Source organism: Acidaminococcus hominis (assembly GCF_022484025.1).
GTDB lineage: Bacteria > Bacillota > Negativicutes > Acidaminococcales > Acidaminococcaceae > Acidaminococcus > Acidaminococcus hominis.
The window spans coordinates 1,204,382-2,127,127 of record NZ_JAKVMG010000001.1 but is presented as its reverse complement, the minus strand read 5'-3'; the positions used below and the strand labels follow the sequence as shown (position 1 = coordinate 2,127,127).

The 922,746-nt window shown below is 53.5% G+C and carries 840 protein-coding genes, 16 tRNA genes, 3 rRNA genes, 5 pseudogenes, 4 riboswitches and 3 other annotated features (2 of these 871 only partly in view); of the genes and pseudogenes, 672 read left to right on the top strand and 192 right to left on the bottom strand.

Going from position 1 to position 922,746, the window contains the following annotated elements:
* From LKE88_RS09600 to LKE88_RS09545, 12 genes are all read right to left on the bottom strand, one after another.
* On the bottom strand, positions 1-454 hold the 5' portion of the coding sequence (locus LKE88_RS09600; protein ID WP_105326680.1) for a DMT family transporter. The gene continues 422 nt to the left of window position 1, outside the view; 454 of the gene's 876 nt are visible here — the first part of the coding sequence; it begins with the start codon at positions 452-454; its stop codon lies off the left edge, out of view.
* Between the two features lie 11 nt (positions 455-465).
* Complete coding sequence (dinB, locus tag LKE88_RS09595; RefSeq protein ID WP_231085718.1) at positions 466-1,623, bottom strand: DNA polymerase IV; 1,158 nt, start codon at positions 1,621-1,623, stop codon at positions 466-468.
* 66 nt (positions 1,624-1,689) lie between these two features.
* Positions 1,690-2,247, bottom strand: a complete 558-nt coding sequence (locus LKE88_RS09590; RefSeq protein ID WP_105326678.1) for a manganese efflux pump MntP — start codon at positions 2,245-2,247, stop codon at positions 1,690-1,692.
* Positions 2,247-2,561, bottom strand: a complete 315-nt coding sequence (locus LKE88_RS09585) for a hypothetical protein (RefSeq protein ID WP_105326677.1) — start codon at positions 2,559-2,561, stop codon at positions 2,247-2,249. Before LKE88_RS09585 ends, LKE88_RS09590 begins: the two co-directional genes overlap by 1 nt.
* 34 nt (positions 2,562-2,595) lie before the next feature.
* Positions 2,596-3,861 (bottom strand): M24 family metallopeptidase, encoded by a 1,266-nt coding sequence (locus LKE88_RS09580; RefSeq protein ID WP_105326676.1) that lies wholly within the window; start codon positions 3,859-3,861, stop codon positions 2,596-2,598.
* 305 nt (positions 3,862-4,166) lie between these two features.
* Complete coding sequence (locus tag LKE88_RS09575; protein WP_105326675.1) at positions 4,167-4,445, bottom strand: DUF1653 domain-containing protein; 279 nt, start codon at positions 4,443-4,445, stop codon at positions 4,167-4,169.
* Between the two features lie 19 nt (positions 4,446-4,464).
* Positions 4,465-5,343, bottom strand: coding sequence for a DMT family transporter (locus tag LKE88_RS09570; RefSeq protein ID WP_105326674.1), 879 nt, complete (start codon positions 5,341-5,343; stop codon positions 4,465-4,467).
* Between the two features lie 141 nt (positions 5,344-5,484).
* Positions 5,485-6,426 carry a glutaminase A gene (glsA, locus tag LKE88_RS09565; RefSeq protein ID WP_105326673.1) on the bottom strand — a complete coding sequence of 314 codons (942 nt, stop codon included), beginning with the start codon at positions 6,424-6,426 and terminating at the stop codon, positions 5,485-5,487.
* 46 nt (positions 6,427-6,472) lie between these two features.
* A complete protein-coding gene (locus LKE88_RS09560) occupies positions 6,473-7,960 on the bottom strand; it encodes an alanine/glycine:cation symporter family protein (protein ID WP_105326672.1) in 1,488 nt (495 codons plus the stop codon).
* Positions 7,961-8,062: 102 nt separating this feature from the next.
* Complete coding sequence (locus tag LKE88_RS09555; protein ID WP_276803456.1) at positions 8,063-9,022, bottom strand: LysR family transcriptional regulator; 960 nt, start codon at positions 9,020-9,022, stop codon at positions 8,063-8,065.
* Between the two features lie 173 nt (positions 9,023-9,195).
* Positions 9,196-9,846 (bottom strand): cupin domain-containing protein, encoded by a 651-nt coding sequence (locus tag LKE88_RS09550; protein ID WP_105326670.1) that lies wholly within the window; start codon positions 9,844-9,846, stop codon positions 9,196-9,198.
* A gap of 163 nt (positions 9,847-10,009) precedes the next feature.
* On the bottom strand, positions 10,010-11,428 hold the full coding sequence (locus tag LKE88_RS09545) for an aspartate-alanine antiporter-like transporter (protein ID WP_105326669.1): 1,419 nt from the start codon (positions 11,426-11,428) through the stop codon (positions 10,010-10,012).
* Between the two features lie 429 nt (positions 11,429-11,857).
* Between LKE88_RS09545 and LKE88_RS09540 the strand changes: the two genes are divergently transcribed.
* Positions 11,858-12,490, top strand: coding sequence for a formate/nitrite transporter family protein (locus LKE88_RS09540; RefSeq protein WP_105326668.1), 633 nt, complete (start codon positions 11,858-11,860; stop codon positions 12,488-12,490).
* Positions 12,491-12,557: 67 nt separating this feature from the next.
* On the opposite strand, the gene serA is transcribed toward LKE88_RS09540, so the two are convergent.
* The gene (gene serA / locus LKE88_RS09535) at positions 12,558-14,147 is read right to left on the bottom strand and encodes a phosphoglycerate dehydrogenase (protein ID WP_105326667.1); all 1,590 of its coding nucleotides are present in this window, start codon (positions 14,145-14,147) and stop codon (positions 12,558-12,560) included.
* Between the two features lie 57 nt (positions 14,148-14,204).
* Positions 14,205-14,408, bottom strand: a binding site (T-box leader).
* A 40-nt stretch (positions 14,409-14,448) separates the two neighbouring features.
* On the bottom strand, positions 14,449-15,432 hold the full coding sequence (locus LKE88_RS09530) for a DNA recombination protein RmuC (RefSeq protein WP_105326666.1): 984 nt from the start codon (positions 15,430-15,432) through the stop codon (positions 14,449-14,451).
* Positions 15,433-15,592: 160 nt separating this feature from the next.
* Here LKE88_RS09530 and LKE88_RS09525 point away from each other — a divergent pair, with 160 nt between their 5' ends.
* Entirely contained in the window at positions 15,593-16,282 is a 690-nt protein-coding gene (locus LKE88_RS09525) for a TetR/AcrR family transcriptional regulator (RefSeq protein ID WP_105326665.1), read from the top strand.
* Here the strand turns inward: LKE88_RS09525 and LKE88_RS09520 are convergent.
* The 5 genes from LKE88_RS09520 to LKE88_RS09500 all read right to left on the bottom strand — a co-directional run bounded on the left by LKE88_RS09520 (position 16,279) and on the right by LKE88_RS09500 (position 23,751).
* Complete coding sequence (locus LKE88_RS09520) at positions 16,279-17,619, bottom strand: ISL3 family transposase (protein WP_276803917.1); 1,341 nt, start codon at positions 17,617-17,619, stop codon at positions 16,279-16,281. The genes LKE88_RS09525 and LKE88_RS09520 overlap by 4 nt on opposite strands.
* A gap of 187 nt (positions 17,620-17,806) precedes the next feature.
* Complete coding sequence (locus LKE88_RS09515) at positions 17,807-19,921, bottom strand: heavy metal translocating P-type ATPase (RefSeq protein ID WP_276803453.1); 2,115 nt, start codon at positions 19,919-19,921, stop codon at positions 17,807-17,809.
* A gap of 38 nt (positions 19,922-19,959) precedes the next feature.
* Positions 19,960-20,253 (bottom strand): DUF6110 family protein, encoded by a 294-nt coding sequence (locus tag LKE88_RS09510; protein ID WP_105325543.1) that lies wholly within the window; start codon positions 20,251-20,253, stop codon positions 19,960-19,962.
* Positions 20,254-20,769: 516 nt separating this feature from the next.
* Entirely contained in the window at positions 20,770-22,386 is a 1,617-nt protein-coding gene (locus tag LKE88_RS09505; RefSeq protein ID WP_105326662.1) for a gamma-glutamyltransferase family protein, read from the bottom strand.
* Between the two features lie 39 nt (positions 22,387-22,425).
* Complete coding sequence (locus LKE88_RS09500) at positions 22,426-23,751, bottom strand: ATP-binding protein (RefSeq protein WP_105326661.1); 1,326 nt, start codon at positions 23,749-23,751, stop codon at positions 22,426-22,428.
* Between the two features lie 260 nt (positions 23,752-24,011).
* On the opposite strand from LKE88_RS09500, the gene pepT reads away from it, so the two are divergent.
* Positions 24,012-25,277 (top strand): peptidase T, encoded by a 1,266-nt coding sequence (gene pepT, locus LKE88_RS09495; RefSeq protein ID WP_105326660.1) that lies wholly within the window; start codon positions 24,012-24,014, stop codon positions 25,275-25,277.
* 126 nt (positions 25,278-25,403) lie between these two features.
* On the opposite strand, the gene LKE88_RS09490 is transcribed toward pepT, so the two are convergent.
* From LKE88_RS09490 to LKE88_RS09460, 7 genes are all read right to left on the bottom strand, one after another.
* On the bottom strand, positions 25,404-26,072 hold the full coding sequence (locus LKE88_RS09490) for an energy-coupling factor transporter transmembrane component T (RefSeq protein ID WP_105326659.1): 669 nt from the start codon (positions 26,070-26,072) through the stop codon (positions 25,404-25,406).
* A complete protein-coding gene (locus LKE88_RS09485; protein WP_105326658.1) occupies positions 26,069-26,875 on the bottom strand; it encodes an energy-coupling factor ABC transporter ATP-binding protein in 807 nt (268 codons plus the stop codon). The genes LKE88_RS09490 and LKE88_RS09485 overlap by 4 nt, the downstream gene beginning before the upstream one ends.
* Entirely contained in the window at positions 26,868-27,740 is an 873-nt protein-coding gene (locus tag LKE88_RS09480) for an energy-coupling factor ABC transporter ATP-binding protein (protein WP_199614395.1), read from the bottom strand. Before LKE88_RS09480 ends, LKE88_RS09485 begins: the two co-directional genes overlap by 8 nt.
* Positions 27,733-28,302, bottom strand: a complete 570-nt coding sequence (locus LKE88_RS09475) for a tryptophan transporter (protein WP_105327410.1) — start codon at positions 28,300-28,302, stop codon at positions 27,733-27,735. Before LKE88_RS09475 ends, LKE88_RS09480 begins: the two co-directional genes overlap by 8 nt.
* Before the next feature lie 201 nt (positions 28,303-28,503).
* Entirely contained in the window at positions 28,504-28,947 is a 444-nt protein-coding gene (locus LKE88_RS09470) for an Hsp20/alpha crystallin family protein (RefSeq protein ID WP_105326657.1), read from the bottom strand.
* A 244-nt stretch (positions 28,948-29,191) separates the two neighbouring features.
* Positions 29,192-29,458 carry a TIGR04076 family protein gene (locus tag LKE88_RS09465; protein WP_231085714.1) on the bottom strand — a complete coding sequence of 89 codons (267 nt, stop codon included), beginning with the start codon at positions 29,456-29,458 and terminating at the stop codon, positions 29,192-29,194.
* Between the two features lie 11 nt (positions 29,459-29,469).
* Complete coding sequence (locus tag LKE88_RS09460) at positions 29,470-30,273, bottom strand: C39 family peptidase (protein ID WP_105326655.1); 804 nt, start codon at positions 30,271-30,273, stop codon at positions 29,470-29,472.
* Between the two features lie 148 nt (positions 30,274-30,421).
* Here LKE88_RS09460 and LKE88_RS09455 point away from each other — a divergent pair, with 148 nt between their 5' ends.
* Positions 30,422-30,763 carry a heat-shock protein Hsp90 gene (locus tag LKE88_RS09455; RefSeq protein WP_105326654.1) on the top strand — a complete coding sequence of 114 codons (342 nt, stop codon included), beginning with the start codon at positions 30,422-30,424 and terminating at the stop codon, positions 30,761-30,763.
* A gap of 151 nt (positions 30,764-30,914) precedes the next feature.
* Positions 30,915-30,990, top strand: a tRNA-Lys gene (locus tag LKE88_RS09450).
* A 186-nt stretch (positions 30,991-31,176) separates the two neighbouring features.
* On the opposite strand, the gene LKE88_RS09445 is transcribed toward LKE88_RS09450, so the two are convergent.
* Positions 31,177-32,253 carry an IS30 family transposase gene (locus LKE88_RS09445; protein WP_231087115.1) on the bottom strand — a complete coding sequence of 359 codons (1,077 nt, stop codon included), beginning with the start codon at positions 32,251-32,253 and terminating at the stop codon, positions 31,177-31,179.
* A gap of 199 nt (positions 32,254-32,452) precedes the next feature.
* Between LKE88_RS09445 and LKE88_RS09440 the strand changes: the two genes are divergently transcribed.
* Both LKE88_RS09440 and fumC read left to right on the top strand, forming a co-directional pair.
* Positions 32,453-33,154, top strand: a complete 702-nt coding sequence (locus tag LKE88_RS09440) for a hypothetical protein (RefSeq protein WP_105326653.1) — start codon at positions 32,453-32,455, stop codon at positions 33,152-33,154.
* Positions 33,155-33,313: 159 nt separating this feature from the next.
* Entirely contained in the window at positions 33,314-34,690 is a 1,377-nt protein-coding gene (gene fumC, locus LKE88_RS09435; RefSeq protein ID WP_105326652.1) for a class II fumarate hydratase, read from the top strand.
* 112 nt (positions 34,691-34,802) lie between these two features.
* Here fumC and LKE88_RS09430 read toward each other — a convergent pair whose 3' ends face one another.
* The 25 genes from LKE88_RS09430 to rpmH form a co-directional block, all read right to left on the bottom strand.
* Positions 34,803-36,095, bottom strand: coding sequence for an adenylosuccinate synthase (locus LKE88_RS09430; RefSeq protein ID WP_105326651.1), 1,293 nt, complete (start codon positions 36,093-36,095; stop codon positions 34,803-34,805).
* Positions 36,096-36,120: 25 nt separating this feature from the next.
* The gene (gene purB, locus LKE88_RS09425; RefSeq protein ID WP_105326650.1) at positions 36,121-37,413 is read right to left on the bottom strand and encodes an adenylosuccinate lyase; all 1,293 of its coding nucleotides are present in this window, start codon (positions 37,411-37,413) and stop codon (positions 36,121-36,123) included.
* A gap of 476 nt (positions 37,414-37,889) precedes the next feature.
* The gene (dnaB, locus tag LKE88_RS09420; RefSeq protein WP_105326648.1) at positions 37,890-39,224 is read right to left on the bottom strand and encodes a replicative DNA helicase; all 1,335 of its coding nucleotides are present in this window, start codon (positions 39,222-39,224) and stop codon (positions 37,890-37,892) included.
* On the bottom strand, positions 39,224-39,676 hold the full coding sequence (gene rplI / locus LKE88_RS09415) for a 50S ribosomal protein L9 (protein ID WP_105326647.1): 453 nt from the start codon (positions 39,674-39,676) through the stop codon (positions 39,224-39,226). The genes dnaB and rplI overlap by 1 nt, the downstream gene beginning before the upstream one ends.
* Entirely contained in the window at positions 39,636-41,684 is a 2,049-nt protein-coding gene (locus tag LKE88_RS09410) for a DHH family phosphoesterase (protein WP_105326646.1), read from the bottom strand. The genes rplI and LKE88_RS09410 overlap by 41 nt, the downstream gene beginning before the upstream one ends.
* Positions 41,685-41,693: 9 nt before the next feature.
* A complete protein-coding gene (locus LKE88_RS09405; RefSeq protein ID WP_105326645.1) occupies positions 41,694-42,650 on the bottom strand; it encodes a YybS family protein in 957 nt (318 codons plus the stop codon).
* A 147-nt stretch (positions 42,651-42,797) separates the two neighbouring features.
* Positions 42,798-43,034: a 30S ribosomal protein S18 gene (gene rpsR, locus LKE88_RS09400; RefSeq protein ID WP_105326644.1), complete on the bottom strand. Its 237-nt coding sequence runs from the start codon at positions 43,032-43,034 to the stop codon at positions 42,798-42,800.
* Positions 43,035-43,055: 21 nt separating this feature from the next.
* Positions 43,056-43,499, bottom strand: a complete 444-nt coding sequence (locus LKE88_RS09395) for a single-stranded DNA-binding protein (RefSeq protein ID WP_105326643.1) — start codon at positions 43,497-43,499, stop codon at positions 43,056-43,058.
* A gap of 13 nt (positions 43,500-43,512) precedes the next feature.
* Positions 43,513-43,797, bottom strand: coding sequence for a 30S ribosomal protein S6 (gene rpsF / locus LKE88_RS09390; RefSeq protein ID WP_105326642.1), 285 nt, complete (start codon positions 43,795-43,797; stop codon positions 43,513-43,515).
* A gap of 126 nt (positions 43,798-43,923) precedes the next feature.
* Positions 43,924-45,015 carry a tRNA 2-thiouridine(34) synthase MnmA gene (mnmA, locus tag LKE88_RS09385; protein ID WP_105326641.1) on the bottom strand — a complete coding sequence of 364 codons (1,092 nt, stop codon included), beginning with the start codon at positions 45,013-45,015 and terminating at the stop codon, positions 43,924-43,926.
* 2 nt (positions 45,016-45,017) lie between these two features.
* Positions 45,018-46,187, bottom strand: coding sequence for a cysteine desulfurase family protein (locus tag LKE88_RS09380; RefSeq protein ID WP_105326640.1), 1,170 nt, complete (start codon positions 46,185-46,187; stop codon positions 45,018-45,020).
* Positions 46,188-46,462: 275 nt separating this feature from the next.
* On the bottom strand, positions 46,463-46,849 hold the full coding sequence (locus tag LKE88_RS09375) for a winged helix-turn-helix transcriptional regulator (RefSeq protein WP_276803444.1): 387 nt from the start codon (positions 46,847-46,849) through the stop codon (positions 46,463-46,465).
* Between the two features lie 288 nt (positions 46,850-47,137).
* On the bottom strand, positions 47,138-47,746 hold the full coding sequence (locus LKE88_RS09370; protein ID WP_146109050.1) for a hypothetical protein: 609 nt from the start codon (positions 47,744-47,746) through the stop codon (positions 47,138-47,140).
* Between the two features lie 376 nt (positions 47,747-48,122).
* Positions 48,123-48,199, bottom strand: a tRNA-Val gene (locus LKE88_RS09365).
* A 44-nt stretch (positions 48,200-48,243) separates the two neighbouring features.
* Positions 48,244-48,951 (bottom strand): DUF554 domain-containing protein, encoded by a 708-nt coding sequence (locus LKE88_RS09360; RefSeq protein WP_276803442.1) that lies wholly within the window; start codon positions 48,949-48,951, stop codon positions 48,244-48,246.
* Positions 48,952-48,970: 19 nt separating this feature from the next.
* Positions 48,971-49,972 (bottom strand): ParB/RepB/Spo0J family partition protein, encoded by a 1,002-nt coding sequence (locus LKE88_RS09355; RefSeq protein ID WP_231085707.1) that lies wholly within the window; start codon positions 49,970-49,972, stop codon positions 48,971-48,973.
* Positions 49,962-50,726 carry a ParA family protein gene (locus LKE88_RS09350; RefSeq protein WP_105326636.1) on the bottom strand — a complete coding sequence of 255 codons (765 nt, stop codon included), beginning with the start codon at positions 50,724-50,726 and terminating at the stop codon, positions 49,962-49,964. Before LKE88_RS09350 ends, LKE88_RS09355 begins: the two co-directional genes overlap by 11 nt.
* An 843-nt stretch (positions 50,727-51,569) precedes the next feature.
* Entirely contained in the window at positions 51,570-52,283 is a 714-nt protein-coding gene (rsmG, locus tag LKE88_RS09345; RefSeq protein ID WP_105326635.1) for a 16S rRNA (guanine(527)-N(7))-methyltransferase RsmG, read from the bottom strand.
* Positions 52,280-54,160 (bottom strand): tRNA uridine-5-carboxymethylaminomethyl(34) synthesis enzyme MnmG, encoded by a 1,881-nt coding sequence (gene mnmG, locus LKE88_RS09340; RefSeq protein WP_105326634.1) that lies wholly within the window; start codon positions 54,158-54,160, stop codon positions 52,280-52,282. Before mnmG ends, rsmG begins: the two co-directional genes overlap by 4 nt.
* Positions 54,161-54,184: 24 nt before the next feature.
* Positions 54,185-55,555, bottom strand: coding sequence for a tRNA uridine-5-carboxymethylaminomethyl(34) synthesis GTPase MnmE (mnmE, locus tag LKE88_RS09335; RefSeq protein WP_276803437.1), 1,371 nt, complete (start codon positions 55,553-55,555; stop codon positions 54,185-54,187).
* Positions 55,556-55,610: 55 nt separating this feature from the next.
* Positions 55,611-56,414, bottom strand: a complete 804-nt coding sequence (gene jag / locus LKE88_RS09330; RefSeq protein ID WP_105326632.1) for an RNA-binding cell elongation regulator Jag/EloR — start codon at positions 56,412-56,414, stop codon at positions 55,611-55,613.
* Positions 56,415-56,450: 36 nt separating this feature from the next.
* Positions 56,451-57,074 carry a YidC/Oxa1 family membrane protein insertase gene (locus tag LKE88_RS09325; RefSeq protein WP_105326631.1) on the bottom strand — a complete coding sequence of 208 codons (624 nt, stop codon included), beginning with the start codon at positions 57,072-57,074 and terminating at the stop codon, positions 56,451-56,453.
* 26 nt (positions 57,075-57,100) lie between these two features.
* Positions 57,101-57,310, bottom strand: a complete 210-nt coding sequence (gene yidD, locus LKE88_RS09320; protein WP_105326630.1) for a membrane protein insertion efficiency factor YidD — start codon at positions 57,308-57,310, stop codon at positions 57,101-57,103.
* Between the two features lie 14 nt (positions 57,311-57,324).
* Complete coding sequence (rnpA, locus tag LKE88_RS09315) at positions 57,325-57,687, bottom strand: ribonuclease P protein component (protein ID WP_105326629.1); 363 nt, start codon at positions 57,685-57,687, stop codon at positions 57,325-57,327.
* Between the two features lie 58 nt (positions 57,688-57,745).
* Positions 57,746-57,880 carry a 50S ribosomal protein L34 gene (gene rpmH / locus LKE88_RS09310; protein ID WP_009014998.1) on the bottom strand — a complete coding sequence of 45 codons (135 nt, stop codon included), beginning with the start codon at positions 57,878-57,880 and terminating at the stop codon, positions 57,746-57,748.
* A 245-nt stretch (positions 57,881-58,125) separates the two neighbouring features.
* Between rpmH and LKE88_RS09305 the strand changes: the two genes are divergently transcribed.
* Positions 58,126-58,557 carry a hypothetical protein gene (locus LKE88_RS09305; protein WP_105326628.1) on the top strand — a complete coding sequence of 144 codons (432 nt, stop codon included), beginning with the start codon at positions 58,126-58,128 and terminating at the stop codon, positions 58,555-58,557.
* 37 nt (positions 58,558-58,594) lie between these two features.
* Here the strand turns inward: LKE88_RS09305 and LKE88_RS09300 are convergent, their stop codons facing one another.
* From LKE88_RS09300 to LKE88_RS09280, 5 genes are read right to left on the bottom strand one after another with little or no spacing between them, the layout of a single operon-like run.
* The gene (locus LKE88_RS09300; RefSeq protein WP_105326627.1) at positions 58,595-59,071 is read right to left on the bottom strand and encodes a pyridoxamine 5'-phosphate oxidase family protein; all 477 of its coding nucleotides are present in this window, start codon (positions 59,069-59,071) and stop codon (positions 58,595-58,597) included.
* An 11-nt stretch (positions 59,072-59,082) separates the two neighbouring features.
* Entirely contained in the window at positions 59,083-60,501 is a 1,419-nt protein-coding gene (locus tag LKE88_RS09295; protein WP_105326626.1) for an amidohydrolase, read from the bottom strand.
* 55 nt (positions 60,502-60,556) lie between these two features.
* Positions 60,557-61,600 (bottom strand): GTPase, encoded by a 1,044-nt coding sequence (locus tag LKE88_RS09290; protein ID WP_105326625.1) that lies wholly within the window; start codon positions 61,598-61,600, stop codon positions 60,557-60,559.
* Complete coding sequence (locus tag LKE88_RS09285) at positions 61,597-62,655, bottom strand: GTPase domain-containing protein (protein WP_105326624.1); 1,059 nt, start codon at positions 62,653-62,655, stop codon at positions 61,597-61,599. The genes LKE88_RS09290 and LKE88_RS09285 overlap by 4 nt, the downstream gene beginning before the upstream one ends.
* 48 nt (positions 62,656-62,703) lie before the next feature.
* Positions 62,704-63,648: an asparaginase gene (locus LKE88_RS09280; RefSeq protein ID WP_105326623.1), complete on the bottom strand. Its 945-nt coding sequence runs from the start codon at positions 63,646-63,648 to the stop codon at positions 62,704-62,706.
* Between the two features lie 282 nt (positions 63,649-63,930).
* Here LKE88_RS09280 and LKE88_RS09275 point away from each other — a divergent pair, with 282 nt between their 5' ends.
* Complete coding sequence (locus LKE88_RS09275) at positions 63,931-65,169, top strand: M48 family metallopeptidase (RefSeq protein WP_105326622.1); 1,239 nt, start codon at positions 63,931-63,933, stop codon at positions 65,167-65,169.
* Positions 65,170-65,227: 58 nt separating this feature from the next.
* Here the strand turns inward: LKE88_RS09275 and LKE88_RS09270 are convergent, their stop codons facing one another.
* From LKE88_RS09270 to LKE88_RS09240, 7 genes are all read right to left on the bottom strand, one after another.
* On the bottom strand, positions 65,228-66,559 hold the full coding sequence (locus LKE88_RS09270; RefSeq protein WP_105326621.1) for a uracil-xanthine permease family protein: 1,332 nt from the start codon (positions 66,557-66,559) through the stop codon (positions 65,228-65,230).
* A gap of 15 nt (positions 66,560-66,574) precedes the next feature.
* A complete protein-coding gene (locus LKE88_RS09265; RefSeq protein ID WP_105326620.1) occupies positions 66,575-67,159 on the bottom strand; it encodes a xanthine phosphoribosyltransferase in 585 nt (194 codons plus the stop codon).
* A gap of 151 nt (positions 67,160-67,310) precedes the next feature.
* Positions 67,311-67,384, bottom strand: a tRNA-Gly gene (locus tag LKE88_RS09260).
* Positions 67,385-67,473: 89 nt separating this feature from the next.
* Positions 67,474-68,013, bottom strand: a complete 540-nt coding sequence (locus LKE88_RS09255) for a chromate transporter (protein ID WP_105326619.1) — start codon at positions 68,011-68,013, stop codon at positions 67,474-67,476.
* A 48-nt stretch (positions 68,014-68,061) separates the two neighbouring features.
* Positions 68,062-69,192, bottom strand: a complete 1,131-nt coding sequence (locus tag LKE88_RS09250; protein WP_276803430.1) for an MATE family efflux transporter — start codon at positions 69,190-69,192, stop codon at positions 68,062-68,064.
* Positions 69,193-69,332: 140 nt separating this feature from the next.
* On the bottom strand, positions 69,333-70,061 hold the full coding sequence (locus LKE88_RS09245) for a gamma-glutamyl-gamma-aminobutyrate hydrolase family protein (RefSeq protein ID WP_105326617.1): 729 nt from the start codon (positions 70,059-70,061) through the stop codon (positions 69,333-69,335).
* A gap of 103 nt (positions 70,062-70,164) precedes the next feature.
* A complete protein-coding gene (locus tag LKE88_RS09240) occupies positions 70,165-70,620 on the bottom strand; it encodes a MarR family winged helix-turn-helix transcriptional regulator (protein WP_105326616.1) in 456 nt (151 codons plus the stop codon).
* Positions 70,621-71,054: 434 nt separating this feature from the next.
* Here LKE88_RS09240 and dnaA point away from each other — a divergent pair, with 434 nt between their 5' ends.
* The 10 genes from dnaA (at position 71,055) to LKE88_RS09190 (ending at position 82,744) form a co-directional block, all read left to right on the top strand.
* A complete protein-coding gene (gene dnaA / locus LKE88_RS09235) occupies positions 71,055-72,449 on the top strand; it encodes a chromosomal replication initiator protein DnaA (protein WP_105326615.1) in 1,395 nt (464 codons plus the stop codon).
* Between the two features lie 244 nt (positions 72,450-72,693).
* A complete protein-coding gene (dnaN, locus tag LKE88_RS09230) occupies positions 72,694-73,821 on the top strand; it encodes a DNA polymerase III subunit beta (RefSeq protein ID WP_105326614.1) in 1,128 nt (375 codons plus the stop codon).
* Positions 73,821-74,969 carry a DNA replication/repair protein RecF gene (recF, locus tag LKE88_RS09225; protein ID WP_105326613.1) on the top strand — a complete coding sequence of 383 codons (1,149 nt, stop codon included), beginning with the start codon at positions 73,821-73,823 and terminating at the stop codon, positions 74,967-74,969. Before dnaN ends, recF begins: the two co-directional genes overlap by 1 nt.
* Entirely contained in the window at positions 74,956-75,690 is a 735-nt protein-coding gene (locus LKE88_RS09220) for a DciA family protein (protein WP_105326612.1), read from the top strand. The genes recF and LKE88_RS09220 overlap by 14 nt, the downstream gene beginning before the upstream one ends.
* Entirely contained in the window at positions 75,668-75,895 is a 228-nt protein-coding gene (gene remB, locus LKE88_RS09215; RefSeq protein WP_105326611.1) for an extracellular matrix regulator RemB, read from the top strand. The genes LKE88_RS09220 and remB overlap by 23 nt, the downstream gene beginning before the upstream one ends.
* Positions 75,896-75,915: 20 nt before the next feature.
* Positions 75,916-77,856: a DNA topoisomerase (ATP-hydrolyzing) subunit B gene (gyrB, locus tag LKE88_RS09210; protein ID WP_105326610.1), complete on the top strand. Its 1,941-nt coding sequence runs from the start codon at positions 75,916-75,918 to the stop codon at positions 77,854-77,856.
* Between the two features lie 7 nt (positions 77,857-77,863).
* Positions 77,864-78,559 (top strand): thiamine diphosphokinase, encoded by a 696-nt coding sequence (locus LKE88_RS09205; RefSeq protein ID WP_105326609.1) that lies wholly within the window; start codon positions 77,864-77,866, stop codon positions 78,557-78,559.
* 3 nt (positions 78,560-78,562) lie between these two features.
* Positions 78,563-79,333 carry a sulfite exporter TauE/SafE family protein gene (locus LKE88_RS09200; RefSeq protein ID WP_105326608.1) on the top strand — a complete coding sequence of 257 codons (771 nt, stop codon included), beginning with the start codon at positions 78,563-78,565 and terminating at the stop codon, positions 79,331-79,333.
* A 49-nt stretch (positions 79,334-79,382) separates the two neighbouring features.
* On the top strand, positions 79,383-81,881 hold the full coding sequence (gene gyrA / locus LKE88_RS09195; RefSeq protein WP_105326607.1) for a DNA gyrase subunit A: 2,499 nt from the start codon (positions 79,383-79,385) through the stop codon (positions 81,879-81,881).
* A gap of 422 nt (positions 81,882-82,303) precedes the next feature.
* On the top strand, positions 82,304-82,744 hold the full coding sequence (locus LKE88_RS09190) for a hypothetical protein (protein WP_105326606.1): 441 nt from the start codon (positions 82,304-82,306) through the stop codon (positions 82,742-82,744).
* 49 nt (positions 82,745-82,793) lie between these two features.
* Here the strand turns inward: LKE88_RS09190 and LKE88_RS09185 are convergent, their stop codons facing one another.
* Positions 82,794-83,480, bottom strand: a complete 687-nt coding sequence (locus LKE88_RS09185; protein ID WP_231085704.1) for a LysR family transcriptional regulator substrate-binding protein — start codon at positions 83,478-83,480, stop codon at positions 82,794-82,796.
* 12 nt (positions 83,481-83,492) lie between these two features.
* Positions 83,493-83,720 (bottom strand): LysR family transcriptional regulator, encoded by a 228-nt coding sequence (locus LKE88_RS09180; RefSeq protein WP_231085703.1) that lies wholly within the window; start codon positions 83,718-83,720, stop codon positions 83,493-83,495.
* A gap of 195 nt (positions 83,721-83,915) precedes the next feature.
* Between LKE88_RS09180 and LKE88_RS09175 the strand changes: the two genes are divergently transcribed.
* Positions 83,916-85,568, top strand: a complete 1,653-nt coding sequence (locus tag LKE88_RS09175; protein WP_255419960.1) for an NAD-dependent malic enzyme — start codon at positions 83,916-83,918, stop codon at positions 85,566-85,568.
* A gap of 116 nt (positions 85,569-85,684) precedes the next feature.
* Here the strand turns inward: LKE88_RS09175 and LKE88_RS09170 are convergent, their stop codons facing one another.
* The 3 genes from LKE88_RS09170 to LKE88_RS09160 all read right to left on the bottom strand — a co-directional run bounded on the left by LKE88_RS09170 (position 85,685) and on the right by LKE88_RS09160 (position 87,071).
* A complete protein-coding gene (locus LKE88_RS09170) occupies positions 85,685-86,281 on the bottom strand; it encodes a LysO family transporter (protein WP_105326604.1) in 597 nt (198 codons plus the stop codon).
* Complete coding sequence (locus LKE88_RS09165) at positions 86,278-86,577, bottom strand: LysO family transporter (RefSeq protein ID WP_105326603.1); 300 nt, start codon at positions 86,575-86,577, stop codon at positions 86,278-86,280. The genes LKE88_RS09170 and LKE88_RS09165 overlap by 4 nt, the downstream gene beginning before the upstream one ends.
* 74 nt (positions 86,578-86,651) lie before the next feature.
* Positions 86,652-87,071 carry a hypothetical protein gene (locus LKE88_RS09160; protein WP_105326602.1) on the bottom strand — a complete coding sequence of 140 codons (420 nt, stop codon included), beginning with the start codon at positions 87,069-87,071 and terminating at the stop codon, positions 86,652-86,654.
* 334 nt (positions 87,072-87,405) lie between these two features.
* On the opposite strand from LKE88_RS09160, the gene LKE88_RS09155 reads away from it, so the two are divergent.
* The 18 genes from LKE88_RS09155 (at position 87,406) to ilvD (LKE88_RS09070) (ending at position 108,590) form a co-directional block, all read left to right on the top strand.
* Complete coding sequence (locus tag LKE88_RS09155) at positions 87,406-88,581, top strand: ABC transporter substrate-binding protein (RefSeq protein ID WP_105326601.1); 1,176 nt, start codon at positions 87,406-87,408, stop codon at positions 88,579-88,581.
* A gap of 78 nt (positions 88,582-88,659) precedes the next feature.
* A complete protein-coding gene (locus LKE88_RS09150; RefSeq protein WP_105326600.1) occupies positions 88,660-89,556 on the top strand; it encodes a branched-chain amino acid ABC transporter permease in 897 nt (298 codons plus the stop codon).
* A gap of 9 nt (positions 89,557-89,565) precedes the next feature.
* A complete protein-coding gene (locus LKE88_RS09145) occupies positions 89,566-90,534 on the top strand; it encodes a branched-chain amino acid ABC transporter permease (protein ID WP_105327407.1) in 969 nt (322 codons plus the stop codon).
* On the top strand, positions 90,509-91,279 hold the full coding sequence (locus LKE88_RS09140) for an ABC transporter ATP-binding protein (RefSeq protein ID WP_105326599.1): 771 nt from the start codon (positions 90,509-90,511) through the stop codon (positions 91,277-91,279). Before LKE88_RS09145 ends, LKE88_RS09140 begins: the two co-directional genes overlap by 26 nt.
* Positions 91,279-91,983 carry an ABC transporter ATP-binding protein gene (locus LKE88_RS09135; RefSeq protein WP_105326598.1) on the top strand — a complete coding sequence of 235 codons (705 nt, stop codon included), beginning with the start codon at positions 91,279-91,281 and terminating at the stop codon, positions 91,981-91,983. The genes LKE88_RS09140 and LKE88_RS09135 overlap by 1 nt, the downstream gene beginning before the upstream one ends.
* A gap of 16 nt (positions 91,984-91,999) precedes the next feature.
* Positions 92,000-92,668 carry a CBS and ACT domain-containing protein gene (locus LKE88_RS09130; protein WP_105326597.1) on the top strand — a complete coding sequence of 223 codons (669 nt, stop codon included), beginning with the start codon at positions 92,000-92,002 and terminating at the stop codon, positions 92,666-92,668.
* Entirely contained in the window at positions 92,649-92,855 is a 207-nt protein-coding gene (locus LKE88_RS09125; RefSeq protein WP_105326596.1) for a DUF951 domain-containing protein, read from the top strand. The genes LKE88_RS09130 and LKE88_RS09125 overlap by 20 nt, the downstream gene beginning before the upstream one ends.
* 125 nt (positions 92,856-92,980) lie before the next feature.
* A complete protein-coding gene (locus LKE88_RS09120; RefSeq protein WP_105326595.1) occupies positions 92,981-93,715 on the top strand; it encodes a hypothetical protein in 735 nt (244 codons plus the stop codon).
* A 75-nt stretch (positions 93,716-93,790) separates the two neighbouring features.
* Positions 93,791-94,444, top strand: a complete 654-nt coding sequence (locus LKE88_RS09115; RefSeq protein ID WP_105326594.1) for a DUF805 domain-containing protein — start codon at positions 93,791-93,793, stop codon at positions 94,442-94,444.
* 63 nt (positions 94,445-94,507) lie between these two features.
* The gene (locus LKE88_RS09110; RefSeq protein WP_105326593.1) at positions 94,508-95,152 is read left to right on the top strand and encodes a DUF805 domain-containing protein; all 645 of its coding nucleotides are present in this window, start codon (positions 94,508-94,510) and stop codon (positions 95,150-95,152) included.
* Between the two features lie 382 nt (positions 95,153-95,534).
* A 16S ribosomal RNA gene (locus tag LKE88_RS09105) occupies positions 95,535-97,090 on the top strand.
* Between the two features lie 420 nt (positions 97,091-97,510).
* Positions 97,511-100,416 (top strand): 23S ribosomal RNA (locus tag LKE88_RS09100).
* 70 nt (positions 100,417-100,486) lie between these two features.
* Positions 100,487-100,603: ribosomal RNA gene (gene rrf / locus LKE88_RS09095) — 5S ribosomal RNA — on the top strand.
* Together the 16S, 23S and 5S rRNA genes form the textbook arrangement of a ribosomal RNA operon.
* Positions 100,604-101,063: 460 nt before the next feature.
* A complete protein-coding gene (locus tag LKE88_RS09090; protein WP_105326592.1) occupies positions 101,064-102,590 on the top strand; it encodes an FGGY-family carbohydrate kinase in 1,527 nt (508 codons plus the stop codon).
* 121 nt (positions 102,591-102,711) lie between these two features.
* Positions 102,712-104,076 (top strand): PhoH family protein, encoded by a 1,365-nt coding sequence (locus tag LKE88_RS09085; protein WP_105326591.1) that lies wholly within the window; start codon positions 102,712-102,714, stop codon positions 104,074-104,076.
* Between the two features lie 477 nt (positions 104,077-104,553).
* Positions 104,554-105,906, top strand: a complete 1,353-nt coding sequence (locus LKE88_RS09080; protein ID WP_105326590.1) for a GntP family permease — start codon at positions 104,554-104,556, stop codon at positions 105,904-105,906.
* A 30-nt stretch (positions 105,907-105,936) separates the two neighbouring features.
* Positions 105,937-106,896 (top strand): LysR family transcriptional regulator, encoded by a 960-nt coding sequence (locus LKE88_RS09075; protein ID WP_231086860.1) that lies wholly within the window; start codon positions 105,937-105,939, stop codon positions 106,894-106,896.
* 44 nt (positions 106,897-106,940) lie between these two features.
* Positions 106,941-108,590, top strand: a complete 1,650-nt coding sequence (ilvD, locus tag LKE88_RS09070) for a dihydroxy-acid dehydratase (protein ID WP_105326588.1) — start codon at positions 106,941-106,943, stop codon at positions 108,588-108,590.
* Positions 108,591-108,669: 79 nt separating this feature from the next.
* Here the strand turns inward: ilvD (LKE88_RS09070) and LKE88_RS09065 are convergent, their stop codons facing one another.
* On the bottom strand, positions 108,670-109,638 hold the full coding sequence (locus LKE88_RS09065; protein WP_105326587.1) for a LysR family transcriptional regulator: 969 nt from the start codon (positions 109,636-109,638) through the stop codon (positions 108,670-108,672).
* A 513-nt stretch (positions 109,639-110,151) separates the two neighbouring features.
* Between LKE88_RS09065 and LKE88_RS09060 the strand changes: the two genes are divergently transcribed.
* The 19 genes from LKE88_RS09060 (at position 110,152) to LKE88_RS08970 (ending at position 129,171) form a co-directional block, all read left to right on the top strand.
* Positions 110,152-110,352 carry a DUF2905 domain-containing protein gene (locus LKE88_RS09060; RefSeq protein WP_105326586.1) on the top strand — a complete coding sequence of 67 codons (201 nt, stop codon included), beginning with the start codon at positions 110,152-110,154 and terminating at the stop codon, positions 110,350-110,352.
* A 34-nt stretch (positions 110,353-110,386) separates the two neighbouring features.
* The gene (locus tag LKE88_RS09055; protein ID WP_105326585.1) at positions 110,387-111,088 is read left to right on the top strand and encodes a radical SAM protein; all 702 of its coding nucleotides are present in this window, start codon (positions 110,387-110,389) and stop codon (positions 111,086-111,088) included.
* 105 nt (positions 111,089-111,193) lie between these two features.
* Complete coding sequence (locus LKE88_RS09050) at positions 111,194-111,706, top strand: ferritin (protein ID WP_105326584.1); 513 nt, start codon at positions 111,194-111,196, stop codon at positions 111,704-111,706.
* Positions 111,707-111,914: 208 nt separating this feature from the next.
* Positions 111,915-112,433 carry an NUDIX domain-containing protein gene (locus tag LKE88_RS09045; RefSeq protein WP_105326583.1) on the top strand — a complete coding sequence of 173 codons (519 nt, stop codon included), beginning with the start codon at positions 111,915-111,917 and terminating at the stop codon, positions 112,431-112,433.
* A 422-nt stretch (positions 112,434-112,855) separates the two neighbouring features.
* The gene (locus LKE88_RS09040; RefSeq protein WP_105326582.1) at positions 112,856-114,403 is read left to right on the top strand and encodes an AbgT family transporter; all 1,548 of its coding nucleotides are present in this window, start codon (positions 112,856-112,858) and stop codon (positions 114,401-114,403) included.
* Between the two features lie 96 nt (positions 114,404-114,499).
* Complete coding sequence (locus LKE88_RS09035) at positions 114,500-114,868, top strand: peptidase dimerization domain-containing protein (RefSeq protein WP_199614892.1); 369 nt, start codon at positions 114,500-114,502, stop codon at positions 114,866-114,868.
* Positions 114,868-116,046, top strand: coding sequence for a M20 metallopeptidase family protein (locus LKE88_RS09030; RefSeq protein ID WP_105326580.1), 1,179 nt, complete (start codon positions 114,868-114,870; stop codon positions 116,044-116,046). Before LKE88_RS09035 ends, LKE88_RS09030 begins: the two co-directional genes overlap by 1 nt.
* A 257-nt stretch (positions 116,047-116,303) precedes the next feature.
* Complete coding sequence (locus tag LKE88_RS09025; RefSeq protein WP_276803368.1) at positions 116,304-117,065, top strand: helix-turn-helix domain-containing protein; 762 nt, start codon at positions 116,304-116,306, stop codon at positions 117,063-117,065.
* A complete protein-coding gene (locus LKE88_RS09020) occupies positions 117,062-117,979 on the top strand; it encodes an IS3 family transposase (RefSeq protein ID WP_105325363.1) in 918 nt (305 codons plus the stop codon). Before LKE88_RS09025 ends, LKE88_RS09020 begins: the two co-directional genes overlap by 4 nt.
* Before the next feature lie 566 nt (positions 117,980-118,545).
* Positions 118,546-119,340, top strand: coding sequence for a sugar phosphate isomerase/epimerase family protein (locus tag LKE88_RS09015; RefSeq protein WP_105326579.1), 795 nt, complete (start codon positions 118,546-118,548; stop codon positions 119,338-119,340).
* A gap of 36 nt (positions 119,341-119,376) precedes the next feature.
* Complete coding sequence (locus LKE88_RS09010; protein WP_105326578.1) at positions 119,377-120,237, top strand: shikimate dehydrogenase family protein; 861 nt, start codon at positions 119,377-119,379, stop codon at positions 120,235-120,237.
* A 39-nt stretch (positions 120,238-120,276) separates the two neighbouring features.
* Complete coding sequence (locus tag LKE88_RS09005) at positions 120,277-120,834, top strand: TRAP transporter small permease (protein ID WP_105326577.1); 558 nt, start codon at positions 120,277-120,279, stop codon at positions 120,832-120,834.
* A complete protein-coding gene (locus tag LKE88_RS09000) occupies positions 120,834-122,132 on the top strand; it encodes a TRAP transporter large permease (protein ID WP_105326576.1) in 1,299 nt (432 codons plus the stop codon). The genes LKE88_RS09005 and LKE88_RS09000 overlap by 1 nt, the downstream gene beginning before the upstream one ends.
* Before the next feature lie 70 nt (positions 122,133-122,202).
* Positions 122,203-123,282, top strand: coding sequence for a TRAP transporter substrate-binding protein (locus LKE88_RS08995; RefSeq protein WP_105326575.1), 1,080 nt, complete (start codon positions 122,203-122,205; stop codon positions 123,280-123,282).
* Positions 123,283-123,396: 114 nt separating this feature from the next.
* Positions 123,397-124,359, top strand: coding sequence for a LysR family transcriptional regulator (locus LKE88_RS08990; RefSeq protein ID WP_105326574.1), 963 nt, complete (start codon positions 123,397-123,399; stop codon positions 124,357-124,359).
* Positions 124,356-126,191, top strand: coding sequence for a thiamine pyrophosphate-binding protein (locus LKE88_RS08985; RefSeq protein WP_105326573.1), 1,836 nt, complete (start codon positions 124,356-124,358; stop codon positions 126,189-126,191). Before LKE88_RS08990 ends, LKE88_RS08985 begins: the two co-directional genes overlap by 4 nt.
* Before the next feature lie 102 nt (positions 126,192-126,293).
* Entirely contained in the window at positions 126,294-127,154 is an 861-nt protein-coding gene (locus LKE88_RS08980; RefSeq protein ID WP_105326572.1) for an isocitrate lyase/PEP mutase family protein, read from the top strand.
* Positions 127,155-127,178: 24 nt separating this feature from the next.
* Positions 127,179-128,144, top strand: a complete 966-nt coding sequence (locus LKE88_RS08975) for a hydroxymethylglutaryl-CoA lyase (protein ID WP_105326571.1) — start codon at positions 127,179-127,181, stop codon at positions 128,142-128,144.
* Positions 128,145-128,208: 64 nt separating this feature from the next.
* Positions 128,209-129,171, top strand: coding sequence for an AEC family transporter (locus LKE88_RS08970; protein ID WP_105326570.1), 963 nt, complete (start codon positions 128,209-128,211; stop codon positions 129,169-129,171).
* Here the strand turns inward: LKE88_RS08970 and LKE88_RS08965 are convergent, their stop codons facing one another.
* A complete protein-coding gene (locus LKE88_RS08965; protein WP_105326569.1) occupies positions 129,172-130,071 on the bottom strand; it encodes a LysR family transcriptional regulator in 900 nt (299 codons plus the stop codon).
* A 128-nt stretch (positions 130,072-130,199) separates the two neighbouring features.
* Between LKE88_RS08965 and LKE88_RS08960 the strand changes: the two genes are divergently transcribed.
* The 4 genes from LKE88_RS08960 to murI all read left to right on the top strand — a co-directional run bounded on the left by LKE88_RS08960 (position 130,200) and on the right by murI (position 135,001).
* A complete protein-coding gene (locus tag LKE88_RS08960; RefSeq protein ID WP_105326568.1) occupies positions 130,200-131,378 on the top strand; it encodes a Gfo/Idh/MocA family protein in 1,179 nt (392 codons plus the stop codon).
* Positions 131,379-131,526: 148 nt separating this feature from the next.
* A complete protein-coding gene (locus LKE88_RS08955) occupies positions 131,527-132,963 on the top strand; it encodes an aldehyde dehydrogenase family protein (RefSeq protein WP_105326567.1) in 1,437 nt (478 codons plus the stop codon).
* 266 nt (positions 132,964-133,229) lie between these two features.
* A complete protein-coding gene (gene aroD / locus LKE88_RS08950; protein WP_105326566.1) occupies positions 133,230-133,985 on the top strand; it encodes a type I 3-dehydroquinate dehydratase in 756 nt (251 codons plus the stop codon).
* A 221-nt stretch (positions 133,986-134,206) separates the two neighbouring features.
* The gene (murI, locus tag LKE88_RS08945) at positions 134,207-135,001 is read left to right on the top strand and encodes a glutamate racemase (protein WP_105326565.1); all 795 of its coding nucleotides are present in this window, start codon (positions 134,207-134,209) and stop codon (positions 134,999-135,001) included.
* A gap of 32 nt (positions 135,002-135,033) precedes the next feature.
* On the opposite strand, the gene LKE88_RS08940 is transcribed toward murI, so the two are convergent.
* The 3 genes from LKE88_RS08940 to LKE88_RS08930 all read right to left on the bottom strand — a co-directional run bounded on the left by LKE88_RS08940 (position 135,034) and on the right by LKE88_RS08930 (position 135,873).
* A complete protein-coding gene (locus LKE88_RS08940; RefSeq protein WP_105326564.1) occupies positions 135,034-135,249 on the bottom strand; it encodes a hypothetical protein in 216 nt (71 codons plus the stop codon).
* A gap of 135 nt (positions 135,250-135,384) precedes the next feature.
* Positions 135,385-135,612 (bottom strand): helix-turn-helix domain-containing protein, encoded by a 228-nt coding sequence (locus tag LKE88_RS08935; protein WP_105326563.1) that lies wholly within the window; start codon positions 135,610-135,612, stop codon positions 135,385-135,387.
* 185 nt (positions 135,613-135,797) lie between these two features.
* A tRNA-Thr gene (locus LKE88_RS08930) sits at positions 135,798-135,873 on the bottom strand.
* A 172-nt stretch (positions 135,874-136,045) separates the two neighbouring features.
* A riboswitch (TPP riboswitch) is annotated at positions 136,046-136,164 on the top strand.
* 68 nt (positions 136,165-136,232) lie between these two features.
* On the opposite strand from LKE88_RS08930, the gene thiS reads away from it, so the two are divergent.
* The 5 genes from thiS to LKE88_RS08905 are packed head-to-tail and all read left to right on the top strand — an operon-like array spanning position 136,233 to position 139,675.
* The gene (thiS, locus tag LKE88_RS08925) at positions 136,233-136,424 is read left to right on the top strand and encodes a sulfur carrier protein ThiS (RefSeq protein WP_105326562.1); all 192 of its coding nucleotides are present in this window, start codon (positions 136,233-136,235) and stop codon (positions 136,422-136,424) included.
* A gap of 1 nt (position 136,425) precedes the next feature.
* Entirely contained in the window at positions 136,426-137,088 is a 663-nt protein-coding gene (gene thiF, locus LKE88_RS08920; protein ID WP_105326561.1) for a sulfur carrier protein ThiS adenylyltransferase ThiF, read from the top strand.
* A complete protein-coding gene (locus LKE88_RS08915; protein WP_105326560.1) occupies positions 137,075-137,854 on the top strand; it encodes a thiazole synthase in 780 nt (259 codons plus the stop codon). The genes thiF and LKE88_RS08915 overlap by 14 nt, the downstream gene beginning before the upstream one ends.
* The gene (gene thiH / locus LKE88_RS08910) at positions 137,854-139,110 is read left to right on the top strand and encodes a 2-iminoacetate synthase ThiH (protein WP_276803406.1); all 1,257 of its coding nucleotides are present in this window, start codon (positions 137,854-137,856) and stop codon (positions 139,108-139,110) included. Before LKE88_RS08915 ends, thiH begins: the two co-directional genes overlap by 1 nt.
* Positions 139,091-139,675, top strand: a complete 585-nt coding sequence (locus LKE88_RS08905) for a thiamine phosphate synthase (RefSeq protein ID WP_270441102.1) — start codon at positions 139,091-139,093, stop codon at positions 139,673-139,675. The genes thiH and LKE88_RS08905 overlap by 20 nt, the downstream gene beginning before the upstream one ends.
* Before the next feature lie 85 nt (positions 139,676-139,760).
* Here the strand turns inward: LKE88_RS08905 and gltA are convergent, their stop codons facing one another.
* The 4 genes from gltA to nifJ (LKE88_RS08885) form a co-directional block, all read right to left on the bottom strand.
* On the bottom strand, positions 139,761-141,158 hold the full coding sequence (gltA, locus tag LKE88_RS08900) for an NADPH-dependent glutamate synthase (protein WP_105326557.1): 1,398 nt from the start codon (positions 141,156-141,158) through the stop codon (positions 139,761-139,763).
* Positions 141,151-142,005: a sulfide/dihydroorotate dehydrogenase-like FAD/NAD-binding protein gene (locus LKE88_RS08895; protein WP_118286813.1), complete on the bottom strand. Its 855-nt coding sequence runs from the start codon at positions 142,003-142,005 to the stop codon at positions 141,151-141,153. The genes gltA and LKE88_RS08895 overlap by 8 nt, the downstream gene beginning before the upstream one ends.
* A gap of 133 nt (positions 142,006-142,138) precedes the next feature.
* Positions 142,139-143,617 carry a 4-hydroxyphenylacetate 3-hydroxylase family protein gene (locus LKE88_RS08890; RefSeq protein WP_118286814.1) on the bottom strand — a complete coding sequence of 493 codons (1,479 nt, stop codon included), beginning with the start codon at positions 143,615-143,617 and terminating at the stop codon, positions 142,139-142,141.
* 80 nt (positions 143,618-143,697) lie between these two features.
* Positions 143,698-147,204 (bottom strand): pyruvate:ferredoxin (flavodoxin) oxidoreductase, encoded by a 3,507-nt coding sequence (gene nifJ, locus LKE88_RS08885; RefSeq protein WP_270441104.1) that lies wholly within the window; start codon positions 147,202-147,204, stop codon positions 143,698-143,700.
* Between the two features lie 70 nt (positions 147,205-147,274).
* On the opposite strand from nifJ (LKE88_RS08885), the gene LKE88_RS08880 reads away from it, so the two are divergent.
* Both LKE88_RS08880 and LKE88_RS08875 read left to right on the top strand, forming a co-directional pair.
* Entirely contained in the window at positions 147,275-147,649 is a 375-nt protein-coding gene (locus LKE88_RS08880; RefSeq protein ID WP_276803404.1) for a hypothetical protein, read from the top strand.
* Between the two features lie 60 nt (positions 147,650-147,709).
* Complete coding sequence (locus LKE88_RS08875) at positions 147,710-148,978, top strand: NAD/NADP-dependent octopine/nopaline dehydrogenase family protein (protein ID WP_105326554.1); 1,269 nt, start codon at positions 147,710-147,712, stop codon at positions 148,976-148,978.
* Positions 148,979-148,996: 18 nt separating this feature from the next.
* Here the strand turns inward: LKE88_RS08875 and LKE88_RS08870 are convergent, their stop codons facing one another.
* Complete coding sequence (locus LKE88_RS08870; RefSeq protein WP_105326553.1) at positions 148,997-149,293, bottom strand: hypothetical protein; 297 nt, start codon at positions 149,291-149,293, stop codon at positions 148,997-148,999.
* A gap of 174 nt (positions 149,294-149,467) precedes the next feature.
* On the opposite strand from LKE88_RS08870, the gene LKE88_RS08865 reads away from it, so the two are divergent.
* From LKE88_RS08865 to LKE88_RS08815, 11 genes and pseudogenes are all read left to right on the top strand, one after another.
* Positions 149,468-151,873 (top strand): glycyl radical protein, encoded by a 2,406-nt coding sequence (locus tag LKE88_RS08865; protein ID WP_105326552.1) that lies wholly within the window; start codon positions 149,468-149,470, stop codon positions 151,871-151,873.
* Positions 151,874-151,901: 28 nt separating this feature from the next.
* Complete coding sequence (locus LKE88_RS08860; RefSeq protein WP_270441107.1) at positions 151,902-152,681, top strand: glycyl-radical enzyme activating protein; 780 nt, start codon at positions 151,902-151,904, stop codon at positions 152,679-152,681.
* A 504-nt stretch (positions 152,682-153,185) separates the two neighbouring features.
* Positions 153,186-153,452 carry a hypothetical protein gene (locus tag LKE88_RS08855; protein WP_270441108.1) on the top strand — a complete coding sequence of 89 codons (267 nt, stop codon included), beginning with the start codon at positions 153,186-153,188 and terminating at the stop codon, positions 153,450-153,452.
* Positions 153,453-153,792: 340 nt separating this feature from the next.
* The gene (locus tag LKE88_RS08850) at positions 153,793-155,433 is read left to right on the top strand and encodes a BCCT family transporter (RefSeq protein WP_270441109.1); all 1,641 of its coding nucleotides are present in this window, start codon (positions 153,793-153,795) and stop codon (positions 155,431-155,433) included.
* A 58-nt stretch (positions 155,434-155,491) separates the two neighbouring features.
* Complete coding sequence (locus LKE88_RS08845) at positions 155,492-156,208, top strand: AraC family transcriptional regulator (protein WP_270441110.1); 717 nt, start codon at positions 155,492-155,494, stop codon at positions 156,206-156,208.
* Positions 156,209-156,263: 55 nt separating this feature from the next.
* Positions 156,264-157,208, top strand: a complete 945-nt coding sequence (locus tag LKE88_RS08840) for a sugar phosphate isomerase/epimerase family protein (RefSeq protein WP_105326549.1) — start codon at positions 156,264-156,266, stop codon at positions 157,206-157,208.
* Between the two features lie 73 nt (positions 157,209-157,281).
* On the top strand, positions 157,282-159,039 hold the full coding sequence (locus LKE88_RS08835; RefSeq protein ID WP_270441113.1) for a sigma-54 interaction domain-containing protein: 1,758 nt from the start codon (positions 157,282-157,284) through the stop codon (positions 159,037-159,039).
* Positions 159,040-159,240: 201 nt separating this feature from the next.
* Positions 159,241-160,998: a sigma-54 interaction domain-containing protein gene (locus LKE88_RS08830; protein ID WP_270441114.1), complete on the top strand. Its 1,758-nt coding sequence runs from the start codon at positions 159,241-159,243 to the stop codon at positions 160,996-160,998.
* 125 nt (positions 160,999-161,123) lie between these two features.
* Complete coding sequence (locus LKE88_RS08825) at positions 161,124-161,330, top strand: hypothetical protein (RefSeq protein WP_146109049.1); 207 nt, start codon at positions 161,124-161,126, stop codon at positions 161,328-161,330.
* A gap of 314 nt (positions 161,331-161,644) precedes the next feature.
* On the top strand, positions 161,645-163,279 hold the full coding sequence (locus LKE88_RS08820; RefSeq protein ID WP_105326547.1) for a BCCT family transporter: 1,635 nt from the start codon (positions 161,645-161,647) through the stop codon (positions 163,277-163,279).
* 588 nt (positions 163,280-163,867) lie between these two features.
* Positions 163,868-165,517, top strand: a pseudogene (locus LKE88_RS08815) (BCCT family transporter).
* 991 nt (positions 165,518-166,508) lie between these two features.
* Here the strand turns inward: LKE88_RS08815 and LKE88_RS08810 are convergent.
* Positions 166,509-167,693 carry an iron-containing alcohol dehydrogenase gene (locus LKE88_RS08810; RefSeq protein WP_276803398.1) on the bottom strand — a complete coding sequence of 395 codons (1,185 nt, stop codon included), beginning with the start codon at positions 167,691-167,693 and terminating at the stop codon, positions 166,509-166,511.
* A 228-nt stretch (positions 167,694-167,921) separates the two neighbouring features.
* Between LKE88_RS08810 and LKE88_RS08805 the strand changes: the two genes are divergently transcribed.
* The 3 genes from LKE88_RS08805 (at position 167,922) to rpoN (ending at position 171,685) form a co-directional block, all read left to right on the top strand.
* A complete protein-coding gene (locus LKE88_RS08805; RefSeq protein ID WP_105327405.1) occupies positions 167,922-168,857 on the top strand; it encodes a tetratricopeptide repeat protein in 936 nt (311 codons plus the stop codon).
* A 9-nt stretch (positions 168,858-168,866) separates the two neighbouring features.
* Positions 168,867-170,258 (top strand): MATE family efflux transporter, encoded by a 1,392-nt coding sequence (locus LKE88_RS08800; protein ID WP_231086110.1) that lies wholly within the window; start codon positions 168,867-168,869, stop codon positions 170,256-170,258.
* 107 nt (positions 170,259-170,365) lie between these two features.
* Entirely contained in the window at positions 170,366-171,685 is a 1,320-nt protein-coding gene (rpoN, locus tag LKE88_RS08795; protein ID WP_105326544.1) for an RNA polymerase factor sigma-54, read from the top strand.
* A gap of 80 nt (positions 171,686-171,765) precedes the next feature.
* Here rpoN and LKE88_RS08790 read toward each other — a convergent pair whose 3' ends face one another.
* The 5 genes from LKE88_RS08790 to LKE88_RS08770 form a co-directional block, all read right to left on the bottom strand.
* Positions 171,766-172,653 (bottom strand): DUF1932 domain-containing protein, encoded by an 888-nt coding sequence (locus tag LKE88_RS08790; RefSeq protein WP_105326543.1) that lies wholly within the window; start codon positions 172,651-172,653, stop codon positions 171,766-171,768.
* A gap of 249 nt (positions 172,654-172,902) precedes the next feature.
* Positions 172,903-174,042: an amidohydrolase family protein gene (locus tag LKE88_RS08785; RefSeq protein WP_105326542.1), complete on the bottom strand. Its 1,140-nt coding sequence runs from the start codon at positions 174,040-174,042 to the stop codon at positions 172,903-172,905.
* Between the two features lie 12 nt (positions 174,043-174,054).
* Positions 174,055-175,329: an SLC13 family permease gene (locus LKE88_RS08780; protein WP_105326541.1), complete on the bottom strand. Its 1,275-nt coding sequence runs from the start codon at positions 175,327-175,329 to the stop codon at positions 174,055-174,057.
* 254 nt (positions 175,330-175,583) lie between these two features.
* Positions 175,584-176,612: a hydroxyacid dehydrogenase gene (locus LKE88_RS08775; protein ID WP_105326540.1), complete on the bottom strand. Its 1,029-nt coding sequence runs from the start codon at positions 176,610-176,612 to the stop codon at positions 175,584-175,586.
* 17 nt (positions 176,613-176,629) lie between these two features.
* Positions 176,630-177,331, bottom strand: a complete 702-nt coding sequence (locus LKE88_RS08770) for an RraA family protein (protein WP_105326539.1) — start codon at positions 177,329-177,331, stop codon at positions 176,630-176,632.
* Positions 177,332-177,543: 212 nt separating this feature from the next.
* Here LKE88_RS08770 and LKE88_RS08765 point away from each other — a divergent pair, with 212 nt between their 5' ends.
* Positions 177,544-178,527 (top strand): LysR family transcriptional regulator, encoded by a 984-nt coding sequence (locus LKE88_RS08765; RefSeq protein WP_276803394.1) that lies wholly within the window; start codon positions 177,544-177,546, stop codon positions 178,525-178,527.
* Between the two features lie 196 nt (positions 178,528-178,723).
* Here LKE88_RS08765 and LKE88_RS08760 read toward each other — a convergent pair whose 3' ends face one another.
* A complete protein-coding gene (locus LKE88_RS08760) occupies positions 178,724-178,876 on the bottom strand; it encodes a hypothetical protein (RefSeq protein WP_276803392.1) in 153 nt (50 codons plus the stop codon).
* A gap of 1,175 nt (positions 178,877-180,051) precedes the next feature.
* Between LKE88_RS08760 and LKE88_RS08755 the strand changes: the two genes are divergently transcribed.
* From LKE88_RS08755 to LKE88_RS08740, 4 genes are all read left to right on the top strand, one after another.
* Entirely contained in the window at positions 180,052-181,305 is a 1,254-nt protein-coding gene (locus tag LKE88_RS08755) for an SLC13 family permease (protein WP_118286821.1), read from the top strand.
* 363 nt (positions 181,306-181,668) lie between these two features.
* On the top strand, positions 181,669-182,508 hold the full coding sequence (locus tag LKE88_RS08750; RefSeq protein WP_276803390.1) for a DUF6282 family protein: 840 nt from the start codon (positions 181,669-181,671) through the stop codon (positions 182,506-182,508).
* A 723-nt stretch (positions 182,509-183,231) separates the two neighbouring features.
* Positions 183,232-183,933, top strand: a complete 702-nt coding sequence (locus LKE88_RS08745) for an RraA family protein (protein ID WP_276803389.1) — start codon at positions 183,232-183,234, stop codon at positions 183,931-183,933.
* Between the two features lie 262 nt (positions 183,934-184,195).
* Positions 184,196-185,518 carry a sodium/glutamate symporter gene (locus tag LKE88_RS08740; protein WP_118286824.1) on the top strand — a complete coding sequence of 441 codons (1,323 nt, stop codon included), beginning with the start codon at positions 184,196-184,198 and terminating at the stop codon, positions 185,516-185,518.
* 90 nt (positions 185,519-185,608) lie between these two features.
* Here the strand turns inward: LKE88_RS08740 and LKE88_RS08735 are convergent, their stop codons facing one another.
* The 4 genes from LKE88_RS08735 to LKE88_RS08720 form a co-directional block, all read right to left on the bottom strand.
* Positions 185,609-186,787, bottom strand: coding sequence for a M20 family metallopeptidase (locus LKE88_RS08735; RefSeq protein ID WP_118286825.1), 1,179 nt, complete (start codon positions 186,785-186,787; stop codon positions 185,609-185,611).
* Between the two features lie 168 nt (positions 186,788-186,955).
* Positions 186,956-188,683: a gamma-glutamyltransferase gene (gene ggt, locus LKE88_RS08730; protein ID WP_231086122.1), complete on the bottom strand. Its 1,728-nt coding sequence runs from the start codon at positions 188,681-188,683 to the stop codon at positions 186,956-186,958.
* A gap of 23 nt (positions 188,684-188,706) precedes the next feature.
* Complete coding sequence (locus tag LKE88_RS08725; protein WP_105327503.1) at positions 188,707-190,071, bottom strand: sodium:solute symporter family protein; 1,365 nt, start codon at positions 190,069-190,071, stop codon at positions 188,707-188,709.
* 239 nt (positions 190,072-190,310) lie between these two features.
* Positions 190,311-191,720 carry an IS200/IS605 family accessory protein TnpB-related protein gene (locus tag LKE88_RS08720; protein ID WP_276803386.1) on the bottom strand — a complete coding sequence of 470 codons (1,410 nt, stop codon included), beginning with the start codon at positions 191,718-191,720 and terminating at the stop codon, positions 190,311-190,313.
* Positions 191,721-191,991: 271 nt separating this feature from the next.
* Between LKE88_RS08720 and LKE88_RS08715 the strand changes: the two genes are divergently transcribed.
* The 5 genes from LKE88_RS08715 to LKE88_RS08695 all read left to right on the top strand — a co-directional run bounded on the left by LKE88_RS08715 (position 191,992) and on the right by LKE88_RS08695 (position 197,068).
* Positions 191,992-192,843, top strand: coding sequence for a helix-turn-helix domain-containing protein (locus tag LKE88_RS08715; protein ID WP_105327483.1), 852 nt, complete (start codon positions 191,992-191,994; stop codon positions 192,841-192,843).
* A 310-nt stretch (positions 192,844-193,153) separates the two neighbouring features.
* The gene (locus LKE88_RS08710; protein ID WP_105327484.1) at positions 193,154-194,347 is read left to right on the top strand and encodes a CaiB/BaiF CoA transferase family protein; all 1,194 of its coding nucleotides are present in this window, start codon (positions 193,154-193,156) and stop codon (positions 194,345-194,347) included.
* 22 nt (positions 194,348-194,369) lie between these two features.
* On the top strand, positions 194,370-195,329 hold the full coding sequence (locus LKE88_RS08705) for a hydroxymethylglutaryl-CoA lyase (RefSeq protein WP_105327485.1): 960 nt from the start codon (positions 194,370-194,372) through the stop codon (positions 195,327-195,329).
* A gap of 30 nt (positions 195,330-195,359) precedes the next feature.
* Positions 195,360-196,664, top strand: a complete 1,305-nt coding sequence (locus LKE88_RS08700; RefSeq protein ID WP_231086130.1) for a CitMHS family transporter — start codon at positions 195,360-195,362, stop codon at positions 196,662-196,664.
* A 140-nt stretch (positions 196,665-196,804) separates the two neighbouring features.
* On the top strand, positions 196,805-197,068 hold the full coding sequence (locus LKE88_RS08695) for a LysR family transcriptional regulator (RefSeq protein ID WP_105327487.1): 264 nt from the start codon (positions 196,805-196,807) through the stop codon (positions 197,066-197,068).
* A gap of 80 nt (positions 197,069-197,148) precedes the next feature.
* On the opposite strand, the gene LKE88_RS08690 is transcribed toward LKE88_RS08695, so the two are convergent.
* Positions 197,149-198,117, bottom strand: a complete 969-nt coding sequence (locus tag LKE88_RS08690; protein ID WP_105327488.1) for a LysR family transcriptional regulator — start codon at positions 198,115-198,117, stop codon at positions 197,149-197,151.
* A 178-nt stretch (positions 198,118-198,295) separates the two neighbouring features.
* On the opposite strand from LKE88_RS08690, the gene LKE88_RS08685 reads away from it, so the two are divergent.
* The 3 genes from LKE88_RS08685 (at position 198,296) to LKE88_RS08675 (ending at position 200,177) form a co-directional block, all read left to right on the top strand.
* On the top strand, positions 198,296-198,547 hold the full coding sequence (locus tag LKE88_RS08685) for a DUF2442 domain-containing protein (protein ID WP_105327489.1): 252 nt from the start codon (positions 198,296-198,298) through the stop codon (positions 198,545-198,547).
* Entirely contained in the window at positions 198,548-198,691 is a 144-nt protein-coding gene (locus LKE88_RS08680; protein ID WP_231086132.1) for a hypothetical protein, read from the top strand.
* Between the two features lie 217 nt (positions 198,692-198,908).
* Entirely contained in the window at positions 198,909-200,177 is a 1,269-nt protein-coding gene (locus tag LKE88_RS08675; RefSeq protein WP_105327490.1) for a nickel pincer cofactor-dependent isomerase, group 22, read from the top strand.
* Between the two features lie 47 nt (positions 200,178-200,224).
* On the opposite strand, the gene LKE88_RS08670 is transcribed toward LKE88_RS08675, so the two are convergent.
* Positions 200,225-201,064 carry a helix-turn-helix transcriptional regulator gene (locus LKE88_RS08670; RefSeq protein ID WP_105327491.1) on the bottom strand — a complete coding sequence of 280 codons (840 nt, stop codon included), beginning with the start codon at positions 201,062-201,064 and terminating at the stop codon, positions 200,225-200,227.
* A 284-nt stretch (positions 201,065-201,348) separates the two neighbouring features.
* On the opposite strand from LKE88_RS08670, the gene LKE88_RS08665 reads away from it, so the two are divergent.
* The 9 genes from LKE88_RS08665 to LKE88_RS08625 all read left to right on the top strand — a co-directional run bounded on the left by LKE88_RS08665 (position 201,349) and on the right by LKE88_RS08625 (position 210,192).
* Positions 201,349-202,677 carry an SLC13 family permease gene (locus LKE88_RS08665; RefSeq protein WP_105327492.1) on the top strand — a complete coding sequence of 443 codons (1,329 nt, stop codon included), beginning with the start codon at positions 201,349-201,351 and terminating at the stop codon, positions 202,675-202,677.
* 43 nt (positions 202,678-202,720) lie between these two features.
* Positions 202,721-204,274, top strand: coding sequence for an NAD(P)/FAD-dependent oxidoreductase (locus LKE88_RS08660; RefSeq protein ID WP_105327493.1), 1,554 nt, complete (start codon positions 202,721-202,723; stop codon positions 204,272-204,274).
* Entirely contained in the window at positions 204,275-205,537 is a 1,263-nt protein-coding gene (locus tag LKE88_RS08655; protein ID WP_105327494.1) for an NAD(P)/FAD-dependent oxidoreductase, read from the top strand.
* Entirely contained in the window at positions 205,534-205,914 is a 381-nt protein-coding gene (locus LKE88_RS08650) for a DUF1667 domain-containing protein (RefSeq protein ID WP_105327495.1), read from the top strand. Before LKE88_RS08655 ends, LKE88_RS08650 begins: the two co-directional genes overlap by 4 nt.
* A 41-nt stretch (positions 205,915-205,955) precedes the next feature.
* Positions 205,956-206,153, top strand: coding sequence for a 4Fe-4S dicluster domain-containing protein (locus LKE88_RS08645; protein ID WP_105327496.1), 198 nt, complete (start codon positions 205,956-205,958; stop codon positions 206,151-206,153).
* Between the two features lies 1 nt (position 206,154).
* Entirely contained in the window at positions 206,155-207,303 is a 1,149-nt protein-coding gene (locus LKE88_RS08640; RefSeq protein WP_276803379.1) for a 2-oxoacid:acceptor oxidoreductase subunit alpha, read from the top strand.
* Positions 207,303-208,118 (top strand): thiamine pyrophosphate-dependent enzyme, encoded by an 816-nt coding sequence (locus tag LKE88_RS08635; RefSeq protein WP_105326506.1) that lies wholly within the window; start codon positions 207,303-207,305, stop codon positions 208,116-208,118. The genes LKE88_RS08640 and LKE88_RS08635 overlap by 1 nt, the downstream gene beginning before the upstream one ends.
* Before the next feature lie 2 nt (positions 208,119-208,120).
* On the top strand, positions 208,121-208,651 hold the full coding sequence (locus LKE88_RS08630) for a 2-oxoacid:ferredoxin oxidoreductase subunit gamma family protein (RefSeq protein WP_231087027.1): 531 nt from the start codon (positions 208,121-208,123) through the stop codon (positions 208,649-208,651).
* A gap of 227 nt (positions 208,652-208,878) precedes the next feature.
* Positions 208,879-210,192, top strand: coding sequence for an acetyl-CoA hydrolase/transferase family protein (locus LKE88_RS08625; RefSeq protein WP_105327531.1), 1,314 nt, complete (start codon positions 208,879-208,881; stop codon positions 210,190-210,192).
* A 109-nt stretch (positions 210,193-210,301) separates the two neighbouring features.
* Here LKE88_RS08625 and LKE88_RS08620 read toward each other — a convergent pair whose 3' ends face one another.
* The gene (locus LKE88_RS08620; RefSeq protein ID WP_231087023.1) at positions 210,302-211,240 is read right to left on the bottom strand and encodes a LysR family transcriptional regulator; all 939 of its coding nucleotides are present in this window, start codon (positions 211,238-211,240) and stop codon (positions 210,302-210,304) included.
* A gap of 53 nt (positions 211,241-211,293) precedes the next feature.
* Positions 211,294-212,688 carry an MmgE/PrpD family protein gene (locus LKE88_RS08615; RefSeq protein ID WP_276803374.1) on the bottom strand — a complete coding sequence of 465 codons (1,395 nt, stop codon included), beginning with the start codon at positions 212,686-212,688 and terminating at the stop codon, positions 211,294-211,296.
* Between the two features lie 334 nt (positions 212,689-213,022).
* On the opposite strand from LKE88_RS08615, the gene LKE88_RS08610 reads away from it, so the two are divergent.
* From LKE88_RS08610 to LKE88_RS08480, 27 genes and pseudogenes are all read left to right on the top strand, one after another.
* Positions 213,023-214,219, top strand: a complete 1,197-nt coding sequence (locus LKE88_RS08610) for a sodium/glutamate symporter (protein WP_105327506.1) — start codon at positions 213,023-213,025, stop codon at positions 214,217-214,219.
* An 18-nt stretch (positions 214,220-214,237) separates the two neighbouring features.
* Entirely contained in the window at positions 214,238-215,119 is an 882-nt protein-coding gene (locus LKE88_RS08605; RefSeq protein WP_105327507.1) for an amidohydrolase family protein, read from the top strand.
* Between the two features lie 239 nt (positions 215,120-215,358).
* On the top strand, positions 215,359-216,960 hold the full coding sequence (locus tag LKE88_RS08600; protein ID WP_231087044.1) for an N-acyl-D-amino-acid deacylase family protein: 1,602 nt from the start codon (positions 215,359-215,361) through the stop codon (positions 216,958-216,960).
* Between the two features lie 45 nt (positions 216,961-217,005).
* Positions 217,006-218,337, top strand: coding sequence for an SLC13 family permease (locus LKE88_RS08595; RefSeq protein ID WP_276803372.1), 1,332 nt, complete (start codon positions 217,006-217,008; stop codon positions 218,335-218,337).
* 107 nt (positions 218,338-218,444) lie between these two features.
* Positions 218,445-219,302 (top strand): MurR/RpiR family transcriptional regulator, encoded by an 858-nt coding sequence (locus LKE88_RS08590; protein WP_231086573.1) that lies wholly within the window; start codon positions 218,445-218,447, stop codon positions 219,300-219,302.
* A 186-nt stretch (positions 219,303-219,488) separates the two neighbouring features.
* Positions 219,489-220,385 (top strand): LysR family transcriptional regulator, encoded by an 897-nt coding sequence (locus LKE88_RS08585; protein ID WP_231086492.1) that lies wholly within the window; start codon positions 219,489-219,491, stop codon positions 220,383-220,385.
* Between the two features lie 165 nt (positions 220,386-220,550).
* Complete coding sequence (locus LKE88_RS08580; RefSeq protein WP_231086494.1) at positions 220,551-221,855, top strand: SLC13 family permease; 1,305 nt, start codon at positions 220,551-220,553, stop codon at positions 221,853-221,855.
* Positions 221,856-221,882: 27 nt separating this feature from the next.
* Positions 221,883-222,728: an MBL fold metallo-hydrolase gene (locus LKE88_RS08575; RefSeq protein WP_231086498.1), complete on the top strand. Its 846-nt coding sequence runs from the start codon at positions 221,883-221,885 to the stop codon at positions 222,726-222,728.
* Positions 222,729-223,185: 457 nt separating this feature from the next.
* Positions 223,186-224,280, top strand: a pseudogene (locus LKE88_RS13195) (carboxylesterase family protein); the annotation flags it as partial.
* A 2,072-nt stretch (positions 224,281-226,352) separates the two neighbouring features.
* Positions 226,353-227,114 (top strand): helix-turn-helix domain-containing protein, encoded by a 762-nt coding sequence (locus tag LKE88_RS08565; protein WP_276803368.1) that lies wholly within the window; start codon positions 226,353-226,355, stop codon positions 227,112-227,114.
* Complete coding sequence (locus LKE88_RS08560; RefSeq protein ID WP_338076938.1) at positions 227,111-228,028, top strand: IS3 family transposase; 918 nt, start codon at positions 227,111-227,113, stop codon at positions 228,026-228,028. The genes LKE88_RS08565 and LKE88_RS08560 overlap by 4 nt, the downstream gene beginning before the upstream one ends.
* Before the next feature lie 805 nt (positions 228,029-228,833).
* Positions 228,834-232,052: a DEAD/DEAH box helicase gene (locus tag LKE88_RS08555; protein WP_231086940.1), complete on the top strand. Its 3,219-nt coding sequence runs from the start codon at positions 228,834-228,836 to the stop codon at positions 232,050-232,052.
* A 9-nt stretch (positions 232,053-232,061) separates the two neighbouring features.
* Entirely contained in the window at positions 232,062-232,472 is a 411-nt protein-coding gene (locus LKE88_RS08550) for a (deoxy)nucleoside triphosphate pyrophosphohydrolase (RefSeq protein WP_276803366.1), read from the top strand.
* Positions 232,473-233,102: 630 nt separating this feature from the next.
* Entirely contained in the window at positions 233,103-233,960 is an 858-nt protein-coding gene (locus tag LKE88_RS08545; RefSeq protein ID WP_270440697.1) for a DUF6282 family protein, read from the top strand.
* A 12-nt stretch (positions 233,961-233,972) separates the two neighbouring features.
* Positions 233,973-235,001, top strand: coding sequence for a TRAP transporter substrate-binding protein (locus LKE88_RS08540; RefSeq protein WP_270440698.1), 1,029 nt, complete (start codon positions 233,973-233,975; stop codon positions 234,999-235,001).
* 26 nt (positions 235,002-235,027) lie between these two features.
* Positions 235,028-235,525 (top strand): TRAP transporter small permease, encoded by a 498-nt coding sequence (locus LKE88_RS08535; protein WP_270440701.1) that lies wholly within the window; start codon positions 235,028-235,030, stop codon positions 235,523-235,525.
* Positions 235,522-236,811, top strand: a complete 1,290-nt coding sequence (locus LKE88_RS08530; protein ID WP_270440703.1) for a TRAP transporter large permease — start codon at positions 235,522-235,524, stop codon at positions 236,809-236,811. The genes LKE88_RS08535 and LKE88_RS08530 overlap by 4 nt, the downstream gene beginning before the upstream one ends.
* A 78-nt stretch (positions 236,812-236,889) precedes the next feature.
* Positions 236,890-237,846 carry a LysR family transcriptional regulator gene (locus LKE88_RS08525; RefSeq protein WP_270440706.1) on the top strand — a complete coding sequence of 319 codons (957 nt, stop codon included), beginning with the start codon at positions 236,890-236,892 and terminating at the stop codon, positions 237,844-237,846.
* A gap of 117 nt (positions 237,847-237,963) precedes the next feature.
* Positions 237,964-238,368 carry a DUF3842 family protein gene (locus LKE88_RS08520; RefSeq protein ID WP_270440709.1) on the top strand — a complete coding sequence of 135 codons (405 nt, stop codon included), beginning with the start codon at positions 237,964-237,966 and terminating at the stop codon, positions 238,366-238,368.
* A 235-nt stretch (positions 238,369-238,603) separates the two neighbouring features.
* The gene (locus tag LKE88_RS08515; RefSeq protein WP_276803362.1) at positions 238,604-239,020 is read left to right on the top strand and encodes a hypothetical protein; all 417 of its coding nucleotides are present in this window, start codon (positions 238,604-238,606) and stop codon (positions 239,018-239,020) included.
* Between the two features lie 3 nt (positions 239,021-239,023).
* Positions 239,024-239,335: a hypothetical protein gene (locus LKE88_RS08510; RefSeq protein ID WP_270440713.1), complete on the top strand. Its 312-nt coding sequence runs from the start codon at positions 239,024-239,026 to the stop codon at positions 239,333-239,335.
* A 66-nt stretch (positions 239,336-239,401) separates the two neighbouring features.
* Entirely contained in the window at positions 239,402-240,151 is a 750-nt protein-coding gene (gene larE, locus LKE88_RS08505) for an ATP-dependent sacrificial sulfur transferase LarE (RefSeq protein ID WP_276803360.1), read from the top strand.
* Complete coding sequence (gene larB / locus LKE88_RS08500) at positions 240,144-240,896, top strand: nickel pincer cofactor biosynthesis protein LarB (RefSeq protein WP_276803358.1); 753 nt, start codon at positions 240,144-240,146, stop codon at positions 240,894-240,896. The genes larE and larB overlap by 8 nt, the downstream gene beginning before the upstream one ends.
* Positions 240,893-242,212 carry a nickel pincer cofactor biosynthesis protein LarC gene (gene larC, locus LKE88_RS08495; RefSeq protein ID WP_276803356.1) on the top strand — a complete coding sequence of 440 codons (1,320 nt, stop codon included), beginning with the start codon at positions 240,893-240,895 and terminating at the stop codon, positions 242,210-242,212. The genes larB and larC overlap by 4 nt, the downstream gene beginning before the upstream one ends.
* A 363-nt stretch (positions 242,213-242,575) precedes the next feature.
* The gene (locus LKE88_RS08490) at positions 242,576-243,895 is read left to right on the top strand and encodes a CitMHS family transporter (protein WP_118286792.1); all 1,320 of its coding nucleotides are present in this window, start codon (positions 242,576-242,578) and stop codon (positions 243,893-243,895) included.
* A gap of 240 nt (positions 243,896-244,135) precedes the next feature.
* Positions 244,136-244,876 carry a cyclase family protein gene (locus tag LKE88_RS08485; protein ID WP_231086347.1) on the top strand — a complete coding sequence of 247 codons (741 nt, stop codon included), beginning with the start codon at positions 244,136-244,138 and terminating at the stop codon, positions 244,874-244,876.
* Positions 244,877-245,160: 284 nt separating this feature from the next.
* Positions 245,161-245,538 (top strand): annotated as a pseudogene (locus tag LKE88_RS08480) (sodium/glutamate symporter); the annotation flags it as partial.
* Positions 245,539-245,710: 172 nt separating this feature from the next.
* On the opposite strand, the gene LKE88_RS13190 reads toward LKE88_RS08480, so the two are convergent.
* Entirely contained in the window at positions 245,711-246,022 is a 312-nt protein-coding gene (locus tag LKE88_RS13190) for an ATP-binding protein (RefSeq protein ID WP_423767620.1), read from the bottom strand.
* Positions 246,023-246,115: 93 nt separating this feature from the next.
* Between LKE88_RS13190 and LKE88_RS08475 the strand changes: the two genes are divergently transcribed.
* Entirely contained in the window at positions 246,116-247,192 is a 1,077-nt protein-coding gene (locus tag LKE88_RS08475) for an IS30 family transposase (RefSeq protein WP_231087115.1), read from the top strand.
* 28 nt (positions 247,193-247,220) lie between these two features.
* Here the strand turns inward: LKE88_RS08475 and LKE88_RS08470 are convergent, their stop codons facing one another.
* Both LKE88_RS08470 and istA (LKE88_RS08465) read right to left on the bottom strand, forming a co-directional pair.
* Positions 247,221-247,706: an ATP-binding protein gene (locus tag LKE88_RS08470; protein WP_276803353.1), complete on the bottom strand. Its 486-nt coding sequence runs from the start codon at positions 247,704-247,706 to the stop codon at positions 247,221-247,223.
* Positions 247,703-249,259, bottom strand: a complete 1,557-nt coding sequence (gene istA / locus LKE88_RS08465) for an IS21 family transposase (RefSeq protein WP_105326918.1) — start codon at positions 249,257-249,259, stop codon at positions 247,703-247,705. The genes LKE88_RS08470 and istA (LKE88_RS08465) overlap by 4 nt, the downstream gene beginning before the upstream one ends.
* Positions 249,260-249,396: 137 nt before the next feature.
* On the opposite strand from istA (LKE88_RS08465), the pseudogene LKE88_RS08460 reads away from it, so the two are divergent.
* Positions 249,397-250,285, top strand: a pseudogene (locus tag LKE88_RS08460) (sodium/glutamate symporter); the annotation flags it as partial.
* A gap of 82 nt (positions 250,286-250,367) precedes the next feature.
* Here the strand turns inward: LKE88_RS08460 and LKE88_RS08455 are convergent.
* Positions 250,368-251,591 carry a Zn-dependent hydrolase gene (locus LKE88_RS08455; protein WP_276803349.1) on the bottom strand — a complete coding sequence of 408 codons (1,224 nt, stop codon included), beginning with the start codon at positions 251,589-251,591 and terminating at the stop codon, positions 250,368-250,370.
* Between the two features lie 2 nt (positions 251,592-251,593).
* A complete protein-coding gene (locus LKE88_RS08450; RefSeq protein ID WP_118286789.1) occupies positions 251,594-252,370 on the bottom strand; it encodes an IclR family transcriptional regulator in 777 nt (258 codons plus the stop codon).
* 186 nt (positions 252,371-252,556) lie between these two features.
* Between LKE88_RS08450 and LKE88_RS08445 the strand changes: the two genes are divergently transcribed.
* Genes LKE88_RS08445 through LKE88_RS08435 form a run of 3 tightly spaced genes read left to right on the top strand, consistent with a single transcriptional unit; the run spans position 252,557 to position 255,336 of the window.
* Positions 252,557-253,792, top strand: a complete 1,236-nt coding sequence (locus LKE88_RS08445; protein WP_234997689.1) for an Nramp family divalent metal transporter — start codon at positions 252,557-252,559, stop codon at positions 253,790-253,792.
* Positions 253,793-253,852: 60 nt separating this feature from the next.
* Entirely contained in the window at positions 253,853-254,839 is a 987-nt protein-coding gene (locus LKE88_RS08440) for an agmatinase family protein (protein ID WP_105326486.1), read from the top strand.
* A 26-nt stretch (positions 254,840-254,865) separates the two neighbouring features.
* Positions 254,866-255,336, top strand: a complete 471-nt coding sequence (locus LKE88_RS08435; RefSeq protein ID WP_118286788.1) for an L-2-amino-thiazoline-4-carboxylic acid hydrolase — start codon at positions 254,866-254,868, stop codon at positions 255,334-255,336.
* 93 nt (positions 255,337-255,429) lie between these two features.
* Here LKE88_RS08435 and citF (LKE88_RS08430) read toward each other — a convergent pair whose 3' ends face one another.
* The 6 genes from citF (LKE88_RS08430) to LKE88_RS08405 form a co-directional block, all read right to left on the bottom strand.
* Complete coding sequence (gene citF / locus LKE88_RS08430) at positions 255,430-256,968, bottom strand: citrate lyase subunit alpha (RefSeq protein WP_118286787.1); 1,539 nt, start codon at positions 256,966-256,968, stop codon at positions 255,430-255,432.
* Between the two features lie 4 nt (positions 256,969-256,972).
* The gene (locus LKE88_RS08425) at positions 256,973-257,851 is read right to left on the bottom strand and encodes an HpcH/HpaI aldolase/citrate lyase family protein (protein WP_199614535.1); all 879 of its coding nucleotides are present in this window, start codon (positions 257,849-257,851) and stop codon (positions 256,973-256,975) included.
* Positions 257,848-258,132: a citrate lyase ACP gene (locus LKE88_RS08420; RefSeq protein ID WP_118286786.1), complete on the bottom strand. Its 285-nt coding sequence runs from the start codon at positions 258,130-258,132 to the stop codon at positions 257,848-257,850. The genes LKE88_RS08425 and LKE88_RS08420 overlap by 4 nt, the downstream gene beginning before the upstream one ends.
* A gap of 35 nt (positions 258,133-258,167) precedes the next feature.
* Positions 258,168-258,392 (bottom strand): hypothetical protein, encoded by a 225-nt coding sequence (locus LKE88_RS08415; RefSeq protein ID WP_118286785.1) that lies wholly within the window; start codon positions 258,390-258,392, stop codon positions 258,168-258,170.
* Between the two features lie 10 nt (positions 258,393-258,402).
* Positions 258,403-259,791: a TRAP transporter large permease subunit gene (locus LKE88_RS08410; RefSeq protein ID WP_276803344.1), complete on the bottom strand. Its 1,389-nt coding sequence runs from the start codon at positions 259,789-259,791 to the stop codon at positions 258,403-258,405.
* A gap of 226 nt (positions 259,792-260,017) precedes the next feature.
* Positions 260,018-260,920 (bottom strand): LysR family transcriptional regulator, encoded by a 903-nt coding sequence (locus LKE88_RS08405; RefSeq protein WP_158572319.1) that lies wholly within the window; start codon positions 260,918-260,920, stop codon positions 260,018-260,020.
* Positions 260,921-261,313: 393 nt separating this feature from the next.
* Here LKE88_RS08405 and LKE88_RS08400 point away from each other — a divergent pair, with 393 nt between their 5' ends.
* Positions 261,314-262,111 carry a carbon-nitrogen hydrolase family protein gene (locus LKE88_RS08400; protein WP_276803343.1) on the top strand — a complete coding sequence of 266 codons (798 nt, stop codon included), beginning with the start codon at positions 261,314-261,316 and terminating at the stop codon, positions 262,109-262,111.
* Positions 262,112-262,333: 222 nt separating this feature from the next.
* Here LKE88_RS08400 and LKE88_RS08395 read toward each other — a convergent pair whose 3' ends face one another.
* The gene (locus tag LKE88_RS08395) at positions 262,334-263,311 is read right to left on the bottom strand and encodes a LysR family transcriptional regulator (RefSeq protein WP_276803341.1); all 978 of its coding nucleotides are present in this window, start codon (positions 263,309-263,311) and stop codon (positions 262,334-262,336) included.
* 116 nt (positions 263,312-263,427) lie between these two features.
* On the opposite strand from LKE88_RS08395, the gene LKE88_RS08390 reads away from it, so the two are divergent.
* The 3 genes from LKE88_RS08390 to LKE88_RS08380 all read left to right on the top strand — a co-directional run bounded on the left by LKE88_RS08390 (position 263,428) and on the right by LKE88_RS08380 (position 266,552).
* Positions 263,428-264,429 (top strand): hydroxymethylglutaryl-CoA lyase-like TIM-barrel protein, encoded by a 1,002-nt coding sequence (locus LKE88_RS08390; protein WP_276803339.1) that lies wholly within the window; start codon positions 263,428-263,430, stop codon positions 264,427-264,429.
* 25 nt (positions 264,430-264,454) lie between these two features.
* Positions 264,455-265,417 (top strand): 2-hydroxyacid dehydrogenase, encoded by a 963-nt coding sequence (locus LKE88_RS08385; protein ID WP_276803337.1) that lies wholly within the window; start codon positions 264,455-264,457, stop codon positions 265,415-265,417.
* Between the two features lie 334 nt (positions 265,418-265,751).
* Positions 265,752-266,552, top strand: a complete 801-nt coding sequence (locus LKE88_RS08380; protein WP_276803336.1) for an aldo/keto reductase — start codon at positions 265,752-265,754, stop codon at positions 266,550-266,552.
* A gap of 160 nt (positions 266,553-266,712) precedes the next feature.
* On the opposite strand, the gene LKE88_RS08375 is transcribed toward LKE88_RS08380, so the two are convergent.
* Entirely contained in the window at positions 266,713-268,011 is a 1,299-nt protein-coding gene (locus LKE88_RS08375; protein ID WP_105325814.1) for an IS110 family RNA-guided transposase, read from the bottom strand.
* Positions 268,012-268,431: 420 nt separating this feature from the next.
* Between LKE88_RS08375 and LKE88_RS08370 the strand changes: the two genes are divergently transcribed.
* On the top strand, positions 268,432-269,394 hold the full coding sequence (locus LKE88_RS08370; RefSeq protein ID WP_276803335.1) for an aldo/keto reductase: 963 nt from the start codon (positions 268,432-268,434) through the stop codon (positions 269,392-269,394).
* 48 nt (positions 269,395-269,442) lie between these two features.
* On the opposite strand, the gene LKE88_RS08365 is transcribed toward LKE88_RS08370, so the two are convergent.
* Complete coding sequence (locus LKE88_RS08365; protein WP_118286776.1) at positions 269,443-270,489, bottom strand: GntG family PLP-dependent aldolase; 1,047 nt, start codon at positions 270,487-270,489, stop codon at positions 269,443-269,445.
* Between the two features lie 370 nt (positions 270,490-270,859).
* On the opposite strand from LKE88_RS08365, the gene LKE88_RS08360 reads away from it, so the two are divergent.
* The 8 genes from LKE88_RS08360 to LKE88_RS08325 all read left to right on the top strand — a co-directional run bounded on the left by LKE88_RS08360 (position 270,860) and on the right by LKE88_RS08325 (position 279,841).
* Positions 270,860-272,098 carry an SLC13 family permease gene (locus LKE88_RS08360; protein ID WP_105326466.1) on the top strand — a complete coding sequence of 413 codons (1,239 nt, stop codon included), beginning with the start codon at positions 270,860-270,862 and terminating at the stop codon, positions 272,096-272,098.
* A gap of 28 nt (positions 272,099-272,126) precedes the next feature.
* Entirely contained in the window at positions 272,127-272,780 is a 654-nt protein-coding gene (locus LKE88_RS08355; protein WP_105326465.1) for an RraA family protein, read from the top strand.
* 5 nt (positions 272,781-272,785) lie between these two features.
* Positions 272,786-273,982: a M20 metallopeptidase family protein gene (locus LKE88_RS08350; protein WP_105326464.1), complete on the top strand. Its 1,197-nt coding sequence runs from the start codon at positions 272,786-272,788 to the stop codon at positions 273,980-273,982.
* 84 nt (positions 273,983-274,066) lie between these two features.
* Positions 274,067-274,774, top strand: a complete 708-nt coding sequence (locus tag LKE88_RS08345; protein WP_118286775.1) for a GntR family transcriptional regulator — start codon at positions 274,067-274,069, stop codon at positions 274,772-274,774.
* 35 nt (positions 274,775-274,809) lie between these two features.
* Complete coding sequence (locus LKE88_RS08340) at positions 274,810-275,988, top strand: M20 metallopeptidase family protein (RefSeq protein ID WP_276803331.1); 1,179 nt, start codon at positions 274,810-274,812, stop codon at positions 275,986-275,988.
* A gap of 27 nt (positions 275,989-276,015) precedes the next feature.
* Complete coding sequence (locus LKE88_RS08335) at positions 276,016-277,419, top strand: YfcC family protein (RefSeq protein WP_105326461.1); 1,404 nt, start codon at positions 276,016-276,018, stop codon at positions 277,417-277,419.
* A gap of 250 nt (positions 277,420-277,669) precedes the next feature.
* Positions 277,670-278,974, top strand: coding sequence for an L-cysteine desulfidase family protein (locus LKE88_RS08330; RefSeq protein ID WP_105326460.1), 1,305 nt, complete (start codon positions 277,670-277,672; stop codon positions 278,972-278,974).
* A gap of 555 nt (positions 278,975-279,529) precedes the next feature.
* Positions 279,530-279,841 carry a hypothetical protein gene (locus LKE88_RS08325; RefSeq protein WP_105326459.1) on the top strand — a complete coding sequence of 104 codons (312 nt, stop codon included), beginning with the start codon at positions 279,530-279,532 and terminating at the stop codon, positions 279,839-279,841.
* Positions 279,842-279,902: 61 nt separating this feature from the next.
* On the opposite strand, the gene LKE88_RS08320 is transcribed toward LKE88_RS08325, so the two are convergent.
* Complete coding sequence (locus tag LKE88_RS08320; RefSeq protein WP_105326458.1) at positions 279,903-281,915, bottom strand: BCCT family transporter; 2,013 nt, start codon at positions 281,913-281,915, stop codon at positions 279,903-279,905.
* 496 nt (positions 281,916-282,411) lie between these two features.
* Between LKE88_RS08320 and LKE88_RS08315 the strand changes: the two genes are divergently transcribed.
* The 3 genes from LKE88_RS08315 (at position 282,412) to LKE88_RS08305 (ending at position 285,688) form a co-directional block, all read left to right on the top strand.
* On the top strand, positions 282,412-283,206 hold the full coding sequence (locus LKE88_RS08315) for an SDR family oxidoreductase (RefSeq protein WP_105326456.1): 795 nt from the start codon (positions 282,412-282,414) through the stop codon (positions 283,204-283,206).
* A 182-nt stretch (positions 283,207-283,388) separates the two neighbouring features.
* On the top strand, positions 283,389-284,636 hold the full coding sequence (locus LKE88_RS08310; protein ID WP_231086343.1) for an SLC13 family permease: 1,248 nt from the start codon (positions 283,389-283,391) through the stop codon (positions 284,634-284,636).
* An 11-nt stretch (positions 284,637-284,647) separates the two neighbouring features.
* Positions 284,648-285,688 carry a lactonase family protein gene (locus LKE88_RS08305; protein ID WP_105326454.1) on the top strand — a complete coding sequence of 347 codons (1,041 nt, stop codon included), beginning with the start codon at positions 284,648-284,650 and terminating at the stop codon, positions 285,686-285,688.
* Between the two features lie 92 nt (positions 285,689-285,780).
* On the opposite strand, the gene LKE88_RS08300 is transcribed toward LKE88_RS08305, so the two are convergent.
* On the bottom strand, positions 285,781-286,038 hold the full coding sequence (locus LKE88_RS08300; protein ID WP_276803328.1) for a LysR family transcriptional regulator: 258 nt from the start codon (positions 286,036-286,038) through the stop codon (positions 285,781-285,783).
* 317 nt (positions 286,039-286,355) lie between these two features.
* Positions 286,356-287,297: a threonine ammonia-lyase gene (locus LKE88_RS08295; protein ID WP_276803326.1), complete on the bottom strand. Its 942-nt coding sequence runs from the start codon at positions 287,295-287,297 to the stop codon at positions 286,356-286,358.
* 207 nt (positions 287,298-287,504) lie between these two features.
* On the opposite strand from LKE88_RS08295, the gene LKE88_RS08290 reads away from it, so the two are divergent.
* A complete protein-coding gene (locus tag LKE88_RS08290; RefSeq protein WP_105326451.1) occupies positions 287,505-287,921 on the top strand; it encodes a RidA family protein in 417 nt (138 codons plus the stop codon).
* Between the two features lie 1,384 nt (positions 287,922-289,305).
* Here the strand turns inward: LKE88_RS08290 and LKE88_RS08285 are convergent.
* A complete protein-coding gene (locus tag LKE88_RS08285) occupies positions 289,306-290,523 on the bottom strand; it encodes a dicarboxylate/amino acid:cation symporter (RefSeq protein WP_105326450.1) in 1,218 nt (405 codons plus the stop codon).
* A 260-nt stretch (positions 290,524-290,783) separates the two neighbouring features.
* Between LKE88_RS08285 and LKE88_RS08280 the strand changes: the two genes are divergently transcribed.
* From LKE88_RS08280 to LKE88_RS08270, 3 genes are all read left to right on the top strand, one after another.
* The gene (locus LKE88_RS08280; protein ID WP_105326449.1) at positions 290,784-291,758 is read left to right on the top strand and encodes a LysR family transcriptional regulator; all 975 of its coding nucleotides are present in this window, start codon (positions 290,784-290,786) and stop codon (positions 291,756-291,758) included.
* Between the two features lie 246 nt (positions 291,759-292,004).
* Positions 292,005-293,219, top strand: a complete 1,215-nt coding sequence (locus LKE88_RS08275; protein WP_105326448.1) for a pyridoxal phosphate-dependent aminotransferase — start codon at positions 292,005-292,007, stop codon at positions 293,217-293,219.
* A gap of 84 nt (positions 293,220-293,303) precedes the next feature.
* Positions 293,304-294,596, top strand: coding sequence for an aminotransferase class V-fold PLP-dependent enzyme (locus tag LKE88_RS08270; RefSeq protein WP_105326447.1), 1,293 nt, complete (start codon positions 293,304-293,306; stop codon positions 294,594-294,596).
* 107 nt (positions 294,597-294,703) lie between these two features.
* Here the strand turns inward: LKE88_RS08270 and LKE88_RS08265 are convergent, their stop codons facing one another.
* The gene (locus tag LKE88_RS08265; protein WP_118286773.1) at positions 294,704-295,876 is read right to left on the bottom strand and encodes an iron-containing alcohol dehydrogenase; all 1,173 of its coding nucleotides are present in this window, start codon (positions 295,874-295,876) and stop codon (positions 294,704-294,706) included.
* 1,131 nt (positions 295,877-297,007) lie between these two features.
* Here LKE88_RS08265 and LKE88_RS08260 point away from each other — a divergent pair.
* The 28 genes from LKE88_RS08260 to LKE88_RS08125 all read left to right on the top strand — a co-directional run bounded on the left by LKE88_RS08260 (position 297,008) and on the right by LKE88_RS08125 (position 324,802).
* Entirely contained in the window at positions 297,008-297,895 is an 888-nt protein-coding gene (locus LKE88_RS08260; RefSeq protein ID WP_118286772.1) for an amidohydrolase family protein, read from the top strand.
* Between the two features lie 15 nt (positions 297,896-297,910).
* Positions 297,911-299,218, top strand: a complete 1,308-nt coding sequence (locus tag LKE88_RS08255) for a 2-hydroxycarboxylate transporter family protein (RefSeq protein ID WP_118286771.1) — start codon at positions 297,911-297,913, stop codon at positions 299,216-299,218.
* Positions 299,219-299,363: 145 nt separating this feature from the next.
* The gene (locus LKE88_RS08250; RefSeq protein WP_276803320.1) at positions 299,364-300,503 is read left to right on the top strand and encodes a 2-methylaconitate cis-trans isomerase PrpF family protein; all 1,140 of its coding nucleotides are present in this window, start codon (positions 299,364-299,366) and stop codon (positions 300,501-300,503) included.
* Between the two features lie 166 nt (positions 300,504-300,669).
* On the top strand, positions 300,670-301,833 hold the full coding sequence (locus tag LKE88_RS08245) for an isocitrate/isopropylmalate family dehydrogenase (protein WP_105326444.1): 1,164 nt from the start codon (positions 300,670-300,672) through the stop codon (positions 301,831-301,833).
* A 93-nt stretch (positions 301,834-301,926) separates the two neighbouring features.
* The gene (locus tag LKE88_RS08240) at positions 301,927-304,218 is read left to right on the top strand and encodes a hydratase (RefSeq protein WP_276803318.1); all 2,292 of its coding nucleotides are present in this window, start codon (positions 301,927-301,929) and stop codon (positions 304,216-304,218) included.
* A 194-nt stretch (positions 304,219-304,412) separates the two neighbouring features.
* Positions 304,413-305,333, top strand: coding sequence for a LysR family transcriptional regulator (locus LKE88_RS08235; protein WP_105326442.1), 921 nt, complete (start codon positions 304,413-304,415; stop codon positions 305,331-305,333).
* 302 nt (positions 305,334-305,635) lie between these two features.
* On the top strand, positions 305,636-305,941 hold the full coding sequence (locus LKE88_RS08230) for a hypothetical protein (protein ID WP_276803316.1): 306 nt from the start codon (positions 305,636-305,638) through the stop codon (positions 305,939-305,941).
* Positions 305,935-307,788 carry a V-type ATP synthase subunit I gene (locus LKE88_RS08225; protein WP_276803315.1) on the top strand — a complete coding sequence of 618 codons (1,854 nt, stop codon included), beginning with the start codon at positions 305,935-305,937 and terminating at the stop codon, positions 307,786-307,788. Before LKE88_RS08230 ends, LKE88_RS08225 begins: the two co-directional genes overlap by 7 nt.
* Before the next feature lie 21 nt (positions 307,789-307,809).
* Positions 307,810-308,286 (top strand): V-type ATP synthase subunit K, encoded by a 477-nt coding sequence (locus tag LKE88_RS08220; RefSeq protein ID WP_105326439.1) that lies wholly within the window; start codon positions 307,810-307,812, stop codon positions 308,284-308,286.
* A 16-nt stretch (positions 308,287-308,302) separates the two neighbouring features.
* Positions 308,303-308,911 carry a V-type ATP synthase subunit E gene (locus LKE88_RS08215; protein WP_276803314.1) on the top strand — a complete coding sequence of 203 codons (609 nt, stop codon included), beginning with the start codon at positions 308,303-308,305 and terminating at the stop codon, positions 308,909-308,911.
* 1 nt (position 308,912) lies between these two features.
* Positions 308,913-309,908 carry a V-type ATPase subunit gene (locus LKE88_RS08210; RefSeq protein ID WP_276803312.1) on the top strand — a complete coding sequence of 332 codons (996 nt, stop codon included), beginning with the start codon at positions 308,913-308,915 and terminating at the stop codon, positions 309,906-309,908.
* Between the two features lie 26 nt (positions 309,909-309,934).
* A complete protein-coding gene (locus LKE88_RS08205; protein ID WP_105326436.1) occupies positions 309,935-310,261 on the top strand; it encodes a V-type ATP synthase subunit F in 327 nt (108 codons plus the stop codon).
* A gap of 6 nt (positions 310,262-310,267) precedes the next feature.
* Complete coding sequence (locus LKE88_RS08200) at positions 310,268-312,043, top strand: V-type ATP synthase subunit A (RefSeq protein WP_353937264.1); 1,776 nt, start codon at positions 310,268-310,270, stop codon at positions 312,041-312,043.
* Positions 312,036-313,427 (top strand): V-type ATP synthase subunit B, encoded by a 1,392-nt coding sequence (locus LKE88_RS08195; RefSeq protein ID WP_105326434.1) that lies wholly within the window; start codon positions 312,036-312,038, stop codon positions 313,425-313,427. The genes LKE88_RS08200 and LKE88_RS08195 overlap by 8 nt, the downstream gene beginning before the upstream one ends.
* 3 nt (positions 313,428-313,430) lie before the next feature.
* Positions 313,431-314,066 carry a V-type ATP synthase subunit D gene (locus LKE88_RS08190; RefSeq protein ID WP_105326433.1) on the top strand — a complete coding sequence of 212 codons (636 nt, stop codon included), beginning with the start codon at positions 313,431-313,433 and terminating at the stop codon, positions 314,064-314,066.
* Positions 314,067-314,149: 83 nt separating this feature from the next.
* Positions 314,150-314,695, top strand: a complete 546-nt coding sequence (locus tag LKE88_RS08185; protein ID WP_276803309.1) for an RNA 2'-phosphotransferase — start codon at positions 314,150-314,152, stop codon at positions 314,693-314,695.
* Positions 314,696-314,856: 161 nt separating this feature from the next.
* Positions 314,857-316,230, top strand: coding sequence for a MocR-like pyridoxine biosynthesis transcription factor PdxR (gene pdxR, locus LKE88_RS08180; protein WP_105326431.1), 1,374 nt, complete (start codon positions 314,857-314,859; stop codon positions 316,228-316,230).
* Positions 316,231-316,344: 114 nt separating this feature from the next.
* Entirely contained in the window at positions 316,345-316,899 is a 555-nt protein-coding gene (locus LKE88_RS08175) for a hypothetical protein (RefSeq protein WP_276803308.1), read from the top strand.
* A gap of 16 nt (positions 316,900-316,915) precedes the next feature.
* Positions 316,916-317,491 carry a nitroreductase family protein gene (locus LKE88_RS08170; protein WP_276803306.1) on the top strand — a complete coding sequence of 192 codons (576 nt, stop codon included), beginning with the start codon at positions 316,916-316,918 and terminating at the stop codon, positions 317,489-317,491.
* Between the two features lie 50 nt (positions 317,492-317,541).
* Positions 317,542-318,399: an NAD(P)/FAD-dependent oxidoreductase gene (locus LKE88_RS08165; RefSeq protein ID WP_276803304.1), complete on the top strand. Its 858-nt coding sequence runs from the start codon at positions 317,542-317,544 to the stop codon at positions 318,397-318,399.
* Positions 318,396-319,442 carry a hypothetical protein gene (locus LKE88_RS08160; protein WP_105326427.1) on the top strand — a complete coding sequence of 349 codons (1,047 nt, stop codon included), beginning with the start codon at positions 318,396-318,398 and terminating at the stop codon, positions 319,440-319,442. Before LKE88_RS08165 ends, LKE88_RS08160 begins: the two co-directional genes overlap by 4 nt.
* Positions 319,443-319,472: 30 nt before the next feature.
* The gene (locus tag LKE88_RS08155; protein ID WP_105326426.1) at positions 319,473-320,690 is read left to right on the top strand and encodes an MFS transporter; all 1,218 of its coding nucleotides are present in this window, start codon (positions 319,473-319,475) and stop codon (positions 320,688-320,690) included.
* Between the two features lie 35 nt (positions 320,691-320,725).
* Complete coding sequence (locus tag LKE88_RS08150) at positions 320,726-321,190, top strand: peptidylprolyl isomerase (RefSeq protein WP_105326425.1); 465 nt, start codon at positions 320,726-320,728, stop codon at positions 321,188-321,190.
* Positions 321,190-321,459, top strand: coding sequence for a GIY-YIG nuclease family protein (locus tag LKE88_RS08145; protein WP_105326424.1), 270 nt, complete (start codon positions 321,190-321,192; stop codon positions 321,457-321,459). The genes LKE88_RS08150 and LKE88_RS08145 overlap by 1 nt, the downstream gene beginning before the upstream one ends.
* 152 nt (positions 321,460-321,611) lie before the next feature.
* A complete protein-coding gene (locus tag LKE88_RS08140) occupies positions 321,612-321,809 on the top strand; it encodes a cold shock domain-containing protein (protein WP_105326423.1) in 198 nt (65 codons plus the stop codon).
* 193 nt (positions 321,810-322,002) lie between these two features.
* A complete protein-coding gene (locus LKE88_RS08135; RefSeq protein WP_276803300.1) occupies positions 322,003-322,749 on the top strand; it encodes an SDR family NAD(P)-dependent oxidoreductase in 747 nt (248 codons plus the stop codon).
* A 10-nt stretch (positions 322,750-322,759) separates the two neighbouring features.
* Complete coding sequence (gene brnQ, locus LKE88_RS08130) at positions 322,760-324,106, top strand: branched-chain amino acid transport system II carrier protein (protein WP_105326421.1); 1,347 nt, start codon at positions 322,760-322,762, stop codon at positions 324,104-324,106.
* Between the two features lie 87 nt (positions 324,107-324,193).
* A complete protein-coding gene (locus LKE88_RS08125; protein WP_105326420.1) occupies positions 324,194-324,802 on the top strand; it encodes a porin family protein in 609 nt (202 codons plus the stop codon).
* A 110-nt stretch (positions 324,803-324,912) separates the two neighbouring features.
* Here LKE88_RS08125 and LKE88_RS08120 read toward each other — a convergent pair.
* Positions 324,913-324,989 (bottom strand) — tRNA-Arg (locus LKE88_RS08120).
* Positions 324,990-325,123: 134 nt separating this feature from the next.
* Here LKE88_RS08120 and LKE88_RS08115 point away from each other — a divergent pair.
* The 4 genes from LKE88_RS08115 to LKE88_RS08100 all read left to right on the top strand — a co-directional run bounded on the left by LKE88_RS08115 (position 325,124) and on the right by LKE88_RS08100 (position 328,954).
* Entirely contained in the window at positions 325,124-325,492 is a 369-nt protein-coding gene (locus LKE88_RS08115) for a CidA/LrgA family protein (protein ID WP_105326419.1), read from the top strand.
* Entirely contained in the window at positions 325,485-326,168 is a 684-nt protein-coding gene (locus LKE88_RS08110) for an LrgB family protein (protein WP_276803298.1), read from the top strand. The genes LKE88_RS08115 and LKE88_RS08110 overlap by 8 nt, the downstream gene beginning before the upstream one ends.
* A 166-nt stretch (positions 326,169-326,334) precedes the next feature.
* A complete protein-coding gene (locus LKE88_RS08105; protein WP_105326417.1) occupies positions 326,335-327,492 on the top strand; it encodes a M20 family metallopeptidase in 1,158 nt (385 codons plus the stop codon).
* Between the two features lie 22 nt (positions 327,493-327,514).
* Entirely contained in the window at positions 327,515-328,954 is a 1,440-nt protein-coding gene (locus tag LKE88_RS08100; protein ID WP_118286770.1) for a YfcC family protein, read from the top strand.
* Positions 328,955-329,084: 130 nt separating this feature from the next.
* Here the strand turns inward: LKE88_RS08100 and LKE88_RS08095 are convergent, their stop codons facing one another.
* From LKE88_RS08095 to LKE88_RS08080, 4 genes are all read right to left on the bottom strand, one after another.
* Positions 329,085-329,975: an IS3 family transposase gene (locus LKE88_RS08095; RefSeq protein ID WP_255419934.1), complete on the bottom strand. Its 891-nt coding sequence runs from the start codon at positions 329,973-329,975 to the stop codon at positions 329,085-329,087.
* Positions 329,976-329,998: 23 nt separating this feature from the next.
* Positions 329,999-330,760 carry a helix-turn-helix domain-containing protein gene (locus LKE88_RS08090; protein ID WP_105325742.1) on the bottom strand — a complete coding sequence of 254 codons (762 nt, stop codon included), beginning with the start codon at positions 330,758-330,760 and terminating at the stop codon, positions 329,999-330,001.
* Positions 330,761-331,480: 720 nt separating this feature from the next.
* The gene (locus LKE88_RS08085) at positions 331,481-331,915 is read right to left on the bottom strand and encodes a Fur family transcriptional regulator (RefSeq protein ID WP_105326414.1); all 435 of its coding nucleotides are present in this window, start codon (positions 331,913-331,915) and stop codon (positions 331,481-331,483) included.
* A gap of 485 nt (positions 331,916-332,400) precedes the next feature.
* On the bottom strand, positions 332,401-332,940 hold the full coding sequence (locus LKE88_RS08080) for a flavin reductase family protein (protein ID WP_105326413.1): 540 nt from the start codon (positions 332,938-332,940) through the stop codon (positions 332,401-332,403).
* A gap of 124 nt (positions 332,941-333,064) precedes the next feature.
* On the opposite strand from LKE88_RS08080, the gene LKE88_RS08075 reads away from it, so the two are divergent.
* Entirely contained in the window at positions 333,065-334,576 is a 1,512-nt protein-coding gene (locus LKE88_RS08075) for a CYTH domain-containing protein (RefSeq protein WP_276803293.1), read from the top strand.
* Positions 334,577-334,680: 104 nt separating this feature from the next.
* On the opposite strand, the gene LKE88_RS08070 is transcribed toward LKE88_RS08075, so the two are convergent.
* Complete coding sequence (locus tag LKE88_RS08070) at positions 334,681-335,742, bottom strand: hypothetical protein (protein ID WP_105326411.1); 1,062 nt, start codon at positions 335,740-335,742, stop codon at positions 334,681-334,683.
* Between the two features lie 138 nt (positions 335,743-335,880).
* Here LKE88_RS08070 and clpB point away from each other — a divergent pair, with 138 nt between their 5' ends.
* Positions 335,881-338,424: an ATP-dependent chaperone ClpB gene (gene clpB / locus LKE88_RS08065; RefSeq protein ID WP_105326410.1), complete on the top strand. Its 2,544-nt coding sequence runs from the start codon at positions 335,881-335,883 to the stop codon at positions 338,422-338,424.
* A gap of 49 nt (positions 338,425-338,473) precedes the next feature.
* Here clpB and LKE88_RS08060 read toward each other — a convergent pair whose 3' ends face one another.
* On the bottom strand, positions 338,474-339,088 hold the full coding sequence (locus LKE88_RS08060) for a hypothetical protein (protein WP_105326409.1): 615 nt from the start codon (positions 339,086-339,088) through the stop codon (positions 338,474-338,476).
* 160 nt (positions 339,089-339,248) lie between these two features.
* On the opposite strand from LKE88_RS08060, the gene LKE88_RS08055 reads away from it, so the two are divergent.
* From LKE88_RS08055 to LKE88_RS07815, 49 genes are all read left to right on the top strand, one after another.
* Positions 339,249-340,235 (top strand): hypothetical protein, encoded by a 987-nt coding sequence (locus LKE88_RS08055; RefSeq protein ID WP_105326408.1) that lies wholly within the window; start codon positions 339,249-339,251, stop codon positions 340,233-340,235.
* A 31-nt stretch (positions 340,236-340,266) separates the two neighbouring features.
* Positions 340,267-341,631 carry a phosphohexomutase domain-containing protein gene (locus tag LKE88_RS08050; protein WP_105326407.1) on the top strand — a complete coding sequence of 455 codons (1,365 nt, stop codon included), beginning with the start codon at positions 340,267-340,269 and terminating at the stop codon, positions 341,629-341,631.
* 11 nt (positions 341,632-341,642) lie between these two features.
* Complete coding sequence (galE, locus tag LKE88_RS08045; RefSeq protein WP_105326406.1) at positions 341,643-342,632, top strand: UDP-glucose 4-epimerase GalE; 990 nt, start codon at positions 341,643-341,645, stop codon at positions 342,630-342,632.
* A 4-nt stretch (positions 342,633-342,636) separates the two neighbouring features.
* Positions 342,637-344,577 carry an ATP-binding cassette domain-containing protein gene (locus LKE88_RS08040; RefSeq protein ID WP_105326405.1) on the top strand — a complete coding sequence of 647 codons (1,941 nt, stop codon included), beginning with the start codon at positions 342,637-342,639 and terminating at the stop codon, positions 344,575-344,577.
* Positions 344,574-345,260 (top strand): uracil-DNA glycosylase family protein, encoded by a 687-nt coding sequence (locus LKE88_RS08035; RefSeq protein WP_276803287.1) that lies wholly within the window; start codon positions 344,574-344,576, stop codon positions 345,258-345,260. The genes LKE88_RS08040 and LKE88_RS08035 overlap by 4 nt, the downstream gene beginning before the upstream one ends.
* Before the next feature lie 11 nt (positions 345,261-345,271).
* Positions 345,272-346,039 carry a threonine/serine exporter family protein gene (locus LKE88_RS08030; RefSeq protein WP_105326403.1) on the top strand — a complete coding sequence of 256 codons (768 nt, stop codon included), beginning with the start codon at positions 345,272-345,274 and terminating at the stop codon, positions 346,037-346,039.
* A gap of 8 nt (positions 346,040-346,047) precedes the next feature.
* Positions 346,048-346,527: a threonine/serine exporter family protein gene (locus LKE88_RS08025; protein ID WP_105326402.1), complete on the top strand. Its 480-nt coding sequence runs from the start codon at positions 346,048-346,050 to the stop codon at positions 346,525-346,527.
* 36 nt (positions 346,528-346,563) lie between these two features.
* Complete coding sequence (locus tag LKE88_RS08020; RefSeq protein WP_105326401.1) at positions 346,564-347,538, top strand: ComEC/Rec2 family competence protein; 975 nt, start codon at positions 346,564-346,566, stop codon at positions 347,536-347,538.
* 12 nt (positions 347,539-347,550) lie between these two features.
* Positions 347,551-347,898, top strand: coding sequence for a cupin domain-containing protein (locus tag LKE88_RS08015; RefSeq protein WP_105326400.1), 348 nt, complete (start codon positions 347,551-347,553; stop codon positions 347,896-347,898).
* Positions 347,899-348,265: 367 nt separating this feature from the next.
* Positions 348,266-348,520 carry a L7Ae/L30e/S12e/Gadd45 family ribosomal protein gene (locus tag LKE88_RS08010; protein ID WP_105326399.1) on the top strand — a complete coding sequence of 85 codons (255 nt, stop codon included), beginning with the start codon at positions 348,266-348,268 and terminating at the stop codon, positions 348,518-348,520.
* Positions 348,521-348,586: 66 nt separating this feature from the next.
* A complete protein-coding gene (gene rpsL, locus LKE88_RS08005) occupies positions 348,587-348,970 on the top strand; it encodes a 30S ribosomal protein S12 (protein WP_012939266.1) in 384 nt (127 codons plus the stop codon).
* Positions 348,971-349,016: 46 nt separating this feature from the next.
* The gene (gene rpsG, locus LKE88_RS08000; RefSeq protein WP_105326398.1) at positions 349,017-349,487 is read left to right on the top strand and encodes a 30S ribosomal protein S7; all 471 of its coding nucleotides are present in this window, start codon (positions 349,017-349,019) and stop codon (positions 349,485-349,487) included.
* Positions 349,488-349,510: 23 nt separating this feature from the next.
* Positions 349,511-351,598 (top strand): elongation factor G, encoded by a 2,088-nt coding sequence (gene fusA, locus LKE88_RS07995; protein ID WP_276803282.1) that lies wholly within the window; start codon positions 349,511-349,513, stop codon positions 351,596-351,598.
* 29 nt (positions 351,599-351,627) lie between these two features.
* The gene (gene tuf / locus LKE88_RS07990) at positions 351,628-352,815 is read left to right on the top strand and encodes an elongation factor Tu (RefSeq protein ID WP_105326815.1); all 1,188 of its coding nucleotides are present in this window, start codon (positions 351,628-351,630) and stop codon (positions 352,813-352,815) included.
* A 184-nt stretch (positions 352,816-352,999) separates the two neighbouring features.
* Positions 353,000-353,311, top strand: a complete 312-nt coding sequence (gene rpsJ, locus LKE88_RS07985) for a 30S ribosomal protein S10 (protein ID WP_012939263.1) — start codon at positions 353,000-353,002, stop codon at positions 353,309-353,311.
* Between the two features lie 14 nt (positions 353,312-353,325).
* The gene (gene rplC / locus LKE88_RS07980) at positions 353,326-353,985 is read left to right on the top strand and encodes a 50S ribosomal protein L3 (RefSeq protein WP_105326396.1); all 660 of its coding nucleotides are present in this window, start codon (positions 353,326-353,328) and stop codon (positions 353,983-353,985) included.
* 21 nt (positions 353,986-354,006) lie between these two features.
* Positions 354,007-354,636 (top strand): 50S ribosomal protein L4, encoded by a 630-nt coding sequence (rplD, locus tag LKE88_RS07975; RefSeq protein WP_105326395.1) that lies wholly within the window; start codon positions 354,007-354,009, stop codon positions 354,634-354,636.
* Positions 354,636-354,926, top strand: a complete 291-nt coding sequence (gene rplW / locus LKE88_RS07970) for a 50S ribosomal protein L23 (protein ID WP_105326394.1) — start codon at positions 354,636-354,638, stop codon at positions 354,924-354,926. The genes rplD and rplW overlap by 1 nt, the downstream gene beginning before the upstream one ends.
* Positions 354,927-354,947: 21 nt before the next feature.
* On the top strand, positions 354,948-355,778 hold the full coding sequence (rplB, locus tag LKE88_RS07965) for a 50S ribosomal protein L2 (RefSeq protein ID WP_105326393.1): 831 nt from the start codon (positions 354,948-354,950) through the stop codon (positions 355,776-355,778).
* 28 nt (positions 355,779-355,806) lie between these two features.
* On the top strand, positions 355,807-356,082 hold the full coding sequence (gene rpsS, locus LKE88_RS07960; protein WP_105326392.1) for a 30S ribosomal protein S19: 276 nt from the start codon (positions 355,807-355,809) through the stop codon (positions 356,080-356,082).
* Between the two features lie 23 nt (positions 356,083-356,105).
* Positions 356,106-356,441 carry a 50S ribosomal protein L22 gene (gene rplV / locus LKE88_RS07955; protein ID WP_276803275.1) on the top strand — a complete coding sequence of 112 codons (336 nt, stop codon included), beginning with the start codon at positions 356,106-356,108 and terminating at the stop codon, positions 356,439-356,441.
* Positions 356,442-356,468: 27 nt separating this feature from the next.
* A complete protein-coding gene (gene rpsC / locus LKE88_RS07950; protein WP_105326390.1) occupies positions 356,469-357,146 on the top strand; it encodes a 30S ribosomal protein S3 in 678 nt (225 codons plus the stop codon).
* Positions 357,146-357,604 carry a 50S ribosomal protein L16 gene (gene rplP / locus LKE88_RS07945; RefSeq protein WP_105326389.1) on the top strand — a complete coding sequence of 153 codons (459 nt, stop codon included), beginning with the start codon at positions 357,146-357,148 and terminating at the stop codon, positions 357,602-357,604. Before rpsC ends, rplP begins: the two co-directional genes overlap by 1 nt.
* Positions 357,604-357,798 carry a 50S ribosomal protein L29 gene (gene rpmC / locus LKE88_RS07940; RefSeq protein ID WP_105326388.1) on the top strand — a complete coding sequence of 65 codons (195 nt, stop codon included), beginning with the start codon at positions 357,604-357,606 and terminating at the stop codon, positions 357,796-357,798. The genes rplP and rpmC overlap by 1 nt, the downstream gene beginning before the upstream one ends.
* Positions 357,799-357,832: 34 nt before the next feature.
* Positions 357,833-358,093 (top strand): 30S ribosomal protein S17, encoded by a 261-nt coding sequence (rpsQ, locus tag LKE88_RS07935; RefSeq protein ID WP_105326387.1) that lies wholly within the window; start codon positions 357,833-357,835, stop codon positions 358,091-358,093.
* Between the two features lie 39 nt (positions 358,094-358,132).
* Positions 358,133-358,501, top strand: a complete 369-nt coding sequence (gene rplN / locus LKE88_RS07930) for a 50S ribosomal protein L14 (RefSeq protein WP_105326386.1) — start codon at positions 358,133-358,135, stop codon at positions 358,499-358,501.
* A gap of 30 nt (positions 358,502-358,531) precedes the next feature.
* Positions 358,532-358,861: a 50S ribosomal protein L24 gene (gene rplX, locus LKE88_RS07925; protein ID WP_105326385.1), complete on the top strand. Its 330-nt coding sequence runs from the start codon at positions 358,532-358,534 to the stop codon at positions 358,859-358,861.
* A 23-nt stretch (positions 358,862-358,884) separates the two neighbouring features.
* Complete coding sequence (gene rplE / locus LKE88_RS07920) at positions 358,885-359,427, top strand: 50S ribosomal protein L5 (protein ID WP_105326384.1); 543 nt, start codon at positions 358,885-358,887, stop codon at positions 359,425-359,427.
* Between the two features lie 12 nt (positions 359,428-359,439).
* On the top strand, positions 359,440-359,625 hold the full coding sequence (locus LKE88_RS07915; protein ID WP_012939249.1) for a type Z 30S ribosomal protein S14: 186 nt from the start codon (positions 359,440-359,442) through the stop codon (positions 359,623-359,625).
* A 32-nt stretch (positions 359,626-359,657) separates the two neighbouring features.
* Positions 359,658-360,056 carry a 30S ribosomal protein S8 gene (rpsH, locus tag LKE88_RS07910; protein WP_105326383.1) on the top strand — a complete coding sequence of 133 codons (399 nt, stop codon included), beginning with the start codon at positions 359,658-359,660 and terminating at the stop codon, positions 360,054-360,056.
* 32 nt (positions 360,057-360,088) lie between these two features.
* Complete coding sequence (rplF, locus tag LKE88_RS07905; protein WP_276803273.1) at positions 360,089-360,637, top strand: 50S ribosomal protein L6; 549 nt, start codon at positions 360,089-360,091, stop codon at positions 360,635-360,637.
* Positions 360,638-360,662: 25 nt separating this feature from the next.
* The gene (gene rplR / locus LKE88_RS07900; RefSeq protein WP_423767611.1) at positions 360,663-361,025 is read left to right on the top strand and encodes a 50S ribosomal protein L18; all 363 of its coding nucleotides are present in this window, start codon (positions 360,663-360,665) and stop codon (positions 361,023-361,025) included.
* A gap of 18 nt (positions 361,026-361,043) precedes the next feature.
* Positions 361,044-361,544: a 30S ribosomal protein S5 gene (rpsE, locus tag LKE88_RS07895; RefSeq protein ID WP_105326380.1), complete on the top strand. Its 501-nt coding sequence runs from the start codon at positions 361,044-361,046 to the stop codon at positions 361,542-361,544.
* 12 nt (positions 361,545-361,556) lie between these two features.
* Entirely contained in the window at positions 361,557-361,742 is a 186-nt protein-coding gene (gene rpmD, locus LKE88_RS07890; protein ID WP_105326379.1) for a 50S ribosomal protein L30, read from the top strand.
* Between the two features lie 15 nt (positions 361,743-361,757).
* Positions 361,758-362,198 carry a 50S ribosomal protein L15 gene (gene rplO / locus LKE88_RS07885; RefSeq protein WP_105326378.1) on the top strand — a complete coding sequence of 147 codons (441 nt, stop codon included), beginning with the start codon at positions 361,758-361,760 and terminating at the stop codon, positions 362,196-362,198.
* Entirely contained in the window at positions 362,199-363,455 is a 1,257-nt protein-coding gene (secY, locus tag LKE88_RS07880) for a preprotein translocase subunit SecY (RefSeq protein ID WP_105326377.1), read from the top strand.
* Between the two features lie 10 nt (positions 363,456-363,465).
* A complete protein-coding gene (locus LKE88_RS07875) occupies positions 363,466-364,110 on the top strand; it encodes an adenylate kinase (RefSeq protein ID WP_276803268.1) in 645 nt (214 codons plus the stop codon).
* A 13-nt stretch (positions 364,111-364,123) separates the two neighbouring features.
* The gene (infA, locus tag LKE88_RS07870) at positions 364,124-364,342 is read left to right on the top strand and encodes a translation initiation factor IF-1 (protein ID WP_009015367.1); all 219 of its coding nucleotides are present in this window, start codon (positions 364,124-364,126) and stop codon (positions 364,340-364,342) included.
* A 29-nt stretch (positions 364,343-364,371) separates the two neighbouring features.
* Positions 364,372-364,485 carry a 50S ribosomal protein L36 gene (gene rpmJ / locus LKE88_RS07865; RefSeq protein ID WP_009015366.1) on the top strand — a complete coding sequence of 38 codons (114 nt, stop codon included), beginning with the start codon at positions 364,372-364,374 and terminating at the stop codon, positions 364,483-364,485.
* A 16-nt stretch (positions 364,486-364,501) separates the two neighbouring features.
* Positions 364,502-364,867, top strand: coding sequence for a 30S ribosomal protein S13 (rpsM, locus tag LKE88_RS07860; RefSeq protein WP_105326375.1), 366 nt, complete (start codon positions 364,502-364,504; stop codon positions 364,865-364,867).
* A gap of 20 nt (positions 364,868-364,887) precedes the next feature.
* Entirely contained in the window at positions 364,888-365,280 is a 393-nt protein-coding gene (rpsK, locus tag LKE88_RS07855; RefSeq protein ID WP_105326374.1) for a 30S ribosomal protein S11, read from the top strand.
* A 19-nt stretch (positions 365,281-365,299) separates the two neighbouring features.
* Positions 365,300-365,893 (top strand): 30S ribosomal protein S4, encoded by a 594-nt coding sequence (gene rpsD / locus LKE88_RS07850; RefSeq protein WP_105326373.1) that lies wholly within the window; start codon positions 365,300-365,302, stop codon positions 365,891-365,893.
* 62 nt (positions 365,894-365,955) lie between these two features.
* Entirely contained in the window at positions 365,956-366,927 is a 972-nt protein-coding gene (locus LKE88_RS07845; RefSeq protein WP_276803265.1) for a DNA-directed RNA polymerase subunit alpha, read from the top strand.
* Between the two features lie 14 nt (positions 366,928-366,941).
* Positions 366,942-367,280 (top strand): 50S ribosomal protein L17, encoded by a 339-nt coding sequence (rplQ, locus tag LKE88_RS07840; RefSeq protein WP_105326371.1) that lies wholly within the window; start codon positions 366,942-366,944, stop codon positions 367,278-367,280.
* 130 nt (positions 367,281-367,410) lie between these two features.
* Positions 367,411-367,932, top strand: a complete 522-nt coding sequence (locus LKE88_RS07835) for a TlpA family protein disulfide reductase (RefSeq protein WP_105326370.1) — start codon at positions 367,411-367,413, stop codon at positions 367,930-367,932.
* 1 nt (position 367,933) lies between these two features.
* The gene (locus LKE88_RS07830) at positions 367,934-368,614 is read left to right on the top strand and encodes a cytochrome c biogenesis CcdA family protein (RefSeq protein ID WP_118287101.1); all 681 of its coding nucleotides are present in this window, start codon (positions 367,934-367,936) and stop codon (positions 368,612-368,614) included.
* A gap of 50 nt (positions 368,615-368,664) precedes the next feature.
* Complete coding sequence (locus LKE88_RS07825) at positions 368,665-369,417, top strand: YajG family lipoprotein (protein WP_270441357.1); 753 nt, start codon at positions 368,665-368,667, stop codon at positions 369,415-369,417.
* A gap of 119 nt (positions 369,418-369,536) precedes the next feature.
* Entirely contained in the window at positions 369,537-370,412 is an 876-nt protein-coding gene (locus LKE88_RS07820) for an NAD(P)-dependent oxidoreductase (protein WP_105326367.1), read from the top strand.
* Between the two features lie 42 nt (positions 370,413-370,454).
* Positions 370,455-370,838, top strand: coding sequence for a RidA family protein (locus tag LKE88_RS07815; protein ID WP_118287099.1), 384 nt, complete (start codon positions 370,455-370,457; stop codon positions 370,836-370,838).
* A gap of 69 nt (positions 370,839-370,907) precedes the next feature.
* On the opposite strand, the gene LKE88_RS07810 is transcribed toward LKE88_RS07815, so the two are convergent.
* A complete protein-coding gene (locus tag LKE88_RS07810) occupies positions 370,908-371,657 on the bottom strand; it encodes an IclR family transcriptional regulator (RefSeq protein ID WP_276803261.1) in 750 nt (249 codons plus the stop codon).
* Between the two features lie 183 nt (positions 371,658-371,840).
* Between LKE88_RS07810 and LKE88_RS07805 the strand changes: the two genes are divergently transcribed.
* The 4 genes from LKE88_RS07805 (at position 371,841) to serC (ending at position 375,827) form a co-directional block, all read left to right on the top strand.
* On the top strand, positions 371,841-372,806 hold the full coding sequence (locus tag LKE88_RS07805) for an agmatinase (protein WP_105326364.1): 966 nt from the start codon (positions 371,841-371,843) through the stop codon (positions 372,804-372,806).
* A gap of 1 nt (position 372,807) precedes the next feature.
* Positions 372,808-373,326: a folate family ECF transporter S component gene (locus LKE88_RS07800; RefSeq protein ID WP_105326363.1), complete on the top strand. Its 519-nt coding sequence runs from the start codon at positions 372,808-372,810 to the stop codon at positions 373,324-373,326.
* A gap of 166 nt (positions 373,327-373,492) precedes the next feature.
* Positions 373,493-374,758 carry a DUF1015 domain-containing protein gene (locus LKE88_RS07795; protein ID WP_276803259.1) on the top strand — a complete coding sequence of 422 codons (1,266 nt, stop codon included), beginning with the start codon at positions 373,493-373,495 and terminating at the stop codon, positions 374,756-374,758.
* Positions 374,742-375,827 carry a 3-phosphoserine/phosphohydroxythreonine transaminase gene (serC, locus tag LKE88_RS07790; RefSeq protein ID WP_105326361.1) on the top strand — a complete coding sequence of 362 codons (1,086 nt, stop codon included), beginning with the start codon at positions 374,742-374,744 and terminating at the stop codon, positions 375,825-375,827. The genes LKE88_RS07795 and serC overlap by 17 nt, the downstream gene beginning before the upstream one ends.
* Before the next feature lie 56 nt (positions 375,828-375,883).
* On the opposite strand, the gene LKE88_RS07785 is transcribed toward serC, so the two are convergent.
* From LKE88_RS07785 to LKE88_RS07765, 5 genes are all read right to left on the bottom strand, one after another.
* Entirely contained in the window at positions 375,884-376,675 is a 792-nt protein-coding gene (locus LKE88_RS07785; protein WP_105326360.1) for a TPM domain-containing protein, read from the bottom strand.
* Between the two features lie 31 nt (positions 376,676-376,706).
* Positions 376,707-377,261 (bottom strand): LemA family protein, encoded by a 555-nt coding sequence (locus LKE88_RS07780; RefSeq protein WP_118287096.1) that lies wholly within the window; start codon positions 377,259-377,261, stop codon positions 376,707-376,709.
* A gap of 208 nt (positions 377,262-377,469) precedes the next feature.
* Complete coding sequence (locus LKE88_RS07775) at positions 377,470-377,997, bottom strand: hypothetical protein (protein WP_276803258.1); 528 nt, start codon at positions 377,995-377,997, stop codon at positions 377,470-377,472.
* A 122-nt stretch (positions 377,998-378,119) separates the two neighbouring features.
* Positions 378,120-379,547, bottom strand: a complete 1,428-nt coding sequence (gene hydG / locus LKE88_RS07770; RefSeq protein WP_118287095.1) for a [FeFe] hydrogenase H-cluster radical SAM maturase HydG — start codon at positions 379,545-379,547, stop codon at positions 378,120-378,122.
* A 255-nt stretch (positions 379,548-379,802) separates the two neighbouring features.
* A tRNA-Arg gene (locus tag LKE88_RS07765) sits at positions 379,803-379,879 on the bottom strand.
* A gap of 239 nt (positions 379,880-380,118) precedes the next feature.
* Between LKE88_RS07765 and obgE the strand changes: the two genes are divergently transcribed.
* The 11 genes from obgE (at position 380,119) to LKE88_RS07710 (ending at position 391,126) form a co-directional block, all read left to right on the top strand.
* Complete coding sequence (obgE, locus tag LKE88_RS07760; protein ID WP_276803257.1) at positions 380,119-381,399, top strand: GTPase ObgE; 1,281 nt, start codon at positions 380,119-380,121, stop codon at positions 381,397-381,399.
* Between the two features lie 51 nt (positions 381,400-381,450).
* On the top strand, positions 381,451-382,575 hold the full coding sequence (proB, locus tag LKE88_RS07755; RefSeq protein ID WP_105326355.1) for a glutamate 5-kinase: 1,125 nt from the start codon (positions 381,451-381,453) through the stop codon (positions 382,573-382,575).
* Between the two features lie 11 nt (positions 382,576-382,586).
* Positions 382,587-383,843 (top strand): glutamate-5-semialdehyde dehydrogenase, encoded by a 1,257-nt coding sequence (locus LKE88_RS07750; RefSeq protein WP_105326354.1) that lies wholly within the window; start codon positions 382,587-382,589, stop codon positions 383,841-383,843.
* An 83-nt stretch (positions 383,844-383,926) separates the two neighbouring features.
* Positions 383,927-384,997 carry an efflux RND transporter periplasmic adaptor subunit gene (locus LKE88_RS07745; protein WP_118287094.1) on the top strand — a complete coding sequence of 357 codons (1,071 nt, stop codon included), beginning with the start codon at positions 383,927-383,929 and terminating at the stop codon, positions 384,995-384,997.
* A gap of 20 nt (positions 384,998-385,017) precedes the next feature.
* Positions 385,018-385,701, top strand: a complete 684-nt coding sequence (locus LKE88_RS07740) for an ABC transporter ATP-binding protein (protein ID WP_105326352.1) — start codon at positions 385,018-385,020, stop codon at positions 385,699-385,701.
* A gap of 4 nt (positions 385,702-385,705) precedes the next feature.
* On the top strand, positions 385,706-386,920 hold the full coding sequence (locus tag LKE88_RS07735) for an ABC transporter permease (protein ID WP_118287093.1): 1,215 nt from the start codon (positions 385,706-385,708) through the stop codon (positions 386,918-386,920).
* A 4-nt stretch (positions 386,921-386,924) separates the two neighbouring features.
* Positions 386,925-387,089 (top strand): hypothetical protein, encoded by a 165-nt coding sequence (locus LKE88_RS07730; protein WP_160101835.1) that lies wholly within the window; start codon positions 386,925-386,927, stop codon positions 387,087-387,089.
* Between the two features lie 213 nt (positions 387,090-387,302).
* Entirely contained in the window at positions 387,303-388,070 is a 768-nt protein-coding gene (locus LKE88_RS07725; RefSeq protein WP_276803249.1) for a LamB/YcsF family protein, read from the top strand.
* A 75-nt stretch (positions 388,071-388,145) separates the two neighbouring features.
* The gene (locus LKE88_RS07720) at positions 388,146-389,333 is read left to right on the top strand and encodes an NRAMP family divalent metal transporter (RefSeq protein WP_105326348.1); all 1,188 of its coding nucleotides are present in this window, start codon (positions 388,146-388,148) and stop codon (positions 389,331-389,333) included.
* 12 nt (positions 389,334-389,345) lie between these two features.
* Positions 389,346-390,116 (top strand): 5-oxoprolinase subunit PxpB, encoded by a 771-nt coding sequence (gene pxpB, locus LKE88_RS07715; protein WP_105326347.1) that lies wholly within the window; start codon positions 389,346-389,348, stop codon positions 390,114-390,116.
* Positions 390,113-391,126 (top strand): 5-oxoprolinase subunit C family protein, encoded by a 1,014-nt coding sequence (locus LKE88_RS07710; protein WP_276803252.1) that lies wholly within the window; start codon positions 390,113-390,115, stop codon positions 391,124-391,126. The genes pxpB (LKE88_RS07715) and LKE88_RS07710 overlap by 4 nt, the downstream gene beginning before the upstream one ends.
* Positions 391,127-391,183: 57 nt before the next feature.
* On the opposite strand, the gene LKE88_RS07705 is transcribed toward LKE88_RS07710, so the two are convergent.
* Complete coding sequence (locus LKE88_RS07705) at positions 391,184-391,675, bottom strand: DUF2798 domain-containing protein (RefSeq protein WP_118287294.1); 492 nt, start codon at positions 391,673-391,675, stop codon at positions 391,184-391,186.
* 284 nt (positions 391,676-391,959) lie between these two features.
* Here LKE88_RS07705 and LKE88_RS07700 point away from each other — a divergent pair, with 284 nt between their 5' ends.
* From LKE88_RS07700 to mutY, 8 genes are all read left to right on the top strand, one after another.
* Positions 391,960-392,727: a LamB/YcsF family protein gene (locus tag LKE88_RS07700; protein WP_276803249.1), complete on the top strand. Its 768-nt coding sequence runs from the start codon at positions 391,960-391,962 to the stop codon at positions 392,725-392,727.
* Positions 392,728-392,754: 27 nt separating this feature from the next.
* Positions 392,755-393,543: a putative hydro-lyase gene (locus LKE88_RS07695; RefSeq protein WP_423767610.1), complete on the top strand. Its 789-nt coding sequence runs from the start codon at positions 392,755-392,757 to the stop codon at positions 393,541-393,543.
* 51 nt (positions 393,544-393,594) lie between these two features.
* Entirely contained in the window at positions 393,595-394,785 is a 1,191-nt protein-coding gene (locus tag LKE88_RS07690; RefSeq protein ID WP_105327521.1) for an NRAMP family divalent metal transporter, read from the top strand.
* A gap of 15 nt (positions 394,786-394,800) precedes the next feature.
* Positions 394,801-395,571 (top strand): 5-oxoprolinase subunit PxpB, encoded by a 771-nt coding sequence (gene pxpB, locus LKE88_RS07685; RefSeq protein ID WP_276803247.1) that lies wholly within the window; start codon positions 394,801-394,803, stop codon positions 395,569-395,571.
* A complete protein-coding gene (locus LKE88_RS07680) occupies positions 395,568-396,557 on the top strand; it encodes a 5-oxoprolinase subunit C family protein (RefSeq protein ID WP_105326346.1) in 990 nt (329 codons plus the stop codon). Before pxpB (LKE88_RS07685) ends, LKE88_RS07680 begins: the two co-directional genes overlap by 4 nt.
* Before the next feature lie 100 nt (positions 396,558-396,657).
* Positions 396,658-397,779: a M20 family metallopeptidase gene (locus LKE88_RS07675; protein WP_231086953.1), complete on the top strand. Its 1,122-nt coding sequence runs from the start codon at positions 396,658-396,660 to the stop codon at positions 397,777-397,779.
* A 9-nt stretch (positions 397,780-397,788) separates the two neighbouring features.
* Positions 397,789-398,274, top strand: a complete 486-nt coding sequence (locus LKE88_RS07670; protein WP_105326345.1) for an 8-oxo-dGTP diphosphatase — start codon at positions 397,789-397,791, stop codon at positions 398,272-398,274.
* Positions 398,258-399,322 (top strand): A/G-specific adenine glycosylase, encoded by a 1,065-nt coding sequence (gene mutY / locus LKE88_RS07665; protein WP_231086955.1) that lies wholly within the window; start codon positions 398,258-398,260, stop codon positions 399,320-399,322. Before LKE88_RS07670 ends, mutY begins: the two co-directional genes overlap by 17 nt.
* Positions 399,323-399,372: 50 nt before the next feature.
* Here mutY and LKE88_RS07660 read toward each other — a convergent pair whose 3' ends face one another.
* On the bottom strand, positions 399,373-401,160 hold the full coding sequence (locus LKE88_RS07660) for a sigma-54-dependent Fis family transcriptional regulator (RefSeq protein WP_158572307.1): 1,788 nt from the start codon (positions 401,158-401,160) through the stop codon (positions 399,373-399,375).
* A gap of 183 nt (positions 401,161-401,343) precedes the next feature.
* On the opposite strand from LKE88_RS07660, the gene LKE88_RS07655 reads away from it, so the two are divergent.
* The 8 genes from LKE88_RS07655 to LKE88_RS07620 all read left to right on the top strand — a co-directional run bounded on the left by LKE88_RS07655 (position 401,344) and on the right by LKE88_RS07620 (position 410,988).
* Positions 401,344-401,622: a UxaA family hydrolase gene (locus tag LKE88_RS07655; RefSeq protein ID WP_276803243.1), complete on the top strand. Its 279-nt coding sequence runs from the start codon at positions 401,344-401,346 to the stop codon at positions 401,620-401,622.
* An 18-nt stretch (positions 401,623-401,640) separates the two neighbouring features.
* The gene (locus LKE88_RS07650) at positions 401,641-402,807 is read left to right on the top strand and encodes a UxaA family hydrolase (RefSeq protein WP_276803241.1); all 1,167 of its coding nucleotides are present in this window, start codon (positions 401,641-401,643) and stop codon (positions 402,805-402,807) included.
* Between the two features lie 18 nt (positions 402,808-402,825).
* On the top strand, positions 402,826-403,782 hold the full coding sequence (locus tag LKE88_RS07645) for a 2-keto-3-deoxygluconate permease (protein WP_118286713.1): 957 nt from the start codon (positions 402,826-402,828) through the stop codon (positions 403,780-403,782).
* 173 nt (positions 403,783-403,955) lie between these two features.
* The gene (locus LKE88_RS07640) at positions 403,956-405,218 is read left to right on the top strand and encodes a four-carbon acid sugar kinase family protein (RefSeq protein ID WP_118286714.1); all 1,263 of its coding nucleotides are present in this window, start codon (positions 403,956-403,958) and stop codon (positions 405,216-405,218) included.
* Positions 405,219-406,310: a 4-hydroxythreonine-4-phosphate dehydrogenase PdxA gene (gene pdxA, locus LKE88_RS07635; RefSeq protein ID WP_276803240.1), complete on the top strand. Its 1,092-nt coding sequence runs from the start codon at positions 405,219-405,221 to the stop codon at positions 406,308-406,310.
* 163 nt (positions 406,311-406,473) lie between these two features.
* Positions 406,474-408,351 carry an ATP-dependent zinc metalloprotease FtsH gene (gene ftsH, locus LKE88_RS07630; RefSeq protein ID WP_105326338.1) on the top strand — a complete coding sequence of 626 codons (1,878 nt, stop codon included), beginning with the start codon at positions 406,474-406,476 and terminating at the stop codon, positions 408,349-408,351.
* A gap of 131 nt (positions 408,352-408,482) precedes the next feature.
* Positions 408,483-409,655: an MFS transporter gene (locus LKE88_RS07625; RefSeq protein ID WP_276803239.1), complete on the top strand. Its 1,173-nt coding sequence runs from the start codon at positions 408,483-408,485 to the stop codon at positions 409,653-409,655.
* Positions 409,656-409,770: 115 nt separating this feature from the next.
* Positions 409,771-410,988: an iron-containing alcohol dehydrogenase gene (locus tag LKE88_RS07620; protein WP_276803238.1), complete on the top strand. Its 1,218-nt coding sequence runs from the start codon at positions 409,771-409,773 to the stop codon at positions 410,986-410,988.
* 61 nt (positions 410,989-411,049) lie between these two features.
* Here the strand turns inward: LKE88_RS07620 and LKE88_RS07615 are convergent, their stop codons facing one another.
* From LKE88_RS07615 to gltS (LKE88_RS07605), 3 genes are all read right to left on the bottom strand, one after another.
* Complete coding sequence (locus tag LKE88_RS07615) at positions 411,050-412,705, bottom strand: hypothetical protein (protein ID WP_146109045.1); 1,656 nt, start codon at positions 412,703-412,705, stop codon at positions 411,050-411,052.
* A gap of 152 nt (positions 412,706-412,857) precedes the next feature.
* A complete protein-coding gene (locus LKE88_RS07610; protein WP_105326334.1) occupies positions 412,858-413,712 on the bottom strand; it encodes a bifunctional 5,10-methylenetetrahydrofolate dehydrogenase/5,10-methenyltetrahydrofolate cyclohydrolase in 855 nt (284 codons plus the stop codon).
* Positions 413,713-413,755: 43 nt separating this feature from the next.
* Positions 413,756-414,955, bottom strand: a complete 1,200-nt coding sequence (gene gltS / locus LKE88_RS07605) for a sodium/glutamate symporter (RefSeq protein ID WP_105326333.1) — start codon at positions 414,953-414,955, stop codon at positions 413,756-413,758.
* 413 nt (positions 414,956-415,368) lie between these two features.
* On the opposite strand from gltS (LKE88_RS07605), the gene LKE88_RS07600 reads away from it, so the two are divergent.
* Positions 415,369-415,716, top strand: a complete 348-nt coding sequence (locus tag LKE88_RS07600; RefSeq protein WP_105326331.1) for a DUF3870 domain-containing protein — start codon at positions 415,369-415,371, stop codon at positions 415,714-415,716.
* Positions 415,717-415,853: 137 nt separating this feature from the next.
* Positions 415,854-417,182, top strand: coding sequence for a serine hydroxymethyltransferase (glyA, locus tag LKE88_RS07595; protein WP_276803235.1), 1,329 nt, complete (start codon positions 415,854-415,856; stop codon positions 417,180-417,182).
* An 89-nt stretch (positions 417,183-417,271) separates the two neighbouring features.
* Here the strand turns inward: glyA and LKE88_RS07590 are convergent, their stop codons facing one another.
* A complete protein-coding gene (locus LKE88_RS07590) occupies positions 417,272-417,832 on the bottom strand; it encodes a HutD family protein (protein ID WP_276803234.1) in 561 nt (186 codons plus the stop codon).
* Between the two features lie 197 nt (positions 417,833-418,029).
* Between LKE88_RS07590 and ftcD the strand changes: the two genes are divergently transcribed.
* The 3 genes from ftcD to LKE88_RS07575 are packed head-to-tail and all read left to right on the top strand — an operon-like array spanning position 418,030 to position 421,275.
* On the top strand, positions 418,030-418,935 hold the full coding sequence (ftcD, locus tag LKE88_RS07585) for a glutamate formimidoyltransferase (protein ID WP_276803232.1): 906 nt from the start codon (positions 418,030-418,032) through the stop codon (positions 418,933-418,935).
* Positions 418,936-418,965: 30 nt separating this feature from the next.
* Positions 418,966-420,636: a formate--tetrahydrofolate ligase gene (locus tag LKE88_RS07580; protein ID WP_105326327.1), complete on the top strand. Its 1,671-nt coding sequence runs from the start codon at positions 418,966-418,968 to the stop codon at positions 420,634-420,636.
* Between the two features lie 18 nt (positions 420,637-420,654).
* Positions 420,655-421,275, top strand: a complete 621-nt coding sequence (locus tag LKE88_RS07575) for a cyclodeaminase/cyclohydrolase family protein (protein ID WP_105326326.1) — start codon at positions 420,655-420,657, stop codon at positions 421,273-421,275.
* On the opposite strand, the pseudogene LKE88_RS13185 reads toward LKE88_RS07575, so the two are convergent.
* A pseudogene (locus LKE88_RS13185) lies at positions 421,247-421,321 on the bottom strand (hypothetical protein); the annotation flags it as partial. The gene LKE88_RS07575 and the pseudogene LKE88_RS13185 sit on opposite strands and share 29 nt — an antisense overlap.
* A 351-nt stretch (positions 421,322-421,672) precedes the next feature.
* On the opposite strand from LKE88_RS13185, the gene LKE88_RS07570 reads away from it, so the two are divergent.
* The 37 genes from LKE88_RS07570 to LKE88_RS07390 all read left to right on the top strand — a co-directional run bounded on the left by LKE88_RS07570 (position 421,673) and on the right by LKE88_RS07390 (position 467,386).
* Positions 421,673-423,286, top strand: a complete 1,614-nt coding sequence (locus tag LKE88_RS07570; protein ID WP_276803229.1) for a BCCT family transporter — start codon at positions 421,673-421,675, stop codon at positions 423,284-423,286.
* Positions 423,287-423,290: 4 nt separating this feature from the next.
* Positions 423,291-424,820: an HAL/PAL/TAL family ammonia-lyase gene (locus LKE88_RS07565; protein ID WP_276803227.1), complete on the top strand. Its 1,530-nt coding sequence runs from the start codon at positions 423,291-423,293 to the stop codon at positions 424,818-424,820.
* Between the two features lie 634 nt (positions 424,821-425,454).
* The gene (locus LKE88_RS07560) at positions 425,455-426,759 is read left to right on the top strand and encodes a Na+/H+ antiporter family protein (protein ID WP_105326323.1); all 1,305 of its coding nucleotides are present in this window, start codon (positions 425,455-425,457) and stop codon (positions 426,757-426,759) included.
* An 88-nt stretch (positions 426,760-426,847) separates the two neighbouring features.
* Positions 426,848-428,407: a histidine ammonia-lyase gene (gene hutH / locus LKE88_RS07555; RefSeq protein WP_105326322.1), complete on the top strand. Its 1,560-nt coding sequence runs from the start codon at positions 426,848-426,850 to the stop codon at positions 428,405-428,407.
* Positions 428,408-428,659: 252 nt separating this feature from the next.
* Complete coding sequence (gene hutU / locus LKE88_RS07550; RefSeq protein ID WP_118286719.1) at positions 428,660-430,708, top strand: urocanate hydratase; 2,049 nt, start codon at positions 428,660-428,662, stop codon at positions 430,706-430,708.
* An 85-nt stretch (positions 430,709-430,793) separates the two neighbouring features.
* The gene (gene hutI / locus LKE88_RS07545; RefSeq protein WP_105326320.1) at positions 430,794-432,041 is read left to right on the top strand and encodes an imidazolonepropionase; all 1,248 of its coding nucleotides are present in this window, start codon (positions 430,794-430,796) and stop codon (positions 432,039-432,041) included.
* A 185-nt stretch (positions 432,042-432,226) separates the two neighbouring features.
* The gene (locus LKE88_RS07540; protein WP_231086366.1) at positions 432,227-435,256 is read left to right on the top strand and encodes an AAA family ATPase; all 3,030 of its coding nucleotides are present in this window, start codon (positions 432,227-432,229) and stop codon (positions 435,254-435,256) included.
* Between the two features lie 211 nt (positions 435,257-435,467).
* Positions 435,468-436,772, top strand: coding sequence for a Na+/H+ antiporter family protein (locus LKE88_RS07535; protein ID WP_105326318.1), 1,305 nt, complete (start codon positions 435,468-435,470; stop codon positions 436,770-436,772).
* Between the two features lie 312 nt (positions 436,773-437,084).
* On the top strand, positions 437,085-437,456 hold the full coding sequence (locus tag LKE88_RS07530; protein ID WP_105326317.1) for a DRTGG domain-containing protein: 372 nt from the start codon (positions 437,085-437,087) through the stop codon (positions 437,454-437,456).
* Position 437,457: 1 nt separating this feature from the next.
* The gene (locus LKE88_RS07525) at positions 437,458-437,901 is read left to right on the top strand and encodes an ATP-binding protein (protein ID WP_105326316.1); all 444 of its coding nucleotides are present in this window, start codon (positions 437,458-437,460) and stop codon (positions 437,899-437,901) included.
* Positions 437,901-439,202: a [Fe-Fe] hydrogenase large subunit C-terminal domain-containing protein gene (locus LKE88_RS07520; protein WP_231086364.1), complete on the top strand. Its 1,302-nt coding sequence runs from the start codon at positions 437,901-437,903 to the stop codon at positions 439,200-439,202. The genes LKE88_RS07525 and LKE88_RS07520 overlap by 1 nt, the downstream gene beginning before the upstream one ends.
* 168 nt (positions 439,203-439,370) lie before the next feature.
* Positions 439,371-440,894 (top strand): succinyl-CoA:acetate CoA-transferase ScpC, encoded by a 1,524-nt coding sequence (gene scpC / locus LKE88_RS07515; protein ID WP_105326314.1) that lies wholly within the window; start codon positions 439,371-439,373, stop codon positions 440,892-440,894.
* A 131-nt stretch (positions 440,895-441,025) separates the two neighbouring features.
* A complete protein-coding gene (gene mmdA / locus LKE88_RS07510; protein ID WP_199614499.1) occupies positions 441,026-442,525 on the top strand; it encodes a methylmalonyl-CoA decarboxylase subunit alpha in 1,500 nt (499 codons plus the stop codon).
* A gap of 426 nt (positions 442,526-442,951) precedes the next feature.
* A complete protein-coding gene (gene gcdD, locus LKE88_RS07505) occupies positions 442,952-443,278 on the top strand; it encodes a sodium ion-translocating glutaconyl-CoA decarboxylase subunit delta (RefSeq protein ID WP_105326312.1) in 327 nt (108 codons plus the stop codon).
* 68 nt (positions 443,279-443,346) lie between these two features.
* A complete protein-coding gene (gene gcdC, locus LKE88_RS07500; RefSeq protein WP_105326311.1) occupies positions 443,347-443,778 on the top strand; it encodes a sodium ion-translocating glutaconyl-CoA decarboxylase subunit gamma in 432 nt (143 codons plus the stop codon).
* A gap of 37 nt (positions 443,779-443,815) precedes the next feature.
* Entirely contained in the window at positions 443,816-444,946 is a 1,131-nt protein-coding gene (gene gcdB, locus LKE88_RS07495) for a sodium ion-translocating glutaconyl-CoA decarboxylase subunit beta (protein WP_276803220.1), read from the top strand.
* Positions 444,947-445,217: 271 nt separating this feature from the next.
* Positions 445,218-445,730, top strand: coding sequence for a hypothetical protein (locus tag LKE88_RS07490; RefSeq protein ID WP_105326309.1), 513 nt, complete (start codon positions 445,218-445,220; stop codon positions 445,728-445,730).
* Positions 445,731-445,742: 12 nt separating this feature from the next.
* Positions 445,743-446,177: a SoxR reducing system RseC family protein gene (locus LKE88_RS07485; protein ID WP_105326308.1), complete on the top strand. Its 435-nt coding sequence runs from the start codon at positions 445,743-445,745 to the stop codon at positions 446,175-446,177.
* A 2-nt stretch (positions 446,178-446,179) separates the two neighbouring features.
* Positions 446,180-446,446: a DUF4321 domain-containing protein gene (locus LKE88_RS07480; RefSeq protein WP_105326307.1), complete on the top strand. Its 267-nt coding sequence runs from the start codon at positions 446,180-446,182 to the stop codon at positions 446,444-446,446.
* Positions 446,447-446,455: 9 nt separating this feature from the next.
* Complete coding sequence (locus LKE88_RS07475; protein WP_105326306.1) at positions 446,456-447,067, top strand: Maf family protein; 612 nt, start codon at positions 446,456-446,458, stop codon at positions 447,065-447,067.
* Positions 447,018-447,704: a RadC family protein gene (gene radC, locus LKE88_RS07470; protein ID WP_231086360.1), complete on the top strand. Its 687-nt coding sequence runs from the start codon at positions 447,018-447,020 to the stop codon at positions 447,702-447,704. The genes LKE88_RS07475 and radC overlap by 50 nt, the downstream gene beginning before the upstream one ends.
* 45 nt (positions 447,705-447,749) lie before the next feature.
* Entirely contained in the window at positions 447,750-448,781 is a 1,032-nt protein-coding gene (locus LKE88_RS07465) for a rod shape-determining protein (RefSeq protein ID WP_105326305.1), read from the top strand.
* Positions 448,778-449,686, top strand: a complete 909-nt coding sequence (gene mreC / locus LKE88_RS07460) for a rod shape-determining protein MreC (RefSeq protein ID WP_231086358.1) — start codon at positions 448,778-448,780, stop codon at positions 449,684-449,686. The genes LKE88_RS07465 and mreC overlap by 4 nt, the downstream gene beginning before the upstream one ends.
* Positions 449,683-450,195, top strand: a complete 513-nt coding sequence (gene mreD, locus LKE88_RS07455; protein ID WP_118286727.1) for a rod shape-determining protein MreD — start codon at positions 449,683-449,685, stop codon at positions 450,193-450,195. The genes mreC and mreD overlap by 4 nt, the downstream gene beginning before the upstream one ends.
* A 10-nt stretch (positions 450,196-450,205) precedes the next feature.
* Positions 450,206-451,993 carry a penicillin-binding protein 2 gene (mrdA, locus tag LKE88_RS07450; RefSeq protein ID WP_105326302.1) on the top strand — a complete coding sequence of 596 codons (1,788 nt, stop codon included), beginning with the start codon at positions 450,206-450,208 and terminating at the stop codon, positions 451,991-451,993.
* A 9-nt stretch (positions 451,994-452,002) separates the two neighbouring features.
* Positions 452,003-453,118, top strand: a complete 1,116-nt coding sequence (gene rodA / locus LKE88_RS07445) for a rod shape-determining protein RodA (protein ID WP_105326301.1) — start codon at positions 452,003-452,005, stop codon at positions 453,116-453,118.
* A gap of 9 nt (positions 453,119-453,127) precedes the next feature.
* Complete coding sequence (locus tag LKE88_RS07440) at positions 453,128-454,990, top strand: TIGR03960 family B12-binding radical SAM protein (RefSeq protein ID WP_105326300.1); 1,863 nt, start codon at positions 453,128-453,130, stop codon at positions 454,988-454,990.
* A complete protein-coding gene (locus LKE88_RS07435) occupies positions 454,987-455,685 on the top strand; it encodes a TIGR03936 family radical SAM-associated protein (protein WP_105326299.1) in 699 nt (232 codons plus the stop codon). The genes LKE88_RS07440 and LKE88_RS07435 overlap by 4 nt, the downstream gene beginning before the upstream one ends.
* A complete protein-coding gene (locus LKE88_RS07430; protein WP_105326298.1) occupies positions 455,682-457,085 on the top strand; it encodes an Rne/Rng family ribonuclease in 1,404 nt (467 codons plus the stop codon). The genes LKE88_RS07435 and LKE88_RS07430 overlap by 4 nt, the downstream gene beginning before the upstream one ends.
* 17 nt (positions 457,086-457,102) lie before the next feature.
* Entirely contained in the window at positions 457,103-458,551 is a 1,449-nt protein-coding gene (locus LKE88_RS07425; RefSeq protein WP_105326297.1) for a CCA tRNA nucleotidyltransferase, read from the top strand.
* A 386-nt stretch (positions 458,552-458,937) separates the two neighbouring features.
* Positions 458,938-459,900: a glutaconate CoA-transferase subunit A gene (gene gctA / locus LKE88_RS07420; RefSeq protein ID WP_105326524.1), complete on the top strand. Its 963-nt coding sequence runs from the start codon at positions 458,938-458,940 to the stop codon at positions 459,898-459,900.
* Between the two features lie 2 nt (positions 459,901-459,902).
* Positions 459,903-460,706 (top strand): glutaconate CoA-transferase subunit B, encoded by an 804-nt coding sequence (gene gctB / locus LKE88_RS07415; RefSeq protein WP_105326296.1) that lies wholly within the window; start codon positions 459,903-459,905, stop codon positions 460,704-460,706.
* Positions 460,707-460,732: 26 nt separating this feature from the next.
* The gene (gene gcdA, locus LKE88_RS07410) at positions 460,733-462,496 is read left to right on the top strand and encodes a sodium ion-translocating glutaconyl-CoA decarboxylase subunit alpha (RefSeq protein ID WP_105326295.1); all 1,764 of its coding nucleotides are present in this window, start codon (positions 460,733-460,735) and stop codon (positions 462,494-462,496) included.
* Between the two features lie 23 nt (positions 462,497-462,519).
* Positions 462,520-463,302 (top strand): (R)-2-hydroxyglutaryl-CoA dehydratase activase HgdC, encoded by a 783-nt coding sequence (gene hgdC, locus LKE88_RS07405; RefSeq protein WP_105326294.1) that lies wholly within the window; start codon positions 462,520-462,522, stop codon positions 463,300-463,302.
* Positions 463,303-463,344: 42 nt separating this feature from the next.
* A complete protein-coding gene (hgdA, locus tag LKE88_RS07400; RefSeq protein ID WP_105326293.1) occupies positions 463,345-464,781 on the top strand; it encodes a (R)-2-hydroxyglutaryl-CoA dehydratase subunit alpha in 1,437 nt (478 codons plus the stop codon).
* 2 nt (positions 464,782-464,783) lie between these two features.
* Positions 464,784-465,923 (top strand): (R)-2-hydroxyglutaryl-CoA dehydratase subunit beta, encoded by a 1,140-nt coding sequence (gene hgdB, locus LKE88_RS07395; protein WP_118286728.1) that lies wholly within the window; start codon positions 464,784-464,786, stop codon positions 465,921-465,923.
* Positions 465,924-466,051: 128 nt separating this feature from the next.
* Positions 466,052-467,386, top strand: coding sequence for an acetyl-CoA hydrolase/transferase family protein (locus tag LKE88_RS07390; protein ID WP_118286729.1), 1,335 nt, complete (start codon positions 466,052-466,054; stop codon positions 467,384-467,386).
* Positions 467,387-467,432: 46 nt separating this feature from the next.
* On the opposite strand, the gene LKE88_RS07385 is transcribed toward LKE88_RS07390, so the two are convergent.
* Positions 467,433-468,359, bottom strand: a complete 927-nt coding sequence (locus tag LKE88_RS07385; RefSeq protein ID WP_105326290.1) for a LysR family transcriptional regulator — start codon at positions 468,357-468,359, stop codon at positions 467,433-467,435.
* Positions 468,360-468,565: 206 nt separating this feature from the next.
* Here LKE88_RS07385 and LKE88_RS07380 point away from each other — a divergent pair, with 206 nt between their 5' ends.
* The 7 genes from LKE88_RS07380 (at position 468,566) to LKE88_RS07350 (ending at position 476,553) form a co-directional block, all read left to right on the top strand.
* A complete protein-coding gene (locus LKE88_RS07380; protein ID WP_118286730.1) occupies positions 468,566-469,987 on the top strand; it encodes a YfcC family protein in 1,422 nt (473 codons plus the stop codon).
* 27 nt (positions 469,988-470,014) lie between these two features.
* Positions 470,015-471,214, top strand: a complete 1,200-nt coding sequence (locus LKE88_RS07375) for a M20 family metallopeptidase (protein WP_118286731.1) — start codon at positions 470,015-470,017, stop codon at positions 471,212-471,214.
* 291 nt (positions 471,215-471,505) lie between these two features.
* Positions 471,506-473,638 (top strand): anaerobic ribonucleoside-triphosphate reductase, encoded by a 2,133-nt coding sequence (nrdD, locus tag LKE88_RS07370; RefSeq protein ID WP_105326287.1) that lies wholly within the window; start codon positions 471,506-471,508, stop codon positions 473,636-473,638.
* 14 nt (positions 473,639-473,652) lie between these two features.
* The gene (gene nrdG / locus LKE88_RS07365) at positions 473,653-474,186 is read left to right on the top strand and encodes an anaerobic ribonucleoside-triphosphate reductase activating protein (protein WP_118286732.1); all 534 of its coding nucleotides are present in this window, start codon (positions 473,653-473,655) and stop codon (positions 474,184-474,186) included.
* A 171-nt stretch (positions 474,187-474,357) separates the two neighbouring features.
* Complete coding sequence (locus tag LKE88_RS07360; RefSeq protein ID WP_118286733.1) at positions 474,358-475,566, top strand: M20 metallopeptidase family protein; 1,209 nt, start codon at positions 474,358-474,360, stop codon at positions 475,564-475,566.
* 16 nt (positions 475,567-475,582) lie between these two features.
* Complete coding sequence (locus tag LKE88_RS07355) at positions 475,583-476,173, top strand: GDSL-type esterase/lipase family protein (protein ID WP_105326284.1); 591 nt, start codon at positions 475,583-475,585, stop codon at positions 476,171-476,173.
* Entirely contained in the window at positions 476,170-476,553 is a 384-nt protein-coding gene (locus LKE88_RS07350) for an acyl-CoA thioesterase (RefSeq protein WP_105326283.1), read from the top strand. Before LKE88_RS07355 ends, LKE88_RS07350 begins: the two co-directional genes overlap by 4 nt.
* Before the next feature lie 56 nt (positions 476,554-476,609).
* Here the strand turns inward: LKE88_RS07350 and LKE88_RS07345 are convergent, their stop codons facing one another.
* Complete coding sequence (locus LKE88_RS07345) at positions 476,610-478,103, bottom strand: sodium-dependent transporter (RefSeq protein WP_105326282.1); 1,494 nt, start codon at positions 478,101-478,103, stop codon at positions 476,610-476,612.
* Positions 478,104-478,226: 123 nt separating this feature from the next.
* Positions 478,227-478,643 carry a hypothetical protein gene (locus LKE88_RS07340; RefSeq protein WP_118286734.1) on the bottom strand — a complete coding sequence of 139 codons (417 nt, stop codon included), beginning with the start codon at positions 478,641-478,643 and terminating at the stop codon, positions 478,227-478,229.
* A 159-nt stretch (positions 478,644-478,802) separates the two neighbouring features.
* On the opposite strand from LKE88_RS07340, the gene LKE88_RS07335 reads away from it, so the two are divergent.
* The 3 genes from LKE88_RS07335 to LKE88_RS07325 all read left to right on the top strand — a co-directional run bounded on the left by LKE88_RS07335 (position 478,803) and on the right by LKE88_RS07325 (position 481,437).
* Complete coding sequence (locus tag LKE88_RS07335; protein ID WP_105326280.1) at positions 478,803-479,573, top strand: HAD family hydrolase; 771 nt, start codon at positions 478,803-478,805, stop codon at positions 479,571-479,573.
* Between the two features lie 81 nt (positions 479,574-479,654).
* Positions 479,655-480,560, top strand: a complete 906-nt coding sequence (locus LKE88_RS07330) for a phosphatase domain-containing putative toxin (protein ID WP_276803206.1) — start codon at positions 479,655-479,657, stop codon at positions 480,558-480,560.
* A gap of 136 nt (positions 480,561-480,696) precedes the next feature.
* The gene (locus LKE88_RS07325; RefSeq protein WP_105326523.1) at positions 480,697-481,437 is read left to right on the top strand and encodes a L,D-transpeptidase; all 741 of its coding nucleotides are present in this window, start codon (positions 480,697-480,699) and stop codon (positions 481,435-481,437) included.
* Between the two features lie 49 nt (positions 481,438-481,486).
* Here LKE88_RS07325 and LKE88_RS07320 read toward each other — a convergent pair whose 3' ends face one another.
* The gene (locus LKE88_RS07320; RefSeq protein WP_105326278.1) at positions 481,487-481,741 is read right to left on the bottom strand and encodes a hypothetical protein; all 255 of its coding nucleotides are present in this window, start codon (positions 481,739-481,741) and stop codon (positions 481,487-481,489) included.
* 227 nt (positions 481,742-481,968) lie between these two features.
* Positions 481,969-483,309 carry an ISL3 family transposase gene (locus LKE88_RS07315; RefSeq protein ID WP_276803910.1) on the bottom strand — a complete coding sequence of 447 codons (1,341 nt, stop codon included), beginning with the start codon at positions 483,307-483,309 and terminating at the stop codon, positions 481,969-481,971.
* 429 nt (positions 483,310-483,738) lie between these two features.
* On the opposite strand from LKE88_RS07315, the gene perR reads away from it, so the two are divergent.
* From perR to LKE88_RS07270, 9 genes are all read left to right on the top strand, one after another.
* Positions 483,739-484,164 carry a transcriptional regulator PerR gene (gene perR, locus LKE88_RS07310; RefSeq protein WP_105326277.1) on the top strand — a complete coding sequence of 142 codons (426 nt, stop codon included), beginning with the start codon at positions 483,739-483,741 and terminating at the stop codon, positions 484,162-484,164.
* Positions 484,165-484,296: 132 nt separating this feature from the next.
* Positions 484,297-485,094, top strand: a complete 798-nt coding sequence (locus tag LKE88_RS07305; protein WP_233547539.1) for an MBL fold metallo-hydrolase — start codon at positions 484,297-484,299, stop codon at positions 485,092-485,094.
* 12 nt (positions 485,095-485,106) lie between these two features.
* The gene (locus LKE88_RS07300) at positions 485,107-486,237 is read left to right on the top strand and encodes a S1C family serine protease (protein ID WP_105326275.1); all 1,131 of its coding nucleotides are present in this window, start codon (positions 485,107-485,109) and stop codon (positions 486,235-486,237) included.
* Positions 486,237-486,719, top strand: coding sequence for a 23S rRNA (pseudouridine(1915)-N(3))-methyltransferase RlmH (gene rlmH, locus LKE88_RS07295; protein ID WP_105326274.1), 483 nt, complete (start codon positions 486,237-486,239; stop codon positions 486,717-486,719). The genes LKE88_RS07300 and rlmH overlap by 1 nt, the downstream gene beginning before the upstream one ends.
* A 77-nt stretch (positions 486,720-486,796) precedes the next feature.
* The gene (locus tag LKE88_RS07290; RefSeq protein ID WP_105326273.1) at positions 486,797-487,918 is read left to right on the top strand and encodes a DUF362 domain-containing protein; all 1,122 of its coding nucleotides are present in this window, start codon (positions 486,797-486,799) and stop codon (positions 487,916-487,918) included.
* A gap of 116 nt (positions 487,919-488,034) precedes the next feature.
* Positions 488,035-489,081, top strand: coding sequence for a [citrate (pro-3S)-lyase] ligase (gene citC / locus LKE88_RS07285; RefSeq protein ID WP_105326272.1), 1,047 nt, complete (start codon positions 488,035-488,037; stop codon positions 489,079-489,081).
* 91 nt (positions 489,082-489,172) lie between these two features.
* Positions 489,173-489,280: riboswitch (SAM riboswitch) on the top strand.
* A 51-nt stretch (positions 489,281-489,331) separates the two neighbouring features.
* On the top strand, positions 489,332-490,510 hold the full coding sequence (gene metK, locus LKE88_RS07280) for a methionine adenosyltransferase (RefSeq protein WP_105326271.1): 1,179 nt from the start codon (positions 489,332-489,334) through the stop codon (positions 490,508-490,510).
* A gap of 1 nt (position 490,511) precedes the next feature.
* Positions 490,512-492,908 (top strand): primosomal protein N', encoded by a 2,397-nt coding sequence (priA, locus tag LKE88_RS07275; protein ID WP_118286737.1) that lies wholly within the window; start codon positions 490,512-490,514, stop codon positions 492,906-492,908.
* Between the two features lie 175 nt (positions 492,909-493,083).
* Positions 493,084-494,040, top strand: coding sequence for an alpha/beta hydrolase (locus LKE88_RS07270; RefSeq protein ID WP_105326522.1), 957 nt, complete (start codon positions 493,084-493,086; stop codon positions 494,038-494,040).
* 54 nt (positions 494,041-494,094) lie between these two features.
* Here LKE88_RS07270 and LKE88_RS07265 read toward each other — a convergent pair whose 3' ends face one another.
* Positions 494,095-495,699 (bottom strand): hypothetical protein, encoded by a 1,605-nt coding sequence (locus tag LKE88_RS07265; RefSeq protein WP_105326269.1) that lies wholly within the window; start codon positions 495,697-495,699, stop codon positions 494,095-494,097.
* A gap of 395 nt (positions 495,700-496,094) precedes the next feature.
* On the opposite strand from LKE88_RS07265, the gene def reads away from it, so the two are divergent.
* The 26 genes from def (at position 496,095) to LKE88_RS07135 (ending at position 520,698) form a co-directional block, all read left to right on the top strand.
* Positions 496,095-496,574, top strand: a complete 480-nt coding sequence (def, locus tag LKE88_RS07260; RefSeq protein WP_105326268.1) for a peptide deformylase — start codon at positions 496,095-496,097, stop codon at positions 496,572-496,574.
* On the top strand, positions 496,571-497,509 hold the full coding sequence (gene fmt, locus LKE88_RS07255) for a methionyl-tRNA formyltransferase (protein ID WP_105326267.1): 939 nt from the start codon (positions 496,571-496,573) through the stop codon (positions 497,507-497,509). Before def ends, fmt begins: the two co-directional genes overlap by 4 nt.
* A 2-nt stretch (positions 497,510-497,511) precedes the next feature.
* The gene (locus LKE88_RS07250) at positions 497,512-498,300 is read left to right on the top strand and encodes a DUF116 domain-containing protein (protein WP_105326266.1); all 789 of its coding nucleotides are present in this window, start codon (positions 497,512-497,514) and stop codon (positions 498,298-498,300) included.
* Positions 498,284-499,627, top strand: a complete 1,344-nt coding sequence (rsmB, locus tag LKE88_RS07245; RefSeq protein ID WP_105326265.1) for a 16S rRNA (cytosine(967)-C(5))-methyltransferase RsmB — start codon at positions 498,284-498,286, stop codon at positions 499,625-499,627. The genes LKE88_RS07250 and rsmB overlap by 17 nt, the downstream gene beginning before the upstream one ends.
* 1 nt (position 499,628) lies before the next feature.
* The gene (rlmN, locus tag LKE88_RS07240; protein WP_276803199.1) at positions 499,629-500,690 is read left to right on the top strand and encodes a dual-specificity RNA methyltransferase RlmN; all 1,062 of its coding nucleotides are present in this window, start codon (positions 499,629-499,631) and stop codon (positions 500,688-500,690) included.
* Positions 500,687-501,406, top strand: a complete 720-nt coding sequence (locus tag LKE88_RS07235; protein WP_105326263.1) for a Stp1/IreP family PP2C-type Ser/Thr phosphatase — start codon at positions 500,687-500,689, stop codon at positions 501,404-501,406. The genes rlmN and LKE88_RS07235 overlap by 4 nt, the downstream gene beginning before the upstream one ends.
* Positions 501,403-503,355 carry a Stk1 family PASTA domain-containing Ser/Thr kinase gene (gene pknB, locus LKE88_RS07230; protein ID WP_105326262.1) on the top strand — a complete coding sequence of 651 codons (1,953 nt, stop codon included), beginning with the start codon at positions 501,403-501,405 and terminating at the stop codon, positions 503,353-503,355. Before LKE88_RS07235 ends, pknB begins: the two co-directional genes overlap by 4 nt.
* Positions 503,352-504,239 carry a ribosome small subunit-dependent GTPase A gene (gene rsgA / locus LKE88_RS07225; protein ID WP_276803197.1) on the top strand — a complete coding sequence of 296 codons (888 nt, stop codon included), beginning with the start codon at positions 503,352-503,354 and terminating at the stop codon, positions 504,237-504,239. The genes pknB and rsgA overlap by 4 nt, the downstream gene beginning before the upstream one ends.
* Positions 504,236-504,877, top strand: a complete 642-nt coding sequence (rpe, locus tag LKE88_RS07220; RefSeq protein WP_118286738.1) for a ribulose-phosphate 3-epimerase — start codon at positions 504,236-504,238, stop codon at positions 504,875-504,877. The genes rsgA and rpe overlap by 4 nt, the downstream gene beginning before the upstream one ends.
* A gap of 6 nt (positions 504,878-504,883) precedes the next feature.
* The gene (locus LKE88_RS07215; protein ID WP_199614489.1) at positions 504,884-506,209 is read left to right on the top strand and encodes an AsmA family protein; all 1,326 of its coding nucleotides are present in this window, start codon (positions 504,884-504,886) and stop codon (positions 506,207-506,209) included.
* A 53-nt stretch (positions 506,210-506,262) separates the two neighbouring features.
* Positions 506,263-506,376, top strand: a riboswitch (FMN riboswitch).
* 67 nt (positions 506,377-506,443) lie between these two features.
* Positions 506,444-507,541, top strand: a complete 1,098-nt coding sequence (ribD, locus tag LKE88_RS07210) for a bifunctional diaminohydroxyphosphoribosylaminopyrimidine deaminase/5-amino-6-(5-phosphoribosylamino)uracil reductase RibD (RefSeq protein WP_276803195.1) — start codon at positions 506,444-506,446, stop codon at positions 507,539-507,541.
* Positions 507,542-507,545: 4 nt separating this feature from the next.
* Complete coding sequence (locus LKE88_RS07205) at positions 507,546-508,184, top strand: riboflavin synthase (protein ID WP_105326257.1); 639 nt, start codon at positions 507,546-507,548, stop codon at positions 508,182-508,184.
* 14 nt (positions 508,185-508,198) lie between these two features.
* A complete protein-coding gene (locus LKE88_RS07200) occupies positions 508,199-509,428 on the top strand; it encodes a bifunctional 3,4-dihydroxy-2-butanone-4-phosphate synthase/GTP cyclohydrolase II (RefSeq protein ID WP_105326256.1) in 1,230 nt (409 codons plus the stop codon).
* Positions 509,425-509,886: a 6,7-dimethyl-8-ribityllumazine synthase gene (gene ribH / locus LKE88_RS07195; protein ID WP_118286739.1), complete on the top strand. Its 462-nt coding sequence runs from the start codon at positions 509,425-509,427 to the stop codon at positions 509,884-509,886. The genes LKE88_RS07200 and ribH overlap by 4 nt, the downstream gene beginning before the upstream one ends.
* 1 nt (position 509,887) lies before the next feature.
* Complete coding sequence (gene hslO, locus LKE88_RS07190; RefSeq protein WP_105326254.1) at positions 509,888-510,751, top strand: Hsp33 family molecular chaperone HslO; 864 nt, start codon at positions 509,888-509,890, stop codon at positions 510,749-510,751.
* Positions 510,752-510,811: 60 nt separating this feature from the next.
* Entirely contained in the window at positions 510,812-511,894 is a 1,083-nt protein-coding gene (gene recA / locus LKE88_RS07185) for a recombinase RecA (RefSeq protein ID WP_105326253.1), read from the top strand.
* Positions 511,884-512,399: a regulatory protein RecX gene (locus LKE88_RS07180; protein WP_105326252.1), complete on the top strand. Its 516-nt coding sequence runs from the start codon at positions 511,884-511,886 to the stop codon at positions 512,397-512,399. Before recA ends, LKE88_RS07180 begins: the two co-directional genes overlap by 11 nt.
* 150 nt (positions 512,400-512,549) lie before the next feature.
* The gene (gene rny / locus LKE88_RS07175) at positions 512,550-514,133 is read left to right on the top strand and encodes a ribonuclease Y (RefSeq protein ID WP_276803192.1); all 1,584 of its coding nucleotides are present in this window, start codon (positions 512,550-512,552) and stop codon (positions 514,131-514,133) included.
* A 110-nt stretch (positions 514,134-514,243) separates the two neighbouring features.
* Positions 514,244-514,819: a hydrolase gene (locus tag LKE88_RS07170; protein ID WP_105326250.1), complete on the top strand. Its 576-nt coding sequence runs from the start codon at positions 514,244-514,246 to the stop codon at positions 514,817-514,819.
* Positions 514,820-514,924: 105 nt separating this feature from the next.
* Positions 514,925-515,713 (top strand): uridine phosphorylase, encoded by a 789-nt coding sequence (gene udp, locus LKE88_RS07165; protein ID WP_105326249.1) that lies wholly within the window; start codon positions 514,925-514,927, stop codon positions 515,711-515,713.
* Between the two features lie 5 nt (positions 515,714-515,718).
* The gene (locus LKE88_RS07160) at positions 515,719-516,942 is read left to right on the top strand and encodes a phosphopentomutase (RefSeq protein WP_276803190.1); all 1,224 of its coding nucleotides are present in this window, start codon (positions 515,719-515,721) and stop codon (positions 516,940-516,942) included.
* A complete protein-coding gene (locus LKE88_RS07155) occupies positions 516,939-517,583 on the top strand; it encodes a hypothetical protein (RefSeq protein WP_105326247.1) in 645 nt (214 codons plus the stop codon). The genes LKE88_RS07160 and LKE88_RS07155 overlap by 4 nt, the downstream gene beginning before the upstream one ends.
* A 30-nt stretch (positions 517,584-517,613) precedes the next feature.
* On the top strand, positions 517,614-518,396 hold the full coding sequence (locus LKE88_RS07150) for a ZIP family metal transporter (protein ID WP_105326246.1): 783 nt from the start codon (positions 517,614-517,616) through the stop codon (positions 518,394-518,396).
* A 119-nt stretch (positions 518,397-518,515) separates the two neighbouring features.
* Positions 518,516-520,153, top strand: a complete 1,638-nt coding sequence (hcp, locus tag LKE88_RS07145; RefSeq protein WP_105326245.1) for a hydroxylamine reductase — start codon at positions 518,516-518,518, stop codon at positions 520,151-520,153.
* Position 520,154: 1 nt separating this feature from the next.
* Positions 520,155-520,316 (top strand): hypothetical protein, encoded by a 162-nt coding sequence (locus LKE88_RS07140; RefSeq protein WP_158572310.1) that lies wholly within the window; start codon positions 520,155-520,157, stop codon positions 520,314-520,316.
* 19 nt (positions 520,317-520,335) lie between these two features.
* Positions 520,336-520,698, top strand: coding sequence for a DUF488 domain-containing protein (locus tag LKE88_RS07135; RefSeq protein ID WP_105326244.1), 363 nt, complete (start codon positions 520,336-520,338; stop codon positions 520,696-520,698).
* Between the two features lie 112 nt (positions 520,699-520,810).
* Here LKE88_RS07135 and LKE88_RS07130 read toward each other — a convergent pair whose 3' ends face one another.
* Both LKE88_RS07130 and LKE88_RS07125 read right to left on the bottom strand, forming a co-directional pair.
* Entirely contained in the window at positions 520,811-521,647 is an 837-nt protein-coding gene (locus LKE88_RS07130; RefSeq protein WP_105326243.1) for an alpha/beta hydrolase family protein, read from the bottom strand.
* Complete coding sequence (locus tag LKE88_RS07125) at positions 521,637-522,908, bottom strand: dicarboxylate/amino acid:cation symporter (protein ID WP_105326242.1); 1,272 nt, start codon at positions 522,906-522,908, stop codon at positions 521,637-521,639. The genes LKE88_RS07130 and LKE88_RS07125 overlap by 11 nt, the downstream gene beginning before the upstream one ends.
* A gap of 733 nt (positions 522,909-523,641) precedes the next feature.
* Here LKE88_RS07125 and LKE88_RS07120 point away from each other — a divergent pair.
* The 27 genes from LKE88_RS07120 (at position 523,642) to LKE88_RS06990 (ending at position 546,621) form a co-directional block, all read left to right on the top strand.
* Entirely contained in the window at positions 523,642-524,226 is a 585-nt protein-coding gene (locus LKE88_RS07120) for a biotin transporter BioY (protein ID WP_105326241.1), read from the top strand.
* A gap of 1 nt (position 524,227) precedes the next feature.
* Positions 524,228-525,424 carry a thiolase family protein gene (locus tag LKE88_RS07115; RefSeq protein WP_105326240.1) on the top strand — a complete coding sequence of 399 codons (1,197 nt, stop codon included), beginning with the start codon at positions 524,228-524,230 and terminating at the stop codon, positions 525,422-525,424.
* Between the two features lie 10 nt (positions 525,425-525,434).
* Positions 525,435-526,772, top strand: coding sequence for an AMP-binding protein (locus tag LKE88_RS07110; protein WP_276803186.1), 1,338 nt, complete (start codon positions 525,435-525,437; stop codon positions 526,770-526,772).
* A 132-nt stretch (positions 526,773-526,904) separates the two neighbouring features.
* Positions 526,905-528,305 carry a hypothetical protein gene (locus LKE88_RS07105; RefSeq protein ID WP_105326238.1) on the top strand — a complete coding sequence of 467 codons (1,401 nt, stop codon included), beginning with the start codon at positions 526,905-526,907 and terminating at the stop codon, positions 528,303-528,305.
* A gap of 48 nt (positions 528,306-528,353) precedes the next feature.
* Positions 528,354-528,953 (top strand): lipid-binding SYLF domain-containing protein, encoded by a 600-nt coding sequence (locus tag LKE88_RS07100; RefSeq protein ID WP_105326237.1) that lies wholly within the window; start codon positions 528,354-528,356, stop codon positions 528,951-528,953.
* A gap of 11 nt (positions 528,954-528,964) precedes the next feature.
* Positions 528,965-529,648 carry a tRNA (N6-threonylcarbamoyladenosine(37)-N6)-methyltransferase TrmO gene (gene tsaA / locus LKE88_RS07095; protein WP_118286744.1) on the top strand — a complete coding sequence of 228 codons (684 nt, stop codon included), beginning with the start codon at positions 528,965-528,967 and terminating at the stop codon, positions 529,646-529,648.
* Positions 529,649-529,776: 128 nt separating this feature from the next.
* On the top strand, positions 529,777-530,400 hold the full coding sequence (locus LKE88_RS07090) for a polysaccharide deacetylase family protein (RefSeq protein WP_105326235.1): 624 nt from the start codon (positions 529,777-529,779) through the stop codon (positions 530,398-530,400).
* Positions 530,401-530,415: 15 nt separating this feature from the next.
* On the top strand, positions 530,416-531,828 hold the full coding sequence (locus LKE88_RS07085; protein ID WP_105326234.1) for a lipase family protein: 1,413 nt from the start codon (positions 530,416-530,418) through the stop codon (positions 531,826-531,828).
* An 18-nt stretch (positions 531,829-531,846) separates the two neighbouring features.
* Positions 531,847-532,734, top strand: coding sequence for an amidohydrolase family protein (locus LKE88_RS07080; protein ID WP_105326233.1), 888 nt, complete (start codon positions 531,847-531,849; stop codon positions 532,732-532,734).
* Between the two features lies 1 nt (position 532,735).
* Entirely contained in the window at positions 532,736-533,200 is a 465-nt protein-coding gene (locus tag LKE88_RS07075) for a NanQ anomerase/TabA/YiaL family protein (RefSeq protein WP_105326232.1), read from the top strand.
* Positions 533,201-533,210: 10 nt separating this feature from the next.
* Positions 533,211-535,403: a TonB-dependent receptor plug domain-containing protein gene (locus LKE88_RS07070; protein ID WP_276803182.1), complete on the top strand. Its 2,193-nt coding sequence runs from the start codon at positions 533,211-533,213 to the stop codon at positions 535,401-535,403.
* A 246-nt stretch (positions 535,404-535,649) separates the two neighbouring features.
* Positions 535,650-536,633: an ABC transporter substrate-binding protein gene (locus LKE88_RS07065; protein ID WP_276803180.1), complete on the top strand. Its 984-nt coding sequence runs from the start codon at positions 535,650-535,652 to the stop codon at positions 536,631-536,633.
* Positions 536,630-537,610, top strand: coding sequence for a FecCD family ABC transporter permease (locus LKE88_RS07060; protein WP_105326229.1), 981 nt, complete (start codon positions 536,630-536,632; stop codon positions 537,608-537,610). Before LKE88_RS07065 ends, LKE88_RS07060 begins: the two co-directional genes overlap by 4 nt.
* Positions 537,610-538,395 carry an ABC transporter ATP-binding protein gene (locus tag LKE88_RS07055; RefSeq protein WP_234997683.1) on the top strand — a complete coding sequence of 262 codons (786 nt, stop codon included), beginning with the start codon at positions 537,610-537,612 and terminating at the stop codon, positions 538,393-538,395. The genes LKE88_RS07060 and LKE88_RS07055 overlap by 1 nt, the downstream gene beginning before the upstream one ends.
* Entirely contained in the window at positions 538,395-540,167 is a 1,773-nt protein-coding gene (locus LKE88_RS07050) for an ABC transporter ATP-binding protein (RefSeq protein WP_105326228.1), read from the top strand. The genes LKE88_RS07055 and LKE88_RS07050 overlap by 1 nt, the downstream gene beginning before the upstream one ends.
* Entirely contained in the window at positions 540,164-540,823 is a 660-nt protein-coding gene (locus tag LKE88_RS07045) for a MotA/TolQ/ExbB proton channel family protein (RefSeq protein ID WP_118286748.1), read from the top strand. Before LKE88_RS07050 ends, LKE88_RS07045 begins: the two co-directional genes overlap by 4 nt.
* Positions 540,820-541,242 (top strand): ExbD/TolR family protein, encoded by a 423-nt coding sequence (locus LKE88_RS07040; protein WP_105326226.1) that lies wholly within the window; start codon positions 540,820-540,822, stop codon positions 541,240-541,242. The genes LKE88_RS07045 and LKE88_RS07040 overlap by 4 nt, the downstream gene beginning before the upstream one ends.
* Positions 541,229-541,966, top strand: coding sequence for an energy transducer TonB (locus tag LKE88_RS07035; RefSeq protein ID WP_105326225.1), 738 nt, complete (start codon positions 541,229-541,231; stop codon positions 541,964-541,966). The genes LKE88_RS07040 and LKE88_RS07035 overlap by 14 nt, the downstream gene beginning before the upstream one ends.
* 123 nt (positions 541,967-542,089) lie before the next feature.
* Positions 542,090-544,063 carry a TonB-dependent receptor plug domain-containing protein gene (locus LKE88_RS07030; RefSeq protein WP_234997682.1) on the top strand — a complete coding sequence of 658 codons (1,974 nt, stop codon included), beginning with the start codon at positions 542,090-542,092 and terminating at the stop codon, positions 544,061-544,063.
* Between the two features lie 11 nt (positions 544,064-544,074).
* Positions 544,075-544,599, top strand: a complete 525-nt coding sequence (locus LKE88_RS07025) for a flavodoxin family protein (RefSeq protein ID WP_105326223.1) — start codon at positions 544,075-544,077, stop codon at positions 544,597-544,599.
* Between the two features lie 9 nt (positions 544,600-544,608).
* Positions 544,609-546,006, top strand: a complete 1,398-nt coding sequence (gene hutW, locus LKE88_RS07020) for a heme anaerobic degradation radical SAM methyltransferase ChuW/HutW (protein WP_105326222.1) — start codon at positions 544,609-544,611, stop codon at positions 546,004-546,006.
* A 102-nt stretch (positions 546,007-546,108) separates the two neighbouring features.
* Positions 546,109-546,183, top strand: a tRNA-Asn gene (locus tag LKE88_RS07015).
* 2 nt (positions 546,184-546,185) lie between these two features.
* A tRNA-Glu gene (locus LKE88_RS07010) sits at positions 546,186-546,260 on the top strand.
* A 7-nt stretch (positions 546,261-546,267) separates the two neighbouring features.
* A tRNA-Val gene (locus LKE88_RS07005) sits at positions 546,268-546,343 on the top strand.
* Between the two features lie 34 nt (positions 546,344-546,377).
* A tRNA-Pro gene (locus tag LKE88_RS07000) sits at positions 546,378-546,454 on the top strand.
* Between the two features lie 8 nt (positions 546,455-546,462).
* Positions 546,463-546,536, top strand: a tRNA-Gly gene (locus LKE88_RS06995).
* Between the two features lie 8 nt (positions 546,537-546,544).
* Positions 546,545-546,621 (top strand) — tRNA-Arg (locus LKE88_RS06990).
* Here the strand turns inward: LKE88_RS06990 and LKE88_RS06985 are convergent.
* From LKE88_RS06985 to LKE88_RS06970, 4 genes are all read right to left on the bottom strand, one after another.
* The gene (locus LKE88_RS06985; protein ID WP_276803174.1) at positions 546,605-548,086 is read right to left on the bottom strand and encodes a recombinase family protein; all 1,482 of its coding nucleotides are present in this window, start codon (positions 548,084-548,086) and stop codon (positions 546,605-546,607) included. The two genes, LKE88_RS06990 and LKE88_RS06985, sit on opposite strands and share 17 nt — an antisense overlap.
* 126 nt (positions 548,087-548,212) lie before the next feature.
* Positions 548,213-548,740 carry a hypothetical protein gene (locus LKE88_RS06980; protein WP_276803172.1) on the bottom strand — a complete coding sequence of 176 codons (528 nt, stop codon included), beginning with the start codon at positions 548,738-548,740 and terminating at the stop codon, positions 548,213-548,215.
* Between the two features lie 79 nt (positions 548,741-548,819).
* Positions 548,820-549,092, bottom strand: coding sequence for a hypothetical protein (locus tag LKE88_RS06975; RefSeq protein WP_276803170.1), 273 nt, complete (start codon positions 549,090-549,092; stop codon positions 548,820-548,822).
* 1 nt (position 549,093) lies between these two features.
* Positions 549,094-549,516 carry a helix-turn-helix domain-containing protein gene (locus tag LKE88_RS06970; protein WP_276803168.1) on the bottom strand — a complete coding sequence of 141 codons (423 nt, stop codon included), beginning with the start codon at positions 549,514-549,516 and terminating at the stop codon, positions 549,094-549,096.
* A 168-nt stretch (positions 549,517-549,684) separates the two neighbouring features.
* Between LKE88_RS06970 and LKE88_RS06965 the strand changes: the two genes are divergently transcribed.
* The 35 genes from LKE88_RS06965 to LKE88_RS06795 all read left to right on the top strand — a co-directional run bounded on the left by LKE88_RS06965 (position 549,685) and on the right by LKE88_RS06795 (position 578,363).
* Positions 549,685-549,906 (top strand): helix-turn-helix domain-containing protein, encoded by a 222-nt coding sequence (locus LKE88_RS06965; RefSeq protein ID WP_276803166.1) that lies wholly within the window; start codon positions 549,685-549,687, stop codon positions 549,904-549,906.
* Positions 549,907-550,147: 241 nt separating this feature from the next.
* Entirely contained in the window at positions 550,148-550,501 is a 354-nt protein-coding gene (locus LKE88_RS06960; RefSeq protein ID WP_276803164.1) for a helix-turn-helix domain-containing protein, read from the top strand.
* A 2-nt stretch (positions 550,502-550,503) separates the two neighbouring features.
* Positions 550,504-550,779: a LysM domain-containing protein gene (locus tag LKE88_RS06955; protein WP_276803163.1), complete on the top strand. Its 276-nt coding sequence runs from the start codon at positions 550,504-550,506 to the stop codon at positions 550,777-550,779.
* A 5-nt stretch (positions 550,780-550,784) separates the two neighbouring features.
* Positions 550,785-551,051: a hypothetical protein gene (locus tag LKE88_RS06950; RefSeq protein WP_276803161.1), complete on the top strand. Its 267-nt coding sequence runs from the start codon at positions 550,785-550,787 to the stop codon at positions 551,049-551,051.
* A 198-nt stretch (positions 551,052-551,249) separates the two neighbouring features.
* Positions 551,250-552,227 carry a YqaJ viral recombinase family nuclease gene (locus tag LKE88_RS06945; protein ID WP_276803160.1) on the top strand — a complete coding sequence of 326 codons (978 nt, stop codon included), beginning with the start codon at positions 551,250-551,252 and terminating at the stop codon, positions 552,225-552,227.
* Positions 552,214-553,137, top strand: coding sequence for a phage-derived integrase/recombinase RecT (gene recT / locus LKE88_RS06940; protein WP_276803158.1), 924 nt, complete (start codon positions 552,214-552,216; stop codon positions 553,135-553,137). The genes LKE88_RS06945 and recT overlap by 14 nt, the downstream gene beginning before the upstream one ends.
* Positions 553,134-553,625, top strand: coding sequence for a hypothetical protein (locus tag LKE88_RS06935; protein WP_276803157.1), 492 nt, complete (start codon positions 553,134-553,136; stop codon positions 553,623-553,625). The genes recT and LKE88_RS06935 overlap by 4 nt, the downstream gene beginning before the upstream one ends.
* Before the next feature lie 42 nt (positions 553,626-553,667).
* Positions 553,668-554,513, top strand: coding sequence for a putative phage replisome organizer (locus LKE88_RS06930; protein ID WP_276803156.1), 846 nt, complete (start codon positions 553,668-553,670; stop codon positions 554,511-554,513).
* A gap of 124 nt (positions 554,514-554,637) precedes the next feature.
* On the top strand, positions 554,638-555,441 hold the full coding sequence (locus tag LKE88_RS06925) for a DnaA ATPase domain-containing protein (protein ID WP_276803154.1): 804 nt from the start codon (positions 554,638-554,640) through the stop codon (positions 555,439-555,441).
* 27 nt (positions 555,442-555,468) lie between these two features.
* On the top strand, positions 555,469-555,933 hold the full coding sequence (locus tag LKE88_RS06920; RefSeq protein ID WP_276803152.1) for a hypothetical protein: 465 nt from the start codon (positions 555,469-555,471) through the stop codon (positions 555,931-555,933).
* Positions 555,926-556,111, top strand: coding sequence for a hypothetical protein (locus tag LKE88_RS06915; protein ID WP_276803151.1), 186 nt, complete (start codon positions 555,926-555,928; stop codon positions 556,109-556,111). The genes LKE88_RS06920 and LKE88_RS06915 overlap by 8 nt, the downstream gene beginning before the upstream one ends.
* Positions 556,108-556,407: a hypothetical protein gene (locus LKE88_RS06910; RefSeq protein ID WP_276803149.1), complete on the top strand. Its 300-nt coding sequence runs from the start codon at positions 556,108-556,110 to the stop codon at positions 556,405-556,407. Before LKE88_RS06915 ends, LKE88_RS06910 begins: the two co-directional genes overlap by 4 nt.
* Before the next feature lie 333 nt (positions 556,408-556,740).
* Positions 556,741-557,046, top strand: coding sequence for a hypothetical protein (locus tag LKE88_RS06905; RefSeq protein ID WP_276803147.1), 306 nt, complete (start codon positions 556,741-556,743; stop codon positions 557,044-557,046).
* Positions 557,043-557,501, top strand: coding sequence for a RusA family crossover junction endodeoxyribonuclease (locus tag LKE88_RS06900; protein ID WP_276803146.1), 459 nt, complete (start codon positions 557,043-557,045; stop codon positions 557,499-557,501). Before LKE88_RS06905 ends, LKE88_RS06900 begins: the two co-directional genes overlap by 4 nt.
* Before the next feature lie 69 nt (positions 557,502-557,570).
* The gene (locus LKE88_RS06895; protein WP_276803145.1) at positions 557,571-558,080 is read left to right on the top strand and encodes a hypothetical protein; all 510 of its coding nucleotides are present in this window, start codon (positions 557,571-557,573) and stop codon (positions 558,078-558,080) included.
* A gap of 309 nt (positions 558,081-558,389) precedes the next feature.
* A complete protein-coding gene (locus LKE88_RS06890) occupies positions 558,390-558,632 on the top strand; it encodes an HNH endonuclease (RefSeq protein WP_276803912.1) in 243 nt (80 codons plus the stop codon).
* Positions 558,633-559,087: 455 nt separating this feature from the next.
* Positions 559,088-559,378: an HNH endonuclease gene (locus LKE88_RS06885; protein WP_276803144.1), complete on the top strand. Its 291-nt coding sequence runs from the start codon at positions 559,088-559,090 to the stop codon at positions 559,376-559,378.
* Positions 559,379-559,471: 93 nt separating this feature from the next.
* Positions 559,472-559,951, top strand: a complete 480-nt coding sequence (locus LKE88_RS06880; RefSeq protein ID WP_276803142.1) for a phage terminase small subunit P27 family — start codon at positions 559,472-559,474, stop codon at positions 559,949-559,951.
* Between the two features lie 95 nt (positions 559,952-560,046).
* Positions 560,047-561,711 (top strand): terminase large subunit, encoded by a 1,665-nt coding sequence (locus LKE88_RS06875; RefSeq protein ID WP_276803140.1) that lies wholly within the window; start codon positions 560,047-560,049, stop codon positions 561,709-561,711.
* Positions 561,690-562,931, top strand: a complete 1,242-nt coding sequence (locus tag LKE88_RS06870) for a phage portal protein (protein WP_276803138.1) — start codon at positions 561,690-561,692, stop codon at positions 562,929-562,931. Before LKE88_RS06875 ends, LKE88_RS06870 begins: the two co-directional genes overlap by 22 nt.
* On the top strand, positions 562,928-563,662 hold the full coding sequence (locus LKE88_RS06865) for a head maturation protease, ClpP-related (RefSeq protein ID WP_276803137.1): 735 nt from the start codon (positions 562,928-562,930) through the stop codon (positions 563,660-563,662). Before LKE88_RS06870 ends, LKE88_RS06865 begins: the two co-directional genes overlap by 4 nt.
* Before the next feature lie 4 nt (positions 563,663-563,666).
* Entirely contained in the window at positions 563,667-564,803 is a 1,137-nt protein-coding gene (locus tag LKE88_RS06860) for a phage major capsid protein (RefSeq protein WP_276803136.1), read from the top strand.
* 17 nt (positions 564,804-564,820) lie between these two features.
* Positions 564,821-565,096, top strand: coding sequence for a head-tail connector protein (locus LKE88_RS06855; RefSeq protein ID WP_276803135.1), 276 nt, complete (start codon positions 564,821-564,823; stop codon positions 565,094-565,096).
* A gap of 2 nt (positions 565,097-565,098) precedes the next feature.
* A complete protein-coding gene (locus LKE88_RS06850) occupies positions 565,099-565,419 on the top strand; it encodes a phage head closure protein (protein WP_276803134.1) in 321 nt (106 codons plus the stop codon).
* Entirely contained in the window at positions 565,416-565,883 is a 468-nt protein-coding gene (locus tag LKE88_RS06845) for an HK97-gp10 family putative phage morphogenesis protein (RefSeq protein WP_276803133.1), read from the top strand. Before LKE88_RS06850 ends, LKE88_RS06845 begins: the two co-directional genes overlap by 4 nt.
* The gene (locus LKE88_RS06840; RefSeq protein ID WP_276803131.1) at positions 565,870-566,271 is read left to right on the top strand and encodes a DUF3168 domain-containing protein; all 402 of its coding nucleotides are present in this window, start codon (positions 565,870-565,872) and stop codon (positions 566,269-566,271) included. The genes LKE88_RS06845 and LKE88_RS06840 overlap by 14 nt, the downstream gene beginning before the upstream one ends.
* 15 nt (positions 566,272-566,286) lie before the next feature.
* A complete protein-coding gene (locus LKE88_RS06835) occupies positions 566,287-566,763 on the top strand; it encodes a phage tail tube protein (RefSeq protein ID WP_276803130.1) in 477 nt (158 codons plus the stop codon).
* Between the two features lie 10 nt (positions 566,764-566,773).
* Positions 566,774-567,166, top strand: coding sequence for a hypothetical protein (locus tag LKE88_RS06830; protein ID WP_276803128.1), 393 nt, complete (start codon positions 566,774-566,776; stop codon positions 567,164-567,166).
* A 14-nt stretch (positions 567,167-567,180) separates the two neighbouring features.
* On the top strand, positions 567,181-567,474 hold the full coding sequence (locus LKE88_RS06825) for a hypothetical protein (protein ID WP_276803126.1): 294 nt from the start codon (positions 567,181-567,183) through the stop codon (positions 567,472-567,474).
* A 4-nt stretch (positions 567,475-567,478) separates the two neighbouring features.
* Complete coding sequence (locus tag LKE88_RS06820) at positions 567,479-571,375, top strand: hypothetical protein (protein ID WP_276803125.1); 3,897 nt, start codon at positions 567,479-567,481, stop codon at positions 571,373-571,375.
* Positions 571,376-571,391: 16 nt separating this feature from the next.
* Positions 571,392-571,961: a DUF2460 domain-containing protein gene (locus tag LKE88_RS06815; protein ID WP_276803124.1), complete on the top strand. Its 570-nt coding sequence runs from the start codon at positions 571,392-571,394 to the stop codon at positions 571,959-571,961.
* Between the two features lie 11 nt (positions 571,962-571,972).
* Positions 571,973-572,557 (top strand): baseplate hub domain-containing protein, encoded by a 585-nt coding sequence (locus LKE88_RS06810; protein ID WP_276803123.1) that lies wholly within the window; start codon positions 571,973-571,975, stop codon positions 572,555-572,557.
* Entirely contained in the window at positions 572,554-573,030 is a 477-nt protein-coding gene (locus LKE88_RS06805; protein WP_276803121.1) for an NlpC/P60 family protein, read from the top strand. The genes LKE88_RS06810 and LKE88_RS06805 overlap by 4 nt, the downstream gene beginning before the upstream one ends.
* The gene (locus tag LKE88_RS06800) at positions 573,017-576,637 is read left to right on the top strand and encodes a phage tail protein (RefSeq protein ID WP_276803120.1); all 3,621 of its coding nucleotides are present in this window, start codon (positions 573,017-573,019) and stop codon (positions 576,635-576,637) included. Before LKE88_RS06805 ends, LKE88_RS06800 begins: the two co-directional genes overlap by 14 nt.
* 175 nt (positions 576,638-576,812) lie before the next feature.
* The gene (locus LKE88_RS06795; RefSeq protein WP_276803119.1) at positions 576,813-578,363 is read left to right on the top strand and encodes a phage baseplate protein; all 1,551 of its coding nucleotides are present in this window, start codon (positions 576,813-576,815) and stop codon (positions 578,361-578,363) included.
* A 1,148-nt stretch (positions 578,364-579,511) separates the two neighbouring features.
* Here LKE88_RS06795 and LKE88_RS06790 read toward each other — a convergent pair.
* Positions 579,512-580,486 (bottom strand): tyrosine-type recombinase/integrase, encoded by a 975-nt coding sequence (locus tag LKE88_RS06790; protein ID WP_276803118.1) that lies wholly within the window; start codon positions 580,484-580,486, stop codon positions 579,512-579,514.
* Positions 580,487-580,542: 56 nt separating this feature from the next.
* Between LKE88_RS06790 and LKE88_RS06785 the strand changes: the two genes are divergently transcribed.
* The 8 genes from LKE88_RS06785 to LKE88_RS06750 all read left to right on the top strand — a co-directional run bounded on the left by LKE88_RS06785 (position 580,543) and on the right by LKE88_RS06750 (position 584,248).
* Positions 580,543-580,803 carry a PilN family protein gene (locus tag LKE88_RS06785; RefSeq protein ID WP_276803116.1) on the top strand — a complete coding sequence of 87 codons (261 nt, stop codon included), beginning with the start codon at positions 580,543-580,545 and terminating at the stop codon, positions 580,801-580,803.
* Positions 580,796-581,164 carry a hypothetical protein gene (locus LKE88_RS06780; RefSeq protein WP_276803115.1) on the top strand — a complete coding sequence of 123 codons (369 nt, stop codon included), beginning with the start codon at positions 580,796-580,798 and terminating at the stop codon, positions 581,162-581,164. Before LKE88_RS06785 ends, LKE88_RS06780 begins: the two co-directional genes overlap by 8 nt.
* On the top strand, positions 581,100-581,501 hold the full coding sequence (locus tag LKE88_RS06775) for a hypothetical protein (protein ID WP_276803113.1): 402 nt from the start codon (positions 581,100-581,102) through the stop codon (positions 581,499-581,501). The genes LKE88_RS06780 and LKE88_RS06775 overlap by 65 nt, the downstream gene beginning before the upstream one ends.
* Before the next feature lie 136 nt (positions 581,502-581,637).
* Positions 581,638-582,207, top strand: a complete 570-nt coding sequence (locus tag LKE88_RS06770; protein WP_276803112.1) for a hypothetical protein — start codon at positions 581,638-581,640, stop codon at positions 582,205-582,207.
* Positions 582,208-582,211: 4 nt separating this feature from the next.
* Positions 582,212-582,787, top strand: a complete 576-nt coding sequence (locus LKE88_RS06765) for a DUF7338 family protein (protein ID WP_276803111.1) — start codon at positions 582,212-582,214, stop codon at positions 582,785-582,787.
* A gap of 160 nt (positions 582,788-582,947) precedes the next feature.
* Positions 582,948-583,361, top strand: coding sequence for a hypothetical protein (locus LKE88_RS06760; protein ID WP_276803109.1), 414 nt, complete (start codon positions 582,948-582,950; stop codon positions 583,359-583,361).
* 52 nt (positions 583,362-583,413) lie between these two features.
* Positions 583,414-584,040, top strand: a complete 627-nt coding sequence (locus tag LKE88_RS06755; protein WP_276803108.1) for a hypothetical protein — start codon at positions 583,414-583,416, stop codon at positions 584,038-584,040.
* Position 584,041: 1 nt separating this feature from the next.
* A complete protein-coding gene (locus tag LKE88_RS06750) occupies positions 584,042-584,248 on the top strand; it encodes a helix-turn-helix domain-containing protein (protein ID WP_276803106.1) in 207 nt (68 codons plus the stop codon).
* A gap of 159 nt (positions 584,249-584,407) precedes the next feature.
* Here the strand turns inward: LKE88_RS06750 and LKE88_RS06745 are convergent, their stop codons facing one another.
* Both LKE88_RS06745 and LKE88_RS06740 read right to left on the bottom strand, forming a co-directional pair.
* A complete protein-coding gene (locus LKE88_RS06745; protein WP_105326221.1) occupies positions 584,408-584,965 on the bottom strand; it encodes a hypothetical protein in 558 nt (185 codons plus the stop codon).
* Between the two features lie 17 nt (positions 584,966-584,982).
* Entirely contained in the window at positions 584,983-585,276 is a 294-nt protein-coding gene (locus LKE88_RS06740) for a hypothetical protein (RefSeq protein WP_276803104.1), read from the bottom strand.
* An 89-nt stretch (positions 585,277-585,365) separates the two neighbouring features.
* Here LKE88_RS06740 and LKE88_RS06735 point away from each other — a divergent pair, with 89 nt between their 5' ends.
* The 5 genes from LKE88_RS06735 (at position 585,366) to LKE88_RS06715 (ending at position 593,563) form a co-directional block, all read left to right on the top strand.
* On the top strand, positions 585,366-586,280 hold the full coding sequence (locus LKE88_RS06735) for an AAA family ATPase (protein WP_105326219.1): 915 nt from the start codon (positions 585,366-585,368) through the stop codon (positions 586,278-586,280).
* Positions 586,281-586,286: 6 nt separating this feature from the next.
* Positions 586,287-588,011 carry a vWA domain-containing protein gene (locus tag LKE88_RS06730; protein WP_105326218.1) on the top strand — a complete coding sequence of 575 codons (1,725 nt, stop codon included), beginning with the start codon at positions 586,287-586,289 and terminating at the stop codon, positions 588,009-588,011.
* A 59-nt stretch (positions 588,012-588,070) separates the two neighbouring features.
* Positions 588,071-588,271: a binding site (T-box leader), on the top strand.
* Positions 588,272-588,305: 34 nt separating this feature from the next.
* On the top strand, positions 588,306-590,957 hold the full coding sequence (locus tag LKE88_RS06725; protein ID WP_105326217.1) for a valine--tRNA ligase: 2,652 nt from the start codon (positions 588,306-588,308) through the stop codon (positions 590,955-590,957).
* A gap of 31 nt (positions 590,958-590,988) precedes the next feature.
* Complete coding sequence (locus tag LKE88_RS06720) at positions 590,989-592,269, top strand: bifunctional folylpolyglutamate synthase/dihydrofolate synthase (protein ID WP_105326216.1); 1,281 nt, start codon at positions 590,989-590,991, stop codon at positions 592,267-592,269.
* Positions 592,270-592,273: 4 nt separating this feature from the next.
* The gene (locus LKE88_RS06715) at positions 592,274-593,563 is read left to right on the top strand and encodes an O-antigen ligase family protein (RefSeq protein ID WP_105326215.1); all 1,290 of its coding nucleotides are present in this window, start codon (positions 592,274-592,276) and stop codon (positions 593,561-593,563) included.
* A 758-nt stretch (positions 593,564-594,321) separates the two neighbouring features.
* On the opposite strand, the gene LKE88_RS06710 is transcribed toward LKE88_RS06715, so the two are convergent.
* The 5 genes from LKE88_RS06710 to citD all read right to left on the bottom strand — a co-directional run bounded on the left by LKE88_RS06710 (position 594,322) and on the right by citD (position 600,539).
* Positions 594,322-595,656: a CitMHS family transporter gene (locus LKE88_RS06710; protein WP_105326214.1), complete on the bottom strand. Its 1,335-nt coding sequence runs from the start codon at positions 595,654-595,656 to the stop codon at positions 594,322-594,324.
* Between the two features lie 702 nt (positions 595,657-596,358).
* The gene (locus LKE88_RS06705; protein WP_105326213.1) at positions 596,359-597,693 is read right to left on the bottom strand and encodes a CitMHS family transporter; all 1,335 of its coding nucleotides are present in this window, start codon (positions 597,691-597,693) and stop codon (positions 596,359-596,361) included.
* Between the two features lie 72 nt (positions 597,694-597,765).
* Positions 597,766-599,322, bottom strand: coding sequence for a citrate lyase subunit alpha (citF, locus tag LKE88_RS06700; RefSeq protein ID WP_105326212.1), 1,557 nt, complete (start codon positions 599,320-599,322; stop codon positions 597,766-597,768).
* Position 599,323: 1 nt separating this feature from the next.
* Entirely contained in the window at positions 599,324-600,238 is a 915-nt protein-coding gene (locus tag LKE88_RS06695) for an aldolase/citrate lyase family protein (protein ID WP_105326211.1), read from the bottom strand.
* Position 600,239: 1 nt separating this feature from the next.
* On the bottom strand, positions 600,240-600,539 hold the full coding sequence (gene citD, locus LKE88_RS06690; protein WP_105326210.1) for a citrate lyase acyl carrier protein: 300 nt from the start codon (positions 600,537-600,539) through the stop codon (positions 600,240-600,242).
* 248 nt (positions 600,540-600,787) lie between these two features.
* Here citD and LKE88_RS06685 point away from each other — a divergent pair, with 248 nt between their 5' ends.
* Positions 600,788-601,699, top strand: a complete 912-nt coding sequence (locus LKE88_RS06685) for a LysR family transcriptional regulator (protein WP_105326209.1) — start codon at positions 600,788-600,790, stop codon at positions 601,697-601,699.
* Positions 601,700-601,707: 8 nt separating this feature from the next.
* Positions 601,708-603,087, top strand: a complete 1,380-nt coding sequence (gene citG, locus LKE88_RS06680; protein ID WP_105326208.1) for a triphosphoribosyl-dephospho-CoA synthase CitG — start codon at positions 601,708-601,710, stop codon at positions 603,085-603,087.
* A 75-nt stretch (positions 603,088-603,162) separates the two neighbouring features.
* On the opposite strand, the gene LKE88_RS06675 is transcribed toward citG, so the two are convergent.
* On the bottom strand, positions 603,163-604,017 hold the full coding sequence (locus tag LKE88_RS06675) for an Mrp/NBP35 family ATP-binding protein (RefSeq protein WP_105326207.1): 855 nt from the start codon (positions 604,015-604,017) through the stop codon (positions 603,163-603,165).
* 159 nt (positions 604,018-604,176) lie between these two features.
* Between LKE88_RS06675 and LKE88_RS06670 the strand changes: the two genes are divergently transcribed.
* The 10 genes from LKE88_RS06670 to LKE88_RS06625 all read left to right on the top strand — a co-directional run bounded on the left by LKE88_RS06670 (position 604,177) and on the right by LKE88_RS06625 (position 613,485).
* The gene (locus LKE88_RS06670) at positions 604,177-604,785 is read left to right on the top strand and encodes a hypothetical protein (RefSeq protein WP_105326206.1); all 609 of its coding nucleotides are present in this window, start codon (positions 604,177-604,179) and stop codon (positions 604,783-604,785) included.
* 584 nt (positions 604,786-605,369) lie between these two features.
* A complete protein-coding gene (gene aroF, locus LKE88_RS06665; protein ID WP_105326205.1) occupies positions 605,370-606,383 on the top strand; it encodes a 3-deoxy-7-phosphoheptulonate synthase in 1,014 nt (337 codons plus the stop codon).
* 212 nt (positions 606,384-606,595) lie between these two features.
* The gene (locus tag LKE88_RS06660; RefSeq protein WP_105326204.1) at positions 606,596-607,468 is read left to right on the top strand and encodes a prephenate dehydrogenase; all 873 of its coding nucleotides are present in this window, start codon (positions 606,596-606,598) and stop codon (positions 607,466-607,468) included.
* Positions 607,449-608,519, top strand: a complete 1,071-nt coding sequence (aroB, locus tag LKE88_RS06655) for a 3-dehydroquinate synthase (RefSeq protein ID WP_105326203.1) — start codon at positions 607,449-607,451, stop codon at positions 608,517-608,519. Before LKE88_RS06660 ends, aroB begins: the two co-directional genes overlap by 20 nt.
* Entirely contained in the window at positions 608,516-609,805 is a 1,290-nt protein-coding gene (gene aroA / locus LKE88_RS06650; RefSeq protein ID WP_105326202.1) for a 3-phosphoshikimate 1-carboxyvinyltransferase, read from the top strand. The genes aroB and aroA overlap by 4 nt, the downstream gene beginning before the upstream one ends.
* On the top strand, positions 609,786-610,874 hold the full coding sequence (gene aroC, locus LKE88_RS06645; protein ID WP_105326201.1) for a chorismate synthase: 1,089 nt from the start codon (positions 609,786-609,788) through the stop codon (positions 610,872-610,874). The genes aroA and aroC overlap by 20 nt, the downstream gene beginning before the upstream one ends.
* A 4-nt stretch (positions 610,875-610,878) precedes the next feature.
* Entirely contained in the window at positions 610,879-611,724 is an 846-nt protein-coding gene (pheA, locus tag LKE88_RS06640; RefSeq protein ID WP_276803096.1) for a prephenate dehydratase, read from the top strand.
* Between the two features lie 2 nt (positions 611,725-611,726).
* The gene (locus LKE88_RS06635; protein ID WP_160101832.1) at positions 611,727-612,554 is read left to right on the top strand and encodes a shikimate dehydrogenase family protein; all 828 of its coding nucleotides are present in this window, start codon (positions 611,727-611,729) and stop codon (positions 612,552-612,554) included.
* A complete protein-coding gene (locus tag LKE88_RS06630) occupies positions 612,551-613,051 on the top strand; it encodes a shikimate kinase (RefSeq protein ID WP_105326198.1) in 501 nt (166 codons plus the stop codon). The genes LKE88_RS06635 and LKE88_RS06630 overlap by 4 nt, the downstream gene beginning before the upstream one ends.
* On the top strand, positions 613,048-613,485 hold the full coding sequence (locus tag LKE88_RS06625; protein WP_105326197.1) for a type II 3-dehydroquinate dehydratase: 438 nt from the start codon (positions 613,048-613,050) through the stop codon (positions 613,483-613,485). Before LKE88_RS06630 ends, LKE88_RS06625 begins: the two co-directional genes overlap by 4 nt.
* 982 nt (positions 613,486-614,467) lie before the next feature.
* On the opposite strand, the gene LKE88_RS06620 is transcribed toward LKE88_RS06625, so the two are convergent.
* Complete coding sequence (locus LKE88_RS06620; RefSeq protein WP_105326196.1) at positions 614,468-615,535, bottom strand: mechanosensitive ion channel family protein; 1,068 nt, start codon at positions 615,533-615,535, stop codon at positions 614,468-614,470.
* A 154-nt stretch (positions 615,536-615,689) separates the two neighbouring features.
* Here LKE88_RS06620 and LKE88_RS06615 point away from each other — a divergent pair, with 154 nt between their 5' ends.
* On the top strand, positions 615,690-616,928 hold the full coding sequence (locus LKE88_RS06615) for a glycerate kinase type-2 family protein (RefSeq protein WP_105326195.1): 1,239 nt from the start codon (positions 615,690-615,692) through the stop codon (positions 616,926-616,928).
* 91 nt (positions 616,929-617,019) lie between these two features.
* Here LKE88_RS06615 and thiC read toward each other — a convergent pair whose 3' ends face one another.
* A complete protein-coding gene (gene thiC, locus LKE88_RS06610; RefSeq protein ID WP_105326194.1) occupies positions 617,020-618,318 on the bottom strand; it encodes a phosphomethylpyrimidine synthase ThiC in 1,299 nt (432 codons plus the stop codon).
* Between the two features lie 56 nt (positions 618,319-618,374).
* Positions 618,375-618,472: riboswitch (TPP riboswitch) on the bottom strand.
* A gap of 208 nt (positions 618,473-618,680) precedes the next feature.
* Between thiC and nifJ (LKE88_RS06605) the strand changes: the two genes are divergently transcribed.
* The 10 genes from nifJ (LKE88_RS06605) to LKE88_RS06560 all read left to right on the top strand — a co-directional run bounded on the left by nifJ (LKE88_RS06605) (position 618,681) and on the right by LKE88_RS06560 (position 631,670).
* Positions 618,681-622,184 carry a pyruvate:ferredoxin (flavodoxin) oxidoreductase gene (nifJ, locus tag LKE88_RS06605; RefSeq protein ID WP_276803092.1) on the top strand — a complete coding sequence of 1,168 codons (3,504 nt, stop codon included), beginning with the start codon at positions 618,681-618,683 and terminating at the stop codon, positions 622,182-622,184.
* 487 nt (positions 622,185-622,671) lie between these two features.
* Positions 622,672-624,276 carry a Na/Pi cotransporter family protein gene (locus LKE88_RS06600; RefSeq protein WP_231086038.1) on the top strand — a complete coding sequence of 535 codons (1,605 nt, stop codon included), beginning with the start codon at positions 622,672-622,674 and terminating at the stop codon, positions 624,274-624,276.
* 527 nt (positions 624,277-624,803) lie between these two features.
* The gene (locus LKE88_RS06595; RefSeq protein ID WP_105326191.1) at positions 624,804-625,358 is read left to right on the top strand and encodes an LOG family protein; all 555 of its coding nucleotides are present in this window, start codon (positions 624,804-624,806) and stop codon (positions 625,356-625,358) included.
* Between the two features lie 70 nt (positions 625,359-625,428).
* Positions 625,429-625,503, top strand: a tRNA-Gly gene (locus LKE88_RS06590).
* A gap of 134 nt (positions 625,504-625,637) precedes the next feature.
* The gene (locus LKE88_RS06585; RefSeq protein ID WP_276803090.1) at positions 625,638-626,567 is read left to right on the top strand and encodes a glycosyltransferase family 8 protein; all 930 of its coding nucleotides are present in this window, start codon (positions 625,638-625,640) and stop codon (positions 626,565-626,567) included.
* A 31-nt stretch (positions 626,568-626,598) separates the two neighbouring features.
* Positions 626,599-627,795 (top strand): O-antigen ligase family protein, encoded by a 1,197-nt coding sequence (locus LKE88_RS06580; RefSeq protein ID WP_276803088.1) that lies wholly within the window; start codon positions 626,599-626,601, stop codon positions 627,793-627,795.
* A gap of 44 nt (positions 627,796-627,839) precedes the next feature.
* Complete coding sequence (locus tag LKE88_RS06575) at positions 627,840-628,631, top strand: glycosyltransferase family 25 protein (RefSeq protein ID WP_105325544.1); 792 nt, start codon at positions 627,840-627,842, stop codon at positions 628,629-628,631.
* 194 nt (positions 628,632-628,825) lie between these two features.
* Entirely contained in the window at positions 628,826-629,620 is a 795-nt protein-coding gene (locus LKE88_RS06570) for a glycosyltransferase family 25 protein (RefSeq protein ID WP_231086039.1), read from the top strand.
* The gene (locus tag LKE88_RS06565) at positions 629,617-630,678 is read left to right on the top strand and encodes a glycosyltransferase family 9 protein (protein WP_105327517.1); all 1,062 of its coding nucleotides are present in this window, start codon (positions 629,617-629,619) and stop codon (positions 630,676-630,678) included. Before LKE88_RS06570 ends, LKE88_RS06565 begins: the two co-directional genes overlap by 4 nt.
* A complete protein-coding gene (locus LKE88_RS06560; protein WP_105327516.1) occupies positions 630,675-631,670 on the top strand; it encodes a glycosyltransferase family 8 protein in 996 nt (331 codons plus the stop codon). The genes LKE88_RS06565 and LKE88_RS06560 overlap by 4 nt, the downstream gene beginning before the upstream one ends.
* 140 nt (positions 631,671-631,810) lie before the next feature.
* On the opposite strand, the gene LKE88_RS06555 is transcribed toward LKE88_RS06560, so the two are convergent.
* The 5 genes from LKE88_RS06555 to LKE88_RS06535 form a co-directional block, all read right to left on the bottom strand.
* On the bottom strand, positions 631,811-633,151 hold the full coding sequence (locus LKE88_RS06555; RefSeq protein ID WP_276803910.1) for an ISL3 family transposase: 1,341 nt from the start codon (positions 633,149-633,151) through the stop codon (positions 631,811-631,813).
* A 122-nt stretch (positions 633,152-633,273) separates the two neighbouring features.
* Positions 633,274-633,609: an alkaline phosphatase family protein gene (locus LKE88_RS06550; RefSeq protein WP_105327515.1), complete on the bottom strand. Its 336-nt coding sequence runs from the start codon at positions 633,607-633,609 to the stop codon at positions 633,274-633,276.
* Positions 633,610-633,925: 316 nt separating this feature from the next.
* Positions 633,926-634,690 (bottom strand): ATP-binding protein, encoded by a 765-nt coding sequence (locus tag LKE88_RS06545; RefSeq protein ID WP_105326919.1) that lies wholly within the window; start codon positions 634,688-634,690, stop codon positions 633,926-633,928.
* Positions 634,687-636,243, bottom strand: coding sequence for an IS21 family transposase (gene istA / locus LKE88_RS06540; RefSeq protein WP_105326918.1), 1,557 nt, complete (start codon positions 636,241-636,243; stop codon positions 634,687-634,689). Before istA (LKE88_RS06540) ends, LKE88_RS06545 begins: the two co-directional genes overlap by 4 nt.
* Before the next feature lie 159 nt (positions 636,244-636,402).
* A complete protein-coding gene (locus LKE88_RS06535; protein WP_105326187.1) occupies positions 636,403-637,740 on the bottom strand; it encodes a sulfatase-like hydrolase/transferase in 1,338 nt (445 codons plus the stop codon).
* Positions 637,741-637,973: 233 nt separating this feature from the next.
* On the opposite strand from LKE88_RS06535, the gene LKE88_RS06530 reads away from it, so the two are divergent.
* The 3 genes from LKE88_RS06530 to LKE88_RS06520 all read left to right on the top strand — a co-directional run bounded on the left by LKE88_RS06530 (position 637,974) and on the right by LKE88_RS06520 (position 641,092).
* A complete protein-coding gene (locus tag LKE88_RS06530) occupies positions 637,974-638,807 on the top strand; it encodes a carbon-nitrogen hydrolase family protein (RefSeq protein WP_276803085.1) in 834 nt (277 codons plus the stop codon).
* Positions 638,808-638,909: 102 nt separating this feature from the next.
* Entirely contained in the window at positions 638,910-640,076 is a 1,167-nt protein-coding gene (locus LKE88_RS06525; RefSeq protein WP_105326185.1) for a nucleotide sugar dehydrogenase, read from the top strand.
* A 14-nt stretch (positions 640,077-640,090) separates the two neighbouring features.
* Positions 640,091-641,092, top strand: a complete 1,002-nt coding sequence (locus tag LKE88_RS06520; protein ID WP_105326184.1) for an NAD-dependent epimerase — start codon at positions 640,091-640,093, stop codon at positions 641,090-641,092.
* Between the two features lie 579 nt (positions 641,093-641,671).
* Here LKE88_RS06520 and LKE88_RS06515 read toward each other — a convergent pair.
* Positions 641,672-643,075, bottom strand: a complete 1,404-nt coding sequence (locus LKE88_RS06515; RefSeq protein ID WP_105326183.1) for an alanine/glycine:cation symporter family protein — start codon at positions 643,073-643,075, stop codon at positions 641,672-641,674.
* Between the two features lie 408 nt (positions 643,076-643,483).
* Between LKE88_RS06515 and tig the strand changes: the two genes are divergently transcribed.
* The 9 genes from tig (at position 643,484) to LKE88_RS06470 (ending at position 665,035) form a co-directional block, all read left to right on the top strand.
* Positions 643,484-644,824 (top strand): trigger factor, encoded by a 1,341-nt coding sequence (gene tig, locus LKE88_RS06510; protein WP_105326182.1) that lies wholly within the window; start codon positions 643,484-643,486, stop codon positions 644,822-644,824.
* Positions 644,825-644,844: 20 nt separating this feature from the next.
* Positions 644,845-645,444, top strand: coding sequence for an ATP-dependent Clp endopeptidase proteolytic subunit ClpP (gene clpP, locus LKE88_RS06505; protein WP_105326181.1), 600 nt, complete (start codon positions 644,845-644,847; stop codon positions 645,442-645,444).
* Positions 645,445-645,480: 36 nt separating this feature from the next.
* A complete protein-coding gene (gene clpX, locus LKE88_RS06500; RefSeq protein ID WP_105326180.1) occupies positions 645,481-646,752 on the top strand; it encodes an ATP-dependent Clp protease ATP-binding subunit ClpX in 1,272 nt (423 codons plus the stop codon).
* Between the two features lie 60 nt (positions 646,753-646,812).
* Positions 646,813-649,131 (top strand): endopeptidase La, encoded by a 2,319-nt coding sequence (gene lon / locus LKE88_RS06495; RefSeq protein ID WP_105326520.1) that lies wholly within the window; start codon positions 646,813-646,815, stop codon positions 649,129-649,131.
* A gap of 1 nt (position 649,132) precedes the next feature.
* A complete protein-coding gene (yihA, locus tag LKE88_RS06490; RefSeq protein WP_105326179.1) occupies positions 649,133-649,768 on the top strand; it encodes a ribosome biogenesis GTP-binding protein YihA/YsxC in 636 nt (211 codons plus the stop codon).
* A 145-nt stretch (positions 649,769-649,913) separates the two neighbouring features.
* Positions 649,914-650,336, top strand: a complete 423-nt coding sequence (locus LKE88_RS06485; protein ID WP_105326178.1) for a ferritin family protein — start codon at positions 649,914-649,916, stop codon at positions 650,334-650,336.
* A 218-nt stretch (positions 650,337-650,554) separates the two neighbouring features.
* Entirely contained in the window at positions 650,555-651,406 is an 852-nt protein-coding gene (locus LKE88_RS06480) for an aldo/keto reductase (protein ID WP_105326177.1), read from the top strand.
* 567 nt (positions 651,407-651,973) lie between these two features.
* Entirely contained in the window at positions 651,974-656,518 is a 4,545-nt protein-coding gene (locus LKE88_RS06475; protein WP_231085964.1) for an autotransporter outer membrane beta-barrel domain-containing protein, read from the top strand.
* A gap of 711 nt (positions 656,519-657,229) precedes the next feature.
* Positions 657,230-665,035, top strand: a complete 7,806-nt coding sequence (locus tag LKE88_RS06470) for a hypothetical protein (protein WP_276803080.1) — start codon at positions 657,230-657,232, stop codon at positions 665,033-665,035.
* Between the two features lie 75 nt (positions 665,036-665,110).
* On the opposite strand, the gene LKE88_RS06465 is transcribed toward LKE88_RS06470, so the two are convergent.
* Positions 665,111-665,785 carry a Crp/Fnr family transcriptional regulator gene (locus LKE88_RS06465; RefSeq protein ID WP_231085959.1) on the bottom strand — a complete coding sequence of 225 codons (675 nt, stop codon included), beginning with the start codon at positions 665,783-665,785 and terminating at the stop codon, positions 665,111-665,113.
* A 149-nt stretch (positions 665,786-665,934) separates the two neighbouring features.
* Between LKE88_RS06465 and LKE88_RS06460 the strand changes: the two genes are divergently transcribed.
* The 3 genes from LKE88_RS06460 (at position 665,935) to LKE88_RS06450 (ending at position 670,032) form a co-directional block, all read left to right on the top strand.
* Positions 665,935-667,122: an oxygen-binding di-iron domain-containing protein gene (locus tag LKE88_RS06460; protein ID WP_231085957.1), complete on the top strand. Its 1,188-nt coding sequence runs from the start codon at positions 665,935-665,937 to the stop codon at positions 667,120-667,122.
* Positions 667,123-667,331: 209 nt separating this feature from the next.
* The gene (locus LKE88_RS06455) at positions 667,332-669,401 is read left to right on the top strand and encodes a polyribonucleotide nucleotidyltransferase (protein WP_105326173.1); all 2,070 of its coding nucleotides are present in this window, start codon (positions 667,332-667,334) and stop codon (positions 669,399-669,401) included.
* 196 nt (positions 669,402-669,597) lie between these two features.
* On the top strand, positions 669,598-670,032 hold the full coding sequence (locus tag LKE88_RS06450; RefSeq protein ID WP_105326172.1) for a zinc ribbon domain-containing protein: 435 nt from the start codon (positions 669,598-669,600) through the stop codon (positions 670,030-670,032).
* An 81-nt stretch (positions 670,033-670,113) separates the two neighbouring features.
* Here the strand turns inward: LKE88_RS06450 and rpmB are convergent, their stop codons facing one another.
* Entirely contained in the window at positions 670,114-670,305 is a 192-nt protein-coding gene (gene rpmB / locus LKE88_RS06445; protein ID WP_012937850.1) for a 50S ribosomal protein L28, read from the bottom strand.
* Between the two features lie 83 nt (positions 670,306-670,388).
* Between rpmB and recG the strand changes: the two genes are divergently transcribed.
* The 37 genes from recG to LKE88_RS06260 all read left to right on the top strand — a co-directional run bounded on the left by recG (position 670,389) and on the right by LKE88_RS06260 (position 705,540).
* Entirely contained in the window at positions 670,389-672,488 is a 2,100-nt protein-coding gene (gene recG / locus LKE88_RS06440; RefSeq protein WP_255668045.1) for an ATP-dependent DNA helicase RecG, read from the top strand.
* 87 nt (positions 672,489-672,575) lie between these two features.
* Entirely contained in the window at positions 672,576-673,322 is a 747-nt protein-coding gene (locus tag LKE88_RS06435; RefSeq protein WP_105326169.1) for a TVP38/TMEM64 family protein, read from the top strand.
* A gap of 195 nt (positions 673,323-673,517) precedes the next feature.
* Positions 673,518-675,584, top strand: coding sequence for an elongation factor G (fusA, locus tag LKE88_RS06430; RefSeq protein WP_105326168.1), 2,067 nt, complete (start codon positions 673,518-673,520; stop codon positions 675,582-675,584).
* Between the two features lie 341 nt (positions 675,585-675,925).
* Positions 675,926-677,914: a transketolase gene (tkt, locus tag LKE88_RS06425; RefSeq protein ID WP_105326167.1), complete on the top strand. Its 1,989-nt coding sequence runs from the start codon at positions 675,926-675,928 to the stop codon at positions 677,912-677,914.
* A 95-nt stretch (positions 677,915-678,009) separates the two neighbouring features.
* A complete protein-coding gene (thiD, locus tag LKE88_RS06420; protein WP_105326166.1) occupies positions 678,010-678,810 on the top strand; it encodes a bifunctional hydroxymethylpyrimidine kinase/phosphomethylpyrimidine kinase in 801 nt (266 codons plus the stop codon).
* The gene (gene thiM / locus LKE88_RS06415) at positions 678,807-679,631 is read left to right on the top strand and encodes a hydroxyethylthiazole kinase (RefSeq protein ID WP_231085955.1); all 825 of its coding nucleotides are present in this window, start codon (positions 678,807-678,809) and stop codon (positions 679,629-679,631) included. The genes thiD and thiM overlap by 4 nt, the downstream gene beginning before the upstream one ends.
* Positions 679,612-680,247, top strand: coding sequence for a thiamine phosphate synthase (gene thiE, locus LKE88_RS06410; RefSeq protein WP_105326165.1), 636 nt, complete (start codon positions 679,612-679,614; stop codon positions 680,245-680,247). The genes thiM and thiE overlap by 20 nt, the downstream gene beginning before the upstream one ends.
* A 12-nt stretch (positions 680,248-680,259) precedes the next feature.
* Positions 680,260-680,703 carry a hypothetical protein gene (locus tag LKE88_RS06405; protein WP_105326164.1) on the top strand — a complete coding sequence of 148 codons (444 nt, stop codon included), beginning with the start codon at positions 680,260-680,262 and terminating at the stop codon, positions 680,701-680,703.
* Between the two features lie 66 nt (positions 680,704-680,769).
* The gene (gene ylxM, locus LKE88_RS06400; RefSeq protein ID WP_231085954.1) at positions 680,770-681,120 is read left to right on the top strand and encodes a YlxM family DNA-binding protein; all 351 of its coding nucleotides are present in this window, start codon (positions 680,770-680,772) and stop codon (positions 681,118-681,120) included.
* Positions 681,121-681,122: 2 nt separating this feature from the next.
* Entirely contained in the window at positions 681,123-682,469 is a 1,347-nt protein-coding gene (ffh, locus tag LKE88_RS06395) for a signal recognition particle protein (protein WP_105326162.1), read from the top strand.
* A 27-nt stretch (positions 682,470-682,496) separates the two neighbouring features.
* Positions 682,497-682,769, top strand: a complete 273-nt coding sequence (gene rpsP / locus LKE88_RS06390; protein WP_105326161.1) for a 30S ribosomal protein S16 — start codon at positions 682,497-682,499, stop codon at positions 682,767-682,769.
* An 11-nt stretch (positions 682,770-682,780) separates the two neighbouring features.
* Positions 682,781-683,008: a KH domain-containing protein gene (locus LKE88_RS06385; protein ID WP_105326160.1), complete on the top strand. Its 228-nt coding sequence runs from the start codon at positions 682,781-682,783 to the stop codon at positions 683,006-683,008.
* Between the two features lie 102 nt (positions 683,009-683,110).
* Positions 683,111-683,518, top strand: a complete 408-nt coding sequence (locus tag LKE88_RS06380) for a YlqD family protein (RefSeq protein ID WP_105326159.1) — start codon at positions 683,111-683,113, stop codon at positions 683,516-683,518.
* 4 nt (positions 683,519-683,522) lie between these two features.
* A complete protein-coding gene (gene rimM / locus LKE88_RS06375) occupies positions 683,523-684,017 on the top strand; it encodes a ribosome maturation factor RimM (RefSeq protein ID WP_105326158.1) in 495 nt (164 codons plus the stop codon).
* Positions 684,018-684,782: a tRNA (guanosine(37)-N1)-methyltransferase TrmD gene (gene trmD / locus LKE88_RS06370; RefSeq protein WP_231085952.1), complete on the top strand. Its 765-nt coding sequence runs from the start codon at positions 684,018-684,020 to the stop codon at positions 684,780-684,782.
* A 125-nt stretch (positions 684,783-684,907) separates the two neighbouring features.
* Entirely contained in the window at positions 684,908-685,249 is a 342-nt protein-coding gene (gene rplS / locus LKE88_RS06365; RefSeq protein ID WP_105326157.1) for a 50S ribosomal protein L19, read from the top strand.
* 63 nt (positions 685,250-685,312) lie between these two features.
* Positions 685,313-685,660, top strand: a complete 348-nt coding sequence (locus LKE88_RS06360) for a hypothetical protein (RefSeq protein WP_105326156.1) — start codon at positions 685,313-685,315, stop codon at positions 685,658-685,660.
* Positions 685,661-685,714: 54 nt separating this feature from the next.
* Complete coding sequence (gene lepB, locus LKE88_RS06355) at positions 685,715-686,254, top strand: signal peptidase I (RefSeq protein WP_105326155.1); 540 nt, start codon at positions 685,715-685,717, stop codon at positions 686,252-686,254.
* 261 nt (positions 686,255-686,515) lie between these two features.
* Complete coding sequence (ylqF, locus tag LKE88_RS06350) at positions 686,516-687,433, top strand: ribosome biogenesis GTPase YlqF (protein WP_105326154.1); 918 nt, start codon at positions 686,516-686,518, stop codon at positions 687,431-687,433.
* Positions 687,420-688,223, top strand: coding sequence for a ribonuclease HII (gene rnhB, locus LKE88_RS06345; protein ID WP_105326153.1), 804 nt, complete (start codon positions 687,420-687,422; stop codon positions 688,221-688,223). The genes ylqF and rnhB overlap by 14 nt, the downstream gene beginning before the upstream one ends.
* 16 nt (positions 688,224-688,239) lie before the next feature.
* Positions 688,240-688,629 (top strand): YraN family protein, encoded by a 390-nt coding sequence (locus tag LKE88_RS13180; RefSeq protein WP_199614703.1) that lies wholly within the window; start codon positions 688,240-688,242, stop codon positions 688,627-688,629.
* Positions 688,630-688,673: 44 nt separating this feature from the next.
* Positions 688,674-690,200 (top strand): YifB family Mg chelatase-like AAA ATPase, encoded by a 1,527-nt coding sequence (locus LKE88_RS06335; RefSeq protein WP_105326151.1) that lies wholly within the window; start codon positions 688,674-688,676, stop codon positions 690,198-690,200.
* A gap of 11 nt (positions 690,201-690,211) precedes the next feature.
* A complete protein-coding gene (locus tag LKE88_RS06330) occupies positions 690,212-692,566 on the top strand; it encodes a prepilin peptidase (RefSeq protein ID WP_160101826.1) in 2,355 nt (784 codons plus the stop codon).
* Positions 692,556-693,095, top strand: coding sequence for a hypothetical protein (locus LKE88_RS06325; protein WP_105326149.1), 540 nt, complete (start codon positions 692,556-692,558; stop codon positions 693,093-693,095). The genes LKE88_RS06330 and LKE88_RS06325 overlap by 11 nt, the downstream gene beginning before the upstream one ends.
* 110 nt (positions 693,096-693,205) lie before the next feature.
* Complete coding sequence (locus LKE88_RS06320) at positions 693,206-694,456, top strand: aminotransferase class I/II-fold pyridoxal phosphate-dependent enzyme (RefSeq protein WP_105326148.1); 1,251 nt, start codon at positions 693,206-693,208, stop codon at positions 694,454-694,456.
* A gap of 167 nt (positions 694,457-694,623) precedes the next feature.
* Positions 694,624-696,222, top strand: coding sequence for a nucleoside kinase (locus LKE88_RS06315; protein WP_276803071.1), 1,599 nt, complete (start codon positions 694,624-694,626; stop codon positions 696,220-696,222).
* A gap of 11 nt (positions 696,223-696,233) precedes the next feature.
* Entirely contained in the window at positions 696,234-697,430 is a 1,197-nt protein-coding gene (locus tag LKE88_RS06310; protein WP_105326146.1) for a pyridoxal phosphate-dependent aminotransferase, read from the top strand.
* Positions 697,431-697,566: 136 nt separating this feature from the next.
* Positions 697,567-699,210, top strand: coding sequence for a subtype B tannase (locus tag LKE88_RS06305; RefSeq protein ID WP_105326145.1), 1,644 nt, complete (start codon positions 697,567-697,569; stop codon positions 699,208-699,210).
* A 583-nt stretch (positions 699,211-699,793) separates the two neighbouring features.
* Entirely contained in the window at positions 699,794-701,047 is a 1,254-nt protein-coding gene (locus LKE88_RS06300; protein WP_118287083.1) for a DEAD/DEAH box helicase, read from the top strand.
* A 79-nt stretch (positions 701,048-701,126) separates the two neighbouring features.
* Positions 701,127-702,590 carry a glutamate--tRNA ligase gene (gltX, locus tag LKE88_RS06295; protein ID WP_105326143.1) on the top strand — a complete coding sequence of 488 codons (1,464 nt, stop codon included), beginning with the start codon at positions 701,127-701,129 and terminating at the stop codon, positions 702,588-702,590.
* Between the two features lie 166 nt (positions 702,591-702,756).
* Entirely contained in the window at positions 702,757-703,194 is a 438-nt protein-coding gene (gene rplM / locus LKE88_RS06290; protein ID WP_105326142.1) for a 50S ribosomal protein L13, read from the top strand.
* 20 nt (positions 703,195-703,214) lie between these two features.
* Complete coding sequence (gene rpsI, locus LKE88_RS06285) at positions 703,215-703,607, top strand: 30S ribosomal protein S9 (protein ID WP_105326141.1); 393 nt, start codon at positions 703,215-703,217, stop codon at positions 703,605-703,607.
* Between the two features lie 458 nt (positions 703,608-704,065).
* The gene (locus LKE88_RS06280) at positions 704,066-704,425 is read left to right on the top strand and encodes a hypothetical protein (protein ID WP_105326095.1); all 360 of its coding nucleotides are present in this window, start codon (positions 704,066-704,068) and stop codon (positions 704,423-704,425) included.
* Between the two features lie 38 nt (positions 704,426-704,463).
* Positions 704,464-704,652 (top strand): hypothetical protein, encoded by a 189-nt coding sequence (locus tag LKE88_RS06275; RefSeq protein WP_105326094.1) that lies wholly within the window; start codon positions 704,464-704,466, stop codon positions 704,650-704,652.
* Positions 704,653-704,714: 62 nt separating this feature from the next.
* On the top strand, positions 704,715-705,086 hold the full coding sequence (locus LKE88_RS06270; protein ID WP_105326093.1) for a hypothetical protein: 372 nt from the start codon (positions 704,715-704,717) through the stop codon (positions 705,084-705,086).
* Positions 705,087-705,124: 38 nt separating this feature from the next.
* Positions 705,125-705,313, top strand: coding sequence for a hypothetical protein (locus tag LKE88_RS06265; RefSeq protein ID WP_105326092.1), 189 nt, complete (start codon positions 705,125-705,127; stop codon positions 705,311-705,313).
* Positions 705,314-705,351: 38 nt separating this feature from the next.
* A complete protein-coding gene (locus tag LKE88_RS06260; RefSeq protein WP_105326091.1) occupies positions 705,352-705,540 on the top strand; it encodes an ASCH domain-containing protein in 189 nt (62 codons plus the stop codon).
* A gap of 479 nt (positions 705,541-706,019) precedes the next feature.
* Here the strand turns inward: LKE88_RS06260 and LKE88_RS06255 are convergent, their stop codons facing one another.
* Entirely contained in the window at positions 706,020-706,967 is a 948-nt protein-coding gene (locus LKE88_RS06255; protein ID WP_231085946.1) for a 2-hydroxyacid dehydrogenase, read from the bottom strand.
* Between the two features lie 158 nt (positions 706,968-707,125).
* Positions 707,126-707,479, bottom strand: coding sequence for a winged helix-turn-helix transcriptional regulator (locus tag LKE88_RS06250; RefSeq protein ID WP_105326089.1), 354 nt, complete (start codon positions 707,477-707,479; stop codon positions 707,126-707,128).
* Between the two features lie 181 nt (positions 707,480-707,660).
* On the opposite strand from LKE88_RS06250, the gene LKE88_RS06245 reads away from it, so the two are divergent.
* The 31 genes from LKE88_RS06245 (at position 707,661) to tsaD (ending at position 737,349) form a co-directional block, all read left to right on the top strand.
* A complete protein-coding gene (locus LKE88_RS06245; protein ID WP_105326088.1) occupies positions 707,661-708,221 on the top strand; it encodes a flavodoxin family protein in 561 nt (186 codons plus the stop codon).
* An 11-nt stretch (positions 708,222-708,232) separates the two neighbouring features.
* The gene (locus LKE88_RS06240) at positions 708,233-708,883 is read left to right on the top strand and encodes a flavodoxin family protein (protein ID WP_231085944.1); all 651 of its coding nucleotides are present in this window, start codon (positions 708,233-708,235) and stop codon (positions 708,881-708,883) included.
* A gap of 193 nt (positions 708,884-709,076) precedes the next feature.
* On the top strand, positions 709,077-710,240 hold the full coding sequence (cytX, locus tag LKE88_RS06235; protein ID WP_105326086.1) for a putative hydroxymethylpyrimidine transporter CytX: 1,164 nt from the start codon (positions 709,077-709,079) through the stop codon (positions 710,238-710,240).
* A gap of 108 nt (positions 710,241-710,348) precedes the next feature.
* The gene (locus LKE88_RS06230; RefSeq protein WP_276803066.1) at positions 710,349-710,837 is read left to right on the top strand and encodes a prolyl-tRNA synthetase associated domain-containing protein; all 489 of its coding nucleotides are present in this window, start codon (positions 710,349-710,351) and stop codon (positions 710,835-710,837) included.
* A 12-nt stretch (positions 710,838-710,849) separates the two neighbouring features.
* Complete coding sequence (locus LKE88_RS06225) at positions 710,850-711,650, top strand: MBL fold metallo-hydrolase (RefSeq protein WP_231085942.1); 801 nt, start codon at positions 710,850-710,852, stop codon at positions 711,648-711,650.
* 26 nt (positions 711,651-711,676) lie between these two features.
* Entirely contained in the window at positions 711,677-712,207 is a 531-nt protein-coding gene (locus LKE88_RS06220; RefSeq protein ID WP_105326083.1) for a flavodoxin family protein, read from the top strand.
* 23 nt (positions 712,208-712,230) lie between these two features.
* Positions 712,231-713,220, top strand: coding sequence for a macro domain-containing protein (locus LKE88_RS06215; protein WP_105326082.1), 990 nt, complete (start codon positions 712,231-712,233; stop codon positions 713,218-713,220).
* A gap of 117 nt (positions 713,221-713,337) precedes the next feature.
* Positions 713,338-714,030, top strand: a complete 693-nt coding sequence (locus LKE88_RS06210) for a vWA domain-containing protein (RefSeq protein ID WP_105326081.1) — start codon at positions 713,338-713,340, stop codon at positions 714,028-714,030.
* Positions 714,031-714,305: 275 nt separating this feature from the next.
* Positions 714,306-714,848 (top strand): flavin reductase, encoded by a 543-nt coding sequence (locus LKE88_RS06205; RefSeq protein ID WP_105326080.1) that lies wholly within the window; start codon positions 714,306-714,308, stop codon positions 714,846-714,848.
* A 139-nt stretch (positions 714,849-714,987) separates the two neighbouring features.
* Positions 714,988-715,530 (top strand): flavin reductase, encoded by a 543-nt coding sequence (locus LKE88_RS06200; protein WP_276803065.1) that lies wholly within the window; start codon positions 714,988-714,990, stop codon positions 715,528-715,530.
* A gap of 110 nt (positions 715,531-715,640) precedes the next feature.
* Positions 715,641-717,008 carry an MATE family efflux transporter gene (locus tag LKE88_RS06195; protein ID WP_105326078.1) on the top strand — a complete coding sequence of 456 codons (1,368 nt, stop codon included), beginning with the start codon at positions 715,641-715,643 and terminating at the stop codon, positions 717,006-717,008.
* Positions 717,009-717,449: 441 nt separating this feature from the next.
* Positions 717,450-718,622, top strand: coding sequence for an ABC transporter substrate-binding protein (locus tag LKE88_RS06190; RefSeq protein WP_105326077.1), 1,173 nt, complete (start codon positions 717,450-717,452; stop codon positions 718,620-718,622).
* Between the two features lie 223 nt (positions 718,623-718,845).
* Positions 718,846-719,346: an NfeD family protein gene (locus LKE88_RS06185; protein ID WP_434735295.1), complete on the top strand. Its 501-nt coding sequence runs from the start codon at positions 718,846-718,848 to the stop codon at positions 719,344-719,346.
* Between the two features lies 1 nt (position 719,347).
* Entirely contained in the window at positions 719,348-720,346 is a 999-nt protein-coding gene (gene floA, locus LKE88_RS06180) for a flotillin-like protein FloA (protein WP_105326075.1), read from the top strand.
* 9 nt (positions 720,347-720,355) lie between these two features.
* Positions 720,356-720,826 (top strand): hypothetical protein, encoded by a 471-nt coding sequence (locus LKE88_RS06175; protein ID WP_105326074.1) that lies wholly within the window; start codon positions 720,356-720,358, stop codon positions 720,824-720,826.
* Positions 720,827-720,907: 81 nt separating this feature from the next.
* Positions 720,908-722,446, top strand: a complete 1,539-nt coding sequence (locus LKE88_RS06170) for an AbgT family transporter (RefSeq protein ID WP_105326073.1) — start codon at positions 720,908-720,910, stop codon at positions 722,444-722,446.
* Positions 722,447-722,569: 123 nt separating this feature from the next.
* Positions 722,570-722,953: a C-GCAxxG-C-C family protein gene (locus tag LKE88_RS06165; RefSeq protein WP_105326072.1), complete on the top strand. Its 384-nt coding sequence runs from the start codon at positions 722,570-722,572 to the stop codon at positions 722,951-722,953.
* Between the two features lie 350 nt (positions 722,954-723,303).
* Positions 723,304-724,683 (top strand): dipeptidase PepV, encoded by a 1,380-nt coding sequence (gene pepV / locus LKE88_RS06160; protein ID WP_105326071.1) that lies wholly within the window; start codon positions 723,304-723,306, stop codon positions 724,681-724,683.
* A gap of 39 nt (positions 724,684-724,722) precedes the next feature.
* On the top strand, positions 724,723-725,817 hold the full coding sequence (locus LKE88_RS06155) for a dipeptide epimerase (RefSeq protein ID WP_105326070.1): 1,095 nt from the start codon (positions 724,723-724,725) through the stop codon (positions 725,815-725,817).
* A 27-nt stretch (positions 725,818-725,844) separates the two neighbouring features.
* Positions 725,845-727,026, top strand: a complete 1,182-nt coding sequence (locus LKE88_RS06150) for a DUF819 family protein (protein ID WP_105326069.1) — start codon at positions 725,845-725,847, stop codon at positions 727,024-727,026.
* Positions 727,027-727,039: 13 nt separating this feature from the next.
* Complete coding sequence (locus tag LKE88_RS06145; RefSeq protein WP_105326068.1) at positions 727,040-727,837, top strand: serine hydrolase; 798 nt, start codon at positions 727,040-727,042, stop codon at positions 727,835-727,837.
* A gap of 3 nt (positions 727,838-727,840) precedes the next feature.
* Complete coding sequence (locus tag LKE88_RS06140) at positions 727,841-728,176, top strand: DUF3870 domain-containing protein (RefSeq protein WP_105326067.1); 336 nt, start codon at positions 727,841-727,843, stop codon at positions 728,174-728,176.
* A 343-nt stretch (positions 728,177-728,519) separates the two neighbouring features.
* Complete coding sequence (locus LKE88_RS06135; RefSeq protein ID WP_118287024.1) at positions 728,520-730,424, top strand: type I glutamate--ammonia ligase; 1,905 nt, start codon at positions 728,520-728,522, stop codon at positions 730,422-730,424.
* 31 nt (positions 730,425-730,455) lie between these two features.
* Positions 730,456-731,040, top strand: coding sequence for a 3D domain-containing protein (locus LKE88_RS06130; RefSeq protein WP_105326066.1), 585 nt, complete (start codon positions 730,456-730,458; stop codon positions 731,038-731,040).
* A 112-nt stretch (positions 731,041-731,152) separates the two neighbouring features.
* Entirely contained in the window at positions 731,153-731,530 is a 378-nt protein-coding gene (locus LKE88_RS06125; RefSeq protein ID WP_233547573.1) for a PaaI family thioesterase, read from the top strand.
* Positions 731,531-731,588: 58 nt separating this feature from the next.
* On the top strand, positions 731,589-732,722 hold the full coding sequence (locus tag LKE88_RS06120) for an acyl-CoA dehydrogenase family protein (RefSeq protein WP_105326064.1): 1,134 nt from the start codon (positions 731,589-731,591) through the stop codon (positions 732,720-732,722).
* 357 nt (positions 732,723-733,079) lie between these two features.
* Positions 733,080-734,642: a phosphoenolpyruvate carboxykinase (ATP) gene (gene pckA, locus LKE88_RS06115; RefSeq protein WP_105326063.1), complete on the top strand. Its 1,563-nt coding sequence runs from the start codon at positions 733,080-733,082 to the stop codon at positions 734,640-734,642.
* Positions 734,643-734,733: 91 nt separating this feature from the next.
* Positions 734,734-735,198 carry a tRNA (adenosine(37)-N6)-threonylcarbamoyltransferase complex ATPase subunit type 1 TsaE gene (tsaE, locus tag LKE88_RS06110; RefSeq protein WP_105326062.1) on the top strand — a complete coding sequence of 155 codons (465 nt, stop codon included), beginning with the start codon at positions 734,734-734,736 and terminating at the stop codon, positions 735,196-735,198.
* Complete coding sequence (tsaB, locus tag LKE88_RS06105) at positions 735,192-735,887, top strand: tRNA (adenosine(37)-N6)-threonylcarbamoyltransferase complex dimerization subunit type 1 TsaB (protein WP_105326061.1); 696 nt, start codon at positions 735,192-735,194, stop codon at positions 735,885-735,887. Before tsaE ends, tsaB begins: the two co-directional genes overlap by 7 nt.
* Entirely contained in the window at positions 735,860-736,318 is a 459-nt protein-coding gene (gene rimI / locus LKE88_RS06100; protein ID WP_105326060.1) for a ribosomal protein S18-alanine N-acetyltransferase, read from the top strand. The genes tsaB and rimI overlap by 28 nt, the downstream gene beginning before the upstream one ends.
* 8 nt (positions 736,319-736,326) lie before the next feature.
* On the top strand, positions 736,327-737,349 hold the full coding sequence (tsaD, locus tag LKE88_RS06095; RefSeq protein WP_105326059.1) for a tRNA (adenosine(37)-N6)-threonylcarbamoyltransferase complex transferase subunit TsaD: 1,023 nt from the start codon (positions 736,327-736,329) through the stop codon (positions 737,347-737,349).
* Between the two features lie 117 nt (positions 737,350-737,466).
* Here the strand turns inward: tsaD and LKE88_RS06090 are convergent, their stop codons facing one another.
* The 3 genes from LKE88_RS06090 to thiW form a co-directional block, all read right to left on the bottom strand.
* A complete protein-coding gene (locus LKE88_RS06090; protein WP_105326058.1) occupies positions 737,467-739,743 on the bottom strand; it encodes an AAA family ATPase in 2,277 nt (758 codons plus the stop codon).
* Entirely contained in the window at positions 739,743-740,882 is a 1,140-nt protein-coding gene (locus tag LKE88_RS06085; protein ID WP_276803055.1) for an exonuclease SbcCD subunit D, read from the bottom strand. Before LKE88_RS06085 ends, LKE88_RS06090 begins: the two co-directional genes overlap by 1 nt.
* A gap of 89 nt (positions 740,883-740,971) precedes the next feature.
* A complete protein-coding gene (gene thiW / locus LKE88_RS06080; RefSeq protein WP_105326056.1) occupies positions 740,972-741,469 on the bottom strand; it encodes an energy coupling factor transporter S component ThiW in 498 nt (165 codons plus the stop codon).
* 127 nt (positions 741,470-741,596) lie between these two features.
* Here thiW and LKE88_RS06075 point away from each other — a divergent pair, with 127 nt between their 5' ends.
* The 10 genes from LKE88_RS06075 to LKE88_RS06030 all read left to right on the top strand — a co-directional run bounded on the left by LKE88_RS06075 (position 741,597) and on the right by LKE88_RS06030 (position 753,743).
* On the top strand, positions 741,597-742,835 hold the full coding sequence (locus LKE88_RS06075; protein ID WP_231085931.1) for a M48 family metallopeptidase: 1,239 nt from the start codon (positions 741,597-741,599) through the stop codon (positions 742,833-742,835).
* Positions 742,828-743,907, top strand: a complete 1,080-nt coding sequence (locus LKE88_RS06070; RefSeq protein ID WP_105326054.1) for an FkbM family methyltransferase — start codon at positions 742,828-742,830, stop codon at positions 743,905-743,907. Before LKE88_RS06075 ends, LKE88_RS06070 begins: the two co-directional genes overlap by 8 nt.
* A 103-nt stretch (positions 743,908-744,010) precedes the next feature.
* Complete coding sequence (locus tag LKE88_RS06065) at positions 744,011-745,000, top strand: ABC transporter substrate-binding protein (protein WP_200820199.1); 990 nt, start codon at positions 744,011-744,013, stop codon at positions 744,998-745,000.
* Positions 745,001-745,035: 35 nt separating this feature from the next.
* Complete coding sequence (locus tag LKE88_RS06060; protein ID WP_105326052.1) at positions 745,036-746,034, top strand: ABC transporter substrate-binding protein; 999 nt, start codon at positions 745,036-745,038, stop codon at positions 746,032-746,034.
* Positions 746,035-746,037: 3 nt separating this feature from the next.
* Positions 746,038-746,922 carry an ABC transporter permease gene (locus LKE88_RS06055; RefSeq protein WP_200820198.1) on the top strand — a complete coding sequence of 295 codons (885 nt, stop codon included), beginning with the start codon at positions 746,038-746,040 and terminating at the stop codon, positions 746,920-746,922.
* On the top strand, positions 746,922-747,716 hold the full coding sequence (locus tag LKE88_RS06050) for an ABC transporter ATP-binding protein (protein WP_105326051.1): 795 nt from the start codon (positions 746,922-746,924) through the stop codon (positions 747,714-747,716). The genes LKE88_RS06055 and LKE88_RS06050 overlap by 1 nt, the downstream gene beginning before the upstream one ends.
* 190 nt (positions 747,717-747,906) lie before the next feature.
* Entirely contained in the window at positions 747,907-748,752 is an 846-nt protein-coding gene (locus tag LKE88_RS06045; RefSeq protein ID WP_105326050.1) for a sugar phosphate isomerase/epimerase family protein, read from the top strand.
* A gap of 146 nt (positions 748,753-748,898) precedes the next feature.
* A complete protein-coding gene (gene pcrA, locus LKE88_RS06040; RefSeq protein ID WP_105326049.1) occupies positions 748,899-751,154 on the top strand; it encodes a DNA helicase PcrA in 2,256 nt (751 codons plus the stop codon).
* 33 nt (positions 751,155-751,187) lie between these two features.
* Positions 751,188-753,212, top strand: coding sequence for an NAD-dependent DNA ligase LigA (gene ligA / locus LKE88_RS06035; protein WP_105326048.1), 2,025 nt, complete (start codon positions 751,188-751,190; stop codon positions 753,210-753,212).
* A gap of 141 nt (positions 753,213-753,353) precedes the next feature.
* Complete coding sequence (locus LKE88_RS06030; protein WP_105326047.1) at positions 753,354-753,743, top strand: DMT family transporter; 390 nt, start codon at positions 753,354-753,356, stop codon at positions 753,741-753,743.
* A gap of 107 nt (positions 753,744-753,850) precedes the next feature.
* Here LKE88_RS06030 and LKE88_RS06025 read toward each other — a convergent pair whose 3' ends face one another.
* The gene (locus tag LKE88_RS06025) at positions 753,851-754,315 is read right to left on the bottom strand and encodes an Rrf2 family transcriptional regulator (RefSeq protein ID WP_105326046.1); all 465 of its coding nucleotides are present in this window, start codon (positions 754,313-754,315) and stop codon (positions 753,851-753,853) included.
* Positions 754,316-754,431: 116 nt separating this feature from the next.
* Between LKE88_RS06025 and LKE88_RS06020 the strand changes: the two genes are divergently transcribed.
* From LKE88_RS06020 to LKE88_RS05985, 8 genes are all read left to right on the top strand, one after another.
* Entirely contained in the window at positions 754,432-755,406 is a 975-nt protein-coding gene (locus LKE88_RS06020; protein ID WP_105326045.1) for an SIR2 family NAD-dependent protein deacylase, read from the top strand.
* A 1-nt stretch (position 755,407) separates the two neighbouring features.
* A complete protein-coding gene (locus LKE88_RS06015; RefSeq protein ID WP_200820197.1) occupies positions 755,408-756,235 on the top strand; it encodes an SIR2 family NAD-dependent protein deacylase in 828 nt (275 codons plus the stop codon).
* A 97-nt stretch (positions 756,236-756,332) separates the two neighbouring features.
* On the top strand, positions 756,333-756,770 hold the full coding sequence (locus LKE88_RS06010; RefSeq protein WP_105326044.1) for a universal stress protein: 438 nt from the start codon (positions 756,333-756,335) through the stop codon (positions 756,768-756,770).
* 22 nt (positions 756,771-756,792) lie between these two features.
* Positions 756,793-757,230, top strand: coding sequence for a universal stress protein (locus LKE88_RS06005; RefSeq protein WP_105326043.1), 438 nt, complete (start codon positions 756,793-756,795; stop codon positions 757,228-757,230).
* A gap of 177 nt (positions 757,231-757,407) precedes the next feature.
* A complete protein-coding gene (locus LKE88_RS06000) occupies positions 757,408-757,845 on the top strand; it encodes a universal stress protein (RefSeq protein WP_105326042.1) in 438 nt (145 codons plus the stop codon).
* 30 nt (positions 757,846-757,875) lie between these two features.
* Positions 757,876-758,310 (top strand): universal stress protein, encoded by a 435-nt coding sequence (locus tag LKE88_RS05995; RefSeq protein ID WP_118287007.1) that lies wholly within the window; start codon positions 757,876-757,878, stop codon positions 758,308-758,310.
* A 119-nt stretch (positions 758,311-758,429) separates the two neighbouring features.
* Entirely contained in the window at positions 758,430-758,861 is a 432-nt protein-coding gene (locus LKE88_RS05990; protein WP_276803049.1) for a universal stress protein, read from the top strand.
* 73 nt (positions 758,862-758,934) lie between these two features.
* Positions 758,935-759,369 carry a universal stress protein gene (locus LKE88_RS05985; RefSeq protein WP_105326040.1) on the top strand — a complete coding sequence of 145 codons (435 nt, stop codon included), beginning with the start codon at positions 758,935-758,937 and terminating at the stop codon, positions 759,367-759,369.
* Between the two features lie 67 nt (positions 759,370-759,436).
* Here LKE88_RS05985 and fliB read toward each other — a convergent pair whose 3' ends face one another.
* The gene (gene fliB / locus LKE88_RS05980) at positions 759,437-760,318 is read right to left on the bottom strand and encodes a flagellin lysine-N-methylase (protein WP_105326039.1); all 882 of its coding nucleotides are present in this window, start codon (positions 760,316-760,318) and stop codon (positions 759,437-759,439) included.
* Positions 760,319-760,547: 229 nt separating this feature from the next.
* Between fliB and LKE88_RS05975 the strand changes: the two genes are divergently transcribed.
* The 4 genes from LKE88_RS05975 (at position 760,548) to LKE88_RS05960 (ending at position 764,789) form a co-directional block, all read left to right on the top strand.
* Positions 760,548-761,540 (top strand): 4Fe-4S cluster-binding domain-containing protein, encoded by a 993-nt coding sequence (locus LKE88_RS05975; RefSeq protein ID WP_105326038.1) that lies wholly within the window; start codon positions 760,548-760,550, stop codon positions 761,538-761,540.
* A gap of 31 nt (positions 761,541-761,571) precedes the next feature.
* Positions 761,572-762,642 carry a tartrate dehydrogenase gene (locus LKE88_RS05970; protein ID WP_105326037.1) on the top strand — a complete coding sequence of 357 codons (1,071 nt, stop codon included), beginning with the start codon at positions 761,572-761,574 and terminating at the stop codon, positions 762,640-762,642.
* 113 nt (positions 762,643-762,755) lie between these two features.
* On the top strand, positions 762,756-763,319 hold the full coding sequence (locus LKE88_RS05965) for a chorismate mutase (RefSeq protein WP_105326036.1): 564 nt from the start codon (positions 762,756-762,758) through the stop codon (positions 763,317-763,319).
* Between the two features lie 12 nt (positions 763,320-763,331).
* A complete protein-coding gene (locus LKE88_RS05960) occupies positions 763,332-764,789 on the top strand; it encodes an SLC13 family permease (RefSeq protein ID WP_105326035.1) in 1,458 nt (485 codons plus the stop codon).
* Positions 764,790-764,875: 86 nt separating this feature from the next.
* Here the strand turns inward: LKE88_RS05960 and LKE88_RS05955 are convergent, their stop codons facing one another.
* Positions 764,876-766,420, bottom strand: coding sequence for a Na+/H+ antiporter NhaC family protein (locus tag LKE88_RS05955; RefSeq protein WP_105326034.1), 1,545 nt, complete (start codon positions 766,418-766,420; stop codon positions 764,876-764,878).
* 411 nt (positions 766,421-766,831) lie between these two features.
* On the opposite strand from LKE88_RS05955, the gene LKE88_RS05950 reads away from it, so the two are divergent.
* From LKE88_RS05950 to LKE88_RS05910, 9 genes are all read left to right on the top strand, one after another.
* The gene (locus LKE88_RS05950; protein ID WP_105326033.1) at positions 766,832-767,734 is read left to right on the top strand and encodes a LysR family transcriptional regulator; all 903 of its coding nucleotides are present in this window, start codon (positions 766,832-766,834) and stop codon (positions 767,732-767,734) included.
* Positions 767,735-767,877: 143 nt separating this feature from the next.
* On the top strand, positions 767,878-768,654 hold the full coding sequence (locus LKE88_RS05945; protein ID WP_105326032.1) for an HpcH/HpaI aldolase family protein: 777 nt from the start codon (positions 767,878-767,880) through the stop codon (positions 768,652-768,654).
* 7 nt (positions 768,655-768,661) lie between these two features.
* Positions 768,662-769,858, top strand: coding sequence for a sodium/glutamate symporter (locus LKE88_RS05940; RefSeq protein WP_105326031.1), 1,197 nt, complete (start codon positions 768,662-768,664; stop codon positions 769,856-769,858).
* A 2,270-nt stretch (positions 769,859-772,128) separates the two neighbouring features.
* Positions 772,129-772,530 (top strand): hypothetical protein, encoded by a 402-nt coding sequence (locus LKE88_RS05935; RefSeq protein ID WP_276803043.1) that lies wholly within the window; start codon positions 772,129-772,131, stop codon positions 772,528-772,530.
* A gap of 40 nt (positions 772,531-772,570) precedes the next feature.
* Positions 772,571-774,247, top strand: a complete 1,677-nt coding sequence (locus LKE88_RS05930; protein ID WP_105326029.1) for a ShlB/FhaC/HecB family hemolysin secretion/activation protein — start codon at positions 772,571-772,573, stop codon at positions 774,245-774,247.
* Between the two features lie 13 nt (positions 774,248-774,260).
* Positions 774,261-774,806: a leukotoxin LktA family filamentous adhesin gene (locus LKE88_RS05925; protein ID WP_276803041.1), complete on the top strand. Its 546-nt coding sequence runs from the start codon at positions 774,261-774,263 to the stop codon at positions 774,804-774,806.
* Positions 774,697-776,736: a hypothetical protein gene (locus LKE88_RS05920; protein WP_276803039.1), complete on the top strand. Its 2,040-nt coding sequence runs from the start codon at positions 774,697-774,699 to the stop codon at positions 776,734-776,736. Before LKE88_RS05925 ends, LKE88_RS05920 begins: the two co-directional genes overlap by 110 nt.
* A gap of 20 nt (positions 776,737-776,756) precedes the next feature.
* A complete protein-coding gene (locus LKE88_RS05915; protein WP_276803037.1) occupies positions 776,757-794,288 on the top strand; it encodes a beta strand repeat-containing protein in 17,532 nt (5,843 codons plus the stop codon).
* A gap of 247 nt (positions 794,289-794,535) precedes the next feature.
* Complete coding sequence (locus LKE88_RS05910; RefSeq protein ID WP_105326027.1) at positions 794,536-794,910, top strand: hypothetical protein; 375 nt, start codon at positions 794,536-794,538, stop codon at positions 794,908-794,910.
* Between the two features lie 325 nt (positions 794,911-795,235).
* Here the strand turns inward: LKE88_RS05910 and LKE88_RS05905 are convergent, their stop codons facing one another.
* Together LKE88_RS05905 and LKE88_RS05900 are read right to left on the bottom strand one after the other, a co-directional pair.
* Positions 795,236-796,921 carry a carbon starvation CstA family protein gene (locus tag LKE88_RS05905; protein WP_105326026.1) on the bottom strand — a complete coding sequence of 562 codons (1,686 nt, stop codon included), beginning with the start codon at positions 796,919-796,921 and terminating at the stop codon, positions 795,236-795,238.
* A 1,128-nt stretch (positions 796,922-798,049) separates the two neighbouring features.
* A complete protein-coding gene (locus LKE88_RS05900) occupies positions 798,050-798,235 on the bottom strand; it encodes a hypothetical protein (protein ID WP_105326025.1) in 186 nt (61 codons plus the stop codon).
* A 150-nt stretch (positions 798,236-798,385) separates the two neighbouring features.
* On the opposite strand from LKE88_RS05900, the gene LKE88_RS05895 reads away from it, so the two are divergent.
* From LKE88_RS05895 to LKE88_RS05875, 5 genes are all read left to right on the top strand, one after another.
* Positions 798,386-799,246 carry a fumarylacetoacetate hydrolase family protein gene (locus LKE88_RS05895; RefSeq protein ID WP_105326024.1) on the top strand — a complete coding sequence of 287 codons (861 nt, stop codon included), beginning with the start codon at positions 798,386-798,388 and terminating at the stop codon, positions 799,244-799,246.
* A gap of 159 nt (positions 799,247-799,405) precedes the next feature.
* Complete coding sequence (locus LKE88_RS05890) at positions 799,406-799,945, top strand: YgjV family protein (RefSeq protein WP_105326023.1); 540 nt, start codon at positions 799,406-799,408, stop codon at positions 799,943-799,945.
* A 298-nt stretch (positions 799,946-800,243) separates the two neighbouring features.
* A complete protein-coding gene (locus LKE88_RS05885) occupies positions 800,244-800,639 on the top strand; it encodes a pyridoxamine 5'-phosphate oxidase family protein (protein WP_105326022.1) in 396 nt (131 codons plus the stop codon).
* Between the two features lie 33 nt (positions 800,640-800,672).
* Positions 800,673-801,455: a protein-ADP-ribose hydrolase gene (locus tag LKE88_RS05880; RefSeq protein ID WP_105326021.1), complete on the top strand. Its 783-nt coding sequence runs from the start codon at positions 800,673-800,675 to the stop codon at positions 801,453-801,455.
* The gene (locus tag LKE88_RS05875) at positions 801,397-802,278 is read left to right on the top strand and encodes an SIR2 family NAD-dependent protein deacylase (protein ID WP_105326020.1); all 882 of its coding nucleotides are present in this window, start codon (positions 801,397-801,399) and stop codon (positions 802,276-802,278) included. The genes LKE88_RS05880 and LKE88_RS05875 overlap by 59 nt, the downstream gene beginning before the upstream one ends.
* A gap of 112 nt (positions 802,279-802,390) precedes the next feature.
* Here LKE88_RS05875 and LKE88_RS05870 read toward each other — a convergent pair whose 3' ends face one another.
* The 3 genes from LKE88_RS05870 to LKE88_RS05860 form a co-directional block, all read right to left on the bottom strand.
* Positions 802,391-803,281: an IS3 family transposase gene (locus LKE88_RS05870; protein ID WP_255419934.1), complete on the bottom strand. Its 891-nt coding sequence runs from the start codon at positions 803,279-803,281 to the stop codon at positions 802,391-802,393.
* Positions 803,282-803,304: 23 nt separating this feature from the next.
* Positions 803,305-804,066 (bottom strand): helix-turn-helix domain-containing protein, encoded by a 762-nt coding sequence (locus LKE88_RS05865; protein WP_105325742.1) that lies wholly within the window; start codon positions 804,064-804,066, stop codon positions 803,305-803,307.
* Between the two features lie 456 nt (positions 804,067-804,522).
* Positions 804,523-805,374: a LysR family transcriptional regulator gene (locus LKE88_RS05860; RefSeq protein ID WP_118287053.1), complete on the bottom strand. Its 852-nt coding sequence runs from the start codon at positions 805,372-805,374 to the stop codon at positions 804,523-804,525.
* 117 nt (positions 805,375-805,491) lie between these two features.
* Between LKE88_RS05860 and LKE88_RS05855 the strand changes: the two genes are divergently transcribed.
* The 21 genes from LKE88_RS05855 to LKE88_RS05755 all read left to right on the top strand — a co-directional run bounded on the left by LKE88_RS05855 (position 805,492) and on the right by LKE88_RS05755 (position 833,955).
* The gene (locus tag LKE88_RS05855) at positions 805,492-806,643 is read left to right on the top strand and encodes an iron-containing alcohol dehydrogenase (RefSeq protein WP_118287052.1); all 1,152 of its coding nucleotides are present in this window, start codon (positions 805,492-805,494) and stop codon (positions 806,641-806,643) included.
* 10 nt (positions 806,644-806,653) lie between these two features.
* Positions 806,654-807,160: an HD domain-containing protein gene (locus LKE88_RS05850; protein WP_231087021.1), complete on the top strand. Its 507-nt coding sequence runs from the start codon at positions 806,654-806,656 to the stop codon at positions 807,158-807,160.
* Positions 807,157-808,020 carry an alpha/beta fold hydrolase gene (locus LKE88_RS05845; protein WP_231087019.1) on the top strand — a complete coding sequence of 288 codons (864 nt, stop codon included), beginning with the start codon at positions 807,157-807,159 and terminating at the stop codon, positions 808,018-808,020. Before LKE88_RS05850 ends, LKE88_RS05845 begins: the two co-directional genes overlap by 4 nt.
* A 21-nt stretch (positions 808,021-808,041) precedes the next feature.
* Positions 808,042-808,590: a nitroreductase family protein gene (locus tag LKE88_RS05840; RefSeq protein WP_118287049.1), complete on the top strand. Its 549-nt coding sequence runs from the start codon at positions 808,042-808,044 to the stop codon at positions 808,588-808,590.
* Positions 808,591-808,754: 164 nt separating this feature from the next.
* Positions 808,755-809,294 carry a flavodoxin family protein gene (locus tag LKE88_RS05835; RefSeq protein ID WP_118287048.1) on the top strand — a complete coding sequence of 180 codons (540 nt, stop codon included), beginning with the start codon at positions 808,755-808,757 and terminating at the stop codon, positions 809,292-809,294.
* A gap of 223 nt (positions 809,295-809,517) precedes the next feature.
* The gene (locus LKE88_RS05830; protein WP_118287047.1) at positions 809,518-810,990 is read left to right on the top strand and encodes a phosphoglucose isomerase-related protein; all 1,473 of its coding nucleotides are present in this window, start codon (positions 809,518-809,520) and stop codon (positions 810,988-810,990) included.
* Between the two features lie 166 nt (positions 810,991-811,156).
* Entirely contained in the window at positions 811,157-812,032 is an 876-nt protein-coding gene (locus LKE88_RS05825) for a DUF2971 domain-containing protein (protein ID WP_105326010.1), read from the top strand.
* Between the two features lie 36 nt (positions 812,033-812,068).
* A complete protein-coding gene (locus LKE88_RS05820; protein ID WP_118287045.1) occupies positions 812,069-813,505 on the top strand; it encodes a hypothetical protein in 1,437 nt (478 codons plus the stop codon).
* Positions 813,471-813,632, top strand: coding sequence for a hypothetical protein (locus tag LKE88_RS05815; RefSeq protein WP_160101811.1), 162 nt, complete (start codon positions 813,471-813,473; stop codon positions 813,630-813,632). The genes LKE88_RS05820 and LKE88_RS05815 overlap by 35 nt, the downstream gene beginning before the upstream one ends.
* Positions 813,633-813,853: 221 nt before the next feature.
* Positions 813,854-815,995 (top strand): NAD-dependent epimerase/dehydratase family protein, encoded by a 2,142-nt coding sequence (locus LKE88_RS05810; RefSeq protein WP_276803029.1) that lies wholly within the window; start codon positions 813,854-813,856, stop codon positions 815,993-815,995.
* Complete coding sequence (locus LKE88_RS05805) at positions 815,992-816,888, top strand: tetratricopeptide repeat protein (protein ID WP_118287043.1); 897 nt, start codon at positions 815,992-815,994, stop codon at positions 816,886-816,888. Before LKE88_RS05810 ends, LKE88_RS05805 begins: the two co-directional genes overlap by 4 nt.
* Positions 816,881-818,473, top strand: a complete 1,593-nt coding sequence (locus LKE88_RS05800) for a DUF2194 domain-containing protein (protein ID WP_276803027.1) — start codon at positions 816,881-816,883, stop codon at positions 818,471-818,473. Before LKE88_RS05805 ends, LKE88_RS05800 begins: the two co-directional genes overlap by 8 nt.
* Before the next feature lie 15 nt (positions 818,474-818,488).
* Positions 818,489-818,722, top strand: coding sequence for a hypothetical protein (locus LKE88_RS05795; RefSeq protein ID WP_276803026.1), 234 nt, complete (start codon positions 818,489-818,491; stop codon positions 818,720-818,722).
* A gap of 12 nt (positions 818,723-818,734) precedes the next feature.
* Complete coding sequence (gene pelF, locus LKE88_RS05790; protein ID WP_118287041.1) at positions 818,735-820,186, top strand: GT4 family glycosyltransferase PelF; 1,452 nt, start codon at positions 818,735-818,737, stop codon at positions 820,184-820,186.
* A complete protein-coding gene (pelG, locus tag LKE88_RS05785; RefSeq protein WP_118287040.1) occupies positions 820,162-821,631 on the top strand; it encodes an exopolysaccharide Pel transporter PelG in 1,470 nt (489 codons plus the stop codon). Before pelF ends, pelG begins: the two co-directional genes overlap by 25 nt.
* Entirely contained in the window at positions 821,628-823,766 is a 2,139-nt protein-coding gene (locus LKE88_RS05780) for a peroxidase (RefSeq protein WP_105326004.1), read from the top strand. Before pelG ends, LKE88_RS05780 begins: the two co-directional genes overlap by 4 nt.
* Before the next feature lie 11 nt (positions 823,767-823,777).
* Positions 823,778-824,761: an endo alpha-1,4 polygalactosaminidase gene (locus LKE88_RS05775; RefSeq protein ID WP_105326003.1), complete on the top strand. Its 984-nt coding sequence runs from the start codon at positions 823,778-823,780 to the stop codon at positions 824,759-824,761.
* A 143-nt stretch (positions 824,762-824,904) separates the two neighbouring features.
* Complete coding sequence (locus LKE88_RS05770) at positions 824,905-827,424, top strand: GGDEF domain-containing response regulator (protein ID WP_276803021.1); 2,520 nt, start codon at positions 824,905-824,907, stop codon at positions 827,422-827,424.
* A 184-nt stretch (positions 827,425-827,608) separates the two neighbouring features.
* A complete protein-coding gene (locus LKE88_RS05765) occupies positions 827,609-829,282 on the top strand; it encodes a GGDEF domain-containing phosphodiesterase (protein WP_276803019.1) in 1,674 nt (557 codons plus the stop codon).
* A gap of 313 nt (positions 829,283-829,595) precedes the next feature.
* Positions 829,596-831,293: a sensor domain-containing phosphodiesterase gene (locus LKE88_RS05760; RefSeq protein ID WP_270441402.1), complete on the top strand. Its 1,698-nt coding sequence runs from the start codon at positions 829,596-829,598 to the stop codon at positions 831,291-831,293.
* A gap of 172 nt (positions 831,294-831,465) precedes the next feature.
* Positions 831,466-833,955: a GGDEF domain-containing response regulator gene (locus tag LKE88_RS05755; protein ID WP_276803018.1), complete on the top strand. Its 2,490-nt coding sequence runs from the start codon at positions 831,466-831,468 to the stop codon at positions 833,953-833,955.
* Between the two features lie 204 nt (positions 833,956-834,159).
* Here LKE88_RS05755 and LKE88_RS05750 read toward each other — a convergent pair.
* A tRNA-Val gene (locus tag LKE88_RS05750) sits at positions 834,160-834,236 on the bottom strand.
* Positions 834,237-834,452: 216 nt separating this feature from the next.
* Here LKE88_RS05750 and LKE88_RS05745 point away from each other — a divergent pair.
* From LKE88_RS05745 to LKE88_RS05700, 10 genes are all read left to right on the top strand, one after another.
* Positions 834,453-835,034: a peptidylprolyl isomerase gene (locus LKE88_RS05745; protein ID WP_105325998.1), complete on the top strand. Its 582-nt coding sequence runs from the start codon at positions 834,453-834,455 to the stop codon at positions 835,032-835,034.
* Positions 835,035-835,050: 16 nt separating this feature from the next.
* Positions 835,051-836,061, top strand: a complete 1,011-nt coding sequence (locus LKE88_RS05740) for a PhoH family protein (protein ID WP_118287035.1) — start codon at positions 835,051-835,053, stop codon at positions 836,059-836,061.
* Positions 836,039-836,521: an rRNA maturation RNase YbeY gene (gene ybeY, locus LKE88_RS05735; RefSeq protein ID WP_105325996.1), complete on the top strand. Its 483-nt coding sequence runs from the start codon at positions 836,039-836,041 to the stop codon at positions 836,519-836,521. The genes LKE88_RS05740 and ybeY overlap by 23 nt, the downstream gene beginning before the upstream one ends.
* A gap of 1 nt (position 836,522) precedes the next feature.
* Entirely contained in the window at positions 836,523-836,903 is a 381-nt protein-coding gene (locus tag LKE88_RS05730) for a cytidine deaminase (RefSeq protein WP_105325995.1), read from the top strand.
* 26 nt (positions 836,904-836,929) lie between these two features.
* Positions 836,930-837,856: a GTPase Era gene (gene era / locus LKE88_RS05725; protein WP_118287034.1), complete on the top strand. Its 927-nt coding sequence runs from the start codon at positions 836,930-836,932 to the stop codon at positions 837,854-837,856.
* Between the two features lie 190 nt (positions 837,857-838,046).
* Positions 838,047-838,871, top strand: a complete 825-nt coding sequence (locus tag LKE88_RS05720; protein WP_233547575.1) for a hemolysin family protein — start codon at positions 838,047-838,049, stop codon at positions 838,869-838,871.
* A complete protein-coding gene (recO, locus tag LKE88_RS05715) occupies positions 838,861-839,610 on the top strand; it encodes a DNA repair protein RecO (protein ID WP_105325992.1) in 750 nt (249 codons plus the stop codon). The genes LKE88_RS05720 and recO overlap by 11 nt, the downstream gene beginning before the upstream one ends.
* Positions 839,600-840,313 carry a hypothetical protein gene (locus LKE88_RS05710; protein WP_105325991.1) on the top strand — a complete coding sequence of 238 codons (714 nt, stop codon included), beginning with the start codon at positions 839,600-839,602 and terminating at the stop codon, positions 840,311-840,313. The genes recO and LKE88_RS05710 overlap by 11 nt, the downstream gene beginning before the upstream one ends.
* A 2-nt stretch (positions 840,314-840,315) precedes the next feature.
* A complete protein-coding gene (locus LKE88_RS05705) occupies positions 840,316-841,071 on the top strand; it encodes an exodeoxyribonuclease III (protein WP_105325990.1) in 756 nt (251 codons plus the stop codon).
* Positions 841,072-841,083: 12 nt separating this feature from the next.
* On the top strand, positions 841,084-841,863 hold the full coding sequence (locus tag LKE88_RS05700) for an ADP-ribosylglycohydrolase family protein (protein WP_276803011.1): 780 nt from the start codon (positions 841,084-841,086) through the stop codon (positions 841,861-841,863).
* An 82-nt stretch (positions 841,864-841,945) separates the two neighbouring features.
* Here the strand turns inward: LKE88_RS05700 and lgt are convergent, their stop codons facing one another.
* The gene (gene lgt / locus LKE88_RS05695) at positions 841,946-842,794 is read right to left on the bottom strand and encodes a prolipoprotein diacylglyceryl transferase (protein ID WP_105325988.1); all 849 of its coding nucleotides are present in this window, start codon (positions 842,792-842,794) and stop codon (positions 841,946-841,948) included.
* Between the two features lie 21 nt (positions 842,795-842,815).
* On the bottom strand, positions 842,816-843,517 hold the full coding sequence (locus LKE88_RS05690; RefSeq protein ID WP_105325987.1) for a metallophosphoesterase: 702 nt from the start codon (positions 843,515-843,517) through the stop codon (positions 842,816-842,818).
* 155 nt (positions 843,518-843,672) lie between these two features.
* Between LKE88_RS05690 and leuS the strand changes: the two genes are divergently transcribed.
* The 6 genes from leuS to LKE88_RS05660 all read left to right on the top strand — a co-directional run bounded on the left by leuS (position 843,673) and on the right by LKE88_RS05660 (position 852,073).
* A complete protein-coding gene (gene leuS, locus LKE88_RS05685; protein ID WP_105325986.1) occupies positions 843,673-846,165 on the top strand; it encodes a leucine--tRNA ligase in 2,493 nt (830 codons plus the stop codon).
* Between the two features lie 142 nt (positions 846,166-846,307).
* On the top strand, positions 846,308-846,946 hold the full coding sequence (locus LKE88_RS05680; protein ID WP_105325985.1) for a ComEA family DNA-binding protein: 639 nt from the start codon (positions 846,308-846,310) through the stop codon (positions 846,944-846,946).
* A 1-nt stretch (position 846,947) separates the two neighbouring features.
* The gene (locus LKE88_RS05675; RefSeq protein ID WP_105325984.1) at positions 846,948-849,266 is read left to right on the top strand and encodes a DNA internalization-related competence protein ComEC/Rec2; all 2,319 of its coding nucleotides are present in this window, start codon (positions 846,948-846,950) and stop codon (positions 849,264-849,266) included.
* An 11-nt stretch (positions 849,267-849,277) separates the two neighbouring features.
* Positions 849,278-850,366 carry a DNA polymerase III subunit delta gene (gene holA / locus LKE88_RS05670; protein ID WP_158572340.1) on the top strand — a complete coding sequence of 363 codons (1,089 nt, stop codon included), beginning with the start codon at positions 849,278-849,280 and terminating at the stop codon, positions 850,364-850,366.
* Positions 850,367-850,403: 37 nt separating this feature from the next.
* Positions 850,404-851,606: a sodium/glutamate symporter gene (gene gltS / locus LKE88_RS05665; protein ID WP_105325982.1), complete on the top strand. Its 1,203-nt coding sequence runs from the start codon at positions 850,404-850,406 to the stop codon at positions 851,604-851,606.
* A 194-nt stretch (positions 851,607-851,800) separates the two neighbouring features.
* A complete protein-coding gene (locus LKE88_RS05660) occupies positions 851,801-852,073 on the top strand; it encodes a hypothetical protein (RefSeq protein WP_118287033.1) in 273 nt (90 codons plus the stop codon).
* A 132-nt stretch (positions 852,074-852,205) separates the two neighbouring features.
* Here the strand turns inward: LKE88_RS05660 and LKE88_RS05655 are convergent, their stop codons facing one another.
* On the bottom strand, positions 852,206-853,159 hold the full coding sequence (locus LKE88_RS05655; RefSeq protein ID WP_276803006.1) for a YitT family protein: 954 nt from the start codon (positions 853,157-853,159) through the stop codon (positions 852,206-852,208).
* Positions 853,160-853,355: 196 nt separating this feature from the next.
* On the opposite strand from LKE88_RS05655, the gene ispE reads away from it, so the two are divergent.
* From ispE to LKE88_RS05565, 18 genes are all read left to right on the top strand, one after another.
* On the top strand, positions 853,356-854,216 hold the full coding sequence (gene ispE, locus LKE88_RS05650) for a 4-(cytidine 5'-diphospho)-2-C-methyl-D-erythritol kinase (RefSeq protein ID WP_158572339.1): 861 nt from the start codon (positions 853,356-853,358) through the stop codon (positions 854,214-854,216).
* A gap of 1 nt (position 854,217) precedes the next feature.
* Entirely contained in the window at positions 854,218-854,934 is a 717-nt protein-coding gene (locus LKE88_RS05645) for a GntR family transcriptional regulator (RefSeq protein WP_105327509.1), read from the top strand.
* A complete protein-coding gene (gene purR, locus LKE88_RS05640) occupies positions 854,934-855,746 on the top strand; it encodes a pur operon repressor (RefSeq protein ID WP_105327508.1) in 813 nt (270 codons plus the stop codon). Before LKE88_RS05645 ends, purR begins: the two co-directional genes overlap by 1 nt.
* An 85-nt stretch (positions 855,747-855,831) precedes the next feature.
* Positions 855,832-857,043, top strand: coding sequence for a threonine ammonia-lyase (gene ilvA / locus LKE88_RS05635; protein WP_118287032.1), 1,212 nt, complete (start codon positions 855,832-855,834; stop codon positions 857,041-857,043).
* 30 nt (positions 857,044-857,073) lie between these two features.
* Positions 857,074-858,444 (top strand): bifunctional UDP-N-acetylglucosamine diphosphorylase/glucosamine-1-phosphate N-acetyltransferase GlmU, encoded by a 1,371-nt coding sequence (gene glmU, locus LKE88_RS05630; protein ID WP_105325966.1) that lies wholly within the window; start codon positions 857,074-857,076, stop codon positions 858,442-858,444.
* 77 nt (positions 858,445-858,521) lie between these two features.
* On the top strand, positions 858,522-859,487 hold the full coding sequence (locus tag LKE88_RS05625; protein WP_105325965.1) for a ribose-phosphate diphosphokinase: 966 nt from the start codon (positions 858,522-858,524) through the stop codon (positions 859,485-859,487).
* A gap of 93 nt (positions 859,488-859,580) precedes the next feature.
* Complete coding sequence (pth, locus tag LKE88_RS05620) at positions 859,581-860,162, top strand: aminoacyl-tRNA hydrolase (protein WP_105325964.1); 582 nt, start codon at positions 859,581-859,583, stop codon at positions 860,160-860,162.
* A gap of 38 nt (positions 860,163-860,200) precedes the next feature.
* Positions 860,201-861,082, top strand: a complete 882-nt coding sequence (gene galU, locus LKE88_RS05615; protein WP_105325963.1) for a UTP--glucose-1-phosphate uridylyltransferase GalU — start codon at positions 860,201-860,203, stop codon at positions 861,080-861,082.
* Positions 861,083-861,399: 317 nt separating this feature from the next.
* Positions 861,400-862,161 carry a helix-turn-helix domain-containing protein gene (locus LKE88_RS05610; protein WP_105325742.1) on the top strand — a complete coding sequence of 254 codons (762 nt, stop codon included), beginning with the start codon at positions 861,400-861,402 and terminating at the stop codon, positions 862,159-862,161.
* Entirely contained in the window at positions 862,158-863,075 is a 918-nt protein-coding gene (locus LKE88_RS05605) for an IS3 family transposase (protein WP_338076938.1), read from the top strand. Before LKE88_RS05610 ends, LKE88_RS05605 begins: the two co-directional genes overlap by 4 nt.
* 287 nt (positions 863,076-863,362) lie before the next feature.
* The gene (locus tag LKE88_RS05600; protein ID WP_105327087.1) at positions 863,363-864,067 is read left to right on the top strand and encodes a DUF542 domain-containing protein; all 705 of its coding nucleotides are present in this window, start codon (positions 863,363-863,365) and stop codon (positions 864,065-864,067) included.
* 121 nt (positions 864,068-864,188) lie between these two features.
* On the top strand, positions 864,189-864,959 hold the full coding sequence (locus LKE88_RS05595) for an SDR family NAD(P)-dependent oxidoreductase (protein WP_105327088.1): 771 nt from the start codon (positions 864,189-864,191) through the stop codon (positions 864,957-864,959).
* Between the two features lie 460 nt (positions 864,960-865,419).
* The gene (locus LKE88_RS05590) at positions 865,420-866,418 is read left to right on the top strand and encodes a uroporphyrinogen decarboxylase family protein (protein WP_105327089.1); all 999 of its coding nucleotides are present in this window, start codon (positions 865,420-865,422) and stop codon (positions 866,416-866,418) included.
* 25 nt (positions 866,419-866,443) lie between these two features.
* Positions 866,444-867,310, top strand: a complete 867-nt coding sequence (locus LKE88_RS05585; RefSeq protein WP_105327090.1) for a transporter substrate-binding domain-containing protein — start codon at positions 866,444-866,446, stop codon at positions 867,308-867,310.
* Between the two features lie 104 nt (positions 867,311-867,414).
* The gene (locus LKE88_RS05580; RefSeq protein WP_105327091.1) at positions 867,415-868,203 is read left to right on the top strand and encodes an amino acid ABC transporter permease; all 789 of its coding nucleotides are present in this window, start codon (positions 867,415-867,417) and stop codon (positions 868,201-868,203) included.
* Positions 868,204-868,215: 12 nt separating this feature from the next.
* The gene (locus LKE88_RS05575) at positions 868,216-868,920 is read left to right on the top strand and encodes an amino acid ABC transporter permease (RefSeq protein WP_105327092.1); all 705 of its coding nucleotides are present in this window, start codon (positions 868,216-868,218) and stop codon (positions 868,918-868,920) included.
* A 16-nt stretch (positions 868,921-868,936) separates the two neighbouring features.
* Complete coding sequence (locus LKE88_RS05570; RefSeq protein ID WP_105327093.1) at positions 868,937-869,686, top strand: amino acid ABC transporter ATP-binding protein; 750 nt, start codon at positions 868,937-868,939, stop codon at positions 869,684-869,686.
* Positions 869,687-869,957: 271 nt separating this feature from the next.
* The gene (locus LKE88_RS05565; protein WP_105327094.1) at positions 869,958-871,367 is read left to right on the top strand and encodes a cation:dicarboxylate symporter family transporter; all 1,410 of its coding nucleotides are present in this window, start codon (positions 869,958-869,960) and stop codon (positions 871,365-871,367) included.
* A gap of 59 nt (positions 871,368-871,426) precedes the next feature.
* On the opposite strand, the gene LKE88_RS05560 is transcribed toward LKE88_RS05565, so the two are convergent.
* The 4 genes from LKE88_RS05560 to LKE88_RS05545 all read right to left on the bottom strand — a co-directional run bounded on the left by LKE88_RS05560 (position 871,427) and on the right by LKE88_RS05545 (position 873,712).
* Positions 871,427-872,029 (bottom strand): nitroreductase family protein, encoded by a 603-nt coding sequence (locus tag LKE88_RS05560; RefSeq protein ID WP_105327095.1) that lies wholly within the window; start codon positions 872,027-872,029, stop codon positions 871,427-871,429.
* A gap of 39 nt (positions 872,030-872,068) precedes the next feature.
* Positions 872,069-872,296, bottom strand: coding sequence for a tautomerase family protein (locus LKE88_RS05555; RefSeq protein WP_105327096.1), 228 nt, complete (start codon positions 872,294-872,296; stop codon positions 872,069-872,071).
* 92 nt (positions 872,297-872,388) lie between these two features.
* Positions 872,389-872,547 carry a hypothetical protein gene (locus LKE88_RS05550; protein WP_199614784.1) on the bottom strand — a complete coding sequence of 53 codons (159 nt, stop codon included), beginning with the start codon at positions 872,545-872,547 and terminating at the stop codon, positions 872,389-872,391.
* 13 nt (positions 872,548-872,560) lie between these two features.
* Entirely contained in the window at positions 872,561-873,712 is a 1,152-nt protein-coding gene (locus LKE88_RS05545) for a sodium ion-translocating decarboxylase subunit beta (protein WP_105327097.1), read from the bottom strand.
* Positions 873,713-874,011: 299 nt separating this feature from the next.
* On the opposite strand from LKE88_RS05545, the gene LKE88_RS05540 reads away from it, so the two are divergent.
* The 15 genes from LKE88_RS05540 to LKE88_RS05470 all read left to right on the top strand — a co-directional run bounded on the left by LKE88_RS05540 (position 874,012) and on the right by LKE88_RS05470 (position 887,386).
* Positions 874,012-875,028, top strand: coding sequence for an alpha-hydroxy-acid oxidizing protein (locus LKE88_RS05540; RefSeq protein ID WP_276802998.1), 1,017 nt, complete (start codon positions 874,012-874,014; stop codon positions 875,026-875,028).
* 7 nt (positions 875,029-875,035) lie between these two features.
* A complete protein-coding gene (locus LKE88_RS05535; protein WP_105327099.1) occupies positions 875,036-876,367 on the top strand; it encodes a TrkH family potassium uptake protein in 1,332 nt (443 codons plus the stop codon).
* A gap of 15 nt (positions 876,368-876,382) precedes the next feature.
* Positions 876,383-877,042, top strand: a complete 660-nt coding sequence (locus tag LKE88_RS05530; RefSeq protein ID WP_105327100.1) for a potassium channel family protein — start codon at positions 876,383-876,385, stop codon at positions 877,040-877,042.
* Positions 877,039-877,821 carry a TrmH family RNA methyltransferase gene (locus LKE88_RS05525; protein WP_105327101.1) on the top strand — a complete coding sequence of 261 codons (783 nt, stop codon included), beginning with the start codon at positions 877,039-877,041 and terminating at the stop codon, positions 877,819-877,821. The genes LKE88_RS05530 and LKE88_RS05525 overlap by 4 nt, the downstream gene beginning before the upstream one ends.
* A gap of 64 nt (positions 877,822-877,885) precedes the next feature.
* Positions 877,886-878,102: a binding site (T-box leader), on the top strand.
* Between the two features lie 93 nt (positions 878,103-878,195).
* Complete coding sequence (gene ileS / locus LKE88_RS05520; protein WP_255668147.1) at positions 878,196-880,940, top strand: isoleucine--tRNA ligase; 2,745 nt, start codon at positions 878,196-878,198, stop codon at positions 880,938-880,940.
* A gap of 125 nt (positions 880,941-881,065) precedes the next feature.
* Positions 881,066-881,362 (top strand): metal-sensing transcriptional repressor, encoded by a 297-nt coding sequence (locus tag LKE88_RS05515; RefSeq protein WP_105327103.1) that lies wholly within the window; start codon positions 881,066-881,068, stop codon positions 881,360-881,362.
* 43 nt (positions 881,363-881,405) lie between these two features.
* Entirely contained in the window at positions 881,406-881,612 is a 207-nt protein-coding gene (locus LKE88_RS05510; RefSeq protein ID WP_105327104.1) for a heavy-metal-associated domain-containing protein, read from the top strand.
* A 102-nt stretch (positions 881,613-881,714) separates the two neighbouring features.
* Positions 881,715-882,353: a flavodoxin family protein gene (locus tag LKE88_RS05505; RefSeq protein ID WP_276802992.1), complete on the top strand. Its 639-nt coding sequence runs from the start codon at positions 881,715-881,717 to the stop codon at positions 882,351-882,353.
* A 177-nt stretch (positions 882,354-882,530) separates the two neighbouring features.
* Complete coding sequence (locus LKE88_RS05500) at positions 882,531-882,965, top strand: OmpH/Skp family outer membrane protein (protein WP_231086485.1); 435 nt, start codon at positions 882,531-882,533, stop codon at positions 882,963-882,965.
* A 178-nt stretch (positions 882,966-883,143) separates the two neighbouring features.
* The gene (locus LKE88_RS05495) at positions 883,144-883,470 is read left to right on the top strand and encodes a thioredoxin family protein (protein ID WP_105327106.1); all 327 of its coding nucleotides are present in this window, start codon (positions 883,144-883,146) and stop codon (positions 883,468-883,470) included.
* Positions 883,467-884,390, top strand: a complete 924-nt coding sequence (gene trxB, locus LKE88_RS05490; RefSeq protein ID WP_199614782.1) for a thioredoxin-disulfide reductase — start codon at positions 883,467-883,469, stop codon at positions 884,388-884,390. Before LKE88_RS05495 ends, trxB begins: the two co-directional genes overlap by 4 nt.
* A 54-nt stretch (positions 884,391-884,444) precedes the next feature.
* Positions 884,445-884,954 carry an RrF2 family transcriptional regulator gene (locus LKE88_RS05485; RefSeq protein WP_105327108.1) on the top strand — a complete coding sequence of 170 codons (510 nt, stop codon included), beginning with the start codon at positions 884,445-884,447 and terminating at the stop codon, positions 884,952-884,954.
* Between the two features lie 32 nt (positions 884,955-884,986).
* Positions 884,987-885,709 (top strand): SIMPL domain-containing protein, encoded by a 723-nt coding sequence (locus LKE88_RS05480; protein WP_105327109.1) that lies wholly within the window; start codon positions 884,987-884,989, stop codon positions 885,707-885,709.
* A gap of 7 nt (positions 885,710-885,716) precedes the next feature.
* Positions 885,717-886,460 (top strand): 5'-methylthioadenosine/S-adenosylhomocysteine nucleosidase family protein, encoded by a 744-nt coding sequence (locus LKE88_RS05475; RefSeq protein WP_105327110.1) that lies wholly within the window; start codon positions 885,717-885,719, stop codon positions 886,458-886,460.
* A 20-nt stretch (positions 886,461-886,480) separates the two neighbouring features.
* Positions 886,481-887,386, top strand: coding sequence for a PhzF family isomerase (locus LKE88_RS05470; protein WP_105327111.1), 906 nt, complete (start codon positions 886,481-886,483; stop codon positions 887,384-887,386).
* Positions 887,387-887,480: 94 nt separating this feature from the next.
* Here the strand turns inward: LKE88_RS05470 and LKE88_RS05465 are convergent, their stop codons facing one another.
* On the bottom strand, positions 887,481-888,350 hold the full coding sequence (locus tag LKE88_RS05465; RefSeq protein WP_105327112.1) for a phosphoribosylaminoimidazolesuccinocarboxamide synthase: 870 nt from the start codon (positions 888,348-888,350) through the stop codon (positions 887,481-887,483).
* Between the two features lie 464 nt (positions 888,351-888,814).
* Between LKE88_RS05465 and LKE88_RS05460 the strand changes: the two genes are divergently transcribed.
* From LKE88_RS05460 to LKE88_RS05440, 5 genes are read left to right on the top strand one after another with little or no spacing between them, the layout of a single operon-like run.
* Positions 888,815-889,084, top strand: coding sequence for an ACT domain-containing protein (locus tag LKE88_RS05460; RefSeq protein WP_105327113.1), 270 nt, complete (start codon positions 888,815-888,817; stop codon positions 889,082-889,084).
* 14 nt (positions 889,085-889,098) lie between these two features.
* Positions 889,099-890,460, top strand: coding sequence for a PFL family protein (locus LKE88_RS05455; protein ID WP_105327114.1), 1,362 nt, complete (start codon positions 889,099-889,101; stop codon positions 890,458-890,460).
* Positions 890,460-891,092, top strand: coding sequence for an endonuclease III (gene nth / locus LKE88_RS05450; protein ID WP_105327115.1), 633 nt, complete (start codon positions 890,460-890,462; stop codon positions 891,090-891,092). Before LKE88_RS05455 ends, nth begins: the two co-directional genes overlap by 1 nt.
* 19 nt (positions 891,093-891,111) lie before the next feature.
* A complete protein-coding gene (locus LKE88_RS05445) occupies positions 891,112-892,647 on the top strand; it encodes a hypothetical protein (protein WP_105327116.1) in 1,536 nt (511 codons plus the stop codon).
* Between the two features lie 8 nt (positions 892,648-892,655).
* Positions 892,656-893,042, top strand: coding sequence for a hypothetical protein (locus tag LKE88_RS05440; RefSeq protein WP_105327117.1), 387 nt, complete (start codon positions 892,656-892,658; stop codon positions 893,040-893,042).
* A 123-nt stretch (positions 893,043-893,165) separates the two neighbouring features.
* Here the strand turns inward: LKE88_RS05440 and LKE88_RS05435 are convergent, their stop codons facing one another.
* Positions 893,166-894,512, bottom strand: coding sequence for an ISL3 family transposase (locus LKE88_RS05435; RefSeq protein WP_146109059.1), 1,347 nt, complete (start codon positions 894,510-894,512; stop codon positions 893,166-893,168).
* Between the two features lie 625 nt (positions 894,513-895,137).
* Here LKE88_RS05435 and LKE88_RS05430 point away from each other — a divergent pair.
* The 6 genes from LKE88_RS05430 to LKE88_RS05405 all read left to right on the top strand — a co-directional run bounded on the left by LKE88_RS05430 (position 895,138) and on the right by LKE88_RS05405 (position 902,378).
* Positions 895,138-896,319 (top strand): acetyl-CoA C-acetyltransferase, encoded by a 1,182-nt coding sequence (locus LKE88_RS05430; protein ID WP_105327120.1) that lies wholly within the window; start codon positions 895,138-895,140, stop codon positions 896,317-896,319.
* 54 nt (positions 896,320-896,373) lie between these two features.
* Positions 896,374-897,528 (top strand): acyl-CoA dehydrogenase, encoded by a 1,155-nt coding sequence (locus LKE88_RS05425; protein ID WP_105327121.1) that lies wholly within the window; start codon positions 896,374-896,376, stop codon positions 897,526-897,528.
* Positions 897,529-897,654: 126 nt separating this feature from the next.
* Positions 897,655-898,515 carry a 3-hydroxybutyryl-CoA dehydrogenase gene (locus tag LKE88_RS05420; protein WP_276802985.1) on the top strand — a complete coding sequence of 287 codons (861 nt, stop codon included), beginning with the start codon at positions 897,655-897,657 and terminating at the stop codon, positions 898,513-898,515.
* 27 nt (positions 898,516-898,542) lie between these two features.
* Positions 898,543-899,331 (top strand): enoyl-CoA hydratase-related protein, encoded by a 789-nt coding sequence (locus tag LKE88_RS05415; protein WP_105327123.1) that lies wholly within the window; start codon positions 898,543-898,545, stop codon positions 899,329-899,331.
* 151 nt (positions 899,332-899,482) lie between these two features.
* A complete protein-coding gene (locus tag LKE88_RS05410; RefSeq protein WP_118287290.1) occupies positions 899,483-900,856 on the top strand; it encodes an aminopeptidase in 1,374 nt (457 codons plus the stop codon).
* Positions 900,857-901,031: 175 nt separating this feature from the next.
* Positions 901,032-902,378, top strand: coding sequence for an ISL3 family transposase (locus tag LKE88_RS05405; RefSeq protein WP_146109060.1), 1,347 nt, complete (start codon positions 901,032-901,034; stop codon positions 902,376-902,378).
* Between the two features lie 94 nt (positions 902,379-902,472).
* On the opposite strand, the gene ilvD (LKE88_RS05400) is transcribed toward LKE88_RS05405, so the two are convergent.
* Positions 902,473-904,140 carry a dihydroxy-acid dehydratase gene (ilvD, locus tag LKE88_RS05400; protein ID WP_105327126.1) on the bottom strand — a complete coding sequence of 556 codons (1,668 nt, stop codon included), beginning with the start codon at positions 904,138-904,140 and terminating at the stop codon, positions 902,473-902,475.
* 70 nt (positions 904,141-904,210) lie between these two features.
* Positions 904,211-905,941, bottom strand: a complete 1,731-nt coding sequence (locus tag LKE88_RS05395) for an Rqc2 family fibronectin-binding protein (protein WP_105327127.1) — start codon at positions 905,939-905,941, stop codon at positions 904,211-904,213.
* Positions 905,942-906,132: 191 nt separating this feature from the next.
* On the opposite strand from LKE88_RS05395, the gene LKE88_RS05390 reads away from it, so the two are divergent.
* From LKE88_RS05390 to coaBC, 6 genes are read left to right on the top strand one after another with little or no spacing between them, the layout of a single operon-like run.
* Positions 906,133-906,756 (top strand): hypothetical protein, encoded by a 624-nt coding sequence (locus LKE88_RS05390; protein ID WP_105327128.1) that lies wholly within the window; start codon positions 906,133-906,135, stop codon positions 906,754-906,756.
* A gap of 12 nt (positions 906,757-906,768) precedes the next feature.
* On the top strand, positions 906,769-907,680 hold the full coding sequence (locus LKE88_RS05385; RefSeq protein ID WP_231085917.1) for a YicC/YloC family endoribonuclease: 912 nt from the start codon (positions 906,769-906,771) through the stop codon (positions 907,678-907,680).
* Positions 907,681-907,695: 15 nt separating this feature from the next.
* Positions 907,696-907,986, top strand: coding sequence for an extracellular matrix/biofilm regulator RemA (gene remA / locus LKE88_RS05380; protein ID WP_105327130.1), 291 nt, complete (start codon positions 907,696-907,698; stop codon positions 907,984-907,986).
* Positions 907,979-908,614, top strand: a complete 636-nt coding sequence (gmk, locus tag LKE88_RS05375; RefSeq protein WP_105327131.1) for a guanylate kinase — start codon at positions 907,979-907,981, stop codon at positions 908,612-908,614. Before remA ends, gmk begins: the two co-directional genes overlap by 8 nt.
* Before the next feature lie 26 nt (positions 908,615-908,640).
* The gene (gene rpoZ / locus LKE88_RS05370; RefSeq protein ID WP_199614569.1) at positions 908,641-908,850 is read left to right on the top strand and encodes a DNA-directed RNA polymerase subunit omega; all 210 of its coding nucleotides are present in this window, start codon (positions 908,641-908,643) and stop codon (positions 908,848-908,850) included.
* 13 nt (positions 908,851-908,863) lie between these two features.
* Positions 908,864-910,081, top strand: coding sequence for a bifunctional phosphopantothenoylcysteine decarboxylase/phosphopantothenate--cysteine ligase CoaBC (gene coaBC / locus LKE88_RS05365; RefSeq protein ID WP_105327133.1), 1,218 nt, complete (start codon positions 908,864-908,866; stop codon positions 910,079-910,081).
* A 59-nt stretch (positions 910,082-910,140) separates the two neighbouring features.
* On the opposite strand, the gene hydE is transcribed toward coaBC, so the two are convergent.
* Both hydE and LKE88_RS05355 read right to left on the bottom strand, forming a co-directional pair.
* Positions 910,141-911,145, bottom strand: a complete 1,005-nt coding sequence (hydE, locus tag LKE88_RS05360; RefSeq protein WP_105327134.1) for a [FeFe] hydrogenase H-cluster radical SAM maturase HydE — start codon at positions 911,143-911,145, stop codon at positions 910,141-910,143.
* Between the two features lie 286 nt (positions 911,146-911,431).
* Positions 911,432-911,520: transfer RNA gene (locus tag LKE88_RS05355), tRNA-Ser, on the bottom strand.
* A 271-nt stretch (positions 911,521-911,791) separates the two neighbouring features.
* Between LKE88_RS05355 and LKE88_RS05350 the strand changes: the two genes are divergently transcribed.
* Positions 911,792-911,882: transfer RNA gene (locus LKE88_RS05350), tRNA-Ser, on the top strand.
* A 117-nt stretch (positions 911,883-911,999) separates the two neighbouring features.
* On the opposite strand, the gene LKE88_RS05345 is transcribed toward LKE88_RS05350, so the two are convergent.
* Positions 912,000-912,830: an HAD-IIA family hydrolase gene (locus LKE88_RS05345; RefSeq protein WP_105327135.1), complete on the bottom strand. Its 831-nt coding sequence runs from the start codon at positions 912,828-912,830 to the stop codon at positions 912,000-912,002.
* A 179-nt stretch (positions 912,831-913,009) separates the two neighbouring features.
* Between LKE88_RS05345 and LKE88_RS05340 the strand changes: the two genes are divergently transcribed.
* From LKE88_RS05340 to rnmV, 10 genes are all read left to right on the top strand, one after another.
* Positions 913,010-914,458, top strand: a complete 1,449-nt coding sequence (locus LKE88_RS05340) for an aminotransferase class I/II-fold pyridoxal phosphate-dependent enzyme (protein WP_276802980.1) — start codon at positions 913,010-913,012, stop codon at positions 914,456-914,458.
* A complete protein-coding gene (tmk, locus tag LKE88_RS05335; RefSeq protein WP_105327137.1) occupies positions 914,455-915,072 on the top strand; it encodes a dTMP kinase in 618 nt (205 codons plus the stop codon). Before LKE88_RS05340 ends, tmk begins: the two co-directional genes overlap by 4 nt.
* A 21-nt stretch (positions 915,073-915,093) precedes the next feature.
* A complete protein-coding gene (locus tag LKE88_RS05330; protein WP_276802978.1) occupies positions 915,094-916,212 on the top strand; it encodes a DNA polymerase III subunit in 1,119 nt (372 codons plus the stop codon).
* Between the two features lies 1 nt (position 916,213).
* Positions 916,214-917,047, top strand: a complete 834-nt coding sequence (locus LKE88_RS05325; protein ID WP_105327138.1) for a PSP1 domain-containing protein — start codon at positions 916,214-916,216, stop codon at positions 917,045-917,047.
* Positions 917,047-917,775, top strand: a complete 729-nt coding sequence (locus LKE88_RS05320; protein WP_105327139.1) for a tRNA1(Val) (adenine(37)-N6)-methyltransferase — start codon at positions 917,047-917,049, stop codon at positions 917,773-917,775. Before LKE88_RS05325 ends, LKE88_RS05320 begins: the two co-directional genes overlap by 1 nt.
* Positions 917,776-917,778: 3 nt before the next feature.
* On the top strand, positions 917,779-918,609 hold the full coding sequence (gene rsmI / locus LKE88_RS05315) for a 16S rRNA (cytidine(1402)-2'-O)-methyltransferase (protein WP_105327140.1): 831 nt from the start codon (positions 917,779-917,781) through the stop codon (positions 918,607-918,609).
* A 100-nt stretch (positions 918,610-918,709) separates the two neighbouring features.
* Positions 918,710-920,656, top strand: coding sequence for a methionine--tRNA ligase (gene metG / locus LKE88_RS05310; protein ID WP_105327141.1), 1,947 nt, complete (start codon positions 918,710-918,712; stop codon positions 920,654-920,656).
* A 1-nt stretch (position 920,657) separates the two neighbouring features.
* Entirely contained in the window at positions 920,658-921,437 is a 780-nt protein-coding gene (locus tag LKE88_RS05305; RefSeq protein ID WP_105327142.1) for a TatD family hydrolase, read from the top strand.
* A 140-nt stretch (positions 921,438-921,577) separates the two neighbouring features.
* Positions 921,578-922,561: a resuscitation-promoting factor gene (locus tag LKE88_RS05300; RefSeq protein WP_231085915.1), complete on the top strand. Its 984-nt coding sequence runs from the start codon at positions 921,578-921,580 to the stop codon at positions 922,559-922,561.
* 21 nt (positions 922,562-922,582) lie between these two features.
* On the top strand, positions 922,583-922,746 hold the 5' portion of the coding sequence (gene rnmV, locus LKE88_RS05295) for a ribonuclease M5 (RefSeq protein ID WP_118286829.1). It continues 382 nt past the right edge of the window; 164 of the gene's 546 nt are visible here — the first part of the coding sequence; the start codon lies at positions 922,583-922,585; its stop codon lies beyond the right edge, outside the window.

The following is a 922,746-nucleotide window of genomic DNA, read 5'->3' as shown; positions in this document are numbered from 1 at the left end:
CCAGACTGGCTCCATGGCCCTTGGTGGCAATCAGGGCCGTACCCACAATGGCCAGGACTACCGCCACCACCTCTTTCCGGTAGGGCTTCCGTTTCTCCTGCCACAGGTACATGCCCAAAAGCACCGCCGGCATCAAGTACTGGAGCACCGTAGCCGTAGCCGCCGTGCTGTCGTGGATGGCCATAATGAACATATCCTGCATAATGTACATGCCCAGCACGGAAAATTTCAGGAAGGTCCAGCCGTCCTTACGCAAAATTGCCAGCAGGTCCTCTTTCTGAACCCAGGACACTCCTAAAAAGATAATCCCTGTAAGCAGCATCCGGGCGAACAGGATGGTGGACCAGGTAAAATGCTGATGGTTCATCAGATATTCCATACAGTTGCTGCTGCTGCCCCATAAGCTGGCGCCCAAAAGCACCAACCCCATACCGATTTTTCTTTGCCGATCCATAAACTGACCTCCTAGCTGCGGGCCTTGCCGCCCTTGCGGATAATACTTTCCCCAAAACGCTGTTTCAATCCATCGAGAGCCTGGGCCCGTTTCCGGTCCCGCTCAGCATCTCCCAAATCAAGCCCCAGGCTTCCCCCGGGGGCCAGGTGGCTGACGGCCACTCCCAAAAGCCGTACCGGCTCCCGCCAGCTGACTTCCTCCGCCAAATACCGGATCTGTTCCATAATTTCTTCATCCAGCTGCACCGGCACGTCGCAGGTCCGGCTCCGGGTCAGCAGGCGAAAATCTGCCAGCTTGATTTTCAGGGTCACCGTATAGCCGGCAAGCCCCGCCGTTCTCAGCCGCCAGCCCACCTGCTGGCACAGGTCCCACAGGGCCTCCAGGCAGGGTTCCTTGCCCCGGAGGTTTTCCCCAAAGGTATTTTCCTTGCCCAGGGATTTGCGCTGCTCATCCGGCACCACCGGCCGGCTGTCCAGCCCCCGGGCCCGGTTCCGGATTTCTTCCGCCTGCCGTCCCAAAAGGGGCTGGAGCACCCTAAGGTCGCAGGCCGCCAATTGGCCAATGGTGGTTAGCCCCAGGTTCTTTAGGGCTGCCACCGACCGCTGGCCCAGGCCAAACACCTTGCTAAGGGGCAGGGGCGCAATTCTGGCTGCCTCCTCCCCCGGTTCAATGATTACCAAACCATCGGGTTTTTCCAAATCACTGGCCAGCTTGGCCAGGAATTTGTTGGGGGCCAGCCCCACAGAAGCGGTGAGCCCGGTGCGTTCCCGGATAGTTTGTTTGATCTTGGGCCCCAGGGTCCGCACATCCCCCACCAGCTTGTCCATTCCTGTCAGGTCCAGGAAAGCCTCGTCAATGGACAAAGGCTCCACCGCCGGAGAAAACTCCCGAAAAATCGCCTGAATCTGCTGGGACAATTCCGTGTACCGGTCATACCGGCCGGTAACAAAAATGGCCTTCGGACAGAGCTGCCAGGCCTGGGTCATGGGCATGGCTGAATGGACCCCGAACTTCCGGGCCTCGTAGGAACAGGTGGAAACCACCCCCCGGCCGGACAACCCGCCAACAATCACCGGCTTGCCCCGGTATTCCGGGTGGTCCAGCTGCTCCACAGAGGCAAAAAATGCATCCATATCCACGTGCATAATCCACCGCTGTTTTGTACCCACGCCTGGCACCTCCTTCTATACATGCGAAACAAGAGCCGCCGCAGCACCCTGCAGCAGCTCCCGTATTTATAAGATGTGATAATGTTCCAAGACTGCCTTGATTCCCAGGGAAATCAATACCAGTCCGCCGGCCCGTTCTGCGTTGGCCTTGCCCCACATACCAATCAGGGCCCCGCAGGCACAGCCCAGAAAGGACAGGCAAAAGGTAATGGTCCCAATTTCCAGTACCACGGGCACAATGTCCACGGCGGAAAAGGCCAGACTGACGCCCACCCCCAGGGCATCCAGGCTGGTAGCCACCGCCAGGCCCAGCATTACGGTAAACCCGGTAATCTTTTCTTCTTCCTGGTCTTCTCCGGCTTCCCGGATCATATTGATGCCGATATAGCCCAGAATCACCAGGGTAATCCAATGGGAGTAGGCAGAAGCCGCCTTAGCAAAATGCAGCCCCAATTCATACCCCAAAAAAGGCATCAGCGCCTGGAATCCCCCGAACCAGGCGCCAAAGGTCAGACCGCCCCGAAACCGCTCGCTGGGTTTCATTTTCAGCCCGCCGCAGACCGATACGGCAAAGGCATCCATGGATAAGGATACGGCCAGCAAAAAGATGGTAATTGCGTTCATTACTGAATAATCCCCTGATAAATCAAATAGGTGAGAACCTTGAGTACTTTCAGTTCCTTGTCGTTGTGCCGATTGTCTTCACTCATTTTGCCAAAAACGGGAAATGCCGTTTTCAGCATGGCCTTGGTAATGCCGTGCTGCCGCACGCCTCCGTAAATTACGGAATGGCCAATGCCCTCCAAAACCTGCAGGCACTGTCGTTTTTGCGCACCGGTCAGCTTGCTGTTGCTTTGAATCTGTTTGCGGATAATTTCCTGGGTTTCCAAAAAGTCATCTTTATCGATGATGGAATCCTCTTTTTGCGTAACTGCCATGGTGTTTCTCCCCTTTTCCTCACACTCTAATGATTCATTTTATCATTTTTTCAGACTCTGGTGAAGACCCTTTCGCAGGGATTATCACCAGCTCCTGAGGGCCGCCTGTGAGGCAGAGCGCACCCTTACTGGTAATCCGGTAGGTATTTTCCGTACCCACCATGCCGATGCCCGGCAGGGCGATTTTGGGTTCCAGGGCAAAGGTCATATTCTCCTCTGCCCGGTCCCTTACGCCGCCGGCAATTACTGGGGTTTCATCCAGGCACAGCCCCACGCTGTGGCCCAGGAATTTTCCCCCGTTCATAAAAATACCGTCGTACCGATGGTCAAAATGGCCCATCACCTGGTCGTAGATTTCCCCCAGCACCGCTCCGGGCTTTAGGAGGGAAGCCGTTTCCTGCTCCAGAGCCACACAGTAGGCGTAGGCCCGGCGGATTTCCTCCCCCTGAGGATCCGCTGCCAGGTCTCCGTAGTAGTACACCACGCTTTTGTCCGTGGTGTAGCCGTCAAAGCCGCAGGGAATGTCCAAATAAATCAGCCGACCCGGCTTCAAAAACCGGAAGGCAGAACCGATGCTCTGCATGGCAATGCAGGTGCCATCTGTGCCCCCGGGACCGTCAAAGGCCGTGGGCACCAGGGCGCTTTTGCCAAAGGAGGTAAGCCCCACCACATCTTCCCCGGTGGGCCGGTTGGTACGGGCAATACCCTGGCTGCCCTGCTGGACCATTTTCCAATACAGCTGAATGGCCAGTTCCGCCTCGCTGATGCCCGTGTGGACCAGACCGGTTACCTCCTGGGTCAGCACCTGCTGGTGAATCCGGCCGCTGCGCTCCATGAGAGCTAGCTCGTAGGGGCTTTTTACGCTGCGCAGCCGGGTCAGCAGTTTGTTCAAGGGCTGCCACCGCTCCGTCTGGAAGTATTTGCCAAAAAGCCCCAGCCACTCCAGGGAAGTGTGCTTTTCGTCCAGGTAGATGCGCTCCGGGGGCTCATCGTCATAGTAGACCGCCGCCTGTCTGAAGCTGTGCATGGGACGAATCTGGCTGGCGGGCAGCAGGGATTCGTTCCGGGCCCGTCTGAGACTCCGCCGGACCCACAGCACCGCATCCTGGGGCCGCACCAGATAGGCGCCTTCCTGCATGGTTCCCGTATAGTAGTACATACTGGTCTTTTCGGTCACCACCGCCAGCTGCCACCCCGGGTCCTCCTGGGTCAGGGCTCTGCGCAGCTGCTCCAGCCGCCGGTCCAGTTCCTCCCGGGGCACCCGGCGCAAGTCATCGGTCAGTATCATTTCGTTATCCATCCTGCATTCTCCATTCTATTTCAGGAAGGGCCCCGGAGGCCTCCCAAAAATACTACTTTGATTTCTTTATCATATGACAATTACGGATAAAAAGCAATTTTCTTGAAAAACCGTGAATTTCCCCTGCCGGACATAAAAAAACAAGCCCGGGGCCACCAATGACCGGACTTGTTTTTTGCAGGGGTTCCCCCTCCTTGAGGGAAGATGGGGGTAAGGAATGCCGCTGCATTCCTGGGGTTTTCTGCTTCCCAGTATAGAAGCATTTCTTATTTGTGTCAACCATATATATTTATAGGTTTACCTTTTTATTTCCGCAGCTTTTCAAAACGGTATTTCTGCTGGATTTGGGGGTACTTGTCGTGTTCCACTTCGCTGTAGAACATGGCGGAAGGCCGGGCGTACACCCCAAAATCCCCATACAGGGCCTGGTAGACCATCAGGGGTTCCCGGGTTTCCGTATGGACGGCGGGGCCAATAATCCGATACAGATACCGGTTGGTTTTCTTTTCCTCGTCAGTCAAGGTTTCCCATTTGAAATGCCGGACAATATCGCCGGGATGAAATACATGTGCCAAAGGATCCATAACCCTCTCCTTCTTTCTTTTACGCCGCTTTTTTCAGCGGGTTCTTGATTTCACTGCCAATCATGCCGCCCAGAACCAGGCATACCCCGGCAGCCTGCCAGGCCGACATGGGTTCCCGGAGCACAAAGGCGGACAGCAGCACTGCGGTAATGGGGTCTACATAGCTGAGCAGGGCCGTAGCCTGGGCGGATACCTGGGTCAGGGAGCCGTAGTACAGACCGTAGGCCAGTCCTGTATGGACCACCCCCAAAACCAGAATCAAAAGGGCTCCCGTTGTCCCCACCCCGGCAAAGTGCAGCTTGCCCACTGCCGCCGTGTAAGGCAGCAGCAAAAGGGCCGCAATCCCCAGCTGGGTGGCAGATTTTTCGTAGGCGGTGAGGCCCAGGATGCCCTTGTTCAGGATGATAACCCCGGCATAGAACAGGGCTCCCAACAGGGCAAAGACCACCCCCGGGCCTTGAATCTGGATTTCCGTACTGCCCACGTACCCGGAAACCAGCAGCATCCCCAAAATTGTGCAGCCAGCGCAGGCCAGCTTCCAGGGGCCCAGGGTTTCGTGAAACACCAGGGGCGCCGCCAACAGCATAAAGACCGGGGCCATATAGTAGCACAGGGTAGCCACGGCAACCGTAGTATAGTTAAAGGACTCAAAAAAGCAGATCCAGTCCAAGCCCAGCAAAAGACCGCATAGCAGCAGTTTCCCCTTGTAGGCCAAAAGCTCCCGCAGCCGCAGGGGCTGCCGGGTTACGGCCATAATGAGAACCAGGGTTACGCAGCCCAAAAGCGCCCGGAGCAGGGCCAGCGGCACGGAATCCAGGGGAATAAACCGCCGCACCAACCCAATGGTCCCGAAAATCAAAAGCGAAATCAGCATGGTGAGTTTGGGTGCCAGGTCCATGGTATTGCCTCCTTGTTTGCGTACTGCCCCATTGGGTACAGGTTATTTGTCTCAAGTTTTTATTATACCATGAAAAAGGCCCGTGCTGGAGCTGCACAGGCCTTTTTCGAAAAAAGAGGGAGTTTATCTATAGCAATGAGATTAGAACGCTTTGGAATCAAATACGTGCAGGCCCAGCCGGTCGGAAAGGACCTGGAGGATTTTCATGCCCCCTACACTGTTGCCCTTCTTGTTCAGCATGGGACCGAAGGTCCCAATGCCCACGCCCTGCCGGGCGACGGCGCAAATCCCGCCGCCTACGCCGCTTTTGCTGGGCAGCCCCACTTTCACTGCGTATTCCCCGGATTCGTCGTACATCCCGCAGAGCATCATCAGGGTGGTCACAATCCGGATAATCTTGGAATCCACCAGCTGTTCCCCGGTTTTGGGGTCCACCCCGTGGTTGGACAGGATCATGCCGTAGTGGGCCAAATCCCGGGCGGTAACCATAACAGAGCACATCCGAAAATAGACATCCAGTACCTCTTCCGGTTCCCCGTCCAGCACATGGTCGCTTTTCAGCAAAAAGGCGATGGAGCGGTTCCGGGTGCCGGTCTTTTTCTCGGACTGGTACACGCATTCGTTCAGCCGGATTTTGGGATTGTCACACAGCTTCCGGACCAGTTCCAGGAAGGAACCGAAAGGGTCCGGAGTTTCGATGCAGCTGGTGGTCACAATGGCTCCGGCGTTGATCATGGGGTTAAAGGGACGCCAATCCTTCAGTTCCAGCTGCAGAATGCTGTCAAACCGGTCTCCAGTAGGTTCCATGCCGATTTTGCTGAATACCTTGTCGTAGCCGGCAGTCTGCAGGGCCAGAATCAGGCCAAAGGTTTTGGAAATACTTTGGATGGTAAAGGGAATATTATCATCCCCGGCGCTGTAAACGCTGCCATCTTTTTTCATAATGCACACACCCAGATTGCCAGAGTTGGCCTTGGCCAGTTCAGGAATATAACTGGCCACCTTGCCCTCGTACAGGACGCTGCGCCCTTCGTTTAACGCATCATCCAGGATTTGCTGTACTTCTTTCTTTTCCAAAACCATTGCCCTTTCCCCCTTCTTAGGTCAAGCTATTTTATAAAGCCAAGTTTTACAAGGAAGGACCAGCATGATTGCTTAACGCTTCCAGCCCTTCGTCGTCCTCGTCAGTTTCTTCGTGGCTTTCCGTGCCGTCCTTCCAAAATTCAATTTCGCTGGGTTTCAGGCCAATGGCGGAGCCCAGGAACTGGGGATCCAGCCCGGCAGCCTTTTGTTTGCAATAATCCTGATATGCCTTGACAACCACCCCGCTGAGCAGCAGGCAGGCCGTCAGGTTGATCAGGGTCATGCCGCCCATCATAATGTCTGCCAAATCCCAGGCTGCTGCCATAGGAATAATGGCGCCTACAAAGACAATCAAGACGGCATACAGGTAGAAACCCTTCATAAAGCCTTGACTGGGCATCTTTTTATGGTTCAGATAGGCCAGTCCGTTCTGGCAGTAGTAAATGTTCCCTATCAGCGTAGTGAAGGAGAACAAAATCATGGCCACGGTGATAAACATAGGGCCAAAGCTGCCCAGCACCTGATACAAGGACGTTTGTACCCATACAGCCCCGGCATTTTCTGCATTGCCCTGCACCCCGGACACCAGGCACATCAGTGCCGTAGCGTTGCACAGGATGACCGTATCGATGTATACGGACAGCATCTGCACCAGTCCCTGTTTTACCGGATGGGTGGTAGTGGCGGAAGCTGCTGCGTTAGGCGCACTGCCCACCCCAGCTTCGTTGGAATAGAGCCCCCGTTTAATGCCCATGACCAGGCAGGACCCGCCGATACCGCCAAAAATAGCCCGGAAGTTGAATGCATCCGCAAAAATGGTTTCGATAACCTGCGGAAGAACTTGATAATTCATCACCAAAACCACCACCGTAACGACAACATACGCCACCCCCATAACGGGTACCAGCAGGCTGGCAGCTTTTTCAATGGCCTTGGAACCGCCCAGTACGCAGATTCCTACCAAGGCTGCCATAATAGCCCCAATAATGGCCGGGGTTACCGACGGATTATAAAAGCTGTAGACGGAAAAGGTGGACTGCACATTGTAGGAGCACAGAAGGTTGAACCCAAAGGAATAGGTCAGCAGCAGGAAAATAACGAAGGCAGTTGCCAGAGCCTTATTGTGCAGGGCATCTTCAATGTAGTAGGCCGGGCCCCCGTAGGAGGAACCGTCCTCTTTCCGCCGCTTGAAGATCTGGGCTAGGGTGCATTCCGTAAAGGAAGAAGCCGCCCCAATAATCGCCATCAAGGTCATCCAGAACACAGCCCCCGGTCCCCCCAAACAAATGGCCGTGGATACCCCGATGATATTCCCGGTTCCCACACAGGCCGCCGTGGAAACCATCAGTGCCTGAAAAGGAGAGGTAGTACTTCCATCCGCCGGTTTGGCCATCACCAGGTGAATGGCTTCCGGCAGCCGCCGCAGCTGCACAAAGCCCATGCGCACACTAAAGTACAAACCGGCAGCCCCCATGACCACCAGCAGGATGGGATAATACAGCACACTGTCCAATGCATCCAAAAATTCCATCATCTTCGTTCATCCTCCTATTTTCGAATCTTGCGAAAACTTCACAAATTCATTATAAGATAAGATGAATCCATGCAGGAAATAGATGATTTACATAGGGGGTATTTACGAAGCCGATAAAAGGTCCGCTTCCTGTGCCTGGAGTTTATGGTATTGATTCTGCAGCAGGGTGATAAAATCCTCCTCCATTTGGGATAAAATTGCATTTTGCCGCAAAATAATCCCAAAGCGCAGATGTTCCTGGCAGCCCAAAAGGGGCACGGAAATCACCCCGTACATGGCCCCCTGGTCCGGAAATTCCATAATCCCCACCGTAAAGAAATTGGTTTTGGACAACAGCCGCATCTGTTCCTGCCGATCGTTGACGTAAACAATCTTCCGGGCCTCGTTCAGGTCTATAGGCCCCTTTTCCGTACTGATATGATAAATAAAGTCCTCATACTGCCCCATGTACCGGACAAAGCCGTAGTCCTGCAAGTCCTGGATATGGATACCCTTCCGGCCGTGCCGGCGGATCAGCTCATGCTCCTTGGACAGGCACACATAGGGCTTAAAGCAGGCCAGCGGCAGGTAGGTCAGGCCCTGCTGGGCAAAGTACCCGGTAAGGTCCGGCCGCTGGGTAGAAACATGGATCACCCCTACATTGGAATACCCGCTTTTCACCTGCTCCACCACATTCATGGTGGCTGCTTCGCACAGGTGGCTGGAAAAACTGTTGATATCCTGGTACTTCCGGCAGATTTCGTTAAAACACTCGGAAGTATGGGAAAACCGGGTCATACTGACATTCAGGCGGCTGTGGTCCATTTTCTGGGTACTGGCCATATTTTCCAGCCTGTCCATTTCCCTGAGAATCACCTTGCAGTGGCTCAAAACCCGCTGGCCGTCCACGGTAAGCCGGGTGCCCTGGCTGGTCCGCCGAAACAAGGTCAGGCCCATTTCCTGTTCCAGCTGCTTGATGATGTGGCTCAGCTGGGGCTGGGAAATATACATGGCCTTGGCCGCCTGGGTAATAGAACCATACTTGGCCACAGCGGCAAAATAACGGAGATTGTTGGTGTCCATGGGAAAATGCCTCCTGTGTTTTTTGTATACAAATATTCTACAGCAATTTTGATAATTCTGTAAAGGTGTTTTCAGGTACCCCACTTCCCCTTTCGGGCAAAAAAAAGCGGGGACGCGCCGCTGCACGCCCCCTATGAAAATCTTCAATCCAGGGTATTCCTTATGTTCAATGCTTAGAGATTTAGCAGCAGGGCCATCTTAAACTGCTGTCCCTGCTCCACCCGGACGGCGTGAAGGCCGCCGGGAGCGAAGACGAAGTTTTCCCCTGCCTTAATGAGATGGTCCTTGCCTTCGTAGGTAATGACTGCTTCCCCATCCAGGGCGAAAATCAGGGCCTGGCCCGGTGCAGCGTGTTCCGGCAGCGCTGTTCCGCCGGCAAAGCTCAGCACCACAAACTTCATATGTGCCTCGTCCACCAGATCCCGGTTGACGATTTTGCCTGCCTGGTAGGGAACCAGGTCAGCCAGCTTCATTACTTTTCCTGCATCCAATGCCATTGCCATGTTTTTTTCCTCCTTGATGGGAATTTCTGCATAAATTGCAGCTTGGGGAGCCAGAAGCTTGGTCAAGCTGCCGCCCTTGCGAAAGGCCACCTGACCGGCGCCTACCTGGCGCTGCTCCTCCGGATCCTGAAGTACCAGCTCTCCTGCAAGGCCCAAATAAAGCCGTCCCTGAGGATAACTCTCAGCGCTGATGGACGTTCCCTGAGCCAACGAGAAAAGCAGGGCCTCTGCCTGTTTCCCTGGAAACAGCTGTCCGGAAATGGTGCAGCCTTCTACGGGCTGGTTGTTTTGTACCAATGAAAAAACAGTTCCTGCCTGCATGTTCCTCCCCCCTTGCTTGTATTATAGCAAAACGGAAAGAATAGTCCGTTGTTTTACCAACATTTTAGCACAAATTTCTTACGCAGGGCAGTTTCCTGCCAAGCCATAAAAAATTGTCTGCCAGAACCCCAAGGGCTTTGGCAGACAATTTTGGACAGCTGCATCAGATAGGCAGCTTATGGATGATGATGGAGAAGATTACCATGAACAGGGTAGCCAGGGGCTGGGTAGCACCGTAGGATACAGCCGGTTCATCGCATTCAATGGCATCAATGGCAGCACCCAGGCCAGGAGCGGAGGTCATGCCGCCGGTGATGGCGCCGCACAAGAGGGTCCAGTTGATGTGGAAGCAGTAGCGGCCCAGCAGGAAGCCGAACAGGATGGACAGGATGGCTACCAGGGAAGAAATGATTACGATCATGTAGCCAGCGCCGGTGATGGCATCCACCACCCGGAAGCCGTAGTTCAGGCCGGTACCAGCCAGGAACACGGACAGGAAGTAGGTACGCATCTTGCCCAGCACCATGGAGTTCATGCGGAAGTGGATGGGACCCAGTTTGCCCACAGCGCCCAGAATCAAGGAAACGATGATGGCGCCGCCGGTAGAACCCAGGGAGAACATCCCCAAAGGTCCCAGGTAAATCTTAATGGAACCCAGCAGGAAGCCCAGGAAGGCTGCCAGGGAGAAACCGATAAAGTCCAGGGGAACTTCCGGCATCTTGTCCACGGCCAGGTTTTCATTCTTTTTAATATCCAAGGCCTTTTGGGCAAAGTACTCTTCTTTTTCCTTTTCCACGTCAAACCCAAAGATTTTGGGAATTACGTTTACGGCGATGATCAGGAACAGTACGCCGAAAGGATAACCGATGGAATGGCCAACGCCTACGCCGGCTTTGGCTTCCGTAACGAACACTTCAACGTCTTCGTTTTTCAGGCTCTGGGTATTTTCTACGGTCATGGTTTCAGGAACCGGCTGGTTGCGCAGCTTGGCATCCCGAGCCTTGGCCCCGTTGATGATGGCCAGCATCTTCTTTTGGGTCTTCTGGTCCTGATTCTGGAAATCCTGGGCAATCCGCCGGGATTCAGAATCGGAAGATTCCGTAGCAGCAGCCAGGCCGGTGGAGCTGGTCAGAGCGCCGGTGTAGGTACCGGTAATCTGGTAGGGGCTCATGTTGTCCAGGGCTTTGGAGAAGCCATAGGAACAAACAGCGCCTACAAACGGAATAAAAATGGCAAGAATCACAAATTGACGGCCGAATTTGCTGATGGCGTACTTCATGTCCTTGGCGGCCAACAGACCGGTACCAACCAGGAAAATCAGCAAAGACAGGTTCATCAGGGTGCCGTTGATTACTTTCCCCTGCATGATGGTGGTGGCAGTAGCAAAATACTTGCTGCCCTTGGCGATGGTGGCGGCGTACTGGGTCAGGAAGTAGCCGATGCCCAGGCCCACAAACAGGGTCCCGGTGATACCGAACTTGAACTTCTTGAACTGCAGTTCACCGAACATGTTTCCCAAAGCCATGGTCAAAAACAGCAGGACCAATGGATTCAGGAAAAAACCAACTAAATCGAATTGCATAGGTCATCCCCCTCTGTAAAAAAAGAAAAAAAATGAGAAAAAATTTAGAATGGTAATATTTTACCTAAATTTCACGTACTTTTCAACGGCTTCAAAATTAGTTTTTAATGCAGGTATATTGAAATATTTTCAAAACAGCCTTTTTAGCCTTGTTCTTTGCAGATTTTTCTCCTAATTTGTAAAGAAGAACGGGATTTTTATCCATATTGTCCATCTAAGCGAAGTTTTCAGACAGGCATTTCAGCTGTTTTCCCGGCATTTTTCCTATTTTGGCAAGGCAAATATTAAAAGTTCTTATATTTATTACTGGTTAACTCAACTTTATTGTACGCTTTCTTTTGACAAGTTTTCCTGCCTCAGGTATAGTGGAAGTAGAATCACCTCTGCCGCTTTTGGCAGCTTATATTTTGCTTCTGAGAGGGGAATACCATGGAACAACTGAAACTTTTCGCTTCTGCAATCCTCGCCGGGGTCTGCATCGGCCTGGGAGGTGCCGCCTTTGTAGCCCAATCCAACCGGCTCCTGGGCGCCTGTCTGTTCTGCATTGGCCTTTTGACCATCTGCCAGTACGGTTTTGCCCTGTTTACCGGCCGGGCGTGCTATGCCCTGCAGCAGGACGCTGCCTACGCCCTGAAACTGCCCCTGATTTGGCTGGGGAATCTGGTGGGTACCGGCCTTACGGCCCTGCTCCTATCCCAAACCCGGGTAGTGATTGCCAGCCGCAGCGCGGCCCAGGCCCTGGTTTATGCCAAGAGCCAGGACAGCCTGCTGAGCCTGTTCATCCTGGGGTTTTTCTGCAATATTTTCGTGTTCCTGGCGGTGGAAGGCTACCGCAGTGCTCCCCACGTTCCCGGAAAGTACCTGGCCGTCTTCCTGGGGGTAATCGTTTTCGTTCTCAGCGGCTACGAACACAGCATTGCGGATATGTTCTACTTCTTTATGGCAGGCCGGATGAATGGGGATGCCCTCCTGCGGATTCTGGTCATTTCCGCCGGCAACGCAGCGGGGGGCCTGTGTGCCTGCAACAGTTTCCGGCTGGTACAAAACAGGGCCAAAAGCTGACCCAGTTTCAGCAATCAAAAAAGGAGTGCGGCCCCCTGGCTGCACTCCTTTTTGCTGTCTATTATTTTTACAATTTTACAAAGTCCGCAGAATTGATGCCGTCCAAACCTGCCACAATTTGCAGGGTGCTCTTATCCACGGTGCTGTCCACGGTCATTACCATCATAGCGCTGCCCTTATCCATATCCCGGGCCACCTGCATGGTGGCAATGTTCACATGGGCGGCTCCCATCAGAGTACCAATCTGCCCAATCATGCCCGGCTTATCATCGTTCTTGGCCAGGAGCATATAGGGTGCCGGTACCACATCAAAGGCATAGCCCTGGAGTTCCGTAATATGGGGCGTATTGTCCGGCGCAACCGTTCCGGCTGCGGTAAAGACCTTTTCCCCGCTGTACACCCGCAGGCTGATCCGGTTCACCCGGTCTTCCCCATTGACCTTGCCTTCCACCACGGCTACGCCCCGGTTCTCGGCGGCCAGTTCGGCGTTGACCACGTTGACCCGTTCCTTCAGGATGGGGTCAAACAGGCCCTTCAAGATGCTGCGGGTAATCAGGTTGGTTTCCAGATGGGCAGCCGGTCCCTGGTAGATGATCTCCACCTTGTCCACCGGGTCTTTCTCCAGCTGGTAATAGAACTTGCCCAGGCATTCGCCCAGCTGCAGATAGCCAGCCATGCCTTCCAGTTCCTGGGGATGCAGGGCCGGCAGGTTCACAGCGTTGGGCACCATTTGGCCCTTCAGTACGTTTACCACTTCTTCGGCAATGGCGATGCCCACCTTGTCCTGGGCTTCCACCGTGTCAGCGCCCAAGTGGGGCGTCAGTACGCATTGGTTCAGGCCAATCAAGGGGGAAATGGGTTTGGGTTCATCTACCAGTACGTCCAAACCGATGCTGGCTACCTTGCCAGCCTTGATAGCGTCAGCTACAGCCTGTTCGTTGTACAAGCCGCCCCGGGCGCAGTTCACCAGGCGAACCCCGTCCTTGCATTTGGCCAGTTCGGCCTTGCCCAGCATATTGATGGTTTCTTCCGTCTTGGGAGTATGGATGGTGATAATATCGGCTTGGGCCAGCAACTCATCCAGGGTTTCACATTTTTCTACCCCCAGCCGTTTGAACCGGCTGTCGGGAATGTAGGGATCGTAGGCAATAACCTTCATTTCAAAAGCCTGCATCCGCTTGGTAACCAAGGTACCAATCCGGCCCAGGCCGATAATCCCCAGGGTCTTGTGGTACAGTTCCACGCCCTTCAGGTCCTTCCGGTCCCAGACCTTGCTTTCAATCATCTTCTGGGCCCGTACCGTATTCCGGCAGGAAGCCAGCATCAGGCCAATGGTATGTTCAGCGGCCGAAATTACGTTGGCTTCCGGAGTATTCACCACAATGATGCCCCGCTGGGTAGCTCCGGCAATATCGATGTTGTCTACCCCGTTGCCGGCACGGCCCACCACCTTCAGGTTGGTGGCTGCCTGATAAAATTCTTCGTTGATTTTGGTTACGCTGCGCACCACAATGGCATCGTATTTTCCCACAATCTTTAATAACTCTTCACGAGGAATGTCAAATTTTACATCCACTTCCAAATCCGGCTGGTTTTTCAGCATTTCCACGCCTTTGTCCGAAATACGCTCTACCACGATGACTTTTTTCTTGTCCATTGTTATCTCTCCTTTAAGAAAAATAAAACTCCCGTTCTTGACCCCCTAAATGGGTATGTCAAGGACGGGAGAAGATCTCTCACGTGGTGCCACCTTATTTCGCTGCGGTGCAGCCTCATTTCCAGTGTAACGGCTTGGCCGGGTGGGTTGCTGCCCCCACCATCTCCGGAGTGGATTCCACACCATCTTCCGCTGCTTTTCACTGCCAGCAACTCTCTGTAGGAAAAGATCATGTGTACTTGGTTCCTTCATAGACAATTTTCTATATGAATTTAGGTGATACAAGAACTTGATTACAAGTCTAATCACTTTTGTCCGGATTGTCAAGGGCCTGTGTAAATTTTTCTGCCTGTTCTAAATGTTTTTTCAATATCCGGGTCCGATTTCCCACGGTTTCCAGGGCATTTTGGGCTTCTTCCAGCTTTTTCTCCGCCTTCTCCACCGCCAGCTGGAAAGTTCCCAAATCATTGTTGATCTGGGCCACCAGTCGCCAAACCTGGCTGGTCTGTTTTTGCACGGCCAGGGTCCGGAACCCCATTTGAAGGCTGTTGATGAGCGCCGCCAGGGTAGTGGGACCCGCCAGTGTCACCCGGTACTTCCGCTGGAGTTCCCCCACCAGGCCCGGCAGGGATACCGCTTCCGCAAAAAGCCCCTCCAGAGGCAGGTACAGCAGCCCAAAATCCGTGGAATAGGGCGGGGCAATATACTTGTCCCGAATATCCCGGGCCTCGCTTTTTAACCGCAATTCCAGCTGCTTCAGGGCCAGGGTTTCCCCGTCCCCGTCCCCGGCCTCCCGGGCCTCCACCAACCGCTGGTAATCTTCCAGGGGAAATTTGGCGTCAATGGGCAGCCACACCGGCCCTTCACCGGTCCGTCCCGGCAGCCGGATGGCAAATTCCACCCGTTCCTGACTCCGGGGCCGGACGGCCACATTGGTGCCGTACTGGTCCGGGGCCAGCATATCTGCCAACAGGTTCCCCAGCTGCATTTCCCCCCAGATACCCCGGTTCTTTACGTTGGTAAGCACCTTTTTCAGGTCCCCCACCCCCTGGGCCAGGCTCTGCATGGACCCCAGGCCGCGGCTTACCTGCCCCAGCCGGTCGCTGACCACACCCATGGACAGGGTCACCTTCTGGTCCAGGCTGTCCCGGAGCCGGTCCGCATCTTCCCGGGCCTGCTGGCGCAGCACTTCTTCCCGGGCGGCCAGCGCTCCGTATAGTTTCCACAACAGCAGCAGCACCAGTACCAGAACCCCCAGCACGGCGCCCAATAAGATTGTTTCCATTCCGTTCATCCTTTCCTTTTGTTCTGCCCGTCCATTATAACAGAAAAACCCGTGTTCTTCCCACTTCCGGCTGGATTGTCTTCCGCACGGGGAGGGGCTATAATAAGGGATAAAGCGAACCGTCAGCAATTTAGCCAGCACTGGGAAAGGAAGACCCGCCATGATCAAACGCAACCCGGAGCGCACCAAGGCACGCCTGCTTCGCAGCGGCGCTGCCCTGTTTGACGCCAAAGAATACCGGAATGTATCCATCCTCGCCATTGCCCAGGCCGCCGGCTGCAACAGCGCCCTGATTTCCTACTACTTTGGCGGCAAGGCCGCCCTGTACCAGGCCGTTGTCAAAGAAGAATGCCAGGAACTTTCCCGGCTCCAGGAGGAAGTGGAAGCAGCAGGGGGAACGCCCTTGGAGCGGCTCACCCGCTACCTTCAGGAAATTCTCCGCAGCCAGCTGGAACCCCAGAAGCACGTAAATATCCTGTACCGGGAATTGATCAATCCCTCCGGCGTACTGGATAATCAACTATGGGATCATCTCAAAGCCATCAGCAGCTACCTGCAGAGCCTGCTGCACCAGGCCCAGGAGGCCGGCCAAATCCAGCCGCCCCAGGAAGCACGGGATTATGCCTATGCGGCTTTCCTGCTGGAAGCCATTACCGAACTGCTATTCCTGCTGAAGGAGCATACCCTTCCCTTTAATCCGGAAGGAAAATCGCCGGAGCAGCTGCTGGAGGATTTGGTACATTTTGCATTGCGAACAGTAAAAAAAGGCTCTTCACGTTTTATTGTGGGATGGCAGATTTCTGCCATCCTTCTTTTATGTCTAGCAACATCCCACTGTCGCAATCTCTAGACAGTGCCGTTTCGTATAGATGGTAATGCTGAATATCGAATCAGAGTGAAAAAATATTCATCATTTTTGTATCCATACCCTATTCGTTTTGCAACCTTAATCTTGTTATTGAAGCCTTCAAGCTTTCCTGTGGTAATCGGATGGGCTGAGTGAGCAATCAAACCCTCTTTGCGTTTTCGCTTTAAGCGGGCAAACTTTTGCAGCTGCGGTATGTTGCTCTCCTCGGCTCCTTTAAACCATTTTTCCCATTCTACGGCAGCTAAATCGGGGTTTCTAAGCTCGAATAGATCACTTAGTTCCTCTTTCATTGTATGGCAAACTGTCAAATTTTCATGTTTTTTAAGGATTTCCTTGAGATTTTCTGCCTTTTTATCGCTTAGTGTTTCTTCCTTGCAAAGCAGCGTCCAGCGAGCTTGTTTTACTTCCTTGTAAAGCCGATTCTCCTCTTTAATTGAATCCTCTGCTTTTGTTGCCTGCTCTTCAGCAATATTCTCTGTAATCCCAAGCTTTAGGTTATCGGCTTTCTCTTTGTGCTGTCTTGCTTCCTCCAGCCTTACGGCTCCCAGCACATCTCGTCCATACTGGGCTTGCATATGGTAGCGGTCGTATACTATTGCCGCATGAGGCAGATACTTTTCTACCAGGGTGTTGAACGATGCGTTCATGTCCATTGCGACAGCTTCTACTTCAGACAAATACTCCAGGTCTGTCTCTTCAAAAAACTTTGTAAAGGCAGCTATAGAGCGTCCCGCACCAACCCAGAGGATGTCTCCCATATCAAGGTCCATAACACAGGTTGCGTAAGTATGGCCTTTGTGCATTGCAAACTCATCAACGGCAAGATGCTTAGGACGGTAGCCACTTTTGCGAAGTTCCTCGCTTCGCGTTTTGAGAGCCTCGTCCATAATTTCCTTATGGATTTTAGAAACTGTTCCCCAATGGATACCGGTCAAATCGCTGACTGCTTTAATCGTCATTTGATGCATAAGCAAAATCTTGATCCATAAAGCGGCACGAGAAGTGACTCTGGTTCCAGGATACTTAAAGGTTATGTTTTCATTGAAGGTATGCCCGCATTTTTGGCACCGGTAGCGGTGGAATCTCACACGAAGAATCCGTGGCTTTCCGGGTATCCAGGGCATGTCTTTAAGTGTAGTTACAGGGTTGTCATGGACATGGACCTTACCGCCGCAGCAAGGGCATACAACGTCGGCTGTAGGCCGGGTACTATTTACATCTATGATCTCTTCAAAAAGAGAAGCAATACTCGTAGGAATATTTTCCTGTATGTTTTTGCATAAATTTGCTATACTTGAGGTTGAGAGCACGTGGATCATTCCTTTCGTAGTTTTGTCGCTATTACTTAGAATGGAGCATCCCGTGCTCTTTTTCAATACCTTTTTTCAGTTTTTAAATTCTGTCTTAGATTTCGTATCCCCCAATTTTCCGTGATGAGCCTAAAAAAAGGAAGTTCCTAAAGGAACTTCCTTTTTTTCTATATACTTATCAGTTCATTCTTTTAAGTTAGGCTTCCATCAGATCCGTCATGCTGTGCAGACTGATGGCAATGGTGGACCCATTGTGCAGCAAAGCCGTGGTAGCCGGAGGCAGAATGCCTAATACGCCCAAACCAATGAGCCCGGCGTTAAAGGATACCACAAAGTCATAGTTGAAGTTTACCCGGCGCATCAATAGGGTGCTCAGCTGCTTCAGCACCACCAGCTGCTGCAGGTCGTGGGCAGAAATGGTAATGTCCGCAATCTCCCGGGCAATATCCGCTCCTTCGGCAATGGCAACGCCGGCGTCTGCCGCCGACAGGGCCGGGGAATCGTTGATACCGTCCCCTACCATCACCACCGTATGGCCTTGGGCCTTGGCTTCTTCTACAAATCGTGCCTTATCTTCCGGCAGCACTTCGGCGTAGAACTGGTCCACCCCGATTTTGGCCACTACCGCCGCTGCCGTCCGCTCGCTGTCCCCAGTCATCATGACCAGGCGTTTAAAGCCCGCCTGCCGCAGATTCCGCAGCACCTGGGGTGCTTCCGGCCGCAGAGGATCCTGAATGCAGATAATGGCCATCAACTTGCCGTTTAGGGCCATATAGATATGGGAATATTCTTCCGGCCGGCTTTCGTAGATGGCTTCTTCCCCTTCCGGGATAACGCAGTGCTCATCGTCAAAAATAAAGTGGCCGGAACCGATAACAATCCGTTTCCCTTCCACCTGGGAAGCAATCCCGTGGGCCACAATATATTCCACCTTGCTGTGCATTTCCTCGTGGGTCAGGCCCTCTTCCGCAGCCTGGCGCACAATGGCGTTGGCCACCGAATGGGGGAAATGCTCCTCCAGGCAGGCAGCATACCGCAGCACCGTGCTCCGGTCGTACCCGCTGAAGCACAAGACATCGGCCACCTTGGGTTTGGCCAGGGTCAGGGTACCAGTCTTGTCAAAGACAATGGTATCCGCTTCCGCTACCGCTTCCAGGAACTTGCCGCCCTTGACGGTAATCTTATGGGTGCTGCATTCCCGCATGGCGGACAGCACCGAAAGAGGCATGGACAGCTTCAGTGCACAGGAGAAGTCCACCATCAGGATGGACATGGCCCGCATAACGTTCCGGGTCAGCAGGTAGGTCAGGACGGTACCGCCCAAGCACCAGGGCACCAGCTTGTCCGCCAAATGGGCGGCCTTGCTTTCCAGGTTGGATTTGAAGCTTTCGGAAGCCTGGATCATTTCCACGATCCGGTCGTAGCGGGTGGCACCAGCGCCGCCCTTGACCTTCACGGTAATTTCCCCATCTTCCACCACCGTTCCGGCGTACACCGTAAGCCCCGGCTTCTTTTCCACCGGCAGGGATTCCCCGGTCATGGAAGCCTGGTTGACCAAGGCTTCCCCAGCCGTCACTTCCCCATCCAGAGGAATGGTGGAGCCCATCTTTACGCTGACCAGATCCCCGTCCGCAATTTCGGCCAGGGGTACTTCCACTTCCGTACCTTCCACCACTTTCCAGACCGTGTCAATGTGCAGGGACATATTCTCGGCCAGGTCGTGGACGGACTTCCGGTAGGACCATTCTTCCAGCAGTTCCCCAATATGGAGCAGCAGCATAACGCTGCCCGCCGTGGACAGGTCGTTCTGCAGCATGGCTGCCGTAATGGCCGTCGCATCCAGCACCGGCACATCCAGCCGGCCCTGACGCAGGGACCGGAGCCCCAGGCGGATAAAGCCCAAGGTATGGTACCAGGAGCGAATCATCCGAAGCGGCAGGGGCAGGAAGAACTTGCAGGCAAAATGCCGGGTTACCAGCCCAATCAGCCGGTTCCGGTATTGCCGGTTCAGCTGCAGGGAGCCCGCCTTCTCCTTGGTGGCCTTCCGCAGTTCCGGATCGTTCATGTTCAGCCGGGCCAGGGCGGTAATAATCCCCTGGCGGTTATCGCCTGCCAAATCCTGTTCATAAAAGACGGCAATGCCGGCGGCGCTGGAATACAGCTTCACCTTGCGGACGCCGGCAACCCGTTCCAAGCCCCCTAAAATGGCAGCTCCCTGCTCCAGGTCAAAAGAGCGGACTTTCCGCCCCTCCTGGGCCAGGCAGCGCACCCGCAGGCGGCCTGGAACCTCATTTTGAATTTGAAATTTCATGGCTCTCGCTCCCTTGTTTTGACCCTAGGGAACGGGGCTTATTTCGCAGCGTCTTCGATAACCGGCGTTTGGGCAGCTTCAGCAGCTTCTGCAGCAGCTTCTGCTTCTTCAATTTTCTTGTTTTCTTCCTTGGCAGCCGCTACAATGTCATCGGCTTGTGCCTGCAGGCAGGCAGTGCTTTCAGAAGCGCATTTTTGCACCCGCAGGGCAGCGGCCGTGCTCTTGACCAGGGCTTTTTTCATCAGCTTGGATTTTACCAGCTTTTCACCCAAAAGACCCAGTACAGCCCCTCCAGCTACCAATCCCGTTTTTACCCAATCTTCTCTTTCCATATCCATTGCCACCTTTCCGTAAATTGCCCGGAGCATTTGGCCCATTAGGAGAACGTTTCACATGAGTCCGCTGCAGCCGCAATCCTTTGGGGGGCGTCCTAATTCCCGCCCAAAAGCCGCATTGTAATTGCGTCTGCACCACACTCCAGTATCATCCGGGGAGGTTATAGTCCAATTTGACTTTCCTCATTATAGTACGAACTAACTTGATAATGCAACATTTTTAGGCAAAATTCAACGCATTTTCATGCCTATCCGTATGTTCTATTGTTTTATAAAATTTTAAAACGCTGTAACTATGAATATTGCTTATTCTTCTTCCATTTTCTTGCTATTTTTATAAGGACTTTTCTATTGCAGGGGTATTTCCCTGGTTGGCTATAGGTATGGATAAGTTAAAGGAATAGCAGATTTTCTTAACAAGTTTTTATAAACTAACTTCCTGCAGCCTGCGGCCGCAAAAAAAGAAGCGCCCCCGGCCCTAAGGCAGAGAAACGCTTCCTATATTGGGGCGCCTTACCAGGCAGCCACCGTTCCGTCCGTCCGGGGTTCCGTAGCTCCCACCAGGACGCCGTCTTCCCGGCGCCAGATAATCTGGCCCCGTCCGAAGGCGCTTTTTTCACTTTTTACGGTAATTTCATGGCCCCGTTCCCGCAGGCCTGCAATGATTTCCGGGCTTGCCCCGTCTTCAATTTCTACCTTTTTGTCCCGAATCCACTGCCACCGGGGTGCATCCAGGGCAGCCTGGGGATTCAGGTGGAAGTCCAAGGTATTGAGCATCACCTGGAGATGGCCCTGGGGCTGCATAAAACCGCCCATGACCCCAAAGGGCCCCACGGCCTTGCCGTCCTTGGTCAAAAAGCCTGGGATAATGGTATGATAGGGCTTCTTGTTGGGGGCCAGGCAATTGTCCTTGGAAGGATCCAGGGAGAAGTTCAGGCCCCGGTCGTTCAGGGCCAGGCCATAGCCCGGAATCACAATCCCGGAGCCAAACCCCCGGAAATTGCTTTGGATGTAGGAAACCATGTTTCCTTCCCCGTCCGCCGTACACAGGTATACCGTGCCGCCGCTGAAGGGATCCCCGTGCTGGGGCTGCAAAGCCTTTTCCCCAATCAGGGCCCGGCGCGCTGCCGCATAGTCCTCGCTCAGCAGGTCTTCCACCTTAGTCCGCATATAGCGGGGGTCGGCTACGAATTCCTGGGCATCGGAGTAGGCCAGTTTCATGGCTTCGATTTGTTTATGGTAGCTGTCCACGGTTTCCCGTTCCGGCAGGTCAAAGCCCTTCATAATATTGAGGGCCATCAGAGCCGTAATACCGTGGCCATTGGGGGGAATCTCCCACACATTGTAGCCCCGGTAGTTCACCTGGATGGGTTCCACCCACTGGGCTTCATAGCCCGCCAGGTCTTCCTTCCGGAGATAGCCGCCGGTTTCCCGGCTGAAGCGGTCCATGGCTTCTGCCAGCTCGCCCCGGTAAAAGGCTTCGCAATGGCTGTCCGCCAGGATTTTTAAGCTTTTGGCGTGATCCGGCAGGGTAACCAGTTCACCCACTTCCGGCACCCGGCCGCCCTTGTAGAAGGTCTGGAACCAGCCCTGAAAAGCAGGGTCGTCCTTAAAGGGCAGGAAAACCTGCTCCCCTTCCTTCCACAGCTGCCCAATAATCGGGGACAGGGGATAGCCCTGGGAAGCGTACTCTATAGCCGGTTCAAACAATTTGGCAAAAGGCAGACGGCCAAAGCGCTTGTGCAGTACGGACCAGGCGGACGGTGCTCCCGGCACCGTAACCGGAATCCAACCCCGGATGGGCATTTTTTCCGTAATGCCCAGCTTGGCCAATTTTTCCCGGTTCAAGGAAGCCGGTGCGTGACCGCTGCCGTTCAACCCATACATCTTATCCTTCATCCACACAATGGCAAAGGCATCACTGCCCAGGCCATTGCTGGTAGGCTCCACCACGGTCAGGCAGATAGCCGTGGCAATGGCCGCATCCACAGCATTGCCCCCCGCCTGGAGCATACGCAGGCCTGCTTGGGCAGCCAGCGGCTGACCGGTGCAGACCATACCATGCCGGGCAAAAATCACCCGCCGGCGGGAAGGATACGGATACGCAGATAGATTAAATTCCAAACCCATAGTTTCACCCCTTCTTCTAGAGGGCAGCTTCCGCCGTCCTTAATACTGGCTCAGCAAAAAGCCCATATACATGGGCAGTTCCAAAATACCGCTCCGGGTTTGCCGGTTTACATTGCCCAACCCCAGCTGGATGGCCTGTTCCACATGGTAGGTTTCCGGCTGCTGGAGAATGGTTTTCAAGCTCTTGGTATTGCCCGTGGACGGCGTTGCTTTCACCAGGGTACTCTGGGACTGGCAGCGGATGACAAAGTCCACTTCCAACCCGGAGTTCTTGTGGTAGTAGTACAGTTTCCGGCCGCTTTTGGCCAAAAGGTCCGCCGCCAGGCTTTCGTAAATGGCCCCTTGGCAGCCGTTCAGATTACCTTCCAGAAGGGCGGCTCGTTCTTCCCCTTCCAGCATGGCAGCAAACAACCCCACATCTTTCAGGTACACTTTGAAAATGGAGTCAATGGCATGGCGTTCCAGGGGCAGGCCCGGTTCCGTCAGGTTATAGCAGCGGGTTACCAGACCGGCTTCTTCCAGCCACTGGAGGGTTCCCTCAAACTGGGAAGCCTTGGACCCCCGCTTCAGCTGGGCGTACTGGTACTTCTTGTTTTCCTTGCTCAGCTGCTGGGGGACCACTTCCAGGCATTCCCGCAGCTTGGCCTGGGCCCGTTTGTTCACCTTCACAAACAGGTTTTCTTCATAATCCTGGAGAATTTCCCGCTGGAGCTGGTACACCCGGTTCAGATCCTTGTGTTCCACATAGTCGGCTACCACCCCGGGCATACCGCCTACCAGCACGTACAGCTTCAGCAATTCGTTAAGCCGCAGATGCAGGGCTTCCGGCACCTGGGTTTCTTCTGCCAGGCTTTTGCGCAGCAGGTCCAGCACCGGGGACGTAATGCCGTTCACCCAGAGAAATTCCTCAAAGTCCAGGGGAACCATGTTGACCACCGTTTCGTAGCCCACGGGAATCATGGCAGAACCATTGCCGTAACCCTTGACCCCCAAAAGGGAGCCTGCGGCAATCACATCGTACCGGCCGTCCAGCTTAAAGGCCTTCAGGGCCGCATGGGCCTTAGGGCATTCCTGGATTTCATCTAACAGCAGCACCGTCTTATGGGGTTCGAACACCGTATCCGGACCGGCCAGAGCCGTAATCAGCATTACCAGGTAATTCACATCCTGGGAGTCTTCAAAAATTGCCGCATAATCCGGCTTATCCTGGAAATTCAAATAAACCACATGGTCGTATTCCTTTTTGGCGAATTCCTTCATGGCCGTGGTTTTGCCGCAATGGCGGCAGCCCTTGATCACCAAGGGGTTGTGATTGGGTACCTGCTTCCAGGTCTGCAGAAACTTTTCGATTTTCCGTTGCAGCATTTTTTGCCTCTCTTTTCTCTCTTCCGGGACGTCCCTTCGGTAAAAAGGGAACACTCCGTCCGTAAAATGGGTACCCTAACACTTTACAGGATTTTCGTATTTTTTTCAATGGACTTTTAGAAAAAAATTCCCCTTATTCAAAACGCTTTTTCCATTCTGCTTAACCCTTACAAAAAGAAACATTTTTCCAGTAAAATACCGGGGCAACAGGGCTTTTGTGTTATAATACTAAGAAGAATGATTCCAAAGGAGGTTTTGTTATGACTCAAATTTCTGACGAATTACTGGAACGTTTCCTGCGTTATGTAAATATTCCCTCCCAAAGCCGGGCCGGCGGCGGGGTTCCCAGTTCTCCCACCCAATGGCACATTGCCAAGCAGCTGGAGGTGGAACTGGAACTGATGGATCTGGAAGATCTGCGGCTCAGCGAACAATGCGTACTCACCGGCTATCTGCCGGCCAACCTGCCCAAGGACTTTACGGGTACCGTACCGGCCATCGGTTTCTGCGCCCACCTGGATACGGCGGACGTAAACCTGAGCCCCATTGTCCATCCCCAGGTGGTGAAAGCCTATCCTGGCGGAGATGTGAACCTGAACCCGGAAAAACATATTGTCATGAAGGCAGCGGAACATCCGGAACTGGCGGACTATATCGGCCAGGACATTGTCTTTACCGACGGCACCAGCGTACTGGGCGCCGATGACAAGGCAGCCATTGCCAACATCATGACCATGCTCCATACCCTGTACACCCATCCGGAAATTTACCATGGGGACATCTACGTGGCCTTTGTCCCCGACGAAGAAGTGGGGCTCAAAGGGTCCAAAGCCATGGATTACAGCCGGTTCCCGGTGGCCTTTGCCTACACCATCGACAGCAGCGCCGTAGGCGAAGTGGTCTATGAAACCTTTAACGCCGGCACCGCTCTGGTAAACATCCAGGGCATCAGCGCCCACCCCATGAATGCCAAGGGCCGGCTGGTGAACCCCACCCTGTTGGCCGTAGACTTTGTGAACCTGTTTGACCGGAAAGAAACCCCAGAATGCACCGAAGGCAGAGAAGGCTACATCTGGGTAAAATCCATCCAGTCCAACGCTTCCCGGGCGGAGGTGCTGCTCAACATCCGGGACCACGACAAGGCCAAATACGAAGCCAAGAAACAGCAGATCCGGGACGCCGTGGAACAGTTAAAGAAAATGGAACCCCGAACCCATGTATCCCTGTCCCTGGAAGACGTATACGGCAACATCAAAGATGCCCTGACCGACGACAATAAACAGGCCATTGACTTTATTTACCAAGCCATGGAAGACCTGGGCATCACCCCCAAGACCATCGCCATGAGAGGCGGTACAGACGGAGCCTATATTTCCACCAAAGGCATCTTTACCCCCAACTATTTTACCGGCGGTCTGAACTTCCATTCCAAATACGAATTCCTGCCCGTACCCAGCCTGGAAAAGTCCTATGAAGTGACCATGAAAATCATCCAGCTGGTATACGAAAAAGCCCTTCACGCCTAAACAAAAACAAAAAACACAGGCTTCCCCGCAAAAGGAAGCCTGTGTTTTTTTATAGCCGCGCTTGCCGGACCGCCGGCACCTGCAAAAACTGCCAAGCTTCAGCATTTTCTGAGGCTTGGCAGCAGCTTACAGGTATTTTACCCACCAAGGGTAGGAGCTTAGGGCAATAACCCCCAAAAGCACCAGATAATCCCAAATTTTTAATTTCATGGGCCGCCGGTTCTTATAAGTATTGGGCCCAAAGCCCTTTAATTCCATGGATAATGCCAAGGTATCGGACTTGGCCACTGCCCGCATCACTAACGGTTTTACCACCGCCAGGTAGGCGTAAAGGCGCTTAAAGGCGTTGCCCCGATTGGAATAGCCCCGGCAGGACTGGGCATCCAGGGTAATGGCCGAGTCGGACAGAAAATCCGGCACAAAGCGCAGGGCCGTGGTCAGCATAAAGGCGTATTCATAGGGCATATGGAACTTTTCCACCAGTGCCTGGGCAATGTCCTGGATCCGGGTGGAGGCCAACAGGCACAGGAAGGCCGTGGTCATCACAAACATCCGCAGGCCCCCGGTAAGGGCTATATCCAGCGGTGACCCAAACAGCAGCTGGAGTACCACCATAATGCCGGTAAACACCGTCAGGGTGCCAATAGCGGCCATGGTCATCCGGTCCCGCTTGATGTACAGCAGGATGACCAGTTCCAGGGCCAGAAGGGTAGCAACAGCAGGAATCGGCAGCAGGAAAACCCAGGCCGTAATGGCCACTACCAGAATGAGCCGGGTAAAGGCGGTGATTTTCATGCCTCTCCCCCCTTCCGTTCTACCAGGGTGCACAATTCTTCCGGCGAGCCGGCCCGCACCTTAAACAGGGCGCCCAGCCGGGCCAGTACCGGCTGCTTCAGGCCCCATTCCTCAATGGGCCGCTCCCCGTCAAACAGGTCCCGGGTACTGCCATCGTAGACCAACTGCCCGTCGTGGAGTACCAGGGAATGGGTGGTATACTGCCGGGCAATTTCCATGTCGTGGGTAATCAAAATCAAGGTCAAATGTTTTTCTTCCTGGAGCCGGGACAGGTACTGCATCATATGGTGCTTTTCCTGTTCGTCCTGGCCGTTGGTGATTTCGTCCAAAATCAGCGTCCGAGGCTGAAGGGCCAAGGCCGCAGCCACCCCCAGCCGGCGTTTTTGGCCAAAGGACAGGGACCGGGGATACTTTTGCAGGTAGGGAGTAAGTCCCATGGCCTCCACCGCTTCCCGGACCTGTTCATCCAGGGCTTTTTTGGGCATTTTCCGGTTTTCCAGCCCGTAGGCCACTTCCTCGTACACCGTATCCCCCAAAAGCTGGAGATCCGGGTTCTGGAACACATAGCCCACCTTATTGGCCAGATCCGCCGGCTCGTAGCCGGCAATATCCACCTGGTCCACCTGAATGGTTCCGCTCCGGGGATGGTCCAGGGCCATGAACAGCCGGCTCAGGGTGGTTTTCCCACTGCCGTTGTGACCCAAAAGGGCCACCGCTTCCCCGTCTTCAATGGTGCAGGTAATGTCCTGAAGCACCGGGATGCCCCGGCGGTAGGCAAAGTTTACAGCACTTGCTTCAATCATGGGTCAGCGTCCCCCTTCTTTGGAATTTTTGCGTCAATTCTTCTTCGGCTTCCAGCTCATTGCGCCAGTCGCCCAGTTTGATCTGGAACCGTTTTTCCAGGCCCAGCTTCACCTGCCACAGTTCCGGCAGGTTTTCCCGCAGGTCTTCCCGCTCGTAGACGGCCTGGGCAGCTTCCTCAAAGCGGCCTTGGACCACCGCTTCCCCGCCGCTGATTAACACCAGATCCGTCAGATAGGGGAGCAGGTAGTTCAGGTCATGTTCCACCACCACTACGGTCATCTGCTGCTGCCGGTAGATTTTGTGCACCAGGGCATACAGGGACCGGGCTCCGTCCGGATCCAGGGCCGAAACCGGTTCGTCCAAAATCAGGATTTCCGGCTGACAGGCCAGTACAGACGCCAGCAGCAGCCGCTGCCGCTGGCCCCCGGACAATTCGTCCAGCTGGTAATTTTCCCGGCCAGGAAGGCCTACCTCTGCCAGGGCCTGGGACACCCGGGCATCCACTTCATCTGGAGAAAAACCATGGTTCAAAAGGCCAAAGGCAATTTCTTCTCCCGCCGTCAGGGACACCATCTGGCTTTCATAGTCGTCCAGCATAATTCCCACCCGCATGGCCAGTTCAGAAATTTTCTTGCCCTGGATATTTTCTCCCAAAACTTCTACCGAGCCGTGGTACCTTCCGCCATAATAATGGGGGACAATTCCCGTCATGGCCTTGCACAGGGTGGTTTTTCCAGCGCCGCTGGGACCGGCGATGGCCGTAAAGGAGCCTTCCTTGATGGTCAGGTTGATATCCTTCAGCACCAGGTCGCTGTTCAGGTATTCAAAATAAAAATCGGAAATCCGAATTGCCGCTTCACTCATGTTGTCCACCCTCCGTTGCAAAGAAAATCTTCCGGACCGGGCCGTACAGGGCCTGGGTTACCAGGGCGTTCACCAGGGCAATCACAGCTACCAGAGGCAGCATGGCCCGGATCCACACAACCAAAGGCAAACCCAGAACCAATTTCAGAATATGGGTAAATACTGACCCGCTGACAAAGGTGGCCAAAAAGCCCACAATAAAGGGTTTTACCCGCAGGTTTTCCAAATGGGTCAGGGCAAAGGCCTTTACCAGAATGCAGGCAGTAGCTGCGCCGCACAGTTCACTGGCCAGGTTGCCCAGGGGAAACGCGGATTTAGAGGAGGGAATCAGGGTCAAGCCGGCCACAAAGCCTATTCCCAGGGCCCGGCTCAGGCTGGGACGGGTCAGGCAAATGGTAATGGAATACATGGCAATGGTCCAGTTGGGGGTTACGCCTCCTACGTTGGGGCTGATGGTGTGCAGAATAACGCCGATTGCCAGCAAAAGAGCGGTGACTGCCACCCAGCGATGGGTGTCCCGAGCTGCTTCGACAGTAATTAACTCCGGAATTTGTTTTTCCATTGACCGTTGCTCCTTTTTTCGCAATTTTTTCAAAAACTATTGTAAATTATAGTTTACGTGGGATAGAAGGTGTTGTCAAGGGTGTTTCCTCCAGAAAACATTGTCTCCTTTGCAGGTGCACACATAAAGAAATCCCGGAGCCATACTTGCGTATGACTCCGGGATTCTCTCCGGAACCCTCCCTGAGGGTTCCCTTCCTCGTTATCCTTCGATAGCGATATATTTCTTGGTTTCTTCTTTCTGAGGTTCTTTCTTAGGAATGCTCAATTGCAGGATGCCGTTTTCGTATTTGGCTTTCACATCGGCCTCGGTGATATTTTCCCCTACATAAACCGTACGGGCACATTCACCATAGGAACGTTCACGGCGGATATATTGCCCTTTCTTATCCTTCTCATCCTTGTCCAAACCCTTGGAAGCCCGGATGGTCAGATAGCCATTTTCCAACTGCGCCTTGATTTCCTCTTTCTTGAAGCCCGGCAGATCGATATCCAGTTCGTAGTGGTCACCCACGTCCCGAATGTCCATCTTCATCATGTTTCTGCCATGTTTCCCGTACAAAGGATTCCGGCTGCTGAACATATCATCAAAATCATCCATCAAATCTTCAAAACCATTTTCATCGAATACACTAGGCAGTAACATAAGCCATTCCTCCGTTCATCTTGGCCATGAAGGTCAGCTTTTGGAACTACCGAAAGGCTATTGCAACGGTTCTTTTTGGGAACCCTTTCCTTGGTCTCTCCTTCGTTCTGGTTATAATATACCACTTGTTGTTAGCACTGTCAATAGTTGAGTGCTAATTAGTCAAAGTTTTTTACTATTTTTTCTTATTCACCGCAAAACGGCCCTTCCCACCTGGGGGAAAGGCCGTCCGTTTTTTTCTGGGTTAATTTGTTTTTTCTACAGTGATTTCAAAAATATTGATTACGTCCGCATCCGGGCAGGCTACCCGCAGGGTATTGCCCTTCATGCCGGGGATGATGCCCCCGTAGCGGAGAATGTCGATATAGGGAAACAGCACGTGCTGGGCCATGGGGCAAAGCTGTCCCCGCTGGGTATCCCAGTCAAAGGTACAGCCGGCTGTATGGCCGTGGTGGCAGCCCCTGGGGCCCTTTTTGTCCACCACCCGAATGGTAATCTTGGGTCTTGTCATCAGCCGCCTCCTTACTGCCCGTCCGGGTACGCTACCAAAAACAGGTTGTGATTGCCCCCTTCGCTTTCCGGGAAGGAACCAAACATATCAAACAGGGCAAAGAACCGGGCCGCCGGATAAATCCCGTAGCCGTCCTGGTTATGGTCCGTGGTATCGTAAGGGTCCGCCATGATGACTACATCATCCTGGGGATTTTCCGTACCCATATCATCATAGCCGATGATATCCTGCCAATGGCCGCCCCAGTCGATCCAGCATACCATAATGGGACGCCCCTGCTGGAGGAAGCGTTTGATATCTTCCGGGCCAAAGGTCTTGCCTTTCCGGGCATAGTCCGTGGAACTGATGGTCTTAAAGCCCCCCACCTTTTGGAAAATGTCTTCCATTTGGGCCAGGGTGGTGCCGGGATACCCCTCCGGGAAGCCGTTTACCTTCAGGTCCTTGCAGGAATGGCGCAGGTCCGCCAGCTTTTGCTCCGACCAACCGTCCCGCTTGCCGTACCAGTTGAGCACCATCAGGGCCGCGGCCGGTCCACAGGACCATTCACTGGACTGCTGGAGGGTCTGGAAATGGGGCAGCAGGAGGAGGGAGCCTTTGCCCTTCATATGGTAAAAATCCGGGTGGGCAAAATAGGGATCCGGCTGGTGGTCCAACTGCCGGTCAATGGAGGCAGCCCCCTCATTGACGGTTATTTTGGCCGCTCCCGGGATTTTCATATCATTGGTATAATCTGCTGCCTGGACGGGAAAATGCAGTCCCAAGCTCAAGCACAGGGCCAGCAGCCCCAAGGAAAACAGTTTTTTGGTCTTTTGCATATTACATCCTTTCTGCAGGAAAGTCCTGCCATCTCCAAGAAACTTACTATGGAATTTATTATAAAGGATTTTCCCAAAAAAACCTAGCGCTCCCCCTAAATTGGGTGTATAATGTAATAAAAGTTATTACAATAGAGGATGGATCATCATGGATAAACACGAGGAAATTGTTGCTGAAGTGAAAAATCTGGTTGCTGCGCCCAGCGTTTACGGCGGCTTAAAAGAACTGGCCCAGAAATGGCTGGATGCAGAAGGCACTGCTGCCCAAGCCAATCTGACCGCTCTGCTCCATGCGGCCCTGAAGGAAGATGTCAACACCATCGATGCGGTCATTCCTTTCTTTGCTTCCGAAGCAGCCAAAAAAGCGTTCGGCGCTGACCAAGCTGCCCAAATGCTGGCCAAGGCCCAGGAAGTCAAGGCAAGCGGCGGCAAATACTGCTTCTGCCCGGCCTGCACCGCCGGAGCCAAACTGCTGGAATTGTTGGCCTAAGGGCTCACCAGGGAAGGTAATTCCTTCCCTGGCTTTTTTCTGTCCAAACCAAGGATAGGACCACTGAGCAGCGGCACAAACATTAATTTCACGAAAATAGCCCTTGACAATATTCCTCAAAATCCGCTATAATTATAAAGCTGTTTCTTATGATTCACTAGCTCAGTTGGTAGAGCACCTGACTTTTAATCAGGGTGTCCCGGGTTCAAGTCCCGGGTGGATCACCAAAATCCCAAGGAGTAGGCCAAAAGCCTGCTCCTTTTTTTTTCCCCAAGCCTGACCCGGGACAAAACGAGCCTCCCGATAGTTCCTGCGTCCCAATTTTTCGCCAAAAAGGTTCAGAAAAATTCATTACTTCATGATATAATAAATAAAATATAGGTAAATTGCAAGTTGAATTTGAACAACTATAATCAAGAAACACACTCAATAGCATAAACTTCATCGAGGAATGCATCAAATAGCTCTGACGGCGTATGGTAGCCCAAAACACGACGTGGGCGCTGGTTCAGCCTATCTGCCATGTTCAGGATATCCTCATCAGAGAACCGCTCTATGGACATGCCCTTTGGGATGAAATCCCTCAGCAAGCCATTGTGGCGTTCGTTTTGAGCCCGCTCCCACGAGCTGTACGAATGTGTAAAGTACATCTTGGTGCCGAGACTCTCGAACTGTGACAAGTTCTCAAACTCAGGACCGTTATCGGCCGTCATCGTCTTAAAAATCTGGCTGAAGCGCTCTGCGCCATATAGCTCCTGCAACTGTGCAAGAGCGGATTCAACGCCGGCACAGGTACGTCCAGGAATGCGGATGGCGATGTAGTTGCGCGTAACCTTTTCAACAGCAGTGAAGACTACTGCCTCACGGCCTGCACGCTGACCAACGACCGTGTCCACTTCCCAGTGGCCAATTTCGGTACCTTCATTGACGACGGCAGGACGTTCCTCAATGGAGCGACCCTTCATACGCTTGTTCTTACGTACCCATTTCCGCCGGTGTTTATGCTTTAAGGCTCGCGGGACTTCGAAGAGCGACAGCGGAAGCTTATTAGCCCAAAGCATGTTGTAGAGCGTCTTGGTACAGGGAATCTGTTCCGGCGTAAATAGCTTGTTCCGCCTAGCATAGCCAACGCAGGCATCCAGTGACCAACGTTCCTGGCGGACTTGTTCTACCATCCATTGGATGAACGATTCGCAGTCGTCATGATCGATTTTGCAAGTCTTCCTGGAGTTCTTGCGATTCTTTGCGTATGCCTTCTGACCGCGCTTTGCCATATACTGTGGGGCACGACCGTGCTTGCTTTTTCGTTCCGGCGTTCCACGCCGAAGCTCATAGAAAACAGTCGTATGAGCACATCCTACTGCAGCAGCAATGTTGCGAAGGGAAAGCCCTTGACGATGCAGAGCTTGAATCATGCCACGTTCTTCCAAAGAAAGATGGCGGCCGGGTATACGTACGTCCTCAATTGTGTTAGAATGGATGTGATCCATAGTGATTGCTCCTTTGTTGATGATTTCTCGCAAAACCATTTTAACATGAAGCTTCACTATGGATTTTTGTTTTTTGATTAACTGTTCAAATTCATTTTACAACTAACCTAAATAAAATATACTTTTCGGTTCATCCATCCCACGAGAGAGAAAGGAGGCAGCAGGCCAGCCTGTTTCCCTGGCTGGTCCGCTCGAATTCATGAAGAAAAAACTTTTGGTTCCTCTTTTGGCAGCCGCGTTAACCCTGGTATCCCTTCCTGCTTACGCGGATTTTGCCAAATGGGCTGATCCCACCCATTCCTTTAAAAAGGATCAAACGATCTACACCGCCGTAGTCAATACCGATGCCCTTTCTAAGCAAATGGCTTCCAACGCCCATTCCTTCCAGGTCATTTTTAACCAAAAGGCTGCCGCCATCAAAAACCCGAAAATCATCACGGCACCGCTGCCAGGAACCCTGGCAATCCTGCCCGGCAGTGAGGCCAGCGCCCCCCAGGAAGAAACGGTAAAGGACAGCACCGCCGTCCACATTCCCCAAGCTGCCGTTGACGCCGGGGCCGACCTTTATGTAGTTCCCAAGGTCACCCGCTGCCAAAAACAGGTCAGTGTGGTACCGGCCCATACGGAATGGCAGGAAAAAGAAATCCACGAAACCGTTCATGACAGCAAGGGCTATCGGGATGTGGTCCACCGGATTCCCATTCCGGTAAAGGTTCCCGAAAAGCAGTACGTTACCATGTACCTGACCGTCCGCTTCGATGTGTACAGCATGAAGACAGGGGCCCTGGTATACACCAGTGAGGACGCCCGGGACAGACAGGAAGACAGCGATTTTAACGGTATGTACACCCGCATTGTGGACCGTTTCTTCAGCACGTTCAAAAGCCAGCTGGGCAAATAAACAAGCAGTGAAAAAGACGGCTTCGGCCGTCTTTTTTTAGGGCCCAACGCGCCGCTTTTCCTCAGGGACAATCCCCAGGGCCAAAAACAGGTTTCTTCGTTTGACAATCCCTTCATCCTATGAAATAATGCAGTATCATATAAGAAATGAGGGAGCAATATGGGTAGTAATGAAAAGTGGCGTCTGGAACGGGATTCCATGGGTGAAATCAAGGTTCCAGCCGATAAATATTGGGGTGCCCAAACCGAACGGAGTCTGGAAAACTTCCGGATTGGCACCGAAAAGATTCCGGCAGAAGTGATTGCAGCTTTTGCCTACCTGAAAAAATCAGCCGCCCAGGCTAACCAGGCTCTGGGTCACCTGGATGCCAAACGGTGCCAGGTAATCGGCCAGGCCTGCGACGAAATCCTGGCCGGCAAACTGGCAGGGAACTTCCCCTTGGCCGTCTGGCAGACCGGCAGCGGCACCCAAAGCAACATGAACCTGAACGAAGTCATCGCCCACCGGGGCAATGAACTGGCTGGGGAAGCTCTGCTCCACCCCAACGACCACGTGAATATGTCCCAAAGCTCCAACGATACCTTCCCCACGGCCATGCACATTGCTGCCGTGCTAAAGCTCCAGGACCACCTGCTGCCGGCCCTGGACCAACTGGCGGCTGCCTTTGCCCAGCTGGAAAAGGACAATCAGGGCATCGTCACCACCGGCCGGACCCACTTGCAGGATGCGGTGCCCATCGCCTTCTCCCAGGAAATTTCCGGCTGGCGCACCATGCTGGAACGCAACAAGGCAGAAATCCAAAATGCCCTGCCGGGCCTATTGGAACTGGCCCTGGGCGGTACTGCCGTAGGCACCGGGCTCAACGCCCCGGAAGGCTTTGACACCAAAGCGGCTGCCTATATTGCGGAAAACACCGGCCATCCTTTTGTAACGGCCCCCAACAAATTCCACGCCCTGACCAGCCTGGACGATATGGTTTACGCCCACGGTGCCCTGAAGGCCCTGGCCGCCAACCTGATGAAGATTGCCAACGATGTACGCTGGCTGGCTTCCGGTCCCCGAGATGGTCTGGGAGAAATCACCATTCCCGCCAACGAACCTGGCTCCTCCATTATGCCCGGCAAGGTGAACCCCACCCAATGCGAAGCTGTCACCATGGTAGCTGTCCAGGTCATGGGCAATGATGCCGCTATTGGCTTTGCCGCTTCCCAGGGGAACTTCCAGCTGAACGTATTCCTGCCGGTCACCATCTACAACTTCCTCCAGTCCGTCCAGCTGCTGACCGACGTGATGGTTTCCTTCCGGAAAAACTGCGTCATCGGCATCAAGGCCAACCGGGAAAAGATGGCCTACAACCTGCACCATTCCCTGATGCTGGTTACCGCCCTAAGCCCCTACATCGGCTACGACCGCTGCGCCGTCGTGGCCAAGCAGGCCTTCAAGGACAATATTTCCCTGAAGGAAGCGGTCCTGAAACTGGGCTATATGAAAGAAGAAGAATTTGATAAGGTTTTCCATCCGGAAGAAATGGTATAAAAAGGGATAGTAAACCTAAAAGCTCCTTTTCTTTTTTGGTTTTAACTTTCTTCCCTAACAAAAATACGCTGTGCCCACAGGCACAGCGTATTTTTTATAACTTGTAGTTTGCTTAATCGAAGAACTTCTTCAGGGAGAAGGTCTGATCCCGGTTGGGGCCGACAGAAATAATTCCGATGGGCACACCTACCACTTCGCTCAGGCGCTTCAGATATACCTGGGCTTCCTCCGGCAGGTCTTCGTATTTCCGGACGCCGGAAATATCCTTTTTCCAGCCCTTGAAGGTTTCGTAAACCGGTTTGGCCTGGGCCAGAATGGACAGGTCCGCAGGAATGTGCTGGATGGCTTTGCCGTCAATGGTCCAGCCGGTGCACATTTTAATGGTGTCCAAACCGTCCAGAATATCCAGACGGGTAATGGCCAGGGAATCCATGCTGTTGAGCCGGGCTGCATATTTCACCATGAAGGCATCCAGCCAGCCGCAGCGGCGGGGCCGTCCCGTAACCGTGCCAAATTCATGGCCGGTGTTTCTCAGGTACGTGCCGGGGCCATCGGTATCAAACAGTTCGCAGACAAAGGGGCCTTCCCCTACCCGGGTGGTATAGGCTTTTACCACGCCCACCACATGGTCGATGTACAGGGGACCTACGCCGCTGCCCGTAGCCGCATTGCCGGCGGTGGGGTTGGAGCTGGTTACGTAGGGATAGGTGCCGTAGTCGATGTCCAGGAACGTAGCCTGGGCCCCTTCAAACAGCACATTGGCGCCTTCGTCAAACTTGTTGCCCAGCACCACGCTGGTGTCGGTTACATGGGGCCGCAGTTCTTCAGCGTAGGCCAGGTAATCCTTCAGCATGGGTTCATATTCCATGGGTTCTGCCCCATACAATTTGGTGAACAGGTCGTTTTTCACGGCCAGGGTTCTCTTCAGTTTTTCTGCCAGAATTTCCGGATTCATCAGGTCGCAGACCCGGATGCCGGTACGGGCATATTTATCCATGTAGCAGGGACCAATGCCGCCTTTGGTGGTGCCGATTTTGGCATCTCCCAAAGCTGCTTCCTGCAATTCATCCTGCTTTTCGTGATACGGAAACACCACATGGGCCCGGTCGCTGATCAGCAAATTGCTGGTGTCCACACCTTTGGCCTTCATGTCGGCAATTTCCTGCAGCACCACACGGGGATTGATAACAACTCCGTTCCCCAGGATGCAGGTCTTGTCCTTGTACAGAATGCCGCTGGGCAGCAAGCGCAGCTTGAATTCCACATTGTTGACCACAACCGTATGACCGGCATTGGAACCGCCGGAATAACGGACTACTGTATCGGCCTGCTGGGCCAGATAATCTACGATTTTGCCTTTACCTTCGTCCCCCCATTGGGAACCAATCACAACAACAGATGACATAGAATCAATCTCCTTCTTCTAACAGTTACATGCCGTACCGGGCGTAGATTTCATCCACATGCTTCAGCATATGTTTCGGTTCGAAGCAGGCTTCCACTTCTTCTTTGGTCAGGTACTTATCGATATCCGGGTCAGCTTCCACATTGGTCTTGAAGTCAGCGCCTTCCAGCCAGCGGGCCATAGCGTTGCGCTGTACCCACTTGTAGGCATCTTCCCGCAGCACGCCTTTGCCTACCAGGGCAACCAGCAGGTTTTGGCTGTAGATCAGACCGCCGGTCTTGTTCAGGTTGGCAATCATGGCATCCGGATAAACCAACAGTTTTTCCATGATATTCTTGGTTTTCCGCAGCATATGATCCAGCAGGATGGTAGAATCCGGCAGGATAATCCGTTCTACGGAAGAATGGGAAATATCCCGTTCATGCCACAGGGCCACGTTTTCCAGGGCTGCCTGGGCATTGCCCCGCAGAACCCGGGCCAGGCCGCAGATCTTTTCGCAGGTAATGGGATTGCGTTTGTGGGGCATGGCAGAAGAACCCTTCTGGCCAGGAGCAAAATACTCTTCCGCTTCCCGAATATCGGTACGCTGCAGGGCACGGATTTCCGTAGCCATCTTTTCCAGGGTAGCGCCGCAAACGGCAATGGTGGTCAGGTAGAAAGCATGACGATCTCTTTGGACAACCTGGGTAGCCAGTTTAACCGGTTCCAGACCCAGTTTTTCGCAGACATATTTTTCCACGAACGGATCAATATTGGAGTAGGTGCCCACAGCGCCGCTGAGTTTGCCTACGGAAATGTATTTCTTGGCCAGTTCCAGGCGTTCGATATTCCGTTCCGTTTCATCCATCCACAGCAGGAACTTCAGCCCGAAGGTCATGGGTTCTGCATGAATGCCGTGGGTACGGCCGACGCAGATGGTATGACGGTATTTTTGGGCCTGGGTTTTCAGGACATCGTGGAGTTCCTTTTCCAGCCGGATCAGGATTTCGCAGGAATCCCGCATCATGACGCCCATGGCGGTATCCTTAACATCGCTGGAGGTTAAGCCTTTATGAATGTATTTGGAGGCATCGCCTACATGCTCTGCCACGTTGGTCAGCAGGGAGATGATATCGTGGTTGGTGACTTTTTCAATTTCGTGAACCCGGTCCAATTCGAAATCAGCCTTGGTTTGGATGTCATGAAGGGCATCATCGGGAACAATCCCCAATTTGTTCATGGCTTCGCAAGCCAGAATTTCGACCTTGACCATTGTGCGGTCTTCATTTTCTTCCGTCCAGATGGAACCCATTTCTTTGCCGGTATAACGTGGAATCACAGTAACTTCCTCCTTAGAATAGAAAAAATGGCATAGCTGAAAACACGCCGCCTTTGCCGCGTGCCCTGTGTGGAACCAGGCTTCTGCCAGGAAAGGCAGTGCCTTCCGTTCGGCTCCAATTTAAATCCTGTGAAGCAGCCTTCACATACGGGTTTATTGTATCATTTTACCGAACGTATAGCAATGACAATAATAGAATGTTAGCAGGAAACCCGGAAAAATTCCTATTTTGTTCCTTCTTTTTCACTTTTACCCCAGAAAAACCGGGTACTTTTCCCTGAAAAAGTTCCTGCAAATTCTTCTGTTACAGAAAAAAGAGGGCTGGCCCGGATTATGGGTGCAAAATTCCGAACATTGTCAAATCCTTTTTTGCCCTTCTTCCGGGTTTTCCGGAAATTTCCCCGTTTGGGCACAAAAAACTGCCCCCACCACTGGCAATTGCCAGCAGCAGGAGCAGCCCTTCCGCCTGGGGCGGCTTACCCTATATGGTCTTTGGTCAAATCTGCAAACCGGGTAGTATCCTTCTTGAAGAACAGCTGTACGGTTCCTACAGGTCCGTTACGATGCTTTGCCACAATCAGTTCGGCAATGTTCTTTTGATCCGTATCCGGGTTGTAGTAATCATCCCGGTAAATAAAGCAAACAATATCCGCATCCTGTTCCAAAGCGCCGGATTCCCGCAAGTCACTAAGCATAGGGCGCTTGCTGGTACGGGATTCCACGCTCCGGCTCAGCTGGGACAGGGCAATCAGGGGAACATTCAGTTCCCGGGCAAGGCCCTTCAGGGAACGGGAAATCTCACTCATTTCCTGCTGCCGGTTGTCACTGGCCCGACGGGAGGACCCCTGCATCAGCTGCAGATAGTCCACGATAATAAGGTCAAGACCATTTTCGTTTTTCCAGCGCCGGCATTTAGACCGCATTTCCAGGGCGGTAATCCCCGGGGTATCGTCCATCATGATCTTGGACTCACTGAGTTCGTCAGCGGCCTTCACCAGTTTGGGCCATTCACTGTCCTGAAGCTGGCCAATTCGCAGCCGGGAGGCGTCAATATCGGCGCCGGAGCACAGCATACGCTGCACCAGCTGCTCCTTGCTCATTTCCAGGGAGAAGAAGGCCACGGACTTATGCCCCTTGATGGCCACGTGCTCTGCAATGTTCAGTACCAGGGAAGATTTACCCATGGACGGGCGGGCAGCCACGATAATCAGGTCGGAGGGCTGCAGGCCGCTGGTCATTCTGTCAAAGTCCGTAAAGCCGGTGGGCAGCCCGGTGTAGGCGTCCTTGGAATCGTACAATTCCTCAATCCGGCCCATGGCGGCTTTGACAATATCCTTGATTTTTACCATGCCGCCGGAATGCTTCCGGTTGGCCACGGCCAGGATTTTCTGCTCCGCCTTATCGATGGTCTGGGCAATATCCTCTTCTTCTTCGTAGCCACTGGCCGCCACGTCGGTGGCAGCCTCAATCAGCTGCCGGCGCAGGGACTTTTCCTCCACAATCTTGGCATGGTAAACCACATTGGCTGCCGTGGGAACTGCGTTGCTCAGGGCTGTAATGGCCGCCGTACCGCCAATGGCTTCCAGCTTTCCCATTTTCCGCAGTTCTTCGGTAACCGTGACCAGATCCACAGCCTCATTGCGGCCGTGCAGGTCCATAATGGCTGAAAAGATGATCCGGTCGTCCTGGCGGTAGAAATCCTCTTCCGTCAGGATTTCCCCAGCTTTATCGATGGCATCGCGGCTGATGAGCATAGCTCCCAGGACGCTTTGTTCCGCTTCGACATTTTGTGGGGGTATACGTTCTTCCATTATTCCTCCGTCTCTACCAATACCTTAAAGGTAGCGGTAATATCCGGCATCAATTTGGCCGTGGCTTTGTATTCGCCCGGGCTCTTGATCACTTCCGGAATTTCGATTTTGCGGCGGTCCACCCCTTCCATGCCGGTTTGAGCCAGCAGGGCTTCTGCCACATCCTTGGACGCAATGGAGCCAAACAGCTTGCCGTTGGCGCCCACTTTCACTTTCATATGCAGCGTAACCTTTTCCAGCTGGGAAGCCAGGATTACGGCTTCGTCATGAGCCTGGGCTTTCCGGTGGGCAGCTACCTGCTGGTCCCGTTTGGCCTGGTTCAGGTTCTGGGACGTAGCTTCTTCCGCCATGCCCCGGGGAATCAGATAGTTGCGGCCATAACCTTCCGCCGTCTCAATAATTTCACCTTTTTTACCCAACTTCTTGATGTCCTGCAGCAGAATCACTTTCATCGGTATCGCTCTCCTTCATTTGTTCTTTGGCCAGGGCAATGACCTTGGGCACTAAATCTTCTGCCTTTACGTCCTTGACCTGCACCCCGGCTACGGTCTGGTGACCGCCGCCGCCAAGCTCTTCCATCATCACCTGCACATTGACGGAACCGTCACTGCGGGCGCTGATGCTGACGCCCTTTTCATTTTCGCTGAGCACCACACTGACGTGGATATCGTCCATGGTCAGCAGCTCATCGGCTGCCTGGGCCACAATCACGGAGGTATCCTTGTCCTGGGCGGAGCATTTGTGGACGGACAGGGCCAGCCCCGGCAAGGGCGTCTTCATTTCAGTAATGATTTTCGCCCGGGTCAGCACCGTATTTTCGTCGTCCTTGAACAATTGGGAAACCATATGGGGATCCGCCCCGTTCCGCCGCAGGAAAGCCGCAGCTTCAAAGGTCCGTTCCCCGGTCTGAACGGCAAAGTTTTTCGTATCCACCAGAATCCCTGCGTACAGGGCCGTGGCTTCCACTTCAGAAAAACTCATCCGGTTCTGGAAATATTGGAGGATTTCCGTGACCATTTCGCAGGTGGAGGAAGTGGACGGCTCCATGTACTGCAGCATTACGTCCTTAATGGCATCCTCTGCCCGGCGGTGGTGGTCAATGATAATCCGTTTCTTCACGGCCTGGAGCACCTTGGGTGCCGCACTGAGCATGGCCCGGTGGTGGTCCACCAGTACCAGGATGCAGCCCGGAGTCAGCCGTTTCAGGGCTTCTTCCTCATCCACAATCAGGGACAGGTACCGGTCGCTCTGATCCTTAGAAACCGTTTCCAGTTTCTTTAAAGAAGAACCCTGGCCGCTGTTGACGATGCAGCAGCTCTTGCCCAGGGTCAGAGCCATTTTGGCCACCCCGATGGCGGACCCCAGGGCATCGTAATCTTCGTTGGCGTGGCCCATGACCATCACCTGGTCGGCGTTGGTCATCAGCTCGTGGATGGCCTGGGCCACAATCCGAGCCCGAACCCGGGTATTCTTGGCCTGTACGGAACCTCTGGCTCCGTAGAAATGCATTTCATCTTCGATATTGACTACGGCCTGGTCACCGCCCCGGCCCAGGGCCAGGTCCAGGGAAGCCTGGGCCTTTTGGCTCATTTCGGAAAGGTTCTTGCCTACAGCCCCCACCCCAATGCTGATGGTGGGGTTGATCCGGCTGCTGGTTTTGATTTCCCGGATTTTGTCCAGCACCGGGAATTTTTTCCCGATGGTTTCATTAAGACCCTTCCAGCTCAGGCCCACCACGTACAAATCTTCCGTGCATTTCTGGAAATAGCCATGGACCTCGTCTACCCAGCCGCCAATGGCCTTGGTCACATCTACCAAAAGGCTGGCCCGCTCGTTTTCGTTGAGTCCCTTCATGGCATCGTCGTAGTTGTCGAACTGCACATAGGCTACCACCGGCCGGCCATCCTCGTACCGGCGTTTTTGACGCTGCCGGTCCGTAATGTCCGTGAGATACAGCACAATGCCCGTATCGTCGGCGGGGTCATCGGTAATCTGGATCCGGCGTACCAGCATCTGGTAAATCCGGTCCCCAATCTTGATCTGCTTTTCCGCATCCCGCAGCCGCAGGGTGGCAAAGTTGTTTTCCGGCGGCGGCAGGATTTTTTCCAAGGCCGTTCCGGAGGGTGCGTCCACAGTTACGTACTCGTTGAACAGCCGGTTCCGCCATTGGAGATGGCCTTCCTTGTCGAAGACCCCGATGCCGATGGGAATCCGCTGCACCGCATAATTGTTGGCCCGTTCAATATTCCGGACCACCGTGGTCATGGAATGGTTGAACCAGGCTTCCCGCAGCCGGTTGCTGCGGAAGGTCAGATAGTACACCAACAGCACAGAAGCAAAGCCCACGGCCGTCCACAGGGCCTGGTTCACACAGATCCCGTAGACCACCAGCACGGTCCCGATCAGGGCCACGCCAATGCGCACCGACTGCCAAATATTTCTGCGCGATTTCTCGTCCATAATATCCCCCTACTGTTTGTCCCCGTTTTGTTTCCTACGGATTTTCCGGATATCGAATACCATGTCATAGGCGCCCAAAACCACCACAAACTGGGAGACCACCGGCATGGTAAAGGTCAGTACCAGGGCCAGCGGCAGCAGGAAACGGGGATAATGCCGGTATTCCACAAACCAGCGGATCAGGCACAGCCCCTGCAGCAGCAGGAACATACTGGCCATCATATACAACGTGTAACCGCCCCGGTAAAGCAAGGAATCCTGGGCATTCTGGTGCAGGACAATCAGCGCCAGTCCGACCCCATAGGGCAGCAGGGTCAATTTGGGAATGGCCCACTGGGAAAAGGGCGGGAACCAGGGATAATAATCCCCCATCCGGGCCAGAATCTTCCGGGCAGCCCAATAGTTGGCCAGGGCCGTAACCGGTGCGCTGAGGAGCACCCCGGCGGGCAGCACCAGTTCAAACAACTGGCGCACCTGGGCCGCCTGGACAGCCGTCATGCCGCTCATGCCCAGGGTCTCGAACATCTGGTTGCTGAGCTGGAGGGATTCATCCACGGACTGGAAGAACACTTCCACCACGTTGATGTGCATGAACACGTAGGCCGCCAGCACGCTGAGCACCGTGGAAATAAAGGCGCCCAGACTGCCCATAAGCAGGGTCTGCCCGGGGGACATCTGCCGGCGCATGGCCCAGCCCATCATCAGGCCAATCAGGCCCAGAATCAGGCACTGGGTCAGGGCCTGGAGCGGGGACAACAGTACGGCTACCACGCAGCCTGTCACCACCAGGCAGGAAATGCTCCATTTCAGTCCGTTCCTCCGCCCGCAAAGAATAATGGGCAGGGGCCACAGGATGTTGACGATCATATCCAGCACGGGAATGTAGTTCCCTACCAAGGTAAAAATAACCGCGATGGCAGCCAGGATTCCGGATTCCACCACTGCGGACGTTTTTCTTATCTGCAAATTGGCCTCCTTACTCAATGGTTCTGGACCCAGGGGAAACGCAGGTGCATTTCAGGGCCAAACCAGTAATTGATATGGTAATATTATATTTTACATGATTTGGTAAAAAAAAGACAGACCCCCAAGGGATCTGTCTCGTTTTTACAATTATTCAGCCGTAAAAGGCAGCAATGCAACGTTTCTAGCACGTTTGATGGCAATGGTCAACTGACGTTGATGTTTTGCACAGGTGCCGGAAATACGGCGCGGCAGAATCTTGCCCCGTTCAGTGATGAACTTGCGCAGTTTAGCTGCATCTTTGTAATCGATTTCTTGCACTTTATCGACGCAGAAGGAGCAAACTTTTCTTCTAGGTCTTCTGTTACCTCTATCACGTTTAATCATAACGCTTCTCTATCCTCCCTTTTAGAAGGGGATTTCTTCGTCAAAACCGACTTCAGAGCCAAATCCACCCATGGGGCCAGCATTGCTGCTGCCGTGAGAGGAATTGTTCTGGGAAGAAGCGCCGGAATCGGTGCCGCGGTTAGCGGAACCTTTCGTTTCGATAAATTCGACATGATCTGCGATGACTTCCGTCACGTAGTGCTTGTTGCCGTCTTTACCGTCGTAGCTGCGGATCTGCAGCCGGCCTTCTACCAGGGCTCTCTGTCCTTTGGACAAATAGTTCCCACATACTTCAGCGGTTTTATTCCAAGTGACAATGTTGATAAAATCCGCTTCCCGCTGACCATTTCTTGAAGAAAATGGACGATCAACTGCCAGAGTAAAGGTGCAGACCGTTTTTTCCGTAGGAGTAACCCGGACTTCCGGATCCCGTACCAGACGGCCCAACAGTACAATGCGATTCATACACCAACCCTCCTTATTCGCCTTTGCGAATGATCATATGACGCAGCATTTCATCAGTAATCTTCATGACACGGTCCAGTTCCTTCACGCATGCCGGTTCAGCAGCAAAAGTGGTCAGAACATACAGGCCATCATTAAAGTCTTGAATAGGATATGCTAAGCGTTTCTTGCCCCACTTATCGGTTTTTTCAATAGTGGCGCCGTTAGCAACCAGCAGATCATCGAACTTCTTTACAACAGCGTTGAAAGCGTCTTCCTCTACCGGCTTAACGATGTACATGACTTCGTAGTTATTCACGAAATCACCTCCTCCTTTGGATTTGCTCCTCTACCATGAGGGCAGAAGAAGTATATAAGTTTTATATACAGCCTTGTAATTGTATCATAGGAAACAAAAAATCGCAAGAGAAAACTTTTTCTCCCGTTATTTTTTAGTTTCGCCCGTTTTCTCCGCTTCCAGGGTGCCTCCGCCCAGCACCACGTCCCCGTCATAGAGTACGGCGGCCTGGCCGGGAGTAATGGCCCGCTGAGGCTCATCAAAGAGAATCTCAAAGGTATCCGGGCCCGTAGCCGTAACCACTGCCGGCTGGGCTTCCTGCCGGTAACGGACCTTGACCTGGCAGCGTACCGGCGCTTCGGGCACCTGGCCGCTGATCCAGTTGGCCCCCGTTACCCGGGCCGAACGGGAAAACAGGGCGGAAGAAGGACCTACCACCACTGCGTTGCGCTGCGGATCAATGCGCACCACATACAGGGGATAATCCGGCTGGTTCAGTCCCAATTTCTTATGCTGGCCCAAAGTGTAGTAGATAATGCCCTTGTGCTGGCCAATCACCCGGCCTTCAAGGTCCAGGAAAGGGCCGGGCTGGGGCTTATAGTCCAAAATCCGCTGGACGGCATCGGTATAGGAACCGTTGGGCACAAAGCAGATGTCCTGGCTGTCCGGCTTCTGGGAATTGATAAAACCGTTTTCCGCAGCAATTTCCCGGGTTTTGGTCTTGTGGTAGATGCCCAAAGGAAATTGGGTATGGGCCAGCTGCTCCTGGGTCAGGTTGTACAGGACGTAGCTCTGGTCTTTGGCCGGGTCCAGGGCCCGCAGCAGTTCGTAGCGGCCCTCCGGGGTTTTCCGGATCCTGGCATAATGGCCCGTCACCACGCAGTCGCAGCCCAGTTCCTGGGCCCGTTCATACAGGGCCCCAAACTTCAGGAAGCGGTTGCAGTCAATGCAGGGATTGGGAGTTTCTCCCCGGGTATAGCTCTCGGCGAACTTTTCCATTACCTGGTCCTTGAACTCTTCCGTATAGTTAAAGACATAAAAGGGCATATTCAGCCGGGCAGCCACGCTCCGGGCGTCCTCCACATCACTGAGGGAACAGCAGGTCTTGGAATTGCACCCGGCATCCGGGTTGTTGTACAGCTTCATGGTGCAGCCAATGCAGTCATAGCCCTGCTCCTGCATCAGCTTGGCGGCAACCGAGCTGTCCACCCCACCGCTCATGGCAATTAACGCCTTCATATTTACCAGCCTTTCTCCGGCTTAGGCTGCCGGTGTATCTGCCGCAGACGTTCTACCGCCTGACAGGTTTCCGTATAGAGATAATCGATCTGTTCCTGGGTAATAGAGTCCCCCAGGGAAAAACGCAGAGAGCTCTTGGCTTCCTCTGGGCTGCAGCCCATGGCAAGCAGCACGTGGCTGGGTTCTGGGGACCCGGAAGCGCAGGCCGAACCGGCGGACACGCAGATGCCCCGTTCCCCCAAAATAGGCAGCAGGGCTTCCGAGGAAACGCCCCCAAAAGCCACGTTCAAATGGCCGGGCAGCCGGTCCGCCCCTGCACTGTGGACTTTGACCTCCGGCAGCGCAAGGAACCGTTCCTGGAGCTGATCCCGGGCGGCGGACAGCCGGGTCCGGGCTGCTTCCTGATTGGCACAGGCCTCTTCCAGAGCTGCTGCCATACCTACAATCCCGGGTACATTTTCAGTACCAGCCCGTTTTCCCCGTTCTTGAGCGCCCCCCTGAATCAGGCTTTCCAATTCGTAACCCCGTTTGGCAAAAAGCACACCTACGCCCTTGGGTCCATGGAACTTGTGGGCGGAAAGGGACAGCAGGGTGGCACCGCAGGCCTTGACCGAAAGGGGCAAATGCCCCACCAGCTGGACGGCATCCGTATGGAAAGGGACCCCCGCCTTTTGGCACAGCCGGCCAATTGCCTGAATGGGCTGCAGGGCGCCGGTTTCATTGTTGGCCGCCATCACGGAGACCAGGCAGGTATCCGGCCGCAGGGCTTCCTGCACCGCCTCCGGGGACACCTGACAGTTGGCATCTACCGGCAGCAAGGTTACCGTAAAGCCATTTTCCTCCAGGACCTTTAAAGTGTGCAGCACCGCATGGTGTTCCACCGAGGACGCAATGAGATGGCATTTCCCCTGGGCTTTCCCCTTCAGGGCTGCCGTCCAAAGGGCCTGGTTGTCGGCTTCACTGCCCCCCGAGGTAAAGGTGATTTCGCTGGGCAGCGCCCCCAGGCAGCGGGCAATGGTTTCCCTCGCCTGAATCAGGGCCCGGGAAGCTTCCTGGCCAAAGGGATAGGCACTGGAAGGGTTCCCGTATTTTTCCGTAAAATAGGGCAGCATCGCCGCTAGCGCCTTTTTGCTGACGCCTGTGGTGGCTGCGTTATCTGCATAGACAAACATGACAAACTCCTTTAAACAAACCAATTCAAGGGCTATACCCCCACGGCAAAACCGTGAGTTCCAGGAGCAAGGAAAAACGCCGTTTCCGCCCTTGCAGAAGCGGTCCTCCAGCTCCTCTCCCAACAGACGATACCCGTCTGCTGCAAATGGGTATTTAAATATTATACTACAAAAATACTCGGCAATGATACAGCCGGCCAGGACCAAACCCGGTCCAGCCTTTTCCGGCACAGCAAAAAAGCATCCCCCACTGTACCGGGACGCTTTGCCAGGAGTCATTCAGGGGATTTATAATCGCAGCGCTCACATTGGGTCAACGGGTGCGCCGTAGTTGTTTCCTTATAAAATAAGCCCGACCATTGGCAGATTTCCTGGAGAATGGGTACCGCAGAGCGGCCCTTTGCCGTCAGACTGTATTCCACATGGGGTGGAATTTCCTCATAGGCCTTCCGGGCAATCATCCCAGCCTGCAGCAGTTCCTTCAGGGTAGTAGCCAGCACCGCATCGGTAATATTGCTCATTTCCCGGCGCAGCTGGCTGTAGCGCAGATTTCCCTGGGAGGCAAAAACACAGAGAATCCGGGATTTCCATTTTCCGCCAAACAGCTCCAGTCCGTATTCCAACGGGCAGCGTATGTCTTCTTCCATTTTCTTTTTGTACATGGTGTCAGCTCCCTTCTCCTGTATTGTAGCAGTCCTCCTATGAAAAATGAAGTAACTCAGTAAATAAAGAGTGTCCTATAAGAAAAGCAGAATTGACATGCATAAGTATGCAGTTTAAATCTGTATATTTATGCACTTCTATTCCACCAGTAACCCCTTAGCTGAAATCGGCGCAAGCTTAGCCCCTTTTGGCAGACAGGCTGCCCCCCTGCTTTTCCAGAAGCAATCAGCACTTCAAACACAAAAAATAGGCCAAATTAGCCTAAAAATTGTTATTTTCCTTCTAGATTAAGCATAAATTGCTTCGTAATGTTCAAATTCTTTCTTTAAAAAGCATTTATGGCTTACTAGTTCCATTCTTTCAGTGCTTCTTCCCGGCTTGCCGCTGCAGGAGGTTTTTTCTGGCTGCGTTTTTCTGCCTGCGCCGGATTGTCCATCCGACGTGTACATTGCCAATGAGCCTGTAAAATACGGTTCCCAAGGATACTGCATTTTTATGCAGAAAATACTTTTCTTTAACCAGAAGAAATGACCTGCAAAAAGGGCAGCAGGGGCTAAAATAGACCCAACTTGCAGGACAGCAAAGGGCCCAGCAAAATAACTCCAAAAGCCACAAGGGGATTCCAGAAAGCAATAGGTCCAGCTGAGTTTGGCTAGGCAGCCGTAAAGGACCGCCAAAAACAGGCAAGAACCAGCTTTGCGCAAAAGAAATAGGAGCCCAGAGCAAAACGCTCCAAGCTCCATAAAATAAGCGGAAATTTTTCCGGCAAAAAAGGGAGGACGCAGAAATGACCGTGAACAATGCAGCAAAAAGCTTGGCAAAAAGCAGCTACAGCGGGAAAATGCCTGCGGATTTACCTGCTTGTGCGCTTGTTGGTAGGCAGAACCCTGGAACATCTCTTCCCTGATTTTTTCCGCAAAAGCATTCTAATAGACCCGAGCAGCCGGAATTACCAGGCGCCGCAGGTCCTGGCAGCCGCTGCTTCCTTTTCCCAGTACCTGCTTCACCTGGCGCTGCTGCACCGCTTTCCTTTCCAACTGGGGTGCGCCTTTTCTCGCCAGAGCCCCACTTTCCAGGGCAAGAGGGCTCAAATAGCAGGCCCAGATTTGCCCTGTAACGGGATTTTTTAGTTTTTCCTAGCTAGTTTACGCGTATTAAAGCACGGCGTCTCTCAGGGCAATTTGGGGCCTTTTGCGAGGTTTTCTCTTCTCTGCCTGCAAGAAAGGCAAAAAAATAAGGCATTGCAGCAAACTGCAATGCCAACACTTCAATTGGTGGGGTTATGCGGACTCGAACCGTAGACCTCATCGATGTGAGCGATGCGCTCTAACCAACTGAGCTATAACCCCGATGGAAAGTATTATACTCTTTTTGGGTTAAATCTGCAAGTATTTTATAAGAAAATAACGGCAGCGACCCAAGCCACCACCAAGCCAGGAAGCATGTTCCCGATTCGGATTTTCAGCAGCTTGGTCATATTGATGCCAATGCCGAAGATCATCAGCCCACCGCTGGCAGCAATCTCCTGCACCACTTCAGGACTCATATAGGGCCCCAAAAGCCCTGCCAGAGCCGTTAAAGCGCCCTGGTAGACCAATACGGACAAGGCGGAAAAAAGCACGCCTACGCCCATATTGGCGGCATAGATGATGCCGCTGAGACCATCCAGGGCTGCCTTGGTGTACAAGGTCGTGGGATCTCCCCCCAGGCCGTCCTGAATGGACCCTACAATGGCCATGGCTCCTACGCAGTAGATCAGGCTGGCATACATAAAGCCCTGAACAAAGGCCCCTTCATCTCCGGCACTAGTGGTTTTTCGCCGGCTTTGAACCTTTTTGGCCAGCCAGGTACCAAATCGTTCCAATTTGGCCTCGATATCCATGGCTTCTCCAATAATGGAGCCCAGCACCAGACTGCTGATGGTAATCATAATATGTTTGCCCTGAAAAGCCATTTGCAGGCCCAGCATCATTACACAAAGACACAGGCCATACAGCACCGTTTCCTGGTATTTTTCCTTGATTCCGCGGCCGGCGGCGAGACCCACCACACTGCCGGCCACAATTGCCCCAGCGTTGGCCAGGGTTCCTGCTCCTATCATTGCTTATTCCACACCCTTCTCACACGGTAAATTTTCCGGGAGTCCCTGAGCTGGAAGGTTTCTCATCTTTTTCTTTCAGCAGGTCGTAAACCCGTTCCAAATCATCATCATTATAGTACTCAATGATAATCCGGCCGCCATTTTCCTTTTTGGCCGGTTCAATTTTCACCCGGGTTCCTAAATACTCGGTAAGCTGGTCCTGAAAGCCGCGGACATAGACATTCTGTGCCTTTTTCAGGGCTTTTTTGCTCTTATTTTTCCCTTTTTCCGGGGCTTCATCTCCCAGCAGATCATTCAGCTGCTGCAAATAATCCACCTTTTGGTCCGCCTGCTTTTCCCGGTTCACCACTTCTTCTACAGCCCGGGCACTCCAGCCCTCGGCCGCAGCCTGCTGGGCAAGTTCCGTGATTTTTTCTGGATCTTCCAGACCTAAAAGAGGCCGTACCTGGCCAGCAGTCAGCTGGCCTTCCGCCACCAGTTGGGCAGCAGCCTCCGGCAGATTCAGCAGCCGCAGGGTATTGGCCACGGCAGCCCGGCTTTTGCCCAGCCGCTTGGCAGCCTCTTCCTGGGTCAGCTGCAGGGCTTCCATCATGCGTTTGATGCCCCGGGCTTCTTCCAAAGGATCCAGGTCGCTGCGCTGCAGGTTTTCCACCAGGGCCACTTCCATCATGGCCGCATCGTCGTAGGTACGTACTACCACAGGAACTTTGGCAAGGCCGGCTTCTTTGGCGGCTCTCCAGCGCCGTTCCCCTGCTACAATTTCATACTGCCGGCCTTTTTTCCGGACAATCAGAGGCTGAATAACCCCGCTTTCCTTGACGGAATGAATCAGGTCCTGCATTTTCTCCGGATCAAAGGTATGCCGGGGCTGGTAGGGGTTAGGAACCAGGTCTTTTACGGCCAATTCCGTGACAGTATCCCCTTCTTTTTTCTCTTCCACTGCCGGTGCCGATGCCTTAGCCCGGCTGCCGAACATTCTATCCAGGCCGGTTGCACCCAGCCCGCCTTTTTTACTTGCCACGCCGCTTCACCTCTCTTGCCAGTGCCTTATAGGCTTCTGCTGCCTTGCCCCGGGGATCATAGACCGTAATCGGCTGTCCATAGCTGGGGGCTTCGCCCAACCGTACGGACCGGGGAATCATCGTCTTGTAGATCAGGTCCGGGAAATGACTTTTCACCTGTTCCACTACATCATTGGACAAATGGGTCCGGGTATCCGTCATGGTCATCACAATGCCATTGATTTTCAGTTCCGGATTGCTGGTCTGCCGAATCCGTTCCACCGTCTGCATCAGTTGGGTAACCCCTTCCAAGGCGTAGAATTCGCATTGGATGGGAATCAACACCGCATCTGCAGCCGTCAGTGCGTTGACTGTCAACAGGCTCAAGGCCGGAGGGCAGTCAATAATCACATAATCATAGTTATCCCGGATTTTATTCAAATGTTTTTTCAGGGCATTGGCCGGATTTTTCTTGTCAATCAAGTCAATTTCCGCTCCGGCCAGGTTCATGGTTGCCGGTGCAACCCAAAGGTTTTTCCAGGCTGTAGGCTGAATTAGGCTAGCCATATCCACATTATTCACCAATACATCGTACATGCATTGGGTCAGGCTGCTTTTATCGATGCCCAGGCCGCTGGTAGCATTTCCCTGGGAATCCAGGTCCACCAGAAGGGTCTTCTTGCGGCTTTCCGCCAGGCAGGCTGCCAAATTGATGCTGGTAGTCGTCTTTCCTACACCGCCCTTTTGGTTGGCCACAGCAAGTATTTGGGACATGAGTGTCACTCCTTCGCTTTCATTTTTGATGCACTGGCTATTATTGTATCACAGCTTGTGTCAAAATGGAGAAAACCCAGGCTTTTTTCCTGCATAAAAAGCAAAATAGTGAATGTTTCACGTGAAGCATTCACTATTTTGCTGTCAGTGTTTCCTGTAACAACCCTCTCACTGATACTCTTTTATATTTTCTCCCTTTGGAGCGGTCTTTCATTTCTTTTTGGAGCATTGCGGATTTCTTAGCTCTGGCCATTACCATTTTTTCGTTTCCAGGGAAGCGAGGCTAGGAGCTTTTCCATAGCTAAGTCAACTTATTAATACTATTCCAGGGCAATGTTTCACGTGAAACATTGCCCTGGAGTCTGTGAAACGAAGCGTCTACCCCTGCATTTCCGCAAGCAGTCATTTCTTACACCTGGTCTAATCCTAAGAAGCGGCTTTTCCTTCAGGGACAGCTCAACATTTTTTTCTGAGGGTCCTGCACCGCCAAGTCAGCAGTCGCCAAAGCCATAAATCAGGCTAATTGCTGGATTATCCCCTTGCAGTACTGCAAGCGGGAATACAGGAGAGCAATGTTTCACGTGAAACATTGCTCTCCTGTCTCAGGCTTAGACGCCTTTGCTGGAAAATTCCTCGGCATAGGCCAACTTTTGCCGCCCGACATTAACAGTACACCTTTTGGGCTTAATCGTTTTCCCATTCTGCCTTTGCTATTACAGAACCGAAAAATCAGTCCCGCTTCCAGAACCATGATGAATATTTTCACCGCAGCCTATTTTTTATTTTAAAAATCAAAAGGCAATGTTTCACGTGAAACATTGCCTTTTAAGGAAAGGTATTCTTTTATAAGGGCTTCTTGCTGGCAGTTCCAGCTTTCCGAGGATACTGAGCCGGCGTATGCCGCACCTTCTCGATAGTAATAATGGCCCTTTGGTCATCCAGCCCCGGCAGGGTTACCGGCCGTACTTCCTTGATTTTACCGCCCAGCACCTCTACTGCATGGTGTGCCTCGTCCGTTTCCTCCTGGAAATGACGGCCCTTCATGGCGTAAAAGGTTCCTCCTACCCGTACCAGCGGCAGACAGTACTCAGCCAGTACCGGAAGGGCTGCCACCGCCCGAGCCGTTACCACATCGAACTTTTCCCGCAGGGCAGGGTCCTGGCCTGCATTCTCGGCTCTGGCGTGGAGGCAGCGCACCTGTCCCAAGCCCAACTCCTGCACCACCTGTTTCAAAAAGTTCAGCCGCTTTTGCAGGGAGTCAATCAGGGTTACCCGCATGCTGGGGTCATAGATTTTTAACGGTATGCCAGGAAAACCGGCGCCCGTTCCCACATCAGCAATGGTATGGTTGTGAAAGGTCTTGGGGTTATAGACCAATAGGGAATCTACCATATGCTTCAAAGCCACTTCCTCAGGATCGGTAATGGCTGTCAGGTTCAGGCTCTTATTGGTTTCCAGCAGCAGGTCCGTATACTGCTGGAAGCGGTCCAGCTGCTCCCCCGTTAACGGAAAACCCGCCTGGGCAGCAGCCTGTTCCAAGGTTTCGCGAAAACTCATGCTTTTTCTCCTTGTCTTCTCATGGTTTCCAGGTAGACCATCAGCACGCTGATGTCTGCCGGGGATACGCCGGAAATCCGGCTGGCCTGGCCAATGGAGACCGGCCGCTGTTTGGCCAGTTTTTCCATGGCTTCCGAGGACAGCTCGTGGAGCTGGGTATAATCAATTTCTTCCGGCAGCAGTTTGTTTTCCAGCTTCAGGGCCCGTTCCACTTCCTGCTTCTGCTTTTGGATATACCCTTCGTATTTCACCTGGACATCCACCTGTTCCGCTGCTTCAAGGGGAAGCTGTTTTAGGTCAAACGCCTTGGCCAGCTTTTCATAGGTAATTTCCGGCCGGCGCAGCAGGTCCAGCAGGTTGATGGAAGACCGCAGAGGCACGGAGCCCATGGCGGTAATCTTCTCCTGATTTTCCTCACTGGGGGCCAGGTTCACTTTGCCCAACTGGAACAAGGTCCGTTCAATCAGGTCCCGCTTCCGGGTAAAGGCCGCATACCGGGCATCATCCACCAGCCCCACATCCCGGCCCATTTGGGTCAGCCGCAGATCTGCGTTATCCTGGCGCAGCAGCAGCCGGTATTCTGCCCGGCTGGTCATCATCCGGTAAGGTTCCGTAGTGCCCTTGGTTACCAGATCATCAATGAGCACCCCAATATATGCATCGGACCGTTTGAGAATCAGCGGTTTCCGGCCTTGCAGCTTGAGAGCTGCGTTGATTCCGGCCATCAGGCCCTGGGCAGCCGCTTCCTCGTAGCCGCTGGTACCGTTGGCCTGGCCTGCACTGAACAGCCCGCTGATTTCCTTGTGTTCCAAATTGGCCTTCAGCTGCAGGGGATCCAAGCAATCGTACTCAATGGCATAGCCGGCCCGCATCATCTTGCAGTGTTCCAGGCCGGGAATGGTCTGCATGAACTGTACCTGGATTTCTGCCGGCAGGGAAGAACTCATGCCCTGGACGTAAACCTCATTGGTATGCAGGCCTTCCGGCTCCAGAAACAACTGGTGCCGATCCTTATCTGCAAACCGGACAATCTTGGACTCGATGCTGGGGCAGTACCGGGGCCCCACCCCTTCAATGGTACCGTTGAACATACAGCTGCGGTCCAAATTATCCCGAATAATCTGGTGGGTATGGGGATTGGTGTAGGTCAGATAGCAGGGGACCTGGAACCGGGTGGCAATCTGGCTCATAAAGGAGAAATTCCGCACCCGTTCATCCCCATACTGGGGTTCCATCTTACTGTAATCCAGGCTCCGGGCATCCACCCGGGCAGGCGTGCCGGTTTTGAACCGCATCAGCTGCAAACCGGCTTCCCGCAGGGAATCCGTCAGCTTCATAGCAGAACGCTGGCCATTGGGGCCGGCCATATAAGCCACTTCCCCGTAAAGGATCCGGCCTCTTAAATAGGTACCTGTAGCCAAAATGACGCAGTCTGCCTCAAATGCTTCTCCCGTTTCCGCTTCCACCCCTTGGACAGCACCGTTCTTTACCAGCAGCTTGTCAATCATTAACTGCTTTACGTCCAGGTTTTCCTGGTTCTCCACCACTTCCTTCATCAGGGTGTGGTACAGGGGCTTATCAGCCTGGGCCCGAAGGGCCTGTACCGCATAGCCCTTGCCGGTATTCAGCATCCGCATCTGGATGCAGGCTTCATCTGCCGTAAGGCCCATCTGGCCCCCCAGGGCATCCAGTTCCCGGACCAGATGGCCTTTGGCCGGACCCCCTACGGACGGATTGCAGGGCATCAGGGCTATATTATCCATGGACAAGGTAGCCAGCAGGGTCTTCTGGCCCAGCCGGGCGGCTGCCAAAGCAGCTTCGCAGCCGGCGTGGCCGGCACCTATTACAACAACATCATAATGATCCACAACGATCATATTTCTTTTCCTCCTGGCTTTGCCTTATTTGCCAACGCAGAATCGGGCAAAGATTTCATTGATGATTTCATCGGGTACGTCTTCCCCGGTGATTTCTCCCAGGTCATGGAGGGCCTGGGTCAAATCGATGGTGAGACAATCATAGGGATAATGGTTTTTGGCCCCCTGCAGGGCATCCTCCAAACTTTGCAGGGCTTTGCGCAGCAGATTTTCCTGCCGAGCGTTTTGGGTTACACTGCCCAGTTCGCTGTCGGAACCTTCCCCGTAGACAAAATGCTGCAGCCATTGGGCCACCGCTTCCATGCCCTCTCCGGTTTTTACGGAAAGGACCAGCACATTTTCGTCTCCATATTTGCGTTTTAAGGCGTTTAAATCCACTTCCATGGGTAAATCTGCCTTGTTCACCAAAATCAGCTTCTGGCGTCCATTTAGGCTCTCCAGAAGGGATTCATCCTCTTCTGTCAGTTTTTGGGAGCCATCCAGCACCACCAGCGCCAGCTGGGCGTCCTCCAAAACAGCCCGGGACCGTTCCACGCCAATTTTCTCCACGTAGTCTTCCGTATCCCGAAGGCCTGCCGTATCGGTGAGCACCAGGGGAATCCCGGCAATGGTCATCTGCTCCTCAATGATGTCCCGGGTAGTGCCCGGGATACTGGACACGATGGCCCGGTCCGTCTGCAGCAGCTGGTTGAGCAGGCTGGACTTGCCCACATTGGGCCGCCCCACAATAGCCGTACGCAGCCCTTCCCGGAGAATCCGTCCAGCGCTGCCCTTTTGCAGCAGCTGGTCCACAGCAGCCCGGCCTTTGGCCAAGACTTCCTGGGCCTTTTCGTAGGTTACATCTTCAATGTCCTCCTCCGGATAATCAATCACGGCTTCCAGTTGGGCAATGAGCCCCCGAAGCTCTTCCCGGATGGCCTTGACCTTTTTGGAAAGGCCGCCCTCGTGGCCCCGGTTGGCCGCCAGAAGTGCCCGGCGGCTTTTGGCGTTGATGATATCCATGACGGATTCGGCTTCTGCCAAATCCAGCCGGCCGTTTAAAAACGCCCGTTTGGTAAATTCTCCAGGCTCCGCCGGCCTGGCCCCTGCCTGATAGGTCAGGGCCAGAATTTCCTGCAAGGCCTGCCGCCCTCCGTGGCACTGGATTTCACAAACGTCTTCTCCCGTATAGGAGTGGGGGCCCGGCATATACACCGCCAGCACCTCATCCACTTCCTGGCCTTCCCGGTCCTTTATATGTCCATACAAAAGCTGCCGGGCAGCAGCCGGCCCCAAGGCCTTCCTGCCCTGGAACAAGGTATTGGCAATGGCTAGACTTTCCGGCCCGCTCAGGCGAATGACTCCAATGGAGCCCACGCCCAGGGCCGTGGCAATTGCGCTGATTGTATCGTCCATAGTTCCTCCAAAAAAAGAGCTCCGAACATAGTGTCCGGAGCTAAGTCGTTGTTATTTATTTCACATCGATAACCACTTTGCGGAAGGGCTCTTCCCCTTCACTGTAGGTGGTAATCGCCGGATCGTCCTGCAGGCTCACGTGTACGATCTTCCGTTCATAAGGATTCATGGGTTCCAACATGGCTTTTTTATGGGTCCGTTTTACCCGGTCTGCCAGGTTCTTGGCCAGGCGTTCCAACGTCTGACGCCGGCGTTCCCGGTAATTTTCCGCATCCAGGATAATCCGGTTCCAGGATTTATGGCCCTTGTTGCCGGCCAAATTGGTCAGGTACTGGAGTGCATCCAGCGTTTGGCCATGCTTGCCGATGAGGACGCCAATCCCTTCTCCATGGATTTTCAAAAGAATTTCATCTTCCTTCCGGTTGACAAACTTCTCAATCATCAGATGCATCCCCATAGCAGTAAAGATGTTTTCCAGGAATTCCTTGCCGGTGGCAGCCACTGCCTGCCGTTCTGCTTCCTTGTCCGCATCCGTTTCTGCCGGGGCCGCTTTTTTCGCCGTTTCCGGTGCTTCGGTTTTTTCTTCCGCTTCAGCGTCTGCCTGGAGCTGGGCAGCAGCATCGGCCAATTTCTTGGCTGCTTCTGCCATAACAGGAGCCGCAGCAGCTTCTGCTGCCTTTTTCACTTCTTTTACGGTAACCCGGACCTTAGCATCCCGGCCGCCGATAAAGCCCAAAATTGCGCTTTTGGGTTCTTCCAAAACCTCTACGTTCACTTGTTCCCGGGCTTTGCCCAAGGCACCCAGTGCCGCTTTTACTGCGTCTTCAACGGTTTTCCCCGTTTTTTCCACCACGTTCATTTTCCTGCCTCCTTACAGCCGTGCTTCAGACTGTATTTATTTCTTTCTGTCCAGCAGGAACTGCTGGCCGATCTGCATGATGTTCATCACTACCCAGTACAGAACCAGCCCTGCAGGGAACTTCAAGCTGATATAGCCAATGAACAGCGGCATGAAGTACAGCATGATTTTGCCTTGAGGATTATCAGAAGGCGGCATGGTTTGTTTGGATTGGATGAAGGTTGTCAGTGCAGACAAAATCGGCAGGATGTACAGGGGATCCGGATCAGCAATGCTGCTCATCCACAAAAAGCTGCTGGGGCCGGCATACTGGAAATCCCGGATGCCGTAGAAGATACCGATCATAATGGGCATCTGCACAATCAGCGGCAGACAGCCTGCCAGAGGGTTGACACCCTCTTTTTTATAAAGCTCGGAAAGCTTTTGGTTCAAGGTGACCTTGTCGTCCTTGTAGCGGGCCTGCAGCTCCTTCATTTTGGGCTGGATCCGGCTCATGGCCTTGGTAGAAGCAATCTGCTTCGCCGTCAGCGGGGACAACAGCAATTTGATCAAAATTGTCATGATGATGATGGCCAGACCGTAGCTGGGCTCACCAATGAAACGAGTCAGTTCGTAAATGTAGCCTACGACTTGTTGTACAAATGAACTTAAAATCTGCAAAGTATCTCTCCTCTTCTTCCTGCTGTTTATGGTACAGGATCATACCCACCCTCATGGAAGGGATGACATTTCAGTATTCTCTTCGCGGCCAGATAGGATCCTTTTAGAAAACCATATTTTTCCACCGCTTCCAGGGCATACTGGGAACAGGTTGGATAAAACCTGCAGCGGGGAGGAAATAAGGGCGAAATGCACACCTGATAAAAGCGAATCAGGGCGATTGCGATTGTTTTCATAGGTCTCTCCGGGGTTATAACAGTCCAGCTTTCTTGGCCAGACGATAAAAAACATCTTTGTAAACTTCATAGGGTGCGTGGGCCAGTCTGCGTCGGGCAACCCACACAATGGCGGCTTTCCGCTTGAGCTTGCCCTGTTCCTGACGGAACACTTCCCGCATCATCCGTTTGACACGGTTGCGCAGGACCGCATGTCCCAGCCGCTTGCCCACTGCCGTACCCAATTGACATTGTCCGTTATCTGAAGGCAGTACATAGAAAACGCCGTAACTGTCCACATACGAACGGCCTTTTCCATAAACCTCCTGAAAACGTTCATGGGATTTTACCCGGTTGGCCTGGGTAAACGTCTTTCTTTCAGGAACTTTCTGTTCCAAGCTTCTGCCACCTGCCTCATTAGTAAAATAGGCCGCGAAAGGCGGCCCATCTTATACGTTATGCAGATAATCTCTTTCTGCCTTTTGCGCGTCTTCTTTTTAAGACTTGTTTACCACCCAAAGTCTTCATTCTTTCTCTGAAGCCGTGAGTTCTCTTTCTCCGAGTATTGTTCGGCTGAAAAGTTCTCTTCATTATGCTAACCCTCCCTTGCCTTCAAGGTATTGCCAAGATCTATAATGAGTAAATCGTTTGACAGCTCATATCATTATAAGCTGTTACCCTATGGCTGTCAATATTCTAGTTGGAATTATGTCACAACTTTTACGGGTTTTCGCCCATTTTTTCGTTTTTCCGGTCATTTTCCCCGAGCACGTCACAAAAATTTTCCTTCTCTATGGTACCATGGGGGGAAATAGCCATCACAAGGAGGTATTCCTATGAAAAAACGCTGGGTGGCAGCCCTTGCCCTTTCCTTTATGCTGGGCGCCGGAACCCGTTCCCTTCCTGCCCAGGCCTTTGACCTGGGCTCCGTACTAAAGCTGGGCGGCATCAGTTACCTGGTAAGCCGCTTCGGTGAAGAAATCAACACCTTTATCAACAAGTTAACCCTCCAAAAGGGTCTGGATACCACCTACGCCACCAAAGTGGTGCCCATCATCAGCCTGGGCAACGGCGGCTACGTAGGCGCCGTCCAGGTCGTAGGTCCCCAAGCCCAGGTAAGCCGGGTCAAGGCCGTTGGCCAATTAGAAGGCTCCCTGGCGGGAATTTCCCGGATCAAGGCCCTGATTCCCATTGACGCCACCGCCATTGACAACATCAACCGGGTAGAAGGCGTTGGGGTCAGCGCCATCATCGACTTTAAGCTATAAGAGTTTTCTCCTTAGGAGGTACGCAGCTGCGTGCCTCCTATTTTTCGTGGACCAGTTTGCCGGTCATATGCTCCGGCACCAGTTCCAGCATGGTAACCCGGCTGCCAGCCCGGCCAATCAGGTCCGTAACCATCTGGGCATTGGGATAATACTTGACCCCAATCTTGTACAGATATTGGGCAAAGCGCTCCGGGTCTTCTACCACGTGCATCCGCCCGAACACAATGACGGAATGCAGGGTATAGGCCCAATCCCCTTCCTCAATCACGCCCTGGTCGTGGACCGCAAAGGAAACCTTGTCACTGCGGGCAAGGGCATCCAGCTTGTGCCCTTCCTTGGCCCCATGGAAAAACAGGTGGCCGCTTTCCGGGTCGTAATAATAGTTGATGGGGACCGCGTAGGGATAGCCGTCATCCCCGGAGAGAGCCAGGGTCCCCCGTTTTTCTCCTTGAAGCACCGCCAGGCACTCCTCTTGGGATAACTGCTGTTTAAAACGCCGCATGGGTCGAAACATGAATCCGCCTCCTATTTCACCTGGTAGCCCCGGGGCCACACATCTCCCGGAATGGGGCATACGTATTTTTTCCCTTTCATGCGCTTTTTCAGTTCCGCCTGGGCATCGGCCAAAACCTGGGGCTGGGTAAACAGGGTTTCCGCCCCCTGGGCCAGCACCTTGGCCGCATAGAAGCAGCCCTTTAAGGCCACGCTACCCTTATCCTGGGCCACCCACTGCCAGGAGTGGGCACTGGTGCCAATGGCAAAGCAGGCGGTAATGAATTGGGCCAGGGGCGTTACATAACTGACGTCCCCAGTATCCGAAGAACCCATCTGGGTAGCGCTGGTGGGTACGTAGGGAATAATGAATTCCCCGTAGGGATCTTCTGCAATCAGCGCTTCCCGGTGTTCGGCATCGGGGTAGGGTGCCATCCCCGGGTCCTTCAGCACCCGTTCCTGCCCCAGAGGCGCTTGGAACGAACGCAGGTAGGCTTTCTCCTCCTCCGTCCGTTTGGGGGCTCCTACGGCCACCAGGGCGTCGTAGAGGACCTTTCCCAGCACCGTGTTGGGCACCAGGTTGGAAACAGCCTTGTCAAACCGCACGGACAGCTCCGTTTCTGTCATGAGAGCCGCCCCTTTGGCAATATTGACTACCCGGTCATACAGCCGTTTGGTTTCTTCATTGGTTTTGGAGCGGATCAGGTACAGCACCTGGGCATGGGCTTGTACCACGTTGGGAGAAACCCCTCCGGTATCCAAAATGGCGTAGTGGACCCGGTCATAATCCGCCATATGCTCCCGCATATAGTTGACCCCCACGTCCATAAGTTCCACAGCATCCAGGGCGCTGCGCCCGTTTTGAGGAGCCCCAGCCGCGTGGGCAGCCCGTCCTTTAAAGGTAAAAGCCGCCTGGATGTTGGCCTGGTTGGACCCGGTCATGATTTCATTTTGGGTACCCGGATGCCAGGTGAGAGCCGCATCCACGTCGTCAAAGACCCCTTCCCGGGCCATATAGGTTTTGCCGCTGCCCCCTTCTTCGGCAGGGCAGCCGTAAACCCGGACCGTCCCCTTTCCCGGCTTGTCCTTCAGATAGTCCCGCAGCAAAAGGCCGGCCCCTACTGCCGCCGTGCCCAAAAGGCAGTGCCCGCAGCCATGGCCATTGTTGGTGCCTTCCCTGGCACATTCTGTGGTGACCCCCGCCTGCTGGGAAAGCCCGGACAGGGCATCGTATTCTGCCAAAATGGCAATCACCGGTTTGCCGCTGCCATATTCTGCCATATAGGCTGTGGGCATATGGGCCAGTCCCCGGGTTACCCGGAAGCCTTCCTTTTCCAACAGTTCCGTCATGGCAGCTGCTGATTTCACCTCGTTGAATTTCAATTCGGCAAAATCCCAGATTTCCGCATTCAGCTTTTCCAGCATTTTTTCGTAAGAAGCCGTTAGTTCCATGGTCTTCACTCCTTTTAGGCAATAGGGCAGCAGGGAGACAGGTTTCTCCCCACTGCTATTTTCTTTTGGCGTGGAGCTCCTCCAAAAGCCGCTCCTGGGCCAATTCGTAGCAGGCCTCGATGTATTCCAGTCCAGATTGGCGCACCAGCTGGTACCCCAAAAGGGCAGAAGCGGCCTGGCCCACCACCGGAACCGCTTTCAGGAAACTCCGGGCCGCAAACCGCTTGCCCAAAAGCTTCATGATCATCTTGATGCCTTCCTTGCTCATACCTCCCAGAATCAGGGCCTTGTGCCGCTTGGACAGACGCCGGCTGGCATGGACCATTTCCGGGGTAATGCCAAAGGCTTCCCTTAGGCAGCCGTAGAGCTGGTACAAAATCACCAGGTCCACCGCCGTATCCACCCCAATAATGGGATTCAGGCCATTATAGGCCGCATAGGTGCAGCTCCGGCGCACATAGGATTCCGCCGCCTGCTTTTTGGCATCCAGTGCCTCCTTAGTTCTAGCCTCGGCTGCTAAAATGTATTTTTCTCTCCGAGCTGCCGGCATTTTCCGGATAATTTGCCGGTTCAGTTCTTCCAGGCCCTGGGGATCATCCCACCGGGAAGAAACAAAAACCAGGTCAAAATCCTGCCGTCCCAGCTGGGCGGCGGTATCCTGCCGGATGGTTGCTTCGCTTTCCTTCAGGGTCCGTCCATCCTCATAAATCAGGTCTTCCTTATTCCGGACAAAAATGCAGGGCTTCTTGTGCTGCTCCAGCAGCCGGAAAAATTCCGTATCCTTTTGGTGGAGCTTGTCCGAAAACACGCACAAAAACAGGTCATACTGGAAGGGCTGAAACTCTTCCAAAAAATGCTGCCAGGGAAAAGCCGGCGTACCGTAGCCCGGCAGGTCGATAAAGGTCACATCCCCGTGCTCCACAAAAAGAGGCTCCCGGGTAGTATCCGTTTCCACCCCCACCGGGGCCGCCTCGTAGCCGCAAATGGCGTTGATCAGGCTGGATTTCCCCGCTCCCGGCTGGCCAAACAGCACAATGGTCACATTTTCCCGGTCCAGTTTTTGAATTTTTTCTTGAATCCGTTCTGCGTCCTTGGTCATGCGTCCCCCATCTGGATTTCGGCTTCCAGCCGCTGCTGGGCATAGCCGTAACACCGTTCGATATAGTTTTGGCCCAGGTAGTACATACTGCCGGCGTTAAAGCCCATCACAGCTGCACCCCCGGCCACAGGAATCAGTTTGGCCGCCTTGCCGGTAGCCTTTTTCCGCAAAAGATAGGTCAGCCCCTTGGTTACCCGCTCGCCGGTAACCCCTTCCGCCAGTTTCTTGACGATCTGGGATTGGGGCCCTTCCGGCAGTACTTCCTTTTCGCTGACGCTGAAGGTATCCCGAATGGTCTTGTACATGGCTTTCAGAATCTGGCTGTCGATAGCCGCATCCATGCCGATTACCGGGTTCAGGCCATTGCCCGCCGCCAGCACCATAAATTTTCGGATGGACTCCTGGGCAATGCGTTTTTTCACATCCAGGGCCACATGGGTGTAGGCCTTGGCATGGCGGCAGAACCGTTCCTTTTGGGCCAGTGGCAGCATTTCTGCAATGGCTTCTTCCAGCCGGGGAATCCCCCGTTCTGCAGCTCCCTTGTTGCGCCGGCAGCTGGTAAAGACCACCCTTTCCCGGGGCCCTACCAGGGAGCGGACATCTTCCGTAATCCGCCGTTCCAGCTCTTCCCGGCTGGCTTTGGGATCATAGAGACCGTCGCATTTGTTCCGGACAAACAGGCAGGTGCGGCCCGTTCGGGCCACCTTCCCAAAGAAATTCACATCCGCCTGATTCAGCTTTCCAGCAAAGACACAGAGAAACAAATCATATTGCAGGGGATTGAAGGTGCTGAAATAGGCATTTTCCGGAAACAGGCTGGTATCATAGCCGGGCAGATCCACATAAATCACGTCCTGGCATTCCACCACCTGCGCCGTCCGGGTAGTATCGGTAGCCTGGCTGACAGCAGCAATTCTCTGGCCAGCCAGTTCGTTGATCAGGGAGCTTTTGCCGGCTCCGGGCTGCCCAAACAGGCAGATCTTGATCTTCTGGTTCCGTTCCCGCTGCCAGGCAGCCAGAAACTGTGCCGCCAATTGTTTATAATCCATTGCCATATGCATTCCTCCCTATTTCCCGTCTGATTGTTTCCGGAGCCTTGCGCCTTATTCCTCTTCTTCCGGCTGGTTGGCCAGGGACCACATGAGTTTGGTCACGGCTGCTTCCAGGGTCATGGGACCGCCGGATTTGACCCCTGCCTGGGCGGCCAAAATCCCCATGGGATACAGGGACAGGTCCACCCCGTCAAACAGGCACTGGCTGACGCAGACAATTTTCACGCCCTGTTTTACCGCCCGGCGGATGGCCGGCAGCAGGTTATGGTGTTTGGTATCCACACCCCCGGCCCCGTAGCATTCCAGCACCAGGCCCTTGTAGCCCCGCATTACCGCATAATCGATGATTTCCGGCTCCAGGCCCGGGGTAACCGTAATGGCCATTACCTTGGGCTCCACTTTTTCTTCCACCCGGAAGCCGCCGTAGTTTTCCCGGCTGGGCAGGTTCTTTTTGACCCCTTCCTTGCCAAAATACAGTACCGGCGCTTCATTGACACTTTCAAAAGCGTTCAAATTCCGGGTAAAGATTTTCTTGGCACATTCCCCTTTGATTACCTTGTTGCCAAAGGCAATGAATACCCCGGGCAGGCCGCTGGCGGCCACCGAAAAGGCCAGTTCCAGGTTGCTGCGGGCATCGCTGTTGGTCAGGCTCAGGGGAATCTGGGAACCGGTAAGCACCACCGGCTTGCCCAGGTGGATCAGCATCCAGTTCAGGGCACTGGCCGTATAGGCCATGGTATCCGTACCGTGGGTCATGACAAAAGCATCGTAATCACTGTAGTTGTCCCCAATAAGCCGGGCCCAGGCACTCCAGTTGGAGGGCTCCAGATTGCTGCTGTCTAACAGGGTCAGGTCTTTTACCGTAATATCCCCCAGGGTACGCAGTTCTGGTACGGCCTTCAATAGATCGGCACCCTTTAATTTGGGCTCCAGCCCGTCATCGGTCACCTCACAGGAAATGGTACCGCCGGTGGTCAGAAACAATATCTTTTTCATGTAATAAGGACTCCTCAATCAGTTAATAAATTATACAACTAAGCACTATAAATTATAGCATATTTTGGGATTTTGTATTATCATGAAGATAACACCTGGCCATGCTCCGGGAAAGGCTTCCCGGCAGGGCGCTCCAGTCGGGAAATTAACTGAAATTTTCGGCTGCTGTCCCTGGCATTTGACAGGCAGAGCCCCAGGTCCTTGACCCAGGCTCCAGACCCAGTAAGGTATTCCTGTAGTTTCTGCAGCGGGCTTAGCCCGCATCAGGTAAAGGAGGTTCCTATGGTTACCCGTAAAAAGAATCTGACGAAAAAATTATCCCTTGCCCTGTCCAGCACCCTGCTGGCTTCGGCCCTATATACCCTGCCCCCAGCTCCCCCGGCGGAAGCCTTCAGCATCGGCAACGCCATTGGAGCAGTGATTGGGGTTTCCGCCCAATATGCTGCCCTGAACAAACAGGTAAACTACCTGGACGGAGAAGGCCGTGACAAGTATATGTCCGCCGTAAAGGAAAAAGAAGGGGTCAACGAAGACCCGGAAGCCAACGCCATGCTGGACGATGTGATGACCCGGCTTACCGCCGTCATCGCCAAAGAAGATCCCACCCTGGCCAAAAAGCCCTACCACTATTTTGTAAACAACAACAAGAATTTTAACGCCTACTGCACCCTGGGCCACAATGTGTCCGTCAATATCGGGCTGTTTACCACCCTGAACTACAACGAAGATGAAGTGGCCTTCGTCTTGGGGCACGAACTGACCCACGGCCAGCGCAACGACCCGGCCAACGGCGTCAAGAATACCTTCCCCATCAGCCTGCTGGCCGCCGTGGCCGGCAGCCAGAGCAATATGCTCCAGGCCGTAGGCACCCAGGTGCTGGCTAACCTGGGCAGTGCCAAACTGGTGACCATGCCTATGGAAAAGAAAGCCGACGAAGTGGGCTTTACCTACGCCGTAGAAGCCGGCTACAACCCTGGCGGCGGCAGTGCCCTGTGGCAGCGGGTTATCGAAAAAATGGGCACCAGCAAAGAAACCTTCCTGGGGTCCGTCTTCAATCCTTCCGACCACCCGGGGAATATTTCCCGACGGGACAAATATACGGAACGGATGTATGAATACAGCGGCAATAAAGTCAACGTGGACAGCAAGACCGGGGTCATCAGCGTCAACAAAAAGGCCATCGGCACCGTAAAGCCCGGCGGCAGCATGAGCGCCCTGGAACGGGGCTATCTGGTAGCCGGCAACCTGGCCCGGGTTTACCACGATGAACCCAACTCCACCCTGACCGCCTATGCGGATTACAATGCCCTGTACTTTGGCGGCCGCCGGATTATGGGCCTGGAATATGGAGATGACGGTGCAGCCTGGGCTGCCAACCTGAATGCTGCCCAGAAGCCAGCCGCGGAAATCAAGAAAGAAGCGGAAAAGAAAGCGGCAGAAGAAAAAAAGAAAACTACCAGCACCACAACCCAGAAGAAAACCTTCAAGGAACGGCTGGCTGAATACCAAAAGACCAAATAAACTGCAAAAAAATGGTGGCGAGGAACTCCTCACCACCATTTTTTTCGTTGAGCTGCAATTAGCGAATTTCCATATCATCCGGCAGGATGAAGTTCAGCAGCGCGGCCACTACGAAAACCACAGCCACGCAGTTTTCCGCAAACACGCTCTTGAACAGATCCGGGAACACCCGGAAGATGGCCGGGTTTTGGGTAAAGCCCAAGCCGATGGACAGGGACAGGGCCGCAATAATCATATTCCGCTGGTTATAGCCGCAGTCTCCCAGCATCCGTACGCCGCTGACCACAATGGAGCCGAACATCATCAGGGTGCAGCCCCCCAGCACCGCTTCCGGCAGGGAAGCCAGGATAACCCCCAAAGCCGGGAACAGGCCGGCCAAAATCATGATGGCAGCACCGCTGGCCACAGCTTTCCGGTTCACCACGTGGGTCATGGCGATCAGCCCTACGTTCTGGCTAAAGGACGTAATGGGCAGGCAGCCAAACAGGGCGGACAAGCTGCTGATATAGCCATCTACGCCGATGGACCCTTCAATTTCCTTATCCGTAGCATTCCGGCCAAAGCCCATAACCGTCAGGGCGGAAGTATCCCCCAGGGTTTCCGTGGCGGAAACCAGGAAAATCAGGAAAACAGAGAAAATGGCATCCGGGTGGAACTCCAGGGCGTAGGGCATGGGATGGGGCAGGGAAAACAGACCGGCCGTAGCAATTCGGGACAGGTCCACCATGCCGTAGAAGTAAGCTGCAATGTAGCCCACCACCAGGCCAAACAGTACGGACAGCTGCTTCATAAAGGATTTGGCCTTAATGTTGAAAATCAGGCAGGATAACAGGGTAATGGTCCCCACAATCAGGTATTTGGCATCCCCAAAATTGGGATTGCCGAAGCCGCCCCCAAAGGAGTTGGCCCCAATGCCCAAAAGGGAAAAACCGATAGCCGTTACCACACTGGCGGAAACAATGGGCGGAATAAAGCGCCGCCACCAGCGGGCAATCATCCCCAGGGACCCTTCCAAAATACCGCCCACAAGGGCAGCTCCCAAAATAGCCCCGTAGCCATATTTGGCCCCGATGACGCAAAAAGTGGAAACAAAGGTAAAACTGATTCCCATAATCACCGGCAGCCGGCTGCCCAAAGGGCCAATCGGGAACATCTGAAGCAGGGAACCAATACCAGCCATGATCATGGCGGCCTGTACCAGGGCCCCTACCTGCTCCGGCGGCATTTTCACCACCCCAGTAACAATCAAGATGGGAGCAATATTCGAAACGAACATGGCCAGCACATGCTGCATACCAAAAGGAACCGCTTTTTTCAGCGTAATGTTTCCCTCAAAATCGTAAATAGGATCTTTCAGCTCCTGGGCCGCAGCCCCTTTTTCTTCTGCCATGATTCTGGCTCCTCCTTAGCGAAATACGATGCTGCCGCTTTCAGCATCCATCTTTTCAATAATGGCCAGGCTCTTTACATCGTAGCCTTTTTTCCGCAGGGCGTCGCCGCCGCCTTGGAAGCCTTTTTCAATAGCAATCCCCACGCCTTCCACTTCGGCCCCAGCCTGGTGCACCAGGTCGATGAGCCCTTCCACCGCACAGCCATTGGCAAGAAAGTCGTCGATAATCAGCACATGATCCCCGGCGTTCAGGTATTTTTTGGAAACAACCACGTGGTTTACCTTGTTATGGGTAAAGGATTTGATTTCCGTTGCGTAGACATCCTTATCCATGTTGCTGCCTGCGGATTTTTTCGCAAAAACCACCGGCACCCGAAAATGGACAGCCGTCAGGCAGGCAATGCCAATGCCCGAAGCTTCAATGGTCAGAATTTTGTTGATGGGGCGGTTCTTGAACAGCTCATAGAACTGCTCCCCCAGCTTGCTGATAAAGGGTACGTCAATCTGGTGGTTCAAAAAGCTATCCACCTTCAGCACATCCCCGCTTTTGATAATGCCATCCGCCAAAATCTTTTTCTGCAGTAAATTGTATTCCGCCACGGTTTTTCCTCCTGTACAACATGGTCTTGCTCAAGGTATTTATGTATAAAAACTTACAACTTTGAAGAGATATTATATCATAAAAATTGCCCCTGCACAGCTATTTTCCTAACAAAAAAGAAGGCATTGCCAATGCAATGCCTTCCAAAGTTGGAGCGGACAAGGGGAATCGAACCCCCCTCTAAAGCTTGGGAAGCTTTCATTCTACCAATGAACTATGTCCGCATAAGATACAAAATATTTTAGCAAGCCCGCCGCCATTTGTAAAGAGAAAAGAAATAGAAAACGACAATTTTCTTTTTTATGAGTCAGTTTTATAGCTTTCCTTTAATTTTCTTAGCCACAAGTCCAATAACACCAGCCGCCACCACCAACGTAGCAGGAGATAAATCCGTCAGGGAATTGACGAAAAAGACCAGGAGAAACAGGGCCACGGTCAGCTTGTCCACCAGGGCAGAGCCCGCCAGCTTAAAAACCGCGTTAAAAATCAAAACACAGACGCAGATTCGGATTCCCGCAAAAGCATCCTTCACTACCAAAAGTTCCGAAAAATTGGTAAGAAAAGAAGCAATCAAGGTAATAATCACCAGGGACGGAAATACTACCCCCAGGGTAGCCACAATCCCGCCAATATTCCCCCGGCGCTCGGTCCCGATAAAGGTGGCCACGTTTACTGCAATAATTCCCGGGGTACACTGGCCTACGGCATAATAATCCGTCAGCTGGCCTTCCGTAGCCCAATGGCGCTTTTCTACGATTTCCGTCTGCAAAATAGGCAGCATGGCCATGCCTCCCCCAAAGGTGACACCGCCAATTTTGGCAAATACCCTAAAGAGTTCCCAAAGAGACGTCATGGACAGCACTTCCTTTCTTCCTGCTGTCCTTATTATACAGCAAAGTCTTTAGTTTTCGGGCAAAGCAGCCGTGGTTTTTTTGTTCTTTTCCGCCTTGGCCCCGGCAAAATGCTTCCAAAAGTAGCACAGGTTGATGAAAATCCCAAAAACCGTAGCCAAAGGCGCAGCCAGGCCAATCTGAGTCAGGCTGGGATTGGGACGGATACTCATGAAATAGGAAACCGGCACCCGGACCAGACAGGTCTGGGCAATCCCCTGGAACATGACAAAAGCCGTTTTCTCGTGGCCATTGTAATAGCCGATGAAACTGAATAGAAATGCCGTTACCACCGTTTCCGGCATAAAGCCCTTCAGATATTCAAAGGCCCGGGCAATCACCCGGGGGTCTTCCGTAAAGAGGCTGGCCAAAAAATCCCCCCGGAAAAACACGAAAGTACCCACAATGACCCCAATTCCGGCGCCCAGCGCCATCCCCGTTTTCATGGCCAGTTTGGCCCGGTCTTCCTTGCCAGCCCCCACGTTCTGGGCCACAAAGGAAGACATGGACTGCTCCAGGGCTCCGGGAATCAGCATAATGAACCCTACCAGCTTGTTGGCAACCCCATACCCGGAAGAGGCTTCCAGTCCCAGCCGGTTGATAAAGGCCACAATGGCCATAAAGGAAAGCTGGGTCAGCAGCTCCTGGAAAGCAATGGGCGTACCAATCCTTGAAAAATTAGGTACTTCACTATTAAAGTGGATTGATTTCCAGCTAAATTTGTAGGGCCAATGCTTCAGATGGGCGATGTACAGGGCTGCCAGCACACTGATGAACTGGGCCAGCACCGTGGCAAGGGCCGCCCCGGCAGCATTGAGCCCCAGCCCGGCCACCAGGGCAAGATCCCCCACGATATTCACCAGACAGGCAATGGTCACAAAAATCAGCGGCGACCGGCTGTCCCCCAGTCCCCGAAAAACAGCACTGAGTACGTTATAAGCCACAATAAAGGTGATCAGGTTCATTACGTTGCTGCCGGTGGAAACCCCCGACAGACCGGCAGTAGTACCAAACCGGCCCACCACCAGAAGGTCCACAGCCCCGTACATCGCTTGCAGAATCAGGGACCCCAGAATGGGCACCATAAAATGCACCAGTTTCCAGAAGATGCTGCCCTGGGTAAAATCCATTTTTGAATCCATGCTTGTTCCCCTCCAAAAAAGCAGCGGCCGTTTGCAGGGCCGCATAATGTCCGATATCGGATATTAATTATAGACACAATTTACCCCAATGTCAAAAAAAGCGGAGCTGCCGCAGCAGCTCCGCTTTTCTAACCATCTTTTTATTTGTCTTGGGCTGCCCGGTCCAGGAAGTCAGCAAACAGCTGCTTCATGCCGGCATCGGCCCGCCACATATTTTCCGGATGCCATTGGACGGCCACAATCTGCCAATCCGGCGTTTCCACACATTCAATGACCCCGTCCGGCGCCGTTGCGGTAACCACCAGGCCCTTACCCACTTCCTTGACGGCCTGATGATGCCGGGAGTTTACATAAGCCCGGTCTCCCAGGATATGGTACAGGGCACTGCCCTCTTTGATTTCCACATGATGGGTGGGATAGGAGCCTTCCGCAGCTTGGGAATGACGAATGGTACAGGCAGGATTTTCCGAAGGCAGATCCTGGTACACATTGCCGCCCAAAGCGATATTGATCAGCTGACAGCCCCGGCAAATGCCAAAAATAGGCTTGCCGGCCTTGTAGAAGGCATTAAACAGTTCCAGTTCAAAAACATCCCGTTTGTAGTTGGCCCGCCCTACTTTCCAGGAAGGTTCTTCCCCGAAAAAGGTAGGATCCATATCCGGGCCGCCAGGAATGATCAGCCCATCGAACAAATCTACATAATCTTCCCCTTTGGCACCGGGCACATCGGCCAGCACCATGGGAATGGCCCCCAGCTCGGCAATGACTTCCACCAGATCCCGGGGTGCAAAAGGCGCCTTGACCAAATTGGTTACTTCTGAAGCATACGGATAGGTATCCGCAGTAATGGCAATACGTAATTTAGACATTGTTGTTCCTCCTGCTAAACATATATTTTATAGTGTATTTCTTGTTTGCTGCCGTATTCTCCCTTAATTATAAAAATAGTGGGTCCAAGACGCAACCAAAACTTTATTTTTTCTCAGGAGTCTGCCACAGTCCGTTAAGCTTTTGTTCCAAATATCCTTCGTACCGTCTCAGCACCGTTCTGGCGGCTTCCCATTCTTCCGGCGTGCAGCTCCCCGCCGCCGCTTCTTCCGCTTCTTTCATCCGGGCCACGGTAGCCTGGGCCCGCCGCCTTCCCTGCTCTGTCAGCCGGATCCATTTTTTCCGCTGCTGCCCCTCCTGAAACAATTCCAGGTCCCCCTGAGCCTGCATTTTCAGCAGGGACGAGTTGATGGTCTGCCGGGATTGGAAACAATAACGGGCAATATCCGCCTGGGTCAAAGGCCCCGGCTCCGACAAAAGGGCTCGAAAAATCATCATTTCACTGTCCGTCAGTCCCAAATGAAAAGCTGCCTGGTGGTACAATTCCCGGTTCCAAGCCATCAGCCGGTTTAATTTCCATATCATTTCACTTAATTCCATACCTGCCTCCCAAGACCTGGAACCCCCTGGATTCCGGTACCTTTTCCCATGTTTTTCCCTATTATACAATTCCTTGGCATATTCCGCCACTGGATTATTATTTTGTTAGCTTTGTCTTTTCCGTAAAAACAGAGCCAAAGAGTACCCCCTTTTTTCCCCAATTTTTTTCCACAGAACATCCGTTCGTTTCAAGCCCTGGAAGCCCCAAGTTATGCACTTTTCCCCAAAGTTATCCACACCTGTGGATAACTTTCTGTGTTTAATTTTTTTCTTGTGGAAAAAACCCTAAAATCCTGTAAAATTCGGGGCTTATCCCCGTGGAAAAGCCAACTTTATCCACATGTCCACAAGTTTTTCCACAGGCGTCCTTTCAGGAAAAGCAGTTCATATGGTATAATGATGTTTCCAAAGTATAAAAAAAGGATGGATCGGCAATGAACAATGAAAATCTGCTTCCAGTATGGAAAAATCTCCTGGCTGCAGCAGAAAACAGTCAAAATAGCACAGGAAAAAGTTCGTTTCAGCGGTGGATGAGGCAGGTAAAGCCAGCCTCCCTGACGGACACCACCCTGACCATCGACGTTCCCAACAACTTTACCAAAGATTGGCTGGAAAACCACTTTGTGGAAAGTTTACAGGAAGACCTTTCCATGATCTGCAACAGACCCATGAAATTGGAAGTCCAGGTGGTAGAAGAAAAAAAGGAAGAAGGAAATCTCTTCCCGGATGATGCTCAGGCTGTCCCCCCTGCTCCTGTAAAGGCCCAGTTCCCCAAACCGGCGGCCAAACAGCCCACCCAGGAATTTCAAAGCAACCTTTCTCCCAAATACGTCTTTGAAAACTTCGTCATCGGCAACTCCAACCGGATTGCCCATGCAGCAGCCCTGGCCGTAGCCAACAACCCGGCCAAAGCCTACAACCCCTTTTTCCTCTACAGTGATTCCGGACTGGGCAAGACCCACTTGATGAACGCCATCGGAAACCGGATTCACCAGAATCATCCGGAAATGAAAATTCTTTATACTTCCAGTGAAGTATTTACCAATGAACTGATCGGCGCCATCCAAAGCAACAAAACAGAAGCCTTTCGGAATAAATACAGAAATATCGATGTACTGCTTATCGACGATATCCAATTTCTGCGGAAAAAGGAATCCACCCAGGAAGAATTCTTCCATACCTTCGAAACCCTGTACAAAGCAGAAAAACAGATCATCATCTCCAGCGACCGGAAACCTTCTGAACTGGATACCCTGGAAGAACGGCTGACCAGCCGGTTTGAATGGGGTCTTACAGTAGATATCCAGCATCCTGACCTGGAAACCCGGATGGCTATTTTGCGCAACATGGCCCAAAACGACCATATCGATTTCCCCAATGATGTAATTTTGATGATTGCCAGCAGCATCCAGACCAACATCCGTGAACTGGAAGGCGCCTACACCAAGGTCCGGGCCTTTGCCGACCTGACACACCAGCCCATTGACCTGGAACTGACCCGGAAAGCCTTAAAAGACCTGAATATTACCAGTACGGCCAAAATTATATCCGTAGAAGCCATCCAACAGATGGTAGCGTCTGAATATAAAATCCGCGTAGACGACCTGAAAGCCAAGAAACGGACTCGGAACGTAGTATATCCCCGACAGATTGCCATGTATCTGGCCCGGGAAATGACGGACCTATCCCTGCCCCGGATCGGAGAAAGTTTTGGGGGCCGGGATCACACCACGGTAATCCACGCCTGTGAAAAAATTGCCAAAGAACGGCAGGAAGATGCCATTTTGGACCGGAAAATCAACGATCTCATTGCGGAACTGAAAAAATAAAATAGTTATCCACAAGCTGTGCATAACTTTGTGCATAACTTGTGTAAAAAAGTGTGGACAAGTCGCAAAGCCGCGCCGGATGTGGGTATGTGGATAACGTGAACAGGGTTATCCACAAGGTTTTTAGACCCGGAAAATGGCTTAAAACCTGGATATCCCCCACTTATCCACATACCCACACCCCCTACTACGATGATTACGAATTTTATATATTTCAGCGATATAGAAAAAAGGAGGATCTGCCATGCAGTTTTCATGCCAAAGCAGCCAATTGGCCAAAGCCATTAATATCGTAAAGAAAGCCATTTCATCAAGTCCCAATTCCCCCATTTTCTCGGGGATTCATATGATTCTCCAGGAAAATGTCCTGCAGCTCATTGCCATGGATACCAACTTTTGTATGCGTGATATCCTGCAGGTCAACGGTCTTGAAGCTGGAGAACTGCTGGTTCCTGTAAAGGCCATCGGTGATCTGTTTACCCGTTTTGACAATGATGAAGTAGTTACTTTAAGTCAACAGGAAAATGAAAAAGAGTTAACCATTGAAGCCAGCAAAGCCCATGGGAAATACCATATTCCTTTGATGGACTATGAAGATTATCCTGCACTGCCGGGACTGAAACAGGACCAGGTAATGCATTTAAAGGACGAAATGATTGGCAGTCTGATTTCTTCTACCGTATACGCCTGTTCCACAGATGAACAGCGACCCCTGTATACCGGTGTGTTCTTTGAGAAAAAAGGCAAAACCCTGACTGCCGTAGGAACCAACACCCACCGGCTGGCCATCAAAACGGTGGAACTGGAAGAGGGGGACGACAGCAATTTCTCCATGCTGATTCCTGCCCGGGTACTGAAGGAAATCAGTGCCAATTTAAATGGGGATTTGCCTGGAGATGTGGTGCTGACCCTGGAAAACCGTCAGTTACAGGTAGAAGTAGGGGATTTAACCATTATTTCCAGCCTGATTGAAGGCCGTTTCCCGGATTATACCAAACCCATCCCGCCTTCTTTCAAAAACCGGACCGTCCTGGAACGGACGGAAGTGGAAAAGGCCGTGCAGCGGGTGACCTTATTCTCCCATGATGAATACAGCATTGTGCGCCTGTCCTTGGAAAATGACCGGCTGGTGCTGTCTTCTACGGTCAGCGATCTGGGGCAGGGCCGGGAAGAACTTCCCTGCGTGACCATTGGGGAAGAACTGCCCTTGAATATTGCCTTCAACTCCAAGTACCTGCTGGAGTTCTTTAAAAAATGCGATACGGACCGGGTGGTGCTGGAAACCAACAGTTCCCTGTCTCCGGCCCGGCTCACTCCGGAAAATGATGAAAGCTATACCTACATTGTTACGCCGGTACGGGTAATTTTCTAATGAGAGTGGAGCGTCTGCGCCTGCACCATTTTCGCAATTATGATCACGTAAACCTTCCCCTGCATCATGACGTGACCGTATTTTACGGAAATAATGCCCAGGGAAAAACCAATCTGCTGGAGGGCATCTATTACGGTGCCCGGGGATTTTCGTTCCGTACCCGGCATGAGGAGGAGCTTCCCAGCTTTGGCGCAGAAGAATGGGCAGCAGAAGTCACGTACCGTGACCGGTTCGGGGAAAATACCCTGCTGGTGAAACGGTACCATGAACGGGGGAAACTGAAAAAAGAAAACCTGTTAAATGGGACGCCTGTGACCCCGAAGGAGCAGTACGGCCAACTGAATCTGGTGCTTTTCACCCCGGATGACCTGCTGTTGGTCAAGGGAGATCCGTCCCTGCGCCGAAAATTTCTAGATATGGAAATTGCCCAGATCAGTCCGGTATACTACGACCTTTTGAGCAAGTACAACCGAGTCCTGCAGCAGCGGAACAAATTTTTGAAGCAGTGCCGGGAAGCGGAAAAGTTGGACGAAGCCCAGCTTTCTGTTTGGGATGTAGCCCTTTCCCAGCTGGCGGCAGGAATTTTGGATTTTCGTTTGCAGGCTTTGGGGGGGATTGTTCAGGCTGCCCAACGGGTTTATGACGGAATTACAGGGACAACCGGTGCGCTGTCCCTTTCCTATGTGCAGAAACGGGGCCAGGGAGAAGCAGTGCTGACGGAGCGGGGAGACCGGTCCCAGTGGGAGGCCCTGTACCAGGAGGAGCTGAAGGCTCGGCACCGGCTGGACTATGTCCGGGGCTACACCAGCGTGGGGCCTCACCGGGACGACCTGGAAATTCTCCACGCAGGACGGGCGCTGAGAACCTATGGGTCCCAGGGCCAGCAGCGGACCGCCGCTTTGGCGCTGAAGCTGTCGGAACTGGAATTTATCAAGGCCGTGCGCAGCGAATATCCAGTGCTGCTGTTAGATGATGTACTTAGTGAACTGGACAGCAGCCGTCGGGAAAAGCTGCTGGGCTTTATCAGCGGCACGGTCCAGACCCTTTTGACGGTGAACGACCGGGCCTTGGCTCCGGCCAGCGGAGATTGGGCTGCCTACGCAGTGGAAAACGGCAGCCTGCAGGAGGACGGTCATGAAGGATGCTGAGCTGCTGGTGTTGAAGGTGCTGAAAAGCAAGGATGCCAAGCAGAAATATATCATGTACCATTTGCGGACCCATTGGGCCGATATCATCGGCCATACGGCGGCCAACCATTCCCAGCCCTACCGGCTGGAAAATGGGGTATTGTACCTGCATACGGATAACCCGGCCTGGTCCCACAATCTGATGATGATGCAGGGCCAGCTGCTGGGGAAAATCAACCAGAGCCTGCCCGGGTATCGCCCTGGCCGGCACCGGATCATCCGGGAGCTGAAGTTTTACCATGGCATTCTGGATGAGCCGGCAGCCCCCAAACTGGATGACCAGGGACCCTTTATTCCCAAGGTGGACCCCAACCGGCGCTGTCCGGTGTGCGGCGTGCCGCTGATTGGGGATGAGGAAATCTGCGCCACCTGTGCCCGGAAACAACTGGCTGAAAAACGGCGGGAAATCCGCCGGGCCCTGGAGAAAAGTCCCTGGCTGCGCTGGGAAGATTGCCGAGAAACGCTAAATTGTGATAGAATAACATTTACTGACGTTAAAGCCGTTCTGGAAGAATGGGCCATGAATGAGGCCCTGAAACCTGATGCCACGGACCTGGAAAAAGCCTTTGCGGTAATGCTGGACCGGGGACTGACACCGGATAAATTGAATCCAGAACTGGTGGAACGCATTTTGTCGAGAGCAAAAAGGAGTCGGTTTTATGTACCTGCACGTGGGAAATAACTACGTTGTCCGCAATGATGAAATCATTGGGATTTTTGATATCCGGAACAAACGGACCAATCTGTACCGCTTCTTCCTGAAGCCCAAGATTGAGGCCCACCAGGTCATTGACCTGACGGAGGAATTTCCTCCCTCCAGCTGTGTGGTTACCGTGGATAAGATTATCCTGTCCGGTATTTCCAGCAAAACATTGCAAAGACGATAAGCAGAATTCGGGAGGTTTGTATGGCAAAGAAGAAACAATCGATTGAAGAAGAAATTGCCGTCCATGGTGATTACGGCGCTGAGCAGATCCAGGTATTGGAGGGTCTGGAAGCCGTCCGCAAGCGTCCCAGTATGTATATCGGCAGCATCAGCGGCAGAGGGCTGCACCACCTGGTGTACGAAGTCATCGACAACAGTATCGACGAAGCGCTGGCTGGCTACTGTGACCACATCCACGTGTTCATCCATGATGACAACAGCATTACCGTTACCGATAACGGCCGCGGTATTCCGGTAGAAATGCATAAGGTGGGCAAACCCGCCATTGAAGTGGTTATGACCGTGCTCCACGCCGGCGGCAAGTTCGGCGATGGGGGCTATAAGGTTTCCGGCGGTCTGCACGGGGTTGGCGTATCCTGCGTAAATGCCCTGAGCAAGCGCATGGTGGTGGAAGTCAAAAAGAACGGAAAAATCTACGGCATTGAATTTTCCAAGGGCAAAACCACCCGTCCCCTGTACGAAAAAGGCACCTGTCCGGAAAACGAAACCGGGACCAGCGTAACCTTCTGGCCCGATGACACCATTTTCACGGAAACCGTGTACAGCTACGATACCTTGAAGCACCGGATTCGGGAACTGGCTTTCCTGAACAAGGGCGTCAAGATCCAGCTCACCGACGAAAGATCCGGCGCCGATGAGACCTTCCACTACGAAGGCGGCATTGTTTCTTTTGTGGAATTCATCAACAAGGGCAAGGAAGCCCTGCACGAACCCCCCATCTACGTGGAAGGGGAACGGCAGGATACCATCGTGGAAGTGGCCATGCAGTATACGGACGCCTACACGGAAAATATCTATACTTTTGTCAACAACATCAATACGGAAGAGGGCGGCACCCATCTGGCCGGCCTGAAACAGGCCCTGACCCGGTGCATCAACGATTACGCCCGGAAAAACGGACTTTTGAAGGAAAACGAGGAAAACCTGTCCGGGGACGATGTCCGGGAAGGTCTTACCTGCGTCATGAGCTTGAAGGTCCGGGAACCCCAGTTCGAAGGCCAGACCAAGACCAAACTGGGCAACAGTGAAGTCCGGGGCATTGTGGACAACATGGTGTCCGAAGCCCTGACCGAATACTTCGAAGAAAATGCTCCCGTAGCCAAGAAAATCATCGATAAGGCCGTTATGGCCAACCGGGCACGGGCTGCTGCTAGAAAAGCCAGGGACCTGACCCGCAGAAAGTCTGCTTTGGAAGTCAGCTCTTTGCCGGGCAAACTGGCTGACTGCTCCAGCAAGAATGCGGAAGAAACCGAAATCTACCTGGTAGAAGGGGACTCCGCAGGCGGCAGCGCCAAACAGGGCCGGGACAGAAATTTCCAGGCCATCCTGCCGCTGCGGGGCAAGATTTTGAACGTAGAAAAAGCCCGTATGGACAAGATGCTCAACAGCCAGGAAATCCGGGCCATGATTACGGCCTTTGGCTGCGGCATCGGGGAAGAATTCAATATCGAGAAGATCCGCTACGGCAAGATCATCATCATGACCGATGCGGACGTGGACGGGGCCCACATCAGAACCCTGCTCCTGACCTTCTTCTACCGGTATATGAAACCCTTGATTATCCACGGCAATGTGTTCATTGCCCAGCCGCCCCTGTACCTGATCCGTACCGGGAAAAAGCACACCTACGCCTACAGCGATGACGAACTCCAGCAGAAACTGGATGAAGTGGGCAGAAACAACAACCCCTACGTGCAGCGCTACAAAGGCTTGGGCGAAATGAACCCGGAACAGCTGTGGGAAACCACTATGGATCCTAGCAAGCGGACGGTGCTCCAGGTACAGCTAGAAGATGCGGCCAATGCCGATTCCATTTTCTCCGTGCTTATGGGGGACAAGGTTGAACCTCGGCGGCAGTTCATCGAGGAAAATGCCGGCAAGGTTACCAACCTGGACTTCTGAGGCAGCTATGGGTACCCAAATACTGCTTCCCCAGGGCAAGTGGGAACTGACCAAGGACTCTGGCGCTCCCCTTGTGGTGGTGGCCGGCGGCCGGCGGCCGGATCCCCAGTGGCTGCGGAAAGCAGCAGGGGACCTGCCCCTTTATGCGGCGGACCGGGGCGCGGACCACTGCGCCAAAGCCGGCCTGACGCCCCGCTTTTTGTATGGGGATAGGGACAGTGCGGCGCCCGGCGCCTGGGAAAAATTTGTCCAGGCCGGCGCCAAGGTGAAAACCTTTCCCGTGAACAAGGACGATACGGACCTGTCCTTGATTCTCCAAGATATCAAGGTCCCTTGTCTGGTTCTGGCCACCGGGGTTTGGGGCGGCCGGGCGGACCATTTGTTTGGCAATCTTTATTGCCTGCTGTCCTGTCAGAAGCGGGGCAGCACCGTGATTTTGGCTGATGAACAGGAAATCCTGTGTTTTCTGGGCCCCGGTGAGGGCGCAGCCTTTACTCCCGCTGGGCGCAGGCCCGCGGCTGTAAGCCTGCTCCCCCTGACGGCGGAAACCACAGTGAGTATTGAAGGGGTCCGCTGGCCCCTTGACCATTCCTCTTTAACCCAGGAAAATCCCTATGCAGTAAGCAACAAAATGACAGAAGCTGTGCTCACCGCCTCTTGTCAGGCGGGCTGGGCCGGACTATATCTGACCTGGAAGGAGTAGGGAATGGAAACCATCGTTTTTTCGTGGCATGATTTGGTGTTTTTGCTGGTGGCCGGGTTTGTGGGCTCTTTTGTGGATGCAGCCGTAGGGGGCGGGGGACTGATTACCATTCCCGCCTACATGGCGACCCCTCTTCCCATGCCCGTTGCCCTGGGCTCCAACAAGTTTGCGGCCAGCATCGGCGCCATTACCAGTTTTTTTACTTTTGTGCGTTCCGGCAAAATCGACCGGAAAATTATCAAAATGATGCCCTTATCCGCTATAGGCAGCGCCGTAGGCGCTTGTCTGGTTTCTTTGGTACCGGACCAGATTCTGCGGTACATCGTGGTCATTTCCCTGATTGCGGTGGCGGTGTACACCTTTAAGAAAAAAGAGTGGAACGGCGTCAACGAAATGACGGAAATGAGCCGGACCATGGCGGTGGGCATTGCCTTTATGGCCTGGTGCCTGGGCATGTATGACGGCTTTTTCGGTCCGGGAACGGGAACGTTCCTGATTTTTGCCTTTTTATATTTTGGCTATAATTTTGTTACCGCAGCAGGCAATGCCAAAACCCTGAACCTGGCCAGCAACCTGGGCGGGCTGGTAGCCTTCCTGGTCTTGGGCAAGGTATATTTCTGGTACGCGCTGCCCATGGGTCTGGTGGAAATTGCCGGAGCCCGGCTAGGTGCCAGAATGGCCATCAAAAAGGGTGTGGGTTATATCCGTACCCTGTTCTTGATCGTAACCATCGTGCTGATCGGCAAGCAGGTTTATGATCTGTTCTTAAAGTAAACAATTAGCAGCAAAGCCCGGGAGGGCGCAGGAAAGGAAGCGTGAGAACGTGGATGATCAGCAAAATGATAAACAGACCATCACGGCAGGCAAGGTAATTCCCGTATACGTAGAAGACGAAATGCAGAAGTCGTACATCGACTATGCTATGAGTGTTATTGTACAGCGGGCCTTACCGGATGTGCGGGACGGTTTGAAACCGGTTCACCGGCGCATCCTGTATGCCATGAACGAAGCCGGCATGCTGCCGACCAAAGCGTATAAGAAATCCGCCCGTATCGTGGGCGATGTTTTAGGTAAGTATCACCCCCATGGTGACTCCTCCGTATACGACGCCATTGTTCGGCTGGCCCAGGATTTCTCCACCCGGTATCTGATGGTGGACGGCCACGGGAACTTCGGTTCCGTGGATGGTGACCCTGCGGCTGCCATGCGGTATACCGAAGTGCGTATGGGCAAGATTGCCGTAGAAATGCTGCGGGATATTGAAAAGGATACGGTGGATTTCATCCCCAACTACGATGAATCCCTGAAGGAACCCACCGTGCTGCCGGCCAAGGTACCGGCTCTTCTGATCAACGGTTCCGCCGGTATTGCCGTAGGTATGGCCACCAACATTCCGCCCCACAACCTGAACGAAGTGGTGGATGCCTGTGTCATGCTTATCGACAATCCGGACTGCACCATTGAACAGCTGATGAAAGCCATCAAAGGACCGGACTTCCCTACGGGAGCCAAGATTCTGGGCATCAACGGCATTCGCCAGGCCTATACCACCGGCCGGGGCGTTATCAAGGTGCGGGCCAAGGCGCATGTGGAACCCATGCCCAAAAACAAGAACCGGATTGTGGTGACTGAGATTCCCTACCAGGTCAACAAGGCAAAACTCATTGAGAGCATTGCCCACCTGGTGCAGGACAAGGTGCTGGAGGGCATTACGGACCTAAGGGATGAATCCGACCGGAAGGGTATGCGCATTGTCATCGAGCTCCGCAGCGATGTGGTGCCCGAAGTGATGCTGAACCAGCTGTACAAGCATACCCAGCTCCAGGATTCCTTCGGCATTATTATGCTGGCCCTGGTCAAAGGCCATCCCCGGATTTTGAATCTGAAACAGATTCTGGAATATTATCTGGAACACCAGAAGGATGTCATTACCCGGAAATGCCAGTACGAACTGCGCAAAGCCAAGGAACGGGCCCATATCTTGGAAGGCTTGAAAATCGCCCTGGATCACCTGGACGAAGTCATTGCCACCATCCGGGCCAGCGCCAACGGCGACGTAGCCAAGGCAGCCTTGATGGACAAGTTTGCCTTGAGCGACAAGCAGGCCCAGGCCATTTTGGATATGCGTCTCCAACGCCTGACCGGTTTGGAACGGCAGAAGATTGAGGACGAATACCAGGAAGTTATGGCCAATATTGCCTATTTGGAGGACGTGTTGTCCGACGAACATAAGATTATGGGTATCGCCCGGGAAGATCTGCTGGACGTGAAGAAGCGTTTTGGGGATCCCCGGAGAACCTCCATTGTACCCGATGCCGGGGAACTGGAAACCGAAGACCTGATTGCTGAGGAGGACGTGGTCATTACCATCAGCCACCAAAGCTATATCAAACGTCAGGCCCTCACCAACTTCCGCAACCAGAACCGGGGCGGCCGGGGCATCAAGGCCGGCAGCGGCAAGATTGTCAAGGAAGACAACAAGGTGAAAGGGGACTTCTCCGAACACCTGCTGATGGCCAGCACCCATGACAATATCCTGTTCTTTACCAATCGGGGACGGGTCTACCGGCAGAAGGGCTACGAAATTCCGGAAGCCGGCCGTACCGCCAAGGGAACCTATATCCGGAACCTGTTGCCGCTGGAAGAAAACGAAAAGGTCAACGCCGTGATTGCCGTCCACAGCGGCATCAGTTCTGACGAAGACAAGTTCCTGTTTATGGCTACCAACGCCGGTATTGTAAAGCGTACCAGCGTCAGCGAATTCAAGTCCGCCCGGAAAGGCGGCCTGATTGCCATCAACCTGGACGAAGGGGAAGAACTCATTGACGTGAAGCTCACCTCCGGCAAGAACGATATCCTCCTGGCTACCCGGGACGGCTACGCCATCCACTTTAACGAAGAGGATGTAAGGCCCATGGGCAGAACCAGCCACGGGGTACGGGGCATTCTGCTGCGGCCTCACGATACGGTGGTTTCCATGGACAGCTGCCTGGACGATACGGGTGAAGTGCTGACCGTAACCGACAAGGGACAGGGCAAACGGACGGATATTTCCGAGTACCGGGTTCAGAACCGGGGCGGCAAAGGTATCATCAACCTGAAAGTCACCGATAAGACGGGCCTGATTGTAGGGTCCAAGTTCATTACGGAAAAACAGGAAATCATGCTGATTTCTGCAGCTGGCATCATCATCCGGATGAATGCGGCGGATATCTCCACCTATGGCAGAAATGCCCAAGGGGTGAAACTGATGGATCTGGAAAGCGGCGATAAGGTTGCTGCTCTGGCCATTGTGAATACCGTGGATGAAGAAGACGAATAAAGCGTAAAAATAGGCTTGTGCACAACTGCACAAGCCTATTTTTTGCCCCAATGGTGGAAAACTCTGTGGATAACTGGATAAAAAGCTGTGGCATACAGAAAAGTGAATGTAAAAAGTGGCGATAAATGCCCACAGACAGGGAATTTTGGTTAAACCCCTGTGGATTTTCCCCAAAGTTATCCACAATTCTTGGGGATAACTTGTGTATAAGTGGATAAGCCCCTCCGGATTTTGTAGTACGAACAGCTTTTCGCACAAAATATAGCTCTAACCCCAGAAGTTATCCACAGAAAATGTGGATAACTTCCCGATTTTTGGGGATAACTTTGTGCATAAGTGGATAGCTTGACGAAAGCCGGAGAATGCTCTATCCTGTTATTGTTAGATTTGATGGAATCAATTGAATTGAGGAGGAAGTTAGTATGGCAGAATTAAACAAGAGAGCCCAAGCATTCCAAGAATATTTGGACAAGAAAGATCCGAAAGCATTTCAGGTACAAGCCATTGAAGGGGACCGGTTCCACACCGCCGTATTCCGTTCCCATGTAAATATTGATGGTACGCCCGTGGTCCTGGTGGTTCTGTTGGACGACACGGCTTTTGGCATGATTCGGGTGCTGCTGGCCCCCAAGGCCCTGAAGGACAACAACAAGGAAGCCCTGGAAAAAATGATCACCGATTTCAACCAAGGCTACAAGGCTTTCAAGTTCTATCTGGATCCGGAAGGTTCCCTGATTCTGGACCTGTGCGTAGTGTTCGAAAACGAAAGCATCAATGGGGATATGTTCTATGCCCTGTTCGACCTGATTACCAAGGAAATGGGCCAAAGATACAAAGAAATCATGAAGACCATTTGGGAATAAGTTCCCTAAAAAAAGCCTTCTCCAGCTGCAGCAGCTGGAGAAGGCTTTTTTATTTTTTAGCAGAGCTGGACGGTTCCGCTTTTTGGGGTGGTTCCAAAGGCTGGATAAACCTGGACTGCTTGACGAAACGGATAAATTCTTCCATGGCCGGATGCAGGCGCACATTTTTGTTCCACACCAGGGTAATAAAGGCCGGATGGAATTCGGTAATGGGAATGGCCGCCAGGTCCGGTTCCTGGCTGGCAATTTCTTCGGTAAGAAAACCGGCAGCCGCTTCACTGCGGATGTATTCCAGGATGGTGAAGACCTGGGAGGTCTGGTGGACAATCCGGGGCTGCACCTCGCTGACTGCAAACATCCGCTTGATATAGGTGGTCTGGTCAAAATGGTCGGAAAACATGACCAAAGGCACGTCCTTCAGCTCTTTCAGACTCAGGGATGTTCTGCTGGCCAGGGGGTGGTCCTTCCGGACAAACAGTTTCAGGTAGCTTTTCCGCAGCAGCAGGTGGTGATAGGGCTCTTCCGGCATATGGTTGGTAACGCACAGGGCAAAATCAATTTCCTGCCGGTCCAGCAGCTCGTATAGCACATTGGTGGTTTCCTCGATGGTTTCGATGGTGGTTCGGGGATGTTCCTTTAAAAAGGCACCGTGGAGCTTGGGGAAAATGGTGTTTCCCCGCATGGTGGCCACCCCAATCCGCAGCAGGGTCCGGCTGTGTGCCAGATTCTTTACCACCTGGCACAAATTCTAGTAATGGTTCTCGAACTGCTGGGCGTGTTCCAGCAGAATCCGGCCCTGGGGGGTGACCTGGATGTTGTTCCGGTTGCGCTGGAACAGGGCTACCCCGCATTCCTGCTCCAGTTCCTGCATGGCCTTGGAAATCCCGGGCTGGGAGATATGACATTTCTCTGCGGCTCCGGTGAAGCTGCCGCATTGGCAGACAGCAATAAAGTATTCGATTTGGGTCAGTTTCATGGGGCACCTCCTTCTGTCTTTATTATAACTAAAAGTTTGGGTGAAGAACAGAAATGTATTTTACTTTCTTTTTCTGCCTGTGTAAAATTGCTACAGAATCACGAAAATGTATTTTGTATGCACTGAAATAAAAATAAATCTGTAGCCGGTCCCAACCACCGACGAAGTCAGGCCAAGGCCTGGAAGAAAAAGGAGATAAGTACAATGGCTGCAACGAAAATGGGTTATGATTTGTTAAACGATCCCTTCCTGAACAAAGGCACTGCCTTTTCTTTGGAAGAACGGAGAAAATACGGGCTGGTGGGCATTCTGCCGCCCCATGTGGAAACCCTGGAACTCCAGGCCCAGCAGGCTTACGAAAATGTTTGTGAACGGCCTAACCGGGCAGTACAGCGCCACTATCTGATGAAGCTGTTCAGCCGGAACCGGACCCTGTTCTTTTACCTGTTCTCCCATCATCTGGAACAGCTGCTGCCCATTTTGTATGCTCCTGGCGTAGCCGAAAGCGTCAAGCAGTACAGCGAACTGTTCACCACTCCCCAAAACGCCGTCTACCTGTCCATTGACGCCATGGGGGATATCGAAGAAGCCCTGCGCAACGGGGCTGCCGGCCGGGATATTGAACTGATCGTAGTTACCGACGGGGAAAGCATTCTGGGCATCGGGGACTGGGGCACCAACGGGGTCAGCATTTCCACCGGGAAAATCCTGGTGTACACCGCCGCTGCCGGCATTGACCCGGCCAAGGTGCTGCCGGTGGTACTGGATGCTGGCACCAGCCGCCAGAGCCTGATTGATGACCCGTTGTACCTGGGGCTGCACCACAAACGGATTGTGGGCGCTGCCTACGATACCTTTGTGGACCGCTTTGTGAGAACGGCTGAAAAGCTGTTCCCCAACCTGTACATCCATTTTGAGGATTTTGGACGGGAAAATGCAGCCCGTCTGCTGGACCAATACGCCAACCAATTTGCCGTCTATAACGACGATATTGAAGGCACCGGGGCGGTAACCCTGGCAGCCATTCTGGGCGCCCTGAAGATTTCCGGGCAGAAGCTTACGGACCAGAAATTCCTGTGCTTTGGCGCCGGCACCTCCGGCATGGGCATTGTGCGCCAGGTCTACGAAGAAATGCTGCTCCAGGGCCTGACCCCCCAAGAAGCCCAGGACCGGTTCTACCTGGTGGACCAACAGGGCCTGCTGTTTGAGGATTCCGATGCCCTGACCCCCCAACAAAACCTGTTTACCCGCAAGAGAACGGAATTTGCGGACAGTCACGACCTGGACACCTTGGAAAAAGTGGTAAAAGCCATTCATCCTACCATTTTGGTGGGCTGCTCCACGGTGGGCGGTGCCTTTACAGAAAGCATCGTCAAGGAAATGGCTGCCCATACGGAACGCCCCATTGTCTTCCCGCTGAGCAATCCCACGGAACTGGCAGAAGCCAAGGCTGCGGACCTGATTGCCTGGACGGAAGGCCGGGCCCTGGTGGCTACCGGCACTGCTTCCCAGGAAGTGGGATACCAAGGGGTGAAGTACCAGATTGGCCAAGCCAACAACTCCTTGGTGTTCCCGGGGATGGGACTGGCCGTAACTGCCTGCCACGCCAAATGCGTGTCCCAGGGAATGCTGGCAGCTGCTGCCCATGCCCTGGCTGATGAAGTAAAGGTGGAAAACGCCGGTGCCTCTGTGCTGCCGCCGGTTACCCATCTCCAGGACTTCACGGTGGTGCTGGCCCAGAAGGTGGCCCAGCGCATTGTAGAAGAAGGCGTCAACCAAAAAGCCATTGCCGACCCTGCCCAAGCTGTTTTGGACAGCCAATGGACAGCTGAATATAAAGAGCTGTAAGATTCCAGCCGCAAGGCCTCCTGGGATAAATCACACACAAAAAAAACAAGGAAGTGACCAGCTATACGCTGGCTGCTTCCTTGTTTTTTTGTGCGCTGTAAGGGGAAAATTGGCCCTTAGGGCATGAGAAAGGTCAGGAGAAAGGGAATCTCCAGAGTCAGAAGAAAACCGCTGACAAAGCCCAAAATGGCCGCAGGGGTATTGATGTACTTTAACAGTACGGGCATGGTGGAGTCCATAGTACTGGCGCCGCCCAGGCCGATACAGGGAAATTTGTACCACCGGGTCAAAAGGGGCACGGAAATAAAGCACAGCAGTTCCCGGAGGGAATTGGCAATAAAGGCAATGGCGCCCACCTTGGTGGAATACAGGGAGCCGATAACCACGGACGACAGGCTGTACCAGCCCATACCAGCGCTGACCAGGAGGCTGTCCCGGGAGGGTAGGCCAGTCAAAAGGCCAAATAACGTGCCAAGGGTCAGGCTCCCCAGGGTGATGGCCGCAGGAATGGCCAGACAAAGGCTTAAATTCCTGGGCGTGACGAATTGCCGGATTAGAGCCTTGTTTTCCCCGATTTCAATGCCGGAAACAAAAATCATGATGTTCAGGGCGTTCATGAGAATGGTGTCCAAAAGGGGCCCCTGGTCCGGGGTCAGAAAAGCATATCCCGCGCCAAAGCCCAGCACCAGGGAGAGCAGAATGAGCCGGATCATTTCTTGGCCTCCTGGAACAGGGTGTGGATTTCCCGGGCAAAAATCCGCTCTACTATCAGGAGCAGCAGAAAGCTGCCCAGCATGCTGCCCAGGCAGATGGCCAGGGACTGGATGCCCAGGGTGCGCAACTGGACAAGCAGCTGGGGATTGCTGCCAATTTTGGCTGCAAGGCAAAAAATCATGGTGCATAGGGCCGCCTGGGAAATGCGGCTAAGGCCCAGCTTTATTTTGTAGGAAAACAGGTTTACCAAGCCGGCCGCAATGCCCAGCGCCATGCAAAGCAGGATAACGGTCATGAAGTCAGCTCCTTTTCGTAATTTAGGTACAAGAAAAGCCGGCAGCTGCAGCAGCCGGCCATCATCCAGCGGGATTAGAGGGTAAAAGCCAGATGTCCCAATACGTATAGGGACAGGCCCCGGATTACCAGCATGAACCAATGGGTGGGAAACCGGATGCCTGTTTTGGGGTCCCGGATGGCCATACCAGGAATCTGGTAGAATACGGCCAGCTGCTCATAGCCGGACAGAATCAGCAGCATGGAGGCGGGCTCCCATAAAATATCATCAAATAAAATCAGGAACAGGCAGTAGAAAAAGAAAATCAGCCGCCCCAGATAAAAAAGCAGGAAAAACAGGAATCCCTGGTCAATGACAATAATCCGAACCGGAGAGGGGCGCTTGCTGCGCAGCAGCCCGGGAAAGGTCTGCATATAATAATAGATGGTCTGGTACCGGAACAAAAAGATAATTTCCAGCAGCCAGCAGAATAAGGGAACCACATGGATATGCATAGGCTGATCAACGCTCCTTCCGCCTTTCATTATACACGATAGGTCCATATCCTGACAATTTCTCTTTCTGTCCGGTTATTGTTCTGAAAATAGGATTCCATGTAAAATCTGAATGCATGAAATATATCTTTCACAATAGACAAATGTCCATTAAATACATACGCTTCACAAAATGTACATAAAAACGGTATACAAATTAAAAATTCGCATCAATTTTGTAAAAAGAGTATTGCAAAACCGCGAATAAGTACGTATAATAGGCTTAACTTGCAAGGCCGGCCGTCTTTCGTACAGCTCCCTGGCAAGAATCCCCTAGAAAGCAAAGGTGTTATGGATGAAAGGATGGAAAAAAGCGGTCGGCGCTATCGCCATGACAACGGTAATGGCAACCATGTTTGCAGGCTGCGGTGACAGTAAGAAAGAAGCAGCTAACAGCAATGAAATCAAGGTGGGCGCCCTGTTTGAACTCACCGGCAACGTTGCCAACTACGGTAAATCCTGTTACAACGGATTCCAAATGGCTATTGATGAAGTCAATGCCAAAGGCGGGGTAAACGGCAAAAAGATTACTATTGTCCAGGCGGACAACAAATCCGAGCCCTCTGAATCTGGCAACCAGGCAACCAAGTTGATTTCCAAGGATAAGGTTGCTGTTATTGTTGGACCTGCTACCAGCGGCTGCGTATCCGCTGCCACGCCTGTAGTCACCAACGCCAAGGTTCCTCTGATGGCTCCTGTAGCTACGGCACCTGGCATTACGGTGGATGAAAAAGGCAAGGTTCGTCCCTACATCTTCCGTGCCTGCTTCACGGATCCGTTCCAAGGCAAGGTTATGGCAACCTTCGCGGTTAAGAGCCTGAACGTGAAGAATGTGGCTATTTTCTATGATTCTTCCAGTGACTATTCCAAAGGCCTGATGGAAGTATTCGGCAAGACTTTGGAAGAAAACGGCGGCAAGGTTGTAGCCAAGGAAGCTTTCCTGGCTAAAGACCAAGATTTCAAGGCAGCCCTGACCAAACTGAAGGCTGCTGATCCTCAAGCCCTGTATGTACCGGCTTATTATGAAGAAGTTTCCAAGATTGTAAAACAAGCTCGTGAAGTTGGCCTGGATTGCCCAATCCTGGGCAGCGATGGTTGGGATTCCCCGAAACTGGCAGAAATTGCTGGTGCTGATGCTCTGAACAACACCTACTTCAGCAGCGCTTATTCCGCACAGGATCAAGATCCCCATGTACAACAGTTCATCAAAGACTACAAAGCCAAATACAACGCAGAACCGGATACCTTTGCCATCCACTCCTATGATGCAGGCCTGGTTGTAGCCGAAGCCATCAAGAGAGCTGGCGGCACCGATGGTACCAAGATTGCCGACGAAATGGCCAAGATGAAAGATTTCCAAGTAGCCACTGGGAAATTCACCCTGGATAAGGATCACAACCCTGTATCCGGCGGTATCATCATCGAAATGAAGAACGGCGTACAGACCTTCAAAGAAAAGATTAACCTGTAAGTTTCAAATTCAGTCTATATGGCGTTGGGTCAGGCTCAACTGACCTGACGCCAAAATTTTTCCAAAGGAGGAAGGCTTATGGACACGGGTTCTTTTGCTTTACAATTTGTACAGCAAATTGTAAACGGGGTGTCACTGGGCAGCATTTATGCGCTGATTGCCCTCGGGTACACCATGATTTATGGCATCATCAAATTAATTAACTTCGCCCACGGTGATATTTACATGGTGGGTGCCTATATTGGCTATGTAGCCACCAGCAAGTTTGGTTTACCTTTTTTGCCTTCCATCGTTTTGGCCATGCTGGGCTCCGCTATTGCTGGTATCATCATTGAACGGATTGCCTATCGCCCCATGCGGAACGCACCCCGGATTGCGGCCCTGATTACCGCCATCGGCGTATCGTTCTTTCTGGAAAACGGCATGATACTTTTGGTTACGCCCCAGCCCCGGACCTTCCCGGCAATTTTTGCCCCCACGGTCTATAACATCGGCGGCATCATCATCAACAACCAGCAGATCATCATTTTGGTAAGCACCTTTATCCTGATGCTGGTTCTGACTTACATCGTTAACCGGACCAAAGCCGGCAAGGCCATGAGAGCGGTAAGCTATGATGCAGACGCAGCCCGGCTCATGGGCATCAACATCGACCGGGTTATTTCCATGACCTTCGCCCTGGGTTCTGCCCTGGCTGCTGCCGCCGGCGTACTGGTAGGCATCTACTACAACTCCATTGATCCCCTGATGGGCATGATGCCCGGTATCAAGGCGTTCATTGCAGCTGTTGTAGGCGGCATCGGCATTCTCCCCGGCGCTATGCTGGGCGGCATCATCATGGGTCTGGTAGAAGCCATGGTCAGCGGCTTCTTCTCCTCCACCTTCCGTGATGCAGCAGCCTTTGCCATCCTGATTATCATCTTGCTCTATAAACCTACGGGCTTACTGGGCAAGAACGTGAAAGAGAAAGTGTAGGTGGGAGCCATGAAAAATTTACGCAAACAGGATTTACTGGGCCTGGGCATTTTTGCAGTGATTTTTGTGGTATTCTATCTGCTGTTTGACCAGGAAGTTTTGGATGACTATTGGGAAACCAACGTCATCATGATTTTGATCAACATCATCCTGTCCGTAAGCCTGAACCTGATCAACGGCTTTACGGGACAGTTCTCCATCGGCCATGCCGGCTTTATGGCAGTAGGCGCCTATGTTTCCGCCATTATTACCGTAAAACTGGGAATGGACTTTGCCCTTGCCCTGATTGTAGGAACTTTGGCCGCTGCTTTCCTGGGCTTCCTGATTGGCATGCCCACCCTGCGGCTGGACGGTGACTATCTGGCCATTGCTACCCTGGGTTTGGGGGAAATCATCCGGATTGCCATCCTGAACATCAACTATGTAGGCGGGGCTTCCGGTTTCATGGGGATTCCCCGTTTGACCACCTTCCCCATTGCCTTCTGGATTATGGTTTTTGTGGTATACGTCATCAAAAACTTCAAGAATTCGGCAGACGGCCGTGCCTGCCTGGCCATTCGTGAAAACGAAATTGCGGCGGAAACCATGGGTATCAACACCACCAAGTACAAGGTTATGGCCTTCACCATTGGAGCTGGTTTTGCCGGTACCGCCGGTGCCCTGTTCTCCCATTACTATTACATTGCCCACCCGGCATCCTTTACCTTCATGCGTTCTTTTGATATCCTGACCATGGTGGTATTGGGCGGCCTGGGTTCCATGACCGGTGCTGTTACCGGTGCTGTTCTCTTAACCGCTATTTCTGCTGCTCTGGCAGATTATCCGGAATGGCGTATGGTCATCTACTCCATTGTCATGATTGTCCTGATGCTGAACCGCCCGCAGGGCCTGTTTGGCAGCAAGGAACTGAGCCTGAATATGTTTAAATCTATAAAGCTGGGAGGTGGATCTCATGGCGGAACTGCTCAAAGTGAATAACGCCTCCATGATTTTCGGCGGCCTGCGTGCTGTATCCAACTTGAATATGCAGATTGATGAAGGGGAACTGATTGGCCTCATCGGTCCCAACGGCGCCGGCAAGACCACTGCCTTCAATATGCTTACCGGGGTGTATGAACCTTCTGAAGGGGAAATCACCTTTGCCGGACAGCGGATCAACGGAAAGAAACCGTACCAGGTGACCAATATGGGCGTGGCCCGTACCTTCCAGAACATCCGTCTGTTCTCCGAACTGTCCGTACTGGACAATGTAAAGATTGCCTTTAACCAGCATATCCGCTATGGCCTTTTGGAAGCCATCGGCCGTTTTGGCCGGTACTTCTCGGAAGAAGCTGCGGTGGAGGAAAAAGCTTTGGAGCTGTTAAAAATCTTCAAGCTGGATAAGCTGAAGGATGAAATGGCCAAGAACCTGCCCTACGGCGAACAGCGCCGGCTGGAAATTGCCCGCGCCCTGGCTACGGGACCCCGCCTGCTGCTGTTAGATGAACCGGCAGCAGGCATGAACCCCCAGGAAACCAAGGAACTGATGGAACTGATCCGCTGGATCAAAAAAGAATTTAATTTAAGCATTCTTCTGATTGAACATGATATGGGTCTGGTAATGAGCGTCTGCCAGCGGATTTACGTACTGGAATACGGCATCTGCATTGCCAACGGGACCCCTGATGAAATCAAACACAACAAACGCGTAATCAAAGCGTACTTAGGCGAGGAGGTGTCCTGATGCTGAAGGTAGAACATTTGGATGTATTCTACGGGGCCATCCACGCAGTCAAGGATGTAAGCCTGGAAGTAGGCGATGGACAGATTGTTACCCTGATTGGGTCCAATGGGGCTGGAAAATCCACCACCCTGCATACCATTTCCGGACTGATCAAACCGAAAAACGGCAGCATCGAATATGACGGCCACGAAATCGTGGGCGTTCCGGCCCATAAACTGGTGGGCCAGGGGCTGGTCCAGGTCCCTGAAGGCCGTCACGTATTTTCCAACATGACGGTTATGGAAAACCTGGACATGGGCGCCTACCTGCGCAGTGACAAAGACGGTATTGCCCAGGATAAGGAAAAGGTTTTCGCCAAGTTCCCCCGGCTGAAAGAACGGGTGGGGCAAATGGCCGGTACCCTGTCCGGCGGCGAGCAGCAGATGCTGGCCATGGGCCGGGCCCTGATGAGTCGTCCCAAACTGCTGATTTTGGATGAACCTTCCATGGGTCTTGCACCCTTGCTGGTACGGGAAATCTTTGCTATCATCAAAGAGATCAACGAAGAAGGAACCACCGTCCTGTTGGTGGAACAGAATGCCAACATGGCCCTGTCCATTGCCGACCGGGCGTATGTATTGGAAACCGGACGGGTGGTATTGTCCGGCACTGCAGCCGAACTGGCAGCCAGCGAAGCTGTACAGAAAGCCTATTTGGGCGGCTGATGAGGAGGCAGAAACCATGTTAGTAAAAGAGTTGATGACCAAAGTCGTAAAGGTAGTGGAGAGCGAACAGTCCCTTTTGGAAATCCAGGAACTGATGCTCAACAACAATCTGCGCCGGGTACCGGTGGTGGATAAGGAAGGCCATTTGCGGGGTATCATCACCGATGGGGATGTAGCCCGGGCTACGCCCTCCGATGCCAGCACCCTGAGCCGGTATGAAGCCAACTACCTGCTGGGCAAGCTGAAGGTGAAAGATTTGATGACCAAAGCCGTCATTACCGTTAAGGAAGTGGACGGGGTGGAAGTGGCTGCTTACCTGATGTACAAGTTTAAAATCGGCGCCCTGCCGGTGGTGGACGACAACAACAAGGTGGTAGGCATCATTTCTGATACGGACTTGTTCAAGGCATTTGTGGACCTGATGGGCTATGCCCAAACCTCTACCAAAATCACCATCGATTCCAAGGATAAGGTGGGGGTTCTGGCAGAACTGGCCAACATTTTCAAGGATAGAGGCGTCAACATCATTTCCATCCTGACCCGTGATATAGGAAATGATGACCGGGAAATTACCATTCGTGCAGACCTGACCAACGCTATGGATGTTATCCAAACCATCCGTGACGCAGGCTACAACATTACTGATATCTCTACTTTGAAAGTAGATGATCCCAGTGTCCGGTAAAATTGATTATCACGTTGGCGACATTGTACGGATGAAAAAAGCCCATCCCTGCGGCTCCTATGAATGGGATGTGGTGCGGGTCGGTATGGATTTCGGCATCAAATGCCGGGGCTGCGGGCATTATGTGATGCTGCCCCGGGCCAAATTCGAAAAAGCGGTACGGGATGTATTGGAACATAAGGAATAAAAAGCAGGGGACTGGTGCCTATTGGCCGGTCCTCTTTTTTGCGCTGTAGGAGAAATTCTTCTTGCAGAAGGGGTTTCTTTTTTATGCTATAATGGAAAAATAAACAGGCGGAAGGAGTGGGGAGTATGGGAAACTGGAAGGCTTGGTTCGTCACAGCAGCCGTTTGTCTTATGACCCTGCTGCCAGCGCCGGCCCAGGCCGTGCAGTGGATGCCCCTGGGGGAAAGTGAAGAAGGCCTGGTCTCCATGGACCGGGACAGCCTGAAACTGACCCAGGATGAACGGTATCTCAAGGTCTGGGAAAAGGTGGAGTGGCCGATGGTCAGTGCCCAGGGTATTGCCGGAGAGCTGCGCCATCAGGAGTACGACCTGAAAGAGAAGAAATGGCGGCAGCTGAGCGTGTATGCCCTGAATACCAAAGGCCAAAAGGTCACCGGCAGCCGAAAAATCGGGGAATGGCAGCCCTTTCAGGCCATGACGGCCCTGTTTACCCGGGCCCGGTACGAATGGGACTATGCCCGGCTGAACGGCCCTTGGGTCTTCAGCAAGACTCTGCCCAAACTGGGTAAGAAATGGTTCAATCCCCAGACGTTGGAGAAAAAAGGCAGCGATACCTATGAAGTGTGGGAAAAGACCTGGCTGAAGGAACCGGCAAACGGTACGGAAATTCTCCTATCCCATACCCGCTATGATCTGTCCAATGGAAGGGCACGGACCCTGTACCTGTGTACCTTCAACAGCCAGGGCGTCATGACGGACCACTACGCTGTCAGTGATGCCTGGAGCCAGAAAACGGACCAGTTTGGCGAATATATCGGTCCCATGCTGGCCAGCTATTACGCCCAGCATCACCACTCATAAAACACAAGAGAGTTGAATAAAAAGAAATTAATGATATAACTCTATAGAATATATGGACAAGAAAGGAAGAATGTCATGAAAATCTGCCCTAAATGCCATAAAATGTATGAAGATAGCCAAAACTTCTGTGCCCTTGATGGCAGCCGGCTGGAACTGAGCCCCGTGTCCCAAAGTATGAGAAAAGAGCAGCCTACTTCGGAAGAGACCCCGGTGATCCCGGAAAAGGAAGGCAAGGTGGTGGAGGCTGCCGAGCCCCAGGGAGAGGAAAAGCAGGCAGAAGCAGAAACGGAAGATACCTTCCAAAAGGAAGAACAGGAAGGACAAAAAGACTTTCAGCAGAATCAGTACGTCCCGCCCAAACCCAGCAGAGGGTTTGGACAGATGATGGAAGATAACTTCCCCAATCAGGAAAATTGGAAGGAACTGTACTTGAATACCCGGGGCCGGGTGCACCGGGGAGATTTTGTGTGCCGGTGGCTGTGGCTGCTCCTGGCCATGGTGCTGGTCAGCACCATCAGTGTGATTGTACCTGTCATCAGCAGCCTGGGCGGACTGGTGATTGTGGGCATGATCATCATGTTCCTGAGTTTGGGCATTCGCCGGCTCCATGACCGGAACCATACCGGCTGGTGGCTGCTCCTGATGCTGATTCCGGTGGTGCATCCGCTGCTCACCCTGTATCTGCTGCTTTCTCCTACGGAAGAAGCACCTAACCAGTACGGGGAATAAACCTAAAGAAAGAAAAGGTCTCTTGAGGCGTGTTTTGGTGGATTGGGGAAAGGGGGAAGCAGCGTGAAAATTTGTCCCCGCTGTTATAAGATTTATCCGGACAGTGAAAATTTCTGTTCCGAAGACGGAACGCCGCTAAAGCAAAGTCCGGGAGTGCAGGGCGGAAGTCCGTCTGGAACCAGATCCCAGCAGGGGGAAACCGTACTCCATATATCCGTGGAGAAGCTGCGGCCGGGCGATGAAGCCCTAAGGGACGGGCAGCCCCTGTACAATCCCTATGCCCAGGGGGAGCCCCATCGGTCCTGGAAACGTATGCTGGAAGATAATCTGCCGGACCAGGATACGTGGCGGCAGCTGTATCTGAATTTTAAAGGCCGGGTGCACCGGGGAGATTATTTCTGTCGGTCCCTGTGGCTGGGGGCGGCGGATCTGGTGGTGGCACTTTTTGCCTATACCCTGGGAGACGTCATCGGCCTGGGGGACGACTTTGTGCTGCTGCTGGAAGGCACTGCGGGCGTCGTCCTGATATTGATGCACCTAAGCCTGGGCGTTCGCCGGCTTCACGACCGGAACGCCAGCGGCTGGTGGATGCTGCTGCTCCTGATTCCTGCCCTCCAAGGACTGTTTTTGCTGTACCTGCTGCTGGCGCCTACTCCCTGGAAGCCCAATCGGTATGACTACACCGAAACCAGGGAGAACTTCCCCTGACAACGGCGTTTTTGCTAGCCGTTTGGCAGGGGGAATTTTTTTCTAAAAAACAGTTGACGACCTTCGATATCTGTGCTATTATATACAAGCTTTCTCGTTACGGAAACGCAGCGAAAGGCCTGGCGGTCCTTAGAAGGAAAAAGCGCCAATCACGATTTAAAAAATAAATTTTAAAAAGTGGTTGACAAAAACTTCTAAGTTTGCTAGAATAAACAAGCTGTCAGTGAGACAGCAGCGACGAACTTTGAAAACTGAATATTGATTGACAGATGTGCGGGTCAAGTCACCTTTACGGTGATGAGATCGAGTCACTTCGAGACAACGAAGTAAAAAAATCAAAGCTAGTATTTTCAAGAGCCAAGCGGCTTTTCAAAATAATTCTATTTTGGAGAGTTTGATCCTGGCTCAGGACGAACGCTGGCGGCGTGCTTAACACATGCAAGTCGAACGGAGAATTTATTTCGGTAAATTCTTAGTGGCGAACGGGTGAGTAACGCGTAGGCAACCTGCCCTCCAGTTGGGGACAACATTCCGAAAGGAATGCTAATACCGAATGTGATCCCTTTTCCGCATGGAGAAGGGATGAAAGATGGCCTCTATTTATAAGCTATCGCTGGAAGATGGGCCTGCGTCTGATTAGCTAGTTGGTGGGGTAACGGCTCACCAAGGCGATGATCAGTAGCCGGTCTGAGAGGATGAACGGCCACATTGGGACTGAGACACGGCCCAAACTCCTACGGGAGGCAGCAGTGGGGAATCTTCCGCAATGGACGAAAGTCTGACGGAGCAACGCCGCGTGAGTGATGAAGGTCTTCGGATTGTAAAACTCTGTTGTCAGGGACGAATGTGCGAACGTTGAATAAGCGTTTGTATTGACGGTACCTGACGAGGAAGCCACGGCTAACTACGTGCCAGCAGCCGCGGTAATACGTAGGTGGCAAGCGTTGTCCGGAATTATTGGGCGTAAAGAGCATGTAGGCGGGCTTTTAAGTCCGACGTGAAAATGCGGGGCTTAACCCCGTATGGCGTTGGATACTGGAAGTCTTGAGTGCAGGAGAGGAAAGGGGAATTCCCAGTGTAGCGGTGAAATGCGTAGATATTGGGAGGAACACCAGTGGCGAAGGCGCCTTTCTGGACTGTGTCTGACGCTGAGATGCGAAAGCCAGGGTAGCAAACGGGATTAGATACCCCGGTAGTCCTGGCCGTAAACGATGGGTACTAGGTGTAGGAGGTATCGACCCCTTCTGTGCCGGAGTTAACGCAATAAGTACCCCGCCTGGGGACTACGATCGCAAGATTGAAACTCAAAGGAATTGACGGGGGCCCGCACAAGCGGTGGAGTATGTGGTTTAATTCGACGCAACGCGAAGAACCTTACCAAGGCTTGACATTGAGTGAAAGACCTAGAGATAGGTCCCCTTCTTCGGAAGCACGAAAACAGGTGGTGCATGGCTGTCGTCAGCTCGTGTCGTGAGATGTTGGGTTAAGTCCCGCAACGAGCGCAACCCTTATCCTATGTTACCAGCACGTAATGGTGGGGACTCATAGGAGACTGCCAGGGATAACCTGGAGGAAGGCGGGGATGACGTCAAGTCATCATGCCCCTTATGTCTTGGGCTACACACGTACTACAATGGTCGGCAACAAAGGGCAGCAAAGCCGCGAGGCAGAGCAAATCCCATAAACCCGACCCCAGTTCGGATCGCAGGCTGCAACCCGCCTGCGTGAAGTTGGAATCGCTAGTAATCGCAGGTCAGCATACTGCGGTGAATACGTTCCCGGGCCTTGTACACACCGCCCGTCACACCACGAAAGTTGGTAACACCCGAAGCCGGTGAGATAACCGTAAGGAGTCAGCTGTCTAAGGTGGGGCCGATGATTGGGGTGAAGTCGTAACAAGGTAGCCGTTCGAGAACGAGCGGCTGGATCACCTCCTTTCTATGGAGAACCGTTGGGTACTACGGTACATCAACTATTCTCGTCGACGCACATCTGTCAAAATCAATATTTGGTTTTCAGGGCTCGTCCCTGAACCATGAACCTTGAAAACTTCATAGAAGAGACAAAAACAGTTTTGATGAAAATCAAAATTAAAGTCTTGTATGTGTTGTGATGAACATATACAAGCACCTCTAATCTAAATGCGAATTTAGAGACGAGTAACGAGAACAACTAGGAACACGTAAGTGTGACTTAGTTAGACTTGAGTTTTTGCAGAAATGCAAAATCAAAGAACTCCAACAAAATTCGAGGCAGTTCGCGAAGCGAGGAAGCAAATTTCCGGAGATAATACACCTAGTATATCGAGGAAAATTTGCGACGAGCGACAAAGAAATGGCCGAATTTTGGCAGGAGATAAGTCAAGCTACTAAGGGCATACGGCGAATGCCTAGGCACTAAGAGCCGATGAAGGACGCGGTAAGCTGCGAAAAGCTACGGGGAACCGCAAGCAGGTTTTGATCCGTAGATGTCCGAATGGGGAAACCCACCAGCCGTAATGGGCTGGTATCCTTAGGGAAGGGAACCCGGTGAACTGAAACATCTAAGTAGCCGGAGGAAGAGAAATCAAACGAGATGCCCACAGTAGCGGCGAGCGAAGAGGGCAGAGCCTAAACCGGGAAGCTTCGGCTTTCCGGGGTTACGGACTCACATAATTCAAGTTTATCCTAGCCGAATTACCTGGAAAGGTAAGCCACAGAGCATAAAAGCTGCGTAGGTTAAAGGACGAGCGAGAAGGTGAGTATCCAGAGTACCACGAAGCACGAGAAATTTTGTGGGAAGTCGGGGGGACCACCCTCCAAGGCTAAACACTACTTAGTGACCGATAGCGCATAGTACCGTGAGGGAAAGGTGAAAAGAACCGCGGGAGCGGAGTGAAAGAGAACCTGAAACCGTATGTCTACAAGCAGTCGGAGCGCAAGCGACGGCGTGCCTATTGAAGAATGAGCCAACGAGTTGCGGGCACTAGCGAGGTTAAGCAGGAAATGCGGAGCCGTAGGGAAACCGAGTCTGAAAAGGGCGATGAGTTAGTGTTCGCAGACCCGAAACTGTAGTGATCTACCCATGATCAGGTTGAAGCACAGGTAAAATTGTGTGGAGGACCGAACCGGTGAGTGTTGAAAAACTTTCGGATGAATCGTGGGTAGCGGTGAAATTCCAATCGAACGCAGAGATAGCTGGTTCTCCTCGAAATAGCTTTAGGGCTAGCCTCAAGCAGTAAGCATAGGCGGTAGAGCACTGATCGGGATAGGGACTGTAATGGTTACCGAACCCTGTCAAACTACGAATGGTTATGCTGCAGAGCTTGGGAGTCAGACTACGAGAGATAAGTCCCGTTGTCAAAAGGGAAACAGCCCAGACCATCAGCTAAGGTCCCCAATGCCATACTAAGTGGAAAAGGATGTGGGGTCTCATAAACAACCAGGATGTTGGCTCAGAAGCAGCCACCATTTAAAGAGTGCGTAATAGCTCACTGGTCGAGAGGCCCTGCGCCGAAGATTCCCGGGGCTAAAGTATGGAACCGAAGCTATGGATGCAAGCTTAGGCTTGCGTGGTAGAGGAGCGTTCCCATCGGGTTGAAGTCGTACTGTAAGGTACGGTGGACTGGTGGGAAGTGAGAATGTTGGCATGAGTAGCGAAAAGAAAGGTGAGAATCCTTTCCACCGAAAGCATAAGGATTCCTGAGCAACGATCGTCGTCTCAGGGTAAGTCGGGACCTAATCCGAGGCAAAGAGCGTAGGAGATGGACAACTGGTTGATATTCCAGTACCGGCAGCAATCGTTTGAACAATGGAGTGACGCAGGAAGGCAGGTCCGCACGAGATTGGTAGTTCGTGTGCAAGCATGCAGGCTGGTGTACAGGCAAATCCGTACACTGAGGCTGAGGTGTGACGCGGAGGGAACTTGTTCCCGAAGGGATTGAGCCTACGCTGCCGAGAAAAGCTTCTAGTGAGAAAGCTGCCGCCCGTACCGTAAACCGACACAGGTATGCGGGGAGAGAATCCTAAGGTGCGCGGGAGAACCCTCGTTAAGGAACTCGGCAAAATGTACCCGTAACTTCGGGATAAGGGTAGCCATCGTGGTGAAAGGACTAGCTCCTGGAGCCTAGGATGGTCGCAGAGAAGAGGCCCAAGCGACTGTTAACCAGAAACACAGGTGCCTGCGAAAGAGAAATCTGATGTATAGGTGCTGACACCTGCCCAGTGCTGGAAGGTTAAAGAAGGATGTCCGGGTTCGACCCAAAGCATTCGACTGAAGCCCCAGTGAACGGCGGCCGTAACTATAACGGTCCTAAGGTAGCGAAATTCCTTGTCGGGTAAGTTCCGACCCGCACGAAAGGTGTAACGATTTGGGCACTGTCTCAACGAGGGACCCGGTGAAATTGAAATACCTGTGAAGATGCAGGTTACCCGCGACTGGACAGAAAGACCCCATGGAGCTTTACTGTAACCTAATATTGGGTTCTGATATTTGATGCACAGGATAGGTGGGAGGCAGAGATGGTAGTCCTTTGGGATTACCGGAGCCGCCGTTGGGATACCACCCTTCAACTATCGGGATTCTAACCGAGCGAGTAACGATCGCCGGGACATTGTTAGGCGGGCAGTTTGACTGGGGCGGTCGCCTCCTAAAGAGTAACGGAGGCGCCCAAAGGTTCCCTCAGCGCGGACGGAAACCGCGCGCGGAGTGTAAAGGCAGAAGGGAGCTTGACTGCGAGCCAAACACGGCGAGCAGGTACGAAAGTAGGGCTTAGTGATCCGGTGGCATCCAAGTGGAAGGGCCATCGCTCAACGGATAAAAGCTACCCTGGGGATAACAGGCTAATCTCTCCCAAGAGTCCATATCGACGGGGAGGTTTGGCACCTCGATGTCGGCTCATCACATCCTGGGGCTGAAGTCGGTCCCAAGGGCTGGGCTGTTCGCCCATTAAAGTGGTACGTGAGCTGGGTTCAGAACGTCGTGAGACAGTTCGGTCCCTATCCATCGCGGGCGTAAGAGATTTGAAGGGGGCTGCTCCTAGTACGAGAGGACCGGAGTGGACAGACCGCTGGTGTACCAATTATCCTGCCAAGGGTATAGTTGGGTAGCTACGTCTGGAACGGATAAACGCTGAAAGCATCTAAGCGTGAAGCCATCCTTAAGATGAGATCTCTCACGGAGTAATCCGGTAAGACACCTTGAAGAACACAAGGTTGATAGGCAGGATGTGTAAGCACAGCAATGTGTTCAGCTGACCTGTACTAATATGTCGAGGGCTTGACTTAAACCGCAAGTCCAAGAAGTAAAGAACGTCTCTTCATGAAGTTTTGAAGGCTCATGCCTTCTAATTGATAATCCGGTGGTTATGGCTGAAGGGATCCACCTGTTCCCATGCCGAACACAGTAGTTAAGCCTTCATACGCCGAAAGTACTCGACTGGAAACGGTCCGGGAGGATAGGAAGCTGCCGGTTAGGCAAACGCCTGAGTGAGAAATCGCTCAGGCGTTTTTCTTTTACCTTTTTAGTCTCCTTCAAGCGTGTATGTAAAGTCAAATAGCCCAGCGCGTTCCGGGAGAACCCGGGAACGTGCTGGGCTGTTGTTTTAGGGCAGAAAGGTTGACCGCAGGCTGCCGTATTCCAGGTACTTCTTTTATTCTTATCCATGTGCCTATAATTTTAGCTATTTATGCATAAAATCCCTGTGATTTCTGGTTTTTTTTCTGTATTTCTTTTCACATCAGGCCATTTATAGACCCTGTTGCTGGTATGAAATATTTTTCACTTTTTTCTTTGTGCCTTTCCATGCATTTTTCTCATCTTTTTTGTCCTGCGGACGCCGGGAAAATGTTTTCCGGATCCGGCAGTTTTTTGTTATGATAGAGGGGAACTTGGCAGCATTATTTCTAGGGCTGCCGTAAAGGACGGTGTCAGTATGGACAAAAAATATTATCTGGGGTTTGACGCAGGAACCCAAAGTGTGAAGGTTGCCATTTACGATGAGGCAGGCCAGGAAGTGGCTATGGCAACGGCTCCTACCACCTTGCTCTACCCGCAGCCGGGCTGGGTACAGATGGATGTGGGGGAATATTATCAGCTGATTAAACAATGTATGCGGGATTGCAGCCGGCAAATGGCAGCCAAGGGACTGGACGTGGGCCAGATCCGTTCCATTATGGGGGACGGCGTTATCTGCGGCATTGTTTGTGTGGACGCAGAGGGCAACGCCATTTCTCCCTATATCAACTACCTGGACAGCCGGACTTCCGACGATGTGGAAGCACTGAAGGCCCAGCATTTATCCATTTGGGCGGAAGAAACTGGGAATCCGGAACCCCATATTATGTTTCCTGCCATGTACGCTCGCTGGTTTCTCAAAAATATTCCAGCAGTCCGGGAACGGGGCGTGAAGTTCGTTCACAATTGCCCTTATATTTTGATGCATTTGGCCGGGCTTTCCGGTGAGGAAGCTTTTGTGGATTGGGGTACCATGTCCGGCTGGGGCCTAGGCTATAACGTCCTCAAGAAGGAATGGTCTCCGGAGCAGCTTTCTATCCTGGGTATTGACCCCAAGTACATGCCCCGGATTGTGAAGCCCTGGGATATTATCGGTACCCTTTGTGCAGCCGATGCTGCGGAAACGGGTCTTCCTGCTGGAATTCCCATTTGTGCCGGGGCCGGGGATACCATGGAGTCCATGATGGGCAGCGGCATTCTGGAACCGGGCCGGGCGGTGGACGTGGCCGGCACCTGTTCCATGTTCTGTGCAGCCACGGACGGCATCATTCCCGCCCTGTCTTCTCCCGGCAACAATTTGATTTTCAATTCCGGTACCCTGCCCGGCACGTATTTCTACTGGGGCATGGTCCGGACTGGAGGGCTGGCCCTGCGCTGGTTCAAGGACAGCATTGCCCGCAAGGAAACCGATGATTTGTACTATGGAGAATTGGACCGGCTGGCCAAAGCCCATCCCGCTGGCTGCAACGGGGCCCTGTTTATTCCCTATCTTACCGGCAGCAATGGGGAATATATTCATGTTCGGGGCACCTTTACCGGGCTTACCCTGGATTCTGACCAGGGGGCACTGTGGCGCTGCGTACTGGAAGGCATCGGCTACGATTATATGGAAATTACCGACCGGTATCGGAAAGCAGGGATTGACCTGTCCCAGCTGACCATTACCGAAGGGGGCAGCCGGGATGCCCTGTGGAACCAGATCAAGGCGGATATGCTGGATACCCGGGTGGTAACCCTTCAGGTAGCCGGCGGCGCCGTTCCCACCAACTGTGTGGTAGCTGCCTACGCTGTAGGCGATGTGCCCAATTTGAAGGACGCTTTGCAGCGTCAGTTGGCGGTACGGGATGAATTTATGCCCAATGGGGAGCATACGGCTATGTATAGAAAGCAATATGTACAGCGCGGCCATATCCTGAAGGCATTGAACCAGGCCCTGACGGAGTAAAAATTTCAGATATTACCCAATCTTTACCCTTTCTTGCTGTTTCTCCTACTTTTCTTTGATAGGGTATCCCTAGGAACCATTTCTTGAGAAGCTTTGGCTGTAAAAGAAAGGCGGCGTACCTATGGGAAAAATCTATGTAATCGATACCAATGTGCTGATCCAGTCCCCCGGTGCTTTGGAGTGCTTTGAGGACAACGAACTGGTTCTGCCTTTGGTGGTCCTGGAAGAATTGGACGGGCTTAAAAAGGCAGAGGGAGAAAAGGGCTATAATGCCAGGAAGGTAATCCGTTACCTGGAAAACCTGAGACGGCAGGATGACCTGATTGCCGGGGCGGCACTGCCCCACGGCGGCAGGCTTCGGGTAGAACCTAACTGCATTCATGAGGAGCTGCCGGAAGGGCTGCCGGAGGACAAGGGGGATAACCGAATCCTTAAAGTTTGTTTCCACCTTCGGGACCAGAAACCCATTTTGGTAACCAAGGACCTGGTACTGCGGCCGAAAGCCCAGCTGCTGGGCATTGAGGCCCAGGATTTCAGTTCCCAGCAGGTTCTTACAGGAGAGCAGCAGTACCGGGGCCGGCAGGAATGCTATGTGCCGGAGCCGTTCTTTGACCGGTTTGGGGAGCAGGGGATTCCCGTTTCTCAGTTGTACCAATGCGATGCGGCGGGGCAGGTTCTGCCGGTAACGGTTTACCAGAATGAGTTTATCCTGCTGCGGGCTGACGCCTCCCTGCGGAAAACCCAATTGGGTCGGGTTTGGGGGGACCGGGTGGTGCCCCTTGCCTACGCCAAGGATACGCCCTATGGGGTCAAGCCCCGGAATGCGGGCCAGTATTTTATGCAGGAAGCTCTGATGAAGCCGGCGGACGAAGTTCCCCTGGTAATTATCAAGGGGCAGGCAGGTACGGCCAAAACCTTCTATTCCCTGGCCGTGGGGCTGGAGAAGCTGCTGGATCACCCCAGCGGCGAATACCGGCGGATTCTGATCTGCCGGCCCAATGCCCAGTTTGATACGGATATTGGGTTTCTTCCAGGGGACGAACAGGAAAAAATTTCTCCCCTGATGCGGCCCATTATGGATAATCTGGAACAGCTGCTGGATAAGGACGATACGGCCCGGTATGACGATGAACTGGAACTGGAAAGCGTTCTGGCAGAAGTCTTTGACCGGAACCTGATTCAGATGGAAGCCCTGAACTTTATCCGGGGCCGTTCCCTGGAAAAGATTTACCTGATCATCGATGAAGCCCAGAATATGACCCCTAACCAGGTGAAGGGCATCATTACCCGGGCAGGGAAGGGCACCAAGGTTATTCTCCTGGGGGATCCCCAGCAGATTGACAAGCCCTTTTTGGATGAGCGTACCAACGGCCTCAGCTATGCTTCAGAAAAAATGAAGGGCAGCCCCCTATGCTGCCAGGTTACCATGCTGGAAAGCGAATGTGAACGGTCCCGGCTGGCTCTGGAAGCCATTGGCCGCCTATAATTACCCCTATAATTTTGTGCAGCACCCATTCCTATTATCAGGAGGGTGCTTTTTTTGCGCCGCAACTATATTTATTGAAGAAAAAAGAAAAGCGGTCCATCCCTTGTGGTACAACGGAAAGTTGTGGAAATACGCTAAAAGGTTGTTTTTATTTTACCTCAAATGATGTTAAGTTGTAGCTGAACAAATCCTGTGTACGGTCTGTTGTTCGGAATGGAACAGTCCAAGTCCTAACAGGAAGGGAGGGTATCGGAAATCCTTTGTCAGGGAAAGGGAATGCGCCGGAGTTTATCAGAACATTCAGGCGTCTTTTCGCTGAGGCACTGCCATTGCGCGGCGGTGTTTCCAAAGGATGCAGGAACCAGGTTCCTGTAAGGCAGCGTACAGGGGATGGGAAAGCACTATTGTGGTGCGGTAAGTGTAGGTTGCACAACGGAGTTAAATCCAATCTAACAAAGAGAAAAGGGGTAAATAGTTATGGCACTGATGATTCCATTTCTGATTGGCCTGGCAATTATGCTGACTTTGATGATCAAAACAAAAATCGGACCCTTCATGTCCATGCTTCTGGGGGCACTGATCATCGGCGTAGGCTGTGGCCTGCCGGCCCAGAAAGCCATCGACACCATCGCCACGGGCTTTGGGGGAATTTGTAAGAGTATTGGTATTGTCATTATTTTTGGCGCTATCCTGGGGGACTATTTGGACAAATCCAACGCCACCCAGCGCATTGCATCCACCTTGCTGAAGGTTACCGGCAAGAAAAAGGCGGATATTGCTTTAAGTGCCACCGGATTCCTGGTAAGCATTCATGTATTTTGTGATGTAGCCCTGATTATGCTGGCACCGCTGGTGAAGGTTGTTTCCAAGAAAAGCGGTTTGGGTCTGGGTTCCCTGGCCACGGCTTTGGCGCTGTCCCTTCTGACCACCAACACTTTTGTGGCTCCTACGCCGGCGCCTTTGTCCATTGTTTCCATCCTGGGTATTGACCTGGGTGAATCCATTCTGTGGGGCCTGATTGTTTCCGCTGTAGACTGCGTAGCTATTTTGGCCTTCTGCCGCTTGTTTATTGCCCCGAAGCCGGAGGGCTGGTTCACTAAGAGTGCAGCTGCCAAAATGGAAGAACAGGTTCAGGAATTGGCAGAAGAAAAGGAGCAGCCCAATAACCTGCCCATGCCTTCCTTCATTCAGTCCATTATTCCTATCCTGGTCCCCATCGTGTTGATATTGGTGAATACAACTTGTAAAATGGTATTGCCCAAGGGCAGTTCTGTCCTGGCGGTGACTGGAGTCTTAGGCGATAAGAACATTGCTCTGGCTTTGGGTATCATTTCGGCTATCTTGATGCTGTACCGTTCCATTCCTCGGGAAGAAGTGTTTGCTTCCATGACTACAGCCTTGACCCCCTCCGGTCCGGTAATTTTCATTACCGCTGCCGGCGGTGCCCTGGCCAAGGTCATTGATCTCACCGGTGTAGGCACGGTAATGGCCAATGCACTCAGCAGCATGTCCCTGCCCATTATCCTGATTCCCTTCCTGATCTGCGGGTTCTCCAAGTTTGTTCAGGGTTCTTCTTCGGTGGCTGTTATTGTAGCTTCCACCCTGACCTTGCCCCTGATGCAGAACGGGCTCATAGATCCGATTGTAGCATTCCTGTCCATTTGTGCAGGCAGCGGCTTCGGTTCCCATGTAAACAACAGCTATTTCTGGGTATTCGCCAACTTGTTTGGCTACGATACCAAAACTTCCTTAAAAACACTTTGCGTTGGACAGCACGTAATGGCTTTTGCCGGACTGTTGGCAACGGTGGTTATCAGCCTGTTCCGCTAAAATCTCAAATGGGGTGATTGCTTGAAAACCATGCAAAAATTGTTCCTGCTGACGGTGGAAGAAATGAATTTTACCAAAGCCGACAAACGGGGTTTTGTAACCCAGCAGTGCCTGAGCAAGAATATCAAACAGTTTGAAAAGGAACTGAATGTGGAACTGTTCAAGCGGTCCCCCAAACTTACCCTGACGCCGGCAGGACGTATGGTATTTGAAACCCTGCGGAAAGTGGAAATCCTGGAGCATGACCTGAAGTCCCGGCTGGAACAGGTTCAGCAGGAGAGCCTGGGTTCCCTGACCCTGGGTATCAACAGTTCCCGGGGCCGGGTACTGCTGCCGGAAATCTATGAACGTTTCCAAAGCCGCTATCCCCATGTGGAAGTATCCGTGGTGCTGGATGACAACGTTTCCTTAGAAAAAAGGCTAATTAATAATGAACTGGATTTATTTTTAGGCGTTAATTACGAAGCGGATCCCGTTCTCCACTCTGAAACGGTTTCCCGGGACCAGGTATTCTTGCTGGCTACGGAAAAATTTCTCCAGCAGCACCTGCCCGGCAGCACGGACCGCCGCCCTCCCGTATCCGGAGATTTCCTGGACCTGGCAGCCTTTCCCAGTCTGCCCCTTACCGGCAACCGGGAAGGCAGCAGTTTTGCCGCTCTGTGTCATCACTTTCTGCTGCAGCAGGGCATCGTCTTTACCCAGCAGTTCAGCGTCAGTGATTACGAAACCCAAATTTCCCTCTGCGGCCGGTCACTGGCGGCGGCCTTTTGTCCCCAGACCATCCTGTCCCAGGTGGCAGCCTATAACCGGGGCAGGGCAGAGGAACAGCGGCTTTTGGTCTTTCGCATTGCCGGCTGGGAACGGACGGTCAATCTGTCTATTGTCTGGCCGGAGCTTTCCAGCCGTCCCCAATATCTAACGGATTTCATGGATATTATGCGTCAGGTAATATACGAAAACGAATTGTACACGGCAGAAATGCTCCGGTAAAACTGGTATTTTGCAAACTGCCTATTTGAAAGGAGTAATAAATTATGAGTCATATTGATCCCAATGCAGAGGCCTATTACGTAGGCCTGATGAATGCCTGCGGGTACCGGGATAAGGACCTGCACAAGCCCATTATTGGCATCGTCAATTCCTGGAATGAAGTAAACCCCGGCCATAAGCCCTTAAAGGAACTGGCCCAGTACGTGAAGGAAGGGGTATGGGCGGCCGGCGGCGCTCCCGCCGAATTTAACGTGCCCGCTCCCTGCGACGGTATGGCCCAGCTCCGGGGCATGCAGTACGTATTGCCCAGCCGGGACCTGATTGCCGGCTCCATCGAAACCATGGTGCGGGCCCACAATTTTGACGGCCTGGTATTCCTGTGTGCCTGCGACAAGATTGTTCCCGGCATGCTCATGGCCGCCGCTTCCCTGAACCTGCCCAGCCTGTTTCTGCCCCCGGGTTCCATGCTGCCCTACGAGGAAGACGGTGTGGTCTACACCACCCCGGACCTGAAGGAATCTATCGGCAAATGGAAAGCCGGCAAAATCAGCGAGGAAACCTTCCACCGCTACCGCCAGAATATGTGCGCTTCCTGCGGTACCTGCTCCATGTACGGCACGGCCAATACCATGGCAGTGTTTGCTGAAGCCATCGGCCTGGCGCCCTTTGGTTCCGCCACCATGCCCTTCTGCGTATCCGCCAAATTCAAACAGGCCCGGGACGTGGGCGAACGGATTGTGGAACTGACCCGGCAGCAGATTCCGGCCAAAACCTTTATGACCCGGGAGTCCCTGGAAAACGGCATTATGCATACCTCTGCTGCCGGCGGTTCCAGCAACTTTGCCCTGCACATCCAGGCCATCGCCAAAGTAGCCGGGGTGAAGTTGAATCTGAAAGAATTTGATGCCATTCAGGAACGGGTACCCCTGATTGCCAAATTTAAGCCTTCTTCCCAATACAACCTGATTGATTACGGCAAGGCTGGCGGCGCCCTGGGAAGCCTGAAGACCCTGGAAAAATTCCTCCATACAGAAGTCCCCTTGGCCATGGGCGGCACACTGAAGGAAGCCCTGGACCGGTTTACCCGCCCCATAGACCGGAACATCATCCACGACCTGGAGCATCCTCTCCAGGAAAAGGGCTGTTTCTCCGTGCTCTACGGCAATCTGGCGCCGGAAGGCGCGGTGGTGAAAAAGAGTGGCGTGGACCCTGCCATGTTCGAGCATCGGGGTCCGGCAGTGGTCTTTGATTCCGAGGAAGAAGTCATGGACTGCCTGCTGCACTCCGATGTGAAACCGGGCTCCGTACTGGTCATCCGCTACGAAGGCCCTAAAGGCGGTCCGGGCATGCGGGAAATGTCCATTCCTGCGGCCATGCTCATCGGCATGGGGCTGCAAAAATCCGTGGCCATGATTACCGATGGCCGTTTTTCCGGTGCTTCCCGAGGTCCCTGTGTGGGCCATATCTCTCCTGAGGCCTGGGACGGTGGGCCCATTGCCTGCGTCAAGAACGGGGATATGATCCACATCGACCTGAACAAGCACCTGCTGGAAGTGGAAGTCTCGGAGGAAGAGCTGGCACGCCGGAAGGCAGAAATCGTAAAACCGGACCATCCTGCCTACGGCATTATGAAACAGTACCGGAAAGTGGTGGAAGGGGCCGAAAAAGGCGCTGTATGGCTGTACACTGATTAAAAATAAAAATGGGAAAATAAAATTTTCCATAATAAAAAGCGATGTCCAATTCGGGCATCGCTTTTTTCACCGTGTAAAGTTAGGCCAGGGCCTGGGCAATCTTTTCATGCCACACCACCAGGTGGGCTTGGATCAGGGAAATAAATTCTTCCAGGTACCTGGGTACAAACAGCTGCCGGGGCCGGAGAATCTCAATGCTGATGGGATGGGAAAAACCGGAAAGCTTCAGGGCCAGCAGGGGTTCGTGCTGGGGATGCAGCTGGTTCTGGTTTTGGATGGCCGGCAGCATAAAGGAAGCACAGAAAGTAGCTGCCAGCTGCTGGCCGGACAGGTTCAGCTGGGTATCGTAATCGCTGATGGAAACAATCTGCTTGGGCACAATATCCAGCTGCCACAAGTAGGAACCCGCCAGTTTCAGTACTGTGCTGACATTCAGGTTCCCTGCCAGGGGAAAGGGCTCAAAGGAGCGCAGGTCAATGGCGTCCCCCGTGTGGAAGTCCTGCCAGCCTCGGCCGCCCTTATAGTACCGTTTCAGGAAGGAGTTGGTGGCGGCTACCAAAAGAGCTTCTTCTCCGGCAGGAATCCGCTCCAGCAGCGTACTGGGCGGAGCGTCCACCCCCAGGACCAGGTCCAGTTTCTGCTTTAGCAGGTCTTCCATCAAGGCTTCCGTATCCCCCAGGGTTACGGACAGGGTGACTTTGGGAAAGCGCTGGTGGTAGGCTTTCATCAGTTCCGGTAGGAACAGCCGGGCCCGGGTGGTGTTGAGTCCAAAGCGGATTTCGCCTACCTGTCCCTGTTCCAGCTCGTTGATCCGGGCGTGAAGGTTGGCTTCCAGCTGGGACATCTGCTGGAGGGTTTCGTACAGGGCCTTTCCGGAAGGGGTAAGCTGGAGCCGGGGAGTGCGGAAAAACAGTTGGGTCCCCAGCGTTTTTTCCAGGTTTCGGATATGCTCGCTGAGGCACTGCTGGGTCACGTAGGCCCGGTGGGCGGCTTTGGTAAAGTTCATTTCTTCCACAGCCAGAAGAAACATTTTTTGTGAAGTATCCATGGGCAGTCTCCTTTTACATGGCTTCCATTATATCACAAGGAAAACCTTGTGGAAATATTGGTAAATCATTGTTTTACATTGTATATAGAACCTGCTATAGTTGTTTCATGTGTTACAGAGAGTATCTCTCCCCATGGGCAAGTACCAAAAAACAGGCCCCCTGGTCCCTGGCTGCAAAACTCCAGTTGCCGCCGGGAAGCATCTCCGTGGATGACAGGGCCGCCTGAACTAGAGAAAAGCACTTTCCCTTGGCTCCCTTCGGGCTTGAACCTTTTGCAAAACCCTCCCAATCACAGGTTGATTGCCATCCCCTTTGGTTCAATTCCACACAAAGCGAGAGAGCTCCGCACAACGCAGAAAACCGGTTTTGTGATTCCACTGGCTAGAGAGTGGAATGACAGAGCCGGTTTTTTGGATTTTTTACAAAATTTTTGTGCCAAAATGACAGAAATTTGCTACAATAGGGAACGTTGGAAAACATGGGCAGTCAGAAGACTGGGAAAGGAGCAGTGTATGGGCAAACTATTGATCACCGTGGGCGTTCTCTGCATCATCATCGGTGCCCTGATCGAGCTGGGGTCCGGATTCCTGCCCCTTGGACACCTGCCCGGGGATATCAAGATTACCGGCAGCCATGGCAGTTTTTATTTCCCTGTGGTGACCTGCATTGTCATCAGTATTGTACTGAATATCATTCTAAGTCTCTTTCATTAAGGAAAATATCACTAATTTTTAAGGAGCTAAGAAAATGCAAGGCTTTTTTTACAAGGAGCCCTATGAGGAAGAGGGCCGCAAAATTCTGGAAATGAATATTCTGCCGGGCAAGTATTGTGTCTTTGACTGCATCTTCTGCCCGGTCAGCCGGCAGCTGCACCATGAGAAAACGGACCTGGTTCGGAGCTTTGGCAGCCTGACGGAGGCCCTGGCCGAGCTGGACCAAAAGCTGGATACGGTGAAGCCGGACCTGGTTTTCATCAATTCCCTGGGAGAAGCCTTTCTGCACGCAGGCCTGGCGGAAGTCATTGAGCGGATCCATGAACGGGAGCTGCCCATCCGCCTGCTGTCCAATGGCTACCTGTATGGAGATGACCGCTGCGCAGGCCTGGCCCGGCAGTGTGAGGAAGTCATCGGGGAGCTGAAAATGGGCCGGGACGAGGCTTTCCTCAAGGCCCAGCGGCCCCTGCACGGCTATACGGTGGAGCAGCATCTGGCCAATATGGTGGCCTTTCGGAAAAAATATAAGGGCATATTCCGGCTGGAAATTACCCTGGTGAAAGGCTATAGCGATGATGAAACCTCCCTGGCCTTCTTTACCCAGGCCGTCCAGCAGCTGCACCCGGATGTACTTCAGGTAGTTACCCCGGAGCCGCCCTTTGAGGAAAAGCTAGGCGTAGCGCCGGAATTTTTGGCGGCGGCCCAAAAGCGTTTTCAGGCCGTATTGGCCCAATGACAATGGTACAAAAGGATTTTCTTTCCCAAAAAGCAGTCGTAATTTTATTAAAAACTGCTATAATAGAGATGGAGCCAGTTGACTCCTCAAAGGAGAGGATTTCTTATGTTAACAGATGAAGTTAGAGATCTGATCAACAAACAGGTTGTATTTGAATTTTATTCTGCCTATCTGTATCTGGATTTTGCCAACTACTATCAGGAAAAGGGCTTGGATGGCTTTGCCCATTGGTTCGAGATTCAGGAACAGGAAGAACGGGATCATGCCCTCTTAATGAGAACCTACCTGCAAAACAACGACTGCAAGGTTGTTTTCGGACCCATTGAGGATCCTACCCGGGAATATGCTGATTTGGAAGCACCCCTGAAGGCTGCTTTGGAACATGAACGGTATATTACCAACAAGATCAACACCATTTATCAGGCTGCAGATAAGGTAAAGGATTACCGGACCATGCAGTTCTATGATTGGTTTGTGAAGGAACAGGGCGAAGAAGAAAAGAACATTACGGATATCATCAAGAAATACGAGCTGTTTGGCAAGGATCCTAAGGGTCTCTATGCGCTGAATGCCGAATTGCTGACCCGGGTGTATACGGCACCCACGCTTACAGTATAAGGCAACGGAAGCCTTTTAGAAGGGGTTTCTATCGTTAGGCAGGTTTCTCCCCTCTGGGGGAGGACCTGCCTAACTTGCGTCCAGGGGCAGAAACGGTATTCTTTTGGCTAAAAGGTCCGCTCCCTGCGGGTAAAACAAGTTGACAGGGATGGGCCCGGCGGCGTATGCTGTCACTGTAGGATTGCAAACAGAAAGGCAGGAAAACTCCATGCATTATGAATATTGCCCCCACTGCGGGCAGAAACTGGTGGACCGGCAGGCTGGGGATGATGGGCTGATTCCCTACTGCAATAGCTGTAAGAAATATTGGTTTGATACTTTTGCCAGCTGTGTAATCATCTTGATTTACAACGAACAGGATGAAGTAATGCTGTGTCGGCAGGAATACCTGTCCAAAGAGTACGAGGTCATCACTTCCGGTTTTATTATTCCTGGAGAAACCGCGGAAGCCGCTGCCCTGCGGGAAGTCAAGGAAGAACTGGGCCTGGACCTGGAAGAATTGGAATATGCTGGGACCCATTGGTTTGGCCGGGGAGATATGCTGATGCACTGCTTTATGGGCTTTACCCATAAAAAGGAACCGGTGCTGTCCCCGGAAATCAACGCCGCCCATTGGGTGCCTATTTTGCAATTGCCGGAAACCGCTTTCCCGGATAGCCCGGAAAATGCCATTTTCCCCATTTACCGGAAGCTGCTCAAGAAACTGGGCTATCCTGTGAACGTATAAGAGAATATACCGTAAGGCTGTGAAAAAATGCCTGTGCATTTTTTGCAGCCTTATTTTTTTACGTTAACTTAACGAAATTTGAGGAAAAATAAAAATAAACTTAGTTAAAAAAACGCAGAAATTAGAAACCCAAAGGAATTGCAGAAGGAGGCTTGAAAAACATAACGAACGCATAATACTAATAAAAAATAATCGTTTGGTATTATCCCAAACTTTTCTGCTTTTCCATTATTTGCCTGCACTGTTTCATTTATTCCATTTTTAGCCTGAAAATCAGCGAAAAAGCCTGTGTAAAGAAGATTTTACATGGATTTTCTAGACATGTTTTTTTATATCTTTTATAATAAAAACGAACTATCTTCCCTCATGGAGCAGAAAATGTTGTATTTATTGGGAAGCGCTGACAAAAAGGAGTGATAGCTATGACAACAGAAAATCCAACCACCCAGAAAAAAAGTCTGATGGACCGCTTTCTGAACATGGTGGAAGTGGCCGGCAACAAACTGCCGGATCCGGCCAGTCTGTTTATTCTGCTGGCCCTGATTGTGGTGGCCTGTTCCGCCCTTTTGGGCAGTATGGGCGTCTCCGCAGTGCACCCCGGTACGGGCAAGGTCATCAAAGTAGTGAACCTGCTTTCCGTGGAGGGCTTCCGGCAGATGTGGAGCAAGGCTGTCACCAACTTCTCCAGTTTCGCTCCTTTGGGCATGGTGCTAGTGTGCGTTATCGGCGCCGGGGTAGCTGAAAAAAGCGGCTTTCTGGCGGCCTTTATGCAGAAGATGTTGAAATCCGCATCTCCCGCCCTGGTCACCGCTGTCATCATCTTTATCGGCATCAACGGCAACGTAGCCGGGGATGCGGCCTTTGTGGTCCTGCCTCCGGTGGCTGGGGTGATTTTCCTCAGCATGGGCCGGCATCCACTGCTAGGGGTGTTCTGTGGTTTTGCCAGCGTGGCCGCAGGCTTCTGCGCCAACATTATGCTGGGCATGTCCGACTCCCTGGCCTACGGCTTTACGGAAGCGGCGGCCAAGCTCATTGACCCCAACTACCAGCAGTCTCCCGCCATCAACTACTACTTCCTGGTGGTTTCCTGCTTCCTTTTGACGGCGGTGGGAACCTTCGTAACGGAAAAGATTATGGCTCCCCGGTTTGCCGGGGCGGATCTCAGCCAGTATGAACTGGATGAATCCCTGACTAATATGACGGACCGGAACAAAAAGGCCGTCACCAAAGCCCTGTGGGCTACCCTGGCCACCCTGGTGGTCATCGCCCTGTTGTGCGTAGGGGCGGACCCCATTTTGGGAGATCCCAAGACCCATTCCATCATGAGCGCCACGTCTCCCTTTATGACCGGCATTATCCTGATGGTGACCGTGGTGCTGTTTGTGCCCGGGGCCGTCTACGGCTTTGCTTCCGGCAAATACCAGAACGACAAGGATATGTTTGCGGATATTTCCCTGGCCTTCAAGGATATTTCCTCCTACATTCTGCTGTGCTTCTTCTGCTCCCAGTTCACCAGCTATTTCGCCTGGTCCAACCTGGGTGTGGTGCTGGCCATTAAAGGCGCCGGCGGCTTGCAGGCCATGCACTTTACTGGGCTGCCCCTGATTTTCGGCCTGGTGCTGGTTTCCTGCATCATCAACATCTTCATCGGTTCCGCGTCTGCCAAATGGGCCATCCTGGCACCGGTAATGGTGCCCATGATGATGCTCATGGGTTACGATCCGGCCTTGACCCAGGTGGCCTACCGGATTGGTGACTCTCTGACCAACCCCCTGTCCCCGCTGTTCTATTACTTCCCGCTGATTCTGGGCTTTGCCCGGCGGTACGAGAAGAACACCGGCATGGGGACCATCATTGCCAATATGCTGCCCTATTCCCTGTGCTTTTCCGTGGCCTGGCTGATACTCCTGGCCATCTGGGTAGTACTGAACCTGCCCTTGGGACCTGGCGGCGGCATTTATCTTCACTAAAAACGAAAGCGGCTGCCGGCTGGCGCAGCCGCTTTCTTCTCCCAGTTTTGCCAGCCCATGCGGCAAATGCCGCAGAAAGGGGTTCTTATGGCACTTGTGAGCGAAAAGGAAAACAAACTTGATTTTACGATTCTGGTCCATGGGGCGGCGGCCCATGGTTCCACGCCCCATTTGGGCAAAGACGCCATTGTGGCTGCTGCGGCCATTATCCAGGCCCTCCAAACCCTGGTCAGCCGGGTGAACAATCCCCTGCGGCCCCTGGTCTTGGCCTTGGAAAACGTCAAGGCGGGCAAGCAATTCAATATCATCTGTGACCAGGTTCAGCTGCAGGGCACCCTTTTGGGCTACGACGAGGAACTTTTGGCAGAGATGGCAGAAAAACTAAAACGGATGGCGGAACTGACCGCAGAAACTTTTGCCTGTAAGTCAGAGGTGCGGTTTTCCAGCCAAGGAGGCATATGCTGATGCTAAGGAATGTTAAGGAACTGGCGCTGGCCGAAAAGGATTATATCCTGGACCAGCGCCATTATCTTCATGCCCACCCGGAACTGGGGAGGGAAGAACGGAATACGACGAACTATTTGGCACAAGAACTGGAGCAAATGGGAATTGCCGTGGAAACCTTTCCGGATATTACTGGCTGCATTGGTACCCTGACTGGCCTGAAAGGCCCGGGAAAGACCCTGATGCTCCGCGCGGACATTGATGCCCTGCCCATTGCGGAGGACCCTGCTGGTAAATTCTACGCGTCCCAGAATCCCGGGGTCATGCATGCCTGCGGCCACGACTGCCATATGGCCATGCTGCTGGGGGCCGCCAAAATCCTCAGCCAGCACCGGGAAGATTTTTCCGGTACCGTTAAATTCCTTTTTCAAATGGCTGAGGAAATTGGCACCGAATCCCGGCACTACGTGGAAAAAGGCTGCCTGGAGGGGGTGGACGCCATATTTGGCATGCATATCTGGGCCCTGTTGGAGGCTGGCACCGTGAACTTGGAAGACGGTCCCCGGATGGCCTGCAGCGACCGGTTTACCATTCGCCTGACCGGGAAGGAAGCGCCCCTGGCTGCCCCGGAGCAGGGCAGGGATCCTATTGCAGCGGCAGCGGCTGTGATTCTGGCCCTGCAGCAGCTGGCCAGCCGGCAAAATGACCCGGAAAATACCTTCGTGCTGACGGTGGGGATGTTTAACAGCACCGGGGAAGCCGGCCGGACCGCCCGGCAGGTGGAACTGGTGGGTACCACCCGGACCTTTGACAAAGCTTTCCGAAAGGGACTGCCCGCCCAAATCGAGAAGGTGGCCAAGGGAGTGGGGGAAGGCCTGGGCTGTCAGGTAGACTGTACCTATTTCTTTGGCCCGGCACCGCTGAGCAACGACCACCTGGAGCTCAACGACCTGGGACGCCAGGCCGTCACCCAGGTGCTGGGAAAAGCGGCCCTAGTGCCCATGGAACGGCAGATGGGGGCGGAAGACTTTTCCGTGCTGATGGAAAAGGTCCCCGGGGTCTTTCTGTTTTTGGGCGCCCGGAATGAAAAGAAGGGCATCTGCTGCGTCCATCACCATCCTGGCTTTGAAGTGGACGAGGACGTACTGCCTGCGGGAACCGCTATTGAAGTCCAATTTGCCCTGGATTACCTGGGCTGAAATGAAGTGTTTGCTGGGGGCTGTGAAAAAATGGCTTGCGAACTTGTTTAAGTTCGCAAGCCGTTTTTAACGTTGTTCGTGTAGTAGTATTCGAACACCGGAACTTCCTCAGTCAGCCCTATAGGCTGACAGCCCCTTCACGCTTGAAGGGGCCATTCATAGCCGTAAGGAATCCAGTGCTTATCCATACTGGCACTACAGTTAAGGCTTAAATTGATTAGCAGCGGCCTAGCAGGCCTCCTTCAAGGTGGTATGCTATGAATAAAGTAGACTGGCATATAGTTAAACCTCCTGGATTCGTTGAAAGGAGAGTATGTAAAATGTCTATATCGAAAGTCAGTGCAGAGGATAAATTAAAGGCTGTCAAAGCTGTTCTTGCTCATGAAGAAGCACCAATGGTTTCTGCAAAAAGGTTAGGGGTTCACTGGAAAGCAGTACAGTATTGGGTAGATGAATATATAGGAAATGGTCCTGAGGTATTTAACAAAAGACAGGTTAAAAGTTATTCTGCTGATCTTAAGATCCAATGCGTAGAGGAATATCTTAAGGGCGAAACGACTATGTCCCAGCTGGTACAAAAATACGGATTAAAAAGTTCTCGTCAAATCAGAGACTGGTTAAAGAAGTATAATAGTCATGAGGAACTAAAAAGTTCGGGTACTGGAGGTGCCAAGATCATGACTAAAGCTAGACAAACGACCTTTGACGAGCGCGTTGAAATCGTAAAATACTGCATTGAAAACGGGAATGCTTACCATGAAACCGCTGAAAAGTTTAAGGTTTCCTACCAGCAAGTCAGAAATTACGTCTTAAAATATAATAAGTACAATACCGAAGGACTCATAGATGGGCGCGGACACAGGAAGCCAGTAGAAGTCCCTGAAGAAGCCCCTACAGAATATGAGTGTATGAAAGCTGAACTCAAACTGGCTAATGCAAAACTCAAAGCCAAGGATATGGAGATTGATTTCCTAAAAAAACTCGATATTGTGGAAAGGAGGCGGGATTCACACAAATAAGATATGGAGCCATTTATGAAGCCATTAAAGAACTGCACGCTGAAAAGAATTACCCTATTCTTGGCCTGTGCAAATTGGGAAAAGTGTCCCGGGCCGGCTACTACAAATGGCTTCATAGAGAGCCTTCAGCACGCGAAATTGACGACAAGGAAATTGCTAAAAGAATAGAAGAGATATACAAGGCTGACCCAGCTAAAGGGTACAGACGAATAGCTGATGACTTACGAGCCCCAAATAAGAAGATCTATCCTGACACGAAACCAATAGCAATTGGTGACGGTCGCGTTCTTCATCTTTGTCGAGTGATAAATATAAAGTCTACGATTAAATATGCCCCTAAGGGCTGCACCCAGCGTGCAATAGATCCTGCATACATTGCAGAAAATATCTTGAATAGGGAATTTAAAGCCGATGCCCCTAACCAGAAATGGTGTACTGACGTCTCAGAATTTCACTACTATGAGGGGGTAGTTGTGCATAAGGTATATCTGAGCGCGATTATTGACCTGTATGACAGACGAATTGTTTCCTATGTGATAAGCAACCGGAACGATAAAAATTTGGTATTCAATACCTTCAATAAGGCATTGTTGAAAAACCCTGGCGCGCATCCCCTGTTTCACTCTGACCGGGGATTCCAATACACCTGCAGGGATTTCCGCAAGATGATTCTAGATGCTGGTATGACGCAGAGTATGTCACGGATAGGAAAATGCATTGATAATGGCCCGATGGAAGGCTTCTGGGGCATGCTGAAAAGAGAACGGTACTATACTCGTGACTTCGACAGCCGTAAAGCTTTGGTAACGATGATTAATAACTACATGGAGTATTACAACAGTGGCCGTTTGCAGCGGAATTTGGGCCGTTTGACCCCTATGCAAAAACATAATAGCTACCAAATGGCGGCGTAGAGGTTTATATTATTAGGAACTGTCTACTTGACGGGGAGCACACCAAGCGTGAAGGAGGTGGGGACCGAAGGGCCTCGGAGGAAGTTTCATTTTTTCGCAGCCCCTTTTTTGATTTGGCTATACGTTTCATTCATACATGTTAAATTATGCATAAAAGAGATAATTTGATGTAAGAAATTGTTTGCAGGAAGTTCAAAAAGTTGCATATAAAAAGGTCTTAAACGGTGACAATGTAAGGAGATTTCACAATTCCGGAACAGAAAAACCGGGATTTGGCCAAGAAAAATCCGAACGTATCAGACAATTCATGAATAAAATAGATTAAATGATGAAGTAATAATATTGGTAATTTATAGAACTCATCGATATAATGTTCTTGTAAGGAACAGAGAATTAAATGGATTCATTAAATTCATAATTTCCAGACAATAATCTGTTTCATCATTCGGAGTGCCGCAGGGGAAAGCGGCAACACAAAAATTGCATAAGGAGAAGTGGAGAACAAGAGAATTTTAATAGAGAGAATTTTCAGACCATTCTAAATAGACTTTCTAGGAGGTAATGTAATGAAACGGAAGGTTTCTCTCGCGTATTTGACCATCCCCGGCGTGGAAGCTGTGGACCAGATTCGGATTGCTGCCGAAGCAGGCTATGACTTTGTCAGCCTGCGGACCATTCCCATGCATCAACCTGGTGAACCGGCCAATGAATTGGAAAAGGATCCTGCCCTGTTCAAGAAAATCCAGGAAACCTTAAAGGCTTACAACCTGAAGCCTCTGGACATTGAACTGGTACGCGTGAAGGAAGATTTGCCCAAGGATTACCGGGGCGCTTTTGAAAAGGCCGCCCAGCTGGGCGCCACCCAGGTACTGTGCAGCGTTTGGACGGAAGACAGAAACTTCGCCATCGATACGCTGGGCAGCTACTGTGAACAGGCCAAGGAATTCGGCCTGCAGATGGATTTGGAATTTCCGGCAATTTCCGGCCTGCGGAGCCTGAAAGATGTCATCGCCGTACAGGATGCCATCAAGGCCCCCAACCTGAAGCTGCTGATGGATATCCTGTATGTGTACTGGGATAACGAAACCCCGGAACTGATCAAGAATACGGATCCTTCCCGGTTTGGTTTGATCCACATGTGCGACTGCCCCAAGGATTACCTGTCCTACGAAAAAGTCGTCATCATGCGGGAAAAGAGAGAGTACCCGGGCCTGGGAGCTGCTCCCATTGCCCAGTACCTGGAAGCTTTCCCGGCGGAGCTGCCCTGCTCCATTGAGCTTCCCAACAAGGAATACATTGAGAAATACGGTGCTCTGGGCCATGCGAAAAGCTGCCTGAAAAACCTGAAAAAATTATTTTAAAAATTACTTTTGAGGCTAAAGAAAGAAGGGAATGAAATGAACGTTGATATCAACACGAAATTCATTACGCTGTTAGGCGATCCTTTGGCACAATCCTTTGCCGCCAGAATGCAGAACAAAGCGTATGAAGCAGCCGGCATGAACATGGTGTATTTCTACACGGTGACCGGCAACGAACACCTGGGTGAAATCGTCAATGCCCTGCGCTATATGCCCTTTGCTGGGTTTGCCGTAACGAAACCCAACAAGATCAAGGTGCTGGAGTATCTGGATGAACTGGATCCCCTGTGCCAGAAGATGGGCTCCTGCAACACGGTTGTGAAGGAAGGCACCAAGCTCATCGGCCACAACACCGACGGCGTTGGTTTCTACACCGCCATCACGGAAGCCGGCGTAAAGGTTGACCAAAACGTATTCTTCTGCTTCGGCGGCGGCGGTGCCGGCCGGGCCATGTGCTCCATCCTGGCTTACCACGGCGCCCGGAAGATTTACATCACCGACCTGTTTGAAGACTGCGCCCGGTCCCTGGTAGATGACATCAACAAGAACTTCTCCACTATCGCCGAATTCGTTCCCCATGGTGATTTCTCCAAACTTGCAGCCTGCGATATTATCCTGAACGCCAGCGGCGTTGGTATGGGTCACAGCATTGGTGAAACCCCCATGCCCAAGGAATACATCAACAAAGGCCAAATCTTCTTTGATGCCTGCTACAACCCGGACAAAACCCAGTTTCTGCTAAACGCTGAAGAAGCTGGCTGCCAGATTATGAACGGCCTGATGATGTCCCTGTACCAGGGTACGGCCCAAATCGAACTGTGGACCGGCAAAAAGGCTCCTGTTGACGTAATGCGCAACGAACTCTTGACCATCCTGGCAGAACAGAATCAGAAATGATGCTTCTGCTCCTACACCAACCAAAGGAGGCTTATTAGAATGAAATTGCTTGATTGGCTGAATAAACATTTGGAAGAATCATTCATGGTCGTCATGCTGGTTCTCATTGCCTGCGTCAGCATGCTGCAGGTTATCGTTAGAAAGATTCCGGGGATGAGTTCCCTGACCTGGGCCGAGGAATTTTGCCGGTTCATGTGGATCTGGAGCGTATTCATCTCCCTGCCCTATACCATCCTCAATGAGAATATGCTGCGGGTGGGCGTATTGAAAGATATGCTGCCGGACAAGGTAAAGAAAGTAGTCAACATTGTAGTAGACGTTGTTACCATGGCCTGCATGTTCTACCTGGGCTACTATTCCATCGAAGTGTATGACAACATCGCCAGAAGTCATGAAATTTCTCCGGCAATGCAATGGCCTATGTCTTTTGTATATTTCTTCATGATTATCGGCTTCTTCCTGGGTGGTGTGCGCGGCATCCAAGTCATCGTCCGTCATATTCAGCACTTCGGTGACAGAGAACTGACCACCATTGAACAAACCATGGCAGACGCCAAGAAAGAAACTGAACTGGCACAGGAAGGAGATGTGAAGTAATGGCTGCAGTACTTGTATTCGCGGTATTCCTGATTGGAATTGCACTTTCCATTCCCATCGGGGTCAGCATGATCCTGGGCTCCGTTGCCCCTATTGAATTGATGCATAAAGGCGGCTCTATTGTACAGCTGCTGAACAACACCTTCTCCGGCGCCAACTCCACCCCTATCCTGGCTGTTCCCCTGTTCATCCTGGGCGGCGTTATCATGGCCAAGGGCGGTATTTCCCGGAAACTGTTCAACTTCTTCGCTTACTTTGCCGGCCGGTTTACCGGCGGCCTGCCCTGCGCAGTAATCCTGACCTGCCTGTTCTACGGTGCCATCTCCGGTTCCGGTCCTGCTACCACCGCCGCTGTAGGCGCTATGTGCGTACCGTTCCTGACGGACTTGGGCTATGACAAAACCTGGAGCGCTGGCCTGATTGCTGTTGCCGGCGGCTTGGGCGTAATCATCCCGCCTTCCATTCCTTTCGTACTGTACTCCCTGGCAACGGGCGTATCCACTGGTGACCTGTTCCTGGGCGGTGTATTCCCCGGCATCCTGATTGGTGTTGCCCTGATGGTTTATGCTGTGTACTACTGTGTGAAGAAAGGCGAAGACAAAGACAAGATCAAAGAAAGAATGAGCGAATTGTCTTCCCGGGGTCTGGTTAACCTGTTCAAAGACAGCTTCTGGGCTCTGCTGTGCCCTGTAATCGTACTGGGCGGTATCTACACCGGCTTCACCACTCCTACCGAGGCTGCTACCGTATCCGTATTCTACGCCATCCTGGTTTCCCTGTTCATCTACAAATCCATGAAGTTCAGCGAATTGCTGCCCATGCTGTGTGAATCCGTTAAGACCTACGGCGGCCTGGCCTTCGTACTGGCCTTTGCTACCGCCTTCGGCCGCGTACTGTCCCTGACCCGCGCCACCAAAGTGGTGGAAAGCTTCATCCTGGGCAACTTCACTTCCGCCTTCTCCGTACTGACCGTACTGACCATCATCTTCTTCCTGCTGGGTATGGTTATGGATACCGGCCCGGCCATCATCATCCTGGCTCCCATCCTGTTGCCTGCCTGCGTAAAACTGGGTGTAGATCCGGTTCACCTGGGCGTAGTACTGGTATGCTGCCTGTCCATCGGCCTGGCAACGCCTCCCTTTGGGTTGGACTTGTTCGTAGCCGGGAACATAGCGGAGAAACAGCCAATGGATGTAGCCAAGAAGGCTTTCCCCTTCATTGTTTCCTTCACCATTGCCCTGTTCATGATTGTGTATATCCCCTGGCTGTCCACCTATCTGCCGGGACTGCTGAAATAAACCTGGTGTTTTCGGGCAGGACCTGCTTCTGCCCGAACCTATAGATTCATCATCTTAAGGAGGTATTCGTATGAAAAAATCCATGAGAAAGCTCGCAAGTGCAGTATTGGCCGGTTTGATGGTAGCTTCCCTGACCGCCTGCGGCGGCGGTGACGACGCCAAGAAAGACACCAAATCCGCCGGCAAGGGTGACTTTGCCAATTTGAAGGAAGTGGAACTGATTGGTGCCGATACGGCTGCTAAAGACGCCATCGGCCAAAAATTCGGCGAAGCAGTTGCCAAGAACGTAGCTGATATCACCGGCGGCAAGCTGAAAATCGACTACCATCCCAATGGGGAACTGGGCGGCGACGAAGATCTGATCCGGCAGCTGAAATCCAACGATATCCAGATCGTGGTTTGCCAGATGGCTCCTTTGACCGCTGTAATTCCGGAAACCGCTGTATTCGACCTGCCCATGTCCTTTGCTAAATATAAAGGCGATGCCATTGACAAGGTCCTGAACGGCAATGGGGAATTCAACAAGAAACTGTCCGCTGCCTATGATAAGGCCGGCCTGCATTACCTGGGCATCCTGCAAAATGGTACCTTCCGTCTGACCACGGCCAACCGGGATCTGAAGACTGTGGACGACTACAAAGGCCTGAAGATTCGTACCATGAGCAACAAGAACCACATGGACTTCTGGTCCGCCCTGGGTGCTAACCCCACTCCTTTGGCTTTCTCTGAACTGTACTTTGCTCTGCAGAGCGGTACCGTAGATGCTGAAGAAAACGCCAGCGATACCATCGTAAACTCCAACTTCAACGAAGTACAAAAGTACTTGGCTGATACCAACCATATCCTGTACGCCAACCAAATGGCCATCAACAAGAAAGCCTATGACAGCCTGGATCCTGCCTACCAGAAAGCCCTGAACCAAGCTGTTAAACAAGCCATGGATGAACTGCGTCCGACCCTGGAAAAGGTTGACAAGGACAACAAGGACATCCTGAAGAAGAGAGGCATGACCGAGATTACCTATGATAAGTCCTTCTTCGATCAGGTTCTGAACAACGAAGGCGTAAAAGCCCTGTACAAGAAAATCGACGACCAAATCGGCGGCCTGGGCACTACGCTGATGAAAGAACTGGATGCTGCCAGCAAATAAGTTGGGTTTGTAAGTCAGTAAGAATGAATACTCGTTTCCTTCCCTCTTCTATTTCGGGTACAATAGAACCAGACGTACTATGAAGCAATGTGGAAGGAAGAGGGGGAAACGCTTATGCAGCTGCAATGGTTGTACTATTTCGTAACAATCGCAGAACTGGAACACTACACCAGGGCTGCAGAAAAACTAAAGATTAGCCAATCCAACCTGAGCCATGCCATCAAAAGCATGGAACGGGAACTGGGCGCGGAACTGTTTGAACGGCAGGGACGGAATGTAAAACTCAACAAGTATGGCAAGCTGTTCCTGCCCTACGCCCAGAAATCTTTGAATACCCTGGAAGCAGGGGAAAACGCTCTCAAAGAATACATCGATCCCAACTCCGGGACCATCATCATTGGCGGTTTCTATTCTATCGAAGCTTTTACCACGGATCTGATGATCCGCTACCACAGTGAAACCAACCGCCTGGGCGTACAATTCCAGTATTCCTCGGAAGGCTGGTTCAATCTACAAAAGCATCTATTGGATGGATCCATGGATCTGATCCTATGTACCAAGGTGAATTCGCCCCGGGTCGGGTCGTACTATATCGGCTCCCATCCCCTGGTGGCGTTGGTATCCGAACAACATCGGTTTGCCCAGCGGTCCAGCCTGAAGCTGGAAGATTTCCAAGGAGAGAACTTCATTTCCTTTGACTCCTCCGGGCAGATCAGCAGCAGAATGAAGGAAATTTTTGAGCAGAAACACCTGCACGTGAATATTGTCACAGAAACTCCCAACGACGTAATCATCTACGGCCTGGTGGCAGCGGGGCACGGCATTGCCGTGGTTCCCTATCCTTTAAGCGGAGCGCCCTACGGCACCAAGGTGATTCCCATTGCCGACGAGGCCATGACGGACCGGCCCCTGTACCTGCAATGGAACAAGGACCGGTACATTCCCCCGGCAGCGGAGTTTTTCAAGAACTATATCATGCGCAGCGGCGACGTATTAAACCAATATTTCGTTCGTCACGGCATCAGCTTTACCGCTGATGCAGACCAGATGAACAATCGGGAGGACCCTACATTATGACCAAGAAATTGATTGCAGATTTGATGGTTGACTATTTGGAAAGACGGGATGTGAAATACGTATTCGGTCTGTGCGGCCATACGGTTATCGCCATGCTGGATGCCCTGTCCCGCAGCAAGAAAGTAAAATACATTTCCAACCGGCACGAATCGGTGGCTTCCACCGCAGCTGACGGCTACGCCCGGGTAACCCATAAGGCTTCCGTCTGCATGTGCCACCTTGGACCTGGGCTGACCAACGTCCTGACCGGCGTGGCCAACGCTGCTTTTGACTCCATTCCTATGGTTGTTATCGCTGGCGATGTGCCCAGCTACTACTTCGGCAAACATCCCCATCAGGAAGTCAATATGCACGAAGATGGCAGCCAGTACAAGATTCTGGAACCGGTAGTCAAGAGAGCTTGGCGGGTGGACGATCCTGAATCCATGGCTGACATTATGGACAAGGCCTTCCGTCTGGCAGAATCCGGCCGTCCTGGCCCTGTACTGATTGACGTTCCCATGAACATCTTCTCCGAAAAAGTAGAAGATTACCTGTGGGATCGGACCTACAAAGACAGCCACGTGACCATGAAACCGGCCCTGGATCCGGCTGCAGCCAAAGCCATTGCTGAAAAACTGGTAAAAGCAGAACATCCTGTAATGCATGCCGGCGGCGGTATCCTTTTGGCCCAAGCTTCCGATGAGCTGGCTGAACTGGCCGAATTGCTGGATATCCCCGTTTCCCGTACCCTGATGGGCCAAGGCTGCATCAGCGACAACCATCCTCTGATGATTGGCCAGACTGGTTTCTGGGGCATGGAATTCACCCATTCCCTGACCACCCAGGCTGACGTTATCCTGGGCCTGGGCACCCGCTTTGCCGAAGCTGACAGCTCCAGCTGGTACAAGGGCGTAACCTTTGATCCGGAAAAGACCGAATTCCTGCAAATCGATATCGATCCTACCGAAATCGGCCGTAACTATCCTGTAGCCATTGGCGCCGTAGGCGACCTGAAACTGGGCCTGCAGCAGATCATTGACGAAGTAAAGAAAATCTGCCCCGAAGGCAAGAGCCATCCCGAACTGCGGAAAGCCATTGCTGAAGCCAAGGCGGAATTCAAGAAGAGCAACGAAGCCATTTCCAACGATAGCCGTTTCCCCATGACCCCGCAGCGGATCCTGAAGGATGTAAAGGCCGTTGTTCCCGAAGATGCACATATCTTCACCGATGTGGGCTGGAACAAGAATGGTGTAGCACAGCAATATGATATTACCGTTCCCGGCAGCATCCATCACTCCTCCGGTCTGGCTACCATGGGCTTTGGTGCTTCCGCTGTACTGGGCGGCAAACTGGGTGCTCCTGACAAGGTCTGCATCACCCTGACCGGTGACGGCGGCTTCGGCGTGAACCCCACCTGCCTGGCTACCGCTGTGGAACAAGATATCCCTGTAACCTGGGTAGTAATGAACAACTCTGCTTTCGGTACCATTGCTGGTCTGGAAAATGCCAACTACGGCACCAAGTTTGGTACGGTATTCAAGACTCCGGACGGCGAAACCTACAGCCCCAGCTGGGCTGGCGTAGCCAAAGCCTATGGCGTGGAATCTATCTGCGTACACAGCGCTGAAGAATTCAAACCGGCCATGGAAGCTGCCATGAAAGCCAACGCTGAAGGCAGACCCTTCCTGGTAGAAGCTCCTATGGAAAACATTGTAGTTCCTACTCCTGGCTGCTGGAACATCAATGATATCTATAGCCCCAACAAGCTGGTTGAAGACGGCAAACTGGTGAAAGACGAAAACGGTGAGTTTGTAGCTCCCAACCACGCAAAGTCCCACAAAGCAAAATAATATGATAAAGGCAAATACCCTGTTCCGTTTTCAACCAGAACAGGGTATTTGTGAATGGAGAGAAGTAAAGAACCATCAACTGTACAGAAAGAAGGGTTTCCTATGGAAAAAATGACCACGAAACTGCGTCGTCTGTTGAAGGAAAAAGATTATCTGGTAGCCCCCTGCGCCTACGATGCTTTAAGCGCCCGGGCCATTGAAGTGGCCGGCTTTGATGTGTGCGGCACCACCGGCTACGGCATGCACGGCGTCGTCCTGGCTCAGCCGGACAGCGGCCTGCTGGCCCTGAATGAATCCGTGGATATCTTGAGCAAAATGGCCGATGCCGTCAATATCCCCATTATCTGCGATGCAGAAGGCGGCTACGGCAATGCCCTGAACGTAGTACGTACCGTCAAGGAATATGAAAAGACCGGGGTTGCCGGCTTCTTTATTGAAGACCAGCAGCAGCCGCCCAACTGCCCCTTTATCAGCGATACCCAGCTGATCAGCACCAACGAAATGGTGGGCAAGATTGAGGCTGCGGTAGAAACCCGGAAAGATCCGGATCTGCTGATCATTGCCAGAACCGATGCTCCCTACGAAGAAGCTGTAGAACGGGCCAACGCCTATCTGGACGCCGGCGCTGACATGGTCAAGATTCTGCCGAAATCCCGGGAAGAACTGATTGCCCTGCCGGAAAAGGTCCATGGTCCCATCCATCTGGGCTTCTTCCCCAACCAGGATTTCTTCAAGGGCTTCAGCAGTGAAGACTGCGGCAAGAAACTGGGCTACAAGATCATTACCTTCCCCTTCAGCGTCCTGTTTGCTCAGGTAGCAGCTGAACTGCGGGTACTGGAATATATCAAACAGCATGGCAGCGATGCTGGCTACGATGGCGACATGATCGACTTCAACACCTACATCAAACTGGTGCACGTAGATGAACTGCGGGAATTGGGCGCCAAATATTTGAAGGAATAGACCACCAGGAGGACAAATAGCATTATGGGATTAAACGTAGTCAAAAAAGTACGTATCTGTGAAGTAGGTCTGCGGGATGGCCTGCAAAATGAAAAGACCCTGCTCACCACCGAGCAGAAGCTGGATTTGCTGCAAAAATTGACGGACGCCGGATTCCCGGTGATTGAAGTGGGCAGCTTTGTCAGCCCCAAGGCCGTACCCCAGGTAGCCAATACCGACGAAGTGTTCCAGAACTTCAAGCAAAAAGAAGGAGTGGAATACCGGGCCCTCATTGCCAACCTGAGAGGCGTGGAACGGGCCATTGCCTGCGGCTGCAAAAAGGTGAAATTGAATGTTTCCGCTTCTGTGGCCCACAACCTGGCCAATCTGAACTGCACTCCGGCTGAAAGCGTTGCCCGCTTTGCCGCCTGCGTGGAACGGGCCAAGGAAGCCGGCATCGGCATTTCCGGTTCCATTTCCATGGCCTTTGGTTCTCCCTGGGATAAGGAAATCCCCGTTTCTACCGTGAAAGAAATCGTAGAAGCCTACATGGGTGTGGGCATTACGGAAATCAGCCTGTCCGATGCTTCCGGCATGGCCTTCCCTTCCCAGGTGTACGATATGGGTACGGAAATGAAGAAATCCTATCCGGAGGTTTCCTGGTGGATGCACTTCCATAACACCCGGGGCCTGGGTATGAGCAACATCCTGGCTGCTATGGAAGCAGGCTTTGACCAGTTTGATTCCAGCTTTGCCGGTGTAGGGGGCTGCCCCTTCGTTCCCGGTGCTGCCGGCAACGTAGCCACTGAAGATGTAGTGCATATGCTGGATGAAATGAAAGTGGATACCGGCATTGACCTGGATAAGGTTATGGCCATCAGCCGGGACGTGGTGAAAATGGTGGGCCATGAAACCGACAGCTATTTGCTGCGTGCCGGAAAAGCCAGCGACCTGATTCTGGATATTCCTAAAAAACAAGCTAAGAATCATACCTTAACTGATAAAAAATAAGAAGAAAATAAAAAGCTGTTTCTGTTCCTAAGAGAACGGGAATGGGCGATGCGGAGGCCATGCCATGAACAGTGTACAGATCCTAACCGTTATTTTTGATATTTTCTGCCCCCTGGCCACAGGGTATATCCTGCGGAAGAAAGGGTGGATGTCTCAGAAAGCGTGCAATGCTCTGATGCTGTTTAACGTAGTGGCGCTGATCACGGTGATGAACCTGATGAGCTTCTGGATCCTGCCCATTTCCCGTTCTTTCATTTTGCTGCCTATTTTAAGCGTGGTGATGGCCCTACTCTCCGTAGGGCTTGCCGTGTTTGTTTTTGGGCGGTCACTTTCTGACCCCTTGGAAAAGGGGTCTTTTGCTGTCTCCGCCATGCTGTCCAATATTGGAACCCTTGGGGGTATCTGCGCTTTCATTGCCTACGGGGAAATCAGCTTTGCCTATGTGCAGCTGTTTGCCGTGCCCCAGAATGTGCTGATGGTGATTCTGGCCTTCCCATTGGCCCAGTATTATTACGCAAAAAAATTGGAGTCCGCAGCGGGACTCCATTGGGAGATCAGCATCAAAGATATGTTCTTTACGAAAAAGCAGCTGGGGGTATTGGGGATGCTCATTGGCCTGGGCCTGCAGCTGGCAGGGGTGGAACGGCCGCCGGTGGTGGCCAATTTCTTCCACTGTCTGGTGCACATCCAGGCTTGGATCGCCTTTACCCCGGTGGGCTACACCATTGATTTCAGCAAGGCCTCCAAGTACTACAAGAAGGTGCTGAGCATCCTGCCCCTGCGTTTTCTTATTGTGCCCCTGGTGGTGTACCTGATTGCCCGGCCCTTTATTCACGACCAGCGGCTGTTGGGGACCATCCTTATCGCAGCGGCTACTCCCACCGCCATCAACTCGGTAATCACCGCCCAGTTGTTTGGGCTGGACGTGGACCTGTCGGTGGCTTCGTTTCTGGAGACGACCGTAGTCTACGTGCTGGTGGCGTTTCCGCTGTTCTACCTGTACATCAGTTACGGCGGGCAGCTGTAATCATTCGGCACTGCCCCGGAAACCGTAGTTTTCCAGGATAAAGTCCCGGGCCAGGGTGGTCGCCGGGGTAAGGGGACGGGTATTGTTCCACACCAGGTACACGTTCCGGATAAAGTCCGTGTTCTGCTCCGCAATGGGCAGGGCCACCACCCGGGCGGTTTTGATGCCGGGAATTTCCGGCAGGATGCCCAGGCCGAATTTCAGGTCGATGTACTGAAGGGCTGCGTTGCACTCCTGGACCTCAAAGACAATCTTGGGAACAATCTGGTGTCGGCTGTAGGCCCGGTCCAGCTGGTCCCGCAGGTTGCTGCCTTTGTCCAGGCTGATGATGGGCTCCTTGGCAAAATCCTCAAAAGTTACGTAGGACCGTTTGGCCAGGGGATGCTCCAAGGGAACCACCAGGTACAGGGGCTGTTTTAAAATCAGCTGGGAATCCACCCCCGGCCCCCGGTGGGTGGAAAAGCCCAGATCCAGTTTCCCTTCCTTGACCTGGGAATAGATCTGGTAGGATGTACCTTCTGAAAATTGAAAATGCGTCTGCCGGTGGGACAGGTCCTGGTAAAAGGACTCCATCATGGAAGGAATCAGGGAGGAGGAAATGGAATGGAAGTAGCCCAAACGGACCACGTATTCCGCTTCCCCCTTCATTTCTTTTAGGGTGGTTTTTCCCTGGTCCAGGGACTGGAGGGCCTTCTGCACATAGGGCAGAAAGCGCTGGCCGTAGGGGGTCAGGGTAATATGACGCTTTTCCCGGACAAAAAGCTGAACGTCCAGTTCCTTTTCCAGTTCATTGATGGCGTAGGAAAGGCTGGGCTGGGAAATATGGAGCTCTTGGGCTGCGCGGGTATAGTGAAGTACCCGGGCCAGGGTGTCAAAGTAAAGCAATTGCAGTAATGTCATGGGATACCTCCTGTGATACTTCTTCATTGTATCATGGGAAAGGAAAAAATTATAGAAGCTTTCTATGGAAAAATAACAGTGTTTTCTATCAATCGGGCCGCTTGCCGGCCCCAAAAAGAGATGGAAGTATGGAAAAAGAATTGCAGCCTGTGGTCATTGGCACCGTAGGAGCGGGGTATGCTGCCCGGCTTCACGGCAATGGATATAAAAAGTCCGGGGGCGTACCCTTCCGGCTAAAGACCATCTGTGATACTGTGCCGGAGCTGGCCCTAAAGGTCCAGGCAGAATTTGGCTACGAACAGGTGGAAACTTCCTACGAAAAAATGCTGGAGGATCCGGAAATCACTGTGGTGGATATTGTAACGCCGCCTCTGCTGCACATTCCCATGGCCATTCAGGCCATTCAGGCCGGCAAGCACGTCATCTGCGAAAAGCCCCTGACCGGGTATTTTGGCAAGCCTGGGGAAGAACGGGTGGGGGATACCCCCAAACAGGTCATGTATGAGCAGGTGCTGGCCGAAATGGAGAAATTGGGGCAGGTGCTCCGGCAGTCGGACCGGAAATTCATGTACGCGGAAAACTTCCTCTATGCCCCGGCCGTCCGGAAGGCCGCAGAGGTGGTCCGGGCCAAAAAGTCCAAAATCCTCTTTATGAAAGGGGAGGAGAGCCTGAGCGGCTCCAGCTCCGCCTTGTCCAGCCAGTGGAGCAAGGTGGGCGGCGGCACCCTGATCCGTACCGGTACCCACCCCTTAAGCGGCATGCTATGGCTCAAGCAGCAGGAGGCAGCCGCCCGGGGCGAAACCATTACGGTCCAAAGCGTTTCTGCCGATGTGGGTCAAACCACCCGCTGCCTGAATGCCTATGAGCACCGGCACATCCGGGCCAATCCCCTGGACGTGGAGGATTACGCCGCTGTAACGGTGATCTTCTCCGATGGTACCAAATGCCTGACCATTGCCAGCGATACGGTGCTGGGGGGCACCAAAAACTATATTGAGGTTTACGCCAACGATGCGGCCCTTGTCTGCAACCTGACGCCTACGGATCTGATGAATACGTATTTCCTGGACCAGGATGGGATGCAGGACGTGTACATCAGCGAAATGCTGCCCCAGGCCATTGGCTGGAACAAGGCCTTTGTCAGCGATGAAGTGATCCGGGGCTACGCCGATGAACTGACCCGATTCCTGAAGGCAGTGGCCTATGATTGGGATACGTCGGAAGATTTTGCCGTAGCCCGTGAAACCATGAAAGTAATCTATGCTGCGTACCTATCGGCAGAATCAGGGAAAAGAGTCGATTTATAGATTGTATCTATAAATAAAACTATAGAAAGACTCTATCATAAAGCAATAAATCTTGTATTAGATTAATCAGTCAATTCAAAGTATAATGAACTTAACGAAACGGAATAATTAGAAGATTCCGTGTGAAGAATGCAAAGGAGAGATAATAATGGCAAGAGAAGTAACTCCCGAAGAAATTGCTGTCTGTGAAGAGAAAATTGCCCGTGCTCATGCAGCACAAAAGATTCTGGAAACCTATGATCAAAAACGTATTGATAGACTGTGCCAAGCTGTAGCAGCCGCTGTATGCGACCTGAAGGTTTGGGGCAAGATCTGCGACGAAGCCGTTGACGAAACCCGTCTGGGCGACAAAGTCTCCAAGAGAAACAAGAGAAACAAAATCAAATTGATCCTGAGAGATTGCCTGCGCAACCCCAGCATCGGTGTAGTAGAAACCATTCCTGAAAAAGGCATTGTGAAATATGCAAAACCCGTTGGCGTAATCGTTTCCCTGGTTCCGACCACCAACCCCTGCCTGACTCCTGCTGGCCAGATTCTGTTTGCTATCAAATGCAGAGACACTGTTGTCTTCTCTCCGCATCCCAGAGCTAAGAACATCACCAACAAGACCATCAACCTGATCCGTGACACCCTGGTTCGTGAAGGCGCTCCTGCCGACATCATCCAAGGCGTTGAAAAACCCAGCATTGCCCTGTCTTCCGAACTGATGAAACGGGCTGACCTGATCATCGCTACCGGCGGACGGCCCATGGTTAAGGCTGCTTACAGCCAGGGCGTTCCTGCCTATGGTTCTGGCGCCGGCAACGCTACCGTTATCATTGATAACACCTGCAACACTCCGGAACGTCAAAAAGAAGCTGCTGCCAACACCCGGATTTCCAAGACTTCCGACTTTGGTTCTGGCTGCTCCTGCGACGGCAACCTGGTTATTTCTGAAGAAGTTTACGATGGCTTCGTAAAAGCCCTGGTTGAAGAAGGCGCTTACCTGGCCAACGAAGAAGAAGCTGAAAAGATTAAAAAGGTTATGTGGGATGAAACCGGCCACCGTCTGCCTGACACCGTTGCCGTTAGCCCGCAAGCCCTGGCTGAAGCTGCTGGCTTCACCATCCCTGCTGACCGTAAATTCATCGCTGTAACTGGCGGCGGCATCGAACATATCGGCAAACAATTCTTCTTCTCCAGCGAAAAACTGACCACCCTGCTGACCCTGTTCAAATACAAAGGCGAATTCGAAAACGCTCTGGATATGATGAGAGCTATCTTCGAAGTAGGCGGCAAAGGCCACTCCTGCGGCATCTACTCCTTCGATGATGACCATATCGATCGTCTGGGCAAAGCAGCTCCTGTTTCCCGTATCATGGTTCGTCAACCTAACAACAGAGGCAACTCTGGTTCCGCTTGGAACGGCATGCCTCCGACCTCTTCCATGGGCTGCGGCACCTGGGGCGGCAACATTGTTTCCGAGAACATCTCCCTGAAACATTACATGAACACCACTTGGGTATCCCGTCCTCTGGAATACGATATGCCTTCCAACGAAGAACTGTTCGGTGACTTCTTCAAACCGGGCATGGACGAAGAATAATCCAGCTTGACCATTTTCTTGGCACCATTTGCGAATTACTCATATTGAATCCTCTTATAGATAAGAAGGATGTGCGGCTTTTCCCCTCTAATGGCCGCGCATCCTTCTTTCTTTACAGGAAAAGTTAACCTGTAATAAATGGTGCAATTGTTTACAAAAATTTAAAATTTGTGGCAAGAATGTTTGACAGCAGTAACTTTGGGTGGTATACTTTTAGTCACTTATAGCAAACCAGTAGGATAGTAGCATGGAAAGAGGTAAGCCAAATGAGCGAAGTAGTAAAGGTAAAGAATGTACGTATCGGCGAAGGAATGCCCAAGATTGCCATCCCCATTTCGGACAGCGATTACGCAGGGGTGCGGAAATCCGTGAATCTAATCATGAATTCCCCCTGTGACCTGATTGAATGGAGAGCAGATTTCTTCAACAATGTAACGGATCCGGAAGTTCGGATTAAACCCATGACCCTGTTCCGGGACCAGTTGTGGAACCTGCCGCTGCTCTTCACCGTCCGCACGGACGTAGAAGGCGGCATGATGGAAATCGATACCCAGGACTATGTGGATCTGCTCCTGGCGGTTATTGACAGCGGCCTGATTGATCTGGTGGACGTGGAACTGTCCCGGGGCGAAAAAGCCATGAAGACCATTGTAGAGGCGGCCCACGAAGCCGGCGTCAAGGTGGTTGGCTCCCGGCACAATTTCAAGAGTACCCCGGACAAGGACATCATCGTCCGGAACCTGTGCAAGATGCAGGACCTGGGCTGTGACATTGCCAAATTCGCCGTGATGCCCCAGTCGGAACGGGATGTGCTGACCCTGTTGGATGCCACCCTGACCATGAAGGAAGAACACGATGAAACGCCGGTGATTACCATGTCCATGGGGCACAAGGGCGTCATCAGCAGGATCTGCGGCGAAGCCTTCGGTTCCTGCATTACCTTCGGCACTGCCGGCAAAGCTTCGGCACCGGGACAGCTGCCAGCCAACGGCCTGTCCATATTCTTAAAGAGCCTGGCCTAAAAGCGTACAGGTGTGGTGAGAACTGCACCTGTTTTTTTATGGGCTAAAGGGGAAAACGGAGAAATTTGTCCGTTTATTTTTCCTTCAGCACCCAGCTTTGCAACAACTGGCAGCGGTCTTTTGGACCGCTGCTGAATTTTTTGTAAATACAGGATTGTTTTGCGGTATAATAGAAGGTGAACGAACCTGCCGGCGCGGCAGTCTAAAGAGGGGGCATACAGATGGATAAGAAACAACCCATTGGCGTAATCGATTCAGGAGTAGGGGGCTTGACGGTGCTGAAATGGCTCCGGGCAAAAATGCCCCACGAGGATTTTATCTTTATCGGGGATACGGCACGGACGCCCTATGGCAACCGGTCCCGGGAACAGATCATTGAATTTGTAGGGGATATGACCGCCTACCTGGACAAACGGCACATCAAGCAGCTGGTGGTGGCCTGCAACACCATTACGGTGCTGGGTAAGGACGTGATCCAAAACGGGTATGACTTTTCCGTTATCGGTATGGCCAAAGGCGCCCGGATGGTGAAAGGCGTAACCAAGAACAAACGGGTGGGCTTTGTGGCCACGGACTTTACGGTGTCCACCGGGGCCCATAAACGGGAAATCCAGGCCATGGACCCGGAAATCCAGGTGTTTGGGCAGGGCTGCCCTAAATTTGTGCCCCTGATTGAAGGGGAGAAATTTGGCACTCCGGAACTGGCCAGCGCCGTACAGGAATATGCCGACGACCTGAAGGCCCATGACGTGGATACGGTGCTCCTGGCCTGCACCCATTATCCCTTCGTCCGGGAAGAGCTGCAAAAGGCCCTGGGATCCCAGGTGACCATTCTGGACCCGGCAGAGCGGACCACCCAGGATGCCATCGAGGACCTGGCGGCCCGGGGACTGGCCCAGACGGAAGGCATCGGGGAAACGGAAATCTGCTTTACCGCCGATGTGGAACGGGGCCAGCGGCTGGCCCAGCGGGTCATGGACACAAACGGCTGCGTCTTCAAGCTGATTCAATTATGATAAAGCAAAAACAGGATGTATGACCCTGGTGGTCACACATCCTGTTTTTTGCTTTCCCCAGAAGCGTTCCCCTGCCTGGGGGTTTTTGAGTTCCGGGCAATAAACCGGAAGATGAAATCCCGGATCACGTGGCTGGGGGTAGTGCCCTGCTGCCGGCAGAGCTCCCCAAACCGCCGGAGGGGCTCCTCCTCCATGCGCACCGACAGGCGTTTTTTCTTGAGGTATTTATCTTCTTCCCAATCTTCCATAGGCATCCATCCTTTCTGGTGGGCCCGGCGCCCCGGATTCCCCAATCCGGCTTTAGCCAGGCCCTACAGCTTCCCTTACTTTCAGTATAGCAGGGAGGGTGGGGTGAAATCCTCCCAGGTAAGTGTTTGGGGAAATTAATCCCCGGCGGCCACCTGGTAGGTTTCCCCGGTTTCCTCATCCCGGACCTCCAGGCTGCAATGCAGCCCCTCCAAAATCCGCAGCAGGGTTTCCAGATTGGGCTCCCGCTTCCGGTTCACGTACAGGGACAGGGAGTCCTTCCGGATGCCCGTCCGTTCCGCCAGGTCCCGCTGGTGCAGGCTGCGGTCTGCCAATTTTTCCTTGATGATCTCTGTAATATCCATAGGCTCCTCCTTTGCTGCCTCCTGCCAGGGCAGGGGGCAATCCTGCGTTTTTCCATACTTTCAGTATAGCAGGAAGGGTGGGGCGAAATCCTCCCAGAAAAGAGCCGTTTTGGGGCATAAAAAAACAGGTCTCCGTCTCCCTGGGGAGACCGGAAACCCGGCAGGTCCAAAAAAGGGTAAAAAAATGGAGCTACTGATAGGATTCGAACCTACGACCCTCTCATTACGAATGAGATGCTCTACCAACTGAGCTACAGTAGCATTCATGGAGAGTATTTTACCATGTTTTCCGCTTTTTTTCAAGGCCTGATCTGTATTTTTCGGGCGGCAAACGGAAGATTTTGGGAGCGTATAAAGTTAACCTGTTTTTTGCAATTTCCAGAAAATAGCGGTATAATCAAAAGCAAACAGAATAGAGAAGCCGGCGGTGAAAACCGCAGGGTAGGGGAGCTTGCAGGCAGAAATGCCGGACAGGCTGAGAGGAAGGTAGGCCCTTCGACCCGTGAACCTGATTTGGATAATGCCAACGTAGGGATGCAAACGAGCAAAACGGCAAGAGAAGTTACCCGGATTCAGGTGGCTTCTCTTTTTTGTTGTCCCAAAACAAGGAGGCCTTGGAAATGCGAATCAATGGAAAAGAAGAAAAGGCTGAGGGCCGGACCCTGCTGGCGTACCTTCGGGAGCGGCAGATCGACCTGGGCAACGTAGCCGTGGAACGAAACGGGGACATTGTGCCCAAAAGCCAGTATGCCTCGGTGCTGCTCCAGCCGGAAGACGTGCTAGAGATCGTGTCGTTTGTAGGCGGGGGCTGAGATGCTCAGCCAAAAAGAATGGTTTGACGCCCTGGAAAGCCGCCACGGAGCGGCGCGTCAGGCCAAATTCCGCCAGGGCCGGGTGGCCATTTGCGGGCTGGGGGGCCTAGGCTCCCGGGTAGCGGAGCTTTTGGTCCGGGCTGGGGTAGGACACCTACGGCTGGTGGACGACGACCGGGTGGAAGCCACCAATCTCAACCGGCAGCTGTATTTTATGGACCAGCTGGGCCAGTACAAGGCGGAGGCCCTGGTGGCGAGCCTGCGGCGGATTACCCCCTACGCAGAGTTGGTGCCCCGGATCCTGCGGCTGACGGCGGAAAATATCCCCCAGGAGCTGGCCGGCTATGACTTGATTGTAGAAGCCTTTGACGGGCCCCGGGAAAAGGCACTTTTGTGCAATACGGTCCGGGAGTGCTTTCCCCAGGCGGTGCTGGTGGCCGCCTCCGGTATGGCCGGCTTTTCCTCCGGCAACCGGGTCCGGGTGCGCAAACTGTCCCCTCATTTTTACCTGTGCGGGGACAGGACGGCGGATATCCGGGACGGAGACGGGCTCTACGGGGCCCGGGTCAATTTGTGTGCGGCCCAGGAGGCCCTTACGGTGCTTCAGCTGCTAGCTGGAGAAACAGAAAAAATTGGAAAGGATGAATACTATGAACGCAAATGATACTTGGCAGCTGGGAGGCAAAATCTTCCATTCCCGCTTTATTCTGGGCTCGGGGAAATATTCCCTGCCGTTAATTCAAACGGCCATTCAGGACGCCGGTGCCGAAATGATTACCCTGGCGGTCCGCCGGACCAATACCACTGGACAGGACAATATCCTTCAGTACATTCCCCAAGACGTAACCCTGCTGCCCAATACCTCCGGCGCCCGGAATGCCCAGGAGGCGGTGCGCATTGCCAAACTGGCCCGGGAACTGGGCTGCGGGAACTTCGTGAAAATTGAAATCATGCGGGACAGCCGGTACCTGCTGCCGGACAACCAGGAAACCATCAAGGCCACGGAACTTCTGGCCCAGGACGGCTTTGTGGTGCTGCCCTATATGTTCCCGGACCTGAATGCGGCCCGGGACCTTGTCAGTGCCGGGGCTGCGGCTGTTATGCCTCTGGCTGCGCCCATTGGCTCCAACCGGGGCCTGTCCGCCCGGGACTTTATCCAGATCCTCCTGGACGAAATTGACCTGCCCATCATTGTGGACGCGGGCATTGGCCGGCCTTCCCAGGCCTGTGAAGCCCTGGAAATGGGGGCCGCTGCGGTAATGGTAAATACCGCCCTGGCCACTGCCGGGGATTTACCTCTCATGGCCCAGGCCTTCCGCAGCGCGGTGGAAGCCGGTAGGAAAGCGTATCTGTCCGGCCTGGGACGGGTGCTCAGCCGGGGCGCCGCCTCCAGCGATCCCTTGACTGGCTTTTTGCGGGAGGATGCCTGATGGAAGAAGAAAATCAATTTTTGGTGGACGGCAAGAATCTAACCCCGGCTGCCCTGAAACGGAAACACCAACTGGAAAACGACCCTTCCTGCCGGAAGGACCCGATGGAATACCTGCCCGGCATGGAGCAGCTCCAGTCGGAGGTTCGGGAAAAGGTTATCAGCCAAATGGAGTCCTATGACCCCAGCGCCTATACGGCGGTGGACGTGCGCCGGGCCCTGTGCCATGAGCGGGTGACCGTGGAGGACCTGAAGGCGCTGCTCAGCCCGGCGGCGGAGCCCTTCCTGGAAGAACTGGCCCAAAAGGCCCGGGCAGTTACCAGCCGGCATTTTGGCAACACGGTGTATCTGTTCACACCCCTGTATCTGGCCAACTACTGCGAAAACTACTGCATCTACTGCGGCTTCAACTGCTACAATCCCATCCACCGGCTCCAGCTCACCGGGGAGCGGATGGAGCAGGAAATGCAGGTAATCGCCCAAAGCGGCATGGAGGAAATCCTGCTGCTTACCGGGGAAAGCCGGGCCAAAAGCAGCGTGGAGTATATCGGGGAGGCCTGCAAGCTGGCCGCCAAGTACTTCAAGAACGTGGGTCTGGAGGTCTACCCCATGAACACCGACGAGTATCGGTATCTCCATGTCTGCGGGGCGGATTCGGTCACCGTATTCCAGGAGACCTACGATCTGAAAAAATACGAAACCCTGCATCTCTTGGGGCACAAACGGGTATGGCCCTACCGGTTTGATTCCCAGGAACGGGCCCTTAGGGGCGGCATGCGGGGGGTGGGCTTTTCAGCCCTTTTGGGGCTGTCCAATTTCCGCAAGGACGCCCTGGCCACAGCCCTTCACGTGTATTACCTCCAGCGGAAGTATCCCTGGGCGGAAATGAGCCTGTCCTGCCCCCGGCTGCGGCCCATTATCAACAACGCCTCCATCAACCCCCAGGACGTAGGGGAGCGCCAGCTGTGCCAGATTCTCTGCGCCTACCGGCTGTTCCTGCCCTTTGCAGGAATTACCGTTTCCAGCCGGGAATCCGCGGCCTTTCGCAACGGCATTGTGCGCATTGCGGCCACCAAGGTCTCCGCTGGGGTGTCCACGGGCATCGGGGACCACGAGGAAAAGTATACTGGAGAGCAGAGCGGGTCCGAAGGGGACGAACAGTTTGAAATCCAGGACGGCCGGAGCCTCCGGGCCATGACGGAGGATCTGGACCGGGAAGGCCTCCAGCCGGTGCGCAATGACTACCTTTACGTGTAGCCTGCCCTTTGGCTGCGTCACCCACCGCCAGCTGTACCAGGTTCCCCTGCTGGAACAGGTGGAAGGGATTTTGGCCCAGCGGCCTGCGGCCCTGCTGCTTCGGGAAAAGGATTTAAATCCAGAGGTTTATCGGCAGCTGGCCCGGCAGGTCCTCTCCCTGTGCCGCCGGGCCGGGGTGCCCTGCATTCTGCATTTTTACCCGGAAGCGGCCCGGGAACTGCGCCCCGAGGGCCTGCACCTGCCGCTTCCGGTGTTGGAGCGCCTTAGGCCGGAGGAACGGGCCGCCCTGCCGCCCCTGGGAGCCTCCTGCCATAGCCTGAAAGACGTCCTTACAGCGGCGAAACTAGGTACCGCAAGGGTGACGTTGGGTCATATCTATACCACCGCCTGTAAGCCAAATTTGGCCCCCAGAGGGGTGACGCTGCTCCAGGAGGTATGCCGCCGCTCCCCGGTGCCCGTCTGGGCTATCGGAGGCGTTACCCGGGAAAAGCTCCCGGAGCTTGCTGCTGCCGGGGCTGCCGGAGCCTGGGGTATGGGAGCTTTTGCGCAGCTGCCGGAAAAATAAAAAACGAGGCTGGAAAAATGAACATTCATTTTTCCAGCCTCGTTTGCGTGTGTGTGGTTTTGTCTTGCGTTCAGGGGCAAGTCCCTTATTTGTTCAGCATGTATTCGGCCATATGGGCGGCAGCTTTCTTGCCGGCACCCATAGCCAGGATTACGGTAGCGGCACCTGTGGCAGCGTCACCGCCGGCGTACAGGCCGGGCACGGACGTAGCACCGGTTTCCTCGTCAGCCTGGACGCAGCCTTTTTTGGTCAGCTCCAGGTCGGGGGTGCCTTCGTAGCTCATGGGGTTGGGGGACGTACCAATGGCCATGATTACCATGTCCACCGGCAGGTCGTATTCGCTGCCCTCAATGGGTACAGGACGGCGGCGGCCGGAAGCGTCCGGTTCGCCCAGCTGCATCTTCTGGCAGGTTACGGCGCAGACACGGCCGGTGTCGTCTCCATGGATTACCAGGGGAGCGGTCAGGAAGTCAAACTGGATGCCTTCTTCCTTGGCGTGATGGATTTCTTCCAGCCGGGCAGGCAGTTCAGCCTCGCCCCGGCGGTACAGTACATGCACGTCCGCACCCATCCGGCGGGCACACCGGGCCGCATCCATGGCCACGTTGCCGCCGCCGACTACGGCAGCACGCTTGCTGTGGAGGATGGGGGTGTTGCTCCGGGGATCATAGGTCTTCATCAGGTTGGTCCGGGTCAGGTATTCGTTGGCGGAATATACGCCTACCAGGCCTTCTCCGGGAATCTTCATGAATTGGGGCAGACCGGCACCGGAAGAAATGAAGACGGTTTCAAACCCATGTTCAAACAGTTCAGGAATGGTCAGTACCTTGCCGATAACCATATCGGTTTCGATGGTAACGCCCATTTTCTTTAATTTATTCACTTCCTGGGCCACAATGGCTTTGGGCAGGCGGAATTCAGGAATGCCGTAGCTCAGCACGCCGCCGGGCACATGGAAAGCTTCAAAAACGGTAACGTCAAAGCCTTTTTTGGCCAGTTCCCCAGCGCAGGTCAGGCCCGCAGGGCCGGAACCGATGACCGCGGCCTTGTGGCCGTTTTTGGGAGCGGTTTCCGTGTTTTCTGCGTTGTTGTGGGCAGCCCAGTCGGAGACAAACCGTTCAATCCGGCCGATGGAAACAGATTCCTGTTTGATGCCCCGGACGCATTTGCCTTCGCATTGGTTTTCCTGGGGGCAGACCCGGCCAGAAATCCGCGGCAGGGCATTGGCCCCGGACAGAATTTCGTAGGCAGCGGCAAAGTCGCCTTCAGCGGTCTTTTCCAGGAATTGGGGAATGGGAATGCCTACCGGGCAGCCGGTTACGCAGGCAGGATTGTTGCATTGCAGGCAGCGGCGGGCTTCATTGATGGCTTGTTCCGGCGTGTAGCCCAGCGCTACTTCCAGGAAGTTGCATTTGCGGACGTCCGCCGGCTGTTCCGGCATGGGCGTTTTGGTAGCTTGCAGGTTCAGATTCGGATTAGGCATGTTGGCGTTTTCCTCCCGTCAGGCGGCAAAGATGTTCTTCCCGCTCTTTAGATTCAAATTCCGTATAGGAACGGTTCCGGGCAATGGCTTCATCATAATCAATCTTGTGGCCGTCAAAGTCCGGGCCATCCACGCAGGCAAAGCGCAGTTTTCCGTCCACCGTTACCCGGCAGCAGCCGCACATGCCGGTGCCGTCGATCATCAGGGGGCTCATGCTTACCGTGGTGGGGATATTATATTTTTTCGTCAAGAGGGAAGTAAACTTCATCATGGGCAGGGGTCCAATGGCAAATACATGGTCCAGCTTTTCCCCGCTGTTGATCAGTTCTTCCAGCTTGTTGGTGACAAAGCCGTGGTAGCCGTAGGTGCCATCATCCGTGCACATGTAGAGGTTGGTGGAAGCTGCCTTCATTTCCTTTTCCAGGATTACCAGATCTTTGGTTTTGAAGCCGCTGATCAGCTCTACCTTGTTGCCGGCTTCGTGCAGGGCACGGGCTACCGGCAGGGCAATGGCGCAGCCCAGGCCGCCGCCGACTACTGCCACATGGCCATAGCCTTCCACGGGGGTGGGTTTGCCCAGGGGGCCTGCCAGGTCAGCCAGGCAGTCGCCTACGTTTAGCTGGTCCAGGTCAATGGTGCTGGCGCCGATTTTCTGGTAAATCACGTCTACGCAGCCGTTTTCTGCAGAGGAGATGGTCAGGGGAATCCGTTCTGCATCCACGTTGGAACGCAGGATTACAAACTGACCAGCCTTGGCTTTGGCAGAAATCAACGGAGCGTACATGGAAATCCGCGTAATGTTGGGGTTCAGTACTTCCTTTTCTACAATCTCAAATCTACGAGGCATGGTTTCACATCCTTAATCTAGAGAGCCGCATCGCGGCGTATGGTATGAGAAAGGAAACAGGCGGAAACCTGTTTCCTTTCTTTGAAGAATACCGCATGTTGAATTAAAAAGCAAGATTGAAACAGATTTTGGCTTAATCTTTGATGCCGGCAATATTCTTGGCCAGCTGTTTTTTGCCGTCGATGTTCCCCTGGCGGGCAATCATGATCCGCTGGGCTTGAGGAGAACCGGCCCCGTGCAGGGATTCGGTCCGGTAGCCTACAGCAGCAGCGCCCAGGCACATATTTTCCAGGAAACGCATGATGCGCTGACGGTCTTCGGTGGAAACGTCAGGCCGGCCGGCAAAGAACTTGTTGCAGATTTCGCCGATGGTTTCCCCGTTGCGGCCCACTACCGTGTTGGACTTGAAGTCCGTTTCGGAAGGCATGGTCACCATCAGGCCGCCGGCAATGTCTTCTGCCAGGCGGACGATTTCGTAGGGGAACCGGGTGATGTTCTGCTTGCACACGTTGGCCAGCAGCATATCAATTTGGTAGTTCCCGGCTTTGGTGGGGCAGCCTTCGCAGGAGCAGGCAATGCCGCAGCTGTACAGGGTTTCGTTCAGGTGGGTCATTTCAATCAGTTTGTCTTTGATGTGGCTGGCTTTTTCTACGCCGTTGTATTCGGCAGCCAGGGCAGCGGCCCCAATCACCACATCGCCTACGCCTACTTTGCAGCCGCCGTAGGATTGACGGTGATAACCGGCAAACCGTTCTACCATCATGCCGGCAAATTCATATTCGCCGTTGAGGAAAATGTATTCGTTGGGAATGAACACATGGTCCAGTACCACCAGGGCTTCCTGGCCGCCGAATTTGGCGTTGCCCAGGTCAATGCAGGCACCGGGTTCCATTTTCCGGGTATCGCAGGATTGTCTGCCGTAGACCATGTACAGGCCATCTGCATCGGTGGGGCAGGCAAAGCTTACGGCGTAATCCTTGTCCGCTTCCTTCATGGAAATGGTGGGCATGAAAATGTGCCAATGGGAGTTGATGGAACCGGTCTGGTGCACCTTGGCGCCGCAGACTACAATGCCGTCCGGCCGTTTTTCCACTACATGGACGAACATATCGGGATCGGCTTGTTCATGGGGAGCCTTGGAGCGGTCCCCTTTGGGGTCGGTCATGGCGCCGTCCACGGTCAGGTCGTTATCCTGTACGTAGATCAGGAATTTCTTGAAGTTTTCATGGTAATGGGTGCCGTATTTTTCATCGATTTCATAGGTGGTGGAATAAACGGCATTGAAGGAGTCCATGCCTACGCAGCGTTGGAAGCAGCTGGCGGTCTTTTGACCCAGCAGGCGCTGCATCTTTACCTTCTTGATCAGGTCATCGGTGGATTGGTGCAGGTGGGTGAAGCGGTTTACCGTATGGCCGGTCAGGTTGGAGGTAGCGGTCATCAGGTCCTTGTATTTGGGATCCTGGGCCAGGGCATAGGTCATGGCTACAGAGTTGATGGAAGGACGGATAATGGGATGGTCCACCCAGTTATCAATCTTTTCCCCGAACATATATACTTTCGTGTGGAGCTTGCGCAGGCTTTCTACGTATTCAGCAGCAGTCATCAAAGTCATTTTGGGTTCTCCTTTATTGGAAAAAGAAATCCGATCCGCCGCCCGAAGGAGGCGGACCGGTTAGAGAGAGGGCTATATCATTATTTGCCGGCCAGGGCTGCGTAGGTGTTGTACCGTTCTTCCGCATCCCGTGCACACTTGTTGTACAGTTCTTCCGCCTTATCCGGGAAGGACAGCTTCAAGGATGCATACCGGTTCTGGCCCAGCAGGAAGGCCCGGAAGTCCCCAGTGGGTTTCTTGGAATCCAGGGTGAAGGGATTCTCGCCGGCTTTCTTCTTGTCGGGATCGAAGCGGTACAGATGCCAGTAACCAGCTTCTACGGCTTTCTTTTCTTCGTTCTGGCTGAGGCCCATGCCGCACTTCATGCCGTGTTCGATGCAAGGGCAGTAGCAGATAACCAGGGACGGGCCCGGATAAGCTTCAGCTTCCCGAATGGCTTTCAGGGTTTGGGCAGGATCGGCACCCATGGCTACCTGGGCTACGTACACATACCCATAGCTCATGGCCATCAGGCCCAGGTCCTTCTTCTTGGTTTCCTTGCCGCCGGCAGCAAACTTGGCAATGGCGCCAGCTTCGGTGGACTTGGAAGCCTGACCGCCGGTGTTGGAGTACACTTCGGTATCCAGTACCAGTACGTTGATGTCCCGGCCGGAAGCCAGTACATGGTCCAAACCGCCGTAGCCGATATCGTAAGCCCAGCCGTCGCCGCCGAAGGCCCAAACGCTCTTCTTGGCCAGGTATTCTTTATTGTGACGGATGAATTCCGCTTCTTCGCTGGCGTTGTTTTCCAGGGCAGCCAGCAGATCATCGCTGACCTTCCGGGATTCAGCCGTAACGTCTGCCTTGTCCAGGTAAGCCTGGCAGGCTTCCACAGCTACGCCCTTAGCCTTCAGGGCCGTAACGGAAGCTTTCAGTTCCCGTTTTACCGCATCTTGGCCCAGCAGGTAGCCGTAAGCGTATTCAGCGTTGTCTTCGAACAAGCTCATAGCCCAGGCAGGACCGAAGCCTTTCTTGTCCGTGCAGTACGGGGAAGAAGGAGTGGAGCCGCCGTAAGCGGAGGAGCAGCCGGAAGCGTTGGTGATGTACATCCGGTCGCCAAACAGCTGGGTAACCAGTTTGATGTATGGGGTTTCGCCGCAGCCAGCGCAGGCACCGGAGAATTCGAAATACGGTTTGGCAAACTGGGAGCTCTTGACGTTCTTGTCGCTGACCGCATCTTTCTTCACGGTAACGGTTTCTACAGCATAATCCCAATTGGGAGCTTCGCCCAGCTGGCTTTCCAGTGGTTTCATCACCAGGGCTTTTTCCTTGGCAGGGCACACATTGGCGCAGCTGCCGCAGCCGGTGCAGTCATACGGGGAAACCTGCATACGGAATTCGTATTGGCCAAGACCTGCACCCAAAGCTTTCTTGGTGGCAAAGCCGGCAGGAGCAGCCGCTTTTTCAGCAGCGTCCAGGAGTACAGGACGAATGGCTGCGTGCGGGCAAACCAGGGAGCACAGGTTGCACTGGATGCATTTATCCAGCTGCCATTCCGGTACATCCACAGCAGCCCCACGTTTTTCGTACTTGGTGGTGCCAGCCGGCCAGGTGCCGTCTTCCAGACCATACTTGGTGATGGTGGAAATCGGCAGGCTGTCGCCCTGCTGACGGTTCATGACTTCTACCACTTCCTGGATGAATTCCGGGTTCTTGTTTTCTACCGGAGCATCCTCAGCAGTCAGCCAAGCTTCAGGAATGGTTACCTGGTGCAGTTTTTCAATGCCGTATTCAATGGAAGCATTGTTCTTGTCTACCACTGCCTGGCCCTTTTTCTTGTAGTAGGTCTTATAGATGGCATCTTTCATGGCAGTAACAGCCTGATCGATGGGAATGACATTCAGCAGTTTGAAGAAAGCAGCTTGCAGAATGGTGTTGGTGCGGTTCCCCAGTCCAATTTCCCGGGCAATGGAGGTAGCATCAATGGTGTAGAACTTGGCTTTCTTGGCTGCCAGGGCCCGTTTCATGGTTGCCGGCAGGTGGGTTTCCAGTTCTGCATCGCTCCAGCCGCAGTTTAACAGGAAGGTGCCGCCTTCTTTCAGGTTGGCTACCATATCGTATTTATGCACGTAGGACGGGGTGTGGCAGGCTACAAAGTCAGCCTGGGTTACCAGGTACGGAGAACGGATGGGTTCTTTGCCAAAACGCAGATGGGATTGGGTCAGACCGCCGGATTTCTTGGAATCGTACACAAAGTAGGCTTGGCAGTATAGGTCGGTGGTATGGCCGATGATCTTGATGGAGTTCTTGTTGGCGCCTACGGTGCCGTCGGAACCCATGCCCCACAGTTCTGCACTGGTCTGGCCGGCAGGAGAGGTTTCGATTTCCTGGGTAACCGGCAGGGAAGTGAAGGTTACATCGTCCACAATGCCGATGGTGAAATCGTTTTTGGGTTTGTCCTGTTTCAGGTTGTCATAGACAGCCAGGATTTGGCCAGGAGTGGTATCCTTGGAGCTCAAGCCGTAGCGGCCGCCCACGATTTCCATAGGAATGCCCTTGTTCTTGTAGATGCTGCATACATCCTGGTACAGAGGTTCGCCCATGGCGCCAGGTTCCTTGGTTCGATCCAGTACGGCAATTTTCTTTACCGTAGCAGGAACGGCTTTCAGGAAGTAGTCGGCAGAGAACGGACGGTACAGATGAACGTTGATCAGGCCTACCTTTTCGCCTTTGGCTACCAGGTAATCCACGGTTTCCTTGGCAGTTTCTGCGCCGGAACCCATCATAATGATGATTCTGTCGGCATCGGCAGCGCCATAGTAGTTGAACAGATGGTAGCTGCGGCCGGTGAGTTTGTTGATTTCCTGCATGTAGTGTTCTACAGCATCAGGAATGGCAGCCACTCTCTGGTTGCAGGCTTCCCGGCATTGGAAGAAGATATCCGGGTTTACGGTGGTGCCGCGGGTAGCCGGATGTTCCGGGTTCAAAGCGTTTTTGCGGAAGGCCCGGATGGCATCGTAGTCTACCAAAGGCCGCAGGTCTTCGTAATCCAAAGCATCAATCTTTTGGATTTCGTGGGAAGTACGGAACCCATCAAAGAAATGCAGCACCGGCATCCGGCAGTGGATGGCAGCCAGGTGGGCAACAGCCCCCAAGTCCATAACCTGTTGCGGAGAAGAAGATGCCAGCATGGCAAAGCCCGTGTTCCGGACGGCCATTACGTCGGAGTGGTCACCGAAAATGGAAAGGGCATGGGCGGAAAGGGTACGGGCGGAAACATGGAACACGCCCGGCAGCATTTCGCCAGCGATCTTGTACATATTGGGGATCATCAGGAGCAGGCCCTGAGATGCGGTGTAGGTGGTGGTCAAGGCACCGGATTGTAGCGCACCGTGTACGGTACCGGAAGCGCCCCCTTCAGACTGCATTTCTACAACCTGAACCGGTTGTCCGAATAAGTTCAGCTTTCCGTTTGCAGCCCATTCATCTACGTGTTCTGCCATCGGAGATGAAGGGGTGATGGGGAAAATACCGGCTACTTCGGTAAATGCGTAGGAGATATAGGCAGCCGCCTGGTTGCCGTCCATCAACTCAATTTTCTTAGCCATTTTACGTCCTCCCTTAAATTGTTGTTCAAGAATAACCTTCTGCTTCACCGGGTCAGCCAATCATTGGGTAATGACTGACAATCGATCCGGCGCAAGCGGACCGATTTTTGAAGTTATCTCATATATACCCTTTTTTGGCCTCCGGTGCTTTGCACTCCATCGCATATATTTTGCTTTTTTTCACACCAGGCCACCAAAGCCTCCTGAAAAAATGCCAAAAAAGCAGGAGAAAACGGCGCAAAGCAAGGCGCCGTGCGGCTTCCTGGACTTTGCAGGAATCCCTTCCGCCAGTTGGAGAAAAAAAGCAAAATTGCTATATAAGGAAGGCTTTTGTCCCTTTGCCAACCATCCGACAAACGGCAAAAAAATAATGGGTTGTCGCAAAGAACCCAAAACCTGTACTAGCTATAATGAGGACAACAAAACAAAGAGCTGCTTCCGCTAAACCTAAGCAGTTTATAACAGCCCGGCCAGAGCCGGCAGCTGTAAAAGGAGGAAATATAAAATGGATATGAGCTATTTGAAAGACATGCCTATTGCAGTTCTGGGCGGCGGTGCCGTTGGTAAGACCATGGCAGCTGACTGCGCTTTGGCTGGCAAGGAAGTTCGGATCTGGGACCAACCTGCTTTCGCAAAACGCAACTTCGTCAACATTGAAAAAACCGGTATTACCCTGAGCGGCAACCAATTCTCTTATTTTGGTTACAATCGCAAAGGCACTGCAAAGGTTGCCCTGGCTACCGATGACATGGCTAAAGCTGTAAAAGGCGCCGGCATCATCATCGTTGCTACGGTAGCTCTGGCTCACGAAAACCTGTTCCGTGAACTGATTCCTCTGCTGGAAGATGGCCAAGTCATCCACATCCTGCCGGATAACTGTGGCACCTTCATTTTCCGCAAATTGATGCGTGAACTGAACTGCACCAAGAAAGTCATCGTAGGTGCTTGGTACACTGCTCCTTACGGCATCCGTGTTGTAAAACGCGGCGGCGTTACCACCAACGAATGCAAAGTAGAAGACAGAATCACCACCATCCGCGGCTGCGCTCTGCCTATGACCGATAACGATGCCTTCATGGCTTCCGCTTGGTACATTCCTGCATTCGGCGCCATCATGGACGCTGAAGGCGAAGTAACGGTTGCTAAAGACGGCAGCGAATACCATCATGGTTTCGTAACCGGCAACACCGTTCTGGATATCAACCTGTCCAACGTTAACCCTGTAATCCACGTTCCTGGCACCGTTCTGGGCGTATCCACCATGCAGAACTTCGACACCGTTCTGGGTCAAGAAAAGAAGAACTACTCCCTGTATGGTTTCGCTCTGTGCCCCGGCATTGCTGAAGTACAAGCTCAATTCTGGGAAGAAGAAAAAGAATTGGCCAAAGCTATGAACATCGGCCTGTGCACTGTAAACTATGAAGACTTCTTCTCCCGTACCACCATGTACGGCAAAGAATACATGGGCCCTGACTTCGCAGTTCCCTTTAACGAAAGATACGAAAACTTCTTCGGCGATGGCCCGTTCGACCTGGAAAACCGCTACATCACTGAAGACGTTCCTGTTGGCTGCTACCTGATGAGCCAATTGGGCAAGAAATACGGCGTAAAGACCCCGATCATCGATGCTATGATCCTGCTGGCTTCCACCATGCTGAAACGCGACCTGGCTGGCGAAAGCAAGTACACCCTGGATTACCTGGATATCGGCCACATGAACGACGAACAACTGCAGAAATACCTGCGTGAAGGCGTCTTCACCCCGAAAAAATAATAGGAAGCTTGTTTAGCATCATATATAGCAGGAGCTGCTGGTTCCCTTGGGAGCCGGCAGTTCCTGTTTTTTTGCGTGAAAAGCAGCAAAAATCCCCGAAAAAACGAATCCTGTTACTCCTGCAAAAACCGCAAATGTCAGAATATTTTGCGCAAAACAATTTGCGGGCATGCAAAAATAATTTAGCCAAAAGCCGTTATTTTTTGCAGTTTGGCTGCTCTTTGGCCCTGAAATTGTACTGGAAATCAGGAAAACAGGATTTTCTTCCCAAAAGGGGCAAAGTCCCCGGAAGGCACAGCCCGTGCGGGTTTTCAAGACTGAATTACCTGAAAATTGGCAAAGTACAGGCAATGCTGACAAAAGATTTTTTAAATTGGCACGGTTTTTGCAATACATATAGGCGAAAGCATTGGAGAGGTCTCCAAAAAAGAAATTGGCCCGTAAGTGTTGGCAGTCGATAGCCGGAAAGTGATAAGGAGGAGTTTTATCATGGCAAAAGAGTATTTGAAACGGATTGAAGCATTGCGCAAACAGTACCTGGAAACCCGGGTGGACATGGACGTTTACAACGCAAAGTATTTGACCGAAGGCTTCAAGGAATCTGAAGGACAACCCTGGATCATCCAAAAGGCCACTGGGTATTATCATCAGTGCAGAGATAAGAACATCTACATTCTGCCCCATGAACTGTTGGTCGGCGGCGTAGCCTTTAAACCCCGTGCCGGCGTTCTGTGCGCTGACAGCTCTGCTTCCATCATTGACCGGGAATTGGATACCATCAGCACCCGTCCCTATGACCCGTTCTACCTGAGCGAAGAAGGCAAGAAGGTCTTCAAGGAAGATGTTTCCGATTACTGGAAGAACAAATGCTTGTTTGACCGCTGGCGTCTGATGGCTCCCCAGGATATGAACACCCTGCGGGACAACGGCATCATTTATATCGACCGGAAAGCCGTCCGCGGCTATGGCGAAAATACCCCGGGCTGGACCCGCATCCTGACCAAAGGCTTGGGCGGCATCAAGAAGGAAGCCGAAGAAGCCCTGGCTAAACTGGACGATGCCAACCCTGGCGATCTGGAAAAGAGCTACTTCTACAAAGCAGAAATCATGGACTGCGATGCCATCGTTCTCCTGGCCAACCGTCATGCAGACCTGGCCGAAAAGATGGCTGCTGAAGAAAAGGACGAAACCCGGAAACAGGAACTCTTGAAGATTGCAGAAGTTTGCCGCTGGGTGCCTGAACATCCTGCCCGCACCTTCTACGAAGCTTGTCAAAGCATGCTGTCCTACGAATATGCAATCTTCATGGAACAGAACGCTTCTTCCTACAACCTGGGCCGTCTGGACCAATACCTGTATCCGTACTACAAAGCCGACAAGGCTGCTGGTATCCTCACCGACGATGACGCACAGGAACTGCTGGACTGCCTGTGGATCAAGATTGCTGAAATGTCCCTGTTCCAGGATGAAGTAACCGCCCAATATGCTGCTGGTTACTGCATCACGGTACAAACCTCCTGCGGCGGTATTGACCAATATGGCAACGATGCTTCCAACGAATTGTCCTACATGATGATCCAAGCTACCGAAGATGTCCGCTTCAAGGAACCGAACCTGGGCTTCACCTATGATATTGCCAAGAACCCGGATTCCCTGCTGCACAAGGCTGTTGAATCCATCAGCCGCGGCCTGACCATGCCGGCCATCTACTCCAACCAAGTTGGTATCTCCATGATGCAGAACAAGGGCGTGCCCCTGCGTGAAGCTTGGGATTGGAACCCCTGCGGCTGCGTAGAAACCAACCTGTCCGGCCGTATGAAACAATATACCGATATTGCCGATATCAACATGGGCGCCATGGTTGAATTGGCCCTGAACGACGGCGTCAGCCGCATTACCGGCAAACGGGTATCCGTTTCCACCGGCGATCCCCGGAACTTCAAGACCTTTGACGATTTCTGGAATGCCGTAATGAAACATATCGACTATGCGGTAGACGTTATCGTCAGCGGCAACCAGCTGCTGGATTACCTGAGCATGCGCTATCGTCCAGTACCTGCCCTGTCCCTGAGCTATGAACACTGCATGGAATCCGGCTTGGATTACAGCCAGCCCGGCGGTGCCAAATACAGCGCAGGCGGCGGCGTTATCACCGTTGGCCAGGCAGATATCATCAACTCCATCGCCGATGTGAAGTACCTGGTTTACGATACCAAGAAAGTTTCCATGGATACCCTGATCAAGGCCCTGGATGCCAACTTCGTAGGCTATGAAGACGTGCAGAAACTGTGCCTGGAAGCTCCCAAGTACGGCAACGATGATCCCAAAGCTGACTTCTGCGTAGGCGCTATCTACACTCACGTAGCTGACCAGTTCGAAAAATACAACACCAAGTTTGGTAAGATGACCATGGGCATGCTGCCTGTATCCGGCAACACTCCTATTGGTGAATGGGTTGGCGCACTGCCTTCCGGCCGTAAAGCCAAGACCCCTCTGACCGATGGTATCGGCGCTACCGGCGGTACCGACGTGAATGGTCCTACCGCACTGCTGAAATCCGTAAGCCATCTGCCGCATGCTCGTTATACCCAGGGCACCCAGCTGAACATGAAGTTCGAACCGGAACTGATTAAAGGCAACGGCGGCATGGTGAACGCCATGAACATGCTGAAGACCATGAACCTGTTGGATGTATACCATGTACAGATCAACTGCGTAGACCGGGATACCCTGATTGACGCCCAGAAGCATCCGGAAAACCACCGGGATCTGCTGATCCGTGTAGCTGGCTACACCGCCTTCTTCGTTGAACTGAGCAAGGAAACCCAGGACGAAATCATTGGACGTACCGAAATCAACAAGTGGCATGTAGACAAATGCTGCGTGGCTAAATAAGCGGATTATTTGAGAGGATGTGGGGAGTATGGTTGCGGAACAGCTGGCAGGGATGGTCCTGCGGATTGAAAGGTCTTCCATTCACGATGGGGACGGTATGAGAACGGTGGTATTTTTGAAGGGGTGCCCGCTGCAATGCGAATGGTGCTCCACCCCGGAAAGCCAGAATTTCCACCAGGAAACCACCCAGGATGGCAAAACTACCTATGGCAAGAAAATGACCGTAGGGGAAGTGATGACTGAAGTCCGGAAGGATAGCCCGTTCTACTTCATGACCGGGGGCGGGATGACCATCTCCGGCGGGGAGCTGCTGGCCCAGCCCTGCTTCGCCCGGGAACTTCTTCACAATTGCACGGATGAAGGCATCAATACGGCTGTGGAAACCAGCCTGTTTGGACCCTGGAATGCTCTGCAATCCCTGCTTCCCTACATCAATACCGTGTATGCGGATTTAAAAGCCGTGACCCCTGCGCTCCATAAGGAGCACTGCGGGATCACCAATGAAATTATCCTGGATAACTTCCGGGCTATGGATAAGGATCCCAATCCTTTCCGGCTGATTATTCGGACTCCGCTGATTCCCGGTATCAATGATACCGAGGCTGAGCTGGCGAAGATCGGCGAATTCTGTGCCAGTCTGAAACGGCTGGTGCACCTCCAGCTGCTGCCGTATCACCGGCTGGGGGAAAGCACCTATCAGAAACTGGGCCGGGATTACAAGCTGGCAGGCGTTCCGTCTCCCACTCCGGAGCATATGGAATGGTGCCAGGAATTCCTGAAACAGTATCTGGATAACGTGGTGCTGTAAGACAACTGTATTTCGATCGGCTGCCCGCAAGGGTGTAAAGGGTGCTGCGAAAAAATGAAAGCTCATTTTTCGCAGCACCCTTTTTTAGTGTTCATTTGTTTCAAGCCATATCCGCACATCGAAACTTCTTCCGAGGCCCTGCGGGCCCTACCTCCTGAGCGCTTGAAGGTGGCATGCTAGGCCACTACTGGTCAACTAATGCCGGAACTATGATGCTGGTATTGTTAAACACTGGAAACCTGATGGGTCTGAACGGCTCCTTCAAGCGTTGCGCTCATATCCAATAGTCCATCAGCTTTTTAAGGGACTATTGGTTAATATGAGCCATGTGATAGCATTCCAAGAAGCGAGCTCGGAGAGCGAAGCTGATTGGCATAATGCGAACCACTCAGGAGCTGTCAGCCTATAGGATGACTGAGGAAGTTTCGTTTTTTCACAGTACCATTTTTTCAGGCCGGGAAGCTTCTCTCTTGAGAAATGCTTCCCGGCCTTTTCTGCAGAAAAATGGACTATGAGAAGGGGGATATTTCCAGCCTGAAGCCGAAGCCAAACCAGCAGGAAACCCTAAAAATAGAAAAACAAAATTTCTGCGTGGGAAAATGGGCGCCGGAAAAGGTTTCCGGCAGGAGACCTGGGGGAGTTGCTGCCTATTGGCAAAAACCGCAAAAAATAGCCGGAAACACAGCTTTTTTGCAAAGTTTTTCCTGGCGCAAAATAAGAATTATTATCCATAAGTTAGCCGCAAAAAACATTTTGCGGATTTTAGGGTAAATTGCAGAAAAAAGCTAGGAAAAATGCGCCTTTATCAAATACCTGCAAAAATTTTGCAGCAGAAACTTTTTGCGCAAAGAAAAGCAAAAAAAATTGCATGCAAGAGAGATCTGAACAGGTTTTTGGAAAGGCAAAAGTCTTTGCCCATATGCAACCAAAAAATGTACATAAAATCAGAAAGCTAGCAAATAAGCCAATTTGACAAGTTTGAATTATAAGAAAACAAAACATTTTCAGACAACTAAAAAAGTTGGCATGGTTTTTGCAATATATAAAAGTGTAGAGATTGGAGAGAGGGCTCCAATATAGAGGAGAAACCAAAAAGAGGAGGAATCGCAAAATGCCGGAAGAAAATCTGAAAGGCAAGATTTACACGGAAGTGCTGGTAGTCATCGGACTGCTGCTGGCCGCGGAAATCATCCTTGGTGTATTTTTCACCAAGCAATTCGGCGCAGTCATGTCAACCAGTACCTACTACATCGGGGACCACTTCGGCTGGTGGATCAATTCCCTGTCCGTGCTGACCGTTATTCTCGGTCTGGTATTGATTGTGTTTAAATGGGGGGACGTTAAGATCGGGGGCATCGATGCCAAGCCCGACTTCACCACCTGGCAGTGGTGGTCCATTTCCATCTGCGGCGGTATCGGCTGCGGCCTGCTGTACTGGGCCATGGGCGAACCTATGTTCCACTTTATGAAGCCGCCCGTTGCCATCCATGCAGCAGCAGGAAGCCGGGATGCAGCCATCTTCGCTGTCAGCCAGGCCATGTTCCACTGGTCCTTCGTCCAGTACTTCATCTATTCCCTGCCTGCTACCGCTTTCGCCCTGCTGTGCTTCAACTACCAGAAATCCCTGTCCATGGGACCCATGGTGTATGAAACCACCGGCAAGGTGCACCGCCGGGTAACCACCATCCTGCACATCCTGTGCGGTTATGCAGTGGCCTGCGGCGTATCCAACTCCATGGCAGCCGGCCTGATGCAGATTTCCGGCGGCATCAACGCCGTTTTCGGCGTCACCCAGGGACCTGTGATGTACTTCTTCCTGACCGTAGCCGTGGCAGCCTTCTTCATCATTTCCTGTATTACCGGCATCAACAAAGGCCTGACCTACGTATCCACCGCCTGCATGTTCTGCTTCTTTGGCTTGATGATCTACGTAGTGCTCACCGGCAACTCCGAATTCATTGGCAAAATCGGCACCGAAGCCATGGGCCAAATCATGGACAACTTCTGGGGCAAGATCACCATCAACAATACCATGGCTCCTATGGACCAATGGCCTAACGAATGGCCCATCACCTTCTGGAATTCCTTCTTCATTTACGCACCGGTTATCGGCATGTTCCTGGCCCGGCTGGGCAAAGGCCATACCGTCCGGGAATTCCTCCTGGTAGAAATCCTGGTTCCGTCCCTGTTCTGCTGCCTGTTCATCGCCATCTTCGCTGGCCAAAGCATGTACGTACAAACCAGCGGCATTATGGATGTCTGGGCCATGATCCAGCAGGAAGGCATGCAGACCACCCTGTACCAGGTACTGGGCACCATGCCCGGCGGCAAAGTGGTACAGCTGATTTTCCTGATTACCGTATGCCTGTCCTTCATTACCCTGGCAGACCCCAACACTTCCGCCCTGTCCACCCTGTGTGTTCATGGCCAGGAAATCGACTCTGAGCCTCCCAAGGTGATGAAAATTATCCTGGGTACTGCCATTTCCGCAGTGGCCTACCTGCTGGTAGTCTCCGGTGGTATGGAAGCCGTTAAGGGCCTCTTGAACATCGGCGGCCTGCTTATGACCCTGCCCACCCTGTGGCTGTGCCTGATCATCTTCAAACTGGAAAAACCCCTGCTGGCCTCCAAGAGCCATAGAATCAGCACCGCACCGGTGGTGGACGAAGTGGTTGCCCCTTCCGGCAACATTTCTGCCAAGGTCAGAGGGCTGGATGTAGTGATTCACCAATATCCGTATTCTGATTATTGATAACGCAAGTAAACAGAACTGAGAGAGACAGTTCGGTGAGAAAGAGGAGAGGGAGACAATGCTGAATCAAAAGTTTGATATCCAACTGTATCATGAATGTTATGGGGAACATGACCATGCGTATCCGCAAATTCTGGTGCCCCTGGAACGTACCATGAACATTCAGATTGGTGATGTGGAGTACAAGGTAACGCCCCAGGAACTGTGCCTGATTCCGGCGGAAACCGATCACCAATGCAGCTACAGCGGCAAACTTCTGGTAATCAACCTGACGGAAATCAGCACCGAGGACCGGGACGCAGAGCTGCTGTCCTATCCGGTGGTTGTCTCCATGTGCGGCCAGATTACGGAACTGGTGGACCTGATCCAAAAGGAACTGAAACAGAATCCTAACAGCCAGTCCGTACGCTACCTGTACAGCTTCCTGTACAGCAAACTGCTGGAAAACTGCGCTGCTCCGTCCATTCGCTATCTCACCGAGCATTATGACCTGCCCATTACCGTCAACCAGTTGGCGGAAATGGAAAACTACAACGTCACCTACTACAACGACTGGTTCAAACAGCAAACCGGTTGTTCCCCCAGCCTGTATCTGCGGAAAATGCGGATTGACCGAGCCAAGGAATTGTTGTTAGAATCCAACCATACCATGATGGAGATTGCCGTTATGGTGGGCTACAGCAGCAACTCCACCTTTACCCGGGCCTTCCACAGCATTACGGGGAAACCGCCCAAAGTGTTCCGGGAAGAACATGGCATTAAAGATATTGGCTGATGCGAAAGGCTTTTATTTGTTTTTCAAATTTCAATAATGATAGGAGAGAAATCACATGAGCAAAATCACGGGAAAGAACGCCAAGAGACAATTTAAACTGGGGATGCACAGCTACACCCTGCATTTGAGCGGCTACGGCGAAAGCTGGGGCTTCCAAAGCGAAGGCAAGCATTACGCTTTTGAAAAGGCCGGCACCCTGGAAGATTTGATGGACCTGGCTGTAAAAGAAGGCATCCAGGTACTGCATATTACCCTGGTAGACCTGAACAACGATACCACGCCGGAACATCTGGCCAAGGTGAAAAAGGAAGCTGAAGAACACGGCGTAGAACTGGAACTGAACATTTCCTTCAACGCTCCTTCCGATCCCCGGGTTAATGCTACCATCGAAGACGCTCTGGAAATCGGCCATGCTATTGGGGCCAAACTGGTGAAATTCAGCACCGACGTGGAACATCCCCATCCCATTTCCCACGCTTCCATGTGCCCGGAAGCCATGGAACAAATGGCCAAGATTGTCCTGGATTTCAAGAAGAACATTCCTACTATTGAAAAATACGGCATGAAGATTGCCATCGAAAACCACTGCGACCTGTTCTCCGACGAAGTGATCTGGATGGTAAAACAATTGAACCATCCTCTGATTGGTGCCTGCTGCGATACCATCAACTCCCTGATGCTGGCCGAAGGCATTGAAGAATGCGTACGGAAAATGGCTCCCTATGCCTACTGCGTACACTTCTGCGACAACCGGGTATTTGCCGATCCTGACGGCACCCATTCCCTGGGCTGCGCCATTGGCGACGGGGATGTGGATGTAATCGAAGTCATGAAGATCCTGCGCGCTGAAGCTCCGGAAGAACTGGATACCATCGACCTGGAAATCGAACTGCCCCTGAGCGGTTACACCCTGGAAGACGGCCGGAAAGAAGAAATTGCCGCTATGCGCAAGAGCATCAAATACATGCACGAAGTTCTGGATATCGGAACCAACCGCTAAGAGGAAAGCCTGTCGCTTCGGCGGCAGGCTTTTTGTCCCTAAGGCGGAAACCTTTTGATGGGAGGAAAATGTCATGAAATGGTCGGAGGCACTTACAGCCCTGTCCCAATGCGGTCTGGGGGCGCTGATCCTGGATCTGGACGGACAGGTACGCAAAATCAATGCCCGGGGGGATGAGCTGCTCCATGGGGACGGCAAACTGGAGGGGGCGCCCCTGCCCGCCTGCGCCGTGCCCCTGCTCCAGCCGGTGGAGGAGCGGGTGTACGGGAACCCGGCGTTTGGGGAGTACATTGCCCACTGCCCCACGCCCACCCTGGAGGATCTGCCGGAAGGGTACCGGTTCCTGGTCTTCCAGAAGGCCGATTATGAGGCCTGTCACGATATGCTCCTCAGCGCCCTGAACCAGATCAAGGAATCCGTCATCATCTGCGACCAGGATTCCCGGATCTACTTCCTCAATGACGCCGCAGTCCGCATGGACGGCCTTACCAACTATGGTGTGGTAGGGGAGAAACTGCCCAATGTGTACAAGAGCCAGGACGACAAGGGTCTCTTGGTTCCCTGGGTCATTGAGCACAAGCAGCCCCTCCGGGATGTGCGCCAGCACTATACCACCTGTCGGGGCCGGGCCGTGGACATTATGGCCAGCTGCTATCCCATTGTCCAGAACGGCCAGGTGCTGGGCGGGTGCAGCGTGATGGAGGACTGGAGCACCGTGGATGAGCTCCACAAGAAAATCATCGACCTTCAGGAAAAGCTGCTGCACGTGACCAAAGAAGGCGGCAAAAAGGCCCATAAAAACGTGCTGAAGGCCAAATACCATTTCGAGGACATTATCTTTGCCAGCGACGCCATGGCCGCCCTGATGCAGCGTTGCCGCCACGTGGCCAAATCTTCTTCCTCCATCCTGATCTATGGGGAGACAGGTACCGGGAAGGAACTGGTGGCCCAAAGCATCCACAACGCCAGCAGCCGGGCGGACGGGCCCTTTTTGGCCATCAACTGTGCGGCCATTCCGGAGAACCTGCTGGAAGGGATCCTCTTTGGCACGGAAAAGGGGGCCTATACCGGGGCCGAGCAGCGGCCGGGCCTGTTTGAGCAGGCGGACGGAGGGACCCTGCTTTTGGACGAAATCAACTCCATGAACATCAACCTCCAGCCCAAGCTGCTGCGGGTGCTTCAGGAAGGCACCGTGCGCCGGGTAGGGGGCATGACGGAGCATCCGGTGGACGTCCGGGTGCTGTCCAACATGAACATTACTCCCCAGCAGGCCCTGGAGGAGCACAAGCTGCGCCGGGACCTGTTCTACCGGTTGGGGGTGGTGGACCTTCGGGTGCCGCCCCTGCGGGAGCGCATGGAGGACGTACCTCTTTTGGCTAAGCATTTTATTATGCTCTACAACCAGAAGCTGAACAAAAACGTCCGGAACGTGGATGCCCAGGTGCTGGAGCTGTTCCAGAGCTACAACTGGCCCGGCAATGTCCGGGAGCTGCAGCACGCCATCGAGTTTGCCATGAACGTGCTGCCGGATGACCGGAACATGATTACCCTGGACTACATTCCGGAGAATATTGTCCAGGTCCAGCAGGAGGAGAAGGACGCCTTCTATCCTGTTCAGCCGGGGCTGATCGCCCCCTACGACAAGCCCAAGCGGGATAAGTATGCCAAAAAGCGGACCCTGCGGGAAGTGGAGCGGGCAGCGGTCTGCCAGGCCCTGCGCCACCACCAGGGGAATATTTCGGCGGCAGCCCGGCAGCTGGGCATGAGTCGGCAGAACCTTCAGTACCGGATCAAACGGGATGGCATCGATTTGAATGAGTTCCTGAGTTGATGCAAAAAGTATTTTAAAAATGGAAAACTGATTGAAAAAATGGTCTGCAAACCGGAAATGGATTTGCAGGCCATTTTTTCTAGGGACATGGGGTATGTTTTTTCAGCCTTTTTTGTAAGAAAAATTTACATAGGAACTTCCGCTTTTTGGCTAAACTATGTTAAAATTATCAGACAGCCATATGTATCGGAGGAATTTTCCATGAAAAGCACAGAAGCACTTACCTTATTGTCCCAGTGCAATCTGGGCGCATTGGTCCTGAACCCGGACGGCAGGGTACTGGACATCAATGCCAGAGGGGACCAGCTGCTCCACGGGGAAGGAAAACTAAAGGGCGCGCCCCTGCCTGCCTACTGTATGCCCCTGCTCCAATCCGGGACGGAGCGGGTGTACAGCAATCCTGCTTTTGGAGAATACGTAATGCCCTGTCCGGCTCCCGAGGTGGAGGGGCTGCCGGAGGGCTGCCGCCTGGTGGTGTTTCAAAAAGCGGACTACGAAGCCTGCCACGATATGCTGCTCAGTACCCTGAACCAGATCAATGAGTCCGTGATTGTCTGCGACAAGGAGTCCCGAATCTATTTCCTGAACGATGCGGCGGTGCGCATGGACGGGCTCACCAATTACGGAGTGGTGGGGGAAAAGCTGGACAAGGTGTACCAAAGCCAGGACGGCGACGGTCTGCGGGTGCCCTGGGTTATTGAGCATCGGGAAGCCGTTCGGGACTTCCGGCAGCATTACACCACCTTTCGGGGAAAAAGCGTGGACATTATGGCCAGCTGCTACCCCATTGTGCAAAACGGCCAGATCCTGGGGGGCTGCAGTGTCATGCAGGACTGGAGCGCCGTGGACCAGCTCCACAAGAAGGTCATCGACCTCCAGGAAAAGCTGCTGCACCTGACCAAGGACGGGGGCCGGCATTCCCACAAGAACGTACTGAAAGCCAAGTACCATTTTGATGATATTGTCTTTGCCAGTGATGCCATGGCAGCCCTGATTCACCGCTGCCGTCACGTGGCCCAGTCCTCCTCCTCGGTGCTGATCTACGGGGAAACGGGCACCGGCAAGGAACTGATTGCCCAGAGCATACACAACGCCAGCAAGCGCAGCAATGGGCCTTTTTTGGCCATCAACTGCGCGGCCATACCGGAGAACCTGCTGGAAGGGATCCTCTTTGGCACGGAAAAGGGTGCCTATACCGGCGCCGAGCAGCGGCCGGGACTGTTTGAGCAGGCGGACGGAGGAACCTTGCTCTTGGACGAAATCAACTCCATGAACCTGAACCTGCAGCCCAAGCTGCTGCGGGTGCTTCAGGAAGGTACGGTGCGCCGGGTAGGGGGCATGACGGAGCGGCCGGTGAATGTCCGGGTACTGTCCAATATGAACATCACGCCCCAGCAGGCCCTCCAGGAACACAAGCTTCGCCGGGACCTGTTCTATCGGCTGGGGGTGGTGGACCTGAGAATCCCGCCCCTAAGGGAACGGCTGGAGGATATTCCCCTTTTGGCCAAGCATTTTATTATGCACTACAACCAGAAGCTGAACAAAAGCGTCCGCACTATAGATAATCAGGTGCTGGAGCTGTTCCAGGGCTACAATTGGCCCGGCAATGTCCGGGAGCTGCAGCACGCCATCGAGTATGCCATGAACGTGCTTCCCGATGACCGGAACCTGATTACCCTGGAGTACATCCCGGAAAACATCAGCCAGCTGCAAAAAGAGGAAGCAGAGGGCTTCTATCCTGTGGCCCCCAGTTTTGCACCGGGGCTGGAGCCGGCCAAACCCACCCGGCAGACCCGGAAGCGGACCCTCCGGGAAGTGGAGCGGGCTGCCGTCTGCCAGGCCCTCCGGGCCCAGCACGGCAATATTTCGGCGGCTGCCCGGCAGCTGGGTATGAGCCGGCAGAATCTCCAGTACCGGATCAAACGGGACAGCATTGATTTGAACGAATTTTTAGGCTAACTGCATACCATGCCCGCGGGACAGGGAAACCTGCCCCGCTTTTTTGTGAAGGGTGCAGCTGCCTGTGAAACGCTTTTTGCAGGGTAAAAAAAGGAAAAATAATTTGCGCCTAAAAAGCAGACGTATTGACCCTGCAAAATAACGCAAAAATTTGCATAGGAATTGCTTTTGCTATAAAAAATGGCGTAAAACCTGGAGAAAAACGACAGGAAAAAATCTTGAAATATAGCAAAATTATTTGCAGCTATGCAAATATAATGCCTATAATTTGGCACGCAAAAAGAAAATCAGCAGGTGCAAAAACCTCATTTTTTTATTTGCACTTAGTGTAAAAATAAAAAGTACAGAAACTGGAAAAATGGCTTGAAACGGCGGTTTTGAACCAGTATATCCATTAGTTTTTCTAATGAGTTACAAACTTTTTTCAAACAGGCACGTTTCTTGCAAGATAGTAAAGCGTAGGAGGACTGGTTGTCACTGGTCCTGAAAAATCGGAATATTTGCATTAGAGGAAAAACGGACTGAACAGAAAGGAGGAATTTGCCGCGCCGGAGCCGCCCAGGGTATGGAAGAACGTGCAGGGGCAGCACCGGAGGAAACAGGTTTCCTGTTATTATCTTAGATCGTAAGGAAAGGGGTTTTTGAGATGAGTAAAGAGAGAAAGAAGTACGAGCTGCGCCCCATCGTCATGTCTGTGACAGTGGTGCTGTTCGCCCTGATGCTGATAGCCATCGTGGTGGATGCCAAGGGTTTCTACAACGTGCTGAACAACCTGGTCATGCATAATGCCATGTGGGACTTTGGCTGGTTCCTGAGTCTGCTGTGCTTTTTCATGGTCATTTTCTGCGTGGTCTGCATGCTGACCCCCATTGGTTCCATCCGGCTGGGCGGTCCCAATGCCAAACCCAAGTTCACCTATATGCAATGGTTCGGGATTTCCCTGTGCACCGGCATTGGCGCCGGCGTGGTGTTCTGGGGCTCGGCTGAACCTTTGATGCTGGCCATGGAACCGCCCAAGTCCCTGGGCCTGATTCCTGGCAGCAACCAAGCCGTGCTGTGGAGCATGGCCCGCTGCTTCCTCCAATGGGGTTTTACTCCCTATGCCACCTGCGTGGTGACCGGCGTAATTCTTTCCTACGTAATTCTCAACAAGAAAGCCCCTTTCCGTACCAGCTCCCTGCTGATCCCTATTTTTGGACCGGAAGTCATTGGCAGCCGGAAAGCCGACTGGTTTGATGCTCTGTCCACCTTCGCCCTGACCGGTGCTGTAGCCGGCGGCCTGGGGTACGGTGCTATGCAGCTGTCCGCTGCTGTAAAAGCCTTTGCCGGTTATCCGCCTTCCCTGCCGGTATACGTAGCGATTATTTTCTTCATGTTCCTGTTCTACAACGCCTCTGCGCTAAGCGGTCTGCAAAAAGGCATCACCTGGCTGTCCAACAAGAATGTGCAGTTCTTCTTTATCCTGCTGCTGTTTGTACTGTTCTTTGGTCCCACCGCCTACATTTGCAACCTGTTTGCCGAATCCCTGGGCGAATACGTATCCAACTTCATTGCTATGAGCCTGAACACCATGCCCTATGCGGATTCCGGCATGTGGCCCCAGAATTGGGATATGTACTGGTGGGCTGACTGGATGGCCTATGCACCGCTGCTAGGCCTGTTCATGGTAAAAGTGGCCTACGGCCGTACCATCCGGGAATTTATCGCCATTGAATGGGTGGCTCCTGCCATGTTCGGGATTGTGTGGTTCGCCGTATTTGGCGGCAACATCCTCCACTCCCAGCTGTGGGACGGTGTCAATTTCTATGAACAATACCTGGCCAATGGGGCAGAAGCCATGACCCTGACCAGTTTTGACGTACTGCCCATTCCCCTGGTTTCCAAGATTTTCATGCTGATCATCATCACCATTTCCGTGGTTACCCAGTGCGAATCCATGACCATTACCCTGGCCAGTATGACCATGAAGGAAACCACCGTAAACGAAGAAGCTCCTGTTGCACTGAAGCTGTTCTGGGGCATTACCTTCGCCGTGATTGCCGCTGTCTTCATTGTGTTGGGCGGCATTGATGGGGTTAAGACCATCAAATCCTTCTGCGGTATCCCCCTGGCCTTCATCTGCGGCTGGCTGACCCTGGGCTTTATCCGCTACATGGCCAAACGCCCCCGGAATCTGGACGGTTCCTACGTCTACGAAGACGAATGCGTCAACGATCCGGATAACGGGGAACCCATGGCACCCCGCAGCACCAACAAGTGGCTGAACAAAATGGGTTGGTAAAACCGGCTCAGCCTATTACCCAGTGACATACGCGGTTCATTCCGGCTGCCGCGTTTGTCTATACCCTGGTTTTCAGGACCTCCTGGAGACCAGGGATTTTTTTGCCTGAATGGCGACGGGAAACCGGCAGCTTTGGCAGCAAAATATAGGGCAGCTGAAAAAATGTATTTAACCTGAAAGAAAAATAATTTGCGGCCCTGGGGCAGCTTTCTGGTGCAAAAAAATTCTGGGAAAAACGGGTGGGCAGCCTGAACCTGGGCTGTACTCTAGCTCTGAAAAATAACGAGAAGATTCAGAAATGACAAAAATCTTTGCAGGGGGAGCAAAAATATGCTTAAAGTTAGGCGTGCAAAATCGTCCTGAAAGTGCAAAAGAAATCTTTTGGATTTTTTTGCACTTTGCGTAATCCAAAATAAAACAGTTGCCTCTGGACCTTGACCGGTACTGGAGTTTTTCTGTAGCCCCTCGGGAAAGTGAACCGTGCCTACAGCGCCTTTGGCAAATAGGCACGGTTTTTGCCATATAGAAAATCGTAATGGACTGGCGCCAACCCAGCCTAAAAAATCGGAATAATACAATAAGGAGGAAATGAAAATGCCGGAAGCAAACCTGAAAGGCAAAATCTACAAAGAAGTCCTGGTGGTCATAGGACTTCTCCTGACCGCAGAAATCATACTTGGGGTATTCTTCACCAAGCAATTTGGTACTGCCATGTCCACCATGCTGTATTGGATTGGGGACACCTTTGGCTGGTGGATCAACTTCCTGTCCGTGCTGACGGTTATCTTGGGTCTGGTACTGATCATCTTCAAATGGGGGGACATCAAGATTGGCGGCATTGATGCCAAACCGGATTTCACCACCTGGCAGTGGTGGTCCATCTCCATCTGCGGCGGTATCGGCTGCGGCCTGCTGTACTGAGCCATGGGCGAACCCATGTTCCACTTTATGACCCCGCCCCTGGCCATCCATGCTGCCCTGGGCAGCCGGGATGCGGCCATCTTCGCCGTCAGCCAGGCCATGTTCCACTGGTCCTTCGTCCAGTACTTCATCTATTCCCTGCCTGCTACCGCCTTTGCCCTGCTGTGCTTCAACTACCAGAAATCCCTGTCCATGGGACCCATGGTAAAGGAAACCGCTGGTAAGGAGCATCGGCACATTACCACCCTGCTGCACATCCTGTGCGGCTATGCAGTAGCCTGCGGCGTATCCAACTCCATGGCAGCCGGCCTGATGCAGATTTCCGGCGGCATGAACGCCGTCTTTGGCATTACCCAGGGACCCCTGATGTACTTTGTGATTACCGTACTGGTAGCTGCTTTCTTCATCATTTCCTGCCTGACCGGCATCAACAAGGGTCTGACCTACGTATCTTCTGCCTGCATGTTCTGCTTCTTCGGCCTGATGATCTACGTGGTGGTCACCGGCAACTCTGAATTCATCGGCAAGATCGGCACCGAAGCCATGGGCCAGATTATGGACAACTTCTGGGGCAAGATCATGATCAACAACACCCTGGTTCCCCAGGACCAATGGCCTAACGAATGGCCCATCACCTTCTGGAACTCCTTCTTCATCTATGCACCGGTTATCGGCATGTTCCTGGCCCGGCTGGGCAAGGGCCGTACCGTCCGGGAATTCCTCCTGGTGGAAATTCTGGTTCCGTCCCTGTTCTGCTGTCTGTTCATCGCCATCTTCGCTGGCCAGAGCATGTACGTACAAACCAGCGGCACCATGGATGTGTGGGCCATGATCCAGCAGGAAGGCATGCAGACCACCCTGTACCAGGTACTGGGCACCATGCCCGGCGGCAAAGCTGTGCAGCTGGTCTTCCTGATTACCGTGTGCCTGTCCTTCATTACCCTGGCTGACCCCAACACCGCTGCCCTGGCTACCCTGTGTGTGCACGGCCAGGAAATCGACTCCGAACCCCCCAAGGCTATGAAAATCATCCTGGGTACGGCCATTTCTGCCGTAGCCTACCTGCTGGTGGTCTCCGGCGGCATGAACGCCGTAAAGGGCCTGCTGAATATTGGCGGTCTGCTCATGACCCTGCCCACCCTGTGGCTGTGCCTGATCATCTTTAGACTGGAAACCCCACTGCTGGCCTCCAAGAGCCACCGGATGGCGACCCAGCCGGAAGCCGACCAGGTGGAAGCTCCCGACGGCCGGGTACAGGTGGACGTAAAAGGCCTGGATGTGGTTATTTACCAGAAAGCCGATGCGGAAAAAGCCTGAGCCGCAGCCTTGTAAAACGAAAAGAAAGGTCCTTCCCGCTTGGCGGGGAGGACCTTTTTGCGTGCATCGGGACGCAACTCCCTTATTTGGTTACCCTATCACTGTGGACTCCTTAATAAGGGGTACAGTCCAAGCAAAGCGAACCTGGAGGGTGACGCTGAGCAGCAAGCCGCGAACCACTCTGGCTAGCAGAGAACCGCTCAGGAAGTGTCGCATTTTCCTTTATAGCCCCCTTCAAGCGTGAAGGGGGTGGCAGCCGAGAGGCTGACGGAAGAAGTTTTCCAGGATTCAGGCGACGATAGAAGTCTAATCAAAACCGCAGTTCTTCATTAAAACTTCCTCAGTCATCTCTGCGAGATGACTGCTCCTTAGTGGTTCGCCGTGCTCCGTTCCCCTTCACCCTGCGGGTTCGGCTCACGGACGGCTATCACATGGCTCACATAAACCAAGAGTCCCTTTGCAAATTTGCCGGACTCTTGGATGTGAGCGCAACGCTTTGCCGGGCCGGTCTTAGGCCTATACGAGTCATGTGCAAAACGGGTATAGGAAAAGAAATCATAGTACGTGGATGATTGCAATCTCTCTTTTTATCACATGACCAGTAGTGGATAGGAACGCTTCCTTCAAGCGTGAAGGAAGTGGCGCCGAAGGTGACGATAGAAGTTTTATCAAAGCCGAACCGAATGGTATGAACCCTAACAACCATGTGGGGCTCCCAAAAATTCAACTTAGATGCATCAGCATTTGACAATTCACCTTACAAAACTTCCTCAGTCATCCCTATAGGATGACAGCCCCTTCACGCTTGAAGGGGCCGGTCTTAGGCCTATACGAGTCATGTGTAGAACGGGTATTGAAAAAGCAACATAGTTCGTAAATATCTGCACCTACGGACGCAAAAAGGCCCGATGGGGAAAGAGGGGGCTTTCCCATCGGGTCAATTTGCTTAGAAGGGTTTCTATGAAGTTTCTGCTAGGAGTGATACGTTACGTTACATTGCCATCTTGTAGATTTCAGCGGCAATTTCCGGAGTCAGTTTCACGAAGTTGCCGTGGTTGGGAGCACCGTGGAACATGCTTTCCACCATCTTAGGAATGTCTTCTTCCTTGCCGCCCAGTTCGCTGATATGGGTAGGCATGCCCATTTCCTTCACGAAGTCTTGGAATGCTTTGATGCCTTCCATAGCGGTGATTTCAGGATGTTCGAAGTCCATCTGGCAGCCCCATACCCGGGTTGCATATTTGGCAAACAGGGTGGGTCCCTGGGTCTTCATGGCATATTGCATCCAGTAGGGGAACAGCAGGGCCAGGCCGGCGCCGTGGGAAGCTCCGTAGAGGATGCCGATTTCGTTGTCCATATGGTGGGTGCCCCAGTCTTGGGCGCGGCCTACACCGGTGGAGTTGTTCTGGGCAACCATGGCAGCCCACATAATGTTGGCACGGGCATCGTAGTTCATGGGATCTTTCATAACCCGGCGGGCTTCTTTGATCATGGTCAGCATAACAGCTTCCAGCAGACGGTCGGTGAGTTCATTCTCTTTGGTGTGGGAGAAGTACCGTTCCATGCAGTGGGCCATAATATCGGAGATGCCGCTGGCCGTTTGGTACGGAGGCAGGGTCATCATCAGTTCAGGGTTCATAATGGCAAACAGCGGACGCAGGATGTCGCCGTCAGCGCAGCGTTTGTAATGGGGGCCGTCTTCGGTATCCATGGTTACTACGGAGTCCGTAGAGCCTTCAGAACCGGAAGCAGCGATGGTTACTACGCAGCCAACCGGCAGAGCTTCCGTAACCGGGCCCTTCTTGCCGCAGTAGAAATCCCAGAAGTCGCCGTCATATACAACACCCAGGGCAATGCCTTTGGCAGAGTCCATAACGGAGCCGCCGCCTACAGCCAAGATGAAGTCTACGCCTTCTTTTTTGGCCAGTTCAATGCCTTTGTAAATCAGGTCGGTGTGGGGGCTGGCCTTTACGCCGCCCAGTTCAACATGTCCGATCCCCTGAGCGTCCAAAGACTTTTTTACCCGATCCAGCAGGCCGGAACGCACTGCGCTGCCGCCGCCGTAATGGATCAAAACCTTATGGCCATTGTACTTCTTTACATATTCGCCGGTTTCATTTTCGGTGCCCTTGCCGAATACAAAATACGTGGGGCTGTAAAAAGTAAAGTTATCCATCTGTAATACCCTCCTGTTTTTTTCCACAATTTCCGTGGCTTGTTGACTATGCCTTTATTATAGCGGGATACCCCCTGTAAGTATGTGCAAGTCCTCGCTGTTTTTTTGCCGATTCTCGCTTTCTGAACGGCCAAAAAGATGAGAATAGGCACAGGAACGGAGGAAGAAAGCAAAGTGCAAAAAACGCAAAAAAGCTACAATAAGGAAGACAGAAAGGGGCGGCGAGTTATGGACAACCTAATGAAAGAATATTACCAGCAGAGAACCCGCGCCATCCGGCAAAGTTCCCCCAAGGAGTGGGAAGCCTTTCTCCTGGACTGGCAGCAAAAGGCTAGGGAGCAGGAGAATCAGGGGGTATGGCTGGAGGTTTCCCATGAGCTGGGTTTGTTCTATCGCAGCCTGGGACAATACGACAAATCCATTGAAGTTTTTGCGCAGGTGGGACAGTGCATCGGCAGCCGCTTTGGCAAAAACGGTCCGGAGTATGCAGCGCTTCTGAACAACCTGGCAGGGACCCATCGCCTGGCCGGGAATAAAAAGTATGCCATCCGGCTGTTCCAGGATGCCTTAGCCATTTACCAGGCCCAGCGGCAGACCAATACCTCAGCCTGCGCCAGCATTTACGGGAATCTTTCCCAGACGGAGCAGGAACTGGGGGAATGGGAGCAGGCGGCTGAATACCTGGAAAAATGCCTCCAGTATCTGCGACTGTCCGGTCGGGTGGAGGAACTGGGGCCCGGGTACCACAACCTGGCCTTGCTGTACCGGAAGGCCGGCCAGCCGGAAAAGACCCAGGCTTGCATTGACAAGGCCCTGGCCGAATTCCAGGCCCACAGCGGGGAGGAGATTTCCCACTATGCAGAGGCCCTGAACGGCTTAGGGGGGCTTTTGTACGAAACCCACCAGTATGAACGGGCGGCCCAGGTCTACGAACAGGCCGCCGAGTACATTGCCCGGTTCTACGGCAAGAACCATGAATACGCAGTGAATCGCCAGCATCAGGCCTGGGCCCTGCGGGGCATGGGAAATTTACAAAAAGCTTACCAAGCTCTTTGGGAAGCGGAGACAATTTGTGCTAAACTATATGGGTCGCAAAATGAACGGGTTCGGGCCGTCCAGGATGAGCTGCGCCAGCTTAGCCGCATGATTGCCAAAACCAGCTGAATAAAAGGAGTGAGTAAGTTGTCCAAACAGACCATGGATATGACCCAGGGACCCTTGGTAGGGAAAATCCTGCGCTTTAGTCTGCCGTTAATGGTAACCAATCTATTGCAGATGCTGTTTAACGCAGCAGATGTGGTGGTGGTAGGGCAGTTTGCCGGGTACGACAGCCTGGCCGCCGTAGGGAGCACCTCGTCCATCATTTATCTGTTTACCAACCTGCTCATCGGTCTGGGCGTGGGCATCAACGTGCTCATTGCCAACTTTGTAGGGGCCGGCAACCGGCAGAAGGATATTTTCCTGACCCTGCACACGGCCATTACCGTAGGCGCCGTAGGCGGCGTGGTGCTGGGGGCCCTGGGCTTTGTTCTGACCCCCTGGATCCTCCGGCTGGTATCCACCCCGGCGGATATTTTTGCCAAGACGGTGCTGTACCTGCGGATTTATTTCCTGGGTTCCGTCTTTGTGATGCTGTATAATTATGGTACCGCAGTGCTGCGGGCCATTGGGGATACCCGCCGGCCCCTTATTTTCCTCCTGATCAGCGGTCTGACCAACGTGGTGCTGAACCTGTACTTCGTTATCGGGCTGGGCTGGGACGTGGCCGGGGTAGGGGTGGCCACCGTAATCAGCCAGCTGCTCAGCGCCTTTTTGGTGCTGCGCTGCCTGTCCCGGGAAAAGGGTGCCTGGCGTTACCACTGGAAATGCTTCTTTGTACACCGGCAAAGCCTGTATGAAATCTGCCGGATCGGCATTCCCGCCGGCATCCAGGCCTGCCTGTTCAGCCTGTCCAACGTAGCCATTCAGGGCGCCATCAACGCCTACGGCAGCATCATCGTGGCTGCCAACAGCGCCGCCGCCAATATCGAAAATTTCCTGTACATTGCCATCAATTCCTTCCACCAGGCGTCCATGACCTTTATCAGCCAGAACCTGGGGGCGGGAAAATGGGCCCGGGTGAAGAAAGTGGCAGCCACCTGCCTGACTCTGGCCTTCTTCCTGGGGCTGTTTGAGGGCCTCTGCATGCTGTTGTGGAGCCCCCAGCTGATGGAACTGTTTAACGGCAATCCCCAGGTCATTGCCGCCGGCACCGTGCGCCTCCACTGGGTGGGCGCCCTGTACGTCATCTTTGGCTGTGCCGACGTATTGGTGGGCAGCATCCGGGGCTTTGGCATCACCATGGGCCCCATGCTCATCAACCTGCTGGGCACCTGCCTGTTTCGGCTGGTATGGATTTGGTATATCAAGGCCCCGGCAGTCCCTGTAGAAATGGTGTACCTGTCCTATCCCATTTCCTGGGTCCTGATTCTCATAGCCCTGTCGTTCTACTGGGTCTATGTGTACCGTCATTATGCCTCCCGGCATAACAACCAAGTAAAGAAATTAGCCGCAGAAAACGGCTGAACCTAGTATGCATTGTTTGCGGAGTCTGCCGCTCAGGCAGATTCCTGTTTTGCCCGTTTTGGCGGTGGGGAGCCGCCATCCGAAGAACTTTCAGAGGGGGGAGCGCGGTGAACGGCAAGATAACGTTGCAGCATACCTTAAAACAGCAGCTGAATGTCCACCTGGTGCAGCAGATGCATCTCTTGCAGCTGAGCAGTATGGATTTGACCAATTTTGTTGCCCAGGCTGTAGAAGCCAATCCGGTGCTGGACTTTCCCTGGACCGAGGAAGAAGCCCGGTCCTACCGTCCTGCCTATCAGGGGGACACGGACGAGAATGAGGATATGCCCGACCCGGTGGAAAACGCCAAAAAGCAGGACTATACCCTGCAGCAATATTTGGAAGTCCAATTGGGCTGCCAAAAGCTGGACGAAACCCAGCGGCGGCTGACCCGGTACATTGCCGGAACCCTGGATGCCCGGGGCTATTGGACGGAAAATTCCCTGGATACGGCCAAGGCCTTCGGGGTTACCGAAGACCAGGTGTGGCAGGCCCTGGAAAAAATCCAAAGCCTGGAGCCTGCCGGGGTGGGGGCCCAGAATTTCCAGGAATGTCTTTTGCTCCAGCTTTGCCAGCAGGATGGGGATACCTGCCTGGCCAAACGCATTGTCAAGGAAGGCCTGGAGCAGCTGGCCGGCAATCAGATTCCGGCCCTGGCCAGCCAGTTCCATACCACCAAGCAGAAAATCCTGGCCGCCCGGGACCAGATTCTGAAGCTGAACCCTAAGCCCGGCGCCGGCTTTGCCTCGGGCAGTCCCGTGCTGTACCAGCGGGAAGACGCCTTTGTGGAAGCTACGGAGAAGGGCCTGAAACTCACGGTTTACGACAATTGGGGCGGCAAGTTCACCCTGAACCAGGAATACGTCCAGCTGTCTAAAACTACTACAAATAACCAGGTAAAGGACTACCTGAAAGAGCAGCTGGGCAAGGCCCGGCAGCTCCAGCAGCTCCTGGCCGAGCGGCACCATACCCTGGTACTGGTGTTCCACGCCCTGGTGACCCACCAGGAACCCTTTTTCCGGGAAGGCCCAGGACACCGGCAGCCGCTGAAGCTGGCGGACCTGGCAGAAGAAACGGGCATGAGCATTTCCACCATCAGCCGGGCTCTGAGCCACAAGTACATTGCCTGCAAATGGGGCTCCTTTCCGGCGGACTCCTTCTTGGTGAATGCAGGGACTACGGAAACCCAGCAGGTCATCACCGATGAGAAGTTCGAGCACCTGATTCGGTCCATCATTGACGCCGAAGACAAGAAACATCCCCTTAGCGATCAGGGCATCTGCCAAAAACTGGAAGAGCAGGGCATCAAGGCCGCCCGGCGGACGGTGAACAAGTACCGGACAAAAATGGGAATTGGCGATAAGTCTGCACGGAAAAAATGGGAATAAGACAGGATAAAAACAGGCTGTGAACCCTGCGCTGGCAGGACTCACAGCCTATTTCTATTCTATTTTTCAGGAGGGGATAGTTATTTCTTTTGCAGGTTTTCCAGAACGGGATCAATGATTTGTTCCCATTGGGTGGGAGCCTTGTCGATGAACATTTCCGCAAAGTTGAAGTCCACCAGGGATTCGTGCACGGCCTTGGAAGCTTCCGTCATCCGGGGAACAATGCCCGCATCTTCCAGCAGGGCAATGGAGCCCTTCAGTTCGGCGGCCCGCCGTTTGGCATGGACGCCGGTGCCGGTCACCAGCCGGTTCAGGTGGGATTCGAAAGAAGTGCCGTCCATGGACTTGCCAATGGAGGCCACCACTTCGTCCGCTACCCCGTAGGCATGGGCCCCTTCCAGCATTTCAATCATCAGGCTGGCAATGCCCTTCATGAAGATGGAGCGCACCAGTTTGATGGCAGAAGCGGAACCGGCCACTTCCCCTGCCAGGGTAATGTCCATATGGTAGGGGGCCATGGTTTCCTTGAAGGCAGCAGCCCCGTTGCCACTGGCCGTAATGGGCACCTGGTGTTTCTTTTTAGGCAGGGAACCCAGCATGGCGGCATCGGTAAAGAGAACGCCGGTGGCTTTGATTTCTTCCCAGATGGTCTTTTTGATGGCCGGGGTGGAAGCGGATACGTCCACATAATGCTGGCCAGGTTTCAGAACTCCTTTGATTTCTTCGCAAACCCCCAGAGTAAAGGAAGAAGGCACCGCTGCAAAAATCACGTCCGCCCATTGGGCAATGGCCGTGGAGCTGTCCACCAGTTCTACATGGGCTTCTTCTGCACGCTTGTGCACCAACTTGCCCATCATTGGGTCATTCTGCAGAGCGTCATGGGCCTTGATCCCGTGGAGCCCTTCCCCATACAGCCCTAACGCAATGTTGTACGCTGCTTCACCAAAGCCAATAAATCCTACGTTCATCGTTTTGCCTCCTTATAAATGGAATAAAGTCGTTATTCGTAATTTTCAGTATCTTCGTTAACTTTATTCTACCGTATATAAAGAACAAAGGGAAACAGTTATAAATTGAACTGGCAACAAAAATAATTTGTCATTAATGGTTTCCCTTTCCTGCATAAAAAACTCCAGCAGGCCTATCGGGGGGGATAGGACTGCCGGAGTTTTTTCTTCTATGCAAAGGAGTGAAACTAATGAAATTAACGAAAGGAATTATTGTTCCTGCTGCCAGATGACCCGGCCTGCCCGGAGGGTGGTGTAGGGGAGCAGCTGCTGGGTGCCGGTGCGTTCGTTGCCAGCAGAATCGGCGAAGGTTACAGGCCCTTCCTGGAGCTTGCACAGCACCAGGTCAGCGCAGTAGCCCGGGGCCACCTTGCCGATGGTATCCTCCAGCCCCAGGACCTTGGCCGGGGTGGTGGTGACGCTGGTGAGCACCTGGGAAAGGCTCATGCCCATATTGAGCAGTTTGGACATGCACCGGGGCAGGTCCCACATGGCTGGTTCCTTATGGAAGGTGGTAATGGTGGAGTCGCTGCTGATGATGTCCGGGTAGAAGCCGTCCTTAAAGGCGCCTTCTGCTGCCGGGAAATTGAAGTTCACCCGGCCGTTGCCTACGTCAAACAGGACGCCCCGCTGCCGAGCTTCCAGGATTTCCGGTTCCACGTGGCCGTTTTCCCCTAGAAGGGTCCGGCCGGAACCATGGTACACATGGCTGAAGATATCCCCAGGCCGCAGCAGGCTAGCCACTTTCCCCATGCTTTCCGGAGGATTGGTGGTGTGGACGCAGACGGGCAGCCCCAGGGCTTCGCCCATTTCTACGGCTTTTTGGAGCGGCCGCAGCCTCAGGTCCCCCACGATGTTTTGGCTGATCCGGACCTTCAGGCCCCGGATTTCCCCAGGATAGGCATCCAGCAGGGCTTCCATTTTCCCCAGGTCCAGGACCTTGTCGTCCAGGGGTTCGTTGATGCCCCGGCCTGGCTGGCCTACAGGAGAAATGTTCAGGTAGCTGTGGAGCCGGAGCTTTTTGCCCACTAGGTCACAGGCGTGGAGGGCGGCGTAGTTGGCGTAGCCCGCCGTGCCCATGTCGCAGGCCGTGGTGACGCCGGCTTCTGCCAGCCGGTTGGCGTCCAGGCCAAAGCCGCTGCCGTGGCGGAACAGGTGTACATGGTAGTCCACAAAGCCCGGAAACACGTAGTTCCCCTGGGCGTCCAGCACCTTCCGGGCCGCCGGTACGGCGGCTTCTTCCGGCAGGACTTCCACAATTTTATCCCGGTTCACCAGAACGGTGCCCCGGCTTTCCCGCCCGGTTTCCGTATCCAGCAGCCGGGCGTTTTTGATACTTACATCAAACATAGGCGCATCTCCTTAATAGAACGGCCAAATCATGGGGATAACCACGATACAAGTGACCATAAATACCAGGGCCAGGCCGATGTTGCTCTTGAGATAATCCGAGAACTTGTAGCCACCGTAGGAGTAGATCAGGTTGGCCGGCGGGCAGGCAATTGGCGTCAGGATAGACATGGTGGAAGCGATACCCAGCACCATAACCAGGGCAGAGGGGATAACCCCAATGGACCGGGCCACAGCAATAACAATGGGCATCAGGAGGGTTACGGTTACTACGTTGGACATGAACTGGGTCATCACCATGGTGAGCAGGAAGATGACTACGGTAATGAAGTACACATTGGTGGAGCCGCCGATCAGGGTGATCAGCAGGTTGGCAATCTGCTGGGCAGCGCCGGTCTTTTTCAGGGCCGTGGCCAGGGGCACCATACCGCCTAACAGGATAACGGTCTGAATGCTGACCAGCTGGTAGGCCTGCTTTTCGGTGAAAATTCCGCAGCACACATCAGCTACAGCGCCGATAATGGCTACCATGTAGGAAGGAATACCGGTCTGTTTTTCAAAAATCATACCGATAAATACCAGGAGCATAATGATGATGGAAGCATTTTGTTTAAACTTGGAAACTTGTTTGATTTCCTTGTGGGAGGAGAACAGGGCATCATCGAAGCCCTTCATTTTGATGTCCGGCAGGAAGCGGTAGCCGATAAAGTACATATATACCATCATGATGATGGTCAGGGGCAGGCCGATTTTGCCGATTTCAAAGAAACCGAACGGGTAGCCCAGTTCCAGAATTTGGTTGCCGATGAGCACGTTGATGGCCGCATCGCCCACCAGGGTCAGACGGCCGCCGCACATGGAGCCTAGGAAGGCACACATTAACAGCTTGGAATGGCTGAACCCGGTCCGGGCGCAGATACCCATGATAATGGGGATGAACACGGCAACGGTGCCGGAGTTGGAAACGGCGGAAGAAAGAATGCTGGAAAGCAGCAGAATGGCCATGATGAGCTGCCGTTCCGTTTTGGCATACTTGGTGACCGTGTGGGCAATCTTGTCGCAGACCCCGGTTTCAAACAGGGCGGACCCTACGATGACCACGCCAATCAGCATCAGGATGGTGGTGCTGGCAAAGCCGGCAATGGCTTCTTTGGGGGTGACCAGACGGGTGAGCACCAGGGCAATCATGGACAGCATAATGGTCAGGTTGACCGGAATCTTTTCCATCAGGAAGGAGATGACGGCCAGTACCAGAATGATAATGGCAATAGTAGCAGGGGTGAACATGATATTCCTCCTTAAATCCAAAAGTTTGTGAGAAATGTAAAAATAAATAGAAATTTCAATATAACAGCCTTAAAAAAAGAGCGCAGAGGACTGCTCTGCGCCCTGAGGTTCGCCTGTAAAGGAGGGGCTGATTATGTCCTGTTCACCCTTGAGGGCCTGAACTAAAAGGAGGGGACCTTTTGCAATTCGTGTCTACAGGAAAGGCTTCTCAAGAGTAAACAATCCATAATCTATAACAAGCAAAAGCTGAGTAATTAGAAGTCAAACATACCGGCCGGTTTGGTATTGGGTTTCTTGGTGTCGGTATAGGTTTTGGCTGTTTCATAATCGATATCGTGGATCGGCCAGGTAGGTTCCTTGCCTTCGTATACTTCCTGCACGCCCATGGCGGAGAAGTAGCTGGCACGGTGGGCAGCTTCCTGGGTGTTGCCGCCGATATGCGGGTACATGATGACGTTGTCCAGGGTCAGGAGCGGCAGGTTAGGATCCACCGGTTCCTTCTTCAGGGCATCTAGGCCAGCGCCGGCAATGGTGCCGTTCTTGCAGGCTTCGTACAGGGCATCTTCATCCACGCAGCCGCCCCGGGCAGTGTTGATCAGGAAAGCGGTGGGTTTCATCATAGCCAAGGTTTCGGCATTCACAATGTGATGGGTAACCGGGGTATTGGGGGTATGGATGGATACGTAGTCGCTTTCTTTGAAGATCCGGTCCAGGTCCCGTACCACTTCAACCCCATCGGGGAAGTCAGCAGCCGGTTTGTAGGGATCGTAAGCCAGTACGTTCATTTCCATGCCCAAAGCCCGTTTGGCCAGGCGACTGCCGATGTTGCCGCAGCCGATGATGCCCAGGGTCTTGCCGTTAATGGTATTCTTGCGCACCTTCAATTTTGCTTTGTAGTAGTCGTTGACCCAGGTCTTGTGCAGCACGGTTACGTTGCGGCTGCATTCCAGAATCAGCAGCATAGCGGTTTCGGCTACGGAAGTGGAGTTGGCCACCGGAGCATACAGGGCTTGTACGCCATTGTCGTGGCAGGCCTTTACGTCCAGGGCGTCGAAGCCGGCACCGTGACGGACAATAACCTTCAGGTTGGGGTTGGATTCGATAACTTCCCGGGTAATCGGGGTAATCCGGACAATCATGGCATCCGGTTGGTATTCTTTCATATCTGCCAGTACATCGGCAGTTTCAAAGCCGCGGCCGGCAATCAGGGTATGGCCAGCATCTTCCAGCAGTTTGCGGCCTTCAGACATAATTTCTTGAGGCAGTAAAATTTTCCAAGGCATGTTCGTTAGCTCCTTTATTAACCTTTGTACATTCCGTCGATGATTTCTACGCCTTTGTCAGCCAGGCGCTTGTCAACCCATTCTCTCTTGGAGTTGCCGGTTTGGGCAGCCACCAGTTTGGCTTCGTCCTGAGCTTGGAAAGCTTTGGCAGCTTCCAGTACAGTTTCGCCTTCCTGCCAAGGAATCACGATAACGCCGTCTTCGTCCATGACGATGATGTCGCCGGGGTTAATGCTGATGCCGCCGCAGGAGATAGGAACGTTGATTTCGCCGGGGCCTTCTTTGTAGGGGCCGCCAGGGTTGGTGCCGGTAGCGTAGATAGGATAGGTCATTTTGCGGACGGCGTCGATATCCCGGATAGGACCATCGATGATGATGCCGCCGATGTTCTTGGAACCGCCGTAGGTGAACATGATTTCGCCAATCAGGGAACGGTATTCTTCGCCGCCATCGTTGGAAACGATCAGTACATCACCGGGTTTGGCCATGTTCAGAGCCTTGTGCAGCATCAGGTTGTCCCCGGAACGGGTTTTGATGGTGAGAGCCCGGCCTACGTTGATGGGATCCTTGGGGCTGCTTTGCAGTTTGATGCGGGGATGCATACCAACCAGACGACCCATGGTGTCGGAGATGTTGGCAGCAGGGATGGTTTTGAAAGCATCCAGCAGTTCTTGAGCAACTTCCGGTTTTTGCAGGAATACGCGATTTCCAATAGACATTTACAATTCCTCCTTGAAATACATAACGGTTTGCAATCAAATGGCAATTCGTAATTTTCTGTTTTATTGCTTGCAACCGTATAATACCTTTTGACAACCACAAAGTAAAACAGTTATAATTTGGAGGAGGAACAAAATAATTTTGTGGCTAAGAGAATTTACCGGGGCGCCTGGCCCAAGGAGCACCGGAACTTGGCATCAAGGAGGACCCTATGGATCTGGAAAGCTTATACTACTTTAAAGAACTGACCCGGGACCTGAACATGACCCAGACAGCCAAACGGCTGTTCCTGTCCCAGCAGACCCTGAGCAACCACATTGCCCGGCTGGAAAAGTGGTGCGGTATCCCGCTGTTCTACCGGAAACCCCGGCTGACCCTGACCACCGCCGGTTTTTCCCTGCTGCAATTTGCCGACAAGGTGCTGAACCAGGAGCAGGAATTCAAGGAAGTGCTGTCGGATATTGCCGAAGAAGCCCGGGGCACCATTCGCTTTGGGGCCAGCTTCATCCGCTACAATATTGCCCTGCCGGCGGTGCTGCCGGACCTTACCAGGCGCTACCCCCATGTGTCCATGGACCTGACGGACGATACCTCGGATCATCTCCAGTCCCAGCTTTTGGAAGGGAATCTGGACGTAATCCTCTCCGTACGTAACGAAAATATTCCCGGCCTCAGCAGCACCCTGCTGCTGGCCAACCAAATTTATCTGCTGGTATCCGACCGGCTGCTGAAAAAATACTATGGGGCGGAAACGGAAATTATCAAGGAACGCTCCCGGCACGGAGCCCATTTGAAAGACTTTGCCAAGCTGCCCTTTTTGATGCTGACACCCCCCAACCGGATGGGCACCATCCTGACCAACTGCTTTGAGGAAGCAGGCTGCGCACCCCAGGTGTATATCCGCACGGACCACCTGCGCATGAGCGAAACCATTTCGTCCAAGGCCCTGGCGGCCACCTTCAGTACCACCATGCCCCTCAATAAGACCAAAAAGCAGCTGGCTTCCGACGTGAACATCTTTCCCTTACTGTACAAGGAAAAGTCCGTGTACCACAACCTGTACCTGGCCTACTTCAAGAACCGGTACCACGCCCAGTATTTGAAGTACTTCATTGAACTGCTGGAAAACTATTTTAAGAATGTGGAAACCATGGACCCCAGTTACGTCCATAAACCGGAACCGGGCGTGGAATAAACGCCTATACGCCAAAGGGCCGGGGCCTGTACGTAAAGTACAGGCCCCGGCCCTTGGTTGTTTTTCCCTAGAAAAGGAGCTATATGGAGGTAGATAGTACGCAATAGGCAGAAACCATGGTCAAACAAAGCCTGACCTGGCTATTTCTGAAAATTGTTTGCGAAAAAGTACTTTAATATTCGGGAAATAAAATGGCTTATTCGAAATCGAAATACGCCATCGGATCCCAGTCCAGCATACTGGGAACTTTGCTGGAGAATGCCTTAGAAACGAATAAATCCAGCAGCAAACCTTCAAAATCAAAACCTTCTTTGGCGGCACCAGAGACCATTTTCTTATCCATTTCCATGAGCTTCATCCTCCTTTTTTGTTCGGTTAATATCGAACTATCTTTATTATACTCATTTTTGTGTTCGTGACTAGTGCTTCACATTTCCTTCACAAAAAAACGGCTGCCTGCTTTTATAATTGTAAACAGTTTAACGGAATTTAAGAAAATTTAGCGTAGGAATTTTCACCGCAGGCAACGAGGCAGAAAGCTGAATGTATTTCTGATTCGTTTCTCTCGATAGGCTTGTGCTTATAATTAGGCCCTGCTGCCCCCATCCGAGGCGCTGTGCGCCCCACCTTCTCTTGAACATGCCCCATCTGCGCCTTTGGAATTCTTATGCTAGGCGCATCTTCCCCATTTCAGCTGCTCCACAGCTGAAACGGAGAAGACGAGTGTGCGGAGAAGGCAGGCAGCCGGAGGCCGCAAAACATGGATGAACTTCCTCAGTGGTTCGCAGCTAGCTGTTCATCTTCGCTCAGAGAGCTTGATTCACAGGCTGCTATCACATGGCTCACATTAGCCAAGAGCCTTTTGACTAACGGATTTGCTCTTGGATGTGAGCGCAACGCTTTGGATGGGCCGGTCTTAGGCCTGTACGAGTCATGTGCAAAACGGGTATAGAGATGTAATCACGGTATGTAAATACTAATACTACCTTTCTTTGTCACTTGACCAGTGGTGGCCTGGAAGCCTCTTTCAAGCGTGAAAGAGGTGTCAGTCGCTGCGTGACTGACGGAGAAAGTTTAATACTCAGCATTTCGCGGCCATCGGCCGCTGCCTTCCACTTACCTGTTCGCTGCGTAGCGAACAGGAGAAGGGGAAGGGTGGCTACGCCCCAAGAATAAAACGTAGCCGGGATGGGGTTCAAATCCAGGATGCCCGGAGGGCCGAACCACACTACACCCCGCAGACTGCACTACCCTTTCACAAATTTTATTTGTAGCATACCCAAAATATCTATGTTTTACTTTGTTATAGTCTCAAGTTATCATACAATTGCCAAAAATGCAAAGACTGAAAATTACTAATTTACATTTCATTCCGTCGCGGGTGAAATAGAAAGGGGGACCGTAACACAGCAGTTTCCGTTTTGGCGGTGCAGCCGCGGGGCTGCCCAAAACGGCAGTATGAAGGGAAACCGGAGAGCCGGTTTTTCCTAACCAAGCGTTGGCAATTAAGAAAGGATGACGACAATGACTCCTATGGCATTGGCATTAGGTATTCTATTCATTACGATTCTGTTATTTATCTGGGAACCCATTCCCATTGCAGTTACTGCTATCTTAGCTTCCATTTCCTACGGCGCCCTGGGCATTGTGAAAATGAGCACTGTGTTCTCCGGCTACGACAACAACACCAACATTCTGCTGGCCGGCATGATGGTGGTCGGTTCTTCCCTGTTCCACACCGGCATCACCGACAAGATTGGTGAAAAGATGATTGCCATTACCGGCAAAAGCGAACGGAACATTATCCTGGCAACCCTGATCGTTTCCTGCATCCTGAGCTCCGTGTGCAGTAACATCGGCGTTATGGTTGCTATGGCTCCCCTGGTAACGGCCATGGCCGAATCTGCCGGCGTAGGTCCTTCCCGGGCCCTGCTGGGCCTGCTGTTTGGTGCCCAGTTTGGCGGCTTCGTAACCCTGGTAGGCGTAGGCTCCAACGCTGCTGCCGCCGCTGCCATGGGCAAGCTGGGTCTGGTACCCTTCGGCTTCTTCAGCATTACCCCCTTCGGCATCGGCGTGTGCATTGTGGGTACCCTGTACTTCACCTTCATCGGTTCCAAGATGATTCCCGATACCGGCTACGTTCCTGAATTTGCCCAAATCGAAAAGAAACCCCTGAACAAACAAAAAGCCACCATCGCCGCCCTGACCATGATTGTGGTGCTGATTATCATCGCCAGCGGCAGCAAGGCCCTGCCCATGCACGTGGCTGCTGTACTGGGTGCCTGCGTTATCGTGGGAACCCGCTGCATGACCATCAAGGATGCCTTCAAGGCCATTGACTGGAACTGCTTGATTTTGGTAGGCGCCCTGGGCGTCATTTCCGAAGGCGTAAAGGACAGCGGTGCAGGCCAGGCCGTTGCCGACCTGATTATCGCCATTTTGGGCAACAACCCCAGCCCCTTCATGATTTCTACTGTCATGTTTGTAGCTGCTGCCGGACTGACCCAGATTATGTCCAACATTCCCACCATCCTGGTGTTCATGCCCATCGGCGTGTCCATTGCCCAGCAGATTGGCGTCAGCCCGTACCCCATTGCCATGATCATCACCCTGGCCGGTGCTGCTTCCTATGCAACCCCCTTTGCCGCACCCCAGAACATGATGACCGTAGGCTGGACCCAATACAAGTTCATGGACTTTGTGAAGATTGGTCTGCCCATGGTAATCCTCACCTATCTGGTGGTGGTAGGGCTGATCCCCATTTTCCTGCCGTACTAAGTAAAGTTAGGGGATTGTGAAAAAATCCTTGATGCATTTAAGCAGCGAAATTCCCTCCGATATTGGTCAGCTAATGTCTGAACTATAGCGTTAGGGTTGATAAATACTGGAACCTTGACGGGTATGAGCGGCCCCTCCAAATGTTGCGCTCACATCCAAGAGCAAATCAGTTAGTCGAAAAGCTCTTGGCGAATGTGAGCCATGTGATAGCAGCCTGTGAATCAAGCTCTCTGAGCGAAGATGAACAGCTAGCTGCGAACCACTGGAGGGGCTGTCATCCTATAGGATGACTGAGGAAGTTTAATTTTTTCACAATCCTTTTTTTCTCAAGGCAAAGCTACCTGCAAAAGAAGGAGAACCAACATGGATGTAAAAGGTATTTATGACGTACACGTACATACAGCTCCCGATGTGAGCAAACGGAAATTCACGGATCCCGAACTGGCTGCCCGGCTGGAAGCAAAGGGCATGGCCGGCTTTTTGGTGAAAAACCACTTTACGGAAACCGCCGCCCGGGCTGCCCTGCTCCAGGCCCAGTTCCCCAAACTGAAGATTATCGGCGGCATTGTACTGAACCGGACCGTAGGCGGCTTTAATTCCTACGCCGTGGAAAATTGCGCTAAGCTGGGGGGCCAGGTAGTCTGGCTGCCCACCCTGGAAGCCCGCAGCTACCAGAAAAAGAAACATCCGGGAATGAGCGACCAGGAGGCTGCTGCCTATCTCACCGCCTTGGATGACAACGGCCAGCTGGTGCCCGGCATCAGCGAAATCCTGGATATTGTCAAAGCCTACGATATGGTCCTTGCCACCGGCCACGTCAGCGCCGAAGAAGGTCTGGCCGTGCTCAAGGCCGCCCATGACAAGGGCATCCAGAAACTGGTGGCCACCCATGTGGACGGCGCAGCGGACTACTACACCACTGAGCAGCTGAAGCAGGCGGCAGCCTTGGGTGCCATGACGGAACACTGCTACTTCAATATCCAGGCCGGCCATATTACCCCGGCAGAAATGGCAGAGCGGATCCGTGCCGTAGGCGCCGAACAGGTGGTCCTGTCCACGGATGTGGGCCAGCCCGCATCCCCCTATCCGGATGAAGCCCTGAGCAAGCTGGGCGACCTGCTGCTGGCCGAAGGCATCACCCCGGAAGAACTCCACATCATGCTGGTGGACAACCCCGCCCGGTACTATACCCGGGCCCTGTAAACACCACAACCCCTGGTTGTGCAGCGGCAAAGAAACACTGTTTTACATAAAGGGCAAAACCCTCTAGAATAGGGAACACAAGGCAGAAAGGGACTGTACACCCTTTCTGCTGCGGCCTCTAAGGGGTTTAACCCCGCCCTCTGAACATCCCCGGAACCACGCTCCGGGGATGTTTTTTCGTTCCCGTAAAACAAAATAATTTTGTGACAAATCCCGAAAAACGGAGATGTATGATATAAAGAAACTTAAAGAAGTATCCCTGGCGGGTCAAGAAAAGTTCTTTTGCGGCCGCAGGCCGCCTGCCTTCTCCTTACCTGTTCGCTGTGCGGACAGGTAAGGGGGAAGGGTGGCTGCGCTCCAAGAAAGTGAGCGCAGCCGGGATGGGGTTTGCTGCCAATCTGCCCGAAGGGCGCCCAAACCTCTACCCTGTAGGGGAGAGGAAAGCAGCACTACCTTTTTCTGAAGGTAGTGCTGTAGGAGAGGGGATACCCGGCACCACATCACTTCAGGTTCGCGGACCGCACCACCAAAGTGAACCATAAACCAACCAGCCTACATCAACCTTTATTTAAATCAACAAAATTTCTTTGTGGATTTTCCCCAATATTATTGTTTCACATTGTTGACACAATAAGATATCATACAATTACGAAAAGTGAATGACTGAAAATTATAAATTCACATTAGATTCTCGGAACTGTCTATTTCAAGGAGGAATTGTAAATGTCTATTGGAAATCGTGTATTCCCGCAAAAACCGGAAGTTGCTCAAGAACTGCTGGACGCTTTCAAGAAAATCCCCTGTGCTAATATCTCTGACACCATGGGCCGTCTGGTAGGGATGCATCCCCGCATCAAACTGCAAAGCAATCCTCCGGATCCCGTAAACGTAGGCCGGGCTCTCACCATCAAAACCCGTTCCGGGGACAACCTGATGCTGCACAAGGCCCTGAACATGGCCAAAGCTGGTGATGTGCTGATCGTTTCCAACGATGGCGGCGAAGAATACCGTTCCCTGATTGGCGAAATCATGTTCACCTACGGCGGTTCCAAGAACATCGGCGGCATCATCATCGATGGTCCTATCCGGGATATCGACGCTGTCCGCAAAATGACCTATCCCATCTACGCTACAGGCACCAACCCCGACGGTCCCTACAAAGAAGGCCCTGGCGAAATCAACGTGCCCATCTCCTGCGGCGGTATCAGCATTAACCCTGGCGACATCATCGTTATGGACCAGGACGGCGTTATCGTGATTCCCTGGCAGGAAGGCGAAACCGTACTGGAAGCTGCCAAAGCTTTCCAAGCCCAGGACGAAGCCAAACTGGTGGCTGCCCAAACCGGCAACTCCAAGAGAGAATGGGTTGACAAGCGCTTGGCCGATAAAGGCGTCGAAGTCATCGACGGCATGTACAAAGGCTAAGCCCTAGGTAAGGCTATTACAGGAAGCTGCCAGGACTGGAGACCTGGCAGACTCCTGAGAGCAAAACAATTTGTGGAAAGCGGCTGGAGAGGAAGAGGGTTTCCAAAATTCGCCGCTTTCACTGGAGCACAAATTGGCAGCTGAGGGTTCCCGTACCGGGTAGAGGGTCCGGTACGGAGAATCTAAGGCAAACAAAAAGCAAGTTTGTTTATGGTTGAACGCAATAATTTTTCTATCTTGAAGAAAGCAATGAGGTGCGAAGATGACAGTTAAACAGTTACTCGATATGCTGATGATGATCTGCATGTTCATGCTGCTGGGCTGGGGCGTGCGTGAAATTGTAAAACCCCTGCAAAAATTATTCCTCCCGGCATCCCTGATCGGCGGCCTGCTGATGCTGGCAGCCGGCCAACAAGGCTTGGGCATTTATGAAATCCCCAAAGTTATGGGCGGCGTTCCCGGCGTTTTGATCAACGTAGTAATGGCTTCCCTGGTATTTGGCGTAAGCTTCAACAAAGAAAAAATCCATTCCTATTTGGACTACATCTGCCTGCCTATGCCGGCTTTCGGTATGCAAATGTGCATCGGCACCCTGCTGGGCGCCCTGCTCCGTGACATTTGGCCGGGCCTGCCCCTGGGCTGGGGCGTAATGGGTGTGTTCTCCTTCCACGGCGGCCATGGTACTGCAGCCGCTGCCGCAGCTTCCTTTGAAAAGCTGGGCATTGAAGGCAACATGGCTGTAGGTATGGTGCTGTCCACCGTAGGTCTGATTGTGGCCATGGTTGTTGGTATGGCCCTGGTAAACTTCGGCGTCCGCAAAGGCTGGGGCACCTACGTAAAGGAACCCAAGAAGCAGCCGCCCCAATTCTACGGCGGTGCACTGCCGGAAAATGAACGCAAATCCACCGGTACTACCGTTACCACCGGTATCAGCATCAACCACCTGGCCCTGCAATGCGCTTGGCTGCTGGGTTCCCTGTTCCTGGGCACCTGCATCTTCAAGTTCCTGGGCACCTACATTCCTTTCTTCAAGATTCTCCCCAGCGTGCTCCACGGCGTTATCGGCGGTGCTGTAGGCTGGAAACTCATCGAAGTGTTCCATCTGGAAAAATTTGTTGACCTGAAGACCATCAAAATGCTCAGCGGCTTCTTCCTGGAACTGGTAGTATTCACCGCTATGGCTACCCTGAACCTGAAGTTCATCGCTACCTATGCACTGGCCCTGGCCATCTACTCCATCGTCCTGACTGCCCTGACCGTACCCCTGGTATTGTTCTGCGCCAAGACCTTTGCCCAGGAAGAATGGTTTGAAAAAGCCGTTATGTGCTTCGGCGCTGCTACCGGCAACACCTCCACCGGCCTGGCTCTGGTTCGTGCCATCGACCCGGATTCCCAATCCCATGCAGGTGACAGCCACGGCGTATATTCTACCCTGATGAGCTGGAAAGATGCCTTCGTAGGTCTAACTCCTATCTGGCTGATGAGCGGCGTTGGTCTTACCGCCGGCGTTGGTGCCGCCATCTTCGTAGTATTCATGGCCTGCGGGTTCATCTTCTTCAACACCCACAGAAAACTGAAATGGTAAGCGCATAGGGAACTTTCCCCGTTAAAAAAACAGCTTGCGGACTCCTGAACGAGTCTGCAAGCTGTTTTTTGTTGTTTAAGACGGACCATATTATTTGATCAGCCTGGGGGCATGGCCCAGTTCTTCCAGCATCCGGGTTAAGAGGTACATCCGGGGCACCACGCTGGGCACCAGGGCACATTCCTGGGGGGTATGGTTCTTGCCGCCCTTTACGGCTCCAAAACCGTCCACGCAGACGGCCCCTGCGGCCGCAGCCCAGTTGGCGTCCGAGGAGCCGCCCACATCCCGGAGTACCAGCTTCCGGCCCAGTTCCCCGTAGATTTCCTGGGCCAGGGCGGTAAGCTCCCGGGTACCAGGGTTACTGGGGAAGGGCAGGCTGCCGATTTCCACCTGGGTATCCACGCTGGTGCCGGGAATGGAAGCCCGGAAGGCCAGCACTTCCACCGCCTTTTGGACCCGCTCCAGTTCCTGGGGATCCGTTACCCGAAGGTCCGCAATGGCGTGGGCTTCAGCAGGAATCACATTGTCCGCGTCCCCAGAGTGCATCACCGTAAAGTTGATGGTGGTACCCCGGGCCGGAGCCTCCAGGGCCTTAATGCCCTCAATCTGCCGGAGGCATTCCATCAGGGCGTTGGCACCCTTGTCCGGAGCGTTCCCCGCATGGGACGCAATGCCTTTGACGTTTACCAGGATCCGGCTGGCGCCTTTTCGGGAGGAAACCAGGCCGTCCCCTTCCTGGCCGGATTCGCAGCACAGGAAGCAGTCGTGCTGGGGCGCCAATTTGGCAATCAAATGCCGGCTGTCCGGCGAAGAAATTTCTTCGTCTGCATTAAACAGCAGGGTAATGGTGTCAAAGTCCGTATATTTAAACTGCCGCAGCAGTTTCAGGGCAAACACCATCATCAGAACCCCGCTTTTGCAGTCCGCCGCTCCAGGCCCCTTGGCCCAGTCCCCGTCAATGCGGAAGGGCCGCTCTGCGGCCGTACCCACCGGAAATACCGTGTCCAAATGGGCGCAGGCCATAATCTTGCCCTTTCCCTTGCCCTTAAAGGTCACCAGCAGATGACTGCCGTCCTCTGGATTTGCCATAGGGATCCGTTCCAGGCTGTCCGGGCGCAACGGCCGCAGCTCCTCCTCCAGGTAGTCCGCTACCCGGGCGATTCCCTTGCCGTTCCGGGAACCGCAGTCCACATTGACCACCTTCTGCCAGAGCTTTAGATATTCTGGCAGAAGCTTTTCACAGGCACTATATAACCTTATGTTTTTCACGAAACCACCTCCAAATGCATCTGCTTCTATTATACCGCAGAAACGCGGGTTCTGTTACAGTAGCAGAAACAAATTGCGCTCTGGTGTTAAGAGGGCGCAGTACAATACCTAAAAAAGAAGCAGGAAAAATAACCAGCATTTTTCCTGCTCCTTAACTATTCTACTTGCTCAATCCTTAAACGAAATGCCGTCAATGCCAATGGCTCCGTCCTGGGTCAGGATGCCGCCGCCGCCATCTACCCGGTTGGTGCCGGCCGGATAGAACAGCCCGTCCTTGTACAGGATACCGTTGGGCATACAGGACATTTCCCCAATATCTGGGGGCACAATCACCTTGTGGCCTTTGGCTTCCAGGAGGGCAATGGTATCCGGGGAGAACCCGTCTTCTAGCTCCAGTCCCTGTTCCTTGGTCAGGCAGCACATAAAGGGTGTCCGCACGGCAGGTTCCATCATCCGGCCGTAGGTCAGGGTGTTCAGAATCATCTGCAGCACGCTGGTGATAATCCGGGGACCGCCGGCGCAGCCTACTGCCAGCACCGGTTTTCCCTTTTGGAACACCAGGGTAGGACTCATGCTGGACAAGGGCGTCTTGCCCGGCCGCACGGCGTTGGCTTCCCCATAGGCCAGGCCTTGGGTGGTCTTGACCCCCACTTTCGGGCTGAAATCGGCCATGGCGTTGTTCAGGACAAAGCCCCGTTTGGGCAGCACCACCCCGCAGCCCCACCAGTTCCGAATGGTCTGGGTTTGGGCAAAGGCGTTGCCGTATTGGTCCATGATGGAGAAGCTGGTGGTGCAGCCCGGATATTCCCTGGCCTCGATACCTTCGGTGGGCGCAAATTCCTGGGCGTGGTCCAGATCAATCTTGGCCGCCAGTTCCTTGGCGTATTCCTTGGAAAGCAGCTTGTCCGAATGGATTTTGACGAAATCCGGATCCCCCATGGCCACGGACCGGTCGGCAAACATCAGCTTCATGGTCTCGGCAATCACGTGGGTGGCAGCTGCCGAATGGAAGCCCATTTTCTTCAGGTCGAAGTTTTCCAGGATGTTCAGCATTTGGATAATGTGGGTGCCGCCGGAGGAAGGAGGCGCCATGGAAATAATATCATAGCCCTGGTAGGTGCCCCGGACCGGAATCCGTTTCTTGGGCTGGCAGTTGGTCAGGTCTTCCTTGCACAGGAGCCCCAGATTCTTATTGGCATACTCTACGATTTCCTCTGCAATTGGACCGTTGTAGAACCAATCCACGCCGTTAGCCGCAACCTGTTCCATGGTGTCGGCCAGGGCCGGGTTTACAACCAGGTCCCCAAATTCCCGGGGCTCGCCGTCCTTCAGGTACAGCTCGCTGAAGCCTTCGTAGGCCGCCTTGTTGTGCACGGCTTCCGGGGTATCCGATACCCTGGCGTAGGTAAAGCCGCAGCGGAAGCCGTACCGGGCCAACTTGATGGCCGGGGCAGAAACCTGTTCCCAGGTCATGGTGCCGAATTTCTGCAGCAGGTTGTCCATGGCCTTGTACAGGGCAGGAACGGCTACAGAACGGCCGGAGAACTCCGTTAGGTTCAGGTCCACATTCCCGTCCTTGTCCAGGAACATATCCTGGTAGGCGTGGAGGGGAGCCACCCCCCGGGCGTCCACGCAGTAGAATTCGTTGCTTTCCTTGTGGTAGAACACGTGGAAGCAGCCGCCGCCGATGCCGGAATGGTAGGGTTCTACCACGCCCAGCACCAGGGAAACGGCGCAGGCCGCATCAAATACGTTGCCCCCCTGCCGGAGAATTTCCAGCCCTGCCTGGGCCGCATAGGGGCTGTTGGTGGAAACAGCCCCCTTGCTCCCGTAGGGATAGGGACGATAGAAGAAAATGTCATTGAGCTGATAACCAAGATAAGGATGATTCGGCATGATTGATTGACCTCCTTCAAAAATCAGGCTTGTTGGGCTTGGGCTTTAGTAACCGCATAGCCCACAATATAGCTGACAGCAATGGTGGGATACACCACGTTGAAAGTAGAGTTGAGACCGGCGAAAATCCAGGCCAGGGCCACGATAATCCCTGCGGCAATGCTGTACAGGGAAGCCTTGGCAGTAACCTCTTTCCAGAACATCCCGGCGATGACCGTAAAGCTGAAAGGCGCGTACACCAGGTAGTTCAAGGTCAGGAACATATTGACCATTTGGGCGGAAGGAATCAGGAAACCTACGCACAGGGAAATGTAGGCAACGATGATGGTCCCTTTCCGGGATACCTGCAATACCTGCTTATCTGTGGCCTGGGGATTGATTTGCGTAGAGTAAACGTTGGAAATTACCGTACCGGTGGCCATCATCATGGTGGCCATGGTGGCTGCCACAATCATGGTGATGACGGCGAAGATAATGCCGGCCAGCAGCGGGCTGGTCAGGTGGGCAATGCTCCAGGCAAAGGCACTGGCCCCATCACCCAGGCTGTTGGTATTGGCTTTGGCCATCATGCCGATGATGGCCGTCAAGATGCAGATAGGACCGGCAATGACGTAGCCCAGTACGCAGCCCCAGGTGGCGTCGTGGTCGCTTTTGGCGGCGAACATGGGCTGCAGGGCGGCCTGACTGACGATGCTGGTGAGAGCGCCGCCCAGGGCCCAGGCGATGATCTGCTGAACGGGCATGGCGGTCAGGTTGTTGTAGCCTTCAGGTAGTTTGGCTAGCAGGCCGCTGTAGCCGTGGAAGTCGTCCAGGTTGGTTACTACAAAACCAATCAACAGGATATAGGTGGCAATGCACACAATCCGGCCGATGATGTCGGAGCCCTTCATACCGGCAAAGCCCGTGTAGGCGGCAATGGTAACCCCAATCAGCATGGCCCAGTTGATGCTGATGCCCGGCAGCACCATTTGGATTACGGAGGCTACCGTTTTCAGTTGGATGGGAATATACAAGATACCAAAAATAATCCAGATGTAGGCCTGCACCTTGGAAACAGAAGCCCCGTACCGTTCCCGCAGGAACACGGGCAGGGAACTGGCTTTCATGTACTTGCGCATGGGTTTGGCCAGTACAGCCATCAGGATGAAATAGAGACCGCCGGCAATGGAGTACCAGCAGCCGGCGATGCCCATGGTATAGCCGTTTTGGGCAGCCCCTACAATGCTCATGCCGCCAATCTGCCAGGCCCCCAGCATGGCTCCTACGGAAAAGATGCCCATGGAGCGGTCACTGCCGTTCCACTGGTCGGACTGGGTAATGCGGGTACCGGCATAGATGCCCAGGCCTACGATCAGCATAAAGGTGATGATCCAGCTTGCCAATAACATAACGAAGACTCCTTTCTGATAAAAACACCGTAAAATAAAATCATACAAAACAGGGTAAGACAAATTCCCAATGATTTCGAGTGTTACGGCACACTCATATTTACCAACAGCTCAATTCTGTTTCTCTTATTGCTAAGTGGCACAACAAAATATAACTGTTGTTGTCTATTTTATAGTTTCCGTTAAGTACAAGGACTGCAATCTCTTGGAAGCAGTTCTTTCTTAACGGAAGTTTTTGTTTATGAGAACTTCTTTTTGCTTATATATTCATCTGCGAAGCCCTGACCTCTACGAGCAATAACATAACTTGCTCCTTGGTGAATAACGAGTTTCTTTTTGTCACAATACTTTTGCTTTGCAATCTTGCTCGTATACGCAGGATTGACTTGAATCAAATTAACATTTCGTCTAAAACAACAATTTTCGAAAGTTTCCTTATATCTCGAATAGTCAAAGGCATGAATTATTTTATTGTATGCCTTGCCTTGGGCTGACTTTGCTTTGATGACTTCTGACTTAGATTTTCTAAAGTCTAAATCTTCAATAACAATGTCTTTACCGACAGAAATTGCATAGTTTACAATCTTAGCAGTTATCTCTCGAATTTCGGACTTTGCTCTATTTCCCATACCATGATAATGCAAATCATAGTGTTTTAGCCCAACAAGATTTCCCGTTTCATTGGTCTCGGCAAGTTCGATAAAGCCATCATTGTAATCCAAGCCAATCGTTCCATACGTTTTTCGGGTCCTGTAGCTGTCGGTATCTATATCGAACGTTACCATAGCTTGCAGATAACACTTGCTGCCACGGAATACGATACGATAGCTAACGCCATGGCTTTTCTGTACAATGGTTTTTGCTAACAAGCTGCTCATATACTTAAAAATACAAGCTCCATAAACGTACTCCCGAGCTTTTGTGTTCTTACGCAGCTGAATAACGAAACGATTACCTTTACCCGAGTGTACCATTGGTGTTAGTTGCAGTATCTGATTACAGCGAAATTCATCCTTCGCTCCGATATACAAGGAACGATTATCTCTCTGCTCACGGAAATGTTCCAGCCAGACCTTATGACTTGTCAGATTATTGTTTTCAAGATTATGCTGTGCATAAAACAGCTTCTTTGAGCCAAAGCAGAGATGCAAATCTTTGCTCTGAAGCTCTTTCAGCAGGTTAGCCTGCTTTTGTTTGAGGCGGTTAATCTTTTGACCCGTGTAAAAGATTTTCTCTTTTTGCCTGCGATAATATCTCAAAGCAGAAGGTGACAACTGATTGTTTCGAGCTTTTTCCTTCAAAGCAAATACTTGTTTACAAAGTTTATTCCGTTTACTGTAGAGTTTCGTTATTTTTCCACTCAACTGCTTATACTCATACCATTTCAACTGATATAAGCCTCGATATAAACCCTCGACTTCAGAGATAACAGAATTAGCAAAACGCTTGTTTACTCCAAATTGTATTTGTAAAAGCGTATTGAACTGGCTTTTCTTTACAGAAAACTTGCCGCCATTGTTATAACGATGCCACGCAAAGCGTAACATTCTGCCATAGAGAGCATTATACTCCTTGACGTATTTAATTAGATCAGCATTATCATTTTGATTGAGTCGTGTTTCAATCGTAAAAGTTTTAGAGACAATCACAGCATCACCTCCATTCTGTAAATTATTAATACTATTATATTACAAAATGCAATTATATTGTTCGAATTTTGTACAAAATAATCATGTTTATATGGTTTTGTATGATTTTTAGAAACTGTTGTTTAACCCCTTAACGAAACAGATTCATGTAGCTTTCCAGTAAAATTGATGTACTTTTGCAAGTATCATAGTATATAATGATGTATGATGTATAGGAAAAAACGGAACAAGCGCGGCATCGGGGCGCCCATTTCAATAGGGGGAATCGGGAATGAAAGAGGCTGAGGAACAAGTTCTGGAAAAGCAGGGGGTAGGGCTGTCTGCCCAGCCCTTTTGGCAGGCCCGCAAGACCAAGCGATGTTTTCTGAAGGAGCCGGAGCGGGGAGAGAATATCGCGGTGCTTTACGAGCTGGACGCAGACCCCCAGGCCAAAGGTCTATATTCAGTGCCGGGGATAGGGCTATTGGGCGTTCAGTTTTCCCTGGATCAGGAATGCCCCAGCGCCATGGTATGCGGGCTTTTGACCCAAACCAAGGAAGTTCCTCTGTATGGTACCCACCATACCCTGCTGTGCCAGTTCTTTCCCGGCCGGTTTACCCAGATTTTTGGCATTCCCTGCAGCGCCGTTACGGATACGGAAGCCCCTTTGGAGGATTTTATCCAGGTGGGAAGCCTGTACGAGGAGCTGGCAGCAGCGGCGGATATGCCGGCCCGGCAGGCCTTATTGCAGCAGTTTATCGGCAGGTGGCAGAATCGCAGCCGGAGAAATGCCGGCAATGAGCGGCTGGTGCCGGCGCTGATGGAAGCGGCCCTGCGCAAACACGGCCTGGTCCAGCTGCACGAATTGGAGCAAGAAACCGGGTACAGCAGCCGGTATTTGCAAACAATTATCCGGGAAAAAGTAGGAGTATCTCCTAAAATTGCCCTAAATAATATGCAGTTTCAGGATTCCCTCCAGCGGCTGCTGCGGGATCCGGATATGCCCCTGGCGTCCATTGCCCAGGCCAGCGGGTACTACGACCAGAGTTATTTTACCCGGAAATTCAAGGAGTACATGGGCGTTACTCCGGCTGTTTTCGCCGCTCGGCTGCGGCAGGTAAAGCAGCTGGAAGAAAGCATATAAATCTCTGTACAAAAGACAATCCCAGGCAAACCAAAAGGCTTGCCTGGGATTTTTTATATTCAAAAACCATTTCCTCTTTATATAACGACAAATAGGATAACAAACAGTAATTCAATGCAGAACTATGGATAAAAAATATCCTATCACAATGCATCCAAATTGTAACAGCAAATTTAATTTGCAAAGACTAAAAAATCATTGCTTCTTATTTTCCGTCGTATGACGTATGATGAAACCGTAAAGAAAATGTCCGTTAATGGTGGAGCTCCCAATGCGGCAAAAAATCTAAATTCTATGAGAGGTGCGAAAAATGGCAAAACATGCATTAGAAGGTGTGCGCATTTTGGATATTTCGACCGTCATTGCTGCTCCCTGGGCCGCTGGCCTATTGGCAGACTTTGGCGCCGAGGTCATTAAGGTAGAAATGACCGGACGGGGAGATGCTTTCCGGGCCATGGGGCCGTTAAAAGATGGGAAGAGCATTCGCTGGCCGTCCATGGGCCGGAACAAGAAAAGCGTAACCTTGGACTTCCACTTTGAGGAAGGCAAGAAGCTGTTCCTGGATCTGGTGGCCAAAAGTGACGTAGTTATTGAAAACTTTAAAACCGGGACCCTGGACAAATGGGGAATTGGCGTAGCAGAAATGCGGAAAGTCAACCCGGATATCATTGTGACCCATGTCACCGGCTATGGCCAAACCGGGCCGTATCGGAAACTGGCCGGCTTGGGCACCCCGCTGCAGGCCTTCTCCGGAATGACCTACATGCAGGGCTATCCGGATCGTCCTCCTGTCAGCCCTCCCTTTGCTCTGGCTGACTATGTAGCTGGCCTGTACGCAGCCCTGGGAACCATGATTGCCCTGTACCACCGGGATGCCCTGAAAGGCAAACCCCAGGAAATCGACGTAAGCCTGTACGAAGGTATCTTCCGTATGGAAGAAGCCATGATTGCCCAATACGACCTGTTTGGCACCATCCGGGAGAGAAGCCCGATGCCCAGCGGCGCTTCCTGCCCTATCGGTACCTTCGAAACCAAGGACAATGTGTATGTCATCATCGTCTGCAGCACCAACCCGGTGTTCGAGCATCTGTGCGATGCCATGGACAGAAGAGCCGATTGGCTTCCTAAATACGCCCTGGCCAAAGACCGTCTGGCAGATCCCAAACCCATCATGGATGCGGTAACGGAATGGGTAAAGACCCATACCTTCCAGGAACTGAAAGCCAAATGCGATGCAGCCGGCGTTCCCATTTCCACCATCTATAACATCAAAGACTGCTTTGAAGATCCTCAATACCAGGCCCGCCACGACATTGTGGAGGTACCTTGCCAGGAATTTGGCCATGTGAAGATGCCCGGCATCGTTCCTGTCCTGTCCGAAACCCCTGGTGAAATCAAATGGGCTGGCCAGAAGCTGGGCGCTTCCAATGAAGAAGTGTACGGCGGAATCCTGGGCCTGTCTGATGCACAGCTGGCTGAACTGAAAGAAAAGAAAGTCATCTAAGCACAGAAAAGAGGAACTGAAAATGGCATTAACCTATCCGAAACAAATCCGTCTTTGTGAAGTGGGCCTGCGGGACGGCCTGCAAAATGAAAAGAAGATTCCTACTACCCAGGAGAAAATTGCTTACGTCAACGCTTTGACCGAAGCCGGTTTCCCGGTCATCGAAGTGGGCAGCTTCGTCAGCCCCAAGGCTGTACCCCAGGTAGCAGATACCGATGAAGTGTTTAAGGGCATCACCCAAAAACCCGGCGTGGAATACCGGGCCCTGATTGCCAACCTGAAGGGCGTGGACCGGGCCATCGAATGCGGCTGCAAAAAGGTGAAACTGAACGTTTCCGCCTCCGTAGCCCACAACCTGGCCAACCTGAACTGCACCCCGGCAGAAAGCGTAGCCCGCTTCTCCGCCTGTGTGGACCGGGCCAAGGAAGCCGGCATCGAAATCTCCGGTTCCATCTCCATGGCCTTTGGCTCCCCCTGGGACAAGGAAATTGCCCCCGAGGTGGTTTGCAAGATTATTGAGGCCTATATGCTGGTAGGCATTCGGGAAATCAGCCTTTCCGATGCTTCCGGTATGGCTTATCCTTCCCAGGTGGCCTCCCTGTGCCATTTGGTCAAAGAAAAATACCCTGAAGTCTCCTGGTGGCTCCACTTCCATAATACCCGGGGCCTGGGCGTAGCCAATATCCTGGCTGGCCTCAGCGAAGGCTTCACCCAGTTCGATACCAGCATGGCCGGTATGGGCGGCTGCCCCTTTGTTCCGGGTGCCGCCGGCAACGTATCCTCCGAAGATGTCATCCATATGTGTGATGAAATGGGCATTGCAACCGGTATTGACCTGGATAAGATGATGGACATCAGCCGTCATATGGCGTCTGAACTGGACCATCCTGCCGACAGTTACCTGCTCCGGGCCGGCAAAGCCAGCGACTTGATCCTGGACGTTCCTACCCGGCAGGCCAAAAATCACACCCAGGGAAAATAATCTTTTCCCCTGCCCAAAGGAGAGCTGAAAATGGTTGCACTCGTAGGTTACGCTACCCTTATTGTACTGGTATTCTTCCTGCTGAAAGGGAAAATGGCCCCCATTACCGTATTCGGGACCATTCCCATTATTGGCGCCCTGTTCCTGGGCGTCACCCCGGATCTTCTGGAAAAATGGATTGGCTCCGGGCTGAATACCGTTTGGAAAACCGCAGTATTGTTCATTTTCTCGGTAGAATTTTTCGGCATTATGTCCGATGCTGGTGTATTTGATGCCATCGTTAAGAAACTGGTGGCCAGAACTGGCAACAACGTAGTGGTTACCGCTGTGGTCACCGCCATGGTTGCCGTAATCGGCCACTTGGATGGTGCTACCGCCACCACCGCCCTGGTTACCATTCCTTCCATGCTGCCCCTGTGGAAGCGCCTGAATATGCGCCCCACTGGCATGCTGTTTATTGTAGGAACCGCCATGGGCGTTATGAACCTGGTTCCCTGGGGCGGCCCAGTAGTCCGGGTAGCTGCCATCCTGAACCGTGATGTAGGCGACCTGTGGCATTACCTGATTCCCTTCCAGGGCGTCTGCCTGATCCTGACCTTTGTGATTGCTGCCCTGGTGGGCATGAATGAAGTCCGCCACGGTGCCGGCCTGACCAAGGAAGCTGCTGAACAGGCTGCCCAGGTGAAACTGAGCCCTGAAGAAGAAGCCCTGAGACGGCCCAAGCTGCTGGTCGTGAACATTATCCTCACGATTATCCTGCTGGTACTGCTGCTCTTAGGCGTAATGTCCCCGCACATTCTGTTTATGATTGCTCTGGCCATTGGTATGGTCATCAACTATCCTGATTCTAAAACCCAGCGGAAACTGTTCCGCAGCCACGCTGGTGATGCCCTGGATACCTCCGCTACCCTGCTGGCAGCCGCCGTATTCATCGGTATCATGAACAAATCCGGTATGCTGGATGCCATGGTAAACACCCTCCTGTGGGTAATGCCTACTTGGATGGGTCGCTACATGAACATCATCGCCGGTTTCATCTCCGTACCTGTTGGCGCCTGCCTGGGTGCAGATACCTTCTACTATGGCCTGTTCCCGCTGCTGGGCAAAGCCGGTTCCGCCTTTGGCGTACCGCCTCTGGACGTAGGCGTGGCCATGCTGATTGGCAAGAACGTGGCTATGATCCTGAGCCCGCTGCAGCCCACCACTTTCCTGGCCCTGGGTCTTGCCGGCGTGGAACTCAACGACCACCTGAAAGCCAACTTCTTCCGGACCTGGCTGCTGAGCTTTGTTATGTGCGGCATTGCCATGGTCATGGGGTATATGAAGATTTACTAAGCATCGCAGTTTCCCTCTGTTTTGTGTATGTACAGCCCGTCTGGTCCCGTTCAAAACACACCTTACGTCTCCAGCGTTTCCCCCTGGGACCAGCGGCGCAGTCATACGTGCAGAACCTTGATAGAATTGGAGGTCTCCTGATGGAAAAAGATCTGGTTGAAACCTTTTTGGCTGTGGCTAAGGCTCAGAATATCAGCAAGGCCTCCCGCCTTTTGTTTGTGTCCCAAGCCACGGTCAGTTATCGACTAAAGTCCCTGGAAAAGCAGGTGGGCACGGAACTGGTCCAGCGCAGCAAGGGCATTCGGGCCACCCGGCTTACCGAAAACGGCCGCCGGCTGCTGCCCCTGGCCCAAAACTGGCTCCAGGCCAACGAAGCCTTTGAAAGCTTCAGCCCCCAGCCCTAGGACGAAACACTTCTTTTGCTAAAAAACCTCAGCGTATTGGCGTCCCTCTGTGCCAATATGCTGGGGCTTTTTTATTTTTGCTATTTTAGGATATGCTCCGGATTGTAGTCCGCGTAAAAGGCGCATTGCTTCCGGATCAGCCGCAGCAGAGCCTGGCCGTAGACCGGGAAGGTCCGGTCCTTCCGGTATTCCAGGTTCAGGGGGTTGGTTTCCTCCAGGTACCGGATGGGGAAGGCGTGGAGCTTGTTTTCCACCTGGCTGTTAATGTAGCGCAGGTTGGGCAGGTACATGGTGAGACAGAAGCTGGCCGCGTAATTCTGGGTGGTCAGCAAATGGTGCAGGTCCGGATGGCTGGAGGTGTGGATGCAGTTCAGCTCAATATCCTGCTTTTGGAGCAGCCGGCTGATCATCTGGGAGGAGTTGAAAGCCGGCATATTGAAGGAAAAAGGCATCTGGGTGAACTTGGAAAGGTCCGCCCCCTGGCGGAATTCCTGAATGCAGCCAGGATACGTATCCGGGAAATAATGCTTTAGCATCCCTTCACTGACCACCAGGTACAGCACTTCCCGGAGAATCAGCTGGCTCTGGATGAACCGGGAAGGGTTCTTGGGAGCCCCGATCACAATCATGTCCAGCTGGTTGTTCAGGAGCATTTCCCTGAGCGTTGGGGAGTTGGCGCTGACCACCTGGAGCTGCACATGGGGGAACAGCTTGCTGTAGGACTCGATTAGCTGGGGCATAAAGATCCGGAACCGGCCTTCCGTGGTTCCCAGCCGGATGGTGCCGGAGTTTCCTTCCTTGATTTCCGCAAACTGCTGGGCTAAACTGTTCTCCAGCGCTTCCACTTGGCGGATATTGTCCAAAAACAGCTGTCCTTCGTCCGTCAGCCGGAACTCCGGTTTTCGGTAGAACAAGGTCACCCCGCATTCCTTTTCCAGATTGGACAGGTAATGGCTCAGGGCCTGGTGGGTGACGAATAATTTTTCAGCTGCCCGGGTCACATTCTTTTCCTTGGCCAGGGCAATAAAATAACGGTATTTTTCAAACATGGGCTTCTCCTTTTTTCCTTTATTGGGGGGCCGCAGGGCCTGGGAGGAAGTTTAACTAGGCAAACGGGGCAGGCTTTCCTGCCCCAGGGCGCATCAATCTATCTTCTATTGTAACAGAAGCGTTAGAGAAAAATCTATGCTATACTACCAATAGATTGCACGGAAGGGAGCGAAACAGATGCTGCAGCGAATCAAGAACGTACAGCCCCAAAGCGGGCGCCGACTCTTGGTGGAATTCGAAAACGGAGAAAAGAAACACTACGATATCAGAGGTGCGGCCGCCCAGTGGGAAGCCTTTTGGGCGCTCTTGACGGATAAGGAACTGTTTGCCCAGGTTCAGGTGGATACCGGCGGCTACGGCATCAGCTGGAATGAGGACCTGGAGCTGTCCTGCCACGAGCTGTACCAGAACGGAGTAGATGCAGAATAATTGAAGGAAACTATTTGGCTGGCTGCTGCTGCCAGTTTGGCAAAGCACTTGAAAAAGCGGAATCCTGACAAAATAATTGTTGGGATTTTTCTTTTTGTGCAGCAGGCAGCTGCAGGAAACACCTGTAAGGAAGAACAAAGCTAAAGGCCATTCTATTGATTAAGAATAGATTATTTATTGAAAAAATGGAGCTTTAGACAACAATAAAATCTATAATTCTTTATTAGGAAGATTAATAGAAAGGTAAATTGTAAGAAAAGAAGAAACGCTAATTATCAGAATACATATAATAATTTATGAAAACCTTCTCATGCTATACTGACAATAGAAATGATTCGTAATTTTAGAGGAGGGGGACAGTATGGGATCGTTGACAGAAATGCTCTCTGGTTATGAAATTCCAGAGGTTGCTGAAATTGCTACTATCTTTGACAGCACCCGGCTGGACAAGGTCAGTGAGACCTTGCTCAATCGGTTAAGAGAAAAGAATCTTCCCATAGAACCAGGGCAGAGAATTGCCATTACCGGAGGCAGCCGGGGAATTGCCGACTATGTGACGCTGATGCGGACGGCAGTAGCCTATATTAAGGAGAAGAAGGGGATTCCCTTTATTGTACCGGCCATGGGCAGCCACGGCGGAGCCACGGCAGCAGGACAGATTGAAGTTCTAAAGAACTTGGGCATCACGGAAGCATCCGTGGGGGCACCCATTGTTTCCAGTATGGATGTGGTAGAAGTGGCCCGGACCAGTTTGAACCTGCCGGTATATATTGATAAGAATGCTTTTTATGCCGATGGTATTTTGCTGCTGAACCGGGTAAAAACCCATACTTCCATTTATGGAAAGTATCAGAGCGGGTTGGTGAAAATGCTGGCCATTGGATTGGCCAAGCATGTGGGGGCAGCCATGACCCATAGCCTGGGCACCGATTACTTGAACGATAATATGGCAAGAGTGGGGCTCACCGCCCTGCGTCATGTGAAGGTGGTAGGCGGTATTGCCGCCATTGAGAACGGCTATGACCAGCTGGCCGATGTGTATGTACTGAGAAAAGAAGAAATTGAGGAAGAAGAACCAAAAATTTTGGAACGGGCCATGAAAATGGTACCACGGATTCCTTTTGAACATATGGATGTGCTGATTTGCCAAAAATTGGGGAAAGACATCTCCGGCACAGGCATGGATCCTGCCATTGTAGGGCGCCCTATCAATAATCGGCCCAATGTAGGACCGGATGTAACAGAACTGGGCATCCTCTCCTTGACGGATAAATCGGAAGGAAACGGCAACGGTATTGGCATGGGGGACTTTATTAGCCGGCGCCTGCGGGTGAAAGTGGACGAAACCATGACCGTCATTAATGCCCTGACGGGTATGAAACCCTTTACCGCCAAAATTCCGCCCACCATGGAAACGGACAAGCTGGTTTTTCAAGCCTGTATGAAGGCTGCGGGAAAAATCGATAAGGATAAAATGAAGCTGGCCATTATTACCAGCAGCGGGGACCTGCGCCACATCTGGGCGACCCGGCCCTTGGTGGAAGCTTTGGACCCAGAGAAAGGGAAAATCATCCATGATTTTATGGAAGTCCCCTTTGATGACAAAGGTACGCTTTGCCTGCCAGAATAAAATAAAAAACAGGACAAACGTCAGAAATGGCGCTTGTCCTGTTTTTTTTAGGGCTGTTCTATATCTTCCGTTTCTGTAAAAGGCTGTTCCTTGACAAACTTTTTCGGGGAAACGCCCAGTTTACTGGTGAAAGTACGGATAAAGTGGGTATAAGTCTTAAAACCAACGGCTTTTCCAACTGCTTTCACTTTTTCTCCTTCCTGCAGCAGGTGGCAGGCTTTTTGGAGTCGGTACATAGTGATGTAATTTCCGATGGTAAAGCCGGTTTGGTCCTTAAAGATTTTGCAAAGCCGGGACTTACTGACAAACATATGGTTGGAAAATTCATCCAGGGTAATGTCTTCTTTGTAATGGTCATAGATATACTGGAGCATATTTTTGATTAAATCGTCATACTTGGTGGGGGCTGCCTGCTTGGCGGGACCCCGCTTTTTGACAATTTGGGCCAAAGTCAGGATACATTGTCCCAGGAGCAAATTTAGGGCAATATCTGCGCCAAAAGGCTGCTTCCCGGAAGGCGGGTTCACCAGCCGGTCCATATAATTGCAGACTTTAACCAGTTCGGACTGGGTGAGCAGCAGGTGTTTGGGGGCTGCTTCAAATAAGGCCGTCAGGTCACTTTCAGGAGTGGAGAGAAACTGGAGCAGGGAAAGGGGAAAGCGGATGGCATACCGGGCGGTAGACTCATGGCCGTCTACAAAGCCGTGATGGATCTCAAAAGGGTGAATCAGGAAAAGGCTGCCTCTTTTTAAGGGATAACGGCTTTCCTGGAGAAAGAAATCCCCCTTATCTTCCAAGCTCAGGTATACCTCTACCTGGTCATGCAGATGGGGCTTGGGATTAACGTTATGGTCACTCCAATACGCATAATACAGCGGTTGGGACATGAAAGACCTCCTTTAGACAGGCAGGCTATATAACGGATGTTACAGAAAGACAGCATATTATACAGCTAGTGTAATAATTATAAATGCAACAATGGGAATAGACATCCCGTCTTCAAATTATACTAAAAATTGACCTATCGTGCTAGAAGCTTTCAAAACAATTGAAAGTATTATCTGAAATCTCTAAAATGCAGAAGTGACGAAAGCCCTGCAGGCGTTTTTGAAAATGGTTTACCAAGTCGATAACCTTTGAAGTGAAAATGCTATTGGTAGGAGGGAACGAAATGAGTGAGAGCACACTTTGCATTATCATCACGGTGATAACCATGCTCCTTTTTATAGGACGGGTATTCCCCATGGCCGTAACCGCGATGCTTTGCTCCTTGGCAATGGGGATTCTGCTTCCCAGCGTCAAGTTGTCGGCAATTTATTCAGGTTTTGGCAGTGCCCCGGTATGTATGATTGCCGGGATGATGATTGTAGGGGATGCACTGTTCCAAACCGGTGTTGCCCAAAAGATTGGCGTAGCGTTAAGTAAGATGAAGATGTTCCAGAATGAACGGATTTTTACTGTAATGGTAGTAACGGTTTGTGTTTTAATGTCCGCCTTCATGAGTGATTCCGGCTGCATTGCCATGTGGATGCCCATTATCGCTGCAGTAGCGGCAGGGTCCAAAGGCAAGATTCATTCCAAGATGGTGATCATGCCAGCCGGTATTGCCTGTATCGTTGGCGGTGCCACGACCTTGGTTGGTTCCACTTCCCAGAACACGGCCAACAGTTTCTTGATGCAGACCCCTGGCTTTGAAGCAGGGATGGGCGTCTTTGATGTGACCAAGGTTATGTGGATTGTGGACCTGCTGATGATTCTGTACTTTGCAACCATCGGCTATGACATTACCAAAAAGACTCTGAAGCCGGGCAGCCCCCATTTCAATGATGGCAACACCTTTGCCAACTCCAGTTCTGATGTGGATGCCAATGCTCACACCGATGTACCTAAATCCAAACAAATCATTTCCGTCATTACCTTGTTCGTCTGCATTTTAGGTTTTGTACTGTGCGGGTTCAAACCCTTCAGCAACTATTTGAACATTGCCAACGTGGCCTTGATTGGTTCCATGATTCTGTTTGCCACCAAGACCATCAACTATAAAGAGACCCTGAAGAACCTGGGCTGGGATGTACTGTTGACCGTAGGTGCCATTACCACTTTGGGAACAGGCCTGGAAAATACCGGCGCTGGCAAATTGATTGCCAACACCATTCTGAACCTGTTTGGCGGTGAAAATGCCTCGCTGAACGTCATCTTGTGGGTGATGTTTATCCTGGGCAGTTTCCTGACCCTGTTCATGTCCAACGTTTCCGTATCCGCCATGCTGGCGCCTATCTACATTCCTCTGGCCCAGAAAATGGGACTGAGCCCGGCGCCCTTTATTATCCTGATTGCCATTGCTTCCAACATGGCTATTGCAACACCCATTGGGACTCCGGTAAACATGCAGATCCTGCCAGCCGGCTATACCTTTAGTGATTATGTGAAGATTGGCGGTCCGCTGTGGATCATCTTTATGATTGCGGTTTGTCTGACAGCTCCCGGCATCCTGTTTTAGACCGGCGATGCTGTTCCTATAAAAGTCTTAGGAGGAAATCATTATGAAGCAGTATGATGTAGCAATCATTGGCGCCGGGGTAGTAGGGTGCGCCATTGCAAGAGAGTTGGCCAAATATAAACTGCACACAATTGTGCTGGAAAAAGAATTGGACGTGGCCACTGGGAATTCCAGCCGGAATACAGGGATGCTTCATGCAGGCTTCACCTATAAGCTGGGCAGCCTGCGGGCCAAGTGTTCTGTGGAAGGCAACCAGGAGTTTGATACGGTAGCAGCCGAGTTGGGCGTACCTTTCAAACGGACGGGGAAACTGGTGGTAGGTTTTACGGAGCATGACCGGGAAAACATCCTGCGATTCAAGGCCAATGGGGAAGCCAACGGAGTCAAGGGGATTCGCATGGTGGACCAGGAAGAAATGCACCGGATTGAGCCCAATGCAGGCGGCAACTTTGCTATGTACGTACCGGCTTCTGGGATTCTGGATCCTATCCAATACAATATCGCCTTGGCCGAAAATGCCTGCAAGAACGGTGTGGAATTCAGCTTGGGTACGAAGGTAACCGGCATTGTTCATTTGGATCCGGTGGAAGACCAGAAACGGCTTGCCCGGCTGAACCTGCAAGGAGGCACCCTGGACGCCAAAGAGGGCGTGTATCAGATTACCACCAACCGGGATGTAATCTGTGCCAAATGGGTCATCAACAGCGCAGGTGCCTATGCGGTGGCCATTGGCCAAATGCTGGGCTATCCCTTCGTGTACCAGAGAGGGTACAAAGGCGAATACTATGTGCTGGACAAAAAGGCAGGGGCCTTCCTGAAGACTCCTGTGTACCCGGCACCTAATGACCGGGGCGGTTTTGCAACCCATGCCACACCTACCGTGGACGGCAACATTTTGGTAGGCCCGGATTGGTACATTACTCCCGGCAGAGAAGATTATGCCAACCAGGAACACAGCCTGACCCGGCTGTTCCAGGATGGCCGGAAGATGTTTACCAAAATGGAACGGCAGTACTTTATTCGCAATTTCGTAGGTATCCGCTGGAGAAACTGTGATCCAGTTACCAAGGAACCCCAGGATTTCCTGATTCAGTCCGATGAAAAGATTCCTCATACGGTCAGCCTGGTAGGCATTGAATCTCCGGGCGTTACGGCAGCACTGCCGCTGGCCCGCCGGGTACGGGCGATTATCCTGGGCCGGGAGGAAGAAGAAGGAACCAAGGTTCCTTTGAATGAGGACTTTAACCCCATTCGGAAGCCCATCAAACGGTTTGCAGAAATGAGCCTGGAAGAAAAAATGGAAGCCATCAAGGCCAATCCGGATTACGGCGAAGTGTTCTGCCGCTGCGAAAATGTTTCCAAAGCAGAAATCATGCAGGCCATTCACAATCCCCTGGGTGTTCATACCCTGACCGGCATCAAAAACCGGACCCGTTCCATGATGGGACGCTGCCAGGGCGGGTATTGCCAGACCCGGATTACCCAATTGCTGGAACAGGAATTGGGCGTTCATCCGGAAGATTTGCGGTACCAAAGAGAAAACGGTTGGATTTTTACCGGTGAAGTTCGTCCAACCCAAACGGAGGAGGAAGAATAAATGGAAGGCGCAGAGAATAAACAGAAGCAGTCTTTCCTGAACGCAGATGTGGTCATCGTAGGCGGTGGTCCTGCCGGACTGGCTGCAGCTGTACAGTTATACGACAAGGGAGTAACGGATATTTTAATCCTGGAACGGGAACACCAGCTGGGCGGCATCCTGAAGCAATGCATTCACGATGGCTTTGGCCTGACCCGTTTTGGAGAAACTTTAAGCGGTCCGGAATATGCCCTGCGGTTCATCAAGGAAGTAGAAAAGCGAAATATCAAATATATTACGGATACAACGGTCATCAATGTAACCGCTGACCACAAGGTCTACGCTTCCCATTCGGAAGGCATGATTCTGGTTCAGGCCAAGGCCGTTGTGCTGACCATGGGCTGCCGGGAACGGACCAGAGGCGCTTTGGCCATTCCAGGAACCCGGCCGGCCGGTGTCATTACGGCGGGTGTGGCCCAGGCCTACATCAACCTGCAGAACCGGATGCCGGGCAAGGAAATCGTAATCCTGGGCTCCGGGGATATCGGGCTGATTATGGCCAGACGGCTGACCCTGGAAGGTGCTCATGTTATCGGCGTCTTTGAAATCAACCCCATTCCCAGCGGACTGCCCAGAAATATTGAGCAGTGTCTCCACGATTACGATATTCCTTTGGCCATGAGCCATACGGTAACGGATATCCGGGGCACGGACCGGCTGGAAAGCGTGGTTATTTCCGAAGTGGACGATAAACTGCAGCCCATTGCCGGAACAGAAAAGGAATATGCCTGCGATACGCTGATTCTGTCCGTAGGTCTGATTCCGGAAAATGAACTGACTATTGGCGCTGGTGCCCAGCTGGATCCCCATACCAAGGGGGCTTTGGTGGACGAATTTTATCAGACCACGGTACCCGGCCTCTTTGCTGCCGGCAACGTGCTTCACGTTCACGACCTGGTGGACTTCGTTTCCATGGAAGCGGAAACCATGGCCGACGGCATCACCCGGTATATCAAAGAAGGCTTGCCGGAAAAGGATATCCCCGTCAAATGCGGCAACAATATTGGCCATGTGATTCCCCAAAGAGTCAGTGGCTCTGCGGACTTTAAGTTTTCCTTCAGAGTGCGGCAGCCCCAGCGGAATGCCCACATTGTAGTTAAACAGGGAGGCCAGGTGATTGCCAAGAAAACGGTAATCAATGCTCTTCCTGCCAATATGATTGAGCTGCCCCTGCAAAGCTCCAAACTGAGTGGGCAGGATGAAATCGAGGTGGCTGTAGAATGAAAAAGACCATTACCTGCATTGTCTGCCCCAACGGCTGCACGCTGGATATTTCCTATGACCAGGATGCCCAGGGGAAAGTAACCATTAGCCAAGTAACCGGCAACCTGTGCAAACGGGGTGTCGAATATGCCCAGCAGGAAATGACGGATCCCAGACGGACTATTGCCAGTTCCGTGCTGGTGCGCAATGGGGACCTGCCTCTGGTAAGTGTCCGGACTAGCGGCGCCATTCCCAAAAACCAGATTTTCGAAGTGATGAAAGAAATCCGCAAGGTGGAAGTGGATGCCCCGGTGAAGGCGGGTACAGTAATCATTCCCGATGTACTGCATTTGGGCGTGGACATTATTGCCACCAAGGATGTGGCATCAAACCAATAACCTATTGAGCCTTGAAAAAGGCTGCTGCAGGAGGCTGGAACATGGATAAGGATATTAAAATTACGATTGAAAACAAGCTTTGTAAACAGTGCGGAATCTGCTCCGCACTGTGCCCCAAACAGGTGTTTGATCAAAAGTACGGGGACTACCCGGTAGTTGCTCGGCCGGAGGACTGCATTGGCTGCAAATTGTGCCAGATGCGCTGTCCTGATTTTGCTATAGAAGTGGAGGTCAAATAGAATGGCTAAAGAAGAAAAGAAATTCATGGAAGGTAACGAAGCGATGACCGCCGGCGCCATTGCTGCCGGAGCCCGCTTTTTCGCAGGCTATCCTATTTCTCCCAGTTCAGAAGTTGCCAAAAGCGCAGCCAAGGAACTGCCCCGCCACGGCGGTATTTATATCCAGATGGAAGATGAACTGAGCTCCATGGCAGCCCTTTTGGGTGCTTCCCTGGCTGGGAAGAAGGCCTTCACCGCTACCAGCGGCCCTGGCTTCTCCCTGATGCAGGAAAACCTGGGCCTGGGCATCATGTCTGAACTGCCCTGTGTGGTATACGATGTGCAGCGCAGCGGCCCGTCCACCGGTGCTGCTACGAAACCGGCCCAGGGCGACCTGATGCAGGCCCGGTACGGAGCCCATGGGGACCACAGCATCATCGCCCTGGCACCTTCCTCCGTACAGGATTGCTACGATCTGTCCATTACGGCCTTCAACCTGGCCGAAAAATACCGTACCCCGGTAATTTTCCTGGCCGATGAAGTGGTGGGGCACCTGCGGGAAACCCTGACCATCCACCTGGTAAAACCGGAAGAAATCGTAAACCGCAAGGCACCGGCTCCTGGTACTGCCCAAAAGGACTTCCGGCCGTACAACTATGAAAACGCGGAAGTGGCGCCCATGGTGGCTGTAGGGGATAGAAACCTCCTGATGCGCACCACCGGTTCCACCCATAACGAAAAGGGTGAATTCAACCCCTCCCCGGAAAACATCAACCGGGTAACCCATTACCTGCTGGACAAGATCGAAAAACACGTGGATGACATTACCATTACCCGGAAATTCCAGCTGGAAGATGCTGAGGTAATCCTGATTTCCTTTGGCTGCTCTGTGCGGAGTTCCCTGAACGCCGTACAGCTGCTGCGCAAGCAGGGCATCAAGGCCGGGCTGCTGCAGCTGGTAACCGTATGGCCCATGCCGGAAAAGGAAATCCGGGAAGCCCTGAAACAAGCCAAGACCGTGGTGGTTGCCGAACTGAACATGGGCCAATTGGCCGGTGAAGTCCGGAAGTTCAACGACTATGGCTGCCAGGTAATCCAGGCCAACCGGACGGATGGCGTACTGATTACTCCTCAGCAGATTGTGGATGCTTACAAGGGAGGTACGAAATAATGAAATCGTATAAGGATTATATGCTGTTCAATAAATTGCCCCATACCTGGTGTGCCGGGTGCGGGCACGGTATTGTCCTGCAATCCATTGCCCAGGTCATGGCGGACCTGGACCTGGACAAGCATGATATTGCCCTGGTCAGCGGCATCGGCTGCTTTGGCCGTGTGGACGACTATCTGGACATCAACTGCATGCACGTAACCCATGGCCGTGCCCTGGCAGCTGCTACGGGCGTAGCCCTGGGCAACCCGGACCTGCACGTGCTGTGCACCATGGGTGATGGGGATGGTACCACCATTGGCGGCAACCATCTGATCCATGCAGCCCGGCGTAACATCAACGTAACGGCCATTATCTCCAACAACTACAACTATGGGCAGACCGGCGGCCAGTATTCCGCCACTACCCCTACCCACAGCATTACCCAAACCTCTCCCTACGGCCATGTAGAACAGAATTTCGATATCTGCAAGCTGGCCATTGCGGCAGGTGCTTCCTATGTAGGCCGTGCTACTGTCTACAATCCCGTACTGATCCGCAAACTGATTAAGGAAGGGATGCAGGTACAAGGGTTCTCCCTGATTGAGGTCATGTCCGACTGCCCCACCCACTATGGCAAGTTCAACAAGCTGGGCGAAGCTTCCAAGATGATGAAGCTGATGAACGACCAGAGCGTCACGGTGGCCCAGGCCGCCAAGATGACGGAAGAAGAACTGGCTGGGAAACTGGTGGTAGGCTGCCTGAAGAATGCGCCCCGGGAAGACTACTATACCAGCTACAAGAAGATTATCGATGCGCAGGAAGTTGAGGGATAAAGATGAAAAAAGAAATCGTATTGTCCGGTGTAGGCGGCCAGGGGGTTGTGTCCGTGGGTGAAGTCATGGGCCAAGCCTCCCTGCATGAAGAAGGCCTGAACGCAACCATGAGTGCTTCCTACGGCTCAGAAGCCCGCGGGACCTTTACCAAGACGGATGTTATTTTAAGCGATGAACTGATTGGCTATCCCAACATTGCGGTGCCCGACATTATCCTGTGCCTGGCCCAAGTGGCCTATGACCGGTATGTGGACAGCTTTACAGATGATACCCTGGTGTTCTACGATTCTGACGAAGTAAAACCCAAGGCAGGTGCCAAAGGCACAGCATTGGGTTATCCTTTCCGCCAGCTGGCTGTAGAACTGGGGAGCATCCAAAGTGCCAACTTCATTGCCTTGGGTGCCATGATGAAGAAGACCGGGCTGCTGAAGCCGGAAAGCGTCAAGCAGGGCATCATTGCCCGTTTTGGCGGGAAGCAGAAGGTTATCGATAGCAACCAAAAGGCTTTCGAAAAAGGCATGGAATTGGCATAAGAAAAACGATAAACAGAGATTTTTTGATTCACTTCACTTAACATTCTCCTTTAATAGTTTGCGATAAACACCCCTCTATGTGTGTCGGATATTCTTTCTGCCAAAGAATATCCGACATACTTATTTCTGATAGGGAACGGAGCAATTTGTTTGCCCGTTCTGGAAATTCGGTGGAAAAACCGTTATGATAAGTAAGAAACTGTTACAGTGCCAAAGGAGGCAATACAATGGCAAAACAACCTAAAATTTGTACACCGGCAGAGGCCGCCAAGGCCATCCAAAGCGGGGATTGGGTGGATTTTGGCTTCGGCAGCGGCTTTGCCGAGCTTATGGACCAGGCCCTGGCGGACCGTCGGGACGAGCTGACGGACGTAAAGATCCGGGGCGGACTGGTGTACCAGCCCATTATCCATACCGTGGACTGTGACCCGGAGATGAAGCATTTCCAGTACTACAGCTGGCATTTGGGCGCCTATGAACGGAAGCTGTTTACCCAGGGGCGGCTGCACTTTGTGCCCATGATTTTGCGGCTGTTGCCGGAAATGTACCGGGACTACCTGCAAGTGGATGTGGCCATTGTGCCGGTTTCTAGGCCCGACGCCAATGGATACTGCGGCCTGGGGCTTGCCAGCTACTGCTGGAAGACCATTATCCAAAAGGCCCGGACCGTTATCTTTGAAATCAACGAAAAGCTGCCCACCCTCCAGGGCGTGGACGGTTCCCACCGAGTGTCTATTGAGGACGCCGATTACCTGGTGGAAGGGGAACACGGCCCGTTAATCACCTCCGGCTACCGGCAGCCTTCTGCAGCCGATATCCAGATTGCCCAAAATGTAGTGGCTGAGATTCCTAATGGCGCTACCCTGAGTTTGGGCGTAGGGACCATTCCCTTTACCATTGCCCAGCTGCTGGCCAAAAGCGACCGGGAAAACCTGGGCTGCCATACCGGCACCATCAGCGATGCCTTCCTGGCCCTCTACAAGGCCGGCAAGCTCACCAACGCCAAAAAGGAAGTCCGTACCGGCCTGTCCACCTGGAACCTGGCCAGCGGCAGCCAGGAGCTGTATAATTGGCTCCAGGAAAAACCCGAACTGTTCTACCCGGCAGAAGTGGACTACGTCCATAATCCCCGGGTGATGGAAAATATTTCCAACTACATCAGCATCAACGGCGGCGTGCAGTTGGATCTCATGGGGCAGGAAAATGCCGAATCCGTAGGCACTCGGCAACTTTCCGGCACCGGCGGCCAGCTGGACTTTTTGGAAGGCGCCTTCCTGTCCCGGGGCGGCGCAGGCTACATCTGCATCGAGTCCTCCCGGGTGGATAAACAGGGCGTCCGCCATTCCAACATCCTGCCTACTATCCCCGCAGGCAGCACCATTTCCGCTCCCAGAGCCTTGATCCAGAACGTGGCTACCGAGTATGGCGTGGCCCATTTGACCGGCCTGTCCCTGAAAGAACGCGCCCAGGCCATGATTGCCGTGGCTCATCCCGACTGCCGGGCAGAACTCCAGGCTTATGCGGATAAGACGTTTAGATAAGAGAAAAGAGAATAGAGAAAAAGTTAAGGCCCCCGGCGTGATGCTGGGGGCTTCCTTGCATAATAAATAAGTGCTTTGGCTGTAAAAAAGCAACCAAAGCACTTATTTATTATGTTAGATAACTAGGGAAGGAACAACCTTCTTGTGCAATCAATTTGTATAGTTCACGGGAAGGTCGTGTTAAATGTCCCAATTCTCCATTATAAATAACTGCCCATTCCCAAAATGGATCATATTTTTCTTCCACCTGATAATAGTTGATATTGTTCCCTGTAACGTAACTTTTTGTGTAGATGGATGGTACAAGAGATATTCCCATACCTCCGGCTACCAAACGGATAACAGTTTCTATATTTTGAGATTCCATATAAATCTTTAGATCTTTTGCAAAAGGTTTAAGAATTTTGTCGGCGGCCATCCGTGTTTTTTTGAAAGGCTTAGTTAGGATGAATTCCTGATCCATTACGTCCTCTAGGTGGATATAGGGCATCTTTTCACCGTTTTTGTAAAATGCCAAACGATTTGCAGGACTGTCTTTTGGCATGGCTAGAAATAGGGGACCTCGGTAGAAAACCTTATAACTTAGATTCTCGTTACGCAGAGGAAGGCAAATTATGGCTAAGTCTAATGCTCCCATAAGTACCTGTTCTTCCAAAAATACGCTATTTTCTTCTACAATATCAATTTTGATATTAGGGTAGCGCTCACTAAAAGCTTTTAATAGGTTGGGAAGCAGCAATGCTCCAATCCGTTCTGCAGAGCCCAATTTTAACAGACCTTTTTGCATATGATTTAATTCACAGAATTCTACTCTGGTGTCTGCATATAGCTTTAGAATCTGGTAGGCCTTATTGACTAGATATTTGCCAGCATCTGTTGGAATGAGTCCATTCGTGCTCCGTGTAAACAGGGCTTCACCTAGTTCTTTTTCCACTTTTGCCAAACTTTTGCTTAATGCGGGCTGTGTAATAAATAACTTCTGTGCCGCTTTTGCCATACTTCCTTCTTCAGCTATTGCGACAATCTTCATCAGATCATTTTCAGTCATGGTACATCCCTACTTTCTGACTGCTTTCCTGATTATAATCACCAGCAATCCTGTTATCTAGTATATACCAGGGAAGGAAGTGTACTCAAGTTATCCAATTCTAAAATAGCGTCAATCAACTGATTCAGCCAGTCTGCATCATACTTTTGACAGCAGGTTCGAACTTTGGCCTGAAGTTGAGAATCGGTTAATGGGGAATAAACACTGCCTGATGCATCTTTCACTACTTTTTCTAAAGTTTCACCGTTTTTCAAAGTGATGGAAACTTTACATCCCCAATGATCTGGGTACCGTGCAGTAAAAGCAGAATCTTCTCTTACGGTAACTTTACGCAGTAAAGCTTGTATTTCAGGCCGCTGAATTTTTTCCGGGAGAAAATCATTTAATCCTACACTGCCTTCTAAGAGTGCACAGGCAGCTACATAAGGAATGGAGAACTTTGCTTGAGTAGGGAGTTTGGGTACTTTGCTGGTATCTGATAAGCCGCATTGCTTAAGCCCTACCAAATAGGTGCTTACTTGTATGGATTCTACATTTTCGGCCTGCAAATGGTTTTCCCGACGCAAGGCCAGTACCCCGTCAATGACACAGTGACTACTCCGGCAGCAGGGGTAAGGCTTCTTGTCCACCTGGAGAATCTCGTATACTTTGCCAAGGTCTTTGTCCACTAGGGAATAATTATATTCATCACTCATCATAGGGAAAATTCCCCCGTCCTTAGCATCCAGTATATGGGCGGAGCCACGCATTCCACCCAGTACCAGAAGACAGGATTCTAATCCACTAGCCGCAGCCCGGGCTGGATGCAATACCTTATTGGTAGCTCCATCTGACAGAAAAGCCCAGGTCCCGAAGGACTGAGTGCCAGCAAGCCCCAAGGCTGCCAGAAACTGTTCTGGAGTGAAATCCAGCAGCTTGGCGCAGGCTGCCGCAGCACCAAAGGTACCGGCCGTACTAGTTACATGCCAGCCCTTATTCCGGTGACTGGAAACTCCAAAGCCCATACCAATCCGGCTCATAACTTCATAACCGCAAATAACGGCTTCCAGTAGCTTTTTCCCAGGTTTATGGAGTACTTCTGCCAGCCCCCAAGCAGCTGGAACTACAACAGTAGCGATATGGGTTTTTGAGCGGGTATGCACATCATCTAATTCCAGTGTATGGCCCAACATGGCATTGAAAAATACAGCAGTCCGCAGGTTAGTCCGCTCGTTACTTCCCCAAATAGAAGCCAAATGAGCCCCATTTCCGTTGCTTATCAGTGCTGCTTGGTTGTCTGCTTGGAGATAAACCTTCTTAATTTGTTGGAACATGGGATTGTCATAAGCACCCATTGCTAATCCAACTACATCCAGAATACATTTTTTTGCACTCTTTTTTACATTCTCATCTACTTTTTCCAACGAAAAATCAGCTACAAATTCAGAAACTTTTTTTAACTCGTCCATTTTTTACCTCCAACTGATTAATTGGAACTAACTTTAGTATATTTTCTGAATTTTAATTTGACTAATGATAAATAGTTCTTGTATCGATAACTAAAAAGTCATTAACTGATGGGTTATAACGGCAAAAACTTAATACCATTGGTTTTTTCAGAATATTTGATGTACTGTGTTGATGTAGTAATTCATCGAATTTGTTCATGATATTCAAATTTGCGCGCACATTTTTTGATCAAAGCGAAGGGAGGATTCAGTGAAACATTTGGACAGTTTTTGACAAGTATTTTTAAGTTGAGGATGTATTCCAATCTAAAAAAATCCGAAAGAGAGTGACAATATGAAAGTTACTATCGATTTAATCATGACCACCGGTATTGCTGCGTTGGTTGTTTTATTAGGCAATTATATAGTTGCTCGTGTAAAGATATTTCGAGATTTCTGTATACCAGCACCCGTTGTATCAGGTTTGTTAGTGAGCTTTGTTTTATGCTTTTTGAAAGTTAATAATATTTTAGACATTAAATGGACAGCAACACTTGGAAATTGGTCAATGAATGTATTCTTAACTACAGTTGGCCTTGGCTTTACGGCAGATTTGCTGAAAAAGGGCGGGAAGTTGTGCTTAAAAATAAGCATTATTACTGTTCTCTTAATTACTCTCCAAGATATAGTAGGTGTTTTTTTTGCAAAGTTGGGAGGAGTACATCCTTTGATTGGCCTTTCTTGCGGCTCTTTGGCAATGTATGGTGGCGTAGGAACTGCTGCTGCATTTGGCCCTATCTTTGAAAAATTGGGTTGTGATGGGGCAACGGTTATTGGGGTTGCTGCTGGTACATTTGGTATGGTCGTCGCATCGCTGTGTGGCGGGCCTGCGGCGCGCTACTTGATTCATAAGTATCATTTAAAACCTGGCCCGGAAGATGCAGCACCTGTGTTGGAAGAAGACAAAAAAGGGGTTCATGCTTTGGATTCTAAAAGAATGGCAAATGCATTTTTCTTATTGCTGATGACTAGCGGTATTGGCGGCCCCATTTATTTATTGCTGAAACAGATCCCTAATGTAGAAGTTCCGTATTTCTTGGGCTGTATCTTTGCAGGTATTATTGTCCGGAATGTTATGGAAAGTATGCATATGGATTGTTATGTTGATGAAATGAATGTAATCAGTCACTTCATTCTGTATTTGTTTATTGCTATTACTATCATGACTTTGGATTTGACGAAACTGGTTTCTGTTGCTGGTGCCATGTCCATCATCTTGTTAGGCGAAGTTGCTGTTACGGTTCTTTTGGCAGTTTTCATTGCCTTCCCTGTTTACGGAAAATCTTACAATTCTGCGGTTATGGTTGCCGGGTTGATTGGGACTGGTTTGGGCGCAACACCAAATGCTGTTGCTAACGAGAAAGCTGTTATCGATGAATTTGGTTACGCACACATTGCATGGATTTTGTTCCCTGGAATGGCTGTGCTTGCAGGAAATATTTATAACCCCATATTTGTTACGCTGGTTGAAAAGTGGGTTGCTAATCTTTAGAAAGAAGCGTGAAAAATTATGTTAATTACTGAAGTGAGAAATCAGGTCCCTTATTGCGGAGGACGTAATTTTCCTAACCAAAAGATTCCATTGAATGCCTGCGATTGTCACCATCATATTTATGATCCGGTACGTTTCCCTTATATTTCTTCAGATAAAAGAAATCAGCCGCCCGCTGATGTTAACTGCTATCAGTTGCTGAAAAATAAATTAGGTATTACAAGAGACGTGATAGTTCAACCTTCTGCTTATGGGTTGGATAATCGCTGCACCCTTGATGCATTGAAACAACTTGGAAAAAAGAATGCCAGAGCCATTGTTGTAATCAACAATTCAATTAGCGATGAAGAACTGAAAAGCATGGATGAACTTGGGGTAAAAGGCATTCGTTTGAACATGACAAGCGGCTATGTACAACCTTGGGATGATATTCAGTTGTTGGTTAAACGAATTGCTCCTATGGGGTGGAATGTATGTCTTTGGGTAGACGCTGATTTGCTTGTGGAAAAGAAGGATTTTTTTGAAGCTTTACCAGTTCAACTGATTTTGGATCATAGAGGAAATCTTCCGGCAGGCGTAGGGATTAAACATCCTGCTTTTCGTCAAATTTGTAAGTGGTTGGATCAGGGAAAGGCTTGGGTTAAACTATCCGGGTACTACTTTGGAAGCCAAAAGGAGGATTTTTCCGATACAATTGAGATCGGTAAGGAATATGCCAAGAGTAATCCAAATCGTTTGCTGTGGGGAACCGATTGGCCTCATCCACGTTGCTATACAAATGGAGTGCCATGCCCCGATGACAGCCTTATGCTAGATCAATTGATGGAGCAAGTTGGTGATGAGAAAATCTTTTATAAAACCCTGGTAGAAAACCCTGCTCACTTATTTAAATTTGAATGACGTAAAAGATAGTTTGCTTTGGAAAAATTAAAATTCATATAGTAGGATGAACCTAGAAGGCTCTCAGCATAATGCTGGGGGCTTTTTTGGTTTAGAGAATTTTCTTTGCAGTAAGTTGTTACTTTTTAATCATTAACGAAAATTAATTTTCAAAAATACAAAAAAATGAAAATAAAAATTGAAAATATGCATACATCATGGTAAACTTTGGCTAAGAAAAAATCTTTGGAGGTGGTTTTGTGTCTACAGCAGATATCCTGATTGAAAATGGCTTGGTTATCGATGGGTCTGGCGCTGCAGCATACCCGGCAAGTGTTGAAATTACGGGAGACCGAATTTCTTATGTAGGGCCTGAGCGAGGCACACAAGCTGCTAAAGTAATCGATGCCTCTGGACTTGTGGTGTCACCAGGGTTTATTGATATCCACAGTCACTCTGATCTTACTCCCTTTTTCAAAGGCTATTTCATGGATAGTAAACTTTGTCAGGGAATTTGCCTTGAAATAGTGGGAAATTGTGGCATTTCTTGTCTTCCTACCAACGATGCTTGCAGAGCGGAAACAAAAGAATTTGTGGGTGCAGGTTTGGAATTACCGTTAGGTGATATGGTGTTGCAGGATGATACGATTGTTGATTATAAAAAACATGTTGATTCTGTTCGTGCAGCTACGGATATCGGTGTATTAATAGGACATGGTACCTTGCGCGGAACCGTTATGGGCTTCGATATGCGTCCGCCTACTATCGAAGAATTAAAGAAAATGGGGGAAGCGTTAGAATTTGAATTGCAGAATGGGGCATTTGGTATGTCCCTGGGATTAATTTATCCGCCAAGTTCTTATGGGGATTTAAATGAATTTGTTTATTTGGCAAAAATATTGAAAAAATATGATGCAATTTTAACAGTTCATATGAGAAGTGAGAGCACTAAAATCTTTGAAGCTGTAGATGAAATGTTGGAAGTTGCACGGCAAAGTCAGGTACATCTTGAAATTTCTCATTTTAAACTAATTGGTAAGCCGCAATGGGGAAAAGCAACGCAATTATTGGATAAAATTCGTAAGGCACAAGCAGAAGGGTTGGAAGTTACTTGTGATCAATACCCTTATTTGGCAACTTCAACCAATTTGGCCGCACTAGTTCCCGGCTGGGCACAGAGCGGCGGTTACGAAAAAATGTGTGAACGCTTAGCAGATCCATCAGAGCAGTTGCTGAAAGAGATTGGCGAAGAAATGGAACGTCGGGGTGGCAGTGCTAAAATACTCGTTGTCAGTACCAGGAACAAATACCCAGAGCTGGATGGGAAAATGTTAAGCGATATTGCAGAGGCCTTTGAGACTGCGCCGGAAAGAGCTGCAGCCAGACTTTTAGCAGAATTAGGCGGTGGTGTACCTTGTTGTTATTTTTGCTTAGATGAGCAAGATATGCTGCAAATTATGGCGCAGCCTTTCGTTAGTGTGGGAACAGATGGATATTCAATGCCTCTTGATGACTCACTATTTAAGGGGAATCCGCATCCCCGGAGTTTCGGGACATTTCCAAGATTTTTCCAAACGGTGCGGGAACATCAATTAATGCCATTGGAAAAAGCAGTTGAAAAAGCAGCTGTCCTTCCTGCAAAAGTATTGGGGCTATCTGATTGGGGAAAAGTAAAGGAAGGATATATCGCTAGTTTAACAATCTTTGACCCGGAAACGATTGAGGATAAATCCACATATTTGGATTCCAAAAAACAACCGGCTGGAATTTTCTATGTATTATTAAAAGGAAAACTAGCTTTGGAAAATGGAACGAGAATTCCTCAAAATCAAGGTACTGTTGTGTTGCATCCACTGTCATAAGTCAAAGAAAAACGCATATTTTGTTGGGGATAAGGAGGAAATTGTATGGGACCTTATGCATTAGTACCAAAGGAATCCTTGTGGGCCTTGCTTCCGCTTCTCGTTTATATTATCGTAGCCTTCAAACCAAAAGTGCATGCTTTGACATCTTCGTTTTTAGCATGTCTGGTGGGATATATTTTAACTGGTCAAACCCCAGCGCTAACGGCTAAATTGATTCAAAAATCTTTGGGGTCTACACTGGGCTTAATTGGCTTGATTATTATGTGTGGAGCTGGATTAGGCGCAGTTATGAGCGAAGCGCATGTGACACATACACTGGTACATTGGATTGTCAAATATATAGGGGTGAAGACGGAAAAACGTGCCATCCTTTGCGTTATTATAACGACAACTCTCGTATGCGGCCTTTTGGGTACACTAGCTGGCGGCTGTGCTATTATTGCCCCCATTTTGATTCCTGTTGTAGCTGCTGCTGGACTAAAACCAGCAACTGTTGCATGCTTATTCCAGTCCTCTGGGGAAACAGGACTTATCTGGGGCCCTTTTACCGGACCGACGGTTGCACTATTGGCAATTACGGGGCTGAGCTATGGCAGAATGATGCTTTGGGCAGCTATCCCGTACGGCTTGATTTGGCTTGCTGTTATTTACTGGTGTGGGACTCGCATTCAGAAGGATCCTTCTTATGACGAAGTGTATGTGCTGTCGGAGGATGAAAAGCAAACCGCAGAAGTTAGCAGCGGAGAAAAAAGAACAACTGTAATTTTCATTCTTGGCTTTTTAGGCCTTTTAGCTTACAGCATGATGACCCATCAGGGAACGGCATACACCGTATTTGTTATGCTGACCTTGGCTGTAGTTATTGCAGTTTTCAGCAGAATGTCTCTATCCACGATGTTCAAAGCATTCTCTCAAGGAATGGGGAAAATGAGTGGTACTTTCCTGCTGTTCATCTTCTTAAACATGATGCTGGAATATATCAATCTGGGGCATGGTTTTGAGGCATTGGGTAAGTGGTTCCTCCAATTCGTAGGAGAAGGAAGCCGGGCCACTGTTGTAATATTAGGCACGTTGGTAGGGTCCTTTGGTATCAATGGCGGTGCTGTTGCACAATTGCAGGTTACCAATGACCTGTTTATCGAGGCAGTTAAAGCAACACAGGTTCCTGAAGAAGTATGGGCTTTGGCCTTGATTTGCGGCTCCCGGGTAACTACGTCTATTTATCCTGGGTCTAATATGATAGCACCTATGGGGTTGGCAAGAAGTGAGAGCATCAAAGCTATGCTATTCGGCGGTTGGTGTGTTTCCATGGTATCTATTGTGTTTATCGTTATCTGGGCCATTGTAGGTATGCCGATATTCTTCCCGGTTTAATCGTTAGTTGGAAAAAGGAGTATTCGAGACTATAAATGTCTATCGAATACTCCTTTTTTCTAAGAAAAGCAAGAATGCTGTATAATAGGAGAGATGAGGTGAATCAAATGGCAATATTAGAAATCATTGATGGAAAATATGATACCCTAACAAAAAATCAAAAGAAATTAGCTGATTATGTACGCAATAATTTGATTGAAATAGCATTTATGAATATTATCACGTTAAGCCAAAAATCTGGTGTTAGCACCTCTACCATTACTCGTTTTGTTAAAGTATTGGGATTTAATTCCTTTCCAGAATTTCAAGAGGCAGTACAGAAGATTGCAAAGAAAGAGATTTCTCCTGTAAAAGAATTCCGGTTTTGGGTAACAGAAACTCCTAAAAAAGATATGTTGTATGATCAGATAGAAGAGGCAAAATCGGCTTTAGATAATTTATATAGTGAAGAAACATATAAAACCCTTGAAGCTGCATGTACGGCAATTAAAAAAGCTGGAAATGTGTACATATTAGGCTCACGTTCCACTTTTTCTATGGCATATTTTTGTTATCACTTTATGAAGCGGGTAAAAGAAAATGTAATATTGCTAGAAAACCGTAATGATGATATATCCTTACTGCTTCAATATGTTACAAAAAATGATTTTTTGATTGTGATTGGATATCCTAAATATACTCGATTTACCATTCAAATTATGCATTTCTTTTCTGATATAGGCAGTAAAATCCTTTCAATTACAGACAGCCAAACATCTCCGCTGGCGCAAGGAGCCGATTACTTAATTGTAGCGAAGAACAAATTGAAAATTTATTTTGTTACAACCATTACCATTTTAAATACACTGATGGTAATGATTAGCCGGATGGATCCCCAGGCACATATACGGTTGTTTGAAGAAGAGAATACTGTCACGCGGAAGTTGAATGTATATGAATCGTATGAAGAAAATGAGGAAAAGTAGGAATGCATGTGTGTTTGGTCAAAAAGCCTTTGTCTATGTTAAGGTAGTTGATGAAAAAATAGATTTTCTGCTGTTATTTACCGTCATATGTTATAAAATAACATAAAAGTGAACTTATGCAACTTTGTAATTAGCTAGGCGTTTTTAAGCGGTGGAAAGTTTTTGCTTATAGGGGAGGACGCTGTTATGAACTTACTTCAGCTGCAATATTTTCTAGCAGTTTGCCAGGAAGAAAATTTTACCCGGGCTGCTGCCAAAATTCATGTGACGCAGCCAACGTTGACCAAAGCCATTAAAGAATTGGAAAAAGAATTCCAGGTTCCTCTGCTGTACCGGGGCAGGCATGGGGTGCTGCCTACAACGCCGGGAGAAACTTTGCTTAGCATGGCTGTCCCTATACTTCAGGAAACAAAATATCTGCAGCAGGTGATGGAGAGCTATGCCTCCAGCCAGCAGGTGCTGCGGTTGGGAACTACGTTTATGACGAATGTGTCCTGTTTCCCCAGTTTTTACCAGTGTCTTCATGAACGATTTCCAAAAGTGGAAGTAAATGTTACCTCTGATTTAACCCACAATTTACTTCCTAAATTGGAGAATGGGCAGGTGAACTTGCTGCTGGTTCCCTATCCGCCGGAAAACTGCCGGTATCCCTATTTTCTTTGGTGTACTCGCCGCTTTCTGTTTGTGGTGCCGGAAAATCATCCTTTGGCTAATAGAGAAAAGGTGGGATTCAAGGATATCTGTCATGAGCCGTTGATTTCTTATTTTGGAGATCAATATCTGATGCGTCATGGCTTGCCGGAGAAATTTAAGAAAGCAGGTGGAGAATTAAAAATCATCCATCGCTGCAACCAGATCCAAATTATGCAAGAACTGATTCGTAAAGGACTGGGCTGCGGCTTTATGATGGAAGACTCTTTCAAACCGGGCGATGGAGTGGTAGGGCTTCCCTTGGAGGATGAATTTACTACCAATGTGTATGTGATTTGGAATAAGGAATTTGAAAAAATATTCTTCTTTAAAGATATCATCAAATATCTGCAGCGTCAGGCTAAAGAGAAGAACAAAAGGCTCCAGCTATGATATTTATAGGGCTTTCCTCTAAGGAGGAGAGTCTTTTTTGTGTGCAAAATCTTGTATGAAAATATTGCATGTAAAGTAAAAGAATGCGAATTTCACAAAATCGTGAAAATTCCGTATACTTATCACAACAGAATATTCTGAAACTAACATGAAGGGGGAATTTGTATGACCCTGCCCATTATTACTACGTTAGTAGTAATTGTGCTTATGACAATTTCATTTTTGACAGAACTATTGCCTTTGGGTTTCACTGCTCTAATGGTACCGGTACTTCTGCAGGGTACTGGACTATTGACGGGAAAGGAGGCCTGGGCAGGCTTTTCCAACAGTACAGTCATTACGTGGATTGGACTTTTCATTATCGGCGGTGTGTTCGCAAAAACCAGTTTCACCAATAAAATTAAATATTTTGTGAGAAATCACACTGGCGGTAATCCTATTAAGATTATGGTGATTATTTTAGCTTCTTGTACGATTATGGGGCTTATGACTACCGCCACCGCAACTTTGGCGGCTGTAACTCCTATTTTGATGGAAATTTGTGATGATACAGGCCTGGACAAAAAGCGGGTATTTAAATCCGTAGCAGATGTAAGCACTTGGGCTTGCGTACAGATGTTGCCCATTGGCAGTTCTCTCAGCTATTTTCTGTTGTTTAACCAGTACTTGGAAGGCGCTGGTGCAACGGTCCGCTATGGCCTCTTGGATATGACTTGGATTAAATTTCCTATGTGGCTGGTGTTGGTTGCCTATTATTTGTTTATCAGCAGGCATTTTGGCAAGAAAGCGGGCACAGAAGAGCGGAAAGAAGCAGAAGAGGCTGCCGCCCCGAAAAACGATAAACTCAGCCAGCTGACCCCTGTCCAGGAAAAATGGGCCGTCTTCATTTTCATTGCCAATATGATTTTCATGATTGTGGCAAGCATTACAAAGCTGGTTCCTGTGTATCTGATTAGCACCAGTTTTGCTTCTCTTGCCGTAGGTCTGAAGCTGATTAGCCAGAAGGAAGCTCTGAATTCGGTAAGCTGGAGTGTTATTTTTCTGGTGGCTGGGACCTTGCCGTTGTCTACCGCCATTAACAAATCTGGTACCGGACGTTGGATTGCCCACCTGATGGCAACCACGTTCCCTTCCTTGAATAATGCAGTCCTACTGGCAACGGTATTTTGTATTGTTACCATGCTTGCTACCCAGTTTATGAGCAATACGGCTGTATGGGCAGTATTTGCGCCCATTGCTGCCAATATGGCTCTCAATATGGGAATGGATCCCCGGCTGACCGTATCCGGAGTAGCCTGTGGCGCACTGATTTGTTTTGCAACGCCTATGGCAGCTACGGCTGGCGGCTATACCTATGGTATTTGTAATTTCAGCATGAAAGAATTTTTTAAAATTGGCTGGCTGCCCTGTGTCCTTATGACATTGGCCTTTGTTCTCTGGGCGCCAATTGTCCTGCGTTTAATCTACTAACTTTAGGATAAAAGGAGTGTAGGTCCTATGGAAACCAAAGAAGAGAGAGCAGCACGCTTGGCTGCTTTAATGAAAAAATTGCACGGCTTTTATGCAGAACCTTGGAAATTGTACCATGAACCCTTTCATGTCGCAGGGCCAATTTATTTTGTTGGCAATACGTATGTATCCACCTTTTTGCTGGATACCGGAGAAGGGCTGATTCTTATCGATCCGGCTTTTAAAGAAACACAATACCTGCTTTTTGACAGTATTCGTGCTTTGGGTTTTGATCCTCATGACATTCGCCATATTTTCTTGTCCCATGGGCATGTAGACCATGTGGGTGGGACCCGGTATCTTCAGGAATACTCTGGGGCTCAGGTCTGGCTAGGAGAACCGGATGCCTTTTTCTTTACAGAGCGGCCAGATTTAATTATTGATGCGGACCATGTACCACCTTTTACCATTAATAACTATTATGATTATCATAAGGAGTTTCAGATGGGAAAGGTAAAGATTCGTTTCATTGCTACACCGGGTCATACTCCTGGTGTAACCACCTTTGTGATTCCCGCAGAAGTAGGTGGGAAAACCGTTCTTACGGCCATGCATGGAGGACTGGGCCTCAATGGCCTCACCCGTCCGGAACTGGATGATAACCGTTTGCCCTATACTCTCCAGTCTGACTTTGTAAAAGGACTCCAGGAACTGCAGAAGTTGCCGGTTGACATTGTTTTACCTTCTCATAACCATAATTATGACATGCTGGGACGGTACAAACAATTTGGTGGAAAAGAAGAAGGCTTTATTGATCCTGGAGGCTGGCAAAAAATGCTCCAAGGTGTATTGAACCAATGCAAAAATGTAATTCCGGAAGCGTTTGAATTTTAAGGGGGAAAATGCGCCTAAATTACGAAAAGTTAGCTCAGAGTATCATTTTTCTAATTTTTGTCGTTAAATAAAATAAAGAACAGACCCCGAAACCGATATAATACAGTTTTGGGGTCTGTTCTTTATTTTAAGCTCAGGCACAGTTGCTCAGTGTGCTTAATTTCATGAATAGGGTGGCAAGTATCGCCGGCATGGTGGCCTAAATTCTGCGGTAAGGTGGAAGAAAAACACCGTGCAGGTGGGCCTAATCAGACCGGAATATGCAAGCATACTGCTTACCATCTCTGTCGACAGACTCATTTCCGTTTTCCAGGCCACTATTCAGAACGTGACTACCGAATATGTTGTGAATTTATGCATAACCTGCATAAATAGATGCAGAAAACCCATTTTTCATTAGTTTGCAAATAATTTATACTATTCTTATAACTGAAAGGCATACAGGGAGGTCGATTTTATGAAAAACACGCGTTTGCTGCTTTCTGCTCTCTTGGCAGGTTCTTTGTCTGCCACGCTGCTGACTCCGGTGTGGGCCCAGCCGGCCCAAGCCCCTGCGGCCCAGGTAAAGCAAAAGGCCCAGCAGCAGAAGGCCGATGTTTCTGCCTACCATCAGGGGGTTCTCCAGGATACCCAATATGGTTATGTCCAAGGGGTGCAGGTGGACAAGGCCCTGGTTTGGAAAGGGGTTCCCTATGGCACGGCCCAGCGGTGGAAAGCGCCTGAGGATCCGGTGTCCTGGAAGGGCATCCTGAAAACGGATAAGCCCGGTCCCCGGGGTATCCAAGGTACTGCCGGCAATACCCAAGGGGTGGAGGATTGCCTGAACTTGGATATTTACCGGCCCAACACCAAGGAAACCGGCCTTCCTGTGCTGTTCTTCATTCATGGGGGCAACAACCAGACAGGCCTGGCACAGCTGCCCTATATGCAGCATTTTGCAGAAAGTGCCAACGTAGTGGTTATCAGCATCAACCACCGGCTGGGCGCTTTGGGCTTTAACCCGCTGCCCGCCTTGAAACATGGTACGCCCCAGGAAAATTCCGGGAACTTTGCCGTTCTGGATATGATTCAGGGCCTGGATTGGACCAAGGAAAATATTGCCAACTTTGGCGGTGACCCCAACAATATCACCATTTCCGGCTTCTCCTCTGGCGGCCGGGATGTCATGGCCCTTTTGATTTCCCCGGCAGCCAAGGGCAAGTTCCAAAAAGCCCTGTTCTTCAGCGGCGGTATGACCACCTCTAAGCCCGCCTGGGCCCAGAAGATTTTTGCCCAGCATTTTGCACCCCTGGCGGTAGCGGACGGCATGAAAAAGAATACCAAGGAAGCCGCCAAGTGGCTGCTTCAGGATAAACCTGAAGTGGCAGCCTATTTGAACGGCCTGTCCGCAGACCGGGTGGCCGGCGCCTTTGGCGGAGCCGCTATCCGCATGGAAGCCTTCCCGCATTTGTACACCGATGGCGTGGTGTTGCCCAAAGACGGCTTTGCCACCAAGAGCTACAACCAGGTGCCCCTGGTGATGGTTACCGGTACGGACGAATTCTCCCTGTTTATGAAAGGAGACCCGTATTTTGCCTCGGCCATTAAGGACAAGACTATCTTTACGGATCCGGTAAAACACCAGGAATATGCTTTTGCCAACAAGTACGGCGGCAAACTCTACGGCCTCTTTAACGCAGAAGAATCCGCGGAAATTATGAAGAGCGCCTACGGAGATGCACCCATTTATACCATGTCCATTGCCTACGGCAATAACCCGGAACTGGTAGGAAAAGAATCCGCCTTCCTATTGGGTTCCGTCCATGGCATTTGGATTCCCTTCGTAACCGAACTGGCTACCAACTCCGTTGCCAGCTACCCCAAAAATGCCTTCAGCAATCCCGGCGCCCTGGCCCTGCGGAAAGATATCCAGCAGTACTTAGGCAACTTCATGCGCACCGGCAACCCCAACGGCAAGAACCTGCCCCAGTGGCAGCAGTGGACCGATACCACCAATGGTCCTTCTTCCCTGATTGTCAACGCCACCAAGGACAAAGCCGTCATCGACCAAAGCCATACCCATACCACCATTAAGGAAGTATTGGACGAAATGGCAGCCGATCAAACCCTCACCAATGCCCAAAAGAAGACCCTGATTCAGCAGGTCATGAACGGCCGTTGGTTCAGCTCCCAAATGGATGCCCGGTTCAAGAATATGAAATAAGGAAAGCGAATTGCATAAGGAAACAAAATGGCCCCTGGCGTGCTGCTGGGGGCCTAATTTATGCAAGAAGAACTTTTCTCGTCAGCAGGGCTTTTGTCTGAACTAGCTTCCAAGTGAGTGTTAACGAGCGTTAACGAGTGTTGGCGAGCGTTAGAAAACGTATTGGCAGTGAAAAAATGGCGGTATAGGTGATGTTTTGCTTGTGAAGGATGAGTGTTACAGAGGCTACGATCTTTATGTTTTAAAAAGCAACGCAAATTTTTTTGTAGAAAAATGCAGTGCGTCCTTTTTAAAAATACAAATGTATTGAAATGAAGAAACTTTTCCGTGAATGTCCCGAAATTTCATTTTGGCAACCAACTGACAACCCAAGTTAAGTTAATATAAGTCAAGTTAATATAATATAATTTAAAAAACCTAAAAGCTTGGTGCTTTATATTTACATAGCACTAAGTAGCTATAGAACTAGGGCTTTTAAGCGCTATATTGCTTTTATACCCTACAGACTGCTACAGCCAAGGTGGATTACACGGGAAAGCTCTTGAACAGGATCTGCCTGTCCTGTGTCGCACTGAACAGGCTGGTCCGGAACCGGGTTCTAGCTGCTATTTTGCAGACCAAGAACGAAAATCTCACCAAATTTCGCTTTTAAAGGGCGAAAAGAGTGAAACATAACCTCCGTATGGACTGTATGCAAAATGCCACTTCTGAGCCGATTTTGGGCCTAATAGGGCTATTTGTACTTTTAGGATATACCCCCATGTTTATATTTTCCTGAATTTTATTATAGCAATAGGTCCCATGCACCGGAGAAATCATTCCGTTTACTTGCAATGTACAAGAGTATAACACAAAGCGCTTTTTGCCGATCTGAGAAAAGCTGGGCCCAAATCAAGGCAGCTGGGAGAAGGTAATTCAAAGAGCTGAAACAGCCGAGAAAACCAGACGCAGTCAATGCTTATGCGGGAAAAGCCAATACTTGAAAAGTGACAATGATAAATGCAGAAATGAATAAATTGTGATGCAAAGTGCACTGTACAAGGAATGAATTTCACTGCGCGCTTTTGACAATTGTGATTATATCATTAGCCTGCAAAATTGCAAAGTATGTCGAAAAATAAAATGGGGTAGGGCTTGAGGGACCAAAAGTTCTTACCTTCTTACCTTTTTTGCAAGGTAAGAACTTTTGGGGGGTTTGCCTGCGACCGCAATGCTTTCAGGAAGCGTTCTAGTCACCACTGGTCGACTGCTGGCAACAGGCTATTGCGGAGAATTAAATAGTGTATTGTTCTGCTGTGCTTTCCCTATTGCCGCTTTGCGGCATTTCAGCGGTTCGCCGTTCACCAGTCAGTTTCGCTCTTTGCAATCAGAAACTTTCTCCGTCAGCCTGGCGGCTGCCACCTCCTTCAAGCTGGTATGCTATGAATAAAGTAGACTGGCATATAGTTAAACCTCCTGGATTCGTTGAAAGGAGAGTATGTAAAATGTCTATATCGAAAGTCAGTGCAGAGGATAAATTAAAGGCTGTCAAAGCTGTTCTTGCTCATGAAGAAGCACCAATGGTTTCTGCAAAAAGGTTAGGGGTTCACTGGAAAGCAGTACAGTATTGGGTAGATGAATATATAGGAAATGGTCCTGAGGTATTTAACAAAAGACAGGTTAAAAGTTATTCTGCTGATCTTAAGATCCAATGCGTAGAGGAATATCTTAAGGGCGAAACGACTATGTCCCAGCTGGTACAAAAATACGGATTAAAAAGTTCTCGTCAAATCAGAGACTGGTTAAAGAAGTATAATAGTCATGAGGAACTAAAAAGTTCGGGTACTGGAGGTGCCAAGATCATGACTAAAGCTAGACAAACGACCTTTGACGAGCGCGTTGAAATCGTAAAATACTGCATTGAAAACGGGAATGCTTACCATGAAACCGCTGAAAAGTTTAAGGTTTCCTACCAGCAAGTCAGAAATTACGTCTTAAAATATAATAAGTACAATACCGAAGGACTCATAGATGGGCGCGGACACAGGAAGCCAGTAGAAGTCCCTGAAGAAGCCCCTACAGAATATGAGTGTATGAAAGCTGAACTCAAACTGGCTAATGCAAAACTCAAAGCCAAGGATATGGAGATTGATTTCCTAAAAAAACTCGATATTGTGGAAAGGAGGCGGGATTCACACAAATAAGATATGGAGCCATTTATGAAGCCATTAAAGAACTGCACGCTGAAAAGAATTACCCTATTCTTGGCCTGTGCAAATTGGGAAAAGTGTCCCGGGCCGGCTACTACAAATGGCTTCATAGAGAGCCTTCAGCACGCGAAATTGACGACAAGGAAATTGCTAAAAGAATAGAAGAGATATACAAGGCTGACCCAGCTAAAGGGTACAGACGAATAGCTGATGACTTACGAGCCCCAAATAAGAAGATCTATCCTGACACGAAACCAATAGCAATTGGTGACGGTCGCGTTCTTCATCTTTGTCGAGTGATAAATATAAAGTCTACGATTAAATATGCCCCTAAGGGCTGCACCCAGCGTGCAATAGATCCTGCATACATTGCAGAAAATATCTTGAATAGGGAATTTAAAGCCGATGCCCCTAACCAGAAATGGTGTACTGACGTCTCAGAATTTCACTACTATGAGGGGGTAGTTGTGCATAAGGTATATCTGAGCGCGATTATTGACCTGTATGACAGACGAATTGTTTTCTATGTGATAAGCAACCGGAACGATAAAAATTTGGTATTCAATACCTTCAATAAGGCATTGTTGAAAAACCCTGGCGCGCATCCCCTGTTTCACTCTGACCGGGGATTCCAATACACCTGCAGGGATTTCCGCAAGATGATTCTAGATGCTGGTATGACGCAGAGTATGTCACGGATAGGAAAATGCATTGATAATGGCCCGATGGAAGGCTTCTGGGGCATGCTGAAAAGAGAACGGTACTATACTCGTGACTTCGACAGCCGTAAAGCTTTGGTAACGATGATTAATAACTACATGGAGTATTACAACAGTGGCCGTTTGCAGCGGAATTTGGGCCGTTTGACCCCTATGCAAAAACATAATAGCTACCAAATGGCGGCGTAGAGGTTTATATTATTAGGAACTGTCTACTTGACGGGGAGCACACCACGCTTGAAGGAGGCATGCCAACCACGGCTGTCGCAGGGGTCGTATATTCCATTTCTCTACAGCCAAGGCCTTGAGAAATGGATACGACTCCCCCCAAGTGGGAAAGCCTGTCCCCATTTGGGGCTAGTGCTGGCCGAAAGGTAGTCCAACGTGGCTTGGTGCGGTCCGCGAACCTGAAGTGATGTGGTGCCGGGAATCCCCGCTCAGTCAGCCTGCGGCTGCCAGCTCCCCCCAGTGGTTCGCCGTGCTCCGCTCTCCTTCACTCTGCGGGTTCGGCTCACGGACAGCTATCACATAGGTCACATCCAAGAGCTTGAAAGTTTTTCAAGCTCTTGGATGTGACCGTATAAAGGGAGGAGCTTATAAATGGTCGTGCGGTCCACGGGAATGGGAGGTGACCGGGCCCGCAAAGTGGGCAGAACCATATTGCCCCTATGGGCACCTACAGTGCCATTTTCCCCTACGGGAAACGCTTGTCCCCTTTTGGGGCTAGTGCATGAAGGACGGTAGCTCAACCACGGAAAATTCATCCTGCCTGCGAAATTAGGGGCAGGATGAATTTTTGCTGTAGAAAACTCTGTAACGGATTTTTGGTCGTACGGTCAGCGGACTTTTAGCAATGGCCGAGTCCTCTGCACGGGTTGGGGTGGAATTTCAGAAAGAGCGGATTATTTACCAGTGCTGTTTTCACTTTCGCCTAAGCTGCTATAATAAAAGCAGCAATGCAAAAAAGCTCATTGGGGAAGGTTGGGTGTTTGGAATGTTGAAGCAGGGGCTTTATGAGCAGCTGATTAATCAGAAGCTGCAGAAAAAGATTCTAGAGGCCAGAAAGGCTGAGGAGCAGCGGGTGGAAACGGGGGCTGTGGATGCGGCAGAGTCTGCCAGGGTCTTGGCAGATTATGTGGCAAAGCTGGTGGAAAAGCAGCTTACGGCAGTGGCGGAGTCGGCCACTAAGGAAGAAGCGGAAGAGGAACAGGTTCGGCTGGTCAACCAGCTGCTGGAGGCCATTGGCGGGGCAGACCGGGAAAATTTGCTGCCGCTGACGTCTGAGAAAAAGGTGGATCAGCTGTTATCCGTGGTGAACACAAAGAATTCGGCTTTTGCGTTCCAAAAACGGGGCAGTTTCCCGCGGCCCAGTACGTCTTTGGCCCAGAGTTCGCTTTTCACGGGGGCAGATCATGAGCCGCCCATGTATGTGGAACTGGAAAAGGAAATTGAGTCTGCGGACCGGATTGACCTATTGGTTTCTTTTGTGAAATGGAGTGGGCTTCGGCTCATTCTTGAACCGTTAAAGAAGTTTACTGACCGAGGCGGCAAGCTGCGCATTATTACCACCTCCTATATGGGGGCTACGGATGTGAAGGCCATCGAAGAGCTTTCCAAGCTCAGCCATACGGAAATCAAAGTTTCCTATGATACAGAGCGGACCCGGCTTCACGCCAAGTCCTATATGTTTTACCGGGAAAGTGGATTTTCCACGGCGTATATTGGTTCGTCCAATCTTTCACGGGCTGCTGTTTCCAGCGGTCTGGAGTGGAATATCAAGATCACTTCCCAGGATCAGCCCCCTACCATGGAAAAAATGAAAGCCACGTTTGAAAGCTACTGGAATTCCAGTGAATTTGAGACCTATCAGGAAAAAGATAAAGAGAAACTGCAAGAAGCCATTTATCGGGAACGGAATAAGGACAAGGCCAAATACCCCGAGCAGGGCACGAATCCGTATATTCTGGAAGTCCAGCCGTATCCCTATCAACAGGCCATTTTGGATAAATTGCAGGCAGAACGGGAAATCCATCAGCGCTATAAGAACCTGTTGGTGGCAGCTACCGGAACGGGGAAGACCGTGGTGGCAGCTCTCGACTTTCGGCGTTTCTGTCAGCAGTTTAGGCAGGACAGAAAGCCCAGACTGCTGTTTGTGGCCCACCGGGAAGAATTGCTGCAGCAGAGCCTGGCGACCTTCCGCAGCGTTATGCGGGACCCTACTTTTGGCAGTCTTCTGGTAGGACGGGAAAACCAGCCGGAAACCATTGACCAGCTGTTTGTTTCTATTCAAAGTTTCCAGTCCAAGGATTTTACCAAGCGTGTACCGGACAAGCACTATTATGATTTCATTATCATCGATGAATTCCACCATGCGGCTGCGCCTTCTTACCAAGAGCTGCTGAGTTACTACGAGCCGAAAATCCTGCTTGGTATGACTGCTACGCCGGAACGTATGGATGGCAAAAGCGTTCTGTCATACTTTGACGGCCGTATTGCGGTAGAAATTCGTCTGCCCGACGCCATCGACCGGAAACTGCTTTGTCCTTTCCAGTACTTTGGGGTGAATGATACCACCGACCTGAGCCAAGTTCGCTGGACCCGGGGCGGCTACGATGCTGGCGAACTGTCCAACGTATATTCCATGGAGCAGTATGGTGCCAAGAAAAGAGCGGATTGGATTTTGGCGGAAACCAATCGGTACGTGACCGATTGGAACGACGTGATTGGTCTGGGGTTCTGTGTGTCCAAAGCCCATGCCCAATATATGTCGGAATTTTTCAATGACCATGGGGTGCCCGCCATGTATCTCACCAGTGATACTCCCTATGCGGAACGGACAAGGGCAGAGCAGAAGCTGGTTTCCGGGCAGGTGAAATTTATATTCGTAGTGGATCTGTACAACGAAGGTGTGGACATCAAAGAAGTCAACACCATCCTGTTCCTGCGGCCCACGGAATCTCTGACCATTTTCCTCCAGCAGCTGGGGCGCGGGCTGCGTCTCAGTGAAGGCAAAGAATGCCTTACGGTTTTGGATTTCATCGGCCAGGCCAACAAGAAGTACGACTTTGAAAAGAAATTTATGGCCCTGATGGACGGAAATCACGGAAGCCTTTCCGAAGAAATCAAAAAGGGCTTTGTCTCCGTTCCCCGCGGCTGCTATATCCACTTGGAGAAAAAAGCCACTGAACATATTCTGTCCAATATCAACGCGTCCCTGGGGGTGCAGGGCAAACTGATCCAAAGAATCAGCACCTTTGCAGAAGACAGCGGCAGACCGCTGACCTTGGACAATTTCCTGACCTACTATGATATGGATATCAAGGACTTTTATACCAAAAAGGAAACTGCCGGAGACAACGCGGCTGGCTTCTATAGACTTTGCGTGAAAGCGGACAAAGGGGAGAACTTCCAGGAGCCTCTGGAGCAGGAACTGACCAAAGCCCTAGCTAAGATCTGTGCCATTGATTCCCGAAGATGGATTAAGACTCTCCTCTCGGAGCTTTCCCCTGAGGCTGCTGTGGAAGGGGCCGCCCAAGGGGCAGAGCGCCGCCTGCTGCTGCAAATGTTCCAGTACACCATCTGGACTTCCACCAGTACCAAGAATCCGCATGATTATGGCAATCTGGACGGTGATATGGCTTCTATTAAGCAGAATCCAACCCTGTGCCGGGAAATTTGCGATATCCTGCAATACAACCTGGACCACCTGGATTTTGTGGACGAGAGCGTTGACCTGGGTTTTGTTTGCCCGCTGGACCTCCACTGCCATTACACCAAGGACCAGATTTTGGTGGCCCTGGGCCATGCGGATAAGGTCAAGTCCATGCGCCAGGGGGTCTGCTATCTGCCTGACCGGAAACTGGACTTCTTTATCAATACCCTGAACAAGGCGGATAAGGATTATTCCCCTACCACCATGTATGCGGACTACTCCATCAACGAGCACCTGTTCCACTGGCAAAGCCAGAGTACCACTTCTGAAACGTCAAAAACGGGCCAGCGGTACATCCATCACAAAGCCCTGGGCTCCAAGATTCTTCTTTTTGTCCGGGAATACAACGAAGACCAGACCGGCACGGCCCCCTTTGTCTACCTGGGCAAAGCCGAATACCGGAGCCACCAGGGCAGCAGCCCCATGAACATTATTTGGCGTCTGGAGCGGCCCATTCCGGCCAAGCTCATTCGGCAGACCGGAAAACTTTTGGCCCAATAAGGAGAAGCTATGAAAACAATTCGTGTTGTGGCGGCGGTAATCGCCGATAATCTGGAGCAGCCCATAAAAATCTTTGCCACCGAACGAGGCTATGGAGAATTCAAAGGCCAGTGGGAATTCCCCGGCGGCAAGGTGGAGACCGGAGAAACCCCAGAAGCAGCCCTGCGCCGGGAAATCCGGGAAGAACTGGAAACGGACATTGCCGTAGGACCGTATTTGGGTACGGTGGAATATGATTACCCTACTTTCCACCTGTCCATGGCCTGTTATCTCTGCCAGGTTAACGCAGGGAAATTGACCCTGCTGGAACATCTGGCGGCGCAGTGGCTTACCCGGGAACAGCTGCATACTGTGAATTGGCTGCCGGCGGATGAAATTGTGGTGGACTGGGTGGAAAAGGTTGTGAAGGGCAGCAAGTAGTGAGCGGGAAATCGGTTCGATGAAGATTTTGAGTCTTGCGGTTCCGTGTAAGAATGCGTAGAGTTAAAGCATAAAAGAACTCTTGCCTGTTAGGAAGGTTAGTTCCTTCATAGGTGTAGCAATCATGCGGGAAAATGACTTTTTGGCATTGACCAACGGTTAAACAAACGCAGGATACCTTTGCAGAAAGTACACGGCAGCACCTGGAACTGTTGGATGCCTTAGAGCAAAAGGAATTAGAACTTGCTAAGGGCTTAGTGCTAAGGTATCTGAAATGGTCCTATCAGGTGATGTTCAAGGTGTATATGGAAAATTACTAATACGATGATACAAATAATTTAACTATATGAATAAAAAGTAGTGCTAAAAAGCGTAATATAAATATATAAGTAGATTAAAAAAATAAAATATAAGACATCAGTAAAATTTCGGAGATAAAAAATTGAAGTTTTTTTACTGGGACTCTCTTTTTAATCAGACATTGCACAAGTTTTTTCTTGTGCAATGTCTGATTATTCTTGTTTTTGCTTGCAATAAATTCGTGCTACAGTATTTATATCCAAAGAGATCTGGACCGGTCCCTGAACTTTGAGAACAGAAAACATGTTTGATAGTCTGGGAGAATGTAAAATGGACGAACTTTTAAATGAAGAGGCTGCAAGCCTACAGGCGGGTGCTTATGACCTGCACGTCCACTCCTTGCCATCTGTTTTTCCACGTCTTCAAGATGGACTTGAAGTGATTCGGGATGCGGACAGGAGAGGAATGGCAGGAATATTACTAAAAAGCCACTATGAACCAACGGCACTGCGTGCATCTTTGATTAACAAGTACAGCGGGTGCAGAACACAAGCATATGGTGGTTTGGCCTTAAATTGGCCTAATGGGGGACTGAATCCCTATGCGGTAGAGAATGCCCTGAGAGCAGGGGCAAAAGTCATCTGGATGCCCACAAGGGATGCTTTGAATAGTTTGAATTTTGGGAATATGAGCGGAGACTTTTTTAAGCGGCCAGGTATATCTGTCATTGGTGAAGATGGAAAACTTAAAAAAGTAGTCTTTGAGATTATGGACATTGTGCGTGAACATAATGCCTATCTTGCTACGGGACATATCAGTCCTCAAGAATCTATTATTCTGTGCAAAGAGGGAAGAGCACGTCAAGTACCTATGATTTTGACTCATCCAGAATTTAATAGGACTAAAATTGACGGAGAAACTCAGAAAAAATTGGCAGATTTGGGCGTATTGGTAGAGAAGAACTGGTTCAATATTGTACAAAAAGCTGTTACGCCAGAAGAAATGGCAAGGAATATTCGTACGGTGGGGGTATCTCGAGTATATATTGCCACCGATCGTGGACAGCGCAATGCTCCATCTCCAGTAGAAGAATATGGGAATTTTATTAAGGAGTTGTTGAAACAGAACTTTACCATGGGCGAAATTTTTACGATGACCCATACTGTACCGAAAATGATAGTGAGCTGATTGGAGGGGAAAATGATGAAAATGAAGAAGGTTTTATTTGCGGCTATAGCAACAGCATGTCTGACTGCTTTTACTGGATGTGGAATGTTTGGACAAAAGGAGAAAAAGGATGGGCCGATTACGATTGGTATCGGTTACACCACTGCAGCAAATCCGGATGACCCATATCATATTACGGCAGAAGCATTTAAAAAATATGTGGAAGAACATACCAATGGTCGAATTATTGTTCATGAATATCCCAGCAGTCAGTTAGGCAGTGAACCGGAAATGTGGGAAGGTATGCAGATTGGGACTTGTGACGCGGCAGTTTTGACCAATGCATATGTTTCTTCTTATGTTCGTGCCAACGGAGCTTTGGATTTACCGTTTATCTTTAGCGATGTGAAGCAGGCAAGAACAATTTTGGACGGGGAATATGGCAACGCATTGCTGGATAATATGAAAAACACCGGGGTTACAGGGTTAGCTTTTTCAGAAGGTGGCTTTCGCCAACTTTGTACCCGGGACAAAGCTATCCGAAAACCAGAAGATTTAGTTGGATTAAAAATCCGCTGCATGGAAACAAAAACGTATTTGACGGCTTATGCAGCACTGGGCGTAAACGCCACTCCTATGGCCTGGGGTGAACTTCTGACAGCTCTCCAGCAAGGAACGGTAGATGGCTGTGACGCACCACTTAGTGTGCTTTATACCAATGGGTTCCCGGATATTTGCAAGTATATCGATAATGTGAACTTGTTCTATTCTCCGTTGCCTGTCTGTGTATCAACCAAAGTCTATGAAGGCCTTTCCTCTGAGGACCAAAAGGTATTGAAGGATGCAGCCGTTTATGCAGCAGCTGCTGCCCGTAAGAATAATGATGATTCTGCTGGCCGGATGGAAAAAGATTTGACGGATAAGGGCATGACTGTTATTCCTGAAAAAGAGGTGGATAGCAAAGCCTTTAGAAATGTGGCCAAAAAATGTTATGACGATATGGAATCCTATATCGGGGGAGATTGGGTAAAGAGACTGGAAAACTTGGTTGGAATTTCTTAAGACTGGTAAAACAAAGGGGTGATATTATGGAAACGTTACAGAAATTTTCAGATGATGTGAATTTGGTTGTCAGCCGTATTGGGGCTGTTTGTTTTGTGGTGCTGATCGTAGCGTGTGTAACGCAGGTGTTTTTTCGGTTTGTATTGAATCATTCTTTATCTTGGACTGAGGAATTAGCAAGGTATGCCTTTATCTGGATGCATATGATTGGAGCTTCCTTGTTGATTGGTGATAGTGGACATGCAACGGTGACCGCTATTTTGGACTTGTTGCATGGTGGTACAAGAAAAGTCGTTGATATTTTTATTGAATGTGTAATTTTATTTGACGGCATTTTGATGACTTATGCAGGTTTATATCTGGCATATGCTTCAAGAACTAATCTGAGTACGGCGCTCTCTGTGCCCATGTGGTGCATTAACTCATCCGTGTTTGTTGGCGGGTTGCTGTTGGTTCTACAGGCTGTGGCAAAAATTGCAGTCATTGTTTCGGCTAAGAATGAGGAAGGGGGAGAGCTGCAATGATTACTGTATTTGTTGTCTTGTTTGGGCTCATGCTAGTGGGTGTTCCGGTAGCATTTGCTATCATGAGCTCCGGTGTAGCATATTTAGCTATTACAGATACTAATATTGCTGTGCTGGCTCAAAGGATGGTTTATGGTTTGAACTCTTTTACCTTGTTGGCAGTACCTCTGTTCATCTTGGTTGGGAACCTTATGGATTTTGGAGGCATTTCCCGCAGATTAACTGACTGGGCCAAGAGTCTTTTGGGATGGATGCCTGGTGGCCTGGGCGTAGTAACTGTATTTAGCTGTGCTATTTTTGCAGCACTTACTGGATCTGGTCCGGCAACGGTAGCAGCCATTGGCTCCATTATGATGCCGGCTATGTTGAAGTCTGGCTATTCTAGGGAAACAAGTGCTGGGTTAGTGGCTTCAGCCGGTGCTTTAGGCCCTATTATTCCGCCCAGTATTCCTATGATTATATATGGAGTAACGATGAATCTGTCCATTCCGGCGATGTTTGTGGCGGGCGTAGTCCCGGGTTTGGTTATTGCTGGAGCATTGGCTCTGGTAAACGTAATCTTTGCTTACAGAAATCCTGAAGTATTGAAATTTGCAGGAAGTATCAAGTTTGACTTCAAATACAGCTTGAAGATGTTCTGGAAAGCACTGGGGGCTTTGGGATTGCCCGTATTGATTTTAGGAGGAATCTACGGTGGTATCTTTACGCCTACTGAATCTGCTGCCATCGGTATTGTTTATGCCTTGGTTTTGGGCTTTGCCTTGGGTGAATTGAAAATAAGAGATCTTCCAAGAATTTTGATTTCTTCCTTAAAAACCTCAACCATGGTAAACTTTATTATAGCCGCAGCATCGTTATTCTCTTGGGTTATCTCTAAGAGCCAAGTGGGCGTAGTGATTTCCAATGCGTTCATTAATATGGTAGGAGGAGATAGGAACCTCTACCTGTTTGCTTTGGTCATTATCCTGCTGATTGTAGGATGTTTGATGGATAATATTGCAGCTACATTGATTTTGGCTCCTATTCTGATTCCGGTAGGTATAAAGTTAGGTTGCAATCCCCTGCATGTTGGTATGCTGTTTTGCATCTGCTTGGTAGTAGGTTTTGTAACACCTCCTTTTGGTTATAATCTGTTTACAGCCATCTCCATTTCAGGATTGAACTTCAAACAGGTTGTTCGGGGTACTGTACCTTTTCTAATGGTAGAAATTGTTCTGCTGTTTGTTTTTGCCTATGCTCCCGGTATTATTACCTGGCTCCCGGCAATGTTGGGATTCAAATTCTAATTTCAATAAGCTTGCAAGCGGCCATTCTTTACAGAATGGCTGTTTGTATTTCTAGGAAAGAGAAAGGATTGTGATGGAATGAAAATGGGCTATGAGGTTTTTCTAACAGTATGTGAGGAGATGAGCATTACGAAAGCGGCAAAACGGCTGTTCATTACCCAGCAGGCTGCTAGTGACCATATCCGTCGATTGGAAGAGCATTATGGCCTGAAATTGTTTCATCGCAAGCCCGAATTTACCCTGACGGAGGAAGGGAAAATACTGCTGGATAATCTACAAAACATCCGAATTATGGAAAATAATATGGATCGCCTGCTGGGGCAATATGCAGCAGGAACTGTGGGTAATTTTAAGGTGGGAATCAGTACTTCTCGAGCTCCTGTTATTCTGCCTTTGGTACTTCCAGAGTTTTCTCGGCAATTTCCTTTAGTCAATATTTCGTTTGATGAAGAAGATACTCAGATTTTGGAAGAACGGTTGCGTAAAGGTGCCATTGATATTTTTATCGGTGTCAATACAACCCCCGATGACAGCTTTGAAATCCATACTGTGGCAGGTGACGAAATCATGCTTGTAGTGTCAGAAAAACTGATGAAACAGTATTTAACGGATTATCAGAATCTGATACACGAAAAAAATGTAGATTTACGGAAATTTGCGGAGGTTCCTTTTGTACTGCCGAATTTCCAAACTGGTAAAGTGAATCATGTAATTCGAGAATTTCTAAATTCGCAAAATGTAAAATTGAAGGTTAAATTCAACATCAGTGATAGTGAAACTCAGTTGGGAATTTGCACTACAGGAGAATGTGCAGCACTTTGTCCGCGGATGCTTCTCGGATATGCTAAACGGTATAATCAAAACTGCTCTAAAGAAGAACGGTTGCATATGTTTTCATTGGAAGGCTTATATGAAAAATTGCGCATAGACTTGGTGACTCATAAACATGTCATTTATCCGCCTTATGTACAATGTTTTATTGACTTGGTAGAAGAGAAAGTGGAAACAATGGAGAAAGCTGCTATTAATGCTTGAAAGATGATTTTATTTCTTCCCGCACATTTCTGTGTCCCTCGTTGTTTCCGCTCTCCTGTGCAGGTATAATAGGACTAGCAAGTTTTTATACGATTTTAGCAGCCAGGAGGGATTGGCGTGAAGATACTGGTGATTGACGCCCAAGGGGGCGGGATTGGCCGACAGTTGGTGAATGCGCTCAAGCGGGAGCTTCCGGAAGCGGAGGTAACGGCGGTGGGCACCAACAGTGCGGCCACTGGGGCCATGCTGAAGGCGGGAGCGGATATTGCGGCCACCGGGGAAAATGCGGTGGTGGTGGGCTGCCGGAAGGCGGACGTGATTGCGGGTCCCTTGGGGATTGTGATCGCGGATTCGCTCTACGGGGAGATTACGCCTGTTATGGCCCGGGCGGTGGGCCAGAGTCAGGCGGTGCGGGTGCTGATTCCTTTCAACCACTGTGACAATGTGATTGTGGGGGTGACGGATTTTTCGCCTGCCCATCTGATTCAAAGTGCCGTAGAGCAGATTAAAGCCTTGCAGTAGTGTAACCAAAAGTTGACGAATACCAAGGCTTGCGGTATAATTTTTATGTATTCTCCAGCAGGAAGCTGGGGATGGGACGCAGAAGTGTCCTGCTGTGCAGCAGTTGGAATTTCTATGATTTGTATGCTAAGAAGGCATGCGGCTTTTCAGACGAGAAGCTGTATGCCTTTTTCTGTCTTTGGGGGCGATGCTCCCAGGCGGCCAAGCAGATTTTTAGTTAGGGGAGGCTTTTATTATGGCATGTTTTATTGTTCCGATGGCAGAAGCTGTGGTAACCACGGCACTGACGCATTTGGCAAAAAGAAAAGAAGAAACCCAGGAAGAAGTAAAGGTGGTTACTGACGGCCAGCATTTTGCAGCGGTAGAAACGGTGCCCTTTTCCAAGAAACTGGGCTGGCTAAATAAAATGCTCTGGGGCGGCTCCGCCCTGCTGGCTTTTGAACATGTTTGGCACGGGGAAGTGGTGCCCTGGTTCCCGTTCCTGACGGCGGCCAGTGATCCGGCCAGCACAGCGGAAATGCTGAAGGAAATGGCGACGGTGGGCGTCACTATGGCGGCACTGATTACTTTGGTCTGGTGCGGGATGCTGCTGGTCAGCCGCGTGCTGGAACGCCGGGCTCCCAAGGCGGAGCTGGTAACGGTCAAGGAGTAAGCTATGACGCTGCTGCTTACGGTGATTGCGGCTATTATCAGCACGGTGGTCTGGTACCGGCAGGCACCTCAGGATGACATGCAGGTGAGCACCCTGTGCTGGCTGTACTGGGGCGCTTCCATCATGTGGCTGGGGGACGCTATTTTTGGGTATCTGGAGGAAGGTGCAGGGTATTTTACCCCGGCACCGGAGGCCATGCTTAACGACAGCTTTTTGGGGCTGTCGGTGGTGGCCCTGGGCCTGGTCATCTGGCTGGTGCGGCTCTTGGTGAAAGACCCCAAGGGCGTAGTTCGGGCGTCACTTTTGAAAAAATAAATCTTGTGGGGCGGCTGTGCCAAAGGCATGGCTGCCCGCTTTGCTATCTATCTTATGAGGTGAAACATGGAACTGGCTGAATTTTTTAAGGACCATCCCAAGGTGGCCCTGGCGTTTTCCGGCGGGGTGGATTCTTCCTATCTGCTGTACGCTGCCCTGCAAAATGGGGCAGATGTCCATGCCTATTACGTAAAATCCGCTTTCCAGCCCCAGTTTGAGCTGGAAGATGCGCAAAAACTAGCGAAACAGGTGGGAGCCAAGCTGACCATTATGCAGGCGAATGTGCTGGCAAATGAAACGGTCGTGGCCAATCCGAGAAACCGCTGCTACTACTGCAAGCAGGTCATCTTCACGGGCATTGGCAAACAGGCGGCCCAGGATGGGTACACCACGCTGCTAGACGGCACCAATGCCTCCGACGATGCGGCGGACCGGCCGGGGATGAAGGCTTTGCAGGAGCTGTCCGTGCTGTCCCCTCTGCGGCTGTGCGGGCTCACCAAGACGGAAATCCGGAAGCGGTCCAAGGCTGCCGGGCTCTTTACCTGGGACAAACCTTCCTACGCCTGCCTGGCCACCCGGATTCCTACTGGGGAGACCATTACGGCGGAAAAGCTGGCCCGGACGGAACAGGCGGAAAACTACCTGTTCTCCCTGGGGTTTACAGATTTTCGGGTGCGGAGTCTGGGGAATACGGCCAAGCTCCAGCTGCCGGCGAACCAGCTGGAAAAACTTTTGGCGCACCGGCAGGCCATTGTGAAGCAGCTGAAGACCCTGTACACGGACGTGCTGCTGGACCTGGAGGCCCGGCATGAGTGACGTACGGAAACTGCTCCAGGAGGTTCGGGACGGCCGAGTTTCTGTGGCAGAGGCGGAACTAAAACTAAAGGAAGCACCCTTTGCAGATATTGGCTTTGCCAAGGTGGATCTTCACCGGAAACTGCGCCAGGGGGCGGCAGAAGTGATTTACGGCGCCGGAAAAACGGCGGAGCAGATGGTGGCCATTGTCCAGGTGCTGCAGCAGCGGAGCGGGGACCCCATCCTGATTACCCGGCTTTCCCCGGAGGCGGCGGAAACCCTTGGCCGGCAGGTGCAGCTGGACTACCATGCGGACGCCCGGGTGGGCATTATCGGGGAGCTGCCCCAGCCCAGCGGCCTGGGAACCATTGTGGTGGCTACGGGCGGCACCAGCGACATTCCGGTGGCGGAAGAAGCGGCTCTCACGGCGGAGGTGCTGGGCAACCAGGTCACCCGGCTGTACGACGTGGGGGTGGCTGGCCTCCACCGGCTGCTGGCCCATTTGGACGAGATCATGGATGCCAGTGTGATTATTGCCCTGGCAGGCATGGAAGGGGCCCTGGCCAGTGTCATTGGCGGTCTGGCAGACTGTCCGGTGATTGCAGTGCCCACCAGTGTGGGCTACGGCGCGTCCTTCCACGGGCTGTCGGCACTTTTGTCCATGCTGAATTCCTGCGCCAGCGGGGTATCCGTGGTGAATATCGACAACGGCTTTGGGGCTGGGTTTCTGGCCAGCCGCATCAACCATATGGAGGCGAAACGATGAAGACAATCTATATCGACTGCGGCATGGGCGCCGCCGGGGATATGCTGACGGCGGCCCTTTTGGAACTGCTGCCGGATCCGGACAGCTTTATTGAGGAAATGAATAGCCTGGGGATTCCCAAGGTTACGATACAGAAGGAAGCCGCGGCCAAGTGCGGCATCTGCGGCACCCGCGTCACCGTCAAGGTGGACGGGGTGGAAGAAGAATCGGAAGACTGGCCCGGTGAGGCGCACCACCACGACCAGGAGCCTGAACACGAGCACCACCATGACCACGACCATGAGCATCATCACGACCATGAGCATGACCACCACCACGAGCACCATCACGGCCATGACCATGACCACGAGCACCATCACGACCATGCTCACACCCATCACCACAGCAGCCTGGCGGACATTGCCCAAATCGTAGGGGCTCTTCAGCTACCGGAAGGGGTGAAACAGGACGTCCTGGCGGTGTACCAGCTGATTGCGGAAGCGGAAAGCCATACCCATGGCATTCCCGTGACCCAGATTCACTTCCACGAAGTGGGAACCCTGGACGCTGTGGCGGATATTACCGCCGTGTGCCTGCTGATGGCCAAGCTGGCTCCGGAACAGGTCATCGTTTCCCCCATTCACGTGGGCAGCGGCCAGGTCCGCTGTGCCCATGGGATTTTGCCCGTGCCGGCTCCGGCTACGGCCTGGATTCTCCGAGACGTGCCCATGTACGGCGGCAGTATCCAGGGAGAACTGTGCACCCCTACGGGGGCCGCCCTCCTGAAGCATTTTGCCACCTGTTTTGGCTCTATGCCTGTGATGAAAACCACTGCCATTGGCTATGGTATGGGGAAGAAGGACTTCCCTGCCGCCAACTGCGTCCGGGTGCTGCTGGGAGAAACGGAAAACGCCGGGGACCAGATTGTGGAACTCCAATGCAACCTGGACGATATGACCGCCGAAGCCCTGGGTTTTGCCCAGGAACAGTTCTTTGCGGCTGGGGCGGTGGAGGTCTACACCACCCCCATCCAAATGAAAAAATCCCGGCCGGGGGTGCTGCTGTCCGTCATGTGCCAGGAAAAAGACAAGGAAAAGCTGGTGCAGCTGCTGTTCCGGCACACTACCACCCTGGGCATTCGGGAAACCACCAGCCGCCGGTATACCCTGGAACGGAGCATTCGCACGGAGCCTACGGAGTTTGGCCCGGTACACGTGAAAACCGCTTCCGGCTATGGCGTCACCCGGGAAAAGGTGGAGTATGAAGACCTGGCCCGGATTGCCAGGGAGCAGAACCTGAGTTTGGCGCAGGTAAGGGAACGGCTGGGGAAAAAGTAAAATTCTAAAATGTAATGGCTTTTGGGCTTTATCCATAAACCCAAAAGCCATTTTTATTATTTTTTGCGGCAAATTTTTAGTAAAAATTGGGGGCCGGAAGGGCCAGAGGGCGCGGGTTCCAGGGATTTGTGGACAAATTGCCGGAAAAGTCCGCATAGGGTAGTATAATAAAGTTCTAGGAAATGATTCCTTCCTGTTTCACTGGATACAAAATTGCAACTAATTTTCCAATAACTCTTTTTTATTGCAGGTATAACTTTATCCGTCTTTGTACTCTTTGACAGAAGGTTCTAAAATTACAGTAACAAAGGTTCGAGCTCTCATAGGTTTTAGTTTGTACTCTGTTCGAAAGGCGGTAAAATCATGTTTCTCGGTATTGTTGGTTTGTTAATGATTTTCTTGATTGTGTACTTGCTGATTTCCGGCAAGGCCAACGCTATGGTTATCTTCGTTGTTGTGCCTATTGTGGCAGCCCTGCTTTGCGGCTTTGCTCCTGAGGCCATCTTCGAGTTCCTGAAAAAGGGCGTTGGCACCACCATGTCCACGGCTGTGCTGTTCCTGTTCTCCATTGTATACTTCGGTATTATGAACGACGTGGGCTTGTTTGATCCTCTGATCAAATTCCTGGTAAAACGGGCTGGCAGCAACATTGTGCTGATCACCGTTGCTACCGGCGTTATCGCTACCGTAGCCCACTTGGACGGCACCACTGCCGGCACCATGCTGATCACCGTTCCCGCTATGCTGCCTCTGTATAAGAAGCTGCATATCCGCCCGGTAGTGCTGGGCTGCATCATCTCCGCAGCCATCAGTATCATGAACCTGGTTCCCTGGGGCGGTCCTACGGCCCGTACGGCTATCGTTACCAACACGGACGTAAACGCACTGTGGCAAGAACTGCTGCCCCTGCAGGGCGTAGGTATTGTGCTGGTTCTGGCTTTTGCCGCCTACCTGGGTATTATGGAAAAGAAACGCGGTGCTGGCCTGAATCCTACCGGCAAAGCTGCTGAACTGTCCGAAGAAATGGATGAAAGCGGCAATGCTGCGGATAGAGCTGCCCTGAAGCGTCCGAAACTGATCTGGTTCAACGCTCTGGTTACCATTGGCGTTATCCTGCTGATGTGCCTGACCAAGATTCCTCTGTACGGCGCTTTCATGATCGGCCTGGCTCTGGTACTGGCTGTGAACTTTAAAGGCGGCCAGGCACAGCTGAAAGCCGTTTCCTCCCATGCTGCTGCAGCCCTGTCCACCCCCATGATCCTGCTGACCACCGGTATCTTCCTGGGTATCCTGAATGGCACTAAAATGCTGACCTCCATTGCCAACATCCTGGTAGCCCTGATGCCCCAGGCAGTAGGCGCTCACCTGCCCATCGTTATCGGCGCACTGTCCGGTCCTATCGGCATGCTGTTGGGCACCGACTCCTTCTTCTTCGGCTTCATGCCGCTGGTTCTCAGCATGGGCGAACGCTTCGCGGCCAGTGCCCATGACATTGCCATGGCTATGCTGATTGGTAAGGACTTCACCATTCTGGTTACCCCCCACAACGCCACCACCTTCCTGCTGATTGGTCTCACCGGCGTGTCCATCAAAGAACATTTGAAGTTCTGCACCCCGTACCTGTGGATCCTCAGCTGGATTACCCTGGCCTGTGCAACCGTACTGGGTATTGTTCACATCTAAAAAGAGACGTTTCCTTCAGGCTGAACTGTGAGAGTTCCTATAAGGAAAAATCGAAAATGCGTAGATAGAAAGGGCGATTCGCAAGAATCGCCTTTTTTGTATGTGGGTACATACCATTTATAAAGATGCATCAATAAATATAATTCATCAATTCTTGCAAGAATATACATTGGACAGGAGAAGTCTCACCATGGGATAATAATCAAATAAACCAGAAAAATATGCATAGGAGATGATTGTATGAAAGCATCATGGTTGTTATGCGCAGCAGGGCTATCCTTGGGGACTCTGCTATGCCCGTCCAATGCAGAAATGGCCAAGCTCCAGTATGACAAGGTGGTGGACCTGTCCCATGAAATCGTGGAAAATCAAATGCCGGCTGATCCATCCCTGACCCAGCCTTCCATGAAATTCTTTTCCCGGGTGGGACAAAAAAGCGATTATAATCTGGAAACCATCAGCTATTGCCCCCACACAGGAACCCATATGGATGCCCCGTTTCACATCGACAATACCAAACATGCCATCGAAGGTTGGAAGGCCGATGTTCTCATGGGACCAGCTGTTATCATCAAAACCGGCCATCCCGGTGCCTATGTGATTTCCAAGGAAGACATCATTACCTGGGAAAAGAAAAATGGAAAAATTAAACCAGGCGATGCCGTTCTGTTCCATACCGGCCATGATGCCAATTGGAGCAAAGGCTATGATGCCTATATCAAAAACGGCTATACCACCGTATCTCCGGAAGCCGCTGAATACCTGGTGAGCAAAAAGGTTCGCTTTGTAGGAACGGAAAGCATTTCTCCCGATGGTCCGGCCCCCAATTCCCATAAAGTTCTGCTGAGCCACGAAATTCCAGTATTGGAAAATGTCTGCAATCTGGAGTCCATTAAGGGAACTCGCTGCTATACCGTAGGCACCTTTGCCAATGTGAAGGGCGGCACTGGCGTTTGGGTAAGACTTTTGGCACTGCAATAAGAAAAAATCCATAGCGGAAAAGGACTTGTGTCCCATGCTGAGAGGGGATTCACAAGTCCTTCTTTGTGCAGAAAAGCAGTGTTGGCAGCAATGGGGACTGAAAGTTTGGTTAACGATGAGTTAGGTCAGGTTTGCTATTTTGGAACAAGTATAACTCTAGATTGTTGCTTTTTTAGCAAATACAACTGTGCATTGAAAAAAAACACTGCTTTGACAGCAGTAAATTGACATCCCTGTATAAATGTGACAAAATTGAAAAAAGGACCAGGAAAAGGGGGATGGCTATGTCAATTGAAATGATCAAAAATGTGCTTACCATCAAGACCGATGCAATTTTCACCACCGCGCTGGCGGCAATTATGCTTCTAATCGGGTATTGGGTCAAAAACAACATTGCTGCGCTGCGCAAGTATTGTATTCCCGCACCTGTAGTGGGCGGCTTCCTGTTTATGTTCGTCACGTTTTTTGGGCATCAGACAGGGGCTTTTGCCTTCAAGTTTGACACTTACTACATGAGTCCCTTCATGTTGGCCTTCTTCACCACCGTAGGCTTGGGTGCCAGCCTGACCCTTTTGAAGAAAGGCGGCTTCTTGCTGATCGTCTATTGGCTGGTAGCGGGAATTGTTTCCATTTTCCAGAATATCATCGGAATTGGCTTTAGTGCATAAATCGGTGTAAGTTTACCGTCTGCACGGACTTTTTTTACCACCTTCTCGGAATTCTTTTACCACCCCACCGCACTAGTAGGCCATTAAGAGATTCAGCCAAAAGCTCTGCCGGATGGTTGAGCCGGCAGAGCTGGTTATTTAGTTTTCTTTAAAGTATAGATAAGCTTTAGCTTTGAGTTGCTTTCAGGCCATACCGTTCTCTCATTGAGATACGGCCTTCAACCATAATTACGTATGAGTTATGGATAATGCGGTCCATAATAGCATCAGACACAGGGCTTGCAGATTCGGGGTTCGAATCAATCCTGGTATACCAGCCATCTGTGCTGTACTGGGTGCAGAAAATCATAGAACGTTGGCAACGAGTTTCTACAATTTCTAATAGATCATAACTTTCCTGCGGTGTTAGGGGGCGTATAAGCCATTCATCCAAAATGAGCAAATCAACCTTTTTGTAATTGGAGGTTAGTTGTAAAATGAATTTGAACAGTTAATCAAAAAACAAAAATCCATAGTGAAGCTTCATGTTAAAATGGTTTTGCGAGAAATCATCAACAAAGGAGCAATCACTATGGATCACATCCATTCTAACACAATTGAGGACGTACGTATACCCGGCCGCCATCTTTCTTTGGAAGAACGTGGCATGATTCAAGCTCTGCATCGTCAAGGGCTTTCCCTTCGCAACATTGCTGCTGCAGTAGGATGTGCTCATACGACTGTTTTCTATGAGCTTCGGCGTGGAACGCCGGAACGAAAAAGCAAGCACGGTCGTGCCCCACAGTATATGGCAAAGCGCGGTCAGAAGGCATACGCAAAGAATCGCAAGAACTCCAGGAAGACTTGCAAAATCGATCATGACGACTGCGAATCGTTCATCCAATGGATGGTAGAACAAGTCCGCCAGGAACGTTGGTCACTGGATGCCTGCGTTGGCTATGCTAGGCGGAACAAGCTATTTACGCCGGAACAGATTCCCTGTACCAAGACGCTCTACAACATGCTTTGGGCTAATAAGCTTCCGCTGTCGCTCTTCGAAGTCCCGCGAGCCTTAAAGCATAAACACCGGCGGAAATGGGTACGTAAGAACAAGCGTATGAAGGGTCGCTCCATTGAGGAACGTCCTGCCGTCGTCAATGAAGGTACCGAAATTGGCCACTGGGAAGTGGACACGGTCGTTGGTCAGCGTGCAGGCCGTGAGGCAGTAGTCTTCACTGCTGTTGAAAAGGTTACGCGCAACTACATCGCCATCCGCATTCCTGGACGTACCTGTGCCGGCGTTGAATCCGCTCTTGCACAGTTGCAGGAGCTATATGGCGCAGAGCGCTTCAGCCAGATTTTTAAGACGATGACGGCCGATAACGGTCCTGAGTTTGAGAACTTGTCACAGTTCGAGAGTCTCGGCACCAAGATGTACTTTACACATTCGTACAGCTCGTGGGAGCGGGCTCAAAACGAACGCCACAATGGCTTGCTGAGGGATTTCATCCCAAAGGGCATGTCCATAGAGCGGTTCTCTGATGAGGATATCCTGAACATGGCAGATAGGCTGAACCAGCGCCCACGTCGTGTTTTGGGCTACCATACGCCGTCAGAGCTATTTGATGCATTCCTCGATGAAGTTTATGCTATTGAGTGTGTTTCTTGATTATAGTTGTTCAAATTCAACTTGCAATTTACCTTTTGTAATTGGACAGGCATTTCTTTAATTCACCGCCGCTTCGGGCAATATTCAACTCATCCAGCAATTCTGGCATACGAATATATCGTACTTTCTTGAATCGTCGGCAGGCAGCGTTACCAAGAGCACAGGCAATGTAGGTTTTACCATTGCCAGAAGCTCCTTCCAGAATAATATGGTGTCCCTCGTCTACAAATTTGCAGCTGGATAGGCGTAAAATCTGTGCTTTATCCAACTTTCTATCTTCGTAGTACTCAATTTCTTCTACTGCGGCAGCTGGGGCAGAAAAATTTGCATTCTTAATGAGTCGCTGTACTGTATTCGTTTGGCGTCGGTTCCATTCGGCAGTCACCATCAGTCCTAATCGTTCCTCAAAGCCAAGCTCATTAAAGGTTGAGTCTTGTAATTGGTGGGATAATTCATCCGCCATAGCGGTCATTCTCATCTTCCTAAGCATCTCTACGGTTTCCTGGTCTATCATTGGCGGCCACCTCTATCCTTACTGAAATACGAGGCACCGCGTGTAATTCCGTAGTTGTTTGCTGCGGCTGGCTTTTTCTGCGGAGCGTTTTTAACAGGTTTATCTTGGTCATTTTTTAAAATGCTGCTGACGTTACGGACGGACGGAGTGGCCTTGTAGGCGAAAATACGTCCACAAGCGTTTTCAAGCCGTACTTTCCCGTAACGTTCTTCCAATTTCCTAAGGCTGGAGCAGGCTTTGTAGCCCTGTTCTGGGGCCTTTCCGCTGGTAAGGAAATACTGCACAGTCTTTTCTGTCATGGGACCAACAGTCGTTGCCCAACGAGTGAAATCATCCGTATTGTAGGTCAGGTACCTTTGGTGTGCAAGGGGCATGTGCTCTAGGTTTACCAGCGGATCTCTCTGGACGGTCCGCAAACGACGGTGGCTGGCAACACGGCTGCCGTGGAAGAATACTTCTACAGTAGTCTTTGTCACCCGAATGTCTACCTTTTCGCCAATCAAGTTGTAAGGGACTGAATATTTGTTCTTGCCATCTGAAATAAGATAATCATTGGGAACTTTGGCTACCGACCAAACAGCAGCCTCAAAATCTGTAGGTGGCAGAGGAAGCATATATTGCTTTTCTTCTTCCATATAGGCACTGTAGCGGGAGCCTGCCATCTGCTTAAAGGGGCGGTCGTTCATTTCTTTAAGTTTTTCCGCAATAGCCTCATTCATTTCATGAAGGGAAAAGAATTTCCTTGAACGTAAGGCAGCAAGAATCCAGGTTTCAGCAAAACGCACAGAAGCTTCTGCGGAGCTTTTATCCTTAGGCCTGCGCACACGGGCTGGTACAATTGCCGTACCATAATGTTCAGCCAATTCCTGGTAACTGTGGTTTAGGATTGTTTCATACTTAGTATTAGACGTGGTTGCAGTTTTGCAATTGTCAGGAATTAGAAGCCGAGGAACACCACCATAAAACTTGAAGGCGTGGATATGGCAGTTCAGCCAGTTCTCAGTTTTCATATCGTCGCAGGCTTCTGCATAGGTATAATAACTGCACGGCAAGGTGGCAATAAAGAGATACGCTGGGCTTGTACTGCCGGTTACCGGGTCATATACGGGAAGAGTATCCCCAGCCCAGTCGACCTGCATGGCATCGCCAGGTTTATGCTGAATACGCATGGTAGCTTTGGTTACCCGAGCCCATTTTCGGTATTTCTCTGCAAATTGTGTACTCATATAAGGCGTTTTGCCAGTCTCGTAGCACTGTCTGCAATATTCTTCCCATAGAAGCGTCATCGTTACACCAGATTTTGCTAGTTCCCGATGGATGTAGGGATAGTCTGGTTCAACATAAAAAACTTTGGTCATGCTCTTTCTTGGGAATAATATTGTTTCCAATTCAGCATTAGTGATGCTGGAATCCAGCGGCCAGCTAATGCCTTGTTGGTCTGCAGCCTTGTAGACTGCACTGATGGTTGGGCGAGAAGCAACTTTGGTTAAAGCTATCCCGCGTTGAGTGCACCCCTTGCTTCGCAGCATAAGAATCTTTCGGTAATCCGTCATATGAGGACCCCCTTATACTAAAGTCACACGAGAACCGTGTGCTATCTTCAGTATGAGAGTTATTGAGCAGGGTGGCAAATACTTCCGGAAGGATGGTCAAATAACTGCGGCAGAGTGGTAAAAAAAGTCCGTGCACATGGCAAAATCGTATCGGTATATTCATTTAGCAAGCTGGTGGGGATTGAAGCTCCCTATGCACTTCTGGCCAGTGCCATTTCCATGATTGGCGGTCACGGGGCTGCTGGCGCGTATGGCAAGACCTTCGTAGAAATGGGTTATCCTGTAGCTATGGAAGTGGGGATGGCAGCAGCGACCTTTGGGCTGATTTCTGCCGTGCTGGTAGGCGGTCCTTTGGCTAGGGCCCTGATTGAAAAGTACCAATTAAAACCCGACGAATCCGAGAACTTTGATACGGACGTTCTGAACGTCAATGCCGACCAAAAGGAAAAACTGTCCTCTTTGGATATCATCAAAAATGTTACCGCCATTGTGGTGTGTATGGCCATTGGCACAATGATTTCCGGCTGGATCGGCAAGCTGATCAATATGAGCTTCCCCACCTATGTGGGTGCCATGTTCACCGCAGTAATCCTGCGTAACCTGAACGAAAGCTTCCATTTCTACAATTTCAGCTTCTCCCTGGTGGACTCTATTGGGGACGTCATGCTGAACTACTACCTGGCCATTGCCCTGATGACCCTGAAACTGTGGGAACTGGCAGGCCTTCTGGGCGGCGTACTGCTGATTGTGACTGCACAGGTCATCTTCCTGGCCGCAGCCTGCTACTTCATCATCTTCCGGGTGCTGGGCAGCAACTACGATGCAGCCGTTATGTGTGCAGGACTAATGGGGCACGGCTTGGGCGCCACCCCCTCTGCCATTGTGAACATGACCGCCGTAAAGGAAAAATACGGCATGAGCCGGAAAGCTTTTATGATTGTGCCCATTGTTGGCGCCTTTCTGGTAGATATCATCTACCAGCCCCAGACCATCGCCTTTATTAAGTTCTTTGTGCAGGCGAAATAAGAGAAATGTTGGGTGTATGAAAACTAAATAGAAATCCCATTGTTATGAGATATAATTCAATCTCATAACAATGGGATTTTTCTTATTCTGCACTGACGCGACGCAGTACTTTTTCCAGAACCTGAGCGGCTTGGCCAATGTCGTGGGACGGAGTAAATTCCTCCGGGGAATGGCTGATGCCGCCTTTACTAGGAACGAAGAACATGGCTGTAGGCAGTTCGTGGCCTAGAATCATCGCATCATGGCCGGCCCAACTGGGCTGCACTTGGTAGGGAATATTCTGGGCTTGAGCTTCTTCAGCAATGAGATCCTTGAGGCTTGCATCCATTGGCAGAGGCGGAATTTGATCCAACTTGGCAATTTCATAGGCAACACCATATTTTTGAGCTGTATGGTCCAAAAATTCCTGAAACCCAGCCAAAACGGAATCCATCAGAGTATCTGTTTCGCTGCGGATTTCCAGAGAAATCTCAGCTTTGCCAGGAACTACGTTGTTGGCATCAGGTTCTACTTTGATATGGCCTACTGTGGCTACATACTGCCGTTGAGAGGCTAGCGCACTGTTATACACATGGGTGATAAAGGAGGACGCCGCGGCTAAAGCGTCGTGCCGTAAATCCATAGAGGTGGTTCCGGCATGGTTGGCTTTACCTGTAAAAGTAAGGGTGAAATGCCGGATGCCTACAATGGCAGAGACAATACCCAAGGGAAAACCCGCAGTTTCCAAAGCGTTGCCTTGCTCAATATGAAGTTCCAAAAAGCATTTCCCAGGCGGGAAATGGGGTGTGAAGGGATTGCCAGTAAGCCCGGAAGCTTGAAGAAGTTCAGGCAGGTTTTGGCCTTCTCGAGTCATCAAGGCTGTTGGGTCCAGGCCTTTCAGCTTGCCAGTAAGAGCTTGACTGCCAAAGCATACCTTACCAAAACGGGTTCCCTCTTCTTCGGCAAAGGCGATGATGCAAAGCGGCCGAACTGGGCGATAGCCAAGCTGATGCCAATAGTTGGCGATAGCCAGGGGAACGGTAATGCCCAAGGCACCATCATATTTGCCGCCTTGGGGTACGGTGTCTAGGTGTGAACCTGTGTAGACGGGGGGCAGGTCCTGGGTGCCAGGGACAGTCAGAAATAGGTTTCCGCAGGCATCCTGAACGGCAGTAAGACCAATCTTTTGGGCATAATCCATTAGATACGCTTGCGCCTCCTGAAAGGCTGGAGACCAGGATAGACGGGTAGTGCCTTTTCCTTCTGTGTAGCCAAAGTGAGAAAGGGGGAAGAACAGGTCCTCCCAGATTTTTTCTAAAGAAAGCATTTTTAAACCTCCTTATGCAGGGTCGTATTCCAGATTTCTACAGCCCGCTGGAAATCCTTTAGTAAATCATCTTTGACATTCAGCAAATATTTAACAAAAAAAGTTGAGGACACAGTGAAACTGAGCCGACCGAGTTCATCATATAACGGAATTGCAAGGCTGCCCACATCATAAACAAATTCCTCAATCTCCGTGGCGTAGCCCTTGCGGGCAATGTCCTCCAACTGCCATAACAGTTGATCCTTCGTTTTGATGGTATTAATGGTGTAAGCGTGATAGTCGAAATTGTCCAATATGTTTTTTCGGCCATGAGAAATCTGATTGGCCAGTAATAATTTGCCGGAACTGGTAGCACTGAGCGGCAAATCCGTATATTCAGACATAACAATGTAGTAAGCGGCCTTGGTAGGATAGGCACAGTAGATACTAAATATTTGATTGTGATAAACCATCTGCAAGCTGGTGGAAAAATGATATTTCGTGGCAATTTCATCCAAAAGTGGCTTGAATAATCTAATATAACGATTAATGTCCTCATGAATCATGGATGCTTTAGAAACAAAATAAAAGCCCAACTTGTAATTGCCTGTATCAGCATCGCGCAGGAGCAGCTGATTTTCTACCAAAGTATTCACCAGGCCTCGGGTAGTATTGATGTTGAGTCCCGTCATTTCACTGATGGAAGCTAAGGAAAGACTGGGGGTAATAAGAGAAAAACAATCTAAGATTTTAATGGCACGTTCTACGGATTGGATGGGTTTTTGTAACTTCTTTTCCATAATGGCTCCTTTTGCCTTCTATTTTGATGCTACTAGAGTACCACGAATGAAAATTGTTGACAAATCATTTTCATTCGTGGTATAACTCTACGCATAAACTACAATGCAACATAAAAAACGACAATGTAGTCAAAACAGAGAAAACGACTATGAGTTGCAGGTAGTTAATCGAGGGGAGTAGGAGGCATGACGAACATGCAAACAGAAGCAAAGAAGTACACGCTCAGTGACAAAATGAAATCACTGGGACCTGGGTTCCTTATTGTAGGATCCTTTATTGGACCGGGCACGGTTACCAGTTCTACTAAAGCCGGTGCGGACTACGGCTTAAGCTTGTTCTGGTGCGTAATTTTCTCGGTGATTGCAGTTATGGTCATGCAGGGAATGGCTGCCCGCCTGGGCATTGTAACCCAAATGGGCTTGGCGGAAAATCTAGTGAAAGATTTTGAAGACCGTCCTCTTTTACGAAATCTGCTTTGCGGCTTGGTGGCCGTAGCCATTACCATTGGCGGGTTTGCCTATATGAGCGGTGACTTGACGGGTACTGCCATTGGCATCAGCGCCTTAACCGGCGTTTCCACCCGCATTATTGCTCCCATTTGGGGTCTGTGCATCTTGTTGATTTTGAGCTTTGCTGGTGACGCTGTGAAGTATCTGGAAAAACTTTTGGGCATCTGCGTAGTAATTATGGCTGTGGTGTTCCTGGTAACCATGATTGTGGTGAGACCAGACGTCGGAGATTTGCTGGCTGGCTGCGTGCCTAATATTCCCCAGGGTGGACTGATGACTTGCTTATCCCTGATTGGCACTACAGTAGTCCCCTACAACATGTTCCTTCATGCAGCTTCTGCCAAACGGACTTGGCATTCTACGGATGAACTCCCGCTGTGCCGTTTTGGTACCAACATTCCTATGATCATCGGCGGCATTGTTACCGGTGCCATTATGGTAACTTCTGCTACGGTGATGTACGGCATGCCAGTTCGGAATGCTATGGATATGGCTGTTCAGCTGCGCCCTACCTTGGGAGTTTGGGCTGAACCGTTTATGGCTATTGGCCTGGTGGCCGCCGGCGTTTCATCTGCTGTCTGCACTCCTATGGGTGTATCCTACGTATTGGCTGGTCTATTCAAATGGAAAACTGATCGTTCTGACAAACGTTACACCATCACCAATTTCCTGGTGCTGATTACCGGTATCGTTGTTGCTGGTATGGGTTTTAATCCGATTGCATTAATTATGGCAGCACAAATGGTCAATGGCATAGTCCTGCCAGTTGTGGTAGGCGTTACCATCTATCTGACCTGCCGTCATGGGATTATGGGCCAATTTGTTAACAGCAAGCTGGAAACGGTCTTGGGTGTTGGCATCTTTGGAATTTCCCTGGTGCTAGGTCTGAGCAGTGTGGTCAGCCTGATGTAAGTAAAAACACATTGCATATATTGTGAATGGTGTTCTATTAATAAAAGGAGATGTTCTTAGATGAAAGAAAGCAAACCTTGTATCTACGATCCTGCATTTTTGCCCACCAATATCTATAGCGGGGTTCCGTCCTTTTTGAATCTGTCCGTTCTGGAAAAGAAAGAAGACTTGAAGAAGGTGGATGTGGCAGTCCTGGGTGTGCCTTGGGAAGGCGGCTGCACCATTGGCGGCTATTCCTCCTGCACAGAAGGTCCCAAGTCCATCCGTACAGCTTCTATCCGCTACACTGGTTATCTGCCTGACTTCGATTTGGATTCCTTATCCGTATTGAAGGCTGGAGATTATGGCGATTGTGCTGTACAAAACGGTAACTATGACTTCACCTTCCAACAGATTCGGGAACGGTACGGTGAAATTGTGGATGCAGGGGCTGTTCCCATCTTGTTTGGCGGCGACCATGGTATTGCTTATCCGGCCATCAGTGAATTGGCCAAACGCCATCCCAAACGTGTAGGAGTTCTGCATTTCGATGCCCATTTGGATAACTACAATGCTTTTGGTGACGATGACCTGTCCCGGTGTTCTCCTTTCTACCGTCTGTACAATGATCCTAACATGGATGCCACCAAGATTGTGCATATTGGTATCCGGGGACCCAGAAATCACCAACAAGAACGGGAAAATGCCAAGAAGTTTGGTGCTACCGTAATTCCCTGCTTTGAAGTAAAGAAAAATGGTTGGGAAGCCTCTATCAAGAAAGCCATTGAAATTGCTTCTAAAGATACGGATGTGCTGTATGTTACTATTTGCGCTGACAGCCTGGATGCTGCCTTTATGCCCCAAGGCCCGCAAGATATGGCAGGCCTGACCAGCTTTGAACTTTTGATGATGGTGCATGAAGCTGGCTTGGCAGGTGCTTCTTCCCTGGACTTTGTGGAAATTTATCCGGAAAATGGTACGCTGCAAACCGCTTCTCATGTGGGCTGCTGGGCTGCTCTGTACTTTATGAATGGGCTGGCGGAATACCGTTTGAACCATAAGAAATAAGAAGTACTGTAATAGGGGGAGTATAAATGGCAATGGAAAAAGTGGACAAACCCGTGAATATGTTTGTCCTATTTGCCCGGTTCTTCTCTATCCTGGCTAAAAACCTGGAGAAGAAATACGGTGCAGAAGGTCTGGACTTACTGAAAGAAACCGTCATTGAATGGGGCGTTGCCAGAGGCAAGGATATTGCCCATCGTGCAGCCCAAAGCGGTAAAACCAATGATCTGGAAGCTTATCTGCCCAGTTACGATATGGAACGCAGTGAGCTGTTCGGTGCTGAAACCAAATATACGCCGGATGAAATCCATCAGGATTTTGACCGCTGCGTATTTGCCCAAACCTGGATAGACGCCGGAGAGGAGAAATATGGCCGCATTTACTGCGAGAATATCGATCCGGCCATTGTCAAAGGCTACAATGAGGATATGGAATGCATCCATGACCACATCATGTACAAAGATGGGCATTGCACTTTCTGCTTTAGGAAAAAGAAGTAAGATTGGAAAACGAAGAACGGCTCCAGCTGCACGAGGGTGCGGCTGGAGCCGTTCTTCATTCTATTCTAAATTTTTTCTGGAGGGTAAGTGATTTTAGTCTTCTAGGTTTCTTACTACATCGATAATGCTGCCATCCCGGTATTCTACAACTCCGCAGATTTTGTCTCCCAATTGGAGCGGAGTGGCATGACCGGAGAGTTCCACTGCCTTTTCCCGCAGGGCTTCGATGGAAGTTACTGGCAGGCCCTTGCCTTTCAGGCAGTCGGCAATATCCGGGCGGGCAGGATTCACGGCAATGCCGTAATCGGTTACCAGCACGTCCACGGATTCGCCGGGGGTAACAATGGTGGTTACCCGGTCCAGGAGCATGGGCAGGCGTCCCCGGAGCAGGGGCATGGTGATCAGGGTCATTTTGGCACCGGCCGCAGAATCAGGATGGCCGCCGGGAGCCCCCAGCAGTTTGCCATAGGAATCGGTCAGCACGTTTACGTTGAAGTTCACGTCCATTTCTGTGGCGCTGAGCACGGTGAAATCCAGCATATTTACGTAGGGGCAGGCACTGAAGGGGTTGGCATAGGCCGAAGCAGAAATTTCGTGGTGCCGGATATCCGTCCGCAGGGAGGTAATGGCATCGGGGTCAAAATCTTGGGGATCATAGAAGGTCTTGATCAGACCTTCCTTCAGCATTTGTACGTGGAAGCCAGAAACTCCGCCTACACCGGCCGCGGCTGTATAGCCCTTTTCCAGCATTTCCTTGCGGATATAACCGGCCGTGGAGATGGCGATACCGCCGCTGCCAAACTGGAATACCATGTTGTCATGGAAATAGGGGGTGGCAGCAATAACCCGGGCCGCATAGTTGGAAATCACTAGTTCGGCAGGGTTCTTGCTGACCCGAATGGACCCGGTGGTAATACCGGCAGGGTCACCAATGGATGCTACAGTAGTCACGTAGTCCACCTGGGTTTGGAGAATGCTGACGTAATCCAACGGCAGGTCGGACAAGTTATCGGTGACGGCAACTACATGGTCCGCATATTCTGCATCCGGCATGGCATAACCCAGGGAACCGCAGGCAGAAGCACCTTCAACCCCGTTGATATTGCCGTAGGTATCGCAGGCCGGAGCTGCAATAAAAGCTGCATCAATGTGCAGTTCGCCAGTTTCAATGGCCCGGGCACGGCCGCCATGGGTTCTGAAGATGGCGGGCTTTTTCAGCTTGCCCTGCTGGATGAACTGGCCCAGTTTGCTGCGGGCACCGCTGGTGTCTACGGCCGTAATGACGCCGGCTTCAAAGTAGGGCAGCAGGCAGTCCTGGACTTTGCTTAAAGACGAGGCGGACAAGGTCAAATCTTTGATGCCTTTTTTGGCAATGGCGTCAACAATGTAGAGCATTACTGCATCCCCATTGCGCAGGCAATGGTGGAAGGAAATGGTCATGCCATCTTTCAGCTCAATGGCGTCCAGAATATAGCCCAGGTCATGCACCTTGGTTTGGCCGGGACGGAAGGTCTTTAATGGCCGTGGGGCCAACTTTTGTGTCTTAGGCTGGCAGGCATAGGCGCCGGCAAAGGCCTCCTTATTCTCCCAACCGGGTACAGCACGAATGATTTCCATAGCTTTTTCGTTCATGGGTTTAAACCTCTTTTCCAGCAGCCTTGGCATAGGCCAGCGTATCCTTGGCACGGGTTACGATGGGCATATCAATCATTTTGCCGTCCAGGGCAACTACGCCGGAAGCATTGGCCATAGCTTCTTCATATACGGCTACTACCTTCTTGGCGTGTTCAATTTCTTGATCCGTAGGGGTATAGACCTCATGCACCAGGGGAATCTGGTTGGGATGGATGCAGGACTTGCAGGTGAAGCCCAGCATTTTGCCAAAGGCCACATCGGCCTTGAAGCCTTCCGGATCCTTGAAATTACTGTTGACGTAATCCATGGGGATGACTTTGGCGGCATGGGCACACAGGGAAATCTGGTTCCGGGCGAACAGGATTTCCTGGGCATCTTCCCGGCGGCTCATGCGCATATCGGTGCGGAAGTCTTCTGCACCCAGGCCAATGGCAAACATCCGGGGAGAGGCGGTGGCAATTTCATAGGCGTTGTAGACGCCCAGAGCTGTTTCAATGGTGGCGGCAATCTTAATGGTTCCTACGGGAATGCCAGCCAGTTCTTCCTGCTGGGTCAAAAGCGCATCCAACTGCTGGATGTTCTCCTTGGTTTCCGATTTGGGCAACCGGAGAAAGTCGGGCTTTAAGGGAACCAGGGCCTTGACGTCGTCTTCATAGTAGGGCGTATCCTGGCCGTTGATGCGGATACCAATGCGGCAGTCCGGACGGTGGGCCTTCAAGAAGCGGCACAGCAGGTCCCGGGCAGCATCTTTTTCGTAAATGGAAACCGCATCTTCCAGGTCATAAATCAGGCAGTCGGCACCATAAATCTCGGCCTTGGCAATTTTTCCCGGAGCGTTGCCGGGGACAAAGAACATGGTTCTGTACAGGGAATTGATCATTTTGCCGCCTCCTCTTTTTTCAAAGCACGTTTGACGGCGGTTTCGGTCCGGGCCAGGATGGCGAAATCCCAGGCTCCCAAATCCTCCACTTCTACTTTGGCGCCCTGGATTTGATACTCATCCAGGACCTGGTTTACGTCAGCGCGGATGGCGTCACCAAATTTTTTTTCTACTTTGCTGTGCACCTCAATTTCCCGGGTGGTTCCGCCCAGTTCCAGGCGCAGCAGGAGATCATGCTTGGCATTGCTGCCAGCCGTGACCATTTTGTCTGTAAATTCCATGAGAACATGGCCTCCTTATCAAGTTGGAACTATTGTCAGGCCTTTTTTACATAGCTGTAGATAAAGGCTGCAAACATACACAAACTGGATGCATTGGATGCCCAAGGGTACAGCAGCTTTCTGATGTAGACCAGTTGGCTGCCATTGCCCATGAAAATGGAAACGAGCTGTACCAATACAATGATGATGCCCAAAAGCATGAACAGGGGCATGGTGATCAGGAATACTTCTGCACACAAAGCTTTCAACGTTTTTTCCATGCTAGTCACCTCACGCACCAATAACCGGAATGATCCGAGCCATAATCAAAATGGCAATGAGCATAATGGGGAATACAAAGTAAATCAAGATGGGCTTGAAAATCTTGGAAGGGTCTTCCAGCCCTGCGATACCGCTGGCAATGTACAGGGGCGCAGCGTTGGGAGGAATGGCACCTTCATTGGAAATCAGGTTCAGAAAAGCAACACAGCAAACTACCGGCGGCAGGCCGATGGAGCGCAGGGCTGCATATACGGCAGCACCCAAAGCGCTGGTGGTAGCAGTACCGGAGAACGGGCCGTCCATCATGGTAATCAGAATGGCGATAACGACAATGACGAGGAAGGGAGAATAGGCTCCCAAGTGGGCAAAAATATTTTTGACTTCTTCCGTCATGCCCAGTTTGTTTAGTACACCGGAAGCAGCAAAGGCCGTGAACAGCAGCATGCCCACATCGGCATAGCGGCCAATGGATTCTTCAATCAGTTCTTTCCAGCCGGAAATGGTGTGGGGCAGATGGCTCCAGCCTTCAATGATGGTAAAGATGGACATACAAATGGGAATCCAGAACACAATGGAAATGGATTTAAAGGCTTTGGGGAAAGAGGCGTTCATAGTTGCCTTGACCCAATCCCCTACGGGACCCATGGTGAAAATCAGGGGTACCAAAACGCCCAGGAAAATCAGGAGGGAAGAACCATTTTCTTTCAGGGCCCGGCCAAAGGGAATAATCTGTTCTTTGGGAATGGGTTTCAGACCATCCTTTTTGGCAAAGTAATAGACAACGGCCAACCGGTAGGCCAGAATAATGGCACCAGCGCCCAGCAGAGCCACATACAAGGTGCCGCCAGAAAGCTCAGAAGCAATGCTGTCCATACCTAAAAGCAAAAGCATGGAGGTGGAAGGTGGGAAAATCATGCCCATGCCGGCGTTGCCAGCGCAGATTAAGGTAGCCCGTTCTACGGACCAACCGGTTTGCATCATCCAGGGAATGGTGATGGAACCAATGGCTGCGGCGTTGCCGGAACCGGAACCAGAAACCATGCCGAACAGGGCAGAACCGATGGTGGAAACGTAGCCGCTGCCGCCGGCAAAACGGCCGATAACGCTGTTTAAGATATTAACCAAGCGCATAATAACGCCGGTTTTTTCCATCAGGTAGGACATGAAAACGAATGCCATGGCGGCGTAAACCACTTCGGCATGGATCCCGTAGGAAAAGCTGTCTTTAAAGACGGCACCAATGGAATGTTTAGAAAAAAGACCTGCGACAACGACAATGACCAGATAAGACCACATCATGGCTTCGGAAGCCCGCCGTTTCAAACCGACGTTGAGAACCAGGATGATGGCAACATAAAGAACCAGGGAAATAATGCCAAGACCAATCATGCTGCTCATATTACTGCTCCTTTCAGAACTAAAATCTGTTTTATCGAAGCTTGGGCGCGCACCAAACTAACTTGATGGTTTCATCTTATCTGAATATTAAAAAATTGTATAATGGTATGTTTGTATATTCATCATAACTGCTGGTTATTGTAAGTGCGACAACGAGGAGTGTTTAGACATAAAAAAGGCAGCGGAGAATATCCGCTGCATAATAGCAATTTGTAGCTTGTAAAAACTAAACTTCTTTGGCTGCTTCGTGAAGGGAAAGAAAGCTTTCAAAGGGATGCTCTTGGATAAAGGCAAGAAAATCCTTTTTAATACGAGAGTTTACTTCTTTTTCCTTGAAAATCAAATAAGTATGCCGCTGTATGGGCTTTCCATCTTTATCGTTAAGTACTAGCTGGTGGATGGGAAGATCCTTGGGAATCAGCACGGAAGGCAACAGACCAAAACCCAAGCCCTGAAAAACCATTTCACAGCACAGGTCCAAACTGCTGACCTGGACATCAATATGGGGAGGGGTAGAGAAGTTATTGCTCCACCATAAATCCAGCATCTTCATATAATAGGCATCCGTGGTGTAGGCTACCCGGTTCATATGGGATAAATCTTTTAGGGCAAAGGGTTGGCGGCAGGCTGCTACAATGTGGTTGGTGGTCAGCAGAAGCATGCCTGCATCATCCCAGCCAAAATCATTGCGCAAAAAGCCAAAGTCACATTGGTTGTTGTTCATGAGGGAAACCACCTTGCTGCTGGGGGCCATGGTAATGAGAAAGCGTGCCTTAGGGTGGATTTTCTTAAATTTCCGGATGATGGAAGGCAGATAATATTCGCAGATGATGTTGGGCGCTGTGAGCCGCAGCACGCTGAGATTTTTGTTGTCGATTTCGGCCAGCCGTTTCGTCAGTTGGTCAAAACGGTTTAAGGCATCGTCTGCAAATAGGGCTGCTTCAATGCCCGTGGGGGTTAAGGTGATACCCTTGTTGCTGCTTTCTACCAGCTGCGTATTCAGTTCCTTCTCCATATGCTTGATCCGCTTGGTCAGGGCCGGCTGGGACATGAATAGGGCATTGGCAGTTTTGGTGATGTTCTTAAAATCACTGAGATACTTCAAAATCAATAAATCACGATTATCCATGGTTTCCTCCCTGGATTGGGTTCCCTGCTGTAAGGCTGATGACATTACATCGATTGGTGTCAATACAATTGTAGCAGAGAAGGGGATGGTGTAACAATAAGAAATCTAGGTATAGAAGTCTTAGGGAGTCCTTATTGCGGTGAAAAAAGTCACAGTTATTACATTTCATACGGGACTTGAGCGCTGGCATTGCAGGCTGGACGTACGGCGTGAGGGCTAGGAGTACAGTTAAGAAGGAAAAGCTTCTCTTATAGGAACCGTCCATTCCAAATAGTCAAAATATAAATAATTTATTGGTTGACGAAACCGGCAAAGTGTGGAAAAATTAAGAAAGATGGCGTAAATCAATCGCGTTGAGGGAGGAAAGCTAACAATATGAAAAGTACATTTGTGATGGCTCAATTACAAGCGCTTCCAGATCCTAAAGATAATTTGGAGAAGGCAGAACAGGCAATTAAAGATGCAAAAGCCCAATATAACCCGGACTTTATGGTATTCCCGGAACGGTTTATGTTCCAATATCCGGAAGGAACGGATCGGAAGACCATTCTTTCTGCATCCCAGCCTATCAATGGTCCCTTTGTTACGGCTATGAGAAAGCTGGCCAAGGAATACGGGGTCTGGATGGTCTTTGGCATGAACGAAACGGTGCATGATGACAATGATGACCGGAACTACAATACCAGCGTTATGGTGGACAACAACGGGGAAATCAAAGGTACCTACAGAAAGACCCATTTGTATGATGCTTTTGGCCACCAGGAATCTGCTGACACGAAACCGGGGAATGAACTGTTCAACCCGGTAATGACGCCTTTTGGCAAGATTGGGATGTTCCTGTGCTATGAAATCCGTTTCCCGGAAGTGGCCCGGGACCAGACGGCCAAAGGGGCTGACATTATCATTATGCCGGCAGCCTGGGCTAAAGGGGATTTGAAGAGCCTGCATTTCAAGACCCTGATTACTTCCAGAGCCGTAGAAAATACGGTGTACGTGCTGGCCTGCGACCAATGCGGCCCGTCCTATCTGGGCGAAAGCATTGCCGTAGATCCTATGGGCGTATCCGTGGGCGGCGGCAGTGAAGAAGAAGAATTGATTCCTGTTCGGATTGATACCGACCGGATCAAGAGCGTACGGAAAAAGCTCCCCTCCTTCAAGAACCGGAGACCGGACGTATATCTGGTAAAATAAGCGGAAAACGCTGGATAACTGCATAAATAAAAAAGCATCGCCGGAAGGGTCTAGTCCTTTCCAGCGATGCTTTTTTCTATTGCTGGGCGGCAGGTGAGAACCAAAAATCGCGTTTTTTGGTTCTCACCTGCCGCTTTCCCGGTTGAAATGATAAAAATCTCGATTTTTATCATTTCAATACTGGAAGCTCCAGCGTTGCCGCATGAATGGTTGTTTTTGCACTTACGAAATCAACGGGAAATCTCCCAAATGGTTAATGATTTTCTTATACCGGCCGAACTCCTCCCGAATTAATTGCAGCATCACTTGGGCATATTGGGGCAGGGGCTGGCTTTTCAGGGTGACGATGCTGACTTTGGTGGAGGGCAGGTCTCCCTTGAGCTTTACAATCTGGGGCATGCCCAAGGCCAGGCTCTGGCTCTGCCAGCACAGGTACAGGAAAATGGGGGTAATAACGCAGACGCCGTAGGGAGCCAGCCGCAGCATCAGGCGCTGGTTGTTGGTTTCCAAAACGTGGTGGGGGTAGATGGAGTGGGCGGCGTACATTTGGTCAATGGCTACACGGATTTGGTTGGTTTCTGGCCGGTGGAAGAAGGGGAGATCCTGGAGTTCCAGGAGATCCACGCCTTCCTTCAGGTAGTGCTGGTAGTCCTGCTCTCCGGTTTCCGGCCGGTACTGCAGCAGCAGGGACTTGCTCAGAGCGCAGCACAGGTGTTCTTCCACCAGGGGTTCCAACTGGATATCCCGGGCCTCTGGCACGTTCAGCCCCACGCACAGGTCAATCTGGTGGGTGCGCAGCATGTCCAGGAGACGGTCGCTGTTGTATTCTTTAATTTGGACTTCAATATGGGGATACTTTTCCTGGTACCGTTCCCAGATGTCCCCGAAAAAGGCTTCGCTGCGCTGGCGGGAGGCGCCAATGCGCAGGGTGCCGTAGTGGCCCTGGACCAGGTCTGCAAAGCGGTCCGTCATGTCCTTTTCTTCCTGCAGCATCTGCTGGACGTAGAACAGCATGGCTTCCCCGGCAGGGGTGAGGCGGAAGGCGGGTTTCCGCTCAAACAGGGTGACTCCGTACTGGTTCTCCAGGCGTTTGATATGGGCGCTCAGGGACTGCTGGCTGATGTACAGTTTTTCCGCTGCCTTGGAGATATTGCCTTCTTTGGCAACTTCTACGAAATACTCAAAACCTAGTAAGCTCATACTTTCCTCCACAATCAGATAGCTGTCGATTTTGCAATTAAATACTGTTTTATCATTGTTTAAAAATATGATACCGTAAATACAGATAAAAGAAAAGTACTGGGAGGCTATTTCCTATGTTGAAAATTTTGGATTGTACGTTACGTGACGGCGGCAATGTGGTGGGCAAGGGCTTTGATGCCAATCTGACTTCTATGATGCTGAAAGCACTGATTGACTGCAATGTGGACTATATTGAAATGGGCAACTCCGGCGGCATTGGGGCCTACGAAGTGGCTGGTTTCACCAAGGCGGAAACGGATGAAAAGTATCTGGAACTGATGCAGCCGTATGCGGCTACGGGTAAGGTGGGGATGTTCCTGAATGCCAAACGGTATCGCCAAAAATACGTGGAACTGGCTGCTGCCAATCACCTGGCTTTCCTGCGGGTGGGCGTGGATGCCGATGAACCGGATCTGGCTATTGAACCCATTAAGGTCATCAAAAAGAACGGCATGAAGGCGTTTTATTCTGCTATGAAGGCGTACATCGTTTCTCCGGAAGAACTGGCAGAATCCGCCAAGAAACTGGAAGCGGCTGGCCTGGATGAATTTACCATTATGGACTCTGCGGGCTGCATGCTGCCGGACGAAGTGGAAAAGACCGTAGAACTGCTGACCAAGAGCGTAAGCATTCCCATCGCCTTCCATTGCCACAACAACCTGGCCCTGTCTGCGGCCAATGCCTTGGCTGCCTACCGGGGCGGCGCTTCCGTACTGGACGGCGGCCTTATGGGCATGGCTAGAAGCGCTGGGAATCTGCCTACGGAAGCGGGTATTGCGGTGCTGCAAAAATACGGGGAACTGAAGCATATCAACCTGTACAGCCTGCTGCAATTCATCAACGATGAACTGGAACCCATCATGAAGAAGGACCATGATTACCATAACCCCATTACGCCCTTTGACCTGGTACTGGGCATTACCGGCCTGCACTCCTCCAAGAGTGCCCTGTTCAAGAAGGTGGCAGCAGAAACGGGCGTTAACCTGTACCAGCTGATGGTGCATACGGCGGTTATTGACCGGAAGAATCCGTCTGAAGACCTGATTCGCAAGGTGGCTGGGGAAATCAAGGCATAAGCTGGGGACTAAGGAGGTAAATGGAATGTTTGAAGTACTGCTGGCAGGGACGTTCCCTGCAGGAACTTTGGAAAGAATGCAGGCTATGGTAAAGGGCACGGACATCAATATCCGGGCCGTGGTGACCGAAGAAGAATTTGCCAAGGAAAATGATGTGGACGCCATTGTGCTGCGGATCCTGAAGATGCCGCGCCCGGTGATTGAACGCTTCTCTTCCCGGCTGAAAATGATTATGCGCTGGGGCGTGGGCTATGATGCCGTAGACGTGGCAGCAGCCCGGGAAAAGAACGTGGACGTGTGCAATACGCCTGGGGCCAATGCCTATGCGGTCAGCGAACTGGCGGTGATGCTGATGCTGGCGGTGGGCCGGAAACTGATCTGCCATGAACGGAAACTCCAGAAAGGGGTTTGGAGCCGGGAACTGTATACGGCCCAAAGCAGCTCCCTGAACCACAAGGTGGTGGGGATTGTAGGCGGCGGCAACATCGGCCGTCAGGTGGCCCAGAAGGTACAGGTCTTTGGTGCCACCACCCAGTACTATGATCCGTTCCGGCTGCCGGCAGAAATGGAAAAAGCCTTTCATATGACCTATGTGGATTATGATACCCTGCTGGCCACTTCCGATGTGATTACCTACCATGTACCCCTGACCGACGGCACCAAGCATATGCTGAACGCTGACAATATCAAGAAGGTCAAGGACGGCGCTATTGTCATCAATACCGCCCGGAGCGGCATTGTGGACGACAGCGTGCTTGTGGAAGCTGTAAAGAGCGGTAAACTGAATGGCGCTGGTCTGGACTGCACCGAGGAATCTCCCATTTCCAAGGAGAACCCGCTGCTCCACGACCCCAACATTGTGGTAACGCCCCATATTGGCGGCACCACCAATGATATCTCCGATTCCATTATGCCCATGATTGTAGAAAATCTGAAGCGGCTGGCGAATGGAGAAGCACCGAAATATGTGGTAAATCCGGCAAAGTAAGACTGAAATAAAAAACACTCCTCCTTTATCAAAAGAGACTGCTTGGCAGGAAGTTTTCGTGCCAGGCAGTCTCTTTTGTAGGCTGTGGGGGAGCGGGACGCAGCTGAGGCTTCTAACCGTATCATTCGCACAGAGCATAATGGAAAATGACGGATAGCTATTTTAAATTTTGCAGAGCAGGTTCTATAATAAAATGAGAAGTGTGCGCTGGCGCCTGGGAGCGGGTTTGGCTCTCCCGGCAGCTGCGTGCAAAACGGCGGCAACGCTTTCAGGGCGTGCTTTCCCAACAGGGAAAGGAGCCGGGGAATGCAGGACCGCAGGGAAAGGGGCCGAAATGGAATATTTTACGCTGAATAATGGGGTGAAGCTGCCAGCAGTAGGCTTTGGAACCTGGGATGTACGGGGCGAGGCCGGCAAACAGGTGATTCTAACGGCACTGGAGGTGGGCTATCGTCTCATCGATACGGCCCAAATGTACGGGAACGAGGAAATTGTGGGGCAGGCAGTACGGGAAAGCGGCCTTGCCAGGAAAGACGTCTTTATTACCACCAAGCTCTATCGTCCCAGCTGCAGCTACCAAAAGGCCAAGGAAGGCATTGCCAAATCCCTGGAAGCACTGCAAACGGACTACCTTGACCTGCTGCTGATTCATGAACCTTACGAGCAGGCGCTGGAAATGTACGAGGCCCTGAAGGAAGCCTATGCAGCAGGCAAAGTTCGGGCCATTGGCATCTCCAATTTTGAACCTAAAGATTACGACCGGTTCCTGAAACAGTGTGGGCTGGTGCCTGCGGTCAATCAAGTGGAAGCCCATGTGTATTATCCGCAGTTGGAGCTCAAGGCACAGCTGGACCGCCAGGGCACGCAGATGCAGTCCTGGGGGCCTTTTACCGAGGGGCGGCGTAATATCTTTGCCCAGCCGCTGCTGAACCAGATTGGGGCAAAATACGGCAAGACGGCCGGCCAAACGGCGCTGCGCTATCTGCTCCAGAACGGGATTGCCGTAATTCCCAAATCGGTGCACCGGGAGCGTATGGAGGAGAACCTGCATTGTTTGGATTTCCAGCTGACGCCGGAGGATATGGCCCAGCTTAGCACGTTGAACGAAGGCCGTTCCTTGTTTGGATGGTATTAAGGACCTTGACGGGCCGGGCAGAATCCCGGTCGTCTTGGGCTGACAAGTCATTTAGCATTCTGGTAATATGTCAAGCATATTTTTTTTAAGATATTCTATGTATTAATCAAAAAAAGGGCGCACTTCACCTGCACCCGATGTTGCTTCAAAAAAACGGGTGCTATTTGAAATCGTTATTCTGTTCGGCGTTCAACTTTCCGCCGGCGTACAGTTGGTTTTTGACCAGCAAACCAAAAACGAGTCGTACTAATTTACGAGATGCAAGCGCGAGTGCTCTTTTATGCTGATGCTTTGGCACTTCAGCATATTTCTTGGCGTAATACTCTGCGTATTCAGGGATGTATCTTCGGACACTGTTTGCAGCCTCTCCAATATAATTACGGAGATATGTGTTACCCGTTCTGAAAACGGGTGTTTCCTCGGCCACGAAGTCGCCTGAATCGCTCTTGCGCCAAGTAAGTCCAACGTATTTAGCTAGCGAATCAGCTGAGCGAAAAGCGGAAATATCACCAATCTCAGCGAGAATGCCAGCAGCCAAGACTGGTCCAATACCAGGAATGGACCGTAGAATCATGTAGGCGTTAGGATTAACGCCCTTGACCGTCTTTTCTATAGCATGATCAATTGCCTTAATTTCCTTCTTGTAAGACTCAATACAGTTGAACGAACTGGCCAGAGCGATTGTCAGGGGTTCAGCTGCACGCTTATCAAGACGATAGGAATCCTGGGCGGCCTTTTTTAGCAATTTAGAGGTTTCAGCTAAGTTTGTAATGCGATTCCGGCTTTTTTTTGCCAGAAATTGTAGGAGCTCTTCTTCGCTGGCATCCACAATATCCTGTACAGAAAAGAATTCTGTCAAAACGGCAGCTGAAGTGGTCCCAAAAATGTTACTAAAGGGCTGTGATTCCTGATCCAAAATCTCCAGTTCACTAAATTTAAGAAACAGATTGGAAATCATGTAGGTCTTTTCTCTTGTGATGCATTCAGCGAGGTGCAGTCGGTGCCGTGTCAGACGCTTGAGTGCAAGAAACTGACTGCCTCTCCAGGGAGAACTCTTGATTTTGCCAACCCGAGCTAAATCAGAAATGATATATGCGTCCGTTGAATCAGTTTTGGAAAGGCCAATAAAAGTTTTTCGGTAATTCGCTGTGATTTTTGGATTGAGACAATAAACATACGGATGAAAAGGCATGAGAATTTCGCTGGCTGACAGGAAATTGGCAATATGAATACTGTACATGGAGGTGGATTCTAATGCGAAAACGATAGTATTTAGATTTCGATGAGAAAGCATACATTTACAGATAGCATTCGCCAATTTTTCAGCGCCAGGCTGATTATTAGGGAAAGAATCAGAAAGAAGCTTATTCTGTTCAAAGTCCATGGCATAGACAACATTGGATTTTGAACTTACATCAATACCGACGTATAAAGTTGACAAAGTGTTGATCTTAATCATGATATCATCCTCCTTCCCAGATCAGATTTGTGAAGCCTGAGCAAAAGGTTTATCCCAGGCATCATGAAGTAACCGCAACCTCGCGCAATTAGCATTCATCCTGTCAGCCTTTTTGCTGGTGCTAAGGCAGGAGATGCAACTTCTGTGTTAGCGGAGTAATGCTTCATGAGCTGGGCCGCATGCTAAAGGGAGCAGACACAGACGAACTGGCTGCAAGGGGAGATAGCAGTGCCTCCGGACATCAGACTCTACTGATATCGTACCATGGGAAAACCTTTTGTTACAGAGCTTCAGATTGTATAGACGGGAAACCGGAAGAGGAAAATTCTCCGAATGGTTCTTACCGCTATACGCACAAAAAATATGTATGTGAGCTGTTTTTAATAACTCACATACATATCATACGAGGGGAGGCATAGCATGAAAAAACTCTTAACGATGACCCTGACGCTGCTGCTGGTGCTGGGGCTGACGGCCTGTGGCCAAACGACCCAGGGAAATTCGGCTGGCAGCAAGGCGGCTGCGCCTGCGGCCGGAGAAAAGACGGCGGCTGGGGAAACCAATCCCGGCCATTTTGATTTGAAAGCTGGCATGGTGACGCTCAACAGCGGCTATAAAATGCCCATTATGGGTATGGGCACCTATTCCCTCAGCGACCAGGTGTGCTACGATTCCGTTACCACTTTCCTCAAAGCAGGAGGGCGGCTGATCGACACGGCTTACGCCTACAACAACGAGGCCGCAGTGGGCCGGGCTATCCGGGACAGCGGGGTGCCCCGGGAGGAAATCTTTGTGATTACCAAGCTGTATCCCAGCCAGTATGGGGACCCGGAGGCGGCCATTACCCAGGCGCTCAATACCCTGAATATTGGCTATATCGACATGCTGTTGCTGCACCATCCCGGGGAAGGGGACGTGAAAGCCTACCAGGCTATGGAAAAGGCGGTGGCAGCGGGGAAAATCCACTCCATTGGCTTGTCCAACTGGTACCAGGCGGAGCTGGAGAAATTCCTGCCCCAGGTGCAGATTACGCCGGCCCTGGTGCAAAACGAAATCCATCCCTATTACCAGGAGCCGAACGTGGTACCCTATATCCAGAAATTGGGTATTACGGTCCAGGGCTGGTATCCGTTGGGCGGCCGGGGCCATAACCAGGAACTACTGGGGGATAAGACCCTGGCGGCTATTGCCAAAGCCCACGGGGTTACGCCTGTCCAGGTGATTCTCCGGTGGAATCTCCAGCGGGGCGTGGTGGTGATTCCCGGTTCCAGCAATCCCAAGCATATCAGGGAAAATCTGGATTTGTTGGGCTTTAGCCTGACGGACGAGGAAATGGCGAAAATTGCGGCACTGAATCGGAACGAGAAACACGATTGGTATTAAAAAAACTGCGCGGCACGAACAGACTTCGTGTCACGCAGTTTTTTTGCTTTAGCGGTACTTTTTATCCATGGTATGGAGGATTTGGGCGGCTGCCCGGACATCCTCGGTGGTAATGCCTTTGTAGAAAATCATCCGGACGAATTTATCCAAAATGGGGTTAATCAGCAGCCCCTGTTCCTTGGCTTTGCGGCAGAACTCGTGGTTGGACAGGCCGGTGGGGGTGACATCCAGCAGCAGGATATTGGTCTGGACGGCTTTGGGGTTCGGGGGTACGATGACGTTCAAATCCTGGAGCAGGGAAGCGCACAGGGCACAGTGGTCATGGTCCTCCTGGAGCCGGCCTCGGTTGTGCTCCAGGGCATAGATGCCGGGGGCTGCAATGATGCCGGCCTGGCGCATACCGCCGCCAATCATTTTCCGGGTATCCCGGGCCTCCCGGATGAAGGCATTGGTGCCGCAGAGCAGGGAGCCAATGGGGGCCGCCAGGCTCTTGGACAGGCTGAAATCTACGGAATCCGTGTACTGGCACAGCCGGGCCACGGTGGTTTTAAGGTGCAGGGCGGCATTAAAAATCCGCACGCCATCGGTGTGGACGGGCACGTGGTACTGTTGGGCCAATGTGTAGATCTGTTTCAGGCTTTCTTCCGTAATGCAGGTGCCGCCAGAGAAATTATGCGTATTTTCCAGGCAGAGCAGGGAAATACCGCCTTTTTTCAATTGGTCTTCAATGACATTCAGGTCCGGCTGGAAATCTTCATCCAGAGGGTACGTAGCCCGCTGGAGCTGGCCAAAGCGGGGAGAAAAAGCGGTTTTCTCGCTTTTGTCCAGGTGCTGGAGATTGTTGACCAGTACACGGTCTCCTGGCCGGCACCAGGTAAGCAGGGCCGTCAGATTGGTCATACTGCCGGAACAGCAGAGCAGCCCCGCTTCCTTGCCGGTAAGGGAAGCTGCCAGGTCTTCCAGTTTGTTTACCGTGGGGTCCTCGCCCCGGCCATTTTCGTCAATGCGTCCGTCATCGCCTACCGGGGCGGTGAGGATGGTTTCCAGCATGGGCAGGTCAGGCTGGGTTAAGGTGTCGCTGCGCAAATCAATCATAGGGGGCCTCCGTAACAGGGAATAAAAAAATAGACAATTTTATTATAGTGTAGAATAGGAGAAGTGCAAAGAATAAAATAAAGGGAGGAAAGAAATAAATATTTGTCCATATAAACGAACTTATATGTGTCGAAAATGAGAAAAGTAAAATTTAAAAAGACAAAAGTACGCGTGTAAAAGCACTGTAACAAAAGAATACACAAAATAACAGGTACATGAGTGTATAAAATAAAACGAAAAATAACAAGGAAAATACGAACATTTCCCTATAGAAGGAAAAAGTTGAAACAGGTTTATAGCATATAATATTATAATATTATAATGTTTCAGCAACGCTGAAAATAGGGAGGAGATTGCAGTGACTTGGCAAATGTGGTTGGTAATTGGATTGTTTTTCTGGGTGTTTATTGCCCTGAATTGGAAGATTGCTGATCCGATTATCGTGGGGATTTCGATTCCTACAATACTTGCGCTGACCGGGATTTTGAATCCGGCAACGGCTTTTTCGGATTTTTCCAATTCAACCTGTATGTTCTTTATGAGTATGTTTGTCATTGGACGGGCCATTATGAAAACCGGCCTGGCAGACACCATCGGCAGTACCATCATTAACCTGATTGGCAGGACGGAAAGACGGCTGACCCTGAGTGTGGCGGTAGTTTCTGCCAGCATGAGCGCCTTTTTGAACGATACAGGGACCACCGGGTGCCTGATGCCCATTGTAGGGGCTATGGCCCAAAAGGCCCATGTGAAGCTGTCCCGGATTTACATGACCTTGGCTTTCTTTGCTTCCATGGGCGGTACTATCACTCTTGTGGGTACCACACCCCATATCATTGCCAGCGGCCTCTTGGAAAAAGCCGGGTATCAAGGCTATGGCTTCTTTGAATTTACCAAAGTAGGTCTCCCCATTACCATTATCGGCGGGCTGTATATGTACTTTATTGGCAGCAAAATGCTCCCTGAAGTAGAAACCAGTTATGACGATGTACCGCCGGTAGCCAAGAAGGATAAACGGGGCATGGTGATTACGTCTCTGGTCTTCATTATTTTGGTGGTAGCTATGGCTACCAAGATTATGCCTTTCCATTTGGCTGCTGTATTGGGCAGTATCATTGTGGTAGTTACCAAATGCATTACCGTAGATGATGCCATTTCTTCTTTTAGTATGCCTACCCTGTTCCTGGTAGCCGGTGTGTTCCCCTTGAGCGGCGCTATGGCAAAGACGGGTGTAACCCAAATGCTGATTGGTTTCCTGGGTCAATATACCTCTTCCGTAAGCCCCTATGTGGGAATCCTTTTGATTTCCGGCCTGACGGCTTTCCTGACCCAGTTTATGATGGGCACGTCCTTGTCCGCTATTATGCTGCCCTTGGGCATTGTGTACGCCCAATCCCTGAACTTGGATCCTCGGGGTGTGGTTATGGCCATTGCCGTGGCATCTTCCTTGGCGTTCTGCACACCCTTTGGCACTGGGCCCAACCTGCTGGTGTGGAAACCCGGCGGCTATGAAATCAAGGATTATTTCAAGGTGGGCCTGCCGCTGGTAACCCTGGCTTGGCTGGTAGCTTCCACCATTATCTGGTATTTTTACGAATTTATGAAATAAAGAAGAAAATTTGAGGAGGTCTTGAAAAATGTTTTTGCTGAATGAACGTGTACAAGGTGTGACTCCGGAACTATTGGATTTGTATGAAAAGGTTTGTCCTTCTACCATTGGTCATATGACTGACTTTGGTTTCATTACCGGGCTAAAGCCCTTCCAGAGCAACTTCCATTTTGTGGGCAATGCGGTAACGGTGCAGCTGCCCCATATGGATTCCATTGCCATCCATAAGGCCGTGGATGTGGTAAAACCGGGAGATGTGCTGTGCGTCAATACTTGCAGTGAATACGACCGGGCTCCTTTGGGCGAACTGGTGGGCTATGCCTATAAGACCAAAGGCGTGGCTGGGGTTATTATTGATGGCTGCATTACAGACGTGAAAGCCTTGAAGGAAATGGGACTCTTGATTTATTCCTATGGCGTCAGCGCCCTGACTACCCGCAGCCTGGGTATTGAAGGCATGATCAATGTACCCATTGCTATCCAGAATGTAGTGGTAAAACCTGGTGACCTGGTGGTGGCTGATGATGATGGCATTTTCGTAGTGGATCCCAAGTTTGCCAAGGAATACGGCGAACGGGCCATTGCCAAACAAAATGGCGAACCGGCTACCAAAAAGCGCATTGACGCTGGAGAAAGCCTGCCCCATATCAACGGAAACTACAAATATTTTGAGAAAGCGTGAGCGGGATGGAAGCGTTATTAGAAGTAGAGGCGAAAGCCTTTATAGAACAAGATCAGGAGTATATCCGGTCTTTCCGCCGGAATATGCATCAGCATCCGGAGCTGAGTTATAAGGAATTTGCAACAACCCAGCGGATTGCTGCAGAATTGGAAAAACTGCCAGGTGTGGAAGTAACTACCTGGGAAGGAAAAACCGGAGTAATGGGTGTTCTGAAAGGTGGTAAACCCGGTAAGGTGTTGGCTCTGCGGGCGGACATCGATGCTCTGCCCATGACCGAAAAATCCGGACTGCCTTTCCACTCCTTGGAGTCCGGGGTGGCCCATAGCTGTGGCCATGACCTGCATACTTCTGTACTGTTGGGTACGGCCCGGGCAATGAGCCAGGTCCGGGAAAATCTGCCAGGTACAGTGAAGTTTATTTTCCAATGTGCGGAAGAAGCTTTGGGTGGTTCCGAAAGCATGATTGAACGGGGTGTCCTGGACGACCCTAAGCCAGACGCTATTTTTGGGCTTCATACTTGGCCTTTCCTGCCGGCAGGTACCATTGGCTTTAAAGCTGGTTCCTTTATGGCTTCGGCGGATTCTTTAGATGTGGTTATCGAAGGAAAATCCGGTCATGCGGCCCATCCAGACAACTGTGTGGATCCTATTGTGGCTGCAGCTGCGGTTATCCAAGGGGTGCAGAGCATTGTCTCCCGGGAATTGCCGCCTACCAAGGGCGCGGTGGTTTCCTTCTGCGTAATCCAGGGCGGTACGGCTCGGAACGTGATTGCGCCTTCCGTTACTTTGCAGGGAACGGTGCGTACCACGGATACGGAGGTGCGCAACAGCATGGAAGTACGGCTGCGCCGAATTATTACTTCCATTGCTGCAGGGTATCGCTGCGAAGCCAAGATTACCTACACCAAGGGGCCGGCTCCGGTTATGAATGATGCGGCACTGACGGATTTGGCTCGGAACGCGGTAAAGGCTGCCTTAGGCGAAGAACAGGTCAGCGAGCTGGCAGAACCCTCCCTGGGAAGTGAGGATTTCTCTGCCTACCAGGAACGGATTCCTGGGGTGCTGTACCGTTTGGGCACGGCCAATGACAATCCCCAGTCCAAACTGGGGATGCACAATCCGGCCATTATTTTTGACGAAAAAGCTCTGCCTACGGGTATTACGGCAATGACTTCTGTTGCCCTTGCCTATCTGGAAAAATGATATAATGAGGTGCGCAGGAAAATGTAAGGTTTTCCGGCGCACCCTTTTTCCAAAGGGGATAACCCAAGAAGGCGAGTGGAACATATGGCAGAACCATTGCATGAAAAAATCTATCAATATCTGTATCAAAAAATACAAAAGCATGAATACGAGGAAGGAGAAAAGCTGCCCACGGAAAGTGAGCTGAGCGATTTCTTTCAAAGCAGCAAGGCGCCGGTACGCCAGGCGTTGGAAAAATTGGGACTGGAAGGTTTTATCGTCCGCCGGCCGGGCAAAGGCACTTATGTAGCCGTTCATCAGGCCTGGCCCCATTTAAATCTGGGGGGCTTTGGACAGGAGTTTTCCGAGAAGTCGGCGCTGATCTATTGCAGAACCTTAAAGGTAGAGGAAGAACCCCTGCCTGCCTTTTTACAAGGAGAACCGGGTTTGGAAAACTGCTTGACCATTACAGGGGTAACCCGGGTTCGGTATTATAAAAGCAAGCCCCTGTACTATTTGCACCATTATGTGGCCGGGTTGGAACGGGAGCTGATTCAGCAGGAAGAAAATTTTGCTTCCATGCTGGCCTTGTATGATAAGTACCATCGGGCCATTGGGCAGACGGCGGAAGTCTTGGAAGCCGTAGGGGCCCAGGGAGAAGCGGCAAAGCAGCTGCAGGTGCCGGAGGGAACTCCGGTGATGCAGGTAAGCCGGAAAACGTATGGGCAAGATGGCAGATTGGTTGAATACGTACGATTTTATGTACTGACAGCGGACTGGAAGTACCGGACCAGCTACAAGAACCGGGAATAAGGTCCGTCAAGCAATAATGGATGGGAGGCTGGAATATGGATACTAACACATTGGTAGAGAAGTATGAGCAAGAGATGATTGGGGTGCGGCGCACGATTCATCAGCATCCGGAACTAAGCAACAAGGAGTTTGAGACCACCAAACGGATTGAGAAGTTCCTCAGAGACTGTGGCATTGAGGTGCTGGAGGTGGGCATGAAGACGGGCTGCATCGGGCTCTTAAAGGGCGGCAAACCCGGCAAGGTAGTGGGCCTGCGGGAAGATATTGATGCCCTGCCCATTGTGGAACAGACAGGGCTGCCTTTTGCCTCCTGTGAGGAAGGGGTAATGCATGCCTGCGGTCACGACATCCATCAGACGGTGCTGATGTACACGGCCAAGGCCTTGTCCGAAATCAAGGACGAATTGGCTGGTGATGTGCTGTTTATCTTCCAGCCGGCAGAAGAAGCGCTGTATGGTGCTTTGGAAACCTTGGCAACGAAGTTCTACGAAAAGGTTCATCCGGACGTGCTGCTGGGGCTGCACTGCTCTCCAGAATGGGATGCAGGCACCATTGGGGTCATCAAAGGACCGGCCAATGCGTCTTCAGATTTTCTTACGGTGACGGTAACCGGTAAGGCTGGGCACGGGGCCCACCCGGAAAACTTTGTGGATCCCATTATGATCAGCGGGTATCTGCTGGCGGAACTCCAAACGGTGGTATCCCGGGTGAACCGGCCGGTATTTCCGGCAGTGCTGACCTTTGGCTCCATTCATGGGGGCAAGGCTGGCAATGTGGTGCCGGAAAAGGTGGAAATGGTGGGAACTCTGCGTTCCCTGGAACCCAATAGCCGGAAACTGATGCATGAAGAAATCAACCGGATTGTGGAACATGGGGCTGCGGCCTTTCGGGGCAAAGGAACGGTAAAATGGGACGATGGTATGCCGCCGCTGATTAACGATGATAAGGTCATTGATGCTGTGGTGAAGGCTGCCGGGGAGACCATTGGAGCGGAGAACGTAAAACCCATTCCCTATCCTTCCACCGGGTCCGACGACTTTTCCTGGATGTTCCCCAAGCTGTGTCCGGGAGCCCAATTCCGTTTAGGCACGGGCAACAATGAGGACAGCGATACCCGTTGGGGACTGCATAATCCGAAAAACGTATTCGATGAAAAGGCTTTGGCCACAGGGGTGAAAGTCCTGGTGCAGTTTACCCGGGACTATCTGGGCTAAGTCACTGAAAACAGGGGGAGGAAGCCAATGAAAGCGAAGGAATTTCCACAAACAGTTGCACTTTTGTTTTTCTTGATTTGTTTTGCGGCCGTATTGACCTGGATCCTGCCGGCAGGGGAGTTTGATACCCAGAAGGTGGGGAATGTAACCCGGGTAGTAGCAGGTACGTATCATGCTGTTAAGCAGACGCCTCAGGGACCCTTTGCGGTACTGAATGCGGTAGTTATCGGTTTCCAAAGAGCGGCTGTGCTGTTTGCCATGGTGCTGTTTACGGGCTCCGCGGTGCACATGATGCAAAAAAGCGGGGCTGTAGAAGTAGCTTTTAAATCTTTGACCACGGGCGGCAAAACAGCCAACCTGGGTGCCATTATTTTCGTAATCATGGCCTTCATGTCCGTAGGCGGCGCCACCGGCGTATTTGCCAATCCTACGGTAGCGTTGATCCCTATCGGCATGGTGGTAGCCAAGACCATGGGATTGGATGCAGCGGCCGGCTTTATGATGATTTACCTGGGTGCCTATTCCGGCTTCAACGTAGGCTGGGCCAATCCGTCCACCCTAGGGGTTGCGCATCCTATTGCGGAATTGCCGGTGTTCTCCGGGATGTCCGTGAGGTTTGTGTTCCATGCGGTGAACTTCGTCTTGAACTATCTGTTTGTTATGCGGTATATCAAGGGGATTCAAAAGAACTACACCACCAGTCTTTGCTACTATGACGGCATGGCAGAAGCTGACGTTATGGGGGATAAGCTGGGCGAAACCGTGGAAAGCTCCGGTAAAATGACTGGAGTACAGAAATTCTGCATGGGTACTATGATTCTGGCCATTGTGGCTATCATGACCGGTGCAGTAGTCGCCAAGTGGGGGAACCAGCAGATTGCGGCCATTATGTTCCTGGCGGTAATCCTTCAGGGGGCTGCCCAAAAGCTGGGGGTCAACGGTACCACCAAGGAATTTATCGAAGGGTGCAAACCCATGTTGAATGCGGCTTTCATCATCGGCTTTGCCAATGGCATCTCCGTTATCCTGAAAGACGGGCACATCCTGAATACCATTGTGTACTATTTGTCCATTCCCATTGGGATGTTCGGCCCGGTGGTGGGCGCCATTCTGATGTTCTGGGCCAACCTGTTCATCAACCTGTTCATTCCTTCCGGTTCCGGCCAGGCTGCTGCGGTAATGCCGCTGATGGTGCCGCTGGCCGACCTGACGGGAATTACCCGGCAGGTAGCTGTGCAGGCCTTCCAGTTTGGTGATGGCTTGTCCAACTGTATCGTTCCTACGGCAGGGACCATCATGGGCTCCCTGGGGATTGCAGGCATTGCCTACAATCGGTATGCCAAATGGTTTGCTCCTTTCCTGCTGCTGCAGAGCATCCTGGCCTCCATTGCGCTGGGAGTCTTACAGGTTGCTGGTTGGACGGGACTATAAGCATATAGAAAATCCGGAGTGCAAACTCCGGATTTTTTTGTGCACAAAAAGCGAGAAAACCTGCTTTTCCTATGATTCCTTTTTGGTATAATAAGAGTTAGAGAGAAAATATGCAGCATAGCTTAAATACAATCGAATAACAGGTATTTCTGGTCGATGGCGGGACTGGCAGCAGGGCAGCAAGGGAGTTCACCGCGCTGGTAACCGGGAAGGCTTGGTATTCAATCGCAAAGAGAGTGGGAGCGTTCACATGGAAAAGAAAGTCTATGATACGTATGTACAGATTCTAAGAAATGAATTGAAGGTTGCCCTGGGCTGCACGGAACCCATTGCCATTGCCTACGCAGGGGCCAAGGTCCGGGAAGTGCTGGGTCAGATGCCCGAGCATTTGGAAGTGGGCTGCAGCGGCAACATCGTCAAGAACGTGAAGGCGGTAACGGTGCCCAATTCCGGCGGCCAGCGGGGGATTCAGGCTGCAGCTGCCATGGGTGTTATCGGAGGAGATGCTTCCCAGGAACTGGCGGTGTTGGAAGCGGTAAAACCGGCGGATATTGAAAAATGCAAAGCGCTTTTAAAAACAGATTTTGTAGACTGTAACCTGGTAGAAAATGTGGCTAATCTTTATATTGATATCAAAGCTACCGCAGGGGAACATTCTGCAGAAGTGGAAATCCAGGATTACCATTCCAACATTACGAAAATCGTCAAGGACGACCAGGTGCTGCTGAACCGGGACAATGCCGCCGGCAAGGAAGCTGCACCGGTGGGACCGGACAAGAGCCTGCTGAACGTAAAGGATATCTTGGAATTTGCTGATACGGTGGATCTGAAAGAGGTTCAGGACGTACTGGAACGGCAGATTGAATACAATACGGCCATCTCTGAAGAAGGACTGAAGCATCCCTACGGGGCTGAAATCGGACGGACTTTGATGGAAGACTTTGATACCAGCAAGGTGGAAGTCCAGGCCAAAGCGCTGGCTGCGGCGGGCTCCGATGCCCGGATGAGCGGCTGCCCCATGCCGGTGGTAATCAACTCCGGCAGCGGCAACCAGGGGATTACGGTGACCATGCCGGTGGTGGTGTATGCCAAATACTACCATATTCCCCAAGAGAAACTGTACCGGGCGCTGATTGTCAGCAACCTGATTTCTATTCACCAGAAACGGTATATCGGCAGCCTGTCCGCCTACTGCGGGGCTACCAGTGCGGCCTGCGGCAGCGGGGCCGGCATTGCGTACATGATGGGCATGAACTACGAGGAAATCAGTGAAGTCATCACCAACAGCATTGCCACCATCGGTGGCATGGCCTGCGATGGTGCCAAGTCTTCCTGTGCGGCTAAGATTGCGGCCGCAGTGGAATGTGCTACGGTGGCCATCCATATGGCCCGGAAGAAACGGGCTTTCAAGAGCGGCGAAGGCTTGGTGAAAGATAATGTAGAGGAGACCATTGCGGCCATCGGTGATATGGGCCGGGTGGGGATGAAATCCACGGACGTGGAGATTCTGAACATTATGCTGGATAAAATCAAGCCACTAGAGAACAAGAGATAAAGGACTAGCAGAGGAAAACTTTCTCCGTCAGCCCCCTTTCCACCACCCTTTGGGCGGTTCCCCTTCCCCGAGTGGTTCGCATTGTACCAATCAGCCGCGCTCTTCGAGCTTGCTTCTTGGAATGCTATCACAGAGGTCGCATTAGCCGGTCCTCCATTGCTGCCTTGATGTGGACGACCGGATGCGACTCCCAAACGTGGAAGGTAGTGGCTGCCACCTCCTCCAACGCTTTGCGCTCATATCCAATTATCAAGGCTGTAAGCCGCAGAGAATTGGTTAATATGAGCCATGTGATAGCGGCCTGCAAAGCGAACCCGTAGGGTGAAGCTGCGCAGCGAGCCGCGAACCACTGGAGGAGCCTGTAGTAGAAAAAATCATTGTGGCCATTGGTGATATGGGCCGGGTGGGAATGAAATCCACGGATGTGGAGATTCTGAACATTATGCTGGATAAGATTAAGCCGCTGGAGAACAAAAACTAAAGATTCATGGGGGAACTGTCGGGTTTGTGCCTGCGTGCTATAATACCTGTAGAAACCCAAAGGAGGAATATCCTATGATTACAATGTATGGAAGCCGCATTTGCATCGATTGCCGGAATTTCCTGGCGCTCATGGCCAGCCGGAAGCTGGAAAAGGAGTTCCAACTGGTAGATATTACGGAAAATACCACCAATATGAAGCGGTTTTTGACCCTGCGGGATCATCAGCCGGTCTTTGCAGGGGTACGGACCCGGGAGCCGGAAAGCGGCATCGGGATTCCGGCCTTCCAGAAGGAAGATGGAACGCTGACGTTAAGCGAGGACGAAGCGCTGTCCTGGATTGGCCAGCCGCCTATGACGGAAGCGGAACACGTGGAGAAAAGATAAAAAACGGCAGCAAAAAGCCCTGGAGCATCAGCAGATGCTTCAGGGCTTTGTCTATTTTAGGTTAGTCTTCCGGATCAAACAGGAACAGGCGGTGGCGTTTGTCGGTGGCCAGTTTGGTAAACCGGTCATATTGCCGCAGTACGTCTACAATCAGTTCTTCTTTTTTCATATAGCGGACGGGGTAGCCAATGCGGCCATCGGCAAAGTAGCTGACGGGCACGTACATGACTTCCCGGTTGATTTGGGGCATGGCCGGGTTTTCGGTAGCAAATTCCGATACGTCGGTTTCCTGGCACATGACACCGTAGGTAAAGTTCCGCATGGTGCTTTGGACAATGGTAAATTCGGCCCTGGGCATATTGTAGGGGCCGTTCATCTTTACCGTGGCTTTGACTCCATAGTTTTCCATTTCTTGGGCCAGTTCCTTAAAGGCAGGAACAGCGGTGTTCCGGATAAAGTCCCGGGCGTGATTCAGGTCCGGGGAAATGGCCATGGAATGCAGCCGGTCCTGCCAGGCGGAGCCGGTCCAATAGGAGGTGCAGGCGGACAGGCCGCGGCCAAAGTAGTCTTCGTCTACCAGGAGGCCTTTGAACAGGCAGAAGCACAGCAGCAGGAGAATCAGCAGGAAGGGCAGGGCCATAACCATATTCATGGCCTGGAGGGCGTCCAGACCGCCGGTGTACAGCAGCAGGATGGCCAGGGCTGCCAGTACGGCGCCCCAGAGAATGCTCTGCCAACGGGGGAATTGGGTACCGCCGGAGGAGGCAATGCCGTTTACCACGAAAATCCCTGAGTCGGCGGAGGTTACAAAGAACAGGGTAATGACCACAATGGACAGAAAGGAGGTAATCTGGCTGAAGGGCAGCTGGTGCAGGAAGGCAAACAGCATACTTTCGGTCTGCCCGGTAAGGCCGGACAGGATGCCCTTGTGGGTCAGGTCCACCCAAATGGCGGTGTTGCCGAAAACCGTCATCCACAGCAGGTTAAATACCGTGGGCACCAGGAGTACGCCCAGGATAAATTCCCGGATGGTGCGGCCCTTGGAAATCTTGGCGATGAACATGCCCACAAAGGGGGACCAGGTAATCCACCAAGCCCAGTACATAACGGTCCAGGAAGTGAACCAACCCTCGTTTTGGGGGTCGTAGGCAAAGGTCCGGAAGCTCAGGGGAACCAGGTTGGCAATGTAGGCGCCCAGGTTTTCCGTAAATGCATTCAAGGTGAAAACCGTGGGACCGGCCAGCAGAACAAACAGCATCAGGCCAAAGGCCAGCAGCAAATTGATTTCACTCAGATACCGGACGCCTTTGCTGACGCCAGAAATTGCAGACAGAATGGAGCAACTGGTGCAGACCAGAATGATGAGTACCAGGGTGGAGGGCTGGACGGAATCGATCAGGTGGATTTCCTTAAAGCCCGCCGCCAGCTGCAGGGCACCGTAGCCCAGGGTGGTAGTGATACCGAAAATGGTACAGGACAGGGCCACCACGTCGATGAAGCGGCCGATGGGGCCGTTGACCTTATCTTTCAGGATGGGGAAGAAGGCCCGGCGTACGGTCAGGGGCACGTGGTAACGGAACCCGAAGTAGGCCAGGGCCAAGCCCAGGACGCCATAAATGGCCCAGGCGTGGATGCCCCAATGGAAGAAGGTATTCAGCATGGCGGTTTTGGCCTGGTCATTGACAGACAGACCGGCGTGAAGGGGCTGGGCAAAATGGGAAATGGGTTCCGCTACCCCAAAGAACATCAGCCCAATGCCCATGCCGGCCGCAAACAGCATGGCCAGCCAGGAGAAGAAGGAGTGCTCCGGTTCGTCATCATCGTTGCCCAGACGAATATTCCCCAGGTTGCTGACGCAGAGAATCAGCAGAAAAATCACGAAGAAAGAGGCTCCCAGGATGAACAGCCAGCCGGTAGAGCTGGTAATCCAATGCCGGGCCTGGGTCAGATAGGTTTCGGTGATTTCTGGAAAGGCTGCACAGCCAAATACTACGGTGAAAATAATGATGATGCTGGGAAGGGTAATTCCCGGATCAAACGAAGTATACTTTTTCAATTTTTCCCATGTGCTCAATAGGATTCCCCCTTTTGGAAATGCGTTTGTTTAGAATGACAAAAAACATGCGTTTTCGCTTTCAAAAATATGCGTGTTTTGATACAAATTATCATACATAATAACTAATTATACCACAAAATGTATTAAAATTGCTAATTTAGCAAAACGTTAAATGCATAAGAAAGTTATAAAAACCGAAAACCCGCATGGAGACTGGACTTGTAGGTCAGAAAAAAATACGGTTTTTGCATGCAATTGGACGCAAAAATGGCGAAAAAACCGTCAGTTTTTGCAGGCACAAGGAGTGACCTACAGGGGAGTATGGTTTTTGGCCAGCGAGAAAAAATTGAGGATAGGTATAAGCCCCAGTTTATCTTGGTGTACGAATTCCTGCCTTTTACAAAGGGGGGCCTTCGCCGTATAATCAAGGTAAGGGCAGGACGGCGGCAGTGGGCCGCCAGGGTCCAGTCCGCGTAACCCATCGTTTGCAGGTGTTTTTCTAAGGAGGGATACTATGGATTTAGGTTTAAAAGATAAAGTGGTTTTGGTGATGCATTCGGCTTCTGGCTTGGGCAAGGGAATTGCCACGGAAATGGCCAGGGAAGGGGCCAAAGTGGTGCTGGCTACTTCCGGGCCCTACGAACAGCGGATGCGGGACGTGCAGGAAGAAATTGCCCAAAAGACCGGCAACCGGCCGGAAGGGTTTGTGTGCGACCTGCTGCACCCGGAAGAAATTACCCGTTTGGTGGATCAGGTGGTCAGCCAGGTGGGGGATATCTGGGCGCTGGTGAATGTATGCCCTGGGCCCAAGCCCGGCACCTTTGACAAGTTTGGCGATGAGGACTGGGAGGAGGCCTTCCACCTGTGCCTGCTGTCCTATGTGCGCACCATTCGGGCGGTACTGCCTTCCATGAAGCGCCTGGGCGGCGGCCGGATTCTCAACAGCACGTCCTCCTCGGTAAAGGACTGCCTGGATAATCTGCTGCTGTCCAATACCATGCGCATGGGTGTGGTGGGGATGAGCAAGACCCTGGCCCGGGAAGTGGGGCCTGACAACATCCTGGTGAACGTCATTGGACCGGGGCGGGTAGCTACCAAGCGTATTGACCAGCTGAATAGAATTCGTGCTGAAAAGCAGGGACTGTCCCTGGAAAAGGTGGAAGAAGACGATATGGTGAACTTCCCCCTGGGCCGCTACGGCACCACGGAAGAATACGGCCGGTTGGCTGCCTTTCTGTGCAGCGAGGCCAACAGCTACGTATCCGGACAGACCATTCTGCTGGATGGCGCCATGACCAAGGCGTATTAAGAGCTTTTGTAAAAACTGGATTCTCCTCTGAACGGCGGGGAATCCATTTTTTTTGTTGCATACTATTCCTAATGGGAATGGGAAAAGGTTATTTTTCTTCATTTTTCAGCATACCCTTCGAATCTTATAATAAATACATAAATAGATTCGGAAAACTCTGAACAAATGAAGGAGGAAGTATCATGTCAATGGCGCTGGTGGCGCTCCTGTTTCTTCTGGGAGCCATTGTGCTGGGCTTTGTGAAAAAGTCCAATGTGGGATTGATCTGTTTGGGACTTACGGTGATTTTGGGCCGGCTGGGGAATATTCCCTTGGGCAAAATGTACGGTGGGTTTCCGGGAAAGTTGTTCCTGACCCTGCTGGGAACTATGTTTTTCTTTAGCCTGCTTCAGGAAAACGGTACCTTGGAAAAGGCTTCCAAGAAACTGACCCGGCTGTGCGGTACCAAGGTGTTCCTGGTGCCCATTGTGATTTATCTGGTAAGCTATATTCTCTCGGCCATTGGACCTGGAGCCATCAGTGTCCAGACGGTGATGGTGCTGTTTGCAGTGCCGCTGGCCTTCCAGCTGGGGGTAAGCCCCATTCTTATGGGAGTCATGGCCATTCTGGGTGCTGTGGGCGGTACGGCGTCTCCCATTGCCCTGACGGGAATCATTGTGGGGGATTTGCTCAGCGAAATGAACGTGGCCATGCCGGGCAATGCCATTTTCCTGGGGGTAACCGCGGCCAACGTGATGTGCGCCCTGGTGGTGTATCTGCTGTTTAAGGGCTGGAAGCTCCGGGGGGAAAGTACCCAAAGCCAGGAAGCCATTGCTTTTGACGGCATTCAGAAATTCAGCCTGCTGCTGATTGCCATTTTGTTTGTGGCTGTGGTAGGCTTCTCCCAGGATGTGGGCTTTGTCTGCTTTACCCTGGCTTTTGTGCTGCTGATGACGGGCAAGGTGGACGAGAAGGCGGCGGTGAAGCGGCTGCCCTGGAATACGTTGATCCTCATCTGCGGCATCAGCGTGCTGATGAACCTGGTGAAGCTGCTGGGGGGTATCGATTTGATGGCCAAGGGTCTGGCCTACTTTATGAACCAATATACGGCGGCAGCCTTTATGGGGATGACCGGGGGTATTATGTCCTGGTTCTCCAGCGCCAACGGAGTGGTGTTCCCCACGCTGATTCCTACGGTGTCCAAGGTGGCAGCCAATGTAGGCGGGGCATCTCTTATCCAGATGGTGGCAGCCATTGTGTGCTCGGCTACTGTGGCGGGCATCAGTCCCATGTCCACCGGCGGTTCCCTGATTATGGCCGGGGTGGCCCAGGAAGAACGGGGAAAAGCGGAAGAAGCTGGTTTGTTTGCTAAATTGTTTGGCCTGTCCGCCCTGTGCGTGGTGATTGTTTTTGCCTTCACCCTGGCTGGCGGTCTGAAATTCTTGTCCTAGGAGGAAACGCTATGACCATTTATGTAGGTTCCCGGACTACCAAAGCCAGAAAGGCGGAGGGAGAAGGGATTACAGTATACGAAGAAAAAGGCGGGAGCTGGCAGAAGTTCCAAACGCTGCCCTGTCTGGAAAATCCGTCCTATTTCTGCGGCAACCGGGCGGGCAGCCGGCTGTACGCCATCCATGGGGATGGGTGCACGGCCACTGCTCTGGCAAGAGCCAAGGACGGCACGCTGACCGAACTGAACACGGTGCCGGTGTACGGCACTAACCCTGTGCATTTGGTGCTGAGCCCCAAGGAAACGTCCCTGTACGTGGCCAGCCTGGAAACCGGCAGTGTGGCCCAGGTGGCGGTGGAAGCGGACGGGAGTCTGGGCGCTGTTCGGCAGCTGACCTTTGTGCCCGGGCAGCCCGGCCATGGGTACGTTTCCCATCCCCACCAAGTATGTCTGGATCCCAGTGGCCGCTGGCTGCTGGTACCGGCCCAGGGCCGGGACCACGGGGTGGGCGGGGTAACGGTGTACGCCATTCATCCGGAAACGGAAGAATTGGAAGCCCGTTTCTTCTGGCAGGCACGGCCTGGTGCAGAACCCCGGCATATGGCCTTCCATCCCAATGGGAAGTTTGTGTACCTGGTGAACGAAAAGGACAGCACGGTGCTGTTCTTCCACTTTGACCCGGAAACGGGGAGTCTGGAACCCCAGCAGCTGCTTACCAGCCTGCCGGAGGATTACTTTGGTCCCGGCTGGGCCAGCGGAATCGTTATGGGGAAAGGGGGCCAGGCACTGTACGTGTCCAACCGGACCCACGACTCGGTGACGGTGTATGCCCTGGAGCCGGAAACTGGCCGGATGACCTATGTCCAGAACGTGCTGACCGGGGGCCGTCAGCCCCGTTTCATCGGGCTGAATCCGGAGGGTACGGAGCTGGTGGCGGCCAACGAGCTGACCCATACCCTTAGCCGGTTTGCTGTCCAAAAAGCTGGAACGCTGGTAAAGAAAACGGAGGAAATTCCTGCGGGTTCGCCGGTGTGCGTGTGGTGGCAGGCCTAAAGCAACAAGAAAAAAGCAGTCTTGTGAACGGAAGCGGCGTTCACAAGGCTGCTTTTGTTTTTAGCGGACAATTGTTCCTGGACGGCGGGCCTTCAGGGCTGGAAGTTTTCCAGGGCCAGATTGGCGGTGAGCCAGCTTTGGGCCAGGGGAAGCAGGCGGCGGCCGCTGTCGGTCAGGCTGGTTTCCCGGGCGCCCTGGCGGCGGGCAATCAGGTCTGCGCCCACCTGGCGTTCCAGCTGCTTTAGCCGGTAGCTGACGGTGGCCTGGGATACGTAGAGCAGGCGGGAGGCTTTGCTGATGTTTTTGACCTCAGTCACAGCCAAAAAGGTTTCAACCAGATCTTTTTCCATGCTAAGCCTTCCTTTCTGCCCTTTGCTGGGCACGGTCCTGAAATGTTGGAAAAAACGCTGCTCCAGTCTGGAGACCGTCAGAGGGTGAAGGTTTTGAACGGTACTGGAGCCAGCGTTTTGTCTTGCTCTTATCATAGCAAAAATCTGAAATTTTGGCGAAATGATATTTTGGTATGTACTTATATGAATTTATTTATAGCTCCAGGAAAACTTGAAAATTTTCCTGGAGCTATAAGCTGTGGGTTATACGAGTATATAAGATTACGACTTTTACGGACGGGAGTGGGCTTGCTATAATCAAAAGAGGGACCCAATTCTTATAATGACTGGATTAAAGAAAGGTCCAAATTGCCGCCGGAAAGAACGAATACGACTTTTTCTTCCGGGGTAACGTGGAGTTTGCCGCATTGAATGGCGGCGAGACCGATGGAGGAAGAAGGTTCTGCCAGTACCTTGCCTTCTGTCAGCAGCAGTTTCATGGCGGGCAGCAGGGCTTCTTCGGGAATGTCCAATACTTCATCTACTTTATCCCGAACAATGGGGAAGGTTTTATCCCCGGGCCGCAGGGTGGCCACGCCGTCGGCGATGGTGTCCACCTGGGGTACGGTTACGGGATGGCCGGCTTTCAGGCTGGCAGTAAAGCGGGGAATCAGGGCCGGTTCGCAGGCGTAGACTTTGGTCTGGGGCCGGATGGCTTTTACGGTGGTGGCAATGCCGCTGGTGAGCCCGCCGCCGCCAATGGGAATGACCACTGCATCGGGATTGGGCATATCCTGGAAGATTTCCAGGGCAATGGTGCCCTGGCCGGCCATGACGCCGTAGTCGTCAAAGGGCGGCACGTAGCAATAGCCCCGCTCCTGCTGCAATTTTTCGGCAATGGCAAAGCGTTGGGGCTTTTCGCAAAGGACCACTTCGGCACCCAAATCCAGGACGGCCTGGATTTTGATGGCCGGCGCATGGGAGGGAATCACCACCGTGGCCTTGATGCCCAGCATTTTGCAGGCGTAGGCAACGCCCCGGCCGTGGTTGCCGCTGGAAGCGGTGACAATGCCCCGGGACCGTTCCTCCGGGGACAGCTCCAGAATCCGGTTTAGGGCGCCCCGAATCTTGAAGGAATGGGTCAGCTGCATACATTCTGCCTTGACGTATACCTGGCAGCCCAGAAGGGCGTCCAGAGCCTCTAGATGAATCAGGGGTGTATGGTAGACGTAGGGAGCCAGGCGGTTTTGGGCCTGGAACACAGTTTCAAGGGATAACATGGTGGTGATACCTCCTTACAGGAATAATTTCTGCTTCCATGGTAAGCCGGAAACCTGAAAAATACAAGCAGGAAAGTGCACCGTTTTGTTGGGCTTGGTCTGGGAAAGGCGCAGGCAAAAGAGAAAGAAAATCGCTATAATAAAACTACAAGGCAGCAAGAAGCAAAGCTTCTCACATAAAAGCAATTCACAAAGGAGAGATGAGTAATGAAAAATCCCGTACCGCAAGGAAAATACGTGCCCGCCGTCCGGGCTGGACAACTGATTATGACCGCCGGCATGACGTCCCGGAAAGATGGGGTGCTGATCTACACCGGAAAGGTGCAGGCGGACAAGCCCCTGGAAGAATACAAGGAAGCCGTCATTCAAGCGGCTGCCAATGCTCTGACGGCTGCCAAAAACCAGCTCCAGGAAGGGGAAAAAATTGGCCGGGTACTCCAGATGATTGTGTATGTCAACGCCGCAGAAGGCTTTGTGGACCACACCAAACTGGCGGACTTTGCTTCTGAATATCTGACGGAACAATTGGGAGACGCTGGGGTTTGTGCCCGCTGCGCCCTGGGTATGGCCAGCCTGCCGAAAAACGCGCCGGTGGAGATTTCTCTGACGGCTGTGGTAGGGTAAGGGAAAGAACTATTAGTTTGTGCTGTTGGGGCGGAACCTTCGGGTTCCGCCTTTTTGTGCGGTCTGCGAACCTGAAGTGTGCTGGCCTGGGGAATCCCCTCAGCGGTTCGCCGTATTCCAGTCGTCATCGCCTTGCAGGCTCGACTCCTGGACGGCTGTCGCAGGGGTCGTATATTCCATTTCTCTACGGCCAAGGCCTTGAGAAATGGATACGACTCCCTTAGTCATCCTGCGGTGACAGTTCTCCCAGTGGTTGGTGCTATGGGCGCCCGCTGGGCCGGGGCCCTCCGGGCCAATTGAATTGGACTTCATTCGGGGGTGTGAAATAATAAAATTGCTGAACTAAACTTCCTCAGTCAGTCCTACGGACTGCCAGCCCCTACACGCTTGCAGGGGCCGGTCTTGGGCCTATACGAGTCATGTGCAAAATGGGTATAGGAAAAGAAATCATAGTTACGTAGATGATTGTAATATCCCGTTTTATCACATGTCCAGTAGTGGATAGGAACGCTTCCTGAGTGGTTCGCCGTGCTCCGTAGTGGTTCGCAGCTAGCTGTTCATCTGCACTCAAAGAGCTTGATTCACAGGCTGCTATCACATGGCTCATATTAGCCAATAATCCCTTAGAATTTTTGGTGGATTATTGGATATGAGCGCATCCCCTTCACCCTGCGGGTTCGGCTCACGGACGGCTATCACATAGGTCGCATATACCAAATGTCCTCGGGAAAATGCATTGACATTTGGATGCGACCGTAAAGCGTTGCGTTCGCGTCCAAACAGCGCTACAGGTATTCCAAAAGCTGTTTGGAATACGCGAGCCATGCGATAGCTGCCCAGAAGGCAAGCCCGAAGGGCGACGCCGCCTGGCTAGCAGCGAACCACTGTAGGAAGTATCGCATTTTCCTTTATAGCCCCCTTCAAGCGTGAAGGGGGTGGCAGCCGAGAGGCTGACGGAAGAAGTTTTCCAGGATTCAGGCGACGATAGAAGTTTTATTTTTTCATACCTCCTTTTTGTGCGGTCAGCGGAGGTTTGGGCGGCCCTTCGGACTCCTGGACGAAACCCCATCCCGGCTGCGCTTACTCTCTTGGGGCGCAGCCACCCTTCCCCTTCTCCTGTTCGCTGCGCGAACAGGTAAGCGGAAGGCAAGTCGGCCTGCGGCCGCAAAAAATACCCTCGTTAAAATAAAATTTACTCGATGTTCTTCATTTGCTAAACTCTCTTCGACGCCTTTCGCCGCCACCACTGAAGGAGCCTATTGGGTTTGAACTATCTCTGCCGACTGCGTCGGCATCTCCTCCACGTTTGGAGGAGACAAATAGGAAAAAGCCCCGGACTGGAGGGGCCAGTCCGGGGCAGCAACGGTATAGCATTTTTGGAGTATTAGCTGTTGAATTTTTCCACATCCAGGGAATCCAGGGATCTGGCTACGATGATGGTGCCAGCCATATCGCCGGAAACGTTGGCGGTGGTATGGACAATGTCCAGGATGGGCCATACGGCAGCCAGCAAGGGTACCAGGGTCAGGGGCATGCCTACGGTTTGCAGCAGCACGGAGGACATGACAATCCCGGCGCCTTTTACACCAGCGGCCCCTACGGAAAGTACCAGGCCCAGGAAGATGAACTGGACACAGGCCCCGATGGTAATGGGTACGCCAAACAGGTTGGATGCAAAGACGGAAATTACGCCGATGCCGCAGGCCATGCCGTTCATATTGCAGGTATTGCCCAGGGGCAGGCAGAAGCCGTAGATGTTTTCAGGAATGCCCATTTTTTCATTGGCAATCTTTAATTCCAAAGGCAGGGTAGCAGCGGAAGAGGTGGTGGAAGCAGCCACAACCATAATGGGGGCTACGTTCTTCAGATACTGGATGGCGCTGAGCCGGCCCAGGAATTGTACCAGCAGGGGCTGGATGATGAAGATGACTACCAGGCATACGGCCCAGTCGGTGGCGATAAAGTTTACAACCTGGTACAGCATACGGCCGCTGATGGTGGTCATCATGTCCGCAATCAGGGCGAAAATCCCGATGGGGGAGTATTTCATGACCAGGTCGGTCATCTTTAACATCACGTTGGCGGCTTGGTCAATGAGTTTGACAACGCCGGCACATTCGTCGCCCAACAGCAGCAGGACAATACCGGTGAGCAGGGCAAAGATGATGATTTGCAGGGTGTCGCCTTTGGCCAGGGATTCAAAAATGTTGGTGGGAATCCACTGGATCATGTTGGACAGAAAATCGTAGGAAACGGTTTTCCCGGATTCGGAAGTCAAGAGGTCCGTTACGCCTTTGCCGGGTTGGGTGAACAGGGCGAACAACAGGCCCAGAGCGGCGCTGACCGCGGAAGTAATTAGGTAATAGCAGACAATGCGGATACCTACGGTGTACAGGCGCTTGATGTCGCCCATCTTACACACGCCGCTGATCAGGGTAAAGAGCACCAAAGGTGCAATCAGCATTTTTAACAGCCGCAGGAAGATGTCGCCCAGGAACTTGATGTGGGGTACCACACCGGGTGCGTAGACGCCCACCAGGATGCCGGCAACGATACCGATGAGAATCTGTTTCCATAATGCCATATGAATGAGTTTCTTCATGAAAAAAACCTCCCTTGTAGTCCGGGGATGTTTGGCGGACGGCCCGGCTTCCATGCGTGTGATTCTTAGCTAAAAATATTATAGAAAAAAACAAGGGCCTTTTGCCAATATGTAAATAGATATCACCTTATACAAAAATACGTATGGGAAAAAACGGGAAAAGGGCATAAATACTTGCTTTTTAGGAGTATAATCAAAGACAACAAGATTTATTTCGGTAAAAAGTATACAATGTGCAGAATACAAGAAAGGGGAGCGCTATGGAAAAAGGAATGGAATATGTGCTGGCGGTGTACGAGGAACATGGCTTTTCCAAAGCCGCGGCCAAGCTCTTTGTAACCCAGCCCGCACTCAGCGCCATTGTAAAAAAGGAGGAGCAGCGGTACGGGCTGCAATTTTTTAACCGGCGGGTAACGCCCCTGACGCTGACGGAAGCAGGCATCAAGTACATCAACAGCGCCCTGAAAATTCGGGAAATCGAGCAGAAATTGGGGAAGGAGCTCCAGGCCCTGCAAAGCCTGGAACAGGGGACCCTGCGCATTGGGAGTTCGGCGTTTTTCTGCGCCAATGAGCTGCCCAAACTGGCGGATGCCTTTCGGAAGGCCAGCAAAAAGCCAGCCAACATCAATTTACTGGAAGGGAATACGGCGGACCTGGTCCAGTACCTGCAAAAGGATACGGTGGACATGGTGCTCAGTGTGGATACCAGCTACGGCAGCAAATGCCAGGGCTGCTACCTATATTCGGAAATGATGCTGCTGGTGGTGCCGGCAGAGTACCCGGTGAACCAACGGCTCCGGGAGGCGGCGCTTTCCTGGGAAGAGGTGAAACAGGGCCGGTACTGGGAGCCGGACTGTCCCCAGGTATCCCTGGCAGAGTTTCAGAAGTATCCCTTTATTCTCCTGACCAAGGGCAACGACAGCCATAAGCGCATCAAGAAGATGTTCCGGAATGCGGGCATTCGCCCCCAGGTACTGCTGGAAATGGACCAGATGCTTACCAGCTACTTTATTGCCCGGGACGGCAAAGGGGTGACCATGATCCGGGCGGAGGTAATCAGTTCCCTGGAGGCTACGCCCAAACTGGTGTACTACAAGGTGGCGGACCCGCTGGCAGTACGGGGCGTAAATCTGTACTATAAGAAGCATGTGCCTTTGTCTCCTTTGGCCAAGGCCTTTATGGAATTTTGCCAGGAGGAAGGGGCCAAGTACGGGAAAGTTCTTGGTGGATTATAATCTCCCTTCGCAGGGAAAAAACACAGAAATATTTGTGAAAAAATAAAGGAATCCAGTATAGATGCGGGCCTGAAAGCCGAAATGAATCCTTAGCCTATAAGTAAATTGATATAACAGGTGTCTTAAATACCAATTGGTAATTGGGGCCGGGCTTTTCTATAATAGAGACAAGAGATGTTTGGCAAAACACCTGGCAAGTGACGCATGGAAACAACCACAATCAATTTTGATTCAGGAGGGAATATTATGGATTTACTGACGGAGAAATTTAAACGCTTGGGAATTGACAATGCACCGGGACAGGAAAAATTGCAGGCTGCAGCTCAGCTGGACCTGCGGGGCGAACCCCTGCCGGGCCCCAAAGTGGACTTTTCCCACGGGGATGTAGATGCCCACAAACCCACACCGGGTTCTCTGGATGCATTCATTGAAGGCTTCAACATGGGCAGCTGCGTAGCGTACACGGAATACCGGGGCGGGGAAGACCCTCGGCAGGACGTAGCCGCCAAATTGGCCGCCTTTACCGGAGCTCCTGTGGATCCGGACAAGGAACTGATCCTGACTCCTGGTACCCAGGGCGCGCTGTTCCTGGCACTGGGCTGCCTGGTAGGCCGGGGCGACAAGGTCGCCATTGTGGAACCGGACTACTTTGATAACCGGAAACTGGTGGAATTCTTCGAAGGGGAACTGGTACCGGTTAAATTGGATTATCTGAGCCAAAATACCTGTGCTGGGGTGAACCTGGATGATTTGGAAGAATCCTTCAAACAGGGCGTAAAACTGTTCCTGTTCTCCAACCCCAACAACCCCACTGGTGTGATTTATTCTGAAAAGGAAATTACCACCATTGCCAAACTGGCCAAGAAATACAATGTAACCCTGCTGGTGGATGAACTGTACTCCCGTCAGATTTTTGACGGCCATCCTTACACCCATCTCCGGGCCTTGGAAGAGAAACCGGATAATATGCTGACCATTATGGGACCGTCCAAAACGGAATCCCTCAGCGGTTTCCGTCTGGGTACGGCTTTTGGTTCCAGCTGGATCATTGACCGGATGGAAAAACTCCAGGCCATTGTTACCCTGCGGGCTCCCGGCTACTGCCAGCATGTATTCAAGGTCTGGTTCAACGAACCGGAAGGCTGGCTGGCTGACCGGATCCGGCAGCATCAGGAAATCCGCGATGCCCTGATTAAACTGGTAGAATCCCACGAAGGCTGCTCGGTAAGAAAGACCGAAGGGGGCAGCTACATATTCCCCACCCTGCCGCCTTTGGATGTAAGCATCAGTGATTTTGCCAAAATTGCACGGAAAATGGCCAATGTGACCCTGACGCCGGGCACGGAATTTGGCCCGCAATTCACCCACAGCTTCCGGATGAACTTCTCCCAGGACAAGGACAATGCCATTGCCGCCCTGGACCGGGTGCTGCAGCTGATGGAACGGTATAGAAGCAAATAAGCATACGGAAACGCTGACTTTTGATCCGGGCTGGGGGCCGCAGGGCTGCCCGGTCCGGGTACTATACAGAAAAGAGGAAATAACATGGCAAATAAACCGGTATTTGATGAAGCGCTGCAAAAGGAAATCAAAAGCAAGTTCTGTTATATGGATGAGGATATGTTCGGCCATAAACGGCTGTTCTTTGAAAACTCCGGCGGCTCCCTGCGCCTGAAGGCCTGCGTAGATGCCAAGGCCAAATACGAAATGATTCCTGACTGCCCCCTGCGTTATCATGACGTATCCGAGCAACTGCATGAAGTGAAAGCCAAGGGCATTTCTGACCTGCTGGAAGTTATTTTTGGTGCAGAACCGGGCGAAGGAGCTCTGGTAACGGAACTGACCCCGTCCAAGACCACCTTCAGCATTACCCGTGCCATTATTGAAAATGTTCCTGGCAAGAACGTGGTCACCACCTCCATCGAACATCCGTCCGCTTATGATGCTGCCGCCATCTATGCTGCCAAAATGGGCATGGAACTGCGGGTGGCCCAAGCCAACCCCAAAACTGGCGGGGTGGACGTGGACGCCATTGTGAACCTGGTGGACAAGGATACCTGCCTGCTCAGCGTCATGAGCGCTTCCAACATTTCCGGCAAAGTATTCCCCATGAAGGAAATCATCGAAAAAGCCCGGGCCATCAAACCGGACCTGTACATCATTTCCGATGCAGTACAGCATATGCCCCACGCCGCTTTGTATGCCCACGACCTGAAGCTGGACGGCATGATTATTGCTCCTTATAAAGCGATGGGTATCCGGGGCTGCGGCTACGGCTACGTTTCTGACCGGGCTGCTGTGCTGCCCCATGATAAATTAAACGGCAAGGATGCCAAGGAATGGGAACTGGGCACCTATCCCCATGCCAACTTCGCTGCCATGAGCGCCATGGTGGACTATGTATGCTGGCTGGGCCGTCACTACACCAATTCTGAAAGCCGCCGGGAACAATACGTGGTAGGCATGAAGAAAGCCCACGAACAGGAAGAAGCCCTGCTGGAACATATGCTGGAAGGCAGCGAAACCGTTCCTGGCCTGCGCCATATCCCCGGGGTAGAAGTGTACTTCGATGATGGTCCTATTGACGAAACCCGTGACCTGGTAGTGGCTATGGGCATGAAGGGTGTGGACTACACCGACCTGCGCCTGGCTTATGAAAAACGCCACATCATCGTCTTTGAACGGATCAACACCAGCCTGTACTCCAAACGGATTGTAGAATCCCTGGGTCATACGGGCCTGCTACGGGTATCCCCGCTGCACTGCCATGACTTCGGCGACATCGATACCTTCCTGAAGGCTACGGTGGAAATTGCCAAGGAATTTGGCGTGAAATAAGCTCCTAAACGAAAGAACCCTGCATAGAAAAAACCGCTGGAAAGCAAGAAATTGCTTTTCAGCGGTTTTTATTTATGCAAGGCTGTTTCTTATCATACAACTGCTTTTTACAGGCAGCGTTTGTAGATTTGGACCACATCTTCCGGCAGCAGGGGACGGAAGCCTTTGATCACGTTGCCCTTGGAGGAGCAGGCTTTTTGGGCCATGACGGGGATGTGTTCTTCCCCAATACCCACTTCGTGGAGGGTGCTCTTGAGTCCCAGGGTGGTGAACAGGAAGTGTTCCAGGTGGTTGATGGCTTCGTGGGCAATGGTCAGGGGTTCCTGCTGGGGATCCAGACCAAAGACGTTGACGCCGAAGCGGACGTACCGGTCCACATTCTGCTCGGTGAGGCAGTATTCCAGCCACCGGGGGGTGAGAATGGCCAGACCCAGGCCGTGGGTAATGTCATAGTAGGCGGACAGCTGGTGCTCCATGGCGTGGCAGCTCCAGATCTGGTTCTGGCAGGTTTTGAACAGGCCGTTGATGGCCCAGGAAGCGGCCCACATCAGGTTGGCCCGGGCTTCGTAGTTGTTTGGTTCCTTCAGGGCGATGGGGGCATAGCGGATCACGGTTTTCATCAGCCCTTCCATGAAGGTGTCCAAAAGGTACATGCCTTCGGTGGGGTTAAAATACGTTTCGATGGTATGGGACAAAATGTCTGCGGCGCCGCAGGCGGTATGGTAGGCATTTACCGTATAGGTGGTTTCCGGGTCCAGGAAGGAAACCTTGGGCTGGATCAGCATGGTTTTGGCGCCCCGTTTGTCATCGGTGTCGGGGTTGCTGAGCACGGCCACATTGTCCATTTCGGAGCCCGTAGCGGCCAGGGTGGGGATGGTGATAATGGGCAGGGCTTTTTCCGCCGGTACCCGTTTGATGAAGAAGTCCCAGGGGTCGCAGTCCACGCAGGCCCCGATGGCAATCATCTTGCCCGTATCCAGGGCGGAGCCGCCGCCGGCCGCCAGTACCATATCGATGCCTTGCTCCTTGCAGACCTGCACGCCTTCCCGTACCTTGTCGATGCGGGGGTTGGGGAGCACGCCGGAAACTTCAAAGCAGGTAAGGCCGGCTTTTTGGATTTCCTGCTGGATGGTATCGTACAGGCCAATCTTTTTGATGGAACCGCCGCCGTAGACCAGCAGCACCTTTTTGCCATATTGGGCCAGAACCTCGCCCAAATGGCAGAACTGGTCCTTGCCGAAATAAATCTTGGTGGGAATATCGTAAATAAAATCCTTCATGTGAAAAACCTCCTTCAGAATGGTGTGACAAGACAACGTACAGTTACAGTATAGCTGAATTTGGCGGAAAAGAAAACTGGGGGCGGGGCAAAGGAAATTTCCTTTGCCCCGCCCCTGGGTGTCAACTTTGGTGGTGCGGTCAGTGAATCTGAAGTGATGTGGTGCCGGGTATTCCCTCAGTGGTTCGCGGCTCGCTGTTCGTCATCGTCCTTCGGACTTGATTCACAGGCCGCTATCACATGGGCCTTATTGACCAAACAGCCTTTGGAAAATTGTGGGGCTGTTTGGATGCGGCCGTATAAAAGAGCGAGATTTGTGGAGTTGGTGCGGTCCGCAAACCTGAAGTGATGTGGTGCCGGGTATCCACTCAGTGGTTCGCGGCTTGCTGTTCGTCATTGTCCTTCGGACTTGATTCACAGGCCGCTATCACAGGGGTCGTATATTCCACCTTTCTGCGGCTGACACCTTGAACGGCGGATACGACTCCCTCATTCAGCCTGGGGCTGACATCTCTCCCCAGCGGTTCGCGGCAAACCGCTTAGTTGCGCCTTTTGGGCTTACTTCGCGGGCCGCTATCGCATGGGCCTTATTGACCAAACAGCCTTTGGAAAATTGTGGGGCTGTTTGGATGCGGCCGCATAAAGGGTGGAGCTTATAAGGGAAAAGCGGAAAGGCCCTGCAGTCCTAGGTGCCTTTCCGCCTGCGATCCGTCCTATTGTAGATTAGCGGGGGAATAGGACGGGATTTTCCCGGCTTTCATTGTAGAAGAAATTGTTAGAAAATACCAATACCTTCTCTATGATAGGCCTATGGGAGGAAAGCTATAACTCATATCATAGAAATTCTGATAGACCTCCTGGTGCAAAATTGCCTAAAGGGTGACGGATACGAAGCAACTGGCTTTTTGCTAAAAGGCTATAAGAAATATTCGAGGCATTCTATGGATGGGAAGAGAAAAATAGAATGTTACTGCTATTATCATGAAAAATCGATAGCTAATGTCTTAATCATAGAATATCTCATATAACTCGTATGGGAGGAAAAGTATTAGAAAAAATCTGAAATTTTACATAGAATGGAGGCATCAAAAGTCATGTGCGCGCGTGATGAAAGTAAAGAGAGGAAAATGTCATGAACGATTGTCAAGAACGCCGTGAACAGGTTCCCTACTGCAGCGGGCGGGATTTTCCCAAGACCGCCATTCCTGCGGGAGCCTGCGATTCCCACCATCATATCTATGACCCGGTCCGCTTTCCCTATGTGCCCACCGATGAGCGGAATCAGCCGCCTTCCACTGCGGACTGCTACCAGCTGCTGAAAAACAAGCTGGGTATCAGCCGGAGCGTTGTGGTACAACCCTCCGCCTACGGATTGGATAATCGGTGCACCTTGGCTGCGGTAGAGCAGCTGGGCAAGGAAAATACCCGTGCCATTGTGGTGCTGGATAATAGCGTAACGGACGCTGAAATCCAAAGCCTTCATGCAGCAGGGGCCCGGGGCATCCGGTTCAATATGAACTGCGGCTACAAAGGGGACTGGGAAGCCATCCGCCAATTGGTGGAAAAGGTGGCACCCTATCAGTGGTGCGTCTGCCTTTGGATGGATCCGGACCTACTGGTAGAAAAACAGAAATTCTTCGAAGCCTTGCCGGTGCCTTTGGTGCTGGACCACCGGGGCCATTTGCCGGCGGACCAGGGCAGCAAACATCCTGCCTTCCGGCTGATTACCCGCTGGCTGGAGGAAGAACGGGCCTGGGTGAAATTGTCCGGTTGGTACTTTGACAGTGTGCAGCCGGGCTATGCGGATACCCTGCAAGTCAGCCGGGATTACGCCAAGGCCAACAACAGCCGCTTTTTGTGGGGGACGGACTGGCCCCATCCCAACTGCTACAGCAAAGGAAAACCGGTTCCCAATGACAGCGCCATGCTGGATGCGCTGTTCGACATTCTTCAGGACGAGACGGCCTTTCACAAGACACTAGTAGAAAACCCGGCACAGCTGTTCGGGTTCGGCAAATAAGCCGGGGGGAGTACCATGAAACAATCTACGCGCACGATTTATGGAATGGATTGGCGGGTTTTTGTCTTCTTCGCCATTGCAGTTATTGCCGCAGCTTGCTTGAATCTGATTCCGGATCAGATGATTGGCGGCATTGCGGTGATGTTTACGCTGGGTATTATTTTCGGGGAAATCGGGGAAAAGATTCCGTTCTGGAACAAGTACTGTGGCGGCGGGGCCATCTTGGCCTTCCTGGGCTGCGGCGTACTGGTGTATACCAACTGTATGCCTGTGAATATCATCAAAGTCTCCAAGGGTTGGATGAGCACGTACAACTTCCTGAACGTATTTATCTGCTTCCTGGTGGTGGGCAGTCTGCTGGGCCTTGACCGGAAACTGCTGATCAAATCCAGTGTCCTGTACCTGCCGGCCCTTTTGGCCTCCCTGGCAGGAGCTGCGCTCCTGGGTGTGCTGGGGGGTATGCTGTTTGGCATTTCTCCTGCTGAAATCATTACGGCGTATGTACTGCCCATTATGGGCGGCGGTGCCGGTGCTGGCGCCATTCCCATGGCCCAGGTGTACCAGGATGTGACGGGAAAGGATTCTTCCGCGTATCTGAGCTTTGCCCTGGCCATTTTGGCGGTGGCCAATATTGTGGCTGTAGCCTTCGCCATTCTGCTGGATAACGTGGGCCGGGTGCTGCCGGGTCTTACGGGCCGCGGCCAACTGGTACGCCAGCCGGAAGCCCAGCGGAAGGCTGAAGAACTGGTGGAAGAGGAAGAAGAAAGCGAACTGACCATGGACGATATTGCAGCGGCTATTTTCCTGGCCGGCGGCTTCTTTGTCCTGGCAACCCTGGTGGCCAAGAAAATCCTGCCCTCTGTGTTTGGGGTGGCCATTCCCAACTTTGCCTACCTGATTATTTTCGCGGCTCTGGCCAATATCCTGGACTTGATTCCTGTCCGAACCAAGGCAGCCTGCCAAAAGGTGCAGCAGTTCTGCGCCAGCAAGCTGGTTTGGGTGCAGATGGCCGGCTGCGGCATTACCCTCATTGACTTTAACCAGATGATGAGCGTGCTGAGTCCGGAAAACCTGCTGATGTGTGTGCTGATTGTTCTGGGGTGCGTCCTGGGCTCCGGCTTGTTTGGCTACCTGGTAGGATTTTACCCCATTGAATCTTCCATTACGGCCGGCCTCTGCATGGCCAATATGGGCGGTGCCGGGGATCTGGCCGTACTGGGCGCAGCCAAGAGAATGGAACTTATGAGCTATGCCCAGATCTCTTCCCGGATTGGCGGGGCCATTGTGCTCCTGGTAGGCAGTTTCATCTTCCAGTTCCTGTGAGAAATGTAGGTTATGGAAGGCATAACTAGAGAATCATTGGTAAAATTCTGAAAACCGGCCTATAATCGAAAGCGTAGGCAGTTAGCCTCGCATCGATTTTCTGAACCGGCACAAGCCGGATAACTTGACGAAAAGAGGATGCAAAATGAGAAAATTTAAAACGGTGTATATGCGCGGCGGTACCAGCAAGGGCTGTATGTTCCTGCGGGAGGATCTGCCAGCGGACCGGAAGGAATGGGATGAGATTTTCCTTCAGGTTATGGGGAATCCGGATCCCAAGCAGATGGACGGCATGGGCGGTACGGTTTCTTCCAATAATAAGATTGTGATTGTGTGGAAGAGCGCAGAAAAAGATGTGGATGTGGAATACCTGGTAGGCCAGGTGATTGTGGGCAAGAAACAGGTGGACTACAAGTCCAACTGCGGCAACATGACAGCTGCGGTGGCTCCCTTTGCCGTGGAGGAAGGTTTGGTGCCCGTGGTGGAACCCATTACTACGGTACGGATGCTGAACAAGAACACGGACAAGTACATCAACGTAACGGTGCCCATTGACCCGGAAACCCATACCTTTGCCCAGGACGGGGACTGCCACATTGCCGGTATTGACGGCACGGCGGCAGAACTGAAGGTAAACTTCCTGAACCCGGCCGGTGCCAAAACAGGGAAACTGCTGCCTACGGGAAGCACCCTGGACGTGCTGGATATTGAGGGCCGGAAGTTTGAAGCCACCATTTTGGACGTCTCCAACCCTCTGGTGCTGGTGAAGGCAGAAGACGTAGGCCTTACGGGCACGGAAATGCCTGCGGTGGTGGACGCCAACAAGGAAGCCTCTGCCCTCCTGGAAAAAATCCGGGGCGCAGCAGCAGTGAAAATGGGCTTTGCCAAGGATTTGGCAGATGCTACGGCCAATTCTCCGGCAGTTCCCAAGGTGGGCGTATTTACGGCTCCTGTAGGCTATACGGACATTGCCGGCCAGCCGGTGGAAGCGTCCGCTATGGATCTGTGCGTACGGGTGATCTCCGTATTCAAATGCCACAAGGCCTGCCCGCTGACGGCCGCCAGCTCCATTGCGGTAGCGGCGTTCCTCCCGGGTTCCATTATTGAAAAGACCCTGGGGGCACTGCCGGAAGGGACCAAGTCCGTGCGGTTGGGTCACCCCAGCGGCGTGATGACGGTGTATCCGGACCTGGAAGAACAAAACGGGGAAATCCTGGTACACGGGGTGGCAGTACAGCGTACGGCCCGCCGGATCATGGATGGCTTTGTTTACATCCGGAAATAAGTTATGGGAACTTTGCTATTAGCTGTAAACAATGCTATAGAGAAAATCTGATACCCCCTATGGGAGTACAAGTATTGGGAATTAACTGAATAATCTCCTACAATAAGGGTATCGAGATTGGACTAGAAGTAAGTTTTCAGATAAGCCTAGCAAAGGGGATAAGAACATGGATCAAGAACAAGTTATTCGTGAAGCGGCAGAGAAGTTTGCAGCACTCATCCGGGAAGATTTCAAACGTATTGAGGCCATCAAAAATGCACCGGGCCGGAAGGATTTCACCAAGCTGGACCACGTTACCGTAGGCATTCTGCCTGGGGACGGCATTGGCCCCTACATTATGGAACAGGCCCTGCGGGTGGCAAAGTTCCTGCTCAAGGACGAAATCGCCGCTGGGAAGGTGGAATTTACCACCATCGAAGGCATGACCATTGAAGAACGGGCTGCCAAGAACCAGAGCCTGCCGGACGAAGTACTGGAAGCCTGCAAAGCCTGCGACGTACTGGTGAAGGGTCCGTTTGTGACTCCCCGGGCCGGCGATCCCTGGCCCAACCTGGTCAGTGCCAACAGCCTGATGCGCCGGGCCCTGCAATTGTATGCAGCAGTACGGCCGGTGCGGATTCCGGAAAAGGGCATTGACTGGACCTTCTTTAGAGAAAACATCGAAGGCGAATACATCTGGGGCAACAAGGGCATTCAGGTAAACGATGACCTGGCAGTGGACTTCAAGGTCCTGAGCCGCCCCGGTGCAGAACGGATCTGCCGGGCTGCCTTTGAATTCGCCAAAGCCAATGGCAAGACCAATGTAACGGTGGTAACCAAGGCCAATATTGTGAAACTGGTGGATGGGAACTTCATTAAAATGGCCCATGCCCTGGAAAAGGAATACCCGGGCATTACGGTACGGGAAGAACTGGTTGACTCCATGGCCGCCAAACTGACGGACCAGGAATTCACCAAAGGCATGCAGGTCTTTGTGCTGCCCAACCTGTACGGGGACATTGTTACCGACGTGGCTGCCGAATACCAGGGCGGCCTGGGAACGGCTAGCTCCTCCAATATCGGCGACCAATACGCCCTGTTTGAAGCCATCCATGGGGTGGGCAACTTCCTGGTACAGCACAACCGTGCCCAGTATGCCGATCCGTGCAGCCTCATTCGGGCCATGGGCGAAATGATTGCCCACATTGGCTACCCTGAAAAGAAACAACAACTGGTGGATGCCCTGGATATCTGCACCCGCACCGAAAAGAAAGTGGTTATCACCACCGACAAGGACGGAGCTACGGCTGCAGAATTCACGGACTATCTGCTGGATACCCTGGCAAAATAAGCCAGATACAAACAGCCTGACTACAAGCCACTATGCCCCGGCCGGGTGGACTGCGATCATCCGGACAGGGCCTGAAAAAAGGAGAGGAAACTCATGATTCAATTGTACAAAAATGGTGCGTACCTGCTTCACGGTACCGAACTGATTGCCGAAGAAGATGTTGCCAAAGCGGAGCAGCAGCTGGGCAAGAAGCTGGATAAGAATGAAGCCAAAAAAGGTACCATCGCTTACAGCATCTTGAAAAGCCACAACACCGGCGACTCTATGGATAACCTGAAAATCCGTTTTGACGCCCTGACCTCCCATGATATTACCTACGTTGGCATTATTCAAACGGCCCGTGCGTCCGGTATGGAAAAATTCCCCATGCCCTATGTACTGACCTGCTGCCACAACTCCCTGTGCGCTGTAGGCGGCACCATCAACGAAGATGACCATCTGTTCGGCCTGACTGCTGCCCAGAAATACGGCGGCATCTACGTTCCCCCTCATATGGCTGTTATCCACCAATATATGCGTGAAATGTATGCCGGCTGCGGCAAGATGATTCTGGGCTCCGACAGCCATACCCGTTATGGCGCTCTGGGTACTATGGCTGTAGGTGAAGGCGGCGGCGAACTGGACAAACAGATTCTGCTGGACACCTGGGACAACCCGTATCCTGGCGTAGTGGCTGTATACCTGACCGGTGCTCCCAAACCCTGGGTAGGACCCCATGATATCGCCCTGGCTATCTGCGGCGCTGTTTACAAGAACGGCTACGTAAAGAACAAGGTAATGGAATTTGTGGGACCTGGCGTTTCCTCCATGACCACCGACTACCGGAACGCTGTGGACGTAATGACCACGGAAACCACCTGCCTGTCCTCCATCTGGAGAACTGACGAAGACACCCATGCTTTCCTGAAGGAACACCATCGGGAAGCTGACTATAAGGAACTGAATCCGGCTGACGTAGCGTACTACGATGGCGTTGTGGTTGTGGACCTGTCCACCATTAAACCCATGATTGCCCTGCCGTTCCATCCTTCCAACGCTTACGAAATCGACGAACTGAACGCCAACCTGGGCGACATCCTGCGGGAAACCGAAAAGGCTGCGGAAAAGGTTAGCCAGGGCAGAGCTGAATTCACTCTGACCGACAAGATTGTGAATGGCAAGCTCCAGGTACAGCAAGGGGTTATCGGCGGCTGTGCCGGCGGTAACTACGTGAACGTAGTGGAAGCTGCCAACATGCTGCGCGGCAGATCCATTGGCGCCGGCGAATTTACCCTGAACATTTATCCTTCTTCCATGCCCGTTTATATGGACCTGATGAAGAAGGGCGAACTGACGGACCTGATGGCTGCCGGTGCTGTGGTTAAGACCGCTTTCTGCGGACCTTGCTTCGGCGCAGGGGACACGCCCAACAACAACGGCCTGTCCATCCGTCACAATACCCGTAACTTCCCCAACCGGGAAGGCAGCAAACCGGGCCAAGGCCAGATGGCTGCAGTAGCCCTGATGGATGCTCGTTCCATCGCTGCTACCGCTGCCAACAACGGCATCCTGACCTCTGCTGAAGAATACGGCGATGCTTTCGGCAATGTGCCTGAATACCACTTCGACGACAGCTCCTACAAAGCCCGTGTATTCTACGGCTTTGGCAAGGCCAACAAGGACCAGGAACTGTTCTACGGCCCCAACATCAAAGACTGGCCGGAAATGCCGCCTCTGGGTGACAACGTACTGCTGAAGGTCTGCTCCAAGATTTTGGATCCGGTTACCACCACCGACGAACTGATTCCTTCCGGTGAAACCTCCTCCTACCGTTCCAACCCCCTGGGTCTGGCTGAATTCACCCTGTCCCGCCGGGATCCGGAATACGTAGGCCGCACCAAGGCTGTGAAGGAAGTAGAAATCGCCCGGGAAGCTGGCAAGGACCTGCCGGAAGAAGTAAAGGCTGTGTTCGAAACCTTGAAGAGCCTGCCTGGGGAAGCAACTCCTGCCAACACGGAAATCGGCTCTATGGTTTATGCCAATAAACCTGGCGACGGTTCTGCCCGTGAACAGGCTGCCAGCTGCCAGAGAGTTATCGGCGGCCTGGCCAACATCACCCAAGACTACGCTACCAAACGGTATCGTTCCAACGTAATCAACTGGGGCATGCTGCCTTTCCATCTGAAAGGCGAACCGGTGGCCTTTGAAGTAGGCGACTACATCTACGTACCCGGCGCCCGGAAAGCTCTGGATGGGGACCTGCAGGACATCACCGCTTACGTGGTGAAGAACGGCGAAACCACCCCCATCAACCTGTACATCAAAGACCTGACCGCTGAAGAACGGGCTATCATCAAAGCTGGCTGCCTGATCAACTTCAACCGGAACAAGGCTAAAAATAAGTAATTCGCAGCAATGCGATATCCTCCTTTTTGCTGAAAACCAACAAAACCAGCAAGAGCCCCTGGACCCCGTTCCAGGGGTTTTTGCTGTCCTGAAGAAAAATTGGCAAAGGCGCAGGAATTTGGCAGTCAGAGGGCTTGAAAAATGGTAGAATATAAGTAATAATAGTTTGATTCTTGCAAGGTGAGGGGTACATTATGGATTTTCGTGAACTGCAATATGTAGTAACTGTAGCTGACTGCCGGAACATTACCCAGGCGGCCAAACAACTGTATATTTCCCAGCCTTCCCTCAGCTATGCCCTGGCCCGGATCGAAAAGGAAATCGGCGTCAAGCTCTTTGACCGGTCCCAGCAGCCTTTGGCGCTGACGGATGCGGGGATTATCTACGTGAAGACGGCCCGGGATATTCTTCAGGAACGGATTGAGATGAAAAACCGCCTGGCGGACCTGAAGGACGGCCAGGGGGCCCGGATCAGTCTGGGGATTCCGGCGGAGCGGGCAGGGTATATGCTGCCGCCCATTATCAATACCTTCCGGCAGCGCTTTCCGGATTCGGAGTTTTTCATTCAGGAAGCGGGTACGGACGAGCTGATTGAGCTGCTGAAGAATAATAAGGTGACCTTCCTGGTCTGCCCCCGGGACCAGGAGTATCTGCCGGTGCCCATGGTGACGGAACTGATCTACCGGGAAAAGGTGCAGCTGATTGCGGCGGAAGATGCCTTTACGGACGATATGTTCCTGGACAAGGCCAGCCGGCTGGTGGATCTGAAGAAACTGGAGCATATGCCCTTTATCGGCATCAAGAAGCGTCATTCCATCCATGCCCAGGTGGAGCGGATTTTCCGCCAGTATGATATTTCCCCCAAGGAACTGATGGAAGTGGAAAGCAGCATGACGGCGGTCCAGCTGGCAGCCTGCGGCCTGGGCTTTACCATTGTGCCCGGCCGGGCCAAGAAAATCCTGGGGCCGGATTATGCCCGGTATTGCTACGATTATTCTCCCCATCCTTTTCAGTGGAACATCAATGCCATTTATAAGAAGAACAGCTATCTGAATAAAGCGGAACGGTATTTCATTGACCTGCTGAAGCGGGAATTTGGCAGCCGGGAAGTCTAAAAAGGGCCCTGCCGGGGAAGTCTGGCAGGGTTCTTTTTAACAGCCGCAGAAAGTGTTTTGAGACTGGAAAATCCATGTAGGGTGGGCCAAAATGTGAGAAAAAAAGGCGTTTTACGAAAAACATATCTAATTAATTGATAAATTTTCTTAAAAATATGTTACAAAATCCCCTATTATCATTAAATATATAGTATAATTATATATATTCTAAGTACCAGAAGGGATTTTTCTAGCTCTGTAGAATGTATATACCATAACTGTAATGAATCTCTCTACGGTACAAAGGTGGTGAAACCATGTCCATGTTAGAAGAAATAAAAAATGCCGAGCAGCAGGCAGACGAACTGAAAAAACAGGCGGCTGCAGATGCTCGCAGCACCCTGCGCCAGGCCCAGGAAAAGGCCCACGCCCAGGCTGCAGAAGTATTGCAGGAAGCCCGGAAACGGGCGGCTGAAACGGTAGCGGCTGCAGAAGCTGCGGCCAAGACGGAAGCCGAGGCTGCAATTGCCCAGAAAAAGGGCGAAGCTGACGCTGTGGCTGCCAAGGCCCGGAAGAATCTGCCCCAGGCAGTGGACTATATTATGGAAAAGGTCGTGATCGCATGTTAGTTCCCATGCAAAAGCTGACGCTGTACGCGTTGAAGGCGGATCGCGATGCCCTGTACCTGGCCCTGCAAAAAGATGGCAGTGTCATGCTGGAACCGGAAGAGGACAGCAAAGCCCTGGAGGGTTCCGAAGAAGTCAGTGCCCAGCTGGATAAGGCCGGGCAGACTCTGCGCTTTATGGTGCAGAACGGGGCCAAAAGTGCCCTGTTCCCCCAAAAGGAGCGGGTATCCTATGGGGACTTCTTGAAGAAGAACGATCAGGGGCGGCAGCTCACCGAGCAGCTGGACACCATTGCCGGCAAGATTGCTTCCCTGGAAAGTGAAGCGGCGGCTTTAAGGACCCAGGCGGACAGTCTGGAACCCTGGCTGCAGCTGGACGTTCCTTTGGAGCAGCTGGCTTTTACGGAGACCACCCGGTGCTATGCGGGCTTTTTGCCCGATACCCAGCTGGAAACCGTTCGGGAAGGGCTCAAGGACCTGCCGGTGGAGCTGAGCGTCTATGGCCTCAGTGAAGACGGGCAGGCGGTGGTAATCATCGCCTATCTCAGCGCCGACGAGGAGGTCAAGCACCTGTTAAAGGAAAATGACTTCAGCGAAGCGGTGCTGCCCAAACGCAGCGGTACGGCCCAGCAGGTAAAAGCTGAACTGTTGGAGGAAATCCGCCAGCGGGAAGAGAAGGTGGCAGAGCTCAGAAAGGAAACCCAGGAGCTCGGCGGCCAAAAGCAGCAGCTGGAGCTGTACTATGACCAGCTGTCCGCGGCCAACGCCCGGCTGGCCAACGGCGGGGTAGAAACCGCCAAGGCTTTTAGGGTCCAGGGCTGGGTCCGGAAAGACCGGACAAAGCACGTGGAAGAAGTTATCCGCAGCGTCACCGATGCTTTTGAAATTTCCTTTGCAGACCCGGACGGGGAAATCCCACCTACGGTCCTGGAAAACAATTCCTTGGTCCGGCCCTACGAGTCGGTGGTGGAGCTGTACTCTCTGCCCATGGCTGGCTCCTTTGACCCGGATGCCATTATGGCCCCGTTCCATTTCATCTTCTTTGGGATGATGCTTTCCGATGCCGGGTACGGGCTGGTACTGACCATTATGCTGTACATCGCCATGAAGAAATTCAAACCGGAAGGGTTTGCCGGGAAACTGGCTATGGTCATTTTCTTCGGCAGCATTTCTACCATTATCTGGGGCGCCATGTTTGGCGGCTGGTTTGGTTTGGAATGGAAACCCTTGCTGTTTGTGCCCATGAAAGAGCCCATTAAGATGCTGGCCCTGTGCTTTGGCCTGGGGGTTCTCCATCTGGTTACCGGGATGCTGATCAAAACGTATCTGCTGATCCGGGATGGGGATATGATGGGGGCCATTTGTGATGAAGTGAGCTGGCTGATCATGTTTGCCGGATTCTTTGCCATGGCACTGGTACCGGGCCCCTTGGGCAAGTACCTGGCCATTTTGGGCGCCGCCATCATCATCTTGTTCGGCGGACGGGAAAAGAAGGGCATTGTCAGCCGCCTGCTGGGCGGGCTTCTGAGCCTGTACAATATCAGCGGGTATCTGAGTGACCTTTTGAGCTACTCCCGGATTTTCGCCCTGGGGCTTGCTACCGGCGTTATCGCCATGGTTATCAATACCGTGGCCCAGATGCTGTGGGGGGCTGGCCCAATTGGCATTGTGGCCGCCATCCTGGTGCTTTTTGCCGGCCACTATTTCAACATCATCATCAACGTGCTGGGTGCCTTCGTGCACAGCAGCCGGCTGCAGTATATCGAGTTTTTCGGCAAGTTTTATGAGGCCGGCGGCCGGGCGTTCCTGCCCTTGGCCCTGCGGACCAAATATACAGATATCACGAAATAAAACCTTAAGGAGGATGTAATTATGATTACTTTAGGAACGGCTCTGGCATTTGGCGGCGCTGCCACGGCAGCAGCTCTGGCAGGCGTAGGAAGCGCCATTGGTGTAGGGATTGCTGGTCAGGCAGCTTCCGGCGTGGTCAGTGAAGACCCGGATAAGTTTGGTAACGTTCTGGTATTGCAGGCTCTGCCTGGTACCCAGGGCATTTACGGTCTGTTGATTGCCTTCATCATCATCTTGAATCTGGGGGTTATCAGCGGCGATATCAAGGAATTAACTACGTATCAGGGACTGGCCTTCTTCTTTGCTTCCCTGCCCATGGGCATTGGCGGTCTGCTTTCCGCTATCTACCAGGGCAAGGTGGCTGCTTCCGGTATTTATCTGACGGCAAAACGCCCGGAAGAAACTGGTAAAGGCATCATCCTGACGGCTATGGTAGAAACCTACGCCGTACTGTCCCTGTTGATTTCCTTCATCATGGTGAACGGCATTAAACTATAAGTGAGGTGGACGCGTCGTGGCAGGCGATAAGATTATTCAGAAGATAGAAGAAGAAGCGAAGCAGGACGCGGCAGCCATCGCGGCCGCAGCCCAGGAAAAGGCTGCCAAGGAGGCAGACCGGATTCTGGCCAAGGCCAAGGAAGAAGCAGCGGACGTAAGCGCCAAGGCCCAAACCGAAGCCAAGGAAGCGGCCGTCCGGCAGCAGCTCATTGGTGAGCTGCAATCCCGGAAGGACACCCTGGCCAGCAAGCGGGCTGTGATCCAGGAAGCCTTTACGGAGGCCGCTGCCCGGCTGGCAGCGCTGCCCCAGGCAGATTGGGAAGCCCTGATCACCCGGATTGTGCTGTCCTGCGACCTGGAAGGGCACGAGGAACTGGTGGTTCCCGCCAAGGACCGTGCCATTTATGAAGGCGGGTTTTTGAAGAAGCTGAACAAGGAACTGCGGCAGCAGGGGAAAGAGGGCGACCTGAAGCTGGCTCAGGATGCGGCTGCTTTTGACGGCGGCGTGCTGATCCGGGGCAAGAGCTGTGATTACGATGGCTCTTTTGCCACCTTGCTGCAGGATGTGCGTGATCAGGAGGAATATCGCGTAGCAGAGCTTCTGTTTGGCGCGGAGGTGAAGTAAGATGCCCCAGCCCAGTTATGAATATGCCCTGGGCCGCATCAGTGTTCTGTCCACCCATCTCCTTACAGCAGCGCAGCTGCGCCGGATTGCCGAAGCAGGCAGTTCCCAGGAAGCCATCAAGCTGCTGATGGAAACCGGGTATGGTGAAAACCAGACCACAGAACAGGAAATCGCCCTGGGTGAAATTGATTTGATTATCCGGGAACAGCTCCAGCTGACCCGGAAACGGATTCAGGAAATTACTCCGGATCCGGAACTGACAGGCTTGTTTTTGCTGCCGGTGGATACCCACAACCTGAAGGCTCTTTTGAAGGCCCGGCTTTTGGGGACTTCTGCCGACGACATTCTGCGGGAGGGCGGAAACTTTTCCCTCCAGGACCTGAAGGATATGGTCCAGACCAAGTATTACGAAGATCTGCCCCCCATCTACCAGCATACGCTGGAAGCTATTGAGGGAGAACTGAACCGGGAACCGGATCCCTTCCTGCTTAGCGCCAAATTGGACCAGGCCATGTTTGCCCAGGCCCAGGAAGTACTGGACCGGAAAAAGGAACACGGCTTTATCCGGGAGTACTTTTCCCTGTGGGCGGACTTTACCAATACCCTGAGCCTGATCCGGGCTCAGAACCTGCACTGGGACGTGGCCAAACTGCGTCAGGTGCTGATTGCCTGCGGGGAAATTCCCCTGAAGGTGTTTGAGGAGAGTTTGGACGTACCGGCGGAACAGCTGGGCGCCAGCCTGGGACAGGGTTCCCACAAGGGGGAACTGATTCAGGCCATCAACGAATATGCCCAGACCAACGAGCTGGGTGTAATCCCCAAACGGATGAAGGAAGGCCTCAGCCTGATCATCCGGCGGGCCAAATGGGATACCCACACCCTGGGCCCCATTGTGGGCTACCTGATGGCCCGGGAAACCGAGGCGGAAGCTCTGCGGCTGATATTCGGCGGACTGCAGGGCGGCTTTGAAGTAACGCTGCCGGAGGTCTATGCGTAAGGGCCCGGAAGCTTGGGAGGATGAAAATGGAAAAAAAGAAAATAGCAGTGATCGGTGATCCCAGCTCCGTTATGATCTTCAAGGCCGTTGGTTTTGACGTGTTCTACGAAGAAGAACAGGAAAAAATAGAGCGCAGGATCCACAAGCTGGCGGATGCCGGGTATGTGGTCATCTACATTACGGAAACCGCTGCCCAGAAAGCCAAAGCAGTGATTGACGAATACGCTGCCGCTACCTTTCCTGCCATCATTCTCATTCCCAGCGGCAATAAGTCCCTGGGCTTGGGTATGCAGCGTGTTCGGGAAAACGTGGAAAAAGCAGTGGGCGCCGATATTCTGTTCAAGGAAGGGTAGGGATAGATTGTGAGTGGAAAAATCGTAAAAGTATCCGGCCCGCTGATTGTTGCTGAAGGCATGAAGGACGTGGAACTCCATGATATGGTCCGCGTCAGCGATAAGCATTTGATCGGTGAGGTTATCGAATTACGGGATGATAAAGCCTCCATTCAGGTATACGAAGAAACGGCCGGCCTGGGACCGGGGGAACCGGTGGAATCCACCGGGGTGCCCATGTCCGTAGAACTGGCACCTGGCCTGATCGAAAGTATTTTCGACGGGATCCAGCGGCCGCTGGAGGAAATCTATAAACTGGCCGGGGATAGAATCAGCCGGGGCATTGATGTGCCCAAGCTGGACCGGCAGAAAAAATGGGAGTTCGTGCCCGTGGCCAAAGTCGGAGACGAAGTGTCCGGCGGGGACGTGATTGGTACCGTCCAGGAAACCCCGGCCGTACTCCATAAGGTCATGGTGCCTCCTGGCAAGGGCGGCACGGTGGAATGGGTTTACCAGGGGGAAGCCACCATCCTGGACCCGGTGTACAAACTGAAAGACAAACAGGGCAAGGTCACGGAATACCCCATGCTCCAGGTATGGCCGGTACGGGTGGCCCGTCCTTATAAGGAAAAGCTGCCTCCGGATGAACCCATGGTAACCGGGCAGCGGGTTATCGATACCCTGTTCCCCATTGCCAAGGGCGGCGTGGCAGCAGTGCCCGGGCCTTTCGGCAGCGGCAAGACGGTTATCCAGCACCAGCTGGCCAAGTGGGCCGATGCAGATATTATCGTCTACGTAGGCTGCGGCGAACGGGGCAACGAAATGACCGACGTATTGAACGAATTCCCGGCCCTGAACGACCCCCGCACCGGGCTGCCGCTGATGAAACGGACGGTGCTGATTGCCAATACCTCGGATATGCCGGTGGCCGCCCGTGAAGCTTCCATTTATACGGGCATTACCATTGCCGAGTATTACCGGGATATGGGCTACAAGGTGGCCATTATGGCCGACTCCACTTCCCGTTGGGCAGAAGCCCTGCGTGAAATGTCCTCCCGGTTGGAAGAAATGCCCGGTGAAGAAGGGTACCCGGCGTACCTGTCTTCCCGTCTGGCAGAGTACTACGAACGGGCCGGCGAGGTGGAATGCCTGGGCAAGGATGACCGGGTAGGCGCCGTTTCTGCCATTGGGGCCGTATCCCCTCCTGGCGGCGATATTTCTGAACCGGTTTCCCAGGCTACCCTGCGGATTGTCAAGGTATTCTGGTGCCTGTCCTCTGCCCTGGCCTATGCCCGGCATTTCCCGGCCATCGACTGGCTGCAGAGCTACTCCCTGTATTCCGATCGGCTGCGGGCCTACTACGACAAGCACGTGGCGCCGGACTGGTCCAAACTGGTGGGCACCACCATGGAAATCTTGCAGGAAGAATCCAGCCTGAACGAAATCGTCCGCCTGGTAGGTATCGATGCCCTGGGCTTCAAGGACCGGATCACCATGGAATGCGCCCGGTCCATTCGGGAAGACTTTTTGCACCAGAACTCCTTCCACGAAGTGGATACGTACACTTCCCTGGAAAAACAATACGACATGCTGAAGCTGATCATTACCTGGTACGAACAGGCTTTGGAAGCCATGACCAAGCATGTGAACCTGGATAAGATCATTGAAATGCCTATCCGGGAAAAGATTGGCCGTGCCAAGTACATTCCGGAAAGCGAACGGAAGGAAAAGTTCGCCGAACTGAACAAGGAATTGGAACAGGCCTTTGCAGAACTGACGGAAGAGGGTGACGACAATGCGTAAAGATTATAAGACCATTCGCGAGGTAGTCGGCCCTCTGATGCTGGTGGACCAGGTACAGGGTGCCACCTACGATGAACTGGTGGAAATCCACCAGGAAAACGGGGAAGTCCGCAGCGGCCGTGTGCTGGTAATCGACGGGGACAAGGCCCTGGTACAGCTGTTTGAAAGCTCCCAGGGGCTGCGCCCGGCTACGGCCAAGGCCCGTTTCCTGGGCCACGGCATTCAACTGGGGGTATCCCCCGATATGCTGGGCCGGGTATTCGACGGCATGGGCCGCCCCATTGATGGAGGCAAGCCCATTATTCCGGAAAAGTTCCTGGATATCAACGGGGAACCCATGAACCCGGCTGCCCGGGACTATCCTTCAGAATTTATCCAAACCGGGGTCAGCGCCATTGACGGGCTGAACACCCTGGTCCGGGGCCAGAAGCTGCCGGTATTCTCCGGTTCCGGTCTGCCCCACGCCCAATTGGCTGCCCAGATTGCCCGGCAGGCTAAGGTACTGGGCACCGGCGAAAAATTCGCCGTAGTGTTTGCTGCCGTAGGGATTACCTTTGAAGAAGCCAACTTCTTCATGCAGGACTTTAACCGGACCGGCGCCTTGAGCCGTGCGGTGATGTACATCAACCTGGCCAACGACCCGGCTGTAGAACGGATTGCAACGCCGCGTATGGCCATTACCGCTGCTGAATATCTGGCCTTTGAGCTGGATATGCACGTACTGGTTATCATTACGGATATTACCAACTACGCCGACGCCCTGCGGGAAGTATCCGCTGCCCGTAAGGAAGTGCCCGGCCGCCGGGGCTATCCTGGCTACCTGTACACGGACCTGGCTACCATGTACGAACGGGCCGGCCGGATCAAGGGCAAGAAGGGGTCCATTACCATGATTCCGATCCTGTCCATGCCGGAAGACGATAAGACCCACCCCATTCCCGACTTGACCGGGTACATTACCGAAGGGCAGATTATCCTGTCCCGGGAACTGTACCGGAAAGGGCTGACGCCGCCGATTGACGTGCTGCCGTCCCTGTCCCGGCTGAAAGATAAGGGCGTGGGCAAGGGCAAGACCCGGGAAGACCATGCGGATACCATGAACCAGCTGTTTGCTGCATACTCCCGGGGCAAGCAGGCCAAGGAACTGGCCACCATCTTGGGGGATTCGGCCCTGAGCAAGGTGGATAAGCTGTACGCCAAATTCGCCGACGCTTTTGAACGGGAATACGTATCCCAGGGCTACCAGACCAACCGCTCTATTGAGGAGACTCTGGACCTGGGTTGGAAGCTTTTGGGTATCCTGCCCAGATCCGAACTGAAACGTATCCGTGATGAATATCTGGACAAGTACTACAAACCGGCGGATGGCAGCGAGGGGGAATAACCCATGGCTACAAACGTAAACCCTACCCGGATGGAGTTGACCCGGCTGAAGAACCGGCTGGCCACTGCCGTTCGGGGACATAAATTGCTGAAGGACAAGCGGGACGAAATGGTGCGGCAGTTCATGATCTACATCCGCCGCAACCATGAACTCCGGCAGAAAATGGAAAAAGCCCTCCAGAACGTTTCCCGGCATTTCGGGATGGCCAAGGCCCATATGGGGGCCCTGAGCGTCAACGAAGCCCTGCTGTACCCGGCACGGAGTGCCGAGTTTGAAGTGGGCCGGAAGAACGTGATGAGCGTGGAGGTGCCGTCCCTGAAGTACACCGGCAACACGGCGGACGATGCTGCGTCCATTCCCTATTCCTTTGCTTTTACGGCGGAGGAACTGGATACGGCCGTAACGGAACTGACCACCCTTTTGCCGGAACTGTTGGAACTGGCAGAGGTGGAAAAGACCTGCAATATGCTGGCAGATGAAATCGAAAAGACCCGCCGGCGGGTTAACGCCCTGGAATACGTGATGATTCCGGAAATGCAGGAGAGCATCAAGTATATCACCATGAAGCTCAGCGAAAACGAAAGAGCCAGCACGGTGCGCCTGATGAAGGCCAAGGAAATTATGGCCAAGCAAGCGTAGGGTGCCGGAAAATAAGAGGCTGGGAAAAAATGAGGTTTCATTTTTTCCCAGCCTCTTTTGGATTTTGCACTAGGAGGTGCAGCATGTCACTCAACGAAACAAGCAAATTCCTGGCGTTAATCCTGCGGCATAAGCCGAAGGTAATCGGCATTACCTTGGACCGGCACGGCTGGGCCAAGGTGGAGGAGTTGGTTGCAGGAATTGCCAGGCAGCAGCTTTTTGACCGGGCGATGCTGGAAGAAATCGTGCGCACGGACAGCAAGCAGCGCTATTCCTTTAACGAGGACCATACGCTGATTCGGGCCAACCAGGGGCACTCCCTTCCCGTGGACGTAGAACTGGCAGAAAAGACGCCGCCGGAAGTGCTGTGGCACGGCACCGGTGAAAAGTATACCGCGTCCATTGAGGCCCAGGGCCTGATACCCAAATCCAGGCTGTATGTGCATCTGTCCGGGGACTACGCAACCGCCGTGAAGGTGGGGGCCCGCCACGGCAAGCCTGTGGTTTACCGGGTTGCCGCGGGAGAAATGCAGAAAGCCGGCTTCCGGTTTTATCAGTCTGTAAACGGGGTGTGGCTGACCAAAGGTGTGCCTGCCCAATATTTAAAGCGAACGGCGGAGGCAGATTAACAGATTTGGACGAGCTTGGTGTATAGGAAGCTGGGCGAAGGGCACAGGGCGCTAAGAAGTTAGAACGCAGAACGTGCAGTAAAGGGGACTGTGCTCTAAAAGGGGTAAATTGTGGTAGAATAAGGAAACACAGTTTGACAAAGTAAAGGAGGCAGCAAGCGTTGGCAACCACGTTTAATTTTCGTCCGGAGCGGGGCCAGGGGCCCTTGTACCGGCAGCTGGCCAGCTATTTCCGGCAGGAAATCCGGGAAGGGCGGCTGCTGCCCCTGGAGTTCCTGCCCAGCATCCGGAAGCTGAACCGGGACCTGAAGCTGAGCCGGACTACGGCGGAGGCGGCCTACGAAATCCTCATTGACGAGGGCTACGTCCAGAACCTGCCCAGCCGGGGCTACCAGGTGGTGGATACCGGGAGGATTCCTGCCCCTAAAAAGGTACGGCCCCAGTGGGCTAGGGCGGAAAAAGAGAAAAAAGCGCCTCCTGTGCTCTATAATTTTTCTAATAATTACATTGATACGTCCACCTTCGATACGGTGCTGTGGCGGCGCTGCCTGAACAAGGTGCTGCATAGTCCTGGGGCGCTGGCCGGCTACGGGGACCCCCAGGGGGAACCGGTACTGCGGGAGGTCCTGGCCCGGTACAGCTACAGTGCCCGGGGCGTAGTGTGCACTCCGGAACAGATCCTGGTAGGGGCCGGCCTTCAGGCCCTTTTGGTGATTCTGCTGTCCATTTTGCCGGTGGAGCCCAAACGGGTGGGACTGGAGGCACCGGGCTTTCCCCAGGCGGAGCAGGTATTCCACCTGCTGGGCTGGGAAACCCAGACCTTTGACCCTGGGGACCCCAAGGCGGACTGGCCGGGGCTGCTGATGATCTCTCCCGCCAACCCCTACAAGGGGCGGGCCCTGACAGAACGGGAACGGAATAACCTGATTGTGGCCACCCAGCTGGAGCGGGTGTATCTGCTGGAGGATGACTACAATGGGGAATTCCGCTACCTGCATCAGCCCACCCCGGCCCTGCACAGCTTTGGCAACCGGGAGCAGATCATCTACGTAGGGTCTTTTTCCCGGACCCTGCTGCCTTCCCTGCGGATCAGCTACCTGGTGCTGCCGGAAAAACTGCTGCCGGCCTACCGGGCGGTGGCAGCCCGCTACAACCAGACGGCATCCACCATGGAACAGCTGGCCCTGGCCCAGTATATTGAGGACGGGCATCTCACCCGGCACGTGAAAAAGCTGCGGACCCGGTACCGGGAAAAGAGTCGGCAGCTGCGCCAGGCCCTCCAGGAAGTGTTTGGGGAGCTGGTCCTGCCCATGAGCTACGGGTCCGGGCTTCACCTGCACATTGCCCTAAGGCTGCCGGGCACGGCGGCAGAATTGGCCCAGCAGGCCCTGAAGCAGGGGGTGCGGATTATTCCTGTCCAGGGAACGCCGGAGGGGCAGCCCCCGGAGTTTCTCCTGTCCTTTGCGGGGATTGGGGAAGATAAGATCCGGGACGGGGTAAAGGCTTTGTACCGGGCCCTGGTACCGGAAAAATAGCGGCCGGGTACATTGTGTTTCCCTACTGTTCTAGGGTATAATGGAACAAAATATAGTATATAAGAAGTAAATTGTAAGCAAGAAGAAGTTACCTGTAAGCAAGGAGGTGCGGCGATGCATAAAAAATGGGAGGCAGCTGCCTTGGCCCTGGCTCTGACGCTGCCCATACCGACCGTTCAAGCCGCCCAGTATTTTGCCCCGAAATATGGATTTTCCCAAAACGGCCAGCTGCAGCCGGCCCTGACAGTGGAATTTACCAAAGGGGTGCCCCGGCAGATTTCGGCTATTTTGACGGGGACGCCCGGCAGTGAGCGGGTCATGGCGCTGGCCTGGCAGAACGACCAGAATATCGGCCTGGTGGCCTACCCAAAGGGTGTGGACTATGCCCTGTATAAATTGAAATTTCGTCCCGGCAAGGAAGATTTGCTGATTCTGAGCTACGGCAAGCACGGGGTGGGGCGGACCCACCTGAATGAAGTGTCCGTGATTGGTGAGGACGCCCTGGGTGTGGTACGGCCCCTGCCCGTAGTGGGCTTTGAGCCGGTAGATGTATTCAATTCGCCGCTGCAGATCCGCCAGAATCAGGCTGTGCTGTTCCTGGAAGACGCGCCTCACGTGCTGACCTTATCGGCAGATGGGGCGATGGGCTACCTGGTGGATGTGGAATAAATAAGGAGGAACCTGCATGAGTTTGTCTGAATTATATAAGGGCTGCCGGACCTACCGGCGCTTTACCCAAAAACCGGTGCCGGAGGAGCTGTTGCATACGCTGGTGGACACGGCCCATACCCGAAGCTGCGGCCGCAACGGCCAGCCTTTACGGTTTATCGTGGTAAAAAGCCCGGAAAACGTGGCTGCTATGCAGCCGCTGGTGCGTTGGGCGGCGGCGCTGCCCAAGGCCATCGGCACCCCTGTCCAGGGAGAACAGCCCACGGCTTTTGTGGTGGTACTCCGGGAAAACAATGCGGGGCCGCTAACCAATGTGGACTTGGGCATTGCCCTGGACACTATGGCCATCTGCGCCTGGGAACAGGGCGTAGGCAGCTGCATTATGGCAGCTGTGGACCGGAAAGCCATTGGGGAGCTCCTTTCTGTGCCGGAAGGCTGGGAAGTGAATATTGTGCTGGCCCTGGGGTATCCCAGCCACCAAAGCACCCTGGTGGAGGCCCAGGAGGGCAGCAGCCTGGATTACTATGTGGACGAGAAACGGGATTACTACGTGCCCAAGCTGAAGCTCAAGGACGTGGCCCGGTTCTGCTGAAACGGTAGGCCCTGGGAAAAACAGAACCCAGGGCCGGCAAGGAGTACAAAATGATCTATGATACAGCCATTATCGGCGGAGGTCCTGCGGGCCTGAGTGCTGCCGTTACGGCAGCCGCCCGGAACCTGTCCGCCGTGTTATTTGACGCCGGGGATTTTGCCCCGGCACTGCGCAAATCCCACAGTATCAAGAACTACCTGGGTATGCCGGACCAATCCGGCAAGGCGCTGATGGACGCCTTCCTGGCCCACGCCAAGGAAGGGGGCGCTGTGGTGGTGCCCCACAAGGTGCTCAGCGTCATGAGCCTGAAGGACCATTTCTACCTGGCGACTCCGGGGGATATTTACGAAGCCAAAACTGTCATCCTGGCTCCCGGGGTGGCCCACGGCAAGGGCCTTACGGGAGAAGCGGATTATCTGGGACGGGGCATCAGCTACTGCGCTACCTGCGACGGGAATTTCTATAAAGGAAAACATATTGGGGTCATCACCACCCTGGAATCTGGCTGGGAAGAAGTGCTGTTTTTGGCTTCTTTGGCGGCAGAAGTGGACGTTTGGGCCACATATCCCGTGCCGGCCTTTACGGAAAAGAATATCCGCATCCGGACGGGGAAACCCACCGCCGTGGAAGGCGGGGACAAGGTTACCGCCCTTAAAACCACGGAAGGCACGGAACCGGTGGACGGTATTTTTATCCTCCGGGAAACGGATCCTTTGGAAAAGCTGCTGCCGGGCCTGAAACTGGACGGCCGTTTTATTGCGGTGAACCGGCAGATGGCTACCAGCGTGGACGGGGTATTTGCTGCCGGGGACTGCACCGGCCTGCCCTGGCAGATCAACAAGGCCGCCGGGGAAGGGCAGGTGGCCCTGCTCTCTGCGGCTTCGTGGCTCCAGGAGCACCGGCAATGACCGGGGAAAGGCGGCTCCAGGCAGGATTACTAGCGGCACTTCTTGCTGCCAGCCTGCTGACGGGCTGCGGCAGCAGTACCGGGAGCCAAAGCACTGCCTCCAGTAAGGGGACGGAAGCGGCCAGCACCCAGGAAAAACTTCTGACCAGCCCGGCCCCCAGCCAGGAAACCAAGACCTTGGCTCCTGGGGAAGGGGAACGGGGCGCCCGGGTGGAATTTGTGACCCGGGAACACAAGATGGAACGGATTACCTTTTCCGGGGGCTATCTCCGGACCCTGCCGGAAGAAAAGCCGGATACCATTATGCGGGCGGCCCCGGCGGGCAGTCTGGGAATGATTTTTGGGAAACGGGAAATCAACGGCCTGGAATGGGCCAAGGTGGCTACCCGTGATGGGGTCACCGCCTGGTACGCGGCGCCGGCCCGGGAAGGGGCACTAAAGGAAGACAAGCGGCCGCCGCTGCAGATTGCGGAAAATGTTTACCGCAGCACCTATCCCCAGGTAACCGGGGAAGTACCGCCCCGGGTCCAGGACCGGATCAACCAGGAGCTGGGCAATTACTACTCGGTATACCGGCACGTTATCGGGCCGGTGGGGGGCGAGCTCCAGTGCAAGGTGACGTATAACCGGCGGGGGCTGCTGAGCCTGGTATTTACCGGCAAGCCCATCCGGTACCGGACCTATCCGGTGTCCGAGGTGAACAACCTGGCCAGCTGGTCCCAGCTCAAAAAATACGTGTACGTTTCCCCCTTGATTGGGGGTTCGGACCCCAATTCCCTAACGGCCGAGCGGACGGATCTCCAGTACGGCATGGTTTTTGACCTGAATACGGGGAGCCGGCTGACCTACGAGTATTTTCTGGGAAAGAACCGGGAAGCTGCGGTAAAAGAGCGGCTGGCAGAGCTGGGCAGCGATGCCCGGCTGGACCCGGACAATTTTTACGTGGATGACCAGGGAAAACTCATTGCCCTGGCCAGTGTCCAGCAGCCGGAGCCGGGACGGGTTCCCTTAGACCTGTCGGATCTGGTGGTGCGGGACTATTAAAACAAAATCAAGCCTAAGGAGAGGGTAACCATGGATCAGGCCATGTCCGCCAATTGGAAGCGGACTTTCGGGGTCCTTTGGATCTGTGTTTTTCTGGTATGCGCCAGCTATACCATGGTAGTGCCTTTCCTGCCGTTATTTCTGGTGCAGGAGCTGCACCTGCCGGCGGCCAATGCCAAAATGTGGTCCGGGGTGATTATCGCCGTGACCTTTGTCCTGGCAGGGGTGATGGCACCCTACTGGGGTGCCCGGGGCGATGTGTCCGGGCAGAAAATCAATGCCATCCGGGCCGGGGTGGGGCTGACCTTCTGTTATGCCGCTACGGCCCTGGTAACGGACCCCTGGCAGCTTTTGGGGGTGCGGGTGCTGATGGGCATCATCAGCGGGTTTGTTCCGGCCTGTATGGCCATGGCTTCCTACATCCTGCCGGAAAGCCGGATGGGGTGGGGCATGGGCCTGATGCAGACCGCCAACTCCAGCGGCAGCATTATGGGGCCGCTTTTGGGGGGCTTTCTCAGCAGTCTGTTTGGTATGCGGATGTCCTTTATGGTGGCGGCGGGGTCTTTGGGCCTGGCGGCTCTGGCATTGGTGTTTCTGGTACCCCGGGACCATCCCAAAGGGCCATCGGCTGCCGAAGCCAAGCAGGGGATGTTCCAGCAGCTGGGGGGCATGCTCACCCAGAAAACCTTGTTTGGCATCCTGCTGCTTTTTGCCCTGGTAAAGGCCTGCATTATGGTGGTGCAGCCGCTGCTGACCATTTATGTCAACGACCTGCTCCAGGGGGCTCCGGATGTGGTGACCATTTCCGGGGTAATCCTGTCCCTGGCAGGAATTGCCGGTATTGTGGCCGCTCCCTTCTGGGGCACCCAGGGGCATACCTACGGCTGCAACCGGGTCCTGTCCCTGGTGCTTTTCAGTGCCGGGGTTATGGACGTGGCCCAGTATTTCGGCCACAACATTTGGATTTTTGCCATTCTGTACTTTGTCTACGGCCTGTTCCTGGCAGGAGCAGCTCCCAACCTGTACACCAGCATGACCCAGGAAACTCCGGTTTCCCAGCGGGGCAAGGCCTTTGGCCTGGCTACGGCAGCGGACCAGCTGGGCGGCGCCATCGGCCCCTTGGCCGGGGGCTTCCTGGGAGCCTTTATGACCATTGGCCAGATTCTGGCCCTGACCGGGCTGGTGCTGATGGTGGGCGGAATTTACGTGTATCAGTCAAAAGTACGGAAACAGCCTGTGGTATCTTGACGGCTTGCCGTCTATAAATAAAAAGGAGATGCAATATGAACAGAAAAGTACATTTTCACACAACGTTAGGGGATTTCACTGCGGAAATTTTTGAGGATAAGGCGCCTATTACGGCTGCCAACTTTCTGAAATTGGTGGAAGAAAAATTCTATGACGGCATTATTTTCCACCGGGTTATCGATGACTTCATGATCCAGGGCGGGGACCCTACTGGTACCGGCCGGGGCGGCTCCAAGGACGTGATTCGGGATGAATTCGGTCCTGGCCTGGCCCACGACAGCGAGGGCATCCTGTCCATGGCCAATGCCGGCCCCAACACCGCCAGCAGCCAGTTCTTCATTACCCTGGTTCCTACGCCCTGGCTGAACGGCCATCACGCCATTTTCGGCAAAATCACCGAAGGTATGGATGTGGTCCACAAAATCGGCTCCACGGCTACGGACTTCAGTGACCGTCCCCTGGAAGACGTTGTGATGGAAAAGGTTGAAATCGTAAAATAATGGCAGCCTACGTGTATATGATCCGCTGTGCCAATGGATCGCTGTACACCGGGTGGACCACTGACCTAAAGCGGCGCCTGGCCCAGCATCAAGCGGGGACAGGCGCTAAGTTTACCCGGGGCTTCAAGGCGGTGGAAATGGTCTATTTTGAGGAAGTTTCCAGCCGGGAAGATGCCTTGAAACGGGAGTATGTTCTAAAACATTTAAAGAAAGCGAGGAAAGAGGAGCTGGTTCGATGCTTTACGGGAAAACTTCAGAAAATTACATGAATACAGCCCCTTTTTCTTGTACTTTTGCTTGTAAAAGCAGTCCTGTTATGCTAGAATGATTCTCAGAGAAAGCGGACTTACTGAATGTTGAACGCAAAGTATCACAGATAGGTGGATCGTTTTTCGCAATATTTTTTAGGAGGCCAAGTAATATGACTGGCAAAGTAAAATGGTTTAATGCTGAAAAGGGTTATGGTTTCATTGAACGCGAAGATGGCGGCGACGTATTCGTACATTTCTCCGCAATCCAAGGCGACGGTTTCAAAACCTTGGAAGAAGGCCAAGCTGTTGAATTCGATGTAGTCGAAGGCAACCGCGGTGAACAAGCTGCGAACGTTGTTAAGCTGTAAGATATAGCATCTGAAGAATAAACAACCAAGCAATGAAAGGGGTGTCGCAGAAATGCGATACTCCTTTTTTCTATGCCTGGGGTGGGTGAGCCCTGGGCGGCGCATACTGTCATTCTATAACAATCAGAAACAGCGCCGGGGAAACTGCCTGGAAGGGCAGCAGACCTGCGCAAACAGAAAGGGGAATTGGACAATGGCTGCGTACGGAATGGAAGGAAAGCGGGGCGTCATCAGCGGCGGTACCTCGGGTATCGGCCTGGCGGCAGCCCAGCTGTTGGTGAAGGATGGTGCGGAAGTGATTCTCATTGGCCGGGATGCCCAAAAGGGTGCCCAGGCGGTGGAAAGCCTAAGCGGCGCCGGCAAGGCCCGGTTTGTCCAGGCAGATCTCAGCACAGTGGCCGGCTGCCAAAGTGTGGCGGCAGCCCTGGAAGGCCAGAAACTGGATTTTCTGGTGAACTGTGCCGGGATGTACCAGGAACGGATGCTGGACCGGCTGACGGAAGAAGATTATGACCAGGTAATGAACCTGAATGTGAAAGGAACGGTGTTCCTGACCAAGGCCCTGCTGCCGCTTATGCAGGAGGAGGGCCCCTCGGTGCTGAATATTGCCTCTGACGCGGCTTTGGAGGGCAACTATGGGTGCAGCGTCTACGCAGCCTCCAAAGGGGCTGTGGTGGCCTTTACCAAGTCCCTGGCCCTGGATCTGGCGCCTTGGGTGCGGGTGAACTGCCTGTGCCCCGGGGATGTGGAAACGCCCCTGGTGCGCAAGCAAATGGAAGAAGGCGGCTACACCATGAGTGCCATGGCTTCCATCTATCCTATGGAACGGATTGGCCAGCCGGAAGAAGTGGCCCATATGATCTGTGCCATCCTGTCGCCTATGAACAGCTTTATGACCGGCGCTGTAGTCAGCGTGGACGGCGGACTGACGGCAAAATAGGAGGCGCCACATGGAGAAAAAATTAACGAGAGCCAATGCGTTGTTTATCGGTTCCATGCTGTTTGGCATGCTGTTTGGGGCCGGCAATCTGATTTTCCCGGTGCATATGGGGCAGTTGGCGGGCTCCAATTTCTGGTCCGCCAACTGGGGCTTCATTTTTACCGGGGTATTTATGCCCTTCTTTGCCCTTTTGGCCATTGGGCTTACCGGAAGTTCTGGGGTGGAAGAACTGGCGGGCAATGTGCATCCCATCTTCGCCCGGATTTTTACCATTTTGCTGTATTTGACCATCGGGCCGGCTTTTGCCCTGCCCCGTACAGCCACCGTATCCTTCCAGATTGGGGTGGTGCCCTTTTTGGGGAGTACCAATCCCACAGTGGCCCTGGCCGTATTTACCTTTGTGTTTATGGCGGTGGCCCTGGCCTTTGCCCTGAAGCCTTCCAAGCTGATTGTGTACATCGGCAAATGGCTGAACCCGGCCTTTTTGACCTTCCTGTGCCTTTTGGTGTTGGCCGCCCTGCTGCACCCCATGGGGTCCGTGGCCATGATTGCACCCCAGGGGGATTACAGCGGCCATGCCTTCCTGACCGGTTTTAAGGAAGGGTACAACACCATGGACGTTCTGGCCATGTTGGCCTTTTCCGTTATCGTGGTGGATACCATGCATAACCTGGGGGTCACGGACCGGAAAACGGTTTCCCGGGACATTATCAAGGTGGGCGTGATTGTAGTAATCCTCATGAGCCTGATCTACACCATGATTACCTGGCTGGGTACTTCCAGCATGGGCAAGCTGGCCCTTTCTGCCAACGGGGGCATTGCCCTGGCCCAGATTGCCCAGTACTACTTTGGCCCCTTGGGCGGCCTGCTCCAGGCTGTCATCGTGACCCTGGCCTGCCTGAAGACGGCCATCGGCCTGATTTCCGCCTGCTCCGATACCTTTGCGGAATTCTTCCCCATGAGCCTGGGCTATAAGGGCTGGTGCGTGGCTTTTGCCGTGATTGCCTTCCTGGTAGGCAATGTGGGGCTGACCCAGATTATTGTGCTGGCCATTCCTATTTTGATGTTCCTGTATCCCCTGGCCATTACCCTGATTCTGTCTTCTTTTGCCCGGGCTTTGTTTGGCCAAAGCAAGCGGCTGTACCGCTGGCCCATGGTGCTGGCCGGAATCGCTGCCTTTGGGGACGCCCTGAGCGCACTGCCCCAGGGCCTGGCCAATTCTCCCCTGGTGCTGCAGATTCTCGGCTATTACAAGATTCTGCCCCTGTTCAGCCTGGGTATGGGCTGGGTAGTGCCCACCTTTGTGGCCCTGCTGCTGGCCATTATCAGCGTGAAGCTGGTGGGCGACCGGGCGTGATTTTGCGTTCTTTTGGGGAAAAGTGTATAATAGTAAGGTAAATAACAATCATCCAGGGATGATATTTCATACGAGGAGGGATTTCCCATGCAAAAAATTATCATTGCGGCTGCAGTAATGAGCCTGCTGCCCCTGACCCTGGCCAGCGCATCTCCGCTTGCCAAAATCGCCCCGGGAGCAGCCCAGATCGATGCCAATGTTACGGTGGGCACCCATTTGGAAGGCCAGAAAGACGGCCATTCCGTGGACTTCGACGGTGATACCCGGTACCGGGCAGGTGCTACGGTAGGCATTGCGGACAATTTGGGTCTGGACTACACGTATGCAGCGCACGAAGGCAACGAAAATGCATCGGTGCAATCCCACCAGGTAAACCTGGTTTATCAATTTAACCCCTATCTGTACGGCTTCGGCGGCTATGTACGGAACCGGGCCAAACTCCATGGCTACCATGACAACACCAGCGGTTATCAGGTAGGCGCCATTGGCCGGCTGCCCATTACGGACAAGACCACGGGCTGGGCCAAGTTTGGCATCGGCAACACCATCACCCAATACGAAGTGGGCGTGGGCTATGCCTTTACCGATAACTGGGAAGGCAATATTTCCTACAACGACAGCAAGTACAAGGATTTCTCCGGCGATATTGATGCCAAGACCCACGGTGTCAACGTAGGCGTATCCTACAAATTCTAAAAGCTGCGGCGCAAGCGTCTTTTCCGGCTCCTGCAAAGGGGCAGGAAAGGGCGCTTTTTTGCGTCCAAAAGAAAAAGGCCCCGCCCGCAGGCAGGACCCAGAAACAGCTTTGGTGCGATTGGCGCGAGTCGAACGCGCGACCCTCTGCTTAGGAGGCAGATGCTCTATCCATCTGAGCTACAACCGCATAACGCATCTATTATACCAATTCTGAGAAAAAAGTTCTACTTTTTTAGGCCAATGCCTTTTCAACTGCACAGGAATCAAGTATACTAAAAACAATCATGCAAAAAAATACACAAATCAGAAAAAGGAGAACTCATGAAAATCGTAACTGAACTGGCCCTGTTGTTCAGCCTGTGTCTTATCAGCGCAGGCATTACCCACCTGCTGCCGGTGGCCATGCCGGCCAGCGTGGTAAGCCTTCTGCTGCTGACCCTGCTGCTGTACCGGAAGGTCATCAAACCGGAACAGATCCGGGGCGTTGCCACCTTTCTGATGGGCAGCATGGGCATCTTTTTTGTGCCTGCCCTGGTGGGAACCGTGGAATATCTGGAAACCCTGAAGGCCTATTTGCTGCCCTTTGCGGTGGTAACCCTGGTGACCACGCCCCTGGTGTATTTTGTTACGGCCTGGACCATCCAGCTGGTGCTGAAGTTCCGGGACAGACAGGAGGTGCCCCATGCTTAGTTCCTTTGCCAGCAATCCGTTCTTTGGCCTGGCACTGACCTTTGCCTGCTGGGCCCTGGGGCTGAAAATCCAGAAAAAGACCGGCCTTTTGCTGCTGAACCCGGTACTGGTGGCAGCGGTGCTGATTGTGGTGGTGCTTACGGTTTTTGGTATCTCCTTTAAACAATACAATGTAGGGGGCTCCCTGGTGTCCCTGATGCTGGGACCTGCCACGGCGGTGCTGGCGCTCAATATCTACCAGCAGCGGGAAATTCTCCATAAGAATTTTCTTCCGGTGGTGATTGGCTGCACGGTGGGCTGCCTGGTCAGCATTGGCGCGGCCATCCTGCTGTGCCGGCTTTTTGGCACCAACCAGGTGTTTTCCATTTCCATGCTGCCCAAAAGCGTGACCACGGCCATTGCCCTGGGCATATCGGAAAGCGGCGGGGGCATTCCGGGAATCACCGCGGCAGCGGTGGTGTTTACCGGCATTGAAGGGGCGGTGATCGTTCCCTGGCTGGCCAAGCTGTTCCGCATAACCCATCCGGTAGCGGAAGGGGTGGCCATCGGGGCCTGCAGCCATGCCATCGGCACCAGCAAGGCCCTGGAAATCGGCAAGGTCCAGGGGGCCATGAGTTCTATTTCCCTGTGTGTCTGCGGCATTTTGACCACGGGGCTGATGCTGTTTTTTGGCTGAAGCCAGCAATAAGCGTAGGATAAAAAAGATAATTTTGTTACAAGAAATTGTAATGAAATTATCTTTTTTGCATATTTATCCAATTTTGTTGCTATTTCCAGGGATACAGTATAGAATAAAAAATACTCATTATAATTATCATTATCCATTACAAGGAGGCGTACCTATGGAAATCACAAGGGAAGCCATCGAACAGGCGGTGGAGTCCTACCGCCAGGAAATGCTGGACTACTGGAAAGAGCTGGTGAATTTTCAGGCCGGCAGCAAAGAAGGAGAGCGCATGTTTGCTCTGCTGAGCCAGGTCAATGCCAAATTAAACCGGGAAGGCTTTGCCAGTGAACTGCTGCCCACGGGCAGCCCCATTCCGCTTTTGCGGGCGTACCTGGGCAAGGAGCGGCCGGGCAAACCTATTTTGCTTAGCGGCCACTTGGACACAGTATTTCCCAACGGCAGCTATCCGGAAAATCCCTTTACCATCCGGGACGGAAAGGCCTATGGCCCCGGGGTCAATGATATGAAGGGCGGCATCGTCATGGCCATTTACCTGGCCAAGGTGCTGGACAAGCTGGGGTATGCTAAGCATCCCTTCAAGCTGGTTTTTGTCGGGGACGAGGAAACCACCCATATAGGTTCCCAGGCCGATGTGCTGCTGGCCCAGGAGGCGGAAGGCTGCCTGGCGGCGTTTAATTTTGAAACGGGCCGGATGGACAACGGGCTTACCGTGGGCCGGAAAGGCTGCATGGACGTGTGGATTACGGTAACCGGCAAGGCCGGCCATGTGGGCAACGCCTATGCGTCTTCCAGCAACGCCATTGAGGAAATGGCCTACAAGATTGTGGAGCTGCGGAAGCTGACCAACCTGGATTTAGGGCTGATTGTCAGCACGGATATTATTTCCGGCGGTACGGTGTCCAATGCGGTGGCGGACCACTGCCGGATTGAGGTGGACTGCCGCTACGACTTCAATGCGGATAAGCCCATGCTGGAAGAAAAAATCAAGGAAATCTGTGCCCGGACCTATGTGCCCGGTACGACTACGGAAGTGCAGTTTGTGTCCAGCATGCCGGTGTTTGAAAAGACGGCGGGCAATGAGCACCTCCTGGACCTGGTGAACCAGGCTGCCCAGGAATTTGGCCAGCCAGCCTTTGGCCCGGCCCACCCCGGCGGCTGCTCCGATGCGTCCTTTATGGCCAAGGCAGGGATTCCCATCCTGTGTTCCTGCGGGGTGCAGGGGGACGGAGCCCATACCAAGCATGAATTTGCCAATGTAGAAACGATGTTTACCCGGACCAAGCTGCTGGCAGCAGCCATTTGCAAGTTATAACCATTTTGAGGGGGAGTCCACTGTGAGTGAAGAAACGAAGACGGTGCCGGAAAAGCCCGTCAACAAAACCTTATCGGTACCCAGTCCGATTCTGATTATTGCCTTTATCCTGTTTTTAAGTGCGGTGGCCAGCTACATCATTCCTGCCGGGATTTTTGACCGGGTAAAAGATGCGGCCAGCGGCCGGATGGTGGTGGATCCCAACACCTTCCATTTTATTAAGCAGCATCCGGTGGGCATCTTTGAAGCCTTTATGTCCATTCCCAAGGGCATCAAGGGAGCCAGCGAAATTGTGGGCTTCCTGATGATCATCGGCGGCGCCCTGAACGTAATGGCCGCTACCGGTACCATTCACGCGGCCATGGGCCATGTGGTGCGGAAAATGGCGGGCCGGGAAATCCTGATGGTACCCGTGATCATTACCGTGTTCAGTATGCTCAGTTCCTTTGCCGGGTGCAGCGAAGAATACATTGCGTTCCTGCCCCTGATTCTGTCCGTCAGCTATGCCCTGGGGTTTGACTCCATTACGGCAGTGGCCCTGGTGCTGGCTTCTGTAGGCACCGGCTACGGCGCTGGGGTGACCAACGCCTTTACCGTAGGGGTGGCCCAGAGTATTGCCGGCCTGCCCATGTTCTCTGCCATCCAGGTGCGTATGGTGATGCTGGTCATCCTGATTCTGGTGAGTATTACCTACGTGATGCATTACGCCAGAAAGGTCAAGAAAAACCCGGAAAGCAGCCCCATGTATGAACTGGACAAGATCTACAAGGAAAAGCTTAATATCGAGGAAGACGAAAATGCCCATGTGGCCCTGACCAAACGGCATACCTTGGTATTGGTGGGCTTTGTGGCCACCATCTGTGCGGTGCTGGTAGGGGTTATCAAGTTTGGCTTCTACATTGAAGAACTGGCTGCCCTGTTCCTGATGCTGTCGGTGTACGCCGGCGTGGTAGGGGGACTCAGCCCCAAGGGCTACTCCGATGCCTTTGTAGCCGGGGTCAAGAATATGGCCCTGCCCTGCCTGATGGTCAGCATGTGCCGGGGCGTGACCATTATCATGACGGATAGCAAGATTTTGGACACCATTATCTTCTATCTGGCTGGCGCCCTGAACCTGCTGCCCCATTACCTGATGGGCTTTGGCATGTTCATCGTCCAGGACCTGTTCAATATTGTGGTGCCTTCCGGTTCCGGTCAGGCTGCCATCACCATGCCCATTATGGCGCCTTTGGCGGATCTGGTGGGCATGACCCGGCAATCGGCGGTTATGGCCTTCCAAATGGGGGATGCGTTTACCAACTGCATTACCCCTGCCAGCGGGACCACTATGACCATCCTGACCATAGCTGGGGTGCCCCTGAAGAAATGGTGGAAGTTTGCGGTGCCCATGGTGGGACTGTGGTGGATTGTGGCCTTTGGGGTCATGAGCTACTGCACCGCCGTAAAATTGGGACCCTTCTGAGGCCTAAAACTCTATAGACAGCAAAAGAGGGTGTGAAATAATGAAACTTCTATCGTCGTTCGTTCCTTATTACCTTCAACATTTATGGTGTGCTCCCCGTCAAGTAGACAGTTCCTAATAATATAAACCTCTACGCCGCCATTTGGTAGCTATTATGTTTTTGCATAGGGGTCAAACGGCCCAAATTCCGCTGCAAACGGCCACTGTTGTAATACTCCATGTAGTTATTAATCATCGTTACCAAAGCTTTACGGCTGTCGAAGTCACGAGTATAGTACCGTTCTCTTTTCAGCATGCCCCAGAAGCCTTCCATCGGGCCATTATCAATGCATTTTCCTATCCGTGACATACTCTGCGTCATACCAGCATCTAGAATCATCTTGCGGAAATCCCTGCAGGTGTATTGGAATCCCCGGTCAGAGTGAAACAGGGGATGCGCGCCAGGGTTTTTCAACAATGCCTTATTGAAGGTATTGAATACCAAATTTTTATCGTTCCGGTTGCTTATCACATAGGAAACAATTCGTCTGTCATACAGGTCAATAATCGCGCTCAGATATACCTTATGCACAACTACCCCCTCATAGTAGTGAAATTCTGAGACGTCAGTACACCATTTCTGGTTAGGGGCATCGGCTTTAAATTCCCTATTCAAGATATTTTCTGCAATGTATGCAGGATCTATTGCACGCTGGGTGCAGCCCTTAGGGGCATATTTAATCGTAGACTTTATATTTATCACTCGACAAAGATGAAGAACGCGACCGTCACCAATTGCTATTGGTTTCGTGTCAGGATAGATCTTCTTATTTGGGGCTCGTAAGTCATCAGCTATTCGTCTGTACCCTTTAGCTGGGTCAGCCTTGTATATCTCTTCTATTCTTTTAGCAATTTCCTTGTCGTCAATTTCGCGTGCTGAAGGCTCTCTATGAAGCCATTTGTAGTAGCCGGCCCGGGACACTTTTCCCAATTTGCACAGGCCAAGAATAGGGTAATTCTTTTCAGCGTGCAGTTCTTTAATGGCTTCATAAATGGCTCCATATCTTATTTGTGTGAATCCCGCCTCCTTTCCACAATATCGAGTTTTTTTAGGAAATCAATCTCCATATCCTTGGCTTTGAGTTTTGCATTAGCCAGTTTGAGTTCAGCTTTCATACACTCATATTCTGTAGGGGCTTCTTCAGGGACTTCTACTGGCTTCCTGTGTCCGCGCCCATCTATGAGTCCTTCGGTATTGTACTTATTATATTTTAAGACGTAATTTCTGACTTGCTGGTAGGAAACCTTAAACTTTTCAGCGGTTTCATGGTAAGCATTCCCGTTTTCAATGCAGTATTTTACGATTTCAACGCGCTCGTCAAAGGTCGTTTGTCTAGCTTTAGTCATGATCTTGGCACCTCCAGTACCCGAACTTTTTAGTTCCTCATGACTATTATACTTCTTTAACCAGTCTCTGATTTGACGAGAACTTTTTAATCCGTATTTTTGTACCAGCTGGGACATAGTCGTTTCGCCCTTAAGATATTCCTCTACGCATTGGATCTTAAGATCAGCAGAATAACTTTTAACCTGTCTTTTGTTAAATACCTCAGGACCATTTCCTATATATTCATCTACCCAATACTGTACTGCTTTCCAGTGAACCCCTAACCTTTTTGCAGAAACCATTGGTGATTCTTCATGAGCAAGAACAGCTTTGACAGCCTTTAATTTATCCTCTGCACTGACTTTCGATATAGACATTTTACATACTCTCCTTTCAACGAATCCAGGAGGTTTAACTATATGCCAGTCTACTTTATTCATAGCATACCATTTATGGGGAAGGTGCCGCACAACGTGCGGCGGAAAGGGCGGCGACACTTCCTACAGCGGTTCGCTGCTAGCCAGTCATTTTCGCCTTGCAGGCTCAATTCCTGGGCAGCTATCGCATGGGCCTTATTAACCAAACATCCTTTGGAAGGATTTGGGGATGTTTGGATGCGGCCGCAACGCTTGCAGGAAGCGTTCTATGCCGCTACTGGTCAAGTAATAGACTTAGGGTAGTGCAAGTATTTACAAACTATGCTGCTTTGCGGTGCCCGTTTTGCACATGACTCGTATAGGCCTAAGACTGGCCCCTGAGCGGTTCGCTGCCAGCCAATCATTTTCGCCTTACAGGCTCAATTCTTGGGCAGCTATCGCATGGGCCTTATTGACCAAACAGCCACTTGTAGAATTTGTCGGGCTATTTGGATGCGGCCGCAAAGCGTGTAGGGGCCGTCAGTCCGCAGGACTGACTGAGGAAGTTTGTTAGATACGGTTATAAAGAACAAAAAACGACTTGCGAACTCTTTTGAGCTCGTAAGCCGTTTTTTCTTTTGGGGTAAGTATTATTTCACACCCCCTTTTTTCTGCGGCCGCAGACGGGCCGCAGAAAAAAATCCATAGTTCCAGGCTGTACAACCTTAGATACTATGGATAAAAAATATGAAGTTGGCGGGCTGCCGGCTCTGGCAGCCCGGACCCCGCAAAAGGCGCTAGGCCTTATTGCCTGGGGGATGCTTTTTGACAGTCCGGGCACAGGCCCAGGAAATACGTTTGATGGCGATAGATCAGGAAGCCGCTTTTATCTGCCACTTCATCATCAAAGGCCTTCTTGTAGTCCCAGTCCAGATTGAAAATCCGGCCGCAGGTTTCGCAGCGAATATGGGCATGCGGACGGGTATCCACATCGTAGCGCATAATGCCGTCACCCACATCAATCATGCGGACTAGGCCTATACGGCAGAAAAAGTTCAGTGCCTGGTAAATGGTTGCAAAGCTCAGCGTAGGCATTTGCAGCTTTACATCCTCATAAATTTCCATGGCAGTGGGGTGACGATCAGGATCGGATAGTGCTGCGTATACCTCCAGCCGCTGCGGGGTGATCTTTAACCGCATTTCTTTCAGACGCTGGGCCAGCTCTTCTCGTGTTAACATGGTAGTAGCCCCTCCTTTGGACTCATCGGCGGGAAACGAAGCCGGCTAAGGAAGTTCCGTTTCCAAGAATTATACGTAAGTTTCTGAAATATATACAAGAACCATTTTAATAATAGCTTTTAAGAAGAAGATTGTCAATAAAAACAGCGTAGAGATTTCTTATAGCCGATACTCGAAAAATGTTATCAATCAACAAAAGTCCCGAAGAAAAGCACAGTTTTTCCTCAATATAGATGCAAAGCGTGCATATTTTTATTAATATTTTCCATATATGGCATAATTTTTACCGATTGGACACAAGAATAAAAATATTTTTAAGGGAAAAAACACAGAAAAAAATTTTTTGACGAGTTTACAATTTTTATCATATATGTGTAAAATTCTTAACATTTCTGCATGGTAAAAAAAGGAAAGCTGAAAACGGCCCCGGGAATAGTTAACCTAAAAAAGGATGCACCCGAAGGCACATCCTTTTCTTTGCAAAACTATTCTTCCAGATAGGCAGCCACGATTTCGCCCATAATGGTGAAATGGGTGTCCTGGGTGTCACCGCTGGGCAGCGCCGGGGTGACCGTGGGGTAGAATCTGGCTTTGCTGGCTTCATCAGTGAGTTGGTCCAGATCCTGCTTTTGGATATAGATGACCTTGCATTCCAGGGTCAGGGGCAGTTCTTTGATGGCAGGAACGCTGACTTTTTCTCCGGGAACGGTGGTTAAGCCCAATTCCTTGATTTTGTCCAGGTCCCGGCCGGATTTGGAACCGGCAATTTGCAGCACCTTGGGGTCCAGGGCGCCGGTGGGTACGTTAATGGTAAATTCCCGGGTACGCTCCAGCAGGGGCCAGGTGTACCGGCTTTCCCGGACGTAGGCAGTGAAAACGGGTTTGCCCCAGTTGACGCCCAGGCTGCCCCAGCCAATAATCATGGTGTTGGTTTTGGTGCCTTCCTGGGTGGTAAGCAGGATGCCCTTGGGCAGGGCTTTTAAAATGGTTTCTGCCGCAGCAAAAACATCAATGGGTTTCTTCATGCAAATTCCTCCTCTATATACTGCACAATCAGTTTCATTATAACAAATCAAGTCAAGCTGTATGTCTTCTGCAACCAGGTTACGTATGATACAATAGTACAAGAAGACGAGGAGAGTGGCTTTTATGGCAAACGGACAAGAAAAGGAAATCAAATTGGTATCAACCCCGGCGGGACGCAAAAAACTGCTGCAGCTTCCCCTGGTAAAGGAAAAGCTGATTGCAGGCAGCCGGCATGAGCTGGCCCTGGTGAACCGATACTACGATACAAGGGACCAGAAGCTGACCCGGACGGGAATGGCCTACCGGATCCGCCGGACCAACGGCAAGGCGTTTGAAGCCACCGTGAAAACCCGGGGAGAAACGGTGAACGGGTTCTCCGCACGGCAGGAGTATACGGTGCAGCTGGAAAAGGAGCAGCCGGTGCTGGTGGGCTTTGCCCCCCAAATGGATGAAAAGCTCCAGACCCTTTTGACGGAAGACGAGCTGCTGCCGTTATTTACCGTGGAGTTTACCCGAAAAGTGGCGCTGCTTCAGCTGACCAAGAGTACGGTGGTAGAAGTGGCGGTGGATACGGGCAGCATCCAGGCTGGGGACAGTACGGAACCCATTGAGGAAATCGAGCTGGAAATCAAAAAGGGCCGGGAAAAGGACCTGCTGCGCTTTACGGCGTCCCTGTCCCGGGAAATTCCCCTGCTGCCGGAAGAACGCAGCAAATTCCAGCGGGGACTGGCACTGCTAACCCCGGACCGGGGGCTGTGGCAAAAACAGGCCCGGTACAGCTGTGAGGCGGGAATGCCGCCGGAAGGGGCTTGGCGGGGTCTTGTGGCTGCCAGCCTCGGCGGAGCCCTGGATCAGCTGGAACAGCGGCGCCGGGACCCGGAAGGTTTTTCCTTGGAAGAATATCAGGAGCAGCTGGCAGCCTGCCGGGGTCTGTGGCAGTTGGGGGAGGACTTTCTTTCCGGTACCTCCTGGCAAAAGGGGGACACGATTCTGCAAGGGCTTCTGAAGCTGCCCTTTGATCAGCAGGCCCTTCCTGAAGAAAAACGGCTGGAAGACCTTTTGGCTCGCCAGGAAGACCAGCCTCTGCAGGAAGCAGCCCAATGGCTGAAACGCCAGGGCGCGGAGCTGGAACAACAGGGCAGCCGGTACTATGCCCAGGCCGCCGCCGCAGGCCTGTGGCAGCTGCTGTACCTGTCCACCCTGGCGGTGGAAAACCAGGAGGTGCAGCACCTGGGGGACCTGCGGACCCGCTACTGGAACAAGTGGCAGCAGGAGGCCCGGCTGCTTAGTGAAAGCGGCAATCCCAGCCCTTTGGCTGCCAGGGAGAATATGGCGTTGCTCAGCGGCCTCTTGGTGCTGGAAGAAGCTTTGTCCGGCTCGTTGGGCAAAAAGAAGCTGGTGAAGGCCGGGAAAGCCTACCAGGCTGCCTGGTACAAGGTCTGCCGGACCTGCGCCCAAATCGAAGCCTATCAGGCTGGCGCCCAGAAAGAGCGGGTGCGCCGGCTGGGCTTTGCCCTGTGCTATGCGGCAGGCTGGGAAAGCGCCGGGGTGGAAAAACAGCTGAAAAAGGCGGAGAAGGCCGGAAAGGCCCTGCGTAAGGAAATCCAGCGCCACGCTGAAATTAGTTTGGGCTAGGAGAAAAAAATAAAAGTCAAAAAATCAAAAAAGTATTTGACTTTTTGACTTTTAAAGTTTACAATAAGACCCAGGAAGTGAGAAGAGCTTCCTGGGTGATTTTTTTAGAACAAGAATATAAGCAGAAGCAGAATGACAATGACCGCCAGAAGTCCGATGCCCACCATGCCCAGCTGGGTAAAGCGGTGCATGAGGATTTCGGAGTTCAGGAGGGAGTAGCAGCGCTGGAGCACATTGATTTTGTTGTTGATGTTCTCCCGCCAAACGGAAGTATGGAGCAGGTACATGTACCGGGAATAGACCCGGGCGTTGAAAATGTCCTCGGTAACCCTAAGGGCGTTGTCCACGTTCCCCGTCAGCACGCTCATGTCCGCCATAACTTCCAAAAGGTGACGGCGCAATTGCCGGAAGGTGCGCAGGCGGCCCGGTCCTTCGGGACGGCTGGCCCCGTCGATTTCCGCGTAGGTCTGGTCAATGGCCCGGTTGAGGGCGGCGTCGTAATAGCGCAGCTCCAGGAACTGGGCATTGGCAAATTCCAGCAGGTCGGGCAGGTCCATGCTGCCGGTCTTATCGTACAAGAGGGCGGTATCCCAGGTGAGATACACCACATCGTCCGGACCGTAGGAGAACCGGTTGGCCAGGGCGTGATCCCGGGTTTCCTGGCTGAGGCTGGCTTTTTCCTTCATAATGAGGGGAGCCCAGTCCCAATCGGGCAGGGGATCCCGGAAGTAGTACACCACAAAGTCCTCGTCAAACTCGGAAATACGCATTTTGGTGCAGGCGGGCTTGATGGTATCGGTGACTCCATCGATAAATTCCCGGACATCTTCCTTGGGCAGGGCTCCTAAGGCAATGGCCAGGTCCCGGTATTGGGTATAGGTGATGTCTTCCGGTACATCCAGATGGAAAATCAGGCTGACTACCCCGATATCGAAAATCCGGGCTTTGACTTCGGTCAGGTACTCCTGGCCGGCCAGGGTCAATTCGTGACTGCCCAGTTCCACCAGTACAGGCGGATCTTTAAAGGTAATGGATTGGGGAGAAACCTTCTCCAGGCGCAGACGGGAGGCAATCTTGTTCCGGCTGGTCCAAAGGGCTTCTACCAGATTCAGATTGATTTCGTCGGCTACGTCAAACAAATGGTATAAATAAATGGACGAATTCATGATGTCCTCCTTGTGGACGGGTAAAAAAAGTATAATTCCATTACATTTCTATTCGTTGCAGAAGTGAAAATTCCTGCTTGTTTACAGAAAAAGTGCTATAACAATATGCTATGAAGAAGTTTTGCGGAGGTGTTGGATATGCAGGCAGAACGCTTGAATGATGAAGTTAAAAGTTTACTGGAGGCAGCCCAGCAGCAGGCCGTGATGAACTACCATCAGGAGCTGAGCACGGTGCATCTGCTGTCCGCCATGTGCAGCCAGCCGGACGGGTTTTTCAAATTTGTCCTGAAAAGCCTGCACGTGGATGAGAATGCCTTTAACCGGGATGTGGATCACCTGCTGAAGGAGATCCCTTCCGTGAAGGGTACGGATCAGCTGAGCATGAGCACGGGCCTGGCCCGGGTGTTTGCTCTGGCCCAGAAGGCTGCCGGGCAGGGAGAGGTGACCCCTTCCCACCTGCTGGCTGCTTTGTGTGACGATGGGGACAGTGAAGTAGTTTCCCTGTGCCACAAATACGGCATTACCCGGAGTGCCATCCGGGACCTGGTGGGCAAGTACCAGGGAGGCCAGGATGCAGAAGAAACCAAGAAAACCCTGGAAAAATACGGCCAGGATCTGACTGCCAAGGCCAAAAAAGGCAATCTGGACCCGGTCATCGGCCGGGATGATGAAATCCGGAGAACCATTGAAATCCTGTCCCGCCGGAAAAAGAACAATCCGGTACTGATTGGTGAACCGGGCGTTGGCAAGACCGCCATTGTGGAAGGCCTGGCCCGCCGGATTGTAGCCGGCGATGTGCCGGAATCCCTGAAGAACAAGACCCTGTACGCACTGGACCTGGCCTCTTTGGTGGCCGGTGCCAAGTACCGGGGCGAGTTTGAGGAACGGCTGAAAAAGATTTTGAAGATTGTTTCCGATTCTGCCGGTCAGATTATCATGTTCATTGATGAACTGCACACGGTGGTAGGAGCCGGGGCTTCCGAAGGCTCCATGGACGCAGGCAACATCCTGAAGCCCATGCTGGCCAGAGGGGAACTGCGCTGCATTGGCGCCACCACCCTGAATGAATACCGGAAATATATTGAAAAGGATTCCGCTCTGGAACGTCGGTTCCAGCCTGTCATGGTCAAGGAACCCAGCGTGGAAGATACCATTTCCATCCTGAGAGGGCTGAAGGAACGGTACGAGGTGCATCATGGGGTGCGGATCAAGGACTCCGCCCTGGTGGCAGCTGCTACTCTGAGCAACCGGTATATCAATGAACGGTTCCTGCCGGATAAGGCCATCGACCTGGTAGATGAAGCCGCTGCCCGTCTGCGGACGGAAATCGACTCCATGCCTACGGAACTGGACGAAAGCCGGCGCCGGATTCTGCAATTACAGATTGAGGAACAGGCTCTCAGCAAGGAAGACGATCCCCAGTCCAAGGACAGAATGGAGAAAATCCAGGAGGAACTGAAACAGCTGAAGGCCGACAATGACAAGCTCATGGCCCAGTGGAAAGAGGAAAAGAGCGGCATTGCCAAGGTGCGTCAGGTCAAGAAGGAAATGGACAACGTGAAGAAGGAAATGGAAGAAGCGGAACGTTCCTATGACCTGAACAAACTGGCTGAACTGAAATACGGCCGTCTGCCGGAATTGCAGAAACAGCTGGCTGTCCTGGAAAAGGAAGAACAGTCCGACAAACGCCTGCTCAAGGAAGAAGTGGACGAAGACGATATTGCCAAGGTGGTCAGCACCTGGACCGGTATCCCTGTCAGCCGGCTGGTGGAAGGGGAAAAGAAGAAACTGGCCCATTTGGCAGAAATCCTGCACAAACGGGTGATTGGCCAGGACGAAGCTGTCCAGGCTGTTACGGAAGCTGTAATCCGGGCCCGGGCCGGCATCAAGGATCCCAACAAACCCATTGGTTCCTTTATCTTCCTGGGACCTACCGGGGTGGGCAAGACCGAACTGGCCAAAGCCCTGGCAGAAGTGCTCTTTAATGATGAAAAGAGCATTATCCGGATTGATATGAGCGAATATATGGAGAAGCATACGGTATCCCGTCTGATCGGGGCGCCTCCTGGCTATGTTGGCTACGAGGAGGGCGGCCAATTGACGGAAGCGGTGCGGCGGCATCCGTACTCCGTGGTGCTGTTTGATGAAATCGAAAAGGCCCACGCAGATGTGTTCAACGTACTGCTGCAGGTCCTGGATGACGGCCGGCTTACCGATGGCCAGGGCCGGAATGTGGACTTCAAGAATACCTTGATTATCATGACCAGCAACCTGGGTTCCCATGAGATTATGGAAAACAAGGGCCAGATCGGCCGGGAAGAAGTACGGAATATGCTGATGAAGTTCTTCCGTCCTGAATTCCTGAACCGGGTGGACGACATTGTGGTCTTTAAGCCTCTGGAACCCGAACAGATTAAGAGCATTGTGCAGCTGATTCTGAAGCAACTGGGTGACCGGCTCCATAGCCAGATGGAACTGACGCTGACGGCTTCGGACGAGGCGGTGGATTACCTGGCCAAGACCGGGTTCGATCCTGCCTTTGGTGCCCGTCCGCTCAAGAGATTGATTGTACACACCGTGGAAACGGTGGTCAGCAACAAGATTGTGGCTGGGGACATCAAGAGCGGCGATGCCATCGAAGTGGTGCTGAAGAATGGCCAGATCGATGTAGTGGTGAAATAAACAAAAAAATAATGGTGCGCAGGAATGCGCACCATTATTTTTTATGCCGTTATTTGCCGTTTTCAGTCAGGGTATCGGCCGCTTCCCGGACAATCTGTTCCAGCAGCTCCTGGGAGGTTTCCTTGGTGCTGGTACGGGCGTCGGTGTATTGGCAGATGGCCTCGCCGTTTTTAGTGGCCAGGAAGGTTACGCTGGCGTAAGCTGTGCCGTCCGGTCCCTTTTTCTTGTCTTCTTTGTCTTTCTTGGTATCCTTCTTGTCCTCCGCTGCAGCGGTTTCCTCAGCGGCTGCTTGGGCAGCTGCTTCCTGGAGGGCGGACTGGGAAGGTTCCGTGCCTACGTAGTTGACCATAACCTGCAAGCTGATGGTCTGGCGCAGTTTTTTGTCAGGCAGCATCACCGGGTTGGTGTACAGGGTAACGCCTTCCTTATCCAAATCCTTCTGCAGCTTCAGATAGGTTTGCCGTACTGCGTCCTCATCCCGGACGAAGGAAGGATGATCCTGCCGGAAAGCCGCATCCCGCCGGCTAAGATCCTTCAGGTATACCACCTTTACTTTGTTAAAGGAAAAGCTGTCGCTCTTCCAGCCGCTTTTTTCAGCACCCGCGGTAAGGGGCACGGACAGCAGCGTTACCAAAAGAGCAGCCAAGGCCAGAAATTTTTTCATGGGTGATCCTCCTCGTAGTTTTTTACAAATACCATTTTACAACGGATGGGAACGTGTTTCAATGTCTTTTCGTTTTGACTCAGAAGGAAAATCGGGCTATAATTTGTACAGTTACAATTGTACCAAACAGGGGGTAAGGTGCGGGAAAAGAGGGATTTGCATGGCAATACCAATTTTTGTGTGGGCCGCAGCCGGAATTGGCGCGGCAGGATTAAAACTGTACAAGAGCGCCACCAGCTCTGAAAACATGGTGAAAAATGCCATTGAACGCTACAATGAGGAACGGTTCAAGTTCTATAAGAAAATGGAGGAGCTGCTGCCCCAAGTGGAAGCTTTGGCCCATTTGAAACTGGATACCTGGCATCATTATGAAGAGGTTTTTGCCATTCTGGACAAGATTGAAAACCTTCCTGGCCACTATACGTACAAAAGTCATAAGAATATGCACCTGCTGCCCCAGGACGTGCGGAAACTGCGCCGCATTGCCCGGGTGGTGGACCGGATCCGGGACCAGAAGCTGGATACGGAAGGCACGGGCATGCTGACCATTTTGGCTTTGCACGGGGGAGCTGCCAGCTCCTACAGCCAAAATGAGCTGGAACGGGACGAATCCCGGCTGGTGATGGAAAAAATCATGGACCAGCCGCTGTACACCTCCGAGGTGACGGCACTGGACGAAATGAGCGTCATCGAACGGATTATGGGCTTTCCCAAGGTGCTGCGCCCCGGCTATTTTGCCGGCAAGGACGGCAGCAAGATGACCCGGGAAGAAGCCCTGAAGTTCAAGACGGAAACCGATACCCAGTCCCTGCTGCTGGCGGACGTGGAAGCCCGGACCGCCCGGCTGGTGGAAGTGGTAACCCATGTGCTCAAAACCATGGAAACCCTGAAACAGGAACACGATGACCAAATTGGCTATTTGCAGGACCTGGCTGCCCGCAAACCGGACTACGAAGGCTTTACCCTGGAAGAGAAAGACCGGCTGAACTTTGTCATGGCCCTGGGCTTTGTGCTTAGGGAACTGGCGCGGACGGACATTGTCATCAAAAACGGCAATGTGACCATCATCAACCGGACGGGGCTTAGGACGCCTTTGGGCAAGGCCCAGGACCTATTGCCCCTGGATACAACTCCCTTAAATTATTAAGGCGGGAAATAGAATTATTGGAGGAACCTACGTGATCAGTACCAAAGCATTTAAAGCGTACGATATTCGGGGCATTGTGCCCACTGAAGTCAATGAAGAACTGGCCTACCGCCTGGGGCGGAGCCTGGCCTTTTACCTGAAGGCCAAGCACCTGGTGATCGGCCATGATATCCGGCTCAGCGGACCGGCCCTCAGCAAGGCTGCCGCAGAAGGTATGCGGGACGGCGGCGCCAGCGTCTGGGATTTGGGCCAGTGCGGCACGGAAATGATGTATTTTGCCACCGCCCACCTGAAAGCGGACGGAGGCATGATGGTTACGGCCAGCCACAATCCCAAGGACTATAACGGGATGAAGCTGGTCCGCTCCGGTTCCCGGCCCATTTCTGCGGATACGGGGCTGAAGGATTTGGCAGACCTGGTGTCCGCTGAAGATTTTGAGACCCGGGTGCCCAAGGCGGAAAAACGGGGCGATTACGAAGAAGTCAACATTATGCCCAGCTATGTGGACCACCTGCTGACCTATATCGACAGCTCCCGGCTGCTGCCGCTGAAAATTGTGGCCAACCCGGGCAACGGCGGTGCCGGGCCTGTAGTTAAGGAACTGGCCAAGCACCTGCCCTGCCGCTTTGTAATGATCAACGATACCCCTGATGGGAACTTCCCCAACGGGGTGCCCAACCCCCTGCTGCCGGAAAACCGGCAGGCTACGGCGGCTGCGGTAAAGGCAGAGAAAGCCGACCTGGGCATTGCCTGGGACGGGGATTTTGACCGCTGCTTCTTCTTTGACGAAAACGGCCGTTTCATTGAAGGCTACTATCTGGTAGGGCTTCTGGCCCAGTACTTCCTGCAAAAGCATCCGGGCAGCAAAATCTTGTACGATCCCCGGCTTACCTGGAATACGGAAGACATCATTGCCCGGTTTGACGGCAAGCCGGTGCGCTGCAAGAGCGGACACGCCTTCATCAAGGAATGCATGCGCCGGGAAGGGGTCTTGTACGGCGGAGAAATGAGCGCCCACCACTATTTCCGGGATTTCTCCTACTGCGACAGCGGGATGATTCCCTGGCTTTTGGTGATTGCCCTGATTTCCAGTTCCGGTCAGCCTCTGTCCCAGCTGGTGGACCAGCGGATCCAGGAATATCCCTGCAGCGGGGAAATCAACCTGGAGGTGGAAGACGCCGACCAGGTGCTGGAAAGCCTATCCGCCCGGTTCAAGTCCGGCATCCAAGACCGGATGGACGGCCTGAGCGTGGTCTACAATGAATGGCGCTTCAACCTGCGCAAATCCAACACCGAACCGGTGGTCCGCCTGAACGTGGAAACCCGGGGCGATGGACAGCTGCTGAAACAAAAGACCCGGGAAATGCTGGACCTGATTGGCGGCAAACGGGTATAGGAGGAAATACATTGAACGTACTAGTAACAGGGGGAGCCGGTTACATCGGCTCCCATGTGGTAGAGGAGCTGGTCCAGAAGGGCTATACTCCTTTTGTTTATGATAACTTCAGCACCGGTCATGTGAATGCGGTGCCGGAAACGGTCCAGCTGATTGAAGGGGATATCCACGATTTCTCTTTCCTGAAGCATATTATGGGCCAGTATGAAATCGACGGGGTGCTCCACTTTGCTGCCAGCAGCCAGGTGGGGGAATCCATGGTGAACCCGGGGAAATACTACTACAATAATGTAGCGGGCACCCTGGGCCTTTTGGATGCCATGCGGGAAGCAGGCGTGGACAAGCTGGTATTTTCCTCTACGGCGGCCGTGTATGGGGAACCGGAAGCGGTGCCTATTACGGAGGATATGCCCTTAAAGCCCACCAATGTGTATGGCCGCACCAAACTGATGATTGAAAAGATGCTGGCGGACTACAGCAGTGCCTATGGTCTGAACTACGTGGCCCTGCGCTACTTTAATGCAGCCGGCGCAGCCCTTGCCGGCAATATCGGGGAAGACCACCGGCCGGAAACCCACCTGATTCCCCTGATTCTCCAGGCAGCCCAGGGCAAGCGGGACAGCGTGTCCATTTTTGGTACGGACTATCCCACCCCCGACGGCACCTGCCTGAGGGATTATATTCACGTCAAGGATCTGGCTTCTGCCCATGTGTTGGCCCTGAACCATCTGGCAGAGGGCGGCAGCAGCCGGGTGTACAACCTGGGCACGGAAAACGGGTTCTCCGTCCGGGAAATCATTGACGCCGTGAAGAAGGTTACCGGCCGGGACTTCACCGTGAAGGAAGAAGCAAGACGGGCTGGGGATCCGGCCAAATTGATTGCTTCCTCCGCCAAAATCAAAGAGGAGCTCCATTGGCAGCCCTGCCACAGCACCATCCAGGAAATCGTCACCACTGCCTGGCGCTGGCACGAAGGGCATCCCAACGGATACGAAGAATAGAGGTATGGATATTTTAGTCACCGTGGACGGCTTGAAGAAAAGCTTCGGCGTCCACGATATTTTTAAAAATGTAAGCTTTACCATCCGCCAAGGGGAAAAGGTGGGATTAGTAGGCGTCAACGGCAGCGGGAAAACTACCCTGCTGCGATGCCTGCTCCAACCGGACTTTGCCGACGGGGGCACGGTGAAATTTGCCGGGGAACTGCGACTGGGCTACGTCCAGCAGGGTTTCAACGACTTCCGGGAGGAAACCATCTGGGAGTTTATGCAGGGAGCCTGCCCGGATATCCTGGCCCTGCGGCAGAAAATGCGGGAATTGGAAGAAGCTGGGGGCACGGCCCAGGGGGACGAACTGCAGCAGGTCCTGGACCAGTACGCCCGGACGGAAAACCGCTATGCCCATTTGGACGGTTACCATTACGAAAGCAATATCAAAAAGGTCCTGACAGGTCTGGGGTATCCGGAAGAAACCTGGAATGACCGGGCGGACAAGCTGTCCGGCGGTCAAAAGACCCGGCTGATGCTGGCGGCGGCCCTGGTAAACTCCCCCGACCTATTGGTCTTGGATGAACCTACCAACCACTTGGACATTGTTATGAGTGAATGGCTGGAAAAATATTTGCAGGAGTTTCGGGGCGGGGTCCTGGTGATCTCCCATGACCGGGCCTTCCTGGACCATGTAGCCGAGGAAATCCTGGAAATGGAGGGGGGCACCCTGCACCGCTACAAGGGCAACTATTCGGCCTATCTGGAGCAGAAATCCATTCAGGTGCTGTCCCAGACCCGGGCCTACGAAGCCCAGCAGGAATATATCGCCAAAACGGAAGAATACATCCGCCGCTATAAGGCGGGCATCAAAAGCAAGATGGCCCGGGGCCGCCAGTCCCAGCTAAACCGGCTGGAACGGATTGAGGCTCCGGTAAAGGAAGAAGAATTTGAGCTGCGGCTGCCCCATGCGGCAGAGTCCGCGGAAAAAGTCATTATGCTGGAGCATCTGGACGTGGGCTATCCCGGCACCCTGCTGCTGAAGGATGTGGACCTGACCCTGCGCCGAGGCGAAAAGGTGGCCATTATCGGCCCCAACGGCTGCGGGAAATCCACCCTTTTGAAGACCATCCTTCAGGATCTGCCGCCCCTTAAAGGGGAGGCCAGGATTGGCAACCGGGTGAAGATTGGCTACTTCTCCCAGAGCTACGAGCGGCTGGATGAAAAGCAGACCATTATGGAAAACTTCCTGACGGAATATGGCTACACCGACGAACAGACCCGGCGGCTTTTGGGCAGCATGCTGTTCCACGGGGACGATGTGTTTAAGGTCATCGGTACCCTGTCCGGGGGCCAAAAGGCCCGGCTGGTGCTGCTCAAGCTGGTACTGGACGGGGCCAACTGCCTGCTCCTGGACGAACCCACCAACCATTTGGATATTGCTGCCAAGGAAGCGGTGGAAGCAGCCCTGGAGACCTTTGACGGCACGGTGCTGCTGGTCAGCCACGACCGTTATCTGGTCAATGAGATTGCCGGCCGGATTTGGGCCGTGGAAAATGGCCGCGTAACGGACTACAAGGGCAACTACGATTTCTACCAGGAAGAAAAGGCCAAACGCCAGGGAATGGGAACAGCGGCTGCGCCGGCTGCCCCGAAGGAAACGAAAAAAGAGGCTCCGGCTCCTGCCCAAAGGGAGGCGGTCCCTGCTGCCCCGAAGGCGGAGGAACCGAAGAAACCGGCCTACAGCCCGGCAGAAGCGGAAAAGCTGCTGCCCCAGGTGGAACTGAAAATCCGGGAATATGAGGCCCTGCAGAAGGTCCTCAGCGGCCAGATTGCCGACCCGGCCAACCAGCAGGACTTGGAAACCAGTACCAAACTGGCCAAGGAATACGAAGAACTTAGTGAGATTTTGGACGGGCTGATGACCAAATGGGAAGCCCTCATGGAGTCGTTAGAATGACCATTAAAGAATTTATTGCAGCCCTGCAGCAGGTGCACTCAGAAACCAGCTTCAATCCCTGGGTGGACTATGATCCTTCCTGTGATATTGGGCCCCAGGCGCCGCTTATCCGGGCGGCCAACCTGAAACGGTACCTGGAACTGCGGCAGGAGGCCCGCTATCTGTTTATTGCCGAAGGCCTGGGTTACCAGGGAGGCCATTTTTCCGGCATGGCCATGACCAGCGAGCGGATCCTTTTGGGCCACCATCCGGACGTACGGCCGGAGGTGGTGCTGGGAGATTGGGACTACCGGCGGACCAGCAATCCGGAAAGTCCGCTTTTAAACAAAAAACAGAAGGAGCAGGGGTTCAACGAACCCACTGCCACCATTATGTGGGGGGAGCTGGCCCATCAGCAGCTGGCCTCCTTCCAGACCATTCTTTGGAATATTTATCCTTTTCATCCCTATAAGCCCAGCGGCATTTTGACCAACCGGACCCCCACAGGGCCGGAATTGGACCAGGGCATTGTATTTGCCCGGATGCTGCTGGACCTGGTGCCGGGGATGCAGGTGATTGCCATCGGCCGGAAAAGCGCCGGGACCCTGGAAAAATACGGGGTGCCCTGTGCGGCGGTGCCCCATCCCTCCATGGGCGGGGCCAACCGGTTCCGGGCGGCAGTGGCGGAACTGTTTCAGCGGTAAAGGAGACAATTATGGCAAGTACTTTGGCGGCGATGAGCAAGGAGCAGGTGCTGAAGATTGCCCTGACGGCAGGGAAAATCCTTTTGTGCAGCGGGGCAGAAACCTATCGGGTGGAAGATACCATGCTGCGCATCTGCCACGAAGGCGGCATGAACAATGTGGCGGCCTTCTGCACTCCGTCCCTGGTGATGCTGGGCCGGGAAACCCTGGAAGGGGACAGCCTGATGTACCGGATTACCAAACGGGGCACCAATCTGACGCTGATCAGTGAAGTCAATGAAATGTCCTATGCCATGCCCCATTGGGACAAGAGCTTTGAAGAAACCATGGACCAGCTGGAGGAAATGCTCCACCGGCCCCCTCGGCCGGCCTGGGAGGAAATCTTTTGGTCCGGGCTGGCTGGGGCCTTTTTTGCGGTGGTGCTGGGCGGCGGCTATTTGGAGTTTACCGCAGCCCTTTTAGGCTCTCTTTTGTCCATGGCGTTTGTCAAGGCAGTCTCTCCCTTTGAACCCAGCAACTTCTGGGAAACCACGATGGCAGGGGCTATTATCTGTCTGGTGGCGGTACTGTTCCGCAAGGCTCTGCCGGATACGGTAATGGAATTGGCCATTGCCGGGGGCGTGATGCCCTATTTGCCGGGGATGGCTTTTACTAACGGGATTCGGGACTTTATGGCCGGGGATCTGCTCAGCGGCACCTGCCGGGCCGGGGAAGCGATTTTCCTGGTGGGCGGGGTGGCTATTGGCATAGCTACCGTTCTGGGCGTTCTGTATATGTAGGAGGACCTATGCCGCTAGCTGTAACCATTGTAATCAAGACCATCTTCTCGTTTTTTGCTACCGTAGCTTTCGGGAAGCTGTTTGACTGCCCCAAAAACTGCCTGTACAAAGCCGGCTTTGTAGGGATGGTGGGCTTTGGGGTTTATATTGTGCTGCTTAGCGGGCTGGGGCTTAGCTCCATGCTCAGCAACTTTGCCGGCACTGTGGCACTGTCCCTGTGCAGCGAGGTGTTTGCCCGCTGGTACCGGCAGCCGGTGCCTATCTTTTCCATTCCCGGGGTGATTCCCCTGGTGCCCGGACTTCCTTTGTACCGGGCCATGAACTATACCATGCTGGATTCCTACAGCATGGGGATGCATACCTTTATCGGAGCGGCCCTGGATGCTACGGCCATTGCCATTGGCATCCTTTTGGTGTCCGGTCTGGCCAAGGTATGGAAAACCAGCAAAAAATTGGTAAAACAAAAACGCCGGAGCAGTCGTCTTTGATTGCTGCGGCGTTTTTGGCAGAAAGGAGCGAAATTGATGAAAAAATGGCACGGAATTTGGGGTAAGGTGGCCAGCCTGCTGCTGGCCCTGCAATTTTTGCTGGCGGGCTGCGGTCTGAGCCAGGGGACGGGCAGTAAACCCAGTCCCAGCCCTAAGGCGGGAACCCAGGCGGTAACGCCCATTAAGCCTCCGGCTCACGAGGCCACCCTGGTTCAAAAGGTAGATGGACCGTTAAAAATCACCATGCTCAGCGTGGGGAAGGCGGACAGCATCTTGATTCAGGTGGACAAGAAGAATTACCTGGTGGATACGGGGCTGTTTGAGGACGGCAATACCCTGGTGGCCCGGCTGCGGAAACTGGGTGTGAATTCTCTTGATGGCCTGTTCCTGACCCACCCCCACAAGGACCATATTGGCGGGGCGGTGGCCATTCTGAACAGCCTCCACGTGGAGCATGTGTACTACACCAATGTGGTCAATCCCCAGTCGGGGCTGATGAAAAAGGTCAAGAAGCTCATTGAGGATAAGCACATTGACGCAGTGCTGGTGACGGCGCCCATGGATATTCCCCTGAAGAACGGGGCTTCCTTTAAGGTCTTTTGGCCGGAGAAGGACCATCTAACGGTGCCCGGGGATACCAACGTGAATCCCAACAGTATGGTCATGCGCTTTACCTATCAGGATTTCACCATGATGTTCACCGGAGATGCCTACACCCAGACGGAAGCCAAGATTATGAGCCTGTACGATGCCAAGGAACTGAAAAGCGACGTGCTGAAGGTGGGGCATCACAGCAGCAATACGTCAAGCTCCATGAATTGGCTGAGAACGGTGAAGCCCATGGTGGCGGTAATCAGCTGCGGCAACGAACCGGGCACCCGGAAATATCCCAACAAAACTGTGCTGAAACGGTTGAAGACCGCCGGCGCAAAGATTTATAATACGTATGACAACGGTGACATTACCATTATCTCCAACGGCAGTGAGTATGCAGTCACCACGGAAAAATAGGGAGGCGTTCTTATGGCAGTTTATACGAAACTGGAAAAAGTCGTGAAGGAAAATCCGGGTACCGGCACCATTATCCGGGAAGTGATCATGGATCCCGCAGCTTTTGGGGGAGCCAACGAGATGTTTGCCCAAATCACCCTGCACCCGGGCTGCGCTGTGCCCCTGCATAAGCACGAGGGCAACAACGAAACCTACTACCTGCTGAAAGGGGAAGGGGAATACACCGATGAGGACAAGAAGGTGGCCGTAAAGGCCGGGGACGTAACCTTCTGCCCGGACGGAGGCACCCATGCCTTGTATAACACCGGCAAGGACGATCTGGTGTTTATTGCCCTGATTGCCAATACGTTAAAGAAATAAAACTTTTGTCTCAAGCAAAGAGAGCTGTGAAAAATACCTTGGCGTTTTTCGCAGCTCTTTTCGTTATCCAGAAAAAATAAATTTGAAAACTTTTTGTGAAATATTGGGGCCGCGGGGAAGAAAAAAGGTTTTCCGTTCTAAATTTCTTGCGATTTCCATCCAATTTCAGGGAAAAAGTCCCAGGAAAAACCCGGGAAAAATGCGGGTTTCTAGGGTTTATGATACACTAGGCACTGTGTAAAGAAAGAGCGGCTTAAAATCGTGCCAAAAGGCCATAAAAAACGAAAAAAATTCTTGACATGGGGTGTCAAGAATGTTACAATACTCGAGTGTCACAGGGGTTACTATGTCTTTCGGAGGTGTGAAATTGTTTCTCGCAGACGTGAAAAACGGCTCGCCCGTTGTTGTTGGTGTGAAGCAGTCCCAGAAAGCCATAGCCAGAGGTCAGGCTGTGGGAGCGCTGATTGCCCTGGATGCGGATGAACATGTAACGGGGCCCATCAAGGCGCTGTGCGAAGCTGCTGGCGTAAGACTGGAAACAGTCTCTACCATGCAGGAGCTTGGCAAGGCCTGCGGCATCCACGTGGGAGCATCCGTAGCCGCTGTACTCAAAACCCGGTAGAATCTTCTGCCCTGCAGAAGGTTTTTATAATCATTAAATCTTATACTCGAGAAAGGAGGTGCCGGAATGCCTACAATCAACCAATTGGTTCGTAAAGGTAGACAAGTAATTACTCAAAAATCAACGGCGCCAGCATTAAAAAATTCACCACAAAAACGTGGTGTCTGCACGAGAGTGTACACCACCACTCCGAAGAAACCTAACTCCGCACTGCGGAAGGTTGCTCGTGTCCGTCTGACCAATGGTATTGAAGTCACTGCCTATATTCCTGGTATTGGCCATAACCTGCAGGAACACAGCGTTGTTCTGATCAGAGGCGGCAGAGTAAAGGATCTTCCCGGTGTTCGTTATCACATCATTCGCGGCGCATTGGATACCGCCGGTGTTGCTGATCGCAACCAGGGCCGTTCCAAATATGGCGCTAAGCGCCCGAAAGCAGCTAAGAAATAATTTTGGCTGGCACGCAGAATGATAAATAACGAAGGAGGAAATACAGATGCCGAGAAAAGGTCCTGTAACTAAAAGAGACGTATTACCGGATCCAGTATATGGTTCCAAACTTTTGACCAGATTCATCAACAAAATTATGCTCGACGGTAAAAAAGGTGTTGCCGAGCGTATCGTATATGACGCTTTTGATTTGATCCACTCCAAGACGGGTAAGGACCCCATGGAAGTTTTCGATACTGCCATGAAGAACGTAATGCCTGTTCTGGAAGTTAAAGCACGCCGGGTGGGCGGTGCCAACTACCAGGTTCCTGTTGAAGTAAGAGCCGACCGCAAAACGACTCTGGGAATCCGTTGGCTGGTCAACTATTCTCGTCTGCGCGGAGAAAAAACCATGTATGAACGTGTTGCCGGCGAACTGATGGACGCTGCAAACAACACGGGCGCTTCCGTTAAGAAACGTGAAGACACTCATAAGATGGCTGAAGCAAACAGAGCGTTTGCCCATTATCGTTGGTAAGATTCATTAAGGAGGAGTAATTCGTGGGTAGAGAGTTTCCCTTAGATAAAATCAGAAACATCGGCATCATGGCTCACATCGATGCTGGTAAAACTACTACCACGGAACGTATCCTGTTCTACACCGGCAAGACTCACAAGATCGGTGAAGTTCACGATGGCGCTGCCACCATGGACTGGATGGTTCAGGAACAAGAACGTGGTATTACGATTACTTCCGCTGCTACGACCTGTCATTGGAAAGGCCATTCCATTAACATCATCGACACCCCGGGGCACGTTGACTTCACCGTAGAAGTTGAACGTTCCCTGCGTGTACTGGATGGTTCCGTGGCCGTATTCAGCGCCAAAGGCGGCGTTGAGCCCCAATCCGAAACGGTTTGGCGTCAAGCGGAAGAATACAATGTACCCCGTATCGCTTATGTAAATAAGATGGATACCACCGGCGCTGATTTCTTCAATGTTATTCAAATGATGAAAGATCGCCTGGGTGCAAATGCAGTTGCAATTCAAGTACCTATTGGTGCTGAAGATACTTTCGAAGGTCTGATCGACCTGGTAAAGATGCAGGCAATTGTTTACGGAGACAAGCTGGGCAAGGAAGAAGAATTCGAACCCATTCCGGAAGCCTATGTTGAAACCGCCCAGAAGTACCGTCAGATCCTGCTGGAAGCTGTTGCTGAAAGCGACGATGACTTGATGGAAAAATATCTGGAAGGTGAAGACCTGACGGAAGAAGAAATCAAAGGCGCCATCCGTAAGATGACCTGCCAATGCAAACTGTATCCTGTAACCTGCGGTTCTTCCTACAAGAACAAAGGCGTACAGCCCCTGCTGGATGCCATCGTTGATTACATGCCTTCTCCTCTGGATGTTCTTGCCATCAAAGGCACCAACCCTGAAACGGGCGAAGAAGAAGAAAGACCTTCCAGCGACTCTGAACCGTTCGCTGCTCTGGCCTTCAAGATTGCAACTGACCCGTATGTAGGCCGTCTGGCATTCTTCAGAGTGTACTCCGGTACCCTGACCGCCGGCTCCTATGTATATAACGCCAATAAAGACAAGAGAGAAAGAATCGGCCGTATCCTGCGTATGCACTCCAATCACCGTACGGAAATTGAAGAAGTTTTCGCTGGTGATATTGCAGCAGCTGTAGGCCTGAAGGATACCAGCACCGGCGATACCCTGTGCGATGAAAAAGCACCGATTATCCTGGAATCCATGGTATTCCCTGATCCTGTAATCTCTGTAGCTATTGAACCGAAAACCAAAGCCGACCAAGAAAAGATGGGCGTTGCCCTGGGCAAACTGGCTGAAGAAGATCCGACCTTCCGGGTTCGCACGGATGCCGAATCCTCCCAGACCATCATTTCCGGTATGGGCGAATTGCACTTGGATATCATTGTTGACCGTCTGAGAAGAGAATTCAACGTAGACTGCACCGTGGGCAACCCGCAGGTAGCTTACAGAGAAACCATTCGCAAGAGTGTCAAATCCGAAGGTAAGTTCGTTCGTCAGTCCGGTGGTAAAGGTCAGTATGGTCATTGCTGGCTGGAACTGACTCCGCTGCAACCGGGCGAAGGCTTCAAGTTCGAAAACAAGATCGTGGGCGGCGCTATTCCTAAAGAATACATTGCTCCTGTTGAAGCAGGTGTTAAGGAAGCTATGGAAAACGGCGTTGTTGCTGGTTACCCGATGGTTGATATCGGCGTTACCGTATACGACGGTTCCTACCACGAAGTCGACTCCTCTGAAATGGCATTTAAGATTGCCGGTTCTATGGGCTTCAAGTCCGGTGCACAGAAAGCAAACCCTGTTCTGCTGGAACCGTACATGAAAGTCGAAGTTGTCATCCCTGAAGAATACATGGGTGATGTAATCGGCGACTTGAACTCCCGTCGTGGCCGTATCGAAGGCATGGAAGCCAGAAGCGGTGCCCAAGTTATCACTGCTTTCGTTCCTCTGTCCGAAATGTTCGGTTACGCAACGGACCTGCGTTCCAAGACTCAGGGCCGCGGCAACTATTCCATGGAAGTAGATCACTACGAAGAAGTTCCTAAGAATATTGCTGAAGCAATTACTGCTAAAAACAAAGGAAACGCACAGGACTAAGACCTGTGATCAATTAGGAGGAAATAACAATGGCTAAAGAGAAATTCAATAGAACCAAACCCCATGTTAACATTGGTACCATCGGTCACGTCGATCACGGCAAGACCACTCTGACTGCTGCTATCACCAAAGTTCTGGCTGAACGCGGCGGCGCTCAGTTCATGGACTACAACATGATCGATAAGGCTCCTGAAGAAAGAGAACGTGGTATCACCATCAACACTGCCCACGTTGAATACGAAACCGAAAAAAGACACTATGCACACGTTGACTGCCCGGGGCATGCTGACTATGTAAAGAACATGATCACTGGTGCTGCTCAGATGGACGGCGCAATCCTGGTTGTATCCGCTGCTGATGGTCCTATGCCTCAGACTCGTGAACACATCCTGCTTGCCCGCCAGGTTGGCGTTCCTGCTATCGTTGTGTTTCTGAACAAATCCGACCAAGTTGACGATCCTGAACTGATCGAACTGGTTGAAATGGAAGTTCGCGAACTGCTGAGCCAATACGGCTATCCTGGAGATGAAGTGCCCATCGTTGTTGGTTCCGCACTGAAAGCTCTGGAAGGCGACAAAGAACAAGAAGCAAACATCATGAAATTGATGGATGCTGTTGACGAATACATTCCGACTCCTGTCCATGACCTGGCTAAACCGTTCCTGATGCCTGTTGAAGACGTATTCACCATCACCGGCCGCGGCACCGTAGCTACTGGCCGTGTAGAACGTGGCGTAATCAAAGTTGGCGACACGGTTGAAATCGTTGGTCTGAGCGAAGAAAAGAAACAATCCGTTGCTACTGGTCTGGAAATGTTCCGTAAGACCATGGATCAGGCTGAAGCCGGCGACAACATCGGCTGCCTGCTGCGCGGTATTGACAGAAGCGAAATTGAAAGAGGTCAGGTTCTGGCTAAACCCGGTTCCATTCATCCTCATACCAAATTCAAAGGCCAAGTATACGTACTGACCAAAGAAGAAGGCGGCCGTCATACTCCGTTCTTCAACGGCTATCGTCCTCAGTTCTACTTCAGAACTACCGACGTTACTGGTGTGGCTCACCTGCCTGAAGGTACCGAAATGGTTATGCCTGGCGACAACGTTGTAATGGACGTTGAACTGATCACCCCGATCGCTATCGAACAAGGTCTGCGTTTCGCTATCCGCGAAGGTGGCCATACGGTAGGCGCTGGCGTTGTTACCGAAATCGAAGGTTAATCCGCAAGGTTTATCCGATAAATGATGTAAGCCCATATGAGGGGCGTGGCCAAAGCCCCTCATATTCTTATGTTTAATGGGCCCGCGATGAGGCAGAAGATGGCTTCTGGCCTGCCTGGTCAAGAAGGGAACTTTTGCTGAGTATGTCCGTTCTTAGAAACGTGGCGAATGGAGGAAATTATCAATGGCAAAGACTCAAAAAATCCGTATACGCCTGAAAGCGTATGACTACAAAGCACTGGATCAAAGTGCTTCCAAAATCGTAGAGACGGCAAAACGTACCGGTGCTCAAGTATCCGGCCCGATTCCGCTGCCTACCGAAAAGAACATCTATACGATTCTGCGTTCTCCTCATGTCAACAAAGACTCCCGTGAACAGTTCGAAATGAGAACCCACAAGAGACTGGTAGACATTCTGGAACCTACAGCTAAGACGATCGATGCACTGACTCGCTTGGATCTTCCTGCTGGTGTAGATATTGAGATCAAAGCGTAAGGAGGTGTGCGAATATGGCTAAAGGAATCTTAGGCAAGAAATTAGGCATGACCCAAATTTTTGAAGCTGACGGTACTTTGGTTCCCGTTACTGTTGTAGAAGCGGGCCCCTGCGTCGTGCTGCAAAACAAGACCGAAGAAAGCGACGGCTACAATGCCCTGCAGCTCGGTTTTGGTGAAATCAAAGAAAAACAAGTTAACAAACCCATGAAGGGCTTCTTCGACAAAGCCGGCGTATCTCCTGTGAAATACGTGCGTGAGCTGCGTCTGACCGAACCCTCTGATTATAAAGTTGGCGACAAGATTGCGGCTGATATTTTCGCAGCCGGTGATCTGGTGGATGCTGTCGGCGTTTCCCGCGGTAAAGGCTTCGCTGGTACGATCAAGCGCCACAACTTTGCACGTGGTCCTATGAAACACGGTTCCAAGTCCCATCGTGAACCCGGTTCTAATGGTCCTATGCATTCCGGTCCTGGCGGCCGTGTTATCAAAGGTAAGAAATTACCTGGCCGTATGGGTGGAACCAGTGCAACGGTTCAACGTTTGACTATCGCTAAAGTGGATGCAGACCGTAACCTGATTATGGTTAAAGGTTCTGTGCCTGGTGCCGCTGGTACCTTCCTGTTGCTGAGAGACACGGTTCGCCCCGATGTTGTCAAAGCAAATAAGAAATAAGATTGAAAGGAGGGCGTTTCAATGCCGAAATTAGCAATTTATGATATTACCGGTAAACAGACCGGTGAAGAAATAGAATTGATGGACTACGTCTTTGGCGTAGAATTCAATGAAGCTGTTGTTCATCAGGCTGTTGTTATGCAGCAAGCCAATGAACGTCAGGGCACTCATGCAACCAAGACCCGCGGTATGGTTCGCGGCGGTGGCAGAAAACCCTGGAAACAAAAAGGTACTGGCCGTGCCCGTGCCGGTTCCGTCCGTTCTCCCCTGTGGGTTGGCGGTGGTACCGTATTTGGTCCCGCTCCCCGGAGCCATGCCAAATCCATGACCCGCAAAGCTCGTCGTCTGGCTATCCGCTGCGCACTGAGCGCTAAAGTTGCTGCTGGTGAACTGGTAATCGTTGATGGTCTGACCTTCGACGCACCGAAAACCAAGAGCGCTGTAGCTATGCTGCAAGGCTTCGAAGCAGAAGGCAAAAAAGCTCTGCTGATCACCGATGGTGAGGATGAAAACGTAGAAAAGTCTTCCCGGAATATTGAAAAAGTAAAGGCTCTGTCCAATGACTGCCTGAACGTATTCGATATCCTGAATGCTGAAAAAGTACTGCTGGCTAAAGATGCCGTAGCAAGAATTGAGGAGGTGCTCGCATAATGGCTGCTAATCCTCGCGACATTATCGTAAGACCCATTGTTACTGAAAAGACTTCCGACATGATGAAGGACAACAAGTACACTTTCCAAGTAGCAATTGGTGCCAACAAAACTGAAATCCGCCAAGCCATTGAAGCTATCTTCAATGTGAAGGTTGTGAATGTAAACACGATCCGCGTTATGGGCAAAACCAAGCGGATGGGTAAATATGAAGGTAAGCGTTCCGATTATAAGAAAGCAATCGTTAAGCTGGCAGAAGGCAACACGATTCCGCTCTTCGAAGGAATGTAATTCGTCTAAGGAGGTCAAACAATGGCTATTAAAAGCTTTAATCCGTATTCTCCTTCCAGACGCAGCATGACTGTGTCCACCTTTGAAGAGATTACTACGGACAAGCCCCATCGCCCTTTAGTTGTAAAACTGAACCAACATGCCGGCCGCAACAACACCGGTAAAATGACGGTTCGTCATCAGGGCGGCGGTCATAAAAGACAATATCGTATCATCGATTTCAAACGGAATAAAGACAATGTGCCTGCTAAAGTTGCTACCATCGAGTATGATCCCAACCGCAGCGCCAACATTGCTCTGCTGAACTATGCTGATGGTGAAAAACGCTACATTCTGGCTCCTCAAGGCCTGAAAGTGGGCGATGTTATTGTCAGCGGTCCTCAGGCTGATATCAAAGTTGGCAACTCCCTGCCTCTCTTGAACATCCCTCTGGGTACCATGGTTCACAACGTGGAAATGAAAATCGGCAAGGGTGGCCAACTGGGCCGTTCCGCCGGTGCTGCTATCCAATTGATGGCTAAGGAAGGTTCCTACGCTCTGCTGCGTCTGCCTTCTGGTGAACTGCGTCAGGTACACATTAACTGCCGCGCTACCATCGGTCAGATCGGCAACCTGGACCACGAAAACCTGACTTTGGGTAAAGCTGGCCGTTCTCGTTGGATGGGCGTTCGTCCTGCCAACCGCGGTGTTGCTATGAACCCGAACGACCATCCGCATGGTGGTGGTGAAGGCCACTCTCCTGTTGGTCGTAAGCGTCCTGTTACTCCTTGGGGCAAGAGCGCCTTTGGTACTCGTACCCGTAAGGTTAAGAAGGCGTCTTCTAAACTGATCCTGAAACGTAGAACAAAATAATAGAGCTTTTTGAAAGGAGGCATAAAGAGTGTCCAGATCCGTTAAAAAAGGACCTTATGTCCAAGCTAGTCTGCTGAAGAAGGTTGAAGCGCTGAACGCTGCTTCGGAAAAGAAAGTTATTAAAACCTGGTCTCGCAGCTCTACCATTCTCCCTGAATTTTTGGGCCACACCATCGCCGTTCACGACGGTCGGAAACATGTGCCTGTATATATTACCGAAGATATGGTCGGCCATAAATTAGGCGAATTCGCTCCCACCCGTTTGTTCAAGGGCCATGGCGATAAAGCCGGAGCCGTTAAATAAGAAGGGGAAGGAGGATAATATAGATGGAAGAAGCTAAAGCAGTTGCTAAATACATCCGCATTGCACCGCGCAAACTGCGTATCGTAATCAATTTGATCCGCGGCAAGTCCGTAAACGAAGCCTTTGCAATCCTCAAATTCACCCCGAAGGTTGGTTCTGAGGTTATTGAAAAGGTTCTGCGTTCCGCTGTTGCCAATGCTGAACATAATTTCGACATGAACGTTGACAACCTGGTTGTTTCCAGCTGTTTCGTTGATCAGGGCCCTACCATGAAGAGAATTCATTCGCGTTCTCGTGGACAGGCTTTCAAGATCCTGAAACGTTCCAGCCATGTGACCGTGGCTGTTGCAGAAAAATAACATCCTGACAGAAGGAGGGAATGAATAGTGGGGCAAAAAGTTAATCCACATGGTTTCAGAGTGGGCGTTATTGCTGATTGGGATTCTAAGTGGTACGCCGACAAAGACTATCAAAAAAATCTTTTGGAAGACATCAAGATTCGTGACTTCATTAAAGATAAACAATTCCAAGCTGGTATCTCTCGGGTTACCATCGAAAGAACGGAACAAAAGATGCGCATCAGCATCTATACTGCTAAACCGGGCATCGTAATCGGTCGCCAAGGCAGCAACATCGAACTGCTGAAGAAAGACCTGGCTAAGCTGACTGACAGCAAGCTGGACATCAACATCATCGAGGTTAAATCCCCGGATATGGATGCTACTCTGGTTGCTGAAAACGTTGCTTCCCAGCTGGAACGCCGGATTGCTTTCCGTCGTGCCATGAAGCAGTGCGTTGGCCGTACCATGCGTCTGGGTGCAAAGGGTATCAAAATCCAATGCGCAGGCCGTCTGGGCGGAGCTGAAATTGCTCGTACCGAAAGCTACCGTGATGGCAGCATTCCTCTGCACACCCTGCGTGCCGATATCGACTACGGGACTGCAGAAGCTCATACCACTTATGGCCGTATCGGCGTAAAGGTATGGATCTACAAAGGTGAAGTTCTGCCTACCAGAACTGTGAAAAAAGAAGCTCCTGAAGCGCAAGAAGGAGGGGCGAAATAATGTTATTACCGAAGAGAGTACAGCATCGTAAACAACATAGAGGCCGCATGAAAGGCCGTGCAATGCGTGGCAACAGAGTTGCTCATGGTGAATTTGGTCTGGTTGCACTGGAACCCGCTTGGATTACCAACCGTCAGATTGAAGCAGCCCGTATTGCAATGACCCGTTACATCAAACGTGGCGGTCAAGTATGGATCCAGATTTTCCCTGACAAACCTGTAACGGCCAAAGCCGCTGGCAGCCGTATGGGTAGTGGTAAAGGTTCTCCTGAATACTGGGTAGCAGTGGTGAAACCGGGCCGGGTTATGTTCGAAATGGCCGGTGTAACGGAAGACATTGCTAAAGAAGCTATGCGTCTTGCTGGCAACAAACTGCCGATCAAGAGCCGTTTCGTAACCAAAGCTCAGTTGGATGCCGAAGTCACCGCGCGTGAAAATGGAGTAGGTGGTGAAGCTTAATGAAAACTACAGAAATTAGAGAAATGTCTGTTGCAGAGTTGGATACGAAGCTGGCAGGCTTAAAAGATGAATTGTTTAACTTGCGTTTTCAGATGGCAACCGGACAATTGGAAAATCCGATGAAAATCAGAGAAGTCAAGAAGTCCATTGCCCAGATCAAAACTATCCAACGGGAACGCGAAATTAACTCCTAATCCGAGTTAATCCTAAGCGAAGGAGGAAAATTCCGTGGCTGAAGAGAGAAATATGCGTGTTACGCGTACTGGTAAGGTCGTTAGCGACAAGATGCAGAAAACCGTTGTTGTGGCTATCGAACGTTTGGTACAGCATCCTCTGTACAAAAAAGGCGTAATGCATACCATTAAATTAAAAGCTCATGACGAAAACAATGATGCCCATATTGGCGATACTGTGAAGATTACCCAAACCCGTCCTTTGTCTAAGGATAAATGCTGGCGCGTTGTAGAAATCGTAGAACGGGCGAAATAAGTGATACTGCTGAGCATTGCTTGGCAAGGGAGGTAAACCATGATTCAACAGCAGACTGTGCTGAATGTTGGGGACAATACCGGTGCCAAAAAGATTATGTGTATCCGTGTGTTAGGCGGTTCCTATCGTAAATATGCTAACATTGGTGACGTAATTGTGGCTTCTGTTAAGGATGCTACACCCGGTGGCGTTGTCCAAAAAGGTGAAGTTGTAAAGGCCGTTGTGGTTCGTTCCGTAAAGGGAACCCGTCGTCCGGATGGTTCTTACATCCGTTTCGATGAAAACGCAGCCGTTTTGATTAAAGATGATAAGACCCCGCGGGGCACCCGTATTTTTGGACCTGTTGCCCGCGAACTGCGTGAAAAAGACTACATGAAGATCATTTCCCTGGCACCGGAAGTGCTCTAAGAACAAGCACAATAAGGAGGTGTTGCAGACATGGCTGAGGCCGTAAAATTGCACGTTAAAAAAGGCGATACCGTTGTGGTATTGGCTGGTAAAGATAAAGGCAAGGAAGGCAAAGTAATCGCTGCTTTCCCGAAGAAATCCAAGGTTACTGTAGAAGGCGTCAACGAAGTTAAGCGCCATACGAAACCTTCCCAAAGCAACCCCCAGGGCGGCATTGTTACCAAAGAAGCACCAATCAGTGTTTCCAACGTAATGCTGGTATGCCCGTCCTGCAAGAAACCCACCCGCATTAAGAAAGTAGCTGTAGGCGAAGGATACGTCAGAGCCTGCAAAAAATGCGGCGAAGTAATCGACAAATAATTTGTGGGAAAGGAGGATATCAGATGGCAACGAGACTGCAAGACAAATATACTTCCGAAGCTGTTAAAGGCTTAATGGAAAAATTCAACTATAAAAACGTCAACGAAATTCCTAAACTGGAAAAAGTTGTACTGAACATCGGCTGCGGCGAAGCTGTGACCAACAGCAAGGCTATTGATTCTGCTGTAGCAGACATGACCATGATTGCTGGTCAAAAGCCCATTATCACCAAAGCTAAAAAATCCATCGCTGCGTTCAAACTGCGTGAAGGCATGCCTATCGGCGTAAAAGTTACGCTGCGGGGCAGCCGGATGTACGAGTTCCTGGATAAATTCATGAATATTGCCCTTCCCCGTGTACGTGACTTTAGAGGTGTTAACCCCAAGTCCTTCGACGGCCGCGGCAACTATTCCATCGGCTTGAAAGAACAGCTGATTTTCCCTGAAATCGACTATGATAAGGTCGACAAGGTTCGCGGCATGGACGTAATCATTGTTACTACTGCTAAGACCGACGAAGAAGCCAGAGAACTGCTGAAGCTTCTTGGTATGCCGTTTGGGGCATAAGGAGGGAAAACCGTGGCAAAGACCGCATTGATCGAAAAATGGAAAGCTGAACCGAAATTCAAGGTTCGTAAATATAACCGCTGCAAAATTTGTGGCAGACCGCACGCTTACATGCGTAAATTCGGCATTTGCCGTATTTGCTTCCGGAAATACGCTTACGAAGGCGCTATTCCCGGTGTAACGAAGGCAAGCTGGTAAGAGCGGATTACAAGGAAGGAGGGTATTTGTAAATGACTATGACTGATCCGATTGCCGATATGCTTACGAGAATTCGTAACGCCAACTCGGTGCATCACGATAAAGTTGAAATCCCCTGCTCCAAAATTAAAACTGCCATTGCAGAAATTTTGAAGAGCGAAGGATTCATTAAAGATTTCGAAGTCGTTCCCGGACAACATCAGAATGTGATCCGTGTACAGCTGAAATACGGTCCTAACAAGGAAAAAGTTATTTCCGGCATCAAACGTATCTCCAAACCCGGTTTGAGAGTTTACACGCAAAAAGACCAACTGCCCCGCGTTTTGGGCGGCCTGGGTATTGCAGTAATTTCCACTTCCAAGGGCATGATGACTGATAAAGCAGCCCGGAAGGCTGGACTGGGCGGCGAAGTTGTCGCATACGTTTGGTAAGATCAATCCTAAAGGACCGGAGGTGCTTATAAGTGTCAAGAATCGGAAAAACTCCCATTACTGTGCCTGATAAGGTAACGGTAACGGTAGAAGATAACCTGGTCTCCGTTAAGGGACCTAAAGGCGAACTGAGCCGTCAGATCAGTAAAGAATTGACCGTGGAACTGAAAGACGGCGTCATCACTGTGACTCGTCCCAGCGATGATAAAGTACATCGCAGCCTCCACGGCTTATCCCGGACCCTGATCAACAACATGATCATTGGTGTTACGGAAGGCTATTGCAAATCCCTGGAAATTCAAGGCGTTGGCTATCGTGCAACGAAGCAAGGCAAAGCAATCAGCTTCAACCTGGGCTTCTCCCACCCCTGCGTAATGGATCCTCCCGAAGGCATTACCTTCGAAGTTCCCGTACCGAGCCAAATCGTAGTTTCCGGTATCGACAAGGAAAAAGTCGGTGCTGTTGCTGCTGAAATCCGCAGCCTGCGTGCTCCCGAACCCTACAAGGGCAAAGGTATCAGATACGCTGGCGAACATATCATCCGTAAGGTTGGTAAAGCGGGCGCCAAAGGCAAGAAATAATTTCTAGAAGGAAGGAGTGAATCTCTTGCTGAACAAGAAAGATAAAAACGCAGCTCGCCAAAAACGGCATCTGCGTATGCGGAGAAATATTGTAGGAACGACTGAAAAACCCCGTTTCAATGTATATCGCAGCCTGAGCAACATCTATGCTCAAATCATCAATGATGTTACTGGTGAAACTCTGGTTTCCGCCAGCACCGTAGAAAAAGGCAACAAGGAAAACTACGGCGGCAACATTGAAGCTGCCAAAGCGATTGGTACTGAAATCGCTCAAAAAGCCCTGGAAAAAGGCATTAAAACTGTTGTATTCGACCGTGGTGGTTATCTGTACCATGGCCGCGTGGCAGCCTTAGCTGAAGCAGCCCGCGAAGCCGGTCTGGAATTTTAACAGAGGGAGGACATTAGAGTGGCTAATTACGAAAAACAAGATGATGGCTTCAAAGAAAGAGTAGTCTTCATCAACCGCGTAGCTAAGGTCGTAAAAGGCGGACGTCGTTTCTCCTTCTCTGCTTTGGTTGTTGTTGGTGATGAAAATGGTCATGTTGGCATGGGCCTGGGCAAAGCTGCCGAAGTTCCTGAAGCAATCCGCAAGGGTGTGGATGATGCCAAAAAGAACCTGATCACTGTTCCTCTGAGAGGAACCACCATTCCCCACGAAGTTATCGGCATCTTTGGCGCAGGCCAAGTTCTGCTGAAACCGGCTTCCGAAGGTACTGGTGTTATTGCCGGCGGCCCTGTTCGTGCCGTATTGGAACTGGCCGGCGTGCGTGATATCCTGACGAAATCCCAGGGTACTTCCAACCCCAACAACGTGGTTCGCGCTACGTTGAAAGGTCTGGAAAACCTGAAGAACGCTAAAGAAGTTGCTGCCCTGCGCGGCAAAACTGTTGAAGAGTTATTAGGCTAAGGAGGTAGCATGATGGCACAAGTAAAAATCACGCTGACCCGTAGCTTAATCGGTTATCCGAAAGACCAACGCGCAACCGTGAGAGCTTTGGGCTTGGGTAAGATCAACACCAGCGTAGTAAAAGAAGACAATTCCACTTTGCAAGGTATGCTCCATAAAGTGAGCCACCTGGTTAAAGTAGAAGAAGTCAAGGCTTAACAAGGAGGGCTGCAAATGTATTTGCATGAATTGGCTCCCGCTCCTGGTTCCAAAAAAGCTCGCGTCCGTGTAGGCCGCGGTCTTGGTTCCGGTCTGGGCAAAACATCCGGCAAAGGCCAAAAAGGACAGAAATCCCGTAGCGGCGGGGTAAAGCGTCCTGGTTTCGAAGGTGGTCAAAAGCCGTTATACCTGCGTCTGCCGAAACGCGGTTTCTACAATAAATTCGGTAAGCATTACACTGAAATCAATGTGGATGTACTGAACTGCTTTGACGACGGTGCTGTAATCGATCCTGTTTCCCTGATTGAATGCGGTCTGGTTAAAAATATCCGTGACGGCATCCGCGTGCTGGGCAATGGCGAAGTAACCAAAAAGGTTACCGTAAGAGCTATGGGCTTCAGCAAAACTGCACAGGCAAAGATCGAAGCTGCCGGCGGTAAAGTAGAGGTGATCTAATTGGCTTCAGCCCTTGATAACCTGATGAAGGCTACGGAACTCCGAAAGAAAGTATTATTTACCCTTGCGATGTTCATAGTATTCAGGGCTGGAACGCAAATTCCCGTTCCGGGGGTTAACGCAGCCATGATCGAACGGTTATTCAACAATGGGAACCTGTTCGGTCTACTGGATCTGTTCTCCGGCGGTGCACTTAGTAAATTCTCTATATTTGCTATGAGCATTACTCCTTACATCAATGCGTCTATTATCACGCAGCTGCTTACAGTGGTGATCCCGACTTTGGAAGAATGGTCCAAAGAGGGAGCGGAAGGAGCAAAGAAAATCAATAAAGTCAACCGCTATGCGGCGGTTGGTCTGGGTGCCATTCAGGCAATTGGTATGGCGTACGGCTTACGGGCAGCAGTCAATAATCCTGACTTCTTCTCGTTTGCCATGATCGTTATTACCTTGACGGCAGGCTCCCTGCTGCTGATGTGGATTGGGGAACAGATTACTGCCAAAGGGATTGGGAATGGTATTTCCTTAATCATCTTTGCAGGCATCATTTCCCGTCTGCCCAACGGGCTGGCTGTTATCGGCCGGTATTTGCAGGCAGGCACCGTCAATGTCTTCAATGTACTGATCTTCGCGGTTCTGGCCGTGCTGATGGTAATGTTCGTCGTAGCAATTACGGTGGCATACCGGAAGGTACCGGTACAGTATGCGAAACGGATTGTGGGCCGTAAAATGTACGGCGGCCACACCACCTATATTCCCTTAAAGGTGAATCAGGCCGGTGTTATGCCCATCATTTTCGCTTCTTCCGTATTGATGTTTCCTGTGACCATTGCGCAGTTCATCAAGATCCCCTGGATCCAGACGGCAGCCAGCTATTTGGCATGGGGCACTCCGCTGCAGACAGGACTTTATATTGTGCTCATCCTGTTCTTCACTTACTTCTATACGGCGGTAAGCCTGAACATTCCCGAGATGTCCGACAATATCAAGAAGTACGGCGGGTTTATTCCTGGCCTTCGGCCCGGCAAACCTACCACGGACTATCTGGATCGGGTGATGAACCGGATCACTTTAGCGGGTGCTGTTTTTCTGGCATTCATTGCTATTATGCCTAACATCATCGTATGGCTCACAGGAATTTCCGGAGTTTACTTCGGCGGTACGGCCCTATTGATCGTTGTTGGCGTAGCGCTTGATACGATGAAACAAGTAGAGTCCTTGGTACTCATGCGACACTATCAAGGTTTCATGAAATAGGAGAGAGAACATGCATATTCTTTTAATGGGACCTCCTGGCGCAGGCAAGGGGACCCAAGCGGAAAAATTAGTTGCCGATTTCCCAATTCTTCATATTTCTACGGGAGATATGTTCCGTGCGGCTGTGAAAAATGGTACGGAATTGGGCAAGGAAGCCAAAAAATATATGGACGCCGGCGGTTTGGTGCCTGATGAAGTTACCATTGGTATCATCAGAGAGCGCCTGAGTCAACCGGATTGTCTCAAAGGATTCATTCTGGACGGGTTTCCCCGTACCAAAGAGCAGGCAGTTGCCCTGGATGGGATTCTGAAGAATCTGGGCATCCAGCTGACCGCTGCGGTAAACATCAGTGTTCCCGATGAGGACCTGATCAGCCGTGTAACCGGCCGGCGCATCTGCAAGAGCTGCGGTGCTACGTATCATGTGGTATACAACCCTCCCAAAGTGGAAAATGTATGCGACAAATGCGGTGGGGAATTGTACCAGCGTGATGATGACAAAGAAACCACTGTGAAAAAACGTTTGGAAGCGTACCATAGCCAAACTGCTCCTCTTATTGCGTATTACAAAACGGAAGGCGTGTATAAGGAAATTGACGGCACTCAGCCCATCGATAAGGTGTATGCTGATGTGGTAGCAGCTGTAAAAGGGTAAGGAGGCATTACAAGTGTCGAAACAAGATGCAATCGAAGTAGAAGGTACTGTCTTGGAATCTTTGCCCAATGCTATGTTCCGTGTGAAATTGGAAAACGATCATGAGATCCTGGCCCACATTTCCGGAAAAATACGTATGAACTTTATTAAAATCCTGCCTGGGGATAAGGTAACCGTAGAGCTGACGCCCTACGACCTGAACCGCGGCCGGATTACTTATCGGTTTAAATAAAGAGGATTGGCAAGAGGAGGTTCAGCAACATGAAAGTAAGACCGTCTGTAAAACGCATTTGTGAAAAATGCAAGATCATTAAACGCAAAGGCCGTGTTATGGTCATTTGCGAAAACCCGAAACATAAACAAAGACAAGGTTAAAAAGGAGGTGCTTTGAATGGCTCGTATCGCCGGTGTAGATTTGCCGAGAGATAAACGTATCGAATACGCCCTGCCGTACATCTACGGTATTGGTTTGACTCTTTCCCGGGAAATCCTGGGTAAGACCGGTATTAACCCGGATACCCGTGTTCGGGATTTGACGGAAGCTGAAATCGCAAAGCTCCGTGAAATTCTGGATCATGAATACAAAGTAGAAGGTGACCTCCGCCGTGAGGAATCCTTGAACATCAAACGTTTGGTGGAAATCGGCTGCTATCGCGGCCGCAGACATCGTGCAGGCCTGCCTGTTCGCGGTCAAAACACCAAAAATAATGCTCGTACCCGTAAAGGCCCGAAAAAAGCGGCCGGCGCAAAGAAGTAATTTAAGGAGGGATTAGACGAGTGGCTGGGAAAAAAGTTGTCCGTAACAAACGGAAAGTAAGCAAGAATGTAGAAGCTGGTGTGGCACATATTCGCTCCACCTTTAATAACACGATCGTTACGATCTCCGACCTGAACGGCAGTGTCCTGAGCTGGGCATCTGCCGGCGGCATGGGCTTCCGTGGTTCTCGTAAGAGCACCCCGTTTGCAGCCCAAATGGCAGCTGAACAAGCTTCCAAGGCTGCTATGGAACATGGTCTGAAGAGAATTGAAGTTTTCGTAAAGGGCCCCGGTGCCGGCCGTGAAGCTGCCATCCGTGCTCTGCAGGCTGCAGGCCTGGAAGTGGAATCCATTAAAGACGTGACTCCGATTCCTCATAACGGCTGCCGTCCGCCGAAACGCAGAAGAGTATAATTGGAGGTGAAATAATAGAATGGCAATTGATAAGACTCCTGTTCTGAAAAGATGCAGATCTCTGGGCATGTCTCCGGCATTCGTGGGTGTTATGAAAGAATCCCATCGTCAGCCGAAACGCCAGTTCAAAAAGAAATCCGAATACGGTATGCAGTTGGCTGAAAAACAAAAGGCTAAATTCATCTACGGTGTTCTGGAAAAACAATTCCGTGGCTACTACGAAAAAGCCAAGAAAATGGAAGGTATCGCTGGTGCCAACCTGTTAATCCTGTTGGAACGCAGACTGGACAACGTTGTATACCGTCTGGGCCTGGCCAACACCCGTCGTCAAGCTCGTCAGCTGGTTACCCATGGCCACATTGCCGTTAACGGCAAGCGCCTGGATATTCCCTCTGCCCTGGTAAAAGCCGGCGATGTTGTTTCCGTTATGGAAAGCAGCCGCAGCTCCAACTACTTCAAGGGTATGGCTGATGTTTTGGGCAAGGCTTCTGTTCCTGCCTGGATCTCTGTAGACGCACAGAACCTCAGCGGAAAGGTTGACCGTCTGCCTGTACGCGATGATATTGATGTTCCTGTTGAAGAACAGCTGATCATCGAACTGTACTCCAAGTAATTGATACTGTTCTCCACTATTTATACCGCGTATTGTGGTAATGCGCGAAAGGAGGCTTCCGCATGAAGGAAATCGAAAAACCTAGCCTGGTTATCGACGAAATTTCCCCCGATGGGCGTTATGGCAAGTTCGTCTGGGAACCTTTGGAACGTGGATACGGTATTACTTTAGGTAATAGTCTGCGCCGTGTATTGCTTTCTTCCCTGTCCGGTATGGCTGTTACCGGCATCAAGATTGATGGTGTGCTCCATGAGTTCGCTACCATTGAGGGAGTCAGAGAAGACGTTGCAGATATCGTATTAAACATCAAGTCCTTGTGCTTCAAGGTGGGTATGGATGACAGCACCACCTTTGAGCCCAAGACGTTCTATATCAAGAAGTCCGGCGAAGGTGAAGTGACCGGCGCTGACGTAATCTGCGATCAGGACACGGAAGTTCTGAACCCCGAGCTGCATATTGCAACCCTGGACAAGAACGCCGTCCTGAACATGGAAATCTACGTTGACGTGGGCCGCGGTTACGTGCCGGCAGAGAAGAACAAGAGCAAGGATCAGCTCATTGGCTTTATTCCTGTTGACTCCATCTACTCTCCCATTACCCGTGTGAAATTCGGTGTTACCGATACCCGGGTAGGCAATGTAACCAACTATGACCGTCTGACCTTGGAAGTATGGACCGACGGCAGCCTGGGACCTGATGAAGCTGTAACTTCTGCAGCTGAAATTTTGATTAAATATTTGGCCTTGTTCAAGACCACCAACATTCCCAAGATCCAAGGGAATGAGGATAGCGCCAAGACCAGCGAAGAGGGTAGTAAATCCTCCGTATACCAGATGTCCATTGACGATCTGGACCTGACCGTTCGTTCCAACAACTGCTTGAGACGGGCCGGCATCAATACGGTAGAAGATATTATCAACAAGACGGAAGATGAACTCATCTGCGTCCGCAACCTGGGCAGCAAATCCCTGGAAGAAGTCAAGAACAAGATTGAGGAATTGGGCCTGCACCTGCGCAATTCCGATGAAGAATAGGAGGAAGACGAAAGATGGCATACAGAAAATTGGGCCGGAACTCCAGCAACCGGAAAGCTATGTTCCGCAGCATCTTGACCGCCTTCTTCAAAAACGAGAAAATCGAAACCACCGAAACGAAAGCTAAAGAAATTAGCGGTCTGGCTGCTAAATTGATCACCCTGGCTAAACAAGGTGACCTGCATGCCCGTCGTCAGGTTTTGGCATTCCTCGCTGATGAAGAAGCTACCACGAAGTTGTTTGACACCATTGCTCCCAAATACAAGGACCGCAACGGTGGTTACACCCGTATTTACAAAACAGCTCCTCGCCGCGGTGACGCTGCTGAAATGGCAATTTTAGAGCTGATCTAACGACATAAAGAAAGACTGTAGCAGAGATGCTACAGTTTTTTTTTGCCGCTTTTGCACTTTCTTCACAGAGCAGGGCAGGGGCTTATGGTATACTAAAGGAAAATCATTCTGCTTTGGAAAGGAGCCCTTTATGAAAAAGACCCTGTTTTGTCTGGCGGCTGTGCTGGCCGCTCTGTCCGCCGGCTGCAGTGCCGGCACGGCCCAAACCCCGGAGTCGGTTAAGCCCGCGGCCCAGACCCGGACTGCTGCCGCTCCTGGCTTTCGCCTAAAACAATTGGGGGCGGGAACTGTTGCTGTAAGCCCGGCCCAGGACGGAGCCCTCTACGTGCTGAATTTCTGGGCCACCTGGTGTCCGCCCTGCCGGGCTGAACTGCCGGAAATCGCCGCTTTTGCCAGCGCCCATGCAAAGGACGTGCGGTTCTACGGCATCGATCTGGATGAACCGGAGGGGGACGTGAAGGGTTTCCTGGAGAAGCAGCAGCTCCAGTTCCCGGTGCTGCTGGACGTGGGCGGCAAGGTGGCCCAGCAGTACGGGGTCCGGGGGATTCCCACCACGGTCATCCTGAACCGGAACGGCCAGGAAGTGTTCCGGAAGGTGGGGGGAACTACTTCCCAGGAACTGGAAAAGGTCCTCAAAGGGCTGGAGCAGTAGGATGCATGCGTCCTTAACTTTTGGCGCGGCCTTTGTGGGCGGGCTGGCTTCTTTTCTGTCCCCCTGCGTACTGCCCCTGCTGCCCACTTTGCTGCTGCTGTTGACCGGCAGCGGTACCGGGCGAAAAAGCCAGCTAGGGGTGAATCTTACGGCTTTCCTGTTGGGATTTGCCGTGGTATTTATGGCTTTGGGCGCAGCTTCCACCCTGGTGGGGCGTCTGCTTTTGGGGCACCTGGCCTTTTGGGAAAAGCTGGGGGGTATCCTTTTGGTGCTCCTGGGGCTTTTCCTTTCCGGACTGTGGCAGCCCCTGTTTTTGGTCAGGGACAGAAGGCCCTTTCTTCAGACTCAGGCGAAAGGGCCCCTGGGCTGCTTTCTGCTTGGGCTTTCCTTTACCTTGGGCTGGACGCCCTGCACGGGACCAATCCTAGCGGCGATTTTGCTGCTGGCGGGACACGAGGCTACGGTGGGAGCGGGGCTGCTGCTGGGCGTGTATACCCTGGGTTTTGCCCTGCCTTTTTTCCTGCTGGCCCTGGTCTGGAACCAAGTGGCGCCCAGAATCCGGCCCCTGTACCGGTACCTGCCACTTTTACAAAAGGCGGCGGGAATCTTCCTTTTGGTGCTGGGGCTTGCCCTGTTTTTTGGGTATGCCCTGCGGCTTAACGCTTTTCTTCTTCGCCTTTAGGCCGGCTCCATGGTATAATAGGGGAGCTAAACGCAGAAAGTGGTGAAGTGATGTTTAAAAAGCTCGCATTGTTCTGCTGCTGTCTGTCCCTGTTTCTTCTGGCAGGCTGCGGCAGTACCCAGAAAGTAGATAATACCCAGGTGGCTTCTTATCCTGGCTGGATTCAGGTAAATGCCGGCCAGCAGGCTTCCTTCTCGGTGTCTCCGGAACTGGCGGAAGAATCCCAGGAATACGTGACGGCCCAGCTGCAGAAAGAGGATTTGAATCCCCTGCTTCGGAAATGGCTGACGGAAGACCAGATTACCGGCAAAAGTGCCGGGTGCGTTATTGCCCAGACAACGGATGTAACGGCCCTGCCCTGGGAAGGGGACAACCATTATGCCCGGGTGGAATTCAAGACCATGCCCACTCCGGAAAAATTGCCGAAATATGGGCAAAATTTGGGCCTGAAGGCTGCGGAAATCAAGGACTTTGGGGATATTACCCAAAAGGCCCTGACGGGCATGGCCCAAAAGGACCTGCCGGAAGGCTACAGCCTAAATTTCCACGATTGGCAGCCCATGAAGAGTGTCATCATTAACGGGGTGGAGAGCTTATATACCTCCTATGAGGAAGACGTTGTATATCAGAACAAGCTCCAGGTGACCTTCCACGTAGAGCGGTGGACCTTCTTTAACCGGGACCGGGTCCATACCCTGACGGTAACCAGCCGCAAGCAGGATAAGGCCTACTGGGAGGACGAAAGCCGTCCCCTGTACAAAGTGGTCAATACCCTGAAAATCACCGCCAGCGAGGCAAAATAAGCCTGCTGGACCTACTCCTGACAGGAATTCTGCCAGGAGTTTTTTCTTGGGGGATATTTGTCTAATTGCCTTATTCATTGTATAATCAGGTTGTATGAGGGTAGAAGGGAGAAGCGATTATGACAAAACTACAGAATATTGGTTTTATCGGCACAGGTATCATGGGCAAGTCCATGCTGCGGAATCTGAAAAAAGCTGGCTATACCATGCATTGCTATGCCCGTCATCCGGAAAAGGTGGCAGATTTGGCTGCCGAAGGGGTAACGGTTCATTCCACCATTGCTGACTGCGTCAAGGCCTGCCAGGTGATGATTACCATCGTAGGGTTCCCCAAGGATGTGGAAGAAGTATATTTTGCTCCAGGGGCCATTTTTGACAGTGCAGCCCCCGGTACCTACCTGGTGGATATGACCACCACTAGCCCCACCCTGGCCCAGAAATTGTATGCGGAAGGCAAAAAGAAGGGCTTGCCGGTTTTGGATGCTCCCGTTACCGGCGGTGACACCGGCGCCAAAAACGGTACCCTGTCCATCCTGGTGGGCGGTGACAAAGAAGCTTATGAAACCCTGCTGCCGATTTTCCAGGGCATGGGCACCAACATCAACTATATGGGGGCTGCCGGCAATGGCCAACACGCCAAGATGGCCAACCAGATCATGATTGCCGGTGCCATGAGCGGTATCTGCGAAGCCCTGAACTACGCCAAGGTGAACGGCCTGGATCTGGACACCCTGTTAAAAGCTGTTTCTACTGGGGCTGCCGGCAGTGCCCAGCTGAACGCCTTTGGGGCCAAGATGGTCCACGGGGATTATGCTCCGGGGTTCTTCCTGAAGCATTTCATCAAGGATATGCGCCTGGCTAAGGAAGAAGCGGACAAGAAAGACCTGCAGCTGCCGGTACTGGCCCAAGTACTTTCCGAGTACCTGGAACTGGAAAAGGCAGGAGAAGGAAACCTGGGCACCCAGGCTCTGTTCACGTATTATCAAAAAAAATAATTTCTGGCAGAATAGCCAGAAACACTCTTTAGGAGGCTTTCCATGAAAAAAGAAATCAGCACGAAAAACGCTCCCGGCGCCATTGGACCGTATTCCCAAGGCATTGAAGCCGCAGGCAAAACCGTTTATGTTTCCGGCCAGATTCCCATTGATCCGGCTACCGGTGAATTTGCCGGCAAGGACATTGTGAGCCAAACCAAGCAATCCCTGACCAACGTCAAAAACATCCTGGCAGCTGCCGGGTATACCCTGGACGACGTGGTAAAAACCACAGTGCTGCTGGCAGACATTGCCGATTTCGGCGCCATGAACGAAGTGTATGGAACCTTCTTTACCGGCGTTTGCCCGGCCAGAGCCTGCTTCCAGGTAGCAGCCCTGCCCAAAGGCGCTTTGGTGGAAATTGAAGCGTTTGCCGTAAAAGACTGAGCTATCAGGTAACAAAAACGGGATGTACCCCACAAATGTGGGGACGCATCCCGTTTTTTGTTTGCCTGTCTAATCCGACAGCAGGGCGCTTTTCTGCTCCAGCCGCTGGGCGGCCAAAAGGAGCCCGTCTGCCAGCTGGGTGTAGCCCAGGGCATTCAGGCGCTCCAGGGGACCGGAAATGCTCAGGGCATAAATCCGGTCCTTCATCACAAGGGGCACGGCTACTGCGGCAATTTCCGGGTCCACTTCTCCTTCGGAAATGCAATAACCGGTCTGGAGAATGTGGAGCAGCTGGTTCTTGAGCAGCCGCTGCTGGGTCCGGTCCCCACCGATTTCCTGGATAATACTGTCCCGGAGTTCCGGGGGCTGGGCGGCCAAAAGGGTCTTGCCGGAAGCACCCTGGTCCAGGGGAACCAGGTAGCCCCGTTCCCGGGCCAGGCCCAGGGTGTGCCGGGATTTGGCCATGTCGGCGCAGATGCCCGTATGGCCCAGGAGGACGGACAGGACCACGGTTTCGTTGAACTGGTTGGCCAGCCGGTGCATCTCTTCGCTGAGAATTTCCCGGGTGGTATTGTGGACGGATACGGCGGAGGCCACCAGGAGTATCCCGGTGCCCAGCCGGTAGCGGCTGCTTTTGGCGGACTGCTCAATCCAGCCGGCGTACTGGAGGGTGCGCAGCAGCCGGTATACGGTGGTTTTGTGGAGGCCCAGGGCCTGGCTGATCTCCGTTAGGCTCAGGGATTCCTTGCGCTGGGCCGCATACAGCTCCAGCAGCCGGGTGGCGTGGAGCACGGAATGGACAAGGGGAGTGGTTTCCATAGAGGCGCTTCCTTTCTGTTTAGACGCTGAAGATGCCCCTATTATAAAAAGGACAGGGGAGAGCGTCAAGGAGTTTAGTTTCATTATAGTGCACAAATTGCTAAATAGTGTCCAAATTCATTGACTTACCCATTGCCCCCTCCTATAATGGGCAACAGAAAAGGGAAACAAAGGAGATACAGTATGGACAACTTCAGCTTACGCAAACCTTTAAATATGGCCCCTACGGGCATTGCTACTTTTGCCAAAACCGAACTGGCAACGGATATGTACCATGTGAAAGGGGATATCGCCGTTTTGGGCGCTCCCTTTGACCTGGCCATCCAAGGCCGGACGGGCTGCCGGCTGGGACCCCGGGGCATCCGCCTGGGTTCTACCCGGTTCAGCTACAAAAAGGGCGGGACCTACGATTCCGAACGCCAGGAATTCTATATGGACGCTAACCGCTGGAAAGTGGTGGACTGCGGGGACGTGGACTATATTCCCGGAGATTTGAAGGGCACTATGGACAACCTGCGGGAAGCCGTCCGGATCCTCCAGGACCAGGGCATTATGCCGGTGGTACTGGGCGGGGACTGCGCCGTGGATTATCCGGTACTCCAGGGTATGGAAGCAGCCGGTCCTTTTGACATCATCCATATCGATGCCCATTTGGATTGGACCAAACCCTTGGACGGACAGAAATACTTCAACGGCTCTCCCATGCGCAACGCCGCAGGGCTGCCCTATGTAGGGCGGATTCTCCATTTGGGAATCCGGGGCATCGGCAGCAGCGGTCCGGAAGATTTTGCGGAAGCCCGCTCCCACGGGGACGGTATCTATTCCGTACGGGATATCCGGAAAAAGGGCATCCAGGCTATTCTGGAAGAGTTCAAACCCCAGGCCCACAGCATCATTTGCTTTGATATTGATGCCATGGATGCGGTGTACGCACCGGCTACGGGCTCTCCCATGTTCGGCGGTTTTACCTACGATGAGGCAGTGGACATTCTGGAAGCCCTGACGGACTATACGGATCCCATTGCCATGGTGATGACGGAAGTGGCTCCCCCCTTTGATGACGTGGGCGGTACCACCGGTTACCTGGCAGCCCGGCTGATTTCTGATGAACTGGGCTTTATTACCAAAGCACGGGAAAAGAAGGGATAACATGGAAATGCGGCAGTCCCGGCATCCAGGGGCATGGCTGACCACCCTTGGCCTCTGTGTGGCCATGGAAGTGATTCTGGCCCGGTTCTTGTCCCTGCATACCTGGAATCTGAAAATCGGCTTCAGCTTCCTGCCGGTGGTGGCTGCGGCCTACTGGGGAGGTCCCCTGGCCGGGGGCCTGACCGGCCTTTTGGGGGACCTGATTGGGGCCCTGCTGTTTCCGGTGGGCACGTATTTTCCCGGGTTTACCCTGACGGCCTTTTTGGATGGGGCTGTGTACGGACTGTTTTTCCGAAAGAGAACCGGCCTCAAGGAAATTCTCGGGGCGGTGGTTACGGTGCAGCTGGGGCTGAGCCTGGTCTTAAATACCTTTTGGCTGAGCCTGCTGTATCAGGTGCCCTGGAGAACTTTATTGTGGCTGCGCTTGTTTCAATGTTTTGGCGGGCTGGTGGTGAAGGTGCTGGTACTGCGCCTTGCCCTGCCTGCAATGGAAAAAGGATTGGTGCGTCGGTTTGTCTGACGCCCAATCCTTTTTTGCGTTTGGCTATCAAGAAAATTTTAAGGAACACTGTCCATGCCCCTACTACTTTTACATAAATATGATATAATAAGGGAATGTAATTCATGGTTTTGTAAAGAATTTGTATTACCTTTGATGGGAAAAAGAACAAGTTTGGAGTGATACTATGGCTCATATCAAACCCTTTGCTGCCTTGCGGCCTACACCGGAGCTGGTCAGCCAAATCGCAGAATTACCCTATGATGTAATGAGCACTGCCGAGGCCCGGGAAATCCTGAAAAAGAATCCCCTGAGCTTTGTCCGGGTCAGCCGGGCAGAAGCCGATCTGCCGGAAGGCATTGCCGAAACGGATCCCCAGGTCTACGCCAAGGCCCGGGAAAACCTGGAGGACTACATTGCCAAAGGCCAGCTGAAACAGGATCCCCAGCCCTGCTACTATATTTACCGGCAGCAGATGGGGGCTTATATCCAGATTGGCCTGGTGGCCGTGGCTTCCCTGAAGGACTATGAAGAAGGCATTATCAAGCGGCACGAACTGACCCGGGAAGTCAAGGAAACGGACCGGGTCAACCACATCCTGGCGACCGGGGCCCAAACGGGACCGGTGTTTTTGGCCTACCGGAGCAAAGGGGTGCTGACGGCCGTACTGCTCCAGTACATGGGCAATCATACGCCGGTGTACAATTTTGCCGGGGAAGACGGGGTGCGGCATACCCTGTACGTGATCCAGGAGCCCCTCAAGGTGCGGGAAATCACCCACCTGTTTGAACAGGTGCCGGCCCTCTACATCGCTGATGGGCATCACCGCTGCGCGGCAGCCCTGCGGGTGGCCAAGGAACTGGGTGCCCGGCCGGGCCAAACCGGGGAGGAACCGTACAATTATGTGCTTTCCGTGATTTTCCCGGAAAATATGCTGCACATTCTGCCCTATAACCGGGTGGTCAAGGATTTGAACGGACTGTCCCAGGAAAAATTTTTGGATCTGCTCCGGGAAAAATTCCAGGTGGAAAAGGCGGAACGGGCCGTGGAGCCCAAAACCCTCCATACCTTTGGGTTGTATCTGGCCGGCCAGTGGTATAGCTTAAAGGCTCTGGACGATACCTTCCCGCTGACGGATCCCATCGCTTCCCTGGATGTAAGCATTCTGCAAAGCAATGTGCTTTCCCCCATTCTGGGCATTGAGAATCCCCGGACTGATGAACGCATTGATTTTGTGGGAGGCATTCGGGGCCTTTCGGCCCTGGAAGAAGCTGTGGACGGCGGGGATTACACCCTGGCTTTCTCCCTGTATCCCACTTCCATGTACCAGCTGATGGCTGCGGCGGACGAGGGGCTTGTGATGCCGCCCAAATCTACCTGGTTCGAACCCAAACTGCGTGACGCACTGACTATACACCTGATCGGAGATGGAAAAAATGGAAAGAGTTTATAATTTTGGTGCGGGGCCTTCGATGTTCCCCTTGGCGGTCTTGAAAGAAGTACAGAAGGAACTGCTGGACTATGAAGGCAGCGGCATGTCCGTGCTGGAAATCAGCCACCGGAGTGCCTTGTATGAAAAAATCAACGACGAAGCCCAGGCCGATATCAAAAAGCTGCTAGGGATGGATGACAGCTGGGTGGTGATGTTCATGGGCGGCGGGGCAACCCTCCAGTTCTCCATGATTCCCATGAACTTCCTGAAACCGGGGAAAGTAGGGGCCTACGCCATTACCAGTACGTTCTCGGAAAAGGCCATTGCCGAAGCCAAAAAGGTCGGGGACGCAGTAGAAGTCTTTACCAGCAAACCCACCGGCCTCGACCGGGTTCCCCAGCCGGAGGAGCTGGTACTGCCCAAGGATTGCGCCTACCTGCATATTACTGCCAACAACACGGCGGAAGGCACGGAATACCACAAATATCCGGATACCGGGGAGGTACCCCTGATTGCGGATATGTCTTCGGATATTCTGTCCCGGCCCGTTCCCGTAGACAAGTTCTCCCTGATCTACAACGGGGCCCAGAAGAACATCGGGCCGGCTGGGGTTACCGTGGTCATGGCCAAAAAGGATTTTGTCACCGGCATGGATCCCAATCTGCCCATCATGATGAATTATGAAACCTTCAGCGGCCACGATTCCGTCTACAATACCCCGCCGGTATTTGGGGTGTACATGGTAGGTCTTATGGCCAAATGGCTGCTGGCCCAGGGCGGTCTTGCTGCCATGGAAAAGCGCAACAAGGAAAAGGCCAAGTTGGTGTACGGCGTTCTGGACAGCCATCCGGAATTCTACAAGGGCCACGCCCAGCCGGAAAGCCGTTCTCTGATGAATGTTACCTTCAACCTGCCTACGCCGGAACTGGAAAAGAAGTTTGTGGCCGAAGGGGCCGAACATGGACTGGTGAGCCTGAAGGGTCACAAATCCATTGGCGGCATCCGGGCGTCCATTTACAATGCCATGCCCCTGGACGGCTGCGAAGCGCTGGCCGCCTATATGGAACGGTTCTGGAAGAAAAATAAATAACGCGCAAAAAAACACGGTGTGCCTTTAGGTACACCGTGTTTTTTTAGGATTTTGTCTTACCAGCTGCGGCTGGAACCGCCTCCGCCGCCGGAACCTCCGCCGTAGGAGCCGCCGCCAAAACCACCGCCGCCAAAGCCGCCGCCTCTGCCGCCGCCCCGGAAAAAGAACAGGTACAGCAGGAAACGGAGAATGGCGCCGCCGAAAAGCAGCTGGTCTACAATAATCAGCAGCAAGACGCCGGCCAGCAGCAGGATATTCAAGGGATTCCAGGCTGTATCGCTGCTGCCGGGATTCTGGGCCGCAGCGGCCTGTGCACTGCGCTGGACGCCCAGGTCTTCTACGGACAGGTTGTATTCCTTCAACACCGTTTGGAGCAGGGCCCCGTAGGCATTCAGGATACCCTTATCGTAGTTGCCGTTCTTGAAATAGGGCAGCATATACTGGTCCTGGATGCGGCCGGTGAGCCCATCGGGCAGGGCCCCTTCCAGGCCGTAGCCTACCTCAATCCGGCTTTTCCGGTCGTTGACGGCTACCAGCAGCAGTACGCCGTTGTTCAGGTTCTTGTCCCCAATGCCCCAGCCCCGGAGTACGGCCAGTCCGTATTCTTCCGGGGTGGCATCCCCCAGGGTAGGAACGGTCAGCACTACGATTTGGGCCTTGGTTTTCTGCTGGAGGGCGGAGCCATAGGCGTTGATGGTGTTTCTGGTGCTGGCGGAGAGTACCCCGGCCCGGTCCTGCACGTAGATACTGGTGGTGGGACGGGGCGGAATCTGGGGTTCTGCCAGAGCGGTCAGGGGAGAGAAGACCAGCTGGCAGAGGAGCAGCAGCCAGAGCAATATTTTTTTCATGGCATTCTCCTCTCGGGCAGGGTCAGCGGGCTTAGAACTTCACCTGGGGAGCCGCCTGGGCGTTTTGGTCGGCCTGGAAATAGGACCGGGACGTAAAGCCCATCATATTGGCGATGATGACCGTAGGGAAGCTTTTGATTTTGGCATTGTAGGCCTGGGCTGCATCGTTGTAGTCCTTCCGGGCTACTGCCAGGCGGTTTTCCGTGCCGGCCAGCTCATCCTGGAGCTGGAGGAAGTTGGTGTTGGCTTTCAGGTTGGGATAGTTTTCCTGGAGGGCTAGCAGCCGGGTCAGGGCACTAGACAGTTCACCGCTGGCTTGGGCCGTATCGGCAACATTCTGGGCACCGGCCAGTTTGGCCCGGGCGTTGGCCACATCCGTAAAGACCTGGCTTTCGTGGGCGGAATAGCCCTTGACGGTATTTACCAGGTTGGGAATCAGGTCAGAACGGCGCTGCAGCTGTGTTTCTACCTGGCTCCATTTGCCGTTGACGTTTTCGTTGGCGGAAACCAGGCCGTTGTAGGAGCCGAAGATCCAGCCTGCACAGAGCAAGAGCACAACCAAGATGCCAATCAATACTTTTTTCATGGATATTCCTCATTTCTAGGTTTTTTAGGGTGCCAAAAGACTTATTTACAATAGTATCGTATCGGATAGGCGGGACCCTTGTCAATAGAAGGGAAACAGTTGGAGCCTAAAAGAATGTGAAAAGATTTGAAACTGTCAAGAAACTGTGAAGAAGGGTGAGAAAAAACAGGTACTGCGCAACGGGCAGTACCTGTTTTCGGGTTTGTGCTTAGTATACCAATTCCTGATGGCCAATCAGGCAGGTAGCCGGGTTCAGCAGGGCCGTACCGGTAAATTCCTTGGTCTTGAAGGTAGCCTTGTACACCACAAAAGGCGTACCGCTGGAGCTGTCTTTCACGGACGTAACCACAATGTCGGTAGCATCCGGATAGGTTTGCAGGATGGTAGCCTTGGCATCGGCTTCCGTCTTGCTGACTGTTACGGAACCAGGGTAATTGGAGGAATCGATAACCACCTTGGCAACCTTATCGGTGGCACGGTCCACAGTTACATGGAAGCGCTGCAGCGTGTTGGGATCCAGGAATTCCATTTCAAAGGCATTTTCGCCGGTCTTGGCGCTGGTAAGAATGGCAGCGGAAGGCACTACGGCAGCGGCGGAATTGACGGCGGCCTGTTTTTCGGTGACCAAATCAGTAAAATCTGCCGGAGCGGCAAAAGCCGGTACTGCAGTACCCAAGGTAGACAGAGCAATCATCCCTGCGGCGGCAGCCATAGCTGCTTTTTTCTTCATATCCATAATCATACCCCCATTCAATACTTTTATATCTTAATATTAATGTGTTACGGGAGAGAATACAAGAAAAAAGCGTTTTTACAGGGAAAAATATGGAAAAAAATTATAAATTTGTAACAATTATATCAAAAACGGAAATCTCTTTCCCCCTGGTCAATCTTTTCCAGGTACCCTTCACAGGTGGCACGGACCACGGCGCTGGGAATGTGTTCCAGCTCCTTTTGGATGGCTTCCAGGGCTTTTGCCCGGGTGTCCGGGGACGCGTAATCGTCCAGGTATTCCCGGAGGGTCAGAAGGGCATTGGGCTGGCAGCAGTTGGAGATTTCTCCGGTTTTGGCCAGGGCCATGAACCGGTCCCCGGTACGACCGGCCCGGTAGCAGGCGGTGCAGAAGCTGGGAATATACCCATCGGACAGGAGCCAGTTGATGACCTGGTCCAGGGTCCGGTTGTCATTGACTTCAAATTGGGAGGAATCCTCTTCTTCCCCTTCTTCAGCGTAGCCGCCTACACTGGTGCGGGAACCGCCGCTGATCTGGGAAACGCCTACGTCCAGCACAGCTTTCCGGGTGGCTGCCGATTCTCGGGTGGAAACGATGATGCCGGTGTAGGGCACGGTAATCCGCAGGATGGCCACGATTTTCTTGAATAGCTGGTCGTCAATGGCATCGGGGAAGGACTGGACAGAGATGTCGTCTGCCGGACGGATCCGGGGCACACTGATGGTGTGGGGGCCTACACCAAAGTTGGCTTCCAGGTGTTCCTTATGCATCAGGAGGCCTACAAAGTCGTAGCGGTACATATTGAGACCGAACAAAACGCCTACGCCCACATCGTCAATGCCTCCGGTCATGGCCCGGTCCATGGCTTCCGTATGGTAGGCATAATCATGCTTGGGGCCCTGGGGATGGAGTTTTTCGTAGTTTTCCTTGTGGTACGTTTCCTGGAACAGGATGTAGGTGCCGATACCGGCTTCCTTGAGCTTCCGGTAGTTTTCCACGGTGGTGGCTGCGATATTCACATTTACCCGGCGGATGGCGCCATTTTTGTGCTTGATGCTGTAGATGGTGCGGATGCACTCCAGAATGTATTCAATGGGGTTGTTTACCGGATCTTCCCCGGCTTCCAGGGCCAGACGTTTGTGTCCCATATCCTGGAGGGCCGTGACTTCCCTGATGATTTCTTGCTGGCTCAGTTTTTTCCGGGCGATGTGCTTGTTCTTGGCATGATAGGGGCAGTACACACAGCCGTTGACGCAGTAGTTGGACAGGTATAGGGGAGCAAACAGGACAATGCGCTGACCGTAGATTTTGTCCTTGATTTTCCGGGCCAGGTCGTAAATGGCTTCGGTCACTTCAGGAGCCTCACAGCTCAGCAGGGTGGCTGCTTCCCGGTGGGTCAGCCCCTGCATTTGGGCCGCTTTTTCCACCAGGGACAGGCAGTAGGCCTTGTCCTCCTTGTGGCTGTCGGCATAGGTCAGGGAGTCCAGGATTTCCTGGTGGTTGATGAATTCTTCTGCCTGGGTAGAATGGGGATTGTAGGGGATGTTTGTCATGATAATTTCCTTCTTTCCTGTTCTGCTCACCGGGTTCTTCCATAAAAAAAGCATGCCAAATAGGCATGCGAAAAGAACGGGTCGATTCACCGCCTTAATACTCGGAGGATTCCTTGTATGCAGGGAGCGTAATGGCCTCATTGTACCGTTTTAAAGTGTAAAATACAATACAAAATCAGGAAATTTTACTAAAATAGAGAATGTTTTACACAAATAAAAAATCCGCAGGAAGCTCCTGCGGATTCAATATTCAAATGGTGGCCCCGGAGTGATTCGAACACTCGACCTTTTGGTTCGTAGCCAAACGCTCTATCCAGCTGAGCTACGGAGTCATAACTGAACAAGGACTAGTATAGCGGTTTTTGGGTTTCTTGTCAACATTTTTTTAAAACTTTCTCAAAGAATTTTTTGGGAGGGGGGAGCAGGGGCAAAACTCACAAGTATTTGTAAAAAGTCTATGATATAGAAGCGAATTGTTATTATTGGCGTGTAGAAACGTCTTGGATATGGTAAAATGAGATATTAATCTATATTGTATGTTTTGTGTTTTGAGGAAAGGCAAAGGTGTAAAATGCTGTTTACGGATAAGGCAAGAATTTACGTGGAAGCGGGTTCTGGCGGCGATGGTGCCTCCAGCTTCCGCAGAGAAAAATATGTGGCCTGCGGCGGTCCCGATGGGGGCAATGGCGGCCGGGGCGGTTCGGTGATTCTGGTGGCCGACAAGGACCTGAATACGCTGGTGGATTTCCGGTACAAACGGAAATTTGTGGCGGAGCGGGGCGGCAATGGTGCTGCCAAAAACTGCACCGGGCATAAGGCTGAAAATATCAAAATCAAGGTGCCCCTGGGCACGGTGGTAATTGATGACGCTACAGGCGCAGCCCTGGCGGATTTGGCGCATCCCGGGGATGAATTTGTAGCAGCCCGGGGCGGCCGGGGCGGCAAGGGCAATGCTTGCTATGTGACCAGCACCAAGCAGGGGGTAACCTTTGCGGAAAAGGGCGAGCCGGGAACCAAAACCTGGCTGCGGCTGGAACTGAAAATGCTGGCCGATGTGGGCATGGTAGGCTACCCCAGCGTGGGCAAGTCCAGTATTGTGGCACGGGTTTCCGCCGCACGGCCGGAAATTGCTGCGTACCATTTTACCACCCTGACCCCGGTACTGGGCGTGGTCCGGCTGGATGCAGAAAACAGCTTTGTGCTGGCCGACCTGCCGGGCCTGATTGAAGGGGCCTCCCAGGGCGTGGGCCTGGGCCACGATTTCCTCCGGCATATTGAACGGACCCGGGTTATCCTCCACATTGTGGACACCAGCGGCTGCGAAGGCCGGGACCCGGTGGAAGACTTCAAGAAAATCAACGAAGAACTGGCCCTGTACAGCGAAAAGCTGGCCAAGCGGCCCCAACTGGTGGTAGCCAATAAAATGGACCTGCCGGATGCGGAAGAAAACTATAAGCGGCTGGAAGAATATGTAACGAAGGCCGGTTATCCCATTATGAAGGTGTCTGCCGCTACGGGCCAAGGCCTGAAGGAACTGATGTGGAAAGCCTACGATATGCTGAAGCATGCCCCTCAGGAAGAAGAAATCCTGGAAATCGGACCGCTGAAGGAAGCAGATCCGGATTCCTTTGAAATCATTACCAATAATGTGGAAGATGCTGATTTTGAGGTAAAAGGCAAGAACATCGAGCGCCTGGTGGCCATGACCAATTTCGACAACGACGAAGCGGTGTACCGCTTCCAGCTGATTTGGCGGCGCCTGGACATCGAGCAGGCCCTGAAGGAGAAGGGCATTCAGGAAGGTCAGACCGTACGCATCGGCGATATGGTCTTTGATTATCAACCCCAGTGAGTTTGCTAGTGCAATAATTTTATATAACTATCTAGATGGGTGGGTGATTGTATGAACCGGGATAAACTAAAGGACGTCAAACGGATTGTTGTGAAAGTAGGGAGCAGCACCATTACGTATCCCAACGGGAAAATCAACTACGAGAAGATTGAGAAACTGGCACGGGTGATGACGGATTTGCAGAATCAGGGCAAGGAAATGATTCTGGTATCTTCCGGCGCCGGAGCAGCCGGGGTAGGCCGGCTGGGCCTTAAAGAAAAGCCCTCGGACCTGCCGGGCAAGCAGGCCTGCGCTGCCGTAGGCCAAGGCATCCTGATGAACATTTACGAGCGTCTTTTCGCGGAATACAGTCAAGTGGTGGCCCAGGTCCTTTTGACCCGGATTGACACCATCGACCGGCATCGCTACTCCAATTCCCGGAATACGTTCCAGGAACTGATCAAATGGGGCGTGATTCCCATTGTCAATGAAAATGACGTGGTGGCGGTGGATGAAATGAAAATCGGGGACAACGACAATATGTCCGCCCTGGTGGCCAGTATGGCCGATGCGGATTTGGACATTCTGCTGTCGGATATTGACGGCCTGTACACGGCAAACCCCAAAACCCATCCGGACGCCCAGATGGTCCACGAAGTGGAAAAGGTGACGCCGGAAATCGAAGCTACAGCTGGAGGCGTAGGTTCCAAAAACGCTACCGGCGGTATGCTGACCAAGCTCCAGGCTGCCAAAACGGCTATGAGCTCCGGCATCTATTTGATTATCGCTTCCGGGGAAGACCCGGAAATCCTCCGGAAAATTGTCCGGGGCGACGAAGTGGGGACCCTGTTTGTTCCCCGGGAAAACCATCTGCGGTTCCGGAACCAGTGGCTGGCCTTTGGGGCCAAGATCTGCGGTTCCCTGATTGTGGATGACGGCCTGGCCAAGGTCATCCGGGAAAAGGGCAGCTGCAGCATTCTGCCGGTGGGCATTACCGCCGTGGAAGGCAATTTTGAAAGCGGCGTGACGGTCAGCGTCAAGGACAAGGAGCATCACGAGCTGGCCCGGGGGCTGACTTTCTACAGCTCCGAGGAACTGGAACAGATCAAGGGTGCCAAGTCCGAGGAAATTGCCAATATTCTGGGAGCCAAACACTATGATGAAGCGATTCACCGGGATAACCTGGTGATCTTGTAAGGAGGTGCGCCATGTATAAGGAAGGGTTGGTACGGGAACAGGCTGCTGCTGCCAAAGACGCAGAAGTGACCCTGGGAATTCTCAATACGAAGGTGAAAAATGATATTTTGCTGGCCATGGCTGACAGCCTGCTGGAGCAGGAAGAAGTTATTTTGAAAGCCAACCAGCTGGATATGGAGAAGGGAAAAGCCGGGGGCTTGAAGGACTCCCTGCTGGACCGGCTGCTGTTGACCCACGACCGTTTGGTACAAATGGCCAAGGGCATCCGCCAGGTAACGGCGCTGCCGGATCCGGTGGGGAAAATCCTCAGCGGTTCCATGCTGCCCAACGGCCTTACCCTGACCAAAATCACCGTGCCTTTGGGGGTTATTGGCATCATTTACGAAGCCCGGCCCAATGTAACGGCGGACGCCATTGCCCTGTGCGTGAAAAGCGGCAACGCCGTAATCCTGAAGGGCGGCCGGGAAGCCCTCCATTCCAACAAGGCGGTCAGCGATGTGCTGATTGCTGCCGGGGAAAAGGTGGGCCTGCCCAAGGGTGCCATCCAATTTGTGAACGTGCCGGAACGGGATGCCGTAACGGAACTGATTCATCTGAACGGTCTGGTGGATGTGGTGATTCCCCGGGGCGGCGCCGGGCTAATCCAAAGCGTGGTGCGCAACGCCTCCGTACCGGTGATTGAAACCGGTGCCGGGGTCTGCCATACCTATGTGGACGAATACGCCCAGATTCCCATGGCCGTAAATATTGCCCTGAATGCCAAGGTGAACCGGCCTTCCACCTGCAACGCCATGGAAACCCTGCTGGTGCACAAAAACATTGCCGATACCTTTATGCCGGCCATGCTGGAGGCCTACAAAAAGGCCCGGGTGACCATTTTGGGCGACGCCAAGACCCAAAGCTACAGCGCAGAGGTGCAGCCTGCTTCGGAAGAAGATTGGGCTACGGAGTATGGGGACCTGCGGCTCAGCGTCAAAGTGGTGGACAGCCTGGAAGAAGCGGTGGCCCATATTCGCCGCTACGGCACTGGCCATTCTGAAGCCATTGTCACGGAAAACTACGAAAACGCCCGGAAATTCCAATTGCTGGTGGACGCAGCGGCGGTGTATGTGAATGCTTCCACCCGGTTTACCGATGGCTTTGAATTCGGTTTCGGGGCGGAAATCGGCATCAGCACCCAGAAACTCCACGCCCGGGGACCTATGGGCCTGCCGGAACTGACTACCACCAAGTACCTGATTAATGGGAATGGGCAGGTACGGGGCTGAGTTTTCATGAAACCTTCACAAAGAGGGTGTATTATGGAAACGGAAGTCGTGGAAGAACTTTAGCGAAGAAAGCAGGGGAGAGTGTGGACAAACTACGAAAGTACAAAACGCTGCTGATTGTGCTGGTGGTGCTGATCATCGCCGGCCTGGGCGGCTATAAGTACTACCAGAATAAAAAATTGGAGGAAACGGTGGCGGCTACCCGGACGGATGCCGTAACCCGGGGCGACGTGCGGAAAACCATTTCTGCCACCGGTGCCCTGAACGCTGTGGACAGCGTAGAAATCAACTCCAAAATTACCGGCCGTATTGTGCAGGTGTACGTAAAGGAAAACCAGCACGTAACGGCAGGCCAGCCCTTGGTAAAACTGGATGATACTTCTTTAAAGGCCACCCAGGAAATGAAGCGGGCCACCCTGGCGGATAAGGAAGTGACCTACCGCCGTGACCAGCAGCTGCTGGAACAGGGGGCCATTGCCCAAAGCGTATTTGATACCGCGGAAGCCGATTATCTGGTGGCCAAGGCCGAATATGAACAGGCAACCTCCAATGTAAACGATACAGTAATCTCTACGCCTATTGATGGTTCTGTCATTGGCAAACCGACGCCTGTAGGCCAGACGGTATCCTCCGGTATTTCTACGCCTCAGGTACTGATGACCGTAGCCACCCTGGACAAGATGCAGATCTATCTGATGGTGGACGAATCCGATATTGGCCAGATCAAGGTGGGCCAAAAGGTGGAATTTACGGTAGATGCCTACCCGGATACCACCTTTGAAGGGATTATTTCTTTGGTCAGCCGCAGTGCTACCACTACCAACAACGTAAACTACTACACCTGCTACGTGGATGTAGAAAATACGGAAGGCAAGCTGCTGCCCACCATGACTGCCCGGGCCAACGTCATTGTTGACCAGGTGCAGGATGCCCTGACCATTTCCAGCAAATGCCTGCGGACCAAGGACGGGAAAAATTACGTTCAGGTCTACGACAAGAAGACCAACACCAGCAAGGATGTGCCGGTAAAGGTACTGCTTACCGGGGAAGACCGGATTGCCGTAGAAGGCGATCTTCAGCCGGGGGATGAGCTGCTGGTGAGAACCACGTCGGCAACCTCCACCAGCAACAAGCGGATGGGTCCTCCCATGTAAGGGAAAGGAGGCAGACGGGAATGGATGTAATCGAATTGCAGGACATTGTAAAAAGCTACGCCATGGGCGACACAGTGGTTATGGCCCTGAATCACGTTTCTGTGAAGTTTGAGCAGAGCAAATTCACTTCCATTGTAGGCCCTTCGGGCAGCGGCAAATCCACCATGATGAATATCCTGGGCTGCCTGGACCGTCCCACTTCCGGCCATTATCTGCTGGAAGGCAAGGACATTGCCAAATACTCGGACGATGAATTGGCCCGAACCCGGAACCAGCGGATTGGCTTTGTGTTTCAGAGTTTCAACCTGCTGTCCCGGCTGACGGCCGTGGAAAATGTAGCCCTGCCCCTGATCTACGCCGGGGTCAAGCTGGCGGAGCGGACGGAGCGGGCGGAAAAAGCCCTGGAAGCGGTGGGGCTGGGCAAGCGGCTGTACCACAAGCCCAACGAGATGAGCGGCGGCCAGCGGCAGCGGGTGGCCATTGCCCGGGCCCTGATCAACAACCCGGCCATTATTATGGCCGACGAACCCACCGGCAACCTGGACACAAAATCAACCTTGGAAATCATTGATATTTTTGAACAGCTGAACCATGACGGCAAAACGGTTATCATGGTTACCCATGAACCGGAACTGGCGGCAATGACCCAGCGGATCCTGACCATGCGGGATGGCTGTTTGATCCAAGACGAACGGAAGGGGTAGAAAGGTGTTTCGAGAATGTGTGAAAATGGCACTGGAAGGTATGGTGTCCAATAAGCTGAGAACCTTTCTTACCATGCTGGGTATTATCATCGGGGTTGGCTCGGTGATTGCCATGGTGTCCCTGGGCCTGGGCATGCAGGAACAGGTCAAGGAGAACATCAGCAGTATGGGCAGCAACCTGCTGATTGTCATGAGCGGCGGCCGGACGGCCAATGGCCAGCGGATTGCCAGCGGCAGCGGCGCCAAGCTGACCTATGAAGATGCCAAGGCCATTGAGAAAAACGTGGACGGTATCAAGTATGTGGCTCCTGGCGTGCAGAGCAGCTACCAGCTGGTTGCCGGCAACCAGAACTGGAATACCTCGGTACAGGGGTATACCCCCAACATCATCGAAATCCGCAACTATACCATTGCAGATGGCCGGATGTTTACGGAACGGGAAATGAGCAGCCGGGACCGGGTGTGCGTTATTGGGAAAACCGTGGCGGACAACCTGTATCCTGACGGCAATGCCGTAGGCCAGCTGGTGCGGATCAACAAAGCTCCTTTCCAGGTGATTGGGGTAATGGGAGCCAAGGGCCAGTCTTCCATGGGCCAGGATCAGGATGATGTGGTATTCATCCCCCTGACCACGGCTATGCAGAGACTGATGGGTCTTACCAGCGTCCGGAATATTACCATCCAGTGCGAAAATGAAAATACCATCAATCAGGTCCAATCCGATGTAATTACCCTGCTGCGGACCCGGCACAAGATCAAGAATGGGGAGGACGATGACTTTACCGTCCGAAACCTGGCGGAAATCATCAAGACTGCCCAGGAAACCACAGGGTCCATTACCCTGCTGCTGGCCATTGTGGCTGCTATCAGCCTTTTGGTAGGCGGCATCGGGATTATGAATATCATGCTGGTTTCGGTTACCGAACGGACCAGGGAAATCGGCATACGGAAAGCCCTGGGGGCCACCTACAAGGATATCCTCCTCCAGTTCCTGGTGGAATCCATGGTTATCGGGGTCACTGGCGGAACCACGGGCATGATCCTGGGGGTTATTGTATCCTCCATTGTAGCCCATGTGATTGGGTGGAAAGTGGTGATTTCGGGGCTTGCCATTGTAATCTCCGTTCTCTTCTCCGTGGGTATTGGCCTGTTCTTTGGACTGTACCCAGCCAAGAAGGCAGCCCTTCTGGATCCCATTGATGCCCTGCGCTACGAGTGATGCCATGACAGCGCAGCAAAAACCCACTTTGGGACAGAAATGGCGGGGTTTTGTGGAGTTTTGCCACCGGCCCAAGACGAAATTTGACGTAAAGGACCGCACCCGGGCATTGATACTCTTTGCTATTGTGGTGAAGGGTCTGATGGAACTGGTACGTATGGTTAAATAAGCTAAAAAGGCAGCAGGCCAAGCAGCGCAGCTTGGCCTGCTTTTTGTTTGTAAAAATGTAAAAAAGTAAAACAATGGATTTGGAACTAACTTGTTATTTCATTAAATCAGAAAGCAAACAGAATACATGAAATATTTGAATGAATCAATGTCGATTTATACGATATACTGATACTGGATATTATATACAAAATACAAATTAGGAGGGATTGGTATGAAAATCGATTTGAATTCCGACTTGGGTGAAAGCTTTGGTGCCTACAAGATTGGCTTGGATGAAGAGGTGCTGCCTCTGGTTACGTCCGCCAATATTGCCTGCGGCTTCCATGCCAGTGATCCGTCCGTGATGAAAAAGACCGTGGACCTAGCTGTGAAAAGCGGCGTGGCTCTGGGAGCCCATCCTGGGTATCCGGACCTGGTAGGCTTTGGCCGCCGGAAAATGGCTGTGTCTCCGGCTGATGTGTACGCTATGGTAGTATATCAGGTAGGGGCTTTGTCCGCTTTTGCCAAGACCCATGGCACCAAACTGCAGCATGTAAAGCCCCATGGGGCCATGTACAATATGGCTGCCAAGGATCCCAAACTGGCAGAAGCCATTGCCCAAGCCATCTATGATGTAGACCCGGAAATCATTCTCTATGCCCTGGCTGGCAGCGAAAGCGTCAAGGCAGGGGAAAAGGTAGGTCTGGTAGTGGCTTCCGAAGTATTTGCGGACAGAAGCTACCAGGAAGATGGCTCCCTGACGCCCCGGACCCAGCCCGGTGCCATGATTACCGATGAAGACAAATCCATTGCCCAGGTGCTGTCCATGGTACTGGATAAGAAGGTAACCACCCTTAGCGGCAAGGTGATTCCTGTAAAGGCTGATACCATTTGTGTCCATGGGGATGGACCAAAAGCGCTGCAGTTCACCCAGAAAATCCGTAAGGCATTGGCTGAGAATGGCGTAGAAATTGCCGCTGCTGGTACGTTCCTGCGCTAAAGGTGGTTTGCAGCCAAGGAATACCCGTTTGCATTCTAAATTTTGACCCAATCGTGAAATGGAGGAAACCTAGTTATGAAAGAGTCGAATTTGAGTGTTCTGCTTGGGGCTGCTTTTTTGATGGCTACTTCTGCCATCGGGCCCGGTTTTTTAACCCAAACCACTGTATTTACGGGAAGATTGGGAGCCAGCTTCGGCTTCGTGATTTTGGCTACCATCATTATTCATGCCATTACCCAACTGAACGTTTGGCGCATTATTGCCGCAGCCAAAAAGCCAGGGCAGGATATTGCCAACCTGGTGCTGCCGGGATTGGGGTATTTTGTGTCCGCACTGGTGGTAGCCGGGGGCTTGGCCTTTAATATTGGCAATATTGGTGGGGCTGGCCTGGGGCTTAACGTGCTGTTTGGCATTTCTCCGGTGGCAGGAGCTTTAATCAGTACAGTAATTGCCGTGTTTATTTTCCTGAATAAGGAAGCTGGCAGTCTCATGGACAAATTTGCCCAGTGTGTAGGGGGACTGATGGTATTGCTGACCATCTACGTAGCCTTTACATCCCATCCGCCTCTGGGACTGGCCATTTCCAAGACCGTAATGCCGGATACCATAGACGTGATGTCCATTGTGACCTTGGTTGGGGGCAGCGTGGGCGGCTATATTACCTTTGCCGGCGGCCATCGGCTGCTGGATGCGGGGATTTCCGGGGTGGAAAATATGGACCAGGTAAACCGCAGCTCTCTCATGGGCATTGGTATTACCAGCTTGATGCGGATTTTGCTGTTCCTAGCTACTTTGGGGGTTATTGCCCAGGGCTTTACCCTGGATCCTGCCAACCCGCCGGCTTCTGTTTTCCAGTTGGCGGTAGGGGATGTAGGGTATAAAATCTTCGGGATTGTCATGTGGTCAGCTGCCATTACTTCTGTAGTGGGCTGTGCCTACACCTCCGTTTCCTTTATCCGGACCTTCAGCCCTACTTTGGAAAAATACCATCGCTACTTGATTATTGCGTTTATCCTGGTATCGTCCTTTGTGTTTTCCTTTATTGGACGGCCGGTTACCGTGCTGGTAGTAGTAGGTGCCCTGAACGGATTGATTTTGCCCATTATCCTGGGCTCCCTGCTGCTGGCTGCCCGGAATAAGAAAATTGTGGGAGAATATCACCATTCTCAGCTGTTGATTATCACAGGTTGGATTGTCTTTGTAGTAATGCTGTATATGGGCGTGCAGACCGTGCTGCATATGCTGCCCCAGCTTTTGGGATAAGGAGTGAAGGCCATGAATAAAGCAGAAGACTATTTACAGGCTGCCCAAATTCATCCTGTGGGAGAGGCGGCCATTATGGTGTCTTTTGGAAATGTCATCAACCCGGAATTGCTGCGCTGTGCCCGGGCTTTGGTAAAGGCACTGGAAGAGGACCCCTTCCCGGGTATCCAGGAATTTGAAGCTTCCTATACGGGGGTGACCATTTTTTATGATCCCCTGGTTCTGGCCCAGAAATCCCAGTTGCCCGAGGATCCGGTGCTGTCCAAGGGCTACCGGGAAGCAGCTATGGAATTAAAAAAGAGATTAAAAAAACTGGAAATCAGCGAAGCTGCTGAAACAGAAAAGGTGCGGATTCCTGTCTGCTACGGCGGGGAATTTGGACCGGACCTGGAGTATGTGGCAGAGTACCACCATATGACGCCGGAAGAAGTGGTGAAAATTCACACTAGCGGTGATTATCTGGTGTACATGATTGGTTTTGCTCCCGGTTTCCCCTACATTGGGGGATTGCCGGAAGCCATTGCCACCCCTCGCCGAGATACGCCCAGACTGGTAATTCCCAAAGGGACAGTAGGTATTGCCGGTACCCAGACCGGGGCTTACCCGTTGGAAACCCCTGGTGGGTGGCAGTTGATTGGCCGGACGCCCCTAGAACTGTTTCGGCCTCAGGATCCGGAGCATCCCAGTGTGCTCCAGGCAGGGGATAGAATTGAATTTTACAGCATTACGCCGGAAGAGTATGCCGAGATTGCAGCCAAAGAGAAGGGAGATGCCGTACAATGAACATCCTTGTGAAGAAAGGCGGCCCTTTGACGACCCTGCAGGATCTGGGGCGGTATGGCTACCAAAAATATGGAGTACTGGTCAGCGGAGCCATGGACTCCTTGTCCCTGGAATTGGGCAATCTACTGGTGCAGAACAAGCCGGGGGAAGGGGCTCTGGAAATGACCATGGGCGGGCCCGTACTAAAGCTGCCGGCAGGGCTGGTCTTTGCCCTGACGGGTGCTGACCTCCAGGCCAAACTGGGCGGTGTGCCCGTGCCTATGAACCGGGCCATTTATGTAAAAGAAGACAGCACCCTGCTTTTTGGCATGGCAAAAACGGGAACCCGTGGTTATCTTACCGTAGCTGGGGGCTTTGACGTGCCCCTGGTTATGGGCAGCAAAAGCACCTACCTGCGGGCCAAACTGGGCGGAGTCGGAGGCGCACCCTTAAAGGACGGAGAAGAGCTAACGGTGGGAGCGCTGACGGAAAGCCAAAAAGCCTTTGCCGCAGAGCTTTCCAAACAGGGAGGCAAGGCCTTCTCCAGTATGGGCTGGTCCCTCCCTAATGGAGGCGTGTTGAAACCTGGCCCCATTCGGGTAGCGGAAGGGCTTCAGTATGACTGGTTTACAGAAGAGAGTTACCATATCTTTTTTGGCCGGCCCTACACCATTACGCCCCAATCGGACCGGATGGGGTACCGGCTGTCCGGGGAAGAGCCTCTTACCTACAAGGAAAAGGGCAAGTCTCTGATTTCTGAACCAGTAACCTCTGGCTCCATCCAGGTGCCGGCGGACGGAAATCCCATCATCTTAATGGCGGACCGGCAGACCACCGGGGGCTATCTGAAAATTGGCCAGGTGGTTCAGGCAGATCTGCCCCGGCTGGCCCAACTGCGTCCGGGAGAAAAAATCCGCTTTAAATTGGTGACGCTGACAGAAGCGGAAGAAGCGTTGGCCAAGCAGCGGGAATTTCTAAAAGAAGCGGCACTGATGACCTATCGTAAAGAAAACGCCTTACAAAATGTATAAAAATACCCCCAAGGACTGGTTAGCTAACCAGTCCTTGGGGGTATTTCTTTTTTGGCGTTATTCCAAGCTGCTTTCCTGAGCGGTAGTATCAGCAGAAACTTCCTGTCTCCGTTCGGCTACCAGTTTCCGGAAGAAGAACCGGACCAGGGGGCCAACTAGCAGAAGCTGAAAGGGAATGGCTGCCAGGTAATTCCGGCCATACGCCGGAATGATTACGGCTGGATCAGAAATCTGAAACAGCAGCAGGTGGATTAGGGTGGTCATCAGGGGAACCATCACCAGGGGCGTAAAAATCCCCATGCCAATGGGAAAGTACTTTTGCTTCCAGGGCCAGAACCGCAGGGTCAGGCGGTGGGAAATGGGCGTACCGATGAAATAGGCCACCGGCAGGGCCAGCCAGTATTCCCGGGACAGGTTGTGCAGAGCCAAGGCCACCCAATTACCGGAAAAGCCGACAAACCAGACGGAATTGTAGCAGGACATGCAAAGCACCATGCCAAAAGCCATCATACAGGTAAAAATAATTTCTTCTTTGCGAGATTGGGGCATACCAGATCACTCCTTGAAAACAAATAAAAAAAGAGCATCCTCAGCAATCGGATTTACATCACTGAGAATACTCATTGCATGAATAAGTATACCACAAAGAAGAATAAAATGTAAGGAAAATGTAACTAACGAAACGATTTATGATAATATATACAGTATAATGTGAAAAATATGTGAAGTGAAATGAATCGAACGATATATACAGTACAATGTTTAACGTTCGTAGAAGTTTTATTGTTTGTAGAGTTGGCTGCATGCAAAAATTGAGTTAGGGGGAATCTGGAATGAAAATCGATTTGAATTCTGACTTGGGTGAAAGCTTTGGTGCCTACAAGATTGGCTTGGATGAAGAGGTGCTGCCTTTGGTTACGTCCGCCAATATTGCCTGCGGCTTCCATGCCAGTGATCCGTCCGTGATGAAAAAGACCGTGGACCTGGCTGTGAAAAGCGGCGTGGCTCTGGGAGCCCATCCTGGGTATCCGGACCTGGTAGGCTTTGGCCGCCGGAAAATGGCTGTGTCTCCGGCTGATGTGTACGCTATGGTAGTATATCAGGTAGGGGCTTTGTCCGCTTTTGCCAAGACCCATGGCACCAAACTGCAGCATGTAAAGCCCCATGGGGCCATGTACAATATGGCTGCCAAGGATCCCAAACTGGCAGAAGCCATTGCCCAAGCCATCTATGATGTAGACCCGGAAATTATTCTCTATGCCCTGGCTGGCAGCGAAAGTGTCAAGGCAGGGGAAAAGGTAGGTCTGGTAGTGGCTTCCGAAGTATTTGCGGACAGAAGCTACCAGGAAGACGGCTCCCTGACGCCTCGGACCCAGCCCGGTGCCATGATTACCGATGAAGACAAATCCATTGCCCAGGTGCTGTCCATGGTACTGGATAAGAAGGTAACCACCCTTAGCGGCAAGGTGATTCCTGTAAAGGCTGATACCATTTGTGTTCATGGAGATGGACCAAAAGCGCTGCAGTTCACCCAGAAAATCCGTAAGGCATTGGCTGAGAATGGCGTAGAAATTGCCGCTGCTGGTACGTTCCTGAGATAAGTTCCCATACGGAAAGGAAGGATGACAATGGACTATAGTGCCATGAAACCCCAAGCAGTTCGCCAATTGATTCGGGAAGGCAAGATTGACTATTTTACCAGCGGCATGTGCAAGGGGTATGCCCAAGCCAACCTGGTAATCCTGCCCAAAGAACTGGCTTTTGATTTTCTGCTGTTTACTACCCGCAATCCCAAGCCCTGTCCCGTTTTGGACGTAACGGAAGTGGGCAGTCCGGAACCCAAAGCGGTGGCTCCGGGAGCGGATCTGCGGTATGACATTCCCAAGTACCGGATTTACAAGAAAGGGCAGCTGGCAGCTGAAGTTACCAATCTGGATGGATATTGGCGGGATGACTTGGTGGCCTTCCTGCTGGGCTGCAGCTTTTCCTTCGAAGGTCCCATGCTGGATGCAGGCCTGGATGTACGGCATATTACGGAAGACCATAACGTGCCCATGTACATTACCAATATTCCCTGCACCCCAGCCGGCGTGTTCCATGGTCCTATGGTAGTTTCTATGCGGCCCATGACGCCCAAGGCAGCCATCCGGGCCATTCAGGTTACCAGCCGGATGCCCAATGTTCATGGGGCGCCCATCCATTTTGGAGACCCGGCAGCCATTGGCATCAAGGATATTGCCAAACCGGATTTCGGTGATCCTTCTACCATATACGAAGGGGAAGTACCGGTGTTCTGGCCCTGCGGGGTAACCCCCCAGACCGTAGCCATGGCTGTAAAGCCCGATTTCATGATTACCCATGCACCGGGCCACATGTTCATTACGGATGTATTGAACGCTGATTTGAGCATTTTATAAAAATAAAGAAAAATAGAGAGATCAGACAAGACCAAATGAGGGGAACTTACCATGAAAAAAGAATCTAACCTGAGCGTATTGCTGGGGGCAGCGTTTCTGATGGCCACTTCGGCCATTGGACCGGGCTTTTTGACCCAGACCACCGTTTTTACCGGCCAATTGGGAGCCAGCTTCGGCTTTGCCATCCTGGCCATGATCATCATTGATGCCATTGCCCAGCTGAATGCCTGGCGCATTATTGCCGTAGCCAAAAAACCTGGACAGGATATTGCCAATATGGTGTTCCCAGGCCTGGGGTACTTTGTTTCTGCCCTGGTGGTTGCCGGCGGTCTGGCTTTTAACATCGGCAATCTGGGGGGTGCAGGGCTGGGGCTTAACGTGCTCTTTGGCATCAGTCCTATCGCAGGTGCTCTCATTAGCGGTGCTTTGGCCATCTTCATCTTCCTGAGCAAAGAAGCCGGGAATTTGATGGACAAGTTTGCCCAAATTGCTGGGGCCGTGATGGTGCTCCTGACCATTTATGTGGCGGTGATTTCCAACCCTCCTGTAGGGGAAGCTATTAAGGAAACCTTTGCTCCCAGCCATATTGACCTGATGGCTATTGTAACCCTGGTAGGGGGCAGTGTAGGCGGCTATATTACTTTCTCTGGCGGCCATCGTCTGCTGGACGCAGGCATCTGCGGGGAAGAAAACCTGCCGGAAGTGAACCGGAGCTCTCTTATGGGTATCGGTATTACCAGCCTGATGCGGATTTTTCTGTTTCTGGCAGCCTTGGGGGTTATCAGCCACGGCTTCAAACTGGATCCTGCCAATCCCCCGGCTTCCGTATTCCAACTGGCGGTAGGGGATGTGGGCTATAAAATCTTTGGTATTGTCATGTGGTCCGCTGCCATTACTTCTGTAATTGGCTGCGCTTATACGTCAGTTTCTTTCATTCGTACCTTCAGTGAATCTCTGAACCGGAACTACCGGTATTTGATTATTGCCTTTATCGTTTTCTCTGCTGCCATTTTTGCTTTCATTGGCCGTCCGGTAACGGTATTGGTGGTGGTAGGCGCCCTGAACGGGCTGATCCTGCCTATCGTTTTGGGCTCCCTGCTTTTGGCTGCCCGGAACAAGAAAATTGTGGGAAATTATCAGCACCCCAAGGTTTTGATTGTTTCTGGCTGGTTGGTATTTTTGGTGATGTTGTACATGGCTGCCAATACGGTGCTGAAGATGTTTCCTACCCTGTTTAAATAAGGAGGCCGTACGGTTATGACCAAGGCTGAAGAATTTTTGGCAGCGGCAAAAATTCTCCCGGTGGGGGAAGCTGCCTTGATGGTTTCTTTTGGGGATGTGATTGCCCCGGAGTTGCTGAACTGCTCCCGGGCCTTGACCCAAGCCCTGGAAGAGAATCCCTTTCCAGGTATTTATGAGTTTGAAGCGTCCTATACGGGCGTGACTATTTTTTATAATCCTCTGGTGCTGGCTTCCCAATCAGACCTGCCGGAAGACCCGGTGCTGTCCAAGGGCTTTCGGGAGGCTGCCAAATGGGTACGGAATTTATTGGACCAGCTGGTGCTGACGACCAGCGGAGAAACCGAAAAGGTGCAGATTCCTGTCTGCTACGGCGGGGAATTCGGGCCGGACCTGGACTATGTGGCGGAATACCACCATATGACGCCGGACGAAGTGGTGAAAATCCATACCAGCGGTGACTACCTGGTGTACATGATTGGTTTTGCTCCCGGTTTCCCCTACATTGGGGGATTGCCGGAAGCCATTGCCACCCCTCGCCGAGATACGCCCAGACTGGTAATTCCCAAAGGGACAGTAGGTATTGCCGGTACCCAGACCGGGGCTTACCCGTTGGAAACCCCTGGTGGGTGGCAGCTGATTGGCCGGACGCCCCTAGAACTGTTTCGGCCTCAGGATCCGGAGCATCCCAGTGTGCTTAAGGCTGGGGACAAGGTGGAATTCTATAGCATCACGCCGGAAGAATATGCGGAAATTGCAGCCAAAGAGAAGGGAGATGCCGTACAATGAACATTCTTGTGAAGAAAGGCGGCCCTTTGACGACCTTGCAGGATCTGGGGCGGTATGGCTACCAAAAATATGGGGTACTGGTCAGCGGAGCCATGGACTCCTTGTCCCTGGAATTGGGCAATCTACTGGTGCAGAACAAGCCGGGGGAAGGGGCTCTGGAAATGACCATGGGCGGGCCCGTACTAAAGCTGCCGGCAGGGCTGGTCTTTGCCCTGACGGGTGCTGACCTCCAGGCCAAACTGGGCGGTGTGCCCGTGCCTATGAACCGGGCCATTTATGTAAAAGAAGACAGCACCCTGCTTTTTGGCATGGCAAAAACGGGAACCCGTGGTTATCTTACCGTAGCTGGGGGCTTTGACGTGCCCCTGGTTATGGGCAGCAAAAGCACCTACCTGCGGGCTAAGCTGGGCGGAGTCGGAGGCGCACCCTTAAAGGACGGAGAAGAGCTGGCGGTGGGAGCGCTGATGGAAAGCCAAAAAGCCTTTGCCGCAGAGCTTTCCAAACAGGGAGGCAAGGCCTTCTCCAGTATGGGCTGGTCCCTCCCTAATGGAGGCGTACTGGAGCCTGGCCCCATTCGGGTAGCGGAAGGGCTACAGTACGACTGGTTTACGGAAGAGAGTTACAACATCTTCTTTGGCCGGCCTTACACCATTACGCCCCAATCGGACCGGATGGGGTACCGGCTGTCCGGGGAAGAACCTCTTACCTACAAGGAAAAGGGCAAGTCCCTGATTTCTGAACCGGTAACCTTCGGGTCCATCCAGGTACCGGCGGACGGGAATCCCATCATCCTGATGGCGGACCGGCAAACCACCGGGGGCTATCCGAAAATTGGCCAGGTAGTTCAAGCAGATCTGCCCCGGCTGGCCCAGCTGCGCCCGGGAGAAAAGCTCCGCTTTAAATTGGTGACACTGACAGAAGCGGAAGGAGCGTTGGCCAAGCAGCGGGAATTTCTAAAAGAAGCGGCCTTGATGACCGCTCGGTAAGATTTTTGTTCATATGGTATAATGCAGTGAGAACTGCAGTAGTAAAACCTTGCCCTGCAGGAGTTTCCTGCAGGGTACTTTTTTGTAAAGGAGCAAAGCGATGGCACTGGATGTAACGCAATATTTGGCGGATTTGGCGGAGCTGGTGGGTCTGGAGTCTTTTAGCCGGTATCCGGAAGGAACGGCCAAGGTGGCGGCCTGGCTGCAAAACCGCTTGGACAAGGCGGGCTGGCAAACGACCCTGATTCCCGTTGGGGAGGAAGTGGGACCCTGTCTGAAGGCGGTATGGGGTCGGGAGGACCACTATGATGTAATTCTTTTGGGCCATATGGATACGGTATTCCCCCCGGGCACGGCGGCCCAGCGGCCGTTTTCTACGGAAGGGGACAAGTTTAAGGGTCCTGGGGCTTCGGATATGAAATGCGGGGACCTGTTCATGGTATATCTGGCGGAGCTGCTCAGCGCGGAAAAGGCCAAGGGCAGTGTCTGCCTGCTGTTTAACCCGGACGAAGAGATCAGCTCCCGGTTTTCCCGGCCTATTATAGAGCGGGAAGCCCAAAAGGCGGACCATGCACTGATTATGGAATCGGCCCGGCCCAATGGGGATCTGGTCAACGAACGGAAGGGCATTGCCAAGTACCGGCTGACCTTCCACGGAATTGCTTCCCATGCGGGGGTAAACCCGGACAAAGGCGCCAGTGCCATTAACGAATTTATCCGCTGGGGAGAAAAAATTATAGCTTTGGCCAGCCCAGAAGCAGGCACCACGGTGAATATTGGCTTGGTGAACGGCGGCACTGCAGCCAATGTGCTGGCGGCAGAATGCACCTGTGTCCTGGATGTGCGGATCAAGACCCTGGCAGAGGGGGAGAGAATTGACAAGGCCCTGCGGCAGCTGCAGGCTGCTCCCTTTGACAGTCGGGTGAAGGTGGACGTGGACGGCGGGGTAGCCCGGCCTCCCATGCTGCCTACGGAAAAATCCCTGGCTTTCTGCCGGCAGGCGGAGCAGGTGGCTGGGCATCTGGGGCTGCGTTTCCACTGGCAGGCAGCCGGGGGCGGCAGTGACGGCAACTTTACCTCTGCCCTGGGCATTCCCACCATTGACGGGATGGGTCCTATTGGGGGAGATGGCCACGCCGTTACGGAATACGGGCTGATTTCCAGCCTGGAACCCCGGTTTGCCTTTCTTGCAGCGTTGGTGAAAACGCTGCTGACGGAGTAGGAGGCGGGTATGCGGGATACTTCTTTGGTTTACCCCATTGATGCCCAGGGCCGGGTACTGCTGGGCCGGAAGAAGCGGGGCATGGGCGTGAACAAATGGAACGGTTTCGGGGGCAAGCTTGAACCGGGGGAAACCCTGCGGCAGTGTGCCGTCCGGGAACTGTGGGAAGAAAGCGGACTTACGGTCCGCCCGGAGGATCTGGAGCTGGTGGGGGATATTTATTTTGACCAGCCTTCTGATGGAAACTGGTCCCATGTGGGCATGGTGTACTTTGTCCGCCGTTGGCAGGGGCAGGTCCGGGCAACGGAAGAAATGGAGCCCCGGTGGTTTGCGGTGAAGGATCTGCCCTATGAGGAGATGTGGGAAGCGGATAAACGCTGGCTGCCTCTGCTGCTTCAGGGAAAACAGCTCCGGGGCACGGTGCAGTTTGACGAGGACTGCAACCACGTAATCCATGACGTGTATGCGGAGGTTCATCTTGACCCCGGCAAGTAACTGGCCCCAGCTGCTGCTGACCTGGTTTGACCAGAACCGGCGGGACTTGCCCTGGCGGGAAAAGAGCCCCCGGGATCCCTACCAGGTGTGGGTATCGGAAATCATGCTCCAGCAGACCCGGACGGAAGCGGTCAAGGAATATTTTGCCCGCTGGCGGCAACAGTTCCCAACGCTTCAGGCCTTGGCCCAGGCCAGCGAAGAACAGGTGCTTCGGGCCTGGCAGGGGCTGGGCTACTACAGCAGGGCCAGGAACCTGCACAAGGCGGCCCAGCAGGTGCTGGTCCAGTACGGGGGACAGGTGCCCCAGGAGGAGAAAGCCCTGCGCAGCCTGCCGGGGATTGGAGCCTATACTGCAGGGGCCATTCTGTCCATGGCCTACGGGCAGAAAATCCCCGCCGTGGACGGAAATCTGCTGCGGGTGCTGGCCCGGCTGTACGGGGTGGACGAGGATATTGCCGGCACTGCGGGGAAAAATACCCTGACCCGGCTGGCTGAAAAGGCCATTCCCGGGGAGCGGCCAGGGGACTTTAACGAGGCCATGATGGATCTGGGCGCGGAAGTCTGCATTCCCCGGCATCCCCGCTGCTCTCTTTGCCCCCTGACAGGGGTCTGCCAGGCTAGAGCGGAAGGCCGGGAGGAAGAACTGCCCGTCAAAAGCAAAAAAGCCCCCCAGAAGGTGTTTTATGCAGCCTGTGCCCTGTGGGAACAGGAGGGACGGTACCTGCTGCACAAGCGGCCGGAAAAGGGCATGCTGGCGTCCATGTGGGAATTTCCCATGGTGCTGGAGGCCGCGGAATCGGCTGCCAAGGCAGGGCTGGAACAGCTGCTGGGAGGCCGGACGGAAGCAGCCGTGTGGAGCCACAAGCACGTATTTACCCACCAGATTTGGCTGATGACCGGGTATCTATTGAACGGCAGCCAGGTGCCGGAGGGGGAATATCTTTGGCTCAGCCCTGAAGAATGGCAGCGCCTGCCGCTGGCCGGGCCTCACGCCAAGCTGGCGGAGAAAATCTGCCAGGGGGAATTGGCTCCGGTACTGGAATTTTAAAAGCCGAAAATAAAACAGGAGAAACCGCAAGTCCGGTTTCTCCTGTTTTTTTATTCCTTTTTCTTTTTGAGCAGCCGCCACAGGGTGGTACGGCTGATGCCCAGCCGCCTTGCTGCGGCACTTTGGTTCATATTTTCTTCTTCCAGGGTTTTCTGGACCACGGCCTGGATAAGCTGGTCCAGGGTTTGGTGGAGGGGCAGGGGCTGCCTTAGGGATGGCCGGAAGATTTCTTCCTCGTGCCGGAGCAGCTGCCGGATGGTGTGGGCCCGGATCCAGGGCGTCTCCGTAGAAAGTACAATGGCCCGGCGCAGCACCTGGCGCAGCTGGCTGGTGTTTTGGGGCCAGCTGTATTGGCACAGGAGGGTTACAGCCTCAGGATCCATGCCCACCAGTTTGGTATCGTATAGGTGGTTGTGGTGCTGGAGGTAGAGCAGGGCGTAGTTCAGGATTTTGTCCTCCTTGTGGGCCAGGGACGGCAGGGGGATGTGGAAGACCCGGAAGGTTTCCCTCAGGACGGTAAGCCTTTCCTGGAGCAGAGGATCTTCCGGGCTGCCGGTCAGCTGAAAGTACAGCCGGCCGGTGGCGCTGTAGCGGGCAGCGGCCAGTTCATCTACCAGCAGGGTAAATAGCTCCGGTGCCAAGCCTTCCAGATTCCTAAAGCAGAGGGAACCCTGCTCCAAAAACAAGGGAGAATGGGGGTCCGTGCAGAAATGGAGAATGTCCTCCTGGTGCAGCAGCCGGCAGTCCAGCTGCAGCAGGGGCGTTTGGGTGCGGCCGCTTTTTTCGTAGAGCTGCTGGCAGAAAATGTCCCCTTCTGTGCCGGGGGCCCCGGTAATGCACAGGGGCTGGACGCTTTTGGCCATTTCCAGGGCCTGTGTCCAGGCGGTCGGGGAAACAATCTGCAAAAAATTGGGCAGGCCCCGCTGCTCACTGTGGCCGGAGGAGGCTTCGTAAAAGGTTAGATAGGGCGGGGTCCCGGACTGGGTAAAGAAGCGCTGGGGCTGGATGAAAAACAGGCTGTAGGGGGCGTTCCGATAGTGGTGGCGCTGGGCCCTGATTTCAAAAAAGCCCTCCGGCAGTTTGCGGTACACGGTTTTGTCCCCTTCGGTGCGGATTGCAGGCAGCAGCCGCCGGCAGAAGGTTTGCAGTTTGTGCAGGTTCTTGGGCAGGTCGTCGTAGAGCAGCTCTCCCGTTTCGTCATAACAGAGCAGGTGTACGCCCTGCCGGCTGAGTCCGGCATGGAACAGGGTGTTTTCGGCGGTGGCCCGGCGCAGATAGGTGGTAACCTGGGTGACCTGGGTCAGGGCCTCCCGGACGCTTTCCCGGCCGGAGGTCAGCAGGACATTCTGCATGCCCAGTTTCTCCGCATATTCCACGGATACGGCGTCCCCGATAATCAGAGTGTAGCCCATTTCCTTTAACTGGGTTACTTTTTCGGCAGCATTATGCCATTGGTCGATATTATAAATGTCAAAATGCAGCTGCAATACGTCACAGAGCACCCGGGCCGAGTTGGCAATATTTTCGTAGGACAGGATGGCGGCCTTCCCCTGGTAGTGTTCCACCAGCTTGATGATGTGGAGCAGGTCGTAGTAGGAAATGGGGATGCCGAAAACCGGCAGGGTGGTGTTCTTTTCCACTTCCATTTTGGTACCGCCCCGGGACAGGACGGCATCGTAGTTTTCCAGGTGGTGCTGTTTCAGTTTTTCTACGCCTTCATAAATGGTGCCGACTTCCACCGTAACCTGGAGCTGGGGAAATTCTTTGGCCGTTTCCAGGATTACATGTTTCAGGGCTTCATAGGGCGCAATGGCCAGCAATTGGATTTTATGGTTCATAGGGATTCCTCCTGTTTCATAATGTAACATATATACAAGCAAATTACAATGTTCTGAACAATTTAAAAATATGTTTCAGATTTAAACGATTTTTGGATTTTGTATTCTTGAACCATTTTCCTGCACTTGTTACAATAAAGACGTCAAAACGGACGAAGGTCCGAATTCAGAGGGGGTATCAGAATGAATGCGGTTATTCATGTAAACAGCAAGGACAATTTGGTCACCTGCCTGCGTCCCATTGCCAAGGGCGAAACCATTACGTTTGAAGGCAAGGAGTACACGGCCACCAGCGACATTCCCAAGTTTCACAAAATGGCAGTAGCAGAAATCAAAAAAGGCGAGTACTGCTACAAATACGGCCAGATCATTGGGGAAGCCCTGACGGATCTGCATCCTGGCGATTATGTACACGTACACAATCTGGCCAGCACCCGCGGCCGCGGCGACTTGAAGGCATAAGGAACAGGGGGAGCTATCATGAAAATTTTAGGCTATAGACGTGAAAATGGAACTTTCGGCGTACGGAATCATCTGCTGATTCTGCCCACCTCCGTGTGCGCTACGGATACGGCTGCCAAAATTGCAGCTCAGGTACCCGGCGCTGTGTATGTAAGCAATGAACATGGCTGCTGCCAGATCGGTTCCGACCAGGAACAGACCGAACGCACTTTGGCCGGCTTTGGCATGAACGCCAACGTAGGCGCTGTACTGGTGGTAGGTCTGGGCTGCGACGGTATTCAGGCTGATGACCTGGCCAAACGGATTGCCGTTACGGGTAAACCTGTGGACGCCATTACCATTCAAGGCTGCGGCGGCACCCTGAAAGCAATTTCCCGGGGCGGGGAAATTGCCTGCGCCATGGCTGCCAAACTGTCTACCCAAGTACGGACCGAAGGGGACATCAGCGAAATCATTCTGGGCATGGAATGCGGCGGTTCTGACCCCACCAGCGGTCTGGCTTCCAACCCCTCCATCGGCTATGTGTCCGATAAGCTGTGCAGCCTGGGCGGCAGCAGCATCCTCAGCGAAACCACTGAAGTTATCGGGGCTGAACACATCCTGGCCAAACGGTTTGTGGATGCGGATCAGCGGGAAAAATTCCTGACCATGGTGCATAACGTGGAAGAACGGGCCCTGAAACTGGGCGAAGATCTGCGTACCGGCCAACCTACTCCGGGCAACAAAGCCGGCGGCCTGTCCACCATCGAAGAAAAATCCCTGGGCTGCATGTACAAAGCAGGGACGGAAGCTCCCTTCATGGGCGCCCTGGATTATTCCGAAATGCTGCCTCTGGAAAAGAAAGGCCTGTATTTCATGGATACCCCGGGCCAGGATATTGAATCCATTACCGGCATGGTAGCCGGCGGCGCTACGGTAGTTGTATTCTCCACCGGCCGCGGCACGCCTACGGGCAGCCCCGTTGCTCCGGTCATCAAGATTACGGGCAACACGGATACCTACAACAATATGCCGGACAACATTGATGTGAACGCTGGCAAGATCATTACCGAAGGCGCAACCATCAAAGATATCGGTGAAGAAACCTTCCAGCTGCTGCTGGACGTTTGCAACGGCAAGCTGACCAAGGCAGAAGCCCTGGGGCACCGGGAGTTTGGTATCTACAAAGTATCTGGCACATTCTAAGCAAGGACGGGGGCTATTATGAAAATATTACAGACTGTAAAGAAATGTCCGGGCGGTTTGATGATTGTTCCGCTGCTCTTGGGTGCCCTGGTGAATACCTGCGTTCCTGAATTTTGGGTAATCTTCAAAGGGACCTTTACTACCTACTTATGGAAAACTGGCGCCATGCCGCTTTTGGCAGCTTTCCTGTTCTGTAACGGGACAACCATTGATGTGAAGCAAGCCGGAACCACCCTGACCAAAGGCGTTTTGCTGACGGCCATTAAGGTGTTGGTGGGCATGGGTATCGGGGTAGCGGTCAGCTATACCTTTGGGGAAGCCGGTATCTTTGGCCTGGCACCCATTGCCATTATTGCCGCCATTGCCAACTCCAACGGGGGCCTGTATGCGGCTCTGGCTGGGGAATACGGCGATGCCACCGACGTAGGCGCTGTTTCCATCCTGTCCATCAACGATGGTCCTTTCTTCACTTTGCTGGCTCTGGGGGCTGCAGGCTATGCAGTTCCTGTTGAAGTACTGATTGGCTGCGTAATCCCCATTGTGGTAGGCTGCATTTTGGGCAACCTGGACCCGGATATCAAGAAGTTCTGTGAACCGGGGGCCAGCCTGCTGATTCCTTTCTTTGCCTTCCCGCTGGGCGCTGGCCTGACCCTGACTTCCATTGTGAAGGCCGGCCCTGCCGGTATCCTTTTGGGGGTTGCCTCCACGGTGCTCACTGGTCTTGCCGGGTACGCAGGCTACAAACTGATGCATTACAAACATGCCGAAGTCGGTGCCGCCATCGGTACCACCGCAGGCAACGCTGCCAGCACGCCGGCGGCTGTGGCTGCTGCTGGGGTTATTTCCACCGCTCTCAGCGATGCGGCTACGGTACAGGTTTCTGCCGCCATTATTACCACGGCTCTCCTGTGCCCGCTGCTGGTCACTATGCTGCATAAGCATGAGATGGCAACCCATCCGGAAGATTACAAATAAGCCTAGGGCTGGCTAAGCCTTGGGGCTGTATCAAGAGGTTTCGTTGATACAGCCCCTTTTCTTTGTAACCCGGCAAAAAGGGAGCAAAGGATTGCACGAAGGGGAGAAAACCCCTACAATAGGAAGAGCAAGTACTCCAAACAAAGGAAGCGCACAAAAGAGGAGCTGAAACTATGGAACTATTGATTTTGGCCGATGATCTGACGGGGGCTCTGGATACCGGCATCCAATTTGTAGATGAAGGGGCCAATACCCGGGTGGTGCTGGATCCCCAATATCCTTTGGAAGCCCTGGATCCCCAGGTACAGGTCCTGGTGATTGATACGGAATCCCGGCATATTCCTCCCGCCCAGGCTGCGGACCTGGTCCGTTCCATTACGGAACAGGCGGTGGCCCTGGGGGTGGCCTGCATCTATAAGAAGACGGACTCCGGCCTCCGGGGAAATGTAGGCGCGGAATTGGGCGCTCTGCTGGACGCTAGCGGCAGTACCCAGCTGCATTTTATTCCCGCTTATCCCAAAACGGAGCGGACTACAGTAGACGGAATCCATTATATTAAGGGAGTTCCCGTGGCGGACTCGGTGTTTGGCCAGGATCCCTTTGATCCGGTGAAGTATTCCCGAGTAGCCGATGTGCTCCATACCCAGACGGATTTTACGGTGCATAGCGTTGGTCTTCGGGAAATGGCCGGGGAGCAGCCCGGCATCCAGGTGTACGATGCCGTGACCCAGGAGGATATCCTGAACCGGGGGCTGGAACTGAAAAAGTTGGGACGCTTAAAAGTCCTGGCTGGCTGTGCCGGTTTTGCTTCGGTGCTGGCCCGGCTGATGGAAATTACCGGGAAGCGCCCGCCGCTGCCCAAGGCCGAAAAAGCGTTTCTTCTGGTCTGCGGCAGCGTGAATCCCATTACCCGCACCCAGGTAAAGCAGGCAGTGGACAGTGGAAGGATGGTGTATTATCCCTTAAAACCCGCCCAAAGCCTGACCCCAGGGTATTTTGCCACCCCGGACGGCGCCGTGCTTTTGGACGACCTGGCGGAGCAGCTGAAACAGGGCCGGCAGTGCCTGGTGGATACCAATGATATTCCCGGAGAAGAACCGGTGGAAGCCTACGCCGCCGATCGGGGCCTGAACCTGTCCGATGTGCGCAGCCGGATTCCGGAGGATATGGGGGCCCTGATCAAGGGCTTGCTGGACCGGCAGGTCCGGACTACCCTGATGGTAACCGGAGGGGACATTCTCATGGGCTTTGTACAGGCTCTGGGAACCTACGAGATTACCCCTATTCGGGAATTGTTTACCGGCACTGTGCTGTCCACAGTGCAGCTTGATGGCAAGACCCAGCTGCTGATTTCCAAGTCCGGGGGTTTTGGAGACCCGGATGTGATTCTGCGGCTGTTGGATACCCTGCAAACCACGACGAAGGAGGAAAAATAAATGCAAGAAAAACCCATTGTGGCCATTACCATGGGAGATCCTTTTGGCAACGGCCCGGAAATTACCGTAAAAGCTCTGCACGACCTGAAAATCTATGAACAATGCCGTCCCCTGGTGGTAGGCGATGCGTCCTGCATGGAATACGCTTTAAAGGTGGCGGAAAAGGTCAGCGGTTTTACCCTGAAACTCCATACCATCAAAGACGTAAAGGATGCCCTGTTCCAATATGGCACCATTGACCTGATCAGTCTGGATCTGGTGAAACCGGAACAAATTCCCCAGCACGAAAAGGACGGGAAACCCGCTCCCTTTGGGGTGGGGGCCTGCGCCCTGGGCGGGGAAGCTGCCTTCCAATACGTAATCAAGGTCATCGACCTGGCTATGAAGAATCAGGTGGATGCTACAGTTACCAACGCCCTCAGCAAGGAAGCCATCAATATGGCAGGGCACCATTACTCCGGCCACACGGAAATCTACGCCGAATATACCCATACCCAGCATTACACCATGATGCTGGCCCACGATAACCTGCGGGTGGTCCACGTTTCCACCCACGTCTCCCTGCGGGAAGCCATTGAACGGGTAAAGAAACCCCGGGTGCTGGAAGTCATCCGGATTGCCGATGCTGGCTGCAAGGCTTTGGGTATTGAGAAACCTAAAATCGCCGTAGCTGGTCTGAACCCCCACTGCGGGGAAGGGGGCCTGTTTGGCCGGGAAGAAATCGAGGAAATCCAGCCCGCCATTGATGAAGCTATGGCAGAAGGCATCTGCATACCGGACGGCAAGCCCACTCCGGCAGATACAGTGTTCTCCAAGGCACTGGGCGGCTGGTACGACATTGTGGTCTGCATGTACCATGACCAGGGCCATATTCCCCTGAAGGTCGAGGGCTTCGTGTACAACCATGAACTGGGCCGCTGGGATGCAGTGGCCGGGGTCAACATTACCCTGGGCCTGCCCATTATCCGGGCCAGTGTGGACCACGGCACCGGCTTTGGCCATGCAGGCAGCGGCAATGCCAACGAGCTGAGCCTGGAAAACGCCATTTCCTATGCCATCCAGCTGGGCATTCACCGGAAAAAACAAGCCTGATTGGGTAGTTTCAAGGAGCGGAGGAGAAGAAAACTTTTCCTCCGCTCCTTCTTTTTGCACTTCTCGTACAAACTGACTGTACAGTTCTGTCAAAGGGGCCGTTCTGTGCTATAATAAAACTTATCAAAGTTTCCTATTACCAGGCAGAAAGGAATTGATTGCGATGAATGAATCCGACCGCAACCCCAATAAAAGCAAGCAATATTATTATATTGCTGCCATCTTGATCATCCTGATCATCAATACCATCATCACCCCGCTGTTTTTTAAACCCCAGGTGCATGAGGTCAGCTATACCAATTTTCTGAGCATGGTGGACGAGGGAAAGGCCTCCAAGGTGGAAATCACCAAGGACAGGATTGCCCTGCTGTGCAATCAGGACGGAAAAGAACAGATTTACGTTACCGGCCGGGTGGACGACCCGGAACTGGTGAGCCGGCTGGTGAAGGCCAAAGTGGAGTTCTCCCAGGTGATTCCTAAGGAAGAATCTCCCATTACCCGGTTCTTCAACAACTGGATTTTGCCCTTCCTGATTTTCATGGTAATCGGCCAGCTGATTATGCGGTATTTGGGCCCCAAAATGGGCGGGGGCAATATGATGAGCTTTGGCAAAAGCAACGCCAAGGTGTATATCGAAGCCCAGACCGGCACCACCTTCAAGGATGTGGCTGGCCAGGACGAGGCCAAGGAAGCCCTCCAGGAAATCGTCAACTACCTGCATAATCCCTCCCGGTACACGGCCATTGGTGCGGTGATGCCCAAGGGCGTATTGCTGGTAGGACCTCCTGGGACTGGTAAGACCCTTTTGGCCAAGGCCGTAGCTGGGGAAGCCAAGGTACCGTTCTTCTCCATTTCCGGCTCCGAGTTCATTGAAATGTTTGTGGGCATGGGCGCCGCCCGGGTTCGGGACCTGTTTAAGCAGGCCCAGGAAAAGGCTCCCTGTATTGTGTTCATTGATGAAATTGATGCCATCGGCAAAAAGCGTGACAGCGGCCAATTTGGCAGCAATGATGAACGGGAACAGACCCTGAACCAGCTGCTTTCCGAAATGGATGGGTTTGACGGCAGCAAGGGCGTCATCATTTTGGCCGCCACCAACCGGCCGGAAGTGCTGGATAAGGCGCTATTGCGGCCGGGGCGTTTTGACCGGCGGGTACCGGTAGAATTGCCGGACCTCCAGGGCCGGGAAGCTATTTTGAAGGTCCATTCCCACGATGTACGCATGGATCCCCAGGTGGACTTCCACACGGTGGCTCTGGCTACCAGCGGGGCCTCCGGTGCTGAACTGGCTAACATTGTCAACGAAGCCGCCCTTAGGGCGGTGCGGATGGGCCGGACGGAAGTGACCCAGGAGGACCTGGAAGAATCCGTGGAAGTGGTTATTGCCGGGGCCCAGAGAAAGGGTGCGGTGATTTCCCAGGACGAAAAGAACGTGATTGCCTACCACGAAATCGGCCACGCCCTGGTGGCAGCTTCCCAGAAAAATTCTGCCCCCGTTCACAAGATTACCATTATCCCCCGTACTTCCGGAGCCCTGGGCTATACCATGCAGGTGGATACCCAGGAAAAGGTGCTCATGAGCCGGAAGGAATTGTACGAAAAGATTGTTACCCTGACCGGCGGCCGGTCCGCCGAAGAAGTGGTGTTCAACCTGGTAACCAGCGGCGCCTCCAACGATATTGAGCAGGCCACCAAGCTGGCCCGGGCCATGATTACCCGGTTTGGCATGACGGATGAGTTCGATATGGTTGCCCTGGAATCCGTGAATAGTGCCTATCTTAGCGGGGATACCTCCCTGGCCTGCGCACCGGAAACCGCAGCCAAGATTGACGAAGCCGTGTTCCAGCTGGTGAAGAAGGCCCATAAGGAAGCCCGGGAAATCCTGGAAAGCCGGCGGGCCAAAATGGACGAGCTGGCCCAGTACCTGCTGAAGAAAGAAACCATTACCGGGGACGAGTTCATGGCCATCTTAAACGGCAACAACCCGGATGCTCCGGCAGAAGCAGAAACGGTGGATACCACCGCCACAACAGAAAGCTAAGCAAGAACCGTACCCTGGACAGGATTTCCTGTTCAGGGTGTTTTTTTTCGCTAAGAAAATTCAGATTGTTTCTTTCAGGGCATTTCTTTATAATAATTGTAAGAGGGTGTTTAGCTGAAGGAGGAAATGGTATGGAACATGAAAAGGGGAGACCCAGTTATATGACAAGGCCCTTTATGGCTTTGTCTGCACTGAATTTTTTGCTGTACGGGATTTTTTATCTGCAAATGATGGTGGCGGCAGCCTACACCATGGATATTTTGGGAGGAGCACCCTGGCTGGCGGGGATTGCCGCAGGCTGCTTCCTGCTGTCAGCCATGGTGGCCCGGCTGTTTACCGGCCGCTACATAGAACAACTGGGGAAGAAGCGGATGATGGTCTGGGGGAGTCTGTTCTACATCCTGGTGGTACCCCTGTACTATTTTGTGACCAACGCTCCGTTTTTTATTACCCTGCGGCTGCTGCACGGCCTGGGGCTGGGGGTATCCACCTCGGCCATTGCAACCATCGTGGTAAATCTTTTGCCTCCGGAACGGCAGGGGGAAGGGCTCAGTTTCTTTTCCCTGAGCACCACCCTGGCTATGGCGGTAGGACCCATGTTGGGGATGTATCTGTACGCCAACTACAGTTTCCAGATGATTCTCCACGCTTGTATGATACTGGGAGTCTTGAGTGCTGTGGTTCTGCTGACCGCCAAGATTCCGGATTTGACGGTGGATCCTTCCAAACTGAAGGATTTTGGCAAGGGGATTTCCGGACTCTTTGAGAAAAGCGCCCTGCCCATTTCTTATATCAGCATTTTAATGTACTTTGCCTATTCCGGACTCAGCAGTTTCCTGGCATCCTATGTGAAGGTGATTCATCTGGTTCACGCTGGAAGCCTGTTTTTCCTGGTGTATTCCATCTTGATTATTGTTTCCCGGCCGCCCATGGGCCGGCTGTACGACAAGAAGGGCGCCTATGTGATTATCCCCACGTTTTTGGTTTTCTCCCTGGGGATGCTGCTTTTAAGCCAGGCCCGCTGGGAATGGATGCTGCTGCTGTCCGCCGTCTTTATTGGCTTTGGCTTCGGAAATTTTTCCACCCTGGGCCGGGCTATTGCCGTTCGGGGGCTGCCGCCCCATAAGCTGGGAATCGCCTCTTCCACCTACATTGCCGTGTCCGAATTGGGAACGGGATTTGGCCCCTTTATCCTAGGTCTTTTGATTCCCTTAACCAGTTTTCGCGGGGTGTATGTATTCCTGGCTTTGGACATTTTGGCAGCGCTGGGGCTGTACCTGAAATGGTATGGCCGGAAATATTAGACTGAAAATATACATATTATAGAAAACCTGTATACCTCGCAGGAAGGATTTGATAAAGCGGTGGCGAATATAGTCTGTATCATCAACTTTCTGTATCATGAAGGAGGACAAACGTATGAGTAGATTTACTTTGCCGAGAGATATTTACCATGGCTACGATGCCATGGACGTTCTGAAAACCCTGGAGGGCAAACGCGCCATCATCTGCACTGGCGGCGGTTCTGCCAGACGGAATGGTTCCTTGGGGAAAGCCGAAGCTTACCTGAAGGAAGCCGGCATGGAAGTGAAGATCTATGAGGGGATAGAATCCGATCCTTCCGTGGAAACGGTACTGAAAGGTGCCAAGGTTATGGAAGAATTCCAGCCGGACTGGATTGTGGCCATCGGCGGCGGTTCTCCCATTGATGCAGCCAAGGCCATGTGGATCAAGTACGAATATCCGGAAATCACCTTTGAAGAAATGAGAAAGGTGTTCGGCCTGCCCAAACTGCGCAGAAAAGCCCACTTTGTAGCCATTTCCTCTACCTCTGGGACGGCTACGGAAGTAACTTCCTTCTCCATCATTACCGACTATGAAAAGGGCATCAAATACCCCATTGCGGACTTTGAAATTACCCCGGATATTGCCATTGTGGATCCGGAACTGACCCATGGCATGCCCAAGAAGCTGGTAGCCCATACGGGCATGGACGCTTTCACCCACTCCGTGGAAGCCTACGTATCCACTGCCCACTGTGATTTCACCGATCCTTTGGCCATCCACGCCATTGAAATGATTGAACGGGATTTGGCCAACTCCTACAACGGGGATATGGAAGCCCGGGACAACATGCACGTTGCCCAGTGCCTGGCCGGCATGGCCTTCTCCAATGCCCTGCTGGGGATTGTCCATTCCATGGCCCATAAGACCGGGGCTGCCTTTGCCGACTACGGTGCCCACCTGATTCATGGGGCTGCCAACGCCATGTACCTGCCCAAGGTCATTGCCTACAACGCCAAGAATCCGGAAGCCCTGAAGCGCTACGGGGTCATTGTGGACTATATGAAACTGGGCGGCAATACCGATGAAGAAAAGGTGGCCAAACTCATTGCCTGGATTCGGGATATGCAGACCAAACTGAACATCCCCCATGCCATCAAATTCTATGGCAAGGATTCCCTGCCTGCGGAAGAAGGGTTTGTACCGGAAAATGTGTTCCTGGAAAGACTGCCCAAGATTGCGGCAGAAGCCATTGGGGATGCCTGCACCGGATCCAACCCCCGTCAGCCCAGCCAGGAAGATATGGAAAAACTGCTGAAGGCCTGCTACTACGACCTGGAAGTAGATTTCTAAGAGGGGCTGCAAAACGCACAAAAAAGCCTGGGAGCTTAGCTCTCCCAGGCTTTTTTTATAGCTACTTATTTTTGGATTCCCTGATGACATCCAGAAAATCTTGATATTCCATAGTCCGTTTTTTCAGCAGCACATCAATCTGCAGCTTTTGCAGGGGGCTGGTGGTCATGGTCCGGGCCTTTTGCAGTGCCAATTGGGCATCCTTTGGCCAGGTACTTTCCGGCCAGGCCTCCAGGACCTGCAGGGCCAGGGAACGGCAGGAATCGTAGATGGAAACCAACGCTTTTTCCACCAGGTCGCCGCAGGTCCCTGGGAAATATTGCAGGGTATCCAGCAGGGGCAGGCAGGGCTCTTCCTGTTCCAAATATAGGTCAGCATGGGCAGAAGCAAATTTGGCTGCCATGCCGGCCATTCTTTTGTGTTTGGGGTCCAGGAGAAAGCCATACAATTCCGTTTGCAGAGGATCTTTTTTCAGGATGGCCCAGAGCTCCTTGTGCAGGTCCAGCCCCAGGGCAAAGCCCATATGGATGGTGTCCAAATTGGCATTGCCGTCTTTGTCCAGCAGGTGGGCTTTGATTTGGGGCAGCCAATCGGTGGACAGGAGCAGGGTCTCGATTTTGCCAATCAGCAGGTGGAGCTGGTTGCTGGTGAGATAATCCCAGTACTGGTTTTCCGTCCATTGCTTCAGATATTCCCGCAGGTTGGTCAGGCCGGAGGCGGTGACAAGGTCCGTGTGGTGTTCTTCTGCATGATGGAGGTATGCTTCCAGCAGCTCCCACAGGTCGATGTTGGCTTTGGGTCCCTCAGGTTCCTCGGTCAAATAGATTAAGTAGTGGAGAATCAGGGTGGTCAGGTCTTGGAAGGTGTCCTCTTGCAAATGCTCATGATCCAATAGGTCCATGATATTCAGCTTGTTGAAGACCATCAGGGCCATGGCCGGATAATCGATGGTTTGCAAAAAGGCATTGTGGAGCAGCCATTTCCGTTCCTTGATTAGGTTGAACTCGCAGGCCTCAATGGCTCCCAGCCGGCCCCAGCCTCTGGTATGGGTCATCAGGTCCCACAGGTCGGAATTTTCCAGTTGGTGGCTGAGCTTTAGGGCGTAGACCACGAAACAGGTAAATTCTTCACAGCGGGCCAAGAGCAAAAGATCCTTTTTTAGCTGCCAGCAGAGGGTCAGGTTATCCTCATTTAGCAGGCAGAGCCCGGTAATGACAATGGCCAGTTTGACGGCTTCCCGGTTGACGGCCTTGTACAGCCATTCCTGGGTCAAATCCTTCAGACAGGCGGGAATGGGCTCCTGGCTCAGGGTTTCTATAACGGTATCGTAATAGAGAATGCAGGGCAGGGTGGCCGCTTTCATGTAAAAGTCGGCTGCGTGCACTGGGGTAGGGTCTTCCAGAAATGCCTGGAGTACCGTGTGTATCTGGCGGGAAAAGTTTTCTGCACGGATTTCCCGCTGCTGGGTTGAGTCTGCAGAAAGGTCGGACATCAGATAGGGATCGAAGGAACCCAGCATCGGCTGGAAGTCCAACTCGCCGGTTGCAGCGGGTTTGTCCGGCAGAATCTCCTTGGTGAAAAAGCCTTCTGCGTCAATATTTTCTTTTACATAGTCGAAAATTCCCGTGCCTTGGGTCCAGGCTGGAGTACTGTCTCCGCTGTGGCTGAAGGGATACGCAGGAAAAGAAATGCTGTTGGAATTGGTCATTGGATTCATAGTGGCCTCCTAGTTCTGGAGCTCTGGGGCTCCGATTCACAGAAAACTATTATAACATGTTCAGAATAGAAAGACTATATTTTTGGGAGGTTCACTGGGGCAGCAAAAAAATAGGAGGCGCAGGGCGTCTCCTAAAATAAGGAAAAACAAGATTATTTTTGGGTTTGGAGCTGGGCTGCCCGGATTACGTGGCTGGCCAGTACGGAGGTGGTTACCGAGCCTACGCCTCCTGGTACCGGGGTAATGGCTGCCACCACAGGGCTGACGGCGGCAAAGTCCACATCTCCGCACAGGGTGCCCTGGGGCGTGGCGTTGATGCCCACGTCGATGATGACCTGGCCGGGTTTGACCATATCCCGGGTTACCAGACCGGCATGGCCGGCAGCTGCCACGATAATATCGGCCTGCTGGCAGTAGTGTTTCACGTCCTTGGTCTTGATGTGGCAAATGGACACGGTGGCTTCCCGTTTGAGAAATTCCATGGCTACGGGCCGGCCAATCACCAGGCTGGCACCGATGACCACCACATCCTTGCCGGTAACGGGGATGCGGTAGGTATCCAGGATATGCATGCAGGCAGCTGCCGTGCAGGGGGTGAAGCCTGTAAAGGAGCCGGTGAACAAACCGGACAGGGACGTATCCGTAATGCCGTCCACGTCTTTTCTGGGATCCAGGCAGGACCGTACATAGGCATCGTCAAAGCTGGGCGGGAAAGGCCGGAAAATCAGGCAGCCGTGGATAGAGGCGTCGTTGTTGATCTGGCGGATGACGGCCACCAGCTGGTCCTGGGAAGCCTCCGGCGGGAGCACGTAGCTTTCCGTGGCAATACCAATCTTGGCGCAGCGGTTCTTGGCGCTTTTTTCGTAGCGCACGTCGCTCAGGTGTTCCCCAATCCGGACCAGGGCCAGTTTGGGCACGATACCCTGCTGTTTCAGTTTCTCCACTTCTTCCGTTAAATGGGCTGTCAGCTGGGCAGCCACTTCTTTTCCAGACAAGATTTGTGCCATAGTATTACTCCTTTTCTGATGGGATGCAAGGTAAAATGGGTGGTTACAGCAGGTTCATGAAGGCTGTAATCAGAAGCGAGTTGACAATATCCGTAAAGAACCCGCCGCAGACGGGGATAATCAGGTAGGCTTTTTCCGAAGGCCCATACACCTGGGTCAGGGAGTCCATGTTGGCCATGGCGTTGGGGGTGGCACCCATGCCGAAACCGCAGTGGCCCGCCGCCAGCACGGCCGCATCGTAATCCCGGCCGCAGAGATTGAAGGTAATGAAATAGACGAACAGACCAGTAAACAGGGTCTGCACCAGAAGAATGACAATCATGGGCGTAGCCAGGCCCGCCAGCTGGTACAGCTTCATGCCCATCATGGCCAGCGCCAGGAAGAAGTTCAGACCGATGATGCCAATGGTGCTGATTTCCTGGATGGGTACTTCAAGGCCCTTGGCATCACAGCCATTGCGGATAATGATGCCGATGATCATGGCGCCTACGTAGGTTGCCATGGTAATGTGGACGGCATCCAGGGCCATACTGACCAAGGTGCCCAAGCCCATGGCTACAAAAATCAAGGACAGGCCCCAGGTGCCCCGTTCCGGATCCAGTTTTTGGGTAATTTCCGTGTTCCGGCGCAGCTCAGCGACAGCGTCCGTATCTACATTCTGGGCGTCGGTGCTCTTCAGGTGCAGCTGCAAAATCCGTTTCCGGGCCAGGGGGTTGCCGATGACGTTGCCGGCTACCAGACCGTAGGTGGCTGCAGCAATGGCGACAGTCAGGGCATTATCCACCCCCATTTGTTCCAGCAGGGGACCAAAGGCGGCAGAGGTGCCGTGGCCGCCGGTGAGGGGCAGGGAACCCAGGGAAAGTCCCAGGAGCGGGTTCAGACCGAACAGGGAGCAGAGCAGGGCGCCTGTAGCATTTTGGATGGTAATCAGGAGAGCCACACAGACCATAAAGATGATCAGGGTCTTGCCGCCTTTTTTCAGCATGCCAAACCCGGCGGTAAAGCCCACGCTGGTAAAGAAGATGTTCATAAAGACGCTTTGCAGGGTGGTGTCCAGGGTCAGATCCAGGATGTGTCCTTCGTACAGCAGCAGGTTGACCACAGCGAAAATAATGCCGCCGATCACCGGGCTGGGAATGCAGTAGGTTTGGAAAAGCTTCACGCGCTTTTTCAGAAAGGCGCCCAGGTAAAAGACCACGACTGCCAGGCACATGGATTGGTACAGGTTGAATGCCAGTTTCATACGTTCCCCTTCTTTCTTGGAATAAAAAAAGGCCTGAACCAGCACACCACTGTGTACTGCATTCAGACCTTATCGCCGGATGGAAACAGGGCAGCTGTTTCCGCGAACATAAGGAATATGTTCTGTTTGGGCAGGAATCTTGCCTGCCCCTTAATTGGGAACATCGTAGCACAAAAGGGAATAAAAAGCAATAAAGATTTCTGAAAACGTGCTATTATCTGAATGCATACAGTATACTGTAAAATCCGTTGACATCTTTCTTCAGGTATGGTATGCTGATTCCAGTCGAACATATGGGTTTCAGGATGACCTCCTGAAATCAACGTATTTTAGGCTGACCATAGAATGAAGGACTCTTCTTTTGGTCGGCTTTTTGCTTTATTCCACCCAATAGAAAGGGGAATTGCAGAGCAATGACTGCCAAAAAGTATCCGGAGGATGCGGTGTTTGTAACGGGTGTAGCCAAGGTTTCCAAGGAAGACGCCATCAACGCCATGTACGGGATCTTTTCCCTGAGTTTGGTGCTGGACGTCCATACCAACACCATCATCGATGCCAGTGCCAACATGATCATGGAAGCCACCAATGTGTTCCTGCGGGAAATCCTGGTGGGGCATAACCTGCTGACGGACATTGATGCGCTGACAGAAATCCTGCGGAAGCGGTTCCTGGCCCTGTCCCAAAAGGCTGTGATTGCGGCCCTGAAAGATGCCCAGAACCACTACCTAATGGTGTATCCCAATGCCAAGTACGTGAAATAACTCCATAGGTCTTTTTTAAAGGTTGTCCGGCAGCCCCTGACAACCAATTTAGAGAAGGACAAACCGGTTTGCAGCTGGTGCGTCCTTCTTTTTGTCTATCTGCGGTTCCTGTGCTGCTCTTGAAAGGAGAAAACAAAATGGAAATGCCTACGAAACAAGATGCCATCAAATTGCTGGACGTGTTTGACCCGGAAATGGCCGGTCTGCTTCACAAGGAAGAAAAAAGACAGTTTGAGACCATCGGTCTGATTGCCTCGGAAAACGTGGCTTCTCCCCTGTGTACGGCGCTGGAGGGCTCCGTCTTCACCAACAAGAACACGGAAGGGTACCCCGGCAAACGCTTTGTAGGGGGCTGTGAACTGGCGGACAAGGCTGAACAGCTGGCCGTAGAGCGGGTAAAGAAGGTTTTTGGAGCAGAACACGCCAATATCCAGTCCGGCAACGCCACCATTGCCAATATGGCCGTGCTTTACGGCTTGCTGCAAAGAGGCGACACCTTCCTGGGGTTGGAACTGGACAACGGGGGCCATTTGAGCCACGGTGCCAAATTCCATTTCAGCGGCCGAGAATTCAACGCTATCCACTATGGGGTCAACAAGGAAACGGAACGGATTGATATGGATCAGGTACGGGAAATGGCCCATAAGTACCAGCCCAAACTGATTGTTACTGGGGCTTCTTCCTATCCCCGGACCATTGACTACAAAGCTTTCCGGGAAATCTGCGATGAAGTGGGAGCCTACTTCTGGGTGGACTGCGCCCATGACTGCGGCCTGATTGCCGGCGGCGCCATTCCCAGCCCGGTTCCCTATGCCGATGTGGTGACCATGTCCACCCAAAAGACTCTGCGGGGTCCTCGGGGTTGCGGGGTCATCCTGTGCAAACAAGCCATCGCTTCCAAAATTGACCGGGGCGTCTTCCCTCGGCTCCAGGGCGGTCCCAAAGGGGATATGCTGGCGGCCAGAGGCGTACTGTTCTTGGAATTGCTCCAGCCGGAATTCAAGACCTACGCCAAACAGGTCTGCCTGAACACCAAGGCTTTGGCCCAGGGCTGTGAAGAAGAAGGTATGCGCCTGATTACCGGCGGTACCGATACCCATATGGTGATGCTGGACGTAACGCCGGTGATTGCCAACGGCCAGGAAGCCGAAACCCTGCTGTGCAGCCTGGGCATGGTTACCAACAAGAACATGATCCCCTACGATACCCTGCCGCCCAGCCTGGGCAGCGGCCTGCGGATTGGTTCTCCGACCATGACCACCCGGGGCGCCAAGGAAGCGGAAATGAAGGAAATCGGCCATCTGCTGGGCCGGGCCCTGAAAAACAAGGACAACCCTGCCGTGCTGGAAGAAATCAAGGAAAGAGTGCATGCACTGGCCATTTCCCATCCTATGTTCTCCAGTGAATGGGTAGCTCCCTGCATCCGGGAGGAATTTGATAAAATGTACTGCCATCTGAAGTTCTGATTTGCCAGGAGCTGTTCCCTTTTTGGAGCAGCTCCTTTCTGCAAAAAAAGCCGGACGGCCAAAGACCATCCGGGCTAGAAGGGCATGGGTTACTGGACGGTAATGTAAATGGCCTGGACGCCGGATGCGAGGGTTAGGGCAGCCGCCCCGTCTTCTGCCTCCAGTACGTACAGGGTATCTGCGGTTAGCACCTTACCGCAAAGGACTCCCAGCGCTTTTTCTGGGTCAGCCTGGGGCGGCAAGTACACATAGCGCCGGGGTGCCGGCGTAAGGGTGTGCGACCCGGCCAAAAGTGTGTACTGAGCGGTGAGGCCTTTTTTGTACATAACATTAAAGTCCAGGGCTTTTCCCACCGAATGGGTGTGCCAGGCGCCGTCAAAATATGCTTCTTCCAGGGGCTTTAGGGTTACGGTACCTGCAGGGTTTTTCTGATAGGTCAGGGTAAAGCCGCCGGAGAGGGGGGTAATGATCCGGAGATAATCCGGCAGTAGGGTGAAATCTGATTCGGGCAGGCCCACGGTGGCGGAGCTGATCCGCAAGGTAAACTGCCGTTTGGCGTAGGAGCCATCGGCAGGGTCCAGATAAAACTCGGTGGTGGTGCCGCCGGACCAGGCCGTGGTTGTAGCTTGGGAGCGGGGAATAATCTGCATAAGCTCACCTCACAATCAAAATTTTGCGAACATTTTGCCTTTCATAGTACCGAAACGGCGTCCGTAGATGGTCAAAAAATAAAAAAATCCGATTTTTTTCCATTTAGACGTTTTTTAGTCGTGAAAAAAATAATATAATAACAGAACGGGACATAGTCCTGCCGTTCGGATTGACTATCTATTACGGAGGTGCCGTCATGGCTAAAAAGTTAGTTGAGTTTGTACCAAATTTCAGTGAAGGTCGCGATAAGGAAAAGGTAGAAAAGATTGTTGACGAAGCCCGCAAGATCAAAGGCTTGAAAATTTTGGATTACTCCAGCGATGAAGACCACAACCGTTCCGTGGTCACCATTATCGGCACTCCCGAAGCAGTGACGGAAGCCGCCATCAACATGGCCAAAACCGCCATTGAACTGATTGATATGAGAACCCATCATGGGGCACATCCCCGTTTTGGCGCAGTGGACGTAGTTCCCTTTACCCCGGTTATGGGCGTAACCATGGACGAATGCGTTGCCATTGCCAATACGGTAGGCAAAGCCTACGGGGAAATGGGCATTCCTGTTTACCTGTACGAAGATGCCTGCACCAAGGAAGAACGCCGGAACCTGGCTGCTGTACGGAAAGGCCAGTACGAAGGCTTCTTCGAAAAGATTAAGGATCCTGCCTGGAAACCGGATTACGGTCCGGCTGTCATGAACGAAAAATCTGGCTGCTCTGCCATTGGCGCCCGGGTTCCCCTGGTTGCCTTCAACGTAAACCTGCACTGCAGCGACATTGAAGTGGCCAACGCCATTGCCCGGAAAGTCCGTCACATCGGCGGCGGCCTGCGCTTTGTAAAGGCCATGGGCGTAAAGCTGGAAGAACGGAACCAGGTACAGGTTTCCATGAACCTGGTAAACTACGAAAAGACCGCTGTTTACCAAGCTTTTGAAATGATCAAAATGGAAGCCCGCCGCTACGGCGTTTCCATTGCCGGCAGCGAAGTAATCGGTACGGTGCCCATGAAAGCCATGCTGATGGCTGCTGAATACTATCTCCAGATCGAAAACTTCGATATGGATGAAATCTTGGAAAAACGTCTGCTTGAATTGGAAGAGTAAGTAAAACAAATTCCGCATGGAGGTGCGCATATGTTAAGCGATATCGAAATAGCCCAAAAAAATGTGATGGAACCCATCAGCAAGATTGCTGACGGCTTGGGAATCCTGCCGGAAGAGCTGGAACAATATGGCCACTACAAAGCCAAAATCTCCCTGGATGTGCTGAAACGCCTGCAAGACAAACCCAATGGGAAATTGGTCCTGGTTACGGCCATTACTCCCACCCCAGCTGGCGAAGGCAAATCCACTACCAGCATTGGCCTGGCCCAGGCTCTGAACAAAGTGGGCAAGAAGGCCGTAGTAGCTCTGCGGGAACCGTCCCTGGGACCTGTCTTCGGTATTAAGGGCGGTGCAGCCGGCGGCGGTTATGCCCAGGTTGTACCTATGGATGACATCAACCTGCATTTTACCGGTGATATGCATGCCATTACCGCAGCCAACAACCTGCTGTCTGCCATGATCGATAACCATATCCATCACGGCAACGCCCTGCGTTTGGATGCCCGCCAAATCACCTGGCGCCGGGTTATGGACATGAACGATCGTGCCCTGCGCAACGTGGTAGTGGGCCTGGGCGGCAAAGTCTGCGGCTTCCCCCGTCAGGACGCTTTCACCATTACCGTGGCTTCTGAAATCATGGCCATCCTGTGCCTGGCCAAGGACCTGGAAGACCTGAAAGCCCGGTTCGGCCGCATTGTTATCGGCTGCGACCTGGACGGCAACCCGGTGCATGTACATCAGCTGGGCTGCGAAGGGGCTATGGCCATGCTGATGAAGGATGCCATTAAACCCAACCTGGTGCAAACCCTGGAACACACCCCTGCCATTATCCATGGCGGACCTTTTGCCAACATTGCCCATGGCTGCAACTCCCTCTTGGCCACCAAGATGGCCCTGAAGCTGGGCGATATCGCCATTACGGAAGCAGGCTTCGGTGCTGACCTGGGTGCTGAAAAATTCATGGATATCAAATGCCACTATGGCAATCTGTATCCGGATGCCGTGGTAGTGGTTGCCACCATCCGTGCCCTGAAGATGCATGGCGGCGTAGCCAAAGCAGACCTGAGCAAGGAAAATGTCCAGGCTGTCAGCGACGGCTTCACCAACCTGGCAAAACAGGTGGAAAATATGAGAACCTTTGGCCTGCCCGTACTGGTAGCCATCAACAAGTTCTCCAGCGATACCCCGGCAGAAATCGATATGCTGCTGCAGAAATGCAACAGCTACGGTGTAGAAGTCAGCCTGAACGAATGCTGGGAAAAGGGCGGCGAAGGCGGCATCGATATGGCCAACAAGCTGGTGGAAATCCTGGAAGGCCAAGCTCCCAAGAAAGTGGAACTGTACGATGTCAACGATACCATCCCCAACAAACTGAATGCCATCGTAACGAAAATTTACGGCGGCGATGGGGTGGAATTTACGCCCAATGCCAAGAAACAGATCAAACAATTGCAGGATTGGGGCCTGGATAAACTGCCGGTGTGCGTAGCCAAGACCCAGTACTCCCTGAGCGACAACCCGGCTCTCCTGGGTGCACCCAAGAACTTCAAGATTACCGTACAGGATGTACGGGTATCCAACGGCGCAGGCTTCATTGTCTGCCAGACCAGCAACATCATGGTTATGCCCGGTCTGCCCAAACAACCGGCTGCCCTGAAGATGGATATCGACAACGACGGCAAGATTTACGGTCTGTTCTGATAGGAGGCAATACGTCCCATGGAATTGCGGAAACTGTCTGTAGAAGCATTTATCGATGAAACCGGATCTTCTTCTCCGGCGCCCGGCGGCGGCTCCATTGCTGCCCTGAACGCCTCTTCCTCTGCAGCCCTGATCGAAATGGTGGCTCAGCTGACTATCGGCAAGGAAAAATACGCAGCAGTACAGGAGGATATGAAGGACGTGGCTGAAAAGGCCCATGCCCTGAAAGCCCGTTTCTTGGAACTGATTGACGAAGACAGCAATGCCTTCAACAAAATCATGGCCGCTTTCAAGCTACCCAAGGATACGGACGAAGCCAAAAAAGCCCGTTCTGCCGCCATCCAGGAAGCTACCAAGGGCGCTGCCCTGGTACCCTTTACGGTGGGGGAAACGGCCTATGGCCTGCTTGACCTGGCTGCTATTGTGATTGAAAAAGGCAACGCCAACGCCATCACCGACGGCGCGGTAGCTGCCATGAACGCCCGGGCTGCTGTCCGGGGCGCCTTCCTGAATGTAAAAATCAATTTGGGAAGCATCAAGGACCAGGCCTTTGCGGAAGACCTGCGCCAAAAGATGGCTGCCATTGAAAAAGATGTGGATGCACGGGAACAAGCCCTGCTGAACAAAGTACAGCTGTAATTGCAGATTGCTTCTCAAGGATGTCTGCCCAGAGTTGGGCAGGCATCCTTTTTTTGACGCCCTTTGGACGTGGTTAACCTGAGGCTGGCAGTGCAAAATGACCGAACAATTAAATTGTAAAGAATGTTATAGTTATTATATGGTGCAAACGTTAGAAAACAGAAAAATTCGTTAAAAATCATGTATACAAGGAAAATTGACCTTTTATGGACGAAAATCAGCTATACTTATGCCCATAAATACAAATAAATAGAAGCAAAACAAAATTTTTGCCTGTTTTTCTTTAACCATCTACTGGAATAAAGAAATACGAACAATAAGGAGTGCGATGTATAAAATATTAGAGTAGTGTGCTAGGCCAAGCTAATCCAATTACATCCATTAAGGAGGGAGTATCGTGGAAGAAAAAGAAGTCAAGAAAGGCGTACGCTGGGATGTGTTCATCCCCTGTTTTGTAGTCATTGGGGGTTCTGCCCTGTTGGGGGTCCTCCACAATGAATGGCTGACCAAGGTTACCCAGGCCATTTTCGGCTGGTCCCTGGAAACCTTTGGCTGGCTGTATCAATGGGTGGCCATTGGCACCCTGATTATGATTGCCCTGTTAACCTTTTCTCCTTTGGGGAAGATTCGCTTTGGGGGACCCAATGCCAAAGCCAAATTCTCCTTTGGCGCCTGGTTTGCCATGACCCTGACCGGGGGCATTGCTACGGGCCTGATTACCTACGGGGTCAATGAACCCATCATTTATTACGGCAATATTTACGGGGAGCTGAATGCTTCGGGCATCAAACCCTTTACACCGGAAGCGGCCTTTTTCTCCATGGGCCGGGTATTTTATAACTGGACTTTTATTCCCTATGCCATCTATGCCTTGACCGGCGTAATCATGGCCTATTTATACTATAACCGGAATAAGGAATTGTCCGTAGCAGCTTCCCTGACCCCGTTGTTTGGGGAAAAGGTCAACAAAGGGTTTTGGCGTTCCCTGGTGGACGTACTATCCGTACTGGCCATTGCCCTGGGACTGGCAGCTTCCCTGGGGGCGGGACTTGCCCTGATCGGAACCGGCCTTACGGCAGCCTACGGCATCAAACAGGGACCTCTGGTCTGGTTTGTGCTGACGGCCATTATCACGGCCACCTTTACCATTGCTTCCGTGCTGGGCATTGACCGGGGCATCAAATGGCTGGCCAATCTGACCACCAAGATTTTCTACGCCCTGCTGTTCCTGTTAATCATCATTGGCCCTACGGTGTACATTATGAATATGGGCAACATCGGCATGGGCTACTGGCTGGATCATTTCTGGACCTGGGGTCTGGATCCCTATCCGGTGGGCGGCAAGGAACTGGTTACCTGGTGGACCATGTACGACTGGGCCATTTGGATTGCCTATGCTCCGCTGATGGGAATTTTCTTCGCCATGATTGCCTATGGCCGGACCATTAAGGAATTCCTGATCATCAACTGGATTTTGCCGGCGGTCTTTGGCATGATCTGGTTTGCGGTTTGGGGCGGTACGGCCCTCCAGTGGCAGATCAACGGCCGAGTGGATATTGTAGCTGCCATTAAGGCCGGTGGTGCCGTATCCGGCATCTGGGCGTTCCTTCAAGCGGTGCCCCTGGGCAGTGTCCTGATCCCCATTATCATTATTACGCTGATTGCGGCGTTCTCCACTACGGCGGACACCATGTCCACCACCATTGCGGCCCTGTGCACCAAGGGTGCCCGGCACGATGAAGAACCGGCCCTGTGGCAGAAGGTGGTCTGGGGTGTATCCATCGGCGCTATTTCTGCCATCATGGTAGCTTTTGGCGGCGGTGAGCAGGGGGTGGACGGCGTTAAGTACCTGTCCGCCTGCGGTGGTTTTGTGGTGCTGGCCATCTTTATTTTGCAGGTGCTGGCCGCCGGGAATGTCTTCTTTATGGACAAGGAAACCAAAAAGGACATTGTGGACAGTGAAAGCCAGGTAGAAAATACCGTGGTGGAAAATGCTGAGGAAGGAAAGTGAGCGTATGGCACGGACAATTGAATTGGGCGGTAAAATTGATTTGGAGGACTTCCTGGCAGTGGTCCGGGACAAGGCGCAGGTAACTTTCAGTGAAGCCTATAAGGCTCGGGTCAACAAGTCCCGGGCCCTGGTGGAGCAGTGGGTGGAAGAGGAAAAGGTTATGTACGGGGTGACCACGGGCTTCGGGGCCCTGTGCACCAAGGCCATTGACAAGGACGAAACGGCCCAGCTCCAAAAGAACATCATTTTGTCCCATTCCACCTCTGTGGGCAATCCCCTGAGCGAAGAAACGGTCCGGGGAACCCTTTTGATGGTGCTCCAGAACCTGGGCCAGGGCTACAGCGGCGTGCGGTTGGAAGTGCTGGAACAGTACCGGCAGTTTCTGAACCGGAACCTGGTGCCTTGGGCACCGGGGGACGGCAGTGTGGGGTATCTGAGCCCGGAAGCCCATATGGCTCTGGTGATTACCGGCCGGGGCAAGGCCTATTACCAGGGAGAGCTGCTCCCTGGGGCGGAAGCCCTGGAAAAAGCCGGCCTTAGCCCTATCCAGCTGGCGTCCAAGGAAGGCCTGGCGCTGGTGTCCGGCACCACGGCGGTAACAGCCATGGGGGCTATCGGTCTCTATGATATGCTCCAGGCCGCCAAAACGGCCGATGTGGTGGGAGCTCTGAGTTTGGAAGCCCTTCAGGGAGTCATGAACGCTTTTGATCCTCGGGTTATGGCGGTGCGGCCCCATGAAGACCAGGGGAAGACCGCAGAAAACGTCCGGAACCTATTGGCAGATTCCCAGGTGATTGCAGCGGCCAAGGGAACCCGTGTTCAGGATGCCCTGTCCCTGCGCTGCATTCCCCAGCTCCACGGGGCCGCCAAAAAGACCCTGCTGGATGCCAAAAAGACTCTGGAAATCGAAATGAATTCCTGCTGCGACAATCCCATTATCTGGCCGGAAGCCGGGGAGGAAGAAGTGATTTCCGCCTGCAATGCCGACTCTGCTTACGTGGGGATTGCCATGGATTCCTCCTGCATTGCCGCTACCATGCTGGCCAAAATGTCCGAGCGCAGGAACAACCGGCTGATTGACGGCAGCCTGTCCGGCTATTCCTGGTTCCTGATCAAGAAGCCGGGGCTTAATTCCGGGCTGATGATTCCCCAGTATACCCAGGCCGGGCTGCTCAACGAGATGCGGATTCTGTGCACCCCAGCGGTCATTGATAATACCCCTACCTGCGGCAACCAGGAAGATTACGTGGCCATGGGGTATAACGCCGGGAAGAAATCCCTGTCCGTGGCGGAAAAACTGGAATACATCCTGGCCATCGAACTACTGTCCGTCTACCAGGCCCAGCCTTTTGCGGCGCCTGGCAAAGCCCGCAGCAGCGCCAGCGCAGCAGTGCTGGCCCAGGTGGCCAAGCAGGTGCCGCCCATGGAAGAGGATATGTACCTGTATCCCTGCATCGAATATCTGAGACAGGCCATTCATGAAGGGAAAATCATTGCCTGGGCAGAGCAGGGGATGGGCAAAAAGCTGCTGTAAATGGTTTTTCTCCCTAACCGCATAAAATTATTTTCAGGAATCCAGACTCTCCAGCAGGAAGGTCTGGATTCCTGTATTCTGTATTAAGGATACAAAAATGGCTTTAAATGGCAGGATATCCGAGTAAGCGGCTATGCCATCTGGTATATCCATCAGGAATGGCAAAATATGGAAAAATAAGGGTGAATTTCATTTTATGGACTCTTTCTGGACGGTTGACGGATATACTAATAGCGCAAGAAAAAATAAATAAGAAAAGCATAGTTTGGTGCGACCCCTCTTATTTATCACTCTAACGGGATAAAGTGAAAAAGAGACAAAGAGAAATATCTGAAAAGTTTGTTTAAGGCCGCCGGCTGTGGGTTTGGAGGAACTGCTCCAGCAAGCCTACATGTTCTTATCTGTAGTACAAAAATAAAATACAAAAACTGTAAATATTATTACAAAATGAAAGAAAAACATCGATTCCTTTATAGAGTCGATGTTTTTTTATTGGTACTAGTTTCAATAAAAAGAATTTTGCCGTTTCTCTGATTTTGACCATTCTCTGACTGACAGCCCATACAATGGATAGCGAAAAGGATTTGTACAGGCGCAAAGAAAATCACATATTGAAAAGGAGTTGATCATTGTTATGGATATCTTAACCAACCCGATTGTCGTATCCGTTATTATCATGTCAGTGCTGTGCCTGCTGAAGATGAACGTGATGCTGGCAATCCTGGTCGCAGCCGTTATTGCTGGCCTGACCGGCGGCATGAACCTTACCACCACCATCAGCACCCTGATCTCTGGTATGGGCGGCAACTCGGAAACCGCACTCAGTTACATCCTGTTGGGCTCCCTGGCTGTGGCCATTGGCCGCTCCGGCTTGGCTGACATTGCAGCCCGGAAAATTACCAAGGTAGTAGGAACGAAGAAAATGGCCTTTGTTTTCCTGATTGCCTTTGTTTCCTGCTTCTCCCAGAACCTGATTCCTGTACACATCGCCTTCATTCCTATTTTGATTCCGCCTCTGCTGACGGTTATGAACCACATGAAACTGGACAGACGTGCCGTAGCCTGTGCTCTGACCTTTGGTCTGAAAGCCCCGTACGTATCCTTGCCCGTAGGCTTTGGTCTTTTGTTCATGACCATCATCAAGGACCAGATGGTTGCCAACAACGTTTCCGTTACCATCAGTGACATTTCTTCCGTTATGTGGATCGGCGGCGCTGCCATGCTGGTAGGCCTGGTACTGGCCGTCTTCTTCTACAGCGGTGACCGGGAATACGAGGACCTGCCCATTACCGGCATGGACGAACACGCAGAAGAGGTATCCATGAACGCCGAATGCTGGAAAGCTCTGGCCGGTGCCGTAACGGCTTTCCTAGCTCAGCTGTACTTTGAATCCCTGCCCATTGGCGCTATGTGCGGCCTGTTGGTGATGATTGTCACCGGCTCCATCAAATGGAAGGACATGGATGAAATCATCAACGGCGGCGTTGCCATGATGGGCTTCATTGCCTTCGTTATGCTGATTGCAGCCGGCTACGCCAATGTACTGCGGGAAACCCACTCGGTAGAATCCCTGGTAGCTGCCACTACCACCGTTATCAACACCAAATTCAGCGGGGCTTTCCTGATGCTGGCTGTAGGCCTGTTGATCACCATGGGTATTGGTACTTCCTTCGGGACCATTCCTGTTGTGGCTTCCATTTACATTCCCATGGGCTACCAACTGGGCTTCAGCACTCCGTCCATCATTCTGCTGATCGGTATTGCTGCTGCCTTGGGTGATGCTGGTTCTCCTGCTTCCGACTCTACTTTGGGACCTACTTCCGGTCTGAACGCCGACGGACAGCACAACCACATTTGGGATACCTGCGTACCCACCTTCATTTTCTTCGATGTCACCCTGTTTATCGGCGGCATGATTGGTGCTATGATTTTGGGGTAATGCCGCGTTGTAACCTGTTTAGCTGATTTTCCTTTTCGCCTGACAAACCCAACACTTTGGGACTTTCATTTTATAGGAGGATGCACAAATGTTAAAAGACGTTAAAGCCATTAAAGAAGTCGTATTGACCGGTGATGATTTGACCCTGGAACAACTGATTGCAGTCAGCCGCTATGGGGCACAGCTTTCCTTTGATCCGGACGCTGTTGCAAAAATCAAGGCTTCCCGTGCCTTGATTGATGATATCGTCAACAGCGATCGCGTTGTTTACGGGGTTACCACGGGCTTCGGCTCTTTGTGCCGGGTGCATATTTCTCAAGATGAATGCTCCCAGCTGCAGGAAAACCTGATCCGTACCCACTCCTGTGGTTACGGCAAACCCCTGAGCAGGGAAGTGGTCCGGGCTGCCATGACCATTCGTGCCAACGCTCTGGTAAAAGGCTACTCCGGCATTCGGCTGTCCACCCTGGAAACTTTGGTGGCCATGATCAATAAGGGTGTACATCCCTACATTCCGGAAAAAGGCTCCTTGGGCGCTTCCGGTGACTTGGCACCCCTGGCCCATATGGTTCTCCCCATGCTGGGTCTGGGCGATGCGGAATACCAAGGCACGGTAATGCCCGGTAAGGAAGCCATGGAAAAGGCTGGCATTCCTACCATCCATCTGGAAGCCAAAGAAGGCCTGGCCCTGATCAACGGCACTCCGATCCTGACTGCTATGGGCGTCTTTGCCCTGTGGGAAGGCATGAACCTGCTGAAACAAAGCGATATTGCGGCTGCCCTGTCCGTAGAAGCCCAAAGAGGCATTATCGATGCCTACGACGAACGGCTGCACATCATCCGTCCGCATAAAGGACAGCTGGACACCGCTGCCAATATGAGAGCTTTGCTGGCCGGCAGCACCTACGTAACCCACCAGGCTCAGCTCAAGGTACAGGATTCCTACTCCCTGCGCTGCGTACCCCAGATTCATGGGGCCAGCAAGGACTGCCTGGGCTTTGTAAAAGACAAAGTGGATATCGAAATCAACTCCGCTACGGATAACCCCATTGTTCTGCCGGATGGCGATGTTATCAGCGGCGGCAACTTCCATGGCGAACCCATGGCTCTGCCCTTCGACTTCCTGGGCATCGGCATTTCCGAAATTGCCAACGTATCCGAACGCCGTCTGGAAAGACTGATCAACAACTCCCTGAGCGGCTTCCCCTCCTTCCTGGTTAAACATTCCGGCCTGAACTCCGGTTTCATGATTACCCAATACGCTGCTGCTGCACTGGTCAGCGAAAACAAGGTGCTGGCACATCCTGCTTCCGTGGATTCCATTCCTACCTGCGAAAACCAGGAAGACTTGGTCAGCATGGGTGCCCATGCAGCCCGGAAAGCCGGCGAAATTGCCTTCAATACCCGCCGGGTGGTTGCTACGGAAATCCTGGCTGCCTGCCAGGCCATCGACCTGCGGGAAGGCGAAGGCTTCAAACTGGGTGCTGGTACCCAGGCTGCCTACGACCGGGTGCGTGAAACCAACAAGTTCATTGCCTACGATAAAGACATTGAAATGTTCAAGGAACTGGAAAAGATTACCAAACTGGTAGAGGATGGCGACATCCTGGATGCTGTAGAAGACAAAGTCAAACTGGCTTACTTCTAATAAAAAGTGGTCCTCTGACGGGAAAAAGCCTGTTGCCCCCAACGGGCTTTTTCTCTGCCAGAAATCCGGGCTTTTTGATTCTTTATGGACGCTGGGGGCGGGAAACGTCCAAAGCGGCAGACGAAAAAAGCCGAAAAAAAACGGATTTTGGACGGCTGCATAGACGTTTTTTAGATGTTTAGTTTCTACAATAGTATTGTGCAAGGATGGGATCGGAAGGATCCCCCATTATCTGCAAAGGAGTGTTGATCAATGAAGAATGAAGATATTGCCAAGGCAATGACGATTAAATTGGAATTCCCTAACGGGCTGCCTCCGAAGAAACCGTTCCAGGAAGGCATCCGCAGAGCTCCTGACCGGGGCTTCCGGCTGACTCCTGCCCAAACGGAAATCGCTTTGAAGAATGCCCTGCGCTACATTCCTGAAAAATATCATGATGAACTGATTCCTGAATTTCTGGAAGAACTGACTACCCGGGGCCGGATTTACGGCTATCGTTTCCGTCCGGAAGGCCGGATTTACGGCAAACCCATCAACGAATACAAAGGCAAATGCACCGCTGGCAAAGCCTTCCAGGTCATGATCGACAACAACCTGGACTTTGAAGTAGCCCTGTATCCTTACGAACTGGTTACCTACGGGGAAACCGGCAGCGTCTGCCATGACTGGATGCAGTACAACCTGATCAAACGGTACCTGGAAGAAATGACCGAAGACCAAACCCTGGTTATGGAATCCGGCCACCCTGTGGGCCTGTTCCATTCCAAACCGGAAGCTCCCCGGGTTGTCATCACCAACGGCCTGATGATTGGTGAATACGATAACCTGAAGGATTGGGAAATCGCAGAAGAAATGGGCGTTGCCAACTATGGGCAAATGACCGCTGGCGGCTGGATGTACATTGGACCCCAAGGGATTGTCCATGGCACCTTCAACACCATTTTGAACGCTGGCCGTATGAAACTGGGGATTCCTGAAGACGGCGACCTGGCTGGCCGGCTGTTTGTTACCTCCGGTTTGGGCGGCATGAGCGGTGCTCAGGGCAAGGCTGCTGAAATTGCCAACTGCGCTGCCATCATCGCAGAAGTGGATGCTTCCCGGATTAAGACCCGTCTGGATCAGGGCTGGATTTCCGGTGTATCCGACTCCATTCCTGAAGTTATTGAAATGGCTCATAAGGCCATGGCAGAAAAAGTGGGCAAAGCCTATGCTTACCATGGCAACATTGTAGATCTGCTGGAATACATTGCCGACCACGACATTCACGTAGACCTGGTTTCCGACCAGACCTCCTGCCACAATGCCTACAACGGAGGCTACTGCCCGCAGGGCCTGACCTTCGAAGAACGCACCAAGATGCTGGCAGAAGATCCTGTGAAATTCCGTAAACTGGTGGACAAGACCCTCCATGCTCATTTCGCAGCCCTGAAGAAAATCACCTCCAAAGGCGTATATTTCTTCGATTATGGCAACTCCTTCCTGAAAGCCGTATTCGATTCCGGCGTCAAGGAAATCTCCAAGAACGGCGTAGACGACAAAGATGGGTTCATTTGGCCCAGCTATGTAGAAGATATTATGGGACCCCAGCTGTTCGACTATGGCTATGGCCCGTTCCGTTGGGTATGCCTCAGCGGCAAGCCCGAAGACCTGCATAAGACCGATATGGCCGCTATGGAATGCATCGACGTGAACCGCCGGTATCAGGATCGGGACAACTACAACTGGATTCGGGATGCTGAGAAGAACAAACTGGTGGTAGGTACCCAGGCTCGTATCCTGTACCAGGATGAAGTAGGCCGGATTAAGATTGCCCTGCGCTTCAACGAACTGGTACGCAACGGGGAAATCGGTCCTGTCATGATGGGCCGTGACCACCACGATGTATCCGGTACGGACTCTCCGTTCCGTGAAACCTCTAACATCAAAGATGGTTCCAACGTAATGGCTGATATGGCTGTACAATGCTACGCCGGCAACGCTGCCAGAGGCATGAGCCTGGTAGCCCTGCACAACGGCGGCGGCACCGGTATCGGCAAAGCCATCAACGGCGGCTTTGGTCTGGTACTGGATGGCAGCCACAGAGTGGATGAAATCATCCGCAGTGCCCTGTCCTGGGATGTTATGGGCGGTGTAGCCCGTCGTTCCTGGGCCCGGAATGAACACGCCATGGAAACCGCTATGGAATTCAATAAGACCCGCTTCGGCATCGGCCAAATCACCCTGCCGTATCTGGCGGATGAAAACAAGGTTAAGGCTGCGGTAGCAGAAGTTTATCCGCATGCCCACGTAGTAAAAGACTAAGCTGCAAGTAAACAGGGGTGTGATTTTTTCACACCCCTTTGTTTCTATTCTGGCTGAAAAGCTGGAAAGCAGAAGGAGGTAAAGCATGACAGAACAACTGCTGATCAAAAATGCGTCCCAGATTGTGACCCCCTTGGGAAAAACGGCCCGGAAGGGTGCGGCCATGAAGGACGTAAAAATTTACGAAAACCAATCCATCCTGATTGAGGACGGCAAAATCAAGGCCATCGGCCAGGACCCTAACTGGGAAAAACAGGTGCCGGCGGAGAAACAGCTCAATGCCCAAGGCAAGGCGGTACTGCCGGGCTTTGTGGATTCCCATACCCATCTGGTATTTGGAGGCTACCGGCCGGATGAATTCCTATGGCGGATGAGCGGCATGAGCTATATGGAAATCATGGAACGGGGCGGGGGCATTCTGAACACCATGAAGGCTACCCGGGCTGCTTCTGAAGAAGAACTGGTGGACCATGCCCTGGACCATCTGAAAAAAATGCTGGCCATGGGCGTGACCACCGTAGAAGCCAAAAGCGGCTACGGCCAGGACCACGATACGGAAATCCGTCAAATGAAGGCCGTCCGGGAACTGAACAAACGGCAGCCCATTGAACTGGTCTCCACCTTCCTGGGAGCCCACGCGGTACCGCCGGAATTTGCCGGTCGGGGGGACGACTTCCTGGAGTTTCTCATTCACGACGTCATGCCGGAAGTGGCCCAGGATCACCTGGCGGAATTCTGCGATGTGTTCTGCGAGAAGGGCGTTTTCTCCATCGAACAGAGCCGGCACCTTTTGACGGAAGCCCGGAAAATGGGCTTCAAGCTGAAAATCCACGCCGACGAAATTGTCAGCCTGGGAGGTGCTGAACTGGCGGGAGAACTCCACGCCACCAGTGCGGACCATCTGCTCCACGCTTCCGACGCTGGCATCAAGGCCATGGCCGAGAATGGGGTAGTATCCACCTTGCTGCCCACTACGGCTTTCTGCCTGAAGGAACCCTTTGCCCGGGCCCGGGAAATGATTGATGCCGGCTGTGCGGTAGCCTTGGCCACGGACTTTAATCCGGGCAGCGGCTTTACCTTCTCCGTGCCTTTGATGATTGGGCTGGCAGTAATCTACATGGGTATGAGCGCCGAAGAAGCCATTACGGCCCTGACCCTGAACGGGGCGGCTGCCGTAGACCGGGCGGACCGGATTGGTTCCCTGGAAGCCGGTAAACAGGCCGACCTGGTGATTCTCCAATATCCTTCCTACAAATTCCTGCCCTACCATACCGGCGTGAACATTGTAGAAACGGTGGTAAAGAACGGTAAAGTGGTTCACCAAAACGCCTAAGAGAAATTGCAGCTCCACTTTTTGACTCCAGAAGAAGGAATTATGTAAAAAATGACATAATTCCTTCTTCTTTTTTGTGTACAAGCAGAATTTATATTATAATAAGAACTGGTTATGGTTTTGAAGTGTTCCCCAAATTAGGACAAACGGAGTCAAAATATCAGGGTTTGTTGAGGTGCAGAACAATGACAGAACGGATTGAAGCGCGTTTTTTGGGCGTTCCTGTAATCTATAAGGACGGGAAGGAAATGTTCTTTCCCTACAACAAGGTGAACGCCTTGGTGTATTATATGCTGGTGAAAGGAACTGTGCTGCGGGACGAGCTTAGCGGGATCCTGTGGGCGGATAAGCCCGATACAGTGGCCCGGAAGAATCTCCGCAACGCCATTTACGAAACCAAGAAGGTTCTGGGACAGGATGTGTTCATCTCGCCCCGGAAAGCGGTAATTAAGGTGAATCCGGCCATTGCGGTGACCGTGGATGCCAACCAGTTTGAGAAGGACCCCCGGGGTCAGCTGGAACTGTACCAGGGAGAATTCCTTCAGGGGTTTTTCGTCAAGGAAGCGGAGGAGTACGAAAACTGGTATCTGACCCAGCGGGACCGGCTGGAAAATCTGTATATGGAAGCCCTGCTCCAGAAACTGAAGGATGCCACGGCGGTGAAGAATATTCCCCAGGTCACCCGGTACGGCCGGCTGCTGATTGCCCATGATCCCTACGATGAAGGGGTCTACCTGCACCTTTTGAAGGTGTACTGCCAGGAAGGCAATGTGCACCAGGCCCAGGAATTGTACGAGGAAATGAAAAAGGTGTTCCACGAGGAGCTGCGCAGCAGCGTGCCGGTGGAAATTGACGAATTGCTCCGCCAGGGGCGGCAGCAGGGGAATCAGCCCTACAAGGTGGAACTGCCCAAGCAGACCCAGATTACTGGCCGGGAAAAGGAATTGCAGCAGGTCCGGCGGATTGTGGAAGAATTTCTCCAGGGAGGCAGCAGTGAAACCCTGCTGATTCGAGGGGACGCCGGCAGCGGCAAAACCCTGCTGAAGGATGCCTTGGTGAAAGGGCTGCCCAGCAACGTGGTGGTGCTCCAGTCCAATTGCTACCAGCCCGAACAGAACATTTTGCTGCGGCCCTGGACGGGGATTGTGGAGGGGCTCGGTAATCTGGTGGAGCGGGAGCGGCTGCAGGTGCCCCGGCTGGAAAACCTGCGGCTGAACGAATTATTTCCCCAGATGGACATGGGCGGGGACCGGGAAGCGGGGCTGGCGGAAGTCAAGGATATGCTCAAGGTGGATGCGGTATTCCATACTTTGTACACTACCCTGGAGGCAGCGGCCAGCCATAAGACTGTGGTAATTATCTTTGAGGACCTCCAGTGGATGGACCCTCTGAGTCTGTCCCTGTTAAGCTCCCTGATTCTTCACAAGAAATCCCCCCGGCTGCTGTTTCTCCTGACTGCCCAGGAATCCAAGGAAAAAGCTTTCCAGCAGTTTGAGGCGGCGGTGAGTATGTACCAGAAACTGCGAACTCTGGACCTGAAACCGGTGGGAGAAGACGTGGTGCGGCTTTTTGCTCAGCAGGCGGAGCTCAAGGTGCCGGTAACCGACGAACTGGTCCATCGCTTGATGCAGGAGTCGGAGGGAAATATTTTCCTTTTGAAGGAATGCCTGACGGCCTTTAAAAATACCGGCAGCTTGGATAATCTGACGGAAAATATGATCAACATTTTTAAGACCGGCTGCTGCTCCCTGACGGACACCCAGCAGAAGGTGTTGGAATTTATCGCTCTGTTCTACGATGGAGCGCCGCTGGCCATGATTTCCGAATACATGCACCTGAACAGCCTCCAGGCCCTGGAAATTCTGGAAGAACTCCGGAGCCGAAACCTGATCCGGCCGGTGACCCAGCAGCCGGAAGTGCTGTACGAAATCATCCAGCAAAAGCTCAAGGAATACATCCATCAGCAGGTATCCCCAGAAAAATGGCGGATCCTTCACGGCTATGTGGCTAGCCTGTGGGAAAAGCGGCTGACCCATTCGCCCCAGGATATTCGGCTGTATCACCATTTGGAGTACCATTATCAGGAGGCCGGGGAACTGGTGAACATGGGCCGCTACAAGCTGAAGATTTTGATGTACTACCTGAACTTCAGCAACGAACTGTTCCCGGTGCTCAGCAGCACGGAGATTACCCCCGATGACGAAAAGAGCTGCTACATTGAGACCAATTTGTCCCAATTCCTGTCAGAAGTGGATGAGATGATGCATACCATCAAGCGGAACTACGGGGAAACTCCCGAGGTCCGGGATTTGGAAATGACCTATCTCCACCTTATGGGCCGGCACTATATCCGGGTAGGGGAATACGAGAAGGGCGTGCGGAACATTTTGAGCCTGATTGAGCAGGCCTCTGAGGTCCACAACCGGGACTACATGCTCATGGGTTACAAGCAGATGATCTACTACGATATCCAGATTGGCAATACGGAAGAAATGAAAAACTATCTGGAAATCGCCCTGAACCTGGCGGATGAATGCAACTACCACAAGGAAATGGGTATCCTGCTCCGGCTGAAGGGCCTGAATATGATTATGCAGGGGAACTTTGAGGAGGCAGAGCGGCTGCTGAAGGAATCCATTTCCACCTTCATGGTGACCCAAAATGTGAAGCGGCGGTATGCCCTGAATATTGCCGGGGCCTATAACTACCTGGGGGAAATCCGCCGGGGCCAGGGCAAGTTCCAGGAAGCCCTGGATTATTACAAACAGGCCCTGGACTACAGCAAGGACCAGGAAGCCTACAGTTCCTGGGTGGTATTTTCCTGCAATGCAGGGGTTGCCTGCTGGAATATGGGGGATTATGACCAGGCCAAAAAATATTTTCTCCAGGCCTACCAATTGTTCCCCCGGTACGTATTCTACTGGCGGCATCCCATTGTGGAGTCCGGTCTCAGCCTTTTGGCCATGCGGGAAAACAAGGAGGAGGAAGCTATCCGCTTCTTGGATGACGCCCTCCAGAAACTGGGGAATATGAATAATCCCCGGGAGGCAGGCTATGTGTATATGGCCATTGCCCTGCTGAAAAAACAGTACCCGGATAGCCGGATTGCCCAGCACTACGAAGGGACGGTGCTGTCCTACGGCACCCGGGCTTTGCAGGAACTGGATCCCTATCGGGATACCTGGGAACGGGCCCAAATGGAAAAATTGTTTTGATAGCTTCTGCCGGCGCAGTTTGCCGGCAGATTTTTTTGCGCCAAAAATACGGCAAGCTGGCCTGGTGCAAAAATATTTTCAGCTTGAAATATTTATAATTCCTTGCTACTCTAATACAGTAAAGCAAATCCCGCTGCGTGCAGCAGGCTGTTTCCAGGGGTGGGCAGCAGCCTTGCCTAGGCATGCCGGAAACGAAAGGAAGTCGATTGGTATGGAAATTATCGGAAATCCTATTGTTGTATCTGTCATCGTCATGTCTGCCCTGTGCCTCTTGAAGATTAACGTAATGCTGGCCATTCTGGTGGCCGCCATCATTGCCGGGCTTACCGGCGGCATGAATGTGGTGACTACCATCAGTACCCTGATTGCCGGCATGGGGGGCAACTCGGAAACGGCTCTGAGCTACATTCTGCTGGGCTCTTTGGCAGTGGCCATTGGCCGCAGCGGCCTGGCGGATATCGCTGCCCGGAAAATTACCAAAGTGGTGGGAACGAAAAAGACCGCTTTTGTTTTCTTGATTGCCTTTGTTTCCTGCTTCTCCCAGAACCTGATTCCTGTGCATATTGCCTTCATACCCATCCTGATTCCGCCCCTGTTGGTGGTCATGAACCATATGAAATTGGACAGACGGGCTGTAGCCTGCGCCCTGACCTTTGGCCTGAAAGCCCCCTACGTATCCCTGCCGGTAGGTTTTGGCCTGCTCTTTATGACCATCATCAAGGACCAGATGGTGGCCAACAATGTGACCGTTTCCATCAGTGACATTTCTTCTGTTATGTGGATTGGCGGGGTTTCCATGGTGGTGGGTCTGGTACTGGCTGTCTTCTTCTACAGCGGTGACCGGGAATACGAGGATCTGCCCATTACCGGCATGGATGAACACGCTGAGGAAGTAACCATGAACGCCGAATGCTGGAAAGCCCTGGCCGGCGCCGTAACGGCATTCCTGGCGCAGCTGTATTTCGAATCCCTGCCCATTGGCGCCATGTGCGGCCTTTTGGTGATGATTGTTACCGGTTCCATCAAATGGAAGGACATGGATGAAATCATTAACGGCGGTGTTGCCATGATGGGTTTCATTGCCTTCGTTATGCTGATTGCCGCCGGCTACGCCAATGTGCTGCGGGAAACCCACTCTGTAGAAGCCCTGGTGGCTGCCACCACCACCGTCATCAATACCAAATTCAGCGGTGCCTTCCTGATGCTGGCGGTGGGACTTCTGATTACCATGGGTATCGGCACTTCTTTTGGGACCATTCCCGTAGTTGCTTCCATCTACATTCCTTTGGGCTATCAACTGGGCTTTGGTACACCGGCCATCATCCTGCTGATTGGGATTGCTGCGGCCTTGGGGGATGCTGGGTCTCCTGCTTCTGACTCCACCTTGGGCCCTACCTCCGGTTTGAACGCCGATGGGCAGCACAACCATATCTGGGATACCTGCGTACCCACCTTTATTTTCTACGATATTACCCTGTTTATCGGCGGCCTGATTGGCGCCATGCTTTTGGGCTAATAAAATACCCCTTTTTAGGACTGCCGATTTCCCCGGCAGTCTTTTTTTGCCCCTTTTTCCGGAGGCGAAATTATATTATAATAAGGTATAATTATATTAGTTCGAAAATTGACCTTTGCAACATAAGAATGATTGTAGTTTCTTTGCGGAAAATGGCGGTTTTTCCAGTCACTTTGACTGAGCAAGCATAAATAAATGTGATGAATGGCCAGCAGCTGGCCCTGGTCGAAAAGCCGGGTCCGGCCTCCTGCAGGGGCCTCTGCCAAAGGCGGTCACCCGCAGGGAAGCAAGTTTGTGCGGGGAGGAATGAATATGGTTTCTTTGAAAAAAGTAATGGAAGTACTGGATGCACAGGTTGTGGTAGGCGCCAAGGAGCTGAACCGGGAAGTGAATTCTGCCTGCGGCAGCGATATGATGAGCGATGTACTGGCTTACGCCAAGGACCGGGCGGTACTGCTTACCGGACTTTTGAACATCCAGGTGGTGCGTACGGCGGACATCAGCGATATTTCCGCCATTGTCTTCGTCCGGGATAAGCATCCGGAACAGGAGGTGCTGCTGGCAGCCAAGGCCAAGAATATCCCTGTGCTCTACACCCGCTGCACCATGTTTGAAGCCTGCGGCCGGCTGTACACCCTGGGCCTTAGAGGCTGCTCTCCCAAGGACAGTACGGAGGAACTGTAACATGGAAGAGCTCTATCCGGTGGTGCCGGAGGATTTCGAACGGGCCGGAGCGGCTTCCATGGCCATCAAGGACCTGCTGAAACAGCTGGGCCTGCCTCCGGAATTTATCCGGCGGGTGGCCATTGGAGCCTACGAAGGGGAAATGAACTGCCTGATCCACGGAGGCGGCGGCCAGGTGAAGCTCCAGGTGGAGCCGGACGCCATCCGGGTCCAGGTCAGCGATGACGGCCCCGGCATCCCGGATATTCCCCAGGCCATGCAGGAAGGCTGGTCCACCGCTTCTGCCAAAATCCGCTCCATGGGCTTTGGGGCCGGCATGGGTTTGCCCAATATGAAAAAAGTGGCGGACCAGCTGGATATCCAGTCCACAGTGGGAAAGGGGACCAAGGTAACCATGACGTTTTCCCTGCCAGGGAAAACGGCGGGAAAGACAGGTGAGGCCTGATGGAGAGCTATTTGTGTTCGGTCCAGGTGGACCGGGAAAAATGCACGGGCTGTCTGCTCTGCGTCAAAAATTGCCTGGTGCAGGCCATCCGGGTCCGGCAGGGCAAAGCCCAGATTATTTCCGACAAATGCATTGATTGTGGGGAGTGCATCCGCTGCTGCCCGCCCCGGGCCATTGAGGGCCTGGCGGACCCGCTGGACCGGCTAAAGGACTACCGGGTAAACCTGGCTCTGGCCACCCCTTCCCTGTATGCCCAGTTCCCCGGGGATCTGCCGGCGTCCATTTTATGGGAAGGCTTGCGTGAAATTGGCTTTGACGGGGTCTTTGACGTGGCCCTGGCAGGGGATTATGTCAGTGGGGAAATGGAACGGTATCTGGCCCAATATCAGGGCCCCTGGCCGGTAATTTCTTCGGCTTGCCCGGCGGTGCTCCGGCTGATTCAGACCCGGTACCCGGAACTGGTTAAGCAGGTGCTGCCGGTATTGGCTCCGGCAGAAGCGGCAGCCATCTATACCCGCCGGGAGACCACCAAGCGGCTGGGCCCTGACCCGGAGCAGGTGGGCATCTGGTTTATTTCTCCCTGTCCGGCCAAGGGTACCAACATCCATCAGTCCGTGGACGTACTTCACACAGCCGTTACGGGCTCCTTTACCATTGCCTCCATTTACGGACCGTTAAGCAAGGCCGTAAAGGAACTGCGGGAAAAGCGCCACGAGTGGCCGGAAGCCACCCTGGGGTCGTCCTACGGCCTCAGCTGGGGCACCTGGGAGGGGGAAGTCCTTTCCACTGGCACCACCAGCTATGTGGCAGCCCAGGGCCCCCAGGAAGTGGACGAGCTGCTCCAGCAGATCAGCCTGAACAAGCTGTCAGAAGTACGCTATGCCTGCTGCTATAGCTGCGCCGGGGGCTGCGTAGGCGGTCCCTGCGTGGCCGTCAATAAATTTGTGGGCAATGCCCAGCTGCATCGCCGGGTCCAGCGGCGCCGGGAACGGGAACCCCAGGACCGGTTGGAAACCCTGCATCGCCACCAGGTGTGCGAGGATTTCCCCCTGTCGGAAGGCTACATCAAGGCTCTCCAGCCCCGGCCGGATCCGCCCCTGGCAGAAGATTTTCGGGAGGCGCTGGACAAGCTGTCCCAGCTGCGGCAGCTTCAGGCAGAACTTCCCCAAATCGACTGCGGAGCCTGCGGGGCACCTACCTGCAATACCCTGGCAGAAGATGTGGTTAGGGGCTATGCCCAGAAGGACGACTGCATCTTTGTGTACCGGAAAGAGTGGGGGAAAGATAGGAAAAATCAATAGGTCAGCTTTTCTATCGAAAGTTTTTCCCATTATAGCTAGCTTTGTTCTTGCAAGTTACAGAAAATATTGTTATTATTTATGGCATGGATGTCTGTCTTAAATATAGCAATTTTCAGAAATACCAAATTTCACTGCGCCTGGCAACAGGCAAAACGGGAGGAATTGCAAATGATCAATATTAACGATCGAGTCCATTGTGCAGCAGCACTGAGCAAAATCACCACGGCTGAAAAAGCCGCCGAAATTATCCAAGATGGCATGAACCTGGGCATGAGCGGTTTCACGCCCTCCGGCTATCCCAAGGCACTGCCCTTGGCTCTGGCGGAAAGAGGCAAGAAGGAACCCTTCAAGGTTAACGTATGGACGGTATTAGCTGGTCCGGAAATCGATACGGAAATGGTCAACGCCGGTATTGTAGGCAACCGTATGCCGTACCAAACCGACAAGACCTGCCGGAATGCCATCAATAATGGCCAAATTAAATACGTGGATGCCCACATCAGCCATTTCAACCAATTGGCTCGCTTTGGCTTCCTGCCGGAACGCCGGGATGTCGATGTGGCCATTATTGAAGCCTGCGCCATCAAAGACCTGGGCAAGGGCAAAATCGGCATCATCCCCACCACCAGCCTGGGCGGCAGCTGCGGCTATGTGCAGAGCGCCAAGAAGGTCATCATCGAAGTCAATGTGACCCAGCCGGTGGAATTGGAAGGTATGCATGACTGCTACGTTCCCCTGGATCCTCCGTACCGGAAAATCATCCCCATTGAAAAGCCGGAAGATTTGATTGGTACTCCGTACATTCCCTGCGACCTGGACAAGGTAGCGGCCATTGTTCCCTGCGACATTCCGGATAAACCCAGCAAATTGTCTGCCGTAGACGACGATGCCCGGGCTATGGGCCAGAACCTGGTAGACTTCTTCAAGGCAGAAGTCAAGGCCGGCCGTCTGCCCAAGAACCTGCTGCCGCTGCAATCCGGCGTAGGCTCTGTAGCCAATGCTGTTATCAACGGCCTGGTAAACTCCGATTTTGAGGACCTGACCGTATTTACGGAAGTTATCCAAGACGGGATGTTCGACCTGATTGATGCCGGCAAGCTGAGAGTGGCTTCTGGCGCTTCCCTGACCCCGTCCGCTCCGTATATGGAAAAACTGTACAAGAACTTTGACAAATATAAGAAACACCTGATCCTGCGTCCGCAGGAAATTTCCAACAACCCGGAAGTGTTGCGCCGTTTGGGCGTTATTGCTATGAACACCGCCATTGAATGCGATATCTACGGCAACATCAACTCCTCCCACATCTGCGGCACCAACATCATGAACGGTATCGGCGGCAGCGGTGACTTTGCCAGAAACGGCTACCTGACGGTATTCTTTACCAACAGCATGGCCAAGGGCGGCAAGATCAGCTCCGTGGTTCCCTTCTGCTCCCATATCGACAGCACCGAACACGATGTGGACATTATCGTTTCCGAACGGGGCGTTGCCGACCTGCGCGGCCTGTCCCCGAAAGAAAGAGCACCCATCATCATCGACAAGATTGCCAACCCCAAATACCAGCCCCTGCTGAAGGATTACTTTGAACGGGCCTGCGTAGCCTGCCATAACAGCCAGACCCCGCACATCCTGGAAGAAGCGTTCTCCTTCCATGAACGTCTACTGAAAACTGGCACCATGGAAGTGAAGTAAAACCCAATTTTCCGAAAACATGTGGCAACACAATGATATTTATGTTACAATTACCGTGTTTTGGTTTTTCGCATAAATAATCATGTTTGAGGAGGTGCGTGTATTTGACAACACAAGAAAAAATCGATGATATGTTTGCCCGCTACGAAAAAATCGAAGCCGGCGGCGGTGCCAAGAGAGTCGGCAAGCAGCATGACTCTGGCAAAATGACTGCCCGGGAACGGATTGCCGCATTTTTGGATGAAGGCAGTTTCGTGGAACTGGATAAATTCGTAGAACACCGGTGCACCAATTTCGGACAGGAAAAGAAATATCTGGCTGGAGACGGTGTAGTAACTGGTTATGGCACGGTTAACGGTCGCACAGTATTTGTTTTCGCACAGGATTTCACCGTAGAAGGTGGCTCTTTGGGCGAAATGCACGCCAATAAAATTGCAAAAGTTCAAGAAATGGCTTTAAAAACTGGAGCTCCCATTGTGGGCATGGCCGATTCCGGCGGTGCCCGCATTCAGGAAGCCACGGATGCCCTGGCAGGCTTTGGTAAGATGTTCAAGCAGAATACCATGTCCTCCGGGGTAATCCCCCAGATTTCCGCCATCATGGGACCCTGTGCCGGCGGCGCCGTGTACAGCCCGGCCCTGACGGACTTCATCTACATGGTGAAGAAAAGCTCCAAGATGTTCATTACCGGACCGGAAGTGGTGAAATCCGTTACCGGCGAGGATGTGGGCCAGGAAGACCTGGGTGGTACCTTTACCCACAGCACCCGCTCTGGCGTAGCTGATTTTGCGGCCGAAAACGATGCAGACTGCCTGGAACAGATCCGGTACCTGCTGAGTTTCCTGCCTTCCAACAACCGGGAAAACCCGCCTGTGTACGACACCGGCGACAGCGCTTTCCGGATGGATGAGTCCCTGAACACCATCATCCCCGATGGTTCCCACCTGCCCTACGATATGTACAAGGTTATCCGTAGCATTGTGGATAATGGGGAGTATGTGGAACCCCACCGGATGTATGCCCGGAACATCATCACCTGCCTGGCCCGTCTGGACGGCTCTACGGTGGGCATCATTGCCAACCAGCCCCGGATTATGGCCGGCTGCCTGGACATCAACGCTTCGGATAAGGCTGCCCGCTTCATCCGTTTCTGCGATGCGTTCCGGATTCCCCTGATCAACATCGTGGACGTGCCTGGGTTCCTGCCCGGTACGGACCAAGAATACGGCGGCATTATCCGCCACGGTGCCAAAATGCTGTACGCCTACTGTGAAGCAACCGTTCCCAAGATTACCCTGGTAACCCGGAAAGCTTACGGCGGCGCATATCTGGCCATGTGTGCCCAAGACCTGGGTGCCGATCACGTTATCGCCTGGCCCACGGCAGAAATTGCCGTAATGGGACCCCAAGGCGCTGCCAAGATTATTTTCCGTCATGATCCCGATGTGGAACAGAAGACGGAAGAATACATCAACAACTTCGCTACCCCTTATTACGCTGCTAAGCATGGTATGGTGGAAATGGTCATCGAACCGAAGACCACCCGTCCTACCCTGATTAAAGCATTGCGCATGCTCAAGAGCAAGCAGGAAGACCGTCCTAAGAAAAAGCACGGCAATATCCCGCTGTAATTTGGTGCTGCGCACCCCTTGACCCACAAAACGACCAAGAGGAAAGAGAGGTGAGGTAATGACAGAGAATCCGTTGCTTATTGCAGCCATCAATCTGACGATTGTTTTTGGCGTGCTGATTGTGTTGGGCATTATGATGACCCTTGTCCATGCAATCGATCCAACGAAGAAAAAATAACCTGTCTACACAATTCAAATGCAGTGTCTAGACTGCCCTTCAGCTGCAGTTTCTAGAGGCTCATGAGCCGCATACGGGCCAATCGCCCGCGGCGCTACTCATCTCTCTCTACCTTGGTTTTCGCAGCGTGCTGCTTGTTTGTATGTTGAAATCGAAGCGGGAAGCAATTTGCCAAGCAAAAGCATCCGTTCCGCTGGGATTTTGATATAAACCATTTTTTCCATTTAGAGGAAAGCGAGGTGACGTACATGACCGACAACCCGTGGCTGATTGCCGTGATCAACATGACAATCGTGTTCGGCGTGCTGATTATACTGGGCATCATGATGACCATCATCCATATGATTGACCCGACAAAAAAGAAAGCTGCCGCAAAAAAAAAGCCTGTAGCTGCTAAGCCGGCTCCTTCCGTTGCTGCCAACAAACGGCAGGAAGAAGAAAAAGTAGCGGCTATCGCCGCTGTCCTGGCAATGGTACAGGACGAAGATGATGCTGTTGCAGCCGCCCTGATGGCCGCTATCGCACAGCATAAGAAAATGATGGAACCTATGGCTCTGCCTCATCATTTCTTTTAAGGAATCGTTGAGGGGCGATTCGTGATGGACCACATTCTATTTTTCCAAAATTCGAGGAGGGTTTTCTAATGAAAAAGTTCAATGTTAACGTAAATGGCACTGTATACCAAGTGGAAGTTGAAGAAGTTGGCGGTACTGTAAGCGCAGCTCCTGCTGCTCCTGCTGCTCCTGCCGCTGCTGCTCCTGTAGCTGCTGCTCCTGTAGCCGCTCCTGCTGCTCCTGCTGCTGCTCCTGCTCCGGCTCCTGCCGCTGCTCCCTCTCCTGCTGCTGCCCCGGCTGCTCCTGCTGGTGCCAACACCATCGAAGCTCCTATGCCTGGTAAGGTTCTGTCCGTAAACGTTAAACCTGGCGACAAAGTTGAAGCTGGCGATGTCCTGCTGATTCTGGAAGCCATGAAAATGCAGAATGAAATTATGGCTCCTGAAGATGGCACCGTTACCGACGTTCGCGTAAACGCTGGTGACACCGTTGCTACTGGCGACGTAATGGTAATTCTCTAATTCCTTGCGCCACCAATCTAAAGGAGGATATTAAAATATGGATGCTTTTCTGGTAGCCCTTGCTTCTGTCATCAACGACAGCGGCTTCGTGGCTTTTACCACAGGCAATGCCATCATGATGCTGGTAGGCTGTGTCCTGCTGTATCTGGCAATCGTAAAGGGTTTCGAGCCGTTGCTGCTGACCCCGATTGCGTTCGGCTGCCTGCTGGCTAACGTACCCCGCACCGGTTTCGAAACCGATCCTGGTGTAATGCAATTGATCCTGGGCGGTATCAAATACGAAGTATTCCCGCCGCTGATTTTCATGGGCGTAGGCGCCATGACCGACTTCGGTCCCCTGATTGCCAACCCCAAAACCCTGCTCCTGGGCGCAGCTGCCCAGGCCGGCGTATTCGTTGCCCTGCTGGGTGCAATGCTGCTGGGCTTCAACGTGCGTGAAGCTGCTGCTATCGGCATCATCGGTGGTGCTGACGGCCCGACTTCCATTTACCTGGCAACCAAGATGGCTCCCCATCTGCTGGGCGCAATCGCTGTAGCTGCTTACTCCTACATGTCCTTGGTTCCCCTGATTCAGCCTCCTATCATGAAGCTGTTCACCACCAAGAAAGACCGTCAGATCAAAATGGCTCAGCTGCGTACGGTAACCCACTTCGAAAAAGTGGTTTTCCCGATTATGTGCACCATTTTCATCTCCCTGCTGCTGCCCTCCGTTTGCTCTCTGATCGGTATGCTGATGCTGGGCAACCTGTTCACTGAATCCGGCTGTATGGACCGTCTGTCCGATACCGCACAAAATGCTTTGATGAACACGGTTACCATTATGCTGGCTACTGGTACTGGTTTGACCATGAAGTCTGAAAGCTTCCTGACCACCCAAACCCTGCTGATTATCTTCTTGGGCCTGGTTGCTTTCGCCGGTGGTACTGCTACTGGCGTTATCTTCGGTAAACTGATGTGCATCGTTGACGGTGGCAAGACCAACCCGCTGATCGGCAGTGCCGGTGTATCCGCAGTGCCTATGGCTGCCCGTGTTTCCCAGATTGTGGGACAACAGGCCAACCCTGGCAACTTCCTGCTGATGCATGCTATGGGCCCCAACGTGGCTGGTGTAATTGGTACGGCAGTTGCTGCTGGTACCATGCTGGCAATGATTGGACCTGCACAATAAGCTTTAACCTGAAAAGTGGTTATGACAGAAATGTCATAACCACTTTTTTTAATGAGTTAACGCAAAAACAAGGCTCCTTTTAAAGAGAAGGGGCCTTGTTTTGTCAGGCAGCCCTTCTGCTTCAGGCCCATACCGATACTTTACCAAGGGACGGAACAGAAATTTCCCGGCTCTTTCCCGAAATTCCCCAGAATCCCAAGAAATGCCTTACTTTACGGGTAAATTTTGATATAATAAGGAAGTTAAGGATTTTTAGGTGAGGAATGAAGAAATGAAGGAGAAACACGTGGAAGAATACAAGGAATATTCAACAGTCAGTAAGGAACGACGGTATTTGCAGTGGGCGGCCCTGGCCGTAATTGGCATTTCTTGGGCCTACGAAGGGTACCATACCTTTGCCCTGTACCAGTTCAGCCTGATGGGCTGGGGCTACAATGTGCTGTTTTTGCTCCTGTGGTGCTGGCGCTGTATGTTTGATTATACGGTGGTGCTTACCGGCAAGGACCTGCGGGTGATTATGTATGGCCTGGGCATTGAGCGCCGGATGACCGTCCATTTAAAAGATATGGAAAGTTTTTCCAATCAGTATAAGCGGAGCTTTTTCCGCAAAACTGCCATCAAAAAGTATGTGCACCGCTATTCTTCCATCGATCCCAATCCCCAGCGGATCCTGGTGTATAGGGAGAACGGCAAATTGTGCGCCCTGCTGTTCAAATCCAGCGGTAAGCTGATGCAGCTGCTGGCAGAGCGGTACCCCAAGCAGTACCTGCAATTCCCGGAATAAAGGAGAATGGTTGTGAATACGTATATTGGAACCGTGGTGGCCATTCATGGCCAGCAGGCACGAGTAAAAATTGAACAAAAGCCAGGGGAGCAGCGCCCCAAGCAGCTGGATTGCTGGAACGCCTGCGAAGCCAAGCGGGGAATGCGGGTCCTGGTGGAACGCCAGGAAGTAGAAGCTGGCAAGGCCAAACTCATTGCCCGGGGCATTCCTGTGCTGACCGCAGTGGCCGGGGCGGCTTTTGGACGGGCTATGGCCCACTTTTTCCCCCTGCCCCAGTGGCAGGTGGTGCTGGGCAGCACTGTTATCTGGCTGCTTTTGGGCTGGAACTACGCCCGGAATTTTCGCAAGGTGGTCAATCCCCGGGGTGCCCAGTGGACCGTTACCGGGTACTACAGCGATGGGATGATTCCTGGTGTGGACGACCCGGTTTCTTCTGAGGAGGAATAAGCATGCTGGGCGCAAAAAATGGATTGTGGCTGGTAGGAGCCCTGGCGGCAGGGGCTGTGATGGGAGGGCTTGTGGCAGAAAGCCTCCAGGCGTCCCAAGTACTGGGCCCCATTACGGATACCCTGGTGCGGCAGTACCAGATTATTTCCGTGCCGCCGGTGGATGTGGATTTGTACATTGCCAAGCTGACCATCGGCTTTACCTTTTCTCCCAACCTGGTGGCGATTGTTGGCATGGTGCTGGGAGCCATTATTTATAACAAGTTATAAGGAGGACCTATGGAGATACTTTTGGCTTCTGCTTCTCCCCGCCGGCTGGAACTGCTGCGTCAGGCGGGCCTGAATCCCCGGGTGGTGGTAAGCCACTGCGAAGAACTGAAGGAAAGCGCTTCTCCGGAGGATCTGGTGCTGCACAATGCTCTGGCCAAGGGGCGGGCTGTGGCCTCCCAGGAAAACCCTTCAGCTCTGGTGATTGCCGCCGATACGGTGGTAGCGGTGGACGGGAAAATCCTGGGCAAACCCCAGGATACCAAGGACGCTGCCCGGATGCTGCGGCTGCTCAGCGGCCGGACCCATCAGGTACTTACCGGGGTAGCCCTGTTTTACCGGGGGCAGGAGAAAGCCCGGGTGGACGTGACAGAGGTGACTTTTGCACCCTTGACGGACCAGCAGATCGCCTGGTACATTGGTACTGGGGAACCCCTGGATAAAGCCGGAGCCTACGGCATTCAGGGAAAAGCAGCACTTTTTATACCCACTATACACGGGTCCTACAGTAATGTGGTAGGACTTCCCTTAGCAACTTTACTTACACTATTCGCAGAAATGGACGTGATGCAAGATGACACACTATTTGATCAAGGAAATGCTGCCGGAGGAACGGCCTCGTGAAAAAATGCTGGCGCTGGGACCCCAGGCCCTGACCCCTCGGGAACTTTTGGCCATTCTCATTGGCAGCGGCACCAAGGGCCGGTCGGCCCTGGATATTGCCGGAGAACTGGTAGGGGACCTGCTGAAGGATGAAGCCCTGGCCCGGACCCAGGACCTGCAGGAACTGACGGTGGTTCATGGGCTGGGTCCCAGCAAGGCGGCGGTGATTATGGCTGCCCTGGAGCTGGGCCGCCGGGTGGCCGCCAACAGCAAGCCCAAAATGGGCCTGATCCGCTGCCCGGAAGACGGGGCCATGCTGGTGATGAGCCGGCTGCGCCACGAAAACCAGGAACATTTTCAGGTAATCCTGCTCAACAGCAAAGGGCGGGTAACGGCCATCAAGGAAATCTCCCAAGGCTCCCTGAACGCGTCGGTGGTCCATCCCCGGGAAGTGTTTGCTCCGGCGGTGGTGCATCATGCAGCGGCCCTTTTGGCCGTGCACAACCATCCTTCCGGGGATCCCACGCCCAGCCAGGAAGACCGGGACCTGACCCGGACCCTGGTCAAGGCCGGAGAAATTTTGGGCATTCCCGTGGTGGACCATTTGGTCATCGGGGATGGGGTCTACTATAGTTTTAAGGAACATGATTTGATTTAGGCCGGCAGCTGCCGGAAATATAGAAAAGAAAGGGAGGGGAAACCCATGCTGGAATTTTTTGATTCGCTGCATACGGATGTGGGCATTGATTTGGGTACGGCCAATACCCTGATTTGCCTGAAGCACCAGGGAATCGCCCTCCAGGAACCGTCCGTGGTGGCGGTGGATGACCGTACCGGCAAGGTACTGGCGGTGGGCAAGGCTGCCAAACAGATGGTGGGCCGGACGCCCCAGGGCATCAGTACGGTACGGCCCCTGCGCCACGGGGTAATTGCCGATTTTGAACTGGCGGCGGTGATGCTGCGGCACCTGCTCCGGCAGGCTCTCCAAAAGCGTTCCTTTGTCCGCAGCCGGGCGGTGATCAGCGTGCCCTGCGGAGTGACCAATGTGGAACGACGGGCGGTCATCGATGCGGCCCTGGAAGCCGGGGTCAAGGAAGCCTACCTGCTGGAAGAACCTTTGGCTGCGGCTCTGGGGGCAGGCCTGCCCATTAAGGAAGCCACCGGGCTTATGGTGGTGAATCTGGGAGGCGGCACCACGGAAGTGGCGGTCATCTCCCTGGGCCAGATTGTCTTCTCCCGAACCCTCCGGCTGGGCGGCGCAGAAATGGATGATGCTCTTGTACGGGCTATCAAGAAAAAGTATAATCTTCTTATCGGTGAACAGATGGCGGAAACCATCAAGCTTGAAATTGGAACCCTGCGAAAAACAACCCCCAGCGCTGTGATGGAAATCCGGGGCCGGGACCTGCTGACAGGGCTCCCCCAAAGCCGCCTTTTGGATCAGAACCAGGTCCGGGAAGCCCTATTGGAACCGGTGCGCAGCATTGTGGAGACCATTCGGGGAACCCTGGAACAGATGCCGTCCGAAATGGCGGCAGATGTGCTGGATCGGGGCATTGTGCTCACCGGCGGGGCCGCCCTGCTGCGGGACCTGGACTGGGTACTGACCCGGGAAACGGGTCTGACGGTAGTGGTGGCCGAAAACGCCCTGGGCTGTGTGGCCCTGGGCACAGGACGAGCTGCGGAAAATATGAATCTGTTCCATAAGGGACATCGACCGGCGGGGAGCAAATGAGAAAGCGACGAGTGGTAATGAAGAAGGAGAGAAAAATACGGCTGGCAGTGGTGGCTGCCATTGTCCTGGTACTGGGCGGCGTAGGCTGGGACCTGCTGCATCATTTTGCAGCGGGCAACACCGTGCTTTCCACCCTTTCCCGGCCCGTGAACTTTATTGTGGGCGGCCTGGGCAAAGGGGTACAGGGGGCCTCCGACTTCTTGACGAACCGCAATGGGGTGGCCAAGGAAAACAAGGACCTGAAACGGGAAAATGAGGAGTTGCGCCAAAGCAACGCAGAGCTTTTGGCCATGAAGGCGGAAAATGTCCGCTTGGCCAAACTGCTGAAGTTTACGGAACTTCATCCTGCCTGGCAGACCACCCCGGCCAAGGTCATCAGCCGGGACCTGGGGGATTTCAAGGACGTGATCCTGATTGATAAGGGCAGCGACGACGGCCTCCAGATGAATATGCCGGTGGTGAACAGCTCCGGCCTGATAGGCATTATCGATGGGGTGTATCCCCATATGGCCAAAGTACTGCTGATTTCCAGCCCCAGAAGCCGGATTGGCGGCCTGAACCTCCGGGGAGATTCTCGGGCGGCGGGAATCGTCAACGGCGTGGCCGGGCCGGACCAGCAGCTGGAAATGCGGAACTTGACTCGGAACGCAGATGTGCTGCCGGGGGATACCATTGTGACCAGCGGTTACAGCGGCTACAATCCTGGAGGCATCATCATTGGCACCATTGAGGAAGTCCGCATGGACCCTGGGGGCCTGACTAAGAGTGCTTCCATTGCTCCAGCGGTGGATTATGCCCATTTGGAGGAAGCCCTGGTCATTACCAACTTCCATGGGTTTGCAGATTTCCTCCGGGAGGAAGGGAAGGACCCTGATGTGCCCGCTTCCAAAGGAGGCAGATCATGATCCTGCGCGCCTTGGCTTGGCTGTTTTTTACCCTGTTTTTGTTTAGTTTGGAAAATCATTGGTTTATGTTTTTCACCACCACCCAGTCTCCTGACTTGCTGCTGCTCTTCCTCCTGCTCTACGCGCTGGACCAGGGAGAGCGGGGCGGCACGTTCTACGGACTGGGTATTGGTGCATTATTGGATGTGGTCACGTTCAGCTATTTTGGCTGGCATATGGTGACCCGGGCCTTTATCGGCTACGTGGTGGGAAAGAACCGGCTGAATATGTTTGCAGACCGGCTGCCCACCTATTTGATTTTGACCTTTATGGTAACCTTGCTTTTGCGGGTGGCAACCTCCCTGTTTTTGTGCTTCATGCAGGGCAGGTGGCTCCCTTTTTGGCCGTTTTTGGTGCTGACGGTGAAAAGTATAGGCTGGAATCTGATCTGTGCCCCGGTCATGTGGTTTTTGTACCACAAGCTGAAACAACGGCTCCACAGTCGGATGGATTATTATTATCATCTGTAGGAGAAACGCTGTGCTGAATAAAAAGTTTGCTTACCGTCTGGAATTCCTGCTGTTTTCCGGCGTTATCATTATCTGCATCCTGATTGGGCGGATGTTCTACCTGCAAATCCTGCGGGGCAGCTACTACAGCCGTCAGGCAGAAGGGAACCGGACCCGCTACACCCGGATTGTGGCCCCCCGGGGCATTATCTACGACTGCAACGGGGAAGAACTGGCCAACAACAAGCCGGGCTTTATGATTTCCTTAGTGCGCCGTTCCGACGGCTACAACAAGGAAACTCTGGAGCGGTTGTCCGTTATTTTGAACCTGCCCATGGAGAAAATCCAGGATACCATCAAGCTCCATTCCGTAGGGGCGGAACCCATCCGGCTGGTACGGAATGCTTCTCCGGAAGTGGTGGCCAAGATTGAAGAAAATCTGCGCTACCTGCCCGGGGTAATGGTGGAAGTGCAGCCGGTGCGGTACTATCCCAACAAGGAGCTGGCCGTCCACGTACTGGGGTATGTGGGGGAAGTCAGCGATTACGAAATTGAACAAGGGGTGTACAGCGACCTGAAAGCCGGGGACATTATCGGCAAGGCAGGCCTGGAAAGCTACTATGACGCCAACCTGAGAGGGGAAGACGGCAGCTACCGGGAAGAAGTGGACGTGGTGGGCCGTGTGGTCCAGGTCATGGATAAGGTGGAGCCCAAGCCCGGGGAGGGCCTGGTGCTCACCATCGATGCCAAGCTCCAGAAAATCACGGAAGAAGCGGTGGACCGCCAGCTGAAGGCCATTGGGGCCCGGGGCTGCGCCGTGGTGGTGCTGGACCCCAACAACGGGGAAGTGAAGGCCCTGGTCTCCCGGCCGGGCTTTGACCCCAACTGGTTTGTGAACGGCATCAGCGAAAAGAACTGGAACTACCTGAATACGGACCCTTTCCATCCCATGACCGACAAGGCCATTGCCGGGGAATATCCTCCCGGTTCTACGTTTAAGATTGTCACCGGTTCGGCGGCATTGGAAGAAAAGAAGGTAACTCCGGACGAACTGATCTACGACTCCGGCCGGCACTGGCTGATTGATATGCGCAACGCCGGCGGGGAAGCCCTGGGGTATATCAACTTCAAACGGGCCCTGGCGGCTTCCGATAACGTGTACTTCTACGAAATGGGCAACCGACTGGGCATCAATCTGATTGACAAATACGCCAAGGACTTTGGCTTTGGACAGCGGACGGGCATTGACCTTCACGGGGAAGCCGAGGGGCTTATTGCTACGCCGGAATACAAGAAGAAAGTGTTTGACGAAGACTGGTATTTGGGGGATACCTTCAATACCGCCATTGGCCAGGGCTTTACCCTGGCAACCCCCATTCAGGTGGCGGAAATGATGAGTGCGGTGGCTACCGACGGCCGTCGCTTTAAGCCCCATCTGGTCAGCAAGATCATCAACGATGACGGCAGTGTGGACCAGACCTTTGAACCGGTGGAGGAGGGGAAACTGCCGGTTTCGGAGGCTACCCTGAAACTGGTGCAGGAAGGCCTGGAAGCCGTTACGGAAGAAGGCGGTACCGCTTCTTCCCTGAAGAACCTGCCGGTGGCCGTAGCGGGCAAGACCGGTACGGCAGAAAACCCCCATGGCTTGGACCATGGCTGGTTTGCCGCCTATGCCCCAGCCAAGAAACCTCAGCTGGTAGTGGTGTGCATTGTGGAACAGGGCAGTTACGGTGCCGTGTCCGCAGTGCCTATTGTCAAAAGTATTTTGGAATATGCCTTTACGGATCCCCGGGTACGCCGGGAGGGCAACAAGAAATAAGGAGCAGCTATGCGGATACAGATCAAAAAATATTTTCGCAATATCGATATGCCGCTGCTGGTCAGTGTCCTGCTGCTGATTACCATTGGCATTATCCTGATTGGCAGCGCCACCCACGCCAATGTGCCCGGCCCCAAGCGCTACAGCTTTGTGCTGCGGCAGCTGAGCTTTGCGGGCATCAACCTGGTGCTGGGGGCTTTCCTCCTGCGGTTTGATTACCGGGTGCTGAAACAGTTGGCCCGGCCCCTCTACATTTTCAACATCGTCATGCTGCTGTGCGTCATGCTCTTTGGCAAAAGTGCCCTGGGCGCCCAGCGCTGGCTGCAGCTGGGACCCATCAGCATCCAGCCCAGTGAGTTTGCCAAGGCCATTATGATTATCGCCCTGTCCTCCTACGTGGACGACCGGCTGCCGCTTTTAACGGATTTTCGTAGCTGGCTGCCGGTATTTGGCTACGTGCTGGTGCCCTTCCTATTTGTTATGAAGCAGCCCGACCTGGGAACCTCTTTGGTTTTCCTGGCCATTTTGTTGGGCACCATGATTGTCTGCGGCTTTAAGCTCCGCTATTTTTTGGCCATGGGCGGTCTGGGTCTTGCTTCAGCGCCCCTGGTCTGGCGGGTGCTTCACGAGTACCAGCGGAACCGGATCCGGGTATTTTTGAACCCTGGCCTGGAGCCCTACGGCAGCGGCTACCACGTAATCCAGTCCATGATTGCCATTGGCTCCGGCCTGTTTTTTGGCAAGGGACTGTTCCAGGGAACCCAGAGCCAGTTAAACTTCCTGCCGGAAAACCACACGGACTTTATTTTTGCGGTGGCCGGGGAAGAATTTGGCTTTATCGGGGTAACGATTATCCTGCTGCTTTACGGGGTGGTGGTGTACCGGGGCATCAAGATTGCCCTGCATGCCTCCGATGACTTTGGCACCCTATTGTCCGTGGGCATCGTATCCATGTTTTTGTTCCATATTCTGGTGAATGTGGGCATGACCAGCGGCATTATGCCCGTTACCGGCGTGCCCCTGCCCTTTATGAGCTACGGCGTCAGCTCCCTGACCACCAATATGCTGATGGTCACCCTGCTGCTGAACATCAACGCCCATCATCAGACATTACGTTTTCATTAAGGAGAGACCATGAAAAAAGATTTTCCTATCGATATACTCAGCGCTGTAGAAAAACCGGCCCGTTATACGGGAATGGAATTCGGCAGCATTGTCAAATCCGAAGCCGAAACGGAGGTTTCCTTCTGCCTGGCTTTCCCGGACACCTACGAAATCGGCATGAGCTACCTGGGTTTTAAAATCCTGTACGCCTGCCTGAATGCTGTGGAAGGGATTGCCGCCGAGCGGGCTTTTGCCCCTTGGGTGGATATGGAGGAAAAAATGCGGGAGCGGAAGCTGCCCTTGGCCTCTTTGGAAAATTCCCGGGCCCTGAAGGATTTTGACCTGGTGGGCTTTACCCTGCTGTACGAAATGTCCTATTCCAACATTGTGAATATGCTGGATATGGGCGGGGTGCCCATTTGGGCCAAGGACCGGACCCTGGACGATCCCTTTGTCTGTGCCGGGGGCTGCTGTGTGTTTAACAGCGAACCCTTGGCAGATTTCCTGGATTTCTGCATGCTGGGGGATGGGGAAAAGATTATTGTGGAAGTCTCCCTGCTGTACCGGGATTGGAAGCGGGAAGGCAAGCCTGGAGGCCGGAAGGAATTTCTGCGCCGGGTTTCCCAGATTCAGGGGGTTTACGTACCCAGCTTTTATGATGTCACCTATAACGAGGATGGTACCCTGAAGGCCTATACCCCCAATGAACCTACGGCACCGGAAGTGGTGTACAAACGGGTGGAGCAGGATGTGGACGGCCTGGCCTTTCCTACCAATCCCATTGTGCCCTACAGTGATACGGTCCACGACCGGATTATGCTGGAATTGTTCCGGGGTTGCACCCGGGGCTGCCGGTTCTGCAATGCCGGCATGATCTACCGGCCCATCCGGGAACGGCGGCCGGAAACGGTGCTGAAGCTGGCGGAGAAACTGGTGCCGGCAACGGGCTACAACGAAATTTCCCTGTTCTCCCTGAGCACCGCGGATTATTCTTACCTGGAACCGTTAACCCAAAAGCTGATTTCCGAGTTCAAAAAGGACCGGGTCAGCGTGTCCCTGCCCTCCCTGCGTATTGACAGCTTCTCCGTAAAATTGGCCCAGGAGGTCCAGGCGGTGCGGAAAAGCGGGCTGACCTTTGCTCCGGAAGCGGGCAGCCAGCGGATGCGGGACGTCATCAACAAGGGTGTAACGGAAGAAGACCTGATGAACGCCGTGGGGGCAGCCTTTGCCAACGGCTGGTCCCAGGTGAAGCTGTACTTTATGATTGGCCTGCCCACGGAAACCGACGAGGACGTCTTGGCCATTGCCAAGCTGGCCCAAATGGTCCAGTGGAAGTACAAGCAGGTTACCGGCAAGGGCGGCGCCAAGGTTACGGTCAGCGTGGCCAACTTTGTGCCCAAGCCCTATACGCCCTTCCAGTGGGCCGGCCAGAATACCAAGGCTGAATTTGACCGGAAGCACATGCTGCTCAAGAATGCCTTCGCCAAATTGAAGAACATCAATTACCAATACCACGATTCCCGTACCAGCCTGATGGAAGGGGTCCTGGCCCGGGGTGACCGGCGGCTGGGAAAAGCCATCTATCTGGCCTGGCAGCGGGGCGCCAAGTTTGACAGCTGGGGTGAGTTCTTTGACTATGACCGGTGGAAACAGGCCATTGAAGACGTGGGCCTTACCATGGACTTCTACAACAGCCGGCCCCGGGGCGAAAAGGAAGTGTTCTCCTGGGAGCATACCAGCTGCGGAGTGACCCGGCAGTTCCTGTGGAGCGAACTGGAAAAGGCCAAACGGGCGGACCTGACCCATGACTGCCGGCGGGATACTTGCACGGGCTGCGGGGTCTGCCAGAAACTGAACGTAAAAATCATCGATTGGAAGGAGACGGAAGCATGAAATTACGGCTGCAGATAACCAAAGAGCCGGGCATCCGCTTCATTTCCCATCTGGAATACCAGCGGAGCCTGGAAAAAGCCATCCGGCGGGCGGACCTACCGGTGGCCTATTCGGAAGGCTTCAATCCCCATATGAAGTTTTCCCTGGCATCGGCCCTTAGCGTGGGCGTTACCAGCACCTGCGAGTTTGCCGAGGTACGGCTGGTGGAAGAGCGGCCCCTGGAGGAGCTGGTAACTGCCCTCAAGGCAGCCCTGCCCATGGGCATCCGGATTGTCAAGGCGGACCTGGCGGACGACAAGGCCCCCATGCTCATGGCCTCCGCCCAAGGGGCCAGCTACCAGGTGGAGGTACCCTGCCCGGAAGACCCGGCAGCGGGTATTGCGGCCTTTAACCAGGCCTCAGAGGTGCCCTACACCAAAACCCACAACAAGGCCAAGGGAAAACCCAAAACCATCAACGTCAAGGACTTTATTCCCCAGGTGGACGCAGCCTGGCAGGATGGGGTCCTGAAACTGGCTTTTGACTGCCGTATCACACCTACGGGCAGCATGAAAGCGTCCCAGCTCCTGGAAATTCTGGAAAAGGATTTTGGGGTGGGACTGTCCTTCAATGAAGCCGATATCCGCCGTACGGACCTGTTCGGACGGGATGCGGCGGGGCATAAAACCTCGCTAATCGGCACGGCGCAGCCATGACCAAGATCATTTATGTCAGTGTCCGGCCCGAAGAAACCCGCATGGGCCTGGTGGAGGAAGGACGTCTCCGGGACTATGCGGTGGAGCGTAGGAACACGGACAACTTGGTGGGAAATGTGTATCGGGGCCAGGTGTGCAATGTGGTTCCTGGGATACAGGCCGCCTTTGTAGATTTGGATGTAGGCAAAAACGGTTTTTTGACCTTAAAAAAAGAGGAAAAACTCTCTCAGGGTCAAATGATATTGGTACAGGTAGTGAAGGATGCCCGGGGCAGCAAGGGTCCGGCCATTACCCGGAATATTACCCTGCCGGGCCGGTATGTGGTGCTGGAGCCCTTTGGCTCCCGGATTTCCCTGTCCCGGAAAATCGAGTCCAAGACCAAGCGCAGCCAGCTGCGGGAATGGGCTTCCCAGGTGCTGCCGCCCAAGATGGGCCTGGTGCTCCGGACCGCCGCAGCCAGTGCGGACAAGAAGGAAATCCAGGCAGACGTGGAAAACCAGCTCCACAGCTGGAAAATCCTCCTGCGCCGGAGCAAATTGGGGCGGGGACCCCATCTATTGTACCGGGAACTGGACCTGTCCATCCGGATGATTCGGGACTACGTGACGGAAGATGTGCAGAAGATTGTGGTGGACGATGTAACCATCTACCATACCCTGACCAATATGCTAAAGGAAATGGGGCTGCCCCAAATTGAGGTGAAGCTCTACAGTGGTACCGATGACCTGTTTTCCAGTTACCAGCTGGATGAGGAAATCGAAAGTATGTCGGACCGGGTGGTGTGGCTGCCGGGAGGCGGCTACCTGGTATTTGACTATACGGAAGCCATGACCGTAGTGGACGTCAACAGCGGCCGCTACTCGGGAGGTGGGGACCGGGATGAAACCGGTATGGCCACCAACCGGGAAGCGGCTGTGGAAATTGCCCGGCAGCTGCGGCTTCGGGATATCGGCGGCATTATTGTGGCCGACTTTATTGATATGGACACCCAGGAGGAGCAGGAGGAAATCCTGCAAATCCTGCGGAAGGAATTTGCTTCCGACAAAATGAAACCCAAGGTGATTGATATTACCTCTCTGAACCTGGTGGAAATGACCCGGATGAAGGCCCGGAAAAACCTGGCCAGCGTCCTGTACAGCACCTGTCCCACGTGCCGGGGCAGCGGCCGGGTTCTTTCCCCGGAAACGGTGTACGTGGAAATCCGCCGCCGGCTCCGGAGCATTTTTGCAGAGGGCAATATGAGTCATTCGCTGCTGATTACCGTTCATCCCATGGTCTACAGCTGGATCATGGAACAGGGCGTCAAGGATATGGAACGGGAATTCAGCTGCAAAATCAAAACCGCCAGTGACGCGGCGCTGGATATAGGAGTCTTTACCATCCTGGCAGCGGATCACTGAGCCAGGAGGTGGCAGGCATGAATCTGGAAATACCGGCATATGTGCAAAAAGTAATGGAGCTCCTGCGTTCCCACGGCTTTGAAGCCTACGTGGTGGGCGGAGCAGTCCGGGATTTGCTGCTGGGGCGCACTCCGGACGACTACGACGTGGTGACCAACGCCCGGCCGGACGAAATCCAGCTTTTGGCAGAAAAGGCCCAGATTCCTGTGGTCAGAGACCTGGGCCAGAACTTCGGGGTGGTAATCCTGGTTTCCGACCGTATGGCGGTGGAAGTGGCCTCCTACCGGAACGAAACCTACGGCAGTGCCGATGCCCACCGGCCGGCAGAGGTCTGGTACTGTGAAACCCTGGAAGAGGACCTGGGACGCAGGGATTTTACCATCAACGCCCTGGCCCTGGATCAACAGGGGAATATTATCGATTATTACGACGGGCTCAGCGACCTGCGGGGCCGGGTGCTGCGCACGGTGGGCAATGCCAACAAGCGGTTTCAGGAGGATGCCCTGCGGATGTTCCGGGTCTGCCGTTTTGTGGCCCAGCTGGGCTTTACCCCGGATGAAAAGATTCTGCCGGCCATTCAGGCCAACCTGGCCCGGACGGAAGGCTTGTCCCTGGAGCGGGTGCGGACGGAGCTGAACAAGACCCTGTGCGGCACCTACGCCGGACGGGGCATGGACCTAATGGTGCGCAGCGGGCTGGCGGCTGAAAGCTGCCGGGTCCGGCACGGGGGAACCTGGAGTCAGGTGCCCATTTTGCCGGAGCTGCTGGATTTGGTAGGGGTGGAGCAAAATCCCCTTTACCATCGGTACGATGTGTGGAACCATACGGCGGCTGCCCTGGATCAGGGAGACCGGACTCTGCCGGTGGGCTGGGCTATTTTGCTCCACGATATTGCCAAGGGCCGGGAAGGGGTCCGGGGCATCAACAAGGAGGGCCAGCCCTGCGACTATGGCCACGAGGTGGTGGGAGCCAAAATGGCCCATGCCATTTTGGCACGGCTGCAGCTGCCGGGAAAACTGGCGGACCGGGTGGCCTGGCTGGTAAAGAACCATATGCACTTTGGCTTTGCCATGGCCCAAACCGACGCCCAGACCTGGCGCTGGCTGCGCAAGGAGGCCCGCAGCGGCCATTTTCGGCTGAACAAGGAAATGGCCGAAGCCTTTAAGCAGCTGACCGCCCTGTGCACCGCCGATGTGGCAGCGGCCAATGCCGGTCAGACGGATATTATCCATGCCCAGATGTACGGCAAGCGCTTGGTTTCCATGGCCTATTTGATGCCCGTGCACACGTCAGACCTGAATTTCACCGGTTGGGATGCCTTAAAGGCAGGGGCCCAGCCCAAACAGCTCCGGGAACTGATGCCCGTTCTGCTCCAGCGGGTCCAGGACCTGAAACTGGAAAACGAACCGGAAGCCTTGGAACAGGCTGCAAAGAATTGGGTTATACGTCAAAAAAACAAAAAATAGGTAAAATCATACACTGAGAGATATGTTTTTTCGTATCCCTCAGTTTTTTTTATGAGACAAATACTTTTGGGTATAGACAATACAGAAAAATTGTGAGAATATATAGGTGTACGTGTTGCCAATTTTATGGGGAATGAATGTCAAAAATAAGTAAAATTGATAAAAATTATTAGAATTAACATAGAATTGGCAAAAAAAGCGCAAATTAATCACTTGAGATTTAAAAAAAAAATTATTTGTGCTATAATCAACGTGTACTATGAAAAAGCAGGTCTACCGGAATTCGAATTGAAAAAATACTCAATTACAAAGGGGGATGGATTATTTCATTAGAGGAGGGTTCCGGACGTTTCAAAACTAGTATGGATCTTAAGGAGGTTTTTGCTTTGAGTAAAGTAATGACGTTAAAAGACGCAGTTGCCAAGTATGTGCATAGTGGTGATCATATCGCCCTGGGCGGTTTCACAACTGACCGGAAACCGTATGCTGCCGTTTATGAAATCTTAAGACAAGGTATCACCGATTTGACTGGTCTGGGCGGCGCTGCCGGCGGCGACTGGGATATGCTGATCGGCTGCGGCCGGGTAAAGGCATATATCAACTGCTATACTGCCAACTCCGGTGTTACCAACGTTTCCAGACGGTTCAGAAAATGGTTTGAAGCTGGCAAACTGATCATGGAAGACTATTCCCAGGATGTAATCTACATGATGTGGCATGCTGCTGCACTGGGTCTGCCCTTCCTGCCTGTAACCCTGATGCAAGGCTCCGGCCTGACCGATGAATGGGGCATCAGCAAGGAAGTCCGCAAGACTTTGGACAAGGTTCCTGATGACAAATTCGTTTATATTGATAACCCCTTCAAAAAAGGCGAAAAAGTTGTTGCTGTTCCTGTTCCGCAAATTGATGTAGCTATTATCCATGCACAACAGGCTTCTCCGGACGGCACTGTACGCATTTGGGGCGGCAAATTCCAGGATGTGGATATTGCCATGGCTGCCAAATACACGATCGTTACTGCTGAAGAAATCATCAGCAATGAAGAAATCAGAAGAGATCCTACTCAGAATGACATTCCCGGCATGTGCGTAGATGCTGTTGTTCTGGCTCCTTATGGTGCACATCCTTCTCAATGCTATGGTATGTATGACTATGATAATCCGTTCCTGAAGGTTTATGACAAAGTCAGCAAGACCCAGGAAGACTTCGATGCTTTCTGCAAAGAATGGGTGTTTGACCTGAAAGATCATGACGAATACCTGAACAAACTGGGTGCTACCCGTTTGATCAACCTGAAAGTAGTTCCTGGCCTGGGCTACCATATCGACATGACGAAGGAGGACAAATAACAATGGCTGATTACACGAATTATACCAATAAAGAAATGCAGGCTGTGACCATTGCCAAGCAAATCAAAAATGGTCAGGTTGTAACCGTAGGTACCGGTCTTCCTCTGATCGGCGCCAGCGTTGCCAAGAGAGTATACGCTCCTGACTGCCACATCATCGTGGAAAGCGGCCTGATGGACTGCTCTCCTGTGGAAGTTCCCCGCAGCGTAGGCGATCTGAGATTCATGGCCCATTGCGGCACCATTTGGCCCAACGTTCGTTTCGTTGGCTTCGAAATCAACGAATACCTGCATAAAGCCAACCGTCTGATTGCTTTCATCGGCGGCGCTCAAATCGACCCGTACGGCAACGTAAACTCCACCTCCATTGGTGATTACCATCATCCGAAAACCCGTTTCACCGGTTCCGGCGGTGCCAATGGTATTGCTACCTACTCCAACACCATCATTATGATGCAGCATGAAAAACGCAGATTCATGCAGAAAATTGACTATGTAACCAGCCCTGGCTGGATCGACGGCCCTGGCGGACGTGAAAGACTGGGTCTGCCCGGCGATGTAGGTCCGCAAATGGTTGTTACCGACCGCGGCGTACTGAAGTTTGATGAAAAGACCAAACGGATGTACCTGGCTGGCTACTATCCGACTTCTTCCCCTGAAGACGTATTGGAAAACACCGGTTTCGATCTGGATGTATCCAGAGCCGTTCTGCTGGAAGCTCCGGAACCCTCTGTTATCAAATTGATCAGAGAAGAAATCGACCCGGGCCAAGCCTTCATTCAAGTTCCCGTAGAAGACAAGAAATAAGAGAGAATTAGGGAGGAATCATTTAAATGGGTTTCTATTCAATGCCTAGATATTTTCAACAACTGCCCCAAGTCGGCAAGGTGCTGAAAAAAGTAGACGAAGACAATACTGCCAAACTGAAAGCCATCGAAGAAGAAATTCACCAATTGGTGAAAGCTGCTGAAGATGCAGGCCGTTCCACCGAATCCCTGAATGCATCCGGTCAATTGACCGCCCTGCAGAGAGTGGAAAAACTGGTAGAACCGGGCACCTGGAGACCGCTGAACTCCTTGTTCAACCCGGAAGGCAACAAAAACGGTTCCGTAAGCATCGTTAAGGGCCTGGGCAAAATCAACGGCAAATGGGCTGTTGTGGTCGCTTCCGATAACAAGAAGCTGGCCGGCGCTTGGGTACCTGGCCAGGCTGAATGCCTGCTGCGTGCTTCCGACACCGCAAAAACCCTGCACATTCCCCTGGTGTATGTGCTGAACTGCTCCGGCGTTAAATTCGACGAGCAGGAAAAAGTTTATCCGAACCGCCGCGGCGGCGGCACCCCGTTCTTCAGAAACGCTGAACTGAACCAACTGGGTGTTCCCGTAATCGTCGGCATCTATGGTACCAACCCTGCTGGCGGCGGTTACCACAGCATCAGCCCCACTGTCCTGATTGCCCATGAAAAGGCCAACATGGCAGTAGGCGGCGCCGGCATTTTGGGCGGCATGAACCCCAAAGGCTACATTGACATGGAAGGCGCTAACCAGATTGCTGACATGGTAGACCGCAGCGGCAAGCAAGAACCCCCTGGAGCTGTTGATATCCACTTTACGGAAACCGGCTTCATGCGCGAAGTTTATGCTTCCGAAGAAGGCGTTCTGGAAGGTATCAAAAAGTATATCGGTATGCTGCCCAGCTACAACCCGGAATTCTTCCGCGTTGACGATCCCAAAGCTCCGGCTCTGCCCAGCGAAGACCTGTACAGCATGGTTCCTCTGAATGACAAGAGAGCCTACGATATCTACAATGTTCTGGGTCGTCTGTTCGATAACAGCGAACTGAAGGAATACAAGAAGGGCTATGGCCCCGAAATGATTACTGGTATGGCCAAAGTCAACGGCCTGCTGGTTGGCGTTGTTGCCAACGTACAAGGTCTGCTGATGAATTACCCTGAATACAAGGCTGCCGGCTCCGTTGGTATGGGCGGCAAGCTGTACCGTCAGGGCCTGGTAAAAATGAACGAGTTTGTGACGCTGTGCGCCAGAGACCGTTTGCCCATCGTTTGGGTTCAGGATACCACCGGTATTGATGTAGGCAACGACGCTGAAAAAGCTGAATTGCTGGGCTTGGGCCAATCCCTGATTTATTCCATCCAGACCTCCCATGTTCCTCAATTTGAAATTACCCTGAGAAAAGGTTCTGCTGCAGCCCATTACGTATTGGGTGGACCTCAGGGCAACGACACCAACGCATTCTCCATTGGTACTGCTGCAACGGAAATCTACGTAATGAACGGTGAAACCGCTGCTACCGCTATGTACTCCCGGAGACTGGCGAAGGACAGAAAAGCTGGTAAGGATTTGCAGCCGACCATCGACAAGATGAACGATCTGATCCAGGCTTTCCATACGAAATCTCGTCCGAAAGTGTGCGCTGAATTGGGTCTGGTTGACGAAATCGTTGACATGACGGCTCTGCGCGGCTATGTAGAAGCATTTACGGAAGCTGCATATCAGAACCCTGAATCGATTTGCCCGTTCCATCAAATGCTTCTTCCTAGAGCCATTAGAGAATTTGACACTTTCGTAAAGAAATAATCCTTACGGAGGAAGAAAGCTAAATGAGTATTTATACCTTAGGTATTGATGTTGGATCTACCGCTTCCAAGTGCGTAATTCTGAAAGACGGTAAAGAAATTGTGGCAAAATCCCTGGTAGACGTGGGGACCGGTACTTCCGGTCCTGCACGCTCCATCTCCGAAGTACTGGAGAATGCCCACATGAAAAAAGAAGATATGGCTTATACCCTGGCTACCGGCTACGGCCGCAACTCCTTGGAAGGCATTGCCGACAAGCAGATGAGCGAACTGAGCTGCCATGCTATGGGCGCCTACTTCATTTGGCCTAACGTGCACACCGTTATTGATATCGGTGGGCAGGACGTAAAGGTCATCCATGTGGAAAATGGTGCCATGACCAATTTCCAAATGAATGATAAATGTGCTGCAGGTACTGGCCGTTTCCTGGATGTAATGGCCAATGTCCTGGAAGTAAAAGTGTCTGACCTGGCTCCCTTGGGCGCACAGTCCAAAAAACGGGTGGCCATCAGCTCTACCTGTACCGTATTTGCGGAAAGCGAGGTTATCAGCCAGCTGTCCAAGGGTACGGACAAGATCGACATCATTGCTGGTATCCATCGTTCTGTTGCAAGCCGGGTAATCGGTCTGGCAAACCGGGTGGGGATTGTTCCCGACGTGGTGATGACCGGCGGCGTAGCCCAGAACTATGGTGTGGTGGATGCTTTGCGGGAAGGTTTGGGAGTAGAAATCCAAACTTCTCCTCTTGCACAGTACAACGGTGCCCTGGGTGCCGCCCTGTATGCCTACAAGAAAGCAACCAAATAAAGTTTTACAACAGTTCACTCATGTGAAGAAGGAAGGATAATTATGCCAAAGACAGTAAGCCCTGGCGTTCAGGCATTGAGAGATGTAGTTGAAAAAGTTTACCGGGAAGCCCGTGAAGCAAAAGCTGCAGGCGAACCTGTAGGTTGGTCTTCTTCCAAGTTCCCCTGCGAATTGGCTGAATCTTTCGGCCTGCACGTTGTATATCCGGAAAACCAGGCCGCTGGTATCGCTGCCAACCGTGACGGCGAAGTAATGTGCCAAGCTGCTGAAGATCTGGGTTACGACAACGATATCTGCGGTTACTCCCGTATCAGCCTGGCCTATGCCGCTGGTAAGAGAGCTGCTAACAAGATGGACAAAGATGGTAACTATATCATCAACCCCAACAGCGGCAAACCGCTGAAAGATGAAAACGGCAAAAAGGTCATCGATCCTGAAACCGGCAAACCGGTTATCGATCCTAAGACCCGTAAACCTTATACCGTTATCGATGATATCTATGAAATCGCAGCTCTGCCGGACGGCGAAGAAAAGACCCGCCGTACCAACGCCCTGCATAAATATCGTCAGATGATCATGCCCATGCCGGACTTTGTTCTGTGCTGCAACAACATTTGCAACTGCATGACCAAATGGTATGAAGATATTGCCCGCAGACACAACATTCCCCTGATTATGGTTGACGTTCCTTACAACGAAACTGACCAAGTCAGCGAAAGCAACGTAAAATACATTCGTTCCCAATTTGACAAAGCCATCCGTCAAATGGAAGAAATCTCCGGCAAGAAATTTGACGAAGATAAGTTCGAAAAATGCTGCCAATACGCTAACCGTACCGCTAAGGCTTGGTTAAAGGTTTGTGACTATCTGCAATACAAACCGGCTCCGTTCAACGGCTTTGACCTGTTCAACCATATGGCTGACGTTGTTACCGCCCGTGGCAGAGTAGAAGCTGCTGAAGCTTTCGAACTGCTGGCCAGCGAATTGGAACAACACGTAAAAGAAGGAACCACTACCGCTCCTTTCAAAGAAAAATATCGTATCATGTTCGAAGGTATCCCCTGCTGGCCGAAGCTGCCTGACCTGTTCAAGCCGCTGAAAGCCAACGGTCTGAACATCACCGGTGTTGTATACGCTCCTGCATTTGGTTTCGTTTACAACAACTACGATGAACTGGTACGCGCCTACTGCAAGGCTCCTAACTCCGTATGTCTGGAACAGGGCGTTGCTTGGCGTGAAGGCCTGTGCCGTGAAAACAAGGTTGACGGCGTTCTGGTTCACTACAACCGTTCCTGCAAACCTTGGTCCGGCTACATGCCTGAAATGCAGCGCCGCTTCACCAAGGATCTGGGTATCCCCACTGCCGGTTTCGACGGTGACCAGGCCGATCCCAGAAACTTCAACGCTGCACAGTATGAGACTCGTGTCCAAGGTTTGGTCGAGGCCATGGAAGCTAACGCTGAGAAGAAGGGGAAATAAAAATGGCAATCAATACACTTATTGAAGAGTTTAAACAGATCGCTTTGAATCCGAAGGCACAAGCTGCCAAATATAAGGCAGAAGGCAAAAAGCTGATCGGCTGCCTGCCTTACTATTGCCCGGAAGAACTGGTTTATGCTGCTGACATGGTTCCCATGGGTGTTTGGGGCGCCAATGGCAAAACCGAAGTTCGTTCCAAGGAATACTGCGCTACGTTCTATTGCACGCTGGCCCAGCTGTCCCTGGAAATGCTGCTGGACGGCACCCTGGATTGCCTGGACGGTATCATTACCCCCGTTCTGTGCGATACCCTGCGTCCTATGAGCCAGAACTTCAAGGTAGCCATGGAAGGCAAAATGCCGGTTATTTTCCTGGCCCATCCTCAGGTTCGTCAAGATGCTGCTGGTAAGCAGTACACCTATGACCAATACAACAATGTAAAGACCCATCTGGAAGCAATCTGCGGCCATGAAATCGCCAACGATGCCATCCTGAATGCAATCAAAGTTTACAACGCCAGCCGCAAGGCTCGTCGTGAATTCTGCAAACTGGCCAACGAACATTGCGATGTAATCACCGCCAGCGCTCGTTCCTATGTGCTGCAAGCTGCCTACTTCATGCTGAAGGATGAATACACTGCCAAACTGGAACAACTGAACAAAGAATTGGCTGCCACTCCTGTGGGCAAATTCGATGGTCACAAGATTCTGGTTTCCGGTATCACCTACAACATGCCTGGCATCCTGAAAGCTTTGGACGACAACAAACTGGCCATCGCTGCTGATGATGTGGCTTACGAAAGCCGCAGCTTCGCAAAAGATGCTCCGGAAGATCTGGACAACGGCCTGCAGGCTCTGGCTGTACAATTCGGCAGACAGGACAACGATGTTATCCTGTACGATCCGGACTACGCCAAAGATGCCCGTTCCGAACATGTCTGCAAACTGGCTGAAGAAAGCGGCGCCGAAGGCGTTGTAGTCTTCATGATGCAGTTCTGCGATCCTGAAGAAATGGAATATCCGGACCTGAAGAAGGCTCTGAACAAACACCATATTCCTCAGATCAAAGTTGGTGTGGATCAACAGACCCGCGACTTTGGCCAAGCACAAACTGCTCTGGAAGCCTTTGCTGAAAGCTTATAATTCTTCCTCCAGCCTGCTTGCAGGCTGAGGTACAAAAAATGAAGGATGATTCGTGGTGAATCATCCTTCATTTTTTTTGTTATAATAGCTTAAAAGCGGGCTGCGCAGCAGTCCTAAGGGAGGTTATCATGGATTTAAACAGCCAATACCTGGCAAAACGGAAAACGCCGGCAGAGGTGCTTGCCTCTATCCAGGACGGCGATTATATTTTCAGCGCCCAAAGCAGTTCAGCACCGGTGACCCTGATTGAGGAGATGCCCCTGTTGCGGCAGTGGGGCCGGAAAAATCTGGTGTTCAATTCCTGTGGGCCCAATTATGACCATGCCTGGTTCCATGACCCGGCTATGCGGGATACGGTGGAACATGTGAGCTGGTTCTTCAGTCCGCCTGTACGCAAGGCTTGCCAGGAAGGGCTGTGCGGTTTTCTGCCCGGGGATACCACCAGCCTGGTGCGCAAGACTATGGACCGGGCCCGGTGGGAAGGTCGCCGGCCGGTGCTGCTGGCAACGGCGGCCCCCCTGGATGCCCAAGGAAACTTCACCCTTTCGGTGAGTACCCTGTTTGAACGGGACCTTATTAATGCGGGAGCCCTGGTCCTTTTGGAAGTCAGCTCCAAGCATCCCAGAATCTGCGGGGATACCCTGATTCCACTGTCTCGGGTAACCGCCTTTACGGAAACGGACCGGCCGGTACCGGCAGGGAACCCCGGAAAAGCAAAGCCTGTGGACCAGAAGATTGCCGCCCGGGTGGCAGAACTGATTCCGGACGGCTCCACCTTGCAGCTGGGGGTGGGCCATCTGCCCAATGCGGTAGCTGTGGAGCTGCGCAATAGGAAGCACCTGGGCATCCACTCCGGGGTGTTTGGCTATGCCATGCTGGAGCTGATCCGTTCCGGCGCCGTGGACAATTCCCAAAAGGGTTTTATGGACGGCTTTTCCATCTGCTCCAGCGTCAGCGGGGGACAGGACCTGTTCGACTTTGTGGACGACAACCACAGCGTCCTGTTCCGGGCAGGGACCTTTACCAACAACCCCCGGATTATTGCCAAAAACCGAAATATGGTATCCCTGAATTCCACCCTGGAAATTGATCTCACTGGCCAAAGCGCAGGGGAATCCATGGGCTTTCGCCAGTTCTCGGCCAGCGGGGCCCAGCCGGAAACCATCCAAGGAGCCCAATTTTCTCCCGGCGGTAAATCCATTCTGGCCCTGCCCTCCGCCTACGAAGCCAAGACTGCCGACGGCAAACGGGTGCTGCAATCCAAGATTGTCACCAGCTTCCGGCCGGGGACAGTGGTGACCAGTTCCCGGACCCTGGTGGACTACGTGGTAACCGAGTACGGTACTGCCTGCCTCAGGGGCCTTTCCATTCCCCGGCGGGTGGAAGCCCTGATTGCCATTGCCCACCCGGAGTTTCGGGAGCAGCTGCGGCAGGATGCCAAAAAGTACGGGCTATTGTATTAGCAAGCTAAACCAAAAGGCGTTTCTCCTAACTGGGGAGAAACGCCTTTTACAGTATTTGGGCCACGGTTTCCTGGGTGAGCCGGAGAAAGGCCCGGAGGGTAGGGTTGTGTTCCTGGCCTTTGGCATAGGACAGGGTCAGCCAGGGAGCCGTCTGCAGGTCCCCTGTAAGAAAATAGCGGATGGGCTTGGGAATGTGCAGGGCATGGACGTAGGAACTCATGCAGAAAGCAGCCCCCATTCCTTCCGCTGCCAGGCGCACGGCCGTTTCGATGCTGCCCACTTCTTTGAACCTTGCCTGGTTTAATCCAGCGGTTTTCAGCAGCTTATCTTCCTGGAGCCGCACCTGCTGGTAGGGTCGCTGCAAAAGCAGTAGTTCCTTTGGCAGAGCTTCCAAATCCAGAAAAGAATAGGGAGAGCCGGCTACGGGAATGGCCTGGGCACAGGCCGGGTGGTCCGGAGAAAGGGCCAGCAGCAGGGGTTCCCGCTTCAACAGCCGCTGGGCAAATTCCGGGTCCGGTTGATCCTGGATAGAGAGAATCACATCAAATTGGTTATTCTTCAGCCCTTGCAGCAGTTCCTGGTGGTGCTCATGGGTCAGCTTGATTTCGGCGTCCGGATGGGTGCGGTGGAAGGCGGCAATCAGGGTGGGCATCAGAAGGGAAGAATAGATCAGGTAGGTGCCAATGCGCAGACTGTTTTGGCGCCTTTGCTGCAAGGGCAGCAGCGCACTGGCCAGCTCCTGGTCCAGGTCCAAGATTTTCCGGGCGTAGGCGAGGACCAGCTCCCCTTCTGGGGTGGGGGTTACCGACCGGCCGTCCCGCAGGAACAGGGGAACCCCCAAGGACTCCTCCAGCTTTTTGATGGCAATGCTGAGGGTGGGCTGGGTAATATAGAGTTTGCGGGCAGCGGTATGGTAGCTGCCGGTTTCTGCCAGCACGCAGAGATATTGGAGCTGGCGCAGGGGAAAGGTCATGCTGCTGCCTCCTTAGGGACAAATTTACCGATTTTCATCCATTATAGCATGGAAGCTGCTGCGGTAAGCCAGTATTTTGTACAAATGATAGAAAAAATCTATCAGTAGATTAAATAGAACAATTGGACGTACAAGCTGAATTTTCTTACAATGAACCTATCAAGGGCAGCAGCCCGCAACGGCTGCTGCGGAAAGGGAGTAGGAAAATGACAGCAAATGCGGCGGCAGGAAAACCTGTCAAAAAAATGGAAGTACCCCATACTTTTGTGATCATCTTCGTGATGATATTGCTGGCGGTGCTTCTTACGTGGATCATTCCCGCAGGGATGTATGATTTCGTGAAAAATGCCAGCGGCCGGAAAATGGTGGATCCGGCAACCTTCCACTATGTGCAGAGCAGCGGGGTGAATCCTCTGAAAATCCCTCTGTACATCATTAAGGCCTGCGAACAAAGAGCGGAACTGATGATGATCATCTTCTTCTCCGGGGCCGCCTTCCATGTGGTGACGAAAACCGGCTCGCTCCAGGCCCTTCTGGCCATTGGCGCCCGGAAGTTTTCGGACCGGCTGTACATCTTTATCCCGGCCCTGACCCTGCTATTTGGGTTAATCTGCACCACCCAGGCCGTGAATACCTTTATTCCCTTTGCACCAGTGATGGTGATGCTGAGCATGGCCATGGGCCTGGATTCCATTTCTGGGGCTTCCATCATGCTGCTGGGCGGGGCGGTAGGGTTCTCTACGGGGACCCTGAACGTTTCCACCACCCTGGTAGCCCAGAATATTGCGGAGCTGCCGCCTTATTCCGGCTTGGGCTACCGGTCTTTCTGTTTTGTGGTGTATTACATTGTGACCAACATCTATTTGATTCGTTATGCCAATAAGGTGAAGGCCAAACCGGAGCTGAGCCCCATGTACGACCTGGACCAGGAAACCCTCCAGCGGGAAGGCACGCTGGATTTGGAAGAAGCCAGCCACTTGACTCGGAAAAAACTGATTCCCTTAATTCTTTTGATTGTGATTTTTGCCGTCATCATTTATGGAACCATTGTTTGGAAATGGAGTATGGACCAGATGTCCGCCATGTTCCTGGTTTATGCGGTAGCGGCGGATCTATTGTACGGAGCCAGTGCCAACGAAGTGTGCAAGGACATTATTGAGGGCAGCAAAAAGATGCTGGGAGCTGCCTACATCATTGGCATGGCTTCCACCATCAGCGCCATTATGAACGACGGGAAAATCACCTACACCATTGTTCATGCCCTGTCCCAGATTTTGGAAGGGCTGCCGGCGGTGGTGATTGCTCCCGGCATGGTGGTGGCCAATACCATCATCAACGTTTTCCTGACCAGCGGCAGCGGCCAGGCTGTGGCAGTTATGCCCATCCTGACGCCCCTTTCCGATGTACTGGGGGTTACCCGGCAGACCATGGTGCTGGCCTTCAACTTTGGGGATGGGTTCTGCAACTACATTCTGCCCACCTCTACAGCACTTATGGGTTCCCTGTCCGTGACCAACATCCCCTACGACCGGTGGATGCGGTTTATGTGGAAACTGTTTCTCATCTGGCTAGTGGTGGGCTGCATCCTGGCGGCCATTGCCCAATTTATCCAGCTGGGACCGATGTAAAACTTTGCCAAGAAAGAAGGAGACAACATGCTGGAACAGAAAATTGCCCAGGCCAATGCCTGGATTGATGAATTGGCGCCCCAATTGTGGCAGCTCTCCGATGCCATTTATGATCACCCGGAGGTGGGGCCCAACGAGGTGTATGCCAGCGGGCTGCTGACGGATTATCTGGAGCAGCAGGGCTTTACCGTAACCCGGGGACTGGCCACCCTGCCCACAGCCTTTAAGGCTGTTTGGAAAAACGGAGAAGGGGGCCCCAATTTTGGCCTTCTATGCGAATATGATGCCCTGGCCGGTATGGGACATGGCTGCGGCCATCAAATGCAGGGACCGGCCATTTTGGGCGCTGCTGCGGCCATTAAAAAGGCAGCCGGGGATAGACCCTTTACCCTGACGGTATACGGCACCCCCGGGGAAGAAAATATCAGTGGCAAATACATTATGATTGAAAACGGGGTGACCTTTGAGGAACTGGATGTGGCTCTCATGATGCACGGGGGTCCCGCCACCCAGACGGATATCAAATGCTTGGCCAATGGGGAATACACCCTGACCTACCATGGAAAGGCGGCCCATGCGGCCCTGAAGCCCGAAGACGGCCGGAGTTCCCTGGACGCCATGCTGCTGGCTTTCCACGGCATTGAGTGCCTGCGGGAGCACGTGCCCGACGATGTGCGGATTCACTACAATATTTTGGACGCCGGCGGCACCGCTGCCAATGTGGTCCCCAGCTTTACCCAGGCCCAGGTCATGGTCCGGGGCAATACAGTGGGGGAAGTAAAGGGGCTGATGCAGCGGCTGGAGAAAATCTACCAGGGGGCCGCCCTGATGACGGAAACCCAGGTGGAATACCAGCTGGGCAAACTGCTGGACAACAAGATTCCCAACCTGACCCTAAACGATATCCTCATGCGCCATGCCCGGGAACTGAAGGCTCCCAACTGCCAGCCGCCCCGGGAGCGGACCGGGTCCACGGACTTTGCCAATGTAATGCACCGGGTCCCCGGCTCCTGCATCCGGGTAGCCTTTGTTCCCCCAGGAACGGTATCCCATTCGGAAGCTTTTATCCAGGCCGGCAAGTCGGAGGCGGCTCACAAGGCCATTGTTTTTGGGGCCAAAATTTTGGCAGATACCATTTTGGAATTGGTTCAGCAGCCGGAAGAGTTACAAAAAATTCAGGAAGAATTTCGGACCAGATTGTACGCAGAAAACAATAATGAAGTGTAAACAATAAATATTATCAATTAGGCGGAGGGCTCATTCCTCCGCCTTTTTTGGCCTCTGAAAAAATAGATAAAAAGACAGATTGAAACGGAAAAAGGCAAAAGCGTAACCTTTGTCCGCTTTGCGAGAACACACAGCCTGTTGTGTTTTGGGTGTATTTACGTTGATGTTTACACAATATGTAGTTGCGAAATGGTCCGAGATATTGTATGATATTAGGGCAGTCAACAATAACTGTATATAAAAGAATGACAATATATTGCGTAGAAAAAATTCAGGAGAGAGGGATCGGGTATGGCTAAAAAAGTAATCAAGCGCGACGGTTCTACGGTAACTTTTGACCGCAGCAAAATCGTAACAGCCATTCAAAAGGCCAACAAGGCCGTAGAGGAAAAAGAGCAGCTTCCGCTGGAAGATATTGAAGAGATCGCTTCTTTCGTGGAGCACAAGCAAAAAACCAGACTGCTGGTGGAAGATATCCAGGATATGGTGGAAAAACAGATCATGACCCGGGGCCGTTATGCCCTGGCCAAGGCCTACATCATTTACCGGTACAACCGGGCACTGGTCCGCAAGGCCAATACCACTGACGACTCCATCCTGTCTTTGATCAGCAACAAGAATAAGGACGTTATGGAAGAAAACTCCAACAAGAACGCGGTAATGGTTTCCACCCAGCGTGACTTGATTGCCGGGGAAGTTTCCCGGGACCTGACCCGCCGGGTGGTGCTGCCGGAAAAAATTTCCCGGGCCCACGATGACGGTGTCATCCACTTCCATGATGCCGATTATTTCATCCAGCCCATGTTCAACTGCTGCCTGGTAAACCTGGGCGACATGCTGGACAACGGCACGGTTATGCACGGCAAGCTGATTGAAAGCCCCAAGAGCTTCCAGGTAGCCTGCACCGTAATGACCCAGATTATTGCTTCCGTGGCTTCCGCCCAATACGGCGGCCAGTCCGTGGATGTATCCCATTTGGGCAAGTACCTGCGCCGGAGCCGGGAAAAATTCAAGAAACGCCTGCTGGAAACCACCCATGGCCAAATGTCCAAAGAGGATATGGAAGCTGTGCTGGACAGCCGGATGAAGGATGAACTGGCCAGCGGCGTCCAGACCATCCAATACCAGATCAACACCTTGATGACCACCAACGGCCAATCCCCCTTTGTAACGCTGTTCATGCACCTGGATCCCCAGGACGAATACATTGAGGAAAATGCCCAAATCATCGAAGAAATCCTGAAGCAGCGGCTCCAGGGCATCAAGAACGAAGTGGGTGTGTATGTGACCCCGGCGTTCCCCAAACTGGTGTATGTGCTGGACGAAAACAACTGCCTGAAGGGCGGCAAGTACGACTATCTAACCGAGCTGGCCGTACGCTGCTCCATCAAACGGATGTACCCGGACTACATTTCTGCCAAGAAGATGAAGGAAATCTACCAGGGGAATGTATTCTCTCCCATGGGCTGCCGTTCCTTCCTGTCTCCCTGGAAGGATGAAAAGGGCAACTATAAATTCGAAGGCCGCTTCAACCAGGGCGTAGTTTCCCTGAACCTGCCCCAAATTGGCATTATTGCCAAAGGCGATGAAGATAAATTCTGGAAGCTGCTGGACGAACGGCTGCAGCTGTGCTACGAAGCCCTGATGGTGCGCCACAACGCCCTGAAAGGCATTCGCAGCGATGTCAGCCCCATCCATTGGCAGAACGGTGCCATTGCCCGGCTGAAGAAGGGCGAAACCATCGACAAGCTGCTGGAAGGCGGCTACTCCACCCTGAGCCTGGGCTACATTGGCCTGTACGAATGCACCAAGGCCATGAAGGGCGTCAGCCAAACCACCCCGGAAGGGGAAGAATTTGCTATGCGGGTGATGAAGCGCCTGCGCAAGGCCTGCGACGAATGGAAGGAACAGACCGGCCTGGGCTTTGCCCTGTACGGCACCCCGGCAGAATCCCTGTGCTACCGTTTTGCTCGGATCGACAAGGAACGCTTTGGTACCATCCCTGATATTACCGATAAGGGCTACTACACCAACTCCTACCATGTGGATGTGCGGGAACCCATCGACGCTTTCTCCAAATTTAAATTTGAAAGCCAGTTCCAGCCCATTTCTTCCGGCGGCTGCATTTCCTACGTAGAAGTGCCCAACATGAAGAAGAACCCCACGGCCATTGAAGATGTGGTCCGGTTCATTTACGATAATATCCAGTATGCGGAATTCAACACCAAATCCGACTACTGCCAGGTTTGCGGCTTTGATGGCGAGATTATGATCAATGACAACCTGGAATGGGAATGCCCGCAATGCCATAACAAAGACCAGTCCAAGATGAACGTAACCCGCCGGACCTGCGGCTACCTGGGTGAAAACTTCTGGAATGTAGGCAAGACCAAAGAAATCAAATCCAGAGTATTACACCTGTAAGGAGGCTTTTGTTCGTGAATTACGCTGTCATAAAAAAATGTGACGTGGCCAACGGCCCCGGCGTCCGGGTATCCCTGTACGTCAGCGGCTGCACCCATCACTGCAAGAACTGCTTTAACCAGGAGGCTTGGGACTTCCAATACGGCAAACCCTTTGGGTCCGAAGCCGTGAAAGAAATTATGGAAGACCTGGAACCTGGCTACATCAGGGGCTTTTCCCTGCTGGGTGGGGAACCCTTTGAACCCGCCAACCAGGCAGTTTTGGTAGGCCTCCTGCGTCACATCCGGGAACGGTTTCCGGAAAAGACCATCTGGTGCTACAGCGGTTATCTGTACGAAACGGAGCTGCTGGCCGGCAAGGTGGGGGACCCGGAAATTACCCGGGAAATGCTGGGATACCTGGATATCCTGGTAGATGGCGAATTTGTGGACGCCGAGAAGGATTTGAACCTGCGCTTTAAGGGCAGCCGGAACCAACGGATCATCAACGTTCCGGAGTCCCTGAAAACTGGAAAGATTGTCCTCTGGGAAGGTGCCGATTACGCCTGAATCCTGTAGTACTGAGCCTCCGTCCCTTGGGACGGGGGCTTTTTCTTTGCCGGGAAGGGACCCGGGGGAAAGCATTTCCCAAACCCTGTTTCCGTGTTAGAATAGCCTTACCAGGAAATTTCCTCTGGAGTGGGGAAGCTGCCTGGAACATCAAGGTTGGAGGGGAAATCTATGGATGTACAGAAAATGACTGAAGAAGAATTGCAGGCCCAATGTGTGGCCTGGCGCCGCTGGTTCCATGAACACCCGGAAGTCAGCACCAAGGAAGCACAAACGTCCCAAAAGGTTTTTGATATATTGACGGAGCTGGGCCTTAACCCGGTCCGGGGCAAGGGCCACTACGGGGTGGCTGCCACCCTGCAAGGGGCGCAGCCCGGCCCTATGGTTGCCCTGCGGGCGGATATGGATGCCTTGTCCGTAACGGAAGCTACGGGCCTGCCCTACGCTTCCCAAAACCCTGGTGTCATGCACGCCTGCGGCCATGATATGCATATTACCACCTTACTGGAGACCATCCTGCGCCTGCTGCGCCGGAAAGACGAACTGGCAGGCAGCGTCCGGGTGCTGTTCCAGCCCTCGGAAGAAATGTCCCCTACCGGCGGTGCCCGGTACATGATGCAGGACGGTTTTTTGGACGGGGTCCAGGGGGTTTTTGGCCTCCATATGTGGCCCACTTTCCTTTGTGGCCAGGTAGGGGTTAAGGCCGGAGCCTTAATGGCCGGCTCCGACCGGATCAAGGTGATTATCAAAGGGAAAACGTCCCATGCCGGACATCCCCAGGAAGGGGTGGATGCCATTATGGCGGCTGCCGACTTCCTGCAGCAGGTGAGCCATATTGTCAGCCGGCGGATCAGCCCCCTGGCTACGGCCACCATCAATTTCGGCACCATCCAGGGTGGTTCCCGGTACAATGTGGTACCCGGGGAAGTGACCCTGGAAGGCACCATTCGGACCCTGGATGAAGACAACCGGAAAAAGATTCCGGAATTCATCAAGGGCATTCTGGAAGGGCTGAAGCTCAGTGCCGGCATCGACTACGATTTCCAATATTTCTATGGCTACCCGGTACTGGACAATTGGCCGGTACCGGCCCAGCTGGCAGCAGAAACGGTGCGCCAGGTGCTGGGGGACGAGGCCCTGGTGCCCGGTATTTCCCCGGACCTTACCGCCGAAGACTTTGGCTTCTACCTGCAGAAGGTGCCCGGCGCCTTCCTGTGGCTGGGCTGCGGCATCAAAGACCAGCCCGTCCACGGTCTGCACAACGCCAAATTCTGCCCGGATGAACAGGCCCTGGTGGTCGGTTCCCGGCTGATGAGCCAGCTGGCCATCAACGCACTGCAGCAGCTGAAGGCGGGCAAGGATTTCAGCGCCCGCACCTAAAATAAGGAGAATGACTATGAAAATGGCTTTTATCGGTGACAGCTTGGTAAGCTGCCCCAACGTAACGTTAACAGAAACCTGGCCGGACATTGCCGGCAAAAAGCTGGGCCTGGAAGTGGTGAACAACGCTGCCGGCGGCAAACTGACCCTGGTGATGCGGGGGATGTTCCCCTATGATGTGCTGAACGAAAATGCCGACGGGGTCTTTATCCTGTGCGGCATGCGGGATATCATGCTGGATGAACCCATGAGCTCCATCGAAGAAAATATCCAGGTGACCCTGGATAAGGCCCAGGAAGCCGGGCTGAAGGTGATTGTGCTGGGCAAGCCGCCGCTGACTACCCTGAAAAGTGCCGAAGCCGGCTGGCAGGTGCCCAGTGAAGTGGACAAGCACAATGAGGCCCTGAAAACCTACCGGGCCTGGCTGGACGAAGAAGCTGCCCGCCGGAACCTTCCGGTGCTGGACTTTCAGGAAGTGCTGACCAAGGCCGCTGCAGAAAGCGGCAAGGAACTGCTGCTGGACGGGCTCCATCCCAACGCAGAAGGCTACAAGGCTGTGGCCGCTGCTTTTGTGAAACTCATGGAGGAAAGCAGGGCCCTGGCATGACTGCCACCTGCACCATGACCCGTTCGGTGATGCTGAATATGGCCAACTCCGCGGGAAATCTGTTTGGGGGCACCCTGATGGGCTGGATGGACGAAGTGACGGGGATTACGGCCCATCGCTTTACCTGGACCCGGGTGACCACGGCAGCAGTGAAAAGCATCAATTTCTACGTGCCCATCCACTACGGCACGGTGCTGCAGCTGGAAGGCCGGGTCATCCGGGTGGGCCGCAGCTCCCTGGACGTGGAGGTGGTGGCCTATCTGGAGCCGGAAACGGAAGACGCGGCGCCCATTAAGGCGGCGGACGGGGTCTTTACCTATGTCTCCATCAACGAGGCAGGCCGGCCCATTCCCATCCGGAAAAAACTGGAAGACGCCTAAACGCAAAAAAAGAAATGCCTATGGACGAAAGCATCCATAGGCATTTCTTTTTTAGGTTATTCGTTGGCAGCTTTTTTGGAAGCCGCAGGTTTGCCGGCGCTGCAATAGAAGATGAAGCCCAGGAACAGGAAGGCCACGCAGAACCATTTGACCAGCACTTCCGTACCCTGGCTGGCGAACATATCGTAATAGCCCTTCAGGTAGATGGAGATGATGATCAGCGGCAGTACGTATTGCAGGTAGCTGTGCAGGGAGGTGGGAATGTTCCGGCCTTCCCCGTCGTTGGCCTCCGCCAGGAAGTGCTTCCAGCCCCAGCCGTTTTCCCGGGTGCAGAACAGCACAAAGGCCAGGCTGCCCAGGGGCAGCAGGTTGTTGGAAACGATAAAGTCTTCCAGATCCAGCACGGCGGTGCCCGGGCCCAGAGGCTGGAAGCCGGCCCACAGGTTGTAGCCCAGGGCGCAGGGAACACTGAGGAGAATCACGCAGACGGCGTTAATCAGCACGCTCTTTTTCCGGTCCCAGCCGTACAGGTTCATGCCAAAGGCGATGATGTTTTCAAATACGGCAATGACCGTGGACAGGGCGGCAAAGGACAGGAAGATGAAGAACATCATGCCCCAGAAGCGGCCGCCGGGCATTTGTACAAACAGGTTGGGAATGGTCAGGAAAATCAGGGACGGACCGGCGTCCGGCTCAATGCCGTAGGCAAAGCAGGCCGGGATGATGATGAAGCCGGCCATCAGGGCCACAAAGGTGTCCAGGGCTGTAATGGTGGTGGCTTCCCCAAACAGGCTGCGGCCGTGGGGCAGGTAGGCCCCAAAAATCAGCATGGCGCCGATACCAATGGACAGGGTGAAGAACGCCTGGCTCATGGCGGCAAAAATCATGTTGCCCCAGCCCAGCTGGCTTACCGAGTCCCAATTGGGAATCAGGTAGAAGGCGATGCCCTTTTCTGCCCCGTCCAGGAACAGGGAGTGGGCGGCCAGGACAATCATCAGCAGCAGCAGGGCGGACATCATCCACTTGCTGATCCGTTCCACCCCGTTTTGGATGCCCAAATAGCAGACCGCAAAGCCCAGCAGACAGGTAATCACCATCCAGCCTACCAGGATGCTGGGGCTGGACAGCATGGTGCCAAAGGAAGCCTTGATAAACTCCGGTGAAGCGCCTACAAAGGTGCCCTTGATGTGGAGCCAGCAGTAGTACAGCATCCAGCCGGTAACGGTGGTGTAGTACATCATCAGCAGGTAGCAGCCGGCAATGCTGATGCCTTTCAGCCGGTGCCAGCGGGTGCCCGGCGGTTCCAGCACCTCAAAGCTTTTGGCAGCGCTGCGGCGGCTGCCCCGGCCAATGGCGAATTCGCAGACCATGACGGGGATGCCCATAATCAGAAGAAAGATTAAATAGATCAGGATAAAGGCGGCGCCCCCGAATTGGCCGCAAAGGTAAGGAAACTTCCAGACGTTCCCAATGCCAATGGCGCAGCCGGCAGAAACCAGGATAAAGCCAAGGCGGGAACCGAAAGAATCTAAAGGATTTTGTTCGGACAAAGTAGTACAACCCCTTTCTGCAATATGAAACACTTGTGTACCATTCTATACTAGGATGAAACAAGTTTCAAGCAAAAAGGGGTTGTTTTTTCTTGTTTTTATCAAGATAAATATGAATTGTCCTTAACGGACGCCTTTTCCTGGCTGAATCATGGTAGGAGTCTGGGCCTTTACCTTGGGCTCCAGGGGCACGCCGCCAGTTTGGCCTTGAGGCGGATTCTGCGGGCGGACATTTGGCTGGGGCTGGGTTCCTGCGTTACCGGGTTGGGAAGGAACTGGCAGGGACGGGGTCCGGGGCTGCTGGGCTGCCCGTTTGGCTTCTTCCAGGCGCTGCTGCTGTTCTGCCTGCTGCAGGCGCAGGGAACGTTCCAGTTCGGCTTTTTCGGCTTCTCTCTTTTGGTAGATGGAATGGGCAAAAAAGAGGCATAAGCACAGCACAGCCAAGAGGACAAAGGCCAGCAGGCCGTGGACGGAACGGCCCTTGGCATCAGGGTCCTTTGCGGTAAGGCGGGTATGCCAGCTGCGCAGAAATTTCAGCATATGAATCACTCCTTCTCTATTGTTAGGCCGGCGCAGAGCGTCAGCCCGAACCTGTGGGGTCAATGGCTCTATTTTACACTTGTTCTCCAAAAAGCACAAATCCCCGTGGTATAATAAGGAAAAATCAGCCGGCTCGCCGGCTAAGGAAAAGGATGACTTATGCATAAAAAATATTTTTTCTTTGATATTGACCAGACCCTGGGCCTGGGGATTTCCCAGCAGGTACCTCCGGATACCCAGTATTGCCTGGATGCCCTCCAGGCCGCCGGGCACTTTGTAGCCCTGGCCACAGGCCGAATCCAGTGTGATGCGGCAGCCTTTGCCCAGAAACACGGAATTTCTTCTATGGTGGCGGACGGGGGCAGCAGCCTTACGGTGGACGGAAAAATCCTGTCCATGGAAGGGCTCCCCTTGGAACCTGCCCGGGCCCTGCTCCGGGACCTGACCAGACGGCAGCAGCCCTGGGCGGTGGTGGTGGATAACACCCTGGACCGGTATACGCCCTACCAGGATTACCCCCGGGAAGACCCTAGAAACTACATGACCACCCACGTAGGTCCGGTGGACATTGAAGCCCTGGACCCGATTTTCAAGATTACCTATGCCCGGGAAGCGGAAGGTACAGAACCTGCCTTTCAGCAGGGCCTGCCCCACCTGCCCTATATTGACCATACGTATCTGGTGGAGCCGGTGGACAAGGGTAGGGGCATTGAAAAGCTCATGCACCTGCTTCACGCCGATCCTTCTGACGCCGTGGTGTTTGGGGACGGGCTCAATGACCTGACCATGTTCCGGAAACCCTTTTTCGCCATTGCCATGGGCAACGCCCGGCCGGTCCTGAAAGAACGGGCGGATTATGTGACCCAGGACAATGATAAGGGCGGAATCCTCAATGCCTGCCGGAAATTTGGCTGGCTGCCGGAAAAATAGCAGTGCCGGAGTCTGTGTGCCATTTGTACGGCAAGCTGCAGAGCTCCGCTAAAGGACTATATTAGGAAAGAAGATGATGGGATGCAGTGGAAGAAACGTGCTGCCCTGTGGCTGGTGGTCAGCCAATTGTTTATGGGAGGTGCCTGGGCGGCGGCCCCGGCTTTGCAGGTCAAGGTGGAACGGGAGCCGGGCTTTGTGTGGCGGCTGGATGCCCCCAATACCCTGAAACTGCCCCGGAACTACCGGGTGGACCAGCCCCTGCGGGCCAGCGGCAGCGGCCAGCCCTCGGCCCTGAACCTGGCGGCCGTGGTAAACGACCTGAAAGCCCGGGGAGTGGAGCCCGGACAGGTGGTGGATGTGGACCTGCGCCAGGAATCCCACGGCTATTTTAATGGGGCTGCGGTCAGCTGGTACGGGAAGAACAACTGGGGCAACGTGGGTCTTGCCCCCGCAGCGGTTACGGCAGCGGAGAACCGACAGCTTTCCCAGCTAAGCGGCAGGGAAGAAACCTATTATTCCCTGAGCAAGAAAAAGCTCCCCAAGGATCCGGTTTCCGTACAGGTGCTGCTGGCACCTACTGAGGAGCAGCTGGCCGCCGTCTTTGGGGTGGGCTATAAGCGGTTCCCCTGCACGGACCATCTCTGGCCCGAGGCCCAGCAGGTGGATGTCTTCCTGCAGTGGGCGGATACCCTGCCTCCCGAGGCCTGGCTCCATTTCCACTGTCAGGCCGGGGTGGGCCGGACTACGGCCTTTCTGGCCATCTGGGACATTTGGCGGAATGCACCCCAGGACAGCCTGGAAACCATTACGGACCGGCAGGCCAAGCTGGGGGGCTTGGATCTGCTCAACCTAAAGGCCACTGGCTGGATGGAAAGCGCTAATGCCCGGAAAATCTACCGGGTACGCCAGTTCTACCAATATACCGTGGAGAAAAAGGCGGGGAAAACCAATCTAAGCTGGAGCGAATACCTGAAGCAAAATCCCTGAAGGGGAGGACTGCTCGCCCTACCGCAGTCCAAAAAGTGAAAAAAACGCAAAATCTACCCTGGGCCCTGGACCATCGCTTGCTAGAAAAATAGCAGAATGGTATGATAAAAGACATTAGGAAAGAAGGATGGACCATATGACTACGAATTCTCGCCCAGGGGGGCATTCCCATAAAGGCTTGGCGGCAGGGGTACTGGCAGTCCTTTGCCTGGTGCTGGTACTGGCCGGCTGCTTTGCTTTTGGCTACAAGGGAGGACTGGGACCCAGTCCTTCCATAAAGGCACCGGCCCAAACGGCTGCTTCAGCCCAAACGGCTGCCCAGGAAAAGACGCCTGCCCAGCCCGCAGCCAGCAGCTCCGGAACCGGGGAAATCGGCACCCAGCAGGGAGGCCCGGGCCTGGGAGAAGGTTCCCAAGGAACCAATCTGCTGACGGCTCCCTTGCAAAAAGGAACTAAATATCGGGTGCTGATTGATAAAAGTGACCATAAATTCTATCTTATGGACGGCCAAATGGTGGTCCGGGCCTGGGGCTGCGCCGTAGGCAAGGGCGGCCTGGGCCAGAAACAGGTCAGCGGGGACAACATGACCCCAACGGGCACTTTTCTGGTGGACGAAATTGATGATGCTTCCAGCTGGACCCATGACTTTGGAGATGGCAACGGTTCCATTGCCGGAGCTTACGGGCCCTGGTTTATCAGCCTGGATACCAGAAACCTCAGCGGGGGCAATTGGGACGGCATCGGCATCCACGGCACCCATGATCCAGCTTCCATCGGCACCAATGCCTCGGAGGGCTGCGTCCGGCTGCAGAACGACCAGCTGGAAGAGCTGCGCCAGGTAGCCTATGTGGGTATGCCGGTAACCATTCAAGATTGAATACAGGAAATAAAAAATTCGGATGTGCTGAGCACACCCGAATTTTTTGTTATTGGCCGACCCAGCAGGTACCGCCCTGGCAGTTCCCATTTGGGGGAGCACTCTGGGGCAGCCTTTCCCTGGCGCTGCCATAGCCCTTGCCGCGCCCCTGGCCGCAGCCATAGCCGTAACCAGGACCGCCGCCCTGGCAATACCACCCGTAGCCGGGACCGTATTCCGGCACGGGGCTGGAGGCCAGCACGGCACCGCCCAGGCTCCAAAGGCCCAGAAGTACCAGTGTGAAGAGCAGCATAGATTTTTTCATGGCATTTCCTCCTTGCAAACAGGCCAAAAGGTCTCTATGTATTATAGCACGACTACTGCGCGGGAAGGAGAAAACCAAAAGTGTAAAAATTCCTAAAAAAAATTGTTAGTTTTTATGGAAAAATCCAAATAATAATGGTAAAATATTGGCTCTTCACGTTTTATTGTGGGATGGCAGATTTCTGCCATCCTTCTTTTATGTCTAGCAACATCCCACTGTCGCAATCTCTAGACAGTGCCGTTTCGTATAGATGGTAATGCTGAATATCGAATCAGAGTGAAAAAATATTCATCATTTTTGTATCCATACCCTATTCGTTTTGCAACCTTAATCTTGTTATTGAAGCCTTCAAGCTTTCCTGTGGTAATCGGATGGGCTGAGTGAGCAATCAAACCCTCTTTGCGTTTTCGCTTTAAGCGGGCAAACTTTTGCAGCTGCGGTATGTTGCCCTCCTCGGCTCCTTTAAACCATTTTTCCCATTCTACGGCAGCTAAATCGGGGTTTCTAAGCTCGAATAGATCACTTAGTTCCTCTTTCATTGTATGGCAAACTGTCAAATTTTCATGTTTTTTAAGGATTTCCTTGAGATTTTCTGCCTTTTTATCGCTTAGTGTTTCTTCCTTGCAAAGCAGCGTCCAGCGAGCTTGTTTTACTTCCTTGTAAAGCCGATTCTCCTCTTTAATTGAATCCTCTGCTTTTGTTGCCTGCTCTTCAGCAATATTCTCTGTAATCCCAAGCTTTAGGTTATCGGCTTTCTCTTTGTGCTGTCTTGCTTCCTCCAGCCTTACGGCTCCCAGCACATCTCGTCCATACTGGGCTTGCATATGGTAGCGGTCGTGTACTATTGCCGCATGAGGCAGATACTTTTCTACCAGGGTGTTGAACGATGCGTTCATGTCCATTGCGACAGCTTCTACTTCAGACAAATACTCCAGGTCTGTCTCTTCAAAAAACTTTGTAAAGGCAGCTATAGAGCGTCCCGCACCAACCCAGAGGATGTCTCCCATATCAAGGTCCATAACACAGGTTGCGTAAGTATGGCCTTTGTGCATTGCAAACTCATCAACGGCAAGATGCTTAGGACGGTAGCCACTTTTGCGAAGTTCCTCGCTTCGCGTTTTGAGAGCCTCGTCCATAATTTCCTTATGGATTTTAGAAACTGTTCCCCAATGGATACCGGTCAAATCGCTGACTGCTTTAATCGTCATTTGATGCATAAGCAAAATCTTGATCCATAAAGCGGCACGAGAAGTGACTCTGGTTCCAGGATACTTAAAGGTTATGTTTTCATTGAAGGTATGCCCGCATTTTTGGCACCGGTAGCGGTGGAATCTCACACGAAGAATCCGTGGCTTTCCGGGTATCCAGGGCATGTCTTTAAGTGTAGTTACAGGGTTGTCATGGACATGGACCTTACCGCCGCAGCAAGGGCATACAACGTCGGCTGTAGGCCGGGTACTATTTACATCTATGATCTCTTCAAAAAGAGAAGCAATACTCGTAGGAATATTTTCCTGTATGTTTTTGCATAAATTTGCTATACTTGAGGTTGAGAGCACGTGGATCATTCCTTTCGTAGTTTTGTCGCTATTACTTAGAATGGAGCATCCCGTGCTCTTTTTCAATACCTTTTTTCAGTTTTTAAATTCTGTCTTAGATTTCGTATCCCCCAATTTTCCGTGATGAGCCAAAATATTTATGTATTTTTGCAGCCCTTGGCTCTCTGCCGCAGCAGGATGCTTTCCTGAGAAATGGATGCATTTGCACTGCCTGTCAGAAGGCTTTATTTTTTTCAGGGTGAAACTAAGTGTTAACTAAAAAATAACATTAAACAATCCAAAAAGCTACAAATTTAACAATCTAAACTTTATCATTTTCTTTAAATAACAAGTTAGGAAAGTAAATTGACAAAGAACAAAAAATAATATATATTAATTACAGTTATTAAATAAGATATCAGCCGCATTCACTTGTGGGTAGGAAGGGAGGTGGCGAGAATGTTAAGCTCCAATGAGTTGGCAAAAGTGCTCCGGGACAATGGCTGCAAGGTAACGCCTCAGCGTTTGGCCGTTTATGAGATGCTGGCTCATACAAAAGAACACCCCACCGCAGAAATGATTTATGACAAGGTGAAAGACAAATACACTACGATGAGTTTTGCAACCGTGTATAAGTCTGTGGAGATTTTCAGCAAACTGGGTATAGTCCAGGTACTGAATACGGGGGAAGAAAGTTACCGGTATGATGCCAATGTAATGGAACATCCGCATATCAGATGCACCAAATGCGGAAAAGTCTTTGATGTGCCCCATATCGAGGCCAAACAGATTGAAGACATGGTTTCCAAGCAAACCGGTTTTGACGTAAACGGACACCAATTTTATTTCTATGGCGTTTGCCCTAAATGCCAGCGGAAAGCATAATCCTAGCTGTAAAAACACCGAGCTGTAAGAGTTCGGTGTTTTTTTACATTTTGCCCTTTGGATTTGTTATAATATACAGTAACGTTATGAGGGCTGTTTCCTAGAAAAAACGGTAATTTTGTATTGGTAAAGGTGTTAGAAACGATGCAGACAGACTTTGAAGTTGATATTTTGGCCAGCGGCAGCCGGGGCAATTCCACCCTGATCCGGGTGGGGGACACGGCGGTGCTTATTGATGCAGGGATTTCCTGCCGGCGGATTGTCCAGGGCCTGAAGAAATGCGGCCTGGAGCCGGAAGACCTGAGCGGGATTTTCCTGACCCATGAGCACAAGGACCACGTGGCCGGACTGGATGTGTTTGGCCGGCATTACGGAACCGTACCCATTTTCGCCAATGAAAAGACCTGGTCCCAGCTGCCGGTGCGCCGGCTGCTTACCCGGGAACAGGTGCGGGCGGTACCCCGGTCCTGCACCCTGGGCCGGCTCCGGATCGAACCCTTTAAGATTTCCCATGATGCGGCGGATCCGGTGGGGTACCAGCTGTTCTACGGGGACGAAAAGTGTACCTACCTGACGGACTGCGGCACCATTACCCCAACGGTGAGAAATGCTGTGGAAGGCGCAGAAGTCCTCATCCTGGAAGCCAACCATGATGAAACCATGCTGCGCAACGGACCCTATCCGCCCCAGCTCCAACGGCGCATTGCCGGCCAATACGGCCATTTGTCCAATGTGACCGCGGGCCAATTTCTTACGGAACTGCCGGTGCTGCCCAAGGAAGTATTCCTGGCCCATCTCAGTGAAAAAAACAATACCCCCCATATCGCCTATGAAACGGTGGAAAACCAGCTGAAGCAAATGCCCCAGCCCCACCAGATTCAACTGTTCGTGGCTTCCCAGCAGGAGCTGGTAAGCAATGTCCGGTCCTAAAGGAGTGATCGTATGAAACGCAAACTTTCCCAAAAAACCTTGAGCACCTTACTGGCTCTTTCTCTCAGCATGAGCTTCTTTACTGCCGGCTGCGGGCTGGCCAGCAAGGCCACCAATGATAAGACGGCTGCCAAGCCGGCTACCACCCAGGAAGAGAAAATGAAGGAAGCCGATTCCAAGCTCAGTGCCAATCGGAATACTCCCATCGTCCAGGCTGCCAAGAAAGTGGGTCCTACGGTTGTGGGTATTACCAACAAGGCCCTGGTGCGGGATTATTTCAACCGGACCCAGCTGGTGGAAAAGGGCAGCGGTTCCGGGGTCATCTACAGCAAGGATGGCCTGATTGTGACCAATAACCACGTAGTGGCAGGGGCCCAGGAAATTGTGGTCAGCCTGTCCAACGGCAAAACCTACACCGGCAAGGTGCTGGGCACCGATCCCACCACGGACCTGGCAGTGGTGAAAATCCAGGCCGACGAGGATCTGCCGGTAGCGGAATTTGGTGATTCCGATACCCTGATGGTGGGCGAACCGGCCATTGCCATCGGTAACCCCCTGGGCATGGAATTCCGGGGTACGGTAACCGCCGGCGTCATCAGCGCCCTGAACCGGACCATTGATTTGGGTGAGCAGCGCTTCCGCCTGATCCAGACCGACGCAGCCATTAACCCCGGCAATTCCGGCGGGGCCCTGGCCAACGCAGACGGTCAGGTCATCGGCATCAACAGCGCCAAGATTGTGGTCAGCGGCGTAGAAGGCATTGGCTTTGCCATTCCTATCAACGAAGCCAAACCCATTATCAAGCAGTTGGCCGAACAGGGCCGGGTGGTGCGCCCGTATTTGGGGGTCAGCCTCATTGACAAGACCTTGGCAGAACGGTTTGGGTTCAATATCGACCTGAGAGGAGGGCTGTTTGTAGCCAAATTGTTTCAAAATGGTCCAGCCTATCAGGGAGGCATTCGCCCGAATGATATCATTACCAAATTCAATGGGACTAAGGTTGATTCGGTGGCTGCTCTTCGGGACGCTTTGAACAAGTGCCAGGTAGGGCAGACGGTTCCTGTCACCATCTTGCGGGGCGATACGGAAGTGGATAAGAACGTAACCTTAACAGAAATGCCCCAGCAGGACAGCAATAACTGATGCTGAAGATTACCATTGCCTGTGTGGGCAAATTAAAAGAAGACTATCTGCGCAGCGCAGAGGCGGAATTTGTGAAACGGCTGGGGGCCTATTGCCAGCTGGAAATCAAATGCATTCCGGAAGAAAAAATGCCAGAAAACGCCTCTCCGGCTGCCGAGCAGCAGGTACTGCAAAAAGAGACGGAGCGCGTCCTGAAGCTGATTGACGACCACAGCTATGTGGTGCTGTTGGATCTGAAGGGAAAGGAAATTTCCTCTCCCCAGCTGGCGGAGAAGCTGGACCGCTGGATGGTGGAGGGGGTCAGCCATCTGACCTTTGTCATTGGAGGCCCCTTTGGCTATACGGATGACCTGCGCCGGCGGGCGGATTTCCGCTGGAGCTTTTCACCCCTGACCTTCACCCACCAGATGATCCGGGTTCTTCTGCTGGAGCAGATCTACCGGGCCTTCAAGATTCTGCGCAACGAAAAGTACCACCATTAAGCGGTTTTACTCTATTTTATCAGGTACAGGGCACCTGTCCCGTTTGAGGACAAAGCACCGAGGGGAGTTATTCATTCATGGAAAAAGCAAAAGTGTATTTTACGGATTTTCGCTGCCCAGTGGGTACCAGCATGCTGACCAAACTCCAGCGGCTGTGCAAAGTGGCCAAAATGAACAGCATTGACTTCGAAGGCAAATATACGGCTGTGAAGATGCATTTTGGCGAATTGGGCAACCTGGCCACCATCCGGCCCCAGTATGTCAAGGCGGTTACGGACCTAATCAAGGAATGGGGCGGCAAACCCTTCCTGACAGACTGCAACACCCTGTATCCGGGCAGCCGGAAAAACGCCCTGGACCATCTGGAATGTGCCGCCTTAAACGGCTACAATCCTACCACCACGGGCTGCCAGGTCATCATCGGGGACGGCCTGCGGGGCACCGATGAAGTGGAAGTTCCCGTACCCAATGGGGAATACATCAAAAAGGCCAAAATTGGCCGGGCCATTATGGATGCGGACATTGTGGTCAGCCTGGCCCACTTCAAGGGTCATGAATCTACCGGCTTTGGCGGCGCCATCAAGAATATCGGCATGGGCTGCGGCAGCCGGGCCGGGAAAATGGAACAGCATTCCTCCGGTACTCCCAAGGTGGACCCGGAGCTGTGCCGGGGCTGCCGGCACTGTGCCAGCGAATGCGGTTCTGACGCCATTGAGTACATTGACAACAAAGCGTTTATTCACGAAGACCTGTGCGTAGGCTGCGGCCGCTGCATTGGGGCTTGCAGCTTTGACGCCATCCAAACGGTACAGTGGGATGCCAACGAGCTGCTGGATCGGAAAATGGCTGAGTACACCCTGGCTGTGCTCCACGGCCGGCCCAGCTTCTTCATCAACTTTGTTATGGACATTTCCCCCAACTGCGACTGCCACGGGGAAAATGACGCACCCATTCTGCCCAACATCGGCATTTTTGCTTCCACCGATCCCATTGCCGTGGATCAGGCCTGCGCCGATGCCTGCCAGAAGATGCCGCCCCTGCCCAACAGCCAGCTGTCCGACCACCTGGCCGAAAAGGGCTGGGAGGAGCACCACGACCATTTCCTGGACAGCAACCCCCTGGTGGACTGGGAAACCACGCTGGAACATGGCGTGAAGATAGGCCTGGGCACCCGGGAATACGAACTGGTCCGGATGTAACTGTTTCCTTTTACGGTACATAAGAAAAGTTGAGTGTCAGATTGGAGAGGGTGCCCTTTAGGGGGCCCTCTCCTTTGTGTTATAATGGAACCATTCTAGAACGTACGGAGGAGCTTATGTCTGATTATGTAATTTCTCCGGTGTACCCTTCTGACACCCGCACCAATGCCCAAGTGAATGCACTGCTGGAGCAGGAAGGAATCCGCCGGGATGCCAATTTGGATTATACCTGTGTCATGTTTGACCAGGATTACCACGCCGTAGCCACCGGCAGCTGCTTTGGAAATACCCTGCGCTGCATGGCGGTGGATCACCACCATCAGGGGGAAGGCCTGATGAACGAAATCGTTTCCCATCTGGTCCAGCGCCAGTTTGAACAGGGCCATACCCACCTGTTCCTGTACACCAAATGTTCGTCCGCCAAGTTCTTCGGGGACCTGGGCTTTTACGAAATTGCCCGGGTGGAAGACCAGGTGGTATTTATGGAAAATAAGCACGATGGCTTTGCCCACTACCTGGACCAGCTGGCCCAAAGCAAGGTGGAAGCACCCCGGGTGGCAGCCGTGGTGATGAACGCCAACCCCTTTACCCTGGGACACCAGTACCTGGTGGAAAAGGCCGCCCAGGAAAATGACCTGGTGCACTTGTTCATGGTCAGCGAGGACGCCAGCTTCTTTCCCTATACGGTGCGCAAGCGCCTGATTATGGAAGGCACGGCCCATTTGAAGAATATCCGCTACCACGACAGCGGTCCCTACATCATCAGCCAGAACACCTTCCCCAGCTACTTCCAAAAGGATGAGGAAGCGGTAATCCTGAGCCACGCCAACCTGGACCTGGCCATTTTCACGAAAATTGCTGCCCGCATGGGCATTACCGCCCGCTACGTAGGGGAGGAACCCACCAGCCTGGTGACCGGGCTCTACAACCAGGTCATGGCCAAACGGCTGCCGGAAGCGGGGATTGGCTGCGTCATTGTGCCCCGGAAAACCCAAAACGGCATTGTGGTCAGTGCTTCTACCGTGCGCCGGGATATCCAGCAGGGCAACTGGGACGAAGTGAAGGCCCTGGTGCCGGAGACTACCTGGAACTACCTGCGCAGTGAGGAAGGCCAGCCGGTGGTGGACAAAATCCGGGCCGGCAAGAATGTGGTCCATTACTAAAAGGCAGCCCCGGCCTTTCTCCGGGAAGGCTGGGTTGACTATTGCTTTTTTTGATACAGTTGTATATAATGTTTTATTGCAAACTACATATTGCTCATCAAGAGTGGCGGAGGGAATGGCCCAATGAACCCACAGCAACCATGGCGTAAGCCAACGGTGCTAAATCCTACAATGCGGTTTTTCGATTGTGAGATGAGAGCCTATATACTCTCTCTCAATGGGGAGTATTTTTTTTACTCAAGGAGGAACTATGAAAAAGTTTTTTACATCTGAATCTGTAACGGAAGGCCATCCTGATAAGATTGCCGACCAGATTTCCGACGCAGTCCTGGATGCCATCATCGCCCAGGACCCCAATGCCCGGGTTGCTTGTGAAACCCTGGTAGCCACTGGCCAAATCCATGTGGTAGGGGAAATTTCCACCAGCTGCTATGTGGATATTGCCAAAATTGCCCGGCAGACCGTAATGGACATCGGCTATGACCGTGCCAAATACGGCTTTGACGGAGCTACCTGCGGGGTGCTGCTGTCCATCGACGAACAGTCCCCGGATATTGCCATGGGCGTGGATGAATCCGACGAAGCCAAGGGCGGCAACCAGGACGACGATGAAAAAATCGGCGCCGGCGATCAGGGCATGATGTTCGGCTATGCCACGGACGAAACTCCGGAATATATGCCCCTGCCCATTTCCCTGGCCCATAAGCTGGCTTACCGGCTGGCCCAGGTCCGGAAACAGGGAATCCTGGATTATCTGCGGCCGGATGGCAAGACCCAGGTTACCGTGGAATATGATGACGACAAGCCGGTCCGGGTGGATACCATCGTAGTTTCTGCCCAGCACAGCGAAAAGGTTTCCATGGAACAGCTGCGCAAGGACATTTTGGAATACGTTATCAAACCGGTGGTTCCGGCAGAATTGCTGGACGAAAAGACCATTTACCACATCAACCCCACCGGCCGTTTTGTGATCGGCGGTCCCCAGGGGGACTCCGGCCTGACGGGACGGAAAATCATCGTGGATACCTACGGCGGCATGGCTCGTCATGGGGGCGGCGCCTTCTCCGGCAAGGATCCCACAAAGGTGGACCGGAGTGCTGCCTACGCAGCCCGCTACGTGGCCAAGAACGTGGTGGCTGCCGGTTTGGCCAAGAAATGTGAAATCCAGCTGGCCTATGCCATCGGCGTAGCCCGCCCGGTTTCCATCGCGGTCAACACCTTTGGCACCAATGCCATTCCGGAAGAAGAAATCGTGGAACTGATCAGAAAGAACTTCTCCCTGACCCCGGCCGGCATCATCAAGAGCCTGGATTTGAGAAGACCCATCTACCGCCAGACCGCAGCCTATGGCCACTTTGGCCGGACGGATGTGGACCTGCCTTGGGAACATCTGGACAAGGTAGATGTTTTGAAAAAGGCTCTGCATTAAAATGAAGTATGCAAAGGTTGCCATTAATTTGCCGGTAAAGAATATGTTCCGGCAGTTCACCTACCGGGTGCCGGAAAGCATGGACTTTCTGGACGAAGGCTGGCGGGTAGTGGTGCCTTTTGGCTCACAAATGCTGGAAGGCTTTATTGTGGAGGAGGACCGGGAGCCGGACCTTTCCCTGGACCTGAAGGCCATTGCCGATGTGTTGGGCACGGCGCCCTGGTTTGATCAGGAGATGCTGGCCACGGCCCATTGGCTGTCCCAGTACTATCTCTGTACCTTGGCGGAAGCCCTGCGCCTGTTTATTCCAGGCAAGAGCAGTGTGGCCGTCACCGGCCGTTACCAGCCGGAACCGGATTTTGCCGGAGAATTGACCAAACCGGAGCAGGAGTTCTACGATTATCTGCTGCTTCGGGGCGGCCGGTCCCGGAAGGAAATCTGCCGCCTGGACGGAGGGGAAAATGCCCTGAAGGGACTGATCACCAAAGGGGCAGTGAGCCTGTCCTTCGCAACCAAATACAAGCTGCGGGAAAAGACCGAACGTACCCTGCAAAGCACTGCCGCAGGGCGCCAGGCCCTAAAGGACGGCCTGATCCGGGGTAAAAGCCGGCAGGCCGCCCTTTCCCTATTACCGGAAAAGACCGTGCTGACCAGCCACGAACTGCAAGCCAAGGGCATCTCCAACGATGTAATCCACGCTCTGGTGCTTTTGGGCTATCTGGAGGAAGGGCAGCGCCGGGTGCTGCGGGACAGCTACGAGCATCTGGAGGCACCCCGGGAAAATTTGCAGCTGACTCCGGAGCAGCAGGCTGCGGTGGAAGCGGTGGACCGGGCCAGAACGGAAAAGGAGCCCCAGACCTTTCTTCTGGAAGGCATCACCGGCAGCGGCAAGACGGAAGTCTACCTGCGGCTGACCGACCGGGCCGTCCGGGCCGGGCAGCAGGTGATGGTACTGGTGCCGGAAATTGCCCTGACCGGGCAGATCGTGCGGCGTTTTAAGGCCTGGTTCTCGGACCATGTGGCCGTGGCCCACAGCAAGCTGTCCGCCAATGAGCGGGCGGACGTGTGGGAGAGAATGCGCTCCGGCCAGGCACGGGTGCTGATTGGGGTCCGCTCAGCGGTGTTCTGCCCCTTTGAAAATTTGGGCCTGATTATCATCGACGAGGAACACGAAGGTACCTACAAACAGGAAACCCGGCCCAGCTATCATGCTCGGCTGGTGGCCCAGTACCGGGCACATTACCGGAAGGTGCCGGTGCTTTTGGGCTCGGCCACCCCGGACCTGGAATCCTATTATTACGCCCGGAAGGGGAAATATACCCGGCTGCGGTTGACCCAGCGGGCCAAAAGCGGCAGCCGCCTGCCCCAGGTATCCATTGTGGACATGCGGGCGGAGCTGCAGCAGGGGAACCGGTCCGTACTTTCGGGAGAACTCCGGGAAAAACTGGAGCAGACCGTCCAGCATGGGGAGCAGGCCATTGTGCTGCTAAACCGCCGGGGCTTCTCCACCTTTGTGCTGTGCCGGGATTGCGGGGAGGCCATTACCTGTCCCCACTGCGCCGTTTCCCTGGTGTACCACGCCAAGGACCAGCTGCTGAAATGCCATTACTGCGGCTATACCATGCCCGTGCCCCACACCTGCCCCAACTGCGGCAGCAAGCGGATCAAGTTCTTTGGCACCGGCACGGAAAAGGCCGAAATGGAAATCCAGGAGCTGTGTCCGGGGGTGCATCCCATTCGCATGGACCAGGATTCCACCTCAGCCAAATTTGCCCACGAGCGGATTCTCAGGGCCTTTGGCAAGCAGGAGTACAACGTGCTTTTGGGCACCCAGATGGTGGCCAAGGGCCACGACATTCCCAATGTGACCCTGGTGGGCATCCTTAGCGCTGATGCAGCCCTGAACCTGCCGGACTTTCGCAGCGGGGAGCGTTGTTTTGCCCTGCTGACCCAGGCTGCGGGCCGGGCCGGCCGGGGGGACAAACCTGGCCAGGTGGTGTTTCAGGCCTACGATGCGGAAAATCCCATTCTCCAGCTGGCAGCCAAGCAGGACTATGAAGGCTTTGCCAAGCATGAACTGGACCAGCGGCAGGAGCTGAATTATCCGCCCTTTACCAAGATGCTGAAGATTACCGTCCAGCACAAGGAAATGGAAACGGCCTTTTCCACTGCCCAGCGGGTGGTGAACAATCTGGAGGCCTGGCAGTTGGAAACCCAGGCGGAAGTAGAAATCCTGGGCCCCTTCCCTGCCATTGTGCCTATGGTAAAAGGAATTTATCGAATCAACATCCTGCTAAAAAGTCATAAAATGGAGCCCGTAAAGGAATGGCTGCGCCAATCGGAATTTTGGGCCCAGCCCAGCCTGTCTTTTGACGTGGATCCCATCAGCGTGATATAGTAAAAGTATTACTTCATTCTATTTTATGGAAGGAGCAACTCCCATGAAAAAAATTCGTACGGCTTTAGCCCTGGGCGCCTGCCTGACGGCGCTGTCTGCCGCTGCCTATGCGGCACCGGCTTCCCCGGTGACTGCGGCCCCCGGTAAAACCGCTGTCCAAAGTCAGGAGGGAACCATGACAACTGTCAAAGAATATATTGCCCAGGGGAAAATCACCCCGGCTGCCGACAAAAGCGGCAGCGGCCGGATTGATTTGCAGCTGAGCAAACCGGAAATGACCTATACTTCCGGGGTAGTTTACGCCCAGGTGCCCAGCCGGGGCTACGAGAACGTACCCCTTACTATGGACATCATTCGTCCCAAGAACCCCAAAACGCCTCTGCCGGCAGTTATTTTTGTCACCGGGGGCGGTTTTATCAACGCCAACAAGGATAATATGCTCAGCCGCCGGGTGGAACTGGCCGAAAACGGCTACGTGGTGGCCAGCATCAACTACCGGGTGGCTCCTACGGCCCAAATGCCCCAACCCCTGGAAGATGTGAAGGCGGCGGTCCGCTTCCTTCGAGCCCACGCTGCCCAGTATAATGTGGACAGCAAACATATCGGTCTGTGGGGCGGCAGTGCCGGCGGCTATTTGGTGGCCATTGCCGGTACCACCAACGGCACCAAGCAATTCGACAAGGGGGAATACCTGAACCAGTCCAGTGATGTCCAGGCCGTTTTTGACGAATATGGCCTGTCCGACCTGACCAAGATTGGGGCAGACTATTCGGAAGCCGTACAGAAGCTCCACGCTTCGGACGGGGCTACGGAAAACCTGTGGCTTAACGGTTCTTCCGTTTTTACCGGCCATGCAGGGAATGTGTCTTCCGACCTGAAAAAGGCAGAAGCCGCCAACCCCATTACCTACATTTCCTCCAAGACCCCGCCGTTCCTGTTGATGCACGGGGATAAGGATGTGGTGGTATCGCCCAGCCAGACGGAAATCCTCCATAAGGCCCTGGTAGAGAAGGGCATCGATTCCACCCGGTACGTGGTTACCGGCGCCGCCCACGGGGGCGTGTACTGGTACCAGCCGGAAGTAATGGAAGTGGTGCTGGAATTCTTTAACCGGACGCTGAAAGGATTGTAATTGCACAAAAAAAGGGAACTGCCTGGGCAGTTCCCTTTTTCTATACGGAGTTTTCTAGGTAGTACAGCCGCTTTCCAGGGCTTTCCGGATTCCATCCAGGTTCAGTTCCTTTCCCTGGAGCAGGCTATCAATCCGCAGCCGGGTCAGTGGCGTGTTGCTGAGATTCTGGACCTTGGACAGGGCCTGGCGCATTTTCTCCGACAGGGGTTTTTGGCCGTCCGACCAGGATTCCAATACGTCCAGGGCATCGGACCGGTTGGCACTGCTGCCGCTGGTCAGGCTCCGTTCCAGCAGGTCTTCCCCCTGTCCTGGGAAGTATTCCAGGGGATGGAGCATATCTGCCAGCTGGCCCTTTCCTTTTAGGTAGTCGTCCAGATGGAGCCGGGCAAAGGCCAGCACGTCTTTCACATCCTGGTCATTGGCCTGCCACAGCAGGGGCCGGTACAGGGTGGTCAGGCTGGGCTGCTCTTTGAGCAGCCGCCAAAGTTCCGGCTGGATATCAATGTCCAGGATGGCGGCCATTTCGATGACCGGCAGGTTGGCTTCGCCTTCCGGGGTGAGAAGGGCTGCCAAAATCTTGGGCCGCCAGTCCACGGAGCTTAACAGGGCGTTAAGGGAATCCAAAAGGATTTGGCACTGGATGGCCGACAGGGCAAAGTAGAACTTTTTCTGGAGCATGTACTGGATGGCTGCCGCCATAGCTACCAGGGAGGAGGCTACGGCAATATCCAGGTAATGGTCCGCCGCCTGGGAAAAATACTTGGGCAGCAGGGTAAACAGGTCCACCTTGTTTTCCTGGGGCAGCAGGTCTTCCTGGATGCATTCCAGCAGGTACTGGAAGTAATCTGCCAGGAGCCGGGTAATCCCCAAAAACAGGGGGTGGGACAGGCTCTTTTGGTCCAGGAACTTTTCCAGGTCCAGATGTTCCAGCACCCATAAGGGCAGACTGGGGTCGTGGACGGTGAGCTTCAGCCCCTTCATCAGCAGCCATTCCTGGGAGGCCCGGGTGGTGAAGTGGAAATGCTTGATGGCACAGACCCGGCCCCAGCCCGTGGTGTGAAGCAGCAGGACCCGCAGGTCGTCCTGGTCCAGGCTGTCACTGTCCTCCAGGGCCTGGAGGACAAATTTGGTGAACTCCTCGCAGCGGGCCAAAAGCAGCAGATCCTGTTTCAGGGCTTCTGCTTCCGGTTTGCCCCGTTTGTTCTTTAAAAAGGCTCCGGCAGCAATCACCGCGAATTTTACCGCTTCCCGGTCCGTGGCTTGGTACAGCCAGGTTTTGGTCAGCTTCCACAGGCTGGGGGAGTAGCGCAGGTGGGTGACCCGCCGGCTGAGCTTATCGAAATACAAGATGCAGGGGGCGTGGGTAACCCGCTGGTACAGGCTGAGGGCTGCTTCCGGGCTGGGTTTCTTCTTGTAGCGCTGGAGAGCCTGGTAGATGTCCAGGTACAGTGCTTCCCCGGACTCCCCGGCTTCCGCCTCGTCGTCCAGCAGGTACAGGTCTTTCATGCCCGGCAGGGGAAACATCCCGGCGGACAGGGAATCCGGCGCCGTATCCGGTAGGTTTTTCAGGGTAAAGAAGCCCTGGGGAGTCAAATGTTCTTTTATGAAATTGAATAGGCTGGGGCCCTGGAGCCAGGGCAGTCCGTTTTGCATTTCCATGGTGCCCTCCTTTTCTGTCTGACGGCGGGCGGCCAGTCAGACCTTGATGGGGCCCTGCCTCATCCTTGGGCAGGCGGCCTTAGCCCGAGCCTGCAGCTGCAGAACCTCGGGCGGGGAGAGCTGTGACGCAGCAGCCTAGCTTGCAGCTGCTTTTCACAGTACGGGTGCTGAATATTTTCCTTGTTATTTTATATATTCTATGCGCACCCTTGAAAACCCTTCTTTTTAAGGGATTTTTGGAAAAATCATCTCTAAAACTTTACGTATAGGGCAATTTTTCGGAAATTTCCCAGATTCCTGGAGAAACCGGGCTGTGGGCTGGTGATTTTTTGCCATTCAATGGTATAATATAGGTTAACGGTAAAATGGTAATAAAAGATATAGGAGCGATGCATATGGCAATCTATAATATTGTAAAAGTTGGGGCGCCCATCCTGCGGGAAAAGGCAGCTCCGGTTACCCGTTTTGATAAAAAATTGGCCAAGCTCATGAAGGACATGGCGGAAACCATGTACCGGGCCAACGGCTGCGGTCTGGCAGCTCCCCAGATTGGTCTGGGCAAGCGCATTGTGGTCATTGATGCTGGAGATGGCTATGGCATTCGGGAGTTTGTGAACCCGGTACTGTCTGACCCCGTGGGGGAAGAAGTGGACGAGGAAGGCTGCCTGAGTGTACCCACCTACGAAGGGGAAGTAGAGCGGGCGGCCCAGATTACGGTCACCTATCAGGACGCCAAGGGCACCCACTACCGCCTTACGGCCCAGGGCCTTTTGGCCCGTGCTCTCCAGCACGAATGTGACCATCTGGAAGGCATTTTGTTTATTGATAAGGCCATCAGCCTGACGGCCAAACCCAAGGAAGAGGAACGCATATGAAAATTGTTTTTATGGGAACCCCGGAATTTGCGGTGGCCAGCCTGAAAGCCCTGGTGGAAAGCGGCCAGCATGAAATTGCGGCGGTGGTCACCCAACCAGACCGTCCCAAAGGCCGGGGACACAAGGTGATGATGTCCGCCGTCAAGGAATATGCCCTGTCCCAGAACCTGCCGGTACTTCAGCCGGAACGGGTGAAGACCCCGGAATTTTTGGAAGCGCTGGAAGAACTGGCCCCGGAGCTTATTGTGGTAGCTGCTTTTGGCCAGTTTCTGCCTAAAAGCCTGCTGGAACTGCCTAGGTACGGCTGCATCAATGTTCATGCGTCCCTGCTGCCCCGGTATCGGGGTGCGGCCCCCATCCATTACGCCATCTTGAAAGGCGAAAAGGAAGCGGGTGTCACCATTATGCAGATGGACGTGGGCATGGATACGGGTGCTATGCTGGCCAAAACCGCAGTACCGGTAACGGACGAAATGACCCAGGGGCAGCTCCACGATATTCTCAAGGAACGGGGCGCCCAGTTGCTGCTGGATACCATTGACCAATTGGCAGCGGGAACGGCTAAGGCTGTGCCCCAGCCGGAACAGGACGCTACCTATGCGTCCCTGATTACCCGGGATATGGAAAAGCTGGATTGGAGCAAATCCAGCCGGGAGCTGCACAACCAGATCCGGGCCTTTGATCCCTGGCCGGGTTCCTTTACCCTGCTGCCCAGCGGCAAGCGCCTGAAGGTTTGGGCCAGCCGGATTCGCAGCGAACAGGGTCAATTGGGGGCACCGGGAACGGTGCTGGAAACCAATCCGGAAGGCATCCTGGTTGCCTGCGGAGAGGGAAGTCTGGAAATTACCCAATGCCAGCCGGAAGGCAAGAAACGGATGCTGGCTGACCAATTTGTCAACGGCAAAAGTCTGGAACCAGGAGAAATATTGGCATAACAATGATAGATATGGTACTGCGGCCGAAAAAACGGCTGTTTATCGCGCTGGTTTCCCTGGCCACGGTGCTGGCGGGCTTTGTAGTATTTGGCCTGTGGCGGCTGATGGTGCCGGGCCTGCAGCAGCTTCATCCGCTGCTGCCCCATGTGGTGGGGATTGCCGCGCTGCTTGTAACGGTAGCCCTGGTTTCCGGGGTGCTGGGGATTGTCATGGCCATTGTGGGTTTTCCCACCATGAAATTTTTCTATATGTGGGCCTGGCATATCATCAATTTTCTGTATCCCCTGGTACTGTTTTTGGGGAAAATGATGGGAATTTCCAAGCGGAGGATTGAACAATCCTTTATTGAGGTCAGCAACCATCTGGTCCGGCGGCAGCATGTGCGGGTTCCCGCCAATCGTCTGCTGATCCTGACCCCCCACTGCATCCAGCTGGATACCTGTCCCTATAAGGTGACCCGGGACATCCACAACTGTCACCAGTGCGGCCGCTGCGGGGTAGGGGACCTTTTGGCCCTGTCCAACAAATACGGGGTCCATGTGGCCATTGCCACCGGGGGGACCTTGGCCCGGCAGGCCGTGAAGAAGGCCCGGCCCAAAGCCATCTTGGCTGTAGCCTGTGAACGGGACCTGACCAGCGGCATCCAGGATGTCTTTCCCCTGCCGGTAATCGGGGTGCTGAACGAGCGGCCCAACGGGCCCTGCTTCAATACCCACACGGATATGCACAAGGTAGAAGAGGCCATCAAGTCTTTCATTATAAAAGAGGATTTACATGAACGTAACCACTAAAGATCCGCGGGAAGCGGCTTTGCTGATTTTAAAACAAACTTTGCTCAAGGGGGCTTACGCAAACCTGGCTTTAAGCCAGGGGCTGCGTGGGGCTCCTTTGTCTGCGTTAGACCGTAAACTGACCACGGAGCTGGTGTACGGCACGGTGAAAACCCTGGGGACCCTGGACTGGTACCTGGAAAAGGTGGTGAATCGTCCTCTGTGGAAGCTGGACGAAACCCTTTTGGTGATTCTCCGGCTCAGCGCCTACCAGCTGCTGTTCCTGGACCGGATTCCGGACTCGGCGGCCTGCAATGAAGGCGCCAAACTGGCCCGGAAATGGGTGAACGAGGGCAGCGTAAAGCTGGCCAACGGGGCCCTGCGCCAACTGGCCCGGACCAAGAACCAGTGGAAGCTGCCGGCTGGGGAAAAGTATGAACTGACCCGGCTGGCCCTGCGCTATTACCACCCCGAGTGGCTGATTCGCCGCTGGAAGTTCCGCTTTGGCCTGGACGAGGCCGTGAAGCTGTGCCAGTTTGACAACCAGGTGCCGCCCCTGGCCTTACGGGTGAATACCCTGAAGACCACCCGGGAAAGCCTCCAGCAGCGGCTGGCAGAGCGGGGCATTGTGACCCGGCTGTCCCAGTGGTCCCCGGACGGGCTGTTGTGCGACAGCCTGCCCTCCCTGGACAGCCTGCTCCAGGACTTTGGCCCGGAACTGTATATCCAGGACGAAAGTTCCATGCTGGACGCGGCGGTGCTGAATCCCCAGCCCGGACAGCGGGTAATCGATATGTGCAGCGCCCCTGGCGGGAAGACCACCCACCTGGCCCAGAAGATGGCCAATCAGGGAGAAATCCTGGCCCTTGACATCTACGACCACAAGCTGGAACTGGTCAGGGAAAATGCCCAGCGCCTGGGGATTACCTGCATCAAAACCCAGAAGGCCGACGGTACGGTGGTTGTGCCGGAATGGGAAAAGACGGCGGACAGGGTTCTGGTGGACGCCCCCTGCAGCGGCCTGGGGGTATTGAACCGCCGGGTGGAAGCCCGCTGGCGGAAAGAGGAGCGGACCCTTAGTCAGTTCCCGCCCCTGCAAAAAAAAATTCTGGCCAATGCCGCCCGGTACGTGAAGGTGGGGGGACGGCTCCTCTACAGTACCTGCACCCTGGAACGGGACGAAAACAGCCGGGTGCGGGAAGCCTTTCTCAAGGACCAGCCTAACTTTGCGCCGGTGCCCTTTGCCCACCCCCTGACCGGGGAATTGGTGGAGGAATTGCAGATCCTGCCCTGGCGGGACGGCATTGACGGTTTTTATTTATGTTTGTTCGAAAGGAAGGGTGAATAACATGGCAAAACGGGAAATCCTGGGACTCACCCTGCCCGAGCTTCAGGAAGAACTGGTGGCTCTGGGCCTTAAAAAATTCCGGGCGGAACAGGTGTTCCGCTGGCTGTACGAAAAATCCGCCGTGGACTTTGAGCAGATGTCCAATCTGTCCAAGGACAACCGGCAGCTGCTTGCAGAGCATTATAAAATTATGACCAGACAGGTGAAACCTATTAAGGAATACCGCTCCCAGGACGGCTTGACCCACAAGGTGCTGCTGGAACTGGAAGACGGCGCCACGGTGGAAACGGTGCTGATGCACCACGACTACGGCTACAGTGCCTGCCTGTCTTCCCAGGTGGGCTGCGCCATGAATTGCGCCTTCTGCGCCAGCGGCCTCCACGGCTTTGTGCGGAATCTGACCGCCGCCGAAATCCTGGCCCAGCTGTACTACTTCCAAAGCCAGCTGCAGGAGAGCGGGGAACGGGTCAGCCGGGTGGTGATTATGGGCAGCGGGGAACCCATGCTGAACCTGGATAATGTGCTCCGGGCCCTGGACCTGCTCCATAGCGACCGGGGCCAGTGCATCGGCTACCGGAACATGACCATTTCCACCTGCGGCATTGTGCCCGGGATTGAGGAAATGACCCGGCAGGGCCGGAACATCAACCTGGCCATCTCCCTGCACGCCGCCAGCAAGGCACTGCGGGACCAGCTGATGCCGGTGAACCACCGGTGCCCCTATCCGGAGGTAATCCGGGCAGCGGAAGCCTACGAAAAAAGCAATGGCCGTCAGGTCATGTACGAATATATCCTTCTGGCAGGGCTCAATGACCGGCCGGAAGATGCCCAGGCCCTGGCAGATGCCCTGGAGCATAAGGAATGTGTCATCAATCTGATCCCTGCCAACCCGGTTCCGGAAAAAGGCTTTCGCCGTCCCGATGATCGGGCCGTGGACCGGTTCTTCCAAATCCTGAAAAAGCGCCATATCAACGTGACCGTGCGCCGGGAAATGGGCAAAGACATTAATGCGGCCTGCGGACAATTGCGGGCCAGTGCTTTAAAGGAGGCACAAAAGAAATGATAGCAGTCACAAGGACCAGCCGGGGTTTGGTGCGTCCGAAGAATGAAGACAGCATCTTGGTCCGGGAACCGGACCTGTATGCCATTGCCGATGGCATGGGCGGCGCCGATGCCGGTGAAGTAGCCAGCTACGAGGCCGTGCAGCAATTGGCACGGCTGGACCTGTCCGGGGTGCCCCGGAAGGAAATTCTTGCTGCCCTGGAGCACGGCATCCAGAACATCAACCGGAAAATCTGGGAACTTTCCCAGGATAAACCCAATTTTAACGGCATGGGAACCACCCTGACCGCTGTGTACCTGCCGGACGCCCGCAGCGCTTTTGTGGGCCACGTAGGGGACAGCCGGATCTACGTCTTCCAGGAAGGCCAACTGCGCCAGGTGACCAGTGACCACAGCTATGTGGCCGAGCTGGTGCGGCAAAAGCAGATGACCCAGGCAGAAGCGGACCAGTCCGACCAGAAGCATATGATCACCCGGGCCATTGGGGTGGAGGAAGCGGTGGAGGTGGACACCTTTGAAGTACTGCTGGAGGGTGCCCAAAAGCTCCTCATCTGCTCCGACGGGCTCACCAATATGATCAGCGAAGCGGAAATCGAACGGCTCCTGGGATACAAAAACCTGGACCGGCTGGCGGACGGCCTGCTGGACGGAGCCATTACCGCAGGCGGCGAAGATAACATTTCCTTTATTGTCATCGATTTGGAGGCTGTCAAATGAACGGAAGAATAACCTTGAACGGCCGGTATGAGATTATTGATAAAATTGGCGGCGGCGGTATGGCCGAAGTGTTCCATGGCTACGATACGGTACTGCACCGGGACGTAGGCATCAAAATCCTCCGGGACCAGTTTATCCAGGACAAGCAGTTTGTGGCTCGCTTCCGGCAGGAAGCCTGCAATGCGGCCGGCCTGTCCCATCCCAATATCGTCAATATCTATGACTGCGGCAACGAACACGAAATCTATTACATTGTCATGGAATACGTGGTGGGCCGCTCCCTGAAGGAAGTCATTGAAGAAAACGGGGCCCTGGACTACAAGACCGCAGTCCGCTACGCCATCGGCATCTGCTCGGCCCTGAAACAGGCCCATGACCATTCCATTGTCCACTGTGACGTAAAGAGCCAGAACATCCTCATCGACACCAAGGGCGTGGCCAAAATCACCGACTTTGGCATTGCCCGGGCCTTTGGCCAGCCCAGCAATGGGCCGGACAAGAACGTTATCGGGTCCGTGTACTACCTGTCTCCGGAGCAGGCTGCCGGCCAGCCGGTAACCCCCCAATCGGACCTGTATTCCCTGGGGGTGGTCTTCTTTGAAATGCTTACCGGCAAGCTGCCCTACGATGGAGCAACACCCCTGGAGGTGGCCCGGCACCATCTGGAGTCATCCACCCCTTCGGCCCGGCGCTATGACCCGGACATTCCCTACTATCTGGACAACATTGTCACCAAGGCCCTGGCCAAGAATCCCCAGCTGCGGTACGCTTCCGCCGATGATTTCCTGGCGGACCTGAAGGACGCCCAGACCCGGCTTTTGGGCAAGGAAGAACCCCTGGATCCGGCCTGGTACGATACGTCCAGCCGGAAGCCGGTCAGCGACGAGACCATGGTTATCAGCAAGACCCAGATGCTGGACGGGATTTTGAAACCCCAGCCGGCAGAACCCAAAAAGGACGATGTGCCGACCCCGGAAGAGGAGGCGGCAGCCCGGGCCAAAAAGAAAAAATTCCTGGCCTTTTTCCTGGCGGCCATTGTGGTCCTAAGCGGCGTAATCTACGCCATTTTAAGCTATACCAGCGGGGATATTCCCGTACCCGATGTGAAGGGCAAGCCCCAGGCAGAAGCAGAACTGCTGCTGACCAAGGCCAATTTGGGCTTTGAGGTCACCAAGGAATACAGTCCCACCGTGGCCGAAGGCGTGGTCATCAAGCAGAGCCCGGGTGCGGGCAGCAAGGTGAAGGCCGGCCGGAAAATCAAACTGGTGGTCAGCCAGGGGGCGGAACCCGGGGTGGTGCCCGACCTGAAGAAAAAGAGCCTGTCCGAGGCCACCCAGCTTTTGGAGAAAGCCAAGCTGAAGGTGGGCTCCCTGACGGTGAAATATGATTCCAGCGTGCCCCAGGGTACGGTGATTTCCCAAAGCGTATCCGCAGGCAGCAAGGTAACCCCAGGAACCAGCGTGGACCTGGTCATGAATATCAGCGGCAATCAGACTGCTGTGCCTTCCCTGGAAGGATTGTCCCTGGACGATGCCAGAAGCAAGCTCAGCGATATGGGCCTGACCGTGGGCAAGCTGGAAGAAACCAATAGCGACAAGGCCAAGGGCACGGTGCTCTCTGTGAGCCCCGGGGCCGGCCAAGTAGTGGAACGGGGCAGCACGGTGAACCTGGTGGTATCCGCCGGCAAGAAGGAAGAAAAGAAGGAAACCAAGGATAGTTCCTCTTCTTCCGGCAGCACTACTTCCACCCGGACCATTACCTACACGGTACCCGGCAGCGGCAGCGCCAAAACCGTGAAAATCATTGCATCCGATGCCACCAGCAGCCGGACGGTATTCTCGGGCTCCGTTGCGCCGGGAACCCAGATTACCCGTCAGGTCACCTTGGGCCCGGATGCCAGCGTACAGATTTATGTGAACGGCGCTTTGGCGGAGGATAAATCCCTGTGAGTCAGCAAACAGGAAGAATCATCAAAACCTATAACGGCTACTATTATGTGCTGGGGGACAACGGAACCTGGTACACCTGCAAGGTTCGGGGCCGGCTGAAGCAGAAACGCTTTATCATTGCCGCCGGCGACCGGGTGGAACTGGACGCAGCCGGGGACGAGGGCATGATTACGGAAATCCTGCCCCGCCGGAACCTGCTCCAGCGTCCCCTGGTGGCCAATGTGGACTGGCTGGCGGCGGTGTTTGCCTGTGCCGACCCGGACCCCAGCTTTCTTTTAATCGATAAATTGCTGGCCCTGGCAGAAGCCGCAAACATTCCCGCCGTCCTGGTGCTCAACAAGGCTGACCTGGCGCCTGAAGGGTTCTTTGCCCGGCTGGAAGCCGTGTACGCCCCCCTGGGCTACCCGGTGCTTCAGGTGGAAGCCAAAAACGGCAAGGGCCTGGACGCCCTGCTGGAAAAAATCTTGGACAGCACGGTGGTGTTTGGCGGTCCTTCCGGGGTGGGAAAATCCACTTTATTGAATCACCTGAATCCGGAACTTTCTTTAAAAACAGGCCAGGTAAGCGCCAAAATCGGCCGGGGCCGGCATACCACCCGCTTTGCGGAACTGCTGCCCTTCCAGGGGGGCTACATTGTGGATACCCCAGGGTTCGGCAATATCGACTTGGCCGAACTGGTTATGGACGATGCGGCCCAGGGGTTCCGGGAACTGAAAGCCCGGGCCGGGCAGTGCCGGTTTAGCGGCTGTACCCATACCCATGAACCGGACTGTGCCGTAAAGGCAGCGGTGGCTGCTGGAGAAATTGCCGCCAGCCGGTATGAATCCTACTGCATGATCCGCCAGGAATTGGCGGCACAAAAGAAAAGAGGTCAAAAATCATGACAATCATTGCTCCTTCCATTCTTTCCTCCGATTTTGCCCGGCTGGCCGAAGAAACTGCCAGCCTGAAAGAAGCCGGTGCCGATTGGGTGCATATTGACGTAATGGACGGCCAATTCGTGCCCAACCTGACCTTTGGGGCGCCGGTGGTGAAATGCCTCCGGAAATGGACGGATATGTTCTTCGACTGCCACTTGATGGTGGAACATCCGGAAAACTATATCGACAGCTTTGCCGCTGCCGGGGCGGACATGATTGTGGTCCACGCCGAGGCCACCCATCATCTCCACCGGGTGCTGCAGACCATCCACAGCAAGGGCATCCAGGCTGGGGTGGCCCTGAACCCGGCTTCTCCCCTGTGCCTGGTGGAAGAAGTCCTGGCCGACGCGGATATGATTCTCCTGATGAGCGTCAACCCGGGGTTTGGGGGCCAGAAGTTCATCCCGGCCAGCGTGGACAAAATCCGCCGTCTGAAGGCTATGCTGGAAGCCCGGGAACTGAAGACCCTCATCGAAGTGGACGGCGGCGTCAACGCCGAAACGGCCAAACAGGTACGGGAAGCCGGCGCCAATGTGCTGGTGGCCGGTTCCTACATCTTTGGTGCGCCGGACCGGCAGGAAGCCATTGCCGCCCTGCGGTAACTGTCGATGAAGGCATTTTGGCGGACCCATAAGGTCAAAATCAAACTGGTAGTGGTAGGTCTGCTGGCCGCCCTTTTGGTGGTCAGCTGGCTGGCCTATCTGGCCAGCATCCATGCAGCTGCCATTTTCAACCGGGAAATGGCCCGGCAGCACTACCTGGACGGCACCATTACGGTGGAGCGGATTACCGCTACCCCCTTTGGCCACGTGCATTTTGAAAACCTGGAGTGGAAGGGGGCCCACGACGGCAACCGGATAACCATTCCCAACGGGTATTTCCACGTGAATCCCCTGGACATTATCCTGCGGCGGACCAACAGCCGGACCATTGAACGGCTCCAGCTGGACGACGCAGATATTGTCCTGACCTTCAGCGAAAATATGCACGTCCGGGGCATCCGGGCTGCCCAGCTGCCGCCGCCGGAGCAGCGGAAAAAGGGAGACCGGAAAAACTTTGACATCAAGCTGAAAAATGTCAATGTGGAGGTACTCCTGAACCACTGCCACCTGACGGCCTACTACAAGCAGCGGACCCATACCTTTGAGGATGTAAATGCCAATCTGCACTACAACAGCAAGGACAAACTGACCATCGACTTTTCTACCGGTGAACTGGGGGGTACCCTGGAAGGCAAAGGAGTGGATATCCAGGGAGCGGTTGACCTGAAACCCCGGGTGTCCACCTACGACCTGAAGCTGGGCATCAAGGAACTGAATCCGTCTTCCCTGGGAACGGGGCTGAATATCCACGAACGGGTGACCGCCGCCGCCAATGTTACCGGGGACCTGCCGGATCCGGTGATTGTAGGCCAGCTGTATATGCCCAACCTGAACCTGCCCGGTCTGAAATTTACCAAGGTCAAGGGCAATTTTAAATACGCCGACGGCTATATTGATGCCCAGAACGTGACGGCAGATGTGTTTGGCGGTACCTGCGATGCCCACGGGGGCTTCAACATCGATACCAAGGCCTATACGGTCAACGTGATGGGTCACGACCTCCACAGCGAGGACGCCACCGGAGTGCCCTTCTTCCGCTGCCTGGTGCAGCTGGACCTGAAGATGCTCTGCGATGGGGACAACCGGTCCACCCTGACCTATGGCTCCTTCTATTCCGGCAAGGGGATGTACGCCATTGTCCAGTTCAATTCCATTCACGGCACCTTTTCCAACCAGTACAAGGAGTTAAAGTTCAGCGATGTGGAAATCAAGTCCGATGGCGGGGATATTGTGGCGCCCCAGTTTGAGCTGGTGGACGGCTCCCTGCATTTGGGCAATCTGTATTACGTGTCCCCGGACGGCCGCCGGACCCGGATCCGCTTCTTTGGCTAGGCGGTTGCAAAGTCCCGTGCATATGATATAATGAATGAGTAATTTTATAGTGAAATTGTCTTTGGGGCGGGGTGGAACTCCCTACCGGCGGTTACAGTCCGCGAGCGCAAGCACGAATCGGTGGAATCCCGATACCGACAGTACAGTCTGGATGAGAAAAGACAGCGAAAAGTGTATTTTTGCCGTGCTGCCCCAGGCAGTGCGGCTTTTATTTTGCAGAAAGCAGGTGGACTTTTGACAGATCAGGAATATATGAGAATCGCTCTGGACCTGGCGGAGCAGGCGCGGGGAAATACCAGCCCTAATCCGCTGGTGGGCTGCGTTATCGTCAGCCCTGAGGGCGAAATTGTAGGACGGGGCTATCACCACAAGGCGGGGCAGCCCCACGCAGAAGTAAATGCCATGGCGGACGCCGGGGAGAAAACTAAGGGTGCTACGGCCTATGTTACCCTGGAGCCCTGTTCCCATTACGGGCGCACGGGTCCCTGCTGCGAGGCGCTGATCAAGGCGGGCATCCGCAAGGTAGTGGCCGCTATTGAGGACCCCAATCCCCTGGTAGGGGGCAAGGGCTTTGCCCGGCTCCGGGAAGCCGGCGTGGAAGTGGTTACCGGGGTGCTGGCTGAGGAAGCCCGGCGCCAGAACGAGGTGTTTCTCCATTGGGTAACCCACAAGCGGCCCTTTACGGCACTGAAATACGCCATGACCCTGGACGGGAAAATTGCCACGGCTTCCGGGGATTCCAAATGGATCAGCGGGGAAGAATCCCGGAAATACGCCCATACTCTCCGGAGCCAGTACGACGCCATTCTGGTAGGGAAAAATACGGTGCTAAATGATGACCCGTCCCTGACGGTGCGGCTGGTGGAAGGCAAAAATCCCCTGCGGATAGTGCTGGACAGCAAATGCCAGCTGCCGGTGGACCGGAAGGTCTTCCAGGACGGGGAGGCCAAAACCCTTTTGGTTACCTCCTGCAAGGCAGATCCGGAACGGCTGGCAGCCTTCAAGGGGCTGGACCAGGTGACCATCTGGCAGCTGCCGGAAAACGGCGGTACCCTGGACCTGGGGGCACTGCTGGACCGACTGGGCGAAAACAACATCACCAGCCTGCTGGTGGAGGGGGGCAGCCAAATCCATGGCTCCTTCCTGGACCTGAAACTGGCCCAGCGGGTATACGCCTTTATCGCTCCCTGCCTTTTGGGCGGGAAAAAGAACCTGACGGCCATTGGAGGCCGGGGGGCCAGAACCATGGCCCAGCGGGTTACCCTCAGCGAACCACAGCATAAGGTGTTTGGTGAGGATTTTATGCTTACGGGCCTTTTGGAAAGGGGCTGAGCGTATGTTTACAGGACTGGTTGCGGAACTGGGGACGGTGGACACCCTGCGCCGGGAACAGAATTCCTACCGGCTGACCATTGCCGCCAAAAAGATTCCGCCGCTGCTCTCCATTGGGGAAAGCGTCTGCTGCAACGGGGCCTGCCTCACCGTGACCCATTTTGACCAGGGCCACTTCACCGTGGACGTCATGCCGGAATCTGCCCGGCACACCACCATTGGCAGCCTGAAGCGGGGGGACAAGGTAAACCTGGAACGGACCCTCCATGTAGGGGACGGCCTGGACGGCCACATTGTCAGCGGCCACGTAGATGGGGTGGGCACCATTGTGAAGATGGTGCCGGAAGGCATTGCCAAGGTCACCACCATCAGCTGCGGGCCGGAACTGCTCCAGGGCATGGTCAGCAAGGGCTCCATTGCCATTGACGGCATAAGTCTTACCATTACGGAAGTCACGGATACCACTTTTTCCGTATCCCTGATTCCCTTGACGGTCCAGTTCACCACCCTGGGTTTCAAAAAGCCCGGCGACAAGGTGAACCTGGAAACCGATATTTTGGGCAAGTACGTCCAGCGCATGCTGGAAAAACGCAAAACAGGGGGCCTGACCAAGGAAACCTTGTTGGAAAATGGCTTCTTTTAAGGAGGAAATTACCTATGGAACAAGAGTATAAATTTGACACCATTGAACAGGCCATTGCCGACCTGAAAGCCGGCAAGATGGTGCTGGTTACCGATGATGCCGACCGGGAAAACGAAGGGGACCTGATCATGAGCGCAGAGCACGTGACCACGGAAGCCATCAACTTCATGGCCACCTACGCCAAAGGCCTGATCTGTATGCCCTGCGACGGCAAAATTCTGGACCGGCTGCAATTAGACCCCATGGTAGCCAACAACACCGATAACCACGAAACGGCCTTCACCGTTTCCATCGACCATAAGGATACCACCACCGGCATTTCCGCTGTGGAACGGGCCTACACCATGAAAAAATGCGCTGAGGACGACGCCAAGGCCTCCGACTTCCGCCGGCCCGGCCACGTATTCCCCCTGCGCAGCAAGGAAGGCGGCGTGCTGCGCCGTACCGGTCATACGGAAGCCACTACGGACCTGTGCCGGCTGGCAGGCCTGAAGCCGGTGGGCATCTGCTGCGAAATCATGAGCGCTGACGGCACCATGGCCCGGACCCCCGAGCTGATGGAATTTGCCAAAGAGCACCAATTGACCTTCATTACCGTGGCAGACCTGGTAGCTTACCGGAAAAAGACCGAAAAAATGGTCCACCGGATTGCCAACGTGGCCCTGCCCAGCAAGTACGGCACCTTCCGGGCCATCGGCTACGAAAATGATCTGGACGACAAATGCCATGTGGCCATTATCAAAGGGGACATTACCGGCAAAAAGAACGTGCTGGTCCGGGTCCACTCCGAATGCCTCACCGGGGACGCCTTCGGCTCCCTGCGCTGTGACTGCGGGGACCAATTGGCTACGGCCCTGCGCATGATCGAGAAGGAAGGCTGCGGCGTGGTGCTGTATATGCGCCAGGAAGGCCGGGGCATTGGCCTGGCCAACAAACTGCGGGCCTATGAACTCCAGGACCAGGGCCTGGATACGGTGGACGCCAACGTGAAACTGGGCTTTGCCCCGGATATGCGGGATTATGGCATTGGTGCCCAAATCCTGGCGGACCTGGGTCTTACCACCATCCGGCTGATGACCAATAACCCGGCCAAACGGGCGGGCCTGTCCGGCTACGGCATTACCATTACGGAAACCGTGCCCATCATCATGAAAGACAATTGCTACAACCATCACTATATGGTAACCAAACAAGTCCGCATGGGACATGAATTACACGAAAAAGAAGTGGAGGCTAAAAAATGAAAGTAGTAGAAGGAAATTTACTGGCAGAGGGTTTAAAATTTGGCATCGTAGTTGCCCGTTTCAATGAGTTCATTACCAGCAAGCTGCTCAGCGGCGCGGAAGACACCCTGGTGCGTCACGGCGTAGCAGAAGACGACATTACGGTGGCCTGGGTTCCCGGGGCTTTTGAAATCCCCCTGGTAGCCAAGAAAATGGCCCAAAGCGGCAAATACGACGGCATCATCTGCCTGGGCGCAGTGATTCGCGGCGCTACCAGCCACTATGACTACGTATGCAGCGAAGTGTCCAAGGGCATTGCCCTGGTGAACATGGAAACTGGCGTTCCCACCGGCTTTGGCGTACTCACTACCGAAAATATTGAACAGGCTGTGGAACGGGCTGGTACCAAGGCCGGCAACAAGGGTTCCGATACGGCCCTGTCCATGATTGAAATGGTCAACCTGACCCGGAGCCTGTAAGATGTCCGAAGATATTTTAGTCAAGGCTACGGCGGGGGATGCCCGGATTTATGCGGTAAGCACCACCCACCTGACCCAATATATGAACGAAATCCATCACTGCTCTCCTCTGGCTGCGGCGGCCCTGGGCCGTACCGCTGCCGGGGCTCTGCTCCTGGCGGCTACCATGAAGTCCGGGGAAGCGGTAACGGTGCGCTTTAAGGGCGACGGGCCTTTGGGCCAGGTGATGGCCGATGCCCGGGATTACACGGTCCGGGGCTTTGTGATGCACCCGGAAGTGATGCTGCCGTCCAAAAACGGCAAACTGGATGTAGGCGGCGGGGTCGGCCATTACGGCATTGTCACCGTCACCCGGTGCCCGGAAAAGGGCGAACCCTTTACCGGGGTTTCCACCCTGAAAAGTGGGGAAATCGCTGCGGACCTGACCCGGTACCTGTACGTGTCCGAGCAGACCCCTTCCAGCGTTGCCCTGGGCGTCCTGATTGAAAAGGACGGCTCTGTGGCCACTGCCGGCGGTTACTTTGTCCAGCTGCTGCCGGAAGCGTCCGAAGAAACGGCCAAGACCTTGGAAGACAATATCCTGACCCTGCCCTACGTAACCGAACTGCTGAGCAGCGGCTGTACCCCGGAGGAGATGATTCGCCGGGTAGCCAAAGGCCTGCCGGTAGAAATTCTGGAATCCCACCCGGTTTCCTTCCATTGCAGCTGCAGCCGGGAAAAGGTGGCCCAGATGCTCTGCGGCCTGCCGGAAAAGGACTTCCAGGAAATTCTTCAAGACCCTCAAACCGAGGTTCATTGCCAATACTGCAACAAATCGTACCACTTTACTCCCGACGAGCTGAGAGAGCTTCCTAGAAAATCTTGACGAAACGAACAAATGTTTGTAAAATAGATAATGTACAGCAATGGACAAGGAGATGAATTCATGAGTATGGATGCAGATAAGACGAAAGCCCTGGATGCGGCTTTAAAACAGATTGAAAAGGATTTTGGCAAAGGCTCCATTATGAAATTGGGGGCAGCCAGCGCCAAGATGAATATAGAAACCATTCCTACAGGTGCACTATCCCTGGATTTGGCATTGGGAGTAGGGGGTATTCCCCGGGGCCGGGTGATTGAAATCTATGGACCGGAATCTTCCGGTAAAACTACGGTTGCCCTGCACATGATTGCCGAAGCCCAAAAGCGCGGCGGCTATGCAGCTTTCATCGACGCCGAACACGCCCTGGATCCGGAATACGCCCGGAACCTGGGGGTGGATGTGGACAACCTCTTGATTTCCCAGCCGGATACCGGCGAACAGGCCCTGGAAATCTGCGACGCCCTGGTGCGCAGCGGTGCTATTGACATTATCGTCATCGACTCCGTAGCAGCCCTGGTGCCCAAGGCAGAAATCGAAGGGGAAATGGGTGAATCCCATGTGGGCCTCCAGGCCCGGCTGATGAGCCAGGCCCTGCGGAAACTCACGGGTATCATTTCCAAGTCCCGGACGGCTACGGTGTTCATCAACCAGATCCGGGAAAAAGTAGGCGTGATGTTCGGCAACCCGGAAACCACCACCGGCGGCCGGGCCCTGAAATTCTATTCCACCATCCGGATGGATGTACGCCGGATTGAAAGCCTGAAGAACGGCAACGAAATCATCGGCAATCGGACCCGGGTGAAAGTGGTGAAAAACAAGGTTGCACCTCCCTTTAAGCAGGCCGAATTCGATATTATGTATGGCCAGGGCATTTCCCACGAGGGCTGCCTGGTGGACCTGGGGGTCCAGTACGAAATTATCAATAAGAGCGGCGCCTGGTATTCCTACGGGGATGAACGCATTGGCCAGGGCCGGGAAAATACCAAGACTTTCCTGAAAGAACACAAGGATATGGCTGCGGAAATTGAGCAGAAAATCCGGGCAGCAGCCGGTCTGGCCAGTACGGCCCAGGCAGCTCCTGCCCAGCCGGAAGAAGACGATGGCCTTCTCATGACGCCGGAGGATAATCCGGACAATGTGGAATAAGTCGGGAAAAGCCCTGGGTACCTACGCCGAAGCCTATAACTTTGCCTTGGACAAGCTGTCCCTGCGGGATTTCACCCGGTTTGAGCTGCGGGACAAGCTGTTGGAGCGGGAATGCCCGGAGGACCTTGCAGACCAGGTTTTGGCCAAGCTGACGGAACGCCATTTCCTGGACGACGCCCGCTGCGCCGCCCGGATTACGGCAGCCTGGCGGGGCAAGCGGTTTTACGGCCGCCAGTACCTGCGGCTGATGCTCAGCAAAAAGCAGGTGCCCCAGGAACTGATTCAGGAAGAACTGGCCCAGGTAACGGAAGAAGAAGAAACAGAGCGGGCCTGTGACTGGGCCAGGACCCAACTGGGAAAATTCCAGCGCAAGTACAAGGCAGACCCCCGGAAGGGGAAAGCCGCCTTGTCCAGAGGCCTGGCTTCCCGGGGCTTTGGCTTTGGAGCCATTGCTTCTGCCCTGCAATTGTGGCAGGAAGCTGGCGGGGAAGAAGACCTGTTTTAGCAGAAAAAGTATAGAAGCGGGGCTATGCGAGGCATAGTCCCCTTTTTGCTGTGCAGCTTTATTGACACTCTTATGAAAATACTATAAAATAACTTTGTCCAATCGTGTTTATTGGGTTTTAAGGCGACCTCTGGTTGCCTTATTTATTGTATGAACAAGTTTTGCAAAAATTCTAGAGAAGAGGAGGTGTACATCATAGATCCCATTAGTGTATTTATCGCTCTTGTCCTTTGTTTGTTAGGTGTGGGCGGTGGCTATATGGCCCGGAAAAATGTTGCCGAAGGCAAAATCGGGGCTGCAGAAGATAGAGCCAAAGAAATCCTGGAAGAGGCTATGCGTGACGCCGAAGCCAAGAAAAAGGAAGCTTTATTGGAAGCCAAGGAGGAAATCCACCGTCTGCGTTTTGAAATGGAACGGGAGAACAAGGAAAGAAGAGCTGAACTCAGTAAAAATGAACGACGCTTGGTGCAAAAGGAAGAAAACGTCGACAAGAAAATGGATGCTTATGAGAAGAAGGAAGAAAAACTCATTGAGCAAAGCAACCGTCTGCAGGCTGCCCAAGCTAAAGTCGATGCTCTTTATGGCCAGCAGGTCACAGAACTGGAACGGATTTCCGGTTTGACCAGCGATGAAGCCAAGCAGGAATTGTTGGACAATGTACGGGAAGAAGTCAAACACGACAAAGCCCGTTTGATCAAGGATATGGAACAGGAAGCCAAGGACGTGGCAGACCAGAAGGCCCGGGAAATCATTTCCCTTGCCATTCAGCGCTGTGCGGCTGATCAGGTTACGGAAACTACGGTTACCGTTGTTCCCCTGCCCAACGACGAAATGAAGGGACGGATTATTGGCCGGGAAGGCCGGAATATCCGTACCCTGGAAACCTTAACTGGTATCGATTTGATCATTGATGATACGCCGGAAGCTGTCATTATTTCCGGCTTTGACCCTGTGCGCCGGGAAGTTGCCCGGATTGCCCTGGAGAAGCTCATCAATGATGGCCGTATCCATCCTGCCCGTATTGAGGAAATGGTGGAAAAGGCCCAAAAAGAACTGGATCAGAAAATTAAGGAAGCCGGTGAACAGGCTACCTTTGAAACAGGCGTTCATGGACTGCATCCTGAACTGATCAAACTGCTGGGCCGGCTTAAATACCGCACCAGCTATGGTCAGAACGTGCTGAAGCATTCCACCGAAGTTGCCCATTTGGCTGGCCTTATGGCTGCCGAACTGGGCGTGGATGTAAACTCCGCCAAACGGGCCGGCCTGCTGCATGATATTGGCAAGGCTGTGGACCACGAGGTGGAAGGATCCCATGTGGATCTGGGGGCAGAAGTGGCCAAACGGTATCACGAATCCGATATCGTCATCAATACCATCATGTCCCACCACGGAGACTGCGAAGCAACCTCCGTCCAGGCGGTCCTGGTTTCTGCCGCGGATGCCATTTCGGCAGCCCGTCCGGGAGCTCGCCGGGAAACCCTGGAAACCTACCTGAAACGGTTGACGCGATTGGAAGAAATTGCCGAATCCTTCGATGGCGTAGAAAAATGCTATGCTGTCCAGGCAGGCCGGGAAATCCGTATTATGGTGAAGCCGGATAAGATTGACGACGATGATTCCGTCATTCTGGCTCACGACGTGGCCAAAAAGATCGAAGAGGATATGGAATATCCTGGGCAGATCAAAGTGGTCATTGTGCGGGAAACCCGTGCCGTGGATTATGCAAAATAAAATTGGCCGTGCCTTTGGGCACGGCATTTTTTTAGGCGGATACCCCAGGTTTGTGCTATACTATAGGGGAATTTTCCACAATACTCAAATATCCGAGGGGAGAGAAAGCTATGGCAGGAACGCGTGAAGAAGCTTGGGAACTGTTAAAGGAATACAATCAGGAGCCTTTCCACCGGCAGCACGGGCTGACGGTAGAAGGCTGTATGCGCTATTTTGCCCGGGAATTGGGCTACGGGGACGAAGAAGATTTCTGGGGCCTGGTAGGTCTGCTCCACGATTTGGATTATGAAAAATATCCGGACCAGCACTGCCGGAAGGAAGCGGAAATCCTCCGGGAAAAAGGCTGGGACGAAAAGCTGATTCATGCGGTAGCCAGCCACGGCTGGCCCCGCTGCAGTGACGTGGAACCCCAGCTGGAAATGGAAAAGGTGCTGTATGCCGTGGACGAACTGTCCGGGCTCATTGGGGCCGCAGCCCTGATGCGGCCCTCCAAAAGCGTCCAGGATATGGAAGTGAAGTCCCTGAAGAAGAAATTCAAGGATAAGCATTTCGCCGCCGGCTGCAGCCGGGACGTAATCCAGCAGGGAGCCGATATGCTGGGCTGGGATCTCAACAAACTGTTTGAGCAGAGCATTTTGGCCATGCGTTCCTGTGAAGAAACGGTACAAAAAGAAATGGAAGAATAAGGAAGAGAATGCGGAGCAAAAGCAATTTTTGCCCCGCATTTTTTCCGCCTGCGTGTTATTATATAAGTATACTGAGTTGGCCGTTGTGGCCGGAAAGGAGTTTGTATGGGACATTACGCAAAACCAGAAGAAGTATTGTACCACACCCAATTGTCCCAGAACATGCTTCTGGGAGCGGATATCGCGTTACTGCCCGGAGACCCGGGGCGTGTCCGGTCCCTGGCAGAGGCTATGGGGCCGACCATTGATCTGACCAGCCACCGGGAATACACCAGCGCCCTGGCGCAGGTGCAGGACAAGCCGGTGCTGGTCTGCTCTACAGGCATGGGAGGGCCGTCCACCGCCATTTGTCTGGAGGAACTGGCCCGTTTGGGCATTCGCCGGGTGATCCGGGTGGGCACCACCGGCTCCATCCAGGAGAACCTGAACCTGGGAGAGGTGGTCATCATCAAGGGAGCGGTGCGGCTGGAGGGTACCAGTACCCACTACGCCCCCTTGGAATTTCCCGCGGTAGCGGACCTGGAACTGACCCAGCTCTTGGTGTATGCTGCCCGGCTGCTCAATATCCCGCACCAGGTGGGCATCTGCGTATCTTCGGATACCTTTTGGCCCGGCCAGGAACGGTATGACAGCTTTACCGGGTACGTGCCCCGCCGTTTCCAGGGCAGCATGAAGGAATGGCAGCAGCTGGGGGTCACCAATTATGAAATGGAAACCGCCGCCGTGTTTGTGACGGCCCAGGCCCTGGGAATGAAGGCAGCCAGCCTGTGCGGGGTGGTGGCCAAACGGACCCAAAGCGAGAGCATAGCTTCGCCGGAGGTGTATAAACAGGCGGAAAGCCGCTTTCAGGCCATTCTCCACCGGGCTTTGAACGAGTTGTTGGTAAGGGAGTGATTCCAGTGAAACGCTGTATCATCTTAATGTTGGATTCTTTTGGCATTGGAGGCGCACCGGATGCCGCCAAATTTGGGGACGCAGGAGCGGATACCCTGGGGCATATTGCCCAGTGGTTTGCCAAAGGCCACGCAGAGGATGCCGCAAAACCCCTCTTAAAACTGCCATATTTGGCCCAGGTGGGCTTGGAACTGGCCCATGAAGCCAGTACAGGCAAAAAACTTGCGGCCAGCCTAAACGCCGCTGAGCCCCTGAAAGGGGCCTATACCTACGCCCGGGAAATCAGCAGCGGTAAGGATACGCTCAGCGGCCATTGGGAAATGGCCGGGGTCCCCGTCAAGTTTGACTGGGGGTATTTTCCCAACGTACCCCACTGCTTCCCCAAGGACATTATTGACGGCCTGATTCAGGCAGGAAACCTGCCCGGGGTGCTGGGAGAAAAGCACGCCTCCGGTACGGTCATTCTCAAGGAACTGGGGGAGGAAAGCATCCGCACCGGCAAGCCCATTGTCTATACCTCTGCGGATTCGGTGCTGCAGATTGCCGCCCATGAGGAGTATTTTGGCCTGGACCGGCTGTACGCTCTTTGCCAGGCGGCCTACCAGCTGGTGCAGCCCTACCATATTGCCCGGGTTATCGCCCGGCCCTTTGTAGGGGAAACGGCGGATACCTTCGTGCGCACCGGCAATCGCCACGACTATGCAGTGCCCGCCCCGGAACCCACCCTGGTAGATGCGGTTTACGAACAGGCCGGGGGCGTGTACGCCATTGGCAAGATTGCGGATATTTTTGCCCACAGGGGCATTACCAAGGCCTATAAGGCAACGGGCCTGGATGCCCTGTTTGACGCTACCCTACAGGCTATGGACGATGCCGGGGACAGGAGTCTGGTATTCACCAATTTTGTGGATTTTGACTCTACCTACGGCCATCGCCGGAACGTGGAAGGCTACGGGGAAGGGCTGATGCTCATTGACCGGCGGCTGCCGGAACTGTGGGCCAAGCTCCAGCCCGGGGACCTGGTGCTGGTGACGGCGGACCACGGCTGTGATCCTACCTGGACCGGCTCCGACCATACCCGGGAGCACGTGCCCGCCCTGTTCTTTGGGCCGGAGGTGCTTCCCGGCGCCCTGAAACCCATGGAAACTTACTCCGATATGGGGCAGATTCTGGCCCAGCATTTGGGCCTTACCCTGAAACGGGGGACTGCACAGAAGGTGGTAAAATGAAAGCCCTGAAACAAGTACTGGTACTTTTGGCTTCGCTCTTGAGCTTGGTTATGCTTTTGCCCGGGAGCCCTGCCTGGGCCGCCCAGGCCCCGGCGGAAAGCCCGGCGGCCGTTCCAACGGTGGCGGGGGATCCCCTGAACCGAAAGGGCATGGCCTTTGTGGTCTACGACCAAACGGGGGAAGTGACCCCGGCCATGAAAGCCCTGTGGAAGCGGCAGGTGCGTCAGGCCTACCCTAGGGCCGAGTATACCTTCATTGACGATCCCCAGGCTGTCCAGGCGGCCAGTGCGGTGCTCAGCCAGTCCAATTCCGATGACGACCATTACACTGCGGCGGAATTTGCTGCCATTGGCCAAAAGGCCCAGGCGGACGTGGTGGCCGTGGTGATTGTAAAAGCCATGGAAGAATACTATGTGGAACCTATGCTTATGGGCTGGTGGGACGACGGGCCGGATACCTGGCTCCGGGTGCTGACCGCTGCCGATCTGTACCTGTACAAGCAGGAGAACCAGAAATTCCTGCATAAGAACCTGCGGAAGGTGGAAACCACGGAGGTTTCCCTGGCGGTGCCGCCGGAACGGGAAATCCAGTATGCCCTTAGCAATTTGGCCATGAAAATGGAAAACAAGCCGGAAATCTAAACGGGAAACATCTCAGAGAGGAGCCAATCCATGAATTCTGAAATTTGGAAGGGAATCCTAATTCCCTTTTTAGGCACATCCCTGGGGGCTGCCTGTGTGTACTTTATGAAGGACCAGCTGAACCGGCAGCTCCAGCGGGGGCTGACGGGCTTTGCCGCCGGGGTTATGGTGGCGGCGTCCATTTGGAGCCTTTTGATTCCTGCCCTGGAGGAATCCGCTGCCCTGGGGCGTCTGGCCTTTATTCCAGCGGCTGTAGGGTTCTGGGTGGGGACGTTGTTCCTGCTGCTGCTGGATACCCTGATTCCCCACCTGCATCTCAACGCCCAAAAGGCGGAAGGGCCCAAAAGCCATTTGGCCCGGACCACCATGATGATTTTGGCCGTGACCCTCCATAATATTCCGGAAGGTATGGCCGTGGGCATGATTTATGCCGGCTTTTTGAATGACCCGGGGACCATTACCCTGGGCAGTGCCATTGCCCTGTCCCTGGGGATTGCCATTCAGAATTTCCCCGAAGGAGCCATTATTTCCCTGCCGCTGCGGGCAGCAGGGTTGGGACACCACAAGGCTTTTGTCGGCGGGGTCCTGTCCGGGGTGGTAGAACCGATTGCGGCGGTGTTTACCATCTGGGCCTCCCAGTACATTGTCCGGCTGCTGCCGTATTTCCTCAGCTTTGCGGCAGGGGCCATGCTGTACGTGGTGGTGGAAGAACTGATTCCGGAAATGTCCGAAGGGGAGCATTCCAATATTGGGGTGCTGACCTTTGCCCTGGGTTTCACGGTGATGATGATTTTGGACGTTTCCTTGGGATAATTTTATTTTCGTTGTTTTAACAACGGACAAAGGAGGTGGGTTTCTTTATAATAAAACCATCGAGCGAACAACACCTCAAAGAATCTCATTTTTACCTGTTAGAAAAGGGGAGTAAAAGTATGGAAAATAAAATGTTCTGTTTTCAATGTCAGGAAACTGCCGGCTGCAAAGGCTGCACGGTTGTAGGCGTATGCGGCAAGAAACCGGAAGTAGCTGCTATGCAGGACCTGCTGATCTACGTGACCAAAGGCCTGTCCGCCATCACCACCAAACTGCGTGCTGAAGGCAAGGAAGTCAGCCGGGAAGTAAACCACCTGTGCACTGTTAACCTGTTCATTACCATCACCAATGCCAACTTCGATCGGGAAGCCATCATTGCTGAAATCAAAAAGACTTTGCAGGTAAAAGCTGAGCTGCTGGGTCAATTGACCGATAAGGCCGGCCTGCCGGAAGCTGCCCTGTGGAACGGGGAAGAAAGCGAATTTGATGCCAAAGCTAAGAACGTTGGCGTACTGGCCACCGAAAACGAAGACATCCGTTCCCTGCGGGAAATGATTACCTATGGTCTGAAAGGTCTGTCTGCCTACAGCAAACATGCCAACAACCTGGTACAGGATAACCCCGAAGTAGATGCTTTCCTGCAGCGCGCCCTGGCCGCTACCCTGGATGACAGCCTGACCGTGGATGATCTGGTTGCCCTGACCCTGGAAACCGGTAAATACGGCGTACAAGGCATGGCCCTGCTGGATGGTGCCAACACCGGTGCTTACGGCAATCCTGAAATCACCACCGTGGATATCGGCGTACGCAATAACCCTGGTATCCTGATTTCCGGCCATGACCTGAAGGACCTGGAAATGCTGCTGGATCAGACCCAAGGCACCGGCGTGGATGTATACACCCACTCTGAAATGCTGCCGGCCCACTACTATCCGTTCTTCAAGAAATACACCAACTTTGCCGGCAACTATGGCAACGCCTGGTGGAAACAAAAAGAAGAATTCGAAACCTTCAACGGACCCATCCTGATGACCTCCAACTGCATCGTTCCGCCCAAAGACAGCTACAAAGACCGTCTGTGGACCACCGGTGCTGCCGGCTATCCTGGCTGCAAACACATTGTAGCTGACGAAAATGGCCACAAGGACTTCAGCGCCCTGATTGCCCAAGCCAAGGAATGCAAACCTCCTGTAGAAATTGAACATGGTACCATCGTTGGCGGCTTTGCTCATGAACAGGTATTTGCCCTGGCTGACAAAGTAGTAGAAGCTGTAAAATCCGGCGCTGTGAAGAAATTCGTGGTAATGGCTGGCTGCGATGGCCGCATGAAGAGCCGTGACTACTACACCAAGTTTGCAGAAGCCCTGCCCAAGGATACCATCATCCTGACCGCTGGCTGCGCCAAATACAGATATAACAAACTGAACCTGGGTGACATCGGCGGTATTCCCCGTGTACTGGATGCCGGCCAATGCAACGACTCCTACTCCCTGGCTCTGATTGCCCTGAAACTGAAGGAAGTCTTCGGCCTGGACGATGTGAACAAGCTGCCCATCGTGTACAACATTGCCTGGTATGAACAAAAGGCTGTTATCGTTCTCCTGGCCCTGCTGTACCTGGGTGTGAAGAACATCCATCTGGGACCCACCCTGCCTGCCTTCCTGTCCCCCAACGTAGCCAACGTTCTGGTGAAGAACTTCGGCATCGCTGGCATCGGCTCTGTGGAAGACGATATGAACCTGTTCTTCGGCGCCTAAGATGGCCCTATATGACCCCAGTATCTGTCCCTGCCCCCGGACTTCCTGTCCCCGGTTTGCCCAGTGCGAACCCTGCATCGCTTTCCATCACAGCTCCAAGAAGTATCCTCTGACGGCCTGCGAGCAGTTGGCCCGGAAGGCAGAAAAACAGGCCAAGAAATAAACAGATAGAAGGCTTTCCTATGGGAAATCTCCAGATCAAACGGATTTACGAAACTTGTGAGGAAACGGACGGCTGCCGGATTTTGGTGGACCGTCTGTGGCCCCGGGGCATTGCCAAAGCCAAGGCCCAGCTGGAGGAATGGGAGAAGGAAATTGCTCCTAGTCCAGAGCTGCGCAAGTCCTTTGGCCATGAACCGGACCTGTTTCCCTCCTTTACGGAATCCTACCAGAAAGAGCTGGCAGCAAATCCTGCCGCAGCGGCATTCCTGGAAAAGGTACGGAACCTGCTCCAGCAGGGGAATGTAACCCTGCTGTACGGGGCCAAGGACCAGGAACACAACAATGCGGTGGTGCTGAAGCACTGGCTGGAAACCCAATTATAAAAATAACCGTTCTCAAAAGCTTGCTTTTGGGAACGGTTATTTTGTCTTGCTTTGCAAATGAAAAAGCCCTGGCTGCACAGCTTGCAGTCAGGGCTTTTAGGTTCATCAGGGTTTAGCCTTTTACCACCTGTTCCAGCCAGGTGCCCAGGGTTTCGGCCAGGGCCAGCCGGGCGGTATCCAGGGAGTGGTTGGAGTCCAGGAGTACCAGTTTGTGGTTAGCTTGGGTGGGCAGCTGCTCCAGGGCATTCCACAGGGGCAGCACCATCTTGTCCGGAGGTGCCACCGTATCCCGCTTGCCGCCAATGAGCAGCAGGTTCCGGTGCTGGAATTCCGGAGCCAGCTGGGCAAAGCCCCACTCCTTATAGTGGGAGAAACTGTCCTGCCACAGGACTTCCGGGCTCTCAATATGGAGTACGGCGGAAATCTCCGTAAACAGGGCCTTGATTTCTTCTTCCTGCAGCAGGTCCCGGAGGGCTGCATGGTCAAAGGGGCAGAAGGCCATAATGCCCTTGATCCAGGGCAGCTGCCGGGCGGCGTTCAGTACCGTGTTGCCGCCGTTGGAGTGGCCTGCCAGGAAAATATTGTCCGGGTCGATGCCGTATTCCTTGGGAGCCTCTTCCCGGGCCCAGTTGGCCGTATACAGGGCATCTTCCAGGCAGTGGGAGAAGGAATACAGCCCGTCACTGCCCCAGGCCCCCCGGTGGTACAGCCGCAGCACCACACAGCCCATGCGCCGGAGGCTTTGGGCCAGGTCGTCGTTGCAGTTGGTGCCAGGAATTCCGTGGCACAGGACCACCGCAGGATGGGGAGCCTCGTAGACCCCGCTGGGCAGATAGATTTCCCCCAGGACCCGAGAGCCGCCAATATTGAGCATCAGGTCCAGGGAGTCCGGCAGGGCCGCGCTGCCCTGTTCCGGTTCCCGCAGTACATAGGAGGCATCAATCTTCATAGGCCAGGACATCCTTTCCATTCAAGTTCTTTTTGTACCAGTCTTTCCCGTAGAAAATCCGGCTGATGACCATGGAAACCACGGTGTCGCCGCAGGAGTTCAGCAGCGTGCAGCCCGGGTCAAACAGTTCGATAACCATCAACAGGATGGGGAAGGCTGCTTCCGGCAGGTTGAACACGGATACAATCATGGTTTCACCGGCTGCGCCGCCGCCCGGTACGGAAGACGTGGCTACGGAGGAGGCTACGCCCACGAACAGGGCCAAAGCAAAGTCAAAGCCGGCCAACGGGGTGCCAAACAGAGTGGTGGCCAGCACTTCGGAATACACGATGGCAATGCAGGCACCGTCCATATGGCAGGTAGCACCCATGGCTACCACCACGGAAGAAATTTCCCGGGGAACCCCCAGTTTGTCGCAGGCTTCCATCTGCAGAGGGATGGTGGCGGCGGAGGAACGGGTGCCCAGGGCGGTCAGGGCAGGAGCCAGGATGACCTTGAAGAAGTTCTTGACCCCCCAGCTGCCGGCGCCAATGTAGGCATACAGCCCCAGGAACAGGAAGAAGTACAGAATGACCACGGAGTAGAACACCAGCATGGCATTGCCGTAGGCCTTTAACAGGTCGATGCCGTAGGTCCCGGTCAGGTCTGCAAAGTAGGCGCCCAGACCAATGGGAGCGGCTTTCATGAGAATGGCCACCATCTTGTAGCATACCAGGGACATGGCGTTCATCCATTCCACTACGGGTTTGGCCGGTTCGCCAATCATGGAGACGCAGATGCCGAAGAAAATGGTCAGGATGATCAGGGGCAGTACGTGGAACCGAGAAATCAACAGCGGCAGGTCGCCCACCGTCAGGGTATTGACAATCTGGTCACTGATGGACACCGTCTTCATGGCCGTCTGGGTGGCTTTGGGGGCGTTAAAGGTGGTGGGCACCCCGGTAAAGTGGGTGACAATCAGGATCAGTGCACCGGAAATGATGGCGGTGGTAATGAAAATCAACAGGGTGTAGCCAATCATTTTCCCTACCTTGCCCGTATCCTTGGTGTTGGCAATAGAGCCGGCAATGGAGAAGAAAATCAGGGGTACAATCAAACAAAACAATAAGTTCAAGAAAATCTGGCCAATGGGCTTCAGGATAGAAGCCTTGTCCCCCAAATAGAGTCCCAGGATGGCACCAATAATACAGAAGGTGATCAGGATAATGGGGTCCCGGTAGTTGGCTAGAGCAGACCGGGTAGTGCTTTTGGCAGCGCTCATGGAAAATCCCTCCCAAAGAAAAATAAATAAAAATAAGTATAACCTGAATTATAGGCTTATAGAAACAGAAGTGCAACCAAATTTGTAGGAAATCTGTAAAATTGTAAGAGAAAAATTCCTTTTGTGGCAAATCCTAGCCTAAATTTAACAAAATACGTTAACCATTCTAAGAAAAGAATTGAACAAGAAAGAAAAAAGCGGTACACTAATTGCACTATGAATGAAAATATGACAGGATACATCAAGGCGCTCCAGGCTTTTCAGGGAGAGCGGTATCAGGGAAGCCTGATCGGAAAAATTGCCTATAGCCGTCAGGCTAAGGCGGGACCCACTGCCCGGTTTACGGCAGAAGTGGTAAAGGACCGGAAACGGTTCCAACTGCTGCGGATTACCGGCTGGGAGCAGCACCAGCAGGTGGGCCAGCTGGAGGTACTGCTGTTTTGGCAGGCAACGAAGGTAAACAATGATAATGAATATAGTTTACCTAAAGAAGTTTCAAGAGAGGCTTTGCCTCCAGGTGTATATTGGAAAGCGTTTACGCCCCAGGAGGTGTACGCCTTTTCCCAGGCAACCGGGGACGACAACGCCATCCACCTGACGGAGCGTCCTGTGGTCCAGGGCCTGCTCTTATGGCAGGAACTATTTAGCAAGCTGGGAGAACCCAGCCGTATGGAAGTTATTTTCCAGGAACCGGTGCATGCCGGGGAGGGGATTTATTTGGAGGAGGAGCAACATGAGCAGCGAAATCAATCAAACTTTACATTCTGCCCGGGGAACCCAGGGCAGCCATCTCAGTTCCACCCGGGCCCTGACCACCAGCGCCGTCTGCGTGGCACTGCTGGCCGTATCGGCCTACATTTCTTTTCCCTTGCCTTTTACCCCGGCCATGGTGACGGCCCTGACCATTATGGTGAATCTGGTGGGGTTCCTGAAAACCCCTAAACAGGCCGCAGTAATTCTTGGCATCTACTTGCTGCTGGGCATGGTGGGGGTCCCCGTCTTTGTAGGCGGTACCAGCGGCATGGCCAAGATTTTTGGACCTACCGGAGGCTTTAACCTGGGCTTTTTGGCAGCCGTAGTGGCCATGAGCGCCATTCGGGGCGGCCGGAAATGGTCCTTTGGCAAATTGGTGGCTTTGGGGGTTTTGGTGGGTATGCCCATCATCTACGCCGGCGGCTGCATCAGTATGTACCTGGTAGCCAAGGTGGGTCTGTGGAAGACCCTGGTTATGGCCGTTTTCCCCTTCCTGATCGGAGACGTGCTGAAAGTGGTGCTGGCAGCCTTCCTGGCTTCCCGGCTCCAGCGGTACGTGTTTTAACATGGAGCGGGTATATATCCTGGGTGGCCTGCGCAGCCACCTGGGTGCAGAAAATGGCATATTTAAAACGGTTTCACCGGAAAAATTAGGGGCTGCCTTGCTGCAGGCCCTTTTTCGGCGTTATCCCCTGAGCCGGGAAGCAGAAGAAATCCTGGGAGGCAATGCGGTGGGTACCGGGGGCAACCTGACCCGGCTGACGGCACTTCTGGCCGGCGTAAAGCCGGAAGTTCCCTGCCTGACCCTGGATATGCAGTGCGCCTCCGGAGCGGCTGCCCTGTCTTTGGGCTTTGCCAAGGTGCGCAGCGGCCTGGCAGACGTAGTGCTCTGCGGGGGCTTTGAATCGGCCTCCCTGCAGCCTCTGCGCCATTACGCCCCGTCAGATCCCCGATATACCCCGGACGGCTTCCAGACGGCCCAATTTTCCCCGGACTCCAATAGTCCCCGGGTGATGCTGGAGGGCGCAGAACGGACGGCCCAGGTGTACGGGGTTACCAGGGAGGAGCTGGACCGTTGGCCGGTGCGCAGCCACCAAAAGGCGGCAGCCGCGGGGTCGGTGGTGGCTCCCTATATTGCCAGCCTTTTTGGCAGTACCCGGGACGAAAGCATCCGTCCTCGTATGTCCGCCAAACTGGCGGCCCGGATGCCCACCCTGTTTACCCAGGAAGAAACGGAAGCCCTGCTGACCCCGGAAGAACGGGCCCAGTGCGGGACCGTTGCTCCCACCCTGACCGCAGCCAACGCTTGCCTGCACCAGGATGGGGCGGCCTTTGTGCTGCTGGCCTCGGAAAGGAAAGTCCGCCAGTGGCAGCAGGAGGGCAAAGCCCCGGAAATGCTAGCGGAAGTGGCGGACGCCGCAGAAGCCGGCGTGAACCCCCGGTTCAGCCCTTTGGGAGCCCTCGCTGTGGGGGACAAGCTGCTGCAGCGCAGCGGCCTTGGGCCTGAAGCCATTGATACCTTTGAATATAATGAAGCCTTTGGGGTAATCAGCGCCCTGTTTGCCCGGAAATATCCCGGCTGCCTGGACCGATACCTGCCCCTGGGCGGGGCCTTGGCCTATGGGCATCCCTACGGGGCCAGCGGGGCTGTTTTGGTACTCCACGCCCTGGCCCGGCTGAAAGAAACGGGGGGCATTTGGGGCCTGTGCGCCATTGCCGGCGCCGGGGGCACCGGATCCGGCCTGCTGCTGCGCAGGGTCTAAGGAGGAAACTATGGATTATCTGGGTCTTTTGGAACAATGGGCGGCGGTCCAGCCGGAGCGCCCCTTTCTGATTACGGCAAAGGCCAGTTATACGTATCAGGAGATTTTGGAGCGGGCGAAAGACTATGCCAGAACCCTGGCGGCTTTCCAACCGGAACACCGGCCCCTGCTGATCCTGCGGAAAACGGCCCTGGAGCAGCTGATTTGCTTTCTGGGAGCGGAAAAGGCGGGCTGCGTACCCGTTTTGGCCCATCCAGATTTAAAGCCTGCTGCTGCCCGGGAATTTATGGTCAGGAGAAACATTCCCTACGGGGATCTTTTGGGAGAAAAGGTCCAATTTGCCCCCCAGGGGGACCCCCAGCCTGAGCCGGTGTGCATGGGCGTCCTGAGTTCCGGCTCCACCGGCCTGCCCAAGCTGATGTTCCGGCGCTACGCAAGCTGGGCCGGCTTTTTTACTGAGCAGAACAAAAAGTTCCAGGTAACTGGGAATACTGTAGGCTTTACGGAAGGCAGCATGAGCTTTACGGGAAACCTCAGCGTCTGGGCTTCCCTGCTGTATGCAGGAGCGTCCCTGGTGCTGTCGGATACCCTTTACAGCCGCACCTGGCTCCGGGAAATTGGCCAGTTCCAGGTGACCCTCTTGTACCTGGTGCCGGTGAAGCTGAAGCTGCTGCTGCGGGCGGCCCAGGGGCAATACCCCTCGGTAACGGCCATTATGGCCGGGTCCCAGCTTTTGGCGCCGGAAACAGCGGATCAGCTGAAGACCCATTTTCCCCACAGCCAGATTTACCTGTACTACGGAGCCAGCGAGCTGAACTATATTACCTGGCTCACCTACGAAGAACTCCAGCAGCACCCCCTGAGCGTAGGGCGCCCCTGTCCGGGGGTGAAGGTTTCCGTTTTGGACGGGAAAATCTACGTGGATACCCCTTACCATGTGGAAGGGGTGACCTGCCCCTTTACTTTGGAGGACCGGGGCTATTTTGATGCGGACGGCTACCTGACTTTTTTGGGCCGGGACGGCCGGGTAATCAACAAGGGCGGCCTGACCCTATCCTGCACCCATGTGGAGCAGGCGATTCTTTCGGTTGCCGGGGTAGCCGACGCAGTGGTGCTGCCCGTAGAGGAGGCAGCCCGGGGAGAGGACCTGGGAGCCTGCGTTATTCTTCAGGGAATTACCCTGGGGCAGCTGCGAAAAAAGCTGAAAGACCTGCTGCTGCCTGGCGAAATCCCCGGCTATTGGCTGGAACTGGACGCCCTGCCCCTAACGGGAGCCAGCAAGGTGGACAGCAGGAAGCTCAGCCAAAAGCTTCAGGCTTTGGTTCAAAATAGCCGTAAGAGCCTTTAAAAAATGCAAAATAACTGAAAAGACGTTACGAAAACGGTTTTGCTTTCTCAAAGGGCGGAACCGTTTTTTGCGTCCCGGACCGTTTTGGTATATACTAAAATAGTACAATTCTAAGATAAAGAAGGGATACTCATGCAAAAGACGAAAATATTGAGCTTGGCCATCCTGGCAGCCCTGCTTTCCAGCCCCTGTGCCTGGGCCGCAGAACCCACTCCCGCAGCCGCAGAAACGGCCGCTGCCCAGACCGATACAATGACTACTGGCAGCACAGAGGCCGCTGAGGACGAAACCACCGTTTACGGCAATGCTTCCGTTCCCATGCCCGACGCCCCTTTGGACCTGGTAGAATTTACGGCAGCCAAAATGGTTTCCGGGGAGAAAGTCACCCTGGCGGACAGTTACGCTGCCTTGAAAAACGATGAAAATATTGTGCTGGTGAAAAACGGCGCAGACGTTACCCTGTCCCACGGCGCCCTAAACAAAACCGGGAATACCACCAGTGTCCGGGGCAGCAAGTTTAACGGCCAAAACGCCGGGGTCCTGGCTGCAGATGCCACCCTGGCCCTGGACGGCTGCACCATCCGGACGGAAGCGGACGGCGCCAACGCCGTATTTGCGGCTGGGCCCAAAGGCGTCATCAAGATTCATGATTCCAATATCCGTACCACGGGGATAAATTCTCGGGGCCTGGATGCCGTAAAAGGCGCCAGCATTACTGCAGACAACATCAATATTGGCACCACGGGCCTCCGGTCCGCTGCTCTTGCCACCGAGCCGGCAGGGGCCGTGCTGAACGTCAGCAAGAGCACCGTAAATACCAGCGGCCAGGCCTCGCCCCTGGTGTACTCCAAAGGGGACATTACCCTGGCTGAGGCCAAGGGCGCTGCCGCAGCCAGCCAGATTGCGGTAGTGGAAGGCGGCAATATTGCCCGGCTGGAATACGTGGACGTGTCCGGTTCCGGCACCCACGGCATTCTGCTGTACCAGAACGGGGTCCGGGCTGATGGGGCCAATCCCACCCGGCTGTCCGTGAAAAATTCTGCCCTGCGCAGCCTGAAAACTGGCCCCCTGTTCTACGTGACCAATACCCAGGCCCGGATCTATTCCGAACTGAACACCCTCCAATACCTGGGCGGGGAACTGATCAAGGTTTCCGCCGGCCAGTGGGGGACGGAAGGGTCCAACGGAGCAGACCTGACCTTTATGGCCAACCAGCAGGCTCTGTTTGGCAACATCTCTGTGGATAATGCCAGCACCCTGGTATTGGATCTGCAAAACGGCAGCCACTATTCCGGCGCCATCAACCGGAGCCAGACGGCCAAACGGGTGGACGTCCAATTGGACGCTTCTTCTTCCTGGCAGGTGGCCGGTACCAGCTACATTACTTCTCTCAAGGATGCGGACACCACCCTGGCCAACATTAAGGGCAACGGCTTCACCGTTTATTACGACGCAGCCGATGCAGCCAATGCAGCCCTGGGCGGCAAGACCTACGAACTGCAAAACGGCGGCTATCTGAAGCCGGTGAAATAAGCCTGAGATTCAGGCCTCCGGACCGGGTCCGGAAGAAAAGAGGACATCATGAAAAAACTCAGCAGGATTTTCCTTTGTGTCATCATGGCGCTTTTGGTCTGCCTGCCGGCAGCCTCCGCTTTGGCGGCGCCCAGTGCCAGTGACCTGGCCAGTGAACGGGCGGAGCTGAGAACCAAAACGTATAAGGCTCTGCTCCAGCTCTACGAAAAGCAGCCCAAATCCCGGGAAGCCATCCAGCATTCCTATGGATACGCCGTGTTTGTGGATACCAGCTACAATCTGGGCCTGTTGGGCGGTGGTCACGGCCGGGGCCGGGCCATCAACCAGCACAGCAAACGGGAAGTCTTTATGAAAATGAGCCAGATGAAGGTGGGCTTGGGGGTGGGTGTACTCCAGTCCAACATCATCTTTGTCTTTGATACCCCGGAAGCCTTTGATTCCTTTGTGAAGAAGGGCTGGACCTTCGGCGGACAGGCTGCGGCCGCAGCTCGGGACGGTGTGCACGGGGATTCCCTGGAAGGCGCTTTCCAGGTAGCCCCCGGCATGTGGATGTACCGGGTCAGCACCAAAGGCCTGGCAGCCGAACTGGGCATCAACGGCACCCGGTTCACCGTGGATAAAAAGCTCACCGAGCCCAATAATCTTTAAGGAGGCGCCCTATGAGCGAAACAGGGGAATTGACCCTGCACCCGGTGGCCTGGTACCAGGGGGACCTGAAGGAAAAATTTGGCCTGCCCCGGCAAAGCGGGCTGGTACCCCAGCTTGCCGGCAAGATTATTATGGCTGAGGGGTTCCGCAGGCCGGAGGCCCTCCGGGGGCTGGAAGGCTTTTCCCACCTATGGCTGCTTTGGGGCTTTTCCAAGAACCATACCTGGTCCCCTACGGTGCGGCCGCCCCGGCTGGGCGGCAATACCCGGCTGGGGGTCTTTGCCACCCGGTCGCCTTTTCGGCCCAACCCGTTAGGGCTTTCTCTTGTGGAAATTAGGGAAATCCGGCTGGAGGGTCCCCAGGGTCCGGAAATCTGGGTGGCGGGGGCAGATTTGCTGGATGGCACCCCCATCTACGATCTCAAGCCCTACGTGCCCTACGCTGACGCCCGGCCGGAAGCTCGCAGCGGCTTTGCTCCGGCAGCGGATGCCCAGCTTACCGTGGAAGATCCCCAGGGCCTTCTGGAAGCCCTGCCCCAGACCCAGCAGGAAGCCCTCCGGGGCGTCCTGGCCCAGGATCCCCGGCCCCATTACCAAAAGGACCCGGAGCGGGTCTACGGTCTGCGGTTTGACCGGTGGAATGTGAAGTTCCGAGTGGACGGAAATACCCTCTGGGTTGAAAAATTGGAAGAATAAGCAGAAGGACCTTCGGAAAGTGCCGGGGGTCCTTTTCATTTTACAGTATCGATAAATTCTCTTGCACCAATCCTGATTTTTGTAGTATGATTACATAATGAAACCAAATTTGGAAGGAGCGTATGCAAATGCTGAAAAAAGCTGTCCTGGCGGCTGCTATGACCCTGTGTCTGGGGATGGCCCTGCCCGCTTTTGCTGAAGTAGAAAGTGTACAAGCCTCGGTAGGTCTTTTGGATATGACCTGGCCCCAGGTAAAAACCGACAACAAGGCTGCGGACAAAATGGTGAACCAGAACATCAAAGCTTTCATGGACGACTTCCGCAATGGCTTTGTGGACCGGAAATTTACCGCTGGCAAAACCTGGTATGAAACCAAATTCGAAGATCCCCAGCTGCTTTCCCTGCTGCTGAGCGATGTGCGCACGGAAGGCTCTGTCTCCACCCAAAGAACCGTAGGCGCTGTCTACGATATGTCCACCGGCGACCGGCTGCCCCTGGCCTCCTTTGTCCGGATTACCCTGGCTGATATCAACGACCGGCTGAAAACCGGCTTCTACCGGGATGGGGATGTGCATGTGTACCCGGACCATCCGGCAACCCGGATTCCCACGGACTTTTTCCTGAACCCGGACGGCAGCATCTGCCTGCTGTACCAGACCAATGAAATGGGAAGTCTGCTGGAGGGCAATGTGTACCTGCGGCTGAGCCCTCAGGACATTTCTGCCCTGAATGCCAAGAATCCTAGAAAATAATCAGAAAAGGACAATATGCTGCTGAAACAATCAAAAAGCCGCTGGAGGCACAGGCTCAGCTGGGGGACGGCGTTCCTCTGTCTGGCCGTGCCTCATTTGTCTATGGGGGCGGCAAACCTAGAGACCCAGCAAACCCTGGACAAGCTCCAGGAAGCCTCCCTTACGGTGCTGGCCGCCTCCATCTGCGCCGGTACCTACGACAACGGCTCTGAAAAAAGTACGGGAAACCGCTACCTGGCTGACTACGGCTGGGATACCCAATATTACGCCTTTCAGGACGGCAAGGCCCAGGTGCATTTCACCCTGGCCCGGCATCGGGGCCTGGTGCAGGGCAAGCCCCTGGCCGTACTGGCCTTCCGGGGCAGCCAAACCCAGGGAGACTGGCAGCTGAACCTGAAAACGGATCAGGTGCTCTTTCCTGGGGGAAAACCGAAAGAACCGGAAGCTAAAAACGCTCCTGCCGTCCATCAGGGTTTCCTCCAATACGCCAGGGCCGCCCTGGACTGTCCAGTGGACCTGGACGGGGACGGCACCCCGGACAATATTCCGGCGTATTTAAAGACCCACCCGGACCAGCAGCTGCTGCTGACCGGCCACAGCCTGGGCGGCGCCGGTGCTGTGCTGTACGGGGCAGAACTGGTGCAGCAGGGGGCTTCCCCCAGCCAGCTGCCCATTATTACCTTTGGGGCTCCGGCAGTGGGAAACCCGGCCTTTGCCAAAACCTATGGAAGCAGGCTGGACCTTTTGCGGATCTATACCAGCCTAGACCCGGTGCCCGGCCTGGTGCAGACCTTCTGCGGAGGCTACCAGCAGTTTGGCCGGGAAAAGGAGTACCGGCTGTCCGGGAACTACACCGATTACCAGCACCCCATTTCCTATTACCTGGACCTGGCCGTGCGGGATTACCATCAGGTGCGGAAAGAAGCCCTGGATGAAGGGCTTATCCAGCCTTTGCCCAAACGTTCCCTAAAGGGGAATGGACCCATTGTGGCACTTGCCGTTTTCTGTAGGGACAATGGGGCGGATACCCGTTTTTCTCCCGATCTTAGCCAGTTCCTGCTGGACGAATACCGGAGCCTGCTGCCCCGGTACGTGGTCATTGCCAGCGAGCATACCCGGGAGGCCGGGGAAGAAATACCGGCTCAGGACCTTCGGGGCAAAGCTCTGGCCGCAGGAGCCCAGTACCTAATTGTGGTTCACGGAGAACGCCAGCGCCTGGGCCAGACGGACAAATGGGCCATCAGCCTGGGCCAGGAAGTCGTTGACCTGAAGAACGGGGGCGTGCTGTCCCTGACTACCGGCAGTACCCGGGTCCGCTTTGAGCAGGGCATTCTGCAAAGCACCCTGCGGCTGCTGGAGAACCAGAAAATTGCTTTACGTCAGCTTCTGCCGGTGAATTCCCAGCAGACTGTTAACGAAATAGAGTAGGAGAAGAGGGGAATTATCATGAAAATCATCGATGGGCATATGCACTTTTACCGTACCCCGGGCTTTGACCAGTTGGCCAAAGAGGCCGGTCATGAAAATACGGCGGAGCATTATCTGAAGGCCTGCAAGGAAAATAACGTGGTCATGTCCGTGGTTATGGGCAATGCACCCCTGGGACCTTCCCTGTACGGGGGCACGGTGCCCCGGGTGCCGGACCTGGCGGGGCCCTTTGACCTGGAGCATTACAACCAGCCCAAGGAAATCGTCTACTGTGCCGGGGTGGACAGCAACGCCCTGACCGAAGAAAACTGCCGGGCTACCGCCAAGGAATTTGAGCGGGTGCTTCAGACGCCCCAGTGCGTGGGCATCAAGATTTACCTGGGTTACAGCCTGGTCTATGCCTACGACAAGCGCCATTTCCCCCTGTACGAACTGGCGGAAAAGTACAATGTGCCGGTGGTCTTCCATACGGGAGATACGGCTGGGGGCCATGGCCTGCTGAAGTACGCCCATCCCCTGACCATCGATGAAGTGGCCATGCAGTTCCCCCGGGTAAAATTCGTCATTGCCCACTGCGGCAACCCCTGGATCCTGGATGCCATGGAAGTGGTGGCCAAGGACCCCAATGTGTACGTGGACCTGTCGGGCCTTTTGGAAGGCCGCTTTGACGGCGCCGTATTCTACGAAAAGCACCGGGATTACTTCAGGTACATGAGAATGTGGCTGGACTATGTGAACCGCTATGATAAGGTGATTTATGGCACCGACTGGCCCCTGATCAACATCCGCAGTTACATTGACGTGATGAAGCTAGTGATTCCAGAAGCCCATTACCAGGAATTCTTCTATGACAATGCCCGCCGGGTATTCAGCAAAATCAATCCATTGCTTCCCAAGGAGGAATAATATGATTACAGGCAATCCCCAAGATATGGCAAGAATGGCCAAAGCGCTTCAGGGCCGGGTGGCCCAGGCCCTGGAAATCCTGTCCCAGCTGGACGTAAAAGCCCTGCCGGTGGGCAAGACCCCCCTGGACGGGGACAACATCTACGCCAGCGTCAACGAGTACGCTACGGAACCCTGGGCGGACCGCCGTCCGGAAAAGCATGAGCAGTACATCGATATCCAGATTGTAGCTGCCGGCCGGGAAATTATCGGCTACGGGGACGTGGAAAATGCCGGCCCCATGACCGAAGACAAGCGGGAAACCAACGATGTGTCCTTCTACGCCTCTGTGACCCAGGAAAAGAAGCTGGAGCTGGAAGAAGGCCAGTTCGCCATCTTTTATCCCTGGGAAGTCCATCGCCCCAACTGCCAGTTTGCCGGCAGTCCGGAGCAGGTTAAAAAAGTGGTGGTGAAGGTGAGAGCCTAAGCCCCTGAAAATGCTGAGGAACCGAGTCAATGCAGCTGCATTGGCCCGGTTTTTTGCTGACCTGGGCAGCCGCAGGGAGAAGAACGGCAGAATTTTCCCCAGCTGTTTTCCTTTTGGGGCAACCTGTGGCATAATAGGGAAGAACCTGGCCGCAGCAGGCGCGCACACAAAAAAAGCCTGGAGCGGCCATACGCATCAAGAAGAAGTGAAGGAGCAGCAGATGGAGAAGCAAGGCATCACACGGAAAATCCTTTTGGCCCTGTGCCTGGGGGCGGCTGGCACTTTGCCAGCCGGCACGGTGCAGGCAGCGGCAGCGGCGGAGCTGCCGGTTTACGATTTGGGAGAACTGGTGGTTACGGCCACCAAAACAAAACTGGATAAAAAAAGTGCACCTATGTCCGTACAGACCATTACGGAAAAGGATATCCAGCAGATGGGCGCCTATAACGTCACCGATGTGTTAAAAACGGTGGCCGGCCTCAATGTAATGGAAATCAGCACGGAACGTGGGGGCGTGCCCCTGGGGGCGCAGGCCTCCCTCCGGGGCATGGGTACCTCCGCCACCCTGATTCTGGTGGACGGCCGCCGGCTGGCCGGGGAAGATTCTGGCAGCACCCGGAACGTCTACGAACTGAACCGGCTGAACCTGCACCAGGTGGAACGGATTGAAATCATCCGGGGAGCCGGGTCCGGGCTGTACGGCAGTGATGCCATGGGCGGGGTCATCAACGTCATCACCAAAAAGGAGCAGGCAGAAGGCGGCTACGCCGGTACCCAGCTGGGCTCCCGGGAAAACTCCGTGTACGGGGGCTATTCCACCGGGGACGTGGGCAAGCTGAATCTGAACTTTAACTACAACCTGACGGAAGTTCGGAAGCAGGACCAAAAGGTGGGAACCAACCTGTACGGTCCCAAACGGGATTTTGGCTTCCAGGGCAATTACCAGTTCAATGACCACAGCGGCTTGGACTTTGGGGCTTCCTTCCTGAAGGAGCAGTACCAGTCCCTGACCTACGGCAATACGGCGGCGGGAAATATGCGCGAGTGGTACGACAACAACCGGACTGACGCTCATGTGAAATACTACGGCTTTGACCGGAAAAACGACTACGAGTTCCAGACCTATTACAACCGGCTGGGAAAAGAATCCCGGCAGCGCAGCACCAGCGCCTGGCAGGACTTTGACCATGCCAAGTACGAAACCACCGTAATGGAGGGCAAGAATACCTATCGTGCCAACAAGCAGCATACCCTGACCTACGGGGCCGAATACCGCTGGCAGAAGGCCGGGGGCACCCGGCTGGGCAGCGGCGCCGGCGGAAACCAGGAGGAAACGTATTTGGGCATTTCCAAGGCCTATTCCTCCGCCAGCCTGGATTCCTACGCAGCCTACGTCCAGGACGAATGGCGGCTGTCGAACAAGCTGTTTTTCGTGCCCAGTCTGCGCTACGACCATTACGACAGCTTTGGTGGGGAGTGGTCCCCTCGGGCCGGTCTGACCTACAGCCTGAGCAAAGCTGTCCGGCTGAAAACCAACTATGGCTTGGGCTACCGGGCTCCCAGCATTTTTGAGCTGTATTCCCATATGAACCGGAACGAAGGGCAGACCCAGGTCCAGGTTTATGGGAACAGCCAGTTGGAAGCGGAAAAGTCCCGGACTTTTGACTTTGGCCTGGAAGCGGAAAAAGGCCGGAGCACCGGCCGGCTGACCTATTTCCACAACAAGGTGGACAACCTGATTGATGCCCAGCTGCTGCGCCGGCAGGGCCGTACCCTCTATTTCCAGTATGCCAATATCAAGCAGGCAGTGATGGACGGGGTGGAAGGGGAGTACGCCTACCGCTTCGACAAGCACTGGGACGCCAAGCTGAACTTTACCTACTTGGACGCCCGGGACGGCAGCACCGATGCCCGGCTTACCGGACGGGCCCGGCTGAATGGCCTGGTGCAGCTAAACTGGACCGATGCCAAGCCCAATCCCTGGACCGCTTCCCTGTATACCCTGTGGTTCAAGGATTTCCTGGACGCCAGCGGGAAAAACTATACCTACAGCACTACCAACCTGGTGGTCACCAAGGACCTGAACAAGACCACCCATTTGTACGCCGGGGTGGACAATCTGTTCAACAAAACCTTCTCCTATGAGGACGATTTCTCTATTTACGGCCGCACCTGGCGGACCGGGGTGGAATTCCGTTTCTAAGGGGCAGGGAGCTCTCTTTTAGGACCTGTTTTAGAAAAATAAAATTGGAAGTTTCTTGCAAACAGGCTTTCATAAATTGCAACCCATTGCCAAAAAGTACGAGTGAATGCGTGATACATACATTGACTCGTACTTTTTTCAGTGGTATACTATCCCTGCTAGTTAGTAAATACTAACTATTTAACATAATGAACAGCCTAAAGCTAGGAATACTTATATTAAATAATTAGAAAGGACTAACTTATCGTGAAAAAATGGATGGTGCTGGGCCTGGCTTGCTGCCTTCTGCTGGCGGCAGGCTGCGGGGAACAAAAGCAGGAAACAGCGGTAAAAACAGAAAATCAGGTGGTACTGCCTTATCCGGAGAATATGCAGAAGCTGGGGTTTACGGAAAGCGTGGTACTGCCCAAACAGCCGGAGCGGGTCATCTCTCTGGCCAATACCCCTGTCCTGGCCCTGGAAACTCTGGGAGTTCCCCAGGTGGGGATTCCGGATACCAAGATTCTCCAGTGGCCGGACAGCCTGAAACAGCGGGCGAAACTACTCCAGACGGGTATGCGTTCCAATATTGATCTGGAAACGGTGCTGACCCTAAAGCCGGACCTGGTGCTGGTGGGCGCCCATGCCAAGGATACCTACGGAAAACTCCTGGAGCGGGAAAAGATTCCTGTCTACTATGTGGCAGCGGGGCCTGCTGTTCCCTATGAGGACGTGAAAGCGCTGACCCTGATTCTGGCCGATGCCTTAGGGAAAAATAAGCCGGCTGCTCAGAAAATCAAGGACGATTTTGCTGCTATGGAACAACGGCTGAACCAGCAGCGCAAGGAAAACCAAGGGAAAAAGGTACTGGTACTCCAGGCTGCTCCGCCTCGGTTTTTCCTTCAGAACAAGAACGGCACCGTAGGCTCCATGCTGGAGCTGCTGGGCTACACCAACGTGGCTCCGGCAGCAGGCGGCGCCATGGTGCCCATGAACCAGGAAACTGCCCTTTCCTATGAGCCGGACCTGCTTGTCTGCGTCAGCGCCATGAATGGGGAAGACCAGCAGCGGGAGGCCATGGAAAAAGAATTCCAGGAACATGCCGCCTATTGGAACCATTTTGCAGCGGTGCGCCAGGGCAAGGTGGTATATCTTCCTAAGTGGTTTGCTATCTCGGGCGGTTTGGATGAACTCCAGCAGTTGGATGCCCTGATACAAAAACTGGCGGAAACGGAAGGAGCCCGCCCATGAAGGGTGGGGAAAAAGAAACTACAGGGCTTTGCCTGCTGCTGCTCCTGGTTTTGGCCGGCCTTTCCCTTTTGGCTCTGGGTCTTGGCAGTGCCTGGTTTTCGCCCCGGGAGATTGTGGAAGGTCTGTGGCAGGGGGACGGCACCATTCGCTTGGTGGTGCTCAACCTGCGGCTGCCCCGGATTCTGATTGCTGTTCTAACCGGCTGCGCCCTGTCCCTTTCTGGGGCCCTGCTCCAGGCGGTGATGCGCAATCCCCTGGCTGATCCCGGCATTATTGGGGTTTCCGCAGGGGCGGTAACGGCAGCTACTACCGTACTGCTGCTGGCTCCTAAGCTGCTGCTTTTGGTGCCCCTGTTCGCCTTTGGCGGTGCCCTGCTGGCCTGCGTCATCATCTACCTGCTGGCCTGGAAACGGGGCGTGGATCCGGTGCGGATCATTCTCTCCGGGGTGGCGGTAAACGCTGTGCTAGGGTCCTACACTTCCTTTCTCCAGCTGCTCAATGCGGACAACCTGTCCGGGGTGCTGGGCTTTTTGAACGGGAGCCTTTCCGGCCGGGGCTGGGACCAGGTCTTCCTGGTGGCTGTCTACGCTGGCGTAGGAATCCTGCTGACCCTGTGCTGCATTAAGGGCGCCAATATTCTCCAATTGGGAGACGAGATGGCTTCCAGCCTGGGAGTCAACGTAAACGCCTGGCGGATTGGGATTTCGGCAGTGGCTGCGTTTTTGGCAGCGGCTACAGTGGCCGTAGCCGGGATGATTGGCTTTGTGGGTCTGGTAGTGCCCCATATTGCCCGGCTGCTGGTGGGAGCGGATTACCGCGCCCTGGTACCAGTTTCTGCCCTTTTGGGCAGCTGTACCCTGCTGGCCGCGGATACCCTGGGCCGGGTACTGATTCCCAGTATGGAAATCCCGGTGGGCCTGGTAATGGCCATGACCGGCGGTCCCTTTTTCTTATATATGCTGCGGAAGAAAGGATGATGAAGATGCGGCTTTATGGTGCGAAGCTGGGCATCGGCTACGAAAACAGGCTGGTGCTTCAGGATTTTGATATCTCGGTCCAAAAGGGAGAAATTACCACCCTGATTGGACCCAACGGCAGCGGCAAGTCCACGGTGTTAAAAACCTTGACCCGGCTTTTGGCTTGCCGCAGCGGTACGGTGTTCTGCAACGGGGTGGACCTGCGGCGGATTCCGTCCAAGGAGTTTGCCCGGCAGGTGGGGGTCTTGCCCCAGCAGCATCTGGTGCCTCCGGGGTTTAAGGTCAAGGACCTGGTCAGCTATGGCCGGGTGCCCTACCAGAACTGGCATCAGGGCAACTCCTCGGAAGATGAGGCGGCGGTGGAACGGGCCATGCAGGCCACTGGGGTTTGGGGCCTCAGGGATAAAACCGTCTACGCCTGCTCTGGGGGAGAGGCCCAGCGGGTGTGGATTGCCACGGTGCTGGCCCAGGAACCGGAAATCCTCTTTCTGGATGAACCCACTACCTTTTTGGACGTTGCCTACCAATACGAGGTGCTGCAGCTGGTGAAAAAGCTCAACCGGGAGCAGGGCATGGGCGTGGTCATGGTTCTCCATGATCTGGGCCAGGCCCTGGAAATCAGTGACCGGGTCATCGTTATCAAAAATGGGAAAAAATATGCGGAAGGAACCCCGGAACAGGTGATTACCTCGAAAATGCTTTGGGAGGTCTACCACGTGGAATGTGAAGTGGTGCGGCTGCCCGGCCGGCGCAAACCCATACTGGCCTACCGGGAGATTTCGTGATGCCAAGGGGCAGTGCAGCCTGGCAGCGCTCGGACTTTCGCGCTTTCCTCCACTATTTTGCCCGGTACCGGAAACTGGCCTTTTTTCTGATGCTGGGCGCTGCCGCAGGGGCTGCCCTGGAACTGGTGTTTCCCCTGGGGGTCCGGCAGATCCTCCATACGGAGCTGCCTAAGGCGGCCTGGCCGCCGGTGCTGCGCTGGTGTATAGGGTTGGGACTGGTTTATCTGCTGAACTTTCTGGTACTGTTTGGGGTTTCCTATGGGGGAGGGCTCCTCAGCGCCCAGCTGGAAAATGACCTGCGGCAGGAGCTGTTCCGGCATCTGCAAACCCTGCCCTTTGCTTTCTTTGATAATGCCAAAACCGGCCAGCTGCTGGCTACCCTCACCGGGGATGTGGCGGAAACCGGAGAACTGGCAGCCCGGCTGCCCGGGGACCTGCTGGTCAGCGTGGTGAGCCTTTTGGGCACCGCCTGTATCCTGCTGTATCTGGACCCTTTGCTGGGCGGCCTTGTGACCCTGCTTATGGGCCTTAAAGCTCTCCATACCATTTGGATTAATCTGAAGCTCAAGGCTACTTTCGGTCAGGTCCGGCAGGAATACGGCCACTTGTCCGCCATTGGGGAAGAAAACCTCAGCGGGGTCCGCATGGTCCGCGCCTCCACCGCAGAGAGCTGGAGCGTCCGGGCCTTTGCCCGGGCTTCCAGGGCCTATCTGGCAGCCCGCCGCCGGTCTTTTGGCATCCGGTCCTATTTTGGGGCCAGCGTGAACTTTTTCACCAATTCCATCTATTTGGCCATTCTGCTGGCAGGCAGCTGGCAAATCCAGCGAGGCGCCCTGCTGCTCAGTGACCTGGTGGCGTTCTTCCTCTATGTGGGCGTCTTTATCAAACCTGTGATGAAGCTGGTGCTTTTTGTGGAAACGTACCAGCAAAGTATGGCCGGGTTCCGGCGCTTTCGGGCCCTGATGGGCGAGGCGGCTGAGGACCAGGAGCCGCTGCCGGAACTGCCGCCGGTGCAGGGCAAAATAGAATTTCAAGATGTATCCTTTGGGTACCACCCGGGAAACCCCGTGCTCCAGCACATTTCCCTGGTGATTCAGCCCGGGGAAAAGGTGGCATTTGTCGGTCCCACCGGTACCGGCAAAAGTACCCTGATCAGTCTGCTGCTGCGCTTTTATGAGCCCCAGTCGGGCAGCATCCTGGTAGACGGCCGGGATATTTCCCAATATTCCCGCCGCAGTCTGCGCCGGCAAATTGCCCTGGTGCAGCAGGACGTATTTCTTTTTTCCGACTCGGTGTGGCACAACCTGGTGTACGGTACTTTTGAATGCAGTGAAGAAGAAGTCTGCCGGGCTGCAGAGGCGGCCAGAGCCCTGGACTTCATCCGGCAGCTGCCGGAACAATTTGCTACAGAAATTGGCGAACGGGGCATCAAGCTTTCCGGGGGTCAGCGCCAGCGGCTGGCCCTGGCCCGAGCCTTTTTGAAGAATGGCGCCATCGTGGTGCTGGACGAGGCCACCTCGGCCTTGGACAACATTACGGAAGCCCAGATTCAGGGAGAATTGCAGCGGCTGAGCCGGGGCAAGACCACCCTGATGATTGCCCACCGACTGAGCACCGTGGCCCAGGCTGACACCATTGTGGTGCTGGACCGGGGCCGAATTGTGGAAAAGGGCAGCCCAGCGGAGCTGCTGGCCCGCAAAGGCGCCTATTACCGGCTTTGGCAAAAGGAAACCGGAAAACTGGAAGAAAAGGAAAGAAGGAGACAAAAATGAACATCTTTGCGGTAGGTTTGGATTATTTTATCAAAGGCGGCTGGGTCATGTACCCCTTGCTGCTGTGTTCCTTGGCTGCCGTGGCCATTGGCGTGGAACGCTTCCTGTTCTTTCGGAAGGCGGACAGCGGCCGGGCGTTTACCAAGGGCTTTTGCCGCTATATTGAAAATAATGACTGGAACCATGCCAAGGCTTTGGCCGACCATACCCAGGGAGAAATTGCCAAGTTGGCCACCATTGTCATGGACCGGCACGACAATTACGAGTACCTGGAAAACTTTATCAGCTACCGGGCAGAACGGGCCCTGGACAAGTTCGAAAAGAATCTGCCCTACCTGAGCATCATCGTGACCCTGTCCCCGGTGCTGGGGCTCTTAGGTACGGTAACCGGCATGATGGGCGCCTTCAACAACCTGACCCAGCGCATGGCCAACCCCATGTCCGTTACGGCAGGGCTGGCCGAAGCGCTGATTACCACCGTGTTTGGCCTGTGCATCTCCATTGTGGCCGTTTGCTTCCACGGGTATTTTGAGCGGCGGATGAAGCTGCTGACCCTGAACCTGGAAGAAATGGGCAATACCCTCCTGGAAGCCGTCCGGAAAAAGACGGAAAGGGAAACCCCGGAACTGATGCAAGGGGGCAGAAGACGGGCATGATCAAGCTGAAAAATCGCAAGAAACAGGAAATCGGGATTATGATCAGTCCCATGATTGATATGAGCTTTCTGCTGCTGGTTTTCTTCGTGGTCAGCACCATGAGCATGAGCGAAGTGAAAACCGTTCCCGTCCAGCTGCCGGCAGCCTCCCAGGTGCAGCTCCAGCAAAGCAGCCAGTTTGCCGTGACGGTAAAGGCGGATGGCAGCCTCTATTTGGGTACTACCCCCATTACCCAGGACACTCTTTTGGCCCAGGCCAAAGCCCAGGCCGCCCAAAACCCCAACTTTTCCCTGGTGATTTATGGGGACGGCAAGGTCCCCTACGAGGCCATCATCCACCTGCTGGATTCCTGCAAGCAGGCGGGCATTACCCGGGTGGGACTGGTGGCAGAACAGGCGGCGCCCCATGCAGCTCAATAATTGCCAAAAGGGTATTACCGTTTCCCTGGGAGCCCATCTGCTGGTCTTTGTGCTGCTGGGCCTGGCAGGCTGGCAGAGCTGGGAGAGCCGGCAGCAGGATAACCGCATTTATACCGTACAGATTGTTTCCGGCGGAGTGCCGGGAGCAAAAAGCGGCGGTGGCACGGCGGCAGCCTTACCGGCCCAGCCCAGTCAGGCTGTGAGCAGAACCCAGGTACGCCCCAGCAGTGAGATTCCTCTGCCGGGAGCCACACCCGTCCCTGCGGCAAATGCTTCTGCCCCCCTGGAGGCTCCGGAACCTGCGGGCGCAGCTGTAGGTTCCAGTGCCGCCACAGGTACAGGAACAGGAGCAGGGATAGGTTCTGGTACCGAAGCCGGCAGTGGGGACGGCAGCGGCACAGGAGAAGGTACGGGAGGCGGCGGCCCCAGCTTTGATGTGGACGCCATCCAACCCGACGTTTCTCCGGAGCTTTTGAGCTCCGTTCCGGCTGCCTATCCGGAGCAGCTGCGGAGCCACGGCATCCAGGGCAGCGTCCGGGTGCAGCTGGTGGTGGGCAAGGACGGTTCGGTGGAAACGGCCTCCGTGATTGCCAGCTCCGGCTACGGGCTCATGGACCAGGCAGCCCTTGATGCTGCCTATGGGTATACCTTCAGCCCGGCCTACAAGGAAGGCATTCCGGTGCGGTGCTACGCCACCCGGACTTTCCGGTTTTATTTGCATTAATTGCTTTATTTGGATTATGGGATTTCGCCTGGCAGGTCTGGGGAGTGGGCCTGCCGCCAAAGGCAGTCTATATAGTACAATGCGGGAGCCTGACTTATAATGCACTGATAAAGGAGAATGATGATGGATAAACAACGGATGACCCGGCAAATTGTCTTGGCCCTGTGCCTGGGGGTGGCAGCAGGAGGCGCGCAGCTGGGGATTGCCCAGGCCGCTGCTGCAGAAACGGAGGACTTGGAAGCCTATGATTTGGGCGAAACAGTGGTAACCGCTACCAAGACAAAACTGGCTGAGAAAAAAGTGCCTATGTCTACGCAGGTCATTACGCAAAAAGAAATCAAGGAAACAGGTGCCTATAATGTCCGGGACGTGCTGAAAACCCTGGCCGGCCTCAATGTAATGGAAGCCGGCATGACCGGCAACATGGTGTCCATCCGGGGGATGGGAACTTCTTCCACCCTGATTCTGGTGGATGGCCGGCGGATGTCCGGGGAGGACTCCGGCAGCACCATGAACGTGTACGAACTGAACCGGGTCAACCTCCAGGACGTGGAGCGTATCGAAGTGATCCGGGGCTCCGGCTCCGGCCTGTACGGCAGTGATGCTATGGGCGGGGTTATCAATATCATCACCAAGAAGAACCAGAAGGAAGGCGGTTACGCCGGCACCCAGCTGGGCTCCCGGGAAAGTTCCGTCTACGGAGGCTATTCCACCGGGGATGTGGGCAAGCTGAACCTGAATTTCAACTACAACCTGACGGAAATCCGTAAGCAGGACGAAAACGGTGATACCAATATGTACGGGCCCAAACGGTACTTCAATTTCCAGGGCAATTACCGGTTCAACGACCACAGCGGCCTGGACTTTGGGGCTTCCTTCCTGAAAGAACAATACCGCTCCCTGACCCTGGGCACCACCTCCGCCAGCGATATGACGGAATGGTACGACAACAACCGGGCGGATTACCATGTGAAGTATTACGGCTTCGACAAGAAGAACGATTACGAAATCCAAACCTACTACAACCGGCTGGGGAAGGAATCCCGGAAACGGACCAGCAGCTCCTGGCAGGACTTTGACCACGCCAAGTATGAAACCTTTGTGGTAGAAGGGAAAAATACCTACCGGCCCAACACCCAGCATACCCTGACCTACGGGGCGGAGTACCGGAAACAAAAGGCTGGGGGCACCCGCCTGGGGGCAGGGGCCAGCAATCCCTATACGGAAACGTACCTGGGCATGAGCAAGACCTATTCTTCTGCCAGCGTGGAATCCTACGCCGCCTATTTGCAGGATGAATGGCAGCTGTCGGATAAGCTGTTCTTTGTGCCCAGTATCCGCTTTGACCATCACGAAAGCTTTGGCGGGGAATGGTCGCCCCGGGCCGGCCTGACCTACAATCTGAGCCAAAATGCCCGCATCAAGACCAACTACGGCTTTGGCTACCGGGCTCCCAGCATTTTCGAACTGTACTCCCATATGGACCGGAATATGGGCCGGATGCAGGTACAGGTTTGGGGCAACAGCGAACTGGAAGCCGAGAAATCCCGGACCTTCGATATTGACCTGGAAGCCGAGAAGGGCAAGAGCACGGGCAAACTCACTTATTTCCACAACAAGATCAGCAATATGATCGACAGCGAGTTCCTGGGCCGCTTTGGCCGGGCAGTCCGGTACCGTTACGTGAACATCAACAAGGCGGTGATGGACGGCGTAGAAGGGGAATACGGCTATCGTTTCGACAAGCATTGGGACGCCAAGCTGAACTTTACCTACCTGGACGCCAAAGACGGCAACACCAACGCCCGGCTTACCGGCCACGCCCGGATGAACGGACTGGTGGAGTTAAACTGGACCGACGCCAAACCCAATCCCTGGACTGCTTCCCTGTACAATATGTGGTATAAGGACTACCTGGATGGGGAAGGCAAGAACTATACCTACAGTACCACTAACTTTGTGGTGACCAAGGACCTGAACAAGAACACCCATATTTATGCCGGGGTGGACAACCTGTTCAACAAGACCTTCTCCTACGAGGATGCGTTCTCCATTTACGGGCGCACCTGGAGAGCAGGCGTGGAATTCAAATTCTAAGGAGGCTATTGATGAAAAGCATCGTTTTATATTCTTCTCGGACCGGAAATACCAAAATGGTGGCAGAGGCCATTGCCTCTGCCCTGCCCAAGGGCACACCCTGCCTGGATATCCAGAAATTGCAGGAGCCCTTGGACGCCTACGACTGCGTGTTCATGGGCTACTGGGTGGATAAGGGAACGGCGGACGCTGCCTCCCAAAAGGTCCTGGCCCAGCTGCACAACCCCCATGTGGCCCTGTTTGCCACCCTGGGCGCCAATCCCAAAGGGGAGCACGCAATGAAATGCCTGGAAAACGGCGCCGCCCTGCTGCCTCCAGGCCAAAAACCGGAAGCCTGCTTCATCTGCCAGGGAAAAGTGGATCCCAAGCTCATTGAAGCCATGTACCAGCGCTTTCCGCCGGAAAGCCTCCACGGCAGAAATCCTGCCAGCGAGGCCCGGCATAAGGCTGCCTCCACCCATCCGGACGCCACGGATCTGAGAGATGCAGCGGCTTTTGCCCGGGAGGTGCTGCTGTCCATCCAGGCGGGGAACTAAGGAGGAATTATGGACCTGAAAAGTTATTTTAATCAGTTGACAACCAAGGAGCGGGAACTGCAATTTGGCCGTAAGGCCGCAGACCCTCTGCGGCACGCCTTTGACGTGAAACGGGTGGTGCATGCCGGCATGAACGGGGAAATGGTGCCGCCGCCCCTGGCCCAAAAGACCTGGCAGGACCTGATGCACCAGAAAGTCCAGGGACATCCCACCCAAATGGCCTATTTCCATATTCCTTTCTGCAAAACCAAATGCCTGTACTGCGGCTTTTTTCAGAACGGAACGGACCAGGCGGCAGAAGATGCCTATATCAAACGTCTGATTCGGGAAATCGAAATGGATGCTGCCCTGCCCAGACTCAGCGGGGCGCCCATTCAGGCCGTGTTCATTGGGGGCGGTACGCCCACCTCCCTGTCTCCGGAAAATGCTGGCCGGCTGCTGTCCACCATCCAGAACTGCCTGCCCCTGGCCAACGATTATGAGCTGACCCTGGAAGGGCGGATCCACGACCTGGTGCCGGAAAAAATGGACGTGTGGTTTAAAAACGGGGTGAACCGGATGTCCCTGGGGGTCCAGTCCTTCAATACGGAGGTGCGCCGGGCCGTGGGCCGGCTGGACGACCGGGAGGAAGTGCTGCGCCGGCTGCAAACCCTGTCCTCCTATAACCAGTGCTCGGTGGTCATCGACCTGATGTACGGCCTGCCCCTGCAAACCCAGGAGGTCTGGCAGGACGACGTGAAGACCCTGGTGGACTCCGGCATTGACGGGGCGGACCTGTACCAGCTGGACGTATTTGAACAAAGCGACCTCCATGTGTACATCCAAAAGGGCAAGCTGCCTCCGGCGGCTACCACCCAGGAGCAGTCTGCCATGTTCTCCTTTGGCAAGAACTATCTGGAAGCCCAGGGCTACAAGCGGCTGAGCTACTGCCACTGGGCAAGAAACAACCGGGAACGGAGCCTGTACAATACCCAGGCCCGCTGCGGAACCCACCTGTTCCCCTTTGGCTGCGGGGCAGGGGGCCATGTGGACGGCCTTTCCACCATGCTGGAGCGCCGGCTGCCGGCCTACCAGGCCGCCATTGACCAAGGGAGAAAACCTCTGATGTTCCTGATGCGCCAGTCCCCCTATGCCCCTTTGGCAGAAGTGATTATGGGGCAGATGAACCAGAGCCGGCTGGACCTGCAAAAGCTGATCCGTATGGAACCCCGGCTGAAAGGGTTGGAATTTTTGGGCTCCCTGTGGGAGGAATATGGCCTGTGGCAGGATAACGGCTATCTGTACCAACTGACGGAAGCAGGGCAGTTCTGGCAGGTGAATATGACCCAGACCCTGCTGGAGAGTGTGGAGCATCTCCTGGGTGGTTCCAGCCAAATTCACCAGAAAAAAGTGGCCGCCCAGGGCTGATTTTCCGCCCCCTGAAAAATCTTAAAAAAAGTTTTAAAAAGTTGTTGACAGAAACCCCCATCTCTTATATAATACTTTTTGCAACGCACTAGCGATGCAAATTCCCCGATAGCTCAATGGTAGAGCACTCGACTGTTAATCGAGTTGTTGTAAGTTCGAGTCTTACTCGGGGAGCCAATGGCCGGATGGTCAAGCGGTTAAGACACCGCCCTTTCACGGCGGTATCGGGGGTTCGATTCCCCCTCCGGTCACCATTTTCCCGGGCGATTAGCTCAGCTGGGAGAGCGTCTGCCTTACAAGCAGAATGTCGGCAGTTCGATCCTGTCATCGCCCACCATTTTTTTTTGTAAAAACTGCAAAGTGATTGACGACGGGGCGTAGCTCAGTTTGGTAGAGCACCTGCCTTGGGAGCAGGGGGTCGTAGGTTCAAATCCTGTCGCTCCGACCACATTATGTGCGGGTGTAGCTCAATGGTAGAGCACTAGCCTTCCAAGCTAGCTACGTGGGTTCGATTCCCATCACCCGCTCCATTTCTTTTGGCCCCGTAGCTCAGCTGGATAGAGCAACGGCCTTCTAAGCCGTGTGTCGAGTGTTCGAATCACTCCGGGGTCACCATAAGAACTTTATGCGAACTCTTCACCTTGACCGGATTGGCCAGGGTGGGGAGTTCTTTTTTATAGTTGTACTGGATCTCGATGGAGTCGTCGTTGACGATCACGCAGCGGACTAGGGATGACAGGAGGATCTCTTTATAGCGGTCCTCCTGTTTTAACTGCCGGGAAATGGCAAAAAAGAAAAACTCTATCTGCTGCTCCGTCAATTTCCCTCCTCTGTCCATCAGCTGTGCCCGGCTGAGCGCCGCTTTTAGGTCTCTGAGCCGACTTTCGTACTCACGCATATGATTACATAGGGCTTCCGAAAAAGCCCCGTTATCAATGGCTTTTAGGCAGTTGTCCAGCTTCTTGGACAGGTCAGTGACCTGGGCCTTGAGAGACTGGACCTCCAAGGACTCCCGGCGCTCTTTTTGGATGGCGATGGCCTGCCGGGCAATGGCCTTGATGGCATCCGGCTGGCTCAGGATCTTGGTGGTCACCTGGACCACCTGGTCCTCCAGCTTGTCGGTCCGCACGGGCCGGGCAGGGCATCCGGATCCATCGATGTGGTGCTGGCAGTTGTAATAGTAGTAGACGCAGCCTCCTTTACTTGTGCCGCTCTTGCCTACCATGGGGCTCCCGCATTGGCCGCAAAAGACCTTGCCAGTCAGCATGTAATTTTCGGACCGTTTGGCCACGCCCTTGTGGCGCTTGCGGCTCTTGCGGAGCTCCTGGACAGCATAAAAGGTCCTGTCGTCCAGGATGCGGGGGACGACTCCCGTACGGCGGACGTCACGCCAGCTAAAGGTGCCGATGTATCTCTCATTGCTTAGCAGCCTGGTGATGCTGTTGTGGTTAAAGGCACTGCCCGTAGCCGTCCGCTTGCCCTCTGCATTAAGGATGCGGCAGATGGAGGCAGGAGTCCGACCGTCCAGGATCATCTGATAGATCCGACGGACCACCAGGGCGTTGGGCTCATCGATGACCAGGTGGTGGTCATCGTCCAGCTTGTACCCCAGGGGGACGATCCCGCCGGGCCACTTGCCTTCCAGGGCGTTTTCCGTCATGCCCCGGACGACGTTCTCGGCCAGTTCCACGGAGTAGTACTCGGCCATACCCTCGATGACAGACTCCAGCAGGATGCCGGAGGGATCGTCGGCGATGTTTTCCATGGCGGACACCACCTTGACGCCGTATTTTTTGAGCTTATGTTTGTACTTTGCGCTGTCGTACCGATTACGGGCAAAACGGTTTAGCTTGTAGACCAGCACCGTGTCAAAGGTCATACTGGCAGCATCCCGGATCATCGTCAAAAATTCCGGCCGCTGATCGGATCTCCCGGTCATGGCCCGGTCCGCATAGATATGCAGCACCTCCAGCCCGTTGCGCTGGGCGTAGTCCTCACAGACCCGGATCTGGCCCTCGATGGACTCCTCCCGCTGCCGGTCAGAGCTGTACCTGGTGTATATCACACATTTTTGTCCCATAAAAAATAGCCTCCTATAGCATGTGGGAGGCGGAAATGGTATAATAATTGTACATGATCAGCCTCCGCTACGATTGTGTGCATCCCTGCCCGTGTTGCCTCACGGGTGGGGATTTTTTGTTGCCTGTTAGAGCTCAAAACCCCGGAGGTCCCGGGTAAACTTGCGCTCGACGGTGGTATAGGCATCCCGGGCTTCCGACTTTTTACCATCAAAGTCCTGGGCCTCCATGATCTTGAGCTGTCCGTCCTTGACGCTGATCAGCCGGATGGATGCAGTGCCGGTCATAGTGGGGGAGGGACTAAAGACAGTGCCCTGGCGCAGGTTGTTGAGGCTATAGGCCACAAAGAGCACGTAGTCAGCCCCGGCCCGCTGGCCGATTTTGGCGCAGTCATCGTTGTTGATGTCCTTGATCCGGTTGTCCTCACAGTACACCCGGCCCACCTGGTTGGTCTTTTGCCGGTCCATCAGCTCCACGTCCTTGCCCTTAAACATGGCTTTAAATGAGCTGTCAAAGTAGGCTGCAGCCTTTTGGGCGTTGCCCCAGGCCATGGGGGCCCGGATGATCTGCATGACTTTGACCTGACCGGCGGCCATGGCCACCGACTGCAGCAGCATCGTAAAAAGCATGGTAACCAGGATGATGATCTTTTTCATTTCTTGTCTCCTCCAATCGTGACGATGTGTGACGAGTTCTGTCCACCCGTCACCAGCCGTGACGAGCGGTGACGATTGGTCACTCTCCGTCCTTTATATAGATTTCCGGATCCTCGGCGATCCGGTAGGTCTGGCTGGATCCATGGCAGGCTGACTCCACGGAGCACACATCTGCCCCGTCTTTGCCTCCCAGTTCCCCGCCCTTTAGGTGGCGGATCTCATGCCAGGCGGCTGCCTTGCGGTCCGCCTCCGACAGGCTCCGGTTGATGATAATGGTGTAGCTGTCATCGTCGTTTTCGTGGACCAGGGCCGGGACCCGGCGAGGGAGGTCCTGATATGTGATGATAATCATATCACTTACCCTCCTTTGCCTTGAGTCCCTGGATGAGGTTGAGGACGATCTTAATGTCCTCGGGTGACAGGTCCCGGCTGGCATCAAAAAGGATACGGCCGTTTGGATTGTCCATCAGCTCCTGGGCCATGCGGACTGTCTCCGGATCCCGGTAGTAGGGCTCCTGCTCCTGCCACTTCCGTTTCATTTCCTCGGTGCTCTGGTACTCCGACTTTCCCAGCAGCCACATAGGATTCAGTCCTAGCTCTCTGGCTATAGCCTCGATAACCGGCAGCTTGATCTTTGCAAAGGTGCCTTTTTCATATCTCGTTATGGTCGACGCTGCGACACCAATCTTTTCGGCTAGCTCCTTGCCGCTCAAACCCGCCTTGGTGCGGGCCTCTGTGATCCGTTTACCTATCTCCTCATTGCTCATGGCGACCATTTTTCCGACCTCCTTTATGGCAATATTATATCATATATAATTGCGCTGTGCATAATATTTTTAAATTTAATAAAAATATTTTTGCGTAGAGCATTGACTTATTACAGCGTGTGTGCTACCATAATAACCGTAAGGATTGCGCAGAGCAATCAAGAAGGGAGGAGCACTATGATAAACGAGCGGAAAATTAAAGCCCGCATGGTTGAAATGGGCTTGACTCAAAAGGATTTAATGGGCCCGGACTGCTTAGATTGCGCCTTATCTACTGTCAGTCAAAAGTTAAACGGGCGTCGGTCTCTTACTTTACCACAAGCCGAACGGCTTGGCCGGAAACTAGAGCTAAACGACCTGGAATATTTTGACTTTTTTTTTGCAGACAAGATTGCGTAGAGCAATCAGCGGAGGCTGACTATGTATGATCTGATTGATTTTATCAGTCATTACGTCCAGGCACATCAGACAGAGTATGAGGCCTGGTTGAGCACCCACAAGGGAGGAGGCGAGGAACATGAAACAACTGGAGGGGAGAGAGGCCATCATGGAGGACAATTTCCGCCACAACACCAGGCTGTGGCGCATGCGTAGAGGACTATCTCAGAGAGCTGTCAGTGAGCAGCTGGGAGGGCACTCCATGATATTTGACTACGAGCGGTACGCTCTCATCGCCCTGGATCCGGGCCTTAAGCAGAGGTATGCAGACATACTGGGCATCCCGATCCAGGCGCTGTATAAGGATTACGTCGAGATGCCGGTGCATCTGACCGACATCGACCAGGCTATCTGCCGGGACAACCTAGAGGCTATCCGCAAGGCTCACGGCAATAGCATCCCCGACTTTGCCGAGCAGATCGGCGTGTCCAGCGCTGCTTACAACGCATACTGTCACGGCGGTATCATCAGCCTGCATTGCTTTTGGGTCATCGTGGACCATCTGGACATAGATCCCTGGCTGCTGGCCACGGGCAAAACTCATAAGGAGGGATGATAATGACAAGACGTAAAAAGCTGGCTGCCGTTGTTCTGGTGCTGGCGGGCATGACTCTCTTGAGCCATGGCGTGGACGCTGTAGAGCGGGAGCACCGGCCATATGAGACGGTATCCCGGGTGGTACTGCCTGGACAGAGCCTCTGGGACATCTGCAGCAAGCTCAACAGCAGCGAGGACATCCGGACCGTCATCGAACGGGCCCGGGTGGACAACGACGTAGACGATCCCGGAGCGATGCAGCCGGGGAAGGTCCTCATGATTAGATTTAAGAGGTGATAGTGATGGATAGAGGCAAAGAGTTGGCACGGCTGCGTGCCATGGACGCAGAGCAAAAAGCTCGAGTTCTGGGTCACCTGGAAACGGCACTGGCCGCCGCTGATGTCCACGTTTTTTTGAGCTATGAGCCTCATACAGAGACTGTGCATATCAAATTTACACGGTACAGCCCAAAGCCGGAGATCGTGGTCAACGTCCACATGGACAACGCTGCGGCCATGCTCTACGACATCTTTAAGCAGGCCGGACCGGAGCTAGTGGCGGAGGCGTGACCATGGTTAAAACAAGAGGACAGCCTTATATCACATACGAGCAGCTGATATGGATTTGCCGTTTGTGGTTACTAGGCCAATGGTTTGGCTTGCACAGCAAAAATAAAAGCCACCGGCATGTGGGAGCCGGTGGCAGGTAAACCTTTACTCTGGCTAAGAAAGGTTACCTCTATTTTACCACATCGGAGGATAAAAAGCATGAAAATCCAAAACTGTGAACGAATCATGACCGTTGAGCAGATGCAGGACCGGGACGCCTGGCTCAAGATTCGGACGTCCGGCATCGGTGGGAGCGACGCCGGGACCATCATGGGGAGTAACCCATGGAAGAGCCCCTACCAGCTCTGGCTCGAAAAGACCGGCCAGGTGGAGGCGGAGGACATCAGCAACAAAGGCCCCGTCTACTGGGGCACCAAGCTGGAGCCGCTGATCGCCCGGAAATTTACCGAGGAAACCGGGAAAAAGGTGGAGCGCCTGGGGATGCTGCGGCACATCAGCGACCCCTGGATGCTGGCCAACGTCGACCGGATGGTGATGCACGAGGACGCCGGTCTCGAGATCAAGACCACCAACGCCTTTAGAGCCAGCGACTGGGATGGCGACAACCTGCCGGACTCCTACTACTGGCAGTGCCAACATTACATGATGTGTACGGGCACGCCTCTCTGGTACATCGCTGTGTTGATCGGTGGCCAGGCCTTTCGGTGGAAGGAGGTCCCACGGTGCCAGGATGACATCGATGAGCTCTATAAGAGAGAGCGGGCCTTTTGGACCATTAACGTCCAGCAGCATTTGATGCCGGAGATCGATGGCAGCCAGATGACCAAGGACGCCCTGATCGAGAGATACCCGGGCGGGGGCACCGAAATGGTGGATCTCCCCAAGGAGATGGACCTGCTCCTGGCCATGCGGAGCAGCCTCACCGAGGACATCGACGACCGCAAGGTCCGGCTCCAGCAGGTTAACAACCAGATCATGGCCATGATGGAGGACAACGAGGTGGGCATGACTCCGGCCGGGGCCAGGGTAACCTGGAAGCCCCAGGAGGGGAGAACAACCATCGACAGGAAAAAGCTGGCCAAGGACTGGCCGGAGGTCTATGAGGCTTGTAAAAAAGTCGGGAAACCGACCCGTGTATTAAAAATCAAGGAGGCTGATGACAATGGCAACGACTAAGGGAGGCCTGGCTAAGCGCCAGGCGGAAATCAAAAAGGACGAACCGATCCGGAGTATGCAGGGACTGATCACCAGCATGCAGGGGCAGATCAAGGCGGCCCTCCCGTCTATCTTGACACCTGAGAGATTTACCCGTATGGTGCTGACTTCCCTCAGCACCAACAGACAGCTGCAGAAGTGCACCCCACAGAGTTTTCTGGGGGCCATGATGCAGGCGGCCCAGCTGGGTGTAGAGCCAAACACCCCGCTAGGGCAGGCTTATCTGATCCCGTACAACCGCAACACCCAGGATGCCAATGGCAAGTGGGTAAAAATCCTGGAGTGCCAGTTCCAGTTGGGTTATAAAGGCCTGATTGACCTGGCATACAGATCCGGAGCAATCCGGGACATCAGCGCCCACACAGTCTATAGCGGAGACGTATTTGAGTTTGAGTATGGCTTTGATCCCAAGCTGGTACATCGCCCTGCTATGGCTGACCGTGGGGATCCCATCGCTTACTACGCTGTTTACCATACCAAGGATGGTGGTGGCAGCTTTATGGTCATGAGCCTGGAAGACGTCCAGGATCATAAGCGTAAATACAGCAAAGCCGCCGGGAAGGGCGTTAGTCCCTGGCAGACCAATTTTGATGAGATGGCTAAAAAGACGGTGCTCAAGCGCCTGCTCAAGTATGCACCGCTCAAGACCGAGTTTGTTCGGGCTGTCAGCGCCGACGAGACTATCAAGACCAACATCGTACCAGACATGGACGAGGCTCCCAACGAGATGCAGTACGCCGATGGCGATGTCTATGAGACAACCGGCAGCATGGACGACCAGGGAGAGCCGGAACAGGCACCGGCCGATAAAAAGCAGGTCTTTATCGATCCTGATGCGCCGTTCACGGCCGAGGAAATGGGGGATAAATGATCATGGTCAAAAGTAAAAAAGTCATCGAGATTTTTAAGATTGACAGCCCTGTGGGGACGGAGCGAGTCATCATTGACTACCGGGAGACGGGCGAGGGGGTGAGCTCCACCCTCCGCCTGGCATCCAGCGAGCTGCCCCGGCCAGAATTTTACACGGCTATGGCGGCCATGCGGACCGTGTTTTTAAAGCATGCCATGATTAGCCCGGACAAGGTGACCCCATTAAATGCAGAGGACCCCATCCGCCGTCTCTTTCTCACATCGGTCTCTGTCTCCGAGTCCGCCAAAAACGGCAAGGTGCTCAAGATGACGGGCAAGCTCTACTGCCCGGGGCTCAAAGGCTACGCCACCATCGCCCTGCCGCCGATCCCCATGATGGACATGCGGGACGATGCCGACCAGAAGCGGGTGCAGACGCTGCTCTTTGAGGCCGAGGAGTACGTCCAGGGCAACCGTGCCCAGGCGACGCTTTTTGACGATGGCAAGTGATGGATGCGGAGGGGCTTCCCTCCGCACTAAGGTGGTGATGATATGGCCGAGGGGATGAAATGGATTAAGCTGGCCACCAACATCTTCGATCAGGGCAAAATCAAGCTGATCATGCGGATGCCAGCCGGTGACACAATCATAGCCATCTGGCTACAAATCCTCACGCATTGCGGAAAGGAGTGCCAGGACGGTATCCTACGGATCAGCAACGAGGTGCCTTATACCGCTGATATGCTGGCCATGATCTTTGGCCGAGAACCGTCCACTATGAGGTTGGCGCTTGAAACGTTTCAGCAACTCAAGATGATCGAGGTCATCGATGGGGTCTACTGTCTGCCGAACTGGAATAAGTATCAGTCTCCAGATAAATACGAAATAAACCGGGCAAAAGACCGGAAACGGCTCCAAGAGTGGCGCAAGAAGCAAAAAGAAAAGGCGGAATATCCACAAATTACAGCGAGTCCTGAAAATGAAACGTTTCACGAAACGTTTCCGAAACGAAATGAAACGGGGACAGAAATAGAAGAAGAAGTAGATAAAGATAAAGATATATATAGCAGCAGCAGCTGCAGCAGCTCAAAACAACGAAAAGTCAAAGACGGTCATAGTGCGGTCTCTGACTTTTACACCAAAAACATCAGACCCACTCCGTCAGAGTACGAGCTCAACTGTCTCCTTGATCTGGCTGATGAGTACAGCGATGGGTGGACCATCGAGGCCTTAAAGGAGACCATCAAAGGCGGAGGGCGTGGATTGAGATACACGGAAAAGATCCTGGAGAGATGGAAAGTCGAAGGGTACAAGAGCCGACCGGCTGGGAAAAAGCGCGGCGGCCCATCGACCCAGAGTCAGGAGACCATCGACCAGGCCAACGAGATACCGTTTTGAGAGGGACGGGATATGCTATCCCAATATCCTCGAAGTAGAGCTCAGCAACGGCAAGAGAGGGATCTACTCTCTGCAAAAAGTCTCAGATCCTGACGAATGTCCATTTTAAGACGGGAGGCTGATTATGGACCAAGTAAAAAAGAGCGATTACCACGAAATGCTGGACCGGATCCGGCAGAAGGCAGCGGGCCGGAGCAACATCATCCCGATGCCCCAGCCGGAGGACGGCATCCAGTGCGATGAGTGCGGCAGCACTGGATGGGTGGAGGTTGTCGAGAATGGCCACCGGTGTATGACCCACTGCCCCAAGTGCTGGGCCCGCCGAAAGGTGGCCAGGATGCTGAGAGCGACCGGGATCAATCCGGAGGACTACAAGCGGTACAGCCTCCGGAGCTTTGACCGGGGCCGGAGCCCGGAGGCGGCAAAGATGGCCAACCTGGCGCTCCGGTATCTCGATGAGCACACCAAGGGAGGCCCTGGCTTCGGGGTCTTTGGAGCGTCCGGGATAGGCAAGACCCACATCTGCATCGCAGTCTGTCTGGCTTTGACCCAGCACTTCGGGGAGCCGCATCACTACTTTTCTTATCGAGCCGAGATTCCGGACCTGGTCAAGGCGGCCAGGAGCTACAGCCAGGACTACGACGTCGCTATGGACCGGTGGAAAAACGCCGACAACCTGTACGTCGACGATCTCTTTAAATTGTCCGGCCGGGTACAGGATGGCCACCTGGTGGACATCGACCGGGAGGAGCTGAGAGTCGTCTTTGACCTCATCAATGCCCGGTACGTCAACCACAAGACAACGATTTTTTCCGGGGAGTACTCAATCAAAGACATCTCCCAGATCGATATGGCCCTGGGCAGCCGGATCTACCAGATGATCGAGCCTTATGGGCTATACGTGAGTGGCAAAAATCAGAGGATTTGAGGCTAAACAATTAAAGGAGGCAGAAACATGAAAAGCAAGGTTTTGCATTTCCCCTGTGGCGTGGAAGTCGGGATTACGCCCAAGTCTGTAGTGACCGATGAATTTCGGCAGCAGATCCGTGACTCATTCCGGGACTACACCTACGGAACCCGTGAGGACTACCGCTATCAAGACAAGCTGGCATACATCAATTTAATCCGAGAGGAGAATTTCAAAGTTGATGGAGCGCACCTTATCAATGAGTACATCAGTGACCAAATATGGGATCAAGGCGAATTTAGCCTGGACGATTTCAAAGACTTTGAAACCCTTGAAAGCCTCATCAATGAAGGCGTCGGCAGGAGCCTGAAAGACTGGCACCAATGGTCTGGAGACCATCATCTTGATGAACCGGCATGCAGATTTGTGCTGGCGGCTATCGAGGAAGTCATGAACTATCCAGAGACCGATAAACCGAATGAGATAAACGAAGGGGGCAAAGACCATGACTAACACTAAAAAACGTCGGAAACTGCTGTGGGGCATGAGGATGATGATGAGAGACATCAAGCTGATCAACGGGTGGCATGAGCCGCTGCGCAGCTACATGCGGCTGTATCAGCCAAATGGTGGAGAGGGCATCTATCGGATCCATATCAGACGGATCGTCCGGGAGGAGGTGGCAGAATGACGACAATCCTTTTTAACCTGGTATTACTGGCTCTGGCCCTGGATCTCATCATCTGGGGCATTGACCAGGGTTGGTGCCTGGTCAACCGATATAAGACAAGCCAAGAGCTTAAATCTGAGCTCATGACCAAGAGATGGCTTGACCTGTGCAAGGGAAAACAGAACGAGGACGAAGCCCAAAAGCAGCGTGACGATGAAATTCAAAGATGGGGGCAGAAAAAGCCCAAGGTCAACGTGGTCCCACTGTGGCAGCATAAGCATGAAGGAGGCGACAGCGATGGTCATGCGGAACGATGAGCACTATGCAGATCCGACACCCGGGCAGGTAATTGAAGCCATGGAAAAGCCGGAGACGGACCCACTCAAGGCGGAGGACACAGAGCGCATGGACAGATCTTTGGCCATTGCCAAGTCGGCATTTAAGCTGGCGGGATTCGAGGTTGTCGGACGTATCGTCCTGCGCAACGTCCGGACCGGACGGATTTACAGATAGGAGAGTGATCGAGATGGAGACTGCAGGTATCTTTTTTTCTGGGGGCAGTGACCGAGGCGTCCTTTTCGGCGCTCCTGCTCTGTGCTCTTGCCTTGAGCTGAAAATGGGAGGACTGACGGATGGGACGTAAGCGCTTTGTGAGATTTAAGCGGAGCCGGTTTGATAGGCAGCTTATCGACACCTACACCTACGAGCAGATTATCAGCCACGGCAAGCCTGCCATGATGACTACCAGAGGCCGGACTCCCGTAAGCGTCAGGGTAACTGACATCTACTACGGACGCTGCGCCTACTGTGGACGGCTGCTGACCGCCACCAGCTGGCATTGGATGAGAGATGAGTACGGTCAGCTGGTAAAAAAATGTAACAACGAGAGAGCTTGTTACAACCGGAGATCAGAGATCTCCGAGAAAGCATTTAGAAGGGCGGTGAGGGGCAAATGAGCGTCAGAGTAAGCCGGGAAGCAGGAAAATGGAAAGTAGAGATCTGCGTCATGGGCGAGCCCGTAGCCCAAGGCCGTCCAAGGTTTAGCCAGATATGTGGGCATGTCACAGCCCGTGATCCGGAAAAGAGCAAAAGCTACAAGGCACTGGTGCGGTCAGAGGCCCAGCGGATCTACGAGATGGATAAGGCGTTTGCCCCCATTGATGGGCCTTGCTACATGATGCTGACAGTTGGCCGCTCTATCCCAAAGTCCTGGAGCAAAAAAAAGCAGGCCATGGCCATCAAGGGAGAGATCAGACCCACCAGCAAGCCGGATTTGGACAACTACGTCAAAGGCATCCTGGACGCCATCAACACGGTCATCGTCAAGGACGACAGCCGGGTGGTTGGCATCAATGCCATCAAGATATACCAGTCTAATCCTGGCGTGGATATAGTTATCGCCGAGAATTAAAATAGTCCTGACAGGCTGCTACCTTGCCTGCCAGGACTACCGCTTTACTAGCAGACAGGAGGAGATAAGATGCAGCACAATGACTACGTCAACGCAGTCAAGGAGTATCTGGAGAGGTACGACGAGTTTAGTCAATACGTCAAGGCGACTAGGCAGGAGATCCACTACTGTGAGGCCTTGCTTGCCCAGGATGCCGCTCCTGCATCTCCCGTCCTTTCATCTGCAGGTGGTGGGGGCGGTGAGAAGCAGAGCGTTGAGGAGCGGGCCTTTGCGGCCCATGAAAAGCTGAGGGACAGGATCGCAGGCTATGAGCAGGAGCTGGCAGAGATCGAGCCACTGCTCCGTAAGGTTGAGAGCAGCATGGAGGCGCTCAAGTCCTTTAACAGTTTGCAGCACCACATCCTGGAGGCCCGCTACCGCAAGCGACACTCCTGGGATGCTGTGGCCATGGCCTGCAACGTCAGCTACAGCACCTGCAGAGCCCAGGCCCAGGACGGACTGGTGAGCCTGACCCGCATGGTCTTTGGCCCCAAGGCTGTTCCGTTTCAGACATCCATCGTGTTCTTCCACCAGGACTAGCAAATCACTAGCAGTTTTCGAGCAATTCCCTGACAGTTTTCCGCTAATCTCTATCGGTCACGGCGGCTTATACATGCTAAGATGATAGCATCAACAGCAAAGGACAGAGTCATGCATGCGCATGGCTTTTTCTTTTAGTCGGAGGTGGAGACAATGCTCAAACGTACCTGTCCCATCTGTGGACGCATACACAACCAGGGCGAGCAGTGCCCCATGGCCAAACGACGGCATAAGGAGTATGACCGTGATCATCGGGACCGAGCACGGGCTGGCTTCTACCACTCTAAGGAGTGGACAGCCTTGCATGATATGGTCAAGGACAAATTCCATGGCATGGATGCTTATGAGTGGTCCGTCAATCATCGCATCGTCCCTGGCACCATCGTCCACCACATCATCCCGCTGGTCGAGGATCCCGAGGGATGCGCCGACCTGGACAACTTGATCCTGCTCAGTGCCAAGACACATAAGATGGTCCATGATCAGTACAAATCTGGGCACAAGCGGGAGATGCAGACCAAACTTTTTGAGATTGTCCGTAAATTCGAGTGAAAGGAAAACAGATGGGAATTTGTAAACAATGTGGGAAAGAGTTCCCTGACCGGAACCGTGGCCATGACAGCAACAAGTTCTGCTCACGTGTCTGTGCGTTTCAATACCAAAAGGAACATCACATCTATCACGGTATTGAAAACTATCAGAAGAAGCCTAAAGAGAAACCAATCAAGGTGGCACATCTCTATATCTGCAAGTGCTCCAACTGTGGCCGAGAGTTTTTGAGCAAAACACGTAGATCTATATTCTGCTCATACAAGTGCAGATATAAAACAGCTGACAAGACCATAACTGCCAGACTACAGGATGATTTTGAACCGGAGCGAAGATCGTGCACATGGTGTGGCAAGCCATACATGACTACATATAAGTGGCGAAGCTCTTTTTGCTCCAAGAAATGCCAGAACGCTGCCGCCAAGGCAAATAGAAAGAGACGGCTGAAAGGCAAGATCGTGGACGAAAACATCAGCCTACAGAAAGTAGACAAGAGATTTAACCATCGTTGTGCTTTATGCGGAGGAAAAGTTGATTGGAATGATTACACGATAGACAAGGATGGAGACTTTATTGCTGGTCCAAACTATCCGAGCATCGACCACATCGTTCCTCTTTCACAAGGCGGCATGCATGAGTGGAACAATGTTCAACTTGCGCATTTCTATTGCAATTCAATTAAGGGCGCCAGCTTTTTGACTAATTTTGTACGGACAAATGGAAGAAGTCACACCCATCGGGTGGGGTAAAAAATTACGGCTTTTAAAAAGATAGGACCGCGCGATCTCTTTTCTTCCGCAAAAACGCCCCGATCGCCATTTTGATTTTAGGAGGTGAGACCCATGCCGACGCCGAGAAAATCCACAAAGCTGACCCGGAAGCATATGGGCAAGGATGAACGGCTGGACCGGGAGCTGGCAGAGAACCAACACAAGCTCCCACGGGATGGGCTGGACCCTCCCGAGTGGCTGGACCTGGAAGCCCGGAAGGAGTTCACCCGGGTGGTGGAAGAAGCCGCCCGGATAGATCTGCTGGACAACCTGGATCTCTCCGTCCTGGCCGTCTATGCTGACGCTTGGTCCAACTACATCGCTCTCCATGCTCAGATCCAGAAACAGGGCAATGTCATCGAAGTGGTTGGCTCCCAGGGCAATCGGACCCCGAAAGTCAATCCCGCACTGACCGCACAGGAGATGTACGTCAAGCGGATCATGAGCGCATCCGCCAAGCTGGGGCTGGCCACTACGGACCGGCTCAAGCTGATCGTCCCGCAGCAGCCTGAAAAGAAAGAAAATAAATTTTTGAAGCTGTTGAACGCATGACGGACCGGACTACGGAATACGCCAAGTTAGTCGTGAGCGGGAAACGGCTGGCTGGGCGGTCAGAGTATTTATGCTGTAAGCGCCACCTGGACGATATGGAGAAAGGGAAGGATTTCCCCTACATCTTCGACCCGGAGGTGGCCGAGAGGCATATCAACATAGCCAATACCCTCACCATCGGGGAAGGGATGGAGGAAAAGCCTCTGGTCACCCGGGGCTTTCAGAATTTTATCATCGGCAGCATTTTCGGATGGCGGAAGAAGCGGTCCAGGGAACGGAGATACCGGGAGGCCTACGTCCAAATGGGACGGCAGAACGGGAAGTCATTCCTGGCTGGCGAGCTGGTCAACGACTTCGCCACCTTTTCCGGCTACCAGGAGGGCAACATTTACTGCACCGCCACCAAATACGATCAGGCGAAAATCGTCTGGGGAGAAGTGGTCAAGTTTATCAGGGCGGACAAGGACCTCAGCGAACTGTACAAGATTAAGGAGTACAGTTCCACCATCGTCAGCAAAATCAATGGAACCACAATAAAAGCAATCGGCAGAGACACGAAATCTGCAGATGGCTTTCGGTCTATCCTGGCGATCATCGACGAATACCACGCCCACAGTACCGATCAGATGTACAAGCTGATGCTGGACGGCCAGATCAAGGTAGACAGTGCCCTGACTATGGCCATCACCACGGCAGGGTTTAACCTCAATGGCCCGTGCTATCAGCAATACCTATTTTGTAAAAAAATCCTGGACGGGGCCATCAGCAAGGACTCCCTGTTTATCTACATAGCAGAGATGGATCCCCATGATGACCTTTGGAAGCCTGGGAACTGGGCCAAGGCCAACCCGCTGATTTTGTGGAAATCTGACACGGAACTGGACAAGGAAATGATGGCCAGAATGGCCGAGAAAGCCATCGACGCCAGGGAAAAGCAGGGTTCTGACCTTGTGAATTTTCAGACCAAGTCGCTCAATACCTGGGTGACTTACACAGGAGGCTGCCTGATTCCAGCGGACCAATGGAAGGCATGTGAGTCAGATCTGACCATCGCCGACATGGCTGGCCGGGAGTGTTACTTGGGCATCGACCTTTCGAGCGGCGGAGACCTGACATCCATAGCGCTGCTGTTTCCGCTGGAAGATGACCGGGTCTATCTGTGGAGTAAATCCTATATGCCAGAGCTCCGGCTGGCCGAACATGAGCGGACCGACGAAGCCCCATATGGCCAATGGTCCCGAAACGGCCTGATCACACTGACCTCCGGCATGTACGGCATCAAGACCGACTACCATGCCATCATCGAGGACCTGCGTCAGATCATCCAGACCTACCAGATCCATGTGGCGGGGTGTGGGTATGATGCTCACAATGCTGCAGCCTTTCTGGCGGACCTGGAGGGCGTCCTTGACTGTGACCTGACGGAAGTCAAGCAGTCAGCCCGGAGCCTCAACGACTGCGCCAAGGATTTCCAGCTGTCAGTCGAGGCCAACCAGGTGCGGTACGACAAGCACAATAGCCTGTTGACCTGGTCAATCATCAACGCCATCATCTCTGCACCCAACAGCTTCGGGGAGATCAAGGTGGACAAGATGACGCAGACGGACCGCATCGACCCTGTGGACGCCATACTGGATGCCTGGAAAATCTGGTTTGTCATGAAAGACGACGCCAAGGTCAGCGGGGAGGAAGCCCTGGATACCTGGCTTGGAATTACAGAACCGGAGGAAACGAATAAATGGATTTTATCGAAAAGATAAAGAAAAAATTTACCAACAGCTCTGCCGATACGGTCAGTCTGTCTGACATCAACGAGCTGTTTTTTAATGGGGACATGCGGCAGTACGGGACAGATCTCTCCGAGATCACCTACTTTACCTGCCTCAAAGCCCTGTCCGAATCCATCGGCAAGATGCCCATCTACCTTATGGATCAGGACAAGAACCGGGTGCAGTACCATGACGCCATCCGGCTCTTTAGCGCCCGGCCTAACCCGTATCTGACCCCGGTCCAGTTTTTTACGTACCTGGAACGCTGCCGGAACCACTACGGCAACGCTTACGCCTACATCGGCACGGACAGCCAGGGCCGCATCGTTGGCCTGTATCCCCTCAACCCCCAGCAGGTGCAGATCTACGTCAACGACACAGACGTCTTTACCAGCCGGGGCTATTATTACAGCTACATGGACTCCCGGAGCGGCAAGAGCTACCTTTTCCGCCCGGAGGAGGTCGTCCACGTCAAGAGCTGGATCACTACCGATGACGGCCTGGCAGGCAAGAGTGTCCGGGAAATCCTGGCCACCAACATGGCCGGGGCCAAGGCCAGCCAAGCCTTTTTAAACAAATTATACCAGCACGGGCTGACCGCCAACGCTGTGGTCAAGTATGTGGGCGATCTCAATGCCGAGAAGCAAAAATTACTACTGCGCCGCCTGGAGGAACAGGCCAAGGACAACAACCGGCGCATGATCACCCTGCCGGTAGGATTTGACATCCAGACCCTTGATCTCAAGCTGACCGACAGCCAATTTTTTGAACTCAAGCAGTACAATGCGCTCCAGATCGCCGCCGCCTTTGGCATCAAGCCGAATAGCCTAAATGACTACAGCAAGAGCAGCTACGCCAACAGCGCCGCCCAGAACCTGAGCTTTTACGTCGACACCCTGCTCTACAACATCAGCCTATACGAGCAGGAGCTCAACTGTAAGCTGCTGACCCAACAGGAGCTGCAAAAGGGCCTGGGATTTAAATTTAATGTCCAGGTGATCTTGCGGGGCGATCCGAGCCAGCAGGCAGACATCCTGCAAAAATGCGTGGCCTCTGGAATCTATAGCCCCAACGAGGCCAGAAGACTCCTGGATATGCCTCCCGTAAATGGCGGGGATGTACATGTGATCAACGGATCCATGGTTGACGTGAAAGATGTGGGCATCGCCTACAAGCAGGACTCCACACCGAAAGGAGGTGAGGGAGAATGATCGACATCCGAAACAGCGCCGAAGGGGCCGAGATCCACATCAACGGAGACATCATCGACGACATGGACGGGGAATTTGTCAAGGCCTGGGGAATCGAATCTGCCTTTGACTGGCCGGACAACATTCGGAAGCAGTTGGACCAGATCGACACCAACATGCCGCTGACCGTCTACATCAACAGCGACGGCGGCAGCGTCCAGGCAGGTGTGGCCATCGCCAACATGATTGCCAACCACAAAGGGCCGACGACGTCGGTCGTGGAGGGGTGGGCGTGCAGCATCGCCACCGAGATCTTTTTTGCGGCCAAGGAGCGGAAGATCCCGGCCAACAGCTACCTGATGATCCACAAGCCAAGCTGTGTGGTCAGCGGAAACAGCGACGATTTACTCAAGGCGGCGGAGACGCTGGACACCATGCAGGATGGCATTGAGGCCGTCTACCGTAATGCCGCCCGCCAGGGCGTGACGGCCGAACAGATCCATGACATGGTCAACAGCACCACCTGGCTGACCGGGGAGGACTCCGCCAAGTACTTTAAGGTGGACGTCCTGAAGCCCACCCAAGCCGTGGCCAAGTTCGGCAGTGCAAAGAACCTGCTGGACAGCATCCCGGCCGGGCTGTCCCTGGTGGATGCCAAGGAAGCCATGACCCGGAAGCTGGAAGCCTTAAAAAAACGCCAGGAACAGACGAAATTTATCAAGGCTGCCCTGATGGCAGCAGAAGGAGTTTAACCTTATGAAAAAATCTGATGAACTGAGACAGATCGTCGCCAAGCTGCGCAAGGAAGTCATGGACCTGCAGGGCCAGGAAGAAATGGACAAGGCAGCCGCCAAGGCTGTCGAACTGAACAACGCCATGCGTGACCTGAAAACCCAGGAAGCCGTGGAAGTCGCCGACCTGACCAAGGCCATGCAACACCCCTCCGCCCCGGAAGGCGCTCCCATCAAGAGTGAAAACATGGCCAGACTGCGCAACCGTGTATTTAACAAAATGGTGTTCGGCCGGGCCCTGGATGCCCAGGAACGGGAATTTGCAGACGCTGCCGGGACTCCCGGCCTGGTGGAAACCACCCCGGGAAAAGGTGGCTACATCGTCCCGGAAGAACAGATCTCCATCCTCCGGGAATACCGTCGGGCCAACCTGGCACTGCGCAGTTTTTGTGGATACCAGACCGTAACCTCTGACACCGGCAAGCGGCCCACCCTGTCCTCTGAAAAAGGCAAGCTGGTGGCATTTGATGAGCTGAACGAAATCAACCAGGACGATCTGGATTTTGGTCAGATCACTTACAAAATCTCCAGCTACGGCGACATCATCCCCGTGTCCAACGAACTGGCAGCCGACAACAACATCAACCTGATGGAAGTCATCGGCCGCCGCTTTGCCACCAAATCTATCAACACCGAAAACGACAAGATCCTGGCCAAACTGCCCAGCAAAGGCACTGCCATCACCGACTACAAAGGCATCCTCAATGCTCTCAACACCAAGATCGACCCGATGCAGGCCATCTCTGCCATCATCCTTACCAACCAGAGCGGGTTTGATTATCTGGACGAACTGACCGACACCCAGGGCCGCCCTCTGCTGACCCCGTCTCTGGCCGACCCGTCCATGATGACCCTCCGGGGCAAGATCATCGTCCCCGTGTCTGACAGCATCCTGGCCACCCCGACTGCAGGCATCCCGTTTTATGTAGGGGCTATGGCGGAAGCAGTGGCATTTTTTGACCGGCAGCAGGTGGCAATCGAAGCCTCCTCTGATGCTGGTTTTACGAAAAACGCCACCTACATCAGAGCAATCGAGCGCTTTGATGTCGAAGCCGACGATGCCGGTGCCATGGTGCTGTTGAACTACAAAGTCGGCGCATAACGAAAGGAGGGCTCTAAATGACCCTCGACGAAGTCAAGCAGCACCTGCGGGTGGAAGGCTCCGAGGATGATACCCTGATCACCAGCGAGATGGCCGCCGCTGAAAGCTACGTCAAGGATGCTGTCAGCAACTACGACACGCTCTACGCTGGGGATGCCGGATTTAAGGCCAAGGCCGACATGGTCATGCTGGCCATCGTCACCAACCTCTATGAGGACAGGGTTGGGGAGAAAAAGGACCTGGGCTACATCATCCAGTCCATGCTCCACCAGCTCAGCCTATGGGAGGGATGATCATGCTCAATCCTGCAAAGCTCAACAAGAGGGTCAAGCTGCTGCAGCTGACCCGGGGCGAGGACGACGGCTTTGGCGGCACAACCACCTGGACGGTGGCCGCCACCGTATGGTCCGAATTTTTAAAGGCCCGGGTATCCCCCGGCGTCATCGCTGATGACGGGGCTGCTGTCCTGGTCACCCAGGGTATGCGGATCCGGGCACGGTCCGACATAGACAAGGGATGGAGAGTCGAGCATGATGGCCATCAGTACGAGGTCTATGACGTGGATAGATCTGATCCGGAGATTTATGTGCTGACTACCCAGGAGGTGCGGCCATGAGCAAAGGATTTGTGATCCGGATGAAATCCACCGATGCTGTAGAGCTGGCAACCAAAGAGATAGATAGCTACTCCAAGGCAGTCCAGAGCCGCATCCGTGGAGTGATCCGCAAGGGCACCATGGCCATCTATGACTCCGCTGTCCGCATGGCCCCCATGGGCAAGACCGGCAACCTCAAGCGTGGCATCCGTTTCCGGTCCATCAACGACTGGCAGACCGGGGAAGTCGTGTCTACGGCTCCCCACTCCCGGGCTGTAGAGATGGGGACCGGGCCCCGTGTGACCTACCCCAACCCCAAGCTGGGAAAGCGGCACGCCATGAAGATGCCAGACGGCAGGTTTGTAAAGGGCGACATTTATAACGGCAAAATGCCCAAGCATCCGTTTATGCGGCCCGCCTACGTCAAGGAAAAAGACAAGATCGAGGCCGACATGAAGGAGGCGATCGAGCATGATACTGATTAAAGACGTCCCCCTGGTCCCTCTGCAGCAGGCCGTGTTTAAGGTCATCAAGGATGGACAGACCACTCCCGTCTACGGGGATGTAACCGAGGACGCCAAGCTGCCCTATATCACCATCGGCTCCGTGACAATGAAGCCCGAGGCCGTCAAAAACATGGTCCTGTGGACCGCAACCATCAACGTCGACGTGTGGGCCGACACCAACGGCAAGCGGAAGGTCAACGACGTGCTCAATGACGTCTCTGCCCTGCTGTCCTACTACGGCCCCACCCTGGTGGTAGACGGCTACAAGACCGTATCTGCAAGCATCGATGTGATCGAGGCGTTTCCGGAGGCCACCACCGGCTATCACGGGACCCTCACCGCATCGTTTTTACTTAACAAAATCTGAATAGGAGGATAACCTATGACTATTACTGCTGAAGACCTGAAAAATCTCCCGACTCCCACCGCTACGGTGGAAGCCCAGTCCGGGAAGGATACTCTGCTGTATCTGGAAGCGCCTGGCAGCACTACCGACACCCCGAAATGGACTCTGGTAGGCGGCCAGCGTGACTGCACTCTGGACATGAGCTCCGACTCCATCGACGCATCTCATAAGACCAGCGGAGGCTGGCAGACTAAACTGCAGGGCCTCAAGACCTGGAGCATCACCTATACCGGCCTCCAAGTCATGAACGATGACGGGGCGCAGATCATGGAATACGCATTTATGAACGGGAAGCCCGTCCATGCCAAGATCGTATACCCCGACAAGAGCTATCAGCAGGGATGGGCCAGCGTCACTAAATTTAAAAAAGGCCTGGCTTACAAAGATGCAGCTACTATCGACGCCACCCTGGAAGGCCAGGGTGAAATTTCTGAAGTTACCGCCGGAGCATAAGGAGTAAATCATGAAAAAGAGCATTGATATTAAGGTCGGGGACAAGACCTACTCTCTGATGTACAATACCAAGGCTCTGGCAGCAGCGGAGCGGTCCATCGGCCGCTCCCTTGTTTTTATGCTGGGGCAGGTAATGGTCAATCCGGCCATGGGCAACGCCATTAACATCGACTTTACTGTGGCCTGTTTAAACGCAGGACTCCAGGACAAGCCCAAGGATTTTGACGCCTATGACTTTATAGACGCCTACTGCGAGCAGGGCGGCAACCTGGACGAGCTCAACGCCTACATTTTTGAGGCTATCATCGCAAGCGGGCTTTTTATCAAAGGGGGCCACGCGGAGACCGAGAAAGCGATCCAGACGTACCGGAGAGTCCTGGCACCCCTCGAATCCAAAGCGTAGCCGACTGGATCCAGGTGGCCGAAAAGGCCGCATTTACCATTGGCATCCACCCGGCGGAATTTGAGGACATGCAGCCGGGGGAGTTTTACCAGTGCTTTGAGGCGGCCCAGGATGCTCAAAAGGCTAGGGACTGCCGCACGGCCTACTGGGTCAGCGTGCTATTGTCCCCTTACTCCAAGGAGCCCGTGAAGGTAAAAGACCTCATCGAACCCCTGTGGACCACTCCCCAGCAGCGGATGAGGAAAATGATGGAGGACAGAAAGGTCCTCATGGACGAGTTTGGACTGAATAAAGAGAAGGGACGGTGAAAACATGTCGACGATTGCAGACCTTTTGATCAAGATCGGGGCTGACAGCTCCGGGTTAAACAACGAACTCAAAAACGCCAAGGGCCAGATCGATAAGACTTTCGAGCCGTCCCCTATCAAGGGCTTTACGGAGGCCATCAACGGGACCTCCGCATCTGTTGAGGGTTTTGCCAGCAAGGTGGCCAAGGCCGCTGCTCTTGCTGGGGCTGGCTTTGGCTTTGCTCAGCTGATCAGCGGGGCAGTGGAGGCAGGATCCCGGATTCACGACCTGACGGAGGCCATGGGCATCTCTGCCGCCGAGGCATCTATGTTTAGCCGGACGGTGGCCATCGCCGGAGGCGACATCCAGACGGCCAGTACGGCCTTAATGAAATTGGACAAGACACTGACCGGGGGAGGGACTGCTGCCGAGAAGGCGCAGATCATGCTCCAGGCGGTTGGGGTATCTCTCCAGGACTCCAACGGAAAGCTACTCCCTGTCAACCAGCAGCTGGAAGCCCTGGCCGAAGGCTACCAAAAGGCCGCCAAGGCTGGCTACCAGCAGGAGTTTATAATGAACACCCTGGGGGCCAAGGGCATGGCCCTGGCAGGAACCCTCCGGGAGTACGCAGAGGCTAAGGAGCAGGCGGCAAAGATCAGCGGCATCGGTCTGGATCCGGAGGAGATGGACCGGCTCTCTAAAGAGCTGACCACCCTCAAGATGCAGGCCAGCAGCATCGGCCTGGCCACCGGGGCCGCCCTGGCCCCTATCGTAGAGGCGTATCTGCCGTACATCATGACGGGGCTGTCCAACACCGCCAAATTTTTGGTGGCCAACAAAGAGCAGATCGTGGACATCACCCGGGACGTTGTCGCCCTGCTGGCAGTCTACAAGACTCTCCAGGCACTCCAGGCGGCCAGCCGGGCCGTGGGCGGTCTCTTTGGCTCTGCCGGATCTACGGCGGCCGAGGAGGCCTTGACCCGGGTCCAAGAAAAGGCCATCGAAAAGCGCATCAAGATGGTCCAGGCGGCGGCTCTGGCGGAGGAAAAGGCTTACTATCAGAGCCTGTCTACTATGCAGGCTACTGAGGCAGAAAAGACCGCTCTCTACGCCAAGTTTGTAAAACAGAGAGAACTCCAGGCGGCGGAAGAAGCCGCTGCCATCCGCAACGCCATGACGGCAGCATATGCCCAGGTAAATGCAGCGGCTACCGAGTCGGCAGCCGTCCAGGGGGCAGCCGGGGCCAAGGTGGCCGGGCAGGCAGCAGTGACCTCTGCAGCCATCGCCACCACGGGGACGGCAGCCACCGGGGCAGCCGTCAAGACGGTAGGAGCAGCGGCCACCAGCGTCACGGCCATCGGGACCATCAAGTCGGCCATCTGGGGACTGATCGGTGGCTGGATGGGCGTGGCGGCAGCCATCGGCTATGCCACCTACAAGCTGTTTGAGTATAAAAAGGCACAATTTAACAAGGAGTACTACGATGATGTAGTCCAATACAATGGCCAGGACTACAAAAAAATTGACGGCCAGTGGAAGCTCCGGGAAGTCAACGATGCCGAGGCCATCGCCATGCGGGAGGGCACTTACAAGTACAGCGATGTGAGCGACGAGGATCTGGCCGGAGTCCTGGACCAGATGAACGACCAGAAAAAGCAGGAAGCCGAACAGGCCAAGACCGGAGCCGAGAAACCGGCCACGGACAAGAGCATCGACGACTTTAAAGCCTCCATGGAGGAGGCTATGGCCAAGCTCCAGGCTGTGACTGACAAAGAGAGCAGCGGGGCAAAGGCATCTGCGCCCAAGGCGGCAGCAGAGCCCAAGCCTGTAGAGGTCCAGGTCCCCATCGGCCAGTTGGCAGCCCAGCAGGCTACCAGCGTGGAGGAGGGGCTCCAGTGGATCAATCCGGATCTGACCAGTGACATGGAGCGGTCTTGTGCGTCATTTGTGTCTACGATGTACGCCGCCGCCGGGGTCACCGGACTCTATACGGCCCGGGTTGATGATCTGGAGAGCGCTTTTGCTTCCAGAGGTGCCTGGTACAGTGCTGGATCTGGCTATGTGCCCCAGGTCGGGGACTTTGTATCCAGCGGCGAGCACGCCGGGATGTACATCGGCAACGACCAGGTGCGGAGCCGTGACTCCTCTGGTGGGGTGCGGACCTGGAGCCTATCCGGGTGGGACAAAGAGTTTGGCATAACTGGCTACGGCTCCATCGCCCGGTTTACGGGCAACCAGACCGCCACCGAGAGCATGCTGCCCGACCAGCGCAAACAACAGGAGGCCCTCAAGAGGCTCCAAGAGGCAAAAGACCGGGCGCTCCAGCTCTTTGTGTCCATGCGGGACGCCATCGGCAAGGAGACCGGCACCACCTACGAGTCCGGCATGGCCAGCGTGGCCGAGGATGTCCGCAAAAGAGCCCAGGAGATTGCTCAACTCCAAAAGGACGGAGTCCCTGCCAATGCTATCAAAATGCTTACCGACGAGCTGGCTACCTATCAGACCACCATGATGGACAAGGTCGAAAAGCAGCGCAAGGAGAATCTGGACAAGCTGGTCACTGATACGGCCAAGGCCAATGCGGAGGTCAAAGGTGACTACAAGAGCCTGGCAGATGCCGAGTATCAGATCACCCTGGACGCCCTCAACAAGGAGCGGGACGAACGGCTCAAAAATGTGGCCAAGGACAAGAACGACAAGGAAGCCATGGCTGCTGTCGAGGAGTGGTATACCGCCCAGACGGAGGCAGCCGCCCAGAAGCGAGCTGACGCCTACCGGGAGTCCTTTGACAAACAGGTTGAGTACGCCATCAAGGCCCACGACATGATCCAGCTCCAGGGAGCTCTGAGCAGCCAGGAAGGCAAGGACAGCCGGGAGTGGGATGGACGGACCGAGGCCATGGAGAGGTACTACGACATCTGGAAGGCCGCCAACGTCTCCGTGGACGAGCAGATGACGGCCGTGGCTGAGAAGGCGCAGACAGGGCTGCAAGACTTTTTCACGAACCTTTTTACAGGGGAAAACAGTTTTACGGACTCCATCCTGGACCTTTTTGACTCCATCATGATGGAGATCCTCAACCAGATCACGGAAAAGTGGGCGGCACAGATTGTCACCAGCCTCTTCGGCGGATTTCTGGGCGGAAACAACGGAGCCCAGGGCGACGGCCTGAGCATCGTCGGAGATGCATCTATGGCCGGGCTGTTTAACAATTTTGGAAGCATCTTTGGCGGAGGAGGAAACGGATCCGGAGGAAACTCTGCAGGAATAAGCGTAGGAGATATGGGCGTGGGGGCTGTGGCCACCGGACTCAGCTCTCTGAGCGTCGGGCTAAACTCCGCCACTACAGCGGTCACTGCCATGGGAGGAGCAACCGGTACTGCTGGCAACCTGGTAGGCGCCTACAACGTCGTACAGGGCGTGCTAAACATGACCACAAAACCGGCCGAATCGGCTACCACCGTGGCGGCAACCGCATCCATTACTGCCCTGGGTGCTGCCGCTTTGAGCGCATCCCTGGCAATGGAGACCATGTCCGTTTCCGGAGGCATCGGCATCTTTGGACTTGCCTCCGGGGGTTACATCAGCGGACCGGGCACCAGCACCAGCGACTCCATCCCGGCCATGCTCTCTAATGGCGAGTACGTCATCAATGCAGACGCAGTATCCCGGGTAGGGGCGCCGCTCCTGGATGCTATCAACCAGGGACGCAGCATCCGGCATTTTGCCAGCGGCGGCCTGGTGAGCGGCTCCGGCGGAAGCGGCATCATCCTCAAAGCAGGGAGCCCCATCAACCTCAACGTTAACGCATTGGATGTCTCCAGCTTTATGGATTTTCTCCGCAATGGTGGGGGCAACGCCATCAAGCAGCTGCTGCTGGACAACGACAGAGACTACACCGGGAGCACCGGGGTATGGTAAGAGGTGATAGAGGACTATGAGCAGACTATTTTTTCCGACTTGTAAAATCGCCTACGAGTCGAGCAAGAGTCAAAAATGGAGCACTCAGGTGCAGAGTTCAGGGTCCGGCATGCGCCGGGCCCTTACTAATCAGCTGTACCCAGAGTGGACCATCAAGGTAAAGGTGAACTACCTGACTGACGAGGAGGCCCGGGATCTCCATGGATTTGTGGCCAAACTCAAGGGTGCCCTGACACCCTTTTACTGGCTGGACGCAGAGGACTACCAGGTCAAAGGCCTCCAGCTCCCCATGGTCAGCAGTGGACTATACCAGCCTCTGATGCAGATGGGTGACTACGTGGAGCCGGTAAGCTATGTGGATAACCTGAGTGTATATGTGGATAACGTCAAGCAGGACAGTACCAAGTACACCCTCACGGCAGGCGGTCAGATCAAATTTAGCACACCGCCGTCCGCCACGGCGGTAGTCAAGGCAGACTACCGCTACTACTGGCAGGTGTATCTCTCTGGAGACGGCATCGAGATCGAGCATGAGTACGACAACATCAACAGGACCAGCAGCTTCAAGCTGGTCACAGTAAGGTGAGGTGATCAGCCATGAAAGACGTATCTAAGGACCTGGTGTCCTACCTGAGCACCGTCAAGAGCCTCACCAGCTGTGACCTCTATGATCTGGTCCTGGACTCCGGCAATACCTACAGGTACTGCGACACGGACCAGGATATAACCTACAACGGCAGCATCTACCGACACAATGCCCTGCTGCTGAGCAGGCAGCAGATCAAAACCAACCCTAGCATCAGCGTGGACTCCATGACGGTTACTGTCTATTGCGACAAAAACGACAGCCTGGAGAGCGAAGCCTTTTTAAAAGCAGCACATGACGGGACTCTTGACCAAGCTAAACTGTATCTGAGCCGCTGTTTTTTTAATGGGCAGACCGTTGTGGGTGCGATTGCCCTCTTTGGTGGGCAGGTGGAGGTCAAGCAGGCCGGAGGCATCAAGGTGGAGCTGACGGTAAAGAGCAAGACCCAAGGCCTCAACATGCAGTTCCCTCTGCGCAAATACTACCCACAGGGGACCTACACCCTCAACAGCGACAGCAACATCATCTCCAGCCAGGCCAGCGAGGAGACCTGTCTGATTGCACCGTTTGTCCCTCAGAAGGAGGTGTTGCTATGAGCACAATCGGCGACAAGATTGCCCAGGCATCCCTGACATGGCTGGGGACTCCCCATATCAACATGGCCCGGGTCAAAGGCCGGGGCGTGGATTGCGGCATGCTGCTCATTGCCAGCCTGGAGGACTCCGGAGCCGTGGCCAGGGGCAGCATCCCTATCAAGCCATACAGCAATGAGTGGCATCTGCACCACTCCGACGAGTGGTTTTTACACTACGTCCAGACCTACTGCGACAAGGTGGAGACCATGGAGCCGGGGGACTTTATGCTCTACCAGTTTGGCAGGTGCATCAGCCACGGCGGTGTCTACATCGGCAATGGCCAGATCTGTCATGCGGTCATTGACAAGGGAGTCATCCTGTCTGATCTGACGGAGGTCATGTTTGTTGACGCTCGCGGCCATAGCCGTTTGAGAGCAATCTACCGTTTTAACCAGGAAAAATACAAGGAGGTGCGAACCCATGGGGATATTTAGATCGCACACGACCTACAACCGGGCGGACAAGATCTCCAACTTTACGGTCACGACGGCCGAGTATGGATCCGCTGTCCCCGAGGTCTTTGGCACCACCCGTAGATCCGGCAACGTCATCTACTACGACGACTTTACCGCCCACGAGCATCGGGAGAGCCACAAGGCCGGTAAGGGCGGCCGGAAAAAGACCGTGACCATCTCCTACACCTACACGGTGGCTACCATCCTGGGCCTGTGCGAGGGCCCCATCAACGGAATCGGAAAAGTGTGGGTTGGGAAGTCAGTCTATGACTACCCCAATGACAACATCGGCCTGACCTGCTGGACCGGCACGGATACGCAGCAACCCTGGGCTTATGTCCAGGGCAAGCATCCGGACAAGGCCCTGCCTTACAAGGGACTGGCCTACATGGCCGGGGTGGTAGATCTGGGCGATAATGCTACTTTCCCCACCTACAACTTTGAGATCAAGGGGAAACTTTTGAGCACGGGCGACTACACCGACGCCAACCCTGCCGACGTGATCAGGTATATCCTGGACAAGACGGGGCTCTCCGGGGTAGCCATCGACGGGCTGGATAACTACCGGACGTATTGCCGGGAAAATGACCTGTTGATCTCCAGCCCCATGGACGACACCACAGCCCGGGAAACCCGGGAAATCATCAACGAGATCATCAACCTCACCAATGCCTACATGTTCTGGTCCAACGACCATTACAAGATTGTGGTCCTGGACGACCAGGCACACGGGGGCTGGAAGCCGGACACCACCATCCGCTATGCGCTGACTCCGGACGACCTGCTCCCCCAGAGCGGGGCCGCCCTGGTGACCTACAGCCGCAAGGACAGCTCTGAAGTCTACAACCAGTACCCCGTGGAGTTTATCTCCCGTAAAAACAGCTACGACAAAGAGACTGTGTCCTACGCCCTGAGCAAGGACATCGCAGAGCACGGCGTCCGGCAGGCATCCACCACCAAGGCCCACTGGTTTTATACAAAAGAGCGGGCCGTGAAATTGGCAGAGGCCCTGGCCCGGAAGGCCATCTATGGCCGTAACCAGTACACTTTTAAATTAGACTGGGCGTTTTGTCGTCTTGAGGTGGGCGACCTGGTCACCCTCACGGATCCATCCATCGGTCTGGACAAGCAGGTGGTCCGGATCAGCTCCGTCACCGAGGGCACCAATGGGGTGCTGACCTTTACGGCCGTCAGCGTACCGCCCATGGACGTGACGGCTCCCCAGTACGACGTCCATAGTCAGGACCGCCCCTACGTCGACTACAATGTGACCGCTCCAGACACGGACACCCCCGTGCTGATCCAGCCCCCGGCAGATCTGACCACCAACGGCCTGGAGCTGTGGATCGGGGCAAAAGGCAAGGGTGACCTCTGGGGCGGCTGCGAGGTCTACGCCTCCGACGATGGGACTACCTACCGCTCCATCGGGATGATCACCAACTCCGCCCGGATCGGCACCCTGGCCACCGACGTCACCAAAGACGCTACCACCCTGGAGGTCTCCAGCAATGGGGACTTTTTGAGCGGGACCGCTCAGGATGCAGAGAGAGGCAACACCCTTTGCTGGGTAGATGGGGAGTGCTTTAGTTACCAGACGGCCACCTTGCTGAGCAATGGCGACTGGCAGCTGTCCGGATGCATCCGGGGGCAGTATTTTACGACTGCCTCTGATCATAAGGCTGGAGTGCAGTTTGCCCGCATGGACTCAACTCTGCTAAAGGCACCCTTTACCAAATCGGACATCGGCAAAAAGATCTGGTTAAAATTTGTCTCCTACAACATTTTTGGAGCGGGGAACCAGGACCTGAGCAAGGTCAAGGCCTATCAGTACACCATCCAACCGTACTACATCCCGCCCGTGACGGGTATCAGCTGCTACAACCGGTACCGGCAGCAGGCCGACGGGGTCAGCCGCTATGACATCGTAGTCAAGTGGACTCCTCCGGCCCTGGACTCTTACCTGGAGGGACGGGTGTGGTACAAGACTGACCACGGGCAGGTGGACAACCTGGCTGCCGCCGAGGGAGTCAGCGTTGACAGCATGGGCTTTAGTGGAGACTGGATTTTTGGCGGATCCGGCAAGGACCAGGTGGTCATCCCCCAGGCTGTGGTGGGAGACACCTACCGGATCTGCGTGACCACCGTGGACGAGTGGGGAGCATCCACCAGCCCTGACCTGGCACCCAGCAAGGACATCGTGGTGGCTCTCAAAACATACATCCCCAACACTCCGGACGGCTTTACCGTCGACTTTGGGGCCGCCGCTGTGGCCAGCTGGAAAGAGGTCACCAACACAGACATCAGCTACTACGAGATCCGGCTGGACAACCATCCGGGAATCGAGGGACCCAGCCTGCTGGCACGGACCAACGGTCTCAAGGCATCGCTGGCGCTGACCTCCCGGACCGGGACGCTGTACCTCTATGCCTGCAATGCTTTGGGTAAGTACTCCGACCCTGCTGTCCTCAAATACAGCAAGGCCCTGCCGCCGACTCCGGCGGTCCCCAAGCTGACGGCGACCATCGGAGGCTTTGGCATCATGGCCAAAGCCATCCCCAATGGCTGCATCGGCATGGCCATCTACATCGACAGCCAGGACGTCATCCGGACGCCCAACAACGTCTACAGCTGCACCTGTGGAGCCGGGGTCTATGCGGTCCGGCTTGCCTACTACGATCTCTTTGGCGAGGGTGGCAAGTCTGACGAGGCCCTGGTGACGGTTAAAGTCGAAATTGATGAGTCGATGATTAAAAACGAGGCAATCAGCCTGGACAAAGTCAATGCGGCCATCAAGGAGCAGCTGAGCAAGGGCGTTGACGCAGAAAAAAAGGTCTCCATCGTGGTGGATAACCTCAACGCCAAGGACGGCTACAAAAACTACTCTTCCTTGACTCAGCTCAACGACGCCATCAACCTCCGGGTCAAGGAGGGGGATGTCATCAACCAGATCAACGTCAGCCCGGAGAGCATCCTTATCGACGGCTCCAAGGTCCACATCACCGGCGAGACCTACTTTGACGACAACATTGTGACCAGCAAGATGCTGCAGGCCAAAGCTGTCACGGCTGACAAGATGAGCGTGGACTCCTTGTCCGCCATCACGGCAAACGTCGGGAGCCTAAAGGGTGGCACTATCACGGGGACGCAGATTGTCGGGACAAATTTTAAAAACAGCTCCGGTAGTTTTACCGTCGACGACGCCGGGAATATCTACGGAGCCACGTTAAAATCCGGGACCATCGACGGCAATACAATCCGCATTAATGGCTACAACGTCCGGGCCGTCACTATCATGCGGGGGGTGCTTTGGGCTGATGACGATGTCAATAATGGATGCGTCACCGTGCCTCTGCCAGCCGGTTACACAGAGAGTCAGTGTATCTGGGATTGCTATACGCAAGGCGGGGTAAAAAGCGATAATCATTGGAGTTACTGGAAACAGCCTTATCAAGTCCTGTCTACGACTGACACTAATAGCTTTAGCAACAATGACACGCTTAAAAAGGCGTATGGTAGTCGGACATACTATTGCGACAACAGTATGTCCGACCACTGGGTGGCCTACTGGATTATAGGAGTCAAATAATGATTTACTACTTAATCGACGATAAAACTAAACGATGCTACGGATTTGCCGACCAGATGCCAGGGCCGGTAGACGGTACTACGGTTTTTGGGAGCGACCGAACCGTGGACAACCCCCACGACTACGTCCTACGTGACGGCGCCCTGGTCTACGACCCGCCCGAGGAGGTGGCGAAATGAAAAGACAAGCATACCAGCACCCCGAGCTGAGGGATGCTAACGACAGTATCATCCAGGATGGGGTGTTTGGCAAAAAGACACCCCTGGCCAACGCTGAGGGCACGGGCTGGATTGACTACGTGGCCAATGACCTGGAGGCTCTCCACGATGCCATCAACGGGGGCCGGGTCTACGTGGCCAATAAAGCTGCACTGCCAGATGTAGGCGACGTGGCCAGCGTCTACATCGCCCAGGACAGCGGCAAATGGTACTACTGGGACCCGTCCACCAGCTCATACGTCGAGATAGACAACACCCGCAACGTGGCCAACGATGCCATCGCCGCCCGAGATATGGCCAAGGCCTGGGCGGAGTCCACCAGCTCCCCAGACGGGGCAGCTGACACGGACAGCTCTACGGGCAAGACCCAATCCTCTAAGACCTGGGCCCTGTACAGCAAAGACCGGGCAACAGCAGCAGCCAGCAGCGCATCCAGTGCGGCCAGCTCTGCATCCACGGCATCTACCAAGGCGACCAATGCCAGCACCAGCGCAACGGCAGCGGCCAGCAGTGCCAGCGCCGCTGCCACGTCCGCTACGGCTGCCCAAAACAGCCAGACGGCAGCAGCATCCTCTGCCAGCGCAGCAGCAAGCTCTGCATCCACGGCAGCGACCCATGAGACCAATGCCAAGACGGCCCTGGCCAGCTGCCAAAACATCCAGAGCCAGGTCAACAGCGGCTTGCAGGCCCTCACCAGTGCAGTCAAGTACAGGGGCTCCGTGACCAGCTACTCTGCTCTGCCGACTACCGGCCTCAGCACCGGGGATATGTACAACGTCAAGGCGGCAGGGGGCACTGATGCCAACGGGACGGCTATCAAAGCCGGGGACAACCTGGTCTACAACGGCAGCGGATGGGATGACCAGAGCGGGACGGTAGACCTGTCCAACTACTACAACAGGGCCGAGATGTCCGGGGCTGTCATGTCCACCACCGTGTCCAACGACACGATCACCTTTGTCCACAAGGACGCCACCACGTCCACGGCTACCGTCAACAACGTGGCCCATGCCACGGCTGCGACCAACGACGACAAGGGACAGGCCATCGACATCGCCGCCCTCAAGACGCTCATCACGACCACAGTCAACGATGGCATCACATCTGCTTTACAAAAGGTTTTCCCGGTCGGCTCCATCTACACCTCGCTGACCGACTCCCGCAATCCCAACACCATCCTGGGCTTTGGCACCTGGGAAGCCCTGCCTGCTGGGTACACGCTGATTGCGCAGGGTAGTGGCACCGATGAGTATGGTAGCTTTACGTACACGGCAGGGCAGAAATACGGCGAACGGAAACACCAACTCACCACCGATGAGATGCCCTCGCACAATCACAAAATAAACAGTTATACTGCTACCGGTTCTGACATAATTGCTTTAGTTGACAATCAAAAAGCCGCTAGTTATGGATGGAAAACGGACTGCATCCAGAACACAGGCGGAGACGCCGCCCACAACAATATTCAGCCTGTGATTGCCAGTTATGGGTGGCTCCGTACCGCCTAACCACCGATGAACTGCCAAAAATTACAGGCGATGCCCAGTTTCGGTTGGTAGGTGGAAACACCAATATTGTGGGTGACATGAAAAATGATGCATCGAAATCCGGAGCCTTTTCATTGGTCATGTCTGCCGGCAGTAAATGGGGCTCCACCATGCAATTCGGAGATACGGCCACCCGTAATACGGACGTTTTACATATGGAATTTGGCGGAAACGTACCTCACAGCACCCTGCCCCCGTCCATTGCCTCGTATGGCTGGCGTAGGACCGCTTAGGCTGTACGTTGCCAGCAGTATGACGCTACAGATGGCGGGAGGTTGTTGTGTGGCACATTGCCGCCGTTTTGGTCGGTCATAACTTGATTTTGATTCGACGTCCAACCTCCGGTTACACAAACAGAGTAGCCAACAACACTCCCATTCTTTGCGCCTTTAGTGACCATAGGGCCATATGAGCCATTCCAGTCGTCTGAGCCGTTTCCGTTGGTGTTTTGACCGTGATCGTGATTTGCCAACTCATCGGTGGCACTCATGCAGTGCGTACCCATCCGTATACACCCACAGAAGGTTGCAGATTGTTATGAGCTGCATCTCCACCAACCGGATTGGAGACAAGGTCCATGTCGATTGTCTGGTTAAACGCATAACCGGCTGTAGAGCCTTTTTGTATGTTGAAAGAGGATTTCCATTCATTGCTTGCTCCGTTGCCATTCCATACCACCGTACCAGTGCAGAAAGCGTTGAATCCCGTATAAAAATGACTTGTGGTAGTATGGCGGGGCATTTCCTCGGTGGCTATGCGGTGCGCCGCCAGGCGTAAGAGGCAATCACGGGCGGGATGTTATTGTGAGGTTGATCTCCGCCGGTTGACTTCGTTCGCCATAAACCACCATCGTTTCTTTGGATTGAGGCCGTAACCCAGCCGTCAAAAGATTTATTGCCCCAACCGGAAAAAGCACCTGCTGCATTATCAGGAGATTCATGGGAATGTGATGCCGTTTCCTCGGTGGTGACAAATACACGCTCTTTACCCTGCTTTTCGGACCCATATCCTGGCCAGGAATCACACCGTTAAGCACAAGCCAAACACCCACCAGCCCAGTCTGGGAGCCATCCCACGGCATCATGCCAGATTGGCCAGTGCCACGCTAATCACAAAATATCGACCGCTTTGCGGAGCTCCCGCAAGGTTTTATGCGTGTATATAGACTTAGTGACACCTCTCCGGGCGTGACCAAGTATCATCTTAACCACCGTATCGTTGACTCCAGCGGAGTCCAGCATGGAGGCCAGGGTGTGGCGGCACTCGTGTGGACTGTGATGCATCGACAGCTGCTTGAGAGCTGCGTCAAATCGTCTCCGGAAGCTGTCATACGTCGGTGACTGGCAGATGGACCGCCTGGCCTTCCGGGCCTCTAAAAACGGCAGGATCTTTTTGGAGATGGGGACCCGCCGGACACCGGCCTCCGTCTTGCTGTGCCGGATGTCCAGGTATCTTTCCCGGATCTTGATGTCCTGGGGCCGCAGGGCAAGGTACTCACCGATCCGGAGCCCCGTGTAGATCAGGATGATGATGTCCTGGACAACATCGTTTTCTGAGGCTCTCCAGAGCCGGTTGATTTCCCGGGTGGTAAACGGACGCTTTTTATAGACGGGGTGGTGCCGGTCAATCTCGACGTATCGGGAGTAGTCCGTGGTGGCCATCTCTCTCTTGATGGCGTACTGGTACAGCTGGCTCATAAGCACCCTGCATTTTTTCTGCGTACTGTACCCGGCTACCCGTCTTACGTCGTCCATGGCCTCCTGGAGATCCAGGTACTTGAGCTGGCTCATGGTCTTGTCATGCAGCCGGGAGAGATGCCTAAAAGAGATGTCGTATGCCTGCTGGCTGGACCGGGAAATGGTGGGCCATTTGGCCACCTGCCACTGGCTGTAGATGTCGGCAAACGTGGCTGTGAGCCCGTGCGGCTCATGGTTTACCTTGAGCAAAAAAGTGAGGGCTGCGTCATGAGTCTCAAAATATCCCAGGGCTTTTTGACGGCCCTCTATCGTCTTTTTTACTACCCACGGGCGCCTCCGGTGCCCCTGGAGCTTGTACACAGATCCAAAACCATTTGGTAATCGCATAAAAATCAACCTCCTAGAGTTGTACTACTGGAGATGATAGCAAGGAGGTCAAGTAAATGGACGTATCGTTAGGAGATGCCGCTGCCATCCTGGGGCTCATCGGTGGGGCCATCCTGTACATGATCCACGCCACGGTGGCGCCCCTCCAGGTTGTCCTGGACAGGGTGGTAAAATCCCTGGATAAGCTGGACGCCACCCTGACCGAGGAAAAGGCCAGGCGGGAGGAGATAGAGACCAGGCTCCAGCAGGTGGAGGATAGGTCCAAGTCCAACACTCACCGCATCGACAAGATCGAGAGGAGCGTGGGTCATGGCTAACTTTTTCCGCCCCATCCTGGGCTTTATCGCCCAGGCAGGCAAGGTCCGCATCAAGGGCCTGCCCATGGGCCTGGTCATCGTCTATATGCTGTTTTTACTGTCCAGCCTAGTGCTTTACATGACCGGCTGGATCTTTTTATGGTACACAACCGGCAAGCCAGACCTGCCCAAGCTGATTGATTTTATCAACAGCATGGGGAGCAAGGGCTTTGCAGCCGTCATCTTGATGGTGGCGGCCAACTTCGTAGACCACAACCACAACGGTATACCTGACCAGTTAGAGGGAGGTAATGCAAATGCTAAAGGAGATCCAATTCCAGCGGTCCCGCCAGACGATTTACGCCATGGACGAGGACTATAATGTCATCAAGTCCTGGCCCTGCCACGACGATTTTTTTGCCGGATACAATGACGAGGGTGAGCCCCGGGAGTCCCTGCCGGACGGGACCTATCCGGATGTCAGCGCCGAGATTACGACGGCCTACGGACCGGGCTACGGGACTTTTTATATCACCACCGGTGACCCCAGGGGTAGAGACATCCATGGGGGCGGAAGTGATCTGGACGATCCTTTCGCCCCGTACCAGGGGTGGGAAGGCACCTACGGCTGCCTGCGCATGCAAAATGCGGACGGTGAGGAGCTCAGTCAGATGATCATTGACTCCGGCAACAGCTGCGTTTTGACCGTCGTGGAGTGACACTGTGTGATATTTTGGACAAAAACCCGCTACATCAACGAGATTGCGATGTGGCGGATTTTTGTCATATGTGCAAGTAAATTACATGCGGTACGAAATAAAAATTGTCTAATCGCAAAATAAGAGGTGATTTTTTATGGACCCCGAACAAAAAAAAAGGATTGCCCTGGCAGTCATCGCTCTCTGCGTGATCAGTCTGCTGGCCGGGCTGATCTATGCCTACCTGGAGCGCCAAAAAGAGCAGCCGACGGTGATGCCGTACCAGGATACCACGGACCCGGTCAAGGCTGCCGACAAGCTCAAGCTGTCCGATGACTCCGCCAGAGAGGTGACCATGGAGATCTATCACATCCAGCAGACACAGCCGACGCCACAGGTGACTTACTACGTCCATGCCCCGGATCTGACGGCCGGAGCGGAGACCGTGGCCAAAGAGATCCAGGAGGATAAGCCATCTGTCCCGGCAGCGGCCCGAGAAAAGACAGACCGCACCGTGGTGACGGCTGATCACGACCGTCAAAAGGTGGACGTCTACAAGGTCAATCTGCGCAAGCCACACAAGATCAAGGTGGGAGCCATGACCACCGGAGACAAGACATACATCGGTGCTGGTTACCAGTACGGCAGGTGGGAGGGGATGCTTTATACCCGGACCGGCCGCAAGGTGGAGGCTGGCTCCATCACATATACAATCAAGGAGTGGTGACGATATGATAAGATACATAATCTACCTGCTCCTGCAGCTGATCTGCATGGTAGTGTGTTACATGACCAACTGGCTGGTGGTGCTCTTTGCGGACGAGCAGGGTGAGCTGCCTGGCCTGCTGCGTATGTGGCAGACCTGGGACGACACCCTGGACAGCAAGACGGATGTGGGCCGGATGCCAGCCTGCCTGCGCTATGACTGGGATGCCCACTACATCCAGGAGCGCAGGATGGAGTGCGGACAGATCCGCTATACGGAGAGGCTCATCAAGCCGTTTGGACTGGCTGACAAACTCCGGCGCTACTGCTGCCGGGTCCACTGGCTGTACCGTAACAGCGCCTACGGATTTGCCTTTTACCTCTTTGGGGCAACGGTTTGGCCCCAGCAGTACCCAATCCAGACCAAGAGCGGGGACGGGTGGTATTTTTGCCGCTCTGGACTGGTCTGGTCCTACAAAAACGAGGCCCGGATCACGGGCCGGTGGCATTGGAAAATCTACCTGGGGTGGAAGCTCCAGCGGACCATGCAGACGGACTATCAGGCTATGATCGCCACCAGGCTGTGGATCAGCCGCAAATAACAAAGCCTCCAGGGCTATCCCCTGGGGGCTCTATTTTTTTGCAAAATTTTATAAAAAGCTCTTGCACTAGCACGCAATGCGTGCTATAATATAACCAAGAAGAGAGGAGAGGGGCCAAAAAAAAAGAAAGCCCCCTCCGATAAGAAAAGGAGAGATCGATATGAAAATCAACGAAAGCCTGAACGAAAAAGCAAAAGCCCTGTTTGGCGAACAGAATCTTGACAACGTCCTGGATAAGGCCATCGAAGCCAGCATCCTGAATATCGGAGAGCCCCAGTACATCGTCGTAGACCACGACAAAAACGTGAGCCTGGCAGCAACCACCTATGACCTCAGAGGGAAGGTAATGGTCCTGGCCATCACCTACACCAGGAACGACGTAGTCAGCTACCTCAAGGATGCAGCTCCTGAGCTGGTAGACAAAGTGGACGACCCCAGCTGGAGCAACTGGATGCTGAGCCCGCTCAACGGCGTAGACCTGCCCCCTTACGAGAGCGTTGACCCGATCACTTACTCGACCTATCAAGACTGGATTGCAGATAGCCTCAATGCTATCGCAGACACCTGGTTTTAATGATCTGGGCGGGGCATTCGGCCCCGCCACCACTTGAAAGGAGCGCAATGCCATGGCAAAGTACACGATCACCCACGCTTGCGGCCACACCGAGGAGGTCAACCTTTTTGGTAAGCACTCTGATAGAGAGCGCAAAATCGCATACCTCGAGAGCATCGACTGCCGTGCCTGCTGGGCCGCTGCGCAGGCAGCCAAAGCCCGAGAGGAAGGCCTGCCGGAGCTAACCGGGAGCCCTAAACAGATCGCCTGGGCAAACGGAATCCGAAACCGGATCCTGGCGGAAGCCGCTCACTGCATCGAGATGCACCCGGACTGGCCCAACATGGATAAATGGCTATCGGAGCTCAAAAAAGAGACGGCAGCCCGGTGGTGGATCGACCACCGGGACGCACACGCTGCCAGCATGCACGGAGATTGGGCGCTAGCCCAAGAGGCCAAAATCCTAAAGTGCGTTGTCAGCTTTATAAACGCTGACAATGGTGAGGAGGACGCTTATAAAGTCGTCCCAGTCCCGCCTACAGCCATCCTAAACCCAGATCCGTGGATGGTCGCACAGGTAAAAGCGGCTGAGCCTACTAAGGACGACCTGGACAAAAAATTTGGTACTAAGCATACAGTGGCTCTTATCATCCTGGAGGACGGTAAGGAGGTCTTCCGCCACATCGAGGAGGCGCACTGATATGACTACCATCAAAGAGGCCCGGCAGGCCGCCGGGCTTAGTCAGCAAGGGGTGACCGATGCCCTGGGCATCCCCAGGAGGACACTCCAGGATTGGGAGTCAGGAAAGCGGACCCCGCCAGGGTGGGCGGAAGCCCTGGTCGTCGAAAAGCTGGAGCAAATTGCCCAGGAAAGTCATGCAGCTCGTCCGACAACAGCGGAAAAGTAGTCGGGGCATATCGTTAAACGGATGTTCGCATAGACTACGTTTCGGGTCACCACTTTAAGATAAAAGCGAATGTTGCCGAGTCATCGGGACATTCGCTTTTTTGCGTTATAGGAAGTATACAGAAAGGGCCAGGCGGATTGCGTTCCGTCTGGCCTTTTTTTATTTGCGGATGGAAATATGTACGAACGGCTTAATGAGAACGTCTTTCGGATTCAAAGCATTTACGTTTTTCCAATTGATATTTTTGGCTTGGTCATCTCTCATTTCTGCCTGATAGAGTTTAATCATGGACTCCTGGCCAGTGGCCTTATTCATAGCTTTGTCAGTGACAATAAAGGCCGCATGGGCTACAGGCACTCCGCTATTAAAGGCTCCGTTAAAAGCTGCTAGGGATTCCATGCCTAGCAGAGCCTGCGCATGGTCAGGAGTCAGCATGGAGCCAAAAGAGGCATTAATAACTACGTTATATTTATCTCCCAGGGGATTAATGTCGATGCTCTTGATAGGGCCAATATCCTTTTGGGTATTTTGTGAGTTATTGACTGCATCGATGATGCCTTTTTGGATTTTTCCCTCTGGCGTGTCGATTTTTTGAGTTTGGACAGCTGCCGGAACTTTTGCGTCATCCTTTTTATCGGATCCACACCCTAGGACTCCAAAGGCCAGCAGGGTGGCCATGGACAATGCTGCGAACTTCTTCCCTACGTTTTTCATCATTTTTTTCCTCCTAATCTCTAACATAAAACTCCACTTACAGAAATACCCAAATCATCAAAAAAATAATGCAAAAAAAGGCCGATAACTATTGGAAGGGGAAATACAATAAACGTGGCGATTACGAATGCGGTGTTTATGGTAGCGAATTCGTAATCGCCTACTTCGTGTTCCCTTAGCCATCGTACAACCTGCTTGAACTTCATATTTCCACTTCCCATAGCTTCTATTACCTTTATTATATGATCTTCTCCCTTTTTCTTCAACCCAAGGGGAATCAGGCGGCTCACGCCCCGCTCAGACAGCTTCTGCAAAAGGGACATTTCTTTCCCGGGATTCTGCACCATCCTACTGGGAAAATGCTATAATTATCACAGATTGCGACGGAGGGAGCGGGCAGAGTATGCTGGATTTTTTACGGAAAGAACAGGTTTCAGAAGAACTGATTGCCGGGGTGGAGGCCTATAGGAAGGCCCATCCGGTGGAAGAACAGTGGAAGAACCGGGTGCCGGTGCCCCGTTTCCCGTACTATGGCAAAAAGGTCTGGGAGGAGGCCATTGCGGCCCTGCTGTGCGGCCAGAACCTGCTACTAGCAGGGCCTAAGGCCACGGGCAAGAACGTATTGGCAGAAAACCTGGCAGCGGCCTTCCAGCGGCCTATGTGGAATATTTCCTTCCACATCAACGTGGATGCCACCTCCATGCTGGGCACGGATACCTTCCGGAACGGGGAAGTGGTGTTCCGGCCGGGGCCGGTGTACCAGTGCGCCCAGTGGGGCGGCTTTGGGGTTTTTGACGAAATCAACATGGCCCGGAACGAAGCCATGGCCGTGCTCCATTCCTTGCTGGACTACCGGCATCGGGTGGACATTCCCGGCTACGACCTGCTCCAGGCCAACGAAGCCTGCCGCTTTATTGCCACCATGAACTACGGCTACTCCGGCACCCGGGAACTGAACGAAGCCCTGACCTCCCGGTTTGCGGTAATCCAGTTGCCGCCCATTGACGGGGCCACCCTGGACCGGCTGCTCTCCACGGAATTTCCTACGCTGAAAAAACAGGCCCGGGAGGGCTTTGGCCAATTGTTCCTGGACCTGGAAAAGAAGTGCCAGGAAGCGGAAATCTCCGAGCGGGCGCTGGACCTGCGGGGCCTTTTGGACGCCCTCCAGTTGATCCAGCAGGGCCTGGAAGCCCACGATGCCCTGGAAATGGGTCTGGTGAACAAATCCTTTGACGAATACGAGCCCGGCATTATCCGGGATGTGATCAAGCTGCGCATTCCCTCCACCTACCGGAAGCAGGATATCTTTGAGGAGTGAGGGCGTATGGCCAAGCTAAAATACGATGCCAAGCGCCGGCGGGCGCTGAATATGGTCTGGGATACCTCGGCCGACTACCGCTTCCAGCCGGATTTTCTGGCCTACGGGGATGATGGGGCACCGGATCTGTACCTCAATGCCGTGGTGGGGTTCACCCGGAAATACTACGATACGGACCAGCTCCATGCGATGTTCCAGGAAATGGAAAATTCCGCCCTGGTGGATACCTTTACGGACCTGTTGTGGCTGGGGCTGGAATACGCCACCTACGCCAAGGAGGCCCCGGTACGGCCCGTGCTGCCCCAGCTGCGGCAGGAGCACGCCCGGGCCTATTTTAACGGCACCCTGGCGGACAAACACGGGGTGGCCCACGAAATGCAGGCGGCCCGTTGGCACGAGGTGCTGGGGGAAAAGAACGGTCTCATCGACCCCTGGGCCAAGGCCCTGTACCAAAGCCTGGCCTTTGACCCCAGCTGGGATACGGCCACGTTGTGTGACCATTTCCGGAAGCTGACCAAAAAGTACTTTGTGTCCCACTTTCTGGTGCGGGAAAGCCTGGAAAAGGTCATCATCGGCAAGGGACTGGGGGATTTCCTCAGCTGGATTGTGCCTCAGTTTGCCAAAAAACAGGAATCCATCTTTAATTTTTTATATTCCAAGCAGCAGGCGGAAGACCTGCTGTCGGGGAAGCACGCCCATAACGGGCTCATGGCCATTATTACCGGCCAGACCGCTGCCCAAAATTATGACTACATCATCCACTGCTTCGGGACGTCCATTTATCCGCCCCAAAAGCAGCTGGAAATCGATCAGGCCTGCTGCGTAGGCGTCCATAAGGGCTGCCACCTGCACTTTACCCGGGGGCACCTGGGGAGCAAGGGCAGCACCGGGGAAGCCTCCCTGTGGCTTCAGGGAGCCCGCCGTCAGCGGGTGCGGAACCTGGCCTACTATAAGGAACACGGGGAAAAGGCCCGGCAGAGCATTATCCGCCTGACCCAGCAGATCCGCAGCGCCATGCGCCTGGTACGGACCAAGCTGCCGGTGCCGGTCAAGGCCGGGGAACTGGTGCCCAGTCTGGTCTGGCGGGCCGCCAAGCTCCAGGACCCCCGGGTGTTCTACAACCAGGAAGTGGTGGCTACCCCGGATTTTACCGTGGATATTATGCTGGATGCCTCAGCCTCCCGGGGGGAAGCCCAACCCGTCATCGCCTCCCAGGCCTTTGTGATTGCCGAGGCCCTGCGCCAGTGCGGCATTCCCTACCAGGTGTATTCCTTCAGCACCCTGCGCAGCTACACGGTGCTGACCCTGTTTAAAAGCTATGAGGAAAAAAAGAAGTGCACCAACGTCTTTAACTACGTGGCCACCGGCTGGAACCGGGATGGCCTGGCCCTGCGGGGCGCCCGGCAGCTGATGGGGGACTTTTCCCAGACGAAAAAAATCCTTATTATGCTCACCGATGCCCAGCCCAACGATGACCGGCCCTTCCGGAAGGAAGGGAGCCTGTACCAGCCCGAGTACCGGGAAGGCCGGGCCGTGGCGGATACGGCGGACGAGGCGGCGGCCCTGCGCCGGGAAGGCATTCGGATTATTGGCCTCATCAACGACGAGGTCAAGGGCGGCATGGAAGACGCCCGGAAAATCTTCGGCAAGGACTGCATCCGGATTCATGAGCTGGACAAAATGGCCGAAAGCATGGGAAAAATCCTCTGCCGGCAGATCGAGTCCCTGTAGGGCGTTCTCCATTGACTTTTCTGGTGAGGCTTGCTAGAATTAACTGTAATATCATATGACCAATGGCTATGAACGGAAGGAGTACAGCCAAGCTGCGTTGCAGAGAGGGTGCGGTCGGTGCAAGCATCCACGTCAGCCGCTGGAAGTCGTCCGGGAGCCGGCAGGGTGCAGCAGCCCTGCCCGTCAAGGCGCGTTAAGCCTCCAAGGTGCTCAAGCAATTGAGAATGTAGGTGGTACCGCGAAGTCAACTCGTCCTATAACAGGGACGGGTTATTTTTTTTAAGGAGGAAGAAAATGGCAGAAGAAAACAACATCCCCAAGGTATATGATCCTGCCGCGGTGGAAAAGAAATGGTATGCATATTGGATGAAACAGGGCTACTTCCATCAGGAAGTGGACAAGAGCCGCCCTCCGTTCAGCGTGGTTATTCCCCCGCCGAACATTACCGGCAAGCTGCACATGGGCCATGCCCTGGACAATACCCTCCAGGATATCCTGGTGCGCTGGCACCGGATGATGGGGGACAATACCTGCTGGCTGCCCGGCTATGACCATGCCGGCCTGGCTACCCAAATCAAGGTAGAAGAAGAACTGAAGAAAAAAGAAGGCCTGACCCGCTATGACCTGGGCCGGGAAGAATTCGTCAAACGGGTTTGGCAGTGGAAGGAAGAATACGGGGACAGAATCGTTACCCAGCTGAAATCCCTGGGCATTTCCTGCGACTGGGACCGCCAGCGCTTTACCATGGACGAAGGCCTGAGCCGTGCCGTGCGGGAAGCCTTTGTGAGCCTGTACGAAAAGGGCCTGATTTACAAGGGCACTCGGATGATCAACTGGTGCGTCAACTGCCGTACGGCTTTAAGTGACGTAGAAGTGGAACATAAGGATGATGCAGGCCATCTGTGGTATGTAAAATACCCGGTGGACGGCGAAGAAGGGGTCTACCTGACCATCGCCACCACCCGTCCGGAAACCATGCCCGGCGATACCGCCGTTGCCGTGAACCCCAAGGATGAACGGTACGGCAAGTTTGTGGGCAAAAAGGTGAAGCTGCCCACCACGGACCGGCTGATTCCCGTTATTGCCGACGATTATGTAGACCTGGAGTTTGGTACCGGTGCCGTAAAGATTACCCCGGCCCATGACCCCAACGACTATGAAATGGGTCAGCGCCAGCACCTGGACATGATTACCGTTATCGGCCAGGACGGCAAGATGACCAAGGAAGCCGGCAAATACGCCGGTCAGGACCGCTACGAATGCCGCAAGAACATTGTGGCTGACCTGGAAGCTGCGGGGCTTTTGGTGAAAGTGGAGGAATGCCCCCACTCCGTAGGCCACTGCCAGCGCTGCGGCCATATTGTGGAACCCCTGGTTTCCACCCAATGGTTCGTAAAGATGCAGCCCCTGGTGAAAGCCGCCGTGGACTGCGTAGAAGACGGCCGGACCCAGTTTGTACCCAGCCGCTTTACCAAGACCTACACCAACTGGATGGACAACCTCCACGATTGGTGCATTTCCCGGCAGATCTGGTGGGGCCACCGGATTCCTGTGTGGTACTGCGATGACTGCGGGGAAGTAACCGCCTCCCGGACGGATCTGGACCGCTGCCCCAAATGCGGCGGCCATGTACACCAGGATGAAGATGCCCTGGATACCTGGTTCAGCTCCGCCCTGTGGCCGTTCTCTACCTTTGGCTGGCCGGACAAGACGGAAGAACTGGAACAGTTCTATCCCACCAGCGTACTGGTCACCGGCTACGACATTATTTTCTTCTGGGTGGCCCGGATGCTGGTCATGGGCATGGAATTCATGAAGGAAATTCCCTTTAAGCACGTGTTCATCCACGGCCTGGTCCGGGACGAACAGGGCCGTAAAATGTCCAAATCCCTGGGCAACGGCATCGATCCCCTGGAAGTGGTGGACAAATACGGCGCCGACACCCTGCGCTTTATGCTGATTACCGGAAACACCCCGGGCAACGATATGCGGTTCTACTGGAACCGGATTGAATCCACCCGTAACTTTGCCAACAAGATCTGGAATGCTTCCCGGTTCGCCCTGATGAACCTGGACGGCTACGATCCCAAGGCACCCCGGAACCCCTACACCCTGGCAGACAAATGGATTCTGTCCCGGCTGCAGCACACCATCGGCGAAGTATCCTCCTATCTGGATAAATTTGAACTGGGTGAAGCTGGCCGCCTGATCTACGATTTCATCTGGGGTGAAGTCTGCGACTGGTATATCGAACTGATCAAACCCCGCCTGTACAATAAGGACGATGCAGCGGAACGGGCTACTGCCCAAGCCGTCCTGTGCCAGGTGCTGGGCGATGCCATGAAGCTGCTGCACCCGTTCATGCCGTTTATTACGGAAGAAATCTGGCAGCATCTGCCCCACGAAGGGGAAAGCATCATGATTGCTCCCTGGCCCCATATGGCCGGCGACCTGCTGGATGATGCCGCTGAAAAGCAAATGACCGCCCTGATGGATGTGATCAAGGCCATCCGGAACATGAGAGCGGAAGTGGGCGCTGCCCCCGGCCATAAGGCTCCGGCCCTGGTACTGGCAGATCCTGAACTGGTGGACGTATTCAAGAACAACAGCGACTACGTATGCCGGCTGGGTACCGTGGACGTGCTGACGGTAGGCGGCGCCGAAGACGCAGCTCCGGAAAACGCCCTGACCGCCGTAGTAACCGGTGCCAAGGTCTACCTGCCCCTGAAGGGCCTGATTGACGTAGAAAAAGAACTGGCCCGGCTCCAGAAAGAACTGGACGGAGCAGAAAAAGAAGCCAAACGGACGGCTGGCAAGCTCAGCAACGCCGGCTTCCTGGCCAAGGCTCCTGCCGAAGTGGTAGAAAAAGAAAAAGCCAAACAGGCAGAAACCGAAGCCAAGATCCAAGGGCTGAAGGAACGGATGGAAACCCTGCGCAAGCTGTAAGTGCATTTGACTAGAGAGAGGTGCTGCACCAATGGATTATGCGTCTGCATTAGCGTATGTGGAAAGCCGGGGCAAGTTCGGCATTCATTTGGGCTTGGAACGAATCCAGGGCATTTTGGCGGCCCTGGACCATCCGGAACGCAAGCTCCGGACCATTCATATTACCGGAACTAACGGCAAGGGCAGTGTGGCCACGTTCCTGAGCCGGATACTCATGGCGGCCGGGAAAAAGACCGGGACCTATACTTCCCCCCATTTTGTCCGGTACAACGAGCGAATGACCATCAACGGTGAGGAAATTTCCAATGCTGACTTTGCCCAGGTAACGGAACAGGTAAAGCAGGCAGTGGACGCCTGGCTGGCCGGGGGCGGGGAAGAACCCACCCAGTTTGAAGTGATTACGGCCATGGGTTTTCTGTACTTTGCCCAGCAGCAGGTGGATTACGCCGTGATTGAAGTAGGCATGGGAGGTCTGTGGGACTCCACCAACGTGATTATCCCGGAAGTTTCTGTGATTACCAACGTGACTCTGGAACATACGGACCGGCTGGGGAAGACCATTGAGGCCATTGCCATCCAAAAAGCCGGTATTATCAAGCCGGGGGTGCCGGTGGTTACGGAAGCAGAAGGTGATGCCCTGCGGGTCATCCGGGCGGAAGCGGAAGCCCAGCACGCCCCCTGCTATGAATACGAAAAGAATTTTTCCGCCCAGATGCTTAACAGCACCATGGCGGCCCAGGAATTCGTTTTCCGCAACCCCCAGACGGAACTGGAAGCTACCATCCATCTGGCGGGAGCCCACCAGATTTTGAACGCAGCAGCTGCTATGCAGGCTGCCTGGGTGCTGGCCCAAAAGGACCCGGCCCTTACGGAAAAGGCCGTGCTGGAAGGCCTGGCCGCTGCCCGCTGGCCCGGCCGGCTGGAGCTGATCCACCAAAAGCCGGACATTATTCTGGACGGCGCCCACAACCCCTCTGGGGTGACGGTGCTGCGGAAGGCCCTGGACGATTATTATCCTGACGCCCACCGGATTTTCGTCTTCGGCATGATGGCGGACAAGGACGTGAGCCTGGTTTCCCAGATCCTGTTCCGGGATACGGATACCATCTATACCGTCTTGGCCCATACCGGGGACAGAGCGGAAACTCCGGAAAAGCTGGCCAAACGGCTTCACAAAAATGCCATTCCCATGCCGGACCTGGCTGCTGCCTACCACAGGGCGGTCAGCGAAGCGGGTCCGGAGGCTGTGGTTTGTGTCTGCGGCTCTTTGTACCTGGTAGGGACCTTCAAAGAGCTGGGATTGGATAGGTGATGGAATGCGTAAACGACCACGAGGCTGGGGACTGCCCCAATCCTGGAATCTGAACCAAGTTACCTATGCTGCACTGGCCGTCTTGATTTTTGTCCTGCCCCTGAACCAGTGGGCGGCAGGAATTGCCTTTCTGGTTTGTTTTTTGCTGAACCTGGTGAATGTGGTGCGCACCCGGCAGTTCTGGCCGGCCATCACGGTGCCCTCCTACCTGAGCCGACCCCTGTGGGCCCTGTTTATCCTCAGCGGCGTCAGCACCCTGTGGTCTCTGAACCCGGGTGCCAGCCTGTTCAACTGGGTGTGGGTCATGGGCCAGGAAGCGGGGATTTTCTACCTGCTGCTGCGCTATGCCAGCACCAGCCGGCGGTCCCTGTTTCTCATGAAGGTATTCATGATTTCCGCTGCGGTGGTAACTGTTTTCGGGCTGTGGCAATACTTCTTTGGCAACAGCCTCCAGGAAGCGGACTGGATTGACCACCAGGCCTTCCACCAGCTCCAGCGCCGGGCCATTTCCACCCTGGTAAACCCCAATATCTTTGGGACCTACCTGGTAATGACCGTGGCCTACTGTGAAGGGCTCTTTGCTCCCTTAAAGGGCGGCAAAACCCGCTGGTCCCTGGTGCTGATTTTCCTGCTGTCCACGGCCTGCTTGATCTTCACCTTCTCCCGGGGCAACTGGGTGGCGTATTTCTGGGTGCTGTTTGTGTTTGCCGGCGCCTTTTACCACAAAGCCCTGCTGCCTTTTATCGGAGGCGGTCTGGCGGTGCTGTACCTGGGCTGGAACCAACTGGCGGCCCGGATTATGTCCATCTTTTCCGTAACGGATACCTCGGCAGAGCTGCGGTTCATGTACCTCCAGAGCTCCCTGGACATGATCCAGGACCATCCCCTGGGGGTGGGCTGGTACGGGTACCAGTTCGCCTTTCCCAATTACAACTTCTTTATCAGTGAAGATGTAATCATGTACCACGGGCATAATATGCTGCTGAACATTACGGCGGAGCTGGGCATCCCGGGGATTCTCCTGTTTCTGTACGTCATCTTCCGGCTGGTGCTCCTGGCCAAGGAAATCCGGCATCGGAAGGCTTCCCCCTGGATCCGGGGCGTGGCCTGCGGGTATTTGGCCAGCCTGGTGGGGATTTTTGTCAGCGGCCTGACGGATTATACCCTGTTCAACATTCAGCTGGGTATGCTGTTTTGGGCGGGAAATGCCCTGCTGCTGGTGATGAACGACATCAGCGCCAAGGAAAATGCCCATGCGGAAAAACGGCTTTTGAAACAGAATAACCAAGCATAGGGTGAAAGAAAATAAAGAAAACCGGGTAAGTTGTACCAAAGTGTACAGCTTACCCGGTTTTTTACTGCCTGAAGCAGCGCCAAATTGGCTCTGAGAGAGCCGCTGGGAGAGAATAATACCTGGTGGTAGGGGAGAAACCAAGAACGCTTAAAAACGCATTTTGGAAGACCTTCAGCAGGAGAAGAAAGCGGCTTAGGCATTTCCCCTGGCACCGCAGGAAAGCGGCTAAAAGGGCAGAGGAGAGGGCCATAGACCCTGCTAGCAGCAAGAAGTGGAAAACGAGTGGATAGGAACGGTCGGGGCCCCTTTGCATTGAACTACCTCAGTCAGTCCTCCGGACTGCCAGCCCCGCAGTGGTTCGCCGTACTCCGTTCTCCTTCACCCTTCGGGTTCGGAATCACGGACGGCTATCACATGGCTCACATAAACCAAGAGCATTTTGAACTACGGATATGCTCTTGGATGTGAGCGCAACGCTTTGCGGCCGCATCCAAACAGCCCGACAAATTCTGCAAATGGCTGTTTGGTCCATAAGGCCCATGCGATAGCGGCCTGCAAAGCAAACCCGTAGGGTGAAGCTGCGCAGCGAGCCGCGAACCGCTGAAGGGGCCTCTTTGCATTGAACTTCCTCAGTCAGTCCTCCGGACTGCCAGCCCCTCCACGTTTGGAGGGGCCTAATAAGGAAAAAGAGGATGTGCCGGAGCACATCCTCTTTGGGAACCTATTTTATTTCTATAAGCTATTTCTGAAACTGATTCTTACAGGTGGAACAGGCCCAGCATAGCGCCGGCTGCCAGGGAGAACCAGGACAGAACCCACAGACGCGGGGTGCAGAACTTCAGCAGTTCTTTGATGGAGATACCAGCCAGGCCGCAGGCCAGGAAGGTGGTAGCAGCGTGAGGAGTAACCATAACGCCGTAGTTCTTACCAATCAGCATAGCCATAGCCATGTTGTGCGGATCAACACCAAACTGTTGACCAACACCGATAGCCAGAGGCAGCAGACCGAAGAAGTAGGAGTCGGTACCCAGCATCATGCCGATAGGTACTGCGAAGAAACCGAATATGTCTTGCAGGTGAGCACCCATGAAGGAAGGAACAATAGCGATCAGCATTTGAGCCATAGCCTTCATCATGCCGGTTTTGTCCAGAACGCCCAGGAAAATACCGGAAGCCAACAGGATCATAGGCATGGTCAGAGCGGTAGCAGCATGCATTTTGATAGCTCTTGCTTGTTCAGAAGCAGTGTGGAAGTTGGCAATCAAAGCGATGGCCAGACCAAACATGAAAGCGCCGTACAGAGGAATGTCGGTAGCGCACAGCAGGCCGATAACCACCAGGGTCAGGATGCCGTTGAACCAGATCATCTTCGGACGCTTCATGAAAGCAGCATCGTCAGCGGACAGGTTGTCGTCCTTGGAGCCTTCGTCTTCGTCTTCAGACAGCATAGCAGCCTTGCCAGTGGGGTTCAGGCCAGCGCCGCGGCGCTTTTCCATAACACCCATGTAGGCAGCGAAGATCATCAGGATAACCAGACCAACGCCCTGCAGGGGAATCAGTTCCTGCCACAGTGCGTTAACATCGACGTTCAGTACAACGCCGGTACGGGCAACAGGGCCGCCCCAAGGCAGCAGGTTCATGATGGACATGGCAGCACCGATGATGCAAACCAACACTACTGGTCTCATATGCAATTTTTTATAAATAGGAAGCATAGCAGGAATCGTGATCAGCAGGGTGGAAGCCAGAGCGCCGTCCAAGTGGGAGATAACAGCGATGCAGGCGGTAGCAATGGTAACCATAACGATGTTGCTGCCGGCTTTTTTAACCAGCCAGTTTACCATCGGGTCGAACAGGCCCATATCGCCCATCATGGAGAAGTAAACGATGGAGAAAATGAACAGTACAGCGGTGGACCAGGTTTTGCCTACGCCAGCAGACATGAATTTGAAGATCTGAGCAGGGGTGAAACCGGTGATCAGGGCTGCAACAACAGGAACAATAACGAACAGAGGTACGGGGTTAGATTTCCCGCGAATCAAGGCTGCCACAATGATGACAACCATCAAAAAACCAACAACGCCCAAGAACATAGTAGTGTCCTCCTTTAAAAGTGTAATGCGGCTTCCCGGACGGGCCGTCACGGTCAGCGGAGAAGTAAGATGGGTTCCCTTGACTTCGTTAAAATCTTAGCATAGCAATATTCGGAAAACTAATATAAATAATAAAATAAATACCATAAGGAATAACTTATGGAAACCCGGAAACGGGCACAGGATGTGGCTTAGCAGGTTTTTGTAAATTGTTTCAAATGTACAAAAATAGAAATTTTTTCAAAATTCCGGGCAGAGGAACTATGGAAAAACAGAAAAAGTGCTAAAAATGAACAAAAAACACCTCTTTTTTGCAGTCGACGGAAAAACAATCTGTTACAGATTTGCGAAAATCTGATGGCTTTATAAAATGGATTGTCAGGAGAACGGAAGAAATAAGGGGAGCAGTGAGGCGACTGGGACCAACGTTAGCATTTGGGAGCAAAAGGTGATGCCGTATAAACGAGGTTTTTCTGGGGACGGTGTCCTAGAAGCAAGCTTTGGGGTTAAGCTGCAGAAACTAATGGGTACACAAAACTTGCTTCCAGGATAAAATGCCTCCCAGCACCGCCAAATTTGCCCTGCAAGGGCCTTTCTTTTGGCGGTCTAGGTTGTTTTTTGCTTGCCCTTTATTGCCGCTCCAAAACCCCATAAAAAAACTGCCCTCCGGATAACCGGAGAGCAGTTTCAGTAAGTCCTTGCTTAGAATTTGAACAGACCCAGCATCAGGCCGCCCAGCAGGGAGAACCAGGACAGAACCCACAGACGCGGGGTGCAGAACTTCAGCAGTTCTTTGATGGAGATACCAGCCAGGCCGCAGGCCAGGAAGGTGGTAGCAGCGTGAGGAGTAACCATAACGCCGTAGTTCTTACCAATCAGCATAGCCATAGCCATGTTGTGAGGATCAACACCGAACTGTTGACCAACACCGATAGCCAGAGGCAGCAGACCGAAGAAGTAGGAGTCGGTACCCAGCATCATGCCGATAGGCACTGCGAAGAAGCCGAATACGTCTTGCAGATGGGGTCCCAGAGCCGCAGGAACAATAGCAATCAGCATTTGTGCCATAGCTTTCATCATGCCGGTCTTGGACAGAACACCCAGGAATACACCGGAAGCCAGCAGGATCATAGGCATGGTCAGAGCGGTAGCAGCATGCATTTTGATAGCTCTTGCTTGTTCAGAAGCAGTACGGAAGTTGGCAATCAAAGCGATGGCCAGACCGAACATGAAAGCACCGTACAGAGGAATGTCGGTGAAGCACAGCAGACCGATAACTACGATGGTCAGCAGGCCGTTGAACCAGATCATCTTCGGGCGTTTCATGAAAGCAGCATCGTCAGCAGACAGGTTGTCGTCCTTGGAGCCTTCGTCTTCGTCTTCAGACAGCATAGCAGCCTTGCCAGTGGGGTTCAGGCCAGCGCCGCGGCGCTTTTCCATAACACCCATGTAGGCAGCGAAGATCATCAGGATAACCAGACCAACGCCCTGCAGGGGAATCAGTTCCTGCCACAGTGCGTTAACATCGACGTTCAGTACAACGCCGGTACGGGCAACAGGGCCGCCCCAAGGCAGCAGGTTCATGATGGACATGGCAGCACCAATGATGCAGACCAGCACTACCGGTCTCATGTGCAGCTTCTTATAAATAGGAAGCATGGCAGGGATGGTGATCAGCAGGGTGGAAGCCAGAGCGCCGTCCAAGTGGGAGATAACAGCGATGCAGGCAGTGGCAATGGTGACCATTACGATGTTGTCGCCGGCTTTTTTAACCAGCCAGTTTACCATCGGGTCAAACAGGCCCATATCGCCCATCATGGAGAAGTAAACGATGGAGAAAATGAACAGTACAGCAGTGGACCAAGTCTTGCCTACACCAGCAGTGATGAATTTAAAGATTTGATCCGGGGTGAAACCGGTAATCAGGGCTGCAACAACAGGAACAATAACGAACAGAGGTACGGGGTTCGATTTGCCGCGAATCAGGGCTGCCACGATGATGATTACCATCAGGAAACCAACAATACCAAGAAACATAGTAATCCTCCTTTTCTAGGAAAATGACCTAACCGGGATAACCAGTCCCGGTTAGGTCAAGGGTCAAAGCTATTAGAACTCAAAATCCTTAACCTGACGAACCACATCCATAATGGTGCCGTCCCGGCCTTCGATGATACCTACAACCCGGTCGCCAAATTGTACCGGATCAGGTTCACCAACCATCTTGTACGCCATGTCGCGCAGTTCTTCGATGGTGTAGAAGGGCAGATCTACGTCCTTCATGCAGTCAATCAGATCCTGGCGGCGAGGGTTGATGGCAATACCATAGTCCGTAACAACTACGTCAACGGTTTCGCCCGGAGTGGTTACCGTGGTTACGTTGGTGCAGATGGCAGGAATACGGCCTTGCAGCAGGGGAGCAATTACGATGGTGCATTTTGCGCCGGCTGCGGTATCCGGGTGACCGCCCTGAGCACCGGTGATCACACCGTCAGAACCTACTACAACGTTGCAGTTGAAGTGGGTATCTACTTCCAGGGAAGCCAGGATAACGAAGTCCAGCTTGTTTACATAAGCACCTTTATTGAAAGGATCGGCATATTCGGAAGCCGTGATTTCAATGTGGTTGGGGTTGGTTTTGATATTTTCGATGGCATCCATATCGAAATCCTGGGTGTCAACGATTTTTTCCACCAGGCCTTCATCCAGCAGGTCGCACATGGGTTTGGAAATACCGCCCAGGCCTACGCTGATGTGGATGTTGTCTTTTCTCAGGTGGTCAGCCAGCAGTTTGGTGGAAGCAATGGAAGCGCCGCCAACGCCGGTCTGATAGGTGAAGCCGTCCTTGTAGTAAGGAGTGTGCACCAGGAATTCGGTGGTGTACTTGGCCATCAGAAGTTTTCTCATGTCGGTGGTAGGTTTGGCAGCACCGGTAGCAATCTTGTTGGGATCGCCGATGGCATCAACTACCAGGACATAGTCAACTTTGGTCATGGAAATGGAAGCGGGGATGTTGGGGAATGCTACCAGGGTATCCGTTACGGCTACCACTTTGTCAGCATAGTCAGCATCTACAGCAGCATAGCTCAGTACGCCGCAGTCGCTCTTGCCGCCGATGGCACGGCAGTTGCCGTATTCGTCGCAGGTAGGAGCGCCGATGAAGGCGATATCGATATGAGTTTCGCCGGATTCAATGGCTCTTACGCGGCCGCCGTGGCTGCGCATGATGGCCAGACCCTTCAGTTTGCCGTTGCTGATTGCTTGGCCGATTTTGCCGCGCACGCCGGAAGACTGAATGTTGGTGATGGTGCCATCTTCAATGTAGGGAACGATAGGATCATTGGCTTTGCCCAGGGAGCTGGCGCAAATGGTAATGTCCTTAATGCCCATATCATGAACGGCTTTCATAACCATGTTCACAACCATATCCCCTTCACGGAAATGATGGTGGAAGCCCAGGGTCATGCCGTCTTTAATGCCGCATTTCTTCAGAACTTCTTCAATGGAATTGACAACTTTGCTATAGCTGGGATCCATTACAGGAGCTACCGTATGGGTAGCGGTTTTGTACTCTACGCCTTGTTTGGCATAGGCACCCTGGAAGACTTCCTTACCGGTCAGATCCAGGATCTCCTGAGGAATATCTCTACCGACTTTATTAATCATCTTATAATTCCCCCTTATATACACCGGCAGCCTTGGCCAAAGCTAAGGTTCTCTTGGCGCCGTCATAGAAGGCGATATCCAGCATTTTGCCGTTGATGGTGAATACACCGATACCCATAGCCTTCTTGGTATCGATTTCACGAACTACTTGTTCCGCATAGCGGATTTCTTTTTCGCTGGGAGTAAAGATTTCGTGGGTCGGTACAATCTGACGAGGGTTGATGATGGATTTGCCATCAAAGCCCATGGTTTTGATCATTTGAACGTCTTTTTTGAAGCCTTCCATGTCGTCCAAATCGGTGTAAACCGTATCAAAGCACATACGGCCGGTAGCACGGGCAGCAATAACCATTTGCTGACGAGCGCCCATCAGTTCAACGCCGGTCTTGGAAATGGAGGTCTGCAGGTCCTTGGTGTAGTCGCCGCCGCTAAGTGCAACGCCGAACAGACGATCGGAGGACTGGCAGATTTCCAGTACGTTCAGGATACCTTTGGTGGATTCGATAGCAGCCATAATCAGGGTGCTGCCGATAGGTCTGTGGAATTCTTTTTCCGCAGCCAGAATGGCTTCTTCCACGGTGTGGATGTCTTTAGCGGATTCGGTCTTGGCCAGACGAATGGCATCGCAGCCGCCGGCTACAGAAACCCGGACATCTTCTTTCCAGTGGGGAGTTTCCAGACCGTTGATCCGGACAACTCTTTCACAGCCATGATAATCGATTTCTTTCAAGGCATGGAACAGGGAGTAACGGGCTGCGTCCTTTTGGTTTTCAGCGACGGCGTCTTCCAGGTCCAGCATGATGGAATCGGGTTTGTAAACATACGGGTCTTTAATCAGGCTCGGTTTTTGCGCATTCAAGAACATCATGGTTCTTCTCAGGCGCTTGAAGTTGGGATTCGTGTTAACTACTTCCATCTTATAAAACCTCCCAGGGATTCGGTGTATCAGGGTCCTCGTTAATAGAACGGTACACCGCTCCTTCAACGCGGGCTTTTAAAGTGCAGTCCAGAGCGCCCTTATCTACGACGGAAACTTTGGCGTTCTTCACGTCCAGTTTCGTCAGGGTTTCCAGAACAACAGCCTTAATCTGTCTACCATATTGGTGGATGACGCTGCTTTCAATATTGAGTTCGATACCATTGGAACCGGGTTCGACCGTTACTTGGGCATCAGAAGACTCAACAGTGCCAGCCATGGCTGCCTTCTTCAATTCCATTCAAATCACTCCTTCTAGAAATGTAGACAATGTACATATTGTTGCACTTTGATAGTAACATATGAAAAATTGGAAAACTAATATAAATAATGATATAATCTGCATAAGCGATTTCTTATCAGGGCCCGGAAAGGGCCTTATAATGCGGCTTCCCGGATTTCGAGAAATTGTCACAAATAACGAGCAAATAAAAAAAGTCCCCGACGGGATGAAAAAAGACAGAAAAAATAGGGAGCCAAGGAGGAACTATGAACTTAAAACACGCACAGTACATCATGGAAATTATCAAGGAGGGGAGCATCACCAATGCCTCCAAAACCATGCATGTATCCCAACCGGCACTGAGCCAGACCATCAAGGCCGTGGAAAAGTACCTGGGTGCACCCATATTCCTGCGCAACACCAACCCCATTGTGCTGACAGAAGCAGGAAAAAAATATATTGCAGCCGTAAAGAAAGTGATTACCATCAGCTCCAACCTGCTGCACGAGGTGGCGGATATCCAGTATGAAGGGTATGGAACCCTGCGCATCGGAATCCCCGTACAGCGGGCCATGATGATGCTGCCCCAGGTGGTGCCCATTTTCCGGCAGCGCTATCCCCATATCAAGCTGGAAATTCAGGAGGCCGGCAGCAGCATTACGGAAAATGCCGTCCTCAACGGCGGCGTGGACCTGGCCATTACCACTACCACCCCCACCAACGACGAGCTCAGCTACGAACTGGTGGAAACGGAAGACGTGGTGCTGGTGGCCAACAAGCAGACCACCCTGGCCCAGCGCATCAAGCCGGGGACGCCCATCCACATCACCGAAGCCAAAAACGAGGAATTCGTTTCCATTACGGAAGGCCACAATGTGCGCCGGGTCCAGGACAACGTGTTCAGCACCTACGAAATCAAACCCAGCATCGTACTGGAAACCTCCAGCATCGAGGTGGGCAAGCGGCTGGTCAGCGCCATGGAAGTGGTTTTCCTGTGCCCCGACGTTTATTTGGACGAATACTTCTTGTCAAAAGGCAACTGTGTATTATATCCTTTATTAGGCGTGGCCAACAAACGGTACTGCTATATCTGTATCCGCAAGGACGCCTATCTCAGCCCTTATGCCCGGGCTTTTGCAGAACTGATCCGGAATAACGGCAGAAAAAGGAAGGAATAAGTCACTATATGAAAGAATTTGTCATTTTGCACGGGGGACCGGCGGTAGAAGTGCCGGATATGCTGGCAGCCCGGGACGGCCGGGCCAGAGCCCAGCAAGTACTTCTTGCAAGATACCAGAAGCCCCTGTTGTTTTTTACCCTGAACATTCCCGGCCCGGTAAAGACCTCCCCTCTGATTCATTTGGGTTTTCGGGAAGGCATCCGGCGGCTGGAGGCGGCTTTCCAGGAGGCGGGGATTCCCGTTCTCTATGAGAAGGTCATTGAGGCCAAAACCGGCTACGAAAAGTACTACGTGCTGGACGGAGAACCGGCGGCCATAAAGACCCTTGCCTGCCAGATTGAAAACCAGGACCGGCTGGGCCGTCTGTTTGATATGGACGTATTGGACCGGGACGGCCGGAAGCTGGAACGCCAGGAACTGGGCCTGCCCGGCCGGCTGTGCCTGGTATGCTCCCAGCCCGCCCAGGCCTGTGCCCGGAGCCGGAAGCACAGCGTTTCTACCCTCCAGCGGAATATCCACAGAATCCTGGAGAATTTCCTCCTGGACACGGTGGAGCAGAACCTGCGGGCAGGGCTCCAGGGGGAAGTGGACGCCACTCCCAAACCGGGGCTGGTGGATCGGGACAACCCCGGCGCCCACAAGGATATGGACTGGCACACCTTTGCTGCCAGCACCGATGCCATTGTGCCCTTTTTGCGGGAAATGGCGGAAAAGGGCTGGCTGTGGGAAGGCAGCGGCGCAGACCTGTTCCTGTCCCTGCGGCCCATGGGAGCAGCGGCCGAAAAGGCTATGTTCCGGGCTACGGGCAACGTGAACACCCACAAGGGAATTATCTTCTCCCTGGGGCTTGTGACCTCCTTTACCCTGTGGCAGCTGGCCCAGACCGGCAAGGTTTCCAGTGAGGCGGTGCTCAAGGCCATTGGGGAAAATGTCACCCCCGTTTTGGAGCAGGACTTTGCCAAAATCGACCCCTACCATCCCCATACCCACGGGGAAGTGCTGTACGTGAAATATGGCTTTAAGGGCATCCGGGGCGAGGCCATGGAAGGCTTCCCGTCCCTGGCTAAGGTGGCCCTGCCGGCCCTGAGACAGTTTGTCCAGGAAGGGAGGCCCCAAAACGAGGCCTACATCCAGACCCTGCTGCTGCTCCTGAGCCAGGTGGAGGATACCAATATCCTCAGCCGGTCGGACAGCGCTACCCTGAAGGAAGCCCAGCAGCAGGCTAAGCATATTTTGGACCGGGGCGGCGCCTTTACCCCGGAAGGTCTACAGGCGGTATGGGACCTGAACGAAGACTTTATCCAAAAGAATATCAGCCCCGGCGGCTGCGCAGACCTATTGATCCTGGCCATTTTCCTGGTCCGGATGGAAGCCGTTTTTGGCTGAGCAGAGTTTACGGAATAAAAAAACAGCGGAATCCAGAGAAAATTCTCCAGGTTCCGCTGTTTTGTTTTGGGGCAATTACTTGTCGGCAGCCAGAATGTTGTCGACGATTTCGTCCAGTGCTGTCCGGCTTTCCGGGCTGATATTGTCCAGGGGAGAGCCGTTGTCTTCGGCAGCCACCACCATAGGGTCGATGGGAATCTGACCCAGGAAAGGCAGGCCTTTTTCGGCAGCCAGGTCCTTGCCGCCGCCAGATTTGAAAATATCCACTTTCTGGTGGCAGTGGGGGCAGATAAAGCCGCTCATATTTTCAATAATGCCCCGTACCGGGATGTGGGCCAGTTCACAGAAGCTCAGGGATTTGCGCACGTCGGCCAGCGCCACCTTTTGGGGGGTGGTCACGATGACGGCCTGGGCGTCGGTGATGGTTTGGATTACGGTTAAAGGTTCATCGCCGGTGCCGGGAGGGCAGTCGATGATCAGGTAATCCAAAGGATCCCAGCGGGTATCGGACATGAATTGGCGGATAGCGCCAATTTTCATGGGTCCTCTCCAAATCAGGGCATCATCGGAATTGGCCAAAAAGCCCTGGGCGGACAGAAATTCCAGATTATCGTTGTAATGGAAGGGCAGGAGCTGGTCCCCCAGTACCTGTACCCGGGCCTTGTCAAAGCCCAGCATGGTGGCAATACTGGGGCCGTGGAGATCCACGTCCATAAGTCCTACCTTATATCCCCGTTCTGCCAGAATCAGGGCCAGATCCACGGACACGGTGCTTTTGCCCACGCCGCCTTTGCCGCTCATGACAACCAGTTTATGTTTTACCTGCGCAAGAAAATCTGCAATGGCAATATCCTGTTCGTTGACCTTCGGTTTAGAAGCACAACCGGAGCAGGCGGAACCGGATTTGCTGCAGCCGCTGCATTCACTCATGGGAAAACCTCCTTATAGGGTTGAAATTTAAAAATTAGTGGTTTATAGCTCATTATAAGGAAAAAAAGGACTGAATGCAAATAAGTTACACTTTCTTCCTTACTTGCCCAGAGAAAAGTGTGTATAATACAAGCATAGCAAATGAAAGGGTGATCTTAGATGCAATATGGATGGAAACGGGCGGCTGCCATCGCCCTGGTGCTGGCAGTCTGCGCTGGTCCTGCCTATGCGGCAGAACACAATAAATTGGCGGACGGGGAACTGTTTGTTTCCGAAGAAATGAATGCCACGGGAAAAGTACTGTACCAAACCACGGTGGATGTTTCCAAATGGGACCATGACAGCGAAAAAGCCATTCCCGGCTTTGTAGCCACGGCTTTTGATACGGACGTAATCAGCCAGATCAATTCCGACGAACTGCCGGGGGTGAAAAAAATCTCCAGCGCTGAAGAACAGATCAAGGCTGCCCAGCAAAAATACAGCGGCAAGGGCTACGAACATTCCCTGGTGCTGTACGCTTCCATGGCCACCCAGGGCCAGAACGGCCAGCTGACCATTTCCAAGGTGGAACGGTTTGGCCGGCTTATCAATGTAACCGTAGCAGTGAACGATCCTACCGGTGCCCAAACTGCCGGGGAAGCCATTACCCAGGACAGTGTAGTAGCCATTCCTCTGAAGAAGCTGCCCCAGTTCGGCAATCTGCGAATCCGCTTTGTGGACGCTACGGGTCATGGTCTGGCCGATATGGATGCGGCACTCCAGCGCTAAGGTGTTTCAGGGTTAACAGTTATCTGAACGATTTAATAAAATTTACCGTTATTGTTGACGAATTGTGTAACTGGCGGTAAAATTGAACCATTCCATAACAAAAGGCGGTGTCACCATGATCAGCTCCCGAATGCTTTCTCAACATGCATATGGGTTTACCTACGGCCAGAGCTATTATTTTAGCTTTGGTTACTTTGGCTGCCCAAAATTGCATGCAGGAACCTTCGTAAAGCGAGCGCAGCGGTTGGCTGAATAAGCCGCCGGGTCAGGACGGACCGTAGAAGCAGACTCCTTGCGAGTCTGCTTTTTTTGTTGCTATGGAAAGCGCGCAAAATAACGAAAAGGGCAGGAGGGCAGGAAAGCAGGAGAATTATACGAAGTACAGCAGGAAGGTTTTGCGGGACGGCAGTAAGGCAGTGCAGAAAAGTAACGTAGGAAATGTAGGAAAGTAGTGTAGGAAAGCAGTACAGAAGACGCAAAAAGCAGCGCAGGCAGGGCAGAGGGGCCCGCTTGCAAGGCAGCAAAGGGGGCTGGGCAGCGGCCCACCCCAAACCGTGTAGGAAAGCAGCAAAGGAGGATTCATTATGATTATTGTTATGAAAGCAGGAGTACCCCGGGAAGCCATTGAAGAATTGAAGGAAAGTTTGGAGCAACAGGGCTTCACCATCCACGAAAGTATAGGGGTCAGCCAGGAGGTTATGGGCATTGTAGGGGATACCAGCGTGCTGGATCCAGAGCAGTTCCTGGTGCACCCTTGGGTGGAAAAGGCTATGCGGGTGCAGGAGCCCTTCAAACGTGCCAACCGGCTGTTCCATCCGGAGGATTCTGTCATTGATGTGTCCGGGGTTCCGGTGGGCGGCAAAAAGCTGGCGGTGATTGCCGGTCCCTGCTCTGTAGAAGGCAAGGAACAGATGGAAACCATTGCAGCTTCCGTGAAAAAAAGCGGGGCGGTGATGCTTCGGGGCGGTGCTTTTAAGCCCCGTACTTCTCCGTACTCCTTCCAGGGCCTGGCGGAAAAGGGCCTGGAACTGATCCGGGCCGCTGGGGACAGCCAGCACCTGCCCATTGTGACGGAAATCATGTCCGCCGACAAGATTCCGGAATTCGTGGACCAGGTGGACCTGATTCAGGTAGGTGCCCGGAATATGCAGAATTTCACCCTGTTAAAGGAGCTGGGCAAGCTCAATAAGCCCATTCTTTTGAAGCGGGGCCTGGCCGCCACCATTGAGGAATGGCTCATGTCCGCCGAATACATTATGTCCGAAGGCAACGAGAACGTGATTTTGTGTGAACGGGGCATCCGGACCTTTGAAACCTACACCCGGAATACCCTGGATCTCAGTGCCGTGCTGGCGGTGAAAAAACTCAGCCATCTGCCGGTGATTGTAGACCCCAGCCATGCGGCCGGGAAAGCCTGGATGGTGCCCCAGCTGGCCAAAGCGGCCATTGCTGCCGGTGCCGACGGTCTGATTATTGAAGTCCATAACGATCCCAAACACGCCTGGTGCGATGGGGCCCAAAGCCTGACCCCGGACATCTTTGCCCAGCTGATGGACGACCTAAGGGTACTGGCCCCGGTGCTGGGCCGGGAACTGTAGACAAAATTCCTTGAGAACCCAGGCTGGAGCCGCAAAAGGGTACAAAATAAGAAAAATTTCTAAAACCATCTTGCACAATTGGTTCCAGCCCGCTACCATGGTAGAGTGAGGCCCAAAGGGCAACCCCGCTGCAAATTTGGCGGCTGGAGCCTGGGGCCTGGCTGACGCAAATTTGATGCCCCGCCTAGGCGGGTCTATAGGAGAGGAATTTCATGAAAAATCTACAGGAAACCGTATTTGCCATTGTGGGCCTGGGGCTGATTGGCGGCTCTTACGCCAAAGCCCTGCGGGGCCAAAAGGTCCAGAAAATCTTAGGGCTGGATACCAATCCCATTGTGACCCTGATGGCCAAGGACGAAGGCTATATTACGGATAATATCGACGAATGCCCGGAACGGCTCAAGGAAGCGGACGTGATTGTCTGCGCCATGTACCCAGGGGCCTTCGTTCCCTTTGTCAAAGAGCATGTAAAGGACTTTAAACCGGACGTGCTGCTCACCGATGTGATGGGTATCAAGGGGGACCTCCCCGACCAGGTAGACGCACTGCTGGGACCGAACATGGACTTTGTGCCCACCCACCCCATGGCAGGCCGGGAAGGGAAGGGCTACAGCCAAAGCACCTCCCTGATTTTCCCGGGGTCCAACTTCATCATCATCAAACGGGACAACAACCGGCCCGAGTACGTCAAATGGCTGACGGACATGGCCTATGAGCTGGGCTGCGGCCGGGTGGTGGAGCTCACCGGCCCGGAACACGACAGCATCATTGCCTACACCAGCGACCTGCCCCATATTATGGCGGTTTCCCTGGTGAACAGCGATTCCATGCAGGAAGATACCAAGCAGTTTGTGGCCGGTTCCTTCCGGGATGCTACCCGGGTGGCAGATATCAACGCCAGCCTGTGGAGCGACCTATTCCTGCTGAACCGGGACAAGGTGGTAGTGGAAATCAACCGGCTGGAGGAGCAGCTGGAACATTGGAAGACGGCCCTTCAGGTCGGCGATAAAGACGAACTGGAACTGATGATGAACCGGGCCAAGAAAAGAAGAAGGGATATGTTCTATGGAAAGAATCAGCGTTAGCCTGGGTAAGGACAGCTACGATATCGAAATAGAACCCGGTTCCTTTGCCCATTTTGGCTGGCGGATTCGGCAGCTGTCCCAGGCGGACAAGGCAGCCATCATCACCGATTCCCACGTGGATCCCCTGTATGGGGCCCAGCTGGAACAGGAGCTGACGGAACAGGGCTTTGCAGTCCGCCGGCTGGTGATGCCCGCCGGAGAAGACCACAAGAACCTGGAAACCTACGGTCAGCTGCTCCGGGGCTGCGCCGCTTTTGGCCTGGACCGGAAGGACCTGGTTATCACCCTGGGCGGGGGCGTGCCCGGAGATTTGGGGGGCTTTGTAGCCGCCAGTTTCCTTAGGGGCATTCCCTTTATCCAGATTCCCACCACCCTGCTGTCCCAAATTGACAGCTCCGTAGGGGGCAAGGTGGCGGTGGACCTGCCGGAAGGCAAGAATTTGGCCGGTGCCTTCTACCAGCCCAAGGCCGTGCTCATTGACCCGGAGCTTTTGGGCACCCTGCCCGTCCGATTCCTTCACGACGGCCTGGCGGAGGTCATCAAATGCGCCGCTATCGGGGATGCGAACCTGTTTGCCCAGCTGGAAACCTGGCAGGGGGACGCAGAAATTCTTTCCCACGTAACGGAAATCATTTCCGCCTGCATCCGCCTGAAAATCCAGGTGGTGGAGCAGGACGAACGGGACGAAGGTGCCCGGATGGTGCTCAATTTTGGCCATACCATGGGCCATGCAGTGGAACGGAAGTACCACTACGAGAAATATACCCACGGAGAAGGGGTGGCCCTGGGCATGGTTCGGATTACCCAAAACTCCGAGCGGCTGGGACTGACAGAACCGGGCACGGCCCGGCGGCTGGAAACCCTGCTGCAAAAGGTGCCCCTTGCTACCAGGGATTCCATTTCCCTGGAGGACATCCTGACCGGGGTGACCATGGACAAAAAGAAACGGGGCAATACCCTTACCTTGGTGCTGGTGCCCAAAATCGGCACCTCACTGCTCAAAAAAGTGGAACTGGGCCAACTGGCCAATTATTTTAGAGGTGAAGCATGACAACATTACGGATTACCCCCCAAAGTCTTACCGGTACCCTCCGGATTCCTTCTTCCAAAAGCATGGGCCATCGGGCCCTGATTTGCGCTGCCCTGGCCGGCGGCCGCAGCCAGGTGGAAGAAATCAGCCTGTCCCGGGATATTCTGGCCACCTGTGACTGTCTGCGGCAGCTGGGCGCAGCCATTAGCCAGCGGCAGCAGGCGGACGGCCGGACGGCTTTTACCGTGGACGGGGGCCGTCCCCAGCAGGCGGGAAAGGTGTTGGACTGCGGGGAATCCGGCTCCACCCTGCGCTTTCTCATTCCCCTGGCCGCCCTGTGTGACCAGCCCTTTACTTTTATCGGTTCCGGGAAACTGGGGGACCGTCCGTTAACCCCTTACGAGGACATTTTCCAAAAACAGGGGCTGCGCTTTGAGAAGGGGGAGGGGAGCAATTTTCCCTTGACCGTTCAGGGGCCGCTAAAGCCCGGAGAGTACACCCTGCCGGGCTCTGTCAGCAGCCAGTTCATTTCGGGCCTCCTATTTGCCCTGCCCCTGCTGCCTGGACCCTCCCGGCTGACCATTACCGGCAAGCTGGAATCCCAGAGCTACATTGCCCTGACCCTGTCCGCCCTGCAAAAGTACGGCATTGTGGTCCGGCACAAGGACTACCGGGAATACGAAATTCCCGGCAGCCAGCACTACCAGCCTCAGGAAGGGGCGGTGGAAGGGGACTATTCCCAGGCAGCCTTCTGGCTCACTGCTGGAATGCTGGGCAGAACCATTTCCGTTGCAGGTATGGACCCGGACTCCCTTCAGGGGGACAAGGCCATTATCTCCATTCTCCAGCGGATGGGGGGCCAGGTAACCTTTGAAAACGGCGTTCTGGTCAGCCGGCCTTCCGTCAGCCAGGGAACCGTCATTGATGCGGCGGACTGCCCGGACATTGTGCCCATTCTTTCTGTGGCCGCAGCCCTGAGTCAGGGCCACACGGACATCATTCATGCTGAACGGCTGCGGATCAAGGAATGTGACCGGCTGGAGGCCATGGCCACGGAACTCACCAAACTGGGCGCCCGGATTACCCAGCGGCCTGACGGCCTGTCCATTGACGGGGTGGAAGCCCTGACCGGCGGCACGGTGGACTGCTGGAACGACCACCGGATTGCCATGAGCCTGGCCATTGCCTCTATTCAATGCCAGGGGACGGTTACCCTGGTGGGAGCAGAATGCGTAAAGAAATCGTATCCCGACTTTTGGCGGGATTTCCAAAACTTAGGAGGACAGTATGAGCAGTGTAATGGGTGAGCGGATTAAACTGACGATTTTCGGGGAATCCCACGGACCGTCCATCGGCGTGGTCATTGACGGCCTGCCCGCCGGCCTGAAGCTGGATTGGGAGCTGATTGAACGGGAAATGAAGCGCCGGGCTCCCGGCCAGAATCCCCTGGCTACCCACCGGAAGGAAAGCGATGCCGTCAGCGTGGAAAGCGGCCTGTTTGAAGGTCGGACCACGGGCATGGCCCTGTGCGCCCGGATTCCCAACAGCAACCAGCATTCTAAGGATTACAGCCTGCTGAAGGAAGTCATGCGGCCGGGCCACGGGGACTTTCCCGGCTATGTGAAATTTCACGGCTGCAACGACTACCGGGGCGGTGGCAGTTTCTCCGGCCGTCTGACAGCTCCCCTGGTGTTTGCCGGCGCTGTGGCGAAGCAGCTGCTGGCCCAAATCGGCGTTACGGTTGGCGCCCACATTGCCAGCCTGGCAGGAATCACCGACCGGCCCTTTTCCCCGCTGGGAGAAACCCCGGAAACCCTGACGCACCTGGGCGACAACTACCTGGCTCTCCTGGACGAAAGCAAGCGGGAACCCATGGAACAGGCCATTGCCGCTGCCCGGGCGGACAAGGATTCCGTAGGGGGCACCATTGCCTGTATGGCTGTGGGCGTACCGGTGGGCTGGGGAGAACCCTATTTTGACTCCGTGGAAAGCCGGCTGTCCCATGCCCTGTTCTCTATTCCCGCCATCAAAGGCGTGGCCTTTGGGGACGGCTTTGCCCTGGCAGGTATGCGGGGCAGCGAGGCCAACGACCCCATGGTGCTGGAAGGCGGGGAAGTCCGCTGCCTGACCAACCACAACGGGGGCGTATTGGGCGGCATTTCCAACGGCATGCCCATTTTCTTCCAGGTGGTGGTAAAACCCACCCCCTCCATCAGCAAGCCACAGCAGACTGTGAACGTGGTGCGCCAGGAAGAAACCACCCTGGAGGTCCACGGCCGTCACGATCCCTGCATCGTTCCCCGGGCCCTGCCGGTGGTGGAAGCCGTTACCGCCTGGACGCTGCTGGACCTGTACTATCTATCCCAAAGGGGCTGATTTTATGGCAACAAAAGCAATTCCCGTAGGCTACCAGGGGGTTCCTGGTGCCTACAGTCATATGGCCCTGCTCCAGTATTTCCAGGGCCAGGAGGTTCAGGCAGAAAATTTCATGCTGTTTGAGGATGTGGTTCAGGCCGTGGCAGAGGGCAAAGTCCGCTACGGCGTGCTGCCCATTGAAAACTCCTCCACCGGCGGCATTACCGACGTGTACGACCTGGCCCGGCGCTACAGCATTTTCATTGTGGGAGAAAAAATCCTGAAGATTGAACACTGCCTGCTGGCCTATCCGGGTACCTGCCTGGAAAATATTACGGAAGTCTATTCCCATCCCCAGGGCTTCTCCCAGTGCAGCCTGTTTTTTAAGGAGCACCCGGCCATGCGTCAGTTCAACTATTTCAATACGGCTAAGGCCGCAGAACTGGTGGCGGAAAAGAAGGACCCTCACATGGCAGCCGTGGCCGGCGTTCAGGCGGCGGACCAGTACGGGCTGGAAATCCTGGCCCGGGGGATCAATACCAACAAAAGCAATTATACCCGCTTCATTATCATCAGCAGAGAGCAGGAACTGGTGCCTGAGGCGGACAAGATTACGCTGATTGTCAGCTTGAAGCACCAGCCCGGTTCCCTGTACCGGCTGCTGGCCCATTTTGCCCAGCAGAATATCAACATGACCAACATCGAGTCCCGGCCGTATCCCGGCCGGCCTTGGGAATACTATTTCCATATGGACATTACCGGCCATCTGACGGATCCGGCGGTCCAGGAAGCCCTGCAGCAGCTGCCGGAGGATACCACGGAATGCAAGATTCTGGGGAACTACCCGGCGGACCATGGAAAGGAAGCGTGACTATGAAATTGGGATTATTGGGACGGGTTTTGGGGCACAGCCTCAGCCCGGAAATTCATACAAAAATTTTCCAGGCACTGGGAATTTCCGGTACCTATGACCTGGTGGAGCTGGAACCGGAACAGGTGGGGCCTTTTCTTACCCAAGAGACTCCGGCCTACAACGGCTGCAATGTGACCATTCCCTACAAGGAAACGGTGCTGCCGTATCTTACAGAAATCAGCCCGGAGGCGGAAAAGATTGGAGCCTCCAATACCCTTTTCTTTACAGATGGGGGAGTAAAAGGCTATAATACAGATTATCACGGGTTTGACCAGATGCTTCAGGCCTACGATATTCCCCTTGCCGGGAAAAACGTTACGGTACTGGGCAACGGCGGTGCGGCCAAGGCCGTGCTGCAGGTGGTGGCGGACCGGAAAGCGGCCCAAATCACCATTTTAGTCCGCAGCCGGGAAAAAGCCCAAAACAGCCTGTCCCGTTTCCTGAAGGCCCAGCCGGAAACCCAGCTGAAACTGTACACGGAACTGGAAGACCTGCCCGGGGGCGACGTGATCATCAACACCACCCCTATTGGCATGTACCCCAAAACCGGGGTCAGCCCGGTGCCCGCGTCCTTTGTAGGAAAGTTCGGGGCCGCCGTGGATATTATCTACAATCCGGCCGTGACCCAATTTCTGGCCGATGCAGCCGCCGCAGGGGCCAAAACCTGCAACGGACTCCACATGCTGGTGGGCCAGGCCGTGGCTGCGGAAGAAATTTGGCTGCAAAAAAAATTACCGGCAGAATTGGTGCCGCAAATCGTAAAACAGCTGGAGGAAAATTTTAAATGAGTAATATTGTCCTGATTGGCATGCCGGGCGCCGGCAAAACCACCATTGGACGGAAACTGCACAAACTTCTGGACCGCCCGGTCCTGGATTCCGACGACCAGGTGATCAAGGAAACCGGCCGCAGCGTGAAAGACCTGTTCCAGGAAGGGGAGGACGTATTCCGGGCGGCGGAAACGGCGGCCATCAAGACCCTGTCAGAAATGGACGGCATCATCATCTCCTGCGGCGGCGGAGTGGTCAAGCGGCCGGAAAACATTGCGTATTTGCAGCAAAACGGCAAGATTTTTTTCCTGAACCGGGATCTGGAAGCCATTGCCGGTTCGGTGGACAAGACTTCCCGGCCCCTGCTCAATTCCGCAGAGGACCGGCTGACGCAGCTGTATCGGGAACGTATGCCCCTGTATCTCAAATACAGTGACTACGCCATTCCTGTAAATGAAGATTTTGACCAAACGGCCGCCCAGATTGTGCGGCTGATCAAGGAGCTGGGATTATGAAAATATTGGTGCTAAACGGACCCAATATCAACCTGTTGGGCATTCGGGAAAAGGAAATGTACGGCCATGACGATTACGTGGCCCTGTGTCAGTACATCCAAAGCACGGCCCATGAACTGGGCATTACCGTGGATGTGCAGCAGACCAACAGCGAAGGGGAAATGGTGACCCTGATCCAGGAAGCCCTGGATGTGTACGACGGACTGGTCATCAACCCCAGCGCCTACGCCTGCTACAGCGTAGCTATCCTGGATGCGTTAAAGGGCGTGGGACTGCCTTCGGTGGAGGTTCACCTGACCAATGTGTATAAACGGGAAACCTACCGGCAGCATCTGGTAACCGCCGCCGGCAGTGTAGGCACTATCTGCGGTCTGGGCTTCCAGGGCTACGGCCTTGCCCTGCGCTACCTGGTGGACTATATTGCCGCCCGTTAAGCGCCAGTGAAAAACGCATACAAAAGGAAATGAAATGGCCCCTGGCATGTTGCCGGGGGCTTGTTTTGTGCAGGGAGGGGCTGCCTTGCAGTTTCTTGACTGCACCACCTAAGAGCTGATTTAACATAATGCTTCCATTTTTTATACCAACTTTACTAAAAGTTCTTACCTTCTTACCTTTCAAAATCATAAGGTAAGAACTGGAAACCCGCATCAGTCCTTGCTCTGCGCTATTTTTCTTACCTTCTTACCTATTTTTATACAGCCCCATATATATATATATATATATATATTAATTAACGATAGACGGGTATTTTATTTTTTTTATTTTTCTCTTTATATATCTATATGTAGGTAAGAAAGGTAAGAAGGTAAGAACAGGAGCCGCAAACCCAGTGTCTATGCGGGTTCTGAGATTTCAAATTTTCTTACCTGGTTCTTACCTTTTTTTGCAAGGTAAGAACTTTTTAGGAGGGCTGTGGGGTCAGCAGGCTATAGGCGATGGCCTGGCACGCTGGACACCAGGAAAACGGACATAAAAAAGGGGGGTGAAAAATGGCTTGTGAACTAGTTTGAGTTCGCAAGCCATTTTTTGTTCGTTATAGCCGTATCTAATAAACTTCCTCAGTCAGTCCTGCGGACTGACAGCCCCTCCACGCTTGGATGGGCCGGCCTTAGGCCCATACTGGTCGTGTGCTGAACGAGTATTGAAATGAAATCTCGGTATGTAAATATTAGCACTACGCTTCTCTGTCACTTGACCAGTAGAGGTCTAGAACGCTTCCTGCAAGCGTTGCGTTCGCGTCCAAACATCGCCATAAGTTATCCAAAAGATGTTTGGAATACGCGAGCCATGTGATAGCGGCCTGCAAAGCAAGTCCGTAGGACGCAGCTGAGCAGCTAGCCGCGAACCACTGTAGGAAGTGTCGCCGTAGGCGACGATAGAAGTTTTATTTTTTCACAGCCCCTGTTTTTTATGCTGTCAGCTATTGGCCGTTTCCTGCTTAGGCAGCTTTTCCACGTAAATGCTGGTGCTGGGGAAGGCGGCGGAGGTGCCGGTTTCGTCCATGAGTTTCATGAGTTCCAGGTTCAGTCGTTCCTGGACTTTCATGAAGTCGTTGTAGCTGGTCAGGCGGCTGTAGCAGATGATGGTGATGTTCAAACTGCTGGCGGCCATTTCGGAAAAGGCTACGGTCATATCGTCCTGGAAAATATCCGGGTCGTTTTTCAGGTAGTTGGTGATTTTTTCCACCAGGGCCTGCATTTGTTCCACAGTGCTGTCGTAGGTAACGCCCAGGGTCATGTTGATTCTTCTGCGGTCCCGGTTGGTGAAGTTCTGGATGGGGGTGTTGATGATCAGGGAATTGGGGATGTACACCAGGGCTTTGCCGAAGGTCCGGACGTTGGTGCTGCGGAAGGAAATGGATTCCACAATGCCTTCCACGTCATTGCAGATGATCCAGTCCCCAATGTGGAAGGGCTGGTCCATGAGAATTACCAGGCAGGCGAAAAAGTTGGCCAGGGAATCCTTGGCGGCCAGGGAAACGGCCAAGCCGCCGATGGACAGGCCGGCGATGAAACCGCTGATGTTGAAGCCCCAGGTGCTCAGCACGCTGGCTACCAGGAAGAAGATAATCAGCAGGTGGAAGAAGGAGGACAGGATGCCGCTAATGGCGGGGTCCACCTTCCGGCCTTTTTTGCTGATGAAGTAGTTGAAGAAAAAGTTGGTGCTGCGGCTCAGGTTGTAGACCACCCAGTAGAAGACGGTAATCATTACTGAGGAGAGCAGGTTCCGGGCAATGGAGGTGGAGGCCAAGGCACCCCAGGGGGAAGCCGCCAGGGCGGTATAAAGGCCAAAGGCCAGAATGGCCAGCCGGCCGGGCCGGTACACGGCGGAAGCAATGCTGGCATCGGCGTCCACCGGCAGTTTGTCCAGGATAAAGCGGATGAGCTTTTCACTGACAATCCGGAAACCAATATAGAAAAAAGCCGTAAAAGCCAGGGCGATGCAGCAGGGCACCCAGGCCATAATATCATCGTATAAGATCATAGGGACCTCCTTTGGGGCAGGGGATGTAGCACAAAGTATAGTCTGATTGTACCATTGGAAGCCGTCCCAGTGCAAGAAAACAGGACGGAGGCAGGCTTGGTATGGTATAATCGGAGGCAGTGAAAACTTGTTGAACAAAACTGGAGGAATCCCCATGTCGTTACGTACAGACGCAGAAAAAATCATGCAGAGCGCCATTACCGCATCCCTGCCCGATACCGCAGTGGAAAAGGCCCTGCAGCATAAGGAATTTGGCAAAGGAAAAATTGTGCTGGTGGCCATTGGCAAGGCTGCCTGGCAAATGGCCAAAACGGCCAACTATATTTTAGAAGGCAAAATTTCCCAGGGCATTGTCATTACCAAATACGGCCACTCCAAGGGCGAGCTGCCGCCTTTGGAAATCTGGGAAGCCGGTCACCCGGTGCTGGACGAAAATTCCCTGAAGGCGACGGAGCGGGCCATTGACCTGGTGTCCGGCCTGACTGCGGAAGATACGGTACTGTTTCTCATCAGCGGCGGGGGTTCCGCCCTGTTTGAAAAGCCTTTGATTCCCTTAAAGGAACTCCAGGCCATTACCTCGGACCTATTGGCCAGCGGGGCGGACATTGTGTCCATGAACACCGTCCGCAAGCGCCTCAGTGCCGTCAAGGGCGGGAAGTTTGCCCAGCTGTGCGCACCGGCCAAGGTGTACGCCATTGTGCTCTCCGACATTATCGGGGATCCTCTGGATATGATTGCGTCCGGTCCGGCTTATCCCGATACCAGCACCAGTGAGCAGGCCCTGGAGGTCATCCGGAAATACAAGATTATGGTGTCCCCAGAAGCAGCCGCTGCCCTCCAGCAGGAAACGCCTAAAGCGCTGGATAACGTGGAAACCATCATTACCGGCAGCGTTACGGAACTGGCTGCAGCCGGCAAAGCGGCGGCAGAAGCCCTGGGCTACGAAACCCTGGTGCTGACCACCAGCCTGGCCTGTCAGGCCAAAGAAGCCGGCAGTTTCCTGGGGGCCATTGCCCGGGAGTACGCCGGCAAGGGCAAAAAACTGGCCTTTATGGCCGGTGGGGAAACGGTGGTGCATCTCCACGGCCGGGGCAAGGGCGGCCGGAACCAGGAATTGGCCCTGTCCGCCGGAGAAGGCATCAGCGGCCTTACAAACGCAGCAGTATTTTCCTTTGGCAGCGATGGCACCGACGGTCCCACGGACGCAGCTGGGGGCTACGCCGACGGCAGTACCAAAACGAAGCTTCTGGAGCAGGGGATTACCATTCCTGGGGTCCTGGAGCAGAATGACGCCTACCATGCCCTGGAAAAGACGGGCGGTCTTCTGATTACGGGGGCCACGGGCACCAATGTGAATGACTTGGCAGTCCTGCTGCTTGACGAAAAACTCTGATGTATAATTAAAATTAATGAAAGGACCCAGTTTGGGGCAGTTTGACTGTCCATCACTGGGTCCTTTTTGTCAACTTGGGCGAAGCAGGGGCTTATTTCTTTTTCACTTCGTCCAGGTATTGGCCGATGATTTTTACGGCGCAGTACTCTCCGCACATGGAGCAGTATTCTTCGGAATCCTTATTCTTGGCTTTCCGGAAGGCTTTGGCCTTCACCGGGTCAATGGCCAGACGGATCTGTTCGTCCCAGTCCAGCACCTTCCGGGCCTTGGCCATGGCCAGGTCCTGGGCTACGGCAGAGGGCAGGCCCTTGGCTACGTCTGCGGCATGGCCGGCAATCCGGGCGGCAATGACCCCTTCCCGGACGTCATTGATATCCGGCAGGCCCAGGTGTTCTGCCGGGGTGACGTAGCACAGGAAATCGGCACCGCTGACGGCGGCCAGGGTGCCCCCAATGGCGGAGGTAATATGGTCGTAGCCTGGGGCAATGTCCGTTACCAGTGGACCAAGCACGTAGAAGGGTGCTCCGTGGCACAGGCGCTTTTCCAGCTGCATATTGGTGGCAATCTGGTTAAAGGGAACGTGGCCCGGGCCTTCTACCATGACCTGGACGCCCTTGTCCCAGGCCCGCTGGGTCAGGCCGCCCAGGTTCAGCAGTTCCTGAATCTGGGACCGGTCGGTGGCGTCCGCCAGGCAGCCCGGCCGCAGGCCGTCGCCCAAGCTGATGGTCACATCGTAGCGGGCGCAGATGTCCAGGATTTCGTCGTAGTATTCGTAGAAGGGGTTCTCCTTGCCGTTGTGGAGCATCCACCCGGAAATAAAGGAGCCGCCCCGGCTGACAATGTCCATGACCCGGCCTTCGGCAATCAGGGTATCCAGCACCTGGCGGGTAATGCCGCAGTGCATGGTCATAAAGTCCGCCCCGTCCTTGGCCTGCTTTTCCACCACGTCAAAGATATCGTCCTTGGTCATGTTAATGACCTGGCCGTGGGTGGTAATGGCGTGGACCGTGGCCTGGTAAATGGGCACAGTGCCCACCATTACCGTGGAATGCTCCAGAATGGCCCGGCGGGAGGCGTCAATGTTGTCCCCAGTGGACAAATCCATGACCGCATCGGCGCCGGCGTCGATGGCGGCTTTCAGCTTGTCCAGTTCCGGTGCCGGATCCGGGTAGGCGGAAGAGGTTCCGATATTTGCGTTAACCTTGGTGGACAGCCCTTCGCCCACGCCCCGGGCCACCAGGCCCCGGTGGTTGATATTGGCCGGAATGGCGATGGTGCCCTTGGCTACCCGGTCCCGGATAAGGCTGGCCTCCAGCCCTTCCTGCTGGGCTACGGCCTGCATCTGTTCGGTGATGATTCCCTGTAATGCTGCTTGTCTCTGCGTCTTCATGACGACTCCTCCTTGGATAAAAAAGGGCCGCTTCCCTTTGCGGAAAGCGGCCGAAAAAACGGAGTCTACCACTTTCCTTCGGCGGTACTAACCGCATCAGGTTCAAAGGGTCGACCGTTTTGGTCTCTCAGCGAATGCGCCCCTAGTGATGGAGCTAGTTTAACAAAAAAATGAAAAGAATGCAACAAAAATTTTGGAGTGTTAAATTATTCAATAGGTGACAGTATTCAGTAAATTGTATGCAAAATAGGAAAAATTTATTTGTGCTTCTGGAGAATTTGCGTTATACTATTTACGACTAGGGGGACTATGGAAGTCTTATTATCGTAGTCATTATCTCTTAGAAAGAGGGGCTTATAACAATGAAAAAAATGAAGACAATGGATGGTAACACCGCTGCCGCGTATACTTCTTACGCTTTTAGTGATGTTGCAGCGATCTACCCCATTACTCCTTCTTCTCCGATGGCAGAAGTGAGTGATGAATGGGCTTCCCATGGGAAAACGAACATGTTCGGACGCCCGGTAGAAATCATGGAAATGCAATCTGAAGCTGGTGCTGCTGGTGCTGTGCACGGTTCTCTGGCTGCAGGTGCTTTGACCACGACCTATACCGCTTCCCAAGGTTTGCTGTTGATGATCCCCAACATGTACAAAATTGCCGGCGAATTGCTGCCCGCTGTATTCCAGGTAGCTGCCAGAGCTCTGGCCACCAGCTCTTTGAACATTTTCGGCGATCACAGTGACGTTATGGCTTGCCGTCAAACGGGCTTTGCCCTGCTGGCTGAAAGCAGCGTACAAGAAGTTATGGACATGTCTGCTGTTGCTCACCTGTCCGCCATCAAAGGCCATGTACCTTTCCTGAACTTCTTTGACGGTTTCCGTACCTCTCACGAAATCCAAAAGATTGAACTGCTGGACTACGAAGATCTGAAGAAACTGGTTGACTACGATGAACTGAAGAAATTCCGTGACCATGCTCTGAACCCGGACAACCCTGTTATCCGCGGCACTGCACAAAATCCGGATATCTACTTCCAGACTCGTGAAGCTGTAAACCAATATTACGAAGCACTGCCTGCTATCGTTGAAGAGTACATGGGCAAGATCAGCGAACTGACTGGCCGTGACTACAAACTGTTCAACTATACCGGTGCTCCCGATGCTGAAAACGTTGTTGTTATGATGGGCTCCGGCGCTCAGACTGCTGAAGAAGTAGCCAAGCTGCTGGTTTCCCAAGGCGAAAAGGTCGGCGTTCTGAACGTTCACCTGTATCGTCCGTTCTCCGCTAAACACTTCCTGGCTGCTATGCCTAAGACTGTAAAACGCATTGCAGTTTTGGACCGCACCAAAGAAGCTGGCTCCAACGGCGAACCTCTGTACCTGGATGTTCGTGACATTTACTACAACGAAGCCGTTAAACCTCTGATCGTTGGCGGCCGTTATGGTCTGGGTTCCAAGGAATTCTATCCTGGCGATGCCCTGGCTGTATTTGATAACCTGAAGAAGGCTGAACCCAAGAACCACTTCACCGTAGGCATTGTGGACGATGTAACCAACACCTCCCTGCCGAAAGAACACGTTCTGGATATCACCCCGAAAGGCACCACCTCCTGCATGTTCTGGGGCCTGGGTTCCGATGGTACCGTAGGTGCCAACAAGAGCGCTATCAAAATCATCGGCGACAAGACCGATATGTACGCTCAAGGCTACTTCTCCTACGACTCCAAGAAATCCGGCGGTATTACCGTATCCCATCTGCGTTTCGGTCATACCCCCATCAATATGCCTTTCCTGATCAACTTCGCTGACTACGTAGCTGTTCATAACTCCTCCTACGTTCGCCGCTACAATGTAGCTGCTGGCCTGAAGGATGGCGGTACTTTCCTGCTGAACTGCCCTTGGTCCGCTGAAGAACTGAACAAGGAACTGCCTGGCCAGCTGAAACGCTACCTGGCTGCTCACCACATCAACTTCTACACCATTGACGCTGTGAAGATTGCTTCCGAAATCGGTCTGGGTGGTCGTATCAACATGATCATGCAATCCGCTTTCTTCAAACTGACCGGTATCATCCCTGTTGAAGATGCTGTGAAATACCTGAAGGAATCCATCGTTCACTCCTATGGCAAGAAAGGCCAGAAGGTGGTTGACATGAACAATGCTGCCGTTGACAAAGGTGTTGACGCCATTGTGAAGATCGATGTTCCTGCTGACTGGGCTAACTGCGCTGACGAAGAACTGTATCCGAAGACCGGCAACAAGTTCGTTGACGAAGTTATGGTTCCCATGAACAAACAAGAAGGCCATGACCTGCCCATCAGCAAACTGATGGATCAAGCAGATGGTACGTTCCCCTCCGGCACTGCTGCTTATGAAAAACGCGGCGTAGCCATCAACGTTCCTGAATGGCAAATCGATAAATGTATCCAATGCAACCAATGCTCCATTATGTGCCCTCACGCTGCCATCCGTCCTGTACTGATGACTGAAGAAGAAAAGAATGCTTCTGGCGTAGACGCTAAACCGGCTCTGGGTGCAAAAGGTATGTACTTCCGCATCGCAGTATCCCCGATGGACTGCCAAGGCTGCAGCAACTGTATCGATGCCTGCCCCGCTCCGGGCAAAGCACTGGTTGCTAAACCCTTCGCTACCCAGGAACATCTGAAAGATGCTTGGACCTACTTCACCACCAAGGTATCCCACAAGGATAACCCCATGAACAAGTACACCGTAAAAGGCAGCCAGTTCGAACAACCGCTGCTGGAGTTCTCCGGTGCCTGCGCAGGCTGCGGCGAAACCCCGTATGCCAAACTGGTTACCCAGCTGTTCGGCGATCGCATGATGATTGCCAACGCTACCGGCTGCTCCTCCATTTGGGGTGCATCTGCTCCTGCAATGCCTTACACCAAGAACTACAAGGGTCATGGTCCTGCTTGGGCTAACTCCCTGTTCGAAGACAACGCTGAATACGGCTTGGGCATGTACCTGGGCGTAAAAGCTGTCCGCGATCGTCTGGCTGAAAACATGACCGCTGCTGCTGCAGGCAACGTTAGCGCTGACCTGAAAGCTGCTCTGGAAGATTGGGTAGCCAACAAAGAAAACGGCGAAGGCTCTCGTGAACGCGCAGAAAAACTGACCGCACTGCTGGAAGCTGAAAAAGCTGGCAATGCTGATCTGGAACATCTGTACGCCAACAAACAGTTCTTCGTAAAACGTTCTCAATGGATCTTCGGCGGCGACGGCTGGGCCTATGATATCGGTTACGGCGGTTTGGACCACGTACTGGCATCTGGCGATGATGTAAACATCATGGTATTCGATACCGAAGTTTACTCCAACACCGGCGGTCAATCCTCCAAGTCCACTCCTGAAGCTGCAGTTGCCAAGTTCGCTGCCAGCGGCAAGAGAACCAAGAAAAAGGATCTGGGCATGATGGCCATGAGCTATGGCTATGTATATGTTGCCCAAATCAACATGGGTTACGACAAGAACCAGGCTCTGAAGGCCATTAAGGAAGCTGAAGCTTACCATGGTCCTTCCCTGATCATCTGCTACTCTCCTTGCATCAACCACGGCATCAAGAGAGGCATGCAGCACTCCTTCCAAGAAGCCAAGGCTGCTGTTGACAGCGGATACTGGGTAAACTTCCGTTACAACCCTGAACTGAAAGAAGAAGGCAAGAAGAGCTTCTTCCTGGACAGCAAGGCTCCTACCGAAGATTTCGAAACCTTCCTGAAGGGCGAAGTTCGGTACGCTTCCCTGGTCAAGACCTTCCCGGATATTGCGGAAAGCCTGTTTGCCAAGACGAAGAAAGACGCCGAAGAACGTCTGGAAAACTACAAAAAACTGGATGCTGCAGAATAACTGACGCATTCCCTGAGAAGCTGTGCCTCTGGCACAGCTTCTCTTTTTTTGCGTTTATTTGGTACGAATCAGGCCTCTGAGGGAATATGGACAAATTTGCAAAGTCACTTAAAAAAAAGGAAAATACTGCGAAAAAAATTTTACGGAATTTTTTCTAAAGTTTACAATAAAAAACTGTCTTGATAACTTAAATGCATACAGCAATTTTGCGTTTTGCAGCGAAAAATATCCAGAAAATCCGTGACAGGTTTGTGAAAATATTACAATATTGAGATGGATGTACGAATTGGCCCCTAAGAATTGCTAAAACCAGGAAAATTCTCCTTTTAGTCAGAATAGACAAATATGTAAAGTATGGTGCAATTTCACGGAAATTGCTAGCTTGAACGAACTAGATGTGATAGAATTTAGGCGTGTAAAGCTTTACACAAACGTTACTCATTTTTTACTTTAGTACCGCAAACAGACTATAGCGGAGGAGATCATCTTGGTTCACTTTTTTCTATTTTTAGGTGGTATTTCTTTATTCCTTTACGGTATGTCGCTGATGGGCGATGGGCTGCAAAAGGCAGCTGGCGCCAAGCTTCAGAAAATCCTGGGCGCACTGACCCGCAGAACCATTTACGGCGTAGCCTTGGGCGCTGGCGTTACAGCCGTGCTCCAGTCTTCCAGTGCCACAACGGTTATGGTTGTTGGTCTGGTAAACGCCGGCCTGATGAATTTGGAACAAGCCTTTGGGATTGTTATGGGGGCCAACATTGGTACCACCATGACCGCCCAGTTGATTGCCTTTAAGTTAACTGATTATATTACCCTGATTCTGGCCATCGGTTTCCTGATGCAGGCCGTGTGCAAAAAACGCCAGCTGAAACATCTGGGTTCCGTACTCCTGGGTTTTGGTATCCTGATGCTGGGTATGGCCATGATGGGGGATGCAGTAACTCCCCTGCGGCAGCATAAGGCCGTGATTGACTTCCTGGGCCGCTTTACCACCCATCCGCTGCTGGGCCTGGCCGTTGGTCTTTGCATGACCCTGGTGATCCAGTCCTCCTCCGCTACCATCGGTATTTTGATGGCTATGGCCAGCCAGGGCCTGATTCCCCTGGAAGGCGCCATCCCCGTCCTGTTGGGCGATAACATTGGTACCTGTATTACCGCCGTACTGGCAACGGTACAGGCCGGCCTGAACGCTAAGCGTGTGGCTTGCTCCCATGTTATGTTCAACCTGATTGGGTCCATTATTGCTATGACCTTCCTGCCCCAGTTCATCCATTTGGTGCTGCATATTTCTCCAGCAGGGGATATTGCCCGGCAGATTGCTAACGCCCACACCTGCTTCAACGTGGTGAACACCATTTTGTTCCTGCCCTTTGCCGGCAAGTTCACCCAGCTGATCAAGAAGCTGATGCCTGGGGACGAAACCGAAATCAACTACCAGCCCAAGTATCTGGACCGGAACGTATTAAATACCCCGGCCATTGCCCTGGAACTTTCCACCAAGGAAGTTGCCCGGATGGGCGACCTGGCCTTGGAAAATATCCACAAAGCCTTCGAAGCCGTAGACAAATACGACAAGAAGAAAGTGGAATTTGTCCTGGATCATGAACCGGTGGTGGACAGCCTGGAAGAAGCCATTACGGTGTATCTGACCAAAATGTCCGAAACCAACATGAGCAAGGAAATGTCCACGGTCCATACGGGCCTGCTCCATGCCTGCAGCGATATTGAACGTATTGGTGACCATGCGGAAACCATTGCCAAGCGGGTTCGCAGCATGAACGAAGACGGCACCCACTTCTCTGCCCAAGCCAATGCGGAAATGAAGGAGCTGGAAGTCCTGGTAGAAGGGGCAGCCACCAAGGCCATCAAAGCCCTGGAAACCCACGACCAGGAACTGGCCAAGGCTTCTCTGGACCTGTCCCATCAGGTATCCGCCAAGCAGAAAGCCATGAGAAAGAGCCACGTAGAACGTCTGAACAAAGGCATCTGCACTCCGGAAACTGGCTTTGTGATGTTGGAATTATTGCTGAACATGAAACGGGTCAGCGACCACGCCAAAAACATTGCCCAACTGGTCATGGGCGAGTTCTAAAGAATATTGTGAGAGGAGCTGCTGCGGCAGCTCCTTTTTTGTTGTTCATTATAGCCATAGCCGGATTCAAACCTCAAAACTGCTGTGCTGATTAAACTTCTATCGTCGCCTTGCGGCGACACTTCCTACACGCTTGCAGGAAGCGTTCTATGCCGCTACTGGTCAAGTAATAGACTAGGGTTAGTGCAGGTATTTACGAACTATGCTGCTTTGCTACACACGTTTAGCACACGACCAGTATAGGCCTAAGACCGGCCCCTTCAAGCGTTGCGCTCACATCCAAGAGCATGTCAGTTTATCAAAATGCTCTTGGCTAATGTGAGCCATGTGATAGCAGCCCAAGAAGCAAGCCCGCAGGGCGCGGCTGATTGGAGCGCTGCGAACCACTAAGGAGCTGTCAGTCAGCATGGCTGACTGAGGAAGTTTTTTTCAACCCCCTTTTTTCTTCGGAAAAATCCATTGCAGCGGCTGCGGGGAAAGCTTATAATGGACGTCAGAGTGTATAAAATGTTACAGGGAGTATAAGTATGAACATTACGGTTTATTTGGGCTCCAGCAAGGGAAATCATCCCTGCTATGAGCAATTTGCCAAGGAGCTGGGTACCTATTTGGCCCAGAACGGTCATACCCTGGTGTACGGGGGCAGCCGCACCGGTCTTATGGGCATACTGGCAGAAACAGTGCTGGCCCAGGGCGGACGGGTGGTAGGTGTAGAAACCCGGTTCTTTGTAGAGAAGGAAATGCAGCAGCCCGGTCTCAGCCGGCTGTTGATCACTAAAACCATGGCGGAACGGAAAGCCAAAATGCTGGAGCTGGGAGATGTGTTCCTGGCGTTTCCCGGGGGTGTGGGTACCCTGGAAGAAATCAGCGAGGTGATGGCCAAGCAAAAGCTGGGGTTGATCACCAAGCCCTTTGCCTTTTTGGACGTGAACGGCTTTTACCAGCCGCTGAAGGCTGCCTTGCAGCAAATGGTCCAGGAAGGCTTCCTGGGGGAAGATTGGTTCCAGGACGTGCCCTTTTTAAGCACGCTGGAGCAGGTGGCCCAGTTTATTGCCCAGGCCGCACCGCTGGTGGCCGAGTGAAAAATAGTAAAAAATGCAACAAAAGGTATTGACAAAACTGCTCATATCCAGTAAAATCTAATCATGTTTTGCGGAAGTAGCTCAGTGGTAGAGCACCACCTTGCCAAGGTGGGGGTCGCGAGTTCGAATCTCGTTTTCCGCTCCATGTAAAAGTCAGCCACTGTGCCAGGGGTTCCTGGACAGTGGTTTTTTTGTGGGAAAAAGCGCCTAATAGTTGAGAAAACAGTGGTTCTATTGTATGATAAAATAGAATAATTAGCGGCAGAGGGGGAAACAAGCATGGAAGAGATTGCAGTAGCATTGGCAGCCGATGAACGGTATGCCCAGCATGGGGCGGTGACTTGTGCCTCCATTCTGCTTCAGCACCGGGAAGGTCTCCCTGTGCATTTTTATTTTCTCAGTGACGGGATCTCGGAAGAACAGGAGTCCGGCATTGCTGCAACGGTAACAAACCTGGGGGGAATCATTACCTTCATTCCTACAGGAAATATAAAAATCGAGGCCCATACCAGCGGCCATGTGAACCGGGCTGCCTATCTGCGGCTGCTGCTGGATCAGCTGCTGCCGGCTTCCGTAACCAAGGTCATCTATCTGGATACGGACCTGCTGGTCCTGGACGATATTGAAAAGCTCTGGAATACGCCTTTGGGAGGCCATCCCCTGGCGGCGGTGCCCGATTTGGGCATCTTGTGCTCCAAGCGGATGGTGAAGCAAAAAGAAGTGACCTTGGGCCTTAAGGCTGGGGATCCCTATTTCAATTCCGGGGTCATGGTCCTTGACCTGGCCGCCTGGCGCCAGCACCACTATGGCCAGCAGGTGCTGGAAAAGGTGGAGCAGGGGGCCTACCGGCATCACGACCAGGACGGTTTGAACCTGGTGTTTCAGGGCAAATGGATGCCCCTGCCCCTGCGCTGGAATGTGATTCCTCCGGTGTTTACCCTGCCGCTGAAGGTACTCAGCAGCGGCCAATGGAAAACCTCGGCCATCCGGGCAGCGGAAAACCCGGCGGTATTCCACTGGGCCGGCCGGTATAAACCCTGGGAATTTGCCCGGGACGGAGCCTTTAACGAAAAATATTATGACGTGCTGGCCAAAACTGCCTTTGCGGATGCCCCCATGCCCCAGCCCAGCAAGGATATGAAGGGTAAGTCCATCTTGCGGCAGGAGCTGCGGATGAAGCTGGCGGGAGTTTGGAGCAAGCTATTGTAATGGGAAAATCTGTGGTAATGGGGAGCAAAGCGTGAAAGCATTAATTACTAGAGAATCATTTATAACTGTCTGTGTAAATTTGTTTTTGTTATTTGTGTGCTGTACCAAATGGAATGCAGGGTTTAGCATCAGTGCGGGACTGGTAATTGCGGGTATTCTGTATTGCTTGGCTAAAAAAGAGAAATTTACCCTGCCGCCTAAAGCATTTTTGATGCCATACCTATGCTTTTTAGGTACCGTGACCTTGGCCTCGTTTCTTACCGGAGATCCTGGCTCCATCCGGACGGCCCGGAATTTTATTGCCTATTCCCTGCCGGTCTGGGTGACCTATTTCGCCTTGCAGAAGGTGGCTTCTTTGTGGGACGCTACCCAGTGGGGACTTTTGGGAGGCAGCTGGGTGCTGGCGTATTACCCTATGAAAGCTATTACAGATGGTCACCTGTATGAACGACTAAGAGGACCTTTTGCTGCATACAATCATATGGGCATGACTTTAGAAGCACTGTTGCCTTTTTTATATCTGACAGCCCTTCATCATTGGTATACCAAAAGAGGCTCAGCAAGAATTCTTTATACACTGCTATTTGGCGGTACAGCACTGTTTATGACGGTAGCCCTGCTTATGAGCCAATCTAGAGGTGCTATTGCCGGCTTTTTTGTTGGGCTTATGGTCGTATTTCTGTATTCTATTTTTAATAGAAAAACTACATGGAAAATGCCTAGTCGAATCGTTATCTTTGTTGTGCTTTTAAGTGTGTGTGCAACAAGTTTTTTTGCGATTTCTAGGCGCTATCAAGTCCGTTCTTATGACCATGAACGAGTACTGCTGCTCCATTCTGCCTACCATATGTGGCAGGACCACAAGGTGTATGGGGTGGGCTTTGACCGTTGGAATGAGGTATACCGGGCCCATTATATTCTGCCCGGAGCTCATGAGCCGACACTGACTTTACCGCACAACGATATTGCTAATTTCTTTTCTGGCACAGGTACGCTGGGTGGAATTGGCTATTTGGCTTTTTTGGCAAGCAATATATTATTACTACTGTATGTAATGAAAAAACAACCAGAAAATCTCTTTCCTTATGGAATGCTGTGGTATTGCATCGGATTACTTCTTATTCATGGGATGGTGGACAACACTTTTTATGCAAAATATGAATTACATTTGTATTTTGCTTTTTGGGGCATTGCCTTAGGCAGTAAAGCGCAAAGTGAAAAGAATTGAGCATTGTTATATATGCTGGAAGAATCAGATGCAGAGGAGAAATTATGGGGAAACTTTTTCATTATGTAATCAGCGCCAAAGACGCTCAGGAAAGAAGAGCCTCTATTTTGGCTAACTTTCGTTCCCATGGTCTGGAACCATGTTTTTTTGATGCCATTATGGGTAATGCCCTGACGGCAGAACAGCAGAAGGAACTGAACGTGGATACAGGGGTCATGGGACTGGGAGAAGTGGGCTGCGCCCTGTCCCATATGGGCGTGTACCAGAAACTATTGGACAGCCAGGAACCCTATGTATTTGTGTTCGAGGATGATGTGCATTTGAATGACGCTTTTTTTCAGGCGCTGCCAGCTCTCCGGCAATTCCTGGACACCCATTCGGAACCCCTGGTGCTGCTGCTGTATAAGGCTCGGGCCCATACCCGGATAGCAGTAAAAAAAGACGGCAAGCCTTTTATTCTCCATGCTTTGGCGGGATCTTATGGACACGGGTATGTAATCAATCGCAAGGCAGCAGAAAATATTCTTCGGTTTCAAACACCGCCCCGGATTGAAATTGATGCCTGGGCCCAATACCTAAAATTAGATTTGCTAGAAATTTATTGTACTAAAGAAACCTTGGTGCAGCTTCAAAAGCAGCATTCTCAGGATTCCCAGATTGATGCCATTGCTTCCCGGGCTAAAAAGAATCCCCTTTATGAAAAGCAGATGCGCAGACAGCGCATCGGGGGGTATTATGACCAGCTTTCCTGGGGAGAAAAGTTGAACATTCAAGGTAAGCGAATCTGGCGCCACGTACAGGAATTGTATTACGATAAAGACACTTCTCATCACTAAAGCCAGAAACAGGGGTGTAGACGGCTTTACAATTATTGCTTTGAAAATATTGACTAAATGAAGTCAAAGAAAGGTTATTTTAAAAGGAAGTTTAACGTACTGCTTTGAATCTTCTTCTTTTTAGAAACTACTAGGAAGCATCGGATTGGAAATGAGCGTACGTTTAAGAATTGTTGATTCGATTGGGGGACAAAATGAATAAACCATTTTTTCATTATGTAATTCATGCAAGTGTCGCTGTTGAACGTAAAAATGCCATTTTAGAAAACTTCCATAAATATGGAATAGAACCGCAATTCTTTGAAGCAGTGATGGGAAATAAATTATCTCCTCAACAGCTAGAAAAATTACATGTGGATACAGGAATCATGAGTCTGGGTGAAGTAGGTTGTACGCTTCCCCATTTGGGTATCTACAGAAAATTATTGGAGTCTCAGGAACCCTATGTTTTTGTGTTTGAGGATGATGCATATCTTAATGCCGAATTTTTTAGAGATTTATCGGATTTGATGCATTTTTTGGATAATCATCCAGAGCCTATAGTTTTCTTGCTGCACAAAGTGATTGCTCATACCAAAACAAGAGTGAAAAGAGCTGGAAAACCGTTCATTCGTCACTGTTTAGCTGGCTCCGGTGGATATGGATACGCAATCAATCGAAAAGCAGCAGAAAATATGCTTCGCCTTCATACTTTTCCTCGTATGGAAATAGATGCATGGGCTCAGTATAAAAAATTAAACCTACTGGATATATTTTGCACAGAAGAAGATTTAGTCACAATTCATGAAGAAAACGATAGCAATTCGGTGATTGACCGTATTGCACCGCGTGCCCAAAAAGACCGTAAGTATTTGAAAAAAATGAAGCGGAAGAGAATGAAAAATTTTTACCGGACCATGTCCGGCCGGGAAAAAATGGTGATGCAGGCCAAACGGCTTTGGCATCATATTCAAGAATTTTATTATGATAAGGAAGTAAAGCCGGAATGACGTACCATAAAATCTTTTTGGATGGGATTATGCACATGGGGGATATGCTGATGACCGCCTCGGTGCTGCCCGTCCTGCGCAAGCACTGCCCCCATGCCCAGATTGTCTACCTGGCCAAAAAGGAATTGGCTTTTGTGGCGGAAATGCTGGAAGGGGTGGATCGGGTAATTCCCTACGGCTATCAAAGCGGCGGGGGGTACCGGGATGTGTACCGGCTGGGAAAAAAGCTGGGCCGGGAAGGTTTCGACCTGGGGATTTCCCTGGACCCCCGGGAACGGGTAACCCTGATGAAATGGATAGCCCGAATGCCGGAACGGCTGAGCCTGGAGCGGGGGCTGGGCTGGGAACTGGGCTGGGAAAAGCTGTTTTATACCCAGGACCTGCCCCTGCCGGCTGGGTGGAACTTTCAGGACCACAGTATGGCGGTGAACTTCCAGCAAATGCTGCGGCTGTTTTTCCAGGACCCAGATACCCAGTATGCCTGCGCCCATTTTAAGCCTTTTTCCCAGGAGGTAGAGGACTGGTGCAGGGCGCTGCTGACCCAGCAGCCAGGGAGCAAGCGGGTGGCCCTGTGCATCCAGTCCAGCAGTCCGTCCAAGGATTGGCCGGCAAAAAAGTTCAGCCAGATATGTAATTGGCTAATTGACAAGTATCAGGCAGTAGTATATATTACAGGTGTTTCCAGCCATGAAGCCAAAGCCAAGACCATTCTCAAGGGAATTTCCCGGCAGGAACAAGTGGTGGATTTGGTGGGAAAATCCTCTTTTCCCCAGTTGGCAGGCTTGTTATCCAAAATGGATCTGCTGCTGAGCCTGGATACGGGAACGGCCCATGTGGGCGGAGTGGCAGGCTGTCCTGTAATTACGCTCTTTACCCACAATTCCCCGGTGATCTATCAGGCTCCAGGGCTGCATTCCCTGGGCGTCAGCGGGCACCTTCCCTGTTCGGGAAAATACGTTTGCGTAGGTCCCAACCATTGTTCCAAAACGGACTGCGTAGACGCCATTACATTACCCATGGTCCAACAGGCCATAGAAAGCGTATTTGAAAAATCATGAAAACATTTGAGTCAGGCTTTTTTGCATTGGACCATTTCATTGCCAAGAAGGAAGACTTCGATTTTTTGGAAGCCGCTGCCAAAACTCCCTGGCACATTGCGTATAATGTCAATGATCCGTTCTTTTCCATTATGGGAGCCTCGGTGGTTTCCGTTCTGGAAAACAACCCGGACCAGCCGCTGGTGTTCCACCTGTTTACTGATGGGTACAGTCCGGAAAACCGGGACAAGGTCCAGCAGCTGGCTAAGCAGTGGCACTGCCGCTGCGTACTGTACGAACTTCATATGGAACCCTTCCAGGACTTTCATGTGAAGGTGGCCCGGTTCTCCCGGATTACCTATGGGCGGCTGTATATGCCCAAGGTCCTGAAGAGCCTGACGGACCGGTTCCTGTACTTGGACGCGGATACCATGGTGGCGGCCTCCCTGGCGCCGCTTTTTACTTTGGATATGACAGGCTATGCCATGGGCGCTGTATCGGAACGGCCCAAGGATGCAGCCTACCGGGGCGGCTATCTGAAGCTCAAGAACGGCAAGTACTTTAATGATGGGATTATGCTGGTGAATATTCCGGAATGGGAGAAGCAGGGGATTACGGAAAAGGCTTTCTCCTTCCAGAAGGAACCCCGGGAACGGTTCCTGGGGCAAAGCCAGGATGTGCTGAACCTGACCTTTGACGGCACCAACCTGTTTCTGCCGCCGGAGTACAATGAATTTGGCGGCGGGGAAGACGACCAGGGCCATGGAGTGATCATCCACTGGACCGGCCGCCGGAAGCCCTGGCAGATGGTGCTGGCCCCCTTTGATGCCCAGTGGCGGAAGTACAACGCCCTGTCCCCCTGGGAAACCCTGACCAATACTTTGCCCATCAAGAAACCGGAAAACTATCATGATTTCAAGCAATGGGCCAAGTTCCGGAAAAAGGACAGCTTCTCCGATTATCTTTGGGGAATGGCTTGGTATGCCTGGCTGAAGCTGCGCTATAAACTCTAAATACAAATGAAAATCCGAGCTGCAGAGGCATAAACCTTTGCGGCTCGGATTTTCTATTCTGGCTCTTCACGTTTTATTGTGGGATGGCAGATTTCTGCCATCCTTCTTTTATGTCTAGCAACATCCCACTGTCGCAATCTCTAGACAGTGCCGTTTCGTATAGATGGTAATGCTGAATATCGAATCAGAGTGAAAAAATATTCATCATTTTTGTATCCATACCCTATTCGTTTTGCAACCTTAATCTTGTTATTGAAGCCTTCAAGCTTTCCTGTGGTAATCGGATGGGCTGAGTGAGCAATCAAACCCTCTTTGCGTTTTCGCTTTAAGCGGGCAAACTTTTGCAGCTGCGGTATGTTGCCCTCCTCGGCTCCTTTAAACCATTTTTCCCATTCTACGGCAGCTAAATCGGGGTTTCTAAGCTCGAATAGATCACTTAGTTCCTCTTTCATTGTATGGCAAACTGTCAAATTTTCATGTTTTTTAAGGATTTCCTTGAGATTTTCTGCCTTTTTATCGCTTAGTGTTTCTTCCTTGCAAAGCAGCGTCCAGCGAGCTTGTTTTACTTCCTTGTAAAGCCGATTCTCCTCTTTAATTGAATCCTCTGCTTTTGTTGCCTGCTCTTCAGCAATATTCTCTGTAATCCCAAGCTTTAGGTTATCGGCTTTCTCTTTGTGCTGTCTTGCTTCCTCCAGCCTTACGGCTCCCAGCACATCTCGTCCATACTGGGCTTGCATATGGTAGCGGTCGTGTACTATTGCCGCATGAGGCAGATACTTTTCTACCAGGGTGTTGAACGATGCGTTCATGTCCATTGCGACAGCTTCTACTTCAGACAAATACTCCAGGTCTGTCTCTTCAAAAAACTTTGTAAAGGCAGCTATAGAGCGTCCCGCACCAACCCAGAGGATGTCTCCCATATCAAGGTCCATAACACAGGTTGCGTAAGTATGGCCTTTGTGCATTGCAAACTCATCAACGGCAAGATGCTTAGGACGGTAGCCACTTTTGCGAAGTTCCTCGCTTCGCGTTTTGAGAGCCTCGTCCATAATTTCCTTATGGATTTTAGAAACTGTTCCCCAATGGATACCGGTCAAATCGCTGACTGCTTTAATCGTCATTTGATGCATAAGCAAAATCTTGATCCATAAAGCGGCACGAGAAGTGACTCTGGTTCCAGGATACTTAAAGGTTATGTTTTCATTGAAGGTATGCCCGCATTTTTGGCACCGGTAGCGGTGGAATCTCACACGAAGAATCCGTGGCTTTCCGGGTATCCAGGGCATGTCTTTAAGTGTAGTTACAGGGTTGTCATGGACATGGACCTTACCGCCGCAGCAAGGGCATACAACGTCGGCTGTAGGCCGGGTACTATTTACATCTATGATCTCTTCAAAAAGAGAAGCAATACTCGTAGGAATATTTTCCTGTATGTTTTTGCATAAATTTGCTATACTTGAGGTTGAGAGCACGTGGATCATTCCTTTCGTAGTTTTGTCGCTATTACTTAGAATGGAGCATCCCGTGCTCTTTTTCAATACCTTTTTTCAGTTTTTAAATTCTGTCTTAGATTTCGTATCCCCCAATTTTCCGTGATGAGCCTCTATTCTTCACTGATTTTCTTTTTCCCGTGGAGGGTGAGGGCATTGTCCTGGGTCAGCTGGTAATCCGGCTGGGTCAGGTCATGACGGGCATCGTAGAAATTGGAAGGGGCTTGGAGCAGGCCGGACATCGTATCAAACACCAGGTCATTGGTAAATATTGCTGACTCATGCTGGCGAAGGACTTTCACGGTTTCCGGGTAGGCTGCCTGGTAACTGGGGGATAGGTAGATCCACAGGGGAATCCGCACCATATTGAATTTGAAGGGGGAAGCCGTATGGGTCAGTTCTAGGTCTTCCCCGTGGTCGGAGAAATAGACCAGGGCTTGCAGCTGCAAACGGTTCTGGCCTTCCTGATAGATTTGCTGGAGAATGGAATCTGTATGGTGGAGGGAGCGCTGGTACCAGATTTCTTTTTCTTCTTTATCTAGCAGTTCCCAGCCCTGCGCCAGGCAGTACTCTTCTGGAATCCTCTGGTCATTGCATAAATCGGTGTAAGTTTACCGTCTGCACGGACTTTTTTTACCACCTTCTCGGAATTCTTTTACCACCCCACCGCACTAGTAGGCCATTAAGAGATTCAGCCAAAAGCTCTGCCGGATGGTTGAGCCGGCAGAGCTGGTTATTTAGTTTTCTTTAAAGTATAGATAAGCTTTAGCTTTGAGTTGCTTTCAGGCCATACCGTTCTCTCATTGAGATACGGCCTTCAACCATAATTACGTATGAGTTATGGATAATGCGGTCCATAATAGCATCAGACACAGGGCTTGCAGATTCGGGGTTCGAATCAATCCTGGTATACCAGCCATCTGTGCTGTACTGGGTGCAGAAAATCATAGAACGTTGGCAACGAGTTTCTACAATTTCTAATAGATCATAACTTTCCTGCGGTGTTAGGGGGCGTATAAGCCATTCATCCAAAATGAGCAAATCAACCTTTTTGTAATTGGACAGGCATTTCTTTAATTCACCGCCGCTTCGGGCAATATTCAACTCATCCAGCAATTCTGGCATACGAATATATCGTACTTTCTTGAATCGTCGGCAGGCAGCGTTACCAAGAGCACAGGCAATGTAGGTTTTACCATTGCCAGAAGCTCCTTCCAGAATAATATGGTGTCCCTCGTCTACAAATTTGCAGCTGGATAGGCGTAAAATCTGTGCTTTATCCAACTTTCTATCTTCGTAGTACTCAATTTCTTCTACTGCGGCAGCTGGGGCAGAAAAATTTGCATTCTTAATGAGTCGCTGTACTGTATTCGTTTGGCGTCGGTTCCATTCGGCAGTCACCATCAGTCCTAATCGTTCCTCAAAGCCAAGCTCATTAAAGGTTGAGTCTTGTAATTGGTGGGATAATTCATCCGCCATAGCGGTCATTCTCATCTTCCTAAGCATCTCTACGGTTTCCTGGTCTATCATTGGCGGCCACCTCTATCCTTACTGAAATACGAGGCACCGCGTGTAATTCCGTAGTTGTTTGCTGCGGCTGGCTTTTTCTGCGGAGCGTTTTTAACAGGTTTATCTTGGTCATTTTTTAAAATGCTGCTGACGTTACGGACGGACGGAGTGGCCTTGTAGGCGAAAATACGTCCACAAGCGTTTTCAAGCCGTACTTTCCCGTAACGTTCTTCCAATTTCCTAAGGCTGGAGCAGGCTTTGTAGCCCTGTTCTGGGGCCTTTCCGCTGGTAAGGAAATACTGCACAGTCTTTTCTGTCATGGGACCAACAGTCGTTGCCCAACGAGTGAAATCATCCGTATTGTAGGTCAGGTACCTTTGGTGTGCAAGGGGCATGTGCTCTAGGTTTACCAGCGGATCTCTCTGGACGGTCCGCAAACGACGGTGGCTGGCAACACGGCTGCCGTGGAAGAATACTTCTACAGTAGTCTTTGTCACCCGAATGTCTACCTTTTCGCCAATCAAGTTGTAAGGGACTGAATATTTGTTCTTGCCATCTGAAATAAGATAATCATTGGGAACTTTGGCTACCGACCAAACAGCAGCCTCAAAATCTGTAGGTGGCAGAGGAAGCATATATTGCTTTTCTTCTTCCATATAGGCACTGTAGCGGGAGCCTGCCATCTGCTTAAAGGGGCGGTCGTTCATTTCTTTAAGTTTTTCCGCAATAGCCTCATTCATTTCATGAAGGGAAAAGAATTTCCTTGAACGTAAGGCAGCAAGAATCCAGGTTTCAGCAAAACGCACAGAAGCTTCTGCGGAGCTTTTATCCTTAGGCCTGCGCACACGGGCTGGTACAATTGCCGTACCATAATGTTCAGCCAATTCCTGGTAACTGTGGTTTAGGATTGTTTCATACTTAGTATTAGACGTGGTTGCAGTTTTGCAATTGTCAGGAATTAGAAGCCGAGGAACACCACCATAAAACTTGAAGGCGTGGATATGGCAGTTCAGCCAGTTCTCAGTTTTCATATCGTCGCAGGCTTCTGCATAGGTATAATAACTGCACGGCAAGGTGGCAATAAAGAGATACGCTGGGCTTGTACTGCCGGTTACCGGGTCATATACGGGAAGAGTATCCCCAGCCCAGTCGACCTGCATGGCATCGCCAGGTTTATGCTGAATACGCATGGTAGCTTTGGTTACCCGAGCCCATTTTCGGTATTTCTCTGCAAATTGTGTACTCATATAAGGCGTTTTGCCAGTCTCGTAGCACTGTCTGCAATATTCTTCCCATAGAAGCGTCATCGTTACACCAGATTTTGCTAGTTCCCGATGGATGTAGGGATAGTCTGGTTCAACATAAAAAACTTTGGTCATGCTCTTTCTTGGGAATAATATTGTTTCCAATTCAGCATTAGTGATGCTGGAATCCAGCGGCCAGCTAATGCCTTGTTGGTCTGCAGCCTTGTAGACTGCACTGATGGTTGGGCGAGAAGCAACTTTGGTTAAAGCTATCCCGCGTTGAGTGCACCCCTTGCTTCGCAGCATAAGAATCTTTCGGTAATCCGTCATATGAGGACCCCCTTATACTAAAGTCACACGAGAACCGTGTGCTATCTTCAGTATGAGAGTTATTGAGCAGGGTGGCAAATACTTCCGGAAGGATGGTCAAATAACTGCGGCAGAGTGGTAAAAAAAGTCCGTGCACATGGCAAAATCGTATCGGTATATTCAGTCATAGCGGAAATGGCTGCCGGTCAGGTGCAGTACAATAAAATTGTTCTGGCCGCCAGGAACTTCTTGAAGGGCGGAAAGCAGCACTTCATCGGTTCCTTTGAAATTTTCCCGGTAATCCGCCTGCTGGGAAATGACGGTAATGCCCGCATCGGAGACAACCCCGGCTTCCTGGGTAGAAAGCCAGTAGGTGGTATAACCGGCTTTTTTGGCTAGGCTCATAAGATCCACGGCCTTTTTGAGGGGCACTCGGTTGTACTGGTTGGCACTGGTAAGAGCTTGGGTTACGGCCATAATGGTGTTGGGAAAATTGGCGTAGGAATTGGGATAAAAGAAAAAATTGGGATTCTGTTTCATGGTCCGTTCCCAGGGGGTGGAATCAAAACTGGTGGGGGCAAAGGCTGACATGGCATCCCGGGTGGCACTTTCTCCAATGACCAAAATGATGGTTCCGGGAACTTTTTGACTAATTAACTGTTCTTGGGACAGCAGCTGAAGCTTTTGTGTATTTCGGGGCAGGTTTTTCTTTAACTCCAGAAAAGCGCGCATAGGGCCGCCTTTTTGGTATAGATGCGTCAAACGGTCCAAGGGAAAGACGGAAAAGGTATAACTGCCTGTAAAGTATAACACTAAGGCCAAAACGGCAAGCTGTTTCTTGCGGGAGCTTACCGACAGGCTTTTCTGCGCAGCGGGGAAGGCCAAACTATGGACCAGCGCCAGAAAAGACCCTGCCAGAAGCAGAAGAATGGTAAGCAGCAGGGGCTGGGAAAACGTAGCCGTCAAATAGTTGTAGGCTTCCAGCGGAGTGGTGGCGATGATGGACATCAGGATGATCTCATCCATGGGTTTGCCGTAATGGACGAAATAAAACAGATAAGCCATGGCACTGGTGATTTCGCCCCACAGGGGCAGGGCACAAAGCACACCAAGCGGCAGCTGCAGCCGTCCGGCTTGGGGCAGCAGTTGCTGCAGCAGCCAGACGGTGGTGTACAGCAGGCTGGGGAAAATCCAGTAACTGCCCACGTCTTCTTGAAAATAGTCGGGAATCCAGGAAAAAACATAGCTGTAGGGAACCAGCCATAACAGCAGGAGCAGCAGGGGAAGGGACTCCAGGGAGAGCTTCCTGGAGGTTAGGCTCTCTTGGAGAAACAGGCAGCCCCAGAGGAAGACAAAGCTGCGCAGCAGCCGCAGCTGGGTGATGTGGTGCAGGGGCAGCAAGGGAGATTGAAAGAAACTAAACCAGAGCAATAGGAAAAATAGGACGATGCGCAAAGCAGTCTTGAGACTGCTGCACAGATTGTGTTTGGTGGAAGGGGCGAGTAACGGAATTTGCAACGATAAACCTCCAATATTGTGTATAATATGTGACAAAAATATTTGCCATTATTATAAGTTATATCAAAGAAAATTGAAAGAGTTGAAACAAAATGAACCGTGAACCGGGATGTCAGCTGGAAAAAATCCCTGAAACTTCTTTGCCCGTTGTATAATAAAATATACAGTTGCATTTTCTGTAGAAATTACCCTGGATGCCTGGCCTGCCAGGCTTTGTAAGGAGGCTATAGCCTATGACAAAATGGATTGCAGCAGCGGTGCAGATGGATTCCCAGGACAACCTGGAACAGAATCTGGAAGCGGCTGCCTATTACGTAAAAGAAGCGGCCCAGCGGGGAGCCCAGCTGGTGGTGTTCCCGGAATGCATGAACTACCTGGGCCGGGGTATTGCTGACCATGCAGAAAGTCTGCTGGGCGGCAGGACCTATCAGGTGATGGCCCAGCTGGCCAAGGACTACGGCCTGTGGCTGGAAGCCGGCAGCATTTATGAAACCAACGACCAGGACCCCAAGCGGCCCTATAATACCACTTATCTGCTGAGCCCGGAGGGGCAGCTGCTGGCCAAGTACCGGAAACTCCATCCCTTTGACGTGGTGCTGTCCAGCGGGGTGACCAGCCGGGAATCTGACCGGGTATGTCCCGGGGACCAGGTGGTGACGGCGGAAGCCGGAGAGCTGGGAAAACTGGGTCTGGCCATCTGCTACGATATCCGCTTTGGGGAACAGTTCCGGCTGATGGCGTTAGAAGGGGCCAAGGTGCTGACCATTCCCGCCAACTTTACGGTGAATACCGGGAAGGACCACTGGGAAGTGCTGCTCCGGGCACGGGCCATTGAAAATGAATGCTACGTGATTGCCCCGGACCAGATTGGTAAGAAACCCAAATTCCAGGCCTATGGCAATTCCCTGATCATTGACCCCTGGGGCCAGGTGATTGCCCGGGCGTCCAATAGACCGGGGATAATCCTGGCAGAAATTGACCTGGACTATGTGAAACAGGTTCGGGAAGAAACCTTTACCCTGGCCAATCGCCGGCCGGATGTGTATCAATTGGCGAGAACCAAATAGACTGTATAGTCCGTTCCAAACCCTTGGGACCGTGGGCATTCCACGGTCCTTTTGTGGTATAATAGAATGTATTGTGTTACTGAAATAGAGGGGGAAAATAGCATGAAGATTGCCATTGCCGGAACAGGCTACGTGGGAATTTCCAACGGGCTGCTTTTGGCACAGCATAACCACGTTGTGGCACTGGATATTGTGTCCGCCAAGGTGGAAATGCTGAATCGGGGAGAATCGCCTATTGAGGACCAGGATATCTCCCGTTTCTTGCAAAATAAAGCATTGGATTTTCGGGCCACTGTGGATCCCCAGGAGGCCTACGGGGAGGCGGACTATGTCATCATTGCTACGCCCACCAATTATGATCCTCAGAAGAACTTCTTTGACACGTCCTCTGTGGAAAGCGTGATTGAGCAGGTGCTTTCCATTGCTCCTGAAGCTTATATGGTCATCAAGTCCACGGTGCCGGTGGGCTATACGGAGGCTATGCGGACCCAGTACGGGACGGACCATATCCTGTTTTCTCCGGAATTTCTCCGGGAAGGGAAGGCCCTGCATGACAACCTGTACCCCTCCCGCATCGTGGTGGGCAGCGATACGCCGGCAGGCCATCGGTTTGCCCAGCTGCTGGAAGAAGGGGCTGCCAAAAAGGACGTGCCTGTGCTGTTTACGGGCTCTACGGAAGCGGAAGCCATCAAGCTGTTTGCCAATACGTACCTGGCGCTCCGGGTGGCCTATTTCAACGAACTGGATTCTTATGCGCAGGTCCGGGGCCTGAACACCCGACAGATTATCGACGGGGTTTGCCTGGATCCCCGGATTGGTGATTTCTACAACAATCCCTCCTTTGGCTACGGGGGCTACTGCCTGCCCAAGGATACCAAGCAGCTTTTGGCCAACTACCAGGACGTGCCCCAAAATCTGATTTCCGCCATTGTGGAAGCCAACCGGACCCGGAAGGACTTTATCTCCGATACCATTCTCTCTCGGAAACCGGCGGTGGTGGGGATGTACCGGCTGACCATGAAAACGGACTCGGACAATTTCCGGGCCTCCGCCATCCAGGGCGTCATGAAGCGCATCAAGGCCAAGGGCGTGCCGGTGGTGGTGTACGAACCTACCCTGAAGGAAGACGAATTTTTCCATTCCCGGGTGATTCGGGATTTGGCAGAATTTAAGAAGGTCAGCGACGTGATTGTGGCCAACCGCTGGTCGGAGGAACTGGCGGACGTGAAAGAAAAGGTCTTTACCCGGGACCTGTTTGACCGGGATTAAGAAGGGAGCAGACCATGAGCGAAAAAAAGCCTTTTGATCCAGAGAAAAAAGTCTTGATTACCGGCGCTGCCGGTTTTATCGGTTTCCACCTGGCCAAGCGGCTGCTGTCCCTGGGCGCCCAGGTGGCAGGGCTGGATAACCTGAATCCTTATTACGATGTGCATCTGAAATTGGACCGGCTGCGGGAATTGGACCTGTATCCCTCGTTTTCCTTTACCTGCGGGGACCTGGCCGATGCCGGCGCCGTAAATAGCCTGTTTGACGAATTTAAACCGGATATTGTGGTGAATCTGGCGGCCCAGGCTGGGGTCCGCTACAGCATTGACCATCCCCGGTCCTATATTGACTCCAACATTATCGGCTTCTTCAATATCCTGGAGGCCTGCCGGCATTTTCAGCCGGAGCATCTGCTGTATGCTTCCAGTTCCTCGGTGTATGGCAACCAGCAGAAGACGCCCTTTGCCACCACGGACCCGGTGGACCATCCCATCAGCCTGTATGCGGCCACCAAAAAATCCGATGAGCTGATGGCCTATACCTACAGCCACCTGTACGGCATTCCGGCTACGGGGCTGCGGTTCTTTACGGTGTATGGGCCCTTTGGCCGGCCGGACATGGCCTATTTCAGCTTCACCCGGAAGATTATGGCGGGGGAACCCATCAAGATTTTCAACCAGGGGGATATGTACCGGGACTTCACCTATGTGGACGATATCGTCGCCGGAGTAGAACGGATGCTGTGCAATCCGCCGGTACCCAACGAAACCGGGGACCGGTACAAGCTGTATAATATCGGCAACAACCATCCGGAAAAGCTCATGACCTTTATTGAAACCCTGGAGGACGTGCTGGGGAAAAAGGCCCAGAAGGAATTCCTGCCCATGCAGCCCGGGGATGTGTACCAGACCTATGCAGATGTCAGTGAGCTGGAAAAGGACTTTGGGTTTAAGCCCCAGACCTCTATCCGGGAGGGGCTGAGCCAGTTTGCCCAGTGGTATAAGAAGTATTATCGCTGACGAGGTGGGACGGTCCGCTGGATGGGCGTGGATAAAACCTCATTTGGTGGTGTGAAGAAATACTTATTCCCGAAAGAAAAAACGGCTTGCGAGTGCAAAAGAATTCGCAAGTCGTTTTTTATAGCCGTATCCAAGCCTCAAAACTTCCTCAGTCAGTCCTACGGACTGCCAGCCCCTTCACGCTTGAAGGGGCCGGTCTTAACCCCATACTGGTCATGTGCAAAACGAGTATAGGAAAGTAATCTATGGCATGTAGATAAATTTCTACTTCTATTCCCCTCTAGAACTTGACCAGTAGCGGCATAGAACGCTTCCTGAGTGGTTCGCCGTTTCCAATCAGCGGCGTCCTAACGGACTTGCTTCTTGGACGGCTATCACATAGGTCGCATATTCCAAATGTCCTTGAGAAACTGCATTGACATTTGGATGCGACCGTAAAACGTGTAGGAAGTGTCGCCGCAGGCGACGATAGAAGTTTCATTATTTTACAGTCCTCTTAATGGCTAGTGTGGTCTGCACAACTTCTATTTTAAATAAAAAAACCTCTGCCAAGCGGCAGAGGTTTTTTGTACAGGGAGGTTATTTCCAATAGTCCAGGTTGGAGGTATCCAGGCCGATGTTCTTGGCTTTGAATACGGGTTTCTTGCCTTCCTTCAGTTGGCGGCCGTAGTCGTCCATTACTTTCAGGGCGGTGTTGCTCAGGGCCATGATGGAAGGAATGTTTACCAGGCACATGAAGGCCATGGTGATATCAGCAGCAGCCCAGGCGTTGTCCATGGTCATGCCGGCACCTACGAAGATAACCAGAACGGCCAGGATGCGGTACAGGGTCATGAAGCTCTTGCCAGGGGTCTTGCTGTGGTTCAGGTAGTTCAGGCAGTTGTCCACGTAGAACAGGTTGCCAATCAGGGTGGTGAAGGCAAACAGTACCATGGCCACGGTGATCAGGATGGGGCCAACAGCGCCAAAGTCCACTTGTACAGCAGCCTGTACATAGGGGGCACCAGCCATTTCCTTGGTGGGAATAACGCCGGAGAACATGCACATGAAAGCGGTAGCGGTGCAGAGCACGGTATCGATGAATACGGACAGCATCTGTACCAGACCTTGCTGGGCAGGGTGAGCTACGTCAGCAGCGGCAGCGGCGTTAGGCGCACTGCCCACACCAGCTTCGTTGGAGTACAGGCCGCGTTTAATGCCGTACATCATGCAGGAACCGCCAATGCCGGCCAGAATCTTTTGGAAGTTGAAGGCATCGGAAAAAATTTCGACGAGAACGGTGGGAATCATATCCAGGTGCATTACAATAACCACCAGGGCCAGCAGTACGTACAGGATGCCCATGAAGGGAACCAGTTTTTCGGTGACGCTGACGATCCGTTTGCCGCCGCCGATGATGCAGTAGCCAACCAGTACGGCCAGGATACCGCCGATGACCCAGGGGGTGGTTACCTTGTCATAGAAGCCGTAGACGGCGAAGGTGGATTGCAGGTTGTAGGAAGCCAGCAGGTTAAAGCCGCCGGCGTAGGTAGCAATCAGGGCTACAGCGAAAGCGCAGCCCAGGCCTCTGCTGTGCAGGGCGGTTTCAATATAATAGGAAGGGCCGCCGTAGCTGTCGCCGTGTTCGTCCCGGCGTTTGTAGACCTGCGCCAGGGTGCTTTCAATGAAGGCAGTGGAACCGCCGATGATGGCAATCAGCCACATCCAGAACACGGCACCAAAGCCGCCCAAGCACAGGGCAGTGGAAATCCCGATGATGTTGCCGGTGCCCACCCGGGATGCGGTGGAAACCATCAGTGCCTGGAAAGAAGAAATGGACCCTTCTTTTTCAGGTTTCTCCATGACTACGCGGATGCATTGGGTCAGCCAGCGGCCTTGAATAAAACGAGTGCGGTAAGTAAAATAAATACCGGCTACCAGCAAAACAATGACCAGAATGGGGTAATACAGTACGTCGTCCAGCGTGGTGAGAATTTGAGACATTGTTTGTTCCTCCCTTGTTGTTTTGATACCTGTACATGTAATACAGAATATCATAATGTTTTGTTGCTTGAATTATATACTATCAAGGCGAACAATACAAAGGTTTTTTAACAGATTGTTAAAGATTTATTGAATTAACATGGTAAAGAATACTTTATACAATTTTGGGGAGGAAAAGACGCTGTTTTACATAAATATTTTACCGGGAACCTAAAAAGTTTTTCTAATATAATGAATTATCCCTTTAACGTACCGAAAAAGGCGAAAACGGCGTCTTTCCTTACAAAAAGTTGCTTATTTATGCCTTTTGTGCTATGCTATATGAGCGGTTTTTTAAGTAATTACAGATAGTCTGTTTAGCGAGATACATGGATTGTGGCTGACAGCAATGTGAGGAGGATTTTTTTAATGAGCGTTTCCGTAGAAAGAAATGGTAATGAAGCAACGTTAAAAATCAATTTACCGGTAGAAGATGTAGCAAAAGCCTTTGACAAAGCAGTTGCCAAGATCAACAAGCAAGTAACGATCCCTGGCTTCCGTAAAGGCAAAGCTCCCCGCCGTGTGCTGGAACTGCACGTAGGCAAGGATGCCATCAAGGAAGAAGCTTTCGAAATCGTCGCCAATGAACAATATAGAAAAGTATTGGAAGACAACAAGCTGGTTCCTGTGTCCGACCCTGAAATCAAAGATTCCAAATTTGAAGAAGGCGAACCTCTGGACCTGACCCTGGCCATCACCCTGCGTCCGGAACCGGAACTGGGCCAATATAAGGACCTGGATGTTCAAAAGGAAGAAAAAGAAATCACCGAAGCTGACGTGGATAAAGCCGTTGAAGAACTGCAAAACCGCGCTGCCAAAATGGTAGAAGCTCCGGAAGGCAAGAAACTGGAAAAAGGCGACCTGGCTACCATCGACTTCGCTGGCACCATTGACGGCGAACCGTTTGCCGGCGGCGAAGGCAAAGGCTATCCTCTGGAAGTAGGCAGCAACAGCTTCATTCCTGGTTTCGAAGATCAGCTGGTAGGCCTGGGCAAAGGCGATTCCACTGATGTAAACGTTACTTTCCCGGAAGACTACTTCTCCAAAGAACTGGCTGGCAAAGCTGCTGTGTTCAAAGTCAACGTCCAAGACGTAAAGGTGAAGGAAGTTCCCGAAGTTAACGACGAACTGATTGCCAAGAATTCCGACAGCAAGACCGTTGCCGAATTCCGTGAAAAGACCCTGGACCGCATGAAGAAGGCAGAAGCTGACCGTGCCCAGTCCGAATACGAACGGAAACTCATCGAAAAGGCTGTTGAAAACGCCAAATTCGAAGTTCCTGAAGTAATGGTAGAACAACGTGCTAACCAGATGATTGACGAACTGGCCATGAACCTGGAAAGCCACAAAATGAGCCTGCCCATGTACCTGTCCTATCTGGGCAAGGATGTAAAGACCTATCGGGACGAACAAAAACCTGTAGCTCTGGCCAACATCAAAACCGACCTGGTTCTGGATGCCATTGCTCTGGCTGAAGGCCTGAAGATCTCCGATGCAGAAGTACAAAACGAACTGGCTCAGCTGGCTGCTGCCCATGGCGCAACGGTTAAACAAGTTGAGAAAATCGTGAAAGAAAATGGTTCCCTGGCTCTGTTGGTTGCCAACATTGTACGCCGCAAGGCTGCTCGGCTGGTTATCGACAGCGCAAAGAACGCTCCCAAGAAAGAAGAAGCTGCTGCTGAAAAAACGGCTGCTGCTGAAGAAAAATAAAACCGCAGGAGGTGGACGGCATGCCTTATGTACCTATTGTGGTAGAACAGACCAGTCAAGGCGAACGGAGCTATGATATCTATTCCCGTCTGTTAAAGGACCGGATTATTTTCGTCACCGGCGAAATTGAAGATCACATGGCCAACCTGATTATTGCCCAGCTGCTGTTCCTTGAATCCGAAGATCCGGATAAGGATGTCCATCTCTATATCAACAGCCCTGGCGGCAGTGTAAGCGCCGGACTGGCGATTTATGATACCATGCAGTACATTCGCCCGGATGTGTCCACCATTTGTGTGGGTATGGCCGCATCCATGGCGTCTGTTTTGCTGGCTGCCGGAACCAAAGGAAAACGGTTCGCGCTGCCCCATTCCCGGGTGATGATTCATCAGCCGCTGGGCGGGGCCCAAGGACAGGCAACGGATATTGCCATCCATGCGCGGGAAATCCTGCGGGTTCGGGAAGAGATGAACAACATTTTGGCACTCCATACGGGAAAGACCCCTGCACAGATCCAAGAGGACACGGAACGGGATCATTTCATGACCAGTATGGAAGCCAAGGAATACGGGTTGGTAGACCAGGTGGTCGAAAATGCGCATTCCATCAGTAAGGGGTAAGACCCATCTTGCCCTGGCTGTTAGGAGGGGTGTCAGATGGCATTTGATGATAAGATGAATCCCCAGGGGCCGGAGTATACCTGTTCGTTCTGCGGCAAAAAGCAGAGCCAGGTGAAAAAGCTCATTGCGGGTCATAACGTGTTTATTTGTGACGAATGCATTGCTTTGTGCAATGAAATGCTGGAGAAGGACCTGAGCAAACCGGTAGCAGAAACGCTGACGGATTTGCCCAAACCCAAGGAAATCAAGGAAATCCTGGACGAATACGTAATTGGACAGGAAGATGCCAAGAGAACCTTGTCCGTAGCGGTGTACAACCACTACAAGCGGATCAATTATGAGCGCGCCCACCATTCGGATGTGGAACTGCAAAAGTCCAACATCTTGATGCTGGGGCCCACGGGCAGCGGCAAGACGCTGCTGGCTCAGACTTTGGCCAAAATCCTGCGGGTTCCCTTTGCCATTGCCGACGCTACGTCTTTGACGGAAGCCGGCTATGTAGGGGAGGACGTGGAGAACATTCTGCTGCGCCTGATCCAGAATGCTGATTATGATATCCCTGCTGCAGAACGGGGTATCATTTATATCGATGAAATCGACAAAATTTCCCGGAAATCGGAAAATCCCTCCATTACCCGGGATGTATCCGGTGAAGGTGTACAGCAGGCCCTGCTGAAAATCCTGGAAGGGACCGTGGCCAATGTGCCTCCCCAGGGCGGCCGTAAGCATCCTCATCAGGAACTGATTCAAATCGATACCACCAATATCCTGTTTATCTGCGGCGGGGCCTTTGCGGGCCTGGAGAACGTCATCAACGCCCGTACCGGCAAAAAGAGTATGGGTTTTGGTGCGGATATCGCCACTGCCCAGCAGAAGAAGGATGAAAATGTTTTCCGGAAAGTGCTGCCGGAGGACTTTGTGAAGTACGGCTTGATTCCCGAGTTCGTAGGCCGGCTGCCGGTGGTAGTGACCTTGGACAAGTTGGATGAAAGCGCTTTGGTGCGGATTCTTACCGAACCGAAGAATGCGCTGACCAAGCAGTACGAAAGCTTCCTGGCCATGGACCATGTGGACCTGGAATTCGAGGACAGTGCCTTGAAAGCCATCGCCCATGAAGCCCTGGAACGGAATGCAGGCGCCAGAGGGCTGCGGGCCATTATCGAAAACATCATGAAGAATGTGATGTACGAAGTGCCCAGCCGGGACGATGTGGAAAAATGCATCGTTACCAAAGAAGTGGTCACCGACAAAAAGGAACCCACCCTGGTGCTGAAGGAAAAGAAAAACGACACAAGAAAGAATGCCTAGAGAAAAGGAAAAGGGATATCCCTTTTCCCTTTTTCTCTATACGTAAGGACGGTGAAAACCATGTTGGATGCAACAAGTTTAAGATTACCTTTACTGCCATTGCGGGGGATTATCGTATTCCCTGGAATGATCATCAACCTGGACGTGGGGCGTGAACGCTCCATTAAATCTGTAGAAACCGCCATGAACACCACCAAGCAGATCCTGCTGGTTACCCAGCGCTCTGCTGAAGATGCCGATCCGACGGCCAAGTCCCTGTATACCTTTGGTGTGATTGCGGAAGTGAAGCAGATGCTGAAGCTGCCCAATGGAGCCATGCGTATCCTGGTGGAAGGCCTGGAACGGGTAGAAGTGATTTCCGTAGTAGATGCCGTAGGCATGAATCTGGAAGCCTACGTGGAAAAGCGCCCGGATATTATTGACAACTCCGCTGAAGTGGAAGCCCTGCGCCGGATGATGGAGCAGACCTTCGAACAGTGGGTGGTTGCCACCAAGAAAGTCAATTCCGAAGTGCTGCTGACCTTTAAGGACCAGGAAGACCCGGGCCGGATTGCCGACCTGATTGCCGGGTACCTGACCATTGAAATAGATGAAAAGGAAAAAATCCTGGAAGCCGTGGATGTAAAGACCCGGCTGAAGCTGCTGTACACCGATCTGTGCAAAGAGCTGGAAATCGTGAACCTGGAAAAGGATATTTCTGCCCAGGTCCGGAAACAGATCGAACAAAACCAAAGAGAATATTACCTTCGGGAACAGCTCAAGGCCATCAACAAGGAATTGGATGAAGGCTCCGATAAAGAGTCCGAAGTAGATGAATATAAAGCGAAAATGAGCAAGCTGAAGCTTCCCAAGGACGTGAAGCAGAAGCTGGAAAAGGAACTGGACCGGCTGTACAAGATGCCGCCTATGATGGCTGAAAGTGCCGTCATCCGCAACTATCTGGATACGGTGCTGTCCCTGCCCTGGGGCAAGACTACCCGGGAAAACTATGACCTGAAAAAGGCTGCGGAAGTCCTGGATAAGGACCACTATGGTTTGAAGAAGGTAAAGGAACGTATCCTGGATTACCTGGCAGTACGGGCCATTACCAAAACCAACAAGGGACCTATCATTTGTCTGGTAGGACCTCCCGGCGTAGGCAAGACCAGCTTGGCCGAATCCATTGCCCGGGCTGTACACCGGAAATTCACCCGGATTTCCCTGGGCGGTATTCGGGATGAAGCCGAAATCCGCGGCCATCGCCGCACCTATATTGGCGCCATGCCCGGCCGTCTCATCAACGGCATGATTGACTGCGGCGCCGACAACCCGGTATTCCTGCTGGATGAAGTGGACAAACTGGGGGCTGACTTCCGGGGTGACCCGGCTTCCGCCCTGCTGGAAGTGCTGGATCCGGAACAGAACAGCCATTTCAGCGACCACTACATCGAGTTCCCCTATGATATGTCCAACGTATTCTGGATTGTAACCGCCAATACGGTGGAAACCATTCCGGCGCCTCTGCTGGACCGGTTGGAAGTCATCGAACTCAGCAGCTATACCGACGATGAAAAATTGAAGATTGCCCAGCTGCACCTGCTGCCCAAAGAACGGAAGGCCAACGGCCTGACCGGCAAGAACCTGACCCTGAGTGCTGCCACCATCCAGCACATTATCCGGGATTACACCCGGGAGGCCGGCGTCCGGAATCTGGAGCGGAAAATCGCTACGGTATGCCGGAAGGCAGACCGGAAGATTGTGGAAGAGAAAGTGGAGAAGGTTTCCGTAACCCCGTCCAACCTGAAAGACTTCCTGGGACCCATTATTTTCCTGGAAAGCGATATGCGGGCCAGATCCGAAGTGGGCGTCTGCACCGGCCTTGCCTGGACCAGCGTAGGCGGCGAACTGCTGAAGATAGAAGTGGTGGTCTGCGAGGGCAAGGGCAAACTGGTGCTCACCGGTCAATTGGGAGATGTGATGAAGGAATCTGCCCAGGCAGCCTTCACCTATATCCGTTCCCGGGCCAAAGAACTGGGTCTGGAGCCGGACTTCAATGAAAAGGTGGACATCCACATCCACGTACCTGAAGGTGCCATTCCCAAGGATGGTCCTTCCGCCGGTATTACCATGGCTACGGCTATGGAATCGGCACTGACGAAACGGAAAGTAAAGGCCGACCTGGCCATGACAGGTGAAATCACCATTACAGGACATGTTCTGCCCATCGGCGGACTGAAAGAAAAAGTGCTGGCTGCCCATCGGTATCGGGTGAAGACGGTGCTGATTCCCAAACAGAACGTACAGGATCTGGAAGAAATTCCGGAAAATGTCCGGGCTGATATGGAATTCATTCCTGTAGAGCATATGGATCAGGTGACCAAACTGGCTTTGGAGGAATAACATGACAACAACCCAGTGGGATATCATCGGAGCGGACTATGTAGCTTCCGCCGTCAAAGCCACCCAGTATCCCCAGGATACCATTGATGAGGTGGCATTTATCGGGCGGAGCAATGTGGGCAAATCCTCATTGCTGAACTCCTTGGCCCGGCGTAAGGGCCTGGCCCGGGTCAGCAGTTCTCCCGGCAAAACCCAAACCATCAACTTCTACTCCTTCCAGGCCAAGCGCCAGGTGGAGGAAGAGGTGCAGCGCCACACCCTGTACGCGGTGGACCTGCCCGGCTACGGGTTTGCCCGGACGTCTAAGGGAAACAAAAACGAATGGTCTGCCTTCATCTGCAAGTACATGGAAAACTCCCAGTTCCTGAAACTGGTTTGTGTACTCATGGACATTCGCCATGCTCCCATGGAAAGCGATATTGACTGCTACCAATGGCTGCTGAATCTGGGGCTGCCCCTGATGGTCATCCTGACCAAGGCGGACAAGCTGTCCAAGAACGCAGTGGCCAGCCAGAAAGCCCTGTACCAGAAAACCTTTGGCCTCAGGGACGACCAGATTATCACCTACAGCTCATCTTCCCATGTAACCCGGAAGGATTTGATCAACCGGATTATGGATCAGCTGGTAGAAAACTAAAAGAGAAGGATTGGAACGGCTTAGCCGGGCCAATCCTTTTCTTTTTGGGGAAACCGGAACAAACCCCAGGACTATGGTATAATGAGGCAGCAGCCGTCCTGGAAGATTGGCTTCCAGGACACTGTCGTTATAAGGAGGCTATACCATGAATCCAAAATTGACGGCCAAAGGAACGGCCATAGAAGAATTGATAAAGACCCTGCACGGGGCAGAAGTAAACGGTGCCAACGCCTATTATGTGCTGGCGGCCCAGGCTAAAAGCTATGGCCTGGAGGACCTGGCAGAGGCTATGCTGGCCAACGCCGCTGAAGATGCCTTCCACGGAGGCAAATACGGGGCGTTGCTGAACCCGGGCGCAGAAGGAGAAGCTGCCCTGTGGAAACGGGCCGTAGGCTTTTACCAGGCAGAAGCCGGGGCCCGGACAAAGCTGCTGGAACTGGCCCAGCAGGTACGGGACGCGGGCCTGCCGGAAATTGCTGACGAAATTGCCGCCACCATCCCGGAAGAAGACGAACACGCCCGGCGGCTGGCCAAGGTATTTGAAGCCCACGGCATCAGCTATAAATAAGCGTTACAGTGGTACGAAAATGACTTGCAGAACCTACGGGGTTTGCAGGTCATTTTTGCTTTGGGGCAACGGCAGGTGGAGGTATGCGCTGGGCGTATACCGGGGTTCGGGATTGGCATTGTACAGCGGGGCCGCAGCCTTCTACAATAAAGGGGAACAAAGTGTTTGGGCAGCGGCTGCAGTTTGGGGCGCTGCTTTTCTGGGAAAGGAGAAACAACATGGAATATGTTAAGTTAAACGATGGAAATCAAATCCCCGCAGTGGGTTTTGGGGTGTTCCTGATCCCCAATGATGGCTCCACCTATAAGGCGGTTTTGGAAGCCCTGAAGGCAGGCTATAGCCATATTGATACGGCAGCGGCCTACTTCAACGAAGCTGAAGTGGGGAAGGCAGTGAAGGACAGCGGCATTCCCCGGGAGGAAATTTTTATCACCAGCAAATTGTGGCTGCAGGACTACGGGTTTGCGGCTGCTACCAAGGGTTTGGATACTTCCTTGCAGAACCTGGACACGGACTATGTGGACCTGTACCTGCTGCACCAGCCTTATGGGGACGTACCTGGAGCCTGGAAAGCCCTGGAAGCGGCCCAAAAGGCCGGCAAGGTAAAGTCCATTGGGGTCAGCAACATGACGCCTAAAATCTGGAATTCCTTTGTGCCCCAATTTGACTCCCTGCCGGCGGTGAACCAGGTGGAGTGCAATCCCTTCTTCCAGCAGAAGGAACTGCGGGCGCTTTTGGCCCCTCAAAATGTAAAAATTGAAGCTTATAAGCCCCTGGGTCATGGGGACACAACTCTGCTGCAGCAGCCGCTGCTCAAGGCCCTGGCCAAGAAGTATGGCAAGAATGTGGGACAGGTAATCCTGCGCTTTGAGGTGCAGGACGGACTGATTGTCCTGCCCAAATCCACCAACCCGGGGCGGATTGCCGGGAACCTGGCTATTTTTGATTTTGCCCTGACGGCAGAAGAAATGGAACAGATCCGTGCCCTGGATACGGGCAAGGGCAGCCATGACCCGGAAACGCCGGGGATGGGAGAACTGCTGCTGAAAAACTACCGGGTCCACGACTAAGAAAATAAATTACTTTTTGTACACTGCAAGTTTCCTCTGGGACTTGCAGTGTATTTTTTATGCTGTCAGGAATTTCTAAAAGCAAAAGTTTCCGTTAGGTTTTTTGGCATAAGCAAATACTTTTACATATTCTCCTGAATCGGCAGAGAACCTTTGTTATTTTATAGAAATCATCTAACTGCATCAACAATTTTTGTAGGGCTGATTCCTTTTTGGCATAGGTTTACAACTAATATTCATAAGAAGATGCTTATGAATGTGTTTTGTTAAGGAAAGCGTGTTATAATGAATGGTACAGAATAAGAAATAATGATTTTTATTCAAATATGAGTTTCTATAAGGAGGCAGGGGGGCGCTGGTGCCTCCCTTTGCTTTCGGCAGAGTGCTTTAAACGAACTGCTTCAAATGCTTTTCAAGCGGGCCAGGCTGCTGACCAGTCCTTGCAAAAGGGCCTGACAGGAGTCCGGGCTTTGACCAGCGTTTAAGGCAATTGTGGAAACAGCCACTGGGGTTCTGTATGGGGCGGTGCTTTTTGTACGGGGGTATGGAAAGCCTGCAGCAGAACCTATGGCTATGGAAAAGGGGAAAAAGGCGATTTTTATGAAACAGGTATTTACGAACGGGCGGAAACAGGAATTGGCAAAACTGGTGGTACTGGGGATTTTGGCTGGGGGACTGGCCATTCCTGGTAGGGCCTTGGCTGCGGATCTAACGGTCACAACGGACCAGACCGGTCCTGTGTATGCGGCCACCGGCGATGGCGTAGAATTGAATAACCTGACAATTGGCTCAGTGTCGGTCACTCCAGGCCCCACCATTACCGGCTCGGCCTACGGCGGTATGGGTACCTCCGGCGGCAGCTACTCGGACACCAATACGGTTACCTTAAATAATGGTACCGTCACGGAAAACCTGTACGGCACGTACGATACGGATGCGGCTACGATAAGTACGACCACCATCAACGCCGGTACGGTGCAGGGAAACGTCTATGGCAGCTATAGCCAAAACGGTACGGCGGATTACAACCACGTGTATGTAGGCACTGATACAGCGAATACGGGCACCATTTCCATCGGCGGCGATGTCTACGGCGGCTATTTGGAAACCTACAATGCCGGCAGCAACAGTGTAGAAATTGACCGGGGCACCGTAACCGGCTCTGTCTACGGCGGTTCTGGCATTGGCGGCGCCGGCAGTACGGTTACCCTGGGTGCCGCCAGCAGCACCACAGGTCCTACCATCAGCGGCCGTGTCTATGGCGCCAATACTCCGGGTGGTACGACCTTCCAAAACGTAGTAACCATTAACAGCGGCACCGTGGCAGGCACTGTGTATGGCGGGGCAGGCCAAACAGCCACCTACAATGAAGTACACGTAAACGGCGGCAGCCTCCAAAACGGCCTCTATGGTGGCTACAGTACTGCCGGGGACCAAGTAAACCATAACATTATCACCCTCAGCGGCGGTACCATCTCGGGCACAATCTACGGCGGCTACGCCGGCGCCGGCAGCTCCAGCGATAACACCATCAACCTCTACAGCACCAATCTTACCAATGCCAGTTTGTACGGTGGTAATGGGAGCGCTCCTACTAACAACACCCTGAACGTCTATACGGTAGGCAATACCGTGAAAAACCTCGCTGCTTTTCAAAACCTGAACTTCTACGTTCCGGAAGCAGCCGCAACGAATACAGCCGCCATGCTCACCGTCACCGGTACAGCCGACGTAACGGGCAGCACCATCAGCGCCGGGGTACAAAATATCGACAGCTTTACCAAGGACCAGGTGATTACCCTTCTCACAGACGCTAACGGCATTACCGGCCTTGACGGGGTACAATTTGGCACCCTCACCGATGCGGGCTTTGCTGAGACTGGCTTTTACCTGACCAAAGCCAGTGATGGCAACTCGGTCCTTCTCACCATCGGCACCAAACCTGCTGACTCTGGCTCCGAGGACACCCCCGACACCACCGGCAACAACGTGGAAATCACCTCTGCCGGCAGCACCACCACCTACGGGGATTATAAGACGTCCTACCTGGCAGCCAAGGATTCCAACATTGTCACCGTGAAAAGCGGGAACCTGACAGGGGACATCTACGGTTCCTATATTGCCGGGGGCGACGCCTTCAGCAATGAGGTCCGGGTCCTTAGCGGCACTGTCACAGGTTCCGTCATTGGCGCCCACAGCACCGGCGGTGCGGATAACGTGGTTACTCTTGGAGCCGAAGGCTCCGCAGACGGTCCCACCGTTACCCAGGACGTGTCCGGTACGGATATTGCGGATACCAGCGGCAGCACCACCACCAACTATGTCAATCTGTACGGCGGTACGGTGGCTGGCAATGTGTACGGCGCCCGGGGCTTTACGGCCACCCACAACTACGTCAGTATCTATGGCGGCACTGTGGACAACATCTATGGCAGCTACGGCACAGAAGGCGGCTCCCACGACTATAACTCCGTTTCCATTTACGGCGGCAAGGTGACCGGCAGTGTCTATGGCAGCTATGACGAAGCTGGCTCCGTCTCCGGCAATATGATCAACCTGTACGGCGGCGACCTGACTGGGGCCAGCCTCTATGGCGGCGTGGGCAGCAGTGTCAGCGGCAACAGCCTGAACGTTTACACCGTAGGCAATACGGTGGCCAATATTTCCGGCTTCCAGAATCTGAATTTCTATGTGCCCAGTACGGCGGTGGACGGGGATACCATGCTTACTGTTACAGGGAACGCAGATATTACTGACAGTACCATCAGCGTCGGCGTAACCAACCTGGCGGCCTACAGCGGCAAGACCCTTACTCTCCTCACAGACGAGAACGGTCTTACCGGGCTGGCTACGGCCACTACGGGCATTCTTACCGATTCCGGCTTTGCCGCAGAGGGAATGACCATTACCAAGTCTTCCGACGGCAGATCCGTGATTTTGACCATTGCCGGCAGCAGTCAAAACACAGATACCAAGGACATCAATGGCGAGAATCTCAATAATGATGTATATGGCGCCTACAGCACTGGTTCCACCAACCTCTCCGGTCATCTAGTGAAGACTACCGCCAGTACCATCAGCGGCAATGTCTATGGTGCCTACTCGGAAAAAGGGGATGTGGACCATAACGGTATCGACGACTACTCCGGCACCATCAGCGGCAAGGTCTACGGCGCCTATACCAACGGCGGCAAGGCCGTAAACAACGCCGTAAGCGTGGCCTCCGGTACGGTGAATGACGATATCATTGGCGCCTACGGGGTCAAGGGCCAGGGCAACAGCGTTACCGTGGGGGCGGCCGGAACCGTGGGTCCCACCCTGAATGGCAACGTCTACGGGGCCGACAGTACGGGAACCATTTATGACAATACGGTCAACGTGAACAGCGGCACCATCGCCGGCGCAGTCTACGGGGCTAGGGGCCTGGGAACCACGTACAATACCGTCAATATGAACGGCGGCACGGTGCAAACCGGCATCTACGGCGGCTACAGCGCCACCAACGGCTCCGTGGACCACAACACCATTAACCTCAAGGGAGGCACCGTCAGCGGGGATATTTACGCCGGCTATTCCGAGCAGGGGGCGGCCAGCGACAACACCATTAACCTGTACGGCGGCAGCCTGACAGGGGCCAGCCTTTACGGCGGCGTGGGCAGCAGCACCACCGGGGGCAATACCCTGAATGTCTACAGCCTGAAAAACACCGTAGAAAATCTGGGGGACTTCCAGAACATCAACTTCTACGTGCCGGCTGCCACCCGCACCGGCAGCACTATGCTGGCGGTAACGGGGAAGGCTGATGTAACGGATACGGTAATCAGCGCCGGGGTGTCCGATCTCAGCGCCTATACGGGAAAGACCGTCATCAACCTGCTCCAGGACGAAAACGGCATTACGGGCCTGGATACCACTTCCTTTGGCACAGTTACCGATGCAGGCTTTGCCACCACGGGCTTTACCCTGTCCAAGTCCAAGGACAGCAAAACCGTGCTTCTCACCATCGGCAGCAGCAATGCCACCCTGCCCGATGCCAAGGATGATGACAATCCGGATAACACCAACACCAACACCAATACAAACTCCAATACGAACACGAATACCAATACGAATACGAACACCAATGCCAATACCAACACCAGCACTGACTCCAGCAGTGAGGACAAGCTCCTGGCCCTCCACCTGAATCCGGATACCAAAATCCTGGTGGAGGCCCGGGAAGCAGCCCTGGGTATGCTGAACAATGCCGGGGACTTTATGGTGAATCAGGGGATTTTGGCTGCCCAGGACCAGAGCCGGGACATTCAGAAGCAGTACCAGCTGTTTGCGGTGCTGGGAGCCAATGACCTCCGGTATGAAACCGGTTCCTATGTGAAGAACCACGGCATGAATGCAGAGCTGGGCTTTGCCCGGCAGCTGCCCAGCGGGAAACATACGGCCTTACTTATGCCCTTTGTGGAATATGGCCATGGCAATTACACCAGCCACCTGGACGACGGCGCCCGGGGAGACGGGAAAAATACGTATTACGGGGCCGGCCTATTGGTACGCCAGGATAATGCCAATGGGATGTACACCGAGGGGAGCCTGCGGGTGGGCCATACCCAGGGGGACTACAGCGGCGCCATTGCGGGCTATAATGCCAGCTACGACCTGGACGGCACCTATACGGCGGCCCATATTGGCACTGGCCGGGAGTTCCAGCTGACGGACAAGGATAGCCTGGACGTATACGCCCGGTTCTTCTACACCCATATGAACAGTGCGGAAACCCACCTGCACAGCAGCCTGGGCAGTGCACCCTACGAATTTGACAGCGTAAACTCCTACCGCAGCCGGATTGGCACTCGCTGGACCCGGAACTACCGGGAAAACCAGAGCCTGTACGCAGGCCTGGCCTGGGACTATGAGTTCGGCAGCGGCGCCCGGGCTTCCTACCATGACCTGACTACCTTGAGCCCCGAGGTGAAAGGCGGCAGCGGTATGGTGGAACTGGGCTGGAGCAGCAAGGCCAGCCAGACCAATCCCTGGAGCGCCGATGTACGGCTGACCCAGTGGATGGGCAAGCAGAAAGGTACCCAGTTCAGTGTGGGCGCCCAGTACCACTTCTAATTGGATAAACAAAACCCCGGAACCAGAAACGGCTCTGGGGTTTGGGGCTTAACGGGAAAACCAAAATAAAACAATTTTTTTATACACTGCTGCAGTTGTATTTTGTGCTTGCAGTGTATTTTTTATGCCAGAAATAGTTCATAAAATTACTTTTTTCCCTGGAATCGCTGGTTTATAACGAAATTCTTTGGAGGTTTACCAGGGTAAGTGGACAATTTTTTACACTTCTCTTTGGATGCGTGCAGGAGTATAGAAATTCTGTAGTGCTTATGCACTATGGGCATAGGCCAATGCCTAAGATTCATAAGAATATACTTATACGCAATTTGTAGTAAGCAAACTATGATATAATAAACGATATAAAATAAATAATAATTATTATTATACAAATATTAACTTTTATAAAAAGGAGGGCGTGTATTGTCTTCGTTTTGTCCTTGCAAGAAAAGGCAAACGAAGCTGCGCAGTCGCAATCAAACTCAGCCTGGCTGCTATCAGACCGGGTACAAGCAGTACAGAATACTTTCAAATCCAACTAAGATGATGCAAAATCCCCTAAAAAGGTTTTGGCCGTCATTTTATGGCTTTGACGCACATTTGTTGAAATAGCTGCTGGAATTCTGAATGGGGTGGTGCTTTTTGTGCAGGGTACAGGAAGCCTGCAGCAGAAGTCCAGGGCTCTGAAGTAAAGGGGAAAATGAAAAATCTATTATGAAACAGCTTGCAGTGAATGGGAGAAAACAAGAACTGACAAAAGTATTGCTGCTGGGGATTTTGGCTGGGGGACTGGCCATTCCTGGTAGGGCCTTGGCTGCGGACCTAACGGTCACAGCGGACCAGACCGGTCCTGTGTATGCGGCCACTGGCGACGGGGTGGAAAGCAATAACCTGACCATTGGGTCGGTCACTCTAGCCACCACTATTACCGGCTCTGCCTACGGTGGTATGGGTACCTCCGGCGGCAGCTACTCGGACTCCAATACGGTTACCTTAAATAATGGTACCGTCACGGAAAACCTGTACGGCACCTATGACCCGGATATAGCGACCTACAGCACGGTAACCATCCATGACGGCACCGTACAGGGAAACGTCTATGGCGGCTATGCCCAAAGCGGTACCGCAAATAATAACCACGTCTATGTAGGCACGGATGCAAGCAATACCGGCGATATTTCCATTGGCGGCTCTGTTTACGGCGGCTATTCGGAACAAGGGGATGTCGGCAGCAACAGTGTAGAAATTGACCGGGGTACGGTAAAAGGGAATGTGTACGGCAGCTATGGAGCTGGCGGCTCCGGCAGTTCGGTTACCCTGGGCACCGAGGGCAGCACTATCGGTCCGTCTATTGGCGGCTCTCTTTATGGGTCCTATGGCACGTCCGGGTGGGCCTATGCCAATGGCCTTACCATTAACAGCGGCGAGGTGAAAGGTACCGTCTATGGCAGCTGGGGGAGCTTGGCTACGCAAAATACGCTGACCGTAAATGGCGGCACCATCGATCAGGGGATCTACGGCGGCTACAGCAGCGGCATCGCTGAAAATAATACTATCACCATCAAAGGTGGTACCATCACCGGTGATATTTACGGCGGTTACTCCACAGAGGGCGAGACCAACAGCAACACAATCAACCTCTACGGCGGCACACTCACTGACGCCAGCCTCTATGGCGGTGTCGGCGCCACCGGCAGAGGAAACAACACCTTGAACGTCTATACCTTGGGCAACAGTGTGGTGAATCTGGGCGCCTTCCAGAATCTCAATTTCTATGTTCCTGCCACGGCTGCCACGACGGCCAATGCTACCATGCTGACTGTTACGGGGAAGGCCGATGTGACCGGCAGCACCATCAGTGCTGGCGTGGAAAATATCGATGCTTTTACGACGAATCAGGTCATTACCCTTCTGACGGACAGTAACGGTATTATTGGGCTTGATGGCGTCACCTTTGGCACCCTGACAGATGCAGGCTTTGCCCAGACCGGGTTTTATCTGTCTAAGACGACAGACAACCATGCGGTTACCCTGACCATCGGCACGAAAACGGACGACAGCGGCTCTGGCTCCGGTGATTCCGGCTCCGGCAGTGGTTCCGATTCGGGAAATTCCGGCTCCAGTGATTCCGGCGACGTGACACCGGTGGCAGGCGATGCCGTAGAAATTACCACAGGCGGCACCACTGCGTCCTACGGAGATTATCAGACCAGCTACCTGACCAGTGCCGCCGATAACGTGGTTACCGTCAAGAGCGGCACCTATACCAGCTCCATCTATGGCAGCTATGGCGGCGACGGTGGTACCAGCAACAAGGTCAGTATCGGCGCAGTCGGTACAGACGGCCCGTCCATCACAGGCGATGTTCTGGGTGACAGCGGTACGGGGACGACCTATTTTAACGAAGTTACCGTAAACAGCGGCACCATTAATGGCACGGTCTACGGCGCCAAGAGCAATACGGCGACCTACAATACCATTACCGTAAACGGCGGTACCATCACAGGCGGCATCTACGGCGCCTACAGCACCAGTGATGCCAACGGTGCCATCAATAGCAACACGCTGAACCTCCTGGGCGGCAAAGTCTCCGGCGCTATTTACGGCGGCTATTCCGAAAACGGCTCCCTGGGCGACAATAACATCAACCTGAAAGGTACCGACGTATCGGGCGCCAGCCTTTACGGCGCGGCCGGAACGGGCTCGGGCATGGACACCAATACCCTGAACGTCTATACCTTGGGCAACAGTGTGGTGAACCTGGGCGGCTTCCAGAATATCAATTTCTATATTCCCGATACGGCCAAAAGCACAGAAAACGCTACGATGCTCACCGTCACGGATACCGCAGACATCACGAATACAGCCATTAAGGCGGGCATAGAAGACCTGACAGGCTATGCGGACGGCACGGTGATCACGCTCCTGACGGATGCCAATGGGCTTACGGGCCTTACCAGTGCCATGGTAGGCACCATTACGGATGCGGGTTTTGCCCAGGCAGGTTTCTATCTCACCAAGTCCCGGGATGGCAAAGCCATCGTCCTCACCATTGGCGAGAAACCGACGGATTACGTTACCATCGTCACGAATGGCAATACGGCGTCGTATCCGGATTACCAGACGGACTATCTTTCCAGCCAGCAGCAAAACAGCGTCACCCTTACAGGCGGCACCTTTGCCGGGGACATCTATGGCGCCAAGGCCACCAGCGGCGACACAGGCGACAATAAGGTTACCATCACGGCCGGTACGGTGCAGGCCTCGGTCTACGGCGCCTCCGGCGGTACAGGCGGCGGCAGCAATATCGTCACTCTGGGCACCAGCGGCACGGACGGGCCAACCATTACAGGAAATGTTTACGCCTATGACGGCACCGGGGTGTCCAGCTTTGACGCAGTGAGCGTAGCCAGCGGCTCTGTAGGCGGCACGATCTACGGTGCCAAGACCGATACGGCAACGTACAATACGGTTACGGTCAGCGGCGGCTCTGTAGGCAATATCTACGGCGCCTATAGCAGTAATAGCAATGGCGGCGTTGTGGATAATAACACGGTCACCCTCTCGGGCGGCACCGTCACCGGCGACGTCTATGGCGCCTACGGGGTAAGCGCTTCCGTAGGTTCCAATACGGTAAACCTCCAGGGCAGCACTGTCAAGGGGAGCGTCTACGCCGGCAGCTCCGAAAGCGGCTCAGCCAGCGGCAACACGATCAACCTGTACAGCACGGACGTGTCCGGTGCCAGCCTCTACGGGGGCGGCGGCACGGGCTCTGAATTTACCAATAACACCCTGAACGTCTATACCCTGGGCAACAGTGTGGCGAATATCGGCAATTTCCAGAATATCAATTTCTATATCCCCGATACGGCCAAGACCACGGCCGATGCCACCATGCTTACCGTCACAGGTACAGCGGATATCACGAACACGGCCATTAAAGCGGGCATTGCAGACCTGACAGGTTACACAGAAGGCACGGTCATCACGCTCCTGACGGACGATAATGGCCTGACGGGCCTGAAATCTGCTGCCGTAGGCACTCTCACGGACAGCGGCTTTGCCCAGACGGGCTATTATCTCACCAAGAGTAAGGACGGGAACTCCATCATCCTGACCATTGGCACAAAGCCCACCGATTATGTGTCTATCGTGACCAATGGCCTGACCTCGGCCTATCCGGACTACGACACGGAGTATCTCGCCAATACGAAGGGCAACACGGTTACGATTACGGGCAGTACTTTTGCAACGAATCTCTACGGCGCTTACGCCAGTGGGGTCGAGACCTCAGATAATACGGTCGCTGTCTCTGCGGGCACGGTGGACGCGTCCGTCTACGGCGCCTTTGGCGGCAGCAGCGGTACGAATAATACGGTCACCCTCGGTGCAGCAGGTACGGACGGACCGACCATTACAGGGGATCTCTACGCCTATGACGGTACGGGCATTACCAGCGGCAACACGGTCACTGTTTCTAGCGGCTCTGTGGGCGGCGCAGTCTACGGCGGCCAGGCCGCAACGGTCACTCAGAGCACCATCGCTGTAAACGGCGGCTCTATTACCAACGGCATCTACGGCGGTTACAGCACCAGCGGCGGCTCTGTCGACGAAAACGTCATCAACCTGAACGCCGGTACCGTAAGCGGGAACATCTATGGTGGCTACTCGGAAAATGGCTCTGTGGGCAGCAACGTGATCAACCTGTACAGCACGGACGTGTCCGGTGCCAGCCTCTACGGCGGCTATGGCGGTTCCGTTGATAATAATACCCTGAACGTCTACACCGTAGGCAATACGGTCCAAAATCTGGGCGGCTTCCAGAACCTGAATTTCTACGTGCCAGCTACGGCCGTAAAGGGCGACACCATGCTCACCATCACAGGTTCGGCCGACGTAACGGACGCTGCCATCCAGGCCGGTATTTCAGACCTGACGCAGCTCACAGACGGCGACGTCATTACGCTTCTGACGGACGCACAGGGCATTACAGGCCTAAAGAGTGCGGCCCTGGGCACCTTGACGGACGCGGGCTTTGCGACGACCAGTTTCTACCTTTCCAAGGACGCTGGCGGCACAGCCGTGTACCTCACCCTCGGCACGGACCCCAATGGGCCTTTGCCCGGCGATGACGTGACGATTACCACCCACGGCCTTACTGCCTCTTATGGGGATTTTAAAAAGAGCTACCTCTACGATACTGGGGAAAACCAAGTCACTGTTACGGGAGGCAGCCTGGGAGACGTGTACGGCGCCTATAGCGACAGCGAGGCTGTAAACAATAACACGGTTACGATTGCAGCAGGGACCCTGAACGGCTCCGTCACAGGCGCTTACGGGAGGAGAGCCTCCGGCAATCTGGTTACCCTTGGCGCGGACGGCACAGCCGGTCCTGCAATCACCGGTGAGGTCCTGGGCGCCAGCGTCAGTAGGACTGCCTATAATAACGCAGTCACGGTAAACAGCGGGACTATTGCCGGAACGGTCTACGGCGCTAAGGGCAGTGCGGCTACGTTCAATACGGTGACTGTAAACGGCGGTACCCTGACAAAGGGTATTTACGGCGGTTATAGTGACAGTGACGATTACGGCACCATCAATAACAATACGCTGAACCTCCTGGGCGGTACGGTCTCCGGCGTCATCTATGGCGGCTACACCGAAAACGGTTCCGTGGAGGGCAACGTCATCAACCTGTACAGTGCGGATGTGTCTGGCGCCAGCCTTTACGGCGGCTCCGGCAGTTCCGTTTCCAACAATACCTTAAACGTCTACACCGTAGGGAATACCGTCCAAAACCTGGGCAGTTTCCAGAATATCAATTTCTACGTTCCGGCAGCCACCGCAGCGGGCAGTACCATGCTCACCGTGACGGGCACGGCGGACGTGACGGATTCCGTCATCAGCGCCGCTGTGGCCAATATCAACGACTACACAGGCACGACGCTCATCAACCTCCTCACAGCGGATACGCTCAAAGGCCTCGACAGCGTCACCTTTGGCAACCTGGTGGATGCGGGTTTTGCCACCAGCGGCTTTACCCTCATGAGGGGCGCTGACGGCAAGTCGGTTCTGCTCACCATTGGTACAGCAGCCAATGTGGAAATCACTTCCCAAACTGACTCCAAAACCCAGAAGTACGATACCTTCCAAACGGATTACCTAGGCGACACCAGCGGCAACACGGTTAGTGTCACCGGCGGCGACATAGAAACGACGGTTTACGGCGGCTACAACGACAGCACCAATGGCCTGAGCGTCGTAGAAGCCGTATCCCACAACAGCGTCACCGTCAGCGGCGGCACCGTAGGCGGCGTCAGCGGCGGCTATACCACCAGCGGCAGCATTACCGGCAACCAGGTGGCCCTGACCACGGGAACCACCTCAGACGGCACGATTACCACCAGCACCGTCACGGGCAATGTTTACGGCGCCCAAACCGAAAGCGGCAACGTGGGCACCACCAGCGGGGGCAACAGCGTCACCCTGGCCGCAGGGACTGTCAGCGGCAGTGTCTACGGCGCAGCTACGGCCAGCGGCACAGCCACTGGCAACAGCGTCACCCTCAAGGCGGCCACCGATACCACAGGAAATACCACCACCGCAACGGTCTCGGGCAGCGTTTACGGCGGCCAGAGCACCAGCGGCGACGTGGGCACGGCGGACGGCGGCAACAGCGTTACCGTCGAGGCCGGTACGGTCAGCGGCAGCGTCTATGGCGGGGCCACCACCGACGGCTCGGCCATTGGCAACCACGTCGTCATCAACGGCGGTACTCTGGGCACAACCACAACTGGCACGACCACCCTGCACGGCCTGCGCCTCCTGGCTCTGGCGCAAACTGGGACAACCAGCACGACGAGTCTCTACGGCGGCTATACGACCCAGGGCCTGGCCAGCGAAAACACGGTCACCGTCAACCAGGGGACTGTCGCCGGCAGTGTCTACGGCGGTTATACGGACAGCGGCGACGCCACGCAAAATGTCGTCACCCTGAAGGGCGGCACGGTCAGCGGTACGGTTTATGGCGGCTATACGAATAACGGGACAGCCAGCGGCAACACGGTCAACGTCTACGGCGGCGATCTCACGGCGGCCAGCCTGAACGGCGGCTACGGCGTCACCGCTGCGGCGGCAGAAACGGGTGTTTCCCTTCTGGCTGTAACGGCTGCGGAAGCGGCCACTGCCGAAAGCCTGAGCAGCAGCGACAATACCCTGAACGTCTATACCACGGGCAATACCGTCGCCGGCCTCAGCAATTTCCAAAACCTCAATTTCTACATTCCTGCTGATGCGGCAGCCAATGCCACCCTGCTCACCGTTACAGGCACCGCAGATATTACCGGTGCCTCCGTGAAGGCGGGGATTGCCGATGCCACTACCCTGCCTGAAGGGGCGGAGATTACCCTGCTCACCGACAGCAACGGCATTACCGGGGTGGACACGGCTGCGTACGGCCTCCTGACCGATGCGGGCTTTGCCCAAAGAAATCTGTCCCTGGAATATACCGCGGACAGCATTACGGCCATCCTGGGCGGCCAGCGCATTAACGGCAGCACCGATAATGGCAATTCCAGCCAACCGGCGGGCCCCCATTTGAACGCCCAGACCAAGAGCCTGGTGGAAACCCAGGAAGCAGCCCTGGGTATGCTGAACAATGCCGGGGACTTTATGGTGAACCAAAGCCTGCTGGCCGGCCAGAACCAGGACGGCAGCGGGGAGTACCAGCTGTTTGCGGCAATGGGCGCCAGCAGCCTGCGGTACGAAACCGGTTCCTATGTGAAAAACCATGGCATGAACGCCGAGCTGGGTTTTGCCCGGCAGCTAAAGAGCGGGCAGCATACCGCCCTTATCATGCCCTTTGTGGAATATGGCAATGGCAATTATACCAGCCACCTGGACGACGGTACCCGGGGAGATGGACAGAATACGTACTACGGGGCCGGCCTCCTGGCACGCCAGGAGAACGCCAACGGCCTGTACACCGAAGGCAGCTTCCGGGTGGGGCACACCCAGGGGGACTACAGCGGCGTTATTGCAGGCTACCGGGCCAGCTATGACCTGGATCATACGTATACGGCGGCCCATATGGGCACCGGCCGGGAGTTCCAGCTGACGGACAAGGATAGCCTGGACGTATACGCCCGGTTCTTCTACACCCATATGAACAGTGCGGAAACCCACCTGCACAGCAGCCTGGGCAGTGCACCCTACGAATTCGACAGCGTGAACTCCTACCGCAGCCGGATTGGCACCCGCTGGACCCGGAATTATGGAAGCAGCCAGAGCCTGTATGCCGGCCTGGCCTGGGACTACGAGTTCGGCAGCAGTGCCCGGGCAGCCTACCACGATATGCATACCCTGAGCCCCGATGTGAAGGGCAGCAGCGGTATGGTGGAACTGGGCTGGATCAGCAAGGCCAGCAAGGAAAATCCCTGGAGCGCCGATGTACGCGTTACCCAATGGATCGGCAAGCAGAAAGGCACCCAGTTCAGTGTGGGCGCCCAGTACCACTTCTAAAAGGAATAACAAAAAAGAACCCCAGAACCAAAACGGCTCTGGGGTCTTTTTGTGGGCGGTGGGGCCAACTGGCGGCTATTCCTCCTCCAGCTTTTTCAGGACGAAATGGTTTTTGTGGTACTGGAGGATGCCTTCTTTTTGCAGCTTGGACAGTTCGGTGGACATGGCGGCCCGTTCTACGCAGAGATAATCCGCCAGCTGCTGCCGGTCGTAGGGGATGGCAAAGGATAGGCTGCCCTTTTGGAGGGCCTGGGAGGACAGGTAGGACAGGAGTTTTTCCCGGGTGGTCCGTTTGCTGAGATGGGTGAGCTTTTCGTTGAAAACCATGGTCTTGCGGCCCAAAATGGCTACCAGGTTTTGAATCAGCCGGTTGTGGAAAGCGCAGGCAGCCTGGCAGGAGGTGAGCAGCCGGCTGACGTTCAGAAACAGCAGTTCGCAGTCCTCTGCGGCCACTACGCTGGCATTCAGCAGACTGCCCGGTACGGCGGCAAAGGGCTCGGCGAAAATATCCCCGGCGCCAATCCGGGTCATAATATGGCGGTGGCCCCACAGGTCTTCCTGGATGGCTATGACGGAGCCGGACAGCACCAGGCCCATTTCCTGGGTGGGTTCCCCGGCCCGGAGAATGTATTCATCGGCTTTTTTCCGGCAGTGCCGGGGGCCCAGGCAGCCCATTAAAATTTTGCTTTCTTCCGGCTTGATGCCTTTAAACAGGGCGTGATTTTGGAGCTTTTTTGTGTAATCTTCCATAATTCCTCCATGTTTGTTTGTTTTCCAACATAAATAATAGTTTCAGTGTACTATACTGATTGCAGAAAAACAAGAAATCCCGTATGATAGGGCGTATTGATAAGCGTTTTATAATGGCAGCAGGTAAGAGGATTTAGGAGGAGAGCAGTATGAAAAAGCAGGTAAAAAACAATGTCAGCTGGGTAGGCTATATCGACTGGGAACTGGAACATTTCCACGGGGACGATTATTCCATCATGAATGGTTCCAGCCAAAATGCCTATCTGATTGAAGAAGAAAAGACCGTGCTGGTGGATACGGTGTGGGCGCCCCATCGGTTCGAATTCGTGGAAAGCCTGAAAAAGGCCGTGAACCTTCACAAGATTGACTTTATCGTCATGAACCATGGGGAAGTGGACCATTCCGGGGCGCTGACGGCCCTGATGGAAGAAATTCCTGGAACGCCCATCTACTGCACCGCCAATGCCGTAAACAGCATCAAGGGCCAATACGGAGACCGGGGCTGGGATTTCCACGTGGTGAAAACCGGGGATTCCCTGGACGTGGGAAATGGCAAGAAACTGATTTTCGTGGAAATGAAAATGCTCCACTGGCCGGATTCCATGGCCACCTATCTCACTGGGGACAACATCCTGTTTTCCATGGACGCCTTTGGCCAGCACTTTGCCGTAGAAGAAATGTTCAATGACAAAGCCAACCAATGCCTCCTGATGAAGGAAGCCATGAAATACTACGCCAACATTCTGAATCCCTTCTCTCCGCTGGTGACCAACAAGCTGAAGGAAATTGCCGGCCTGGGCATCCAGATTGATATGATTGCCCCTGCCCATGGGGCCATTTGGCGGGACAACCCTCTGCAGATTGTGGAGAAATACGGCCAGTGGGCTGCCCAGTACCAGGAAAACCGGGTGACCATTGCCTACGATACCATGTGGGAAGGTACTACCAAGCTTGCCCACGAAATCGCCCGGGAAATTGCCCGCCAGAGCCCGGATACGGTGGTGAAGCTGTTCAACATTGCCAAGTCGGACAAGAACGAAGTGATGACGGAAGTATTCAAATCCAAGGCCATTGCCGTAGGCTCTCCCACGGTGAGCAACGACATTCTCTCCAGCGTTTCCGGCTGGCTGGCCTTCCTGAAGCAGCTGAAATTCAAGAACAAGAAAGGCGCTGCGTTTGGCTGCTATGGCTGGAGCGGGGAAAGCGTCAAGATCCTCAAGGAAAAACTGAAGGACGCTGGCTTTAAGGTGGTAGAGCCGGAAGTGAGATCTCAGTGGAACCCGGCGGAAGAAGATTTTGCCAAGGTGCCGGCCCTGGTGAAAGCCCTGCTGGAGTAGGCCCGGACTAGTTGCCGCAGAACCCTGGGAAAAACCAAATACCCAAATAAGTACACCTGCATTCTGGTGCTGCCGCTGGCGCCCAGGGTGCAGGCTTTTTCACAACTGCTGGGGGAACCTTTCTGGGATTTTTATTGTAGTTTTTCCAACTTCTGTAGTATAATATTTTACATACATGTCAAGAGTGTAACATAAGGAGGATGCAGAGGATGCATACATTTAGCACGGACCTGGGAGGAAGAACTCTCACGATTGAAACCGGCAAAATTGCCAAGCAGGCCAATGGTTCTGTATTGGTGCGTTACGGCGATACGGCTGTAGTAGTGGCCGTCACCGGGACGGATACCCCTCGGGAAGGCGTTGACTTTTTCCCGCTGACGGTGGACTTTGAAGAAAAGATGTACGCCGTGGGCAAGATTCCCGGAGGCTTTTTACGGAGAGAAGGACGCCCGGCAGAAACGGCCATCCTGACTTCCCGTCTGATTGACCGCCCCATTCGTCCCATGTTCCCGGAAGGCTACCACAACGACGTACAGATTGTGGCCACTGCCGTTTCCGTGGATCCCGACAATGCTCCGGACATTCCGGCTATGATTGGTGCTTCCTGCGCCCTGTCCATTTCCGATATTCCCTTCGAAGGCCCCATTGCAGGTGTTCGGGTGGGCCTGATTGATGGCCAGTTCATCGTGAACCCCACGGTAGAACAGGCTGCGGTCAGCGAAATGAACCTGTGTGTGGCTGGTACCAAGGATGCCATTTTGATGGTAGAAGCTGGTGCCAAGGAAGTTTCTGAAGAAACCATGCTGGACGCCATTTGGTTCGCCCATGGGGAAATCAAGAAACTGGTTGAATTCCAAGAAAAAATTCAGGCTGAAGTGGGCAAACCCAAGATGGAAGTGCCCGTTTACACGCCTCCTGCTGAACTGGTGGAAGAAATCCGCCTGTACGGCGAAGACAAACTGAAGGCTGCCCTGATGGATGCGGACAAGCTCCATCGGGAAAAAATGGTGGATGAAGTAAAAATGGAAATCGCTGAACATTTCAGCGAACTGTATCCGGACAACGCCGTAGATGTAGCCTACATTACCCAAAAGCTCATCAAAGCGGTAGTGCGCCATACCATTTCCGTGGACAAGATTCGTCCCGATGGCCGTGCTTTGGATGAAGTACGTCCCATCAGCTGTGAAGTAGGTCTTCTGGCTCGGCCTCATGGCTGCAGCCTGTTCACCCGTGGACAGACCCAGGTACTGAACTGCCTGGCTCTGGCTCCCCTGCGGGAAGCCCAGACCTTGGACGGACTGGGTACCGAACTGGTAAAACGGTACATCCATCACTACAACTTCCCGCCCTACAGCGTAGGCGAAACCAAACCCCTGCGTTCCCCGGGCAGACGGGAAATTGGTCACGGCGCCCTGGCAGAACGGGGTCTGCTGCCGGTAATCCCTTCTGAAGAAGAATTCCCGTACACCATTCGGCTGGTATCTGAAGTGCTGGAATCCAACGGTTCCTCCTCCATGGCCAGCGTCTGCGCCAGCACCCTGTCCCTGATGGATGCCGGCGTGCCCATTAAGGCTCCGGTTTCCGGCGTAGCCATGGGTCTGGTCAAGGAAGGCGAACACTTCACCATCCTCACCGATATCCAAGGGCTGGAAGATGCGCTGGGCGATATGGACTTTAAGGTTGCTGGTACTGCCAAAGGCATTACCGCCATCCAGATGGATATCAAGATTGACGGCATCAACAAGGAAATCTTCCAGCAAGCCCTGGCCCAAGCCAAAAAAGGCCGTGCCTTCATCCTGGGCAAGATGCTGGAATGCATCTCCGAACCCCGCAAGGAACTGAAGAAGTACGCTCCCAAGATTACCACCCTGAAGGTGAACCCGGACAAGATCAAAGATATCATTGGACCTGGGGGCAAGGTAATCAAGAAGATTGTGGAAGAAACGGGTGCCAAGATCGATATCGAAGACGATGGTACTGTTTACATTGCAGCCGTGAACTCCGAATCTGCTGACAAGGCCATTGCCACCATCAAAGGCATTACTGCTGAACCGGAAGTGGGCAAGATCTACACCGGTAAGGTAACCCGCATCATGAACTTCGGCGCATTTGTGGAATTCATGCCCGGCCGTGAAGGTCTGGTACACATTTCCCAACTGGCCAAGGAACGGGTGGAAAAGGTGGAAGACGTGGTCAGCGTCGGCGACGAAATCGTCGTGAAACTGGTGGAAATCGACAGCAAGGGCCGGATGAACCTGTCCAGAAAAGCTGCTCTGTAAGTTTAGACAAAAAAGACTTCCTGGAACTCCGTAAGGAGCGCCAGGAAGTCTTTTTGCGTAAGAAGGGGCAGGGAAGGGGACTGCTGACAAAGCGTCCTAAAAATGGTAGAATTATAAAGATAGCCCTGTTTTCAGGGTATGGGAAAGAAAAACAGGGAACGGCGTTCCCTATCAGCTGGTATAAAGGAGTAGGAATATGCGTGTAAATGGCAGCGGCGGCAGTTTTGTGCAGCAGGCTTTTCAGATTCCCCTGGAGGCTGCCTGGCAGCTGGGGCTTATGGTCATTGCCGATATGGGCATTGAGGCAGAAAGCCAGGACGATCAGCAGCATCTGTTTTCTGGGTCCCTGCTGACGGAAGAAAAAAGCTTTCTGTTTGGCCGGCCCAAGCGGAAATTCGTGACGTTTGCGGTGCAGCCGCTGGAGGAGGGCTGCCAGGTGATTGTGGACATCCACAAAAAACACCTGGAGGTGTACAGCCTGACGCCCCAAAACCGGGAAACCAAGCAGTTCATGGAGCTGTTCCAGCAGAAGGTGGACGCCTATCTGCACCAGCGGATCTGCAGCCGGTGCGGTCAGGCCGTGGCAGTGGGCATGGCCTTTTGCCCCTACTGCGGGCAGAAGCTGGACTAGGGCAGAAGGGTAGGCGCAGCCCAAACTGCGCAACAAAAAAGGACCAGTTGTCAATGACAACTGATCCCTCAGCTTTATAGCTTAGATGGCGCGGGTTACCTTGCCGGAACGTAAGCAGCGAGTGCAAACGTTGATGCTTTTTACTTCACCGTCTACCACCGCTTTAACCTTTTGTACGTTAGGTTTCCAAGAACGTTTTACATGTCTATTGGAATGGCTGACGTTGTTACCGGACAGCTCACCTTTGTTGCAGATTTCACAGATGCATGCCATGGTCCCACCTCCTTCTAGTTATAAGGCAATGCTTTACATTTTTTTAAATCAGTGTATCTATTCTAACATATACGCTTAGTTTTATGCAAGTATATTTTCAGCAAGAGGAGAGAAAAAAGATGTGGTGGCAGGAACCCATTACCAAATTAAAAGGCATCGGGCCCAAAAAAGCCCTGGAATTCGAAAACTTGAACATACAAACCATTGGGGATCTGCTGAACCATTTTCCCCGGCAGGGCTGCTACCTGGACTATTCCCATGTAAAAACCATCAAGGAATTGACCACGGACGGGGAAATGCAGCTGTTCAAGGGACGGATTGTCCGGCTGAACCAGCGGCGCAGCGCCCGGAATATGAAATACGCCACGGTTACCGTAGGGGACGACACGGGCTTTGCGGAAGTGATGCTGTTCGGACCCCAGGTGTACGGGGTGCGGTTTTTGAAAAACGGGGAGGAGGTACTGGTCATCGGCAAGGTGACCCAGGGCCGCACGGCCAAAAGCGTGACCAATGCTTCCCTGTCGGCGGTAAAGGAGGAGCAGCAGGCGGCGCCTGGGATTTTGCCCACCTATGCCCTCACCGGCGGCCTGAGCCAGAACCAGGTGCGCAGCGCCGTAAAGCAGGCCCTGGCTTTGGCCAAAAAGGAACTGCCCGAGTGCCTGCCGGCGCCCATTATGGAGAAATACCATTTTCTGGGTCGCTACGAAGCCCTGCGGAACATCCATTTTCCCAGTTCTCCCAAACGCCTGGACGAGGCTACCCGGCGCTTTGTTTTTGAGGAACTGTTCTTTCTCCAGTGCGGGCTGCTGCACCACCGGACGAAAATCAAACAGGAAAACAGCGGCATCAAAATGAGCCCCAACGGAAAGCTGTGGCTCCAGGTGAAGCACAACCTGGGGTTTGAGCTGACCGCCAGCCAGAAAAAGGCCTGGCAGGAAATTGACGACGATATGCAGGGCACGGAACCCATGAACCGGCTGGTCCAGGGGGATGTAGGCTCCGGCAAAACGGCGCTGGCCCTTCTGGCCATGGCCAAGGCCGTGGAAAATGGCTACCAGACCTGCCTGATGGCGCCTACGGAAATCCTGGCAGAGCAGCACTACAAGGAAATGCAGAAGGTGCTGGAACCGGCGGGCATCCATACGGCCCTGCTTACCGGCAGCCTGAGCGCCAAGCAGCGCCGGGAAGTGCTGGAAGGCCTGGCGGACGGCAGCATCCAGGCGGTGGTGGGCACCTACGCCCTGATTCAGGACGCAGTGGTGTTCCAGTCCCTGGCTCTGGTCATCACCGACGAGCAGCACCGGTTTGGGGTGGCCCAGCGGGCCAAGCTCCAGGACAAGTCCACGGCGGCGCCCCATGTGCTGATCATGACGGCCACCCCCATTCCCCGGACCCTGGCCCTGACGGTGTACGGGGATTTGGACGTTTCCCTGATGAAGGGGCTGCCCCCGGGCCGTAAACCCGTCCAGACCCTGTGCTATACCGAAGATATGCGCCCCGGGGTCTACAAGGGGCTGATTCACCAGATCCGGCAGGGCCACCAGGGCTACGTGGTGTGTCCTCTGATTGAGGAATCGGAAGGGGTGGACGCCAAGGCCGCCTCGGAGCTCTACGACGAGTTGACCCAGACCTATCTCAAGGGGATTCCCTGCGGTCTGCTCCACGGCCGGCTGAAGGCGGAGGAAAAGGACCAGGTGATGGAGGACTTCGTCAAGGGCAAAACCAAGGTGCTGATTACCACCACGGTGGTGGAGGTAGGGGTGAACGTACCCAACGCCACCCTGATGATTATCGAGGGTGCGGACCGGTTCGGCCTGGCCCAAATGCACCAGCTCCGGGGCCGGGTAGGCCGGGGCAGCGCCCAATCCTACTGCGTGCTGCTGACGGCTTCCCAGAATCCGGTGACCCTGGAACGGCTCCAGATTATGCGCACCTGCAGCGACGGCTTTCTCCTGGCAGAAAAGGACCTGGAGCTCCGGGGCGCTGGCCAATTCTTCGGACTGCGTCAACATGGGTTGTCGGACCTTTATATAGCTGATATACTACGAGATGCAGATACTTTGGTGGAAGCCCGGAAAGCAGCCCTTTGGGCCATGCACGACCCCGAGACGGCGGCTTTTGTGGAAAATGCTGCGGCCACCACCCAGTTTGACGGACGTTTTGACCGGATTTTCAATGCCTAGGCGGCAGCCTTCGCCTATAAATGCACAGCCACCTTCCTTGCAGGCGCCTTTGGCCCTGCACAACCTGACCCTAGAAAGCAGGCGCTTATGACCCCAGACCAAGATCCCAGTACCCTACCTCAAAAGAATAAAAGCAAGGACCACTGTGAAGCCCGGGTTTTTAAATTCATTGCCTTTGCAGCCCTGGTTCTGCTGCTGTATCTCATCAATGTGCTTGACCCCACCTTTTATGGCCACGTGTTCCACCTGGTGAAAGGCGGGGACATGGAAGAAGCCGTGTGCTTTCTCCGTTCCTATGGCCCCTGGGCCATTGTCATCAGCTTTTTCCTGGACGTGTTCATCAATGCGGCGGGCTTTCTGCCCTCCATTTTCATGTCTACTGCCAACGGAGTGGTGTTTGGCCTGCCCATTGGCATTACCATTTCCTGGGCGGCGGAGTCCGTGGGCGTAATCATTTCCTTTCTGATTATGCGCTACTTTCTCCGGGCCACAGCAGAAAAGGTCATTATCAAAAGCAACAACCTGAAGAAAATCGATGACATGAGCAGCGACAAAGGCCTGGTGGTCATGGCCCTGGCCAGGACTCTGCCCTATTTTCCGTCGGGGATTCTTACCTGCCTGGGGGCCATCAGCCGGATGAGCCTGCGGGATTATGTGATTGCCACTTTTCTCGGAAAATTTCCCTCCACCTTTTTGGAAGTGGTGGTGGGCCACGATATCGTCAACTTTCATGAGCATATGCACCGGTTGGCCATTCTCACCACCCTGGTGGTGCTGGCCTACGGCACCCTGCTCTATGTCCAATACAAACGGCACAAAAAGCCCAAAGCCTGAAGAACGTCCTCTGGCAGAACTGCTGCTGGAGGGCTTTTTTGTTTACCGAAAAACTTTTTTGTGTATCTTTCCTTACAAAAATTCCTGTTATTTGAAGAAAATTCAGAACTTTACCCGGTCTTTGCAGGAAAAGGGCCCACTGCACCCGAAAAAAGTCATCAGATGTTTGTGATTACCGATTAAGGGGGGCTTATTGTGAAAGAGTATACAGGCGATAAAATCAGAAACGTAGCAATCGTGGGACACGGCGGAGCCGGGACCACTTCCCTGACGGAAGCACTGCTGTATCGCAGCGGGTCCATCAGCCGGATGTGCAAGGTGGAAGACGGCCAGACCACCACGGACTTTGAACCGGAAGAAATCAAGCGGGGCGTTTCTGTCAGCGCCACCTTGGCCCCGGTGGAATGGCGGGACGTGAAGATCAATTTCATTGATACCCCGGGCTTTGCCGACTTTGTAGCCGAGGTAAAGGGTGCTTTCCGGGCTGTGGACAGCGTGCTGATTGTGGTCAGCGCCACCAGCGGTGTCCAGATTGGCACGGAGCAATGCTGGAAACTGGCGGAAGAAGCGGGGCTGCCCCGGCTGATTTTCGTCAACAAGATGGACCGGGAAAACGCGGACTACGACAATATCCTGAACAACCTGCGGGCCAAGATCGGCAAGGAAGTACTGCCCCTGGAACTGCCCCTGGGCAAGGAAGAAAATTTCTGCGGCGTCATTGACGTGTTCAATATGAAGGCCTATCGGGGCAACGGCAACGGAGCGGACGAAATCGAAGTGCCGGACGATATGAAGGCCTGGGTGGAAGACGCCCACAGCAAGATGGTGGAAGCTGCGGTGGAAGCCGATGATGCGGTAATGGAACGGTACCTGAACGGGGAAGACATTTCGGACGAGGACATTATGCGCTGCCTGGTAAAGGGCATCCGCCAAGGAATGATTTTCCCGGTGCTCTGCGGTTCCGCCTATAAGAACATCGGTCTGGGCCGCTGCCTGAACGCCGTGGTGGACTACACCTTCCCGGCCATTTTGAACGACTTCATTGTAAAGGATGTTAAGACCGGCGAAGAAGAAATCAAGGACTCCAACGCAGCCATGGCAGCCCTGGTGTTCAAGACCACCTCCGATCCCTTTGTGGGCCGGCTCAGCTTTGTCCGGGTGTTCTCCAGCACCATCAAGAAGGACAGCACCGTGTACAACGCCAGCCGGGAAGAAAACGAAAAGGTGACGGGTATCTTTACCCTCCGGGGCAAGACCCAGATTCCCATGGACCAGATTGTGGCCGGGGATATTGGGGTGCTCTCCCGCCTGCAATTTACGGCTACCGGGGATACCCTGAGCGACCCCAATGTGCCGGTCCTGTTCCCGCCCATTGATTTCCCGCTGCCCATGTACAGCCGGGCCATCTACCCCAAGAAGAAGGGGGACGAGGACAAGATTGCTTCCGCCCTGACCAAGATGACGGAAGAAGATCCTACCATTATTGTCAGCCGGAACCCGGTGACCAAGGAAACCCTGATCAGCGGCATGGGGGACCAGCATCTGGAAATCATTATGGAACGGATGCAGCGGAAATTCGGTGTGGAAGCTGACCTGAAGGCGCCCATTGTGGAATACCGGGAAACCATCCGGGGCAGCGCCGACGCGGAAAGCAAGTACAAGAAACAAACTGGCGGCCACGGCCAATACGGCCATGTGGTCATCAAGATGGAACCCCTGCCTCCGGGAAGCGGCTTCGTCTTTGAGGATAAGATTTTTGGCGGGGCCATTCCCCATCAATATATTCCTGCGGTGGAAAAGGGCATGAAGGAATCCATGAAACACGGTATCCTGGCCGGCTATCCGGTGGTAGACCTGAAAATCAGCCTGCTGGACGGTTCCTACCATACGGTGGACTCCTCGGAAATGGCCTTTAAGGTGGCTTCCCACCAGGCCTTCCAGAAGGCCGCCGAACAGGCCAAGCCGGTGCTTATGGAGCCCTATTATAACCTGAACGTGTACTGCGACGAACGGATGACCGGGGACGTGATTTCCGACCTGAATGGCAAACGGGGCCGGATTCTGGGCATGCAGACCCTGGAAGATGGCCGGGCCTGCGTCAACGCCCAGGCTCCCTATGCCGAGGTGTTGGACTACGCCGTGGACCTGCGGGCCCTGACCCAGGGCACGGGCTCCTTCGAGATGAAGTTCGACCATTACGAAGATGTTCCGCCCAAACTGGCAGAAAAAATTATTGCGGAAAGTAAGCAGGAAAAAGCCTAACCATTAGCGAATAAGAATAGTGTCACGAAGGCGGCAGTTTGCAGGTGTAGGGGCCTGGACTGCCAGGGGATCCTCCGGCGTGCCCAAAACAGGCAGGCCGGAGGAGCTTCGGGACAACCGCTGTTCTTATAGTGAACAACAACCGAAAAACCGCTTTCTGTGCCGGCAGCGCTGCTGTACCGGGACAGGGGGCGGCTTTTTGGCGTTTGGACCGAAAAATCCTGGAAAACGGAGAAAATTCTGAAAAGTGCCACGTGTTGCGTAAACGGTAAAAATATCCTATAATCAAAATGAATTGCACCGTATTTCAATCTGTCCAATCATGGGGGAGTTCAAACTAAATGAAAAATATTGACCAAGAATGTATCAACACCCTGCGTTTTTTGTCCATTGATGAAGTTCAGGCCGCCAATTCCGGCCATCCGGGCCTGCCCCTGGGCACCGCGCCCCTGATGTACACCCTTTGGGACCGCTTCATGAAATATAATCCCAAGAACCCCAGCTGGTTCAACCGGGACCGTTTTGTCCTGTCTCCCGGCCACGGCAGCGCACTTTTGTATGCTATGCTCCATGTGGCTGGCTATGACCTGTCTATTGAAGACCTGAAAGCCTTCCGGCAATGGGGTTCCCGGACTCCGGGCCATCCGGAATATGGCGTTACCGCCGGCGTGGACGTTTCCACCGGTCCTCTGGGCCACGGCTTTGCCATGGCAGTGGGTATGGCTATGGCAGAAGAAATGCTGGCTGCCCGCTACAACAAGGAAAACTTCCCGGTGGTGGACCACTATACCTTCGGCATTACCTCCGACGGGGACCAGATGGAAGGGGTGGCTTCTGAAGCTGCTTCCCTGGCTGGTACCCTGGGCTTGGGCAAATTGATTTTCTTGTACGATGACAACCACATTACCATTGAAGGTAATACGGAAATTGCTTTCCGGGAAAATGTGGGCGCCCGCTTTGCCGCTTACGGCTGGCAGGTGCTGAGAGTGGATAATTCCGAGGACGTGGAAGCCCTGCAAAAGGCCGTGGAAGAAGCCAAGGCCGATACCAAGCATCCGTCCCTGATCATCGTCAAGACCCATATCGGGTTTGGCAGCCCCCGGCAGGATATGGCCAGCGCCCACGGCGAACCCCTGGGCGAAGACAATGTGGCCAAAACCAAGGAAGCCGCTGGCTGGGACAGCAGCAAATTCTTCTACGTGCCTGATGAGGTCAAGGCGCATTTTGACGCCAAAATTCCGGACTGCCAGAAGAACGAAGCCGACTGGAACCAACTGGTTATCGACTACGCCAAGGCCTATCCGGAACTGGCCCAGGAACTTACCGACCGGATTAACGGAAAAATGGACCTGGATGTGAAAGAGCTGATGAAGGTCTTTGCGGATGCCACTTCTGTAGCTACCCGCAGTGCTTCCGGCACCCTGCTGCAAACCCTGTCCGACCAGCTGCCCGCGCTTATTGGCGGTTCTGCTGACCTGGGTCCTTCCAACAAGACCGAAATGAAGAACAAGGGCTTCTTCTCTGCAGAAGACCGGACCGGCCGGAACATCCATTTCGGCATCCGGGAACACGCCATGGGCTGCATTGTCAACGGCCTGTGCCTCCACGGAGCCATCCTGCCCTTTGGCGCTACCTTCCTGGTGTTCTCCGACTTTATGCGCCCGGCTGTAAGAATGGCCGCCCTGATGGGTATCGGCAGTATGTTCGTGTTCACCCATGACAGCATTTTCGTAGGGGAAGATGGTCCTACCCATGAACCCATCGAGCAAACCATGAGCCTGCGGCTGATTCCCAACGTATCCGTTTTCCGTCCGGCTGACGCCCTGGAAACGGCCGTTGCCTGGAAAGCCGCCTGCGAAAACCGCAAGCAGCCCACCTGCCTGATGCTCACCCGGCAGAACCTGCCTGTGCTCCACGACTATGCAAAGGTGATTGCCAAGAACGCCGCCAAAGGCGCCTATGTGCTGAGCCCGTCCCCCCGGGACAAGGTGAAAGCCATTCTGCTGGCTACCGGCAGCGAAGTACATCTGGCCCTGGCCGCTCAGGCTGCCCTGGACAAGGAAAAAATCGGCGTAACGGTGGTTTCCATGCCCAGCTGGGATAAGTTCGACGCCCAGGACGAAGCCTACCGGAAGAAGGTCCTGCCCAAGGATACGCCGGTCATTGCTTTGGAAGCTGGGGTCAGCCTGGGCTGGGCCCGCTACACCGGCAGTGAGAAACGGGTGCTGGGCATTGACCGCTTTGGAGCCTCCGCTCCGGGCAAGACCGTTTACGAAAAGTTTGGCTTTACCGTGGACCATGTGGTAGAAATGGTAAAGAAAGTTAAATAAGATTTGTCTTCCTTGGCATCAAAGGAAACTGGTAAAGAAGCGCTGTATGGATTTCCTTTCCTGCGGCGCTTCTTTTTTGGAAAAGAGGCGCGCTGATGTTTCACTTATTAACCATTGCCGGATCCGATTCTTCCGGCGGGGCCGGCATCCAGGCCGACCTGAAATCGTTTGCAGCCCATGGCTGCTTTGGCATGAGTGTGATTACTTCCGTAACGGCCCAGAATACCACCGGCGTTACGGCCATCCAGAATATTGACCCGGAAGTGGTGGCCGCCCAGATTGATGCGGTATTCACGGACATCCGGGTGGACGGGGTGAAAATCGGCATGGTTTCCACGTCCCCCATTATCCGCACCATTGCGGAAAAAATGCGCCAGTACAAGCCCAAGGTCCTGGTGGTGGATCCGGTGATGGTAGCCACCTCCGGTGCCTACCTGCTGGAAAAGGACGCCCGGACGGATTTGATCGAAGACCTGCTGCCCCTGGCGGACCTGATTACCCCCAACATGATGGAAGGGGAAGTGCTGTCCGGGCTGACCATCCGCAGCAAGGCGGATATGGAAAAGGCGGCGGCCATCATCCTGGAAAAGGGCGCCAAGGGCGTTCTCTTAAAGGGCGGCCATTTGGCCCAGACGGCCGATGATTATCTTTTGACCCGGGACGGGGGCAAGTGGTTTGACGGCCCCCGGTACGATAACCCCAACACCCATGGTACAGGGTGCAGCCTGTCTTCTTCTTTGGCAGCGGACCTGGCCAGCGGGATGACGATGGAGCAGGCCGTCCGGGAAGCCAAGGACTACGTGGCCCTGGGCATCAAAAACGGTCTGCCGGTGGGCCACGGCCACGGCCCCATCCATCACTTTGTAACCATGTTCAAGAAGGCCGGGCTGGAATGATGGAAGACCTGCTGGCCGAGTTTTCGGTAATCAGCGGCCAGGTCCGGGAGCGGCGGCCGCTGCTGCACCACATTACCAATTACGTCACCGCCGGCTTCTGTGCTGATGCAGGCCTTGCCCTGGGAGCCCTGCCCATGATGACGGACGCCCCGGAAGAAGTGGAAGCCGCAGCCCGCCGGGCGGACGCCCTGGTGTGCAACCTGGGTACCTTCAGCACTAGCCATTATGAGGCCATGGAAAGAGCCATGGGGGCGGCCCGGGAAGGCGGGGTGCCCATTCTCCTGGACCCGGTAGGGGTCATGACGGTGGACTGGCGGAAACAGGCAGCCCTCAAACTTTTGCAGGGCGGGGTGACGGTGCTCAAGGGCAACGGCGCCGAAGGCCGGGCTCTCTTGGACTGGCGCCAGGGAAAGGGCAAAGGGGTGGACGCAGGACTGGAAACCCAGCCGGGCCTATTGGCCAAAGCCCTGGCTCGGACCTATCATTGTGTGGCGGTAATTACCGGTCCGGTGGACGCCCTCAGCGACGGAAAACGGATACTCTATGCCCGGAACGGGTCGGCGCTGCTTTCCCGGATTACCGGGGCAGGGTGCATGACCGGCACCGTTATGGGAGCCGGCATTGCCGTGGCGGAGTCGCCGCTGGCAGGTGCCCTGTGGGGGCTAACCCTGATGAACGTGGCGGCGGAAGCGGCCCAGGTGAACTGCCCGGGACCGGGAACTTTCCGGGCCCGGCTGATGGATGCCCTATACCAGGAAAACGGCCTGACGCTCCAGCAGAAATTTCGGGGGGAAGAACAACGTGACGAAGAAAATCATTGATTACAGCGTATATTTGGTGACGGATACCCATTGCCTGAAGGGCCGGGATTTTTACGCCGCCGTGGAAGAAGCCCTGAAGGCCGGGGTAACCCTGGTCCAGCTCCGGGAAAAGGAGGCCTCCTGGGAAGAACTGCTGGCCAAGGGAAAACGGGTGAAAGCCCTGTGTGACCGCTATGGGGTACCCCTGCTGATTGACGATAATATTGCAGCGGCCAAGGAAATCGGCGCCGCCGGGGTCCATTTGGGCCAGGAGGACGCCGCCATCGAAAAGGCCCGGCAGGAACTGGGACCGGACGCGGTGGTGGGCATCTCCGCCCACAATGTGGCGGAAGCCACCGAGGCCCAGCGCCGGGGTGCGGACTACCTGGGAGCAGGAGCCCTGTACCCTACGGGCAGCAAAAAGGACGCCAAACTGCTGCCGGCCCAGACTTTCCGGGCTATTGTGGCCGCAGTCCAGATTCCTGTGGTGGGCATTGGGGGCATCCACGAGGACCAGTACGCCCAGGTTTTGGAACTGGGGGCCAGCGGCTGTGCCATGATCAGCGGTATTTTGGGGGCAGCGGACATTACCGCCACCGTAACCCGGCTGAAGGCGTTGTACGCCGCCCGCCGCTAAAGGAAGGTGCCTATGGCAGGAAACAAAGAAGCGGAAGCTCTGGGCCGCAAGGTCCTGGAGCTTTTTACCTACAGGATTACCGATGAGATTTTCCAGTTCATCGAGAAACACCCGGAGCTCCTGGAGCAGTACCGGGAAGCGGTGAAAAACAGCTCTGCCCATGGGGTCAACGCCGTTTTGGGAAAGATGATCACCGAAGCCTATGACCTGGAAAACCTGAACAAGGAAACCAATCCGGAGTCCAAACTGCTGAAAAAGTACACCCGGCACGGGGTCCGCTGGGATAAGGACAGAACCCGGCGCATGGCCAAAAAAGTCATGTACGGCGGGGAGGACCTGTTCTCCGGGGAGACCAAACGCCGGGAGACGCCGGTGAAGAAGGACGAAAACCAGGAGAAAACCGGGTTTGTGGAAGAAAGTTTGTTTAGCCTGGAAAAAACTGAGCCTGTCAAGTAAAAATGCTTGACAGGCTTGTGCCATTATAGTAGAATAAGCGTCGGTGATACCATGCAGGATGATGAATTGACAAAAAAGATCCGGTTTGGCCGGCTCTACGATATGTACGGCGGTCTGCTGACCGAAAAGCAGCAGGCTGTGATGGAGCAGTACTTTTACGATGACCTCTCCCTGGGAGAGATTGCGGAAAGCTGCGGCATCAGCCGCCAGGCAGTGTACGATCTGCTGCGGCGGGTAGAACAGACCCTGGAAAAATATGAATCCAAATTGCAGCTGCTGCATGGCGCCCAGGATACCCGGTTCAAGCTCCGGGGAGCCCTGTCGCTGCTGGAAGCCTGCAAGTCCGACGGCTTAACCGACCCACGTCTGGAAGAAGTCCGGACCATCTTGCAGAGTTTGATTGACGAAGGCAGGTAACTATGGCTTTTGAAATATTAACCGATAAATTGACGGCTGCCATCCAAAAGCTGCGCGGACAAAAGACCGTATCCGAACAGGATTTGAAGGATACCCTCCGGGAAGTCCGGCTGGCTCTGTTGGAGGCCGATGTAAACTTCAAGGTCGTCAAGGAATTTACAGCAAAAATCAAGGAGCGGGCCCAAGGGCAGCAAGTGGACCCCAGCCTGACTCCTGGCCAATATATTGTAAAGATTGTTCATGAAGAACTGATCAATCTGCTGGGCGGCACCCAGAGCAAACTGGCCGTGTCTCCCAACCCGCCCACCATTATTATGCTGGCGGGCCTGCAGGGCGCTGGTAAGACCACTACGGTGGGTAAGTTGGCCAACTACCTGCGGAAAAATGGCAAAAAGCCCCTGATGGTGGCTGGGGACGTGTACCGTCCTGCTGCTATCACCCAGTTGGAGGTCATTGGCAAACAGCTGGACATGCCGGTGTTTACCCTGGGCGACAAGGTTTCCCCGGTGGAAATTGCCAAGGAAGCCCTGAAGCGGGCCAATGCCCTGTTGTGCGACACGGTAATCATCGATACCGCCGGCCGTCTCCACGTGGACGAAACCCTGATGAACGAGCTGAAGGACATGAAGGAAGCCGTACATCCCGACGAAATCCTTTTGGTGGTGGACGCCATGACCGGTCAGGACGCCGTTACGGTGGCTGATGCCTTTAACCAGGCACTGGGCATTACGGGCCTGATTGTGACCAAACTGGACGGCGACGCCCGGGGCGGTGCGGTTCTCAGTGTGAAGGCAGTGACCAACTGCCCGGTAAAATTTGTGGGTATGGGCGAAAAGCTGGATGCTTTGGAACCCTTTTATCCTGATAGAATGGCTTCCCGGATTCTGGGCATGGGGGATGTGCTCTCCCTGATTGAAAAAGCCCAATCCGCCTTTGATGAAAAGGAAGCCCAAAAGCTGGCTGAGCATCTGAAAAAGAATGAATTTACCCTGGACATGTTCCTGGACCAAATGAAACAGGTCAAGAAACTGGGCTCCCTGGAATCCATTCTCAGCCTGATCCCCGGCATGGGGAAAATCAGCAAGCAGTTGGAAGGGGTGGACCTGGACGGCAAGGAAGTACGCCGCCTGGAGGCCATTATCACTTCCATGACTGCCGAAGAACGGCGCAATCCCCGGATTATCAACGGGTCCCGCCGGAAACGCATTGCAGCCGGCTGCGGCCAGCGGGTACAGGATGTCAACCGCCTGCTGAAGCAGTTTGAGGAAAGCAAGAAGCTGATGAAAACCATGCAGGGCATGAACAAGTATGCACGGAAGGGACGCTTTAAGCTCCCCTTCCTGCAATAAACAAATTCTTTTAAGGAGGTGAATCTTGTGGCAGTTAAAATCCGTCTGAAACGTATGGGTGCTAAGAAAAGCCCCTTCTACCGTATCGTTGTTGCCGACGAACGCGCTCCGCGTGATGGCCGCTTCATCGAAACCGTAGGTACCTATGATTCCACTGTTGATCCCGCAGTGATCAATATTGATGAAGAAAAGGCTCTGGCTTGGATGCTGAAAGGTGCTCAACCCACCGACACGGTTTGTTCCATGTTCAGCAAACAAGGCCTGATGGCTAAACTGGCTGGCGAAAAGGCTGGTAAATAAGGAGGTTGACTATGAAAGAGATAGTTGAAGTCATTGCTAAGGCTATCGTCAATAATCCCTCCGAGGTCCAAGTGGAGGAGGAGAGAAACGGTTCTTCCGTAATCCTCAAACTCCACGTGGCACCTGAAGATATGGGTAAAGTGATCGGCAAGCAGGGCCGCATTGCCAAGGCTATCCGCCTGGTGATGAAAGCTGCTGCCACCCGTGAAAACGTAAAAGTAATCGTAGACATTGATTAATGGAAGAGCAGCCCCTGTATTGCAGGTGATGCTCTTCTTTAGTCAGGAGACATGACGCGGATCCCGGCGCCCTGGCGTCAGGGGTTCAGTAAGGTGGATACTATGGATAAAATGATCGTCCGGGTACCGGTTGGCATCAAAGCCAAGGTGACCGAAGACCTGAAATCTCAAATCGTTGCAGATATGAAACGCCAGGTCCAGGCCGCCGAGCTGGATTTTGAACAATTCCAGTTCAATGCCAAACGGGCACTGAATGAACAAGCTGGTGCCGATCCCAATGCCCTGCGCGGTTTGCAGGAACAGATCGAGTACGAAAAGGCCCAGCGCGGCCATGCGCTCCAGGAGCTGAAAGATAAACTGGAACGGGCTGAAAATCTGGAAATTGGCAGTGAAGTCGGTCACGGCACACTGGAACGCAGTGTGGAAATCACCATCGGTTCCGATCTGGAATCCCTGATGGGCGCCGAAATCCTGGTGGAAGACGGCAAAGTCATCGGTTTTAGAGCGTGAGTCCATGGAACAGAAGATTGTGATTGGCAAAATTGTCGCCCCGCATGGCGTGCGGGGCGAATTTCGCGTTCTGCCCCTGACGGACCAGCCGGAACAGTACGAGGACAGGGAAACCCTGACCTTGGACAACGGCCGGGTGCTGCACGTAGTTTCCGTACGCTTCCATAAGAATGCGTACCTGGTAAAGGTGCAGGAAGTCACCGATATGGACCAGGCCGAAGCCCTGCGGGGCCGGACCATTGTCCTAAGGCCAGAGGAGCTGCCGCCCCTGCCGGAAGGGCAGTTCTATGTCAGGGACATTATCGGGTTTGCGGTGGTTTCTCCTGCGGGAGATCCCATTGGCACGGTAAAGGACGTGATTTCCCCGGGACCCACGGATGTGTTCGTGGTGGCTCCCCCGGAAGGGGAAGATATTCTGGTGGCCTCCATTGCCGAGAATATCAAAAAAATTGATTGGGACCAGAAGCAGGTGGTCATGGTCCTGCCGGAGTGGATCTAAGTGAGACAGTTCATCTTTCTCACCCTGTTTCCGGAAATGATCCAGCAGGCGGCGTCCTTCTCTATTTTGGGCAGGGCCGTACAGGAAGGTCTTCTTTCTGTAGCCTGCGTGAATCCTCGGGACTTTGCTACGGACCGGCACCGCAGTGTGGATGATACCACCTGCGGCGGCGGCGCCGGTATGGTGCTCCAGCCCCGGACCTATTTGGCTGCGCTGGAGCGGGCCAGGGAACTGGCACCGGAGGCTCTGGTGCTGGCGATGACCCCCGCCGGGGAAGCCCTGAAGCAGCAGCGGGTTTGCAGCTTGGCCGCCAGCGGCCGGGACCTGATCTTTTGCTGCGGGCACTACGAGGGCTTTGACGAGCGGATTCTGGCCCAGGCGGACCTGCGGCTTTCCGTAGGGGACTTCGTCCTGACGGGAGGGGAGCTTCCGGCTCTTGCCGTCATGGATGCAGTGGCCCGCTTTATTCCCGGGGTGCTGGGCAAGGCCGTCAGCGCTGAGGAGGAATCCTTTGCTGCGGGCCTGTTGGAATACCCCCAGTATACCCGCCCGGTGGACTATCAGGGACAGCTTGTACCCTCCGTCCTCACCAGTGGGGACCACGGGAAGATTGAAACCTGGCGGCGGAAGGAAGCCCTGCGGACTACCCTGAAGTACCGGCCGGAACTGCTCCGGACGGTGCCCTGGCAGCCCGGGGACGGCAAGCTGTTTCTGGCCGTCCAGGCGGAAGAAAAAAATCAGGGAAAGGACCCGGAAAAGGACTGATTTTGCAGCCCTTTTTCTTGCGCCCACCCTGTCTGTATGGTATAATACAGCGTATGCATTAACGGGCGGTCCGCTGTTAGCACGAGGCTAAGAATGAACGTCTTGGATTCTGAGGAGGAACATAAATGAACATCATCGAAGCAATTGAAAAGGAACAACTGCGTTCCGACATTCCTGAATTCCGTGCCGGCGACACTTTGAAAGTTTATGTAAAAGTAGTCGAAGGTACCCGTGAACGTGTTCAGCTGTTTGAAGGCGTTTGCATCTCCCGCAGTGGCGCAGGTGTGCGTGAAATGTTCACCGTACGTCGTATCGCTTCCGGCGTTGGCGTAGAAAGAACTTTCCCTGTACATTCTCCCAGACTGGAGAAAATTGAGGTATCTCATAGAGGTATCGTTCGCAGAGCAAAACTGTACTATCTGCGTAAACTGACCGGTAAGGCTGCTCGTATTAGAGAACGCCGCTAATCGGAAACAAAAAACGGTGGGGGACTGTCTGCGCAGTCCCCTTTTGTTTTAGGAGTTGGTAAGATGGCTGCACCTAAGAACGCACAGGGCTGGTCCGGAAAGTTGTCCAGTCTGCTGCTGTTTGTGATCCTGACCTACTGGCCCATGGTCCTTTTTGTGGACAAGGCCTGGACGGAACAGGGGCTGAACTTACTGGGACTGGTGTCCCTTTTGTACTGGCTGGCGGTAATCCGGGAACGCCAGGGCTTTGCCCTGCTGCAGCGGTACGTCCACGGGGACAAGAAGGCGGTAAACCAGCTGGTGGCCGGAGTCTGGAACTTCTGGAACCAGGATGCCTTTGCCACCCAGGCCACCTTGGTGAAACTGGTGGCGGTGCTGGGAATTCTCCATTTGCTGGGGAATCTGCTGTAAAAATTTTGGAAGCGGCGGTGCTGCGGCTTTCCAATTTTGTGCTAGGAGAATGGTATGGACGAAAAAGAAAAATCCGGGTCCTGGCAGGACACTGTCAGCGACTGGCTGATTTCCATTATTGTGGCCGTGGTGCTGGCCTTTGGGATTCGTACATTTTTGGTGGAACCCTATATGGTTTCCGGACCTTCCATGATGAATACCCTCCAGGACCAGGAACGGCTGCTGGTGAACAAGCTGGTGTACTACACCAGGGAGCCCAAACGGGGCGAAATCATCGTTTTCAAATATCCCAGTGACACCCGCAGGGACTTTATCAAACGGGTCATCGCCGTAGGCGGGGATACCATTGAAATCCGGGATGGGAAGACCTATGTGAATGGTGAGGCGCTGGATGAGTCCTATATCCGGGAACCCTTCCACACCAACTATCCCAAAACCACGGTACCCCAGGGCCATATTTTTGTCATGGGGGACAACCGGAACAATTCCGAAGACAGCCGGTACCGGGACGTGGGCTTTGTGGACCTGAGTCTGGTCAAGGGCAAAGCCAGCCTGATTTTCTGGCCCTTGGGACAATTTCGGTCTTTGCCTTGAGTAGAATAAGAACATGCAGGGTCGGTGCAATAACTGGCCCTGCTTCTTTTTTTGCCTGGGAAAAAAGTGGGGGATTCCCGTTAAACCCCTAAAAATGCCCGCATTTTGCAGGGAGAAAGAAAACTGTTATAATAAAACAAATTGAAAGCCGCAGGACCTGAAGGCTGCGGCAGAGGGGGAGCAACTGGCTCTCCTAAAGGACAGAAAAGAGCGGCTCTGCTGGCCTCTGGGCGGCAGGGCGTAGGATAGAAAGGAAAAACTATGAACGAAATGGAAAAAGAACCCAAGCTTCACATCCAGTGGTTCCCCGGTCATATGACCAAGGCCAAACGGATGATGGAGGAACAGCTGAAGCTGGTGGACGTGGTGGTGGAAATGCTGGACGCCCGGATTCCACGGTCCAGCGCCAACCCCATGCTGAAAAAGCTCATTGGCAACAAGCAGAAAATCGTGGTGCTGAACAAGACGGATATGGCGGATCCTGTGCAGACCGCCCGGTGGCTGGAGCGGCTGAAGGAACAGAACTTTACCGCCCTGGAAGTGAACTGCCAGAAGAACAAAGGGGTCAAGGCCCTGGTGGCGGCCATCCAAAAGGCCGGCCAGCCTACTCTGGACAAATGGCTGAAAAAAGGCGTCAAGAACCATCCGGTCCGGGTGATGATTGTGGGCATTCCCAACGTGGGCAAGTCCACCCTGATCAACCGGCTGCTGGGCAAAAACAAGACCGTGGCCCAGAACCGGCCCGGCGTAACCCGGGGGCCCCAGTGGGTCATCCTGGGCAAGGGGCTGGAACTGCTGGACACCCCGGGGGTGCTGTGGCCCAAATTTGACGACCCGGAAACGGGCTTTTCCCTGGCCGTGACTGGGGCCATCCGGGAAGAGGTATTCGACTTGGAAATTGCCGTGCACATTCTGCTGCTGCGGCTGAAGAAGTACTATCCCCAGGAACTGTCCGCCTACTACAACATTGCACTGGCGGAAGAAGACGGGGCCAAGGAACTGGAAGAAAAAATCGGCCGTTCCCGGGGTTGCCTGAAAGCCGGCGGCCTGGTGGACTACAACAAGGTCATCCAAATGGTGATCCGGGACTTTAAGACCGGCAAACTGGGGGCTTTCACCCTGGAGGTTCCGGGAAAAAGTGCTGCCGAAAAGGCGGAGGAACACCATGAAGATTGCTGAAGTGAAGGAACTGCTGGCGGGAACGCCCACCGCAGAACAGCTGGCGGAGCTGCGCCTGGATGCCCGGGCCGGGGTCCAGAAGCTGCTGGCGGCCTATACGAAGCGCCTGGCGGCAGAAGCGGCGGAACGGGACCGGCTGCTGCATTTCCAGGACCTGGAGCGCCGGTATTGGGAGCAGGGCCTGAATCAGGTGGCCGGCACCGATGAAGCGGGGAGGGGCCCTTTGGCGGGACCTTTGGTAACCGCTGCGGTTATTTTGCCCCACGGGATTTGGCTGCCCGGGCTCAACGATTCCAAAAAGGTGCGCCCTGCCCGGCGGGAAGAACTGTATGACGAAATTTTGGACCAGGCGGTGGCGGTGACCGTGACCATTCTGGGGCCCCGGGAGATTGACGCCCTGAACATCTATCAGGCGGCCAAGTGGTCCATGACCAACTGCCTGAACCACCTTTCCACGCCGCCCCAGGCAGCCCTGACAGACGCCATGCCCCTGACGCTGGCCTCTGGGATACCGGTGGAGGACCTGGTCAAAGGGGACAGCAAAAGCGCGGCCATTGCGGCGGCTTCCATTATCGCCAAGGTTACCCGTGACCGGCTGCTGGTGGAGCTGGACGCCCAGTATCCCCAGTACGGGTTTGCAGCCCACAAGGGCTACGGCGTTTCCACCCATGTGGAGGCCATTCTGCGGGACGGCCCCTGTCCCTGGCACCGGGGCAGCTACGAACCCATTAAGACCCACTTTCCCCAGCATCAGGGAATCAGTGAGGAAAAAACGCTGGTATTAAAATAGGCGGAGTGCCCGTGTCCTGCGCCTGCCAGCCGCTGAAACAGGAGGGATTGGTATACACGAACACAGATGCTTTGGCAACTGGGGAGAGGATGCAGCTGCCCAGTACCTGGAAAAACAGGGCTACCGGATTGTAGCCCGGAACTATGCTTGTGCTTATGGAGAACTGGATATTATTGCCCAAACAAAGAATACGCTGGTTTTTGTGGAAGTGAAAAGCCGACGCAGCCTGAAATTTGGCCGTCCGGCAGCAGCTGTAACCCGCGAAAAACAGGTTCACCTGCACCGGGCGGCTTTTGTGTATCTCAAGGAGCATCCAGGCTTTCGGGGCAAGATCCGCTTTGACATTATTGAGGTACTTTCCCTGCACGAGACCCTGAACATCAATCATATGCAGGCCTGCTTTTAGGCCAGACTACAAACGCTATTCTATTTGAAACAGGTGATGAACAAATGTATGCACGCACATGGGGGGAAACCACCCGAGGCATTAACGGAGAAATGGTGGCCGTGGAAGTGGATGTGGCCAACGGCCTGCCCGCCTTTGAAATGGTGGGACTGCCGGATACGGCGGTAAAGGAGTCCAAGGAACGGGTAAAGGCGGCGGTGAAAAACACCGGGTTCTACTTTCCCGATACCCACATTACGGTAAATCTGGCGCCGGCGGACCTGAAAAAGGACGGCTCCGGCCTGGACCTGCCCATTGCCCTGGGCATCCTGGCAGCCAAACAGCATATCAAGCTGCCGGAGGACAATCCTCCGGTCTTTGCCGGAGAACTGGCCCTGGACGGCAGCCTGCGGCCCATCAGCGGCATTCTGCCCATGATTCTCCGGGCCCGGGAAGAAGGCCGGGACACCATCTACATCCCCCGGGGCAATGCCCAGGAAGGGAAGCTGGTGGACGGCATCCAGGTGTTTACGGCGAAAACCCTGCTGGAACTGGTGGACCATCTTCAGGGCAAGGAGCTTTTGGAACCTTTGGAGAAGGAGCCTCTCCAGCTGGAAAACCCGGAGGACAACAGCGTGGACTTTGCTGACGTCCAGGGGCAGGTGGTGGCCAAACGGGCCATGGAAATTGCTGCGGCCGGGGGCCACAACGTGCTGATGGTGGGGGCTCCCGGAGCCGGGAAAACCATGCTGGCCCGGCGTCTGCCCACCATTCTGCCGCCTATGACGGAGGAGGAAGCCCTGGAGGTAACGAAAATCTACAGCATCTCCGGACTGCTGAAGCGGCGCAGCGGCATTATCAGCGAGCGGCCCTTTCGCAGCCCCCACCATACGGTGTCCCAAAGCGCCCTGATTGGGGGCGGCACCATTCCCCATCCTGGGGAAGTGACCCTGAGTCACCACGGGGTATTGTTTTTAGATGAATTACCGGAATTTTCAAGAAGCGCCCTGGAGGTCCTGCGCCAGCCCCTGGAGGACGGAATGGTGACCATCAGCCGGGTCCAGGCTTCCCTGACCTATCCGGCCCGGTTCATTCTGGTGGCGGCCCAGAATCCCTGTCCCTGTGGGTTTTGGGGAGAGGAGGACAAGGTGCACCAGTGTTCCTGCCGGCCCGGGGATATTGCCCGCTACCGGAAGAAGATTTCCGGGCCGCTGCTGGACCGGATCGATATCCAGATTCACGTACCCCGGCTGCAATACCAGGAACTGAAAAGCGATAAGAAGGAAGAATCCTCTGCCGTAATCCGGCAGCGGGTGGTGGCGGCCCGGGAAATCCAGCGGCAGCGCCTTAAAGGCACCCACCTGTACTGCAACGCCAGTATGGGACGCCGGGAAGTGAAGGCCTTTTGTCCCATGACCCCGGAAGCGGAAGCCCTGCTGGAGCGGTACTTTGTGGCTCTGGGGCTCAGCGCCCGCAGCCACGACCGGATTATCAAGGTGGCACGGACCATTGCGGATTTGGCGAAAAGTCCCATAATTACCGTCACCCATTTGGGGGAAGCCATCCAGCTGCGCACCAGTATCCAAGGGTAGGGGAGGACATGATGGGAGTAAATGTTTTTTATGGAATCATCTATTTTCTCACCGGCCTTTGTGCCGGCAGTTTTGTGGGACTGTGCGCGGACCGGATGAAAAACGGGGTGTCCATCTGCTGGCCGCCGTCCCATTGCGAGGCCTGCGGCAGAAGACTGGGCCCAAAGGACCTGGTGCCGGTGGTAAGCTATTTGTACCGGAAAGGCCGCTGCGGCTACTGCCGGACGCCCCTTTCCCGGGACCTGCTGTATCAGGAACTAGGCTGCGGCCTGCTGTTTCTGCTGTTGGGCTGGGGCCAGGTTCCCGGCTGGCAGCTTTTTACCCTGTGGGGTATCTTCGGCACCCTGTACCTTATCGTCTGGCAGGACCTGCGAGAACGGGCGGTGTACCACTGCGTGCTGCTGGCCTTGGCCGGGTGGATTGCCCTGCGCTGTTTTTTGGTAGGGGGAACGCTGCTGGAAGGGCTTTTTGGGGTTTTGGCCGGCGGCGGTTTCCTGCTGGTGTTTCATTTGATTTTTCCCCAGGGTCTGGGGTTTGGGGACGTGCTTTTGTGTTCCCTTTTGGGAGCTTGGCTGGGACCTTTGAAAGGGTTCCAATGCATTGTGCTGGGGAACCTGCTGAGCCTGGGCTGGGCCCTGTCCCGTGCCCGGGAGAAAAAGCTGGCTCTGGAAAAGGTGGGTGTTCCCCTGGCTCCTTTTTTGGCCCTGGGAGCCTTTCTGGTGCATTGTAAAGGGGTGGTGGGAACGCTGCCGTCGGCGCTGGACCCGGGGCTTTTGCTGCTGGGGCTGCTGCCCCTGGAGCAAACCCTTTCCTGGGACAACCTGCGCAGCCGTTGGGAAAAACTGGTTTCCCCCTGGCCCAAGCGGCTCCTGGTGGTCCACTGGGGAAACCAGGCTCTGACCCTGACGGAAACGGAGCGCCGGGGAGAAAAGCTGCACCTTGCCCGTACGGCCCAGCTGCCCTGGCCCCGGGAACTGCCGGCGCTTACCAGTCCGGAACAGGTCCCTGCCGTAGCCGAATGGCTGGGGGACCAGTGCCGGAAGCGGGGCTTTGGGGCGGGGCAGGTGAGCTTTAGCCTGTCCAGCCGGCAGGTGCTGCTGCGCCGGGCCAGCCTGCCCCAGGCAGCGGCGAAAAACCTGGCGGAAGCGGCCCAGTGGGGCCTTTTGCAGGACGTACCCTGGAAGCCCGGCACCTTTACGGCCGCCGCGGTTCCGGTGCAGCTCAAAAGCAATAATACGGCGGTGCTGCTCCAGTCCAAGGCCCTGAATCAGGCCCTGCTGGACCTGGCAGCGGCACTGGACTGGGAACTGGTGAGCCTGGAAGCCCAGGCGGCCAGCTGGGGCAAATGGCTGACGGAGGAACCGGGGGCGCTGCTGCTTACCAAAGAAGGGAAGCGCTTTGTCCTCACCGTGCTGCAGCGGGGGATTCCTGTGGACAGTGAGCCCCTGGCCCTTGCGGAAAAAGAGAAAACGGGGGCGGAGGAGCTGACCAAAAGCCCCCTGTGGCAGGAGGCGCAGGGGACTTTTCAGGAGTCTGGCCAGCAGGCAGCCCAGCAGATTGCTGCCTATGCAGAGCTGTGGCGGCAGGAGCTGGGACTTGCGGCGCTGCCCCTTTATGCGGCCCTGGGCGGCGGGGAGCCTTTGGGCCAGGAGCTCCAGCCCCTGCTCCAGAAACGGGGGCTGCTGCGGCCTCTGCCGGGCCTGGACAAGGTTACGGTGGCAGAAGCCTATGCCAGGGGGGAAGAACTGCTTTCCCAGCCGGAAATCCTCTGCTCCCTGGGGGCGGCCAAACCCTGTCTCCACACGAGAAAGCTGTCCCTCCACCGGACTGCGGGAGCCCAGCCGTCCCTGGGGCGGCTGTCCCAGAAACGGGGGTTTACCCTGCTTTGGGGTCTGGGCTTTTGCGGCTTGGTTTTTTGCCAGCTGCTGCGGCTGGGCACTGCCTGGCGGCTGGGAGAAACCCAAAGGCATTTGGCGGCCCTGGCACCCTGGGAAGCCCAGTGGCAGACCAGCCTGAGCCGCAAGGCGGACCTGGAGGCCCGGAGCCAGCTCCGGCAGAAGGTGCAGCAAAAACAGCTGCCCTGGGCTGGACTATTGGCCCTTTTGGGCAGCCTGGTGCCGGCGGACTGCTGGGTAACCCGGGTGACCCAGGAAGGGGACGGGGAAGCGGTGCAGGCGCCTGGGGTGGTGCTGGAAGGCCGGACCCTGGAGAAAAACAGCGTCCTCAGGCTGGTGGACCTGCTCCAGCATCAGCCCGGCATCAGCGACGCCCAGCTGGAACGACTGGAGGAAGACGGGGCCAAGGACCGGACGGCGGGTTTCCGGATCCGGCTTCAGCTGAAGGGAGGCGGCAGCTATGCTGGCTAACCTGAAACGGGACCCCAAAATCCGACTGGCCCTGCACCTGTGCCTATGGCTGGCCTTCCTGGTTTTGGCCTTTCGCCCGGCCCTGACCCAGCTTCGGCTGGAGCGGCATAAGCTGCTGGGCCTGGAGGAGCGGCAGCGGCAGCTGGTGCTTTTTGCCAAACGGTATGACCCTGGAACAGCCGCCCAGACGGAAGAGCAGTGGCAGCAGCTGCGCCGGCAGGTGCCGGACCAGGTGACCCGGGAAGAAGCCGTCAGCCGGCTGGAAGCCCTGTGCCGGGAAAGCGGGGTGCGTCTGCTTTCTCTGGAAGCCCAGGCTCCCGGCCGGGAAGCGGGGGGAACGTACCTGCCCCTGTCCCTGGCTCTGGAGGGGGATTACACCCAATTGCTGTTGTTCCACCAGCTGTGGGAGCAGGAACCTGGCACTTTTCAATGGACAGAATCTAGCACAGAGTGGAAAAATCGTAACAGTATGTTAAATTTTCATGGAAAATTAAAAATTTTTGCTACAAAAAATGGCCAAAAATCCTAAAATTTCCGTTCTTCCAGTTGACCTCCCCGAAAATTAATGAGATAATATTTAGTGCAACGGTTATGAACAGAGTTTATCTAGTTGTTCAATCATTGAGGGGAGGAACTATCATGACCATTAGTTGTGTAGCACCGCATACACACGGAAAGACAAGTGTAGACAGAATTTTCGGAGCCAGCGAAGCAGCCCAAAAGAGAATCAAAGAAATCGGTGCTGACGCAGTGACCAATGCCACCATTGGCGCTATTATGGACGATGATGAAAAATTCGCAGTACTGCCCACCGTCAGCAAGGTGTTCAGAAGCCTGGAAGACGGCCAGTACTTCAGATATGCTCCCATTATGGGGCTTCCAGAATTCCTGGATCTGGTGCAGGACGCCTGCTTTGGCGAGTCCCGCCCCGAAGGCTATACCGCAGCCCTGGCCACGGCCGGCGGCACCGGTGCCATCCACCATTCCATCTGGAACTATACGGAAGTGGGCGACCAGGTAATTACCGCTGAATGGTACTGGGGTGCCTACAACACCATCTGCCGGGACATGGATCGGGAACTGGTAACGTATCCCATGCTGACCCCGGACGATAAGTACTTCAACCTGCCGGCCCTGACCGAAACGGTCCACAAGGTGCTGGCCCGCCAGGACCGGGTACTGGTCATCATCAACACCCCGGCCCACAACCCCACCGGTTTCAGCCTGACGCCTGAAGACGTGGAAAATGTCCTCAATATGCTGAAGGAAGAACTGAAGGGCACCAACAAGACTGCTACCCTGTGCCTGGACGTAGCCTATATCGACTATGCCGGCGAACGGGAAGAAGTCCGCAAAATCTTCAAGAAGCTGTCCAACCTGCCCAAGAACATCTTCGGCCTGGTTGCCTACAGCATGTCCAAGAGCTTTACCATGTACGGCGAGCGCTGCGGCGCCCTGCTGGGGGTAACCTCCGACAAGGAACAGATCCAACAGTTCCTGGACGTAAACAAAAATACCGGCCGCTCCACCTGGTCCAACATCAACCGGGGAGCTATGGAAACCCTGCAGATCATCTACAAGGACCCTGAACTGCTGGACAAGGTACAGCAGGAAAGAGCCTACTATTACAAGATGGTACAGGCCAGAGGTGACCTGTTCACCAAGGAAGCCAAGGAATGCGGCCTGAATATTGTGCCCTACATCTCCGGTTTCTTCCTGTCCATTCCGGCAAAGGATTCCATGAAGGTCTGCGAAAAACTGCATGAAGTCAACGTATTCTGCGTGCCTTTGGCTGCAGGCGTGCGTGTAGCCCTGTGCGGCATTTCCCTGAACAAGGTAAAGGGTCTGGCTGCCAAAATCAAGGCTGCCATGGATGCAGTAGGAGAATAAACAGAAATGGATTGGCTGCCGGACCTCGGCAGCCAATTTTTCTTGTATACAATATTCAATATAGACTTAGCACGAGAAACCATCAGCAAAGGAGAGGTTGCAGTATGTATATCTATGGACCGGGTGGGGAGAAAAGATCCTACGCGGATCGAACCCCGCTTGTGGAAATGGCCAAGGACTTTCAAAGCCAATACCAGGCGCCCATTGCGGTGGGTGTAGTCAATGGAGAAGCTGTGCCTCTCCAGCTCTGTCCCCACAACGGGGACCGGGTGGGCTTTTTGGATTTGGATTCTGCCGAAGGGTATAAGGCCTACATCAGCACCTTTTTGTTTGCCCTGATTACTGCCATGAAGAAGCTGCGGCCGGAAGTGCGGCTGGAGGTGGAAAACACCTTTGGCAATGCCCTTTTCTGCGATATCAAGAACCGGATTGTACTGAGCAAGTACGACCTGGCGGACGTGACCGGCTTTATGGAACAGATGATCCGGGAACGGGTACCGGTGGAAGTGACCCAGATTGCCAAGGACGATGCCTGGCCCTATGTGAAGCCCCGGTTTTACGAAGATCAGGCGCCGCTTTTGGCAGCCCTGCCGGCGGATTACAAAATCAATATTTACCAGCTGGGCCGGGAAAATGCCTACTTTGTAGGTCCCCTGCTGCCGGATTTGGGGTACCTGAAGAAGTTTGAACTGCTGCGGATGGGGCCTGGTATCCTGCTGCGCTATGGTAAGCGGGGCCAATACAATCATCTGAAGCCCTTTAAGGAGCGGCAGAAACTGGCCTCCGTCTATGCCCAGGCAGAAAAGATGGGCCAGGTGATGCACTGCCCCACGGTGGCGGCCTTGAACCAGTACATTACCCGGGGCGACAGCCGGGGGATTATCCAGATGTGCGAGGCCCAGCACGAAAAGAAGATTGCCCAGATTGCGGATGTGATTGCGGACCAGGAAGACCGGGACATCAAACTGGTGCTCATTGCCGGGCCGTCTTCCTCCGGGAAGACCACCTTTGCCCAGCGGCTAGCGGTCCAGATGCGGGTCAACGGCCTGCGGCCCATCCCCATTTCCCTGGACAACTATTTTAAGGAACGCAAAGATACGCCGCTGCTGCCCGATGGCAGCTACGACTATGAATCCATCAATGCCCTGGACCTGGACCTGTTCAACTACGATTTGGAACAGCTGCTGAAGGGCAAAACGGTGGAAATTCCCCATTACAGTTTCAAATCCGGCAAACGGGAGTTCCGGGGCCAGAAAGAACAACTGGGCAGCGATGGGGTTCTGGTTGTGGAGGGTATACACGGACTGAACGAAAAGCTCTCTAGTCACGTCTCAGCGAAACACAAATTAAAAATTTATATTAGTGCCTTGACACCATTGTCATTTGACGATTATAATCGTATACCAACAACGGATATGCGGCTTCTGCGCCGAATGGTCCGGGATTCCCAATTCCGGTCCCACAATGCCCTGCAAACCTTGCAGAATTGGCCGAAAGTTCGGGCGGGAGAAGAAAAGTACATATTTCCTTTCAGTGAGGAGGCGGACATTATGTTCAACACCACGCTGATTTACGAACTGGCCGTGCTGAAAAAATATGCCCAGCCTCTCTTGGCCAAGATTACCCCGGATAAACCGGAGTACACCGTAGCCAAGAATTTGATGGATATGTTAAGTATCGTTGAATCCATTGATGACGAGGCCATTCCCAACAACTCAATTATCCGTGAGTTCATTGGTCACTCCATTTTTGGTGACCTATTATAGGAGGTCTTGCTATGTATATTTCTCAAAGATCACTGAACATCCCTACCTCTCCCATCCGGAAACTGGCACCCATTGCCAACCGGGCGGAGAAAGCCGGCCGCAAAATCTACCATCTGAACATTGGCCAGCCGGATATTGCTACGCCGGAAAGCTTCTATGAAGGGGTTGCCGCCTGCCATCCCAAGGTATTGGCTTATGCCAAGAGCCAGGGGGACGAGAACCTGATCAAAGCTATCCAGAAGTACTATGAAGGCTGGAATATCCACTTTGACTTTGACGATATCTACATCACCAACGGGGGCAGCGAAGCCCTGGCCTTTGCGGTGATGACCACCTGCGATCCCGGGGACAACATTGTGATGTTTGAGCCCTTCTACGCCAACTACAAGAGCTTTGTAGGCGCCTATAACGTGGAAATCAACGGGGTGCCCGCAGATCCTGCCACCGGCTACCGGATGCCCAGCCGGGAACAGATTGAAGCGGCCATTAACGACCGGACCCGGGCCATTCTGATTACCCATCCCGGCAATCCCACCGGCGTCATTTACAACGCCGAAGAAATGAAACGGCTGTCGGACATTGTCCTGGAACACGACCTGACCCTGATTGCCGATGAAGTGTACCGGGAATTTGTCTACGACGGGGACTACACCAGTTTTGCTTCCCTGCCGGAACTGAACGATAACCTGGTGCTCATCGATTCTGTATCCAAGCGGTACTCTGCCTGCGGCGCCAGAAGCGGCTGCGTGATTACCCGGAACAAGGCCCTCCAGGCAGAACTGTTAAAGAGCTGCCAGGCTCGGCTGGCTTGTCCAGAACTGGAAATGGCCGGTGCGGCTGCTCTCTACAGCACGCCCAAGTCCTATTGGGCTGACGTGAAGGCGGAATACACCAAACGGCGGGATACCATCAAAGCTGCCCTGGCAGCCATGCCCGGGGTGATTTCCTCCCAGCCCAAAGGCGCCTTCTACGTCATGGTGAAACTCCCGGTGGACAATACGGAAAGCTTCGCCAAATGGCTGCTGGAAGACTTTTCCATTGACAACGAAACGGTCATGATTACCCCCGGCAGCGGCTTCTACGCCTCCAACCCGAACCTGGGTGTGGATGAAGCCCGGCTGGCCTATGTGCTGAACTGCCAGGACCTGGAAAAGGCCATGCACATTCTGGCCGAAGGCCTGAAACAATATCCGGGCCGGACCCTCTAAGGTAAGCAAGCGTTTGACTCTTGCACGGAAAAGAATTACAATAAAATAGAAATTGGGGAAGAACAACGATAGCTGCACAGGGTTTGCATCGTCGTTGTTCTTCTTTTTGTATATGGGAAAGAAAGGATCTGATTGTATGCGTCAATCGAAAAAGCTGCTTTCGGCAGCCCTTGTCTGCGGCATCCTGGCGGGTGCCTCCTGTTATGCACCGGCAGCCGTTTGGGCGGCCGATACCCAAAAGCCTTCGGCAGCAGCCGTGAAAACCGGGACTGAGGCCCAGAAAACCTACGACCTGACCTTCCACCCGGAAAAGGGCATCCGGGAAAGCAAAACCTACCAGAACCAGCAGGTGGACTACTACGCCTACCGGAATATTGTCTATGTCAGCAAACCGAAAAATGTGGAATACGAAAGTATGAATCTGTTTGTGCCCGCTGCTTACCTGGAGGGCAAAAGCGTCAACGGCTACACCGCCCAGACAGCGCCTATTTTCCTGCCCAACAAGGTGGGGGGCTATATGCCCGGTACCGCCGATGAACCCCAGGAAAAGGACCGGATGAGCGGGGGTCCCAACGCTGCCCTGGTGGCCCTGTCCAAAGGGTACGTGGTGGCTGCCCCGGCCATTCGGGGCCGTACCACCCAGGGCGCGGACGGCGCCTATGTGGGCAAGGCACCGGCCTTGATTGTGGACTACAAGGCGGCGGTCCGCTACCTGCGCCACAACCAGCTGCGGCTGCCCGCCGGCAATACGGAGCGGATCATTTCCAACGGCACCAGCGCCGGGGGCGCCCTGTCCGCCCTGCTGGGGGCCACCGGCAACAGCAAGGATTATGAGGCGGCCCTGAAGAAAATCGGCGCCGCAGAAGAACGGGACGATATCTACGCTTCCAGTGACTATTGCCCCATTACCAACCTGTCCCATGCAGATATGGCCTACGAATGGGTCTTTAACGGGGTGAATTTCTACCACCAGAACAAAATGCCCGGCGGGCTCCCAGGCATGCCCGGGGCCCAGGGAATGCCCCAAGGTGCTCCCAAAGCTGCTGCCGCTTCCCAAAAGGGCGCAGCCGCAGGCCGGCCGGAGAATGCGCCCCAGGAAACCCAAAGCGTCCAGGTCATGAGCAAATTGGAGCAGGAAACCTCTGACGACCTGAAGAAACTGTTCCCGGCCTACGTGAACAGTCTGGGGCTCAAGGACCCCAGCGGCAGGCTGCTGACCCTGGATAAGAAGGGGCAGGGCAGCTTTGCCGATTACATCAAGTCCGTGTATTTGGCTTCCGCCCAGACAGCCCTGGCTGCAGGGCAGGATCTGTCCGGTCTGGATTGGCTGACCATCCAAAACGGCAAGGCTGTGGCTATGGACCTGGGCAAATATGCCGTGTACGCTACTCGACTGAAGGCGGCTCCGGCTTTTGACAAGCTGGACGGCACTTCCGGGGAAAACGATGAATTCGGTACCAGCAGCAATGTACCCCGGCACTTTACGGAGTATTCCCTGAAGCACCGGACGGACAAAAACGGCCTGGCGCCGGCGGAGGATATCAAACTCCTGAGCCCTCTGGCCTATATCGGCAAACGGGGCGTTACCGTGGCACCCCATTGGCGGATCCGCCACGGCAGCGTGGACCGGGATACGGCCATTGCCATTCCCGCCATTTTGGCCCTGAAACTGCAAAATACCGGGGCTGACGTGAACTTTGCTGCCGTCTGGGGCAAGGGCCACGCCGGGGATTACGACCTGGACCAGCTTTTTGCCTGGATGGACAGTATTTGCCATTAAGGCTTTGCAGGGCGCTGGCGAATAAAAAGTGAAATGCGGGAAGGGGCTGTGAAAAAATGAGTATTCATTTTTCCACAGCCCCTTCTTTAGCATTCATTTGTTTTAGCTATATCCGAACATCAAAATTTTCTCAGCCAATCGCTTTTGTTTGGTTAAACTTTCTCAGTCAGCCCTACAGGCTGACAGCCCCTTCACGCTTGAAGGGGCCAGTCTTAGGCTTATACGAGTCATGTGCAAAACGGGGTTAGAGATGAAATTACGGTATGTAAATAGTAGTACTATCTTTCTCTTTCACTTGACCAGTAGAGCTCTAGAACGCTTCCTGCAAGAGTGTAGGAAGTGCCGCCGTAGGCGACGATAGAAGTTTCATTTTTTCACAGCCCCTTCTTTTTCTTGCAGGCCGTAGGGGAAGGACTGTGAAATTTTCACGAGAAACGGACAATTTATGCTTTTCTGCTTTACCGAAGCCCCTGCCATACGGTATAATAAAAGATACGATTGTATGCGTAGTACCTTGCTTTGTCCCCGCCACGGGGCGGGGAAAGTTTTGCAAAAAAGGTAAATAGCGAGAGGAGATGACACAATGGCAGCTGGTTTTGCCCAATTGAAAGTGAATCCGGAGATGGTAGAGAAGCTCCACAAGACGGGGAAGGATATCCCCACGCCTGTCCAGGAGCGGGCCATACCGGCCCTGCTGGCCGGGAGGGACGTAATTGCCCGGGCCCAGACGGGGGTGGGAAAAACCCTTTCCTTTGTGATTCCCCTGTTTGATAAAGTGGTGCCGGAAAAGGAATACGTCCAGGCGCTGATTTTGTCTCCCACCCGGGAGCTGGCCCAGCAGACCGCTGGGGAAATCCGCAAGCTCACCGGCGATACGGGAATCCATACCCTGCTGGTCAGCGGGGGACGGGATTTTGAAGAAGAAAAACGGAAGATTTCCACCAAGGCCCAGGTTCTGGTAGGAACGCCCGGCCGCCTTTTGGACCATCTGCGCAAGGGCAACACCAGCCTGGGCGGGGTGGTGTATCTGGTGCTTGACGAAGTGGACGAAATGCTCCGCCAGGGCTTTGGGGACGATATTGAGACCATCCTGTCCCTGCTGCCCCAGCAGCACCAGTCCATGATGTGTTCCGCTACCCTGGACGAGGAAGTGCGGAAGCTGGGCCGGAAGATTACCACCAACCCCCTGCTGATTGACATTGCCCCCAAACAGGCTACGGCGGACACCATCCAGCAGATTTGCATCAAGGTCAACGAAGACCACAAGCAGGAGGCCCTGGCCACCCTGATCCACCGGTACAACCCCTACCTGATGCTGGTGTTCTGCGCCAGCAAGGAACGGGCCATTGCCCTTAGCGACTGGCTCTACGGGGAAGGCTTCAACGTGGACGTGCTCCACGGGGATATGTCCCAGGCCAAGCGCCGGACCGTGATGGAAAACTTCCGGAAGGCCAAGCTCCAGATTCTGGTGGCCAGCGATATTGCTGCCCGGGGCCTGGACGTGGAAGGCATCACCCAGGTGGTGAACTACGACATTCCCCACGATGCGGACTGGTATGTGCACCGCATTGGACGGACAGGCCGGGCCGGTAACGAAGGCATGGCCATTACCTTCTACACCGCGGACGAAACCCGTTGGCTCCAAAACCTGGAGCAGAAACTGAACATCACCCTGGAGCGCCAGAACCTGGCAGGGGAAACCGTGCGCCGGACCATGAAGCCGGTGCGCCCCAAGAAGAAACACGTGCCCAGCCGGGGCAAAAACGCCGTGGGCCCCAACAAACGGGGTACCAAGTACGCGGAAGCCTCCCGGAAACAGAAGAATAAAAAGAAATAACACTTTCTGCTGAAATCAGCGGATTTGCGTGGTATAATGAAAAACATTGTAGGGAAAACGATGGGAAGAGGTGTCGGCAATGAGTGAAATTCGTGTAAGATTTGCCCCCAGTCCTACGGGGTATCTGCATATCGGTGGTGCCAGAACGGCACTGTTCAACTGGCTGTTTGCCAAAAGCCAAGGCGGGAAATTGATCCTGCGTATTGAAGATACGGATATTGAACGGTTAAAGGAAGATTCCGTTTCCCAGATTCTTACCAGCCTGAAGTGGCTGGGCCTGTCCTGGGATGAAGGCCCGGAAGTGGGCGGGGACTACGGTCCCTATTACCAGTCCGAACGGCTGGATATCTACCGGAAAATCTGCCAGGAACTGGTGGACAGCGGCAAAGCCTACTACTGCTTCTGCTCGGCAGAAGACCTGGAAAAACAGCGGGAAAAACAAAGAGCCCTGAAGCAGCCCTTCCATTATGCCCGCACCTGCCGGGATATTCCCCCGGAAGAAGCCAAAAAGCGGGTGGAAGCCGGCGAAAAGTACTCTGTTCGGATTAAGCTGCCGGCCAGCGGCCCCATTACCGTCCATGACATGATTCACGGGGACGTAACCTTCGATTTCAACCAATTCGATGATTTCGTCATCATGAAAACCAATGGTATCCCCACCTACAACTTTGCTGTAGTGGTGGACGACCATATGATGCATATTACCCACGTACTGCGGGCGGAAGAACATTTGTCCAACACCCCCAAGCAGATCGTGCTGTACGAAGCTCTGGGCTACGAAGTACCCCAGTTTGGACATATGCCCATGATCCTGGCTCCCGACCGGAGCAAGCTCAGCAAGCGCCACGGCGCTACCAGCGTAGAGGAATTCCGGGATAAAGGCTATGTCCATCAGGCCATCATCAACTACTTGACCCTGCTGGGCTGGGCCCCTGGCAATGACCAGGAAATCTTCACCCTGGAAGATACCGTAAAGGCTTTTGACTTCAGCAAAATGTCCAAGAAGGCTGCCGTCTACGACGTGAAGAAGCTGACCTGGCTTAACGGCCAGTACCTGTCCTCCCTGCCCCTGCGGGAGATTGCCGATGCTTCCGTGCCCTTCTTCAAGAAGGCCGGCCTCATTGACGACAACTACCTGCCGGCCCACCAGGAATACTTCGACCATCTGGTGGATGTAGTTCGGGTGCGGGTGAAGACCCTGGAAGAAGTGGCGGACGCTTCTGCTTACTTCTTTAAGGACGTGGAAAGCTACGATGAAAAGGGCGCAGCCAAGTTCTTTAAGCCCGAAGCCGCAGAGCTGCTGCAAAAATGCTATGACGCCCTGGCTGCCCTGGAAGTCTTTGACCTGAAGACCACGGAAGATGCCTACAACAAACTGGCGGAAGACCTGGGCCTGTCCCTGGGCAAGGTAATCCATCCCACCCGTTTGGCCCTGACCGGCCGGACCTTCAGCCCCGGTATGTTTGACGTCATGGTGCTCCTGGGCAAGGAAAAGACCCTGGCCCGGCTGCAGCAGGCCATTGCCTACATCAAAAAGGCGTAAAAAATTCCTAAAAATGTTAAAAAAGATACTTTTTCCCTTTGACAAGTATCTAAATAATGTTTATAATATATGGGTATCACTTTGAGACCGTGCCGTTAGCCCCGGCAGCCTCCCAAAGAGTCATCACCGGATACGCTAAAGTAAAAGCTTTATAGGAGGAATAAGGATGAAAACATACATGGCAACCCCGTCTACCATTGAACGCAAATGGTATGTAGTGGATGCCACCGATAAGACTTTGGGCCGTCTGGCTGCTGAAGTTGCTAAGGTGCTCCGCGGTAAACATAAACCTACCTTTACCCCGCATATGGATACTGGTGACAACGTCATCGTTATCAATGCTGCTAAAGTGAGACTGACCGGTAAAAAACTGGTTCAAAAAATCTACTTCCGTCATTCCGGTTATCTGGGCGGTGACAAGTATACGAAAGCCGGCGAACTGCTGGAAAAGGATCCTGCAAAGATGGTTGAAATGGCTATCCGCGGCATGGTTCCCCACAATCGTCTGGGCAATCAAATCATTAAAAAACTGCATGTATACGCTGGTTCTGAACATCCTCATGCTGCACAAAAGCCTGAAGATTTGACCATCGATATTCGCTAAGAGGAGAGGAGAACTAGAAAATGGCAAAAGTTACCTATAATGCAACTGGCAGCCGCAAGAGCTCTGTTGCTCGCGTTCGCCTTGTTCCGGGCGAAGGCAAGATCGAAATCAACGGCCGTGAATTGAGCCAATATTTTGGCCTGAAGACCCTGGAACTGGTGGTTCGTCAACCGCTGGATACCACGGAAACCCTGGGCAAATACGATGTTATCGCTAACGTAGTTGGCGGCGGCATTGCTGGCCAGGCTGGTGCAATCCGTCATGGTATTGCCCGTGCCCTGCTGAAAGTGGATGCTGACTTCCGTCCCCTGCTGAAAAAAGCTGGTCTGCTGACCAGAGATCCTCGGGAAAAAGAACGCCGCAAATACGGCTTGAAGAAAGCTCGTAAGGCTTCCCAGTTCTCTAAAAGATAATTTTTGGGTCCCCTGCGGACCTATCCAAAACCAGGTACATTCCCAAAGAATGTACCTGGTTTTTTGATGCGCAAAAACGCTTGTGCGGACAAACAAAAGCCGCACTGCCTGGGCAATAAGAGCAGTGCGGCCACGAAGGAAGCTGGGGAACCTGCGCCTGACGAGGGTTGCAGGCTGCAGGGGTTTCCCCGATTTGACACAGCCGCCTTCTACAGTCAGAAGGGGTTTGTGATACCTTGATTATAAAGGCTGCTGCGGCCCTTCGTCAATCACCGATGGTGGGGTGTGTTTCCACGGAGCCTGGTAATTCAAAATTTGTAGAAAGGATACACGGGGAACCGTGGCCTCATGTATAGACTGTCCATTTTTCCCGACTTTCCTGCAACGGGTCGTCCTTTACTTTGGAAGAAAAACGGTGTATTCTGAAGTAAGAAAGCAGATGGGGGAGGGATGGGCTGATGAAGGCGAAACCTAAACGGATTCTGTTTTACGATTCCGATAAAACGGACTATATGGTGGAAATGGACAACCATTGGTATTATTTAGTCATGCTGGGTGCAAAAAGAATACTTGTTTATGAGCAGCCTTTAAGCTATGTTAATCACCAGCCTTATATTGAAGTGCCCAAAAAGACCAGTGATATTCCGCTGGAAGTAAGGAAAAATCTGTTAGAAGGGATTAAAACATTCCCTTACCATGTAGGTTTGCCTGCTATCCTTGATGGAAAATTCAACGAAAATTTCTCTAACCCATGGCTTGCAATGGGAAGAAAAATTCTCGAAGAATTACCAGGCGTCCCCTTCAATCTGGACGAATAGCCGAACTTCCCCAAGCCCTAAAAAGGGAGGAAGCAAAGATGCGTAAAAATAGCAATTTGACTCAACCGTTTATTGGAGTCCCAGTGAGCCCACAGCAATGCAAAGATTGCATTTTTAGACGGCCTGATCGAGATTATGATGTCAAAGACTGCTTAAAGTATAAAACCATAAAACCCTGGGGAGTTATGGAAAACAAAGAGAAATGTAAAGAATACAAAAAAGAATAGCCGAGAATCCCGAGACTCAAAAAATACAGCATGTTTGCAAGTCAAATAAGGAGGGCTGGCGCATGAAGGCGAAACCTAACAAAATCCTTTTCTATACGTCAGACGGAGACGACTATATGGTGGAAATGGACAACCATTGGTATTACTTGGTGCGTTTGTTTTTTCGGGAAATCAGGGTTTTTCGGCAACCTTACAGTTACTTGAATCACATTACCTATGTGATAGTTCCGAAAAAAACGACTGATATTCCTTTGGAAAAAAGAAAAGCCATAGCGGAGGGATTGAAGACGTTTCCAGGAAAGTATGCTATTGGAAGCGATAAACGTCGTTTTCCACCTGATGGTTTTAAGGAAGACCTGAAAAATAAAGTGTGGGAATATCATAAAGAAACCATGGTTAATTCTCCAGGCGTCCCCTTCAATCTGGACGAATAGACGAGATTTCTGAGGCTTTAAAAAGGGAGGAAATACAAATGCGAGAATATAGTAATTTGACAGAGCCTTTTTATGGAGATCCATTAGATCCTAAGCAATGCAAGGATTGCGCCTACAAACGTCCTGATAGAGATTATGACGTAGGTACTTGCCTGAAGTATAAAATTTCGAAACCCGATGCAGTTATGGAGAATACGGGAAAATGTAAGAAATACAAAAAGGAATAACCGAGTTTCTCCAAACCCTAAAATGGGAGGAATTAGAGATGCGTAAAGATAGCAATTTAACGCAACCATTTGTTGGTTTTCTGCTGAAGCCAGAGCAATGTAAAGATTGCGTATATAGGAGACGAGATAGAAACTATACAGTAGGAGATTGCTTAAAGTATAAGCCTTTTAAACCCTGGGGAGTCATGCATAATAAGGAAAAATGTAAGGAATACAAAAAAGAATAGCCGAGCTTCCTCAGGCCCGAAAAAGAAAATAAAGCACCACCCCAAGACGAGCGAACGCTCGTCTTTTGTCGTTCCAGAAAATGTCCGGGAGGTTTGGAAAGTACTGCCCGGCTAACGGGCCTAGGGGCTTAGGGGCTGCAGCTGGCTTCCCGGGCTGTTTCAGGGCAAAAAAATACCGCCCAGCTGCGCAGTAGCTAAGCGGTCATCGCCAATAGACGTCCGGAAGGCGATGCAATCCTATAAGTTAGGTCAAGTAAAAAAACAAACGATAGCGATGGCACCAGATACCCCATCTGGTGTCCTAAAAGCTTACCCAAAAGCTTTTTTCGTTCATGCCCAGGTCGGGGTCACATGAACACTGTTATTATAGAATGTTCATATAACGGCTGTCAATGACCGTTTGTGAAAGAGGGTTCCACGGTCCCAGGAATTTCCCGGAGACCAGGTGGAACCCTCTCAATTTTTTGCTGCCCAGCAGGTCAGCCTACCACGTTAATGGGGCTGCCGGCCAGGAACTGGTGGATGTCCTGGGCTATGATGGAGACCAGGCGCTGGCGGGTTTCCAGCCCTTTCCAGCCCATATGGGGCGTAAGAATCACGTTGGGCAGGGTGTACAGGGGATTATTCTCTGCCGGCGGTTCCTGCTCCTGAACGTCTAGTCCGGCCCCGGCAATTTGGTGGTTTTCCAGGGCTTCAATCAGGGTGGGTTCGTCAATCAGGGCACCCCGGGAGGTATTGATCAGGAATGCACTGGGTTTCATCAGAGCCAGGGTTTCCCGGTTCAGCAAATGCCGGGTGGAAGGGGTCAGGGGGCAGTGCAGGGATACATAGTCGCTTTTTTGCAGCAGTTCCTTTAGCCCCACATACTGGATGCCGTCCCCGTCTTCCCGGGGCGTCCGGGTATGGACCAAGATGTGCATTTCCAGGGCCTGGGCGATTTTGATGACCTGTTTCCCAATATGGCCGGCGCCAATGATGCCCAGGGTTTTGCCGTTGACTTCCGTATGGGGCACCAACAGGTGCTGGGTGAAGTTCCGGTGATCTCCCTTGGCCAGCATGGCCAGCTGGACCTGCATGGTGGAAGCCAGGTTTAACAGCAGCATAATGGCCGTATGGGCCACCCGCTGGGAGCTGTAGGCGGGGATGTTGCACACCGTAATGCCCTGCTTTTTGGCGGCTGCCAGGTCAATATTGTTGTAGCCGGTGCCTGCTTCCACAAGCAGCTGCACGCTGCGTGGAAACTGCTCCAGCAGGGCTGCCGGCACGGGCAGTTCCTTGGTGACCACCACTTGGGCGCCCTGGATCCGCTGCAGCAGTTCTTCAGGGGTGCTGCTGGGATAGACAGCCACAGAATCCGACAACACCGAAAAATCCAGTTTTCCGTCAAAATTCATTTTTTCTGCGTTTACCACAACCACTTGAGGCATAGTATCACCACTTTCTTTTACTGTTACTTCCATTATAGCATGGAGCCGCAAGGCGGTCCGTCTCCCCTGGGCTTCGGGGCTGCTGGCCCCTGGCTGCACAAGTGCACAAAACCCCTGCCCGGCACATTTTGCCTGACAGGGACTTTGGCAACTATAGACTAACTTTTTTGGGCAGCCACGTACTTTTGGGCCCAGACTCCAATGCTGTCCAGCACCGGCTGGAATTCCCGGCCAATGGGGGTCAGGGAGTATTCCACCTTGGGGGGAATTTGGGCGTATTCCTTGCGCACAATGAGCCCCTCCGTTTCCAGCTGCTTTAGCTGGGTGGACAGGGTGGCGTGGTTGATTTTCTGGAGCTTCCGCTGAAGCTCGTTGAATCGCACCGGCCCGGTGCTTAGCAGGTACAGAATGGCAATGGCCCATTTCCCCTGGAGCAGCCGCTGGGCGACCATACAGGGGCAGGTGGCCTTTTCTTCCGGGGGCGTTTCCAGGCTTCTCTCCGGTTCAGACATGGTTTCCACTTCCTTTCCAGTATGTTTTGCTATACTGGGTATTGTTAAAAATCGTACTTGTGCAGGCTTTTTACACGCTATAAAATAAACCTACGCTAAAAATTATCCTATGTTAATTTTCTAACTAAAGAATACCATAGGGCTGCCCGAATTGCAAGGCAGAACAAAAGGAGCGAGAAGAATGTCCCAGATTTTGATCTTAAACGGCGGGCCCCGGCAAAACGGCAATACCGCAGAACTAATTCGGGCCTTTAGGGAAGGGGCCGGGAAAGAGGGGAACACCGTCCAGGAATTTGACCTGCAAAGCCTGCCGCTGCACGGGTGCCTAAGCTGCGGGCAGTGCGGGAAAAACGGCCGGCCCTGCGTCCAACAGGACGCTATGGAGGAAATCTATCCGGCCTTCCAAAAGGCAGAGGTCATTGTCCTGGCCTCCCCGGTGTACTTTGCTTTTGTGACCGGCCCCCTTCTGACGGCCATCAACCGGCTGTTTGCCCTGTGGCAGACCCTGTCGCCAGAACAGCTCCGGAGCAAGCAGTCCGTGCTGCTGCTTACCGCCAATCAGCCTGGTTGGTGTCCGGACCCGGTGAACTGGTATCACCGGCTGTTTACCCAGGCTATGGGCTGGAAGGATTTGGGAGTGGTCTACGGCCACGGGAGTCTGTACGGCAAAGGCAAGGTGGAGGACCCGGAAAGCGCTGCTGCCGCCCGGAAAATTGGAGAAGCCATTGGCGAAACTTGTTAGGAGGAGCAATCATGAAAAAAATTATTTTGCTGAACGCCAGTCCCAGAAAAAACGGTAATACGGCCCTGCTGCTGCAGGCTGCCCAACAAGGGGCCCAGGAGGCCGGCGCGGAAACGGAACTGATCAACCTGTTTGACCTGAAGTTTACCGGCTGCCGCAGCTGCATGGCCTGCAAGCGGGTGGAAGCCCAACGCTGCAAATGCTATTGGAAGGACGACCTGTCCCCGCTGCTGGACCGGATTTTCCAGGCAGACGGGCTGTTTATTGGTTCTCCGATTTATCTCAGCGAACCTACCGCCCAGTTCCGGGCCCTGTGGGAGCGGCTGATTTTCTGCTGTCTGTCCTATGATAAGCCCCTGGAAAGCTACTTTACCGGGAAGCTGCCGTTGGGGCTCATCTACACCATGAATGCCCCGGAAGCCTACTACAACCAGCATTACAAAGCCCGCTTCCAGGAGCTGGCCGATATGCATACCCTGGTCCTCCATGGCGCCGTCACCACCCTGGCTTCCTGCGAAACCCTCCAGGTTCCTGATTACAAGCGGTACAGCATGGGCGTCTTTGACGAGGCCCAGCGGAAGGAACGCCGGGAGACCGTATTCCCCAAGGAACTGGAAGCTGCACGCCAGTTGGGCCGCCAAATGGTCCAGGAAAACCCCTGAGCCCTGCTGCCAAAATGCTTTTCTCCCCAGCTGGGGGGAAGGGGAGCAGCCCCAATTTTTCCCTTTTTCTCAGGAATTGTTGACCTTTCCTGCTGCCTTTCTTGCCTAATCCCTTGTCCTGTACTATACTTTTAGGCAAGTGTGCCGCAGGCAGCGCTTTTGTCTGCGGCGGGAAAGTGGGGGAATTGTACATATGGATTCAGTGAAAACATCAGTTACAGCAAACGCCCTGCTGTGGTTCGGGGCGGGGATTTCCATTGCCGAGATTCTGACGGGGATGCTGCTGGCTCCCCTGGGTTTTGCCAAGGGGCTGCTGGCCATCCTGGTGGGCCACGTGATTGGCGGGCTTGTGATGTTTGGGGCCGGGCTCATCGGCGGCCAGACCGGGCGCAGTGCCATGGAAACGGTGGAAATTTCCTTTGGGCACCAGGGTGCCAAGCTGTTTGCCGGCCTGAACGTGATTCAGCTCATTGGCTGGACGGCCGTGATGATTGCCAGTGCAGCTGCTGCCGGCAATACCCTGGCGGGTCTGGGGCTTTCGGCCTGGAGCCTGATTATCGGTGCCTTCATCGCCCTGTGGATTATCCTGGGGCTGAAGACCCTGGGGAAGGTGAACGAGGTGGTCATTGCTGCCCTGTTCCTGCTGACCCTGGTGCTCAGCGACGTGATCTTTATGGGCAGCGGGGTGCCCCAGGCTGCCGGGGAGCTGACTCTGGGCGCAGCCATTGAACTTACGGTGGCCATGCCCCTTTCCTGGCTGCCGGTCATCTCCGACTACACCCGGGACGCCGCAAAGCCCTTTAAGGCTACGGCGGCCAGCTGTCTGGCCTACTTTGCTGCCAGCACCTGGATGTTCATTATCGGCATGGGTGCCGCCCTGTACACCGGCCAGGACGACATTGCCAAAATCCTGCTTCAGGCCGGCCTGGGCGTCGTGGGCATTCTGATTGTGCTGCTGTCCACGGTGACCACTACCTTCCTGGACGCCTTCTCCGCCGGGGTCAGCGGCAAGAGCCTGCTGCCCGGAATTTCGGAAAAGGTCCTGGCCCTGATTGCCTGCGCTGGGGGAATTGCCATTGCCATCGCCGTGGATGCCAGCAGCTTTGAAGACTTCCTGTACTTCATCGGTTCGGTGTTCGCACCCATGACCGCAATCCTGCTGTCCGATTACTTTATCCTGAAGCAGGACCACAGCAGCCAAGCCGTCAACTGGCTGAACCTGGTGCTGTGGCTGGCCGGCTTCGCCCTGTACCGGGAGCTCTTGGACGTGCAGACCCCGGTGGGAATTACCTTCCCGGTGATTGTGCTGGTGATGCTGGCCAGTGCGGTGATTCACAAAGTTCTGCCCCACAAATAAAAAACGAGGACTTCCTGCTGCGGCGGGAAGTCCTTTTTCTTTTCCTTGGGGGTTTTTCGACCCAGGAGCCGTGGTACAATAGAAAAAACTGCGATTGGGAGGTACCCTATGGATAAAAAAGAAACCTTGGCCTACCTGACGGCCCAGGGGATTCCCTACGAACTCACGGAACACAAGGCCGTCTACAATATGGAAGAACTGGGGGACGTGGCGCTGCCCTACCCGGAATGGGACGCCAAGAACCTGTTTGTCCGGGACGATAAAAAACGGAATTATTACCTGCTTACTGTCCGGGGAAACAAGCGGGTGGACCTGAAGGCCTTTGGCGAGGCAAACGGCACCCGGCGGCTGTCCTTTGCCTCGCCGGAAGACCTGAAAGCGTATTTGGACCTGGAACCCGGGTTCGTAACGCCACTGGGGCTTTTAAACGACCGGGAGCACCGGGTGACCCTGTTTTTGGACGCAGAATTTCAGCATCAGAAAATCGGCGTGCACCCCAACGACAATACGGCCACTTTGTGGCTGGCGGCGGACGCTTTAATGGCGCTGCTGGAAAAATTGGGCAAGCAGGTGCACTGGGTAAAAATAGGAGAATAGGGGGAATCTGCAATGAAGCTTATTATGCTGGGCACGGGGAATGCCCTGGTGACGGAATGCTACAATACCTGTTTTCTGCTGGATGACGGGGGAAAGCTGTTCCTGGTGGACGGCGGCGGGGGCAATACGATTTTGCACCAACTGAAGCATGCGGGGTATGACTGGCAGGACGTCAAAGAAATCTTTGTGACCCATCAGCATGTGGACCATTTGCTGGGGGTCCTTTGGATGGTGCGGATGATCTGCCATTTTATGAACGACGGAAAGTACCAGGGGGAGGTGAACGTCTACGGGCACCGGGAAGTGCTGGACCTGCTCCGGGACATGGCGGTGAAGCTGCTCCTAAACAAATATACTCGCTTTTTGGATGACCGGGTGCATTTTATTCCTGTGGCAGATGGGGAGCAGCGCAGGGTGAACGGCCGGCAGGTGACCTTCTTTGACATTGGCTCCACCAAGACCAAGCAGTTTGGTTTCCGGCTGGAACTGGACGGGGGAAAGAGCCTGGTGTGCTGCGGGGACGAGCCCTATACGGAACGGGAGGAGCCCTACGCCCGGGGCTGCACCTGGCTGCTCCACGAGGCGTTCTGCCTGGAAGAGGAAGCGGCGGTGTTCTATCCCTACGAAAAGCACCATTCCACGGTAAAGCATGCCTGCCAGGCGGCGGAAAAGCTGGGGGTCCAAAACGTGCTGTTGTACCATACGGAGGACAACCAGCTGGAGCGGCGCAAGGAGCTGTACACCCAGGAAGGGAAAAAGTTCTTTTCCGGCAGGGTGTACGTGCCGGAAGATTTGGAAGTTCTTGAACTTTGAGGACAGTGACGGAAAGGAGACAAAGCATGAAGGTGCTGATGATTAACGGCAGTCCCCGGCCTCAGGGCAATTCGGAGCTGCTGTGCCAGGAATTTCGCCGGGGTGCCGAAGCAGCGGGGCACCAGGTGGAAGAAATCGCCTTGCGGGAGAAGGTAATCCACCCCTGCAAGGCCTGCTACGCCTGCTTTCGCACTGGCAGCTGCGTCCAAAAGGACGCTATGGCAGAAATCCTGGAGAAAACCCAGGGGGCGCAGGTGCTGGTGTGGGCTACCCCTACGTATTTTCTTACCATGAGCGGCCAGCTGAAGGTGATGATTGACCGGCTGCTGCCCAAATGGCAGGACCTGGGAGGCAAGGAAGCCTACGTGATTGTGACTGGCCACGACGGAAAGGCCGGCCTGCGCAGGGCTGGGGAAGACCTGGAAGCCATTTTGGCAGAGCTGGGCAGCCCGGTACGGAAAATCATCTGGGGTGAACACGCCTGGCAGCCCGGTGAGGTGCTGGGCACTCCGGCTATGAAAGAAGCCTATGCGGCCGGCAGCCAGGTTGGAAAATAGCGGAAAGCAAGGAGGAGGAGAAAATGCCTCTGTTATTTGTACAGCAGGATATTACCCAAATGGCGGTGGACGCCATTGTCAACGCTGCCAATCCCCAGCTCCAGATGGGGTCCGGGGTTTGCGGCGCCATCTTTCGGGCGGCGGGGCCCCAAAAGCTCCAGGCGGCCTGTGACCAGAAGGCCCCCATCAGGACTGGCGAAGCGGCCCTTACCCCGGGCTTTGCCCTGCCGGCCAGGTACGTGATTCACGCCGCAGGGCCCGTGTACAACCCCCGGCATCCGGAAGAAAGTGAGCGGCTGCTTCGGTCGGCGTATACCAGCGCGCTGCGGCTGGCGGCGGAAAACCACTGTGCCAGCGTGGCCTTTCCCCTGATTTCCGGGGGAATATTCGGCTATCCCAAGGATCAGGCCCTGAGGGTGGCGGTCTCCGCCATCCAGTCCTTCCTGGAAACCCAGGAGCTGGACGTGTATCTGGCTTTTCCGGATAAACGGGCCTTTGTGGTGGAGAAAGACCTGCTGGCTGAACTGGACCAGTATTTGGCCCGCCGCGGGGACGAAAGCGTGGCCGAGGAAATGCTTTGCGCCTCGGAAATCAGCTTGCCGCCCAAGGGCTATTGCGAGAATGTGAAACTGGCGCCCCAGGACCTGGAGAACCTGCTGGGCCACCTGGACGAACCCTTTAATGTGACGCTTTTGCGGCTGATTGATGCCAAGGGGCTGACCGATGCCCAGGTGTACCATCGGGCCAACCTGGACCGGCGGCTGTTTTCCAAAATCCGCACGGGGAAGGGCTATAGCCCTACCAAACGGACCATTCTGGCCCTGGCCATTGCCCTGGAGCTGACCCTGGACGAAACCGATGACCTTTTGGCCCGGGCCGGCTACGCCCTGTCTCCCAGCCAGAAATTCGATGTGATCGTCCAGTATTTTATCCTGAAGGGTCAGTACGACATCTACGCCATCAACGAAGTCCTGTTCCATTATGACCAGCCCCTATTAGGGGGAGCGGCGTAGTTGTCGTCTGGCAAGCGACCAAAAGTCCTCCCATGGGGAGTATGCTAAAGACAACAAGGAGGTACCCAAACTGGTACCCCGGAAAAAGCTTTTAGAACCCAAAAGGAGGGCTTTAGAATGAAAAAGAATTTAACGGAACTGGTATTTATCTTGGACCGCAGCGGCTCCATGGCAGGCCTGGAATCGGACACCCTGGGAGGCTACAATTCCTTCCTGAAAAAGCAGAAAGCCGTGGAGGGGGAATGCGTGCTTACCACCGTGCTCTTTGATGATCAGTACGAACTGCTCCACGACCGGATCAATATCCAGGCGGTAGCGCCCCTGACGGAAAAGGACTACTATGTGCGGGGCTGCACGGCGCTGCTAGATGCCCTGGGTAAAACCATTCAGAAAATCAAACAGGTCCAGGCCAATACGGCGGAGGATTACCGGGCGGAAAAGGTGCTGTTTGTGATTATCACCGACGGGTACGAAAATTCCAGCCGGGAGTACACCACGGAGAAAGTCAAAGCCCTGATTGAGGCCCAGAAAGCCAAGGGCTGGGAGTTCATCTTCCTGGGGGCCAATATGGACGCGGTGGAAACGGCTAGCCAGTTTGGCATTGGTGCCGACCGGGCGGTGGACTATCTGGCAGACGAAGCCGGTACGGAACTGAACTTTAGGGCCATGAGTGAGGCCGTCAGCGAGTTCCGCGCAGTAGGCAAAGTGCCGGAGGATGCCCTTGAATCCATCCGGCTGGATGCTGCTCAGCGTTCTGGAAAACCGAAGAGAAGCGCCAAGAAAAGCTCCGGGAAAACCAAAAAACTATAATGCCGGACGGCCCCAAATTGTTCTCTATCGATCAATAAACCGTTTTCCAAGCTTTTAGCGGGCTCCCTTACCCAGCACCAGCTCCCCTGCCAGCAATTGCAGCGGGGGCTGGCGTTTTTTGTGGGGGAAAGCGCTGGGCAAGGCGCGTCTAAGCTAGGAGCAGAGTATCTCTAGGGCGGGATCTTCTCCCATACCAAATTCCTTGAAAGGGAGTACTGGCTCTTTTCCTATAAAAAGAGTATTATATGTGTTGCAAGCGAAAGGAGTATATTTCAATGACTGATTATCTGAGTAAGCAATACCCCATTTTGGATATGTTCCCGAAAGATTGGGCGCTGGTGTCTGTAGGCAATCTGGAAAAGAATAATGGCTGCACCATTGGCTGGGGCAGCTTTGGCACCCTGTGGACCCGTCCAGGGAAAAGCGGCGCCACGGCTACGGTCTATCTCCATCCGTCCCGGTATACCTGCGAGCTGTTAAAAAAAGCCGATACCTTTACCATCAGCTTTTTCCCGCCGGAATACAAGAAGGCCCTGGGGTATATGGGCTACCACTCTGGCCGGAATGAAAACAAGGCGGCGGCAGCGGGCCTGACGCCGGTGGAACTTCCGGAAGGGGGGCTCAGCTACAAGGAAGCTAGTGTTTCCTTTGTGTGCCATAAGCTCTACCAGCACCAGTTTGCCAAGGAAGACCTGGATCCGGAAATCCAGGAATTCTATAAGGCCAACCCGGCGGTGCTGCCGGTAAACGCCCAGGGCGAATGGGAACCCCATGTGGTGTTTGTAGGGGAAATCCGGTACGTGGACGAGAAGAAATAAATTGTTTTTTTCAGGCAGGGCTGCGGCGGAGAGCGCAGGGCGGTATTTTCTTCCATACCAAGTTCCCCAAAAGTGAGTACTGGCTCTTTTCTTACAAAAAGAGTATTATATCTTTTGTAAGCGAAAGGAGTACATTTCAATGACTGATTATCTGAGTAAGCAATACCCTATTTTGGACATGTTCCCGGAAAACTGGGCGCTGGTGCCCGTAGGCAATCTGGAAAAGAATAATGGCTGCACCATTGGCTGGGGCAGCTTTGGTACCCTGTGGACCCGTCCAGGGAAAAGCGGCGCCACGGCCACGGTCTACCTGCATCCGGCCCGGTATACCTGCGAGCTGCTGAAAAAGGCCGATACCTTTACCATCAGCTTCTTTCCGCCGGAATACAAGAAGGCCCTGGGCTATATGGGCTCTCACTCTGGCCGCAAGGAAGACAAGGCGGCGGCAGCGGGCCTGACGCCGGTGGAACTCCCGGAAGGGGGACTCAGCTACAAGGAAGCCAAGATTTCCTTTGTGTGCCATAAGCTTTACCAGCACCAGTTTGCCAAGGAAGACCTGGATCCGGAAATCCAGGAATATTACAAGGCCAACCCGGCGGCGTATCCGGTAAATGCCCAGGGCGAATGGGAACCCCACGTGGTGTTTGTAGGGGAAATCCGGTACGTGGACGAAAAGAAATAAACTGCTTTTTCTATGCGCAAAATGCATGCAAGAAGATATCGGATAGGCATTTAACATAGTTTCTCCCAGCCGCTACAATAGGATAAGGGCGCAGACCGCCCCGGGCCGGCCTGCAAGCCCCAAAATGCAGGAGAAAGGGAGTCTTACCCACGTTATTTTCCAACAAAGCCTTACGAGATCTGATTATTCCCTTATTCCTGGAACAGCTGCTGCTGGCTCTGGTGGGCCTGGCCGACGTGTTTGTGGTGGGGTTCGTAGGGGAGGCCGCCGTTTCCGGGGTTTCCCTGGTGAATGCGTTCAACGTTATTTTTATCAATTTGTTTGTGGCCCTAGCTGCCGGCGGTGCCGTGGTCATCAGCCAGTACATTGGCCGGAAGGACCTGCCCAAGGCACGAGCCTCTGCGTCCCAGCTGCTGACCGCCTCCCTCCTGTTTTCGGTGGTCAGCTCCGCCCTGGTGCTGGCGTTCAATCAGCGGCTGATGCTCTTGCTTTTTGGCCGGGTGGAGCCCGCGGTGATGGAGGCCTGCGTGACCTACCTGCGGATTTCTGCCTATTCCTACCCGGCCCTGGCCATTTATAATGCAGGCTCGGCACTGTACCGGAGCTTGGGGAAAACCCGTCCCTCCATGTACATTTCCATTTTGGCCAACCTGATTAACGTGGTGGGCAACTGTCTGGGCGTCTTTGTATTCCACGCTGGGGTTGCCGGGGTGGCCTGGCCGTCCCTGGTGGCCCGGAGCTTTTCCGCAGTGGTGATGACAGCCCTGTGTTTCTCCCGGGTGAACCCGGTGTGGTACGTGAAAGACTGGATCTTCCGGTTGGACGGTGCTCTGCAGCATACCATCTTGCGGATTGCCATTCCCAACGGGGTGGAAAGCGGTATCTTCCAGCTGGTGAAAGTGGCCCTGTCCAGCGTGGTGGCCCTGTTTGGCACCTACCAGATTGCAGCCAACGGCGTGGCCCAAAGCATCTGGTCCGTGGCGTCCCTGGTCTGTGTTGCCATGGGTCCGGTGTACATTACCGTGATTGGCCAGTGCATGGGTGCAGGGGACATTGCCCAGGCTGACTATTACTTCCATAAGCTGACGAAAATCACCTTGTTTTTTGCCATTGGCTGGAATGCCCTGGTCTTTGCCGCCACCCCGGTGCTGCTGAGCTTTTATGCTCTGGAGCCCCAGACCAAGAGCCTGACCCTTCTTCTGGTGCTGATCCACAATATTTTCAGCGCCCTGGTATTCCCCTTTGCCGACCCCTTGGGCAAAGGCCTGCGGGCCTGCGGAGACGTGAACTTTACCATGGCCACGTCCCTGTTTACCACCCTGGGGGTCCGGCTGTGTTTTTCCATCCTTTTTGCCCTGGTGCTTCACCAGGGGGTCCTGGGCATTGCCTATGCCATGTGCCTGGACTGGACCATTCGGGGGCTGATTTTTATCTGGCGGTACAAAAAGGGCAGCTGGGAAACCTGCCGGGTGATTTAGGGCGGGGAATCCAGGGCCTGCTGGGAAAGGCTGTTCCCGTCCGCGGTTTTTGGTGCTTCACAATTTTGTATCGTTTGGAATAAAAAACTCCGGTCAGTTTTTCTGGCCGGAATTTTTCTTTTTCTGCCTCATTTTATTTGTTTAGACTCATGGGAAACGATTTATTGAACTTACAGGGTATCGTTCTACTAAAGAAGTAGATTCAAGCAGGACAAAATAATGGTAAAGTATTTATATAAAGGACAAAAGTACATAAAAACAGCAAATAAAGAACAAAGTATACATAAATACGGTATACAATACGGGTAATATTTAAGAAACTTGTAAAATAAAGTGTTGCAAAATCGGAAACACATGCTATAATAGGCATTAACTTGTTAGACAGGCTTTCGTTAGCACTGGTCCCTGGCAAGAAATCAAAATGAAGTGAAGGTGTTGGGCATGAAAGGATGGAAAAAAGCAGTGGGTGCACTGGCCATGACCACGGCGCTGGCCACACTGTTTGCAGGCTGCGGCGATAAAAAGCAGGCCGCCAACAGCAACGAAGTGAAAATGGGCGCCCTGTTCGAAATGACGGGCAACGTGGCCAACTACGGCAAATCAGCCTACAACGGCATGACCATGGCCGTGGACGAAATCAATGCCAAAGGCGGCATCAACGGCAAAAAGATTACCATTGTTCAGGCCGACAACAAGTCCGAGCCTTCCGAATCCGGCAACCAGGCCACCAAGTTGATTTCCAAGGATAAGGTGGCCGTCATTGTAGGCCCGGCTACCAGCGGCTGTGTGGCGGCAGCTACCCCGGTGGTGACCAACGCCAAGGTCCCCCTGATTGCGCCTACGGCAACGGCTCCCGGCATTACGGTGGATGAACAAGGCAAGGTTCGTCCCTATATCTTCCGGACTTGCTTCACCGATCCTTTCCAAGGCAAGGTTATGGCAACCTTCGCCCTGAAGAGCCTGAACGTGAAGAATGCAGCCATCTATTTTGATTCTTCCAGTGACTATTCCAAGGGCCTGGTGGACGTGTTCACCAAGACTTTCGAGGCAGGCGGCGGCAAAGTGGTTGCCAAAGAAGCCTTCCTGGCCAAGGACCAGGACTTCAAAGCAGCCCTGACCAAACTGAAGGCTTCCAATCCGGACGTCCTGTACGTGCCGGCCTATTATGAAGAAGTTTCCAAGATTGTGAAACAAGCCCGTGAAGTGGGCCTGACCTGCCCGATTCTGGGCTCCGATGGTTGGGATTCTCCGAAACTGGTAGAAATTGCCGGTGCCGATGCCCTGAACAATACCTACTTCAGCAGTGCCTATTCTGCCCAGGACCAGGACCCTACCATCCAAAAGTTCATCAAAGACTACAAAGCCAAATACAACGCAGAACCGGACAGCTTCGCCATCCATGCCTATGACTGCGTACTGGTAGCGGCAGAAGCCATTAAGAGAGCCGGCACCACTGATGGCACCAAGATTGCCGAAGAAATCGCCAAGATGAAGGATTTCCCCATTGCTACAGGCAAATTCACCGTAGATAAGGAACACAATCCCATCACCGGCGGCACCATCATCGAACTGAAGAATGGTGTCCAAACCTTCAGGGAAAAGATTAATCCCTGAACCTAAAAAACTGCATACTTCTTTCTATTGTTTGCTAACTAGGGGAAAACGCCAGATTGGGGAAACCTGACCTGGCGTTTTCATGTGGGGCGAGTTTTGGCCCTGCCGTCCTTCTTTTCCTTTCACTTTCGCCAATGCCTGGAAATTCTGAACAATTTCGCTTTCCTTTATTTGTTTTTCCTTCTACATTGCAACAGGGATATGGTACAATGTATCTAATCTGTTGCCAGGTAGAAAACTGGCAGAAACGGAGGGTGTTATGGCAATCAATTTATTGGTTTTTGGCGCCATCCTCCTGGGCATCGAAGCACTGATTCCCGGCTTCGGGGTCTTTGGAGCCGCAGGGCTGGTGTGCCTTTTGGGGGCCCTGTATTTTTCCCTGGGCGCTGGTACTACCGCTGCCGTAGCGGTGCTGATCGCTTTGGTGCTGCTGCTTTTTGCCGCCTACGTGCTGATCCGGCTGATGCCGGAAAGCTGGCTGGGCCGGCGGCTGACCCTGCGCTGGCGTTCCACCGCAGAACGGGGCTACCAGGGCAGTGAGGAACGGAAAGACCTGCTGGGCAAGGTGGGCATCGCCCAAACGGTGCTGCGGCCCGCAGGCAAGGTAATGATTGACGGGGAACCGGTGGACTGCGTTACCGACGGAGAATTTTACGAGCCGGGGACCCGGGTGAAAGTGGTGGCCGTTACCGGCGGCCGCACGGTAGTACGAAAGGAGAACTGAGATGCTGGCATTACTAGGTAGTTCCTTTTTTGTGATTGTTTTATTGGTGGTAATTGTCCTGTTCCTGCACTTTGTGCCTTTGGGACTGTGGATCTCTGCTATGGCGGCTGGGGTCAACGTACACATCTTTACCCTGGTGGGGATGCGGCTGCGGCGGGTTATTCCCTCCAAGATTATCCTGCCTCTGGTGAAGGCCAACAAGGCCGGTCTTGACGTGAATGTGGACCAGCTGGAAGCCCATTACCTGGCCGGCGGTGACGTGGACCGGGTGGTGGATGCCCTGATTGCCGCAGAACGGGCTGCCATTCCCCTGACCTTTGAACGGGCCGCAGCCATCGACCTGGCTGGCCGGGATGTGCTGGAAGCCGTACAGATGAGCGTTAACCCCAAGGTGATTGAAACGCCCTTGATTTCTGCTGTGGCCAAAAATGGTATTGAACTGAAGGTCCGGGCCCGGGTTACCGTGCGGGCCAATATTGACCGGCTGGTAGGCGGTGCCGGGGAATCCACCATTATCGCCCGGGTAGGCGAAGGGATTGTTACCACCGTAGGTTCCTCCGAGGAGCATACGGACGTTTTGGAAAATCCGGACCATATTTCCCGGACCGTGCTCAGCAAAGGGCTGGATGCAGGGTCTGCCTTTGAAATTCTCTCTATTGATATCGCCGACGTGGATGTGGGCCGGAACATTGGGGCCCAGCTGATGACCGACCAGGCCGAAGCCGACAAGAATATTGCCCAGGCCAAGGCAGAAGAACGCCGGGCCATGGCTGTGGCCAAAGAGCAGGAAATGCGGGCCTATACCCAGGAAATGCAGGCCAAGGTGGTGGAAGCCCAGGCGCAGGTACCCGAGGCTTTGGCCCAGGCCCTGCGGCAGGGGAATCTGGGAGTGATGGATTATTACCGGCTGAACAACCTGCTGGCCGATACCAAAATGCGGGAAGGCCTGACGGCTGGCTCCCAGGAAGCAGCTCCCAAACCTTCCCAGCCGGTGAAGTAGGAGGCGCCTATGGACAGCGGCCTGATTATTGTGCTGCTCTGGATTGGGTTTCTGATTTTGGGGCAGTGGACCAGAAAACGGCCTCCCAAGAAGCCGGGAAGCGGCGTGCAGCTGCCTAAGCTGCCCAAGCTCAGTTTCCCCAAGGGGCCCCAGCCGGTGAAGCGGCAGCCGGCCCAGCCCGGTACCTTTACCTGTGAAGAAGCTGCGGCCACGGAGCCTTTAGGCCACCGGGTAACGCCTACGGTGCAGGAGCAGGTGGAGGACCTAAAGCCCACGATCCAGCCCCTAAAGGAAGACCTGAAGGACGAGATCCGGGATTTAACCCCGGAGGTGCCCCTGGCGGACGCAGCTCCCCAGGCACCCAAACCGCAGAATCCTCTGCTGGCCGGCGGCCTGCGCCAGGGTATGGCCTGGGCGATGGTCCTTGGCAAACCCCGGTCCTTGGAAAGCTGGGATGAGGAACAAGGAAAGCATTTTTAGGAGCAGTAGTAAAAAACGGTTACACCATAATTTGTAACGCAGCACGGCAGTGCAAATCTACAGGGAAAAGAGGAATGGGGTATGGCAGAAGGAAAAGCGTCACCCAAGACCCCTTGGGTGGACCGGTTTTTGAATGGAGTGGAGCGGGTTTGTGCCAAGCTGCCCCCGCCGGCCATCCTGTTTTGCATTTTGTTTTTGATTACCGCACTGATTGGCGCAGGTCTTACGGCTTCCGGAGTGGCCCTGGAAAACCCTGCAACCGGGAAGCTGGTCATGTCCCAGAACCTGTTTTCCAAGGACGGGGTAAACTGGCTTTTGACCCATTTGGTCAGCAACTTCTCGGGCTTTGCGCCCCTGGGCCTTGTGATCACCATGACCCTGGCCATTGGCTTTTGTGAGGAATCCGGGCTGCTCATCAGCCTGCTGCGCCGGAGCATGCACAACGTGCCGCCCGGCATTGTACCCTATCTGGTGGCGTTTGTTGGGGTTATGGGCAACATCGCCTCCGATACGGCAGCGGTGGTGATTCCGCCTCTGGCAGCCCTGGTGTACATCGGGGTGGGGAAGAATCCCCTGGTGGGCATGATTGTGGGCTACGCCGGCTCCAACGCCGGCTTTACCGCCAACCTGCTGATTGCCGGGACGGATTCCCTGCTTCAGGGCATGACCAACCAGGCCATTGAAGCCTTTTTGGGCAACAGCTCCTTTGTGGTGGACGTGACCTGCAACTGGTATTTTATGTTTGTATCCACCTTCCTGGTTTCCTGGGTGTTGGGCTATTTCTCCAAGGTGCTGGTGGAACCCCGCTTTGGCAAGTACGAAGCCAAGGACCTGGAAGGGGTTCAGGAAGTTACCCAGGAAGAAAAACGGGGGATGCGCAACGCCGGGCTGGTGACTCTGGCCTATTGTGCCCTTATTGCGGCCGGCTTTTTCAGCGGCGTGCTGTCCAAGAACGGTTCCCTGGTGGGTTCCCTGCTGCTGAAGGGCATGATTCCCATTCTCTTTGGGCTCATGAGCCTGGCAGGGATTGCCTACGGCATTACGGTAGGGAAATTCAAGGATGTCCGCAGCATCAACAACGCCATGGTCAAGCAGATGGCAGCCATGGGTTCCTACGTGGTGTTCTGCTTCTTCTGCGGCCAGTTCCAGGGGTTGTTCAACTGGACCCATCTGGGTACCCTGCTGGCCATTTCCGGAGCGGATTTCCTGAAAAGCGCCGGCTTTACGGGCATTCCCCTGTGCGTGACCTTTGTGCTGGTGTGCGCCTTCGTTAATATTTTCATGTCCTCGGGTTCTGCCAAATGGGCTATTTTCGCTCCCATTTTTGTGCCCATGTTCATGCTGCTGGGCTACCATCCGGGCTTTGCCCAGCTGCTGTACCGGCTGGGGGACTCCCCGGGCAACAGCTTCACCCCCATGATGCCCTATCTGTGGATGATGCTCAGCGTGGCCCAGGAAAAATACGATCCCAACGTAACCGTGGGGACCTTTATTTCCAACCTGATTCCCTTGGCCGTGATTCTGCAGTTCATCTGGATCCTCTTTATGATTGCCTGGATGGCGCTGGGCGTTCCCATTGGGCCGGGCGTAGGCACGGCGCTGCCCCCTGGCATTCTGTAAGACTTGTGTTAACCAACAAAAGCGTATTTGCGGCAGGACGGGGAACTTTTCTCCGTCCTGCTTGTGCTTTAGGGGCAAAGCGTCTATAATGATAGGCACCATATAGAGGGGAGTCTTACCACAATGAAAACCAGTAAAAAAGCCGAAATGGCTGTCAATTACAAACATACTGCCAACAACTGTGCCCAAGCCGTTCTCCTGGCCTTCCAGGATGAAATCGGCAAGTCCGCTGAAGAACTGAAAGCCCTGGGTTCCGGGTTCGGTTCCGGCATGGGCGGCTTGGAAGCTACCTGCGGCGCTTTGGTAGGCGCAGGCATTGTTATGGGCCTGCTGAACCATACGGACAAGCCCACCAAATTCATCATGAAGGACGTAGTAGATGAATTTAAGGCTGAAACCGGTGCCACTGCCTGCTGTGACCTGAAAGGCGTAGGCACGGGCAAAGTCCTGTGTCCCTGCGACGACTGCATCCGGGCTGCCGTAGTGGCTATCGAAGAACGCCTGTAAGCGCCTGCACAACTGTATCGCAAGAAAAGAAGCCCCGTTCTGCACTCCGTTGGGAGAAGGCAGGCGGGGCTTTTTGGCTGCAAGTGTTCAATCGATACACAATAATCCTTGTTTGAGAGCGCTGTAGGGAAAAAATGTAACGAAAATGGAAAAGTGCGTTGACAGAGCAAGAAACAGGAGAGTAAACTAATACTATAGTATAGAACCGTTGCTGTTTCTTGGTGTGTGGGCTATGGCCAATAGCGCAGGAAGCATCTGGAGACCCAGCAGGAAATGGAGGGGAAACCCGTATTTTTTGCTGGGCTTTTTTCATGCAGCAGCGAGTTTCACAGTGAAGGGGAGACCGCACAATGGAATTGGCAGAACTGGTAGACAAAAACAAAGAGGAAATGGTGGAAACGCTGTCCAAGGCAGTACAGATCAACAGCGTGCAAGGTGAGGCCGCTCCCGGCAAACCCTTTGGGGAAGGCCCCGCCAAGGCCCTGGAATTTATGCTGGGCGAAGCGGAAAAAATGGGCTTCAAGACCCAAAACGTGGACAACTATATGGGCTGGTGCGAATACGGCACCGGCAAGGAAATGGTAGCGGTGCTGGGCCATTTGGACGTGGTACCCGCCGGTGACGGCTGGGACGAAGATCCCTTCAGCGGCCGGGTGGCTGACGGCAATGTGTACGGCCGGGGCGCCCTGGACGACAAAGGCCCCACCACTTCCGCCCTGTATGCCCTGAAGGCCCTGAAGGAAAGCGGTCTGCCCCTGAAGCGCCGGATCCGTATCCTCTTTGGCACCAACGAAGAAACTGGCAGCCAGGATATGGTCCATTACCTGGAAAAAGGCGGGGAAGTGCCTGTCTGCGGCTTTACGCCCGATGGGGAATACCCGGTCATCAACGGGGAAAAAGGCATCATCAACGTGGAATACCAGGTGGGCTATCAGCAGTACGGTCCCCTGAAACTGGTGAAAATTCACGGGGGTTCTGCCTATAACGTAGTGCCGGCCTTGGCTGTGGCCGAGCTGTCCTGCACCCCGGAACTGGGCAAACAAGTCATTGAAAGCTTTGGCCACCTGGATCCCAAGGTGACCTATGAATTAAAAGAACCGGGCCTGGTTATCACCGCCCAGGGCGTACAGGCCCACGGCGCCTCTCCGGAAAAGGGCGAAAACGCCATTGGCCGGCTGCTGCTATCCCTGTCCCGGCTGCCCCTGATTGGTGAACTGCACCAGGTGATGAACTTCCTGGGCGAAAAGATTGGCCTGGAGGTTCACGGGGTTTCCATGGGCATCGACCTGCGGGACAATGCCTCTGGCCGGCTGTCCTTTAACCTGGGTGTCATTGATGGGGACGACAAGGGCCTGACGGTGAAAATCAACTACCGTTACCCGGTAACCCATACCTACGCCGAATGCGCTCCCCAGCTGGACAATAAATTCCGGAAGAACGGCTTCACCAAAGTTTCTGAATTCCACAAGCAGGCCCTGTACGTGGATCCCAAAACCGACTACATCCAGACCATGCTGGGCGTGTACGGGGAAATGACCGATTTTGAACCCAAGACCATCTGCATTGGCGGGGGCACCTACGCCAAATCCATCCCCCACATTGTAGCCTTTGGTCCTATTTTCCCAGGGGACACCGTGCGGGAACATCTGCCCAACGAATGCTGGGAAATCGACAAATTGGTGCTGAACGCCAAGATTTACGCGGAAACCCTGTATCGGCTGGCCAAATAAAAAACAGCAAGCAAGTTCTGCAAAAGGGGGTAGAGAAATATGAAAATCACCAAAGTACGGCTGGGCCGTATTTCTGTACCGCTGCGGGTGCCCTTTAAAACCGCCCTGCGGCAAGTCAACAGCGTGGAAGATATCATCGTGGAAATCCACACCGATACCGGCGAGGTAGGCTACGGGGAAGCGCCTCCCACAGGAGCCATTACCGGGGATACCACCGGGGCCATTATCGGCGCTTTCCAGGACCACATCATTAAGACCCTGGTGGGCCGGGACGTTGAGGATTTCGAGAATCTCACCCGGGATGTGCAGAAGTGCATTGTGAAAAACAGCAGCGCCAAAGCGGCTGCGGACATTGCTCTGTGGGACCTGTACGGCAAGAAATACGGAATCCCCGTGTACCGGATGCTGGGGGCCAGCCGGAACCAGATTATCACCGACCTGACCATCAGCGTGAATCCCCCGGAAGAAATGGCCCGGGACGCAGTCAACGCTGTGGAGCGGGGCTACGATACCCTGAAGGTAAAAGTGGGCATCGACCCGTCCCTGGACGTGGAGCGGCTTTCCGCCATCCGGGCAGCGGTGGGGGACAAACCCCGGATCCGCATTGACGCCAACCAGGCCTGGTCTCCCAAGCAGGCAGTGAAACTGCTGAACCAGATGCAGGAACGGGGCCTGGACATTGAGCTGGTGGAACAGCCGGTAAAGGCCCACGACCTGGAAGGCTTGAAGTACGTCACTGACCGGTCCTACGTGCCTGTCCTGGCTGACGAAAGCGTCTTCTCCGTGGAAGATGCCCTGAAAATCGTCCAGCTCCAGGCGGCGGACCTGATCAACATCAAACTGATGAAATGCGGCGGGCTTACCAATGCCCTGAAGATTGCCACCCTGGCAGAGGTCAGCGGGGTGGAGTGCATGATTGGCTGTATGCTGGAAGCCAAGGTCAGCGTCAACGCAGCCGTGCATCTGGCCTGCGCCCGGCAAATTATCACCAAGGTGGACCTGGACGGGCCGGTGCTGTGCTCTGAGGACCCGGTGCTGGGCGGCGCCGTATTTAACGAAAAAGAAATTACCGTGGCTGATGAACCGGGTCTGGGCATCCGGGGCATTGAAGGTATCCAGTATCTGGACGACTAATAGGGGTGTGAAAAAGGGGGAATTTGTATGGTAATCACCAGTGGTTTTACGTATATTGCCTTTCTGATGTTTCTGGCCGGCGCCTTGCTGGCCCTGGAAAAATATTCCAAGTGGAAGATTTTCTCCATTGTTCCTCCCCTGGTCTGGATCTACGTGCTGAACATGATCTTCTGCACCATGGGCCTGTACAATTCCAAGGGCGTTTCTGAAGCCTACAAAGCGCTGAAGAACAACCTGCTGTACGCCATGATCTTTGTTATGCTGCTGCGCTGCGACTTCCGGAAGCTGGCCAAACTGGGCGGCCGGATGGTAGCCATCTTCCTGGGCTGCTCGGTGACCCTGTTTGTGGGTTTTATTGTAGGCTATCCGATTTTTAAAGGCTTCCTGGGCAATGATACCTGGGGTGCGGTAGCGGCCCTGTACGCTTCCTGGGTGGGCGGTTCCGCCAATATGGCGGCCATGCAGGCAGCCCTGCCGGTGGACGCCGGCGCCTACAGCTGCGCCCTGGCCCTGGATACCGTGTGCTATTCCGTGTGGATTGCCCTGCTGCTCCTGGGGGTGCGCTATGCCAATCGCTGGAACGCCGCCACCCAGGCGGACACCTCCAAGCTCCAGGCTGTGGCCGATGCTGCCGCTGCCGAAGTCGCCAAGGAAAAGAAGAAGGCCACCTCTGCCGACTGGATTTTCCTGATTGGCGTGTCCCTGCTGGTTTCTGCTCTTTCCCAAACCGTGGGCGCCAACCTGAACACCCTTTTAAAGAGTGTGGGCCTTGCCATGTTTGATAAAGGCACCATGACCACCCTGTTTGTGACGGTGTTGGGCCTGATCTGCGCCATGACCCCGCTGGGCAAGGTGCCCGCCGTGGAAGAACTGTCCAGCGTGTACCTGTACGCCGTGGTTTCCCTTTTGGCTTCCACCGCTTCGGTGCTGGACCTGCTGGCCGCTCCCATGTGGGTGGTGTACGGCTTCTTTATCCTGGTGGTTCACGTGGTGCTGATGTTTGGCCTGTCCAAGCTCTTCCATTGGGATCTGTGCATGGTTTCCACCGCTTCCCTGGCCAATATCGGCGGGGCAGCGTCTGCTCCCATTGTGGCTTCTGCCTATGATGCTTCCTATGCAGGCATCGGCGTGCTTATGGGCATTTTGGGGGCCGCCATCGGGAACTTTGCCGGTCTGTTCTGCGGTTATGTTTTAAAAATGATGTCCTAAGGAGGAAGGAAACTTGAACCAGCAAACCAAGTGGCAGGCTTCTTTGGAAGCCCTGTGCCAAAACAGCAGCGGTCAGGTTACCCTTAGCTTCTACGACGAAAAATTGCGGCACGGCTTCTCTGTTGGGGGAAGCTGTGCCGTTTTGTCTGCCAGTACCATTAAGCTGCTGGTATTGGCAGAAGTTTTTCGTCAGGCGGAAGAAGGCAGCCTGTCTCTGGCGGAAGGGGTGACCCTGACTGCCGAAAAACGCACCGGCGGGGACGGTATCCTGAAGGAACTCCTGTCCGGCCATACCTTTACCCTGAAAGAGCTCTGTACCCTGATGATCATCGTTAGCGACAACGAGGCGGCAAACCTGCTCCTTGACCGGGTGGGCATGGACAAGGTGAACCAGCTGGGAGAGGACCTGGGGCTCACCGCTACCCACCTGGGCCGGAAAATGATGGACAGCGCAGCCCGGGACGCCGGCCGGGATAACTGGACCTGCGCCGACGACCTGGTGCTTCTTCTCCGGGGCATCTACGAAGGCACTCTGGTAAGTCCCCACGCAAGCAAAACCATGCTGGAAATGCTCAAGCGGCAGCAGCAGGGGGACCGGCTCCAGCGGTACCTGCCGGAAGACGTGCCCCTGGCCCACAAATGCGGGGACCTCAAGGGCGTGGAAAATGACTGCGGCATTTTTCTCCTGCCGGACCATCCCTATATTCTGGCCGTCCTGACCCAGCAGCAACCGGACAGCCTGACGGGCAAGCGGACCCTGGGCACCCTTGGCAAACTGGTCTATGACCACATTACGGAAGGGGAGGCCTAGACCATGGCAGAAAAACCGGCGCCAAAGCAGCGCACCCTGTACTTTACCGGGGAAGCCCGGACCACCTCGGACAACGCCATTACCCGGATCTACGGGACCTTCTACCTGGCCTTTGAGGTAGCGGCCGGTACCGGGGAAATCCTGGATGTGGACTGCAACGCCACCCTGGAGCTGACCCGGAAATTCGTGAAAAACATATTTATGCACCATTTTCTGGAAAAAGATGCAGCCTTCCTGGAGGCAGAAATACAGGACCGGTACTACGGTTCTTCCAGCAGGGCCATCCTGGCCGCCTACCGGGATGCCCTGGCCCATTACCGCCAGGCCCAGGGAAAGTGAAGAGCTGACGGCGGAAGACGGGAATAGTTAGCCATGGGAAACCATGTATTGTTCGGAAAATTCATTTTTAGAAGGACAAATGACTCTGAAACACCGACAAATTCAGGAAATAGACAAGAATTTACGAACATAGAGAAAATCAGAAAGAAAAAAGTTCGAAAAAATTGCTTTTCTTACTAGCTTAATGAAAAGCGGTGTGCTATAATAAGCCATGTAATTCAGAAGTACTTAAAAGAAAATAACAAAGGACGGGACCACCCGTTCAACCCGCTCAAATGAATCTGAGCATGCTAGCCAATGGGCCAAAGAGGGAAAGGGGAAATCAAACATGTATAAAACCAACATGTATCAAGACGACCTGCTTTATGTGATTAAACCCAGTGAATTGACACCGGAAACTTTGCGTATTCTGCTGAATAATCATCCTGAAATCAAATTCGTATCTTTCATGGGCATTGACTTTGCCGGCAACGATACGGATGAAAAGGTGCCTATTTCCCTGCTGCTGGATGATATGGAAACCATGCTGTACAGCCATACGGCCCAAACCGACGGTTCTTCCGTAGTACTGCCCGGCGTTGCTTCCCTGAACGATGCCCGTGTAGATATGGTTGCTGACCTGTCCGTAAACTGGTTCGTTGACTACAATATTGAACACGTGGATGCTGAAACCGGCAAACTGGTGGGCACCCTGCGTGTACCTTGCTTCCTGCTGCACAACGGTGAATTCGTGGATTCCCGTTACCTGCTGAAAAAATCCCTGGAATACGTTTCCAGCGAAATCCACAAAGCCATGCTGGCTGCCGGCACGGTTCCTGGTCTGGCCTTTGATCCCAAGGACGTAGAAAAGGTAACCTTTACCAGCGCTACCGAATTGGAATTCTGGGTCAAGACTCCTACCGAAGACGTGGACAAAACTGCCCTGTCTTCCTCCCAGATCATGCAGGAACAATACTGGGCCCGTACCCGCGGCAACGTGCGTACCGCTTTGGAACAAGCCGTTGAAGTGCTGGGCTACTATGGCCTGGAACCGGAAATGGGCCACAAAGAAGTGGGCGGCGTAAGAGGTCAACTGGATGCCAACGGCAACATGACCCACGTTAACGAACAGCTGGAAATCGACTGGAAATTCTCCACCGGCCTGCAATGCGCCGATAACGAAATTCTGGTACGTACCCTGGTTAAGGAAATCTTCCGTGCTAACGGCCTGGAAGTATCCTTCCTGGCCAAACCCATTGTGGGCGTTGCCGGCAGCGGCGAACACACCCACGTTGGTTTCGGCGCCATCCTGAAGGACGGCAAATTCGTGAATATCATGAGCCCCTCCGATATGAAGGCTGACTTCCTGTCCGCCATCGGCTTTGGCGCCCTGATGGGTCTTTTGAAGAACTACGAAGTGCTGAACCCCATCGTTTCCTGCACCACCGATGCTTTCAAACGACTGAGACCTGGCTTTGAAGCTCCTATCTGCATCGTAACCTCCATCGGCAAGGCTCCGGATGTTCCTTCCCGTAACAGAACCATCCTGGCCGGCCTGATCCGGGATATCGACAATCCCAAGGCTACCCGTGTGGAAATGCGTGCTCCCAACCCCTTCACCAACACCTACCTGGCCCTGGCTGGCTTCTACCTGGCTGCCCTGGACGGCATCAAGGCTGCCCTGGCTTCCGGCAAGTCCACCAAGGAACTGGAAAAGGAACTGTCCAAGACTGCTGGGGAAGAAGGCTTCTACCTGGAAAAAGACAGAGCCTATCGTTCTGAAGACGATGTGTTCGAAGACTTTACCCCGGAAGAACGGGATCAATACTTTGGCAAACCGCCTGCAACCGTTTGGGAAAACATGAAAGCCTTTGATGCTTATCCGGAAAAGGTAGCCGTGCTGACCCAAGGCGATATTCTGAAACCGCTGTATCTGAAATCCTTCGAGGAAGGCGCTTTGATCAGATGGAAGACCGAACTGCTGACCCACATCATTCCGGATTACAGAAACAGAATTGCCAGCATGAAACCCCTGCACGAAACCACCGAAGGCAGCACTGCCTGGGATGACGGTATGTGGCAGAGAGTCCAGGAACTGCGGGTTATCATTGCCAAGAACACCGATACCAACGTATCCATGTTCACCCAATTGTCCAAAGCCCTGACCGAAGGCGACTATGACAAGGCTTCCGATTTGCAGCTGGCTATGGACAAGAAAATGGAAGAATTGGAAAAACTGTATAAGGATTACGCAGAAAACATTCTGTAAGTTAGACTGCTAGAAAAGGAGGCTGCCAAGCGTGCACCATAAGACCACAGGTCTCCTGCTGACGCTCCTGCTTCTCCTCAGTCTGTCCCTGACTGCTCAGGCCGCTGCCGTTCCACCGGTGGCGGTCTTGGGTGCTAAGGGCCGCAAAGTGGAAGAAGTACAAGCTATGTTGTCCAAGCTGGATATATACCAGGGCGAGATAGATGGAGAGTTTGGGACCGATACAATGAATGCCGTTAAGACCTTCCAACGCAAACACAAAAAACAGCAGACAGGAGCTGTTACTTGGTCCGTCTACAATTTGATGAGTAAGGAAAGCGGCCTGAGTTTTGGCCACTACCGAAAACTTTGGACCATGGAAACTACGGGCTATAGTCCCACTGACCCGGGCGTAACGGGTGTGACCTATACCGGCATTCCCATGCAAAAAGGCGTTATTGCTGTAGATCCCTTGATTATTCCTCTAGGTACCCGGATGTATGTGATGGGGTACGGGGAAGGGATTGCCGCCGATATCGGCAGCGCCATCAAGGGCAACAAAATAGATTTGGCATTTTCCAACCGCGGACAGGCGCTTCAATGGGGCCGTCGGCGGGTACACGTGTATATACTGTAAATTGATTTTTTGAAACAAAATTATTGAAAATTCAGAGATAGGAGTGAAGAAATTGTTAACTGCTGCAGAAATCCCAGGTTGGATGGAAAAGAAATTTGACGAAAATGCATTTATGAAATTGGCAGATGTGAAACTGGAAAAAGTGGAATGCGGCCGCTGCGAGCTGAGCATGGCGGTGGACCCGGCCAAGCACGGGAACCGGTATGGCGTGGTCCATGGTGGAGCCCTCTTTACCCTGGCGGATACGGCCATGGGGGCAGTGGGCTACAGCATTGGGGACAAGGTAGTTACCCTTTCTTCCTCCATCAACTTTATCAGCAACACCTCTGCCAAGGAAAAAATTATTGCCAAGGCACATCTGGAACATAAAGGCCGTTCCACCCTGGTTTGCCGGGTTGAAATCTTCGACCCCGAGGGCAAAAAAATGGTGGATGTAACGGGCACCATGTTTGTGGTGGGGCATTTTGACGAAATACCCAATCAGTGGTAAAATAATGAAGATTAACAACTAAAATACTAGGCTACGCCATAAAACAGGAGGCTCTCTTATGGATTTCGCGTTAAACGAAGAGCAATTAGAATTAAAGTCCATAGTCAAAGACTTCGTTGATAAGGAAATTGTTCCTTATACGGAAGAAATGGATCGGGAAAACCACGCTAGACCGGAAATTTTCAAAATCGCCGGTGATATGGGACTGCTGAACTTGGTAGTCCCGGAAGAATACGGCGGCCCGGGACTGGACAGCATTACCATTGCCATGATTTATGAAGAACTGGGCAAGGGCTGCGCCGGTGTGGCTACTTCCATTGCTGCCAATGCTCTGGCCTCTTATCCCATTTTGATTGCTGGCAATGAAGAACAGAAAAAATACCAATGCGACCTGCTGAACGCAGGCAAGCTGGCTGCTTTTGCCCTGACCGAACCGGGTGCCGGTTCCGATGCAGGCGCAGTAGCCACCAAAGCCGTTAAAGACGGGGACCACTATGTCCTGAACGGCCAAAAGGTGTTCATCACCAACGGCGGCATTGCCGACAGCTACCTGGTGTTCGCCAATACCCGGAAATCCGGCGGTATCCGCGGACTGACCTGCTTTATCGTTCCCAAAGGCACTCCGGGCTTCAGCGTAGGCCGCAAAGAAGATAAAATGGGCATTCGTCCCTCCAACACCTGCGAATTGATTCTGGAAGACGTTATCGTTCCTGAATCCATGCGGGTAGGCCGGGAAGGCCAAGGCTTTTGCATTGCCATGGAAACCCTGGATTCCGCCCGTCCTTTCGTAGCCTCCGTTGCTGTAGGTCTGGCCCAGTCCTGCCTGGATCTGGCTGCCCACTACGCACGGGAAAGAAGACAGTTTGGCCAGCCCATCGCTTCCTTCCAAATGGTACAGGCAATGATTGCCGATATGGCCATGAAGGTAGAAACTGCCCGTCTGATGGTGCAGAAAGCCTGCTGGATGCGTGACCAGGGCGTGGAATTTGGCAAGGAAGCTGCCATGAGCAAATGCTTTGCCTCCGATGTGGCCATGGAAGTGGCTACCGATGCCCTGCAGGTTATGGGTGGTTACGGCTACATGAAAGACTATCCCATGGAAAAGAAAATGCGTGATGCCAAGATTCTGCAAATCTACGAAGGCACCAACCAAATCCAACGGATGGTTATTGCCAACAAGATTTTGTACTAAATATAATGTATCCCGTTTTGACGGCTGCCGCCCGCTGGAGTGGGTTGGAATGGCGTCAGAAATGGAAAAGTAAAAATTATAATTGATGGCTGCTTTTCCGTTAAAAAATGGGCAAGGCCTGTCTGCGTGCAGGTCCTGACCTGGTATTTATGGCTGAATAAGGCTGTGAAACGAACTTCACAGCCTTATTTTATTGAATAGGTAGGAATTGGAAATATAATTATTACCTATGAAATAGTAGATAAATTGTCTTCAGTTGGCTTATTGTCAGATAACGGAAAATGTCATATAATTTACGGTATACAAAATATGCGGACTTTGGCGGTCCCATGGGGAAATAGGAGAGGTTAACGAAAAATGATCAGTACGGGATTGTTAGCGGAAGCAAAAGAAGTAGTCAGAGATTTAAGCGTGCGTGAGCTCATTGAAGAAGCCATTCGCAACGGAGAAGGTACTTTTTCTGATACGGGCGCGCTGCGGGTAACTACCGGTACCCATACCGGCCGTTCTCCCAAGGACAAGTTCATTGTGGACACACCTCTGACCCATGATGTGGTCAGCTGGACCAACAACCAGCCCTGCAGCCAGGAAACCTTTGACCGGATTTACGCCAAGTGCGAAGCCTATATCAAGACCCACCGGGTATACGTGAACAACGTGAAGGCCGGTGCCGATCCCAAGTATCAGATTCGGGTAAAGTTCATCAACCAGATGGCTTGGCAGAGTGTATTCGTGAACCAGCTGTTCATTAAATCCAATGAACCCAGCACTGTTCAGGAAGACTTTACCGTCATCTCCCTGCCGGATGTGGAAGCAGAACCGGCACTGGACCACACCAACTCTGAAACCTTCATTATTCTGAACTTCGACAAGAAAGTGGTGCTCATCGGCGGCGGCCGTTATGCCGGCGAACTGAAGAAATCCATTTTCTCTGTAATGAATTACCTGCTGCCCCTGCAGAACATTCTTACCATGCACTGCTCCTGCAATGAGGGCCCCAAGGGCGACGTAGCCCTGTTCTTTGGCCTGTCCGGCACCGGGAAAACCACCCTGTCCGCAGACCCCAAACGTTCCCTGATTGGTGACGATGAACACGGCTGGGGAGATAACGGGGTATTCAACATCGAAGGCGGCTGCTATGCCAAGTGCATCGACCTGACCGAAGACAGCCAGCCGGAGATTTTCCATGCCGTGCGTTTCGGCGCCGTGATGGAAAACGTGGTGGTGGATTCCAAGACCGGGGCTCCTGACTTCTCCGACCGGACCATTACGGAAAACACCCGGGTAGCCTATCCCCTGAACTATATTCCCAACGCCAAGCTGCCCAGCATGGCCACCCATCCCAAGAACATCATCCTGCTGACGGCTGATGCCTTCGGGGTACTGCCTCCCATCTCCAAGCTCACCAAGGAGCAGGCCATGTACCACTACCTGACGGGCTATACCAGCAAGGTTGCCGGTACCGAACGGGGCATTACGGAACCCCAGGCCACGTTCTCCACGGCCTTTGGCGCACCGTTCCTGCCCCTGCCTCCGCTGACCTATGCCAAGCTTCTGGGGGAACGGATTGCCAAGCATGAGACCAACGTATACCTGGTGAACACCGGCTGGACCGGCGGCCCCTACGGGGTTGGCAGCCGGATGAAACTGGCCTACACCCGGGCCATGATCCACGCAGCCCTGGACGGTGAACTGGGCAAGGAAGGCTGGACCACCATGCCGTTATTCAACGTGGCTGTGCCCAAGTCCTGCCCCAACGTGCCGGACGAAGTGCTGGATCCCCGGTCCACCTGGGAAGACAAGGAAGCCTACGATCAGACCTGTGCCAAACTGGCCGGCCTGTTCCAGGAAAACTTCAAGAAATTTGCTGGTGAGGTAACGGAAGACATTGCTTCCGCTGGTCCTACTCTGGATAAATAAGACGACGCAAGGGGCTGTGCACTGCAGCCCCTTTTCTTGTATTTACGGGAACCTGCGCTAGGCGCAGCCCGTGCTGAAGGAGGGAAAAATCATGGTAACCCTGTATTGCCCGGATGAGGCGGCAACCGCAGCCCTGGGCACCCATTTGGGCAGCCTGCTGACGGACGGTGACGTGGTACTCCTCAATGGAGACCTGGGAGCCGGCAAGACCTGTCTGGTGATTGCAGCCGCCAAAGCCCTGGGGGTGGATCCGGCCGAAGTGACCTCTCCCACTTTTTCCCTGATGAACATCTATAAGGGAAAGAACCTGTCCGTAAAACATTTCGATTTGTACCGGATCAACCGGGAGGAAGAATTGGAAGACATCGGCTTTTCCGAATACGCCGGTTACGATGGGGTGACCTTCATCGAATGGGCCGAGCTGTTCCCGGAAGAGATGCCCCCGGAAAATCTGGAAATCCAGCTGCTCCGGAAGGACAACGGACGGGAAGCCCGGCTGATTCCCCATGGGGAACATTACGAAGCTTTGGCAAGAAAGGTTGAAGAATTGTGCTGACATTAGGAATTGATACCTCCACCCGGGTCTGCTCCGTGGCGGTGGCAAAAGACGATAAAATTCTGGGAGCAGTGGACATCAACGTGGGGCTCACCCATTCGGAGGGTCTGGTACCCCAGCTGGAGCAGCTGCTCACCCTGGCCCAGGTGACCAAAGAGGAACTGGAGCTCATTGCCGTAAGCCGGGGTCCCGGTTCCTTTACGGGCCTGCGCATTGGCATGGCTACGGCGGAAGCCCTGGCCTACAGTTTGAACCTGCCCCTGGTGGCCGTTGATACCCTGCAGGTGATTGCCTATAATCTGCCGGTGGAAGGGGTCCTTCTGGCGCCGGTACTGGACGCCCAAAAGGGGAATGTGTACCTGGGGCGGTACCAGTGGCAGGAGGGTAAAATGGTGGAAGTGGAACCGGTGCAGATTGTGCCGGGCAAGGAAGTGGGTGCGCTTCTCAATGCCCAGGAACTGCCGGCCATTCTTATGGGAGAAACCCAGCGGGTTCCCCTTTTGGACAATTGCCCCTTTGTTTCCCTGGCCCCCAGCAGTGCCCGGCTGCCCAGAGGGTCCTCGGTGGCCATTCTGGGTGCAGCCCAGTACGTGCCCGGAGAACTCCACAGCTATTTTGGCATGGATCCCTTTTATATCCGGCGCTCGGAGGCGGAAGAATTATGGGAAAAACGACATCCCAAGGCGTAAGAGCCCTGACGGAACAGGACCTGGACTGGCTGCTGCCCGTGGACGCAGGCTCCTTTCCGGAAGCCTGGAGCCGGGAGACCTGGCTGGACGAGCTGAACGGCCGCCTGAGCCACTACCTGCTGCTCCTTGATGAAACAGGCAGCCCGGTGGCCTACGGAGGCTTTTGGCTGGTGGCCGGAGAGGCCCAGATTATGCGCCTGGCGGTGGACACGGGACGCCGGGGAGAGGGCTGGGGCAATGCCTTGGTAGGCGCAATGCTGGACCGGGCCCGGGAGCTCTTGGCCACGGAAGTAACCCTGGAAGTCCGGGAGCACAACCTGCCTGCCCGCAAGACCTATGCGCACTGGGGCTTTAGCGAAAACGGCCGGAGAGCCGGTTATTATACGGATAGTGGGGAAGACGCCATCTTGATGACGTGCACCCTGGCATAGAGGAGATTATGGAAGAAAAAGCGATTACCATTTTAGGCATAGAAAGCAGCTGCGACGAAACGGCTGCCTCCGTGGTCCAAAACGGACGCACGGTATTATCCAATGTGGTTTCCACCCAAATCCCCGTCCATCGGAAATTTGGCGGGGTGGTGCCGGAAATCGCATCCCGAAAACATATTGAACACGTAATGCCCGTGATTGATAAGGCCCTAAGCGACGCCCACCTGACCCTAAAGGACGTGGACGCCATTGCCGTCACCTACGGGCCGGGGCTGGTGGGAGCCCTTCTGGTAGGGCTTTCTGCCGCCAAGGGACTGGCCCTGGGCACCGGCAAGCCCCTCATCGGGGTGAACCATCTGGAAGGCCACGTTTTCGCCAACTTTTTGGCGGACCCGGACCTGAAGCCGCCCTTTTTGGCCCTGGTGGTCAGCGGTGGCCACACCTCCCTTTTGGTAGTGGAAGACGAAATGACTTTCCGGCTGCTGGGCCAAACCCGGGACGATGCGGCAGGGGAAGCCTTCGACAAAATTGCCCGGTTCATGGGGCTGCCCTATCCCGGCGGCCCGGAAATCGAGAAACTGGCCCAGGGCGGGGACCCTAAGGCCATTGATTTCCCCCGGCCTCTGCTGCCCAATACCTTTGACTTTAGCTTCAGCGGCCTGAAATCCGCTGTCATCAACCACATCCATAGCGAGGAGCAGCGGGGCAGCGACTGGAGCAAGGCCGACGTGGCCGCTTCCTTCCAGCAGGCCATTGTGGACGTATTGGTCCAAAAGAGCCAGCAGGCCCTCAAGAGCACCGGCCTCAAAAAGATTGTCCTGGCCGGCGGCGTATCCGCCAATAAGCACCTCCAGGAAGCCCTGGCAGCGGGTGCCAAGGCCGTGGGCGCCGAACTGGTGCATCCCACGCCCATTCTCTGCACGGACAACGCCGTCATGGTAGCCGTGCGCGGGTACTATCAGTACAAGCATCACGACTTTGCGGCTTTGAACCTGAATGCCGACCCTTCCCTGAAGCTGGGGGAGAAATAAACCTAAAAAAGCAAATGGAGCAGTACAAAAGTGCATGGCATTTTTGTACTGCTCCGTTTTTTATAAGAATTAAGCAAAAGCGTCCTGGAGTTATCCAGCCAGGGCGCTTTTCTGCGCCTAGCTCACGTGGAATTCTGTCCGGCTGCCCTGGCCCGTGGGAATGATTTCCAGCTGGGCGCTGATCCGTTCCTTCAGCTCTGCCACGTGGGAGATAATGCCCACCAGCCGGCCTCCCTTCTGGAGTTCCAACAGGGAGGTGATGGCCCCGTCCAGGGTTTCCGGGTCCAGGGAACCAAAGCCCTCGTCCACCAAAATGGTGTCCAGGTGCAGGCCCCCGGCGTAGGCTTCCAGCACATCGGACAGCCCCAGGGCCAGGGAAAGAGAGGTGAAGAAAATCTCGCCCCCGGACAGGGTGGTTACCGCCCGGGCCTGGCCGGTGAAGGCGTCCATAATTTCCAGCCCCAGCCCCTGTTCCTTCCGGGCGTCCACAATCTCCTGGCTCCGGTACAGGGTGTACCGGCCCTGGCTGATTTTGGACAGCCGCAGGTTGGCCGTTTCCAGCACATCGTCCAGCACTGCCTGAAGCACAAAGGAGGAGAAGGTCAGCTTCCGGGCGTTGTTGCCCCGGGCAGCCTGGGCCAGATGGCCGATGGGCCGGTAGGCCTCGTGAATCTTTTTCCCTTCCTCCCGGGTCTTTTCCAGGGCAGCCAGGGTTTGCCGCTCCCGCTTGAGACTGGCCTGAAGGGCGCCTGCCTGGGTGGCTGCGCTGTTCCAGGCCTGCCGGGCCTGGTGCACGGCTTCCTCCAGGGGCGGCAGCTCCGGCAGGGTCTTGCCCTCAAGCTGTTTTTCCAGACTTTCCCGTTCTCCTTCCAGCCGGGCCTTCTGCTCCCGGTACCGGTCCAGCTGGGCCTGCCAGTCCGCCTTGTGTTCCAGCTGGCTGTGGGCGGCCAAAAAGGCGTGCTGGTCGGCAAAGGAGGAGGCCTCCAGGGCGGCGCGGAACGCTTCCCGTTCTGCCTCGAACAGTTTTTCCGCCTCCTGGGCGTGCTGCTGGGAAGCCTTGCAGGAGCCTTCCGCCTGGTTTACCTGGGCCTGGGCCCGGTCCAGTTCCCGCTGGAGCCGGTCCAGCTCCTTCAGCCGGTTCTCCATGGCCTGGATTTTGGCTTTCAGGGCCTGCCGGTCCTTTTGGGTTTCGTTGGCCGGACTGGGGTGTTCCAGCGCCCCGCACACCGGGCAGGGCTTTCCGTCCACCAGCTGCTGGGCCAGCCGCACCGTTTCCCCGGAGACCACTGCCATCCGGGTCATTTCCTCCCGGCACTGGTTGGCCTGTTCCTGGAGAGCGTCCTTGTTGGTCTGGTTGGCCTTGGCAAGGCAGGCGGTCAGCTCTTTTTGGGCCGCCGTCCAGTTGGCCTGGGCTTGGTCCGCATTGTAGTCTGCCTTTTTCTTTTCCTGGGTGGCCTTCAGGGCATTTTCGTAGAAGGGGTGGAGCTTTTGGGCCTCATCTAACAGCACCAGTTTCTGCCGGAGCTCCGCAAGGGCCGGTTCCTGGGCCGTCAGCTGTTTTTGCTGCTGTTTGCATTGGTCCAGGCGTTTGAACAAATGGCTGGTCTGCTGGGCATTCTGGAAAGCCTCCTGGGCCTTTTGGTAGGCTTCCTGGGAACTTTTGCGCTGGGCTTCCAGAGCCTTTTCCTGGGCTTCCTCCTGGACCAGCTGCTCCTTTAGAGCCTCGGGACTTTCCGCCCCGGCTGCCTCCAAAAGCGCCTTGTAATGCTGGACGGCCTGCTGGTACTTCTGCTCCAGGGCCTTGGCCTTGGCATCCAGCCGGTCTTCAATCTGGCTGTACTGTTCGGTCTTGAACAGGGTTTCCAGAATCTTTTTCCGTTCCTTGGAATCTGCTACCAGAAAGCGGCGGAATTCCCCCTGGGGCAGCACCATCAGCTGGCGGAACTGCCGGGCCTGAAAGCCCAAAATGCCCTCAATGGCCTGGGTTACCGCATTGTTGGTCTTGCCCAGGATGTTCCGTTCCCCGTCCGGCCGGATTTCCACCAGCGACGCTCCTGCTGGCACCGTCCGGGTGCCTTCTCCCCGCTGCTTGGTCAGTTCCTGCTCCGGGGTACGGGTGACCTCGTACACCTTGTCCTGGTTGCTGAAGGTGAACAGCACCTCCGTCTTGTGGTCCGGGGTGGCGTAGTCGCTGCGCAGGGAGCGGTTGTCCCGCAGGTCCCCGCTGGGGGTGCCGTACAGGGCAAAGGTAATGGCGTCCAAAATCGTAGTCTTTCCGCTGCCGGTGGGACCGGTAATCAGGAAAAAGCGTTTGTCCCCCAATTTCGTAAAATCGATGACTTCCTTTTGGGCGTAGGGACCAAAAGCGGTCATTTCCAATTGCAATGGGCGCATCAGGCGTTCCTCCCTTCTGCTGCCAGTTCATTGAGCACCTGGTGCAGCAGCTCTTTTTCCTGGTCCGTCAGGTCGGTGCCCTCCGTTTCCCGGAAAAAGGCCCCAAACAGGTCCTCGGTGGTAAGCCCTTTCCGCTGCCGGGTTTCCTGGGCTTCTTCCCGGGGCTGGAGCCGTTCGTAGCCCAGCTGGAGAATGTTGGGGTACACCGTTTCCAGCCGGTGCTTGGCGTCCAAAATGGGTGCCTGATCCGTCAGCACCACCTGCAGGTAGTCCTGGGCCGCTTCCAACCGGGGATTTTCCAATAGGTCCTGGAATTCCCCCTTTAGCACCGCCAGCTCGTGGGGAGCCGTGAGATATACGGTTTCCACCTCCACCGCGCCGTCTTCCTTCAGATCCACAATTTGCAGGCCTTTTTTCTGGGAAGCTTCCGCAAAGGAATATTTCAGCAGGGAGCCGGAGTACCGGACGTTGTAGCTGTTAGCCTGGGCTGCGTGGAGATGGCCCAGGGCCGTGTAGGCAAAGTCCTTGAAGCAGTCAATGGACACCGTGGTGGCGCCGCCGGCTGCCAGGGGCCGCTCGCTGTCCGGGGTGGTCTGGGCTCCCGTGAGAAACACGTGGGCGAGGGCCACTTTCCGGGCACCCGCAGGAATCTGCGCCAGCATCTGGGCCACCTGCCATTTCAGCGCCTCATCATGGGTATGCTGCTTTTCCCCGCTGAGCTCCGTGGCCGTCAGAGGTTCGCAGTAGGGCAGGGGACAGATATACACGTCCCCAAAGGCGTCCTGGAGCACCAGGGGTTTGGCGTCCCGGGTAACCTGGCCGTACACGTACAGCCCGGAAGACGCAAAAAGAGCCTGACCGAAGTTCAGCCGGTCAGGGTTATCGTGGTTGCCGGAAATCAGCACCACAGGAATTTTTAATTGCAGGACCATTTGCTGCAGGGTTTCGTCCAGCAAATTGACGGCCTCCGTGGGAGGCACGGACCGGTCGTAAATGTCGCCGGCAATGAGAATCAGGTCCACACGGTACTCCCGGGCGGCGGCCATGACCTGCTCTAGGGCCAGGGCCTGGTCGTCCAGAAGATGCAGTCCGTGAAAAATCCGTCCCAAATGCCAGTCCGAAGTGTGTAAAATACGCATGGCAGGGAATCCTTTCTACTTTCTGGTAAAGGTATGGGTGTGCTATAGGAGAGGAGAAATTGCTGGAAAGCAGGCTGGGGTGCAGGGGCTTAGTGGCTTTGGGCCAGTCGGTTCTTTACCGGGTTCAGCACGCCGCTCTTGAGCAGCAGGCCGGCAATGATGCTGCCGCCGGTGGTGCTGATCAGGAAGGGCGGAATAAAGAAGAACGCCAGGGTGGCTTTGCCCAATAGGTAGGTGGCTACCAGGTAGGCCACGTAGCCGCCCAGAATGCCGGTACCGAAGATTTCTCCAGCCATGGCGGCGGGAATGGTGTGGAAGCGCTTGTACACCAGCGCTGCGCAGATGGCGCCAATCATGCTGCCGGGGAAGGCCAGGGGAGAACCCAGACCTGCCAGGTTCCGCAGCAGGGCAATGAGAAAGCTGATGGCGGCCGCATAGGACGGGCCCAAAAGCACGGCGCACAGCACGTTGATGCAGTGCTGCATGGGGAAGCATTTGGAAATCCCCACCGGGATATACAGCAGGTTGGCGGTCAGGGTACCAATGGCCACCAGAAGCGCCGAAAGGGTTAAACGGTAAGTCTGCATGATTTCAGAATTCCTCCTTGCAATACAGTTGATACCTTATACTATAGCACGATACGGGCCGTTAGAAAATGAATTATCCCGGGAAATAGTGTATAATGACTCCATAGTCTGTTTTTAGACCTGCGAGGTGATTTTATTGAAGAAACTTTTTTATATGCTGTGTTTTTTCTGCCTGTTCTGTCTGCTGCCCCTGCCCAAGGCCCAGGCAGCCATGATCAGCGAAAAGCAGGAAATTGAAATGGGCCAGAAGGTGGCCCAGCAGCAGGAGGCCCAGTATGGGCTGTACCAGAACGACGAGGTCCAGGCCCGGGTGGACCGCATTGGCCAGAGCCTGGTAAAGTACAGCGACCGGAAGAATCTGACCTATACCTTTAAGGTATTAAATACCCAGGACGTCAACGCCCTGTCCTGCCCTGGGGGCTTTATCTACGTGTACAAGGGCCTTTTGGATTTTATGACCAGCGATGATGAGCTGGCTGCGGTGATTGGCCACGAAATTGGCCACGTGGAAAAGCGCCATACGGTCCACCAGCTGGAAAAGCAGATGGCCCTGTCCTTCCTGTCCATTTTGGCCGGGGCTGCCGCCGGGGATCCGGGGGCGGGCATTGCCCTGGCCACCACGGCTTCCCAGGCCCTGATGGCCGGCTACAGCCGGGCGGACGAGCGGGAAGCGGACCAGGAAGGTTTTCGGATGTGCAACGAGGCCGGCTATAATCCCTACGGCATTTACGTAACCATGGCCAAGCTGGACGATATGTCCAAGGAAATGGGGAATCCGGGCTACGGCCTGTTCTCCTCCCACCCGGAACCGGAAGTCCGGATGGCCAAAGCCCTCCAGTGGGTAAAACCTCTGCACATTGGGGCTGCGGTAACGGTTAATGCCGAGGGCTCTGCCACCGTCAGCCAAAACGGCTGGTCCTATACCATTACAGAAACTGCCGGCTACGACAAGCCGGCCTACCGGGTCTATCTGATGGCCGGAGCCCTGTACCTGTCCCAGAAGCGGGGCCTTGATGAGTCCCATTTTCTCACCATGGACGGGGACAACTGGTCCGATGTGTATTATGAAGATATCCGCATCCTCCGGGTGTATCCCCAGGATAACCAGCAGGATGGCCGGCCTGGGGAACTGGCCCGGCAGATTGCCGGAAAGCTCCAGGACTGGGCCCGGGCGGTAAAGGGTACTGCCCCTGCTGGGGCTGCTGCTTCTGCCGCAGCTGACCAGACCCCGGCCGCAGGCCAAAGCGTGACCCGGACGGCTGCCCCTGCACCCAGCCAAACCACTACGAAAAAATCTGCTGCCAGCCTGATGCCCCGGGCCTTTGCCCCGGCCCTGGCAGCCGGAAAGGAACTCCAGCATGCTTGACGTACTCGAATCGATTGCCCAGGAGCCCCTGTTGTGGGCCCATTTAACCCAAACCACCAAACCCATCGTCCTCTATGGCATGGGCAACGGCGCAGACCAGATCCTGGACCTGTGCCAGGAACTTTCCATTCCCGTGGCCGGCATTTTTGCCAGCGACGAATTTGTCCGGGGCCAGGAGTTCCGGGGCTTTACCGTAAAAAAATATGCGGAAATCCAAAAAGAATTGGGAGATTTTATTATTCTCATCGCTTTTGCCAGCGAGCGCCCGGAGATTCTGGAGCGGTTTTTCCACCTGGCCCAGCTCCACGAAACCTATGCGCCCCATCTGCCTCTCTTGGACGAGGTTCAGCTAGTGGACGAGCAGTGGATCCACCTGTACCATCGGGAGCTTGCCGCCGTCTACGAAAACCTGGCCGACGACCTGAGCCGGCAGGTGTTTCAGGACATTCTCCGCTACAAGCTGACCGGCAGCCTGAAATATTTGCAAAATGTTACCCAGCGCCGGGAGGACCTGACCACCCTGCTGCCCCTGGGGCCTGAGGAAAGCTACCTGGACCTGGGCGCCTACAACGGGGATACTCTCACCGAATTCCTGGAACTGACCAACCACCACTACCAGCATATCTACGCCGTGGAACCGGATCCCAAGAATTTCCGCAAGCTCCGGCACTATGTGGAAGAAGAGCAGCTGCGGAACTGCTCCCTGTTCCAAAAGGGCATCTGGCGCAGGGAAGGGGAACATTCCTTCCAGGCCAAGGGGGGCCGTATGTCCGCCCTGGTGTCCTACGGTACGGACGAAGTGCCCCTGACCACCATTGACGCCATCAGTGACGGCAAGCCCATTACCTACATCAAAATGGACGTGGAAGGGGCCGAAAAGGAAGCCCTGGAGGGCGGCGCTGAGACCATCGCCCGCTGCCAGTTCAAGCTGCTTCTGGCAGGCTACCACTACGAAATGGACCTGTTTGCCCTGCCGCTGAAGCTGTGGGAACTGGTGCCGGAGTACAAAATCTACCTGCGCCGCCACCCCTATGTGCCCTGCTGGGAAATCAACTTTTTTGTGACAAAATAATTTGACATTTTTTTGCCCTTGTAAGGTAAATATGCTAGAATGATAAGAAAATCAGATTGCGTACACTCCAGACAAACGGACGCAGGAAAGAAGGATGGTAGAGATGCAGTACTGGAAAAAGGGACTCCTGGCCCTTCTGGTGTTGGCCCTAGGGGTCACCGCCGGGTGCGGGGAGCAGAGTTCCGGCAGTAAGGAAAAGAAAGAAGCCAAAGTAGGAATTGTACAGCTGGTGGAACATTCCGCCCTGGACGCAGCCAATAAGGGCTTTGTGGACGGACTGGCAGCCGGCGGGTACAAAGAAGGAGAAAATCTGAAGCTGGATAAGCAGAACGCCCAGGCGGACCAATCCAACCTCCAGACCATTGCCCAGCGGTTTGTGAACGGCCATATGGACCTGATTTGCGCCATCGCCACACCCGCCGCCCAAACCGTGGCCAACGCCACCCGGGACATTCCCATTGTGGGCACCGCCATTACCGATTACAAGTCGGCCAAACTGGTGAAGAACCCGGAAAAGCCTGGTACCAATGTGACCGGCACCACCGATATGAACCCCATCGACAAGCAGCTGGACCTGCTGCTGCGCCTGGTACCCCAGACCAAAACCATTGGCGTTATCTATAACTCCAGTGAAATCAACTCCCAGCTCCAGGCAGAAGAACTGAAACGCCTGGCCGCCGCCAAGAACCTTAACGTGCGGGAAGCCACTATTACTACCGTCAACGATATCCAGCAGGCCGCCCAAAGCCTGGTGGGCAATGTAGACGCCATCTACGTGCCCACGGATAACGTCATTGCCTCCGCCATGCCCGTCCTGGCCAAAATCACCAACCCGGCCAAGATTCCCGTCATCTGCGGGGAAGGGGAAGTGGTGAAGCATGGAGCCCTGGCCACCATCGGCATTGATTACTACAAGCTGGGCTACCAGACCGGACTCATGGCCGCCAAAATCCTGAAAGGCGAGGCCAAGCCCCAGACCATGCCCATCGAAAAGCAGCAGGACATGAAGGTCACTGTCAACGAAACCGAAGCCAAAATTCTGGGAATTACCTTCCCGGAAGACTTGCTGAAAAATGCAGAAATCGTAAAATAAGCTTCACAGCAGTTGTTTGACAAAGGAGGGTTATTATGAACACACGCGGAAAACTCTGGATTGCAGCCCTTTTGGCAGCCCTGGCCATTGGTGCGGCCGGCTGCGGCGGCAGCGATACTGCCTCCAAAAATCAGAAGGACAAGGTCTATAACGTAGGCATCCTCCAGCTGGTGGAACACCCCGCCCTGGACGCCGCCAATAAAGGGTTTGTGGACGGCCTGGCCGCCAAAGGCTTTGCGGAAGGCAAGAACGTGAAGTTCGACCGCCAGAACGCCCAAGGGGACCAATCCAACCTTCAGACCATTGCCCAGCGCTTTGTGGCCAACAAAGATGATCTGGTCTGTGCCATTGCCACCCCGGCTGCCCAGACCATGGCCAATGCCACCAAGACCATTCCCATTGTGGGCACCGCCATTACCGACTATAAAGCCGCCAAGCTGGTGCAGGACCCCAGCAAACCCGGCACCAACGTAACCGGCACCACCGACATGAACCCGGTGGAAGCCCAGATTGACCTGTTGGTACAGATTATGCCCAAAGCCAAGACCCTGGGCTTTATCTACAGCTCCAGTGAAGTCAATTCCCAGATTCAGGTGGACCTGGCCAAAAAGGCTGCTGCCGCCAGAGGGCTGAAGACCGTGGAAGCCACCGTTTCCAACGTCAATGACATTCAGCAGGCCGCCCAAAGCCTGGTGGGAAAAGTGGACGCCATTTACGTGCCTACGGACAACGTGCTGGCCTCCGCCATGGCCAACCTGGTGAAAATCACCGACGAAGCCAAGATTCCCGTATTCTGCGGGGAAGGCGGCATGACCAAGGCCGGCGGCGTAGCCACCCTGGGCATTGACTACTACAAACTGGGTTACCAGACCGGGGAAATGGCTGCGGCCATTCTCAAAGGGGAATCCAAACCGGAAAATATGGCCATCCAGAGCCAGCAGACCTTTACGGTGCTGATCAACGATGCCCAAGTGAAAAAATTAGGACTGACCATTCCTGATGCCATCAAAAAGGAAGCCGAAGGAGCTAAATAATCCATGATTGATATCTTATTGCCAACGATTGCCCAGGGCCTGTTGTGGTCCCTTTTAGCCCTGGGTGTCTATATTACCTTCCGGGTACTGGACGTGGCCGACATGACCGTGGAAGGGTCCTTTCCCCTGGGGGCGGCAGTTGCCGTTACCCTGATGGTGAAGGGCACGAACCCCATTTTGGCCATCTTTGCCGCTGCCTTAGCCGGCGGCCTGGCCGGCCTGATCACCGGCTTTCTGCACACCAAACTGAAGATTCCGGCGCTCTTGGCCGGGATTCTCACCATGATTGCCCTGTACTCCGTGAACCTGAGGGTTATGGGCAAGGCCAACGTTTCCCTTTTGGGACAGGACACTGCTTTTTCCGTGGTCCAGGACCTTTTGGGCAGCTCGTATTCCAACGCCATTCTCATTATGGGCTTTATCATCTGCCTGTTCTTCTCCGTGCTGATCTACTGGTTCTTTGGAACGGAAATCGGTGCTGCCATCCGGGCTACCGGCTTCAATCCCCAGATGATCCGGGCCCAGGGCGTGGACACCGACCTGATGCTGAACCTGGGCCTGCTTCTCAGTAACGCCCTGGTAGCTGTAGCCGGCTCCCTGGTAGCCCAAAGCAACGGGTTTGCCGACGTGGGCATGGGGGTGGGCACCATCGTTATCGGCCTGGCCTCCGTGATTATCGGCGAAGTCCTCTTTGGGACCCGGAGCTTCAAGAACTCCCTGATTTCCGTTATCCTGGGCTCCATTGTGTACCGGCTGGTTATCGCCCTTGTGCTCCAGCTGGGCATGCCCCCCAACGACCTGAAGCTGTTTACGGCAGTGTTGGTAGCCCTGGCACTCTCCCTGCCCATGTTCAAGGGTAAACTGCTGGGAAGAAAGGTGGGCCAATAATGCTTGATATCAAACACTTATCCAAGACATTTTTCCCGGGCACGGTCAACGAAAAACGGGCCCTGTACGATGTGAACCTCCATATGGAACCCGGTGACTTTATCACCATCATCGGGGGCAACGGGGCCGGCAAATCCACGCTGCTGAACTCCATTGCCGGCGTCTTCCCGGTGGATACCGGAGAAATCCTCATTGACGGCGTGGACGTTACCAAGACCCCGGAACACAAACGGGCCCGCTATATCGGCCGGGTGTTCCAGGACCCCATGATGGGTACTGCCGCCGGTATGATGATTGAAGAAAACCTGGCCATTGCCTCCAGACGGGGCAAGACCCCTGGCCTTGCCTGGGCCCTGAAGGACTCCGACCGGGAACGCTTCAGAACCCTGCTGAAGGAACTGGACCTGGGGCTGGAAAACCGGCTGACCAGCCGGGTGGGCCTGCTTTCCGGCGGCCAGCGCCAGGCCCTGACCCTGCTTATGGCAGCCATGAACAAGCCCCGGATTCTGCTCCTGGACGAGCACACCGCAGCCCTGGACCCCAAAACCGCAGAAAAAGTGCTCCAGCTCACCGACAAGGTGATTGCTCGGGACCACCTGACCTCCCTGATGATTACCCACAACATGAAGGATGCCCTGCGGTTTGGCAACCGCCTGATCATGATGAACGCCGGCCACATTGTGGTGGATATCGGCGCTGAAGAAAAATCCAAGCTGACCATTCCGGACCTGCTGGCCCTGTTTGAAAAGGCCGCCGGCACCGAACTGGATAATGACCGGATGATGTTGGGTTAACCCAAGCAAATACTGCACCGTTTCTCAAGGGAGAAGCCGTGCAGTATTTTTTTGCAAACAGTCCGGGAAAACAGCGTATAATAAATGGCGTAGGGAAGAAAAGAGACCTATAAAATTGTAAATACCGTTACAGTTAGAAATAGAAAGCAAAACCTGCTGCCTGCAGCACGGTGCAAAGGAGGAATTTGCCATGTCGAAAACCTGTCCGATTACCATCAGCTCCTGGACTCTGGGAGACAAATGCAGCTTTCAGGAACGGGTCAGCGCCGCCAAAGCCGCTGGCTACGAAGGGCTTGGCCTGCGGGCCGAAACCTACGCCGACGCCCTGGCCGAGGGGCTCCAGGACCAGGACCTGCTGACCATCCTGGACCAATACGATATGCGGGTCACTGAGGTGGAATACATTACCCAGTGGGCCGATGAAAATCGCTCCTACGAGCAGAAATACAAGGAACAGGTATGTTTCCATATGTGCGACCTGTTTGGCGTTCAGCACATCAATTGCGGCCTGCTGGAGACCTATCCCCTGGACCATACCGCCCAGAAACTGAAAGAACTCTGCCGTCGGGCCGGCAAGCGCCTTATTGCCCTGGAGCCCATGCCCTACAGCGGGGTGCCCACGCTGGCGGCTGCCTGGGAAATTGTCCAGGCCAGCGGCTGCAGCAACGCCGGTCTGCTGCTGGATCTGTGGCATTGGGTCAGGGCCCAGCAGCCCCTGGACGGCAGGCTGCTGGAGGAGATTCCGGCAGACCGTATTGTCTCCCTGCAAATTGACGACGTGCTGCCCCGGCCCTATGCCTCTAGCGTCCTCCGGGACGAATCCATGCACGACCGGCTGGCCCCCGGCACCGGCTGCGGCCGGACCGCGGACTTTGTGCAAATGTTTCGGGCGAAGGGCGTTCAGCCTGCGGTGCTGGGGGTGGAGGTCATCAGCGATGCCCTTTTGCAGGAAGGGGTTCCTGCCGCCGCCCAGTACACCTATGCCTGCACCCGGAAGGTACTGGAACAAGCCTGGCCCCAGCTGCTGGAGAAATAGGTCCGCAGCTGCCTAAAGGCACCAGAAACCTACGAAAATACACTTTTTGGCCAAAATCAGGGCCGCCCCGGAAGGGCCGGCTTTATGGTAAATTGCCTGCAAATCTGATAGAATAAAATGGACTATCTAGAAGAATCGAGGAAATTATGACAGAGCTTTTAGCATCCCTTAACGAACAACAAGCCAAGGCCGTAGAGCAAACCAACGGCCCCATTTTGATACTCGCCGGTGCAGGCAGCGGCAAAACCAAAGTACTTACCACGAAAATTGCCTATTTGCTGGAAAAAGGCGTCAAACCCTACAGCATCCTGGCCATTACCTTTACCAACAAGGCCGCCAAGGAAATGCGGCAGCGGGTGGATGCCCTGGTGGGACCAGCCGCCAAGGACGTGTGGCTGTACACCTTCCACGGCTTCTGCAACCAGCTGCTGCGCCGGGACATCCAGCACCTGCCCGGAGGCAGCTATACCTCGGACTTTTCCATCTATGACACCACGGACTGCAAGAACGTGCTGAAGGAAGTCCTGAAGGCCATGAACCTGGACGAAAAGTTCTACCCCCTGCCGGCGGTGCTTTCGGCCATTTCCAACGCCAAAAACGCCCATATGGGACCGGACCAGGTGGAACGCACTGCCCAGGATTACCACCAGAAAAAGCTGGCAGAAATCTACCGGCTGTATATGCAGCGCATGAAGCAGAGCAACGCTGTGGATTTTGACGACCTGCTGCTGCTGGCCGTGGACCTGCTCCAGAACAACCCGGAAGTCCGCCAGAAATACCAGCAGAAATTCCATTATGTGCTGATCGACGAATATCAGGACACCAACCATGTCCAGTACCTGTTGGCCAAACTCCTCAGTGCCCCGGAAAACAACCTGTGCGCCGTGGGGGATATTGACCAGAGCATCTACGGCTGGCGGGGTGCGGATATCGCCAACATCCTGGACTTTGAAAAGGATTATCCCAAGGCCCAGGTGTATAAATTGGAACAGAACTACCGTTCCACCCAGGTGATTTTGGACGCAGCCAACGGGGTCATCAAAAACAACTCCGCCCGGCGGCCCAAGAACCTGTGGACGGCCAACGGCAACGGCAGCCCCATTGCCTACTACGAAGCCCGGGACGACCGGGAAGAAGCCCAGTTTGTGGTGGGCCAGATCCAGCGGCTCCAAAAAGAAGGGGTCAAGCTGGGGAATATGGCCATTTTGTACCGGACCAACGTACAGTCCCGGATGTTCGAAGAAAATCTGATCCACGTGGGGATTCCCTACGTGATGGTAGGGAGCTTAAAGTTCTACGACCGGAAAGAGGTCAAGGATACCCTGGCCTACCTGCGCCTTTTGGGCAACCGCCGGGACCTTCAGGCCCTGGCCCGGGTCATCAACGAACCCAAACGGGGCATTGGGGCCGCTAGCGTGACCAAGCTTCAGGGGCTTTTGACCGCCTCTGGAATGCCCCTGCCGGACCTGCTGAAGATTCCGGAGGTCCAGACCACCCTGGGCCGTTCCTGCGGGAAAATCCAGGCCTTCAGTGACATGATGGACGACCTGGCCACCATCCGGGACCAGGTGCCCCTGAAAGAACTGATTACCCAGCTGCTGGAAAAAAGCGGCTATCTGGAAGCCCTCCGGAAGGAAAATTCCGACCAGGCCAAGAGCCGGCTGGAAAACCTCAGCGAATTTGTCCGGATTGCCGACGAATTTACCAAGGACGGGGACGAAGAAGAAAACAAGACCCTGGAAGACTTCCTGAACCATGTGGCCCTGGTGTCGGACATTGACGATGCCAAGCTGACCCAGGATTCTGTGACCCTGATGACCCTTCATGCGGCCAAGGGCCTGGAATTTCCCGTGGTGTTCATTGGCGGTATGGAAGACGGCCTGTTCCCCAGCCAGCGGTCCTTGGAAGACGAGGACAAGCTGGAAGAAGAACGGCGGCTGTGTTATGTGGGCATCACCCGGGCCAAAAAGCAGCTGTTCCTTTCCAGCTGCCGGAGCCGGATGGTGTACGGCCGGATTGTCATGTACCCGCCCTCCCGGTTCCTCCAGGAGATTCCCCGGAACCTTTTGGAGAACGTCAAGGCGCGGCCGCAGGCCTACTTCCCCCATACCTACCACAGCAGCAGTCCTGCTGCCCCCGGCACCAGTTCGGGCCTCAGGGGCATTGCCCGGCACCGGACCGGCAGCGTGCTCCAGACCCCGGCAGGTCACGGCGGCTTTGTACCGGAAGGCGGGGCCGTACCCACCTTTGCTCCCGGGGACAAGGCCCGGCATAAGAAGTTTGGCACCGGCACCGTGATTTCAGCCGTTCCCGATGCAGGCGGCCAGGTGGTCAAGGTGGCGTTTCCTGGGGCTGGGGTAAAGACCCTGGCTACCAAATATCGAATCCTGGAAAAAATCTAGGCTGGTTACAACCAAAGAAAAGAGGGTAACTCCATGAGCGAGTTGACAAAAGAACAGGCTGCAGCCAAAGTGCTGGCCCTGCGGCAGGAGCTGCAGAAAAATTCTTATCTATATTATGTGCAGGACATGCCCACCATTACGGACGCAGAGTACGACGGTATGATGCGCCAGCTCCGGGAACTGGAAGCCCAGTATCCGGAACTGGTGACCCCGGATTCTCCCACCCAGAAGGTAGGGGGACGGGTGAAAACCGGTTTTACGGAAGTAAAGCACATTACGCCCCTGCTGAGCCTGGCCAACGCCTTTTCCTCGGAAGAAATGGAGGAGTTTGACCGGAGGGTCCACGAAGGCCTGCCCAAGGACGCAGTGGTGGAATACGTGGTGGAGCCCAAGATTGACGGCCTGGCCTGCAGCATCATCTACGAAAACGGTCGGTTTGTCCGGGCTGCTACCCGGGGTGATGGGGTCACCGGCGAAAACGTGACGGAAAACGTCCGGACCATTGAGAACGTGCCCAAACAGCTAAAACCCATTCCCGGCAAGGAAATCCCGGAACTCCTGGACGTTCGGGGCGAAGTGTATATGCCCCGCCATGCCTTCCTGGTGCTTAACGAGGAGCGGCTGGAAAACGGGGAACGGGAATTTGCCAATCCCCGGAACGCCGCCGCCGGTTCCCTGCGCCAGCTGGACCCCAAGGTAACTGCCAAACGGTCCCTGGCCTTCTTTGCCTACGGCGTAGGCACCGGCGCCCTGCCCACCCACAATGAATCCATGGATATGCTCCAGCAGTACGGCTTTACCACCACGGAAGGCCGCACCAAGGTGGATACCATCCAACAGGCCAACGAGCTGATCAAGGCCCACGGCGCCAGACGGGCCAGCCTGGGCTACGACACCGACGGGGTGGTGGTAAAGGTCAACGCCGTGTGGCAGCAGAATATCCTGGGCGCCACCGGCAAGGACCCCCGCTGGGCCATGGCCTACAAGTTCCCGCCGGAACAGGCGGAAACCACCCTCCGGGATATCGTCATCCAGGTAGGCCGCACCGGCGTGCTGACCCCTACGGCGGTACTGGATCCGGTACGGCTGTCCGGCAGCACCATCAGCCGGGCCACCCTGCATAACGAAGATTTCATCAAAGAAAAAGATATCCGCATCGGCGACCGGGTAATCATCAACAAAGCCGCAGAAATTATTCCGGAAGTGCTGAAAGTGGTAACGGAAAAACGCACCGGGGAGGAAAAGGAATTTGTCATGCCTGCCACCTGCCCGGAATGCGGCTGGCCCACCAAGCGGGAAAACGACGAGGCCGCCGTGCGCTGCACCAATCCCCATTGCCCGGCGCTGAGACGGGAAGGGCTGATCCACTTTACCAGCCGGGACGCCATGGATATTGACGGCTGCGGCCCCTCCGTGCTGAATCAGCTCCAGGCAGCAGGCCTGGTGAAGGACCCCAGTGACCTGTACCTGCTTACCGCAGAGCAGCTGGTGGAACTGGACCGGATGGGGCAGAAATCCGCCGACAACCTGGTTCAGGCCATTGCTGCCAGCAAGGAGCAGAGCCTGGATAAGCTGCTGTTTGCCCTGGGTATCCGCCATGTAGGCGCCAAAGTAGCCCGGACCCTGGCCCTCCATTACAAGACCCTGGACGCCCTGAAGGCAGCCCGGCAGGAAGACCTGTCCGCCATTCCCGACGTAGGCCCCAAGATTGCCGAAAGCGTGGTTACCTATTTTGGGGACCCGGCCAATTTGGACCTGTTGGAACGGCTGAAGGAACTGGGACTCAATATGACCATGACCTCCGGCCCTGCTGCCAACGAAAACCATCCCTTCTACGGGAAAACCATGGTCTTTACCGGCACCCTTCCCACCCTGGACCGGGCCACCGCCCAGACCATGGCCCAGGACGTGGGCGCCAAGGTAACCAGCTCCGTCAGCAAAAAGACGGACTTTGTGGTAGCCGGCGCCGACCCTGGCAGCAAATATACCAAGGCCCAGACCCTGGGCGTACGGATTTTGGACGAAGCAGAGTTCCTGTCCCTGCTCCGCAGTGAGTAAGGGCGCCGCCCTGGCCAAGAAAAACAAAAATGACTTGGGAGCGCCTTTCCGTTCCCAAGCCATTCCTTTTTGCCGAAAAACCGGGCAGCCCCGGTCACCTATGCTATAATAGACATTGTATTCTAAACAACGAGGTGCGTAATGGAATTCTTTATCTTTATCCTGATTCTTTCCCTGATTTCCTTTTCCGTAGCCTTTCTGGCCTACGGCTTCTGCCTGCGCTTTTTCGGTGCCCAGGGCACCAGAGCCAAGGTGGCCCAGATTATTATTACGCCTGTAGCAGTGGTGCTGTGGGATTTCCTGGTGATTACCCGGAACGATATTTCCCGGGCCATTTTGGGAGCGCTCCCGGTGATTGCCGTCATCTGCCTGGTGGTGTACTCCAAGCTGAACAACAGCGATGAACCGGAACCCCTGGAACTGGCTCCCAGAAAGACCAGCGTGAAATCCATGCGGGCCGCAGAGAAACGGCGGCAGAGAGCCCAGCGGCAGGAAGCTGCCCACCGGGGCAAAACGGAAGAACACAAATAAGAAACGAATAGAAAAATGCAGTCCTCAGGCAAGCTTGCCCAAGAGACTGTATTTTTTGTTTTTGTAATTACGCAGTAGGCCGCACGAGCCTTCTAACCGCACGCGTATTAAACTCCTTTGGCTTCCTCAGGGGGCAGGGGATGCTGGGCCTGCTCCAGCTTTTCCTGGTACCGGTTCAGGATATCCTGTAGGGTAATGGCCGCCATTTCCCCTTCCGCCTTTTCCTGGACCCGGTCAAAATAATCCTGGAGGGCGTTCTGCACATGGACCCCTACGCCGCAATCCGGGTTGGTATGGGTATCCAGGTGGAGCAGGGGCTTGTGGCCCTCCACCGCCCGGTAGACGTGGAGCAGGGTAATCTCCTCCGGCGCCTTGGCCAGTTCCGGCCGGGGATGCCCCGTTACGCTGCGCAGGAGTCCCGCCTGGCGCAGGGTGGACATCAGCTGCCGTACATAGCTGGGGTTGGTTTTTACGCTTTGGGCAATCCGGTCGCTGGTGAGAATCATATCCGGATTCAAATATATAAAACAAAGAATGTGGACAGCATCGCTGACCTTGGTAGAATATTTCATGTTTGCTCCTCCTTGCTGACGAAAATATTATAACAGCATATTGACATTCCTTCAAGTCGGTGTTACACTAATTTTGCTGATAAAAATAAATAGACAGCAAAAAGAAGGAGAACACAATGAGCTTTTATGAAGATTTGGTCATGAGAACCCAGATGAATTATAACCGGTATTATGGTGTATACGCTTCCGGCGGTACCCCCTACGCCTTGAGCGAAAATAAGCCCCTTACTCCGGAAGCCGGGGCTCAGCGCCTGGTGGAAGAAATCCAGAAGGCTGATATTGTTATCGTAGGCGGCGCTTCCGGCCTGTCCGCTGCCGGTGGCGGAGATTTCTACTATGGTGATTCCCCATCCTTCCAGGAGCACTTTGGCAAGTTTGCCAAAAAGTACGGCTTTACCGGTGCCTTTAACGGCATGATGGTTCGGTACCCCACCCGGGAAGAATTCTGGGGCTATTTGGCCACCTTCCTGTACACCACCCAGCACGCCCCTGTGCGTCAGCCCTACAAGGATCTGGACGTGCTGATCCGGGATAAGGAATTTTTTGTAGTGACCACCAACCAGGATACCCAGTTCATCAAACTGTATCCCGAAAGCAAGGTAGCCGAAATCCAGGGGGACCATCGGTTCTTCCAGTGTGCCCAGCCCTGCTGTGACGATACCTGGGATTCCTTAAAGCCCGTGGCAGAAATGGTGAAGGCCATGGGGGACGACACCAAGATTCCCAAAGAAATGATTCCCCGCTGTCCCCACTGCGGCGGCGAAGCCTTCCCCTGGGTCCGGGGCTACGGCAACTATCTCCAGGGTAAAAAATACCAGGAAGAATACGCAAAGATTTCCCAATACGTCCAGGACCATTACAACGACAAGGTGCTGTTTTTGGAACTGGGAGTAGGCCGCATGACCCCCATGTTCATCCAGAAGCCCTTTTGGAACCTGACCCTGTCCATGCCCCAGGCCCGGTACGTAGGCATCAACGACAAATACGCCTTCCTGCCCAAGGAATTGGAAGAACGGGGCGTAGTCATCCAAGGGGACCTGGGGAAAATCCTCACCCTGGCCGCCCAAGACAAACAGGAAGAAGGGAAATAAGATGACAGAATTCCAAGCAGCAGCAAGCAAACTCCGGGAAGCGGACGCCGTTCTCATCGGCGCCAGCAACGGCCTTTCCATTACCGAGGGCCTGCACCTTTTTGCGGCAAATCAGGCCTTTCGGGACCTGTGCGGGGACTTTCAGGACAAATACGGCGTCAGCTGCCTGCTCCAGGGCATGGGCGCCCAGTGGCCGGAAGAAGAAGTGAAATGGGCCTACTGGAGCCGGCTGGTCCAGCACTATTGCCGGGAGTATAAAAAAACGCCGGTGATGGAAACCCTCCAGGCCCTGGTAGGGCAGAAGGACTATTTCATTGTCACCTCCAACGGGGAATGCCATTTTGAAAAAAGCGGCTTTGACCCCAAACGGATCTTTGAAGTAGAAGGAACCTGGCTGGAACTTCAGTGTGCCCGGGCCTGTCACAATACCCTGTATCCCTGGGAAGACCTGGCAGGAAAAATGGCCGCTGCCGAAACAGACGGACGGATTCCCACAGAACTGGTGCCCCATTGTCCCCACTGCGGCGGTCCCATGGAAGTACACCTGGCCATGGACAGCAGTTTCCTGCCCAACACCCAGGGAGAAGAAGCCCTGAAGCAATTTCTCCAAAACTGGATCGGCAAGAAGAAGGTCATTTTGGAACTGGGCATCGGACCCCGGAACCAGCTGATCAAGGCACCCCTGATGCAGCTGGCGGCTTTGGACCCCTCCATTACGTATATCACCATCAACAAGGGTCAGCTGTACATTCCCCAGGAACTTGCCAGCCAGGCCTATGGTTTTGACGGCCTGTTGGAGCCCGTTTTGCAGGAACTGTTACAAGCTTGACAGAAAAATAAATACAAGTTTAGCAGGAAATTCACCCCCTGATAGAGAATAATACTTATAAAGCAAAGTAGGACAACTCTATTTGGGGGTGAGATTTATGTTGAACAAAATTTTGGTGCCGGTGGATGGTTCTGAAACCGCTTGGCGGGCTTTGGCGGAGGCCAAGGATTTGGCCGTAAAGTTCGGCGCTTCCCTGGTGGTGGTGAACGTGGTGCAGATGTACAGCAGTATGTCCATTCCGGTAGTGCCGCTGGATCAGGAAACCTTCCGGGACGGCAACAAGGCCCTGCGGGAAATTGGAGAAAAAATACTGGCAGATGCCAAAGAAAAACTCACCGGCTTTATTGGGCCGGTGGAATATGTACAAGAAGTGGGCCATCCGTCCCGCCGGATTTTGGCCGTCTGCGAAGACAAACAGTGTGATGCGATTGTCATCGGCTGCCGGGGTCTTAGCGGCATTGAAGAATTTTTCCTGGGCAGCGTCAGCAGCAAGGTCCTGGAATATTCCAAGGTCCCTGTGCTGGTTGTGAAATGATGAGGGAGAAGGAGGCAGTCCTATGTTTACGAAAATTTGTGTGCCGGTAGATGGCTCTGAAGGTGCCTGGAAGGCTTTGGCCGCCGCCAAAACCCTGGGGGAAAAATACGGCAGTGAACTGCTGGTGTTGACCATTTCCGGTCCCTACAGCTCCCTGATTATGATGCAGGTTGCCGTCAATGAACAGACCATTACCCGGACGAAGGAAGAACTGAAGAAAGCCAGGGATACCATTCTGGGCCAAGCGGAAGAGCGGCTTGCCGGCTATTCCGGCAACGTGGAATATGTGGAGACCATGGGGAACCCTGCCCAGACCATTATGAAACGGGCGGAAGAAGCTGGCTGTGATGCCATTGTCATGGGCAGCCGGGGTCTCAGCGGCGTAGAAGAATTCCTGTTGGGCAGCGTCAGTGAAAAAGTGGCCCAGTACGCCAAAGTCCCCGTATTCATCATCAAATAGACCGGCCTAGCCGGCAGTTCCCTGGAGGAATTTCCTTCGGGGAACTTTTTCATAGTTGTTAAGAATTAAATTGCTTTTTCAGGTAAATATGAAACTTTTCAGCAGGAATTTTCCTGTTTACGGTGAATAAGTGTAATAGGAAAAGAAAATGCCATAGGAATTTTGGAGGTGGGTTTTATGTTCGAGAAAATTTTGGTCCCTGTAGATGGTTCTGAAACCTCTTGGCGGGCTCTGGAAGAAGCCAAAACTTTGGCTACGGCCTTTAATGGTGAATTGGTAGTTGTCAACGTGATTCAGCCCTACAACAATTCGGCAATGCTGATTGTTCCCCTGGATCAGGCTACCATCAGCCAAGGCAACGCTGAGCTGACCAAACTGGGGAACAGCGTTCTGCAAACGGCAGAACAAAAACTGGCAGACTTCAAGGGCAAAAAGGAATTGACCCTGGAAGTGGGCCATCCGTCCGAACGGATTCTGGCGGTCTGCAAGGATAAGAAATGCACGGCTATCGTTATCGGCAGCCGGGGCCTGAGCGGCATTGCCGAGTTCTTCCTGGGCAGCGTCAGCAGCAAGGTATCCCAGTATGCAGATGTACCGGTTCTGATTGTAAAATAAAACAGCAGAACCCTGAAGGAGGGTGAGTGTATGATTAACAAAATTATGGTTCCCGTTGATGGTTCCCAGATTGCCCTGCGGGCTCTGACCTTTGCCATTGATATTGCCAAGAAATTCAACTCTGAGATTATCGTTTTGAATATCGATATTCCCTATGACCTGAGCAGAATTAAACCCCCTCGTAAAGATAAAGACGGCCATGTGATTGTGGACGAATTCAAGGAACCTACTCCTTTGGAAAGTGCCCAGACAGAGGCTGCCAAAGAAAAATATGAAAAGATTTCCTTTAGAAGATTGGTGGACATTGACCCGGCAGAACGAATCTGTGCAGAAGCAGAACGGGAAGATGTGGACCTGATTGTCATGGGCAACCGTGGCATGGGTGTGCTGGCCGGGTTCTTCCTGGGCAGCGTCAGCACCAAGGTGTCCCAGAGCGCCCAGTGCCCTGTTACCATCGTGAAATAGTGCGAAAAAGGGCCTGGGTGGACGCTATGTACACCTGGGCCCATTCCAGTTAGGGCGCAGGCCCGGAGCTGGAAGGTTTCAGGAGGGGCCTGGAACCGCATTGAGGGGAGGAAAAGACTATGCTGCAAAATATTTTGGTGCCCATTGACGGCTCCGAGAATGCTTGGAAAGCCTTGGAGGCGGCCCGGGGGCTGGCAGAAAAATACCAGGGCGATTTGGTGGTATTGACGGTTCCTTATGGGAAATCCGGCATGATGCTGCTGTCCATGGACCAGGAGGTCATCAAAAATGACCGGAAAGAACTGGCCCTGATCGGCAACGCCATTTTGGAAGAAGCCCAAAAACGGCTGAAGGATTTCGCCGGCAATGTGAGCTACAAGCTGAAGGCAGGCAATCCGGCCCAGACCATTCTGGACCAGGCCGAGGCAGAAAAGTGCGATACCATTGTCATCGGCAGCCGGGGGATCAGCGGCATTAAGGAATTCTTCCTGGGCAGTGTCAGCTCCAAGGTGGCCGAATACGCCAAAATCCCTGTTTTCATTATCAAATAAAACGGCAAGCCCGCACCCAGGGTGCAGGCAGTGAGTTTCCGTAAGGGAGCTCCCAGTTTTGGAGGTGAGTCCAATGTTCGAGAAAATTTTGGTTCCCGTGGACGGTTCTGAAACCGCCTGGCGTGCTTTGGATACAGCCCGAGCAATTGCTGACAAATGCCATGGCAGCTTGGTGGTCATCCACGTGGTACAGCCGTTCAACAATTCCATCATGGGAGTTGGGCTGGACCAGCTGGTGATGAAAGAGAGCAATGAGGAGCTGGGCAAAGTAGGGACCAGCGTGCTTCAATTGGCCAGAGAGAAGTTGGAAGACTTTACCGGTGAGAAGGAATTTCTCAAAGAAGCCGGGTATCCCTACGAAGAGATCCTGAACGCAGTGGAGGACAAGAACTGTACCGCCATTGTCATCGGCAGCCGGGGCCTCAGCGGCATCAAGGAATTCTTTATGGGCAGCGTAAGCTCCAAAGTTTCCCAGTATGGCAAAGTGCCCGTACTGATCGTGAAATAAAATTGCATAAGAAAAAGGCTTGTGAGCCCCTGGTGGGTTCACAAGCCTTTTCAATTTAAGCTAAAATTTATTCCGCCTCCAGAATCTCCCGGAACAGCAGCGGAACGTTGTCCGTATCGTATTCTATCTGTTCGGACCAGACCCGGGCCTGTTCCAGCGGGTCCCCGTGGAGGGCCGCTTCCAGGAAGATATAGCCCGTACTTTGTTCTGCGTATTCGGCACCGGCATCAAAGCCATAGTCCGCCGCCCGATCCAGCTGCCGGTACAGAATGAACTGGTACAGCTTCTGGAACAGGTCGTCCGGGTAATCCTTGGCGTAGGCTGCCGCTGCGGCGCTGACTTCGTCCAGATGTTCCCGGAGCCAGAGCATTTCCTGGGTCCAGGCCTCGTCAATGGGTTCCGTAGGCAGCAGGTTGTCGATGATTCTGGCGCACTCTTCCCGGCTGGTCCGGGGCACAAAGCGCAGCAGTTCCGGAGGCACTTCCTCCCAGCCGGCTTTTGCCACCAGCTCCGGGAAGGTCAGCACTTCGTCAGAATCCTCCACCGCAAAGCGCAGAGGATTGGGCTGCTCCGCCAGCAGTTCACAGCTTTTTTCGCAGCACAGACCGGTGCCGCACAGCACATAGTCGTCCAGTTCCGTAAAGAAGCGGGGATGGACGGCACAAATGTCGCTGAGGCATTCGTCCCCCAGCTCCTTGATGACCCGGCACAGGCCATCCTGATCCAGCAGCGGGCAGAAGCCCTTTTCGTTCAAGCGGATATGCGTGACCCCGTCCTCACCGGTTTCCAGGCTGGCCCGCAGGTCGTCCCCCAGGGGGCCGGGCTGGCTGCGGTACAGGTCAGCCGTATCTTCATCGATATCAATTTCCCAGGTTTGACAGCAGGTGTGGCGGCAGCTGCCCGCCTTGCAGTGAAAATCATTGAAACCTTCTGGAATAATGGAAATCATAATTTCTCCTTATAACAATCCTTATAAAATAGAGAAGCTAGGAGCTATTATACTCCTTTTTAGCTAGGAAAGAAGCCCCTTTGACGAAAATTTTGCGAAAGTTTGACAGAACACAAAAACACCATAAAATTATTGGAATGTAAATTTCAAGTATGGTAAAATAGTAAGGAGTACAGTAGTACTAATTCCGGCCCCGTTGGACCGGACTATAGAGTCAGAGGGGATTGTCATGATCAAAAGAGAAAAGACTGCTGAGGAAGCAGCCATTCATCCTTACAAAACCAGAAACGGCGGCGCCACGGTTACCGTGTTTGTGCCCTACGACTGCAAGAACAATTGCCCGTTCTGTGTGAATAAGGAAGAATACGCAGATACCACTGGCTTTTCGCTGGAGGCGATTTGCCAGAGTATTAAAAAGATGGATGCCCTGACACCCTATTGTGATTTTGTGTTTACCGGCGGCGAACCGCTGGCCAACTTAAAAAGTTTGCAGATCATGTTAGACCAGGTGTCAGACACCCATAAGGTGTATATCAACAGCACGCTGCCCGTATCCAAGGAGCAGACCGAGGAGGAAGTATTGGCCTTTCTGGAGCACAACCGCCAGAAGATTACCTGCCTGAATATTTCCCGCCATATGCAGCACTATGTCCAGGAATCCAATGATGCGCTCCTGGCCAAGCTGCCGGTGAAGTTCCGGATCAACTGCGTGCTCTACAAGCATTATCCGGTGGACCAATTGGTTCCCTATATGGAACGGTTCCGGAAGGTGCACGCACCCTCCATCCAGTTCCGCTTCGACTATACGGAAACCACCCCGGACAACCTGTACGACCAGGCAGGGGACAAGATTCTCCACGACCTGAAGCAGGTGGCCCAGTATACGGGCCTGGACGGCTGCCGGATGCGCTGCGGCTTCCATTTCAAGTACAAGGATTTGGAACTGGTGTACCATAAAACCCTGCCCTACAGCACCATTATCGAAACGGACAAGGAAACCGGCATCACCTATGCCATTCTGTACGATATCCTGATTAAGCAAACCGGCCGGATCGATTCCGATTGGGACGATACGGTGCTGGACGTGGACCGCTATGCCCACGTAAAATTTGAGCCCTACGACCTGCGCTGGCTGGAACGGGGCCCGGCCGTCCCTACGGAGGCGGAGACCGACGAGGAAACCGAAGGCGTTTACCATTCTGAACCCTGCTCGGCCATGTAAAGCAATCACCCAATCGAAGGGAGCCAGAAACGTGGAAAAAAGAGTGTACAAAGTAGCCGTTATTGGCGGCGACGGCATTGGGCCTGAGGTCCTGGCCGAAGGTATCAAAGTGTTAAAAGGAGCTGCCCAGCTGGACGGTAATTTCAGTTTTGACTTTACCTATTTTCCCTGGGGCTGCGAATACTATCTGAAGCACGGGGAAATGCTGCCGGAAGATGGCATTGAAACCCTGAGCAAATTCGACGCCATTTATCTGGGCGCTGTGGGCTACCCCGGCGTACCCGACCATATTTCCCTGCGGGGCCTGTTAATCAAGATCCGCAAGAGCTTTGATGAATACGTGAACCTGCGTCCGGTGAAGCTGCTGAAAGGCGCTCCCTGTCCCTTAAACGGTGTGAAGCGGGAAGACATCGACATGGTGTTTGTCCGGGAAAACAGCGAAGGGGAATATGCCGGCGCCGGCAGCTGGCTGTACAAGGATACCCCCAGAGAAGTGGTAATCCAGGACAGCGTATTCTCCCGGTTTGGCTGTGAGCGGATTATCCGTTACGCTTACGAACTGGCCCGGAAGGAGCACAAGACCCTGACCAGCATCAGCAAGGGCAACGCCCTGAACTATTCCATGGTGTTCTGGGACCAGATTTTTGAAGAAGTGGGCAAGGAATACCCTGAAGTGGAAACCCATTCCTACCTGGTGGATGCCGCCAGCATGTTCATGGTGAAGGATCCCAAACGGTACCAGATTGTGGTCTGCTCCAACCTGTTCGGGGATATTCTCACCGACCTGGGGGCTGCCATTTCCGGCGGTATGGGCCTGGCCGCAGGCGCCAACCTGAACCCGGAACGGAAGTTCCCGTCCATGTTCGAACCCATCCATGGTTCCGCCCCGGACATTGCCGGCCAGGGCAAAGCCAACCCCTTGGCTTCCATCTGGTCCGCAGCCCAAATGCTGGAATTCTTCGGAGAAAAGGCCTGGAGCGACAAGCTGCTGAACATCATCGAAGAAATGCTGGTGGAGAAAAAAGTGCTGACCCCAGATCTGGGCGGCACAGCTACCACCACACAAGTAGGGGACGAAGTCCTGCGCAAACTGTCCGAATAACCCGGGCAGCCTGAAATTGAAAAAAACGGAGAACCCAACCGGAAGGCCGGGGCTCCGTTTTTTTATACCATCGTCTGCAGTATAGTAGTAGAGTAGGAAAGCGAGGAAAATGTATGAACCTGCAAGAAGCAAGACAAAAAATCGACGCCATTGACCCCCAAATCCGCAAACTTCTCATGGAGCGGCTGGACTGTTCCCTGGAAGTGGCCAAAAGCAAGCAGGCTGCCGGAGAGACCAACATCTACCGGGCGGACCGGGAACAATTCATCCTGGACAAGCTGTCTGAAGGCGTGCCCGCAGACCGGCTTCGGGAATACCTGGCCGTGGTCCGGAAGATTATGGAAACCAGCCGGATGTACCAATACGGCCTGTTGTTCGAATGGAACCCCGAGCTGTTCCAGGAAATGGCCAAGGGCATTGAAATCAAACCCGGCGGTACCCGGGTCAAGGTCCGGCTCACCCGTCCGGACCGCCCCAACGCCATGAGCAGCATCCTGAACATGGTGGGGGATTACGGCTACAACATGCAGTACATGGAGTTAATCAGCTTCAACCCCGACAAGACCGTGACCTTTGAGCTCACTATTTTAGGGGACCTGAGCCAGACGCCCATGCAGACCCTGCTGTTCCAGCTGTCCAAGGAGAGTCAGGATTTCCAGATTCTCAAGAACGAATAGGGGGCGAGTGCCATGACAAAATCCCAAAAAGATACGTTCTGGCTGGTGGTTTCCCTGGCTGCAGGCTTCCTGGTCCGCAGCCTGCCCGCCCCGGCACCCCTTACCCAGGAAGGCTTGGCCGTACTGGGCATCTTCCTGACCTCCCTGCTGATGTGGATTACCATCTCCATCGACTGGCCCAGCCTGATTACCGTGCTGCTCCTGGGCTTTCTGCCCAGCTTCGGTTTTGGGGAAACCCTGAAGGGAACCCTGGGGAATACCACCGTGGCGTTCCTGCTGTTCACCTTCATGCTGGTGTACCCCCTGTCCCAGACCCACTTTGTCCGGCGCTGCACCGTCAGCTTCATCACCAACCGGGTAGCCCGGAGAGGGCCCTGGTCCTTTGTGACCTTTCTGCTGTTTGCCGTAACCTTTATGGGACTCTTTATTTCCCCTTCCGTTTTGTTCGTTGCCTTTATGCCCTTCCTGGAGGATATTTTCCAGGTACTGGAAGTGAAGAAAGGATCTCCCACCGGCAATATGATTATGCTGGGAACGGCCTTCTGCATCAGCCTGTCTTCCGGCATGACGGCCATCGGCCACGTCTGGCCCACCATGGCCATCGGCTACTACACCGCCGCTACCGGCCGGGATGTGAACCAGTTCCAGTACATGGCCATGGGCATTCCCACCGGCATTGTGCTGGTGCTGCTCCTGCTTTTGGTGTTCAAGTTTGTGTTCCGCCCGGCGGATATTGGGGAAATCAGCCCCAGTAAGGCCATGGCCCTGCGGGGCATGGTTCCCAAAGCGGACCGGAAAGAATGGATTATCCTGGGCACCATGGCCCTCACCGTCCTTTTGTGGGTGGGCCCCAGCCTGGTGAAGGGCTTTGACCCGGGCCTCTACAAAATGGTCAGCAAATGGACCACGGCCATGCCGCCCCTTTTGGGCTGCATCATCCTGTTCATTGCCCGGGACAAAGGCCAGCCCATTATGAACTTCCGGGAAGTCATGACCAAAGGCGTTCTGTGGGCCTCCATCATTATGACCGGCGCCGCCACCATGCTGGGCTCCGCCCTTACCCATAACGGCATGGGCGTCAAGGAATGGCTCAGCGGTATGCTGGCTCCCATTGCCGGTGGGCTGCCTGCCTTCGGCCTGATTTTGTTCTTCTTCGCCTGGTGCGTCCTAGAAACCAACTTCTCCTCCAACATCGTGACCACCACTGTGGTCAGCGCTGTGGCCCTGTCTGTCTGCCAGGCCCTGCCGGCCGGCATCCTCAGCGTAGGCGCTGTAGTGTGCCTGATAGGGTTTGGCGCCGGCATCTGCAACATGACCCCTGCCGGCCAGTCCACCATCAACACCGTAGCCATCGGCTCCGGGTGGACCACCGTCAAGGATATGTTCATCTGGGGCGGCGTTTTCGCCATCCTGGCCGTACTGGCCATGACCTTTGTGGGCTACCCCATTGGGGCGCTGCTTCTGCACTAAGCCCCCACAAACTAGCGGCTAACGTACGAAAAATCGCATAAGAAAAGAGGTTCCGACTATTTCGGAACCTCTTTTTTCATAGGTGCTTACGCTTTTTTCGCCAATCTGCCCTTGGCTCTTCTGTGGAGCACAACCAGGGTCAAGGCCAATAAACCGATGCCCGTAACCAGGGTCAGATACACATTGCCGCCGGAGAAGCCAGCCACCAGGTAGCTGACAAAGCAGCAGAAGGCCACCAGGCAGGCGTAGGGGATCTGGGTGCTCACGTGCTGCATATGATTGCAGCCAGCGCCGGAGCTGGAAAAAATGGTGGTATCGGAAATGGGGGAGAAGTGGTCCCCGAATACGGAACCCGCCAGGGTAGCAGCCAGGGTCACCGTCATGATTTCAGGCGGGGTAGCTTGGCAGATGAAAACCACAATAGGAATGAAAATCCCGAAGGTGCCCCAGGCGGTACCAATGGAGAAGGACAGCCCCGCAGCTACCAGGAACACAATGGCCGGAATCAGCTCCGTGGGCATTTGGCTGGTTTCCACCAGCATACCGATGTATTGGCCGGTGCCCAGGTAGTTCTGGCACAGGGAACCGATGGTCCAGGCCAGGGTCAGGATGATGTAGGCCGGCACCATGGTGTTGATGCCCGTGGTGATGTTGCTCATGAAATCCTTAAAGGAAATCAGTTTCCGGGGAACGAACTGGAAAAACGCCACCACCAGAGCCCAGAAGCCGCCCAGCACCAGGGAGGCAGAGGAATTGCAGGCGCCAATGGCTTCCTGGAAGGAAATGGGCTTATCCCAGTAGCCGCCGGTGTACAGCATGGCCAGGATGGTGAAGACAATCAGGGCCAGAATAGGAATCACCAGGTCCAGCACCGTACCCTTGGTGTTGGGTTCCGTTTCCCCTTGGGTAATCATGGTATCGATAGCCCCCAGGTTATCGTTTTCTTCCGCTTCCCACTCTGCATTGGCCATGGGACCAAATTCCAGGTTTGTAGCAGACAGGGTCACCACCATGATAATGGACAAAATGGCATACATATTATAGGGAATGGTGGCAAAGAAGGCAGAAAGCTCGTTGGAGAAGGCGCCCGTTTCGTACAGGGTGGAACCCACCGCCGCAGCCCAGCTGGACACAGGAGCAATGATGCACACCGGTGCCGCCGTGGTGTCGATGATGTAGGCCAGCTTGGCCCGGGAAACCTTGTACTTGTCGGTGACCGGCTTCATTACAGTGCCCACCGTCAGGCAGTTGAAATAGTCGTCGATGAAAATCAGAACCCCCAAAAGACTGGTGGCCAGTTCCGCCGCCCGCTTGCTTTTGATCTTCTGGGTAGCCCACTTGCCGTAGGCATAGGAACCGCCGGCCTTGGTGACCACGCACACCAGGGAACCCAAAAGGGCCAGGAACAGGATAATGTAGAATTTGTCCATGGTCCCCACGGTTTTGGCCATGATTTCAAAAGCAATGGAACTCATGGCTACCAGCCCACCGCCGGAAAACACCGCGTAGATCAGGCCGCCGGACAAAATGCCCAGCATCAGGGAGGAAATAACTTCTTTGGTGATCAGTGCCAGGGCAATGGCAATGATGGGAGGGAATAGGGAGTAAAACCCAACGTCGATAGGTTGCATAATTGGCTCCTTTATGTGTAGTGTAGGGTTACAAGATTACGTTTTATTTTACCATATTTTGACACAGACTCAAGAAAAAGAAACGAATTTGTGAAAAAACTTATAATAAGCCCTTTTCCTGTTTCAAAGCTGTGGACTTTGGAACAGAAGAAGGGCTGTGTTCCCTGCCCTAGAAAAAGCTGCGAAAAGTTTTTTCTTTTCCTTAGATTCCAATAATTAATTGAACTATTTTTCCAATCTGGCAAATCAACAAGCCCCTGAAAAGCGAGGAATTGCCTTTTCAAGGGCTTTTGTTGCTTCTTCTCCCTGACATTCACCATGGTATAATAAGGGCAGGATAAACGGACTAGGGTTCGGCGAGGCTGGGCCTGGGCAAGGAACGCACCTTTGTTTCTGGATAGGGAGAATGGTATGGAAATACGGCATTTGGAGTATTTTATGGAAGTGGCCAGGTATTTGAATTTTACCAAGACGGCGGAGCGGACGCATATTTCTCAGCCTACGTTAAGTCGGACCATCAAGGAACTGGAGGAGGAGCTGGGGGTTCAGCTGTTTCGCCGGACCAAGCATGAGGTCAGGCTGACGGATGCGGGAGCGGCGTTTCTGCCGCTGGCCCGGGAGCAGGTGGTGGCTTTCCACAATCTGGAGGGGTTTGGCAAAGGGGATGACCAGAAGCTTTGCGGAACCATCTATATTGGTATCCCTCTGATTACGGCCAACACGGCCATCAGTGCCATTTTGGGGGATTTTAAGCAGGCTTATCCCAACATCAAGGTATCTCTCTTGGAAACAGGGCCCAAGCATATTGCCAAGCTTCTCCAGGATGGGCTTTTGGACTTTGGTATTTTCAATCCTCGGGGGAATCCGGAATTTCAGAGGGAATGGATGGAGCAGGATACCCACAGTGTGGTGCTGCCCAAGAACCATCCTCTGGCCCGCTTGGAGCAGGTGGATTATCCGGATTTGCGCAGTGAGGCCATCATTATTTACACGGAAGAATATGTATTGCACGACAAGATTCTCCGGGGGTTTGCGGAGCATCACATCCAGCCCCACATTCTGCTGGAAACCATGCAGCATGATCTGATGCTGTCCATGGTGGAACACAACAATGGGGTGGCTTTTTTGCCCAGCAAGTTCTGCAGCAAGCTGAAACGGTATGGCTACGATTTGACCTTCCGGCCTTTTGCTGATCCGAACCTGACGCTGCACCTGGCCCTGAATTCCCTGAAAGCTGCCCAGTGTTCTCGGGAAGCAGCGCTGTTTCAAAAATTCTTCCGGCAGTGGCTGGCAGACCACGGGCAAAAGGGTTGAGGGCTTAGCCGGAAATACTTTGTATCGCTTATTCATTTTTTGGATAAGCGATATTTTTTATTGCTATTTTCTGAATTTTCCGTCCAGTGCTATAGTTATCTTAAAGAGAGTGCACCGGTGCAAAAAAGGAAAGAGGCAAACCCATGAAGACTACATTCAGATCATTGTTGGAAAAACACGAGAAATTTATTGGCAGCTACATTACTTTTCCTGCTGATACTGCCATTGAGGTCATGAAGCAGGCTGGGGTGGATTTCGTTATCCTGGACCTGGAACATGAACAGCTGACGATGACGGAAGTCATGTCCATGATCCGTACCTGTGATGCCTGCGGAATGGCCGCTATGGTGCGGGTGCCTGGGCTGGACGAAACCAGTATCCGCAAGGCTCTGGACATGGGGGCTTCTGCCATCAAGGTGCCGGGAATTACCAATGCAGCAGAAGCAAAATTGGCTGTTGCTCTGTGCAAGTATCCGCCGGAAGGGGTGCGGGGAGCCTGTCCTTTTACCCGTAATAATGGGTACGGCGTGGACCGGGCTGGCTGCTATGCCAAAGCCAACCGGGAAGTAGCGGTTTCCGTGATTATTGAAGGGGTGGAAGGGGTTCGGAATATGGAAGAAATCATTGCTACTCCGGGCATTGATACCGTTTCCATCGGCAATATCGACCTGGCCGTTGCCCTGGGGGTTCCTGGACAAGTGTTCCATCCCAAGGTGAAACAGGCGGTTTTGGACTGCGCTGCCCTGTGTGAGCAATATGGCAAGAGCTGTTCTGCCCAGGTGCTGCAGCCCAGCGATGCTGCTGAATTCGCCAAATGCAAGGGTATTTCCCACTACCATACCGATTTTCCGCAGTATTTGCTGTACAAAGCCTACAAAGATTTGTGCGAGGGGCTGAAATCCTATTCCGTGAAAGGATAAATATATCATGAAAATCACGCTGGATTTACTGACTACAACAGGGGTTGCCGCTTTTGTCGTACTTTTAGGAAGATATATTGTTGCTAGGGTGAAAGTGTTTCGTGATTTTTGTATTCCGGCCGCAGTGGTTTCTGGACTGCTGGTAAGTATCCTGATGTGTCTGCTGAAAGTGTACGGCGGCATCAGCGTAGTGTGGACGGGCCAGCTCACCGGCTGGTCCATGAATCTGTTCTTTACGGCTGTGGGAATTGGCTTTACTGCCGAGCTGCTGCGTAAGGGCGGCAAGCTCTGTGTACAGATTGCCATTGCTTCTGTGATTCTCATTACGCTGCAAAATATCGTGGGCGTGGCCATTGCCAAAATGACTGGGGTCAATCCTCTGATTGGGATTGCCTGCGGTTCGGCTGCCATGTACGGGGGCGTAGGGACTGCGGGTGCTTTTGGCCCTATTTTTGAACGGTTGGGCTGTGATGGCGCTACGGTCATTGGCGTAGCGGCCGGTACCTTTGGTATGGTGGTTGCCTCCTTGTTTGGCGGCCCCACTGCCAGATACCTGATCAAGATCCATCATTTGCAGCCACTTCCGGAAGACCAGGAGAACGTAGAAGTAACCAACACAAAAGAAGTGCATCCACTGGATACCAAGAAAGTATCCACGGCGTTCTTTATGCTGCTACTGATTGCCGGCCTAGGCGTGCCCGTTTACAAAGTTTTGAAACTGATTCCCCAGGTGGAAATGCCCTATTTTGTGGGCTGCTTGTTCTCCGGCGTCATCTGCCGCAACGTAATGGAAGCCCTGAAAATTGAGATTCCAGAAAAAGAAATTTCCGTATTGGAACATATTATGCTGGACTTCTTTATTGCCTTGACGCTGATGACAATGGATATGACCAAGCTGTTTGCTGTGGCAGGTCCTATGCTGCTGATTCTCATTGGTGAGGTCCTGCTGGCCTGTTTCTTTGGTGCTTTTATTGCGTATTATATGTACGGGAAAAATTACAACGCAGCCGTTATGGTTGCTGGCCTGGTGGGAGTAGGGCTGGGAGCCGCTCCCAACGCCGTGGCCAACGAAAAGTCCGTAATGGATGAGTTCGGCTGGGCCAATATGGCCTGGACTATTTTCCCGGCTATGTCCATATTGATCGGCAATACCTACAATCCGCTGTACATCACAGCCATTCAAAAATTTGTTGCCGGATTGTAAGGTTTGCACAACTCCTCTTATCAACGCGAAAAGTCCGATACCTGCACAGAGGTACCGGGCTTTTCGCGTTTTGCTTTAGGATATTTTACATAACTAAAAAGGCGGTCATGGATGGGGAACCCATGACCGCAATGATAGGAGGATTATTGGAGGTCTTGCTACAAATGGTTTCTGAAATGGGGTTTCAGAAACTTTCCTACTACACTTATCGAAGATGATCGCTTGCCCGGCCGTACCTGAGTTCTTTTAGGGGGAGGTCAGTACTCCGATCAACAGGTGAAGTGCCGAAGCTTTGGGGTGGACCAGTCGTTATAGGGGGAACGGCGGATCCAGTTCCGGCACCCGAAGCCCGTTGATTATGGGGAGGGGGTACTGAGAAACTCAAGGTAACTTGCCGGAACAAACTTGGGGATAAACCGGGGAATGGCGACCCCGGTCTTTCGATATTGCCAATCTCAGGGGAAGAGATCTGCTGCGTTTCCTTGTCAGAAGGTTTCTGGAATCGTAGTGCCTTGGGGAAAGGCGCTGCCGATGGTGCAGAAACCCTGCCTGCTGCACACCTTCCGGTTTCCAGCAAGGGACGATTGGGGGATCGCCCTTGCTGGCTTTTTGTCGGGGTGTCTGCAGCAGTCCCATCGTGGAGGGATCCTGCCAAGTACCTCGCAGCTGGCAAGTCCGGTGTGGACTTGGGACCAACGATTCAAGGGAACTGTGGTCCGTCAAGTGATTCGCTGACCGGCCAGCGGATCCGAAGACAACCGCTAAATTATCTCGCCTAGTTGGATGACTCACTGGAATCATCCTGCCGTCCATCAAACGGGAATGGGGTCCAAGCTGGAACCCGGATGTTTTAATGGACTGACTCCAGAAAGTGTACCTGGTGGGTAGCCCGCTGCTGGCCTTCTCTTTGGGGTGAGAACCCAACGCACCGGCTGCCCGGCAGCTTCCTGGGTGGAAGAGGGTTTCACTTTTTTCTCTCTAGGGAACCCACTTCCTTACTTGTATAGTATCACCAAAGACAACAACAATCAATAATTATTATCCAAAACATAGTTATTTATTTTAACAACCATGAAAATAGGAACTATTTTGAACTAATAGTTACAAAAATTAGAAGGAAACATAAATTCTCATTTAAGAAATAGTCAATTACATAAGATAACTATATACAGTCAATAAAAAAAGTGGAAATTGGGGCAAATAGGGGCTGGCTGGGTCGTTTTTTTAGGTGAAAACTGACTGGGGAGGTTTTCCTGGGGCAGAGCAGCAGGGGAGAATATACTAAGAGAAAATGGGGCTGTGAAATAGTAAAACTTCTATCGTCACCTTCGGTGATACTTCCTACAGTGGTTCGCTGCAAGCCAGGCGGCATCGCCCCACGGGCTTGCCTTCTGGGCAGCTATCACATGGGTCACGTATTCCAAATATCTTTTGGGTAACTTGGGAAGATATTTGGACGTGACCGCAACGCTTGCAGGAAGCGTTCTTATCCACTACTAGTCATGTGATAAAAAGAGATGTTGCAATCATCTACGTACTATGCTTTCTTTTCCTATACCCGTTTTGCACTTGACTCGTATGGGCCTAAGACTGGCCCCTGAGCGGTTCGCGGCTCGCTGCTCAGCTGCGTCCTGGAACTTCCCCAGTCAGCTCATAGAGCTGCCAGCCCCTTAGTGGTTCGCAGCGCTCCAATCAGCCGCGCCCTGCGGGCTTGCTTCTTGGGCTGCTATCACATGGCTCACATTAGCCAAGAGCATTTTGATAAACTAACATGCTCTTGGATGTGAGCGCAACTCTTGAAGGGGCCAGACCAATCCCGCTATCGCATGGGCCTTATTGACCAAACAGCCGCTTGCAGAATTTGTTGGCTGTTTGGATGCGGCCGCAAAGCGTTGTAGGGAACGTCAGTCCGCAGGAATGACTGAGGAAGTTTATTAAGATACGGCTATAAAGAACAATAAAAATGGCTTGCAAACTCTTTTGAGCTCGCAAGCCATTTTTTCACGCCTCCTCGTTCTCGTCATGTTTTTGAGGCGAGAACGGTATAGGGTTCAAATTCAGGATTGCCCGGCATCACATCACTACACCCCGCTGACCGCACTCACCCCCAAATTTTTCCACAATCAACTTTTCGTGCCGAAAAACCGCCCTTTCAGGTTATGGGTGAAAAAATTTGCTGATAAGTTGTTACAATATGTAGAAAAGGGAATGAAAGAAATCATATGAATTTTGTGAGGAGAGAGGGAACGTGACAAATTGTAAGTGTTTTTGTGCAGGCAGTGATTCTGGCCGTGGTGCTGGTCTTAGGGATGGGGACGCTACCCGATTTTCCAGAAAAAATGCAGCAGGCTGGGGGTTCTCTTGAAATGGGGGGCGGCAGGGGGCACAGGGAAAGGCAAATGTCTGGCAGGACTGCAAGCGTCCGCAGTTCGTGTTTTGTAAAACGGGAGTTCGAACAATCCGCACTGGCTGCTTGGCCTCTATACGTAAAATTAGCAAAATTTGTGTCGCAAAGGAAAAAGAGTATACTTTCGTATAATTGTTTTCAAATTTATGCATGGTATACTGTAGATAACATAGAAATGGTGGGAACAGAAAATTTTATAAAACGGGATTCGTTGTGGTACAAAAAAATAAAAACTGAATATTCTGTTAAAAATAACGAGGTTTAATGTAAAAAATGAGTTGTTTTAAGAAGAAGGGGAGATTCTTATGAAAAAGGAATTGCTGATACGGGGGCTGCTGCTGTCTTTGCTGTTGGGAAGCAGTGTACCGCTGACGATAGCTGGGGCGGCAGAAAGTGCTGCGAATCGGCCTCAGGGGTATATTGATTCCGGGGTGCAGCTGAACAGGACCCGGCAGTATTTGGAACAGCAGCGCCTGGCCAGGGAAATAGCGGCAGAACGGCGGACGGAATTGCTGGAAGGGACGGAGAACCAGGGCGAAAAGCCCGAGGGTACCGTCCATTTTGTGCTGCAAAAGCTTGTTATGCCTGAATCCCAGGTATTGTCCCCAAAAGAGTTGGGGGCCATCGTCAAGGACTATGAAGGGAAAGAGGTTTCCCTGGACGATTTGTATGCTGTGGTGCAGCGGATCAATGAACTGTATCGCTCCAAGGGCTATGTGACGTGCCGGGCTTTTCTGGCGCCCCAGACCATCCATGAGGGGACGGTGCACATTGACCTGGTAGAGGGGAAAACCGGCAAGGTGGAAATCACCGGCCAGGGCAGCACCCGGGAAGCGTATATTCAGCACCGGATTCACCTGGACAGCGGCAAGGTGCAGAATATCCAGCAGCTGAACAAGGATCTGCTGCGGTTCAATTCTACCAATGATGCCCAGCTGCGGATTGCGCTGAAGGCTGGTGAAAAGGACGGAACTACGGACTACGTGATTACGGTGGCGGAGCCCCAAAAACAGGTGGCCGGTATTTTTGCAGATAATGCCGGCAGCGACACCAGCGGTCTTTACCGGGTAGGGGCTTATTGGCAGGACCGGGATCTTTCGGGCAACCGGGATCACCTTTTCCTGAGCACTCTGCGGTCAGAGGGGATGAAAGCCGTTTCGGGCAGCTACAATACGCCCATCAACCGGACGGGTACCCGGGCGGGGCTGTCCTATACGTCCAACAGTGTCCATATTACGGACGGATATTTTGAACCTTTGGGGGTGCGGGGTCACGCCTACGCCTTGACGGCATCGCTCACTTCCCCGATTGTTACGACGGATACGCTGAAATCGGAGTGGGGGTTTGAATACGGACACCAGAAATCCCAAACCGACTACGGTACCAGCCTGGGGCTGCGTTCCCACTGGACCGATGATACTATTGATACACTTTTCCTGTACTACGACCAGTTGGATTATGGCCGGTCCACGGTCTTCTACCAGAAGTACGGTTACCGGAACGGCTGGTATAGGGACCTGAACGACCGGAATCGTTCTTTTGGCAAATTTGAAACGAATATGCTCTATCAGAAACTGTTCCGCTCGGGCCAGCAATGGACCCTGCGGCTGGACGGTCAGCTGTCCAGCACCCAGTACCTGCCCTCTGCCGAAATGTTCTACCTGGGCGGGATGTACAGTGTCCGGGGCTACAAGGAAAGCTTGATTGGCGGCGACGGCGGTTTTTCGGCCAGCGCCCAGTACAGCTTCCCTCTGGAGAAATCTCAGCGGCTGAAGGGCTATCTTTTCGTAGATGGCGGACGGATCTGGGGCAGCAGTGCCTTTGGGGACCGGAGCCTGGTGGGCACCGGCGTTGGTGTAACGGCAGAAATCAACGACCATATGTCCCTGAATGCAGCCCTGGCGTTCCCGCTGCTCCGTACCATTAACGGGGAAGAACAAAGCCGGACGCGGATCCACTTTTCGTTTAACAGCGCTTTCTAAGGAGGCATGACCTATGAGCAACCGGAACTTTTTCCATAAAACCAAGCGGGGAAACCCGCATTCTGTGCAGACGCAAGGCAAAGCCCGTCTGTCCTACGAAATCCTTTCTGCCATTGCTGCAGCTGGCATGCTGGTCAATCCCTATGCGGCGCTGGCAGCTACGAACATTACTGATGGCAGCGGCAATGCTTACAAAGCAAATAACAATGGCGCCTACGATATTGCAGCCCAAAAACGGAACGGCAGCAACGCCATCAATAAATTTCAAAAATTCCAGTTGGGACAAAATGATATAGCCAACCTGTATTTCCATACTGCGGAAACCCCGAATACAGAAGCGGGAAACTTGATCAACTTTGTGGATACCCGTATTGATATTAACGGTACGCTGAACTCCATCCACAACGCGCAAATCGGGGGGCAACCTCTATTTCCTGAGCCCCAATGGTATGGCGGTGGGCAAAACTGGTGTCATCAACACAGGCTCCCTGTATGTGATGACTCCCGCCAGCGGGTCTGCGGAGGAAATGACCTACGAAGGCCTGCAAAAACGCTTTGACGGAACAATGCAGGAAAGTGAGGCTGCTGAGCTGCTGGCCAATATCCAGTCGGGGAATCTGGCCATTCCTCTGAATCCCAGCGGTACCATTACGGTCCTGGGTACCGTCAACGCCACCAATAACGTGAAAATGTACGCTCCCCGCATTGCCGTGGGCAAGAATATCTCAGGGGAAACCCTGGGCGACACGGCTGCAGACGGTCTGGAAACGGGCGCTGCCATCAACACGGGCGTGACGGATTTCACCAATGTGGTGAAGCTTACAGCTGCTCAGAAGACGGCTGCCGGCCTGGAAAACAAGGGCCTAAAAGTAACGGCTGAAGCGGGCAGCGGAGACCTGGTCCTGGCAGCCAAAGCCGAATACGAAAATGTAGCAGACGCAGAATTTGCCGAAAGCGGCAAAAACCTGGGTCTTGCTTCTGCGCCCAAAACCATTACTGCCAGCGTGGATAGCTATGGGACATTAAACGCAGCCGGCAGCGTGGAACTGAAGGCAGAAGCCTCTAATGGCAATTACGATGAGGCCAAGGCGGAGGCAGACGCAGCTGTAGACGCCGGCACCAGCTTTGGGGACGACACGGTAATCGCAGACGTTACCAGCGGCTATGCCAAGACTATAGCCAATGTCAACGTACAAGGCAATATTACGGCAGCAGAAGACGTCACCCTTACCGCCAGCGCCAACAATACATATGTGGATACGGGAGATTCTGTGGCTGGGAAGGCAGAAGAATATGCCAGTTATGTCCTGGCAGAAGGGGCCGACGTGGCTCTCCTGGAAAACCAGGCTGCTATTACCCTAGGCAGCGGCGCCCAGGTACAGGGCAAACACGTGAACGTCACCGCCGATGCCCAGACAGAAGCTGTTATCGGCGTGGAAGCAGAAGGCAAGAAGGCCAGCCAAAACATTTCGGCTTTGATTCCTTCTGCAGCGGTGAACTATGCCCAGGTCAAGAATACGGCACAGGTCACTGTGGACGGAACGCTGACCGCAACTGGTGCAGATACCACCACGACCGATGAAGAAAACAAAACCGTCACTAATCCTGCCCTTCAGGTAACGGCCAACGCTGCCTCTTCTGTGACCAATGAAGCCTCTATCAAGGTGGAAAGCGGGGAAGGTGAAGAAGGCGAAGCCTCTACTGGGGCTCCCCTGATGGTGGCTGCTGTCACGGTGACCAACCATGAAAATAACGCCAACGTGGCCATTAACGGCACCCTGGATTCGCAAGGGGGCAGCGTGGGCGTCAGCGCAGCAGCTGAGAATACGTTAAGCTCAAAAGCCGAGTCCGAAGCACCGAACGAATCTGCCGGCAGCACGGCCGTTGACGTGGTGAACCATAACAGCAAGGCCAACGTGGACGTACAGGGAACTGTCAAGGGCAATCAGAACGTGGATATTGCGGCGAAGAATACCCTGAAATCCAATAGTCACCAGGCCAACAATGCTGCCGGGGAAGCCAAAGAAAGAGAGAAAACCCAGCTGGAAAACAAGTATGGGGGTTATATAGAACAGCTGAAGGAAATCAAGGACTTTTCTCTCCAGGATGAGGTTGCCGGAAAAATCATTGACCTGTTCTCCAGTAAGGATGCCAAGAACGAAGGCACCTCTCTGGCTGATACTATCGCTGACAACATTACGGCCGGGGCTGCGGTGGTCTACGCAGATGAAACCAATACGGCAGCCGTCAACTTAGGCAAGAACTCTGTAACTGAAGCCAAACTTGGCAATCTGACGGCGAAAGCCGATGCGACCATAGAAGACACCAAGCTCACTGCAGCCGGCACGTCCAACACCTTTGGCAAAGACGAAACCACCGCGAAACCCAATGTGGCTTCGGTGGGCTTTGTCTACGACAAGCTGAACCAGTCGGCCCAGGTTACGGTGGAAGACGGTGGTGTGCAAAGCTTACCGCCGGCAAGGACCTGACCCTCCAAAGCAGCGCCGAAATGGAATATAACCGCATCAACCGGATGAAAGCGGACCTGGAAGACAGCCTTGCCAAGCTGAAATTTGCCCTGACAAAACTCCCGGCAACCCTTTCTGCGGAATCTACGGCCGTAAAGACTGCGGCAGAAGATCTGCAAAGCTCTTTAACGGCTTACCAAGATGAGTTTGACAGTGCAGCAGCCAACGTCACTGCCGAAGGCATCAACGAGGAAAGCACCTGGCAGAAGCTGGCTGACCTTTCCAGCTCTGCGGCGGACGTACTGGCTAAGTCTGCCGACCTGCTGACCGCAGTGAAGACGGCTGGCTCGGATGTGGCAGACGATGTGAAGGGCCTGTTTACCAGCGCCTCGGAAGCCGTCGACAGTGCTGCCGCCTTTAAGGAACCCACGAACTACGCCAACGTATCGGCTTCGGCCCAGTCCCTGGGGGACCAGGATACCCAGCGTACCCTGGCCGGCGCCATTACCCTGTCCAATATTGACTTTGCCAGCAGCGTCACCGTGGGCCAAAATGCGGTGCTTACGGCGGCTGACAACCTGAATCTGAAGGCTGTAGAAAAAATTGAAGATGTAAATATCAATGGTAAACTCAATGCCTCTACGTCTGCTTCTGACACTGGAACTAGCGGCGGTGCAACAGGTACTGACCTGGGCAGCGCAGCAGCAGGTGCAGGTGCCGCCACGGGCACGGCTGCCAAGAAAACGGGAACCGGCGTGGGCGGCAGCTTCAATTACCAAAACTTTGATTCCAGCGCTTTGGTCAGGGTTGAGCAAGGGGCGGAACTCACGGGCGGGGACCTGAACCTCACCAGCGACTCTGACGTTTTCCATGCGGGCATTACGCTTTCCGCCGGCAAGAAAGCTGCCAGCAACAGCCTGAGCGGTATGGTCTCTGTTACGGACAGCGACAGCAACAACCAGGTCCTGGTGGACAAGGATGCCAAGCTTACGGCCTTAAAGGACAGTGGCGGCAGCACCGGCACCATTTCTCTGGCCGGCCACAACAATACCAACGTGAATAATGCCATTCTCGCCCTGGCCTCCAGCACGGGAAGCGCCGCCGTGGGCATGTCCGTCGCCGTGAACAACATTGACGTGACCAACCGGGCAGCCATCGAGGATCTGGATACGGCAGCAGCGGCTCCCGCTACGGCCGGTTCCATCAGCGCCGCAGCTCTCAACGTCAGCGCCGAAACCACTGGCCTTATCAATACCATTACGGTAGCCGGCGGGGCTACCTCCAGCGAAAGCTCGACCACCCAGCCCACCAATGCCATTGACAACACCGGGGGAAACACCGGTGCCCTTTCCAGCGCCATTCCCGATGCAATCGGCGAAAGCTTAGACAGTATTTCTGGGGTCAGCGAAGACCTGACGGATGCCTTGGAAAGCGCCGGTGAAAACCAGGGAGGTACAGCCGGAGCTTCTGGCAGCGCAGAAGGCGAAAGCACGACCCCGACGGCGGAAGCCTCGCCCCTTACGGGCACGGCGGCGACCGGCCAGACAGGTACCAGCGGCAGCAAGAAGTCGTCCCTCAGCCTTTCCGGAGCCGGCAGCGTTTCCGTCAACCTGGAAACGAATACCACCGAAGCCCTGATCGACGGGGCTAACCTCCAACTCAACAACGACGGCGACGTCCAGGTGGGTGCCCGGGATACCGCTTTCGTCGGGGCCTGGAGCGGCGGTGCAGCCCTCTCCCTGAGCAAGGGCAACAGCTCCAAGAAAAAAGTCGCCGTCAGCGGTGCGGCTGCTGTCAACAGGATTGATAACAACCTGACGGCCGCCATTAAGAACAGTACCCTGACAGGGGTCAAAGCGATGGATATTGAGGCCCTTAGCGGCGGTACTGCCGCAGCAGCTGGACTGGGCCTGTCGGTCATCAAGGATACCGGCACTAATTTCGCCGGCGGCGCTTCCGTTTCGGTGAACCTCATCGACAAGGATGTCACCGCACTGGCAGAAGACAATACTGTCACCGGGTCTGCTTCTGACAAGGCAGACCTCGATGTCACAGCCTACGAAAGCGACCTCCAGATTACCGGCGGCGTCAATGCCGACCTTACCAAAGGCGGCGGCAAGACCGTGGGCGGCAGCGTTGCCGTTGCCAATATCAACAATAATATCAACGCCGGCATTAAAGGCGGTACCTATACCAATGTGAACACTGCCAAGGTGGAAAGCCTTCTGGCCACCAAACAGATTACGGGGGCCGTTTCTGCCGGGGTTGCCGTTGGCGGCGACCAGACCGATGGCAGCTCCAACGGGGCCTTTACCGGTGCCTTCGTCTACAACGGCCTGACCAACAAGGCGGATGCGGCCATTACCGGCGTAAACCTTACCGCCGCAGGGAACGTTGCGGTGAAAGCACACGATACCACCAGCGGCTCCGAGGAAGCAAAGCCCTACCAGGAAAAACTGGGGGATTACTCCAAGCATCAGCAGTTTGCGGAAGACGCCGGCCTGGACACGGACGGTTCTTCCTACTATAAAGATACAGACGAAGAAGGAAATGGCCTCGACACAGCCGGTCAGACCGTCGATATGGACGATACTGGCAGCCTCAGCGTGGGCGCAGCCCTGATTATTGCCGGCTCCAACGGCAATGCCGCCGGTGCTGCCGTCAACGTGGCTGACCGGGACATCGACTTCTCGGCCCGCATCGATAACGCCACCATCCAAGCTGGCTCTATTACCACGGCCTCCGAAGCGGACAGCTTAGGCGTCGACGTGGCAGCCGGCATTGCCGCCGGTTCCCAGAGCTTTGGCGGTGCCGCCAGTGTAACCTGGCAGACCCAGAACAACGATATTCTGGCCCAGGTCAGCGACTCCACCATTACTACAGATAAGCTGGCCGTTACGGCGGACAGCAGTGCCAAAGAAGTGAACGTGGCCGGTTCCGTGGCCTATGGAGGCAAAGCCGGCATCGGCGCAGCGGTGGCCTACAACAAGCTCTCCAACCAGATTCAGGCCTACCTGGCCGGCGGTTCGGTGACGAACCTGACGGAAACGGGCGTGGACCTGGACGTTACCGCTGCCAATACAAGCAAGCTCTATGCCATCGGAGCTACGGTAGCAGCCAGCAAGAGCGCCGGCCTCAGCGGTACGGCAGCCATCAACCACGGCGGCAGCGATACAGAAGCCGTCATCGGTGAAGCTGAAGATGCAGACGGCAAGACCGTCACTAAGGAAAAGACGACTCTCACGAACATTGCCGATACCAACGTCGAAGCCACCAGCAGCGATACCCGGCTGGCCGTGGTGGGCAACGTAGATATAGCAGGGAAAGTCGCCCTGGGCGGCGCTGTAGCCTATAACGATGTGGGCGGCGCCGGTACAGGCGAAGCCGGGCAGAAGACCCGTGCCGCTATGGTAAACGCTGCCCTTACGACCACCGATGCAGGAAAGGCATCTCTCCATGCGGCTGACACCTCCAAGCTGACCACCATCGGTGTGGGCGTGGGCGGTGCCGGCAAAGTGGCCATCCAAGGCGGCGCAGCTACCGCATTGGTCAACAAGGACATTACGGCAGAAGTAAAGAACTCGACCATCCAGGCTGCAGAGGGAGGCACAACAAGCGACGTCTCCGTTACAGCCGACAGCAAGAGTACCATCAATACCGTTGCCGTCGCCGCAGCCGGCAGTGGTACCTTCGCCGGCGGGGCCGGGGTCAGCGTCAACCGCATCAAGCAGGCTACGACAGCTGCCATTACGGGCGGCAGCCAGATTACCGATACGGATACCCTGGTGCAGGCCACGGGCAACAATGATATCACCTCCGCCGGTATCGGCGCAGCCGCAGCCGGTAACGTTGGCATCGCCGGCAACGTGGCCGTCAACCAGATCGGCAATGATGTGCAGGCTAGCGTTGCGGACAGTACCCTGACAAGTACCGGCAACATCGGCGTCCTGGCCAATGGCCGGGAAAAGCTGGGCAACTACGCCGGTGCCCTCGGTGTCAGCGCATTTAAAGGCGGCGCCGGTATCGGCGTCAGCGTCAGCAGCAACGAAATCACAGGCAATACAGCCGCCACAGTAACAGGCAGCACCCTCCAAGCGGCTGGCAAAAATGATGAGAGCATAGCTCTCACGCAGACCATGGACGATACCGGCGTCCAGACATCGGTGACGAAAGACGAGCAGGTCATCACTGATGCACGCAAGGGCATTGTCACCGCCGCCTATGGCCAGCATGATTTAGAGAGCGTCGCCGTTACCGGTGGTATCGCCGCATCGGGCAGCGTGTCCGTTGGCGCAGCCGGCACAGTTACGCTGAATAAGCTGGGCGGCAGCACGAAAGCTGTCGTAACCAATACCACCATCAATGAAACCCGCACGGCTGACGCAAACGATGACGTCACCGTCAAGGCCATCGACCGCACGAACAGCGAAAGCCACGTAGGCTCCCTGAGCATAGGGGTTGGCGCTACGGGTGGTGCCGGCGTAGCCGGTGCGTCCGATACGCTGGCCTTCAGCCGCACGACCCAGGCCGAACTCTCCGGCAATGTGTCTAATCCGGACAGCCTCCAGAATAAGACCGTCAACGGCCGAAATATCGACGTCACTGCCGACCAGAAGTCCAGCGTCGTCACCAACGCCGACGGTCTCTCCATCTCCGGTGGCGGCACAGCCGCTGCTTCGGCAGCAGCCACTGTAGCTGTTACGAAATTAAACGGCACGACCCAGGCCGTCGTCAAAAACATTACCAGCACCAATGACAAGCTAAATGTAACAGCCCTGCATGATCATCATACGACCCTCTACAGTGCTTCCGCTGCAGCTTCTGGCGCTCCTGTCGGTGTCGCTATCGGCGCCGGCATCGGCATCGTCAACGATGACTTCACTACGTCGGCCCTCGTCGACAACAGCACCAGCCTGAGCAGTACCGCCACCAGCGTCAACGCCGACAGCACCACCGACGTGGATACGTACGTCATCGGTACAGCCGCTTCCGTTGGTGCCGCCGGTGCGACCATTGGCGTCAATAACATCAATAGCACGACCACAGCCGAAGTCAATAACAGCACCATCGGCAAGGCCGGTACTATTACGCCGGACGTCAGCGTCGACGCCCATAATAAGGTGACGACGAACTTCGGCGCTGCCACCTCCAGCGCCGGTGCAGCAGCCATCGGGGTCGGCGTGGGTATCAACACCGTCGACACAGGGACCCTGGCTAAGGTTACCAATAGCACCGTCAACGCCAAGACTGCCGCTGTCACCTCCCGGGAAGAACTGGACGTGGACCAGACTATGGCAGGTGCCACCTTAGGCGGCTTCGGTCTCAATACCAATGTCATGGTCACCACCATTGGCACCCAGGTAGCCGATTCCTACGGCAGCGATGCTGATAAGAGCGGCAAAGTGGATACCAAGAGCATCCTCGCAAACGCCAATAACGCCATCGGTTCCCAAAATAATAATCTCACGAGCGGCTCGAACCTCATCAGCAGCGATGCGGGAGTCACTGTCAGCAATAACTCCGGCGTCAGCGCCAAAACCGGCGTGACAACGCCTGCTGCAGGCACGCAGACACTCGTCGATAACAGTACCATCACCACCAGTGACGCTCTCACCATCAGCGCAGACCGGCAAACCGATGCCACGCTTACCGCTGCTGCTGCAACTGTGGCCGGGGTCAGCGGCGCCAACGTGACGGTGGCCACTCTGGATGCCAAGAAAGACGCAGGTGTCACCATTTCCGGCAAGAGTGTCCTTTCCTCTGCCAAGGACCTGACCGTCCAGGCCAAACAGCACGGCACAACCGCCGTTAAAGCCTACCAGGCAGCCCTGTCCGGCGGTCTCAGCGTGAACGCAGCCTTTGCCCAAAGCAAATCCAGCGGTGCCACCAACGTCACCCTTTCGGACAGCAGCCTCTTAGGCGGCGTAGGCGGGGCCATTAACGAAGAAACTGGTGAAGCCTACGGGGCGACCATCCTCGCTGAAGACACCGGCAAGACCACCAGCGATGTTGTCGGCCTCACGGTCTCCCTTGGCGCCGCCGGCGGTGCCCTGATTACCAACGCAGAAAACGACAGCAGCACCAAGGTTACCATCAACCAGGCCTCTACGATTGCCAGCACCGGCGCCACCAGTGTGACAGCCAATAAGGCCAATGGGATTTCCGCCAGCACCCTTGGCGGGGCCCTTGGGGCAGGGGCTCTTCAGGGCATTGTCGCTTATGCAGAAGATAAGGGAAATAGCGCGATTACCCTGACAGGCGCCAATAAGCTTGGCGGCGACAGCATTTCTATCCTGGCTAAAGGTGCGCCCAACGTTACTGCCGATGCAGAGGCTTTAAGCGGCGCTCTGCTGGGTGCCGTTGGTGCCTCCCTCGCCACGGCCAAAGCCGGGGGAGAAGTCAGCCTCAGCGTAGGCGACGGCTCCACCTTCAGTGGCAAAAACGTCACCTTAGGCGCTGCCGCAGGCCAGCAAACTGGCACTGACGATACCGCCCAGGCCAATGCCAAGGCAAACGCCGTGGGTCTCTCCGCAGCCCTGGGCGGATCCTTCCAAGCCAACGTGGCTGATGCGTCCCAGAACACGGCCGTTATGGTCAGCGTTGGCAAGAGCAGCTACAAGGCAGATACCCTGGCTATTTCTGGCACGAACTCGTCGGCGCTTGACGCCGACGCCAAAGGCGTCACGGTGGGCACCATTGCCAGCGGTGAAAATATCTCTCAAATGACCGGCAGCCTGACCACCAACGTCAGTGCCTCCGGTACAGCTGACGGCAGCAGCCTGGGCAGCGTCACTCTCCGCAGCAGCGGCTATGGCAACCTGGCTAATAATGCCAGCGGTGCCGGCGGCGGGCTGGTGGAAATCAGCCCAACAGCAGCCGAAGCGGATACGACCTTTACCACCAATACCCAGACCAACGTGAACGGCTCCTGGCAGGCCGGTTCCCTGACGGCCTCGGCTACCAACAGCGATGACGTAGATGCCACAGCCGACTCCCTGTCCGCTGCTGTCATCGGCGCCAGCGGCACGAAAATGACCACCAAGGTCAGCCATACGGCCAAAACCAACGTGGCCGGCACCGTTACTACCACAGGGGCCCAGAACTACACGGCCGTCAATACCGTGGACCACGACGTGAACCTCAAGGGCAGCGGCTACGGCGGCGCTTCCGTGAACGCCAACTCCATGGAAAATACCCTGAACTACACGGCTCAGGTCAATCTGAACGAAGGAACGACTCTCACCGGTACCGGCGATAAGGGCACCCTGACGGCCCTGGCCGAAACCACCGGCGATATGAAATATACCAACAATCTGAAGAGCGCCGGGGTGGTGGCTGCTACCTCAGCCTACAGCAAGAATGACGTGACCTACGCCAACAGCATAAGCGCCACCAACGCTACCCTGAAGACGGGCAAAGCGGACCAGAACATTACCCTGGCCGCCACGGATACCACCAATGGTGCCTTCCAGACCGTGGCCGACACCCAGGGCGGGGTTGTAGGGGCCGCTTCTGCGGAAGCCATCAATAATTTCCACCGGTCCAACACCATCAGCCTCACCGGCGGCCTGGTGGAAAGCATGAACGACGTCAATCTCTACGCCGGCGCCGACCAGAACGGTCTGCGGTCCGTGCTCAATTACACCGCCCTGGCTGATGCTTATAACAAGACCGCTCTGCCTCTGGTGAGCAGTCCCAGCCTGGAAAACACCATGACCCAGGCCAACCAGGTACTCATCAACGGCGACGTCCGCTCTGTCCGCCATACCAATCTGAAAGCCGGACAGGGGCTGACCACAGTCTCCGAAAGCGCCCGGGAATACAACAACTACACGGGCGATTCGGGTACAGGCTCCACCACCTCTACGGCCCTGGGCAGCCATACCAGCAGTGAAACCACGGACAACTACGTGTCCCTGGGCGATACTGGTTCTGTGACGGCCGGCATCCATACGGATCTGGACCTGACCATTTCCGGACAAACGAAAGCAACTAAGGTAGATGGCAAAGCCGCCCTGGATTGGAGCGGTATTACTTCTACGGTTACCAAGGGCAGCGACTGGTTCTCTGCAGACAGTGTTAAGCCCTCCAGCGTAACCCTGCCCAATACCCTGATTGACCGCTACCGGAAACTGGCCAATGTGATCGGCCAATATGCACCGACTTCCAACGAATACCACGTATTGGAAGCAGAAATGAAAGAACTCAAGTCCCTGATGGAAACCAATGGGTTCGTTAAAAACAACGGTGCCATCCTGGATGAAATCAATGTAGCAGCCATCAACCTGCCGGACATAGTGGTTTCCGGCGGCAACATCACCATCGATGCCGATAAGGTCACCGGCACAGGCAGTCTGAAGGCCCAAGGCGTCAACGCCGTGAATATTACCAACTCCAGTGACCTCTACCTGAAGACTGGCGACGTCATCATCAAGGATAAGGGCGGCAGCCTCACCTTTAACGACAGCCTTGTAGGAAGCTCCCTGTCCGAATTTACCGGCAGCCTGTCCAGCAGCGCAGCCGCAGGGGCAGAACCGGCCATTACCATCAAGAGCACGGGCACTGCTTCTAGCTATGCCAGCCCGGATATTGGCGTGTTTGGGGATATCCTCAACAGTTCCGGCGATGTGACCATCCAGAACTCGAATCAAAATATCTATATTGTGGGCTCGGCCAACGTAACCGGCAAGAACATCCACATTGTGGCCGATAAGGGCTCCGTCACCCAGACCAGCGAAGGCTGGCTCGTTGTAGGCTCCGACCCGATTACGCGTTACCAATTCAGCGACTCCATTGCCCAAAAGATTCAGAAGTACCTGTCTAAAGGCGCAAGTAATAACTGGGATGTCTCGTGGCTTACCAGCCAGACTACCTATGATGGCTACAGAAGTGCGCTTATAACGCATGCGAAAGATTTGGAACTTAATGGGCTAGAAATTACAAAAATTGTGAATTGGAAACCGGATGAAAGTGCCGGGGTTCATGCAGGCAGCAATATCTACCTGACTGGCAAGAACGTCATCGTCGACGGCCTCGTCCAGAGCGGCTACGGCACCTACAAGACCGTTCTCACGGCGGATGACCAAAAACGCATCAATACCCTGGATAGCCAGTGGAAGCGGAACAGACGGGCCCTCACAGACGACCAGGTCATGAGCAACGAAAACTACCTGATCAACCAGGGCGGACCCCACTACAACCGTGATACCAAGCAGTGGGAATACGAAGTGAAGCTGTACTACAACCCGGCCACAGGCAAACTCCTGGCCGAAAACCTGGCTCCCTCCGGCGGCAAGATCTACATCACCGGCGCCGTGGCCAGCACCAACGGCAGCGGCCGCATCCTGGCTATGGACGGCACCCCGGACATCTCCATTGACACCACTGCTGTGGCCAAGGACCTGACCCTTCACAAAATCGAAAATAACGACATTGAAAGTCTCATCAGCATCAAAGACACCAATACCAATATGCTCACGGAGTTTACGGAAAATAACGGCTCTGTGAAGGTCAGCGTGACGCCAATCACCGGCAAGCAGGTAGTAAACAACACCAGCACCTCTAATGGCATCACCTACTACAACCCGGCACCCCAGACCCTGAAGTGGACTGGCGGTACCGCAGGCGACGTAAAAGTAACCGGCTATGGCTACGACAAAGACTTCGTTATGTGGGGCCTTATTCCGTACAATACTACAGAAGACTTCGTTACGAATAAAGAAGTCTCTCAGGGCATGACGACGACCAGCTCACAAACCCAGACTGGTGACCAGGCCCTGGCAGCCGGTCAGGTCATCACCAAGGTAGACACTGCCACGGACAAAGCCTACTCCGTGGATACGAAAGTATATACGGATCCGTACACCCAGTGGAGCGGCGTTAGCGTGGATAAAGATTACGACGGCTTCTGGGGCAAGGTCCTCGGCTACGGCACGGTACATTATCGCTGGACCGGCTCACAAAACAGCTCCACCAGCAGTACCTATTCCATCAAAGCCGATAACCCTATCCAGACCGGCTTCATTACCGGCGGCAAGGATACCATTTCCATTACGGCCAATAAGAACCTCAACCTGGCCGGGAATATTTCCTCTGCCGGCACCAGTGGCACGGTTACCCTGAATAGCAATACCGGCGGCATTACGGCTGATGGCGGCGCCAGCATCTTCACGGATACGCTCACAGCCAGCGCAGCCGGCAATATCAACCTGAACCACAGTGCCCTCGGCACAGATGCCACCTTGTCTGTGAAGAGCACCGGCGGCGACGTCACCGTCCTTTCGGATAAAGGAAATCTCAGCGTCAAGACCAGCACAGCAGCAGGCAACCTGAAGCTCCAGGCTGACGGCAACCTGACCTCGGCCAGCGGCACGACCCTTACAGGGAAACGCATCGACCTGATCAGCCGCACGGGCGCCATCAATGCCACGGCCAACGCGGCCACCAAGGCCCTCAGCGCCGATACCCTTTCGGCCAGTCTCAACGCTGACGCAGCCGGCGACATTACCCTCAAAAACACCAATGGCAACATGCGCATCGGCTCCATCGTCAGCCATAACGGCAATGTTAATCTCACCACCTCCGGCAGCTTTGAAGACGCCACCAGCGGCGGTACACTCTCCGGCAGCGGCGACAAGCTCCAGCTCTGGCAGGATATGGGCATTATCAACACGGCAGACACCGATGACAGCAAGGCTAAAGCAGCAGAAGCCGCTAAGCAGGAACGCCTGGATGCTCTTACAGGGCAGGGCAACAAGCTGGCAGCTGCTTCGAAACATACCTTGGACGATTACAACGCAGCCGCCGATACGTACGCAACTGCCGCCAAGAGTGATACGGACCTGCAAAAAGCCAAGACCACCTATGAAGATGCGGTCAAGGCCATCAAGGCGTATCAGTATGCAACCGAAGAAGACAAGCAAAAAGCCTTGCAGAAAGCTTACAATACCTACGACGCAGCCCGGAAGCGCTTCCTTGATAGCCAAGGCATTACGGGCTTCACTGGGGAAGAACAGGAATACATCATTTCTGTGGGGGATATCAAGAGCAGCAATTCCTACGGCTGGAGCAAGAATGACCTCTTGTACGCACTCCAAAGCAGCGTCCTAAATGCGCCTAAAGGAGAAGTACTTACTGTAGCTAAGGCCAACGTCCAAGGGAAGAACATTACCCTGAACGCTGCCAAGAACATCGGCAACGATGCCGAACCGGTTGTTATCAACTACGCCGACCTGACGAAGCTGGAAAACCTCCAGCTCTTGTCCCAGGCCAAGGCCGGGGATTTGACCTGGAGTGCAGCGGACCAGACCGTTACGGTACGCCAGCAGCGCCCCCTGACCCTCCAGACCACAGGCAGTGTCACCCTGCAAGCCAATACCTCCAATACCACTGGCGCCGGCAGCATTTACCTGGCCGGGGTCAAGGATTCCGCTCTGAACGTAACGGGCAATATTTCCACCACGGCTGATGTGAAGCTGATGGCGGATAAGGGCGTCACCATGGAAAGCGGCGGCATTACCGCCAAGAACCTTATCGTCACCGGCGGCAGCGGGGACATCGGCAGTGCCGCAAAGAACCTGAATACGAACCTCTCTGGTACTCTGGATGCCCGGACGTCGGGTAACCTGTATCTCCACCAGACTGGGCTCGACGGCAACGCGGCGCAGGTTCTGACCATTCAAAGCGTGGGCGGCAACCTGATTTCCCTGGCCTCTGATGCGGGCATGCAGATGACCACCGAAGAAGGCAAGAACATGGGTACCATCGACGGCCAGAACATCAACCTGACCTCGGCCAACGGTGCCCTGGGTCTTAGCACAGACGGCCTCCGCATCGCCAATAGCGGCGGCGTCCTGAACGCCAGCGCTGCAACAGACGGCCAAGGCATCTACCTGGCTGGTATAGGCTCGGGTTCGCTGGTCCTCAATCAGGTAACTGCCGGCGGCGACCTTTCCATCGACAGCAAAGGCTCCATCCAGCTGGGCCAGGAAGCTGTAGAGGCCACCGATACGACAGCGGCAGTCGACGCCATCGACAGCACCGTCAAGGCCGATAACATTACCCTGACGGCCGCAGGCTTCATCAACCTGGCCCAGGGCGAGTTGCAGGCCGGTGCCTACGATGCAGCCGGCAAGCTCTTAGCGAATACGGGCAGTGTCAACTTGAACTCCAGCGGCGTTATTACCCAGACCAGCAACCATGGCATTTTGGCCAACACCATGAATCTGGTGGCCGCAGCCGGTATCAACATGCCTAGCAATGTGCAGGGCGAAGCAGAAGACAGCCGCATCAACGCTCTGGATACGATTAATATTACCAATACGGACAAGACCAAGGACGTATACGTAGAAAACAAGAACAACAAAAATGTGACGGTGAATTTCGCAGAGGGCTCCACCGGTACCAACGTAAATATCAACAACCACGCCGATGACAAACAGACCAGCAACCTCACCGTCACCGGCAACGGAAACGCTGTCCAGGATATGGTCATCAACAACGCCAGCGGCAATGTCCACGCAGAGGGCACCCTGACGGCAGGCCGGAATCTGAGCATCACTGCCGCCACCAGCATCACCAACGATAAGGCTGTTACGGCTACCAGCGGCGCCATCAGCCTCACCGCCCAGAATGGTATCACCCAGACGGGCGCCATTACCGCCGGCACCAGCCTCACCGTAGCCAGCGAAACAGAAGGCAATCTGACCTTTACCGGAAATATTGAGAGCGGCACGGCTGCCAGCCTCAAGGCGAAGAAGGGCACCATCGCCATCGGTACGGCGCTGGTGGCAAACAACCTTACCGCCGGCACCACAGCCGCCATTAACAGCGAAGCAGGCCCCATTACCATCTACGGCAACACCCAGTCTGTAACCGGCACCACCCTCCAGACCTGCACCAGCGGTGACCTTAGCGTCAAGGGTAACCTGGACGCCACCGGCGCTGGCAACGTGAACCTGATCACTACCACCGGCAAGATTTCCGTAACCGGCAATATCAAAGCCGGTCAGGCTGTCAACGTCCGGACCACCAGCGGCAGCATCGGCATTACCGGCAGCGTCACCAGCGATGCACCGGTCAAAACCACCGAAAAGACTGAGGCCACCGAAACCACGCCGAAGAAGGCCAAACGGCTGCTTCTGGGCGAAGCCAACGAGACCCTGCCCACAACCGGCATCCACATTGACAGTACCAGCGGTACCATCACCGCCGCCGGCGACTTTACGGGCGGAACCAGCGGCGAAGCGAAGCTCATTACCCAATCGGGCGATATTATTTATAGCGGCACCCTGAGTACCGGCCAGGCAGTCCTGTTCCAGACCCAGACCGGCGATATCACTGTGGGCACCGATGAAACCGACAGTTCCCTGACGTCCACGGCGTCCACTGTTACCCTGGAAACCACGGGCAACACCACGGCAGACAAAGGGGATATTACCCTCTACGGTACTGCCGCCTCGGTAACGGGTACTACGGTGAAGACCAACTCCCTGGGCAATATCAAAATTGAAGGCAGCCTGAAGACTGTCGCTCCGGCAGAAGGTACGGAACTGGCAAAAGGCACGACCCAGAACGTTACTGTCCAGACGAGCACGGGCAATATCACCCTTGATTCTACCAGCACCACCACACCGGCCATCTCCAGCCTGGGCGATGCCGTAGTCCAGACCACCACCAGCGGCGGTATTACCGTAACTGGCGATATCACAGCCGGTAAGGCAGCGACACTCTCGGCAACGGAAGGAAATGTTAACCTCAAGGGCAAGCTGACGGCTAGCGGCGGTGCGGCCAATATCAGCGCCTCCGATACAGACGTGGATGATGAGGACGACCAGAAGGGCGACATCACCCTGACCGGTGACATCACCTCCACCACCGATGCTGCCAGCATCAGCACCAACAACGGCGCTATCAACCTCCAGGGCAACGCCAGTGCAGCCAAGGCTCTGGAAATCAAGGCCACGAACAACGGCAGCATTACCGTGGGCAAAGCTACGGAAAAAGATGGAACTAAGCATGATTACACCCTCAGCGGCGCTACGGCAGCCATTTCCACCAACACAGGCGCCATCGACCTGTACGGGCTGACGAAATCCGTTCTCGGCACGACTGTCCAGACCGGCACCGGTGACATCAATGTCCACGGCAGCCTCCAGACTGTCAAACCGGCAGCAGGTACGGAACTGGCGGAAGGTGCTACCCAGAACGTCACCGTCCAAGCTGGCACGGGTAACATCGACCTCACGGCAACCTTGACGGATACACCGGTCATCTCTAGCCTGGGCGACTCCGTAGTCCAGACCACCACCAGCGGCGGCCTCACCCTTACCGGTGACGTCACAGCCGGCAAGCTGGCAACCCTTAAGGCAGTAGAAGGAAATGTCAACCTCACAGGCGACTTCACAGCAAACGGCGGCACAGCCACCATCAGTGCCTCCGATAAAGACGTTGACAAGGTAGATGCAGCAGACGACCTCAAAGGCGACATCACCCTCACAGGCGACATCACCTCTGCCACCGATGCTGCCAGCATCAGCACCAATAACGGCGCTATCAACCTCCAAGGCAACGCTAGTGCAGCCAAGGCCCTCGAAATCAAGACTACCAACACGGGTAACATCCTCGTCGGCCAAGCTGCGGAAAAAGATGGGACTAAACACGAATTCACCCTCAGCGGCGACACGGCTACCATTTCCACCAACACAGGTGCCATCGACCTCTTCGGCCTGACGCAATCCGTTCTCGGTACGACTGTCCAGACCGGCACCGGCGACATCAATGTCCACGGCAGTCTCCAAACCGTCAAACCGGCAGCAGGTACCAAACTCGAAGCAGGCAGTACCCAAAACGTTAATGTGCTCACGGATAACGGCGACATCAGCCTGACGGCGACTCTGGATGACACGCCGGTTATCTCCAGCCAGACGAACGCCTACGTGGCAGCCAACCAGACGGGCGACGCAAAGAAAGCTGGCGACATTACCATCACCGGTGACGTCAAAGCCGCACAGAGCGCCAGCCTCGTTGCCAACGAAGGCAGCATCAAACTCACCGGCAATCTCACTGGCGCGGCAGACGACGCCATCATTCACGCCCACGATAGCAAGTCCCTGACAGACGAAGGCAACATCGTGGTAGACGGCAGCGTCACCGCCGGCGACCTCCTGAACCTGAACACGGACAACGGCACCATCACGGCCGGCACAGCGGAGAAGCATACCCTCCTGCGGGCCAGCAACACGGCTTCCGTCACAACGGACAATGGCACCATTACCCTCACAGGCAGCGTGGAATCGCCCCACGGCACCACCGTGGAAACCACCACCACCGGTGACATTACTATCACAGGCGACGTCAAGACCTGGAACCTGGGCGACAAGACCATCACCGGAACCGGCGACGTCCGCATCGCCACCAACAGCGGTGCCATCAGCCAGACCGGCGATATCCTGAGCAGCGACGACCTCACCGTCCAAACTGTCACCGGGAATATTAATCACAAAGGCCTTGTCACGGCAGCCGCTGCCGCCGACGTCCAGACCACCACCGGCGATATCCTTCAGACCGGTAACGTCCAGAGCGGCACCACCACGGACCTCCAGTCCCTGACCAAGGGCCAGGTGGAAGTCTATGGCAATATCAACAGCGGTACGGCAGCCACCCTCTACGCCAAAGACGGCAGCATTACCGTGGGCAAGCAGGGCGCTGTTAATACCATCACTGCCGGCACCACCGCTGCCATTGCCACTGGCACCGGCGACATCAACCGCTACGGTAATACCCAGTCCCAGACTGGCACCACCGTACAGGCCGGCACGAAGGGCAATATCCTCGTCGTAGGCGACCTGACCGCCGACAAGAACAACGTCCAAGTGGACACCAAGAGCGGCAGCATTGACCTCACCGGCGATGCAATCGCCAAGACGAACGACATCCTCGTCCAGTCCGAAAACGGCGCCATCAAGATGACTGGCGACCTGACAGCTGGCATCAATGTTACCGCCGACACGACAAACGGAAGCATCGACCTTACCGGCGATATTCAGAGCGGCGCAGCCACCCTGCTCCAGGCCACTAGCGGCAGCATCAGCCAGACCGGCCAGAAGATTATGGCCGGCACGAGCCTGACGGCTGCGGCCAGTGAAGGCTCCATCCGCCTCGATAGCGACATTTCCTCGCAAAACGGCGACACGACCCTGACGGCCAGCGACAGCGGCGTGGAGGCCCAGAAGGGCAACATCCTCGTCACCGGCACAACCCAGGCACTGAAAGGAAACGTAAAAGCCACGACGGACAACGGCAATATTGAATTCCAGAACACCGTCAAAGCCGATCAAAACCTCCAGACTCGCAGCGACAACGGCAATCTCCACTTCCAGAGTGATATCTGGAGCGGCAGCAGCATCAGCGGCGAAACCACCAGCCAGGGCAATCTGATCCTGGACGGCACCGCTGAGGCAGTGGAAAATATCCAACTGAAGGCCGACCAGAACGGTTCCATTATCCTGCGCAAGGACCTGACTTCCGGGCTGGACACCAGCTTTGGCACCAACAACGGAGATATTCTCTTTGCAGGGCCGACTGACGGCACGGCAGAACAGATTCGCGTAACGTCCAAGCAGGGCAATATCGCAATGACCACCACCGGCACCGGGGATATCAAGGACAGCCACCGGGAAGCAGGCGGTGACCAGGCTCTGGTTTCTGCGGACACGGGCAACATTACTATCCGGCAGGACGGCACGGACGATGTGGACCTCCAATTCCTCTATGCTCTGAAGGATGCCGGTGTGGAAGTGAAGGACGGCAGTCTGTACCTGGATACCATTGATGGCAACCTGGTAGCGGTCTTTGTCCGCAGCGGAGCTGAAGTGATGGATGTGAAACATATGACGGCCGGCACCCAGATTGCGGTAGCCGGGGCGGATATTGGCCTGGAAAATGTAAGCCAGCGTGTTGGTTCGGATGGGTTCCTTTCCATCCAGCCCGATGGTGCCAGCGCTGATGCACCTATCGAAAAACTGACCATTGGCCAACTGAGTACCAACACGGGTGCCCGTTTCGACCACCTGTGGGTGCGCAACGGCAGCATTACCGCCACCCAGGGTGAGCTCCATTTGGATAAGCTTTACGTCCTGGATCACGGGTACTTCAGCAACGGAGTGATGGACACGGAGGTCTATGGCACCACGCCTCTGCCCAACGAGGCCACCCGCAGCAGCTACTGGAACAATACGAAACTCAATGATCCTCGGAGCCAGCTGACTGCCTGGATGGATGACAGTAACCCCATTGGCCGGGACGGGGCCTGGAAATATCTCCTGTTCAACGACCGAGGCTACCGGCAGTACTCCAACGGCAATCTGCTGGAGCTGGATCCTCACTACTATGTGTACAAGGAACGCTACAGCCTGAACAACTGGATGCGCACCCAGCACGCAGCGAAGTTCATGAATTCCTGGCAGCAGGCTTTCCATCCGGGCCTGACCTATATGGAACGGTACAATCTGGTGGATTATACCCAGGCCGTTCCTGTCCAGGCTGGGGAAAATGCTGAGACTGAGGACTTCTAAGGAACAAGGCCAAGGGAAGGCAAGAGCGCCTTTGGCACAGGGTTTAAGAAAAAAAGAGTCAGTAAGGAAGAACAAAAGCAGGGTTCCCGTCCCCTTTTGGGGGGGCTGGGAATCCTGCTTTTTCCGGGAAAGGAAGCTGCCCTGTGGCCGCAGATTTGCTTGCACGGTGGTAAAATCTATAGTATAGTATTGTATTGTAAGTTAGATTGTTTATGGAGCCAAGGCTCTCTGGAAAAAGGAGTAAAACGTGAAAGCATTGATTGTTTTGTTGGTATCGGTGGCTGCCTGTGCTGGGGCCGGGGCGGCGTTTCATCAGGCGGGGCTGCAATATTTGCTGGATCCCCAGGGCTTTCTTCCGGCTCTTATGGGAGCAGGGGGCTCGGCGCTCCTGGTGACCGTGTCTTTGACGGTACTGGCTTTTGCCCTGAAGCGGTCCGGGCTGCTGCAGCGGACGTATGCAGGGGAACTGTTTGGAATCTGGCTGTTTCCTTTCTACGTGGCCAATTTCTTTCCGTCCTGGGCTATACTGTTGCGGAACTATGCGCCCCGGGTGATTTTGCTGGGCATTACCGCAGGGATTACGCTGCTGCTGTTTGGCCGGTTTGGCAAGGCGGAGCGGTAAGAGTATAGGGAAAATAGACAAATAAAAAGGAGCTGGACAAAAATGGATTTCATTTTTGTCCGGCTCCTTTTTGGGTTTATGCAATACTTTTGGAAAAACCATGTGGGAAGAAGCTTCCCACATCAGGGGAAAATGCGAAAAATGATGGAAGAAAATAGCGAAATCTTCCCTTGAAATGATTTGAAGAGAAGAAAATGGCAAAATCTTCCTAGATGAATTTTGTTAGTTGGAGTATACAGGATTTGGTGCCAGGGGGCAAGTAGAAAGCTGCTGCCAAAAAAATCCCCGCCAGCTTTAGTGCTGACGGGGATTTGGACTCACTGTATTAGGATTTTACGGCTGCGGTGTTCTTGGAAGTGCCGGCGTTAAAGAGCTCTCTGGTGCAGTTCTTTACCACCATAATGGCCAGAAACATCAGGGCCAGGGCTACTACCAGCTGGAGACCTTCCACCATTACGGCGAAGGTACCGGCCATAATCTTGGTGTAAACGCCATAGATGGACAGGCACAGGGCGCTCATGGTCACCACGAACATGAAGGTCATGGGGAAGTAGAGCATCCAGCTCTTGCGGCCGGTGGTGCGCAGGAAGACGGCCAGGCCGATGAGTACCAGTGCGGACAGCAGTTGGTTGGCAGCGCCAAACAGGGGCCAGATATTCAGGTAGCCGCCCAGGCACAGCAGGTAGCTGGGAATCAGGGTGATGATGGTGGAAACGTAGGTGTTGCTGAGGAATTTCTTCCAGGCAGGCTGTACTTCGCCGGGTTCCGGGGCCATCAGTTCCTGGATCATCATGCGGCCGATACGGGTAACGGCGTCAATGGTGGTCATGGCTAGGGCGGATACGCACATGGTCACGATGCAGGTGCTGATAAAGGGCGGGATACCAAACATGGAGAAGTAACCGCCGATGGCAGAACCGAAGATGGCAAAGGGGGTAGCTTTGGGCAGTACGCCGTTGGTTGCCACGGAGCAGGCAATAACCAGGGAAACTACGCCCAGGGTGGATTCAATCAGCATGGAACCGTAGCCAACAGGAAGCATATCCTTTTCATTGGAAATGGTCTTGGAGGAGGTTCCGGAGGATACCAGGCTGTGGAAGCCGGAAACGGCGCCGCAGGCGATGGTGATAAACAGGATGGGGAACAGGGGCCGGTTGCCTACTTCAAAAGAAGTGAAGGCGGGCATATTGATGGAGGGATTGCCTACGATGATGCCCAGAACGCCGGCCAGGATCATGCCCAGCAGCAGGAATACGCTCAGGTAGTCCCGGGGCTGAATCAGCAGCCACATGGGCAGGATGGAAGCCAGGAAGCAGTAGCCGTAGGTGACGTACAGCCAGGTGGTACGGCTGGCAAACAGGGGATGGGCAATACCGAAGCTGATCATGGCGAAAATGCAGACCAGGCCCAGCACCAGTTCCTTGGCACCGGTAATGTGGAAACGACGGGTAACAATGCCGAAAATTACGGCAACGCCGATGTACAGCATGGAGATGGAACCGGCTGCGGCGTTAGGGGCCATCAGGGCACCGTCTTTGGCAAAGCCGTTGAAGGTGCTGGCCATAATGTCGGAGAAGGCGGCGATTACCAGCAGGGAGAACAGCCAGCCAAACATCAGGAACATTTTGGCACCGGTTTTGCCCACGTATTGTTCAATGAGCTTGCCCATGGACTTGCCGTCGTTTTTGACAGAAGCATACAAGGAAGTGAAATCCTGTACTGCACCGAAGAAAATGCCGCCGATAAGAATCCATAAGAAAGCGGGAAGCCAACCAAACATAGCGGCAATAATCGGGCCAGTGACAGGGCCTGCACCTGTAATGGAAGAAAATTGATGGGCAAATACCGTAAAGCGGGAAGCGGGGGTGTAATCCTCATCATCTCGTAAACGATAAGCAGGGGTTTTTGCATTGGGGTCGATTCCCCAGGTCTTTACCAGCCAACGGCCATAGAGCAGATAGGCACAGGCAAAGATGACGATTGAAAGACATACAAGCGTTAATCCGTTCATCTTCATTCACTCCTTTGAAAAAAATAGGGCGCCTGGATAGGGGCCGCGTGTGTAGGATATAAAGCTTTATAGTTAGGTAATTTACCACCTGCACAGGCGGTTGTCAACAATTATTTGTATACTGTACACTGTTTTTCTAAAAAGTGTTATGCATTCACGGAGAGGGAAAGGAAATTGTCGAAAAATTGTCCTCTGTATAAGGAATTTTCACGAAAAAATCCCGTTTTATGTACGGTGGAGATGGACGGTAAGCAGATAACGATTCTCAATAACGTTACACTTTAAATTGTGACAAAAATGGGGAATATTTTTGTATTTTTAGCAAAGGAGTAGGAAAAGGAAGTGCCAGGCCGCAAAAAAACGCCCTGGGGGTGTGAAATACTACTTACTACCGAAAGAAAAAACGACTTGCAAGCTCAAATGAGTTCGCAAGTCGTTTTATTCTTCATAATCGTATCTAATAAACTTCCTCAGTCAGTCCTACGGACTGACGGCCCCTTAGTGGTTCGCAGCACTCCAATCAGCCGCGCCCTGCGGGCTTGCTTCTTGGGCTACTATCACATGGCTCACATTAGCCAAGAGCATTTTGATAAACTGACATGCTCTTGGATGTGAGCGCAACGCTTTGCCGGGCCAGTCTTTGGTCAATACGAGTCATGTGGTAAACGGGTATTGAAATGAAATCTCGGTATGTAAATACTAGCACTACACTTCTCTGTCACTTGACCAGTAGAGGTCTGGAACGCTTCCTGCAAGCGTTGCGGCCGCATCCAAACAGCCAGATAAATTTTGCAAGTGGCTGTTTGGTCAATAAGGCCCATGCGATAGCTGCCCAGGAATTGAGCCTGCAAGGCGATAATGAATGGCTAGCAGCGAACCGCTGTAGGAAGTGTCGCCGCCCTTTCCGCCGCACGTTGTGCGGTACCTTCCCCATAGTGGTTCGCATTGTACCAATCAGCTTCGCTCTACGAGCTTGCTTCTTGGAATGCTATCACAGAGGTCGCATTAGCCGGTCCTCCATTATTACATTGCACTGGACGACCGGATGCGACTCTCAAATGTTGAAGGTAATAAGGAACGAACGACGATAGAAGTTTCGTTATTTTACACCCCCTTCAGGACGCTTTTTCATTCGTAGTGGTTCAAAATATTTTTGATCCGTTCTTTTTTGGATTTGGGAATTTTCCACTCATAGTTCCGGAAGTTATTCTCCCGGTGGTCGGTGGAGTAGTCGGTGTAGTCGAAATCTTGATGCTGCTCATAGCTTCTGTTGTAGTCGCCATGGCCGTCATCGGTGTACCAAGTGCTTAGCATTTTAATCCTTCCTTTAGAAAAGTGATAGCAGAGAAATATACAGTTTGGCAAAAAAAACATACAATTCTTGCAAAAAGAGCCAATTCTTCCTAGTAATTTTACCACAAAACAGGTAAAATATATATACAACACATAGGGGAGTGGTACAATTTGAAAATCGTTACCTTTGTATACGATAATGACGAGCAAGTGGGCATTATCTCTGAAGACCAGAAGCACGTAATTCCGGCAAATAAATTTTCTAATTTGTATGATTTACTGAAACATTCAAATTTTGAAGAGTTGCTGGCCATCGCCCGGATGGAAATGGGCGCAGTTCCCTTGGACAAGGTGAAGCTGCTGGCTCCCATTACCCAGCCCCGGAATGATATCATTTGCCTGGGCATCAACTACCGGGCCCATGATGAGGAGCTGCCCAAGGATTTCGACCCGGAAAAGATTCGGGAACGGAATGTGCCGGTGTATTTCTCCAAACGGGCCAACCGGTGTGTGGATCCGGATGGCTATATTGACGGGCACTTTGGTTTTGTGGAAAAGCTGGACTACGAATGTGAATTGGCAGTGATCATTGGTAAGGAAGCCAGCAATGTGTCCGAGGAAGATGCCATGGACTACGTATTCGGGTACACCATCATCAACGATGTCAGCGCCCGGGATTTGCAGACCCGGCATAAGCAATGGTATTTTGGGAAGAGCCTGGATACCTTCGCTCCCCTGGGACCGTGCATTGTTACGGCGGACGAATTCCCGTTCCCGCCGGCTCTGAACTTGCAGTGCCGGGTCAATGGGGAACTGCGCCAGGACAGCAATACCCGGTACCTGGTACACGGGATTCCCTATATCATCAGCGAGCTGTCCAAAGGGATGACCTTGCAGGTGGGGACAATTATTGCCACGGGTACTCCCTCCGGGACGGGCATCGGGATGCACCCTCAGGTGTTCCTGAAAAGCGGGGATGTGGTGGAATGCTACATTGAAGGCATTGGAACCCTGCGGAATACGGTGAAATAAGGAAGAAAAGCGAAAAACGCAAACGGTCAGAGAAAAGGAAATTTCCTTTTTCTCTGGCCGTTTTTGTATAGATGGCTGCTCCTGGTGAAGTAGAAAAGGTTTGCAGGGCGTTTATAAGGCCGCGGATTATAAACTGGAATGGATGAGGTTCGAAGCAATATGGGAGAGAATACTATTTTGGTGCAGGGCGTAGGGTTTATTGGTGTAATATTATTTCTTATATCGTATCAGGTAAGGTCAAACCGGAAGCTGTTTATTCTACAGACGCTGGGCTGCTTGGCTTTTGGATTACAATTTGTAATGCTTGGGGCCTATAGTGGGAGTATTAGCCTGCTGATTAACATTATCAGAAATATTATGCTTACCAAATACAAGGAATATAAAGTGGTACGCTGGAAAGGCTGGGTTGTCATTTTTTCCATATTAGTGGTTTTTGCAGCTATATTCACCTGGAGTGGATGGAAAAGTGTTCTCCCTGTAATAGGGACAATTGCGGGAACAATTGCCTATTGGACCAATAATGCCAGAAAAATAAGGCTGGCAAATCTTTTTGTCAATGCACCAGGCATGCTGTTTTATGATGTGCTGGTAAAATCCTGGGGAGGCGTTTTGAACGAAAGCATAACCATTGTTGCTATTGTGGTATCAATAGTGCGTTTCGGATGGTCCGCTTTAGATGGTGATAAAATTGAAAGCTAAAACCTGGCTTTGTAATTGGTATTTGCTCCCCTGACAAAAAATGCTGTGGGTCAACAAAAAAACGCATTGCCCGCTCTGTGGGGCTTTTATGAGAACTTTCAGACCAAGCCTTGAAAATGGCAGCCTGAGATTGGTTATGGAAGAATATTGGGTTTAGAAAAAATAGTAAATCCTGGCAAAATTTTTGATGTAACTCTTTACATTACGTCAAAATGATGGTATATTATCAATGTAAATGAAAGCATTACATCAAACAGCACGATTTTCCTGGAAACGGGAAGCCAAAGGAGGAGCTATTATGAACAAGGTAGTAGAATTTCTGAAAGAGAATCCGGTACAATATCTGGCTACGGTGGGCCGGGATGGCAAGGCCAAATGCCGGCCGTTTATGTTTAGCCTGGAGCGGGACGGCAAGCTGTGGTTCTGCACCAACAACACCAAGGAAGTGTACAAGGATATGCAGGCCAATCCTTATGTGCAGGTGACGGTTGCTTCTCCCAAATATGCCTGGCTGCGGCTGTCTGGGAAAGCGGTGTTTGAGGACAATCAGGCCATCAAGGAAGCCTGTATGGAGAATCCCATTGTAAAGAGCCAGTACCATACGGCGGACAATCCGATTTTCGTGGTATTCTATTTGGAAGATCCCCACGGGGTGATTGCGGACTTTTCCGGCAAACCGCCCTATGAATTCTAACTGACGCAGCGGGCAGAGAAAGGGGTGAGGAAGTTGACCCAGGAAGAAAGACGGGTGGAGTTAATCCGGCAGCTTTTGGCGGAATGGCCGGAGTATCAGGAAATTGCCGTGCCGGAAGGTGCGGAGGAGCAGCGTTTCCTGCTTCGGGGGCTGCTGAATGTGCGGCCGCCGGCTCCGGTGAGCCAGGAGTTTCTGGCGGTGCAGGATGCCTATTTGCAGGAGCGGCTCCAGGAACGGGGCATGGTGCGGGTGGAAGACCTGCAGCCCCGGGAGCCGGGGCTTTATTTGTGGCAGGGGGATATTACCCGGCTGGCCTGTGACGCCATTGTCAATGCGGCCAACAGCGGATTGACCGGCTGCTACCGGCCCAACCACCACTGCATCGACAACTGCATTCACTCCTTTGCCGGGGTGGAGCTGCGGCTGTCCTGTGCCCAGCTGATGGCTGAGCAGGGGCACCCGGAACCTACGGGCCAGGCCAAGCTGACGCCGGCTTTCAATCTGCCCTGCCGCTATGTACTCCATACGGTGGGACCCATTGTCCAAGGCCCGGTGACGGACCGGGACCGGGCATTGCTGGTTTCCTGCTACAACAGCTGCCTGAAACTGGCGGCCCAGCAGGGGCTTGCCAGTGTGGCGTTTTGCTGCATTTCCACAGGGGTATTCCATTTTCCCCAGGCTGCAGCGGCCCAGCTGGCGGTACGGACCGTGCGGAAATTTTTGCAGCAGGAAAGTTCTGTGAAGAAGGTGATTTTCAATGTGTTCACAGCAGAGGATTACGCCCTCTACCAGGGGCTCCTGGGAACAGTCCGCTAAGCTGGAACGGCTGCAGGAGGCGCTGCGGGCAGCGGACGCCGTGGTGATTGGGGCAGGGGCTGGGCTATCCACCTCTGCCGGGTATACCTACAGCGGTGAAAGGTTCCAGCAGCTGTTTCCGGACTTTATTGCTGCCTACCAGTTTTCCAATATGTACGAGGCGGGTTTCTATCCCTACCGGACGCCGGAGGAAACCTGGGGCTTTTGGAGCCGGTACATTTACTATAACCGGTACGTGCCCATTCCCAAGCCGGTGTATCAGCAGCTGCTCCAGTTGGTGGAAGGCAAGGAATATTTTGTCCTGACCACCAATGTGGATCATTGTTTCCAAAGGGCGGGGTTTGCCAAGGAGAGACTGTTCTACACCCAGGGGGACTACGGGCTGTGGCAGTGCTCGGAGCCCTGTCACCAGGAAACCTATGACAACGAGGCAGTGGTCCGGGAAATGGTCGCCCGGCAGCGGGACCGGAAGGTGCCTAAGGAACTGGTGCCCCATTGCCCCAAATGCGGACGGCCTATGGCCATGAACCTGCGCAGTGATGACACCTTTGTCCAGGATGCAGGCTGGTACCGGGCGGCCAAGCGGTATGACCAGTTTGGCCAGCAGCACCGGCAGGGCAAGGTCCTGTACCTGGAGCTGGGGGTGGGCTTCAACACCCCGGGCATTATCAAGTATCCTTTTTGGCGGCTGACCAAGGACAATCCCCAGGCGGTGTACGCCTGTCTGAACTACGGTCAGGCAGGGGCTCCTACGGAAATTGCCCAGCAGGCCATCTGCATCAACGGGGATGTGGGGGATGTGCTGGGAGCGCTGAAATCATGAGATAAAAAATGGGGCTGTGAAATAATGGAACTTCCTCCGAGGCCCCTCGGCCCCACCTCCTTCACGCTGGTGTGCTCCCCGTCAAGTAGACAGTTCCTAATAATATAAACCTCTACGCCGCCATTTGGTAGCTATTATGTTTTTGCATAGGGGTCAAACGGCCCAAATTCCGCTGCAAACGGCCACTGTTGTAATACTCCATGTAGTTATTAATCATCGTTACCAAAGCTTTACGGCTGTCGAAGTCACGAGTATAGTACCGTTCTCTTTTCAGCATGCCCCAGAAGCCTTCCATCGGGCCATTATCAATGCATTTTCCTATCCGTGACATACTCTGCGTCATACCAGCATCTAGAATCATCTTGCGGAAATCCCTGCAGGTGTATTGGAATCCCCGGTCAGAGTGAAACAGGGGATGCGCGCCAGGGTTTTTCAACAATGCCTTATTGAAGGTATTGAATACCAAATTTTTATCGTTCCGGTTGCTTATCACATAGGAAACAATTCGTCTGTCATACAGGTCAATAATCGCGCTCAGATATACCTTATGCACAACTACCCCCTCATAGTAGTGAAATTCTGAGACGTCAGTACACCATTTCTGGTTAGGGGCATCGGCTTTAAATTCCCTATTCAAGATATTTTCTGCAATGTATGCAGGATCTATTGCACGCTGGGTGCAGCCCTTAGGGGCATATTTAATCGTAGACTTTATATTTATCACTCGACAAAGATGAAGAACGCGACCGTCACCAATTGCTATTGGTTTCGTGTCAGGATAGATCTTCTTATTTGGGGCTCGTAAGTCATCAGCTATTCGTCTGTACCCTTTAGCTGGGTCAGCCTTGTATATCTCTTCTATTCTTTTAGCAATTTCCTTGTCGTCAATTTCGCGTGCTGAAGGCTCTCTATGAAGCCATTTGTAGTAGCCGGCCCGGGACACTTTTCCCAATTTGCACAGGCCAAGAATAGGGTAATTCTTTTCAGCGTGCAGTTCTTTAATGGCTTCATAAATGGCTCCATATCTTATTTGTGTGAATCCCGCCTCCTTTCCACAATATCGAGTTTTTTTAGGAAATCAATCTCCATATCCTTGGCTTTGAGTTTTGCATTAGCCAGTTTGAGTTCAGCTTTCATACACTCATATTCTGTAGGGGCTTCTTCAGGGACTTCTACTGGCTTCCTGTGTCCGCGCCCATCTATGAGTCCTTCGGTATTGTACTTATTATATTTTAAGACGTAATTTCTGACTTGCTGGTAGGAAACCTTAAACTTTTCAGCGGTTTCATGGTAAGCATTCCCGTTTTCAATGCAGTATTTTACGATTTCAACGCGCTCGTCAAAGGTCGTTTGTCTAGCTTTAGTCATGATCTTGGCACCTCCAGTACCCGAACTTTTTAGTTCCTCATGACTATTATACTTCTTTAACCAGTCTCTGATTTGACGAGAACTTTTTAATCCGTATTTTTGTACCAGCTGGGACATAGTCGTTTCGCCCTTAAGATATTCCTCTACGCATTGGATCTTAAGATCAGCAGAATAACTTTTAACCTGTCTTTTGTTAAATACCTCAGGACCATTTCCTATATATTCATCTACCCAATACTGTACTGCTTTCCAGTGAACCCCTAACCTTTTTGCAGAAACCATTGGTGATTCTTCATGAGCAAGAACAGCTTTGACAGCCTTTAATTTATCCTCTGCACTGACTTTCGATATAGACATTTTACATACTCTCCTTTCAACGAATCCAGGAGGTTTAACTATATGCCAGTCTACTTTATTCATAGCATACCACGCTTGAAGGAGGCATGCTAGGCCGCTGCTGGTCAAGTAAAGTCTGAACTATAGTTATAGTACCCGTATTGATAAACACTGGAGTTCTGACGGTTATGAATGGCCCCTGAGCGGTTCGCTGCTAGCCAAAGTGGTTCGCGGCTCGCTGCGCAGCTTCACCCTGCGGGTTCGCTTTGCAGGCCGCTATCACACGGCTCATATTAACCAATTCTCTGCGGCATATAGCCTTGAGAATTGGAGCTGAGCGCCAAGCGTTGTAGGGGCTGACAGTCCGCAGGACTGCCTGAGGAAGTTTGTTAGGATACAGTTATAAAGAACAAGAAAAATGGCTTGCGAACTCATTTAAGTTCGCAAGCCATTTTTCTTTCGGGGGTAAGTATTATTTTCCCCCCCCCATTTTTTATTGCCTCTTTATTTTTTGCTTTCCTTTGCTATGATAGAGTTGTATTACAAAAGAGCCAAAAGCTGGCGCAGGGATTGTTCCATGAAGCCGTCCTTACGGTAGATGAACAGGGTGGGAAGGGTATCAAAGGGCTCGGGCAGGGGCTGCAGGTCCAGGGTGCCGGCGGCCGCAAAGGCACTGACCACGGCTTCGGGGAACAGGCTGATGCCCAGGCCGGCGCTGACGCTGGCCAAGATGGCTCCCAGGGAGGTAAATTCGATAATCTTTTCGGGAAGAAGTTCCCGGGAGGACAGGCAGGCTTCCAGGGTTTTGCGGTAGGAGCAGCCCTGGGGGAACACCAGAAGGGGTTGGCGGAGCAGGGCTTCTGCAGGGGTCCGGCTGCTGCCTTTGGGGGTTACCAGCACCAGCCGTTCGGTCTGCACCAGTTTGGTGCCTAACCCAGGGTGGCGCAGGGGACCGGCAGCAAAGGCTCCGTCCAGGGTATGGTCCAATACGCCCTGGAGGGAAGCGGCGGTGGTGCCGGTCTGGATGCGCAGGGCTACCTGGGAGTTTTCTGCATGATAGCGGGACAGGAGCGGGGGCAGCAGGGTCATGGCGGTGGATTCCATGGAGCCCAGAGTCAGGCTGCCTTTGGCGGTGCCGTCGTCTTTCAGGACGGCTTCGGTTTCGGCGGCCAGGTTCAGGAGTTTTTCTGCATACTGGAGCAGCTGTTCTCCTTTGGGGGTCAGGGTGACGCCGTGGCTGCAGCGATGGAACAGTTCGGTATGGAGTTCTTTTTCCAGCTGGCTGATTTTGGTGGAAAGGTTGGATTGGGCGTAGTTCAGTTTTTGGGCGGCTTTGGACAGGCTGCCTTCAGCTGCGACGGCCCGGAAAAATTTTAGTTCTTGGAGATCCATGGTCTGCCTCCTGTTTTTTGATGTGATATATAAAAATAAGATTACAGGTTATATATTTAATAATATACCACAGCCCTGAATGGGTGTAAACTAGCATTAGCAAAAGGAGAGAAGCATATGAGCAGAGTATTTTGCATTCCGAAAAAGGTGGTTACGGGCCAAGGGGCCTTGGAAGTTCTGGGCAGCGGGCTGGAAAGTTATGGGAAAAAGGCTCTATTGGTTACGGGCAAGCATGCGGTAAAGGACGGTACGGCGGGCCGGGTGGAAAAACTGCTGGAACAGCAGGGTATTGGGCTGGCGCTGTACGACGGGATTTCCGGGGAACCCACGGATACCATGATTCTGGAAGGGCTCCGGGAATACCGGGCTGCGGGCTGTGATTTTCTCATAGGTCTGGGGGGCGGCAGCCCTCTGGATGCCATGAAGGCCATTGGGGTGCTGGCGGTGCACCCTGGGAAGCTGTCGGACTACTTGGGCAAGGAGATTGCCGGGCCGCTGCCGGGAATGGTTGCCATTCCCACCACGGCGGGCACTGGGTCGGAAGCTACCCAGTTTACCATTATTACGGATACGGCAACCCAGGTAAAAATGCTGCTGAAAGGGGCGGCCCTGCTGCCGGACCTGGCCGTGGTAGATTCGGCGCTGTCGCTGTCGGCTCCTGCCAGGGTAACGGCTTCCACGGGCCTGGACGCACTGACCCACAGCATTGAGGCCTATACCTCCAAAAAGGCCCAGCCTCTGACGGACACCCTGGCGCTGTCCGCGGTGAAACGGATTTTTGCCAATCTGCCCACCGCCTATCGGGAGGGGCAGAATGCTGAGGCCCGGGAAGAAATGGCTATGGCGGCCCTGGAAGCGGGCATGGCTTTCAACAATTCTTCGGTGACCCTGGTCCATGGCATGAGCCGGCCCATTGGAGCGCTGTTCCACGTGCCCCATGGGCTTTCCAACGCCATGCTGCTGGGGGTCTGCCTGGAATACGCCCTACCGGGAACGTATGAGCGGTTTGCTGCCTTGGGCCGGGCCGTGGGGGCTGCAGAGGCCTCTTTACCGGACCACGCGGCTGCGGAAGCCTTTTTGGCAGCGGTGCGGGACCTGTGCGAGACCTGCCAGGTGCCCACTTTGGCCGAATACGGCGTTGACCGGGCGGCTTTCTTTGCCCAAATCGACAAGATGGCAGAAGATGCCATGGACAGCGGCAGCCCTGCCAACACCCGGCGGGTACTGAATGCGGGCGTGCTGAAAGAATTGTACAAGAAATTGTGGTAAGGAGGCCTTTATGCTGGAACCCTTGGAACGGCTGAAGCTTGCTATGGCGATTTATAATCAGGGAGATCCCAAACGGCTGCAGCACCTGCTGAAGGTGCACAGCCTGGCCCGGCTTTTGGGGCAGCTGGAGGGGCTGGACGGAGAAACACTGTTTCTCCTGGAAACCACGGCCCTGGTCCACGATATAGGCGCCCGGAAGGCGGAGGCCCTGCATGGGGCGGCGTTCCGGCGATACCACGAAGCCCTGGGGGTACAGGAAGTTCCTTCCGTACTGGAACCCTTGGGGTATACCCGGGAGCAGGTAGAGCGGGTGCAGTTTATAGTGGGGCACCATCACCAGTACGGGGCCATTGACAGTTTGGCTTTCCAGGTGCTGGTGGAGGCGGATTTTATGGTGAATGCCTACGAAAAGCAGCTGCCGCTGACGGCTGTGGCCAATTTTCGGGATAGGATTTTTCGGACGGCCGAAGGCCGCAAATTGCTGAATACCATGTTTGGTCTAAAGGAGAAATCATGACAACATTTCATACCATCAAAGTGCAGGGCCTAGATATTTTTTATCGGGAGGCTGGAAATCCGGAGAAGCCGGTACTGGTGCTGCTCCACGGCTTCCCCTCGGCCAGCCATATGTTCCGGGACCTGCTGCCCCGGCTGGAACAGGATTTTCATATGTACGCCCCGGATTACCCGGGCTTTGGCCAATCGGCCATTCCTTCCCGCAAGGCTTTTGCCTATACCTTTGACCACCTGACAGAAGTGGTGGAGGGCTTTTTGGAGGCTTTGGGGCTGCATTCTTTCTTTCTGTATGTGTTTGACTATGGGGCGCCCATTGGTTTTCGGATTGCCAGGAAGCATCCGGACTGGATCCGGGGCATCATCAGCCAGAACGGCAACGTGTACGAGGAAGGACTGGGGGCCAAGTGGGCCGCTCGGAAGGCGTATTGGGAGCATCCCACGCCGGAACTCCGGGAGCAGTACAAAAGTGCTTTTGCCCCGGAGACCATTTATGGCCAGTATACCTTTGGCACGGAGCCGGGCAGTGTGTCTCCAGACGGGTATTCCCTGGATATTTTCTACACCCAGCGGCCGGAGTATGCAGAAATCCAGGCAGATTTGCTTTTCGACTACCAAAACAATGTGAAGCTGTACCCGGCCTTTCAGGAGTACCTGCGAAAGGAGCAGCCGCCGCTGCTAGCGGTATGGGGGAAGAACGATCCATCCTTTATCCCCGCTGGGGCGCTGGCTTTCCAGCGGGATCTGCCCCAGGCCGTCATCAAACTGGTGAACAGCGGCCATTTTGCCCTGGAATCCTGCTGTGAGGAAATTGCCCAGGCCATCCGGGAGTTTGCCAAGCCCTTGTGCCAAGGAACAAAATAAAAAAGAACCAAAGGAGTCAGTATGGAAACCATCGATTGCATCAAAACGCGCCGGTCCGTCCGGCAATTCACCGACCAGCCGGTAAGTCATGAGGAGCTGGAACAGATTATCCAATTGGCCGCCTATGCGCCCAGCTGGAAGAACACCCAAACTTCCCGGTTTATTGCGGTGTATGATCGGGCCAAGCTGACCCAGCTGGCGGAAGAATGTATTCTGGGTTTCAAAGGCAACTACAACACCATTTTGCACGCTCCCTGTCTGGTGGTGCTGACCACCGTGGACGGCAGGTCCGGGTACGAACGAGATGGTTCTTTCACCACCTCCAAGGGGACCCATTGGCAGTCCTTTGACGCGGGAATTTCGGCCCAGACCCTGTGCCTGGCCGCTCACCAGCTGGGGCTGGGAACGGTGGTCATGGGCATTTATGATGAGGCCAAGGTGGCCCAGGTGGTGGGGGTGCCGGAAGGCCAGTCCGTTTCGGCGCTGATTGCCCTGGGGCATCCGGCAGCGGTACCGGCCATGCCCAAACGCAAGGAGCTGGATACGCTGCTGTCCTACCGGGAAGGCTGAAACAAAGCAAAACAAAGTAAAACAAAGTCAGCTGGTCACTACTTTTATACGTTTTAGGCATGACTCTGCATAAAGGCAAAGTATTTGTTATAGAACCGGTATAAGCTTATAATATATAGCGATACGATGACAAAAAACGAGGTTAAGCTGTAGGGGGAGGAAATATGTCTAAAAAAGTTCTTGTGATTTCCAGCAGTTTGTGGAAAAACAGCAATTCGGAGGCGTTGGCCCGGGCCTTTGCCAAAGGGGCTGAGGAAGCGGGAAATGAAGTGGAGTTTGTGAGCCTGCAAGGCAAGGAGCTGCAATTTTGCATTGGCTGCCTGTCCTGCCAAAAGACCCAGCAATGCGTGCTCAAGGATGCTGCTCCGGCGATTGTGGCTAAAATGAAGGAGAGCCAGGTGCTTGCCTTTGCATCTCCCATCTATTATTACAGCATTTCCGGGCAGCTGAAGACGCTGCTGGACCGGGCCAACCCGCTGTTTCCTGCGGATTATCAGTTCCGGGATATTTATTTTCTCAGCGCAGCGGCGGAAGAGGATCCTGCCACCCCGCAGGGGGCGGAAACGGCCATCCAGGGCTGGGTGGACTGCTTTGCCAAGGCGCAGCTCCGGGGTACGGTGTTTGCGGGAGGCGTGACCCTGCCTGGAGAGGTAGAGGACCAGCCGGCGCTTGCGGAAGCAGAGGAACTGGGCAGGAACGTGTAACGGCGTTAAGGGAAAAGGCTTGGAAAATGAACGTTCATTTTCCAGGTCTTTTTTGTTGCGTACAAACTTTTCTTTGCTTTACTTTGCTAAAGATTCCCCGGTACTTTGTTCCAACTGGTGCAAAATTTGCAGGGTTTTGCAGGGTTGGGCACTTTCCTCTTTTCGGCAGGGATATTAGATGATATAGTAACAATAACGAATATGGCTGGGGGAAGGGATTTTTATGGAGGAATGTAAACGGTTTACGCTGCCTTCTGGTTTTGTGTTTGATGTGTCTAGGCTTGTGGGGGAAGGCCGCATTGACGCTGAGGAGCTAGAGCAGTTAAAAGAGCGGGTGCAGCAGGCGGCGGAAGGGCTGGCACAGTTGCGGCAAGCGGGTTTGGCCAAGGGGCATTTGTCCAAGGATGGGTCCCCGGAGCCGGTGTACTATGCCTGGCTGCCCTATGTGGCAGAGGGGCACCCCAATACCCCGGAGCTGCTCCGGAAACTGAAGGACTTTGGCCGGGGGGTGCGGCAAAAGTACGATGCGGTGGTTTTTTGCGGGGTAGGGGGCTCCTATCTGGGGGGTAAGGTGCTGTATGATTGTCACGCCAGCGCCTATTGGCCCCGGGAGGAAAAGGGCCGGGAACCGGAAATTTTCTTTAGCGGCAACAACCTGGATGCGGAAGATTTGGAACGGGTCTATGAGCGGCTGGTGCTGGCAGCCCGGCTTTTGCAGGTAACGGAACACCGGGCGTACCGGGTACTGCTGCTGCCCATTTCCAAGTCGGGAACCACCCTGGAGACCACGGCGGCCTTTCTCCATTTCTGGGCTGCGCTGCACCGGGAGGCGCAGCTGTTTCAGGTGGGAGGCGCAGTGGTGACGGACGCCCGGGCAGCAAACGGGCCCCTCAACCGGCTGGCGGCGGAGCACCAGTGGCCGCTTTTTGACGTGCCGGAGGGTGTGGGGGGACGGTTCAGCGTGCTGTCCACCCCGGGGCTTTTGACCGCAGCGGTGCTGGGCATGAATCTGGAGAAATTGCTCCAGGGCGCCCGGGATATGGACCAGTGGTGCCAGAAAAGCACCGTGTGGGATAATCCGGCCCTGTGCAATGCGGTGCTGAAGTATGCGGCGGCCAAAAATCACGGCTGTCCGGTGGAGATTTTCATGCCCTACGTGATGCGGCTGAAGGCCCTGGGGGAATGGTATGTGCAGCTGCTCTCGGAATCCCTGGGAAAACGGCAGAACCGGAACGGGGAGACGGTGTTCTACGGCCGGACGCCGGTGGTGGCCATTGGCACCACGGATATGCACGCCCAGACCCAGCTCCACCAGGACGGGCGCCGGGACAAGGTGGTGCAGTTCCTGTTTGTGGAGAATCGCCAGGACAAGATTGCCCTGCACAATCCTTTCCCGGAAATCCCGGAGTACAATCGGTACGAAGGGCTGGATGTGGGGAAGGCCCTGAAGGCGGCCCTGGAGGCCAACCAGGAGGCCCTGGCCGGGGACAACCGGCCAAGCGGACTGATTTCCCTGCCGCTCCTCAACGAATATTATTTGGGGCAGCTGTTCTACTTCCTGATGCTGAGCATTGGCTACGAAGGGGAGCTGGCCAATGTAGATGCCTATGATCAGCCCGGGGTGGAAGTGTATAAGAAATTGATGCAGGGGAAACTGGTTCCCCCTTTGCAGGCAGCGAAGCCCGAGCCTAGCTGAAATATAGAACAGACGTAGCGCTTTCTAGTATCTAGAAAACGGTACGTCTTTTTGCTTTGCCCAAAACTCTGCTTTCTGCGTCAACAAATCCGGCGGGATTCCTTTTTATCCAGGGGAAAATATGATAAAATCTATGCTGGAATCGTGTAGAAAGGAAGCCTGAACTATGTCACCCATTGCGGAAGATCGAATCATCTACCACTATTGTTCTGTAGATGGATTTATGAATATTATGAAGAACCGAAATCTGTGGCTGACAGAGGCTTCATTTACCAATGACGCCTGGGAGAATCAGATGCTGGATCCGGTGTTTGAACGGGCTTTGGCAGAGCTGGTACGGGACGGAGAAGTGGCCCAGGACCAGATGGCCCAGGCCAGGGACTTGTATTATCACCATTCGGCCTGCTTTATTTTTCTGGGGTGCTTTTCTTCGGAAGGGGATTTGCTGCCCCAATGGCGTTCCTATGCGGACGATGGCCGGGGCTTTGCCATTGGGTTTGCGCCCTCCAAGATGAACTTCGATACCCACAGCGTGCATTTGAATGCGGATTTCCCCAACAAGTATTTTTTGAAGGAAGTCATCTACATGAACGAGGCCCATACGGAACGGTTTATGCCTTTGGCCAAGAACTGGATCCGGATGCGGCTGACCCGGGGAAGACATTTCACCGGGCCGGAAATTCGCCGGGCCATTGCAGATGATGCGGCTTTTTCTTCCCTGCGCTACTACTGCAAAAACGACAGCTTTCAATTTGAGCGGGAACTGCGGGCACTGTGGCTGCCCATTCTCCTGAAAGATGAGAACGGGAACATGGTAAAGCAGAATGAAAAAGCCTATCAGCAGATCCGGTTCCGGGGTGAGCGGGATCAAATCATTTCCTATACGGAGATGCCCTTTGCGGCGGACTGTATCAAACGGATTGTCATCGGGCCGAAAAACGAGATGAAGAATCATCAGGATGTACTGAAGATTTTTCTGGGTGCTTCTGGCTATGACGATAAAAACATTGAAATTGGAGTTTCTATGAGTTCCTATCGCTAGGACTGGAAACTCTGCTGAACCAAAAGGAGAACTCGGATGACGGAAAAAGTAATGAATCTGCCAAGCCCTTCCATTTATGAAGTAATTGAACACAATTTGGACCCCAATCTGAAGCTGCCTCGGGAGTTTTCCCTGCGGGCCCATCGGCGCAGTCCAGGGGAAAAACTGGTGTATGCCGATGGTTTTATGGAGGGCAACCTGACGGGACCGGATCCGGGAGAAGAGACCAGCCAGGAACTGCTGGAGATTTTGGAAAAGCTGCGGGACAAGCAGTTTGGAGAAGCCCTGAAAGCCCTGAATGCCTTCTTTGACGAAGATGAGGAGCTGATGAATCCTTTGGTGGGCATGGTCCACGAGTTCATCGGCCAGCAGGATCAGGCTGTGGTAGGCGACCTGATTTATTTTGCCAAGCATCTGTTAGTGGAAACGGACCGGATTGAGCTGGTGAAGTTTGCTCTTACCCTGCTGGAATACTATCCTTCGGAATACGATATGGAAGTGGGCCGCCAGATTTTGGACCTGGCCCAATGCAATGAATTCACGCTGTTTGCCCTGCGGAATATGGTCCAGTGGGATGATTCCCAGGAAATGATTTTTGAGCTGATTCAGCACGTGTATGGCTGGGGCCGGATTTTTGCCATGGAAGTGCTGGATCCGGAGCCTGCGGAGGTACAGCACTGGATGTTGGAACAGGGCTGGGACAACGATGTGAACCCGGAATATACGGCTCTCATGATTGCCACGGATGTGAAGCTGGATGAGGTGCTGCGCCAGGCCGAGAAAATTTCGGAAGCAGCCTTCCGGGGGGCCAGCGTATTGGTTGAAGGGCTGCTCCAGGATGAGCCCATTCCGGGGATTTCGGAGTGGCCGGATCCCTTGGGGCTGCTGAACCATTATTTGGAACAGGCCCTGGAACGGAAGCTCAGCTGGAAGGAATACCAGACCATTTGGCATGTGGTCCAGTTCGGGGAGCAGCACAAGGACCAGCCGGGCATGACGGGGCTGGTCACCAAGGGCGGCAAGCTTTTGACCACCTTCGCCTGTGCGGAAGTGGTAATCAAGGCCATGGAGCAGGGGGAAGGGTTTGAACTGGCCCGGGCCCTGGAACTGCCCTACCACCCGGCGGCGGAAAAGCTGGTGCGGGAAGACCCGCTGGGGAATGTGGAACTGCTGTCCTATGCGTTAACCACGGACCAGCTGAACAATCAGGAGCTGACGGGGCTGTACGAAAAGGCACTGCCGTTAGAAGCCCTGGCAGCGGGAAGGGTGCAGCCGGGCGGCGACGAATTGGAGCTGGAACTGGCCTATATGCAGCTGGCTATGGTAGTGGGACAGCTGTATGGCTTCCCCGGAGTGGGGGAAGACCTGGTCCATGCGGCGCTGCACTGCGGCAATGCTTTGTGCCAGGAAGTGGCCCAGCAGGTGGAAGAACAGTGGCATGATTTGGGCTGGAGCCACCAGCTGTGTAATTAAAGAAGAACGCGTCAGGGAAAAAATGGAAGCATTTTTCCCTGACGTTTTTATTTGGAAAGAAGGAATTTCTTTCGCTTTTTATTCTTTTTGGCAGGGGATAGCGTTAAAAGAATTGGCCAACTCCTAGTCAACTATGGTAGAATGATTAGAAGTATAATATAACGAATGTTTGTTGCTAAAATACAGGAATGCCGTTTCTCTTAGTGAGTCTCCTGAAAAATATTCCTAAAATCCAGGGGACTGACGAAAGGAGCTAAGGGAAAACGGCTGGTGGGAAAATGCCGGCAAGGAAAAAAACAGGGGCCCTTTTGGGCACTGAACTGGTGATAAAGGAAAGGAGGCGGGTCCATGACGGCAGCTAGGCGCAGAACGGTATTGTGCATTGGAATGCGGGAAACGGTGGCCCTGAACCTTTCCAATTTGTTTCAGAAGGAAAATTGGCAGGTGCTGTTTCTGGGTAAGAACCCGGGAACATATGAAGGGGCACGGACGTATCAGGTGGACGTAATGGAGGAGGGGGCCGCCCAGGTCTTTCAGGTCCAGAAACCCAATCTGCTTTTGGTGAATCTCCAGGCGGCACAGGGACCGGATACGGCTGCCCATCTGGAAAGAATCCTGTCCCTGGCAGAAAAAAGCAAGGTGGACCGGATTCTCCTGATTTCCGGGGCTGAGGTGTTTGCCCCGGGAACCCAAGATGCCACGGAAGAACTGGCACCCAACCCGGCAGAGGAGCATGGACAGCTGCTGGCCCGGCTGGAAGCGCTGGCACTGGCCTGGAAAAAATACAGCAAGCTGAAACTGACGATTTTGCGGGTGCCGGAGGTGTACGGGCCGGGCAAGCGGGCCCAGAGTGGCTTTATCGGAAGCTTTTTCCGGGCGGTGGCAGGCAATACCCTGATGCCCCGGTGTGACCAGGAATATCCCCGGGATTTTTTGGCCACCCAGGATCTGTTTTACGGGATTATCCAGCTGCTCCAGCGGGATTATCAGGGCGACCTGCTGCATTTGGGTACGGGCCAGGGACTGACCTATGACCAGTTTTGCCAATTGGCCGCTACCTTTGTACCGTACCTGCCCAAGGTGGACCCGGACCAGTTCCAGCCCTACGGCCAGGCCCAGCTGAACAGTGACCGGGCAGCCCGGGAAATTGGCTGGCGGGCAAAGCAGCCGTTAAAGACGGGGCTGCAGAGCATTTATGCCAGCTTGCAGGAAGCGCTGCGGCTGGAACAGGAGAACGCAGAAAAACGGCAGCACCATTCCTGGCAGGACCGATTCAACCAGGAGCGGCTGCCCTATGCGGAAAATGTGGCCGGAGCGCTCCTGATGCTGGGGTTCCAGTATCTCCAGGGGGACACGGTAAGCAGCCTGACGGGTTTTGATTTGTGCTATGTATATATTGCCGTGATGGGGCTTCTCTACGGCCAGCGACAGGCGCTGATTGCGGTATTGTTTTCTGTTTTGATTTTTGCCCGGCGGATGTTGGTGCTGGATTCCACCCTGCTGACGCTGCTGTACCTGCCCCAGCATTTGATCCATCTGGTATCCTATGCCTTTGTGGGGATGGTAACGGCATACTTTCGGGAAGAAGAAAACTTTAAGCTGGCGGCGGCCAAGTGGCAGGAAAAGCACGACCAGGAGAAGTATGCCTTTTTACGGAATTTGTTTGAAGAAAATGTCCAGGTAAAGGACCAGCTGTACCGGCAAATCGTCAACTCAGACGACAGTATTGGCCGGCTGTACTATATTTTGCAGAAACTGGATTCGGCGGAACCGGAAAACCTGTACACCCAGACGGCGGTGGTAACGGCGGAGATTTTGAACGTGGAGAATGTGATCATCTACGTGGTGAGCCACAACCGGCAGTATCTGCGCCAAAAGGTGCGGGTGGGGCAGGACACGCTGAAGCAGTCCCGGTCCCTGAAGGTGGCGGATTATCCATATTTGAAGTCCGTACTGGCCGGCAAGAGCCTGTTTGTGAACCGGGAGCTCAGCGCCAATGCTCCAGACCTGGCGGCTCCCATTTTGTATCAGGGGCAGGTTTGGGCAGTAATCCAGGTGTACGACCTGAATTTTGACCAGTGGAGCCTGTACCAGCAGAATCTGCTTTCCATTACGGCCCGGCTGGTGTCGTCTTCTTTGGCCCGGGCCTATGCCTGGGAACTGGAAACCCAAAAAGCTCGGTGCCTGCCAGGAACTCGCATTCTCAAGGAAGCAGAATTTGCCAAAATCCGGGAAGAATACCGGAAGCGCCGGGAGCTCCAGCGGGATTATGCCATCAAGTTGCTGGAGGTGGCGGCGCCCCAGGGCGGGGACTACGAACAGCTGGATACCCTGCTGGAAGGAAAAATCCGGGCCGAGGACTTTATTGGCCTGTGGGAAAACAAAGCCTGGGTACTGCTGCCGGACTGTACCGAGGCTACCCTGAAGCTGGTGCGGGACCGCCTGGAAAAGGCTGGCCTCAGGACGGGAGAAAGCAGGGATATCCTATGACCGGGAGTGAACTGTTTGGGGGCCTTTATGCCCTGACGGCAGTCCTGTACGGGGGCTATCTGCACTGGTCCGGCAAGAACCGGTACCAGAAGCTGGCAGAACTGCTGATTGTTTTGCTGGTGCCCGTGGCCGGCGTGGTGCTGCTTACCCTGGTACAGCTATTTTCCACCTTTTTTGGCATCAACGGGGGCCATACCCTGGAAGACCGGGACCCGGGGACGGACTTTGCCCTGGGGGACCGGGACTACAACGGGAATATGGTGCCGTTAAATGATGTGTATCTGCTGGGTAATTCCCAGCTGAAGCGGCAGCTTTTTACGGATTCTATCAAGCAGGATGTGGTCACCAACCAGGCCATTTTGCGCCGGGCCATTCAGGATGAGGATCGGGAAATTGCCTATTATGCCGTGTCCCTGCTGACGGCCAAAATGGAAAGCCTGGGGGAGAAAATCCACCAACTGGAAGAACAGCTAAAGACGGCAGCTCCCGACAACCATGAACTGATGGACCGGTACGCTGGGTGCCTGAAGCGGTTTTTGTCCAGCGGCTACGGAGATGCAGCTACCCGGGCCCGGCAGCAGGAAGCCTATATCCGGGTACTGGAGGTGCTGGCCCAGAAAATGCCGGAAAAATCCATTTACTACGAAGAAGAAATCAAGGCCCTTTTGGCCCAGCACAGAATGGAGGAGGCGGCAGCGGTGTGCCGGAGCTTCAGGGAAAGTCACCCGGACGACGAGCGGCCCATTTTGATGGAAATCCGCCTGCACCAGGCCAAACGGGAGCCGGAAGCGCTCCAGGCCTGCATCCAGGAACTGAAGGCACTGCCCAAGGCGCTGTCGCCGGAGGCTCTGAAGGTGCTGCGGTACTGGGACCGGGAGGTGCACCATGAATAAGCGGGGAATTTACGCACTGTTTTTTGTGGTGGTCCTTTTGGGGTGCTTTTTCCAATATACCCGGCTGGACGGCTTCCTGCACCTGAACCCGGCGGCCAACAAGTTCCGCCGGATTGAAAATCTGCCGGTGCAGGTGGATTGGAGCCAGGTGGAAAATCTGCCGGTAGAAAACTATATCGTCATTTATGATCCCACCAGTGTCCGGAGTATGTTCTGCCGGCACAATGCAGAACGGACCCTCCAGGCCAAAAAGAAACATTTTGAGAGTGTGGACCTGCGGCAAAGCATGGCCATTCCCCAGGATACCCAGGGGGTTGTGGTAACTACTGGCCGGCTGGGGGCCGTTGCGGCCCTGCCCCAGATCCTGCAATATGTGCAGCAGGGGGGAACGCTGGTGGTGCTCCAGCAGCTGGAACTGGGCGGGGATAAGCCCCTGGCCCCGGAAACCCTGCGGCAGCTGGGCATAACAGGCCTCAAGGGGAACGGAAAGCCCCAAAGCGTGACGGGCCTATCCATGCGCACCAATTTTCTCATTGGGGCCAAGGGTGAAGAAATTGTCACCGGCCGGTCCTACAATACCTATGTACTGCCTGTGGAATTGGGCCCGGAGGCGGTGGTCCATATCACCGACCGGAGCGGCAGCGTGCCCCTGGTGTGGCAGGAACCCCTGGGCCAGGGAGAAATGTATTTCTACAACGGGGTGGAACGGGAGGACAAGTCCAACCGGGGAATCCTGATGGCCATGCTGGCCCACTGCGGTACGGACACCCTATATCCGGTGGTGGGGGTAAAGATTTTCTTTATCGACGATTTCCCGGCACCGGTGCCGGAGGGCTACTATGAAAAAATCTACCAGGAAACGGGACTGTCCACCTCGGACTTTTACCGGAAGGCCTGGTGGCCGTTTATGAAGCAGCTGGCCCAGCGGGAAAAAATCAAGTTTACCGGGGTCATTATTGAAAGCTACAATGACCGGGTGCATCCGCCCTTTGACCCGCAAAACGGCCGGAATGCCCGGGACGCGCTGGTGGTCTATGGCCACGATCTGCTGAACATGGGCGGGGAAATGGGCCTGCACGGGTACAATCACCAGCCTCTGGTGCCTCCGGGCTACCAGGACCATGAGCCGGACTACGTGCCCTGGACCAGCGAAGAAGATATCCAGGCAGCCCTAACGGAGCTGCGCCGGTATGTGTACCAGGCCTATCCGGAATATAGTTTTGAAGTTTACGTGCCGCCTTCCAATATTCTTAGCCCCATGGGCAAGGACGCCCTGAAAAAAGTGTTCCCGGAACTGAAGATTTTTGCGTCCCTGTATGATGGGCCGGCGGACGAGCACGCCTATTACCAGGACTTTCGCCGGGAACGGGGCGGGTATTACGATATTCCCCGGATTTCCTCAGGGTATGTGCCGGACCAGTCCGCCGTCTACGGGGAGATCAGCGCCATCAATGACCTGGGGGTCTTCAACCATTTTATCCATCCGGACGAAATGTTCTACGAGGAAAGTGCCAAGCTGTCCTGGAAACAGATGCACGACAGTCTGGAGGACTTTGTCCGGGAGCTGTCCCAGCGCTATCCCTGACTGAAGGCGGTAACGGTGTCGGAAAGCCTGCCCTATTTTGACACGTATTACGATTTGGATTACCGGGTGGAGCGGTCTCCTGAAATGCTGGTGCTCCATTGCCGGAACTATATCCGGTCGGCCCGCTTCCTGCTGCGTTCCCAGCGAACCTTGGACCATGTCCAGGGCTGCCGGGTGAACAAGGTGGAGGACGGGGTGTATTTTGTGGAAGTGACGGATCCGGTGGCCCGGATCTACTGGAAAAACTAGAAAGGAGAAGCCATGAGAATTTGCCTTTTGACCGAAGGGTCCTACCCCTATGTGGTAGGGGGCGTTTCTTCCTGGGTGCAGATGCTCATGGAAGGGCTGCCGGAATATGAGTTTGTGGTGTACTCCATTGGGGCGGAAGCCAAGGACCGGGGACACTACAAGTACAAGCTGCCGCAAAACTGCGTGGGTATCCAGGAGGTGTTCCTGGACGAAATCCTGAACCTGAAGGCAGGGACCATGCAGGAACACGCCCTGACAGAAGCCCAGCAGCAGGTGCTGGAGGAACTGGTCAAGGGGGACCAGCCCATCAACCTGGACGGGCTGGTGGATATTTTCCGGAACAAGCACTGGGAAAGTCCGTTGGATATTTTTATGACCGGGGACTTTTTCCAGGTTATCCGGAAAATTTATGCGGAGCGGTACGATTACCTGCCCTTTACGGAATTTTTCTGGACCCTGCGGTCCATGCTGCTGCCCCTTTTCTACCTGCTCCAGCAGGAGCTGCCGGAAGCGGACGTCTACCACAGTGTGGCTACGGGCTACTGCGGCGTGCTGGGGGGCATTGGGGCGGCGGTGTACCACAAGCCTTTTATGATTACCGAGCACGGCATCTATTCCCGGGAGCGGGAAGCGGAAATCATCAAAAGCGACTGGGCCAAGACGGATTTCAAGTCCGTGTGGATCCGGTATTTCTACAACCTGGCCAAGCTGGCCTACGAAAAGGCGGACCATGTGTTCACCCTGTTTGAGCATAACGGGCAGATTGAAAAGGAACTGGGCTGTGACCCTAAGAAAATTGCCATTGTGCCCAACGGCATCCATATGGAGCGGTTTGCGCCCATTCCGGAACTGACGGACCACGGGGGCACCATCAATGTGGGGGCAGTAGTGCGGGTGGTGCCCATTAAGGATATCCTGACCCTGCTGCGGGCATTTTTCCTGGTGCACCAGGATATGCCGGACACCCATTTGTACGTGATGGGAAATATGGAAGAAGACCCGGAATATGCCCAGCTGTGCCTGAACACAGCGGAGCTGCTGGGGATTACGGAAGCGGTGACCTTTACCGGGTCCATCCAGGTAACGGAATACCTGCCCAAAATGGATATTCTGGTGCTGTCCAGCATCAGCGAGGGGCAGCCGCTGTCGGTACTGGAAGGCTTTGCCGCCCATCGGCTCTTTGTGACCACGGATGTGGGCTGCTGCCGGGAACTAATCTACGGGGACAGCCAGGATACCCTGGGGGATGCAGGGATTGTGGTGCCGCCTTTGGATTTTGAGGCTATGGCCCGGGAAATTCTCCGGCTGGCCCGGAACTTCCCCCTGCGGCACCAAATGGCCCAGGCCGGGTACGAAAGAACCCTCCGGGGCTATACCTACGAGCATTTTATTGATTCATATCGCCGGATTTACCGGGAGGAAGGAGAGCTGGGAGCATCATGGCAGGCGTTGGCTTCGAATTAAAAAAACTGTTCAAGGCCCGGACCGCTACCGGGAAGCTGAAGGCGTATTCTGCCTCTTTGGTGATTACCACAGGGCCGTTTATCCTGCTGGCGGGGATGATGCTGACCATCCAGGGGCTGTTTGCCAAGGCCCAGGTGCCCCAGTCCGAATCCCTGCTGTTTATCGGTACTACGGTGTACGCCTTTGTGTTTTCCCAGATTCTGTCCAGTGGGTTTGTGACGGCGCAGACCCGGTATCTGGCGGATTGTCTTAGTGAAAAGCGGTACGGGGACATTACGGCGTCCCTGTTTGGTATCAACGCCCTGCTTTTGGGACTGGGGGCCCTTGCGGCCTTTTTGTTCTATTTGCCCAGTCCCCTTCCCTGGGTGGACAAGGTGCTGGGATACCTGTTTTTCAGTGAGATGCTGCTGATTTGGAGCCAGGGGGTGTACCTGACGGCGGTGCGCCAGTTTAAGGGGCTGGTGCTGGGCTATCTGGCAGGGGCAGTGGCAGGGGTATTGGTCACCGGGGTTTTGCTAACCGGCGGAGAGCTGCCGGCTGCCCGCTGCGGCGTGGCTGGAGTGGATGTGGGCATGGGCATGATTGTGCTGACCTTCTACCTGGCTTTGTACGATTATTTTGGACCGCCCCGGCAGGGCCGGGTGTTCTGGTTTCTCTCCATTTTGGACCAGCATTGGAAGGTGTTCCTGGAGGCCATGGCTTATTCCCTGGGGCTGTTTCTCCCCAACCTGATGATTTGGCAGGGTTCCTGGGGCACGGTGGTGGGAGGAACCTACCGGTTTGCCCCGGTGTACGACATCATTACCTGCTATGCCTTTTTGTCCATTCTGCCCCTTAGAACCATGTTTGTGGTATCTGCAGAAACGGAATTTTACGACCGGTACGCCATTTATTTTGATGCCATTATCCATAAGGGCAATTATCGGGATATTGAGGATGGCCGGCAGACCCTGCTGTTTACCATGTGGTTTGAACTGCGCAAGCTCATGGGCTTCCAGTTCCTGTTTACCCTGCTGGCTTTGGCCGGGGGAACCTATGTGCTGACTCTGGCCAACGTGGATTTTGAGGCAGCCAATTTGTATGATATTCTTCTGATGGCGGCGTATTTTACCGGGGTTACGGAAGTCATCAGCATCCTGTTCCTGTACTTTGATGCCCAGGAGCAGGCCCTGCGGTTGATGGGGCTGTACTTTCTGGGTACCCTGGTACTGGGGCTGGGGGGCATTGCCCTGTTTGGGGAGAGCAGCTACGGCTTTACCTTCTTCCTGTCCAGCGGCCTTGCCCTGTTCTACGGGCTGCACAGCCTGGACCATTTTGCGGACCGGCTGAATTATTATATTTTCTGCGGCCAGCCCATGTTTTACCGGCCCAGGGTTTCGTTTATGACCCATTTGCGGGATAAACTCTATGGGGTGAAGGAATCCCAGAAAGGAGGGTCCTTGTGAACCAGCAAACGAAGCGGAAAGCAGCGGGCCTTCTGGCGGTGATTACGGGGCTTGGAACCTGGGGCGTGCCGGCCCTGGGGTTTGCGGCCTCCCGGGATGTGCTCCACGATGTCCGGTCCCAACTGGACAGCCTGCGCCAATCCCGGGAGGAAATCCGGTATTATCACCAGGCCCAGGCCGATGTGAAACGGGCTCGGGTGGATTTGGAACAGGCCAGGGCAGGTCTTGCTGAGGCCCAGAAAGGCCGCCGGGAAGCGGCAGTGAACCTGGGACAGGTGCTGGCCAATTTGAACGCGGTGAAAAAAGCCCTGGCAGAAACGGAAGCCGCCCTGCAAAAGGCCCAGGCAGAAAGTGCCAAGCGGACCCACGCGGCGCTGGCGGCCCAGCGGGCGGTGGTGCAGTTTACCCCGGCCGTGCAGGCGGCCCAGGCGGACCGGGATGCCAAGGAGGCGGCTGCCAAGGAACGGGAAGCGGCCTACGAGGCCAAGGAAAAGGCCGTGGAGAACCGGGATACGGAGGCCCTCCGGGCGGAGGACGCCCAAAAAGAAGCTTTGGTAAAGCAGGCGCTGACTGCCGTAAATTATGAACAGAACCGGCTGTTGGACGCAGAAGATATGGTGAACGATGCCCTGGACAAGCTGAACGGGCAGGAGGATGCGGCGGAGCAGGAAGCCCAGGCAGAACTGGACCGCTTGGCCCAGCAGATGGATGCGGCCAGCGAGGCTTTGGATGCAGCGGACCAGAGACTGGATGCGCTCCAGCAGCAGCTGGACGCTTTGACGGATGCCCGGGAGCAGGCGGAAGACGCCGAGCGGGATGCCCGGGAACAGGTCCGGGACTACCAGCAGCAGGCCGTGGAACTGACGGTGGAAAAGCAGCAGGCGGAAAAAGACGAGGCAGAAGCCCAGGCCTACGATTCCGAAGCGGCCAAATGGCTGGACGACGCGGAGAACTGGGCCCGCAGCGCCCTGAAGGAGCGGCAGCGGGCGGACTACGCCCTGGCCCATTTTGGGGAAGGGGCGGGCTGGCAGACCGGCGTGGAATTTGACAGCTGGAAGGGCCGGGAATCCGGGCATCAGCTGTTTATTCCCTTGAATTTTTACCAGGCAGGACGGATTAGCGGCCACCGGGTGGATATTGGCCTTTCTACGGGCTATGTGCAATCGGATACCCATAAGAGCCACGGCAGCGTGTCGGGCTGGGCGGATACCCAGCTGAGTGCCGAACTGCGCAATGACCACAAGCAAAACAGCGTCCGCTACCAGCTGCTGTTTAATCTGCCTACGGGGCAGAGTGCCATCTACCAAAATGCCGTGGTGGGAAATGATTTGGCCCGGATGACGGATTTTGGTGCAGGGTTCCAGGTGACCCCGGGCCTTGAACTGATCCACCACTTTACGGAGCGGGACAGTCTGGCGGCCAGCGTCCAGTACACGCTCCGCCGGAGCTACGACTATTCCAAGGAAGTGCCGGGGGCCCAGGTGGACCCGGGGAATGCTTTCCAGCAGGAGGTCAGCTACCTCCATGCAGGGCCCAAAACCCAATACCGTTTGGGGGTGGTCCACAGCCATGCGGAGAGCTCCTACCAGGACACCATTTTCAGTGAGCTGCGGGAAGTGGAAGTGCCCAGGACGCTGCATAACGGTAAGGGCGGCCCCCAGGGCGGCGAAGGGGGCACCCAAACTGTAACCCGGGAATTCTGGGGCCGGGACAGCCGGCTGCACTACCGGGAAGGGGACGATTGGGAGCTGAGCTGGTTCTACAATGACCAAATTACAAAGCGGGACGAACTGTCCCTGTACGGCATTTGGAACCTGGTCAGTGCCGGCTGGGGCTACCGGAATCAGGCGGTACACCGGCTCAGTGCCGGGGCCGGTTGGCTGCACCATATGAATGAGCGGCAGGAATGGCATATCCTGGCGGGGTATAAAGATGTGACGTCCAACTGGGATCCGCTGCGGCTGGAACTCAACAGCGGTGCCTATAAATACTATTCCCTGCTGCTGGGCTTTAGCTGGCAGCTGGGCGCCAAAAATCGTCTAAGTCTGGACGGGGAACGGTTCCGTCGGAAGGATGACCGTGGCGGTTCCTATCGGGGCTGGAAGGTGCTGTGCACCCTGAACCAGTCCTTCTAAAAGGAGAAGGTATGCGTAAGAAAATTTTAGGCTGGCTGCTGGGAGGTCTCCTGACCTTCACAGCGGGCTGCGGGGAAGCAGCGGTGGCGCCGGAAGCGGCAAACCCGGTGAATCCCCAAACGGAAATGATCCAGCTGGCGGGAGAACTGGGGCAGTATGCCAAGGCAAAGCGGCCCGGCTTCCAGCTGGTGGGCAACGGGGCGGCGGGCCTTTTGGAGGTAACGCCGGACAACCCCAAGGAAAATGTGGACAAGCTGGTCCAAGCTTTGGACGGCTTTCTCACGGAATCCGTATTTTATACAGAAAGTGACCAGGGACCCCAGCCCCAGGAGAAGTCCATGCTGGAATTCCTAAAAGGGGTATTCGCCCTGCCCCAGAAGGCGGGGAAGGCGGTGTGGACCCTGGATTATATACCGGACCCGGAGCTGCAGGAAAAGGATGAGGCCCTGGGGCACAAAAACGGCTATGTAAGCATGGCCGTAGGGGATAGAAATCTGGCCCAGCTGCCCCAGGGACAGGTGCCCCGGGTAAGCAGCCGGGACATCCGCAGGGTGCAGGACGCAGAGAATTTTCTGTTCCTGCTGAATCCGGAAAATTTTGCGACTCGGCTGGACTATTTGACTGCCCTGCAAAAGACGCCCTACGACGCAGTGGTGGTGGATTTGTATTACGGGGATAAACCGCTGACTCCGGCAGAAACGGCCATGCTCCAGGACAAGCCCCAGGGCGGGCGGCGGCTGGTGTTGTGCTATCTGAGCGTAGGGGAGGCGGCGGACTACCGGCCCTACTGGCAGCCTGACTGGAAGACCAAGCCTCCGGACTGGGTGGGCAAACCCAACCCGGACTGGCCGGGAAGCTACCGGGTGAAGTACTGGCGGCCGGAGTGGAAGCACCTGCTGTACGGCAGCGACGGGGCCTATTTGGACCAGATTCTGAACGCTGGCTTTGACGGGGTGTTTTTGGATGTAATGGATGCATGGCAAACCTATAAATAGAATCACGAAACGTTGGCAAAGGGTACGCTTGCTATAGACAACGGGGATTTTCGTCTTTAAGGGGAGTGCGGCCGAGCAGGGAAGGAATTCCCTTCCCCCTGGCCGGAACCAGTTCCAGGGCTGCCTGGGAAGGGATGGAGAGTATGGCAAAGAAAAAATTTAAATTGCTGGCGGTGGGGGATAGTCCCAAACGCCGGGAACTGGCGGAGCTGATCCGGGATCAGTTTACCATTGTGGAAGCGGATACCGGGGCCCAGGCCGCAGAACTGCTCTGTCAGGAAAATCATATTGATGCCATTGTGGTGGTGCTGGCGCCGGGACAAGCGCTCCAGGACTTTCAGCAGCTCCACGACGATCCGGAGTACCATCGGATTCCCGTATTATTTGTGGTGCAGCAGGCCAGCTCCCAGAAAATGGAGGAGAGTTTCTCCTTTGGAGCGTTTGATGTAATGCCCCTGCCCATGGGGGACCCTTTTGTCCAGGCCCGGTTTGCCCATTTGCGCTACGCTTTGGAAAGTAAGAAAAACAGCGAGCTGCTCCAGAAGCTGGTGCGGCGGGCCATGAAGCAGGAAGACCCGGAGCAGTCCTTCCACTGCTTTTTGCGGTATGTGGGGCTGATGACGGGGGCGGAGCGAGCTTTTATTTTTGAAGGGCACTCCCGGGCTCCTTACGCCTGGTTCCGGAAGGATAACCTGACCACCCGGCTGAGAAGCGTGGCACCCCAGGATTTTAAGGCCATGGAAAAGACCATGGAAGCTTTGTTTGCCCAGTACGGCAGTCTGGCCATTGAGGATACGAGCCAGGTGGCCCAGGGCCGCAGGGAGACCCAGCAACTGTTCCGGAAGCTGGGCATACGGAATCTGGTGGCGTTTCCGGTGGAATTTCGTAATCGGCGGCTGTGCGTCATCTCCCTGGAGAATGTGCCGGAAAACCGGATCCGGGAAATGCGCCGGCTGCTGGAGCAGGCCATTACGCCGCTGATCATGCTGTTTGCCAACCGGAATACGGTGTTCCATCTCCGGGCCAACAGTGCGGTGGACCAGATGACGGGGACCCTGAATCGGAATGCTTTTGACCGGGTGAGTACTTCTTTGGAACCGGAAAAGAGCCTGGGGGTCATGTTTGCCGATGTGGACAATTTGAAGCGGGTAAACGATGAACAGGGCCATGACTGGGGGGACCGGCTGATCTGCGATGCAGCAGAAGCCCTGCTGCGGTTCCGCCATGGGGGCAACGTGTTCCGCATTGGCGGGGACGAATTTGTCATCTTGTGGCAGGGCCTGACGGAAAAGGACTTCCAGGACATTGGCCGGCGGCTGGAACGGCAGCTGGCAGAACGGAAGCTGCAGCTGTCCTTGGGCTTTACCTGGGCGCCGGATCCGGCCCAGGGGTTTGAAGCCATTCTGCGGCAGGCGGACCAAAAAATGTATGCCAACAAGCAGCAGCGGAAGGCCCAAGCGGAAAGCCCGGACACGCTGGTAAAGCCCTTTGAGCAGGCCCTGCAAAAGGGGGAATTTACCTTTGGCATTCAGCCGGTGGTGAATCCCCAGAACCGGAAGGTAATCGGCGGCGAAGCGCTGGCCCGGTGGGTCCGGGGCGGGGTGGTGCTGGAACCGGTACAGTTCCTGGAGGATATGGCCAAAACGTCCTTTATCTTCCAGCTGGACCAGTATATTTGGGAACAGGTGTGCAGGTACCAGCGGCAGCTGCTGAATCAGGGGATTCGGCCGCTGGCTTTATCTGTGAACATCCACGCCCGGGATTTTTCTCAGGGCGATGTACCCGGAACCATCCAGAAGCTGCTGCAAAAATACGGGCTTACCCGCAGGGAAATATTTTTTGAAATCCGGGAAGCGGAATACCGGTCGGATCCTTTGGTGCGCAGCGGGGCAGATGCCCTATATGACGCAGGGCTGGTTGTTTTTTTGGACGAGTTCGGGCTGGAGTACGATTCCCTGCAAACCCTGGGCAGCCTGAAAATCCGGGGCGTGAAATTCAGTTACCATCTGCGGCTGGATATTGGCGAAGACTACAAGCAGCAGATTATCAGCAGTATGCTGAATCTGGCGGAGCGCTACCGGCTTCTGGCGGTGGTGACGGGAATTGAAACTAGCGAACAGGACGAGTTTCTGGTCAAGAAGGGGTGCAACTGCGCCCAAGGGTTCTACTGGTATCATCCGATGAGCCCCCAATCCTTCCAGGCTCTTTTGGGCAAGGCGGATATGGTGCAGAATATGGAACGGCTGCTGATGGAACACAATGTGGGCAGCCTGACCGTGTACAGTCTGCTGAACGAGAATATTCTCAGCGAAACCAAGCTGAACAATTTGATTGGCCCCATGGCCATTGTGTCGGTGAAAAACGATGACAGCGTCGTGCGGGTGCGTCAGGTAAACCAGGCCTACTATAACCTGTTGGGCCAGGACGCCATGAGCCCGGAAAATTCCCAGCTGCCGGATATCCCTTTGGACCGGCGGGGAGAGACCCTGGTCAGCGCTTTCCGGAAAGCGGACAAGCGGCTGAGCAAGGGGCACGTCATTTCCTTCTATTACCGGGTGCCCCGGACTCAGGAGCGCAAGCACCTGGCAGCCAAAATTATTCCTATTGTGAAAAATCAGGAGTATCGGTATTATCTGGTACTGCTGCACAAGTACCGGCGGTAGGCCGGAATAAGCCGGTTATTTTTACTATAAGGTCTTTCTTTTATATTGAAATCAGTGTATAGTATATGCTAACAGAGTTAAAACTATTCTTTTCTGCAACTACTTGCAGAAGGCTCGCGGGCAAGAAGGTTTTTGCGCTGGCCATACTATATTGCGGCCCCTTTGTCTATTGAGGAGAATTGCTATGAATGCAAGCGAGCAAGAAAAAAACAAAAAAGAGCTGCTGGCCAGCTGTCTGGATCATTTACCCGGGGGTGTTCTCATCTGCGTGGAGGATCCGGAAGGCAGTATTTTATACGTAAATAAATATGTAATTGAGTTTATGGACTGTGCCACTGAGGCAGAGTTTCGTCAGCTGACGGGGGGCGTGCTTACCGGGATGGTCCGGCCGGAAGAACGGCGGGAGCTGTTCCAGGTGATGAAGCAGTTCCGGGAAGGCACAAGCACTTTTCAGCATATCCGCTACGCCGTGAAGACCCGCATCGGGCGGCTGCGCTACGTGGATGCCCTGGACTACCTGGTGGTGGAAGCCTCAGGAAGGCGGCTCCATTATATTTTCAATGTGCCGGGGGATGATCCGGTACTGAATCAGGACGCCCTGCCCGGGGTACGGAAGTTTTTTGACTATGCCAGGCAGCTGCCGGCGCTGATGCAGCAGGGAGGGAAAAATCCCAACCTGGCGGTGGTGGCCTTTCATGTGGACCATTATAAGATCTACTCCCTGAAGTATGGGGCAGCAGCTACGGAAAAACTGATCAGCCGCTGCGCGGCCATTCTTCAGGAAGTTTTTTCCGAAACCTTTCTGTTCAATTTATCGGAGGAACGGTTTGCCCTTTTGGCGCCGGTGAAGCAGCTGGAAGAAAAAATCCAGCAGGCCCATGCCAAAATGCGGGAAGAATATCCTGACCAGGTGGTGATGTTCTACTTTGGCAGCTACCTGCCCAGGATGGGCGGGGATGATATGTACCGTTCTCTGCTGTGGGCGGAAACGGCCTGCGACAACCTGCGGGAAAAGCCGGAGGAGTTTTACCAGGAAGCTACGGCTCCTGTCCGGGAAAAGGTGCAGATTCGCCGCTATGTGGTGAGCCACATTGATGAGGCGGTGGAGAAGGACTGGATTCGGCCGTATTATCAGCCCCTGGTCCGGGCCAAAACCTTGGAACTGGTCGGGTTTGAAGCTCTGGCCCGCTGGCAGGAACCCAGCTGGGGAACGCTTTTGCCCGATGCCTTTATTGGGCCTTTGGAAACGTCCCACCAAATCGACAAGCTGGATCAGCAGATGATCCGCTGCGTGTGCCGGGAGTACCGGCAGCGGGTGGACGCCGGCAAGCCGGTGTATCCGGTATCGTTAAACCTGTCCCGGCTGGACTTTTTCCTGATTAATGCCTTTGCCACCCTGGAAAAATATGTAAAAGAGTACCGGGTGCCCCGGAATATGCTTCGGGTGGAAATCACTGAAACTCTGCTGGTAGGGCAGGAAGGTCGGATGGCCGAAGAAGTGAACCGGTTCCGGGAAGCGGGCTACCAGGTGTGGATGGACGATTTTGGCAGCGGCTATTCGTCCCTGCATACCCTGAAAAGCTGCAATTTTGACCTGATGAAGCTGGACAAGGAATTTCTCAGGCCCTTTACGGAGCGGGGAAAGAAAATCCTGGAAAATGTGCTGGAGATGACCCGGCTTTTGTGCATTCGTTCCCTGGGAGAAGGGGTGGAGAACCGGGAGCAGCTGGAATTTTTCCGGGCCCAGGGCTGCGAGCTTGTGCAGGGGTATCTGTTAGGGGTGCCATTGCCCTATGAGGACAGTATTACGGCTTGCCAAAAGCGGCTGCAGCAGCTGCGGAAAGCAGGTTTGAAATAAACGTACAAGAAGGCAGTGTGCGGCTTGAGGGCACTTGCCAACAATGAAAATCGACTTTTCTTTTTGGATAAAATATAGTATATTATAATCCTGATAAAATAATTGCAAAGGGATTTGTTGAGCCCTTCAGGGTCTCATTCTAGGGCTTGCCAGGATAGAAAGGAGTGCGGGCAGCCATCCACAGGGATATTGTACAACTACAGGATAAAAGCAAGCAGAAAAGCGGCTTTTCCTGGAATCTTGTAGCAGACATTGTACGCACAACAGGGCTGCTGCCGCTGTTGCTGTTACCTGAAGCTGCGGAGGAAGAGACATGACAGATAAGGAAAACAAAAGGGGTATTGCCATCGCCCAGGGCTTGGACTGCATGCCGGGGGGCGTGGTCATTTCCCGGGAAACCGGGGAACTCCTGTATGTGAACCCGTATATGGTGGCCTTCTACGATTGTGCAAGTGAAGAAGAGCTGCGGGAATATCTGGCTGACAATATGTACACCATGGTACGGCCGGAAGACCGGGAAAGCCTGCGCCAGCGCCTCCAGAAGGAGGAAAAGGGCCGGGAGCTGTACTACCGGATGCGGTATACGGTGGTCACCAAAAAGGGCCGGATCCGCCACGTAGATGCGGTGGACCGGCTGGTGGTGACACCGGAGGGAGAACGGCTGCACTATGGCTTCAGCCTGCCCATGTCAGAAACCGGGGTGGAGCAGGATGCCATGACCGGCACCCGGCGCTTTTTGTCCTATGCCAGCCAATTTTTGGAGATGTATCAGGAAGGGATGGCCATGCCGGCCCTGAATCTGATTTTCTTTAATGTGGAGCGGTTCAAGCTGTACAACATCAAGTACGGCATAGAGGCAGGAAATCAGCTGATTGCCCGCTGTGCCGCGGTGCTGCAGCAGGTCTTTGCCAATGATTTTGTCTTTTGCATTGCGGACGACCGGTTCGCCATCCTGACGGATGCTCTCCGGGTCCGGGACCGGGTCCAGGAGGTCCGGGAGATTCTCCGGCAGGAATATTCCGACCGGGTGGTGGCCTTCCACTTTGGAGGCTACCGGATTATGGATCCCCGGGAAGATCTGCACCAGGCGCTGGACCGGGCCAGGATGGCCTGCGAAAGCATCCGGGGACGGTTGGACACCTATTTCTATGAATGGACCGACCTTATGGCCGGCCGTATGGCCATCCGCAGCTATGTGGTGGGACATATTGACGAAGCGGTACAAAAGGGCTGGATTCGGCCCTACTACCAGCCGGTGGTGCGGTTGGACACCCTGGAGCCCGTGGGCTTTGAAGCCCTGGCCCGGTGGATCGATCCGGAGCGGTGGCTGCTGATGCCGGCGGACTTTATCGGTTCGCTGGAGGATTCCCAGCAGATTGACAAGCTGGACCGGCATATGATTGCCTCTGTTTGCCGGGAGTACCGGCAGCGGGTGGAGGCCGGAAAGCCGGTGTACCCGGTTTCGATAAACCTGTCCCGGCTGGACTTCTTCCTGTGCGATGCCTATGAGGTGCTGGAAGAAAATACCCTGAAGTACGGGGTGCCCCGCAATATGCTCCAGGTGGAAATTACCGAAAGTCTGCTGCTGGACCAGGGCCTTCGCATGACGGAGGAAATGGAACGGCTGCGCCGGGCTGGGTACCAGGTGTGGATGGACGACTTCGGCAGCGGGTATTCTTCCTTGAATACCTTGAAAACTCACGATTTTGACGTGGTGAAACTGGACCGGATGTTTCTGGAGCCCTTTACGGTGAAGGCCCAGAAAATCCTGGCGGCAGTGCTGGCCATGAACCATGCCCTGGGGATTCGGACCCTGGGTGAAGGTCTGGAGACGGAGGAGGAATTGGACTTCTTCCGCCGGGAACACTGCGAGCTGGCCCAAGGCTATTTGCTGGGACGGCCCCAGCCTTACGACGAAAGTTTGGCGGAATGCAGCAGGAAATGCCAGGCACTGCTGGGCAAAGAGAAAGACAAAAAAGAAATGGCGGCAGGGCTGGAAAAGCCTGTCTGAGAATAGATTTAGAGAGAAAGCTGTAACAAGCAAGCTAAGTAGGATAGCAGCGCCTGTTTTGTGGGGAAACGGGCAGAAACCATGAAAACGGCAGGGGTGCCCGCTGGGCGGCTCTGCGTACCAACCGAGTGAGGTTACAAGGATGAGAGGGAATACTATTCGTTTATTATTGGTGGCCGATGATCGGCGCCAAGCCTGGCTGAAAGGGCTGCTGCAGGAGAATTTTCGCTTTCTGACAGAGTCCGATGCTGCGTCTGCCCTGGCGCGGCTTCACCAGGAACGCCGGGTGGATGCTATTATTCTGGCACCCACCCAGGGGCGGGGGCTTGACGCCCTGCGCCGGATGCACACAGATCCGGTGTGTCACCATATTCCGGTGGCTCTGCTGTTGGAAAATGCCAGTGCGAAAGAACAGGAAGAAGCGTTCTCCCTGGGTGCAGTGGACGTGATTTCCCTGCCGGCGGAGGATGACCTGATCCGGGCACGGTTTACCCATTTGAAATACGAATTGGAAAAACAGAATACCCTGCGGCTGCTCCAGCGGATTGTCCGCCGGGCCATGAAACAGGAAGATCCAGACCAGATTTTCCTGCATTTTCTGCGGTATTTGGGACTGTTTTCCCAGGCAGAAAAAGTGTTTATTTTTGAAGGGGATTCCCATGCCCCGTATTATTGGAGTACCAGCGGCGAGGCCGGGGTGGGGGAGCGGACGGTTCCCCAGCGGGATTACGCAGCACTGCGAGAGACCATTGATGGCCTGTTTGCGAAATACGGCAGTGTGTTTATCAGTGATTTGTCCCGGTGCCCGTGCGAAGATGAAAAAGCGCTGGCGGTGCTGACTTCCTATGGGCTCAAGAGCCTGGCGGCGCTGCCCATTTATTTCAACCACCGGCGGCTGTGCGTGGTATGCCTGGAAAACGTGCCCCGGGACCGGATGAGACCTACCCGGATGCTGGTGAGCCATTTGAAGACGTCCCTGATCATGATGTTTGCCAATCGGAACTCGGTGTACCACCTCCGGGCCAACAGTTCCATTGACCAGATGACTGGGGCCCTGAACCGGAATGCCTTTGACCGGTACAGCCAGACCATTGATCCGGAAGAAAGTATTGGGGTGCTGTTTGCGGACCTGGATAACCTGAAACAGGTCAACGATCAGATGGGCCACAGCTGGGGGGACCGGCTGCTGTGCGATATGGCAGAGGCTCTGATGCGCTACCGGTTTGGGGGCACGGTATTCCGCATAGGCGGGGACGAGTTTGTGGTGGTGTGGCAGGGCCTGTCCAAAGACGCTTTCTACGCCCTGGGCCAGCAGATTCGCCGGCATTTGGCGGAGCGGAACCTGAACAATTCCATGGGCCTGTATTGGGCCCCTGATGTGCGCAAGGGCTTTGATGCGGTGCTCCGGGCTGCGGACCAGCAGATGTACAATGAAAAGAGCCAGCATCGGCTGATCTGCCGCAGCACCAATAAGGAAGAAAGCCTGTTTGTGGAAGCTATGGCCAAGGGAGAATTTACGCCGTTTTTGCAGCCCATTGTGAATCCCCAGACCAATAAGATTATCGGGGCAGAGCTGCTGGCCCGGTGGATTCGGGGCGGGGTGATTCTGGAACCGTCCCATTTCCTGGACGAAATGGAACAGGACGCCTTTATTTTCCAACTGGATTCCTATCTGTGGGAAGAAGCCTGTAAGCTCCAGCGGGAACTGCTGGACAAGGGGCGGAAACCCATTCCGCTGGCTGTGAACGTCAATGCCAAGGATTTCTATTTGGGAAACGTCCCCCGGCTGATTCGGCAGCTATTGGAGAAGTATGACCTGCCCTATGAGCTGTTGATTTTAGAAATCAAGGAGCGGGATTACCGGCGCAACTCCCTGGTCCACAGCTGCGTGGACAATATGTACGATGAAGGGGTCTTTACGGTCATGGACCAGTTTGGCATGGAATATGATTCCCTCCAGGTACTGCCCACCTTGAAGGTGCGGGGGGTAAAGTTCAGCTGGAACCAGCGCCAGGATATTTCGGAAGAGTATAAGCAGAAGGTGCTGGAAAGTCTGATGAACTTGGCCGAACGCCAGGGGCTGATTGTCAACGTGGCTGGCATTGAAACCGCGGAGCAGGCCCAGATGGTGATCCGGCAGGGCGGCGGCTGCGCCCAGGGCTTCTACTGGTACCGGCCGCTGGAATGCCGGGCTTTCCGGAGACTGCTGGCAACGCCGGGGCTGACCCAGCCGCCCAAGGACCAGTCCATGCTGAGCCTGAACGTAGGAACGCTGACGGTGTACCACCTGCTGGCGGAGAATATCATCAGCGAGGCCCGGCTCAACGATATTATTGGGCCCATGGCCATTATTTCCGTGAAAAATGATGACAGCCAAATCCGGATGCGCCAGATGAACCGGGCGTACTACCGGCTGGTGGGGCGGTCCCCCCAGGATCCTTCCCTGAGCGTGGTGGACAACATTCTGACCGATGAACCGGGACAGGACCTGCTTACGGCCTTCCATCGGGCAGACGGCCGGCCGGACAGCGGCCATTTGATTTCCTTCCGGTATACCTGTCCGGGAGAATTGGAGCCCCGGCATTTGGTGGCCCGGATTCTGCCCATTGGTAAGAACGACCATTTCCGGTACTACCTGGTATTTCTGCACAAGTTCCGGTGAAAAAATTTTAGAAACAAGTTTTTGTACACTAACTTATATGTAGAAAACCCCTGTGGGGCTAACAGGGAAAGATACGCAAAAAAGGCATACTGCTCAAGCTGCTGGCGGCGAGAGCGGTATGCCTTTTTGTCCGGGGCGGGGTTAGGGGAGCGCCTTTCAGACGAAAAAAAATCCTGCCGCCGCAGCGACAGGATAAATTTTCAATGGTGGAACTAACTGGACTCGAACCAGTGACCCCCACGATGTCAACGTGATACTCTAACCATCTGAGCTATAGTTCCTTAAACAATGAGATAATTTTACCCGAAAGTGGCGTTATTGTCAAGGGCAATACGGGGTTTCCTGTTTCTTTTTTACCTTAGAAACGATATAATGATTACATATGCAAGTTTGCAGACTGCCGGAGAAAACGGCCGGAGGTCTTTTTTCCTGAGCCGCGGAAAGCCTGAAACCGGGCGGCTGGGCAGCTGCTGAAGACAATAAGGGAGGTATTCTCTATGTGGAAAAAATTTGTGACCCTGCTGCTGTTCGCCGTTTGTGTGGCAGTGGCTGCCTGCGGCAGTGCGGAGGCTCCCAAGGCTGCCAGCACCAAGGCAAATGCCAAACCCCAGCGGGTGCTTGCGCTGTTTGATACCAGTAAAGGAAAGTTCCAGGTGCAGTTAGCCACGGAGGCAGCACCCAAAACCTGCGCCAATTTCATCAAACTGGCGGAATCGGGCTTCTATAATGGGCTGACCTTCCACCGGGTGATTGATGGCTTCATGATCCAGGGGGGCGATCCCCAGGGCAATGGCACCGGGGGGCCTGGCTACACCATTCCTGATGAGTTTTCTGACCAGATTCGTCACAGCGGCCCGGGCATCCTTTCCATGGCCAACCGGGGCCCCAATACCGGGGGCAGCCAGTTCTTCATTACCCTGGAAGCCACGCCCTGGCTGGACGGCAAGCATGCGGCTTTTGGCCGGGTCGTCGAAGGCATGGACGTGGTCCAGGCCATTGGCAAGGTAAAGACCGATGCCCAGGATAAGCCGGTGGAACCGGTAATCATCAAGACCATTACCATCAAAACGCTGGACTAGACAGGAGGAGCGGAGTTTGACAGAACAACTAGAAAAACGGTTTGCTTTCCGGGATTCCCGGGAAATGGTGGCCGTGCTGGGAGAAAATGACGAATACCTGCGTCTTTTGCAGCAGCAGTTGGACTGCACCCTGATTCCCCGGGGCAATGAATTGATTGCTTCCGGCTCGGAAGAAGCGGTGGGTTATACGGAAAAGTTGGTTTCTGAACTGCTGTACCTGTACCGCCAGGGGCTGCCGGTTACGGAGCACGATGTAAAGTACGGGCTGCGGCTGGTGCTGGAGGGCAAGGAAAGCCAGCTCCATACCCTGTACACGGATACGGTGCTGACCACCTTCCGGGGCAAGCAGGTCAAGGCCAAGACCCTGGGCCAGCTCCAGTATCTGAAGACCATTGGGGAAAATGATATTACCATTGCCATTGGGCCGGCGGGCACGGGGAAAACGTACCTGGCAGTGGCCATGGCGGTGAAGGCGTTAAAAAATAAGGAAGTGGAACGGATCATCTTGACCCGTCCTGCGGTGGAAGCCGGAGAAAAACTGGGTTTTCTGCCGGGGGATTTGCAGGAAAAGGTGGACCCGTACCTGCGGCCGCTGTACGATGCCTTGTACGAAATGCTGGGTATGGAAGTATTCCAGAAGCACCTAGCCCGGGGCACCATCGAAGTGGCGCCGCTGGCCTACATGAGAGGGCGTACCCTGAACGACGCCTTTATCATTTTGGACGAGGCCCAGAACACCACGGCGGAACAGATGCGCATGGCCCTGACCCGGTTTGGCTTTGGCTCCAAGCTGGTCATCACCGGGGACGCTACCCAGGTGGATCTGCCCAGCGGGAAACAGTCAGGGCTTACCAATGCGGCATATGTGCTGCGGAACGTGCCGGGAATCGGGATTATCCAATTTTCCGAGCGGGACGTGGTGCGCCACGAGATTGTAGGGGCCATTATCAAGGCCTATGAAAACTACGACCGGAAGAAGAAAGAAAAGGAGCAGGCGAAAAACCATGATCGTAACACTGGAGAATAACCAAGAAGAAATTCAGGTACCGGAAGAACTGGAAGCAACCCTGAAAAAGGCCATGGACATCATTGCCCGGCTGGAGAAGCTGACGGACAACACGGAAGTGGATATTACCATTGTGGACAACGACGAAATCCACCAGCTGAACCGGGATTACCGGGGCATCGACCGTCCCACGGACGTGCTTTCCTTTGCCCTGGACGAGGGGGACGAGGAACCGGAAGTGGAAGACGGGGAAGCCGAGCATCTGCTGGGGGACGTGATCATTTCTGCTCCCCGGGCCGTAGAGCAGGGGGAAGAGTTTGGTCATGGGCTGAACCGGGAAATGACCTACCTGGCGGTCCATGGGATGCTGCATCTCCTGGGCTATGACCATATGGAAGAAGCGGACAAGCAGGTAATGCGGGCCCGGGAGGAGCAGGTGCTCCGGGAACTGGACCTGGCGGAAGAAAAGTACGGAGGCTGAGATGGCGCTTGATGCGGAATTGTTCCAGGCGGCGGTGAAGGCCCGGGAAAACGCCTATATTCCCTATTCCCACTTTGGGGTGGGGGCGGCAGTACGAGCCAAGGACGGACGGATTTTCACCGGCTGCAATATCGAAAACGCTTCCTATGGGCTGACAGTGTGTGCCGAGCGGAACGCTATTTTTGCGGCGGTAAAGGAAGGGGTACGGGAATTTGCGGCCCTGTGTGTAACGGCGGACACCCCGGCGCCGGTAGCTCCCTGCGGGGCCTGCCGGCAGGTGATGGCGGAATTTCAGATTCCTGTAATTTATTTGACCAACCTGAAGGGCGACGTGAAGGAAACTTCTTTGGAAGAACTGCTGCCCTACAGTTTTGACCTATAAGCATGACAAGCAGAAAGGAAATTTGCATGGAAGCTGCTGAACAAAAACAACATCGGGCGGGCTTTGTGGCTGTGGTAGGCCGCCCCAACGCAGGGAAATCCACCCTGGTGAATAAACTGGTGGGGGAAAAGGTGGCCATTATTTCTGACCGGCCCCAAACCACCCGGAACCGGATCCTCAGCATTTTGAGCACCGCTGAGGCTCAGGTGATTTTCCTGGATACTCCCGGGCTGCACAAGCCCCAGGACAAGCTGGGGGAACATATGGTGCGGGCTGCGGAAGGCGCCATCCAGGATGTGGACCTGGTGCTGTACGTGGTGGATGCCAGCGAGAAATTCGGCAAGGGTGAGGAAACCATTCTGGAACGGCGGCGCAATTCCTGCCGGGTACCGGCTATTCTGGTGCTGAACAAGATTGACCAGCTGGGGGACAAGAGCCGGCTTTTGCCCATCATTGCCCGGTTCCAAAAGGAATACGATTTTAAGACGGTGGTCAGCCTGTCGGCCCTGGAAGATACGGATTTTTCCGCCCTGCTTGAGGAAATCATCGGCTGCCTGCCCTACGGACCGGATTTCTATCCGGAGGATATGTACACGGACCAGCCGGAAAAGGTCATGGCCGCCGAAATCATCCGGGAAAAGGTGCTGCAGCTGACCCGGGACGAAGTGCCCCACGCTGTGGCGGTGCAGGTCCAGGAAATGAAGACACGGGACAACGGCATGGTCTACGTCCGGGCCGACCTGTTTGTGGAACGGGATTCCCAAAAGGCCATTCTGATTGGCAATAAGGGCAGTATGCTAAAGGAAATCAGCAAGCGTGCCCGGCTGGATATTGAAGACCTGGTGGGCAGCCGGGTGTACCTGGAGCTTTGGGTGAAGGTACGGCCCAAATGGCGGGAAAAAGAGGGCGATTTGAAGCGCCTGGGCCTGGCCAGCGACCATAACCAATATTGACCGGAATGGGCTGTTATTGTATAATTATTTACTAAGTAGTGCTGTAATTTATAAAAATTGTTATGTTAAAATACTATAGAAGGAGAGATGTCCTATAGACTCGGGGCCTTTACTAGGGCGCATATTGAAACCAATTTTATATCCTTTTGCCTATGTCTTTTATCATCTGGGGCGGGGTCTGTTCCATTTTATGGGAATTGAACCGGTCCATCCCGGCACCAGCCATTCCGAAGATGATCTGCGGAAAATGGTCAGTGCCAGCGAAAAGGGCGGCAGCATCGACCCGGTGGAAAGCCGGCTGATCGATAATGTCTTTGACTTTGCGGACCGGGTGGCCCGGGAGGTCATGGTGCCCCGGCAGGATATGGTCTGCCTGTTTGTGGATGATACGGTGGAGGAAAACCTGGCGGTCATCAAGGAATCGGGCCATACCCGGTATCCTCTGTGCCGGGAAGACCGGGACCACATTCTGGGGATTATCCATATCCGGGAACTGATGAATGCGGACTATCAGAAACCGGATTTCAACTGGACCAGCATCATGCGGGAAATCGACGTGGTGCCGGAAAGTATGTCCATTGCCAAAATCCTCCAATTGATGCAGCACAAGCACGTGCAGATGGCTGCGGTGGCCGACGAATACGGCGGCACGGCGGGACTTGTTACCATGGAAGACCTGCTGGAGGAAATCGTTGGGGACATCCAGGACGAACACGATACGGATATGCCGGAAATCAACAAGATGCCGGACGGGTCCTATGTGTTTGACGGGCTGGTGCTTTTGGATGAGGTGTCCGAAATCATGGGCATCCAGTTTGATGAACCGGAAGAGGATACCATCGGGGGCTATGTGTTTGGCCTCATTGGCCGGCAGCCCGTGGTGGGTGACAGTGTGGAAGCCAACGGCTACAAGTTTGAGGTGCTGGATTCTACCGGGTTCCGGGTGCTCCGGGTCCGGGTCATTCCCCTGAAAAAAGACGACCAGGAGAAAGAAGCGGCTGTCCATGAGCAGTGAAGTATATCAAGACGAAGCAATTGTATTGCGGGTGAAAAATTGGCAGACTGCGGATAAGTTCGCAGTCTGCTTTTGTCGTGAACACGGGAAAATCCCGTTTATTGCCTACGGGGCGGCCTACGCCCGGAACCAGAGCGGGCGGCTGGTGCAGCCCTTTGCCCATTTGCAGGTTTCCCTTTTGCCCGGGCGGCGTTTTGCTACCCTGCGGGGCTGCGAAAGCCTGGAGCGGCCGGCGGAAATGGATTGGGAAGGGCTGGCCTACGGGGCCATTATCGGAGAAACGGCGGAAAGTCTTTTGGGGGACGAAGAACCCCAGGAGGAGATTTTCCAGCTGCTGGTAGATGCCTACCGGCTGCTGCCCAAACGGAACAAACGGCTGGTAACGGACAGCACGCTGCTGAAGCTGCTGGCCCTGTGCGGCTTGCAGCCTATTTTGGATAGCTGCACCAGCTGCAATGAACCGGTTACCGAGGACGGCTTTTTCAGCCTGGTCCAGGGGGGCTTTTTGTGCAAAAACTGTGCCCTGGGGGAGGAGCTGCCCATGTCCTTGGGGACCCGGGACCTGATGGAGCAGCTGCTGCAGCTGGACCTGGCCCAGCCGCCCAACTTTACGGTGCGGGGCCGGGAACTGATGGAAATGGAGAAAATCCTCCATGCGTTTATTGTGTACCAGACGGACCGGCCCCTGCACAGCCTGGACTTTCTGGCCCAGATGGAGAATACTGCTCATGGCCAATAAGGAAGTCCTTAAACTGATTTTAAAAGAGCGGGTGGACCTGCTCTTTTGGGTGATGCTGCTTTTTAACTGCGTTACCACTTTCGTGACCCCGGCGGTGGATTGGTACGCTCCCTATAAACTGGTGCTGCTGCTGTGGCTGTGTTCCGGGGCCTGGCTGCTGCTGCCCTTGGCCAGCCGGCTGCGGCAGGAAGGGACCAGCTGGGGGCTGGCGGTTTTGGCGCTGCTGGTGGGTACGGTGTACCTGCTGCCTCTGAGCTGGCCCCTGAAGGTGGAGTATCCGCTGCTAGAAGGGTGGTTCCTTTTGACGGTGCCCCTGATTTTGTGCAATGTCTGGCGGCACTTCGGCTGGCGGGAAATGCTCCAGCCCCAGGGCCTGCTGTGGACCCTGTGGCCGGTGCTGCTCCTGGGCGGAGCGGTGTGGTGCGTGGAGGATCCGGACCTGGGAAGTCTGGGGGCGGCCCTGCTCCAGCAGGTGTTCTACCTGCTTTTGGGCTGCCACTATGCAGCCTGCGGGGTGACCTACCGGAAACGGTGGCTCTTTACCCTGGGGCTGCTGCTGGTTACCCTGGGCTTTTGGGCCTGCGTGGTAAGTTATTCTTTCGTACTGCCCTTCTACGCCTACTATCTGCTGTGGGCGCTGGGCTTTTTGGTGCTGGAACTGGTCTTTCCTCTGATGAAGCCAGGGGAAGGAGATAGGAGATAAATATGAAACTGATTACCTGGAATGTAAACGGGCTGCGGGCCTGTATGAATAAGGGCTTTGCAGATTTTATGCAGGCAGCGGATGCAGATATTTTCTGCGTCCAGGAAACGAAAATGCAGCGGGAACAGGCGGCTTTTGCCTTTCCGGGCTACTATGAGTACTGGAACAGTGCCGAGAAAAAGGGGTATTCCGGTACGGCTATTTTCAGCAAGACGGAGCCTCTCTCGGTAACCTATGGCCTGAATATCCCGGAGCACGACAACGAAGGCCGGGTGATTACCGCCGAGTACCCCAGCTTTTACCTGATTTGCGTGTATACCCCCAATTCCAAGCGGGGCTTGGAACGGCTGGATTACCGGATGGTGTGGGAGGATGCCTTCCAGGCCTATGCGGAAGAATTGGCCAAAACCAAGCCGGTGATTGTCTGCGGGGATTTGAATGTGGCTGCCCAGCCCATTGATCTGAAGAATCCGGACAGCAACCACCATAACGCCGGGTTTACCGACGAGGAGCGGGCCAAGTTCCAGCAGTTCCTGGCAGGGGGCTTTGTGGATTCTTTCCGGCGGCTGTATCCGGACAAGGCGGAAGCCTATACCTGGTGGTCCTATATGTTCAAGGCCCGGGAACGGAACGCAGGGTGGAGAATCGACTATTTCCTGGTATCCCAGAACGGGGCGGAAAATATTGAAGATGTGATCATTCATTCCGACGTACTGGGCAGCGACCACTGTCCGGTGGAGCTTCAGTATAAGGCGTAAGGAGGCGGGCAGATGGAAGGGGTATTTATCGGGGACCTGGTAGGTTCGGCCTACGAATGGACCGGGTTTAAAAGTAAGGAGTTTCCCTTGTTTTCTGCCAAATGCCGGGTGACCGACGACTCCCTGATGACCTGTGCGGTGGCGGAGGCCTTTGCCAAGGCCCAGCAGGAAGGCAGGCTGGGGGAGGACGCCTACGTGGAAGGTCTTTTGGCCCACTTTATGCGGAACATCGGGCTGCGGTACCCTGACGCCGGCTACGGCAGCAAGTTTTTGTACTGGCTGCAGCACAAGGAGCTGGGGCCCTATGGCAGTTTTGGCAACGGAGCGGCCATGCGGGTGGCTCCGGCGGCGTATTTTGGCCGGACCCTGGAAGAAGTGGAACATCTGGCGATGGTGTCCGCCCGGGTAAGCCACAACCATCCCAGTGCCTATAAGGCCGCCAAGGCGGTGGCCGGGTGCGCGTTTCTGGCCTGCAAAGGGGCGGACAAGGACGGCCTGGGCGCCTATGCCGGCCGGTACTACAATCTGCATTTTACGGTGGAGGGCATCCGGGACAGCTACCGGGGAGATTCCTCCTGCGACAACTCGGTGCCCCAGGGAATTGTTTCGTTTCTTGACGCGGACTCCTTTGAGGATGGGCTGCGCAATGCGGTGTCATTGGGCGGGGACAGCGATACCCTGGCGGCCATTGCAGGCGCTATTGGAGAACCGTTCTTTGGCATTCCTCCGCTGCTAGTGGTGGAAGCAAGAAAGTATTACCTGCCGGAACTGAAGAAGTGGGAAAATGCCTAAGCAAAAATGGACTAGGAAAACGTGGCTTTCACGTTTCCTAGTCCATTTGTTTTAGGGGGTTAGCCCCAATCCCTGAGAGTGCTTATTTCCGGTTTTTGCCCTTCCCCTTGGCTTTGGTGCCGGCAGCTTCTTCCGGGGATATTTCCACAGGCTGGGGGGCAGGGGGCTTTTGGGTCCCGGCCCAGATAAACAGGGCGAGGGCCGCCAAAAAGAAGAACAGGCTGGTGACCTGGGCGGATTTCAGCCCAAAGAGCATGGGGCGTACGTAATCTCCCCGGAGAAATTCCAAAAAGAACCGGAGCAGGGAGTAGAGCATCACGTACAGGCAGCTGGGCTGGCCTTTTTTGGGACGGGTGGTCTGGAACAGCAGCAGGATGGCAAAGAGAATCACGTCAATCTGGCCTTCCCAGACCTCAGCGGGCCACAGAGGCGCATTGCCGTAGGTGCTGTGGGCCAGGGTGCCTTCCGGATAGAGCAGCCCGAAATTGCCGCCGGTGGGGTGGCCAAAGGCGTCCCCGTTTAGCAGGTTGGCCATGCGGCCGATGGACTGGCCGATGAACAGCGCTGGGCAGATGATATCCAGCATTTCCAGCCAATTCACCTTGTGATAGCGGCAGTACAGGGCGCCAGCCAAAACACCGCCTACGATGCCGCCCTGGATGGCCATGCCTCCCTGCCAGACGAAGGGGATTTCGCTGAGGTGGTGGCTGTAATAGGCCCAGTCAAAGAAGAAGACGTCCCAGAGCCGGGCGCCAACCAGGCCGCAGAAGCCGCCGTAGATGCCGATGTCCGGCAGGTACTGTTCCCAGCCCCGGCCATCCCGCCAGGCCAGGAAATACGCCACGGAGGAGGCCATAAAAATGGCGATGCACAGCATGATGCCGTACATACGGATGGGGAAATTTCCAATGAAAAATAGGTATTGATGCAAATTCAGGTGCCTCCTTTGGGGCTACAAAATCTTTACAGGCCGAAAGTCGATATAGTCTGCGGCTACCAGCCGGTACTGGGTGCCGTCCCGGACGCCCTGGAACAGGTTGAGAAAATGGGCGGCGTCTCCGTGGACGTGGCCGTAGATGCATTGTTCCACCTGGTACTTGCGGCACAGTTCCGTAAAGCCGGAGACTTCTTCGGGATTGTACAGGGGCGGGTAGTGGAGGGCGGCAATGAGATGCACCGCTCCGGCTGCCCGGGCACCGGCCAGGGAGCGCTCCAGCCGCTGGATTTCCCGGTTGTAGATCAGCTCGTCGTGTTCCCCGAACTGGGGCATGGAGGGCAGGTTCCAGCCCCGGGTGCCGCAGACGGCCACGTCCCCCTTTTGGTAAAAGGTATTGTGGAGAAAATGGATTTTCTCCGGTACGGCCTTTTGCATTTTGCTCAGGGACGTCCACCAATAATCGTGGTTTCCCTTTAAAATTACAATTTGCCCGGGCAGGGCGGCCAGGGCTCCCAGGTCCCGGCGGACGGCGTCCTCCAGTTCCATGGACCAGGAAGTATCCCCGCACAGCAGCATGGTGTCGTCCTCGGTCAGGGTTTCCTGCCAATTGGACAGCACTTTCTGGCGGTGGTGGAGCCACTGGTCTCCAAAGACTTCCATGGGCTTTGTAGGGGGTTCTCCTGAAAAATGCAGATCTCCCATGGCGTATAGAGCCATTTGTACCACTCCTTCCTGCGTTGACTTTATCCCATACGAAATATATAATAAATCTATTATACATGGGTAAAACCACTGTAATACTCATATGTTACTGAATTTCGGAGACTTATGCAAGGTGTACAGCTGGGTTTTCTTCTCTAGGAGGTATGTGCATGTTTAACGAAAAGTACGAGCCGCACGAGATTGAATCGCGCTGGCAAAAGTATTGGGCCGAGCACAAGACCTACAAGGTCAATAATGATGATCCCCGTCCCAAGTATTATGTGCTGGAAATGTTCCCTTATCCTTCCGGCAATCTGCATATGGGCCATGTCCGGAACTATTCCATCGGTGACGTGGTAGCCCGCTTCCGCACCATGCGGGGCTTTAATGTTCTCCATCCCATGGGCTGGGATTCCTTTGGCATGCCTGCCGAAAACGCAGCCATCAAACACCACATTCCCCCTGCCAAGTGGACCATGGAAAACATTGCCAACATGACCCGCCAGCAAAAAGAGCTGGGTCTGTCCTACGATTGGGACCGGGAAGTGACCACCTGCAAGGAAGATTACTACAAATGGACCCAGTGGTTCTTTGAACTGATGTACAAACGGGGCCTGGCTGTAAAGAAGGAAGCTGCCGTAAACTGGTGCGACCACTGCAACACGGTACTGGCCAACGAACAGGTTATCGACGGCAAATGCTGGCGCTGCGACAACCCGGTAGAGAAGAAGAACCTGTCCCAATGGTTCTTCAAGATTACCGATTACGCAGAACGGCTGCTGGAGGACCTGGATAAGCTGCCGGGCTGGCCCGAACGGGTAAAGACCATGCAGCGCAACTGGATTGGCCGCAGCGAAGGTCTGGAATTTGCCTTTGACTGCCCGGATCTGGGCACCAAACTGGCTGTGTACACCACCCGGCCGGATACCATCTACGGGGTTACCTTTGTGGTTATTCCGCCGGAACATCCGCTGGTAGCCAAACTGCTGGAAAACAACCCCAAGAAAGCTGAATTGGAAGCTTTCTGCGACAAAGTGCGCAATACCTCCGATATTGAAAGAACCTCCAGTGAATCGGAAAAACTGGGTATGTATACGGGTCACGACTGCATCCATCCGCTGACTGGCGAAAAGGTGCAGATCTGGATCACCAACTACGTACTGGTGGACTACGGCACCGGCGCTGTAATGGGCGTGCCCAGCGGCGACCATCGTGACTGGATGTTTGCCACCAAATACGGCATCAAGAAAATCCTGACCCTGCAGCCCAAGGACAAGGAACTGAAGCTGGAAGAAATGACCGACGCCTACGAAGAAAAAGACGGCGTGCTGGTCAACTCCGGTCCCTTCACCGGCATGGAAATGCACAAGGCTGTTGGCGCCATCATCGACTATATGGAAGAAAAGGGCCTGGGCAAGAGACGGGTGAACTACCGTCTGAGAGACTGGCTGATCAGCCGGCAGCGGTATTGGGGCTGCCCGATTCCTGTGGTCTACTGCCCTCACTGCGGCGAAGTGCTGGTTCCCGAAAAGGACCTGCCGGTACGGCTGCCCATCGATGTGAAGTTTGATGCCGGGGCCAAGTCTCCGCTGGCAACCAGCGAAGAATTCGTCAACTGCACCTGCCCCAAATGCGGCGGTCCTGCCAAACGGGAACTGGACACCATGGATACCTTCCTGTGTTCTTCCTGGTACTACCTGCGCTACACGGATCCCCACAATGACCAGGCTCCCTTCAGCGAGGAAGCGGTCAACCACTGGATGCCCGTGGACCAATACATTGGCGGCATTGAACACGCCATTCTCCATCTGCTGTACTCCCGTTTCTTCCTGAAGGTGCTCCACGATGCAGGCCTTGTGAAAGCGGACGAACCCTTCACCAACCTGCTGACCCAGGGCATGGTTATCAAAGACGGGGCCAAGATGAGCAAATCCATCGGCAACGTGGTTTCTCCGGAAGAAATCGTAGGCAAGTACGGCGCCGATACGGCCCGGCTGTTCATCATGTTCGCAGCTCCGGTAGAACGGGAACTGGAATGGAGTGACCAGGGCGTGGAAGGCTCCTTCCGCTTCCTGAACCGGGTATGGCGGATTGTGTACCACTTCAAAAATGAACTGGCTCAGCACGTGACCAGCTACGATACCCAGAACCTGAACGAACAGGATCAGGAACTGCGCCACATTCTGCACACCAGCATCAAGAAGATTACCGAGGACATCGACACCCGGTTCAACTTCAATACGGCCATCAGCACCATGATGGAACTGGTGAATGCTCTGTACGCCTACAAGGAAAAGGCAGAAAACGTCAATGCGGGCCTGATTTACGAAACCATTTCCAAGCTGCTCTTGGTGATGGCTCCCTTCGTGCCCCATATTACGGAAGAACTGTGGCATGATGCCATTGACAGCACCCAGAGCATCCATAAGGAACCCTGGCCCAGCTACGATCCGGAAGCCATCAAGGTCTCCGAGGTGGAAGTGCTGATCCAAATCAACGGCAAACCCAAGGTGCGGATCATGACGCCGGCTGAAATCACCAAGGAAGAGCTGGAAAAACTGGCCCTGGCCAATGGGGAAATCAAAAACGAAATCGGCGCCGGCAAAGTGGTGAAGGTAATTGCCGTTCCCGGCCGTCTGGTAAACATTGTCGTAAAGAAATAAGCAGGCTGCGCTAGACGCCTGGCAAAACTGTATATAGAAACTACCTACTCATATCCTGTACACATCGAACTCCGGGCAGATTCTTTCCTATCGAAACGACAGGAAGGGACCTGCCCTTTTTGCTGCAATAAAGGAGGTACCTATGAACTTATGGGAAAAGAAAAAATGGCTGGTGATTGGCGGCATTATTTTGGCTTGTCTGGGGTTTGGCCTGTGGGAACAGCAGCCCAGGGAGCTGCACCAGGGGACCCTGCCGGTAAGCCAGGAGGCGACGGAAACCCAGAAGCGGCGGGAAACGGCGAAAATCTGCGTGTATGTCAGCGGTGCGGTCCAGGCTCCGGGCCTGTACTACGTCAAGCCGGGCATCCGGTACCAGGAGGCCATTGTTCAGGCCGGGGGAATGACGGAAGACGCTGATGAAACCCGGGTGAACCTGGCCAAAAAGTGCAAGGACGGGTGCCAGGTGAATGTACCCTTTCAGAAGGGAACCAAAAATAAGAAAAGCAGCAGTAAGGGCAGCTTGGCAAAAAGCAGCTCCGGCAGCAGTTCCGGGGCGGCCGCAGGCGCCGCTGCCGGCACAGCCCTAACGGGCGGAAAGGTCAACGTAAACACGGCCACGGCGGAGGAACTGGAAAGCCTGCCGGGCATTGGTCCTTCCCTGGCCCAGCGGATCATTGCCCAGCGGCAGAAGGCATCGTTCCAGTCGGTGGAAGACCTGCTGCAGGTGTCCGGCATCGGCAGGGGCACCCTGGCCAAGTTCCAGGACCGGCTGGAGGTGTGAAATGAACGCCATGCTGCTGGCTTCGTTGGCGTTTGCGGCGGGAATTGCGGCAGGGGTAAACCAGGTGGTGCCCTGGCCGGTTTGGGCGGCTGTAACGGCAATTTTGGCCCTGGGGGCGCTGCTGGCGTCACCCCGGGTCCGGCAGAAACGGCTGCTGCTGGCGCTGTATCTGGGAACCGCTTTGGGGGCGGGAGGCCTTTTGGGAGGCAGGGCCGTCCCGGCAGCCCAGAGAATGGCCCATTTGGCGGACCGGCAGGTGGTCCTTACCGGGCGGCCGGTGCCGGGCTCCTTTTCCCAGGGACAGTACGGCTCCCTTTCCTTTCAGCTGGCGGAGTCCCGGGGAAGGGTCCGGGTATACCTAAAAAAGTGGCAGGGACCGCCTTCTTTTGGAGGCCTGGTCCAGGTTAGGGGCAAATTCCAGCCCCCGGATGGCTTCTACAATCCGGGGCAGCCCCGGCCGGAGGTCCAGGCGGCGGCCAACCGCCAGGGGGGCAGCCTCCAGGGAGAAGGGAAGGACCTGACTTTTCTCAGCCGGGAGGAAAACTGGCAGGAGAAAATTTATGGCTTTGGGGAAAAGCTGCGCCAGGGGGTGCGGGAGGCCATGGCGCCGGGGGACAGTGCGCTGCTGGAAGGGATGCTGCTGGGGGGCAGCCGGGCAATCGCGGCAGACACCCTGCGGCTGTTCCAGCGCTGCGGTCTCAGCCACCTGCTCTCGGTGTCGGGCAGCCACGTGGCCCTGTTTTTGGGGCTGCTGCTGACCCTGTGCAGGCAGCTGCGGCTGCCCCGTCCGGCGGTGGTGGTTTTGGGGCTGGGGTTCCTTTTGAGTTACACCATTCTCTGCGGGGTGCGGCCCTCCGTATGCCGGGCGGCCCTCTTGGGAGCGGGCGTGCTCCTGGGGCAGGTGCTGGACCGGCGGGCGGACGGAACGGCTTTCCTGGGCCTTGCTGCCATCCTCCTGCTGTCCTGGCATCCCTTTTGGATCTGGGATATCGGGTTCCAGCTCTCTTTTACGGCGGCCCTGGGCCTGATGCTGCTCCAGAAACCCGTGGCAGAACGCTTAAATAAATACTTAAACCTTCCCCTGAGTGAAGCACTTTCAGTTCCCCTCAGCGCCCAAGTGTTCAGCTTGCCGCTGCTTATTGCCCATTTTCATTTCCTATCACTTGTATCTGTCATCGCTAACATTATTTTGGTTCCACTGCTTTCTGTTTGCATGGCTGGGTCTGCTTTGGGAACCCTTTTATTTAACCTTGGCGGAGGGGTGCTGGGTCGTGTAATTCTGACAGGAACAGCGCAGCTATTAGGATTCTCCCTAGGTTTAGGGAAAATTCTGTCTAATTTGCCTGGGACCCAAGTGACCACTGGAAGTGGACTGTGGGGAGGAATGCTCCTGTATTTTCTCATTCTTTTTGCCATTTTTGGACCTTGGAAAAAACGCGAAAAAATGCAAAAATTAAGATTGTATACAGTATTATGTTCGGGTATTTCTCTCTGCATCCTATTTGCTTATAATTCTTGGCGTTCTCAGCCGTTCTCCGTATATTTTTTGGATGTGGGCCAGGGAGACTGCGCCTTGGTGGTAACCCCGGAAAGAGAAACAATTTTAATCGATACGGGAGGATTGACCAAAAATTTTGATACTGGGGAGAGAATCATCGTGCCCGTGCTCCGGCATCTGGGAATTGAATACATAGATGTTGCCATCCTTAGCCACGGGCACCATGACCACGCAGGAGGACTAGCTGGTGTGGCCCGGTGGGTAAAAATACATAAGCTTTTTTTGCCAGTGGAAAAGCCCAGTTCGGACGTGGAAAAAGCAATCAGAATCGGTACAAAATTCAAATCTGTCGAAATTGTATCCAAAATACGCACAAAGCAAACAATTAGGTTAAAACAATGTATAATATATGTTGTAGAAGCACCTAGTACAATAGGGGAAGGAGGCGACGCAAACGAAAGCTCTGCAGTGGTGCGTGTAAGTCATGGCACGGACAGTGTTCTGTTTACCGGCGATGCGCCAGTAAGTATTGAATTGTCCGCAGCCACTGCTCCGATTGCAAGCGATGTGCTGAAGGTATCCCACCACGGATCCCGGACTTCATCGGCAGAAGCTTTTTTGCAGGCGGTCCATCCCCGTTTGGCTGTCATCAGCGCAGGACGGAGAAACCGCTTTGGGCATCCCCACCAGGAAACCCTGGACAAACTCCACCGGTTAGCGATACCGGTGGCCAGGACGGATCAGCTGGGGGCCATCAAAGTGATTTTTGACGGTAATGGGCCCGAATGGGTTAGCTGCCGCTGGCAGCAAGAATTTTTCTAGGAGTGGATAGCGTGAATGTAGCAGCGGATCAATTCCTGGAAAGCCTGCGGCAAACTTCAGACCTGCCCCACGCAGTAATTATCTGGGGGGACGAGGACTATTACAAAAAAGCCGGCAAAGCTGCCTTAGGCAAACTCCTGAAGGAGAAGGCAGATGCCGAGGGTCAGGAAGTTTCCGTATGGAGATTCCAGGACAAGTTTGAAATCAACGCACTGCGGGAAGCCATCAACACGGAATCCTTCTTTGGGGGAATCAATTTTGTGCTTGTGGAAAACCCGTGGCTGCTGCCCAAGCATGGCGCTGGGGAGCAGAAAGGCAAGAAAAAAAGCACCGGGGGGAAAACTGACAAAGGGCAGACGGCAGTGCAGCAGTTCATGGAACTGCTCAGCGACGTGCCCGCATACACTTTTGTCCTTTGCTTGTGTCCGAAATTGGATAAGCGATCAGCCTTTTTCAAAAACATGAGCAAAGCCGTGGTATTGGCAGAATGCCCCACCCTCAAAGCATATCAATTGCGGCCCTGGTTACTGGAACAGGCGAATTCCTACGGAGCCCGGTTTAGTCCGGAGGCTCTGAACCTGGTCCTGGATTATGTCTCTGCTTTTGACACTGTACCCCTGCTGCAGTTGCAGCAGGAAATCGCCAAAGTGAACCTTTACGCAGGGCAGAGAAAAATCTGGCAGGCCGAAGATGTGCTGCAGATGTTTTCGCAGGCACCGGAAATTTCCGGTTTTGCCTTAGGGAACGCAGTGGAGGAACGGAACCTGACGAAGGTTTTGGACCTTCTGGCGGAAGAAAGAAAAAATGCCGGCAGCGGCGGGATTGTTCCCATTCAGCTCCGGCTGGTCTCCAGTATCCGCAAATTGCTTTTGGTAAAAGAAATGATGGAAAAAGGTGCTCGCCAAGAAACGATCACCGCCCAATTGAAGATGCATCCGTACGCTGTCAAGGTGACCATGGCCCATTGCAATAATTTTAGCCTTGAATCCTTACAAAAATGCATGGTCGCTTTAGCACAGACAGCGGCGGATTCTCGTCAAGGGGGACGGACCTGGTCGCGGCTTGAGGAAATTTTAATTGACTTGGTAGCAAAGAAGTGAATCAAAACAAAATATGAGTTGTTAGGGGGAAAAGCAAATGGCATTGGCAATGAATTCCTATCAAACTTTGGCCGTTGGTATTCTACTGTATTATTTAGGGAAATACCTGAAAGCCCATATCAAATTTTTGCAAACCTATTGTATTCCTAACCCTGTAATCGGCGGTATCCTGTTCGCCTTGGTCAACCTGGCCTTGCATCAATCCGGCGTTGGGCCAATCAAACTGGATACGGTGCAGCAGAGCTTCTTCATGAACATCTTCTTCACCAGTGTTGGTTTCTCCGCCAGCGTTGCGTTGCTGAAAAAAGGCGGCCGTGACGTACTGATTTTGACCATCATCTGCGCAGTTCTGATTACCTTACAGGATATCGTGGGTGTAGGCATGGCTTCTGCTTTTGGCCTGCAGCCTCTGCTGGGCCTGTGCGCAGGTTCCATTCCTCTGGTTGGCGGCCATGGTACTTCCGGTGCCTTTGGTCCTTTCCTGGAAAGCATTGGCGTGCAAAGAGCTACCACCGTGGCTATTGCCATGGCTACCTTCGGTTTGATTTCCGGTTCCTTGATGGGTGGTCCTATTGCCCACAAACTGCTGGTAAAACATAACCTGAGAAGCAAGGAAAACGAATCCGATCCTAACGGTGAAGGCAGCAACAGCATGGAAGAAAAAGTGGTCATCCCTATGACCGGCGAAAAAATCATGCTGGCTACCGGCGAAATCCTGGTTGCCATGGGTATTGGTACCATCGTTTCCAAAGGTTTCACCAGTGTTGGCCTGGTGTTCCCTGGGTACATCGGCTCCATGCTGGTTGCCGCTGTTATCCGGAACATTGCCGATAACGTTGACGGTCTGAACGTTCCTATGTCCGAAGTTGGTACCGTGGGTGATGTTGGTCTGAACATTTTCCTGTCCCTGGCCCTGATGAGCCTGAGAATTTGGGAACTGTTCGACATCGCTGGCGCACTGACCGCTATTGCAGTCGTTCAGGTTGTGGTAATGGCTTTCTTCACCTACTTCGTAGTATTCAATGTTATGGGCAGAGACTACGATGCAGCTGTTGAAGTATCCGCAGTCTGCGGTTTCGGTATGGGCGCTACGCCTAACGCCATGGCTAACATGAGTGCCATTACGGCTGTCTATGGTCCTGCTTCCCGTGCCTTCTTCTGTGTACCTCTGGTAGGCGCCATGTTCGTCGACTTTGTAAACTCCAGTATCATCATGACCTTCGTCAATATCTTCGGCTGATATTGAATCAGGCTCCTTTCGAGAAGGGCTTTCCCTGGGAAACCAGGGGAGGCTCTTCTTTTTTTGTTTTGAGTCAGCGGGCTAAATCGGAAACAGGGGGGCTGCGGCGGAAATTTGGCTGACAGGGCGGGCATTCTATAAAAAATCACCTGTCTAAGCGATGAAATTCGCTTGTAAGGAACGCTTTTTAAAAAATGGTAGGGGGGGAGATTTACCAATACAATAAAACGCCTGAAAAACGGAATTTGGGCTTTGTCCGCCGTCACTGCTTGGTGCTGCGGGGCTTTGGGGGCAGCAAAAGCAGCGGAAAAAAATGGGCTGCCCAGGGACGGCTGATTTCCAGCAGTCAGGGAATGTTTACCCGGCAGGACCCCAGGGCTGGCCTTGGCGGTGCTTTGTGTAGCTGCACCTCCAGGCATCTTACCCTGCTGGTTGGAAAGGTAAGCGGGGAAGAACTTTTGGCATAAGTGGGTGCAAAGCAGGGAAAAGGCCCGAGCGTAGGGCAATTTCCCTTGGCCGAAGGAAGTTCTTTGCCAATAAAACAAAAGAAGCTGTGAAAAATGAAAGATCATTTTTCACAGCTTCTTGGGGTGTTTGGTTTAATTTTCTTTGTGGGTGGCTTCTTGGGCCTCAGCCTGGGCTTTTTTGGCAGCCCATTCGGGAGGCAGGGTACCTTCCACATTGGGGGCGGTAAAGCCCCGGCCAAATACATCGTTGGTATCCTGTACGGTAACAAAGGCCATGGGGTCCACTTCCTTGATGATGGTGTTCAGGTGGGCCAGCTGGGTGAGCTTTACTACCACCAGAATAATATCCTGGGGCGCGTGGGAGTAGCCGCCTTCCCCGTGGAGGATGGTGATGCCCCGGTTGACCTCACTCATAATCCGCTGGCCGATTGCGTCGGACTGGCTGCTGATAATCAGCACCGTCTTCTTGTAGTCAAAGCCCAGCATAAAGAAGTTGGTGGCCTTAAAGGCCAGGAAGAAGATGACGGTGGAATAGAGCACCGGTTCCAGGCCGAAGAAAAATACGGCCACGGCCATCAGGAACAGGCTGTAGATAAAGTTGGTGGTGCTGACGCTGATGTTGTAGTATTTCTTGGTCATAAAGCCCAGAATGTCGATGCCTCCGGTGGAGGTTTCTGCCCGGTACACCAGGGCGCAGCCCAGACCTTCCATAACGCCGCCGGCAAGACAGGAGAGAAGGGGATCGTCCACATAGACCAAGGACTGGAGGAAAGAGGTGCCGTCCAGAACCACGGAGAAAATCAGGCTGCCTACCAGACTGTCAAAGCAGAAGAGCTTCCCCATGTAACGGTAGGCCAGGAAAAACAGGGGGATATTCATAAGAAAGCTGGTGGTACCGGCGGGCCATTGGAACAGATAGTACAGAATCATGGAAAGCCCAGCCAGGCCTCCGGAGAGAAAATGGTGCTGGAGAAAGAAACAGTTGATACTGGCGGCCATGAGCACACAGCCAAGGGTGGTCATGCCGTACTTGTAGAGTAGCTTGCCTGCAGCCATTCCAGCCTTACGTTTTTTTGTAGTGGTCACAAAATCGCCCCGCTTTCCTTCAGTTGAATTGTATATATTGTAGCACTTTTCGTATCAACTAGACAGAATATTTCAAAGGAAGAACAATATGCAAAAAAATCTCCAAAAACGTTCATAAAATCTCTTGCGGCAAAGAGCTAAACAGGCTACAATAGGAGAATATGCATACAAAATACGCAGGAAAGGGGCGATGCCGATGAAGCAGGAAGCATACGGGAAAATCAACCTAGGATTAAAAGTCACAGAAAAACGAGCGGATGGATTTCACACCGTGGATATGATTATGCAAAGCATATCCCTGTGTGATACCATTTCCCTGGAGACAGCCGAACGTTTCGGTATGCGGACGGACGATCCGTCCCTTCCCTGCGATGAACGGAACCTGATGGTGAAGGCGGCCCTGGCCTTCCAAAGAAAGACGGGGTGCAGCCTGAAGGTCCAACTGGAATGCCAGAAACGGATTTTCCAGGCAGCAGGGCTGGCAGGAGGCAGTACGGACGCTGCGGCGGTACTGCGGCTGCTCAACAAGTATTACGGCAGTCCCCTGAGCCTGGAAGAACTGGAAACCGTGGGAGCAGAGGTGGGCAGTGATGTGCCTTTCTGCATCCGGGGCGGTACCCAAAGGGCCCGGGGCCGGGGCGAGCTGATGACGGTGCTGCCAGCAGCACCGGAGCTCCAGCTGGTACTCCTAAAGCCCAGGGAACTGGCAGTTTCCACGGCCTGGGTCTACCAGGAAATCGACAAGGTAAAACACAGGCAGCCCCAGAATATTGACGGGCTGGAGGCAGCCCTGAGGGCCGGTGACCGGAAAGCCCTGCTGGAGCAGCTGGGCAACGACCTGGAAGCTGTTACCCTAAGAAAATACCCGCTGCTTCAGGAAATGTCCCAGGCCCTAAAGGACCAGGGGGCAGAGAAGGTCCTGATGAGCGGCAGCGGTCCCACCTTATTTGGCATTTTTCCCAGCGGGGCAGCCGCCCAAACGGCAGCCCAGGCGCTGCGCCGGCAATACCCGGACGCAGAATTATTAGCAGCACGAACTGTACAGGAGGTTAATTGATATGGTGCAGCATTTGAATCAGATTCCTTTGGATAACTACAAGCCCTTACGGGAAGTGGTGGTGGAAAACATCCGCAACGCCATTGTCAGCGGGCAGTTTCCCCCGGGCATGCGCCTGATGGAGCTGCACCTGGCCAAGGACATGGGGGTCAGCCGGACTCCCGTGCGGGAAGCCATCCGCAAAATGGAACTGGAAGGTCTGGTAGTGATGATTCCCCGCCGGGGCGCCTACGTGGCCAATATTTCCATTAAGGATATCAATGAAGTGTACGAAATCCGCATTGCCCTGGACGTATTGGCGGCAGGGCTGGCAGCGGAACGGATCAACGACGAGGAAATTGCCGAAATGAAGCGGCTGCTGAAACTGGATGAGCCTCTCATTGCTTCCCGGGATTTCCCCAAGATTATCGAAAATGATACGGCTTTCCACGACGTAATCTACAAGGCCAGCCGGAACAAACGGCTGATCAATATTGTCAGCAACCTGCGGGAGCAGATTACCACCATCCGCGGCCGGTCCATGCCGTACCCCGGCAGACTGGAAACCATGGGTGAGGAGCATAAGGAAATCATGGAGGCCATTGGCAGCCGGAATGTGGAACGGTCCCAAAAGGCCGTACGGGTCCACCTGGAAAACGCGGAAAGAACCCTTTTGAAGGTCATCGAGGAACAGAACCTGATGCCTTCTGGAGAAGATGAAAAGAAAGAGGTTAAATAATGGCTAGAATCAAACGTTTGGAACGCATTGTGGCACTGACCAAGGAATTGACGGACCATCCTTTTCAGCTGTATCCTTTCTCTTATTTCTGCGAAAAATTTACGGTAGCAAAATCGACTTTGAGTGAAGACGTGCAGACCGTGCGCAACGGGCTGTCCGCTTACGATTTGGGCATCATTGAAACGGTGGCCGGGGCCAGCGGCGGAGTGCGCTTTATCCCGTACCACACCACTGATTCCAACAACAAATTTCTGGCCGACCTGGCGGAAAAGCTCAACGATCCCAGCCGGGTACTGCCCGGCGGCATGATTTATATGAATGACCTGCTGTTCAATCCCCAGATTGCTTCCCGGCTGGGTGAAATCATTATGCAGCGGTCCCTGGACCTGAAGCCGGAATATATTATGACTGTGGAAGCCAAGGGGATTCCTCTGGCCCTTAGTACGGCCAGAGCCTTCAATATTCCCATGGTCATGGCCCGGAAGGAAGCCCGGATTACGGAAGGCCCGGCAGTGAGCATCAGCTATCTGTCCGGCTCTACCAAAAAAATCCAGTCCATGTCCCTGCCCCGGAAAGCCCTGCCCTTTAAGGCCAAGGTGCTGATCATCGATGACTTTATGCGGGGCGGCGGTACGGCCAGCGGTCTGCGGGAGCTGGCGGACGAGGTGGAAGCCGAGGTAGTGGGTACGTTCCTGTTCATCGCTTCCAAAGAACCGGCCAAAAAGGCCGTTACGGATTATGCTTCCCTCCTGACCCTGCGCAGCGTGGACGAAAAGAACAAGGTCATTGATATCGTTCCGGAGCTGTTCTAAGGAGAAGACGCAAGTTTTTACCATTGCTTACGGGACCCCAAGGGTCCACACAAAAAAACATTACATCACCAAGGAGCATCCTGTCATGACTGAATTGCTTGCTTTGAAAGACATTCAGGCTGCCCGGGAAAGACTGGCAGACCTGGTTCACAAAACACCCCTGGAGGGAAGCCATACCTTCAGTAAGATTGCGGGGCGTGAGGTTTATCTGAAATTGGAAAATCTTCAGCGGACAGGGTCCTTCAAGGTACGCGGTGCCTCCAACTGCATTTTGACGCTGACGGAAGAACAAAAGAGCCGGGGCATTATTGCAGCCTCTGCCGGCAACCATGCCCAAGGGGTGGCCCTGGGCGGCACCATGGCGGGCTGCAAATCCACGGTGGTCATGCCGGAAGCGGCTCCTTTGGCCAAGGTGGAAGCTACCAAGGGCTATGGGGCAGAAGTTGTCCTTTATGGGAAAACTTTCGACGCTTCCCTGGGAAAGGCACAGGAAATCCAAAAGGAAACTGGTGCATATTTTATCCACCCTTATGATGATCCGGCCGTGATGGCTGGCCAGGGTACCATTGGCCTGGAAATCCTGGAACAAAATCCGGAGCTGGACAGCATTGTGGTGCCTGTAGGGGGCGGCGGCCTGCTGGCTGGGATTGCGGCTGCAGTGAAGCAGACCAATCCCAGGGTCAAGGTCTATGGGGTACAGACGGAGCAGGCTCCGGCCATGTATCTCAGCAAAAAAGAAGGCTACTGGGTAAGCCATCCAGCCAGCAAAACCATTGCCGACGGAATTGCCGTGGGCCTGCCGGGAAAACTGACCTGGGAAGTCATCAACCAGTACGTGGATGATATGCTGCTGGTCAAGGAAGAAGACATTGCAGCTGCTATGCTGCTAATGCTGGAACGGGACAAGATGGTGGTGGAAGGTGCCGGAGCTACGCCGCTGGCAGCCATTCTGCACCATATCGTACCCGGTTCTGACAAGACCGCCGCGGTAATCAGCGGGGGCAATATTGACGTGAATACCATTTCCCGGATTATTGAAAAGGGGCTGATCCGCACAGGCCGCCGGATCAAGCTGACCACCTGGATGGCGGACCGTCCCGGGGAACTGGTAAAATTTATTACCCACCTGGAAAAACTCCAGGTAAATATCCTGTACATCAACCATGTCCGGGCCGACCGGTCCGTTGCCTTGGGAGAAACCCGGGTGGAAATGGATGTGGAGACCCGGAATCAGGAACACGTACAGGAAGTGGCGCGCCATTTGCGGCAAGCCGGCTATAAAATCGAAATCAAATAGAACTACAGGAAGAACTAGGAGGCTGGAATTATGGCAGAATTGGCTGCGATTATTCTTGCAGCAGGCAAGGGAACCCGGATGAAATCCAAGCTCCCGAAAGTATTGCATCAGGTATGCGGCAAACCCATGCTGGAACACGTGCTGGAAGCAGCAGATGAGGCAGGGGCGGACGATAAGGTAGTGATTGTGGGCTTTGGCTCCGAAAAGGTGACGGATTTTCTGGGTACCCGGGCCCGGGTGGCTATCCAGTCCGAGCAGCTGGGTACAGGGCACGCCGTGCTCCAGACCAGGGACCTTTTGGGTACGGAACCGGGAACAGCCCTGATTCTCTGCGGAGATACGCCGCTTTTGGAAGGGGCAGAACTGAAGAAGTTCTACGAGACCCATCTGGCAAGCGGGGCAGGCGTCAGCGTGCTGACGGCTATAGCTCCGGAGCCTTTTGGCTACGGCCGCATTCTCCGGAATGAGCTGGGCCAGGTAACGGGCATTGTGGAAGAAAAAGATGCCACGCCGGAGCAGCGGAAAATCCAGGAAATCAATACGGGAATCTACTGCGCGGAAATGCCTCTGTTGTTTAAACTGCTGGGCCATCTGTCCAACGACAACGCCCAGGGGGAATATTACCTGACAGATATCCTGGACCTGTGCCGGAAAGCGGGCAGAACCGTAGCTGGTATCCGCACCGAGGATTTTGACATGGTCATGGGCATCAACTCCCGCCGGCAACTGGCCCAGGCCCAAAAGGTCATGAACGCCCGGCTGCTGGACAAGCTGATGGACGAAGGGGTGACCGTGATGGACCCTGCCAGCACCTTTGTGGAAAAAGACGTAAGGGTGGGCCGGGACTCCGTGCTGTATCCCTTTACCTGGCTGGAAGGGGAAACGGAAATCGGGGAGGACTGTGAAGTAGGTCCCCAGGTCCGGCTGACCAATGTAAAAGTGGGAAATGGCACCCATATCCAATTTACCTACGGCCACGACTGCCAGGTAGGCAATGGCGTTACCATGGGACCCTACGACCATCTGCGGCCCAATACCGTCATTGGCGACAAGGTGAAAATGGGCAACTTTGTGGAAGTGAAAAATTCCACCGTTGGCGTGGGCACCAAATTGCCCCATCTCCAGTATATTGGGGACAGTGACATTGGCAGCGGGGTCAACATTGGCTGCGGCTGCATTACCGTCAACTACAACGGAAAAATCAAACAGCGCACCACCATTGAGGACGATGCCTTTGTGGGCTGCAACAGCAATCTGGTGGCGCCGGTAACCATCGGCAAAGGCAGCTATATTGCGGCTGGCTCTACCATTACCAAGGATGTTCCGGAGAATGCACTGGGGGTTGCCCGGGGCAAACAAGTGAACATTCCGGATTGGGCAGAGAAGTATCGCAAAAAATAACGGTTGTCTTATGCTTGAATGAGTTGTATACTTTGTAAGAGTATTAACAAGAATATAGCTGTGGGGGTATTAAAAGTATGTTGGGTGATAAAACAGGCGAAGACATGAAAATCTTTTCCGGCAACGCCAATCCTGATCTGGCGCGGGAAATCGCAGCTTATCTGGGAACCCAGGTAGGCGACGCTGTCATCAACCGTTTCAACAATGGTGAAGTACAGGTCATGATCAATGAGAGTGTCCGTGGCAAGGATGTATTTGTTATCCAACCTACTTGCGGACCTGCCGTAAATGACAACATCATGGAACTGCTGATTATGTGCGACGCTTTCAAGAGAGCCAGCGCCAGACACATTACGGCGGTAGTGCCTTTTTATGGCTATGCTCGTCAGGACAGAAAAGCCAGAGGCCGTGAACCGATTACGGCAAAACTGATGGCTGATCTGATGACCGTGTCCGGGATTACCCGGCTGGTTACCATCGATCTGCACGCAGCCCAAATCCAGGGCTTCTTCGATATTCCCGTGGATCATATGCCCGGCGGCCCGATTCTGGCCGACTATATCAAAGAGAAAAACTTTGCTCCGGAAGAAATGGTTGTGGTTTCTCCCGACCTGGGCGGTGTGAGCCGTGCCCGGAACATTGCAACCCGTCTGAATTGCGGGATTGCCATTATCGATAAGAGACGCCCGGAACCGGGTGTTGCTGAAGTTATGAATCTGATCGGCAACGTAGACGGCAAGATTGCCATCATGGTTGACGATATTGTGGATACCGCCGGTTCTCTGACCGAAGGTGCCAAGGCCCTGAAGAAGTTTGGTGCCAAGGAAATTTATGCTTGCTGCACCCATCCTATTCTGACGGATCCTGCCCTCAGCCGGATTGCCCAATCCAGCATCAAAGAGCTGATTGTGACCAACACGATCCCGCTGCCTCCCAACAAGAAGCATCCGAAAATCACCGTGCTGTCCGTGGCTCCGATTCTGGCAGAAACCATTCTGCGCATCTACAATCAGTTGTCCATCAGCCAATTGTTTGAAATTTAACAGTAGTATCAAAGAAGGCTGCCTAAGCGCAGCCTTCTTTTCGTCAGTGCCCCTAAGAAATAGGGGAAAAGTATGATTGAGGAGTTAGAAAATATGAAGTTAGTGGTTGCCTTAGGCAATATCGGCAAGGAATATGAGGGGACCCGGCACAACATCGGATTTATGACCGCGGATGTGCTGGCGGACCGGTGGAAGGAACAAAGCGGCTGGCGGAAGGCGGACAACGCCTTTTACCTGGAACGGCGAATGCCGGAAAAATGCTTTCTCATCAAGCCCACCACCTACATGAACAGCAGCGGGGCTGCGGTTGCGGATTTTGCTAATTTCTACCATATTGCGCCGGAAGACATTTTGGTGGTCCAGGACGATATGGACCTGCCGGTGGGCACCCTGCGGATTCGCCGGAAAGGGTCTTCCGGGGGCCACAATGGACTGAAGTCCATTGAACGGGCCATCGGCAGTCAGGCCTATCCCAGAATCAAGGTGGGCATCGGCCACCCGGTGCACCAGGAGCAGGCGGTGATATCCCATGTTCTTCACCCTTTCCAGGGGGAAGACAAGGCCAAAATCCAGGAAGCGGTGAAAGCAGCTGCTGACGCCGTGGAAAAGTGGCTGGCCGGGGCGGAAATCAGCGACCTGATGCAGGAATTCAACAAGAAGGCAGCGAAAGAGTAAAGCAGCAGACAGCCTAAAGTTTGGAGAGGAGCAGCAGCATGCAGAAAATTCGTAAGGCAGTGATTCCGGCAGCAGGCTTCGGGACCCGGTTTTTACCGGAAACCAAGGCCATGCCCAAAGAAATGCTTCCCATTGTGGATAAACCCACCATCCAGTACATTGTGGAAGAAATCCGCAGCAGCGGCATTGACCAGATCTTGATTATTTCCGGCCATGCCAAGCGGGCCATTGAAGACCATTTCGATTCTTCCCCGGAACTGGAGCAGCATTTGTACGAAAGCGGCAAGGTGAACCTGCTGAAGGAAATCCGGAAGATTTCCGACATCAAGATCCACTACGTGCGGCAAAAGTATATGCGGGGCTTGGGGGACGCCATTTTGTGCGCCAAGGATTTTATTGACGGCGAACCCTTTGGGGTTATCCTGGGAGATGATATTGTCTATACCGGGGACAAGGAGCCGGCCCTGCGCCAGCTAATGGATCAGTACGACAAGACCGGAGGTACGGTGATCGGCTGCCAGACGGTGCAGCCGGAACAGGTATCTTCCTACGGCATCATTGACGGGCTGGCCACCGATGACCCCAACCTGCTGAAGGTGCGGGATATGGTGGAAAAACCCAGTGTGGAGGAGGCACCCAGCCGCTTTGCTGCCCTGGGCCGCTACGTGATTACCCCGGATGTGTTTGAGATTCTGGAGCAGACCCAGCCCGGGAAGGGAGGAGAAATCCAACTGACGGATGCCCTGCGGGTCATGGCCCATAACGAGGCTGTCTATGCCTACAATTTCCAGGGTCAGCGGTACGATACCGGGGACAAACTGGGGTATCTGAAGGCTACGGTGGAATTTGCCCTGCGCCGGGAGGATTTGGGTCCGGCCTTTAAGGAATATCTGCTGGGCCTATTGCAGGATAAGAAATAGGCGTACAGAAGTACAGCTGCTCTGAATGCATAAAATTCGCTTGTGGACGGGAAATACTGTTTGGCATAGACGCAGGTGTAGCTGTGCTCTCAAAAATGGTTATAAGCGAAATTTGGGCGGAATAGCCCTATAGAAAATTGGAAGGGGCTGTGAAAAAGTTAAACTTCCTCAGTCAGCCATGCTGGCTGACAGCTCCTTCACGCTTGAAGGAGCCATTCGTACCCGTAAGGTTTCCAGTGTTTATCAATACTAGCACTATAGTTCAGACATTAGTTGACTAGCAGTGGGCTAGTATGCCTCCGTCAAGCTGGTATGCTATGAATAAAGTAGACTGGCATATAGTTAAACCTCCTGGATTCGTTGAAAGGAGAGTATGTAAAATGTCTATATCGAAAGTCAGTGCAGAGGATAAATTAAAGGCTGTCAAAGCTGTTCTTGCTCATGAAGAATCACCAATGGTTTCTGCAAAAAGGTTAGGGGTTCACTGGAAAGCAGTACAGTATTGGGTAGATGAATATATAGGAAATGGTCCTGAGGTATTTAACAAAAGACAGGTTAAAAGTTATTCTGCTGATCTTAAGATCCAATGCGTAGAGGAATATCTTAAGGGCGAAACGACTATGTCCCAGCTGGTACAAAAATACGGATTAAAAAGTTCTCGTCAAATCAGAGACTGGTTAAAGAAGTATAATAGTCATGAGGAACTAAAAAGTTCGGGTACTGGAGGTGCCAAGATCATGACTAAAGCTAGACAAACGACCTTTGACGAGCGCGTTGAAATCGTAAAATACTGCATTGAAAACGGGAATGCTTACCATGAAACCGCTGAAAAGTTTAAGGTTTCCTACCAGCAAGTCAGAAATTACGTCTTAAAATATAATAAGTACAATACCGAAGGACTCATAGATGGGCGCGGACACAGGAAGCCAGTAGAAGTCCCTGAAGAAGCCCCTACAGAATATGAGTGTATGAAAGCTGAACTCAAACTGGCTAATGCAAAACTCAAAGCCAAGGATATGGAGATTGATTTCCTAAAAAAACTCGATATTGTGGAAAGGAGGCGGGATTCACACAAATAAGATATGGAGCCATTTATGAAGCCATTAAAGAACTGCACGCTGAAAAGAATTACCCTATTCTTGGCCTGTGCAAATTGGGAAAAGTGTCCCGGGCCGGCTACTACAAATGGCTTCATAGAGAGCCTTCAGCACGCGAAATTGACGACAAGGAAATTGCTAAAAGAATAGAAGAGATATACAAGGCTGACCCAGCTAAAGGGTACAGACGAATAGCTGATGACTTACGAGCCCCAAATAAGAAGATCTATCCTGACACGAAACCAATAGCAATTGGTGACGGTCGCGTTCTTCATCTTTGTCGAGTGATAAATATAAAGTCTACGATTAAATATGCCCCTAAGGGCTGCACCCAGCGTGCAATAGATCCTGCATACATTGCAGAAAATATCTTGAATAGGGAATTTAAAGCCGATGCCCCTAACCAGAAATGGTGTACTGACGTCTCAGAATTTCACTACTATGAGGGGGTAGTTGTGCATAAGGTATATCTGAGCGCGATTATTGACCTGTATGACAGACGAATTGTTTTCTATGTGATAAGCAACCGGAACGATAAAAATTTGGTATTCAATACCTTCAATAAGGCATTGTTGAAAAACCCTGGCGCGCATCCCCTGTTTCACTCTGACCGGGGATTCCAATACACCTGCAGGGATTTCCGCAAGATGATTCTAGATGCTGGTATGACGCAGAGTATGTCACGGATAGGAAAATGCATTGATAATGGCCCGATGGAAGGCTTCTGGGGCATGCTGAAAAGAGAACGGTACTATACTCGTGACTTCGACAGCCGTAAAGCTTTGGTAACGATGATTAATAACTACATGGAGTATTACAACAGTGGCCGTTTGCAGCGGAATTTGGGCCGTTTGACCCCTATGCAAAAACATAATAGCTACCAAATGGCGGCGTAGAGGTTTATATTATTAGGAACTGTCTACTTGACGGGGAGCACACCAAGCGTGAAGGAGGTGGGGCCCGGAGGGCCTCAGAGGAAGTTTAAATGTTCGGATATAGTTGTAACAAATGAACGCTAAAGAAGGGGCTGTGGAAAAATGAAAGCTCATTTTTTCACAGCCTTTTTTTGCTAGGAAAGATTTCTGCTGAAATGTTGTAATTCCAACGGACCGGGCAAGAAAAATGGGGTATGATACAGCTAACAAGGCAGCGGGAACGAAGCCGCTGCAGGGGAGGCATTCTTATGATTACGAAAAACAACACTTTTGCGGAAGTGGTACGGCAATATCCACAAACCATCGGGCTTTTCAACGAACTGCATCTGGACTACTGCTGCGGCGGGGATCATACCCTGGAACAGGGCGTAGCGGGAAAGGACGTGAATTTGGAGGACCTTTTGGCAAAACTCAACGCAGCAGCCCAAAAGGTGCCGGCCAAGGAAACGGGAGCTGCGGCTTCCCTGGACGCCTTTAAGGAACTGTCCATTCCGGAAATGCTGGACAGCCTGGAACAGACCCACCACGTAACGGAACGGGAAATGATGGGCCAGGCAGAGGAGCTGTTAAACAAAATTCTCATCGTCCATTATCCCCATCACGGAGAGCTGCTGACCCAGCTGCATCACCTGTACTGCGCTTTGAAGGCGGAGCTGGAAGAACATTTTGCCAAAGAAGAACGGCTGGTGTTCCCGCTGCTGCGGCAGCAGCCCCAGCCGGACGCCCAGACCCTGGCCTATGTGAAAAAACTGGAAGAGGAACATAGCGCAGCCGGGGACCTGATCAAGGAAATCCAAAAGCTGACGGAAAACTTTACGCTGCCGGCAGATGCCTGCATCACTTTCGAACGGACCTATAAGACTCTTGAAGCCCTGTTCGATGATATTTTCATCCACATTTTCAAGGAAAATTCCATCCTGTTCCCGGAATACGAGGAACAAGCCCAGAAATAAACTGCATAGAAAGAGCGGGACTGGCTGAGTTCAGTTCCGCTTTTTTATGACCCGAAGCCGGCAGAAACACCTTTGCCAGTCTGTTAGCTTTCTGATAGACTATAGCCAAGGAGATGATCTTATGGATCTAGGACTGACAGATAAAGTAGCGGTCATTACCGGGGGTACGGCGGGCATCGGCCTGGCCACGGCCAAGCAGTTCCTGGCGGAAGGCTGCCAGGTAGCCATTTGCGGGCGCCGGCAGGAAACCCTGGACAAGGCACTGGCCCAGCTGGGGCCCTGGGCCTTTGGCATCCCGGCAGATGTGACCATTGAAGCGCAGGTCTATGCCTTTGCCAAAGCGGTAAAGCAGCATTTTGGACATATAGACGTATGGGTGAACAATGTAGGAGCCTCCTTTGCCCGGGAGGAGGAATGGTACACGGTTGAGGAGATTGACCGGCATTATGAGGTGAATTTCAAGTCCATGGTTATGGGCTGCCAAACCGCGGTGCCGTATCTGGAAAAACAGGGGGGCGTTATTGTGAACGTGGCTTCCCTGGCGGCCCGCTGTGCCACCAGCGGCCGGGCTACCCTGTACGGGGCCATGAAGGCAGCGGTGGTCAATTATACCAATACCTTTGCCGGAGAAGTGGCCAGCCGGGGAATCCGCGTGGTCTCCATACTGCCGGGATTTACCCTGACGCCCTTGGTGGAAGCTACCATTTCCCCGGGAGAACTGGAAAAGCAGGTGAAGCAGTGCCTGCTGCGCCGGGCTGCCAAGCCGGAAGAAATTGCGGCTCCCATTGTGTTTGCCGCCAGCAGCAAAGCCAGCTACATGACGGGTACCGCAGTGGAAATTTCCGGGGGTCGGGCTGTGACGCTGAATCCTGGTTATTCCTACGGGGAATAAGCAAAAAATAAATTCCAACAAAATGCTAGGAAAAAATTTAGCGGCCAAATGACTTTTTTTGAAATAAACGCTTGACAAGTTGATATTCCTAGCGTACTATATTGCTAAACATTGTAAATACGGAAAACGCGAAGATCGGAATAAGTACACATATAAGGCCCATACAGAGAGCGGGAATCACCGGCTGAGAGTTCCTGCCGCAAGCCAAGTATGTTGGAATGCCTCCGTGAGCGGGCGGGCGAATTAGATAGTAGCCTTGCACGGATGTCCCCACGTTAGCGGGTTAGAGTTGCAGCGAAGTTTGCTGTAAGCAGAGTGGAACCACGGACCACCGTCTCTGTATAGAGACGGTGTTTTTTTGTACCCTTTTTCCGGGAAAATCTGCGATTTTGCGCTACCGTACTACCTGTAAAACCTAGTATTTTACTAGAGATTATTTCACTTCGGGGAGGATTTTAAAATGACTCAAAGCAAAAAAGAATTGGTGTTTGCAGCAATGGACAACAAACCGGTGGACCGGGTTCCTTCTGGTTTCTGGTTCCATTTCCTTCAGGACGAAATCCACTCCGATTCCTTCCAGCATCCGGAACTGTTTGAACAGCTGTATGCGGGAGAAACCCGTTACATCGATACGGTGCAGCCGGATTTCGTGAAGATTATGACCGATGGGTTCTTCCCTTACGAAAACCCTACGGCCTTCGGTCTGGAAACGGTGGAAGATTTCAAGCACATTGTGCCTTTGAAGGACGATGATCCTTGGTTTACGGTCCAAATCGGGTACGCCAAGAAACTCAGCGAACGCTACGGCAAGGACATTCCGTTGTTCTACAATCTGTTCTGCGCCGGCACGACCCTGAAATTCATGCGCAAGGACATTTTTGCCGCCGACGCCTGGCTGTCCAAGCTGGTGCTGGAGGATCCGGCAGCGGTGAAGCAGGGCCTGGACGTAATCTCCGGGGATATTGCCAAACTGGCCAAACGGCTGATTACCGAAGGCGGCGTTACCGGCATCTACCTGAGCCTGCAGAACCTGTTGGGCGAAGGCATTAACGAAGCGATTTACCAACAGGTGCTGGCACCTGGTGAAAAAGCCATCCTGGCAGCCGCCAACAGCGTCAGCGACTACAACATCCTGCACATCTGCGGCTGGTCCGGACACCGGAACGATTTGACCTGGTATAAGGACTACGAGGTGAAAACCATCAACTGGGCCGCGGTAGTGGAAGGGGTGCCCTTGGAAGAAGGCCGGAAGATTTTCGGCGGCCGGGCTGCCCTGGGCGGCTTTGGCAACCTGGATAACGAAGTGCTGTACATCGGCACCAAGGAAGAAATTCAGGCAGAAACCAAACGGATTCTGGAAAAGGCCGGCAGAACCGGCATCATCCTGGGTGCCGACTGCACCGTGCCCCGGGATACCAATTGGGAACATTTCGCTTGGGTGCGGGAAGCAGCCAAATAACCAGCTAAAAAGGGGAGTATAGAAGATGAATCTGAAAAAACTCAGCAAAATCGTTTTGACGGCAGCTCTGACGGGCGTTCTGGCAGCAGGCCTGGCAGGCTGCGGCAAAAGTGACGATAAGGCGGCTGCAGGCGGCAGCGACAAAAAGAAAGTGGTGAATGTGGCCTTCACCAACTACTATGTACCCTATGACTTTGTCAACGACAAGGGCGAGCCCGATGGCTTTGAAGTGGCCGTGATGAAGGAAGTGGCCAAGAAGCTGCCCCAGTACGAATGGAAATTTACCGGTACCTCCGATGATGATCTGCTGATCGGGGTCGAATCCGGCAAGTACCAGGTAGGTACCAAGGGCATCTGGAAAACCGCAGCCCGGGAAAAGAAATACGTCTTCCCGAAAAACAACATTGGCGCCAGCGTCATTGGTCTGGTTATCCGGAAAGAAAACGCCAACGAAATCAAGGACATGGATTCCTTTGCCAAGTTCAGTGGCAAGCTGGTCCCCATCGCTCCCCAGGATGCCCGGTACTCCGTTATCGAGCAGTACAACAAGGAACATCCTGACAAGCAGATTCAGTTAAAACCCTCCGAAGCATTCCAGATTGCAGATGCCTACAGCTGGGTGCTGGAAGGCCGGTATGATGCTTACCTGGAAGTAGAGCTGAGCTACAAGAACAACATCGAAAAGGCGGATGCCCCGTACCATAAGTTTGCAGATTCCCTGACCTACCTGCGCTACAAAGGCATTCCCACCTATCCGCTGTTCAACAAGAAAGAACAGAAACTGGCAGATGAGTATGACAAGGCCGTGAAGGAACTGAAAGACGACGGCACTATTGATAAGCTGGAAAAACAGTATTTTGGCGAAAGCCTGTCCCAGTACCTGGGCAAATAAGCAAGCTTAATCCCGCATGGGCTTTGCAGGGCAAAGCCCATGCCTAACTTGGAAAGTGAGAACTTCCACTAGAGGGAAGTCAATTCATAAAGGAGGAATGCGCAGTGCAAACGAGAATTTTTGACCCTTCGGTGATCCTGTCCACCCTGCCGGAGCTGCTGTCCTATTTATCCGTAACTCTGCTGGTGGCTTTTGCCAGTGTGTTCTTCGGATCTGTTTTTGGAATGGTGCTGGCCAAGGCCAAGCTGGGTAACCACCGGCTGCTTAAAGGGCTGGCCCATGGGTACACCTATATCATGCGCTGCACCCCTTCCATTGTTCTCTTGTTCATTGTTTTCTATGGGCTGCCCAAGTTGGCAGAAGCTTTTACGGACCTGAACCTGCACGAGGTGAACCGGGCGGTCTACGCCATCATTACCTTTACCCTGCTGTTTGGGGCCTACATTTCGGAAGTGTTCCGGGCAGCCTATCAGGCCGTCCCCAAAGGGCAGTATGAAGCTGCTGTCAGCATTGGGCTGACGCCCTTCCAGGCTTTTCGCCAGGTAATGCTGCCCCAGGCGGCGGTGGTAGCCCTGCCCAACTTTGGCAATTCCCTGATCAATCTGATGAAGGAAGGGGCGCTGGCCTATACCATCGGTCTGATTGATATGCTGGGGAAAGCCAATCTGATTATTGCCCAGAACTTCGGGGCCTACGGGGTGGAAATCTATCTGGCGGCCATGCTGGTGTACTGGGGCCTGACCACGCTGGTGGGCCAAGGCTTTAACGTTCTGGAGGCTCATTTGAGCAAAGGCCAGGTGAGAACAAGACAAACGGCCAAGGTACGGGTACCGGTGCTGAACGGACCGTCCCTGGGTCTGATCAAAAAATTGCAGCGGCAGGCACTGCATTAAAGGAGGAGCACCATGGAACTGGATACAGCCTTTATGGCAGACACTTTTCTCAAAATCTGGAGCGGTATCGGCACGACCCTGGGGCTCACCGCCCTGTCCCTACTAATCGCCATTCCCTTTGCCTTCTACATGGCGCTTTTGCGGATTCGGGGGAATGTGCTGGGCAGCAGCCTGACCAAAGCCTACGTTTCCTTTGTCCGGGGAACGCCTATTGTACTGCAGATATTGTTGTTCTACAGCCTTTTGCCCAGTTTTTTGAACGTAGTGGTGAAAAGTTTGGGCCTGGACTTTAATGTATTTGAAAGCATTGACCCCTTCTGGTACGCCGTGATTATTTTTGCCTTAAACACCACGGCACTGCTCAGCGAAGTGTTCCGGTCGGCGCTGCTGAGCATTCCCCGGGGACAGCTGGAAGCCGGAGTGAGCATTGGCCTTAGCCCTTTCCAAACCTACCGGAAAATTATCATTCCCCAGGCTGCGGTGGTGGCCTTGCCGGCGGTGTGCAACATTACCGTGAATCTGATCAAGGGCACGTCCCTGGCCTTTCTCATGACCGTAAAAGATGTGCTGGCGGTGGGCAAGATTGCCGCTTCCTATGGGTACAATTATATTGAAGCGTACCTGGATGTTTTTGTTGTTTACCTGATTGTCTGCACTGTAGTGCAGCTGGCCTATAAATTGGCGGAAAACCGGATGGGTTCTTTCCGGGCCGCTTAAGAGGGGTGGAATCAAGATGCTGTTATCGATTCGAGATGTACGCAAAAGCTTTGGCGATTTGGACGTGCTGAAAAACGTTCATATGGATATCAATAAGGGAGATGTGGTGGTGATTTTGGGGCCCAGCGGCTCCGGCAAGACGACCTTTCTGCGCTGCCTGAACTTCCTGGAACGGGCGGATGCGGGAGAAATGGATTTTGCCGGTATGCATCTGGACCTGAACCGGGCTTCCCAAAAGGAAATTGCCGCTGTGCGGAAAAAGACAGCCTTTGTGTTTCAGGGCTACAACTTGTTTGCCAACAAGACGGTACTGGAAAATGTGACCCTGGGGCTCACCACCGGCCGGGGCATGGACAAAAAGGAAGCGGAAGAAATCGCCGTCCAGGCCCTTCAAAAGGTGGGGATGGGCGACCGGCTGGACTACTATCCTTCCCAGCTGTCCGGGGGTCAGCAGCAGCGGGTGGGCATTGCCCGGGCCATTGCGGTGAAACCCGACGTTATCCTTTTTGATGAACCTACCTCGGCCCTGGATCCGGAGCTGGTCGGGGAAGTTCTCAAGGTCATGAAGGACCTGGCAGACGAGGGAACCACCATGATTGTGGTAACCCACGAAATGAAGTTTGCCAAGGACGTAGCCACCCATGTTATCTTCATGGATGGGGGCGTGATTGTAGAAGAAGGCAGTTCCCAGGATATTTTTGAGCATCCCAAAGAAGAACGGACCCAGAAATTCCTTCACCGGGTGCTGTGCCATTCCTATAATTAACTCAGCGGCAAAGGCTGCCTCCAAAGCAGGGTGGTGCTTTGCTGCAAAAGCTGTTAGAATAACAGAAAGCAATAAAGAAATTTGTAAAATAACAAGCTGCGAGAGCGAAGGGCCTGCTGGGGAACGCAGGAAGGACCCTTAGCCCGCTGAGCCTCGGCCCAAACGGGTGCAGCAAGGGAGATGACCACGGACAAAACATGGCAGCACGGCAGCCGGTGAAACGGCTGGAAAGTAAATTACGAAAGCTTAGAGGAGCAAAAGGAGACGTATCATGAACATTCCATTTTTTGAGCAGTTTTTGATGATCAGCAGCCCGACTACCGTGGGCATTCTGGTCCTGTTTGTGGCCCTTTTGGGCGTGGTGTACTATTTGCAGCGGAAAAATACGGACTTTGGCACCCTGGTCATTGCCGGTACCCTTTTGGGGGCAGTGCTGGGACTGGTGGTCCAGGTGATTGCCGGATTCCCCACCGATCCTATGAAGGTGGCCTACGTAAAAGAAAGCACCAAGTGGTTCTCTTTGGTGGGCGGCGGCTTTATTGACCTGATTCGTATGTTGGTTATTCCCCTGGTGTTTATTTCCATTATTCATGTGATTCTTCATATGTCCCAGGGCGCCAATTTGAAGAAACTGGTAACTTCTACCTTGGGGGTAGCGCTCACCATGGTTTCCATTGCAGCCATTGTGGGCCTGACCCTGGGTTCTGTCACCCATCTGGGCCAGGGCATGAGCGCCGCCGAAGGGGCTTCCAAAATGCGTGAGGTAAAGCCGGTGGTGGATACCCTCCGGGCCCTGATTCCCAACAACCCGGTGAATGCCATGGCTACCACCAACGTAATTGCTGTGGTGGTATTTGCCGTAGTTATCGGCGGGATTGCCCGGCTGATCAAGACTACGGGCACAAACCAACTGGAATTGGTGACCAAGTTGTTTGATGAACTGCACCTGATTATTTCCTGGGCTGCGGACTTCATTATCGGTCTGATGCCCTACGGCGTGCTGGCCCTCCTGGCATCTACGCTGGCCCAGCGCGGGTTTGCAGCCATTCGGGATATGGGCCTTTTTATTGTCCTGATTTACGTGGGCGTGGCCATTATGCTGGTGGTACAGTCCCTGCTGCTGATGGCTTTTGGCCTGAACCCTGTGACCTATTTCAAGAAAGCCAAATCCGTACTGCTGCTGGCCTTTACTTCCCGCTCCAGTGTGGGGGCGCTGCCGGCTACCATCAATGCCCTGACGGAAAAATTGGGGGTTAACGATGCAACGGCCAACACGGTGGCCAGCTTTGGCACCACTGCCGGCATGCAGGGCTGCGCCGGTATTTTCCCGGCCCTGTGCATTGTGTACATTTCCAACGTGGCAGGCATCCAACTGGATATGACCATGTATGTGATGAGCGTCATCGTAGTGGCCCTGGGCTCCCTGGGGATTGCCGGGATTCCTGGTACCGCTACCATGTCCGCTTCCGTATCCCTGTCCGGAACGGGGCTGGGGGCCTACTTTGGAATGATCTCCCCGGTGCTGGCCGTTGATCCCATTGTGGATATGGGCCGGACCATGCTGAATGTCAGCGGCTCCATGACCAACGCCATTGTAGTGGACCGGCTGCTGGGCACCTTCAACAAGGAAGCCTTTGACGCGGAAGTGCCTGCGGCAAAAAGCAGCGAAGCTGACCGTTAAATAAAAGAAAGCGCCGAGAACCTGTATTTACAGGTTCCCGGCTTTTTTACGGGGTAAAACTAGAGAGTGGACCGGAAGGTAACCAGCTCTTCCAGCTTTTTCCGGGGCCGGGCTTTGGGAGCCTGGTCCGGATAGCCCAGGGCAACGGCGCCTACCAGCATGGCATCCGGCCGGCCTAGGGCGGTAAGCTCCGGATAGGCAAAGCAGGTGTTGCCTATCCACAGGGAGCCCAGGCCCAGCCGGGTGGCTTCCAGAATCAGGTTTTCCAGGGCGGCGCCAATGGACAGCAGGTCGCACTGCTCCTTAAAGCGGGCGTCAGCGCCAATTAGATCCGTCAGCTCAGCCGGGGCATTGGTGTTGTACACCAGGATGACCACCGGAGCCTGGCGCATGGTCATCAGGGTCATCCGGGCATCTGGCAGACCAAAGGCGGAACCAGGCAGAAAGTCGTGGTTCTGGCGTTCCCGGCGGATTCCCTGTTCCAATAGGGAGCAGGCCTGTTCCTTGGCAGAGTCCTCCAACACCACAAAGTGCCAGGGCTGGCGATTTTTCCCAGAAGGAGCCAGCTGGGCTGCCTTGAGTACGTCTAACAGCAGCTCCCGGGGTACGGGTTTAGCCTGGTATTTTCGGATGCTGCGGCGGGTTTCAATTTCAGGAATCATGGGGTCTTCTCCTTTTTGGCAATGTGATTTTCGGGCGGCTTAGTATTTCTTCACGCCGTCCAGCACCAGCATCTTATCCAGCTTGGTGTCAATTTCGGGTTCCCGGACTTTTTCGTTCCAGTCCTCCGGAGCTACTTCCTCCAGGGAAATATGGATGGCCTGGGGAGGGCAGCCCCAGATGTCCAGAATATCCTGGTAGATTTTATCCGCCAGTTTCTTTTCGGTTTCCGGATCTTTGGGATATACTTTCAAAGCAACGTAAGGCATGGCAATCTCCTTTCTTCGGTGAAACAGGGTAATAAAAAAGCGCTCCTTCTATTATAAAAGAAGGAGCGCAGGAGAAACAAGGGGATAATGGATTAGCGTTTTCTTTTGCTGCCGGCAGGCACCGCATCGGGGCTCACCGGGAACAATTTTACCAGGCCGTAGGTAATGGCGGCAAACAGGGCCATAACCACAAAGACCAGGGGATAGGCGATTACCAGAAGTTCCAAAGCAGCTTGTACACTATTTGTCATCATAAAGCCTCCTTTACATGAGAACCGGAATCAGCGCCATAACAAGGCCGCCTGCTACCACAGAAGCCACCTGGCCCGCTACGTTGACGCCGATGGCCTGCTGGATAATGAAGTTGCTGGGGTCTTCCTTCAGGGCCATTTTGGCAATTACCCGGCCGGAAATGGGGAAGGCGGAAATGCCACAGGCCCCAATCATGGGGTTGATTTTTTTGGTCAGAAACAGGTTGGCCAATTTGGCAAACAGCAGACCGCCCACCGTATCAAATACGAAGGCTACGGCACCCAGGCAGAGAATCTTCAGGACCTGGATGGTCAGGATATTTTCCGCGGTCATGGTGGCGCCTACGGTAATGCCCAGCAGCAGGGTTACCAGGTTGGTGAGCTCGTTTTGGGCCGTTTTGGCCAGGGAGTCACAAACTCCGGATACCTTCAGCAGATTGCCGAACATCAGGGCTCCAATCAGGGGAACGGAAATGGGCGCCAGGATACCGGCTACCAGGGTGACCATCAGGGGAAACAGGAACAGGGCCGTTTGGGAAACGGGCTTTTCTTCCTTATAGTGCATCTTGATCCGCCGTTCTTCCTTGCTGGTCAGCAGTTTCACAATGGGCGGCTGGATAATGGGCACCAGGGACATGTAACAGAAGGCAGTTACCGTAAGAGGTGCCAGCATTTCCGTGGCAAATTTCTGGGCCACGAAGATGGTGGTGGGGCCGTCGGCTGCACCTATGATGCCGATGGAAGCTGCTTCGTTAAAGGGGAAACCCACCAGGGCTGCGCAGATGGTGGCGGCAAAAATCCCCAAATGGGCGGCGGCTGCAAACAGCATCATGTAGGGGGCACGGAGCAGGGGGGCAAAGTCGCACATGGCGCCAATGCCGATAAAAATCAGCACCGGGAACAGTTCGTTGGCAATGCCGGCCTGGTACAGGACGGTGAGAAAGCCCGGCTCCCCGCCGCCCGTGGGCATTACGGCAAAATGGCCGGGAATGTTGGCCAGGATACAGCCTAGTCCCATAGGGAACAGGAGAACGGGCTCGTAGCCCTTCTTGACTCCCAGGTAGATCAGCAGGAAACCGACGGCAAACATAATCCAGACCGTGGGGTCCGACATACCCATGACGCCGGCAAATAATTCCTGGAATACGGTACTTGTGCTAGACATACATCATCACCTCAGCAAAATTTTGTCTTCCCGGCACGGGAGGGGAAAATCCCTGAAAAAAGAGGACCCAACATTTTTCAATGCCAGGTCCTCTACAGCCTTTCTACCCCCGTGCCATCCGTAGAAAGGGATTATGCAGTTTTGTTGGGGCCGCGCCTCTCGAGTTGACCGAACACCCATAAAGATTACACAACTAGTATAAGGCATTTTTCTCGTTTACGCAAGTTCTTCTCCTGGGTCCCTTGTGGTATAATAGGGGAAAAATGTAAATTCCTGAACAACAGGGGGGAGTGTTACCTATGGATTATAAAGAGGTAATGGAAGAAGCGAAAAAGGTTTTAGGCAAGTGCAAAGGCTGCCCGGTGTGCAATGGCGTTGCCTGCCGCAATACCATTCCTGGCCCTGGCGCCAAAGGTGTAGGGGATACGGCCATCCGCAACTACAACAAATGGCAGGAAGTCCGGGTTGTGATGGACACCCTGTGTGAAAAGCGGCCGGTGGATACCTCCATCGAACTGTTTGGCCGTACTTTTAAATACCCGATTTTTGCTGGCCCGGTGGGTGCTGTGGCCATGCACTACAGCGATAAGTACAATGACGTAACCTACAATGCGGAGCTGGTTCCTGGCTGCGCCGAAGCGGGCATTGCTGCCTTTACCGGCGACGGCATGGATCCCCAGGTCATGCAGGGTGCCACCCAGGCCATCAAAGCCTGCGGGGGCTTGGGCGTGCCCACGGTAAAACCCTGGAATACCCAGATGATTGCTGAAAAAATGGCGCTGGTAAAAGATGCTGGTGCCTTTGCGGTGGCTATGGACGTGGATGCGGCCGGACTGCCTTTCCTGAAAAACTTTGTGCCCCCTGCCGGGAGCAAATCCGTGGCCGAAATGGCAGAAATCATCGGCCTGGCTGGCCGTCCCTTTATTGTCAAGGGCATCATGAGCGTTAAGGGTGCCCTGAAGTCCAAAGAAGCCGGGGCAGCTGCCATCATCGTATCCAACCATGGGGGCCGGGTACTGGACCAAAGTCCTGCAACGGCAGAAGTGCTGCCGGAAATTGTGGAAGCTGTCAAAGGTTCCGGCCTGAAGATCCTGGTGGACGGCGGCATCCGCACCGGCGTAGATGTATTCAAGGCTTTGGCCATGGGCGCTGATGCCGTGGTTATTGCCAGACCCTTTGTGACTGCCGTTTATGGCGGCGGCAAGGAAGGGGTCAAGCTGCTGGCTGCCAAACTGGGTGCTGAGCTGGCGGACACCATGGAAATGTGCGGGGCTGCTTCCCTTAGCGAAATCAGCAGCGCCATGATTCGGAGGTAAGAAATTCTTGAGCAGGGTACATCATTTTTCCCCGTCACAGATTATTGCGCTCACCTTTGCCGGGCTGATTCTTACAGGGGCACTGCTGCTTATGCTGCCCCTGTCCAGTGCCCAGGGCACTTGGCTGCCTTTTGTGGATGCGCTGTTTACAGCGGCTTCCGCTTCCTGCGTTACCGGCCTTGTGGTAGTGGATACGGGGACTTATTTTTCCCTGTTCGGCCAGCTGGTGCTCATTGCCCTGATCCAATTGGGGGGCCTGGGCCTGATGCTGTTTGCTACGCTGTTTTCTGTGGCCATGGGCCGGAGAATCAGCCTTCAGGACCGGCTGAACATCCAGGCTTCCCTGAACCAGAACGATATGGAAGGGCTGGTGCGGATGTGTATCCGGGTGGCCAAATATACCCTGGCCATTGAGGGCTTTTTCGGTACTATTTTAGCCTTCCGGTTCTATCCGGAATTTGGCCTTCGAGGCATCTACTACGGCTATTGGCACGCCATCTCGGCCTTCTGCAATGCAGGCTTTGATTTGTTTGGCCAGTACCAGAGCCTGGTGCGCTACGTAACGGACCCCACCATCAATCTGGTAATCTGTATTTTGATTGTTTTGGGCGGCTTGGGCTTTGCGGTGATGAGCGACTGTCTGGAAAAGAAATTCCGGTTTGCCCGGCTGCGGCTTCACAGCAAAATGGTGCTGGTGGCCACGGCAGCTCTTATTGTGGCCGGTACCGTGGGGTTTGCCTTTTTGGAGCATGGGAATATGGGCACTATTGGAAGCCTTTCCCCGGCAGGCCAGTTCTGGGCCAGCCTGTTCCAGTCAGTAAGTCCCCGTACGGCGGGCTTTAACACGGTGGACATCAACAGTATGCGCAGTCCCACCATGGTGCTGACCATTCTCCTGATGTTTATCGGCGCGTCCCCGGCTTCCACCGGCGGCGGGATCAAGACCACTACCTTTGCCCTGCTGCTGCTGAATATCTGGCAGGTGCTCCACGGCAAGGACGAGTGTGTGGTCTACGGCCGGCGCATTGGGGACGAGACCATGTTCCAGGCCTTTGCCATTACCAGCATGTCGCTGATCTGGGTGACGGCAGCGGTGCTGTGCATCACCTATCTGGAAGATACCAGCTTTTTGTATGCACTTTTTGAAGTGGTTTCCGCCTACGCAACCGTGGGCCTTTCCACGGGACTCAGCCAGCATTTGTGCACGGCCAGCAAGATTATCCTGACGCTGACCATGTACACTGGCCGGGTAGGGGTTATGACCTTTGCCCTGGCGCTGACGGCCCGGAAAGACAGCGGCCATATCCGGTACCCGGAAGAAAAAATCATCATTGGTTAGGAGTACATAGAAATCATGAAAGAAAAACGGCAGTTTGTAATCTGGGGCCTGGGCCGGTTCGGCAGCAGCGTAGGAGAAACCCTGGTTCACCTGGGGCACGATGTGCTGGGGGTGGACAAGGACGAGGATGCCGTCCAGGATATGGCGGATAAGCTGACCCATGTGGTGCTGTGCGACGTCATTGACGAAAAAACCGTCAAAAGCCTGGGTATCCGGAACTTTGACGTAGCCATTGTGGCCATTGGGGACCTGGAACCCAGCCTTCTGTGCACCATGCTCATGAAGGAAACCGGGGTAAAGACCATTGTGGCCAAGGCTTCCTCCACCCTGCACGGAAAAATGCTGGAGAAGCTGGGAGCCACCCGGGTCATCTATCCGGAACGGGATATGGGCCGGCGGGTAGGCCATAACCTGGCTTATACCAATATCATGGACTTTATCGAGCTGTCGGACAATATGTGCCTGATGGAAATTGCCATCTCCGAGAAAATGGTGGGCAAGAGCCTGGCAGATTTGGATGTGCGGCGGAAATACAAAGTCAACGTGGTGGCGGTGAAGCATGAAGACGGCACCACGGAAATCAGCCTGGATCCTACCAAGGCCCTGCTGGCCGGGGATATGATGGTGGTCATCGGGTCCCGGCAAAGCGTAGAAGCCCTGGAGGACGGTATATGATCAGTGAAATTACATCCCTAAAAAATGATTTGGTGAAGCGGGCAGCTTCCCTGAAAGTGAAAAAATACCGGCAGCGGGAGCAGCTGTTCCTGCTGGAGGGCAAGCGGGCGGTGGACGAAGCCCGGCGTTCTTCCTGGCAGATCCAGGCCTACTTCTTTACCAAACTGCCGGAAGAATGGACCCAGGAAGCGGATGCTGGAGACACGCCCTATTACCAGGTAACCGAAGCGGTGATGGAAAAAATCACGGCTACGGAAGATCCCCAGGGGGTGGCGGCTTTGGTGGCCCTAAAAGAAACCCCGTTAAAGGATTTTCACCCGGCCAAGGGTCTGGTATTGGTGCTTGATAAAATCCGGGACCCGGGCAACACCGGGACCCTGATTCGGACCGCCGATGCCCTGGGGGCTGCCGGGGTGATTCTTTTGGCAGAGACGGCGGACCTGTACAACCCCAAGGTGGTGCGCTCCACCATGGGCTCCCTGTTCCACCTGCCGGTGTTTACCGGGGTGACCCAGGAAGAGCTGTTAAACTGGTGCCGGAAGGAGCAGTTTACCCTGTGGGCGACAGCACTGGAAGGGGCAAAGAACGTAACGGAAACCGCTTGGCCCCAAAAAACTGCCCTGGTTATGGGCAGCGAAGCGGAAGGGGTGGACCCGGCGCTTCTTGCCCAGGCGGATACCAAAATCATGATTCCTATGGCAGGCCAGGCGGAAAGCCTGAACGTGGCCATTGCTGGAGGAATTCTCCTGTTTTTGGGTTCCCAGGGCCAAAAGGCCTAGCAAAGGGCGAAAGGTTTATTGACGGAAAATCCTAAGAAGTGTATAATAAAGCGTAAATTTAATACACAAGGCGATGACAGAGACAGTACGGCCAGCAATCGGTGCAGCGATTCGGGGACAGTGGGAGCCCGGACAGGAGAGCGCAGGCAGGAACATCACTCTGGAGCCGGTCTTTGAAACAGCAGTAAAAGACCCGGTTTATGCCCGTTACGGCATACGAGTGGCAGCAGTTTTGCTGTCATGAGGGTGGTACCACGGGTCTGTAACGTCTCGTCCCTTAGGGGACGGGACGTATTTTTTTGGAGGTGTAACAAGTGAGCAGCGAAAAAGATCAGTACAGCAACACGCTAAACCTGCCGAAAACCGATTTCCCTATGCGGGCAGGACTTCCCAAGCGGGAACCGGATTTCCTGGATTTCTGGTATAAAAATGATGTGTACGGGGAAAAGCAAAAACTCCATGCCGGCCATAAGAAGTTTGTCCTGCATGATGGCCCTCCCTATGCCAACGGCAAGATTCATATGGGTCATGCCCTGAACAAAATTCTGAAAGACATCATTGTCAAATACAAATACGCCAGAGGTTACGATACCCCTTACGTACCGGGCTGGGATACCCACGGCATGCCCATTGAGCACGCCTGCATCAAGGCCACCGGGGTGGACCGCCACAAGCTGAGTCCTGTAGAACTGCGGAAAATGTGCCGGGAATACGCCCTGGAATGGATTGACACCCAGCGCAGCGACTTTAAGCGCCTAGGCGTACTGGGGGACTGGGCCCATCCCTACGTTACCCTGGATCCCCATTTTGAAGCGGAACAGGTGCGGGTATTTGGTACCATGGCCAACAAGGGCTATATCTATAAGGGCAAGAAAACCGTTTACTGGTGCCCCCACTGCGAAACTGCCCTGGCAGAAGCCGAAATCGAATATGCTGACCAGAAAACCCCGACCATTTTCGTCAAGATGCCTCTGGTCAAGGATAACGGGCTGACTCCGGAAGAAGCCAAGGGTAAACCGGCCTACATGGTTGTTTGGACCACCACCCCCTGGACCATTCCTGCCAACGTGGCTGTCGCTGTAAACCCGGAGGTGGAATACGCCTGGGTGGAATATAACGGCGAAGTATTGATCATGGCAGCAGAACTGGTGGACAAGGTAGCCGAAGAATGCGGCGTCACCTTTGGTCCTGTTCTGGGCACTACCCAGGGCCGGAAATTTGAACTGGCTGAATGCGTCCATCCTTTCCCGGAATATAACCACCGGAAATCCCTGGTAGTCCTGGCCGACTATGTTGACCTGGAAACCGGTTCTGGCTGTGTACATACCGCTCCTGGCCACGGCGACGTGGACTATTTGACCGGTCTGAAATACAACCTGCCCATCCTGTGTCCTGTGGACGAAAAGGGCTGCTTCACCGACGAGGCCGGTGAAATGCTCAAGGGCAAGTTTGTCTTCGACAGCAACGGACTGGTCATCAAACACCTGGCTGAACTGAACGTACTGCTGGGCAAAAAGACCATCCATCACCAATACGCCCACTGCTGGCGCTGCAAGAACCCCATCATCTACCGGGCTTCCGAACAATGGTTTGCTTCCGTAGACGGGTTCCGCCAGGAAGCACTGGACGCCATTGCCAACGATGTAAAATGGATTCCCAGCTGGGGCGAATCCCGGATCCACAACATGGTGGCTGACCGCCATGACTGGTGTATTTCCCGGCAGAGAGTCTGGGGCGTGCCCATTCCCATCTTCTACTGCGAAGACTGCGGGGAACCCCTGATTAACCCGGATACCATCGAAGCCGTAGCCAATATTTTCGAAACCGAAGGCAGCGACGCCTGGTGGAACCATACGGCAGAAGAACTGCTGCCCCAGGGTACCAAGTGCAGCAAATGCGGCGGCACTCATTTCCGCAAGGAAAAGGACATCATGGACGTGTGGTTCGACTCCGGTTCCTCCCATATGGGCGTACTGACCAAACGGCCGGAACTGCAATGGCCGGCGGATATGTACCTGGAAGGCAGTGACCAGCACAGAGGCTGGTTCCAGTCCTCCCTGCTAACCTCCGTAGCTGTTACCGGCAAGGCGCCTTACCGTTCCGTTCTGACCCACGGCTACGTGCTGGATGGGGAAGGCCGGAAGATGAGCAAATCCCTGGGCAATGTGGTGGTTCCCCAGGAAGTCATTTCTCAATACGGGGCAGATATTGTCCGCCTGTGGGTGGCTTCCACCGACTACAAGCAGGACGTGCGGATTTCGCCCGTAATCCTGAAACAGCTGGCTGAAGTGTACCGGAAAGTCCGGAACACCATTCGCTACATCCTGGGCAACACCTACGACTTTGACTATGAAAAAGACAAGGTTGCCTTTGACCAAATGGAAGAGCTGGACCAATGGGCTCTCATGCGCTTTGAAGAACTGAAGAACGAAGTGGAGCAGGCCTACGAAGAATACGATTTCCACGTACTGTTCCATGCCATCCATGACTTCTGCACGGTGGACATGAGTGCCTTCTACCTGGATATCATCAAGGACCGGCTGTACACCAGCAAGCAAAACAGCCAAAAACGGCGTTCTGCCCAAACGGCCATGTATCAGATCCTGAAGGAACTGATGGTGATGCTGATGCCGGTACTGAGCTTTACCATGGAAGAAGTCTACCAGTATATGAATAAACCGGCTGACGCGCCTTTGAGCGTACAGATGCTGCCCTGGCCGGAACATCATGCCGAATACATCAACAAGGAACTGGAAGAAAAATGGAATGCCTTCCTGGCCATCCGGGGCGAAATCACCAAGGTCCTGGAAAATGCCCGGAGAGCCAAGACCATCGGCCATTCCCTGGATGCCAAAGTGGTTCTGTATGCCGAAGGGGATGCCCTGGCCGAGCTGAAGGCCCTGGAAAGCCATTTGCCGGCTCTCCTGATTGTTTCCCAGGCAGAACTCCACGAAGGTCTGGGTGCCGACGGGGAAGAAACCGGCCGCAGTGACCTGAAGGTTGCTGTCCTGCCGGCGGACGGGGAAAAATGCGAACGCTGCTGGTGCTACAGCACCACCGTTGGCCAGAACCCGGAACACCCCACCCTGTGCTCCAAGTGCTGCGAAGCAGTGGACTAAAACAAGAATAGCTTGCAGTAGGAAGGTGCGGCTTAGGCTGCACCTTTCTTTTTATGACTGGAAAGGTGGGATATTGACAAACCGCCGCCAGCTACGTACAATATACGTAACGGAGGTATCGTACTATGGAACATGAAGAGAAATATAAAGTGCGCGATAAGGACGGCAAAGAGTACAAGGACCTGATTGCCCGCCTGAACCGGATTGAAGGCCAGGTGCGGGGGGTAAAGCGCATGGTGGAAGAAGACCGGTATTGCGTGGATATCCTGACCCAGGTCAGCGCCATTACCTGCGGCTTGAATGCGTTCAACAAAAAACTACTAGCCAACCACATCAAAAGCTGCGTAGTCAACGATATCCGTGCCGGGGACGATTCCGTGGTGGATGAGCTGTGCGAAACCCTGCAGAAGCTGATGAAATAAGCCCGGAACGCCAAAAATTGTAAGGGTCCAAGGAGGATTTCAGATGGAAAAGATTGTAAAAGTCAACGGCATGATGTGCCAGAATTGCCAAAAGCATGTACGGGAAGCCCTGGAAGCTATGGACGGCGTAACGGCTGTAGAAGTAAGCCTGGAAAACAAGAACGCCAAAGTGGAAATGAGCCGGGACATTCCTGCTGACGAATTCAAGAAAGTCATCGAAGACGCTGGCTACGAATTTGCCGGCTGCTAAGTGGCTCCAATAAACATAATACAAAGAAACCGTCCTTAAGGGGGCGGCTTCTTTGCGTATAGGCAAAGGTATATCCTGGGGGTGTACCGGAAGGGGAGAAATATGAAAGTATTACTGGTAAACGGCAGCAGCCATACCAATGGCACCACCATGGCTGCGCTAAACGAAATGATCAAGGTATTTCAGGCTGAAAACGTGGAAACGGAAGTAATCCAGCTGGGGGGCAAGCCCATTGCGGACTGCCTCCAGTGCGGCTACTGCTTTACCCACGAAGGCTGCGTCATGAAGGACGACGGAGTCAACGACTTTGTGAAAAAGGCGGAGCAGGCAGACGGCTTCGTTTTTGCTTCACCTACCTATTTTGCCCATCCCAGCGGCCGGCTGTTTTCTTTCATGGACCGGGTGTTTTTCAGCGCCGCCACTGGGGAAGTGTGCAAGGCCTTCCAGTTTAAGCCCGGCGCTGCGGTAGCGGTAGCACGCCGGGGCGGCACCTCTGCTACCCTGGACGCCATCAACAAGTATTTTGGCATTGCCCAGATGCCGGTGGCCGGGTCCACCTATTGGAATATGGTCCATGGGCTGGAAGCCAAGGATACAGCGGAAGACCTGGAAGGGCTCCAGACCATGCGGAACCTGGCCCGGAATATGGTATGGATGATGCGTTGCTTTGCCCTGGGACGGGAAAAAGGGATTCCTCTGCCGGCCACGGAGTCGGAAGCGTTTACCTGTTTTGTCCGGTAATACAGCAGTTCGAACTGGAAGCCGCTAAGCCTGGAAAAGGGCTAAAACGGCAGTTCTGGGGAAAAGGTGACGTAATTTCGCCATGTTTTTTCGGTTGCGCCTGGGTAGGGTCCATGATATAATTGCTCCTGTTAGATATTCAATTCCAAAGACCATTGGAAGAAAGGATGATTTTACGTGAAAAAACAATTTTTAGCTTTGGTAATGGCCCTGCTGGTATGCGTTGGTTACTCCGGAGTTATGGTTCCGGCAACGGCGTACGCTGCTGAGTCCATCGGCTATGTGGATCTGAATACAGTTTTTGCCCATCACCCTGATTTTGCTTCTGCCAGAGCAGCCATGAATCTGGAACAACAAAAAGCCCAAAAGGAATTTCAGGAAAAGGCTCCCAGCCTGGATGATAATGGCAAGAGAGCCCTGGACAACACCTTGACCGAACAAATCGCCAAGAGAGAACAGGATCTGTTCAACCCCATCCGCAAGAAGATTCTGGATGCCGTGCATAAAGTTGCCAAAGAAAAAGGCATCGACGTTGTCCTGACTTCCAGCGCTGTTGTTGAAGGCGGCACCGATATGACCAACGATGTACTGAAGGCTGTTGGCGCAAAATAATTGAATTAGCCTAGGGCTGTGCTTATGCACAGTCCTTTTTTGCGCCCTATTTGTGACCGGGCAGCGGCAATCCTGTGACAAGGCAGAATGTACATTGACAATTTTAACTGTGCTTGCTAAAATTACAGTATTGAAGCAATACAATCAGCAACTTCTATACAATTGGAGGATGAGCATAATGGAATTCTTGAAAGTGACTGAACAAAATTTTGACAGTGATGTACTGAAGAGCAGCAAACCGGTGGTTGTAGGTTTTTCCGCACCCTGGTGCGGTTATTGCAAACGGCTGAAACCGGCTATTGGCCAACTGGCTATGGAAATTGCCGACAAGGTCAGCTTTGGCGGCGTAAATATTGATGAAGAAGAAGAACTGGCCAAGAAATTCCAGGTAGAAACCATTCCCAGCCTGATGCTGGTAAAAGACGGCCAGTGCAGCGAATTGCTGGTAAACCCGCCTTCCAAGGCCGCAGTAAAGGAATGGCTGGAGGGTAAAGGCGTATTATGAGCAAGGCTTATGATGTGCTGATCATTGGCGGCGGGCCTGCCGGCTACACGGCAGCCCTGTACGCTGCCCGGAGCGGGTATTCTGCTGCGGTGCTGGAAAAATTGTCTCCGGGCGGCCAAATGGCCACCACGTCTGAAATCGAAAACTATCCTGGCTTCCCCGGGGTGGTGGATGGTTTCGAACTGGGAGAAAAGATGCAGCAGGGGGCCGAACAGGCCGGTGCTGAAACGGTGTATGCTGAAGTACGGGGCGTGGACCTGAAGGCCAACCCCAAGGTGGTGGAAACCTCCGAGGGAACGTTTACGGGTCGGGTAGTGATGCTTGCTACGGGGGCTTATCCCCGGGTACTGGGCATTCCCAAGGAAGATTCCCTGGTGAACCGGGGCGTTTCCTACTGTGCTACTTGTGACGGCAGCTTCTATAAAGGCAAGACGGTGGTAGTAAACGGCGGCGGCAATACGGCTGTAGGCGATGCCCTGTACCTGGCCAAGCTGGCCAAGAAGGTGTACCTGGTGCACCGGCGCCATGAGCTGCGGGCCACGCCTTTGTACCTGAAACGGCTGGAAGAAAACCACGTGGAAATTCTGTGGGATAGTGTTATCGAAGGGCTGGATTCTGACAAGAAGCTTACCGGCGTCAAGGTAAAGAATGTCAAAACGGGAGAAGTCCAGGAGGTACCCTGTGACGGGCTGTTTGTGGCCATTGGCCGTCAGCCGGAGAGTGCCCTGTTTGCTGGACAGGTAGAGCTGGACAAGGCAGGCTACATTGTGGCTGGGGAAGATACCAAAACTTCCGAACCCGGTGTCTTTGCCATTGGTGATGTGCGGACCAAAGAGGTGCGGCAGATCATCACCGCGGCGGCGGACGGCGCAGTGGCCGTGCATTACGCCGAGGAATTTTTGAACGAACAGGAAAAATAAAAGATATAGAGAAGGGCAGCGGCTTGAAAGCTTCTGCCCTAGAGAGGGAATAGCGTGAAAAGTGATTTTATAGTGGCGGTCCATGCACTGGTCTATCTGTCCCATCGGGGCTGTCTGGCATCCAGTGAAGAGCTGGCGGAAAATATCTGCACCAACCCGGCCCGTGTACGGAAAATCATGGGAAAACTGAAAAAGATGGGCATTATTACCACCCGAGAAGGTCATGTGGGCGGTTATTGCCCCTGTGAAGGGTTGGAAAAGGCTACCCTGTATGATATTGCCAAGGGCATGGGTACGGTGTTTGTGGACACCAAATGGCGCAGCGGCAACGAAGACATCAACTGCTTCATCAGTGGCGGTATGGCCCAGGTGTTTGACGGCCTGTACCAGGAACTGGACGATTTGTGCATGGAATATCTGAAAAAAATAACCCTGGGAGATGTGCTGCGGCAGATTGTGACCCAAAACCTGCAACATTTGGACCGGTGTCACGGAGCCCTGGAAGGGGACTGCCCGGCCTGGGACAACAGCAAGCAAAATCCCGGTCATAAGTTTGTGGTATAATAAGGGCATCTAAAACTGGAAAGGGTGGTTTTATGAAGAAAGCAGGAACGATTCTTCTGGCGGCTGCACTGGCGGTCTGCCTCCACATGCCTGCAGCCCTGGCGGATCAGCCCCTGGATACCATTTCCGTTTCGGGAGTGGCTTCCAAAGTGGTGGAACCGGACATGGCGACAGTAAACTTGTCCTATACCAAAAAGGGTGAAACGGTGGAAGAAGTGCGGCAGGCTGGTGCTCAGGTCAGCAAGGCGCTGCTGCGCACCATGCTGGAGCAGGGCATTGCCCAAGAGGACATCAGCTCTGTGGATTACAGCATTTCCCCGGTGTACCATTACGACAGGGACGGCCGGCAGAAGCAGGATGGCTATAGCCTGAACGCAGGTTGGACCGTTAAGGTTAAGAATCTGGCCAAGCTGGGTACCATCATTGACCAGAGTTTGACCACTGGGGTGGACCAGGTCAGCGGAGTGAATTTTGGCCTGCAGAACGAGGATTTGATCAAGAACCAACTGCTGGGACAGGCCGTGCAAAATGCCCGGTATTCTGCTCAGGCAGTAGCCAGTGCCGGCGGCCGGAATTTGGGCGTTCTGCGCCAAGCTTCCATTCCTTCGTCTTCTGTGGTGGAAGCACAGCCTATCTTGATGGCTCGGCTGGAAAAGGTGGGTTCTGCTGCCAATGACACTACTACCCTGGCTCCCAAAGCACTGACCATTACAGTACGGGTAAACACCTTGTTTGCCCTGGCTATGCCAGAGTGAGGCTGCTATGAAACAGCCGGAATTTCTTGCTGGAATGAAACCGGTGCTGCTGCAGGGCGCCATGGAGCTGGAAACAGCGGTGCTGCGTCAGGGCCTTACAGGGGTCCGGGAAGTTCATAAAGGAAATTTTAGCTTTTGGCAGGGAACCTTGGGTTCCCTGCCTGTTGTTGTTTCCCGGACGGGAATTGGTACGGCGGCGGCAGGAGCGGCAACAGCCCTGGGCTGCGCTCTCTTTCAGCCGGCCCTGGTGCTGAGCCAGGGGACGGCGGGGGGCTACGGTGAACTTCACCCCTATGACCTGGTGCTGGGCAGCCGGTATTTTAATGCCAATGCGCTGTATACGGCCCCCAGTGGGGACAAGCGGTATCTGTACCTGTCCCGGCTGGAGGAGGAAAGTGATGACGCCGCCTTTACCGGTACCGGGCCGCTGCCGGACCAGTGCAGCGGTGCGGTAATGGACTGGCTGCGCCAGGGTGCCGCTGGCTATACCCGGGGCAGGGTCGTGGAGGGGCTTATTGCTTCTTCTGACCAGTGGAACGCAGATCCTGGACGGATTGCCCAGGCGGCGCAGCTGACCCAGGCCCTTTGTGAGGAAATGGAAACAGCGGCAGCTGGGGAAACAGCCGCTCGGTTTGGCGTGCCCTTTGGAGCCGTCCGGGTTATTTCCAACAATAACCAGTTGGGAGAAGGTTTTCAGGCTGCAACAGCAGAGGTTCTGGCCCAATGGCTGCTGGAGCTATTAAAAAAATAAGATCAGGCGGAGGGGAAAACATGAAAAAGTACAAGGTGTATCAGGTGGACGCATTTACCACGGAGCGGTTCCGGGGAAACCCGGCCGGGGTGGTGGCCAATGCGGAAGGACTGACGGAGGAGCAGATGCTGGCCATTGCCCGGGAGCTGAACAACTCCGAAAGCGCATTTATTTTTCCGTCCCAGGAGGAGGGCGTGGACTGCCAGGTGCGGTTCTTTACCCCCAAAACGGAAGTGCCCATGTGCGGCCATGCTACCGTATCTGCTCATTATATCCGCTGCCTGACCGGGGAGGCCAAGCTGGGCCGGACCATCCAGAAAATCCAGGCAGGGGTCCTGCCGGTGGACATTGCCAAGGACGGGGACGATTATGTCATCACCATGACCCAGGGAACGCCCCATGTAGGGGAACCCTTTGCTGCACCGCTGGTGGGCCGGATCTGTGAGGCGCTGGGGATTACGCCCCTGGAGCTGCGCGGGGACTGCCCGGTAGCCTTTGCCAATACGGGGGCAGGGAAAATCATGGTGCCTTTGCGAGCCTTGGAGCAGCTAAACAGCCTGACGCCTGACCTGGGGGCTCTCACCAAAATCAGCCAGGAATTGGGTATTGGGGGCTACTATGTATTTACCCTCCATCCTGGGGAGGAGTACCTGGTACACGGGCGGACGTTCTCTCCTGCCATTGGCATTAATGAGGATCCGGTAACGGGCAACTCCAATGGCCCTTTGGGCGCCTACCTGGTGCATTATGGCATTTGTCAGGACACGGCTGCGGCAGACTCCTTTGACTTCAAGATTATCCAAGGGGAAGCCTTGGGCCGCCGGGGCCAAATGGGCGTCCATGTGGAAATTGCCCAGGGGGAACCTGTCCTGGTACAAATTTCCGGCAAGGCTGTGGTGTGTTTTGCCACGGAAATAGAGATTTGAGAACTGGACCTGGGAATTTCCCGGGTCTTTTTTTTGGGGCTTAAAGGGCATAAAAAAACGGATGCGCAAAAACGCATCCGTTTGAAGGTCTAGTTTAGAATTTTTTGCCAGTGAGCTTTTCGTAAGCTTCTTTGTACTTGGCAATGGTCTTGTCGATGACTTCCTGGGGCAGCAGGTAATCGCTGTCCGGGTTGGCTTTCAGCCAGTCACGGACGAATTGCTTGTCGTAGGAAGGTTGGCTCTTGCCGGCTTCGTAGCCTTCCAAAGGCCAGAAGCGGGAACTGTCCGGAGTGAGCATTTCATCGCCCAGGACGATTTCGCCTTTTTCGTTCAGGCCAAATTCCAGTTTGGTGTCGGCAATGATGATGCCTTTGGTGTAGGCATAGTCAGCGCATTTTTTGTACAGGGCAATGGTGTAGTCACGAATGGCTTCGGTGTATTCCTTGCCTTTGCCCGGGAAAATCTTTTCCAGATAGGTAACGCATTGGGCTTCGGAAATGTTTTCGTCATGATCGCCCAGTTCAGCTTTGGTGCTGGGGGTGAAAATGGGTTCAGGCAGTTTTTCAGATTCTTTCAGGCCGGCAGGCAGGGTGATACCGCAGACGGTGCCGTCCTTTTGGTAGGATTCCCAGCCGCTGCCGGTAATATAGCCACGGACGATGCATTCCACAGGAATCATGTTCAGTTTACGGCATTTCATGCTTTTGCCGGCAAATTCCGGGCTGCGGAAAAATTCGGGCATATCAGCCGGATCTACGGAGATCATGTGGTTGGGAATAATGTCCTTGGTGAAGTCGAACCAGAATTTGGACATTTGGGTCAGTACGGCACCCTTGTCCGTAATGGTGTTTTTCAGAATATGGTCGAAGGCAGAGATCCGGTCAGAAGCTACCATAATCAGGCTGTCGCCGATATCGTAAATCTCCCGAACTTTCCCGGATTTAAAAGGTTTGTATTCCTGCATGATCCATCCTCCTTAAAAAGTAGAAATAATGATTTTCTTCCCCTATCATACCACAAAGAAGGCTTTTGGTCGAATGTTTTTCAAAGATTTTACCATAATGTTTGTCTTATTTGTTACAATCGGGAGCACATTCGGCCTTTGCATGGCTCTTATTGGAATGGCTGCGGAAAAGACAGGGGAATGGGCATAGAAATTCCGAAAAATGGCAAACATTGTTCAGAAATCATTTTCTGACACAGGAAGAACTGAAAAAAAGGTTACGGGTATGCATTTGATACGTATAAATGTCTTTAACACGTACATAGAGAAAATGGGTACTCCAGGGGATGCATCAAGAATAATTGTCTATTTCACAAAAAAATCCGGATTATCCCCAGGAGAAATGGGTTCCAGCTATTTTCATTCTTTGTTCGATATCGTATAATTGAACATAAACCTGTTAAAGTAGAAAGGATGTTAAAAACATGCGTATTGTTATGACCATCGTTGGTGTCGATAAGGTAGGCATCATTGCAAAGGCCAGCAGCCTGCTGGCAGAAAACAATGTAAACATTTTGAATATCAACCAGAATATTGATGACGGTTTTTTCAACATGGTACTCATTGGGGACTTGGACAACGCTTCTATTTCCGTACAGGATCTGAAGGAACAGGCATCGGCCCTGGGACAGCAGCTGGGTGTGGAAATCCGCGTCCAGAGTGAAGACATTTTCATGGCCATGCACCGGATTTAGGAGGCAGACACAGCATGTTTTATGATATCAAAGATATTTTAGAAACCACCCAGATGATTACCAAAAACAATCTGGATGTGCGCACCATTACCATGGGCATCAGCCTGCGGGACTGCGCCGACCCAGATGTGAAGGTATGTGCTCAAAAAATCTACGACAAGATTACCCATACGGCCAAAGACCTGGTAAAGGTAGGTTCTGACCTGGAAGCAGAGCTGGGGGTACCCATTATCCACAAACGCATTTCCGTGACCCCCATTTCCCTGGTTGGGGAATCCTGCCAAACGGACAGTTACGTGCCCCTGGCCAAGGCCCTGGATGCTGCGGCCAAGGCTGTGGGTGTGAATTTCATTGGCGGCTTTAGCGCCCTGGTGGAAAAAGGCTATACCCATGGGGACCGTACGCTGATTGCTTCCATTCCGGAAGCGCTGGCCACCACGGACCTGGTGTGTTCTTCTGTGGCCATTGGTTCCACCAAGGCCGGCATCAACATGGACGCCGTAAAGCAAATGGGCCAGATCGTCAAAGAAACGGCCCGGCTGACGGCGGCAAACGATGCCTTGGGCTGCGCCAAACTGGTGATTTTCTGCAACCCTGTACAGGACAACCCCTTTATGGCCGGTGCCTTCCATGGGGTAACGGAACCGGAAAGCGTCATCAACGTAGGGGTTTCCGGACCTGGGGTGGTAAAGCACGCCTTGGAAGCCGTGCGGGGAGAAGATATTGGCGTAGTGGCCGAAACCATCAAGAAGACGGCTTTCAAGATTACCCGGGTAGGCCAATTGGTGGCTCAGGAAGCCGCCAAACGGTTAAACACCCAGTTTGGCATCATTGATTTGTCCCTGGCACCTACACCGGCTGTAGGGGACAGCGTGGCACATATCCTGGAAGAAATCGGGCTGGAAGCCTGCGGCTGTCCGGGAACCACGGCAGCCCTGGCCATGCTGAACGATGCTGTGAAAAAGGGCGGGCTTATGGCCTCCAGCTACGTGGGCGGTCTGAGCGGTGCCTTTATTCCTGTCAGTGAAGATGCCGGGATGATTGCAGCGGTAGAAAACCATGCCCTGAGCCTGGAAAAATTGGAAGCCATGACCTGCGTTTGCTCCGTTGGCCTGGATATGATTGCCGTTCCTGGGGATACCACGGCGGAAACCATTTCTGCGGTAATTGCTGACGAAGCAGCCATTGGCATGATCAACAACAAAACCACGGCTGTCCGGCTGATTCCTGTGCCGGGCAAAAAGGTGGGGGATAATGTGGAATTTGGCGGTCTTTTGGGCCATGCTCCCATCATTGCCGTGAACACGTTTAAACCCGATGTATTTATCAACCGGGGCGGCAGAATTCCCGCACCGGTAAGGAGTCTGACCAACTAATGAGAAAAAAAGAAAGGGTTCAGGCCATCTTGGCGGCACTGGAAGAAACGTATAAGGGGCAGGGAACTGCCCTTCATTACCGGACACCCTTTGAACTGCTGGTGGCGGTGATCCTCTCTGCCCAATGTACAGATGAGCGGGTGAATAAGGTGACTGCCCGGCTGTTTCCCCGGTATGATACCCCGGAGAAGCTAGGGGCCTTGACCCAGACCCAATTGGAAGCGCTGATTCATGACTGCGGCTTATTCCATTCCAAGGCAAAAAATATCTTGGCGACCTGCCAGGCCCTGAGCACGCAGTTTGCTTCCAAGGTACCTGAAACCATGAACGAGCTGCTGAGTCTGCCCGGGGTAGGCCGCAAGACCGCAGATGTAATGATGAGCGTGGCTTTTGGCAAGCCGGCCATTGCCGTGGATACCCATGTGTTCCGGGTAGCCCACCGGCTGGGCTTGTCGGAAGGAACTACGCCTCTGGCGGTAGAACAGGACCTGCAGAAGGCCATTCCCAAGCGTCAGTGGGGGGAAGCCCACCACTGGTTTATCTGGCACGGCAGAAAGGTGTGCCGGGCCCGGAAGCCCTTGTGCAGTGAGTGCCCGGTAGTGGACTACTGCCCGTCACGGATGCTGGACTGAAGAATGTAGGTGACCGCAAATGCAGAACGTATACGATGCTATCGACGATTTTTATACCCATGATCCCAACTGGAACGAACTGCTGCCCCGGGAGACGGTGGAAAACTATTTTCGGCAGCGGGCGTGGCAGGGGGCTCATGACTTCCAACTCCAAAAGGAATGGAAGGTGCTGGTGATGCTGTGCATCTACCTGGAAAACGCCGATTTGACCCTTGATGAACTAACCGGGGATGAACTGGTGGATGCCGTTTCCTGGTGCGGCCAGAATGTGGTGGATTTTACCCTTTCCTATACTTCCATTCAGTATTTTCTGGATACCCTGGGAAGCTTTTTTGTGTACCTGAAAAAACAAAAGAAACTCACCAGCAGCGTGGCTCCGTATCTGGCCAAAGAAATGCTCTTAAAGGATGATGGGACCGTTGCCCTGCTAGACAGCGACGGCCGTTATCTGCCCGGGGAAGAAGAACGGGAGGAAAACGCGGCGCCGCCGGCTGAGGGAAAGGTTTTTCTGAATGCCCAGGAGGAGCTTTTGGGGCTCATGTCAGAAATCCATCTGTTTTTCCAGAAGGACCAATTCAATGCAGATTTTGAACGGGCTGTGGCCCTGTATGAGGGAGCCCTGGGCCATATTGACATTAACGATGAAGCCGGCGAAGAATTTTGGCGGGGCTTCTGGGATTATTTTCTGTTCGATTATCATTTGATTCAGGAAGACGTGCCGGCCCTGACCTATTTCAAGGAGCATGGCAATACCGCCTACCTGGAGCTGTGCAATGAGTTAAATATGGCTTTTACTTCTGTCTTCTACATTGAAGATGTGATTCAGGAAGAACGCTACCTGGTTCGGGATTTTCTGACGGGAGAACCCTATTATGCAGGCTTTCATGTAGATAATTGGGACGGCCCTTTGGAAGAACAATTGTTTATGGGACATATTTTCGTAAACCGGAGCATGGGCATGAACTTCCTGGAGCCCTTCCATATTCCGCCCCTGGCCCAGAAACGGTTTATGGAGCTGCTCAGCGACTGTCTGGACTGGTTCGATGTGCAGCAGCCTGGTGCGGACTGGGACGACTTTTTGAACCGTCATTCCCTGCTGTGCCGGAAACTGCTGCATCTGGTGGAAAAGAACCCTGCTGGGGTGCGTTTTCCCTACGAAACGCAACAGCTGGACTATAGGCCGCCCCAACTTGGCAAAGATCCGTCCTATATTGAACGGCTTATTGAGAATATCTTTTTCAGCAGCCACCTAAGCGTCTACGATGTGACGCTGGCCCGGAACCTGTGGCAGGACTTCCTGAACACGGATCCCCACGTGGTACAGCTGCTGCCCCAGGTGTGGGCGGCAGCGGTGGTGGAAAATTATTTGGAAATCAACGAAAAACGGACTGCCCGGAATTTACCCTTCTTTAAGGACACCATGGGTATTTCTCCCATTGATTTGGAGCATGCCTACCAAGATATCCGGGATGCCCTGCAGCTGGAACCTTCTGATCCACGGTATCTGAACGAACAGGGCTTTTTGATGCTGTTTGCGAATGAGACTCAGAAGTAGGAGGAACCATGATTTGTAAACAATGCGGATTGGAATATCCGGATGATTTGGAGGCCTGTCCGGGCTGCCAGGCTCCCAATGAGGAGGTTACGGCCAGGGTGCTGACGGAAACCGAACGGGATTCCTTTGCCGGCACCACCATTGAAGCTAGGGTGGACGACGGGGAAACTGACGAAACATTTAAGGTCTACGACCAGGAGGATTTGCGCCGGGAAGAAGAAAAGAAAGCCCGGCTGGCACGGCTGAAAGCTGCCGGGCTTTCCATCCTGAAAACGGCCCTGGTGGTAGTGGCCCTGTTTACCCTGTTCGGGTTCCTTATGCCCGCCCTATTTGTTTTTCTGGTCATCGGCCTTGCCGTCTGCGCCGGCTGGTGGTTTATGCACCGAGGCTTCTGACGTTTTTGTTCAAGAGATACCTGGCTTGCCGGGTATCTTTTTTGGCTCTTCACGTTTTATTGTGGGATGGCAGATTTCTGCCATCCTTCTTTTATGTCTAGCAACATCCCACTGTCGCAATCTCTAGACAGTGCCGTTTCGTATAGATGGTAATGCTGAATATCGAATCAGAGTGAAAAAATATTCATCATTTTTGTATCCATACCCTATTCGTTTTGCAACCTTAATCTTGTTATTGAAGCCTTCAAGCTTTCCTGTGGTAATCGGATGGGCTGAGTGAGCAATCAAACCCTCTTTGCGTTTTCGCTTTAAGCGGGCAAACTTTTGCAGCTGCGGTATGTTGCTCTCCTCGGCTCCTTTAAACCATTTTTCCCATTCTACGGCAGCTAAATCGGGGTTTCTAAGCTCGAATAGATCACTTAGTTCCTCTTTCATTGTATGGCAAACTGTCAAATTTTCATGTTTTTTAAGGATTTCCTTGAGATTTTCTGCCTTTTTATCGCTTAGTGTTTCTTCCTTGCAAAGCAGCGTCCAGCGAGCTTGTTTTACTTCCTTGTAAAGCCGATTCTCCTCTTTAATTGAATCCTCTGCTTTTGTTGCCTGCTCTTCAGCAATATTCTCTGTAATCCCAAGCTTTAGGTTATCGGCTTTCTCTTTGTGCTGTCTTGCTTCCTCCAGCCTTACGGCTCCCAGCACATCTCGTCCATACTGGGCTTGCATATGGTAGCGGTCGTATACTATTGCCGCATGAGGCAGATACTTTTCTACCAGGGTGTTGAACGATGCGTTCATGTCCATTGCGACAGCTTCTACTTCAGACAAATACTCCAGGTCTGTCTCTTCAAAAAACTTTGTAAAGGCAGCTATAGAGCGTCCCGCACCAACCCAGAGGATGTCTCCCATATCAAGGTCCATAACACAGGTTGCGTAAGTATGGCCTTTGTGCATTGCAAACTCATCAACGGCAAGATGCTTAGGACGGTAGCCACTTTTGCGAAGTTCCTCGCTTCGCGTTTTGAGAGCCTCGTCCATAATTTCCTTATGGATTTTAGAAACTGTTCCCCAATGGATACCGGTCAAATCGCTGACTGCTTTAATCGTCATTTGATGCATAAGCAAAATCTTGATCCATAAAGCGGCACGAGAAGTGACTCTGGTTCCAGGATACTTAAAGGTTATGTTTTCATTGAAGGTATGCCCGCATTTTTGGCACCGGTAGCGGTGGAATCTCACACGAAGAATCCGTGGCTTTCCGGGTATCCAGGGCATGTCTTTAAGTGTAGTTACAGGGTTGTCATGGACATGGACCTTACCGCCGCAGCAAGGGCATACAACGTCGGCTGTAGGCCGGGTACTATTTACATCTATGATCTCTTCAAAAAGAGAAGCAATACTCGTAGGAATATTAAAATTTTCCTGTATGTTTTTGCATAAATTTGCTATACTTGAGGTTGAGAGCACGTGGATCATTCCTTTCGTAGTTTTGTCGCTATTACTTAGAATGGAGCATCCCGTGCTCTTTTTCAATACCTTTTTTCAGTTTTTAAATTCTGTCTTAGATTTCGTATCCCCCAATTTTCCGTGATGAGCCTCTTTTTTTGTGGGGAAAACTGCAAATTATTGGGCAGGGCACGGCAAAATATTTTTTTGCACAATTGTGCACTGGACAAGCGGCGCAGAATGGGCTAAAGTATAAAGTAGCAGTGTCTTTGCAGGGCCTGGCAGTGCAAAAATGGGGGTATTTCCCTTTGTTTTTTGCGTCAGGGACCGTGTGCAATTTCAGCAAGTTTCTCGCCTTATCCATAAATTTATTTATGAGAGTACGAGAAACGGAAGATAAAATACAGGCATAGGGCTGTTGTTGGTTAAATAAAATAACAAGTCCACAAATTTTAATTATGGAAAACTTCATAATTGGCGTCTTCCTTTTGGTTCATAATTAGTGTATAATTAAATCCATAAGTAAAACCTGATTTTTATTTTCGGTTTCTACTGACAAATCAGCAAAAAGAATAGAGCGAATTTTTTGTGATGGTCTGTTCCTTTTCTGGTGAGCAAACTTTTCTCTAGTTAAACTTAGAAGGGATGGTAAGTTATGCGTGAAGTTGTAATCGTAAGTGCTGTAAGAACTGCTATTGGTAAGTTTGGCGGCAGCCTGACCCCCATGAGCGCAGTACAATTGGGTGCTGTAGTTATCAAGGAAGCTCTGGAAAGAGCCAAGGTTGATCCGGCAAAGGTTGACGAAGTTATTTTCGGCAACGTGCTGCAAGCTGGCCTGGGCCAAAACCCGGCTAGACAAGCTGCTATCTATGGCGGCGTTCCCCAAGAAGTTCCGGCTTTCACCGTCAACAAAGTTTGCGGTTCCGGTCTGAAATGCGTTGAATTGGCTGCCCAATCCATTCTGGCTGGCGACAACGATATCGTTGTAGCAGGCGGTATGGAAAGCATGTCCAATGCTCCTTTCGTAACCAGCGGCAAAGCTAGATGGGGCCTGCGTATGGGTGACAGCAAGCTGACCGACGTAATGATCAAAGACGGCCTGTGGGATGCCTTCAACAACTACCACATGGGCATCACCTCCGAAAACGTAGCTGAAAAATTTGGCGTAACCCGTCAGGACCAGGATGAAGTATCCGTACGGTCCCAGGAAAGAGCCATTGCTGCCATTAAGAGTGGTGCTTTCAAAGAAGAAATCGTTCCTGTTACCATTAAAACCAAAAAAGGCGAAGTAGTATTCGATACCGATGAGTTCCCCAGAGAAGGAACCACCATGGAAGTTCTGGCCAAACTGCGCCCGGCTTTCAAGAAAGATGGTACCGTTACTGCCGGCAACGCTTCCGGCTTGAACGACGGCGCTGCTGCCCTGGTTATTATGTCTGCTGACAAAGCCAAAGAACTGGGCCTGAAACCTATGGCTAAGATTCTGTCTTACGCTTCTGCCGGTGTAGATCCTGCCATCATGGGCATTGGACCTATCCCTGCCAGCCGCAAAGCCTTGGCTAAAGCTGGTAAAGAAGTCAGCGATATGGACCTGATTGAAGCCAACGAAGCTTTCGCTGCCCAATTCGTAGAAGTTGGCAGAGAACTGAAATTCGATATGGATAAAGTAAACGTTAACGGCGGCGCCGTAGCTCTGGGCCATCCCATTGGTGCCAGCGGTGCCCGTATCCTGGTTACCCTGTTGTATGCCCTGAAACATAGAGACAAGAAATTGGGTCTGGCCACGCTGTGCATCGGCGGCGGCATGGGTACTGCAACCGTGGTGGAAATGCTCTAATTAGGTGTAATACACCTTTAGATATTAAAAAACAGAGGAAAGAGGTTATTTACCATGGATTTCAATCTGACTGAAGACCAAGCTATGATTAAGGATATGGCTAAGGAGTTCTCCGAAAAGTTTCTGGCTCCTACCATTGAAGAAAGAGATGCGAACCATATTTGGGACCGCAAATTGATCGATCAAATGATGGAAGCCGGTTTTGCCGGCGTTTGCTTCCCCGAAGAATACGGCGGCATGGGCCTGGACGTTCTGAGCTATATCCTGGCTGTAGAAGAAATGTCCAAAGTCGATGACGGCACTGGTATCACTCTGTCTGCCTGCGTTTCCCTGTGCGCAACCCCGATTTACATGTACGGTACTGAAGAACAAAAACAAAAATACCTGAGACCTATCTGCGAAGGCCAGCACGTTGGTGCTTTTGGTCTGACCGAACCGTCTGCAGGTACCGATGCTTCTGCTCAACAGACCACTGCTGTTCTGAAGGGTGACAAATACATCCTGAACGGCTCCAAGATCTTTATCACCAATGGTAAAGAAGCTGACACCTATGTTGTATTTGCCATGACCGACAAGAGCAAAGGCAACCATGGTATTACCGCTTTCATTCTGGAAAAAGGCATGCCCGGCTTCAAATTCGGCAAGATCGAAAACAAAATGGGCGGCCACACTTCCATCACTGCTGAATTGGTATTCGAAGACCTGGAAGTTCCTGTGGAAAACAGACTGGGCGAAGAAGGCGAAGGCTTCAAGATTGCTATGTCCACCCTGGACGGCGGCCGTATCGGCGTAGCTGCCCAAGCTCTGGGTATTGCTGAAGGCGCTCTGGATGCTGCTGTGAAGTACTCCAAAGAACGTGAACAATTTGGTCGTCCTATCTCCAAGTTCCAAGCTATCAGCTTCAAACTGGCTGACATGGCCATGAAGATTGATGCTGCCCGGTATCTGGTTTACCATGCAGCTTTCCTGAAACAAGCTGGCGAACCGTACTCTGAAGCTGCTGCTGAAGCAAAATGCTTTGCTTCTGACGTAGCTATGGAAGTTACCACCGATGCTGTACAAGTATTCGGCGGCTACGGCTACACTGTAGATTACCCTGTTGAACGCTACATGAGAAATGCCAAGATTACCCAAATCTACGAAGGCACCAACGAAGTGCAACGCATGGTAATTTCCCGTGCTCTGCTGGCTGACAAGAAAAAGAAATAAGTTGTAACCAGTGATTGACCAAGTGCGCCTTAGGGCGCATTTGGTTATTCATTGAAATTTTTAGAGAATTTAAATATTTAAGGATTCAATATTTGGGTTGAAATGAAGTGCAAAGGAGATTTTACTATGGAATTAAAAAAAGTTATGGTTATCGGCGCAGGCCAAATGGGCAGCGGTATTGCCCAGGTTATGGCCAGCCACGGCGTTGAAGTTGTGCTGCGCGATATCAAACAAGAATTTGTTGACCGGGGGATCAGCAATATCGAAAAGAATCTGGCTCACTCTGTAGCCAAAGGCCGTATCACTGAAGATGATAAGAAAGCCACTTTGGCTAAAATTCATGGTGTGGTAGAAATGACCCAGGAAACCTGCAATGTGCACCTGGCCATTGAAGCTGCTACCGAAAACCTGAAAATCAAACAAGACATTTTCAAGACCCTGGATGAACTGTGCCCGGCTGACACTATCATTGCCAGCAACACTTCTTCCGTGTCCATCACCCTGCTGGGTGCCGGCACCAAGAGACCGGACAAATTCATCGGCATGCATTTCTTTAACCCGGCTCCTGTAATGAAGCTGGTGGAAGTAACCAGAGGCCTGGCTACTTCTGACGATACCTTTGCCAAAGTAAAACAATTTGCTCTGGATCTGGAAAAATCTCCTGTGGAAGTTCATGATGCCCCGGGCTTTGTAGGCAACCGGATCATGATCCCCATGATTAACGAAGCAATCTTCACCTTGAGCGAAGGCGTAGCTAACGCTGAGGATATCGATACCGTAGCCAAACTGGGCTTTAACCATCCCATGGGCCCTCTGGCTCTGTCCGACCTGATCGGCAACGACACCGTTCTGGCTATTATGGAAGTTCTGTACAAGGGCTTTGGCGATCCTAAATATCGTCCGGCTCCGCTGCTGCGTAAAATGGTAGAAGCTGGTTACCTGGGCCGCAAGACCGGTAAGGGCTTTTACGATTACAGTAAGAAATAATATTCCTAGGGGATAGTGGTGAGTTCCATGTATCAATATGAAAATTTACTGGTATCAACCTCGGAAGACGGGATTACTACCGTTACCATCAACCGTCCTAAATTCCTGAATGCACTGGACATCCAGACCTTGCAGGAAATGGAAGACGCTTTTGAAAAACTGGCAACGGATCCCAATACCCGTTCCATGATCATCCGCGGCGGCGGTGAAAAGGCCTTTGTGGCCGGCGCTGACCTGAAAGCCATGAGCACCATGACGGCCGTGGAAGGACGGAATTTCTCCATCCTGGGTCATGAGGTGTTTGATGCCATTGAAAAACTTCCGTATGTGGTAATTGCTGCAGTAAACGGGTATGCCCTGGGCGGCGGCTGTGAATTGGCCCTGGCCTGCGACTTCCGTTTCGGCTCCACCACGGCCAAATTTGGCCAGCCGGAAGTAAATTACGGCATTATTCCTGGTTTTGGCGGTTCCCAAAGACTGGCCCGGCTGATTGGCAAGGGCTATGCCAAGGAAATGATCTATACCGGGGACATGATCAATGCGGAAGAAGCCTATCGTTTGGGCCTGATCAATCGGATTCTTCCTCCGGAAGAATTGATTCCTGCCTGCGAAGAAGTCTGCCGCAAAATCATGAAAAAAGGTCCTCTGGCCATTGCCAGCGCCAAAGACGCCATTGACCGCGGTTTGAAAATGGATCTGGACTCCGGGCTGTCCTATGAAGCCCAGGTATTTGGCAACTGCTTTGCCACCTTGGACCAAAAAGAAGGCATGAAGGCATTCCTGGAAAAACGGAAACCCGTATTTATGAACAAATAAGGTTCCTTTTAGGGAATGGAAAGACCCCCATTTGTCAGAAGTATTCTGGCAGCTGGGGGCCTTTTTGCGTCTGGTGGGGGGCATCTCTGTACAAAAGTGCCTTGAAAAGTTATACTACTATATGTAGGACCAAAGAATGGAGGTTAGTAAAATGAAAGTTACCTATAGCAGAACAGAGTCCGCCTGGCAGCGTATGGATGCCCAGGAACGGGAAGCTGTCATGAATTATGGTGAAGGGTATAAGGCATTTTTGGATACTGCCCGGAGTGAGCGGCTGGCTGTAAAGGAAATTTTGGAACGGGCTGAAAAGGCCGGTTTCAAACCTTTGTACGACTGCAAGGAAGTAAAGGCTGGGGACAAGGTATATTGGAACCAGAAAGGCAAATCCTGTATTTTGGCTGTGGTAGGGGAAGAACCCGTCCACGCTGGGTTAAAAATTGTAGGCTCCCATATTGATGCCCCCCGGCTGGACCTGAAGGGCAATCCTGTCCATGAACAGGATGGGTTGGTTTACTTCCGTACCCATTACTACGGCGGCATCAAGAAGTATCAATGGCCCTGCATTCCCCTGGCCCTGGTGGGCGTAATTTTCACCAAGGACGGCAAGAAGGTGGAAGTGAACATTGGTATGGACGAAAAGGATCCCGTCTTCTACATTACGGACCTGCTGATCCATATGGCCCAGGACCAGATGAAAAAGACCCTGGCAGAAGGGGTTACCGGCGAGCAGCTCCAGGCTGTCATCGGCTCCAATTCTGACCACGACCAAAAGGTGAAGGATGCGGTAATGAAGCTGCTGAAGGACACCTATGGGGTGGAAGAAGAAGACTTTGCAGCTGCTGAGCTGGAACTGGTACCGGCGCTCAAGAGCCGCGATGTGGGCTTTGACCGGTCCATGATTGCTGCCTATGGCCAGGATGACCGGGTATGCTCCTACGCCAACCTGGAAGCTATTTTGAACGCCAAACCGGGGACCAAAACCCAGGCTGCCCTGTTTACCGATAAGGAAGAAATCGGTTCCTATGGCAACACCGGTATGCAGTCTTCCTATTTTGTGAAGTTTGTCATGAAGCTGCTGGCCCTGCAGAACGCAGGCAGCCTGCTGGACTTCTACGAAACTATGGAAAACAGCGAAATGCTGTCCGGTGACGTAAACAGCTGCCTGGATCCCATGTTCCCGGAAGTTACGGAAAAGGACAATTCCTCCCTGCTGGGTTACGGCATTGCCCTGACCAAGTTTACCGGCGCCCGGGGCAAGGCGGGCAGCAACGATGCCAACAGTGAATTCATGCAAAAAGTCCGCACCATTTTCAATGACGCCGGGGTGGCCTGGCAGATTGGCGAACTGGGCAAGGTGGACCAGGGCGGCGGCGGCACCATTGCCTTTATGCTGGCCGACTGGGGCTGCGAGGTGGTGGACTGCGGCACGGCCATGCTGAGCATGCACGCTCCTTATGACCTGCTGAGTAAAACCGATGCCTACGAAACCTATCGGGCCTACAAAGCCTTCTTTGAAAGCAAATAAAATTTTTAACGCAAAAGAGCGATGTACCTTTGAGGCACATCGCTCTTGATTTTTGGCTCATCACGGAAAATTGGGGGATACGAAATCTAAGACAGAATTTAAAAACTGAAAAAAGGTATTGAAAAAGAGCACGGGATGCTCCATTCTAAGTAATAGCGACAAAACTACGAAAGGAATGATCCACGTGCTCTCAACCTCAAGTATAGCAAATTTATGCAAAAACATACAGGACAATTTTAATATTCCTACGAGTATTGCTTCTCTTTTTGAAGAGATCATAGATGTAAATAGTACCCGGCCTACAGCCGACGTTGTATGCCCTTGCTGCGGCGGTAAGGTCCATGTCCATGACAACCCTGTAACTACACTTAAAGACATGTCCTGGATACCCGGAAAGCCACGGATTCTTCGTGTGAGATTCCACCGCTACCGGTGCCAAAAATGCGGGCATACCTTCAATGAAAACATAACCTTTAAGTATCCTGGAACCAGAGTCACTTCTCGTGCCGCTTTATGGATCAAGATTTTGCTTATGCATCAAATGACGATTAAAGCAGTCAGCGATTTGACCGGTATCCATTGGGGAACAGTTTCTAAAATCCATAAGGAAATTATGGACGAGGCTCTCAAAACGCGAAGCGAGGAACTTCGCAAAAGTGGCTACCGTCCTAAGCATCTTGCCGTTGATGAGTTTGCAATGCACAAAGGCCATACTTACGCAACCTGTGTTATGGACCTTGATATGGGAGACATCCTCTGGGTTGGTGCGGGACGCTCTATAGCTGCCTTTACAAAGTTTTTTGAAGAGACAGACCTGGAGTATTTGTCTGAAGTAGAAGCTGTCGCAATGGACATGAACGCATCGTTCAACACCCTGGTAGAAAAGTATCTGCCTCATGCGGCAATAGTATACGACCGCTACCATATGCAAGCCCAGTATGGACGAGATGTGCTGGGAGCCGTAAGGCTGGAGGAAGCAAGACAGCACAAAGAGAAAGCCGATAACCTAAAGCTTGGGATTACAGAGAATATTGCTGAAGAGCAGGCAACAAAAGCAGAGGATTCAATTAAAGAGGAGAATCGGCTTTACAAGGAAGTAAAACAAGCTCGCTGGACGCTGCTTTGCAAGGAAGAAACACTAAGCGATAAAAAGGCAGAAAATCTCAAGGAAATCCTTAAAAAACATGAAAATTTGACAGTTTGCCATACAATGAAAGAGGAACTAAGTGATCTATTCGAGCTTAGAAACCCCGATTTAGCTGCCGTAGAATGGGAAAAATGGTTTAAAGGAGCCGAGGAGAGCAACATACCGCAGCTGCAAAAGTTTGCCCGCTTAAAGCGAAAACGCAAAGAGGGTTTGATTGCTCACTCAGCCCATCCGATTACCACAGGAAAGCTTGAAGGCTTCAATAACAAGATTAAGGTTGCAAAACGAATAGGGTATGGATACAAAAATGATGAATATTTTTTCACTCTGATTCGATATTCAGCATTACCATCTATACGAAACGGCACTGTCTAGAGATTGCGACAGTGGGATGTTGCTAGACATAAAAGAAGGATGGCAGAAATCTGCCATCCCACAATAAAACGTGAAGAGCCTGATTTTTTAGGGGTTAATTGAATTTCAGTACGGCGCCCTGGGCGGCAGAAGAAACCAGGGAAGCGTAGCGGGCCAGGTAGCCCCGCTGTACTTTGGGGGGCGGGCAAACCCAGTTTTTCCGGCGTTCTTCCAGTTCCTCGTCGGTAAGGCGGACATTGAGCTTCCGGTTGGGGATATCGATGTCGATGATGTCCCCGTCTTCAATCAGGGCAATGTTGCCGCCTTCCCGGGCTTCCGGAGAGATGTGGCCAATGCAGGCGCCCTGGGTGGCACCGGAGAAGCGGCCATCGGTGAGCAGGGCTACGGAGCTGCCCAGGCCCATGCCGGTAATGACGGCGGTGGGGTTAAGCATTTCCCGCATACCCGGACCGCCTTTGGGCCCTTCATAGCGGATAACCACCACGTCACCCGGTTTGATTTCCTTGCCTACGATGGCTACGATGGCTTCATCTTCTGAATTGAATACCCGGGCGGGACCTGTATGGGTCAGCATTTCCGGCACTACGGCGCTTTCCTTGACCACGGAGCAGTCCTTGGCCAGGTTGCCCTTCAAGATGGCAATGCCGCCGGTTTTCCGGACCGGGTCTTTGACGGTGTGAATGACTTCTGGACGGAGAATCTTGGCTCCCTTGATGTTTTCGCCTACGGTTTTGCCGGTAACGGTCAGGCAATCCTTTTCAATGAGTCCGGCCCGGGACAGCTCGTGCATTACGGCCCGGATGCCGCCGGCTTCCTCCACGTCCACCATGTGGAAGGTGCCGCTGGGGGAGAGTTTGGTCAGGTAAGGGGTCTTTTTGCTGATTTTATCAAATTCTTCCAGGGACAGGTCCACGCTAGCTTCATGGGCAATGGCCGGCAGATGGAGGCAGGTGTTGGTGGAGCCGCCCATGGCCATATCCACAGTAATGGCGTTTTTGAAGGCTTTGGCGGTCATAATGTCCTTGGGACAGATGTTGTGTTTTAACAGGTCCATGATCCGTTTCCCGGCTTCCTTGGCCAGGGCCACCCGGGCACCCTGATAGGCAGCAGGAATGGTGCCGTTGCCGGGCAGACCCATACCCAGTACTTCCGTCAGGGAGTTCATGGTGTTGGCCGTAAACAGGCCGGCACAGGAACCGCAGCCGGGGCAGGCACAGTGTTCGATTTCGGACAGCTTATGCTTGGAAATCTTGCCGGCTTCAAAGCGGCCGGCAGCTTCAAACACGGTGCTGACGCTGATATCCTTGCCTTCGTAGCGGCCGGGCAGCATGGGGCCGCCGCTGACTACAATGGCGGGGATGTTCAGCCGGGCTGCTGCCATGAGCATACCCGGAACAATCTTATCACAGTTGGGGATGAGCACCAGGGCGTCAAAGGCGTGGCCATTGGCTACGGCTTCAATACTGTCTGCCACCAGTTCCCGGCTGGCCAGGGGGTATTTCATCCCGTCGTGGCCCATGGCAATGCCGTCGCAGATGCCAATGGCAGGGAATTCAATGGGGGTGCCGCCGTTTTCCAGGACACCATATTTAACGGCCTTGGCAATGCGGTCCAAATCCATATGGCCGGGAATAATCTCGTTTTGGGCGTTGCAGATGCCAATCAGCGGTTTTTTCAATTCATCTTCGGTGTAACCCATGGCATAGAACAAAGAGCGATGGGCAGCGCGGGTGGAACCTTTTTTTACGGTGGTACTTCTCATAATGTCTCCCCTTCTTCTTTTCAAAAAATGTTAAATGTAAGCTCTAATTTACCACGTTTTGTAACGGCTGTCAACCTTTCAAGGAAGTTCGTGGATGAACATACAGGGTTTTCTGTCCGGTGTAGATGACAAAGCCGGGTTTGGCACCGCTGGGCTTTTTCACCAGGTGTTTCTCCGCGCAGTCTACGGCTACCCGATCAGAATTCTTGCCCTTGCTGTAACCGGCGGCCAGGGAAGCGGCCATAAGAATATCTTCTTCCCGGGGCTGAGGCAGGGTGGTTTTCAGGATTACGTGGGAACCGGGGATGTTCTTGGCGTGGAACCACAGGTCCTTGCCCCGGCCCAGCTTAAAGGTCACGTAATCATTTTGCTTATTGTTCTTCCCTATATATAAGGTAGTTTCCGGGGAAAGTACAATTTTCAGGGGTTCGGATTTGCTCTGGGTGGGTACCCGCTTTTTGGAGGAGGGGAGGAGTCCCAGCTGGATAATTTCCTGTTTGATTTCCCCAATCTCTCCCTTGGTGACGGCGGTGTCCAGGGAGGCGTCCAGGGACTGGAGGTAGGTGAGCAGGTCCTGGGCTTCCTGCTGTTGAAGCTTGATTTCTCCCACCGCCCGTTTGAATTTGTTGTACTTCTTGTAGTAGGCCTGGGCATTTTCCATGGGGTTTAGGGAGGGGGAGAGGGAAATTTTCATAGGTTTGCTGTCATAGATATTGGGCAGTTCACAGGAAGTCTGGCCTTTTTTCACCTGCCAGCCGTAGGCCATCAGGGTATCCGCCATGATTTTCTGCTCTTCGGCGTTTTCCGCCTTGGCCAGGTCCTGGGCCAGGAATTTCAGCTTCTTGGCCACTTTTGCTTCCTGGGTAACCACCAGTTTGGTCAAGAGGTCCTTGTCGGGAATCTGGACGGGAACCAGGGAGGCACTGTAGGCCTGGGCTTCCAGCAGGGAAGCAAAAGGCTTTTGGGTCCACTCCGGATGGGTTTGGGGCACATAGGGCACCAGATTTTTCATCCGGTTGTGGCTGTCAATCTGGGCAATTACGGTGGAATCGGTGCCGTCCAGGCGTTTGCCGATTTCTGCCTGGAGGCCGGCCAGGGCTTTTTCCAGCTGCTGGGCCTGGGTCAGCTCCAGCAGGTTGGCCGGGCCGGAAATCCCAGCCCGGAGCAGTACTTCCTGGGCGGTATAGCGGCCAATGCCCTGGGTGGCGGAAATCAGCGCCTGTTCCAGGGGCAGGTCCCCGCAGGCAGTTACCGCTTCCCTAAGGGCGTGGGGAGAGGTTTGGAGAAAGTCCAGCCCGTCCTGGGCTGGGGGATATGCGTAAGGCTGGTTGGGCAGGATTTGACGGACCCGGCTTTGGAATTTACCAATATGGCGCAGGGCATCCAGAATGATACCCTGTTCGTTTACGAAAATAATATTGCTGTTTTTCCCGGTCAGCTCCAGCACCAGGCGCTTGGTGATGATTTTCCGTTCCGCGCCAATGCTGTCCACGGACAGGGTAATAATCCGGTCCAGGCCCTGCTGGCTGATTTTGGTGATGCGGCCTTCTTCCAGGTGTTTGCGCAGCAGCATACAGAAGGAAGGGGGGAGATCCGGCCGTTCAGGCAGGGTTTGGGGCAGGGTGATCAGGGGCGTGTCACCGCCCATGTCCACCAGGAGATTTTCGGTATGGTTCTGGGTATTGATCTGCAGCAGCAGGGAACTTTTGCCGGGCATAAAAATCTTGAAAATTTTGCCGCCCAAAAGCCGGCGGCTCAGTTCCTGGGTCAGTACCTGTAGGGTGATGCCTTCTAAGTTCATGGTAGGTTCCTCTCTTTGTGCTTTCCGCCCGCGGTGAAAAGGGTGGGGCTTTCAGCGAAATCAACTCCCCGCGGGTTTGCACCCTTGCGTGGAATTCGTTATAATATTTAAGTTAGGATGCGTGTTAAGGCACGTCTCCTCCAGTATAATATGACTGAACAGTTCGGTCAAACCGCAAAGGAGAGGAATCAATGAAAAAAGTAGGATTTCTAGCAGCTGCGCTGCTTCTTGTTTCCCAGACCGCCTTCGCCATGCTTCCCCTTACGGATGGAGCCATCAGTCAGGCCCAGGTCTATGGCCTGGAGCGGAGAAATGCCCCATTAGGGGAACTGGTTGCCCCGTGGACCGTATACGACCGGAAGCAGACCAATAAGTATGGCCTGCGGGAACGGGTCATTGTGTATACGCCCTATCTGACGGCAGCCGTGGATGCCCAGCAGACGGGAAAAAACGGTCAAAAGCCCACCCCGGAACAGGGGTTGAAGGTAGCCAAGCAGTACGATGGGGTTCTGGCCTTGGGGTTAAATATTTCCACCAGTGTAAAACTGGAGCCCAAATCCCTCAAGGTGAAGATGTACCAGGGTACCAATGTGTTTGAGCCCTATTACGTGAACCTAAACAGTGCTTCCCAGCGGGATATGCAGGTGGTCAATGCCCAGACGGGAGCTTTGCAGAATGCCAATGTGTGGGATTTGCAGTATTATGTGTATTTTGATCTGTCAAAAATTGATGCCAACCGGGTGATGGTACTGTCCGTTCAGGATGAGTACGGCGGTACCCGGGAGTTTGTATTAAACCTGACAAAAATGAACTAACTCTAAGGGAGCGTGGAAAGCGTGGTACAAAGCATGACCGGTTACGGCCGGGGAGAAGTCCAAAAAGATGATTTTTCATTTACCATTGAAATCAAGACGGTCAATCACCGGTATGCAGAACTGGCCATGCGCCTGCCCCGCTTCCTGAATCCAGTGGAAAACCGTATCCGGAAGCAGATTTTGGATCAGCTGCTGCGGGGACGGATTGATGTTTTTATTACCGCCAGCTACACGGGAACAGAAGGACGCCGAGTAAAGATTGACAAAGGGCTGGTAAAGGCTTATTATGATAGTTTGAAAGATATGGCCCAAATGCTGTCGATTCCGGCGGAAAACCTGGGAAACCAGCAGGAAATTCTCTTCATTGCTGGCTGTGACCAGGTTATGGTCCCGGAAGACACCGAAGTTGACCTGGAAACCCTGTGGCCGCTGATGGAAAATGCAGTGCAGCAGGCAATTCAGCGGTGCCTTGCCATGCGGCAGCTGGAGGGAGACCATATTTCCCAGGATGTGGCAAACCGCATTGCCCTCATTGGACAGCAGCTGGCCCAGGTGGAAGCCCGGGCGCCGCAAACCGTTGCAGAGTACGAGCGCCGCCTCCGTGAGAAGATTCAGGCCCTGTTGGATGAGGCAGGCGCCGGGAAATTGGATCCGGCCGGTATCCTTCAAGAAACTGCTGTTTATGCGGATCGGGTCAACGTGACGGAAGAAATTGTCCGTTTGCACAGTCATCTGCAGCAATTTACCCAGATGCTTCACGAAGAAAAGCCGGTGGGACGGCGGATGGACTTTCTGGTACAGGAAATGAACCGGGAAGCCAATACCATTGCTTCCAAGGCCGGTGATGCCCAAATCATCCAAGTGATTGTGGATATGAAAGGCGAAATCGAGAAAGTCAGGGAACAAATCCAGAATATACAATAGAGTAGGAGAGAATTTATGGACATCAAATTGATCAACATCGGCTTTGGCAACATCGTTTCCGCACAGCGGGTGGTTACCATCATCGGACCTGAATCTGCCCCCATCAAGCGGATTATCCAAGACGGACGGGACAAGGGTGTGGTCATTGACGCCACCTACGGCCGCCGTACCAGAGCGGTCTTGATCATGGACAGCGGCCATGTGGTGCTGTCCGCCCTGCAGCCGGAAACCATCGCCAACCGGTTCAACACGGAAGATGCACCGGCTCCTCTGGCAGAGGATCTGAAGGAGGAAGAACATGAATAAACCCGAAGGTATTCTGCTGGTATTATCCGGCCCCAGTGGTGCTGGCAAAGGCACCATCTGCGCCCGCCTGCTGGAAAAACGGGAAGGCATGGCCTATTCCGTGTCCTGCACCACCCGGGAACCCCGGAAGGGGGAAGTGGATGGGAAAAACTATTTCTTTAAGAGCCGGGATGAGTTTGAAGATATGATCAAGAACAACGGCCTTTTGGAACACGCCTCCGTATATGGCAACTACTACGGGACGCCCCGCCAATACGTCATGGACAAACTGGCCGAAGGCCTGGATGTGGTCCTGGAAATCGATCCCCAGGGTGCCTTGCAGGTAAAAAAGAGCTTTCCGGACGGCGTTTTTGTATTCATTGTGCCTCCGTCCCTGGATGAACTGTCCAAGCGGATTTACAAACGGGGCACCGATGCTGTGGACGTGATCAAACGCCGGCTCAGTGCCGCTACCTCCGAACTGGCCTATGCTTCCAAGTACGACTATATTGTAGTCAACGACGAAGTGGAAAAGGCTACGGACAAGGTCAGCAAGATTATTGACGTGGAACACCTGCGGGTGGGCCGCACCTATTATATTGTGGATGAAATTTGCCAAATGAAAGATGGCGTCTGGGTCTGCGAGTAAGCAGAAAAGGAGAATACGTTATGTCTATGATTGATCCCTCTATCGATGATTTAGCAGAAAAAGTTGGCAGCAAATACGGCCTGGTTATTATGGCCGCCAAGCGTGCCCGCCAGCTGGTGGACCATGCGCCTGCCCTGGTAGAAAGCAAATCCAACAAACCTGTTTCCATTGCCATGGAAGAAATCGCCCAAGGCCTGGTAACCATTGCCGGGAAAGACGATTTGAAGAAGAAATAAAAGGAGCAGACCGGTGCTGGAAGGAAAAAAGATTCTTTTAGGCGTTACCGGCGGCATTGCTGCTTATAAGGCGGTTACCCTGACCAGCCGGCTGGTGCAGGCTGGGGCGCAGGTGCGGGTTATCATGACGGAAGCGGCCACCAAACTGGTGTCCCCGCTGCTGTTTAAGGAAATCAGTACCCACCAGGTAGCCGTGGGTATGTGGGGCGGCAACGATGAATTCAACGTGGAACACGTGGCTGTGGGCCGTTGGTGTGACCTGGTGGTGGTGGCTCCGGCTACCGCCAACATCATCAGCAAAATGGCTAACGGCCTGGCTGATGACCTGCTGTCTACTACGCTGCTGGCTTGTGACAAACCCAAAATCATTTGCCCGGCCATGAATACCAATATGCTGAACAATCCGGCCACGGCCCGGAACCTGGCCACCCTGCGGCAGGACGGCGTGGTGATTATGCCCAGTGCGGCTGGTCACCTGGCCTGCGGCATTAACGGGTCCGGCCGGCTGCCTGAGCCGGAAGATATTTTGGCTTTTATTGATGGGTATCTGGCTTCCCTCCACGGGGACCTGAAGGGTATGAAAATCCTGGTGACAGCCGGGGGAACCCGGGAAGCCATTGATCCGGTGCGGTTTATCGGCAACCGTTCCAGCGGCAAGATGGGCTATGCCATCGCCCGGGACGCGGCCCGGCGGGGCGCCCAGGTGATTCTGGTGTCCGGCCCTACGGCCCTTGAGCCGCCCCGGAATGTGGTGGTGCACCAGGTGGAAACCACCCAGGAAATGCTGGACGCGGTTTTGAGTGCCTACGACCAGGTAGATGCAGTGATCAAGGCAGCTGCTGTGGCTGACTACAAGCCCCATCACCAGGCAGAACAGAAAATCAAAAAGCAGGACGATAATCTGGTGCTGACCCTGGACAAAAACCCGGATATTTTGAAACTGCTGGGACAGCGGAAAAAACACCAGATTCTGGTGGGCTTTGCTGCCGAAACCCAAAACCTTTTGGAAAACGCTGCGGCCAAGGTGAAGAAAAAGAACCTGGATATGATTGTGGCCAACGATGTGACCATGCAGGGAGCGGGTTTCAGCACTGACACCAATGTGGTGAAGCTGCTGTATCCCGATGGAAAAATTGAAAGCCTGGGTCTTATGACCAAGGAAGAAGTGGGTAACCACATCTTGGATATTGTCCGGGAAAAGGTCGCCGCCAAACGCCAGGAAAAAGCCTGAAACAACGAAAAAGAACCCCAAGTACGCTGAGCACTTGGGGTTCTTCTGTGTCTATAAAGTTAATCCACCACCATGGTGTACTCCCGGGTATCCAGGTAGGTGTAGAGCATTTCCAGGGTATGGAACAATTTTTGCCGGGAATCATTTTTCAGGGCGCCGGGTTCTTCCGGGGGTTCCAAGGGAACCCGCACCACATTGGCACCGCTGAGTACGGACAACAGCTGGCCCTGGGCGTTGATCTTGTTCACTTCCGGGGGAGCGGTAATATCTGCCCGGGGGAACATAATTCGCACAATGGCTATCAGCCGCAGAAATTCTTCCAGGCTGGCCCGCTTTTCCTGTCGGAATGGGGTGTTGTCTCGGGGGATAAAGGGCACCAGGGAAATGGCCTTGGGGCTCAGTTCCTGGAGCAGGGTCAGGGAACGGGCCAGATATTCCGGCGTCTCAAAGGGCGCCCCTACTAGGAAGCCCGTATCCATGGTATAGCCAATCGCCTTGGCATCGTTGTAGCAGTCAATTTTGGTGGAAAGGGCCTGGGCAGGGGGATGGAGCTTGGAAAAATGCAGGGGGTCCGCTGTTTCGTAGCGAAGCAGGTAACCCTGGGCTCCGGCCTTGAACATCCGCTGGTAGGAGGCCTTGCTGCGCTCTTCCAGAGCCAGGCCAAGCTTTACCTCGGGAAACTGCTTTTTCAGGTTGGTCAAGAGATTGCACATGATCATGTCCGTGTAGTACTGGTCTTCCCCGGACTCCAAAATCAGGTACCGCATGCCCAGGTCGTATCCTTCCTGACAGGCACCCTTGATTTGCTCCCAGTTCAGCCGGAACCGGGGCAGCACAGTGTTTTCCGAACGCAGCTGGCAGTACAGGCAGTTTTTGGGACAGTGGTTGGTGAATTCCAAAACCCCTTGGACCTGGATAACCCGCTTGAACAGAACGGTTACGGCCTCTTGGGCAGCCCCAAACAGCTTGGCCCGGGTAACGGAATCCTCGGTTTGGAGCAGCGCAATAAATTCCTCGTCAGTGAGGATGGACTCCATTTTCAGTTTTTCTACCAGATCCTCCATGGCTGTTCCCCGCTTTCCCCTTAGAATAGTTTTATTATACTATATTTGCCCAGGGACGCCAAAGAAAAATTACAGCTGCAAGCATTTGGCCCTTGGGTGCGTCCTGGCAAAGCGAAAACTTGAAAGGCAGGGGGCGGAGGAGGTTGGGGCGCTGTCCTGCCTGCACGGCTAAAAATTTCCCTGCAAATAGAAAAAGCCAGGAACCCCTGACCGCTGCCCTTTTCTGAATTCCGGTGGGGGAATCAACTGCAGCCAGCGAAAGAGTTTCTGACCTAAAAAACAAAATTGGCGGAGAGGGTGGGATTCGAACCCACGGTCCCTTGCAGGATCGCCAGTTTTCAAGACTGGTGCCTTAAACCGCTCGGCCACCTCTCCGCATAACAAATCAAGTATAAACTAGGCCATTTCCCTTGTCAAGGAGAAACGAAGGCGAGCAAGGGGCGGAACACGTCTGACCTGGGAGAAAAAGGGAGAAAGGCTGCGAAGGAGGGGAGCTGGCTTAGAACACAGAATTGGAAATAGTCTGGGTGGAAGGGGAAAAGGGGAAGTAAAAACAGCTTTTAGAGCTGGAAGTATAGAAAATCGCAAAAAAGTATTGACAGCTTTGGCAATATCGTGTATAGTAACAGAGTCAGATAGTTCCAACGGAGTGGTACTCAAGTGGCTGAAGAGGACGGTTTGCTAAATCGTTAGGGGGGTTAAACCCCGCGTGGGTTCAAATCCCACCCACTCCGCCATTATTTTTATTATGACCGCATGCTTTTGGTAAGCAGGGCGGTTTTTTATTGCCCAAAATCGTGTGGAAAAGCAAAAATCGGAGAAAGCTCTAGGCTTCCTCCGATTTTTTGTGTGGTTTATTTCTTTTCTTTGGCTTCTTTCGGCTCTGGTGCGTCAGCGTTATAACCGGGTACCAGATCTCCAATGCCATTTAGAATGTAGTGGGGTTGGTAGGAGAACTTCTTGATATTCTCCCGGGTGGAAACGCCGGTAAGTACCAGGACAGTTTCTAAACCGGTTTCTACCCCAGCCACAATGTCCGTATCCATTCTGTCACCAATCATTACAGAATCCTCGGAATGGACGCCCAGCTTTTTCAGCCCGGTACGCATCATTAAAGGATTGGGTTTGCCGATGAAGTAGGCTTGCTTGCCGGTAGCCATTTCGATAGGCGATACCAAGGCCCGGCAGGCAGGAATGATACCCCGTTCACTGGGCCCGGTCAGGTCGGAGTTGGTGGCAATGAGCTTGGCCCCCTTGTGGATCAGCTCCGTGGCCTTGAGAATCATTTCGTAGTTATAGCCGGTGGTTTCCCCGACGACCACGTAATCTGGATTTACATCGTTAAAGGTAATGCCGGCATCGTACAGGGCGTTTAACAGGCCGTGAGCCCCGATTACGTAAGCAGAGCAGTCCGGCGCCTGGTTTTTGAGAAAATGTGCCGTAGCCAAAGCACTGGTGTAGAAATGGCTTTCTTCAATATCGATTCCCATGGCCAGCAGCTTTTTGCGCAGTTCCAGGGGAGAACGTTCACTGGAGTTGGTGAGAAAGAGAAATTGTTTCTTTTCTTTTTTCAGCCAGGCGACAAATTCCTTCACGCCGGGCAGCAGGGTGTTGCCATGATAGATGACACCGTCCATATCACTGATGAAACCTTTTTTATTGCGAATGATGTTCAGATCACGCATATTATTTCTCCCTTCGATAGTTTAATTCTATTATCCATTTTCTCCGTAAAAATTACAACAAGGTTTTGTGATTTTCTGGGAAAATTACAAAAGAGGGGAAGGGCAGGGGACGAGTGGTTTCTAGTGGCAGGCGGCCTCCTTATATGATAAAATAAAATATTGACTAAGGAGGCATAATCTTGACTGCACAAAAACCTTTGCTGGCTGCGGTAGAAAAATACCGGCTGGCTCACGTATATCCTCTGCATACTCCTGGTCATAAAGGAGGCAGGGGCGCCGATCCGGATCTAATGCATTTGGCAGGGCCGGTGGCATTGGAAAGTGATGTTTCTCTTATGGAGGAACTGGACGATATCCAGCATCCTTCCGGCTGCATCAAGGCGCTGGAAGATCAGGCAGCCAAGGTGTACCATGCTGATCGCTGCTTTTTGGGGGTGAACGGCACCACCGGGGTTATTCACGGGATGCTGCTGGGGGCTCTGAACCCTGGGGACAAAATCCTGATTCCCCGCAATTCCCACCGTTCGGTAATGGGCGGGCTGGTACTGGGCGATTTGACACCTGTGTATGTCCGGCCCTGCTATAGCGAAACCTGGCGGCTGAGCCTCCAGATTACCCCGGAGCAGGTGGAGCAGGCTTTTCAGGAACAGCCGGACCTGAAGGCCGTATTTTTGACCACCCCCAACTATTTTGGCCTGGCGGCGGATACGGCAAAGATTGCCCAAATCGCCCATGCTCATGGGGCGGTGCTCCTGGTAGATGAGGCCCATGGGCCCCACCTGGGGTTTTCGGAGCAGCTGCCGCCTTCGGCCATGGACTGCGGCGCCGATGCGGCGGCCCAGAGCACCCATAAAATTGTGGGGGCTATGACCCAGTGCTCGCTGCTGCAGGTCCGCTACGGACGGCTGCGGCCAGAACGGCTGGAAGCGGCCATGAGCCTGGTAACCACCACCAGCCCCAACTATATCCTTATGGGATCCCTGGACGGGGCGGTGGCCCAGCTGTTGGACCACGGCCGGGAAATGGCAGAGCAGTCCCTGCGGGCTGGCAAGCTGCTGCGGCAGGTGCTTAGAAAGCTGCCGGGACTGCCGGTCCTGGATCAGGAACTCCTTGGCCAGGGGGGCGTTGCGGCTGTAGATGGAGGAAAAGTAACCATTCAGGTCAGCGCCCTGGGCATCACCGGCCCGGAAGCGGCGCAGGCCCTGCGGGAGCAGGGAATTGCCGTGGAACTGGTGGATCAGGACCACGTGCTTTTTTTGGTAACGTATGCAGATGATACCCCGGAATTTGCAGCTGTGGCCGAAAAAATCCGGCAGGTGCTGGAAAAAATGGCGAAAGCTGCAGGGGCTATGCTTCCGGTGCCGGAGCCGGCCGCACTGCCGGAACTGGTACTGCCGCCCCGGCAGGCCTTTTTCAGCCGCCGGCATGCGGTGCCCTTTGCTGAGGCCGCAGGAGAAATTGCTGGGGAAAGCATCAGCTTTTATCCGCCGGGGATTCCCCTGGTGGTTCCTGGGGAACGGCTTACCCAGGAAATGCTGGACTACTGCCGCAAATTGCAGGCAAAGGGGCTCTTGGTCAGCGGCCCCCGGGATACAACACTTGAGACCATTGAGGTGATGGACAAATGAACAAAGGTTTGTTTATCGTACTGGAAGGACCCGATGGCAGCGGGAAAACTACCCAGGCTGCCAAGCTGGCAGATTGGTTCCGGCTGTATGGCCGGGAAGTGGTGGTAACCCGGGAACCCGGGGGCACGGAAGCGGCCGAAGAAATCCGGGAAATTGTCCTGGATCCGGCCCTGAATTTGTCCGCTGAAACGGAAATCCTGCTGCATCTGGCAGCCCGGGCCGACCATGTGGCCAAGGTAATCCGGCCGGCGGTGGAAGCGGGGAAGGTGGTCCTATGTGACCGGTTCAGCGACTCTACCCTGGTGTATCAGGGGATTCTCCGGAACCGGGACCTGGGAGAGCTGGTGCAGTTAAACGGCTTTGCGACCCAGGGCCTGCTGCCGGATTTGACCCTGCTTTTGGACGGCAGTCCCCGGGCTCTCTTGAGCCGACGGAAGGACCGGGGAGTAGTGGATAAATTTGAATTGCAGGGGCTGGACTTTCAGGAGAAGGTCAGAAATGGCTACCTGCAGCTGGCCAAAGCGGAGCCGGAGCGGTTCCTGGTGGTGGATGCCCTGGGAGACCCGGCTGTGGTGTCGGCCGAAATCACCAAGCAATTGGAAAAACTGCTGTAAATAACGCCGCCTTGCGGCAGAATGATAGGGATGCGTATGTGGGATCGTATTGTTGGACACGAAATTGAAAAGCGCTTTCTGCAGAACCTGCTGACAGGAGAGCGGAAAACTCCTTCACTGTTGTTCTACGGGCCCGAAGGCATCGGCAAGAAGAAGCTGGCGCTGGAATTTGCCAAAAGTTTCCTCTGTTTGGAGGACCCTTTGACGGATACTTCCTGCAAAAGCTGCCGGGCCTTTGGGGCAGGGTCCCATCCGGACCTGTTGTTGGTGGAGCCGGGCGGCAATACCAGTACCATCAGCATTGGCCAAATCCGGAAGCTGAGCCAACAGGCCCTGTACGCCCCGGTGCTGTCCCCCTATAAAGTATGCATTATCGAACAGGCGGACCATATGCAGGAAACCGCCCAAAACGCGCTGCTGAAGCTTTTGGAAGAACCGCCGGACTACTGGCTGTTCATCCTGGTGGCAGACCGGGTGGAGGCTCTTTTGCCCACCATTTTATCCAGGGTGGTACAGATCCAGTTCTATCCCCTAACCCTGGAGCAGACCCGGCAGGCTATGGAGCAGGCCCTGCTGACCCAGTGGGAAGTGCCCGAAAGCCTGGAGGGAGCAGAGCCCGGTGCCGTCCAGGCCCAGTGGCTAAAGGAAGGGCCGGTACTCAGCGCGCTTGCCGGGGGATCACCTGGCAAGGCCGTGGACTTGTTCCGGCTGGAGGCCCTCACCCTGCGGCAGCAGGTCCTGGACCTTTTGGAAAAGGTGGACGAGGACCAGCTGATGGTTTATCTTAAAGGGCTGGATTGGTTGGACAAGGCAGCCACAGCCCCCAAAAAGAAAAACAGCGGAGATGGCGAAAAGGAGCCGGCTTTTGACCGGCGGGAACCGGATTTTCTCCGGCTGGAACTTTTGCTGCTGCTGCTGCGGGACGGTTTGCTGCTCCAGGCGGGAGTGGCAGCGCCCTTGTACAATGAAGATATAAGAAAAGAGGCAGCCCTGTGCTTTGCCGGCTGGAAACCCAGCCAGCTGCGCAGAACCTTGGACCTGGTACAGGAAAGCCGGCTGGCCATTGCCCGTTTTGTGCCCCGGCGCCTGGTATTTGAGGCCCTGCTGCTAGAGATACAGGCATTGCGAAAGGAGATGTAGTGTGGTTACTATTGTTGGAGTCCGGTTTAAGAAAGCCGGCAAGATTTATTATTTTGCTCCAGGAGAACTGAAGCTGGAAAAAGGGGACCATGTGATTGTGGAAACCGCCCGGGGAATTGAATATGGCCAAGTGGTGATTCCCCAGCAGGAAGTACCGGAAGAAAAAATTGTTTCTCCTCTGAAAACCGTACTGCGCAAGGGCACTGAAAAAGATGCCCGGCAGGTAGAAGAAAATCACCAGAAGGAAAAGGAAGCCTTCGCCATCTGTGAAAAGAAAATTGCGGCCCGGAAGCTGGATATGCATCTGGTGAACGTAGAATATACTTTTGATGTGGGCAAGATTATTTTTTATTTTACAGCCGATGGCCGGATTGATTTCCGGGAATTGGTGAAGGATTTGGCAGCGGTGTTCCGTACCCGGATTGAACTGCGCCAGATTGGCGTCCGGGACGAAGCGAAAATGCTGGGCGGCATTGGCTGCTGCGGCCGTCCCCTGTGCTGTGCCACCTTCCTGGGAGATTTTGAGCCGGTATCCATCCGGATGGCCAAGGAACAGAACCTGTCCCTGAACCCGACCAAGATTTCCGGGATCTGCGGCCGCCTGCTGTGCTGCCTGAAATACGAAAATGATATGTACTGCGGGAAGAAGAAAGAAAAACGCAAGGAACATCTTACCGTTCCCAAACCAGGTATGAAAGTGGTTACGCCCAGCGGAGAGGGCATGGTGATGCATATCAGCCGCCGGGAACAGACAGTGACCGTAGAACTGTCCCCGGGAAACCGGATTGAAGTGGCCTGGGACGAGATTGTGGAATCTTCCCGGGCGGAGGATTAATGAAGGACACAGAACGGAAGGACTGCCTGCCCGATGGGAAAACCGTAATCTGGCAGGATCCCCAGGAATTTTGCTTTACCACGGACGCCGTATTTCTGGCGGCTTTTCCCCATCTGGTGAAAAAGGCCAGGGTGCTGGAGCTGGGCTGCGGCACCGGGGCAGTGAGTCTGATGCTGGCCCTGCGGGGTGCCGGGTCCGTTTTGGGGGTGGACTACAATCCCCACGTGATTGAGCTGCTGAACCGCAGCATTAGGGAGAACCATCTGGAACAGGTGGTGACGGTCCACCAGCTGGATTTGCGGAATCTCCGCCAGCTGGTGCCCAGCGAAAGCCTGGACCTGGTGGCGGCCAATCCGCCCTACCGGGTAGGAGGCCGGCGGCGTCAGGTAGGCACGGCGGCTTGCCATGAGGTGGATACGACCCTGGAAGATTTTTTCCAGGCGGCGGCCTATGGCCTAAAGACCAAGGGCCGTTTTGCCCTGGTTCAGTTGCCGGAGCGGTTTACCGAGGCAGTGAAGCTGGGGCTGGCCTATCAGCTGGAATTAAAACGGCTCCAGTGGGTCCATTCCTATGTGGACCGGCCTGCCTGGATTTTTTTGGCAGAATTTGTAAAAGGGGGACGGCCGGGCCTGACGGTCCTGTCGCCCTTGTGTATGTATAACCCTGACGGGTCCTACAGCAAGGAAACGCTGGCCTATTACCGGGCTGGCACAACAAGGGAGGAATAGAATATGGCAGAACAAGGCATTCTGTATTTGTGTGCCACTCCCATTGGGAACCTGGAAGACATGACGCCCCGGGCCCTGCGGATGCTCCAGGAGGCGGATCTCATTGCTGCCGAGGATACCCGGCATACCCGGCAGCTGCTGAACCATTTTGACATTCATGGCCAGTTGCTGAGCTACCATGAACACAATAAGGAAAAGATGGGACCGGTGCTGCTGTCCGCACTCCAGGAAGGAAAGAACATTGCCTTGGTCAGCGATGCGGGTTTTCCCGGGATTTCTGACCCTGGGGAGCAGATTGCCAAAGAGGCCATTGCAGCCGGCATCCAGGTGGTGCCCGTGCCCGGTGCCAATGCGGCCCTGACGGCCCTGGTAGCTTCCGGCCTACCGTCCACCCCTTTCTTTTTTGGGGGCTTTTTGCCCAAGAGCCGGAGGAACCGGAAGGAAAAGCTGGAAGAATGGAAAAATATTCCCGCTACCCTGATTCTCTACGAAGCACCCCACCGGATTACGGAAGTGCTGAAGGATATGGAGGAGGTCTGGGGCAATCGGCGGCTGGCCATGTGCCGGGAGCTGACCAAGCTTCACGAGGAATTTTTCCGGGGCACGGTGGAACAGGCCCGGCAGCACCTGGATGAAAATCCGCCCCGGGGTGAATTTGTCCTGGTGGTGGAGCAGGGGGAAGTGGTCCGGGAAGAACCTCAGGGTGATCCCCTGGACGAGGTACGCCGGCTGATGGAAAGCGGCGTGGACAAGAAGACGGCCCTAGCCCAGGCTGCCAAAACCTACAAGGTGCCCAAACGGGAGCTGTACAACCGGCTGCTGAAGGAAGAATAAGCTTTTTCCAACGAAAGAAAGAAGAGAATTTTCTTTTTGGGAAGAATTGTAGTATGATAAGGAAAGATTCACTTATTCAGATAGAAAAAGGGGAATGATGATGACTAAACCGAGTTTTTATATTACGACACCCATCTATTATCCCAGTGCCAACCTGCATATAGGCCATGCCTACTGCACCACCATTGCGGATACCATTGCCCGGTACAAACGGGCCAATGGTTTTGATGTCCGGTTCATTACCGGCAGTGACGAACACGGCCAAAAGATCCAGCGCAAGGCCAAGGAAGCTGGCGTTACCCCCATCCAATACGTGGACGGCATTGTGGCCAACTTCAAAAAATTGTGGAGTATGCTGGGCATCAGCTACGACGATTTTGTCCGTACCTCCGAACCCCGCCACCAAAAAGTGGTGCAGGAAGTCCTGAAGCGGGTTTATGATAAGGGCGACATCTATAAGAAGGACTATGTGGGCAAGTATTGCGTACCCTGCGAATCCTTCTGGACGGACCACCAGATTGAAGAAGCCGGCGGGGTTTGCCCCGATTGCGGCCGTCCGGTAGAAACCATGAAGGAATCCAGCTATTTCTTCAAAATGAGCAATTATCAGGACAAAATCCTGGAATATATCGAAGCCCATCCTGACTTTATCCAGCCGGTAAGCCGCCGGAACGAGATGATCAGCTTCCTGAAGCAGGGGCTGGAAGATTTGTGCATTTCCCGGAGCAGCTTTGACTGGGGTATTCCTGTGCCCTGGGATCCGAAACACGTGGTATATGTATGGTTTGATGCCCTGCTGGCCTACTTTACCGGCATCGGCTGCATGGCCGACATGGAGGAATTCCATCGTTTCTGGCCGGCGGACCTGCACCTAGTGGGCAAGGAAATCGTGCGTTTCCATACCATCATTTGGCCGGCCATGCTGATGGCCATGGGTGAAGAATTGCCCAAGGAAGTCTACGGCCATGGCTGGCTGGTGGTAGACGGGGACAAAATGAGCAAATCCAAGGGCAACGTGGTTGACCCGGTGGAACCCATTAAGGAATTTGGCCCCGACGCTGTCCGTTATTTCCTGCTGCGGGAAATCAGCCTGGGCAGCGACGGCAACTACTCCCGGAAAGGTTTGATCAGACGGGTAAACACCGACCTGGCCAACGACCTGGGGAACTTGCAGTACCGTACGGTTTCCATGATTGAAAAGTATCACGGCGGTGTGGTGCATAAGACTGTGGTGGATAACGAAGTGGATGCTGCTTTCCGGGAACTGGCTGCGGTTACCCTGAAGGATTACCGGGCTGCCATGGATAAGTATGCCATCAACGACGGGATTAAGGTAATCTGGAACTACGTAGGCGCTGCCAACAAGTACATTGACGCTTCTACGCCCTGGATTTTGGCCAAGGACCCGGCACAGGCCAAACGCCTGGAAGCTGTAATGTATAATCTGGCCGATGCAGTCCGGAATATTGCCATTCTGATTTCCTCCATGATGCCCTTTACGGCGCCCAAAATCTACGAACAGCTGGGCCTTGCCGTACCGGACCAGTTTATGCTGGACGATGTAGCCTGGGGCAACCTGCCTGACGGCACCAAGGTCCAAAAAGGTCAGCCCATCTTCCCGAGAATTGAGGAGGAAGAAGAACCGGCTGCGGAAAAGGCTGCTCCTGTAACGGAAGCCAAAAAGGAAAGCAAGAAAGCTGCGGCTGCCGGGGTTGTTACGCCGGACCAGATTACCATTGAAGATTTCGGCAAATTGGACCTGCGGGTAGCTACCATTGAAAAGGCAGAACGGGTTCCCAAAACCGATAAATTGATGAAAATTACGGTAAAAGTGGGCGAAGAAGAGCGGACTATTGTTTCCGGCATTGCCCAGTACTATACGGAAGAAGACCTGCCCGGCAAGAACGTGGTGGTCATTGCCAACCTGAAACCGGCCAAGCTGAAGGGCATTGAGTCCCGGGGCATGCTGCTGGCCGCTTCTGATGGTCAGGGCCATCTGGTTCTTGTAGAAGCTCCTGGGATTTCTTCCGGCAGCAAGGTGAAATAATATGGCACGTCTTCCTTTATACGATACCCATGCCCATTTGGACGTGGAAGATTTTGACGCGGATAGGAAAGAGCTGCTCCAGAAAATTGGTGAAAACATGGCCGGGATCATTGATCCCGGCTGTGATCTTCTTAGCTCCCAAAAAGCCCTGGACCTGGCTCATGCCTATCCCTTTGTATACGCCGCTGTAGGGCTGCACCCGGAAGAACTGTCCCATTGCAGCCTAAAGGATTTGGAGCAGCTGGATGCCTGGTGCGCCGACCCCAAGGTGGTGGCCATTGGAGAGATTGGACTGGACTACTACAACGATGAAAATTCGCCCCATGCCTTGCAGCAGGAGTTTCTCCAGGCCCAGCTGGAGCTGGCCAGGAAGCATCAGCTGCCGGTGATTCTCCACGACCGGGATTCCCACGAAGATCTGCTGGCCATTTTGCTCAGCCAGCCGGAGGACCTGACAGGGGTGCTCCACTGTTTTTCTGGCAGCTGGGAAATGGCGGAAAAACTCCTGGAACGGGGCTGGTACTTTGGCTTTGGGGGCACCAGCACCTTCAAGAACGACCGGGGGGTCCGGTCCATTTTGGCAAAAATGCCGGAAGACCGGATCCTCTTTGAAACCGATTCTCCCTACATGGCGCCGGTGCCTTATCGGGGCAAGCGGAACAATCCGCTGTATACCGCTATTGTGGCGGAGCGGGCGGCAGCCCTGAGGGGGACCACACCGGAAAAAATCATGGAATGTTCATCAAATAACGCAAAAATGTTGTTTTCCAAACTAAAATAAGCCAAAACTATATGTAAATTTTACAAACTCGTTACATTTGCGACCGGGTAAATCGTACATAATTATCACCAGGTACTAACATCGTTTTGACAGAAAACCGCTTCCTATGGTAGAATTAGCCATCTTAAGGAGGCGAAAATTTGCGAAAAAGAGAACATTTTAAGCGTCCCTATAAATGGGTTGTAGTTTTCCTGCTGCTCATGTCCAGCGTGAATTTCTTCGGCTTTGCTTCGGCACCGAAAAATGTCACGGTGAAAGTAGACGGGCAAACCCTGCAGCTCAGCACCAGAGCCCTGACAGTACAGGGAGCTTTGGAGGAAGCCGGTGTAGTTCTTCATAAAGCCGACGGGTATGAAGTAGTCGGCAGTGAAAAATTCAGCGACGGTGCGACGATTGAAGTTGTCCGCGCAATGCCTATCAAGGTATGGAAGTCTGGAAGAACGACCGAGTACAACATAGGGCGGAAAACAGTGCGAGATGTATTGAACGCTGTGGGAGTCGACTATGAAGGATACCAAGTATATCCCGCTTTGGATTCAGAAGCGAAACCAGATATGACCATTAATGTCATTTCTCCCACTACCCAGCTGGGTACGGATACGGAAGAAATCCCGTATGACGTGCAGCTGCGGAACAATGATGATCTGCCCCGGGGCAGACGAAATGTAGTGTCTCCCGGCCAAAACGGACAGGTGAAAATCACCTATCGGACCATTAAAGTGGGAGATGCAGTGGTAAAACGGGAACTGCAGCGGGAAGTAATCGCTGAACCTGTTCCTGAAATCGTGGAAGTGGGTACCGGCAACAACAATATGCTGGAAACTTCCCGTGGCTATGTGCGTTACCGTTCCGCCAGAACGGTGGAAGCCTCTGCCTATACCCTGGCAGAAGGCAGTGGTACGGGACTTACCTCCACAGGTGTGGTGCCCTACCACGGAATTGTGGCCGTGGATCCGGACGTAATCCCTTATGGGACCCGGATGTATATTCCTGGCTACGGTTTTGCTGTAGCAGGTGACTGCGGCGGTGCCATCAACGGCAATCGGATCGACCTTTACATGGATGACTATGGTGATGCCATAGCCTGGGGCCGACGACAAGTAACCATGTATATCTTAGAATAAAAAACGTTACAGGAGAAAAAAGTGCTGAAGGAAGTACTCATTGTAGAAGGAAAAATGGACACCGTAGCGGTCAAGAAGGCAGTGGATGCTGAGACTATAGAAACCGGTGGCTTTACCTTGGCACCCTATACCCTGGACCTGATTAAAGCAGCCTATGAAAAGCGCGGGATCATCATTATGACCGA

Bases quoted from the DNA above. Each gene is read 5' to 3' on its own strand.
- LKE88_RS09590 (WP_105326678.1), bottom strand. From the start codon at position 2,247: ATGAACGCAATTACCATCTTTTTGCTGGCCGTATCCTTATCCATGGAT.
- LKE88_RS09585 (WP_105326677.1), bottom strand. From the start codon at position 2,561: ATGGCAGTTACGCAAAAAGAGGATTCCATCATCGATAAAGATGACTTT.
- LKE88_RS09580 (WP_105326676.1), bottom strand. From the start codon at position 3,861: ATGGATAACGAAATGATACTGACCGATGACTTGCGCCGGGTGCCCCGG.
- LKE88_RS09575 (WP_105326675.1), bottom strand. From the start codon at position 4,445: ATGGATCCTTTGGCACATGTATTTCATCCCGGCGATATTGTCCGGCAT.
- LKE88_RS09570 (WP_105326674.1), bottom strand. From the start codon at position 5,343: ATGGACCTGGCACCCAAACTCACCATGCTGATTTCGCTTTTGATTTTC.
- glsA (WP_105326673.1), bottom strand. From the start codon at position 6,426: ATGGTTTTGGAAAAGAAAGAAGTACAGCAAATCCTGGATGATGCGTTA.
- LKE88_RS09560 (WP_105326672.1), bottom strand. From the start codon at position 7,960: ATGATGGAATTTTTGGATGCATTGGACAGTGTGCTGTATTATCCCATC.
- LKE88_RS09555 (WP_276803456.1), bottom strand. From the start codon at position 9,022: ATGGACACCAACAATCTCCGTTATTTTGCCGCTGTGGCCAAGTATGGT.
- LKE88_RS09550 (WP_105326670.1), bottom strand. From the start codon at position 9,846: ATGCAGGCAGGAACTGTTTTTTCATTGGTACAAAACAACCAGCCCGTA.
- LKE88_RS09545 (WP_105326669.1), bottom strand. From the start codon at position 11,428: ATGCAATTCGATTTAGTTGGTTTTTTCCTGAATCCATTGGTCCTGCTG.
- LKE88_RS09540 (WP_105326668.1), top strand. From the start codon at position 11,858: ATGGAACAACTGAAACTTTTCGCTTCTGCAATCCTCGCCGGGGTCTGC.
- serA (WP_105326667.1), bottom strand. From the start codon at position 14,147: ATGGACAAGAAAAAAGTCATCGTGGTAGAGCGTATTTCGGACAAAGGC.
- LKE88_RS09530 (WP_105326666.1), bottom strand. From the start codon at position 15,432: ATGGAAACAATCTTATTGGGCGCCGTGCTGGGGGTTCTGGTACTGGTG.
- LKE88_RS09525 (WP_105326665.1), top strand. From the start codon at position 15,593: ATGATCAAACGCAACCCGGAGCGCACCAAGGCACGCCTGCTTCGCAGC.
- LKE88_RS09520 (WP_276803917.1), bottom strand. From the start codon at position 17,619: ATGATCCACGTGCTCTCAACCTCAAGTATAGCAAATTTATGCAAAAAC.
- LKE88_RS09515 (WP_276803453.1), bottom strand. From the start codon at position 19,921: ATGAAATTTCAAATTCAAAATGAGGTTCCAGGCCGCCTGCGGGTGCGC.
- LKE88_RS09510 (WP_105325543.1), bottom strand. From the start codon at position 20,253: ATGGAAAGAGAAGATTGGGTAAAAACGGGATTGGTAGCTGGAGGGGCT.
- LKE88_RS09505 (WP_105326662.1), bottom strand. From the start codon at position 22,386: ATGGGTTTGGAATTTAATCTATCTGCGTATCCGTATCCTTCCCGCCGG.
- LKE88_RS09500 (WP_105326661.1), bottom strand. From the start codon at position 23,751: ATGCTGCAACGGAAAATCGAAAAGTTTCTGCAGACCTGGAAGCAGGTA.
- pepT (WP_105326660.1), top strand. From the start codon at position 24,012: ATGACTCAAATTTCTGACGAATTACTGGAACGTTTCCTGCGTTATGTA.
- LKE88_RS09490 (WP_105326659.1), bottom strand. From the start codon at position 26,072: ATGAAAATCACCGCCTTTACCCGGCTCATTCTGGTAGTGGCCATTACG.
- LKE88_RS09485 (WP_105326658.1), bottom strand. From the start codon at position 26,875: ATGATTGAAGCAAGTGCTGTAAACTTTGCCTACCGCCGGGGCATCCCG.
- LKE88_RS09480 (WP_199614395.1), bottom strand. From the start codon at position 27,740: ATGAGTGAAGCGGCAATTCGGATTTCCGATTTTTATTTTGAATACCTG.
- LKE88_RS09475 (WP_105327410.1), bottom strand. From the start codon at position 28,302: ATGGAAAAACAAATTCCGGAGTTAATTACTGTCGAAGCAGCTCGGGAC.
- LKE88_RS09470 (WP_105326657.1), bottom strand. From the start codon at position 28,947: ATGTTACTGCCTAGTGTATTCGATGAAAATGGTTTTGAAGATTTGATG.
- LKE88_RS09465 (WP_231085714.1), bottom strand. From the start codon at position 29,458: ATGACAAGACCCAAGATTACCATTCGGGTGGTGGACAAAAAGGGCCCC.
- LKE88_RS09460 (WP_105326655.1), bottom strand. From the start codon at position 30,273: ATGCAAAAGACCAAAAAACTGTTTTCCTTGGGGCTGCTGGCCCTGTGC.
- LKE88_RS09455 (WP_105326654.1), top strand. From the start codon at position 30,422: ATGGATAAACACGAGGAAATTGTTGCTGAAGTGAAAAATCTGGTTGCT.
- LKE88_RS09445 (WP_231087115.1), bottom strand. From the start codon at position 32,253: ATGGATCACATCCATTCTAACACAATTGAGGACGTACGTATACCCGGC.
- LKE88_RS09440 (WP_105326653.1), top strand. From the start codon at position 32,453: ATGAAGAAAAAACTTTTGGTTCCTCTTTTGGCAGCCGCGTTAACCCTG.
- fumC (WP_105326652.1), top strand. From the start codon at position 33,314: ATGGGTAGTAATGAAAAGTGGCGTCTGGAACGGGATTCCATGGGTGAA.
- LKE88_RS09430 (WP_105326651.1), bottom strand. From the start codon at position 36,095: ATGTCATCTGTTGTTGTGATTGGTTCCCAATGGGGGGACGAAGGTAAA.
- dnaB (WP_105326648.1), bottom strand. From the start codon at position 39,224: ATGGAAGAACGTATACCCCCACAAAATGTCGAAGCGGAACAAAGCGTC.
- rplI (WP_105326647.1), bottom strand. From the start codon at position 39,676: ATGAAAGTGATTCTGCTGCAGGACATCAAGAAGTTGGGTAAAAAAGGT.
- LKE88_RS09410 (WP_105326646.1), bottom strand. From the start codon at position 41,684: ATGGACGAGAAATCGCGCAGAAATATTTGGCAGTCGGTGCGCATTGGC.
- rpsR (WP_105326644.1), bottom strand. From the start codon at position 43,034: ATGATTAAACGTGATAGAGGTAACAGAAGACCTAGAAGAAAAGTTTGC.
- LKE88_RS09395 (WP_105326643.1), bottom strand. From the start codon at position 43,499: ATGAATCGCATTGTACTGTTGGGCCGTCTGGTACGGGATCCGGAAGTC.
- mnmA (WP_105326641.1), bottom strand. From the start codon at position 45,015: ATGAAGGCGTTAATTGCCATGAGCGGTGGGGTGGACAGCTCGGTTGCC.
- LKE88_RS09380 (WP_105326640.1), bottom strand. From the start codon at position 46,187: ATGTTTGTCTATGCAGATAACGCAGCCACCACAGGCGTCAGCAAAAAG.
- LKE88_RS09375 (WP_276803444.1), bottom strand. From the start codon at position 46,849: ATGTACAAAAAGAAAATGGAAGAAGACATACGCTGCCCGTTGGAATAC.
- LKE88_RS09370 (WP_146109050.1), bottom strand. From the start codon at position 47,746: ATGTTCCAGGGTTCTGCCTACCAACAAGCGCACAAGCAGGTAAATCCG.
- LKE88_RS09360 (WP_276803442.1), bottom strand. From the start codon at position 48,951: ATGATAGGAGCAGGAACCCTGGCCAACGCTGGGGCAATTGTGGCCGGC.
- LKE88_RS09350 (WP_105326636.1), bottom strand. From the start codon at position 50,726: ATGTCCCAAATACTTGCTGTGGCCAACCAAAAGGGCGGTGTAGGAAAG.
- rsmG (WP_105326635.1), bottom strand. From the start codon at position 52,283: ATGAGTTTTCGCGAAACCTTGGAACAGGCTGCTGCCCAGGCGGGTTTT.
- mnmG (WP_105326634.1), bottom strand. From the start codon at position 54,160: ATGATCGTTGTGGATCATTATGATGTTGTTGTAATAGGTGCCGGCCAC.
- mnmE (WP_276803437.1), bottom strand. From the start codon at position 55,555: ATGGACGATACAATCAGCGCAATTGCCACGGCCCTGGGCGTGGGCTCC.
- jag (WP_105326632.1), bottom strand. From the start codon at position 56,414: ATGAACGTGGTGGAAAAAACGGGGAAAACCGTTGAAGACGCAGTAAAA.
- yidD (WP_105326630.1), bottom strand. From the start codon at position 57,310: ATGAAAACAATCGCAATCGCCCTGATTCGCTTTTATCAGGTGTGCATT.
- rpmH (WP_009014998.1), bottom strand. From the start codon at position 57,880: ATGAAGAGAACTTTTCAGCCGAACAATACTCGGAGAAAGAGAACTCAC.
- LKE88_RS09305 (WP_105326628.1), top strand. From the start codon at position 58,126: ATGAAAAAACGCTGGGTGGCAGCCCTTGCCCTTTCCTTTATGCTGGGC.
- LKE88_RS09300 (WP_105326627.1), bottom strand. From the start codon at position 59,071: ATGTTTCGACCCATGCGGCGTTTTAAACAGCAGTTATCCCAAGAGGAG.
- LKE88_RS09295 (WP_105326626.1), bottom strand. From the start codon at position 60,501: ATGGAACTAACGGCTTCTTACGAAAAAATGCTGGAAAAGCTGAATGCG.
- LKE88_RS09290 (WP_105326625.1), bottom strand. From the start codon at position 61,600: ATGACCAAGGACGCAGAACGGATTCAAGAAAAAATTCAAAAACTGGAC.
- LKE88_RS09285 (WP_105326624.1), bottom strand. From the start codon at position 62,655: ATGGCAATGGATTATAAACAATTGGCGGCACAGTTTCTGGCTGCCTGG.
- LKE88_RS09280 (WP_105326623.1), bottom strand. From the start codon at position 63,648: ATGAAAAAGATATTGTTTCTGACCACCGGCGGTACCATTTCCTGTGAG.
- LKE88_RS09275 (WP_105326622.1), top strand. From the start codon at position 63,931: ATGGTTACCCGTAAAAAGAATCTGACGAAAAAATTATCCCTTGCCCTG.
- LKE88_RS09270 (WP_105326621.1), bottom strand. From the start codon at position 66,559: ATGGCAGAAGAAAAAGGGGCTGCGGCCCAGGAGCTGAAAGATCCTATT.
- LKE88_RS09255 (WP_105326619.1), bottom strand. From the start codon at position 68,013: ATGACGTCTCTTTGGGAACTCTTTAGGGTATTTGCCAAAATTGGCGGT.
- LKE88_RS09250 (WP_276803430.1), bottom strand. From the start codon at position 69,192: ATGGATTCAAAAATGGATTTTACCCAGGGCAGCATCTTCTGGAAACTG.
- LKE88_RS09245 (WP_105326617.1), bottom strand. From the start codon at position 70,061: ATGTCTAAATTACGTATTGCCATTACTGCGGATACCTATCCGTATGCT.
- LKE88_RS09240 (WP_105326616.1), bottom strand. From the start codon at position 70,620: ATGGAATTAAGTGAAATGATATGGAAATTAAACCGGCTGATGGCTTGG.
- dnaA (WP_105326615.1), top strand. From the start codon at position 71,055: ATGAACAATGAAAATCTGCTTCCAGTATGGAAAAATCTCCTGGCTGCA.
- dnaN (WP_105326614.1), top strand. From the start codon at position 72,694: ATGCAGTTTTCATGCCAAAGCAGCCAATTGGCCAAAGCCATTAATATC.
- recF (WP_105326613.1), top strand. From the start codon at position 73,821: ATGAGAGTGGAGCGTCTGCGCCTGCACCATTTTCGCAATTATGATCAC.
- LKE88_RS09220 (WP_105326612.1), top strand. From the start codon at position 74,956: ATGAAGGATGCTGAGCTGCTGGTGTTGAAGGTGCTGAAAAGCAAGGAT.
- remB (WP_105326611.1), top strand. From the start codon at position 75,668: ATGTACCTGCACGTGGGAAATAACTACGTTGTCCGCAATGATGAAATC.
- gyrB (WP_105326610.1), top strand. From the start codon at position 75,916: ATGGCAAAGAAGAAACAATCGATTGAAGAAGAAATTGCCGTCCATGGT.
- LKE88_RS09205 (WP_105326609.1), top strand. From the start codon at position 77,864: ATGGGTACCCAAATACTGCTTCCCCAGGGCAAGTGGGAACTGACCAAG.
- LKE88_RS09200 (WP_105326608.1), top strand. From the start codon at position 78,563: ATGGAAACCATCGTTTTTTCGTGGCATGATTTGGTGTTTTTGCTGGTG.
- LKE88_RS09190 (WP_105326606.1), top strand. From the start codon at position 82,304: ATGGCAGAATTAAACAAGAGAGCCCAAGCATTCCAAGAATATTTGGAC.
- LKE88_RS09180 (WP_231085703.1), bottom strand. From the start codon at position 83,720: ATGAAACTGACCCAAATCGAATACTTTATTGCTGTCTGCCAATGCGGC.
- LKE88_RS09170 (WP_105326604.1), bottom strand. From the start codon at position 86,281: ATGATCCGGCTCATTCTGCTCTCCCTGGTGCTGGGCTTTGGCGCGGGA.
- LKE88_RS09165 (WP_105326603.1), bottom strand. From the start codon at position 86,577: ATGACCGTTATCCTGCTTTGCATGGCGCTGGGCATTGCGGCCGGCTTG.
- LKE88_RS09160 (WP_105326602.1), bottom strand. From the start codon at position 87,071: ATGCATATCCATGTGGTTCCCTTATTCTGCTGGCTGCTGGAAATTATC.
- LKE88_RS09155 (WP_105326601.1), top strand. From the start codon at position 87,406: ATGAAAGGATGGAAAAAAGCGGTCGGCGCTATCGCCATGACAACGGTA.
- LKE88_RS09150 (WP_105326600.1), top strand. From the start codon at position 88,660: ATGGACACGGGTTCTTTTGCTTTACAATTTGTACAGCAAATTGTAAAC.
- LKE88_RS09145 (WP_105327407.1), top strand. From the start codon at position 89,566: ATGAAAAATTTACGCAAACAGGATTTACTGGGCCTGGGCATTTTTGCA.
- LKE88_RS09140 (WP_105326599.1), top strand. From the start codon at position 90,509: ATGGCGGAACTGCTCAAAGTGAATAACGCCTCCATGATTTTCGGCGGC.
- LKE88_RS09135 (WP_105326598.1), top strand. From the start codon at position 91,279: ATGCTGAAGGTAGAACATTTGGATGTATTCTACGGGGCCATCCACGCA.
- LKE88_RS09130 (WP_105326597.1), top strand. From the start codon at position 92,000: ATGTTAGTAAAAGAGTTGATGACCAAAGTCGTAAAGGTAGTGGAGAGC.
- LKE88_RS09125 (WP_105326596.1), top strand. From the start codon at position 92,649: ATGATCCCAGTGTCCGGTAAAATTGATTATCACGTTGGCGACATTGTA.
- LKE88_RS09120 (WP_105326595.1), top strand. From the start codon at position 92,981: ATGGGAAACTGGAAGGCTTGGTTCGTCACAGCAGCCGTTTGTCTTATG.
- LKE88_RS09115 (WP_105326594.1), top strand. From the start codon at position 93,791: ATGAAAATCTGCCCTAAATGCCATAAAATGTATGAAGATAGCCAAAAC.
- LKE88_RS09090 (WP_105326592.1), top strand. From the start codon at position 101,064: ATGGACAAAAAATATTATCTGGGGTTTGACGCAGGAACCCAAAGTGTG.
- LKE88_RS09085 (WP_105326591.1), top strand. From the start codon at position 102,712: ATGGGAAAAATCTATGTAATCGATACCAATGTGCTGATCCAGTCCCCC.
- LKE88_RS09080 (WP_105326590.1), top strand. From the start codon at position 104,554: ATGGCACTGATGATTCCATTTCTGATTGGCCTGGCAATTATGCTGACT.
- LKE88_RS09075 (WP_231086860.1), top strand. From the start codon at position 105,937: ATGCAAAAATTGTTCCTGCTGACGGTGGAAGAAATGAATTTTACCAAA.
- ilvD (WP_105326588.1), top strand. From the start codon at position 106,941: ATGAGTCATATTGATCCCAATGCAGAGGCCTATTACGTAGGCCTGATG.
- LKE88_RS09065 (WP_105326587.1), bottom strand. From the start codon at position 109,638: ATGGATACTTCACAAAAAATGTTTCTTCTGGCTGTGGAAGAAATGAAC.
- LKE88_RS09060 (WP_105326586.1), top strand. From the start codon at position 110,152: ATGGGCAAACTATTGATCACCGTGGGCGTTCTCTGCATCATCATCGGT.
- LKE88_RS09055 (WP_105326585.1), top strand. From the start codon at position 110,387: ATGCAAGGCTTTTTTTACAAGGAGCCCTATGAGGAAGAGGGCCGCAAA.
- LKE88_RS09050 (WP_105326584.1), top strand. From the start codon at position 111,194: ATGTTAACAGATGAAGTTAGAGATCTGATCAACAAACAGGTTGTATTT.
- LKE88_RS09045 (WP_105326583.1), top strand. From the start codon at position 111,915: ATGCATTATGAATATTGCCCCCACTGCGGGCAGAAACTGGTGGACCGG.
- LKE88_RS09040 (WP_105326582.1), top strand. From the start codon at position 112,856: ATGACAACAGAAAATCCAACCACCCAGAAAAAAAGTCTGATGGACCGC.
- LKE88_RS09030 (WP_105326580.1), top strand. From the start codon at position 114,868: ATGCTAAGGAATGTTAAGGAACTGGCGCTGGCCGAAAAGGATTATATC.
- LKE88_RS09025 (WP_276803368.1), top strand. From the start codon at position 116,304: ATGAATAAAGTAGACTGGCATATAGTTAAACCTCCTGGATTCGTTGAA.
- LKE88_RS09015 (WP_105326579.1), top strand. From the start codon at position 118,546: ATGAAACGGAAGGTTTCTCTCGCGTATTTGACCATCCCCGGCGTGGAA.
- LKE88_RS09010 (WP_105326578.1), top strand. From the start codon at position 119,377: ATGAACGTTGATATCAACACGAAATTCATTACGCTGTTAGGCGATCCT.
- LKE88_RS09005 (WP_105326577.1), top strand. From the start codon at position 120,277: ATGAAATTGCTTGATTGGCTGAATAAACATTTGGAAGAATCATTCATG.
- LKE88_RS09000 (WP_105326576.1), top strand. From the start codon at position 120,834: ATGGCTGCAGTACTTGTATTCGCGGTATTCCTGATTGGAATTGCACTT.
- LKE88_RS08995 (WP_105326575.1), top strand. From the start codon at position 122,203: ATGAAAAAATCCATGAGAAAGCTCGCAAGTGCAGTATTGGCCGGTTTG.
- LKE88_RS08990 (WP_105326574.1), top strand. From the start codon at position 123,397: ATGCAGCTGCAATGGTTGTACTATTTCGTAACAATCGCAGAACTGGAA.
- LKE88_RS08985 (WP_105326573.1), top strand. From the start codon at position 124,356: ATGACCAAGAAATTGATTGCAGATTTGATGGTTGACTATTTGGAAAGA.
- LKE88_RS08980 (WP_105326572.1), top strand. From the start codon at position 126,294: ATGGAAAAAATGACCACGAAACTGCGTCGTCTGTTGAAGGAAAAAGAT.
- LKE88_RS08975 (WP_105326571.1), top strand. From the start codon at position 127,179: ATGGGATTAAACGTAGTCAAAAAAGTACGTATCTGTGAAGTAGGTCTG.
- LKE88_RS08970 (WP_105326570.1), top strand. From the start codon at position 128,209: ATGAACAGTGTACAGATCCTAACCGTTATTTTTGATATTTTCTGCCCC.
- LKE88_RS08965 (WP_105326569.1), bottom strand. From the start codon at position 130,071: ATGACATTACTGCAATTGCTTTACTTTGACACCCTGGCCCGGGTACTT.
- LKE88_RS08960 (WP_105326568.1), top strand. From the start codon at position 130,200: ATGGAAAAAGAATTGCAGCCTGTGGTCATTGGCACCGTAGGAGCGGGG.
- LKE88_RS08955 (WP_105326567.1), top strand. From the start codon at position 131,527: ATGGCAAGAGAAGTAACTCCCGAAGAAATTGCTGTCTGTGAAGAGAAA.
- aroD (WP_105326566.1), top strand. From the start codon at position 133,230: ATGAGCGAAGTAGTAAAGGTAAAGAATGTACGTATCGGCGAAGGAATG.
- murI (WP_105326565.1), top strand. From the start codon at position 134,207: ATGGATAAGAAACAACCCATTGGCGTAATCGATTCAGGAGTAGGGGGC.
- LKE88_RS08940 (WP_105326564.1), bottom strand. From the start codon at position 135,249: ATGGAAGATTGGGAAGAAGATAAATACCTCAAGAAAAAACGCCTGTCG.
- LKE88_RS08935 (WP_105326563.1), bottom strand. From the start codon at position 135,612: ATGGATATTACAGAGATCATCAAGGAAAAATTGGCAGACCGCAGCCTG.
- thiS (WP_105326562.1), top strand. From the start codon at position 136,233: ATGCGAATCAATGGAAAAGAAGAAAAGGCTGAGGGCCGGACCCTGCTG.
- thiF (WP_105326561.1), top strand. From the start codon at position 136,426: ATGCTCAGCCAAAAAGAATGGTTTGACGCCCTGGAAAGCCGCCACGGA.
- LKE88_RS08915 (WP_105326560.1), top strand. From the start codon at position 137,075: ATGAACGCAAATGATACTTGGCAGCTGGGAGGCAAAATCTTCCATTCC.
- thiH (WP_276803406.1), top strand. From the start codon at position 137,854: ATGGAAGAAGAAAATCAATTTTTGGTGGACGGCAAGAATCTAACCCCG.
- LKE88_RS08905 (WP_270441102.1), top strand. From the start codon at position 139,091: ATGACTACCTTTACGTGTAGCCTGCCCTTTGGCTGCGTCACCCACCGC.
- gltA (WP_105326557.1), bottom strand. From the start codon at position 141,158: ATGCCTAATCCGAATCTGAACCTGCAAGCTACCAAAACGCCCATGCCG.
- LKE88_RS08895 (WP_118286813.1), bottom strand. From the start codon at position 142,005: ATGCCTCGTAGATTTGAGATTGTAGAAAAGGAAGTACTGAACCCCAAC.
- LKE88_RS08890 (WP_118286814.1), bottom strand. From the start codon at position 143,617: ATGACTTTGATGACTGCTGCTGAATACGTAGAAAGCCTGCGCAAGCTC.
- nifJ (WP_270441104.1), bottom strand. From the start codon at position 147,204: ATGGCTAAGAAAATTGAGTTGATGGACGGCAACCAGGCGGCTGCCTAT.
- LKE88_RS08880 (WP_276803404.1), top strand. From the start codon at position 147,275: ATGACTGACAATCGATCCGGCGCAAGCGGACCGATTTTTGAAGTTATC.
- LKE88_RS08875 (WP_105326554.1), top strand. From the start codon at position 147,710: ATGGATATGAGCTATTTGAAAGACATGCCTATTGCAGTTCTGGGCGGC.
- LKE88_RS08865 (WP_105326552.1), top strand. From the start codon at position 149,468: ATGGCAAAAGAGTATTTGAAACGGATTGAAGCATTGCGCAAACAGTAC.
- LKE88_RS08860 (WP_270441107.1), top strand. From the start codon at position 151,902: ATGGTTGCGGAACAGCTGGCAGGGATGGTCCTGCGGATTGAAAGGTCT.
- LKE88_RS08855 (WP_270441108.1), top strand. From the start codon at position 153,186: ATGGACTATGAGAAGGGGGATATTTCCAGCCTGAAGCCGAAGCCAAAC.
- LKE88_RS08850 (WP_270441109.1), top strand. From the start codon at position 153,793: ATGCCGGAAGAAAATCTGAAAGGCAAGATTTACACGGAAGTGCTGGTA.
- LKE88_RS08845 (WP_270441110.1), top strand. From the start codon at position 155,492: ATGCTGAATCAAAAGTTTGATATCCAACTGTATCATGAATGTTATGGG.
- LKE88_RS08840 (WP_105326549.1), top strand. From the start codon at position 156,264: ATGAGCAAAATCACGGGAAAGAACGCCAAGAGACAATTTAAACTGGGG.
- LKE88_RS08835 (WP_270441113.1), top strand. From the start codon at position 157,282: ATGAAATGGTCGGAGGCACTTACAGCCCTGTCCCAATGCGGTCTGGGG.
- LKE88_RS08830 (WP_270441114.1), top strand. From the start codon at position 159,241: ATGAAAAGCACAGAAGCACTTACCTTATTGTCCCAGTGCAATCTGGGC.
- LKE88_RS08820 (WP_105326547.1), top strand. From the start codon at position 161,645: ATGAGTAAAGAGAGAAAGAAGTACGAGCTGCGCCCCATCGTCATGTCT.
- LKE88_RS08810 (WP_276803398.1), bottom strand. From the start codon at position 167,693: ATGGATAACTTTACTTTTTACAGCCCCACGTATTTTGTATTCGGCAAG.
- LKE88_RS08805 (WP_105327405.1), top strand. From the start codon at position 167,922: ATGGACAACCTAATGAAAGAATATTACCAGCAGAGAACCCGCGCCATC.
- LKE88_RS08790 (WP_105326543.1), bottom strand. From the start codon at position 172,653: ATGAACGTAGGATTTATTGGCTTTGGTGAAGCAGCGTACAACATTGCG.
- LKE88_RS08785 (WP_105326542.1), bottom strand. From the start codon at position 174,042: ATGTTTGATGTAAGTATCAAAAACGCCCGGCTGCTGGATACGGAAACC.
- LKE88_RS08780 (WP_105326541.1), bottom strand. From the start codon at position 175,329: ATGTTCACCCCTGCTACTATTGCCATTATCATTCTGGTACTGGCCGTC.
- LKE88_RS08775 (WP_105326540.1), bottom strand. From the start codon at position 176,612: ATGCCTTGGAAAATTTTACTGCCTCAAGAAATTATGTCTGAAGGCCGC.
- LKE88_RS08770 (WP_105326539.1), bottom strand. From the start codon at position 177,331: ATGTCTATTGGAAATCGCGTATTCCTGCAAAAACCGGAAGTTGCTCAA.
- LKE88_RS08765 (WP_276803394.1), top strand. From the start codon at position 177,544: ATGGATCTGGAAAGCTTATACTACTTTAAAGAACTGACCCGGGACCTG.
- LKE88_RS08760 (WP_276803392.1), bottom strand. From the start codon at position 178,876: ATGGAAATGGATAAGAAAATGGTCTCTGGTGCCGCCAAAGAAGGTTTT.
- LKE88_RS08755 (WP_118286821.1), top strand. From the start codon at position 180,052: ATGACTCCTATGGCATTGGCATTAGGTATTCTATTCATTACGATTCTG.
- LKE88_RS08750 (WP_276803390.1), top strand. From the start codon at position 181,669: ATGGATGTAAAAGGTATTTATGACGTACACGTACATACAGCTCCCGAT.
- LKE88_RS08745 (WP_276803389.1), top strand. From the start codon at position 183,232: ATGTCTATTGGAAATCGTGTATTCCCGCAAAAACCGGAAGTTGCTCAA.
- LKE88_RS08740 (WP_118286824.1), top strand. From the start codon at position 184,196: ATGACAGTTAAACAGTTACTCGATATGCTGATGATGATCTGCATGTTC.
- ggt (WP_231086122.1), bottom strand. From the start codon at position 188,683: ATGCCGAATCATCCTTATCTTGGTTATCAGCTCAATGACATTTTCTTC.
- LKE88_RS08725 (WP_105327503.1), bottom strand. From the start codon at position 190,071: ATGTTATTGGCAAGCTGGATCATCACCTTTATGCTGATCGTAGGCCTG.
- LKE88_RS08715 (WP_105327483.1), top strand. From the start codon at position 191,992: ATGAAAGAGGCTGAGGAACAAGTTCTGGAAAAGCAGGGGGTAGGGCTG.
- LKE88_RS08710 (WP_105327484.1), top strand. From the start codon at position 193,154: ATGGCAAAACATGCATTAGAAGGTGTGCGCATTTTGGATATTTCGACC.
- LKE88_RS08705 (WP_105327485.1), top strand. From the start codon at position 194,370: ATGGCATTAACCTATCCGAAACAAATCCGTCTTTGTGAAGTGGGCCTG.
- LKE88_RS08700 (WP_231086130.1), top strand. From the start codon at position 195,360: ATGGTTGCACTCGTAGGTTACGCTACCCTTATTGTACTGGTATTCTTC.
- LKE88_RS08695 (WP_105327487.1), top strand. From the start codon at position 196,805: ATGGAAAAAGATCTGGTTGAAACCTTTTTGGCTGTGGCTAAGGCTCAG.
- LKE88_RS08690 (WP_105327488.1), bottom strand. From the start codon at position 198,117: ATGTTTGAAAAATACCGTTATTTTATTGCCCTGGCCAAGGAAAAGAAT.
- LKE88_RS08685 (WP_105327489.1), top strand. From the start codon at position 198,296: ATGCTGCAGCGAATCAAGAACGTACAGCCCCAAAGCGGGCGCCGACTC.
- LKE88_RS08675 (WP_105327490.1), top strand. From the start codon at position 198,909: ATGGGATCGTTGACAGAAATGCTCTCTGGTTATGAAATTCCAGAGGTT.
- LKE88_RS08670 (WP_105327491.1), bottom strand. From the start codon at position 201,064: ATGTCCCAACCGCTGTATTATGCGTATTGGAGTGACCATAACGTTAAT.
- LKE88_RS08665 (WP_105327492.1), top strand. From the start codon at position 201,349: ATGAGTGAGAGCACACTTTGCATTATCATCACGGTGATAACCATGCTC.
- LKE88_RS08660 (WP_105327493.1), top strand. From the start codon at position 202,721: ATGAAGCAGTATGATGTAGCAATCATTGGCGCCGGGGTAGTAGGGTGC.
- LKE88_RS08655 (WP_105327494.1), top strand. From the start codon at position 204,275: ATGGAAGGCGCAGAGAATAAACAGAAGCAGTCTTTCCTGAACGCAGAT.
- LKE88_RS08650 (WP_105327495.1), top strand. From the start codon at position 205,534: ATGAAAAAGACCATTACCTGCATTGTCTGCCCCAACGGCTGCACGCTG.
- LKE88_RS08645 (WP_105327496.1), top strand. From the start codon at position 205,956: ATGGATAAGGATATTAAAATTACGATTGAAAACAAGCTTTGTAAACAG.
- LKE88_RS08640 (WP_276803379.1), top strand. From the start codon at position 206,155: ATGGCTAAAGAAGAAAAGAAATTCATGGAAGGTAACGAAGCGATGACC.
- LKE88_RS08635 (WP_105326506.1), top strand. From the start codon at position 207,303: ATGAAATCGTATAAGGATTATATGCTGTTCAATAAATTGCCCCATACC.
- LKE88_RS08630 (WP_231087027.1), top strand. From the start codon at position 208,121: ATGAAAAAAGAAATCGTATTGTCCGGTGTAGGCGGCCAGGGGGTTGTG.
- LKE88_RS08625 (WP_105327531.1), top strand. From the start codon at position 208,879: ATGGCAAAACAACCTAAAATTTGTACACCGGCAGAGGCCGCCAAGGCC.
- LKE88_RS08620 (WP_231087023.1), bottom strand. From the start codon at position 211,240: ATGACTGAAAATGATCTGATGAAGATTGTCGCAATAGCTGAAGAAGGA.
- LKE88_RS08615 (WP_276803374.1), bottom strand. From the start codon at position 212,688: ATGGACGAGTTAAAAAAAGTTTCTGAATTTGTAGCTGATTTTTCGTTG.
- LKE88_RS08610 (WP_105327506.1), top strand. From the start codon at position 213,023: ATGAAAGTTACTATCGATTTAATCATGACCACCGGTATTGCTGCGTTG.
- LKE88_RS08605 (WP_105327507.1), top strand. From the start codon at position 214,238: ATGTTAATTACTGAAGTGAGAAATCAGGTCCCTTATTGCGGAGGACGT.
- LKE88_RS08595 (WP_276803372.1), top strand. From the start codon at position 217,006: ATGGGACCTTATGCATTAGTACCAAAGGAATCCTTGTGGGCCTTGCTT.
- LKE88_RS08590 (WP_231086573.1), top strand. From the start codon at position 218,445: ATGGCAATATTAGAAATCATTGATGGAAAATATGATACCCTAACAAAA.
- LKE88_RS08585 (WP_231086492.1), top strand. From the start codon at position 219,489: ATGAACTTACTTCAGCTGCAATATTTTCTAGCAGTTTGCCAGGAAGAA.
- LKE88_RS08580 (WP_231086494.1), top strand. From the start codon at position 220,551: ATGACCCTGCCCATTATTACTACGTTAGTAGTAATTGTGCTTATGACA.
- LKE88_RS08575 (WP_231086498.1), top strand. From the start codon at position 221,883: ATGGAAACCAAAGAAGAGAGAGCAGCACGCTTGGCTGCTTTAATGAAA.
- LKE88_RS08565 (WP_276803368.1), top strand. From the start codon at position 226,353: ATGAATAAAGTAGACTGGCATATAGTTAAACCTCCTGGATTCGTTGAA.
- LKE88_RS08555 (WP_231086940.1), top strand. From the start codon at position 228,834: ATGTTGAAGCAGGGGCTTTATGAGCAGCTGATTAATCAGAAGCTGCAG.
- LKE88_RS08550 (WP_276803366.1), top strand. From the start codon at position 232,062: ATGAAAACAATTCGTGTTGTGGCGGCGGTAATCGCCGATAATCTGGAG.
- LKE88_RS08545 (WP_270440697.1), top strand. From the start codon at position 233,103: ATGGACGAACTTTTAAATGAAGAGGCTGCAAGCCTACAGGCGGGTGCT.
- LKE88_RS08540 (WP_270440698.1), top strand. From the start codon at position 233,973: ATGATGAAAATGAAGAAGGTTTTATTTGCGGCTATAGCAACAGCATGT.
- LKE88_RS08535 (WP_270440701.1), top strand. From the start codon at position 235,028: ATGGAAACGTTACAGAAATTTTCAGATGATGTGAATTTGGTTGTCAGC.
- LKE88_RS08530 (WP_270440703.1), top strand. From the start codon at position 235,522: ATGATTACTGTATTTGTTGTCTTGTTTGGGCTCATGCTAGTGGGTGTT.
- LKE88_RS08525 (WP_270440706.1), top strand. From the start codon at position 236,890: ATGAAAATGGGCTATGAGGTTTTTCTAACAGTATGTGAGGAGATGAGC.
- LKE88_RS08515 (WP_276803362.1), top strand. From the start codon at position 238,604: ATGGCATGTTTTATTGTTCCGATGGCAGAAGCTGTGGTAACCACGGCA.
- LKE88_RS08510 (WP_270440713.1), top strand. From the start codon at position 239,024: ATGACGCTGCTGCTTACGGTGATTGCGGCTATTATCAGCACGGTGGTC.
- larE (WP_276803360.1), top strand. From the start codon at position 239,402: ATGGAACTGGCTGAATTTTTTAAGGACCATCCCAAGGTGGCCCTGGCG.
- larB (WP_276803358.1), top strand. From the start codon at position 240,144: ATGAGTGACGTACGGAAACTGCTCCAGGAGGTTCGGGACGGCCGAGTT.
- larC (WP_276803356.1), top strand. From the start codon at position 240,893: ATGAAGACAATCTATATCGACTGCGGCATGGGCGCCGCCGGGGATATG.
- LKE88_RS08490 (WP_118286792.1), top strand. From the start codon at position 242,576: ATGTTTCTCGGTATTGTTGGTTTGTTAATGATTTTCTTGATTGTGTAC.
- LKE88_RS08485 (WP_231086347.1), top strand. From the start codon at position 244,136: ATGAAAGCATCATGGTTGTTATGCGCAGCAGGGCTATCCTTGGGGACT.
- LKE88_RS08475 (WP_231087115.1), top strand. From the start codon at position 246,116: ATGGATCACATCCATTCTAACACAATTGAGGACGTACGTATACCCGGC.
- LKE88_RS08470 (WP_276803353.1), bottom strand. From the start codon at position 247,706: ATGATAGACCAGGAAACCGTAGAGATGCTTAGGAAGATGAGAATGACC.
- istA (WP_105326918.1), bottom strand. From the start codon at position 249,259: ATGACGGATTACCGAAAGATTCTTATGCTGCGAAGCAAGGGGTGCACT.
- LKE88_RS08455 (WP_276803349.1), bottom strand. From the start codon at position 251,591: ATGCTTTCTTTAGAAAAAATCTGGGAGGACCTGTTCTTCCCCCTTTCT.
- LKE88_RS08450 (WP_118286789.1), bottom strand. From the start codon at position 252,370: ATGGAAAAGAAGTTACAAAAACCCATCCAATCCGTAGAACGTGCCATT.
- LKE88_RS08445 (WP_234997689.1), top strand. From the start codon at position 252,557: ATGACGAACATGCAAACAGAAGCAAAGAAGTACACGCTCAGTGACAAA.
- LKE88_RS08440 (WP_105326486.1), top strand. From the start codon at position 253,853: ATGAAAGAAAGCAAACCTTGTATCTACGATCCTGCATTTTTGCCCACC.
- LKE88_RS08435 (WP_118286788.1), top strand. From the start codon at position 254,866: ATGGCAATGGAAAAAGTGGACAAACCCGTGAATATGTTTGTCCTATTT.
- citF (WP_118286787.1), bottom strand. From the start codon at position 256,968: ATGAACGAAAAAGCTATGGAAATCATTCGTGCTGTACCCGGTTGGGAG.
- LKE88_RS08425 (WP_199614535.1), bottom strand. From the start codon at position 257,851: ATGATCAATTCCCTGTACAGAACCATGTTCTTTGTCCCCGGCAACGCT.
- LKE88_RS08420 (WP_118286786.1), bottom strand. From the start codon at position 258,132: ATGGAATTTACAGACAAAATGGTCACGGCTGGCAGCAATGCCAAGCAT.
- LKE88_RS08415 (WP_118286785.1), bottom strand. From the start codon at position 258,392: ATGGAAAAAACGTTGAAAGCTTTGTGTGCAGAAGTATTCCTGATCACC.
- LKE88_RS08410 (WP_276803344.1), bottom strand. From the start codon at position 259,791: ATGAGCAGCATGATTGGTCTTGGCATTATTTCCCTGGTTCTTTATGTT.
- LKE88_RS08405 (WP_158572319.1), bottom strand. From the start codon at position 260,920: ATGGATAATCGTGATTTATTGATTTTGAAGTATCTCAGTGATTTTAAG.
- LKE88_RS08400 (WP_276803343.1), top strand. From the start codon at position 261,314: ATGGCTCAATTACAAGCGCTTCCAGATCCTAAAGATAATTTGGAGAAG.
- LKE88_RS08395 (WP_276803341.1), bottom strand. From the start codon at position 263,311: ATGAGCTTACTAGGTTTTGAGTATTTCGTAGAAGTTGCCAAAGAAGGC.
- LKE88_RS08390 (WP_276803339.1), top strand. From the start codon at position 263,428: ATGTTGAAAATTTTGGATTGTACGTTACGTGACGGCGGCAATGTGGTG.
- LKE88_RS08385 (WP_276803337.1), top strand. From the start codon at position 264,455: ATGTTTGAAGTACTGCTGGCAGGGACGTTCCCTGCAGGAACTTTGGAA.
- LKE88_RS08380 (WP_276803336.1), top strand. From the start codon at position 265,752: ATGGAATATTTTACGCTGAATAATGGGGTGAAGCTGCCAGCAGTAGGC.
- LKE88_RS08375 (WP_105325814.1), bottom strand. From the start codon at position 268,011: ATGATTAAGATCAACACTTTGTCAACTTTATACGTCGGTATTGATGTA.
- LKE88_RS08370 (WP_276803335.1), top strand. From the start codon at position 268,432: ATGAAAAAACTCTTAACGATGACCCTGACGCTGCTGCTGGTGCTGGGG.
- LKE88_RS08365 (WP_118286776.1), bottom strand. From the start codon at position 270,489: ATGATTGATTTGCGCAGCGACACCTTAACCCAGCCTGACCTGCCCATG.
- LKE88_RS08360 (WP_105326466.1), top strand. From the start codon at position 270,860: ATGTGGTTGGTAATTGGATTGTTTTTCTGGGTGTTTATTGCCCTGAAT.
- LKE88_RS08355 (WP_105326465.1), top strand. From the start codon at position 272,127: ATGTTTTTGCTGAATGAACGTGTACAAGGTGTGACTCCGGAACTATTG.
- LKE88_RS08350 (WP_105326464.1), top strand. From the start codon at position 272,786: ATGGAAGCGTTATTAGAAGTAGAGGCGAAAGCCTTTATAGAACAAGAT.
- LKE88_RS08345 (WP_118286775.1), top strand. From the start codon at position 274,067: ATGGCAGAACCATTGCATGAAAAAATCTATCAATATCTGTATCAAAAA.
- LKE88_RS08340 (WP_276803331.1), top strand. From the start codon at position 274,810: ATGGATACTAACACATTGGTAGAGAAGTATGAGCAAGAGATGATTGGG.
- LKE88_RS08335 (WP_105326461.1), top strand. From the start codon at position 276,016: ATGAAAGCGAAGGAATTTCCACAAACAGTTGCACTTTTGTTTTTCTTG.
- LKE88_RS08330 (WP_105326460.1), top strand. From the start codon at position 277,670: ATGGAAAAGAAAGTCTATGATACGTATGTACAGATTCTAAGAAATGAA.
- LKE88_RS08325 (WP_105326459.1), top strand. From the start codon at position 279,530: ATGATTACAATGTATGGAAGCCGCATTTGCATCGATTGCCGGAATTTC.
- LKE88_RS08315 (WP_105326456.1), top strand. From the start codon at position 282,412: ATGGATTTAGGTTTAAAAGATAAAGTGGTTTTGGTGATGCATTCGGCT.
- LKE88_RS08310 (WP_231086343.1), top strand. From the start codon at position 283,389: ATGTCAATGGCGCTGGTGGCGCTCCTGTTTCTTCTGGGAGCCATTGTG.
- LKE88_RS08305 (WP_105326454.1), top strand. From the start codon at position 284,648: ATGACCATTTATGTAGGTTCCCGGACTACCAAAGCCAGAAAGGCGGAG.
- LKE88_RS08300 (WP_276803328.1), bottom strand. From the start codon at position 286,038: ATGGAAAAAGATCTGGTTGAAACCTTTTTGGCTGTGACTGAGGTCAAA.
- LKE88_RS08295 (WP_276803326.1), bottom strand. From the start codon at position 287,297: ATGTTATCCCTTGAAACTGTGTTCCAGGCCCAAAACCGCCTGGCTCCC.
- LKE88_RS08290 (WP_105326451.1), top strand. From the start codon at position 287,505: ATGAAAAATCCCGTACCGCAAGGAAAATACGTGCCCGCCGTCCGGGCT.
- LKE88_RS08285 (WP_105326450.1), bottom strand. From the start codon at position 290,523: ATGAAGAAACTCATTCATATGGCATTATGGAAACAGATTCTCATCGGT.
- LKE88_RS08280 (WP_105326449.1), top strand. From the start codon at position 290,784: ATGGAAAAAGGAATGGAATATGTGCTGGCGGTGTACGAGGAACATGGC.
- LKE88_RS08275 (WP_105326448.1), top strand. From the start codon at position 292,005: ATGGATTTACTGACGGAGAAATTTAAACGCTTGGGAATTGACAATGCA.
- LKE88_RS08270 (WP_105326447.1), top strand. From the start codon at position 293,304: ATGGCAAATAAACCGGTATTTGATGAAGCGCTGCAAAAGGAAATCAAA.
- LKE88_RS08265 (WP_118286773.1), bottom strand. From the start codon at position 295,876: ATGAAGGATTTTATTTACGATATTCCCACCAAGATTTATTTCGGCAAG.
- LKE88_RS08260 (WP_118286772.1), top strand. From the start codon at position 297,008: ATGAACGATTGTCAAGAACGCCGTGAACAGGTTCCCTACTGCAGCGGG.
- LKE88_RS08255 (WP_118286771.1), top strand. From the start codon at position 297,911: ATGAAACAATCTACGCGCACGATTTATGGAATGGATTGGCGGGTTTTT.
- LKE88_RS08250 (WP_276803320.1), top strand. From the start codon at position 299,364: ATGAGAAAATTTAAAACGGTGTATATGCGCGGCGGTACCAGCAAGGGC.
- LKE88_RS08245 (WP_105326444.1), top strand. From the start codon at position 300,670: ATGGATCAAGAACAAGTTATTCGTGAAGCGGCAGAGAAGTTTGCAGCA.
- LKE88_RS08240 (WP_276803318.1), top strand. From the start codon at position 301,927: ATGATTCAATTGTACAAAAATGGTGCGTACCTGCTTCACGGTACCGAA.
- LKE88_RS08235 (WP_105326442.1), top strand. From the start codon at position 304,413: ATGGATTTTCGTGAACTGCAATATGTAGTAACTGTAGCTGACTGCCGG.
- LKE88_RS08230 (WP_276803316.1), top strand. From the start codon at position 305,636: ATGTTAGAAGAAATAAAAAATGCCGAGCAGCAGGCAGACGAACTGAAA.
- LKE88_RS08225 (WP_276803315.1), top strand. From the start codon at position 305,935: ATGTTAGTTCCCATGCAAAAGCTGACGCTGTACGCGTTGAAGGCGGAT.
- LKE88_RS08220 (WP_105326439.1), top strand. From the start codon at position 307,810: ATGATTACTTTAGGAACGGCTCTGGCATTTGGCGGCGCTGCCACGGCA.
- LKE88_RS08210 (WP_276803312.1), top strand. From the start codon at position 308,913: ATGCCCCAGCCCAGTTATGAATATGCCCTGGGCCGCATCAGTGTTCTG.
- LKE88_RS08205 (WP_105326436.1), top strand. From the start codon at position 309,935: ATGGAAAAAAAGAAAATAGCAGTGATCGGTGATCCCAGCTCCGTTATG.
- LKE88_RS08195 (WP_105326434.1), top strand. From the start codon at position 312,036: ATGCGTAAAGATTATAAGACCATTCGCGAGGTAGTCGGCCCTCTGATG.
- LKE88_RS08190 (WP_105326433.1), top strand. From the start codon at position 313,431: ATGGCTACAAACGTAAACCCTACCCGGATGGAGTTGACCCGGCTGAAG.
- LKE88_RS08185 (WP_276803309.1), top strand. From the start codon at position 314,150: ATGTCACTCAACGAAACAAGCAAATTCCTGGCGTTAATCCTGCGGCAT.
- LKE88_RS08175 (WP_276803308.1), top strand. From the start codon at position 316,345: ATGCATAAAAAATGGGAGGCAGCTGCCTTGGCCCTGGCTCTGACGCTG.
- LKE88_RS08170 (WP_276803306.1), top strand. From the start codon at position 316,916: ATGAGTTTGTCTGAATTATATAAGGGCTGCCGGACCTACCGGCGCTTT.
- LKE88_RS08165 (WP_276803304.1), top strand. From the start codon at position 317,542: ATGATCTATGATACAGCCATTATCGGCGGAGGTCCTGCGGGCCTGAGT.
- LKE88_RS08160 (WP_105326427.1), top strand. From the start codon at position 318,396: ATGACCGGGGAAAGGCGGCTCCAGGCAGGATTACTAGCGGCACTTCTT.
- LKE88_RS08155 (WP_105326426.1), top strand. From the start codon at position 319,473: ATGGATCAGGCCATGTCCGCCAATTGGAAGCGGACTTTCGGGGTCCTT.
- LKE88_RS08150 (WP_105326425.1), top strand. From the start codon at position 320,726: ATGAACAGAAAAGTACATTTTCACACAACGTTAGGGGATTTCACTGCG.
- LKE88_RS08145 (WP_105326424.1), top strand. From the start codon at position 321,190: ATGGCAGCCTACGTGTATATGATCCGCTGTGCCAATGGATCGCTGTAC.
- LKE88_RS08140 (WP_105326423.1), top strand. From the start codon at position 321,612: ATGACTGGCAAAGTAAAATGGTTTAATGCTGAAAAGGGTTATGGTTTC.
- LKE88_RS08135 (WP_276803300.1), top strand. From the start codon at position 322,003: ATGGCTGCGTACGGAATGGAAGGAAAGCGGGGCGTCATCAGCGGCGGT.
- brnQ (WP_105326421.1), top strand. From the start codon at position 322,760: ATGGAGAAAAAATTAACGAGAGCCAATGCGTTGTTTATCGGTTCCATG.
- LKE88_RS08125 (WP_105326420.1), top strand. From the start codon at position 324,194: ATGCAAAAAATTATCATTGCGGCTGCAGTAATGAGCCTGCTGCCCCTG.
- LKE88_RS08115 (WP_105326419.1), top strand. From the start codon at position 325,124: ATGAAAATCGTAACTGAACTGGCCCTGTTGTTCAGCCTGTGTCTTATC.
- LKE88_RS08110 (WP_276803298.1), top strand. From the start codon at position 325,485: ATGCTTAGTTCCTTTGCCAGCAATCCGTTCTTTGGCCTGGCACTGACC.
- LKE88_RS08105 (WP_105326417.1), top strand. From the start codon at position 326,335: ATGGAAATCACAAGGGAAGCCATCGAACAGGCGGTGGAGTCCTACCGC.
- LKE88_RS08090 (WP_105325742.1), bottom strand. From the start codon at position 330,760: ATGAATAAAGTAGACTGGCATATAGTTAAACCTCCTGGATTCGTTGAA.
- LKE88_RS08085 (WP_105326414.1), bottom strand. From the start codon at position 331,915: ATGTTAACACGAGAAGAGCTGGCCCAGCGTCTGAAAGAAATGCGGTTA.
- LKE88_RS08080 (WP_105326413.1), bottom strand. From the start codon at position 332,940: ATGAAGAAACCCATTGATGTTTTTGCTGCGGCAGAAACCATTTTAAAA.
- LKE88_RS08075 (WP_276803293.1), top strand. From the start codon at position 333,065: ATGGCAAACGGACAAGAAAAGGAAATCAAATTGGTATCAACCCCGGCG.
- LKE88_RS08070 (WP_105326411.1), bottom strand. From the start codon at position 335,742: ATGAATTCGTCCATTTATTTATACCATTTGTTTGACGTAGCCGACGAA.
- clpB (WP_105326410.1), top strand. From the start codon at position 335,881: ATGCAGGCAGAACGCTTGAATGATGAAGTTAAAAGTTTACTGGAGGCA.
- LKE88_RS08060 (WP_105326409.1), bottom strand. From the start codon at position 339,088: ATGAAAAAATTTCTGGCCTTGGCTGCTCTTTTGGTAACGCTGCTGTCC.
- LKE88_RS08055 (WP_105326408.1), top strand. From the start codon at position 339,249: ATGGCAATACCAATTTTTGTGTGGGCCGCAGCCGGAATTGGCGCGGCA.
- LKE88_RS08040 (WP_105326405.1), top strand. From the start codon at position 342,637: ATGGATATTTTAGTCACCGTGGACGGCTTGAAGAAAAGCTTCGGCGTC.
- LKE88_RS08035 (WP_276803287.1), top strand. From the start codon at position 344,574: ATGACCATTAAAGAATTTATTGCAGCCCTGCAGCAGGTGCACTCAGAA.
- LKE88_RS08030 (WP_105326403.1), top strand. From the start codon at position 345,272: ATGGCAAGTACTTTGGCGGCGATGAGCAAGGAGCAGGTGCTGAAGATT.
- LKE88_RS08025 (WP_105326402.1), top strand. From the start codon at position 346,048: ATGCCGCTAGCTGTAACCATTGTAATCAAGACCATCTTCTCGTTTTTT.
- LKE88_RS08020 (WP_105326401.1), top strand. From the start codon at position 346,564: ATGAAAAAATGGCACGGAATTTGGGGTAAGGTGGCCAGCCTGCTGCTG.
- LKE88_RS08015 (WP_105326400.1), top strand. From the start codon at position 347,551: ATGGCAGTTTATACGAAACTGGAAAAAGTCGTGAAGGAAAATCCGGGT.
- rpsL (WP_012939266.1), top strand. From the start codon at position 348,587: ATGCCTACAATCAACCAATTGGTTCGTAAAGGTAGACAAGTAATTACT.
- rpsG (WP_105326398.1), top strand. From the start codon at position 349,017: ATGCCGAGAAAAGGTCCTGTAACTAAAAGAGACGTATTACCGGATCCA.
- tuf (WP_105326815.1), top strand. From the start codon at position 351,628: ATGGCTAAAGAGAAATTCAATAGAACCAAACCCCATGTTAACATTGGT.
- rpsJ (WP_012939263.1), top strand. From the start codon at position 353,000: ATGGCAAAGACTCAAAAAATCCGTATACGCCTGAAAGCGTATGACTAC.
- rplC (WP_105326396.1), top strand. From the start codon at position 353,326: ATGGCTAAAGGAATCTTAGGCAAGAAATTAGGCATGACCCAAATTTTT.
- rplD (WP_105326395.1), top strand. From the start codon at position 354,007: ATGCCGAAATTAGCAATTTATGATATTACCGGTAAACAGACCGGTGAA.
- rplW (WP_105326394.1), top strand. From the start codon at position 354,636: ATGGCTGCTAATCCTCGCGACATTATCGTAAGACCCATTGTTACTGAA.
- rplB (WP_105326393.1), top strand. From the start codon at position 354,948: ATGGCTATTAAAAGCTTTAATCCGTATTCTCCTTCCAGACGCAGCATG.
- rplV (WP_276803275.1), top strand. From the start codon at position 356,106: ATGGAAGAAGCTAAAGCAGTTGCTAAATACATCCGCATTGCACCGCGC.
- rplP (WP_105326389.1), top strand. From the start codon at position 357,146: ATGTTATTACCGAAGAGAGTACAGCATCGTAAACAACATAGAGGCCGC.
- rpmC (WP_105326388.1), top strand. From the start codon at position 357,604: ATGAAAACTACAGAAATTAGAGAAATGTCTGTTGCAGAGTTGGATACG.
- rplN (WP_105326386.1), top strand. From the start codon at position 358,133: ATGATTCAACAGCAGACTGTGCTGAATGTTGGGGACAATACCGGTGCC.
- rplX (WP_105326385.1), top strand. From the start codon at position 358,532: ATGGCTGAGGCCGTAAAATTGCACGTTAAAAAAGGCGATACCGTTGTG.
- rplE (WP_105326384.1), top strand. From the start codon at position 358,885: ATGGCAACGAGACTGCAAGACAAATATACTTCCGAAGCTGTTAAAGGC.
- rpsH (WP_105326383.1), top strand. From the start codon at position 359,658: ATGACTATGACTGATCCGATTGCCGATATGCTTACGAGAATTCGTAAC.
- rpmD (WP_105326379.1), top strand. From the start codon at position 361,557: ATGGCACAAGTAAAAATCACGCTGACCCGTAGCTTAATCGGTTATCCG.
- rplO (WP_105326378.1), top strand. From the start codon at position 361,758: ATGTATTTGCATGAATTGGCTCCCGCTCCTGGTTCCAAAAAAGCTCGC.
- LKE88_RS07875 (WP_276803268.1), top strand. From the start codon at position 363,466: ATGCATATTCTTTTAATGGGACCTCCTGGCGCAGGCAAGGGGACCCAA.
- rpmJ (WP_009015366.1), top strand. From the start codon at position 364,372: ATGAAAGTAAGACCGTCTGTAAAACGCATTTGTGAAAAATGCAAGATC.
- rpsM (WP_105326375.1), top strand. From the start codon at position 364,502: ATGGCTCGTATCGCCGGTGTAGATTTGCCGAGAGATAAACGTATCGAA.
- rpsD (WP_105326373.1), top strand. From the start codon at position 365,300: ATGGCAATTGATAAGACTCCTGTTCTGAAAAGATGCAGATCTCTGGGC.
- LKE88_RS07845 (WP_276803265.1), top strand. From the start codon at position 365,956: ATGAAGGAAATCGAAAAACCTAGCCTGGTTATCGACGAAATTTCCCCC.
- rplQ (WP_105326371.1), top strand. From the start codon at position 366,942: ATGGCATACAGAAAATTGGGCCGGAACTCCAGCAACCGGAAAGCTATG.
- LKE88_RS07835 (WP_105326370.1), top strand. From the start codon at position 367,411: ATGAAAAAGACCCTGTTTTGTCTGGCGGCTGTGCTGGCCGCTCTGTCC.
- LKE88_RS07830 (WP_118287101.1), top strand. From the start codon at position 367,934: ATGCATGCGTCCTTAACTTTTGGCGCGGCCTTTGTGGGCGGGCTGGCT.
- LKE88_RS07825 (WP_270441357.1), top strand. From the start codon at position 368,665: ATGTTTAAAAAGCTCGCATTGTTCTGCTGCTGTCTGTCCCTGTTTCTT.
- LKE88_RS07820 (WP_105326367.1), top strand. From the start codon at position 369,537: ATGACAAAACTACAGAATATTGGTTTTATCGGCACAGGTATCATGGGC.
- LKE88_RS07815 (WP_118287099.1), top strand. From the start codon at position 370,455: ATGAAAAAAGAAATCAGCACGAAAAACGCTCCCGGCGCCATTGGACCG.
- LKE88_RS07810 (WP_276803261.1), bottom strand. From the start codon at position 371,657: ATGGAAACCACTCCCCTTGTCCATTCCGTGCTCCACGCCACCCGGCTG.
- LKE88_RS07805 (WP_105326364.1), top strand. From the start codon at position 371,841: ATGGACAACTTCAGCTTACGCAAACCTTTAAATATGGCCCCTACGGGC.
- LKE88_RS07800 (WP_105326363.1), top strand. From the start codon at position 372,808: ATGGAAATGCGGCAGTCCCGGCATCCAGGGGCATGGCTGACCACCCTT.
- LKE88_RS07795 (WP_276803259.1), top strand. From the start codon at position 373,493: ATGGCTCATATCAAACCCTTTGCTGCCTTGCGGCCTACACCGGAGCTG.
- serC (WP_105326361.1), top strand. From the start codon at position 374,742: ATGGAAAGAGTTTATAATTTTGGTGCGGGGCCTTCGATGTTCCCCTTG.
- LKE88_RS07785 (WP_105326360.1), bottom strand. From the start codon at position 376,675: ATGAAAAAAATATTGCTCTGGCTGCTGCTCCTCTGCCAGCTGGTCTTC.
- LKE88_RS07780 (WP_118287096.1), bottom strand. From the start codon at position 377,261: ATGAAAAAAGTATTGATTGGCATCTTGGTTGTGCTCTTGCTCTGTGCA.
- LKE88_RS07775 (WP_276803258.1), bottom strand. From the start codon at position 377,997: ATGGATATGAAGAAAAAAGCAGCTATGGCTGCCGCCGCAGGGATGATT.
- hydG (WP_118287095.1), bottom strand. From the start codon at position 379,547: ATGACAAACATCCCCTACAATCCCCATTCTACCCAGGCAGAAGAATTC.
- obgE (WP_276803257.1), top strand. From the start codon at position 380,119: ATGCTGTTTACGGATAAGGCAAGAATTTACGTGGAAGCGGGTTCTGGC.
- proB (WP_105326355.1), top strand. From the start codon at position 381,451: ATGAACCGGGATAAACTAAAGGACGTCAAACGGATTGTTGTGAAAGTA.
- LKE88_RS07750 (WP_105326354.1), top strand. From the start codon at position 382,587: ATGTATAAGGAAGGGTTGGTACGGGAACAGGCTGCTGCTGCCAAAGAC.
- LKE88_RS07740 (WP_105326352.1), top strand. From the start codon at position 385,018: ATGGATGTAATCGAATTGCAGGACATTGTAAAAAGCTACGCCATGGGC.
- LKE88_RS07730 (WP_160101835.1), top strand. From the start codon at position 386,925: ATGACAGCGCAGCAAAAACCCACTTTGGGACAGAAATGGCGGGGTTTT.
- LKE88_RS07725 (WP_276803249.1), top strand. From the start codon at position 387,303: ATGAAAATCGATTTGAATTCCGACTTGGGTGAAAGCTTTGGTGCCTAC.
- LKE88_RS07720 (WP_105326348.1), top strand. From the start codon at position 388,146: ATGAAAGAGTCGAATTTGAGTGTTCTGCTTGGGGCTGCTTTTTTGATG.
- pxpB (WP_105326347.1), top strand. From the start codon at position 389,346: ATGAATAAAGCAGAAGACTATTTACAGGCTGCCCAAATTCATCCTGTG.
- LKE88_RS07710 (WP_276803252.1), top strand. From the start codon at position 390,113: ATGAACATCCTTGTGAAGAAAGGCGGCCCTTTGACGACCCTGCAGGAT.
- LKE88_RS07705 (WP_118287294.1), bottom strand. From the start codon at position 391,675: ATGCCCCAATCTCGCAAAGAAGAAATTATTTTTACCTGTATGATGGCT.
- LKE88_RS07700 (WP_276803249.1), top strand. From the start codon at position 391,960: ATGAAAATCGATTTGAATTCTGACTTGGGTGAAAGCTTTGGTGCCTAC.
- LKE88_RS07695 (WP_423767610.1), top strand. From the start codon at position 392,755: ATGGACTATAGTGCCATGAAACCCCAAGCAGTTCGCCAATTGATTCGG.
- LKE88_RS07690 (WP_105327521.1), top strand. From the start codon at position 393,595: ATGAAAAAAGAATCTAACCTGAGCGTATTGCTGGGGGCAGCGTTTCTG.
- pxpB (WP_276803247.1), top strand. From the start codon at position 394,801: ATGACCAAGGCTGAAGAATTTTTGGCAGCGGCAAAAATTCTCCCGGTG.
- LKE88_RS07680 (WP_105326346.1), top strand. From the start codon at position 395,568: ATGAACATTCTTGTGAAGAAAGGCGGCCCTTTGACGACCTTGCAGGAT.
- LKE88_RS07675 (WP_231086953.1), top strand. From the start codon at position 396,658: ATGGCACTGGATGTAACGCAATATTTGGCGGATTTGGCGGAGCTGGTG.
- LKE88_RS07670 (WP_105326345.1), top strand. From the start codon at position 397,789: ATGCGGGATACTTCTTTGGTTTACCCCATTGATGCCCAGGGCCGGGTA.
- LKE88_RS07660 (WP_158572307.1), bottom strand. From the start codon at position 401,160: ATGAACCATAAAATCCAATTGCTGGCCATTGCGCCCTATGAAGCCCTG.
- LKE88_RS07655 (WP_276803243.1), top strand. From the start codon at position 401,344: ATGAATGCGGTTATTCATGTAAACAGCAAGGACAATTTGGTCACCTGC.
- LKE88_RS07650 (WP_276803241.1), top strand. From the start codon at position 401,641: ATGAAAATTTTAGGCTATAGACGTGAAAATGGAACTTTCGGCGTACGG.
- LKE88_RS07645 (WP_118286713.1), top strand. From the start codon at position 402,826: ATGAAAATATTACAGACTGTAAAGAAATGTCCGGGCGGTTTGATGATT.
- LKE88_RS07640 (WP_118286714.1), top strand. From the start codon at position 403,956: ATGGAACTATTGATTTTGGCCGATGATCTGACGGGGGCTCTGGATACC.
- pdxA (WP_276803240.1), top strand. From the start codon at position 405,219: ATGCAAGAAAAACCCATTGTGGCCATTACCATGGGAGATCCTTTTGGC.
- ftsH (WP_105326338.1), top strand. From the start codon at position 406,474: ATGAATGAATCCGACCGCAACCCCAATAAAAGCAAGCAATATTATTAT.
- LKE88_RS07625 (WP_276803239.1), top strand. From the start codon at position 408,483: ATGGAACATGAAAAGGGGAGACCCAGTTATATGACAAGGCCCTTTATG.
- LKE88_RS07620 (WP_276803238.1), top strand. From the start codon at position 409,771: ATGAGTAGATTTACTTTGCCGAGAGATATTTACCATGGCTACGATGCC.
- LKE88_RS07615 (WP_146109045.1), bottom strand. From the start codon at position 412,705: ATGAATCCAATGACCAATTCCAACAGCATTTCTTTTCCTGCGTATCCC.
- LKE88_RS07610 (WP_105326334.1), bottom strand. From the start codon at position 413,712: ATGGCACAAATCTTGTCTGGAAAAGAAGTGGCTGCCCAGCTGACAGCC.
- gltS (WP_105326333.1), bottom strand. From the start codon at position 414,955: ATGAAACTGGCATTCAACCTGTACCAATCCATGTGCCTGGCAGTCGTG.
- LKE88_RS07600 (WP_105326331.1), top strand. From the start codon at position 415,369: ATGACTGCCAAAAAGTATCCGGAGGATGCGGTGTTTGTAACGGGTGTA.
- glyA (WP_276803235.1), top strand. From the start codon at position 415,854: ATGGAAATGCCTACGAAACAAGATGCCATCAAATTGCTGGACGTGTTT.
- LKE88_RS07590 (WP_276803234.1), bottom strand. From the start codon at position 417,832: ATGCAGATTATTCCCCGCTCCCAAGCTACAACCACGGCCTGGTCCGGC.
- ftcD (WP_276803232.1), top strand. From the start codon at position 418,030: ATGGCTAAAAAGTTAGTTGAGTTTGTACCAAATTTCAGTGAAGGTCGC.
- LKE88_RS07580 (WP_105326327.1), top strand. From the start codon at position 418,966: ATGTTAAGCGATATCGAAATAGCCCAAAAAAATGTGATGGAACCCATC.
- LKE88_RS07575 (WP_105326326.1), top strand. From the start codon at position 420,655: ATGGAATTGCGGAAACTGTCTGTAGAAGCATTTATCGATGAAACCGGA.
- LKE88_RS07565 (WP_276803227.1), top strand. From the start codon at position 423,291: ATGGCACGGACAATTGAATTGGGCGGTAAAATTGATTTGGAGGACTTC.
- LKE88_RS07560 (WP_105326323.1), top strand. From the start codon at position 425,455: ATGGATATCTTAACCAACCCGATTGTCGTATCCGTTATTATCATGTCA.
- hutH (WP_105326322.1), top strand. From the start codon at position 426,848: ATGTTAAAAGACGTTAAAGCCATTAAAGAAGTCGTATTGACCGGTGAT.
- hutU (WP_118286719.1), top strand. From the start codon at position 428,660: ATGAAGAATGAAGATATTGCCAAGGCAATGACGATTAAATTGGAATTC.
- hutI (WP_105326320.1), top strand. From the start codon at position 430,794: ATGACAGAACAACTGCTGATCAAAAATGCGTCCCAGATTGTGACCCCC.
- LKE88_RS07540 (WP_231086366.1), top strand. From the start codon at position 432,227: ATGACAGAACGGATTGAAGCGCGTTTTTTGGGCGTTCCTGTAATCTAT.
- LKE88_RS07535 (WP_105326318.1), top strand. From the start codon at position 435,468: ATGGAAATTATCGGAAATCCTATTGTTGTATCTGTCATCGTCATGTCT.
- LKE88_RS07530 (WP_105326317.1), top strand. From the start codon at position 437,085: ATGGTTTCTTTGAAAAAAGTAATGGAAGTACTGGATGCACAGGTTGTG.
- LKE88_RS07525 (WP_105326316.1), top strand. From the start codon at position 437,458: ATGGAAGAGCTCTATCCGGTGGTGCCGGAGGATTTCGAACGGGCCGGA.
- LKE88_RS07520 (WP_231086364.1), top strand. From the start codon at position 437,901: ATGGAGAGCTATTTGTGTTCGGTCCAGGTGGACCGGGAAAAATGCACG.
- scpC (WP_105326314.1), top strand. From the start codon at position 439,371: ATGATCAATATTAACGATCGAGTCCATTGTGCAGCAGCACTGAGCAAA.
- mmdA (WP_199614499.1), top strand. From the start codon at position 441,026: ATGTTTGCCCGCTACGAAAAAATCGAAGCCGGCGGCGGTGCCAAGAGA.
- gcdD (WP_105326312.1), top strand. From the start codon at position 442,952: ATGACCGACAACCCGTGGCTGATTGCCGTGATCAACATGACAATCGTG.
- gcdC (WP_105326311.1), top strand. From the start codon at position 443,347: ATGAAAAAGTTCAATGTTAACGTAAATGGCACTGTATACCAAGTGGAA.
- gcdB (WP_276803220.1), top strand. From the start codon at position 443,816: ATGGATGCTTTTCTGGTAGCCCTTGCTTCTGTCATCAACGACAGCGGC.
- LKE88_RS07490 (WP_105326309.1), top strand. From the start codon at position 445,218: ATGAAGGAGAAACACGTGGAAGAATACAAGGAATATTCAACAGTCAGT.
- LKE88_RS07480 (WP_105326307.1), top strand. From the start codon at position 446,180: ATGCTGGGCGCAAAAAATGGATTGTGGCTGGTAGGAGCCCTGGCGGCA.
- LKE88_RS07475 (WP_105326306.1), top strand. From the start codon at position 446,456: ATGGAGATACTTTTGGCTTCTGCTTCTCCCCGCCGGCTGGAACTGCTG.
- radC (WP_231086360.1), top strand. From the start codon at position 447,018: ATGACACACTATTTGATCAAGGAAATGCTGCCGGAGGAACGGCCTCGT.
- LKE88_RS07465 (WP_105326305.1), top strand. From the start codon at position 447,750: ATGCTGGAATTTTTTGATTCGCTGCATACGGATGTGGGCATTGATTTG.
- mreC (WP_231086358.1), top strand. From the start codon at position 448,778: ATGAGAAAGCGACGAGTGGTAATGAAGAAGGAGAGAAAAATACGGCTG.
- mreD (WP_118286727.1), top strand. From the start codon at position 449,683: ATGATCCTGCGCGCCTTGGCTTGGCTGTTTTTTACCCTGTTTTTGTTT.
- rodA (WP_105326301.1), top strand. From the start codon at position 452,003: ATGCGGATACAGATCAAAAAATATTTTCGCAATATCGATATGCCGCTG.
- LKE88_RS07440 (WP_105326300.1), top strand. From the start codon at position 453,128: ATGAAAAAAGATTTTCCTATCGATATACTCAGCGCTGTAGAAAAACCG.
- LKE88_RS07435 (WP_105326299.1), top strand. From the start codon at position 454,987: ATGAAATTACGGCTGCAGATAACCAAAGAGCCGGGCATCCGCTTCATT.
- LKE88_RS07430 (WP_105326298.1), top strand. From the start codon at position 455,682: ATGACCAAGATCATTTATGTCAGTGTCCGGCCCGAAGAAACCCGCATG.
- LKE88_RS07425 (WP_105326297.1), top strand. From the start codon at position 457,103: ATGAATCTGGAAATACCGGCATATGTGCAAAAAGTAATGGAGCTCCTG.
- gctB (WP_105326296.1), top strand. From the start codon at position 459,903: ATGGCTGATTACACGAATTATACCAATAAAGAAATGCAGGCTGTGACC.
- gcdA (WP_105326295.1), top strand. From the start codon at position 460,733: ATGGGTTTCTATTCAATGCCTAGATATTTTCAACAACTGCCCCAAGTC.
- hgdC (WP_105326294.1), top strand. From the start codon at position 462,520: ATGAGTATTTATACCTTAGGTATTGATGTTGGATCTACCGCTTCCAAG.
- hgdA (WP_105326293.1), top strand. From the start codon at position 463,345: ATGCCAAAGACAGTAAGCCCTGGCGTTCAGGCATTGAGAGATGTAGTT.
- hgdB (WP_118286728.1), top strand. From the start codon at position 464,784: ATGGCAATCAATACACTTATTGAAGAGTTTAAACAGATCGCTTTGAAT.
- LKE88_RS07390 (WP_118286729.1), top strand. From the start codon at position 466,052: ATGGATTTAAACAGCCAATACCTGGCAAAACGGAAAACGCCGGCAGAG.
- LKE88_RS07385 (WP_105326290.1), bottom strand. From the start codon at position 468,359: ATGACCTTTCCCCTGCGCCAGCTCCAATATCTCTGCGTGCTGGCAGAA.
- LKE88_RS07380 (WP_118286730.1), top strand. From the start codon at position 468,566: ATGACAGCAAATGCGGCGGCAGGAAAACCTGTCAAAAAAATGGAAGTA.
- LKE88_RS07375 (WP_118286731.1), top strand. From the start codon at position 470,015: ATGCTGGAACAGAAAATTGCCCAGGCCAATGCCTGGATTGATGAATTG.
- nrdD (WP_105326287.1), top strand. From the start codon at position 471,506: ATGGCTAAAAAAGTAATCAAGCGCGACGGTTCTACGGTAACTTTTGAC.
- LKE88_RS07360 (WP_118286733.1), top strand. From the start codon at position 474,358: ATGGATGTACAGAAAATGACTGAAGAAGAATTGCAGGCCCAATGTGTG.
- LKE88_RS07355 (WP_105326284.1), top strand. From the start codon at position 475,583: ATGAAAATGGCTTTTATCGGTGACAGCTTGGTAAGCTGCCCCAACGTA.
- LKE88_RS07350 (WP_105326283.1), top strand. From the start codon at position 476,170: ATGACTGCCACCTGCACCATGACCCGTTCGGTGATGCTGAATATGGCC.
- LKE88_RS07340 (WP_118286734.1), bottom strand. From the start codon at position 478,643: ATGCTGAAATTTCTGCGCAGCTGGCATACCCGCCTTACCGCAAAGGAC.
- LKE88_RS07335 (WP_105326280.1), top strand. From the start codon at position 478,803: ATGCATAAAAAATATTTTTTCTTTGATATTGACCAGACCCTGGGCCTG.
- LKE88_RS07330 (WP_276803206.1), top strand. From the start codon at position 479,655: ATGCAGTGGAAGAAACGTGCTGCCCTGTGGCTGGTGGTCAGCCAATTG.
- LKE88_RS07325 (WP_105326523.1), top strand. From the start codon at position 480,697: ATGACTACGAATTCTCGCCCAGGGGGGCATTCCCATAAAGGCTTGGCG.
- LKE88_RS07320 (WP_105326278.1), bottom strand. From the start codon at position 481,741: ATGAAAAAATCTATGCTGCTCTTCACACTGGTACTTCTGGGCCTTTGG.
- LKE88_RS07315 (WP_276803910.1), bottom strand. From the start codon at position 483,309: ATGATCCACGTGCTCTCAACCTCAAGTATAGCAAATTTATGCAAAAAC.
- perR (WP_105326277.1), top strand. From the start codon at position 483,739: ATGTTAAGCTCCAATGAGTTGGCAAAAGTGCTCCGGGACAATGGCTGC.
- LKE88_RS07300 (WP_105326275.1), top strand. From the start codon at position 485,107: ATGAAACGCAAACTTTCCCAAAAAACCTTGAGCACCTTACTGGCTCTT.
- rlmH (WP_105326274.1), top strand. From the start codon at position 486,237: ATGCTGAAGATTACCATTGCCTGTGTGGGCAAATTAAAAGAAGACTAT.
- LKE88_RS07290 (WP_105326273.1), top strand. From the start codon at position 486,797: ATGGAAAAAGCAAAAGTGTATTTTACGGATTTTCGCTGCCCAGTGGGT.
- citC (WP_105326272.1), top strand. From the start codon at position 488,035: ATGTCTGATTATGTAATTTCTCCGGTGTACCCTTCTGACACCCGCACC.
- metK (WP_105326271.1), top strand. From the start codon at position 489,332: ATGAAAAAGTTTTTTACATCTGAATCTGTAACGGAAGGCCATCCTGAT.
- priA (WP_118286737.1), top strand. From the start codon at position 490,512: ATGAAGTATGCAAAGGTTGCCATTAATTTGCCGGTAAAGAATATGTTC.
- LKE88_RS07270 (WP_105326522.1), top strand. From the start codon at position 493,084: ATGACAACTGTCAAAGAATATATTGCCCAGGGGAAAATCACCCCGGCT.
- LKE88_RS07265 (WP_105326269.1), bottom strand. From the start codon at position 495,699: ATGGAAATGCAAAACGGACTGCCCTGGCTCCAGGGCCCCAGCCTATTC.
- def (WP_105326268.1), top strand. From the start codon at position 496,095: ATGGCAATCTATAATATTGTAAAAGTTGGGGCGCCCATCCTGCGGGAA.
- fmt (WP_105326267.1), top strand. From the start codon at position 496,571: ATGAAAATTGTTTTTATGGGAACCCCGGAATTTGCGGTGGCCAGCCTG.
- LKE88_RS07250 (WP_105326266.1), top strand. From the start codon at position 497,512: ATGATAGATATGGTACTGCGGCCGAAAAAACGGCTGTTTATCGCGCTG.
- rsmB (WP_105326265.1), top strand. From the start codon at position 498,284: ATGAACGTAACCACTAAAGATCCGCGGGAAGCGGCTTTGCTGATTTTA.
- rlmN (WP_276803199.1), top strand. From the start codon at position 499,629: ATGGCAAAACGGGAAATCCTGGGACTCACCCTGCCCGAGCTTCAGGAA.
- LKE88_RS07235 (WP_105326263.1), top strand. From the start codon at position 500,687: ATGATAGCAGTCACAAGGACCAGCCGGGGTTTGGTGCGTCCGAAGAAT.
- pknB (WP_105326262.1), top strand. From the start codon at position 501,403: ATGAACGGAAGAATAACCTTGAACGGCCGGTATGAGATTATTGATAAA.
- rpe (WP_118286738.1), top strand. From the start codon at position 504,236: ATGACAATCATTGCTCCTTCCATTCTTTCCTCCGATTTTGCCCGGCTG.
- LKE88_RS07215 (WP_199614489.1), top strand. From the start codon at position 504,884: ATGAAGGCATTTTGGCGGACCCATAAGGTCAAAATCAAACTGGTAGTG.
- LKE88_RS07205 (WP_105326257.1), top strand. From the start codon at position 507,546: ATGTTTACAGGACTGGTTGCGGAACTGGGGACGGTGGACACCCTGCGC.
- LKE88_RS07200 (WP_105326256.1), top strand. From the start codon at position 508,199: ATGGAACAAGAGTATAAATTTGACACCATTGAACAGGCCATTGCCGAC.
- ribH (WP_118286739.1), top strand. From the start codon at position 509,425: ATGAAAGTAGTAGAAGGAAATTTACTGGCAGAGGGTTTAAAATTTGGC.
- hslO (WP_105326254.1), top strand. From the start codon at position 509,888: ATGTCCGAAGATATTTTAGTCAAGGCTACGGCGGGGGATGCCCGGATT.
- recA (WP_105326253.1), top strand. From the start codon at position 510,812: ATGAGTATGGATGCAGATAAGACGAAAGCCCTGGATGCGGCTTTAAAA.
- LKE88_RS07180 (WP_105326252.1), top strand. From the start codon at position 511,884: ATGTGGAATAAGTCGGGAAAAGCCCTGGGTACCTACGCCGAAGCCTAT.
- rny (WP_276803192.1), top strand. From the start codon at position 512,550: ATGAACAAGTTTTGCAAAAATTCTAGAGAAGAGGAGGTGTACATCATA.
- LKE88_RS07170 (WP_105326250.1), top strand. From the start codon at position 514,244: ATGGCAGGAACGCGTGAAGAAGCTTGGGAACTGTTAAAGGAATACAAT.
- udp (WP_105326249.1), top strand. From the start codon at position 514,925: ATGGGACATTACGCAAAACCAGAAGAAGTATTGTACCACACCCAATTG.
- LKE88_RS07155 (WP_105326247.1), top strand. From the start codon at position 516,939: ATGAAAGCCCTGAAACAAGTACTGGTACTTTTGGCTTCGCTCTTGAGC.
- LKE88_RS07150 (WP_105326246.1), top strand. From the start codon at position 517,614: ATGAATTCTGAAATTTGGAAGGGAATCCTAATTCCCTTTTTAGGCACA.
- hcp (WP_105326245.1), top strand. From the start codon at position 518,516: ATGGAAAATAAAATGTTCTGTTTTCAATGTCAGGAAACTGCCGGCTGC.
- LKE88_RS07140 (WP_158572310.1), top strand. From the start codon at position 520,155: ATGGCCCTATATGACCCCAGTATCTGTCCCTGCCCCCGGACTTCCTGT.
- LKE88_RS07135 (WP_105326244.1), top strand. From the start codon at position 520,336: ATGGGAAATCTCCAGATCAAACGGATTTACGAAACTTGTGAGGAAACG.
- LKE88_RS07130 (WP_105326243.1), bottom strand. From the start codon at position 521,647: ATGAAGATTGATGCCTCCTATGTACTGCGGGAACCGGAACAGGGCAGC.
- LKE88_RS07125 (WP_105326242.1), bottom strand. From the start codon at position 522,908: ATGAGCGCTGCCAAAAGCACTACCCGGTCTGCTCTAGCCAACTACCGG.
- LKE88_RS07120 (WP_105326241.1), top strand. From the start codon at position 523,642: ATGAGCAGCGAAATCAATCAAACTTTACATTCTGCCCGGGGAACCCAG.
- LKE88_RS07115 (WP_105326240.1), top strand. From the start codon at position 524,228: ATGGAGCGGGTATATATCCTGGGTGGCCTGCGCAGCCACCTGGGTGCA.
- LKE88_RS07110 (WP_276803186.1), top strand. From the start codon at position 525,435: ATGGATTATCTGGGTCTTTTGGAACAATGGGCGGCGGTCCAGCCGGAG.
- LKE88_RS07105 (WP_105326238.1), top strand. From the start codon at position 526,905: ATGCAAAAGACGAAAATATTGAGCTTGGCCATCCTGGCAGCCCTGCTT.
- LKE88_RS07100 (WP_105326237.1), top strand. From the start codon at position 528,354: ATGAAAAAACTCAGCAGGATTTTCCTTTGTGTCATCATGGCGCTTTTG.
- tsaA (WP_118286744.1), top strand. From the start codon at position 528,965: ATGAGCGAAACAGGGGAATTGACCCTGCACCCGGTGGCCTGGTACCAG.
- LKE88_RS07090 (WP_105326235.1), top strand. From the start codon at position 529,777: ATGCTGAAAAAAGCTGTCCTGGCGGCTGCTATGACCCTGTGTCTGGGG.
- LKE88_RS07085 (WP_105326234.1), top strand. From the start codon at position 530,416: ATGCTGCTGAAACAATCAAAAAGCCGCTGGAGGCACAGGCTCAGCTGG.
- LKE88_RS07080 (WP_105326233.1), top strand. From the start codon at position 531,847: ATGAAAATCATCGATGGGCATATGCACTTTTACCGTACCCCGGGCTTT.
- LKE88_RS07075 (WP_105326232.1), top strand. From the start codon at position 532,736: ATGATTACAGGCAATCCCCAAGATATGGCAAGAATGGCCAAAGCGCTT.
- LKE88_RS07070 (WP_276803182.1), top strand. From the start codon at position 533,211: ATGCTGAGGAACCGAGTCAATGCAGCTGCATTGGCCCGGTTTTTTGCT.
- LKE88_RS07060 (WP_105326229.1), top strand. From the start codon at position 536,630: ATGAAGGGTGGGGAAAAAGAAACTACAGGGCTTTGCCTGCTGCTGCTC.
- LKE88_RS07055 (WP_234997683.1), top strand. From the start codon at position 537,610: ATGAAGATGCGGCTTTATGGTGCGAAGCTGGGCATCGGCTACGAAAAC.
- LKE88_RS07050 (WP_105326228.1), top strand. From the start codon at position 538,395: ATGCCAAGGGGCAGTGCAGCCTGGCAGCGCTCGGACTTTCGCGCTTTC.
- LKE88_RS07045 (WP_118286748.1), top strand. From the start codon at position 540,164: ATGAACATCTTTGCGGTAGGTTTGGATTATTTTATCAAAGGCGGCTGG.
- LKE88_RS07040 (WP_105326226.1), top strand. From the start codon at position 540,820: ATGATCAAGCTGAAAAATCGCAAGAAACAGGAAATCGGGATTATGATC.
- LKE88_RS07035 (WP_105326225.1), top strand. From the start codon at position 541,229: ATGCAGCTCAATAATTGCCAAAAGGGTATTACCGTTTCCCTGGGAGCC.
- LKE88_RS07030 (WP_234997682.1), top strand. From the start codon at position 542,090: ATGGATAAACAACGGATGACCCGGCAAATTGTCTTGGCCCTGTGCCTG.
- LKE88_RS07025 (WP_105326223.1), top strand. From the start codon at position 544,075: ATGAAAAGCATCGTTTTATATTCTTCTCGGACCGGAAATACCAAAATG.
- hutW (WP_105326222.1), top strand. From the start codon at position 544,609: ATGGACCTGAAAAGTTATTTTAATCAGTTGACAACCAAGGAGCGGGAA.
- LKE88_RS06985 (WP_276803174.1), bottom strand. From the start codon at position 548,086: ATGGGACAAAAATGTGTGATATACACCAGGTACAGCTCTGACCGGCAG.
- LKE88_RS06980 (WP_276803172.1), bottom strand. From the start codon at position 548,740: ATGAAAAAGATCATCATCCTGGTTACCATGCTTTTTACGATGCTGCTG.
- LKE88_RS06975 (WP_276803170.1), bottom strand. From the start codon at position 549,092: ATGATTATCATCACATATCAGGACCTCCCTCGCCGGGTCCCGGCCCTG.
- LKE88_RS06970 (WP_276803168.1), bottom strand. From the start codon at position 549,516: ATGGTCGCCATGAGCAATGAGGAGATAGGTAAACGGATCACAGAGGCC.
- LKE88_RS06965 (WP_276803166.1), top strand. From the start codon at position 549,685: ATGATAAACGAGCGGAAAATTAAAGCCCGCATGGTTGAAATGGGCTTG.
- LKE88_RS06960 (WP_276803164.1), top strand. From the start codon at position 550,148: ATGATATTTGACTACGAGCGGTACGCTCTCATCGCCCTGGATCCGGGC.
- LKE88_RS06955 (WP_276803163.1), top strand. From the start codon at position 550,504: ATGACAAGACGTAAAAAGCTGGCTGCCGTTGTTCTGGTGCTGGCGGGC.
- LKE88_RS06950 (WP_276803161.1), top strand. From the start codon at position 550,785: ATGGATAGAGGCAAAGAGTTGGCACGGCTGCGTGCCATGGACGCAGAG.
- LKE88_RS06945 (WP_276803160.1), top strand. From the start codon at position 551,250: ATGAAAATCCAAAACTGTGAACGAATCATGACCGTTGAGCAGATGCAG.
- recT (WP_276803158.1), top strand. From the start codon at position 552,214: ATGGCAACGACTAAGGGAGGCCTGGCTAAGCGCCAGGCGGAAATCAAA.
- LKE88_RS06935 (WP_276803157.1), top strand. From the start codon at position 553,134: ATGATCATGGTCAAAAGTAAAAAAGTCATCGAGATTTTTAAGATTGAC.
- LKE88_RS06930 (WP_276803156.1), top strand. From the start codon at position 553,668: ATGGCCGAGGGGATGAAATGGATTAAGCTGGCCACCAACATCTTCGAT.
- LKE88_RS06925 (WP_276803154.1), top strand. From the start codon at position 554,638: ATGGACCAAGTAAAAAAGAGCGATTACCACGAAATGCTGGACCGGATC.
- LKE88_RS06920 (WP_276803152.1), top strand. From the start codon at position 555,469: ATGAAAAGCAAGGTTTTGCATTTCCCCTGTGGCGTGGAAGTCGGGATT.
- LKE88_RS06915 (WP_276803151.1), top strand. From the start codon at position 555,926: ATGACTAACACTAAAAAACGTCGGAAACTGCTGTGGGGCATGAGGATG.
- LKE88_RS06910 (WP_276803149.1), top strand. From the start codon at position 556,108: ATGACGACAATCCTTTTTAACCTGGTATTACTGGCTCTGGCCCTGGAT.
- LKE88_RS06900 (WP_276803146.1), top strand. From the start codon at position 557,043: ATGAGCGTCAGAGTAAGCCGGGAAGCAGGAAAATGGAAAGTAGAGATC.
- LKE88_RS06895 (WP_276803145.1), top strand. From the start codon at position 557,571: ATGCAGCACAATGACTACGTCAACGCAGTCAAGGAGTATCTGGAGAGG.
- LKE88_RS06890 (WP_276803912.1), top strand. From the start codon at position 558,390: ATGGTCAAGGACAAATTCCATGGCATGGATGCTTATGAGTGGTCCGTC.
- LKE88_RS06880 (WP_276803142.1), top strand. From the start codon at position 559,472: ATGCCGACGCCGAGAAAATCCACAAAGCTGACCCGGAAGCATATGGGC.
- LKE88_RS06875 (WP_276803140.1), top strand. From the start codon at position 560,047: ATGGAGAAAGGGAAGGATTTCCCCTACATCTTCGACCCGGAGGTGGCC.
- LKE88_RS06870 (WP_276803138.1), top strand. From the start codon at position 561,690: ATGGATTTTATCGAAAAGATAAAGAAAAAATTTACCAACAGCTCTGCC.
- LKE88_RS06865 (WP_276803137.1), top strand. From the start codon at position 562,928: ATGATCGACATCCGAAACAGCGCCGAAGGGGCCGAGATCCACATCAAC.
- LKE88_RS06860 (WP_276803136.1), top strand. From the start codon at position 563,667: ATGAAAAAATCTGATGAACTGAGACAGATCGTCGCCAAGCTGCGCAAG.
- LKE88_RS06855 (WP_276803135.1), top strand. From the start codon at position 564,821: ATGACCCTCGACGAAGTCAAGCAGCACCTGCGGGTGGAAGGCTCCGAG.
- LKE88_RS06850 (WP_276803134.1), top strand. From the start codon at position 565,099: ATGCTCAATCCTGCAAAGCTCAACAAGAGGGTCAAGCTGCTGCAGCTG.
- LKE88_RS06845 (WP_276803133.1), top strand. From the start codon at position 565,416: ATGAGCAAAGGATTTGTGATCCGGATGAAATCCACCGATGCTGTAGAG.
- LKE88_RS06840 (WP_276803131.1), top strand. From the start codon at position 565,870: ATGATACTGATTAAAGACGTCCCCCTGGTCCCTCTGCAGCAGGCCGTG.
- LKE88_RS06835 (WP_276803130.1), top strand. From the start codon at position 566,287: ATGACTATTACTGCTGAAGACCTGAAAAATCTCCCGACTCCCACCGCT.
- LKE88_RS06830 (WP_276803128.1), top strand. From the start codon at position 566,774: ATGAAAAAGAGCATTGATATTAAGGTCGGGGACAAGACCTACTCTCTG.
- LKE88_RS06820 (WP_276803125.1), top strand. From the start codon at position 567,479: ATGTCGACGATTGCAGACCTTTTGATCAAGATCGGGGCTGACAGCTCC.
- LKE88_RS06815 (WP_276803124.1), top strand. From the start codon at position 571,392: ATGAGCAGACTATTTTTTCCGACTTGTAAAATCGCCTACGAGTCGAGC.
- LKE88_RS06810 (WP_276803123.1), top strand. From the start codon at position 571,973: ATGAAAGACGTATCTAAGGACCTGGTGTCCTACCTGAGCACCGTCAAG.
- LKE88_RS06805 (WP_276803121.1), top strand. From the start codon at position 572,554: ATGAGCACAATCGGCGACAAGATTGCCCAGGCATCCCTGACATGGCTG.
- LKE88_RS06800 (WP_276803120.1), top strand. From the start codon at position 573,017: ATGGGGATATTTAGATCGCACACGACCTACAACCGGGCGGACAAGATC.
- LKE88_RS06795 (WP_276803119.1), top strand. From the start codon at position 576,813: ATGAAAAGACAAGCATACCAGCACCCCGAGCTGAGGGATGCTAACGAC.
- LKE88_RS06790 (WP_276803118.1), bottom strand. From the start codon at position 580,486: ATGCGATTACCAAATGGTTTTGGATCTGTGTACAAGCTCCAGGGGCAC.
- LKE88_RS06785 (WP_276803116.1), top strand. From the start codon at position 580,543: ATGGACGTATCGTTAGGAGATGCCGCTGCCATCCTGGGGCTCATCGGT.
- LKE88_RS06780 (WP_276803115.1), top strand. From the start codon at position 580,796: ATGGCTAACTTTTTCCGCCCCATCCTGGGCTTTATCGCCCAGGCAGGC.
- LKE88_RS06775 (WP_276803113.1), top strand. From the start codon at position 581,100: ATGCTAAAGGAGATCCAATTCCAGCGGTCCCGCCAGACGATTTACGCC.
- LKE88_RS06770 (WP_276803112.1), top strand. From the start codon at position 581,638: ATGGACCCCGAACAAAAAAAAAGGATTGCCCTGGCAGTCATCGCTCTC.
- LKE88_RS06765 (WP_276803111.1), top strand. From the start codon at position 582,212: ATGATAAGATACATAATCTACCTGCTCCTGCAGCTGATCTGCATGGTA.
- LKE88_RS06760 (WP_276803109.1), top strand. From the start codon at position 582,948: ATGAAAATCAACGAAAGCCTGAACGAAAAAGCAAAAGCCCTGTTTGGC.
- LKE88_RS06755 (WP_276803108.1), top strand. From the start codon at position 583,414: ATGGCAAAGTACACGATCACCCACGCTTGCGGCCACACCGAGGAGGTC.
- LKE88_RS06750 (WP_276803106.1), top strand. From the start codon at position 584,042: ATGACTACCATCAAAGAGGCCCGGCAGGCCGCCGGGCTTAGTCAGCAA.
- LKE88_RS06745 (WP_105326221.1), bottom strand. From the start codon at position 584,965: ATGATGAAAAACGTAGGGAAGAAGTTCGCAGCATTGTCCATGGCCACC.
- LKE88_RS06735 (WP_105326219.1), top strand. From the start codon at position 585,366: ATGCTGGATTTTTTACGGAAAGAACAGGTTTCAGAAGAACTGATTGCC.
- LKE88_RS06730 (WP_105326218.1), top strand. From the start codon at position 586,287: ATGGCCAAGCTAAAATACGATGCCAAGCGCCGGCGGGCGCTGAATATG.
- LKE88_RS06725 (WP_105326217.1), top strand. From the start codon at position 588,306: ATGGCAGAAGAAAACAACATCCCCAAGGTATATGATCCTGCCGCGGTG.
- LKE88_RS06720 (WP_105326216.1), top strand. From the start codon at position 590,989: ATGGATTATGCGTCTGCATTAGCGTATGTGGAAAGCCGGGGCAAGTTC.
- LKE88_RS06715 (WP_105326215.1), top strand. From the start codon at position 592,274: ATGCGTAAACGACCACGAGGCTGGGGACTGCCCCAATCCTGGAATCTG.
- LKE88_RS06710 (WP_105326214.1), bottom strand. From the start codon at position 595,656: ATGTTCTTGGGCGTTGTTGGTTTTTTGATGGTTGTCATCATTGTGGCA.
- LKE88_RS06705 (WP_105326213.1), bottom strand. From the start codon at position 597,693: ATGTTTCTTGGTATTGTTGGTTTCCTGATGGTAATCATCATCGTGGCA.
- citF (WP_105326212.1), bottom strand. From the start codon at position 599,322: ATGATTAATAAAGTCGGTAGAGATATTCCTCAGGAGATCCTGGATCTG.
- LKE88_RS06695 (WP_105326211.1), bottom strand. From the start codon at position 600,238: ATGGAAGTAGTTAACACGAATCCCAACTTCAAGCGCCTGAGAAGAACC.
- citD (WP_105326210.1), bottom strand. From the start codon at position 600,539: ATGGAATTGAAGAAGGCAGCCATGGCTGGCACTGTTGAGTCTTCTGAT.
- LKE88_RS06685 (WP_105326209.1), top strand. From the start codon at position 600,788: ATGAACTTAAAACACGCACAGTACATCATGGAAATTATCAAGGAGGGG.
- citG (WP_105326208.1), top strand. From the start codon at position 601,708: ATGAAAGAATTTGTCATTTTGCACGGGGGACCGGCGGTAGAAGTGCCG.
- LKE88_RS06675 (WP_105326207.1), bottom strand. From the start codon at position 604,017: ATGAGTGAATGCAGCGGCTGCAGCAAATCCGGTTCCGCCTGCTCCGGT.
- LKE88_RS06670 (WP_105326206.1), top strand. From the start codon at position 604,177: ATGCAATATGGATGGAAACGGGCGGCTGCCATCGCCCTGGTGCTGGCA.
- aroF (WP_105326205.1), top strand. From the start codon at position 605,370: ATGATTATTGTTATGAAAGCAGGAGTACCCCGGGAAGCCATTGAAGAA.
- LKE88_RS06660 (WP_105326204.1), top strand. From the start codon at position 606,596: ATGAAAAATCTACAGGAAACCGTATTTGCCATTGTGGGCCTGGGGCTG.
- aroB (WP_105326203.1), top strand. From the start codon at position 607,449: ATGGAAAGAATCAGCGTTAGCCTGGGTAAGGACAGCTACGATATCGAA.
- aroA (WP_105326202.1), top strand. From the start codon at position 608,516: ATGACAACATTACGGATTACCCCCCAAAGTCTTACCGGTACCCTCCGG.
- aroC (WP_105326201.1), top strand. From the start codon at position 609,786: ATGAGCAGTGTAATGGGTGAGCGGATTAAACTGACGATTTTCGGGGAA.
- pheA (WP_276803096.1), top strand. From the start codon at position 610,879: ATGGCAACAAAAGCAATTCCCGTAGGCTACCAGGGGGTTCCTGGTGCC.
- LKE88_RS06635 (WP_160101832.1), top strand. From the start codon at position 611,727: ATGAAATTGGGATTATTGGGACGGGTTTTGGGGCACAGCCTCAGCCCG.
- LKE88_RS06630 (WP_105326198.1), top strand. From the start codon at position 612,551: ATGAGTAATATTGTCCTGATTGGCATGCCGGGCGCCGGCAAAACCACC.
- LKE88_RS06625 (WP_105326197.1), top strand. From the start codon at position 613,048: ATGAAAATATTGGTGCTAAACGGACCCAATATCAACCTGTTGGGCATT.
- LKE88_RS06620 (WP_105326196.1), bottom strand. From the start codon at position 615,535: ATGATCTTATACGATGATATTATGGCCTGGGTGCCCTGCTGCATCGCC.
- LKE88_RS06615 (WP_105326195.1), top strand. From the start codon at position 615,690: ATGTCGTTACGTACAGACGCAGAAAAAATCATGCAGAGCGCCATTACC.
- thiC (WP_105326194.1), bottom strand. From the start codon at position 618,318: ATGAAGACGCAGAGACAAGCAGCATTACAGGGAATCATCACCGAACAG.
- nifJ (WP_276803092.1), top strand. From the start codon at position 618,681: ATGAAAAAAATGAAGACAATGGATGGTAACACCGCTGCCGCGTATACT.
- LKE88_RS06595 (WP_105326191.1), top strand. From the start codon at position 624,804: ATGAACATTACGGTTTATTTGGGCTCCAGCAAGGGAAATCATCCCTGC.
- LKE88_RS06585 (WP_276803090.1), top strand. From the start codon at position 625,638: ATGGAAGAGATTGCAGTAGCATTGGCAGCCGATGAACGGTATGCCCAG.
- LKE88_RS06575 (WP_105325544.1), top strand. From the start codon at position 627,840: ATGGGGAAACTTTTTCATTATGTAATCAGCGCCAAAGACGCTCAGGAA.
- LKE88_RS06570 (WP_231086039.1), top strand. From the start codon at position 628,826: ATGAATAAACCATTTTTTCATTATGTAATTCATGCAAGTGTCGCTGTT.
- LKE88_RS06565 (WP_105327517.1), top strand. From the start codon at position 629,617: ATGACGTACCATAAAATCTTTTTGGATGGGATTATGCACATGGGGGAT.
- LKE88_RS06560 (WP_105327516.1), top strand. From the start codon at position 630,675: ATGAAAACATTTGAGTCAGGCTTTTTTGCATTGGACCATTTCATTGCC.
- LKE88_RS06555 (WP_276803910.1), bottom strand. From the start codon at position 633,151: ATGATCCACGTGCTCTCAACCTCAAGTATAGCAAATTTATGCAAAAAC.
- LKE88_RS06545 (WP_105326919.1), bottom strand. From the start codon at position 634,690: ATGATAGACCAGGAAACCGTAGAGATGCTTAGGAAGATGAGAATGACC.
- istA (WP_105326918.1), bottom strand. From the start codon at position 636,243: ATGACGGATTACCGAAAGATTCTTATGCTGCGAAGCAAGGGGTGCACT.
- LKE88_RS06530 (WP_276803085.1), top strand. From the start codon at position 637,974: ATGACAAAATGGATTGCAGCAGCGGTGCAGATGGATTCCCAGGACAAC.
- LKE88_RS06525 (WP_105326185.1), top strand. From the start codon at position 638,910: ATGAAGATTGCCATTGCCGGAACAGGCTACGTGGGAATTTCCAACGGG.
- LKE88_RS06520 (WP_105326184.1), top strand. From the start codon at position 640,091: ATGAGCGAAAAAAAGCCTTTTGATCCAGAGAAAAAAGTCTTGATTACC.
- LKE88_RS06515 (WP_105326183.1), bottom strand. From the start codon at position 643,075: ATGTCTCAAATTCTCACCACGCTGGACGACGTACTGTATTACCCCATT.
- tig (WP_105326182.1), top strand. From the start codon at position 643,484: ATGAGCGTTTCCGTAGAAAGAAATGGTAATGAAGCAACGTTAAAAATC.
- clpP (WP_105326181.1), top strand. From the start codon at position 644,845: ATGCCTTATGTACCTATTGTGGTAGAACAGACCAGTCAAGGCGAACGG.
- clpX (WP_105326180.1), top strand. From the start codon at position 645,481: ATGGCATTTGATGATAAGATGAATCCCCAGGGGCCGGAGTATACCTGT.
- lon (WP_105326520.1), top strand. From the start codon at position 646,813: ATGTTGGATGCAACAAGTTTAAGATTACCTTTACTGCCATTGCGGGGG.
- yihA (WP_105326179.1), top strand. From the start codon at position 649,133: ATGACAACAACCCAGTGGGATATCATCGGAGCGGACTATGTAGCTTCC.
- LKE88_RS06485 (WP_105326178.1), top strand. From the start codon at position 649,914: ATGAATCCAAAATTGACGGCCAAAGGAACGGCCATAGAAGAATTGATA.
- LKE88_RS06480 (WP_105326177.1), top strand. From the start codon at position 650,555: ATGGAATATGTTAAGTTAAACGATGGAAATCAAATCCCCGCAGTGGGT.
- LKE88_RS06475 (WP_231085964.1), top strand. From the start codon at position 651,974: ATGGCTATGGAAAAGGGGAAAAAGGCGATTTTTATGAAACAGGTATTT.
- LKE88_RS06470 (WP_276803080.1), top strand. From the start codon at position 657,230: ATGAAACAGCTTGCAGTGAATGGGAGAAAACAAGAACTGACAAAAGTA.
- LKE88_RS06465 (WP_231085959.1), bottom strand. From the start codon at position 665,785: ATGGAAGATTACACAAAAAAGCTCCAAAATCACGCCCTGTTTAAAGGC.
- LKE88_RS06460 (WP_231085957.1), top strand. From the start codon at position 665,935: ATGAAAAAGCAGGTAAAAAACAATGTCAGCTGGGTAGGCTATATCGAC.
- LKE88_RS06455 (WP_105326173.1), top strand. From the start codon at position 667,332: ATGCATACATTTAGCACGGACCTGGGAGGAAGAACTCTCACGATTGAA.
- LKE88_RS06450 (WP_105326172.1), top strand. From the start codon at position 669,598: ATGCGTGTAAATGGCAGCGGCGGCAGTTTTGTGCAGCAGGCTTTTCAG.
- rpmB (WP_012937850.1), bottom strand. From the start codon at position 670,305: ATGGCATGCATCTGTGAAATCTGCAACAAAGGTGAGCTGTCCGGTAAC.
- recG (WP_255668045.1), top strand. From the start codon at position 670,389: ATGCAAGTATATTTTCAGCAAGAGGAGAGAAAAAAGATGTGGTGGCAG.
- LKE88_RS06435 (WP_105326169.1), top strand. From the start codon at position 672,576: ATGACCCCAGACCAAGATCCCAGTACCCTACCTCAAAAGAATAAAAGC.
- tkt (WP_105326167.1), top strand. From the start codon at position 675,926: ATGAAAAATATTGACCAAGAATGTATCAACACCCTGCGTTTTTTGTCC.
- thiD (WP_105326166.1), top strand. From the start codon at position 678,010: ATGTTTCACTTATTAACCATTGCCGGATCCGATTCTTCCGGCGGGGCC.
- thiM (WP_231085955.1), top strand. From the start codon at position 678,807: ATGATGGAAGACCTGCTGGCCGAGTTTTCGGTAATCAGCGGCCAGGTC.
- LKE88_RS06405 (WP_105326164.1), top strand. From the start codon at position 680,260: ATGGCAGGAAACAAAGAAGCGGAAGCTCTGGGCCGCAAGGTCCTGGAG.
- ffh (WP_105326162.1), top strand. From the start codon at position 681,123: ATGGCTTTTGAAATATTAACCGATAAATTGACGGCTGCCATCCAAAAG.
- LKE88_RS06385 (WP_105326160.1), top strand. From the start codon at position 682,781: ATGAAAGAGATAGTTGAAGTCATTGCTAAGGCTATCGTCAATAATCCC.
- LKE88_RS06380 (WP_105326159.1), top strand. From the start codon at position 683,111: ATGGATAAAATGATCGTCCGGGTACCGGTTGGCATCAAAGCCAAGGTG.
- rimM (WP_105326158.1), top strand. From the start codon at position 683,523: ATGGAACAGAAGATTGTGATTGGCAAAATTGTCGCCCCGCATGGCGTG.
- rplS (WP_105326157.1), top strand. From the start codon at position 684,908: ATGAACATCATCGAAGCAATTGAAAAGGAACAACTGCGTTCCGACATT.
- LKE88_RS06360 (WP_105326156.1), top strand. From the start codon at position 685,313: ATGGCTGCACCTAAGAACGCACAGGGCTGGTCCGGAAAGTTGTCCAGT.
- lepB (WP_105326155.1), top strand. From the start codon at position 685,715: ATGGACGAAAAAGAAAAATCCGGGTCCTGGCAGGACACTGTCAGCGAC.
- ylqF (WP_105326154.1), top strand. From the start codon at position 686,516: ATGAACGAAATGGAAAAAGAACCCAAGCTTCACATCCAGTGGTTCCCC.
- rnhB (WP_105326153.1), top strand. From the start codon at position 687,420: ATGAAGATTGCTGAAGTGAAGGAACTGCTGGCGGGAACGCCCACCGCA.
- LKE88_RS06335 (WP_105326151.1), top strand. From the start codon at position 688,674: ATGTATGCACGCACATGGGGGGAAACCACCCGAGGCATTAACGGAGAA.
- LKE88_RS06330 (WP_160101826.1), top strand. From the start codon at position 690,212: ATGGGAGTAAATGTTTTTTATGGAATCATCTATTTTCTCACCGGCCTT.
- LKE88_RS06325 (WP_105326149.1), top strand. From the start codon at position 692,556: ATGCTGGCTAACCTGAAACGGGACCCCAAAATCCGACTGGCCCTGCAC.
- LKE88_RS06320 (WP_105326148.1), top strand. From the start codon at position 693,206: ATGACCATTAGTTGTGTAGCACCGCATACACACGGAAAGACAAGTGTA.
- LKE88_RS06315 (WP_276803071.1), top strand. From the start codon at position 694,624: ATGGCCAAGGACTTTCAAAGCCAATACCAGGCGCCCATTGCGGTGGGT.
- LKE88_RS06310 (WP_105326146.1), top strand. From the start codon at position 696,234: ATGTATATTTCTCAAAGATCACTGAACATCCCTACCTCTCCCATCCGG.
- LKE88_RS06305 (WP_105326145.1), top strand. From the start codon at position 697,567: ATGCGTCAATCGAAAAAGCTGCTTTCGGCAGCCCTTGTCTGCGGCATC.
- LKE88_RS06300 (WP_118287083.1), top strand. From the start codon at position 699,794: ATGGCAGCTGGTTTTGCCCAATTGAAAGTGAATCCGGAGATGGTAGAG.
- gltX (WP_105326143.1), top strand. From the start codon at position 701,127: ATGAGTGAAATTCGTGTAAGATTTGCCCCCAGTCCTACGGGGTATCTG.
- rplM (WP_105326142.1), top strand. From the start codon at position 702,757: ATGAAAACATACATGGCAACCCCGTCTACCATTGAACGCAAATGGTAT.
- rpsI (WP_105326141.1), top strand. From the start codon at position 703,215: ATGGCAAAAGTTACCTATAATGCAACTGGCAGCCGCAAGAGCTCTGTT.
- LKE88_RS06280 (WP_105326095.1), top strand. From the start codon at position 704,066: ATGAAGGCGAAACCTAAACGGATTCTGTTTTACGATTCCGATAAAACG.
- LKE88_RS06275 (WP_105326094.1), top strand. From the start codon at position 704,464: ATGCGTAAAAATAGCAATTTGACTCAACCGTTTATTGGAGTCCCAGTG.
- LKE88_RS06270 (WP_105326093.1), top strand. From the start codon at position 704,715: ATGAAGGCGAAACCTAACAAAATCCTTTTCTATACGTCAGACGGAGAC.
- LKE88_RS06265 (WP_105326092.1), top strand. From the start codon at position 705,125: ATGCGAGAATATAGTAATTTGACAGAGCCTTTTTATGGAGATCCATTA.
- LKE88_RS06260 (WP_105326091.1), top strand. From the start codon at position 705,352: ATGCGTAAAGATAGCAATTTAACGCAACCATTTGTTGGTTTTCTGCTG.
- LKE88_RS06255 (WP_231085946.1), bottom strand. From the start codon at position 706,967: ATGCCTCAAGTGGTTGTGGTAAACGCAGAAAAAATGAATTTTGACGGA.
- LKE88_RS06250 (WP_105326089.1), bottom strand. From the start codon at position 707,479: ATGTCTGAACCGGAGAGAAGCCTGGAAACGCCCCCGGAAGAAAAGGCC.
- LKE88_RS06245 (WP_105326088.1), top strand. From the start codon at position 707,661: ATGTCCCAGATTTTGATCTTAAACGGCGGGCCCCGGCAAAACGGCAAT.
- LKE88_RS06240 (WP_231085944.1), top strand. From the start codon at position 708,233: ATGAAAAAAATTATTTTGCTGAACGCCAGTCCCAGAAAAAACGGTAAT.
- cytX (WP_105326086.1), top strand. From the start codon at position 709,077: ATGGATTCAGTGAAAACATCAGTTACAGCAAACGCCCTGCTGTGGTTC.
- LKE88_RS06230 (WP_276803066.1), top strand. From the start codon at position 710,349: ATGGATAAAAAAGAAACCTTGGCCTACCTGACGGCCCAGGGGATTCCC.
- LKE88_RS06225 (WP_231085942.1), top strand. From the start codon at position 710,850: ATGAAGCTTATTATGCTGGGCACGGGGAATGCCCTGGTGACGGAATGC.
- LKE88_RS06220 (WP_105326083.1), top strand. From the start codon at position 711,677: ATGAAGGTGCTGATGATTAACGGCAGTCCCCGGCCTCAGGGCAATTCG.
- LKE88_RS06215 (WP_105326082.1), top strand. From the start codon at position 712,231: ATGCCTCTGTTATTTGTACAGCAGGATATTACCCAAATGGCGGTGGAC.
- LKE88_RS06210 (WP_105326081.1), top strand. From the start codon at position 713,338: ATGAAAAAGAATTTAACGGAACTGGTATTTATCTTGGACCGCAGCGGC.
- LKE88_RS06205 (WP_105326080.1), top strand. From the start codon at position 714,306: ATGACTGATTATCTGAGTAAGCAATACCCCATTTTGGATATGTTCCCG.
- LKE88_RS06200 (WP_276803065.1), top strand. From the start codon at position 714,988: ATGACTGATTATCTGAGTAAGCAATACCCTATTTTGGACATGTTCCCG.
- LKE88_RS06190 (WP_105326077.1), top strand. From the start codon at position 717,450: ATGAAAGGATGGAAAAAAGCAGTGGGTGCACTGGCCATGACCACGGCG.
- floA (WP_105326075.1), top strand. From the start codon at position 719,348: ATGCTGGCATTACTAGGTAGTTCCTTTTTTGTGATTGTTTTATTGGTG.
- LKE88_RS06175 (WP_105326074.1), top strand. From the start codon at position 720,356: ATGGACAGCGGCCTGATTATTGTGCTGCTCTGGATTGGGTTTCTGATT.
- LKE88_RS06170 (WP_105326073.1), top strand. From the start codon at position 720,908: ATGGCAGAAGGAAAAGCGTCACCCAAGACCCCTTGGGTGGACCGGTTT.
- LKE88_RS06165 (WP_105326072.1), top strand. From the start codon at position 722,570: ATGAAAACCAGTAAAAAAGCCGAAATGGCTGTCAATTACAAACATACT.
- pepV (WP_105326071.1), top strand. From the start codon at position 723,304: ATGGAATTGGCAGAACTGGTAGACAAAAACAAAGAGGAAATGGTGGAA.
- LKE88_RS06155 (WP_105326070.1), top strand. From the start codon at position 724,723: ATGAAAATCACCAAAGTACGGCTGGGCCGTATTTCTGTACCGCTGCGG.
- LKE88_RS06150 (WP_105326069.1), top strand. From the start codon at position 725,845: ATGGTAATCACCAGTGGTTTTACGTATATTGCCTTTCTGATGTTTCTG.
- LKE88_RS06140 (WP_105326067.1), top strand. From the start codon at position 727,841: ATGGCAGAAAAACCGGCGCCAAAGCAGCGCACCCTGTACTTTACCGGG.
- LKE88_RS06135 (WP_118287024.1), top strand. From the start codon at position 728,520: ATGTATCAAGACGACCTGCTTTATGTGATTAAACCCAGTGAATTGACA.
- LKE88_RS06125 (WP_233547573.1), top strand. From the start codon at position 731,153: ATGAAATTGGCAGATGTGAAACTGGAAAAAGTGGAATGCGGCCGCTGC.
- LKE88_RS06120 (WP_105326064.1), top strand. From the start codon at position 731,589: ATGGATTTCGCGTTAAACGAAGAGCAATTAGAATTAAAGTCCATAGTC.
- pckA (WP_105326063.1), top strand. From the start codon at position 733,080: ATGATCAGTACGGGATTGTTAGCGGAAGCAAAAGAAGTAGTCAGAGAT.
- tsaE (WP_105326062.1), top strand. From the start codon at position 734,734: ATGGTAACCCTGTATTGCCCGGATGAGGCGGCAACCGCAGCCCTGGGC.
- rimI (WP_105326060.1), top strand. From the start codon at position 735,860: ATGGGAAAAACGACATCCCAAGGCGTAAGAGCCCTGACGGAACAGGAC.
- tsaD (WP_105326059.1), top strand. From the start codon at position 736,327: ATGGAAGAAAAAGCGATTACCATTTTAGGCATAGAAAGCAGCTGCGAC.
- LKE88_RS06090 (WP_105326058.1), bottom strand. From the start codon at position 739,743: ATGCGCCCATTGCAATTGGAAATGACCGCTTTTGGTCCCTACGCCCAA.
- LKE88_RS06085 (WP_276803055.1), bottom strand. From the start codon at position 740,882: ATGCGTATTTTACACACTTCGGACTGGCATTTGGGACGGATTTTTCAC.
- thiW (WP_105326056.1), bottom strand. From the start codon at position 741,469: ATGCAGACTTACCGTTTAACCCTTTCGGCGCTTCTGGTGGCCATTGGT.
- LKE88_RS06070 (WP_105326054.1), top strand. From the start codon at position 742,828: ATGCTTGACGTACTCGAATCGATTGCCCAGGAGCCCCTGTTGTGGGCC.
- LKE88_RS06065 (WP_200820199.1), top strand. From the start codon at position 744,011: ATGCAGTACTGGAAAAAGGGACTCCTGGCCCTTCTGGTGTTGGCCCTA.
- LKE88_RS06060 (WP_105326052.1), top strand. From the start codon at position 745,036: ATGAACACACGCGGAAAACTCTGGATTGCAGCCCTTTTGGCAGCCCTG.
- LKE88_RS06055 (WP_200820198.1), top strand. From the start codon at position 746,038: ATGATTGATATCTTATTGCCAACGATTGCCCAGGGCCTGTTGTGGTCC.
- LKE88_RS06050 (WP_105326051.1), top strand. From the start codon at position 746,922: ATGCTTGATATCAAACACTTATCCAAGACATTTTTCCCGGGCACGGTC.
- LKE88_RS06045 (WP_105326050.1), top strand. From the start codon at position 747,907: ATGTCGAAAACCTGTCCGATTACCATCAGCTCCTGGACTCTGGGAGAC.
- pcrA (WP_105326049.1), top strand. From the start codon at position 748,899: ATGACAGAGCTTTTAGCATCCCTTAACGAACAACAAGCCAAGGCCGTA.
- ligA (WP_105326048.1), top strand. From the start codon at position 751,188: ATGAGCGAGTTGACAAAAGAACAGGCTGCAGCCAAAGTGCTGGCCCTG.
- LKE88_RS06030 (WP_105326047.1), top strand. From the start codon at position 753,354: ATGGAATTCTTTATCTTTATCCTGATTCTTTCCCTGATTTCCTTTTCC.
- LKE88_RS06025 (WP_105326046.1), bottom strand. From the start codon at position 754,315: ATGAAATATTCTACCAAGGTCAGCGATGCTGTCCACATTCTTTGTTTT.
- LKE88_RS06020 (WP_105326045.1), top strand. From the start codon at position 754,432: ATGAGCTTTTATGAAGATTTGGTCATGAGAACCCAGATGAATTATAAC.
- LKE88_RS06015 (WP_200820197.1), top strand. From the start codon at position 755,408: ATGACAGAATTCCAAGCAGCAGCAAGCAAACTCCGGGAAGCGGACGCC.
- LKE88_RS06010 (WP_105326044.1), top strand. From the start codon at position 756,333: ATGTTGAACAAAATTTTGGTGCCGGTGGATGGTTCTGAAACCGCTTGG.
- LKE88_RS06005 (WP_105326043.1), top strand. From the start codon at position 756,793: ATGTTTACGAAAATTTGTGTGCCGGTAGATGGCTCTGAAGGTGCCTGG.
- LKE88_RS06000 (WP_105326042.1), top strand. From the start codon at position 757,408: ATGTTCGAGAAAATTTTGGTCCCTGTAGATGGTTCTGAAACCTCTTGG.
- LKE88_RS05995 (WP_118287007.1), top strand. From the start codon at position 757,876: ATGATTAACAAAATTATGGTTCCCGTTGATGGTTCCCAGATTGCCCTG.
- LKE88_RS05990 (WP_276803049.1), top strand. From the start codon at position 758,430: ATGCTGCAAAATATTTTGGTGCCCATTGACGGCTCCGAGAATGCTTGG.
- LKE88_RS05985 (WP_105326040.1), top strand. From the start codon at position 758,935: ATGTTCGAGAAAATTTTGGTTCCCGTGGACGGTTCTGAAACCGCCTGG.
- fliB (WP_105326039.1), bottom strand. From the start codon at position 760,318: ATGATTTCCATTATTCCAGAAGGTTTCAATGATTTTCACTGCAAGGCG.
- LKE88_RS05975 (WP_105326038.1), top strand. From the start codon at position 760,548: ATGATCAAAAGAGAAAAGACTGCTGAGGAAGCAGCCATTCATCCTTAC.
- LKE88_RS05965 (WP_105326036.1), top strand. From the start codon at position 762,756: ATGAACCTGCAAGAAGCAAGACAAAAAATCGACGCCATTGACCCCCAA.
- LKE88_RS05960 (WP_105326035.1), top strand. From the start codon at position 763,332: ATGACAAAATCCCAAAAAGATACGTTCTGGCTGGTGGTTTCCCTGGCT.
- LKE88_RS05955 (WP_105326034.1), bottom strand. From the start codon at position 766,420: ATGCAACCTATCGACGTTGGGTTTTACTCCCTATTCCCTCCCATCATT.
- LKE88_RS05950 (WP_105326033.1), top strand. From the start codon at position 766,832: ATGGAAATACGGCATTTGGAGTATTTTATGGAAGTGGCCAGGTATTTG.
- LKE88_RS05945 (WP_105326032.1), top strand. From the start codon at position 767,878: ATGAAGACTACATTCAGATCATTGTTGGAAAAACACGAGAAATTTATT.
- LKE88_RS05940 (WP_105326031.1), top strand. From the start codon at position 768,662: ATGAAAATCACGCTGGATTTACTGACTACAACAGGGGTTGCCGCTTTT.
- LKE88_RS05930 (WP_105326029.1), top strand. From the start codon at position 772,571: ATGAAAAAGGAATTGCTGATACGGGGGCTGCTGCTGTCTTTGCTGTTG.
- LKE88_RS05925 (WP_276803041.1), top strand. From the start codon at position 774,261: ATGAGCAACCGGAACTTTTTCCATAAAACCAAGCGGGGAAACCCGCAT.
- LKE88_RS05920 (WP_276803039.1), top strand. From the start codon at position 774,697: ATGGCGGTGGGCAAAACTGGTGTCATCAACACAGGCTCCCTGTATGTG.
- LKE88_RS05915 (WP_276803037.1), top strand. From the start codon at position 776,757: ATGGAATATAACCGCATCAACCGGATGAAAGCGGACCTGGAAGACAGC.
- LKE88_RS05905 (WP_105326026.1), bottom strand. From the start codon at position 796,921: ATGAACGGATTAACGCTTGTATGTCTTTCAATCGTCATCTTTGCCTGT.
- LKE88_RS05900 (WP_105326025.1), bottom strand. From the start codon at position 798,235: ATGCTAAGCACTTGGTACACCGATGACGGCCATGGCGACTACAACAGA.
- LKE88_RS05890 (WP_105326023.1), top strand. From the start codon at position 799,406: ATGGGAGAGAATACTATTTTGGTGCAGGGCGTAGGGTTTATTGGTGTA.
- LKE88_RS05885 (WP_105326022.1), top strand. From the start codon at position 800,244: ATGAACAAGGTAGTAGAATTTCTGAAAGAGAATCCGGTACAATATCTG.
- LKE88_RS05875 (WP_105326020.1), top strand. From the start codon at position 801,397: ATGTGTTCACAGCAGAGGATTACGCCCTCTACCAGGGGCTCCTGGGAA.
- LKE88_RS05865 (WP_105325742.1), bottom strand. From the start codon at position 804,066: ATGAATAAAGTAGACTGGCATATAGTTAAACCTCCTGGATTCGTTGAA.
- LKE88_RS05860 (WP_118287053.1), bottom strand. From the start codon at position 805,374: ATGGATCTCCAAGAACTAAAATTTTTCCGGGCCGTCGCAGCTGAAGGC.
- LKE88_RS05855 (WP_118287052.1), top strand. From the start codon at position 805,492: ATGAGCAGAGTATTTTGCATTCCGAAAAAGGTGGTTACGGGCCAAGGG.
- LKE88_RS05850 (WP_231087021.1), top strand. From the start codon at position 806,654: ATGCTGGAACCCTTGGAACGGCTGAAGCTTGCTATGGCGATTTATAAT.
- LKE88_RS05845 (WP_231087019.1), top strand. From the start codon at position 807,157: ATGACAACATTTCATACCATCAAAGTGCAGGGCCTAGATATTTTTTAT.
- LKE88_RS05840 (WP_118287049.1), top strand. From the start codon at position 808,042: ATGGAAACCATCGATTGCATCAAAACGCGCCGGTCCGTCCGGCAATTC.
- LKE88_RS05835 (WP_118287048.1), top strand. From the start codon at position 808,755: ATGTCTAAAAAAGTTCTTGTGATTTCCAGCAGTTTGTGGAAAAACAGC.
- LKE88_RS05830 (WP_118287047.1), top strand. From the start codon at position 809,518: ATGGAGGAATGTAAACGGTTTACGCTGCCTTCTGGTTTTGTGTTTGAT.
- LKE88_RS05825 (WP_105326010.1), top strand. From the start codon at position 811,157: ATGTCACCCATTGCGGAAGATCGAATCATCTACCACTATTGTTCTGTA.
- LKE88_RS05820 (WP_118287045.1), top strand. From the start codon at position 812,069: ATGACGGAAAAAGTAATGAATCTGCCAAGCCCTTCCATTTATGAAGTA.
- LKE88_RS05815 (WP_160101811.1), top strand. From the start codon at position 813,471: ATGATTTGGGCTGGAGCCACCAGCTGTGTAATTAAAGAAGAACGCGTC.
- LKE88_RS05810 (WP_276803029.1), top strand. From the start codon at position 813,854: ATGACGGCAGCTAGGCGCAGAACGGTATTGTGCATTGGAATGCGGGAA.
- LKE88_RS05805 (WP_118287043.1), top strand. From the start codon at position 815,992: ATGACCGGGAGTGAACTGTTTGGGGGCCTTTATGCCCTGACGGCAGTC.
- LKE88_RS05800 (WP_276803027.1), top strand. From the start codon at position 816,881: ATGAATAAGCGGGGAATTTACGCACTGTTTTTTGTGGTGGTCCTTTTG.
- pelF (WP_118287041.1), top strand. From the start codon at position 818,735: ATGAGAATTTGCCTTTTGACCGAAGGGTCCTACCCCTATGTGGTAGGG.
- pelG (WP_118287040.1), top strand. From the start codon at position 820,162: ATGGCAGGCGTTGGCTTCGAATTAAAAAAACTGTTCAAGGCCCGGACC.
- LKE88_RS05775 (WP_105326003.1), top strand. From the start codon at position 823,778: ATGCGTAAGAAAATTTTAGGCTGGCTGCTGGGAGGTCTCCTGACCTTC.
- LKE88_RS05770 (WP_276803021.1), top strand. From the start codon at position 824,905: ATGGCAAAGAAAAAATTTAAATTGCTGGCGGTGGGGGATAGTCCCAAA.
- LKE88_RS05765 (WP_276803019.1), top strand. From the start codon at position 827,609: ATGAATGCAAGCGAGCAAGAAAAAAACAAAAAAGAGCTGCTGGCCAGC.
- LKE88_RS05760 (WP_270441402.1), top strand. From the start codon at position 829,596: ATGACAGATAAGGAAAACAAAAGGGGTATTGCCATCGCCCAGGGCTTG.
- LKE88_RS05745 (WP_105325998.1), top strand. From the start codon at position 834,453: ATGTGGAAAAAATTTGTGACCCTGCTGCTGTTCGCCGTTTGTGTGGCA.
- ybeY (WP_105325996.1), top strand. From the start codon at position 836,039: ATGATCGTAACACTGGAGAATAACCAAGAAGAAATTCAGGTACCGGAA.
- LKE88_RS05730 (WP_105325995.1), top strand. From the start codon at position 836,523: ATGGCGCTTGATGCGGAATTGTTCCAGGCGGCGGTGAAGGCCCGGGAA.
- era (WP_118287034.1), top strand. From the start codon at position 836,930: ATGGAAGCTGCTGAACAAAAACAACATCGGGCGGGCTTTGTGGCTGTG.
- LKE88_RS05720 (WP_233547575.1), top strand. From the start codon at position 838,047: ATGGGAATTGAACCGGTCCATCCCGGCACCAGCCATTCCGAAGATGAT.
- recO (WP_105325992.1), top strand. From the start codon at position 838,861: ATGAGCAGTGAAGTATATCAAGACGAAGCAATTGTATTGCGGGTGAAA.
- LKE88_RS05710 (WP_105325991.1), top strand. From the start codon at position 839,600: ATGGCCAATAAGGAAGTCCTTAAACTGATTTTAAAAGAGCGGGTGGAC.
- LKE88_RS05705 (WP_105325990.1), top strand. From the start codon at position 840,316: ATGAAACTGATTACCTGGAATGTAAACGGGCTGCGGGCCTGTATGAAT.
- LKE88_RS05700 (WP_276803011.1), top strand. From the start codon at position 841,084: ATGGAAGGGGTATTTATCGGGGACCTGGTAGGTTCGGCCTACGAATGG.
- LKE88_RS05690 (WP_105325987.1), bottom strand. From the start codon at position 843,517: ATGGCTCTATACGCCATGGGAGATCTGCATTTTTCAGGAGAACCCCCT.
- leuS (WP_105325986.1), top strand. From the start codon at position 843,673: ATGTTTAACGAAAAGTACGAGCCGCACGAGATTGAATCGCGCTGGCAA.
- LKE88_RS05680 (WP_105325985.1), top strand. From the start codon at position 846,308: ATGAACTTATGGGAAAAGAAAAAATGGCTGGTGATTGGCGGCATTATT.
- LKE88_RS05675 (WP_105325984.1), top strand. From the start codon at position 846,948: ATGAACGCCATGCTGCTGGCTTCGTTGGCGTTTGCGGCGGGAATTGCG.
- gltS (WP_105325982.1), top strand. From the start codon at position 850,404: ATGGCATTGGCAATGAATTCCTATCAAACTTTGGCCGTTGGTATTCTA.
- LKE88_RS05660 (WP_118287033.1), top strand. From the start codon at position 851,801: ATGGTAGGGGGGGAGATTTACCAATACAATAAAACGCCTGAAAAACGG.
- ispE (WP_158572339.1), top strand. From the start codon at position 853,356: ATGAAGCAGGAAGCATACGGGAAAATCAACCTAGGATTAAAAGTCACA.
- LKE88_RS05645 (WP_105327509.1), top strand. From the start codon at position 854,218: ATGGTGCAGCATTTGAATCAGATTCCTTTGGATAACTACAAGCCCTTA.
- purR (WP_105327508.1), top strand. From the start codon at position 854,934: ATGGCTAGAATCAAACGTTTGGAACGCATTGTGGCACTGACCAAGGAA.
- ilvA (WP_118287032.1), top strand. From the start codon at position 855,832: ATGACTGAATTGCTTGCTTTGAAAGACATTCAGGCTGCCCGGGAAAGA.
- glmU (WP_105325966.1), top strand. From the start codon at position 857,074: ATGGCAGAATTGGCTGCGATTATTCTTGCAGCAGGCAAGGGAACCCGG.
- LKE88_RS05625 (WP_105325965.1), top strand. From the start codon at position 858,522: ATGTTGGGTGATAAAACAGGCGAAGACATGAAAATCTTTTCCGGCAAC.
- pth (WP_105325964.1), top strand. From the start codon at position 859,581: ATGAAGTTAGTGGTTGCCTTAGGCAATATCGGCAAGGAATATGAGGGG.
- galU (WP_105325963.1), top strand. From the start codon at position 860,201: ATGCAGAAAATTCGTAAGGCAGTGATTCCGGCAGCAGGCTTCGGGACC.
- LKE88_RS05610 (WP_105325742.1), top strand. From the start codon at position 861,400: ATGAATAAAGTAGACTGGCATATAGTTAAACCTCCTGGATTCGTTGAA.
- LKE88_RS05600 (WP_105327087.1), top strand. From the start codon at position 863,363: ATGATTACGAAAAACAACACTTTTGCGGAAGTGGTACGGCAATATCCA.
- LKE88_RS05595 (WP_105327088.1), top strand. From the start codon at position 864,189: ATGGATCTAGGACTGACAGATAAAGTAGCGGTCATTACCGGGGGTACG.
- LKE88_RS05590 (WP_105327089.1), top strand. From the start codon at position 865,420: ATGACTCAAAGCAAAAAAGAATTGGTGTTTGCAGCAATGGACAACAAA.
- LKE88_RS05585 (WP_105327090.1), top strand. From the start codon at position 866,444: ATGAATCTGAAAAAACTCAGCAAAATCGTTTTGACGGCAGCTCTGACG.
- LKE88_RS05575 (WP_105327092.1), top strand. From the start codon at position 868,216: ATGGAACTGGATACAGCCTTTATGGCAGACACTTTTCTCAAAATCTGG.
- LKE88_RS05570 (WP_105327093.1), top strand. From the start codon at position 868,937: ATGCTGTTATCGATTCGAGATGTACGCAAAAGCTTTGGCGATTTGGAC.
- LKE88_RS05565 (WP_105327094.1), top strand. From the start codon at position 869,958: ATGAACATTCCATTTTTTGAGCAGTTTTTGATGATCAGCAGCCCGACT.
- LKE88_RS05560 (WP_105327095.1), bottom strand. From the start codon at position 872,029: ATGATTCCTGAAATTGAAACCCGCCGCAGCATCCGAAAATACCAGGCT.
- LKE88_RS05555 (WP_105327096.1), bottom strand. From the start codon at position 872,296: ATGCCTTACGTTGCTTTGAAAGTATATCCCAAAGATCCGGAAACCGAA.
- LKE88_RS05550 (WP_199614784.1), bottom strand. From the start codon at position 872,547: ATGACAAATAGTGTACAAGCTGCTTTGGAACTTCTGGTAATCGCCTAT.
- LKE88_RS05545 (WP_105327097.1), bottom strand. From the start codon at position 873,712: ATGTCTAGCACAAGTACCGTATTCCAGGAATTATTTGCCGGCGTCATG.
- LKE88_RS05540 (WP_276802998.1), top strand. From the start codon at position 874,012: ATGGATTATAAAGAGGTAATGGAAGAAGCGAAAAAGGTTTTAGGCAAG.
- LKE88_RS05530 (WP_105327100.1), top strand. From the start codon at position 876,383: ATGAAAGAAAAACGGCAGTTTGTAATCTGGGGCCTGGGCCGGTTCGGC.
- LKE88_RS05525 (WP_105327101.1), top strand. From the start codon at position 877,039: ATGATCAGTGAAATTACATCCCTAAAAAATGATTTGGTGAAGCGGGCA.
- ileS (WP_255668147.1), top strand. From the start codon at position 878,196: ATGCGGGCAGGACTTCCCAAGCGGGAACCGGATTTCCTGGATTTCTGG.
- LKE88_RS05515 (WP_105327103.1), top strand. From the start codon at position 881,066: ATGGAACATGAAGAGAAATATAAAGTGCGCGATAAGGACGGCAAAGAG.
- LKE88_RS05510 (WP_105327104.1), top strand. From the start codon at position 881,406: ATGGAAAAGATTGTAAAAGTCAACGGCATGATGTGCCAGAATTGCCAA.
- LKE88_RS05505 (WP_276802992.1), top strand. From the start codon at position 881,715: ATGAAAGTATTACTGGTAAACGGCAGCAGCCATACCAATGGCACCACC.
- LKE88_RS05495 (WP_105327106.1), top strand. From the start codon at position 883,144: ATGGAATTCTTGAAAGTGACTGAACAAAATTTTGACAGTGATGTACTG.
- trxB (WP_199614782.1), top strand. From the start codon at position 883,467: ATGAGCAAGGCTTATGATGTGCTGATCATTGGCGGCGGGCCTGCCGGC.
- LKE88_RS05480 (WP_105327109.1), top strand. From the start codon at position 884,987: ATGAAGAAAGCAGGAACGATTCTTCTGGCGGCTGCACTGGCGGTCTGC.
- LKE88_RS05475 (WP_105327110.1), top strand. From the start codon at position 885,717: ATGAAACAGCCGGAATTTCTTGCTGGAATGAAACCGGTGCTGCTGCAG.
- LKE88_RS05470 (WP_105327111.1), top strand. From the start codon at position 886,481: ATGAAAAAGTACAAGGTGTATCAGGTGGACGCATTTACCACGGAGCGG.
- LKE88_RS05465 (WP_105327112.1), bottom strand. From the start codon at position 888,350: ATGCAGGAATACAAACCTTTTAAATCCGGGAAAGTTCGGGAGATTTAC.
- LKE88_RS05460 (WP_105327113.1), top strand. From the start codon at position 888,815: ATGCGTATTGTTATGACCATCGTTGGTGTCGATAAGGTAGGCATCATT.
- LKE88_RS05455 (WP_105327114.1), top strand. From the start codon at position 889,099: ATGTTTTATGATATCAAAGATATTTTAGAAACCACCCAGATGATTACC.
- nth (WP_105327115.1), top strand. From the start codon at position 890,460: ATGAGAAAAAAAGAAAGGGTTCAGGCCATCTTGGCGGCACTGGAAGAA.
- LKE88_RS05445 (WP_105327116.1), top strand. From the start codon at position 891,112: ATGCAGAACGTATACGATGCTATCGACGATTTTTATACCCATGATCCC.
- LKE88_RS05440 (WP_105327117.1), top strand. From the start codon at position 892,656: ATGATTTGTAAACAATGCGGATTGGAATATCCGGATGATTTGGAGGCC.
- LKE88_RS05435 (WP_146109059.1), bottom strand. From the start codon at position 894,512: ATGATCCACGTGCTCTCAACCTCAAGTATAGCAAATTTATGCAAAAAC.
- LKE88_RS05430 (WP_105327120.1), top strand. From the start codon at position 895,138: ATGCGTGAAGTTGTAATCGTAAGTGCTGTAAGAACTGCTATTGGTAAG.
- LKE88_RS05425 (WP_105327121.1), top strand. From the start codon at position 896,374: ATGGATTTCAATCTGACTGAAGACCAAGCTATGATTAAGGATATGGCT.
- LKE88_RS05420 (WP_276802985.1), top strand. From the start codon at position 897,655: ATGGAATTAAAAAAAGTTATGGTTATCGGCGCAGGCCAAATGGGCAGC.
- LKE88_RS05415 (WP_105327123.1), top strand. From the start codon at position 898,543: ATGTATCAATATGAAAATTTACTGGTATCAACCTCGGAAGACGGGATT.
- LKE88_RS05410 (WP_118287290.1), top strand. From the start codon at position 899,483: ATGAAAGTTACCTATAGCAGAACAGAGTCCGCCTGGCAGCGTATGGAT.
- LKE88_RS05405 (WP_146109060.1), top strand. From the start codon at position 901,032: ATGATCCACGTGCTCTCAACCTCAAGTATAGCAAATTTATGCAAAAAC.
- ilvD (WP_105327126.1), bottom strand. From the start codon at position 904,140: ATGAGAAGTACCACCGTAAAAAAAGGTTCCACCCGCGCTGCCCATCGC.
- LKE88_RS05395 (WP_105327127.1), bottom strand. From the start codon at position 905,941: ATGAACTTAGAAGGCATCACCCTACAGGTACTGACCCAGGAACTGAGC.
- LKE88_RS05390 (WP_105327128.1), top strand. From the start codon at position 906,133: ATGAAAAAAGTAGGATTTCTAGCAGCTGCGCTGCTTCTTGTTTCCCAG.
- remA (WP_105327130.1), top strand. From the start codon at position 907,696: ATGGACATCAAATTGATCAACATCGGCTTTGGCAACATCGTTTCCGCA.
- gmk (WP_105327131.1), top strand. From the start codon at position 907,979: ATGAATAAACCCGAAGGTATTCTGCTGGTATTATCCGGCCCCAGTGGT.
- rpoZ (WP_199614569.1), top strand. From the start codon at position 908,641: ATGATTGATCCCTCTATCGATGATTTAGCAGAAAAAGTTGGCAGCAAA.
- hydE (WP_105327134.1), bottom strand. From the start codon at position 911,145: ATGGAGGATCTGGTAGAAAAACTGAAAATGGAGTCCATCCTCACTGAC.
- LKE88_RS05345 (WP_105327135.1), bottom strand. From the start codon at position 912,830: ATGCGTGATCTGAACATCATTCGCAATAAAAAAGGTTTCATCAGTGAT.
- tmk (WP_105327137.1), top strand. From the start codon at position 914,455: ATGAACAAAGGTTTGTTTATCGTACTGGAAGGACCCGATGGCAGCGGG.
- LKE88_RS05330 (WP_276802978.1), top strand. From the start codon at position 915,094: ATGATAGGGATGCGTATGTGGGATCGTATTGTTGGACACGAAATTGAA.
- LKE88_RS05320 (WP_105327139.1), top strand. From the start codon at position 917,047: ATGAAGGACACAGAACGGAAGGACTGCCTGCCCGATGGGAAAACCGTA.
- rsmI (WP_105327140.1), top strand. From the start codon at position 917,779: ATGGCAGAACAAGGCATTCTGTATTTGTGTGCCACTCCCATTGGGAAC.
- metG (WP_105327141.1), top strand. From the start codon at position 918,710: ATGACTAAACCGAGTTTTTATATTACGACACCCATCTATTATCCCAGT.
- LKE88_RS05305 (WP_105327142.1), top strand. From the start codon at position 920,658: ATGGCACGTCTTCCTTTATACGATACCCATGCCCATTTGGACGTGGAA.